The organism is Winogradskyella ursingii, from assembly GCF_013403975.1.
Lineage (GTDB): Bacteria > Bacteroidota > Bacteroidia > Flavobacteriales > Flavobacteriaceae > Winogradskyella > Winogradskyella ursingii.
On sequence record NZ_JABFDH010000001.1, the window covers coordinates 115343 to 845177 of the forward strand.

Sequence of the window (729835 nt, forward strand, 5' to 3'; positions counted from 1 at the left end):
TATTCTACTTACGTGGATACAACCACCACAGAAATGGCTTTTAATCTTGGTGCGCAAGGTTATTTGTGTAAACCTCCAGATTTTAATCTTTTAAAGACTTTACTATATAGAGCTATTGAGCAGGCATTGGATGTTAACACTAAACCTGATCTTGAGAACTTTGTAATTTATCCATGAAAAATAATAATCAATCAACCAAACCATTAAACAATCCTTTAGATTTTTTAGACGCTAAAGGAGAAATGGTAGAATTGGTTAAGCAAAAAGATTGGAGTAGCACATTAGTAGGTTGCCCTTCTCAATGGCCACAGAGTTTAAAAACTTCACTTGGAATAATTTTAGGGAATAAATTCCCCATGTTTATATTTTGGGGTAAGGAAAGTGTTTGCTTTTATAACGATGCATACAGACCAAGTTTAGGGATAGATGGTAAACATCCTAGTATTTTAGGAGAAAGAGGTGCTACAGCCTGGGCAGAAATTTGGGATGTTATAGGCCCTTTACTTGACCAAGTGAGAGACACTGGTATAGCACACTGGAGTGAGGATCAGCTTATTCCAATCTATAGAAATGGCACTTTAGAAAATGTCTATTGGACATTCAGTTATAGTCCAATAAGAGATGAGACTAAAAACATTGCGGGTATTTTGGTAACCTGTAATGAAACTACAGATAAAGTTCTCAATTTAAATAAATTAAAAGAGAGTGAAGATCAGCTTCGTTTCGCAATAGAAGCCGCAGAACTTGGAACCTGGGATTATGATTTGCAAACAGGCAGAGTAGTTTTAAACAAAAGATTGCAAAATTGGTTAGGTCTTAAAACGCTAGATTTATTAGATATTGAAATTTTAACAGAACGGATTATAGATGCAGATAAGCAAAAGGTTGTAGATGCACTAGACAATGCTTTGGATGTTGAAACACCCGGAAATTTTGATATGCAATTTACCGTTGAAAATAAACGAACCTCCAATCGTATCATCGTAAGATCTAAAGGAAGAGTATGGTTTAAAAACAACAGTGCGTATCGCTTTAATGGAACAGTACAAGATGTTACCGTACAAGCCAAAGAGCATTCAAAATTTTTGCAAGAAACTAACAGAACACTTCAACTATATATCGATAACCTTAAAAAATCTAATGAAGAACTTGAGGCCTTTGCATATGTATCCAGCCACGATTTGCAAGAACCTCTAAGGAAAATAATAATTTTTATTTCTAGAATTTTAGAACGTGAAAACCTACAAGGTATTGATGCATCTGATTTTGATCGCATAAAAAGGTCTGCCGAAAGAATGCGGCAATTAATTACTGATTTACTTAATTACTCGCGCATAAGTGGTAAATCTTCAGATAAACAAATAATTGACCTTAATGAGATAATCGATCAAGTTGAAGAGGATTTAAGTGAGATTATTAGTGGTACTGAAGCTAAGATTAAAGTTGCAAATCTAGAAAAAGTGAGAGCCGTTCCTTACCAAATGCGTCAATTGTTTAACAACTTGATAAGTAACGCTGTAAAATTTGCCAAGGAGGAAGAAAATTTGGTAATCACCATTAAGGGTGAATATCTACAAACCATTGATGACTTGTTTGAAGGAGCTAATGCGCAAAACGGATATTATAAAATTTCAGTTTCTGATAATGGCATCGGCTTTGATTCTGAAAACACACAGCGCATGTTTGAAGTGTTTCAGAAATTACATCCAAAATCTAAATATGGAGGCACCGGTATAGGATTGTCTATAGTAAAGAAAATTGCAAATGCCCATAACGGTTATATTCGAGCATTTGGTGAACCTAACGAAGGAGCAACATTTGAGATATATTTACCAATGCAAAAATAATTAAAGTGTATGTAATGACTTTTTTTAGTTCATTCGCATCAACCACTCCTTAACATCCACTTCATTTTTAATGATGTCTCTTAAATTTTCAATTTTTACACGGCTCTGTTCCATTGAGTCTCTGTGGCGAATAGTAACGGTGCCATCTTCTAAAGTATCGTGATCAACTGTAATACAAAATGGTGTACCATTGGCATCTTGTCTTCTGTAGCGTCTTCCTACAGCGTCTTTTTCGTCATAATCTACATTAAAGTCCCATTTTAGATCTTGCACGATTTTTTGAGCGACCTCTGGTAAACCATCCTTTTTTACCAATGGCAAAACCGCTGCCTTAATTGGTGCTAAAACTGCAGGTAATCTTAAAACCGTTCTTGTGGTATTATTTTCTAATTCTTCTTCTTCTAAAGCGTTCGAAAATACAGCTAGGAACATACGATCCAACCCGATTGAAGTTTCTAAAACATAAGGTGTATAACTGGCATTTTCTTCATGATCAAAATATTGAAGTTTTTTACCTGAAAATTCTTCATGCTGTTTCAAATCGAAATCAGTACGAGAATGAATCCCTTCCAATTCTTTAAACCCAAATGGAAACTTAAATTCTATATCGGTTGCTGCATCAGCATAGTGAGCCAATTTTTCGTGATCGTGAAAACGGTAATTATCTTCGCCTAAACCTAGTGATTTGTGCCACTTTAATCGAGTTTCTTTCCAATAATCAAACCATTCTTTCTGAGTACCTGGCTTTATAAAAAACTGCATTTCCATTTGCTCAAATTCCCGCATTCTAAAGATAAATTGTCTCGCCACAATTTCATTTCTAAAGGCTTTTCCGGTTTGTGCAATTCCAAATGGAATCTTCATACGACCAGTTTTTTGAACATTTAAAAAGTTGACGAAAATACCTTGCGCAGTTTCTGGTCTCAAATATAAATCCATTGCCGAATCTGCCGAAGCACCTAGTTTAGTGCCGAACATGAGGTTGAATTGCTTTACGTCCGTCCAATTTCGGCTTCCTGTCATTGGATCTGCAATTTCCAATTCTTCAATCAAAGCTTTTACGTCTTTTAAATCTTCGTTTTCCAAAGATTTGCCCAAACGCTTCAAAATGGTATTTATTTTTTCTTGATAGCGAACAACTCGATGATTAGTTGTTACAAATTCCTCTTTATTAAAAGCATCGCCAAATCGCTTTTCGGCTTTTGTAATTTCCTTATCAATTTTACTTTCAATCTTGGCGCAATAATCTTCTACCAAGACATCGGCTCTATAACGCTTTTTAGAATCTTTATTGTCAATCAAAGGATCGTTAAAAGCATCGACGTGGCCAGAGGCTTTCCAAGTGGTTGGATGCATAAAAATTGCAGCATCAATACCAACAATGTTGTCGTGCATCTGTACCATGGCTTTCCACCAATAGTCACGGATATTTTTTTTGAGCTCTGCGCCGTTTTGGGCATAGTCATATACTGCGCTCAATCCATCATAGATTTCACTACTTTGGAAGACGTAACCATACTCCTTTGCATGAGAGATTACTTTTTTAAATTGATCGTCGTTTGCCATGCTGCAAAAATAAAAAACCGCTCTAACTAATAGAGCGGTTTTTGTAAAATTATATGATAAGAATTATTTTAACTCAATACTTGTGCTTCCCAACTTCATATCTTTATGAAAAACATTAACAAAATAATACCCTTTTGGCAATGGTTTGTCGTTCTCAGGCGCTGTGATTGTAGTGCAAATGTCTAAATTGACATTGTTAAAATTAACCACTTCTTTTTGACTGTAAATAAGTGAGTTGTCACCAAAGAAAATTTCGCCTTTATCTGCAATAATATTTCCTTCTGGACTCACAATCTGAATATAAATTTCTTTTTTACCTTTTTCTGTCAATGGATTTTCCACAAGAGTGATGCAAATGTCCATAGCATTGGCGCGTCTAGCACGTGTTGTAGAACGCTTTTTTCCATTACTAATTTTAAAAGCTTCTGCATTGATAGTGCTAGCTTTTAATATTGCGGCTTTATCAATAGTTTTATTGAGACTATCATTTTTCTCTTCTAAATCTGTAATCGCTTCCGTTTTACGCTCAATAGTATTATAAGCATACCTTCTTTCCTTAAGCAAAACTTTGTTTGCTGAATTTAATGAGCTATTAGCAGAGTTCAGTGAGTCAATAGCACTGAGTAGTACTTTGCTCTTTGATTTTAAAATTATAAGTTGATCTCTAAACTTTGCTATGATCGAAACGTCACTTTTCAATAATCGCAGAGAATCCAAAGCGATTTTGGTTTCTAGTTTTGCCTCTTGGAGCTGGGCAGACATTAGATCGTAATCTTGGCTTAAATCGTCATAGCTGGCTAGCATTTCAGAAAGTTCGGTTTCTATCAAATGCTTTTCTTGCACTAGGAATTCTTCGTAGGATTTAATGGATTTGTAATTAGTAAAACTAAATACACCTAGAGCTGTTAAAACGACCAATAAAGAACTTATAATTAATCTATAGTTAAATAATTGAGGGTTAACTATCATTATTAATTTTCTTAGTTCCAGCGAAATTAAAGTATATTGAGTTCAAAATTTATTTTATTCGATTAAGTGGTAAAAAATTTGTTGAACTTGTTTTTCCCAAAGGTTTGTGAAGCCTGCTATAATATGTTGGCAGACAATGAACTGGTTTTATGCACTTCTTGTCGTCATCACTTACCTGTCACTAATTTTCATTTTGAAAATTCTGAATCGGTAAAAAAAGTGGTTTATGGTAGGGCAAAATTGGAAAATGCAACGGCTCTTTTACACTTTTCCAAAAAAGGAATTGTACAGGAATTGATGCATAATCTCAAATACAGAGGTCATGAGGAAATTGGTAAATTTTTTGGGACGTGGCTTGGTGGTGAATTAAAAACACTTGATGCCTATAAGAATATTGATGTGGTTGTCCCAGTACCCCTTTATAAAAAGAAACTTCGAAAAAGAGGGTATAATCAAGTAGATAAATTTGGAAGGGAAATTGCCAAAGCGTTACATGCTGAATTTAATGATACGGTTTTGGTAAAACTAAAGTCCACTAAAACACAAGTATTCAAAGAACGATTGTTACGTTTTAATGATGAAGAAGCCATTTTTGAAATTTCTGAGAACCAATCCTTAAAAGGGAAACATATTTTATTAGTAGATGATATTATTACTACAGGTGCAACGGTTGAAGCTTGCACCTCAGTTTTGAACAAAATCCATGGTCTGAAAATAAGTCTTGCTACTATGGCAATTGCAGATTGATTTCTTCGTTTGTAATAAATTATATCGTTTCTTTGTGCTATAATTTTAAACTAAAAATGCGTTTTTATCATATACGAATTCTGACAGTTCTTTGCCTAGCTTTTGCTCTGCTTAATTGTGCCAATCGTGGTTCTCCAAGTGGAGGAGAAGAAGATACGGAGCCGCCAGTGATTGTACGCTCCGTGCCAGAAAATTTTTCGACCAATTTTAAGGCAGATGAAATACGTATATATTTTAATGAGTACATCAAAATAAAAAATGTACAAAAGCAACTTATTATATCGCCACCAATGGATCCGAAACCAGATATTTATCCTTTGGGAGGAGCGAGCAAATACATATCAATTAAAATAAATGATACGCTAGAAGCTAATACCACTTATGCCTTTAATTTTGGACAAAGTATTGTCGATAATAATGAAGAAAATCCATATCCGTATTACAGATATGTGTTTTCTACGGGAAACACAATCGATTCACTCTCTGTGAAAGGATATATTACTGATGCTTTAAAAAACGAACCAGACCCTTTTATATCAGTAATGTTATATGAGGTCGACTCTACGTATTCAGATTCAATTATTTATAAAGAAAAACCAAGATATATTACTAATACGCTCGATAGTGTAACTAATTTTAGTATCGACAATATTAAAGCTGGAACTTACAAATTGGTGGCTCTTAAAGATGAAAATGGTAATTATCTTTTTGACCAAAGAGACGACAAAATCGCATTTCGCGACGGTTTTGTAACCGTGCCAACAGATTCTAACTATCAGCTTAACTTGTTTAAAGAGCAGACTAATTTTAAAGCCGTAAAGCCAAAACAAGAAAGTAAAAATAAAATCATTTTTCCATACGAAGGTGATTACGAATCTATGCGCATTCAGGTTTTGGGAGAAACACCCGAAAATTACCAAACAAGGATCGTAAAAGATGAATTGAGGGACACACTTTATTATTGGTACAAACCAGAATTTGAATTAGATAGTACCCAATTTATTGTATCCAATGAAACATCGGTAGACACATTTACCCATAGATTCAGAAATCTTGAGGCAGATACGTTGACGATTAGAGCAGTATCTTCTGGCACATTAAACTTTGAAGATGAATTTACCCTTGAAGGGAGTGTCCCTTTTGTAGACATTGATAAATCCAAAATTAAACTCATAGACAGGGATTCTATGGAAATACCTTTTAAGGTTGAATATGATTCTACATACAACCGTTATTCATTCCCTATTGAAAAAGAGGAAGGTCAAAAATATTTCTTTCGGATGCTCCCGAATACATTTACGGATTTTTACGAGGGCACCAATAAAGATACGCTCAATTACACCGTTAGAACTAAACAGAAATCTGAATATGGTAATGTAAGAGTAAAGCTTAGAAATGCCAAATTTCCTTTAATTGTTCAATTGGTAAACGACAAAGGAGTAGTGGTTTATGAACGTTATGTCACGGAAAATCCTGTTGTAGATTTTAACAATATTGTGGCAGGAACATACAGTTTACGTGCCATTTTCGATACAAACGAAAATAGAAAATACGATACAGGTAATTATTTGTTAGGTAAAAAACCAGAGCGCGTTAGCTACTCACCACCTATTGACGAGGTACGTTCAAACTTTGATCAAATTATAGATTTCACCCTTTTAGAGTAAAGTCGTCACGGTCGTTCAAGAAGTTCAATTTTTCTCTAAAGGCCTGGATATGTTCTTTGTCCAAATTTACAATGTCAATCGTTTCCTCTTCGTTAGAAATACCGTCTATTTTATTTCCAAGAACATCGTAAACGGCAGAATGTCCAACATATTCATGGTTATTACCATCAAACCCTACACGGTTCACTCCAATGCAATAGGCCATATTTTCTATCGCTCGAGCTTTAAGCAAAGTGTCCCAAGCAGCAATTCGCACTTTTGGCCAATTGGCAACATAGATTAAAACATCGTAATCTTCAGTATTTCTTGCCCAAACTGGGAATCTCAGGTCATAACAAACCAATGGACAGATTTTCCAACCTTTATAATCGAAAATAATTTTTTCAGAACCAGCAGTATAGACTTTATGCTCGCCAGCTAAGGTAAAGGTGTGTTTTTTATCATATTGTAGAATTGTTCCATTAGGCTCGACACAAATCAGGCGATTATAGTAGTTTTTATTTTCTGAAATAACCAAACTTCCGATAATTGCTATATCATGAAGCTTGGCCATTGTTTTTAACCAAGCAATAGTGTTTCCGTCCATGGTTTCTGCAACAGCAGAAGCATTCATGGTAAAGCCAGAAGTGAACATTTCTGGTAAAATAATTAAATCGAAATCACCAGATATGGTATGGATTTTCTTTTCTAGATTCAATCTGTTCTGGGCTGGATTTTCCCATTCCAAATCAGTTTGAATCAAACAGACTTTAAGTTGTTGTTGCATAGACTAAAATTACAATTTTTTAAATGTATTTGAAATTTAATATGTACTTTAAAAGCGTTAATTCAAGTTTTTTATGAAAAATCATCTATCAATTATATTCGTTTTCTTTTTAATAACACTAACTCAAAATATATCTGCTCAGATTACTTATTTTCCAGAACAAAATGTAGAATGGGAGACTAAATCTGTCACAACATTTCAGATTGATTCCGTTAAGTTAAATGCAGCCGTAAATTTTGCAAAAGCTAACGAATATTCAGGGTCAAGAGATTTAAGAATAGCCATATTAAAGGGTTTTGAACGCGAACCATTTCATGAAATATTAGGACCGACGAAAAAGCGTGGAGAACCTGCCGGGATGGTCTTAAAAGATGGTTACCTGATCTCTAAATGGGGAGATACCAAACGTGTAGATATGACCTTTAGCGTTACCAAAAGCTTTTTGTCCACAACTGTTGGTTTGGCAATAGATAAAAATTTGATTAAATCAGTAAACGATAAAGTTGAAGATTACGTCTGGGACGGTACCTTTTCTGGAGCGCATAATTCTAAAATTACTTGGGAACATTTATTGCAACAAAATTCAGACTGGTCCGGTGAAATTTGGGGAGGAAAGGATTGGGCAGATCGTCCGCCATTAGAGGGTGATTTAGACGATTGGAAAAACAGAACCTTAAAAGAGCCGGGAACATTTATGGAGTACAATGATGTGCGTGTTAATGTGCTGGCATATTCTATTTTACAGGTTTGGAGAAAGCCGTTACCGCAAGTCCTCAAAGAAAACGTAATGGACAAAATTGGAGCGTCTACAACTTGGAGGTGGTTTGGCTATGATAACGCGTGGACAACCATTGATGGTCTAAAAATGAAATCTGTAACAGGTGGAGGACACTCTGGCGCTGGTCTTTTTATTTCTACAGAGGATATGGCAAGATTCGGACTCCTATTTTTAAATGATGGTCAATGGAAAAACGAAAGTATAATAAGTAAAGAATGGATAAATAAAGCAATCATTCCGTCAGAACCAAACGTAAATTACGGTTATATGTGGTGGCTGAATAAAAAAGGGCCACGACATTGGGAAAACGTTTCTGAAGATATTTATTATGCAGCTGGTTTTGGTGGCAATTTTATCATTATAGATAAAAAACAAAATTTGGTGATTGTTACACGCTGGTTGGAGCCCTCAAAAATTAAAGAATTTGTCCAGACATTGTACAAGGCACTCTAATTAATTATCTTTTAATTTCTTTTTAGCTTTATCAAGTTTTTCATTGAGGTCTTTTAAGTCTTCAAGCCATTTTTCCTCATCTTTTGGAGAGAGCTTACCTTTCTTTTTTAATTTTTCGTATTTGGCTTGTGCTTTTTTTAGTTTCTTAGTTTTATTCTCAACATCCTCCTTTAGTTTTTGCTCTCTTTTTAATTCCTTCTCGGCTTTTTTTCGAGCTTTTTCAGCCTTTTTTAAGGCTTTTTCAGCTTTTTTGTTGGCTTTTTCTAGTCTTTTGGCCTCTTTTTCGGCTTTTTCTTTAATTGCCATTTTTTCGGCAATTAAGGCGGCATCCTTGAAAATTTGTGTTTTCATTTGTGCGCTTAAAGTTGCGGTAACGTCCTCACCATTGAAATAGATTTTCTCCTTTTTGACTTCGTAGGTTTTTCCATCTTTTTCAACTTCTTGTGCATTGACAAAGAGCACAAAAATGAAACTTAAGACTGTTAGAAAATATTTCATCTTGTTATTTGTTTAGGTTATCCATTCTTTGTTTGGCTTCAGCTAACTCTTTTTCAAGATCTTTAAGTTTCTTTTGCCACTTCTCTTCGTCTCTTGGAGATAATTTTCCTTCTTCTTTAAGCTCTTCAAAGCGTTGTTTTTCTTTTTCTAATTTCTTTTTTGCTCTTAGAAAATCTTCACGCGCATCTTCTTTTGCTTTCATTTTACGTTCTAGTGCCTCTTGTTTTTCCTCAAGTTCTCTTTGTTTCTTCTTTGCCTCCTCCTCGGCTTTTTTTAGTTCACTGCGTTTTTTTTCTAATTCTTTTTGAAGTTTCAATGCTTCCTCTTTAGCTTTTCGCTTTTCTGTAATTAAATTTTTTATTTCTCTTTTTTCTTTGGTACTTAAAGATTCCGTAACATTTTCGCCGTCAGCAATAAAGGTATCTCCTTTAACGTCATAAACTTTGCCGTCATTGGTGATAATACGCTCACTACTGCCACAAGATGAAAACACAAGAATTAAAAGAACAGGTATCAATTTTAAAAATTTCATATGGTGTTTTTGCTTACTAATAATTAACACAAAATTCTTGAATTTATCGCTATTATTACCAAACGTTTAACATTTATACTTGGTTAAGTATATCGGCTGCTTTCTTCAATGTTTCTGGCGTTTTTGCAAAACAAAAGCGCAACACTTTATCATCTTTATTGTTTTCGTTGAAGACTGAAAGCGGAATTGATGCAATACCAAACTCTTTTGTCAATCGTTTGGCAAAATCAACATCGTTTTCATCAGTAATTTCAGAATAATCCAACACCTGAAAATAGGTGCCCTTAGATGGATTAAATTTGAATCTAGACTCCGAAATCAAATTGAGAAATAAATCCCGTTTCTGTTGAAAAAACTGGTTCAATCCTAAATACGTTTCGGAATCCTGCATATAATCTGCAATCCCTTTTTGCGATGGGTGATGCACGGAGAATACGTTGAATTGATGTACTTTTCTAAACTCTGCCATCAATGCTTCAGGCGCACAACAATATCCAATTTTCCAACCTGTATTATGAAATGTTTTTCCGAAAGAAGCGGTTATGAAAGAGCGATCTTTTAAATCGTTGAATAGGCAAACGCTTTGGTGTTTTTCACCATCAAAAACAATGTGTTCGTAAACTTCATCGCTTAAAACAATAATATTGGTGTTTTTGGTTAATTTTTGAAGTTGTAGCATATCATCTTTAGACCAAATCATTCCACTCGGATTGTGTGGTGTATTGATGATTATCATCTTTATTTTAGGCGATATTTTTGAAGCCACCTCGTTCCAATCCACTTTATAATCTGGTGCAGAAAGTTGAATTGGGATAGTTTTTCCTCCATTAATTTCAACTGCTGGCTGGTAACAATCGTAAGCGGGTTTAAAAATAATGACTTCATCATTTGCTCGAATAAAGGCCGAAATAATAGTATAAATTGCTTGAGTAGCACCAGCCGTAACTGTGATTTCTTTTTCAGGATGGTAAGTTGAATCGTATAGTAATTGATATTTGTTTGAAATCGCCAAGCGTAAGTCGAGATTTCCAGCCATCGGTGCGTATTGGTTGTAACCATTGTTCATGGCTTTGGTAACAAAATCATTCAGCTTTTGGGAACTTGGGTAATTTGGAAACCCTTGAGATAAATTTATGGCATTGTACTCTTTTGCGAGCGCACTCATTACGGTGAATATTGTTGTGCCTACGTGGGGTAGTTTGGATTGGTGTTGCATCTTGTAAAGATAATGACTTCTTGATACAATTCAATTCGCTTTCGCCAAATCCAAATACACCATCACATCATTAATACAGGTTTTAAGATTGTCTTTTATTTCGTGAGTCCAAAATCTAAAAACCGTAAAGTCTAATTCTTTTAGCTGCCGATTCACTTCGCGGTCACGCTGCATATTACGCTCAATCTTTGGAATCCAAAAGTCGCGATTACTTTTTAATTTATCTTTTCGTTCGTTCCAATTGTACCCGTGCCAGAATTCACCATCAATAAAAATGGCAAGTTTATACTTTTTAATACTTACGTCTGGTCTGCCAGGCAGTTGTTTGTTGTCCACACGATAGCGAACACCTTTTTTCCAAAGCGTTTTACGGAATTGTAGTTCTGGTTTGGTATTCTTGCCACGAATTTTGCTCATTATTTTTGAGCGTTTTTTGGTGGTGTAGAAACCAGATTCCTCATTGAATCTTGGGACTTTTATTTTTTCTTCATTATAGTTCACTTTTTCAAAATATCCCTAATAATTTTTAAATGGTGATTGGTATGCAGCATCAAAAACCGATTAACTCTTTTGGTATTGATATGCCCAAACATAGGATGTTTAAAGTAAGCATTTCGGTCCAATTTTTTAATGACATCAATATTAGTTTTTGTTGTTTCCAATTGAGCTAACAAATCGGCTTTTGTAATATGTTCTGGTGGTAAGACGTATTTTGGTGCTCTGGCTCTTCCTCGTGGAAAGAATCCAACGGTAAAAAACACCTTTCCCAAAAAGCTGAAATTATTTTGATACTCTTCTGGGTTTGATTTTTCTAAAGTGGCAATAACACTGTTTATTACTTTTAAACTATGGTCCAAATGCCAACCAATGGAGGATTTTGATACTTTGGGATTAATGAATTCATATTTTGGAATTAGACTTTCAATTTGGCTGATGTAGTTGGTTAAGGCTTTGTTTGATGGCATAGATGATTTGTTTTGGTTAAGTTAAATAAAAAAATCCCAAACTCTAAAGTTCGGGATTTTTTGATTTTGAGATTTCTGCCTACGCAGGAATTTATTAGTATCTGTAATGCTCAGGCTTATAAGGGCCTTCAACCTCTACACCAATGTATTTTGCTTGGTCTTCTTTTAATTCAGTAAGCTCAACACCAATTTTTTCTAAGTGTAATTTTGCTACTTTTTCATCTAAATGTTTTGGTAGCATATACACTTCGTTGTCATAATTATCGCTGTTTTTCCAAAGTTCAATCTGAGCCAAAGTTTGGTTGGTAAACGAGTTACTCATCACAAAACTTGGGTGTCCTGTCGCACAGCCTAAGTTCACTAAACGTCCTTCTGCTAAGATGATAATATCTTTGCCGTTAATTGTATATTTATCTACTTGAGGCTTAATGGTATTTTTAGTGTTTCCGTGATTTTTGTTTAACCAAGCCATCTGTATTTCGTTATCAAAATGACCAATGTTACACACAATTGTTTTGTCTTTCATTGCTTCAAAATGTTCAGCACGCACAATATCCTTATTCCCAGTTGTTGTGATAACGATATCAGAATTGCCAACAACGGTTTCTAGTTTTTTCACCTCAAATCCGTCCATTGCCGCTTGTAAAGCACAAATTGGGTCGATTTCAGTAACGGTAACTATACTGCCTGCACCTTTAAAAGAGGCAGCCGTTCCCTTACCAACGTCACCATATCCGCAAACAGTTACGCGCTTTCCAGCCAACATAATATCAGTTGCACGACGTACTGCATCTACTGCAGATTCTTTACAACCGTACTTATTATCGAATTTAGATTTTGTAACGGAATCGTTCACATTAATCGCAGGCATTGGCAATGTGCCATTTTTAACACGCTCATAAAGTCTGTGAACACCGGTTGTTGTTTCTTCAGAAAGACCTTTGATTCCAGCGGCCAGTTCAGGATATTTATCCAAAACCATATTGGTTAAATCACCACCATCATCCAAAATCATGTTAAGTGGCTTTCTATCTTCTCCAAAAAATAAGGTTTGTTCAATACACCAATCAAATTCCTCTTCGGTCATATCTTTCCATGCGTATACCGCAGTTCCAGCAGCTGCAACAGCGGCAGCAGCTTGATCTTGAGTAGAAAAGATGTTACAAGAACTCCAAGTGACTTCTGCACCTAAAGATTGTAATGTTTCAATAAGTACAGCAGTCTGGATTGTCATGTGCAGACAACCTGCAATTCGAGCACCTTTTAACGGTTGCTCATTTCCGTATTCTTCACGAAGGCTCATTAAACCTGGCATTTCTGCTTCGGCTAATTCGATTTCTTTTCTTCCCCAATCAGCAAGCTCTATGTTCTTTACTTTAAAAGGTACGTAAGTCATGGTTTTTGTGCTCATATTTCTTTTTGTCTAATTTTTTTAAAATTGTCGTTGCCTTTGGGTTTATGGCTTAAATAACTAAATTCGCTACATCAAAAAAATACCAAATTCGCCTTAGGCGTTGCAAAGATAATCAATAGGTTTTAGAATATTAAATGCCACTGTACAAATCCATTAGCGTAAACTCACAAACTACTGTTAAAATCTGGAAGATTGATGAATCTTTCGGCGACTTATTTCAACCATTGGATTTAAAACCCGAAAGTTTAGAACGCGTCAATGGCATGAAAAGTGAATTGCATCAATGCGGTTTTTTAAGCGTGCGACATTTGCTTCGTGAGTTTGGTTACACTGATCAAGATTTATTTTATGACGAAAATGGAAAACCACATCTAAAAGATGGCAAGCATATTTCGATAACGCATTCTTTCAATTTTTCAGGTGTCATTATTAGTAATGCTGAAGTAGGTATAGATATCGAAAAGCAGCGCCAAAAAATTGGCATTATCGCCAAGAAGTTTGTTGATTACGAATTCGATTATCTGAATACTAGATCTGAAGATTACGTAAGAAAACTGACTGTAATTTGGTGTGTCAAAGAATCGCTCTACAAGCTATTTGCAACTCCTGGGATGTTATTTAAGGAGCATTTTTTAGTGATTCCTTTTATGCTTAAGGATGAAGAAACCGTTGCTTGGATTGATTATAATGATAGAAAATATAGATACAACACAGCCTATTTGGAATTTGAAGGTTTCACTTGTGCTTACGTAATTCCATAATGCAAGGTCTCTATAAAAATATCGTTTTGGCTTCAGCTAAAGGAGAGAAAAACTTGGCGGTATTAATCGATCCAGATAATATGAAGGTTGAAAACGTTTCAAACTTCATTTCAAAAGTCAATCAATCTATAGCCACACATATTTTTGTAGGTGGAAGTGAAGTTGAAGAACATCTGACTGAAAATCTAGTTATTGAAATTAAAAAACATACGAAACTTCCTATTATCTTATTTCCAGGTGATGTTATTCAGATTACCGAAAAAGCCGATGGTATTTTGTTTTTATCACTGATTTCAGGTCGAAATCCCGACTATTTAATCGGAAAGCATGTAGAAGCGGTTTCAAGATTAAAACAGACCAATTTAGAACTAATACCAACAGGTTATATTTTAATTGAAAATGGAAAGGAAACTTCAGTACAACGTATTAGTAAAACTCAACCAATGCAAAGAAATGCTGTTCAAAAAATTGTTGATACGGCCAAAGCAGGAGAGTTGTTGGGAATGAAACTCATTTATCTCGAAGCTGGCAGTGGAGCAACACATGCGATAGAACCGGAAATTATTTCAAAAGTGAAACAAGAATTAAAAATTCCGCTGATTGTTGGAGGCGGTATAAGAACAAAGAAAGAAATGGAGTCGGCTTACAAAGCAGGAGCAGATACGGTCGTTATTGGAACGGCTTTCGAGCAGGATGAAGGATTTTTTGACGAATTACTGTCGTAACTCGTCATGCTGAACTTGTTTCAGCATCTCATGATTCAAAAACTAAAGTATAATTTAAAAGATTACCGCTTTCGCGGCAACTAAGATGAAAACATCAATAGAACTAACACTTACACCTCTAAAAGACGATTATGAATTACACATCATCGACTTTATAAAAAGACTTAGAGATTCAGAGTTTAAGGTTTTGGAAAATCCGTTAAGTACACAGATTTATGGCGATTTTGACCAACTTATGCCATTTTTAACCCAAGAAATCAAACGCTCATTTTCAGAAATTGATATTGCTGTATTACAAATGAAAATTGTAAAATCAGATCGTAGTGACTATGAGCCAAATTTTTGATTTCTTATTCGGACAGTATTCAGAATACAGTACTTTAGACGTTAGTTTAGAGATAACTGCCGTTGTTTTCGGTTTTCTATCCGTTTGGTTTTCAAAGCAGAATAATGTTCTGGTCTTTCCAACTGGGATGATAAGTACTGTAATTTTCGTTTACCTTTTATTAAAATGGGAGTTACTCGGTGATATGATGATTAACGCTTATTATTTTATAATGAGCGTTTACGGTTGGTTGGTTTGGACAAGAAAAGTCGATGCCTTTCAGGTGACACCTATTTCAAGAACAACGACCAAAGAAAAGAAAATTAGCATTCTAATATTCATCGCAACTTTGGCTTTTGTTTACATCGTTTATCAAACTTTCGACAAATGGACAAGTTGGGTGGCTTACGTTGATACTTTTACAACGGCCATTTTCTTTGTAGGCATGTGGCTTATGGCAAGACGTAAAATTGAAAATTGGATTCTCTGGATTATCGGAGACATCATATCTGTACCTTTATATTTTTACAAAGGTTTTACGTTTACAAGTTTTCAATATTTAGGATTCACAATTATCGCAATTTTTGGTTATCTCGCATGGAAAAAGCACTTAAACAACAACCCAGTAACTGCATAAAAGTAGTTGTGTTCGGTCCAGAATCTACGGGAAAAACAACAATTTCCCGTCAGTTGGCTGAGCATTACAACACACTTTGGGTACCGGAATTTGCACGAGAATATCTTCAGAAAAAATGGGATAGAGAAAAAAAAATCTGTGAGCCCAAAGATTTGCTTCCGATTGCGATAGGGCAAATGAAAATGGAGAATGAGTTCGCCCAAAGGGTAGATTCTGTTTTAATTTGTGATACCGATTTATTGGAAACCAAAGTGTATAGCGAGGTGTATTTTTCAGGGACTTGCAATCCAAAAATTGAAAAGTATGCTTTAGAAAACAAATATGATCTATATTTTTTAACATATATTGATACACCTTGGGAGCCTGATGATTTAAGAGATAAACCAACAGAAAGAAAACAAATGTTTGAAGCTTTTGAGCAGGCATTGATAATGCATAAAAAGCCTTACGTTATTTTAAAAGGAAACAAAAAGGAACGTCTAAAAATTGCTATTGGCAGAATTGATAAATTAATAAAAGAGCAGCAATGAATTTTACTCAAAAAGACCTAAATCAAATTGAAAACAAAGGATTGTCGGCAGAAAAGGTCAAATCTCAAGTTGAAACTTTTAAAAAAGGAATCCCCTTCACTCAAATTGTCGAAGCCGCTACAGTTGGTAATGGCATTATAAAACTCAATGATGAGTTGATCGACAATTCCATCGAACTTTTTGAAGAGAGAAAGAGTGAGCTTTCATTGCTAAAATTTGTTCCTGCATCGGGTGCTGCTACACGAATGTTTAAATTTTTATTTCAATTTTTAGAAGATTATAATCCTGAAGATCAATCCATAAATGCGTACATCAACAAAAATGATTTAAAAAATATGTCGGTCTTTGTCGTGGGCATGGAAAAGTTTCCGTTTTACAATAAAGTATTGGCACAATTAGATTTAAATGGAGTTGATTTTGAAAACCTAAACGACAGTGAAAAAGTCTATCATTTTGTAAAGACGATGCTTGATGCAGATATGCTGAACTTTGGAAATTGGCCAAAAGGTTTGCTCCCATTTCATAGATACAAAAATAATATTTCGACAGCGTTTGAAGAGCATTTGTACGAGACAGCATTGTATGCAGGCAAGGACAAGCAAGCACATTTACATTTCACAATATCTGAGCAGCACGAAGAGAAATTTAAAAATGAATTTAAGGCCATCCAAAATACTGTGGAAGAAAAAACAGGAGTTGATTTCAATATTTCTTTCTCATACCAGCAGTCATCTACAGATACTATTGCAGTAACACCAAATGACGAACCATTTAGAAATGACGATGGTTCTATATTGTTTCGTCCTTCGGGTCATGGTGCGTTAATCACCAATTTAAATGCGCTTAATGCAGACGTGATTTTCGTTAAAAATATTGATAATGTTGTTGTTTATAAATACAAAGATGAGGTTGCCAAATACAAAAAAGTATTAGCAGGAATTTTGTTGAAATTACAAGAAAAATCGTTTCAATATTTACGACAACTCGAGTCCAATTCGATTTCTGAAAATGACATACACGAAATGGTCAATTTTATATCAAAAAAATTGAATGTTAGGACTTCTGATGAATTTGAAAAATATTCAGACCAAAATAAAATTGAATATTTAAAAGAAAAACTTAATCGTCCAATACGCGTTTGCGGTATGGTAAAAAATGAAGGAGAACCTGGAGGTGGACCATTTTGGATCAAGGATAAAAAGGGTAATGAGTCGCTTCAAATAGTAGAATCTGCGCAAATCGATTTAGACAACAAACAACAGAAAAATATTCTTCAAAACGCAACGCACTTTAATCCTGTGGATTTAGTATGTGGGGTCAAAAACCACCAAGGTAAACCTTTCGATTTAGAAAATTATGTTAATCACGATGCAGCATTCATCACATCAAAGACAAAAGCAGGAAAAGAATTAAAAGCACTGGAACTACCTGGGCTGTGGAATGGAAGTATGGCATATTGGAATACCATTTTCGTTGAGGTGCCTATCATCACCTTTAACCCTGTCAAAACGGTAAATGATTTATTAAAAGCGCCACATCAAATTAAAGCATAGTGGACGCAGACTTATTAAAATCAGAGGTTAGTTATAAATACGTCCGAAGTTCGGGAAGTGGAGGCCAACATGTAAATAAAGTATCCTCAAAAGCCGAGCTATATTTCAATATTCAAAATTCCCAAGGATTAACTGATAACGAAAAACAAAAACTCACCGAGTTTTTTAGCTCTAGATTGACCAATGATGGAACATTAATTTTAGCCTCAGACGAAAGCCGAAGTCAATTTAGAAATAAAGCTTTGGTCACTAAGCGCTTTTTAGAATTAATCACGGAAGGATTAAAAGTTGAGAAAAAACGAATTCCAACTAGAATTCCCAGAAGAGCAAAAAAGAGACGGTTAAAAAATAAGCGTATTAATGCTGAGAAAAAGGCCAATAGGAAACCACCCAAAATTGATTAGCTTTCCGTCATTTCGAGTGATTTTTGAGGAACGAAAAAATTGTATCGAGAAGTCTTTCTCGAATGTTTTTTGTTTCTATATTTGCAGCGTTCTCAAAAAAGGGGTGCTCGATTGATTGACGAATGACGATTTGAGATTGAAGATTGATGAATTAAAAGTTCCAGAATCTAAAATCTAAAATCTAAAATCATTAATCTGTTTGGCTGAGATCATACCCATTGAACCTAGAACAGGTAATGCTGTTTAGGAACTATTGATGATACGTTATGCGGAACTCGTTTCAGCATCACACTCATCGAAAAAATCAATTATTAACAAAGAATAATGACCTCTTTTTATTCGATTATAAACTTATAGTCGTATGAAAAATCTATTCAACAATCTGCCTAAATCAAGTTGGCAGAAATCGACAATTTTCATTTTTTTATTTAGTATTTGTTCGGCTTACGGACAAGAAAAACAACAGGACACCACTAAAGTTGAAAAACTAGATGAAGTGTTAGTAAAAGCTGTGCGTGTAGATGCCAAATCACCAATTACACATAGCAACGTGACCAAAAAAGAGATTAAAAAGCGTAATCTTGGACAAGATTTGCCAATTTTGCTTAATTTTTTACCATCCGTGGTCACCACAACAGATGCCGGTGCAGGAGTAGGCTACACTGGTATTAGAGTGCGAGGAGTTAGTTCTCAATCTACTAATGTTACCATTAACGGAATTCCGTATAATGATGCAGAATCTTTAGGGACATTTTGGGTGAATTTAGGAGACTTTGCTTCATCCATAGAAAGTTTACAATTGCAACGAGGTGTTGGAACATCAACCAATGGTTCGGGTGCTTTTGGTGCTAGTATTAATGTATTGACAGATGCGGTTTCTAAAGAGTCTTATGGTCAAATTTCAAATTCATTTGGAAGTTACAATACGCGTAAGCATACGGTGAAATTCAGTACTGGACTTCTCAATGACCATATAGAAATTGCCGGTAGACTTTCAAACATACAATCGGACGGTTATATCGATAGAGCCAGAACAGACTTAAAATCCTATTACTTGCAGGGTTCTTACGTAGATGATAACACTTTAATTAAGGCCATTACCTTCGCAGGTCAAGAAGTAACGTACCAAGCTTGGAACGGTATAACTAAAGACCAATTGGAAGATGACCGAAGATTCAACCCTTCTGGCCAATACACCAATGATGAAGGTGAAACAGTGTTTTACGATAATGAAGTAGATAATTACAACCAAGACCATTATCAGTTATTTTGGAATCAACGTTATAATAATAGATGGTCTACCAACATAGGATTAAATTACACTTACGGTCGAGGTTATTTTGAACAATTTCGTGAAGATGATGATTTTGAAACTTACGGTTTTGAAGAGTTGACCGTTAATGGTGAAACTCAAACCACAACCGATTTAATCCGTCGTCGTTGGTTAGACAATGATTTTTATGTAATTAATGCTAGTGCAAATTATAAGAACAATAATCTAGACATGATTTTTGGTGGTTCTGCGAGCCACTATGATGGCGACCATTTTGGCGAAGTGATATGGGCAGAATTTGCCAGTCAGACAGAAATAAGAGATCGGTATTACGATGGTAACAGTCTTAAAAACGATTTTTCAATTTTCGCAAAAGCCAATTATAGGTTGAACGATAAAATTAGAGTGTATGGTGATTTACAGCACAGAATAGTAAATTATAAAACCTTCGGTACCAGCTCTGATGTGATCCCGTTTGAAGTTGATAAAAACTTCGATTTTTTCAATCCTAAGGTTGGTATTACTTATGGATTAAACGATGCTAATGATTTCTATTTTTCTTACGCTAGAGCCAATCGCGAACCCAACCGAACTGATTTTGAAAGTAATCCAAATATAGAGCCAGAGCAACTCAATGATTTTGAATTGGGCTGGAGACATCGCAAGGGTAATTTTAGCTTTAATGCTAATACCTATTTTATGCTATATAATGAGCAGTTGGTATTATCTGGCCGTATTGACGACGTAGGTAACCCGATTAGAACTAATAGTGGAGAAAGTTACCGTATCGGTTTGGAGCTGGAAGCTGTAATCCCTGTTACGTCGCAATTAACCTTACAACCAAACATGACGGTGAGCACGAATAAAAACAAAGAAACGATAGTGTCTCGTGATGGTGAATTGGTAACTTTAGGAAAGACTGATATATCATTTTCACCAGAATTAGTTGGTGCTAATGCAATCGTATATCAGCCAACGGACAATTTACAAATGAGCTTACTGAGTAAGTATGTAGGTGAGCAGTTTTTGAGCAATACAGAAGGAGATTTATCCGATTTATCAAAATTGGAAAGCTATTTTATCAACGATTTTAGTATAAATTATACGTTGAACACAGAGCGTATTTTTGATTCAATAGTCTTTACAGGATTAGTGAATAATATATTTAATGTGGAATATGTCTCAAACGGCTATTATTTTACGTTTGATGACGATTTTAGCAATCCAGGAACCGTTACTACAGTTGAAGGAGCTGGTTTTTATCCACAAGCAACTACCAACTTTTTGGTGGGTGTGACCTTGAATTTCTAGTTACTAATTATATAAGTGTTATTCCCAATATTCTCAACCCTGTATGGCTTTAGCGTACAGGGTTGTGTATTTTCACCAATCGCAGTACCGGTTACGAGACTATATTCATTGCCATCCTCACAGCCGCAAACAGCATTAATGCCATTGATCTCCAATGCAGAGCAGGCAGAGGGCACATGACTGGGATCTGCACCATCCCAAGCCAATAAAGTAGATGAGTTTGCACGAACTAGAATAATACCTTCATTACCAAAACCTTCTAATCTAACCGCATTTACAGGAAATTGTAGTTGATTAAATTGGGGCAAGTTTAGATTCACAGTAGCATTGACGCCAACATTTAATAAGAAGTTGCAATTCACTCTGTCATCATTTCTGTCACAAGTGTAAAACACAATAAAGCAAAGGGTTATAAGCAATTTTTTCATCATAGTGATTTATATGGCAATTTACAATTATTTCAAGGATAGCGTAAATATTTATATATTTGCATAGTATCTCGTTGGCGCGGGATTTTTATTTACGCTGAACTGGGTTCAGCGTCTTTTTGTATATACAAAAACGAAGAAATCATGAGTAAAGTATCATATTATACAGCTGAGGGCTTAAAAAAATTAAGAGCTGAATTGAACCACCTTAAAGATGTGGAAAGACCAAAGGCTTCTCAAGCGATTGCAGAGGCAAGAGACAAAGGCGATTTAAGTGAGAACGCAGAATACGATGCTGCTAAAGAAGCACAAGGTATGTTGGAGATGAAAATTTCTAAAATGGAAGAAACCTTAGCCAATGCACGTGTTATTGACGAGTCGCAATTAGATACTTCAAAGGTCTTGGCGTTGTCCATAGTGAAAATAAAAAACCAGACCAACGGAATGGAAATGACCTATACGTTAGTGGCCGAAAGCGAAGCCGATTTGGCTAAAGGAAAGATTTCTGTTAATTCGCCTATAGGCAAAGGTCTTTTGGGGAAATCGGTAGGTGATACTGCAGAAATTCAAGTGCCAAGTGGTACTATGAAATTTGATATTTTAGAAATCTCAAGATAGATTTAAATTGGCTTTTAATACATCGAGAGGAGTCGAGATGTTTCTTTAAATACAATTAACCTATTAAGATTCCTGTTTTAAACTGAATAGTTTTCAGATTAGCGGGAATCTTTTTTATCTTTATAAGTCTAAATTAACCCAAATGTCAGGTTGAGCGTAGTCGAAATCTATTTAAAAGAGTAGAAAGGACCTATCAACTAAGCTCAGGGTGACAAAACAATATCAATCCATGGCGACCCTCTTCACAAAAATCATAAATGGCGAAATCCCATCTTACAAAGTTGCAGAAACAGAAGATTTTTTAGCTTTTTTGGATATCAACCCAAATTCCAAAGGTCATACGCTCTGTATTCCAAAAAAGGAAGTTGATAAGATTTTTGACTTGGATGAAGATACCTATATGGGCTTGATGAAATTTTCAAGAAAAGTTGCTTTGGCGATAGAAAAAGCCATGCCTTGTAAACGTGTGGGTATGTCTGTAATCGGCTTAGAGGTACCACACGTTCATGTGCATTTAATTCCGCTCCACTCAATGGAAGATGCTCGATTTACAAAAAAGGAAAAATTAGAACAAAAAGAATTTAAAGACATTGCCCAGTGTATAGCGTCTTACCTTTAAAACGATACAATACCAGTTACAAAAAGAATCACTGTAATTAATAAAAACGCATCAACAATTATAAAAACCCAAGCCAAAGGTTTTAATTTAATTGATTTTGGTTTGGGATGTAATGCACGTTTTTTATAATTCACCACTTGCTCTATTTCATCGGTCCATCGCACAGGAAAAATATCTGTATCACAGGTTTCGCAATGCATCTCATTTATAGTTTCGCTGGTAATGGACTTATAGAAAATGTTTTCAATAAATTTTTGTTTGAATGTCAATTTAAGTCCATCCTTACTGTAACATTCCGGACAATTGTTGTTTAGACTAACTTCTTTAAGAGTGAAAAATTTGGAAGTGCTCATGGTCAAAGTTAAAATTTATTTTCAATTTTAATTTTTTAGAATTTTGAGGTTTTTAAAACATTATAACATTTTAAGTTAGACAACCTTTAACGTAATCTGTATTGTTGTGCCTTTTCCTATTTCAGAACTCAATACTTTAATTCGGCCTTTGTGGTAATCTTGAATAATGCGCTTGGCTAAAGATAGGCCAAGTCCCCAACCGCGTTTTTTAGTAGTAAAACCAGGTTCAAAAATCTTATTGAATTGGGACTTCGGTATCCCTTTTCCCGTATCCGAAATATTTATTACAACATGTTTCTCAGTTTGAAACAATTCCAGTTTCAAATCACCTTTTCCCTTCATGGCATCAATGGCATTTTTTACCAAGTTTTCAATCGTCCAGCTGTATAGCTGTGGATTGAGATTTACTGTGATTTTTTTATTTGGAATGGTACTTTCAAAATTAATAAGCTTCGAAGACCTAGCTTTTAAGTACTCATATGATGAAGCAGTTACTTCAACAATATCTAATGGAATTAGTGTTGGTGCTGAGCCAATTTTGCTAAAGCGTTCGGTAATGGTTTGCAAACGATCTACGTCTTTTTCAATTTCAACAATGTAGTCTGGGTTAACGTTTTCGGATTTTAATATTTCCGTCCAACCCACCAACGAGGACAACGGAGTGCCAATTTGATGTGCAGTTTCCTTAGCCATACCTGTCCAAAGCTTATTCTGTTCGGCAATTTTTGTACTTCTATAAAAGAAGTAGGCTACTGCGCCAAACAAGAAAATTATAAGCATTAAGGCTAATGGATAATATTTTAATTTATTCAGCAAAGGAGAATTACCATAGTAAATGGTCTGGATAAGTCTATCCTGCAATCGTACCTCAATGGGTTGGTTTTCACTTGAGAATTTCTCAATGAGTCGGTCAACAGTTAGAGAATCTTCTAAAACTCTATCTTCTATATTGAGAGAATTATTTAAGGTCCCATCACTATTAATAACCAACATAGGAGTGCTGGTGGTCATTTCTGTAAGAACGTGCGATGTAACACTATTTACATCTTCATCTAAATTGTCAATATTCTTAAGAAAATCAATTTGGGCCACAGACCAAGTTCTCATTTTAACGCGTTCTTCTGCTTTAAATTTTTGAAAGAAGGTGTACGTATTCCAAAGTATGAGGGAAATAATAATAAATGAAGAGATAATGATCATCCAGCGGATGACATTTCGGTTAGCGCTCAAGGTCATTGGTCAGTGCAATTTCTAATTTTAAATATAATGTAAATATGTTGATATTATTGTTTCAATCTCTCTGTAAAATACTTTTGGCTGCGGCCTAATATATTTATCTTTGTTCAAAATCAGTCCAATACATGATTTCACTAGCACCAAAAGACCTATCCACAGGTAAATTACATGGTTATTTATTGCATGCCGTTGCGCCCAGACCTATTGCTTTTGCGAGCACTATAGATGCAAAGGGAGCGCCTAATTTGTCACCCTTCAGTTTTTTTAATGTGTTTAGTGCCAATCCGCCAATCTTAATTTTTTCGCCTGCAAGACGTGTTAGGGATAATACCACAAAACATACATTGCAAAATGTTGAAAATGTGAAAGAGGTTGTGATCAACGTGGTGAATTATGATATTGTACACCAAATGTCTTTGAGCAGTACCGAGTACCCAGATGGTGTTAACGAATTTGAAAAAGCTGGATTAACTATGCTGGCTTCAGACGAAATAAAACCATTTAGAGTTGCGGAATCCCCAGTTCAATTTGAATGCAAAGTAAATGAGATTATAAACCTTGGTAAAGAGGGAGGTGCTGGAAATTTGGTAATTTGTGAAGTCGTTAAAATTCATATTTCGGAAGATGTTTTAAACGAAGACGATACCATAAATCAAGAAGCTTTGGATTTGGTGGCAAGAGCAGGAGGAAGTTATTACAGCAGAGCGAAAAAAGGATTTTTTGAAATCCCAAAACCATTGCAAAATCTTGGTATTGGAGTAGATAACATTCCAGAGGATATACGTAATAGCATGATTTTAACAGGCAATAATCTGGGTATGTTAGCAAATGTTGAAAACCTGCCAAATAAAGAAGAGATTAATAGTTTTATTGATAATTTAAGTGAGCGTTATCCAGATATAAAAACAGCTTCACACAGAAAAAGGCATAAGCTCGCCCAAAATTATTTGAGCTATGGAGACGTAGAAAGTGCGTGGAAGTTATTACTTTCGTAAACTTAAAATACATATACATTAAATAATAATAGATTAAGCAAAAATGGAAGTACAAGGACGAATTAAAATGGTTGGTGAGACACAAACTTTTGGTAGCAATGGTTTTAGAAAGAGAGAAGTAGTAGTGACTACAGAAGAGCAATACCCACAACATATTATGGTTGAATTTGTTCAGGACAAAACCGAATTATTAAATAATTTTAAGGAAGGCCAGCAAGTTAAAATTAACATTAACCTAAGAGGGAGAGAGTGGGTAAATCCACAAGGTGAGACAAAATATTTTAACTCTATACAGGGCTGGAGAATTGAAGCTTTACAACCTGCAGCAGCTAGTGGAGATATGCCACCAGTTCCACCAACAGAGGCTTTTGAGCCTATGAGCGATCTAAATGAAGACGACCACGATGACTTGCCATTTTAATGTGGCAATAACATGATAATTTACAAGACTTGTTTTATTTTTAAAGCAAGTCTTTTTTTATGGATAAAAAAAGCCCTGATGGTTAATCAGGACTTAATATTGTGGTTTTAGGTTTGACTTTTAGAAACAATCTAGAAAAAAGCAATGATGAATAAAAATTTATTTCTTAATAAGTCAACTCAAATATCATCAAAAATCCATTAGTATCAAAATCAAAAATTGCTTTTAATACCATTAGTACTATAAGCTTATAATGTAATTAAACCAAATAATGCATTTTTTGAATCAGAAAATAGAATTTCCAGATGTGTCTGAAGCTACTTTTGACGGACTCTTGGCCGTAGGAGGCGATTTGTCCACAGAGCGATTGATGCATGCTTACAAAAATGGAATTTTTCCGTGGTTTGATGCACAAGAACCCATATTATGGTGGTCTCCAGATCCACGCTTCGTATTGTTTCCACAAGATTTAAGAGTGTCAAAAAGCATGAAAAAAATATTGAAACAAGGTAATTTTGAGGTGACAAAAAATACAGCTTTTGAGCAAGTTATTACAAACTGTGCAAAGGCAAAACGAAAAGGTCAGCACGGTACATGGATCACTGAAGATATGCAACAAGCCTACATAAATATGCACGAACTTGGTCTTGCAACTTCGGTTGAGGTTTGGCAGAATAATGAATTGGTTGGTGGGCTCTACGGTGTAGACTTAAAAAACATGGTTTTTTGCGGTGAAAGTATGTTCGCCAAAGTGAGTAATGCAAGTAAGGTTGCTTTTATTACCTTGGTACAAGAATCAGATTATAAATTAATTGATTGCCAATTACATACTCGTCATTTAGAGAGTTTGGGTGGCAAACATATACCAAGAGCAGAATTTTTACTTTATCTGTAAATGTCTATTTGAGAATCAAAGATTGCCATGCGGCTTAATGATTTGTAAACAAATCTTTAAACTTTATCGTATCTAAAACAAGACACCTCATGATCATTTACCATTCCTGTGGCTTGCATGTGTGCATAGATAACGGTTGAGCCTACAAATTTGAAACCTCGTTTTTTTAAATCTTTACTTATAGAGTCGCTCAACGCGGTATTTGCTGGAGCATTCTTGTAATTTTTCCATTCGTTTTTAATAGGTTTACCGTCTACAAAATTCCAAATGTATTTTGAAAAAGAACCAAATTCATCTTGAATTTTCATAAAAGCTTGCGCATTGGTAACCGTGGCATTTACTTTTAATTTATTTCTAATAATGCCTTCATTATTAAGTAGCTCATCAATTTTTGGCTGTTTATATTTCGATATTTTTTTATAATTAAAATTGTCAAATGCGGTTCTGAAATTTTCGCGTTTTCTTAAAATTGTAATCCAGCTCAAGCCTGCTTGGAACGTTTCTAGGATCAAAAATTCGAACAAAGTATCGTCGTCATAAACAGGAACGCCCCATTCCGTATCGTGATAGGCTTCATACAAATCGTCACCGACGCACCAACCGCATCTATTTTTAGTCATTATTTTTTGAATTATTCTTTTGAAGATATTCACCAACCCTTACCAGAATATAAAGAATCGCTAAAATATATGATATATCAAAGAGGTTGTAATTTTCCGTTATAGGCCGGTTTTCTATAAATCCGAGATATTTTCCCGCAACCAAAAAGAGAAAAAGTAAAATTAGAATGGCTTTTGTAATTCTAAAAAAATTCAAAATGTAAGAAGTTTAAAATTATACTACTAAGGTAACAACTGTTGCACAAAAAATGGCAACAGTACTTTAAATTTGCAATATGGATATTATACAAAATACAAAACAACAGGAAATTATATTAAAAAGTTTTGAAAATAGCATGAGCTATGCAGCTTATAGAGCATTGGTTATAAGAATGGTTAAAGACAATTCAACTACCGGAAGTGAGAAGACAGAAGCATTAATCAATTATACATTACTCAATGAAAGACGCATGAGGCGTTGGGAAAAAACGGTTAAAATTTCTGAGGCTGACAAAGCGTTTATTGAAAATTATAGTAAAAAAATAATATGGTTGGTCATTACAGAAAGTTGGTGTGGTGATGCTGCACACATAATGCCTTTGATCAACAAAGTAGCAGAATTGAATGCTAATATTGATTATAAAGTCGTTTTGAGAGATGAAAATGAAGCGTTAATGTCTGAGTTTTTAACAAACGGCAACAGGTCAATTCCTAAATTGATAATGCTCGACGCAGCAACTAATGAAGTATTAAATACGTTTGGACCAAGACCAACAGTCGCGACAAAAATGGTGTATAATTACAAAACCTTGCACGGACAATTATCGCCAGAATTTAAAGAAGATTTGCAACGGTGGTACAATAAAGACAAAGGCAAATCTATAATTGCAGATTTATTGAAATTACTTCAATAACTGAACAATTAGCTTTTTCTTTTAAAAAGAAAGGTAATTGTTCCTATTTGTGAAGACTTACTCGAAGCATCAAAACTTACCGATTTAGCATACTCTTTGGCGTGATCGATCAGACATTGATTATTGGAATTTGAAGCACCGTTCACAGAAGCATCTACAACATTTCCAGAACCATTTACCTCTATAGTTATTACTATTTTACCACCATCTTCACACAGATAACGTGGGGTTTTATAGCTTTGAAGCGTACGACCTTTTAAAGAATAGGTCAGTGTGCTTTTAGCTTTGGCATGTTCGGCAGCTTGCTTTTTATTATCCAAGCGTTTTTTTAGTTCTTCTTGAAGTTGCTTATATGACGATGTTTCTTCGGCTTTTAGAGCATAAGCATTACCGTTGGAATAAGATTTATTAAGACTTGTTTCTTCCAATAATTCTTCGGTCTCTTCAGTTTCAGTTTTGGTAGTACGTTCAAAATCGCTTGGGTTAACGGTTCTGAAATTGCGCATCATTTCTTTGTATTCTTGATCTTCGTTAAAGGCCTTATTAGAAGCAATAGCTTGAGTTTCCTGTACTTCCTTAACAAGTTCTTCTTCTGTCTTTTCGGGTTCGGGATCAAGCTCGTAATAGCTTTCGGTAATAAATTTACTTTGTTTGGTTAGGCTAATACTAAACATGCTTAGAACCACAATTCCTGCAATGAGAAACGTGATAATTAGGGCTTTATGTCGTTCAATCCAATTCAAAAAAAATAAGTATGCTTAGTAATCAATATACGAATATACTCTCTAAAAAGTTTAAATTACAATATTAAACCCTTGTTAAAAGCTAAAAAGCAGGAAGATTTTGAATGAACTCTTCTGGGCTCAACGCCTCGTTAACAGTGAATTCTCCTATACGTGTTCGTCTTAATTCTGCTAAATGTGCTCCAGAATTTAGCGCTTTTCCGAAATCATGTGCCAAGGACCTAATATACGTGCCTTTGCTGCAAACAACTTTGAATTGTAGATTGTTATTGTTGATATTTGTAATCTCAAAAGAAGAAATCTCAACCTCTCGAGATTTAATTTCGACTTCTTCACCAGCACGAGCAAATTCATACAAACGTTTACCATCTTTTTTTATAGCAGAAAAAACTGGTGGAAATTGCTGAATTTTTCCAATAAATTGATTTGTGGTCTTATAAATTAAATCTTCAGTAATATGTTCAGTAGAAAATGTCTGGTCAATTTCTGTTTCCTGATCAAAGGATGGTGTTGTGCTTCCTAAAACAAAGGTTCCTGTGTATTCCTTTTCCTGACCTTGAAAGGTGTTAATTTGCTTAGTCATTTTGCCTGTGCAAATAATTAACAAACCAGTAGCCAAAGGGTCTAACGTACCAGCATGCCCAACCTTAATTTTTTTGATGTTGAAAGCTTGACGGATTGCCCAACGCAATTTATTGACGGCCTGAAATGATGTCCAATGTAGTGGTTTGTCTATTAATAAGACCTGGCCATTTTTAAAATCTTCTTCTGTTTTCATTATTGTAAAGCCAAGATTACTGCAGTTGCGCCTACTAATATACAGTAAATGGCAAAATAGGTGAGTTTGCTCCGTTTTACAATTGCAATCATCCATGTGCAGGCAAATAATCCAGCTATAAAGGCAGCTACAAAACCTACACTTAAATATGTAAAACTGCTGCTATTGTAAGTCAAATCTCCTGTTAGGATATCCTTGGCAATTTTACCAAAGATTAAAGGTACAACCATTAAAAATGAAAAACGGGCCGCTTTGGTTTTGTCAATTCCCAATAGTACAGATGTAGAGATAGTAGCACCTGAGCGAGAGATACCTGGTAGCATAGCGACTCCCTGTGCTATTCCGATAATAAGTGCATGCCAAAACCCAACTTTTTTCTCTGTGCTTTTGGCTCTATCTGCTAAAATTAATAGTAGTGCGGTAAAAATAAGCATGATGCCAACCAGCAAAATGTTTCCACCAAAAAACTGCTCAAAAGTAGCTTCATAATTATAGCCTATTATTGCAGCGGGTATCATGGAAATGATAATTTTTAAAACAAACTGAGTGTCGTCATTCCATTTAAATGAAAATAATCCCTTAATAATATCCCAAACGTCTTTTCTGAAAACTACAATAGTGCTTAATGCTGTCGCAAAATGAAGAACAACAGTAAATAAAAGACTTTCTTCGGGTACGGATGTATCACCAAGAATGGCTTTGCCAATTTCGAGATGACCACTCGATGAAACTGGTAAGAACTCAGTAAGTCCTTGAATAATTCCTAAAATTAATGCGTCTAAAATTTCCATGGGGCAAAAGTATCAGTTAGAGTAACGATACGTTGCAAATGTAAGTAAAATGAATGTTAATTTTTTGTGTTCTTATTTGGACTCAAAAGTATGGCATATACTTGGATGCCAAATCCAATAAGCACAAGAGTTGGAGCTAGTCTAATACGTCTCCAGCTAAAGATTGATGGGTCAAAAACATTTGGATCATCACTGCCTCCACCTGCCATGAGTATAAAACCTACAGCAATTAAGGCCAAACCTATAAACAGCCATTTGTAATTTTTCTTACCGAAAATGAATTCGGGCTTAGCGTCTTGTTTTCGTTTTTGTTCTCCCACCTCAGTTATTAGTTTTTGAATTCCGTATAAATAATCTCATCTCCTAAAGTCATTTGCGAAATGTGTTCTGAGGTAATTCCGCCCACAACCTTAGCTAAATGCAAAGTAACGGTTTTATTTAAAACTTTGGCGTTAAGGGAATCTAAATTTAAACCTTGCTCCAAACCTCTGTTAATATAATAGAAATCCGAACCGTTATCGTGAAAAACAATATCGGAACTACTTCCTTCTGTTACCTTGGTGATTTTTACACTAACAATAACGCAATCTTCAGGTTTTGGATTTTGAATGACACAAGATTTCAGCATAAAAGAAAAAGCGAGAATTTGCAATACACTAATTCCTAATTGCATGTAAATCGGTTTTTTCATTTTGGGTGGTTTACTTTGAAAACGAAAAAACATAAATTTTATTTTCAAATATCTAATACCTAGTAATATAACTGATCCGTCTTCAAATTCAAAAAGCGCTGTGTTGCAATGAAGGTGCTCACCCACGTTATTAAAATACCCAACAGAAAAATACCAACAAACAAACCAGCAATCATAACCGTATTTCTGAGCAGTTCCAATTCAAGGAACGTTCTATCCAAATAATACAGCACAACTGCCATGCCAGCGAGTGCCAAAACTGCACCAATAATACCAAGCTGCACACTTTTCCAAATAAATGGTCTGCGAATAAAACTTTTTGTCGCACCAACCATTTGCATTGTTTTTATGATAAAGCGTTTTGAGTAAACTGCTAATCTAATAGAACTGTTAATCAATAAAACGGCTATTAAGGTAAAAAGTGCACTGATAATTAATACCCAAAGTGTAATTTTTTTCACGTTATCATTCATTAATTCTACGAGGTCATTGTCGTATCTTATTTCTTCGATAAATGATTTGTTAGATAGACTTTCAGTAATTTCGGTTAGTTTTTCAGTCGTTACAAAATCTGCATTGAGATAGACATCAATTGAATTTTTCAAAGGGTTATATCCTACAAAATCCATAAAGTCTTCGCCAGTTTCGGCTTTCAATAATTCGGCAGCCTCTTCTTTTGAAACATACACCGCTTCTTTCGTATAATCTGCCATGGCCAAACTTTTCTGTAGTTGTGTAACTTCAACATCTTTTGCAGTATCGGTTACGTAGATAGTCATTACTACCTGTTCCTTAAAATGATCGGCCACTTTCTTGGCGTTGATGACCAAAAGGCCCAAACACCCTAGAAGAAACAAAACCAGTGCAATACTGATGACTACTGAAATATAAGAGGATATAAGTTTTCGTTTTTGGTACTTATCAAAAGATGATGCCATAAATGGATAATTAATGCCGTAAAAATATAAAAGAAATTACTTATGTGGACTAATACAACGTTTAGTTTTTTATTGTGTTGTAATAGGTTTAAATTTGCGCTGAAATTAAGAATAGATACTTGCTTCTGTCACATCGAGCGTAGTCGAGATGTATTGTGACTTGAAGTTTGGGATTTCTCGACTACGCTCGAAATGACAGTATCGATAGTTTGAAAGCAATACCATGAAATACAATTTCAACGCCATAGAAAAAAAGTGGCAAGACCATTGGGCAAAGAACCAAACGTTCAAGGCCGAAAACAACTCAGATAAACCAAAGTATTACGTTTTGGATATGTTTCCTTATCCAAGTGGAGCAGGTTTGCACGTTGGCCATCCTCTAGGTTATATTGCCAGTGATATTTATGCACGTTACAAACGTCACAAAGGTTTTAATGTTTTGCATCCGCAAGGTTATGATTCTTTTGGTCTGCCAGCTGAACAGTATGCTATACAAACCGGACAACATCCTCGTATTACAACTGAAGAAAACATAAAAACATATAGGCGACAATTGGACCAAATCGGGTTTTCATTCGATTGGAGTCGCGAAGTCCGAACGTCTGACCCTCAATATTACAAATGGACACAGTGGATTTTCATTCAACTGTTTGAATCCTATTATTGCAAGGATTCTGATATGGCAAAACCAATTTCAGAATTGGTTGAGGTGTTTAATGCTGAAGGCAACACAACAATTAATGCAGCTTGTGATGATGACATTGAAGAATTTTCAGCCGATGATTGGAAAGCCTTTTCAGATGTTGAAAAACAAGAAATACTTTTAAAATACAGACTGACCTATTTGGCTGAAACCGAAGTGAATTGGTGTCCAGCACTCGGAACAGTTTTGGCTAATGACGAAATTGTAAACGGAGTTTCAGAACGTGGAGGCCATCCTGTAGTCCGAAAAAAAATGACCCAGTGGAGTATGCGAATTTCAGCATATGCTGAACGTTTGCTTCAAGGGTTGGAAACTATTGATTGGACGGACTCATTAAAGGAAAGTCAAAGGAACTGGATAGGGAAGTCAGTTGGAGCATCAGTTGTCTTCAATGTCATTCCGACAGAGCAAAGCGCCGAGGAATCTCATAAAATCGATGTCTTCACAACTCGTCCAGATACAATATTCGGAGTCAGTTTCATGACTCTCGCACCAGAACACGGTCTCGTGTCAAAAATCACAACCGAAGCACAAAAAGCAGAAGTTGAAGCCTATGTTGAAGCCACAGCAAAACGAAGTGAGCGTGATAGAATGGCAGATGTAAAAACCATCTCTGGTGTATTCACAGGGGCGTATGCAGAGCATCCATTTACAAAAGAGCCCATCCCAATTTGGATTGGAGATTACGTTTTAGCAGGTTACGGCACAGGAGCGGTAATGTCCGTACCGTGTGGAGATCAACGTGATTACGATTTTGCAAAACATTTTAATATCCCGATCCCGAATATATTTGAAGGTGTAGATATTTCTGAGGAAGCTTATGGCTCAAAAGACAATGTAAAGATTGCTAATAGCGATTTCCTTAATGGAATGAATTATAAAAAAGCAACGAAACGTGCTATTTATGAACTGGAAAAAATTGGTCAAGGCGAAGGCAAAACCAATTACCGACTGCGAAATGCGGTGTTTTCCCGTCAGCGCTATTGGGGTGAACCTTTTCCTGTCTATTACGTGAATGGCATGCCACAAATGATAGATAAAAAACATTTGCCATTAACGCTCCCAGAAGTTGAAAAATACCTGCCAACCGAAGAAGGTGAACCACCTTTGGGACGTGCGGATGTTTGGGCTTGGGATACGAACACAAATACTGTTGTCAGTAACGAAAAGATTGACAATAAAACGATTCATTCACTAGAACTCAATACCATGCCAGGCTGGGCAGGCAGCTCATGGTACTTTTTCCGCTATATGGAAGAAAATGTCAATAGAGATGAAACCTTTGCCACAGAAGACGCACTCAACTATTGGGAAAATGTAGATTTATACATTGGTGGTAGCGAGCATGCTACAGGTCATTTACTGTACTCACGTTTTTGGGTAAAATTCATGAAAGACAGAGGTTTCGTAAACGTTGAAGAACCCTTTAAAAAGTTGATTAACCAAGGGATGATTCTTGGGACGAGTGCTTTTGTTTATAGAGTATATTGCCATACATCTTCGTTTAAAAGTTCAAAAAATAAAAAAACCACAAAGGGACTTTTTTCATCAAGCGTCTACGTTTCTAAAACCTTGGCTGAACATATTGAAAATAACGAAAATTCAGAGTTTATAAATGAAATTTATGTCAAATTATTAAGGGAAATTCGAGAAGAAAATAAACTCTCTAATGATGTAAAGTTTGGTGAAGAAATATTTAATATCGGCATAGACAAAATTAATGTCAAGGTAAAGTACGTTAATGCTTCGGATGAATTAGATATTAAGGGATTAAGGAATGATAATGAATTTGGTAAAGATTATAAAAATGCAGAATTCATCCTAGACAAGGGATTATATACAGTTGGTCGCGACGTCGAAAAAATGTCCAAATCCAAATACAACGTCGTAAATCCAGATGAGATTTGCGAGCAATATGGCGCAGACAGCCTTAGACTTTACGAAATGTTTCTCGGTCCATTAGAGCAATACAAACCTTGGAATACAGCAGGCATTACAGGTGTACACAGTTTCCTTAAAAAACTCTGGAAATTGTATGTAGGGCAAGACGGCTTAAATGTTAATGATGACGAACCAACAAAAGACAGTCTAAAAACATTGCACAAAACTATTAAAAAAGTTGAGGATGATATTGAGAACTTTTCGTTTAATACTTCGGTATCAACTTTTATGATTGCCGTAAATGAGTTAACAGCTCAGAAGTGTACAAGTAAAGCTATTCTTGAGCCACTATTAATTTTAATTTCGCCTTATGCACCACATATTGCTGAGGAACTTTGGGAAAAATTGGGTCATACGGCATCTATTTCAACAATACCATTCCCAAAATTCGATGAAAAGTATTTGGTAGAAAGTAGTAAGGAATACCCGATTTCGTTTAATGGTAAAACACGTTTTACCATGGAATTGCCATTGGATTTGTCCAAAGACGAAATTGAGAAAAAGGTTATGGCAAACGAGAAAACAAAAGCGCAACTCGATGGTCGCACACCTAAAAAAGTGATTGTTGTGCCAGGTAAAATTGTGAATATTGTGGGTTAAACAATTCGAGTCCTCCGGCTGGATTCAAGATTAACTACAGTAGGAATCTCAATATTATTCATAATAATAAAATGTATTTAGAATATTGAGTGCTTTTTGTGTCAAAGCTTTTTTTGAATCAGAGACTTCTCGACACAATTTGCTCATTCTTTATAAATTACTCGAAGTGACGGTCATCGTCAGTTCGAGTGAAATTATTTTTGGTTAATTATGTATTGAGAATTTATTAATAAAAAATTCATTTTCACTTTATCGAAACAATAATACATTCATCTAATATCATATTAGCTTGAAAATGAGCTTAATATTGTAGAATGTTTAAAATAGAATCTTCAAATTATTAATTCCACAAAAATCACTTCAACATTATACCCAAATTTGGATAGCTAGATTTTTTAATGGTACTTCACATTGCTATTAATCTCAAAATCTACAAATTATGGTAATCGGAGTCCCAAAAGAAATCAAGAATAATGAAAACCGAGTTGGTATGACGCCGGCAGGAGTTTTTGAACTCACAAAAAGAAATCATACCGTTTATGTCCAAAAAGATGCGGGCTTTGGTAGTGGCTTTTTTGACCAAGATTACAAAGATGTTGGAGCTACAGTATTGGATACAATAGAAGACGTTTATGCGTTAGCTGAAATGATCGTAAAGGTTAAGGAGCCTATCGCTGAAGAATACCCGTTGATAAATGAGAAACATGTCGTGTTTACTTATTTTCATTTTGCTTCGAGTGAGGCGCTGACTAAAGCAATGCTTAAAAGTAAGGCCGTGTGTATCGCTTATGAAACAGTTGAAGATAAAGATGGCTCATTGCCATTGTTAACACCAATGTCTGAAGTGGCAGGTCGAATGGCCATACAGCAAGGGGCAAAATACTTAGAAAAACCTATAAAGGGAAGAGGTGTTTTACTTGGAGGAGTGCCAGGTGTGCCACCAGGAAAAGTGTTGGTGTTAGGTGCTGGAGTAGTTGGTATACAAGCCGCTAAAATGGCAGCTGGTTTAGGTGCACATGTCACAATTATGGATATTAATATGAAACAATTACGATACGTAAACGACGTAATGCCAAGTCATGTAGTCACAGAATTTTCGAGCGAATATAATATTAGAAAACGTATTCAAGACCACGATTTAATTATTGGTGGAGTTTTGGTAAAAGGAGCAAAAGCACCTAAATTGATTACTCGAGATATGTTGAAGGATATGAGGCCAGGTACAGTTTTGGTAGATGTCGCTGTAGATCAAGGCGGCTGCATGGAAACCACAAAAGCTAGCACACACGAAGATCCGACTTTCATCATCGACGATGTAGTGCATTATTGTGTAGCCAATATGCCAGGTGCTGTGCCGTACACATCTACTTTGGCTTTAACCAATGTCACATTACCATATGTATTACGTTTGGCAGATGAAGGCTGGGAAAAAGCTTGCATTGAAAATGATTTGCTAGCAAAAGGGTTAAATATCGTAAAAGGGAAGGTGGTTTATGAGGAAATTGCCGAAGCTTTTAACTGGTCTGTCGATGCAATGTAGTAACATGCAACTGACATAATTTCTTAACTTTATTTTGGCGCATTATTTGCTATTCATTCCTTAAATTTACATACTAAAAAAAATTAAATATGGGTGGAATAGGAATAGGTTACTGGATACTAATTGGTGGGATAACACTTGTAAGTTGGTTAGTAAGTAATCAATTAAAACGAAAGTTTGCAAAATATTCAAAAGTGCAATTGCGTAATGGTATGAGCGGTGCAGAAATTGCTGAAAAAATGTTGTCCGATAATGGCATTTATGACGTCGAAGTAATATCGACACCTGGACGATTAACAGATCATTATAATCCAAAAAATAAAACAGTAAATCTGAGTGAAGCCGTTTACAATCAACGTAATGCTGCTGCTGCGGCAGTAGCAGCACATGAGGTTGGCCATGCCGTGCAACATGCACAGGCTTACAGTGCATTAGGAATGCGTTCGGCTTTAGTACCAATTGTGAGCGTTACGTCTGGCATGTCGCAATGGCTGGTTATTGGAGGATTGATTCTCGGTGCCGCTGCCGGTGTAGGATTGGGTTATTGGGTCGCTGTTGCAGGTTTAGTGTTTATGGGCTTTGCGACTTTATTCAGCTTTATCACACTACCTGTAGAATACGACGCTAGTAATAGAGCATTAGCTTGGTTAAAGAATAAAAATATGGTAACTCCAGAAGAATACAAAGGTTCTGAAGATGCGCTTAAATGGGCAGCCAGAACTTATTTGGTAGCTGCGATTGGTGCTTTAGCTTCTCTATTGTATTGGGCGCTTCAAGTTTTTGGAGGACGAGACTGAATAATTTTAAATTCTATCTTAAAAAGCCCTTTTTTAGAGGGCTTTTTTGTTGGTAATATTTTGAGTTTGATTTTAACTCATTTTAGTCTTGTGGTTATTTCTTAGAAATTGACTTAATAATTAAAAAATTGATATAATTCGACTTGAATTTTCTCAAATCAAATAAGCTCCAAAATCTAAGAGCTTTTTTATTTAGCGCCTAATTTATTTATTGAAATTCCTACATTTTTTTAAAAAATATTTCAACACTTTAAGTATATTAGAGGTAAACTTAATTTGAAATTCAATATTTTTGAGTTAAATATCTAAAACAGATTATTATGAAGACAAAACTACTTTCAATAGCATGTTTAATATATGCTTTTACATTTACAAATATCAATTATGCTCAAACGCAATTAGTAGCAGGTGATATTGCAGTTATTTTGAATAGAGCAAATGCTCCAGATGATTTCGCATTTGTAACCTTCGTTGCTTTAGATGCCGGAACCGTTATATATTTTACGGATTGTGGGGCAGATACAGCAGATGGGTTTGATATGCCATGCGTAGGCTCAGAGGGTGCTAAGGCTTATACGGTTCCTGCTTCTGGTCATGCTGCTGGAACAATTATAAGATATGATGAAGGTGCCAATACAAATTTCGCCGACTACACAGATACTCGTATAACAGGAACATTCGGTTTAGCTAGTAGTGGTGGGGATCAAATAATTGTGTTTCAAGATGCAAGCTCAGCGGCTGGATCTATGGATGCCGGAAACAATCCGATGTTTATATATGCGATTAACAATGCTTCATCTGCGTTTACAGGAAATAACGGGGATAGCAATCAAACAGGCTTGCCTCAAGGACTACAGGACGCAGTAGCTCCAGTTAGTGCCCTAGGTTTAGGAGGTAGTCCAGATCCACAAGCAGATTTTGTTGAGAATTCAATATACAATGGTTCTTATACATTCAATACTATTGCTGATGCTAAATTGGCTATTACAGATAGTGCAAATTACTATACTATTGACGATATTGTAGCAGGAGAAGCAAATGAAAATGATGCTACATATGCTAGTGCCGAAGCGGCAATTCCTGCAGCTTTAACTATAACGTTATCCAATGATGAGTTTAGTTTAACCAATGGAATTTCTGTATATCCCAATCCTTCTAATGGAAAGATTACCATTAAAAACTCAGGTATAGCTTTAAGGGATCTTATTATTTCGGATATAAACGGACGTGTAATTTCAACTATAGAATTGAATGGAGCAACAAGTAATAAAAATTTTGATTTTAGCACATTGTTGACATCAGGCATCTATTTTCTGAATATATCTTCAGAAAATGGGTCAACTGTTAAAAAGTTGGTTATTGAATAGTAAATTAATTAGGAATAATTTATATTGAAAAGCCTTGAGGAATCAAGGCTTTTTTTTAAATATAAAATCAGATTTTTGTGTTTTATTTTAAATATTAATTGGGGGTTTCTTCCGATACAGGAATCACAAACCAATTATATTTTAATTTGTCGGTTAATCTGTTCTTGTAAAGAGATAAAGGTCTCAGTTCGAGAAACACCTTTTATACTTTGAATTTCAGAATTGAGCACATGCATTAAATGTTCATTATCTCTGGATAAGATTTTAATGAATATACTCCAATGTCCAGTTGTGTAATGACATTCAATCACCTCTGGAATTTTTTGCAATTGTTTTACAGCTTCTGGATTACTCACTGCTTTATCTAAATAAATCCCAACAAACGCCATGGTTGTATACCCTAAAATTTTTGGATTAATTACAAATTTTGAACCAGCCAATAAACCTGATTTTTCAAGCTTTTTGAGTCTTTGATGAATTGCAGCACCTGATATACCAACGTTTCTTGCAATTTCCAAAATTGGAGTTCGTGCATCATCCATTAAGGCTCTTAGTATCTTTTTATCGATACCATCTATATATACACCCTTGTCGCTAATTTTCATTGAAAACGTTTGTTCATTTCCATAAATATGGAAATTTTAATTATTACAATTTAAAGTATAAAAATAGCAAAACCATTCCAGAGTATAAGTCAGACTATCGGTTAAGCGGATTATAGCCATAATAGGTCACCTCTTTCTCAATAAATTGAATACCGTAAGATTTCAATTCTTCCAAAATAGGTTCATAAACTTCTGCCGTAACTGGAATTTGAACACCAGGTGTTTTAATTTTTCCATTTAAAATAGCTAAAGTGGCAATAGCAACTGGCAAACCAACAGTTTTTGCCATTGCGGTGTAAGTTTGATCCTCACCAATAGTAACCATAGTAGAATCTATTTGGTGTTTTTCTCCGTTAAGCTCATAACCAAACTTATGGTACATCACAATCATATCTTTATCGTCATCACTGAGGGCCCAACTGTCCATTAATATTTTTTGAAGAATCTCCGCAGGAGTCGCTTTTTCCAATTCCACTTTTTTGTCAGGATTAAAAATGTCCAGTTCTAAAAATTTGTCCCAAACAATGTCGTCCTGATCAATTTTTAGCGCATGTCTAAATTTAAGTTCTACAGAATCAGTAGGGCTATAAGCTAAAAAAGCATTTACAAAATCCCTATAGCTCATATTTTTGCTGTCTTCAATTGTATAGCTATCGTCTGTCATGCCTAATTGAGCAAACACATTCCATGCTCTACTGAAACCAACCCGTCTCATGGTGCCACGATATAGCGTTCTAACATTCTCCAAACCATAAACGCTCTGGTATTTAAGAGAATCCCTATTGGCATATGCTTCAAAGCGTCCATAGTTTGGAACGTCCAAAAATTCTGTGCGTCTAAATAATCGATTGTATGGTATGTATTTGAATTGATTTTCTTGTAAAAACTTTGCCGCTCCACCTTGTCCGGCCACCACCACATTTCTAGGATTCCAGGTAAATTTATAATTCCAAAGATTATTATCACTTTCAGGTGCGACTAAACCACCAGTAAAGGATTCAAACAAAATCATCTGTCCTCCTTTGTTCCGTATTTCATTTATTACCTTCATGGCACTCATATGGTCAATGCCTGGGTCCACACCAATTTCATTCATAAAAACAAGGTTGTTGGCTTTGGCATCTTCATTTAATGCTTGCATTTCATCACTTACATATGATGCTGTAACCATATGCTTTTTGTAGGTAATGCAGTCTTTTGCTACTTCTACATGAAAACGAGCAGGTAACATGGAAATAATGATATCAGCGTCTGATACTGCGCTTGTTCTTGATTTGGCATCAAAAACATCAAGATGAATAATACTGGTGTTTTTACGATTCCCAACCAGTTTTTTGGCGTTATCAACATTTAGATCGCCAATGGTGATATAAAGATTTTCAGATTCAGATTTATCCAATAAATATTTAATAAGGTAGGATGATGATTTCCCGGCTCCAACAATTAGAATCTTTCGCATTATGTTTAATTTTGTAAAGCACGAATGTAAGAAATACAAATGCCATTAAAAACCGAAAACTGACGTAATATGAACAAAAAACTTTTGATTTCTGGAGCTATTTTAGGTATAATAGCCATTGTGTTGGGTGCTTTCGCGGCCCATGGTTTAGAAAAATTAGTTGATGAAGATGCAATTAAATCTTTTGAAACAGGTGTGCGTTATCAAATGTATCATTCCTTTTTGCTTCTTGTTTTAGGCAGTTCTACCTTTGTTTCAAACAAAACAAAAAAAGCTATTTTTTATTTTGTCATTTTCGGCTTGACTTTATTCTCAGGTTCTATTTATGGTTTGGCTACAAATGAGCTTTCGAGTTTTAATTTTAGGACCATAGCACTCGTTACGCCTATAGGTGGCTTATCGCTGATTATTGCATGGTTAGTCATGTTAATCGGTATATTAAAGACAAAGGTCGATTAATGTTAATCCACAAGGCTATTCTAAAATAAAGTTTTAATTTTGCTAACCTAAAACAACACAGAAAATTATGGTAAACCATACACCATCAGCGAAATCGATTTCGTTAGATAATTACGGCATTAAAAATGCTAAAATCAAATATCAACTTTCCTCTGACCAACTTCATGAAGAAACCATCTCTAAAGGTCAAGGTGTCGAGGCCTCTTCTGGAGCTTTAGCTGTTAATACTGGCGAGTTTACAGGACGATCCCCATTGGACAGATTTATCGTAAAAGATGATATCACAAAAGATAAAGTGTGGTGGGGAAATATAAATATTGCTTTTGACAGCGATAAATTTCAAAAATTATATGATAAAGTAACAAACTACTTATCTGGTAAAGAAGTTTACGTAAGAGATAGTTATGCTTGTGCAGATGACAAGTACAAATTAAATATTAGGGTCATAAACGAATATCCTTGGAGCAACATGTTTGCTTATAATATGTTTTTACGTCCCACTGAAGAGGAGTTAAAAGATTTTACTCCAGAGTGGACAGTTGTAAATGCGCCTGGATTTATGGCAGACCCAGAAGTAGATGGAACTCGTCAACATAATTTCGCCATTTTAGATTTTACCAGAAAAATTGCATTAATTGGTGGAACAGGTTACACTGGAGAAATCAAAAAAGGGATTTTTTCAGCTTTAAATTTTATTCTTCCCGTATATAAAAATACTTTACCAATGCACTGTAGCGCTAATGTTGGTAAAGATGGTGATACAGCTATTTTCTTTGGATTGTCTGGTACAGGAAAAACCACATTATCTACAGACGCAGATCGCAGTTTAATTGGAGATGATGAGCATGGTTGGACAAAAGAAAATACGGTTTTTAATTTTGAAGGAGGTTGCTATGCTAAGGTCATTAATCTGTCCGAAGAACAAGAACCAGAGATCTATGGAGCTATTAAAAAAGGTGCAATTCTAGAAAATGTGGTTATGGACAAGGATGGCAACGTAGATTTTGCAGATACATCCATTACTCAAAATACAAGAGTAAGTTATCCAATATACCACATTGACAATATTAAGGAGCCATCGATTGGTGAAAATCCAAAAAACATTTTCTTTTTAACGGCCGATGCCTTTGGGGTTTTACCTCCAATATCAAAGTTAACACCGAGTCAGGCTGCATATCACTTTATTTCTGGTTATACAGCTAAAGTAGCAGGTACTGAAGCAGGTGTGGTAGAGCCAACACCCAATTTTTCCGCATGTTTTGGCGCACCATTTATGCCGTTGCACCCAACAGAATATGCGACGATGCTAAGTAAGAAAATGAAGGATTCTGGCGCCAATGTTTGGTTGATTAACACAGGTTGGACAGGTGGTCCTTACGGAGTTGGGACACGTATGAAATTAAAATATACGCGTGCTATGATCAATGCAGCATTAAATGGTGATTTAGGTAAATACACTTATGAAGATTACCATATTCATTCAGTATTTGGTGTGGCGCAACCTAGAAGTTGTCCAGGTGTTCCGACAGAAGTCTTAAGTCCAAGAACAACTTGGAATAATGATGAAGCTTACTATAAATTAGCCTTTAAATTATCTAATGCATTTAGAGAGAATTTCAAAAAATTTGAATCTTATGCGTCAGAGGAAATAAGACGAGGAGGTCCACAACGATATGCGTTTTAAATGAAAAATTTATAGAACAAAAAAAGCGATTCTGAAACCAGAATCGCTTTTTTTTTGCTTTTATATTTTTTACTTTCCTTTGTTAACAGCGTCAATATATTTCTGCAATGCCATTGTCATAGAAGGAGTTTCTGGCGTTGGTGCAGAAATGTCAACACGAAGCCCTTTATCCTTAACAGCCTTTACCGTAGTGTTGCCAAATACCGCAATACGGGTTTCATTCTGTTTAAAATCTGGGAAATTATGAAACAACGATTCAATTCCAGATGGACTAAAGAACACTAAAATATCGTAATAAACATTTGCCAAATCTGAAAGGTCGCTAATAACTGTTTTATAGAATGTTGCTTGTTTCCAATTAACACCTAAGGCATCCAATGTTTCAGGAATAATTGGCTTTACTTTATCTGTGGTCGGGAGTAGAAATGTTTCGTCTTTATATTTTTTAATTAGAGGTGAAAGGTCTTCAAAATTGCGTTTGCCAACATAAATCTTACGTTTTCTATAGACTACATATTTTTGAAGATAGTAGGCAACAGCTTCAGATTGGCAAAAGTACTTCATTGTATCTGGTACTTTAAATCGCATCTCGTCTGCAACCCTGAAAAAATGATCAACGGAATTCCTGCTGGTTAAAATAATCGCAGTATACTTGGATAAATCCACTTTCTGCTGTCTAACATCTTTTGACGACACGCCTTCTACATGAATGAAGGGTCTAAAGTCCACTTTTACTTTTTGCTTCTCCTGCAAATCAAAGTATGGTGAGTTCTCTATTTTAGGCTCTGGTTGGGATACTAAAATTGTTTTCACTTTCATACGGTAAACTCTGTTTTAAGTGTTATACTCGCTAAAAACCTTATATAAAAGAACATAAGGTCCAATTTCGAGAGCGCAAAGATACAATAAAAAATAGAAATAGTTGATACTTATTATATTTTGATGGTTTTTAAAGGAGGTTGCAAATCCAATAAGATGTACGATGCAAACAATAACAAACGTTGTAACTATAATTACATTCGTATTGATTTCTGTATATAACAAAAATAGGTTGGAGCATAGAAAAATAATACCAGAATAATTCTTGAAAGTTGTTTTTTGAAACAAGTAAGCATCCATTACGGCGTCAATTTCAAAAAGGCTGCCTAAAAGTCGTTCAAGCAATGTTTTTATCAATAATACCGTAGCAATAGTAAAAATTATTTTTAAAAATAAGGAAAGCTCAAAAGTTAGAGGTGTATTGTAAGCAGAATACGCAAAGAAGCTAAATATACTAAGTGAAATAACGAGATTTGCAAATAGAAAACTATCAAAAATATCGATAAATTTTTGCCCTTTGGAGTAAATTTTTAAATATTTAGAATTACCAATTACAGCAATAAAATCATTGAACCTCATAGTGTTTACAAATTTTGCAACAGCTATAACGGTCAATCCTAAAATGGTAAAAATCGTAAACCATTCATATGTAATAAAATTACGCATGGTGCTAATTTAGCAAGAAAATTAACCTTTGCACAATTTGATGATGAGTTGTATATCAAAAATGTAAAATGTCATATAAAATCCATTAAAAACTTTACTTTTGTTGGAAATATAGATAAGGCCATTAGTTTTAAAACTGAAACATGTCGGACGCACTCGTCATCATCCCAACATATAATGAAATTGAGAATATTGAGCTCATAATTAAAGCGGTATTTACACAAGAAAAAGAGTTTCATGTGTTGGTCGTAGATGATAATTCGCCAGATAAAACAGCTGAAAAGGTTAAACAGTTGCAAAAGGAATTTCCCGCACAATTACACTTATTGCAACGAAAGGGCAAAAGTGGATTAGGGTCTGCCTATATAGCGGGTTTTGAATGGAGTTTAGAGCAAGACTACCAATTCATTTTTGAAATGGATGCCGATTTTTCTCATAATCCAAACGATTTAATTAAACTCTATAAGGCTTGTGCAGAAGGAGGAGCGGATATGGCAGTAGGCTCGAGATATGTTAGAGGAATAACAGTGGTCAATTGGCCCATGACCCGGATTTTGCTATCTTATGGAGCATCACGGTATGTACGTTTCATTACGCGTATGAAAGTGAAGGATTCCACAGCAGGGTTTGTTTGCTATCGTAGAGAAGTGTTGGAGGCTTTGAATTTGAAGAAAATCAAGTTTGTGGGCTATGCATTTCAGATTGAAATGAAATTTAAGGCATATAAAAAAGGGTTTACAATTGTGGAAATACCCGTAATATTTAAAGATAGAATAAGAGGAAAATCAAAAATGAGCGGGAGCATAATTTCCGAAGCCATTTTTGGAGTGATTAATTTAAAATTAAAGAGCTTATTTGATAAGTAAAAGGCATATGAACAGACAGACTTTAATTAAAAATGCAAAAATCGTCAACGAGGGAAAAATTGTTGAAGGAGATATTCTTATTGAAGACCAATTAATAAAATCTATAGATTCATCAATTAGCGTCAAATCTTCGGACATTAACGTGATAGATGTAGAAGGGAACTATGTTTTACCTGGAATGATAGATGATCAAGTACATTTTAGGGAGCCAGGTCTCACCCATAAAGCAAATATAGAAACCGAATCTAAAGCTGCGTTGGCAGGTGGTATTACGTCTTTTATAGAAATGCCAAATACCAGTCCGCAGACCACGACGGTTGAGAAGTTAGAAGAAAAATTTGCAATAGCTGCTAACTCTTCATATGCTAACTACTCATTTATGTTTGGCGGTACAAATGATAATTTAGACGAAATTTTAAAAGTCGATACAAAAACCGTAGCTGGATTAAAATTGTTTTTAGGTTCTTCTACAGGGAACATGTTGGTAGATAATCCAGAAACTATTGAGAAAATATTTTCTAGTACCGATATGGTTATCTCTGTACATTGTGAAGATGAGGCAACGATAAGAAAAAACCTTGCGAAACACATAGCAGAATTTGGAGATGATATCCCTATGGAAAAACATCCTGTAATCCGTAGTGAGGAAGCTTGTTACATTTCTTCTTCTAAAGCTATTGAATTGGCTAAGAAAACTGGTGCGCGATTGCATGTGTTTCATTTGTCAACAGGAAAGGAAACACAATTGTTTTCAAACAAAATACCACTAAAGGATAAAAAAATTACTGCTGAGGTTTGTATTCATCACTTATGGTTTTCAGACGAAGACTATAAGAAAAAAGGTAGTCTAATCAAGTGGAATCCTGCTGTAAAAAAAGTAAGTGACAGAGATCAATTATTAAAAGCACTTTTGGACGACAGAATTGATGTTATTGCTACAGACCATGCGCCACACACCATGGAAGAAAAAAACAATCCCTACACAAAAGCACCCTCAGGTGGTCCATTAGTGCAACATGCTTTGGTTGCTTTATTAGAAATGCACCATCAAGGAAAAATATCCATTGAAAAAATAGTAGAAAAAACAGCCCACAATCCTGCCATTTTATTTGATGTTGAAAAACGCGGTTACATCAAAGAAGGTTATTTTGCAGATTTGGTCATTGCCAATTTACAAAGCCCATGGACGGTAAATAAAAGCAATATTCTATATAAATGTGGCTGGTCGCCGTTTGAGGGAAACACTTTTAAAAGTAGAATTACACATACATTTGTTAATGGTCAACTGGCATATAACAATTTTAAGGTTTTAGACGTTAAAGCAGGACAGCGATTAACTTTTAATAGATAGGATGCATTTAACTCGACTTAGTATCATAATTTTAATGCTTTTGGCCGTATGGTCTTGTGGTAAAATAGAAAAACCACAAAAACCTAATGATCTGATTCCGAAGGATAAAATGACGGATATTTTGTATGAGCTTTACATCATAAATGCAGCCAAAGGTGTCAATAAGAAATTGTTGGAAGATAACGGTGTAAATCCAGAGAACTATGTTCTCAAAAAATTTGATATAGATAGTCTTCAGTTTGCAAACAGCAATAATTATTATGCTTTTGACACAAAAACCTATAAGTCTATAGTTGATGATGTAAAGGCAAAACTGGAATTAGACAAAACTACTTTTGAAGATATTCAAAAAACTGAAGGATTGGCAGCAAAACGTAGGCGGGACTCAATAAAAAATGCAAAAATATTAAGAATTAAGGAGAAGACCAATGACTCTATGACCTTAAAGAAATCACCAAAACCTAATATTTAAAAGTAAACAAAAAGTGTTAACACCACTAACAATTAAGACGATTTATTTAAATCTTCTAGGAATAATTTACCGACCTCTTTCACAGATATTTTAATTGGTTTAAATTGAAAATTAAGAGTTTCTTTAATTTTAGAATTATTATATTTAGTAATAGATACAGCAGATTTTGCCATTTGTTTAGATAGACTTCTTCGTTTACCAAAAAGTTTAAAACTCAACCAATCCAATCGCCAGGCAATGGCCAAAAGCCATGGTTTTGCTTCTTTTTTTGGAGGCTGAACCTCTAAAATTTCAGCAACCATAAATTGAAAGTCCTTAAAACTAAGATTATCTGAAACTAAAATAAAACCTTCATTTTTAATGGTGCTATTCATTAAATTGTACATACAGTTGATCACATCCCAAACATCAACATAGCCAGTAATGCCAGTTGTATAATAAGGCATGCCGTTTTTAATTTGTTTAAACAAACTACCGCTACCACCTGTATGCCAATAGCCACCTCCCAAAATCACGCCTGGATTCACAATTACAGCATTTAAACCTTCTTGGGTACCGCGCCAAATTTCAAGTTCAGCTCCGTATTTTGTAATGGCATAGACACTATTGTCGTCTTCGGGATTCCAAACGGTTTGCTCGTCAATTAGTTTTTTGGGATTAGCATGGTGGCCAATGGCAGCGATAGAACTAACATAGCAGAGTTTTTTAACATCGTGACTGATGCAAAGATTCACAATATTAGCAGTTCCTTCTATGTTAATTTTTCTGAGTGTTTTGTATTTATCAGGCTCAAAGGAAACAAAAGCAGCACAGTGATAGACTTTAGTAATACTATCAAAAGCTTTTTGCAATTGTGGTATGTTAGTAACATTGGCTTCCACCCAATCAATTGCATTAAATAGATCGTCCACATTGTCAGAAAAATAGGAGAATACCTGTTTTACGCGTTCTAAGGTTTTTTCCCTTCTGTAAATGGCACGTACGTTCTCTCCATTTTCCAATAGTTTAAACAGCAGATGGGAACCAACTAATCCTGTTCCGCCAGTTACTAAAATCATATACTTATTAATTTATTGATTGCCCTTATACTGAGGTCGAAGTAAAGTTACGCTTTTTCAGAATTGTCTTTTGTCTTTTAGTGCGGAAACATATCTTTGTTCAAATTAAAATACAATCATTTCATTATGGGAAAACATTTTGTTGAAGAATTAAAATGGCGAGGCATGTTGCATGATACTATGCCTGGCGTTGAGGAGCACCTTGAAGAAGCTACGAGAAGTGCTTATGTTGGTTTTGACCCAACTGCAGATTCTTTGCATATTGGTAACCTTGTCCCTATAATGCTTTTGGCACATTACCAACGTTGTGGGCACAGGCCAGTGGCATTGGTAGGTGGCGCGACAGGCATGATTGGCGATCCCTCCGGAAAATCGAGTGAACGAAATTTATTGGATGAAAAAACATTACGACACAACCAAGAAGCGATTAAACAGCAATTATCGCATTTCTTGGATTTTGACAGCAATGCTAAAAATGCAGCTGTTTTAGTGAATAATTACGACTGGATGAAAGAATTTTCATTCTTAGAATTTATTCGTGATGTCGGTAAGCACATAACCGTGAATTACATGATGGCAAAAGATTCGGTAAAGAATAGAATATCTTCAGAATCTTCTAGCGATGGTATGAGTTTTACGGAGTTTACCTATCAATTGGTACAGGGCTATGATTTTTTGCATTTGTATAATAATAAGGATTGCACCATTCAAATGGGAGGTAGTGATCAATGGGGAAATATTACCACAGGCACAGAACTCATTAGAAGAATAGGAAACGGTAAAGGGTTTGCGATAACATGTCCTTTAATAACTAAGAGCGACGGTTCAAAATTCGGTAAATCCGAAGGTGGCAATGTGTGGTTAGATGCAAATAGAACCTCACCGTATAAGTTTTATCAATATTGGCTGAATTCCAGCGACGATGATGCTGAGAAATACATTAAAATATTTACATTTTTAGATAAAGATGAAATTGAAGCTATCGTTAAAGTACACAATGAATCTCCACATTTAAGATTATTGCAAAAGAGATTGGCCAAAGAAATAACTACGATGGTACATTCGGAATCTGATTTTGAAAATGCCGAAAAGGCATCTGGAATTTTATTCAGCAAAACTTTTAAGACCGACATTAAGACTTTGAATGAAGCCTTGTTTTTAGATGTTTTTGAAGGTGTGCCACAAGCAGAAATATCAAAATCCGATTTTGACGAAGGTATTGACATGATTGCTGCATTGGCTGCTAAAACTAATTTCTTGAATTCTAATGGTGAAGCACGACGTGCTTTAAAAGAAAATTCCGTTTCTGTAAATAAAGAAAAGGTGAAAGAAGATTATGTATTGTCTTCAGAAGATTTAATTAAAGAGCGCTATATTATTTTAAATAAAGGTAAGAAGAACACCTATATTATTAAAGTAGTATAAATTTAAACCTATAAAAAATGCCCGAAATATCACTTTCGGGCACTAACCAACCAATCAATCTAAGGCTAACAATAATTCTTCTCTTTCATAGAATTTATTGAAACTTAATAGCCTCCCAATTTTGGTCGGCTTTTTGTTGTAAACCTTTCACGTTATTTTTTCTCCATTTCTTTAAAGTATTATTAAACCAAGCATCATAAAAGAGATAGAGTTTCCCATCCCGTATTTCAAAAGTTTCTGGATTAATATCCACTTTATTAGAATCTTTAGCAACTGCATATGCACAGTAACCGCCGTATTGGGGAATATAGGCTTTAGGATTTGTTGAAAAGGTATTTAAATTCTTTTTTGAGCTGAATCTAAATTGAGCGCCATCGTATGTTGTAGTGAAATTTTCAGAGCCTTCAAGGGCTTTATTATCAAAATAGGCCACCACATCATAGCCTTTGGCTATAAATCCATCTTTTGTATTATAATCTATGTTTTGCGCATAAATCTGTGTCCAGGCTGCAAACAAAAAAACGATAAGATATTTCATCTTATTTAGGTCGTAAACTTGTTGAAAACTTACAGAGACATGAGGTTGCACCCTCTTATATCCGAATTGTCAAAACGACCAATAACCTCAAATGAGCCATCGTCAGAAATCTTTCCCAAATCCTGAGTAGCAATAAATGAACAAGAATTAAGATTGGCCAAATCTATGATGTTTATACCACCTGTTTTATTGGGTTGTTGAATGGTCAACGCATCTTCGGTATCTCTAGTAAACACTTTCATCCAGGGAGGACATTCAAATTTACCATTATCTTTTGAGTATGCCTGACTCAAAAGTTCAGTCATGCCATATTCACTATGGATTTTCTTAACTCCTAAACCGGATTTTAAAATAGAGTGTAATTCTTGCCTTATAATTTCTTTCCGTCTACCCTTCATGCCACCAGTCTCCATTACGATGGTATTGGTTAAATTCAATTGATATTTCTCAGCTAAATCCATCAAAGCAAAGGATACACCAATCAGCAAGATTTTTTGGTTTTTTTTCTCCAAATTCTCAATCGTGACCTTTAGTTCTTCAAGATTGTTAAGATAAAATCCGCTTTCGTTATTATTAGATTTATGGATTAGATCATTTACCATGTATATCAATGATGAGCCATCACGTTCTAAATAAGAGGGTAATAAACCGAGAACCACATAATCTTTAATATTACCATAAAAATTGTTGAATGCCTTGGTATAGCTTTTTTCATAAAGTTTTAAATTTGTAACTAAATGTTTGCTAGTGGCGCTTCCGGTTGTGCCAGAGCTTGTAAACGTTTTTTCGATGTCTTTTGATGAACTCAAAACGTTATGACTTTTGAAAAATTGAATCGGCAAAAAAGGAATATCTTCAATTGATTTTACATCAGAAGGGTGCTTATATAACAAATCGCAAAAAGACCTATAGACTTTGTTGTTTTCAAACTGAAATCTAAAGATTTCAATAGCCAAAGCTTCAAAATCCGCGCTAGTTTTTATTTTAAAGATATCTTCTATAGAAATCATTGGGCAAAAGTATATAAAATAAAAAACGTCGTTCAAATAAGAACGACGCTTTGTTTAAAAAATTGAAACTTTGCTTATTCAATCACTAATTTCTTAGTTATTGAAGCATTGTTTTGAGTAATTTTTACAATATAGACACCAGTGTTTAAATCTGAAATATTTAACGTATTCCCATTAAGTTTTTCATTTTTAACTAGTTTACCTAAAACGTCATAAACAATCACAGCAACTGGTCCTTCGTTTAATGATGTAATAGTAACGTCCGTATTTCTTTGTACTGGATTCGGGAATAGCTTTACGGAACTTTTATCAAGATCGTTTAGGCTTAGTGTACCACTATAAGTTACAACCAAGTTATCAACGGCAATAGTTTCATCTGATGAAGAACTGGATTGGCGCAAATTGAAAGTGTCTAAAATTTCACCCATACTTCCAGCTGAAGTTACAGTTTGTCCACCAGCTGTTAAACTACTTATGCCGCTATCTAAATCGAAGCTAAGTTCTACAGATACAACTGCGCCAAAGCTAAAATCAACAGGAATAAATACTTCATTAGTACTTGAGGACGCACTTAAACCCAAAGTGTAATCTCCAGCTAGCGTTGGTGCTATAACGTCAACACGTGATCTAAAGTTTGTATTTGTATCGTTCGAAAAATGAGCAAAATACTCAAAATCTGTTCCAGTTATAGCGCCCGGAGCGGTTACAACGATATCAAAAGTTGCTGTAACAACGTCCGTAGCTAAATCATCAGCAAATTTCAGTTCGGCATCCTCAGATCCGTTATCTTGTGAAACTAAGGCTTGTCCACCGGACACTAATAAAGTTCCAGCTGTACCACTTTCATTCGCCCAAGATCCGTTACCTACAAGAGCGCCATCAGGATAAGAAAAATCGTCTGAAGCTACAGTCGTTTGAGCTAAAGCTAGATTAAATGTTAAAAAAGTTAGCATCGCTGCTAAAATAAAGTAATGTTTTTTCATAATAATTAGGATTAAAAATTAGAGTCTAAATATAAGAAAAATAAGAAGAAAATTTGATCACATTTATAACAAATATTAACACTTTACAATATCTTAATATGTTAAAAATGAGATCATTTTCATTTTCAATACTTTAAATATTTAATGTTAGAGAATTGTTATCAATTTAAATTTTGTCTCATGTTAATTGATATAACTTTATATTTACACAACTGTAATTAAAATTTAAAGTCGTGAAAAAAAAGGACATCAAAATATTATTGGTTGATGATGAACCGGATATTTTAGAAATCGTCGGTTACAATCTAACTGCAGAAGGTTACAATGTCATTACTGGCGAAAATGGACTTGAGGCTATACAGAAGGCCAAAAAACATAAACCACACTTAATTATTTTAGATGTTATGATGCCAGAAATGGATGGAATTGAAGCATGTGAAAGATTGAGAGAGCAACCAGAAATGGCAAATACCATAATTACATTTTTAACCGCTAGAGGCGAAGATTATTCCCAAGTTGCAGGTTTTGATGCTGGGGCGGATGACTATATTACCAAACCCATTAAACCAAAAGTTTTGGTGAGCAAGGTAAAAGCACTATTAAGGCGACTTAAGGATAGTGAAAGCTCAACCGATAACATTAAAGTTGGTGATTTAATTATTAATAGAGAAGAGTACAAAATTACCAATAAAGGCAAGGAAATTATCTTGCCAAGAAAAGAGTTTGAATTATTATCTTTGTTAGCGACCAAGCCTGGTAAAGTGTTTAAGAGGGAGGAGATCCTAGATAAAGTCTGGGGAAATGAAGTAGTAGTCGGTGGCAGAACCATTGATGTGCATATTAGGAAACTTCGTGAAAAAATAGGTGATAAATCATTTAAAACTGTCAAAGGCGTAGGTTACAAGTTTGTAGACTAATGCGAAAAAAAAATTTAAAAAAGACTTATAAATTTGCTATAAGAACATCGCTCTATGTCACGATGTTTACCACACTCCTTGTGAGTGTTTTTTTATACTATTATCATTCGTTTAATTGGCAGGTAATATTCTTTCCACTTATTTGTTATCCATTATGTTTTCTTATTATTCAATTTAGAGTAGAACGTTTTATCTACAGGCGTGTAAAAAAAATATACGATGATCTAACGCTTTTAGAATCTACGAACCTACGTCAACAGCCCATAACAACTGACATGGGAACATTAACGAGGGAAATTGATAAATACGCCAAAAACAAAAAAATAGAAATTGAAACTCTAAAAATCAGAGAAGAATATAGAAAGGAATTTTTAGGAAATGTTTCACATGAGCTAAAAACACCTTTATTTACTGTACAAGGTTACATAGATACACTTTTGGATGGTGCCATGGAAGATGAAAAAATCCGAAAAAAATATCTCAATAGAGCAAGTAAAGGTGTCGAACGACTCATTTATATCATCAAGGATTTGGATATGATTACCAAGCTAGAAGTTGGTGATTTAAGTTTAAAAAAAGAGGAATTTGATATTGTTGCTTTAGTAAAGAGCGTCTTCGAACTTTTTGAAATGAAGGCTGCCAAAAAAAAAATAACCTTAACTTTTGATATGGATTATAGTGGCCCAATATTGGTGTATGCAGATAAGGAGCGTATACAGCAAGTCTTGACCAATTTAATAGTTAACTCCATTAAATACGGAAGGGAAAAAGGCACTACCGAAGTGAGTATAGAAAACCTTATAAAAAACAAAGCAATAGTTAGGGTTACCGATAATGGAGAAGGAATTGCCAAAGAAAACATACCAAGGTTGTTCGAGCGATTTTACCGAGTCGATAAAAGTGGTTCGCGCAAAGAAGGTGGTTCTGGTTTGGGATTAGCTATCGTGAAGCACATTATAGAAGCACACGAAGAAAAAATATATATTGAAAGTGAATTGGGTGTAGGCAGTGAATTTTCGTTCACATTAGAAAAGACTGAATAGTGCCTCGTAATCTACATCATTTTCTATAGACTTAAATCCTGAATATTTTTCAAGTTCCTTTAGCATCGAAATTTTAAAATCGCTCTGCGAACAGCTTGGAGCTATACCGCTAGCCTTTAATTTTTTTGCTAAATATTCCTGCTCAAACTGTCCGGGTGTAGCAATAAAAAAAGCCTTCTTTTTCAAATGTGCCAAATCCATTATGGTAGAGTAGCCAGACCGGCTTAAAATCAATTCACTTTCGTTTATGGCTTTCTCCAAAGTTTTGCTGGTCATAAAGTTATAAATTGTTATGTTTCCAGACGTAAAAAGTTGTTGTTCGATTTCCACCTTCCCTTTTACAAATAGAACTTTTTTTTCATATGATTTTAATTCTTCAAGTAACTTTTCTTCGAGGTAAGTTCGCTGTGGTTCTGGGCCTGATAGAATAACCAAGAGCTGATATTTTTTAGGCAATAATTCTTTTTTAAATCTGCTTAAGGGCCCGATGTATTTTGTAGTAGTTTTAAAATCTTCAACATGTCCTAATTTGCCGCTTAGATTTGGAATTCCGGAATGATCGGGTACCCAACATTCATCAAATTTTGAAATAATATATTGATGAAGTCTGCTGCTCAGCCAAGTGGTAGACCCGCTCAAAACCCGCAATTGATGGGTTATGAAAACAGATGGAATATTTTTGTGCCGAACACCAAACCTATTGTCAGATATAATACCGTTGATTTTTTCATTTTCAATAAAATTCTGTATAAAATGTTTTTCTTTATAGATCGTTTTTAGAAAGTGAGGTACATCTAAAATCAGTTTTAACTTTAAACGTTTACCTTTTTTTGGATAAGTAATATTATAAGAAGGCAAATCAAAAGACTGAAGATTCGGAAATTCTTTCCTTAATAATTCCAAAGCCATGCCATCACTGGCAATAATCGGTTCAAAATTAAGATGAATTAATTGTGTTATTATAGGTATACACCTTGATGCATGGCCTAAGCCCCAATTAAGTGGTGCAACTAATATGCGTTTTTTATGCTGACTGTCTTGCAATGGATTTTAGTTGTGCATTAAAGCATTCAAACAAAGATAAACCTAAAATGTTTCCTTAATTTTACCGAATTATTAAAATTCTGCAGATTATAGAAGGATCAAAATGGGAAGTAAAAACAAACTTAAGAGATTCAAGGAAAATGAAACTTTTGAAAATGTGTTTCAGCCAACAAGAGAAGAATTGGTTACTAAAACATATCAGCTTAAAGGCAAATGGAGGTCAGAAGTTTTTAAAAATGAAAATCCATTGGTTTTAGAGTTGGGATGTGGTAAGGGTGAGTATACAGTAGGGTTGGCGCAGCGTTATCCAGAGAAAAATTTTATAGGTATAGACATTAAAGGAGCGAGATTCTGGAGAGGTGCAAAAACAGCTCTAGAAGACAATATACCCAACGCAGCATTTATAAGAACGCAAATTGAATTGATTGAATATGTTTTTGCTGAAAATGAAGTAGACGAAATCTGGATCACATTCCCAGACCCACAAATAAAGTATAAACGCACTAAGCACAGAATGACCAATTTGAAGTTTTTAGAACGCTACAGAAAGGTTCTTAAACCAAAAGGCTTGTTGCACCTTAAAACAGATAGCGAATTTATGCATGGCTATACGCTTGGTTTGTTGCATGGCGCTGGCCACGAAGTGCTTTATGCCAATCATAATGTGTATAAGCAAGAAGGGAGTCCTGCTGAGGTGACGGAAATCCAAACCTTTTACGAAAACCAATATTTAGAGAAAGACAAACCAATTACGTATATTAGATTCCAAATCAACTAAACTTTGAGCATAACGGTCATCTTCTTCCTAGGACTTTTTGTTGCGCTTATTGGTGTTATTCCGCCAGGATTGCTCAATATGACCGCTGCAAGAATAAGTCTTAAAGAGGGGCCCGGAAGTGGGATTTCATTCTCGTCTGGAGTGTGTATTATCGTTTTTGCTCAAACGTATATAGCAGCAATTTTCGCGAGATATTTGTCAAATAGACCTGATATCGTTGAAATTTTACAGCGTGTAGCATTCGTTATATTTGTTCTTATTACTATTTATTTTCTGATTTTAGCTTCAAAACAAAAAGAGCAAAAAGTTGAAGCTGATATTAGAAGCAAAAAAAGCCGCTTGTTCCACGGCATGATTTTGTCAGCCTTAAATGTATTTCCCATTCCATACCAAGCTTACATGACCATTACTTTAGCCTCTTTTGGTTGGATGGATTTTGAGCGCACTAGCATCATCACTTACGTCACTGGAGCAGCTATGGGAACTTTTGTGATGCTTTATTTTTATATTTTCTTTTTTGATAAGATAAAAGATAAAAAATTCACTTCCCAAAAAAGTATGAATTACTGCATAGGTTTCATTACTGGATTAGTTTCGCTTATTACGTTGATCAATATTTTGAGAGAACTGTGATGCAACAAGAAACGCTTGGTTTTTTTGAAAAAGTCTATGTAGTGGTTAGACAAATTCCTTTTGGTAAAGTAACCAGTTACGGAGCCATTGCAAAATATTTGGGAGCGGCCAAAAGTGCTAGAATTGTCGGCTATGCCATGAATGGTTCTCATGGTAAAGATGTCCCAGCACACAGAGTAGTCAATCGAAAAGGATTATTGACAGGTAAGCACCATTTTGACGGTACCAACATTATGCAACAATTATTGGAAAACGAAGGTATTGAGATTATCGATAATCAAATCCAAAATTTGGAAAGCGTGTTTTGGGATCCTGCCAAAGAATTATAACTTCCATATATTAATTTTGTCTATCCAACTATAAATATCTTCAAAATAACCACTTCATTCTTCAACCTATAATACCTATCTTTGCATTTAGAATAAATCTAGATAAGAAGTGAAGTTGAATAAACAAGATATACTCAATGCACTAAAAACCATTACCGTTCCTGGTGAAGGAGAAAATATGGTTGATAGTGGGGCGGTAACAAACGTAGTTACTTTTGCAGATGAGGTTATCGTGGATATCACGATAAAAAATCCAAGTCTTCAGGCAAAGAAAAAAACTGAAGTAGAAATTTTAAAAACTATTCATGACAAGGTTTATGAAAAGGCTAAAATTAAAGTGAACCTTAAAGTTGATGCTCCTGCCAAGAGCAACAGTAACGAAATAAAAGGAAAGCCAATTCCAGGAATACAGAATATTGTTGCTGTAGCTTCAGGAAAAGGTGGAGTAGGAAAATCTACCGTAACAGCAAACTTAGCCGTTACTCTTTCTAAGATGGGATTCAAAGTTGGTATTTTAGATGCGGACATTTATGGTCCTTCCATACCAATTATGTTTGATGTTCCTAATGAGAGACCTCTATCAGTAAATATCGACGGTAAATCTAAAATGAAACCTGTAGAAAATTACGGTGTTAAAATTTTGTCCATCGGATTTTTTACAAAACCAGATCAAGCCGTAATTTGGAGAGGACCTATGGCTTCAAAAGCACTCAATCAGATGATTTTTGATGCCGCTTGGGGAGAATTGGATTTTCTTTTGTTGGATTTACCTCCAGGAACAGGTGATATTCACTTAAGTATAATGCAAGCATTGCCAATTACTGGAGCTGTAGTCGTGAGTACTCCTCAGAATGTCGCACTAGCAGACGCTAAAAAGGGCGTGGCTATGTTTCAACAAGAAAGTATCAATGTACCAGTGTTGGGCTTGATTGAAAATATGGCATATTTCACTCCATCAGAATTGCCCGAAAATAAATACTATATTTTTGGAAAAGAGGGAGCAAAACATTTATCTCAAGATTTAAACGTACCATTTTTAGGCGAAATTCCATTAGTCCAAAGCATAAGGGAAGCGGGAGATGTTGGAAGGCCAGCAGCAATGCAAACCGCCACACCTATTGAGGAAGCTTTTGAAAGCATAACCCGTAATGTTGTGCAACAAGTTGTCAATAGAAACGAAGCTTTGCCAGCAACAGAGGCAATAAAAATTACAACAATGGCAGGATGTTCTGCCGTGAAAAAGAAATAGATGAGCTCAGAAGAACTAAGATTAAACGTAGAGAAGGCGCTGGACGAAATTCGCCCTTTTTTGCAAAGCGACGGAGGCGACATTGATCTATTATCCATTGAGGAGGGGAAATTTGTAAAAGTTCAACTTGTTGGTGCATGCACTTCTTGCAGCGTCAATCAAATGACCTTAAAATCTGGAGTAGAAATGACCATAAAGAAGTACGCACCACAAATCGAAAAAGTTATCAATGTTGAATAATCAACATGACTTTTGTCACATTTAACCTAAAAATGCATTAGTACTTTTGATTCCAATCTTTATTTCATGATTACAACCGACATACTCATTATAGGCGCTGGCCCAACAGGACTTTTTACTGTTTTTGAAGCTGGGCTTTTAAAATTAAAATGCCATTTAATTGATGCGCTGCCACAACCTGGCGGACAATGTTCTGAGATTTATCCAAAAAAACCTATTTATGATATTCCTGCATATCCAGAAATTTTAGCAGGTGACTTAACTGATAAACTTTTGGAGCAATGCAAACAATTTGAACCTGGTTTTACATTAGGAGAACGTGCTGAGACCATTGAAAAACAAGATGACGAAACGTTTATTGTCACCACAAATAAAGGTACAAAACATCAAGCTCCAGTGGTTGCAATTGCTGGAGGATTGGGTAGCTTTGAGCCAAGAAAACCTCTAATTCATAATATCATAGATTTTGAAGATAAAGGGGTAGAATACATTATCAAAAATCCAGAAATCTACAGAGATAAAAAAGTAGTCATCGCAGGTGGAGGAGATTCCGCATTAGATTGGAGTATATTTTTAAGTGATGTCGCTTCAGAAGTAACATTAATTCATAGACGCAACGAGTTTAGAGGACATTTAGATTCGGTTGAAAAAGTCCAGGAATTAAAAAATTCGGGTAAAATAAATTTAATTACTCCAGCTGAAGTTATAGGTATTGTTGGTGATGAGAAAGTCGATGCTGTGGTAGTAAGCCAAGCACAGCATATCGAAAAGGAATTTGAACTGGAGTGCGATCATTTTATTCCATTATTTGGACTATCGCCAAAATTGGGACCGATAGCAAATTGGGGACTTGAGATTGAAAAGAATGCTATTAAAGTGGATAACTCATTAGACTATCAAACTAATATTCCAGGAATTTTCGCCATTGGGGACGTCAATACCTATCCCGGTAAATTAAAGCTGATTCTATGTGGTTTTCACGAAGCAACGTTAATGTGCCAAGCCGCTTATAAAATTATTCATCCAGATAAACGTTACGTTATGAAATATACTACAGTTTCGGGCGTCAATGGATTTGATGGTACACGTAAGGAAGCTCCAAAGGCGGTTGTAAAAACTATTAATTAGCCCACCTTGCAGGTTTTATAAACCTAGCAGGTCTAGGATAAATTAATTTCATTTTAGATGATTACAGACATCAACATAACAATAATAGATAGAGAAGGTGCAAAACACCAAATCGAGGCGCCAACAGATATGGCAATGAACCTTATGGAAGTTGTTCGGTCTTTTGAGCTCGCTCCTGAAGGTACCATTGGTGTTTGTGGTGGTATGGCAATGTGCGCTTCTTGTCAGTGTTATGTTTTGTCAGACCATAATCTACCAGAAATGCAAGATGATGAGGAAGCAATGCTTTCTGAAGCATTTTATGTTAAAGATAATTCGCGTTTGGGTTGTCAAATACAGATGACTACAGAAATGGAAGGATTGGAAGTTGAGTTGGCGCCAGAATCTTAATAGTTATTCTGTCTTATAATCAATTAGTTTCTGAGGTCCTTCTAGCAAAAAGCGATCAATTTTTAAGGTCCCATCTTCAGTAGTAACGATTTGCCATTTTATAAGTGAAATTGTTCCATTTTCAATTTCAAGCCCAGTAATACTTCTTGGATGCACACAGCTCCCGTCATTGAAAAAAGCAATATCTCTAGGTTCCGGAAAACGAGGTCTGTGCGTGTGGCCTAAAATGGTAATAAGATTGTCATTTTCTATAATCCACCGTTTGGTTCTACGCTCTATTTTAATGAGTTCTTTATAATTTTTTGCAGGACTCGTGGGATCCGCTATACCCATAACGTTTAAAGGTTTCCAAAGAATCCGAACCATAAATCTACTCCATTTCCAAAACAGAAAATTCCACCAATCGGCTTGATGGCCGTGCGTTAAAAATAATTCTTGCTTTGTTTCAGAATGCTTCAAAACAATAGCTTCGTGATATTTTATATCGCAGAAGAGATCTTCGTTTTTACCTGTTTTTCTATCAAAAAAAGTGTAAAGATGCTTTTCTACATAATCTTGGTTTTTATAAACCATATCGTGATTGCCCCAAATCATGTGTAAACGTCCTTCGTCATGAAATAACTTCATGAGCATATACACATTTTTGTGTGCATAAAAAATGGATTCAAAAGATAGGTTTTCCCAAAGTTCATCACCATCTCCGAGTTCGCAATACTGAAACCCTTCATTGTAATAATGCTTTAGGGCATGGAAATAAATATTTCGATTATTCGCAAAATCATCTGCAAAACTATTGTCACCTCGATGGCAATCGCTAAACAATATGAATTTTGACTGGTCATCAAATTGTAATCTCTTGGCATTTTCGTAAGCCTTGTCCAAACGTGATTTTGATGACATGCGGTAGTTTTAAAACTAAAGTAATAAACTTATTCTATTTTTTCCATGGCAATAGGAAGTAGGCGCTCAACAAATTTAGAATACGCCAGTTCCGAAGGATGTAACCCATCAGTTGCTACAAGATCTGTATTATTTAGACCTTCTCTAGTAATATCCGTTATATTAACAAATGTGATATCATTTGCTTCACAATAATTTTTTGCGAAGTCATTGTATGAGTCTATTTCAGCAGAAATATTTTCAGGATTATCTCTATTTTGACCAAAGGGTGTGAAGGCATAATCTGGAATTGATACCACGATTAAATTGCTCTTGTCTTCACCTGCTAAAGAAATGGCGGTATTTACCAATTCTGGAAATTCTTCTTCATAAATCGAGAATGGTTTACCTTGGAACTGATTGTTTACACCAATTAGAAGCGTTACTAAATCGTATCGTGAATTCAAATCTGCCGATTCAATTGCCGATTTTAAATTAGTAGTAGTCCAACCCGTTTGTGCGATAACTTTAAGACCAATAGTTTCACTTTCATCAAAGTTTTCAATTAAACTGTCCTTTAATTGCTCGGGGAATTTACATGTATTACAAACACTTTCTCCAATGGTGTAGCTATCGCCAAGGGAAAGTATATTATAATTGTTATCCTCTGGTGATGCCGTTAGGGAATTACTATCTTCACTATTACAGCTTACGAGCAATAGAAGTAGTAAAATTGCGATATTGAAAAGATTTTTAGGACTCAAGAATTAGTGTATTTTGAGTTAGAGACAATTGTATAGTATCCCATAATTGAATTCGTTTTTCCAAGGCTAGTTGAGAAATATTTTCAACTTCCTTCCATTTATTGCTGTCATTTTCGCAAAGTTCTTCAATCATTTTTATAGCCATTGGGCCGTGCTCATCTTCATCGAGTTCTATGTGCCGTTCAAAATAATAGATCAACTTTTCAATATTGACTTCTGGTAAATTTTGCTGAAAGTTTCTTAGGATTTCAGAGAACATCCCAGGGATTAGATCTTCACGACCAAATGTGAATGCTGCTGCGATTTCATGCGGTTTACCATAAGAGGATACTTCAAAAGTGAAGTTTAAAAAATCTTTAAGCGCTTCGGGTAAGCCACTTGTTTTAATACATGTGAATATGTTTTTGGTAGATGAGAAATGTTCTAAAAATTCTTTGATTTGGTTGGTGTCTGCATCAAGGTCTTGCATAGCATCCAAATACATTTCATAATGACTTTGTCGTTGACCTTCACTATTTATGTCTGTCTCCTCGGCTAAAACAATTTCATTGATTAAATATCTAGTTTCTGGACTTCCAACAGGAATCCATGGCACTTCAGTACAGGTGAGATTGTTTTGTAATGCCTTTAGCAAAGACATAAAATCCCAAACGGCAAATACATGATATTCTAGGAATAATTTTAAATCGTCTAGCGAATTAATTTGGTCATAAAGCGGATGCTCTAACAATTGCTTTTGTAATGGTGCAATTGTTGCTTGTACATTTTCAATTTTCATTTTGCTTTTTTAACAAAGGTAAAAAATAAAAGATGCCTTGGTTTCAAAAAAGTATTTTGAAAATTATAATAGCTGAAATAGAATGTTTTACTTAAAAGCATTCAGTCCTGTAATATCCAATCCTGTAATCAATAAATGGATATCATGTGTACCTTCATAAGTAATCACACTTTCTAAGTTCATAGAATGTCGCATAATACTGTACTCGCCAGTAATACCCATGCCTCCAAGCATTTGTCTTGCTTCCCGAGCAATGTTGATTGCCATATCTACATTGTTTCGTTTTGCCATCGAAATTTGTGCTGAGGTGGCTGTGCCATTTTCACGCATTACACCAAGTCTCCAAGCCAATAATTGTGCTTTGGTGATTTCGGTAATCATCTCAGCTAATTTTTTTTGTTGTAATTGAAATTGACCGATTGGTTTTCCAAATTGCTTACGTTCTTTACTATATCTTAAAGCTGTATCATAACAATCCATGGCAGCACCAATCGCTCCCCAAGCAATACCGAAACGTGCGGAATCCAAACACCCAAGTGGTGCACCTAAGCCAGATTTGTTAGGAAGAAGATTTTCTTTTGGGACTTTGACATTATCAAAAATCAATTCTCCTGTAGCGGATGCTCTAAGTGACCATTTGTTATGTGTTTCTGGAGTCGAAAAACCTTCCATGTCACGTTCTACAATTAAGCCATGTATTCTTCCATCTTCGTCTTTGGCCCATACTACTGCTATTTCACAGAAAGGAGCATTGGAGATCCACATTTTTGCGCCATTTAAAAGATAGTGGTCTCCCATATCTTTAAAATTTGTAGTCATGCCTCCAGGATTTGAGCCATGATCGGGTTCGGTTAAACCAAATGATCCAATCCATTCTCCAGAAGCTAATTTTGGTAAGTATTTTTTGCGTTGTTCTTCATTACCGTATTTCCAAATGGGATACATTACTAAAGACGACTGTACCGAAGCTGTACTTCGAACGCCAGAATCACCACGTTCAATTTCTTGCATTATTAATCCATAGGATATTTGGTCCAATCCAGCTCCACCATATTCCTCTGGGATGTACGGACCAAAAGCACCAATTTCAGCCAATCCACCAATAATAGATTTTGGAAATTCAGCTTTTTGCGCCGCCTCTTCAATAATTGGGGAAACGTCACGTTTTACCCATTCTCTCGCGGCATCGCGCACTAACTTGTGCTCTTCAGTGAGTAATTCATCAAGATTGTAATAGTCTGGTGCTTCGAATAAATCAGGCTTCATATGATTTGTTTTCAATTTGAAAAACAAAAGTAACGAAATCGTTTTCAGTTAACAATTTTATAATCCTTTTCTAGGAGATAGAAAAGTTATTTTGTTGTATAAGATGGATTAAAGTTTATAGGATTTTATTCAATAAAATCAAGATGCAAGTCACTTATCTTTTTTCAATAAATAGGCGTAAGCTTCCATTCCTTTGGTATGTTCAAAAATTACTTTTAAAACTCCAATTAGAGGCAAAGAAATAATGGCGCCAACTATGCCCCATAAAGCCGAAAATAAAATAATTCCAAATACCGTAAAAAATGGATTTAGGTCTATTTCGTCCCCAATAATCCAAGGAGTTAAAACATAATTTTCTATTAATTGGGTGGCTGATACAACTCCAATAACTATTAGTGCAGGTGTTCCGCCAGCATATAAGTACGATAGAATTACCGCAACTCCACCACCAATGAAATTTCCTAAATAGGGAATGATTGAAAAAAGTGCTGCGAATAAGGCGAGAAATAGTGCATAAGGCACAGAGCCAAGCATAAATCCTAAATAATAAATTCCGAAAAGAAACAACATAATTTTTCCTTTACCTACAAAATAACTTTTTGTAATACTGGCTGCGTCCGTTAGTAAAGAATCTGTTGCGGCTTTATTGGAAAAGAGTTTTTTGAAGAAATTGACAAATTGTTGTTTTTGTATCAAAATAAGAATGATATAAACAAAAACAATTAGCGATTGGGATAACAGGCTCATTAGGGACGACAGAAATGCACTGGCAAAGCTTTCGGCTTTCTGGATTAGCTTTTTGTTGTTATCAATATAGTCCTTGTAATCCCAGTTTAGTGTTTGGTTTGCCCATTCTGATAGCGAGTTCAATTTTACTGTCGCTTTTTCCTTAATTATGGGCCAATCGTCTGCCATATTGTTAATCTGCGAACTTAATAGCCAAAAAAGTAGAAAGAAAACAATGAGCATTAATAAAACGGACAAGGATATGGCAAGCCAGTTTGGGAATCCGGATTTCTTAAGCTTTTTTACAGGAATATCAAGTAGAATGGCAATAATGGTAGCAACTAATAATGGCATAATAAGAGTTTTGCCAATGTAAAGCAAAGCTAAAACACCACCTGTTATTAAAAGTGTTTTAATAATTAATTCTGCGGAAATATCTACCTTGGAACTGTTCAAAAATGTAATGTTTATGTTAAATGCTGATCTTATAAAAGTAGTTTAAAATTAAATAGTGGCGAAGTTTGAATTTTAATAAAGACACAATTTTGGCTATAAGGACAAATTTAAGCTGCCATAAGAATGGTTTCAAAATTATTCCATTTTTAAATAAAAGTCTTTTGTAAGATTGATGTAATCTTCTGTATAATGATGACGCTCTGTTTCTATAATTAATTCGGAAATATTAACTGGACTTTCCGAATAGGAGAATTCTATTAAACTTCGTTTTAATTCTGACTTCTCGTTACCTCTAACCCTAAGAATCCGATTTGGAAAAAGGCTAATTAAATTTGCTTCTTCAATAAATTTTTCTTCTTCTTTATGAGGTATTATAATTGAAAACTTACCATTATCTGATAAGAAGTTAATAACAGCAAAAATGATATGCTCCATTGGCATCGCATCACTAAAGCGTGCCAAATCTCTCGCTTTATTGTCTGTTTTATAATCTTCGGAATAAAATGGTGGATTGCAAATTATAAGATCAAATTTTTCATCAACAGCTTCAATATACTCTAATAGTGAGGCATGAAAACAAAATAGTCGATCATTCCAAGGAGAGTTCTCAAAGTTTTCTGCACATTGCTCAAAGGCATCGTCGTCAATTTCTATCGCTTCAATTTGTTCTGCATTACTGCGCTGAGCTATCATCAGGCTTAAAATTCCGGTACCAGCACCAATGTCTAAAACATTATAAGGATTATGCGCAACAGAAGTCCATGCGCCAAGCAGAACCCCATCCGTACCAATTTTCATGGCGCAACGGTCTTGGTTTACAGTGAATTGTTTGAATTGAAAGGGCTTATTCATTTTTTGTCATTCCTGCGAGGCCAGGAATCTATTTTTAATCAATTAATGTATTCTGTGGATTCCTGCTTTAGCGGGAATTATAGTTTATTGAGTGTAAAGCTCAATCAACCCATCAGGCGCCTTGATATGAACGGTTTTTGTCTTTCTATCCACTTTATCAATAAATTCATCGTTCATAGGAATCAGTATTTCTACACCATCCTTGTCGATGATAAAAAGGGCTTGAGCTGTTGAGTCATTAATGGACTTTATTACTCCAACGACACCATGCTTTTTGTCTTTTACAGTGAAACCAATCACTTCGTGAAAGTAAAATTTGTCACCTTCGAGTTTCGGCAAAAACTCTAAAGGTAAATAAAGTTCGGTTTTTAAAAGTGCATCTGCATCTGCTTCGGTATCTACATCCTCAAATTTTAGACGTAGTAAGTCTGATTTATGTAATTGGGAACTTTCAATAAAAAAAGGCACCAAATTCCCTTTCAAATCTATAAATATAGAATCGAGATGATCGTAAAGTTCTGGTTCGTCAGTATCAAGTTTTGCCAACAACTCGCCTTTAAAACTGTACTTTTTTACGATTTTTCCTAAATAAAAACAATCTTCTTTTTTCATGTTAAATTTATGTGTCCTCCTGAATTTGATTCAGGATTTGCTTTAATCAATATATGTTATGAGATCCTTTTCTTCATCCGGATAAGTTCAATTGCGATTTTTTTAAAAATACTAATTCACAAAAAAACCCTGACGATAAACGTCAGGGTTAAAAGTATAAAAATTAATTTTTTTACTCTTCTTCGTTAGAGGCTTTTGCTTCTTCAGTTGCAGCTTCAGCAGTTTCTTCTTCTACAACTGGGGCATTTGCAGCAATACGAGCTTCGTTTACAGCTTTTTCAGCTTCTAGAGCTTTTGCTCTAGCATCTGCATCCGCTTTAGAAAGTCCGTCAGATTTTGCTTCAATTTTAGAAGTTTTTTCTTCTAACCAAGCGTTAAATTTCTTTTCAGCTTCTTCTTCGGTTAACGCTCCTTTTCTAACTCCACCAGCTAAATGGTTCTTTAGCATTGCACCTTTGTAAGATAAAATTGCTTTTGCTGTGTCAGTTGGTTGCGCACCATTTTGTAACCATGTTACCGCTCCGTCAACATCCAATTCGATAGTTGCAGGATTAGTGTTAGGATTGTAAGCACCTAGTTTCTCTAAGTATTTACCATCTCTTTTAGCGCGGGAATCCGCTGCTACGATCCAGTAGTAAGGTTTCCCTTTTTTACCGTGTCTTTGTAATCTGATTTTTACAGGCATAATAATTAATTAGTGAGGTTCTCGACCTCTGTTATTAATGAGGGCGCAAAGATACTATAAAATTTTCATTCTCAACACTTAATCTACATCTTATATACTTCTGAAAATTATTATACTTTTGGCATTTCCGTTTCGTTATATTTGAAACGCTGATTAAACGAGATATTGCAGATGAAAAAAATCTTTCTTTTATTCGTAACAAGCCTTCTATTTTTGAGCTGTGGTGATGAAGTTGAATTCAACTCACCTGCGTTTCAGGGCGATCGACAAAATCTACTTTGGAGAGCCGATGATTTTTCGGCCACTGTAAATAGTAGCGGAGAATTGACTATAACAGGAAGCAACAATATCGAAACTGTTAATCTGCGTATACCACAAGTCATAGAAGGTACTTTTGTCACTGGCGAAACAAATGAAATCGAAGCAGAATACATTGATGCTTTCGGTACTCGTTTTTCTACAAATAATAGACCTGACGAAAGCGTATCCTTATATCCAGAACTCGGTGAAATCATTATCGAAGAAATAGGAGGCACCAATTCTCGATTTACAGGATCATTCAGATTTCTTGCTTTTGATGAGACAGGTCTTAATTCCATAGGCTTTACAAATGGGGTTTTCTTCAAAGTTCCTTTAATTACAAATGGTGTGACGCCAGAATAGCACCGTAAAAGCGCGTTCCAATATTTTATAATTTCTTTTTCTGTTAAAGACCTTTAAGCCTATGTTAAAGATGTTAATTCATTCGAATTTCCTCTACTTAAACATTATATTATATTGATGTCAAACGATAAGCATCGCAAAAGAAATTATTGAAATTAAAATGAACAAGAATTATGAAGTATACAGAAGAAATTTCAAATAAGTTAAACGAATTATTAGTAAAAAATTACGATGCCGAAAAAGGGTATCTTAATGCTATTGATAATGTAGATAGTAAAAGAGTAAAAATGTTCTTTAAAAGAATGGCTTCGGAAAGAAGCGAATTCGCTAAAGAATTGAGAACTGAAATTCTGCAATATGGTGAATTGCCAGAAGATTCAGGAAGTTTTAAAGGCACGATGCATAGAAACTGGATGAATCTGAAATCAACCTTTTCTTCAAATAACGAAGAAGCAATTATTGAAGAAACCATAAAAGGAGAAGAAGCGAGCTTGGAAGTGTATAACGATTTGCTCAAAGAAAGAAATCTTCCGCCAAGTATTGATGCGTTGTTAGTAAAGCACAAAAATGCTATTCAAGCAGCGATTAATACAGAGAAAGTACACGAAGAGTTAGTATCCTAAACTAGCTATATATAATTTTGAAAGACCACGCATATCGCGTGGTTTTTTTATGTTCAAAACTCATGATAACTTCACTTTAAAAAAGTACAAATTCTACGTAATTTTATGGGCTAAATTTTAGTTGCTATTCTGTCATTTCGAGCGTAGTCGAGAAACTTCGAAAAGAACAGATTTACAGAGAAAAATTTACTTTCAAAACATTACGACTATGCTCAACGTTACAGTTTAGGTTTTCAGAGCACTCCGTTTCCACTTTGCGACTTAGCTCCCAATAACTATCGGGATTGCAAGAGAACATTTAATGACAAACAATTCAATACAAAGAATGTATTTAATATTCGACACCGAAACCACAGGATTACCAAAGCGTTGGGACGCACCAATTACAGACACGGACAATTGGCCACGATGCATACAAATTGCTTGGCAATTGCACGACGCTATGGGCAATTGTATAGACCATCAAGATTATTTGGTACAGCCAGACGGTTTCAACATTCCTTATGATGCTGAGAAAATTCATGGTATTTCTACCGAACTGGCTCAAGAACAGGGAGTGTCACTCTCCGAGGTGTTAGAGAAATTCAACGAAGCGTTATCTAGAACCAAATTTGTAGTCGGTCAAAATGTAAAGTTCGACTTAAATATTATGGGAGCGGAATTTGTGCGAGAAGAAGTCGCTAATCCACTTCAGGAACTTCCAGTGTTAGACACTTGTACCGAACATACGGCAGAATTATGTAAGATAGCCGGTGGTCGTTACGGTAAATTTAAGCTTCCAACGCTAACGGAACTGCATCAATTTTTATTTAATAAACCATTTGCTGAAGCGCACAACGCCACAGCCGATGTTGAGGCTACAACGCGATGCTTTTTGGAACTGATTCGCCGCCAGGAATACACCACAGAACAACTCGATGTCCAGCCTGATTATTTCGAGAAGTTTTCAAAAGAAAATCCGTCTGAAATTCAGTTGATAGGCCTAAAACACATTAACCTTAAAAAGGCGAGTGCAAAGATAAACGCCAGACTGCAGAAAGAACAGATACAAGCCGTTCCTACTAAAGTTAACAAGGAAGCTGCCAAGCAATTAGCTGATGTAGATTTTGTGCATTTACATAACCATTCGCAGTTTTCGATCTTGCAATCGACGATTAGCATTAAGGATTTGGTCAATGCTGCGGCAAAAGAAAATATGCCAGCCGTTGCGTTAACCGATCATGGCAATATGATGGGGGCATTTCATTTTGTAAGTGCCGTTTCCAATCATAACAAAAGTATAAAAGCGAAGCACCAAGAAGCTGAGGAAAATGGAGAAGCAAAAACAGGGCAACTCATAAAGCCAATCATCGGTTGTGAGTTTTTTGTGTGCGAAAACCACGAGGACAAAACACGAAAAGACAATGGTTACCAAATTGTGCTTTTGGCTAAAAATAAAAAGGGGTATCATAACTTAGCAAAACTTTCTTCGGCTGCTTTTACGGATGGCTTCTATTACGTACCTCGAATTGATAAAAAACTAATCGAAAAATACAAAGAAGATTTAATCTGTCTCACTGGAAATCTGTATGGTGAAGTTCCTAGTAAAGTATTGAATGTAGGTGAAAACCAAGCCGAAGAAGCTTTGATTTGGTGGAAAGATACCTTTCAAGATGATTTGTATATCGAGCTCATGCGTCACGATCAGGAAGATGAAAACCGTGTAAACCCTGTTTTGATTCAATTTGCGCAAAAGCACGATGTAAAGCTTGTTGCTACAAACAACACCTACTATGTAGAACAAGAAAATGCTAACGCGCATGATATTTTACTCTGTGTAAAAGATGGAGAAAAGCAAGCGACTCCGATTGGTCGAGGGCGAGGTTACCGATATGGACTTCCAAATCAGGAATATTACTTTAAATCATCCGAAGAAATGAAAGCATTGTTTCGAGATGTTCCTGAAGCGATTGTCAACATTCAAGACGTGGTTGATAAGATTGAACCTTTTGAATTAGCACGAGATGTTTTGTTGCCTGCTTTCGATATTCCTGATGAGTTTAAATTTGAAGAAGACGAAGCCGATGGTGGCAAACGAGGAGAAAACGCCTATCTAAAACACCTCACTTACGAAGGTGCAAAAAAGCGTTATGGCGAAATTACGGATGATATAAAAGAACGCCTCGATTTTGAATTGAGTGTTATTGAAAATACTGGCTATCCAGGTTACTTTTTGATTGTTGAAGACTTTATCCGGGAAGCCCGAAACATGGATGTTTCTGTTGGTCCTGGTCGTGGTTCGGCAGCTGGTTCGGTGGTTGCATATTGTTTATGGATTACTAATATAGACCCGATTAAGTACGATTTGCTTTTTGAGCGTTTTCTCAATCCAGATCGTGTGAGTATGCCTGATATTGATATTGATTTTGACGATGAAGGTCGTGGTCGGGTTATGCAATACGTAATTGACAAATACGGATCCAATCAAGTGGCACAAATTATCACTTACGGAACAATGGCAGCAAAATCCTCAATAAGAGATACAGCGCGTGTGCTGGATTTACCATTAGGTGATGCGGATAGGATTGCTAAATTAATTCCTACAATGTCCAAACTCGGTAAGATTTTTGGTCTGGATGAAAAGCAATTGGCAAAAAAATTCCGTTCCGAGGATTTAGAAAAAGTAAACGAATTGCTGAATATTTCAGACGGTGAAGATTTACAAGCCGAAACCGTTAACCAAGCACGTATTTTGGAAGGTTCTGTTAGAAATACAGGAATTCATGCCTGTGGTGTTATAATTACACCAGGCGATATTACTAATTATGTGCCAGTTTCCGTAGCAAAGGATTCTGATTTGTATGTGACACAATTTGATAACTCTGTGGTGGAAAGTGCAGGGTTGTTAAAAATGGATTTCTTGGGATTAAAAACGCTGACTTTAATCAAAGACACGGTGAAAATCGTAAAAGCAAAACACGATATTACGCTTGACCCAGAGAATTTTCCGCTCGATGATGAAAAAACCTACGAGTTATTCCAGCGTGGTGAAACAGTTGGTGTGTTTCAATATGAATCGCCTGGCATGCAAAAACACATGAAGAATCTGAAGCCAACGGTTTTTGATGATTTAATTGCAATGAACGCTCTCTACCGCCCAGGTCCTATGGAATATATTCCAAGCTTTATTGCGCGTAAGCATGGTGATGAAGAGATTGTTTACGATTTGCCAGAAATGGAAGAATACCTTAAGGAAACGTACGGCATTACGGTTTACCAAGAGCAAGTGATGCTGTTATCTCAAAAATTAGCTGATTTCACAAAAGGTGAAGCTGATGTTTTGAGAAAAGCGATGGGTAAAAAACAGATTGCGGTTTTGGATAAAATGAAACCAAAATTCATTGAACAAGCTGGTGCAAAAGGACTTGACAAAGATAAATTGGAAAAAATATGGAAAGATTGGGAAGCCTTTGCGAGTTATGCCTTTAACAAATCGCACTCAACATGTTATGCATGGATTGCCTACCAAACAGCCTATTTAAAAGCCCATTATCCAGCAGAATATATGGCTGCGGTACTGTCCAATAACATGAACGACATAAAATCCGTAACCTTCTTTATGGAAGAATGTAAAAGGATGCGCTTACCGGTTTTAGGACCAAGTGTAAATGAGAGTTACTATAAATTTTCGGTGAACAAAGACAATGCAGTTCGTTTTGGAATGGGAGCCATAAAAGGAGTAGGACATGGAGCCGTAAAAACCATTGTCGAAAACCGAAAAGAAAATGGGAATTACAAGTCTATTTTCGATTTGGCAAAGCGCATTGATTTACGAGCAGCTAACAAAAAAGCTTTTGAAGGATTGGCTAATGCAGGTGGATTTGATTGTTGGCCGAACACACATCGCGCACAATATTTTGCACATGACGGTGATGGTATTACATTTTTGGAAAAAGCTGTAAAATATGGTGCCAAGCATCAGGAAAATGAAAATTCAGCGCAAGTGAGTTTATTTGGTGAAGCGAGTGATGTGCAAATTGCAGAGCCTGTGGTGCCACCATGCGAAGATTGGGGAACGATGGAAAAATTATCTCGTGAAAAGGAGGTGGTTGGAATTTATATTTCGGGTCATCCGTTGGATGATTTTCAAATTGAAATGAAGAGTTTTTGCAACGGCACTATTGCGCATTTTAATAATTTGGAAGCTATCGTCAATCGTGAAATTACCTTTGGTGGTGTGGTTACCGACGTACAGCATCGCGTAAGCAAACAGGGCAGAGGTTGGGCATTATTCACTATTGAAGATTATACCGATAGTTTTGAGTTTAGAATTTTCGGTGAGGACTATCTCAAGTTCAGACATTTCTTTGTGGTAAACTCATTTGTATATGTGAGAGCATACATTAAAGAGGGTTGGGTAAATAGAGACACAGGGAAAAAAGGTGATCCGAGGATTCAGTTTAATAATTTTCAACTATTGCATGACGTAATGGAAACCTATGCGAAAAAACTATCGATACAATTGAATATTAGGGATTTGGAAAAAGATACAATTTCCATTTTGTACGATTTAATAAAAATTCACGAAGGCAGTAAAACTTTAAATTTTGTAGTGTACGACAATGCTGAAAAAATAAAAGTGCAGATGCCAAGCCGTAAGAATAAGGTAAAAATTTCGCAAGAATTATTGAACGAGTTAAAAGAGCATGATGTACGGTATAAGTTAAATTGATAAATCTTTTTTCACCGAGTTTGTAGAAATGCTGTGGTTGGGCCGAGATTAAATCCGTCAATATGGCAATAAACAAATCAAATACTGCCATTGTAAGGTTTGGCAGAATTTTTGACTAATTTTGTGTAAATGAAGTAGAATACAATAAAACTAAATATTATGGCATTAGAAATAACAGATGCAACTTTTGAAGAAACAGTATTAAAGAGCGATAAGCCAGTAATGGTAGATTTTTGGGCAGCATGGTGCGGACCTTGCCGTATGGTTGGGCCAATTATTGACGAAATTAGCACGGAATACGACGGAAAAGCCGTTGTGGGTAAGATTGATGTCGATGCAAACCAAGAATTTGCTGCTAAATATGGTGTTAGAAATATTCCAACCGTATTGATTTTTAAGGACGGTGAAGTTGTTGGTCGTCAAGTTGGTGTAGCACCTAAAAATGCATACGCTGAAGCGATTGATGCACTTTTATAATCAATAATTAGAGTAAGCTCTAAAAGAAATGATAAAAGGTTTGCCATTATGGTGAACCTTTTTTAGTTTCAACTCTATTTTAAATTAAGATATTCTGTCATTTCGAGCATTGTCGAGAAATCTCACTTTTTAGTAAGATTGTATTTCTAATATGCTTTATGCGACAAATAATAAACTATAAATACAAGTTGCTAATTGCTTCCCGAATCTGTTCTGAACGCAGTCGAAGTAAGAAGGCTAAGATGAGATGGACATACAACAAGAACTCAACAAAGCAGGAGGTTTTAAAAACCTAGAATTACTCGCAAGGCAAGTCGTCGAGGGTTTTATCGCTGGTATGCACAAAAGTCCATTTCATGGATTTTCAGCAGAATTTGCTGAACATAAAATTTACAATCAAGGAGAAAGTACAAAACATATTGATTGGAAACTCTATGCTAAGACAGACCGTTTATACACAAAGCGTTATGATGAGGAAACTAATCTGCGTTGTCATATTATCTTAGACAATAGTAGCTCAATGCATTATCCCGATTCTGCGGGAACTTCTATCGATAACCTTAATAAAATTGCATTTTCGGCTTTGGCAAGTGCGTCGTTGATGCACATCCTAAAAAAACAACGTGATGCTGTTGGTTTGAGTATCTACAGCGACACGTATGATTTTTATTCACCTGAAAAAGGAAGTGAACGCCATCATAGAATGTTGTTGAACCAACTAAGTGAAGCTGTAGTATCTAAACCTGAAACATCAACCACTGAAACATACAAGTATTTGCACCAGATTGCTGAGAAAATTCATCGTAGATCATTGATTTTTGTATTTACAGATATGTTTCAAACTTCAGAGGATGATGAAAAGCTATTTGAAGCACTGCGGCATTTAAAGCATAATAAACATGAGGTGGTTCTGTTTCATGTGTTCGATAAAGAAAAAGAATTGACTTTCAATTTTGATAATAGACCAAAACGTTTTATTGACGTTGAGACAGGCGAATACATCAACTTATATGCAGATAATATCAAGGACAATTACGAAAAAGCTGTTAAAGAGTATTTTGAAAACTTGAAGTTGAAATGCGGCCAATATCGAATTAAGTACGTCGAAGCCAATATTAATGCAGGTTTTAATCACATACTCACTACATATATGATTGAGCGTCAAAAGATGCTTTAAAAAATAATTTTTTTAGCAATTTTTGTTTGCTGAATTAAAAATGCAACGTATATTTGCCCTCGCAATTAAGCAACGGTCTGGTAGTTCAGTTGGTTAGAATGTCGCCCTGTCACGGCGAAGGTCGCGGGTTCGAGTCCCGTCCAGACCGCTTAATGGGAAATCAAAATCCCTCAAAACCTTGTAAATCTTATGATTTACAAGGTTTTATAATTTTAAGGCATTCATAGAATTTGATATGATTTGCTTTTAAAAGGTCACAAATCGTCAACATATCTTTTCTTATTGCAAAAATGTTGACAGATTAATGTAACTTACTCATAATTGGTATAGTTGATTTGACTTTCGTCCATCAATGTTTAATCATTAAAGACGACAACTATGCGTACTTCATCAACATTTTCAATCCTGTTCTGGATATATGCTGCCCGTGCAGTAAATAACCAGACAAACCTCTATCTACGAATCACTTTAAATGGTCAACGTGTCAACATTAGCCTCAAAAGAAAGGTCAATGTATCAACGTGGAATGCAAAAACACAAAGAGCGAACGGTTCTGGTAAAGTTACTTGCGTACTAAACAATTACCTCAATGAAATCCAATCGGAAATCTATAGGACTTATGAGCAACTAAAATCAGAAAATATTCCTTTTACCTCCCAAACCATTAAAGAGCGGTTTTTGGGCGAATCGAAAACTTCCTACTCTTTTTTGGACCTTATTGCCTACTACAACGAAAAGATGCAACATAAACTACACAGAAATACCCTTGGTCAGTATAAAACAAGTCAACGGTATATGACCTCTTTTATTAAAAAGGAATTCAAAAAGAACGATATCACCTTGTCTGACTTAAACTATGGATTTATTATAGGTTTTGAAAACTTTCTCAGGTCGTACATTCCAAAGGCTGGACAACCCAAAATCGGGAACAATACAGCTATGAAGCACATCAAACGTCTTCGCAGAATGGTCACCTTGGCCTATAGAATGGAATGGTTGGACAGAGACCCTTTTGTGAACTTCAAAATGAAGATTGAAAAGAAAGAACGCGAGTTTCTTACGCAAGATGAACTTGTAAGGATTATGGACTTAAGCTCTTCTATAGAACGTTTGGTTGTTGTCAGAGATTTGTTTGTTTTCAGTTGCTATACTGGCATATCATATATTGATATTGCAGGGCTTACCGAATCCAACGTCAAGAAGGGTATTGATGGCAACCCTTGGATTATGGCAGATAGAGTCAAGACGGGTACTCCATTTAAAATTCCCTTACTTCAACAGGCAGCCCAGCTTATAGAAAAATACAGAGAAAGTCCAAGAACTTACCAAACTGGAAAGCTTTTACCTAACCTGTCCAATCAGAAACTAAATAGTTACCTCAAAGAAATAGCCGACCTATGTGATATACATAAAAACCTGACCTTTCATATGGCAAGACATACCTTTGCGACAACGGTGACCCTGAGCAATGGTGTTCCTATTGAAACAGTTTCAAAATTATTAGGGCATACGAAACTTAGCACTACTCAAATTTATGCCCGGGTTATAGAGAAAAAAGTAAGTGAAGATATGGGGAAATTACAATCAATATTAGGTTAATTTATTTTCAATTAGACCCTTATCGAAAACACCCAAGTTGGTACCAACTTGGGTGTTTTAGTTTTTAATGAAAATTGATAGAATTTAAAAGGAAGAAAGTCTTAAAAGGTAATATAAATTCACTCAAAACTGAGCAAATATCAAGATGTTAAAATTTCACTCAACTTGGGATAGGGTTGTGAACAAAACTCAATAAACCTATTCAAATTTGTAGAACGAAAGTCAAATCAGGTTAAGGGCTATCAATAAAAAAGTTGAATCATATGATAGTCCTTTTCTTTAAAACCGTTCTATTATGCCAACAAGTATTATTACCACAGACGACCTTCGGGAATTCAAAATTGAATTGCTCGATGATATCAAAAAACTACTTACCAGACAAGCCAGCGGAAAGCTCAAAAAATACCTCAAATCTTCTGAGGTTATGGACTTATTGCAGGTCAGTCCTGGCACATTGCAGAATCTTCGCATAAATGGCACAATACCCTACACCAAAGTTGGTGGTATCATTTATTACGATACCGAGGAAATCCAAAAGGTAATGGATGCAAACCGTGTGCAGAACAAGTTCGACCTCTAACGATGAACTATATAAAGCTACTCAATGCGGCTTTTGAATCGTTCTATTTTGATGACCGCCTAAATCCTACCCATATCAGTCTGTATATGGCGCTGTTCCAAGAATGGAACAGCTGCCGTTTTATGGATGAATTCTACGTAAACCGACGAGATGTAATGCGTTGTGCAAAAATAGGTTCAAAGTCCACGTACCATAGATGTATCGTGGAATTGGATTCGTGGCAATATCTCTCGTATTTTCCTTCTAACAATCCATACAAAGGCAGCAAAATTAAGATGGCCATTATTGGAACAAGTAATGAGCCAGTTGTGGGACAATACAATCCCATATTAGAAAAACTTGCGGAACAGTACCATCCCAGAAGTGTACCGCTTGAGGGACACCACCATCCCAAAAATGGACAGGTTGTGAACCTACACCGTCCCGAAGATGGACAAGCATTGGTATCTGAAACAAACAATATCAAACAGGAAAACTATATAAAACAGCCAAAGGGCTGGCAGGCCGTTTTTGTTTTTTTTGAAGAAAAAGGTTTTGATGCTGATGAAGCAAAAAAATTCTTTGAGCATTACCAAACCAGAAATTGGCAAACTGGCGATGGAAAAGAAATCAGGGATTGGCGAGCCGTAGCCATCAACTGGATGGACAGAACCGAAATATTTGACGAGGAAAACAAGCTAAACAAAAAACAAGCGTCCCAAATCAAGGACAACTTACGAACCACTAAAAATAAAGACTATGGACAACCCCTCTAAAATAACCGAAGGTGGCGTAGAATATTCGCTAGGAAAATTTGATGGCAAAAGTGTCCTCTACGATTTTCCAAAAATTTTAATTTACCTGAATGCCAAAGGGAAACTGCTTTTCGGCAAAAACTTCAGGATTTATGATGAGGATAAGGACATTTTGCTGAAGCTCTGTTCCTACTTTATCAAGGATAAAGATAATTGTGAAACTTATTGCATTGACATTGACAAAGGCATTCTACTTTCCGGACCAGTTGGCTGCGGCAAAACCAGTTTGATGAAATTGCTACGTCATTTAGTTCCGTTGCAACGTCCTTACGAAATGATTCCCTGCCGGAACGTGACTTTCAGTTTTAACTATTTAGGCTTTAAAACCGTCGAAGAATATGGTAACACCAAATTTTATTGTTTTGATGATTTGGGTGTTGAACCTGCTGGCAGGTTTTACGGAAAGGATTTGAACGTGATGGGCGAAGTATTGCTATCTCGATACGAGCTCTATCTTACTACCAAACGCAAAATCAAAACCCACGCCACCACTAACCTCAATGCTGAGGAATTGGAAGAACGTTATGGTAATCGAGTTCGTAGCCGGATGCGAGAACTTTTTAATTTAATTGCTTTTGATACTGGTGCTGGTGATAAAAGGAAGTGATTTACTCTTCCCAAACAACGCTTAATACGGAATTATGTGCATTAGAAATAATGCCGTATTCAAAGAATTTGTAATCATTATCGTCTTCCCAATTCTTTAAATCGAACCAAGTAGATTTCCAAATTTGTTGCTTTGATTGGTGTTTAGAATATATCTTATCCTTTTCAAAGAATTCCATAGCAACGGAATCTTCTGGTGGTTCAAGTTTTGTTCTATCGACAATAAAATGAGGATAGCCTTCTGGCCGTTTCCAATAACTTACCGACTTGTTGTGAGAGTGAAAAAGACAAATTGGTTGGTCGCCCAACTCAAAATATTTAAAGGTTATGGATGTTATGCTTGTTTTGAAAAACGTAGCTAAATCCCTGAGCAATTGTGGCGAAAAATTTTTGCCTTTTTGTTTCTCAAAGAAAAGATGACTTGGCATTAATAATTCTGACGCAAATTGATTGGCTTCGTATTCCACACGTCCATTTTTGGCTTGTTTTTCCTTATTGTTAAACCAAGAAGTAGTAGCTTCAGTATCGTTATGGATATCAATACCTTTGTGAAGTATAAAATGCCCTATTTCGTGGGCTAAAGTAAATCGCTTTCGTTGCTCAAATTCTATGTTCTGGTTTATTTCAATTACGGTATGCTTTTTACCAAATATTATTCGCCCATCAGAATTTAGCAAAGGTTTCTCGATAACAGTTGCACCAAGACCGCTTGCAAATAATTCTAAAGGAAAATCCAAAAGGCTTTCAAAACCATTCTTTTCCAATAAATCTCTTGCAGCAGCAGAACCTTTGTTATATCTATGATTCTTCATTATCTAATTCGTCCATTAAGTCAACCAAATTTTTGCCTTTAATGATTTCCTTTATTTCTTCTGGCGTCAACTTGTCTAAGTTTCTAAACTGTACGGACATTTGTTTTGTTTCCACTAAATTTATGAGAGTGGCAATTGGTTTCTCTATATTTCTATTGATTGCATCTTGAAACTTTTCCACAATCCTATCAAGCAAGGCTTGATGGTTTTCTTGGGTTACTATAGCGGTTTGCGTAAACTTCAAACGCTTCAAAAAATTGGATATTTCTGCACTTTCCTTGGCGACATCCACACCCTCTTCCTCTAAGGATTTTTTTATCAATTCTATATCGGAATTCAGATAAAATTCTGTAATTCCCTTATCTATTTTATTTTTTAAATTGCTCATTTTACTTGACTGTTTAGTTTGCTTTTTCTTCTTTCAAGCCTTTTTAAGGCGCTGTAAACTTCGGTGGTTTCCACTTCCAAGAAACCTGCTATATCGCTTGGTTTGTAAATGTCCTCACACCAACATTCAAATATTAGCATCTCTAAGTCCGATGCCCCTGAGTCTTTAAGTAATGTAACATAGTTTTCTTTTAGTTTTTTGTTGTCAATCTCATTAAACGATAGGTCGTCTTGGCCAACTTCCTCTGAAAAAACGGGTATATCGAGGATGTAGGATTCTTCTGAACCGTCCTCTTCTTCGGGTGGTTTTCGTCTTTTTACTTTTTCGTGATACGCACTAATCTCACTTTTCAGAACACCGAAAAGGAAATTCTCAAAATCACACTTGTCTTTATCCCATTTCCTTATATCGTTAAGCGCTTTCTGAAAAACGTTGAATACAAAATCCAATTTTTGTTGTCCATCGTGATTATCGTTATAGTCGCCAAGTTTTTTCTTGGCAAAGGCTCTCATTCTTAAGACGAGGCTATTTAATTGGTCAACGGTGTAGCTGCTAAACACATCGGCCACCTCTTTGCTCAATTTATCCATATAGATTGGTGTTCTGATAATAATATGCTTGCGGATTGAAAAAATTTGCCATCGAGTGGCAAAAAAGATAAAGAAGCAAGCATATAAGATTGAAGGCACAATATAAAAAAATTGATGTTACAAAGGCTTTTAATTAAAAAGCATAAAAAATGAGCGGAAATCCACAGCTCTGAATGGATATTGTTTAATCTTAAAATTCATTTTTATGAATAGTATTAATTTCTCTAAAGGGAAACTTAGTTTATGCCACAAGAATAATTGTGTAAATGTTAAAGGTGATGTAGCTAAAGCCATTGTCTTTGGTATTGCAACCCTTGTTGTTATACGTGGCATTGCTTCTATGTTAGAGCAATCTAATTAGAGGCTTCATTATGGTAGTTTTTTTAAGAAAAGACTACCATAATTAAAATTGAAAAAACAGCCAATTTGTCATCATTGATATTTATACCAGATTGGCGCAGAATTTGTAAATAAAATGTTAAAAAAATAAAAATATGGGAAAGAACAAAGCAAAATATTATCCTGTTGGTAACGGTGACACTTCACTTTTCAAGATCAGCAATGCAAATATTATAACAGATTGCAATATACGAGAGGTTAAAGATGGCATTTATGATGTAAAAAAGAACCTCATAGAAGAACTGGACACAAGAGATGACAAGCCCTACACGGATTTATTCATCTTGACACACCACGACAACGACCATTGCTTAAATTTCAAAAAACACTTTCATACTGGAAAAATCAGTTCCTATGATGATGACGATGATAAAATAATCATTGACGAATTGTGGGTCAACGAGTATATACTTGGCGACAACAATATATCTGATGATTCAGATGCTGGTGTAATAAGAAAAGAGGTGAGGCGAAGAAGAAATCTATACAAAAATAATGACAGATCTAAAGATGAGCGTGGAAACAGGTTAGTCCTAATTGGGTATGACGACAATAACGAGTTTACCAATGTTCCACAACATATACCAGGCAGCACAGTAACACAAATTAACGATACTGGTCTAAAGAATTTTGAGTTTTTTATACACGCACCATTCAAAGCAGACGTAATTGACTGCAATGCAAAAGAGGACAGAAATATGTCCAGTATTGTTTATCAAGCACGGTTCTACAAAAGCAACGGAAGTGATTTTTCGTGTAGAATATTACACGGTGGTGATGCAGACCACTATCGCTGGGCAACGATTAAAGAAAAATCAGAAAAAAATGACAACAAAGATGCTTTGGAATGGGATATTTTCCAAACACCACATCATTGCTCTTGGACATTTTTCAACGATACACCTTATAAGGACGATGACAAGGGTATTGACAATTCTGAACCAAAACAAACCTCGATTGACATTTTAAACTATAGTCTCACAGGGGCTAAGGTTGTGGCTACTTCAAAGAAAGTTGTAAATGACAAAGACAATCCGCCTCACTACCCTGCAAAAACAGAATACACCAATGTTGTAGGTGATAGCAATTTTAAAAACACACAAAAATTCTATGATGATTTTAAAAAACCTATTGTTTTTGAAATAGATGATTATGGCGCAACATTAATTAAAGCTTCAGCAGCTGCAATAAGTTCTGGTCTAAGTAAACCATCAAGGGCAGGAAGAGCAGGATAAGTATGAAGCAAGATTACACAAACCCATCAACCGAAAAAGTAAAGATTGAAGAGCTTAAAAATGAGAAATCAAAACAAATAACATCTTCAATCGATGCTTTTGGTGGAACTGTAACACTCTTTGAATTATTGCAGGGCAGCGATAATGATGAGTTTTTATTTCTGAATTTTCTACCTGACATTCCTAATAACCCAATAAATGATATTAGGCAGGAAGAAATGATAGTTATAATAACTGCTGGCAGCACTCAAGAATTGCCCAAGGTTTTTGCATTAAGGGATGATTTCCCGCTTGGATTACCTCATACAAACATAACTAAAGACGAAAGACCTGTAAGTCTTTGTATATTTGAAGATAATTTTGAAGAGCTAAAACACCAATGGTCTGGTTCTTATTTTCTACAATCTATTAAAAACTGGTTAGAACTTACCGCAAGAGATGAGCTACACCAGGAAGACCAACCTTTGGAACCTTTTGTCATTGGAAGTAATGGGATTATAGTTGACCCCAACAATAATTACATCAAACAATTGCCAAGTGGTTTTTACAAAACCACAAACAGTTCTCTTGGTACGCCAATCCATAGGTTATTTATTGCAACACCGCCTTTGGATAATGGTGTTGTACACCAAAGAGTCGATAACCTATATGCCTTGAGCGAATTGTTTAAATCGAAAGATATCGACTTACTTAAACTTTTAAAACCAAAAATCATTGAATTAGTAAATGGTGGGTTGTCGCATAAAATCAACGGGGATTTTTGGAAAGGAATAGTTTTTTTAATTGTGGAAATTCCCGTTTTAAGGGATTCCAAGAATTCTGAGCCAACTTTAGCCGGGTTTAAAATTAATGCTACGATTAGTGAGTTGTCAACTATTTTTGGTAGAACGGTTGTTAATCTTAATAGTGTATTCGAAATAGAACAAAACCTAAGTGAAAGCAAACTTTCATCAATTAATATTGAAATTTTAAGCCCACACTTGAGCTTAAACAAAACATTGGCTAAAAATTATAGCGGAATCGATAAAAAGTGGTCAGAATCCAAGTTCTCACTTATTGGCCTTGGTGCTTTAGGCTCTCAGTTTTTTATGAATCTTGCTCGAAGTGGTTTTGGTCAATGGAATCTCATAGATAAGGATATTTTACTTCCACACAATTTTATAAGACACGCTTCAACAGATATTGAAAACCAAATTACAGTAAACAAGGCAGAAGCCATTTCAAAACAAGCTAACAGCCTTTTGAATGACTGTAATTTTTCTAAGCCTCTTCCAAAAAATATTTATGATGTCGAGAAATCAACACTTCTTAAATCAGATGTCATCCTCGATATGTCAACATCTATAGGTGTAGAAAGATACTTGGCAAACGAAATAAAGACGGTAAGAAAGTTTTCTTCGTTCCTAAACCCTATGGGTAGCGATTTAGTTATGCTTACGGAAGACAACGAAAGCTATTATCCTTTAGATTTGTTGGAAATCCAGTATTATAAAGAGTTACTAGCAGATACCAGTTTGTCGCAACACTTGGCCTTTGAGCAAGATAAAAAAATTAGATATGCACGTGGTTGTAGAGATATCACCTCAAAAATCCCCCAAGAGAACCTTGCTATTTTTTCAGGTATCGCATCCAAAGCATTCAAGAAAAAATTAAATAATGATGATGCCTCAATTGATATTTGGAAAATGGACGAGTCCAGTTCTATTAATCACTATACTTTTTTGGTAGATGATTGGTTTGAAGAAAAAATTAATGGCTGGACGATATTTTTCAACGAGAGCACTCTAAACAAAATATCAAAATTCAGAATTGACAAGTTACCCAATGAAACGGGTGGTATTTTAGTAGGTGCTATTGATAACTTCTACAAGAAGGTCTATGTGACCAATACAATTCTAGCACCTAAAGATAGTATTGAAAAACCAACTTTATTTATACGGGGCATAAAAGGTGTATGTGAAAAGCTTGAAATTATAAGCAATACGACCAATGATAACCTCAAATATTTAGGCGAATGGCATAGTCATCCTATAAACTATGGATTGGCAATGAGCGGTGACGATAAAGTCCAATTTAGTGAACTTATGAATGAAGCCAAGCTTAATGGGCAACCAGCAATAATGTCTATTTTCGGTGATAACGAAAAACATAAAACATACTTTGGTAATTATGAAATTTAAAATTAAAGCATATTAAAGATGATGAAACCAACAGAATATTATATTAAAGCAAGACTATTTCCTACGATAATTTGTGCAGTTCCATTGTGGACATTATACTATTTTGGCTTCAGCGAAAAAATTATTGATTTCATAGAATTTCTCAAAGGGTATAAATGGGTTAGCGATATAACAATCTCTATTGCCATAATTTACTTTATGACCCAAATTAACAGGTTCATCGCAAAAGAGATTTTTCAAAATATTTTCTTTAAAGAAGAAAAGAATATGCCAACAACCAATTTCTTGCTTTATTCAAACACATTCTTTGCACAAAGCACAAAAAAACGTATCCGTGAAAAAATCAAAGAAAGATTTGGAATAGAGCTTCTCAATGCGTCTCAAGAAAATGAAGATGAATTAGAAGCAAGAAAAACAATTGTTGATGCAGTAGCACAAGTTAGAAATGTGACAAGGGACAATCGCCTTTTGTTACAACACAATATAGAATATGGCTTTACCAGAAATCTAATCGGTGGCTGTCTTATTGCAGTTTTAGTTACTGTGTTCAATCTTTATTTCTTTAAGACCATAGCCACAAATGTACAAGCTGTAAACATCAGTATTATAGTTGGTACTTTATATCTAATACCTATACTTCTAAGTAAGTATTTAGTAAATCGATATGGAAAAAACTATGCGAAAGTTTTGTTTGAGCAATTTTTAAACGTCTAAGTATGGATTTCAGTATAGATATGTTAGACTTAGGAAATGCAGACTGTAATATAATCTGGACAAAAGAACAAAGCCAGAATTATATTACAATTATTGATGCTGGAAACCCAAATGATGCAAAAAAGATTATTGCACATTATAAAAAATATATTGAGCCAAACATAAAAGAGAACACCCCAATTTTAATAATAAACTCTCATCCACATAAAGACCATATTGGTGGTCTGGTGGATCTTGTACATTTTTTTAATAGTAAAATCGCTCGTTTTTATTATAATGACCCTACTAAGTACATAAATGAAGACAAAAGAGGTGGAATAAAAGAACTTAGTGAATCCATTCTTTACTCTAACAGAAGGGTTAAAAAAGTAATGCAATCTATTAAAGATGTTGAGAGCTTAAAAGAAGTATTAAGCCAATATAATATACAACCTATTGAAGCATTTTCAGATACTGTACTTGACCATAATTTATTTGAAATAGTCGGGCCCTCTAAAGAGTTCTATTTAGAACAATTAGAATATTTTACAAATGTTGACCGCTTAAAATTTATGAGCTTAAATACCATTAAAGAAGCTGATGTTAATGAGGTTGATGAAGGACTGAAGCCTTGTTCTATTTTAGATGAGAAAAATGATTCATCAGCAGAAAATCTAACTTCAGTATTAACAAAATTTACAGATTCTAAAGGCAGAAAATATCTTTTTACTGCCGACGCTGGAATTGATTCATTTGAATCGGCAGTCAATAACGGATACGATATAAAAGACTTACACATATGCCAACTGCCCCATCACGGTAGTAGAAGAAATATTAGTACTAATTGGGTGTCAAATTTTGATCCTAAGCAGTTTTGGGTTTCTGCAAATGGAAGTGCAAAGCATCCAAGGAAAGCAGTAATAAGTTGTATTAAAAAGAATTTACCACATTGTAAAGTGTTCAGCACTCACAAAGGTGGCAGTAAACATATTAATTCTACTAATAGCCTATTTCCAGAAAGAAATTGGACTACGGCGAAATCATTGTAGGCAAAATATTTACTTAATTAATATTAAAGTGGGTTTACCTTTATCTAGTTTTTAAAACTGAATAAATATTATCTAAAACTATTTTAACAATTTTGGCTATGTTCCTTATGATTTTTAAAAATAACTCACTCATAATTTTTTATTCACTTCAATAATTGACTTAATATTGCTAATGCTATATTACTGTTGTTTTCTTCTTTAACAAAATATTTCTTCTCATCCCAATTACTCAAAAACCCCAATTCCAAAAGCACCGAAGGACAATAAGCAACTGTTTCCCTTAATACTTGAAAATTCCTAAACTTCACACCTCTACTCTCAAAACCTAATTCAGTATTGAGCGCAGCTTGTATCTGAAAAGCAAGCCAAGTAGAATCGTCTGAATATTTAGATTCTGCATCTGCCACGTAAATTTCAACACCTCTAGCATTCGGACTATCGGAATGATTACAATGCAAGGACACAAATAAATCCGCCTTTAATGCTTTAGCCAGCTTGGTTCTATCTGAAAGTGAAATGAACGTATCACTATACCTCGTTAAATATATATCGAGTGGTTTTTCCAAGTCGTTATTTAACCTTAAAATCTCATTTGCAATGGACATAACCACATCCTTTTCTTGGATGTCATTTAATCCAATTGCACCAGAATCTTTTCCACCGTGTCCAACGTCAATTATAATTCGTTTTTGAGCGCTCGCTTCTTGTCCAAAAATGATGCACATTTTTAGAAGTAAAAAGACAAAACTGACGTTTTTGAGCACTTTTTTCATTTTCAATTTTCGGGTTATCAACAACTTCCCTTTCAAAATTCATAGAATTTGATGTCAAATAATAACAATATAATTCAAATAGAATCAAATAATATTTTATTCACAAATATTTGATTTTCAGTTATTTACATTCAAATATATGTAAATTTCCCATAACGAAAATGAACCAAAAATTTAAACTGTTCCGTTATGAAAAAATCACACTATTTAGCATCTATTCTTTCGCTTTTATCCACTTCGCTTTTTGCTCAAATTGGTGGCATAGAAGATTCAGTTAATGATGTTGGCGACACCATCAGAACCATTTTTCCTATTTTATTGGGTGTCATCTTCTTGGTCGGCTTCCTTTTTAATGCTGGGCATTTCTTTGGGGAAAATGCAGACCTTAAAAAAGGGATTACTAGGGTACTTGTCTTTGTACTTATTGCAGGTGCGGTAGTTGGCATCTTCACATATTTAATAGGCATCGTTGTTTAAGATGAAACGGTTCGAGGTCTATAGAAACATTAGAAAACGGGCAGTCATTTTTGGATTGCCCATTTCACTATTTGCATTAATGATGGTCGCCATACTTGCATCCTTATTAATCATCATTTTTTCCTTCAGCTTCGGACTAATTATCGGCATCCTGATTTTCAATGCTGCGCTCTATGTAGCATTAACTAAAATCTCAAACAATCCTCAACTATTTCAGGTGGCAAAAGCCTTTCCAAAAATCATCAGCAACAAAAGAAATTCTGGTTTTAATTATGAATAAGATTAACCTTTCAGCATATCAACCTATTACAGATATTCAAGACAATATCGTTTTTGCCAATAATGGCAATGTGGTCTTATGTTATGAAGGCACGTTACCAGAAATCTATTCATTATCTGAAAAAGATTTTGAAGATATACACGGTGCTTGGTTTCAAGCCCTGAAGTCTTTACCAGTTGGAACAGTTGTACATAAGCAAGATGTCTATCTTAAAAAGTCATATACCTCAGAACAACTATCTAATAAAACATTCCTAGAGAAAGCAACCCACGAACATTTTAAAGGTCGTGAGTATATGGAACACCGTTGCTTTTTGTTCTTTATTCTAACCAAGAACAAGGCATTGAACAATCCGAAATATGTCAATCCATTCCGGAAAGTTTCTAAAGGAATTATTCAAAAACTAGATGATAACGTACAGCGTTTCGTTGGCTCTGTTAGCGATTCTGTCTCATTCATCAACAACAGTCGAAAAATGAAATTCATTTCGCTTAAAGCGAAAGATATACAGCAGTTGACCAATGGTTATTTCAATGGGTTTAATGAAGGGTTTGATACCGATATCATATTAGATAAAAAAAGCGTCAATATTGGCGAAAACCATTTTGATGCCCTAGCTATCAATAGCGAACTGTGCTTTGGCGAAAGTGTACAGAGTAGCAAGACCAATGAGAAATTCACTTCTGACGATTTTGTGTTTCATCAAGGGTTTATTGATGGTCTAGGGCTTACGCTTAATGAGAACCACATCGTCAACCAAATCCTATATCTGGATGACAAACAGAAGTGGCGCAAGCTGCTCGATAAGAAAGTTGAAGAACTCAACAAAAGCTCAAATTTCGGTTCGCAGAACAAAGTCGTCCTCGGTAAAATTCAGTATATCCTTGACCAAATTAATGCCGATGATAATGCACGCATTATTCGTGGTCATTTAAACATTGTGTATTGGGATAAAAACCCTGAGAATCTAAGTCGAATCGGTTCAAAAATAAAGACCGAATTTAAGGAACTGGATATCATCCCATACTATCCCAGAGGCGAAGAACGTAAAAATTACATCTTAAATAGTTACTGCTGCTTCTCATCCAATTTTTCTAATAATGATTTGTACGTAACAGATTTGAAACACGCACTTTGCCTGTTCATCAATAACACTAATTATAATTCTGATGCTACTGGCATCATCTTTAATGACCGTGAGCATAACATTCCTGTTCTTAAAGATGTTTGGGATGAAAAAAAGAAACGCATCAAGGCACGGAACTTCGCCATCTTCGCACCAACAGGCGAAGGCAAATCCTTTTTGGCCAATAATATTCTACGCCAATATTTTGAAAGTGGCGTTCGCTTGGTCATCATAGACTTGGGCGGTTCTTACACCAAATTCGCTAAACTCTATCCGGAAAAATACACGGTGCTTCGCTACGAAAGTGGTAAAAACTTAGGTATAAATCCTTTTTATATAAGTGATGCAAATGACCTGACACCTGAGAGGTTGGAAGACCTATCTGTTTTCTTATTTGAATTGTTTGCTTCAGATTTAAAGGTTACCAAAGCACAATCGGTTTCGGTCAAAAAGATATTGCGCCACTATTACAATAATACTTCGGAAAATCATTCTTTAGATGGTTTCTACAACTTTATAGAAAGGAATCAGAAAAACCTTCTGGACACCTTAAAAATCCATCCCGACTACTTCAATACTACAAGCTTCTTGCACGTAATGTCCGAATATGTCGGCGATGGTCTATATAGCTTTCTATTTGAAGTAAGCGAAGACCAGACGTATAAAATCGAAGACAAACGATTGATTGTTTTTGAACTGGATGAAGTCAAGGACAACAAAGAAATCCTATCCGTAATGTTGAAGCTGATTAAGTCTGCTATCCAAAGAACCATTTGGAAGAATAGGGCTGAAAAAGGAATCATCCTCTTCGATGAGTTTGCCAAACAATTGAAGTTCGACAACGTATTGGAAAGCGTCGAATTCTACTATCAAGCTATTCGTAAACAGAATGGTGCGATAGGCATTATTCTTCAGTCGATAAATCAGCTTCCGAACAATTCAACATCGGCAAGCATACTGGAAAATACACAGGTCATTTATAGTCTGAATAATGAAAAAGGCTATGACGAATTGGTCAAAAGGCTCAACCTATCCAGCCACGACTTGAACCAATTAAAATCCATCAAAAACAATCTTTCCGGTCCACGGAAGTACACCGAAATGTTCATCAAAATAGGAAAGGAAAGCAACATTTTTAGGCTTGAAGTTCCAAAAGAAGTGTATGCGGCTTATTTAACCGACGGAAGAGAAAATGAGAAAATAATGAAGCTCTACGATGAGCATAACGATATGGAAAAAGCAATAATTCAATTCACATCTAAAACATAATATTATGAAGACAAAAATCCTAATTCTCGCAACAGCATTCATCCTTTTATTGCCTGCACGCGCTGCGTGCCAGGGAATGCCTACATATGACAATACTAATTTTATCAGTTTGGTAAAACAACTTATAGAATCAGGCAAACAGACAGCACAAATGATTAAGTCTGTGAAATTCCTGAAAGATGCAAAAGAGGCGATAGAAAAGGTATCAAGCGTTGTCGAACAATTAAGAGCAGTTGAGGAAATCGCACAAAATAATCAGCGGCTTATTCAGGTAATGCAAAATGATTTACAGGATATTCTGAACTCGCCATATATCAAACCAGAGGAAGTTACTCGGGTCACAGAATCGTTTAGCACCATCGTCCAAAACTCATTGGACACGGTTGATTTTATCGATGAAGTCTTATCGAGCGATTACCTAAAAATGAGCGATGCCGAACGCGCTGAAATTCTGAAGGCAAAAGAACTGGAATCCAAAGAAATGGTTTCCAACATCACTACCAAAACGAGACGGTACAAGGATATAATTTCCTTTAGAAAAATGCAGGATAAAATCAATAACCGCGAAACCAATTACTAAACGATGACCGCCACTATTCTTTTAGGGATTGGACTGGAATACATTGATACGGTGTTTCAAACCATACAGAACAGCAGTTTCTCGCAATACACTATTGCGGGAATGAAAACGCTTGCTGTTCTGTTTTTTCTGGTGAATATCCTTAAAAAATACAATGAAGGCGTTGCAGATAAAGATGGATATACTTGGGGATTAAGTCCTGGGGATTTGGCAAAGAACTTTTTAATTGTCCTTCTAGTTATTTTTTCAACACAAGTGCTTGGCTTTTTTGATAGTATTTTAGTTTCTGTTGAAGCTCAATATCGCGGAACTGCGCCAGCATTATTACCGTTACAGATGCAAGACATCCCCATAGAAGAGGATGTTAACCTTATAGATGCTGCAAAAAACGCAATGACATTACTTTATGAAGCATTGGTTACACCACTATACGGATTCAAAATATTGGCTTTTATAATAGGTATTATCCTTTGGATTCTAGACCTGTTTATCTATCCGTTGTTTTTGGCAGAACGTTTCTTCCTCTTGGGAATAATGCAGGCGTTTTTCCCTTTAGTTATTAGCCTAGCGGTTTTTGAGAAGTTCCGCTCATTGGCCTATACTTTTTTCAAATTGTATGCTGCGGTCTATATGTTGGTGCCAGCCTTCTTTTTGGTCAACATCTTTGTAAACGCGCTCTATACAGAAATCAATACGAATTTTTGGATAAACCTCTTCGGAACAGACGTTGGCCAGGGCTTTTTTGCACCTGTGGTTCAACTTGGCTCGGTAGGCTTTATAGTATTCCTAAAATTCAAACTCTATAAGCGAGCCACCTCATTTACACTCAGATTATTTACTGCCTAAGGCAGATTGAAGATTAAAATATGAAAACACCTTACAAAAACATATATGCTGTCTTAAAGTTGAACCGATTTATCGTGTTAGCAGTTGTCATTTTTGCAATGCTGTCGAGCATCTTTTCACTTTGGATGGCGTACAACACCAATCAAAAAGCACTTAATAGTGCCTTTGCGATTAATACCGATGGCAGTATAATTCCGTTAAAAATAGTAACTCAAAAAGAAAACTTTAGGGTTGAAGCTTTGGCGCATCTGGACCTGTTTCACAACTACTTCTATAATATTGATGCCAGCAATTACGAGCGAAATCTAGAAAAGGCGCTTTGGTTGGGTAACAGCTCTGTAGATAATCTTTATCGACAGAAAAAAGCGGATGGCGTCTATAACCGTCTACTACAATATTCACTCGTACAGAAAGTCCTGAGTATTGAATCTCAGATTGAGCAACAGAGCGGAACCTATGTCTTTAGAACGGTAACAGTATTTGAAATCAATAGAGGCTCGATAATCGATACCTATGAACTGGTATCTAGTGGAAATTTAATTCCTGTTGACCGAAACTTTCCCAATAACCCGCACGGTCTTTTGATTACGGAATACTTTGAAAACACCCTTAAAAAACTTGATAATGAAAGTAGAAAAAAATAAAATAGTCTTTTCGGCTATATTGGCCGTGATTTTTATATTCCTGATTTCCTATTCCGTAATGGTTATGGGCGATGATGAAAGTGATAATGAGAACCTGAAACAAACTTTAGTACCAGACTTGGACGAAAACCAAAAAGAGTACGACTCTAAACTGGATGCCATAAACGATTTAAAGGAAGTGCGTGAAAATAATGCGCCTAGCATCTATGACGAGAAGCTGATTGATTCCTTGGGCTATTACGACCCAGACCTTCCAGAACGAGAAAAAGAACGCATCGTTGACAGTATTTATGATGCTGGCAAGATTCAATATTCAGCACGACGATACCAAAATCTCGGACAGCGAAAAATTGCTCAAAACAGAACCAAACAAATTGACTCAGCTGAAGTTAAAAGAGAACAAAAAATTGAAGCCAAAGAATTAGGGCTTGAGCATCAACTCTTCTTTGCAGCTGCACCTAAACCAAATGAACTTTCAATTATTGGGAATACAGATGACAATATTTATGTCGTCGTCGATGGCGACCAAATCGTAACGGTGAGTACTAGATTAAGAATGCGGCTTACTAAATCAGCAACTATTAATGGTAAGTTGATGCCAAAGAATACATCAGTTTATGGGTTTATTAGTTTTCAGCCAAATCGTGCGTTGATTGAGATTGAAAATATCAATCATCATCCAACAAAACTCAAAGCATTTGACCTGCAAGATGGAAGCGAAGGCATTTATGTCGAGAATAATTTTAGAGCAGAAGCAACCAGAGAAGTACTGGATGATGTCATTGGTGACATCAATATTCCTACTGTTCCACAAGTGGGCGGACTTACGCAAGTATTTCGGCGTTCAAACCGAAGGGTAAAAGTGACGGTGTTGAACAATTACAGATTAATTCTAAAACCAAAATTATGAGGCCCATAATGGGCATTTAAAAACGCATTCTTATGAAAAATTCAATTTTAATAATAGCAGTTTTATTTATTTCTGCTTTCACACCTCGACTTTGCTCGGCACAGACTACAGCGCAAACCATCACGGTACTAGATACCATCTATGCAAATGACACCAAAAACGTAGCCTTGTTTTTTCCAGAACCCATACGACAAGGTATAACTGGCTCAGATAATTTTGTATTCACTTACAACCGAGAAAAACAGCAGTATTTTGGGTTACTTCAGGCAAAGCCCGGCAAAGAAAGCAATCTGCTGGTAATCAACAGGAATGGTTCAATTTTTTCGTATATTGTACGGTATAAATCTCAGCTTTCAAAGCTGAATTATTTCGTACCAAAATCAAGCAGTATAGGGAATGAAAAACCTATTCTAAATGACACGATCAAAGTAGCAAAAATTGAAGATTCGGTTGACAACAAAACCTTTTACTACACCAAATTCTCATCTTATCTTCTTGCTAGGAAACAGAAAATAGGTACGATTCAAAAACGAAATCAAGGTGTCGTTTTGAGTGTTGAGAATATAGTTTTTGATAAGGAAGAGCTATATTTCGTTATCCGGGTTGAAAATAAATCGACTTTAGATTACGATTTAAATTTCTTAAATCTTTCAGTTGAGACAAGACAAAAAGGTAAAAAGAAATCGTTGCAAAAACTGTTTCAGACACCAATTTTCGAGTATAACGTGCCATCAAGAATAGCAGAAGGTAAAGTTACGAGGTTGGTTTATGTGATGCCTAAATTTTCAATAGGTAATGACCGTAGATTGGTTGTAGAGCTCAATGAAAAAGATGGGGAAAGAGATTTAAAATTGAAGGTGTCACACAAGTATATCAATAACCCAAATTAATAATATTATGAAAAATTTCGTCATTTGCTCACTCGTACTTTTATTCATTTCTTGCTCAGGAAATAAGGATATGTCCCCTTCTGAAACTGCCAAAGTTGTTGCGGAAAGTCTTTATCAGGGCGACAAAGCGACTCTTAAAAAACATACTACAGCTGATGGTTTTGCCAATCTTTCTAGCATTCAGGATATGTTTGCCGAAGATAAAAATTCAGAATCCGATTTCAAGATTGTTGATGAGGCTATGGACGGTGAATTTGCTTGGGTAAAGTATTCCACGGCATACGACCCAAAGCCTGGTGTTTTTAAGTTGGTAAAAGAAGATGGCCAATGGAAGGTTACTCACAATGGACCGAGGGATAAAGGGCCTTTTTAATGATTTAATTTATAACTGTACCTAAAAATTTTATAGCCCTATTCTTCGTCTTTTTCTATTTTTAGAATTAAGCAGGTTTTTAGCTTATCTAAAAACTTAGTTCTATCGTTTTTACGACCTTTTATTTCGAGATATGTTCTATACACGTTATCAAATTGCATTTCAAACAGTTCTTCACAGGCTTCTGCTAGCTGTTTTATGGATAGACGCCCTTCTTCAATTGCACCGGATATCTGAAGTGAATAAATCAATTCAATCAAATCAGTCTTAGTTGCTGTCCACCTTAAAGACTTTTCTCTTCTGTTCTTTAAAGAATTATTTAAAGCTCTTATTTTCTTTCTTCTAAAATGTAACTCGCTTAAAAGATGTTGATAGTGATTTATTAACAAGTCATAAGCAGAAATTTTAGCCACCATGTTATCGTGACTTGTTGAAAATTCATCATCCGTTAAATAATATGAGGTATCGGTTATCAATTTAACTTCGTCTTTACCCCTCAAAAAATAATACTTGTCGAGATAGGTGCTTTCTTCGCGAATATACTTGACAAAGTCTAAATTTTTGGTGTAGTCTAGCTGTAACTTATCAATTTCCTCATCTATAAACTTACGTTGTCTAGCTACACTACCTTGTGGACGATGCAATAAAAATTGATATAGTTTAGCATAAAATTTTACTCTAGAATAGATATAAGGTTTTTGGTGCTTGAAAAAATTAATTTCATCTTCATCATTTTCAAACTTCATTTCCCTGAGTAATACGCGCAATTGCTTTATGTATTTACGTGAAATCGTAATCCCCATTTCTACATTCTTAAATTCGCTTAGACTAGATTTTTCAATAACTAAAATTTCGCTTTTATAATTACTCAATATTTTATCTATACTATTAATCATTTGCTTAAGATTTGGGGCCAATTGATTAGTACGTAAGGCAATTAAAAAAGCTAAAGTTAGCGCAGATTTAATCAAAATTAGTTTGCAACTTCTAGAGGTTAAACACAGATAGCAGGTGTATTGCTAATTATTGGCCTTGGTCTCACCAAACAAATTAGAAGGGCAAACCTTGAAGGGTTTTGTATCATAAGGTTTTATTTTTAGAAACTTCAAATCTCAATTTAGAATTTGTATAATCTTAAAAAAAATAGGTTAACTAACGTTTGTCAAATGCTCGTGAATTATCTTCCAATCTCCATCTATTTTCTTCCAAACGTGAGCTGCACACTGAACTGCCGAAAAGGCTGTCCCACCTTTTAAAAGAGCTTTTGAAGATTCCCATTGAAATGTGGCAACCGCCAGATTATTATCTAATTCAACGGCTATGTTTCCAACCGGCTTTATCTCGTAGTAGGAAAATGTGCTATTAATCATAGGTAACCATTTTCGCGATAGGCATTTGGACTCTTTATTACAACTGCGCTACCTTCCAATCCGTCTAAAACTAAAAGTCCATTTGCCTTACTTGCAAAAAATTTTTCTAAACCTTCAAAATTAAAAGGGCTTTTTCCTGGACTCCATAGGTGGAACCATTTTTCAGTCTTTCCTGTTTTTGTAAAAGGTTTTCTTGTTGTTGGTGCGTTAGTTCAGTTATATCCAGTGAATTTGGTGTAACTCCGATTCTTTGAGTGCTTTCCTTGTTTTGTGTCAAAACCATTTGTGTTTGTAAGGTTAATAGAATTAGTGCTATATATTTTAGAGTTTTCATTGGGAACTATTTTTATCTTTTTTGAATACTTTTGTCCAAAAAGGAATTAATACATACGTCATTGATGGCACCAGCATTACTGTTAATGCTAATGTTCTTATCGTAAGTGGAAGTTCATTAAGGTACTTTCCAAAAAGAAATAGTATTGCGGTAATAGCTGGATAAATAGCTACCCAAACTATAAGTGTTGATTTGATTTTTTTCATTTTATTAATTTTCAAAATGTATTGTAGCTGCGGCTGTAAAGTAAATTTATAGCAACCTATTGTTGGGGCGTATAAGGCACGGAAATATGTTCGTGTACCACCAACCATTTGTTATCCGTTTTTTCAAGTATGACCGTTTGTCTTGCCGCAGTTTGATATTCTTGACCTCCTTTTGTAATTCCATTCGCAATAATACTCGAGCTCATCCAAGCAACATTCCCGTTTCTAGCATATCGAAAGGTGTCCGGTTTGAGCTTCACATCAAACTTTGATGAGTTAAGAACAATTTTTGTCAACTCTTTGGAATATTCATCCCAACCTAAAAAACCGTCGGTTGGTGGAAATAAGTCGTAAGCGAATAAACGTTCTGTTTGGTCATAAAATTTGGCAGGCACCTCTATGTCAAATATTTCGGTATCTCCTGGACTCCAAGATTTATTATACGCAACTAAAAAACCTTTAAAAAACTTAGATTCCTCTATTTCACTTTGAAATTTAGCCTCTTGGATATTAGCATTAAGATCTATTGAGGAAATCCATTCTGCTTTATCCTTCGAATCTTGTGCACTTACCGTATTGTAGTTAGTGAATTGTATCAGTATTACAACCAACAATATTATTTTTAAATTTTTCATATTATACTATTTTTAATAGTTTATATATTAAGTATGAAACAAATGTACCTCTAGAAAGTGTCTGAGTTTAAACCAAAAACAAAGTAGAAATGACCAATTTTAAGTATTGCGGAACTGTAACGGTGTCAATCCCGTTTTTTTCTTCATAAACCGAACAAAGTGTGTCGGATTATCAAAATGCAAATCATAGGCTATCTCGCTTACAGTACGTGAAGTTTGCCTGAGAAGCGATTTAGCTTCGCTAATGCGTCTGTCGTGAATTGTATTTAGAGCTGTCTTACCTGTAAGGTTTTTTACTATAAAGTTTAGATGAGTAGGATGTACAGAAAGTTTAGAAGCAAACTCCTTTACAGATTTTAATACAGTAGTCTTGTTGGTACCATACTGGGCTTCAATAAGTGATAAAAAACCATTAAACAAACGTTCGTCAGAATTTTCTTTTATATCATCCGTACCTAACTTATGCTCATAGATATTCTTTGATTCTAACAATAATATGTTAAGATAAGACCTGAAAATATCATTTTTATTATTTTCATCTTTTTCAATAATCCTTATAATATTCTCAAAAATATTCTTGAGATGAACAGTATCATCTTGAGCAAGTAAAAGACTCATAGAACTGTTTGTTTTAAAGAATGGAAAGTCTATGTTAAGCTTATTTTTCTTATGAACCAGCGCATAAAAATCGGATGTAAAATAGGCAATATATCCACTTAATGGCTGAACATTTTCCCAAGATTGAATATGTCCCTCACTTGAAAAAAATAGCGCATTCTTACTTAATTGTTTTTCCTCTTCATTTTTTTTCATTTCTAATTTACCGTCCAGAATTAGCATTATTTGATAAAACTTTTTACGGTAAGGCGGCATTACTTTTGGAACCACTTTAGCTGATTCTTCTAATCTAACTATAGAGAATCCATTGAAAATAGGGCATTCAAAATTGATGTATTTGTAGTATTCATCAATGGTTTTGAATAAGTTTATGCCGTCTATTTTCAATAGGTATTTGGATTTTAATTTGTGATTAAAGATAAAAAAATCAAAGTGAAATCAAATCACTTTTACAACGGTTCTTCCTTTGGAACCACCATCTAGCATTTCCAGTGCAATTTTTGGTACTTCTGAAATTGGCATCACCTTTATTGATTTATCAAGAACTTGAAAATCGACCAATTCAAATAATCGCTTCCACGCATTCACTCTCTTTTGCATTGGTGTGTATACCGAATTAATACCTAAAATTGTTATTCCTCTCATCACAAATGGAATTACAGAAACGTCCATATCGGTACCTGTTACAATTCCGGTGGAAACACCAACTCCTTCATACTGTAATTGTTTTATAAGTCTTGACAATGTATTACCTCCAACAGTATCAATGAAACCTGCATAATTCTCATCTTCTAAGGTATCTTCAGTTGACTTAGCGAAGATTTTTCTATCAACAACTTTTGTGGCACCAATCGATTTCAGATAATCACTCTGACTATCTACTTTACCTGAGCTTGCAATAACATCATATCCCAGCGTATTCAGTAACTGTATGCTCAATGAACCTACGCCACCAGTAGCACCTGTGACTAAAATAGGACCATCTTCCGGGATGACACCATTAAGCTCTATTCCTTCAATGGCGAGCATTGCGGTAAGCCCAACGGTACCTAAGCCCATAAGCTGTATATCTGAAATCTCATCAGGCACTTTGATAAGCCAATCTGCATTAGAAACCGCCTTCTCCGCAAGACCTCCAAATCGTTGATAACCTACGCCATAACTGGTATGCATTACACGTTCCCCTTGTGTGAATCTTGAGTCTGAAGAAGAAATTACTGCTCCGACAAAGTCGATTCCCGGTACGTGGGGAAACTGCTCCACAGAATCCCAAATATTATACATTGTGGCTGCATCGGAATAGTTTATCGCGCTATGTGAGACTTTAACGACTACATCGCCTTTTGGTAGAAATACCTCGTCAATAGTTTCATAATTAGGTATTGCCTTGCCCTCTTCGTTCTTTATTACTATTGCTTTCATAATGATTGTTTTATAGAGCGTTAGTGTTTTTGTTAAATGTATCTATCTTGCTCTTTTTAATATTTCTTTATTTTGTTGTTAGATGTTCGTGGATGATTTTCCAGCTATCCCCTTCTTTTATCCAAATAGTGGTTCCCTTTTGTCCTCCCTCAATGGAATCACCATTCTGTAATCTTGTATTATCAAATTCGAAATCAAAGGTCACGAATCCCATTTCCTTAGTTTCCCTGCTTTGAATATTGAAAAATCTAAGATTGAGATTCTGAAACGTCTTTTTATTGAATGGCTCCCAAAATTCTTTATAGTTTTTATAGGTGTGAATTTCTAACGTCTCATCTCCAAAATCATCAATAGCATAAAAATCTTGGTGATAAAGTTGGGTTGGGTCTGAACCTTCAAAAAGTTTATCACCAGGATTCCAGAAAGCGATATAGGAATCAAATGCTACGAGTAATGAAGTCTTTTCATCTTGGTCTATATCATTGACTGCGCTGTGATTTTCACCCGAAGTATTATTTTGTGCATATAAGCCTGAGAAGGATATTAATATTATTGTTACAGTCAGAATTATTCGTAATGTTTTCATAATTTTAGTTTTTTTGATTAAAAAGTTTAGATTCTATCCATTGCCCAGTAGTATTTAACAGGTCTTTTCTATCATCATCAGAGATGTATGGAATTGAACCAAAGTGAAAATGTTTCTTCACCTCTATACCCGTATATTCAAATATTCCCTCATCAACAGTTTTTTCGAAGGCTTTTAAAAAACCTTCTTCTTGATAGTATTTGTCTGGATGTCCAAATGTGCTGAAGATTGCTGCTTTTCTACCTTTCAAAAGTTTTATGAGCCCATTTTCACCGTAATCGAAAGCAAATTTTGGCGAAAACACTCTATCTATGTACCCTTTAAGGATAGCTGGCATTTGAGTCCACCATACTGGATAAACAACAAATATCCAGTCTGCTTTAGATACCTTTTCCTGCTCTATTTTAACATCATTGGCAAGTTCTCCGTTTTTCCTGCTTTGTATATCAATAGTTGACAATACCGGATTGAAGTTTATTTTATATAAGTCAGATACAGTTGTTTCAACACTAGCTTTTTTTAAAACTTCTGTTATCCTTTTCAGGATGGCGTGATTAAAACTATTTTCATTTGGGTGAGCGTAAATAATATGCGCTTTTGATACTTGGTCATTATGTATTGAATTTTTCATCTTTTTATGTGTTAATGATTATTTACATTACAAATCTACCTCTGATGCCTAGTTTAGCTTTAACCAATATCAAAGAACAGATGACCATTTTTAAGTAATGAACAGTTCTGACTATATTGACAACACTAGAGCAGCCTTTTTTGAGCTAAAGTGAAAGTAAATTTCTCTATTGAATAAAATATATATAAAAAACAGCGGCTCCCATTTCTGAAAGACCGCTACTTCATCCAACATTAAATCGTGGTGTAATTTTATTTTGAACTAATGTCTTCTGTTTTAAGTTTGTCAAATTGTTGTTCCAACTCTTGAGCACCAACAATTTCCCAGCCACCACCTAAAGCTTTGTATATGGCTATCAAGGATGTTGCTGCGTTGATTTCACTAATTGCCAATTGATTTTCGGCCTGTAAGAGTGTGCCATCTGCATTTAGGTAATCGATAAAACTATCCAGACCCGCAGTATAGCGTTGTTGTGCAAATTTTGCAGCTTGGCTGCTGGCCTCGGCAGACTTGCCCACTAACTCCCGTCTTTTAAGTTCATTGGTATAATTGGTCATCGATGTTTTGATTTCCTCCAGGGCTTCCAAGACCGTTTTTTCATATTGGTTGAGCACAGCCAAAGTCAATGCATCTTCACGATTGATTTGTTGTTTGACGCGCCCCAAATTGAATGCCGCCCAGCTGATGCTTGGCAAGATGCTCCAAGTAAAGGATGAATTGTTTCCGAAGTTTGAAAAATCAACCGCTGAAAATCCAATAGAACCTCCAAATTGAACATTTGGATATAGTTCGGCAACCGAAAGATTATACTTTGCAATCTGTATTTGTAGCTCCGCTTCGGCACGACGCACATCTGGTCGTCGACGTAACAAATCGGTCACATTGCCTATAGCCACAGATTCTGGAAGAGTTGGTAGTGGCTTTTTAGTGATAATGTCGTCAGCTAGATTGCCCGGTACTTCGCCTATTAAAACACTAATGCTATTTTTTAAGGCCTCAATACGTGCTTGCAACGGTGGAATGGTCGCATTTGTACTTTCCAATTGTGCCAATGCCCGTGAAACATCCAAGCTATTGCTTGTTCCGGCATCCGAAAGTCGTACCGTGAGGTCATAGGTTTTTTGTTGGTCTTTTAAATTTCTATTGGCAATGTCCAATTGGTACTGTGCTCCACGTAGTTGGATATAGTTACGTGCCACTTCGGCAAAAATGGTAACGTATGCGCCTTGCATATCTGCTATAGCCAATTGATTATCGGCATAGGCGCCTTTGACTCGGTTAGAGATACGACCGAATAAATCGGTTTCCCAAAAGGCATCAAAACTGGCACTGTAGGTGCTAAACGTCGGATTTACACCTTGTACGAATATATTTTCACCCAAACGGGTACGGTTATAACTTCCATTCGTAGTAACGGTCGGAATTCTGTCGAGCTTCGTTCCCTTTAGCAGAGCTCTGGACGCATACACATTGGCTACTGCACTGTTGATATCGAGGTTGTTCGTTCTCGCTTTTTGGATAAGTGTGTCCAAGATAGGGTCGTTGAATTCTGACCACCATTGGGTAGCTGTTTCTGTTTGTGCTTTCGCAAAAGCGGAATCTTGTGTAGCTGTTGTCAAGTAATTTTCATCTACGTCAACATTTGAATTGACCTCAAAATCCCTTTTGGTAATCCCACAGGAAACCAAAATCAGGGATAGTATTGTTAGTAGTGTTAGATTTTTCATTGTTCTTATATTTTAAATTTCTTAGTACAAATTTCGGTCAGCAAGGGTGTTTGGTGTTAACCAATAACACCCTTAAGATGACCAAAATCTAATATTCGTTATATGGTTTGAACTTGTTCGGGTAGTGCTTCAGCTTTTTCCACTGTTTCCGACTTAGGTTTCTTGGTGGTTAACTTTCTGCCCAGATAGTAAAACACCGGTGTCAAAAAGATCCCGAAGATTGTTACGCCTAGCATCCCACTGAATACCGCTATACCCAATGATACTCGCAATTCTGAACCTGCTCCAGTTGCAATCGCCAATGGAACAACTCCTAAAATGAATGCCATTGCGGTCATTAAAATTGGACGTAAACGTAGTTTAGAAGCTTCGATAACAGCTGTCTTTAAGTCCTTGCCTTGGTCTTCCAATTGTTTGGCAAACTCAACAATGAGAATGGCATTTTTACTTGCCAGACCCACTAGAACCACAAGACCAATCTGAACCATAATGTTGTTATCCAATCTAGCTAAATCGATACCGACCATTGCCGATAAGAGTACCATAGGGACTATGAAAATGACTGCCAATGGTAGTACCAAACTTTCAAATTGAGCTGCTAATAAAAGGAATACAAATATTACGGCTAACAAAAACGCAATCGCTGCGGTATTTCCGGTTTGCTTTTGTTGGTATGCCATCTCTGTCCACTCAAAGGAAATTCCTTGTGGTAAGATTTCAGCAGCCAATTCTTCCATTCTATCGAGGGCTTGCCCTGTACTGTACCCTGGATTGATATCACCTACTAAGGATGCTGCTGGATATAAGTTGAAACGTGGAATACGGTTTGGACCTGCAATGTCCTTTTGGGTACTTACCGTTCCCAGTGGTACCATTTCACCTTGATTGTTCCGAACCTTGATTCTTGAAATATCATCTGGTGTTAAACGATTTGGTGCATCTGCTTGAGCGGTCACTTGATAGGTTCTTCCCAAATAGTTGAACTCATTTACAAAGGCAGAACCCATATATACTTCCAAAGACTGGAAGATGTCCGCTACGTCAATTCCCAACTGCTCAGCTTTTACACGGTCTATATCCAAAAACAATTGAGGGGTTTGATTATTGAAAAAGGTGAAAACACTGTTCAGTGCTGGGTCTTCATTCGCTGCAGCAGCCAATGCGTAAGTTGCATTAATCAATTCATCTGTACCTAAGTTAGCTCTATCTTGCACCATCATTCGAAACCCACCGGCATTACCAATACCTCTTACAGATGGTGGCGGGATGACAACACCGAATGCATTATCTATACTACCAAGTTCTTTTCTTAATGCTGCAAGTATGGATTCTGAGGTCAATCCTTTTTCAGTTCTTACACTAAAATCTTCAAGTGTAGAGAAAATAGCTGCTGAGTTGGATGCATTGGTAGCCGAAGCTCCATCATAGCCAGTAAAGGCAACCGTATTCTCAACACCATCAACCGCCAATATTTTGTCTATGGCTTCTCTTACGATTTCATCGGTTCTAGAAAGTGAAGCTCCCGGTGGTAATTGTATCACATTGATGAAATAACCTTGGTCCATTTGTGGTACGAAGCCAGTGGCAACACGATTGAATTGAAATCCTGTTAAGGCGATAAGACCACCATAAACGACCATCACCATTGCACTGGTTCTGATAAGTTTGCGCACGCTGTTACCAAAACGCTCCGAGAGCATATCCATAAAACGATTGAAGCCATCACCTACCCATTTAAAAGGTTTTAATAGTAAAGGTGTTTTTTTATTCGGGTCGTGTGCTTCGTGGCGCATCAACAAGGCTGCCATTGCCGGACTTAATGTTAATGAGACGAATACTGAGATTGCAGTTGCAACGGCAATGGTCAATCCAAATTGTTTATAAAACTCTCCGGAAATACCATCTAAAAAAGCAGTTGGGATAAAAACTGCAATCAAAACTAACCCGATGGCTACCAAAGCACCACCTACTTCATCCATTGTCTTACGTGCAGCCTCTTTAGGTGAAAGACCTTCTTTGAGATACCGCTCCATATTCTCTACCACTACAATGGCATCGTCAACTACAATACCGATGGCTAGCACCAATCCAAATAAGGTCAGGTTATTTAATGAAAATCCTAATCCTTGCATTATGGCAAAGGTTCCTATTAACGAAACCGGAATTGCTAAAATCGGTATAATCGCTGCTCTCCAGGATTGAAGAAATAATAGTATAACAAAGATGACAAGCAATACAGCTTCAAAAATGGTGTGATACACTTCATCTACGGATTTTTGAACAAATTCTGTTGGATTATAGGCAATCTTATATTCCAAATCTTCAGGAAAGTTTTGAGATAGTTCCGCCACTTTTTCCTGAATGGCCGCAGCAGTTTCCAATGCGTTACCGCCCGGTTGTTGAAAGATGGGCATTGCAATAGCAGGGTTTTTTCCCAAATAACCTTTGGTGGCATAATTCTGCGCGCCCAGTTCCACGCGACCTACATCCTTTAGTTGAACGATTCGCCCATCGGTACTTCTTTTGATGATAATGTCTTCAAATTGTTCTGTGGTCACTAATTTTCCTTGGGTCTGGATGTTTATCTCAAAAGCCGACTGGTTGCCTGATGGTAATGTGTTAAGCGTACCACTTGCGATTTGCACGTTTTGCGCTCTTAAGGCGGCAACCACTTCTCCTGCGGTCATATCAAGATTGGAAATTCTGTCTGGGTCCAACCAAATACGCATTGCATATTCTGCTGCACCAAAAATTTGGATATCCCCAACACCTTTCAATCGAGCAATCTGGTCTACCATCTGTAAAGTGGCATAATTACCAATATACGTCTGGTCATAGGTTTTATTAGGTGAGTACATATTGACTACCATTAGAATATCCGGTGACACCTTATTGGTGGTAATCCCTAATCTTCTGACCGATTCGGGAAGTCTGGGTTCTGCAATCGCAACACGATTTTGTACCTGAACTTGTGCTCTATCTAAATCAGTACCCAGTTCAAAGGCAACTTGTAAGGTTACCCGACCGTCTCCTGAAGATTGAGACGTCATATAAATCATTCCCTCAACACCGTTAATTTCCTGTTCTAGTGGCGTGGCTACGGTTTCAGAAAGTGTCTGCGCATTTGCTCCGGGATAGGTAGCAGTTACCTGAACAGTTGGTGGTGCTACATCTGGAAATTGTGAGACTGGCAAGGATACGTAAGCCAATCCGCCCACAATCAATATCAGGATGCTCAGCACCGCTGCGAAGATGGGTCTTTTGATAAAAATGTGACTGAATTTCATAATTTCTAATTTTTAATGTTGGACTGTCCCTTCGGCTAGGCTCAGGGCAAGTGTATCCCTGTCGCTCTCTTTTTGGCCTTCAGGGGGAACGGCTATAGAGAGCGATATTTGGGATACTGAAAGTTGTTGGGTTTATTTCGCTACTTCGACTTCACTCAATACAGGTTTCGCGAAAGCTAAAGTATCTTTATTTTGGGTTAAGGATTTTTCTGTTGGACTTACCGCAACACCAGGGCGTATTTTTTGGATATTGTTGGTAATCAATTTGTCTTCTGGCGTTAGTCCGCTTCTAACGATTCTTAAACCATTGGTATGTAATGGCCCTAATTCAATATTTTTAGTCGTAACGGTATTGTCTTCACCTAACACATATACAAATCTTACCGATTGATTGGTGCCGATGATTTCATCGGGAACCATAATGGCTTGGTGCTCTGCACTACCCAATAATCTGGCCTTACCGAACATTCCTGGTTCTAGGATTCCGTCTTCATTATCCAATATGGCACGTCCTTCAATGGTCCCTGTACTTCTATCAATTTCGTTATCTACAAAATCCATCACAGCTTCGTGTGTATAATCATCCTCATCTTGAAGTTTTATCAATACCGGATTTTCTGTAGAACGGGAAGAACCTCGTTCGCCATTTCGCGCTAAGCGTGCATATTTAAGGTAATCGGATTCACTTCCCGTAAAGTAGAAATGAATAGGGCTTGTAGCGACAATAGTGGTCAAGATAGTAGAGTTGGAAGTACCACCGTCGATTAGGTTGCCTTGGTTGACCAAATCTCTACTTACGCGCCCAGAAATGGGTGCGGTTACTGTTGCAAATTCCAGATTTAATCGTGCCTTATCTATGGTAGATTGTGCTAATTGCAAGCTCGCTTTTGCTCCTGCCAATGCTTGTTGTCTACTTGAATATTCTTCAACGGATACAGCACCACTTTCGCGTAGCGATTTTACCCGGTTAAAATTTTCTTTTGCTTGTGTAAGTGCTGCCTGTGCTTGGCCATAAGTCGCTCTTGCTTGGTTCAAGGCAATTTTGAAAGGTCTTCTGTCAATTACAAAAAGGACGTCACCCTTATTGACCATCTGGCCATCTTCAAAATTTACGCTTTCTACATACCCACTTACACGGGCTCTAACCTTTACGCGGTTACTGGCTTCAAATCTTCCTGTGTACTCATCCCATTCGGTGATTTTTTCGAATACCGGACTTGAGACCTCTACTTGCATAGCCGCTACTTCATTTTGCGGCGTTTCGTTGCTTTCTTCTTTAGTTGACATTGCTACAATTAAAATTGTAATCAATAAAAGCGTAGCAAATAATCCAATTCGCCTTGCTACTTTATTTTTTTTTAGTGTTTTCATTTTATTGTGATTTTTGTTGTTATTATTATTTGATGGTACAAATATATTCCAGTGATGCGTCCTACAGTTAACCAAAATCAAAGTAGGTATGACCAAAATCTAATGAAGATTTCATTTATTTATTTATACAAAGACAAAAGGTTCACTTTTGAGTAACTTCTTTTATCAAAATTTTATTTACTGAAAATCGAGCGAGCCTCATCATAAACCCTCTCAAAATTAGCTGCTAAATCTGCCAGAGAAAACTGTTTCGACTTCTTCGATAATTCTCTTTGGATATTAGCCAGTTTAAAATGTACTTTCTTATCCCTACCATCAGCATAAGTAATAAACTCACCTTGTTTCAACCTAAAGAAAACATCTGCTCGAATCTTGGGAATTTCTTTTTCTCCAGTTGTAACACGTGTATCAAAATCGAGATTATGACCACGGCTTATGCTTTTTGTGGGATCTTTGATAATTTCAAAAAAGCGCTCGTAATATTTGGCGGTATCTGGGTCGTTGACCTTACCAAAGAACTGATAGGATAGGTTGCTCAATATGGCTTTGCTTGCTTTATCGCCATACATCATATCGTTCTGTATTTTATCCTGCATCACATAAATGGTGGCAATATCATAACTACGTAATGTTGCCGGAATACGGTGCATATTCAATAAACGAATCGTAGGTGCTTCTTCTATCAACAAAAACGAAGGTTTGGAATTCCGAACACTCATTTGTTTGGTAATGGTATGAATAATAGTAGCTATTACAGGCGAATAAGATGTTTCATATTTTGGATTGTTCACAATCGAAATTACACAGGGATTTTCAATACTATTAATATTTAGTGGTACCTCGTCTGCGGACAATGCCATAAAAATGCGCTGTGTGCTAATTCGTTTCAGGGCATTTGCCAAAGTGCTTTTTACACCAGCTGTCTGCCTATCTGAATCCTTTCCACTAATAAAAGCATCTGCCATTGCTCGTGATGTGGTGTTGGTTTCCAGAAACTGGATAAGGCTTTTTGTGTCAAGAAATTGATAAACTGCTATCAAATGTGGTAGCGTACAGTATTTTGGATATTCTGTTTTTAATTTCCAAATCAATCCACCAATCAAACCTTCCGCAGCATCGTTAAAGAATTTTGTTGTTCCAGTCGTTCCGCTTTCTCTTTGTTCTAACAGGTTTTCAATCAGCACCCTCGACACCTCATTTACGCTTTCCTCGTTCTCTAAATAGCGAGGTGCGATGGGATTTACCCTCTGGATGATTTTATCAAAGGAAATGACCTTAAAAGGGATATCACTATCCTTGAAAAGTGGGTATGCCATTTCGGTCAGTTCAAAATCTTTGTAGTCGTGAATGATTCCGCAGAACTCTTCTTTTTTAAAATGCTTTAAAAATCCATAAACCACGCTTTCAGTCTTACCGCTTCCCGCAGAACCGATTATGGATGCACCACGTTTGATGTTGTCCAATTTGAAATTTCCTTTGGTAGTTGCAAAGTTTACTTGGTATTTGCTATCGCCATTTTTTGGACTTTCAGTTTTATGAAGAAAGACATAAAACCCTATATTAATTAGCATTAGCGGACAAACTAAATAAAGTAATATAAATATCAATTCATTTCCTTCGGACAAATAGAACACGAGAACTGAAAGCAGTATGCTATTTAAAAGAAACGCATATTTTGATATCCAAAACATTGCATAGAAAACCATACTGGCCAGACCAATAATTGAAAGTATCGTTATGAGATTGTTTATTTCCATACTTAGATTCCTATTGAACTTGATTTGATGGCCACTTCTGCGCCACGTCTTAAACGTTTGAAAACTCGAAGTGCAATTTGTGCTTGACTTACAGGAATACTCGGCACTATGGGCAATCCTGATTTACTTATCATTTTAAAAGCCAATGCTTTTTCATTGGCAGGCAGTTTCATCAAAGCGGAAAAATATAGGTTTGGGTTCTTTACAAAGGTCTTTTTAGCCTTGTAGGTCTCTGCGTAATTACGCTTATATCCAAATGTCTTATCAAATGTTTTTTCCGCTTTCGCGAAAAATGTATCTCTATCAAAACCACGCTTAACTTTTTTTCCGTGCATCTCTACTTCGGATGCTTTGTGTTTACTTCCTGGGGAAAGGCTTATAGAATTTGAAGCATCCTTTCTGCTCACGATAATATGGATGTGACTTTGGTTTCCTGCTTTGGGCATTCCCTGGACTATTCGTTTTCCGTTTTGTTGATGTGGTGCTTGCCGTTCCAGTTTGGCGATTTCCTTTTTCATCTTGTTGATATTCCCTTCAGCTCGTCCATCTTGAATATTTCGGATATCCGTTTTGAGCTGAAGAATTTTTGAAGCGTAAGGTTGATTCTCTTTAATCTGAAAATCTGTTCCTTTAAAGGTTCGTTGATGTTCAATTTTCGCATAGTATTTTATATCATCTATGGTTATGGGGCGTCCGTGAATTTCTCGATTGAAGCTGGCAACATAGTCCTTCATCAGTTCACGAGTATAGGTTTTTAAATCTTGGCTATTGTGCTGAAGTTTTCGCAATTCATATTTTGAAGGACTTACCGTAATTGAATAAAACTTGGGTTCTTTCTTTTTCAATTTTGCGGTGTTTCCATCGATTTCCTTTACCACTTCTTCAGCGGAAATCTCGTCGCCAAATTGATTGAAAAAGTGTTCCATATCTCGTTGTTCTAAACCTTCATTTTCTTTCTCTAAATAGCCTACAAAATCCGCTGAACTTTGTGAGTAATTTGTTCCTAATTTTTGAGGTGTGATTGTGATGTACATAGCTCAAAAGTTTATAGTTGGTTGCTTTGATTTTTCTTTTCGCGAAAGCGAACTTCCTTCTTTTCTTCGGCATATTTCTTTTCAACAATCAAAGGTTTTTTTGCAGGTTCTTCCATTTCAAAAAGGGATTGAATCATCGCCACCGTAGGTTTGGTCTGTGTCTTTTCGACATCCCGCATAATGGCAATAACCGCATTGATTCTTTTGAGAAGTTTGGCTTCAATGGTTCGCCCTGTTGGACCTAATTTTTCCTTTGGCGAAATTTCGTTATAGAAGAAAAAATCGAGCATCGTAGCCATTGCTTCGGTGTGCGATTTGAAGTAAGTGCGTGAGAAAGTTTGGAAGCGTTTTGCGGTTTCCTTTTTAAATCTAATTCCAATAAATGAGTCCATATTTCGCCGATTTGTCGCAAAATCTTCCCTAAAAATGGGTCATTACAGCCCGTTTGTCGCAAATCGTTGATTGTCAAGAATTTAAGATATATTCAAATCGCTGATAGTCAGCTATTTGAAAACGAAAAGGAATCCGAAACATCGCGTAGCGTGTTACCCTCTTGCTATTCCTTTTCGTCACGCGCAAGCGTGACAAAAATCCATACAATCCGGCTAAAAAGCCGATTGCCATTTTCAAGAAAAATGATTCTCCGATATGTTATTTTTCGATGTGTAAGGTTATCGGCGAAAGTCGAAAAGTGGATAACCCTACTTAAATTGAATGCTGAATTTCAGCTAAATAAAGATACGTTTTTTTCTCTAAGTCTGTTCATACAAATATCAAAATGCTCTTTTATAATTTCGCTTCCAATAAAAAAACAATCAGATTCAAGGCAACTTAATTGTGTTGTGCCAATTCCCGAAAATGGGTCATAAATCAAACTGCCTTTTGGGAAATATATGCTTATTAATTGTCTGCATAAATCTTGTGAATACGTTGCCTTCAATCTCGATTTATATCCATCATTATTTTTTGCCTCTACGAAATTGGTATAGTTTCTATAGAATTTCTGCCCTGTCTTTTTGCTTACTTTACTTATTTTTTTGTTGGTGGTAAAATCGTGCAAATAAGCCTTCTTTACGAAAACATAAATTAATTCTGTTATCCTACTCAATTTGGTCGGCGATGTTTGAAATGGAATGGCGTTTGGCTTTTTCCAGCAAATTATATCAGCAATTGTTAAATCGGTTTCCGAATGCACTCTTGAAACCAAGAGCGTAGGCAAAATTGGATTTTCTTTTGAATAAGAAATGTTGTAGCAGATAACACCTTTATCTTTTAAAACCTTAGAGAATTGTAGAAACTCATCAGTCCGAATTTGTAAATAGTCATTTTCGCTCAATCCATCAATCTCCGAATATCCATTATTATAATAACAATCACTTCTTTCCGTGTTTATATTATATGGTGGCGAAGTGATAATCCCATCTATTGATTTTTCAGGTAACTTTTTTAAAGTCACGATGCAATTTTCGTTATAGATGACATTTACTTCCATTTGAAATTCCCTGAACTTTATCCCAGAAAAATCATATCGATTGCTGTATCGAGATTTGTTTTTTTTAATCGTTATTCTAGTACTATTATAGTTATCAGGAAAGTCAAATCAGAGTAGATAACTGCTGCTTAAATAAGCGTTTTTCAAGCCTATTCAATTTATGATTTATAGCTAAAAGCCCGAAACGGCTATTGGTCTCAATTGATATGATTTAGATGCGAATTGTAGGAATTTGGAAAAGGAAATTAATTAGAGCGTCAGTTTTACCAATATAGATATTGACTCAAACAAAAACACCCCTGAAATTTCAAGGGCGCTTCTTTTAAAATTATTACATATCAGATATTGAATACATAGCTGTAGGAATATAAATTCCGCAATGCTTCCTCGTCCAACATCTTGTCCAAATTTGTATTATGCTTTGTAGCATAATCTATTATATCCTTGCCGTACTTTTCCTTTACTTCTTCTTTGGAATTGGCAAGTAATCGCTCTTGTGTTTCCTCGTTCAAATCGGTAAAATTTAGATATATCATAACGTCCGATTTTTAATATTCGCTTGGTAACATCAGCGTATCATTTACAAAAAATAACCGCAGTTCATCGAGTGGGAAATCGGTTGCACGATAACCGTGTTTTTCCAAAATATTGTCGTTGCCATCGCTGTAAATTATTTCAGCTTCGTAACCAGAATAATCCTGTTTTTCTTTTGGTAATCTTTTGAAATCGATGGTTACAAATTCGCTTCGGTTCATCAGACTTTTTGCAATTACCGACGTGTCCGTAATGAGCCAAAAACATTCTGCTACTTCCGATAAATATTTCAATCCGTCAGTAAAACGGGTTCGCAATAATGGGATTTGATAGAACATTTCCGTTCCAGTAAAATATTGCAATCGCTCTTTTATTTCGTTAACTTGTGCTTTCATTGTTTATGTATTTAATGTATGAATAATGAAAAGAGGGCGAAACTTTCCACAGGTGCGCCCTCTTTAATTTTAAAGATTACTTGTCGCCTTTGCTTCCAAGTAATAGGATTTCATCGGCTACAACTTCCGTTACATAGCGTTGGTTGCCATCATCGGTCGTGTAGGTTCTGGTTTTCAACTTTCCAGTTATTCCTACTTCCTTGCCTTTTGCAACATAGTTCTCTACGATTTCAGCGGTTTTACCCCAAGCAACTACCGTATGCCAATTCGTATCTGTTTGTTTTTCGCCTTTGGCATCTTTGTAATACTCGTTTGTAGCGATTGAAAAACGGGCTACTTTCTTACCGCTTTCAAGGTTCGTAATGCTTGGCTCTTGTCCAACGTTTCCAATTAACTGTACGTGATTTTTAATAGTACTCATAATAAAATATTTAAGGATTTATATTTCCCCTATTGATTTAAAACAGATTAAATTTTAAGGGGTGTTTGTTCTTTTCTTCTGTGCACCGCACAATGGATAGAGTGGGTTTTGTCAAGACTTTTCGGGCAAAATCAGGTGTGTTTGCGACGTAGTAAATTCCTTGGAATTTCAAGGAAGTAGAAACCTTATTTTTCACTAAAACTTGTATAGTCTTGACAAGTTCCATAAGGGCATTAGCAATTCTTTTAAACGCAGTTGCGTTTAAGCGTACCGATAGTTAAGCGAGATAAGTAGCTGGGGTTATTTTTAGAATTGGTTATGTCGTGCCTGTTTTTCGACGCCCCGAAAAACAACAAAGGCTTTATCCATTATAAGCCCCTTAAAATGTGTAAGACAGCGGTTTGGTTTTTAAGGATTTTCGAGTGAGGGCTCAAGAAGACCGCGCCGAAAATCCTGTCAAGAAAATCGAGCCGATGGCTTTCCGATTAAAAAAGCGGACTTAATTCACGATTTTGGCTCTGGAATGTAGTGTTCCTTTCCAGCATAGCGGGAAGGGTTAGCGGAATGGAAAGCTGGAATTGGGGATTGTGTCCAAGAATTGTGTAGTGAAGCTCTTTTTCCGAAATGAAGTGATTGCCTGCTTTTTCAGCAGGCGAGCGTGGAATGTAGGGGAATGTGCTGAGTGGAATTGGAACCTGAATTTTATACATTTACTACAATAAAAATTTTGGAATTCTATTTTAATCTGTTTTTAATGATTTAATTGGATTTACCAACGCTGCCTTGATGGCCTGAAAACTGATTGTTGCCATTGCAATCAAAATCATAATGAAACTGGCTACTATAAAAACCCACCAACTGATACTCACTCTGTAAGCAAAGTCTTGAAGCCAATGGCTCATAACTAACCAAGCAATGGGCATTGCAATCAGGATGGAAAGTGTAATAAGTTTTAAGAAATCTTTTGACAACAATTTTACAATGGTAGTTACACTTGCGCCAAGAATCTTGCGAATTCCAATTTCTTTGCTTCTTTGCTGTGCTGTGAACATCACAAGCCCGAACAGACCAAGACACGAAATGAGCACAATTAATAATGTAAATATTTTAGACAATGAGGCAATCCTACTTTCAGCTTCGTATAGGTTTTGATACTCGGTATCTAAGAAAGCAAACTCAAATGGATATCCTGGTTGTAAGCGTTCGTAAATTGTCTCTATTTCAGAAATTACGTTTGCGACTTCATTGGTCTTTATTCTTGCGACCATATCGGCACCGCCTTTTCTGAATCTCATAATAAGAGGTTCTATGGTATTGTGAAGCGAGCCGTATTGGAAGTCTTTTACAACACCTATGATTTCTTTCTTTCTGCTTCCGTGGTCTATAATTGTTCCTACTGCGGTTGCTGGGTCCAATTCCATAAATTTTAAAGCAGATTCATTGATGATAATCCTGCTTTCGTCATCATTGAAATCCTTTGAAAAAGTACGGCCTTGAAGTAGCTCAATACCCAATGTCTCAATATAATTATATCCTATTCTCGGTGATTTGAACATTACCTTTTTGTCAGATTCGAGACCTCTCCAAGAATATCCACCTTGACCATCGCCTGCTTCCAAAAGACTCCCGCTCATAAAAGCGACATCTGTAACAGCACTCATTGCTTCCAGTTCAGTAATAAGTATATCGCGGTTTTTATAATCCGTCTTCATCTTAAAAGTGACCACATTCTCTTTGTTGTAGCCCAAGTTTTTATCCATCATAAATTCAATCTGATTGTTGATGATGAAAACTGAAATAATGAATATTACCGAAAGCGTAAACTGAAAAACCACCAATCCTTTTCTAATCAAAGCTTCTCCTGCAACTGTGTTCAACTTGCCTTTTAAAATGGACACCGGTCTAAATTTCGAAAGATAGAATGCCGGATAGCTTCCTGCCAGAAGTCCTGTTAGGATGACCAAACCCATCAGGGCAAAGATGAGATTGAGTGCCAAGTTGAATTCAATTTGTTTCCCGGTAATGTGATTAAAGTAAGGTAATACCAACACGGTAATTAAACAGGCAGATAGTGAAGCAATCACCGTCATAAAAATCGACTCCCCCAAAAACTGATATATCAATGTTTTTCTTCTTCCACCTACCACTTTTTTTATACCAATTTCCTTCATTCTCTTGCTCGCTTGAGCCGTTGCCAAGTTCATAAAGTTGATGCAGGCTATAACAAGAATGAACAAAGCAATTAGGGCAAACAGCTTGACATAGAATATTCTACCGCCCACTAAATCACCATTTTCGTAATTACCATTGAGATAACGGGTAGCGAACTGCTGTGTAAAAATTGTGAAATTATCCCTGTCATCAAGCTTTGTGCTCAAAAACTTGGCAATCTTATCGTTTAACTGACTGATGTCTGCATTCTCGTCCAAGACTAGATAAGTGTGGGCATAACCGCCACTCCAATCTCCCGCCCATCTGGAATCACCGACCATAGATTTGGCTGGAAGCAACGCTTCAAATTTTAGGGTAGAATTATTCCCAACATCCTCAAAGACTCCTGAGACATTCAAGATTCGTTTTCTGCCACCATCACTCCACTTGTAATCCCACACCAAAGTTTTCCCAATAGCATCGTTCGCATTGGTAAATAGACTTTCGGCAAGACTTTCGGATAGTACGATGTTATCCTTATTCTTCAGAACTTCTGCCTTGTTCCCAAAAAGTAGATTGAAAGAGAACGTGTCAAAAAAGTTCTCGCTTGCGAAAATTCCTGTTCCGACCTTGGTATGCTCCTCATACTCCAAAACACCCGTGGGCTGAATAAAATCTGCGCTTGTAGAAGTAGCAGCAACAATTTCTGGAAATTCCTCTGTAAGCGCGTCCGCCAATAATAGCGGGCTATTCTCCATTGTTATAATCTTGTTTTCCCAATCAAGATTGGTTATCACCTGATGTATGTTATCTTTTTTCTCGTGAAAGGCATCGACACTCAGTTCATCACTAATCCAAAGACAGATAAGAATCACGGAAGCAAGACCCGATGAGAGACCGATAATATTTATAAAAAAGCTGGTCTTGTTCTTTTTTATATTTCTTATTGCAATGAGAAAAGTGTGCTTTAGCATATTTTGAGTTATTGATATATCAGTGTATTGAATAAAAAACGTGCCAACTGACTAAATTACTAAATATCAATATCTTGCATTTTCACATAGAATCGAAAGTGTCCAGTTTTGATACACTTAGTGTTCATTTTTTGGACACTTTTATTGTAAAGAAAAAACATTCCCTTATAATTTTGATAATTTTCTCATTGTTGATTCGACCAACGCATAATACGATTTGTAAAATCCGTCATCATACTTTCTCAGTTCAATTAGTATTTCGGGAATATACTTAAATCGCCTTTTCTCTTGGTAATCTAACATTAATCTTTCGGTCGTTTTCTCATCTCCGAGCTTTTCGGCAATTATGATTTCTCCTGCTCTTACAAAATGCTCATAAACACAGGCTTTCCAAGTATTATAACCTTGGTCGTACATCACAGCTTTTAACGGCTTGAACAAGTGTTCGGTCTCTTGGAACAAATGGTCTGGTAATTTTGTGACTTCTGGATTTACGAATGAGTGCCCAAATTCGTGGATACTCAATTCCATCAATTTTTCTGGATTTCTAAAACCCATTTTTAAGTTGTTTTCATCTTCAAACTCTTGTGCATCCAACGCTCCGAACACACTATAAATTTTTGTTTTGTTGTTGGTAGGGACTTTAATTCCGAATCCCATTCCCTTGGGTATGGTCAAACTAGGCACCAGCACATAACTTTCAAATGATGTATTGTAAAAAGCTTCCATAGCATCAATAAAGTTGGCATTTGGCAGCGTATTGCTTACTTCTTCAATCATCTTCCTGTAATAGAGCTCAGCATTTGATAGATAGGCTTCAAGGTTAATCTCCCTTGAGAAAGCATTCATTCCCTCTAAGAATATTTCTACATTATTTTTCGCTTCGGCAGCGTCTTTATTTTTAGAAAAGTTTAGATAATAGTGCTCAGCGATAGCATCAGTCAACTTGGCGTTCGGTACTTCATCCACTTGCATAAGAAAAGCGGAAAGGTAATCGAGCCACAAATGGTTCGCTACCGAAAAGCTTTTGGCTAAGTTAGCGCTTGTCGCATACGACTTGTAGTCCTGATACAGCGCATAACCGTAATTATGCCAATCTTTTTTGGGTATTGCCTCACCATCAACCTGAACGGTTTTGGTCTCAATATTCACTCCCTCAAATCCTATAAAATAGGCCAATCCTAAAAGTTCAATATTTTTGTTGAGCTCGATGTCAACCTTACCCCGATTGATGGATTCACTTCCTATTTGTGAGGAACTATATTGGCAACTCAATAGGCTCAAAATGATTATGAATAGATTTCTCATATGATAACGTTTAGTTTTCGGCAAAGCAAACGGTATCATATGTGACAATCGCTTTAAAATCTGATATTGGACGTCCTAAATCACGTTTTTGGACACATTGTATTACTTATTGAGATAATATGAAGGGTTTTTTCCTGTGGTATCCTTAAAGATTTTATTGAATGAAGATTTAGAATTGAATCCGGCCTCCATTGCTATTGCAAGTAATGTTTTATTCTTTTCTCTTGGGTCATTGATACGTTGCATCGCTTCCTTTACCCGAAAGGAATTAACATAAGAGGTAAAACTTACGTTGAAGTATGAATTGATAAGTTCCGAAACATATCTTTCAGGAAGGCCAAGGTGTGTTGCTACTTCTTTTAACGACAACTTCTGTTTTGTATATACCTTCTCATCCTCAAACAGGGCGGTCAATTTCTCCAATTCAGATTTATCATTGAACTGTGGGTATTTATCCGCTACCAGTTGCGTCTTTAAAACTCTTGGGATGTCAAAGAATGATGGCTTAAAGTAGCCTATATATCCAATAGCGAATAAAAAAAGTAATAAGATAACCTCAATAATGGTAAATACCTGAAAATCGAATAACGTGATTAGCAACCAAAATAGGGTAAGAATCGAAAATATGACAAAGAAAACTGTAAGTCTATGAATTTGAGAATAACCATTGCCCTTGCTTGGCATTTGTTTTACTTGTAGATACAAACTGTAGAGCTTTTTACCAAAAAGAACCAGAACAAAAATCATTGCAAATACAGGCACTATTTCCGTTAAGATGTACCAAAACGTATTATCTATCAAGTTATAACCAGTATGTAAAACTTTGTTTGAATAGAATGAAAACAACTCAACAGCAATCTCAATGAGTGCGGGCAAAAACAATAAAAGCGATTTTCGCTTAAAGCGAAAATCGGGTTGCGTATTTGCTCTCACAAAGAACAATAAGGCTGGTGGAATAATTAAATATGAACCAAGTAGCCAGAAAGGAAAAGCATTATCTGAGCTGTGATAGGACATCCTCATCGCCCAGATATTCAAAATTTCGATGGTAAAAATGAAGGTGATTAAGCCCAAAAAGAAGACTGCTAACCTTTTCCTAAATATTGATGAAAGTAGTGCCAAGCTCAACAATATTCCCTGACCAGAAACCAACAATAGTATTATTTGCTCAAGATTCATCACTTTTAAATGCAACAAATTGTAGTTATTTGGTTCGGTTAAGGTGTCATCCTTTTCTACAATTTGAAAAGCAAAGATAAAGTTATCCTATTCTTTTAATAGAATTTATGGCTTTTTCCATTCTGTTTATTAGTGATCTCTATCATTATCAGAAGGTTACGCTTCCTTTTCCATCGCTTCCTTAATTCCATCAAGCATCCACGGCATTAACTCCGAGACCGTGGGATGCACCAGAACAACTCTTCTATAATTTCTGCATTGGATACCACTATGCATTATGGCAGCGAACATATTGATGATTTCGTCGCCATTGATTCCTAATATGGAACCGCCGAGAATAAGGTCGGTTTCTGCATCTACTAATAGTTTGGCAAAGCCTTTGGTCTCACCCATTTCTTTGGCTCTACTAATTCTACTCATATCATAAGTGGCTTTCAACACTTTTTTACCGGTTGCCAATGCTTCTTTTTCACTCATTCCCACTCGACCCAAAGGTGGGTCTGTAAATAATCCATAGATAGGAATGCGTTTAGATATAGCACGCTCACCTCCAAAGAGGTAATCTAATACAATTTCGGCATCGTTGACCGAAGTATGGGTAAAAGCGCCTTCTCCGTTTACATCTCCCAATGCAAATACGCCATTTACGCCTGTTCGACAATAATCATCAACTTGAATATAGCCTCTTTCATTCGTTTTCAATGAGGTGTTCTCCAATCCTAAATTATCACTATTTGGAACTCGACCTATCGCCAGCAAAAGGTCTGAGCCTTTAATAACTTCTTCGTTACTATCTTTTTCAATAGTCAATTGAATTATTCCATCTTTTTGAGTAACCGATTTCGCATCAGCTCCCAAAAGTATATTGATATCCTCATCCAATAGAATATCTTTAATGGCATCAGCTACATCCTTATCCTCACGTGGCATCAATTGGTCAGCCCTTTGGACAATTGTCACTCTTGAGCCAAATCTTTTGTATACTTGAGAAAACTCTGCTCCTATATAACCACCTCCTAAAATAATAAGATGTTCAGGCAAATCTTCTTTATCCAATAGTCTGGCACTGTCCATCCAATCAACATTATTGATACCTTCTATTTTAGGAAGTCTTGGTCGTGTTCCTGTATTTATATAAATGTTATTTCCTGTGATTTCCTCTTCGCCCAAGCTAATCACTTTATCATCTGTGAATTTTCCTTCCGCTTCGTAAAAATCTACATTCTCGGTTCGCTTCATCCAGTTTTTAAGTCCGTTACTGCTCCCATTTCGTATACCATTCATACGTTCACGAATCTTAGGATAATTAACTCCAATGTCGCCAGCCTCAAAACCAAATTCTGAACCTCGCCGTGCCAAATGTATTGCTCTTGCGCTTGCCACCATTGTTTTTGTGGGTGTACAGCCATAGTTGACACAGCTTCCGCCAACTTTACCTTTCTCTATAACCGCTATGGAATCTCCTGTGGATATTAGCCTGCCCAAAAGTGTGCCTGTTGCTTGTCCTGTTCCTAATATTATATGGTCGTATTTTTTCATAGATATTGTTTTTATTGGTTAGATGCCTTTGTAGTTAGACGTAATAAAACTTTAAAGTTAAAAGTATTTGTCCCTACCATATAATAAGATGCTTTAAAATCGCTAATCTACCTTAAACGGACCTGAAAATTTCCTAAAGGGAAGAATGCATAATTTATCAGGAAGTACCTATATGTTATGCCTTTATCTTCCATTGCATCTTTGTAATGTAATTAAAACAATAAAAAATGATACCAAAAAACACATCAATTTTCAATCTCATAGAGATTTTTAGGCAGCCTCAAAAGCTTATCAAAAAACAGATTTCCAAGCTGAAACATTGCGAAACAAATTTTCATCACGATTACTATTGTGACACTGAAAAACCATATATATCAATTCAATAATTAATTTAAAAAAACAAAAATTATGACAACATTTAATGTACCAACGAGAGCAGAAGTAAACGAAACAAATCAAGGTTTATTTGACCATTTAGAAAAAGCAGTGGGCTTTGTACCAAACTTATTTGCGACCTATGCAAATTCAGATTACGCACTTAAAAACTATTTAGAATTCTCTAATGCCAAGACCTCGCTTAAAGCGAAAGAAAAAGAGGTAGTGAACCTTGCAGTGAGCCAAGTGAATAATTGCGAATATTGTTTAGCTGCACACACTGCAATTGGTAAAATGAACGGATTCTCAGAAGACCAAATCTTAGAATTAAGAGCAGGTGAAGCCTCATTTGACCCAAAATTGGATGCTTTGGCAAAATTGGCAAAGAACGTTACAGAGAATAGAGGCAATACAGATGCTGATATTCTTGAAAACTTCTTTAACTCCGGATGGACAAAAGGAAACTTAATCGATACGATTGCCTTGGTGGGTGATAAAACGATATCAAACTATATCCACAACACCACCAAGGTACCTGTTGATTTTCCAGAAGCCATACCATTAGAAACTGTACAGTTGTAAAATCCCCTAACTATTAATATGTACAGTTAAACGAGCAGCTCACTTAATGTGGGCTGCTTTTCTTTATCTATATTTCAAAATGCACATAACAAATTGTAAAGCAATTGTTTAAGGGAAATATTTGCAATCATCAAGGAACTTTAACCATTACTTTTATGTCAAGCTGAAAGTATCTTTGTACTCTAATAAAAATACATATCTGTATGCATATTAAAATTTTATAAAGATGAATAATGTTAATAAAAATAAACAGAATGAAACTTTGAATGGCGACTATTTAAACAGGATAGAATTAAAATTTGGCTTCGTACCAAACATTTACAAAGCATTTTTGAATTCTGACAATGCTTTGGTCAATTATTTGGAACTTTCAAAATCAGAATCCAATTTAAGTGACAAAGAAAAAATTATAGTGAAGTTAGCAGTCAGTGAAGTAAATGGAAGTAATTACTCTCTGTCTCAATATACCCACATAGGTCTTAAAAGAAGTTTAAATACTAACGAAACCATAGAATCCAGAAAGGGTCGTTTTACTTCTGATGAAAAATTTAATGCCCTTGCTGAACTCTCATTCAGCATTGCTCAAAACAGAGGAAAAATTGAACCAGGTATTTTGAATAATTTCTTCAAGGCGGGATATACAAAAGCAATACTTATGGATTTATTCTTAGTTGTGGGTGAAATAATAATTGCTAACTATATTGCGCAAACTTTAAAACTTGCCATTGATTTTCCTTGGGCACCCTATATCAATCCTAAAGTGAATCTTTAACTTCATTTTTAAACCTGGCTGGTGGAAGACCCGTATTGGTTTTGAAGAATTTTGAAAAATGTGCCGGCTCATTGAACCCTAATTCATAACCGATTTCTTCAGCTGTTTTATCCGAATAGAACAGTAATCTTTTTGCTTCAAGGATAATTCGTTCATTAATTATTTTGAGAGGCGACATATCCCCTGATTTTTTGAATACATTAGATAGTGTTTTAGGCGACTTAAACAGCATCTCTGCATAATCTGATACTTGATGCTTTTGTTTAAAATTTTGCTCTACTAAAATATGGTATTGTCTGACGATATCGAACTGAGGTGTTGGTAATTCAACTTTAGAATTTTTAGATTTAATTAATCGTGTAGATTTAATCAATAACCGTTTAAGTATAGACCTTAGCATCTCACCCTGAATATGGTCTCTGGTCTCAAACTCTTCCCTTAAAATGAGAAACATCGCCTCGAAGCTTTTTACGTCTTTTTCACATAAAGTTACAATGGGTGGTAGCGAAGAACCAAAAAACAAAAAACCGTTGCAGGATACTTCATCGTCGTGGTCACGTATACAATAAAACTCTCTGTTGAAAACTATTGCGAGAAGTCCAGTGCCCATTTTGAGTTCCATTATATTAAGCGGTGTGCAAAAAATTACCTGATTTTTATCCAAGCTTATTTTTGAGCCATCAACAATAATGTCCACACAGTTATCCTTTGCCCAAAGAATTTTATAAAATCCCTTTTGGTTCAGAAGATTGAGTGATGGTCCGCAACTGAAGTTAGTCAACGTGAATTGGCTCTCATCCTTTATGCTTTTATAATCGAGTTTCATTGGTTATAGAGATGCTCTCTGGTACCTTGTTAAGCTAATAGAAAGTAACGATATTGCTGAAAATTATTGGTTTTAAATATTGTTTAATGTAATAAAATACGAAATATGAACCAAGGTTAATATCATAAAAAAAGAAGAGCCAGCACGAATGCCGACCCTTCTTCAAACAACAAAAGCTAATCGTTGAGTTCCTCAATCTTCTTTTCGAGAACTGTGATGCGTTCTTTCAAACGTCCTTCACGCTTGCTTCGTTTTTCGGCATATTCCTTTTCTATGCCGGCAATCTTAGATTTGTAATACCCTTGCATTGCGATATAAAATGATGCGTTCGTCAAGTTATTTACGTGATTGCTTTCACCAAAATGCACTTGCTTTGTGAGCATATATCGTATCAACTTGTGAAAGATTTCCTTTTTGAACTTCTTCTTGAAATTCTCGACCATTTCAACCTTAGTCATCTTTGAAGTGTCGCCCAAGAACTTTGAGAAATACTTTTGTTGGCTCATACAATCCACATTATTTTCAAACAGCGATATTGAGAATGCCACCATTTCATCCGTTGAAAGTGTCTTCTTCGTATCGATGTATTTCGTCTCACGAATCATCTTAACCACTTCTTCAAACTGTCGATTGTTCTCAATTTGCTTCTTACGGATTTCCCTTTTGCTGATTTTTATGATTTGTTCTTCCGGTGTACAATCTGCCATTTTCCTGTTGGCAACTGGTTCCGAATATGCTAAGGAATCACTTTTTGATTTCTCAAGAATCTTAACGAAAATTTTCTTGTGCTGGTATGTATCGGGATGGAACACGATGCCGTCGATAAATCCATTTTCTTTAGCTGAATTGAATTTTTCCAATGCTTTATTAAAGTTCTGCATCGCTTCTTCAAATTCAGCCTTGAGCTCATCCTCAGAATAGTCATAATGTTGATATTCTTTCTTAATGGCCTCAATCGTTGGCTCGATAGGATTTTCGATGATTTCAACGTCATCCAGCAGATAGACTTTCAACCCGTGCTTTTCCAGTTGAGCAATGACCAGCTGATTTCTCTCATCATCTGCCCAGTATTGTCGTATTTCAGGAATTAGTAATTTATTTTCTTTCTTGGATTTCTCAATCAGCTTCAGTAACGACTTACCTTTCTTCGTTTCAAAACAAGCTGCTTTCGTACAGACCATTTTACCCTCGCCGAACAGATTGCCCTGATTGGCTGCATTGAACGGACATTCTACACAAGACCCGACTTTCGGAACCAATTTTTCATCGGCCACATCAAAGGATGCCTTTTCCAAATCATAGGTCTGGTCTTTAATCATTCTGTTTATCTGGTGCGCATTGAAATCCTCGCCCATTGTTTCCAGCATCATCTGCTGTTCCTCTGGTTCAAAGAGCGCTACACCTACACCCAACGATATGGTCATTTCGCCTTTGCGGACAAATTGCTTGAAACCGTCAATCAATCCAGCTAATTTTAGACGCTGTCTGATGAAGTTATCAGTTCTTCCCAATCGCTTCGCAATTTCAGTAGGCGCATATTTTTCGCTTAGGTAAGCAATCGCCTCAGCTTCTTCGGTCGGTTCGACATCCTGTCTTTGTAGATTCTCTATAATCTGAACTTCAAGCACATCATTGTCTTCATAAGTTCTCACGATACAGGGTACGGTCTTTTTTCCTGCCAGCTTGCTTGCACGATACCTGCGTTCGCCCATTACGATGACGTAATGGCCATTTAGTTGCCTTACCGTGATTGGTTGCAACACACCGTGCTTTTCGATACTCTCAGATAGCTGCTGTAATGCATCTTCGTTGAAAGTCTTTCTCGGCTGTTCTGGGTCAGGCTTGATTTTGACCAATTGTAAGTTCTGAATTTGAACTACGGATGATTTCTTTCCGTTTACTTCTTTCTTGACAGTAGATTTCGCTCTACTGCGCTTCTTTGTGGTACTCGCTTTTGTTGTCATAATACTCAAATTTTTGATTAAACAATATTTGAGCAGAAACCAAACGGAAGATAATATCTTTGCTCAAAAGGAAACGGAATAAATAAGCGTTGGAAGATGCGTCGGCCTTATGCCGTAGTCTTTTGATGAAAGTATTTTACGAGTTTAAATTTCGGTAATATTGTATGATAATAAACATATACCCCAATTGAATTTTCCTTGCTTGGTTTGAATACAATTGAACATTATACCATTCAGTCTATTTTATTCGATATTAAATATTGTAATTTGAAAAGAATTACTATTTTTGCATCAGACGAAACAAATAGGACTACAACTCACGAGAATTAGTTCACAAATCGTCAACATAGATAAAGATATTTGGCAGAAGTGCCACGGCGATTGGGCTCGCTGAGCAAGGTTCGAGTCCCGTCCAGACCGCTAAAATTGCAAAATTAAAGCTTCAAGAAATTGAGGCTTTTTTTGAAACAATACTAAAGATGTTGTGTTGTTCCAAGAGCAATCTTGGAGTAGTAGTGAGATTCTCAATTGATTTGGGAACTTACCAATGAGAAGCTTTCCTTTTTCCTCGTGAAATTGGGATGCTTTTTTGTTTTAGAAGGCTTTTTGGCTTTCGAAATGATAATGCAACAGTTGGTATAGGTGACTCTTCTTAAATGGTTTTGTGAGATAGTTGTTCATTCCTGTGTCAATTGATTGATTAATGGCATCAGTTGTAACATTGGCAGAAATCCCAAATATTATGACGTCTTGGTTTGTTTTTCGTATTTCGCGTGTGGCCTCCCAGCCATTCATTTTTGGCATATGAACGTCCATAAATATTAATTGGTAATGTTTTTTTCTTGCCATATCTATAGCAATTTCCCCATTTTCTGCAGTATCTGAAGTGATATCGAGGTCATGCAAAAATTTCTTTAAGACTAGAATGTTTACTTTATTATCATCTACAATCAGAACTTTTAAATCTGAGAGATCTAGTTTTTCCCTTAATGTTTCAATTCTTTGGCTCTGTTGATCCTCTGCTACAGGTAATATAACATTAAATTGAAATTCTGTCCCAACGTTTGGCTTACTGTTCACAGTGATTTCTCCTCCCATCATTTTTATAAAAATCTTACTGATTGCCAAACCAAGGCCACTGCCTTCGTACTGTTTTTTGATGCTATTTTCTATTTGGGTAAAGCGCTCAAAGATGGTGTTTAATTTGTTTTTTGGTATACCTATACCTGTATCTTTTATGGATATGGAAATGTTAAGTTTGCCGTCATTATTCAAAGCATCACTGTACGTAAGTGTTACACCACCTTCGTTAGTAAATTTTAGTCCATTCTTTATTATATTATTTGTAATCTGCAGAAGTTTGCTTTCATCACCTATAACCATAAGGTTTTTAGAGCTGTTAAAATCAGCTTTTAAATAAAGGTTTTTTTGTGAATATAAAAGTTGGTTGACTTCTATTAACTCTTTTATTTTTGATATTGGATTAAATTGAATTTTTGACAGTTCAATTTTTCCGGATTCTATCTTTTCAAAATCAAGGATGTCATTAATAATGCTCAGCAGGTTATTTGAAGAGGTTTCCATAAAATTCAAATACTCCTTGTCGGTACTGCTGAGTTTGCTTTCTTTTAAAAGTTCAATAAAGCCAACAATAGCATGGAGAGGAGTTCTAATTTCATGACTCATGTTGGAGAGAAAATCGGTTTTTGCCTGTGATGCCTTTTTAGCTCTGTTTCTCTCGATATTCAAGGTTTCATTTGCAGACATCAATGCCAAATTAGAACTTTTCACCAGTTTGGTACTTTTTTTAGCACGGATGTAAAAAAAGATTAGTAATGAGGTTATTAAAGAAAACACTAAGCCAGTTATGAAAGCAATTTTAGTAATCACTTTACTTTCGGCTAGCAATAATTTTTCAGAAGGCAATACAGAGACGCTCCATAATTTTTCATCTTCTCCTACAATTTTTAGTGTGTTGGAATATGAAAATAACGCAGCATTATCGAGTACAATATCTTGATTTGCACTAAAGAAAACATTATTTTTATGGTCAATTAGTTCTACACTATATTGATTTTCCAGATATTCAATGATGCGCTCAAAACTATCTTGAAAATCCATTCCGGCCGAAATGGTACCTTGAAATTTATTATCTATGTAAACAGGCACATCTACTAGAAAAGAATTACCATCTTGAGTAAGTTCTACCCAAGAGGTCATATTTACCTTTCCACTGATACTGTGCTCAAGCCAATCCTTACGCCTATAGTCAACTTTAGAGATGTCTAAGTTGAGCGCTGCTTCGTTACCTTTTAATGGTACAATTTTTCTAATTACCATTAAGCTGTCAATCCATTCTACAAATTTTAGAGAAGGATTTTGTTGCATTAATAAATTGGCGTCACTTTCCCAATTAGTAAAGTATTCTCCATTAGATTTTTCTAGTCTGTATTTCAGGTTTTTTAACCTTGAAATATCAGTTTGGACTATCCTCTGTATTTCTCTAGATAGTAATTGACCCGTATCGTTCACTTGCTGGCGTACAACCGAATGGTGTTTTTCTAAAGATTTGGTATATAAAAAAATCACCGAAGTTGTAAAAACAAGAAAGGTAGAAAAGGCTATAATGTGCTCTAAATAACTTTTATTAACCAAAACAGATCTGGGTTAGGGACTTCAAATGTAAACTTTTTTACTAAAAATACGATATTCTGTCCAATAAATACGATTAACGGTATGTTTTGAAATTCAAATTATTAGAGTCGATAAGTCTAAATTGTTGATTTATAGGGCTGTATTTCCTTGATTTTTCTAGATAGAAAAAAAATTTAAGACTTTGTAAATGAGCACTGCTGTAGAGTTATTAACAGGTTATGAACAGAATATATTCTTTTTGTCGAAAAAAACAAGCACTTAATCTGTTTTTTTGTTGTGTAATCAATAATTATTTTTATATTTGACCTTCTCAAAAGAGAAATTAGTCCATTTTACTAATAGACATCCCTCGTCTTAAAAACGTCCCTCGTTTTATTTTAGTATAAATTTTAGGTTTTACCTAAGATAATTAATAATCCATTTTTTTACCCTTAGCACAATATTTGTTTATTGGAGCTTTTTTTATGTTTATTATTTATTTAACCCTAATATAATTTATACTTATGAAGACCCTAAAAATTACTTTACTATTAGTTGCTGTAATATTGCTAACTGTTTCAGGTGTTAATCCAGGATCAAATATCGATACTGAACCAACTTACAAAGAAAACTCAACAAATATTGATTTATTAGCGCACAAAAAAAGTAAAATTAAATTACCGACAAACGGATAATTTTTTAGTTTCAAAGAATTAAAATTAAACCTCTACTTTAAAAGTAGGGGTTTTTTGTTCTAATAAAAGTTTAAGATTAAAAGAAGGATTTTTGTTATAAATTTGAGCATAACATTCAATTGCTTCAAGTTTGAGACGACTATCATTTAAAATCTTACTATTGCTATTTTCTATCCAGTTTGGGTACACCCAATCTTCAAATGAAAAAGTTTTAGTTGAAAGTATTCAATCATTACTTGAATTTCCTGAAGGTGAAAATCTATCTGATAACCAAAAACTTAAAAAGTTAAATCAAGCAGAAGAACTAGTTGAAGAGCTTGACAATGACTCTATCTTTTTAGAGATCCAAAAAAAAATACGCAATCTTTACTTTAACCAGAATGATTTTGGCAACTACATAAATGCCAATCACAAAATAAAACTTGTAGCTAGAAAATTGGGAGATTCGAGCTCATTGGCATACGCCTATAATGCTCTTGGGTATGCCTTTTTTGTTACAGAAGTAAAGGATAGCTCTTATTATTACTATCTAAAATCCGCAAATGTCTTTGATCTCATTAATGCAGAAACAGATTTATCTTACGCTTTGGGTAATTTAGCTGCCCTACAATTTGAGGGTAAAGATTATTATGGTGCCGAGGATAACTCAATTAGAGCTTTAAAATTGATCAATGATGTTAAGGAAACTAACGAAATACAAGATCATAAATGGATATTGTATAATACGCTTGCGAATATAGCTGATGAACTTGGTAATTATGAAAAAGCTATAGACTATAATAATGAAGCTCTAGCAGTAGCTAAAGGTATGGAAGATGATTATAACAATAGTCTTTATACGTTAAATAATATCGCTTTTATAAAACGAAAGGAAGGATTGTTTCTTGAATCAAAAAAGATTTTTTCAGAAATATTGAACACAAAAAATCTCTTTGAGGATGATCCATCATTTTATGCTTTGGTTTTAGAAAATCTAGCCTACACCAATTTTCTCACAGGTGATTACAATAGAGATGAGATTATTGAAATGTTTGAAGAATCCTATAAAATTGCCGATAGTCTTAATGACGAGATGACGCGAACAGGAACGTCAATTAGTATGGCGAAATTTTATAATGCAGTTGAAGAAAGGGAACAGGCTATAAAATTCGCTGAAAGGGCATATGATTTATCTAAAAGATTGGACGTAAATGACATTGCTCTTGAGTCTATGCTATTATTATCTGAACTTACAACAGGTGAAGTTTCAAAAAAATATTTGAAAGAGCATATTAATTTAACCGATAGCTTGTTACTTGTAGAGAGAAACGTAAGAAACAAATTTGCTAGGATAGAATTTGAAACTGACCAGCTCGAGGCCGAAAACGAGCAAATTTCAAAAGAAAACCTCTATCTCGCCATATTATCTATTGGTTTACTCCTAACCGCTGCATTAATTTATGTGGTAATATCACAGCGGGCTAAAACAAAAGAACTGAAGCTAGTAAAACAGCAGCAAAAAGCCAATGAAGATATTTACAACCTAATGTTGGGTCAACAGGATAAGGTCGATGAGGCTAGAGCTAAAGAAAAAATCCGTGTGTCTAAAGAATTACATGATGGTGTTTTGGGGAGGCTTTTTGGTACGCGTTTAAGTCTGGATAGTATTAACTTTAAGGATGGAAAAGAAGCGATGATGTCCAGAGCGGGTTATATAGGTCAGCTTAAAACTATAGAGGAAGATATCCGAAAAATTTCGCACGAACTGAATACCGATTTCGTTTCTGGTTCTGGTTTTATGGATATTGTTTCGGAGTTGATAGAAAATCAGTCACAAGCCTATGGCTTAACCTCTAATTTTGAATATACGGACGATATCAACTGGGATTTTGTGTCCAATAAAACTAAAATTAACATTTTTAGAATCATTCAAGAATCTATGCAGAATATTTATAAGCACGCTAACGCCGAGCATATGGAAATTAGCATTTCACTAGAAAAAAATGTAATTTGCTTGTATATTATTGACGATGGTGATGGTTTTGATACAGCCAAAAGTAAAAAGGGTATTGGCCTTAAAAATATGAATTCACGAGTAGAAGACATTGGAGGGAGCATTAAATTCTCATCACGGCCAGAACAAGGTACAAAGGTGAGGGTTAAAATACCCTATTCAAATCAGCTATAATGACCCTTTGCTCAAAAGATTTTAAAAATTAATAAATAAGATTTGTCGAGCTATGTGTAAATTAAAAACCAGTATATTGAGTTTATGAAACATATTAACATCCTAATGGTAGATGACCACCCAATAATTATAGAGGGCTACCAAAATGTGTTAATGGCAACCAAAGCAGAAGATCAGACCCTACTTATTGATACTGCGAACAATTGTGACACGGCAGAATTAATGATTAATAGAGCATCAAAAGGAACAGCTTACGATGTGTGTTTTTTTGATATTAGCTTACCTGCTTCCGAAGATGGCAGATTCGCATCAGGTGAAGACTTAGCGCTATTAGCAAAAAAGGTGTTGCCCAATGCCAAGATTGTAATTCTCACCATGTTTAATGAATCTTTTAGGATTCATAACATTATTAAAGAGATAGATCCAGATGGTTTTTTGATTAAGAGCGACTTGACATCAATGGAGTTGGCAGATGCATTCCAGCAAATACTCAAATCCCCTCCTTATTACAGCAGTACTGTGAGTAACTATGTAAAAAAAACTATTACTAGTGACATTTACATTGATGATGTCAACAGAAAAATTTTACATCTTTTGTCGCAAGGTATCAAAACAAAAAGTCTTAATGAGTATATTCCTTTGTCCACAAGCGCATTAGAAAAAAGAAAAAAACAACTTAAATTATTGTTTTCTGTTACTGACGGTAAAGACGAAACTTTACTTCAAGAAGCGCGAGACAAAGGATATTTATAGTTTTTGCGAAAAATATTGACGATAAATGGCAATAGAAATCTGCTTGTATATGCCGTTATACTTCAAAACTACGGTTTTTCCGCATTAAGTTTGCGGTTTAACCACAGCCCAAATTCAATTCACTAATATATATTTACCACAAGTCAACAAGAATTAATTAATCCTTTTTAAGTAATTGTTGAGTTAATAGCAAGAAAATTAACCTAGTCGTATTATTATGGCTAGGTTTTTTTCTGTTATATACCTATCCTAAATATTGTTAAAATACATTAACAAAACATTTTTGCAACTAAATAATTAGTTAAAACTAAATAATTAGTTATATTAGCAAAGTGAAATTATATTTCCACTTAAGAATTTTGAGTTTGCTATAGTTAATTTCAGTGATGTAATCCAAGATTCAAGTTTATATTAATTAGGGATTTTATTATTTTAAATAATGAGGTTCTGAAACAATTTCAGAATAAATGAAACAACTAACCAAAGCAGAAGAGGAAATAATGCAAGCCCTTTGGATGCTCAATAAAGCCAATGTCAAAGCTGTAATTGAAACGCTTCCCGAGCCAAAACCTGCCTATAATACCGTATCTACAATCATTAGAATTTTAGAATCAAAAGGTTTTGTGGATTATAAAAAACAGGGCAAAGGCCACCTGTATTTTCCCATCGTAGCAAAAGAAGCGTATAGTAATCAATCCATTAATAAATTAGTAGATAATTATTTTCAAGGATCGTTTAAGAGCATGGTCTCTTTCTTTGTGCAAAAGAATGATGTTGACGTTAAGGATATTGAAGTACTATTGGATGAAATCAATAAAAACAAATAGTTATGTTATATACTATTCTTCAGATTATGGCATTTCAGGCACTATTTTTAATGGTTTACGATTTGTTTTTAAAACGAGAAACATTCTTTAATTATAATAGAATCTACTTGCTCATAACTTCAGTGTTGTCTCTGGTTTTGCCTTTCATTAAATTACCGAAACTTCAAAAAATTGCACCTTCCGAAATGGTGATTCATCTGCCTGAAGTCTTTATTGGAACAAAAATACCAACGGCAGATGAGGTGTTCGTTGCAAAGCAGGTAGGCATTATTTTAGAACAACCCGAAACACCATTATGGCAAACTATATTTATAATTGGTCTGGCAGTGGCCACATTTATTTTTGTTTGTAAAATCGCAAAGCTATTTTGGTTGAAGTCCAAAAATCCAAAGCGTTGGCACGGTAATGTTCTTATTGTTAATCTGATAAAGAGCAGTGCGGCTTTTTCGTTTTTCAATACCATTTTCTTAGGTGAAAGAATTTCCGAAACCGAAAGACCTTCTATTTACAAGCATGAATTGGTACACATTAAGGAATACCACACGGTCGATTTACTGTTTTTTGAGATATTGAAAGTCGCTATGTGGTTTAACCCTCTAATTTATATTTACCAAAGCAGAATAAAAGAGTTGCACGAATACATTGCAGACTCTAAAGCTGTAAAACAAAACGGAAAGTTGGATTATTATCAGAGTTTACTCAGCCAAGTCTTTGATGTGAACAATGTGTCCTTTACCAATACATTTTTTAAAAAATCATTAATTAAAAAACGAATAGCTATGTTACAGAAATCAAAATCCAAACAGCTTAATCTTATAAAATACGCCCTTTTAATCCCTATGGTTTTTGGAATGCTCATTTATACTTCTGCCGAAGTGAGAGCACAGGAAAAGGCTGAAACTAGAGTTGAAAATAATCAGGAATTAACGGATGAAGAGCTTCAGCAAAAGTACTATGAGGAGATAAAAAGAATGGCTGCAAATAATGTACCTTTTACTGAGATAGCTAATTATGCAGGAATCAAAGAAAACACATATAAATACATAGTCTCACGTGAAGAGTACCTTAAGATGAATGCTTACATGCAGTACATCATGGATCAAGGCATTCAAAGAAAATCTGATAAAGGGATATTAACAGATGCAGATTTAATTATAGCTGAATCTATAACTTCTAAGAAGCATAAAACTTATAAAGAATTTCGAGCTTGGTTACATACAGATGAGGCAAAGAGAAATTGGGAAAGTATAAACCGTGATGGTATTTTGAGATTGTATGTAGAAGATGCGGCTAATAAAACGGATGAAGAACAAAAACGGTATGAATCATTAGTAAAACAAATACAGAAAGATAATCAGTTCAATAAACTTATTGTAGCAGACCAAACATCCACGATGGTTTTAACTGATTTTACGGATGCAGATTCACCTTCGGAACCACTGATTTCTCCGGCAGTAGAAATTGTTGAAGTTCCATTTTCTGTTATAGAAGAAGTTCCAACACTACCAGAGTGTCAAGATTTGGAAACTAATGAAGAACGCAAAAAATGCATGAGCCAGTTTGTGTCCAAGCATGTCAATAGAAATTTCAATATAGGTTTAGCCGATTCATTAAATTTAAAAGGTCGTCAACGTATTTTTGTGTCATTCAAAATAGATACAAATGGTGACATAGCTAGTGTCAGAGCTAGAGGGCCACATCCAGAATTGGAAACTGAGGCAAAAAGAGTGATTAAAACGTTGCCGCAATTTATTCCTGGAACACAAAAAGGCAAAGTTGTAACTGTGCCTTATTCTTTACCAATTGTGTTTCAAATTGATAATGACGACTCCTCAAATGATAAAAAAACCAACGACACATTATCGGAAGAAAAACGCAAGGAGCTACTCACAAAATATATAGAGCGAAGTATGAGCAATTACAATAAAGATGCTGTTCCATTTTCTACAGTAGATTTGGTGCCAGCATATCAAGATTGTGAACTCATAACAGATAATGAAGAACGAAAAAAATGCACTAACAGTTCAATTTTCAGCTTTGTCAACAAAAATTTTAATACCAATTTAGCTAAGACTTTAGGATTGGGAACAAAAAAACAGCTCATTTTTGTACAATTTAAAATTAATCTTGAAGGTAATGTTACCGACGCAAGTGCTAGAGGAGCGCATCCCGAGTTAGAAAAGGAAGCGGTGAGAGTTGTCTCGTCAATGCCAAAATTTACTCCAGGATCTCACAATGGCAAAACAGTAAAAGTAAATTATTCATTACCAATTGTTTTTCAAGTTGCAGCAACTAAAAAAGATTAAATCAATTCTTAAATGAAATTCAACCACCTACTTATTGCGCTCTTTTTTGTATGTGTTGCAACTGCTCAAAATTCAGATGATGCGAAGCAATTATTTGCCACCGGTAATTACACAAAGGCCATTGAAGCATTCAGTAGTTTAGAAGATAAAGATGAGTTTTACGACAAAATTGCCAAATCGTATGTCGCCCTTGGTAATTATGACCAAGCGCTCAACAACTACAAAATGGCAATAGCAGCTAATGGCAATGATGACCTTTTAAAATACGAATACGCAAAACTGCTGTCCCGAACCAAAAATTATGACGAAGCCAGTGAACTATTCAAAAATATTATTAAAAAAGACAGCCTAAATCCCAATTACCATTACGAATTGGGTTTGGTACTGGAAAAGCAACGAGATTCCACAGCGACAGAAAAATTCATGTCAGCTTTTGGATTGGATTACACCCATCAAAAAGCCATTTTTAAGCTCGCCAAGCATCATTTAATCAAAAGAGAATTTGAAGTTACCCACGGTTTTGCTGACAAAGGATTGGAAAGTTATCCCAATAATGTAGAATTGATTAGCCTAAAGGCCCAGGCCTATTATTATCAAGAATATTACACGCATGCTATAGAGTGGTTCAAAAAGCTTTTGGATATGGGCGAGGAATCTGAATTTATACATGAGAAATTAAGCTTAAGTTACGCACAGAATTCAGACTATCACGATGCAATAAAACATAGAAAATTGGCTTTAAAATACAATCCTTTAGATGCCAGAGCTATGTATGTTATTGGTACTTATTACGAACGTTTAAAGGATTTTGAAAATGCCGAAACTTACATATCAAGTTCGTTAAAACTTCAGGATGTGCCGCTTTCTAACGAATACCGAAGGTTGGGCACAATCTTGAATCGACAAAAAAAGTACGAAGAAGCGATAAAAGCATTTCAAATAGCATTAAAAGAAGATCCAACGGACATGATGACCGAGTTTTATTTGGTCAGAACAAAGGATGAATTTTATAAAGATTTGGATACAAAAATTAAACTGTATAAAAACTATATAGAAAAGCATAAAAAAAGTCCTTTCGTAAGATTTGCAGAACAACGTTTAAAGGAACTCAATCAAGAAAAATTTTTACAAGAAGATTAGAATTTAAAAAAATTGTATTTTCGGTATTATAATGTTGTTAATGAACCGAATTACACTCATTCTTTTACTATTGTTGTTTACATCATGTAATTATTTTGAAAAGAAAAAAGTCTATTCAGATGAATTGCTTGAAGAAGAGTTGCAAACCTTTAATTGGAACGAAGTCGATACCTACCCAACTTTTAGCAACTGTGATTCTTTAACCACAAAAATAGATACCAAAACCTGTTTTCAGAATACATTATTATCTCACGTCAATACTTATTTAGGGTTACAAAACATAGCGGTTTCAAAAGATGTAAATGATACCATTAAGTTGAAACTTATAATTAATAAACAAGGTGTTTTAGAAGTTGATTCCATCAATGTGAAACAAGAAACAACTTCTGAAATCCCTAAAATTGATAGCTTGTTGCGAGAAAGTTTTAACGATATTCCAAAGATTTATCCAGCAATAAAAAGAGGTCAGCAAGTTACGACTGTATTCGTTTTGCCAGTTATTGTAAAGATTGATTGATTTTTAGTGGCTGAGCCTTTCGAAGTTAAAACCTAATTGCCAACTTCTGCATCAACCTTAAAGTCTCGATATATAACCAAATTAGAGTAGCCAAAAGTCCCCACGTAGCCAACCATTCTTTCCTTTTGGGTGCTTTATTTTTATAGCGTTCTATATAATCAAAATCCAAAAGTAAAGCAAAAGACGCAGCAATGGCAGCAACAATATTAAATACAATGGCAACCCAAGACGTTCCCCATAAATAGGATTTAATCCCGAAAAAACTCAAAATCCAAGAAATTAGATACACTACCATAATACTAGCGCAAACGGTAATGATAACACTTCGTAGTTTTTTGGTCACCACAATTATCCGAGTCTGATACAATAATAGCATCACAAAAAAAGTGATAATTGTAACACCTATGGCCTGATAGGGTAACTCAGAAAAATTACGGTGTGCATAGGCAGAAAATCCACCAAGAAAAACACCTTTTGCGACGATGTAAAGTGGAACCAAATAAGGTGCCCAATGTTGTCTTACGGAAATTAAAACGCTGATGATTATCGCTGCCAGCATGCCACCTAGCGTGAACCATTTCATGGACATGCCCTCTTCATTCAATTTCCATAAGTAAGTTGTGATAGCTGCAATGACTAGAATTCCAATGAATGATTTTACAAAAATCCCAAAAACGGACATGGTTTTATCGGACGATTTTCCATCATCCCAAAAATAGCCATTAAAAACAGGATTGGAAGTTCTTAAATTGCGCAGACCCATTTAAAGATTGAATTTGTAGCCTACGGAAAAGTCAAGCGGAAAATTATCCTGATTGTCAAAACCGACCGCAAATAATTCACCTAAAATAAATGTCAAATAACCGTTATCCGCAACTTTAATGTCTGTTCCTATACCAAAGATAAGAGGTAAGTCAAAAGAAGTGTCATTAGCGTTGGCCTCCATATCATCAGCATCAATAAAGGTGATATTAACAAAATTAATGGTGGCCAGTTTTACCTGAGCATAAAGAGAAAACTTTGATGTGTTCACAACTCTGAAACGGTAGCCAAGTGACAATTCTGTTGCAGAATAAGAAAATTCGTCCGTTTCAAAAGCGTGTCTCAATTGCAAAAATCCTGAATGCCTGGCGAGATTCGTTTCGTAAATTTCGAGCTCAGCGCCCACAAGTGGTGCTTTAATATTGTCAGGATTGGTCACAAAAGGGTTGTTTGTAATTCCACCAGAAAAGCCAAGTCTAAATTTCACTTTACTCTCAATTAGCGTTGAGGTGTAAGTAGCATCAGTTGAAGTATTATAGGCATCAATAAAACTTCTCAGACTATACAGCGTTAATTTTACGTCATCCGTATTTCTGCCGTTAGTAATGTTCTTCAACGTCGCTTTATATTCCTCTTGAAAATCACCATTGGGTGTTTTGCTGTTTTTTAGTTCGGTAATGGTACCTTCTGCATTTCTTACAAAATAGCGGTATTGATTGTCAATAACATTCCAAAGTAAATCAATTTTGCCATCAATTTCTGTTTTAAGTTCTATGGTTTCTCCATTGATGGTGTAGGTGTCCTGTCCAAAGCTATTGTAGCTCAGTGCAAAAAGAAAACAAATGAGGATATACTTTTTCATTATTTGAGATTTTATGAGATCTGGGAATCTTAACGTAAATCTACCAAAAATTTTAATAGAACTTATTTTTTGAACGTTCTACCTTTCCATTTGTAAGGTTGAAATAGGCTCAATGTAGCAACGTAAACTGAAAAAATCGGATAAATAAATGACGATATAAAATATGAAATCAGCAGTGATTCTTGCTTAAAGAATCGAGCTGTTTTAAATAAGATGAGAAAGTCTATACAAAATTTAATAACGAATAATGCCACAGCAACTCTAAAGCTCAATAGGTTAAATACTACCAATGGAATCAACATCAAACTCGCTAAATTTGCCAAAAAAACAATAAGACCCACCATTTTTCCGAACCAATTATCATAAGCACTGGTTTTAGAAGCCCAGCGAATACGTTGCTGAATTAATCCAGATACAGAATCAACAGCTTTTGTTATCACAATAGCTTTTTCGGTTTTGAGATAGTGTACTTTTTTTGGATTATGTTTCAAAAATTTCTCGAGTAGAAATACATCATCGCCACTGGCAATTTCGGTGTTACCTTCAAAACCATTTACAGATTTAAAAGTTTCTAATCGATAGGCAAAGTTAGCACCATTGCACAAAAAAGGTTTTTTTAAACCAAACCCAGCGATGGTTGCACCTTGCAAACTCAAAAAATCCAAAGTTTGAAAACGCTTTAAAAATGAAGAATTATCCATGTAAGTGATTGGCGCGATCATACAATTAGGGTTTTGAGTTTGGATGTATTCATCAAAAGCATCGAGCCAATATTTAGGTAAAACACAGTCTGCGTCTGTGGTGATGATCCAATCGTATTTTGCGTTTTCAATGGCTGTAGTTATGGCATCTTTTTTTGGTGAATTTGAAGTTCTTTTATTGTGAATGATTACAAAGTCGTTAGATTGAGTGTCCCCACTTTTTTGTCGTGATGTATCGAGAATATTTTGAGTAATTTTTACAGATTCGTCCTCAGATCCATCATCTACCAAAATCACTTCAAAAAGCGATGAAGTATAATTCAACTTAAAAATGGAATCCAATAATCGCGGTAAATTTTCAGCTTCATTTCTAAACGGAATAACAACTGAAAATTTAGTTTTCGAATCTAAATCCTGAAGTTTAAAATCTTCAACTTTATCGAATGAAACACTTAGTAATCCTATAAGAATTAAGTAAGCTACAATGATAACGATAACTATAATTGAAATCATTCTTCTTCGGTTTTTGGTAATTTAAAATTTAACACATAATAACTTCCAAATAAACTCGGAACCACAAAATTCAAGAGCCACATGATTGTTGTGATTGACAAAATCGTCAATTCATTTACTTCAACATATCCGAATAAAAAAACAGCAACACCTCCTTTAATCACCACATCGAAAATTGAAATTGATGGTACTAGAGAAGCCAGAAAATACATGCTGGTTATCACCACCATAGCTTTACTGTAATCGACGTCAACCCCAAATACGGTCAATAAATAGTAAAACTGAAATGAAAAAATCAAATAACGAATAAGTGACAACAACAGAGTTACTGCATGGTGCTTTACTGACATTTCTTTGAGGAAATCAAATATACGTTGTAGCGAAAATCCTTTGATTTTAAATTTGTCGTGCCGCAATCCGAAAGCCACAAATAAACTCAGAATAATAAGAATACCAACTAATCGCGCAATTTTGTAATAGTCTATATCAATCTGATAGTGATTCACAAAAACAATAAATCCAATAACACCAAAAAAAGTAGTAATGGTCATCTGCGCCATATTACCTAGAAGGTTAAGCAAAACAATTTTTTTGCGATGGCCTTTGGAATAATATACTGCTTTGGCGCCATAATCACCAATACGGTTGGGCGTAATCAGTGAGGCAGTCAATCCACCTAAACTTTGTTCCAATGCATTTTTAAATGAAATATTCTTGATTGTTTTAACCAAATGCTGCCATTTGATAATTTCAAAAAACCAATTAAAAATGCTCAAAATGATCAAAAAAATGATGTTTTTAGTTGAAAAAATCTCTTTTTTACGCAAAAAATCCAAAAATGTGTTGAGTTGAAGATTTTCGTTTTCAACAATTTTAGCATAAATAAAATAAAAAGCGCCAACTACGATGCTCAACTTAATAAGTACAAAGAAGAATTGTTTAGTTTTGTAATGCACATTGTAAAACATGCCACAAATTAAACCAAAAAACCCACAGATGTTCAAAAAATTAAGACCATACCTTTTGGTTTTTGCCTTGGTCGCTTCGACCATGAGCTGTTTTGCACAATTTACCGAAAACAAAAAATGGAAAGCGCTTTTTGCCGTTGGTATTAACTATCCAACAACCGATGGTTTTGTGAAAAGCACCTATGCACAACCAGTAAATTTTCCTACGATTAATATTGGGTTACAGCATATGTTAAAACGGCAATATGGTGTGCGATTGGATTTTGGATATAACCGTTTTGAGAACGATGAAGATTCACCAGAATTCAAAATCAACTATTCCCGAATCAACGCTCAATTTGTTTACGATCCAACAGAATATATTGGGTTTTTGCCGGATAATATTCACGTTGCTGCACACGCAGGTCCTGGTTTCTCTTTTACCAAACCTTTAAGTGATTTAGGTGATAACAAACAAAGCTACCTCAATGTTATGTTTGGTGGTGAAGTGCACTACGCCATCAACAGAAAAGTATCTGTTTACACCGACGTCTCATATATTTATGGATTAACATCTTTAGATGATTACGACCCAGTTCTGGATGGTTTAGGAGCTTTTAATGGTAGTGTATTAAACGTTACCTTTGGCTTATCGGTATCCTTGAGTGGCTGCCAATATTGCGATTGATATTATGAGCAAAGAACAAATTATATTAGGGATTGACCCAGGAACAACCATTATGGGTTTTGGGCTTATAAAAATTGTCGGAAAACAAATGGAGTTCATGCAGCTCAATGAATTACAGTTGAAAAAATACGACGACCATTATCTGAAATTAAAACTCATTTTTGAACGTACCGTCGAATTAATTGACACCTATCACCCAGACGAAATTGCTATTGAAGCACCTTTTTTTGGTAAAAACGTACAGAGTATGCTCAAACTTGGAAGAGCACAAGGTGTCGCTATGGCAGCAGGATTATCGCGTGAAATTCCAATTACAGAATATTCGCCTAAAAAAATAAAAATGGCCATTACCGGAAACGGAAATGCCAGTAAAGAACAGGTTGCCAAAATGTTGCAAAGTTTATTAAAGTTGAAAACATTGCCCAAAAATCTTGATTCTACGGACGGCTTGGCGGCGGCAGTTTGTCATTTTTATAACCAAGGGAGAGTGGAAGTTGGTAAAAGCTATACGGGTTGGGCTGCATTTGTAAAGCAAAATGAAGGACGAGTTAAAAAGTAAGCAGTTTCATTATTTAACTTACTTCATAAACATTAAAAGAATAATTTTCTGACTGCAAATTGCGACTGAATACTGACAACTAAATGAGCGGCATCTACATTCACATACCATTCTGCAAACAAGCTTGCCACTATTGTGATTTTCATTTTTCAACATCAGTGAAAAAGAAAGATGAATTGATTAAGGCATTGTCAAAAGAGATGGAATTGCGCAAGGATGAATTCAAAAATCAAACTGTCGTAACCATTTATTTTGGAGGAGGCACACCAAGCTTATTAACCAGTGGTGAATTACGATTTTTAATTGATGCGATTTACAAAAACTTTGAAGTCGCAGCCAATCCAGAAATTACTTTGGAAGCTAATCCAGATGATTTGTCGAAAACTAGAATACTCGAACTATCTAAAGGTCCAATAAATCGATTATCCATTGGTGTTCAATCTTTTTTTGAAAGGGATTTAAATCTCATGAATAGGGCACATAATGCAAACGAAGCAAAAGCATGTTTGGAAGAGGTGACAAAACACTTTGATAATATTTCAGTTGATTTAATTTACGGAATTCCAAATGCTACAAACGAACAATGGTTGGAAAATATAGAGACGGCATTGAGTTTCAATATTCCTCATATTTCGAGTTATGCATTAACAGTTGAGCCTAAAACGGCTTTGGCTTCGTTTATAGAAAAAGGAATTATTGAGGATGTAGATGACGACCAGGCGCATGAGCAATTTCATATATTGAAAGATAAATTGGAAGCGTCAGGATTTGTACATTATGAGTTATCCAATTTTGGAAAAGAGGGTTATTTTAGCAGAAATAATTCAGCTTACTGGCAAGGAAAATCTTATTTGGGAATTGGTCCTTCGGCACATTCATTTAATGGTAAACAGCGTGGTTGGAATGTTAGAAACAATTCAACTTACATTAAAAAAATTCAACAAAAGGAATTACCAATTGAATGTGAAACCTTAACAACGACAGATCAGTATAATGAATATATTATGACAGGTCTGCGGACTATTTGGGGAGTATCGTTACAAAAAGTTGACAAGGATTTTGGAAACAGCTACAAAGATTACCTCTTGGAGCAGGCGCAGATTTTTATTAATCAACATTTATTGTATATTGATGAAGGGCATTTGCGCGTCACCAAGAAAGGTCAATTTTTGAGCGACGGTATTGCTTCAGAGCTATTTAAATTAAACATAAAAAAGACTTGAAATATTTCAGCATAAATGATTACAACCATACAATACAATTCAAGAAAATTAAAAATCGATTTAACCAAGCCTTTGGATATTTCCATCCCATTGCGAGGTAATGACACTAATGTAAATGCGTGGTACATCGATCACCCGACCATTAAACCTGAGGTGGTCGATGGTGATACAATTAGTGTGACAGAAGGTGCTTCGGTAAATTTTAATACTATAAATTTTAATCCTCATGCTCATGGTACGCATACAGAAACTGTGGGTCATTTGACGGAAAAATCGTATCCCATAAACAAGCATTTAAAGCAGTTTTTCTTTTTGGCCGAAGTGATTTCGGTAGCACCAGAAGTGTACCTTAAAGACAAGGTAATTTCGGCTAAACAATTACAATTTGCTTTAGGTAATAAGAAACGCGATGCTTTAATTATTAGAACTATGCCTAATACTAAAGCTAAAAAGTCGAGACATTATTCGCATACCAATTGGACCTATTTTAGGGAAGATGCCATAGAATTATTAGTAAGAAAGGGGATTAAACACTTACTTGTAGATACGCCGAGTATAGATAGGGAAGAAGATGGTGGAGAATTACGTGCGCACAGAGCATTTTGGAACTTAAACGGCAATATTAGAGAGGACGCGACAATTACAGAAATGATTTATGTCCCAAATAAGGTTAACGACGGTACTTATTTTCTGAATTTACAGATAGCACCTTTTGAAAATGATGCCTCACCGAGCAAACCTATTTTATATAAAATTTTAGATTAACTTTTGTGGTGCTAACCCGATAATGTTCAGGATCATGCAGCATCTCAAATTATTAAAAACAAATTTTTGGAAACATTTTTTATAGTCATCATAAGTATTTTGGTCACTTTGGCGTTGGTCACAATCTTCAAACAAATCCGAAACACCAAAAGAACCAATGAGCAGTCAGTTTTACTTTTAGACAAAATAAAGCGTGTCTGTAAATTTATAACAGTTGAAGGTGACTTCGCAGAAATTTACCATTACGAAGATGTAAAAGCCAAATTCCTGAAACTCGTTTCAAGTCGAAAAAAAGCATTGGTCGTCATCAATGCAAAAGCACATGTTGGATTTGATTTGGGTAAGGTAGAAATGCGATCCAATACAAAAACAAAAACGGTCATGTTGTCCCATTTTCCACAACCAGAAGTACTGTCCATTGAAACTAACATCAATTATTACGACAAAAAAGATGGTATGTTCAATAGATTTGAAGCAGCAGATTTAACGGATTTAAACTCTAAAGCAAAAGCGCATATTTTAGATAAAGTACCAGAAAGTGGACTGTACAATATAGCGAAACAAGAAGCTTTAGAGGCGATTCAACTTATTGAAAATTTGGTAGAGACAATCGGTTGGACACTTGATTATTCAGCTTTGGAAATTGAAGGTGACGAAACAAAACAGCTCAAATAGAATAAAGAGGACTTGCAAGGTTTTCAAATCGTTGAAGGTTTTAATAAATATTAAAAGAAATGCCACATTGGGCTAAAATAAAAAGCTCATTCTCTTTTGGGAAGGTTGAGATGTGATGAATATAGAACAATTCAGAAATTATTGCATGAACAAAAAGCAAGTCACGGAACACTTTCCGTTTGATAATGATACACTTGTTTTTAAAGTTTGCAATAAAATGTTTGCACTTGCTTCGTTAAAAAAATGGGAAGAAGGTAACGGCTTTATCAACTTAAAATGTGATCCGGATTACGCTCAAGAACTTAGAGCAGAATTCGATTGTATTAAGGAAGGCTATCACATGCACAAAAAACAATGGAATAGCGTTTATATTAATACTGATGAAATATCACCAAAGCTCTTAGTAGATTTAATTGATCATTCTTACGATTTAGTGGTAAAAGGGTTGCCTAAAAAGTTGAGGGATACACTCAATTAAGTTTACATTTGTATCACATTTCAAGTTTATGTCATTAGAGAAAGAATTACAGCAGCGCAGCAACAACAAATGTGAGCTTTGCGGAAACGAAGAATATCTATCGGTTTATACTGTCCCAGATGTAGTAGAAAACGAGCTAAAAACTGCTCTTTACGCATGCAATATATGCGTAGAACAAATGGAAGATCCAGAAACGATAGACGCTAATCACTGGCGCTGTCTTAACGATAGTATGTGGAGCGAGCACCAGGCAGTTAAAATTATGGCCTGGCGAATGCTCAACCGCTTAAAGGCCGAAGGTTGGCCACAAGATTTGCTGGCGATGATGTATATGGAAGATGATACGCTGGAATTAGCAAAAGCTTCTGGTGATGGTGAGGCAGAAGAGGATAAAGTTATTCATAGGGATGTTAATGGTGTGATACTCGAACAGGGAGATTCCGTAGTACTTATCAAAGATTTAAAAGTAAAAGGCTCAAGTATGGTCGCCAAACAAGGTGCGGCAGTCAGAAACATCAGGTTAGATCATGAAAATGCGGAATATATTGAAGGCAAGGTGGATGGCCAGCAGATTGTTATTATTACACAATATGTTAAGAAAATTTAATTTTTCATTTCAACCGTCTAGTCAGCAGGACAAGTCTAACTTAATGAAAAACTTTAATCTTGGTCCTTTTTATTGAAGAAGCCGAAACTCAGCGGAACCATAAATACCAGAAATAAATACTTACCTGTAACTAACCCGTAAAGAGTTATAGTTGCTAAAATAATCATTAGTATAACTTTGTATTTATATTTCATGCTATAAAATTAATGTTCTATAAAAACATTTACAAGGTGACACAATGTTAGAAATTAGACCAACCTGTGAAAACTGTAATAAAGATTTACCTGTAGAATCTGATAATGCGATGATCTGCACATTCGAATGTACGTTTTGTGCAAATTGTACCGAGCTGTTAAAAGATGTCTGCCCTAATTGTGGTGGTGGGTTTGAAAAACGTCCTATTAGGCCAGCGCATCTATTAAATAAATATCCAGTATCTAAAGTTGTAGTCTATAAGCCTGTGGAAATCAGTGCCCACCTTCAAAAAATTAATTCCAGTAAGTAGAATCGCCACAAGCTTTACATTCCCATATCTATTTGTCAATGTGTTGTTTGTCGAAAAAAAAAACAATTAAATCCTAATAAACCAATCTTATTTGCCATTGGTCGAAATAATCTTTTGGTGTCTAAAATACTTTCGATATTTAGGTATTCCCTAAGATTAATAGCACCAAATTTACTGATTAATAGCGCCCAATTATTAATGAACCTAAAAGCATTGTATTATGGATTTACAAATTACAAATTACAACAACAATTATCAGATTAAAGGAAGTTTGAATAAACTCAACTTAAAGACCTTTAATTCGCATTTTGCCAATATTTTTGATAGAATGGATAATGTACTTATCAATATTGAAAGTGTAAAAAGCATTGATAGAGCAGGCGTAATGGCATTGGCCAAATTACATAATGAATCTATAACAAAGGCTAAAAGTCTATCTATTGTTGGTTTAGGATGTAAGGAGTTATATGACCATTTTAAGACTCAGGAAAATTCTACTGTTGCGGCATAAAGCACCGATTAGATTGTATTAAGGATTAACTATAAAATGTTTCTGACTTAGTATTTTTCGTGATAGATTAATACTCTCGGAAACATTTTCTTTTTGTGAGCATCAAATTCAATTTCAGCAAGACATATCTGCTACAATCTTCCACTCGTCATTTATTTTTTTGAAAATGATAATAAAAACACCGTTTGCATCACCAACTTCACGTTTAAGATGGTATTCTCCCATTACCCAATAATTGTTACCTTCAATTTTAGACACATCGTTAATAATAAAGTTTAACGTGCCACTTTCAGCTTTTGTCGGGTAGCCTCTTTTATAATTATCTAATGTATTTTGCCAGCCTTTGGTAAGTCCATTGCTGCCGTAAAATTTTAGTGAATCGCTTTTCCAGTAGCCTTGCATAAAACCTTCAAGGTCATGATTGTTCCAAGCGGTTTCCTGGTCTGACATAACTTTTTGAATGGCGGATTTGGCATTTTCTATAGATTGGGTATCTGTCTGGTTTTGAGTGCCGCAATTAAAAAGAAGTAAAGCGAAAAAGATGTAGAGTAGTTTCATTACAATTAGAATTTACGTTTGTTAAATGTAATAAACCTAGCTTAAAAAATTGTATCAAGATGCAAACCAACACTATTGTTTTAATAGTTCTCGATCCAATGCTTATAAAATCACACCACTCAAACTAACGAGTGTGTTTTATAGCTTAAATTTAAAGCACACCCTTCTGCTTTTTCAAAAATGCATCGGCTTGGTGTTGCATGAGTTCGCGAGCCCTTTTGCGTTTGTAATTCATGATTTCTTCCTCGTCGGCAATTTCTGTATATACCCTATTATTAATGTCGTTATCTGTTTTAACTAATAACTGGCGCTCTGCCACTTGTTGGGTAACCCAAGATTTTACCACAGTTTCCTGATCTTCTAATCTGAAGTCAAACTCACCTTTTGGTGATAATAACTTTGCAATTATTGGAGAGGTTTCAATAGCCAAGAACAATAGGAAAATAAAGAATGAAGGTAACCACGGCAATGCGCCTAATGCAGTAATACGAGCCATTAAGCCATCGAAATTGTCAATGATAGGTTGGGATTCTGAAACATTGGCGTTATACGCACCTTGAAGCGATAAGATTTCATTCTCAAGAGCTTCAATTTTAGTTTTATTATCTGTTTTTAATTGTTGCAATTCTGCCAGTGCGGCATCGTGCTTTTCACGTTTTTCTTTATATACAGGACCTTTGCCCAATTTCAAAGTTCCGGATGTACCTTCTGCTTCAGTAATGTAAGTGTTGTAAAGTGCATTGACTTCATTTTCTTTGAGGTCAACTTCAGATTGAAGTCCAGCAATTTGACTTTCGAGGTTTGCTATTTTTGGACTGTATTGTTCAGCTATCTGATTTTGATTGGCAAGTGTTAAATCGTTTTTTTGTTCTAACAATACTTGGTTGATTTCTTTTTCAAAAATCTTGAGTTCCAACGGTTTTGAAATAACAACCGCAATGATAATAGCCAAGAAAATTCGAGGTGTTGCCTGAATAATTTCATCTATAACATTATCTCTTTTTTTAATGGTGGAAACAATGTATCGGTCTAGATTAAAAATAAGAAGTCCCCAAACTAACCCAAAAAAAATGGAGGTAAATAAATTGTCAAAAACAGTGTAAAGCGCATAACTCGCCGCAATTGTGGCCATAACTGCCGTAAAAAAAACTGTGGCACCTATGCCAGCATATTTGTTTTGTTCACCATTAGAACATTCGTTGAGGATGTCAGAGTCGGCACCAGAGCAGAGGATGAAGAATTGTTTTAGCATAATGTAATTGATTTGATTGATAGTCTATTAGAACGCTAAAAGTGTGTGTTTGTTACATTATCAAATGAAAAAAGCCTCATTTGTTGAGGCTTTAATCAGTTTTTAATTTAGTCTTCTATCCAAAATTTCACATATCCTTCACTGTTTTTAATATCGGATTGCATACTTATATTAGGTTGGTCTTTAGTAATTTTTAAAATTTCCTCATAAGACACTTTTTTGTCCCTATAATAATAAATTACACTGCTGTTTTTTAAACTTTTAACAAATTCATAAGCTGACTTTGGTGGTGGAGGAGGTGGTAAATTATCCATTTTTACCTCCTTGCCATATTTGTTATAATATGTTGTTTTACCGTAGCTTGTTGTGTAGTAAAATGTTTCACCATTTATATCAACACTGCCTTGTAAATCACTCGGGACTTCAACTACATCGATGACCTCGCCATTTTCCATTGTTGCTTTTCCTACTTTATCTGGATTGGCCTTCATGTATGCGTCAGTAGCTTTCTTCATTTTTGCTTTTTGTTCTGGTGTCGCATTTTTTGGAATTGGTGGTGGAGGCGGAATTTTATTTATGTCCACTTCGTTTCCTTGCTCATCATAATAAGTTGTCTTCCCATTTTTTTGTGAGAAATAATAAGTTACGCCATTTACTTCTATTGGATCAGATACAGCCGGTATTTCTTGAGGTGCAGGTGGAGGTGGTGGTGGAGGAAGAGGATTGTCTTTACCTCCCTTAATAACTTTTGGTGTTTCTGGCGCTGGTGGTGGAGGCGGAGGAGGTGGCGGAATATTTGGCCATGGTTCAGCAGTCTCGCGTTGTGCTTCAGTCATTAAGTTACTGAATATGTTATAGTATTTATCGTAATCTTCTTTCTTAATTCTTGGGTAGTAACTTTTATTATTGCCAGACTCTGCTTTTTTAATGGCCATATTCATTTTTTTTGCCCAAACATCATATTCTGCTATTTCGATAACTGTAGCTCTTTCTGGCGCTGGTGGTGGAGGTGGAGGTGGTGGCCAGTTTGAAAAATTTGGCCAAGGCTCTGCATTTTCTCTTTGTTTTTGAGACATCAATACTTTGTAAATACGCTCGAATTTCTCAAAATCTTTTTGTTTTATAATAGGGTATTCTTTAACTTTTGAAGAACTACGTTCTGCTTTATCAATAGCGTTATTAATTCTTTTAGCCCAAGCGTTGTAGTCAGCTATTTGTTTTTTTGTTGCTTTTTGTTGGTCTAATATTTCATTTACTTTATCCCAGTCTGCTTCATTAGCAGTTTTGAGAATGTCATATTTTTTAAGTAAGACAAAAGTTTTGTTAGTAACCTCTTTCGAAGTTTCTTTATCGGTTTTAAAATAAAGTTTATAATCCTTTGTGTCAGGGATTGATTTCAATAATTTTTCCAATGATTCCAAACTGCCGCGCTCATCATTTATTAAAAATTCATCTTTTCGGTTGATCAATACAGTCAAAGTTTTAGTTTGTTGTTTTGAGTTGACTTCATTAACTGAATTATTCAACGATTGTTTAAGTGAAGATTGTTTCTCTGCTGGTACAGGTGGTGCTGGTAAAATGTTATGTTTTTCTTTTTCCTCTTTGGTAAAAGAACCATAAAACTTATCGGCTTGCGCTTTTATTATTCTAAGTTCAGAATTATCTGTTTGCGGACCTTTTAAGTAGTCTTTAATTGCATTAGAATAGGTTTCTGTAAGTCCTCTATAATCACTTATAAAAGCTTCTTTATAAAATTTATAAAACCCGTCTTTGGTATATAAATTAATTTGAAAGGGCTGAGGAAACTTTTCACTACGTGCATTTTTATGAGCTTTAGAGCCTCTAAAATGTGCAATATCCGTTAAAGAATAGTTGTTTAATTTTGAATTTGAGATATGCTTTCCGTCTAACCAAATGGCAAACTCTTCTTCATTTTTCCATGATTTAAACTGTGCAGCCGTTGGTTCGCTAGGTGTTACAGAATACAAATCAGGAGTTATTTCTTGAAGTAAGGGATGCGTGTCAACCGAGTTACGTTGCTCTTCGCTCATTAGGTCATAAATAGCAGCTAGGCGCTCCCATGTGCCCACAGGTATAATAAGACCTGATGAATCAGTATTTAATTTCTTGATCCAATCCTTGTATTCTAGCATCATAGCTTCTGTAGCACCTGCATTTGTAATTTGGTTTTGAAGTTGTGATACTTGTGACGCTTCTTTCTCAACATATTCTGTTTCAGCAAAACTGTAAAATAGAATAGCAATAATCGGGAGCAATATTAAACTGCTCAACCAAATTCTGGTTTTTGATGTTTGTGTTTTCATAACTGTAAATCGTTTTTTAATTGATGAATAATTTATGGCACTTGATAACTGATAATTATCGGGAGATGAAAATTGCAATAACGTGTTTTGATAAGCCTTGGCATTGATACCATTATTAAGAACAGCTTGATCTGCCAGAAATTCGTGATTTAGTTTTATATGGTGTTTTAGAATGTAGATTAACGGATGGAACCAAAACACGATTTGTAATACTTCTAATACCAAAATATCAATACTGTGTAATTGTTTGGCGTGGGTTTCTTCGTGAAGCATTACTTCTTTTGGTATTTGTTGCGATTCAAACTTTAATTTGTTTAAAAATATATAGTTGAAGAATGAATGCGGAATACGATATTCTTTGAGCAAGACGTAGATAAAAGAATGTTTTGAAATAGTTTGATTTCTTGTAATGCGTCTGTACATTTTGAAGAAATTTACCATAAACCTAATACTGAACAAAAGCACGCCCAGACCATAAATAAGCCAAAGCACAGTTTCTAATTCTAGAAAAGAAGCCTGTTCTATTGGAATTTCAGCATAGGCCAATTCCGTAGGCAATACCATTGGTACAGTTTCTAAATTAGTCGCAACAGGTTCAATATATTCTGTAATGGTCATAGTTGGAATGAGCAATGAAATTGCGATAGCACCTAATAGATAGAAACGCTTAAATTGGTGAGCGCTTTGTTTTTCTAACAAAAGGGCATAGAGCAACCAAAACGCCAACAAGCAACCTGAAAACTTTAAGAGATAGATGTCCATAATTATTTGCTTTTAATTTCTTTGTCAATAATTTGCTTTAACGCCTCTAATTCCGTTTTGGTTAAGTCGGTTTTACGTGTAAAAAAGGAAGCGAATTGTGATGCGCTATCATTAAAAAAGGTTTTAATAAGTCCGTTGACGTGTTTTGAGAAATAGTCTTCTTTTTTTACAAGAGGAAAGTACTCTCTAGATTTTCCGTAGGTGTTATAATTTACAAAGCCCTTGCCTATCATACGTTTTAATAATGTTGCGACCGTTGTAGTTGCTGGTTTTGGCTCAGGATAGGCATCTAATAAATCCTTCATAAAAGCTTTTTCTAGCTTCCAGAGATATTGCATCAGTTGTTCTTCGGATTTTGATAGTTCCATATTCTACAGGTTTAGAGTTAACTCTACAAATGTAGAAATATATTTTATATTCTACAAGTGTAGAGTTAAAATAATTTCGTTTATTAATGGATTTAACGGTTATATGGTCTTTCGTTTATCCAATGGAAGCCTCTTGACCTTAATGGGAAATCATCAAGATTTTTTCTAAATAATGTCACTGATATACTGTCATTATTCAAGCTTCCTTCAAGATTCAAGTAATCTGTATTTTTATATATGTAGTTGATGTTTAGGCTGTCCATTTTGCCATTTTCTGTATACATCGAAATTTTCTTTTGGACCGTATCTAATTTAAAATTATAACGTAAAAGTTCGTCATCAATGGTCTTTACAATAGCGCGGCCTTTATTCTCAATCACTAAATATCGCCATCGGTTGCTGGAAGTAATTAAAGGTGCAATTGTGTCTGAGTTTTTTACAAATAGTTCGCTTTCCCAAATGCCGTAGAGATGCGGTTTATGGTTTTTGTCGGTCACGTTCAACTCACCCAAATAGCCAAGCACACACGCTACAAGTAAGATAATAGGCACGAAAATTTTCTTGAGTTTATTAATGGTTTTATGGTAGCTCTTAGATGATACTGGATGGTAGAACTCATAAGCATTTGTCGCTTTATTTTTAATGAACACAGATGTGAATCTTTTAATATCTGTTACAAATATTACTGATGCCATTAAGATAAGATGGATTGAAAAAAGTTTAACAGGAATATCAAACATTAAATTCATCATTGCCACTTGAGTCATAACACCAATAATGATAAATGAACCCAGAGTGGTGGTTTTTCTTGAAATCAACAGTAAGCCACCAACTATTTCCATGAGCCCAGCGAACACACCAAAACCTTTAGAATAACCCATATAAGTCCAGGCAAGTCCCATAGGGGAAAACTCACCCAAAGGTTGAAGCAAATGTATCAAGGAAGGACTTCTAAATTGAATTTGAAAAACTTTTACGAAACCATACAGCAACATAAATACAATAAGAAACACACGAATCGTGACTAAAAACCAATAGAATAACTTATTGTAACTCGGGCGATTTTTATCTAATAAAGACCAAATAATCGATACGATCACAGCAACAACCGCATTTACAAAAAGTGTAATATAGGCGTAGGTGTGATCGCCACTTCCAAAGCCACTAATGTCAAAATCATAATTAAAACCAAGAATTGTTCTGCCAATCCAGCGGAATGGACTTTCAAAAAGACCGCTGCAAAACATTAAAAAGATGTACAGAACAAAATACGAGAATACGAACCTAAAAGCTATTTTACTTTTGGTACTCCAAACTTCCCGATATTCTTGGCTTAGTAGCATTGATTATTTCATTTCAGTAAAATACTTATAAAACCATGGAATGGTCTCAATACCTTTGAGGTAATTCCAAATACCAAAGTGCTCGTTTGGCGAGTGAATGGCATCGCTATCCAGTCCAAAACCCATTAAAATTGTTTTACTATTGAGTTCTTCTTCAAAAAGCGAAACAATAGGAATACTACCACCACTACGCTGTGGTATTGGTTTTTTACTAAAGGTTTGCTCGTAAGCTTTTGAAGCTGCTTGGTAACCTATACTATCAATAGGTGTTACATAACCTTGGCCACCATGATGCGGCTTAACTTTTACTTTAACACCATCAGGTGCTATATTTTCAAAATGTGATTTAAATAATTCGGTAATCTCTTTCCAATCTTGATTTGGTACCAAACGCATCGATATTTTTGCATAGGCCTTACTCGCAATTACGGTTTTTGCACCTTCACCGGTATATCCTCCCCAAATACCATTGACGTCTAGTGTTGGTCTAATGGAATTACGTTCGTTTGTGGTGTAACCGCTTTCACCATAAACCGCATCGATATCCAATGCTTTTTTATAATTTTCTAATGAAAAAGGAGCTTTGGCCATTTCGGCACGTTCTGCATCAGAGAGATTTTCTACCTTATCATAAAACCCTGGAATAGTTATATGGTTGTTTTCGTCATGAAGCGATGCAATCATTTTTGTTAGTACATTTATTGGGTTCGCTACTGCACCTCCATAAAGCCCAGAATGTAAATCTCGGTTTGGTCCAGTGACTTCAACTTCGACATAACTCAAGCCTCGAAGTCCGGTGGTTATAGACGGAACGTCTTTGGCAATCATTCCGGTATCTGAAATAAGAATAACATCATTTTTTAATTTTTCTTGATTTGCTTTTACAAATTTTGAAAGATTGACACTGCCAACTTCTTCTTCGCCTTCAATCATGAACTTTACGTTGCACGGCAATTCATTATTGGTTGTCATATATTCTAAAGCCTTGACATGCATGTACATTTGACCTTTGTCGTCACAAGCACCTCGTGCAAAAATAGCACCTTCGGGATGTAAGTCCGTTTTTTTAATCACAGGGTCAAATGGTGGCGAATGCCATAAATCCAAAGGGTCTGGTGGTTGCACATCATAGTGGCCGTAAACCAAAACTGTTGGTAGATTTTTATCGATTATTTTTTCTCCGTAAACAATAGGATAGCCTTCTGTTTCACAAATTTCAACCGTGTCGCAACCTGCTTGCTCTAAGCTAAGTTTAATGACTTTAGCGGTTTCTATTACATCGGCTTTGTAGGCAGAATCTGCGCTTATTGATGGAATTTTTAAAAGCGCAATGAGCTCATCTAAAAAGCGTTGTTGATGTTCTTTAATATATGATTGTATGTTTTGCATTGTGATATTTGATTTAAAACAAAAATAAGAAAAACAAAACCGACTATATTCTTGAAAAATTGCTATTTGAATATTGAAACTATTGTTTATATTTGCATCCCGTTTTACGGATTTCTATTGCGGATGTGGTGGAACTGGTAGACACGCTAGACTTAGGATTTAACCTAAGAAAAAGTGTTAAAATATTTAAAATGCGGATGTGGTGGAACTGGTAGACACGTCAGACTTAGGATCTGATGCCGCGAGGTGTGCAGGTTCGATTCCTGTCATCCGCACAAAAGCCGAAGAGAAATCTTCGGCTTTTTCGTTTTAAAAAAGTAAGTTTTCTTCACGATTTTTGACCTTGGGTACAACATAGGTACAACATTTTGTTATTTTAAGTGTGTCATTTTAATTGATGTCAAATAAAATGTTTTATTAATAAACTCTAAGATTTATATCTTTTTAATTATTAAATAATTAATATTTCAGTATTCATTGCTATTATTTAAGTATTTGCTTAAATAATATAATAATGATATATTTGTAACCACTTTAAATCAAAAAAGATGAGCTTGGAAATAACTTGTACACGGAACGAAGCAGACAAGAAGCAAATATCGAGATGCAAGGAAACAATAGAGAATTCTTCGGACAGCCTTAATGCAATAAGCAAAGTTTTGTCTCTCGCGGGAAGCGAGGTACGACTGAAAATTCTATTCCTATTGAACATAGAGAATGAATTGTGTCCTTGCGATATTGCGGACATTCTTGAAATGAGTGTTCCCGCCGTATCCCAGCATATCCGAAAAATGAAGGATGCAGGAATTATTACATCGAGACGTGAAGGGCAAACTTTATATTATTCGCTGGTAAAGAGTGAGGACAATGTTTTGAATGGAATTTTCAATTCAATTTCGACAAGAAAGAAAACAGCTTAGAAATTTTATATTATGGCAACGAATAAAACTTCAAACACCGCGGCCTATACCGGCATTTTTACCGCAGTTGCAGCATCAATATGTTGTATTACACCTGTTTTGGCATTAATTGCCGGCACAAGTGGAATTGCATCTACATTCTCTTGGGTCGAGCCATTTAGACCCTATCTTATCGGCCTGACCATTATTGTTTTGGTCTTTGCCTGGTACGAGAAACTACGGCCGAAAACTCAGGTAGAAATAGATTGCGCCTGTGAGGATGATGCAAAACCTTCGTTTTGGCAATCCAAACGGTTTTTGTTCATCGTAACCGTATTTGCTGGATTGATGTTGGCTTTCCCGTACTATGCCAACATATTTTACGCACAGCCTACTAAGGAAATCGTCTATGTCTCTCAATCCAATATCGAAAAGCACACTTTTGATGTTGAGGGAATGACCTGTGCAGGTTGTGAGGCACACGTAGAAAGTGAAGTCAATAAGTTGGATGGAATTATTTCTGTAAAAGCCAGCTACGAAAATGCCAACACCATAGTGGAATTTGATAAGACTAAAACCGATTTGCCCACAATCCGAAAAGCCATAGAGAGCACAGGATACAAAGTAGTCGAGAATACCACCAAAGAAAATAAGTAGATGAAAAAATATGATGTTTTCGTTATTGGTTCGGGTATGGCCGGTATGACAATCGCCAATAAATGTGCCTCAAAAGGTCTTTCGGTCGGCATAACCGATGAACTACCTTATGGTGGCACCTGTGCCCTACGAGGCTGTGACCCGAAAAAAGTGATTATCGGTGCTACGGAAGTGCGCGACTTCGCCAAAAGGCTTCAAGGGAAAGGCATTGATACCATTCCGGATATTAACTGGAAGGATATAATGGCGTTCAAACAGACTTTCGTCGATGAAATGCCGAGGAAAATAGAAAAGGGGTATATGAAGAACGGCATCGATACCTTTCACAGTTCCGCTACGTTTATAAATGAAAATACCCTAAGAATAGGTAACGAGACCATTCAAGCTGATAAAGTTGTAATTGCGTCAGGTTCAAAACCAAAAGTTTTAGACTTTGAAGGCGGACAGCTTGCGAAAACGAGTACGGATTTTCTAAATCTTAAGGAATTACCCCAATCCCTGCTTTTCATCGGTGGCGGATATATCGCCTTTGAATTCGCCCATATTGCCGCACGTTCCGGTGCCGAGGTAACAATAGTACATCGAGGCAAACGTCCATTGGAAAACTTTGACAAGGATATTGTAAAACATTTGGTCGATGCCACACGTAATTTAGGTGTCAAGCTCGTTCTTGAAACTGAAGTTTCTAAAATTGAACGTAAAGATGGCAACTACATAACTACAGGAATTTCAAACGGAAAGGAAACTAACTTCAAATCGGCAGCAGTATTTAATTCCGCTGGCCGTCCCCCAGCCATTTTTGATTTAGAATTGAAAAAAGCAGGTATATCCTTCTCAAAAAAGGGGATAGAGGTCAACGAAAACCTTCAGAGCATATCGAACGCGAACATATATGCAGCTGGCGATGCAGCGGACTCAAGAGGATTGCCCTTAACACCCGTAGCTGTTTTGGAAGGACACGTCGTAGCTTCAAATATCATTAAAGGAAATGAGAAAAAAGTCAGTTATCCCCCAATGCCTTCCGTAGTTTTCACTTTGCCCACTATGGCAACCGTTGGCCTATTGGAAGATGAGGCCAAAGAAAAGGGATATGATATCAATGTCAATTTTGAAAAAGTGGATAATTGGTTCAATGCGAGACGCCTGAATGTGGATGAATATGCTTATAAAACAATCATCGATAAAAATAATAATACCATTTTGGGCGCGCATCTGATCGGGCCTCATTGTGAAGAAACCATCAATCTTTTTGCAATGGCGATAAAGACCAAGATGACCATAAGCGATTTGCGGACAATGATATTTTCATACCCTACAATGGCATCCGACCTAACCTATATGCTTTAGTATTCATTACAATGAAACAGATTATTGATTTAAATAAAAAAAATGAAATTAAAAATTTGCCCAACTTGTGGTTGCTCTTTAGTTCGATTGGGAATAAAAAGCACACCGCGCTTATCAATAAAATATAAAGATCAAGATTACTTTTTTTGTTGTCAAGGATGTATTGAGCAATTCCAAAACAATGAGGAAAAATATATTGCAGAAATAAAAAATCTAATTATTTGTCCAGTCTGTCTTGCTGAAAAACCAGAAAACCAAGTAGTAAGTATTCTATACAACGAACGGAACTTCTTATTTTGTAGATGTCCGCAATGTGTTTTAGAGTTCAATAAAAATCCAGGATATTTTATCGATAGATTAAACGAAAAGATTCCTTATAAAGGTGTTTTTGAGATTTCTTGTTGTAATGATTCAGTAAAAAAATAATAAATATGATATTAACATCAGAAATTTCGTGCCCATACTGCAGTCACAAAAAAAAAGAGCAAATGCCTACAGATGCCTGTCAATTCTTTTACGAATGTGAGAATTGCAAACAAATACTAAAACCAAAAGAAGGCGATTGCTGTGTATTCTGTTCTTACGGTAATGTCGCCTGTCCACCGATTCAGGAAGGTTCAAATTGTTGCTAATAACTTTTAATTATAGTTGATATTATTGTTTCCACAATATATCTTTAAAAACTGAATTGTAACCCTGCATTAAATCCAAAAGGATGTCCGGGACGCAAACCTGCTGGGACACGGGATACTGCATATTCTGAATCAAATAAGTTTATTATGTTTGTTGATAGCGTAAAATTTTCATTAAGAAAATAATGCGCAGATAAGTCAACGATAAAATTAGAATCTACTTTAAAATTTTCTGGAATCTGTCCAGAACCAGCCTTGGTTCTAAATGCACCTGTATAACGTGAATTTAGGTTTACTTCAAATTTCTTATGCTGTAGCCCTAAGGTAGCATTTAATTGGTTTTTTGCAATGTATGGTATTTCATCCCCTTTGGTCACTACCCCATAAATATCTTCATTACTATCAAAACTGGTCAGGAATTCGGTATCGGTAAGGGTGTAGGAAATCGATATAGGAAGTTTAAATTTCCCTGATGTATTGTATAGCAAATTGTAATTTAGCAAAAGTTCAATGCCACTTACACGCACTTCACCAGCATTAAACTGGTCAAGGCTTCCTGTACCACCTGTTGCGGCCAAATCACTTCCCAGCAGGTTTTGATAATCATTGTAGAATCCGACAAGTTCCCCAGAAAAACCTTTAAAGCCAAATCGGGAACCCAACTCATAATTAATACTTTCTTCTGCATTTTGTCCCGGTGTATTACTTGGTGGCGAAAATCCTTTATGTATCCCACCGAAAACTGATATATGGTTATTGAATCTGTAATTTGCACCTATGCCTGGAATCCATACATCTACGTTATTTTCGCGAATAGCTATATCCTCACCAGTTCTGTTTGGGTCGCTCGTGCCATAATCCGTTCGGGTAAGGGTTATATTTTCATAACGCAAACCAGGTGTTAAAGTAAGGTTCTCAATTTTAAGGGTGTACAAGAGGTGTGCCGCCAATGCTTTTGCACTACTTATACGATTGGCATCTGCACCTTTTTCGCCTACTGTGGTTCGTATTAATTCTTGGTTTTCAAAAGCATATCTGTCCACCCATTGAAATCTGTCCTCGTTATCTTCGTGGTAACGTATTCCAGCTTCCAGAGTTTGTAACCAGCCAGAACCCCATCGTAATTTGGCAATGGATTGAGCACCATTTGAGGTGTATGTTCTGTTGTTTGCCTTTATGCCCATAACATCGTCTTGGGTGTCTTCGTTTCCTAAAATGGTTTGGTATTCTAAGGGGTAATCCTGTGGTGATGATAGGATGCTGTTTATGCTCACTCTTTCGCCAAGGTTTACATCGGTTAACTTATACCAATTCCGTTTGAATTTATTCAAGTAACCAGTGGTACTTATATTTAACGATGGGGATACTTGTATAAAATGGGTAAGTTGGTATTGTTGATGTTCGGCGTTCATTACATCCTCAGACGATGCCCTGTATCTTCTATAAGGGTTTTCTTCAAAGTCTTCATCGGTCAATCCCAAGTAAGTTTCGTTTGCCTCTTCTTCAGAATATTGGATTTTAAATGTTAGTGACTGATACATTTCTGCATCTAAATTTGAGTTGACCCTAAACTTGGCTAAATAATCAGATTTATCAAATCCTGTATTGCCATCACCATCTAAATCCTTAAAACCGTCTGAGCTGTAATTGAAATAATCCGTTACAAATCCAAAGTTTTGATAGCTGTCACCAATGACTAATTGCGTGTTTCTTGAGCCATAATTCCCTGCGGCAATGGAAGCTCGTCCAGAAAATTCGTCAGGAATTCGGGAAGAAATCATATTAATAGCACCACCAGTGGTGTTGGGTCCATATTGAATTTGACTGCTTCCTTTTAAGATTTCGACGGCCTGCATACGCCCAATGGTTGGGAAATAATAGGCGGCAGGTGCGCTGTAGGGTGCAGGGGCTATGAGAACGCCATCTTCCATCAAATTTATTTTTGCACTACGTTCAGGTGATGTGCCTCGTAAACTTATATTTGGGCGTAGTCCAAACCCATCCTCTTCGTAAATATTAATTCCTGGAACTGTTTGTAAAACCCTGTTGATATTGGTGTAAGAGAATTTTTTTAAATCCTCTTCAGAAATATAACTCGCAGATCCCGTTTTGTTTTTAATCTCAAATTTACTGCCCAGTATGGTGTTGGCAGATATAATAACCTCTTTTAGACGTTCCGTTTTTTGTTGGATGGTATCTTCTTTTTGAGGATTTGTTTGCCCCCATATATACGTAAACTGTAGGATAAATAGTAGAAAAAATAGAATTCTCATTGGTAATAAATTATTTAGAATGATTTTAAATAGAGGACAAATGTAATGTGCTGATTTCAAAAAACCAATATTATTTAGAATTATTCTTAATAATACTTTTGAAGTATTTTATATTCAGTAGTTTATATCTTATAAGAATTTTAAATTTATTAAAGTGTCTAATAATGGATTACTTAATTAAATTTCTGTTAATCCCAATAAAAACTGTTAAAATTTTGTAATTTTGCAACGATGAAACAAGTTTTCCATAAAATATTATCCATTTCGATGGCCCTTGTAGTGATGTTCTCTACTATGTCATTTACTGTGGATATGCATTATTGTGGGGACAATTTGGTCGATTTCAGTTTATTCTCAAAAGCTGAAGGTTGCGGAATGGAAAAAGCGCAACCTACCAAAACTTGTGAGAATCCTAAAATGACTGAGAAATCTTGTTGTACTGACCAACAAATTGTAAAGGAAGGCAAAGACGACCTTAAAATATCTTTTGACACACTTTCATTCGAGCAGCAAACGTTCATCGCTGCTTTTACATATTTTTATATAAACTTATTTGAAGGAACCGAATCTGAAGAAGTTCCTTTTGAAGATTACCCGCGACCCTTTGTCAAACGGGATGTGCAAGTGCTGCACCAGACTTTCTTAATTTGATTTGTTAGATTTTTTGAATGAAGCCCAATACCGCAGGTGCGGTATCGTGGGCTAAAACTCGTGTTTGCCATTTTTTGCAGCACGTAATTCCAAAACTCTAATAATCAAATGCTATGCTGAATAAGAGCATTAAATTTCTCATAGAAAACAAACTTGTTGCCGTTCTACTACTCGCCCTATTCGTGGGTTGGGGCGTGGTCAACGCACCTTTTAATTGGGAAACGGGTTTTTTACCTACAGACCCTGTTGCCGTTGATGCCATTCCAGACATTGGCGAAAATCAACAAATTGTTTTTACAAAGTGGCAAGGTCGCTCGCCACAGGATATTGAAGACCAAATCACATATCCGCTTACCACTTCCCTTCTGGGCATACCAGGCGTGAAAACTATTCGTAGTTCTTCTATGTTTGGATTTTCCAGCATCTATATCATTTTTGAAGAAGACATTGAGTTTTACTGGTCGCGCAGTCGCATACTGGAAAAACTGAACTCACTTCCTGCAAACCTCTTGCCCGATGGTGTCAATCCGTCTCTTGGGCCAGATGCCACGGGCCTCGGACAGATATTTTGGTACACGCTGGAAGGTCGTGATAAAGATGGCAACGTAACTGGTGGTTGGGATTTACAGGAATTGCGCAGCATTCAGGATTACTATGTAAAGTATGGATTATCCTCTGCAAGCGGTGTTTCTGAAGTGGCTTCCATAGGTGGGTATGTTCAGGAATACCAAGTGGATATTGACCCAGAAAAAATGCGCCAGTACAATGTTAGTATGGGCGATGTGGTCAAAGCCGTGAAGCAGAGCAATCAAGACATAGGCGCACAAACCCTCGAAATCAACCAAGCTGAATATCTCGTGCGCGGATTGGGCTACGTAAAGTCCATTTCAGATATCGAAGATGCCGTGGTAGATTCTGAAAACTTTACGTCTATCCGTATCAAAGACGTAGCAAACGTTCATCTGGGACCAGCGGCAAGACGTGGTATTCTCGATAAGGAAGGTGCCGAAGTTGTAGGTGGTGTTGTAGTCGCTCGCTATGGTGCAAATCCGCTGGAAGTCATCAATAATGTCAAAGCACAAATCGCCGAAATAAGCTCTGGACTTCCAACAAAAATTTTATCAGATGGTCGCACCACACAAGTAACCATCGTGCCATTTTACGACCGTACCGAACTCATACAAGAAACGCTGGGCACGCTCAACGAAGCACTCACGCTGGAAATTCTCATAACCATTCTCGTCATCATCATAATGGTATTCAACCTTCGTGCGTCTATACTTATTTCAGGATTATTGCCCGTAGCTGTTTTAATGGTGTTCATCACGATGAAGCTCTTTAATGTAGATGCCAACATTGTCGCATTATCGGGTATCGCCATTGCCATAGGAACGATGGTCGACGTGGGCGTCATACTTGCTGAAAATATGATACGACACTTGGAAGATGAAAAGCTGCGCCTTAATAAAAATGGTACCGAATACACCACAAACGAAATCATCTACAACGCAACTGCCGAAGTTTCTGGCGCTATCCTAACAGCAGTTTTAACAACAATAATCAGTTTCCTGCCCGTATTTACAATGATAGGTGCCGAAGGAAAACTGTTCCGCCCGCTTGCTTTTACCAAAACAATGGCACTCACGGCATCACTCATCATTGCGTTATTTCTCATTCCACCCATCGCGGCATTCCTGTTCCGCAAGACGAGTGTGCGGGAACGTACACAGTATGTCATCAATGGCTTACTTGTTTTATTGGGAATTATCGCCATCGTTTACGGTTTTTGGTTAGGACTAATTCTTATCGCCTTTGCCGCAACATCATTTTTAAGGATGCGAGGTACGCTTTCGCTAAAGCGCAAAAACCTGCTTGACATCATCATTTCATCGGTTGCCATCGTATTCCTTCTGGCAGAATACTGGCGACCATTAGGTTTCGACCGAAGCATTGTGATGAACCTGGTATTTGTTTCCATCATCTGTTTTGGACTTCTTGGTGTGTTTTCGATTTTCAGGATATACTATGAGCGTATTTTGAAATGGGCACTTCAGAATAGGTATCTGTTCTTAATCGTTCCGGCTACGGTACTCACGCTGGGTATCATTATAATGCGGAATACGGGCAAAGAGTTTATGCCAGCGCTCAATGAAGGTTCATTCCTATTGATGCCCACATCCTTACCGCACGCAGGTGTTGAAGAAAACAAGCGTGTGCTGCAACAGCTCGATATGGCGGTGGCAAGCATCCCAGAGATTGAAACTGTGGTGGGAAAGGCTGGAAGAACGGAAAGCGCACTCGACCCAGCACCACTCTCAATGTATGAAAATGTTATTCAGTATAAATCTGAATATATGCGGAATAGTTCTGGCGAGCGACAACGCTATAAGGTCAATGACGATGGGTTATTTGTACTGAAGAATAACAAATTCATTATCAACCCAAATTACGAGGTAGATGAGGATGCCAATTATGACGAAGCCTCACTCAAAACCACTGCCACACGGGAAGATTTGATTGAAGATGAAAACGGCGAATACTACCGAAACTGGCGACCAGACATTCAAAGTCCAGATGATATTTGGAACGAAATTGTGCGAGTAACCAAGTTGCCAGGCGTTACATCTGCACCCAAGTTGCAACCCATCGAAACACGATTGGTTATGCTACAAACAGGAATGCGAGCACCTATGGGCATCAAGGTAAAAGGGCCTGATTTAAAATCCATAGAAAACTTCGGACTGGAATTGGAAGACATTTTAAAACAAGCCGAAGGCGTTAAGGAACAAGCTGTTTTTGCAGACCGTATCGTGGGCAAACCCTACTTGCTCATCGATATTAAGCGAGACCAATTGGCTCGATATGGCATATCCATTATGGATGTACAGGAAATCCTGCAAGTGGCCGTGGGCGGGATGCCACTTACGCAAACTGTGGAAGGTCGTGAACGCTATGCCGTGCGTGTGCGCTATCCACGAGAATTACGGGCAAATCCAGACGACTTGCGTAATATCTATGTTCCCGTTGAGAAAGGAAGTCCTGTACCGCTGGGCGAATTGGTTGAAATTCGATACGAACAAGGACCACAGGTCATTAAAAGTGAAGACACTTTTCTTATTGGCTACGTGCTGTTTGACAAACTCGATGGCTTTGCCGAAGTGGATGTGGTAGAAAATGCCCAAGCCTTGATTCAAGAAAATATTGATAACGGTTCGCTGGTCGTACCACAAGGTGTTAGCTATCGCTTTACGGGTACTTATGAAAATCAGTTGCGGGCAGAGAAAACCTTATCGGTTGTCGTACCACTCTGTTTGCTGGTTATTTTCTTGATTTTGTATTTCCAATTTAGGTCGGTTTCTACATCGCTTATGGTGTTTACCGCCATTGCCGTAGCCTTTGCAGGTGGTTTCATAATGATTTGGTTGTATGGGCAAGATTGGTTTTTCAACTTCAGCTTTTTCGGCGAAAATCTGCGGGACTTGTTCAATATGAAAACCATCAATTTAAGTGTGGCCGTTTGGGTAGGTTTTATTGCCCTTTTCGGTATCGCAACGGATGATGGTGTAGTAATGGCCACCTATTTAGACCAATCTTTTAAAAGCAACGAGCCAGACAACCAAAAAGGCATACGACTCGCCACTTTGGAAGCCGCAGGTAAACGTATTCGTCCGTGTTTGATGACAACCGTAACCACAGTTTTGGCACTACTACCAGTACTCACATCTACAGGAAAAGGAAGCGATATAATGATACCGATGGCGATTCCCATTTTTGGCGGAATGATAATCGATGTCACGTCCTATTTCCTACTGCCAGTCCTATATAGCTGGAAAAAGGAATACCAACTTAAAAAAGCAAACAGATGAAAAAATTAAAATATATACTGGTGTTTTTGTTTGTTTCCGCTTTCGCGAAAGCACAACAATTACAATCCTACATTCAGGAAGCTGAGGCCAACAATCCAGAAATTCAAGCCTTTGAATTGCGATACAACATCGCCGAAGAAAAGGTAAACGAAGCCAACTGGATTCCCAATACCGAAGTAAGTGCCGGCTATTTTGTGAGCGAGCCTGAAACCAGAGTGGGCGCACAACGTGCACGAATTGGTGTAAAACAAATGTTGCCGTGGTTCGGCACTATCACGGCTCGTGAAAATTACGCAACAGCAATGGCAGATGCCGAATATGTGGAAATCACGATTGCAAAGCGCAAGCTCGCACTTTCGGTCGCACAATCGTATTATCGACTTTATGCTATAAGAGCCAAACAAGAAGTGTTGGACGAAAATATTCAGCTACTGGAAACCTACGAACAACTTGCACTCACATCTGTAGAAGTGGGCAAAGCGAGTGCCGTAGATGTATTGCGACTTCAAATACGGCAAAATGAATTACAACAACAAAAGGAAGTGCTGGAAGAAGAATTTACAGCAGAACAAACGGCTTTCAACAACTTGCTCAACCGTGATGCAATAATGACGGTTGACGTCGTTCCAGAAATGGAAATTCCACAGGAAGACCCATTTTACAAAAATGAAGCGTTAGCACTCAATCCCGAACTGCTCAAATATGACAAGCTCTACGAATCGGTAGCACAATCTGAACTGCTCAACCAGCGCGAGAGTTTACCAATGATTGGTTTTGGTTTAGACTACTTGCCCGTAACAGAACGTAGCGACGTCAACTTCAGCGATAATGGGAAAGATGTATTGATGCCTATGGTATCGGTTTCCATACCCATTTTCAACAACCGTTACAAATCCATTTCAAGACAGAACGAGTTGCGACAGCAAGAAATAGAGACCCAAAAGGAACAGCGATTGAATGTGCTGGAATCCGCTTTCGCGAAAGCGCAATCACAACGCAACCAAGCACGCATCGCATACAACACACAAGAGCGCAACCTAAAACAAGCCCAAGATGCCGAAGAAATTCTGGTAAAAAATTATGAAACTGGCACTATCGATTTTAATGATGTGCTGGACATTCAGGAATTGCAGTTGAAGTTTCAAATGAATCAAATCGAGTCGGTGCAAATGTACTACGTGCAATCGGCCATTATTAACTATTTAATCAATTAATTATGGTCAATGATTTTTACATAAAGAATATGGTATGTGATAGATGTATCAAGGTTTTAAGGGATGAACTGGATAAGCAAAATATCGAATTGTTACAAATCGAATTAGGCCGTTTGCGTCTCAATATCGAGAGCGATGATGAAATCCAAAAATTGGAAACGTTGCTCGAAAACAATGGTTTTTCCCTTATAGATAGTACCGAAGAAAAACTCACAGAGCAGGTTAAGGTAGAACTGATTAAAGCATTACAAAAATTGCCTTTAGAACTAAACGAGAAATTATCCGTGCATTTAGCAGAAGCATTGGGTCAAGAATACTCAAAAATCAGTAAGGTATTCTCTTTTACTGAAGGAATTACCATTGAAAAGTATTTCATCAAATTGAAAATTGAAAAGGTGAAAGAATTGATTCAAGGCAAGGAACTCAACTTTACCGAAATGGGACAACTTCTGGGTTATAGCCATATTAATCATTTGAGCAGTCAATTTAAAAATGAAACGGGAATGAGCTTGACAGCCTATAAATCCCAACAGAAAAATTTTAGGAATTCATTGGACAAAATTATGTAGATAACAACCATAATTATGACACAAGCAGTTGATTTACAACAGTAATTTTATTAAAATAAAATTAAGAACTATGAAAATAACAAACATAATCAATACAACACTTCTATTGTTCCTTACCTCGGTTACATTTGGCCAAGTCGGAACAAACGGTGATGACCGTAAAGAAGAAGGACGACCTGTAAAAGAGTACAATCTTACCTTGGAACAAAAGGAAATGACCCTTGGAGGCGTAACGGCCAATGGAATGACTATAAATGGCAGCATTCCTGGCCCTACATTAGAATTTAATGAAGGAGACCTTGCCATAATCAATGTGACCAATAAAATGGACGAAGAAACTTCAGTGCATTGGCACGGTTTAATCCTTCCAAATTTCTATGACGGTGTGCCTTATTTAACTACGCCGCCAATTGAACCTGGCACAACTTTTCAGTATAGAATTCCTATTAATCAATCCGGCACCTATTGGTATCATTCACATACTTTATTACAGGAACAAAAGGGAGTTTATGGCTCTATTATCATTCATCCAAAAGAAAAGACATTGGATTATGATAAAGATTTGGTTGTGGTACTTTCTGATTGGACCAATGAAAAACCTATGAATGTGCTACGCAACCTCAAAAGGGCTAACGAATGGTATCAGGTAAAAAAGGGTACATCAGTGCCCTTAAGTAGAGTCATCAAAGAGGGCGCATTGGGAGCCCAATTCAAATTCTGGCGAGACCGTATGGAGGGAGCAGACATAACAGATATTTACTACCCTGCTTTTTTATCCAATGGAAAAAGAGTAGCAGAATACCCAAAGTTTAAAGCAGGAGAAAAAATCAGGCTTCGCTTTATAAATGCATCGGCTTCATCCTATTATTGGGTGGATTTTGGAGGGGGTAATCCAATGATAGTTTCAGGTGATGGTGTGGATGTAGAGCCCGTACATAAAAGCCGATTTCTTTTTGCAGTGGCAGAGACCTATGATGTTATTGTTACTATTCCGGAAGGGACTTTAGAAATTACCGCCACGGCACAGGATGGTTCTGGCAATACTTCAATCCGTTTGGGAAATGGAAAACTTTTTCCGGCAACGGTAATAGATAGGCCAGACAAAGTAGCAATGATGAAGCAAATGGCAAAAATGGATATGAAAATGGGTGCACCTGCATTGGTGGGAAACAGAAAGAAAAAAACACCGGAGTTTTTGATGCAGAAATATGGAATGAAGATGGATATGAAAGATGGGCAGATGAAAATGAACAATAATATGTCAATGGATGAAGGTACAATGAAGAAGCAAATGGAAATGAAAGATGACAAAATGGATATGGACAATACAATGGAGATGAAAAAGGACTCTATGCCAATGAGCCATACCGAAGCATCGAGCAAAATGAAAGACCATATGAATCACGATATGTCCAAGATGCAAAAAGACAGTGCCACTTTTGATTACAGTACTCGTAAAACCTATTTTAACTATGATTTCTTAAAGGCAAAGGAAGAAACCACTTATAAGAAAGACATACCGGTAAATGATATTCTGCTCAACCTAACAGGAAATATGCAGCGCTATGTATGGAGTATGAATGGCGTACCACTTTCTGAAACCGATAAAATCAAAATAAAAGGAGGAGAAGTAACAAGAATCACACTAAATAACATAACAATGATGCACCACCCAATGCATTTGCACGGGCATTTCTTTAGGGTAATCAATGAAAACGGGGAGCGTTCGCCCTTAAAACATACGGTCAATGTGCCACCGATGCAAAAAGTGGTCATTGAATTCTATAACGAAGAGTATGGTGATTGGTTCTTTCACTGTCACATATTGTATCATTTAATGAGTGGTATGAACCGTATATTTAGTTATGATACACCACGAGATGAACGGATGGAGGAATTTCCGGTTGAAAAGCTTATACACGAGACTGACCTCTATTATTCTTGGGGGGCTGCACGCGTAGGATCAAACTTTAACGAGCTGTTTTTGATGTCGAGCAACATCCGTAACGAATTTGGACTGCGCGCCGAGTTTGATTATGACCAAAATGCCGAGATAGAAGTAAATTATAATCGATACCTCAATGATTGGGTACGCGTATATGCAGGGGTAAATACCGAAACTTCTACACCAGATTCTTACGATACATTTAATACCGTTGGACTGGTCGGGGTTAAATACTTTACGCCTTACAGATTTAATGTAGATGTGAGTATGGACCATCAATTACGCCCAAGGATACGGCTGGATAGAGAGTTGTTGATTTTTCCAAGAATATTTTTAGAAGGAGAGTATGAGTACAGAGCGGATTTTGGTTGGGTCAATGATTTGGAAAATAATAAATCTTTTGAAAGCGAAACCCAATGGTTGGTAGGGCTCGCATACATCGTTTCCAGAAATTTTTCAATACAAGGAAATTACAATAATCGTTATGGCTGGGGAGGCGGCCTTTTAGTCAGATTTTAATAAATGGCACAATACAAGAAAAATAGTTTGAGTTTAACCGGAGCGGTGTCGCTTGGTACTGGTGTAATGATAGGTGCAGGAATATTTGCCTTGTTAGGACAGGTAGCTGAGTTATCAGGGCAATGGTTTCCGTATGCTTTTCTTGTAGGTGCTATCATTTCAGGATTTAGTGCATATACGTATGTGAAACTTTCCAATGCGTATCCATCTGCTGGCGGTATTGCTACCTATCTAAAAAAGATATATGGTAAGGGTGTGGTAACAGCTTCTGGAGCCTTGCTAATGGCATTTTCAATGGTGATTAATGAAAGTTTGGTAGCACGTACTTTTGGTTCGTACACGCTTCAATTATTCGATATAAATGACAATAGTGTTTGGGTGCCTATCCTTGGGGTAGTACTGTTAATCGTTGCGTTTTTAATCAATATTTCTGGAAACAATATCATTGGCAAATCTTCCTTTGCAATGGCTATTTTAAAAATTGGAGGTATTGCAATTTTTGCCATTGGTGGATTATGGGCGGCAGGATTTTCATTTTCTGAAGTTGTCCCTTCAGAAAGTTTGACAGAATACCCTATTACCAATTATTTAGGAGCCTTGGCTCTTTCAATTTTAGCTTATAAGGGCTTTACTACAATCACAAATAGCGGTGAGGAAATCACCAATCCCAATAAAAATGTAGGACGTGCTATAATAATTTCACTTGTTATCTGTACCGTGGTATATCTACTTGTTGCATTCGCTGTTTCTTCTAATCTTACTATTGAAGAGATAATCAAAGCTAAGGACTATTCATTGGCCGAGGCATCAAGGCCTGCTTTCGGAAAGTACGGATTATGGTTCACTGTGGGTATCGCTATCATAGCTACTATTTCAGGTGTGGTAGCAAGCATTTTTGCAGTGTCAAGGATGACTACAATGCTAACTCAGATGAATCTAATTCCCCATAAACATTTTGGGTTACCTGGTAAGTTGCAAAAACATATGCTCATTTATACTGTGGTATTGGCGCTCACAATGACCATTCTTTTTGACCTTACAAGAATTGCATCATTAGGTGCTATTTTCTATCTAATTATGGATGTAGGAATTCACTGGGGCGTACTTAAAAATATGAGAAAAGACATAAACGCCCGTGCCTCTATTCTATATACAGCAATATTATTGGATTGTATTGTTTTGGCCGCATTCTTATGGATAAAGGCTTCTAGTGACCTATTGGTCGTAATTGTAGCCGCAATACTGATAGTATTGATTTTTTTAGGTGAAAAATGGTTCTTGAAAAATAAAAATGAAGAAAATCAAATGAAAATGAATGAGAAATTATGATTGATATCAAAGAATAAAAAAATAAATGTTTAACAAAAAAAGAATAAAATTATGATGCTATTGTATTGGATAATTGGTATAGCCATTCTTGTATGGGTGATTTTTCTTATTTCTGGAAGAAGAAAAAAGTAAAACTTTGGTAGTTAAAGTTTTTAAAAATCTTACTTGAATTGTGAAATATACCAACTGAAAGTTCAAAGAAATTGAATAAAGAATTAAAAAAACAAATACAGCTAATAAAACAGAAGAGTTATGGAAAATAGCGAGGACAAAAAACAAAGATTGCATAGTCAGAATTATACTGAGAGCCGAAACACATCTTACAGTATTGTTAGACGCTACGGTTCCATAACTTTTGATGAGGCACTAACACAGTTAAGAGATGTTTTAAAGGACAAAGGATTTGACATCATCGGAGAAATGGATGTCAAGGACTATCTGAAGGACTATAACATCGATATGTCTCACCTAATAATTATGATGGTTTGTCATAAAGAAACGGCTGCCAACTTACTGTCCAACGATATCCAAATGACCTCACTCGTGCCTTGTAAAATTAGCATCAAAGCAATCGATGATGCTTCTTTAATCGAGGTTTCTATTGAAGACGTTGAGACAACTTGGGCCATCTCTGACAAATCTGAAATAGAAGAAATAGCAAAAAGCGTAGGACAAGATTTAAAAGGAATCTTAGACCATTTAGGTCCAAAACATTTTAAACTATAGAATAATAATTTAACTCAAAAACAATGAAAACACTATTAAAAACTTCAATTCTAACCCTTGCACTCATTGCAATTGTAAGCTGTAAGGAAAAACAAACCGTAGAAATTAACACCCCTGAAGAGGTGAAGGCGGCCAAGAAAAAAACCGCAGATATCGCAGACCAAGGTTTTATTGACGGAATGACGGGAAAAGTATGGCATAATTATCTTGAAATCAAGATGGCACTTGTAAGAGACGATGCAGAAAAGGCAAGATCCATAAGTAAGGATATGGCTGCCTCTTTTGGCGAAGAAAGAATGGAGATGAAAAACTTAGCGCAAGATATGGCCAATACTGAAGACATTAAAACCCTGAGAGAATTGTTCGCACAATTTACCGAAAAGGCAGGGCCAATGTTTGAAGATGCACTATCTGAAGGAACCATATACAAAAAATTCTGCCCAATGGCATTTAACAATGAAGGTGCCTTTTGGTATGCCGACGTTAAGGAAATAACCAATCCCTATTTCGGAGATAAAATGTTGAAATGTGGGTCGGTAAAGAAAACTATTAATAAATAACCCTTAAATAAACAAAGATGAAAACGATTAAACAAAAATTAATTATACCCATAATCGCAATAGCTTTAGTTAGTGTTACTGCTTGTAAAGACGGAAGTAAAAATGAACCTGCAGCACCAATGAGCAACGAGATGTACCAAGAGCCTATGGATGACAAAGACGATATGTCAATGAGTGACAATCAAGATGCAAAAGCAGAAGCAATCCTGAAAGATTACTTCAACTTGAAAGATGCTCTTGTAGGCGATGACAATGATAAGGCAAAAGAATTGGGCGCAACGCTTGCAAGTACTTTAGGAAGTTTTGATGCATCCAGCTATTCAGATAGTGAACAACAGGATCTCAAGGATATTATGGAAGATGCAATTGAACACGCAGAACACATTTCAGAAAGTGATATAGCACATCAGCGAGAGCACTTTAAAGTTTTAAGTAAAGATGTTATAGATATGGTTGCTATAACAGGTACAGAGATGAAACTCTACGAGCAGTTTTGCCCTATGTATGATGGCGGAACGGCGTGGTTAAGTACTAAAGAGGAAGTACGCAATCCTTACTACGGTAGCAAAATGTTAACCTGTGGCGAAGTACAGCGAGAAATCAACTAAATGAAAGTAGTAAAAATCATAGCGGTAGTGTTATTGGTAGCGTTTGTGGGGATTCAATTTATACCCACAACACGCAACCAAAGTAATATGGTACCCGAAACTGATTTTATGTTGGTTAATAATGTTCCAGAGAACATTCAAAACAAGTTACAGGTATCCTGCTATGATTGTCACAGTAATAATACGCAATACCCTTGGTATAATAAAGTTCAGCCTGTTGCTTGGTTTTTGGAAGACCATATTAAAGAAGGCAAGGCCGAACTAAATTTCAATGAATGGGATTCACTATCAAGCCGAAGAAAGACCAGTAAGTTAAGGTCTATCATCAACCAGATTGAAAATGGCGAAATGCCTTTGGATTCTTATACCTTGATTCATAGAGACGCAAAGTTTTCAGAAGCGGAGGCAGAAGAAATAATCAACTGGGTAACACAATTAAAAGACAGCTTATAAATAATTAAAAAATAAAAAGATGAAAAAGTTAAAAATGAGTATAGCCACTATGTTATTGTTGGCAGTTTCTTTTACCAATGCGCAGGAAAAGGAAAAAATGAAGATGGACCATAAAATGGACCACGGCAAAATGATGGATATGAACAGTGATGCAAAAGCAGAAGCAATTTTAAATGATTATTTCAGTCTAAAGAATGCCTTGGTGGCAGACGATACCAAAAAGGCAGCCCAAGAAGGTGCAAAATTGGTAGCTTCTCTTAAAGCCTTTGATACCAGTAGCTATACCAAAGAACAGCAAGAAGAATTGGCCGATATTATAGAAGATGCTACAGAACACGCAGAACATATTGCTGAAAGTGCTATTGACCATCAAAGAGAGCATTTTAAAACATTGAGCAAAGATATAACGGATATGGTGGCGATTACAGGAACAAAGAACACACTGTACCAACAATTTTGCCCTATGTACGATAAGGGTAGTGCTTGGTTAAGTACAAACAACGAGATAAGAAACCCATATTACGGCAGTAGAATGCTTAAATGCGGCAAAGTACAAAAGACTATTCAGTAGATAATCCCTTCCCTAAGCATTTTTTGTTGTTCTGGTTTATTAGTTAACAGAATACATAAAATGTCCGGAATATCTTGAGTAGTCATTAAGTCCTGTCGTGGGAAGGAAAAATAGATGATGGTTAGTGTTAGTTCCTTCCCAGGTCAGGCAAAAATTTAAGTCCTAATAAGAGAGAGGGTGCATACTGTTTGGTTGGTTAATGAAACCCTTTCTCTTAATTAGGTACAACAGATTTTGTGAAATAGAAAAGTTGATTTGGTTAGTAGCAGCCTGCACAAGGGAGAGGGATTAAACCCTTAAAATAATAACATCTCTCTTCCTATGTCAGGCAATTTAAAACTTTTGAAAAAGAGAAGTTTAGTGAAGAGTACTTGGTTTTGGGAGGTGAACATTTGAAATGGTTGATTGGTTAATAACAGTTCGCCTCTCATTATCAAGTATAAATTTAGGGTTGCAGCTTCATTAAAGAAAACTGAAAAATAAATAGGTAATGAAAGATTGTTGCAATACAGGTAATAGCAAAGCACAGATCAAAAACCCGTTAAAAAAGTGGTTCAATTATATAATATATACTGTTATAGCCGTCGTAGTTCTTGGGGCTTTAGTATTAAAATTAACTGGCAACTAATTGTAATTAATAAAAGTTAATGTGAAAACATAGAAAAATTAATAAACGAAACCGAAACAAAGACATATGAAGAAATTTTTATAAAACCCTCAAAAGAATGTGTGACGAAAAGGACATAGAAACCACGGCTGCCTTTTATGGGCAACTTTTCAATAGTTCAAAGTACGTACTATTGGTAGTGCTTATTGCTACAGCTATCGGGCTGTATGTTTTGCCTAATATTAATGCTACTTACGCAGTGATTATACTATTGGCTATAACACTAATAAAGATAGGATTTATCATAGCCCTATCCTTTAATCAATTAATGAAAATTATCGGACAGAGCCATTTGCTGAGCCACGTTTTGATGTTATTCGGATTTTTAATTGTCCTGATTGTACTTTCATTCGCTTTAGACTATACAGCATTACATTTTTTTGATTCTACTCATTTTAAGATAAATAATAGTTCCGGAAATAATGGGCTGTTGACATTTTTCGATATGTCCTATTTCAGTCTAATTACATTCTCATCTGTAGGCTACGGTGATATAGTTCCAAAAACGATTACAGCTAAAACCTTGGTGGCACTTGAAGTGGCTCTCAGATTTTTTGTCCTTGTATTTGGTATCGCAAACGTGAATAGAATTCGAGTAAATAAATAACCCTAAATAACAAAAATTATGAAAACTCTAAAATTAACAACAATCCTAATGCTACTTACGTTTGCCACAGGCCAAATGTTTAGTCAAAACGTAGATTTAGGCACCGAGAAAGAAGCTGTTCTAAAAGTAATGAAAACCTATAAGGATGCGTTACAAAACTTGACAACTGAAGGTACTTTTGACCTATTCACAGAAGATTCCGAGGTTTTTGAATCTGGTGGTGTTGAAGGCACCTACGCCCACTATATAGAACATCATTTGGGTCCAGAATTGGGGCATTTCAAGAAATTTGAATTTTCAGATTATGAAATTGATGCAGAAGTAGATTTGCCCTATGCGTTTACTACCGAAACTTATGTCTACACCATAGTTCTCAATCCCGATGATAAAGGCAATACCCGAACCATAAAGAAAAAAGGGGTGGCGACTTCTATCCTTAAGAAGATAGATGATAAATGGCAGATAGTTAAAACCCATTCATCATCAAGGAATGCAAAATAAAATTTAACCTGTGAGCGAGTTTTTAAAACAATGGGGCGAAGCTGCCTATACCACAACGGGATTTTTCTGGATGGCTTTGTGGGCATTCATCTTGGGCTACATAATCAGTAGTATGATACAGATTTTTGTGACGGAAAAACGTATGCAGAAAACGATGGGGAAAGACGAATCCAAAAGTGTGCTGTTGGGTACATTCTTCGGATTTATCAGTAGCTCGTGCAGTTTTGCTGCATTGGCAAGTGCAAAATCTCTCTTCAAAAAAGGGGCGAGTTTTGTGTCCTCTATTGCCTTCCTGCTGGCATCAACCAATTTAGTCATCGAATTGGGAATCATTATTTCCATCTTTTTGGGATGGCAGTTCGTGGTTGGGGAATATGTTGGCGGTATATTGCTCATACTTATATGCTGGATTCTCATTCGTATCATCAATCCCAAAAAACTCATTGAAAAAGCGAAAAAAAACCTTGAAGGGCAGGACGATGATGAAATGGATGGTTCCAAAGACTGGAAAAAGCAGATACAACAGGAAGATAGCTGGTCACGGGTCGCCAAGAAGTATAAAATGGAATGGCAGATGGTCTGGAAGGACGTAACAGTAGGCTTTACCATTGCAGGAATCGTAGCGGCCTTTGTCCCTGATTCATTTTTCCAAACCCTGTTTATCAACAGTGGTCAAGGCAAAACTGATTTTACCTTTCTCGAAGTTCTGGAGCATATTGTCGTGGGGCCAGTTGCTGCATTTTTGACCTTTATCGGTTCTATGGGCAACATACCTTTAGCAGCCCTACTATTTGGTAAGGGCGTAAGTTTTGCGGGTGTTATGGCATTTATTTTTAGCGATTTGGTTGTTTTCCCAGTATTACGAATTAACGCTAAATATTATGGTTGGAAAATGTCGTTTTTCATTTTGTTTCTACTTTTTACGGCTCTAATTGGAACATCTTTGGCCCTGCATTATTCATTCGACTTGCTGAGTATGTTACCAGACCCTTCGCAAGTCAAGATTCAGGATAAAGACCATTTCAAGATTGATTATACATTCTACTTAAATATTACTTTTCTTATGATTTCAGGATACCTGATTTATTTAGGATTTTACAAGAAAAAGGATGTTGAGCATTCAATGAGTGAAATGGCACCAAAAAGTCCATTACTGGAAACAATATTAAAATATGCGGCCTTCATTTGCTATGTGTGGTTAGCAGGTGGATTGATTGTAAAAATCTTTATACAATAACTATGAAACACAAATATCACATACACGGTATGACCTGCAATGGTTGTAGAAAACACGTTGAAGAAACGCTTTCTAAAGTAGAAGGTGTTACCAATGCAACTGTAGATTTAGAAAAAGCTGAAGCGACCATTGAAATGGAATCCCATATTCCAATCGAAAAATTTCAAGAGGCGCTTAAAGCTAAGGGTGGTCAATACAGCATCCATCAGAATGGCGAACATCAGCATACCCACGATAAACAGAAAGTTGAGAAACCTAAGGGTAAAGGAACGGGGACATTCTATTGCCCAATGCATTGCGAAGGTGATAAAACTTACGACCAACCAGGCGACTGTCCCGTTTGCGGAATGGACTTGGTCGAAGAAGTAAACCTAACGGCGACTTCTGAAACGCAATATACTTGCCCAATGCATCCAGAAATCGTTCGTGATCAACCGGGCGATTGCCCTATCTGTGGAATGGATTTGGTGCCTATGGAACCCGATTTGTCCGCAGAGGAAAAAACCTATAAAAAACTATTAAAAAAGTTTTGGGTAGCGGTTGCTTTCACATTGCCCATTTTTATCATTGCAATGTCCGAAATGTTGACCAGTAACCCATTGGAAAATTTATTAGAGATAGAATATTGGAATTGGATTCAATTCGGTTTATCTCTACCAGTTGTTTTTTATGCCACCTGGATGTTTTATGAGCGAGCGTACCGTAGCATCAAGACGTGGAATCTTAATATGTTTACCCTTATTGGAATTGGCACAGGGGTAGCTTGGCTATTCAGTGTCTTTGGTATGTTGTTTCCTGATATTTTCCCGGCCCAATTCAAGACCAATTCTGGGACCGTATTTGTTTACTATGAAGCTACCACCGTAATCTTAACGTTGGTATTACTGGGCCAAGTACTCGAAGCCCGTGCCCATAGCAAAACCAACAGCGCAGTAAAAGAGCTGTTGAAATTAGCACCTAATAAAGCTATAAAAGTTGTAGATGGCCTTGAAGAAGAAGTCAGTATCGACCAGATAGAAAAAGGTGACATTTTACGTGTGAAGCCAGGGGATAAAATTCCTGTGGATGGTGTGATTACAGAAGGAAGCACTACGGTAGATGAATCGATGATTACGGGCGAACCTATTCCTGTAAACAAAGCAATAGATGATAAGGTAAGTAGCGGCACTATCAATGGCAATCAATCCTTTTTAATGAAAGCTGAAAAGGTAGGTAGTGAGACTTTGCTATCGCAAATCATTCATATGGTGAACGACGCCAGTAGAAGTCGTGCACCCATTCAAAAATTAGCCGATACAGTTTCTGGTTATTTTGTGCCTATAGTGGTCATTATTTCACTCATAACTTTTGTGGTTTGGGCAATATGGGGACCAGAACCAACTTATGTATATGCCTTAGTCAATGCTATTGCCGTATTAATTATCGCTTGTCCCTGCGCTTTAGGTTTGGCAACACCTATGTCGGTGATGGTAGGAGTCGGAAAGGGTGCTCAAAATGGGGTGCTCATCAAAAATGCTGAAGCTTTGGAGAAAATGGATAAGGTAGATACCCTTATTGTAGATAAAACAGGAACGATTACAGAAGGAAAACCAACCGTTGAAAAAATGGATGCTTTTGGGGACCGCTTTCGCGAAAGCGAAATACTTCAACTTATCGCTTCCTTGAACAGTTCAAGTGAGCATCCTTTGGCTGAAGCTACCGTAAAATATGGAAAGGAAAATAAAACTGAACTTTTAAAAACTGAAGACTTTAGTGCGGTAACCGGAAAAGGTGTGGAAGGCAAGGTAAATGGAAAAAGTCTTGCATTGGGAAATGCAAAAATGATGGAGTATGCAAATGCTTCGCTTTCAAAAGAAATGATTACCGAAGCACAGACGTATCAAAAACAAGGTAAGACAGTTTCTTATTTGGCAATAGATAAAATAGTTGCTGGCTACGTAGTCATTGGCGATAAGATAAAGGAAACAAGTGCCAATGCTATTAAAGCACTTCAAGATAAAGGCATCGATGTGATAATGCTAACTGGCGATAACCACGAAACAGCACAAGCCGTAGCATCAGAATTAAACTTGGCAGATTTTAAAGCCAGTATGTTACCAGAAGACAAGCTCAAAGAAGTAGAAAAACTACAAGAAAACGGAAAAGTAGTCGCTATGGCAGGTGATGGAATCAACGATGCCCCTGCATTGGCTAAAAGTGATGTAGGAATTGCTATGGGAACAGGAACGGATGTAGCGATAGAAAGCGCAATGATAACATTGGTAAAAGGCGATTTACAAGGAATTGTTAAAGCGAGAAACCTAAGCCATAAAGTAATGCGTAATATCAAACAAAATCTCTTTTTTGCATTTATATACAACACCTTGGGTGTGCCCATTGCTGCGGGTGTACTATATCCTGTTTTCGGATTGCTACTATCACCAATGATTGCTGCCTTGGCGATGAGCTTCAGTTCCGTATCGGTAATTTTAAATGCCCTTCGATTAAGAACCAAAACAATTAAATAACATTATCTATGAAAATACAGTATTACATATTTGTCCTAATAGTACTTTCTTCTTGCGAACAAAAAGGTGAAAAGACCAAAGAAGTTGTGACGAAAGAAATAGAAACAGTTTCTAAAACCGCTGAACCCGACAAGAAAAAACCATTAAGTCCGCATACCGAAACAATAGCAATGGTCGGCGATGCTCATATTCATATCGATTATTCATCGCCAGGCGTAAGGGATAGAATTATTTTCGGTGGACTGTTGGCTTACGACCAAGTCTGGCAGGCTGGTGCCCATATGGCTACTTGGTTGGAAACAAATAAGGATTTAGAAATTGATGGCAAGGTATTAAAAGCCGGAAAATATGGATTTTTTGTAATTCCGAATCAAGAAGAATGGACTGTCATTTTCAACAGGAATTGGAACCAACACGGAAAGGATGATTATGATGCGAGCGATGATGTATTACGATTTAAAGCAACGCCTAAAATTCCCGAAGAAATCAAGGAACATTTAGAGTACAAAATAAACAAAACAACTGAGACTTCAGGAACAATCTCAATGAGTTGGGAAAAAGTAACGATTGAGTTTCCTTTTGAAGTAAAGTAAAATGGTGAACAGAAAAACAGCGAAATGGATTAGAAAAGCGCACCGCTATTTGGGTATCTTTTTAGGTATTCAGTTTCTGATGTGGACGATTAGTGGAATGTATTTCAGCTGGACGGATATCGACGAGATACACGGTGACCAATTTAAGAAAGAAGCACCTGTGCAGACCTCATTTAATGATTTGCTCAGCACATCCCAACTTGCTATAAATGAGCCTGTACATTCTTTGGAATTACTGGAAATAGCAAATGAACCTTACTATTGGATTAATGAAGCACAGCTTTATAATGCCAGAACAGGACAAAGGAAAAATGGGATTTCTAAAAAAGAGGCTCAACAAGTTGCAAGTAGGTATATGTTGAACGATTTAGAAATAGCAAAAATTCAATTAGTCTATTCTGTAAGCCCACATCACGAATATCGCGGTCGCCCACTTCCAGCCTATGAAATTTCGTATGAGACACCACAAAATTTAAAAGCCTATGTGGCAGTTGAAAATGGTGCATTTCAAACGGTGAGACACAGGGATTGGCGTTGGTTCGATTTCCTTTGGATGACACATACAATGGATTACCAGGGAAGGGATAATTTCAACACGTTGTTGTTAAGGGCATTTTCACTTTTGGGATTGATAACCGTATTGAGCGGTTTCGTATTATGGTATATCAGTTCGCCATCGATCAGAAAATTAAAGAAGAAGTTCAAATAAATAATAATTTAAAAACCAAAAACAATGGATTCAAAAGAAAACACAAAAGACGGAATGAAGAAAAATACTTACGGAAAGTTTATGGCTATGCTTGGGCTTTCATTTATAGCAATGTACATCACAATGTACCTAAATACCTACGAATGGGACCACGTTTGGTTCAGCCTTACAAGATTTTATATGGTTTGCCTCGGTATAGCTGCAATGGCAGTAATTATGTTGTCATTAATGCTAAATATGTATAAGAACAAAAAAAAGAACATAGCTATTTATTTGGGGAGTTTAATACTTTTTGTGAGTGCATTGGGTCTGGTACGCGAACAAAAATCAACTGTAGGTGACGTTCTCTGGATGAAAGCAATGATTCCACACCACTCTATCGCTATCTTAACGAGTAAAAGAGCCGATATAAAAGATCCGGAAGCCAAAAAACTTGCTGAGGAAATTATAGAGGCACAGTTGCGTGAGATTGCTCAAATGAAAAAGATAATATATAGATTAGAAAACCAAAAAGAGGAATAGTAATTGTACTTATTCTTTTAAAATTAAAGCTTGTTCGCAACAATACTTAAGACTAAATAATTATTTAGTTAGTCTTAAGAACATATAATAAATTAGGTGATATGAAAAAGAATGTAATATTCATAGGTCTTGCTCTTATAGTAGGCTTATTAGGAGGGTGGCTTATATTTGGAGGCTCAACGAATGACAGGAGTCCTGTAAAAGACTTATCGGATATGTCTGATCAACACGATCATTCTGGGGAAACCGTTGAACAAATGTGGACCTGCTCAATGCATCCACAGATTATGCAACCCGAAGCTGGCGATTGTCCTATATGTGGGATGGACTTAATCCTTGCTGAAGCTGGTGCTGAAGGTCTCGCGGCAAACGAAATAAAAATGACTGAAAATGCAATGGCATTAGCAAATATCCAAACCACTATCGTGGGCAATGCAGAAGCCAGCGATGATGATGGGATGGTATCCCTTTCGGGAAAAATAGCTGCAAACGAAGAAAACAATACCGTACAATCCAGCTATTTTAAAGGCAGGATAGAACAACTCAATGTTAATTATGAAGGACAGCAAGTAAACCGTGGTCAGCTATTGGCTACTATTTACGCGCCAGACCTTGTAGCGGCACAACAGGAACTGATTACCGCAGCATCATTCAAAGCATCACAACCGGCTTTATATAATGCCGTGCGAAACAAACTCAAAAACTGGAAACTTTCAGACACTCAAATCAATGCCATAGAAGAAAGTGGAACAGTTCGCGAAAACTTCCCCATTTATGCAACGGTTTCCGGAACGGTATCAGAAGTAATGGCAGCACAGGGCGATTATGTAAATCAAGGACAGCCTATTGTGAAGTTGAGCAATCTTAATTCGGTTTGGGCAGAATTTGATGCTTATGAAAATCAGCTATCACAGTTCAATGTGGGGCAAAAAATCAATATCACGACCAATGCTTATCCCAATAAGGAATTTGAAGGCACTATTTCTTTTATTGATCCTGTTTTAAACAATACCACACGAACGGTAACAATACGTGCGACTCTGCAAAATAGAGATGACCTATTTAAGCCAGGAATGTTTGTGACGGGTAAGGTCAAGGGCGCAACGCAAACTATGGAAAATACACTTACCGTGCCTGCAAGTGCTGTACTATGGACGGGCGAGCGCTCATTGGTATATGTAAAAACCAATCCTAACGAGCCTGTATTTGAAATGCGCGAAGTAACCTTGGGCAATCGCTCTGGCGAAACTTACCAATTATCGGCTGGATTAAATAACGGCGATGAAATTGTTACCAATGGAACGTTCACGGTAGATGCAGCAGCACAATTACAGGGTAAAAAATCAATGATGAATCAGCAAATGATGCAGGACGAATCAGCTATGATGGGCGATATGGAAATGAGTTTCAGTAACAGTTTTAGTTCTGCATTTAATGAAGCATTACCGTCGTATCTCAAAATGAAAGATGCATTGGTAGAAAGCGATGCTGGTCAGGTTTCCACTTTCGCGAAAGCGACATCAAAGAAATTAAAGGAAATTTCTACATCAGATTTAGGCAAGATGGAAAAGCAACATCTTACCAAAAGTATTGAGATGCTGGATGCTATCGCCACAAACGACAATCTGGAAAACCAGCGTGCTCACTTTGTCATTCTAAACAAGAATATCGTACCTATTGCTATGAACATAGAAAACTCAACAAATTACTATGTCCAAAAATGCCCGATGGCAAACAACAATAAAGGTGCAGTTTGGTTGAGTGCTGAAGAAGAAATTAGAAATCCATACTATGGTGATGCAATGTTAACCTGTGGTAGTGTGATTGATTCCAATAAGTAATAGACCATTAATAAACTAAACTTAATATGTTAATTCAAACTTTATAACTTTTGTGCTTTTCCAGTAAATTATTTTAATAAAATATAGAGTGTATTATCATACAATATATCCGCAATTTAAACTCGTAAAATACTTCCATCAAAAGACTACGGCATAAAGCCAACGCTTCTTCCCTTACCCATTTATTCCGTTTCCTTTTGAGCCAAGATTTTATCTTCCGTTTGGTTTCTGCTCAAATATTGTTTAATCAAAAATTTGAGTATTATGACAACAAAAGCGAGTACCACAAAGAAGCGCAGTAGAGCAAAAGCAACTGCCAAAAAAGAAGTTAGCGGAAAAAAATCATCCGTACTTCAAATTCAGAACTTACCATTGGGTAAAATCAAGCCTGACCTTGAACAGCCGAGAAAGACCTTTAACGAGGATGCGTTAAAGCAGCTTTCTGAGAGTATCGAAAAGCACGGTGTGTTGCAGCCAATCACGGTAAGGCAACTAAATGGCCATTACATCATCGTGATGGGCGAACGTCGATATCGTGCGAGCAAGCTTGCAGGAAAAAAGTCCTTACCCTGTATCGTAAGAACTTATGAGAACAACGATGTTCTGGAAGTTCAGATTATCGAGAACCTGCAAAGACAGGATGTCGAGCCCACCGAAGAAGCTGAGGCGATTGCTTACCTAAGTGAGAGATATACACCTACCGAAATTGCGAAGCGATTGGGTAGAACGGATAACTTCATCAGACAGCGTCTAAAACTGGCTGGATTGATTGACGGTTTTAAGCACTTTGTCCGTAATGGTGAGATGACAATTTCATTAGGCGTTGGTGTCGCACTCTTCGAGCCGGAAGAACAACAGATGATGTTAGAAACGATGGGCGAAGATTTTAATGCACATCAGATAAACAGGATGATTAAAGACCAGACCTATGATTTGGAAAAAGCATCTTTTGATGTAGCCGATAAAAAATTGGTCCCAAAAGCTGGGTCTTGTGTTGAATGTCCTTTCAACGCCGCAAATCAAGGCAATCTGTTCGGCGAAGGAAAAATGGTCTGCACAAAAGCAGCCTGTTTTGAAACTAAGAAAAGTAAATCGTTCTTGAACCTGATTGAAAAGTCCAAGAAAGAGAACATACTATTGATTCCTGAAATACGACAATATTGGGTAGATGACGAGAACAATCGGCTCATTATATCTCAATTAGAAAAGAACGGATTGATAGTCTATCTATTGGACGATGTTGAAATTATAGAGAATCCGATTGAGCCAACAATCGAAGCTATTCAGAAAGAATATCAACATTACGAATATTCTGAAGATGAATTAAAGGCAGAATTGGATGAAGCAATGCAGAATTATAAAGAAGCATTGGAAAAATTCAATTCAGCAAAAGTAGATGGATTTAAAAACGGTATCGTGTTCCATCCAGATTCATTTCAGCACAAGGAAATCTTTGTAAGGATTGTTGAAAAATCCAAAAACGATTCTACGGAATATTCGGCACCATTGGCCAACAGAAAAATGGCAGACTGTACACCGGAAGAACAAATTGTTAAAATCAACGAAAGGGAAATCCGGAAGAAGCAAATTGAGAACAACAAGCAGTTTGAAGAAGTTGTGCAGATGATTCGTGAGACAAAATACATCGATACGAAGAAGACACTTTCAACAGATGAAATGGTGGCATTCTCGATATCGCTATTTGAGAACAATGTGGACTATATGAGTCAACGAAAGTATTTCTCAAAGTTCTTATGGGAAACTTCAAAGATGACCAAAGTTGAAATGGTAGAGAGTTTCAAGAAGAAGTTCAAAAAGGAAATCTTTCACAAGTTGATACGCTATATGCTCACAAAGCAAGTGCATTTTGGCGAAAGCAATCACGTCAATAATCTGACAAACATTTCATTTTACAACGCAATGAAAGGATATTACAAATCCAAGATTGCCGGCATAGAAAAGGAATATACCGAGAAGAGAGACAAGCGTGAGGAACGTTTGAAAGAGCGCATAGCGGTTCTTGAAAAGCAAATTCAGGAACTCAACGATTAGCTTTTGTTGTTCGGAAGAAGGGTCGGCATTCGTGCTGGCCCTTTTTCTTTTTTATGATGATTCATAAAAGTGATGAGTAGAAAAAGGGGGTTATCAATCAATAGTTAGCGCAAAGGTAAACTCGTAAAACACACCCATCAAAAGACTACGGCATAAAGCCCACGCGACATCCTACGCTTATTTATTCCGTTTCCTTTTGAGCTGAGATTTTAGCTTCCGTTTGGGTACTGCTCAAATATTGTTTAACTAAAATTCAAAAGTTATGTATTTACAAAATTTGCAACAGGATGAAATCTTTGTTCCATCAGAAATGAAATCCTTAAAAAGTCTGACACAGATGGAATCCCGACGAGGTCTTGAAAATGTCATTATCTCAAATGGCAAAATCGTCAATGTGGTCTCGAATAGCTACGGACACATTCCGAATCAACTATTCTTTAAGAAAGCCGAGGAAATGTTGACCGATGCACAACTGAACTTCCACAAACGCACCATCAACAAGAATGATAGGTCGTTTATTACCGACTTTATCATCGACGACAAAAGCCAGTTTACGGTTAAGAACGATAAGGACTTGATACTGCCGATGCTTCGGTTCAAGAACTCGTATGATGGTAGCGAAAAGACCTCTGGTCACTTTGGTTTTTATAGAGAAGTATGTTCCAATGGCCTACACGTTTCCCAGGCTGAAATTGAGTTTTCAATCAAGCACAATAAGAACAATACGCACCTCATTATGCCGAGGCTGAACAATCTATTCGATAAATTTTTGGATAATGAATTCTATACCATTACCAAGAAATTCGACAAGATGAAAGAATTTAAAATCATCGATACACAAGAATTTGTGAAGGCAATTCTCGACAGAACGAAACTGTTCAGATACGAATGTAGCGACAAGAACAGCGACCCTTCAAAAAAGTCTCGCGAGGTTATCGAAATATTGAACTACGAAGCCTTGTTGCTCAACGAAGAACCAAATCTATGGTTGGGTTACAATGCCTTCAACTCGGTACTTCATAACGTTTTGAAGAAAAGCTTCGGACAACAAGAGCGGTTGGATAAAAAGCTGTTTGATGAAGTCTATGCTATGGCATAAAGTTAATATAGGTTTGTCCAGTACCTCAAACTGGATTTTGATTTATCATTCCATAAGGTGTCACTAAATTTTACCATTAAAAAATGGGCTATCAAGGGCATTCAAACTTATCCTGTAAGAAAAAAGTGTGTAAAGTGATCGGATGGATTTTTTTCTATTTAAATTTGATGATAATAAATTTACACGACCATAAAGTATATTTTGGAGAAATTATTTAAAACCACATATTTTAGTCAGTTTGAACCTGCCCTAATCAGCGAGATGATTGAGGTTGGGGAATTTAGTCAAATTTCTGAAGGTCAAGACTTAATTAGAGTTGAACAATTCATCCATTTTATACCATTGGTAATTCAAGGTAGTATTAAAATAATGCGTCCTGATGATGACGGAAATGAGTTATTGCTTTATCATTTAGAAGAAGGAGGAACCTGTGCGATGTCAATGAATTGTTGTTTGGGAAGCACAAAAAGTGAAATACACGCGATTGCAGAGACTGATGTCAAGATTCTTAAAGTACCAGTTGCCAAAATGGAAGAGTGGTCCAGTTCTTATAAAACCTGGAGACATTTTGTTTACAACAGTTACCATAACCGAATGATGGAAATGTTGGACAGTATAGACAATATTGCATTTAATAATATGGATGAGCGATTGGAAAAATATCTTCAGGATAAAATGGAAATATTAAATAGCAAACACATATACTCAACTCACAAAGAGATTGCACAAGACCTGCATACCAGTCGTGTGGTAATTTCACGCCTGCTGAAGAAAATGGAAAATAGCAATAAGTTAAAATTGCACCGCAGTTTTATTGAAGTCCTGTAACAACAGTTACAGACTTTGAACATACCGACACGTACATTTGTTCCATAATTTTCTGAACAAATGGAAATCGTAGAAATTTTAGGTTACGTAGGTGCTCTTTTGATAGGACTTGTATTAGGGTTGATTGGTGGTGGTGGCTCAATTCTTACCGTTCCTATCTTGGTGTATGCACTTGCGCTTAACCCAGTAATTGCAACAGCATATTCATTATTTGTGGTGGGAGCAACATCTCTTATTGGCGCAATTAAAAATATGATGAAAGGGATGGTGGATTATAGAACAGCCATCATTTTTGCTGTCCCAGCTTTTATAGCTGTTTATCTTACTCGGGCATTCTTAATTCCTGCTATTCCTGAAGAACTTTTTAGTGTAAACAGTTTTATGGTCACGAAGAATCTGGCCATAATGCTCTTTTTTGCCATTATTATGTTGCTCGCATCTGTTTCAATGATTCGAAACAAGCGAAAAGAAATTGACGAGGAAGCTCAAATAACCTATAACTATCCTTTAATAATTATAGAAGGTTTGGTGGTGGGAACTATTACAGGTATAGTAGGTGCAGGCGGTGGCTTTTTAATTATACCTGCCTTGGTTCTCTTAGCAAAATTGCCAATGAAAAAAGCAGTTGCGACATCCCTTTTAATAATCGCGATTAAATCTCTGATTGGTTTTTTGGGCGATGTTCAGAATTTAGATATTGACTGGCCATTCCTTCTTATTTTTACAGCAATTTCGGTTGTGGGCATTTTTATTGGGATATGGCTCAATAAATTTATAGACGGAAAGAAACTCAAGAAAGTATTTGGATGGTTCGTTCTTGTAATGGGTATTTATATAATCTACAAAGAACTAACAATGTAAAATACAAGGATGGAAAAATACATTGACATAATAATAGAATCTTTTATTGGCTATTGGGATTACCTTGTTTATGAAATATCAAACCCCTCTTGGATCAACTATTTCTATTGGCTTATTGGGCTTTCTTTGATGGTTTTCGCTTTGGAAATCATTATTCCCTGGCGAAAAAAACAACCTATTTTTAGAAAAGGATTTTGGCTGGATGCTTTCTATATACTGTTTAACTTTTTCCTATTTTCTCTTGTAGGTTACAACGCCTTATCAAATGTAGGCGTCGCCCTATTCGATGATTTTCTTAGTAGTTTTGGTGTAAACAATATAGTGGCTATTGAAGTTCAATCGCTACCAGAATGGTCGCAATTGTTGATTATGTTTTTAATTGCAGATTTTGTCCAATGGAACGTGCATAGATTGTTGCACCGCGTATCTTGGTTATGGAAATTTCATAAAGTACACCACAGCGTTAAAGAAATGGGCTTTGCGGCACAGTTTCGGTTTCATTTTTTGGAAACTATAGTATATAAAACTATACAGTATATCCCATTGGCAATGATTGGTTTTGGCATACAAGAATTTTTTATTGTTCATATGTTTGCCGTTTTTGTTGGGCATCTCAATCACGCCAATTTAGGCTGGAGCTATGGTTATTTAGGCTATATATTTAACAACCCAAGAATGCACATTTGGCATCACGCTAAAGAGTTCCCCAAACAATTTAAATACGGGATGAACTTTGGTCTCACACTTAGTATATGGGATTATTTATTTGGTACTGCCCACGTACCTAAAAGTGGCCGTAATTTGGAAATTGGTTTTCAAGGCGATGAAAGTTTTCCGAAAACTTTTTGGCAACAACTTATATATCCATTTCAGAAAGAGAATAAATAAGGAAAAACACAATACCCAAAATACTTTGGGGGCATCATTAGTAACTGATATTAATTGTAAGCTTGTTTTAGGGTAAATGTTAATCTTTTTTTAAAACATTAACTTGTGTATCAAAGGTTACCACTATTGGTTGAGATTCCAATTATTTTTGAAATGAACGAAAAAATTTAATCATAAAATTATGGATATAAAACAATTTGAATACAAACCATTGGCGCATTATTCCTATGCGATTATAAGCGAAGGCAAAATGGCCGTTATTGACCCAGAGCGTGACCCGAAGCAGTACTACGATTTCGCAAAAGCCAACAATGCTAAAATCGTTGCAGTTATTGAAACACATCCCCACGCAGATTTTGTAAGTTCCCATTTACAGATTCATAAAGAAACCGGTGCAACAATTTATAACAGTGAAAAAACCGGTGCAGATTACCCACACACCGCTTTTGATGAAGGCGGCACCTTAAAAATTGGTAATGTTGTACTAACGGCAATCAATACACCAGGCCACTCGCCAGATAGTATAACGGTAGTTGCAACCCAAAATGATAAAACAGTACTTTTTACTGGCGATACGCTATTTATAGGCGATGTTGGTCGTCCAGACTTACGCGAAAAGGCAGGAAATATGCAAGCCAAACGAGAAGAGTTGGCTGAAATGATGTATGATACCATACAGAATAAGTTCAATGGTTTACCAGATGATGCCATTGTTTATCCCGCTCACGGTGCAGGTTCACTTTGTGGAAAAAGTATGAGTGATGACAACAGCAGTACTTTAGGTAACGAACGAATGGGCAATTGGGCTTTTAAAGAACAATCGAAAGAAGAATTCATAGAGAAACTTTTGGATAGTCAACCATTCATACCCTCATATTTTGGTTATGATGTAGATACAAATAAAGATGGTGCAGAGAATGTTCAACCATCCATAGATAGAATCCCATTTAAGGAAAATGCTACAGCCAAAGGTTTAATTGTTGACGTTCGCGATGAGGAAATCTTTAAAAAAGGACATCTTGAAGGCAGTTTTAACATTCAGGCAGTTTCAGATAATGCAAAATTTGAAACTTGGTTAGGTGCCATTGTAGAACCAGAAGAAGAATTTACTTTAGTTATAGATAGTAAAGAAAACAAAGAAAAACATTTGCACCGTGTGGCTAAAATAGGTTATGAAAAACAATTAAAGCAAGTTATAACGCTTTCTGATAAAAATTTAGTTTCTACCCAGGCCTTGGACTTGAAAGACTTTAAGAACAATCCTGATAATTATACCATTATAGACATTCGTAATAAAAGCGAAATTGAAGAAGGAAAATATTTTGATAGCGCCTTAGCTCATCCTCTAAATGAACTTCGAGATACGTCTGAAGATATACCTACAGATAACCCAATTGTAGTGCATTGCGCAGGTGGTTATCGCAGTGCTGCTGGAAGTAGTATTCTTCATAAAAAACTTAATGATGTAACAGTGTATGATTTAAGTGATGACATAAAGGAATTCAAATAAAACCTAAAAGCATATAGGTTAACGGCATCAACTTTAAAATTGATGCCGTTTTTTTTAATTGTTTTTTACTTTAAATCTAACAAAAAATCCTTGAATTCTTGGTCACTATAATCGGCCATACCTTTATGAGTCAAAGCCAAATTGCCAGCCGCATCAATTATATAGGTTGTTGGTAATGAAGATGATTGGAACATTTCTGGAAGATTACTCGCAGGAGCGTAAATCGGTAAATCATAACCCTTGCGCTTATCAAAATCTTTAGCCTTTTCAAAATCATCATCGAAGGACAACATTACAAACGCAACTTCATCGCCCATTTCTTCGTGCAATTCATCGATACTGGGCATTTCGGCAATACAAGGCGGACACCAAGTTGCCCAAAAATTCAAAAATATAACCTTACCTTTAAATTCTTTCAATGACCTTGTTTTGCCTTCAGCGTCAATCAATTTTAGGTTCAAATCTGCTTTGGTAAGATTTGGCATTGATGCCTCATCGTTATTTTCATTGTTTCTTACCTGCGCAATTTCTTCTACATCAGGATTCATCAAGCCTGTAGCGAGTAATCCGCGTTGCGCAAAACCTACGACTTCTGTATGTAAACCAGTTGCGTAAAGTGTAATGGCCACTATCGCAAAAATTCCATATTGTATCCACGTTTTCTTTTTGTTTTTATTTTCTTTCTTAGTATTCATAACTTTAATTTTTATTGAAATTTATAGTTAGTTTTGGGCACGGTCGAAAAGGAATACGTGCCGAGATATTCACAATAGGCTCTTCCTTCCAAGGTGGGCGATATGGGCGAATTTTTTTTAAGATATTCCTCTACCACATCGTGAATGGTATAATCCATTACTTCCACATCTTTCACATTAGTCATCCTGCAAAGATTATCAATTGGGTCGCCTGGTCGTACACAAGCAGAAATCGTGTAGAATTTGTCATCTTTCATAGGCTCGCCGTTAACCGTTATTGCTGAGATACGGTTTCCACGTTCATTTTGACTATTAAAATTAACTTTCATTCCAGAGAACCGAACCAACCAGCCGCCAAAACGTTCGGTTGGGTTTTGGGAAAAGGCATTGTGCATTTCCTTTTCTAACCAATCTTTTATCTGTTTACCAGTCGCCTTTCCTGTCTTTACTTTTTCGTTTACAGGTAGTAAATTCCAAAGATTTGCACGAGTAATAGGTGCAGGCTTCCCGTCTTCGGGAATGATGGGATTACCAAATCTAAAACCGTTTGATATTGAAATATCAGCACCCGTTTTCCAACGTGCGGCATCGGTAATCATATTGTCCATTGGGTTTTCAACAGTAAGATAGCGATAAATAGGTGTCTTTGTGTACCCAATCACTGTTTCCAAATGCTCTTCGTAGGGCGCTTTTGCCTTATCAACAAGCGCTTGTACTTCTTTATCAGCTGGGAAAACCTCTGGGTCAACATCAATAAGTTCATAATCATCATCCACCAATATGCCATCCACAAAATGCAAGGTAAGCTTACCAACAAAAGAACCAAACGCACCTGGTTCGGTAACCTTTGCGAATTTGCCTTGTATAGGTTTGCGAACGCGCTCGTGTGTGTCATTCCCTAATATGTAATCTACATTTTCTGAAAGGGTATTGTTGGCGAGTTCTACCTGTTTAAAAATACCCAAGTGCGTCACTAAAAAAAGTACATCCAAGTCTTCATTGACCTTTAAATCATCCACTTGCTTTTTCAAATCATTGGTAAGACCACTAAAGGCAATCCCTTTACTAAAAATTGGATTTTGCCTAACGGGAACGTCAGGATCGTTTATGCCCATAAAGCCAATACGAACACTTTCTATTTCTTTAACAGAATAAGCGGGAAACAAAAGTTCTTCGCTTTTTTCGTGGTACATATTCTGTGCAATGACATCCGTGTCATATCCTTGCATCACATCTATCATCACGTCCTTGCCGTACACCACTTCCCAGTTACCCGGGATGATGACGTCATAGCCCATATTTTTGATGAGTTCGGGCATTACTTTACCTTCAGACAGCGCCGTGTAACCACTGCCTTGTATTAAGTCGCCACCATCAACTATAATTGTTCTATTGGGATTTTTTTGTCGTTCCATTTTAAAGAGCGTCTTTATATTGGCCAAACCGCCACGATTTTTAAAAAGTACGTTCTCGTTTTCCCAAAAAAGTTCGGGATGTGTATCAAGCTGTCCGTGTATATCGGCAGTTTGTAATACAGTGATGATCAAGGTGTCTCGTACAGAATTGTTTGTTCCCATTCCATTCGATATTTCTGTTTTGCACGAGACCAAAACCAATAGTATTCCAATTATCGAAAGAGCTGCAATGACACTTTTCTTAAATATTCTCATAATTATAGGCTTAAACTTTTATATCCTATTTTCTGAAGCTGAAAGTTGTATAGAATACCATTTTCGACGGTTTTCATTTCTTTGGGTACTTTCGTTTTATCAACCTTGAATTTATTGAGCGAAAAACCACAGGCCACCAATTGGACACCAGCATTTTCAGCACGCTCTATAAAGCTTTTCATTTTAGAGCTATCTGTAATATCGCCAATTTCCTTGCCGCAAACGATAACTTCAAACTGACCAAAATTGCTACCATCTTCTTCTTTTAATGATTCCGCAGTTAAAATTATTGGTTCTAATTGGGGCACTTTTTTAGTGAGTACCACATAATTATGTTTGTTTGTATCTACAGTGTTTTGCGCTAAGGAACTACAACTTGTAAAAAGAGTCATTACTATTACTACTGTACTATAAAAAATTGTTTTCATTTTAATTTATTTTAAAAGGTTACTGGTGTCGTTCAGTATAAAAAAAAGAAGTCCACCGAGAATTGCTATATTTTTAAAGAGTGGTCCAAGGGTTGTAATTTGCCCTACTTGAACCGTTAATGTGATGGGTATTAAAACCGTCATCAAAACTATTGCCGCCCATTTGGTTTTATATCCTATCAGGAATATAAAACCTGCTGTTAACATTACGATACCAGAGATAATGATTAGCCACTGAGGTTCGCCAAAGAAATAGGCAATACCCTTAAAACTGGCTTGTTCAATACGTTTGGCAGTTTTCTCTATGTTAAGCAAGTGATTAAAACCTGCAACGAGAAATATGCCGCTCACCAATATGCGTAATAGTTGTATGGAACGACGGCTTATTAAAATTTTTGTCGTCATTATAAATGATGTAAAAAATGATTGAATTTGCGTGGTGTTTATCCATAATGGTTTAACAGACCATAATTATGATGTGTGAAAGAGCAGTACGGAAGCACCAACTTTAAAATTTTATAAAAAAGTGATTACACCAAACGTGGTGGCGGAGAATCGTTATCTAAATAGCGATAACTTAGTACTGAAAAAAAATGTTCATTGAAAATTGCTGTAGGTCTTGAAATATTTGTTTCCCAAGAGAAAAATTCAAATTGAAACTGCGAGGTACAAATACCATTTAGCATAACAACTTGTGAAGTGCTAATGTCAACTTGCGAAAATTCGATTGTTTTATTTGTCTGTTTTGGGGAGTTTTTCTTTTTACAATTAGGTTTTACAAAAGATATGTCATTTCCGCTGAACAAAGCGTTCAACCCACTTGCATCGATGACGATAAACTTCGCCATAAAGATGAATGTAAGAAATAACGCTATATAAGTTTTAGATTTCACAATTGATACAAAAATAAGAGAAAGGGTTTGTTCTATGTGTAACCTTTGTTACCTAACTTAATATAATTTAAAACAGGTAGGATATACGTAAAAAACAAATACGTTAGCCTCAGGTTTTATCACTTTAGTACTTGAAATGCCCAAACTATTAACAAAAATCCAACACCCGTTATTGCCGGCGCTGGTATTTTCATAACAATGCCAACAACAATCATTGCAAGGGCAGTTAAAGCGAGTAGTATAGAAATCAAGTTTAATTTTTTATTACGTGTCATAATCTTCAATTTTATTTAATGATAATAAAAATCAATTCAGATTAATGTAACTATTGTTACCGTTTGGCTATATTGAAATCAGCATCTTTGCATAAATTTTATAATATGGATTTGATATATGAACCGTGGCCGTGGTATGTGGCGGGACCACTTATTGCCCTTGTGATGTTCGTTTTATTGCTCGTTGGTAAGCAATTTGGAATGTCGTCAAACCTTCGGACAGCTTGTGCTGCTGTGGGCGCTGGAAAAGCATCTGAATTTTTTAAATTTGATTGGAAGGCCGAACGATGGAACTTGATGGTTGTACTCGGTGCAATTCTTGGCGGTTTTATTGCATCCACCTATTTGAGTGAAAATACAGTAAACATTAATTCCGAAATCGCTCAACAACTATCTGATGATTACAACATCAAGAGTGCTGGCCAAGCATACCTTCCAACTGAAATCTTTGCTGCCGAAAATCTTGCTAACCCATTAAACATTGCCATTTTGCTAATTGGTGGAATACTTGTGGGATTTGGCGCAAGATATGCCGGTGGTTGTACATCTGGTCACGCCATTTCTGGATTGAGTAATTTACAATTACCATCGTTGATAGCCGTCATAGGCTTCTTCATTGGTGGACTTGTTATGATTCATTTATTATACCCTATTATCTTTTAAATTATGCGTTATATCACATACTTAGTTATTGGTACTTTCTTCGGAATAATTATGTTTAAATCTGAAGCTGCATCGTGGTTTCGCATTTATGAAATGTTCCAGTTTGGCAGCTTTCATATGTACGGTATTATAGGTTCCGCCTTGGTTCTTGGTGTTATTGGTATTCAAGTCATCAAAAGAAAAAACATCAAACCTTTGAATGGAAGCGAAATGAGTTTGCAGCCAAAGAATAAAAGTGTTGCTCGGTATCTTATTGGTGGAATAATCTTTGGATTGGGTTGGGCATTGGCAGGTGTTTGTCCAGGCCCTATATATGTATTAATAGGTGCTGGGTTTCCTTCAATTCTAATTGTACTTATCGGCGCGCTGTTTGGAACTTTTTTATATGGTATGATTAAGGACAGATTGCCACATTAAAAAAATAATTTTTTGAATATTTTATTTAAATGTTTTCTTTCTATCTGCGAAACTGAAAAGTAAAATTAATTTTCATTAGTTTTGTAAGTGATGCAAAATCCAAATAAAATAGCAGCATTTTTCTTCTTAGGCTTGTTTAGTCTAATGATGCTGCATCAGGTTTTTCCACATTTGCATCATCAGCACGAGGAAACGCATTCCCATTCAGATATTGCCCATACTGGCGAACACCATCATCACGATGACAGTTCTCACGAGAAAGAAGAATCCCCATACGGTTTCTTTGGATTCTTTATGGATATGCACGTTCATTCCACGGTTTCCAGCGATATTGTTGTTCTTAAAAGGAATACTGTTGAGCAACAGACTACTGTAGATGACAATATTGTAAAAGCCGTATCTGATTTTCAAGAATTTTATGTCGTTGATAATAGGCTAAACGCTAAGCCCCCAAATTATCAGCCACCAAGTTATTATTTCAATCCTTACCTCTCATCCCTCGATTTACGGGGCCCACCATCTTTAGGTTAATCATTTAGGATTACCTACCGCTACGGCAGGAATCCTCTTATACATTAAGATTAAACCTAAAATTTCAAACAATGAATAAATTCATCGTGTCCGCGATTTGCGGATGCCTGTTCTTTGTTAGCGGTTTCTCACAGGATAAAAACATTGGGGAACTGCTTAACGAAATAGAACAGAACAACACAGAGTTAAAAGGCTATCAATCGTTCATTGAAAGCCAACAACTCGAAAACAAGAGCGCCAATAATTTACCCGACCCACAGCTTTTAGGCTATTATTTGCCATTTGGCGATAACGCAACGGGAAATTATTCCGAATATCAAATATCGCAATCTTTCGAATTTCCGACGGTTTATGGTTCACGCAGTAAATGGAACGACCTAAAGTCGATACAACTGCAAACGTCCTATGCCAAAAAGCGGCAGGAAGTTTTGTTGGAAGCGAAATCGGTATTGGTTGAACTCGTTTTCCTTAAAAAGCAGAAAGCCGTTGAAACCGAAAGACGAACCCAAAGCAAACAGGTTTTTGACCAGATTCAAGAGCTTTATGATAAAGAGCAAGTGGGTATTTTGGATTTGAACAAGGCGAAAATCGCTTGGATTCAAGAGCAATTCGTTGTTCAACAGATTGAAAGCGAAATCCAAATTGTACTGTCCAAACTCAGAACATTGAACGGCGGGAATGCCATTGATGGTTTTACAGCAGGTATCGATTTGCCTATCGAAGTTGTTGCGGTCGAAACGCTTTGGCAAGAAAAATTGGCAAACGATCCTTCTTTGCAACGTTTAAAGGCTGCTGAAACAGCTTCGCTTCAAAAAGTAAAACTGGAAAAAAACAAGGTCTTACCAAATGTGGCACTCGGTTACAATTATCAGGGTGTTAGTGGTAGCAATTATTCAGGTTTTTACGGTGGTCTTTCCATTCCGTTGTGGAACAGCAAGAACAAGGTTAAAGCGGCAGAAGCCGATTATGAGTATCAGCAATCGAATACGCAAGTGATTACCGCTTCGCTCTATTCCCAATTTCAAGAAACATACAATCGATACGAATTGATGCTCGAAAAATACAATGAGTATCAAACCACAATGGGCAACTTAAACAGCGAACAACTGCTCTTTAAGGCCTATATGTTGGGCGAATATTCGTTTATGGATTACTATGTAGAGCTTCAGTTTTACCGCAATGCATCTGACAGAATGTTGCAGATGGAAAAGGAAATACAATTACTTCAGGCACAAATATTAAAACATACATTATAAACCTTTAAAACAAAGATTATGAAAATTTCAAAAACAATATTCGCAATAGCAATCGCATCAACATTTTTGGTAACCTCTTGCAGGGAAACAAAAAAAGAGAGTACAGATGACCACGGTCACGAACACAATGAAGACGGAAGCCATATGCACGAGGAAGACATAGAGCAAGAAGAATTTGAAGTAGGAAAAGATTCTATGGGAACGAAGACTAATGACCACGGGCACGACCACGATTCAGACGGTAACCATTCAGACGATGATTCTGGCACCCACAAACACGATGATGGTTCAGAACACCACGACCATTAAAAACCCAAATAAATACTAAAGATGAAATATTTAATAATTGTGCTTGCCTTTTTGGCTATGTCTTGCAATAACAAGGCAGAAGATGCACACGCACATAATGCCGATGGCAGTCACGTAGGCGAAGAAATTCCACGATTGAGCCATACCATCTGGACGGACAAAACGGAGCTATTTGTTGAATTTCCTGCACTTGTAGTAGGTAACGGAAGTCGATTTGCAGCTCACTTTACCGTACTGGACGAACATCGACCTGTTACAGAAGGTTCTGTTACGGTCAGTTTAATAAAAGATGGAAAGGGCATCAGAAATACGGCAGATGCGCCATCGTCACCGGGTATTTTTTCGCCTGCCATACAACCAAAAGAAGCTGGGAACTATCAATTGGTTTTTGAATTGAAGACGCCAGAGTATTCAGATAAAATTTCCCTAGATGATGTAGTAGTATATGCCACTACGGATGAAGCCTTAGAAGCTTTAGGTACGGAAGAAGAAGATGAAGGAATCTCGTTCTTAAAGGAACAAGCTTGGAAAATCGATTTTCAGACGGCGCCTGTAGTTTCAGGTAAAATCTACGATGTTATCAATACGTCTGGTGTTTGGATGCCATCGCCAGGTTCTACAAAGTCCTTGGCGGCAAAATCCAATGGTGTGGTAGATTTTAAAGTTAATAACCTAACCGAAGGTACAGCGGTAAAACAGGGTCAGTTGTTGATGAGCTTGAACAGTCAAGGTTTGGCATCCAATAATTTAAGTACGGATATCGCTTCCGCGAAAGCGACATTCCAACAGGCCAAATCGGAATATGAAAGAAAGAAAGAGCTATACGAATCCAAAATAGTCCCGAAATCTGAATTTGAAAAAGTAGAGAGCAGTTTCGAGATAGCCAAAGCCAATTATCAATCATTGGTATCCGGTGTCTCGGGCGGAAGCAAACAAATACGTGCACCTTTTGATGGTTTTATCAAATCCATAACCGTTTCCAATGGCGATTACGTAGAACAAGGCGTAGCGCTTGTAACCATTGGGACGCATCAATCCAGAGTTTTAAAAGCGCAGTTAGCACCCAACTACGGACTTGCGATGGGCAATGTACAAGGTATATGGTATCAGGATAATGATAACCTATGGAAAGACGTAACTGATGCCGAGGGCAAAATACTTTCGATTGGTAAGGACGTGGAACGTGAAAACCCTTTGATTTCTGTTTTTGCAGAAGTCAATGCTAACGTCGATATGCCAATAGGAAGTCTAACACCTGTTCAGATAGCGATGGGAAATGCAACACAGAACACAATGATTCCTGTGAATGCTCTCTTGGAAGACTATGGAAGCTATTCAGTTATCGTTCAACTATCAGGCGAAAGTTTTGAAAGACGACCTGTTCAGATTGGAAAGCGCAATGGCGAAAATGTAGAGATATTGGAAGGTCTACAAGTTGGCGAAGTGGTCGTGACAACAGGAGCATATCAAGTTAAAATGGCTTCAATGTCAGGTTCCACACCTGCACACGGTCACGAACATTAAAAACGAAGAGAGATGTTAAACAAAATATTATCAATTTCACTTCAAAACAGATTGCTCATTCTATTGGGAGCTGTTGCATTGAGCGTTTTGGGAATCTATTATGCGCGTACTATGAACGTGGACGTATTCCCAGACCTCACGGCACCTACGGTAACCATTCTTACCGAAGCCCACGGAATGGAATCTGAAGAAGTAGAAAAATTAGTGACCTATCAACTGGAAACTGCCTTAAACGGTTCGCCCAACGTGAGGCGAATCCGTTCCTCATCGGCGGCAGGTGTTTCCATTGTTTGGGTAGAATTTGAATGGGGAACGGATATTTACCGTGCCCGTCAAATTGTAAGCGAACGTATCCCGATGGTACGAGAGAACCTGCCTGAAGGAATCGGTGCACCAACGATGGCACCTATTTCATCCATTATGGGCGAAATAATGCTCTTGGGAGTGACATCAGACAGTCTATCGCCAATGGAACTGCGGACATTATCCGACTGGACCATCAGGCCTCGTATAAAGGCCATTGGCGGTATTGCAAATGTGGTGGTCATTGGCGGCGATTACAAGCAATACCAAGTATTTGCAAATCCTGAAAAGATGAAATATTACGACGTGAGCCTCTCAGAATTGGTAGAACACGTTAAGGAAGCAAATCAAAATGCGCCCGGTGGTGTCATCAATCAATATGGCAATCAGTACATCATTAAGGGAAGCGGTAGAGCCTATGCGCTGGAAGACTTACAGGAAGCAGTACTTAAGGAAGTGAATGGTCAAACCATCAAGATTAAAGACGTTGCAACCGTACAAATTGGTGCAGCTGATAAAATTGGCGATGGTTCATTAAACGCAAATCCCGCTGTGATTCTGACTATTTCTAAACAGCCCGATGTAAACACCTTGGAGCTGACAGACCGCTTGGACGAAGCCATTGCAGATTTAGAAACTACATTGCCCAAAGGGGTCAACATCAAAAGTCAAATCTTTAGGCAGTCTGATTTCATAGATGCTTCTATTAGTAATCTAAATATGACTCTTTTAGAAGGTGCGTTTTTTGTAATGATTATCCTGTTCATCTTTTTAATGAACTGGAGAACGACCCTCATATCTCTGTTGGCAATTCCTATTTCCTTATTGGTATCCATCATCATTTTAAAATGGCTGGGTTACACCATAAATACAATGAGTTTGGGAGGTATGGCTATCGCTATTGGTGCTTTGGTGGATGATGCCATCATTGATGTGGAAAATGTATATAAACGCTTGCGTGAAAACATCAGAAAACCGAAAGCGGAGCGGGAATCGACCATAAAAGTAGTGCGTGACGCTTCAGTAGAGATACGAAGTTCTATCATTATTGCAACCTTAATTATCATCGTATCATTTGTTCCTTTGTTTTTTTTAAGCGGAATGGAAGGTCGATTGTTGCAACCGCTGGGAATAGCCTTTGTAACATCAGTTTTAACCTCATTGGTAGTTGCCGTAACGGTAACGCCTATTCTGTGTTCCTATTTATTGGACAATGAAAAACTTTTGAACAAGCAGGCTGAAGGAACACGTGTGGAGCGATGGTTACAAAAGCATTATGGCAACCTTTTGGAACGTGCAACACGAATTCCCAAAACCATTATCGGCGTAACTGTGATTGCCTTTCTGTTAAGTCTTTTAGTGGTCACACAATTAGGGCGGAGTTTTCTTCCTGAATTCAACGAAGGCTCTTTGGTCATAAGTGTCGTTGGTCCACCAGGAATGTCTTTGGAAGAAAGCAATAAGACAGGTAAATTAATCGAGACTATACTGTTGGATATGCCCGAAGTAGAAGTCGTAACACGAAGACAAGGTCGTGCCGAACTGGACGAACACGCACAAGGTGTAAATGCTTCCGAAATTGATGTGCCTTTTGTACTTGAGGACAAAACAAAAGAAGAATTCTTTGAAGAAGTCCGAAACAAATTGAGTGTTGCACCAGGTGTCAACATTACCTTGGGACAACCCATCGCCCACCGTATTGACCATATGCTTTCCGGGACACGCGCCAATATTGCCATCAAGATATTTGGATCAGATTTACAACGACTGTTTGAAGTAGGCAAAAGTGTAGAGCAGAACATCAAGGATATTGATGGACTGGCAGATGTTGCGGTTGACCAGCAAATTGAAGTACCACAAATACGCATCAAACCCAAACGCCAGATTTTAGCAGCGTATGGAATGACGGTAGGTAATTTGATGGAACAAGTAGATATCGCATTTGCTGGCGAAGAAGCAGGCGAAATTTACGAAGGACAACAGTATTTTGATTTGGTGGTTCGCTATGAAAAACCATTTCGGAACAATATTGAGAACATCAATAAAACTCTAATCAGTTTACCGGATGGCGGGCAAACCACGCTGGGCGAATTGGCGACCGTACAATCGGTAAGCAGTCCAAACACAATCAATCGGGAAGATGTACAACGAAAGATTGTGGTCGCCGCCAATGTCCAAGGTAGGGATCTGCGCGGTGCGGTAAACGAAATAAAGGAAGTTGTGGGCAGCAACGTGAATATGCCGGAAGGCTACCGTGTGCAATATGGTGGACAGTTTGAAAGTGAATCAAAAGCATCACAGCTTCTATTGATAACGGCCATTATTGCAATAGCCATCATTTTTTTGCTATTATATTATGAGTTCAAGGATGTAAAACTGGCATTCGTAGTCTTAATCAATTTACCTCTGGCATTGATTGGTGGTATTTTGATTGTTTACTTCACATCAGAAATCATCAGTATTGCAGCGACTATAGGTTTTATCAGTTTGTTTGGTATTGCCACACGAAACGGTATTCTCTTGGTCTCACGATATGAAGATTTGAGAAAAGAAGGAATCCAAGGATTTCAATTGATAAAGAAAGGAGCATTAGATAGATTGAATCCCATATTAATGACTGCCTTTACCACAGGGCTGGCATTGATACCATTGGCCTTAAAAGGTGGCGAACCTGGAAGTGAAATTCAAAGCCCGATGGCGGTTGTCATTTTGGGCGGTTTGTTGTCGGCGACTATTTTGAATTTGGTGGTAATTCCTTGTGTGTATCAGTTGGTTCTGAAAAAGGAAAAATAGTAAACGAATTACAATTAAAAACCTTCTTACTATGGTAGGAAGGTTTTTTTTTATACATTAATTTTATAATTCCACTCAGCACATTCCCCTACATTCCACGCTTGCCTGCTGAAAAAGCAGGCAACCACTACACTTCGGGCAAAAAGCTTCACTACAAACGTCTTGGACACAATCCCCAATTTCAGCTTTCCATTCCGCTAACCCTTCCCGCTATGCTGGGAAGGAACACTACATTCCAGAGCCAAAATCGTGAATTAAGTCCGCTTTAAATTCTACAAAACAGGATAATTCATTTTCATAACTCAGATAACATTATATTCATATATTATACCAAATTATATGCAAACTAAAGATTACTTACAACTATTAGAATATATATAATTTGAAAGTTTTAATTATTATAAATAACGCTGCTTACGGTAAGTTAAAAACCCGTTATGTATTAAGAATAGTAATTTAGTTAAGGAAAGAAGTACTGAGTTTTTCAGGAAATACTTAAAAATATGGAAATACTTGATTATTTTGATAGTTTCTATAAGATTGGAAAAGAAGCTAAGCAAGAATTAAAGAATATAATAATCGAAAAGCAATATGGTAAAAATGCTATTGTTCAAGATATTGGAAATACGTGCCGAACATTATATTTCGTAAAAGAAGGTGGGGCGAGGATATTTTATTACAATAAAGGCAATGACATTACTGAGCATTTCGCATTTAAAAATGAAATTATTGTTCGAGCAGAAAGTTTATTTACAGGACAAACTACTACGAAAGGTATTGAGACCATTGAAAAAACAATTATGTTCACCATTGATGCAAATGCTTTGTTCAGATTATATGATGATTACCATAATATAGAACGTCTGTTCCGATTGATTTTTGAAAATGAATTTGTCAATGCTATAAGAAGAATTGAGAGCTTTCAATTGAAAACCGCTACTGAACGTTATATAGAATTATTGAATTTTACTGATTGGGTTCAGAAAATTCCACTTAAACACATTGCATCTTACTTGGGAATTACACAAGTTTCGTTGAGCCGTATTCGAGCAAGTCTGACGTAATTATTTATCATTTGTTAAAGGAAACGCAATCAAATAGATTGAACTTTGTTGCACTATATATTTTTATTTATTAAAAATGGAAAAGGTCAAACTTGGATTGAAAGAAAATTGGAAGCAGTTTGCGCTCTTGGTAATCGTAAATGCCTTTGTGGGCGGAATGATTGGACTGGAGCGCGCTATCTTTCCGCAATTTGCCGAGTTGGAATTTGGGGTTGCTTCCAAGACAGCTATTCTCTCGTTTATTACTGCATTCGGGATTACCAAGGCAATAGCCAACTATTATACAGGTCGGCTTGCCAATAAATTCGGTCGTAAGAACTTACTTTTATTCGGTTGGTTAATCGCTATTCCTATTCCATTTATGTTGATTTATGCACCCAGTTGGAGTTTTGTGATTTTTGCAAATGTGTTATTGGGCGTAAGCCAAGGGTTAACTTGGAGCAGTACAGTAGTAATGAAAATTGACATTGTTGGCGAAAAAGACCGTGGCTTTGCAATGGGTTTAAACGAGTTTGCAGGATATTTTGCAGTTGGTGTCGTTGCCTTCTTGACAGGCCTAATTGCTAACAAATATGGTATAACACCCTATCCATTTTACCTTGGTATATTCATTTCAATCGTTGGTTTTATTTTGACAGCCGTGTGGGTAAAAGACACAAGGATTTTTGTTCATAAGGAAAGTTCGACCGACAAAACGGCTAAGCTTGACAATATATTTTTAGAAACGACTTTTAAAAACAAGACTTTGAGTTCAGTTACACAGGCAGGACTTGTAAACAATCTGAATGACGGAATGATTTGGGGCTTGCTTCCAATCATCCTATTATCTCTGAACTATAACAACGAGAATATCGGAATAATTACGGCCATTTATCCAACTGTTTGGGGTATAGGACAACTATTTACGGGCAAAATGTCTGACCACTACTCAAAAAAGGCTATGCTATTTTGGGGTATGCTTCTGCAAGGATTATCAATATTGCTCATTCCATTCAGTAGTGATTTTTATGTTTTAGCAGCCATTTCGGCAATTTTGGGTTTAGGAACGGCATTGGTCTATCCTACTTTTCTCTCAACCATTGCCCAAGCAACAAACCCAAGCCAACGTGCGGAAAGTATCGGTTCATTCAGACTTTGGCGAGATTTAGGATATGCCTTTGGTGCAATAATATCAGGTATAATTGCTGATTTATTTGGAGTTGAATATGCTATTTTCTTAATAGGTGGCCTGACCATTATTTCTTCGCTCATTATCAAATTCCGGATGCCAGAACAAATAAAAACAATCAAAGAATGTATTGAAGTGGATGAAGTAAAACAAGCCTTTAAAAACAACAAATAAATCCAAATCATTGATGTAAGAAGCAAAGAAGAATATGAACAAGCACATATTCCAAGTGCTTTGAATATTTCACTTCAAGAGCTAAAAGAAAAAAAATCTCGCAACTCGATAAAAACTTTCAATTTGTTACTGCTTGTGGTAAAGGAGGTAGACGTTCAGCGGACGCAGCAAAACTGTTAAAAAGCCTGAACTTAATGCTAATTGGCTTTGTGGTGGAGCAAATAACTGGCTCAAAATCAATGAATGATATAAAATACTGTACCCAATAATGGCTAAATATTATTTGATGATCGCGCATACTTTTGAAAATTTGAGTAGCTTTTTATAATAGTATACTTGTAAAGTTAAATGCCAAACTACACAACTACTCATTTCAAAATGGAGGCCGTTGAACAAAGTAAATCAAACTATCACATACCACTCAGCCCATTCCCTTTATTTCGTGAAAAACTACATTCCCGTGCCAACATCGTGAATTAAGTTCGCTTGAAACCCGTCTTATTTTTCACGAAGTCTATTTGTTTTTTAATTCAGTTATATTGTATGAAATTTTAGCTTAAATGGAAAAACTAACGGAAAATAAAACCATTGAATTACTGATGCCTCATTTGGTTCAACAAGGCTATGAGATAGAGAGTTATTGCTTGGGCCAAATGAGAGGATATGATATTGTAGCTGTTAAGAATGACAAAAAATTATTAATTGAGGTAAAAGGTGCAAAAGCACATAAGGATTCGCCAACAAAGCGACGAGATTATTTCAACTCTGGACAGATTAAAACTCATTTAGGTAAAGCAATTATTAAATGCTTAGAAACCAAAGTTGCGTTTCCAAATGCAAAAATTGCCATTGCTCATCCCGAGGATAAACAAATAAGAAAAGCAATAGCCAGTATTATTCCAGAGCTCAATAAGATAGGTATACAGCATTATTGGGTTAATGCTAATGGAACGGTAACCCTTGAAAAATAATTGATTTTGAATACAACAATGAATTCCAAATTATCTTCTTTATTTCATTTCTTGAATGAGAACAGATATTATAATAAATGGGTTCAATCAAATTCTTATAACCGGTTTTTAGCGCCGTTCGATTCACTCGAAGATAAATTATATTCAGTTCTTCATCACGTAGCGAATACACAAAGCCAACCTAAAATTGACTTACTTGCACCTTTTTTTCAGAAAGTATATTCGAATAAATTACAGCTTCATAGTTTTAAGACATTCATCGATTTTCTAACAGATAAAGAAAATGGTGCCTATAATTATGAATCTCTTTACTATGGTATGTTGAGACAAAAAGGGTGGGGCAACAAAACATCTGCCTTATTTACCAAAACCATTTATCACTTACATAATGTTAAGTATGAATTTCAAAATTCAATATGGGACGATGCACCCAAACTCATAGACGTGAACGAGAAATTTTTCTTGCCAGTTGATGCTGTAATTGAAGCAATTTTCCATCGTATTGACCCAACAACTAAATGGAATTTCCATAAAATAAATAAACTGCTACTGCATAATTATTCTTCTGAAGAAATGGAAGTTTGGGATGACCTTTGGTTTTGGGGGTTTATAAATCAACGCGGTTCTGGTCTAACAAGAGAATTTGTTTGGAACGAATCCAAATATTGGACATTACTTGAGACTGAAAAGAATAATGCTGTGATTGAAGAGATAAAATTGAAATCGTTGCAATTCCTTTCCATATTGAACCCAAAACAGCAACATATGTATTTGCTATTATCATATTCTAAGTATGTCTGAATTTAGATAGGTTTAATTTCCAATTATTACCACTTAATCTATATAGTGGCAATAATTTGTTTTCAAATATTCGCCACTTTTTTGTATTTTTGGCAAAGTTTTGATTTTTAACTATGCCAAAGATTATTGAAAATAAACTGATAGAAGCTTTCAAAGACCGTAGTTCTTTTGATAGGGATGCGCTATATAACTTCTATCTGGATTTCGAACCGGATCTAAAAGAAAGTACATTTAGTTGGCGAATTTATGACCTGAAGAAAAAGGACATAATTAAAACCATTGGTCGTGGACTTTATGTTATTTCCTATAAACCTAAATATAAACCTCTTCTATCTGATAGTGTGTTCAAGATAGCCCGTAAAACCAATGAGCATTTTGAAGACATAAAATATGCCATTTGGGAAACCCAATGGCTCAATGAGTTTTCTCAGCACCAGACGTCAAATCAAATGATTGTCGTCGAAGTAGAAAAAGAATTTGTAGACTCACTCTATTACTACCTAAATGATAATCTAAGAATGGATTTTTTCCTAAATCCAGATGAAAAGGAAATTCAATTCTATATTTCAGAAAGTAACGTGCCAGTTATCATTAAACGTTTGGTGACAAGGGCACCCATACAAAAAATAAAGAATAAAAAAGCGGTAGTGCCCATTGCAACTCTTGAAAAGATTATGGTGGACCTGTTTGCAGATGAAACTCTGTTACATTTTTACCAAGGTTCTGAAATGGTAAACATCTACGAGAAAATAATTGATAGATATAGCATCAATTTTACAAAGTTGTTCAGCTATGCCAAGCGACGCAAAAAAGAACAGGAAATAAAGCAGTTTATAAGCAACAACATTCCAAATTTTTTAGAAGATATTCAATATGATTAACAACAAAAGTTTTGAAAAGGAATGGCTGAATGGCTTCCGTGCAAAAAAGGAACATAAGGGAATCGATGTAACCATTCTGGAAAAAATGGTTCTCGCACTATCATTACTCGAACATTTAAAAGTTTCAGGACTCGATTTTGTTTTCAAAGGGGGAACATCACTTGTGCTTTTGCTAAAAGAAGGGAACCGATTTTCTATTGATATCGATATTATTTCGAGCGTTGAGCGTGATAAATTAGAAGAAATTTTGGATGCAGTTGTAGCCAATTCACATTTCAAAAAGCACGTGATTAATGAGCATAGAAGTTATAAGGAAGGTGTTCCAAAGGCACATTACACCTTTGAGTTCGAGTCGGTATATAATCCAAACGTTCCTGGAACCATTCTATTGGATATCCTTTTTGACAGTCCGCACTATCCAGAACTTATAGAATCGCCCATTGAAACACCTTGGCTGTCAATCGATGGAACTGCTACAACGATTACTACGCCTTCGGTAAACGCTATTTGTGGCGATAAGCTAACAGCTTTTGCACCAGATACCATAGGCATACCATACTACAAAGGCGACCAGTTATTTGCAATGGAAATCTGCAAGCAATTGTTCGACTTGGGAAAACTTTTTGAAAATATTACTGATGTAGCAATGGTAAAGAAAAGTTTTTCAGCTTTCGCGAAAGCAGAACTATCCTATCGAAGTTCAGACAAGGATTTTAGTAAAAGGAAACTCAATGAAAAGGATGTGCTATGGGATTCCATAAATACCTGTGCTATTATGGCAAGACGAGAACGTAACCCAACCGCTGAAAAGAAAAAGAAATTTGCAGATTTAAGCTCTGGCATACGAAGCTTTGGTAGCGCATTTTTAATGACAGGGAACTTTAGGATTGAAGAAGCATTGGCAGCTTCGGCCAAAGTAGCTTATTTGAATGCTATTATTCTACAAAAAGAGGATGTTGAAATAGAATATTATGAGAATCAGGATACAAAGGAATTGGTTATTAAAAATCCGGATTGGGCCTTTTTGAACAGATTAAAACGCCAACCCGATAAATCTATATTTTATTATTGGTACAAGGCGGTAGAACTATTGTAAATTAATGTGAATGGAATTAAAGTATATTATAGAAACCTGTGTCGCTATCGACATCGCAATTTTGGGTATAGCATATCCTATTATCGTGGATAAAATATCCAATATAGGCCACAAGTTTTCATCAAACTATCTGGCTAATGCTTTTGAAAATGAATTTCCGCAGACAAAACTTTTTGGGATATTTCCCGGAAGGTCAAGAAGAATAACAGTATTTGAATGGGTTTTGTTCTTTACAATTGGCTCGTTTATATTCTTAATATTAGACCTTGAACCACTTTTTTGGAAGGATAGTTGGATGATGCAAAACTCAGCAAAACTTCTAACACTATTCTTAACAGTATCATTGGTTGTCATTTTTATTATTTGGTTAGATAAGGTTTCGCTGTACAATGGCAAGTCCACACGTTTGCTTACCTATATAATTTCCGAATACCGAAAGCTAAAAAAAGATCAAGATGATAAATACCATTTTAAGATTATCAATGAACTTGCAATATTTGCCATTAGGACACAGGATAAAGGTTTAGAGGAAACATTGGTTAATTTCTACACGGAAGAATTCAATAATTACCGTGCTAACTTCATTAGACCAAGAGAGGAAGAAAAACCTGATGGGTTTGAAAACTTTAAAGTTGAGTTTAATCACGAGTTTCATTATGGTATTAGGGAAATTATAAGAGAAGTTGCCAAAGGTAGAAATGAAGACTTACAAAGTCTCGAATATTTTGTTGTAAGTGGCGTATGGCTAATGGGACAAGGTATTTTTGAAACACCCATCTCAAATGACACCTATAAAGAACTTTGGCGCAATGTTGTACTCATATCAAACAATCCCAAGTTTGTAGGTAATTATTGGGGCACGGCACATCAATACTTTAATTTTGGATTGCAACGAGTCTATGGCACAGATTACAATTTTGAGACTAAAAAATATGATAACCAGTCATTAATAGATAAAAGAGACAACGAAAGAAAACGTTTTTTTGAGTTTCACTTGGCATTAGGAGGCTTATTGATTTATCAGAAAAACTATGAAGCTCTTAAAACATTATTTACATACACACAACACCAGCCACCTAAATATGTTCTGCTGCCTAATAATATGACCGAGATTTTTACGTGGTTCAGTAGCTTTAAAGACGAGTTTGGGAGAGGTTATTACCCTATTGATTTATCATACCCTTTCCCAGGATTGGATAATTTAGGAAACAGAAGGCGTGTTACATTCTACATCTGTCAGTATTTGACATTGCTTTTTCTAAGGCAGTTTACATTGCCAAAATACAATACCTACGACAATTTTACAGGACAACCTACATTACCTCAAGCCGAAGTGTTAGAACTATTACGATGGCAAGAATCCATAAATTATTTCAGGTTTTGTTTAAAAAAGGTGTTGAAAGATGAAAATCTCTTAAATACAATATGATATGAAAAAGAAGGAGATGAAGAAGCTAAAAAAGAAGTCATCAAAATTTATTGATGTTCTCGAGTCATCAATTGAAGAGGCTATTGAAGCTGCAAGATTAAATGCGGATATTGACTACGAAAAAGAATGGGAATTCTATGAAAAATCTAAAGATGCGATTGTTGGAGCATTAGAAAAGTTTGATAGTATTCAAAATTCAGAGAAGGATTTTGAAGGAGAGCCTACTATATCTTTCGGTGTAAACGGTACAATGAATTTATTTCAAAAATCTGCATTTACAACTGGAGATATTCCACATCTAAATGCAGACACGATATTATCCCAGCAGATAGTTTACCAGAACATCAATTATTATATTCCCAATGCGTTTTTATCGGCACGGAAAAAGAGGTATCTTCTTCGTAAAGAAGATTTGGTAAAAGGGATAGAAAAATTAGGTTTTGATGTGGACAGAGATATTATGGTAGCAATGAATCTTAATATATATGGTATCGATGATTTCCAGAACATTGAGGAACATATTACCCGAGTTCCATCTACAGGACTCAAAAATGTACTGTTTGTTTTGCCGAAAGCCGATTTGCCTATCCTAAAACATAAAGAACTTGAGGATAGTGAACAGCAAGAACATCAATTGGGCATATTAGATGATGATAGAAAAATCTATGGTTCTTTAATCGACCTAACACAAGATGCCAATGCGGGACATAGAGAAAAATGGAAAAATTCAAACATTGATTTTGCGACCGATTTAAAAGTACAGCTAACTATAGCTTTTATTACTGAAGTTGTTTGGAAAGCCAATGCTAATGTAGTTCAAATTAATATTGAAACTTCATTAAAAGAACAGGGCATCGTAAATGAGCTGTCTGATATAGAGAAGTTAGTGCCAAAAAAGGAAACCAATGATTGAGTTCAGAAACCCTCATCATATAGAACCACCAGGCGTTTTGAGACAAATTCTATCTCATCCCGTAAATGACACAGAAGTTATTGAACTTGCAGTTTTTCAAGAACATCGTTACGCATTTTTCTATTGGAACAAATGGATGCAAGACAACAAATCTAAGATTCCACCTTGTTTGGTTTCAATGGATTGGCATCAGGATTTATGCTATCCGTGTGAAACAGAAAGAGAATGGCTTGATAAATTGGATTTGACAAGCGATGCAGAAGTCGCTTTGTTTTCTTGGGCCAAATTAGCTGGAAATAACGATGGGCATATTCTGTGTGCGGCATATCTTAACTTGATTGGCGATATTTATGTGCATTGTAGGCAAGAAATGGAACCAAATACTTGGCAAGATGAAGAATTGATAGACACCTATGGCAACAAACACACCATCAAAAAATTCAAAACTTATGAAGGTCTTCAAGATGCGCTTTTGAAGTCGTCAGAGTCGTCCGTATTTTTTGATATTGACTTGGATTTCTTTTCAGTAAATAACGGCCTGAGTGATGGCTCGTTCGAATTCACGTATCTTCAAGAAGAAGAAATAAGAACGATGTTCGATAAAGACCATCCGCTAATAAGTTGGATTTTTGAGCGGATAAAAGGGTTTACTATTGCAACAGAACCTGAACATTGTGGTGGGCTTTTAAAAAGTAACAAATTTCTTGACCTAATTAGTGACATTTATTTCAACCCAGAGTTGTTTGCCCCAAAATGCAATTGGAAATAGAAGCCAAAGTATTAATAATCCACTCAGCACATTCCCCTACATTCCACGCTCGCCTGCTGAAAAAGCAGGCAACCGCTTCATTTGTTAAAAGAGCTTCATTACAAAGGTCTTGGACGCAATCCCCAATTTCAGCTTTCCATTCCGCTAAACCTTCCCAGTGCAACGCGAAGGAACATTTGTCTTGAGCGCAGTCGAAGGGCTACATTCCAGAGCCAAAATCGTGAATTAAGTCCGCCAAAAGTTGATAATATTCATACAATATATCAGCAATTTAAACTCGTAAAATACACCCATCAAAAGACTACGGCATAAAGCCACCACCTACACCAATCCTAATTTATTCCGTTTCCTTTTGAGCTGTGATTTTAACTTCCGTTTGGGTACTGCTCAAATATTGTTTAATAAAAATATACCATTATGAAACGAGTATCCGAACAGTCTAAAATTTCGCTACAAGAAGCTGAAATGCATTATGAAAAAAGTAGTGAAAATTACAGCATTGATAGTGGCGAAGGCCATATAGCTTATTACCGAGATAAATATCCGCAGCATTATAAAATGCTATTAAATAACGTTTAACCTAAAATTTAGAAGCTATGTGTTTACAAAACTTGCAACAGGATGACATATTTATTCCATCAGAAATGAAATCCTTAAAATCTCTGACCCAGATGGAATCCCTTAAAGGGTTTGAAAATGCCATAATCTCAAATGGAAAAATTGTGAATGTTGTGTCTAACGATTACTGCCACATTCCAAATCAATTGTTCTTCAAGAAAGCTGAAGCAATCTTGGTTGAAGCTCAATTTGAATTTTACAAACGAACCGTAAATAGAAATGACAGGTCGTTCATAACAGAATTCATTTTTATCGATAAAAATCAATTTACAGTCAAGAATGAAAATGATTTGATATTGCCTATGCTTCGCTTCAAAAATTCGTATGACGGAAGTGAAATGACTTCAGGTCACTTTGGGTATTACAGGGAAGTATGTTCTAATGGTCTGCACATTTCAGAAGCGCAAATCGAATTTTCAATAAAGTACAATATAAACAACAGCGAGATGGTAATACCAAGACTGAAAAATTTATTAAATGAGTTTATGAACAACAATTTCTACAAAATTGCAGAGAAGTTTCACAAAATGAAGAACTATAGGGTTACTGACACAAAGGAATTTGTAAAAGCTGTTTTAGACAAAACAAAATTGTTCAGATATGAATGTGGCGATGAAAATCGTGAGCTTTCCAAGTTATCCCTTGAAGTTATCAGAGTCTTGAACTACGAAGCTCTACTGCTTGATGAAGTGCCTAATATGTGGTTGGGTTATAATGCATTCAATTCAACAATACACGAAACATTAGAGAAAAGCTTTAGTCAACAAGAACTGTTGGATAAGAAGTTGTTTGATATAATTTATGAAATGGTGTAATAATGATAAAGGTTTGTCCAGTACCTCAAACTGGATGGCTGAACATATCGCGAACGATTACTTCTAATCCCACTCAGCACATTGCCCTACATTCCACGCTCGCCTGCTGAAAAAGCAGGCAACCACTTCATTCCGTGAAAAGAGCTTCACTACATATATCTTGGACACAATCCCCAATTTCAGCTTTCCATTCCGCTAACCCTTCCCGCTATGCTGGGAAGGAACACTACATTCCAGAGCCAAAATCGTGAATCAAGTCCGCTTTTCTAATCGGAAAGCCATCGGCTTGATTTTCTTGACAGGATTTTCGGCACGGTCTTCTTGAGCCCTCACTCGAAAATCCTTAAAAATCAAACCGCTGTCTTACACATTTTAAGGGGTTTATAATGGATAAAGCCTTTGTTGTTTTTCGGGTCGTCGAAAAACAGGCACGACATAACCAATTCTAAAATAAACACAGCTACTTATCTCGCTTAACTGCCGGTACGCTCAAACGCAACTGCGTTTAAAAGAATTGCTAATGCCCTTATGGAACTTGTCAAGACTGCACAAGTTTTAGTGAAAAATAAGGTTTCTACTTCCTTGAAATCCGCCGAAAAAAGGCGAATTTACTACGTCGCAAACACACCTGATTTTACCCGAAAAGTCTTGACAAAACCCACTCTATCCATTGTGCGATGCACAGAAGAAAAGAACAAACACCCCTTAAAATTTAATCTGTTTTAAATCAATAGGGGAAATATAAATCACTTAAATATTTTATTATGAGTACTATTAGAAATCACGTACAATTGATTGGAAACGTTGGACAAGAACCAACAGTTACGAACCTTGAAAGCGGTAAGAAAGTAGCCCGCTTCTCAATCGCTACAAACGAGTATTACAAAGACAGTAAAGGCGAAAAGCAAACGGACACCAACTGGCATACCGTTGTGGCTTGGGGCAAGACGGCTGAAATCGTTGAGAAATTTGTCGAAAAAGGCAAAGAAGTAGGAATTAAAGGGAAGCTAAAAACCCGAACCTATACCACCGATGATGGTAACCAACGCTATGTAACGGAAGTTGTAGCCGATGAAATCCTATTACTTGGAAGCAAGAGCGACAAGTAATCTTTAAAAAGAAAGAGGGCGCACCTGTCGAAAGTTTCGCCCTCTTTTTCATTATTCACACATTTAAATATATGCACAATGAAAGCACAAGTTAACGAAATAAAAGAGCGGTTGCAATATTTTACAGGAACAGAAATGTTCTACCAAATCCCATTATTAAGAACCCGATTTACGGACGGATTGAAATATTTATCAGAAGTCGCTGAATGTTTTTGGCTCATTACGGACACGTCCGTAATTGCAAAAAGTCTGATGAACCGAAGCGAATTTATCACAATCGATTTTAAAAGATTGCCCGAAGAAAAACAGGATTATTCTGGTTATGAAGCTGAGATAATTTACAGCGACGGCAACGATAATATTTTGGAAAAACACGGTTACAGGGCAACCGATTTTCCACTCGATGAACTGCGGTTATTTTTTGTAAATGATACGCTGATGTTGCCAAGTGAATACTAAATTTTGAAGTTATGATTTACATTAAATTTCAAGATTTGAGCGAGGAAAAACAAGAGGAACTCTTACAAGTTTCGAGAGAACACGTTACACATATTTATGGGGAATCCATCCAAAAATATGTTGACGAAACTGGGGCAGATTATGATAGTTTGATAGATGAAGAAATGATTAAGAATTTATACACTTATAACTTCGTTTTCAACATATAATTTCCCAATGATAATTTTAAAACACCTCTAAATTTTAGAGGTGTTTTTCTATGTAATTAATATATAATCAATAAAAAAACGTATCTTTATTTCGCTGAAATTCAGCATTCAAATTTAAGTAGGGTTATCCACTTTTCGACTTTCGCCGATAACCGTACACATCGAAAAACAACATATCGGAAAATCATTTTCCCTGAAAATGGCAATCGGCTCTTTAGCCGGATTGTATGGATTTTTGTCACGCTTACGCGTGACGAAAAGGAATAGCAAGAGGGTAACGGGCTGCGCCGCGTTACATATTCCATTTTCATTTTAATCTATTGATTTTTAAGTACTTAAAAATAAAGTAGATATAAAAAACCCATCGATTTGCGTCAAATGGTCTTGAAACACCAGTAAACAGGGATGGATTTACGTCAAATCTTTAAAAAAGCGAAAGGAAATGGACTCATTCATCACTATCAGGTTCAAACGGAAAACTGCCAAAAGGTTTCAGGAATTTTCCAAAAAGCACTTCAAAACGCACACCGAAGCGATGGAAAATATCCTTGATTTTTTCCTTTACAATGAGATATCCCCAAAGGAAAAATTGGGACCAACTGGACGTACTATGGAAGCTAAGTTACTCAAAAGAATCAATGCAGTTATCGCCATAATGCGAGATGTGGAAAAGACACAAACCAAACCTACAGTCGCAATGTTGCAATCCCTTTTTGTAATGGACGAACCCAAAAAGAAACCGCTCATTTTGGAAAAAAAATATGCTGAGGAAAAGAAAGAAGTACGCTTTCGCGAAAAGCGAAACACCAACAATGAACTTTAAAAATTTAGCTTATGTACATTACGATCACACCTCAAAAAATGGGCGGTAACTTTTCAAAAAGTTCAGCAGATTTTGTTGGCTATTTAGAGAAGGAAAACCAAGGGTTGGAACATCAGGATATGGAACATTTTTTCAATCAATATGGCGATGAAATTTCCGCTGAAGAAGTAGTCAAAGAAATAGATGGAAATACCGCAAAATTGGAAAAACACGAACCAAGATTCTATTCAATTACCGTGAGCCCTTCAAAATATGAATTGCGAAAACTTCAGAACAGTAGCGAAGATTTAAAAACCTACACCCGTGAACTGATGAAGGATTATGTTACCAGCTTCAATCGGGAAATTCACGGAAGACCCATAACCATAGACGACATAAAATACTATGCCAAAATTGAACATAAAAGAATGTTCAAGGGAACAGATGTTCAGATTAAGGAAAACCAACCTTTCGCCACAAAAATACTTCAGCTAAAAACCGATATCCGAAATATTCAAGAAGGACGAGCTGAAGGGAACATTCAAAGAATGAAAAAGGAAATCTCTATACTGGAACGCCAAGCGCCACATCAACAAAATGGAAAACGGATTGTCCAGGGAATGGCGAAAGATGGAAACCAAAGTCATATCCATATCATTGTGAGCCGAAAGGATACATCAAACAGATTCAGTTTGTCACCAGGAAGTAAATACAAGGCATCCGATGTGAAGTTGAATGGGGAAACCGTAAAACGTGGTTTTGACCGTGATAAGTTTTTTGAGAAAGCTGAAAAGACGTTTGACAAGACTTTTGGCTACAAACGTAACTTTGCCGAGACCTACAAAGCACGAAAGGATTTTGTAAAAAATCCCAATCTATATTTCGCTGCCTTGATGAATTTGCCAGCAAACGAAAAGGCATTGGCGTTTAAAATGATAACCAAAACAGGATTACCGATAGTGCCAAGTATTCCAGTCAGTCAAACACAAATCGCACTTCGGATTTTCAAACGGTTAAGACGTGGCGCAGAAGTGGCCATCAAATCAAGTTCCATCGGAATCTAATTGATATGGAAATGGACAACCTCATAACTATACTTTCAATTATTGCTGTGGCCAGTATGGTTTTTTATGCGATGTTTCGAGTGAGCAAGTATGCGCTTTTCTTGAATTTTATAATGCTTTCGTGCTTGGTTTTCTATTTAACTGAAGTGAACGAATTAGTATCGATATTGCTATATCTGGTATGCCCTCTAATGCTAATTAATATAGGATTGTATGTTTTTCTGCATAAAACTGAAAATGCACAAAATAGCGATAGAAAGTATCAAGTCAATTTTGCTACGACTAAAGGAAATTTCAAGTTAGATAATATTAAACGTGGCGCATCTATCATCGGTTCTGCCGGAAGTGGAAAGACTGAAAGTGTGGTCTATGGCTTTTTAAAACATTTCCGGAAAAAGCACTTCTGTGGAATCATTCACGACTACAAGGATTTTGAACTGACCGAAATGGCGTATCCGCTTTTCAAGGATAGCGATATTCCGTTTAAGGTCATTTCCTTCGATAAAATAATCCATAGGGTAAATCCTATTGCACCACGCTATTTAGAGAACGAGGAAAGCGTAAACGAAGTGTCACGGGTATTAATCGAAAACCTTTTGGAACAAAGAGAAAGCGGAACTACTGGAACTACAAAATTCTTTAACGACGCGGCGGAAGGTTTGATTGGTGGATTGATTTGGAAACTGAAAACCGACTATCCCAACTACTGTACGCTTCCACATTTGATAGCAATTTATCAAATGCTCGATACCGATAGCCTAATCCAGTTTTTAGAAACCAACACCACATCGAGAGCGATGGCAGATGCATTTATTAGTGGTAAGGATTCTGATAGACAGACCGCTGGTGTAAAAAGTACATTGGCAAATGCTCTGAAACGAATTAGTACACAGCGCATTTTTATGGCTTTGTCCGCAGACGAAGTGCCATTAAACATTAATAGCGAAGAAAATCCTGCAATCATTTCGGTAGTGAACAATCCAAAATATGAGACATCCTATTCGCCCGTTATTGCAACCATAATACATACGATTACCAAGCAAATGAGCGTGCGCGGTCAAAGACCGTCGTTCTTGCTGATGGAAGAAGCACCTACGATTCGTCTGTTGAATATGCACCGAATTCCGGCAACGCTTAGAAGTTATGACATCGCTACTATTTATGTGATGCAGGATAAAATCCAGAATGATATGATGTACGGCGATAAGGCAAGCAAGGCGATATTAAGCAATCTATCCTATCAGTTTTTCGGCAAAGTTAACGACCCAGACACGGCTAAATATTACGAACGCTTTTTTGAAATTATCAAAGACCCTACGAAAAGCATCAGTCGTGGTCATAATCTCGATTTTGATACGCGGATTACTACTGGCGAAAAGGAAATTCCGAAAATTAGAGCTGATGTGTTTTTTAGATTAAAACAGGGCGAGTTTATTACCTACGCTGATGGTAAGGATAAGAAAGTGCAATTTAAATTGTCAAGAATACAAAGGCAGCTTCCTGAAGAATTCAAGCAATTTTCTCAGGTAGATTTAGCAACTAATTTTACGAAGATATATAGAGATGTAAAAACTATATTTAGTTAACCAATTCTGGTTTCATTAATAAATATTATGATTTCACTATCTTGATAGGATAATGTTATATTTATAATTGGTAAATGAGTTTTAAACAATACTACACATCAATGCTTTAATTGAAATTTGAAAAACGCTGAAGAAATACAAGAACTAAAAGCAATTGTTGAAAAATTATGTGGAAAACATCATTTAATCATACAAATCGCCGAGGATAATTATTTTAAGATATTTACGGATCAATCCTCTGGTATTACACTTTTTCTTCAGTTAGATGAGAACCAGAATTTATCATTTTATTTTCTTCAGAGAACGTACGATGTGTTTTATACTGGCGATAGGTCTGATGCACACGTTATTCTAAGTTTGATGTTTACGGCTTTCTTGAGGTTCTACAAGTCGGGAATTTCTTGTGAGCAATTTGATATTGCCCATCCTGCAGTTCAAGATGAAATATGGGGAAGGTATTTGGTGCCTATTCAAGTCCCAATTTTACACGGAATTTCAACTGCTAAACAACTTATTGAAGTTGTCACGGAAATTATAGAAATGGTTGCATTTTGGCGAGAAAGCTTATGGTATTTTACAGGCTGCCCTTGTGATAAATGTATGAAAGCTGAAAACCTTAATAATTCAAATTACAAGTATTCACTTGAGGATATCGAAGACTTGTTCTCAGATCTGCATAGCATATCCAGTCGTAATAATTATGGGGACCGTGAACGACCTGAATGGGTGTATTTCTATGATATAGAAGAGGAAGTTACAATGATAAAATCAAGTAGCCTCGCAAAATTTCTCAACGCAACATTGCAGTTGCGTACAGATAAAATAGAATATTTGAAAGGACAGAATGGGACATTCGTTCTGAGCGACAATATAAAAAACTTTGTTCACGATGATACCAAATCTGAAATGGATGAGTACTTTGAAAGAGTAAATACGAACGGTAAATTAAAAGGATATCCAGTTATTCCAATGGAAAATATGATTGTAACCGTTATGGATGATTACATCATTGCCTTAGGCAGAATATGTGGATTTGAAGAATATAAAAAAGAGAGAGAACTCATTAGACAGCGCCACAATAGAGAGTCAGAACTTCTGTTTCCGATTCCCCAGTTCAAATGGAAAGAAAAGGTCTGTCCGGATCAATTTGAATTATTAGTTAAAGCCCTATTGGAACGTGAACCAAATGTAAAAAGTGTAAGAAGGCCGGCACCCATAAATCAAGGTGATAAGGGTAGGGATTTAATTATTGAATGGAATGTAATAAATGAATATATGTCCGATACCGCACCGCCAAGAATATTGATTAAAGTTGTAGGGCAATGCAAATCTGGAACATCCACAATTGGAAAAGGTAAGGTTTTAGATATCAGAGATACTATTGAAACTCACAATTCGCAAGGATATTTTTTAGCCGTAAATACCCAAATTTCTGCACCATTAACCGAAAAACTTGAATCACTCAAGTCCAAAGGCTTATGGGTCTCTTGGTGGAATAGGGATGATATTGAGATGCGCCTTTCTAAAAACCAAGATTTAATTCCCAATTTTCCAAAAGTTATAACATCCAGGAACAAAATAAAATTTGTAGACAAAGAAGATTAGTTTTATAACATAACTGTCCTCACAATCTTAAGGACAACCTTTGTTTAGAATTTATAATCTAATAGGTGATCTAATAGGTGGTCAAATAGGTGGTCAAATAGGTGGTGTAATAGGTGGTGAAAAAAGTGATTTAATTGATTCGATTAAATAAAATTTCAAACTAAAACGCGCTATTATAAGTAATTATCCATCCCAAATAATCTTGGTGAAGCACTTGCTAAGTTTTTTCGGCCGTTGTTACAATAGTCAGCTTCAATCTCAAAGACAATACAATTCCTATTGGTCTGTTTACTGGCAATGGCTGTTGCGCAACTTCCGCCAAAGGTGTCTAAGACTAAATCACCAGGTGTTGTGCTTTTTTCGATTAAGTAACTTATAAGGTTAACTGGCTTTTCAGTAGGATGGTTGTTATTTTTGGTCTTTGAAGATTTTAAAATATTACAATCGCGTTTGCCATTCAATTTTTTACTTCCGTTACTGCAAAATATAATCATCTCGTATTTTGGCGCATAGTCGCCTTTCAGATCACCACAACCGTGGTTCTCTTTTTCCCATATTAAGATGTTTTTTATTCTAAATTCTTTCTCAAGGAAAAACTTGAACACTTCCACATTATGCCAAGAGCAGAATACATAAAGATGCGCCTCAACTTTGCAAACACGCTTCAATTCCTTTACCCAATTATCTAACCAATCTAAGTTGTTGTCGTTTGGTATTTTTTTATGTCTTTTGCCTCGCTTATTACTTCTGTAGTTGATGCCATAAGGTGGATCCGTCAATACTAAGTCCACGCTACCATTAACGACGGACTTAATACCGATATTCCAGTCTATATTTAGTATTTTTTGCATCTGTTATACAGATTAGTTTCGTTACAATTAGAGCATAATTATGGCTATTCAGCTCTATTTAAAGGCTGAAATCAATTCAATAAATACAGAGAAATTAAACTGTTTAAAAAGGCCCCTTGTCCCTCGGTCCATTATGGGTTACCTTCCATTGGCCATCTTTTTGAACTAATTTAAATACACCAGGTTTAGGGTCGTAAGCTGTGGAATACTTTATCCAAGCCACATCACCTTCCGTAGCTTCATCGACAACCTTGAAATCGGATTCTGAGTTCTTATCCTCGACAAACATTTCCTGAATACTGGAAAGATTGGCATAGCCTTCTGCAGTAGTGTAATTTTTTAGTGTTGCCTTATCACTGTGATAAAAACTTTCAGCGACAACCTTGGCGGTTTCGGATGGGGACATATTCTTATTCCCTGTACAGGAAATAAATAACAGTAGTAGCGAGAAAACAACAAATTTTTTCATAACAGTATTAATTTGGGTTATTAATATATCTATGCGATAGTTTCATTTCTATATTTCGTTCACCATCCTTTTCGTTCAATTCCAAAATTGCCCTACGGTCATCGGATAATGAAAATTTGGGCAATACATAAACGAATCGAGCCCTTTCATTTTCCTTAATCTTGGACGGCAGATTATGTTTATATATCGGTTCTTGATACAGTCGTTGCAATGATTTTCTTTTCCCTTTTTGTCTCGTTTCAATAGATAGGTTCAAGAAATTCAAATCGTAATCCAACGAAGAATTATTTTCAATCTCGATAACGAAATAGAGTTCATCCTTATCAAAAACAATGTTCTCTACGGTCAAGATAATACCTTCGTTTCGTTTCTTGATGCGCCCTATGCGCTGTTTTCTATTGAGAAGATATGAGCAGAATTTCTGGTAATAATAGTTGCTGTTATCTACAAGTTCTTCAGAAGATTCAACAAGAACCGAATCCTTTACAATCGGTTTTTCATTACCGATACTATTTGATAGCGGAATGAAATAATTGAGCTTAGAAAGCTGTTTTTTATACCTTACAATATACGAAAAAATCGAACCATTTCTATTGACTACCAGCAAATTACTTTCCTTTCCAGGGGTTGCTTGAAGAAGTCCGAAATACTGTTCTTTTTCACGGTTGTAGGTAAATACAAAATTATCTGAACCGGTTATGCCTTGCCGTATGGGTTCTGGAAAGAATAACGCAACATTTTTGGTGTCGTTAGCATAAATGGTGTCGAGTGGTATTGGTTGCTGTTGTGCTTTTGTGAAAGCGGAAATTAACACCATCAATATTAGAATAAATGTTCTCATAATTTAGGTTTTAAGATTAATCTGTAATTGTTCAGGACAGTAACCTTTACGTTGCGGTTACTTCGTCTTAGTACTTTTGTAACACCACCCACCTGTGGAACGGTAGGGATGTTAATGTCGCCAATAATATCGTCGAGAACTTCGGTGGTGGCTTCTGCTCTAAAATTGTTCTGTACATAGATACCTTCGCTACCATCTGACAAATCGAAGGCTTTGAGCTTAGTGGGATGATGCTTAATATTTTCAATTTCAATGAGCGCACGATTGGGCTGAAAGCTGATGAAACCGAAAATAGGTGTATTCTTAGGCATTTTTTTGCCATTAATCGTAGCAGTTTTAGTAAGGCGCATTCGCAATCTGGTATTCGCTTTTACAACTTGGTCGCCATCCACCACCACGTAAATAGTTTCATCTGTATTGCCGATGATTGAAACTTCATTGGGTTTAGGCGAAGCAGCAAAGAACAATTGATGTTCCAATCCCAATTCTTTTGCTTGGATTTTTTGTTCTCTTTTTACTTCAACAGAATCGACAGTTAATACCACTTTGCGAACAGTTTTTTTCTGTCCCAAATTTTGGTATCGCTTTTCTGAATATTGAATCTTGCCTGCTTCATAGATGCTATCTACGATACGCTCTTTTTCGCGTTCCGGAAGATCTGGGTCGTAAAATCCCAAGGAATCAATCAGTTTCTCATCGTAGATGCTTGGTGCGTTATTTTCCCGAACTTTTTTCAAGTCGTTAATCGCATCAAGTTTCGAATCATACTCTTTTTGATCCTCTTCTAAATCTGGCACTAAAGTCTGCTTAAGGTTTTCAGTTTCACTTTCATCATCGCCCATTACAATTACAGAATAGGAAATCAGGAATATGAAAATCACGGCCAATACCGCTGCAAATACTATTTTATTCTTTTCTACTTTCATAATCGTGTTTTTTTAAATGCCGATTACCTGCCCGAAGTCAGGCGGGTCGGCTTTCAATTTTCATCGTTTAGTTTTTTTAGAGTGTTCTCGAAATAGTTGGTAATCAATAATCCGTGTGGGTTGTTCGGGAAGTTTCGGTCAACCATAATCAGGTTTCCGGTGGAAACCAACTCGTAAGTATCGATGATTGAACCTCTATTGATTTCAAAAATGGTGGTCGTCGTAAAACCATACGAACCATTATTTTCAGATATTCTTGAATCGATACTCAGTACTTTTTGAACCAAGGAATACTGAAGCAATCTGTTATACACGCCATCGGCTTTTTTCTGGCGGTAGATATTATCCACAGAACTATTACCTAACCATAATGCCTTTTCCAAATTGCGTTCATAATTACTCGCATCGATGTTATAGAAGTAGTTATGGAACAGATCCAAATGTGCTAAAGCTTCAACCCGAAAATTTTCCTTTTGGGTCACGAGCTTCAGCGGAATGATACTACCATCGGTATTAATGGCAAAGGCACTATTGAGCGCTTTTTGATTGGTGTTAAATACCATCCAAACTGAAAATGTACTGGACAGCAACGCACAGACAACAACTGCCAAAACGATAAACCGATTTAGCTTTAGGACATTGTAAATATTCTTATATGGTGTTTTCATATTTTTATTTTAATCTATCTTAGGCCGTAAATAATCTGAGGGTAAAGGATGTGGCACGTTTGTACAATTTGAATTTCAGGAACACAATGAACCCTACCGACCCTAATTGGACCACAGGTGCAAAAAAACCGCTACCTACATCCGTTCCAAACAAGTTGACCCAGAAATTGGTGTTAATTTCGGTATATAGCGCGTTTACAAAAACATTGACCAGGAAGAACGCTGGTACGAGCATATATACCGCAGCATACAATTTGAAAAACGTATAGGCCAATGAGCGGAACTTTTCAAAGACTGCAAGGCTAATGACCAATGGAAAAAAAGCTTGCATTATTCCCAAGAGGAAGAATCGTTCAGCCAAGAATAGCGGATAAATAAATAAATCTAAAATCCACAGTATAATACCAATGATAAAAGCAAGTATTTTGAATCCATATAGTGGTGTCACCAAAGCTTCATAAAGCAATGTCATTGCATTTTTAGCAGCATCTATTAGGTTCACGTCCTCTTCTATGGGAATGTCTTGCATCTGTAAGGGCAACAATGCTGGTGCTGTGCCTCTATATTGCCCTTCAATAGCGACTAAAATACCATCGAAAAAACCCAATACCTGCGTTGAGAATATGACCAAAATAACGATGGCAAAATTCTTGACCAATTCACCAGGACTTAATCCCCAAGTGTAACCGTCCTTATCTGCAATGCCTTCATTGTACTTTTTAAGAATGTTGACCAAAAAGAACAGGACAGCGAGCGTTTTCATCCCGGCAATGGTGTATTGCGAAAAGTCGCTGGCCTGTATGGTCTGGAAAACGGTATCGATATATTCCAGTCCGATTCCTAAGAGAATGGTCGCCGTCATTTTAATATTCGGTTTCTCGATTATTAATTTTATCCTGCATTTTTCTAAAGGAAATGATATCCTTATATCTTCTTGTCTTTGTGGTGATGTTGACAACCATTTCTTTTGATTCCAGTTCTTTTGCTTTAAGAATTTCAGCACGTTCGGCATCGCTCATTTTTAGGTAATCGCTGGATAGGACTTCGTCTATAAAATCTACTGTGTCTAACGAGTTTTGTACTATGGCGTCAAACGATTCCACAACCCTTGAAACTTCATCGGGTTTGATGTAGGGCGAATTCAAAATATCCTGCAAATCATTTTGCATTACGTTGATAAGACGCTGATTATTCTGTCCAATTTCCTCAACTGCTCTCAGTTGCTCAACAACGCTTGATACTTTCTCTATTGCCTCTTTTGCATCTTTCAAGAATTTTACAGACTTAATCATCTGAGCTGTCTGTTTACCTGATTCTATAAGTTGTTTTACCAAACTGATAAAATTTGTATTATCGTAAGTAGGCATTCCTTGGGCGGTTGCTTTGCCTGACATAAATAAGGTCAATACTACCGTTGCTACTAAAATTTTGATTTTTGTCTTCATAATATTATGTTTTAGATGTGAATTGAATTATTGCTTTTTGCATATCGTGATGCTCGCTGTAGAGCTTCATTATTTCCTCGTTTTCTTTTCCATCGGTCAGATAAGCGGCATAAACTTCATTCGGAACTTCAAGACGGAAAATGTTACTTTCCCTACCGATTTTAATAAACATTTCGGTGTACTTCCGTGGTCCGGAAAGGTTGTTTTTGATGGACTTTAATTGGTTTAAATCGTGACTGGATAGATTGAGCCTTTTGACCAATTCGTCATAGCCTTTTTCATTGTTTAAGCTATAAATGACTTGGGTGTTCTCTAATATGCTTGCGGAAGTTGAGTTGTTAGGCAATTGATTAATGGATTGTAGAATAATCCCAATCGCACCGTTTTGTTTACGAATAGCTTGATAGTAAAATTCTACACTTTCCAATACATTTTCAAACTTCAATTGCTTGGCAAACTCATCGAAAAGGATGATTCCTTTTTCGGCTCTGTTTTTCCAAATGGTTCGTTGGATAGCGGATTTGATGAGCTTGAGCATTACGGACAAGATTTCCTTGTTGTCCTTGACTTCATCCAGTTCAAAAACAATCAATCGCTTATCCTCGATTTTATAAGTTTGGTCCTCGCTTACTTCAAAAAGGAAGCTATATAGACCATCACCGACATATTCGGACATTACGTGCAAAAAGCTCGTGACATTGAAATAGTCGGGATGGATTTTTAAGGTGTCCAGAAGGTCTTTCTGATTCCTTTCTATAAAACTGTAAAAACCGTCTAACGAGTGATTTTCTGAAGTGCTTTCGTAGTAATGGCGCAGTATCTTTTTAACCGATACCGATTGTGCTTTAGTCACTTTTAAATCTGAAGCAAACAGCTCAAACAAAAAAACGGATAGGTCTTCCAGTCGCTCAGGTGTCAGGTCATTTGTATCACTTATGTAAAAAGGGTTGATGCCTAAGTTCTTTCCGCTTTCGTAGCGAAGCACCGTGTATTTTTCGGGATAGAGTTTGGCAAACTTGGTGTATGAGCCACCCAAATCAATGATGACCAAGCGAACACCACTTTCAAAATATTGGCGCAGTATGTTGTTTGCCAAAAAGGATTTCCCTTCGCCTGTTGGTGCAAAAATGGCAAAGTTTCTTGCCTTAATTCTTTTCTTCTTTTCATCCCAAACATCTTTCAGAACAGGAATGTTATGCTCGCGGTCATTAAAGATAATTCCGGTGTTATCACTTTTGTAATTGGTGTTATTGATGAACAGGCAAAGCGCGTGTTTTAAATCGGTTACGTATAAATCATTGTTTGAGAAATTGGAAGAGAAACAGCAGTAACTATTAAGGATGTAATTCTTGCGTTCTTCGCCTCTCGGATAGTATGGTATGATATCCAGTTCTTTAAATTCAGTCTTTATTTTTGAAGTTATTTTATCGAGCTCTTTGGCTTCTTTTGCCCAGTACACGATATTGAGATGACCACGAATAATTCGGGCATTGTCATCAGCATTGATTTGGTCAAGGATGTGCTGAATTTTGCCAAGAACCACTTTATTCTGCGAACCGAAGTTGGAACTTTTGTTGAGTTCCTCAATCTTATTATCGAGCAGTTTACGCCACTTTTGTTTGTCATCTAAATAAAGGATTTGATTGACAATGTGATTCTCATTAAGCGTAAGCCCTAAGCCATCAATAAACCCTTGATGAAACACAAAATCGTCAGAAGTGAATTTCTCATTGGTTTTGCTACTTTGTACACTTTCGCCAAAGCACAGTTCGCTGTTGATGGCCAGGGCATCAAAATGGTTTTCGCCAATATTGACGCTTTTTTTGTCCAGTAAAATGTCAGTATCATAACCTTCATTAAAGCCATTGAAGTAGGCACTTGTTAGTTGTTGTATTTCTTCCGCTTTAAGCGAAATAAAATCCATCTTTCGGCTATTATTGATGAAAGAAACGGAATCGCTTACCGAGTTGGCGAAGCTATTGATATTATCATCCAGTTCCTGTACGATTCCCTTTGAAACCTTTCGGAACGGATTGACATATTTAGGATTGTTTAGAGCCTTATTTTTGGTCAAGATGAAGAACAAATAACAGCTATGTTCGATATGTTCACGACCTTTAAAATGCTCGTGGGTAGCCTTTTCCAAAAAGGTTGAATTCGGAAGTTGTTCTGAAGTATATGATTTCTTGAGGTAGATATCCTGCTTGTGAACCACAGTACCAACAGGCAATGACTTCAACGCCTGAAACCAAGCACCGTGTATATCCTCAAAATCCTTTTCAGATAAGGAATAGATTTCTGGTAGATTTCCTCTGTAGCACAGAATAACATTGCCATTATTGGCAAATACGATATTGTTCTGAATATCTACGATGGGTTGATATGCCGAAAGGTTAATCTTGTTCATAATCGAAGCCAGAGTTTCTTTTGTTACTAATGATTTGCGGAAATGCCTTTGCCATTTGGAATAGCTGCGGATTGTGGGCTATTCTTGTCAGCGCCACATATAGGGAAGCATTGAACACCAATACACCTATTATTATCCCAAAGCTGAATGAGAATATGATGATGAGCAAAGAAGCCAAAATAGAAACCATCATCAAGGCAAACAGGGAAATGGGCAATCCAAAAATGACCGCCCTTTTCCTGATATTTTTATAGACCTCGAAGCGTTTCATCTTAAACAACGATTCCTATTAAGTATGTGAAGATGCCTACAACTGCGCCAGCAATTAAAACAAATACAAGTACTCTGGTAATCCCTTTTTTAAGGTCAGCATTTTCGCCAAAGAAATGTCCTGCATTAAATAGGAAGCCTACCAAGAAGATGACACCCAATAAAATGGGAAAAATGGTTCTGATGGTATCGCCTACATCGTTAACTGAATCTTCAATACCACCAATTTGAGCAAAAAGCGAAGTGGATAAAAGCGAAAGAATAAATGCTAAATAGTGTGATTTTTTCATAACGGAACAGTTTAAATTTTTGGTTCATTTTCGTTATTGGAAATTTACATATATTTGAATATAAATAACTGAAAATCAAATATTTGTGAATAAAATATTATTTGATATTGTTTGAATTTCGTTGCTGTTATTTGGCATCAAATCCTATGGATTTTTGAAGTGAAGTTGTTGATAACCCGAAAATTGAAAATGAAAAATCTGCTCAAAAACGTCAGTTTTGTGATTTTACTTTTGAAAATGTGTTTCATTTTTGGACAAGAATCGACTGCTCAAAAACGAATAATAATTGACGTTGGACACGGCGGAAAAGATTCTGGTGCAATTGGCATAAATGGCATCCAAGAAAAGGATGTGGTTTTGTCAATTGCAAATGCCATTTCAAGGTTAAATAACAAATTGGAAAAACCACTCGACATTTATTTAACCAGGTATAGTGATACGCTTATTTCTTTATCTGACAGAACCAAGCTGGCCAAAGCCTTGAATGCTGATTTGTTTGTTTCGTTGCATTGCAATCATTCTGATAATCCAAATGCGAGAGGTGTTGAAGTTTTTGTAGCCGATAAATCATCCACATATAAAGACGATTCTACGTGGTTCGCTTTTCAAGTACAAGCTGCGCTTAATAAAGAATTGGGTTTTGAGAGTAGAGGTGTGAAGTTTGCCAATTTTCAGGTGTTAAAGGAAACAACAAACCATTTTCCATCTGTATTGGTAGAACTTGGATTTTTGAGTAATAATGATGAAGTAAACTATCTCGCCAATGATATTAACATAACGATGTTAGTATGGACTTTGTTTAAGTTTTTAACACAAATAGGCATATGAAAGAGATGTATACAGAAATTTTAAGAAATTTAAAAAGTACTATCGTTTTGTTTTTTAAAGAGATAAAATTAATTATAAAATCTTTGATGAAAAGAAACAGGTAGAATGCTATTTTAGAGTATTAAATTATTCCAGTACTAATTTAAAAAGATCTCTAATATCAGAAATAGATATTTATATTTTTAACTTTGCATTTATTAAAAGGGAAGAGTGAAAAAAGAACCAATTTATTTTGATTATGCGTCAACCACACCCGTAAAACAAGAAGTTTACGAGGCAATGTCCCCATACTTTCTTGATCATTATGGAAATGCATCTAGCAGTACTCACAGACACGGGTCAATAGCTTCTAACGCGATTGATAAAGCAAGAAATCAAATTTCTAAACTTGTAAACTGTAAAGAAAATGAGGTATTTTTTACTAGTGGTTCAACTGAAGCTATCAAGCTGGCCATAAGTCAAGTTTTCTACAACAGTTTAGATAAAGGAAACCACATAATTACATCAAAGGCAGAGCACAAAGCCGTTTTGGATACGTGCAAGGATTTGGAAAAAATCGGTGCTCAAGTAACCTATCTTGATGTAGATGACAACGGAAAAATAGATATAAATTTACTGCAACACAGTTTTGTTGAAGACACAATACTTGTGGCCTTAATGCACGTTAACAATGAAACCGGTGTGATTGCCGATATTGATGATATTGGTGCTATTTGCAAGAAGAAGAATGTTCTGTTTTTTACGGATGCAACTCAATCTTATGGAAAACTTCCGCTGAATTTCCAAGAGGAAAACATAGATTTATTATGCTTTAATGCCCATAAAATTTATGGGCCTAAAGGTATCGGTGGGTTATTGGTTAAAACAACAGCCAAAACAAAATCGAATGTATTGGTTAAGCAACTAATTGAATCGGTCAATTTAGGAACTTTAAATGTCCCAGGAATTGTTGGTTTAGGAAAGGCAAGTGAATTAGCAATGTTCGAGATGGATGCAGATTATAAAAAAATTCTAAACCTAAATACTCATTTACAACAAGAATTGCATCAATCTGAATTAGGGACAATTAATGCAATTTCAGTTAATAGAAGCCCATACATTATTAATGTTCAACTTTTAAATCAGGACGCCGAATCATTTATCTTAAAGAACAAAAATTCAGTCTCGGTGTCGATGGGTTCTGCCTGTAACTCTAGATTAATAGAACAATCTCACGTTCTTAAAAGTATGGACTTGAGTAAGGACAAGGCAGCTAGTAGCATCAGGATAAGCTTTGGAAGTCTCTCAACTCAGTCACAATTAGATATCTTGGTCAATGCTATTAAAAACGGGAATAGTTAGCCTCAAAAGAATTTACAATAGATGCAGCTAACTTTTTAATTCTTGAATTTCCAGTTCTTGGACTCAATCTTACCCAAGAAATAACATCAAAAGTAGGATTGAGTTTTCCGCGCAATAATATAAGTTCTTTCTGCACAAGGTATTCTACTGCCTCTCTATAGGATTTTTCAACTGAGGTAAATTCTCTTGTTTTTGGTAAAGGAAATGATAAGAGAAGGATGTCATCAACATCATTGACCTCATACCCTCGTGTTTCAACAAATCGTTTTCGTAAGGTTCCCTTTCTGTTAAAATGGGCACCAGCTCTGCCTATTGTGCCCGTATAGCTATTAGTCATCCCTACATAAACGATTTTATGTTTTTTGGAAAGCCAAATATAGATATAGGCTTGGTCGGCACCGTTGAATGCACCGAAGATACTAGTCTCAAGCATACTTTTCGTCACTGTAATTTGGTGGCAAATCGTTCTCTAGTTTTCTACACATATTGGCAAGAAATTCTGATACTATCCTTCTGGACTCTCGCAAAATAACTTTAAGGTCGTCATACTCATATTTTCCAATATTTTTGTATGCATATAGTTCAGAATCGGCAAACTGAAGCATCATTAAATCAAATAGAATCTGTAAATCTCTGTTCTCTGCATTATCCTCATAGATTAATCTTGCAAACCGGTGAATTTTATTAATCCTTACACAATTACCTAAATCGGTATCATAGTAAGGTTCCCAAAGCAGATTGTCTTCAACAGAAGATACCCTGAATATTTTAGTGAGGTTAGCGTTCTTTTCGCCTTTAATGGCCTCTTCCTTTTCGTCTTCTGTATAGTCATCGTCAACAGTATCGTCCACTTCTTCACCCTTATCCTCTTTCATCATTTTAATTATCCACTTGATTTTTGAGGTCATATCATCGGTTATCGCCTTTAATCGTTCTAAGGCTATTTCCTCATCAGGTAGGTCATCACCTGGCAGAATCTCTATCTGCTCGAATTCATCTAAGAGCTTATTTGCGATTTCATTAGGTGCTTTATTTATAATGTCACGACTAATCTTTCCGGCATTTTTCCAAGCTGCTTTGCTTTTGCTTTTGGCTTCTTTGGTAAAATCGCTTATGTTTCTAAATGCCTCTTCAGAAAGAGTCAGCGAAGATTTTTTTACATCAATATTGAAGAAATCATCCGCCTCGTCATTGATCAGTATCCTTCCCCTAAAAGCATAAAAATCTTGGTCGTACGGGATGATGCCTTGTAGGTTAGAAGCCCAGGATATGAGCCTTTTATTTCTGTACACATAAAAACCGTAATTACCAGCCTCAATTAAATATCTTTCGCGTACTTCCTTGTCTCTTGATTCGCCTATATTTTTAATTCTATAGATAGGTGGATAGGGAAGTTGGGTAATTTCAATAGTTACATTTATTTTCAGTTCATCATCAAGAGTAAGCTCTTTTGGTTTTTCTATCCAACGTACTTCAGTTCCATCCCATTCATTTTCGTTCAAGTTTCCATTCTCGTTGGCTTCAGATACAAACAATGGGTCAATGGCATCAATCTTTTTATCACCAATGGTGATATTCACACCGCTTTCAGAAAGGAAATAGAAATAGATGACACCTACTTTGGTTTTTAATTCCTTAATGGTATTTCTAACACTTGGATGGTTGTTTAATCGAATGGCAGAAATAATGATGATGGTACCCTTGCCATCTTTTAGATAGGTTTCAATCAGTTCAGATTCATTCTCTTCAATTTCAGTCTTTTCAGCAAAATATTCTTTTGCTTCCATTACTTTTGGTAGAGAGACTTCGTACTTATTAAATCCTGTACCATCTGAAGAAATCACCTTTAGAACATCACCTTGCGAGAATGACGCTGATTTTAGGCCCAATCCAAACTTCGACAGCGATTTGTCATCATAATGATCATCTGTTGAACCGAGTTTCAATGCCTCTTCGATTGCACCTTCATCCATACCATCGCCATCATCTATAATAATATATTCCTTGACATTATTCCTCTTGTTATCGGAAAAGTCTTCGCGTTCTTTTTTGATTAAGAGGTTTATGTTGTTTGCATTAGCCCTTACAGAGTTGTCTATAATATCGCAAATGGCAGCAGAGGTTGTATAGCCAATTCTACTCAGTCCAAATAGAAGCCTACCGGCATCTATGGATAAATCGATTTTATCACTCATATACTTATTTTTTAAATGAAGCAACTGGCACAACCAAGGCCTTCTGCTTCAATAATTTCATCTTTCCAGCTGTTAGTGTTCCTTTTACTTAGCTGCCTTTTCATTCTCGTGAAATGTTCTTTCTTGATTGCTTGAACACGTTCGGGTTTGGATAGTTCCTCTAATGTTTCAGTATCCATCCAATTGTAACCATCCTTTTCATACTCTTTGGCTTTATCGAATAGGGCAGGGTGGTTTTCAAGTAGCCAGACCCATTCTATTTTCTGTTGGTAAAAACAAAAAAAGCAACCAGACCTGCTACGTGAGTAAGTGCCGGTTTCTATTTTACCGTCAATTTCTACTTGGTATGATTTTTTTATGTAGTATGCGGGTATACCAACACCACTGTCATCGAGTATTTTGAAAATGTCATCCAATACTAAAACTTCATCATTCTCTATTAAAGGGAAATCGTCCAAAAGCGCTATGGGATAATCAGTATTTTCTTTTAGATAATGAAAAACAACTTGATTGAATAATTTGACATCACTGTTTAGAAGGAATTCTAATTTTTGCCCTTGTCTAAAGTTTGGCGAAATAGCCTGGTTGACTCTCTTGAGTATATCTTCTTTTAAATGGTTTGGACTATGACTGTCGTAAAGTCTTGCAACTTTTGAAATATTCTTATTGGCTAGAACTTCTTTTATAACATCTTCACTCCAGATGTTTTTTCTGAACGGAAAAATAGATTGAACGTTGGTTTTTTTAGATATGTAACCCTCTCTGTTTTCATCCCCTCGAATCCCTACATATGATATTGTGGGCTCATCACCTATGTATTTCTCAAAGGGTTCTAATTTTAGCTTTTTTGTGCACCATCTTGCAGTTGATGAGGGAAGATATCCGCCATATTCGGCCAAGAAATGATCAAATGTAGTTTTGTAAGGGGTCTCTTTTTCTGGTTCAACAGCAAAAATTGTTTTAATGTCCTTGCCCAATTTACTGTTCAGGGCTTCCACAAGTTCATACGTTTCTTTTAACTCTTTACCTGTGTCACAAGAATAATACTCTACATCTAAATTGGGATATAGCTTCTTGAGATAAAGCGCTAAGGCAGCACTATCTTTTCCGCCTGAGATACCAAGTACGTGTTTAACTTTCATAGTGCAAATTTTTTAAATATCTAATAATAGCAGCTGTGCTCAATTTGTCATTTTTGGACAATACCTTGGTCAAATCTTTCTGTAGTTTTGAAACGTGCTTTTCGTCTGAAGAGCTTAAAACAATATTTTGCTTTACCGTTTTGCCAGAAACATCTGTGAGTTGGAACTGTACCACTTCATTGTTTACATTATCATCTGCTAAAGAATGTAGCTCTAATAGATTGTCTAAGCTTGAAAATACTTTTCTCGTATTATCCATTAATAGTGCTTCGTCCTCATCATTCATTTTTTCGATGGATTTGCCAAGTATAACATCAGCAATGGATTTTAACCAAGAATCACGTTCGTCTAGTTTAGACATTATGCGGTTAAGGAAGACCTTTTCCTTTTGAATCAATAAATGCGGTTTTAAAGACTTATAACGCGCTTGAATTTTGCCTTTGTAAGTATTGAAATTGTTACTATTCAAGTTTAAAGAGTCACATATACACTCTTCAAATCTGTTTAACAACCCATCGTAGGCAACTCGTATTTCATTTATGGAATCGTTTAAACGCTCAATAAAATTATTTAGGACTTGAGCATCATTTTCTTCGAGGTTAATGTTTTTGTAGCCCAATCCTTTAGGGATTTCTGACAATAGTGCATTCTCTGGGTCTTTAGCGGAAGCAATGGCGTCCCTTAAACCTTTTGCCGATGGGCTTAACCGATTGGTTTTTTTAACGTATTCAGGAAGCGCATTGTAAAATGCAATGAAACTACTGAAAATAGAAATGAGTGAACTTTCGGGTTTATTGCTTGACGCATCAACACCCGTAATTTCTTTGTATTTATTAAAAAGGTTAAGCCGGACACCTTCAATTTTATATGATTTCAGTTCATAATCAGAAGGTTTTTTGTGTACAAGGTCAAGAACTTCACTTGTTAAATAAGGTACATATCCCGAAGCTTTATGAAACAGAGCGTAGTCCTGATTTTTGATTATTAGAAATATTGGAATCCAAAAGTCTATAAGCCCTTTTTTAAGCTTAAATGGCGCTTTAGATAGTGATTCGTATAGTTCAGACAAGTTTTTCTTAATATGTTTTGAATCCTCTAAGAAATTTTCACAATGTTCCCAAAGTGGTCTAAATGTAGCATCTGTAGGATCGGTTAGGATATACGTGTTGTTTTGAGCTCTGTGAATACCAGTCTCTTTTAAAAGCCCTAAATAAATAGACTTTTGTGGTGGAAACTTGCGGTCATCATAGTTTAAATTTTCCACTTCACTATGCTCAAGCAAATCTTTCAATAAATTTTTCCTTGCAGTTAAAACAGGGGTGCTTAAATATTCCTTGTTGACCATTTCATTCAAATATCGAGGTGTCGAGGAATACTCTTTTTTTGCTATTTGAGAGAGATTTCTGTTTAAGGATACTTTTGAGTCAATCTTAAGTTTTTTACCGTTGTAGAACCAGTCTGCATTAGATTTTTCATAAATGCCGTGCTCTAAAAGTTTTTGTAATTTTTGTACTTCGTAAGCCTTCTCTTCTGTTAGTATTTTCTTGACCACGTTGTCTTCTGAGTATTTTTGCAATACAAAATCCATCTTTTCAATCTCATAAATACAGGACTTTATAAACTCAAATTTTTTGAGGACTACGTATAGTTGTGCCAGTTTGTTGACGGTGTCATTTTTTAAGCTTTTAAGGTTCACATCTCTGCTAAGGATGATATGTACATAACCGTCAATTTCCCCTTCTGGTTTAATGTTTTCAATATGGTCGGATATGTTTACTTTAAAAAATCTCGGTGTGCCTATTTCAAAATAGGCTTCCTTTGCAAAGTGATATTTTTCTTTAAAGTAATGTTTGGTTTTTGTGGCAATATTGATAGCTGTATCGATATGGGAATTAGCATCTATCAATTCCTGCTCTATATCCACATCGGTACCGTCAATGAAGAAAAACTTATTACGATAATTATAGAACTTTATTATTTTTTGGCTGATTAGCTTCTCAATGTATTTCTCAGAATCAGGAATATTCAAAGCATATTTTCCATAATATTCTAAGAAATTTTTATCGAGCTTACCAAAAGACTTTGCGAATAAATTTACCAGACCTATGGTTTTTATGATTTTTGCCAAGTTCTCGTATCCAAAATCATTAATAGCTTCAGCTTTATCCAATGCCTTAACAATTGTGTTCCATTGAGGCTTATGAGGGTTTGAATATCGGTCTTCTAATTCGCTTGTTAAATGAAGCGTTAGATAATCAAACACATCGGCTACATTAAAAAAGGTGTGGCTGTCTTTGTCTATTTTATCAAAGAAAACCTGACTGTTTGCCAAGAAAGAGAATAGAGACCTTTCGTTTTGGCCATACTTTTGCAAAGTCTGAGCTAAGATATTTGCAGATAAAATATCGAATGGATAAAGCTTATTGGCTAAATCGTAATTCAACGTTTCTGAATTACTTACGAGCTTGCTCTCGTTTATTTTATTGAACAAATCCTCAAACCCAATGTCTTTTGGTCTTTCAATTTCAAGGTCTTCTATTCTGGCTGATGCCAAATAAAGTAACTGTTCAATAGGTTCATCAAACGAGATATCAATTAGTCTTCCTTTTACCTTATCCCATTCGTTCTTTTGGTTTTGAGATAAATCATTGGCATAGGAACCGAAGTTTTGATGAAGCGTTGTAATTAAAATAATATTTCTATTGGAATCATTTGCCAACTCAGCTAACTGTTGTATAAAGTACAATTCGCTATCGGGATTGTGTTTGGCTGCATATTCAAGAAATTTACCGAACTCATCAATCAGTACAACTAATATTTCATCTTTTTTTCTAAGCGATGCGGCTCTTTTACTTATTGTGTCGATTAGATCCGAGTTGGATGTGTTTTCCTTAAGCTTAAAAGATTTTTTTAATACTTCTGTTAAAGGCGAAGCTTCCCCAATAATTTTTAAAAATGAAAACTTTTCAAATCCTTTGAATTGCCCATTAAGATTAGCAAAGTAGGGCTTTTTGTCTTTGAGGTTTTTTTCTAAAGCCCAAAGGAAGCTGGACTTTCCTGTACCATAAGAACCAATAATATTAAATGAGTGATGTCCTTGCTGAAACCCAGTCACTATTCTTTCGAAAACATTTTTTGCGTTGGGTGTAACAACGTAATTGATATCATTTACGACATCACGTTCAATGTTTGTGGATGTTGTAAATTTATGCATCGTAATATTGCTCTAATATATCCCACTTATTAGGGATATTTTTGATTTGTAATTCTTTTCTTCCTGCATCCTTCTTATAAACAACGTCCTTAAAGGCTTCTGATATTTCCTGTATCTTGAGTTCCGTGCCTTCAGAAGAACAGGCGAATACATCACCTATTTTGTTATGTATTTCATCAAAGCTTATAGAGTTAAGTTTTGGGAATTTATCTAAGATTAAGAAGTAAAATATTTCTTTAGCTATCTCAGGTCTTTCACTCACTTTTAATTGAAATACGGAACCTTCCTCATTATCGGTGACTTTAGTGATTAAATTAAGGTCAATGAAGATGGATGATAAATCATCTTCCATATCCTTTATATTCTTATCGGCTAAATAATAGGTCTTTATAAATACTTTGATGTCATTCTTCAAAGAGTTTTCAGCAATCGACGTTTGACGGTTACTGGCTGCCCTAAGTAAATATCTAAGTAGTTGTTGAGTGGTAAATTGTGAATTAACCCTGCTTTTTCTGAATTCTTTAAAAACTAAAGAGAAAATAGACGCTAAATTGGTGTCTAACAGCTTATAATGCAATAACCATAAGGTGCCTTCATACTCTAAAAGTGGGTCATATCCCGTATTGCTATCAAAAATTTTATTGGCAAAACCCGTTGTTTGACCTTCTTGAGTTTTTATACCGAAAGCCTTCAGCCAAAAATTAATGGACATTACCATATTTTTACCAACACCTAAAGCAGTTACGGCATCAGGATTTTTGAAAGACTGACCCGTAGAAAGATAGTCGTAGCCCTTCTTCAACCAAAAATGGCGACAGTGAAATGTTTCGTGTCCTGTGAATGTTAGTTTATTCATTTATTTTCGATTCACCGTTTTTATTCTTTAAATACTTCAATTTGTCTTTACATTCAACCAAGATACTCTCTGGATTTTCTTCTTCTAAAAGGGAAAACACCACCTTATCGGTTAAATATCTTTTTTCCAATTCAGATAATGAAACATCATAAAATGAAGCAAAGTTTGAAAGTAGTCCTCTTTTGGGAAGCCTTTCATTTCTCTCGTATTTACCAAGTGTGGATTGGTCTATATCTACCGCAGCCGCAACTTTTCTTATAGGTAGATTCTTCAATTCCCTCAGTGTTCTGAGATATTCACCCAATGTTTCCATCGTTGTTGAATTTTATTTTAGAGACAAAAATTGTCCTTACAAAAATAGGATTATTTAAACCATTAACAACTATTGCGACGGGTAATAGTGACTTTATTTTTACGCTACAGAAATTGGGCAGAAAAATGTTAAATTTTAATCGCCAATTCCTTGCATCATTGCTTCCATCCCGCCAAAATTTAAAATAAAGGTTGAGTAGTAATGGTCAAACAAATCCTTAAGGTATTGGCCCAAATCAACGTGTTCTAAATCATCTTTACCTTCTACTTTTTGCCTGATTTCATAACCTCTATTTTTGCTTATAGTGTAAAGAAATAAGGTGTGAAAATATACTGAGGTGTAATATTTTCGGTTAGCAAGTTCTAATTGCTCGTGGTTGATATTCCTTTCTTTCGACTTGAAGTTTTTCAATACAGTACTGTCCATATTGATGAAAATGCGATTAAGTAAGTCCCCTTCAGCATCCGGAATCATAACCGTTGAATAATCTACATCAAGGCTTGTGGCTTCTTCAACAGCTGCCCAAGTAACGTCTGTATCAGAATTTACATCTACGTTCTTGTACATAAAAACCAACTTTGGTAATCCCAATAAATCATTATCACTTTCCTTTTTAGGTGCTTCGTCTTTTGGTTTATTATTGTCGGCAATTTTAACCCAAAACAATTCCTCTATGTCACCATTAGGTGATGATAGACTTGCTTTTATTTGAACGCTATCGCCAACGTTTAATTCATCTTTGGGATTAAGAGAGATTCTTATTTTTCCTTTATTGGGGCTACTTTTTACAACGTTAAAAACTTCATCTATTTCTTTTGGTTCACCAGGTCTATTTCCGCCATTAGAATCGTTTGGTTTTATATTGAGCACACTGACCCTTAAATCCCCGGGTTCTTCAATTCTATCAAAATAGTCGTTAGCTACATCTGTGGAAAAGCGAATGGACTTTTCACCGTTGAGTGGTATTGCTGCAGCTTCTTTTTCATTGTTATTATTAGCATCAATTTGAAAAAATGATGGAAACCTTTTAGGTTCAAAAGGTGTGGGTTCTTTTACAGTAGAAGTACGTTTCTTTTGTCCTTCAGTTTTTTTATCCTTTTTAATGTCGAGCTTAAACGTTTGGTTTAGCAATTTTGCCAATTCTGAATCAAGGGGTAGATTCTTTGTAAAGCTTTTTAGTAAATCACTCGTATTTGAGGACGTGTCAATATCCACTGCTTGTTTTCGACGCTTTTCTATCTCTGCCAACCTTCCATCTTTCGCGCTTAGTTTTTTAGCCAGATAACTTCTTAGAAATTGGGTTTCGTCACCATCTTTTAGTCTGTCGCGAGAGGCCATAAATAATTCCTTGCGAAAGTTATATTTCATTTCTGTGCAATCCACGTGAATAAGTAAGTGACTCTTAAGAAGATTGAGCTTCAATGAGCGTGTTATAAACTCAGCAGTATAATGTCCGTGGGTTTGACCATTAAGTGAGAACATAACTGACATTGAATTTTTAAAATACCTGTTCTGTATGACTTTTTTAGTTCTCTTGAGGTCGTAATCCTTTACCTTGGTTTTGAAAACGTAGCAGGACACTTTCATCTTTCCGAAGACATCATCTGAAAAGTTCTCTGAAAAGCTTTCGTCCAAATATTCGGATTCCTCAGCTGCCAAACGTCTTTTTAATCCAAACAGGTCATTGTCAAGAACTTTATTGTTCGGGTAACGCTCTGCTGTATCAACCGTTAAGATTGGTAGTGCCGGTTGAAACAAAAATTCATTGACACTTTGGTTCAAATCTTGGGCAAAACCAGAATAGCCTTTAGGAAATTGATACGAATAGAGTTTTAATATGGTGCCAGTTTCAAATTGACGATTGTTAAGTCCAAGGTCTAATTTCGTTATTGTAAAAGATGGGATTTTTCCATCAATAAGTAAATATTCGTACCAGGTTTCTTTTGCTTGGTCAGATTCTTTTTTAGGATGCTCACGTACCAAGGTAAATCCAAAATCACCATCATTAGTGTAACGCTTTGAAGCAATGAGCTGATATCTTTTCTTTCCACAGAATACAATGGCACCGCTTCCGCCCATATTATATTTACCCTGTACGAAGTGAATATCATTTTTATTACCTCGAAGTAGTGAGAGGAAGGTGTCCTCGAAGTTTTCTGGGTGCTGACCTTCACCGTTATCATAGACAATTACCGATGTTGGATGTTGGTTCCGCTGGTTCCGTGGTCCCTTTCCGTCAGCAATAATTTGAATGTTCTCAGCTTGTTTTTTGCGAAATGAAGGTAAATCCCAATTATTTTCTGGATAAAATCTTTGAATAGCCTCGTCCATAGTTCTTGGTGCAACATCAGATTTTGGGTCAATTCCTGAAAGAATACATTCTTTGGTAAGTATAGCATCTATGGCGTTGGTTACTTTTTCTATTAAAGCAGCAATGGGGCTTGACTGTTGGTTTTTTACTACACCATAATTACTAAAATTTCCACCAAGTGGTTTCCAGTTTGAGTCATCAAATATTGAATGGTAAGTGTTGATAATATTTATTAAATCACTCTCGTCTTTTGCTTGATATAGTTTAAAGAAAAGTTCTTGATGATCAATTTTTTTTGAAGTTTGGTCGAATAGATCCGTCATATTAAATTAAAAATTTTAAGCTTCTAATATAGCGAAATCGAATACTCGCAAAAATAGTTTTCAATTATTTCTAAATAGTTTGGTAATTTTTAAGCTCTATTATTGCATAATTCACTTCCTCTTGTCCCCAGCTTTTGTATCAAAAGCAATCAAATTAAACAGTTCACGCATTCGGCTACGTACACGGTTGCCATAACGTTCTTCCAGTTCTTCGGCATTGAGGTTTGTGGTGGCGTGGGTTTTTATTTTATGTTTGGTTTGTAAGTAAAGCTCGTATCGGGATAAGAGCACTTCGCCCATTACGTTCAGATCCTTTCCATAGAATCTGCCAAAGGGTTCCACACCCAAATCATCAAAACAGTAAAATTTGGTGTTACCATATTCTTCGACTGTTTTAAAACCTAAATGATTAAAGCTGAAGGTTACGTTCCGGCAAGGAATCATTTCGTAAGGACGTTGCAATGGCACCAAATGACGCAGTAATTTCATTAAACTGGTCTTTCCGCATCCAACGGGTCCAGAAAGCAAAATGCCTTTGTCAATGTCAATACCGTAAGTCTCACAGTTGTCTTTGTCTTTGATGAAGTAGGAACAGAGCTTCAGTAAAATATCTTTATCCTCATCGTAAATCCTGAATCTTTTACCAAACAACAGTTTGCCCTTTGCATTCAAGTAAATCAAGATTTTTGGAAAATCGTAGAGGACGTTTTTTCCATCAAACTTGCCCAACGAATATTCTACGCCACCTTCAGTAATTTTAGAGGGGTTGTCCATAGTCTTTGTCTTTAGTGGTTCGCAAGTTGTCCTTGATTTGGGACGCTTGTTTTTTGTTTGATTCGTTTTCTTTGTTGTATAATTCGGTTCTGTCCATCCAATTTGTGGCTAATGAACGCCAATCACGAATAGGTTTGCCATCGCTTGTTTGCCACTCACGTTCTGCATAGTGCTCATAGAATTTTTCAGCTTCATCGGCATCAAACCCTTTTTCTTCAAAAAATAAAATAACGGCCTGTCTGCCCTTTGGCTGTTTTATATAGTTTTCTTGTTTGATATTGTTTGTAGTAGATACCAATGCTTGTCCACCTATGGGACGGTGTTGGTTTACAACCTGTCCATTTTTGGGATGGTGGTGTCCCTCAAGCGGTACACCTCTGGGAAGGTACTGTTCCGCAAGCTGTTCTAATATGGGATTATACTGTCCCACAAGTGGTTCATCACTTGTCCCGATAATGGACATCTTTATTTTGCTGCCTTTGTATGGATTGTTGGAAGGGAAATAAGAAAGGTATTGCCAAGAATCCAGTTCCACAATACATCTATGGTATGTGGATTTTGAACCTATTTTGGCACATCGCATTAAATCCCTGCGGTTCACGTAAAACTCATCCATAAATCGGCAACTGTTCCATTCTTGGAACAGCGCCATATACAGGCTGATATGCGATGGATTAAGGCGGTTATCAAAATAGAACTTCTCAAAAGCCGCATTAAGTAGCTTTATATAGTTCATCGCTTAAGAATTTAGACCGTGTTGAACGCGATTTGCGTTCATAACATTTTGGATTTCCTCGGCATCGTAATAAATGATTCCGCCAACTTTAGTGTAGGGCAGAGTGCCATTGATGCGCAGATTTTGAAGTGTTCCCGGACTTACTTGAAGCAAGTCCATAACCTCAGAGGATTTGAGGTATTTTTTTAGTTTCCCGCTGGCTTGTCTTGTCAGTAATTGTTTAATGTCATCGAGCAATTCCATTTTGAATTCCCGAAGGTCGTCTGTGGTAATAATACTTGTCGGCATAATAGAACGGTTTTAATGGAAAGGGACTATCTGGGTTTGTACTTTTAATTGATAGTCCCTGACCTGATTTAGCTCACAAACTTTAATATTTTAATAAAATTGAGTTCGTGAATCTTTGATTTGACTTTCGTTCTACAAATTTGGGTAGGTTTATTGGATTTTAATCCCAAGTTGCACCCAAGTAGGGTGTTTTTATTTGCTCATTTTCAATGGTTTAAATTGAATAAATTTATAAGATGCTCTTAAAATTATCTATGCCAAATGATGATAACTAAAATTAATTTTATTTTTTCCCAAGTTCCACCCAACTTGGGAAAAATTTTAACACTGTTTAAATTCAGAATGTTAACCGTCCGTTTCTTCCATTCGCCTTAAAAGTGTTGATTTAAGTCTATCAATAAATTTTGTTTGGTCGATTTTGCGTTCCCTTATTTCCAGAAAAGTTCTGTATACATTACCAAGCTTAAGCTCAAAAATGTCCTCACAGGCAGAAGCCATTTCTTTAATTCCTGCTGTACCACTTTTTATTGCTCCAGATGCCTGCAAGGCATAAATCAATTCGATAAGGTCTGTTTTTGAAGCGGTCCAGCCAAGGCGCTCACCGTTGGCAAGAGTATTTAACTTACTTTGAATACCGTAAGATAGGTCCCTCAAATAGCTTAATTCCTGAACGTAATGATTTATTAATAGATCATATGCCATAATTTTAGCAATCGCATTATTGTGGCTTGTGGAAAATTCAGCATCCGTGTAAAAATGAGAGGTGTTTGAGACCAAACTGATTTTGTCTTTCCCTCTTAGAAAGTAAAATTCATCTAAAACAGTCGATTCTTCTCTGTAATATTTAACAAAGTCAATATTTCGTCGGATACTATCTTGAAGTTTCTGAATTTCTTCGTCAATAAATATTTGTTGTGTTTGGATAGTTCCCGCAGGTCTGTTAATCAAAAAATTATACAATTTTGCATAGAATTTTAACCTACTGTAAACATAAGGTTTGTGTTTTTTGAAAAATTTTATTTCATCATCCTCATCTATAAAATCATTCTCTCTAATGTACAAGCGTAGTTTTTGCAAATATCTTCTTGAGACTGTTATTCCTCTTTCAATAACATTAAAATCTTTTAAGTCGGATTCCTCTATGTCTATTATCTCATTTTTGTAATCGTCTATTATTTTGATTATTTGATTTTCCAAATTTAATATGGGTTTAATTGTTAATAAAATAAAACCCACATTATAAATCACGGCAATTTTGGGGCTTAAAAATTTAGTTTGTTTTGTCGATAATCAACAAGGTTTAAGAATCAGTGCTTATGAATGTTCCCTTTAAAAACGAAATAGTACAATAGAAATGCAGCTATTACTACGAGGGTTATTGCAAGAATCCCTATCAACTTATCCTTTTTTGTGATATTGGTATTCGATGTTTTTCGCTTTTTTTTGTTTCTTTTAAAATTACTTTTTTGATACATTACTTTTGATTATTTTCCATTTATTTTCTGCAACCGAATCACATTGAATATGGCCAATAAAACAAGGCCTAAATCTGCAAAACAGCTTTTTATATTGTTGCATTTATAGGTGTCTTCTGTTCAGTTAGCCAGAATGTTTATACAATTTAAAAACCCTACCAAGTTTTCAAAACCTGCCGGTTTAAGAGAAATTATTTCTGGTCGTTTAGGTCCCAGTCATAATTCTTATATTCCAGCTTGGCATTGGCATTAATTTTTGTGTCTGCATATTTATTGATAAAACCAATGACATCTTTTTTACCATTAACGGTATAGTCTTTTTCATACCATTTGAATATCATTGACACCTTTGGATTAGTTGCTGAAATTTCATTAAATTTTTCATTATTAATGAAATCTTTTGTGACACGGTCTAATTGTTCATTTATCTTACCTGCTGTGTAAGCCTCGTTTAATAATGGGGGACACGACATAGATGCGCAGGCAATGGCAAAATGGATGCGAGGCTCGTTCATTTTACGTAACACACCGTTCTCAATAGTCGCCAGGGTTATTTCCCGACCGTCAATCGGTACATAAGGTTTTGTCCACGGCCCATCAATATCCTTGATGCTTTTTACTGGATAATTTTCTACAATGAGCTTTACAGTGTAAGCATTATAAGAGTTGATATAGTAGGCGAGCAATTCTGGTACAGACCAATCGTCGTTTGGATCTTGTGTGGAAAGAATTTTCAGGTAATCTTCTAAAGTCTTAAAATCTTTCTTGAAACCTTCGTAATCTACAAGGCCTTCCTTGTTAACGTACTTTCTCAACAAATTATCCCAAATCGTATGATCAACATTTACTGAAGAGTTTGTGGTTGTAGAGACTAATTTGCCTTCAACTTTCTTTGTTGGTTGCCCTTGACTGGTAATTCCTGCCGCACCTAAAAGTGAGCAGCTCTGAATACTTCCCGCAACTAACAGCAGGACAATAGTTTTAATTATAACCTTCATTTTTCTATTATTATTCTGATTTCAAATTCGTATTAAGTTCTTTTAGTTCCACTTCATTTTCTGCAATCGTACCGCATTGAGAATAGCAAGGAAAGCAACACCTACATCAGCAAAAACCGCTTCCCACATTGTCGCTAATCCACCTGCCCCAAGAATGAGGACAATAACCTTTACACCAAAGGCAAGTCCAATATTTTGCCAGACAATTCGTCGCGTTGAACGACCAATTTTAATCGCTCGTGCAATCTTGCTCGGTTGGTCGGTCTGTATAATAACATCAGCTGTTTCAATGGCGACATCGCTTCCTAAGCCGCCCATCGCAACACCTACACCACTTGCTGCTAAAACGGGTGCATCGTTAATTCCATCACCGATAAATGCGACTTTCGTATTAGGTTGTTTTTTGAGCTCTTCAACCTCATTAAGTTTATCTTCAGGTAACAGTCCGCCTTTTGCCCAATCGATGTTCAATTCTTTTGAAACTTGTTGAGTAATAGAATCCTTATCGCCCGATAGCATTATAATCTTTGAAATCCCTGCATCTCTAATTTGTTTAATGGCTTGGTGCGCATCATCCTTGAGTTCATCTGCAATGGTTACGTAGCCTGCAAATTTTCCATCAATGGCAACCATAACAATTGATTCTACGATACCATCTGTTTCCGAAGGGACTTCTATGCTGTTTGAGGTCATCAAAGCCTTATTACCTACCAACACCGTTTTTCCGTTGACTGTTCCTTTTAAACCTTTTCCTGCAACTTCTGAAACATCGGTTGCCTCATAATCCGACCCGTCCGCTTTGTATTCCAGAATTGCCTTGGCGATAGGATGTGTGGATTGTTCTTCCATCGCCATCAGGTACTTCATAAACTCGGCTTCCTCAAATGTGATGGAATTGATTTCCTTGATTTTGAAAACCCCTTTGGTAACGGTTCCTGTTTTGTCCATTACGACTGTGTTCACTTGAGTCATTGCATCGAGAAAGGATGCACCCTTGAATAGAATACCGTTTCGCGATGCCGCACCCAATCCGCCAAAATAGCCAAGGGGAATAGAAATGACCAACGCGCAAGGACACGAAATCACGAGGAATATCAATGCTCTATACAGCCAATCCCTAAACACATAATTATCTACAAAAAAGTAAGGTAGAAATGTAAGTCCGATGGCAAGGAATACAACGATAGGCGTATAAATTCTTGCAAACTTTCTAATGAACAATTCGGTCTTTGATTTTCTGGCAGTTGCATTTTGCACCATATCCAGAATTCGTGCAATGGAACTGTCCTTAAATTCCTTAGTAGTCTCGATTTCGATTACGCCATCAAGGTTGATACTTCCGGCAAAAACGGTATCACCTTTAGCAATAGTATGAGGTTTGCTTTCGCCTGTCAAGGCGGCAGTATTAAAAGACCCTTTTTTTGAAAGAAGAATACCATCAAGCGGAACTTTTTCGCCTACACGTACCTGTATCTTTTCCCCAATCTCAACAGTCTCAGGATTTACTGAAACAAAATCGCTATTACGATAAACCAAAGCTTCATTTGGTCTTATATCGAGTAAGGCTTTTATATTTCCTTTTGCACGGTTGACCGCTGCATTTTGGAACAGTTCGCCCACAGCATAGAACAACATTACGGCCACACCTTCGGGATATTCGCCGATGGCAAAAGCACCTAAAGTGGCTATGGACATCAGGAAGAACTCTGTAAAGAAATCCCCTTTTTTGATGCTTTCCCAACCTTCACTTATCACCGGAAAACCGACTGGAAGATAAGCCACGACATACCATACAATGCGAATCCAGCCCGAAAAATGTGGGAAGCTTTCAAAATAATCAAAAGTAATCCCTGCAATCAGCATTACAAAGCTGAAAATGGAAGGTATATATTCCCTAATGCTGAGACGTGATGAAACTTTGTTTTTATTTGAGGTTGTCTTCAGGTCTTTTAGATTTAAGTTTTTCTTTTTCATATTATGCTTTAATCCAATCTTTAGCTATCTGCTTATCAGATAAATCAAAATATCTGATTTCTGCGTTGGTAAAAGGCTTCATAAATTGGGTTATCCAGTCCTGCCATTTTTTTTCGCCCACCATAGCAATCTTTTCATAGTCGTTTGCGTGTGCCGCATCCATCTTTAAATCTTCCCAAAACCCCTTGACATCCCAGCCATCAAAGTCTTTCATCTCAAAATACCAGCGTACCTTCATCCCTCGGTCCAATATGGCGTGAATAAGCGGATGAATCTTTTCAATATCCTTTGCGGTCAGTTTACCACTTGCTTCAGTGGCAATTAAATTTTTCTTTGTAAGTTCCAATATTTGTAACATAATTTTTTAGTTTTAAATTTTTTATCCTTCTATATCGTAGAACCATTCTTCGGCTCTTGTAATAGCTTCTTGTAAGGCATCTTTTGCTGGCAGGTCCTTTTTTTTGACAAGCTCTTTCGCAATTTCCAATGCCTTTTCACGTACTTTAGGGTTTAAGCCATCGAGGTCGGTTTTAAAATCTTCGAACATCCAATCCATAGTTTCCTCTTTTAATGGTTAAACAACTCTTTTTCTTTTTCAGGGTCTATCTCATCCTTTGACTTTTTGTCCAAAAAATAGTCCAAGACAATGCCCACTATAATCGCACCGACAAACGCAATATAAACTTCCCAGTCAAATTGGATTACCAGAGACAGGCTGATGAGTATTGCCAAAATAGGTAGTATAGGTACTTTCCCGATTGATAGGGGAACTCTAAAGGGCCTTTCTTTGTCAGGTGCTTTAAAACGCAGCACAATCAGGGCGATATTCACGGCAACAAAAACAAGTAACGCGCCCAATGATGACATTCCCGCAACGATTTTAATATCACCCAATAACAGAAATGCAGCGACAGCAGCCATAACAACGAGGGTTGTTACCCAAGGTACTTTTTGTACATTAGTCTTGGTCATAACTTTTGGAAGTTCGCCCACACTTGCCATACCGAAAAGTAACCTGCTAATGGAAATAATGCCACTAAAAGCCGCATTGGCCGTAGCAAAAAGTGCCGCAACTGCCAAGGCTATTGGTAACCAGGAATTTAAATTTGAAGCGGCCAGCGACAATGGGGAATCTACCTTTGCTATTTCTGCGGGGTCACTTATATTGAGTACCGTAAAAGATATTAGTAGGTAAATAATAGTTGTAAAGACCATTGTCAATAAAAATGCCCTGGGAATTGTCTTGCCCGGATTTTTTACCTCAGAACCCAATGCCGCCATATGCTCGAAGCCTGTATAAACAAAAAATAAGGTAGCAGTAGCTGCCAAGGTGCCGGAAAAGGATTCCACTTGAAAAAATTCGGCTTTTGGCGGACCTGTTTCTGAAAGTCCAACCGCAATAAGAATAAACAGTCCCAATAGCTGAATACTCACCATAATGATATTGGCAGTAGAAGATTTTTTGATGCCCGTAATGCTTATTAACGAGAGTGCCAATAGTACACCATAGCTTATTAAAAGGGAAGGAACATTAAAAAAGGTATTGAAATATCCTGAAAAGGCAAGTAGCACGGCGGCGATGGTGGCCGAACTGTGAAATGCAATCGTCCAACCTGTTAGAAACGATGGAATGTCGATTTTTGGAAACGCTTTCCGTACAAAAATAAATTCCGCGCCAGCATTAGGATAGGTAGAGGACAACTCTGCATAGGACATTGCCGATACACTGGCCGCGATGGCAGCAAAAATAAAACTCAACCAAAGGTCTGTTCCCGCCTGTCCGGCAGCTGCGCCAATTACTGTATAGATTCCTGCACCAACAATCGTTCCTACACCATAAAAAGTGAGTCGAAGGGTACCCAAGGATTTTTTTAATTCTGCCATATCAATGTTGTATAATTATTTTTGGACTATAGTTTGAGGATTTAGTCTGTATATGAAAAAAATATAACCCGTCTGTAAATGAACTTGTATCAACTTGAGATGTATCCCTTAAATTGATATTACCCACTTGAATGCCCAGCGTATTGTATACGATGACGCTCTCAATTGTTTCCATTGCGTCGATATAGATTTTATTCGAAGCTGGATTGGGGTAAACATTTATCATATTTTGTTCAGTAATATTGTTAAGCCCTAATGTTGATGACAACGCACATTCCCCTAAAGTGGCAAAGGCGAGCTTCGCACATTTTTCATAAAATGGCACGTTAAATTGCCCAAGGGTATCAGACGGTGTGTGCCAAAAAGGATTAAAGTCGCCATCATATTCTTCGTTAATTCCAATAGCACTAAATCCATTATTCCAAAATGACGCGTGGTCCGTGGCCGAAATTCCTGGATTTACTAAATGTATACTTAAGCCAATAGTATAATCAATATTTGCTGCCATAGCCTTATCCGAGAGTACAAGAGAGGAAGCAACTGGTCTCACGTGAATGTCAGCAACATTATCGTTATTACCGTCCCAGCCAAGCATATCCATATTGATATATCCCAGAATATTTTCGTTTGAAGACGCCGCAGAAGATGCATAAGCATCACTACCTATTAGTCCTTGTTCTTCTTCATCCCATAATGCAAAAATAATAGTATAAGGGAAATCGTATTCAGAAAAGACTCTCGCCGCTTCCATTACAGCCGCCGTACCACTTGCATTATCATCGGCTCCCGGTACGCCCGAAACATTGTCATAATGGGCGCCAATAATAAATTTTTCATCGGGATAAAGCATTCCTTCTTTTATTCCAAAAAGATTTTTCCCAGTTGAACTAAACTGTAGGGAATCCAACTGAAGTCCGTAGGTCTGGAATTTTTCCTTGATGAATTGAAAAGCTTTTTCATTACCAGGGTGGTCCTTATGTCGTGAAATAATCATATCAGGGTTGCCCCCGATAATCACAGGTTCTTCTCCAGTGAGTTGGGCTACGAAAAATGTCATTGAATCTATTTTTACTTCATTCAAGATATTTTGAACATTTTGATTTTGAGCAAATGAAATACCATATAATAGAAGCAATAGCGATAAAGCTGTACAATTTTTTACACTTGTTTTCATATGTTTTAAGTTATATTTATTAGTAATAATTTGTTCACGTTTTTAATACTTTTACCCAATACTTCGAACTTCTTTTGATAATCTTTGAACAGTTCATTCTTCATATTTAAAATAGCTTTAGAACAAAGAACACCATTGTCAATAGATAAACTATATACGCCGCATCGAACACTAATATCTGCCACTTGCTAAAACCGTGAAGCTCCTTGCTCTGATGGACAAATACTGAATACAAAAGCGGCATCAGCCCAACGAAGGCAAGGTTCACCCAGAACAACTGAAAATCTTCGATAGGGGTGGTTACCAGTGCCAATGGGAAAAAGGCTACCGTCATCGTAACCGCATTATCTGCGATAACACTGGTGGTGCCTGCCGTTACTTCGCCTCCTTTCACCACGCTCCAGGTCTTAAATATTTCGGGGGCGGTAGTCATTATTCCCGTAATGAACAGTCCGCCGACCATTTCAGAGATACTTAGGGCAGAAACAATATTTTCAGTTGCTTTTACGATGAAAAAAGCCCCTACAGCTATCGCCAAAGCTCCCGCGACCGATAACCAAATCTGCTTTTTATCCCATTCTACTTTTTTTCCCTTTTCCCTTCCTTTTATGATGGCGTGAGCCAGAAAAACAGCATATGCCGCAAGCATAATCCAGCCATCCACAGGTTGAAGTCCGCGCCAAGCTTTAGGTAAAGTCAAAAGGGCTACAAGGGCGATAATTCCCAAATAAGGTAGGGACAGGACGGAAACGGAACGTTTATTCAGGGAAAGCACCTTGTTGTCGAGGTGTTTTTGATGCTCCTTGTTGTTCTTGAATCGCTTTCGCGAAGCGAAATAGGCTATGGTTACCATCAACGGTATGGAAATAATATTAGAACCCAGTAGATTGCCCAGACCAATATCCGATACGCCCCTTGCTGCACTGGTAATATTTATGGCCACTTCTGGGCTGGCGGTCACAATGGCAAGGAATGCCGCCCCTGCCGAAGCGGTAAGCCCCCATTGTTTTCTGAGCATCTTTAAAGGTGTCAACAGTTTGTCCGCACCCCAATGTGCCGCCCAAGCTGCCAATCCTAATACTACTACCCAAAGCCAAATATTCATTTTTATTATTGATTTATTTTTTTTCTATTTCAAGGTTTACTTAAAGCTACTTCGACAATTTTAAAATTCTTAATGCGCCACGCATTACAAACGTGAAAACGATGCCGCCAATCACCAAATCGGGCCATTTACTATTCAGAAAATAAACCAGTATCCCTGCTACTATAACACCACCATTGACAATGATATCATTGGACGTAAAAATGGCACTTGCCTGCATATGGGCCTCTTTGCTCTTGGTTTTGTTGATAAGCCAGAGCGATATCAAATTACCTACCAATGCGAAAATCGAAACGATAATCATCCATTGGAACAAAGGTGTTTCGGTATCGCTAAAAAACCTTCGCAAAACCTCTACAAACCCAAGTGTTGCCAATGCCATCTGAAAGTATCCGCTGAATTTTGCGACCTTCTTTTTTCTGGAAATGGCACCGCCTACCGCGAATAGGCTTAGCGCATATACAATGGAATCTGCCAGCATATCCAACGAATCCGCTATAAGTCCCATTGAGCCAGATATCCAACCAGTGGTCATTTCGATAACGAAAAAGCCAAAGTTGATGCCCAAGACCCACCAAAGGATTCTTTTTTGTTTGGATTGGTCTTCCAGTACGGGTGGTTCGGCTTCTGTGGTTCCCTCAAAGGAATCCCCAAGTTTTAAGCTCGCTATAGACGTTTGTATCGCCTTGATACCGTCCTCGTGGTATACCTCCAATTTCCTGTTGGGAATATCAAAATCCAAATGTTTTACTTTGGCATAAGACTCCAACTTCATCCGAATCATCTGCTCTTCCGAAGGGCAGTCCATTTTACTGATTTTAAAAGTGCTCTTGTTCATTTATATACTACTGAATTAATTGTCTTTTAGTGCTTCATTTGTTTATGCGACTCTATATACCTTTCCAAGAGTGATTTTAGGCTATCCAAATATTCCACGAACGAGCTGACGGAAATCTGGGGTGTTTCGCAATCAGGGATGGTAATAGGGTTTTCGTCGAGATATTGGTATAGTTCGGGATAGTCCTGTTCAATTCTCAATGTCAATTCGTTAATTTCCTTGGTCAATCGCTGAAGCTTCTTCATCTCTTTTATTTTTTATTGTGCCGGTTATTGTAAATCTTAGATATGCAACGCCCTGTCTTCGGTAGCTGCCAGACAGGCCTCCTTAAAGGTCTCGGAAAATGTGGGGTGACCGTGTGACATTCTTGCAATATCCTCGGCTGCTGCCCTAAATTCCATCGCTACCACCGCTTCGGTATAACTGTCTGCTATGCGAGGGCCTATCATATGCACGCCCAATATCTCATCGGTTTCCTTATCTGCGATTACCTTGATAAAACCATCCGTATCCATACTTATCTTCGCCCGTGCGTTTGCCTTATAGGGAAAAGAGCCCGTTTTTATACTTCTATTGGACTTCTTCAGTTCTTCTTCCGTCAAACCTACTCCGGCCACCTCAGGCTGGGTGTACACGATATTGGGGATGAGCGAGTAATTGATATGGGGCTTTTGGCCAACAATCCGTTCGGCTACGAAAACGCCTTCTTCACTGGCTTTATGGGCAAGCATTGCCCCTCGAATTACATCCCCAATAGCATACACACCCTTGACGTTGGTTTCGAGGTTCTCATCTACCGTTATCTGTCCTTTCTCATTGGTTTCCACTCCTATATTTTCAAGCCCTAAATTGGCGGTGTATGGCTTTCGGCCAATGGCCATAAGGCAGTAATCGCCATCTAAACCCATTTCTTCTTTACCGGAAAGATTTTCCGCTTTCAATTCTACTTTGTCCTCAGTTGCCGTTGCGTTTGTCACCTTATGTTCCAAATAAAAATCAATTCCCTGTTTTCTTAGGGAACGGTGCAATTGATGTCCCAGTGCGCCATCCATAGTGGCAATGAGGCTATCAAAATATTCTACTATAGAAACCTTTGAACCCAGGCGGGCGAATACGGAACCTATCTCAACACCGATAACGCCTCCGCCAACGACCATTAAATGCTTGGGGATTTCCCGTAGCGCAAGGGCCTCGGTAGAAGAGATGATACGCTTTTTGTCGATTTTAATATTGGGCAATGAAGTGGGTTTGGACCCTGTGGCAATGATGATTTTATCGGTTGCTATGGTTTCCGTTTTATCTTCGCCCTTAATTGCGACCGTGTTTTTGTCCTTAATGGTTCCGTGGCCTTCATAAACGGTAATCTTGTTTTTTTTCATCAGATAATCAACACCATTGATGATTTCCTGTACCACATCCTGAACCCTTTGGTTCATTTTCAGGATATCGACATTGGCTTCTTTAACATCAATCCCAAAATTTTCGAATTGATGCTTGAGTTTGTAATAATGCTCAGAGGCTTCCAACCAGGCTTTTGACGGGATACAGCCCACGTTTAGACAGGTACCGCCCAACGTGCTGTACCTTTCAACAATGGCCACTTTTAGACCCAATTGGGCGCAACGGATGGCACTTACATACCCGCCCGGGCCAGACCCTATAATTATTACATCATATTTTTCCATATTCGTAAATTTTTTAATTAAATAAGGTGGGGGAAACCTTAAGCTGACCATTGGGCGCAAGGGTTCAGTTTTAAGGCACTCCCACCTATTATTTTTTACTACAATTTTTACATACCCCTTTTAATACCAGGTTCACATCGTTTATTTCATAATCGTCCGGCAAGTTTTGTTTCGATATTCTATCCGGCAAGCAAATAGTTTTTCCACAAACGGTGCAATGAAAATGCATATGCAAATCTGAGATGTTTTCATCAGATAGTGCATATTTTGCAACGGCCGTTCCATCATCAATCTGGTGGACTATGTTTTTTTCCTCAAACAACTTCATCGTTCTATAAAACGTGGTTTTATTTGCTGTTTTGTTACTTTTACTTTTTTTGAGAAAGACCTTTTGCATTTCGTTCAGACTATCAGCATAAGTCTTCCTTTTGAGGTATTTATATATTTTTAACCTCATTTCAGTTGGGCGTATCCCTTTGGACAATAATGTTCTTTCCGTTTTTGTCATTTTATATTCTTTCAAAAAACCGGATTCTTCCAAGTCCGGGTCTTCTAATCTTTTTTATAAGCCAAAAGACGTAGCGCATTGGCCACGACTACCAAGGTAGACCCCTCGTGGAATGCCACGGCGATCCCTATGTTTGCCCAGCTCAAAATGGTAGCCGGTATCAGTAGTGCCACAACACCAAGACTTACCCATAGGTTCTGCTTGATAATGGCCTTTGCCTTTCTGCTCAAGCCAATGGCAAAGGGCAAGGTTTCCAACTTGTCGGCCATAAGTGCAACATCGGCGGTTTCTAAGGCCACATCACTACCTGCGGCACCCATCGCAATACCCACGGTACTGTTTGCCATTGCAGGCGCATCGTTTACACCATCGCCCACCATTGCCACCTTGGATTCTTTTTCTTTTAGCTCTTTAATAGCATCCACCTTTTCTTCCGGCAATAGGCTGCCCCAGGCATCGGTCAATCCTATTTCTTCCGCAACGGCATCGGCTACTTTTTGGTTATCGCCCGTAAGCATAATCATACGTTTAATACCGATTTCCTTTAGTTTTTTGAGGGTTCCCTTGGCGGCTTCACGAGGGGTATCCATTAGGGCGATGATGCCTATATATTCTTCATTCTTCCGAATGAGCATCGTAGTATTTCCCCCACCTTCAAGACCACGGACTTTTGTGGTTACCTCTTCGGAAGGTGTACTTTTATCAAGCCCTTCGTACAGGTCGAGGTTGCCGACATAGATTTTGTCATTACCCAATGATGCTTTTATGCCCTTGCCCAGCACAGCTTCCAAATCGGTCGCATCAGGTATTTCATCACCTTTCAGCCGCTCCTTTCCATCTCTAACTACTGCTTTTGCCAGGGGATGGTCGCTTAGATTCTCTACGGCCACGGCTATTTTTAAAAGTTCGTTTTCAGATATATCCCCAAGTGGAACCACTTCGGTAAGCTTGGGTTTTCCTTCGGTCAGAGTACCCGTCTTGTCAAAGGCAAGGGCGGTAATAACGCCGAGGTCTTCCAAAGGGCGACCTCCTTTAATAAGCACTCCGCCACGGGCGGCCCTTGCCACGCCACTCAATACGGCACTCGGTGTCGAAATCGCAAGGGCACAGGGACTGGCAGCAACCAATACGGCCATTGCCCTATAAAAACTATCGCTAAAGGGTTCATCGATGACCAAGAAAGCGAAGAGCAGCAGCACGACCAATACCAGTACGGAAGGCACAAAATATCTTTCAAATTTATCGGTAAGCAACTGGGTAGGCGATTTTTGGGTCTGCGCCTCATTCACCAATTTTACCAATCGAGATAGTGTAGAATCCTTCGCTTCTTTGATAACCTTTATTTCAAGGGTGTTGTTGCCATTAATGGTTCCAGAAAATACGCGGTTTTCGTCCTTTATTTCATCAACCTCTGAATAGTCTTTGGCAGTATCCTCCACGGGAACTTTGTCCACCGGTACACTTTCCCCGGTAATAGGGGCTTGGTTGACACTACTTTTACCATCGACCACGACGCCATCTGCGGATATTTTACTATTGGGCTTGACCACAATGATATCGCCAATAATTAATTTTTCAATCCCGACTTCTTCAGTCTTGCCATCTTTTTTTAGCAGGGCGGTTTTTGGTGCTAAATCTGCCAGTGCCGCAATGGACTTTCGAGCCTTCTCCATCGCATAATGTTCAAGGGCGTGCCCCAAACTAAACAGGAACAGTAACAAGGCACCTTCTGCCCATTCGCCCAGAGCAGCGGCACCAATGGCGGCTACCAACATCAAGAAGTCGATTTCAAAACCACCTTTGGCTACAGTCTGTATGGCCTCTTTCGCGGTAAAATAACCTCCAAAAAAGTAGGCGCCTATGTAGAGGGACAAGCTGACCCAATCCGGTATCGAGTCCACGTAGGACAATCCGAAACCTATTCCAAGAAGGGCACCACAAATGATGGCAAAAATAAGTTCGGTGTTCTTGCCGAAAATACCGCCGTGTGCGTGTGCCTCGCCTTCATCCTCTTTGTGGTCGTGTTCTTCACCGTCTTTGTGAACGTGGTCTTCGCTCTCGTCGATGTGTTGCTTTTCTTCCTTGTCCTGAATATGTTCGGATTTTTCTTCACCCTTGGAAACTTTCATTTTTTGAAAATACGTTTCTGTTTCAACCGAAGGTTCAATAATGGTCAACCCTTGTTTTTCTATTTTCTTTTTAATAGCCCCAAATCCTGTGATACCTTTATTAAATTCCACACGTATCATTCCGGAAGCGGAAGCGGAAACTTCGAGAACTCCATCGACCTCCTTGACTGCTTTCTCGATGGTCCGGGCGTGACGGGTGTGGCGTATCCCTTCCACTTCTACCAACTTGTGTCCAAATTTATCAGTGATTTGGGCGCCAGTAGTCTCCGCTAAAGACCGTACCCTATCAAGTGAAATGACATCGGGGTCGTAATGGAAACAGAGTTGCGGGACACCGTCTGCTTTTTCATCGGATACGTGTACATTGTCAATACCTTCACGACCTTTTAGTTTATCGATAAGCCTGTTGACACAGGCATCCTTTTCGTCCGGCACCTGTGGAAGGATTACGGGAATTTTGATTTTTAGTTTTTTCATATCCTTAGTTGTTTTGTATCCAGTTTTTTGCTTGTTCCTTATCCTGAAGGTCAAAATATTTGACTTCTGAACCGATAAAGAAATCAGTAGCTTTAGCGGCCCATTCTTGCCATTTTTTTTCGCCTACAAATGCCATTTTTCCATAATCCGATAGATGTGTAGCATCCACCTTTAAATCTGCCCAAAAGCCTTGTAGGTCATAGCCGTGAAAATCTTTTAGTTCAAAGTAGAAATCCACTTTATGCCCTTTTTCGATGATGTTGTGGATGAGCGGATGGATTTTTTCTATGTCCTTCTTTGTGATTTTACCGTTGACTTTAGCGGCGATTAAGTTTTCTTTTTCTATGTTTAATATCTGTATCATTTTTTCAATTTTATAGGGCTTATATTAATTTAAGTGTACCTCCAAATACTCCAGAGCCTCAGGCATATCCAACTCGCGGGTTCCGTTCCCGGTTCTGATAAAGAAATGCGAACGGTCGCCCAAATTTAAATACACGGGTTTTTGTGATTTGTGAACCCCTACATAACAAATATCCTTTTCTTCAAATTGATAAAAGACCACCTTTGCCAAGGGGCAAAAATGGGTGCCCAAATTGACGGACACCAACTGCATTATATACTGTTCAAACCCGTCCTTCCCCGGTTTCTTTAAAGTACCGTAATCCTGTTCCAGCCCCAGAATACGACCTTCATCATCAACCCCTATAATTAAATGCCCACCTTCGGTATTCATAAACCCTGCGATGGTCTTTGCAACTACCGTTTCCAAGGCTTTGTTTACCTTTCCTTGTCGAAGGTCCCACCGCAAGGTACTTTTGAATTCTACCTCGTGGTTTTCACCTTTGTCCAATAATTCCCTTATAAAAGTAACCCCGACTTTTTCCCTGTTTAGTCGAAATATCGTTTTTCTTGTATAGAACATCAGGGCGAGACTACTGCCCATAATGCCGAATAGGACATTTTTTAGGATTTGGTCTATATCGCTAAATCCTGCGACTTGTCCAAATGCTTTTTTGAACAGATACCACCAATTGCCTGCATCACCACCTTGGTCATATTGGAACAGGGAAATGCCCAATGGCTGTATGAAGATTATACCAACCCCAAATCCTATCGCAGCGGTAATAAGAAGTCCTCGCCTGTTCAGCGCTCCTATATTTTGATTATGTATGCCATTGGGTTGGTTCATTACCAATTTTTATTAGAAAGTTTTTACTACATTTTTCAGATTTTTTATCGGTTTTAGCCTTGTGCTATATACTTCGCTAATTTTATATTACACATCCCACACTTTACCTAAAACGTAGTATAGTTTTTCCGTTTAAATCAATTTTGCTGTTTTAATTATTTTCTTTCTCTATCCATTCTTTGGCCAATTTTTTTTCATCAGGTCCGAAGAATTTTATGTGCGCCCTTGTAAAATGTATCAAAACCTCAGTAAACTGTTCGTGCCATTTTGCGTTTCCTACCAATGCGACCCGCTTTAGTCGTTCCTCATTGGGAAGTTTTAGTTCAATACCTTTCCAATAGGCACTTGCGGTCCACCCCTCAAAATTTTCCATTTCAATATACCAGTACACTTTGTTATGTTCTTGTATGTGGTCTTTTAATTGAGATGTCATATTATCATAATCGGTAGCATCCAGCCTATTCTGAGCTATCATATATACCTTACATTCATTTTTATAAATCGTCATCATTGTTCCTGTTTTTTTTAAATCTAAAAATTTAATCCAAGTCGTCACTGCACTTCTCACAGATACCCTTTGCCACGAGGTTGATATCTTCTGCTACATAGCCTTCGGGAAGGTTTATTGTCGGAATTTTATGCTCTGTCAGACACACGGTTTCACCGCAACTATTGCAATGAAAATGTAAGTGAAGGTCGTTGCCGACCTCACATTCACAATTGTCCTCGCAAAGGGCATATTTAATGATGCCGGTACCATCTTCAATTTGATGCACGATTCCTTTTTCCTCAAATGTTTTCATAGTGCGGAATAGCGTACTTCGTTCCGAGCGTTCAAAATCTTTTTCGAGTTCGCCCAGACTAATGGCCACGTTCAATTGCGCCAACCGTTTATAGGTCATCAGGCGCATTGCCGTAGGGCGAACCCCCTTGCTTTCCAACTTCTTTACGATTTTTTCCATTTGCTATAAGAGGGATTAAAGGTCATACCGCTTCAGGGATTTCCCCGTTTTTATCTGAAATGCATCTTCGATTTCTGACAAATAAATGATGCCATCGCCAGGGTCTGGTGTCTTGCCATTTTTGAGAATGATGTCTATTGCAGATTGTGCTTCTTCGTTCTGGCAGACGAGTTCCAGTTTTACCACAGGACTGTTCGTCACGTGAAAATCGAGTGACGGTTTGGCGCCTTTTGCCTTGAACGCTCCGGTACCTTCTGCCTGTGATAGGGTCATACTTTTAAATCCGTTGTCGGTTAAGGCCTCTATTACTCTTCGTATCCTGTTCGGTTTTACAAATGCTTTTATTTCTTTCATATCATTTATTTTTAATCGATTTTGAACCGAGCCTGTTCTTTAATTTTTAACTAAATAATTAAGACGACAAACAGACTCGGAATCAAAACCTTTGATTGTTATTGAATTAGTGCCCGTGCTCCAGTTCGCCCTTAACCATTTCAGAAGAAAGGGTATAGGCTCCAACAGTGACTACCTTTATATTTTTTGCCATTTCTGAAGGGATATTGATTTCCACAAAACCAAGGTCATTTACGCCCGTACTTACAGGAATCCTTTTAAATTTTACCGTGTTTTCTTCGGTTTCCCCATCCTCATCTACAATGAAAATATAGGATTGTTCGCCTTCTTTGACGATGGCTTCTTCTGGAACAGCATAACCTGATTTTTGTCCTTCCGCAATTCTGCCTTCAACATACATACCGGGAAGCAATTCGCCATTTTTATTATCAATATCCGCGTGCACGTGCAAGGCCTTAGGGTCTTCCTCAAAGGTTTTGCCGATGGAATGTACTTCTGCGGTCAACAATTCATCAGGTTTGGAAGCTACCGTAAAGATTATTTTCTGTCCTTCTTTTACCTTTGGAATATCTTTTTCGTACACTTTAAGGTCTAAATGAATTTTAGAATTATCGCTTACGGCGAACATCTTGGACTGTGGTGCCACATAGTCCCCAAGACTTACCATTACCTCGTCTACGTAGCCTGAAATTGGCGTAGATATAGGTATTGCAGAGTAGATTTCTCCTTGTTCTACCTTGGATGTGTTAATACCCAACAAACGTAGTTTTGACCTTAAACCGTTTACACTTGAGGTAGTGGAACGAAATTTTGACTGTGCCATTTGAAATTCCTTTCCAGAGGAAACACCCTTGTCGAACAATGTCTTTTTTCGCTCAAAATCTTGCTTTAGGAACACGAGTTCATCGTTTTTTTCCTGATATTCCTGTTGCATACTTATAATATCTGGATGTTCAAGATAGGCGAGCACTTCACCCTTACGTACTTTATCTCCCTCTATAACCTTGATGGACCTAACGTTACCACCCATAAACGGGCTGATATTTGCCTTATCCTGAGGAAAAAGTTCGAGCCTTCCGGTAACCTTGATATTGTTGCCAAGATTGCGTTTTTCTAACATTTTGGTCTCAAGACCAACGGTTTGGATTTGGTCGTTGGTGAGCACTACTACGCCTTCCTCTCCTTCTTCTTCATTATGATCACCTTCTTCTTCATTGTGTTCATCGTGTGCATCTTCTTCAGCTTCCATTTTTTCGGCGGTTGTGCTTTCTTCGTTATGTCCCAATTCTGAATCGGGCTTGTCGTTGCAGCCAACCATAAAGAAGGTCATTAATGCTACACTAATTATTGCTATATATTTCATTTCTTATTCTTTTTTAAATTATAGGTTACCCAATTGATATTGCAGCTCAATGGACTGCTGGTTATATTGATTTATAAACTGTAAATGGTTTTGTTTTATCCTGATGGCACTGTTGAGAATAGTGATATAGTTCACATAATCTATTTCACCTTCTTTAGATGCCAGTTCTGCCGTAGTAATTTGCTGCTCGGCCAAAAGCAATGCACCTTCCTGATAGTAATCAAGAGTTTTTTGGGTCTTTTCCAGTGATTTTATGAGCTGCGACACCCTACTTTCGGTCACTGCCTTTTGTTCGAGGTATTGGTTCTCAGCAACCAATGCATCTGCTTTGGCAGCCTTTACCCTTGCTTTCTGTGGAAAGAACCAAAGCGGTATGCTAATGCCGGCTTGATAGGTATTGAAACCCGATACATCATCCACAATCTGTCTTCCGTAGGTTAGGTTGAACTTGGGTAGGAACTGTGCTTTTTCCACACCGACATTGGCTTTGCTTACTTCTGCATTTTGCATAGCATATTGAAGCAAAGGATTATTGGCTGTGGAAGCCGAATCTAAATTGGACAAAAAATCCATCGGTTCATAGTCCAAATTCACAGTTTCTATTTCTTGGTCAATGCCCAAATATTGTTTCAATGCCCTTTTTGCGATTTCTATATCATCATAGGCCTGCTGCCTTAAGACTTGAATCTGCTGATATTCTGAAGAGGCGGCAATAAATTCCAATTTGCCCGTTTCTCCTGTATCGTAACGCAATTCTGCAGCCGTCCTAAAGTTAGCATAAACACTGTCCAACTGTTCCGCAAAACGCAATTGCGCCTTGTTGTAATTGATGCGGTCATAAGCCTGCATCACATTGCGAATCAATTGCTGTTCGTTGACCGCGTAGAACGTTTCGCCCAGTTTAACACGTTCCTTATAGAACTTGGATTTTGAAAAACCTGAAAGTAAATCAATATTTCCTTGCTGTACACCTATGGTAGTTTGTACACCGGGAAGGTCATTACCAAATTCTTCCTTTCCTGTAAATACCTGTGTATTTCCCAAATCGAAGCTGGTACCCTTCATCGCCTGTTCACGTTCAATAAAGGCTTGGCTCTCTTTAAGGGAAGGATAATTTTCCTTGGCCAGAGCGATGGCTTCTTCCAAAGTGAGCACTTGGCTCATCTGGCCGTCCTGTGCATTTGCAGAAGTTGGGGATAAGAAACCTCCTAAACTCAATAATACCACAACCACGGTTGCACTTTTCTTGACGTAACTTGTATCGCCACCATTGCCTTTACGTTCTTTGCGAGCTTCCAGCCAATTATATAGTACTGGAACAACGACCAATGTCAAGAAAGTAGCCGATATTAGTCCACCGATTACTACCGTTGCCAGAGGGCGTTGTACCTCTGCACCTCCCGATGTGGATATGGCCATTGGTATAAAGCCCATAATAGCAGCAGTTGCTGTTAAGAGTATGGGACGTAGCCGCTCGTGTGTGGCCTCATATATTCTGTCTTTTATATTTGTCATACCGCTTTCTTTTAGTTCATTAAATTTATTGATAAGGACAAGTCCGTTTAACACTGCCACCCCAAAGAGCACGATAAATCCGACCCCAGCAGAAATACTAAATGGCATTCCCCTTATCCAAAGGGCAAAAACTCCACCGATTGCTGCCAATGGTACGGCCATATAAATCATTACCGATTGTGAAAAGGAATTGAGGGCGAAGTACAATAGGATAAAAATAAGCGCTAAGGCAATGGGTACAACAATCGTTAATCGGTCTGTTGCTCTTTGCAGGTTTTCAAAGGATCCACCATAGGTCACATAATAACCAGGTGGCAGTTTGACCTCGGCATCCAATTTTTGTTGGATTTCCTCGACCATAGACTTAACATCACGTCCTCGAACGTTTACCCCTACAGAAATACGGCGATAGGTATTATCCCTTGAAATCTGCATAGGCCCAGGCTTATAGCTGATATTTGCAACCTCTTTAAGAGGTACTTGGTTGCCGTTGGGCAAATCGATGTACAGATTTTTCAAGTTGTTGATATCCTGCCTATATTCTTTAGCCAATCGAATGACCACATCGAACCGCTTTTCGCCTTCAAAAATCACACTTGCTTGTTCTCCGGCAAAGGCGGCACTTACATAGTCGTTCAGTTTGTCGATGGTAACCCCATATTGTGCCATTTTTGCACGATTGTATTCCACCGTCATTTGAGGTAACCCACTCGTAGCTTCAACATTTAAATCAGCAGCACCGGGAACGGTTCTTATTACCGCTGCAATTTCCTGTATCTTATCGGCCAGAACGTCGAGGTCTTCCCCGTATAGTTTAATGGCGACATCTTCCCGAACCCCAGTCAAAAGCTCATTAAAACGCAATTCTACGGGTTGGGTAAAGACAAAGTTTACACCAGGAATCACGGCTATTTTTTCCTTGATTTTTTCAATGAGTTCCTCCTTGCTTTCAGCACTCTTCCATTTACTTTTATCCTTTTCAAGGATAATATAACTATCGGCAATATCCATAGGCATAGGGTCTGTAGGTATTTCTGCAACCCCAATACGTGATATCATCGTTTTAACCTCTGGGAATTCACCAATTATATTTTGCAGTTTTTTAGAAGCTTCAATGGATTCGGTAAGGCTACTGCCTGGTTTAATCAATGCTTGCATAGCTATATCGCCCTCATCGAGTTTAGGAATAAACTCTCCTCCCATATTGCTAAAAATGAATCCTGCTATCAATAATAGGCCAACTGCGCCTATTATAATTCCAGCCTTAAAACGAAGAGCGAACGTCAAAAGAGGTTTGTAAGCTCTATTGAGCCCTGACATTATCTTATCACTGAACCTGTCAATTTTATTTTCAAACTTTGCAAACCAATGATTGGGGTTTTTAGCAGGCTTTAAAAACATTGATGAAACCATTGGCACGTAAGTAAGGCACAGAATAATTGCACCTAAAACCGCAAAACCGAAGGTAAATGCCATTGGGCGAAACATCTTTCCTTCTACACCGGTTAAGAATAAAATAGGTGTAAAGACGATAAGAATAATCAACTGTCCAAAAAATGCTGAATTCATCATAGTGCTTGCAGATTCATAGGCAATCTCATCCATTTCAGCCTGTTCAATGACTTTAGTTGATTTTTTCATCCGTTGATGAATATGAAAAACCATACCTTCTACAATGATTACTGCACCGTCAACGATAATACCAAAGTCTATGGCCCCAAGTGACATTAGGTTTGCCCACACCCCAAATTGTTTCATCAAAATAAAAGCGAACAAGAGGGATAATGGAATTACCGATGCGGTAATCAAACCACCACGAAGACTTCCCAATAAAAGAACAAGTACGAATATTACAATTAGAGACCCTTCAATGAGGTTTTTCTCAACAGTACTGGTAGTGCGCGCAATGAGTTCGCTTCTGCTCAAAAATGGTTCTATATAAAGACCTTCGGGTAGGGACTTTTGGATTTCATCAATCCGTTTCTGGACATTTTCGATAACGTTACTTGGACTTTCCCCTTTAAGCATAAGTATCTGACCTCCGACAGACTCGTGGCCATCTTGCGTAAAGGCACCATAGCGTACTTGATTACCATAGCCTACTTTTTCGGCGACATCCCTTATTAAAACAGGGCTTCCGTTTTGTGTGGTTACAACTGTATTTTCTAAATCTTCGAGGCTACGGGCCAGACCTTCACCCCTAATAAAATTGGCCTGATGGTTTTTTTCAATGTAAGCACCACCTGTATTGGCATTGTTCATTTTAAGCGCTTCAAAAACTTGGCTCATAGTAATGCCAAAACTTTTAAGTTTATCGGGGCTTAGTGCTACTTCATATTGCTTTACATATCCTCCAAAAGCGTTGACCTCAACGACACCAGGCACCAATGCCATCTGTCGTTTCACCAACCAATCTTGAACGGAACGCAGTTCCATAGCGTCATATTGGTCTTCATAACCTTCTTTTACTTTTATGGTATATTGGAATATTTCACCCAGACCTGTAGTTATAGGCGCCATAAAGGGGGTTCCAAAACCCTCTGGAATTTCTTCGCTGACCTCAGAGAGCTTTTCTTGTACGAGTTGCCGAGGCAGATACGTACCAGCTTCATCCTTAAAAACGATAGTTACTACGGAAAGCCCAAAACGGGAAACGGAACGAAGCTCAACAACATCAGGTAGATTAGCCATTGCCAACTCCACTGGATAGGTAACAAATTGTTCAATATCTTCTGTTCCAAGATTTGGTGCGGTGGTTATCACCTGTACTTGGTTGTTTGTAATATCGGGTACGGAACCCAAATTTATAGTGGCCATAGACCAAATACCTGTACCAACGAGTGCCACTATAAAGAGTCCAATAATAAATTTATTATTAATGGAAAATGAAATGATTTTGTTAATCATAGAAAATGTATTAATTCAGTTTAAAACTTACGGTGCGAATAGATGCAACGTATTTATAAAGCAATGCCTACTTTGAGAAACATCACGTTAGGATATAGCTATCCTTAAAAAAACTGAATTATACTTGAGGGGGTTGAAAAAGGGATTCCAGATATATGGAATTGAAGTTGACAGTATATGAATTAAACTGCTCTTTATCTTCAAACTTAAATCGATTGATTTGAGCTGTTGCGGTGTTTGCTATAAACACTACAGGATGACAACATTGATGATGAGAATGGGTAGGTATATTCTCCTTGTCTGAATTATTATGATGTCCTTCGCTTTTTGTGTCGTTTTCGATGTAATCTTCTACTATATATTCAAAGAAAGAGTCGCCATAAACTTTATGATCTTGATAATGTGAAATTAAGTTTGAAATTTCTTTGATTGGTCCACATAAGTCCATATCAATACTGATTCCCTGAAAAAAGAGTAAAATAGACATTGATATGGAAAATATTATTTTCATAAAGTTTTACAAATATACAAATTAATCGATGCACAGGTTGTGCAAAGATTGTTCTTCAGTATGTCAACTTAAAAGTTAACAACACTATCTAAAGCATCATCTGCTTCTTTATGGATAAAATTTGCCTGGTAATTCAATGTTGTTTTCAAGTCACTATGCCTATATAATTTTTGTAACATTAAAGGATGAATGGAATCACCAGCAATATTGCCAAAAGTATGTCTTGCGATGTGCATTGTAATCTTCTTGTCTATTTTAGCTTTTTTGGCAATGGATTTTAAGTTATCGTTGAATTTTTTGGTTGCCGTTTTTCTTTTATTATAAATGTCTTTTGCATTATCCAGATTGGCCTTTTTCAATTCAGGGAAAACAAAATCTGTGGCGTGTCTTTTATCATCTTTGTAGAAATCCAAAATACTTAGAACCTTATCTGGAATTTTTAAGGACAGTAGTTTTGAGTTTTTATTCATTCTATAATGAAGCCTATTGTCGTATATGTCTGACCACTTTGTCCAGAGTACATCTGTAACCCTCATTCCTGCAAAATTGAAGCTAAATAACCAAACATTTCTTGTATGAATTTCATTGTAGGTTAGATTGTCTAAAGCTTCAATAGCTCTTACTTCAATAATATTCAACCCTATTTTTGTAGTCTCAGGAAACTTGATTTTAATTTTGTCACCACCGAAAGGATATAGTTCCCTACTGACTATTTTTAGCTTTATAGCTCTATTGAATAATAAGCGGATTAGGACAAGTATATTCATTATTGAAGTCTCAGCAAGGTGGTGCTTAACCTTGAGGTATATCATCAATTTTTTAAGAAATCGTTCATCAATTTCTTGAAATGAAAGCTGTTTAGATTTGTGATATTTTACAATATAACTAATCAATGCGCTGTCCGTAGATAGACGGTTTAACTTTTCTGCAACTTCCAGTTCGTCCAGATGTTCTTCTGCCAATTCAAAGAAAGTTGAGGAATTCCCTGAGGCATAAATTTCTTTTTTAATCTGGTTTGCCGAAGCATCTTTATATTGGGCCTGTAAATCAATAAGCGCCTTATTGGCATCAGAAAGTTGTTGTGATAGCAACTTGTTTAGGCTATCGGCATTTGGATTTGATTTTTTTACTCGAATATTTTTTTCGTCCCATTCCTCTATATCAATATAATGACCAACATATTGATAAGTGGAACGACGGTTTTTTGTAATTCGAATAGCTAATGGATATTGACCTTTGCTATTCGGTTTTTTGCGTAGAACTATTTTTGCATTTGATGACATAATTGACCTGTTTTGAGTACGAAAGTCAAATCAGGTACAACATAGGTACAACATTGTGTTTTTTGCTCAATTTTTGTTGTACACTTTCTATAAAGATACGTCTTTATTAGAACTTTTGGGTACAACATAGGTACAACAAATGCTGAAATCAACTGATATTAAATGACTTTAAAGAAAATGAAAAAACGATTAACTCATTGAAAATGAGTGTTTTTGTGTTTCTTTGGTGCAATATACGCTAGACTTAGGATCTAGTGCCGCGAGGTGTGCAGGTTCGATTCCTGTCATCCGCACAAAATAGAGTGAAAAGACTTCAATATATGTTGAGGTCTTTTTTTTGTTTTTATAATCCCGATGGCATCTGGTTTATACTCGACAGTTGCAAACAGAGTTATTTGTTCGACTTGCTATAATATTTGATATAAAATATTCACTTACCTATTAGCTTTAATTTATTAAATTGGATTTGGCTAATTAGAATCGAAAAGAAAATTGCATAAACCATTTGGAGGCCTACGTTGCTCCATTCTTCAATTAGGCATGATCCAAAAATTAACGCGATGATTATTATAGATCCAGCAATAGATATTCTGTAAGTGTATATTCCTAAAATCAAAAACAAACCAATAATAAACTCAATAAAAGGCAGCACAGTTGCCCAACTGCTAACTAAAATATCTGGTAAAAATGTGTTGTTAAATGATTTTGAGACACCATTTCTGAATCCCTCTAATTTTGGAAACCTTACTAAACCATGGGTTAAAAAATTAACTCCCATAGTTAATCTTAAAAGTAAATATGCAGTCTCGTAATTAGTTGTTTTGTTACTATTATCCATTGCAAATCTTAGATTTATTATCTGTTCTTTAATTCTGATTGTCGCATGGGCATAGCATCGATCGTAGAGAATAATTTTTTAGCAGCTAGAATATTATTCTGTTCTAATTTAATACTACCATCTAAACCAATTAAAATCACCTTGAAGGTCTCGTTTTCAGAGTTATATCTTTCAAATAAATTGGAACTTTCAATCCAACTACTATCTCCTTGAATTTCAATTTTGTACTTTTTAGGAAGTATAATATAGGTCACCAGCTTGCGATCTTCTAATCCTCGATTATTGTTTTTTAATTCCTTGATTTGATCTTTTAACAACTTAGATTCAACATTATCGGTAATGATTAATACCAATCGATTTTTCCATCGGTGTTTTTCTAATTGCTGTGCAGTTATATCCATAATCGTAAAAATTGTGATCATAAAAAAAAGACCTAGTACTCTCATTACGTTTATAAAAAGTGTTTATCTAAAGTTATTAAAATAAAAAAGAGCCTCTGTTTCAGAGGCTCTTTTTATACTCAAATTAACACTTCAATCAATTAGAGCTTCACTAGTTTAGTGGTTTTGGTTTGGTTATTTTCATTTTCTGCTTTTACCAGGTATATACCAGTTTTTAATTCTGAAATATCAAAGATATTAGTCCTTGTAAATTCACCACTGAATAATTTTACACGCTTACCGGTAAGATCAAAAATTTCAACTTTCGAAGTATTTAAACTGATACTGAAAGCTGTTTGAGCTGGATTAGGGAAAACTGAAAATTCTTCAAATTGATTATCATCAATACTTAAAACGCTCGAAGGCTGATTTCCTAAAATTCTAAATTGACCAGCAGGAATGGAAATAGAACTCGTAGAATTTGAAACAGTTGTATTTCCTGTTTCATCCATTAAATCATACCATGTTGCAGTAATTCCAGAAGGAAAGTTAGTACTAATAGTTTGGCTATTAACATCAAAATTGGCCAATATAATAACGTTGTTTAACTCAGAATTAGGAATAGAACTATCAGATATCTCAATTCTCGGTGTAAAGTTACCAGATATCATGGTATAGTCACCTTCAAAAACTGGTTCTTCAATTTTCAATTTATGAAGTTTTGACCAATCACTGTAAATTTGTCCTCTGAGTGCATCTCCAAGCCAATTATTTACCCACTGTGGTTGAGGTTTTGTGTCGAGCTTACAATCTCCAATTCCATCTCCATCACCAGGCTGATTAACTGTTCCGTTATTGCAGGTGAAAATTGAATTTTCCATACCTAATTCGCCAAAATGCCAAATCATTTTCGGGCCAGGTACCATGACGGATACGGCAGCTAAAGCTGACATTCTTGAAAGTGCTACATTTAAGTCCTTAACATCGTGAGAAGAGTTGCTAGAATTACCAAAGGCAAGATTTTTAAACATTAATCGTTCTTCATCGTGACTCTCTGGGTAGCCAACAATACGAGGTCCATTAAAGGACGGCCTAGAATTGTGACCTATGCCATCGATGTTTTTGTTACCGTTTTGACCCATTGTCAACTCGTTATAAGGATCTGTCATTTTTCCCCACATCATAATGCCTTTTCCTTCGTCAAATCTGTAATTAGCCCATTCCTTTTCCTCATTTTCACTTCCTAAATGCTCAAATATTACATAATGGTCGTCGTCTAGAGACCAAGAATAATCGGCATATTCCTTTAAGACATTAATTCTATCTTGTTGATAGCCATTGGTACAACCTTCGTTACTTGCTGAACAATTTTGAGTGAACCCCTTTGTGAGGTCCCAACGAAAACCATCGATATTAAATTCTTCAATCCAATGTTTAACCGTTCTTTTTACAAAGTCTTTTGTTCTTGGGTTAGAATGGTCAAAGTCTTCACCAACACTGTAACTGTGGAGAGCCGTTTCATTAAAATATGGATTGTCTGAGCTTGGTCCGCCCCAGCCATCTCCATCTGGATCATTCATCCACATACGTACCATAGGATTACGCCCAAATGCATGGTTAAATGCAATATCTAAAATTACCGCAATGCCGTTTTGATGGCATACATCAACCAATTCTTTAAATTTTTCTTCAGTACCATAAAATTTGTCTAAAGCCATATGAAACGAGGTATTGTATCCCCAACTTTCGTTCCCTTCAAATTCCATTACCGGCATTAGCTCTATTGCATTGATGTTTAGGCTTTTGAAATAGTCGATTTTATCAATAATATCCTGATAATTCCTATTGGAATCAAAATCCCTGACTAAAACTTCATAGACTATTAAATCTTCTTTCTTCGGTTTTTCAAAATCTGTAACCTGCCAATCATATGGTGTTTGCCCAGTTTGTAAAACAGTTACTTCCCGCTCTTGCCCAGTTGGATAAGCAGGCATATTAGGATAACTATTAGCCGGAATAAACGGATCATCAAATGGAGATAATACCAAAGTAGAATATGGGTCTGCAGTTTTTACCAACTTTGGTGAATTAGCCACAGGTGTTTTGTCTGCTACCCAATATTGGTAAGTTTCAATTTGACCAGGAGTTAAACCGTTAAGTTCTATCCAAAATCGGGTTCTAGATGGATCGCGTTTTAAGGCGTGTGCCGTTGTTGGTTGCCAGTTATTAAAACTGCCAGCAAGATAAACAAAATCTTTTCCTGCAGCATAAAGCACCAGAACAACAGTATTATCATCAATGTAGTTAATTCCATCTTGATACATTGAACCAGACGGCATAAATTCTACATTAGTTCCCGGGTCAATTAAAACATTAAATACTTTTGTAATCGTAGATCCGTCAAGAGTAGTGGTGAGCTCGTAAGTTTTGTTTTCAGTAATATTTGTATCTGTATAGGTATAATTGCTCGTAGAATTATCTGTATTGATAACTGTTCCATTTGCAGATAGCGTATAATTGGCGTTACCACCAATGTTTGATGCAGTGACTGTTAAGTTGCTGCCAGAAGAAATAATGGTTGTGTTTTCAGAAGGAGAACTCAACGTAACTTGAAATGTGCCAACATCAAAGATAAAGTCGCTGCAACCGTTTGCTTTAAATTCTTGTGATCCATTTTCATTTCTAAAAACCATCCCAATTTTAGTGGCATTTGAGGCTTGTGTTGGTGTTAAATCATAGTAAGTTTCGGGTACAAAAGTGATTGAATATATGCCACCACCTTGATTTGTCATTTGACCGATGCCATCATCTTCACCGTAATTTCCGGTAACGCCGAAACCAAAGGCATTGTTTTCGTCGCCAATACCAGAATGCATATAGACTTTCGCTGGATTATTAAACCCGTTGCAGTCTGTATCATTGCTGTTAATGTCTATTGTAACTGTAATGCTCTCGTCTACCTCAAAAGGATTTGGTGTAATAGAAACTTGACCAAAAGAAAACATTACTGAACATATTGCGATTATAATTAGGTAGTTCTTTTTCATAAATGCATAGTTAAAAAAAGGGCTGAAATCAATCAGCCCTTTGGGTTTTAAAAAGGGTTGTCCTTTTTTATTATTGAATTTGATTAAGAGCGTAAGTACCTTCGTTGGTATTTAGTCTTACTCGGTATAAACCAGCAGAAACTGCGATATTATCACCTCCAGCATCAATTGTGCCATCGGCACCAGAATCACCAAAATCCATAGTCCATTCATTGTTTGCTCTAAACTTAACCTCACCGTCAACCATAGTAGCAACGTCACCATAATATACGCCTGGTTGAACTTGAGTTAAAGCAAAATCTGGTCCTTCATTTCCCCAGTCATTGTAACCAGAGCCTACAACTCCCCACACATCTTGCGATTCGATAGTGTACATACCACTGTTAAAATCTAAAGTAATTAGATAATGACCAGCCGTAACAGCAATATTGTCACCTCCACCATCTAAAGTTCCATCAGCACCAGAATCACCAAAATCAGTAACCCATTCGTTATTTTGTCTAAACTTAATCTCACCATCAACTAATCTCAAGCCAGCTTTAAATGTGTCTGTAGTATAATCATAATAGAATTTTCCATCAGGTCCATCATTGCCCCAATCATTATATCCCGAACCTACTACTCCCCAAGAAAAAGGTTCTAAGGTGTAAGTACCAGCTCCAACGTCTAGCGTTATTTTGTAAGTACCAGCGTTTACCGCAATGTTAGCACCACCAGTTTCTAAAGTACCATCGGCACCGTCATCACCAAAATCATTAACCCATTCGTTATTTTCTCTAAACTTAATTTCTCCATCTATGAGTGTAGCATACGTTACAAATACGTCTGTTTGGTCAGTTGTATAAAATGTGCCGTCAGGTCCACCATCACCCCAATTATTATAACCAGAACCAATAATTCCCCAAGAAGCTTCTGAAATACCAGTACCACCTCCATTATCAGTAATCTCCAATAATTCTACGTTGAGGGTAAGCGCATTTGAAAATGAGTCTGAACTACCACCAGTATCTCCAGCAAAAGCTTTAAGTCTTACTGAAAAAGAACCTGTGTTTGGTTCAGGGCTATCCGGGTCATTATCTAAACCAGCTTCCATGGCAACGGTCATCATTTGTCCGATAGTCATTGCAATTTCGTTACCAGTTGTTGTAGCTACAATAGAAGCATCTGAAAAATCCCCAGATACTGAACTTTGTAATTCATATGAAGTATTAGTTGGCACTCCAAAATCTGCACTGTTCCAAGTAAAACGTTCACCTAAATTACTTGAGGTACTTGCAGCAAGGACATAAGTATCTAATGTTGAATTCGTAAATACAAATCCTTCAGGATCTTGTGTTGTGAAAACAACATCATCTTCTGTTTCACAACTATTAAAACTTAATAAGGCAAAGATGAATAAGCCTAAAATTGATAATTTTTTCATGTTAATTTTTATTGTTAATTAGTATCCTGGATTTTGTTCTAAATTAGTATTGATTCCTAAATCAGTGGCTGGTAATGGCATGATGTCTCTGAAAGATTCAGTAGTTGCTCCTTGTTGCACACCACCTTTCCATTGCCAAACTCCCGAGTCAGAGAATTGACCAAATCTTACTAAATCTGTTCTTCTATGACATTCCCAATATAATTCTCGAGAACGCTCAGATAAAATAAAGTCTAATGTTAAGTCTGATTGAGTAATATTTCCGCTAGTATCACCATAAGCTCTAACTCTTAATTGATTGATATAATCAACGGCAGTAGACATAGAACCTCCACCTCCTCTAACAACAGCTTCTGCATACATTAAATAAGCATCTCCCAACCTAAACATTGGAAAGTCAATATCTGTATGGTCTCCAGATGTATCAGATCCTGGATTGCCATTTACATCAACGTTTCTATATTTTGCAACGGCATAACCATCTGTAAAGGTGCTTACCGAAGCAATATTTTTACTCTGACCATCGGTGTATAACAATTCACGTCCATCGGCAGAATTTTCCTCTCCTGGAAATTGCTCTACGAAAGTTGGTGTAGTTCTAACACCAAACCAACCGCCATTGATACCAAAATTTGATGGGTCCATCGAACCTCCAACTGGTGCATGTGTCATAAACGTCATGCCTCCAAAAGCTTGTGTTCTAAGACCATCAAAAGGTATAGTGAAAATTACTTCATCTTGCGCACCATTTGAGTCATTGTCTGCTAAAAATGAATGAAAATAAGGAATATCTGGTATGCTGTATCCAGCACCAATTATGTTATTCACATATGTAATTACATCTGCATAACGTGATGTACCAGTATACACTTCAGCGTTTAAATAAATTTTGGCCAAAAGCATCCAAGCTGCAGCTCTATCTGCTCTACCATAATAGGTTACAGGATCTGCGTTCGGTTCTGCCAAATCATCTTCAATTTCCAATAATTCAGATTCAACATATTCAAATAAATCTGCTCTTTGTATCTGTGGTGGCAAAAACGCACCAATTGGATCATTTTCTGTTATAAATGGTGGATTTGCATACAAATCCATTGCATGCCAATAAGTAAGTGCACGCATGAAACGCGCCTCGGCTCTGTAGGTTTGTATTTCAGCTCTAAGTTCGGCGCTTACACCCCTACTATCTAATTTAGAATCTGAAGTTTGACGTATAAATTCGTTACAAAGTGCAACTTGGTAGAATAAACGACTATACATGGTTCTAATAAATTCATTACCCGAAGTCCATACCTGTCCGTGTAAATCTTGTATTGTACCATCGTTCCAAGCGATTAGTGCTTCGTCCGTGGTCAATTGCTGCATTTTCCAATATAATCTAAGGTAATTGGAAAATCCTTCGTCAAGACCTTGTAAATCAGGCGCACCTGCAGGTCCTTCTTGTCCGCTTAATGCAATCCCAGCATAAATTTTGCCTAAAAATTGTTGGTAGGCCTCCGGGTCTTCAAAAGCTGCATCACCAGTAAGACGTTCGTCTTCTGGTTGTAAATCTAATCGATCCTCACACGATTGTACAAAAAATACAAGTGTGATGGTGAATAGAAAACATTTAATTGTTCTTAACATCATAGCTTTGTTGTTTAAATATTTAGTTTTCATTTTTTTTAAAAGGAAAAGTTTAGACCTAAAACAATATCTCTTGTCCTAGGGTAAAAATTATTTTCAATACCGTTAGAAATTTCTGGATCTAAACCGTCATATTCTGTAATTACAAAAACATTTGTTGCAGTAAGACTAGTTCTTAAAGTTATTTTTTCAAAAGGTATTGTATAACCTAAGGAAATATTATCCAATCTTACAAAATCTGCACGTTGAATATACAAATCTGAAAACAAATTCTGTCCAGTAAAACCTGTATTCAATACGCTAGAATGTGCATTTGCCACATAGCCTGGTTGATTGATTATAGCATTTAAATTTCCTCGATCTGAGGCCACGTTATTGTAAACATAGTTTCCAAAACTACCTCTAAATGTGAAATTTAAATCTAAATTTTTATATCTAAAGTTATTAGTAAAGCCCATAAAAGCATCAGGCGTGGCCTTTTTATAAGGTTGTCTATCTGCCTCAGTTATTTGATTGTCACCATTAACATCTACGTAAGCACCTTCGATAGGGTTTCCATTTCCATCATAAACTTGTCTAAAAACAAAGAATGTAGATGGGTCAAAACCAGGTCTTAGGATTTGTATCGTATTACCAACACCACCCGAAATACCTCCAGTTGGTAAGGTGAAATTAGGATCGTCACTTAAACTAAGTTTAGTAATTTCTCTATCTTGAAATGTAAGGTTGAAGTTGGTGTCCCAACCAAAATCATCTCCATTGGCAATAATTCCATTAAGCGTAAACTCTATACCTCGACTGGTTTGCTCACCAACATTTGTTAATAATTGGTCTGTTAGATTTGCTCCTGCAGGTACTGGCACACTAGATAATAAGTCGGTTGTTTCTCTGTAATATACATCAATTGTTCCATTTAGACGATTATTTAACAGACCAAAATCCAAAGCAACGTTATATTGGTCGGTTTCTTCCCATTTTAATTCTTCATCAAAACCTTCTGGTCGTAAAGTTGATATAAATAAGGGATCTCCATTAGGTTGTGTACCAAACTGAACATTAGCTGCATTATTTCTGGAAGGAGTATATATCCCTAAATAGCCATAATTGCTTCCTATCTCTTGTTGACCTGTAACACCCCAACCAGCTCTTAATTTTAAATTTGAGAAGAAAGAATCTTCCATAAAAGCTTCGTTAGAAATCTTCCAACCTACAGATACACCTGGAAAATATCCTATTCGGTTGTCCTCGCTAAATCTTGAAGAACCATCACGTCTAAAACTTGCAGATAATAAATATCTATTAGATATATCAAAGCTTGCTCTAGCGAAATAGGATTCAAGTGCATTTCTATTAATGTCAGTATCGATCAAAACATTCGGTCCAGAAGTTTGATCTATGTTAGATCTTATGTAAAATTCTTGGAATGCATGACCAGCTGTTAAATCTATTTTGGTATCTATCGATTCAATGTCTTTTTTATAATTAAGATAGAAATCCAATGATGTGTTACGGTTAAGTCCATCTGAAAATGCTCTTGTTCTAAAAGAATCTGGATTGTTTGGGTTTCTGGAATTGAAACGTTCTCCTTCGTTTTCGGCATAGTCGATTCCAGCATTAAGGTTAAAGCGTAAATCTTTTAAAAACCAAAATCTGTAATCTATATTGAAGTTTGAAATTACACGCTTAATTCGAGTTCTATCTTGGTTAGTCTCTAATAGGTATAAAGGATTCGCTGGTGCTAAATTAGCTCCAAGTTGTGTGTAATCGCCATTTTCATCGAATACGCTTTGTGTTGGATCAAACGAGATTGCTGCTCCAATTGCGCCTTGGTTGGCGTAATGATACTCATCTTTTATAGCCTTTGCGACTAAAGTAAGTTTTAAATCATTATCTAATAATCGTTGTACAAAAGAGGTATTAATTGCATTTCTTTCATACAAATCGCTTTCCAATGGACCTTCTTGAGAGACATGATTGAGATTAACTCTAAAATTAAAGTTTTCATACCCTTTGGATACTGTAAGGTTGTGGATTGCGCCTACACCTGTGGTATATATCTTATCTTGCCAGTCTGTAGTCGAATTACCAAGTGTTGCAGGATCAATTCCATTTTCTACTGCTAAATCCCTAAATTGATCTGCACTGAGAACATCAACTGTATTTGTAACCTTTCTTGTAGAAGCTTGTATGCCATACTCTACAGTAAGGGGTTGATTAGTTGTTCCTTTTTTAGTAGTTATCAAAATAACACCATTTGATGCTCTCGAGCCATAAATAGCTGTTGCAGAGGCATCTTTAAGTACAACAAAGTCTTCAATGTCTGCAGGGTTAATAGCGTTAAGTGCATTACGGCTACCTTGAGCACCGCCACGTTGATCAATTGGTAGTCCATCAATAACAATCAACGGATCATTAGTTGCAGAAAGTGACGCACCACCACGAATTCTAATTTCGCCACCTTCACCAGCCGCGCCACCGCCAGATGTAATACGTACACCTGCAGCTTTACCGGCTATAAGTTGTTGTGGTGCTACAATAGCTCCACGATTAAACTCTTTATCCGAAACTTTCTCTACAGCACCTGTAGCATCTTGTTTCGTTGTAGATCCATAACCAATTAATACAATTTCATCTAATTGAGCTGCATCTTCGGTAAGTTCTATGTCAATTCTGGATTGACCGGTGTACACTATTTCTTGTTTGGTATATCCAATATAGGATACAACCAGTGTTTCGCCTTCATTCAATTCAATAGAATAATTACCATCAAAATCGGTAGAAGTACCTCGGGAAGTGCCTTTAATTATAACGTTTACGCCGGGCAAAGGCATTGCGTTTGCTTTATCTGTAACAGTACCTGAGACAGTGGTCTGTGCCAACAGTGTACTTGGTGCCAAAATAAGACAGAATAATAAAGCATTTATTAATGTTTTCATACAGTGTTTTTAAGTTAAATTACTTAGTCTTTTGATTTATATTTTCACTTCTAGGATTAAATCTATGTAAAATTAATGTTCTTTGGATGTTAAATTTTTTTTAGACTGTTGCGAAAACGTTTTCGTGTTAAAAACTTTTTTGAAAATGAGGATTTTTAGAATAAGTTAAGCTAAAATTGATATTATCATAAGTAATTTGAGTTAAAATTATGAAGTTCTGAATTGTTTGATTTTGCTTTCTGATTGTTCACTCTGAATATACATCGTTTCTTATTTAAAATTAAAGTGTCAAATTAATGTTACATTTAGGTAAAATTTCTTAACCCTAGAGACTATTGATTTTATGAAGAGAAAAGTAACCCTAAAGCAAATTGCGAGAGAGCTGGACGTATCGATTTCAACTGTTTCTAAGGCACTTAGAAATAGTGCCGAAATTAGCGATGACACAAAACAAAAAGTTCAGGCATTCGCCAAATTGTACAATTACCGACCAAACAATATTGCCTTAAGTCTCAAAAACAGAAAGACTAATACAATAGGTATCATTATACCTGAGATTGTGCATCATTTCTTCTCGAAGGTGATTAGAGGTGTAGAGTTGGTGGCTAATAAACGTGGCTATAACGTTATTGTTGGATTGTCAAACGAATCGTTTTCAAAGGAGGTCATCAACATGGAAATGCTCGCTAATGGTAGTATAGATGGGTTTATTCTTTCAATTTCAAAAGAAACTTTGCAACAACAGGATTACCACCATTTTAATGAAACCATGAGCCAAGGTATGCCTATTGTAATGTTCGATAGGGTTATTCCCGAAATTAACTGTGACAAGGTCATTGTCGATGATTTTAAAGGCGCTAAAAATGCTGTAAAAAAGTTAGTTGATCAACAGTGTAAAAATATCGCAATCATAACCACCAAAGACTACGTGAGCGTTGGTAAACTTAGAACTCAAGGTTATTTAGAGGCATTAGAAGAAGGCGGGATTACGCCTAAGGCAAAACTTATTCTAAAATTGGAAGATACCTTCAATTTTGAGGAACACCTGGATGTTTTGGAAAAAGAAATTGAGCAACTATTCAAATCAAATAAAAAAATTGATGGTGTATTTGCAGTAAACGAACTTTATGCACTAACCGCAATGAAAGTCGCCCGAAAACTTGGTTTTAAAATTCCAGAAGATATTCAGGTTATTGGTTTTACAGATGGTGTGCTTTCAAAACATGCTACACCAGCACTTACAACTGTGAGCCAGCATGCGCAACAAATGGGTGAGACGGCAGCAAATTTGCTTATTGATAAATTAGAAAAAGATTTTAATGAAGAAGAAGAAGAGCAGTTTCAAACAGTCGTAATTGAGACCAGTTTGGTGGAGCGCGAATCGACCAAATAGAAATTTAACATTGCCAGTTTAAAATCTTTTATATCTTTACAGCTCATTATCAAGACTTATATTTTCACTTCTACAATAAGTTTTGATGAGCCAAGCTTATCAGAATAGTATTAATTAAACATACTATTTAATGAAAAAGCGCATTCTTGGATTTTGGGAAATTTGGAACATGAGTTTCGGTTTTCTGGGCATCCAGTTCGGATTTGCCTTACAAGGTGGATTCATGTCACGAATATTTCAAACATTAGGAGCAGAAAAAGACGCGATTCCTTTATTGTGGATTGCTGCACCCTTAACAGGCTTACTTGTACAACCTATTATTGGTTACATGAGTGATAGGACTTGGAGTCCAAAATGGGGGCGACGACGACCTTATTTTCTGGTTGGAGCTATTTTAAGTTCCGTGGCACTATTCTTTGTGCCTTATTCACCAGCTTTATGGATTGCAGCAGGTTTTCTCTGGATTTTAGATGCATCCATAAACATCTCTATGGAACCATTTAGGGCTTTGGTTGCTGATAAATTAAATGAATCTCAAAGAACTTACGGGTTTGTTGTTCAGACACTTATAATTGGCATAGGCACTTGGATAGCAAGCAACTTACCATGGTTGGTGTCGGGCATGGGAGTAAGTGATTCTGCAGCACAGGGTGTTGTACCAGATTCTGTTAAAATCGCATTCGCTATTGGCGCTTTTGTTTTTCTAATCAGCATTTTGTACACGGTATTTACAACTTCAGAATATCCTCCTGAGGATATGGAAGAATTCAAACGAGAGAAAAAAGAGAAAAATAGTTTTGTATCGGATATCGTAAATAATATTGGCAATATGCCTACCACAATGAAAAAACTAGGAGTTATCCAGTTTTTCAGTTGGTTTGCTTTTTTTACTATGTGGAGTTTAGCTAATCCTGCATTGACAGAGCACGTATTTAATACACCAGCGCCAATGGAATCTGCTTATGATATGGCTGTGAGCGCTCAAGCACAATCTTTTGATATTGCTAATACAGCATTTCAGAAATCTTCTAATTTAGTGGGTTCTGCAATGGGAGTTTATGGACTCTCGTCTATGGCATTCGCATTGCTTTTAGTATTGTATACGAGAAAAAGAAATATCAATAGAAAATATGTGCACATGTTTTCATTATTTCTTGGAGGATTAGGTTTTATAATGATGAATTTTGTTACTCCAGAGCAATTAAAATGGTGCTTTATACTTATAGGGCTAGCCTGGGGAAGTATCCTTTCTATGCCATATGCCATGCTTTCAAGCTCGGTGGACCCAAAAAAAATGGGAATGTTTATGGGAATTTTCAATATGTTTATTGTAATTCCTCAAATAATTGCAGCCTTGGGTGGCATCAACTTTGTGTCTAATCTAATAGGTGAAGAGGCTATTAATGCCATGACTGTTGCGGGTGTAAGTCTTTTGATAGCGGGCTTAAGCAATTTGTTAATTACAAACAAATCTGCAATTTCATATCAACCAGAATATAATACCAATGATTAAAAAAGCATTCATATTCGATTTAGACGGTGTCATCGTAGATACCGCAAAATATCATTTTCTGGCATGGCAGAAACTCGCCAGAACACTTGACATTGATTTTACCGAAAAAGAAAACGAACAGCTAAAAGGTGTAAGCCGTGTACGTTCGCTCGAAAAAATACTGTCATGGGGAAATAAGACTATTTCAGAAAATAAGTTCAAAGAACTGATGGGTAAAAAAAATGATGATTATCTAAATCATATTTCCATTATGAATGAAAATGAAATTCTACCCGACGTGAATCGAGTTTTAGATTTTCTTATAGAAAAACAACAACCAATAGCACTGGGTTCTGCGAGTAAAAATGCAAGAACAATTTTAGAACGCGTTAACCTGAAAAATAAGTTTGATGCTATTGTTGACGGTAACGATGTAAGTAAGGCAAAGCCAGATCCAGAGGTGTTTTTAATAGGTGCCGAATTACTCAAAATTAAGCCAGAGTATTGTGTCGTTTTTGAAGATTCCGTGGCTGGAGTTGAAGCGGCGAATGTGGCAAATATGATATCAATTGGTATTGGTAGCGAAGAAAATTTAGGGCATGCCAATTTCGTGTTTAGGGATTTTACCGAAATTTCAAATGAATTTCTTATAGAGTTAATCAAAAAATAATATAAATGTCGGTATAGACATTCAAAAAAAATAAATCAATGAATCTAGATTACATCAAACCAAATAATTGGTCAATCATAGAAGAAGGATTCGATCCAAAAAAAGTAAAAGCGTCTGAAAGTATTTTCAGCATCGGTAATGGTGCCATGGGCCAACGAGCCAATTTTGAGGAAAAATATTCCGGCCCAACATTTCAGGGCAGCTATATAGCAGGTGTTTATTATCCAGATAAAACACGAGTCGGCTGGTGGAAAAACGGCTATCCAGAATATTTCGCTAAAGTATTAAATGCACCCAATTGGATAGGCATTAATGTATTTGTAAACGATGAGGCTTTAGACTTAAACGCTTGCAAATCGGTTAAAAAATTTAAAAGAGAACTCAATATGAAAGAAGGCTGGCTCTGCCGAAGTTTTGTAGCCAAACTTCAAAATAATATCGATATAGAGGTTAAGGTAGTTCGTTTTTTAAGCTTAAAAATAGACGAATTGGGAGCCATTGAATATTCCATAAAACCAATAAACGCTAGTGCGTCCATAACTTTTGAACCATATTTGGATAGTAGTATCACCAACGAGGATACCAATTGGGACGATAAGTTTTGGGATACCACCAAGGTAAGCCATGAAAACAATCAGGCGTTCATTCAGGCAAAAACCATGAAAACTAATTTTTACACTTGTACCTTCATGGAATCACAAGTGTTTATCGATGGTAAATCCGTAATTATTGAACCCAATATTAAAGCAGATGCCACAAATGCATCTTTTAGCTATAACTATAATGTTAAGGAAAACGAAACCTACACCATCCATAAATTCGGTGGTTACACGGTTGATAGGAATCATAATAGAAGCGAATTAGTTTCAGCGGCAAAATCCGTTTTGAAAAAAGCGACTGATAAAGGATTTGATGCTTTGCTCGAAGACCAAAAAAACGAATGGGCAAAAATTTGGGATATGGCAGACATCACAATTGAAGGCGATGTAAAAGCCCAACAAGGTATCCGTTTCAATATTTTTCATCTAAATCAAACCTATCTGGGCACCGACCCAAGATTAAACATTGGGCCAAAAGGTTTCACGGGCGAGAAATACGGTGGGAGCACCTATTGGGATACAGAGGCCTATTGCATCCCATTTTATATGGCAACTAAAGACCAAAGTGTTGCAAGAAACTTGTTAACTTACAGATATAGACACCTCGAAAAAGCCATAGAAAATGCCGAGAAATTAGGCTTTAAAAATGGAGCGGCTTTGTACCCAATGGTCACGATGAATGGTGAGGAAAGCCACAACGAATGGGAAATTACCTTTGAGGAAATCCATAGAAACGGAGCCATTGCCTTTGCTATATATAATTATTACCGTTACACAGGCGACTTTAGTTACATTCCAGAAATGGGACTTGAAGTATTAATTGGTATCGCCCGTTTTTGGCATCAGCGTGCCAATCTTTCAACCCAAAAAAACAAATATGTTATTCTTGGGGTCACAGGACCAAACGAATATGAAAATAATGTAAACAATAACTGGTACACCAACTACATTGCCAAGTGGTGCATCGATTATGCTGTTGAGTGTATATATAAGGTAAAAGATGGATATGAAGAAGAATTTGCCAGAATCAAAGGCAAAACAAAAATCTCGCATGAGGAAATTGCACTTTGGAAAAAAGTAGCGGATAACATGTATTTCCCGTATTCTGAAGAACACCAGGTGTACCTTCAACAAGATGGTTTTTTAGATAAAGAATTGATTACGGTTGCGGATTTACCAAAATCGCAACGACCAATTAATCAAAAGTGGAGTTGGGATAGAATCCTGCGTTCGCCCTACATTAAACAAGCCGACACACTTCAAGGATTTTACTTTTTTGAAGATCATTTTACAGATAAAGAATTAGAAAAACATTTTGACTTTTACGAACCATTCACCGTCCATGAGAGTTCACTTTCTCCTTGTGTACATAGTATCCAAGCAGCAAAATTAGACAGAATGGATCAAGCCTACACATTCTATTTAAGAACGTCACGATTGGATTTGGACGACTATAATCATGAAGTGCACGAAGGCTTGCATATTACCTCAATGGCAGGCACATGGATGAGTATTGTTGAAGGTTTTGGCGGCATGCGCATTAAAAATGATATGCTCACATTTGAGCCAAAAATCCCAGACCAGTGGGAGGGTTTTTCATTCAAAGTGAATTTTAGAAATCAGATTTTGAGGGTCAATGTTTGTCAAGATCATACGCATTTTGAGCTCGATGGCAATCAAGATTTAGAAATTGAAGTAAATGGAAATTTAATAACCATCTCGCCAAATAATATGGTAACCGTTTAATATATTTATTATGAGACTATTCCGATTTTTAATTAGCGCAACAATTATTGCTTTTATGATGTCCTGTAATTCAAATAAAGAAGAAAAACAAAAAACAGGACCACAGGAAGTTGTTAAGGTAAAATCGGATATAGACAAAATTGAGCCACCACATTGGTGGACGGGTTTTAAAAACGAGAAACTTCAGCTTTTAGTAAAACACCCAAATATAGGTAGCGCAACACCAGAAATTTCATATTCAGGAGTAGCGTTAGAGAAAGTTCATAAAGCAGACAGTCCCAACTATTTGTTTTTGGATTTAAGTATTTCTGATGAAGCTGAAGCTGGAAAATTCAATATAAAATTCAAACTTGAAGATGGTTCAGAATTATTTCAAACATATGAATTAAAAGAAAGAAAAAAACCGTCGGATGAGTACGTTGGTTTTAATAGTTCGGACGCTATTTATCTCATTACACCAGACCGTTTCGCCAACGGAGACCTATCAAACGATGCATTCGATAATTTGAATGAAAAGACTATAAACCGAAGTGAAGACTATGCGAGACACGGAGGCGATATCGCAGGTATCACAAATAATTTGGATTATATAGATAATATGGGTTTTACAGCCATTTGGCCAGGACCTTTATTAATAAATGATATGGCTACCGGTTCTTACCATGGCTATGCAATGACCGATTTTTATAAGGTAGATCCAAGATTCGGGACACTGGAAGAGTATAAAAAACTCGCCCAAGAAATGCAGAATAGAGACATGAAGCTCATTATGGATCAAGTAGCCAACCATTCTGGTTTAGAGCATTGGTGGATGAAAGATTTACCGTTTAAGGATTGGGTAAATTTCCAAGAACACTACGAAAACAATAAAACTGATTGGAACTGGGAAACCGTTAAAACATCCAACCATAAAAGAACGGTTAATCAAGATTTATACGCTTCTGCAGAAGATAAAAAGAATCTATCGGACGGATGGTTTGTAGATAGCATGCCTGATTTAAATCAGCGTAATCCATATATGGCAAATTACATAATTCAAAACAGTATTTGGTGGATTGAAACATTGCAATTAGGAGGCATTCGTCAAGACACGTATCCATATCCTGATAAGGATTTTATGAACGATTGGACAGGTGCTATTATGGAAGAATATCCAAATTTCAATATTGTTGGCGAAGAGTGGAGTTACAATCCTGCGCTCGTTGCCTATTGGCAAAAGGGCCATAAAAATAGTGATGGGTACGAGTCCAATTTACGCTCAACCATGGATTTTCCAATGCAAGGATTAATCATTGAGGGACTAAAGGAAAAAGATTCATGGGACAAAGGCTTAATTAAGATTTACGAAGGTTTGGCAAACGATTTTGTCTATGCCAATCCACAGGATTTAATGGTGTTTCCGGACAATCATGATATGAGCCGAATCTTTACGCAACTAGATGGGAATTTGACCAACACTAAAATGGCACTGAGTTATTTATTGGTACTACCTAGAATTCCACAAATCTATTATGGCACCGAAATCTTAATGGACGATTTTGAAAAACCAGGTGACCATGGTCTAATCCGAACAGATTTTCCTGGCGGATGGGAAGGAGATGCCGTTAATGCTTTTACAGGCGAAGGCTTAACAGAAGATCAAAAAGAAATGCAGCCGTTTTTGAAAAAATTGCTGAATTATAGAAAAGACAGTAAAGCGATACATTCAGGTAAAACCATTCATTTTGGTCCTGAAAATGGTGTTTATTTGTTAGCACGACAAAATGAAAATGAAACGGTTGTTCATATTATAAACAAGAATGAAGAGCCATACGAATTGAACCTTGAACGTTTTGAAGAATTAGGACTCAACGGAAAAACAGTAAAAAATATAATCACCGGCAAAACCTTTACTTGGGACGAAAATTTAATTTTTGATGAGGCAGGAAGTACAATTCTAACAACAAAAACCGATGATTAAAAAGCACCTTTTTTTTACAATACTTGCCATTTCAATTTTGAGCTTTTTTTCATTTCAAATAGAAAAGAATATTGAATTCAAACTAGTTGAAAATGCTGTATTGGCAAGCGGAACTTTATATCGCGTAGACAGTTTTCCTTCAAAATATATAAAACCAAGACCTGTAGATGTTTGGTTGCCAGAAGACTATTCCAAAGAGAAAAAGTATAGTGTATTATATATGCACGATGGGCAAATGTTGTTTGATAGCACTGCAACTTGGAACAAACAAGAATGGAAAGTGGATGAATGGGCTTCAAAACTAATGAAGCAAGATAAAACAAGAAATTTTATTGTTGTCGCCATTCATAATATTGCAGCTATACGTTGGCAGGATTTATTTCCTCAAAAAGCTTTTGAACTTTTAGAGAAATCAATTCAAGAAAGTCTTTTGGAAGAAGCTGTTAATGCAAATTTCGATACAGAATTTAATGGTAATAACTATTTAAGATTTTTAGTACAAGAATTGAAACCAATAATTGATAAACAATATTCAGTGCACAATGATGCAGCAAATACTTTCGTAGCAGGTTCAAGCATGGGAGGATTAATGTCCATGTATGCAGTTTCGGAATACCCGGAAACTTTTGGTGGTGCGGCATGTTTATCCACGCATTGGCCAGGAGCGGCACCAAAAAAAGACAACCCAATACCAAACGCCATTTTCGATTACATGAAAGCAAATTTACCAGAAGCTGGAAGTCACAAATTGTATTTCGATTATGGCAACAAAACTCTTGATGAGCACTATCCACAATATGCTTCCAGAGTAGATGAAATCTTAGAAGCCAAGGGTTACACAAATCAAGATTCTAAAAATATATTTTTTGAAGGCACAGACCATTCAGAAAAATCGTGGCAAAAACGTTTAGACCAACCGTTATTGTTTTTGCTCGGTAAAGACTAGATTAATAGCGCTAAGACCTTGCTTTTCATAAATATCTGAATTGTGAGGTCTTTTTAAAATTTACGAATGAAATATTTCATAACCATCATATCAGTTCTATTACTAAGCATTTCCACAAATGCCCAAAATCCCAATCGATTATACGAGTCGCATAATGATGAGAATGGGATTTTTTCAGTTAACACAAATGATGGGAAATATATGTTTCAGTATTATTCTGAAGATATAATCGAAACAACTTTTATCCCAAAAGATGAACAACTTATTAAAGGCTCTCACGCAGTTGTTCTAAAACCAAGTAAAGTCAACACCAATTATAGCTATGAGGGTAACAACATCACATACGGAAGTGAGGGCCTTTCAGTAACAATTACAACACAGCCATTCCAAATTTCATACAACTACAAAGACGAAAAAATCATTTCTGAAAAAGCAGGCTACGCAAAGAACGATAGTCTGGAAACCATAGAATTCAACCTCACAAAAGATGAAGTTCTGTACGGAGGTGGAGCAAGGGCTTTGGGAATGAACCGCAGAGGCAACCGTCTGCAACTTTACAACAGAGCGCATTACGGTTACGAAACCCGAAGTGAACTAATGAATTACACCATGCCAATTGTAATGTCATCAAAACAATACATGATTCATTTTGACAACGCACCAATCGGTTTTTTAGATTTAGACAGCAAAGGAGATAATACGTTGAAATACGAAACTATTTCTGGCCGTAAAACTTATCAAATTATTGTTGGAGATTCGTGGTACGACTTAGTTGACAATTATACTGCATTAACAGGAAAGCAACCTATGCTACCACGTTGGGCATTAGGAAATTTTTCAAGCCGTTTTGGTTACCATTCGCAAAAAGAAACGGTTGAAACCATTGAAAAATTTAGAGAAGAAAACATTCCGGTAGACGCGATTATTCTTGATTTATATTGGTTCGGAAAAGATATACAAGGCACAATGGGTAATCTGGCTTTTGATAGAGATTCGTTTCCAAATCCTAAAAAGATGATTAAGGATTTACAGTCCAAAAATGTCGAAACCATTCTCATTACAGAACCATTTATGTTGACAACTTCAGACCGTTGGGATGAAGCCGTTGAAAAAGATATTTTGGCAAAAGATTCCATTAGAAACCCAGCTAAGTACGATTTCTATTTCGGTAATACAGGCATCATTGATATCTATTCTGAAAAGGGAAATCAATGGTTCAAAAATATCTATAAAGACTTGGCTGAAATGGGAGTAAATGGCTTTTGGGGCGATTTGGGAGAGCCGGAAGTGTTGCCATCTTGGGTCAACTTTTCAAACGGTACAGCAGATGAGATTCATAATATTTACGGCCACGATTGGGCAAAACTGGTTTACGAAGCCAGTTTGGAGGTGAACCCAAATCAAAGACCATTTATTTTGATGCGAGCAGGTTATTCCGGTTCGCAACGTTTTGGGATGGTGCCATGGTCTGGCGACGTTAACCGAACTTGGGGAGGATTGCAATCCCAACCAGAAATTGCTTTACAAATGGGCATGCAAGGTTTGGCATATATGCACTCAGACTTAGGTGGTTTTGCAGGTGCAAATCTTGACGATGAGCTTTACTCACGTTGGTTGCAGTACGGTGTTTTCAACCCAATTTTTAGACCTCACGCTCAGGAAGACGTACCAAGCGAACCTATTTTTAGAAGTGAAAAAGCAAAAGCATTGGCTAAAAAAGCGATTGAGCTGCGTTACAAATTATTGCCATACAATTACAATATGGTGTATGAGAATAACCAAACAGGCAAACCGTTAATGCGGCCTCTTTTTTTCGAAGAAGCGGACAATTCGCAGTTATACAACTATTCAAAAACTTATTTATGGGGAAATGACATTTTGGTTTCACCAGTTTTGGAAGCTGGTAAAAAAGAACAAGAGATGTACTTTCCAAAAGGTTCAAACTGGTTCAATTTTTATACGGATAAAAAGGTTGAAGGTGGACAAACAAAAACCGTCCAGTTAAACGAGGAAAATATTCCGACTTACATTCGAGGTGGTGCATTTATCCCGATGGCCCAATTAGTGCAATCAACTTCAAAATATGACTTTAACACTATTGAAATTCACCATTATTTTGACGATCACTTAACTACCAGCGAAGGGTTTGTTTATAATGATAAAGGGACATTGTTGCAGGCTTTCAACAAATCACAATACGAGTATTATCAATTCAAAAGCCAATTTAAGGACAGGAATCTTAATATCAAAAGTGCTGCAACTCATAGTTTGGAGGATGTCGAAAAGTCCGATTTTAGGATGATTATTCACCATGCGAGAGTGCCAAAATATGTAAAAGTCAATGGCAAAAAAGTGGATTTCAACTATAACGGAAATAAAAAGCTCTTAGAATTTAGATTTGGTAGAAATTCAGAAATAAAAATAAAATTTAAAAAATAACAACCATGAAAAAATCAATCGTATTCATTTTTGCTTTGGCATTTTTGGTAGCCTGTAAAAATGAAAATAATGTAGCGACCGAAACCAATATTGAAACCCAAAATGAATTTCAGCCTATCTCAAATGAAGACATGGAAACCGCTGTGATTTACGAAGCGAACATTCGTCAATACTCACCGGAAGGTACGTTTGAAGAATTTACCAAGGACATTCCACAATTAAGGGATTTAGGAGTAAAAGTGATTTGGCTGATGCCAGTATTTCCAATATCGGAAACTAAACGAAAAGCAACAGGTGGAACGGATAGCAAATTTGCATCCGAATTTCCAGAAGAGGAGCAATCTAAATATTTAGGTAGTTACTACGCAGTTACGGATTTTACCAAAATCAATCCAGAATTCGGAACAAAAGAAGATTTTAGGGAATTGGTGAAAACAGCTCACGATAATGGAATTTATGTCATATTGGATTGGGTGCCTAACCATACAGGCTGGGACCACGAATGGTTAAAAAGCAATCCGGAATATTACACACAAAATGAAAACGGAGAAGTGATACATCCAAAAGATACGGATTGGACGGACGTTGCAGATTTAAATTACGACAACCAGGACATGAGAACGGAAATGATAGAAGATATGACCTATTGGCTTACCGAAGAAGGCGTAGATGGTTTTAGATGTGATGTTGCAGGTTCAGTTCCGCATGACTTTTGGGAGCAGGCCATTCCGCAGTTAAGAGATAAAAAAGACATATTTATGTTGGCTGAAGCTTGGGAGCCAGAGTTGTTAGACGGCAATTTATTTGATATGGCATACGCATGGGATGGACACCATCTTTTAAATGCTATGGCAAAAGGTGAAAAAACCGTTGAAGATTTTGATGCATATATCGAGAAGATTTCAGAAGATTATGACGAAGACGATATCCTTATGAATTTCGTAACCAACCACGACGAAAATTCATGGAATGGTACCATAAAAGAGCGAATGGGAGACGCTTCAGAATTAATGACGGCTTTGAGTTTTATGATGAAAGGCATGCCGTTAATATACTCAGGTCAGGAATACGATTTAGACCATAGATTACTGTTTTTTGAAAAGGATTCTTTTCCACACAATAAAGGTGAAACTTGGAAAATGCTTGAAAAACTAGGAACTCTTAAAAATAACAATCCAGCTTTAAACGGTGGAAAAAATCCAGCTTCATATAAACGATTGGAATCAGAAAAGAACATCTTAAAATTTGAACGCTCAAAAGACGGAGAGACCATTTTGTTTGTGGGCAATGTTTCGGACCAACCTAAAAAAATCACAATGCAAAAGGGAACATTCAAAAATTATATGAATGGTGAAACTGTGGAATTTAGTGGTGATGCGGTTGAACTTCAACCTTGGGAATTTAAAATATTAATCAAATAAATCCAAGACCTAGCAGGTTTTTCAAACCTTGCAGGTCTGGTCAAAAAATAATGAAAAAACTAATCACATTAATTATAATTTTAGCTTGCTTCGGCTGTAAATATAATACAGAGAATAAAACAGAGCCGCAAAAAGAAACGCCATTCTTTTGGGAAGCTGCCAACCTCTATTTTTTATTGACGGACCGTTTTAATAATGGAGACCCATCCAATGACGTCAATTTCAACAGAACTAAAGAAACAGGAAAATTGCGTGGTTTTGAAGGAGGTGACATCAAAGGCATCACACAAAAAGTAAAAGAAGGCTATTTTACGGATTTGGGCATTAATGCCATTTGGATGACACCAATCGTGGAGCAAATTCACGGAGGAACTGATGAAGGAACTGGAGTTACTTACGGTTTTCACGGCTATTGGGCAAAGGATTGGACAAAGATTGATCCTAATTTTGGTACCAAACAAGAGTTGCACGAACTTGTCGAAGCTGCTCACGAAAAAGGAATACGGATTGTGTTAGATGCAGTCATCAATCACACAGGTCCAGTCACCGAAAAAGACCCAGTTTGGCCAGAAAGTTGGGTGCGTACTTCGCCACAATGCCAGTACAATAATTATGAAAATACGGTAACCTGTACACTCGTAAAAAATCTTCCAGACATTAAAACCGAGAGCAACGAGAATGTAGAGCTGCCACCACAATTAGTCGAAAAATGGAAAGCCGAAGGCAGATACGAACAAGAATTAAAAGAACTCGATGCATACTTTGAACGTACAGGTCATCCACGTGCACCACGCTTCTACATTATGAAATGGCTCACGGATTATATTACGGAATTTGGTGTGGACGGTTACCGAGTAGACACCGTAAAACATACGGAAGAATTTGTTTGGCAGGAGTTTAAAGATCAGTGCGATTATGCGTTTTCAGAGTACAAAAGGAACAATCCAGTACAAGTTTTGGATAATAATGAGTTTTACCTTGTTGGTGAAGTTTATAATTACGGAATTTCAGCAGGAAAAGCATTCGATTTTGGCGATAGAAAAGTTAACTATTTTGACGATGCTTTCAATAGTCTGATTAATTTTGAGCTAAAGTATAATGCAGCGCAACAATCTAAAAATGAAGTGTTCAGTAGATATTCTGATACGTTGCAAACCAATCTAAAAGGTTATGGCATTATGAATTACTTAAGTTCGCATGACGATGGACAGCCATTTGACCCAATGCGAGAACAACCAATGGAATCGGCAACTATCTTAATGTTAACACCAGGAACTTCGCAAGTCTATTACGGTGATGAAAGTGCACGGATTTTAAAAGTGGAAGGAGCCGTTGGAGATGCTAATTTACGCTCATTCATGAATTGGGAAGCCATTAATGATAATCCTGAAACTAAAGCGATCTTAACACATTGGCAAAAACTAGGGAAATTTAGAGCAAATCACCCTGCAATTGGAGCAGGAGTCCACCAGATGATTACAGAGCAACCTTATACGTTTTATCGCAGTTATCAAAAAGGTGATTTTAAAGATTTGGTGGTCATTGGTCTTGATTTGGAAAAAGGCAAAAAGCCCATCGATGTATCTAAAGTTTTTGAGGATGGAGACAATATTCTTGATGCATACTCAGGTAAAACAGTTAATGTAGAAAGTGGAAAAGTAGTTATTGACTCAGAATTTAATATTGTCCTTTTAGAACGACAGTAAAATTTATGGAAACCTGCCAGGTTTTTAAAACCTGGCAGATCTGAAAGTATTTTACATTATCCTATAAGGTTTTTAAAATCTCGTAGGTATTGAAATTTAAATTACATCTATGAAAAAATCATTTTTATCAATCTGCATCATTTTCTTATTTTTAAATTCTTGTGAGAAAGAGAACGAAGCAATTTTAGAAATTGCTTCGCCAAATGCAGCAATAAAAGTCAACTTCAATCTCAGTGATGAAGGTCAACCATTTTACAATGTAAAATTCAACAATAAAACAATAATTGATACATCGTATTTAGGTTTTGACTTTATAGAAGCTGAATCACTTTCAAAAAACTTTAAAATAATAAATACTTCTACATCAGAATTCAATGAAACCTGGCAAATGCCCTGGGGCGAACAAATTGAAGTTGTAAATCACTATAACGAATTAAATGTTGAGTTAGAAGAAACAACAGAAGCCAAACGAAGGCTAAGTATCGTATTCAAAGTTTACGATGATGGAATAGGATTCAGATATGAATTTCCAGAACAAGAGAACTGGAAGGAATTTCTAATTAAAAATGAAAATACAGAGTTCAACCTTACCGAAGATTATAAAACCTTTTGGATTCCTGGCGATTGGGATATTTATGAGCATTTATATAATACAACAAAACTCTCGGAAATCGATGCCTTGCAATATGCTAATCACAAAAATTTAGCACAGACTTATATACCAGAAAATGCTGTAAATACACCAGTTACAATGGTGGGAGAAGACGGTACACATTTAAGTTTTCATGAAGCTGCGTTGGTGGATTATTCAGGTATGACCTTAAAAGTTGATACTGAAAGTTTAAATCTGAAAAGCAATCTCGTTGGCTCTGAAAATACAGCATACAAAGTAAAGCGAAGTCTGCCGTTCCACACGCCTTGGCGCACCATTCAAATTACAGACAATGCACCAGATTTAATTGAATCGAAACTTATTGTTAATCTCAATGAACCCAACAAACTTGGAGATGTATCCTGGTTTACACCAATGAAATATACTGGCGTTTGGTGGGAAATGCACTTGGGAAAATCCTCTTGGGATTATGGTATGACTCAAGATATGAATACCTGGACAGACCCAGGGAAATCTAATGGTACTCACGGAGCAACAACCGAAAACGTAAAAAATTTCATTGACTTTTCAGCAAAAAACAATATTGGAGGTGTTTTGGTAGAAGGTTGGAATACTGGTTGGGAACATTGGATTGGATTTGAAGACCGTGAAGGTGTATTTGATTTTGTAACGCCATATCCAGATTATGACATAAATGAGATTGTGCGTTATGCTAAAGAAAAAGGAGTCGAAATCATCATGCACCACGAAACGTCCGCAGCAACAGAAACTTACGAAAAGCAACTGGATACAGCCTATGCATTGATGCAGAAATACGGTATGCATAGTGTAAAGTCTGGCTATGTTGGTAAAATTCTTCCTAAAGGTGAATACCATCATGGCCAATATATGGTGAACCACTACAACAATGCAGCTATAAAAGCCGCTAAATACGAAGTTGCTGTGAACGCCCATGAGCCTATTAAGGCAACGGGATTAAGACGAACATATCCAAATATTATTTCGCGCGAAGGCCTTAGAGGTCAGGAATTCAATGCTTGGGCAAGCGATGGCGGCAATCCTCCAGAGCATTTACCAATTGTAGCGTTTACACGCATGCTTTCTGGACCAATAGATTATACGCCTGGTATTTTTAATATTAAGTTCGATGAATACAAAAAAGAGAATCAGGTGAATACTACAATTGCACAGCAGTTAGCACTTTACGTAGTCATTTATTCGCCTATACAGATGGCAGCAGATTTGGTAGAGCATTATGAAGCAAATCCTGAGCCGCTACAGTTTATTAAAGACGTTGGTGTAGATTGGCAAGAAACCAAAGTGCTTAATGGAAAAGTTGGCGATTATGTTACTATCGCAAGAAAAGAACGCGAAACAGACAATTGGTTTGTGGGAGGAATAACAGATGAAAATTCAAGGATCATTGAATTAACGTTCGAGTTTTTGGATGACAACCAAAATTATGAAGCCATTATTTATAGGGATGGTGACACTGCGCATTGGGACAAAAACCCATTAGATTTAAAAATTGAAAAAATGAAAATCAACAAGGAGAGCAAATTAAGTATAAAATTGACCGAAGGTGGTGGTTTTGCCATGAGTTTAATGAAGTGATAATTTTACTTTATACTTTACCAGGCATCATGTAAGATTTGTTGCTCTTTACCGACTGTTATAATATTCGTAACTTTGAATAAAACAAGTGTTGGCTGTGGATGTAAACGACAATCTCGAATCACCTTTTCATATTAAGATCAGTTTCAATAAATTATTGAATCAATATGATGAGCTAATAAGTAACGATGATGATTTTATCGCTGCCAATGCACGACGTGTTTTAAAAATAGCCGAAAATCATCCAACTCTAAGAAAAGGGTTCAGTGATCTGAGCCTTATCGATAAGTATAACTTAGAAATACAGGGAATTCTTCAAGATGCATTTAACCCTTTATTGACAAAGAATGAAATAAAGGCCGCGTCCGTTCCTTTTCATGATGTGCTTTTTAACATGTCTGACCGTTTTAAAACTATTGTCGAAACCGCAGGTGAAGATTTTGAACTCAAAATAAAAAATATGCCTACGGATGATATTTACATTGTGGCATGCACTATAATTTTGAGTTTGTGTTACGATTTTCAAATTAATTTTAAACGTCCTTTTTTATATGAAATTCCTGATGCCAATGGCATCATGCGTTATTATAAAATTCTTTATAATGCAGATTTTATTGAAATCACACCAAACGAAAATGCTGTAAAAATTACAGATAAAGACGTGGATGAATTGCTTGATAATTTCGAGAATATCGATCTGTGGAAAGAAAAATTTCCACCAAACAGTTACGATTTCAAAGGCTTTGTGATTTCTAACATTTTTGACGTCACAGACGACCAGTCCATTTCTAATATAAAATCCAGCTTAATTGGCAGCGACAAAAGAAAAGACGAAGGTTTTATGGAAGGTTTTCATGAGATATTTAGGTCGCTATTTGGTCTCAAAGATATTCAAGTAGGTTTTTCCATTTACAATAAAGAACACGATAAATTTGAAAGGGTCTATGGTGTTGGCACAAACAGTTTTTTGCTAGATGAACGAGAAACTGCAAATTGCTCTGATGCACTTTGTGAGTGGTCTTACAATAAGTTGCTTAAGGAAAAGGAATACTTTTCTGTCTCCGATGTTGATGCAATATATAAGAGCGGAAAAGAGTGCGTGCCACACATAAAAGTTCTTCATTCCCAAGGTATAAAAAGTGCCATTTTTGCACCTATTGCTAATGAAGAGGGGTTAATGGGAATTTTAGAAATAGTTTCTAAAAAATCAAAGGTTTTAAATAGCGTTATTGCTAATAAATTGGTCGATGTAATGCCATTTATAGTTTCTGCTGTAGAACGTTCTAAATCGGAAGAAGAAAATCTTATTGAAGCTATAATTCAAAAAGAGTGTACGGCAATTCATCCAAGTGTGCACTGGAAGTTTGTTGAGGAAGCTAAACGCTATATCAAAACTCAAATGGATATTGGCGAACCACCTACTTTTAGAAAAATTGCTTTTGAAGATGTATATCCTTTGTTTGGTCAAATTGACGTAAAAGGCTCTTCGGAAGCACGAAATTCAGCCACTAAAAAAGACTTAGCGCTACAACTATCACTGGCAGGAAAAATTTTGGATACGATTACGGATCTGCAGCAAATGCCAATTTATGAACAGGTAAAATTTCAGATTTCAGCTTATGCTTCGGATATAAAAAATAATTTTCAGGTCGACAGCGAGCACGATATTACTGAATTTTTGAAGAATGATGTAAAACCCATTTTAAAGCTTATTGCAAAATCCCATTCTTCTGCATTAGCAGATATTGAAGATTATTTCAATAAAATTGATACGGAATTAGGCGTCATCTATTTTTATAGAAAGCATTATGATGATACGGTAAAATTAATAAATACGAACATGTCTTCTATGTTAGACGAAAAGCAGACTGAAGCTCAAAAAATGTATCCACATTTTTTTGAACGTTTTAAAACAGATGGTGTAGAACATAACATGTACATTGGTGAGACGATCACCAAAGAGGATAACTTTAATCCGATATATCTTTATAATCTGCGGTTATGGCAATTGCAGGTTATGTGTGAAATGGAAAATGCTTATTATCAAAACCAACACGAATATCCAATTGCTTTAGATGTAGCCTCAATGGTCTTGGTTTTTAACCAGCCATTATCTATCAGGTTTAGGATGGACGAAAAACGCTTTGATGTAGATGGTACTTACAATGCGAGATATGAGGTCGTAAAAAAACGTGTGGATAAAGCCTTTATTAAAGGCACGGAAGAGCGCATTACGGATAAAGGTAAACTAACCATTGTGTATTCACAAAAGGAGGACGAGGAAGAGTATTTGAGATATATTAAATTTTTACAATCTAAGCATATTCTCGATGAGAATATAGAGTTTTTAGTACTGGAAGACCTGCAAGGGGTAACTGGTCTCAAAGCTTTGAGAATTGGTGTGCTGTACCACAAGGATAAAGACAATAAAAAATTCTATACATATAAGGATTTAATGCAAACCATTACATCCTAAAAACTAAATTTTCATCTTCAAATTCATCGAAAACTGAAGATGTGGTCGCTGGTAGCTCATCTTTTAAAACATCTTCAAGCTCGGCATCATTTGTTTTTAATGCTACAGCAAAATATATGACAGAAACTATAATGCCAGTCATAAAAACGGTATAAGTAATTCTTAAAATTCTGTATTTGCGTTCAAGCACTACTCCCAAAAAATAAAGGTCTTTTGTAAGAGAACTATAAACATAATCTTTGTCTTTAAGTAATTCTTCAATAGCCCATTCAAAATCTTCCAATTTCATTTTATGAAAGTTTCCAAAAAATGTAAGGTTCACAGATTTATTGGCCACGTCTTCTTTGGTAAATTCTCCCGAAGTTACATTTGGTCGTGTTGCTATTATGGACATAATCATGGAAATAACACAGAACAATGTGAATATGGCCGTAGGATATATTAAATAGGCGTTGGTGTCTAATTTAGAAATTAAATTTGCCAATACCAATGAAATAATAATTGCGTTTACGGATAATAGGATGTTGGCTTTTGTATCTGCAATATCACTCAGTTTTATGTGGTTTCTTAAAGCCACGCGATAAAAAGTTTGGATACCGCGCTCAGGGCTTTCGTTTTTATATTGAGCTTTGTATTTGGCCTTTATTTCTTCTTTTTTATATTTCTTTTTTTGCTTCTTCTTAGCTTTCATCAGTTTGGCAAGATTTTTTTCTTTTTGGGATTGCCAAGCTTTTAAAGGGTAATCCGTATAGAACTGATGAGTTTTAGCTAGTACTCTAATGTTTTCGTTTCGCCATTCGGTCGGTGTGAAGGTGGCTCTGCCTTGAAGCTCTAATTCCTTTCTTAAAAACTCACTGGCTTCTTCAAAGTAATCTTTTCCAAAATGTGAAGCATCTGCATCTTTCAGTATTTTTTCAAGTTGATTTTTTGGCTCTGCATCAAACTTTGTAGCCATAATACAATCTGAAACTGCTTTTATGATTTTTTCGTCAGCATCTTGCTCTTTCAAAAATTCAGTGGCGATTTTAACACTTTCTTTTTCATGATCCTCCCAACCTTTAACATATCCCACATCATGCAATAGAGCCGATAATTCTAATATAAGAATTTCGTCATCGCTCAAATCTGAGTTTTCAATAATTTCCCTTGTGCTTCTTAATACACGTTCTGTGTGGGTGTAATTATGATAGATGTATGAATTTGATAGTTTATCCTTAAACAATTCAAATACAAATTCTTGAGTATTTTCAACAAGCTTTTTAGCCATGGGTTTTGATAGTTTTTAATCAATGTGAAATTACGAAAAATATAAGACTTAACATTTCCTTTAGCATATGAGTTACAATGAAATCGTATTTTTATAATTATTACATAAATTGTGAATTAACTTGCTTGTAACAGTAGATTAAATGAACATTTTCGTTAAAAAAGTGAATCTAAACACTTGAAATGAAACTCAATATAAACGATACTTTTAACAAAGAACTACCTTCTGATCCTGAGCTTAGCAATGAAAGGCGACAGGTTGCGCAGGCCACGCATTCTTACGTGGAGCCAGTCGTGCCAACTCACCCAAAACTTATTCATTTTAGTAATGAGATGGTAGAGGCTATTGGTCTGACTGAAGAAGAAGCTAAGTCAAAAGAGTTCCTAGAGATTTTTTCAGGCTCAAAGATTTACCCTCAAACCAGACCCTACGCTATGGCTTATGCAGGTCATCAGTTCGGTAATTGGGCAGGACAATTGGGTGATGGTCGTGCTATTAACTTATTTGAAGTAAAACACAACAAAAAGCGTTGGTCCCTGCAACTCAAAGGTTCTGGAGAAACGCCATATTCGCGACAAGGCGATGGTCTGGCAGTTCTAAGATCTTCTATTAGAGAATATTTATGCAGCGAGGCCATGCACCATTTAGGTGTGCCGACAACACGTGCCTTAAGTTTAATGCTATCTGGAGACGATGTGTTAAGAGATATTTTGTACGATGGAAATCCTGCTTATGAAAAAGGGGCCATCGTTTGTAGAGTTGCACCGAGCTTTATTAGATTTGGTAATTTTGAGTTGTTCGCGGCCAGAAACGATACAAAAAATTTAAAAAAATTAACCGATTACACGATAAAACATTTTTATCCTCATTTAGATGGAGCTACAAAGGAAACATACATCAAATTTTTTAAAGAAGTTGCCGACAGAACACTTGAAATGGTTGTGCATTGGCAGCGTGTAGGATTTGTGCATGGGGTTATGAATACAGATAATATGTCTATTTTAGGATTGACCATAGATTATGGACCATACGGATGGCTTGAAGGGTTTGATTTTGGGTGGACTCCAAATACCACCGATAAACAGAATAAACGTTACAGATTCGGAAATCAACCCAATATAGGACTTTGGAATCTGTTGCAATTAGCCAACGCACTCTTTCCATTGGTTGAAGATGCCGAACCATTTGAAAAATTATTGAATGCCTACGGAAGTAATTTTGAAAAGCAATCACTAGAAATGATGCATTCTAAATTGGGACTAAAAATTGTGTCAGAAGAAAATGGGAAACTTTTTGCCGATTTAGAAGAAAATTTGGTAGCTACCGAAACTGACATGACTATCTTTTTCAGATTATTATCTAATTTGAAAAAGGGACAACCCGACAAAAGTCTGGAGACTGTAGCAAAAGCATTTTACAACCCAAATGAGATTAATTCAGAAATAGAGGAAAGATGGAAAGTTTGGTTTAAGGCTTACGACTTAAAATTACAGGAAGAAAATGATAAAGACGATACTCGTAAAGCCTCAATGAATGCAGTGAATCCTAAATATGTACTGAGAAATTATATGGCTCAACTCGCCATAGATAAAGCAGATATGGGTGATTATGAATTAATAGACGAATTATTTAATCTTTTGAAAAGGCCATACGATGAACAACCCGAAAACGAAAAATGGTTTGCCAAAAGACCAGAATGGGCAAGACACAAAGTGGGCTGTTCAATGTTGTCCTGCAGTTCGTAAATAAATTAATAATAAAGACCTTTTTGGTGGCTGAAATTATCGAAGCCAAAAGGTCATAAAAACAAATAAAAATGAAAGCAATTTGGAATAATGTAGTTATAGCAGAAAGTGATGATACCGTCGTAGTAGAAGGAAATCATTACTTTCCTATAGGGAGTATTAACGACGAATTTTTTAAACCGAGCGATTCTTCTTCCGTTTGCCAGTGGAAAGGTACCGCATCTTACTACACCATTAAAGTTGGTGATAAAGAAAATATTGATGCTGCTTGGTACTATCTCAATCCGTCAGAAGAGGCCATGGAAATTGAAAACAGAATTGCGTTTTGGAAAGGCGTTGAGGTTGTAGAATAAATAATCAATTTATGTTAGTTGCTCTTATATCTATTAGGTATTATTAATCTGGTAGTTGTTAATTAGTGGACTTAAAATTTAACAAGTTATAATGAAGTCTCAAAAACTTAAAATCGAAAACAGAAAAGGTTTAGTATTAAATGCCTATTTGGAATTGCCAGCCAACCAAAAGCCTAATTACTACGCTATTTTTGCACATTGCTTTACATGCAGCAGCAATCTTAATGCTGTAAAGCATGTTAGCAGAGCCTTAACCAACGACGGTTTTGCAGTTGTGCGTTTTGATTTTACAGGTTTGGGACGAAGTGAAGGCGAATTTTCAGACAGTCATTTTTCAGCAAATGTTGAGGATTTATTAGATGTTCACGCTTATATATCAGAACATTATTACTCACCGACCCTATTGGTCGGTCATTCATTGGGAGGCGCAGCGGTTTTGGTTGCGGCATCAAAATTGAAAGAGGTAAAAGCAGTTGCAACAGTTGGTGCGCCATCGACCGTGGACCATGTTAAGCACTTGTTTTCTCATCAAATTAATGAGATTGACGATCAGGAAGTTGAGGTAAATATTGGTGGCAGGCCTTTTGTAATTAATAATGATTTTGTAAAAGAATTTGACAATACGGACTTGCCAAAAATAGTCAAAGAACTAAGAAAGCCATTACTCATTATGCATTCCCCTTTTGATAAAATTGTGGGAATAGAAAATGCGAAGGAATTATATCTGCAAGCGCACCATCCTAAAAGTTTTGTCACATTAGATGATGCCGACCATTTATTAACTGATGAAAAAGACAGTAAATATGTAGGTGAAGTCATTGGCACTTGGGCAAAGCGCTATTTCCCGAAAGAAGAGAACGTTATGCTCGATACAGAGGGAGAACAATTAGTAGGACATCTCAATATTAAGGAGGACAATTTCACAACTACAATTCAAACTAAAAACCACACTTTTATCGCAGATGAACCTAAAAGTGTTGGAGGAGAGGATTTTGGGCCGTCGCCATACGAATATCTCAATGCAGCTTTGGCAGCTTGCACTGTAATGACACTTAAACTATATGCAGAGCGTAAAAAATGGGATTTAGAAGAAGTCTTTGTCTATATTTCACATTCTAGAAAACATAGCGAAGACTTAAAAGTAAAAACAGGGAAATCTAAATATTTAGACCACATAAATAAGAAATTAAAGTTTGTTGGTGATTTAACTACCGAGCAAAAGGAACGTCTAAAAGAGATTGCTTCTCGATGTCCAGTACATAAAACTATTGCCAGTGAAGTTGTTTTCGATACACAAATCATATAAATTTAAACAGTGCAAACTATAATAAAACCATCAGTAACAAAAGAACAGTTCTTGGAAGTCCGCCATAAAACGGAGACCATTTGCAGTTCTTTAAAACCAGAGGATACATCTATACAGCCAGTTGAATTTGTCTCACCACCAAAATGGCATTTGGCGCATACAACATGGTTTTTTGAGCAATTTGTTTTAACCAAATTTAATAAGGATTACGAAGTTTTTCATGAGGATTATGCCTATTATTTTAACAGTTATTACAACAACGCAGGTGACCGAGTGATTAGGAGTAATCGAGGATTGATGACAAGACCAACTCTAGGTGACGTATTTGAATACAGGAATTATGTCAATGAGGCTTTGGGCGAATTTCTTTCAAACGAAATTACAAATGAAGCTATCGAGATTGTTCAAATTGGACTTCAACATGAGCAACAGCATCAAGAACTTTTAATTTATGACATTAAATATATTTTTGGTAATCAACCGTCGTTTCCAACGTTGGATTATCAAATAGGCTTAGATGAGGGGGTATCCGAACATGAATTTATAGATATCTCTGAGGGTATTTATGAAATAGGCCATAAAAATGAAGATTTTTGTTTTGATAATGAATTGGGTCGCCACAAAGTTTACCTTCAAGATTTTCAGATCTCTAACCGATTGGTCACTAATGGTGAGTTTCAGAAATTTATTGACGCAGGCGGTTATCAAGACTTCAATTTTTGGCACGCAGAAGGTTGGGATTTTGTGCAGGAACATAATCTTGAGGCGCCACAATACTGGCATAAAAATCGAGGTAAATGGATGCAATATACGCTCAATGGTTTTGTAGAAGTGAATAAACTCTTACCTGTAAACCATATTAGCTTCTACGAAGCTTTTGCCTATGCGCAATGGAAAGATATGAGATTGCCAACTGAGTTTGAGTGGGAAGTCGCATCGTCTAATTTAAACTATGGACAATTATGGGAATGGACTAATAGTGCTTATTTACAATACCCAAATTACAAAAAGGTAGAAGGTGCGTTAGGTGAATACAATGGTAAATTCATGGTTAACCAAATGGTGTTGAGAGGTGGATCTATTGCCACAGCAGACGGTCATTGCAGACCAACTTACAGAAACTTTTTTCATCCTGAGATGCGTTGGTTGTTTTCAGGCATTAGATTAGCAAAATAATATGAACAATACTTTTGCACAAGATGTGCTAGACGGTCTCACGGCCAATAATAAATACCTTTCTTCCAAGTATTTTTACGATGACAATGGAAGTCGCATTTTTCAGGAAATAATGAAGATGCCTGAGTATTATCTCACGGATGCTGAATTTGAAATTCTGTCCATGCAATCCAAACAAATTGTTGAGGCACTTAATTTTTCTGGACCTTTCAACATTATTGAGCTAGGTGCTGGTGACGGTTTTAAAACCTTTAAACTTCTGGAGTTTTTGGTGAGCAATGATGTGGATTTCTATTATGTCCCAATTGACATCTCACAGGAGGCAATGCACATATTAGTGAATCGTTTGAAAGAACGGCTTCCAGATTTAAAAATTGACCCACAAGTAGGTGATTATTTTGAAGTCTTAAAAACTAATAGAAATAGTGCTTATCCAAGCTTACTTCTATTTTTAGGAGGTAATATAGGTAATTATTTAGAAGAAGATGTTGAAGAGCTTCTTGGGCTGTTCCATGAAAATATGAAGTCCAATGATAAACTTTTAATAGGCTTCGACTTGAAGAAAAATCCTATTATAATTCAAAATGCCTACTACGATATCCATGGTATAACTAAACGTTTCAACTTAAATTTATTGTTAAGGATCAATCGAGAATTGGATGCCGATTTTAAAATAGATGATTTTGACTTTTATTGCCATTACGATCCTCAAACGGGAAATGTAAAGAGTTATATCGTAAGCCTAAAAAAACAATCAGTAAATATAAAATCCTTAAATAAAACAATAAATTTTGATTACAATGAATTGATTTGGACAGAGTTATCGAAAAAATATAGTTTGGACGAAATCAGTAACTTAGCAAAATCGTCTAAATTCAACTTAAATACCAATTTTCTAGATTGTAAGCATTATTTTACAGATAGCCTTTGGACTAAAGACTAATCCAAAATAAAATAATGGTAAATGGTAAAATATACAAACCTTAACTACTAAATGAATAAATTTTATAAACCACTTGTTTTTCTAATTGTTATTTTAATTGTTAACGCCTGCGCTACTTCTAAAGCACGATATAAGGACGAAGATGATAAAAATAATGTGCTCCCAAATAAACCAATAGAAAAGACATTTTATCTCATTGGTGATGCTGGTAAATCACCAAAAGGTGGTATGTCTAGAGCCTTGGAAGCATTTAAAAATCATACTATAGATAAGAATACAAAAGATGATTTTGTAATTTTTCTTGGGGATAATATATATCCAGACGGATTACCAAGAAAAGGGCAAAAAGGCAGAGCTAGTGCGGAAAATGCTCTGAACGGACAAATAAAATCTGTTGATGGTTTTAATGGCGAAGTACTTTTTATTCCTGGTAATCATGATTGGTATTCCGATGGACTGAACGGACTTAAGAGAGAGGAAAAATATATTGAAGATGCTTTAGGTAAAGATATATTTAAACCCGAAAATGGTTGTCCAATTGAGGATTTTGATATAGGAGAAAATATAAAGTTAATTGTTCTCGATTCTCAGTGGTACTTAGAGAATTGGAATAACCATCCAACCATTAACGATGAATGCGAGATAAAAACAAGGGAACGTTTTTTTGAAGAAATTGAAGGTGAGCTAAAAGATGCTCAAAATAAAACGATTATCATAGCAATGCACCATCCCATGTACACCAATGGTGTTCATGGTGGACAATATGCTCTGAACAAGCATTTATTTCCGACACAGAAAAAAATTCCAATCCCAATTTTAGCATCATTGGCCTCACAAATTAGAACTCAAGGTGGTGTATCTATCCAAGACCGTTTTAACGAGAGCTACAATAATTTAATGAACCGATTGGAAACAATGACTCTCGACGCAGAAAATGTCATTTTTGTATCAGGTCATGAACATACGCTTCAGTATTTAGAAAAGGATAAAATAAAACAAATTGTCTCAGGTTCTGGCGCAAAGGAATCTTATGCAGATTTAAGTAATACTGGTTTGTTTTCTTATGGTAAACAAGGTTTTGCTGAGCTTACTGTGTTCAAAGACGGTAGCAGTTGGGTGACCTTTTATAGTGCTGTTAATGCTATTGCAAAAAAAATATATGTGAAGGAAGTCTTTCCACCAACGGAAAGTTACGATGTATCAAATTTACCAGATACTTTTCCGCAAGAAATCGAAGCGTCTGTATATACAGAAGAAGAAACCGATAAATCAGACTTCTTTAAATCGGTTTGGGGTGATCGGTATAGAGAAACTTACAATACAAAAATTACTGCTAAAGTGGCTACTTTAGATACTCTTTATGGTGGGTTGGAGATTGTAAGGGCAGGAGGTGGGCACCAAACCAAATCTTTGAGATTAAAAACCAAAGATGGCCGCGAACTCAATATGCGCGCTCTGAAAAAAAGTGCTACACAATATTTACAAGCAGTACTTTTTAAAGATACATATATACAAGATGAATTTGAGCGCACTGCTGTGGAAAGTCTCATATTGGATTTTTATACTGCGGCTCACCCATATGCATTTATGGTAGTACCAGATTTGTCCGATGCGGCAAAAATATATCACACCAATCCAAGAATTTTCTTTATTCCTAAACATAAGCATCTAGGAAAATATAACCAGGATTATGGTGGAGAGTTGTATATGATTGAGGAACGGCCAGAAGAAAATTACACCAATGAGCGTAATTTTGGATACGCAGATGATATCGAAAGCACCCATGATATCATTGAAAAAATAAGAGAGGATGAAAAATATAAAATAGATCAGAACGCTTATGTTAGAGCCCGTCTGTTTGATATGCTTATAGGAGATTGGGACAGGCATCAAGACCAATGGCGCTGGGCTCAGTTTGATCAAGAAAATGGCGATAAACTTTACCGACCTATTCCTCGAGATCGCGATCAAGTATTCTCTAATTTTGATGGTGCTTTATTGGATGTAATGCGAATTATTTCTGGTTCTACGAACCAACTTCAGGTTTACGATGAGGAACTTGAGGATGTAGAATGGATGAATGCAGCTGGTGTAAAACTAGATCGAGTATTGGTGCAACAAGCCAAAAAAGAAACATGGATAAAACATGCTAAATTTTTGCAAGAAAACATAACTGATAAAGTCATAGATGTAGCCTTTGCGAAAGTGCCAGACGCTGCACAGGACAAGAATTTAGATGAAATTAAGAAGTTGCTGAAGGGTAGACGCGGTAACCTTGTTGATATTGCAGAACGTTATTATAATTATCTCAATGAATTGGCAATAGTAACTGGAACAGATAAAGACGATTACATAGAAATAAATAGAATCGGGAACAATGAAACGCTAGTTAAAATATCACGAATTAAGGATGGAGAAAAGGGTGAAATAGTCATAGAAAAAACTTTTAATAAAGACATAACTAAAGAGATTTGGGTATATGGTTTGGATGACAAGGATATTTTTGAAGTTAGCGGTAAAGCAAAGAACCTCATTTTTACAAGATTAATAGGTGGCCAGGAAAACGACACTTACATATTAAAAAACGGAAGGCGTGTTAAGGTTTATGATCACGAAAGCAAACCAAATACAGTAGAACTACAGAAAGGTGGAACGTTGAGGTTTACGGATGTTTATAAGCTCAATCTATTTGATTATCAAAAAGACATTCGTACAAGTGGTAATATAACACCTGCGTTAGGTTTTAATCCGGATGATGGTGTAACAATAGGGCTGTCATTTTCTAAAACAATAAATGGCTTTCAGAGAAACCCATTTTCACAAGAACATCGTTTTAGAGGTGGCTATTATTTTGCGACCAATGGTTTTTCTATTGATTATAACGGTGAATTTGCAAATATTAAAAACGATTGGAATTTGCATGTAGGAGGACGGCTTACTTCAGAAAATTATACAAACAATTTCTTTGGCTTTGGAAATGAAACCGAAAATTCCGATGATGAATTAGATTTTGACTACAATCGTGTAAAAACCAGTATATATATGGCCAAAGCCGGTGTTGTAAAGAAAGGTAGTTTTGGTAGTGATTATGGTTTCAGAGCGGTACTTGAGGGAGTTAAGTTAGATCCGACGGAAGATAGATTTATTACTGAGGAATTTGGTGGTGCCATGGAAGAAGGTTTTTTTGACCGTCGTTATTTTGGAGCTATTGAGGCCGAATATAATTACGAAAGTTTCGACAAAAAAATCAATCCAACGAGAGGGATGACCTTTTTGCTTAATATCGGTGCAAAGTCAGAGTTAAAAGAAGCGAAAAGAACTTATGGTTATATTAACTCAAACCTTGGATTTTATAATTCTATTTCGCGTAACAGAAAATTAGTGCTAAAAACAGACTTAAGAACTCAGTTTAGGATAGGTAACGATTTTGTGTTCTACCAAGCAGCAAATATTGGTGGTAGAAACGGTTTAAGAGGTTTTAGGCATGAACGTTTTACAGGAAGAAATTCCTTAGTTGGTAGTACAGATTTAAGGTACAGTTTCGATTCTTTTAAAACCAGAACTTTACCCTTGCAAATTGGAGTATTTGGTGGTTTCGATATTGGTAGAGTATGGTTGAGAGGTGATTTTTCAGATAAATGGCATAACGATTATGGTGGTGGTTTATGGGTTACCGCAGCAGAGAGTCTTTCAGGAACATTCAATTTGTTTAACAGTGATGAAGGTCTTAGATTCTCCTTTGGTTTTGGTCTTAATTTTTAAATATAAAATGTGAAAAGTTATTTCTACAGAGTTTTAAATTATTTAGATAAGTTAGAGAGTAATATCGCTTTCTACCCAACGATAATCAGTCTATTTGGTACATCCTTTGCTTTTTTTATGATTTATTTAGAAAGTAAAGGTGTCTCCAAATACCTTATAGAACACGCTCCAATTTTAGTAGTTAACAATACTGAAACGGCTAGGAGTCTGCTCACAACTTTTATTGCAGGACTCATTTCTATCATGGTGTTTAGCTTTTCATTGGTGATGATCTTATTGAACCAAGCTTCAAGTAATTTTTCCCCAAGATTGTTGCCTGGGTTAATTTCTAACCGAAGACATCAGATTATTTTGGGTATTTACAATTCAACTTTACTGTATTGTATTTTTACATTGGTATCTATAACTCCTAATGGAGACAAATATCAAATGCCAGGTTTTTCTGTGTTATTGGGTATTATTTTTATGACTGTTAGTTTGGCTGCTTTTATATACTTCATCCATTCTATTTCTCAAGAAATACAGGTAAATAATATCATGTCCAAAATTTTTGAGGATGCAAAAAAGCGTTTAAAAAAATTAATTGAAAATGAAAAACATATAGACACAGATTTCGAAGATTCTTCAGAATGGGAAAGCATTATGTCAAAGGGTACGGGATATATGCAAGATATTAGTTTAAATGCCTTATCGAAATTGGCAGAAGAAAACGATCTAAGAATTGAGATTGTACCTATAAAAGGTGCTTATATTATGGAGGGAATTCCGATCTTAAAATATAAAGGAACAATTGATGATGAGCTAAGGGATAGGCTAGTAGAGACTATCACGTTTTCCAATAACGAGTTAATACAAGACAACTATGTCCTGGCTTTTAAACAGATAACAGAAATTGCGCTTAAGGCGATGTCACCTGGTATCAATGACCCTGGAACTTGTATAAATGCAATAGATTTATTAACAGAGTTGTTTGCATTGCGAATGACCAAAAAGAATAAAAGCTATTATTTTAATAAAAACGAAGATGCACTCATCTACATAAAAACTGTCAGTTTTGAGCAACTGTTGTATAACGTCATGGCTGCTCTACGCACATATTGCAAACACGATATTATAATTGTGCAAAAACTCTTTATGATGCTCCAGTACTTACTTCAAAAAGATGATGTACTCGAAGAAAGTTACAATGCATCTATAATTGAAGAAATTAATAATTTAAAGAAAGACGCCTTAAAAAATCATGAAAATGAAGCCGATATCAAAGTAATAAATGATTATATAGAAAAGCTTGAAAAATTAAATCCATCGGAATACAAATTCAATGATTTATCGAAGTGAAAAACTGTAAATATTCCCACCTTCTCCACCATTACGTTCATCTGTGATTAATACGACGTCGTTAGATTGAAAACAAACCCCTTCTTTCTGAGTATTATTACCAAAGGGCATGGCATTGATAGTGCCTGAGAAAAAATCATCACCATTAAAGTTGGTCAACTTCCAAAGTTTATCGTGATTTAATAATACTATTATCTGTCCGTCGTCACTGATGTCTGCCGAAGTGATTTTATTTCCGTTGCCGTTAAGCTCATATTCAGAACGTACCAAGGATTCCTGAATTCCAATTTCATTTTTAACCTTAAGTACTACAAACTTTTTAGACTCTTTACTAAAGAGATAAAACGAATCGTCATAAATAAAAAAAGCCTCAAAATTATCCCGGAATTTCTCGGGCAATTTCACCTTAATTACTTCCGCTGTGGCGTTGCTTTTGTTTAAGTCTTCATGCTTTACTTTATAGATATTAAAAGTTTTTCGCTTTTTGCTGTTATTGCCAAAATCCCCAATGTAGATATTACCTTCCTTATCCATAGTGAGATCCTCCCAATCGTCATTTTCGGCATTTAAAACGGTGATGCTTTTTTCTATTTTACCATTTTTTTTGAGTGCATAAAGTGTATTGTTGTTTCCAGAATCTTCAATGGCCCAAATCAGGTCAGAATCAGTACTCATTTCGGCAGCAGAAACTTCGTCCAATGCATTGTTTATAGAGCCCAAAATATTTAAGTTGCCCAATGGCTGGCAAGCCGAGATAATTATAAAAAGGAATATTAGTCTTTTGAAGTATATCATCGTAATTTTGAAGCATTAAATTATGAAATCGGACGCATACAAAGATATTATAATTATTGGTGGTGGAGCAGCAGGATTCTTTGCAGCCATCAATATCGCAGAGCAACATCCGGAACTTTCTGTTGCCATATTAGAACGTGGCAAAGAGGGATTGCAAAAGGTTAAAATCTCTGGCGGCGGACGCTGCAATGTGACCCATGCAGAGTTTATTCCGTCGGAATTGGTGCTTAACTATCCAAGAGGGGAAAAGGAATTGTTAGGTCCATTCCATAGTTTTATGACTGGTGATACTATCTCATGGTTTGAAGAACGTGGAGTAGAATTAAAGATAGAAGAAGACGGCAGAATGTTCCCAATTTCCAATTCATCCCAAACCATTATAGACTGTTTCTTGAATGAAGCTAAAAAACATAAGGTTGAAATCCTCTACAATCACTCTTTAAAGTCAATTGAAGTTTTGGATGCAGGTTTTGAGCTTGCAACGTCGCAAGGTAATCTTCGATGCAGAAAAGTCGTGATGGCAACAGGTAGTAATCCTAAAGTTTGGAAATTGTTGAAGGATTTAGGACATAAAATAATTGAACCTGTTCCGTCGCTTTTCACTTTTGATATTAAAGATGAAAGAATTAAGGGTATTCCGGGAGTCGTTGCCAATAATGTTGAGGTAAAAGTATTGGGAACCAATTTAGAATCCCGAGGACCACTGCTAATTACACATGTTGGCATGAGCGCACCAGCAATTTTAAAGCTTTCAGCATTTGGTGCGTTGGTATTGGCCAGAGTCAATTATAATTTTAAAATTGAAATAAATTTCATCAGACAAACCCAAGAGGAATGTTTAGAGTTATTGAAAGCGTTGAAACTGGAATTTGCAAAAAAGACCATTTATAATTCTGCACAATTCAATATACCAAAACGACTATGGAAAAAATTGATTCAAGCCTCAAATATAGATGAAACTGAACGTTGGGCAGACATCACTAAAAATCAATTAGAAGCAATATCAGAACAGTTGACTCAAGCAGTGTTTGAGGTGAAGGGAAAAAGTACGTTTAAAGAAGAGTTTGTAACTGCTGGTGGCGTCGATTTAAAAAACATTAATTTCAAGACTTTTGAAAGCAAAATTGTTCCTAATCTATATTGTGTTGGAGAAGTAATCAATGTGGATGCTGTTACTGGTGGGTTTAATTTTCAGAATGCTTGGACAGGAGCTTATATTGCAGCTAAATCAATTTGGCGATAAAATCGCTGTTGCTCTGCATAAGTTAAAATGATGTGCTTAAAGTCTTCAAATATATAAGGCTTTGTTATAATTTGATTAATGCCTGCTTCACTTGCTTTTTGTGAGATTTCGGCAGAATTTAAAGCGGTTAATGCCAGTATCGGAATATTAAGATTAAACATTCTTATGTGTTTGGTCACCTCATAGCCATCCATGTCTGGCATGTTTATATCCATTAAAACCAGATCAAACACTCTTTCTTTTACAATGGAAATTGCTTGTCTTCCGTTAGAGACCGTTTCACAAGTAAAGTCTGCAATTTTTTCAATATTCTTTTTGGTGATTAACAAGTTAATTTTATTGTCGTCAACAATGAGAATGTGCATGTCTTTTTTGGTAGGAGCGATGGAAATAGGATGGTTTAAATTTGGGGATATCGCCAAATCAAATGTTATTTCAAAAAAGAAAGAAGAACCTTTGTTAGGTACTGATGTAAAATCAATATCAGATCCGTAGCTTTTAAGTAAGGTTTTTACAATATTTAGTCCTAGACCAGAGCCACTACTATTTTTATGTAAAAACGTTTTATTTTCAAAAGCTTTAAAAACAACAGAGCGGTGTTCTTTTTTTATACCAATTCCTGTATCGTTGACTTCGAAACGAAGTGTGACATCCTCTAAGGTTCTTGATTTCTCAAAAATGTTAATAGAAACGTGACCTTCTCGGGTGTATCTAATGGCATTATATACTAAATTAATTAAGATTTGGCTAAAGGCAATTTTGTCTATTAAAATATATTCGTTGTCATCTGACTCTTCGATATTTGTTATCAATTGTAGTCCTTTATTTTTGGCTGCTACTTTTACGGTACTGATTACATGATTGACAATCCTATTGATTTTATCTGGTTTTAAACGAAGGGATTTTTCTTCAAACTTTAATTTATTAGCTTGTAAAATATTATCAATTAAAATAGAAAGATAGTTGCTGGAGGACATAAGAGAATCTAAATAAGATTGTCTTTTCTGCTCATCTTTTTCTTGGTCTATTAATGTGGCAAGTCCTGTTATACCATAAATAGGTGTTCTGAGTTCGTGGCTTAAAATTGAGAAGAATTCCAATCTATCTTTGTCAATAGCTAATAGTTTTTCATTTGATTCTTTAAGTTCTTTGTTTATTGATTCTATATTTTCTTTTGCTTTAAAATGGGCATATAGAAAAATTAATGTCACAATTAATAATATGGATATAATTATGGTAGTAACCATTAAGATTTGAGATGCTTTGGCATCTTTAATTCTCATGATATTGGCAATATTGAGTTTTTGTTCTGTATTAACAATTTTAGTAATGAGCTCACCATTTCTAGAACTTCTATTGTCATATTCTAAAAGAGCATTATACTTGTAAACATCTGATGCTAGAAGGTACTTGTTTGCAGAATCTACATTTTTTAATACTTCGTTGTAATAAAGAAACTTGTAATAATTAAAGGTGGCTAACTTTCTGTTTTTTTCGTGATCTCCTTTTATTGCTAGCTTTAATTCTTCCTCACTTATGGAGAATAAAAGATGAAACCCTTTAGGTCGAAAATTGGATAATTTTATTTCTGCTATTGCTTTATGGTATCTATAAGATTGTAATAATCTGTTTTTTAAATGCTTTACATCATAGGGTTTTGATAGGTTAAGTTGGTTGAAATCTACTAGCTTTAGGGTGTCAATCGCGTGGGTTGTAAGTTTTAATAGGTTATTATTTAAATGTCTGTAGTAATTTTTTTTAATGTTGTTCTCTAGATTTACAAAATATAGTTCACTATTTAACGCCTTTGCTAAATTTTGTGCCCTTGGATAGAGGCTGTCGAATTTTTTATAGTTTTTTGATTTTAAGTAGTTGTCTGTTAATCCAGAAAATACCCTGTTTTTCCCTTGATTATCATTAAGTAGATTATATAATTCAAGTGCTTTCAAATGCTTGGTTTCAGCATTTTTGTAATTAGACAGTTTTGTCAAGACCTCTCCCAAACGAAAATATGCTTTTGCTTCAACAGCCTTCAAATTATACTTATTGGAAAAATCTATGGCCTCGTTAAGAAGAGTCGTTGCCTTGTAAAGACTGTCGCTTTCTACTAATCTATCTAAGAGCTCAGAGTCAAACGAGCAGGTTTTAGTAGTGTTATTAACCACTAGCAATTCACCTTGGCCAAATGAATAGTTGCAATTAAAAATGAAGTATACGATTAATAAAAATATGCTCGATTTAGGGAATCTCATTATATTTATTACAGATTAGGGTCGGTAAATATAAAATAATTATCGACAATACACACATTTTATCGACAAAGTGTATTTTAAATATTGATTTCACTTACATAGATTGAATCTTTTGTCAAATTATAAGACTTATATAGCACTACTAAGAGGCATTAACGTCGGTGGTCACAACAAAATACCAATGGTAGAGTTGAGGACTGCTTTGAGCAGTTCAGGGTTAAAAAATGTAAAGACTTATATTCAAAGCGGTAATGTCATTTTTGGAGCTAAGGAGCAAAGTCATAAAAATTTAGAACTAAGTAAGAGATGCTATTAAAAATAAATTTTCGTTAGAAATTCCGGTAATTGTCAAATCAAAAAATAAGCTTCAAGGGATTTTTGATGATTGTCCATTTGCATTAGCCAAGAAAGCAGAAAGTTATTTTGTAATTCTAAGTGCTATTCCAGATACGCAATTGGTTAAAGAAACAATCCAAAAGACTTATCCAGACGATGAATATCATATAATAAAAGATTGTATTTATTTGTATTGTGCCAACGGATATGGAAAGTCAAAGTTCAATCTCAATTATTTTGAAAAAAAATTGAAAGTAAAAGCTACGGCTCGAAACTATAAAACGACGGTAAAACTATTATCTTTGACTGATAATAAATAAGCATGACAGAACAAGATTTCATTCCAAAATCATATGACAATTCAATAGAAAGCGGAAGCGTAAAATGGTCCTCGCCAAGTAACATAGCATTAGTTAAATATTGGGGGAAAAAGAAAAATCAAATCCCTGAAAACCCCTCGATCAGTTTCACATTATCCAATTGTAAAACCATAACTGAAGTCACTTTTAATAAAAAAGAAAGTGATGGTTTTAGTTTTGATGTTTTTTTTGAAGGGGAAAAAAATGAAGCATTCAAGCCAAAAATCCAAACTTTTTTTGAACGCGTTGAAGCTTATGTACCATTTCTAAAGGATTATCATTTTAAAATTGAAACTTCAAATACATTTCCTCACAGTTCAGGTATAGCGTCTTCTGCTTCTGGTATGAGTGCGCTAGCTCTTTGCCTAATGGGTATTGAGACAATGCTAACAGATACTATCGCACCGAGTAATTCGACTGCGCTCAGCATAAACTCTGTCGAGAAGTCGCAGTTTAACCAAAAAGCATCATTTTTAGCCAGACTAGGATCAGGCAGTGCTTGCCGTAGTATCGAAGGTGAGCTTGTAGTGTGGGGCGAAAACACTAGCTTCACTAATAGTTCAGATTTATACGGAGTTAAGTTTGAAGGTGAAATCAATTCAAAATTTAAAGATTTTCAGGATACCATTTTATTAGTAGATAAAGGCGAAAAGCAAGTTAGCAGTACCGTTGGGCATCAACTAATGTTTGATCATCCGTTTGCAAAAGAGCGTTTTGATCAAGCACATACCAATTTAGAAAAGTTAAAGGAAGCTTTAATATCAGGCGATTTAATTTCATTCATAGAGATAGTTGAGAGCGAAGCATTAACGCTCCATGCGATGATGATGACCAGCATGCCATATTTTATTTTAATGAAACCTAACACGTTAGAGATTATTAATAAAATTTGGAATTTCAGAAAAAAAACTGCTTCTCATGTCTGTTTTACTTTAGACGCAGGTGCCAATGTTCACGTTTTATATCCGGCTAGTGAAAAAGAAATGATACTCGGTTTTATTAAAAATGAACTTGCTGAATACTGCGAAAACGGACACTATATTTGCGACCAAATAGGTTTGGGTGCAAACCAAATACAAGAATAATTCGTATATTTGTTATAAGAAACTGCTGAAACACAGATGAAAGGACCTCTATTCTATTCAAAAATTTTACTCTTTGGTGAGTATGGGATTATTAAAGATTCCAAAGGTTTATCAATTCCTTATAATTTCTATAACGGAGCATTGAAAGTGGATAAAAAACCTTCCGATGAAGCCAAAAAATCTAACGAAAGTCTAAAGCGTTTTGTTTTATATCTAAAGGGTTTAAGCAAAGATTTGGTGTCTTTTGATTTTGATGTTTTGCAGAATGATGTAGATGCTGGCATGTATTTCGATTCTTCCATTCCGCAAGGTTATGGAGTAGGAAGTAGCGGAGCATTGGTCGCTGCTATTTACGATAAATATGCAATAGATAAAATCACGGTTTTAGAAAATTTAACGCGAGAGAAGCTACTGAAATTAAAGCTTATTTTTGCTGAAATGGAATCGTTTTTCCATGGAAAATCTTCTGGCTTAGACCCATTAAACAGTTATTTGAGCTTGCCAATTCTTATCAAATCCAAGGACAATATTGAAGCTACCGGAATTCCATCACAAAAAACGGATGGCAAAGGGGCTGTATTTTTATTGGATAGTGGGAGCGTTGGAGAAACTGCACCAATGGTAAGTATTTTCATGGAAAACATGAAGAACGAGGGCTTTCGCAGTATGCTTAAAGATCAGTTTATAAAACATACAGATGCTTGTGTCGATGACTTTTTGAAAGGTGATATTAAGTCGTTATTCAAAAATACTAAACAATTATCCAAAGTGGTGCTAAATAATTTTAAGCCAATGATCCCAAAACAATTTCACGAACTTTGGAAAAATGGCTTGGATACCAACGATTATTATTTAAAGCTTTGTGGCTCAGGAGGTGGAGGCTATATTTTAGGATTTACCGAAAATATTGATAAGGCCAAAGAAGCATTAAAAGCACACAAACTAGAAGTGGTTTATAATTTTTAATATATAATATTTAATATTCAAACCTCACAGGTTACTATAACCTGTGAGGTTTTTTTAATTGTTAATTATGCTATCAAGACGGCAGAAACACATTCTTCTCAAATTTTTCAGCCTGTTTTCTGTAGTTAGAGGTTACAATATTTTAGTCGTGGTTGTAGCGCAGTATTTGGCTTCCATATATATTTTTGCCCACGATAAGCCAGTTAGAGAAGTCTTATTGGATGTCAACTTATTAATGTTGGTTTTTGCATCATCGGCAACGATTGCAGCAGGGTATATTATCAACAATTTTTATGATTCTGAAAAAGACCTCATTAACAGGCCTCAAAAAACCATGTTAGACCGTTTGGTGAGCCAGAATACCAAGCTTTCCTTTTATTTTGCACTTAATTTTTTGGCAGTAGTTTTTGCAAGTTATGTTTCTTTCAAAGCGGTCATTTTTTTTGCATTTTACATCTTGGCGATTTGGTTGTATTCGCATCGATTTAAAAAACAGCCTATGACGGGCAATTTGGTTTCTGCAGTACTTACAGTAACCCCTTTTTTCGCCATATTCATTTATTATCAAAATTTTGAAAAAGTCATTTTTGCACATGCCTTGTTTTTATTTTTATTGGTTTCTATGCGCGAACTAACCAAAGACTTGGAAAACATTAAAGGCGACTTGGCATTGGGTTATAGAACTGTTCCGGTAGTTTATGGAGAAAAAATTTCAAAGCGCATGTTGTCTGTTGTTGGAGTTTCAACTATTGTTGCAGCTATTGTCCTGATATTGTTTTTTAAAATTGGGCATATGTATCTGTTTTTTTATCTCAGTGTCGTATTGCTTATTGCTTATTTACTCATACTTTGGAAATCGAATAAAAAAACGCACTATCTTTTACTACATAATATTCTAAAATTCATAATTGTAGCAGGTGTATTTTCAATTTTATTGATTGATGTCTCAGTTGTTTTAAACCGTATATAAATGAATACTACTCTTAAGATTGCCATGGCCCAAATCGCACCAGTTTGGCTAGATAAAAAAGCGACATTAGCGAAAATTGAAAACTCTATCAAAAATGCTGTAGCAGAGAGCTGCGAGCTTGTGGTTTTTGGAGAAGCATTATTACCTGGTTACCCTTTTTGGCTAGCGCTTACAGGTGGTGCCGAGTGGAATACAGAGGTTAATAAAAAATTGCATGCACATTACGTCAATAATTCAATATGTATTGAAAAAGGCGAGTTGGATAGTGTGTGTAAACTGGCAAAAGAACATAAAATAGCCATCTATTTGGGCATTATGGAGCGTCCAACCGATAGAGGCGGTCATAGTATTTACGCATCCTTGGTTTACATAGACCAACATGGAGAAATAAAATCAGTTCACAGGAAATTACAACCTACCTACGATGAACGATTAACTTGGTCACCAGGCGATGGTCATGGTCTCAAAGTTCATTCTTTAAAGTCCTTTACCGTTGGCGGACTCAATTGCTGGGAAAATTGGATGCCATTACCGAGAACTGCACTTTATGGACAAGGCGAAAATCTACACATTGCGGTATGGCCAGGAAGCGATCATAATACCAAAGATATTACGCGTTTTATAGCGAGGGAATCGCGTTCTTATGTCGTTTCTGTTTCAAGTTTAATGTCCAAATCAGATTTTCCAAAAGACACCCCTTTTATAGATAAAATTTTGAAAAACGCTCCAAATACTTTAGCCAATGGAGGCAGTTGTATTGCAGGACCAGATGGTGAGTGGGTTGTAGAGCCTGTGTTGAATAAAGAAGGATTAATTATTCAAACTATAGACTTTAATCGAGTTCTGGAAGAGCGTCAAAACTTTGATGTTGTAGGTCATTATTCTAGACCAGATGTCACTAAATTGACGGTCAATACAGAGCGACAAACTACTGTGGAAATTAAGTAGTTAATGTTAACTATTGTTTACCTTTGCAAAAAATTAGACTGAATTTGTTATATTAAAAAATCAGTTGAAGTTATAATTTAAAATAATCCCGTTTTTAGGGTAAAAGATATGAGCAGACATCAAGGAAGTAAAGGAAAAGGAAAAGTATCAGGAAGAGAAGGTGCAGGTTCAAACAGAAATTCCAGCAGAACCAATGTTAATTCTCACAAAAAGAGTTATGCACGAGGTAATGCTCCAGTAAAAAGAAATACTTCATCTCAAGGTACCTCAAACCCAGATGAAATCCGTTTAAATAAATACATCTCTAATTCGGGTATTTGTTCGCGTCGTGAGGCCGATGAAAATATTGCTATTGGATTGGTTACGGTTAACGGAAAAGTCATTACCGAAATGGGTTATAAAGTGAAGCGTAGTGACGATGTGCGATTTGACGGTCAAAGAATTACACCAGAACCAAAAACATACGTGTTATTAAATAAGCCCAAAGGTTTTGCTACTACAACTGCAGAAGGAAAGGGTAGAACAGTTATGGATTTGGTGGCCAATGCAACCAATGCCAACATAAAGCCGATTGGTCGTTTGGGCAGAAATTCTATGGGATTATTGCTTTTTACTAATGATGAAAAAATAGTTAAGAAATTCACTAATTCTAAGAATGGTGTGGCAAGATTGTTTCAGGTAGAACTCGATAAAAACTTGAAATATGAAGATCTCAAAAAAATAAAAGAAGGTTTTAAAGTCGATGGAAAACTGGTCGAAGTTGAAGATATTAGTTATATCGAAGGCGAGTCTAAAAATAAAATTGGTATAAAAATTAAAAATACCGGCAATACCATTCTGCGCACGATTTTCGATAATTTAAATTATGATTTGGTAAAGTTAGATTGTGTCTCTATCGGTCATCTTACTAAAAAAGATATTCCTCGAGGCCATTGGAAACATCTTACAGAGCAAGAGGTGAATACCTTAAAAATGTTATAATCAATCTCCGACTTTGACAGTGTAGGTTGCTATTAAACGATTTTGGATATAAAGATGCACATCATAAAATCCCGAATGTTGAAACACTTGTTTTAAATTTAATAATCTGTTATCGATAGAAACAGAAGATGGTTTGGTGGTCCATGATGTTGTACCATTGTACAACAGTAATGAAATCTCATCTTTCTCTACTAAATTTCTAAGTTGATACTGAAATTCTATCATTTCGTTTTTGGATATATCCTGATGCATTTTTTCTGGGGAAATATGACGTTCTAAAATCTCAAATGCGTCACCATAAAGAATGGGTCCATTTAGAAATGAATTGAATGTTGGTGGCGTCACATTTAGTTGCCACCATTTTTCTTCTACAGGAAAGTGATTAATAGCTAGCAAACTAGGCTCTGCCATGAAAAATCCGTCATTATATTTAAACTGGAATCTATTAGTTTCAGGATTTGGAATACCACTAGCCCAAGTAGGATCGCATAAATACCATTTTTCATTAAGTTTAACGGCATTCCATGAATGATTGGGTAAAGTTAAATTTTCTATATCAGTCGTGCTCACACGCGCAAAACCCTGTACAATTTCACACTCTATATCAATAGCATTCGCCAGTTCCTTGAGTACATAAGCGTAACCTGTGCATATCGTGCGTTGTCGTTTCAGTAGTTTTTTAAAAAGCTTTTTTCGGAATGATACATTCCAACTTTGTAATTTTAAACTGTCGTCTTTAAAGCGCTCGCGCTTTCTTTTATTCTTATGATAAAGGCTATAGTCATTGGCAATATTTTCGCAGACCCATTTGTAGATTGCTCTAAAACGTTCAATATCTGTATCTAAATTTTCTGAAAGTGAGTATGCCAGATTAGTCAAATTGTTGAGATCTTCATCTTTATAAACATTAGCAATACTGTCCGCTTTTTTAAAATCGATATGCTCAAAATCTGAAATTTGACCATAAAATTGCAAACTGATTGAAAATAGAAAAAAGAAGAATAAATTTTTCAAATTGTTTGTTGTAATATAAAATTGAGCGTTTTTAATAAAAAACGCTCAACTTGAAAAAACACTATAAGTTTAGTTCTTACGTTTAGATTTATAAGGTTTCCCAGAATTTAAAGCACCAATCATTTCAATTTTTGCTTCGTCAAGAGTGACTTCAATAAATTGAGTATTTTCCTTAATAATAACTTCTTTGGCTTCATAACCTAAGTACTTAAATTCTAAAACGTCGTTAATTTTAAGAGGTTTCGGGAATGTAAAAGCGCCATTTTTGTCGGTTACCGTTCCAATTCTAGACCCTTTTAACAAGACATCCGCTCCTGGCAGTGGGCCATCTTCGTTACTCACAACTCCCTTGATGGTTTTGGTTTGTTGAAGTTTTGTGATCATGTTTGTAATCTTCTTCTCTGTTAATGCCGAAGTAAAATTCAGAAAGCCTATAAACATTAGTCCAATAAAAAGAATGGATTTCAAATTGTGTTTTTGTATTAATGTTTTCATAATCATATGGTTTTGTTTAAAACAAATTTATGAGCTATGGTTAAAGATATAAAATAGGATTGAGTTAATCAGGTGCTTTGGTTAGCTATATTAGAGGTTCAATGAGTAAAGTTTTTTACTTGATGTACTAAAGCACCTTAATGATTTAAAAAAAAATCCACCTCGATATTTTGCTCACATAATGTTTTAGCTTAACGAAAAATTCTTGAGATAATAATTATGGTAGCTGCTTGGTTAAGTGTTTTGTTGCACGTATTCCATTGGATGTATGTTTGGGTTGTTGCTGAAAATCGAGACTGGAAGGCGATGCTGAATATAAAGGTACGTAAATAAAAAATTAATGAGATTTTCCTTGATTTGACGACAGAACTTTGTTGCCTAAAGTATTTATTCGGCGCAAAATTTTCCTTCATTAACTTGGGTTTCATTTCCAATTGTTAGTGTCGACTTATAATATGCACATTTTCCTTCAATTCGAGTTATTTTATTTAAAAATCCGCCCATCATATTTATAGTCTTTTGGATATTAGTTAAATCAGATTTCTTTTCATCGTAAATTAATGTATATGAACAATCGTCAATCCATTTTATTATTCCATATTGAGGTTTTGTTGGAAAATCTACAGTTTGTAATTCTTCTGGAATTTGCGTGTAAATTTCTGATTGTTCGTTTCCATTGCGTACTATTTTCCATTTTATTACGTTTAAACTTGGCAGTGTTATTTCGCCAGTAAAAATTCCTTTTTTAAAATCTCCACAAGCTAAATCTTGGCTATAACCGTCAAATCCGAATAGTACAAATATTATAAATATGGTTTTTCTCATCATACGAGCAACAGTCTATTGTATGGTTTCGTTGCGTGTTCCAGCATCTAATTTAACAAATAAAAACTGAATAGAAAATCCGAGTGGATTTTCGTAATTAGGCTATAACTAGCAATAAATTATACACGATTATTTTTGTGAATTAACCGCTTTAATTCAATGGTATGAAGTGTTGAAGTCATAATGTTATAATTAAGAATAAAATAACTGGTTAAAAGCACCCTAAAAATTGAGTTTTACTCGACCTGATTATTTCTGAAAAATTTCACAAAAAAATTTCACAATTCAAAAAATAATTTACATTTGCTACGCATTTTAGCTGAACAATTGAACTGTGTTTTTATGTTCGGGTTTTTGAAAATTAGGAAGTCAATTTCAAAGGCCGCTTATAAGATAAGCAACCGAATTTTAGAGCTAACTTCCGCCAATACCATTGTTGCTAGCCAGCACAATTATGCTTTTATACCCACTACTCAAAATAAAATTCAGGTATGATATAACATTTAGTTAACTTATTACCAAGTACTATTTTATTATTTTACCATTGAATTTTTAAACCAAACAATGAATACAAAATATATTGATCTCATCGATCAATCCTTTTATTTTCCTCAAGAGGAATTTAAACTCGAAGACAATGCATTAAATTTCCATGACATTGATCTTATGGAATTGATAGAAAAATATGGTGCACCATTAAAGTTTACCTATTTACCGCAAATATCCAACAACATACAACGCGCAAAAAAATGGTTTGACGATGCTTTTAAAAAGCACGATTATAAAGGCAATTACAATTATTGCTATTGCACCAAAAGCTCACATTTTAAACACGTATTGGATGAGGCCTTAACCAACAATATTCATATCGAAACTTCATCAGCTTTTGATATCGATATCGTGAAAAATTTAAAAAAAGAAGGCAAAATTACGGACGAAACCTTTGTAATTAGCAATGGTTTTAAGCGTGAACAATATGTAACCAACATAGCAGACCTCATTAACGACGGACATAAAAACTGCATCCCGATTATTGACAATTATGAGGAAATTGATTTACTTTCTAACGAAATAAAAAAGAAATTCAAGGTTGGTATTAGAATCGCTTCTGAAGAAGAACCGAAATTTGAATTTTACACCTCTAGATTAGGTATCGGTTACAAAAATATTGTACCTTTTTACAAGAATCAAATTCAGAATAATAAAAAGGTAGAGTTGAAAATGCTTCACTTTTTTATTAATACAGGAATAAGGGATAATGCCTACTATTGGAACGAGCTTAACAAGTGCTTAAAGGTTTACACTTCTTTAAAGAAAATCTGTCCAACTTTAGATAGTTTAAATATTGGTGGTGGTTTTCCTATAAAAAACTCTCTGGCTTTCGATTTTGATTACCAATATATGGTTGAAGAAATTGTGAACCAGATTAAATTGGTTTGCGAAGACGAAGAAGTAGATACACCACATATTTTTACAGAATTTGGAAGTTTCACAGTTGGTGAAAGTGGTGGTGCCATTTACAAAGTATTGTACCAAAAACAACAAAATGACCGTGAAAAATGGAATATGATCAATTCCTCGTTTATCACAACGTTGCCAGATACTTGGGCAATAAATAAACGCTTTATCATGTTGCCAATTAACCGTTGGAACGATAGTTACGAGCGGGTGCTTTTAGGAGGATTAACCTGTGACAGTGATGATTATTACAATAGTGAGCAACATACCAATGCCATCTATTTACCAAAATACAATAAAGACAAGCCGTTGTACATTGGCTTTTTTAATACAGGTGCTTATCAAGAAACCATTGGTGGTTTTGGAGGGTTGCAACATTGTTTAATCCCGTCTCCAAAACATATTTTAATTCAACGAGATGAAGACGGAAACATCTCGACAAAACTATTTAGCGAACAACAAAAAAGTGAAGACTTACTTAAAATTTTAGGATATAATGAAAACTAAAACTTATGCTGGTATTCCAGAAGATAAAGCAAAACTAGAAACCTCTAAAATTGTATTGATTCCTGTGCCTTACGATGGTACAAGTACGTGGCAAAAAGGTGCGGACAAAGGACCAGAAGCCTTCTTAAATGCTTCAGAAAACATGGAACTTTACGATATTGAAACCGAAACTGAAGTTTACGAACAGGGAATTTATTTGGCAGATGTTATTACAGAAAATAGCTCTCCTGAAGCTATGGTAGATGCTGTACACCAAGCCACAAAAAAGTATATTAAGAAAAATAAATTCGTGACGATTTTTGGTGGCGAGCATTCTATATCTATTGGTACCATTAGAGCATTTAATGAAATGTACGATGATATTACGGTATTACAATTGGATGCCCATGCAGATTTGCGTGAATCTTATGAAGGTTCTAAATGTAATCACGCTTGTGCAGTCTATGAAGCTAGCCAGACCACAAACTTAATTCAAGTTGGTATTCGCTCAATGGATGCTATAGAAAAAACTGTAATGGACGAAGACAAAACCTATTTTGCGCACGATATGGCCGTAGATGATAGTTGGACGGATTCTGCCATTGACCAAATGACAGAAAATGTTTTTATCACTATAGATCTGGATGTATTTGATCCTTCGATTTTGCCGAGTACGGGTACTCCTGAGCCAGGAGGATTATTATGGTACGAAACATTGGATTTCTTAAAACAAGTATTTGAAGAGAAAAATGTGGTAGGTTTTGATATTGTGGAATTATGCCCTAATGAAGTTGATAAATCGTCTGATTTTTTAGCAGCCAAATTATATTACAAATTGTTGAGCTATAAATTCCAGAATGAAGATGCGGATGATGATTTTGAGAGTAATTTTAATAAATCGTCAAACGAAGGAAACAAAATAAATAAATTTAATAACGAAGATGAGTACTAATAAAGGAGAGATTTCAAAATTTATAGAAAAGTATTATTTACATTTTAATGCGGCAGCTTTGGTTGACGCGGCAAAGGGTTATGAAGACCAATTAAATTCTGGTGCAAAAATGCTTGTTTCGCTGGCAGGTGCTATGAGTACTGCAGAATTAGGAAAAATCTTTGCTGAGATGATTAGAAAAGATAAAGTACAAATCATATCCTGTACCGGCGCAAATTTAGAAGAGGATATTATGAATTTGGTTGCACATTCGCACTACAAACGTGTGCCAAACTATCGTGATCTAACGCCACAGGACGAATGGGATTTATTAGAAAAAGGCCTTAACCGAGTAACCGATACTTGTATACCGGAGGAAGAGGCTTTTAGAAGAATTCAGGAGCATATCGTTAAGATCTGGAAAGATGCCGAAGCCAAAGGAGAACGCTATTTGCCACATGAGTACATGTACAAGCTACTGTTATCTGGAGTATTGGAAGAATATTACGAAATAGATTTAAAAGATTCTTGGATGTATGCAGCGGCTGAGAAAAACTTACCTATTATCTGTCCAGGTTGGGAAGATAGTACTTTAGGAAATATTTTCGCAAGCTATGTGCTTAAAGGTGAGTTAAAAGCTAGTACCATGAAATCAGGTATTGAATACATGACCTTTTTAGCAGACTGGTACACGGATAATTCTGAAAACGGAATAGGATTCTTTCAAATAGGTGGAGGTATTGCGGGTGATTTTCCTATTTGCGTCGTGCCAATGTTGTACCAAGATATGGAACGACCTGAGACACCGTTTTGGAGTTATTTCTGCCAGATTAGTGATAGTACAACAAGTTACGGATCGTATTCTGGAGCAGTGCCAAACGAGAAAATTACTTGGGGAAAACTAGATATTAATACACCAAAATTTATCATTGAAAGTGATGCAACTATAGTTGCGCCATTGATTTTTGCCTATCTTTTAGATATGTAATTATGGAAGATCAGAAAATTGAAAACATTAAATTAGAGTACCTCACTGTCAACGATTATGAGGAACTTAAATCGGCCACGCTTGAGTCTTATGGAGGTGTGCTTAATTCCTATTGGAAAAAAGAACATATTGAGCGCTTAACTTCCATTTTTCCGCAAGGTCAGGTTGTTATTAAAATCGACGATGTTATTGCAGGTTGTGCATTATCGCTAATTGTAGATTATGATAAGGTAGAAGACAATCATACCTACGCGGATATTATTGAAGGTGATAAATTCAAAAACCATGATCCAAACGGCGATGTTTTATACGGGATTGATGTATTTATAAAGCCAGAATTTAGAGGCTTAAGATTGGGCAGACGTTTATATGATTATAGAAAAGAACTTTGTGAGGAACTAAACCTTAAGGGTATCGTTTTTGGCGGAAGAATGCCCAACTATCATAAATTTCAAAATGAATTTACGCCAAAAGAATATATTGAAAAAGTAAGGCACAAAGAGATTCATGATCCTGTATTGAATTTTCAGATTTCTAATGATTTTCATCCTTTAAGGGTTATAAAAGGCTATTTAGCAGGTGATACAGCATCAAACGAATATGCTGTTCTAATGGAGTGGGATAACATCTATTACACTAAAAAGAGTAAAAGAGCAAGTTCGGTGAAAACCATAGTAAGGTTAGGGTTAATCCAATGGCAAATGCGTACTTACAACAGTTTGGAGGATTTAATGCAACAAGTAGAATATTTTGTAGATAGCGTTGCAGCTTACAGATCTGACTTTGCTCTATTTCCTGAATTCTTTAATGCTCCACTAATGGCAAAATACAACCATATGTACGAGCCGGATGCGATTAGGGAGTTGGCCAAATATACTAAGCCTATTGTTGAAAAAATGCAACAATTATCTATCTCGTATAATATCAATATCATCACAGGCAGTATGCCAGAATTAATCGATGATAAATTATACAACGTCGGTTATTTATGTCGTAGAGACGGAAGTTCTGAGCGTTACGAGAAAATTCACGTCACACCAGATGAAGCCAAAGTTTGGGGCATGCAAAGAGGTCACAAATTAAATACCTTTCAAACAGATGCTGGCAAAATTGGTATTCTAATTTGTTATGATTCTGAATTTCCGGAATTATCTAGATTGCTTTCGGACGAAGGCATGGATATTTTGTTCGTACCATTCTTAACCGATACTCAAAATGGTTATTCTAGAGTAAGATTATGTGCTCAGGCTCGTGCCATTGAAAACGAATGTTATGTGGCTATTGCTGGTAGTGTAGGTAATTTACCAAATGTGAATAATATGGACATCCAATATGCACAATCGGCCGTATTTACACCGTGTGACTTTTCGTTTCCTAGTAATGGAATTAAAGCGGAGGCAACACCGAATACAGAAATGATTTTAGTGGCGGACGTAGATATAAGTTTATTGAGGGAATTACACTCCTTCGGAGCTGTTAAAAATTTAAAGGATCGCAGAAAAGATGTTTATAATGTTATTCGAGTAAACCAATAAATAGTATATTTAAAAAAAAATTAGCTCCAATAATTAAGATTAAAAATGAAGCCAAAAGACGCACATCTAAAACGAGTAATTGTTGATTTTAAAAAATTAACTCCAGAAATTTTATCCCTTTTAGTAGAAAAATATCCAGATGGTTATGATGATGACCATATCGTCTCGTTTAAAAATGCAAAAAACGAAACAGTAGAAGCGGTAGAAGTAACAACAGAAGATACTAAGTATTTGGTAAAAGTAAGTACCAAGCTTGAAGTTACTATGGAAAATTACGATGAAGAGGACTACGAGGAGTTTGAAGATGACGATCCAGATGCAGTGCAGGATCCTGAATTAGAGCCTGGTGCAGAGGACGAAGATTTCGATTAAAATCTAGCTATTACGTTGATAATATTTTGTAATTTACTGTAAGTTAAAAAGTTGTATTTTTTAAATGGTTAAATTATGGAAACATCATTTCACATGTCGTTACCTTGTTTAAGTGTAACAGAAACCAAGAATTTTTATGTTAATAGTATCGGTGCCTCTTTAGGTCGGACTGCAAAAACATGGGTGGATATTAACCTTTTTGGCCATCAACTGACTTTTATTAAGGCCGAAAAATTCAATTTCACTAATCCAAATTATGTGTTTGAAGGTAAGATATTGCCATCATTCCATTTTGGTATAATAGTAGGTGTCGAAACTTGGGGAGAAATCTATGCTAAGCTAAGCAATCAAAATTTTGATGTTGTAACACAAACTACATTTCTTAAGGACAAAATCGGTGAGCATCTTTCCTTCTTTATAACGGATCCAAACGATTATATGTTAGAATTTAAGAGCTTTAAAGATCCAAAAGAGATGTTTAAATCGTAATTAAAAGACGTCCAAAAAATCAATAGAATACGTTAATAATCATTACCACGTGTATTTCAATTATTTGAAAATACTAAAGGCGCTCTCGGACTTGTGGTGGTTAAATTCCGAAGAAACTAAATCAATTTCTAACATTAAATTTTTTAATTATGAAAACAAAATCGATTGCAGTATTTGGTATTTTATTTCTTGCGTTTTTAACTTTAACATCATCAAAAGATATACAAGACAAACTTACTTTTGAAGGTGTATATGACGGCAAAGAAGATTACGGTTATAACTTTATCGGTATGGATGAAGAAGGTGACGAATTCACAATGACTTTTCAAAATATTGATGCAGAAGTACTAAAGAGTTTCAATTTAAATTCACAAGATTTGGTAGGTTCAAGATTTGCTATTACTTACACTTCCGTAACAGAAATCGAAACTGACGAGGATGGTTACGAAGATGAAATTGAAACCAATACTATTGTTGCCTTAAAAAAACTTTAAGGATATTCTTTTAAAAAAAATCAAAGCCAACTAGTTATAGTTGGCTTTTTTTATAGATTTTTTTTTGAGGAATATCTCCCAAAATATAAACGCATAAACCACTAGGTATTCTAAAGCTATAATCCATAGGTTTTCAGAATTTGAGTTATTAGAATATGCCAAATAGCTCAAAACAATAACCAATGACCAAACTAACGGAAAGCGATAATTTGTAAAAATACAAAGGATAACGAGCGTTGCTATGTACCAAGGATGTACGGTTGTACTTAATAGTAAGTAAAAAGTAAAGGTTAATAAAATTGATGTTGTTAATTTAGGTATCGTATTGTTATTTTTCAAAAATGAAAACAGCAAAATAATAATGAGTGAAATAACAGGAAGTATTTTCCCAATAACAGCAATTTGATTATAACCGGTCACAGTATAACCGATTTCTCGTATCAAGTAATAAATACTTGCATTAAACTCAAAATTCCCAAACCAAAGTCCAACAGTTTTTGAGTAATTATTTAAAAATTCCATCGAGAAAAAAGGAATAAATAATAGTAAGATCGTTACAATTATTATGATATAAAACTGAATGAGTTTTATCAATCCTTTTTTTTGAAAAATATTATGATTTTGGTCGCTGAGTATAGGTAGCTCAACGTTGGTGGATGATTGTAACCGAATGGAGCCACAACGAGTTGAAACGAACCACCAGAAAAATATAGGTAAGAACATTAGCGGAATTAACTTCACCGAAATAGAACAAGCTAAAACTAAAGCGGCCCGTTTCCATTTGCCACTATGCAATAAATATAAGCTCCAAATGAGAAAGAAAATCATGATACCTTCAAAATGAAGGTTACCGGTTAATTCAATAATTATAAACGGATTCAGTATATACCAAAAGATTCGTTTTGATGGTATTTTTAAACGCTCTAAAAGTTTTTTTCCAAAATAGAGTGTTCCAATATCTGCAGCTATAATTATCAATCGCATTCCTATTACAGAACTCAAAATACTTTTTCCTGGGAATAGATTTCCCAATACAAAAAACAGTTGATTTAAGGGCGGATAATTCGTGTAATGAGAAGCGCTCAATTCTCCCATGCCATTATACAGCTCTTGCGATTGAGCAATAGGAAATTTTCCATTTTGAATAAAAGAATCTGGTGTATAGAGATATGGGTTGATGCCTTCTAAAATCATGCGTCCATCCCAAATAAATCTATAAAAATCCTGTGATAAATTAGGAATAGCAAATAGAAACACAAGCCGAAAAAGCACTGCTGCCACCACCATTAATTTAAAATTGAAACCACCCAGTTTTATAATCTGGTAGGCGCATGCAAATAATGCTATATAGAGAGTTAAAAATTTTGAAATGTCAGTGCGAGCCAAATCATATCCAAAAGAAAAATAGAGAAGACTGCTCGCAAAAATAAAGAGCAGTGCCATTTTTTGATATTTAAATACATTAATAAGTTCTGACATAAAATCAAAGATAGAATTATTTAAACCTAGGAAATACTCGCGTAAAAAAAGATTAATAACTTTAAAAGAGGAAAATTTTAAGTTATGAGTTTTTCAATTTACCATGATTTTACGATTAAATGTGAGATGTCTAATGTTTATGATGGCATTTCTAATCCCGAACAATTGAAACATTGGTGGCCACTAAAATGCTCTGGAATACCAAAAGAGGGCGAAATATATAATTTCAACTTTACAGATAAATATGATTGGTATGCAAAAGTTTCAAACTGTAAAGTTAACGAGCACATCTATTTTAAGTTGACCAAATCTGATGAAGATTGGCAGCCAACGACATTCGGTTTTGATTTAAGAGAAAAGGAAGATGGTGTTTTGGTTAAATTCTGGCATAAAGATTGGCCAAATTGTAACGCTCATTTTAAGCATTCCTCTTTTTGTTGGGCTTTACTTTTAAAAGGCTTAAAAGATTATTTGGAAAAAGGAATAATAATTCCGTTTCAAGACCGCTCTTAAATCTTAGAACTCAAAGACTTAAAAAACACATAGCCAAAACCAATGCATAGCATCAAGTGAAATGGAAATAATCCAAAATCACCACCTTGGTCGCCTACTACAAAGGCACTATATAATCCAAAGGCAAAGTAGAGCATTAAAATACCTTCTACAATCACATTTGCCGAAAGCTTTTTACGCAGATATTTATTGCCTTTCCATGAATCGCGAATACTACTGATATTAAATTTCGGTGTACGAACAAATTCACTTCGTTTACCAATATGTCCTTCAATAACAGCTATAGAATTATGTAGTGAAAAACCCATTGCAATAGAGAAAAACGTAAAAAACATACCAATATATCCAAAGAACTTTTTAAAGCCACTGCCATAAATCTGTCGGTACATGTACCAATAACAGACAAAGAATATGATAGTGCTAATCACAAAGAAACTCATTACAAAAAAATAGTTTCTCAAATGTTCGTATTCGTTTTTAATATAGAGCATCGGAATACTTAAAACAGCAACTGTGAAAATGCTCAAAAACATGGTACTATTTAATAAGTGAAGTAAACCATGAATTTTTGTTTTGGTTGAGATATTATCCGACTTTACAACCCTCCATAGCATTTTTCTAAAATTTTCAGCTCCACCTTTGTTCCATCGAAATTGTTGTGAACGTGCTGCACTAATTACAACAGGTAGTTCAGCTGGTGTCTCGACATCTTCGAGATATTTAAACTCCCAATTCTTAAGTTGCGCTCTATAGCTCAAATCCAAATCCTCTGTTAAAGTATCACCTTCCCAATTACCAGCATCAAGGATACATGCTTTGCGCCAAACACCTGCTGTGCCATTAAAATTGATAAAATGCCCTTTGCTGTTTCTCCCAACCTGCTCTAAAGTAAAGTGTGCATCGAGTGCAAATGCTTGTATTTTAGTGAGTAAAGAGTAATTACGGTTTATATGTCCCCAACGTGTTTGAACCACACCGATTTTTTCGTTCTTAAAATATGGAATTGTACGCTTTAACCAATTGGGCTTTGGCAAAAAGTCAGCGTCAAAAATAGCGATGTATTCTCCTTTAGCGATTTTTAATCCTTCTTTTAAGGCACCAGCTTTAAAACCACTTCTATCGGTTCTGGTAATGTGTTTTATATCAAGTCCTGTGGCAGACAAAGCTTCAATGTGAGCTCTTGTTGTCTCAACAGTCTCATCAGTTGAGTCATCTAAAACCTGAATTTCCAATTTTTCTTTTGGATATTCCAAAAGTGCAATGTTATCCAGCAACCGCTCCATAACATACATCTCGTTAAAAACTGGAAGCTGTATCGTTACAAATGGCGTTTCTTCTGGAAGCGACAAATCGAAAGTTTTACATTGTGTACGCTTTTTTTTCGACGACAAATAATTGTACAAAAGGTTGAGTTGAGCTAACGAGTACAAGAATATTAGTACAATAGCAATGGTATAAACGACAATAATAATTGATTCGAGAATCATTTTTTAAAACTATATTTAAAAATCCACCCTAGGATTTTAACGCCTGCAAAGATAGCTCCTTTTATCGTTCCTGAAACTTTTGAGACACCTATTCTATTCCTATAGTTTACTGGAATTTCGGTGTATTTTAATTTCTGTTTTAGTGCTTTTAGTTGCATTTCTACGGTCCAGCCGTAGGTTTTATCTTCCATGTTCAGACTTAAAAGCTTATCATATTTAATAGCCCTAAAAGGACCTAAATCTGTGAATTTCGAATTAAAAAACACCTTCATTAAGCTAGTAGCTAGCCAATTACCAAATATTTGAGGTGCAGTCATTGAGCCTTCTTCCCTTAGCTTTTTATCTCGTGTTCCTACCACAAAATCGTAATTATCTTCAACTATAGGTTTTACTAGTTTAGTCAATTCTTCTGGGTAGTCACTATAATCACCGTCTAAAAAAACAATGATATCAGGTCTATTTTTCTGATTGTTAATCGAAGTCCACGCGATATAATCCATTCCTTTTAAACAAGCATATCCGTACCCTTTCCGATTTTCCGTCAAAACGGTTGCGCCAGCTTTTTCTGCGTTATCTATAGTGTTATCGGTGGAATTATTGCTCACCACAATAATCTCATCAACCATATCTGGAATCCCTTGAATAACCAAAGGAATTGAATCTTCTTCATTATAAGCAGGAATGATAACTTTAATTTTGGTCATTTGAGATCAGTTGTGTTATTATCTCTTTTGAACGAAGAAACATTATTACAATAGTTACTCTTCTTTCTTTAGAATATTGAGTTGCGGCCACTAATTCTTTATTTTTTATAGAATAAACAATAGTTAATTTTTTGGCTGTTGCTTAAAAAGTGAAGAAAACAAAATTCAACTGATTTTGTTATTTTTGATTTACTAAATCCATAAGATTAACATCGTTACCTAATAAGATGTCGTTAGAATTGATACGACCTTTCATAGAATCGTTCTCTAATTTTAATACACCTCTTGGGCAAACCGCAGAACAAATACCACAGCCAACGCAACTTGAGCGTATAATATTCTCGCCTTTTTGAGCGTAAGCACGTACATCGATGCCCATTTCGCAATAAGTAGAACAATTACCACACGAAATACATTGCCCACCATTTGTAGTAATTCTAAATTTTGAAAACAAGCGCTGCTGAAAACCTAAAATTGCAGCCATTGGACAACCAAAACGACACCAAACTCGATTTCCAAAAATAGGATAGAAGCCAGTGCCAATTACGCCAGAAAAAATAGCGCCAATTAAGAAACCATAAGTCTGTCTTAAGGTTCCAGCTTTAAAAAGAAATAAATTAGACCCGTTAAAATAATGCATGCCAAACAACACCAAAATAATTACAAAATAGCCAATGGCTCCATACTTGGCGTCCTTTGCCAATTGGTTTCTTTTAAAAATCATAACCCACGCAAAAACGATAGTCAACAATGTTGCAACACCAATTAAAAATGTGTTTTTTGACAGCCAATATTTGCTGCTGTCATCACCTAAATAAGAATACACAACGGCAGTTGTCATTAAAACTACAAATACCACTACGCTGTGCACCACCCAACGCTCAATCTTCCAAGCAAACTGGCGTTTATCACTTAAATGTCTAAAGGAATCACCTGAAGTTTCGGCCAAGCCACCACAGCCACAAACCCACGAGCAGTACCAACGTTTTCCGTATTTGTAAGTGAGAATTGGGGTAATTACGAAAATAGATAGAATACCAAAAATGAGAAGTGCTAAGCCAATATCACCAGCGTTAATAAACGAATCTACGCGATATTCATGAAAATTATAATAGTTGAGCGGCCAAATATTTTTGAGATCATAATAAGGAAGACTAAATGAATCTGAATTTAATCTTGCCATAAATTCGGGAATCAAAAATGCAAAACCAAGTTGAAAAAACATTACAGAATAGGTTCGCAATCTCTCATATCTATTATGTCTATATTTCAACAAAAATTTATAACCAAACGCCAAAATGGCTATGGTGTAAAGTACTCCATAAACAAACCATTGGCTGGCAGGTCCGCCATTTAACAGTCTACTAAATGGGTCAAATAAAGCCACCAAACCAGTGTTTTCTGCGCCATCTTGCCCCAATCCAAGCCATGCTGCTTCGAAATAAAGCACAATGTAAAATCCTGTTAGCGCCAATCCTGACAGCCAAGCCCAAAGCCCTCGGGATGAAATGGATTTAAACATGACGCCATCATTTTTTATACCTGCATGTTTACCTAAGTACAAATCGTTTGCAAACAAAATAATTCCCAATGAAAGCATCACTAAAGCTACAGTAAGCACAATTGGTTGATAGGGAAAATTAACGTTAAATGCTGCAAGTACTAAAATCAATAGGCCAATTAATCCTATTGCGGTAAATAGCCGTTGCTTGGTTGTAAGATCAAAAGCCTCGGGCTTTGTAAGTGACATGCTTGGTTGTGGTGTGTTCATATTTCTATTTTATTTTCCTGGGAGGGTTGTAAAAACCCTTTCTGTGTCAGTTATTTTGAGCGCTAAGTCTCTTTAAGTGCATTTATACTTGTCTATTCAATGTGACTTTTAAGTGTCTCAGGCAACAACTATAAAAACGTTGTTTTATGTCGATGCATATTCGTTCTCATAAGTCGCTAGAATTTCTTTTTCGTAATGCTCATAAAATTCTGGGTCAAAATTGGCCTTTTTGAGATTGTTTACCACGTAATCAACATTTCGTTTTTCATTGAGCCATTGCTCAAAAGTCTCGTGTTTCATCCTAATCCCGAACGTGTTAATGCCCAAGAATTCTTCAGTGTCTTTGTGGTATGCAACGGTGATGCACTTGGTGTCGTCTTCATGTTTCCAATGAAAATGCTTTTCGTAATCTGGGCGGTCTTTTTCTCCATATACCCAACCATAAGTTTGGAATTCAATATCCATAAATTTAGCTGAGTTGAACCAATGACTTGGATTATAGGGCATTTTATTGCCGCAAATGGTTTGTGCCAAAACTTCACCCATCATGCGGCCTGTATACCAAACAGCCTCTACAGGTCGTCGGTTATTAACGGGTTCTTGCTGCTCGGCACAGTCTCCAATGGCATACACATCAGTAATATTGGTTTCAAGATATTTATTGACTTTAACGCCTTTATCTGTTTCAATATTTGAGTCTTTTAAAAAATCTATACTTGGAGAAACTCCAGCTGTTAATCCTACTAAGTTACATGGAATTTCTTCTCCAGTTTCTTCAACAATAACCGATTTAGCGTTTCCGTTTTCATCAGATTTAATTTCTTTTAAGTTAGAAGATAATCTTAAATCAATATGATGACTTTTAATATGCCTGTTAATCATCTGGCTTTCACCTTCGGGCAAAACGCTGTTCCAAAAGCTCGACTCACGTACCAAAAAAGTAACGGGAATATTTCTGGAATTAAGCATTTCTGCTAATTCAATACCTATTAAACCTCCACCAACAATGACGGCTCGTTTACAAACTTTATTATTTGGTGCGTCAATTTCTAATTGGTCCACATCTTGTTTAGTGTACAATCCTTGAACGCCCTTTAAATCTTGACCTGGCCAACCGAATTTATTAGGTTTGCTACCCGAAGCGATTACCAATTTATCATATTGTAACGTATCTCCTTGTGCAAAATGAAGTGTTTTAGATTCAGTTTCGATCTTTTTTACATAACCCTTTTTTAATTCGATACGGTTTTTTTTCCAAAACCAATCTTCATATGGTTTTGTATTTTCGTAGGTCATGTGTCCCATATAGATGTACATTAAAGCTGTACGCGAAAAGAAGTGGTCGGTCTCTGCTGAAATAATAGTAATGCGTTTATCCGATAGTTTTCTGATATGCCTAGCGGCAGTAACACCAGAAATACCATTTCCAATTATAACAATGTGCTCCATAAATTTTAATTGCTAATTAGCTATTGAGTCGCACTTAAAGATAAAAACTTTACAGCACTATACAGTTTAGATAGATTTTAAATTAAAAAACAGTGTAAGGTTTGTATTTGAGATGAGACGCTGAAATTCTTGCGAGCCTACTGTAAGTGCTTCGGTTTTAGTTCGACAGAAGTTTGAATAGTTCAAAAAAACTTTTAAAATTTATGAAAAATATTTTTCTATTACTTGCCTTAATTACATCAATTGGAATTAGCGGACAGAACTTAGAGACCTTTTTTTCCAAAACAGATACATTTTTAAAAAATTATGTTGAAGACGGTAAGGTGAATTATGAAGCCATTTATACAAATCCATTAGAATTAAATAAAATTCTAAGAATTGCTGAGAATATTTCAGTCGATGTTTCGGACGAAAATAATTATCAGGCATTTTGGATTAATGCTTATAACATGGCAACAATTAAGGGTGTTATTGATAATTACCCAACCAAATCACCTTTAGACAACAAAGGTTTTTTTGATAAAACCATGTATGATTTAGGAGAAAAAAAAGTAACCTTAAACGATATTGAAAACAAACTATTGCGAGCAAATTTTGACGAACCAAGATTTCATTTCGTCTTGGTTTGTGGTGCTGTTGGTTGTCCACCAATTACAAATAGCGCTTATATGCCAAGCACACTTGATAAGCAGCTGCAGACTCAGACCACAAAAGCTATTAATGCGGATTTTGTAAAAGTCAATTTAAAAGAGGAAAAAATCGAAGTATCAGAAATCATGAAATGGTATAAGGAAGACTTTACCAGAAATGGTTCAACGGAGATCAATTTCATCAACCAGTACAGAACAGAAAAGATTCCTGAAAACTATAAGCTTAATTATTATGCTTACGACTGGAGTTTGAACGACCAATAAGCTTCCGGTAAAAAGATCCAATTTACAAACATAAAAACGAAAAAATCAATCCTCATTGCCATGACGATAATGATTTATTTTTTCGGATTTTCTCAAGAAGAACAATAAATCCAAAGGTGGATATCCAAGAATTATACCCATTTGTAAGAGGAAACAGTACAATTTTGAGCCAAGCCTTAACATTAGACAGCATACATTGTTTTAAAGAAACAAGCTAGATATAGCAAGAATTTACATAAATTAGGCACTTAAAAATTCTCAATGAAATACGTTAAGTGGCTTTTTTTATGCCTACTGATATCCTGTTTATATTCTTGTGATGGGCAGGTTGAAAAAATAAATGGAGTCAGTTTTGTCGCCGCTAGGGATTCAATTAATAATAGTCACGTAGCACCAGTAGTAAGAGTCAATGCCAACTATGCGGCAATAATGCCGTTTGGTTTTGTTCGAACGCTCAATCACCCAGAAATTATCCATAATACCAATAGGCAGTGGTTTGGGGAAACTAAGGCAGGTGGAAAGCAGTACATTAAAGAATTGAGAAAAGAAGACATTAAAATAATGGTAAAACCTCAAATATGGGTGAGACGAGGTGAATTTACCGGCTTTATAGAAATGAAAAGCGAAGCTGATTGGAAACTGTTAGAAAACTCATATTCTAGTTTTATTCTTGAATATGCGAAACTCGCAGAAGAGGTCCAAGCAGAAATTCTTTGCATCGGTACAGAACTTGAATATTTTGTAAAGAACAGACCAGAATATTGGAACAGATTAATTACTGAAATCAAAAAACTATATACTGGAAAACTCACTTATGCCGCAAATTGGGACGAATTTAAACGCGTACCCTTTTGGGATCAATTAGATTATATTGGTATCGATGCTTACTTCCCTATTAGTGATCAAAAAACACCAACTTTAGATGAATGTATCGAAGGGTGGAAAACTCATAAACCAGAGATTAAATCCTTGTCCGAAAAGTTTAAAAAACCAATACTGTTTACCGAGTATGGCTATCGTAGTGTAGATTATTCGGGCAGGGCACCATGGGTTTCGGATCACACCATGAGAGATGTTAATCTTGAAGCTCAGGTTAATACTACAAAAGCTCTTTTTGAAACTTTTTGGAAAGAAGAATGGTTTGCGGGAGGCTTTGTATGGAAGTGGTTTCATAATTATGATGATGTTGGCGGACATGACAATCCTATGTTTACACCACAGAATAAGCCAGTTGAGAAGGTGATTGCAGAATACTACAGTTACGAAAATAATTAGACCAAAAAGAGTAGCCTCCTAACGGTTAAACTTCTCAAAATTTCCCTATTCATCTAGTTTTTTGAGTTTACGTTTCATCATAAAAAAAATCTTTAATACTATTATACGAATAGACTCCAGAATAGGTGTGACATCAGATGATAAACATGGTTTGGTTTTTGTGATACTCACAGTTTGCTTTGATGACATAAATTAGACTCAACTCGTTTCGGTAACTTATAATCTTATTTTTACTTTTGTATAAAGATTAAAATAATGAGAACATTAGCTATTGGTGATATTCACGGTGGTTTAAGAGCATTGCCTCAACTATTAGAACGAGCACATGTAACTGCAAACGATAAACTAATTTTCTTAGGCGATTACGTTGACGGATGGAGCGAATCTGCGCAAGTAATTCAATATTTAATTGATCTATCTAAGAAAAACCAATGTGTTTTTATCAAAGGCAATCACGATGTTTGGTGCGAAGATTGGTTAAGAACTGATGAGTCAGACTCTGTGTGGTTATCACACGGAGGAGAAGGTACTAAGGAAAGCTATAGCTCTTTTTCAAAAAAAGAAAAACAACAACATTTACGCTTTTTTGAAGACATGGAATTGTATCATGTTGATGATAACAACCGATTATTTATCCATGCAGGATTTACATCAATGCATGGAGTGGAAAGTGAATATAATTTCAGAAACTTTTATTTTGATCGTACACTATGGGAAATGGCACTTACCATGGATAAGCGAATAACCAAAGATTCGTCTCACTATCCAAATCGATTAAAACATTATCACGAAATTTATATAGGTCACACACCAACGCTCAATTATCACAAATACCAACCAATGAACGCGATTAATGTTTGGGACGTTGATACAGGCGCTGCGTTTACCGGAAGTTTATCGGCTATAGATGTTGATACTAAAGAAGTATTTCAAAGTGATACATTGCCCATGCTTTATCCTAATGAAAATGGAAGAAATTAAAAATAGCTAAATTAGACTTCTAAAGACTACAATAATTTTGTCATCTCAAACAGAGTGGGCAATCTCACAACACAAACAAAATATTGAGATTCTATATCTGACGGATAGGTAAGCTCGTCTCTGCCGTTTTGCCGGAATCACAACCAACTTCATAAATTTTCACATGCTAAATTAACAAAGATGTCTTTTGTAATAGGCTAACATTTCGTCTGCAGATGCACCAAACCATTTCTTGACGTAAATGGTCCAAAAGTGGTATTGTACTTTCCAAACTCCATGTTTTTTGTACATTCTCGCTGAGGTCTTCAGTTTATGATTAATGACAACAAACTGCTTGCGTGCAAAAAGTTCATTGATAAGAATATTATCTTCATAGATAATGTAATTTTCATCATATCCACCGATCTCATCAAATAATTCTCGAGTGATAAATTGACTCTGATCACCACCACGACAAGCTCTCCAACTAAATTGAGTGAGCCAACTAGCCAATCTTAACCACCAATGGTTGCTATCAAATTGCATTCTAAAACAACCAGCTTTATTTCCCTTTTCGACTTCGTTGATAATAAGTCGGTCGAAATCTTTTGGTGGAAATGAATCTGCGTGTAAAAAGTAAAGGATGTTTCCTGTTGCTACATTTGCACCATTGTTAAGTTGTTTGGCTCTCCCTTTTTCAGAATTTATGAGTTGCACTACTGTCCCATCGAGCGCAGTCGAGATGCTTTTAACTATCTCTGCAGTTTCGTCCATACTGCCACCATCAACAATGATAATTTCAGAAATGTTTTTTGAATCAGATTTTTCAACTAAATGATTCAATAAATCACCAATGGATTCGGCTTCGTTTAAAACAGGGATAATTATGCTAATCATATAGTTATCTACGGAAAATCTAGGATCGTAGTTTTAGTTATTTAAATCCCAATTATAATCTTGGTAACGCACATTTGCTGATTGGGAAATAGCAATATCAGCATATTCATTCAGAAAATCAATAAGACTGCCATTTTGTTCAAAATCTATTTTGAACCATCTGAATATTTTAGAAAGCTTAAGCTCGTCTTTTGAAATTTCATTTTTTGAATTATCGGAAAGAAATTCTTTTGTAGCATTGGTTAATTGTGCCTCTAGATTTTCAGCTGTAAAGGCTTTTTTTTGAAGTTTAGGACAGGACACGGAAGCACAGACTATGGCGAAATGAATTCGCGGCTCGTTCATTTTTCTCAGGATTTGATGCTCAATGTCATTTAAGTTCATCCATTTCTCACCAAATTTCCAAAGTCTTTGGTCCCAAGGATCTTTTATATCTTTAATACTTTTTGTTGGGTAGTTTCTCAGGATTAAATCTACGGTAAGCGCATTGTATGTGTTTATCCAAAAGGCTAATTGTTTTTCTTTAGATAATTCATCTATTCGTGTGTGGCCGATTTTTAACATCTTGATATAGAGAGATAAATCATCGGAGTCTTTGGAAAATCCCTTATAATTAACGTTGCCTTGTTCTGAAACATGCTTACTTAAAAGCTCATCCCATAGTTCATGATTGTCATAAAACCGTTTTTTCAATTCTTGATGAAAAGACAAATCTTCAACAACACTATCCGTGATAGTTTCAGTCTTTTCCACTTTAGTATCAACTTCATTTTCAATTTCGACCTCTTTTTCGATCACATCAGGCACTTCAGTGACCACAGCCATTTCTATTTCTTTTTTGGGTGAATTATTAACTGTTTGTTTTTTGGCAGAGCAGGAACTGATGAATACCGTAATTAATAATAAAATTGAAAGCTTTTTCATCTGAATACTTCTAATTATGAGGTTTTCCGATTTTTCGGAAATAAGTACATTTCCTGGCGCACAAAATCCTTCGGGAATGTTTCGTCTCCTTCAAACCCTAATTCGATGTCTCTGCCATCGTGCGGCACATGAGCGGTTTTAAATAAATAATCCCAAATGCTTAAAGTTAGTCCGTAGTTGACACCATACCTTACGTGATTTGGCATTTGCTTGGCGTGGTGCCAAATGTGCATCTTCGGATTATTAAATACATACTTTAAAACACCATAATCCCAACCTAAATTCGCGTGGTTTAAATGACCGATGGCGATTGTAAAAAAGTAAACAATAGCGACATCTTGAGCATCAAACCCACCAATAATTGCGATTGGAATATATAACAGCGACTTGTAAACAACGGGTTCCATCCAATGGTAGCGCAAATGTGCAGCAAAGCCCATTTCTTTGACAGAATGATGCACTTTATGAAAATTCCAAAGCCAAGGCACTCGATGCAAAAGACGATGTGTGTTCCATTGTACAAAATCTGAAATGATAAAGAAGATGAATAGTCCTAACCAGCGTGGCATATCGTCCACATCAAATAATTGAAGACTGGAAACGGATAAACCAATGATACCTAAAACATCATTAAAAATTTCAGACGCTGTGTTTGATAAAGCTATAAATACAATAAGATTCAAAAGAAAAAAGTTGAAGAACATATAAAATGTGTCCAACCAAAAATCTTTTCTAAAAATAGATTGGTTTTTTCGCCAAGGAAATAGAATTTCTAATGCCCAAACCAATACAGAAATTACAATAAGACCATAAAAAAAGTTGTCCCAATGATTAAGGTCTATAAGCTCATATCTGAGATAATTCCAATAATCGGAATAGGATTTTTTGAATATGTCTAAGTATTTTTCCATCTGTCATTTCTGCAAAAGCAAGAATCTCTTTGTCATTCTAGTAAAGGAATCAATCTATTTCTATGATTAAATCTTGGGTGGAAAGATATTTCACCTAACAACACCCTCCTCCATCATAATGGAAGGTAGATTCAGAAAAATAAATATCATCTCTTCCCAAGGCCTTCAGCGCACCAGCAGTTTTATCACAAACAGCCAATGGTTGATTCTTTAAAAGTACGTGTCCTGCTTTGTCGTCAAAATAATCGTTGTCTCCATAGTAGATAGCAGCTTTCCCTGTAAAAACACAAGGGCCATCTTTTGGCATTGGATCTTTTATTGCGGCTACCTCAATGGATTCTATGTATATCAATTCATCCGTTGGGTAATTCTTCGGATCTAGGATTCTGTATGGTTTTCTGGCTCTAATTTCAATAGTTCCAAACCCAGCATCGGTTAATGCTTTTACGTATTCTTTGATTGGTAAACTCCCGCTTAAGCAAAGCGCTCTCAAACGTTCATCGTTACGCAATTCGTCATTCATGGGTTGTTCGCAAGTTGGATCACTCATTACCAGACGGCCGTGAGGTTTCAAAACGCGATACATTTCTGCTATTGCTTTCTTTAAGTCTTCAGCTTTAAAAATATTAAACAAGCAATTTTGTGCAGCAACATCTATGCTATTATCTTCAACGGGAAGATTCATAGCATCACCTTTTTTGAGATCAACGAATTCAGATTTAAACCAATCGTTTTGCTCTTCGGCTATTTTGAAATTTTTACGGGAAGCTTCCAGCATTTCATCAACGACATCAATACCAATGACACCATTTTTTTGTCTGTTAAAATATGAAAATTGTAGTAACTCCATTCCGCCACCAACACCAACATAAAGCATTTTAGGATTATTGGTTAAATCCCTTGCGTGTACTGTAGAACCACAGCCATAGTTCATTTCCTGCATTATTTTTGGAATTTTTAAGCCTGGTAATTCCCAAATAGGATTCGTGGTACAGCATAGTCCAACATCTGGTGTTAATGCTGCTTCTTTGTAAACATCGTGTGTAGTTTCTAGGTAGCTCATTTAATTAGTTTTAGTAATGTCGTTGGTAACCACTGGCGCATAATATTGAATATTGTAGACAGAGGCTATAAAAGGGATATTTAGTCTATAATGATTTAATTAATTCTGTGAATAAGATAATCATGTTGGGCTCAGCTTTTGAGGCCATAGCAATAATCTCTTCAATGTTCACAGGTTCTAAATTATCTGGGTCGCATTCATCTGTTAAAACAGAAACAGCAGCAGCTTTTAAGCCCAAATGATTGGCAACGATAATTTCTGGAACGGTACTCATGCCCACTGCATCTGCCCCAATTATTTTGAGCATTCTATATTCTGCTCGTGTTTCTAATTGTGGGCCAACTACACTAGCATAAACGCCTTTGTGCAACGGTATGTTATTATCCTTTGCAATATCTTCAATTTTTGAATTGATTTGGGCATCATATGGTGCGCTCATATCCGTAAAGCGTTCACCAAGTGCCGAAACACCTTTAAATGCCAAAGGTGAACCACCCTGAAGATTGATATGGTCGTCAATTAGCATTAATTCTCCTTTTTTGAAGCCGAGATTTACCGCTCCTGCAGCGTTAGAAACCAACAAAGTTTTAATACCCAGTTTTTCCATAATACGAACAGGAAACGTTACATCTTGCAACGAATAGCCTTCATAAACATGAAAACGACCTTGCATAATTACTACTTTCTTACCGCCTAAATTTCCATAAATCAATTTTCCTTTGTGAAATTCAACCGTAGCTGTTGGGAAATTAGGAATATGGTTGTAACTGGCTTCTGCAATGATTTCAACTTTATCCAAAAGTTGGCCTAAGCCTGTACCTAAAATAATACCGACTTCCGGATTTTCAAATCCTTTACTTTTTAAATATGCGGTGCTTTCTTCGATGAATTTAATCATAAAGTTGTTGAATTTTTTCTTGTAATAATTCGTTGTTTTTATAAAAATCGGACGCTATTAAATCTTCGTAAGTATCGATATCGTTTAGTGTTTCTAATATGCCGATATTCTCATCAGTCTGGTTTAATTCTTCTAAAGTATTTTTCAATAAATCAGGTTGGCTCCAGGGTTTATTCTGAAATATTTCAGGTATTAATTTTGAAAGCCCAACCAAATAGTAGCCTCCATCTTCGGCAGGACCGAAAACAACATCGTTTTGCTCTAAAGCTTCGAGTCCGTTTAAGATATGGTTAGAGTTAATATCTGGTAAATCAGAACCTATAAGCACAATGTTGTTATAGCCATCATTAAAACCATCTTTAAATGCATTGAGCATGCGCTCACCTAAATCATTTCCTTCTTGCACGGATTTAGTATGGTTGTTCCATTTGGAATCAACCACTGCATTAGAAAAATAAATGCGTTTATCAACGGATAGATTTTCAGTGGCTTTCTCGGTAATTTTAACCAATTCTGAATACACCTCAAATGCGCCATAATCACCAATCGTTTTGGCCAATCTGGTTTTTACGGTTCCGAGTTTTATATTTTTTACAAAAACAATTACAAGTGATTTAGTCATAAACTTTGGTGCCTTTTAATAGCCATTTACTCCAAGCCTTTGAATAGGCATGGACGCTCTCGGTTTCTTTTTGTTCTGGATTATAAATAGGAAAGTCGTTATTTTTCCATTCAAAAATACCACCAAATAAATTATAAACATTGGTGTATCCTGCTTTTTTGAGTTGTTCTCCAATATTTTCTGACCTGATGCCAACGGAACAATATACGACGATTGTTGTTGTGGTGTCGGGAACTGTAGTTTTTATGGTTTCAACATTAAAATTATTATACCCAACATAGAATGCATCTTTGATATGGCTAACGTTAAATTCTTCAATTTCTCTCGCATCTAAGATTACAGCATCAGTTTTTGGCATTGCCAATTCTTGTACTGACATATATGGTATGCTTTCAGAATTATAGGTTTTAAGTAATTCGTTTATAGAGTTTTGGGCATGGCCAATATCCACGAATAAAAAAAGTAGAAGAATAATGAGTAAGCGCATTTTAGTTTAGTACAAAAATTAAGGTGTTCCTTACACCACAATCGGTTTTCCTTTGAGTTGGCGTTCGGTTTTTGGTAAAATTTCCATGTTGTCCCAAATTCCGGTTAATATAGTTTCTGCATAAGATTTTGGCAATAATCCGTTTTGCATCATTTGATTCGTTAATATATGATTGTATTGTAACTTACGAAAATTAACCGAAAAGGGTTCAGTTGTATTATCTAAAATAACATACCAAACATTTGTTTGGCCGTCATTGGCAGGCATACCAATGACACCAGCATTTATCCATAATTTACCATCTTCACGATGCTGAAAGGGTAGTCCGCTGTGACCGGCAATTATAACATCACTTTGGGTTGTTTCAAAATTTGATAGCTTGGTTTTCCAGGATGTTGATTTAAAAATGAAGTCTGAAACATTAAAATATGAACCATGAATAACAGTAACTTTTTTATCATTTATTTTAAATTGAATGTGATCGGGAAGTGTTTTTAGAAAATCAATAGAATCTTTTGAAACTTTACTTTTAGCGAATGGATACCATTGCTGCGAAAAATTATCACATCGAGAACCTTCCGTAAAGTCACAGCCACAATCATCTTCATCGTTTTTTAGTTGAATTTCGACATTGCCAAGTATACTTTGTGCGCCCCATTTTTTGAACGTTTGAATGGTTTCTTCGGGTTGCGCACAATAGCCAACAATATCGCCAGTACAGATGCAATTTTCTGGTGAAATACCTTCGGATTTTGCAACTGAAATTAATGCTTCGAGAGCTTGCAGGTTGCTGTAAACTCCACCAAAGAGCAATACTTTACCTGATATGTCTCCTATGTTGATTACCTTTTTATCCATTTCGGGATGAAATATAAAATATTACACGTTAATATACCCCAAACATTTACCCAAAATAAACTTGCATATTTACCTTTTGTAAAAATCAAAACTTCAGGAAAGATGTCAAAAATTAATACAAATCCAAATATCAATCCTGCAATCACGCTCAGATAAAAACTGACTTTTGGTACATTACTATTCCAAAATAAAAAAACTGGTGTTAAACCGATGACCATAGTACCTGATATGGTAGTTGCAGATAATATTTCGGCATTTAAAAAAACGGGTAATGTCCCTAATACTGCGATCGCAGCCATAGATAATCTCCCAAAACTTAATGATTTTGAAAAGCCAAGATCCACAGAAATTAATTTTGAAAATGATGAAAATGTTGAATCCAGAGTTGATGCTGCTGAAGTAATCATTATAAAATTAATCACCAATAAAATGACCACACCAAAAGCCTTACCGACTTCAACTGCAGCTTGCCCTTGCATTCCCTGGTTCTGTGCATAGACACCAATGATACTAAAAAGGATAATACAGAATGCTCCTAATACGCTGGCTAACAAAAAACTTTTCCTAGTGACTTTTGGTGAACTGATAAAAGCCCTGTCGGTTAAAACCGGATCATGAAATGGATAGCTGAATGATTGTATGATGGCTGCGAAAAAGAGATTCAGGCCTAATTCAAAAGTCCATGTGCCTGAGGTTGTGACATCTTTTATTGTAAAATCTTCAACCGAAAATATATTCCAAAGAATCACAATTAGTAATACGGAAAACAGCACCATCTGAATGACATCTGTAAATATTGAACTGCTCAATCCACCTTTAATAGCGTAGGCTAAAGTCAAAATTGTAAATACGATGATTGCCCAATAATAGTTTGAAGAACCTATATCTCCGAAATAACTGCCAATCACTATAGTATTACTCCACACCTCATTAAATAAACGAATAGAGATTAAAGTTGAAAACAAAGCCATAGCTCCTCTTCCAAATTTACTAGTCAAAAATTCATGGATACTTTTAAAGCCTCCAACAATTCGCATTTTATAAATAATCAATCCGGCAACTGCAAAAGATAGATAATATCCAGCATAAGCAACACCGCCAACAATTCCAAAATCTAGTCCGAGATTTGCTGCATTAGTAATACTTTTAGCGAATATCCACGAAATAATAAGGCTACCCATAAGCACAAATGTGTTTGGTGCTTTCCTTTTGTGAACTGCCTTAAAAAACGCGTCTGTTGTTTTAGCAAATGGAGAGAGTAGGAACAAGATTAAACTCGAACCTATAATTAAAAGCCATTGCCAGTTAATTACTTCCATAAATTAATTTCTGTCACATCGAGCGAAGTCGAGATGCTTTTTTGTTTTTTGTATAGGGTCTCGACTATGCTCGACCTGATAGTTTTTCTTAATCTTCATCCCACCAAACAGATACATTAATACTGTTTCCATCAGTAGCGCCTGCCGCCACGGCATAGTTCTCAGCATTTAAAGCTTCTTCCTCAGCAGGATAGGGCATTCTTACAGGAATTAAATCATTATTTAAACTAGCTGAAATTGTTCTTAATTCTGGGAAACCAGTCCTTCTAAATTCTATCCAACCTTCGTACCCGTTAATGATATTTGCAATCCATTTTTGGGTGATTATTTGTTCAATTGGAGTTGTGTTGGTTGCATTGTAAGCTGCTGGTCCAGATAGATAATTAGAAGGTAATTCCGTATTCCAGTATTCAAAAGCTAATGCGACTCCAGTCTCGTAGAGTTCTTGAGCATCTGCTGTAATGATATTTTTTGCTGCAGCTTCTGCCAATGCAAAATGCACCTCCCAAGCCGTGATAAAGTTGGCATCCAACGTTGAGGTATCCTCTCTAAATGCTGTTCCCGCCAGAGAATAATTTGCCAAGGCAATAGAGGTTTGCGAAGCGTCGATACCATTCAATAAGCCGTTAAATTCATTTGAATTTGAATTTGAAAATGGTCTAAAAAATGTTGAAATTCGGGTGTCGTTTAATTCAACTAAAATATCTTCCATGGTTTCGGATAATACGAAGTTGTTAAAATCACCAATGCGCAGTTGCGCTAATCGAAAACTATTTGGATCTGAATTGGTAAAGTTGAAAATGGCATTCTGACTGTTATTCATCATATAATTACCTTCATCAAAAATGGCTTGTAATTCTGTTGCGACATCAACTTTCTCTGAAATTCTCAATAGATGTTTAATTTTTAATGAATTTGCAAAACGAATCCAAGCCTCTAAATCCCCATTAAAAAGGATATCACCTTCGAGCGGAATTACATCTGAATATGCTCCAATTGCTGCGATACCTTTGTCCAAGTTGTCTAATATCCCATTTTCTGCCATATAGATATCCTCTTGTAAATCATATGCTGGTGTTACTGTGCCTTCTACACCATTAAACGCTTCAAAATAAGGAACATCGCCAAATAAGTCAGTTAATCCTGCAGCCATATGAGCTTTTAAAATTAAAGCTGGACCTTCGTAAACGGCAAAAGTTTCAACCGTTTGGGATTGTTTTAAAATAATTTCATTATCCCTTAAGTTAGTGTAAAATACAGGCCAAGGATTTCCGCCTAACTGTGGTGATTTTAAGGCGTGTCTGTCAAATAAGTTAAAATCTAAAGCAGTTCTGTGCTGCGACAGTAAGTCGCCAGCCACAAAACCTTCGTAGCTCATATTCTCGCCAAAATCATATATAACCTGACGTAATAACAGGCTTGGCTGAACCGAACTTGGTGCATTTGGATTGGTGTTGATGTCCTCAAAATCTTGAGTGCAGCTTGTTAGAGTTATCAAACTTAATATTGAAAGTATATATATTGTTTTTTTCATTTTATTACTTTTTTTGCAAGGTTTCTAAAACCTCCTATCTGTTATTTTAGACCTGCTAGGTTTAAAAAACCTGCGAGGTCCTTTTAAAAGTTAAAACCGGCTTTAAATCCAATACTTCGTGTTGTCGCATAACTCATGTCTTCAACACCGCTTACAAAACCATTGCCTTGGACCGCCAATTGTTCAGGATCAAAATGCGGATTTTCTGTGATAGCGAAAAGGTTGTTTCCTATTATAGAAAGATTCAAATCAGCACCTTCCTTCAATCCTAAAAATCCATCTTTTAAATTGAATGTATAACCGATAGAAAACTGTCTTAACTTTAAGAATGAAGCGTCATAAACATTGTTTTCCTCATGATTTCTGTCGTAAAACTGTCGGTAATAGCTTTCCGCAGTAACAGCAACTGTGTTCGGTTGCCCTGTGTTAACATTAACACCTTGGGCAACAATCCCATCTTCTGGGCGATTTGCGGTTTCCGCTAACTGTCCGCCAACATTCCCCAAAGCTCTTGTTCTTGATACGACTTCTCCACCTTGTCTCCAATCGAATAAAAAACTTGCGTTCCAATTTTTATAGTTGAAATTATTGCTCCAGCCCAAAGTGAAATCTGGATTGTAATTGCCCAGTTTTTGAAGATTATTGTCAGCAATAAACCGTCCATTGTCATCAATTAAAAACTGGCCGTTTTCATTACGCTGATATCCTGTACCATAAATATCACCGATGCGACCACCTTCTTCAACTTGAAACCAAACGGTTTGGTTAGCACTATCGTAAATTCGGCTGTAAGCCAAGGTTAATCTACCATCCGATTGTGGTAAATTTCTAATTACTGAGCGGTTAGTGGCAAAATTGAACGTGGTATTCCAATTAAAATCATCTGTTTGAATTGGTGTGATTCCCAAAACCACTTCAACACCTTGCGTATTCACTTCTCCGCCATTAACTACTTGCTGCTCATAACCTGATGAAATGGCTACGGGAAGAGAAATTATTTGATCTTCTGTAGTATTATTATAATAAGTGAAATCTAATCGGAGTTTGTCTCTAAAAAATCTTAGGTCTGTACCAAACTCAAAAGAGGTTGTACTTTCAGGTTTTAAATTAGAATTTGGAATAAAATCCTGATTGCTAAATGTAGGCTGCCCATTAAATGGCGTTTGCGATACAAAAGCACCAGAAGTCTGATAAGCACCAGTATCATTACCTACTTGTGCAACACTGGCTCGAAGTTTTGCAAAAGAAAATACATCTGGCAATTCGGTAACGTTAGATAAAATAAAACTAGAAGATACAGATGGGTAGAAGAACGACGTTCCGTCAACAGAAAATGGCGTAGCTAAAGCGCTTGACCAATCGTTACGACCTGTTATATCCACAAACAAAAAGTCTTTGTAGCCTAATTTGGCAATGCCATAAAATGAGTTGATACGTTTTTGGCTTTCAAACTGAAACACTTCAATTGGTGAAGCTGCATTATTTAGATTATATATACCTGGCTGAGCTAAGTTAACAGTTTGAGATTGTTTGGTCGATGCGTTTTGGTCCAATCTGTTTCCACCTAAAAACAAGTCTACGGAGAAATCACCAAACTGATTTTTATAATTGATTAAAAAATCGGTATTCACCTCCCTAAACGTTACATCATGTTCCGCATAAGCACCATTTCTAAAACGGTTGCTGCTATATGCACGTCGCAATTGACGTGTTTCTGTACTAAAATCCATTCCTGTTCTTAACGAAATACTTAGATGCTCTGTAAGTTGTTGTCTTAATGAAACATTACCAAAAATTCGATCTCTTACAAACGAATTGGTGTTTTCATTTAAAATAAAATATGGATTGTCAAAAAATGTATAGTTGAATGAATACTGTTGTGTGCCTTCCAAACCAGGTTGCCAATAACGTTTTAGATTGTCGATGTTAAGGGAACGTGGTCCCCAAGCCACCAAAGAATAATTCACATTTTCACTTCCGTAACCGTTAGATGGTCTATTGTCGCTACTTGAATTGATATAGCTAATCGACGTGTTGATTTCTGTTTTGTCAGTAGGTTTAAAATTAAGTTTTGCAAAGATGGTTTGTCGGTCTAAATTCACACCTGGTATAATCGCTTCACTTCTCAAATCTGTAAATGATAATCTATAATTTCCAGAGTCAAAACCATCTGAAATTGAAATATTGTTTATGGTAGTTATTCCAGTTTCATAAAAGTTCTTCAAATTATCAGGGTTGGAAACGAACGGTGTTGCAGTAATAGATAAGCCATCATAAAGCGACGTGTCGCCACCACGAACAATGCTACCATCTGCCAATCGCACCGGACTATCAAACTGCGGAATCAACAAACCAGCATCAAGTCTAGGTCCCCAAGAATAAGTAATGTTGTCGTTAATACCACCACCGAGACCATCAACAAATTCAAATTGACCTGAATTTCCTTGTCCATATTTATTTTGAAAATCAGGCAATTTAAATGCTGTATCCACAAATAAGGACGTGTTAAAACTTATACCTAAACCTCTTGCATTACGTCCATCTTTAGTTTCAATAACAATTACACCATTAGAAGCTCGTGTGCCATATAATGCCGCAGCACTGGGTCCTTTTAATACTGTGACGGAGGCAACATCGTCAGGATTCACTTCCATAGCACCGTTTCCAAAGTCTATTTCCTGAAATCCTGCTGCCGCTTCATTGGTAAAATTAAATACCGTTTCGTTATTAATTGGTACACCGTCAACTACAAAAAGCGGATTATTATTAGAAAATGAAGCCTCACCTCGAATGGTGATTTTCGAAGATGAACCTACACCAGTGGCACCTTGTGAAATAGTAACTCCAGCTAATTTTCCTTGTAAATTATCTAAAAAATTAACAGTTTTTACTTCGGTTAAACTTTTAGATTTAATCGCCTGTACTGCATAGCCCAATTCTTTAGTGTCACGTTCCAATCCTAAGGCGGTAATTACCACTTCGTCTAATGCAGATGCATCTTCTTCGAGGCTCACATTGATCACGGTTTTGTCACCAACGCTTATTGTTTTGGATTTATAGCCTAAAAATGAGAATGTAAGGGTTTCGTTGATATAAAATGTACTTATCGAAAACCGACCATTTTCATCGGTGGTTGTTCCTTTGTTAGTGCTCGTGGTAATATTTACGAATGGTAAAGGAGTGTCATCAACTGCGCTTGTCACAGTTCCTGTAATTGTTGTTTGCGCATGGCCAAATAGTGAAAAACATAGCAGCATGCCTATGTAAAGGTACTTCATAAAATTCCCGTTAGTACGGATTAGTTTAGTTAGTCAGTAGAAAAAAATGAGGTGAAGCCTCAATTGAATTTTTGGATGTACTTATCCAAAATAGATCTTTTAAATATGAAGTGATATAGGTGAACCTTTGTTGAAATAAAGATTGGGGTAAATAAGCTTAAATGAAAAAAGAATGCTTTCAAATATAAAATTTGAAACATTCTTAATTTTTAAAAGAATAGATTTTATACGATTTGAAAGTTGCTCAAAATGTTGAAATATTAAATCAACATCCGAAGCTTCATCTAAATCTGAAAGTGTTTCAAGATGACAAACCGAAGCGCCAATATGGTTAATTTGATGTTGAAAACTGTTCTGAAGTGTTCGCTTTTCCCAAGCTAATTCTAAAAATGATAATTTCTGAAAGTGAGATTTTTTGAAACCCATTAAATAATAACCACCATCGGTTGATGGGCCTAAAACAAAATCAGTTTGATTAAATTGGGTTACAGCTTTAAGAATATGTTTTGTTGTAAGATGAGGTGTGTCATTTCCAACAGAAATCACCTGATCAAATCCTTTTTTGAAAATACTCTTAATAGCATTATGAAATCGCTTGCCAAAGTTATTTCCAACTTGTTCTTCTTCTGAAAAATGGAAGTAGGGCAAACCTGTTTTTGAAACTGTTTTTAAAGTTTCTGTATTAAGTATTTCAAAAACCTCCGAAGATTGAATTCCTTTTGAGTTCAATTCCTTTTTGGCAGAATTTGCGAATATTAATATGGCGGTTTTTTTGTTTTTCATTGGTTAGGCAACGCTCCCTTGACAACTGCTTCCGGCACCAGCCGTGCATCCATAACAGTGTTGTGAAATAACGATATTTCGTCCTTCTAATAATTCTTCATTAAATTCAGAAATGTGTTTTGCTTTACTGTTTACGGGTAATTCTAGCATTTGGTTAAAATCACAATCAAACAAATAACCGTCCCAGCTAATGGAAAGAGTGTTGGTACACATTACATTTTTAACAGCTGCAGGATTATAGGCTTCAACGAGTTGATACATATAATCTTCGTAATTCTCGGAGGCAATTAAAAAATCCAAAAATCGGGCAATTGGTAAGTTTGTAATTGCAAACAGATTGTGAAATTGAATTCCAAAATCTTCCATCAATGCTTTTTTGAAATCCTTTTCCATAGCAGCTTGGTCACCAGGTAAAAATGCACCTGATGGATTGTAAACCAAATCTAGACGCAAATCGCTATCTGGCATTCCGTAGCCCCTATCGTTCAATTCCTGTAAAGCTTTAATTGATTTGTCAAAAACACCGTCACCCCTTTGTTTGTCCGTTTTACCACGTGTCCAATGTGGCATTGAACTTACAACGTGTACGTTGTGTTTTTTAAAAAAATCTGGTAAATCGTAATATTTTTTGTTGGCACGAATGATGGTTAGATTAGAGCGTACAATGAAATCTTTAATTCCAACTTTTGCAGCTTCTTCTACAAACCATCTAAAATCTGGGTTCATTTCTGGTGCGCCACCAGTTAAGTCGAGCGTATGTGCACCAGAATTTTTAATAACCTCTAAACATTGGCGCATGGTGTCACGTGTCATAATTTCCTTTCTGTCCGGACCAGCATCCACATGGCAATGGTCGCAAACTTGATTGCACATGTAACCTACATTAATTTGAAGAATTTCTAATTTTTTGGCTTTGAGTGGAAATTGATTTGTTTCAGAAATTTTATTCTTAAAAGTCGGCAATTCACCATTCTGAAAAATACCGTTTGAAAGAATTTCTAATTGTTTGTTGCTTTGTGCTAAATCGCTTCCTTGTTTTTTAAGTGATTTTGTTGCTGTTGCCATTAATGTTTTAGGGTTTTATATGCTTACGAAGTTTTGTGCGTATCGGTTTTTTCTTGCAGAGAAATTAGAAATTACCTTTATCCATCTAACTTATTAACTTTATTCATCATTTGTACGCCATGTACTAAAGTTGCACCGCTTTTAATTGCGGCACCGACGTGTATAGCTTCCATCATTTCCTCTTTTGTTACGCCTCGCTGCAGGCCATCTTTGGTATATGCATCAATGCAATACGGACATTGTTCTGTATGTGCTACTGCTAATGCTATTAATGATTTTTCGCGAGCTGTTAATGCACCTTCCTCAAATACTTTACCGTAATAGTCGAAGAATTTGTTGCCAAGTTCTTCACTCCATTCTGTGATTTTACCGAATTTTCTTAGATCTGATGCGTCGTAATAATTTTTTGACATAATATTAAAATAGGGTTTTAAACGAGATAAATTGGTCGAAGATAAACTTTAAAGATTACAGAAATGAGAGAAAAGTTAGAATTTTCTATCTGGATGAAATGGATTTAATTTTAGTGAAGTTGCTTTTTTAGATATAATTTCAGAAACTAGTTTACCTGTTGCAGTTCCCATACTCCAGCCCATCATGGCATGGCCAGTTGCAATGGTAAGATTGTCGCATTTTCGAGATTTTCCTATATATGGCATACCGTCTGGTGAAACAGGTCTTAGTCCACAAGCAACATCTTTTATTGATTTTTTTGGTAATTGGAGCGCAGGATAATAATTTTTTACGGCTTTTAATATGGCCTGTACACGTACAGGATTAATATTATGATTGATACCAGCAATTTCCATTGTGCCTGCAAACCTTGTGAATTTATGCATTGGCGTTACTGCTGTCTTAGCTTCGGCCAAGATTGCAGGAATCGTTATGTTGGTCTCTTTTGCCGTATCGATTTTGTAGCCTTTTCCAGCTTGTAGCAGTAAGTTGAGATTTAATTTTTTACTTAAAATAGAACTCCAAGATCCAGCAGAAAGTACCACTTCACCTGCAGGCAAGGTTTGCTCGCTGGTTTTTAAAGCTGTTATCTTATTTTTACTTAAAACAACATCTTCAACCTTTTCTTCTAAATAAAAGACCACACCTGCTTCTCTCAAATAATTTTTAAGTGCAGACATGAATTCAGGAGGAGTAGAGTGGTGATCGCATTTAAAATAAGCTGCTCCAATGGCATTTATTTCAACATTAGGTTCTATTTTTTTGATGTCGCTGGCAGTAATTTCTTTAGCTTCTAATCCTAAACTAACTGCTAATTCTACCATTTTTAACTCTTCATCTAATAGTTTTTGCGTCTGACAAAGCATAAGAAGACCTTTTTTCTCGTAATGTGAGTCAAAATTTTCTGTAACATGAATGTCTTGATATAATTGTTGACTAAGTAAAGTGATATCTCTTATAATTGGAGCGGATCTGTTAACATGATCACTATTGCAGGATTTATTAAAGGCCCATATCCATTTTAAAAATTCGGTGTCTAATCGCGGTTTTATATAGAATGGGCTAGAATTGTTTAACATCCATTTGATCCCTTTTTTCATGACGCCAGGTGCAGACAATGGAATGATGTGACTTGGTGATAAATAACCAGCATTTACATAAGAAGCACCACTAGTTAGGTCAGTTTGATCAATGATAGTGACTTGATGCCCTTCTTTTTGAAGATAATAGGCTGAGCACAAGCCAATAATCCCTCCACCGATAACTATAACATTTTTATTCATATTAAATGACTAAAATCTAAAAGTATAAAGATGATTCACTTTGTTTATTGGGACGGATTTGTACGATTAAATTTTGCCCAATGCTTTAATAACCTTAACAATGCCTATATCATGGTCCAAAGTTACCTCGTCTATTACACTCTTTATAAATGTAATACCAATATAGCTTTCGTGCGTGAAATTTTGTATCACTTATATTTTATTTTTTGAAGAAATAGTGCAATCGGGCAAATACACCCATACTGAAACCACTTTTAAGTCAGGTTAAAAATGTTTCAAACTTTAATCCATTAATAAGTTAATTTGATCAATGTGTGGAAAAATAGTGATCAATATTCAGTTTTATCCTCTTTTTCGCTCCATTTTTCAAAAGGTTCCATGGCAATGTCGTGTGCTAATTGTATAAACGGAATACGTCTGTCGCTATAAGGTAGTGGGATTTCGTCATAAATAAATTGATCGTCAAATCCAATGGCAGCTGCATCGACTTGGGTACTACCAAAATAAACTTTATCGACACGCGCCCAATAAATCGCTCCCAAGCACATTGGACAAGGTTCGCAAGATGTATATAATTCGCACCCATCTAGCTGAAAGCTGTTGAGATTCTTACAGGCATCCCTAATGGCCATCACTTCTCCATGAGCTGTGGGGTCATTGGTTGAGGTAACTCTGTTATTGCCACGACCAACAATTTTTCCGTCTTTAACAATGACGCAGCCAAAAGGGCCTCCTTCATTGTTGCCCATACCTTTTAATGCTGCGTTTACAGCTTCTTTCATGTACTTTTCTTGGTCTGTCATAATTAAAATTTTAGTTAGAAGGAATATCCTATAGCAAAATTAAGAACAGGTTCATCAAATTGAAAATCAAAACGTTGGCCTTCTGGTAAGGATGGGTCGTGGAAAGGTGCTGCCAGATCAAATCTGATAACAAAACCTTGCACATCAATCCTTAATCCGATACCTGCTCCCATTCCTAATTCGTTAATAAAGTTTGAGGTGAATTTATCCTCACCATTGAACGCGGGATTGGCTTTTGAATTCCAAACATTTCCCGCATCGGCAAAAACCGCTCCTTTAAAAAATCCTACAATGGGAAAACGATACTCTACGTTACCTTCCAATCTTATGTTTCCGGTCTGGTCAAAAAATGTACCATCGCTATCTGGGTCATCATCTTCGCTATAAGTTCCAGGTCCTAAAGAACGAATTCTAAAGGCTCTCACACTATAAGGTCCACCAGAAAAATATTGCTTTATAAACGGCAGCACATCGGAGTTTCCGTAAGCTAAACCATAACCTGCAAACAAACGCGTGGCCAAGGTTTGTTGTCTGCCTTTTCCAAAGTTAAGATGGAATCTAAAATCAATATCAGCTTTGGCGTATTGTGCATATTCAAGTCCTAGAAAAGTTCTTGGTTCTCCATCGGCTTCGTCTTTGCCAAATAAACTAATGGAGTTACCTGCCACGTCCAATGTTGTGTTTAGAAAAAATTGATTTGGGTCACTTGGATCTACCATTCCGTTGTAAGTAAAGGACATGGTTAATCCTGAAATAAATTGCTGGTCAAAACTGCGTCTTAAAAAAGGATTCTCATCTAAAATATCCTCAAATTCAGGCGTGGTATTTGATAACCTGGTATAATTTACAGAAATAGGATTGACTTCGTAAGTTATGTATCGGTTGGCATTCCAACTATAACCAAATAGAGCGTTTCCAGATAATAATTCATATAACTTACTTCGGCTCAAATAACTAAACCCCAAACTGGTTTTGGTTTTAGGCACAGAATATTCAAAAAAGTTTTCATCGATATTAAATGGAGAAATGACTCGTGGAAAAATCAACTCACCTTTGAGACCTAATTCCAAACTACTTAATCCAGCATTATCACCATTGGCAATTTGGGTCTCGTAACCCACATTTGCCGTTAGGTTAAAAGTTTCTCCACCTTTAAACAAATTACGGTTACTAAAGGTCAATGCTAAATTTGGCCCTGCAAAATTGTTGGATTTTGTGACGGCTTGTAATTCTGCTTTTATAGCTCTTTTGGTCAGTGGCGATAAATAGATATTTGCCTCAAGGGCACCAAGACTATCGGTTAATGCAGAATCAATTTCTTTATATTGAATATTAACAAATTTATAAGCACCAATAGTAGATAATCTCCTGGCTGTATTTTTTGAAGTGTTAGGATTGTAAAGTTGTCCTTCTTCTAATGTTATAAACGGATTGAGTCTGTTTGGTTTAAAAAACAATGTATCTTGATAATAATTTTTGTTATCCAATCTTTCTGAAACTGAAAGGGTAGAATCTTCTAAATGATAATTAGGATAAACATTCACTCTTAATAACTCATAAGGCACTGTGGCGCGTTGTGGCACGTCCTTTTTCATAGTTAAAAATAAATCGAAACGTTTATTGGCATATTGATTGGTATCGGCTTCAAAAATCAGGAAATCGGCGTTAAAGTTGTAATATCCTTTGTTTTTTAAATTGGCATCAATACGCTGGCGTTCTAACTTCATATTATTGAGGTTAAAGCGCATATCTTTTATTAGTTTTGTTTGGGATACCGCTTCTTTTATAGGCGTAGCGATTGGTTCTGTTAGAGAATCTGTCCTGTAGTTCTCCATCCTGTAGGGTGATGGGACTCTAAGATTATAATTTACGGAGGCTTCATTTTCTTTCTCATCAAAACTCGATGATGCCCTACTGTAAAAAAAGCCATTGTTTTCTAATCTATTGATGAGTACATCCTCAACTTCAAAAGTTTCCACATCTGATTGGTAAACCGGTTTTTCCCCAATTTGTTTATAAAACCATCGGTTTATAAAACCAGGATTCTCTTTTTGCGTTTTATAATAGAAGTAAAGACCTGGTCGCATTCCCAAAAATTTTGTGTTGGGTTCTGGTCTTAAAACAGTTTGAAGCTCTGCTTTCAGTTTGTTTTCATTTTTTATGGTAGTGTCACTTTCTATCTCGATAGTCGCTCCAGTGTACAGACGTTCTTCATCTGGAATATATTTAGCAATACTACAAGAATATACACAGCCAACAAATAATGTGATTGAAGCAATATGTTTAAATGATAATTTCAATTTTTAGTTTTTCTTTTTCTCAATACTCTCATCAACTTCCTCTTGTTTTTCTTTTAATTTTTTCTCTGCAGCTTCTTTTTCAGCCTCACGCTTTTCGCTTTGAGAACGTAATATCGCATCCCAGAGTTCACTAAATTTATTAAATTCCTGGGTAAAAATAAGTGCAATTCCGCTGACTACAGTCTGGCCGTCAATCACATTCTCAAATTCGTTTCTTCTAAAGCCTTTGAGTCGGTATCTACCGTCTTCAGTCAATGTGTATTCTAAACTCACATTACCAATTAATGGTGTAGCTTCACCTGTGGAGCTACTTCCTTGTATATCTACTTCACTACCTACGCGTACAGTTAACCTATCATTAAAAAGCTTTTTTTGCGCTGCAATATCCAGTTGAGTTCGGTCTTGTGCGGCTTCTCCTTGATAGTCCGTGTAACTATCCAGACCAAAATCGAATTCTACACCAGTTCTTCCAAAGATTTTGTCAGAGAATGTGTTGAGTTGGTCTGCAACAGCATCATTAAGATTGTCTTGCGCAATAGAGGCAAAACCACCCGCACTACCATCACTGCCTGGATCTGGATAAAAACGATTAAGTACTAATAGTGAAAATACCTGCCTGTTCAGTTCACTTTCTTGGTTATTAACTTGTTGCACTCTGCCATAAACCTGCCCACCAACCGAGCCTTGTTCGTCTTCTGGCATATCAAGCTGAAATGAGATTTCAGGCTGTAATAATTCACCTTCAATATTGAGATAAACGAAAAACGGCAAGACTTGACGGTATTTGTTTCGTACGGATGGATCTGCACCTGCTGTTTCTGCTGCCATTAAAGATGAGGCAGACGTTTCTAATTTGTAAATAGCACGAACATCCAACTTGGCATCAAATGGGTCTCCAGACCAAGTAACTCTACTGCCAGGTGCTAGTTCAAATCGACGATTTACCAAGTTATAGAGGTTGAGTTCGTAGTGCCCATCTGAAATTTCATAAACACCAGAAAGTGTCAACCTCCCGTTAGGTTTCATGGTAAAATTGAATTCCCCCTCACCTTTTACTTTAAAATTATCTCCAGTTTCTTCATCGATAATGATAGTAACAGATGCATCTTTCCCGGCTTTTAAAAGTGCCTTAATGTCAAAACCTTTAATAGTTGCAGTTTGCTCCTCGGTTTGTGTGAGAATAGCATCGGGATTTTCACGATTAACAAAGACCACTATACCATCACGCTCTTCTACATTAACTACAGCTGAAGGCATCACGTATACGACATCTGTTTCCGATCCTAGGGTTAAACTTGCGTCGACTTTTGGGATTTGTAAGTCTCCTGTAAGTTTTGCATCGGCATTAAAAGTAGCTTTTCCATAAAAATCCTCGTTGTCTTCTACTGTGGCATCCAAAACCTGAAAGTTGGTTGCTTTTAGATTGAGATCAAACGTTGGATTTAAAAAATTATCCGTGCCCACATCGCCAGAGACAATCATTTTGTTATTGTTCTCATCTAATATGGTGAAATTGGACATTGATAAACCTTCATTTTGAACATTTAAAGTTTCGTTGACCAAAGTGAAAGGTGTGTTGAGTCTTGCTATATTGAATTTGGCATCAATAAAATTCAAGCTTCCTTGATATTGAGGGTCTGTTGTACTGCCTGTTACCGTAAAGTTACCTGTGAAATTTCCGCTACCATTTTTTACTTCGCCTAAAGACAAAGTATTTAAAGCTTCCATCTGAAATTTATTGATCCTCAGTTCCAGATCTAGTTCTGCATCGTTGCTCCGAGCCATGTAATCGCCAACAAGATCGAGATCTACCAGGCCCTTTTTCAGCCCGATGTTAAAAGCATAATTGTTGCCTCCTAGAGAATTGCCATTTAAGCTAAGTGTACCCAAATCTGTATTTAAAATTTTGAGTTGGTCTATACTTAAGTCTGCCAAAATACCTGTTTCTCTAAAGGGTTCTTCTAGGATAAAGTCGCCATTGAGATTTCCTACGGCTATTTTAGATTCTGGGTTGAGATAGTTAAAAACTTCATTGATCTTAAAGTTTTTAAAATCAAGTGCCACATGATCCCGATTTACACTGGGTAATTTATCAGTGATTTCAATAGATTGATTGTCTTTTGAAATTATAAACTCATTGAAAGTCACTTTATTTTCGGTCAGTACCATTTCGTTGGTCTCTGGAATCACCCATTTACTCTTGTTGAGCACTAAACTATCTGGATTTACTTTAAGTACCAGACGTTCACGGCTGCCTGTGATTCTTGTGTTCACATTCATCAGGCGTTCTCCATCGTGGTAGCCCAGAAAGTTGAGCGATAATTCATTATTGTATTGGTTTCCAGTAATCATAGTTTTTGGTATGTCCAAAGGGCCTGCCGTAATATTTTTAAATCCAAGGTTAAAGTTGAAATTCTCTTTGTCCGTATTCATTGAAAAGGCTAAGCTATCCAACTCGTTACCACTGTAATTAATGTGCGGTGCTGTGATGTTGGCCTTTAGCTTTCTGGCTTTTTCATTGAAATCTACCGAGATGTCAATAGTATCTAGATCTTTAACATTTACTAAAAACACATCGTTGAGCAAAGGAGACTGGCTAATTTTTCCTTCTAGAATTAAATTTACAGGATTGGTTATGGAATCTGGCACTTTTTCATCTCTATAAAAATAGCTGAAGATGTGTCTTTGAATGGCTTTACTAAACGTTTGTGGATCTGCATTAGATTGAAGCAAGAGATCTACCATCTTATTGCTCACCGAGATTGAAGAGGTGTCTTTTTTAACGTTGGCCAAAGCTTCTAAAGAACCCAACAAGTAAGTTTTGTTGTCGTAAATAACTACTCCATCTTCAACGATAGCAGCAGCAGTATAACTTTCTGTATTGCCTTTAAAATCGGCATAAATAGTCATACCGGTTTTTACGTTGCGTTGCATGAAACCTAGCGCTTGTAAATCTGCACCAATCACATCTAATTCTGCCGTAACTTCAGGTGCAACAGAATCTAGAACCACTAAAGCATCAAGTTTTATATTAAGATTATCGTCTTTGTAATTGGATACCACTTTGCCTGTTCCACCATCAATATTCCCTTGTATGTTTATGTCTTTGATGGCATAATCATTTAGCTGAAAACTCGAAATTTTGGCATCGAGGGTTGCATCTAGGTTATTGATGTCAGTGCCTTTTCCTTTTGCATCAACTGTTAAACTCAGTGTGCCAAACTGTGGGTTGTTTAAGAGCTCATTTACTTGGTAATCATTCACCGTAAGTTGGGTGTCAAAAGCAATTGTGTCTGTGTTTTTAAAGTTGCCATTAACAGTTACTATACCTTGCGAAGTGGTTAATTTTGCTTTTGCGTCAATATTCTGCAAGGAGCCTTTAAGGTCTCCCGTGAGTTTTACATCTTCAGGTAGATTAATACTCAAACTATCCTGCGGTATAAAAGGCATTAAATCTTTCCGTTTACTATCTACTGAAAAATCGGGAATATCAAATGCTAACAAATCCGGATTAGTTGGATTTTGAATTGTGCCGTTGGCAGAAATATGAGTCGAATTTCCCCAATTCACCTTCAAATTAGGAAAATTAATCGAAGCCAAAGTACCAGAAGCATTAATGTTTCCGGTAAATTGTTTTTTGCTCAGTGTCTGAAGGTATTCATTGTTTTTCAGTTCTGGTTGAAATTTAAATATTTCAGAAAGGGAAATTTTATAAGAGGGTAAATTTAGATTGACTTTAGTATTTTCAGGCTTTTCTAATAGTGAACTTAGTGAGTTGTAATTTAGTTCTACATAACCTGATAGCGAGTTGTTATTAAGCTGAAGTTGTAAATTATCCAGATTCATTTCAGTGTCCGAAGCTTTAAAATTCATTTGAAATGTCTTGAGATTCAACCCTGAAATTTCATTAAAAGTTAGAGTTTCTAACTGCAATGCAGCCAATTGGTCTTTTAGTTTTATATTATTTGCTTTTAAATTGAGTTGCTGTAATGCTATGGCGTTGGGATTAAACACATTTTGTTGCGGTTTGTTATTGGCTACACGATAAGTTATATCATTGTTTTTGAGATCAATCTCTGTAATGTTAACCTTAATTTGAGGCCATTCAAACAACTGTATATCTTTTTTGGCCTCGTCTTTTAGTTCTTCAGCTTTTTGAGTAATGCCGTTATCTTCAGTTTCTGTCCTGATTAAAATTTTGGAATTTTCAAGTCTAATTTCATTGAAATTGATGTCCGTATCCGATAAGTCAAATTTTGGTATTTCGGCATAAAAATCATCAATGTTTAAGTCCGCAATAATTTGATCGGGTAAAGATTGGTAATAAGCTATAACATTCTTTAATGTTAAAGACTCAGCAGAAAATTTAGGCAAAGGTACATTGGATGTCGTGGTATCAAAGGATACAGGGTTTTGAATAAATTTTATGTTAGCATCAGTCAATTCAAAATCGGCAGCATCAAAAATCATCTGCTCAATATTGGTGTTTTCCATTTCGGCCTTTAGTTGCCCTACTTTAAATCTGCTGTCTATTCCTGCGACTTTATCGTCAAAAACCACGTCGAAATTTTTTAGATTCAAATTTCCTATTATTACGTTTAAAGGTGCGGCTGTAGTATCTGTGGCAACTGTTGCGGTGTCTGCAGGTGTAAAAGCATCAATCAAAAACTGAAAATTATAACCAGAAATCGAATCGTTTCTAATAATATTGGCGCGTAGACCGTCCCAGTCCAAATCCTCAACACCGACTGCCTGGCCTTTAATCATAGCCCAAAGTGGAATGTTGGCTTCCAATGTATTTGAATAAACTAAAGTGTCGCCTTTTTTGTCCTCGAGATAAAGTCCGTCTAATTGTACATCGCCATCAAAAGTGATAAAGAGTTTTTCAATTTCAACTTTCGTGTTGGTTTTGTTTTCGACATAATTCACCACTCGATTAACGATTATGTTCTGTCCCCAAGGACTTCGAACAAATAGTACCACTAAAAAAAGAAAAATTAAAATACCTAAAAGCACGCGAAGTAGCCTTCGTAACCAGCGGTAGGGTTTTTTATCGGAAGTTTTGGATTCTATGTTTTCTTCAGTTTTCAAGTCGCAAATATAGTGCTGTAAATTTATCATATTTACTGCGATTACAACGGATTTTAACGGGTTTGATTATTTGACCTTTGGTATATGTAATAAGTTTTTGGCATGTGTTAAACTTATATTAAATAATCCAAAACAAAAATCCAAAATGCTGAGTTCACGTATATATAGTATAACCAATAATTAAATAAGATTATTATGAAATTAAGTATGAATAGAATAACTGGATTATTAACGTGTATGATGTTAGTGGTTCTTACCGCTTGTAATGATGGTAAAAAAGAAGAGCAAATGAAGATGGAGGCTGAAAAAATGGAAATGGAAGCCAAAGAGAAGGAAGAGATGGAGATGAAGAAAATGGAGGAGGAGAAGAAAGAAATGGCTATGAATAACAGTATTGCTGGAAAAGCTATGGCTAATGAAAATCTTTCAACATTAGTAGCGGCACTAAAAGCAGCGGATTTAGCAGAAATGCTTTCTGAGCCTGGTGACTATACGGTTTTTGCACCATCTAACAATGCTTTTGAGAAATTACCAGAAGGTACTGTAGATAATCTTTTGAAGCCAGAGAACAAGGAGCAATTACAGAATATTTTAAAATATCATGTGGTTTCTGGAAAAATGGACGCTGAATCCTTTGCAAAAACTATTCAAGATGCCAATGGAAAATATACTATGACAACAGTTGGTGGTGGCGAAATTACTGCAATGATGGATGGCGACCAATATATGCTAAAAGACGCTAGAGGTAATAAAACTCAGGTAGTTTTGGGAAATGTTGATGCATCCAACGGAATTGCATACATCCTAAATGATGTTTTGATGCCAAAGAAATAAATTATAGATAATTGTAATAGAAAGGCTCAACCTAGGTTGGGTCTTTTTTTTGTTTTATATTTTCGGTACATCGATTTTTCGCTTAACTTCATAACCTTATCAATTTTTTAGCAAGTAATCGTGACACACGAATTTAAAAACATCGTATTTCAAGCAAAAGTCAATCAACAAAACGGAATTAAAAACGTTTTGGCAACCGTTGTTTTTTTAGAGGGTTCGTCCTATAGAAAGCCAGGAGTACGAATGTTGATTAGCGAAGATGGGAAGATGGTAGGAGCCGTCAGTGGTGGCTGTGTTGAAAATGAAATAAAACGACGTGCACAGACCGTTTTTAAAAACGACAAGTCTAAAATCATGACCTATGATGGGCGCTATCGTTTAGGGTGCGAAGGAATTTTATATATTCTCATTGAAGCGTTTTTGGTTCACGATGATTTTTTTAAAGCATTTCAAAATGTATTAGAAAACCGTCAACAATTCATGATTCAATCTTATTTTAAAAAAGAAGATGAGGCCGTTGGAAATTTTGGAAGTGTCTTTCAACTTGAGAAAAAAACTGCATTCAAATTTTCTAATAATTTTAAAGTTGAAACCACGGAGAACAGTCAATTGTTTTCTCAGACTCTAAAACCGAGTCTTAAATTATTGATTATCGGTGGTGAACACGATGCGGTAAAGTTGTGTACTATGGCGAGTTTATTGGGTTGGGATGTCAATGTCATTACCTCGATAAAAGATCCTAAATTATTGTCTGATTTTCCTGGAGCAAAATCGGTCGAATCGCAAACACCAGAATTGGCAAATCTAAAAATTGATACTGAAACCGTTGTGGTGTTAATGAACCATAATTACGTCTTGGACTTAAAATACTTGCTCAAATTGGTTCCGTCGCAACCAAAATATATCGGAATTCTGGGTTCTACAAAACGTCGCGAACAATTACAAAACGACTTGTTTCATTATAAAGAAGACATTTCAGAAGCGTTTTTTGAAAGCATCTACAGTCCAGCTGGATTAAATATTGGAGCAATCACGCCAGAAGAAATCGCACTCTCCATTCTTTCTGAAATATTGAGTGTTTTAAGGGAAAAAGAACCAATTTCGCTTAGAGGTGTTTTGGGTAAAATGAATAAATAATAGCGTAAATTCAATTATAATTTTCAATGAAAATCGCTATCCTCATATTAGCAGCAGGAAAATCCTCTCGAATGGGACAGCCAAAACAATTGCTGGCAATTGACGGCACCAACTTGTTGGGAAAAACTATAGAACACGCGCTGGAATCCAAAGCAAATAAAGTAACAGTAGTTTTGGGTTATAAAGCTGATATAATTGAGAAAGAAATAAAAAATAAAACTGTAGAAATTATAATAAACCATGATTTTGAATCAGGTTTAAGTTCGAGTATAGTCGCAGGAATTAAAGCAATTAAGGATGTTGATGCAGTTTTAATCACATTAGCAGACCAGCCAAAAGTTGATAAGATTTATTTGAATAAAATGATTTCAAAATTTACAGAGCAATCTGAATTTGTGATAGCTTCAAATTACAATGGCTCTATAGGAGTACCAGCAATTTTTTCAAAAGCTTATTTCCAACAACTATTGATGTTGTCTGGAGACAAAGGGGCGAAGCAATTGTTGAATTCAAAAGAAATTAAAGTTAAAACGGTTGATGCTTCAGTAGATTTATTGGATATTGATACGCTCGAAGATTACAAAAATTTAGCCAACAAATGATTTCAGTATCCAAAGTTCTAAAACATCTCGAAGTACACTGCAAGCCTTTAGAGTCAGTAGAAAAATCGATTAATAAAGTGTTCGGTTTGGTGCTGGCTGAAGATATAAAGTCTCCAATAAATATGCCGCCTTTTAAACAATCTTCAATGGATGGTTACGCATTTATCCACTCGGAAAATACAACCTTTAAAATAATAGAAGAAGTTCAAGCTGGTAGTTCAAAAAACATAAAATTAAAGTCTGGTGAAGCGGTACGGATTTTTACTGGAGCACGTGTCCCGGATGATGCAGATACGGTGGTGATGCAAGAACACACAAATAGAAAAGACAATCAAATAACCATAAATACCTTACCAAGAATAGGAGTCAATGTCAGAGCATTGGGAGAACAAATTAAAGTGGGAGATATTGCACTCAAAAAAGGCATACAACTCAATGAGGCAGCCATTGGGTTTTTAGCCGGATTAGGAATTGCAAAAGTGAAAACCTACAAAAGACCAAAAATTCAAATTCTAATTACAGGAAATGAACTCAAGCAAATCGGCGAAAAACTGAAAGAGGGTGAGGTATACGACAGCAATTCCATTACTTTAAAACTAGCTTTAAGACGAATTGGCATAAAAAAAATAAAAGTCTCAAAAGTTAAAGACGATTTAAAATCAACCGTCAAAGCTATTGAAAAAAGTCTCAAAAAATCAGATGTTGTACTGATTTCCGGAGGGATTTCAGTGGGTGATTACGATTTTGTAAAAGAGGCATTAGAAAGGAACGAAGTAAAAGAAGTATTTTATAAGGTTAACCAGAAACCAGGAAAACCATTATGGTTTGGCCATAAAAAAGGCACAAAAGTCTTTGCGTTGCCAGGCAATCCGGCATCAAGTTTAAGTTGTTTTTATGTGTATGTGCTGCCATTATTAAAAGCGCAAATGGGATTTATGAATTATCAGAATGAAAAACTTACTGCAATAGCGAGTTCTGATATCAAAAATAATTTTGGTAAAACCTTATTTTTAAAAGGCACGGTAGAACATGATAAAGCTACTGTATTAACTGGCCAAGCCTCATCAATGCTAAAATCTTTTGCCGTTTCCAATGCACTATTGATAGTGCCAGAGGATGTGGACATCATTAAAAAAGGAGAACCAATTTCTTATATCAAGATTAGATAATGGACGTGCTACAAGCCGATATTTTAATTCCTTTTCTTGCTATTTTAGTAGTAGTTGCATTTTTATACGCAAGTGTTGGCCATGGAGGAGCAAGTGGTTATTTGGCATTAATGGCATTATTTTCATTTCCTGTTTTAGTTATGAAACCCACCGCATTGTTGCTCAACATCTTTGTCTCGGGAATCGCTTTTTGGTACTTCAATAAAAATCAACATTTTAAGTGGAAACTTTTTTATCCGTTTGCTATTACCTCGGTTCCCATGGCATTTTTGGGAGGCTATATTTCAATAAACACTACACTTTATAAGCAAATATTAGCTGTGTTTTTAGTGTTTGCTATTTTGAGAATGCTCAAAGTCTTTGGAAAACAGCCGATTCAAGTAAAGGAAAACCATCTTGTTTTGTCGTTAATAGTAGGAGCGGGTATTGGACTATTCTCAGGTATGATAGGTATTGGTGGTGGCATTATTCTCAGTCCGGTTATAGTTTTGTTGGCTTGGGGAACAATGAAACAGGCAGCAGCCGTGTCGGCATTATTTATTTTTGTAAATTCATTTGCGGGAATTATTGGGTTTTCGGTTAACAAAGGCAGCCTCCCAACAGAAGCTTGGTATTTTGTACCAATTGCCATAATTGGTGGTGCTTTGGGAGCCATGTATGGAAGTCAGAAATTTAATATGAAAACCTTAAAGTATGTATTGGCAGGCGTATTGACGATTGCTTGCATTAAATTATTTTTAGTTTAAGATAATAATGAAAATCAATTACTTCGGAGAAATAGCAGATATTACAAACAAAACATCGGAAGAGTTAAAACTAGCCAATCCATCGGTTTTTGAATTAATCAATCATCTCAAATCAAAATACGATTTAGTGGAAGAAGATATTCAAATCGCAATAAATCGCAACTTGATTTCAAAAGATAACAACCGACCAATAAACAAAACGGACGAAGTCGCTATTTTGTCAGCATTTGCAGGAGGTTAATTTATGACTAACGAAAAGTACATACGGCAAATTTCGCTACCCAATGTGGGCGAGTCTGGACAAGAAAAATTGTCTGAAGCTCGAGTACTAGTCGTTGGTTGTGGTGGATTAGGTCACGCAGTTTTACCCTATTTGGCATCGTCTGGGATCGGCACTGTTGGTATCATTGATGGAGATACGGTTTCAAAAAGTAACTTGCATCGTCAGGTTTTGTTTTCTGAAAATGATGTTGGAGAATCTAAAGTTGAAGTTGCTAAAAGTAAACTTGAACAACAGTTTCCAGAGGTGGAAACTTTAGTTTTAAATGAATTTCTTAACGGTGATAATGCGCTAGATTTATTCAAAAAATTCGATGTTATAATTGATGCGACCGATGCTATCGAAGTACGTTATTTAATCAATGATGCCTGCGTTTTAACAAAAAAACCTTTCGTTCATGCCTCCGTATATCGTTTTCAATTTCAAGTGGCAACCTTCAATTATAAAAGTAGCGGAACGTACCGATGCCTCTATCCTAACCCACCGAAAACAGTCCAAAATTGTGCCGAAGCTGGTGTGATGCCATCGACAGTCGCCATGGCTGGTTTGTATCAAGCCAACGAAGTTTTTAAACTTATTTTGAATATCGGTGATTTGATTCTCGACAAAATGCTTTTAATTGATGCACTCACCAATGAGCAACATCAATTTCAATATCAAAAAAAGGACATTTCATTTATCACTCAAGATTTTTTCAAAAAGATTTATATTGAAAAAAAGATAAAAACCATCTCGTACAACGAAGCCAAAAAGCTAGACGGTCTGTTTTTAGACGTGCGTGAAAAAGATGAATTACCAAAATTGGAATTAGAAAATTATATGCAGATTCCGCTTCAAGAATTAGAAAATAACTGCTCTCAAATTTCAAAAAATCCACCTGTTTTCATTTTTTGTCAAAGTGGAAAACGAAGTGCCAAAGCATTTCAACTATTAAAAGAAAAAGAATTTAAAAATGTGTATTGTCTCAGCGATAATGCTCCAGAAATAGAATATGAAGAAAAAGAAAACAGTCTTTATTCAGGGTGAAATTACCTCAGAATTTATAGCCAACTCAATTGCCAAACATCAAACCAAAACGGAGATTGGCGCGCACAATATTTTTCTGGGTCAAGTGCGAAAGGATACGGTTAAGGATGAAGTGGTGAGCGCTATAGAGTTTACCTGCTATCAAGATATGGCAGAGCAAAAACTTGATGAGATCAGAGAAGAAACATTTGACAAATACAACCTCACTTGTATGCACATTTACCACAGTTTGGGTAAAGTAAATGTCGGCGAAGTCTGTATTTTCGTTTTTGTTTCCGCTCCACACCGACCACAAGTTTATGAGGCAACGGAATATATAGTGAACCGTGTAAAATCTGAAGTGCCAATTTTTGGAAAAGAGCTGTTTGAGACAGGCGCATACCAATGGAAAAAGAATAAATAATGGTAGATATCACCAATAAATCTAACACTTTACGCGCGGCAACTGCCCAAGCGACCGTAAAAGTTAGTAAAAAAGCAACGATAGAGGCGATTAAAAATGATACCGTTCCCAAAGGCAATGTATTTGCAATGAGCAAAGCAGCCGGACTTTTGGGCGTGAAAAAAACGCCGGAATTGTTACCTGACTGCCATCCAATGCCCATTGAGTTCACGTCTGTGGATTACGAAATTTCGGGTCTAGAAATAAAGATCAACATTACCGTCAAGACCATTTATAAAACAGGCGTTGAGGTCGAAGCCATGCACGGAGCAAGCGTCGTTGCGCTCAATATGTATGATATGTTGAAGCCAATTGACAAAGGCATCGAAATCAATAATATAAAATTGTTAGAAAAAAAAGGTGGAAAATCTTCGTATCCAGTCAAGGATGTTTCAGGGTTAATAGCGGGAATAATTGTTTGTTCCGATACACTTTCAAAAGGTGAGGGAGAAGATAAATCTGGAAAAGTCATCAAACAGAAAATGACTGATTTTGGATTAAAAACAACTGAGGTTATTATCATTCAAGATGAGGTTGAAGCCATTCAAAATATTATTAAAAAACAAATTGAAACTTGTGATGTCATTGTTTTAACGGGAGGAACAGGTTTGTCACCTCGCGATGTGACACCAGAAGCCGTTTTGCCATTGTTGGATAAAAGAATTTCGGGAGCAGAGGAGACCATTAGAAGATTTGGGCAAAACCGAATGCCTTATGCGATGCTATCGAGAAGTGTAGTGGGTACGATTGGAAAGTGTGTCGTTTTAGCATTGCCAGGTTCAAGCAAAGGAGTTGCTGAAAGTCTCGATGCCGTATTTCCACATTTATTTCATAGCTTTAAAGTATTAAAAGGAGAACGCCATTAATGCAGAATACTTCGGACATATTAAAGGACAGTTTTGGTCGCCAGCATAACTATTTGCGTATTTCATTAACTGAAAAGTGCAATCTACGTTGCACCTATTGTATGCCTGAAAGCGGTGTTGCTCTGACACCAAAATCTCAATTGATGACCACAGAAGAAGTCATTGAAATTGCCGAATTATTCGTGAAAAATGGTGTGAATAAAATACGTTTGACTGGTGGAGAGCCGCTAATCAGAAAGGATTTTTCAACTGTTTTAGAAGCATTATCCAAAATGCCAGTTCAACTATCGTTGACCACAAACGCTATTTTAGTAGATAGACATATCGAAACGTTTAAGGCTTGTAGTCTGCAGTCAATCAACGTTAGCTTAGATACGCTGCATATTGAAAAATTTAATCATATCACGAAGCGAAATCAATTTGATAAAGCGTTTGATAATATTCAGTTGTTGTTAGATGAAGGTTTCAATGTGAAGCTGAATGTAGTATTGATGAAAGACTTTAATGATGACGAAATCATCGATTTCATCAACTTTACAAAAGATAAAAATATTACAGTCAGGTTTATAGAATTTATGCCGTTTGATGGCAACCGTTGGGATAAATCGAAACTGGTAAGTTTTGAAGAAGTCCTTCAAAAAGTAAATTCACATTTTTCTGAACATGAATTGGAAAGACTTCCGAATGAGGAAAATTTCACGGCGAGAAATTTCAGAATAAGCAATTATAAAGGGAGTTTCGGTATTATTTCATCTGTGACCAATCCGTTTTGTGATAGTTGTAATCGTATTCGATTAACAGCCAACGGAAAATTAAAAAACTGTCTGTTTTCCAATGGTGAAACCGATTTGTTAACAGTTTTTAGGGCAGGCGAATCCATTGAGCCCATAATTCAAAAAACAATCTTGAAAAAGAAAGCCGTTCGTGCTGGAATGGATACGCTCAAAGATTTTGAGAATTTAAAAAATCACGATAACAGAAGTATGATTACCATTGGTGGTTAAAACTATTGAGTGTTAATGTATTAACAAAATAGAAATTAAACTCTTTAATTTCATAACTTTAAAACAACAAATACAATTCTTATGGCAAGTTTCAATTTAAAGATTAACGGCAAATCACGATCCGTTAATGCAGATGAAGACACACCGTTACTTTGGGTGCTTCGGGACGAACTCAATTTAGTCGGCACTAAATTTGGCTGTGGTATTGGGCAATGTGGTGCATGTACTGTCCACGTAGACGGTGTGGCCACACGAAGTTGTTTATTACCGGCATCTAGGCTTACGGATTCGGAAATTACAACTATTGAAGGTTTGGCGACAAAGGAATTACACCCAGTCCAAGAAGCTTGGAAAACCTTGGATGTACCACAATGTGGTTATTGCCAAGCCGGACAAATAATGACGGCAACATCGTTTCTAAAACAAAATCCTGCACCAAATAACGACGAGATTAGGAACGCCATGCATGGCAATTTATGCAGATGCGCAAGCTACAACCGAATTGAAAAAGCTGTCGCTTTGGCCGCTAAAAAACTATCTTAAGCCAGACGACCATGGAAAATCAGAACAAAACAACTTTTAGCAGACGAAATTTTATTAAAACTTCTGCACTTGCCAGTGGAGGTATTTTAATTGGTTTTAATTTTATTACAGCATGTAAAGAAACTGCTACACCACCAGTGGATGTTGCCAATTTAGACTTTAAAGATTTTAATGCTTTTATAAAAATTGCAGAAAATGGCTATGTCACTATTTTTTCGCCAAATCCAGAAATTGGTCAAGGTGTAAAAACATCAATGCCCATGATTATTGCGGAAGAATTAGATGTGCCTTGGGAGCATGTAACGGTAGCACAAGGTGCGTTGGATAACAAAAATTTTACAAGGCAAGTCGCTGGAGGTAGTCAGTCAATCAGATTTGGTTGGGATGCCTTAAGACAAACAGGTGCCACTGCCAGACAAATGTTGGTGAATGCGGCTGCGGCAAAATGGGGAATTGATGCGAAAGACTGCAAAGTGTCCAATGGAATGATAGATAACGGAAGCGGAGAAACATTTCATTATGGAGATGTGGTCAATGAAGCTGCATTGTTGGAGGTGCCAGAAAACGTCACCCTAAAAGATCCAAAGGATTATAAAATTATTGGAAAAGATGCCATTAATGTAGATATCGATAAAATCATAACAGGAGAACCGTTGTTTGGGTTGGATTATAAAGAAGATGGAATGTTGATCGCTTCTGTACTTCGTCCACCAGCATTTGGTCAAAAATTAGGAAATTTTGATGATGCCAAAGCCCGAAGTGTTTCTGGTGTAAAAGATGTGGTTAAATTTGGTGATAAAATTGCCGTTTTGGCAACCAATACTTGGGCTGCTATGAAAGGTAAAAAAGCCTTGGAAGCTGAATGGATGGCTGATGGCAAAATGGAAAATACAGAAGACCACGATAATGAATTGAATAAATTATTGGATTCAAATAAGCTCGATTTGCGACGTGAAGATGGCGACGTAAAAAAAGCATTTGCCGAAGCCGATAAAGTGTTGACGAGAACTTACGAATCACCATTTTTACCGCACAACTGTATGGAACCGATGAACTTTTATGCTAACGTAACAGCAGATAAAATCCATTTGGTCGGTCCCATCCAAACACCAGCAGGTACGGCCAAACGTATAGTAGATTTAATAGAGCGAAATGAAGAAGACATTCATCTGGAAATGACAAGAATGGGTGGTGGTTTTGGAAGACGGCTGTACGGTGATTTTGCACTTGAAGCAGCAGAAATTTCGAATATGGCCAAAAAACCAGTACAAGTTGTTTTTTCAAGAGAAGATGATATGGCAGCGGGAATTTACAGACCAGCAATTAAATACAGAATTTCGGCATCGGTAAAAGATGGTGAAGTTACAGGTTACCATTTAAAAGAAGCTGCTATAAACTCAAATATGTATGGATTAATCCCAAATTTCTTTCCCGCTGGAGCGATTCAAAATTATAAGGTTGAAACGGGGAGTTACAACAGTAACATTACTACGGGAGCTTGGCGAGCACCATATACGAATTTCTTGGCGTTTGCGGAACAAAGCTTTTTTGATGAACTGGCAGAGCTTTTGGAGGTTGATGCTGTAAAATTACGACTGAATTTACTTAAAAACGTGCAACACGGCGCAGACGATAGAATTCAATATTCAGCAGAAAGAATGACGGACACTATTAAGCTCGCAGCAGAAAAGAGCAATTGGGGAAAAACAAAGTCTGGAGTCTATCAGGGTTTTGCGGCTTATTACAGTCATAATACCCACGTTGCAGAAGTAGTTGATGTTGTAATGAAAAACGGAAAACCGACGGTAGATAAAGTTACGGTAGCTGTTGATTGTGGTATAGTGGTGAATCCAACAGGAGCAAAAAACCAAGTCGAAGGTGGAGTTATCGATGGTATTGGCCATGCTATGTACGGGAATTTTTCATTTGAAAAAGGTAAGCCGAAGGATACCAACTTTAACACTTATCGTTTGATAAGAATGAAAGAAACACCAATTGTTGAAACATATTTTGTGGATAATAAATTATCACCTACAGGTTTGGGAGAGCCAGGTCTGCCACCAGCAGGAGGCGCATTAGCGAATGCAATCAAAGCAGCGACCAATCAACGGTTGTATAATCAGCCTTTTGATAATTATTTAAACCCTATAAATACGGAACTTAAAACTTGATTTGAGTAGTATTTTGATAACCTAAAAAACCGAATCAAGTTGATTTGGTTTTTTTGTTTGGAGTGTTTTTCTTATCATCTGAAAAAAGTTGAATATCATCTAAAACTTTCAACGTTTGTGTTTAAGTCTCATTTATATTAATAGTTTTACTTTTTAGAAATATTAAATTTTCAATATGAAAATATTAGTAACAGGAGGTTTAGGCTTTATAGGTTCTCACGTTGTGGTTGAGCTTCAAAACGAAGGTTTTGATGTTGTGATTATTGACAATCTCTCAAATTCCTACGAAACGGTTTTAGACGGTATCAGAAAAATTTCGGGTATAGCACCAAAATTTGAGAAACTCGATTTGAGGGATAAAGCTTTAGTTGAGGATTTTTTTAAGCGTTACGATGATATTTCTGGTATTATTCATTTTGCAGCTTCAAAAGCCGTTGGTGAAAGTGTGAAGAATCCACTACTGTATTATGAAAACAATGTCAATAGTTTAGTTTATCTGTTGCAACAAATACAACACAAGGATAACGCACACTTTATTTTTAGCTCATCTTGCACGGTTTATGGTCGGGCAGATGAAATGCCAATAACTGAAAACGCTCCAATTAAACCAGCCGAGTCTCCCTATGGAAATACCAAGCAGATAGGGGAAGAAATTATTTCGGATACATGTGAAGTTAACGATAATATCAATGCAATTGCCTTACGCTATTTCAACCCTATTGGTGCACACGAATCTGTAAATATTGGAGAATTCCCCGTAGGTACACCGCAAAATCTAGTTCCATATATTACACAAACAAGTATTGGCTTAAGAAAGCAGCTATCCGTTTTTGGAGACGATTATCCCACTGAAGATGGTACCTGCATTAGGGATTACATACATGTAGTGGATTTGGCTAAAGCACACGTAGCAGCATTAAACAGATCAATTGCTAAAAAAAATAAAGATAATTATGAGGTCTTCAATATTGGTACAGGAAAAGGTTCTTCGGTATTAGATGTTATAAAAGCCTTCGAAAAAATCTCCAATAAAAAATTGAATTATAAAATCGTAGATAGACGTGTTGGAGATGTAGTTTCAGCTTATGCAGATACTAAAAAAGCAAATGATGTTTTAGGGTGGAAAGCAAATTTTTCACTAGAGGATGGTTTGCTATCTGCTTGGAAATGGGAACAGAAGATTAGAGGTTAATTTTTTAAAAAGTCAACATCTTCTTTAAAGTAGTTAAGATAAGCATTGAAGATTTGCTAATTTTCGGTGGTAATAATTATAATATTCTAGTTATGAGTAAAGAAAAGAAGCATGCAGATTTTCAAGACAGATATACTAAATCATCAAATTTTGATAAGAAAACTAAAGGTTCGGAACTAAAACCAGATGGAAAAGGTAATTTGGTCAAGAAAAAAAAATTAACCAGTCTAAGCGATGGTGAAAAGCAAAATATAGCTAACGCCATGGATCATATGCGCGAAAATATAGAGATGATACCGACTGGTAAAAAAGAAGAAGAGGAGGAGTAATTTATTTTAAAACCAAAGGATTAATCAATAGCCCGATTCATTAGAATCGGGCTATTGATGGTGGTGCCTCCAGGATACTTTACCCAAGGTAATGTGGGAGATATAATGTTAGGCCCACCTTTTCAAAGTTTGATTCCGCTCACAAATTTTGTAGATTCGCAACCCAATTCTATTACCATCCAAGAAGAGAATATCAATCTGGAGTATGAGTTCGGTTTAGATTGGTAAACCCAAATTTACTATAAATGTCATGAAGCAATTTTGCTTACTTGTATTAATACTGATGTTATCAAATATTGGCTTCGCTCAAAACGAAGCCAACATTTGGTACTTTGGTAATAATGCAGGTTTGGATTTTAATTCTGGTAGCCCTGTGGTATTAACAGATGGGCAATTGGCGACTTTAGAGGGTTGTTCTACGATTTCAGATAGTGATGGCAACCTACTTTTTTATTCCGACGGTATAACGGTATGGAATAAAAATCATTCTGTCATGGTAAACGGTACAGGCTTAAAAGGGCATCCTTCAAGTACACACTCTGCACTTATAGTACCAAAGCCAAATGACCCTAATATCTATTACATTTTTACTGTAGATGAAGCTTCAAGTCCTGCTAATGGCATCCAGTATTCAGAAGTTGACATGACACTAGAGGGAGGATTAGGTGCCATTACCAGCAATAAAAATATACTCTTGCACACACCAACAACCGAAAAGCTAACAGCCATTAAAAACTTTGCTGGTAGTGGATATTGGGTATTGAGCCATGAATATAATAGCAATAATTTTATGGCTTATGAAGTTACAGCAACTGGAGTCAATGCTACACCAGTTATCAGTTCTGTTGGTACTATTGTTGCCGAGCTTCAAAGCTCTAGAGGGCAAATAAAGATTTCGCCAAATGGTACTAAAGTTGCTGTTGCCAGATCTGGTGACTTAGAACATATTGAGTTATATGATTTTAATAATTCAACGGGTATAGTTTCTAATCCACTTTTATTATTTACTGATAATTATCACAATCCATATGGCATTGAGTTCTCGCCAAACAGTAAATTGTTATACAGCAGTATGAGTCAAGGTCAAATTTATCAGTTTAATTTGGATGCGGGAACGGATATGGATATCATAGATTCACGCATAATTCTTTCAAACAATTTTGGGACTCAATACGCAGGTATGCAATTAGGACCTGATGGTAAAATTTATGTGGCAACATATAATTCTGAGTATTTAGATGCAATCAATGATCCAAATATCGTTGGTACTGGGTGTAATTATGTAACCGATGCCATTTATTTAGATGGAAGAGAATCTCAACTTGGTCTTCCGCCGTTTATTCAATCTTTCTTCTTTGTGGGTTTTCAAGCCAACACGGTTTGCCAAGGTGATGCTACTGATTTTAATGCAAACATCTCTCAGTCTTACGATACATTGATTTGGGATTTTGGAGACGGCAATTCATCTACAGAAGAAAACCCTTCCCATACATATTTAAACCATGGTGATTACGAAGTGACATTAACGGTAACTTCAGGAGCGCAGAGTTCCGTTGACACCAAAACAATTACGGTTTATGAAACACCAACAGTTACACCAGTTGTTGAACTTAGACAATGCGATGATGACTTGGACGGTTTTAGCATATTCAATCTTAACGAAGCTAATGCCGAAATATCTGTGAACCATCTCAATGAAACGATTACCTATTACGAATCTCATATAGATGCAGAAAACGAAGTTGATGCTATTAATAATATTACAGACTATCCAAATGAAGTGGTGAGTTTGGATACCGTTTGGGCAAGAGTAGAAAATATTGACGGTTGCTATGCGATATCACAAGTGAATCTAGTGGTTTCAACGACTCAGATTCCCAATACTTTTACTAGGGAATTTTATCAATGTGATGATGGAGCAAATACCACGGATGGCATAGCATCTTTCGATTTTAGTTCGGTCAATTCTGAAATTGAAGCCATGTTCCCTAGTGGACAACAATTAAGTGTTACTTATTTCAGAAACCTCTCAGATGCACTATCTGAGATTAATGCTATTGACGATATTTCAAACTATCAGAATATGGGCTATCCAAACAATCAAGATATATACGTAAGGGTGGATAGTGAACTGGATAATGATTGTTTGGGCTTGGGACACCATATTACACTCAATGTCGAAAAAGTACCGATAGCAAATCCTGTTTTAATAGACCAACAATGCGATGCTGATGGTGACGGTTTGTATGACTTTGACACTTCAGACATTGAAACTGAAATATTAGACGGACAGAACAATGTGACAGTTGAATATTATGATGCATTGGGCAATGCCCTACCAAGTCCGTTACCAGACCCCTTTAGCACATCCACGCAAGATGTTATTGCCAGAGTCATAAATTCCACTTCCAAAGACCCTGACGGAGCTTGTTATGATGAAACTACATTGAGTTTTGTAGTTGATGCTGCGGCTGTAGCATATCCAATGTCAGATTTTTTAGAGTGTGACAACAATAATGATGGCTCAGTTTCTTTTGATACTTCAAATATTGAGAGTTTAGTCCTAAATGGTCAGTCAGGTATGTCGGTAAGCTATTTTGATGAAAATGGAAATACATTACCTAGTCCGCTTCCAGATCCATTCACATCAGAATCCCAAACTATTACCATAAGGGTAGAAAACGTATTGAGTACCAGTTGTTATGATGAGACCACAGTAAATTTTGTTGTTACACAACAACCAGTTGCAAACGCTATTACCGACGACTTTGTATGTGATGATGTTTCTAATGATGGCGAACACATCTTTGTCTTATCTGAATACGATGAACAGATGTTGAATGGACAATCATCATCTCAATTTGAGATTCGATATTTTGAAACTATTGACAAAGCTGAAAACAATATTGATGCTTTGCCAAATGTATTGACTGTCAATTCCACTTCTCAAACAATTTTTGCAAGGATTCACAATATTGATAATCATCATTGTTACGAAATCACTTCATTTGAATTGGGAGTAAACTACATGCCTCTTGCTTATCAACCAGATAATTTATATATCTGTGATGATGCTGAAAATGATGGTGTTGAAATGTTTGATTTATCTGTTCAGTCAGATGCTATTTTAAATGGCCAATCACCAACGGATGGCGAAATAAGTTTCCATCTTAACTTTGAAGATGCTGAAATTGGACAAGAACCCCAATCGTTGGATTTTGTTAATACCTCAAATCCGCAAACGCTTTTTGCACGTATTCAAAACAATAATAACAAAGATTGTTACTCCATCACCTCGTTTGACCTTATAGTAAATGAGCAACCCGTATTATTAATGAATGATTTGTGGCCTATCTGCGAGGGCAGTGATGTGCAGATCATAGCCGATGAGGGTTATGACAATTACAGTTGGTCTTCAGGCGAGACAACTAGAGTTATAACTGTAGACGAGCCAGGTCAATATACGGTTACGGCATCCAATACTTATGGAAATCTGATCTGTAGTGTAGAAAAAACAATTACCGTAAGCATATCTGATATTGCAATAATAACAGATATTGAAACTGTAGATTGGTCTCAGACTGATAATGTTATATCTGTATTTATTGAAGGCAATGGTGATTACGAATACTCAATTGATGGTATAAATTATCAAGACGAAAGTATATTCGATAGGTTACCAATTGATGAATATACAGTTTATGTCAGGGATAAAAATGGTTGCGGTATAGTAACTCAGGATGTTTACCTCTTAAATTACCCAAGATATTTCACACCAAATGGTGACGGTACAAATGATTTTTGGCAAATAAAAAATTCAGCAAGAGAGCCATTAAATAAATTATCAATTTATGATCGCTACGGGAAACTTATCAAGCAATTACAACCTAGTGATTTTGGCTGGGATGGTACATTGAATGGTAATAAACTACCGAGTAATGATTATTGGTTTGTATTAGAGCGTCAGAATGGAAAAACATATACTGGGCATTTTACATTAAAACGCTAAAATGCCTTTAATCATTATCAAGTAAAATTCTTTTGTTGTCCCTATTAGTGTCCCTTAAAAACCAAAAAACCCGATTCAAGTGAATCGGGTTTTTGATGGTGGTGCCTCCAGGAATCGAACCAGGGACACAAGGATTTTCAGTCCTTTGCTCTACCAACTGAGCTAAGGCACCAATTGCTTATGAAAGCGGATGCAAATATATATTCATTTTTATTATTCACAAAAGGAAAGTTGTAAAATTTGATTTTATAAATTTGCATCATACTTTTATCTTATGAATCTTATTGTAGATGTTGGAAACACCTTTGTAAAGTTTGCTATTTTTAAAGATGGAAAACTTTTAGATAAAATCGCTTTTGAGCTTATAGAATTCAAAAACCGATTTAAATCGTATCACAAAAAATATCCAGATCTAACACATTGTATTATTTCTTCAGTAGGTAGATTATCAAAACAGCACGTTAAGCTAGTCAAAGAAAAGCTAGAAATTTTAGAATTAGATACCGCCACCAAACTTCCATTTAAAAATTCCTATAAGACACCAAAAACATTAGGTGTAGACCGTATAGCTTTAGTGAGCGCTTCGGTACAGCAATATAATGATAGAAATGTACTCATAATTGATGCAGGAACTTGCATAACTTACGATTTTATCACAAAAGAGAACGAATATCTAGGCGGTGCAATTTCACCAGGTATTAGGCTACGTTATCGTACTTTAAATAATTTAACTGCCAATCTTCCGTTATTAGAGACACATCAGCCAAAATCTATTATTGGTAACACGACTGAAACGTCGATTCATTCTGGTGTTGTAACTGGTGCGATAAAAGAAATTGATGGCGTAATTGATGAATATTTAAAAAAATACCCAGATTTAACAGTTATTTTAACAGGCGGAGATGCTAAATTTTTGTCAAACCAATTAAAAAATAGCATATTTGCCAATTCAAATTTCTTATTGGAAGGATTGAATTTCATTCTAGAATATAATTCAAAATAATGATAAAACGACTCATTGTAATTTGCATTACAATTATAGGTTCATTTTGCTATGCACAGCAAGGAACATCGTCTCCCTATTCTTTTTATGGTATTGGTAGTCTCAAGTTTAAAGGTACTGTAGAAAATCGCAGTATGGGTGGACTAAGTATCTATTTAGATAGTATTCACGTTAACCTTAGAAATCCTGCAGCTTACGCCGGAAAAAATATTGAGGCGCCACCATTTGATAGTGAAAGTAGGCCGGTAAAGTTCGCTGTAGCAGGTACAACGACTAGTGCCACTTACAAAAGTAACTCAGGGGAGGCAAGTGGAGGAAGCTCTACGTTTGATTATATCGCAATTTCAGTTCCAATTGGTAGATTTGGATTTGGATTTGGTCTATTGCCTTACAGTTCAGTTGGTTACAAGTTAGAAGATTTTAATGACGATGGCAATTTAGAAAACAGATACCGAGGTGAAGGTGGTGTTAACCGTGTGTTTACTGGGTTGGGTTATCAGATCACGCCAAATCTAAGCGCAGGTATGGATGTGAGCTATAATTTTGGTAGAGTAGAAAACAAAGCTATTGCTGTAGATTATACCGACGAAGGAGAGCTTGTGCAATATCAAACACGAGAAAACAATAGATCCGACTTGAGCGGACTTAATTTTAACTTCGGTCTTTCTTATAAGACTATGGTTACCGAAACGTTAGAACTTTCGGCTACGGCAACATATGCGCCTGAAACAAGACTATCTTCCCAAAATCAACGTTCATTTTCGACAGTCGTAATAAACAATGAGAACGAGGACGAATTAGTTAGAAATACAATTGATGTAGATTTGGAATCTCGAGGATTAAGAGACACAGAGTTGACCCTGCCTGCTACAGTTACAGTTGGCGCAGGTCTTGGAAAACCAAAAAAATGGTTTGCTGGAGCTGAATATACTGTTATCAATACCGGAAATTTTTCTAATCCAATTTTTAATAATGCCATTACGGTTTATGAAAAATCGCATCAAATAGCTCTTGGAGGATTCTTTATCCCTGATTATAATGCGTTTTCAGGCTATTTTAACCGTGTGGTGTATAGAGCCGGATTTAACTTTGCAAATACAGGTCTCGTAATAAAAGATGAACCAATTAATGAGTTTGGCATATCTTTTGGACTAGGATTACCAGTTGGAAACCGAAGTCTGTTTTCTAATGCTAATTTAGGGTTAGAATTTGGACAGAGAGGTACAAAGAAGCAAAATTTAATACAAGAGAATTTTATAAATTTCAATCTAAGTTTATCTTTGAACTCGAGATGGTTCCAGAAAAGAAAATATAACTAATATAAAACTAAAACGATGAAAACGAGAATTACAATATTGCTAGTCGCACTTTTTGTGAGTTTCAACATGGGGTTTGCACAACAAGATGAAGAGTGCATGAATAACCTTTCTATTTTTGATAGCTATTACAAAAGCAAAAAATACGATGATGCTTATGGACCGTGGAAAATTGTACGTGAAAAATGCCCAAAATTCAATCAAGCAATTTATGCTTACGGAGATAATATTTTAGAACATAAAATTGAAAATAGCTCTGGTGCAGAACAAGTAGCATTTATCAAAGATTTAATGTTGCTATACGATCAGAGTCATGAGCATTACCCATCTAAATATTCTTTAGGTGATATGTTGGTGGAAAAGGCGCAATTAGCTTATTCTTATAAAGATGAATTGAACATGACTGATCAACAGGTCTATAATATGTTCGATGAGGCTTATAAGAAGGATCCTAAAAATTTCACAAGTGCAAAAGGACTTTATACCTATTTTTCATTGGCTGTAGATATTTTTGATGCAGGTGCAAAGTCGCCAGACGATGCTCAAAAAATGTTCGATAAGTATGATGATGTTATGGAGCTTATTGAAGGTACAGAAAAAGATTATATCGAAAAGCTGAATAAACTACTAGAAAAAGAAGAAGCTGGTACGCAATTGACAAAGAAAGAAGGTAAGTACAAAGCTAATTATGAAGCAAACTTAGGGGCTTTTGAGTCTGTAAAGTCAGGTATGGACCAAAAAATTGGTGAGAGAGCCAACTGTGAAGTGTTGGTGCCATTGTACGAAAAAGATTTTGAGCAATTTAAGAATGATGCTGTTTGGTTACAACGTGCTATGGACAGAATGTACCAAAAAGGTTGTAAAGACGATCCTTTATTCTTAAAGTTGGTTGAGCAGAAAAACAATATAGCACCAAGTGGTAACACGGCATTCTATTTATATACTATAACTGGTGAGCAGAAGTATTTTGACCAAACTATACAATTGGAACAAGATCCTTTAAAGAAGGCTAGATTGTATAAGCAATTGGGAGGAGAACTTATGGACAAAGGAAATTATAGTAAGGCAAGACAGTATTTTATGAAATCACTTGAGCTTAATCCTTCGGACGGATCACCTTATCTTTATATAGCGCAAATGTATGCTAAGAGTGCTAACAATTGTGGAGACACTAACTTTAACAAAAGAGCTGTATTCTGGTTAGCTGCAAATGAAGCTAGAAAAGCTGGTCGTGTAGATAGTAGATTAACTTCTAACGCTAATAAAGCAGCTGCAAGTTATGAAGCTAGTGCGCCTAGTAAAGCAGATATATTTAGTTCTACAATGGGTGGGAAAACCATTCAGATAGGATGCTGGATCGGCCGCTCGATTACAGTACCTAACTAAAAAGAATGAACTTTTTTAAAATACATATTTTCAAAAGCATAGTCACAGCAATAGTTGTGACTATGTTTTTTTCATGTGAAGACAATTTTAATAAAGTTCAAAAAATAGGAATTTTACAAAATCAGCCCATAGGTGAGGCAGAGGATATAGACCTCAAGTACACCGAATATAATGATACCGTTGTAAAACTTCTCGCCAATCTTATCAGTCCAAAAATGTATGATTATTCTAATCGGGATTTTGGGTTTTCAGAATTTCCAGATGGTATTGAGTTAAAGATTTATGACGAGAACAACAACAAGACTACCATATTGGCCAATTACGCCATATTCTACTCAGATACAGACGTTATTGATTTGCAAGGTAATGTAAGAGTCGCTACTCATGAAAAAGACACTTTGTTTACAGAGCAACTTTACTACAACCAAAAATTAGAATGGGTGTTTACTAACGAGCCTTTTTACTTTAAAAGACCCACCACCAATCTTAGAGGAACAGGTTTCGATTCTGATAAAGACTTAAAGAAACGTCAAGTATTAGAAACTAGTGGAGTTATAGAAGTGGATAATTGATTATCTTTGTCCTCAAATAATTCTACAGCTAACGCATGAAACTTTTAAAATTCTTTCAATACGCTTATATCATTTTTGCGGCATTATTCTTATGGGATGCCGTTACCAATTGGTCTGTAGATAGAAATAGGGCATATATGTCACTTCTATTTGCTGCACTTGCCATTTTTATGTTTTTCTTTAGAAAGCGTTTCAGAAAAAAGATTGAAGAGCGCAATAAAAAACAATAATTTATGACGCTAGATATAGTCATAATCATTGTAATGCTTTTACTTTCAGCCTTTTTTTCAGGGATGGAAATAGCTTATGTATCGTCCAACAAAATTCATATTGAAATTGAAAAAAAACAAGGCGATTTTTTAGGCAGAATTCTGGATAAGCTTACAGCAAGACCTTCAAAATATATTGCCACCATGCTTATTGGCAATAATATAGCGTTGGTAATTTATGGTTTTAAAATGGGTGATGTTTTGGTGCGTTGGTTCCAATCCATGTTGCCATCAGACAGCGCTACGTTAACTTATATGTTCGTTAATTTAGAGCTGTTAACGCAAACTATTATCTCGACCTTGGTAATTTTAATTACGGCCGAATTTCTTCCAAAAGTATTTTTTCAGATTTATGCCAATTCATTATTAAAAATTTTAGCATTTCCTACTTATATCTTTCATCTTATATTTTCATTTATATCGGATTTGGTCATTTGGATGTCCGATGCTGTATTAAAATACATTTTTAAAGCTTCTGGCGAAGATGCTGTTTTAGCAATGACTAAAGTAGAGTTGGGCAACTATATCAGTGAACAAATGGAATCTGTAGAAGACCACGACGATGTAGATAGTGAAATTCAGATATTCCAGAACGCGTTGGAATTTTCCGAAGTGAAAGCTCGTGAAGTGATGGTGCCACGTACCGAAATTACAGCGGTGGAAATTTCTGATTCTATAGAAAATTTAAGACAATTATTTGTTGAAACAGGAAGGACCAAAATAGTGGTTTATAAAGAAAATATAGACGACATTCAAGGTTACGTACATTCGTTCGAGCTTTTTAAAAAACCACAAACAATTGAATCTATTTTAATCCCAGTTGGTTTTGTGCCTGAAACTATTCTCATAAAAGATGTTTTAAATATCTTGACTAAAAAACGTAGAAGTATGGCAGTAGTCATAGATGAATATGGAGGTACATCTGGCATAATGACTGTTGAGGATATTATCGAAGAATTATTCGGCGAAATTGAAGACGAACATGATTCCATAGAAATGATTGAGGAGCAAATCAATGATAAAACTTTTCGGTTTTCTGCGCGTTTGGAAGTGGATTATATTAATGAAACTTACAAGCTCAACCTCCCAGAAGGTGAAAATTACGAAACTTTAGGTGGGTTAATCGTGAATTCAAAAGAGGGTATACCAGAAGTACAAGAGGATGTATCCATCAATAATTTTAAGTTTACAATCGAGGAAGTTTCATCTACAAAAATCGATGTGGTCCTGCTAAAAATCTTGGAAGTTGATTAATCTTGAGCACCTCAGATAAAAACTACTTTTCAACTTTCATTATTTGATATAAAATACTATTTTCGCAGACTTATTTACACGTAATAAAAACAGTAAAATGGCAGTTTTAAATAAAATTAGACAACGCTCGTTAGTGTTAATCTTGGTTATTGCAATGGCTTTGTTTGCTTTTGTAATTGGAGATTTGTTCAGAAATTCGACAGCTTTTTCGGGTGGACCGCAGGATGTGATTGCAACCGTTAACGGCGAAGACATTTCAAGAAATGATTTCATGCTAAAAGTGAAAAATTACCAAGATCGTTTTGGTGGTGGTCAATCTTCTACTCAAGCCATGAATGCCATCTACAATCAAGAATTGCGTAGAATTATTTTAGATTCTGAATTTGAGAAAGTAGGATTGTCAGTAGAAAAGGATGAAATGAGGAATCTGTTGAAAAACAGCTTTTCGTCATATCCGGAATTCCAGGACGAGAATGGCAATTTCGATGTCAATCGTTTAAACGCTTTTATAGCGAATCTAAAAGAGGTCTCACCAGAAACAGTGCCGCTTTCTAACTTTCAAGTTAATTATGACAGTTGGACTACAAACGAGCAGGCAATTGCTACTAATGCGCTTCAACAAACATATTACAACATGATTAAGGCTGGTGTGGGTGCAACGATTGCAGAGGCCAAAAATGATTATATGGGAGATGCACAGACTGTAGATGTTAAGTATGTGCAATTACCATATGCAAGTATTTCGGATAGTTTGGTAAAGGTTTCTAAAAGCGAAATTAAAGAATACGTAGAAAATCACGAAAGCAAATACAAAGTAGATGCAACAAGAGAAATAGTTTACGTAGAATTTAAAGAAGAAGCTTCAAAAGCTGACGAGGATGCGATCAAAAATAGGCTTATAAGCTTAAAAAATGACAGAGCAGAGTACAACGTAAATACGAAAAATACAGATACAATTTCTGGTTTTAGTTCTACTGATAATATAGAAGAATTTGTCAACGCAAATTCAGATGTAAAATACAATGATGCGTTTTTAAGAAAATCTCAATTACCAGCAGCAGCTCAGGATACATTAATGAATATGAATGTTGGTGAGTATTATGGTCCTTATAAGGATGGTGAGTATTACAAATTATCTAAGGTTGTTGCGACTGAGAGATTACCGGATTCTGTGAAGGTGCGCCACATATTAATTCCATATGCAGGATCGAGTAGTGCAGATCCTACAATCAACAGAACAAGAGCTGAGGCTAATGCAACAGCAGACAGCATTTTGGGTGTTATAAAAGCTAACCGTTCAAAATTTGTTGATTTATTAGAATTGTCTTCTGACAAAGTAAGTAATGAAAATGATGGAGAAATTGAATTTGCATATAATGATTCATTTGCACCAGAATTTAGGTCCTATTCATTTGATAACAATAAAGGTGATATTGATGTAGTTGAAACATCATTTGGTTATCATGTAATTGAAATTTTAGACCAAACCAACTTTAACAAAACTGTTAAAGTGGCTACGATTGCTGATGAAATAGAGCCATCTGATGAAACCCTTCAGGAGGTATTTAATCGAATGTCTAAATTTGAAATAGCAGCTAAAGATGCTGATTTTACAGAATTAGCTAAAGAACGTGAACTAACGGTAAAACCAATTACATTTAAAGAATTAGACGAAAATATTCCAGGCTTAGGAAGCCAAAGAGAGATTGTACGTTGGTCTTTTGATGAGGATACAGAAGTTGGAGATTACAAAAAATTTCCAGTTTCAGGTTTTGGGTTTGTAGTAGCTAAATTGGTTGAGAAAAACGAAAAGGGATTGATGAATGTTGAGGATGCTTCTGTTACAGCATTACCAGAGATAAGAAAAGAAAAGAAAGCAAAACTATTGCGTGATAAAATTTCAGCTTCAAGCGTAGAAGATATCGCGAAAAATCAAAATCAGACTGTTAAAACGGCTTCTGCTGTTTCAATTAAAAGTACAACACTTTCTGGAGCAGGAGTAGAACCAAAAGTTGTTGGTGCTGCCTTTGGTTTAAAAGAAGGAGAAACGTCCAAACCAATTGACGGTTCAAACGGTGTATATGTCTTGCAGGTCACAAAAATTAATAGTGGGAGTGAGTTGGATAACTACAGTGCTATAATGAATAGGTTGAGCACAGCAAGAAAAAATACAGTACAAGGTAAAGTATATAATGCCTTAAAAGAAGCTGCCGAAATTGAAGATAATAGAGCTAAGACGGTTTATTAACCAGTTTTAGAAGAATTTAAAAAAAGGCTTTACAGAAATGTAAAGCCTTTTCTTTTAAAAACTATATCGGTATGTGTTTTTTCTGTAATTGGGTGTGATTAGACAAGAATCATTTCGTCAAAAGGGAGGATAGTTTTAAACCCTTTTGATTTAAAGTATGAAGTTGGATCAACTTCGGAAGTCGCCACAACAAAATCACCACCCCAAGCTCCAAGACTTTTAACAGACCCATCATAATCATTGAAAAGTCTTGACTTTACAGTTTCCTGACCAATCAATCTTGAAATGATAGTCTCATGTCTGTCAATTAATTTATTAAATTCTGAAAGCCATTTTGAAGCAATAATTCCTTCAGTAATACCGCTAATGTCGTTAATTATAGTTTGGTCGATTTTGCCTAAATCTCGATATGCAGCGATACCATCTCTACTATTTTGCTTTTGGTTGAGATAAACAAAATAGAGTTGATTTTTAAATTTTGGATTAAAATCGATAGGTAAAACTATTTTAGAGCAGTCAGATTTTAGTAGAAAGGTAATTGGAGCATCGTTTTGCGCGCAAGCAATATCATAACCACTGCCACTAAAAGTTTTTTCAAGAAGTTGATAGGCATCAACTTTAGCCCAATTACTAATATTATTGATTAAGGTAGAAGAGGTTCCCAAACCCCAGAGTCGATTAAAATTCTGTCGTGTGGTAACAGTATAACCATGATTGTTGATTAAAAATTCTGAATTCAATTCGCGTGCTGCTCTTAATATCTGAATTAACCTGTCTGAAATCTCATTGCGAGATTGACTTTTATGAGCATGTATTTTGATGTCATCAATTGAAATTTCATCCTCAAACCAAACCTTTCCTAAGTCATTATAACTTTTCCATTTAATATTTTCGGAATCGTCAGCTTCAACAGTTAGACTTTGCCCAAACTTAGTTGGCAAGGCCAACGCCTTTGCGCCATCTAAGACTACGTACTCACTCGTGAGTAGTAATTTTCCGTTACTTCGATATGTTTTTACCGCTTTGATATTTTTGAATTAAAAAAGATTATTTTCTAATTTCCTCAATAGCTTCCACCACGGAGCTATGAGTAACAACATTAGTTTTAAAATGTTGAATCAGTTTCTGTTTTTCAGTTTCGGTAGCTTCAAACTGATTGAGAATATTCATTAGGTGCATTTTCATATGTCCTTCTTGAATTCCTGTGGTGGTCAGGGACTTTACTGCGGCAAAATTCTGAGCTAATCCTGCAACAGCTACTACTTTCATTAAATCTTTAGCCGAAGGTTTCTGTAACAATTCCATAGAGAATTTAACCAAAGGATGTAAACTTGTTAGTCCACCAACCGTACCTAGAGCGAGTGGAATTTCCATCCAAAACTTAAATATACCATCGTCAATTGTGCAATGAGTGAGGCTTGAATATTTTCCGCTTTTTGAAGCATATGCATGCACACCCGCTTCGACCGCTCTAAAATCATTACCTGTTGCCAAAACCACTGCATCGATACCATTCATAATACCTTTGTTGTGCGTGACTGCTCTATAGGATTCAATTTCAGCGATGTTTATCGCTTGCTTAAATTTTTGTGCAAACAATTCAGGGTTTGGTATATCCTTACTTTTCAAGTCCAAGACCGGACAACTTACTTCTGCTCGGACTAAACAATTAGGTACATAATTAGATAAAATGCTCATTACAATATCCAATTCACCCTTTAATAACCGTTTGGCTTCACTCTTAAATGTTGTTGCAAATTGTTCTAAACAAGAATTAATAAAATTTGCACCCATTGCATCCAATGTTTCAAATGTGGCATGCAGTTGGTAGTAGTTATTAAGGTCATTGGATTTATCACGTAATTCGATATCTGAAATGCCACCACCTCTGCGTTGCATATTTTTTGTAATGGCTTCGGTTGCTCTTATAAGTTGTGGTTTTATGGTTTCAAAAAAACTTTTCAATTCTTCAAAATTACCATCATAAATAAAATGTACTTGTCCTATTTTTTCAGTCGAAATCACTTCAGCCTTAAACCCGCCTCTATTCAACCAAAATTTTGCGGCTTTACTTGCTGCAGCAACAACCGAACTTTCTTCAATGGCCATAGGAATGGCATATAACTTTTCATTGATTGAAAAATTAGGTGCAACACCCAATGGCAAATAATAATTGGTTATAGTGTTTTCTATGAACTCATCATGTAACTTCTGAAGTTTTTGATCCGTATTCCAATAGTTTTGGACAAGGCTTCTCGCCGTTTCTTTTTCGGTAAAATAGGTTTCTAAAAGCCACTCAATCTTTTGCGATTTAGTAAGTTTTGAAAAGCCAGTAATAGGGTTGGGCATTTTATTTTTGTTTAATCAAAACAAAGATACTATGATTGGCATAAAATGTGTTGCTAAACTGATATTATTGACGATTTGCTGTTAATAATAACCGTTTTTTGCATAATTTTTAGTAAACTTGGCTTTGCTATATTGAAAAATAAAATTTATGAAATTGAAACTTTTTGTAGCCATTTTTGGTTTTTTGATTACTGCGTCCTTAACTGCTCAAAATAAACAGATTACACTTGAAGAAATCTGGGGAGGACAATTTAGAACTGAAGGCATGCAGGCCTTACATTCCATGAACAATGGTAAACAGTATTCAGTTTTAAATATTGATAGGCAAAACAGAACTTCAACTATAGACCTTTACGATTATAAAACCTTAGAAAAGGTAAAAACCTTGGTGTCATCTGCGGATCTAGCGGAGATTCAAGGTTTTTTTGATTATGAATTCAGTGAAGACGAATCAAAATTAATTCTTACAACCAATTCAAAACCTATTTTTAGACGCTCTACTTTAGGTGAATATTACGTTTACGATATAGCATCTAAAAAAGTAACTAAGGTCTCAGACGATATGGTTCAAGAACCAACATTATCGCCTGATGCTACAAAAATCGCTTACGGTTATGACAACAATCTCTACGTAAAGGATTTAAAAACAGGAAGTGTGGAGCAACTCACTAATGATGGCGTAAAGAACAAAATTATCAATGGGATTACGGATTGGGTATACGAAGAAGAATTTAGTTTTGTACGTGCTTTTGATTGGAGTACGGACAGTGACCAATTAGCATTCATAAGGTTCGATGAGACCGAAGTGCCGGAATTTTCAATGGATGTTTTTGGTAGTGATTTGTACCAAACTCAACAAGTTTTTAAATATCCAAAGGCAGGCGAAATTAATTCTAAAGTATCTTTGCATATATATGATTTAGAATCCAAAAAGCTTTCGGAATTAAAAGTAGATAAAGCATACGAGGATTTTTATATTCCAAGACTTAAGTGGACCAAGGATGACGATGTGTTGAGTGTCCAATACATGAACCGTCATCAAAACGAATTGGACTTATGGTTTATCGATACGGATAAAATGTCATCAAAATTGGTGCTCGGCGAAATAGACAAAGCTTATATCGATGTCACTTTTAATTTGACCTTTTTAGAGGATAATAGTTTTATATGGACGAGTGAAAAAGATGGATATAATCATATTTACCACTATAATAAAAAAGGTGAGTTAATTAACCAAGTGACTGAAGGAAATTGGGAAGTAACCGATTATTACGGTTTTAATGAAGATGCCAATACAATTTATTTTCAATCAACTGAGAACGGTTCCATTAACAGAGACGTATATTCCATAAAGTTGAATGGTGAAAATAAAAAACGGTTGACTAAAACGGAAGGGACCAATAATGCTTCATTTAGTACGGACTTTACATATTTCATTAATACGCATTCTAGTGCGACTACTCCACCTGAATATACACTAAACAACGCAAAATCTGGAGATGTTGTAAAGAGTATTATAGATAATGATCAATTGTCCCAGAAAATGGGTGATTATGTAATGTCACAGAAGGAATTCAGTACCATAAATATTAATGGTAATGATTTAAATATGTGGATGATAAAACCTGCCGATTTTGATGAGAATAAAGAATATCCTTTATTTATGTTTCAATATTCTGGTCCGGGATCGCAACAAGTGGCCAATCGTTGGAATGGTTCTAACGACTATTGGTATCAAATGTTAGCACAACAAGGTTACATAATTGCATGTGTGGATGGAAGAGGAACTGGTTTTAAAGGTGCTGACTTTAAAAAAGTGACTCAAAATGAATTGGGCAAATATGAAGTAGAAGACCAAATCGAAGCAGCGAAAAAATTGGGTGATCGACCTTATATAGATGAAGATAGAATAGGTATTTGGGGCTGGAGCTATGGAGGATTTATGAGTAGTAACGCATTATTTAAAGGTAATGATACTTTTAAAATGGCAATTGCAGTTGCACCAGTAACCAGTTGGAGGTTTTACGACACCATCTATACGGAGCGCTATATGACTACACCTCAGGAAAATCCAAGTGGTTATGATGAAAATTCGCCAATCAATCACGTTGATAAATTAGAAGGTGACTTTTTATTGATTCACGGCTCAGGAGACGACAATGTACACTTACAGAACACTATGCGTATGGTGGAAGCTTTAATTCAAGCTGACAAACAATTTGAATGGATGATTTATCCAGACAAAAACCACGGAATTTACGGAGGCAATACAAGACTTCATTTATATAAAAAGATGACCAATTTTATACACGAAACTTTAGGGGATAAAAGAGAGATGGGAAAAAAGGAAGAAGAAAAGTCATCTGAAATAAAAGGCTAAACTAACTACTAACTAAATAATTACACATGGAATTTAAATTTGGAGGTTCGGCAACCAATCAAAAGACCGTTTTAGGTCACCCATCAGGACTATTTGTACTGTTTTTCACTGAAATGTGGGAGCGTTTCTCATATTACGGAATGCGTGCTTTACTCGTACTTTTTTTAACCGCTGCCATTTTAGGTGAAGGTGGTTGGGGCTGGGAACGCTCGGAAGCTTTGATCCTTTACGGATGGTACACAGGCCTTGTTTATATCACACCGATTATTGGTGGCTTTATTGCAGATAAATTCACAGGTTACAGAAATGCTGTGGTTATTGGTGCATTTTTGATGACTCTTGGCCATGCATCTATGGCATTGGAAGTTACGGCTGATTCATTTTTCTATATTGGATTAGGACTTTTAATTATAGGGAATGGAATGTTTAAGCCAAATATTTCTTCCATGGTTGGTCAATTGTATAAATCTCAAGGAAAAGAAAAGGATGCTGGCTATACTATTTTTTATATGGGTATAAATGCTGGTGCATTCTTAGGAATATTATTATGTGGTTATATTGGCGAAAAAGTTGGATGGCATTATGGCTTTGGTTTAGCTGGGATATTCATGTTTTTCGGTATGTTACAATTCTTTTTTGCACAGAAGATATTTGGAAGAATCGGTTTATCTCCAAAAGGAACCCAAGACTTTGATGATGCAATTGAAGACTCAGTAGAAGAAACAAAAGATATTATTGAAGAAGTGGCAGACCATGCTTCAAAATCAAAAATTACAGCAGATAGACTTAAAGTAATCGGTGTATTTTCGTTTTTCACAATTTTCTTTTGGTGGGCTTTTGAGCAAGCGGGTGGTTCTATGACCATTTTTGCTGCTGATTATACAGATCGTCTTTTAACAGGTGACGGAGCTACAACTTTCAAAATTGTCAATACATTGCTTACTGTCGTCCCAATGCTTATAATAACATGGGTTTTATTGATGTTATTTAAACAAACCTTTTCAAAATTCGCATTATCAAATTTATTATTGGGAACAAGCTTTGTTATAATTTGGGGTATAGTGATTTGGATGTTGCAAAAAGAATTTACTTCTGAAGAATCAGAAGTTCCAGCATCATGGTTTGGAATCTTAAATTCCTTCTTTATTATAGCTTTTGCTCCTTTGTTTTCAAAAGTATGGGAGAGTAAATACAATCCAACAGGTCCAGTGAAATTTGCTATAGGATTAATTTTATTAGGACTAGGTTTTGGAATTTTGGCTTATGGGTCTATGGGAATTCCGTTAGGAGCCAAGACTGCCTCAGTTAGTATGATTTTCTTGATACTGGCATACTTATTTCATACGCTTGGTGAACTTTGTGTTTCGCCAGTAGGGCTCTCTTACGTAAGTAAATTGGCACCGTTAAAGTTAGTAGGAATGATGTTCGGTATCTGGTTCGTTGCCAATTTTATCGCTAATTTAACTGCAGGTTGGACAGGTAGTTATATTGATCCTATTGTTGAAGAATATGGTATGAGCACCTTCTTTTTAATTTTTACAGCAATACCTGTAGGAGCAGGAATTATAATGTTAATTTTAAACAGAACGCTTATAAGAATGATGCACGGAATAAGATAACCAATCCGTTAAAATAAACTAAAATGCTCCTGAAAAGGAGCATTTTTTGTAAGTTCGGTACGAGAATTGCAACAAATCGATTATGATGAAAAAAATAACAATAAGCCTACTGTTTGTTATTGTATTTACTACGACAGCAATAGCACAAGAGATTAATTGGGTCACTTTAGAGGAAGCGGTCGCCCTTCAAAAAAAGGAGCCTAAAAAAATAATGATGGACGTTTACACCAATTGGTGTGGACCTTGTAAAATGTTGGATAAAAACACATTTCAAAATCCCGATGTGGTAAATTATATTAATACAAATTACTACGCCGTAAAGTTTAACGCAGAAGGAAATTCTAAAGTAACTTATAAAGACAAAACATTTAGCAATCCCAATTACGATCCTGCGAAAGCAAACCGTCGTAATAGTCCACACGATTTTACGCGTTACTTAAAAGTTAGAGCTTATCCTACCATGGCATTCTTTGATGAAGAGGCTAATTTTATAACTCCAATTTCTGGATACTTAAAGCCACAGCAGTTAGAGTTGTATTTAAGACTTTTTAAAACAGATAAGTACAAAGAGATGAAAACACAAGAACAATTTAATGAATATTTTAAAGCCTTTAAGCCTAGTTTTAAAGGATAAGTAAGAAGTTATTTTGTTAAAATAAAAGCTCCCATTTCATTGGTCTGATGAAATGGGATTTTTTTGTTTTTACAGGTCGCTTTCCAACGTTTTACATAAGATTTATAGTTGCTCGCATCTGCAATAACATGCTTTGGTTTTAGGCTGTCTATAAGCCGATTGATGTTTAGTCTTGGAGAATTTCTAAGCAATATATATTCGGGTTGAAATGATAGGCTTTTGTAAACGCCCAAACTGTCAATCACCAACATTGTTTGGTTATTAAACTGATACACAGAATGCAAACTATCCATTGTTAGTCTCTCCATTTGTTCACCAACTTTATAGTTTTTAATTACATTATCTGACTTCAACTTTATGGTGTCCAGATTGTGATACAATGTTAATTTAGAATGCTGTTTATGCCCAATCATAGAGTATCTACTTTTATTAAAAACAATAAATTCCTCATCTGTATTAAAATAAGCATCGTAAATCCATAAGCTTTGAAACCCAATTATGGCGAATAAAGCAATGGCAGTCCACTTAAAATTTCGATATTTATAAACTTGAACCATAGCTACAATGATGAGATAGGCCAGAATAACCTGCATTATAGTAAACGGAATATCGCGAAACAGAAAATCTTCAAACTGAGCTACCCAAGCGATAAAGCCATTTAAACTTTCTATAACATAACTATAAAAATCAACAACAAATTCAGGCAAAAAGTTGATTAGAGCAAGCGTAATTGTAAAGATGCCAAAGCCAAGAATTAAGCCCAAGAACGGTATCACGACTAAGTTCGAAATAAAAAATAGTCCCGGAAATTGATGGAAGTAAAATAAACTAATTGGCACCACACCAGCTTGAGCTGCCAATGTCACAGTAAATATTTGCCAGAATTTGTCTACTAGCCACCATTTAGGTTTCCAAAGTTTATAAATTATGGGCTGTACACTTACGATGCCCAAAACTGCGAGATAACTCATTTGAAACCCGACTTCAAATAAAAATGTAGGCTTGAATAATAAAATTATAAAAGCAGAAATGATCAATGTATTATAAATATTCGTCGGTCGTTTTAAATGCATCGCAACACTGATAATACTAAACATTGTAACAGCTCGCGTCACAGAAGGAGATAAACCAGCAATTATGGCAAAGCACCAAAGCAAAATTACTATGATAAATGGCCTTAAAAAGTGACCATATTTTATATATAGTAAAGGACGAAATAAAAAATTGAGAATCAACAGGATAATACCAACGTGAAGGCCAGAAACTGCTAGAATATGTATTGTCCCAGAATCGACATAGTTGTTGTAAATTTCTTTATCAATAGTCTGTTTTTGACCGAGAAGCAAGGCATTAATAATGCTAAGAACATCATCTTTGAAACCAGCTTCAATCAATCTTAAATTTATTTTACTCCGAAGGGCATCTGCAAAACCATAAATAGTTGACTTTGAATTTGACATCGGAAATAATTCAGAATGATTGAGATACATTTGATGATGAACCTGTCTGAGTTCAAGATATTCGGCATAATCGAATTGATGCGGATTTAATGGTTTTTGAATCTTTTGAAGAATTGCCGAAGTAGAAAAAACGTCATCAACCTTAAAATTTTCAAACTTTAAACTATCATGATTGATGTTAATCAACAATTTGCCTGATGTATCGTTATTATTAAAAGCAACAACAGATACTATATATTTAGAATTATACAAATCAGGTTTTAAACGTTCTCTTATTTTAAATGTAATGTGCTGTGATCTATTACTGAACGCTTCAATGTTTGAATAATGATTTTTGCTCAATGTCTCATCTTGAATATTGTAAACAACAGCACCAATACAGGTCATAACAATATATGCCAACAATCCAAAAGCTATATTCTTATCAATTTTGGATCTACGGAAGAACCAAAGTAGACCGACCAATGTGGTTAAACCGATTGTAATACTTAGAATAAGATTAAAATCCAACACAAAATAGTGCCCAATAAGAATGCCTGACACTAGGCATAGACAAAGTTTTATGATGGTAAAATTGAGTAACTTCATGAATATGAGTTACTAAAATAGAAAAAAAGTGTTATAAAACGCGTCGCGCTTGTACAAAAGCGAAATACCAATATTTTTCCGCTAAAGTCGAAAGCATCACACCTCTACTGCTTGAGGCATGAATAAACTCAACATTTCCAGTTCTCACATCGGTAACAATACCTACATGGTTAACGCGTCTGCTGTTTTTTTTGGTGGCAAAAAACACCAAATCCCCAACATTGACTTCTTTTAAATCTACCCAATCTCCATGTGTGGCTAAGTCTTTGGTTGTTCTAGGCATACTAATGTTGTTTTCCCCAAAACTGGTGTAAATTAGACCAGAACAGTCCATACCTCGTTTGGTTGTACCACCGTATTTGTAGCGAGTGCCCTCAAATTTTTTAGCCTCATCAACAATGTTTTTGGCAATCTTAGAAGCCTTTGGTGGTGCGCTGACGTTTATGGTAGGAGCAGATTGTCTTTTACTACTTGAATATGTCTTTTTAGACTTACAGCTGGTTACCATTAAAATTAAAAGTATAGATGGTAAAATCCTTTTCGATAATAAAATAGCTTTTGGCATTTAGGTTTTATAATTTGAGATTTTCGAAACAATCAACTTGGCAGTTTGTTCGCTAGCACCTCTACCACCTAATTTCTTTTCCAGTTCATAATAATCTAAAAACAATTGTTCACGTTTTTTAGTATCTAAAATGGCAATTAATTCTTTTCTTAGTCGGTTTTTGTTCAAATCTCCTTGAATTAATTCCGTTACCACTTCTCTATCCATAATTAGGTTTACGAGCGAAATAAATTTTAACGTAATGATTCGCTTGGCAATTTGATATGAAATAGCATTTGCTTTATAGCAGACCACTTGCGGCACTTTAAACAAGGCAGTTTCTAATGTTGCAGTTCCAGAAGTCACTAAAGCTGCAGTTGAAAGACTTAGCAAATCGTAAGTTCTATTGTCAACAAATTTTACATTATTCTGCTTAATAAAACCTTGATAAAACTCATAATCCTGGCTCGGCGCTCCAGCGATTACAAATTGATAATCCTTAAATTCATTAACCAAACTTAGCATCACACCGAGCATTTTGGTAATTTCTTGTTTGCGGCTTCCGGGCAATAAAGCAATAATGGGCTTGTTGCTTAGTTGATAATTTTCTTTAAATCGTTGTTCGGAAACTTTTGGTCTATTTGCAACGGCATCAATGAGCGGATGACCAACAAAATGTACATCATAGTTGTATTTTTTGTAAAATTCCTTTTCAAAAGGAAGTATCACATACATCTCATCTACATTCTGTTTTATTTTTTCAACGCGTCCTGCTCTTGATGCCCAAACTTGAGGAGAAATATAATAGTGAGTATTAAAGTTTTTTTGCTTGGCCCACTTAGCAATACGCAAATTAAAGCCTGAATTATCGATAAAAATAATCACATCTGGCTGAAATTTTTCAATATCAGATTTGCAGAATTTTATAAACCCCAAAATTGTTCTAAGGTTGAGAATCACCTCAGCAAAACCCATAAAAGAACGCTCTTTATAGTGCGTCACCAAAGTACCACCAACAGCTTGCATTAAATCTCCTCCCCAAAACCTAATGTCTGCGTCACTGTCTTCTTCCAACAGCGCTTTCATGAGATTGGAGCCATGTAAATCTCCTGACGCTTCACCAGCAATTAAATAATATTTCATGCATTTTCGGATTTAGCGAACATTATATTTTGTCATTTAATTAGCGTCTTTACCATTTAAATTCCACGTATTCAAATTCTGTATTTCACGATGAGCCGTCATATCAAACTGAACGGGAACAACTGAAACGTAGCCATTTTCTAATGCCCATTCATCGGTGTCCTCACCGTTATCCATATTTACAAACTTACCCGCAAGCCAATAATATTCACGACCCATTGGGTTGGTACGCTTGTCAAACTCTTCTTCCCAATTGGCGCGTGCTTGCCTGCAGACTTTTATGCCTTTGATCTCTTTTTCTTCAATATTTGGGAGGTTCACATTGAGTACAACACCTTTGGCCATACCATGCTTAAGAGCTTGTCTTGTTACAGTTTCTACATAGGTTTTGCAATGTTCAAAATTGGCATTCCAATTATAATCTAATAACGAGAATCCAATGGCAGGGATGCCTTCAATACCAGCTTCTAATGCAGCGCTCATAGTGCCTGAATATATCACATTGATGGAAGAGTTAGAACCATGATTAATTCCAGATACGCAAATATCAGGTCTTCTGTCGAGGATTTCGCGGACGGCTAATTTTACACAATCTGCAGGTGTTCCAGAACAACTGTACTCAGGTTGTTTGCCATCTATGTCAACTTTTTCTAAGTAAAGTGTATCATTAACGGTAATGGCGTGACCCATTCCACTCTGAGGGCCATCTGGTGCTACTACAACAACATCGCCAATTTTATTCATTACAGAAATTAAAGTTCTTATACCTGGAGCTGTTATTCCGTCATCGTTAGTTACTAAAATCAAAGGTCGTTTTGGCATATGGGCTATGGTTATTTGTCTTCACAAAAATACTAAAAAGCATCTCAAACAAGCGTAAATTCAGGTTTAACAAAAAATTAGTGCCGTGATTTTTTATGGCACGATTTTTTCTTCTATTTTAGACAAAAACAAATTTGTTCCAAATTAGATTTTAAAAAATAAGGAAATATGAAAGGGAATTATAAATTTTTGTTGCTGGCATTGCTCATAGCCTTTGCTTCATGTAGTTTTACCAGTAAAACATTTGATGATCCGGATAAAGATAAATTGTTGGTACAATTAATCACCTATGTATTGGATCAAGGGCATTTTAATCCACAAGAATTAAATGACGATTTTTCAACCAATGTGTTCGAAGATTATTTGTATCAAATAGATCCATTTAAAAGGTATTTCTATCAATCGGATATCAAAGAATTTGAGGTTTATAAAAATCAGTTAGATGATCAACTCAAGGATTACGATATAGCTTTTTTCAACTTAACGCATGAAAGGCTGTTGCAGCGGATCGAGGAATCTAAACAAATCTACTCAGAGATTTTAGAAAAACCTTTTGACTTTACGCAAGATGAAGAATTCTCTACTGATTACGAAAGTTTAGATTACGTAAAAAATAAACGTGAAATGAGAGAGCGTTGGAGAAAACAACTTAAGTTTTCTACGATCGCCAATTATGACGATGTTGCTGGTGATAATGAAAATAAGTTACAAGATGAAATGTCAATTGAGGCTGAAGCTAGAAAAGATACCAAACAAGCATTAGACGAACTTTATGACTTTATTGACGATAGAGATAGAAACGATTGGTTTGCGGTATATATTAATGCTATCGTAGAGGAATTTGATCCACATACATTTTATTTTGCACCAGAGGATAAAGAAAGATTTGATGTAGCCATGTCTGGTAATTTTGAAGGTATTGGAGCCAGATTGCAGAAGAAGATGGATGCTATTACGGTAAACGAAATTATAAGTGGAGGACCTGCTTGGAGGGCCAATGAGCTCGAAGTCGGTGATCAAATTATTAAAGTAAGACAAGAAGGCGAGGAAGAAGGTGTTAAAGTTGTTGGAATGCCTTTAGATGATGCCATTAAATTTATAAAAGGTCCAAAGGGAACCGTTGTTACCTTAACCTTAAAAAAAGTTGATGGTACAATCGAAGATATTTCGATTCGAAGAGATGTGGTAGAGCTTGAAGAAACCTACGCAAAATCTTCAACTGTAATTAAAGATGATAAGAAATTTGGACTAATCAACTTACCTAAATTTTATATCAATTTTGAAGATTACAATAAACGTAATGCTGCTTCAGATATTAAACAAGAAATTGAAAGATTAAAAGAAGAAGGCATCCAGGGATTGGTTTTAGATTTAAGAAATAATGGTGGTGGTTCTTTGCAAACTGTAGTTGACATCGTTGGTTTATTTATTGAAGAAGGTCCAGTAGTACAAGTTAAAACTACAGGCGAGCCTAAAGAAGTATTAAAAGATACTGATAAATCAATTGTATGGGATGGTCCATTGGTAATCATGGTCAATGAACTTTCGGCTTCAGCTTCCGAAATTTTAGCCGCTGCGATGCAAGATTACAAGCGTGCAATCATTATCGGAAGTAAACAGACCTATGGAAAAGGAACGGTTCAGAATGTTTTGGATCTTAACCGTATGGTGAGAAACAATTCTAACGGAGATATGGGAGCCTTAAAATTCACGACACAAAAATTCTATAGAATAAATGGTGGTTCTACTCAACTTGAAGGAGTAAAAAGTGATGTTGTAGTTCCGGACCGTTATAGTTTTATTGATATCGGAGAGAAGGATTTAGAAAACCCATTACCTTGGGACAAAATAGAATCTGTAGATTACGAACTGTGGGGAAATTATTTTGATTATGATACTACCATTAGTAAAAGTCAAGCACGTATGGCAGCAAACGAGCAATTAAAGCTTATTGAAGCTAATGCTAGATGGGTGAAAAAGATTAGAGACCGTGAAATTTACTCTTTAAATTATGATGATTATAAAAGAGAAATGGAACTAAACGAAGAGGAAGCAAAACGTTTTGATCAGTTATCTGAATACAAAACAGACCTTACATTTTCATCATTACCATATGAGAAAAATTTAATGCAAAAAGACTCTGTCTTAAAAGAAAAGCGTGAGCGTTGGCATCTGGCTTTGGCAAAAGACGTTTATGTGGAAGAGGCTCTAAATGTATTAAACGATTTAAAGATGACATATGCCATAAAAAATAAAGTGGCTACTTCTGTCAAAGATTAATTATATTATGCTTTGTTGTCCAGTCTTAAGCTATGAAAGGTTATTGGATAGTTAGATTTTGAAATATTAAGGCAGAATGGCAAACCAAAATAATTCATTAACAAGATTAGCGCTTCAAAAGTTCAAAAAAAACTTTTGGGGCGTTTTTAGTTTGGGATTGATTGCTCTAATTGGTGTTATTTCAATATTTGCATATGTTTTTGCACCAGATGCCTCTAAGAATGCCAATCAAATGCATTTGTCAATTCATTCTAAGCCACCTGGTTTCGAAGTGCAGATGCTCACTATTCCTTCCAATATTGCGGTAGACCAATCGTTAGTTTCTAAACTGTTCTTTGGCTCACAAAATACGGATACCGAAATACCAATTACGTCTTATAAAGTCACAGGTAATACTCTAACTTACACCGAGTATGCCTCAGACGGTTTGCAGGGATTAGAGAAGCAGATAGACCTCGATCGTTTTGAAAATAATAATTATAAAGATCATATTGAAAATAGAACCTTCCTTTTTGGCACAGACAAATATGGAAGGGATTATTTAAGCCGAATTTTGATTGGCTCTCGTATTTCATTCTTTATAGGGTTTGTTGCTGTTTTTATCTCATTAATTGTTGGGCTTTTAATGGGTAGTTTGGCAGGTTATTACGGCGGAAAAGTTGATGTTATTATCATGTGGATCATTAACGTTACATGGTCAATACCAACTCTTTTATTGGTTATAGCCATTACATTGGCTTTGGGGAAAGGATTTTGGCAGGTTTTTATCGCTGTAGGTTTAACGATGTGGGTGGAGGTAGCTCGTGTTGTACGCGGACAAATAATTAGCGCAAAAGAAATGCAGTATGTTACTGCGGCTAGAGCTTTGGGTTATAGTGATTACAGAATTATTACTAAGCATATATTGCCTAATATTTTTGGGCCATTAATCGTTATTTCAGCAGCGAATTTTGCAGCCGCAATTCTAATAGAAAGCGGATTGAGTTTCTTGGGTATTGGAGCACAACCGCCAATGGCAAGTTGGGGAGCAATGATAAAAGACCATTATAATTATATTATTCTGGGCAAACCTTATTTGGCTTTAATACCGGGAATTTGTATTATGCTTTTGGTAATGGCATTTATGTTGGTTGGTAACAGTTTGCGTGATGCTTTGGATGTGAAAGGATAATTATTCGTCTTCTTTAAAAAATAATGTCCATTTTTCAGGATCTAGATGTATGGCCATGTAATCTGCTCTATATTCGCCATTTCTTATCAATGTTTCGCCATTAGGTTTAATAGCGGCAAAAGAACCACATAATGTTTGAGTTCTAAATAATTTATCTCTGAAATAATTATTACGATCCATATAGAAATATTCATCTATTCTATGGCGTCGATTTCTTAACTTCATTCCATTTTCGAACAAGCAGATGAAAGTGATTCCCTGTTGTTCGAGTTGTAATTTAATAGGATTTAAAAATTCTTTTCTATCATTTATTTCAAAAGCAGTCCATTTATCATCCCTGCTTGAGGAACATAAATCACCTTTATAATAGTATTCTAGAATTATTGAATTGGTATCGGGAATTTTCTGCGACGTGATTTTTTCAAGTTCTTCTTTTATAGATTTATAGTAAAAACTTCCTCTTTGATATAGACTTTTCTTTAAAAAAATATAGCGTTTTTTATTATCACCTAAGGAATCCCATCTTACCAGGCCTAATTCCTTATCTCTCAATTTGTTTTGGGCATATCTCTCACTAATAGTATCGCCTTTTTCATCAAAATATATGCGTTGTTGAGAAAAAACAAATAATGATAAAAATAGAAAAATCATTAAACTGATCAATAATTTGATTTTAAACATTTTGAAATCATTTGCGGTTTTTCAATTCCTCAATCTCATTATTCGTAGCTTCTATAAAGTCCAGAACTTCATCTTGTCCAATGCCTTTAGAAGACGATGTCACAAAATAAGGAGGTAATTCTTCCCACCATTTCAATAGCTTATCACAATAATCTTTAACATGGCGCTCAATAGCAATAGGTTTAAGCTTGTCGGCTTTGGTGAAGATAATGCCAAATGGGATGCTGTTTTCGCCCAAATATTGCATAAATTCCAAATCAATAGGTTGAGGTTTGTGTCGGATATCGACCAGCACAAAAGCTGAGATAAGCTGTTGTCGCTTTTCAAAATAATTAGTAATAAATTTCTGAAACTTCTTTTTTGATGTTTTTGAAACACGAGCATAACCATAACCTGGTAAATCTACTAAATACCAATTGTCGTTGATTATAAAATGATTAATAAGTTGAGTTTTTCCAGGTCGTCCTGAAGTTTTTGCTAAACTTTTTCTATCTGTTAGCATGTTTATTAAAGACGATTTGCCAACATTACTTCTGCCGATAAAGGCATATTCGGGTAAGTCGTTTTTGGGGCATTTTGCCACTTCAGAATTACTGACTACAAATTCGGCTGATTTTATTTTCATGTTACTTCGTACGAAAGAAAGAATCTTTTTTAAATTAAACTTTATTCGAATTGACGCGGTGCTTCATCAAAGAATTAATGAAAATATTTTGCGCGACTCCGTCTCTTTAAGAGATAATTTTTATCAATGAGGTGCTTATTAGAAGCTTATAAATTCAATATTTGTAGCCTTTACATTCCACGTTTATCAAGCCAACCATTCAAAATTGTATTAAATTCTTCAGGATGTTCCATCATAGCAGCATGGCCACATTTATCAATCCAAAAAAGTTCAGAATCTGGTAATAGTTCGTGAAACTCCTCGGCAACTTCTGGTGGAGTCACATTATCATTTTTACCCCAAATAATACAAACTGGTGTTTTCATATTTGGCAGGTCTTTAGCCATATTGTGTCTAATTGCACTTTTAGCAATAGCTAATGTTTTTACCAGTTTATTCCTGTCATTTACTGTTTCGTAAACTTCATCCACAATTTCTTTAGTTGCCACGTCTGGATCATAAAATACATCTTGTGCTTTTTTCTTGATAACCTCATAATCACTGCGCTTAGTGTAACCTCCTCCCATGGCGCTTTCGTAAAGTCCTGAGCTGCCTGTAATGATTAATGCTTTTACTTTTTCTGGATATAATTTTGTGTGATAAAGACCAATATGCCCACCTAATGAATTGCCTAATAGAATAACTTCATCAAGATCTTTAAACTCTATGAATTTTTTTAAATAATTGGCAAAACTCTTAACGTTAGTTTTAAGCAGTGACATAGTGTAAATTGGGAGTTCTGGAATAATAACCTTGTAGCCGTTAGAGCTAAAATGGTTAGTGACTGCATCAAAATTACTGAGGCCGCCCATTAATCCATGCAGTACAATAATTGGTGTGCCTTCACCTACTTCAATATATCTAAAATCCTTTTCTTTCTTTAAAAGGTGTGCCATGTACGGATTAGTGCTTGAGTGTTAAAAACAAATATAACTAAATCCTTTAGAATATAAATTAAACGACCATTTATCAACATTTAAAATTGCGAAAATGTTTTTAACAAGCTTTACACATCATTTTAAAATAAAATTTTTAGCTCGATTGATTACTATCGCTAGCATCAGGAAATTTGAAATGGTCCAAAATAGATATTCGGGTCAAAACTTATCAACAAAAGTGGGAGAATGTGGTAAAAAGTGGTGTTTTTTTCAATATATTTGAATCATAATCGTTAAAGTGGTAAGCGAAATCTTTTGAATTCATTTATAGGTACATACGAGTGTAAAGCTGATGCCAAAGGAAGGTTAATGATACCTGCTGGTCTCAAAAAACAGTTGTCGGTAGCATTGCAAGACGGTTTTGTTTTAAAACGAGCCGTGTTTCAGCCATGTCTGGAATTATACCCAATGGCAGAGTGGAATGCCATGATGCAAAAAGTGAATAAGCTCAATCGATTTAAGAAAAAGAACAACGATTTTATAAGAAGATTCACGGCTGGAGTAAAAATTGTCGAGGTTGATAATGCAGGTAGATTGTTGATTCCAAAAGATTTAATTGCTTTTTCAGGAATTTCGAAACAAGTGGTTTTGGCTTCGGCAGTTAATATTTTAGAAATTTGGGATAAGGATAAATACGAACGAGCTATAGATGATGCAGCTTCTGATTTTGCGGATTTGGCAGAAGAAGTAATGGGACAAGATGATGACGACAATGGAATATCATAATGCAGTACTACTCAAGGAAACCGTCGACGGTCTCAATATAGATCCAACAGGCGTCTATGTGGATGTCACGTTTGGAGGTGGTGGACACAGTAGGGAAATACTTTCTAGGCTTGGTCCCAATGGTAAACTCTATGCATTTGATCAAGATAAGGATGCGCTAAAAAATAAAATTGAAGACGACCGGTTTGTGTTGATTAATGAGAATTTTAGATTCATCAAACGGTTCTTGAGGTTTTATGGAGTGAAGGAGGTAGATGGTGTTTTGGCAGATTTTGGAGTTTCATCCCATCAATTTGATGTAGCAGAGCGCGGATTTTCAACACGTTTCGAAGCTGACCTGGACATGAGAATGAATCAAGACAGTAAGCTTTCGGCTTTTGAGGTAATTAATAAATATTCTGAAGAGCAATTGAGAGATGTGTTAATGCAGTATGGAGAATTACGCCAAGCACCTGCCATGGCAAGAGTTATAGTTTCTGAAAGAAATAAAACTGAAATAAAGACAAGCGAACAATTAAAAACAGTACTTAAGCAGTTTTTAAATCATAAAAAGGAAAATAAAGTGCTGGCGCAAATTTATCAAGCCATCAGAATAGAGGTTAATCAAGAAATTGAAGCCTTAAAAGAGCTGTTGCTGCAAACGCCAGAAATTTTGAAAAAAGGGGGCAGGTTAAGTTTCATTTCTTACCATTCTTTGGAAGACAGATTGGTGAAAAGATTTATCAGAAACGGATTGTTTGAGGGAGAGCCCGAACGTGATGTTTTTGGAAATTTTGAAGTGCCATTGAGAAAAGTAGGAAAATTAATTGTGCCATCCCATAATGAAGTAAAACAAAACAACAGAGCGAGAAGTGCAAAGTTGAGGGTAGCTGAGAAATTATGAAAAAGAGTATTTACAGCATATTGCGTGGTAAATTTCTAATCAGTGATGATTCGTTTAAAAATTGGCGCATCATCATTTTTGTTTCGGTCTTAGCAATTATCATGATTGCAAGTTCGCATAGCGCAGACAAAAAAGTACACGAGATTGCAAGACTTACAAATGAAGTCAAAGAAATGCGTTCTGCCTTTGTAGATGGAAGATCAAAACTAATGCGATTAAAAATGGAGTCATCCATCATAAAAAAAATGGCGGATAAGGGTGTTCAGATTTCAGAAATTCCACCCACTAAAATTAAAGTTAAATCATCAATACAGAATTAAGCTTTGGCAACAACAGAGACCAACATATTAAACAGATTGTACTTCGTGGCAGGCTGCATGTTTGTGTTTGCTATGGCTGTGGTGTTTAAGTTATGTACAATTCAATTTGTACAGGGAGACAAGTACCGTGACCTAGCCGAAAAAAGAACTGTAAAAGATTTCGAAATTGAGCCAAATCGCGGTAATGTGTATTCTGCTGATGGTAGTTTGTTGGCAACCTCAATTCCCAAATATGATATAAGGATTGATGCCATTCAACCAAAAAACAAGGTTTTTGAAGCCCATATTAATGCTTTGGCAGATTCTCTTGGCAAATACAGAGGTAAGCCTAAATCATATTATGTAAATGTTATTCGTAAAGCAAGAAAAAACAAAAACAGGTATTTTTTGTTAGCAAGAAATATCAGTTACTCTGATTATGTGAGGTTGAGAAATTTCCCTTTACTCAATTTAGGCGCTATCAAAGGAGGGCTTATTGTGGAGCAAAATACAAGAAGAGAACACCCTATGGGAGGTATAGCCTCAAGATCCATCGGTTATGAGCGTTTTGATGAAGATGGTAACGTAACTCGAGCTGGTATTGACGGGGCCTTTGGCGAAGATTACCTAAGAGGACAAAAAGGAAAACGTCTAAAGCAAAAAATAGGAAACGGACAATGGAAACCAATTGCAGATTATAATCAAATTGAGCCACAAGATGGTTACGACGTATACACCACAATTGATGTTAATATTCAGGATATAGCCCATCATTCGCTTTTGGGACAATTAGAGGAATACGAAGCAGAACACGGTTGTGTAGTGGTAATGGATGTAAAAACGGGCGAAATTAAAGCTATATCTAATCTTGGTAGAAATAAGGCAGGAAAATATTACGAAAGATTGAATTATGCCGTAGGCGAAAGCCATGAGCCTGGTTCCACCTTTAAGGTTATGGCAATGATGGCTGCGCTAGAAGATAAAGTGATTGATACGTCTACTATAATTGATACGAAAAAAGGGACTAAATATTTCTACGGACGTACCATTAGCGATTCGCATCGTGGTGGATATGGTAAAATTTCTGCAGCAAGAACGTTGGAAGTTTCGTCTAATATTGGATTAGCCACCATAGTGGATGATCACTATTCTGATAACCCTGAAAAATTTCTAAAACGACTAAAACAATGGAAACTAAATAAGCCACTTGGAGTTTCCATAGTTGGTGAGGGGATTCCGGATATTCCAGAGCCTGGAGCATCCAATTGGAGTAGAAACGCATTGCCATCTATGGCTTATGGTTACAACTTGACTATGACTCCTTTACAGACTTTGGCATTCTATAATGCTATCGCCAATAAAGGAGAACTAATCAAACCAAGGTTTATCAAAGCCGTAAAATCTTTTGATAAAGACATAGAAGTGTTTAACAAAGAGGTGTTAGTCGAAAAAATATGCAGTGACAAGGTTTTGGCAGAAATGCGAGATATGCTCAAAAACATCATTATTAGAGGTACAGGTGAGCGCATGTATTCCGAAGTGTTTTCAATGGCTGGCAAAACAGGAACGGCAAGAACCGATTATGCAAATGCAGAAGAATGGAATAAAGACAGAAAATACATTTCGTCTTTTGCAGGCTATTTTCCTGCAGATCAACCAAAATACTCTTGTATTGTAGTAATTCACAAGCCAAGTACAAAAGTTGGCTATTATGGAGCGGACGTTTCTGGTCCGGTTTTTAAAAGAATCGCACAAAAAATTTATACAGACACACCAATTATAGATGAGGTGGATAGTTTGAATTTTAACAACAATGTGGTCAATAAGGAATTCGAGAATTTCTACACCATGTCACGCAAGTACAAAACACTTATGCCAAGTGTCATCGGTATGCCTGCAATGGATGCAATCGCATTGCTAGAGAACTTGCAGATCGATGTAAAAGTGAAGCTCAACGGTAGTGGGATTATAAAAAAACAGTCTATTAACAAGCTGCAAAAATTACAGCCAAACCAAACCATAGTTTTAGACGCGTCATGATGGTTTTAAAAGACATATTGTACAAGGTTACTATCAATGCAGTCGTCGGCAGTACGAGTATTGAGGTGAATAAAGTTGAATTTGATTCACGTAAAATCGAATCTAATGATGTCTTTGTGGCTATTTCCGGTACAATAAACGATGGGCACAAATTCATAGAACAAACGATTGAAAACGGAGCTATTGCTGTAATCTGCGAAAAACTCCCAAAGCAACTTAAGGATGGTGTTACGTATGTGAAAGTGACAAATTCTAGTCAAGCATTGGCACACATGGCAGCCAACTTTTTTGAGTATCCATCACAAAACTTAAAGTTGGTTGGAGTTACAGGTACAAACGGTAAAACAACGGTTTCTAGTTTGCTATATCAATTGTTTAAAAAAGCAGGCTATAAAGTCGGATTGTTGTCTACCGTGAAAATTATGGTAGATAATAAAGAATTTAAGGCCACCCATACCACTCCAGATTCATTGACTTTGAATAAGTATCTAAAATTAATGAATGAAGAGGGTGTGGAATACTGCTTTATGGAGGTGAGTTCACATGGAATTCACCAAAGCAGAACAGAAGGTCTCGATTTTAAAGGTGGAATTTTTACAAACCTGTCCCATGACCATTTGGACTATCATGAAACCTTTGCCGAATATCGGGATGTCAAGAAATCATTTTTTGACAATCTGCCTCAGCATGCTTTTGCATTATCAAATATAGATGACAAAAACGGTTTGGTAATGCTTCAGAACACACAGGCAAAAAAATATACCTATGCATTAAAAAACTACGCCGATTATCGTGCTCAAATTCTAGAAAATGAATTCAGCGGTTTGCTTTTAAAGGTAAATGAAAGTGAATTATGGACACGATTAATAGGAAGTTTCAACGCATACAACATTCTTGCTATTTATGGAACAGCTGAATTGCTGGGCTTAGAAAAAGATGAAACTTTAAGACTTATTAGTGAGCTTGAAAACGTTAGTGGACGCTTTCAATATTTAATTTCTGATGAGAAAATTACTGCAATTGTAGATTATGCCCACACACCAGATGCACTTAAGAATGTGTTGGAAACCATCAATAGCATTCGAACAAAAAACGAAGAATTGATTACAGTTGTTGGCTGCGGTGGAGATAGAGATAAAACCAAACGTCCAAAGATGGCGCATATCGCTTCGGCTTTAAGTACAAAGGCCATATTTACAAGTGACAATCCACGAAGTGAAACCCCAGAAACTATCATTGAAGACATGGAAAAAGGGGTAGAGCCACAAAATTTTAAAAAAACATTATCAATAACCGATAGGAAACAGGCGATAAAAACGGCATGTCAAATGGCAAAGGCTAGCGACATCATTTTAATCGCTGGAAAAGGTCATGAAACCTATCAGGAAATAAAAGGAGAACGCTTTGATTTTGATGATTACAAAATTGTTCAGGAGTTTTTAAAACAATTAAAGAAATAGAAAGAATCTAGAATCACGATTTTAGAATTACGAATTAAAATTGAAACAACAATTAAAAAATAGAACTCAGAAATATGCAGCAGATTGCTGGTGCTTATGTGCAAAATTTCCTTTGTCGAGAGAATACAATGCCTTTTGCAATCAATTGATAAGATGTTCAAGTTCGGTTGGAGCAAACTATAGAGCTGCATGTCGTGCAAAATCTGATGCTGATTTTATCAATAAGCTAAAAATTGTTGAGGAGGAGACCGATGAAAGCATGTATTTCTTGGAGCTGTTACTTCAGGTAAGTGATAAAGAACCCCAAGAAATAAAGCGTTTGCATAAGGAACGGAATGAGCTACTGGCAATAGTCGTAGCATCAATAAAAACAATGCGAGCCAAAAATCGTAAATCATAAATCAAGAATCTTAAATATAAATAATGCTCTATTACCTATTTGAATATCTAGAAAAACAGTTTCAATTTCCTGGCGCTTCGCTATTCGGATTTTTGACGTTCAGAGCTGCTGTTGCTATGATTCTGTCTTTGTTGATTTCTACCATTTTCGGTAAGCGAATCATTAGGTATTTACAGGCCAAGCAAGTAGGTGAGACTATCAGGGATTTAGGATTAGAAGGTCAAGTTGAAAAAGCTGGGACACCAACTATGGGTGGTATTATTATCATTTTAGCAACCTTAATTCCAGTAGTATTGTTGGCTAAGCTTGAAAATGTATATGTCATTCTTTTAATCGTGACCACACTGTGGATGGGAGCCATCGGTTTTATTGACGATTACATCAAAAAATTTAAGAACGATAAGGAAGGGTTAAAAGGAAAGTTTAAAGTATTGGGTCAAATAGGTCTTGGTATCATAGTCGGAGTAACATTATTCTTTCATAATGATGTGACAATTAAAGAAGAATTACCAATCCAAGAGCAGCGTACTTTATTAGCTGAAAATCCGGATTTGCCGCCTGCAAAACTATTTGATGTTGAAGAGAAATCAACCAAAACAACTATTCCATTTGTAAAGAATAATGAGTTTGACTATTCAGACTTAATCACTTGGATCAGTCCAGAGTTAGAAAAATATGCATGGATCATTTTTATTTTGGTAAGCATTTTTATAATAACGGCAGTATCAAATGGGGCAAATCTTACAGACGGCATTGATGGGCTTGCCGCAGGAAGTTCAGCTATAATTGTTCTGACTTTAGGAATTTTTGCATGGGTCTCAGGTAACATCATCTTTTCAAAATACTTGGATATTATGTATATCCCAAGAGTGGAGGAAATCACAATTTACATCACCGCTTTTGTTGGTGCGCTTATTGGTTTTTTATGGTACAACACCTATCCAGCTCAAGTTTTTATGGGAGATACAGGAAGTTTAACTATAGGTGGTATTATCGCAGTGATTGCCATTGCGGTAAGAAAAGAATGGTTGATTCCAGTGCTGTGTGGCATCTTTCTGGCGGAGAACCTTTCTGTGGTAATGCAGGTGAGTTATTTCAAATACACGAGGAAGAAGTTTGGTGAGGGAAGGCGCATTTTTAAAATGTCGCCATTGCACCACCATTATCAAAAGTCAGGCTACCACGAAAGTAAAATCGTTACACGCTTTTGGATCATAGGGATTTTGCTGGCGATTATATCTATAGTGACATTAAAAATTAGATAGTGTTTGTGATTCCTGCGAAGGTAGGAATCCAAAGAGAAATTAATAAAGAAATAGATTCCTGCTTTCGCAGGAATGAAAAAAATGAAGAAAGGAAGGCTGGTCATATTAGGAGGTGGCGAAAGCGGAGTTGGAACAGCACTCTTGGGAAAAGCAAAAGGCTACGAGGTCTTTGTCTCGGATAAGGGAAAAATTAAGGATAAATACAAAGACGTTCTTTTAAATAATGAGATTGAATTTGAAGATGAACAGCATACAGAATCAATAATTCTTAAGGCTGACATTGTCATGAAAAGTCCTGGAATTCCAGATAAAGTGGCTTTGGTAAAACAAATCCGAGAAGCTGGGATAAAAGTGGTTTCGGAAATTGAATTTGCATCAAAATTTACCGACGCAACTTTGGTAGCAATTACAGGTAGTAATGGTAAAACCACAACAGCGACGTTGACGCATCATCTTCTGAAACAAGAATTAGATGTTGGGTTGGCGGGAAATATTGGTGACAGTTTCGCAAAGCAAATTTTACAAAAGAATCATGAGACTTACGTATTGGAGATCAGTAGTTTTCAATTGGATGACATCATTGACTTTAAACCAAAAATTGCAGTACTGACCAATATCACACCAGACCATTTGGACCGATACGATTATAAGTTTGAAAATTATATCGCTTCAAAATTCAGGATAACAGAAAATCAGACGGAAGATGATTATTTCATCTATGATGCAGACGACGAAGTGATTTCAGCATGGCTTAAAACCCATCAAATTCAATCTAAAAAAATTCCTTTTTCATTAACAAGAAAAATTGAGGGAGGAGCCTATTACGACAATAATAAAATAATAATAACAATAGATAATAACCATATAATTATGCCAACAGAAAATATCACATTAGAAGGAAAACACAACATTAAGAATGCTATGGCAGCATCGACTGTTGCGCATTTACTTAAAATCAGAAAACAGACCATACGCGAAAGTTTAGAAAATTTTCAAGGGGTAGAGCATCGTTTGGAGCACGTACTTAAAATCAACAAAGTACAGTATATCAACGATTCTAAGGCAACGAATGTGAATGCCACATATTTTGCTTTGGAAAGTATGGATGCGCCAACGGTTTGGATTGTTGGTGGAGAAGATAAAGGAAACGATTACAAAGAATTGTACCAGTTTGTGAACGAAAAAGTCAAGGCAATTATCTGTTTGGGTGTAGACAACAAGAAACTCATGGAATCTTTCGGAAACATGGTAGATGTCATCATAGAAACACAATATATGAGTGAGGCGGTTAAAATCGCTTATAAAGTTGCCGAAGCTGGAGACAACGTTTTGTTATCGCCAGCCTGTGCAAGTTTCGATCTGTTTGAAAATTATGAGGATAGAGGACGACAATTTAAAAATGCGGTAAGGAATTTATAGGATGCTGTTTTCCTGCGAAAGCAGGAATCCACTCTGCACAAAGATTTAAATAGGTTCTTGCTTTCGCAAGAATGGAAAAATAGAAAATGCAAAATATTTTTTCACATATTAAAGGAGACAAAGCCATTTGGGCCATAGCCACACTATTGGCTATATTTTCATTTTTGCCTGTATATAGTGCTGCTAGTAATTTAGTTAATATCAATGGAGGAAGTACGTTCTCCTTTTTTGTGAAACATTTTATGCACTTGGCACTTGGTTTTGCAATAATCTATGGTATTCACAAAGTTCCTTATAAATATTTTCGGGGTTTGTCCATGATAATGATCCCTCTAGTTTTGGTGCTTTTGCTCATAACAATGCTTCAGGGCACAACAATCGATGGTGCTAATGCGAGTCGTTGGATTCAGATTCCTGTTGTAGGTGTTTCGTTTCAAACTTCGACTTTGGCTGCTGTGGTTTTAATGGTTTATGTAGCGCGATACCTTTCAAAAATAAAAGAGAAAGAAGTTACTTTCAAAGAAACTGTCTTGCCATTGTGGGTGCCAGTATTTCTAGTTTTAATTTTGATTTTACCAGCTAATTTTTCGACAACGGCAATTGTCTTCACAATGGTAATGATGCTGTCGTTTATTGGTGGATATCCATTAAAATATCTTGTTATAATTATTGGAACAGGTTTAGCAGCATTGACGTTTTTTATTTTGGTGGCTAAAGCATTTCCTGACGCTATGCCCAATCGTGTGGACACTTGGATGAGCAGGATTGAAAATTTTTCAAACGGAGCAGATACTGAAGCGGACTACCAAATAGAAAAAGCAAAAATTGCCATAGCATCTGGCGGAATTAAAGGTGTTGGTCCCGGTAAAAGTGTTCAGAAGAACTTTTTACCACAGTCGTCGTCGGATTTTATTTTCGCAATAATTATCGAGGAATACGGCTTGTTAGGTGGACTATTTTTGCTCATAATGTACTCGTGGTTATTATTCAGAATAGTGATTGTGTCGCAAAAATCAGATACCATCTTTGGAAAATTATTGGTGTTGGGAGTTGGTTTACCAATCGTGTTTCAGGCCTTGATAAATATGGCGGTTGCTGTGGAATTGTTTCCAGTAACAGGACAAACTTTACCATTGATAAGTAGCGGAGGAACTTCTATTTGGATGACCTGCCTAGCCATTGGTATCATACTAAGCGTCAGTGCAAAACGAGAAGAAATAAAAAGAAAAGAAGCATTTGAGGGTGATAATCCGTTGGATATTTTAAGCGAAACGATTTAACATTGAATAAAGAAAAAACATACAAATTCATACTTTCGGGAGGCGGTACGGGCGGCCATATCTATCCTGCAATCGCTATTGCTAACGAATTAAAAACACGTTACCCTAATGCAGAATTTTTATTTGTTGGAGCGGCAGATCGCATGGAAATGGATAAAGTGCCGCAAGCAGGTTATAAAATAGAAGGATTGTGGATTTCGGGAATACAGAGAAAATTGACGTTGAGAAACTTGGCGTTCCCATTTAAATTAATGACAAGCTTAATGCGTTCCCGCAAAATTGTGAAATCGTTTAAACCAAATGTGGCTATAGGAACTGGTGGCTTTGCAAGTGGTCCATTACTACAGGCTGCTGTTACTCGAGGTGTTCCAAGTTTAATACAAGAACAGAACTCGTATCCGGGCATAACCAATAAACTATTGGGCAAGAAGGTGAATACCATATGTGTTGCCTATGAGGGTTTGGAAAAATTCTTTCCAAAAGAAAAAATAAAACTAACAGGAAATCCAATTAGAAAAGAATTATTGCAGGTTAGCGGTCAGGAAATTGAAGGTAAAAATGCATTTAATTTAATCCATAAAAAACATACGCTTTTGGTATTGGGAGGAAGTTTGGGTGCCAGACGTATTAACGAATTAATTGAGCAACATATTGATTTATTTGAAAGTCTGAATGTTCAAGTCATATGGCAATGTGGCAAATTGTATTGTCAACAATACAAACAATATAATGATGTTAAACATGTGCAGGTTCATGCATTTTTAAATAATATGGATATGGCCTATGCTGCTGCAGATGTAATTATTTCAAGAGCTGGAGCTATTTCGGTTTCGGAATTATGTATTGTGGGTAAGCCGGTCATTTTTATTCCGTCGCCAAATGTGGCAGAAGACCACCAGACCAAAAATGCAAAAGCAGTATCTGATAAAAGAGCTGCGGTTTTAATTAGAGAAACAGATTTAGAAACAGATTTTGAACAGGAATTTTCAGAATTGATAAATAATCAAGACAAACGCAAAAAACTAAGTAAAAACATTAAAGAGTTGGCATTGGTAAACGCAACCAATGAGATCGTAGATGAGGTCATAAAACTGTTGAAAATAGAATGAAACTAAAGAGTGTAAATAACATCTATTTTATAGGTATTGGAGGCATCGGTATGAGTGCCCTTGCACGCTATTTTGTGGCAAACGGAAAGCAGGTTGCTGGATATGACAAAACTCCTTCAGATATTACAAATGTTCTTGATAAATTGGGTGTTGATATTCATTTTAAAGATGCCATCGAGTATGTTCCAAAGTCTTTTTTGAATTCTGAACAAACAACCATTGTTTATACACCTGCGATTCCAAAAAATCATTCAGAATTAAATTATTTTAAGCATAACGGTTTTAATATTTTAAAACGCTCAGAAGTTTTAGGAGAAATTACCAAGCAGACTATATGCTTGGCTGTTGCAGGTACGCATGGTAAAACGACCACAACTAGTATTTTAGGACATTTATTGAAGGAATGCAATGTACCGGTTACTGCGTTTTTAGGAGGCATCAGTGAGAACTATAATTCCAATCTTATTCTCAATGGCACTGAAGTGAGCGTAGTTGAAGCCGATGAATTTGATCGGTCGTTTTTAACGCTTTCACCAGATTTGGCATGCATCACCTCAATGGATGCAGATCATTTGGATATTTATGGAGATGCTTCAGAACTGATAAAATCGTTTCAGGATTTTGTGAAATGTATCAAGCCCAACGGTAAACTTTTTGTGAAGAACGGATTGCCGCTAAGTGGAATCACTTATGGTATTGAGGACGATTCAGATTACAGTGCGAAAAACATTAAAATAGAAAACGGGAGTTATGTGTTTGATTTTATAACACCTGACGAAACCTGTAAAAGTTTAGAATTTAACCTACCTGGAAGACATAATTTGTCTAATGCAATAATAGCCTTAGCGATGGCTGTAGAATATGGTTGCCCTATTAAACAGCTCGCTGAGGCATTAGCATCTTACAAAGGTGTAAAACGACGTTTTTCCTACCAGATTAAAACAGATGATTTGGTATTTATTGATGACTATGCACATCATCCCGAAGAGATTAATGCAGTGCACCAGGCCGTAAGGGAAATGTATCCTGGCAAGAAAGTTTTGGCTGTCTTTCAACCCCATTTATTCAGCAGAACTCGAGATTTTATGACTGAATTTGCGCAAAGTCTCTCAAAATTTGATGAGATTTTATTGCTGGATATTTACCCAGCTAGGGAACTTCCGATTACTGGTATAACTTCAAAAAAATTATTAAATAAAATTCAGAATTTAAATAAAAAGTTGATAAAAAAATCAGAATTGATTAATGAAATAAAAAATTCCGATGCTCAAATAATTTTAACTATTGGAGCTGGAGATATTGGTGAGGAAGTAAAACATATTAAACAAGCCTTTAAAGTTGAAAATTAATTATAACTATATAAAAATCACTGGTTTAGTCCTTTTAGTGGGGTTTCTTTATGCGTTTTCAGCCGACAGAAATAGAACTAGAAAAGTCCAAAATCCTCAAATTAATTTTATGGGCGAAAATAACTTGTTTATCACAGAAACCACTGTTAGTAAATTGTTAATACAAAATCAAAGGACAGTTGCGGAACAGCCTAAAGAAATTATAGATTTGAACGAATTGGAGATTGCCCTAAAATCTCATCCAATGATTAAGAAAGCAGAAGTGTTTATGTCAGTAAACGCAGAGCTTTCCGCTGAAATTGAACAAAAAAGACCTATTGCACGAGTCCATGCAAATGCATCATATTATGTAGATGATGAAGGTTCAGTGATGCCTTTGTCACCTAATTATTCTGCAAGAGTACCACTCGTTACTGGTAATGTTAAGAAAAGCAACCTCGATATAGTATACCAATTTGCAAAAGCGGTGGATGAGGACGAATTCTTAAAAAAACATGTCATTGAAATTCGTCAAAACGACGATAACACCATTGATTTTAGAATCAGGCAGAACGATTTTATAGTTCATTTAGGAACATTAAATCAGCTCGAAAAAAAGATAAATAATTTCAAGGCCTTTTATCAAAAAGGATTGAAAGACAAAATTTTAGATACTTACAAAAAGGTGAATCTAAAATTTGATAAACAAGTTATATGCACCAAAAAGTGAAGTATGGAACAGCATAACATAGCGGTAGGTTTAGATATAGGAACTACAAAAATTGTGGCCATGATCGGTCGCAAAAATGAATATGGTAAAGTCGAGATTTTGGGTATAGGAAAATCCAAAAGTATGGGTGTGCATCGTGGTGTGGTCAACAATATCACCCAGACCATTCAGTCTATACAACAAGCCGTTCAAGAGGCAGAGGCTTCAGCATCCGAGAAAATAGAGGATGTTACCGTAGGTATTGCAGGCCAGCACATACGCAGTTTGCAACATAGCGATTACATTACAAGAGCCAATTCAGAATTGGTTATAGATGAAGCAGATATTGATCGCTTAATTAACCAAGTGCATAAATTGGTGATGCTTCCCGGTGAAGAAATTATTCATGTTTTACCACAGGAATTTAAGGTCGATGGTCAGGCTGAAATTAAAGAGCCAATTGGCATGTATGGAGGAAGATTGGAGGCTAATTTTCACGTTGTGGTAGGGCAAGTTTCATCCATAAGAAATATTGGGCGATGCGTTAAAAGTTCGGGATTACAATTAGAAGGTATTACCCTTGAACCTTTGGCTTCTGCAAATGCAGTATTGAGCAGAGAAGAGAAAGAAGCAGGTGTCGCGTTGATTGATATCGGTGGAGGCACAACAGATTTGGCAGTTTTTAAAGATGGTATCATCAGGCATACGGCTGTGATTCCTTTTGGTGGAAATGTCATTACGGAAGACATCAAAGAAGGTTGTTCCATTATCGAAAAGCAAGCCGAACTATTAAAAATAAAATTCGGTTCTGCATGGCCTGGAGAAAATAAAGACAATGAGATTGTATCCATACCAGGACTGCGAGGAAGAGAGCCAAAGGAAATCACGTTAAAAAATCTATCAAAAATTATTCATGCTAGAGTAGTAGAAATAGTTGAACAAGTTTATGTCGAAATAAAAAACTACGGGCACGAAGAGCAAAAGAAAAAATTGATTGCAGGCATTGTATTAACTGGTGGTGGTAGTCAATTAAAGCATTTAAAACAATTGGTGGAATACATCACAGGAATGGATACTAGAATAGGTTATCCAAACGAGCATTTGGCAGGTGATAGTGATGATGATATAGCAAGTCCATTATTTGCAACAGCGGTTGGTTTAGTCATGGACGGACTAAAGCGTCATGACCGTAAAAAAGCAGAAGAGCTTGAAGTGGAAAATGAAGTCGAAAATGAAAGTATAGAGTCAGTACAAGCAGAAAATGAAACGGTTGTTGGGCCACCGAAAAAAGAGCGTCGTTCGTTCTTGGACAAGCTAACTGAGCGTGTCAAAGAATTTTTGGACAACGCTGAATGATAAAAACAAGACATTAATTAATTAAAACATAAAATCCCAAAATCAGAAAATATGAGCAACAACAATGAATTTGGAAATATATCCTTCGATTTGCCAAAGCATCAATCTAACGTCATTAAAGTTATTGGCGTAGGAGGTGGCGGTAGCAACGCTATAAATCACATGTTTCAACAAGGCATAAAAGGTGTCGATTTTGTAATATGTAACACGGACGCACAAGCACTTCAAAATAGTGGTGTTCCTAATAAAATTCAACTTGGTGTTGCTTTAACAGAAGGTTTAGGTGCAGGTGCCAATCCAGATGTTGGTGAAGAAGCAGCTGTAGAAAGTTTAGAAGATATACGCAGAATGTTAGATACCAATACTAAAATGGTATTTATCACTGCTGGTATGGGTGGTGGTACAGGTACAGGTGCTGCGCCAATCATCGCGAAAATGGCCAAGGAATTGGATATTCTTACCGTTGGTATCGTAACAATGCCGTTTCAATTTGAAGGCAAAATGCGAAACGAACAAGCACAGAAAGGGATTGAAAAATTACGTATGCATGTAGATTCGTTGGTGGTAATCAATAATAACAAACTACGTGAGGTTTACGGTAATCTTGGATTTAAGGCCGGGTTCTCAAAAGCTGATGAAGTATTGTCTACAGCTTCAAGAGGTATTGCAGAAGTTATAACGCATCATTATACACAAAACATTGATTTACGTGATGCAAAAACTGTATTGAGCAATAGTGGTACGGCAATCATGGGTTCTGCTGCGGCATCTGGTCAAACCAGAGCTCAGGAAGCAATCATGAAAGCTTTGGATTCTCCATTATTAAATGATAATAAAATAACTGGAGCCAAAAATGTACTGTTGCTAATCGTTTCAGGTTCTCAGGAAATCACCATTGATGAAATCGGTGAAATCAATGACCATATTCAAAACGAAGCTGGTCACGGTGCCAACATTATTATGGGTGTAGGAGAAGACGAAAGTTTAGAAGAGTCTATTTCTGTCACAATCATCGCGACGGGTTTTGATATCGATCAGCAAAACGAAATTTCAAATACCGAAACTAAAAAGGTTATTCATGCACTGGAGGATGCTGAAGATAAAATAGTAAAGGATCCAGCGATTATCACACCGGATATCACTTTAGAAAAGAAAAAGGAGACACCCATTGTGCGTCACACTTTAATCGAAGATGTTGAGGAGGAGCCAAAGCCAAAAAACAAGAATAATGGCATGGACTTAATCAAAACTTCAGATTTTTTAAAAAATATGAATGTGGTTTATGACGAGGTTTTAGATAAGAAAGAGGAGACCGAAGAATTTATTATTACGCCTATAAATAAGGCCGAAGTCATTGAAGAGTCAGAACAAGAGGAAGAGCAAATCACGCTAACATTTGATTTGCCATTGACCAATAAAGCAGAAGTTAAGGATGAACAGGAATCAAAAGAAGAAAAACTTTTTTTCAGTTTAGATGAAGACGTGAAGGATTTAAACGTCAATGAGCCTGTTGAAATTATTGCTGTTACGGAAGTCAACAAAGAAGGCGAAAAACGCTATGCTTTGGATGATTTTGAAACATTTGAATCTTCAATAAATACAAAGTCTGAAAAGACCGAAGTTAAAGAAGAAGTTGTTTTCGAAAAGAAAGTGCTTCCTGTTCAAGAAGAAGAGCCGCAACTTCAAGAAGAAATTGATCCTATGAATAGTCCAATCTCTGAGATGTTGATAGCACGTGCAGACGAGCGCAGACGTAAGATGAAAGATTTCAATTATAAATTCAATACAGCAAAAATAGACGAAATAGAAAAAGAGCCTGCTTACAAAAGACAAGGTGTAAATTTAGAGGATGCACAACATTCCTCAGAAACTAATGCTTCAAGAATGTCCGTCGGTACAGATGACAATGATGATATTCAATTAAGAAGTAATAATTCGTTTTTACACGATAACGTAGATTAATAGCAAATTTAAGTCATTGTGAGTAACACCTTGTCAAGCCCAAAAAGCCTACCTCAGCTTTTTGGGCTTTTTGTAGAAATATTTTCTAATATATAAATCTGAAATCAACCTCAGATTTTTAGTATCTTCGCATCCTAATAAAATTGAATAGATAATGAGTTTACAAGATGAGGTAATGACTGCGATGAAAGCAGCTATGAAAGAGAAGGATCAAACGGCTTTAGCAGCTTTGCGAGCTGTAAAGTCTGAAATTTTATTAGCTCAAACAGCGTCAGCGTCTAACGATGGTTTAACAGAAGAGGAAGAGGTTAAAATCTTATCCAAATTGGTCAAACAACGTAAAGATAGTGCTGTCATTTTTGCTGAACAAAACAGACAGGATTTGGCTGAACCAGAATTGGCACAAGCAGAGGTAATAAGCCAATTTTTACCAGCACAATTATCTGAAGAAGAAATCACAGTAGAAGTCATGAAGACAATAGCCGCAGTTGGTGCAGAAGGAATGAAGGATATGGGTAAGGTAATGGGTATTGTAAATAAGAAATTGGCTGGTCAAGCCGATGGGAAGACCATCTCTAATATTGTAAAGGCTAAATTGGCCTAATTTAAAAGTTTGGAACTTGGTGTCACCTTGAGCATAGTCGATAGGTCTCATCAAAAAAAAGGCCACGTAGCTCAGCTGAATAGAGCACTGGATTTCGGCTCCAGCGGTCGTAGGTTTGAATCCTACCGTGGTCACAATCACTCACATTGCGCTGTGGATGAGAAAGACAAAACCCATCAAGCTAGCTTGTTTGGGTTTTGTCTTTTTTTTAGACATTAGTCTTGGAAAGACTGGTAGTTGTATTTGCAGAATGCAGCTATTTTAGGCTATCTAATCCTTCCGTGGTCACGAATAAAATACTTCAATAGGAAAAAATGCTAAGCTCGCTTGAGCATTTTTTGTTTGAAGTATTTCCAAGCAGAAATATCTAATAAATTATTATCCAATAACTATATATTTCACTTTAAGGGTTTCAAATCCCAGAGTAAAGGCAGCAAGAAATAAACTACCAAGGTTAATAGAATTATGGAAATAACATTTAGCCAAATTCCTTTTTTGACCATATCTTCCATTTTAAGTAGTCCAGATCCAAATACAACGGCATTAGGTGGAGTCGCAACAGGTAGCATAAACGCACATGAAGCTGCAACGGTAGCACCAACTAATAAAAAGTAAGGATGTACGTCAATGGCTGTTGCCATAGAGACCAAAACAGGTAATAGCATTGCTGTGGTCGCAAGGTTGGAAGTGATTTCCGTCAAAAAATTTATTGATGCTACCAATACAAGTAATAAAACCAAAAGTGGTACGGTCTGTAACGATGTCATTTTATGGCCTAACCAAACTGCCAGTCCACTGGATTCAAATCCTAAGGCCAAAGCCATGCCACCACCAAATAAAAGCAGAATTCCCCATGGTAATCTAATGGTGTCCTCCCAATTTAAAAGTCTTTGTTTTTTATTCTCGGTTGGCAAAATAAACAAGATTAATCCGCTCGTAATCGCAATAATAGTATCATCAATAGCAGGAATAAAAGGTTGAATTAAAAGCGACCTACAAATCCACGCCAATGCAGTAAACAAAAAGACACTACCCACTACTTTTTCCTCAAATGATAATTTACCAAGTAGATTGAGCTGTCTGTTGATTTCAGCCTTACCACCTGGAAATTTTTTCTGCTCAAATTTAAAAGCAAAGCGCGTTAAATAAATCCAACATAATAACAGAAATACAACACTGATTGGAAATCCAAAACTGAACCATTGGTAAAATGTAATTTCAACACCATAACTTTCTTGGACCACTCCAGCCAAAACCAAATTTGGTGGTGTACCAATAAGCGTAGCAATGCCACCAATGGATGCACTGTAAGCTATAGCTAGCATCAATGCCTTTCCGAAAATTAGATTTTCATTCTCAATAGTTTCAGGTATATCTTTTAATTGAGCAATAATAGCCATGCCAACTGGAAGAATCATTACTGCAGTTGCCGTATTGGAAATCCACATTGATAAAAATGCAGTGGCAACCATAAAGCCTAAAATAATATGTACCACGTTAGTACCTATCACTTTAATAATGTTCAGCGCTATTCGTTTGTGCAAGTTCCATTTTTCTATGGCAATTGCTAAAATAAAGCCGCCAATAAAGAGAAAAATATACTTATGACCGTAAGAAGCAGTAGTGTCTTGTAACGATAATCCGCCGCTTAGAGGAAATAAGATTATGGGTAACAAAGCTGTGGCTGCAATAGGTAAGGCTTCAGTAATCCACCAAATGGCTACCCAAACGGCCGAGGCCAAAATGGCATTCGCTTCTTCACTTAAGCCATCTGGATGTACAAATTTTAGTATAACGAAAAATAATAATGGACCAAGAACAAGTCCGATTTTCTGTTTTGTTAGTCCCATATTTTTAAATAGTAATAGGAATGGATTTCACAATTATTCCAATTTCAGTGTTCTTACATTGGTATAGATATAGCAACAAATTGATGACTCTAAAGTACTGTTTTTTCACAATTAGAGTACACATTAAATTAAATACTATACCTATTACGGATTTAGAATAAAGATTTTTAATGAATTATCTTTCCTATATTTAGTCAATGTTATATTTGCTTCAAATCGAAAAATACGGTATTGGCCCAACTACCGAATTCATACTTTTATTTATTTTTTTTGCAAGTATGACATGGGTGGTCATGAGCAGATTTTACCGTTATTTTGAGCAGAACTATGCCCTCAGAAATGGTAAACCTTATTTTCTGAATCTGATACTTTTTCGTCAAAAGTTATCTAATGACCAGCTTAACATTTTAAGAACAAAATTCAGTTTTTTCAAAAAATTAAATGATAAAGAGAAAGAAATTTTCAAACATCGTTTAGCGGCATTCATTAAATCTAAAAATTTTGTAGCTAGGGAAAACTTGCAGATAACGGATGAAATGAAGGTCCTGATTTCTGCAACTGCAGTGATGCTTACTTTTGGTTTTCGTAATTATAAAATAAAAATTATAGACCATATTGTTGTATATCCTATGGCATTTTACTCGTACTCTAATAAAGTTTATCACAAAGGGGAAACCAATCCAAATTTGAAAACTGTTGTATTTTCGTGGGAGGATTTTTTGCAAGGATATGAGATTGGCAATGATAATCTCAATTTAGGTATTCACGAATTTGGTCACGCCATACATCTCAACGCCATGAGCCGAGGAGATGTAAGCAGTCTTATATTTATTGAAGGTTTTAAAGAGCTGACCACGTATTTACAAAATCATCAAGAAATTAGACAAGATTTACTACAATCCAAATATTTTAGAGCTTACGCCTTTACCAACCAGTACGAATTCTTTGCCGTGCTTTTGGAAAATTTTATTGAAACTCCAAGAGAATTTAAATCTCAATTCCCACATCTCTATCAATATTTGAAACAAATGCTGAATTTTAATTTTGGAGGTTATTAAATAGAGGTTATCATTCATTTTTGTTTATCAACCCATCACTCTTAAATAAAATAGTATTTTTAGACCATCGTAATCAAGATATAATGAAAAGAATATTAGTAACCGGAGGAGCAGGTTTTGTGGGTTCCCATTTATGCGAACGATTATTAAGTGAAGGCAACGAGGTCATTTGTTTAGATAACTATTTTACGGGTTCTAAGCAAAATATTGAGCATTTAATGGACCATCATTATTTTGAATTGGTGAGGCATGATATTACAAATCCATATATGGTTGAGGTAGACGAAATTTATAATTTTGCATGCCCAGCTTCACCAATACATTACCAGTATAATCCTATTAAAACCATTAAAACGTCTGTAATGGGTGCTATTAATATGTTGGGCTTGGCCAAACGTGTTGGAGCTAAAATATTACAGGCATCAACAAGTGAAGTTTACGGTGACCCAACGGTGCATCCTCAACCAGAGAGTTATTGGGGCAATGTCAACCCAATAGGATTGCGATCTTGTTACGATGAAGGTAAGCGTTGCGCTGAGACTTTGTTTATGGATTACCATAATTCAAACAACGTAAAAATTAAAATTATAAGAATATTTAATACTTACGGACCACGTATGCATCCTCAGGATGGCAGAGTGGTATCGAATTTTATTGTTCAGGCATTAAAAGGAGATGATATCACCATTTTTGGCGACGGAAAGCAAACTCGCAGTTTTCAATATGTAGATGATCTAGTGGAAGGCACTTGCCGTATGATGAATAGTCGCGACGAATTCATTGGTCCAGTCAATATTGGTAATCCAGTTGAATTTACTATGCTAGAATTGGCCAAAGAGGTTTTAGAACTCACCAATTCAAAATCAAAAATCATCTATTTGCCTTTACCTCAGGATGATCCTTTGCAAAGACAACCCGACATTACATTGGCGAAAAAGGAACTGAACAATTGGGAGCCTAAGGTGCATTTAAGAGAAGGTTTACAACATACCATTGCATATTTTGATGAGCTGCTCAAGTCAAAATAACAACATGTTCTAAATTAAAAAAAGCCTCTAGAAGAGGCTTTTTTAATACAATTTATTTGTTTTTTAAAGTGCGAATATAGCTTGGAGGTGTATCTGAAAGTGGTTGTTGTCAAACCCACTAAACTTATGGTCCAAGGCAAATTTGGCAACAGTCTGTGCTTTAATTCCAAATGTTTTTCTTCTGTTTACCCAATATAGAATTCCGCCACCAAGGTTGCCAGATATATTGGTATCCTCAATTGAAAAAATTCCCACACCTGCCAAACCATAAAAATCTAATTGGTCAAAATCTGGAAATAATTGTTGGCCAAAATAATATTTTACATGCGTATCAAAAGAAAGATAGGTGTAATCTTCAGTAAGTATAGCTCCGTCAATAACATCATTTTCAGAAAATCCATTGAGTGTAATGGACTCCTCTATAGCAAGCCCACTTGGCCAGACTAGTTCTATTGACGCTGCAATAGGGATTTTAAAGGCCCATTCATCAGGACTGTTAATAGGTGATTTAGATCCAATACTGTTAATAGCATTAAGTCCAACACTTGCAAACCATTCATTGTCACCACGCTGTGCAAAAACTGATGAAGTAAAAGTGATTAGCGTGAAAACTAATAATAATTTTCTCATGAGAAAAAAAATTGGTTAAAAATCAAAGTTAAACTTTATGGCTTATAAAACAAACACTTGGCAGAACTTATTCCAACGAATTATGCTTCGATTTTAGTAAGAGCTTGCTCTTTATTAATGCTAAAACACGTTTTCGATCTTTTAATATTGCTGTTCTATATTTAGAATTAAATAGAAACATATAAAATCTGTGCATAAACATACTAAAAGTAGCTAGCAACTTAAGACTTTTTACATAGACGTTATTTATCCAACGGTATTTTAATTTAAGCAAATAGAAACGGTTTTTATTGCTTATTGATATATTCATTGTTTGATGTAAATCACTAAAAAAAATCCCAAGCAATTTAAAGTGCTTAATAATATGCTTGTTTTTTGACGCTTTAAGATTACTAGTTTCGTCCTGTTTTATTAGGACAATGGTATCGTAGGCTGATCTAAAATCTAAATAATTATAATAGGTCCCGTAATCATTGATTTGATGATTAAAAATATTGTGCAAAATTAAATGCCGATTACATGGCAGGTAGAGTCTGCCATCACTAAATTTATGTTCAAGAATATCCTTTGGTTGAAGATGCTCACTTTTATACGTCGTAAAAAGTTTTAAGTGCAATTCCAACGCGCTTATATTGTTGGTTGTAGTTAACCTTGGCAAATGTTTAGAATCAAAAAAATCTGTGCCTAATGTTGATGCAATTGGTTTATAGCCATTCTCGACTACAAGGTCAAACGCTTTGTTAATTTGATGCTCTGCAATTAATATATCTATGTCTCCCACCATTCTTTCAGCAATATCTTTGTAATATCCTGAAACTAAAAGTGCCGTTCCTTTTAAAAAGACATGATCAATGTGGTGAGCGTTTAATAACTGAGACAATTCTTTGGCTTGTCTAATAATAGCCTCATTTCTATTTCTATTGATGGAAGTAATTTCTGCGAGGTATGTCTCTAGCTCTTTCGGTAAAAAATTGAGCAATTGCTTATTGTTCAATCGACAATAAATGGTTGGCAGCACTAAGTGTTTGCTGCCTTCGGTAACCATTGCGTCCCAATTCATCTTCTCATCTTTTAATTGTGCTTCCAACGCTTTGGGATTAGAATTAAAACTGAGGATATCTGCAATTAACTGGTATGTGGTAACAAGATTTGCCATGAAGCTACGCCGTCTTAATGCGAATATAAGATAATATTAAGTGGTGCTATTATCGGTAAAAATGTCTGTAACTAAATTGGTAACTTGAGCTGTATCACTATAGGTAAGTTCATACATGTTCACGTTCTGCAACCATTCTAAAAATGATTTGGCGTGAGCAGGATTAGGTGATAACCATGTATCTGGTATCAAGGTTTCCATAAGCTGAGCAACTGAAATAGATTCAAGTTCTGTCACCGCATTTTTTTTATAATTTACTAAAATTATGTTTTGGCACGTGTATTTGTTTTGAGTCGGTTTTGGAAAAGGAATGTACTTAATACGTCCTTTAGATGGATTAACCTTAAGCGTTTCAAAAGACTCAAAACCATCAACTAAAGGACTCAAAATATCGAAAGAACCCTCTTTTACCGATAGCGCAGCTGGATTGGTGTAAATATTTAAATCATTGGCTGCTAGAGGAGACACATCATCAGCTACGAGTTCAAAGCCCTGAGTGGCCAATAGTGCACACAACGTACTTTTTCCTTTGCCAGAAACTCCAATAAAAAGAACAGACGATGAACCATCACTTACAGTAGATCCATGAAACGTGCCAATCCATTCGTTTTCAGGCTTATTATGGATTGTACAAAACAAGTGCATCATAAATTTTCCCTGTAATTTATGATAAGCTTGCTTCGGTACTGTGGTCAATAGCTTATCGTTTTTATACAGAAATAAATCATCGTTTTCTAAGTAGATATCAAATACTGTATCTGCCGAATTGGTCGTTGCTATCTCGAGATGGGCAATTGCAGCATGAATAACTTTCTTAACCAAACTCGAATCGAAATAGACAGTAAAAGTTTGATTGTTATAACGATATGTAGTTTTAATATGCCTTTTGTTATTAGTCTTCTTTGTAGTGCTGAAATCTTTAACGTTAGCAGTTCTGTTGCATTCCTTTAAATAATTATGAAGATCCTGGGCAATGATCTTTAAATCTTTAATATTTTTTTGCGAAAGCGCATTTAGAAAATCCGGTAGATCTTTGGATTGGAGATAATAGTCTAAGATAGATTTAAATTGGTGGTCGACGACATTGTAACAATTGGATGGCTCAAACCATAATACCCAGTAGTCACCAAACGAGTATTCATAAGTTGGTGCAAGTAGATTGTCCAAAACTAAAATTGAAAATTAATCGAAAAGTCCTCCTCCTGGATCTGGTGGAGATTGCGCTTGGGCTTTCTGTGGGTTTAAAATCATAAACGTACCGACGGCAGTCAACGCTGCATATTTACCCATTTTTTTAATGGCGTCTTTACGTGTGATTTTATTTGTATTTTTTTCTTCTTTCATGGTGCAAGTCCATATTTTTAATTCAAAAATAATAAAATAATCTATTTATTTAAGCAAAACCCTATAAACGTTGATTTTAATATTATTTGATTAGTTTTTAAAATTATTTTAAAATTATTTTTTGAGTTTTACTATGACTATTGCTACTCAATTTTACTACATATATTCCAGTACTAATACTACTAACGTCAAAGGATTGTGATATTGTATTCACCTCTAATATTTTAGTTGTTACTAATCTACCTTGTATATCATATACATTTGCAACCGTCTCCTCAGATAATTGCCCATCTATAACAATGGTTCTCGAAGGTTGATCTGTATAGATACTCAACGAGTTAAAATCGTTTTCGGGAGCGGAAAGCACACTATTTGTAAAGCGCAGAAAGAAACGACCTGTACCGTTTAAATCAGAATTTGGTGTAAACACATAATCACCAGAATTCAATAAAGTAACCGTATTGGCAACATTATCTTCTAAATAAACTTCTACCTCACTTGGTAAGTCTGTATAATCTATAGTGAATGTAATTTGCTCACCTTGATTGGCATTTACGCCTAAAGGAATGGTTGTATCGTTTATATCTGTATCACCCAAGGATTGTACAGCAAAAGGTAAGCCTACATTATTTTCTACTAAATGTGAGTAAATAGAAAATGTGGGTGCGATATCTCCAAATACAGCAGAATCATAACCTGGATTAAGCCCACGAGTTGCATTTTCCGTAAAATAAAAATCCGTACTAAAGCTTTTGGATGATGTGGCAATACTTAATTTTAAATTTGAAATATTAACGTTATTTGATCTTCCAGTTATAAAATCATCTGTATTTCCTGAAGACCGCATAATATCCGTAAAATTAATAGAACCACCTCCAGCAGCGGCAGCAACAAAGAAACCTTGTGCTGGAGCTATTAAAAAAGTTGGGTTCATATCAGAAAATGCCTGGTTGTAAACTTGATAATCTGTGCCGTCATAGCCATAAACAGCTTCTCTTACGTCATCCAATACTGATTTGTTAGACGTATTTAAAAATTCAGACAATTTAAGGTAAGAGGGAAAAGGATTTCCAATTAAGTTCCATTCCATAAATTGAGGGCCAGAAACCGTAATTGGTATAGATACAGGAGTTGTTGGTAATGACCCTTGAAATAGTAAATTAGCTCCTTCGATTGTTGCAGCTCTATAACCTTTGCCAGATTCCAAAGTTTCTCCTAAGGTACTACTGTTATAGTTTTCAAAATCACCAGTTGTTTTATCAAAGGGTGCAAAGGCATAATCTGTTGTAACACCTAAAAAATTTTGGGCCATTACTGTTGTGTTCAACCCTGTGGTTATAAATTCTTGCCATGTTATTCCAGCAAGAGGTGCCGAAATTAAATCATTGCCTTCGGATGGTGCGGAGCTCATTATATTTGTAAAACGCGAATAAATTAGCGTTCCGGTTACGGAGCCATCTGCTATAATACTGGAGTAGCTTTGGGAATAAGATTGCAAATTTATTGAGTTTGTAACCAAAGAGAATCCAGTTGGGACATTGACACCTGCACCAGGCGTCACAAACATATCGTTTAAATTTGCATTGCTTGTTACTATATACTCACCATTTAAAATTTTCGCATCTAAAGTTCCAGTGGTGATATCCGGAGGTGATGGTGTCCAGTTATTGTTATAAAAAACTAAACCATTAAAAACATCTTCTACTTGAAATTCTGAGGTTGAGTAACCTTGGTTAAGTCCATCTTCATCAAATTCAAAACCCACTACTAAAGAGTTGTTGGCAGAGACATCTAAATTTAAAACAGAATAATTTATAGACTGACCTGTGGTAGTCGCTCCAACATTTGTTTCTACTCTTGCATCACCATCCAATATATAAAAATAGATAAAGTTACCTTCGATTGCACCTGCATTAGTTGATGAGGCCGTTATGTTTATGGTTGTAGAGCCAGAAACATCAATACTTTGGCTCATAAAAATACCTTGTCCTCCCCAATCATCACTCTGTAATTCACCGCTAACAACTTTAAAGGAATTCGCAGTACCATCAGTGATAGGAGCAGTATCGTAAGACAAATTCCAAGAATTTTGGATGCTTCCAAAAGGACCAATTGAAATAGGCCCTACTGCAGGTGGTGAAGCGGTTGTATGATCGGCAAAGCCGTCTCCATTGTTAGAGAAGTCAGCATCGTAAATAATTGTCTGCCCAAAGCCAATTATTGTTATACAAAAGGCTAAAAATAGCAGGTATTTTTTTTTCATAGCAGCTTATTTAAATAATAAGGTTGGTGATTTAAGACTTAAACAACTCAAATATAGTAAAATATGTAGATTTTACTATCTTTTTAATTATTAACCATGAATTAAGTTTGGTGATGGATTTTTTAATTGTGATGGCTATGTCGTTTATATAAAGATGTGGTTTGAACATTAAATCTTTGTGAACAAAAAGAGGATATATATATATATATATAAATTATATATGGTTGAAAATAAAAAAAGCACCTCATTAAAGGTGCTTTCAATATTTATTTTAAATAATTTAATTCAAAATTATCTTTTGTGACTTGGTTTGTTCTACATTGTTCAATTTTACTATGTAGACACCTGTGTTTAAGTTTTCAACATTAATCGTTTGTGATGTGTTATCAGTGCTTAAAACTGCAGAGGCTACTAATCGACCTTGTATATCGTAAATATTTGCTGTTGTTTCTAGACTCAATAAACCTTCAATGATAATAGTTTTGGTCGATTGTTGGGTGTAGATATTCAAGTTGTCAAAACTATTTTCTTGAGTACTAAGGACACTATTTGCTAAACGTAAAAAGAAACGTCCTGTACCTTCAATAGCACTACTTGGTGTAAAGGTATAAGCGCTAGTATTTAATAACGTAATCGTGTTGGCTACATTGTCCTCCAAATAAACATTAACATCGCTTGGCAGGTCAGAAAAATCGATTGAAAAACTAAGTTGTTCACCTTGATTGGCATTGACTCCCAACGGAATTCTAACATCAGTTAGATCATTTTCGTTAAGTGACTGTATCGCCATGGCTCTGTCTTGATTATCCTCAACCAATTGCGAATAAAATGCGCTATCACCAAAAGCTTCAAAGGAGGCAGCGTCATATCCAGGGTCTAAACCTAAACTGGAATTGCTATTAAAATAAAAATTGGTAAAATGAGTACTATTTCCAGTCAAAGCAAGTTTAAGATTGTAGTTGGTCGTGTTGGTTCTGCCTTCAATAAAATCGTCGGTGCCAACGGTGGTTCGCATATCGTCTGGGAATCCGCCTGAATTACCACCAAAAATAACGGTGCCAGGATTGCCGGTGACAATATTAACTTCACCAGCAGCTATAAAAAAGGCTTGTCCAGGTGCTATGTTCAATGTGTTGTTAGAAGCCATATTAATAATAGTAAAGTTTCCTGTTTCTGCTTCATTACCAGAATACGTACCACTATTGTAAGCATATATGGCAACGGCGTTTTCGTCTAAGAATACGTTATTTACTTCCAGCCAATCTTGAGCATCCACGTAAGTTGGAAATGGATTACCAATAAGATTCCAAAAGTTCCCAACTGCAGGGTTTGTTAGCGTAAAAGTCACGTCGTCAGCACTTATGGCACCTGTAAAGGTCAATGTTTCGTCCGCATTGGTCAATGCCGCTCTGTATCCTTTAGCTTGGACAAGAGCATCGGTACTTTGCGAAGTATAATTAATATATCTAGGTGATAATGATGAATTATCATAAGGTCCAAATCCGTAAGTGGTTAAACCAGGAATCGAATTTGAGGCTAATTTTGAAGCATTATCTGGAGTACCTCTGGTTAGAAATTGATCAAAAGTCTCAACTACTGACGGAAATAACGGTAAACTTATAAGATCATTACCTCCAGAAACTCCATCACTACCTTGTTGGTTCACATGACGCTTATAGGTTACGGTACCAAGAACGTTGTCATTTGAAAGTAAACTAGAATACTGGCTAGAAGTAGATCTTAAATTCACTGAAGCAGTCGCTAAAGTAACTCCCGAAGGTACCACGACTGCAGCACCTGCATCTACAAACATATCGTTAAACCCTACATCTGTAGGCAAAGTGTAGGTGCCAGATTGAATAATCGCATTTCTATTACTGTTTGAGTCGTTCGGGTCGGTGTTCCAGCTACCATCTTTAAAGGCCAGATAGGTTACAATTTGACCTGTCCCATTACTACCTGGAGAACCAAAATCACTGTCAATCCCTTCTGAAGTTGTTGATTCTTCCCAAAGACTACCGTCATTGTTATCCTCGATATCAGAACCAGTATATATCATGGCTGCTCCGGTTGGGTTTGGCCAAGGTGAAGAACCTGTGTAATCCACACGGTCAATTAAATTACCATTGTTATCTGTGAGTATAACTTCATCATCCTCATTGTTCAATTGAAAACCTGAATAATCATAATCTACCTCAACTCCACCATTAACACCTTCATCAGCATTTCTTCCCAATACAGCAAATCCTAAGGATGGCACTATAACAGAAGAACCAATTACATGTGAGTCTGTGCCAAAATCGCTAATGGTCCACGCGTTCATGTCGATATCGATATCTGTAGGGTTATAAACCTCGAAATACTCACCATTTACTTGGTCTGTGGCATCAGGATTTTGCATGATTTCCGTTATGATAAGAACTGGAACATCATTGTCCTCTATTGTAATGGTATGTTGGCTGATTGCTAAATCGGCAGTACCACTTGTCACAGCAATATCCAGAATTAAGGTTTCATCGTCAAAATCCGCATCTTCATTAATATCTAAAGAAACATTTAAAGTTTCATTTGCAGTAAAGGATAGAGAAGTTGTATTTAGTGTGTAATCTTCAGCTTCTGCCGTACTTGAGCCATTTACACTAACCGAAACTGTGACATCACTTTCATAATTGGTCATGGTCAAAGGTATTGAGGTGTTAAAGGTTGCATTGGTTTCGTTTTCAGTGCTTGTGGCAGAATCGAAAGTTATGGTTGGAGTTAAACTGTCGTCACTACCGGTTACTTCTAAATTGTCAAAAAAATATCTTTCTGTACCAACATTGTTATTTACTGAAATTTGAACAAAGGCATTATTGCCAGTTCCAGTTACTGTAGAAGAAAAATTTTGGAGAACTGAAGATAATTGAGTTGTTCCAAAAAACATAGGATCTCCTGTGATATCCTCATCTACTACTCCTTCAAATAGAAGCTGAGAGCTACCATCGATGAATACCCTAACTTCATAAATATCTGATCCAGCCTCAAAATCTCCACTTGCACCTGCATCAAAACTAAAAGTTAAATTAGAAAATCCATTGATTGAAAATGTTTGGCTTGTAAAGATAACAGTGCCATCTACGTCTTGAGCTTCAAATTGTTCCCCTTGAACAGCAAAATAATCAGAATTATTTGTAAAGGAACCTGCTGAGGTATCTAGAGTCCAATCTACTCCAGAGAGATCTAAGGTTGAGCCTATTTGTCCCTTATTGTTCTCGCCCGTAAATTCATCAGTATAAATTGTAGTCTGCCCAAAGCCCAAGCTACTTACTAAAACCGCTAAAGCTAAAATGTAAAATTGTTTCATTTCTCTGTAAAATGTTAATTATAAGGCAGGTCAGTACAGAGATTTGGGGCTTAAATATAGTAAAATATGTAAGATTTTTATGTTGCAATGGATTTAATACATATTAATTTCTACTAACGGAAAAAAGAGAGGATTAAATGCTAATACTTTTTGTTTTAGATTTGTGAGTGTATCAAGATGGCTTAAATCAATCTATTTAAAATAGGTAAAGCAAAGTTATAAGGACAGTTAAGGCTGGGTAATAATAAGTGACACCAATATTAACGGATAAAAGCAATATAGCGATCTGTAATTCATAAAATTTAATGCATGTGTGGTCTTACAGGCTTTATAAATTTAAATAATCAGCCACTAAACAGTCATGTGCTTAAGCGAATGACAGATGTACAAGCGCATCGTGGACCTGATGACCAAGGTATGGTTGGTTTTTCTTTATTTAAAGATCCTAAAGTCCAAATTATAGATAACGAAACCTCTCAATTTAGCCATCTTCATGCAGGTATTGGTTTTAATAGACTATCTATTTTAGACCTATCAGAAAAAGGACATCAACCAATGATATCGCACTGCGGTAACTATATTTTAGCCTACAACGGAGAAACTTATAATGCCTTATCGTTTAGAGACCAGTTAATTGCGAAAGGACATCCTATAAAAAGTCAAACAGATTCTGAAGTATTGCTCTATCTCTATATAGAATATGGGATCAATAAAATGCTGGATCTCCTTAATGGCATGTTCGCATTTATTATTGTGGATTTAAAAGCGCGAAAAAGCTTCATTGTTAGAGACCAAATTGGCATTAAGCCAATGTATATCTACCAGACGCCAGACATTTTGATGTTTTCTTCAGAAATAAAATCGTTTACAGAGCATCCAGAGTTTAGGGCAGAACTAAATACAGATCATTTCGACGAATTTCTTATGTTCAGGTTTTGCGCGCATGACCGCACTTTGTATAAAGCCGTCAAACAAATACCACCAGGGCACTACTATGAGGTTTCAGAGCAAGCGGTAAAGGTGAAACAATATTGGTCACATAATTTAACACGTAAAAGAAATATAAATCTTAAAGATGCTTTAGAACTGCTGGAGACTACATTCAAAGAAAGCATCAGATCACAGTTAATGAGCGATGTTCGTGTGGGTTGTCAATTATCTGGAGGTATAGATTCGTCATTGGTCACAACCTATGCTCGTGAGTTTTTTAATGCAAATATGGATACGTTCTCTATTGTATTTTCAGATATGGAATATTCCGAAGAAGCATTTATAAACTATGTTACAAATCATACCAATTCAGATTCCCATAGGTACCAATATTCCAGTCAATATGCATCGGAGAACTTTTTTAAAGCGACTTGGCATTTAGAACAACCTATGAGCATAGCAAACACAATCGGTATAAAACGTCTTGCCGAAAGAGCCAAAGAGAATGTTACCGTATTATTAAGTGGAGAAGGTGCTGATGAGGTATTTGGTGGCTACACAAGATTTCATGATTTGTCCTGCAGACACAACATGTATTTAAAACGCTTTTTAAAACTCCCGATCATTGGCAATAAAATCAAGTATAAATATAGGTTTGGGCGTACACCAGAAGACCTATTTATCTTAGGAAGTTCTGTCTTAAGTTTTAATGAGTTTAATACTTTTAGTATAGGTAAGGATGTAGAACAAGTCATTGCGCAAAGAAAAGAATTGTTTCCATCGGAAGGGGAATTGATTAAAAGAGCTTCTGCATACGATATAAAAACATACCTGGTCGATTTGCTAAACAGGCAAGATAAAATGACTATGGCGCATTCTGTAGAAAACAGAGTGCCGTTTTTAGATCGAAATATGATAGAATTAGTGTCCAGTTTACCAAGTGAATTACTGGTAAAAAGATGCAATAACCTATTGCATTTACAAAAACCCAATCTCTACACAAAACACATCTTAAAGCAACTTGCGGCAAAACGCTTTAATAACGATTTTGTGTACCGGGAAAAAAGCGGATTCCCTTTGCCGTTAAGCGACTTGTTTTTGAAATCAAAAATGAATGAACGCATAGAAGATCAATTACTGCCAGGAATAAAAACAAGAGGCTTATTTGATTATAAAGAGGTGTCTAAAATTTGGAACAAAAAAAATAATGGGTATTCTGAAAATGACTTGAGAAAATTATGGATGTTTTTTGCTTTCGAAACTTGGGCACAAACATTTTTGGATTCTGGATATAGAGGTTAGGCGATATACAGTGAAATATGAAAGTTTTTTTGTGAAATGGTTATTATGCAAATTAATTTCTCCTAATGGAAAAAGAGTGGATCAAATGCTAATCCTTTTTGTTTTAGATTTGTGCGTTAGTACATGTATTTTCGAAATCGAAAGATTAAGATACTAAAGACACAAGATTTTTAAAATTGAACAAAAGAGACTTAATTGGTTTGAAAAATATTAATACTAAAGATTATTGGGAAAAAAGATTTAGAACTAAAAATTGGGGAAAAAGCGGAAATCGGCAGACTAGAGAGTATGCTAAGGCCAATGTGGCTCAAATGGATTTAAATTCTGACTACGATGGTAAAATTTTAGATTTCGGTTGTGCGTTGGGTGATGCAATACCGATTTATAAAACGTCCTTTCCTCAAGCTAAGTTATACGGTATAGATTTTTCTGAAGAAGCCATACAAATTTGCAAGGAAGCCTATGGAGATATCGCAGAATTTTCAAGCGGAAACCATCAAAAGGTAAATAAGCAAGAGGTCGTTATCGCCTCTCATGTGATGGAACATATCACAGATGATAAACAAATAGTGAAGCAAATATTGTCGCAATGCAAAGCGTTGTATGTTTTTGTCCCATTTAAAGAAAATCCACTCTATAGAGAACATGTTAACTATTATGAAGAGGATTACTACGCAGACCTCAATGTAGAACAAAAGAAAATTTTCTTAGTACATTTTAATTATAGATACGCACCGATTGAAGCAGTTAAATCATTCCTAAAAGGTAAATTTACACTAACAGGTAGTTTCAAAAAAGAAATAATCATGTATAAAATTAAAGGCTCAATTAGTTAACGTTGTCAAACTCCACAAATAACACCATACAATCGTTTTGGGTGGCTCTTGGGAGCCTAAGTGCTTTTGGTTTAGCAATTGTAAGTTCAGCCATCCTATCTCGGTATTTAGATAAACAGGAGTATGGTACTTACAGACAAATAATTTTTGCCTACACCACACTATTAGTTGTGTTTTCTGCTGGTTTACCAAAAGTATTCGCCTATTTTTTGCCTCGCTATAGTTTAGCTGAAGGAAAAGCCATCGTGAAAAAGGTGAGCTTGGTTTTAGTGGTTTGTGGGCTCATATTTTCTTTAAGTTTATATGTCTTCTCTGGAGTTATTGCCAATATACTAGGCAATGAAGAATTAGCATATGGTTTAAAAGTTTTTTCTCCTGTACCACTTTTGTTATTGCCAACCTTAGGTATTGAAGGTATTTTTTCGACCTATAAAAAATCAATATATATAGCCATTTACAATACACTCACCAGAGGTATTATGTTGTTTTTTATAGTTTGGCCTGTGGTAATGTATGAGGCGAATTATATTTACGCTCTTTACGGATGGATATTGGCATCTGTCTTTACATTGGTGATCGCTTTATTTTTTAAATCCATTCCCTTTAAAAAAATAGAGAACATTAAAACCAATTTAGAGCTTAAGGACATTCTTAAATATAGTTTACCCTTAGTAGCTGCGAGTATTTGGGGAATCGCAATTAAGTCGTCCGATGTTTTTTACATCAGTAGATTTTTTGGTGCAGATGCCTATGCGGTTTACGCCAACGGATTTATCAATCTACCATTTGTATCTATGATTACATCTAGTGTTGCTGTGGTTTTAATGCCAATTTTTTCAAAACAATTTCATATCAATAAAAGTGATAATACAGCAGTACTCGATACATGGAGAAATACACTAAAGAAATCTGCAATTTTAATTTATCCATTGCTAATCTATTTTATGGTATACGCAGAAGATATCGTTGTATTGTTGTTTTCCGGTGACTATAAAAGTTCATCCAATTATTTTCGGATTAATCTAATGCTCAATTTTTTTAATATTATAGTCTTTGCTCCTTTATTTTTGGCAACAGGCAGAACTGTACTTTACGCAAGGGTTCATATGTATTTAGCTATTGCTATTTGGGTTTTGAGTTATGCAGTTGTTGTTATTTTTAATTCTCCAATTGCAGTAGCTATATGCAGTACTTCATTGAGCATAATTAAAATTTTCATATTTGTATTTTTGGCATCAAAGATTTTAAAAATTAAGTTCTTAAAGTTTTTTCCGATGAAACAGATGGCATTATCTCTTATTCAATCCTTTGGAGCAATAGCATTGGTTTTTATCATTCAATATTATTTAATTGATATCGACAATTTGATTTTAAGGTTAACCATAACTTTTGTGATGTTTGGAATTTTTATTTTAAGTACAGGTAAAATATTTGGCATTAATTATTTTTCAGCCTTTAAACCACTTTTTAATAGGAAACAATAAAAAGGTTCTAACACTGTAATAATTAGTCCAAAGCTGAAAGAAATGACTTCGAAAAAAATCTTAATAGTTACTAAATTTTTTCATCCAGAGATTTCTCCGCGATCGTTCAGAGCATTTGAGTTGGCCAAAGAATTTTCAAGACAAGGGCATGACTTAACTGTACTGACTACAGAAAAACCGTTTGATTATTCTAACTTAGAGAGCGAATATGGATTTAAGATTAAGTCAATAGTAAAAAATGAACCGCCTGAAATCCAGGGTGATGGTATAAAGCGAATTTTTAGATTTAGTTTATTGTATTTTTTTCAATACCCACATATAGCACTTGGCAAATATTTCAAAAATGCTTTGCTCAAAGAAAAAGATTATGATTTATTGATATCGGTAGCACATCCTTATACCGTTCATTTTGGGGTAGCATTAGCAAAGGCAAAGAATAGAGTGTTAACAAAAACTTGGGTTGCAGATTGTGGCGATCCCTTTGCTAATAATCAACATGGTCGCTTGCCATATCCATTTTATTATAGAATCATCGAAAATTGGTTTTGTAAACGTGCGGATTTTATCACAATACCTATAAAGGAAGCAATCAAAGCATATCCAAAATTTTGTAGAGAGAAAATAAAAGTGATACCACAAGGTTTTAATTTTAATGATACTAAGCCTTCTTTTGTGGAAGGCTTAAATGATGTTCCAACTTTTGCCTATGCTGGTAATTTGAGTTCGGGCTTAAGAGATCCTAGACCTTTATTAGATTTTTTAATTGAGACCAACAGAGATTTCAAATGTATTTTATATACTCGAAATAAAGATTTCTTAATACCTTATAAATCTAAATTGGGAGATAAGCTAGAAATAAAGGATTATGTGCCTCGTAAAGTCTTATTAAAAGTGCTTGGTAAAATGGATTTTTTGTTAAACTTGGAAAACAAAGGCAACGTGCAAAGACCAAGTAAGTTGATTGACTATGCTTTATTAGAAAGGCCAATTTTATCAATTTCTCCATTGAATGTAGAAAAAAAGAAAGTATTGGAATTCTTAAATGGAGATTACGAAAATACGTTGAGAATAGAAGATATAGATCAATATAGCATTGAGAAAATAGTTAAAGCGTTTTTAAATCTAAGTTGAGGAAATTTTGAAATCTAGAAAATTTATAACTACAATAAAATATTTCTTTTTCGGATTAGTGTTATTGTTTCTATTTCATTTTGAAACATTATATATTGGGCCAATAAAAATTTCCCACGCTTGGAAAGGTTTAGTATTGGTGTTTCTGCTGATTAGTTTATTGAGAAGAGATAAGAACATTTTTTTTATTTATAAACCTCTTATTGCTATAGCTACTTTGCAATTGTTTAGTATAGAGGTGTTTGTGAATCCAATCAACGCCGTCTTATTGTTTGCCACTATTCTTATTTTGCCTCTGTTCGGTATTTACGTTTTAAAATATTCAACAGTACAACTTCAGAAAGCTTTGTTATTTATAACCTCTTTTTTTATTTTATCATTTATTCCATATAAACTCGGTCTTATAGCTAGTTTGGGTGATATTTATAACTTGAATAAATATGGTGGCAGATCTGAAGGATTGATTGGTGCATTTCAAGGCGCACATCCTGCATCAATAGCACTTGCTGGATCATTCTTAGTCATACTTTACTTTTGGTTCATTAAAGCTTATAGTCGTCCGTTTCTTACAGTGCTTTTGGCATTAGGTTTTTATTTTTTAATAAATACTTATGTGAGAACAGGAATGGCAATGGTCGTTATAGGCGTATTACCTATGATTTTTTATTTTGGTAAAAAAGAAAAATCATCAAGATTTCGTCTCATAGCAATTAGTGGTTTTTTGGCCTTATTAACTGCCCTATGGGTAATGAATAATGAGGTGTTGCTCAAGCGAATTATTGGTGAAGATAAGTACTATAAAGAAGATTCATTTGAAACTGTCGGGAGTGGAAGAGGCCTTATATATCTAACAAATATTGAAATCTTTTCGGAGGCAAAAATGATGGAAAAGGTTTTTGGAATAGGGCAAACGGAATTGATTAAGCGGACAGAAAATAAAATAGGTAAAAGTCTTTTGTCGCATAATGGTTTTCTTCAAATATTAATATCAAATGGTATTATAGGGTTCGTATTCTTTTTGATCTATATAAGGTCTATATATAAGCTAAAAAAAAGACTTTTTCCCAATCATTTCGTAATAATATTTTCACTTTTGTTGGCATTTGTAACAATGAGTCTTGTTCAGGGATATGACATTATTTATTTTCATATACTTATGATGTTGTGTATCCCATTATATGTACAAGAGTCGTATATGTTTAATAATTTAAAAAAGGCAACTTTAAAGCAAATTTTAAAAAAATAGGTTTTGAAAGATAAACAAACAATAATGTTTATAGGTCCTTTGCCACCACCTTTGGGAGGTGTTGCAATAATGAATGAAAACTTTCAAAATTTGAATTATGAAAATTTTGAAACATTGGCATTTGACACGTCAAACAAAAAGTTGAGAGAGGATTTATCTGGAAAGGTTAGCTTTAAAAGCTTATTGCATAACTACTCTACGGTAGAGAGAATAAAAAAAACTGTACGTAAAGAAAGTCCACAATTAATAAATATTTTTGTTACTTCTGGTTATTCTGTTTTAAGGGATATATGGATCTTACGGAGTTTGAGCAAATTCAAAATTCCGACTATTGTACATTTTCATTCAAAAACTTGTGGTGAGTTTATACTAAAACCTAAGAGACTAAAATGGCTTGGGAGATGTTTCGATAAATATGCTAGAGGAATTGTGTTGCTCTCAAAATATCACTTGGATTTTTTTAAAGACTATTTCCCAAAAGAAAAGTGTGTGATTGTTGAGAACTTTGTTGATTATTCCAAATTTGATAATGTAATAGATTCCAAAAGTATCGATTTTTTATTTGTTGGTCGTTTAAGCAAAAAGAAAGGTTTTTTTGATTTGTTAGAAGCGGTAAATCTGTTAAAAAAGAAAGGAGTATGTTTTAAAGTTAATGTTATTGGTTTAGCTGTTAAATCAAGTGAAGAAAAGAGTATCAACCAATATATAGATAAAAATAACTTAAGGAACTATTTTGTGTTTCACGGTGCGGTTTTTGGAGAAAAAAAATTCAATCTTTTTAGACAAAGTAAACTTTTACTTTTTCCAAGTCATTTTGAGAATTCACCTGTTGTATTAAAAGAGGGCATTGCAGCTAAGATGGGTATTTTAGCTTCAAATATTACTGCAAATTTAATTATACTTAAGGGTAATAATAATTTTTTACTACATGAAGTTAAAAACTCAATTCATTTAGCAAAGCAAATGGAGATAGGCTTAAAAGACACCGCGCTAATAAATCAGATGTGCCATGATTCATCTGAGATAAAGAAATTCGACAAGTCAATAGCTCAAGAAAAAATTACAAAATTGTTTAAATCAGTAATTTAATGAGAAAAGAGCTACTACTTTTCTATGGAAAACTTAATTTTTTATTCCCAAAACTAATGGGAATAGCTTACCACAATTACAAAAATAAAAGATTAAAAAAATATAGAAACGAGTTCGATGCTCAATCGGAACTGTTGACCATGGTCAACAAAAGCATTAATACGATACCATATTACAAAACAAAATATGGCATCGATCCAATACAATCTATTGAAGTCTTTCATAACACTATTGACTTTATAGATAAAACAACAGTTATGGCCTATTGGGAAAAGTTTCAACTACCAAATACACCAAAAAATAAAGTTGTTTCTGGTACAACTGGTGGCACATCTGGCAAGCCATTAAAACTCATTTTACCCAAAGACCGTTATATTTTTGAATTGGCAACAATGCACACCATGTGGGAAAATGTTGGTTGGACAGGGCACACAAGAGGAGTTCTTAGAAATCAAAAACTAGATAAGAGGGAGATATTCAAAGTTAACCCAATTAAAAAAGAAATCATTTTTGATGGTTTTAATACTTCAGATGCATATTTTGAAAATATCTATCAGACATTAAAAAAGCATAACATTCAATATTTGCATGCCTACCCAAGTAGTGCTTTTCAGTTTTCTCAATTCCTACAGCGTAAACAAAAGAACACCAGTTTTATAAAAGCATTTTTATGTGGCTCAGAGGGTCTGTTGCCAGAGCAAAAACATTTAATATCAGATATTCTTCAAATCCCTATCTTTCATTGGTATGGCCATTCAGAAAAACTTATATTGGGCGGTTATTGTAAAGCGTCTCAACTCGTTCATATAGAACCTACCTACGGCTACTTTGAGCTTATTGACGAAGATGGGAAGCAAATAACCAAAAAGGGGCAAATTGGGGAAATGGTTGGTACGACACTTCATAATCCTTATATGCCACTTATCCGTTACAAAACGGGTGACTATGCAGAATATGCTGGCAATTATTGCGAGCATTGTCAGCGTCATTTGCCGTTGCTAAAAAAAGTTTATGGTCGTTGGGACAAAAACAAAATATATAAGTCGGATGGGACTTATATCACGACAACTGCCTTAAATTTGCATTCAGACATCTATAATAAAATTGCTGGAATTCAATATGTTCAGAAGAATAAAGGTGACTTAATTGTAAAAATAATTAAAGCAGAAAATTTTAATGCAAAAGATGAAGTGGTATTAGAAACGCATTATAAAAGTGCTTTTGGAAAAGAAAATAATGTCAAAATTCAATTTGTAGAGGCTTTACAAAAGCAACCAAATGGAAAATTCATAAATTTAATCAGTGAAATCAACTAAATGCACCAACTCACACAAAAACTAGGTTCTGGCGATATGATTATACAAGACGTGCCGTATCCGCAATTGGGCAAGGGCATGGTGATTGTAAAAAATCATTACTCTATCATCAGTGCAGGTACCGAAGGTTCTACAGTTGTGGCAGCACGTAAAAGTTTAATCGGCAAGGCAAAAGAGCGTCCGCAGCAAGTAAAGCAAGTTATAGATACTTTTAAAAAGCAGGGGCCAACCCAAACCTACAGAGCCGTGATGAAAAAGTTGGATGCCTATTCACCATTGGGTTACAGTTGTGCTGGAGAAGTTATTGAAGTTGGAGAAGGAGTTACCGAATTTGAAGTGGGAGACAAAGTCGCCTGTGCAGGAGCAGGTTACGCCAACCATGCTGAAATCGTTGCTGTGCCAACCAACCTGTGCGTAAAGATTAACGAGGATGCCGATTTAAAAAATGCAGCATATAACACGCTTGGAGCCATTGCCATGCAAGGAGTGCGCCAAGCAGACATGCGTTTGGGAGAATCCTGTGTGGTCATCGGTTTGGGACTTTTGGGTCAACTGACAGCTTTAATTCTTAAAGCATCAGGTGTTAATGTGATTGGTATCGATGTTTCTGAAGCTGCTGTAAAGCAAGCTATTGATAACAGTGTGGTAGATTTGGGATTGGCTAGAAGTACTTCAGGTATTGCAGAACAAATCAACAACGCAACCAACGGCATCGGAGCAGATGCAGTTATTATTGCAGCCGCAACAGACAGTTTAGATCCTATTAATTTTGCAGGTGAAATTGCACGTAAAAAAGGAAAAGTGGTGGTACTTGGAGCTGTGCCAACAGGTTTTGACCGCGATCCATTTTGGTATAGAAAAGAACTGGAACTAAAAATGGCGTGCTCTTACGGTCCTGGACGCTACGACCTTAATTATGAGGAAAAAGGAATCGATTATCCTGTGGCTTACGTGCGCTGGACGGAAAAGCGCAACATGGAGGCTTTTCAGAAGTTGTTACAGACCAATAAAATAAATATAGATTATCTAACAACGCACCAATTCGATTTTGAAAATGCCAAGGAGGCTTTTGATTTAGTCGTCAATAAAGATGAACCGTTTACGGGAATTGCTCTAAAATACAATACGGATAAAGCTATATCAAAATCTAAAATAGCCACGTCCGGAACTTCAGCTTTAGGTAAAATCAACATCTCCTTTATCGGAGCGGGAAGTTATGCCCAAGGGAATCTATTGCCCAACATTCCTGAAACTAATGAGATTGGTAGAGTTGGAGTGCTCACTAATACGGGAACCACATCAAAACGTGTGGCCGAAAAATTCAAGTTTCAATTTTGCGCCACAGAAGAAAACGATGTGTTGGACGATAAAACAAATACCGTATTTGTGGCCACGCGTCACAATTCGCATGGAGAATATGTGCTCAAAGCTCTAAAAGCTAATAAAAACGTCTTTGTTGAAAAACCATTGTGCTTAAAGGAATCTGAATTGGAGGAAATTATAGAAGCACAAGAAAACTCGGAAAAAGCGGTGACGGTTGGTTTTAACCGTAGGTTTTCACCGCTGTCCAAAAAACTAAAAAAAGCATTGGGTAAAAATCCAATGACCATGATTTACAGAATTAACGCTGGATCCATTCCTGCGGATAACTGGATTCAGGATGCTGAAATTGGTGGAGGGAGAATTTTGGGTGAAGTCTGTCATTTTATTGATTACCTCACTTATCTCAACGGTAGTTTGCCAACAAAAGTTTCAGCTTTAGCAATTCCGGATAGCAACAATTTAAATGACACGTTGAATATTTTAATTCAATTTCAAAATGGCTCATCTGGTGTTATTGGGTATTATGCCAACGGTTCAAAAAGCATGGCCAAAGAATATGTTGAGGTATTTTCGGCTGGACTTTCGGCAACCTTAAATGATTTTAAAGAGCTGAAGATTTACGGAAAAGGAAAGCCAAAAAAGAAGAAAATCCTTAACCAGAACAAAGGACAAAAAGAAATGGTTGAAGCTTTCGTTAATGGATTGCTTAACGACGGAAAAGCGCCAATTTCGTTTGAAGAAATAGTAGCTGTAACCAAAGCGTCATTCAATGTTTTAGAATCAATTAAACGTGGAGGACAGCAAGTTGAAATCTAAATTCACAAAAAGTTTTTCAAAACTAAAAACCTACTGCGAAAACGAAAACTTCAAAGGTTGGGATCCGTATGATGGTATTAACTCAAAGATCTTTCAAGCCTTGCCACTCAAACATTGGGATTTGGCAAGATTGGCTTGGATTCAAGGATTTAAAAGAAGTCCAATAAATTTAAGACGTTTACTTTTAGTGCCAAAACAGCACAATGCAAAAGGTGTTGGTTTGTTTTTGTTAGCTTACTGCAGACTTTACAAACTTGCCGAAAATGGAGATGAAACTTTTGGAACCAAAGTACAGCATTTAAAAAAGATAAAGGAACTGACAGAACTGCTTTTAGAGATGCGATCTAAGGGCTTTTCAGGCGCATGTTGGGGCTACAATTTCGATTGGCAGGCGAGACGTCTATTTCTGTTCAAAAAAAATACGCCAACCGTTGTAGCGACTTGCTTTTGTGTAGAAGCTTTGATTGAAAGCTATGAAATCACAAAAGATAAAAAAGTGTTGGATGTGGCGCTTTCAGCAGCAGATTTTGTCACTGAAGATTTATCAAGAACGCAGCATGGCAAGGGAATTATGTTTTCTTATAGTGTAAAAGATGGCAATAATACCGTAATTAACGCGTCACTTTTAGGCGCAAAGATTTTAAGCTTTTCCTATAAATACACTAAAAATGATAGTCATGCAGATTTGGCTAAACAGGCCGTAATAGCAGCATGCGAATTGCAGGAAATGGATGGTTCATGGATTTACGGTTTATTGGATATCCAATCATGGAAAGACAGTTTTCATACAGGCTTTAACCTAGATGCGATTGAAACGTATCAGCAAAATACAAGAGATAGGTCGTTTCAGAAATACATTGACAAGGGAATGAAATTTTATATCGAAAATTTCTTCGAGCCTAACGGAATGCCAAAGTATTACCATGATAAAACATTTCCGATTGATATACATTGTCCGGCTCAAGTTATCACTACCGCTTCAAAATTGGATGTGTTTCAACCCAATAAAGAATTACTTACCAAAGTTTTAAACTGGACGGTAGAAAACATGCAGCATAAAAAAGGCTATTTTTACTACCAGTATAGAAAAGGAATCAGTTCCAAAATATCATATATGCGTTGGAGTAACGCGTTTATGTTCAATGCTTTCGCACATTATTTTTTAGAACAGCAAGCCATTAAAAATGACATCTGAAACGCTCAACGGTATCATAACTTACGCGCCCGAATCTCGGGAGCAGTTAATGGACTATGCGTTTGAGCATAGTAAGATTTTAGTGGCCGTTAATGCTGAAAAAATATTACATGCCACAGATGAAAGTCGTAAAATCATCAACAGAAATTTAGGTTATCCAGATGGTATTGGAGCGGTTTGGGCATTGCAAAAAAAAGGACACAAATCCGCAGTTAAAATTCCAGGATGCGAGTTGTGGTTGGATATGATAGCAAAACATTACCAATCGAAATCATTTTATTTAGTAGGAGCAAAGCAAGAGGTTATTGAAGCCACGGTAAACCAACTAACATCTGAATTTGCAGGAATTAACATTTGCAACTTTAGAAATGGCTATATAAAAACAGAACAAGAAGAACTCGATTTAATTGAAGATATAAAAAAACACCAACCTGACGTGATTTTTGTTGCGATGGGTTCACCGAAACAAGAAGAGTTAATGGAGCGCATTCAAAAACAACACCAAGCTGTTTATCAAGGCTTGGGAGGTAGTTTTGATGTGTATACTGGCAATGTAAAGCGTGCTCCAGAATGGTGGGTGAAAAATAATATGGAGTGGGCGTACAGGTTAATTAACCAACCTTCACGTATTAAACGTCAGATTCATTTGGTAAAGTTCTTCTTAAATTTGAAATTGGGAAAGTACTAAAATATAAGACTGTCACATCAAGCATTGGTTGAAATAAAATATATTTTATTGAAACCACCTTGCATGGCAAGTCAAGATGCAATCAAACTAAAAAGTTTATGTCTAATACATACAACATCACAATAATAGCAGGAGCCAGACCAAATTTCATGAAAATAGCTCCCATCATTCACGCTATTGTAAAATCAAAAAACGAAGGGCACGCTATAGATTACAGATTGGTGCACACAGGACAACATTATGATAAAAACATGTCAGGCAGTTTCTTTGAGCAGCTTAAAATTCCGGTGCCACACACTAATCTAGAATGTAGTGGAGGCACACAGGCCGAACAAACAGCTGCTATTTTAGTAGCATTTGAAAAGGAACTTATGGCAAATCCTGCCGATTTGGTATTGGTGGTTGGCGATGTCACTTCTACTATGGCATGTGCATTAGTCGCTCAAAAATTACACACCAAAGTAGCGCATGTCGAAGGAGGTATCCGATCGAACGACTGGACCATGCCTGAAGAAATTAACCGATTGGTAACGGATAGCATTACCAATTATTTTTTTACCACCTCAGAAACAGCCAATAAAACCCTTAGAGCGAGTGGAGTTAAGGAGGAAGCAATTTTCTACGTTGGGAACACGATGATTGATACGCTTCTTAAACAGAGGCCAAATTTTAAAGCTCCTAAAATTTGGGATGAATTAAATTTAAAGGAAAAGCAATATATCGTGATGACGCTTCACCGACCAGCCAATGTCGATGAAGAAAGTCAACTTAAAGATATGATCGCAGAAATCATAAATCATACAAAGGATTTGCCACTTATTTTTCCTGTGCATCCTAGAACTGCTAAAATTCTCGAAAGATTGCAGATTTCCCATTCCAGATTGCACACAGTGGAGCCTCTCGGTTATTTGGAATTCAATTTTTTAGTAGAACGTGCCAAAGCCGTAATTACAGATTCTGGTGGTATTACCGAAGAAGCATCAGTCATGCTAGTGCCTTGTATGACCCTCCGTGATAATACAGAACGACCGGAAACAATGACGTTGGGCACGAATGAATTGGTAGGCACTAATCCAAAAAATATTCAGAAATATCTAGATAAATTGTTTGCTGGTCAATGGAAAACAGGGCAGGATATCCCTTTGTGGGATGGTAAAACAGCAGAGCGTATTATTGCTGAATTAATTATTTTAAGCGACGCTTAAACCAAATAACAGATACATTAACCTGTAAACTCCACAATAAACCCTTAATTGCATAGAATTTGTATATTCGTAAGCCTTGTAACTATGTTTTTGGATAAACCCTCAATATGATAAAAACATTACTCGAAAATTTCTCTCCAGAACAGAATTTATCGGTTTGGCTTATTGGTGCGTTTTTATTGGCATTTCTTATCGCATACCAAACATTTCCTACCATACTATACGTATCAAAACAAAAACATTTAATGGACGAGCCAGATGGCCATAGTTCTCATTTGGACCGAACACCAACGCTAGGAGGTATAGGTATTTTTTTTAGTCTTATTGTGGTGATGACCATTGTTGGTGCTTTTTTAAATACCAAGGTGTTGTTGTTGGTAATGGGAGGGCTAACGATTCTGTTTTTTTTGGGTCTTAAAGATGATCTCACAGTACTCTCGGCAACTAAGAAATTTGGTGGTCAGTTATTGGCAGCACTGCTACTTATTGTGTTTACTGATACCAGGATTATTGGCTTTTCTATGATTATGGATGTAGATGTTTTACCTTATTGGGTGTCCATTGGATTCACACTTTTTGTTTACATTTTAATCATAAATGCCTATAATTTAATTGACGGTGTAGACGGTCTGGCAGGTTCTATAGCATTAAGCGTTAGTGCTATTTTTGTTTATCTTTTTGTAAATGCTGGCGATTTGAGTTTAGCCACCATCGCAATTGCACTGTGTGGTGCTTTAATCGCATTTTTAAGGTTGAATTTCTCAAGTACCAATAAAATTTTTATGGGAGATACAGGCTCATTGATTGTAGGGTTTCTATTGGCTTTTTTTACCATCAGTTTTATTAATATGGCACAAACCAATGTAGATTCAAATTATTACAGATCTTCGCCAGCATTGGCATTTGCATTATTGTTCTACCCATTGATTGATACGTTACGCATTTTCTTCATACGGATTTTTATTCTTAAAACGAGTCCTTTTAGAGCCGATAGAAATCATATTCATCATAGGTTTATCAGGGCAGGTTTCAATCATGTTTGGACCACGATTCTAATCACTGGAATCAATCTGATAATCATTTATATAGCTTTCAATCTAACAAATAATCATCTTAACACACAGATTGTTTGGTTGTTGCTTTATGGCTCAGCATTATATCTTTTGCCATTCGCGATAAAAAAAATGGCGCGATAAAAAATTGCCTGACCTTGCTATGCTTAAAAAAATCCCATACTTTGCTTATACCTTAAATGCGACTATATTTGTTATTAAATAAATGCAGGCTTAATGAGATCAAAATTTTGTGGAATTGTAGTATTGCTGTTGTTATGTTCTTGTGCTTCTAAAAAAGAGGTACTTTATCTACAAGATGCTGATAGCGTTAATAACAGTACTTTGAAATATACCAATGCCACCATCCAGCCTAACGATATACTCAAGATTACTGTAGAAAGTATCGTTCCTGAAGCAGCCTTGTTATACAATAAGAATGCTGCCCAAACTGTTCAGAATCAAAATCTGCAACTACTTCAGCTCGAGGGCTATCTGGTTTCTATTAATAATACAATAGATTTTCCCGTTTTGGGCAAAATATCGACAGCGCAGAAAACCACGCAAGAGTTGGCAGATGCCATTACGAATCAACTTGTAGATGGTGAACACCTTTCCGATCCTATTGTAGATGTAAGGCTAATAAACGCCAAAGTGACTGTTTTGGGTGAGGTGAACAAACCAGGTGTATATAATTTTACTGAACAGAATATTACCTTATTACAAGCTTTAGGCTATGCCAACGACCTTACTATTAATGGTGAGCGCACAGATATTTTAATTACCAGAGAAGTTGACGGTGTGCGCAGGATTGCACACATTGATTTAACGTCTGCAGACTTTTTGAATAGTGAATTCTATTTTATAAAACCAAATGACGTCATCGTGGTCAACCCTAACAATCCTCAAGTAAAACGAGCTGGTTTTATAGGTGATGTAGGTACAGTCTTGACCATCGCCTCATTGGCTTTGAGTATAACCATATTATTAACGAGATAGCATGAGCAATTCGTTTAACAGTTTCGATGCTTTTAAAGAAGAGGATAATACCGATCTGAAACAAGAGGTGCAGCGTTATTTGCGTTATTGGCCATGGTTTTTAGTTGCTGTGTTTATTATGTTGGTTAGCGCATATGTATATTTGAGGTATGCGCCAAGAATTTACCAAACTATGGCAAAGGTCAAAATTTTGGATGAGTCCGAAGGTTTGGAATTACCAACATCAGCATTTGTTTTTAAGCGTACTAATATCAACCTCGAAAATGAGATTGAGATTCTCACATCATATCTCATAGTGGAACGTGCAGTACAAGAACTCAACCTGAACACGAAATTTTACGAAGAAGGTCGCATCCAGACGTCGCCTTTAGCACATTTACCCTTTCAATTTGAACAAATAATCGATACAGATAGTATCGCGTCCAATTTTAGCTATAAAGTTGATGTATACGCATCTAAATTTGTGGTAACAAATCTTCAAACAGAAAAGACCTTTGAGTTTCCTAACCATGATACTAATTTAAAAGATCATAATTTACCGTTTAATATTAGTCGTAATCAAGAAATGCCATTTGATGAAGTAATAGGCAAAACATTTATCATTGCATTTACTTCAGTTAAAAACGCAGCCTTAAATCTTAAGGCTAAAATTGAAGTGGAGGCCATTGGTGAGCAAAGTGATTTGTTACAATTAAGTATTAAGGGAGAAAGTCAAGAACTCTCTGAAAGTATTCTTAATACACTGATCGATATTTTTAATAAGGACGGCATACAAGATCGACAACTTGTATCTCAGCGTACTTTGGATTTTATCGATGAGCGTTTTGTGTATTTGGCGGAGGAATTGGATTCCATTGAGGTTGGCAGACAGGATTTTAAAGAAGATAACAATTTAGTGGATCTTACCATTGATGCAGAAATCGGATTGGAACAACGCACACAATCTGATGATGAAGTCTTTAGAATAAACAATCAATTAGCGCTAGCCAAATTATTGGAAAATGCCTTAAATACCAAGTCAAATTCGGGTTTATTGCCGGCAGATATTGGATTGGAAAATAGTGGTATCAACCGATTAATCGATGAGTATAATGCAGCAGTTTTAAATTTAGAAAAACTGCGCAGTAGTGCTGGTGCGAATAACCCAACCGTAAAACTGGCCGAAGGCAGAGCTGCGGAATTAAAAAATAATGTCAACAGATCTTTAAAATCTTACATCAATCAATTGGAGGTTTCACAATCACAATTGCAGCAACGCAATCGAAGGTTCGCTGGTCAGGTGTCCAGAATTCCAGAGAAAGAAAAATTATTGAGGTCTATTGAGCGCCAACAAAAAATTAAGGAGAGCTTGTATCTTTTGTTACTTCAAAAGCGAGAAGAAGCTGCGATTAATTTGGCGATCACTGAACCATCCATAAAGGTGGTGGAATACGCTCTTACTGGTGTTAATCCCATTTCGCCGAAATCAAAAATAGTATATGCAGGTGCATTATTGGGAGGTTTGTTAATCCCGTTTGGTATCCTGTATCTGATGTTTATGTTGGATACTAAATTGCACAGTAAAGAAGACATTACTGACGTGAATCCTGATATTCCTGTTATAGCTGAAATACCGGAGATAAAAAAGAATGACACAACTATTTTTAAAGACCCTAACGATCGATCTGTCTTGGCGGAGTCATTCAGGATCTTAAGTTCTAATGTTGATTATATATTGCCGATTAAAGATGGAGAAAAGGGTAGGGTGATTTATTGTACATCTACTATAAAAGGTGAAGGCAAAACCTATGTGAGTATTAACTTGTCTTTAGCTTTATCCAGTATCAATAAAAAAGTACTATTAATTGGGACGGATTTAAGAAACCCTCAAATTCATAATCATATTAATGAAGATAAGCACAAACCCGGCCTCTCCGATTATTTACACGATGTAAATTTTGAGTGGAGAGATGCTTTGATAAGCGGTTTTGAGCATCATCCAAATCATCATATTATTTTATCTGGAAACATACCACCAAATCCAGCACATTTATTAACTAATGGACGCTTTAAAAAGCTCATAGAAGAAGCAAAAAAAGAGTACGATTATATTATTGTTGATACGGCACCAACAATTTTAGTCACGGATACGATGCTCATTTCCCAATTAGCGGATGCCACAATCTATATAGCGCGAGCGAATTTTACTGAGAAGAATTTGCTTGGATATTCTAAAGATTTATACGACTCTGGAAAACTGAAGAACATGGCTTACGTTATCAATGGAGTAGGTGCGAGTAAATCCCATGGTTATGGATATAACTACGGCTATGGTTATGGTTACGGTAACAAAGCTTAAACGTTGTGCTTAGGTGTTTGCCAGACGCTTCAGTGTCTTGATTGTTTCTGGTTGGTTGTCACTTTTAAATACATGGCTACCAGCAACAAATGTATCTGCACCTGCTTCAACAAGTTGTTGTATATTCTTGTCAGTAACACCTCCATCAATTTCGATACGCGTTTCTAAACCTTGCTCATCAATCATAGAGCGAAGTTTTTTAATACGCTTATAGGTTACATCCTCAAATTTCTGACCACCAAAACCTGGATTAATAGACATTAAAAGAATCATATAACATTCAGGAAGAATATCTTCTAAAACCGAAATAGGAGTTGTAATATTTAAAACTATACCTGCTTTACAACCCGCATCTTTAATTTGTCTGAGTGTTCTGTGTAAGTGTACAGTAGATTCGTAATGTACCGTGATGATATCAGCACCACAATTCGCGAATTCTTCAATATAGCGCTCTGGCTTTTCTATCATTAAATGCACATCTAAGGGTTTGGTAGCGTGCTTTTTTATAGCTTTAATTATTGGCATACCATACGAAATGTTAGGTACAAAATGTCCGTCCATAACATCAATATGAAACCAATCGGCATCACTGTTATTTACCATTTCTGTGTCACGTTGAAGGTTGCCGAAATCTGCGGCAAGCATAGAAGGTGCAATTAATTTTGATGCCATTATATTGAAATGTTTAAAGTTGGCGCAAAGTTAAATAAATTATAAAGGATAGGTGTTTTTTGATTTGAAAGATTTATTCCTTTTAACTTGTTTAAAAAAGTACAACAAAAAGTATAAATTTTAAGGTAATTCAAAACAATTAATATGAATGTTAGCGGTACTTTCACTTATATAAAAAGTGAACCCACGGTAATCAGCCGTGGGTTCTTTCATCAATCAAAAAACGAACAGTTATGTGATAACTGTTGTTACCTTTATTAGGTTGGTCGTAAAATATACAAAAAACTAACCTAAATATGTCTTTAATATTTTGCTTCTCGAAGTATGTTTTAATCTTCGGATTGCTTTTTCTTTAATTTGTCTTACACGCTCGCGAGTTAAGTCGAACGTTTCACCAATTTCTTCTAACGTCATTGGATGTTGGTTGCCCAATCCAAAATACAACCTAATCACATCTGCTTCACGAGGCGTCAGTGTTTCCAAAGCACGCTCTATTTCCGTACGTAAGGATTCGTGTAATAAATCCTTATCAGGATTTGGCGATTCACCACTACGCAAAACATCGTAAAGATTGGAATCTTCACCTTCAATCAAAGGTGCATCCATACTGACGTGACGACCAGAATTTTTTAAGGACTCCTTTACATCGTTAATAGTCATGTCCAATTCTTTCGCGATCTCCTCTGGTGAAGGAGGACGTTCATGACTTTGCTCTAAAAACGCAAATGTCTTATTGATCTTATTGATAGAACCAATCTTATTCAAAGGTAAGCGAACTATACGAGATTGTTCTGCTAAAGCTTGAAGAATTGATTGTCTGATCCACCAAACGGCATAAGATATAAATTTAAAACCACGAGTTTCGTCGAAACGTTGTGCTGCTTTGATTAATCCTAAATTACCTTCATTAATTAAATCGGGTAATGTTAAACCTTGATTTTGGTACTGTTTTGCCACAGAAACGACAAAACGTAAGTTTGCTTTGGTAAGTTTTTCCAAGGCAGTTTTATCACCAGCTTTGATGCGCTGAGCCAATTCTACCTCTTCATCTGCTGTAATAAGATCTACTTTACCAATTTCTTGTAGGTATTTGTCTAATGATGCAGTTTCCCTGTTGGTTACCTGCTTGGTAATTTTGAGCTGTCTCATTTAAATTCGATTTGTACAATTTTATTGAACAATAGTCTGTTCTATGTTATTATACGTAAGAACACAATAAAATGTTACAAAACGGAAGAAAAAACTTTTAGATTTTTAATTGCTTAACCGTGTCAAGGTTGATGGCATCAAGGGTTTCATTGGTGAATTTGTAATGTCCTCTGGTCGTAATTAATTTGAATCTGTACGATTTAATCTGACTCAATGTGTTTAAAAACAGCCATTTAGATTTTAATAATCTCGGCTTTTGAGATTTTAAGCTTAAATCAAAAATGTGTTTTCTACCTTCTTTTTCGGCAACAATATCTGGTGTTACATCAATATCGCTACCTTTTTTGTGGTAGGATTTTGGTGATTCATAACCTTTCATGTCGGCTTTTATATTAGAAAATCCTCGGTTTTCTAAATAGGAAATTGAATTACTTAACTCTTCTGCGTATTTGGCTTTATCTTGTGGAATCATAACCTACAATATAACCAATTTGATGACAATTACAAATATTTAAGAGTTTTTAACTTTTTAGAAAACCGAGGAATTTGATATTTATACCCTTATTTGACCATCGCCATACACATAGTATTTATTGGTAACAAGCTGATTTAGACCTAATGGACCTCTATGGTGTAATTTGTCTGTACTAATTGCCAGCTCTGCACCAACACCCATTTGACCACCATCTGTAAATCGGGTTGAAGCATTATGATAAACCGCAGCACTATCTACATTTTGCATAAAACTTTGAGCTTCATCTGTGTTCTCGGTGATGATTGCAGCAGAGTGTTTACCTGAGTATTTATTTATAATTTGAATCGCTTCGTCCAGAGATTCAACCTCACCAATTAATAACTTTAAGGCTAAAAATTCCTCATACCATATATCAACATTAGAAACAGTTTCTTTCTGTGAAAGAATATCAGATACATTATCATCTACCAAGATTTCGACCTTGTGTTTTTCCAATTTCTCTTGAAGCATTTTCAGCTTGGTTTCATACTCTGGCAAGTTTTTGTTAATAAGCACTTTGTCCAAAGCATTGCATCCCGAAATCTTATCCGTCTTCGCGTTGATAATTACATTTACGGCTTTGCTCCAGTCTGCATGTTCTGAAACATATAGAAAATTATTACCTCTTCCACTTACTAAAACAGCACAAGTTGCGTGTGTTTTTACAAAATTGATCAAGCGTTCTCCACCACGAGGTACAATCAAATCCAACGGTTCTGTTGGGTTCTTTAAAAACTCTTGAGTTTCCTCACGTTTAAGATGTAAGAGCTTGATCCAATTTTTAGACAGGTTGTTTTCTTCTAATGCTTCGTGCCAACATTTTTCTAAAATCAAATTACTGTTTAAGGCTTCTTTACCACCTTTTAGTAGTATTTTGTTATTCGCCTTAAATGCTAAGACTGCAGCTTCAATTGTTACGTCTGGTCGAGATTCGTATATGATTAAAATCGTACCAAAAGGTGCGGTAGTGTTAACTATATTCAATTTGTTTTTAAGCGTTCTATTTGAAATTTCTTTACCAACAGGATCTTCCTGATTCATAACGGCTGCAACTGCAGCAATCATCTCATCGACTTTTTTATTGTTTACAATTAAACGATCGTATAATGCTTGATCTTCTTTTTGAAAAGCTTCGAGATCCTTTTTGTTAGCTTCAATTATTGTATTTCTTTCACGATCTAAAATCTTTATCATTGATTTTAGCACGCTATTTTTTATTTCTGTTTTTAAAAGTTCCATTTCTATTTATTTTGTTGAAGTTGAATTATGCACAAATAAATTTTGTACCAACTTCCTTATTATTAATTATATCTACAATGACATTTTCTCTTTTACCATTGGCTATGTAAGTAGGTATATCCTTGTTGGCAGTACCTTTCGCGATTTTTAGTTTAGATTCCATCCCGCCACGGCCTTCGCCTTCTTTTTTATTTGAAGCTTGGACGTATTGCTCAACATTCTGGTTGGTTTTTACCTCGATTATTCTCTCAGAGTCGTCATCATCAGGATGTCCAGTGTATAGACCATCGGTATCAGATAGTATAATCAATCGATCTGCATCTACTAATTCTGCTACCAAACTTGCCAGCTCATCATTGTCCGAAAACATGGACATGGTCAATGATACGGCATCGTCTTCGTTAGCAATTGGAATAACACCTTCAGAAAGTAAGCCTTCGTAACAATTAATCATATTGTCACGATGTTTACCAGCATCAAAATCACGTTTTGTCGCTAATACTTGGGCGCATCGCATTCCATAATCGTGGAAAATACTGTAGTAGTGACGCATCATACGTGGTTGTCCCACAGATGAATAAACCTGTCTTCTTATTGCTTTGTCCTTTATATTAGTTTCGCCTAGAACCTCCATGCCAGCCATTGCAGAACCAGAAGAAACTAAAACTACTTTTATACCTTCCTCGTACAATACGGCAATTTGTCTTACAAGTTCCCTAAGTACGGGTCCTAAAATTCTATTATCTCTATTTGTTAGTACGTTGGTCCCAACTTTTACGACCACACGTTTTATATCTGTATTCATAATTTATTTATCTTTTCCCAATTCTACAGCTCTATCAAAAGCAGCATATGCGGCATCTTGAATCAACTGTTTTACATTATTATCTTCCATAGAGTCAATGGCAGCTTGGGTGGTTCCACCTTTTGATGCTACTTTATCTATCCATGATTTTGGGGAAATATTATTTTGGTTAAAAAGTTCTATGGCTCCTTCAAATGTGCTACTCACTAATACTTTGGAATCATAATCCGAAAAGCCCATTTTTAAAGCTGCTTCTAACATGGATTGCATAAAATAAAATACATAGGCTGGTCCACTACCAGAAATACCAGTTGAGGCATCAATAAATTTTTCGGTATTTACATGTATTGATGTTCCTGTAGTATCCAATAGATTACGAACCATTATCAGCTCTACTCTTGAAACAGCCGAGGATTCTGTGTAAGATGTAACGCCTTTACCAACCTGCGCTGGTAAGTTAGGCATGGTTCTAATGACTTTTTTTGCATTCAATTTTTGTTGAATGGTTTCAATGGTGACTCCTGCCATAAGTGAAACAAAAATTTGCCCATCATTGAGCATAGGTTTCATTTCTTCAAACAAACTTTCAGAGTGGTAGGGTTTGACAGCTATAAAGATAATGTCTGCTTTTGGCAAACAATCCTCTAAACTATCAAAAACATTGAATCTAGAATCTTTGCGTAGTGTTTCAATTTTTTTTGGATCGGTATCGTAGATGCGTAACTTATGCTTGTTGAGTAATGACGATTCTGCCATACCTTCGGAATAAGTTAAGCCCATATTTCCGGCTCCAATAACTAATACTTTCATGTTTTTTAATTGTTAGTTGCTATATAATGTGCAAGTACCGTACGATAGTGCCAAACTGAGCGGTTAATTTTGAGAATTAGGAGATACTCAAACAAATCAGCAATTGTTTAAGAGTTTGGAAAGCTGAGACTGTTTAACTTATGGATTTCGAAATTGCTCGAATTAAAAAAGTTGATGAAGGTGACAGTCTGTCGGTGACAATTTGGAAGATTGATAAAAAAAATCCCACTAAAAAAATTAGTGGGACGTTTAATTTATAATTTATTTCTTTTCAGCTAAACCACGGGTTAGCCAACCACGCCTGTTTGCTGTTGCAATAGCATAAGGGGTAATCCAGAATAAAGCAAAAGTATAAAGTATACTGTAAGTATATGCCCAAATGGATTCCTTGATCTCATAACGGTAAGAGTAAAACATCACCGAAAATGTAGAGAGTATTAGAATGCTCAATAAAGTAGATCCTAAAAACAATAATGGATGCGTCAATACAAAGAATAGCATAAAAGCCATAAAAGGATAGGCCATGATTATTCTTGAAGCTTGTGTGATAAACAATAATCGGCTTCCAATTTTACTGCCTTCCCTAAAATCGGTAAATACGTATTTTGCCATTGCAATATTTTCTCTCACATTGCTGCGTCCCCAGCGAATAAACATTTTATACAAACCAGGATATTTTTCCGGTACATTGGTGTAGGCCACTGCATTTTTTTGGAATAAAACGTGTTTACCTTGTTTTAAAATCATGTTAGTCATGGCTCTATCTTCACCTATATCTGATGGTTGACCCATAAAAGTCTGGTTGATCCATTCTGGTAAACACTTAAACACAGCAGTACTGCGATAAGCAGCCAGAGCGCCAGGTGTACATAAAACTGAATTTAAGTTACTTTCGGCGGATCTCACAAACTCAAAACTCATTACAAAACTGACATCCAACATTTTAGGAAGCATTTCTTTTTTGTTGTTAAGCACTCTAATGTTTCCTGCAACTGCACCACAGTTTTCATCTTTTACAAATGGACTAACCAGATTCCTTAATGTATCTTTGGTCACAATAGAATCACTATCTACAGTAACGAAAACTTCTCCGGTTCCTAAATTGAAACCTCTGTAGAGGGCGTGTCGTTTCCCTTTATTTTCAGGTTGCTGGTAGATTTCTAATTTGTTGCCGAGTTTATCTTTTGCATCAAGCATCCAGTCCCAGGTATTGTCCAAACTACCATCATCAATAGAAATAATTTGAATCTTTTCTTCAGGATAATGGCTTTCTGTTAAGCTCATTAGGGTATCCCATACTTGTTTTCCTTCGTTATAAGCGGGTACAATTACAGTAATGCTAGGTAATTCTTTATCCGAAACTGTTGCAACAGGTTTGTATTTGTAAAAATTATAAGCTTTAAAAAGAAAAAACAATACTTGGTAAATAAACAAAACTGTAGCTATAACAACAAATGTTAAACCTAATGAAGTGCTTGTTTTATCAGCATTAAACTGTTCAAGATCATTGTGGAAGACATAAAAAAAGTATAGTCCGATACTAATACATACAAATGTGCTGATTAATATCATTCTATTATATGGACTTTCAGTTTTTCCTTTTGTATGAAAAATAGATTTGATATAATTGGAAAATGCCTGAATATTTTGATTTTTGATGGATTGAAGTCGTTTTAAAATATTGTTTGTGTTCATAAATCTTTTTGAGTTTGTGAATTTTACTGATTTACGACTGCAATCTTGTTTTGGACTATTTATAAGACTGTTATTTAAGAAACTTTAACTTGTTAAACTCATTAAGCTCATAATATTCACATTTTTTATGAAACTACAATAAATGCATATCAAAAAAACCCTAATAGATTTCTATTAGGGTTTTTAATTTTGATTAATAAGAGAGCATTAATCCTCTTTCTTATCTTCTCTAGGCTTTCTGTCGTCTCGGCGATTATCTCGTCCACGGTTATCTCGTCCACGATTATCTCTACCTCTGTTATTGTCACGTCCACCACGACTGTTGTTGTCTCTCGGTGGTCTTTCTTTAAAACCTTCTGGTTTTGGCAAAAGTGCCTTACGAGAAACTTTTTCTTTTCGTGTTCTAGAATCTATTCCGAAATATTTTACATCAAAAACATCACCCATGTTTACCACATCAGATACATTTTCTGTACGTTCCCAAGCGAGTTCAGAAACGTGTAATAAAACTTCGTTTCCTGGTGCGTCCGTATATTCCACAACAGCACCAAAATCTAGCATTTTTATCACTTTTACTTCGTAAACGCTACCAACTTCTGGTTTAAATAATATTGCATCGATTTTTGCCATAACAGCATCGATACCTTTTTTACCTACACCTAAAATTTCAACGATACCTTCTTCTGTAACAGGATCTTCATTGATAACAATAGTCGTATCAGTTTCTTTTTGCATTTCCTGAATCACCTTTCCTCCAGGTCCAATCAACGCTCCAATAAATTCATTAGGAATACGTCTTGTAACCATAGTAGGAGCATGCTCCTTAACTTCTGTATTTGGTTCAGCAATAGTATCAGTTAATTTCTCTAAAATATGAAGACGTCCAGCGCGTGCTTGTTTTAGTGCATTTACTAAAATTTCGTATGATAAGCCTTTAACTTTAATATCCATTTGGCAAGCTGTGATACCATCTGCAGTACCAGTAACTTTAAAATCCATATCTCCTAAATGATCTTCATCACCTAAAATATCAGAAAGTACAGCGTATTTTTCACCTTGAGAAATTAATCCCATAGCAATACCAGAAACAGGTTTCTTTAATTGAACTCCAGCATCCATTAAGGCCATTGTACCAGCACAAACTGTTGCCATAGAAGACGAACCGTTAGATTCTAAAACTTCGGAAACAACACGAACTGTATAAGGACACTCGTCTGGCACCATACCTTTAAGCGCACGTTGTGCTAAGTTTCCGTGCCCAACCTCACGACGAGATGTTCCACGTATTGGTCTAGCTTCACCTGTAGAAAATGGTGGAAAATTGTAGTGTAAATAAAAACGCTCTTCACCTTCGAAAGATGGCATATCTAATTGGTTGGCATCTCTAGATGTTCCTAAAGTTACCGTTGCTAAAGCTTGTGTTTCTCCACGTGTAAATATAGAAGAACCGTGCGTAGAAGGTAAATAGTCCACTTCACACCAAATTGGTCTAATCTCATCAGTTTTACGCCCATCTAAACGTAATCCTTCATTTAAGGTTAGGTCTCTAATTGCAGCTTTTTCAGCTTTGTAGTAATATTTTGAAATTAAATCACCATAATCTTCTATTTCTTCTTCAGAAAACGACGCTTTAATTTCTTCTTTAATTTCCGAAAATGCATTGCTTCTTTCATGCTTAGCAGATCCACCTTTTGCAATAGCATAGACTTTGTCATAAGCCATATCGTGAATCTTCTTCGCTAAATCTTCTTCTTCTCTCTCGCCTTCATATTCACGAGTTTCTTTTTTACCGAACGCTTCTGCTAATCTTACTTGCGCAGCACACTGTACTTTAATCGCTTCGTGTGCAAATTTGATTGCATCTGCCATTTCTTCTTCAGAAATTTCATCCATTTCACCCTCTACCATCATTACAGAATCTGCAGAAGCTCCTATCATCATGTCCAAATCAGATTCTTCTAATTGGGCACGAGTTGGATTAATGACAAATTCGCCATTTACACGACCAACTCTTGCTTCAGAGATTGGGCATTCAAAAGGAAAATCTGATAATTGAATTGCAGCAGAAGCGGCCAATCCTGCCATAGCATCTGGCATAACGTCATCATCATGAGACATCAATTGTATCATCACCTGAGTTTCAGAATGGTAATCTTTTGGAAATAATGGACGTAAAACACGGTCTACTAAACGCATTGTTAAAACTTCACCATCACTCGGTCTTGCTTCTCGTTTAAAGAATCCGCCTGGATAACGTCCCGCTGCCGCAAATTTTTCTCTGTAATCTACCGTAAGAGGTAAAAAGTCGACAGGACTTTGTTTGTAATTGGAAACAACTGTACATAATAACATACATTTCCCTGATTGCACTACAACGCTACCATGCGCTTGTTTTGCTAATTTTCCGGTTTCTATAGAGATTTCTCTACCATCACCAAGGTCTATGACCTCTTTGTAAGTCTTTGGAATCATAAAATATTTTAATTCGTGTGCCGACGTGCAAAGCATCGTCAGTACTGTTAAACAATGGTCGTTGTGTTGTTGTGTGTAGTAGTTGTGTGACCAATGAAAAACCGCTAGTCCTGAATATGTTTCAGGATCTCATGCTTATTTATCAATTCGGTATTTAGACGCTTCCGAACGCGTTGTATTACTTGGACTTCGCTCAATGACCGAAGCCTCTGTTTTTAACTAAAAAACCACGCGATTAGGCGTGGTCTTTTTTATGTTTAAAGTTATTTTCTTAAACCTAATTCTTTAACTATCGCACGATATCTTAAGATATCTTTCTTAGTTAAGTAGTCTAGTAGAGCACGACGCTTACCTACTAATTTTACTAATGAACGCTCAGTATTATAATCTTTACGATTATTTTTTAAGTGCTCAGTAAGGTGATTAATTCTGTGGGTAAATAATGCAATCTGTCCTTCTGCAGAACCTGTGTCTTTTGCGTTTTTACCATGTTTTTTGAAAAGTTTTTCCTTTTCTTTTTGATCTAAATACATGCTAATATTATTGTAAATGATTGTTATGTATGCTGAAAGATTTTCTTTCAAGCGGCAAATATAGTTATAATTTTTAAAATTTGGCGCCTAATGCATAATACTTTTTTGAGGTAATCTTTTTCTTGTTAAAGCAATTATTTGTTCGGAAAATTCCGAAAATTTGCGTAACTTTAAAATATAAGATGTCATATATCCCTCTCATGCCTAGACGATTGCAAGCTGTTAAAGAAGAACTTTTTGAAAGTGTTTTTACATACGCTAATGACGGTATTGCTATTGTCGGTTTGGACGGAAAATGGATTAAAGTGAATCCAGGGATTACAAAACTTCTTGGATATTCTGAAGATGAAATGTACCAACGGCGATTTCAGGGTATTACTCACCGTGATGATTTAGAGACGGACGAAAGTCAAATGGAACAGCTTCTTGATGGTAGTATTGATAATTATCAGATGGAGAAGCGCTATTTCCACAAGAATGGACATGTAGTTTGGGTGATTCTATCCGTTTCTCTTGTAAGAGATGATTTAGGTGAACCGTTATATTTCATTTCTATGATTACGGATATTTCTGCTCAAAAATCTGCTACTTGGCACCTTCAGTTTTTAATGAATGTTGTAAAAGGGCAAAACGAAAAGTTAACTGATTTTGCACGAATAGCTACCCACGACTTTAGAACACATGTTGGTAATCTGGGTTCGATTGTAGAATTTATGGAAGAAGATGAAGACACGTTATGTGAGACCGAGAATTTTAAGATGCTCAAAGAATCTATCTCTAATCTTAACGATACTTTAAAACATCTTAATCTTATAAGGTTGGATAAGCCAAATAGCTTTAATTCTCTCAATGAGCTTTCCTTGTATAATTATATAACAAATGCTATCTATAATGTTAACGCTATTGCCAAAAAATACAATTGCACTATTATTAATAATGTTGGTAAGAATACCAAGGTTTGGGGTATAGAGGCATATTTGGATAGTATTATACTCAATTTCTTAACTAATGCAATTAAATACAGATCTGCTGAACGACCGTTGACTATAGAGTTAAGCAGTTCTATTGATGGCGAGTATGTTGTGTTAAAAATCTGCGATAATGGTCTGGGTATTGATCTTGAAGCCAACGGTAATAAACTTTTTACGCTGAATGGCACCTTTCACAAGCACAAAGATTCTCGTGGTATTGGACTTTTTATAACTAAAAGCCATATAGAAAGTATTGGTGGCAAGATAGACGTTGAGAGTACCGTAGATGAAGGTACTTGTTTTTCTATTTATTTTTTAAAGGTTTAATTTAATATTCATTTTGCCTCTCTCAGTGGCTGATTCTTTATCAAATCAATATAGAGATTCACCTTCTTCTTTAAATCTTTTCTGTGTGTAATAAAATCCAAAAAGCCATGCTCCAATAAAAACTCCGAGGTCTGAAAACCGTCAGGTAACTCTTTACCAGTAGTATCTCTAACCACTCTTGGTCCAGCAAAACCTATTAAAGCTCCAGGTTCTGCAATATTAATATCTCCAAGCATTGCAAATGAGGCTGTTGTACCTCCAGTTGTTGGGTCCGTACATAGTGAAATATAAGGAATGCCAGCATCTGCCAATTGTGCCAGTTTTGCTGAGGTTTTTGCTAATTGCATAAGGGATAAGGCTGCTTCCATCATACGTGCACCACCAGATTTACTAATAATCATAAACGGTGTTTTCTTTTTTAAAGCATAATCAGCCGCTCTGGCAATTTTCTCTCCGACAACACTTCCCATAGAACCTCCGATAAAAGCAAAATCCATACAGGCAATGACTAGATCCTCGCCATTAGATTTGCCAACAGCACATCTTACAGCATCTTTTAAGTTGGTCTTTTTCTGAGCAGCTTTTAAACGGTCTGGATATTTCTTAGTGTCCTCAAATTTTAGAGGATCTTTTGATGATAGACCAGCATCTAATTCCTTAAACTTATTATCATCAAATAATATTTCAAAATATTCTTTGCTGCCGATTCGCACGTGGTAGCCATCCTCGGGACTAACGTAGAAATTTTCCTCTAGCTCTTTGGTATCAATAATTTTCCCCGTTGGAGATTTATACCAAAGACCTTTAGGAGTGTCTTTTTTTTCTTCTGTTGAGGTATGTATTCCTTTTTCTTTTCTTTTAAACCAAGCCATGTAGAATTACGATTTATGATTTGCGATTGCTGATTTAGTATAGTGCGCAATCGTTAGTTTTAGTTTCTGGTTGTGTAACACGCAAAATTACTATTTTATTAAATATAACTCAAAATTTGATATGAGTATCTCAAATTACGTCATTTAAATTCTAAAGAAAAACCCATTAAAACGTTGATAGTTAGTTTTAATGGGCTTTATATTTATTGGAAAATTTATTTAAAGTGTATCGACATTGTTTAAATCCTCAAACGCTTTTTTAAGTCGTGCCACAAAAGCCTCTTCACCTTTACGTAACCAAACTCTTGGATCATAATATTTTTTGTTAGGAACATCATCTCCATCAGGATTACCAATCTGCGTTTGAAGAAAATCCTTTTTATCTTGTACATAATCTCTAACACCACTTAAGAAAGCCCATTGCATATCGGTATCAATATTCATTTTTATAACTCCATAACCGATGGCTTCTCTTATTTCTTCCACGGTTGATCCAGAGCCACCATGAAAAACAAAATCAATGTGGTTGTGAGGTAAATTATGTTTTTTAGATAAAAATTCCTGAGAATTTTTCAAGATTTTTGGAGTCAGTTTTACGTTGCCAGGTTTGTAAACACCGTGAACGTTCCCAAAGGCAGCGGCAATAGTAAACTGGTCGCTTACCTTGCTTAATTCTTCATAGGCATAAGCAACTTCTTCTGGTTGTGTATATAACTTTGAATCATCTACATCTGTATTGTCAACACCATCTTCCTCGCCACCAGTAATACCTAATTCAATTTCTAAAGTCATACCGATTTTGCTCATTCGCTCCAGATAAGATTTGCATATTTCTATGTTTTCTTCTAACGGCTCTTCAGAGAGATCGATCATATGCGAACTGTACAGAGATTTACCTGTTTCATTAAAATGTTTTTCACTGGCATCCAATAACCCATCAATCCAAGGCAACAATTTTTTTGCGCAATGGTCTGTATGCAAGATTACGGGAACGCCATAAGCTTCTGCCATATGGTGGATATGTTTAGCTCCAGCAATAGAACCAGCAATTGCGGCTTTTTGGTCGTCATTGCTTAAACCTTTACCAGCATTAAACTGGGCACCACCGTTTGAAAATTGAATAATAACAGGTGCGTTTAAAGATTTTGCAGTTTCTAAAACTGCATTAATAGAGTTAGAACCAATAACATTTACTGCAGGTAGGGCAAAGCCTTTTTCCTTAGCCAATTTGAAAATATTTTGAACTTCTTTGCCGGTGGCAACACCAGGTTTGATATTATGACTCATAATTTTGATTAGTTGAAATTTAGAGGTTAAAAATACAATTTTAAGGTAAAAATACCGTGCTTTTTACAAGAAGATTTAATGTGAAACACCGAAAACGATATAGTTAAAGACGGGATTAAAAAGGGTAATTAATACCAATATTATAGACCGCGTTTCTAAAGTTATAATTTTTAAACCAACGATCTCCAATGTCCTGAGAGGGATCATAAGTTTTAAAGCCAACGTCAAAACGCAACACAAAAAAATCAAAATCATATCTAATGCCAAAACCTGAACCCACCGCAATATCCTTTAGGGAACCTAAATTAGTGAATGTAGCTGCTTCATCTTCAACATTATCCAGAACATTCCATATGTTACCTGCATCAATAAATAAGGCTCCTCTAAACTGACTAAATAATGCAAAACGTTGCTCTGCACTCAAATGAATTTTAAAGTTAGCCTCGTTAAATTCATTTGTAGTTTTTGAACTTCCGGGTCCTAAATTATATGCGGTCCATGCTCTGTTGTCATTGGGACCACCAGCAAAAAAACTCTCAGCAAATGGGATACTATTGGAGTTTCCATAAGGTATAGCGATACCAGAGTAAGTACGGAATGCTAAAATATTCTTACGGCCTAAATCAAAATATTTTATGTAGTCTATTTCAGTTTTGAAGTATTGGGAAAAAGCCACTCCAAAAACTTCATAACTACCATTGTCGTTTTTGGTCGATCCGATAAGGTTAGAAACACCCGAAAGCAAATTACCTGCAAGTTCTACTCTCCACCTGAACACCGAAAAATCATTGTCAAACAGATTTTGTCTTCGGTCTTTTTTATAATCAAAACTCGATGAAATAATAAGGTTGTTTTCGGTCAGTCTATTCTTTCTCTCATCAATATTGTTCACAACTGCAAAATCATCGTCGCCTGCAGATAATCCTGTGTTACCTGCTAATACATTATCTATAAAATCATCGGCAGGTGCAAAGGGATTGGAAGTATTATCATCATTTTCTAAAGTCTCATTATCACCAATAAAACCAATGTTCCGTGCAATGGTATTTAAGCGGCTAAAAGAGTTGGTGTAAACACCGAAGTAGTTGTTGGTATTTAAGTTTTTAACGAACTGAACATTAAGTGATTCAAAAGTATGGGAAACAGTATTCTTTGGTTGCCAATTGTAACTTACGATACCAGATAGCGTCTGCTTATCTAAACCAATGTTTTGTTGGCTCGTGGCGGAGAGATTTATAGCAGTATTAGGTGCCATATACTTTGGGATAATACTATCTGTATTAAATGGGGTAAAGAGGCGAGGGAGGGTTAACCTCATATTGGCTCCGAACTCGTTAATATCAAAAAAAGCATCCACATCATCAGACCGGTCCTTAGAAGCACCAACTGAAGCAATTCCGCTAATCTCTAGTGTCTCAGCTCCTTTAAAGACATTTCTTATTTTTAAACCAGTACTGAATGAAAATCCGATAGTCTGTATATTACTTTGCGTAATTTCTGGATGAAAGCTCAGTTGGTATTTTTTCTTAGGTTCTAAATAGATATTAGCGGTGAGCGTAGTGTCCTCTTCATTTTCTATATATTCTATACTTGGATACCTAAACATTTGTAAATCATTGAGGTAACGTGATGTTCTGCTTCTGGCCAAATCGCTATATTTTTCACCTTTATTTATAAACACTGCATCAGTTAATGCTTTTGGCCTAAAGCGTAATTTGTCTTTGCTATAAAGATTGTAATTTTTAAAAACCGTGGTGTCTGTTACCGTATCGAATCTATTTTCATACGTATCATCCGTATATAGATTGACTTCTTTTACCTTATATATTTTGAACGGAGTTACGGTCGATGAATCATCACCTCTAATAATGCGATTAGAAATTATTAAATCCGTATTAATTTTGTGTTCGGTGCCAATGGTATCTGTTTCAAACCTAATATAATCTTGGCCAAAATAATAGAAACCTTCATTCCTTAAATAGGTGTTGATGCGCTCACGCTCATTTTCGAAATTTTGCTCGTCGTACTGCTCACCTTTTTTTAATAGAGAAGCTTTACTGAATTTATTGTACAAAGAATCAATAGCAGGCGTGCTGATGATGGCATTTATAGAATCTAAAACGTAGGGTTTGTTCTTATTTACTTTATAAGTTATTTGAGCACGCTTATTACTGTCCTTCTCAATTTCGTAATCTACTTCTGAATTAAACCATCCTTTACTGAAATAATATTTTCTCAGCTGATTTGTTGTTTTAATGGTTTGTGTTTCATCTAATATCACTGGAGCCTCGCCAGTACGTTTTAACCAACTGTTAAAATTTCTTCGGGATGAAATGGATTTGTCAAACTGCTTTTTCGAAAGTAACGCAATTCTGTTATTAACTTTTGATGTGTCACTCAAGATGTTTGCATTAAGAATGGAATCAATATTTGGTCGTGCCAAATTGTAAATGTGAAGCCTGAGTGGAAAACTGATAAACCCATTCATACCCAAATTGGTTTTTTGAATAATGATGTTGTTAACGCGTTCCTCATTATTCACTTTGCCATCTTCTAAAATCGTATTTTCAGTGATGAGATGTTCGCCTTCATTTACTCGTTTTACAACGTTACATGAATTTAAAAACATAATCGCAAGCCATAAAAGAGCAATCCTTCGATACGAACGGAAGCTATTTACGGATTTAAAAATTGAATGTGGAGCACCCAAATGTTATGCTGGTTTTTTTTGATATATGTATGGGAAACAAAAATTAGTCCAAAAAAGGTTTACTTTGTAACACCTCTAACAAATGTAAATACATTTTAATGGTTACAAAGCATCAGATAAAGTTAATTAATAGTTTATCCCAAAAAAAATATAGACAGGAGCATGGTTTATTTATAGTTGAAGGAATTAAGGGAATTAAAGAGTTCTTGATATCTAATTTTCAGCTTGGAACATTATACACTACCAAAGATATCTTTGAAACTTCTAAATCAAAGCTTGTGGAAATCTCGGAAACTGAACTAAAAAAAATCAGTAACCTTAAAAATCCAAATATAGCCTTGGCGATTTTTAAAATTCCAGAACCAGTTGCACCAAAATCACAAGGTCTTATTGTGGCATTGGACGATGTGCGTGATCCTGGTAATTTGGGCACCATAATCAGACTTTGCGATTGGTACGGTGTTAGTCAATTAATATGTAGTAAGACTACTGTAGATTGTTATAATTCTAAAGTTGTGCAAGCCACAATGGGTTCACTAACAAGAGTGAATATTTGTTATCTAAATTTAGAAACATTTATTGCAAGCAGTAATACCAATGTTTATGGAACTTTTATGGATGGGGAAAATATTTATAATTCTGAATTGCCAACTGAAGGAATTATCGTTTTGGGTAACGAAGCCAATGGAATATCTAGTGCTGTAGCAGATCAAGTGAACCGAAGAATTACAATTCCGCAGTTTGGAGAAAATAAATCTACAGAAAGCTTGAACGTCGCAAATGCAACAGCTATAGTTCTAAGCGAATTTAGACGACGCTCTATTGAAAAGTAAAGTTGATGAAAACACCTCTAGTTTGCATCTTGGCAACATTGCCTGTCCAAGGACTATTTGGATCTGCATCTCTGATAATTTCGTCATTTATAGCAAAAACACCACGAATGGAAGGCGTAAATTTAAAGTAGAGGAGATATAGGTCAATTCCAAAACCTATTTCATAAAAATAGGTATTCTTTGTCATTCTAAATTGGCCCGCATTGTTGTCATCAGGATTGTCCTCGTTGCTCGAAAGATTAAGAGCGGCAGATAAACCACCAACAATAAAGGGTTTAAAATTGTTAATGCGTTTCGTCGAAGCTTTTAATAATAATGGCACATGGATGTAGGTAGATTTAATTTCTCTCAATAAATCAGCATCATTAAACTCCATGCCAGCAAAATAACTTTCATCATAACGCAAGGTGCGTGTTGTGAAGAAAACACCTGGCTCTAATCTCAGGTTCAAATAATCATTAATGCGCATATCACCAATAAGGCCCAAATGAAAACCACCGGAAGTATCGACTAATATATCTTCTAAATCTTGGTTGTAATTGAATTTGAAATCATAGTTGTTAAAACCAATAAAATAACCATAGGTAAACTTTTGCTGGTCAATATTATTAACATAATTGGTCACTTTCTCCTTCGTAAACAGCTGTGCAGATAGCGTTTGAAAAGAAAATAAAAGTGCAAAAAGAAAAACGATGTGTTTCATTATTTTGATTTGGATGCTGTATAAATAGTTGCCACTCCCATAGTTTGTGGCAGGTCTTTGACATTAATAAACCCAATTTTTCTCAAAATATTGTTTAACGCTTCTCCATATGGAAATACTGAAGCAGATTCACTTAAATATTTATATGCCACTCTGTCTTTTGAAAAGATTTTACCAATGGTAGGTAATATAAATTTAGAATATGTGTGATATCCAAATTTGTAAAAGGGATTGGTAGGTACGGATGTTTCCAGAATTACAAATATCCCATCTGGCTTTAGTACGCGTAAAATTTCAGCTAAGCCATTTTCAAGATTTTCAAAATTACGTACACCAAAAGCGACTGTAATAGCATCAAAGGTATGATCTTCAAACGGCAAATCTTCAGAATCTCCGATTACCATAGATATAATTCCGTCTAAATTTTTAGATTTTATTTTCTTTCTACCTACTTCGAGCATGCCATCACTTATGTCCAAGCCGATTATTTCAGTAGCGCTCGTAGAAGTAAGTCCAATGGCCAAATCGCCAGTGCCAGTCGCAATATCCAAGATGTTTTTTGGATTAGTCTTAGCGACAATATCCACTACCTTATTTCTCCACTTCACATCAATGCCAAAAGATATAACACGATTAAGACCGTCATATTCCTCTGAAATGTTGTCGAACATCTTAGTGACCTGAGCTTTTTTTGTCTCTTCGCTATCTTTGTAAGGGCGTACTTTTTTGGACATAAAAAATTTTTTGCAAATATATGGATTAGTTACTTCACCTTATAACTTTAAGTGCCTAACACATAATCAAACTTCTAACTTCTTAGTATATTTGCATCTTCATTAGATAAAGTAACGATGAAAATAATAATTGCAGGTGCTGGGGAAGTAGGATTTCATTTAGCTAAATTACTGTCTTACGAATCTCAAGAGATTACTCTTATTGATACTACTAAGGACAGTTTAGCTTATGCTGGTGAGCATTTAGATATTAGAACAATAAAAGGTGATGCAACTTCCATCGCAACTTTAAGAGATGCCAGAATTGATACGGCTGAGCTTTTTATAGCCGTGACATCTTCCGAGAGTATTAATATTACTGCCAGTGTTTTGGCAAAACAATTAGGTGCTAGAAGGACGATTGCTCGAATTTCAAATACAGAGTTTATTGAGAACAAGGAGGTGGTTGGATTTTCAAAATTTGGAATAGATGAACTCATATCACCAGAATCACTAGCTGCTTCAGAAATTGAATTACTTCTCAACCAATACGGTTTCAATGATACTTACCAGTTTGAAAATGGAGCACTCACTATGTTGGGTCTTAGACTAAGTAGAACAGCAACTTTTGTTGGCAAAACTGTAAAAGAAGCAGCAGAATTATATTCCGAAGTACATTTTATCCCAATCGCCATTCAGCGTTATGCCACTCAGTATACTATTATTCCAAGAGGTGATACCATTTTTAAAGAAGGGGATAAGGTTGTTTTTGTTACTTCCAAAGGAGGAGACGAAGAGCTCTTTGAACTATCTGGTAGAGTAAAGGTGGATATCAAAAATGTGATGATTCTTGGAGGTAGTAAAATCGGATATAAAACAGCTCGTGATCTTTGTGCCAATAAATTTAATGTGAAACTTATCGAAAGCAAAAAATTGATAGCCGAAGATTTGGCTGAAGAATTACCAAATGCATTGATCATTTGTGGAGACGGAAGAAATGTTGATATTTTAGATGAAGAAAGCATTTCTGAAATGGACGCTTTTATCGCTGTTACCGGAAATTCTGAAACTAATATTATGTCCTGTCTATTGGCAAAATCCAAAGGAGTAAAAAAGACCATTGCATTGGTTGAAAATATGGATTATTATCAATTATCACAATCTATAGGCATAGATACACTCATTAACAAAAAACTGTTGGCGGCCAATAATATCTTTAGATATATAAGAAAAGGAGAAGTTGTTGCCATGACGAAACTCACTAACATGAATGCTGAACTATTGGAATTTGTGGTAAAACCAAATTCTAAAATCACCAATAAGCTCATAAAAGATTTAAAGTTTCCGAGATCAGCGATTATTGGAGGGGTTATTAGAGATGGAAAAGGAATGATTCCGTTAGGCACTTTTAAAGTTGAAGCTGGTGATAGGGTAGTGGCTTGTTGCTTACCACGTTCTATTACAGAAGTAGAAACGTTTTTCTCTTAATTCATGGCAGGTCTTAAGCTCAATTATAAAATTATTTTTCATTTTTTCGGACTGCTGCTATTATTCAATGGTGGCTTCATGTTACTTTCTTCTTTAATAAGTTTAATCTACAAAGATGGAGTAACTCTTGATTTATTTTTAGCTGGAATTGCAGTTCTTATTATCGGTACTTGCACCATGGTGGCTACCTTAAAACACCGAAAGGAAATGAATAAGCGCGAAGGTTATATCGTTGTGGCTTTCGGTTGGATAGTGATGTCGCTTTCTGGAACTTTACCCTATTTAGTAACAGGTGCTATTCCATCATTTACAGATGCATTTTTTGAAACCATGTCTGGTTACACTACAACTGGAGCCAGTATACTCAATGATATTGAAATAATTCCAAAAGGGGTATTATTTTGGCGAAGCATTACCCATTGGATTGGTGGTATGGGAATTATTGTATTGGCCATTGCTATTTTACCTTTATTGGGAGTGGGTGGTATGCAGCTCTTCGCGGCTGAAGCGCCAGGTCCTGGTGGTGATAAATTGCATCCAAGAATAACGGATACCGCAAAACGTCTTTGGCTCATATATTTTGGCTATACAGCTGCGGAAACTATATTGTTGCAAGTAGCAGGTATGTCTTTTTTCGATGCCGTAAACCATGCATTAAGCACCTTGTCTACAGGTGGTTTTTCTACTAAAAATGCAAGTCTGGCATATTGGAACGATCAACCTTTAATACAATATATTGTCATATTTTTTATGTTTTTGGCTGGTACAAACTTTGTATTGAGCTATTATCTTTTTAAAGGTAAAATTTTGAATATTGTTAAGGATGAAGAGTTTAGACTTTATTTTAAATTTATCATTGGATTTACCATTGTTGCGTCTTTGCTCATATACTTTAGGGCAGATGTATCACAGTCTTCTATATTGCACCCAATGGTATTTGGTGAATTAGAAAGTGCTATACGACATGGTCTTTTTCAGGTACTGGCTATTGTGACGACGACTGGTTTTGTGAGCGCAGATTATACATTGTGGACACCTTTTCTAACAGTTTTTTTCTTTGGATTAATGTTTCTCGGAGGATCAGCTGGTAGTACGTCTGGTGGTGTTAAAGTAGTAAGACATCTCATCTTAATTAAAAATGGTTTTTTAGAATTTAAAAGAGCCTTGCATCCCAATGCCATTTTACCGGTACGCTATAATGGCAAATCTGTTTCAGGTGATATTGTTTTTAATATTCTAGGTTTCTTTATTTTATATATGTTATCCTTTATTATTGGAGCTTTGGTTTTTTCGACCTTTCAAATAGATTTTGTTTCAGCAGTTGGATTATCTGCATCCAGTTTAGGCAACGTAGGACCAGCACTGGGTGATTTCGGACCAGTTAATAATTACGCCGCATTACCACCTTCGGGCAAATGGTGGGCTTCCTTTTTAATGCTAATTGGCCGTTTAGAATTGTTCACAGTTCTTATTTTATTGACTCCATTCTTTTGGAGAAATCGATAATCTGCAATATGTTTTTAATTTAAAACGTTATTTTAGTCAACCCTAAATGCTATTACGATGCAAATAAGTAAGGTTAGTGCTCTGCTATTTAGCTCTATTTTAATTGTTTTCTTCACATCTTGTGTAAAAGATGTAGATTTTGAACAAGCCGAAAATATTACGTTGACTCCTACAATAGCGTCAAGTATTCTTTTCTCTAATAGTGAAGCTTCCCGTTTTTCTGATAATGGCATGGAACTAGAGACGGTTACTGACACCGTACCTGATATCACCATACTTAAGGACCAATTTGTAAACGATAATCTAATTAGAGCCGAGTTGGTGTTTGAAGCTGCCAATACTATAAATAGGACGTTTGGATTACAAGTAGACTTTCTTAATGAAGATGATGAGTTAGAACATACCTTTTCTTTTTTTGCTAATCCATCTTCCAATGGAAATGAAGTGATTACTAACTATACTGAAATTTTTGAGGATGATAGTTTAGAAGCACTTAAGTTTACTTCAAAACTAATTATAACTTTGTCTCTACTGCCCAGTAACGATGGTTCAATGTTAAATGAAAACTCGGAAGGTAATATAGGATTAAAGTCGAAAGGGATATTTTATTTTAATGTAGAACTGTAGAATGAAGCGTCATACATTATATACGTTGGCGCTATTTTTGGCTTTAACCCTTTCTTCTTTTTCTCAAAATAAACAACTATTATTTGGGTTTACTGATATTCCGCAATCCGTACTTATCAATCCCAGTACACAATTGGAGAACGACTGGTTCGTTGGTTTTCCTTTATTATCTCAACTTCATGCTAATGTTGGCTTATCTGGTGTTAGTGCCTTTGATTTGTTTGCTGATGACGGGAAAGATTTTAATTCAAAGCTGCAAGATGTTGTTTTTAGAATGGAAGCAACAGATTTTTACACCGCAACACAGCAGGTTGAAATTTTCTCAGGAGGATTTTCCAAGGGTAGTTCTTTTGAAAGAGATAGCTATTTTTCTTTTGGTATCTATTTAGAAAGCGATGTCATAGTTTACCACCCGAAAGACTACTTGGTATTGGCTTATGAAGGTAACGCCAATAATATAGGAAGACCATTTGATATTGGAGATTTAAATGTGAGTGCGGAAATGCTTTCGGTATTTCATTTCGGTTTTTCGAAAAAAGTGAATGAAAAATTAACCCTTGGAGCTCGAGCAAAAATTTACTCAAGTATTTTTAATGTTAATTCAACTAATAATAGAGGTGTTTTTATCACGGAAGAGGGTGAGAATAATTTGTTAAAACATACATTTATTTTAGATTTAAATGTCAGTACATCAGGCTTAAAAAGTCTTTTGAATGATGAAAACACTAATGCTACTAACGATACGCAAGAACTGGTTAAAAGAGTTCTTTTAGGAGGAAATTTAGGTCTTGGGTTAGATGTTGGAATGACATATCAGGTTTCTGATCAAGTACAATTTGAAGCTAGTTTACAGGACTTTGGCTTTATTAATCACACCAAAGATCTAGAAACCTATGACATAAAAGGAAATTTTGTTTTTGATGGTATCAATCCTGTTTTTCCAGAAGTAGGTGATGGACAAACGGCAGAGGAATATTACGAAGAAATCTCAGAAAATTTTGAAGAGCTTTTTGATACGGAAGCCGAAGCCGAGAAATATACAACTTTGAGACCAATAAAATTTAATACGGCTTTACGTTATGCCTTTGGAAAAAACCGTTCTAGAGACTGTAACTGTTTGGCAGATGATGATGGTTACATCAATGCTGTTGGTGTGCAGTTATATGCTATTAATAGACCAAAAGCACCACAAATGGCTTTGACTGCTTTTTATTACAGAAGAATTTTAAGAGGCTTAAGAGCAAAGGTGACTTACACTATGGATAGTTTTTCGTATACCAATGTTGGGTTAGGTATGTCTGCACATTTGGGACCATTAAATTTCTACATTTTAGCAGACAATCTTTTAGAATATCAAAATTTAGCAAAAGCGCAAAGTGCATCTTTGCAATTGGGACTCAATTTGGTCTTTGGAAGAGGTCAATAATTAAATAATTTCACTTTTTTTTCAATTTTTCTAATTGATAGCTAGCCTATAATTCTACTAGTGTTTTTTGATTTAATAAGTTTTCATCCTTTGCTATTGTTGGGACGAGGGTTGTAACAATTGTTTGATATAAGCGTCATATCTATGTAACCAATTAAATTTATCAATCATGGAATTAGTAATCAATCAAAAATTAAAAAATGTATCAGAACCCATTGAGGTATTTCATTCTAAACACGAAGGAATCTTACATTCTCACTACAAATCTGTAGTTAACAAGAATTTTAATGCAACCGATTCAAAGTCTGTATTCGGAATTAGACAACGACTTAAGGCTTCGCAGTTAAGTAAAATAGATCATACCGCTGCAATTTTAAAACTTTCCGTTTTTGCTTTGCTTTTAATAGTGTTGTTTTGATAAAACAGAATAGAATACTTAATTTAAAGATTTTCTTTTATTTATAGTTGCTACAGCTATATTATTGTAGTTAATCTTTTAGTATAACAAAAGACCTTTCAAAATATTGAATTTGAAAGGTCTTAATTTTAAATATCTAAATATAAAACTAGCTTAAAGCAATTTTTATTCGCTTTATGGCTTCGATAATATTGTCTTGTGAAGCAGCATAAGAAAGTCTAATACATTCTGGATTGCCAAAAGCTTCACCAGTTACCGTAGCAACAAGTGCTTCTTCCAGAAGAAGAAGAGAAAAGTCTGTGGCGTTATTAATTTTTTTACCTTTTATCGTCTTACCAAAATAAGAAGCCACATTTGGGAATACATAAAAAGCACCTTCTGGCTCATTGGTTTTAATACCATCGATTTCATTTAATAGACCCAAAATAAGTTGACGTCGTTCTTTAAACTCATCAACCATAAACTTTATTTTGTCAGGCGAAGCTTCTAAAGCAGTAATAACTGCACGTTGTGCAATACAATTAGCGCCACTAGTAACTTGACCCTGCATTTTGTTACAGGCTCTCGCAATCCAATCTGGCGCACCAATATAACCGATTCTCCAACCTGTCATAGCAAATGCCTTGGATACTCCGTTTACCGTCACTGTTCTGTTAAACATATCTTCAAATTCTGCCATACTAAAATGACCACCCTTAAAGTTAATATGCTCGTAAATTTCATCTGAAACCACGTATATATTAGGATGCTTTTTCAATACGTCTGCCAAAGCTCTTAATTCTTCTCTGCTGTAAACAGAGCCACTTGGGTTACAGGGAGAACTGTACCAAATCATTTTGGTCTTTGGTGTAATGGCAGCTTCAAGTTGATCGGCTGTCATTTTAAAATCATTTTCAATCGATGTTTGCACCTCAACTGGTACGCCACCATTTAATTTAACTATATCATTGTAGCTTACCCAATATGGACAAGGAAGTATTACCTCATCTCCATCATTTAGCATTACAGATGCCACATTATATAAAGATTGCTTTGCGCCTGTAGAAACAACAATTTGAGATGGTGAATAATTTAAATTATTATCGCGTTTAAACTTGGTAATAATGGCTTGTTTAAGCTCCACATAACCATCAACAGGTGAGTAGCTGTTGTAATTTTGGTTAATGGCTTCAATAGCTGCATCTTTAATAAAGTCTGGTGTGTTAAAATCAGGTTCTCCTAAACTTAGCCCAATAATATCTTTTCCTTCGGCACGTAATTCTCTGGCTTTTGCTGCCATCGCTAAGGTAGCTGATGTTGATAGGTTGTTAATTCTATCGGAAAGTTGGTTCATGAATAAGTAATATTGAAAATTATGCTTGTAACGCTGGTCTTGCACCCATTTCCTTTAGGAATTTGAAGTGCGCAGCAATAGCTTTTCTTGTCGTTTCGTATTCTTTATATGGTAAATTAAATTCCTTGGCTGTATCCTTCACAATCTTAGCAATTTTTCCATAATGGATATGGCTTATGTGTGGAAAAATATGATGCTCTACTTGATGATTCAATCCACCTGTATACCAATTGATAAACCAGCTTTTAGCTCCGAAATTTACTGTTGTTTTAAGTTGGTGAATGGCCCAAGTATTTTTCATGGTACCATCCTTTTCTGGCATAGGCATTTCAGCTTCGTCCATCACGTGTGCGAGTTGAAATACAACACTTAAAATTAAACCAGCTACATAATGCATAATCAAAAACCCAATCAAAACTTTATACCAAGCTATGTCGGTCAATAATATGGGAAGTACTATCCACATAGCAATATAAATGATTTTTGAAATGACTAATTTACTCCAATTCACAACGGGATTAGGTAATTTACCATAAGATAATTTACGTTTCATATAACGTCTCATTTGTTGAAAATCAGTCGTAATCGCCCAATTGATAGTTAACAATCCGTATAATAATATCGAGTAATAATGTTGAAATCTATGGTGATTATGCCAATCGGCATGTTTTGAAAATCGTAAAATTCTACCAGCTTCCAAATCTTCGTCATGTCCATGAATATTGGTGTAGGTATGGTGTAAAACGTTGTGCTGTACTTTCCAATTATAGACATTTCCGGCTAAAATATAGATGCTACTACCCATTAAACGGTTCACCCATTCTTTATTGGAAAATGATCCATGATTGCCATCGTGCATCACATTCATGCCAACACCGGCCATACCAACACCCATTACGATAGTCAATAAAATTTGAGCCCAAGTAGGTATATTTAGTGTAAGCAATAAAAAGTATGGAGTCAGAAACATTGCAAACATTACAATGGTTTTAACCCAGAGCTGCCAGTTACCGGTTCTTTTGATGTTATTTTCTTTAAAATAAGAATTAACGCGTTTGTTTAACGTCCTAAAAAATTTTGCAGAGTCCGTTCTAGAAAAGGATAAGGTCTGTTGTGCCATATGTTCAATTTTTAGGTTATAACGAAATTAATTTAAAAACATTATAACTGCGCAAAGATAGTCAATATATAAATCGCATGACTAGTCGTTAACAGTTTAAATTTAATCACTAAAATAAGTACTTTTGCCGAAACAAAAATATAATGGAACTTATCTTAAAATATTTCCCGAATTTATCTGAAAAACAAATCGAACAATTTGAGGCTTTGGAAGGTCTTTATAAAGATTGGAACAGTAAGATAAACGTGGTGTCCCGTAAGGATATTGACGAGCTATATTTGAAGCATATATTGCATTCTCTAGGGATTGCAAGAGTAATTGAATTTGCTGATAACTCGTCTATCTTGGATGTAGGAACTGGAGGTGGATTTCCAGGGGTTCCTTTAGCAATATTATTTCCGAATTGTCATTTTCATTTGGTAGATAGTATCAATAAAAAACTTAAGGTAATTGAAGCTGTTTGCGAATCCATCGAATTATCTAACGTGAAAACCACACATAGTAGAGTAGAAGCTATCGATGATACTTATGATTTTATTGTGAGTAGAGCTGTAACAGCAATGCCAGAATTTACAAAATGGGTAAAGGGGAAAATCGCAAAAAAGCAACAGAATGAAATGAAGAACGGTATTCTTTATTTAAAAGGTGGTGACTTAACGGAAGAGTTGAAAAAATATACCAATGTAAAAGCTTATCTACTGTCAGATTATTTTGACGAAGAATTTTTTGAAACTAAAAAAGTGATCTATTTGCCGTTGAAATATAAATAAGACCCTCCGTACATTAAATTTTATTTTGAGGTGTCAATTCGAATAATTTTGAGGCACAAAAAATTGTATAGAGAACTTTTATTATCATCTAAAAAAAATCCTTAAAACAATTAAGTCTTAAGGATTTTTAATGATTTATTTTGAGAAATTATTCTCCTAAAAACGGATATCTGTAATCAGTTGGTGTTACGAAGGTTTCTTTAATTAGTCTTGGAGACACCCAACGCAATAAGTTTTGAGCACTTCCTGCTTTGTCATTTGTTCCAGACGCTCTTGCTCCACCAAATGGTTGCTGACCTACGACTGCACCAGTAGGCTTGTCGTTGATATAAAAGTTTCCTGCTGAATTCTGAAGTGCTTTCGTCGCTTCTTGAATCGCGTATCTATCGGTTGATAAAATTGCTCCTGTAAGCGCGTATTCGCTAGTTCCATCAACAACTTTCAGCGTTTCAGAAAACTTATCATCTTCATAAACGTAAATTGTAATTACCGGACCGAATAATTCTGTGCACATCGTTGTATATTTTGGATCCGATGTTACTATTACCGTTGGTTCAACAAAATAACCTTTGGATTTGTCGTAATTTCCACCAGCAATAATTTCGGCGTTGCTGTCTGATTTTGCACCATCAATATATTTGGCCAATTTATCAAAGGAACCTTCGTGAATTACAGCTGTAACAAAATTACCCAAATCTTCTGGAGACCCCATTTTAAAAGATTTTAAATCCTCTAAAAGATAATCTTTCACGTCTGACCAAATTCCTTTTGGAATATAGGCTCTTGAAGCAGCACTACATTTTTGACCTTGAAACTCAAATGCTCCACGTGCAATTGCAGTAGCAACTTGCTTAGCATTTGCTGTTTTATGAGCAACGATAAAATCCTTTCCCCCTGTTTCACCAACAATTCTAGGATAGGTTTTATAGTTGTGAATGTTGTTTCCTATTTGCTTCCACAATTCTTTAAATACATCTGTAGAACCTGTAAAGTGCAATCCTGAAAAGTCTGGACTTGCCAAAACAGTATCTGTAATCATTTTTGGGTCGCCAAAAACAACATTGATGACACCATCAGGTACTCCAGCTTCTTTAAAAATGTCCATAATTACTTTTGCAGAAAATACTTGGCTGTCACTCGGCTTCCAAACCACAACATTACCCATCAATGCCATACAAGCTGGCAGATTTCCTGCAATAGCTGTAAAGTTAAACGGTGTCACAGCATAAGTAAAGCCTTCAAGCGGTCTATACTCAACACGGTTCCATGCATCACTTGTGCTTTCTGGCTGTTCCATATAGATATCAGTCATAAACTGAACATTAAAACGTAAGAAATCAATAAGTTCACAAGCGGCATCGATTTCAGCCTGGTGTACAGTTTTAGACTGGGCAATCATGGTTGCTGCATTAATTTTTGCTCTGTATGGTCCAGCAATAAGTTCGGCAGCTTTTAAGAAAATACCTGCACGTTGTTCCCACGGTAATTGAGACCATTCTTTACGTGCTTCTAAAGCTGTAGAAATAGCGTCTTCAACATGTTGTTTTTCGGCCAAATGGTACTCTCCAACAATATGCTTATGGTCATGTGGAGGTGACATAGTTCTAGTATTTCCAGTTTTTATATCTTTTCCATTGATGTATAATGGCACTTCAACTTTACTGTTAAACATATTCTTATATGCCTCTAAAACGGCTTCGCGTTCAGGACTACCTGGTGCATATGTTTTAACGGGTTCGTTGACTGCTAACGGTACATTAAAGAATCCTTTTCCCATTGATAAAAATTTTTTTTCATTCCCGAGAAATCGGGAATCTGATTTATGTTGTTTTTTGAGATTCTCACTTTTGTGAGAACGAAATTTTGAAAGTGCAAAGGTATGGTTTTTAAGGTAAAATCCTAAGTTGAAACGTTATAGTTCTGTGAAGATAAGCGTGATTATTTTTGTATGTTGCAGACTGAAATTTTAGAATTAATAAATGCAAGAAAATAACGCTTTTATTTTAACGCTTGCTTATCCCGAAACAATTGTTTCGCATGCTAAGGAATGGTATTCTAAATTTTTAAGATTTGCGTTTATTGGTAATAAAAAATATGTCAGAGCAGGACATGCTGCTTTGGTGCTGATTGATAAATCCACTGGTGATTTAGAATATCACGATTTTGGTAGGTACATCACTCCAGCACCAAATGGAAGGGTGCGAGGGCGTGAAACCGATTTTGAACTGATCTTTCCTATAAAAGCCAATATCGAAAATGATAACATTACCAACCTCTATGAAATTCTGAAATTTTTAGCCACACATCCAAAATTGACTCATGGTGATGGGCACTTATATGCTTCGGTTTGCAATGCTGTTAATTATAACGAGGCCAGGGCTCATATCACAAGAATGCAAAACAAAGGTTTTATTAGATACGCAGCCTTTATAAAAGAGGCCTGTAACTGCGCACGTTTTGTTACCGATGCTTTAATAGAAAGTACAACTTCAGAAAAAATAAAAGTAAAACTTAAAAAATCGAAGCGATTTACGCCAAGCACTATAGGTAATGTTGTGAATGCAGATACCGAATCCAAAGTACATCTCGTTTCGGAAAAAGGGGAATTTAAAAAGTTTAATTCGACTGTGAATAAAGAAAACAGACGTTTGTTTTTGGACGTACTCAAAGATTATAATCCAAGTTTAAAAGGTACAATTAAGCCTCGTAACAATGCCATTAGAGCACAACATGCCCAATGGTTAGGTGGTATTGCCGCTGGAGCGTGGTTTGAAATTTATGATCTGGGAAGTGATACCGAATTCCGTTTTCGAAGAATTTCACCTTATGGAAATGTAGATTGTGATGGTATTTACAAAGTTGAAAACGAAAGTTTTGATATCAACTTAGAGTATAATTTTGTTCATTATTCTAATTGTCTTTTTTTTCATTTAGAGCAGAATTCGCAGGTTTTCCGGTTTGATTATTTAAAAGAGTTTAAATCATAGAGATGATTTTTCTAATCCTTTATGTTATTTCTATCGAGTGACGTTTGAGCGTCAAGAAATCCCAAAACTTAAAAAAAAATATAACATTTGAAGACTATAAACTGGGATTCCTCTTTTTTTTAAAATAACAAGATTTAAATAAGGGTGTAATCACCAGAAAAGAAGAAAATCAATCTAGTTAATTAAGCGCAAATGGAGCACTCAGCTTAAAAGAAGGGATATAGACCTTAAATTTATTGGTCTTTGTAAAGTTCACCATATTGTAATGGCCTTTCATAGCGCCAAATGGTGACGTCAATAAACAACCTGAATTGTAGGTGTGGGATTCGCCTGGTTTAAGAACAGGTTTTTTTCCGATAACACCTTCTCCTTCAACAATTTCTTCATTATTGAGTGCGTCGAGTATTTGCCAGTGTCGGGAATTTAATTGTACAGAATCCTTGCTTTGGTTTTCAATAGTTACTTTGTAGCCAAATGCAAAATGCACTTTATAATTTTTATAAAATGTACCTTCAAAATTGGTTTCGACAGAAATTTTAATGCCGCTTGTTACTTGTTGTACCATTGGTTTTAAAATGTAATTATGCTAAAATAGCATATTTTTTGAATGAACGCTAGATTTACGCTAAGATACCGGAATTTTTAACATTTTTTCGGCAACATAGGTTTCAATTGTGTTGAAAAAAGATAAAATATCTTCTTTTTTAATCACTGAATTAATCGTGACCATGCGAACAAATTCTTGGTTGCCAAAAGTTCCGTAACCTACCATAAGTTTTGCATCTTTATATAAAGCAGTACATAATTCTCTCGCAGGAATGTCTTTATAATTAAAACATACGGAAATAGAATCCTCAAAACTATAGAGAGCGTAATCTTTATTATTTAATATGTAGTTTCGAGCGACATCGGCCATTTCGAATTGGTGGTTCACGATTTTTTCTAAACCTTTTGAACCCACAGATTTCCATAGTGTCCAAATTTTTAAGGCATCATTTCTTCTCCCACATTGCAACGATGTTTTGCCCAGATTAAAGTCATCTCCATCCGTCTGATACAGATAATCGGCTTCATTTGAAAATGAATGGTGCAGTTGTGCTTTATGTTTTGTGACAATGATTGAGCAGCTCAATGGTGTACCCAACATTTTGTGAGCATTTACGCTAAAAGAATCAGAATGCTCTAAACCATTAACTAGATGTTTGTACTTATTACTGAAAATTACTCCGCCACAATATGCGCCATCGACGTGTAACCATAAATTGTGTTTTCTGCAAATTTTGCTAATTGCATTAATATCGTCAAATACACCGAGAACAGTCGTTCCAGCAGTGGCATTTACGAAAAATGGAATAAAACCATTATTCAAATCTTCCTTAATTAATTCATCTAAATGTGAAGATTGCATTTTCCCTTGTCCATTTGTTCTTACTAAACGCACTTGGTTTTTTCCAATTCCGCCAAAAGAGGCATTTTTTGCAATGGAATAGTGTGAAGATTTTGAGGTATAAAGTGTCATTGGTTTGGTAATACCTTCAGCTCTTATCACATCTTTTTTAGCATCACGTGCCATAATCATCGCCATAAAATTGCTCATGGAACCACCTGGAGCAAAGGTGCCATCTGCATCTTTACCATAGCCGGAAAGTTCACAAAATTTATGTAAAACTTCTTTCTCAATACCAACTTGTGGTCCTGCCACTTTATAGGTGTACATGCTGTTATTGAGCATTACAGCTAATAAATCACCTAGTGCAGCTTTTCCAATTCGGCCACCAAATAATTGATTAAAAAATGATGTTGACGCTGTTTTTGGTGTGTTTTTTATAATGGATTTTAAATTGCTCGTAAGCTCATCGTCAATTATACCTTCTTCATTTAAAGATAAATCTAATTTGTTGTAGAGTTCATGTGTCGGAATCGGTTGCGCTACAGGTTGAAGAGATTCTTCCTTAAATAGCACGTCACATAATTCTGAAAATATAGCAATGTCATTTTGCATGAGTTGTAATTGTGTTATTAAAGTGGGTTTGGTCTTAAGAAGTAGGAAATACTTACAGATTAGTTGGAAATATTAACTGAGGAAGCTTCTCCAAAACCAATCAATCTATCGAAACGTGCTCCAAGATCCCGATAATAAACCAAAGCTTTGTAATTATTTTCTGTCTGCCAAAAATTTCCACTAATAGCTCCTTCGTCGAGAATGTTATCGGCATCAACAGCGATATATTTATAATTATAAAAACCTTGTTTCAATCGCATCCAACCTTCATATCTATTGGCCTCAGAATTATAAATCATCTGTGTAATGTTCTCGATTGCGAAAGCATTAAAATTACCATAAATATGAATTTTCTTGTTTTCTACTTCATTAATATTAAGATAAAAATGAACCATGGTGTAATCAGCTTCAACATCCAGGTCAATTTGATCTACAGAAGTAATCTGAAAGTTTCCGTTGATATCTGGGTTATAAGTATAAGGTTGGTTTTTTCTAGATTGATCTGCAAATAAATAAGTGTGGTAAATATCTTTAAGGTCTATAGCCTGTATTGCCACGTTAGCTGCGCGTACATCTTTGGTTTCAAAAAAGAGGTATTCATTTCCGGCCCAAAAGGCAGATTCGGTATCATAACGATAAATAAGTTGGTTGCCCAAGGTGTACTGCGGTTTTAAATCTGAAATAGTGGTGTTGAGATTATTGTTTTTAATGATGTGGGTTTTTATTGTTTCCAGTGGATTGTTAAAATTGATACTATTGGTTGAAATCACTAGGTCTACAGACTGTTTTTCGTCAATAAATTTTACGTCTCTTGAGCGCTTTACTTTGACTCCCACACTAACCAAATCTTCATAAATCATAAATTTTCTACTGAACATTAATTCATTATAACCGTCATAAATGGAAATCATGTAATTTCCGCTTTTGAGCAATGCTCTAGTTTGTTCGTTGGGTATAGTCAATTCATAATGCGAATAAATCTGATAAGTATTGAAAGAGTTTCGGTAATTAAATATTCTTTGATTGTCCAGGCCTTTTAAATATTCGGATTTTACTAAATTAGAAGGGGTCCAATCAAAATTAAAATGCTCTATGACATAATAAAAATCTTCTTCATTGCCGTTCAATGCATCAAATTCCAACACAAGTGGTTCACCTAAATTTAAAATAGGTAATTGACCCCTTGTAGTATTACTTTTAAAGGTTATGGTTTTAATAAAGTCAGGTGGGCTCACTTCTACAGCTTGTGCAAAGAACAGCGCTGGGACAATTAATAATAAAGTGAGATAAAAAAAGGGTTTCCTCATTGTTAAAAATCTATAGTGCTTAAAGATAATCAAAATCTATGCCTTTAAAGAGCTCTCTTATTTATAATCACTATAAATAAAAAAGATGGGTTATATTGAAAAATATTTAAGCATTAATTCGTAAATTTGCACGGATTTTTAGATAACAGAAGATATGTCAAAAGACATCAAAATTAAAAAGGGTTTAGACATAAAGTTGGTCGGTGTGGCCGAAAAAACTACTGAAAATGCTATAATTAGCAATTTCTATTCTATTAGACCCGAAGATTTCCACAGTATCATTCCAAAATTAGTTGCAAAAGAAGGCTCCAAAGTAAAAGCTGGTGAAACCTTGTTTTATAATAAGGATAATGAGGAGATGAAGTTTGTTTCTCCAGTTTCTGGTGAGGTAACAGAAGTGGTGCGTGGGCCGAGACGTCGAATCGATGCAATTAAAATCACTGCAGACAAAGAGCAAACTTTCGTAGACCACGGAAAGTTTGATACCAATGCAACTGCTGAAAAAATCAAGGCACATTTATTGGCTTCCGGTTGCTGGGCTTTTATCAAACAACGTCCTTATGATGTTGTAGCAAAAGCAGATAGCACACCTAGGGCCATTTTTATTTCTGGCTATGCAAGTGCACCTTTGGCAGCAGACTTAGATTATACTTTAGCAGGAAAAGAAGCTGAATTACAAGCTGCAGTTACAGCATTATCTAAATTGACTGAAGGTGGAGTTCATGTTTCCGTTGGAAAAAACTCAAGTTCACCTTTGTCAGGTTTAAGTAATGCTATAATACATCAAGTTTCAGGACCACATCCTTCAGGGAATGTTGGTACATTAATAAATAAAGTAGGCCCTGTAAATAAGGGAGAAACTGTTTGGACGGTAAGTGCACAGGATTTGGTGATTATTGGAGAATTACTCATAACAGGTAAATTTAATGCCGAAAGAATTATTGCCCTAGCAGGTTCTTCAGTTAAAAAACCACGTTATTTTAAAACGAAAATTGGTTCTGAGATTTCAACAATGATTTATGATAATGGTGTTGAAAAAGATGGAAACGATCGTTTTATTTCTGGAAACGTTTTAAGCGGAAAACAGGTTGGTGCAGATGGTCATTTAGATTATTACAGTAATGTGATTTCAGTGATTCCTGAAGGCGACGATTATGAATTCTTCGGTTGGAACAAACCGGTTTTCGATAAGGTGTCAACATCAAGAGCGTTAACGTTTTCTTGGATGAATCCGAATAAAAAATACGAATTGGATACTAATACAAACGGAGAGCATAGAGCATTTGTGCTAACCGGAAATTATGAAGAAGTTTTTCCTCTAGATATCTATCCATTACAAATCCTAAAAGCTTGTATGTATCAAGATTTGGACGAAATGGAAGCTCTAGGAATGTACGAAGTTGCACCAGAAGACTTTGCGTTAACTGAATTTATTTGTGTGTCTAAACAGCCGCATCAAAAAATCATTCGTGAGGGATTAGATTTAATGCTTAAAGAAATAGGATAATATTAGGCTATCCTGGATGTAGCGCTGTACTCAGTCGAAGTTTCTAGGGTCTAAACATATAATAAAATGGGTTTAAAACAAAACTTACACAATCTTAAAGAAAAGTATAAAGGTAAAAAGATGGCACCTGCCTTCAATGCACTTCATACTTTTTTGTATTTGCCAAATGAAACGACCCATAATGGGACGCATATCAAGGCAGCAGACGATTTAAAGCGTACAATGAATACGGTAATCATGGCGTTGGTGCCGTGTTTAATCTTCGGTATGTTTAACGCAGGTTACCAACATTATTTGGCTTTAGGTGAAATTCAACAAGCAGATGGGTTTTTGGGTGCTTCGTTTTGGACACTTGACAATTTTATAATTGGAGCTTGGACAGTCTTACCGTTAGTGGTAGTGTCTTATGGCGTTGGTTTGGCGGTAGAATTTTTATTCGCAGTCATTAAAGGTCATGAAGTGGAAGAAGGTTACTTGGTTACAGGTATGCTTGTGCCATTGATTGTTCCTGTTGATATTCCACTCTGGATGTTAGCAGTAGCTGTAATTTTTGGTGTAGTCATCGGAAAGGAAGTGTTTGGTGGTACGGGAATGAACATCTTAAATCCTGCATTAACTATTAGAGCCTTTTTGTTTTTCGCTTATCCAACTTGGATGTCTGGAGATAAGGTTTGGGTTCATGGAGCGGTTGAACGCGCTGGTACGCCAGATGCGATCTCAGGTGAAACAATTTTAGGAGCTTATGCGCAAAATACATCACTTGCCGGTATCGATTATTGGGATATGTTCTGGGGAATCATTCCTGGTTCCGTTGGCGAGACTTCAAAGTTCTTAATTATAATAGGAGCATTATTTTTAATATTTACCAAAGTAGGTAGCTGGAGAATCATATTTAGTACATTAATTGGAGCATTAGTAATGGGCTTAATTTTCAACGGAGTTGTAGAAGCAGGTTGGATTGGTGACACGAGTAAATTCTACGGTCTAATGAGTGTACCGTTCTGGCAGCATCTAATAATTGGCAGTATTTTGTTTGGTGCAGTTTACATGGCAACAGACCCAGTAACAGCATCACAAACTAATAAAGGTAAATGGATTTATGGATTTTTGATTGGTTTCATTTCAATTATGATTCGTGTATTTAATCCAGCCTATCCAGAAGGAGTATTCTTAGCGATATTATTAATGAATGTTTTTGCGCCAACAATTGACCACTATGTTATTCAAGGTAATGTTAAACGCAGAATGAAACGAGTAAAAGTTAAAGCAGCATAATTATGGCAATTAACACGGATAAAAATAGTTACACCGTCATTTTCTCAATCGTTATGGTTGTGGTTGTCGGTGCGATATTGGCAGGTTTGGCTTCAGGGTTAAAACCAATGGTAAAAGCCAATGAGCGTTTTGAAAAACAACAGAATATCCTTTATGCAATGGGTATCAATAATAATGAGGGAGCAAATGATGTGGAATTTATTCCAACTGAAGAAGTTGAGGCTGAATTTAAAAAATACATCAAACAGCAATATGTGTTTCAAGGTGGAGAATTGAAAGAAAACGATGAAGCTTACCTTATTGACATTAAAAAGGAAGAAACAAAAGCGAAGAATGACGACTACGAAAGACGCCTACCTATTTTTGTTGGCGAAATGGAAGATGGCCAAGAAGTTCATATCGTGCCTGTAAGAGGTAAAGGACTCTGGGATGCAATTTGGGGCTTCGTAGCTTTAGATAAAAGTATGACTATTCAAGGTGTGTATTTTGACCATAAAGGGGAAACACCAGGTCTTGGTGCAGAAATCAAGCAACGTTATTTTATGGATGACTTTACAGGAGAAGAGTTTTTAGATGGAGAAGTGTTTAAAGGTATTTCTGTAGCAAAAGGGAATAACGATCCTAAAAATTTAATAAAAGACGATCAAGAAGTTGATGCTTTAGCAGGCGCTACAATTACGGGTGATGGGCTTGCGGTAATGTTGAGTAAAGACATTAAAATGTATATGCCTTATTTCAAGACCTTAAACTAATTATTTATATGGGACTTTTATCAAAAAAAGATAGCAAATTAATCATGGATCCCTTAGCGGATAATAATCCTATTACCATACAGGTATTGGGAATATGTTCAGCTTTGGCAATTACGGCTCAGTTAAAACCGTCAATTGTAATGGCAATTTCTGTGATGTTTGTAATGGGAGTAGGTAACGTGGTAATTTCTTTAATGAGAAATATAATACCATCAAAAATTAGAATTATCGTTCAGCTTGTTGTTGTAGCAACACTAGTGATTATAGTTGACCAAGTGTTAAAAGCTTTTGCGTATAGTTTAAGTAAGGAGCTTTCGGTATTTATTGGGTTGATTATAACCAACTGTATCATTATGGGACGTTTTGAAGCCTTTGCTTTAGGAAACGGAGTATGGAGGTCATTCCTTGATGGTATAGGTAATGCATTGGGTTATGGAGTAATCTTAATTATTGTTGGATTCTTTAGAGAGCTTTTAGGCTCAGGAACCTTATTCGGATTTAAAGTATTAGGTGACCCAGTTGAAAAAACTGGATTATACGCCATAGGTTATGAAAACAATGGTTTTATGGTATTACCACCAATGGCATTGATAGTTGTAGGTATTATCATTTGGGTACAACGTAGTAGAAACAAGGATTTAATCGAGGACTAAAAATAGTAAGCAGTAAACAGTGTTCAGTAGGCAGTAAGCCATTGACTGAAAACTGCCAACTGCAAACTGAAGACTTATAAAAAATGGAACATATAGAATTATTTTTTAAATCGGTATTTGTAGATAACATGGTGTTCGCTTACTTTTTGGGTATGTGTTCTTACTTGGCTGTATCTAAAAAAGTATCAACGGCTGTAGGTTTAGGTGCTGCAGTAATTTTCGTTTTAGCGATTACAGTGCCATTAAACTGGTTATTAGATCAATATTTACTGCAAGAAGGAGCATTGACTTGGTTGGGTGAGGAATATGCAGATTACGATTTGAGTTTCCTTTCATTTATCATGTTTATTGCAACTATTGCGACTATGGTACAATTGGTAGAAATTATAGTTGAAAAATTCTCACCAGCATTGTATAATTCATTAGGTATCTTTTTACCATTGATTGCTGTAAACTGTGCAATTTTAGGTGGTTCATTATTTATGCAATCTCGTGAAATTGAAACTTTAGGCTTAGCATTAAATTACGGAATTGCATCGGGAATTGGTTGGTTCTTAGCAATTGTTGCCATTGCAGCCATTAGAGAGAAGATAAGATATTCCAACGTGCCAGCACCCTTAAGAGGCTTAGGTATAACTTTTATCATTACAGGGTTAATGGCGATTGGCTTTATGAGTTTTGGAGGTATGTTAACAGGTGGCGAAGATGAAGCTACTGAAGAGAGCAGAGAAGATACAGTTGGGATGGTTATTGAAACACCAGCTTTAGAAAAAAATACAGAAACCGATCTTAGTATAGAAAACACTCAAGATTCTAACAAATAATTACGTAATTATGATATTAGCGGCAAGTACTATAGGAACAGTTATCGCAACAGTGGTAGCATTTTTGGTGGTTACCTTATTGTTAGTGAGCCTACTTTTGGTTGTAAAACAAAAACTATCACCATCTGGTCCTGTAAAAATTACTATTAATGGCGAACGCGAAATAGAAGTAGCTTCTGGAGGGACATTACTAAACACTTTGGGAAGCAATAAAGTCTTCTTACCATCGGCTTGCGGTGGAGGTGGAACTTGTATTCAGTGTGAATGCCACGTGCTTTCAGGTGGAGGTGAAGCTTTACCGACTGAGACACCTCATTTTAGTAGAAAAGAATTAAAGGAAGGCGCACGTTTATCTTGTCAGGTAAAAGTGAAGCAGGATATGGAAATTACCATTCCTGAAGAAGTTTTCGGAATTAAAAAATGGGAGGCGACTGTAGTTAGAAACTATAATGTAGCTTCCTTTATTAAGGAATTCGTTGTAGAAATACCTGAAGATATGGGTTACAAAGCTGGTGGTTATATTCAGATTGAAATTCCTCCATGCGAAATTAAATATGAAGATATTGATATAACAGCACATCCAGAAGAGCACGAAACACCAGATAAGTTTCAAGCAGAATGGGATAAATTCAATCTATGGCCTTTGGTAATGAAAAATACCGAAACAGTAGAAAGAGCATACTCTATGGCTTCCTACCCAGCTGAGGGCCGTGAAATTATGTTGAATGTTCGTATTGCAACTCCGCCATGGGATAGAAACAAAAATGGATGGATGGATGTAAATCCAGGTGTAGCATCATCATATATTTTCGCTCAAAAAGAAGGAGATAAAGTAACCATTTCTGGACCTTATGGAGAATTCTTTATAAACGAATCTGAAAGTGAAATGCTTTATGTAGGTGGTGGTGCTGGTATGGCTCCAATGCGTTCGCATTTATATCACTTATTCAAAACGTTGAAAACAGGAAGAAAAGTAACGTATTGGTATGGTGGACGTTCTAAACGAGAATTGTTCTACATCGACCACTTTAGAGAACTTGAACAAGAATTTCCAAACTTTAAATTCTATATGGCACTTTCTGAACCATTGGAAGAAGACAATTGGAAAGTTAAAAATAGCATTGATGATGAAGGTGATGGTTTTGTCGGGTTTATCCATAACTGTGTAATTGATAACTACCTTAATCATCATGAAGCACCAGAAGATATTGAATTATACTTCTGTGGCCCACCATTAATGAACCAAGCGGTACAGAAAATGGGTGAGGATTTTGGAATCCCAGATGAACACATTAGATTTGATGACTTTGGTGGATAGAATTCCATTGAAACAGTCCCGAAACTTCGGGATCATAATCGAGAATCAAAGACCATAAAAAAAGCCAGCATCTTAAAAGTGCTGGCTTTTTAAATTCATTAAAATTAAAAATATTTATACCTCAGTAATCCCTTCGGAAATACGCTTCAATTTTTCTATTGAAATGGGTTTCACAATATAATTTGAAACGTTTTGATATTGCTTCACACGTTCTTTATCTGCTGGGTCGATAGAAGAACTTACTATGAAAATGGTTATTTCTTTAGAAGATTCGATTTTTATAAATTCGTCCAAAAACTGCCATCCATCCATGATGGGCATGTTGATGTCAAGAAGAATAACATCTGGGATATTTTCACCAGAAATTATAATAGGTTTTAAGTTGTCTATGGCCTCTTGTCCATTCTTGTAAATCATAAAAGACTCACAAAAATCTGAAAGTTCCATCATGCGCTTTGCTCCAAATACAAATATTGGATCATCATCAATAATGCAGGCTATGTCAATTTGTTTCATGTTTTCTTAGGTGTATATAGAAGGTTGTACCTTTATTTACTTCGCTATTTACTTCAATCTTACCGCCAATGGCTTCGATTTGATTTTTTGTTATAAAAAGACCTAAGCCTCTTGAATCTTCATGATTATGAAATGTTTTATACATTCCAAATAATTTGTCGCCGTGTTTGCTTAAATCGATTCCTTGCCCATTATCTATTATCTCTAAAACTATATACTCTCCTTTTTCATAAGCACGCAATAAGATAACCGCATTTTCATGTTGTCTTTTGTATTTTATTGAATTGGTCAAAAAATTCAATAGTATGCTGTCAATATATGCAGGTATACCTGAAATGTTTATTTTAGGATCAACATCAACTGAGACTTTAGATTGTGTTTGTAAAATCTGGGCGGCAATTGAAGAAAGTACATTATCAATGCTTTTAGAAAGATTTACGTTTTCGACATTTATATTTCTTTTGGTATTCATCACCGCAACATCGTTAAGATTGCTAACAGTATCACCAAGATGGTTCACAGCGTCTTCTATTAAAGGGAAAATTGAATTTTTAGTTGTTTCTGGCACATCCATTTTCATAATATCGAGTAGCATATCCAAATTACTATAATGCGATCTGAGATTATGGGAAACAATATGTGCAAAATTCAATAAACGCTTGTTTTGGTTTTCAGTTGTAGCAAGTAGTTGTGCTACTTTACTACTACTTTTCTTTATTTGGGTCAAATCATTTATTTGTGCTACAAAGTGGAGCGGTGTGCCGTTTTTGTCCTTTACAATTGAAGTAGACAATAAGGCCCAAATAACGTTTCCATTTTTATGTAGGTAGCGCTTTTCGGTTTCAAAATAATTGATTTTGCCGTTAACCATGTTCATCATGGCTTTATATCCAACTCTAAGATCATCTGGATGAGTGATATCCATAAAACTAAGCTGTTTAAGCTCTTCTTTAGTATATCCAAAAGTCTTACAAAGACTTTTGTTTACGTTCAACCAACTGCCATTGAGATCTACAATAGCCATCCCTACCAAGGCGTTGTCAAATGTACGCCTAAGTTGGTCTTCTTTATATGCAAGTTCTCTTGCATTTTTTGTTTTTTCATCAATATCCTGAAACAATCCTTGCACCTTAATACATTTACCATTTTCTATAACAGGTATTCCAATGGCTCTAACCCATTTATCTTTACCATTTGCTGTAACTATTTGAAGTTCTGCATCATATTTTTCTAGTTTCTCTAGACATATAGTAAAAAGTTCAGTAATCCTGTTTCTGCTATAGCCTTGCTTGTAAAAAGAAATACCCGTTTCTACGTTGGGTATATAATCTAACGGCACTTCATGAATTCTTTTGGTTTCATCACTCCAGTAGAGTGAATTAGATTCGATATCAAATTCCCAAGTTCCAATTGAGGCAGCTTTTTGAATAAAATCCAATAAGGAAATATCACAGCTATGAGATAATATTTGTTTTGTTAGGGAGGACATAAAATAGTAGGTAGCTAATGTTCAGGCTTCAATATAGATTTATTTTTTGAATTTAACACAATTACATGTAGATAATTACGGTAAAAAGTAATTATAAGTACGATTATTCTTTCAAATATATATTTTTTCTTTGAATTTTCGGGATTTTTGGTTTGATATAGAATTTTGAATAGTGTCTATAGCCATGACATTTTCTATATTATCCAAACGGCAAAGTACAGCTATAACTTCGCTCAATCCGTTGAATAATATATCATTATCCTTAAAATTTTTCGGTTTCTGTAAACGATTGTTTTTGATGAATTTGTAACCACATCCTTTTAAAAAAGCAGTTTCAACCTGTAACAGTTCCATTGGCGAATACCCGTTAAATCTTCGTCCTAATTTTTGATTTAGCATACCAATATAGCTCAGTCGCGTCGTGCCATGTTTTTCAGAAAGATATTCCCATTGGCTTATATTATCTAAAATATTGCCCACTGCGCAGTGTTTACAATCTTCAGGATTTAAAGTGTTATTATGAAATGCTGAATATAATTTTTGTACGGCAAGGTTAAATCGCTTTGAAGTGATCATGTTGTTTGTTTTACTTGTATTAAGATACGAAAACCTTATGTTATTTTCAAAATGCTACATTATTTACGTTAAAACTAAATTTTAATTGAATCCAACTTGCCCTTTTACCGATTCAAATAATTGCTTTGAATCAAACCCAATTCCATCTTTAAAAACGGTTTCTAATTTTCTGATGTTTTTAATATCTGTTGATATGTCACCATCAATCAATAACAAGTCTGCAGTCTTTCCAATTTCAACAGTGCCCAATTCATTATCGACACCCAAAAATTTTGCCCCATTCAGTGTACAGATTTTAATAGCTTCTTCAACTGAAAAACCTGCTTCGACTAAGATTTCTACAGTACGTTGATTCGCATATCCTGCTACGGTACGACCAGCACCAGTAGGATCTGTACCAGCGACTAAAAAACCACCTTTATCGTGAAAGCGCTTCACCCATTTTAGATTTTTATTAAACATTGCTAAGCTAGCACTATCCTTTCCTTGTGCTCTTTCATAGGAAGTTTTAAGCCTTTCCTGTATTTGAGGAGCTAAGGCGTCAAACCCTCCGCCAGGAACTATTTCACGATCGGTATAAGGTTCAAAAACGTTAGGTGTGGTGGTAATTACGGTATTGTTTTTTATGAGTAAATCTATTAAATTGTTAATTTCTACACCATCTTCATCTTCTGCTCGCAATCCCGTTCTTGCAGCAAAAGGATCACAAAATTCGTCTTGTTTGTCTTTTGCAAAATCACTTGCAGCCATAAAGCCATGCTCCAGGTTGTCAATGCCAATATTGGATGCGTCTTCATATGTTAGTGAGCATAGATGACCAGTAACTTTTAATCCACGTTTGTGCGCTTCTTCAACACAAATTTTTAAATCTTCTTTAGTGATGTTGTTATATACCTTGAATGACGTTACACCTTTGTCTGCCCAATAATTTACAATTTTGGAAACTTCGTCCGTATTGCCAATAAACCCAAGCTCTGGCACTTTAGGACCTTCACGCTCTATAAATGGACCTGTAACGTGCATTTTCGGTCCTGTCATTTTACCTTCGTTTATCCATTTTTTTACGTTAAGATCTGTTTGCGGTTGTATACTTCCACCGGTTCGCATTGAAGTGACACCACCAGCAAGATACAAACGAGGAAAAGTAAATGTCATTTGACCGACGCTAAACCAGTTTTCAAAAGGTTTGGTGTAAAACAGGTGTTCGTGCAACATTACAAGACCTGGAATTACGGTTTTTCCTTCACCATCTATTTGTGTGATATTATTTGGGATTGAAGTTTCATCAGAATTTCCTAAAGCTGTTATTTTACCATCCGTAACAACAATTGTTTGCGAAGTTTTTATGGTACTGCCAGTGCCATCAATAAGTTTTACGTTTGTTATGGCGAAACTATTGGTATCCACAGTTATAAATCGTTGTACTTGTTGTGAGAACTCTTGTGCTTCAAACTGAATTGAAATCAAGAATACGATTATAAATAGTTTCAGTTTCATAATAATTGAGATTTCTTTAAAATTACGCAATTTTATTTCTCGAATAACAATGTCTATTTGTTTTACGTTTAAGTATTTATGAAAAAAGGAATACTTGCGTTCGTACTATTATCAGCAATTCTGCTTTTAGCATTTCAACTCAGGTTGATTAAAAGTAAGGAAGCTCAACAATTCATTGAAGAATAAACATTACTGAAGCAGAAATGCACTTTTTATTCAAAAAGCATTATTGTATTTTTGTTTTATGTCAAAACCTCTAACAGCTCAAGAGCTTCATAATTTAGCAATGAACCATGTAGGCAAAGATTTGGAGTCCCGTGGTTTTGAGTTTGTCGCCATTAATAGTAAGCTTAAACGTCATCCGCAATTTGTATGTATCGATAAGAATAGTCAGTATTTTTTTGTAGTTGTAAGAGCAGTTTTACTTCCTGAAAATCCTAATAATTATGATGTCGTTTGGATGGAAACATTTAAAAGACATGCTTATGAAAAAGATGCAAAAGTACTTTATGCAGGAGTAGGTTTGGGGAATCCAAAAGGCGAAGATTTGCCAATATATCTAAATGAAGAATACCTCATTGAATACAACGGCATCCAAATCATAGAAATGAATTTAAACTAACCTTTTGATTTCTGCGCGTCACACCGATATTTCCTGGCCTGTGCTTGTCGAAGGGTCGAAGTGAAGACAGAAATTTTATTGTATTTCATCAAATAAATCATGAAGATCTTAATTTTTTTAGTTTCAATTTTAACAGTAATCTCTTGTTCTGAAAAAGCACCCGAAAACATTAAGCTTTCAGGTCCAGTGTTTGGTACAGGTTACAATATTCAATATTATGCTGAAGACGAAGTCAGCTATCAACAACAGATAGATAGTCTCTTTGAGGTTGTCAATAATTCTATGTCCACCTACATTGAAGATTCCGACATTTCAAAATTCAATAGAAACGAAACAATTGAAGTTGATTCGCATTTTAAAACTGTTTTCAATACTTCCAAAAAAATCTTCAAGGAAACCAAGGGGGTTTTTGATCCTACAATCGGAAATGTAGTTAACGCATGGGATTTTGGCCCAGACCGCAACAAATTCCTTACCGATAGCGTGACCATTTCAAAATTGATGCAGGACGTAGGGTTTGATAAAATTATAATGCTCGAAGATCGATTTATAAGACCAGCGAATGCTTATTTGGATTTTAATGCTATAGCCAAGGGTTATGGTATTGATGTCATTTCAGAATTCTTGCAATCCAAGGGCATCGATAATTATTTGGTTGATATCGGTGGCGATTTGAGAACTGGTGGTATTAATGTTGAAAAGCAAAAAGGCTGGACCGTTGGTATAGATGACCCAAATTTTGATGGTACTCAGACCTACTCAAAAGTCATTGTGTTGTCCAACAATGCGATGGCAACTTCTGGAACCTATAGAAAATTTAAAACTGATGAAGAAGGCAATAGATACGCACACATCATAAATACCAAAACAGGCTATCCAACCAAAACCGAAGTTCTAAGTGTTTCAGTTATTGCGCCTAATTGTATGTTGGCCGATGGTTATGCAACCGCTTTTCAAGCCATGGGAATTGAGAGTGTAAAAGGTTTTTTAAAAACGCATTCTGAGCTAAAAGTCTATTTTATTTATGAAGATGAAAATGGGGAATTGAATAATTTAGGGCTAAATGGTTTTCCTGAATGATCTATTTGTAAACCACAGGAATAATTTCACCTTTCGCCAATCGATACTTGTCTACAGTTTCATCTGAAAGTTTAGAAGTATAATCAACTTCTTCAACCTTAAAACCTACGGAACGAAGTTTATCAAAATAATCCTGGCCGTAAATTCTAACATGGTCGTATTGTCCAAAGATTTTGGTACGTTCTTTTTTGTCCGTTATTGAATCATCTTCAAAAGTGGAATCGCGATTTAAGTCTTGCGGAATCTGAAAAATCCCGTAACCACCTTTTCTCATGACTCGATATAATTCTTGCATGGCTTTGGTATCATCCGGAATATGTTCTAACACATGGTTACATAGAATGATGTCAAAAGAATTGTCCTCAAAAGGTAAATTGCAAATATCAGCCTTCACGTCTGCAATGGGTGAATTTAAATCTGTGGTGGTATAATCTAAATTTTCGAGATTTCTGAAGCGGTTTAAAAAACATTGTTCTGGAGCAAAATGAAGAAGTCTTTTGTTGGCTTTAAAAAAATCTGTTTCATTCTTTAGATATAGCCAAAGTAACCTGTGGCGTTCTAAGCTTAAAGTTGATGGTGATAATATATTGTTGCGCTGCTTACCATAACCATATGGTAAAAATTTAATAAAACTTTTCCCATCAATTGGATCGGTATAGGTTTTTCCTTTGAGTAAGAATGCTAAAATAGGACGAATGGCATAGCTGAGCCTAATAAGTATAGGTCTTGGAATAAAATTTAAAAAAAGTCTGAACAGAGATTTCATTTTAAAGCGTTAAAGCCTTTTGTCTAAATTTATCTTCTTCATCTGAAGTGATACCCAAGGCCTCATGCACATAAGCAAAAGTCGAAAGAATTTCAGGTTGTCCATCTACAATCGCTATGTCATGTTCAAAGTGCACACTAGGCTTGCCATCTTGGGTTACAATGGTCCAACCATCTTTAAGTTGTTTCACTTTATGAGTTCCTAAATTGATCATTGGCTCGATAGCTACGACCATACCTTCTATAAATTTTTTGCCTCTGCCACGTCTGCCATAGTTTGGCATTTCTGGATCTTCATGCATTTTTCGACCCAAGCCATGGCCAACGAGTTCTCTCACGACACCATAACCTTCGGCTTCACAATATTGCTGAATAGCATAACCAACATCACCAACACGATTTCCGATTTTAAGTTGTTCTATACCAACATAAAGAGATTCTTTTGTTGTTTTAATTAGTTTTTTAGTTTCAGCATCTACTTCACCAATTTCAAAAGTGTAAGCGTGGTCACCATAAAAATCATTCATTAAAGCACCACAATCAACCGATACAATATCTCCATTTTTTAATGGGATATCAGTTGGTAATCCATGAACAACCGCTTCGTTAACGCTACAAAGTAATGTGGATGGGCAATCGTAAAGTCCTTTGAATCCTGGTAAAGCGCCTTGGTCTCTTATAAATTCTTCTGCTATGGTATCTAAATAGTTAGTGGTAACACCTTCTTTTATTTCTTTAGCTAACATGCCTAAGGTCTTAGATACCACTAGCGCACTCTGGCGCATTAATTCAATCTCTTCTTTGGTTTTTACAATAATCATGAGGTCCTAATTAAGTTGGCAAAGATAGCCAATTAATGCAAAATGCTATTCTTAATATGGTTTTGAATGGATGTTAAGATTTCACTTTAACCAACCGAACAAACCACCCTTTTTGGCTTTGCTGAGATTTGGCTCTTCTTTAGTAATCATCTGATATATTTCACCCCAACCAAGAATGCCTCCAATATTTCTATCATCTATAAAAATATCTGCATGGATTTTTCGACTTCTTGTATAATCAAATTTTTCTTCTGGGAAACTTGCGTTGACCGCATAGAATTCTATACCGTTTTCTTTACAAAAATCTATGGCTTCTTCGAGTTTAGTACCACTTCGGTATGTCCACAAAATTAGTCTATGGCCATCGCTCTGAAGTCGTTTTAATGTTTCAAATGCAAAGATTCGTGTCTTTCCTATCTTGGGATAGGCATCTTCTACAATGGTACCATCAAAATCTACTGCTATTATTAATCGGTCTTGAAAATTCATGCTATCATTCAATTAAGGGCAAAGGTACTAAATTACCTATTTATACAAGACTATGTTGAGTCATAGCTTCAGGTTGCGATAACCCTATCATTTTTAATATCGTAGGAGCAATATCACCCAATACCCCATCCTTAACGGTTTTTATATCTTTATCAATCAAAATTATTGGAACGGGATTGGTGGTGTGTGCCGTATTAGGTGATCCATCAGGATTTATCATTGTTTCACAATTACCATGATCTGCTATGAGTATAGTGCTGTAGTCATTTTCCAGAGCAACTGTAATTACATCTTTTACACATGTGTCTACGGCTTCGCAAGCGGCTATGGCAGCAGACATTACACCTGTGTGTCCTACCATATCTCCATTGGCAAAATTTAAGCATACAAAATCTACTTCGCCATGCTCCAATTCTGGTATTAGTGCATCTCGTAATTCAAATGCGCTCATTTCTGGCTTGAGGTCATATGTGGCTACTTTTGGGGAATTTCTTAAAATTCTAGTTTCACCCTTAAAAGGTTTTTCCTGTCCTCCTGAAAAGAAAAAAGTAACATGGGGATACTTTTCTGTTTCTGCAATTCTAATTTGTTTTTTATTATGTTTTGAGAGGACTTCACCTAAAGTATCGGTAAGATTGTCTTTGGTAAAGACAACGTTTATTCCTGCAAAGCGTTCGTCATAACTAGTCATGGTCACATAATGCAAATTTAATTTGTGCATGTTGTATTCATGAAAATCCAATTGCGATAAAGCTTCTGTTAGCTGGCGTCCTCTATCAGTCCTAAAGTTGAAAAATATCACAACGTCATTTTCTTCAACCGTAGCAAGTGGAATATTGTTGTGATCAACGGAAACTAGAGGCCTTATAAATTCGTCCGTAACATCTGCGTTATAATTATCCTGAATGGATTGTAACACATCAGAGGTGTGTGAACCTTCTCCATTAACTATAGCATCATAAGCCAATTTAATACGTTCCCAGCGGTTATCTCTATCCATAGCGTAATACCTTCCGGTAACAGATGCTAATTTACCTGTGGTATTATCCATATATGATTTGAGATTTTTGATGAATCCCAGTCCAGATTTTGGATCTACATCCCTGCCATCTGTAAAGGCATGAACAAATACATCACTCAAGCCAAACTCTTTAGCCGCATCCAACAGTCCATATAGGTGATTGATATGAGAGTGTACTCCGCCATCACTTACCAAACCTAAAAGATGAACTTTTTTATTGTTTTCTTTTGCATACCTAAAGGCGTTTTTAATCACTACTTCCTCTCTCAAAGTTTTATTAGCTACGGCAAGGTTAATCTTTGCCAGATCCTGATATACAATTCTTCCGGCTCCCAGATTTATATGACCAACTTCACTGTTTCCCATTTGTCCTTCGGGCAAACCAACATGCAATCCATCAGTTCTTAAACTTGCATTAGGGAATTTTGAGTATAACGAATCTATAAATGGGGTTTTGGCGTGGTCTATGGCAGAGACTTTCGGGTCGGGTGATGTTCCCCAACCGTCTAAAATCATAAGGATGACTTTTTTGTTCATGTGTTTTGCTTTAGTAATTTCAAATATAATATATCCAATAGGATAACACTTTTGAACACTAAAAATATTACGAGTTTATCTAATTTTTAAACCTGAATGATAAGAATGTTAATTAAAATTGAGTTTTTGTGATGGTGTTAACATATTTGTTTTCAAAGCGTTAAATAAATGTTATTTAGGATTTTACGGTGTAACACTTTTAAAAATAAGTCGTCTCTTTAATGTAATCAAAAATCAAATCAATTAATTTAAACATCATTCATCATGAAAAAAACAGCAGTAATCTTAGCTCTAGCATTGGGCCTTTCAATCGGAAATTTAAATGCAACAAACGACCTTTTAACTTCTAAAGTAGACGAAATCGTACTAAACAATGTAGAGGTTTCACCATTATGTAAAGCAATTGCATTTGGGGATTTAGAAGAAGTAAACAGACTTATAAAAGCTGGAGTAAAAGTTAATGAAAAATCTGAAGGTATGGCACCTATCCATTATGCAGCTAAATATAATCGCGTAAAGATTATTAGAGCATTACTCACAGCTGGAGCCGAAGTACACGAACTTTGCGATAAGGGATATACACCATTGACACATGCAAAGCAATCTAAGGCAACAGATGCCGAAAATTTCTTAAAAAGATTTAAAAAGAAAACTGTCTAGGAGTAGGCAATTATTTGAGTTAGTTAGTCAAAAAATGCGTCTTTTTTTAAAAGTCGCATTTTTGTTTACATAAAATCTAAATAAAGATATATTTTTAGCTTTCAATTTTTTGTTCTAATGGCATTCACCTTCAAGATTATCCCAAACTCAAATTTAGACTTGATTATACCACTGGTTTATGATCTCAACAATGGAAAAGTGAGCAAAAAAATCTTGAAATCTCGATTTGATGAAATGAGAAATCAAAATTACGAGTGTGCCGGTATTTTTGAAAACGATGAATTAATTGGTATTTCTGGGATGTGGTTTTGCACAAGGCATTATATGGGAAAATCTGTAGAATTTGATCATGTATTTATCAAGCCTGAAAACAGAGGTGGTGGATTGGGCAAAAAATTTATGAGCTGGCTTTATGATTATGTTAAAGAAAAAGGATGTAATTCTGCTGAATTGAACACATATGTTCAAAATTATCCTTCACATAAATTTTATTACAACGAGGATTTTGAAATTTGGGGCTATCATTTTTTGAAGCAATTATAGCTTATTTCAAAAAGCTTAAATCTGAATTTGTTTCAACTTCATATGCTGCTTTTCTATATTCAAAAATTCTGGCATCCAGTTTTCCTTTCAAACTTATTTCATTTTCTTTAACCTTTATCCAACTGCCTTCGCGCAATCCAATAACCGGTTGCGTATTGTAAGTATGAAATTCTTTTATACGCATTTCCCGAGTTTCTCCCATGTGTGTGCTATTGGGACTTGGGTCTAAATAATGCGGATTAATATTAAATGGCACCAAACCCAAGGTTTTAAAACTTGGAGGATATACAATGGGCATGTCGTTGGTTGTATTCATCGTGAGTCCGCAAATATTACTGCCTGCGCTTGTTCCTAAATAAGGCGTTCCTGATAAAACGACTGCTCTTATCGATTCTAATATAGCGTTTCTATAGATTTCATTTACAAGCACAAAAGTGTTGCCACCACCCACAAAAATTCCTTTAGCGTTTTTTATGGCCTCAACGGGATTTTTAAACTCGTGTAGTCCTTTTACCTTTTTATCAATTTTTGCAAAAGCTTCTTTAGCCTTTTCGGTGTACTCATCGTGAGAAATTCCACTTGGTCTGGCGTAGGGTACAAATAAAATTTCATTTACAGATTCAAAATGGATTTTAAGTTCTTCGAGTAAATATTCTAAATAGCCACTTCCGTGAATGGTTGAAGTACTCGCTATAATTAATGATTTCAAAATGGTAAGTTTTAAATATTCAATTTAATCCCTCATAGATTGTTGTTACTCTTATTTAACATAAATTTACAAGCGTTTTCCTATGAGTTTAAAATTATAAATACGAAATTTAATACTTATAACCAATTCTATGAAATATACAGCACTATTACTTTTTAGCCTTTTTACAATAATCACTTTTGGTCAGGACGTTCAACGGACTAAGGTCAACGGTAAAATAATTGTGTCTTCCGAGGATAAGGAAGGCGTAACCGTTTATAATACTTCTTCGAACAAAGGTACTGTTACAGACAAAAACGGAAATTTTGAAATTAATGTAGCGGTTAATGATGAGGTGGAATTTGGTGCGCTCCAATTTAAAAATTTCACAGTCACTGTAACCGAGCAGGTTGTGAGAACCAAAACCATGACGGTAATTTTGGTGGAGGAAGTGAATAAATTAGATGAAGTGGTACTATTGCCATTTGGATTAACGGGAAATCTTAACGTAGATTTAGATAACGTAAGGACGTATAATGCCAGTTTAGATGCGATTTATTTTGGTTTAAATAATATCGATGACTTTGAGTTTTCCGCAGATTATAAATCCAAACCTGATAATGCTGCTTTTAGGGAATATCAGCCAGAAGTTCGAAATATGTTAGATTTTGTAAATCTTGCAAAATTGTTTTGGTCTAAAAAAGATAAAGAATCCGATACTGAGCTTACAGAGGCAGAAAAAGCGGTTCCAAAAACACCAGTTCAAGAAAAAATAGATACATATGGAGCTGACTATATGGCAACTAACTTTAACGTACCTACCAAACAATATGGTGCTTTCATAGATTATGTTGAGGCAAAAGGCATAGACAAGACGCTTTTAAATAACGGCAATGAAGTGCAGTTTTTAGAACGAATTAATAATCTCAGCAAAGAGTTCTTGAAAAACAGAGGTGAAAAAGAGTAATTATATTGTACTGTTTTTGGTTGTGATTTGTTCGTGTGTGCTAAATGCTCAGCGCAAAGAACTTAGAGGTCAACTAATTGCCGATGACGATGTAGAAGGAATTCACATTTTGAACAAAACGGCTGCTAAATATGCCATTTCAAATGAGGATGGCAGTTTTTTAATTCCTGCAAAAGCATTCGACACTCTTACCATTTCGGGTTTAAAATATGAAATCAAAGAAGTCATTATCATTAAATCCATGGTAGAACTAGGTAGCTTCTCAGTGCAGCTAACTGAAAAAATCAATCAACTTAACCAAGTTGTTATCGGTAAATTATTAACGGGTAGTTTGGAGTCTGACCTTGAAAATTCCGATGCTGAAACCGAAATAAATTTCTACGATTTAGGAATTCTTGGAAACGTAAAAAAGCCGTTAACACAAAATGAGCAAAAGTTACATGATGCTGATGGACAAGATTGGGGTGCGATTGGTTTAGGCTTCAGTCTCAATTTTCACAAATTATTAAATCGAGTGAGCGGCCGCACCAAAAAACTTCGAGAAATCGTAGAATTGGACAATAGAAACAAGTGCATCACAAGGTTAAGGAGAGAATATGCCGAAATTATCTTCGAAAAGGATAGTTTGGCAGAGCATCTTAAAAATGAATATTTCATGTTCTGCGAGGAAGATCCTGCATTTGAGCTACTTTGTGAAAGAAATAATGATCTTAAATCTATTGAATTCCTAAAATCAAAACTTATAGCTTATAAAGAAAACAGAAAGGAATTTACAAAAGACTAAATTTGGAATACTTTTTGAAAGCTACAGAAAACTCACTTACTTAATTATGATGAAGCCACTACATTTTTTATTTGCATTTTTAATGTTTTCGTTATTAATATCTACCAGCGTGAAACATGAATATTATGTGAGTGTCACAAAAGTAGAATATTCAAAAAAAGCGCAGTCTCTTCAGATTATCAGCCAAATTTTTATTGACGATTTTGAAAAGCTCCTTCGAGAACGCTATGACGAAACAATTACTTTAGATTCAAAAGATGAAAACAAATTGGTGGAAGAATATATGAGCCGATATTTGTCAGATAAACTCAAATTAAAAGTTAATGGGAAGTCTTTAAATTTTAAATTTATTGGTAGAGAATACAAAGACGATATTACCTATTGTTATTTAGAAATTGAAAATGTTTCACAAATTAATTCAATTCATGTAGTCAATAAGGTTTTATTTGACGTTTTTCCAGACCAACAGAATATTGTTAGACTAAAATTAAAGAATAAAAATAAAAGTTTTTTACTTACACCTTCTAAAGATAGTTGCTTGTTAAATTTTGATTAAAACAAGTCTATAACCGCCTAAAATCGCTATTTTAGGCATCATTTAATAACACTAAAATCAATTATGAAAATTCTTAAGTATTACTTATGCGCCATTATGTTTGTGTCAGTGAGCGCATTTGCCCAAGACGAGGTAAAACCAGAGCGTAAACCAGGTCACACCAACGAAAACAAATTTAAACAATTGTATGATGAATTTGCTACACCAAATATGTTTAGAACAGGTTCTGGTGCACCGGGACCAGCTTATTATCAGCAGCAAGCAGATTACAAAATGGATATTGAAATCGATGACGACAATGCCAGACTGTTTGGTAACGAAACCATCACATATACAAACAACTCACCAGATGAGTTAAAATATCTTTGGGTACAGTTGGACCAAAATATGAGAGCTGAGGATTCTAAAACTCCATTAATCAATAATGAAAGACCACAAGAAGCTACCTATCCAAGTAGTTTTACAAATAGCTATCTTAAAGAGCCTTTAGACAGAGGGTTTAATATAGAACACGTAAAAGATGTAAACGGAAAAGATTTGCCTCATATGATCAATAGAACTATGATGCGAGTAGAATTGCCTAAACCAATGAAAACAGGTGATAAATTTTCTTTCAAAATTAAATGGAATTACAACATCAATAATCATGTGACAGAAGGTGGTCGTTCTGGGTATGAATATTTCGAGGAAAACGATAATAAAATTTACGTTATGGCACAGTTTTACCCACGTATGGCTGTTTATAATGATGTAGAAGGTTGGCAAAATTCACAATTTTGGGGACGCGATGAATTTGCTTTACCATTTGGTGATTTTGATGTGAACATTACAGTGCCTGCTGACCATATTTTGGATGGTACTGGCTACTTAACAAATAGAAAAGAGGTGTTTACTTCAGATATGATGAAACGTTATGAGAAGGCAAAAAAATCTTACGATGAGCCAGTAATGATTGTAACACAAGCTGAAGCTGAAAAAGCTGAAAAAACAAAAAGCAAGGATAAGAAAACTTGGAAGCTTTCTGCACAAATGGTTCGTGATTTCGGTTTTGCTACATCACGTAAATTTCTTTGGGATATGATGGCTGTTAAAGTTGGCGACAAAGATGTCATGGCAGTTTCTATGTACTCAAAAGAAGGTAACCCTTTATGGGAACAGTGGTCTACCAAAGCAGTGGCAAGTACTTTGAAGTCTTATTCTCGTATGACGTTCGATTATCCTTACCACAAAGCCATTTCAGTACATGCACCAATGGGTATGGAATACCCTATGATTTGTTTCAATTTTGGTCGTCCTGATGCAGAAGGAAATTATTCAGATAGGACTAAATACGGAATGATCAGTGTTATCATCCATGAGGTAGGTCATAACTTTTTTCCAATGATTGTAAATAGTGATGAGCGCCAGTGGACGTGGATGGACGAAGGTCTAAACACGTTTGTGCAATACGTTGCAGAACAAGATTTTGGAGAATGGTATCCAAAAGCACTTTCGCCAGATGATAAAACTTACCCTTCCAGAAGAGGTCCTGCTCAAAATATAGTAAGGTATATGGGTGGAGACCAAGATTTCATAATGCCTATTATGACAAAAGGATTAAACACCTACCAATTCGGTAATAATGCATACGCCAAACCAGCAACAGGACTGAATATTTTGAGAGAAACCATTATGGGTCGTGATCTTTTTGACTATGCCTTTAGAGAGTATTCTAATCGTTGGATGTTTAAACACCCAACACCAGAAGATTTTTTCCGTACCATGGAAGACGCTTCTGCAGTAGATTTAGATTGGTTTTGGAGAGGATGGTTTTACACCACAGATTACACAGATATTGGTGTAAAAGAGGTAAAGAAATATCAGGTGTCTAGTACGCCTACAGCAGCAGTTAAAAAGCAAATAGAAGCTCAAGGCCGTTCAGTTGATGATTTACCACCTTTAGTATATTTTGTTGAAGAAGGCAGTGAAGATTATAATGAGAATATGAAAGGTGGAGACCTCATGGAAAATACTACAACGCTCAATGAATATGTAATGGATAATTTTACACCAGAGGAACGTAAAAAGTTGAAGTCGCCAAAGTATTTTTACAATATTACTTTCAATAAACCAGGAGGATTGGTAATGCCATTAATTGTAGAATATACCTACGCAGATGGTACTAAAGAGAAAATCACTTATCCTGCACAAGTTTGGAGGTTGAATGACCAAGAGGTAAGCAAAAATATTGCAAGCGAAAAAGAACTTGTTTCTGTCGTTGTTGATCCAGATTTAGAGACAGCGGATGTTGATACTTCAAATAATTCTTGGCCTCGTGAAGCCACAGAGAGTGAATTTGATAAGTTTAAAAACACAATTAAAGATTAAGTTTTTAAGTATAAAATAATATAAGCCGACTTTAATAGTCGGCTTTTTTTTTGAAATTTTTGTAATATCAATATTTGAATTAATACAATTTAAAGAAATACTTAATTAATATTATTAAGTTAATGTTAGATAATTTCAATTTCAAACTAATTATATTTGCATCGTGATACAGTTAACAACATTTCTATTCATCGGTGGCACTGAGCTCATCTTTATCCTATTTATAGTGGTAATGGTTTTTGGTGCAGATAAAATTCCGGAAATCGCAAGAGGCCTAGGAAAAGGGATGCGTCAACTTAAAGATGCGACCAATGATATTAAACATGAAGTGACCAAAAGCGCCAAAGAAAATAATGTGATTGACACCGAAGTCACAAAAAGCGTGAACGAAGAATTAAAGAAGGTTAAAGACGATCTTGAAGATTTTACAGGTTCCCTAAAGCGGGATATGTAATTATTTTTTCCGGCTTATGGTCAAGCCATCTCTAATTGGTAACACGACTGTTTCAATCCTATCATCAGTTTTAAGTAAAGTATTATAATCTAAAACTGCTTTGGTAGATTGATCTTTACTGTTTAATTGTTCAACCACTTTACCGTGCCACAATACATTATCTGATACTATGATACCGGCAGGTTCCAGTTTATCTATAATCAAATGGAAGTAGTTACTGTAATTGGGTTTATCTGCATCAATAAATACCAAATCAAAATTCATATCCAATAGCGGAATAATTTCTAAAGCATTACCAGTGTGTTGATTAATTTGGTGACCGTACTGAGACTTATTAAAATATTTTCTTTGAAAGTCTACCAGCTCTTCATTTATATCTATTGTGTGAATTATCCCATCTACGTGTAATCCTTCAGCTAAACACAGTGTGGAATAACCTGTAAATGTACCTAATTCTAAAATTGTTTTTGGCTGGATTAATTTTGAAATCATGCTCAAAACACGCCCTTGATAAGGTCCGCTGAGCATAATAGGTTGTAGTACTTTTTGGTAGGTTTCTCGAGTAAGCTGTTGAAGCAGTTCTGGTTCTTTTTCAGAATGTTCAACAATGTAATTATCCAGTTTTTCGGGTAGAAAATGCATTATGACAAAATTCGTTTTAATAATTTGTCTTTTGCAGTTTGATCATCGCCACAAAGCCACTGAATCACATTATCTTCCCAAATGGCATCACGTTCAGTCTCGCTAATAATATTTCTTTCTATGGCCAAATCGAGAATCTTTCCTGGATAAGATGATTGTTTTTCGCTTTCCATTTCTCCTAAAGGGTAAGGATCGTCTAAACCCATTAAAACTTGTTTAGAACCTTGATTCTTAATTAGTAGTTCTAATCCTCCGGTGTCATGAACTAAGGTGTCAAAAAATATATTTCTGTGGCCTACTGCTTTTCTTGGATGGCTTTTACCCTCAAATAAATCTGGACGGCCATCGAATCCTTGGATACGTCGACCAAGATTAATTTGTGCTAATTGTCCTCCATGTGCAAAGCAAGTTCTCATGTTAGGATATTTGTCTTGATAACCGTTTAAAGTCAAAAAATGATACGCATCTGCACATTGAGCCAACATCCAAATGAGATGAAAACGCCAAGACGTATTTTCGAGCTTTATGAATTTTTCTCCATCATAAGGATGAATTTCAACAGCAAGATTGTATTTATTAGCCAGTTCAAAAATAGGCTCGTTTTCTTCATCAAAAATACAGCGCCATGTACCAATAGTATCCATGTAATGGGTTGGTAAACAAAGCAATTGCATACCTAATTCCTCGACACAACGCTCGATTTCCCAGCATGCTCCCCTCACAAATCCTGGATGAACTACAAAACCACATGTGAATTTGCTCGGATTTTCACGCTGAATTTTAGCATTAAAATCATTCTGAAATCTTAATGCTTGCTTCATTTCCTCTACACGAAGACCATTGCCATATAGTTGAGATAAATTCAACACAACAGCATGGTCAATTTTAAAGCGTTCCATCCAAGCGAGCTTTTCATTTAAGAAAAAGCTCGAATCGGTTATTGGTCGGTTCCAATCTTTTTGTAGCATATATTTACGGTCTTTATCGACCCAAAAAATGCCTTTATCTTTCATAAACTGAGGTATATCCTCAGGATAGGGTAGTAAGTGAGAGTGACCGTTTATTCTTAATTTATTTTTCATATGTTATGCTGTATGCAGTCTAAGCATCTCTTTTTGTCATTCCTGCCAAGGCAGGAATCTATTCTCAATTGAATAATTGTAAGTTTTATGGATTCCTGTTTTTGCAGGAATGACAATACTAGTCAATTTTAACCTTTTTTGGAGGTTGCATCACCTCTCCACAATTTGGACATTTCCGTTTGTCTTTATCACCATAATATTTATCGAAAATCTTAGGCATGTCTGTTTCGATATTATCTAAGGTAAAATCTTCTTCATAAAGTTTAGTGGTACAATTTTCGCAAAACCACACTAATGCATCTTTAACACCTTCTTCTCTTGGGTACTCAATAACAAGTCCCACAGTATTGGCACCTCTCTGAGGAGAGTGAGGCACTTTTGGTGGCAGTAGAAAAATGTCACCTTCTTTGATATGGATGTCTTTTGGCTCACCATCTTCAATCACTTTTAAAACTATATCTCCTTCAACTTGATAGAAAAATTCAGGTGTCTCATTATAATGATAATCTTTTCGGCTGTTAGGGCCTCCAACAACCATGACTATAAAATCGCCATTTTTCCATACCACTTTATTACCAACGGGTGGTTTTAATAAGTGACGGTTCTCTTCGATCCAGGCTTTGAAATTTATGGGTGGAAATAATTTACTCATGACTTTGTCGTTTTTTGTCATTTTGAAACTTCAACATTGGCTATCTCAAGTATTGAGAGATTACTTCATCATTCTTTACTAGAAAACTTAATGTGACGCTTCCTTGTGACATTTTAAATGTTAGTTATAAAGTTACAAAGATTTTGTTCGTCCTCCATCAACAGGAAGATTAATTCCGTTGATATATGCCGCACACTCACTCGCTAAAAATGTAATAGTATTAGCTGTCTCTTCTGGTTGCGCAAAACGTTTGGCCGGTACATAATTTTTCATAATGCTTTCCATTTCTTTTTCTGATGTACCTTCACGCTCAGCTTTAACTTTAATAATTTGGTCCAAACGAGCTGTATTTGTAAATCCAGGCAATACATTATTTACGGTAATACCTAGTGATCCTACTTCTACAGATAATGTTTTTGCCCAGTTGGCAACTGCATTTCTTATAGTGTTGCTAACTCCTAATCCAGGAATAGGCTCTTTTACAGAAGTCGAAATCACATTAATTATTCGTCCGTATTTTTCAGATTTCATAAAAGGCAAACATGCTTGTGCTAAAATTTGATTACAAACCACATGCATCTTGAAAGCATTTATAAAGTCGTCGGTTGAAGCAGATTCTATCATTCCGCTTTTTGGCCCACCAGTATTATTAACAAGAATATGAAACTCTCCTTTGCTTTTCATTTTGTCTTGTAAATCATCTGGATTGCTAAAATCTGCAACGATGTAATTGTGATTACGATGCTGAGGTAATTCTGATAATACCTGCTTTAATTTATCTTCGTTTCTAGATAGTAATGTTACGTTTACACCTTCTTCAGCCAATGCCAATGCTGTTGCTTTGCCAATACCTTGGGTGCTTCCGCATACTAATGCGTTTTTGTTGTTGAGTTTTAAATCCATAATGTTATCTGTGTAGGTAGAAATTTTTTTAAGGTTAATATTTTTTATGATATGCTGAAGTTCTTAAATAAAATCAGCAAAAGCAACTTCAGCAGGGCGCATCTTCGTCAGTATTTTATACAAACATTCTTGGCCTCAGTGAAAAAGCGCAAAGCTTCAAACCCACCTTCGCGGCCAACGCCTGAAGCCTTTACTCCACCAAAAGGGGTGCGTAAGTCTCGCATCATCCAGGTATTGACCCAAACAATACCAGCTTGCAATTGGTTGCTCATTCTCATAGTACGTTTTAAATCGTTAGTCCAAAGTGTTGCTGAAAGCCCGTATTTTACTTTGTTGGCCATTTGAAGTGCTTCATCTTCAGAATTGAACGGCATTATAGTAACGACTGGTCCAAAAATTTCTTCTTGGTTAACTCTGCATTCGTCAGATCTTATTTCCATCACAGTTGGCTCTAAATAATAACCATTTTCGAATCCTTTGACCGTAACCTTGTTTCCTCCACATAAAATTTTCCCTCCTTCATTTTTACCGATCTCGATATAATCCATCACTTTTTCGAGATGTGATTTTGAAACTAAAGCTCCAATATTTGTGTTTTCGTCTGATGGATGCCCAACTTTTAGAGCTTGCACTTTTTGCACAAAGTCTTTTTTGAATTTTTCATACATCGAAGCTTCAACAAAAATACGACTTCCACAAAGGCAGATTTGACCTTGATTTGCAAAAGAAGAGCGAACCGTTGTATGCAACATTTCATCATAACCACAATCTGCGAAAATGATATTTGGGTTCTTTCCTCCGAGTTCTAGCGATAACTTTTTGAACATCGGTGCAGCTACTTTAGCAATATGCGCTCCTGTTGCTGTTCCGCCAGTAAAACTGATTGCTTTAATTTCGGGATGTTCAACAATTGCTTGGCCCGTTGATTTTCCTAAGCCATGAACTATATTTAACACACCTTTTGGTAAAGCCGCTTTATTGCAAATTTCACTCAATAGATATGCTGTCATTGGTGTAATTTCACTTGGTTTAGCAACTACACAGTTACCTGCAGCCAAAGCTGGAGCAATTTTCCAAGTAAATAGATAAAGAGGAAGGTTCCACGGGCTAATACAACCAACAACTCCTATAGGTTGTCTAAGAGTATAATTGATGGCATTCTGGCCTACGCTTTCGTGGCTTTCACTGGCAAATTGGGTAATTGCATTTCCAAAAAATCTAAAATTACTCGCTGCTCTTGGAATATCTACTGTTTTAGCTAAGCTTACTGGTTTGCCATTGTCTTTACTTTCAGCTTCTGCAAAACTTTGCAAGTTATCTTCCAATAATTCTGAAATTTTTATTAGTATTCTGCTGCGCTCTTCTAATGTGGTTTTACTCCACTCCAAAAAAGCTGACTTTGCTGACTCGTATGCTTTTTCTACATCTTCCTTGGATGAGTTAGGGATTAGCCCATAAACTTCTCCGTTGGAAGGATTATAGTTGTCTAACCAATTATTTTCAATTGGATTTTCGAAGTTTCCGTTTATGTAATTTTGGATTTTCACAAGGCTATTTTATATAGAGAATCTATTTGTTTTAAGCAAAAATCATAAGACTCAGTCAATTCTCTTTCATAATAAAATAAATCATTCATCATTATCTGAACTGAAGCCAAGATTTTACCAAAACTTTTAGGATCCGTTAAATCAGTATTAAAGAATATTTGAGTTGATTGTGACGTAAATTCGTTATAGCTTTCTTGGTATGTATATAAATTATTTAAAGAATTTAATAGAACAGGATTAAATTCTTTGCTTACACCAGACTGAATACTAGTTTGAAATGCTGCATCTCTCAATCGTGGTGTTCTCATACCGCTCCAAAATCCTAATGCTTTTTTGATATCTTTTTCATTTTTAGACATATCAATTTTTGGAAGAGTATCTTTAATCATTATATGGTAATCCTTTACACTTAAAATGCTCTTTTTATTAGTTTTTATTTCGTCTTTCAATAAGTTTAGCGTAGTTGCGATGTTTTTTTTAATCTTTTTTTCTTCGTTCCAATTGTTAAATTGAAGCGCCATAAATATGCCAATAAAAACTAATATTATTTCTCCGATGGCATATAAGAGATACTTACCAAACCTACTTTCAGTAATTAATGAATGTCTTATTTGTCTAAAGAATTTAATCATTATTGGCTTTTTTTGTAAGCCATAACTTTAATTTCAACCACCAAATCAGGATGAGGTAATTGATGCACGGCAACCGTTGTTCTCGTTGGCCCTGTTTCTTTGTCAAAAAACTCAGCGTAAGCTTTATTGTAATCTGCAAAATCATTCATATTAACCAAAAAAGAGGTGACGTCGACGACATCTTTTAAGCTTGCTCCAACGTTGTGAAGATTCTTGTCGATATTTTTTAAGACTTCTTGAGTTTGAGTATATGCGTTTAGTTTTTTAGTTCCCATATTGTCAATAATATCAACACCAGCGATAGTGTTATCTGGTCTTCGCGAACTGGTGCCTGAAACAAAAATAAAATCGCCGACTTTTTTAACGTGTGGGTATGCTCCTCTCGGTGTTACACTAGTTGCTTTAGAAGTGGTAATCTCGTTATTCTTATTACTCATATTATTTATCTTTTATGTCGTGGCAGTAATTTATTTTAAAGATTATTGTATAATTCATTTCTGTATTTGCAGAAATAAAAATTCATCATAATCCAGCAACCCTATCATCTTCTAAGATTGCTTCAGTTTCTGTTTTTACTTTTTCTAATATATTTTTTAATTCTGAATTATCGTAAATATCTATTTTAGCTGAAATTGCTCTGTCTGAGAGCAAATTTAAAATAGCTTTATCCTGAGCACGACCCCTTAGCATTGCTTCTCTGTAACCAATATCTTCATTAAAAGTAACCAAACTATATTTTGAAGAATAGTCTTCCGGAAATTCTTTTTCCAATGCCATTTCAATTTTTCTTTTTTCTTGAAAAATTTGCCGCCCAACATGGTCTTTCATTTCATGAAAATTGTCAATCGCTAAATCCGCAATGGCATCTGTGTCTGGTTTTCTTTTCTTTTCGTAGGTTTTAAATATAGCCTCCCAGTTGTTTAAATTTTCATCTAAAACTTTGTCAAATTCAACTACATCTTCAAAGGAGGCATTCATCCCTTGACCGTAAAAAGGTACAATCGCATGTGCCGAATCTCCCATAAGTAAAGTGTTACCCTTATAATGCCATGGTGAACATTTTACGGTGCCTAATGGTGCTGTTGGATTATCAAAAAAATCTTTAACCAAGTTAGGCATCAATTCTAATGCATCTGGAAACTCTTTTTTAAAGAATTCCGTTACTTTTTCGGGTGTAGTTAAATTGTTAAAGTTGTACTCGCCTTCGGCATAACTTAAAAACAATGTTACGGTAAAACTGCCATCTAGATTTGGAAGCGCGATAATCATAAAATCACCTCTTGGCCATATGTGCAAAGCATTCTTGTAAGTTTTGTAACCACCATTATCTGCTGGAAGAATACTTAATTCCTTATAACCATGAGTTAAATATACCTGAGAAAAACTGAATAAAAATTTCTTTGCCAAATAATAGCTTTTTCTCAGCGCAGATCCGGCTCCGTCTGTAGCAATGATACAGTCTGCATCTTCAATAAATTCTGCTTTTGTATGGTAATCCTCAAATAGCGCTGTCGTGTTTTCGAAATCTATAGATTTACATTTCTTGTTAAAATGAATGGAGACATTATCGTGTTTTTCGGCTTCTTTCAAAAGCAAAGCGTTGAGATCTTGGCGCGAAATAGAATTGATGAATTCATAATCACGTCCACTGTAATTGGATAAAAATGTATGACCCTCTTTATCATGAATCATGCGGCCATTCATGGGAATGCAAAGTTCTTTTACTTTGTTTTCAATGCCGACCAACTTCATTGCTTTATTACCTCGGTCAGAAAATGCCAAATTGATTGAGCGACCTGCCGAAATATCCGTTTTCCTTAGGTCTGGTCTCATTTCGTAGACTGTAACATTGTAGCCTCTTTGTCCTAACCTAAGGGCTAGTAAGCTGCCACAGAGTCCGGCTCCGATAATAAGTATGTTTTGTTGCTGATTCTTCATGTTTGTCTTTCCTAAGAAATAAGTGTTTTATTGTATTAATTTTCTGAATTCCTGTCTTCGCATGAATAACAGATTAATTTAAAATCTCTTTCAACCTTTGAACCATATAGTATACATCTTCAAACGAATTATATAGTGGAACAGGCGCGCAACGGATTACATCCGGTTCTCTCCAATCGCTTATAATCCCAGCTTTGGTTAATTTATCGTGTAAACTTCTGTCGGTATTTCTTACCTGTATAGATAGTTGGCAACCACGCTCATTAGGATTTGATGGAGTGATTATTTTGATGCTGTCATTATCCATTTCATTGATTAGAAATTCAAAGTAACCTGTTAGTTTTTTTGATTTTTCAATTATTTTTTTCATTCCAGCTTCAGCAAACATATCTAATGATGCTTTAATTGCAGCCATAGACAAAATAGGTGGATTGCTGAGTTGCCAACCTTCGGCACCTGGCAACATATCAAAATCATCACGCATTTTAAAACGCGTTTCCTTATTATGGCTCCACCAACCAGTAAATCGATTAAGGCTTTTGTTGTATGCATGGCGTTCATGTACAAACACTCCGCTTAAACTTCCGGGTCCGGAATTAAGGTATTTATAACTGCACCAAATTGCAAAATCGGCTCCTGAATTGTGTAAATCTAAATCAACATTTCCTGCGCCGTGAGCACAGTCAAAACCAACGATGCAGCCATGTTTATGACCGAGTTCAGTAATCCGTTTTAAATCAAAAAACTGACCTGTATAATAGTTAACGCCACCAATCATTATAAGCGCAATTTCATCACCTTGATTTTCGAGAATAGCTTCTAAATCCTCATATTGTGCTAATTCTTTGTTTTCTTGAGAATTCCAAAGAAGCAAGCCTTCTTTTTCATCAAAACCATGATGCCGCAACTGAGATTCTACTGCATATTTATCTGAAGGAAAAGCATCACCTTCAATCAATATTTTATAACGTTTTTTCGTCGGTTTATAAAACGACACCATCATCAAATGAAGGTTGGTGGTCAAGGTGTTCATGACAACAACCTCAATAGGTTTTGCGCCGACGATGTTCGCCATGTTTTCTGTAAGAAGTTCATGATAAGATAGCCAAGGATTTTTACCATGTACGTGGCCTTCCACACCTAATTCTGCCCAATCCTTCAATTCTTGGTGGATATAATCTTTGGTAATTTTTGGTTGTAGTCCTAAAGAATTTCCGCAGAGATAAATACTATCACTTCCGTCAGAATGTTTGGGAATATGAAATTGGTTTCTGAAATGTGAAAGTGGGTCATTTGTATCTTGCTGTTTGGCAAAATCCAATCCTGATTTATATTCGGTCAATTTAAATTGGTTTTTTAGGTTGCTAACAAAAATAAGGATTATAAGTGAAGGTTTAAAGCTCAAGAGTCTGATTGAAAATGACTATCTTTAGTAAAAAGTATCTTAATTGTGGGAAAAATCAAAGAGTATAGTAATGGTGAAGTTACGGTAGTTTGGGAAGCTGAAAAATGTGTGCATTCCGGTATTTGCGTTAAGGGGCTGCCAAACGTATTTCAACCAGATAACCGACCTTGGATCAAAATCGAGGCAGCGACTAATGACCAATTGGTGAAACAGGTAAAAGCTTGTCCCAGTGGTGCATTAACATCTTATATGAATGGGGATAAGGATAAACCAAAAACTAATTTTGAAACTAGAATAGAGGTGATGGAAAATGGACCGTTGGTGTTTTACGGTGATGTAAAAGTGAAACACAAAGATGGTAGTGAAGAGTCAAAACAAAAGACTACAGCTTTTTGCCGTTGTGGTGCGTCTAGCAATAAACCCTATTGCGACGGAGCTCATACCAACTCTGGTTTTAAAGGATAATAACTTAAAATTTGAAGAGTGAAAAAAAAAGCGCTTCAATTATTAAATTGAAGCGCTTTCTGAATATATATGGACGCCTAAGGCGGAATATTCTATTTATATTAAATACGTTGACAAATATAATTTGGATTTTTTTGGTTTAAACTTTAAGATTTTTTTAAGATTTGTAAGTTGCACTTATTTCATTATAATATCGACATCAGTAAAATTCAAATTCCAATTACCATCTGCCATTTTATGATCGGTTGCAATTTTAATTCCGTTATAATCTTTGTAATTTTCGAAGGTTGTTGCCATTGAAGGTTCAGGGGAATTACCTTTCCTGAACACCCATTCTTTAATCATATAATCATCATTGTAAAAAATATCGTAAGCGTCTCCTGGTGTATAGCCGCCTTCACTTGGATAGGTTATTGTAATCATATCCATTTCAGTTTTACTAATTGGAGCTTCTGCTTTTTTAGGTTGTGAGATAGTTGCAGATGCATCCCAGACCATTTGAAATGGTACAAATGCCCAATACTTATCATTAATAAAAGCTCTGTCTGCACCTATGTGAGAGCTATCCATTTCTTTTCTATTGTACGTTACTGTGTTTTCATCAGTCGTCATACTAATTTGATCCATTTTCGGATTCCAACTCCAAGAACGTCCTTTTCCTTTAATGGTGTCTCTATCCACCTGAAATGTGAATTTTATTACTTCAACATTCTTCCAGTTTTCGTATCCATGAGCATTAGCAATTTTTTCCGCAACCGTTAGTTCCTTAGATTCTTCTTTAATTTCTGTTTCGGTTTTTTCCGATTTGCAAGCTGTGAGCATGAGTAAACACAGCAAACTTAGGTATAGTGGTTTCATATTTAAAAGTTATTTTAAATTTACACGTAAATTTAATCAACCGTGCAGGAGAACACTAATTATTTTAAGGTAAATAAAGAAACATGGAATAAGAAAGTTTCCATTCATGCTAAAAGCGATATGTACAATATGGCTGAGTTTAAAGCAGGTAAAACATCACTGATGCCTTATGAATTAAAAGCTCTTGACGAGGTAAATGGAAAATCTTTATTGCATTTACAGTGCCATTTTGGACAAGACACCTTGAGTTGGAGTAGGATGGGAGCCAACTGTGTTGGTGTGGACCTAAGTGATGAAGGTATAAAGCTGGCAAAACAACTTAATGAAGAATTGAAACTTAATGCCGAATTTATTTGCTGTAATGTTTTGGACACCTCTAAAAATGTTGATGCAACTTTTGATATCGTTTTTACAAGTTATGGAGTCATTGGATGGTTACCAGATTTAAAGCCTTGGGCCAAAATGATAGCTGAACGCCTGAAAATAGGAGGAACCTTTTATATGGTAGAATTTCATCCCATTCTATGGATGTTTGATTATACCGACGGTGAAGCAAAACTGAAATATCATTACAACCAAAAAGACGTGATCTACGAAGAATATAAAGGTACCTATGCAGATCAATCGTCTAATATGATGAGTAAAGAATATGGCTGGAACCACGGACTTGCTGATGTTATCAATGCTCTAATTGAAGCCGGATTGCAAATAGAATATCTAAATGAATATGACGAGAGTCCGTATGACGTATTTCCAAATTTGATTCAAACAAAATCAGGAATGTACAAAATGGAAGACCAGCTTTTCCCTATGATTTTTGAGGTGAAGGCTCTAAAGGTTTAGTGGGTCTTTTTTAGAATTATATTAAGCGTAGTCGAGATGCAGTTTAAATACTGAACTCTTTAGGGTTTCTCGACTACACTTGAAATATTAGATGTAGAAAATTAATGTCGTTTAGCTTCCTCTTTCAGTAACTCTGGAAATTTAGCCTTAAATCTATTTAGTCTTGGGACTGAAACATTTCTAATGTACCCTTGATTTGGATTACGCTTTTCATAATTTTGGTGATAAGCTTCTGCTTCCCAAAATTTTTGAAAAGGATAAACTTCTGCTGCAACTTCTTCACCTAGTTTGTTGGCTAAAGCAGCTTTCTTTTCTTCAATAATTTTCTTCTGCTCATCATTTTGATAAAAAATAATAGAACGGTACTGGGACCCTCTATCGGGACCTTGGCCATTAACTTGGGTTGGGTCTTGAGAACCAAAGTATACATCCACTAAAGTTGCAAAACTCACTATATCCGGATTGTAAATCACTTCTACAGCCTCTGCGTGACCAGTTCTACCAGTATTACTTGATTCGTACGTCGGATTTTTTGTGTGGCCACCAGCATAACCGCTTATAGACTCTTCGACGCCTTTAACACTTTCATAAATAGCTTCGACACACCAAAAGCAGCCACTCGCAAAATAAGCTTTTGCCATTCCGTTTTGCATTGATACTTCAACCGGATCTGCATTCATGACGGCTTGTTGTTTTGGATTATTTGTTTGTGCTGAATTATGACAACTGAACAACAATGCGACACAGATTACTGTAAATAATTTTTTCATTTTATCCTAAATTTAAGTCAGAATTTCATGTATTGAAATCCTGATGTTTATTTTTCTTTCTCTAGTAGACGAAATAAAATACAAAACCTTAAGTCGAATTTGTTTAAAATTTTATTAAAAAAAAAGCCTTCACAATTTGCGAAGGCTCTAATATTTATAAAGTAGGAATAATTATTTACTCAACTTAGCGAATAACTTATCCATTTTTGTTTTTTCTTCTTCTGCCAATTCAGCATCTACTAAAATACGTCCACTGTGCTCATCTGTAATAACTTTTTTACGAGATGCAATCTCTACTTGCACTTGTGGAGGAATTGTAAAAAACGAACCACCTGAAGCACCACGTTCGATTGGCACAACGGCTAGACCGTTTTTTACGTTGTTTCTAATTCTATTATAGGCGTTTACTAAACGATCATCAATTTTCTTTTGAAATTTTTCTGATTCGTTTTTAAGCGCTTCTTCTTCCTTTTCAGTTTCCTTTAAAATTTCGTTCAGTTCACCTTTTTTGTGTTTCAAGTGATCTTTGCGGTCTTTTAAACGCTCTTTAGTTTCAGAAATTACTTCTTTTTTCTGCTCAATCTGCGCCTTAAATTCTTTAATATGCTTCTCAGCCAATTGAATTTCTAATTCTTGAAATTCAACTTCCTTGGTCAATGAGTTGTATTCTCTGTTATTTCTAACATTCTTTTGCTGCTCACTGTATTTTTTGATTAAAGCTTTTGCTTCTTCAATTAAGTTCTTTTTCCCTTTAATCTCATCATCAATAATAGCAAGGCTATCGTTTAGCTTATCCATTCTTTTGTTGAGTCCCTCAACTTCATCTTCTAAGTCTCTTACCTCTAAAGGAAGTTCACCTCTGACATTTCTAATTTCATCGACTCTTGAGTCGATTAATTGTAAATCATACAGTGCTCTTAAACGTTCTTCGACAGAAACTTCAGCTTTTTTTGCCATAATTATAAATACTTTACCGGATTTGTATTTGTCTTTGATAAAATGATTGCAAAATTAGTAATTTTTTTCGAGAGATAGTCTACTAAAAACGTTTTTGTGAACTGCTCGCTTTCGTAATGTCCAATATCTGCTAAAAGGATGTTGTTTTCAGCTGTGAAAAAATCATGATATTTAAGATCTGCAGTTACAAAAAGCTCAGCGCCAGCAGATTTTGCAGCATTAATGGCAAAACTTCCCGAACCACCCAAAACAGCAATTTTCTTAATAGGCTTATTCAAAAATTTTGAATGTCTAATGGCTTCGGTATTCATTTTGTTTTTTATGTACTCTAAGCAATCTTTTTCGTCCATAGCATTTTCAAGCTCGCCAATCATGCCAATACCTATGTGCTGATTGGTGTTTTCTAAAGTGGTTATTTCGTATGCCACTTCTTCATATGGATGTGCTTTAAACAAGGTATTTAAGATTTGGGATTCCAAATGTTTTTTAAAAGTCACTGAAATTAGCGTTTCTTCTTCTGTCTGCAATTTACCTTTTTCGCCAACCACTGGATTGGAATTTTCGTTACCCAAGTATGTGCCTTTGCCTTCCAAATTAAAACTGCAGGATTCGTAATTGCCAATGGTGCCCGCACCAGAATTGAATAATGCTTCTCTTAAATTATCGGCATTTTCCTTTGGTACATAAGTTTGCAATTTTTTGATTGTACCCGATTGCGGAATTAATATAGACTTTTTCTTGAGGCCTAGTTGGTCACAAATTATAGAGTTAACACCATTAAGAGCGTTGTCCAAAGCAGTGTGAATGGAGAATATAGCAATGTTATTTTGAATTGCTTTGATCACCACACGTTCTACATAAGTTTTTCCGGTTAGTTTTTTAAGGCCTTTGAATATAATAGGATGAAAACTTACAATAAGATTGCAATTGCTTTTAATGGCTTCATCTACTACCGCTTCGAGCGTATCTAATGTAACCAAAACCCCAGACACTGTTTGTTTTTTGTCTCCCACTAAAAGGCCAACGTTGTCAAAATCCTCTGCATAGGCTAATGGCGCTAAATCATGTAAATGGTCGATTACATCTTGTACTATCATAAGTGCTAATTTGTTTCAAAAATAATATATTTTAGTGCTCATGAAGTTGATCCGCATCATATTGTTTCCGGTTGTACCTATTTATTATGTAGTTACTCTGCTGCGTAATTGGTTGTATGACCAGGGTTTAAAATCCTCAAAATCATATGATTTCCCAGTTATCTGTGTTGGAAATCTTAGTACTGGTGGTACGGGAAAAACACCTATGATTGAATACTTAATCAGATTCTTGAAGGATGAAAAAAATATCGCAACATTAAGCAGAGGCTATAAAAGAAGCACAACTAGTTTTGTATTGGCAGATGAAACTGCTGATGCCACAACTATTGGTGATGAGCCCTTTCAGTTTTATCGAAAATTTGATAAGATAAAAGTAGCAGTGGATAGAGATAGGCAAAATGGGATTGAACAATTACTTAATTTAAGCTCCAAAACAGATGTTATTTTGTTAGATGATGCTTTTCAGCACAGAAAAGTAAAAGCAGGATTAAATATTTTGCTCACTTCTTATGATAATCTATTTTATAAAGATATAGTGTTGCCAACCGGGAATCTGCGCGAACCACGAAATGGTTATAAACGTGCTCAACTTATTGTTGTAACTAAATGTCCCGCAACTTTATCTGATTCTGAAAAGAAACGAATTATTAATGGAGTAAAGCCAGTATCTGGTCAGCAGGTATTTTTTAGTAATATAATTTATAGCGAATATATATATTCCGAAGACAAAACAATAAATTTGAAGGATTTAGGTCAATTCACTTTAGTTACAGGGATTGCCAAAACATCACCTTTAATAGAACATTTAGAATCTTTAAATTTAAAATTCGATCACTTAGAATATCCTGATCATCATAATTTTTCAAAAAAGGAAATTGATTTAATCAAGAAAAAAGAATTGATTCTCACTACGGAAAAAGATTATGTGCGTTTATCCAATGAGACTGAACTAAAAGGAAAACTTTTCTACTTGCCAATTGAGTTAAATATTGAAGATGGAAAGCAATTTAACTCGCAGGTAAGAGCGTTTGTAAATTAAGCAGTGACTTTATTTTGAGCCGTTATAGCAGCGAATAATTTTTTCTCAAAATCCTCCTGCTTAAACGGTTTGGAAATAATATCGTCAAAACCAGCTTCGTCAAACTCGTGCATTTTGTCTTCTAAAGTCACAGCAGTTAAGGCAAAAATAGTAAGTTCTTTGTCGAACGTTCTAATAATACGCGTGGCTTCCAACCCGCTAATGCCAGGCATATGGATGTCCATGAGCACTACACCGTATTCAGTAGTTTTTACCCTTTCTACAGCGTCTTCTCCATTGTCTACAATGTCACAATAAAGATTCATTTTGTTCAGAATCTTTTTAGTTATCATCTGATTGATTTTGTTGTCCTCAACGACCAAAATCTTAAAGTTGCTTAAATCTAAATTTTCCATCTTACTAGATTTTTTTGTTACTACAGTTTTTTGCTTTTTGTCTTCTTCTGCATATTCTAGAGGAATTTCAAAAAAGAATGTCGTGCCCTGTCCAAGCTCACTCTTTAAATAAATTTTTCCTTTTAGAATCTGAATAAGACCTTTAACAATAGATAGTCCAAGACCAGTGCCACCGTACTTTCTGTTAATTTGTACAGAGCCTTGAGAGAAACTCTCAAACATGTGGTCTTGCTTTTCTTTTGTAATACCAATGCCATTGTCTTCAATTTCAAAACGGAGCTTGTACTGTTTATCCTTTTGGTGGATTTTGTTTACACGCACCCAGATATCTCCATCTTTAGTAAATTTAATGGCGTTTCCTAGTAGGTTAATTAAGATTTGGGAAATCTTTAACTGATCACCGTAAAACGATTCCGGTAAATCATCTTCGTAATTATAGTGTAACGTCGTACCATTATCGTTGGCGGAATTGCTAAGAGCGGATATAACGTTGTCTATTTTGTTTTTAAGGTTGAATTGTTCTGGATCTAATTCAACTTTATTTGCTTCAATTTTATTGATTTGAAGTATGTCGTTAATAAATGTGAGTAAATAATCTCCTGAGAATTTAAGCGACTTTAGATGTGGGATTTGATGCTCCTTTGGGTCTTCATCCAAAAGCATATTGGTTAAGCCTGTGACGGCATAAAGTGGTGTACGTAGTTCATGCGTAACCGTAGATAAAAAGTTGGCTTTAGTCTTAGATGCCAATTCTGCTTTTTCTTTTGCTACAATAAGCTCGTCATTTTTTTTGTGGAGCATATTGTTGGTTTTAAGTCTAATATTATTGTTCTTATATAATGAAAGTGTAAGAAGCGATAAAATTGTAATTAAAGCAATACTAAGAATGGTGGTGATCCTCGTGAAATTACTATCTGCGCTAACTTCGTCTATTTGTTCTTGCAATTGACGGTTTTCGGCACTTTTGTAGGCACTTATATATTTTCCGTTGGATTCAGCAGATAAATTGTCTCTTTTTATATTAAGCATTGAATCAGACAGATCCATGTGCTTTTTAAGATAGTCTACTGAACTTTGGTAATTACCGTTTTTTTCATGGATTCTACTCAAAACAAGATAACCTTGATTGACATTGGATGTAAGGTCTTCGGACTGTGCCAAAACTAAACCTTCCTCTGCTTGATTTAAGGCTAGATCATTATTATTTAGTTCACTAAAAACTCTACCACTTTGTATTAATGCACTGCTCAATGTACGAGCTTGGTCATATTGTTTTGCTATAATAATGGCTCTTTCAAGTTGGTCCTTGGCTTCTTCATAACGTTCTAGTGCTATGAGCGCTTTTGCACGGTTAAGACAGACTTCCGAAATATATTCTTCTAAATCTTCTTGCTCAAACAGCCCAATTGAAGATTTGTAATAGTCTAATGCGGTTGTATAATCCTCTTTATAGCTATAAAGTAATCCTTTGATATTGTAGGTAATTGCCTGATTTGGGTAATCACTGATTTCACGTTGTATTTGCAGTGCGCTATTAAGCGAAATATTGGCATTTTCAGGTTCATCTACAATATATTGAACCTTGGCTATTTTTGTATGGATTTTACCTTGACTAGATTTGTCATCGATCTTTATGGCAATTTCAAGTGCTTTTTCGAGATTGTCCTTTGCTTCAAAATAATTGCCTCTACTACTATCTAGTTTTGCTTGTGCAATAAGATTTTGAAGGTCTAGAGATAGCCTATCAGGGTCTTCCTCTCCGTTCTGTTGAGAGAAAGCCAGACTACAGAAGAATACTAAGAAAACAAATATGTAATATTTGAATTGGGACATTCCAGCTCACATTAGTTAAAGCAAATATAATTATTTATTCGACAAAAGTGCTTTTTTGTCCGATAAATTGCAGATTAAATCTAATATTCTTGAACTATAACCGGTTTCGTTATCGTACCAACCTACGAGTTTTACCATATTACCAATTACCGATGTCATTTGTGCATCAAAAATACATGAGTGCTCATTACCCACAATATCGACCGATACTATTGGGTCTTCGGTATATTGTAGTATTCCCTTTAGGCTGCTGCTCGCAGCATTTCTAAACATCTTGTTAATCGCGTCGATCGAAGCAGCTTTTTTAACATTAATGGTCATATCCGTAAGAGAGCCATTGGCTACTGGTACTCTGATGCCACAACCTCCAATTACATCAGATAAGTCTGGAAAAATTTTGGTTAGTGCTTTTGCTGCACCTGTTGTAGTTGGTACGATCGATTGTCCTGCAGCTCTGGCACGTCTTAAATCCCGATGAGGTTGGTCGTGCAAACTTTGGTCCGTTGTGTAAGAATGGACTGTTGTAATATAAGCCTGTTTGATCCCGAAGTGCTCTTTGATAAGCGCAATCATCGGTGCTGCATTATTAGTGGTACACGAAGCGTTGGAAAGTATGGTTTCAGAACCATCCAATATATTATCGTTTACTCCTAAAACAATAGTTTTTATATCATCTTCTAAAGCAGGAACTGATAATAAGACATGCTTTGCACCATTTTTTATATGATACTGAAGTTCTACTTTAGTTTTAAATTTTCCTGTGGATTCAATAACAAAATCTGGTTTAACCGTACTCCAATCAATCGATTTTGGGTGTGATTGATTATATAGTGGTATAACCTTGCCATTAACTATTATAGCATTATCATTATGAGTAATAGTTTCATGTAATACACCGTGAATGCTGTCATATTTTAGTAAATGTGATAATGTCTTAGCATCTGCCAAATCATTAATAGCAACCACATTGATTTTTGGGTGATGGAGTGCCAATCTAAATACGCGACGACCAATTCTACCAAATCCGTTAATGGCAATATTAATCATTAATTGATGTGTTTTTGCGCCTTGTAAGAAGACCTTACCAATGCGCTACTTTCTACATGTCTAAAACCAATATCCAATCCAATAGCTCTGTACTCGTCAAATTCATCTGGATTTATGAAACGTTTTACGGGAAGGTGTTTTTTGCTAGGTTGAAGGTATTGACCAATTGTAACTACATCAACATCGTTATCTCTTAAATCGTGCAATGTTTCTATAACTTCCTCACGTTTTTCTCCAAGTCCAAGCATAATCCCAGATTTGGTTCGTCGCTGTCCTTGTTCTTTTAAATATTTTAAAACACCCATACTACGGTCATATTTGGCCTGGATACGGACTTCGCGCGTTAGTCGTCTCACCGTTTCAATATTATGGGATACGACTTCTGGTGCTACTTCTAAAATCCGGTCAATGTGTTTTTCGACACCCTGAAAATCCGGAATAAGTGTTTCTAGAGTAGTTTCAGGATTCATCCGTCTTACCGCCTTTACAGTTTCCGCCCACATAATACTACCCATATCTTTTAGGTCGTCTCTGTCTACACTAGTTAAGACGGCATGTTTAATTTGCATGATTTTGATAGAACGAGCAACTTTTTCTGGTTCGTCCCAATCTACTGTCTCTGGTCTTCCTGTTTTAACACCGCAAAATCCGCAAGAACGCGTACAGACATTACCTAATATCATAAATGTCGCTGTACCTTCTCCCCAACATTCTCCCATGTTTGGGCAGCTTCCGGAGGTGCAGATTGTATTGAGCTTATATTTGTCAACAAGACTTCTGAGTTCAGTATATTTTTTGCCTGTAGGTAATTTTACTCTAAGCCATTTGGGCTTACGTTCAGGTAAAATATTTGAAGCTACTTTGGTTTCCATGCACTGTTCTTTTTTGGAAAAGCAAAGATACAAAGTAATTAATTAAAACCGCTTAAAGTATAGTGAGATACCAAATTCCAAAACCTATTAAAAACAGAATGCCGAGCCAGCTTAAAATATGCATTTTTATACTTGGTCTCCATGATTCCGGAACATGCTTGGATGTCATTAATTTATAATTTAAAATGGCATAAAATGGTGCAGTTAAAAAAGAAAGAACTGTTGCAACTTTAACCAAACTACCTAACTCTGCACTAAGGAAAAAGAAAATAATTATGGTTCCTAAGAACAAAATGCCCAACCATACCAAATAAGTGGTTTTGCCGACTGACTTAAATAATAGTAGTGTTGTGCGATCCATAACTCTTGGTGATCCATCAAATGTGGTAAGGGTTGTACTGAACATGGTTGTAAAAGCTGCTACTCCAATAATTAAGTAAGCCCAATCTCCAAGACTTTTTGTGTACATATTTATGAGTTGTTGGGAAAATTCACTGGCATTTACGCTAATAACTTCTCCGGTATTAAAAATAACCAATGCACCGAGAGCCAAAAAGCAGATACCTAAAATGATGGTAGCTATGTAACCGATGTTAAAATCAAACAGAGCTGATTTTGTTTCAAAAGAGACTTCTTTTTTGTTTTTTTCAATCGCCCAAAGAGAGTGCCAAATGGATATGTCTAAAGGCGCTGGCATCCATCCCATAAACGCTATTAAAAATACCCAACTTGTTTCGTCAGGAAAAATTTGTGTAAATGAAATGGTTTCTGATGAGGATATAGCAGTTGAGCAAACGGCAATAATAGTGCTTATAGTCAAGGTAATTATAATTACTTTCATTAATACATCAAGTAATTTATAACGACCAACAACAAGGATAATAAAGCAAATAAGTAATATTAGAACTGTCCAAATTTGAATACTTGAGATAGTTAAATTGCCAATTGCAATAGGGTCAAAATTACCAATGAGTGTAGAAGCCAAACTTGCGGTTACGATAGTTACGGCAGTCTGTATGGTAAACATGGAAGCAAAAGTGAGTAAAAAATAAAAAGACAGGACACCTTTGCCAAACCTACGGTAGCCATCTACTAAACTTTCTCCTGTAGCTAAAGCATACCTCGGACCGTATTGAAAAAATGGATATTTAAATAAATTGACCAATAATAATGCCCAGAGCAATCCAAAACCAAAATCTGCACCTGCACGAGTAGATTGGACTAAATGAGAAACTCCAATGGCCGCTCCTGCAAAAAGCAATCCAGGACCTAATTTTTTAAGCGTTGTAAGCATTACTCTTGGTGATTATTTCGGCAAGTAATTTTTTGGCTCTTAACAATTTTACTTTAACGTTGTTTATTGGATCCTTCAATTCTTCGGAGATTTCCTTGTAGCTCAACTCTTGAAAATATCTTAAATTGATAACCTCTTGATAATGGGGTTTTAATTTTTTTATATCTCTTAAAAGGTTTGCCAGATTTTGTTCTGTTATAATTTTATCTTCAGGTGAAGGCGAATCGTCTGCAATATTATGGTAGTCATCATTATTACTTTTTAATGTGTGTTTGAACGAAGATTGTTGCTTTCTTATTAAATCAATATGAAGGTTTTTTGAAATAGCTATTAACCATGTTTTAAACACATATTCGTCTTTATAGGTGTCAATTTTATCAAAAGCTTTTGAAAAAGTCTGAATGGTAATATCCTCAGCATCATTTTCATTTTCTGTACGTTTTAGTTGAAATAGATAAACGTCGTTCCAAAATTCATTCAACAGAAAATTAAACGCAGATTGGTCGTTCTCCTTCGCCTTTGTGATGGCTTCTTTTATTTCCAATGTTTGGGTTGAGCTATTAGATTAGCACTAAAGATACTTAATTGTGTTATAACTAGAAAGAACTCTAGTATGGGTACAAAAAAAGTTAAATCGGATTCGTCTAATTTTTTGGTGGTATACGCCAATGTTGTCCATTGAATTACAAAACGTAAAACTATTAAGCTAATTACCCATTCCCAATGATAATTTGTAATGAGCAATCCAATGCCAACAGCCCAAAATAAAAATTGTGTGATATAAAACAATCCTAACAAAAATTTGTGCAATGGTCGATAGAATTTTGCAGTGCTTATATGTCTACGCTTTTGTAAAATCCAAGCCTTAAAATTTAACTTAGGTTGGGATACTGTGAAGCTTTCTTTATTATAGCAAATGGATGTGTTGGTTTTGGTTGATACTTCGTTTATAAATAAATCGTCATCACCAGATTTTAACTTAACATGGTTTTTAAAGCCCGAATTGTTAAAAAATAATGACTTTCTGTAAGCCATATTTCTACCAACTCCCATATAAGGTATTCCCATATTTGCATAAGAAAAATATTGAAGCGCTGTCATAACAGTTTCAAAACGAATCAATTGATTTAAAAATGAGAATTTCTTTTTAGCATAGGCACCATAGCCTAGAACTACAGACTTTTGGTTTGAAAAATGACTGCTCACATGCATGAGCCAATCTAAAGAATTTGGTTTGCAATCCGCATCGGTAAAAATGAGAAAATCATGGGTTGATGCTTTTATACCGAGCGTTAGAGCATATTTTTTATTGCCCCAAAATGTTTCGTTAGACACCACATTGACCACTTTTACATTTGGATTTCGGGCGTCAAACGATTTCATAATATCTAGCGTATCATCAGAAGAACTATCATTTACCAAGACAATCTCAAAGTTGGGATGATTTTGTCCTAAGATAAGCGGAATGTTGCGTTTAAGATTTTCAGCTTCATTTTTGGCACAAACTATTACTGAAAGCGGAATGTTCTTTTGTTTATTAATCTGAGGTTTTACGACTGAAAACGAAAACAAAAAACTAAAATAGTATGCTATTTGAAGGGTGACAACTGCAATAAAAGTGTAAAATAGCAGTGAGGTAAGCACCATTAATGATTAAGAATGTTGAGGTTCGTTGCAATTTTCAAATTGGTCTGGTGTTTTACCACAAAATCCACAGGCCTCACCTTCTTTATTGAGAAAGGGGTTTTGGCTTGCGCAGGTACCAGCAAATTCTCCATCTTTTTTTGCCCAGAGTTTTATCGCAATTCCTGCCACTCCCAAGCCTAATAAGACTAATGTTATAATTAATAATTTCATTATTTAAACTTATATGTTGCAAAGATAAGGTATTTGCATCGTTTTTAAAACTTGATATTATTTGAGTTTTAGACAAAAAAAGGTGCTAATTGCTTAGCACCTTTTTTAAAAATTTATGAAAGTTGATTATTTTTCATCTTTTAGAGAAACCTCCGCAACTTCGGTGTTATTGTTTTTCTCCTTCATGCCTTTAGTTTCAATAGTGATACTTAAAGCAGAGGCGTCTTCCATATAAGGAATTGGTCTTAATTTTCTATCAGCTTCGTCCAAAATACCTAGATTTACCATCTTTCCCTGAATATCTGCCCACATTTGATAGTATTGTTCTTCGGGAAGTTGTGGCAATGTAATTACATCTACCATAGACGTTTTATCTACTGGGTTAATGTATGCTACTGTCTTTAAATCTTTAGCCCGATCATTACCTCTAATCACATATTTTTTGGCATCAGGATTGTTCAACTTCGTTAATTCCATAGAAAGCTCGTCCAGTTTGGAATTATTATTTTCAATATCGTTTCTTAAGTCAAATATCTCTTCAACAACCACATTGTTTTCGTCGTTCAATTGTTGATTTTTCTCATATAGCATATAAGAAGAAGCTGCAAACAAAATTGCGGCTGCACTTGCAGCTATGCTAAACCAAGGCGATCTTCGTTTTTGAGTCATGTGTATCACTTTTGGCTCATTTGAGGTTTCCAACGAGTTTAGAACATTGTCCAAAACGTGAGAAGGTGCATCTACAGCATCGACTGATGCCATAATTTCTAAATTATCCTGTAATTGCATGTAAGCTGCTTCAACCTCAGGGTAATTTGAAATAAAGAATTCTACCTCAGCCGTTTCTACAACCGAAGTGTCACCTACTAAATACTTATTCAGTAAGTTAGAATTTAAAAAGTTATGTATATCTTTTTCCATTTTCAAAATATTTTACGGATTGTAAACTTTTTTCAGTTCCCTTAATCCTATTTTTAATCTGGACTTTATAGTACCTAGTGGAATATCTAATTCGTCACTCGCTTCTTGTTGCGTCATGCCCTGAAAAAACAAGGCGTCTAAAACGATTTGATACTTTTTGTCCAATCTACCAACATGCTCTTTAATGTCCATGACATCTTGATTAAAGTTTGCTGTTGGTAATATATATACGTTAGAAGTATCGATTTGGACTTCTTTCTTATATCTGTTATTAAAACTTCGCAATTTGTCAATGGCTGTATTTCGTGCAATTCTAAAGAGCCAAGTAAAGAGTTTGGCTTTTGTAGGATCATATTTAGAACTGTTTTTCCAAACCTTAATAAACGTTTCCTGAAGTGCATCTTCTGCAATTTCTTCGTTTATCGTTATTTTCAAAATAACACCATAAAGGCTGTGCGAATAATTTTCGTAAAGTAAATTCAACGCGCGTTTATCTCCTTTTTGAAGTAAATCAATTATTTTTTGCTCTGTAGCTGTGATGCTCAAAATGTTAAAGTCTTATTTATTTTGATGGTTGAAACGTCCAAATTTGATTCTGAGACGTAAATATAGTAAATACACCTTTAGAGGTGTATTAAAAGGAACTTTTTAGAATGATTTTTATCTTCATAAGAGGTTGATTAATAGCATTTTCAGAAATTATTCTAAATACAGAAGTCACAATATAGATTGTGGCTTCTGTGCGTTTATATAATATTGACTTCGGTTTCGATATCAATTTCGAATATTCTTTTGACTGTTTTTTGAATAAGTTGTGACAATTTATAAATATCATTTCCGTCTGCATTGCCATAATTAACCAAAACTAAAGCTTGTTTATTGTGTACACCGTAATTATTGAAACGTTTTCCTTTAAAACCGGCTTTCTCAATGAGCCATCCAGCTGGTACTTTTACTTCCTTATCTGAAATAATATAAGAGGGTATATCTGGAAAATTGTCTTTTAATTGGTTAATATGTTCTGTTGAAATAACTGGATTTTTAAAAAAACTACCACTGTTTCCTATCTCTTTGGGGTCTGGTAACTTACTCTGCCTTATGTCTATAACGGCTTTAGATATATCCTGTATTGTTGGATTTGTAATCTTTGAAGCTTGAAGCTGGGTTTTAATGGCGCCGTAATCCATAAATAAATGATGCTTGTTTTTTGTCAGCTTTAAATTCACACTTACAATAATGTATTTTCCTTTTAGATTTTGTTTGAAAATGGATTCACGATAACCAAATTCACATTCGTCCTTAGTAAATGTTTTTATAGTTTGGTCCTTTACATTCATGGCTTCACAGCTCACAAATACGTCTTTGAGTTCAACTCCATAGGCACCAATATTCTGAATAGGTGCAGTACCAATATTTCCTGGAATTAACGATAAATTTTCAACACCTCCATAATTGTGGTTTAAACAATATTGTACAAAGTTGTGCCAGTTTTCGCCGGCATAGATTTTTAATTGAACATAGTCATCATCTTCTTCAACAATTTCAATCCCTTTTATATTAATGTGCAGTACCAAAGCTTCAATATTTTTGGTCAATAACATATTGCTGCCGCCACCAAGAATAAAAATCGGCTCGTTGCCTTTATTTTTTAAAACTTCCTCAAGTTGCGGTACTGTTGTGACGTTACAATATGAAGTAGCTTGGGCATCTATGCCAAAGGAATTATGTGCTTTTAAGGAAACGTGTTGACTTACGGACATTAGTCTCTATATACTTTTAAAGCTTCTTCTAGAATTTTTATGCATAGTTTTAAACTTTCTTCGTTTAAGACATAAGCTATTCTAATTTGGTTGAGTCCAACGCCTGGTGTAGAATAAAATCCTGCAGCCGGAGCTACCATAACTGTATTGTTATTATAATGGAAAGATTCTAGCAACCATCTAGCAAAATCATCTGAGTTTTTTACTGGCAATTCTGCTATGCAATAAAATGCCCCATTTGGTTTGGCCACCTTTACACCTTCAATTTTTTCAAGACCCTCGATGAGTATATTTCTTCTTTTTACATATTCCTCCTTAACGTCATCAAAATAACTTTGAGGTGTTTGTAGAGCTGCTTCACTAGCAATTTGTGCTAATGTTGGCGGACTTAACCGAGCTTGTGCGAATTTTAATGCCGTTTTAATAACCTCAGGATTTTTAGAGACCAAATAACCGATTCTTGCTCCGCACATGCTGTAGCGTTTAGAAACTGAATCGATAACAATGGCGTGATCTTCTAAACCTGCCTCTTGAAGAATAGAAAAATGAGAAATACCGTCATAAACAAACTCACGGTAAACTTCATCGGCAATTAGAAATAGGTCGTGTTTTTTAACGACTGCAGCTAGTTGCCTAATTTCTTCTTTAGAATACAAATACCCTGTTGGGTTACCAGGATTACATATTAAAATTGCCTTAGTTTTTGGTGTTATCAATTTTTCGAATTCTTCAATTGGTGGAAGCGCAAAATTATTTTCAATCTTAGAAATAACAGGTACTACATTCACGCCCGAAGCTGTAGAAAACCCATTATAGTTGGCATAAAAAGGTTCCGGTATTATAATTTCGTCGTCTTCATCCATAATGCTGCCAAATGCAAAAAGCAAAGCTTCGCTACCGCCTGTAGTAACAATAATATCATTATGGGTAACTTCAATGTCGTTACGTTTGTAATATTCAGCAATCTTTATTCTATAATTTTCTGAGCCTTCCGATCTGGTGTAAGCCAAAATATCCAACATATGGAATTTTACAGCATCCAAAGCTACCTCAGGTGTTTTTATATCTGGCTGTCCAATATTGAGATAGTAGACGGTTTTACCCTGTTTATGGGCTTCTTCGGCAAATGGGACCAATTTTCTTATTGGTGATTCTGGCATATTTAGCCCTTTGGCTGAAATCTTTGGCATACGAACGATTTTAAGGCGCTAAGTTCTGAAAATTCCTAAAGTTTATTTAAAAATAAATGCTAAAATCTTCCAATAAATTAAGAATTCGTAAATTAAATAAATTATACCGATGTTGAAAGCCCTAATTAAATACTCTATTTTATGTTTTACGGTTTTCTTTGTTTCTTATGGTAATGCTCAGGGAACGGCTTTTCTAAAGGATAAAGTCAGTGAGAAAATAGATTTTGAACTTATTGGAAACCTTGTGCTTATCCCTATTGAGGTCAATGGTGTAAAACTCTCTTTTTTACTGGATACAGGTGTTAGCAGACCCATATTATTTAACCTTTCTGATAGAGACTCTCTAAGTCTCAAAAATGTACAGACTTTTTATTTACATGGCTTAGGTGCTGAGGGTAAAATCGAAGCTCTGAAATCCCAGAACAATAGATTTAAACTTGGCAATGTTAATTTTAACAATAAAGATTTATATGTGCTATATGATGAATCAATAAATTTTACTCCTCGACTAGGTGTACTAGTCCACGGGATTATTGGCTTTGATATTTTTGAACATTTTGTAGTTGAGGTCAATTATAGTTCAAAGTATTTACGCTTGCATAAGCCTCAATATTTTAATGCTAAATCTTCTAAAAAATGGAAGACCGTACCCATAGAAATTCATAAGAAAAAGCCATATGTAGATGCTAAAGTTAATTTAGAAGGTTCGGTAAAAGATGTAAAACTACTTATTGATACGGGAAGTAGTGATGCTTTATGGTTATTTGAGGACGAAAACAAGAACATACTTCCCAATGAAAATTATATGTTTCATGATTTTTTAGGAAAAGGGCTAAGCGGTTCTGTTTACGGGAAAAGATCTAAAGTAAATAATTTTAATATTGTCGATTTTAGCATCCCTAAAGTGAATGTTGCGTTCCCCGATTCAGTTTCTGTAAATACGGCTAGAGTTTATGAGGATAGAAATGGTAGTGTCGGTGGTGATGTTCTAAAACGGTTCAATTATTATTTTGATTATGGTAATAAAAAGTTGCATCTCAAGAAAAATGGACTTTTCAAAAAACCGTTCACTTATAATAATAGTGGTATCGTTTTGGAATATAACGGATTTATGTTTGTAAAAGAACGTATTCGGGCATCAAGTTTAGATAGTTATGGCAATAAAACCGAAGGAACTACTGTGCAAATTAATGAATCATTAAATTATATGATGTCTGTAAAACCTGCATACAAAATTGTAGAGATAAGATCGTCATCAAATGCATACAAATCTGGTTTAATGGTTGGAGACGTTTTAATAAATGTCAATGGAAAGCCAGCGTATAATTTTAAATTACCTGAGCTAAATAAAGTTTTTCATGATAAGACAGGGAAAACTATAAAATTGAAAATAAATAGAAATGGAGTAGATATGCTTTTCAAATTTAAACTGGATAATGCCCTAAAAAGAAGTGAGCCTTTAAATTAAAGGCCCACTTTGATATTTTAATTAAAAACAAGAGACTATTACTGCTCAATTACACTCTTGCTTCTTTGCTCTAAAACACTGGTCTTATTTGGATCAACCACCAAACCTTTAATTTTAAGTGCAATCGTCGGAGTCTCGGCATTAGAAATAACCGTAATCGTTTTTCTAATTGGATTAACCCTGTTGGTATCGTACTTTACCTCAATCTCGCCCTTTTCGCCAGGCATAATCGGACCTTTTGGCTTCTTAGGTACTGTACAGCCGCAGGTAGATTTTACACTCGATATAATTAAAGGAGCATTACCAGTATTGGTAAACTCAAAAGTTCTTACACCATCTGCACCTTTTTCAATAGTGCCGTAGTCAATAACATCAGTCTTAAATTCGATTTTTGCTACTTTTTCTTGAGCAAAAGATCCTAAACTGATCATTCCTACAAATAAAATTGCTATTAAATTTTTCATCATTTAAAGTTTAAATTGATATTCAAAGCTACTTACTTTTTCAATTTGAACAAAATTTATTAGACGTAATACATTCTATTTAACAGAATTTATGGTTTGTCTTACCATATTAACGTCTTAATAATTTTTCAAAAAAAGAAATATAAGTACTTTTGTGAGTTACTTAGCAAAAACGATACCAAAACATGGAAATCCCATCAAAATATAGTGCATCAACAGTAGAAAGCAAGTGGTACAACTACTGGATGGAACATAATTATTTTCATTCTGAGCCAGATGAGCGTGAGCCTTATACCATTGTAATTCCGCCACCTAACGTAACTGGTGTTTTGCATATGGGACACATGTTAAATAACACAATACAAGATGTTTTAATCCGTCGTGCCAGATTACAAGGTAAAAATGCGTGTTGGGTGCCGGGTACAGACCATGCGTCAATTGCAACGGAAGCTAAAGTTGTGGCAAAATTAAGAGCTGAGGGTATCGATAAAAATGATTTATCACGTGAAGAGTTTCTGAAACACGCTTGGGATTGGACCCACGAGTATGGTGGAGTGATTTTAGAACAGTTGAAAAAACTGGGCTGCTCATGTGATTGGGAAAGGACTAAATTCACCATGGACGAGGATATGAGTGAAGCTGTGATCAAGGTTTTTGTTGATTTGTACAATAAGGGCTTGATTTACAGAGGCTACCGAATGGTCAATTGGGACCCAGAGGCCAAAACCACCTTGTCGGATGAAGAAGTAATTCATGTTGAAAAACAAGGTCAATTATATTATTTAGAATATAAAATCGAGGGTTCTGATGATAAACTTACCATTGCAACCACAAGACCCGAAACTATTTTTGGTGATACAGCCATTTGCATCAATCCAGCTGATGAGCGTTTTACGCATTTAAAAGGAAAAAAAGCTATCGTGCCCATCTGTGGAAGGGTAATTCCAATTATTGAAGACGATTATGTAGATGTAGAATTTGGTACAGGTTGCCTAAAAGTAACACCAGCACATGACGAAAATGACAAGGTTTTAGGTGATAAGCACAATCTTGAAGTCGTTGACATTTTTAATGACGATGCCAGTTTAAACAGTTTTGGTTTGCATTATGAGGGTCAAGACCGCTTTGTTGCAAGAAAAGCAATTATAAAAGAATTGGAATCCGAAGGTATTTTGGTAAAAACCGAAAACTACATTAACAAAGTAGGTACCTCAGAACGTACAAAGGCAGTAATTGAGCCACGTTTGAGCGACCAATGGTTTTTAAAAATGGAAGACTTGGCGCAACCTGCCATTGATGCAGTTTTAAAAACAGACGATATTAAATTATTTCCAAAAAAGTTCGAGAATACCTACCGCCATTGGATGGAGAACATTCGTGATTGGAACATTTCGAGACAACTACTTTGGGGACAACAAATCCCAGCATATTATTATGGAGATGGAAAAGAAGATTTTGTAGTCGCTGAAACATTGGAAAACGCAATTGAATTGGCGAGAGAAAGAACATCCAATTTGGAGCTTCAAGCTTCCGACTTAACACAAGAAACCGATGCGCTAGACACATGGTTCAGCTCATGGTTATGGCCTATGAGCGTTTTTGATGGGATTCGTAATCCAGAAAACGAAGACATTAAATATTATTACCCTACCAACGATTTGGTCACAGGGCCAGATATTTTATTCTTTTGGGTGGCACGTATGATTGTCGCTGGTTACGAATACAAAAACGAAAAACCTTTTGAGAATGTTTATCTCACAGGATTGGTACGCGATAAGCAAAGACGTAAAATGTCTAAATCGTTGGGTAATTCACCAGATGCTTTAAAGCTTATTGATGATTATGGTGCAGATGGAGTGCGAGTTGGTTTATTGTTAAGCTCGGCTGCTGGAAATGATCTCATGTTCGATGAAGATTTGTGTCAGCAAGGCAAACAATTCGCCAACAAAATATGGAATGCATTTAGGTTAGTACAAGGTTGGGAAGTTGATGCTCATATCAATCAACCAGAATCATCTAGAATTGCTCTAGAATGGTTTGAGTCTAAATTTCAACAGACACTTTTAGAAATCGAAGACCATTTTGGTAAATACCGCTTGAGTGATGCTCTAATGGCGACTTATAAGCTGATTTGGGATGATTTTGCTTCATGGTTACTGGAAATTATTAAGCCAGCATATCAACAACCTATTGATGCAAAGACTTTAAAAAGTGTCAACCAAATTTTTGAAAACCTGTTAAAAATTCTTCATCCGTTTATGCCTTTTCTTACAGAAGAAATTTGGCATTATATCGATGAGCGTTCACCAGAGGAAGCACTAATCATTGCTAAGTGGCCAGAGAAAAAACAAATTAATAAAACATTGATTTCACAATTTGATATTGCCGCAGAAGTTGTTTCAGGTATCAGAAATATTAGAAAACAAAAGAATATTGCGTTTAAGGATGCCGTTGGTTTTTCGGTGATCAACAACGAAAATGTCGCGAATACTTTTGATGAGGTCATTTCAAAATTGGGGAATTTAGATCATTTTAATTATGTGTCCCAACCATTGGACGGAGCATTGACCTTTAGAGTAAAATCCAACGAATATTTTATTCCGATGGAAGGCAGTATAGATGTAGAGGCAGAAATCGTAAAACTTACCGAAGAACTTAATTATACTCAAGGGTTTTTAAAATCGGTACAAAAGAAACTTTCCAATGAGCGCTTTGTAAACAATGCACCTGAGCAGGTAGTAGCTTCAGAAAAGAAAAAAGAAGCTGATGCTTTGGCTAAAATTGAGACGATTAAAGCGAGTTTACAGAGCCTCAATTAAGATTTAAATCAAACTCAAATCCTCAATCTGTTTAGCCATATTGAGGATTTTTTAGTCCTAAAAATTCTTAATTTAACTTAACATTCACATAAATTGTTAAAGGCGTAAACCATTTTGTTAATTACCTACAAATATTTAAGACGACTTTAGTTTTATAGATTTTATAAGGTGTGTTATTTCTTTTAATTTAGAATTAATAATAAATTCAAAACTTATGAAAACTACAAGATTTATAACCAGTATATTGTTGGTTGGCGCCATATTTACGGCATGTGATGAAAATAAGAAAAGCAATTTAGATGCAACGTCCCAAACTAACGAGAGGGAAATGACAGAAATGACAGAAGTAACCTCCGTGGAAGATAGAGATCGTATGAATACCTCTAATAGCATGGAAAAATCACAAACTACAAAACGAGATTATACCATGAAAGATGGTAGTGAAATATCATACGAATATGATGATAGAGGTGTAAAAACCGTATCTGCTTGGGATGATTATAATACGTTGAGCTATGAAATGGATGAAATCGAAAAGGTTGATATCAATACAAAAAATATCCGTATGGTTAGTCTAGACGGTATTATTTCTAATCTCGGAAACAGTGTGCCTCAATGGTTAAAAACTGAGGAGGTCATGGAAGACGTTGCTGATATTCAAAAAGAATATGAAGAATATAAAGCTGAAAAGAATGCATCTTTAGATGAAAGAAATGAAAATCTCGAAGAGATATCGGAACAGTTTGCTGATTTCCGAGAGGAATTAAGAGAGACAATTGAAAAGTATTTTGAAATCCATAGAGACGCCGTCGAAGAATTTAATGAGGAAATGAAAGACGGTGATTTAGAAGATGCTGTTGAAGAATATAACGAAGAGATAAAAGAGCAGGATGAGATAGCAGACTATAATGAAAAGATGAATAAATAGTCCCTGTTTTCTACAAAATACTCTCAAGGTCAAGTTGAAAAACTTGACCTTTTTTTAGTGCACTATAAAATCAGTTTTGAATTTCCTTTATCTAAAAATTAAGCGCTCTAAATACTAAATTACCACTCATTAATCTTATTACTATCCAGCTTTATAAAGATAAAAAGTAGAATTGTAAAACCCCAAAGACCGGAACCGCCATAACTAAAAAAGGGTAGTGGGATTCCAACTGTCGGAATCAGGCCCATCACCATTCCGATATTAATGGTAAAATGAACAAATAGAATTGAAGCCACTCCATAGCCATAAACACGACTGAACTGCGATTTCTGGGATTCTGCCAAAAATAAAACGCGTATAATTAGCAGCACAAAAACAATGATTACAAAACTACTACCCAAAAAACCCCATTCCTCACCAACTGTACTGAATATGTAATCGGTTTCCTGTTCTGGTACAAATTTTCCGGTTGTGCGAGTCCCTTCTAAAAACCCTTTACCACTAAATCCACCTGAGCTAATGGCTTGCTCGGATTGGATGAGATTATATGCTTCGGCCTTTTTCATTCGTTCTAGCTTAGCTGGGTCTTTTTCCAAACGAAGCCAAAGGCTAATTCTGTTTTGTTGGTGCTCTTTCAAGCCGTGTTCATAAAATAATTTAACCCCATAGGAAAACCCGACACATACAATAAACACAAGTAAATATTGGAAGATGGATGTGCGTTTGGTCTTCCGCAAAAAATAGCTTGAAGTAATGACTATTGCTGTAATTACTGCAGTAATCAACACGCCAAATTTCAAACCTAAAACAGCTAATAGAATTGTAATTATTGCAATAGCCAAATAAACTTGTTGAAGTCCCTCCCTGTAAAACACAAAGAAAAAAGAGGCATAAACAATGGTGCTTCCTGCATCGTTCTGGAGCAAAATTAAAATAGCTGGTATCATGATTATAGCCACAGCTCGTAATTGGTCTTTAATGGTTTGCATATTGGTTTGCAAATCACTAATATATTTGGACACGGCTAAGGCTGTCGCAAACTTCGCAAACTCACTGGGTTGTAGAGTCATACTGCCTATTGCATACCATGAACGTGCACCATTGATTTCTTTTCCAAAGAGAAATAATCCCACTAAGGCTAATAGTGCAATTAGATAAATAACACTGGCAAATCGTTCGTAAAATTTAGCTTCAACGGATAGAATAAGAATTATAAGTACAAAGGTAAGTCCTACAAAAACAAGCTGTTTTCCATATAATTCGCTAGTGTCAAAATAATTGGTAATCTCGCCAGTATGCGAAGCAGATAAAATATTAAGATACCCAAATGCTACTAAAAGAAGAAAGAGTATAATAGTAAGCCAATCGAACTTTAAGCGTCTTTGGTTTTCTCTTAGCATATAATTATTGTTTTACCGTGCTTTGGTTCTGATTTTCGATTGCGTAATTATCTATGACCTGTAGTGTGGTTTCTCCATTGATTTTAAAAGGTTCTCCAGAATAAGGTTTTGCATATTCATTCTCTAGACTGTGTGTTAAAATCCAGTTTTCCATGTGTTTAAGTGTAACCTCACCTTTAATGTACTTTTCAATCATTAAACTGGCCATTCGCCCAGCAAATCGGCTTCCCCAATAACCGTTTTCTACAAATACAGCAATAGCTATTTTTGGGTTGTCTTTGGGAGCAAATGCGACGAAAATTGAATGGTCTGTTAGTTGAGTTTTAACGCTGTCTATTTTCACAAAGTTTTCTGCAGTACCTGTCTTTCCACAAATATCGATGCCTGGGACTTTGAGTGTTGCAGCAGTACCTTTATTATAAACATCAAACATACCCTGTATCACAGGCTCAAAATGCTCTTTGTCTATCGTGGTGTATTTTGGTGTTGTATATTGACTCGGAATTGTTTCTCCCTCAATAGATTTTATGATGTGTGGGGTAAAATAATATCCACGATTACCAATCGCTGCTGCCATATTCGCTAATTGAATTGGTGTCGCTTCGACTTCACCTTGACCGATAGCATTTGATACAATGTAGGTTGAACCCCATCGATTGTCCCCATAAGCTCTGTCATAATAATCTCCATCGGGAATTCTTCCTGGTTGACCAACCGATAAATCGTTGTTCAGAAAATTACCTAATCCAAAACTACGAGCGTGTTTGGCCCAGGTGTTCATTCCTTTACCTGCATCATCATATTTATCCACAATTCTACGGTAAACATTCACAAAATATGCATTGCAGGATTGAGCGATTCCGCTATTCATGTCTACGGGACTTTTATGATGGTGACATCCTGTAAGTCTTCTACTGCCATAATAATAACCCATGCGACAAGTAAATCTGTCGTTGGTATCGACCACATCTTCTTGTAAGGCAATCAATGCATTTATAACTTTAAATGGTGAACCTGGAGGATACTGTGCCTGCAAGCCTCTATCAAAAGTTGGGTTCGCAATACTATCTCTATATAATTTTGAAAAGTTCTTTGAACGGTCTCGACCCACCAGTAAATTAGGGTCGTAACTTGGTCCAGTAACCATGGCTAAGATTTCGCCAGAACTTGGATCTAATGCAACAATACCTCCTCGTTTGTGTTTCATTAACAATTCACCATATGCTTGAAGCTCGGAATCAATAGTAATGGTAATGTCTTTTCCAGGTTTTGGTAAAGTATCATAAATACCATCTTTATAAGGACCAATGTTTTTATTGAATCTATCTTTTTGTATAAATTTGATGCCTTTTGTACCACGCAGAGTCGTTTCATACGATAACTCGATACCCTGTTTACCAATAAGGTCACCCATTTTGTAATACGGTTGTTTGGAAATAATGGAACGATTTACTTCTCCGATATCGCCAAGCACATTTGCACCTATAGTTGTTTGATAGCTTCTTAAAGAGCGTTTCTGAATGTAAAACCCTTCATACTTACGCATCTTTTCTTGTAAAACCGCATAGTCTGATTTAGAAAGTTGAGGTACAAATGGCGAGGGTAGGCGAGGAGAATAATTCGTTGCCCTATCCATTTTTCTGTTATAATCTTCTTTGGTAATTTTTAAAAGATTACAGAATTCATTCAGATTAGCGGAATCCAATGGGACGACTTCCCTAGGAATAACCATGACATCATAAGAGGGTTGGTTGGCAACTAAAAGTTTACCATTTCTGTCATAAACATAACCGCGTTTGGGATAGTTAAACTCCTTCTTAATAGCACTATCCTCATAAAGATTGTAAGCAGAAGTATTATAAACTTGAAGATAAAATAATCGGGCAATAAAAATGATACCAACAAGGACCACGGTCATTAATAGTAACAATTTTCTCATTTTCTTTTTCGGCTAAATAGAATTATAATTAATACACTAAGTATTATAGTGAAAATACTAGAAAATAACGTTTTTTTAAATATTAAAAGTATGCCTGAAATGTTAAAAATCTCAAGCGAAAATAGCACCAAATGATGTAGTACAGTCCCAAGGGTGACGTATGTGATTAAATTTCCAGTATCAATATTGCTGAATTTTAAACTTTGATGTTCGTACAACATACCAAACGAGGCTTTAAGCATCACTGGTCTAGCATAAGCCAGACATACTGAGGCTGCAGCATGCACTCCTCCTGAGTCTGAAAACATATCCACGAGAATTCCCAACAAGAAACTTAGCAGTAAAATAAAAAGGCGGTTATTATTGTTGTTGTCGTTAATTGGAAATAATAAAATGAAAATGATATAGATATACGGATTGATATAACCGAAAAAATTGATATTGTTACAAATAGCAATTTGAACCACTAAAAGTAGAATAAACCTAATGATATTTGGGGCTGTGGCATTAGTCATCCGTTGTGTTCTCTAAAAATTTTATTTCGGTACGGTCTAAGTTTTCAAGAATATAAACTGTACCTATATTGGTCATATCATTAAACAGCTTAACTTGAATCTTATAAGTGTCACCACCAATATCAGTTTCAAAACTATCAATAGTACCTATGTTGATGCCTCTGGGAAATATAGCCGATTGACCACCTGTGACAATAGTATCTCCAACTTTAACTGGGGCAAAAGTCGAGACATCATCTAGCTGAACAAACACTGGAGACTTGCCATCCCATTTTAAGGAACCTGAATGGTTGGTTTTTTTTATTCTTGCATTAATCCTGCTATTCTTATTCAAAATAGAGAGTACTCTTGCATAATTTTTAGAGACCTTATCAATAATACCCACAATTCCATTTGAAGTAAAAACACCAAAATCTTGCTTTAAACTATCGTTTTTTCCTTTATTGATGGTGAGATAATTGTTAGTAAGCGAATAACTGTTTTTAAAAACTTCTGCTTTTATAACTCTATATGCCTCTCTGGAATAAGTCGTATCGACATAAGAAGAATCACTGTCAGAGCTTAAGTTAAACAAACGCTCTCGAAGCCGTTTGTTTTCTTCTGCAAGAATTTGATTTTTATCTTTAAGGTCAAAATACTGTCCAACAGAGTTTAACGTTCCATAAACACCTCCAGTAATTCCATTTGCAGAATGGATAAATTGGCTACGATGATAAGAATGTGATTGTATGGTAAGCGCCATTGAAATCCCAAAAAGCAATAAAAACAACAGAAAGGTTTTGTTTCGTATAACAAAATTGAAAATTTGTTGCATTATCTACTTCTATTTAATCAATACGCTTTTGTATTTAGATAAGTTTTTAAGCACAATCCCTGTTCCTCTTACTACAGCTCTTAATGGATCCTCGGCAATATAAACAGGTAAGTCGGTTTTTTGCGATAAACGTTTATCAAGACCTCTAAGCATTGAGCCTCCACCTGCAAGGTAAATCCCTGTGTTATAAATATCTGCTGCTAATTCTGGTGGTGTTTGCGATAGGGTTTCCATTACAGAGTCCTCGATTCGTAATATGGATTTATCCAATGCTTTCGCAATTTCCCTAAACGAAATCTGTACCTGTTTAGGTTTTCCCGTTAACAAATCTCGTCCTTGAACGCTCATGTCTTCTGGTGGCAATTCTAATTCTTCCGTAGCTGCACCAATTTGGATTTTGATTTTTTCAGCCGTTCTATCACCAACATACAAGTTGTGTTGGGTGCGCATGTAGTAAATGATGTCGTTGGTAAATACATCACCCGCCACTTTTACAGACTTGTCACAAACAATACCACCGAGAGCAATCACTGCAATTTCAGTAGTACCACCTCCAATATCAACAATCATATTTCCTTTAGGTTGCATAATATCTACACCTATACCAATGGCAGCTGCCATTGGTTCGTGAATCAAGTAAACTTCTTTTCCATTCACGCGTTCACACGATTCTTTTACTGCTCGCATTTCCACTTCTGTAATCCCAGATGGAATACAAACCACCATACGTAAGGCAGGGTTGAAAAATTTCTTTTTTAGAGCTGGTATGTTTTTAATAAACATGCTGATCATCTGCTCAGAAGCATCAAAATCTGCAATTACACCATCTTTAAGTGGACGAATGGTTTTAATATTTTCATGCGTCTTACCTTGCATCATATTGGCTTCTTTACCAACGGCGATGATTTTTCCGCTAATGCGGTCTCTGGCAACTATAGAAGGGTTATCAACTACTACTTTATCGTTGTGGATGATCAATGTGTTTGCGGTTCCTAAATCAATGGCTATTTCTTCCGTTAGGAAATCAAAAAATCCCATGTGCTATTTTTGAATTATTGGGTTATTTTAGTCAATATTTACGACTATCTGTAAATGTAATAAATAATACGTTATTTCTTAGGGTATGGACGTTTATTGCATGTAATTTTTCTTGGTTAATCTTTGTCTCTTTTTAAACGCAGAATAGTTTCTTTTGTTATATGGACATTTAATTAGCAAAAACAAATACCTTTTAATGCTTAAAGTGACGTGTACCTGTAAATACCATTGATACTTTATTGTCATTACAATAATTGATGCTTAACTCGTCTTTTATTGAACCTCCTGGCTGAATAACAGCTTTAATTCCTGCGTTATCTGCTATCTCCACGCAATCCGGAAAAGGGAAAAATGCATCACTCGCCATAACCGCTCCATTCAAATCAAAATTAAAGGACTTAGCTTTGTGTATGGCCTGGTTTAAAGCATCAACACGGCTCGTTTGTCCTGTGCCACTGGCACAAAGTTGTTTGTTCTTTGCTATTACAATAGTATTGGATTTGGTATGCTTGCACAATTTTGAAGCGAAAATTAAATCTTCAAGTTCACTAGAGCTTGGTGCTGTTTCAGTAACCGTATTTAAATCATCTAAACTATCGGTTTTGTTGTCTTTATCTTGAACCAAAACCCCATTCAAACAAGTTCTAACAGTAGTTTTTGGTAGGTCGACATCATTCAAGATTAATAAGATACGATTCTTTTTTCCTTTCAAAATCTCTAATGCTTCATCGCTGAATGAAGGTGCAATAACTACCTCGCAAAACAATTTATGAATTTCCTCAGCAGCAGCCTTGTCAATTTCGGTATTGGTGATTAAAATACCACCAAAAGCAGAAACTGGATCTCCTGCTAATGCATCTAAATAAGCTTGGTGTACTGATTTACGCTGTGCAAAACCGCAAGCGTTGTTGTGTTTAAGAATAGCGAATGTTGGGTCTTCACCTTTAAATTCCATGATTAAATTCACTGCAGCATCTACATCAAGTAAATTATTATAGCTCAATTCTTTGCCATGAAGCTTGGTGAATATCCCATCAAAATCTCCGAAAAAGAATCCTTTTTGGTGAGGGTTTTCACCATAACGCAACACTTTTCCATTATTTTCAGAAATCTTTAGAGATGGAATTTTATGGTCTTTGTTGAAATAATTAAAAATAGCAGAATCATAATGAGAAGAAACATTAAATGCCTTTGCAGCAAAATTCTTACGATCTTCTTCTGACGTTTTGCCGTTTTTAGTATTCAGCAATTCTAGAAATTCCGAGTAATCATCAACCGATGAAACACAGGTCACATCAGCATAATTTTTTGCTGCCGCTCTTATTAAAGATATACCACCGATATCAATTTTTTCAATAATATCTTGATTAGTAGCGCCTGAAGCAACGGTTTTTTCAAATGGATATAGATCTACAATGACCACATCAATTTGTGGGATTTCAAACTCGGCTAATTCTTTTACATCGGATTCATTGTTCTGACGGTTCAGAATACCGCCAAAAACCTTTGGATGTAATGTTTTTACTCGACCACCCAAAATAGAAGGGTAGGACGTTACATCTTCCACTGGCACAACAGTAATGCCTAAATCTTTGATGAATTTTTCGGTGCCACCAGTTGAATAAATAGTGACGTTAAGTTCGTCCAATCGTTTTACAATTGGTGCCAACCCATCTTTGTTGAATACAGAAATTAAGGCTGAAGAAATAGTTTTTTCGCTCATAGTGATGCATTGTGATTTAAAACTGCAAAAATACGGATATTCAAAACGATAAGCGAAGTGTTAAATGCAGTTTGTTCCATTTTTTTGTAACAATAAATTGTTGAAAACGTCCTATCTTTAAATCGCGATAAAAATATAAGTCCATGCTTGTTTATTTAAGAGTATTTAAAGAGAGTTTGTCATTTGCAATCAATGCACTTAGAAACAACAAACTCCGTACGTTTTTGTCACTTTTGGGAGTAACCGTTGGTATTTTTTCGATTATTGCGGTATTAGCAGCAGTCGACTCTTTGGACAAGAATATTAAAGATAGCCTATCTGGTCTAGATAAAAATACAATCTATCTAACCAAGTTTTCATTTGGTCCAACTGAAGTGCCACGATGGAAACGAGATAACTTTCCTCAAACCGATTACGGAGATTATGAATTTGTAAAACGAAATGTCCCTAATATAGCCGCTTCGGCCTACGTTATCTTTGGTGGAGGTGAAACAGTGAGGTATCAGGCAGAAACGTTGACGAATATTAACATCACACCTGTTTCGCACGGTATATATGAAATTGACGATTTAAAAATTGGAGAAGGTAGATTTTATTCTGAAATGGAATCCGAAACAGGTGCCCCAGTCATTGTGCTTGGATCAGAATTGGCAGAAAACCTGTTCGATAACCTCAATCCAATAGGAAAGCAAGTAAGAGTTTACGGTAGAAAATTAACTGTTATCGGCGTTCTTAAAAAATATGGTACAGGATTAGGTGATTCGCCAGATGGAAAAGGTTTTGTTCCTGCAAATTTTGTGCGACGATTTAGAAATGGAGGTGTCAATGGTCTTCCTGGAGCTGTAGTTATTAAGCCAGAATCAGGAGTTGATATTGCTGCGTTTGAACAAGTCTTGGTTCAAAAATTTAGAGCACATAGAGGTTTAAAAGCAGATGAGGATGATAATTTCTTTATCAATAAATTAGCTGGTTTAGTCTCTTTCGTAGACGGAATTATTGCTTCATTAAATTTAATTGGCTGGGTCATAAGTGGTTTCTCACTCTTGGTTGGTGGTTTTGGTATTGCCAATATTATGTTTGTGAGTGTTAAGGAGCGTACCAACCTAATCGGAATCCAAAAATCATTGGGCGCCAAAAACAGATTTATTTTGTTTCAGTTTTTGTTTGAAGCTATTATTCTTGCCGTTGTTGGTGGTTTGGTCGGATTGGCATTTGTCTGGATTATTGCTCAAATTATGAATGGAGTAGTGGGCGAAGAATTTGAATTCGTGCTCTCATTCGGGAACATGTTCTTAGGATTTGCACTTTCTACTTTAATCGGCTTAATTTCGGGTGTAATTCCTGCGATTTCGGCATCACGATTGGATCCCGTTGAAGCAATTAGAACTGGAATGTAAGATCTCTGTAGAAAAACAGAAATACTCATGTTTTTTTATATTAGAGAATTGAAGCCACTTGAGTACAAACAAATTCTAAAAATCGTTCGTCAGCTTCAGTAAAAGGGTCAGGTGTGTTAGAGTCAATATCTATCTGCCCAATATTTTCACCATTCACAAAAATCGGGATAACAATTTCTGCTTTTACCGTAATGCTACAGGCGATGTAATTGTCTTGGGCGGCAACATCTGGTACCACAAAATTTTTATTACTAACTGCTACTTGTCCGCAAATCCCTTTGCCAAAAGGTATTATGGTATGGTCAGTTGGCTCACCAACATAAGGCCCAAGCTTCAGTTCGTTTTTATCACCGTTTTTAAAATAAAAACCAACCCAGTTGTAATAGGGAACAGTATTTTCTAAAAGTTCGCAAATTTTTAGCAAGCGCTCGTCTGTGCTAAGATGCTCTTTATTGATAATGGATTTTACTTCTGGTTTTAATTCTTGTAAGGTCATTGGGTTGAAAACTTTTGGCAAAAGTATCTAAATTTCGACTATATTGAATTATTGTTTATTGTAATTTTAACATCAACCTGAAATAAGTTTTTGCATTGAAAGCATTGCTGATAAAATACAAATTAGTCATTAGATTTATTTTACTCTTTTTATTAGTCTACGGAGTGCTTACTTTTGGCTATAACCTCTATTTAAATCTCTCCACGGGAACCAAGTTCTACCCAGATTACGCCACCCATTTAGTAGCCAAACAAACAGAACATCTGCTCAATAGTTTTGGTTATGATGCCCAGATACTGCCGCATCCTAATGAGCCATCCATGAAGTTGATTCTAAATAACAAATATTTGGCACGGATTATTGAGGGTTGCAACGCTATTAGTATTATTAACCTCTTCGTCTCTTTTATCATTGCGTTTTCTGGACGGTTAAAAACTACTTTGTTATACTGTTTTGTTGGTAGTGTCATTATCTATATTTTTAATTTAATTCGAATTGTTGTATTGTCTATCGGGCTGTATCATTATCCTGAGCACGAAGAAATCTTACACACTGTTATTTTTCCAATGCTCATTTATGGAATCGTATTTTTGTTGTGGATGTTTTGGGTAAATCGTTTTTCAAAATCCATAAAACAGAATGTCTAAAACCGTCCGCTACATACTAATTGGTCTACTTTTTTTTGTGCTAGTTGCTATCCGAGGATTTCAAGATGAACTTTTTTATGACCCATACCTCTCATTTTTTGAGAATGATTATTTGTACATAGATAATCCAAGACGCGAAGTTGCCAAGTTAACAATCTTTACAAGTCTTCGATTTTTGATGAATACATTGGCTTCATTAGGTATATTGTATTTGTTCTTTCGAGATAGAAGTATTATAAAATTTTCATTGATTATATATATGATTTCTTTCGTGGTACTTATAATTCCATTTATGTATTTTGTCATCAACCCGAAGCAGGAAGATTATTACTTATTCTTTAACCTGAGAAGATTTTTAATCCAGCCAATTCTGTTAATTATTTTATTACCAGCGTTTTATTACCATAAATTGAAACGTTAATAGTTTTCTAAATCAAATTTAGATATTTTAAAATTTATTAATTTCGCATTATGCAAGTGACGATTTTAAATAGAATTACTTCTTTGATTTTGTCTGTAATGGTAGTGTTTTCAACATTCTCCTTTACGGTTGAAAAACATTATTGTGGTGATAGTCTGGTTGATATGTCTGTTTTTTCTGAAGTTCAGAAATGCGGAATGGACTTGTCTGAAGCTGTAGCTTTGGATAAATCATGTTGCAAAGATGAGGTCGATGTAGTTAAAGGTCAGGACGATTTAAAAATCACTACTGAGAAAGAGCTGTCGTCGTCACAAGTTGTATTTTTTAAGTCTTTCGTTTTTAGTTTTGAAGCGCTTTTTGAGAGTCTGTCTAAACAAATAATTCCACATAAAGATTATTCCGCTCCAAATCTCGTTGCCGAAATACATGTTTTGCACGAGACTTTTCTGATTTGATTTTAAATTAGCTTTTTAAGCATTTCGACTATGCTCTATTTGAAAGTTGAGGTAACTTAATTTATTACTACATTTTAAAAAATCAAAAAAATGACACATACATATAATGTTTCAGGCATGACCTGCAATAACTGTAAAGCTTCGGTTGAAAAATCGCTTTCAGCATTATCAAATGTTGAAGATGTTTCTGTAAATCTAGAAGAAAAAACAGCAAAAATTAAAATGACATCGCATATTGAAGTTGATGCACTTCAGGATGCACTTTCTGATAAATATCAAATTTCAAGAAAAGAAGAGAAAAACGTATTCAGTTCGTCAGCTAAAACGGAACAAAAACAAAGCGATTTGAAGCAATTGTTCCCTTTGTTCCTAATTTTTGGGTACATCACAATTGCTTCAATTTTATTGAATATCAATCCGTGGGATGGTAGTAGTTTTATGCTCGATTTTATGGGACTGTTTTATATCGTTTTCAGCTTTTTTAAGTTGTTGGATTTAAAAGGCTTTCCAGAAAGTTTTAAAATGTACGATCCTCTGGCAAAAGCGGTTCCTGCTTACGGATGGATTTATCCTTTTATTGAAGTAGCCTTAGGGTTAATGTTCCTTATGCGTTTTCAAACTGATATAGCATTAATATTTACAATTGTGATTTTAGGTATTACTACTTTTGGAGTCACAAAAACTTTGTTAAGCAAAAAGAGTATTCAATGCGCTTGTTTGGGCACAGCACTTAATTTGCCAATGACCAAAGCGACATTTATTGAAAATACCATTATGATTATTATGGCAATTATCATGCTTACTAAAACATTTTCTATATGAAAAAGTTAGTTATTCTACTAACATTTTTGCCATTGGTTGTTTTTTCGCAAGAGCAATTAAAAGGGATTGTTTTGGAGTCGAGTTCAGACAAAGAACGTCCATTACCAGGTGCCAATGTGTATTGGTCGGGTTCATCGGTTGGGACCATTACCAATGACGATGGTACGTTTGCATTACCATATAAATTTTCGTTTGAGAAGTTGGTGATTAGCTATGTGGGCTTTAAAACCGATACAATAAAAGTAAGCGAAAATAAATACATTAAACATGTATTGCAGGCATCATCGGAGTTAGATGCAGTGGTTGTGAAATCCAGAAACCAAGCTACGGCCAGATCCTACCTAAAAGCAGAAAATACGCTTTTTGTAAGTAGTGACGAATTGCTCAAAGCAGCTTGTTGTAACCTCTCGGAAAGCTTCGAGACCAACCCATCAATCGACGTTAATTTTGCTGATGCGGTTTCAGGAACGCGGCAAATTAAAATGTTAGGCTTGGATTCGCCATATATTTTAATCACAACAGAAAATGTACCCGCTATCAGAGGTGCTTCACAAGCCTATGGACTCAGTTTTATACCTGGTACTTGGGTAGAGAGTATTCAGATTACCAAAGGTGCGGGAAGTGTGGTCAATGGTTTTGAGAGTATCGCAGGGCAAATTAATGCAGAACTGGTAAAACCTACAACAGACGATAAATTATTTGTGAATGCCTATGGCAGTGTCAATGGTCGTTTAGAGCTTAATACGCACATCAATCAACAGGTTTCAGATAAGTGGAGTACTGGCTTGTATTTGCATGGCAACTTACGTAATCAAAAGTTTGATAAGAATGACGATAGCTTTTTAGATGTGCCACTTAAAGAGCAGATTAATATCATGAATCGTTGGCAATATACCAATGGCAAAAAAGGGATTGTGAGTTTTATTAATCTGCGTTACCTTAATGACAATACTCAGTCTGGTCAAATAGGCTTTGATCCCGAAACCGATAGAGGTACCACAAATTTCTGGGGAAGTGAAATTGATACGGAACGTTTTGAAGTCACTACAAAATTAGGTTACGTAAATCCTGAAATTCCTTACCAGAGTTTGGGCTTTCAAGCCGCGTTTAGCCGCCACGTACAGGATTCTTATTTTGGGTTGAATTTGTATGATATAGAACATAACAGTTTTTACTCCAACTTGGTGTACAACAGTATTATCACAGATTCTCGCCATAAGATAAAAACCGGTTTGAGTTTTACGTATGACCATTATGACGAGTTGGTAAATACCGATACGTTTGAGCGTACCGAAAATTCGGTCGGAGCGTTTTTTGAATATGCTTATGACAATTTGGATAAGTTGACCTTAACAGCAGGTTTACGAGCAGATCAACATAATAGATTGGGCTTTTTTGTGACGCCAAGGCTGCATATGCGTTATACACCTTGGGAAAAATCAGCATTGCGTTTTTCAGTCGGACGAGGAAAACGAAGTGCCAACATTTTTGCTGAAAATCAGAACCTATTTTCTAGTTCAAGACAAATTAATATTTTAAATTCTGGTGGAAGTATTTACGGTCTAGACCCGGAAATCGCTTGGAATTACGGCTTTAGCTATCTGCAAGGTTTTAATTTGTTTGAACGAAAAGCAGATATCACGTTGGACTTTTATAGAACCGATTTTAAAAATCAAGTGGTCGTGGATTGGGAAAACCCTTTTGAAATTAACTTTTATAATTTGGAAGGCGATAGCTATGCCAATAGTTTTCAATTTGAGTTCAACTATAATTTGTTTAAAGGTTTTGATTTGCGGACTGCGTACAAGTATTACGATGTACAAACGGATTATAATTCAGGTAAACTTGAAAAACCATTGACACCAAAAAACCGATTGTTTGCAAATACTTCGTATGAAACCAATGAAAAAGAGAACGGGAGTCAATGGAAGTTTGATGCCACATACAATTGGTTAAGTTCGCAGCGTTATCCAAATACGGATTTAAGTCCTTCCGAGTTTCAATTATCAGAACGCACACCAACTGTAGGGACGTTAAATCTACAGGTCACGAAAGTATTTTCACCTGAATTTGAAATATATATAGGAGGCGAAAACGTAACCAATGTAAAGCAACCTAACCCAATTGTTAGTGCAGACAATCCGTTTGGTTCAAATTTTGATAGTAATTTTGTATATGGCCCAATTTTTGGGAGTATGTATTACGCAGGACTGCGGTATCGGATAAAATAAAACGTCATCCCTGCACAGGAATAAATAGAGATATTAACAAAGTAAAACAGATGTCCATTTTAATGGAATCAAAAACATAAAATAATGAAAAAAATAACACTAATATTCACGTTGTTAATCACAACAATCACCTTCGCCCAAAACAAAAATGCAAAAGCATCCATGGAAGTCGATGGCGTGTGCATGATGTGCAAAGAACGCATTGAAAAAGCAGCCATAAGGACCAAAGGCGTAAAATCTGCCGTTTGGAATGTAGATACTCACGAATTAAAACTCATTTTTGATGAGCGTAAAACAAATGTAAAAGCCATATCAAAAAATATTGCTGCCGTTGGCCATGATACTAAAGAAATCAAAGCAACTGAAAAAGCTTATAATTCTGTACACCCATGTTGTAAATACAGAGATGATGAAGTCAAAAAAGACCATAAGAAGGAAAAGGGAGATGGGAATTAGAAATTTGAACTAAATACTCAAGCCTGAATGAAAATTCGGGCTTTTTTGTTTTACTCTAATACTTTCAAAATACCCTCGGAAATATTTATACCTAGTTCAGTGGCTTCCTTTTTAATTACAAAAGAACGTCTTATGGCTTGCATCATGTTTTTCAAAAGTTTTTCAACTTTAAAGGCGTATTTTCATTCTTAAATTTTTTCATTTTAGTGATTTACATATTAAGTTTAAGAAATAAAATTTAATTGATTTTTAATTGAATTTTTACCAACCACAATATCAATTGAAATATATGATTGATTAACATTAAAATTTTCTGATAAAACTAAAAAAGCAACAGACAGATTCGATTAGAAAATTCTTATTGCGATAAAAGTTAGATTGTTTTATTTTAGAATGATATAACTAAAGCAAGGTATTTAATGTTGGAGCGATTAAAAATACTAAGATGAAAATTGTTATTAGCGGTATGATTGTTGTGACATTTGACAGGTCTAACTAATTTTAATACTTACTATTATGAAAATCACTCTCAATTTTTTTGCTTTAGTCCTTCTAACAGTTTTAGTTTCATCTTGTGATAATGAATCCATTGACAATTTTACAACTGATAATGAACAACTGGTTTCAATTAATGAAGTTGTTAAAATAAATAATGATCCAGTTGGAGTAAATTATAGGTATACATTGAATAATAATTTGAACACCGAAATTGAATCTGATATTGGTTCCAGCCAAGTTCAAACATTTGAAGACGGGAAAATCGTTTTAATAGAATATTATAACGATGGTACACTTAGAGGATTAGAAACCTACGATTATGATCCGGATGATCGCATTATTAATATTGCTGGTGATTTTTCAAACAACATTCAAGATTTTAATCGCTCCTATGAATATATTGATAATGAAATATTTCATACAAGAACTACGTATAATGAGGATGGAAGTATTGCAAATGAAAATGATTTGGTTTTTAACCTAAACGGGGATAACCAAATAATCAGATGCATGAGTTTAGATAACGAAACTTCTTGGGAAGCATCTTACGAAAATGGGAATTTAGTAAATTTTATTGCTTATAACGGATCAGAAATTAAAGGAACTGCCTCATTTGTTTATACAAGTGAATTAGCTTCAGAACCTTACCAAAAAGAGCGTTATCGTTTTGGACCAGAGTGGCGAAACAATATTATGCTTAGTCAAATTGGTGAATACGCGTTTAAGCAATTAGCGGAATTAGGAACCAACTATTTATCTGGTTATACCTATACATTAATGTCAGATAATACTACGATAACGCTGACCGCATCCTATGAGTTTGATGAACAAGAAAGGTTGATAAAACAAAACAAAAACAAAATGTTTTTTATGACTCCTATTGATAGAGTGCTGACTTACCAATACCAGTAAATAATTATCAATATAAAAGCTCTTGATTTTCATCAAGAGCTTTTAAAATTTTATTGACCTTAGCCAATAATTATCTATAGCGATTTGCCATTACATCATGCCTGGCATTCCGCCGCCACCCATTGGCATTGCAGGAGCATCTTCTTTAATATCTACTAAAGCACACTCTGTCGTTAAGATCATGCCTGCAACAGAAGCAGCATTTTCTAAAGCGATACGTGTTACTTTTTTAGGATCGATGATACCAGCTTTTAGCATATCTACATAAGTTTCTGACTTAGCATCGTAACCAAAATCCTTTTTGCCTTCCATTACTTTATTAATAACTACAGAGCCTTCTCCACCAGCATTTTCTACAATGGTTCTCAATGGTGCCTCAATAGCTTTGTTTACAATTTGCACGCCAGTTGATTCGTCTAAATTGTCTGTTGTCAATTTTTCTAAAACTTTTTTGGCACGTACAAAAGCGACACCACCACCAGCAACAATACCTTCTTCTACGGCAGCTCTGGTTGCGTGTAAAGCGTCATCTACACGGTCTTTCTTTTCTTTCATTTCAACTTCAGAAGCAGCTCCTACATAAAGTACGGCTACACCACCAGCTAATTTAGCTAAACGCTCTTGAAGCTTTTCTTTGTCATAGTCAGACGTCGTAGTTTCAATCTGTGCTTTTATTTGGTTAACACGTGCTTTAATGTCAGCAGCTTTTCCTTCACCATTAACAATTGTAGTATTATCCTTATCGATAGTTACGGTCTCAGCAGTACCTAACATAGAAAGATCAGCGTTTTCAAGAGAGAAACCTCTTTCTTCAGAAATTACCACACCTCCTGTAAGGATAGCGATATCTTCTAACATTGCTTTTCTTCTATCTCCAAAACCTGGTGCTTTAACAGCAGCGATTTTAAGTCCACCTCTAAGCTTATTGACAACCAATGTAGCTAAAGCTTGCCCTTCAACATCTTCTGCGATGATCAATAACGGACGACCAGACTGTGCTACTGGCTCTAATATTGGAAGAATTTCCTGTAAATTAGAAATCTTCTTATCGAATAATAAGATGTATGGATTTTCTAAATCTGCAATCATCTTATCGGAATCTGTTACAAAGTAAGGTGAGAGATATCCTCTGTCAAACTGCATACCTTCAACCACATCTACGTAAGTATCAAGTCCTTTTGCTTCTTCAACAGTAATCACACCTTCTTTACCAACTTTTCCGAAAGCCTTGGCGATTAATTCGCCAATAGTATCATCGTTGTTCGCTGAAATTGCGGCAACCTGCTTAATCTTATCAGAATCGTTACCTACTTTTTGAGATTGCTTGTCTAAATCTTTTACCAAAGCTTCAACCGCTTTGTCAATACCACGTTTTAAATCCATTGGATTTGCACCAGCAGCAACATTTTTAAGACCTTCTTTTACAATTGCCTGAGCCAAAACTGTTGCGGTTGTTGTACCATCACCAGCTAAATCGTTAGTTTTAGAAGCCACCTCTTTTACCATTTGCGCTCCCATGTTTTCTAATTCATCCTCTAGCTCAATTTCTTTTGCTACAGACACACCATCTTTTGTGACTTGTGGTGCTCCGAAGGATTTACCAATAATTACGTTACGTCCTTTAGGACCTAAGGTTACTTTTACTGCGTTTGCCAAAGCATCGACACCACGTTTTATACCGTCGCGTGCTTCAATATCAAATTTTATATCTTTTGCCATTGTTTTTATGTTTGCTTTTAGCTGATAGCCATTGACTATGAGCTAAAATAATTAGTTAATATTATTATGAAATTTTTATACCGCTAAAGGCGAACTGCCAAAAGCTAATAGCAATTTAAATAATCGCCAAAATATCGCTCTCGCGCATCATTAAATAGTCTTTACCTTCAAGTTTTAATTCGGTTCCACCATATTTTCCGTAAAGAACAGTGTCTCCGACTTTTACTGTGATAGGTTCATCTTTCTTACCATTGCCAATTGCTACAACAGTCCCTTTTTGCGGTTTTTCTTTTGCGTTATCGGGAATGATAATTCCAGAAGCTGTTTTAGTTTCAGCCTCCATAGGTTCTACAAGAACGCGGTCTGCTAAAGGTTTAATGTTTAAACTCATTTTAAATCTATTTTTAGTTGTTTAATTAAATTACTTTCCTATCTATTGACAGGCTGTTGTGTGGGTTTCGAAAATTGTGCCAAGTCGCAATGACTGACAAACTTTCAGACATAAATAGAAGACATAAAAAAAGCCAACTATAATAGTTGGCTCTTCGTTATATATTTAAATCTAATTACAGATTATAAAGAATCATTTAAGGTTCCTGAATCATTGGCAGAAGGTGTTGGAAGAACAGGTAAGTCCGTTGTCTCTTCAGTGTCCAACGCTTTTGATTCTGCAGTTGTCCCACTGTCAATAGCTAAATTAGATGCTAATATGAGTACAATAAGCGCTGTTGCCAATGCCCAAGTACTTTTGTCTAAAAAGTCTCCAGTTTTCTTTACGCCACCTAATTGTTGTGTGCCTCCTCCACCAAAAGATGAAGATAAACCACCACCTTTAGGGTTTTGTACCATAATGACAACGACTAATAAAAAAGCCACTATCACAATTAATATCAAAAAGATTACAAATGTACTCATGTTATGTATTGTTATTTTCTTTTAGTTCTTCTACCGCTTTAATTTGGTGTGCAAAGAAACTACTTTTTTCTGGATATTTCAAACTTAAAATTTTATAAGATTGAATGGCTTTATCATAGTTTTTTTGTTCGAGATAAATTCGTGCCAAAGTTTCAGTCATGAGACTGTCGGAAACGGCGTCATCGTTATTAACCAGCTTAGGTTTTGGACTGTTGGACGTGACTGGTTTTATCTTTGGGTTTTCACTGATAAAGCGATTAATGATCTCCAATTTATCCTGAATCGGCGGGGAAATTGATTCTGATTTTTCTTGTTGAATGTCTTCTGAATCTCTTTTAATAGGCTTGAAACTTGTAATTTTTAACCACTCCGAGAAAGAATGATTCTCGGATTTATCAAACTCTAATGGTTTGCCGATTTTAAGCTGTTCCTCGGGCTTTATATTTTTTACATCGACAGAAATAATTGAATCCTCAAGCTTTAAAGGTTGTGTTTCAATTTTTTGGTTCGGGATATATTTTTCTTCAAATAAATTAGGATCCAAAACACCCTCTGTTGCTTTAATGTGTTCTTTTAATTTTTCGTCAATTGTAACACTTTTATTTACCGAAATATCGTCAATTCCATTGACTTCTAAATTTCTAATGGTGTCCGAATTCTGCTGAATTTGTTGAGATATTTCGTTTTGGTTAAAAACTTCAGACGTGATATAATCGAACAAAACACTTCTGTCCGTAGTATGTGCTGCCGTAATTTTTAGTGCATTATTATATCTAAAACTCTCTTTCTGTTTTAATCCTTTGAGGTGTAGCGCATGTGCCGCCTGGAAATAAGGATATTTTTGTAATTGAGCCGACAAAGCTTCCGTCTGATTTGCCGTAATGGCTTCGGGATGCTGTAACAGATATGTGAGTTCATTTATATGCATAAGCTACCAATCGCCTAAAGATGCATTTAGGATATCTTGTGTAATACGTTCAAAAATAATCTCAAAAGCTTCGTCTTTTGTCCCACCAACTAATTGAGCGTTGGCAGGATAATCATAAAAGAATGAAAAGTTTCTTTCAAAATCTTTTTCTTCATTGAGTGTGTTGTAATATCTTACGTTAACTCCAATGGTCAACCTATTTTGTGCAGCTGTGTTTTGTGCAGTTGCCGTCATTGGTGCAATTCTATATTCGGTAATTTCGCCTTCGTAAATGATTTCTCCACCAGAGTTGACCAAATTTAAACTGGTCTGGTTCACAATTAAATCTTGAAGAGTATTTCTAAAAAGCAGGTCCAATCCAGGCTCGACCAATTGTGCATTATTCTGAAAGTAATTGACCTGAAACGAATCTGCATTGGTGCTGATTCCCGTAAAGGAATAAATCCCACAACCTGTAAGAGTTAGCGTTGCAAAAAGAATGAGAATGAATTTTGGTAACTTCATATATAGTATAAACTTTAATGCTTAACGCTAAATTTACAAATCGTATTGTTTTATCTTTCTGTAAAGGGTGCGCTCGCTGATGCCAAGTTCTGCGGCCGCCAATTTTCGTTTACCGTCATGACGCTCTAAGGATTTTTTAATTAGTTCTAATTCTTTATCCTGTAAAGATAGGGTTTCTTCTTCTTCAATTTCTTCTGCAAAATAATACTTGTCTTCTGGTTCGTGCGAGGTAGGTGTCACATTTTCAGATTTCTCAGGAATTGAGAGCACTTCTAAATCCTCTACAGCATTCTCAAAGTCTTCATCTTTATCGTCATCTCCATAGATTTTCTGAATCAACTTTTCGTTGTCTTTTTCTACATTACCATCAACACCATTTTTCATAAGTTCCATAGTGAGTTTCTTGAGGTCGTTGAGGTCACTTTTCATATCAAAAAGGACTTTGTATAAAATCTCACGCTCACTACTAAAATCACTTTCGGACTTAGATTTATTAATTACGGCAGGCAAATTACTTCCAGCATCCGGTAAATAGTTTTTTAGTGTGTTGCCATTAATAGTACGGTTCTGTTCTAGGACAGAAACTTGTTCGGCAACATTTCTTAACTGCCTGATATTGCCATTCCAGCGGTATTTTAACAGTAGGTGAACAGCTTCATCTGTCAATTTTACAGTAGGCATTTTATATTTGCTCGCAAAGTCGCTTGCAAATTTTCTAAATAATAAGTGTATATCTTCTTTTCGGTCACGTAAAGGAGGAATGTTAATCTCTATTGTGCTCAAACGATAGTATAGATCTTCTCTGAACTTTTCCTTTTTAATCGCCTCGAACATATTAACATTTGTTGCAGCTACAATGCGCACATTGGTCTGTTGTACCTTGCTTGAGCCAACTTTTATAAATTCACCATTTTCCAAAACACGAAGCAATCGTACTTGTGTAGTAAGTGGCAGTTCTCCAACTTCGTCCAAGAAAATAGTGCCACCATCTGCAACTTCAAAATAACCTGAACGGGTTTGTGTAGCACCAGTAAATGCACCTTTTTCGTGACCAAAAAGTTCACTGTCAATGGTGCCTTCGGGAATTGCACCACAGTTCACGGCAATGTACTTTCCATGTTTTCGGTGCGAGAGTTGATGTATAATTTTAGGAATACTTTCTTTACCTACACCACTTTCTCCAGTGACTAATACCGAAATATCAGTCGGTGATACTTGGATGGCTTTTTCTATGGCACGGTTGAGCTTAGGATCATTTCCTATAATACCAAAGCGTTGTTTTATGGCTTGAATTGATTCCATTGGATTTTTTAATTATTGAATGAAAGGCCAGTTGCCATTCCTATTAAAGTCGCACTCGTACAATCCGATATATGAACATTTACCAAATCCCCAATCTTATAATTTTCTTTTGGAAATACTGCAACCACATTTTGTGATGTTCTTCCGGACCATTCGGCATCAGATTTTTTTGATTCTCTTTCAATTAAAACTTCAACAGTTGTGTTGAGGAACTCTTTAGTTTTTAGTTCGCAATGTTCTCTTTGTAAACTAACGATTTCCGCCAAACGTCTTTTCTTGGTAGCTTCAGGTATATCGTCTTCCATATTACGACCAGCCATAGTGCCAGGGCGTTCAGAATACATGTACATATATCCAAAATTGTATTTAACACGTTCCATTAGACTCAAAGTGTCTCTGTGGTCTTGCTCAGTTTCGGTAGGAAACCCAGCAATTAAATCTTGACTGATAGAGCAATCTGGGATGATTCTTCTAATATTATCAATGAGTTCAAAATATTCCTCTCTAGTGTGCAGTCTGTTCATTGCTTTTAAAATACGGTCACTTCCGCTCTGTACAGGTAAATGAATGTGCTTACATATATTATCGTATTTCGCCATCGTTTCAATTACATCCAGCGTTAAGTCTTGTGGATTGGAGGTTGAAAATCGAATTCTCATTTTGGGTTGAGCTTTTGCGCAAAGCTCCAAAAGGTTGGCAAAATTTACAGCAGTCGCTTTTTGAAAATCAGACGCTTTATTAAAGTCCTTTTTCAATCCGCCTCCATACCATAAATAACTGTCCACGTTCTGTCCTAAAAGTGTAATTTCTTTGTAACCCTTGGACCAAAGATCATTAACTTCTTCGATAATACTTTGTGGGTCTCTACTGCGCTCTCTACCTCTTGTAAATGGAACGACACAAAATGTACACATATTATCGCAACCACGGGTTATGGAAACAAAAGCAGTAACGCCATTGGTGTTAAGTCTCACGGGAGAAATATCTCCGTAAGTCTCTTCTTTAGAGAGAATCACGTTTATAGCATCTCTACCTTTATCAACTTCGGCCAAGAGATTTGGCAAGTCTTTATAAGCATCTGGCCCTACGACCAAATCCACAATTTTTTCTTCCTCTAAAAATTTGGTTTTTAAGCGTTCTGCCATACAGCCCAAAACACCCACTTTCATTTTTGGGTTGATTCGTTTTACAGCATTGTATTTTTCTAAGCGTTTTCTTACCGTCTGTTCTGCCTTATCTCTAATTGAGCAAGTATTCACCAGAACCAAATCGGCATCTTCTAGGTTTTGAGTGGTATTGAAACCTTCGTTAGACAGAATGGAAGCTACAATTTCGCTGTCACTAAAGTTCATAGCACAGCCATAGCTTTCTATAAAGAGTTTTTTGTTATTCTCTTTTCTAGGATTTATAATTAAGGTTTGTCCTTGTTTTGTTTCGTCTATTGTTTTTTCCATCAATAAAGTTGAAATCTTTGAGATTCAATAAGCATGCAAAGATACGTTTATTTATACGTTGTGACAAAGTGGCAGACACAATATTTATTTGAATATTTCATGAAAATGCCGTTCTTTTGATATACCAACCAATAGTATAAAATATGAAATTAGAGCAAATTCAAAGCCGAATTCAGAATGCCAAAGATTTAGACTTTGGGGATATTTTTAATTCTTCTATCGAGCTTTTTAAGAAAGTTTGGGTTCAAGGTTTAGTTACCATTCTATTGAACATGGTTTTAGCTATACCTGTAATGATGATTATTTATATCCCTCTTTTGTTATCTGGTGTTATGACATCGTTTAATTCTTACGACTCTTATAACACATACAATTCTTATGATCAGTATACGCAATCAGAAATGAGTCCAATATTAATAGGTGTTATGGTAATACTTTATATTTTTTTTGCTGTAGCAATGGGAGCCATTAGTTTTGGGTTAAAGGCTGCTTTTTATAGAATTTGTAAATTTAAGGATCTGGAACAAATGGGTAGGGAAGATTATTTCTATTTCTTTAAAAAGCCATATCTTAAAAAAACGATTCTCATTTCTCTAGCACTTACTGGTATTGCATTACTTGCAGTCTTATTGTGCTTTTTGCCATTGCTTTACGCAATTGTACCGTTGAGCTTTATGGTAGTGATTTTTGCATTTAATCCAAATATGCCAATTTCGGATATAATAAAGCTAAGTTTTGAACTTGGTAATAAAAAATGGCTCATCACTTTTGGATTATTATTTGTTAGTGGTTTATTAGCTGGTATCGTAGGTATGTTAATGTGTTTTGTTGGTATATATGTAACTTCTTCTTTTAGCTATTTACCAACTTATGTAATCTATAGAGAAATTATAGGTTTTGAAGATGAAAATCAATCGCTTCAAATTGAAGAAAACACTACAATTTGACGCAACCTTTTGATGGTTATTGTATCTTATTAATAAAGTATACTACAAACTAACAACCAAAAAATATCTTCAATCATGAAAAACTTGATTCTTGTATTAGCCTTATCGCTTATTTGGTCATGCGATACTTATGAAACTCAGACAGAAACGTTTATTGCTACTGTGGCAATTCCTGAAACAATTTCAAAAGCAGAATGGAGAGCCAAAGTAGAAGTGAAATCTCCTAAGCCAATAGAAGCTGTTGGTAAAATTTATGCCTATCAAAACTATATATTTATCAATGAAAAGCTCAAAGGCGTCCATGTGATAGATAATACAAATCCTTTATCACCTCAATTTATAAGTTTTATCAATATACCAGGTAATGAGGATATTGCTATAAAGAATAATTATTTATTTGCTGATAATGCCATCGACTTGGTGGTCTTCAACATTTCTGATATTAATAATATAAAAGAGGTTGAACGCTTGGGAGATGTTTTTGACTATTATTTTGAGTACACCATACCAGCCGCTAATAATGCTTTTATCGACTTTGAAAATTACGATAGAAACACTGAGGTAATTGTCGGTTGGACTTATGAAGAAAGAGAGTTTGCGGTAAACTATAATGAAGATTATTATAGTCTTTCTAATAATGATGCTTCTCAAGGAGGTAATGCGGTAGGAACAGGTGGCTCCTTAGCACGTTTTCAAATTGTTGAAGATTATTTATATACCGTTGGAGAATACGAATTAAATGCCTTCAACATTTCCAATTTAGCTCTACCCACATTTGTTAATAGCTACCACGCTGGTTGGAATATAGAAACCATGTTTCATTCTGATGGATACCTGTATCTAGGAGGTGATAATGGTATGTATATTCATAGTATTCAAGATCCTGCAAATCCACAGTTTATATCAGAATTTAATCATTGGCAAGGTTGTGACCCTGTTGTTGTCGATGGTGATTATGCCTATTTGACTTTAAGAGGTGGTAATGAGTGCGGACAAGAATTAAGTGTTTTGGAGGTCATTGATGTTAGCGATAAGTCCAATCCAGTCTTGGCGGCACGTCATAACTTAGATAGCCCTTATGGGTTAGGATATAACTCCGATAGATTGTTTGTTTGCGATGGGGCATCTGGATTAAAGGTGTACGACAAATCCAATCCTTTAGACCTTCAGCTTGTGGCAGATTTTAGTGATGTCCAAGCTACCGATGTAATTCCGCTGCAAGATAGATTGCTTATGATTTCTGAAAATGCACTCTATCAATATGAATATAATAACGAAAACTCAATTGAATTGATAAGCACATTTATGCTGAATTAAAATATCGTGAATTTTATTTTAAAAGCCTTTCAATTGAAAGGCTTTTTTTGATACTATTAAATGTAAAATCACGATAAAATGTACTGTATTTAAGACCAAATTAGGTTTGTAAATTTATTTTCATATACATTTGTAACCTCAAAAAAATAAAGAATGCCAAAAAACCTAGTCATAGTTGAGTCACCTGCAAAGGCAAAAACCATAGAAAAATTTTTAGGAAAAGATTATAAGGTAGAGTCCAGTTTTGGGCATATCGCAGATCTTCCGTCAAAAGAATTAGGAGTTGATGTAGAAGGTGATTTTATGCCCAAATATCAAGTTTCAAAAGACAAGAAAGATGTCGTTAAGAAATTAAAGGACTTGGCAAAAAAAGCCGATATGGTCTGGTTGGCCAGTGATGAGGACCGGGAGGGAGAAGCAATTGCATGGCATTTGGCAGAAACTTTAGATTTAGACAAGGAGAAAACAAAACGAATTGTGTTTCACGAGATTACTAAAAGTGCAATCAACAAAGCCATAGAAAATCCGAGAAACATTGACTATAATCTAGTGGATGCTCAGCAAGCAAGACGTGTGTTGGACCGTATTGTTGGTTACGAATTGTCACCTGTATTATGGAGAAAAGTAAAAGGTGGTCTTTCTGCTGGAAGAGTTCAGTCAGTTTCTGTGAGACTCATAGTTGAGCGTGAAAGAGATATTCAAGCTTTTGAAGCACAAGCATCATTCAGGATTGATGCTGAATTCAAAGCTGAAAATGGTAGCTCATTTAAAGCCAAGTTGCCAAAGAATTTTGATTCGGAAAAGGAAGCTCTTGGTTTTTTAAACGCTAACATTAAAGCCTCATACGAAGTAGCGGATTTACAGAAGAAACCAGCTAAAAAATCACCAGCTCCACCGTTTACAACATCTACTTTACAGCAAGAAGCGTCGAGAAAATTAGGATTTTCGGTAAGCAGAACTATGAGTAATGCTCAACGTCTTTACGAGTCTGGTCTTATTACTTATATGAGAACGGATAGTGTAAATCTTTCTGATGAAGCAAAAAAAGGAGCACAGAACGAAATCGAATCCGCTTACGGTGAAAAATACAGTAAGCCAAGAAACTACAAAGGTAAATCAAAAGGAGCTCAAGAAGCTCACGAAGCTATAAGGCCAACCAATTTCGAAAATCATACCGTAAAAGCTGAGCGTGACCAGGCCAAGTTGTACGATTTGATATGGAAACGTGCCATTGCATCCCAGATGAGTGATGCTAATTTAGAGCGTACTAATCTTAAGATTCAAATTAATTCAGATAAAAAAGTTAGCGAGCAATTTACGGCTAATGGAGAAATTATAACTTTTGATGGATTTCTAAAAGTTTATCTTGAAGGCACCGATGATGAGGATACAGAGCAGGAAGGCATTTTGCCAGATTTGAAAGTAGGTGAGGCTCTACAAAATAAATATATCACTGCAACCGAACGATTTACAAGACCACCAGCACGTTTTACAGAGGCTTCATTGGTTAAGCAATTAGAAGAATTGGGGATTGGACGTCCTTCTACATATGCACCGACCATTTCTACAATCCAGAATAGAAATTATGTAGAAAAAGGTACGCATGAAGGTGATGAACGAACATACAAGCAGCTCGTACTGGAAGGAAATAGTGTTGAAGATAAAACTTTAACCGAAACGACAGGTTCTGCTAAGGGCAAGTTGGTGCCAACTGATATTGGCATGATTGTAACCGACTTTTTAGTTAATCATTTTGAAAGTATTCTCGATTATAATTTCACTGCAAAGGTAGAAGAAAGTTTTGATGACATAGCTGAAGGGAAGGAAGACTGGAGAGCTATGATGAAAGATTTCTATAAAGGCTTTCATCCACAAGTCGAAGATGTACAGGAAAATGCCGAACGTGAATCTGGCGAACGCATTTTAGGTACAGATCCTAAAACAGGAAGACAGGTCAGTGTAAGGCTCGGTAAATTTGGGCCTATGGTACAATTGGGAACTCAAGACGAAGAGGAAAAACCTCAATTTGCAAGTTTGGCACCAGACCAGCAGTTAAATTCCATTACGTACGATGAAGCAATGGATCTATTTAAGCTTCCAAAAGCATTAGGTCATTATAAAGAAGAAGAAGTAGAGGTGAACATTGGGCGTTTTGGACCATACGTTCGCTTTGGTAAAAAATTCGTCTCCCTGCCAAAAGGTGTAGATCCATTAAGTGTTGAAATGGATGAGGCGATGATATATATAAAGGAGAAAGAAAAAGCAGATGCACCTATTTATGTGTATGATGGTTTAGAGGTGACTAAAGGAAAAGGACGCTTTGGACCATTCATTAAATGGAACAATATGTTTATCAATGTCAATAAAAAGTACGATTGGGATAATTTATCTGAGGAAGACATTGTAACTTTGATTGAAGAAAAAATTCAAAAGGAGAAAGATAAGATTATACATAATTGGGAGGATGAAGGCATTCGTGTAGAAAAAGCGAGATGGGGAAGACACAATGTAATTAAGGGTAAGACTAAGGTTGAATTGGCAAAAACGGTAGACGTTAGCGAAATGACATTAGATGAAGCCAAGGAACTCATAGAAAAAAAGGCGCCAAAGAAGAAATCTAGAAAAAAACCTACAAAAAAGAAAACAACAAAAAAGAAATAGACACTTATGAATTTTAATTTTCTTTCGCCAGTTTCAGATTCAGTTTTGGCACACAGCGAACTTTTAGCACCGCAAGCCTTAGGTAAGAGAATAAAAATTCATTCAAAAAAAAATGGCATTCCGGATTTAGACGGAGTACAATTAGCCATCATCGGTGTCCAAGAAAATAGAAACGATGTCAATTACATGGGTGCAAAGCTTAACTTTGACGCCATACGTAAAACATTATATACACTTTTTCCGGGTAATTGGCACACAACTTTAGCCGATCTTGGTGATATTGAACCAGGAGAAACCGTTGAAGATACTTACTTCGCTATTAGAACGGCAATCAATGTATTAGTAGAAAAAGAAGTTATACCTATAATTTTAGGAGGGAGTCAAGACCTGACTTATGCCAATTATCGTGCCTATGATAATTTACTTCCTATGGTAAATATTGTAAATGTAGATACTAATTTCGATTTGGGAGACGCCAATCTTCCTGTTAAGAATAACAGTTATGTTGGTAAGGTCATTGTAGAGCAACCGTATAATTTATTTAATTATACCACCATTGGTTATCAAACCTATTTCAATTCGCAAGAAGAAATTGACCTTATTGAAAAGTTATATTTCGAAGCTTATCGATTGGGTGAGGTTTCTGCAAATATAAATATGGTAGAACCATTATTGCGGGACGCACATATTGTAAGTGTTGATCTAAAATCGGTAAGAGCTGCAGAAGTGAGTGATAATCAAAAATATTCGCCTAACGGGTTTTCAGGAAAAGAAATTTGTTCTATAAGTAGATATGCTGGTATAAGTAATAAGGTATCCTCTTTTGGTATTTACGAATATCAAAATTCACAAAACGATAGTGCAACTTCTATGTTATTATCACAAATGATTTGGTATTTTATTGAAGGTGTTAATTGCAGGGTAAAGGATGATGATTTCTTGAATAAAAATAACTATCAAAAATACAATGTGCTTGTAGAAGATGATGAGCTTATATTCTATAAAAGTCTGAAAACTGGACGTTGGTGGATCGAGATTCCTTTTTTGCCAGACGTTAATAATAAATTAAAAAAGCATACGTTATTACCATGCATGCACATCGATTATCTGCAAGCAACCAAGGGTGAAATACCTGAAAGATGGTATAAGGCTTTTAGGAAGAACAGCTATTAAATCGAGCACTTTGTCGATTATTCATACAAAATTAATCGACGAAATGCTTTTTTTTAAGATGAAATGCAAAAAATATTTAAAAAAAGTTGTTTTTTAGAAAATATATAAATATGTTTACCACCTCGAAAATAACAACGACTAATTTAACCTCGTGTTACTATGAATATTAAGAAGCTAATTTTATTAACCACTGTGCTTGTGATGGTTGCCAGTTGTAACTCTGGAGACCGTGGACAGTTAGTAGGTACCAAAGGAAAAAAATGGCACCCGGAAAAACCATATGGTATGACCCTTGTTCCAGGTGGTGCTTTTATAATGGGTAAGTCTGATGATGATTTGGCTGGTGTTCAGAATGCTCCGACAAAAACAGCAACAGTACGTGCCTTCTATATGGACGAAACTGAAATTACTAATAGTGAGTACCGTTCTTTTGTAGAATGGGTAAGAGATTCTATTTTAAGATTAAAGTTGGCAGAAATGGCAGACTTAGAAGGAAAGACTCCAGGTAACGGCGATATTGGTGAATTTGCTTATTTGGATTCAGACCCAGATAATTTGAATGCTTACGAAAGCTATATGCTCAATACTTATGGTAATGAGCAGAGAAAGATAAACCGTGACGTGGACTTGATTTATGACACCAACGATTACCCAGATGAATTGTATGCTGAGGTAATGGATGGTATGTATCTTCCATTAGAGGAATCTTATAATGGCCAACGAACTTGGGATGTAAAGCAATTTAAGTTCCAGTATTCCCATATGGATATTGCTAAGGCCGCAAAGGATAGAAGTTTGAGTAGAGCTGAGGTTATTACAAAAGAAGAAGTAGAAATATATCCAGATACAACCGCATGGATTCGAGATTTCGCTTACTCATATAATGAACCTATGCATAACGATTATTTTTCGCATTCAGCTTATGACGATTATCCAGTAGTTGGAGTTTCGTGGAAACAAGCCCAGGCTTTTTGTCAATGGAGAACTTTAAAGCATAATGCATTCCAAAAAAGTAAAGGTCAGCAACCAGTAAATGTGTATAGATTACCTTCTGAAGCAGAATGGGAATACGCAGCAAGAGGAGGATTACAAGGAGCAACCTACCCTTGGGGAGGACCTTATACTAAAAACGATAGAGGTTGCTTTATGGCAAACTTTAAACCATTGCGTGGTGACTATGCGGCCGATCAAGCTCTTTACACAGTAGAGGCAGATGCCTACGATCCTAATGATTTTAACTTGTACAATATGGCAGGGAATGTATCGGAATGGGTAAATGGCTCATACGATCCTGCGTCCTATGAGTTCTCTTCAACTATTAATCCTAATGTCAATGATGCTGATAACGCACGTAAAGTTGTTAGAGGAGGATCTTGGAAAGATGTCGCTTACTTCTTACAAGTTAGTACAAGGGATTATGAATACGCAGATTCTGCAAGAAGTTATATCGGATTTAGAACTGTTCAGGACTATATGGGTACCGAGGTAACTAAGAATGCAGCAACAAATTAATTTTAACCTTAACAAATAACCAAATTAACTATTAACCTACTTAAGTTACATCCATAACCGACTTAAGCTTAAACTAAAACAAATTATGGCACAAAAGAAATTATCATCGATGAATATGGTCTACGGACTTGGAGCGGCAATTGTAATTATTGGCGCGTTATTTAAAATTCAACACTGGCCTTATGGATCATTAATCTTAACGATTGGTATGATTGTAGAAGCAATTGTATTTACAATATCAGCTTTTGAAAAACAAGGAGATGACCTGGACTGGTCTTTAGTATATCCAGAATTGGCTGGAGGGGCAGTAACAAAGAAAAAAGGTATTAAAGAAGAGCCAAAAGATGCTGAAGGATTATTATCTAAAAAATTAGATAACTTACTTAAGGAAGCTAAAATAGACGGCGAACTTATGGCAAGTTTAGGAACTAGCATCAAAAACTTTGAAGGTGCAGCAAAAGGAATTTCACCTACTGTAGATGCTATGACAGCACAGAAAAAATATAGTGAGGAATTATCTTTAGCGGCAGCACAAATGGAGTCATTGAACAGTCTTTATAAAGTACAGATGGAATCTGCGAACCGTCAAGCAACTGTTAATGAAGAGGCTGTAGAAAATGCCACTAAATTAAAAGAACAGATGCAGTCATTAGCATCAAACTTATCATCTTTAAACGGTGTATACGGTGGAATGCTTTCTGCAATGAACAAAAACTAATTGGTTTTTATAATCTAATTTATTAATTAACACTAAAAACTAATTACAATGGCAGGAGGAAAATTATCTGCAAGGCAGAAAATGATAAACTTGATGTACCTTGTCTTTATTGCAATGATTGCAATGACAATGACTAAAGAGGTATTATCGGCATTCGGTTCAATGGATGCAAAGTTTGAAGCAACAAACGAGTTAACAACAGCTTCAAATGAGAACTTACTTAAGGGTCTAGCTTTAAAAGCTGAAGAAAAACCAAAAGAGTTTAGAGTAGCGGCTAATAAAGCAGCTCAGATTAAACAAATCTCTGATAAATTTGCCAACTACATAGGTACCTTAAAAAAGGATATCGTAGTAGGTGGCGGTTACGAGTTAGAAGATAATGGTGAGCTTCCTTTTGAAGAAATGGACAAAGGCGATTATCTTGATGAAGCTTGGTTTACTGGAGACAGATTGACCAAGAAGGGTCAAGAAGTTATGGAAACTTTTAGAAAATATAAAGAGGACATCAAAGCTGTTTTAGGTGATGAGGTATCTTATAATAATGCAATACAAAATTTTGAAAAGCGTTTTGATTTAAGTGACGTAAAACCAGAAGAAGCTTCTGCAGTGAATTACTTAGATTACAATTTTAAAGGTTTTCCTGCAATCGCATCACATGCTAAATTAACAGCGATTCAAAATGATGTAAGAACTACTGAAGCTAACTTATACAACTTATTTTTAGGAAATTCGCTTGAAGAAGCTGTAACCCTAAAGAATTATCAAGCAATTGTAATCCCGGACAAAAATGCGTTTTTTGCAGGAGAAAAATTCCAAGGAAAAGTAGTATTGGGTAAATATGCTAGTGTAACACCAAACAAATTGATGGTAAATGGTAACGAAGTGTCTTTGACAGAAGAAGGTGCCATTGATTCCTTAGGAAATGCCAGACTTAATTTCACAACAGGTAGTGTTGGTGAGAACGAAGTCAAAGGAACATTTACATTCATGGAAAAAGGTGAACCATTGGAAATTCCTTATGTTGGTAATTACGTTGTGGTTCCACGACCAAATTCGGCTACTATTTCTGCCGACAAAATGAATGTGGTATACAGAGGTGTAACTAACCCAATGACCATTTCTTTCGCAGGTGTACCTGATAATAAAGTAAGTGCTAGTGCAGCAGGATTAAAGTCTGTTAGCGGTACTGGTAAATACGAAATGAGACCAGGTTCTGGTAGAGAAGTAACTATTAATGTTACAGCTACATTAGACGATGGTTCTAAGGTAAGTGATAAGAAAACTTTTAGAATTAAAGACTTACCTAAGCCTCTAGGCGCATTTAACGGTCAAGAAAGTGGAGCTAAATTACCACGTAATAATGTGGAAATTGGTAGGTTATCTGCTGATTTTGGAGATGATTTCGATTTCAAATTACCTATCAATGTAAATTCATTTACGTTTAAGGTTCCTGGAAAGCCATCAATCAACGTACAAGGTAACCGTTTAAACTCGGCTGCTAAAAACGCATTAAGATCGGCTAGAAGAGGTGATATCGTTCAGTTTATCAATATCAAAGCAAGTGCACCGAACAATCCAATCAGAATCAAAACTGTTACAGCGGTTGCGATAGAATTGGCGAACTAAAATAAATATTAGAGATAGACGTTTTAGAAATAATTAAAAGTCTCAAATTTAATACATAGACAAAATGAAAATGAAGCAATTATTAATACTCTTTGTTGGGATGATAGCCACTGGTGGTTTGTTTGCACAAGCAAATATCCTCAATGCCAAGATTCCTGAAGAGATCGGAGTAAAAACAGAAGCACAGTTGCTATTGGATAATGACAAACCATTGGAATATGGTTATGTAGATGATAGAGACATTTTGTATTCTAAAATGACTTGGGAAAACGTGGTCTTAGACGAGCGTGCCAACTTCCCTTTATATTTCCCAGTTGACACTGCGAATATTGGTAAGGACAGACGTCCGCTATTTTATGTGTTAATGGATAATATTAAAAGTGGATATATTTCTCAAGTATATAGTGACTCTTATTTTAGAAATGAATTATCTCAAAAAGATCTTGAAGCTTCTTTAAAAAAGGTTGATACATTAGATATCGGTTACGACCAGTTTAATGCAGATGGTTTCGTTGATCCGGAATATATTGTAAAGCGTAATATTGATGCATATGATATCAAGTCTTATTTAATTAAAGGACTATGGTATTTCGATAAGCGTCAAGGCGAATTAAAGTATCGTATCTTGGGTATTGCACCAGCTGCACCAGACGTTAACTTTATTGATTCAGATGACGAGGCAAACAAAGTGCCTATCCCAATGTTCTGGGTATTTTTTCCAGAAATTAGAGATATTCTGCATGAAGCCAAAGCTTTTAACGAGCGTAATAGTTCAGTGCCAATATCTTTTGACCATCTCTTAAACAGTAGACGTTTTAGTGGTATTATATACAAAGAAGAAAACGTTTATGGAGACAGGGAAGTTAAGGAATACGTAGCTGAAAATGCACTTATGCAGCTTCTGGAATCAGAACGAATCAAAGATAAAATTAGAAATTTTGAACAAGACATGTGGAATTATTAATTAGTTCTATATCTCAAAATAAACGAAACGCTCACTTTTAAGTGGGCGTTTTCTTTTTTTGGTTCCAGTTATTGGAATGCAGTCACAACAAGTTAAAGAAGGGATTTGTTTTTGTCATCAATGCATCCGTTGTCGAAATAGAATTATTTACTTTTGCCTCAATGAAACAAACAGATTACATCATCGTAGGTTGCGGATTGGCAAGCATAGCCTTTTGCGAACAGCTGAGAGCGCAGAATAAATCGTTTTTGGTGTATGATGATAAATCACAAAAGTCATCTATAGTTGCAGCTGGTCTTTACAATCCAGTTGTATTAAAACGTTTTACCGCAGTCTGGAAAGCTAAGGAGCAATTGGATTTGGCTTTGTCCATGTATACAAAGATTGAAAATGATTTAAACATAAAAATTGATTATAAGCTAAAAATTTTAAGACGATTAGCTTCAATCGAAGAGCAGAACTTATGGTTTACAGCAAGCGACAAACCAGCGTTAGAGCCATTTCTTTCAACTAAAATCATAAAAAACCAAAACAACTGTATCGATGCACCATTCGGATTTGGTGAAGTTTTAAATGGTGGAAGAATTGATACCCATACTTTAATTGTTAATTACAAATCATTTCTGGCTCAAAACAATCAACTAAAAGAAGAACGATTCGATTATAACTTTTTGAATTTAAGTCAAAATGAAATCAATTATGCAAATATTGAAACACAACATATCGTTTTTTCCGAAGGTGTAGGAGTAAAACAAAACCCGTATTTTAAAGACTTACCTGTCAGAGGTAATAAAGGTGAAATTTTGACCATCAAAGCGCCAAAATTAAAAATGGCTGAAGTCATTAAATCATCGGTGTTTTTAATTCCTTTGGGCAATAACCTATACAATGTTGGTTCAACTTACGACCGCGAATACAAAAGCAATACACCTACAGAATCAGCTAAATCAGAATTAATTTCTAAACTTAAAACTTTTTTAAAGTGTGAATTTGAGGTCATAAATCACGTAGCGGGAGTCAGACCCACGGTAAAAGACCGAAGACCAATAGTTGGTACGCACCCTAATTATAAAGGCTTACATATTTTAAATGGATTGGGTAGTAGAGGTGTAATGATAGCACCGTATGTTGCAAAGCAATTATTCAGTCACATAGAAAAAAACAAAGATTTGGATAAAGAAATTGATGTCAATCGATTTAGTTAAAAACCCAGTTTAAATCATTTCTTATTTTGATGACTTCTGAGCCAGTTCTTTATTATAACCGACAAAAAGATTAATCCAAATATTGCGCGAGACTCTCATTATAATAGGCATAAAGGCAATTAAGGTTAATACTATTGCAATAAAAGCGGTTACTAAAGAAGTTTCAATCAAAATATAGCTAATTATAAAAGCAGCCACAGCAAAGGCAATACCAACCCCATAACTAACGTACATTGATCCATAGAAAAAAGAAGGTTCTATTTGGTATTTAAAACCACACTTCGAACAGCGTTCATTCATCTTCAGAGTTTCAGAAATGATATAAGGATTTTTGTTCTCGTACATTGATTCGTGATGGCATTTTGGGCAGACGCCAAATAAAATGCTGTACATTTTCATTCCTTTTTTAATCATATTTAATAGTTTACTTTTGCATTTTTTATGACATAGCAAAGATAACTAATTAAGCACTTTGCATTGTAACAATTGCTACAATAATAGCAATTGTAATATTGACTAAAACTATGCTAAACATACATAATCTATCCATATCATTTCAAGGTGAATATTTGTTCGAGGACATCACATTTAAATTGGGAAATGGTGATCGCATCGGCCTCATAGGTAAGAACGGAGCAGGCAAATCTACGATGCTAAGAATTCTTTCTAAAGAACAAGAGCCAGATACTGGACAGATTGCAGCCGACAAGGATTTAAAGATTGGTTTTTTAAAACAGGATATCGATTTCGATTTTGGAAAGACTGTTTTAGAAGAGTCATACGAAGCTTTTAAAGAAATTAAAGCATGCGAAGCACAGCTCGAAAAAATAAACACGCAGCTAGCCGAAAGAACCGACTATGAAAGTGAATCCTACAATCAGTTGATGATTGACCTAAATGACGTTCAGCATCAATATGAAATTTTAGGAGGTTACAATTATCAAGGTGAAACGGAGAAAATCCTTCAGGGTTTAGGATTTAAACGTGAAGATTTTGACAAACTAACAGATACATTTTCTGGTGGATGGCGCATGAGAATTGAACTTGCGAAATTATTACTTCAAAATAACGATTTGTTACTTTTGGATGAGCCGACCAACCACTTGGATATCGAATCCATTATTTGGCTCGAAGGATTTTTGAAGAACTACAGCGGAGCAGTGGTCATCGTATCTCACGATAAAATGTTTCTTGATAACGTTACCAATCGTACCATTGAAATATCACTTGGTCGCATATACGATTACAACAAACCATACACGAAGTTTTTGGAGTTGCGCAAAGAGATGAAAATTCAGCAATTAGCAGCTCAAAAGAATCAGGAAAAACAAATTCAGCAAACTGAAAAACTGATTGAGAAATTTAGAGCTAAAGCCAGTAAAGCCACAATGGCCCAATCACTCATAAAAAAACTTGATAAAATAGATAGAATTGAAGTCGATGAAGATGATAATAGCGTTATGTCGCTAAACTTCCCAGTATCTGTTACGCCAGGGAAAGTTGTGGTTAAGGTGCAAAATGTATCTAAATATTATGATGATTTACGGGTTTTACATAATGTGAATTTAACCATCGATAGAGATATAAAAACCGCTTTTGTAGGTCAAAACGGTCAGGGAAAATCAACATTGGCAAAAATTATTGTTGGAGAAATAAAACATGAAGGTAAATTAGAACTGGGTCACAACGTGCAAATCGGTTATTTTGCCCAAAACCAAGCAGAATATTTAGATGGTAGTAAAACCGTTTTGGATACGATGATTGATGCTGCAAATGAAACAAATAGAAGTAAGGTTAGAGACATCTTAGGTTCATTTTTGTTTAGAGGTGATGAAGTGGAAAAGTATGTAAAAGTACTATCTGGTGGTGAGCGTAACCGTTTAGCATTGGCAAAACTATTGCTACAGCCATTGAATGTGCTTATTATGGATGAGCCCACCAATCACTTAGATATAAAATCAAAAAATGTATTAAAAGACGCCCTTAAAAAATTTGAAGGCACCTTAATTTTAGTCTCTCACGATAGGGACTTTTTACAAGGTTTAACGGACACTGTTTACGAATTTAAAGATCAAAATATAAAAGAATATTTAGGCGATATCGATTTTTATCTCGAGCAACGTAATCTCGAAAACTTAAGAGAAGCCGAGAAAAGAACAGTTGTAGCCAATAAGCCAAAAGAAACCAATAAACAAACCTACGAGGATCAGAAAAAATTAAAATCCCTCAATAATAAGCTGAGTAATACAGAGTCTAAAATTAACCAGCTAGAGAAAGAAATCAAAGCAGATGACGTAAAGTTGGCTACTAATTATGATGAGACGGCCTCAGACCCTAAATTCTTTGATGCTTACCAAAAAAAGAAAAAGACTCTGGATAAGTTGATGCAAGACTGGGAAAACCTCCAGTTTCAATTAGATGAGTTATCATAATTGCCATTAGGCTTTTAAGTTTTTTTTAACTGCATACCATTGCCAATTGAATATTTTTGTAGCTTATTCTTTGTTTTAAATTTCAACTCAAAAAAACAAGGGAACTAACCATCAAACTAATATTTAATGAGGAAGTTACTGTTATTGGGCATAGGTGCTGTTATTATTATTGCAGCGTGTGTTGGTGCGTATTTTATCATAGAGAGTAATACAAAGACCAAACCCACGGTTGCTAAAGTGGTTAAGACCGTTTTTGTGGATACGGTAAAAAATTCAACCGTACCAATCACAATTCCAGCAAATGGAAACCTTGTTGCAAAAAATCGATTAGAACTTTTTTCAGAAGTACAGGGAGTGTTCGAGAGTTCATCGCAGGATTTTAAACCAGGACAACCTTACAGAAAAGGACAATTATTAATTGGAATCAACTCTAGCGAATACTACGCCTCGGTACAATCTGCAAAAAGTGAATTGTATAACCTCATTACTTCCTTAATGCCAGATTTAAGATTGGACTATCCTGAAGCATTTCCGATTTGGCAAACCTATCTTCAGAATTTCAATATGGATAAAGGTGTTGCAGAATTACCAAATTCCAAAGATGAAAAAGTCAATTATTTTATCACGGGACGTGGTGTGCAGTCAGCATACTATAATGTGAAAAACCTTGAGCAACGACTTTCAAAATACAGAATTTATGCGCCTTACAATGGGATTCTCACAGAAGCTCTTGTTAACAAGGGCACGTTGGTGCGACCAAGTCAAAAGTTAGGAGAATTTATTGATACTTCGGTATATGAGCTCGAGTTAGCAATCAGCAAAACATTTAGCGATCTACTGCAAATAGGTGAAAAAGTTACCTTAAATACATTAAACAAACAAACCAATTACACAGGTACGGTTGCAAGAATTAATGGACGGATCGATCAAGCAACACAAACAGTAACCGTTTTTGTAGAAGTCAAAGGAGATGATCTTAAGGAAGGTATGTATCTGGAAGCTCAATTAGAAGCCAAAGAAATTCCTGATGCATATAAGCTTTCACGAAAACTGTTAGTGGACCAAACGGAAATCTTTGTTATAAAAGACAGTGTTTTGGATATAATCAAAGTGAATCCTGTTTATTTTTCTCCAAAAGAGGTTGTTGTAAAGGGAATTCCTGAAAACACCATTATACTTTCCAAATCAGTTCCTGGAGCTTATGCAGGTATGTTGGTAAAAGTAAATGAAGAATCAAATAATTCTGAAGCAGCAAAAACCCAAGGATAACATGAGAAAAGTTATTGCTTATTTCATTAAATATGATGTCGCAGTTAATGTTATCATCATTGCATTTCTCATTTTTGGTGTATTGGGTATGCTACGGCTTCAATCTTCATTTTTTCCCTTACAAGAAGCCGAAATCATCTCAATAAATATTGCTTATCCAGGCGCTGCACCACAAGAAATTGAGGAAGGTGTTGTGCTTAAAATCGAAGATAACCTCAAAGGATTGATCGGTGTCGAACGAGTAACTTCCACGTCGCGAGAAAATGGAGGAAGCATAACGGTAGAAATTGAAAGTGACGAGGACATCGACGATATGTTGGCCGAAGTTAAAAATGCCGTAGACCGTGTTCCTAATTTTCCAACGGGAATGGAGCCTTTGGTTGTTGCCAAGCAAGAACGAATCAGGCAGACTATTGATTTTTCAGTTAGTGGAGAGAATATAGAGCTTACAGCTTTAAAACAAATAGGAAGAAATATTGAAAACGACCTTCGTGCGATGGAAGGTATTTCTCAAATTAATATCACGGGTTATCCCGAAGAGGAGATAGAAATTGCGGTGCGTGAAAATGATTTACTCGCCTATAATCTCACGTTTGCTGAAGTGGCTGCTGCAGTATCGCAAGCTAACATTTTAACTACTGGAGGTAATATAAAAACAGATTCTGAAGATTATCTCATAAGAGCGAATAACCGATCTTACTACGGTGACGAACTCAACAATTTGCCTGTGAGAGCACAAAATGATGGTACCATCGTTCGGTTGCAGGATGTTGCTACGGTAAGGGACCGTTTCTCGGAAACACCCAATGCTTCGTATTTTAATGGAAATGTTGCCGTAAATATAGAAATTACAAATACCAATAGTGAAGATTTGGTTTCTACTGCAGACCAAGTGAATGCATATATTGAAGAGTTCAATCAAAAATATACTGGAATTAAGATTGATGTAATTACTGACTCTTCAATAAGATTGAACCAACGAACGCAGTTACTTTTAGAAAATGGAGCAGTTGGAATTTTATTGGTGTTATTTTTCCTTTCTATTTTTTTAAACACAAGGTTAGCATTTTGGGTAGCCTTTGGGTTGCCTATCGCTTTTTTGGGCATGTTTGTTTTCGCCGCACAATTTGGAGTTACCATTAATGTACTTTCGCTGTTCGGGATGATTATTGTTATTGGTATTTTAGTAGATGATGGTATCGTTATCGCAGAAAACATCTATCAGCATTATGAAGCCGGAAAACCTAGAATTCAAGCAGCAATAGACGGTACTATGGAAGTACTGCCGGCAATTCTATCGGCAATTACTACAACAGTTTTAGCGTTTTCAACATTTCTTTTTCTTGAAGGTAGAATTGGGGATTTTTTCAGTGAAGTCTCAGTCATTGTTATTTTGACTTTGGTCGTATCTCTGGTTGAAGCATTGATAATTTTACCTGCTCACATTGCGCATTCAAAAGCATTGGTAAAAATGTCTACTAAGGAAAAAGAAGAGAAGAAAGGCATCGCAAAGGCTTTTTTAAAACTTAGAAAAATCAACGAATATGGCGATAAATTTATGGTGTATTGTCGTGACCGTATTTATAGTCCGGTTTTAAATTTTGCACTCAATCAACGCTTTATAACTTTTGCCATATTATTAGCTTTTATGATTCTTACTATAGGTGCTAATATGGGAGGCATTATTAGGACGTCCTTTTTTCCAAGTATTGCCAGTGATAGGGTGAGTATCGATTTACTGATGCCAGAAGGTACCAATCCAAAAATAACGGATTCAATTATTACATTGGTAGAAGATGCTGCATGGCGTGTTAATGAAACGTTTTCAGAAAAACAATCAGGGAGTAAGCAAGTTGTAGAAAATATAACCAAGCGTGTTGGTCCTGGAAATAACAAGGCAAGTATAAATGTGAACCTCCTGCCAGGAGAAGAACGTGATTTTGGCTCACCTGAAATTACTAATGCCATACGAGAAGAAGTAGGCAATGTGTATGGTGTAGAACGCTTAACATTTGGATCTGGTGGAAATTTTGGTGGTTCACCTGTGTCAATTTCATTATTGGGAAATAATACCGAAGAGTTGAAACGTGCCAAAACTGAATTAAGAGAAGTATTAGAAGAAAACCCGTTGCTAGCTGATGTAACGGATACAGATCCTGAAGGCATAAAAGAAATTAACATCGACTTGAATGAAACCGCTTATGCGCTTGGTCTCAACTTAAGAGATGTGATGAGCCAGGTAAGAGCGGGATTTTTTGGGTTGCAAGCCCAGCGTTTTCAGAGAGGTCAAGACGAAATTAGAGTCTGGGTGAGATACGATAGGGAAGACAGAACATCCATTAGTGATTTGGACGATATGCGTATTGTGTCTCCATTGGGACAGCGCGTACCGTTCAGTGAAATTGCTACTTACGAAATTAAACGTGGAGACGAGAGCATTAGTCATTTAAATGGGCAAAGGGAGATTCAGGTCAATGCAGATTTAAAAGATCCCAATGGGAGTGCAGCAGAAATACTGTTGGATATTCAAAATAATGTAATGCCAGAAATCCTTTCAAAATACCCTACGGTAGGAGTGTCTTACGAAGGGCAGAATCGAGAGGCGGGAAAACTTTCAAGATCGGCAGAAACAACCGTTCCGGTGGTCATATTCTTAATTTATGTAGTGATTGCATTCACATTTAGAAGTTATAGCCAGCCATTGATGCTTATATTATTGATACCATTTAGTTTTATTGCCGTGGCTTGGGGACATTGGTTTCACGATTTTCCGATTAATATCCTCTCCATGTTGGGTATAATCGCACTCATTGGTATAATGGTGAATGATGGCTTGGTTTTGATAGGTAAATTCAATTCCTTTTTAAAATCAGGAATGAAATTTGAAGACGCTTTGTACGAAGCTGGAAGAGCAAGATTCAGAGCGATATTCTTAACCTCACTGACCACTATAGCAGGTATTGCTCCGTTGTTGCTGGAAAAAAGTAGACAAGCACAATTCTTAAAGCCAATGGCGATTTCCATTGCCTACGGAATAGGTATTGCTACTATTTTGACTTTGATAATTTTGCCGCTATTATTGTCTGCAACCAACAGTTTCAAAACGAATACGAAATGGCTTATTTCTGGTAAAAGAGTACCAAAGGAAGATTTAGAACGCGCCATAAAAGAACAAAAAATAGAAGATAATGAACATTAAAGTCTATCTCACATACGGCTTGTTTTTCTTTGTAATTGTGGCTACTGCACAACAGGTGCTGTCAACAGATGAAGCCATTAAGTTGGCATTAGAGCATAATTATGGCATCAAGATCGCTGCGAATACTGTTGAGGTCGCAGACAACAACCAAGGCGTACTTAATTCTGGTTATTTGCCTACGCTTACAGGCAATGGAGGTGCTAATATTGAAGTTCAGAATTCTGAAGGTCAATTGGCCAATGGTGAATCTCGAGTAGCAGAAGGCGCAGAAACAAGACGGTATAACGCTTCAATCAATCTCAACTATACATTGTTTGATGGTTTGGGGCGTTTGTACAATTATCGAAGATTGAAAGAGCAATATCAACTGTCGGAGTTGGAAGCTCGAGAAACTATTGAAAACACTATGTTGCAAATGTTTTCTATTTATTACACCATAGCACAGCTTTCAGAAAATACCGATGCATTAGAGGAAACACTTCTTATTTCGAAGGATCGTTTAACGAGAGCTGGATACCAATTTGATTATGGTCAGAATACTAAATTAGATGTGTTAAATGCTGAAGTAGATATCAATAACGATAGTATTAGTTTAATCAATATTAGACAGCAGCTAAAAAACACTAAGCGCGATTTAAATGTGGTGATGGGCAATGCATATTCAGAAGAATTTCAAGTGGATACGGATCTTAATTTTTTAATGCAATTAAATAAGGAAGATTTACTCGTAAAAACAAAGGCTAATAATGTGTCACTTTTACAAGCCGAAAGCAATATTAGCATTAGCGAATATGATATCAAAACCAGCAAAGCCCAGTTTTTACCAACTGTTGGTCTCGTTGGCTCTTATGGTTGGAATGAATCTACCAACAATAGTCCGTTGGCATTCGTATTACAAAATGCAACTACAAGCTTGTCTGCAGGATTAAATTTAACTTGGAACCTTTTTGACGGAGGCAGCACCATAACTCGAGTAAAAAACACCGAAATTTTTCTAGAAAATCAAAAGCTTCAAAAAGAACAATTAATAATTGATATTGAACGGAATTTCAATAATGCATGGGACGATTACCAAAATAAACTGCTGATTTACCAAGTGCAAGAAGATAACATTCGAACATCGGAAAATAATTTTGCACGTACAGAAGAAAAGTTCAAACTAGGTCAAGTGACTTCAATCGAATTCAGACAAGCACAATTGAACCTATTAAATGCGGAATTAAGCAGAAACCAAGCAAAATACGATGCTAAATTGGCCGAAATCACCGTGCTTCAATTGAGCGGAGAGTTGTTAAACGTTCAATTTTAAAAAAAAACCTGATAATGGAAGAGTATTTCTTTCAATGTCCATACTGTTGGGAACAGATTTCGATGCTCATCGATACATCTCAAAGACAGCAAAATTACATTGAGGATTGTGAAATTTGTTGCAATCCTATTCAGATTTCAGTGATTACTGAAAGTCGGGAAATCATTAATTTTCAAGCTAAAAACATAGAACAGTAAAAAATCGTAACTAGGTAGTAGATAGGTTTATACGTAATTTCGATGTGCAGTTCGTCGAAAAAATTTGTACATTCGACCGATTGCGTGTATATTCGTTAGTAACAATGTGCCCCTCCGCATTTAAATTGTGTCCCTCCACACAAATCTACAAACATGAAAACCTACAAATTAACACTGTTGTGTGTGCTTTTTTCTGCATTTGCATTTTCACAAGTTTCCGATATCCAAAAAAACGCTTTAGTTGATTTATATAATGCAACTAATGGTGAATCATGGAATACCTCTTGGGATTTAGACGCACCAGTTGCATCATGGAAAGGAATAACTATTGAAAATGATGATGTAATCGCCATTAAGCTAAGTTTTAATAATATGGATGGCGAACTTCCTGAATCAATTTCAAATTTAAGTGCGCTTAAAACTTTGGATTTATCTTTCAATAAAATTAGGGGTCAAATACCAAACGCCCTTACTGATGTATCGAGTCTAGAAAATTTAATTCTTTTTTCTAATAGGTTAGAGGGAAAAATTCCTGAAAATATTGGTAAGCTTACCAGTTTAAAATCTTTAGAAATATATAACAATAACCTTGCTGGTGAGATCCCAGATTCAATAGGTGAGTGTAAGAATCTATCAACTATATTACTGAGCAGTAATTTGCTTATGGGAAAATTGCCGTCAACTATTGCCAATTTGACCAATCTTAAAGTGTTGAGTGTTTTTGATAATAATTTATTGGGTACTATACCATCCTCGATTGGTAAATTAACCCAATTAGAAGAATTAGTTTTGTCTAACAATGCTTTTTATGGGAATTTACCTAACGAGCTAGCACAGCTAACCAATCTTAAAACTTTATTATTGAGCAATAATGGCTTTAAGGGTAATTATGCTATACTCAAAGACAAATTGCCTAATATCGTGGATTTTGATTTAGATGAAACAAATTTAAAAGGGGCTTTGGCAACTTTGGACACAGAAGACGAGGATTAAAAACATTATATATTTAGTTTTAATTATTAGTTGATGGCGCTCAAATTTATTTGAGCGTTATTTTTTTAAATTGTTTCTGTAGTTGTAAAAAAGTATTATCTTTGCAGTCCACTTAAATAAAGTGGGGCATATTAAGTTCGTCGGGCTCATAATCCGAAGGTCAGGGACCAAGTGAAATTAGTATTATATCGCGAGGTAGAGCAGTAGGTAGCTCGTCGGGCTCATAACCCGAAGGTCACTGGTTCGAGTCCAGTCCTCGCTACAAAGGCGAAAGTCATAACTTAAATGTTGTGACTTTTTTTCATTAATGAGGTGACTGCCAAAAGAGAAGTTTATGCTGAGGGCAGTCGAAGTAAGTCCAGTCCTCGCTACTAAATTAGAAATCATAACTTAATCGTTATGACTTTTTTATTTTCAGGTGAAATTATATTGATTTGGTATTTTATCTCAATCTTCAACTTTAGATAAAAATCTTCTAGCAGAAATACCATGTAATAGAATTGACACTAATATTACTAAAGCGACAATAGAATAAACCTGATTGAGATTATCAAAATCTCCATGTTTTACAGCAAATGACAAGTAAAACACAGAACCAATACCTCGAATGCCAAAAAATGAAATTGCCAATTTCTTTTTTTGGCTTAAATTCGTTTTAAATAAACTTAAATAACCTAAAATAGGCCTAGCGACAATAACTAAACAAACACTAAAAATGATTGTGGCTAGGGAGTTAAACTCCAAAACTCCTGCCATAACAGATCCGCCAAAAAATATCATCCAAAAAACAATTAGAAATTTTTCAACGTTGGTTATAAAAGATAGATTAGGATCGCTAATATGCTTATTATCATATTTGTGTTTATGAAAGTTTGCGAATAAGCCAGCAAAAAACACACTTAGAAATCCATAGGAATTAATTAATTCTGCACCGCCATAAGCGATTAAAGTAAGAGATAGGGCTACAAATGCCTGATGGATTTTACGCTCTGTTTTTTCTGAGAGTTTTTGAGTAATATAGCTATAACCGTATCCAATTAAAGCTCCTACTAAAATACCAACCACGACTTTGTACAACACGTAAAATCTTAGCCATTCAGTCCATTCTTCATAAGCTAACGAGCCGCTTTTGGACCATAATATAGCCAGAAACACAAACGGAAAAGCTAAACCATCGTTAAGTCCAGCTTCTGCTGTTAAATTGTATTGGACACCAGTATTTTTCTCAGAAGGGGATTGTTTCTTGTTCAATTGTATTTCTGAAGCCAAAGCAGGGTCTGTTGGTGCTAAAACTGCAGCTAATAATAAAGATACGTGCCCTTCAAAATTTAGGAGAAAATAAGAGATGCAAAAAATCACTCCCATAAATAAGGGCATTGTAAAACCTAACAGCCGCAATGGATGAAGCCATTCTTTCCAAGAATAATTCAGTCCTATTTTTAACCCTGCCACCATAAGGCTTATAATAACCACCAATTCAGAAAACCGTAAAGTCAAATCCACGTCCCATAATGGGTCTGGCCAAGGTAGTGGTGCGTTTAGGTAATAAAGAATAGCACCAAAAAGTAATAATGGTATTGTGAAACTTATTTTAAATTGTTTTAATAAGATAGGGAGGAAGCTCGCAAAAATTGAAGTAATTCCTATGATTAACAAAATGATAAAATAAGAGTCCATTAGAAGAAATTTAAATAGATAAAACTTTGATAAACATAAAGTTCAAAGTACTAACGAGTACTATAACAATGAATGTTTGCATGTGTGGGTAAAATTAAACCATTTGCAATCCATCCATTTGATATAAAAATAAAAAATACGATAACTTAAACTTAAAAAACAAAATTTAAGGGCATACTTTGAAGTCAGAATTATTTAAGCAGTGTTCAAAATAAATAAATTTTATGAAGAGTTGTCTAAACAAGATTTAATTTCCTGTTAGAAGTATATAGGACAGACAATGAGAAGGACGATTGTGATAGACCTTTTCCCTGCTGTCGAGGGTGAGGAACTCAAGTATTTTCTATGTATGGTTGTTAATAAAAAAAATCAATCAGTTTGTAAGGTTTAAATTTAAATTACGTCTTTACTTTTTGTCATAATGTGTTATGTAAATCATTTGGATTTAGATATTAATTAGATGTAGTTTTCACAACTTTTATCTAAATCTATTTGTTATTTTTGATTTAAAATAAGTTTCATCATAGCACATTGGTCATTGGACGAATACATTTGTATTCATACGTAAAATTTAAGTAATTTTACCCCAGTACAATACTGATTTTAATAGCAAATGATAAAGATAATTACTGAGGAACGTGAATGGAATGCCGCTATTCAGCAAGCAAATCATTCCGATTTTTACCATACGTACCATTATCACGACTTATCTAAAAAAGATAACGAAAATCCAGTATTGATAAAATATGAAGACGATAAATCTGCCATATTACTTCCTTTATTAATAAGAGATATCGAGAATACCGAGTACAAGGATGCGACTTCTGTATATGGTTATTCTGGTGTGTTAAGCTTAACAGATAATTCGGATTTTGATCATGTTAATTTTAAACATGAACTGGACAATTGTTTTAAAAAGAACAAAATTGTGTCGGTATTCTCACGGCTACACCCATATTTAAAACATCAAGAGAATATTTTATCTAATGTAGGCAGAATTGTTAATCCAGGAAATGTTATTTATATAGACCTTACCGAATCTTTAGAAGTACAACGGTCGTATTATAGTAGAAGGTTAAAGACTTATGTTAATAAAGCTCAATCGTTGTGTTCTGTTATTAAGGGACATACTAAAGAGCATATTGAAATTTTTAAAGAACTCTATTATGATAATATGCGTAGAGTTAATGCCAACGAAAGTTATTTTTTTGAAGAGCGTTATTTTTACGAATTAATGGATAGTAGTGATTTTGAAACAGATTTGCTACTATGTGTATACAACGAAACTCAAGAAGTTATAGCCGGTGGATTATTTATTAAAACAGGGGAAATTGTTCAGTATCATTTATCGGGTTTAGGTGGGGACAAGTATAATTTAAGTCCGGTCAAATATCTTATTGATAACATGCGTGTTAGAGCTAAAGAAGAAGGTTATAAAGTTTTTAATCTTGGAGGAGGAAGATCTAATAAGCAAGATTCCCTTTATGCCTTTAAAGCGAGTTTTTCCAAAAATTTCAGACCTTTTCTATTGTGGAAGTACATTGCAGATGAGGAGGTATATGCAGACTTAGTGAAAAAACTAGATGAGATGCATATGGAAGATGAGGATTATAATAAAGATTTTTTTCCATCTTACAGAAGATTACTAACTAAGTAATTTCGTTGTTGTGATTGGTAATATCCCGTTTTTGTCTGCAACTTTCAAATCTATATGGCTTAAGCATTTTAATAGGCATGGTAAATCCGTACAAAATTTTAAGTGCTTGTCTGGCTTAGATTTTATTGATCACCCAAAATTTCCTGCGCTTTTTAATGTGGGATCCACACACACAAAAGGCATTAATTATACATTAAATGCTGAAAATCAAAAGGATATTTCTAATAATACATTATTGATTTTTGATGTTCCAACATACTTCAATATTCAGACCTCAGACAATCAAGGGGAATTAAAATGTTATAAATCCAAACAATATCCAGGTTTTTTAATCGAAACTTCAAAATTTGAAAGCCTTAACGATTATATGCTTTCGCATTTTAGTAAAAACAGTAGAAATAAGAATAATAAGTACAAAAGACGTTTGGAATCTTCTTTTGATATTTCTTACAAAATGTTTTTAGGACAAATTTCAGAAGCTGAATTTGAGTCAGTTTTCAAGGCGTTTAAGACACTTTTGGAAAAGCGCTTTGAAGACAAAAAAATTACCAATAACAATTTAGAAAATCAAGAATGGGAATTTTACAAAGAGGTGGCTTATCCAATGATTCTTGAGAAAAAGGCCTCCCTATTTGTCATATACGATGGTTCTACAATTATAGGTGTAACTCTTTGTTATCTCTCGGAGGAAATTCTTTTTGACGCTATTACAGTTTTTGATATTGATTATTTTAAATTCCATCTGGGCTCAGTTACAATAATGAAGCTAATTGAGTGGTGCATTGAAAATAAGATTAAAATCCTTGATTTTTCCAAAGGTTATTTTGACTATAAGACCAGGTGGTGCACTCAACAATACGATTTTGAATACCACATATATTACAATACAAAATCTCTCAAATCAAAAATTACAGCAGCTGCAATAAAGCGTTTTTACGATGCTAAACAAACACTACGGGAAAAGAACATTAATGAAAAACTGCACAAACTCACTTATAGGCTTAATAATAAGCCGAATACCATAATGTCAAAAGTTAGCTATAATTTTGAAGAAATAAATAATTCTATTGTTGAGGATAAAAAGACAATTATAGATTTTGAAAATGCCGAAGATAAAAGTTATAAATTACTCATTTTTGAATTCCTTTACTTATACGAAGAACAATATGGAGCAATAAAGCTCTTTCAATTTGATACAGACAATCATAAATTTTTGATTGAAGGTGAAAAAAAGTCAATAATTGCTACCATAGAAACTAACTAAACTAACATAACCTAATACTACCAAAACGTGTTATTTAACTCGCTACAATATTTAATTTTTCTGCCAATAGTATATATGCTTTATTGGTTTGTTTTTAAGAAAAATTTAAAGTACCAGAATCTGCTCGTTATTATTGCCAGTTATATTTTTTATGGCTGGTGGGATTGGAGATTCCTGTTTCTAATTATATTTAGTACGCTGTTAGACTTTTATGTGGGTCAGCAAATCTTTAAAAATTTAGACGAGAAAAAGAAAGCCAAATATTGGCTGTGGCTAAGTGTAGCTTGTAATGTTGGTTTGCTTGGTTTCTTTAAATACTATAATTTCTTTATCGATTCTTTTGTAGATATGTTCTCTGCCTTTGGTTACGAAATGAAGAGCACTTGGACACTTAGAATTATACTCCCTGTAGGTATATCGTTCTATACGTTTCAAACCATGTCATATTCTTTCGATATATATTACAAAAAATTAAAACCTACTAAAGATGTGGTTTCATTTGCTGCATTTGTTGCCTTCTTTCCGCAATTGGTTGCTGGACCAATTGAGCGAGCATCCAACTTATTGAGCCAAATTACCAATACGAGAACCTTTAAATATGAACAAGCTACAAGCGGATTAAAATTGATTCTTTGGGGCTTTTTTAAAAAACTGGTGATTGCAGATTCACTGGCACCAATTGTGGATGATATTTTTGCTAATTATGGAACTTATCCAGCTTCAACATTAATTTTGGGTGTTGTTTTGTTTAGTTTTCAGGTTTATGGTGACTTTAGTGGTTATACGGACATTGCTATTGGTACGGCCAAATTATTTGGTATTGAGTTAATGTCTAACTTTAAGTTTCCAAATTTCTCAAGAAACGTTGCTGAATATTGGCAGCGCTGGCATATATCGCTTTCAACTTGGTTTAGACATTACTTATACATCCCAATGGGAGGTTCGCGAGTTAGCAAGCTCAAATCGGTGCGAAACATTGCAGTAATATTTCTGGTCAGTGGTTTGTGGCACGGTGCCAATTGGACTTTTGTATTCTGGGGAGCTATACATGCTTTGCTATACATTCCTATATTTTTAATGGGAAGAAACAGATTGTATGCAGATAACGTAATTGCCGAAAATAGTTGGCTGCCGTCAATAAAAGAAATAGGTCAAGTACTCTTAACGTTCATTTTGGTTACTTTCTCAAGAATATTTTTTAGGTCGCCATCTATTAGCGATGCATTTAATTACATCAATCAAATTACCACTAATTTTGCTTATGAAGCATATGTGCATCCAATGGGTTATAGAATGTTGGATTTTTATGTGCTTTTGGGAATTTTCACTCTTTACGAGTATCTCATTCGAAAAGATGAACGAAGTCCGTTTAAATTTAAATATGCAGCGGTAAGATTGTTCTTGTATGCACTGGTTATCATTAGTATATTATTATTCTATGATGATGGAGTTAATAGATCATTCATTTATTTCCAATTCTAAATGGTATGAAAAAGTTTATTTTAAAAACAGTTTTATATATAGTACTCATTCTCTTAATTGTGGAGGTGATAGTCAGACTGTTTCATCTATATACAGAAGATCCACCACGGTTTATTGATGAGTATGGTGTCGAAAAAAGGGTGCCAGGGCATAAGGGTTATGCTGTAACCGGTAACAGGAACCAAAATTATTCTCGCTTTAGTATTAATGAAGCGGGTTACAACTCACATCGTGAGTTTTTGCCAACAGCAGATAAATTTGAAGTGGCGATTATTGGAGATTCTTTTATTCAAGGGTTTCACCAAGATTTTGATGATTCCATTGGTAAAAAGACAGAAGCATTGTTGCCAAATACAGAAGTTTATGAATATGGTTATGATGGTTCTGATTTTGCTAGCCATTTGTACCTCATTCAAGCCTACAAAGAAGATTTTGATCTTATTGATGAGATCATTATATACTTTAATTATGATGTGCATTTGGAGCGCGGCGAGTACGAACCCAATTATGATCGTATTAAAATGTTGAAATCAACACCATTTAAAATTCGTGATAACATCAAGATTTTGGCTTATGGGTCTAAAATTGGTGTTTTAGAACCTCTAAAAAGAATGATAACTGGAAAGGCATTTGAAGAAACCAAGCCTAAAGGATACCAAACCAATGAGATAGAGAAGGAGGATGATGAAGCGCAGAAACAAATAGATTTGCAACGCCTAGCCAATTTCAAAAGAGCAATCAACCTATATGGTTTTGATAAAAACAAAACTGCATTAATGCTCGATTCAAGAAAAACTAGTAAAATGTTACTGAATTATTTAGGCGAAAGCGGCATTACCTATATCGATTATGCTAATGATTTTAAACAGTCCAAAAAATCTACAACACTCATTTACGATTGGCATTGGAATAATCATGGAAGAAGTGTTATAGCTAAAACAATTGCAGATTATATAGAGAAAAAGGATAAAAATAATTAGCCAACTTAAAGGATGTGAAAAAAGAAACGCTGAATTTTGTTTCAGAATTATTCACTAAGAATAAAATTCCATACTACTATACGGACATCTCAAATGCCTATGGCAATCAAACTATTTTTAAAAATCTAGATCAAACCACTATTGATGCCGACTTTATGGTTATTGAAGATTTGCCAAGGTATCTTAATATTCAGCGTTTAGAAAAACCGAAAAATATTAAATCGTTGCTATTAAAACAGTATCCTGGATTTCTTATGAATTTTGAGGGTATAGAAGATTTATCAGATTATTTAAAACAACGCTTTGGCAAATCAAGCATTTATAAATTACGGAGAGAACAACGGAAATTAGAGTATTGTTTTGATATCAGTTACAAAATGTACTATGGTGAAATGACCAAAACTGAGTATGATTTTATATTTGAGGAATTTTATAAACTTTTAGAGATTAGATCTGTTGAAAAAGGTATATTAAAAAATGCTCATCTAAATTATAAGGCTGAGTATAATGAAATTTTACATAAAATGATTTTGGAGAAAAAGGCATCGTTTTATGTCATTTACAATGGTAAAAAACCAATAGATATTTGTTTAAATTATTATTTAGCAGATACGGTTTATCAGTATTTGCGCACTTATGATATTGCGTATTCAAAATTTAATACAGGATATACTGATTTAATGATGCAGATTGATTGGTGTATAAAAAATAATAAAGCTTGCCTTGTCTTTTCTAAAGGTGATTTTTATTGGAAAAGACGCTGGTGTAACGTGATTTACGATTACGATTATGAGGTGTTTTACAATACATGCTCTTTAAAAGCTTTGATCACGATGCAAAAATTCACAATTATAAAAAGATTAAAACAATTTGTTAGAGAGAGAGGGATAATAAGTTCTTACCATAGATATAAAGAACAAAAGCGCAAGGCAAAACTTCCTTTAGTAACTACTAAAATAGAAATATTAGAATCAAGTTTTAGTTTTGATGATCTGAGTTTAACTAAAATAGATTATGAGACAAAAAACTTTGATAAGCTGAGAAGAATTGTTTTTGAGTTTCTGTATCAGTACAATGAAAAGCAAAAAGATATTTCTCTTTTCAAATCAAATAATGAACTGCAATCCTTTTATGTAATAGGTAAAATGATTAATGCTAAATTATCAATATAAATTAATAGTTCTGGATAATAAAAAAAATGAAAATTTAATTAAATCTGTAGTCTTCAAATAGGTTAAATTTTCCATAAGGAATACTAAGTTTGTTTGAAATTAATGCTCACATTTTAAAATTATCTCGATAAATTAATAAATTCATAGTGATTATATTAGGGAATTATTAAGATAGATTTCACGCAAGAAGGGTTGTCTTACCGAGAACTTTTTTTGGTATAATAAGATATCTGAAAAGATTAGTATCTTATTTTGTTATGGCATGATTTTTAAATCTTTTTACAACTATATAAATAATAGCAAGGAGAAATAGTACGCCTAAAATCCAAGGCCAAATTGGTGATGATTGAGTAAATTGAATAGGCGAAGTGTCTCCGATTAAAACCAGTCCAGCCCAATATTGTGGTGATAAGGTTCTACCCTCGGCACTCGATAGATATTCTAACTTTGCTTTTTGTAGCGCTTCATCTTTACGTAAACCTTTTTTCAGATGGTTGTAGAACATCTCAATAATTTTAGCACTGGTTTGCTCGTCTATCTTCCAAAGGCTAGTCAATATACTCTCACTGCCAGCGTAGTTAAAAGCATGCGCAAGTGAAATCATCCCCTCCCCAGGTTTATAAGTTGGTTTGCCTGTTTCGCAAGCGGTCAAAATGGCTAAATTTGATGATAAGTTTTCGTTATATATTTCATAAGTATAGAGCGAATTATCATCATCCGAAATATTTTTTGCAAAGATAAGACGTGATAGTTCTGGTGATACATTATTAGATTCTGCATGCGTGCCAATATGAATAATTTTATGTTCTTTTGCCCGCTCTGTAAAGATTTTTTTGGATGCATTTTCATTCAGAAATGATGTTCCATTAAAGAGTTTGGTATATTCTTTTGCAAGATTTGCAGCAAAAGGTTGTGGTAATAATTGCATGTAGGTTCTATCTACGCTAAGTGAGTCTGTAATTGCAACACTGTAATTTTCTTTCATCTCATTATTAAACTCAGGTGCAAACGCTATAAAATCGTTGTCATAGTGTATGGTCTTTTTATCCTTGTCTAACAGATATAGACTGTAGTTGTATGAAATGATATACTTCGAAAGTAACATAGAATTGGCAAGATCTTTAAGAGAATTTGTCTGTCTAACGGTTAAGGTCTCAAAGCTTAAGTTAAATAATTCATGATCTGGAATAATGACTACTTTATTCGTGACAATCTTATTTTCAAAGGGTTTCCAGATTTGATTGTAAAGCTTAAATAGTGATTTGCTGTTTTTTTCTTCCTTTAACAAATTGTCTGTTAATGAGTTTATTGTGATTCCAAGATCAGCTCCATCTAACTTGTGCAATGAGCTGGAATTAGAATCTAATAGAAATACGTATAACTCTTCACCAATAAAAAAATACCTTATTATAGTCGTGTCTTCAGGTACGTTTGATTGGATGTTTCCCAATGATTGCTTCAATGTTTCATACCTTAATTTGTAATATTTAGGATAGTTAAGTTTTAAATCTTCTAGAAAATCGACCCATTCTTTATTTTTTGAAGTAAAATATTGAGTTGTATTAGTTTTAAAATCGGTTTCCAGTCGAAGCAATGCTAAGCTGTCTTTCAACTGTTTCTCACGTTTTAATATTGATTCTGGTAACTTATAAAATTGGATATTTTCCCTTACACCTATTTTAGAACGAATACGATTGTAAATTCTGGACTCGTGCATAGAAATGAGATGATCCAAATATTCTTTTTTGTTAGTAAGACTATATAATTGCAGTGCAATTTGCATTGAGAAATCCAATAAAGATGAGGTTTTAAATATATAGTCATTTCTGTCAATATCAGAAGTGTATTTTGAGGCATTATTGTTGAGCTCGTCTATAGACTTTTTAAGAGCTTTAAAAATTGAGGACACAGCCTCCACATCTGTAGTGTCAATCAAGTTATAATTAGCTCTGCTTTTATTAAAATTAGCCGCTATTTTTAATTCATGCCAAAAGATTGAATCCATGTTGGTTGTGGCTCTGTTTCTTTCTATGGCATCTAAGCTTTTGTTAGCCCAATTAATACTCTCATCATATTCTTTTAGATTAAGTTTTATTTCGGCTAAAAGATTATATGCTTTTATGGTTTCAAGTTTTTCACCAGTTTCTGTTGCCTTTACAACATCTAGTAAACGGTTTGCTGCGTTATTTGCCTCTGGTGCAAAATTATTTCTAGAGTAGAAAGCAGCGGCTTCCCTAAGTTTTGTGAGCCTATCAAAATTGTATTTACCAGGGCTCACAATGTTATATAAACTATCACAAGTTTTATAAGCTTTGTAGGCCTCTTCGGTGCGACCAAAATTCTCAAGAATATTGGCTTTGGTTCCTATGCCATAAGTCATATAACCTGCATAATTACTAGATAAATTCTGGAATTTTTCATTAGATTCATCAATCAGTTTAAGAGCTTCTTCATTATCATGAGCTACCCATTTACCTTGCGCTAACTGATTTGTAAATATGACTTGTTGAATGCTGTTTTTCGGGAAGTATTCTTGGGCTTTATTATAATTAAATTCAAAGAGTTGAATGGCACGTTCTATTTGACCTAATTTTACGTAATTACTTCCCATATCATTTATGGTGGCCAAATAATTATACCTAATGTTGTCTATGCCTGGATGATTTGAAGACGAGTCAATAAAAACCTTATATTTTTGTATGGCATCCTGCTGATTTTTTAGTGACTTTTGAAATTTGCCCTGATTCATATAAATTATGGCAATATTTCCATTCAGTACTGCTGGATAGTAATAGCGTTCGCTCAATGTAACTCCTGATTTTCCTAATGCCTTAACTCCCTTATCAAAGTAATAGAGCGCACTATCCAATTTGTTCTCATTTTGCATCATTAAACCGACAATATTGCCTGCATTATAAATATTTGTTGCCGTTGCTTTTGGATTTCGTTCGTTAATATTAAAAGTTTCGATACCATGCTTTTTTACCAAATCAAATTTTCGCATAAAATAAGAAGTACTCGCTAACCCATAAGTTCGTTTGGCCATTTTATTCAATCTATCTTCCGTTGTTTTTTTTGCAACTTCTAATCCTAGTTTATTATAATTATAAGATTCTTGGTAGAGTTGGTTTTCTACAGTGAGAGTGGCCATATCCGAATAAGCGTTATAAAGCGCCTCTGGATTTTGGGTAATTTTTCTTAAGCGTTCTAACGCAGACTCACTTTTTTTAATAAAATCAGAATCCCCTTTAAGTTTAGCAATTCTTCCAAAAAAATAGGTGAGATTAGAGAGTGAATCGTACTGCTTGTTATTGAGATAAAATTTTTCTTGTAATTTCAATTCTATTTCAGCCTTTTCTAAAGAATCAGCATCAATTAAATTTTCGATATTTTTTATTGAATATTCATTATTTTTTTGACAAACTGAAAATTGATAACTTATTATAAAAAGAAATAAAATAACTTTTTTAAAATTATAAAATCTTCTCATAATCAATAATTTATAACAAGTTTTAATTGTTTAGAATAGAAAGTAGGGCTTTACTTTTTTCTGTATTAGACAGCTTAAAATTTGCTTTTGCTTTATTAACGTTTCCATTTTTTAAATAGGCTAGTCCTAAATATAAATAAGCATCATTAACTAGTGCAAACTCCTTGTTTAGAGTCGCATCTTCCAAAAATAAGACTGCTTCGTTCTCATTGTTATTCGCCAAATGAGCCACACCAAGAAAGTAATTTAGCGTATCATTTTTTGGTTTGGCATTCTGCAAGGTCTCCCATTTCTTTATAGCTGTTTCAAAATTTCCTTGCTTATAATCCACCATAGCCTCATAAAACTCATAATTATCATTACTGCTCATTGTAGTTGGCAGACCAGGATCTGGAGAAAAATATTCTGCATAAAGACGCTCATTTGGATCCACTCTAAATTGCCAAATACTCACTGCTCCAATAATAAACATGGCTGCTATGGCAAGCTTTTTCCAATCGATATGGCGTACATTGGTTTCAGACTTGGTAGAGATTTTTTGCTTGTCGATCTCGTTATGGAATACATCAAGCTGGTCTTTCATCTCTTGTGTCTCTATACCTGTAAGAATAGTTTTTATGTCTGCTACCTTATTTTTAAAATCTTCGTCAGTCTCGAGTCTATACTCAAATTTAGCCGTTTCATCTTCGGATAGCTGACCTTTGAGATAAGCATCAATGATTTCAAATTCTTGCTGTGTAATGTTATTAGGTTTCATTTCTATTAATCTTTATTCAGGGCAATTTCTCTTAATTTTTGCATACACCTGTATTTTTTATTCCGGGTTGAGGCAGAATCCAAAGACAGTTCTTGTGCGATGAGATTCATGGACTTCTTTTCAAAATAAAACTTACGCAGTAAGCTTTTACATGCTTCGCCTAAACTTTTAAAGGCTTGCATTACATCTTCTAATCGTTTGTCTTTTAAAATGTCATCATCAATATCATTATTTTCTTCATCTTTTATTTCAAAATGATGCAGATGTGAGGCCACGATTGTCTTTTTATAACCTTGCGAACGCAACACGTCTAACCATTTGTTTTTTGCTATTGTATATAGATAACCATTTATGGAAGATTCCGTTTGTGGTATAAATTTATTCTGTTTTATGTTTTGCCAGACGGCCAAGAAGGCTTCTTGGTATATATCTTTTGCTTCATCCTTAGACCCACTGTTTTTTAAAACCAACAGTTCTATTTTTGGGTAATTTGAAATATACAGATTTCTCAATACCTCCGTATTGTTATTCTTTATGGCTTCAACAAAGCTCTCTTTTGCAGTGAGGATGATTTCTTTCTTTTGCATTGTGTTTCTAAATATAATAGAAACCAACAAGTTATCAAATCATCTCCGACTAATTCATTATTTATTCTGATAAAACATTTTTTGTTCATCCAACTACACATAGAAAGACATTACGGATTTTAAAGCTTGAAATTAACATGGCAACACCTTGTACAAAATGCTATATCTGTCATGTCAAGATTTATACCTTAATCAAAGTTTTTAGTACTGTCTTTTACATCTACCTCTGCGTCTTGGGCGTCAGTGTTAGAGTTAGATGTGTTTTTACACGTAGTATGCAGCTGTGGGTCCAATAACGTTAGCACATAGCTGTGATGTAAAGTTAGCTAAGTTGTTATTGTTATTGTTAGTGTTGGATTCTTAACTGCATGAGACAAAAATAAAAGTTAAGACTGCGATTTTTTATATACTTGGTAGTTCTCATAAATTAGATTTGTTTTTTAGAAAATGGAAGAGTTTAATAATGTCATCATTTTAGTACTACCTTTGTATTAAATTCTTTCTATATGCACAAAGCAGGTTTTGTAAATATTATTGGTAATCCCAACGTGGGTAAATCCACTTTAATGAATGCCTTTATTGGTGAAAAATTATCTATTATCACTTCTAAAGCCCAGACAACTAGACATCGTATTTTGGGTATTGTAAACGGTGATGATTTTCAGGTAATATTAAGTGATACACCTGGTATTATAAAACCAGCATACCAATTGCAGGAATCAATGATGGATTTTGTAAAGTCTGCCTTTGAAGATGCCGATGTGTTGATTTATATGGTAGAAATAGGAGAGAAAGAATTGAAGGATGAGGCGTTTTTTAAAAAAATTACCAATTCAAAAATTCCTGTTCTGTTATTGTTGAATAAAATCGATAAATCCAATCAAGAACAAATGGAAGAACAGTCAGAGCTATGGCAAAATAAAGTGCCAAATGCCGAGTTTTTCCCAATCTCAGCAACTGAAGGATTTAATGTTCAGAATGTTTTTAATAGAATTATAGAATTACTTCCCGAATCTCCTCCATTTTACCCAAAAGACCAATTAACAGATAAACCAGAACGGTTCTTTGTCAATGAAGCAATCCGCGAAAAAATATTAATGCACTATAAAAAGGAAATTCCTTATGCGGTAGAAGTCGATACAGAAGAATTTTTTGAGGAAGACGATATTATCAGAATGCGCTCAGTAATTATGGTAGAGCGCGAAACGCAAAAGGGCATTCTGATCGGTCACAAGGGTTCCGCATTAAAACGCGTTGGCATAGAAGCCAGAAAGGATTTAGAAAAATTCTTTGGCAAGCAAGTGCATTTAGAACTATATGTTAAAGTGAATAAAAACTGGAGAAGCAACCAAAAACAGTTAAGACGTTTTGGTTACAATAACAAATAGGCGGTTATAGGTACTCTTTTCTAAATTTAGTAAACTTTATTATTTTAAGGTTGAGTCAAGCACAAATCACAGATCGTGAAACGAAAATCATAAATTAAAAGCTACCTTTGCAATCGCTTACAGGATATGTAATGCAGATTAAATAAAATATTATGGGAAATATTGTTGCTGTTGTAGGAAGACCAAATGTTGGAAAATCGACCTTTTTTAATCGCTTGATTCAAAGGCGCGAAGCAATTGTTGATGCCGTAAGTGGCGTAACAAGAGATAGACACTATGGCAAAACCGACTGGAACGGTCGCGAATTTTCCGTTATTGACACTGGAGGTTATGTCGTAGGAAGTGACGATGTTTTTGAGGCAGAAATTGACAAACAAGTTGAACTTGCCATCGATGAAGCAGATGCCATTATTTTTATGGTAGATGTAGAAACTGGTGTAACAGGTATGGACGAAGATGTCGCAAATTTATTAAGAAAAGTCAATAAACCTGTTTTTCTTGTCGTAAACAAAGTAGATAACAACAAACGCGCAGCAGACGCTGTAGAATTTTATGCACTTGGCTTAGGAGAATATTTCACAATAGCTAGTATAAATGGTAGCGGAACGGGTGACCTATTGGATGCAGTAGTTGAGGCTTTACCAGAAAAGGAGGAGGTTGATGAGGAAGAATTACCGAGGTTTGCAGTGGTTGGAAGACCTAATGCAGGTAAATCTTCATTCATAAACGCCTTAATTGGTGAAGAAAGGTACATTGTTACTGACATTGCTGGAACGACCAGAGATTCTATAGACACGAAGTACAATCGTTTTGGTTTTGAATTTAATCTTGTCGATACCGCTGGCATCAGAAGAAAAGCGAAGGTAAAAGAAGATTTAGAATTTTATTCTGTAATGCGTAGTGTGAGAGCCATTGAACATTGCGACGTTTGCTTATTAGTATTAGATGCCACTCGTGGTTTTGATGGACAGGTACAGAACATTTTTTGGCTTGCTGAACGCAACAGAAAGGGTATCGTAATTTTGGTAAATAAATGGGATTTGGTCGAGAAGGAAACCAAAACTGCTAAGGAATTTGAAAAACATATTAGACAAGAGATAGCACCATTTACAGATGTACCAATTGTGTTTATTTCGGTATTGAATAAACAACGTATTTTCAAAGCTATTGAAACTGCAGTAGATGTTTATAAAAATAGAACCAAGCGTATCAAAACAAGTGTGCTTAACGATACATTACTTCCGGTTATAGAACACCAACCACCACCAGCTTACAAGGGCAAGTTTGTAAAAATTAAATACATTATGCAACTGCCAACACCGCAACCTCAGTTTGCCTTCTTTTGTAATTTACCTCAGTATGTAAAAGAGCCTTATAAGCGTTTTTTAGAGAATCAATTACGAGATAGATTTGATTTTTCTGGTGTTCCAGTAAGTGTTTATATGCGTAAAAAGTAAACTTTATATTTCTTTTAAGAAAATTCATACGATTTTCTTTTTACTTGCGTTGTCGTAACTAGCTATTCATCAATCAATCAACTATGAAGAGACTATTTTTAGTTTTTGCATTACTTTTTGCATTTCAATCTTATTCACAAGAAAAAAAATTTGAGATTTCAGGCACATTAATAGGGGCAGATTCAAAACTTCCATTAGAATCTGCTACAATTTACTTAGAGCGTGTAAAGGACAGTAGTGTGGTTACCTACACAATTTCTGATAAAGAGGGGAAATTCAATTTGGAAAACACTACATATGACAATGATCTTAATTTCTACGTCTCATATGTGGGTTATAAAACCTATTTCAAAAACATACAAATAGATAAAGAAATTATAGATTTAGGTACCATTAATATGGCTATTGACGATAATATGCTAGGAGAAGTATTGGTAAAATCTACCGCACCCATAACGATTAAAAAGGATACCTTAGAATTCAATGTAAAATCTTTCAAAACAAAAAAGGATGCGAATGTGGAAGATCTACTCAAGCAATTGCCTGGCGTAGAGGTTGATGAGGAAGGAAATATTACTGTTAACGGAAAACCGGTGAATAAAATTTTGGTCAACGGCAAACCTTTTTTTGGCAACGATCCTACCATAACCACTAAAAATCTTACCAAAGATATTATTGAAAAAATCCAAGTTGTTGACACCAAGACCAAGGCAGAAGCGTTTACCGGAGAATCTGGCGATGAAGAAAATAAAACCATAAATCTTACCATTAAAGAAGAGAATAACAAAGGCATATTCGGTCGTGTCTCAGCGGGCGCTGGTACCAATGAGCGTTATGAATTTGCTGGAATGATCAATTTTTTTGATAACGACCAACGTGTGAGTGTGTTAGTGGGAGGTAATAATATCAACACACCTGGATTTAGTTTTGGTGAAATTTCAAAAATGTTTGGAAACGCAGGTGGAATTTCATTTAATAGTAATGGTTCTTTTTCCGTTGGAGGACGTTCTTTTGGAGGTGGGCAAGGTATAACTACGTCCCAAAATGCTGGCGTTAACTATGCAGATGATATTGGTAAAAATACCGAGGTCGCCGCAGATTATTTTTATTCCTCAAGCAGTTCTGAAAATGAAAGCGTTTCAGAACGAGAAACTATTTTAGCGGATTCGCGCTTTTTTACAAATTCCAACTCAGTATCAATAAACGATACGGATAGTCATTCTATTAATTTAGAGTTTGAAATTGAGACGGATACCACGTTTCAAATCAACATAGAGCCTTCTTTTAATTATTCAAATTCTCAAACTCGTTTTAATAGTAGCGATGAAACATTAGATGAAGACTTAACCTTAACCAATCGTTCTCAAGTGAATTCAAACGTTACAAGTGACGTCAGAGGATTTAACAATGAGATTTCAGCCACAAAGCGTTTTGGCGATAAGGGAGCATTTGTAAGAATGAGGTTAGAAACGGAAATTAATCAGCAGGATAGTGAGGATTTTCTTAACTCAGTGGCCGAGGTCTTCGGAGATAATCCAGAAACCATAATGCGCGACCAGTTTACCGATGGAGAGAACAATAGTTATGGTGTTTCAACCGAAATTAGATATCGACTTCCTCTGTTGGCTCAAAAGCTATTTATGGATATGCAATACGAATATGCTCGAGATAAAGACAATAATAGACAGAGCACGTTCGACTTTAATAATGATACACAGGATTTTTCGGATTTTAATACTGATTTAAGTACGGATTTTAAATATACAGATATAAGAAATATCCCTGAGATAGGTATTAGTTATCGTGACGATAAATGGTCTGGAAGAATAGGTGCTGGTTACAATATCAGAACATTGAAAAATGAAGATCTTTTAAGACCACAATTTAATGTAGAGCGACAATTCAAAAATTTTCAGGCTGATGCAAGATTGAATTATAGATTTGGTCAGGGAAAGAGCGTTTATGCTAATTATCGATTAAGAAATAATCCTCCAGGATTGAGGCAATTGCAAGCTTTTACAGATGTGTCAAATCCATTACGAATTGTTATTGGAAACCCTAACCTCGAACCATCAGACAGGCATAGCGTATTTGCAGGTTATTATAATTTCGACTGGCAAAAGCGTACCGGAATTTATGCAAACTTGAATGCAACTGTTACCAATAACCAAGTCATATCCAAAACAACGGTAGATCCAGAAACCTTAAGAAGAACCACGACTTATGAGAATGTAGATGGTAATTATAATTATGGCATTTCAGGTAGTTATTCAAAAGATATTAAACTGGACACAGTACGTACCGTAAAACTACAATTTAGGGCGAGATATAACTTTTCTAATAATATCAATTTCAATAATGATGTAAAATACTCTAGTAAGGTGACTACTATTTCTCCTCGTTTTGGGGTTGATTTTCTGTGGAACAAAGTCATGGAATTTAAACCATATTACGAGCTTAATTTTACCAATAATGCATTTGATATAAATGCTTTTGATGATAGGGAATTTACGAGCCATAACGCAGGAATACGAACAGCAACTTTTTTACCTAAAAAGTTAGAATGGCGTAACGATGTCGTTTTTAATTATAACCCAAATGTGGCTGCTGGATTCCAAAAATCGGCTTGGTTCTGGAATTCTACATTAGCCTATTCTGTATTAAATGATAAGGGCACTGTAACGCTAAAAGTTTATGATTTACTCAATCAAAACACTAACGCAAGAAGAATAGCAACTCAAGACTACATTGAGGATACTCAGAGCACCGTCTTGAGACAGTATTTTATGCTTAGTTTTAGTTACAAGTTTAATAGTCTGGGAAGTAAAGGTGAAACTGGTAGGGGTGATGTTATCTTTTTTGACTGATGATTTTTGAAAAAAAAAGCTAATCCCATAGCAGGATTAAAGAATCAATTGCTCTGTCTATTCCTTCGTAATATTTTCTTTTTTGGAAGTGTGGCACTACTATTGACTCGATAATTTCTTTGCATTCATAATCAGATATGGTTTTTTCAGTACCTAATCCGGTCGAAATTGCGATTTGTCTATCGTATTTTGAGATAGTAATAATTAACCCGTTGTCCTTTTCCAGTTTTCCAACACCAAGTTTATTGGCGACATTCGTGCTATAAACTTGAATACTTTGGTCTTGCAAGAGTGAATCTATAATAAGAACTGCAATCTCATTGGTAGTCTGACGTTCATAATCCAAAATTTTTAAAGTCAATGAGTCGCGTTGCGATTTAGAAAATAAATCTGAAGAATCTATAACAAAACTTTGAAAACTGACTGTCGTGGCTTTATTTTTAGGACTTTTACAGCCAAGAAAAAAACAAAGCACCAATGCGATTATTAAACTTGAATTTTTGATATAATAGAGTTTATTTGACTAATCAATAATTTACCATCCTCCAGAAGCTCCGCCACCACCAAAACTTCCACCACCAAAACCTCCACCGAAGCCTCCACCTCCAAAGCCTCCGCCAGAAGATGAGCCTCCGCCAAATATACCACCTCCAGAGGACGAACCTCCTCTGTAGTTTCCACGTCCCATATTGCTCAAGATAATAGCTTCCAAAATACTTCGACTGTCTAGGTCATTACCTCTGTTGCCGCCATTACGACCACCTCTACTTTTTGAAATAATTATGATGAAAACTATAAATATGAAAAACAAAAAGATAAATACGCCAACGGGAAATCCGCCTGAATCATTTTGTCTAGTGCCTTGGTATGCTCCTGTCATGACTTCGAAAATGGCATCTGTACCACGATTGAGTCCTCCGTAATAATCCCCATTTTTAAAATAGGGAATGATGTCACGCTCAATAATCCGTCTGCTCATAGCGTCGGTTAAAAGATACTCAACACCTTGTCCAGTATTGATGCCAATTTTTCTGTCGTCTCGAGCAAGTAGAATAAAAATACCGTTGTCCTCTTTTTCTTGGCCAATTCCCCAAGATTCTGCCCATTGTGTCCCCAAATAATTGATGTATTCTCCTTCTGTCGAACTGATTATGGCAACGACAATCTGAGTAGAAGTAGTGTCTGAATACCTAACGAGCTTATCCTCTAAATTTTGCTTTTCTGAAGCGGATAATAAATCGATATAATCGTAAACGCTAGTTTGGAAATCTGGTTTTGGAGGAATATCATATTGTGCATAGCCTATTGAAACTATGCCTAAAAAAAAGACAAAAATTAATCTAGAAATAAATGGTTTCAACGTTAACATTAACTTTTTGAGATTGTGTTATCCAGTTCATTAATATCACCTTTATTCCATGGGAAGTGCGAAGAAAGTACTTTACCAGCTTCAGCAATGCCATCTATGAGACCTTGTTTAAATTTTCCTTGTTTGAACTGATTGGCAATTTTATCACGTGTAGAGTTCCAAAAGTCAGCATCTACAACATCATTAATGCCCTTGTCACCATAAATTACAAAGGATTTTTTATCAACAGCAACATAAATCAGCACACCATTTTGATGCTTTGTATTGTCCATTTTTAATACATGAAAAATTTCCATTGCATGCTCAAATACATCTATATCGCAATCGCGCTCAATGTGAACACGAATTTCGCCCGAGGTATTTTTTTCAGCAATACGAATAGCTTCAACAATTTCAGCTTCTTCCGCTGAGGTTAGGAAATCTTCAATATTGGACATATATTATTCTAGTTGAAATCAAAGTTAACATCCGGAGCATTTTCACTACCAGCATCAGCTTCATAATAAGCCTTTTCATCAAAGCCTAAAGCACCTGCCACTAATTTAGTCGGCATTTGTCTAACGTAAGTATTATAGGGCTTTACAGCCTCATTAAACCTATCACGAGCAATATTAATACGATTTTCAGTACCTTCTAGTTGACTTTGAAGTTCAAGAAAATTTTGGTTGGCTTTTAAATCTGGATACCGCTCTACGGTTACCAATAATCTTGAAAGAGCGCCACTTAAGCCACTCTGTGCTTCTTGAAATTGGGCCATGTTTTCCGCTGTTAAATTATTAGCATCTATAGTTGTAGAGGACGCCTTTGCCCTAGCTTCTATAACGTCGGTCAATGTTCCACGCTCAAAATCAGCTGCTCCCTTCACTGTATTTACTAAGTTGCCAATAAGATCGTTTCTTCTTTGATAGCTACTTTCTACATTTCCCCAAGATTGGGTGACTGTTTCTTCTAAGTTAACGGCTTTATTATTAACGCCCATTCCCCAAATAACGAGAACTACGATAAGAACTATAGGAATGATCCATTTTTTCATATTGATTGGTTTTAAAGTTGAGTTTTAATTTTGATGAGTTGTGCTTTTATATCTTCAAGCTTTGCAATAATTTCAAAGGTTTCCAATGCTTGTTTCTTTTCTTCTTTTAGATGTGTTTTAGCACCTTCCAGTGTAAATCCACGTTCTTTAACTAAGTGGTAAATGAATTTTAGGTTGTTTATATCCTCTGGAGTAAATTTGCGATTGCCTTTTGCATTTTTTTTTGGCTTAATAACGTCAAATTCCTTTTCCCAAAAGCGAATCAATGAAGCATTCACCTTAAAGGCTTTAGCTACTTCGCCAATGCTATAATATCGTTTTTCTGGAAGATCTATGTGCATCTTAATCGAGGGATTGATTTTCTAATGATGCCTTTTGTAAAAGTATATCGTATTCTTCCGCAGATAGGTTGCCATAATAGAAGTTAATTGGGTTGATGCGTTCACCATCCTTAAATATCTCGTAATGCAAATGCGGAGCTTCAGAACGTCCTGTACTGCCTACATAACCAATAAGGTCACCGCGTTTTACACGTTGGTTTACTCTAACATTATATTTGTAAAGATGTGCATAAAGTGAAATATAGCCAAACCCATGGTCTATTCTAATGTGGTTACCATAACCCGTAGAGGCATTATCTGCACGTTTTATCACACCGTCTCCTGTAGCGTAAATAGGTGTGCCTCGAGGTGCGGTGAAATCCATACCAAAATGGAATTTCCTAACTTTAGTAAATGGGTCTGTTCTATAGCCATAACCAGACGCCATACGTGTTAAGTCCACATTATTTATAGGCTGTATAGCAGGTATAGCCTCCAAAAATTTTTCTTTATCCTCAGCTAATTTTGCAATTTCATCGAGCGATCTAGACTGTACCACAATAGCTTTTTCCAAAATATCCAATCGTTTGTTGGACTCTGTAATTAATTGCGAATTGTCAAACCCTTCGTATTTTTTATAACGGTTGATGCCGCCAAATCCCGCACGTCGCTGTTCCTCTGGTATTGGGTTGGCTTCAAAATATAATCTATAAATGGCATTGTCACGTTCTTCTACATTTTCCAAAGCTGCAATGGCATCATCCATACGTTTATTCAATAATTCGTACTGTAGTTCCATGTTCTGCAATTCCCGAGCTAATTGTCTTTCTTTTGGAGATTCAATAAAATATCCGGCTATGGAAACAAACAGAAATCCGAATAACGCAGCAGCTACCACAAATACAAGAGCGTATTTAAATGTGGTACGCTTTTTCCGCTTTATTTTGCGGTAAGAAAGCGTTTCGGAATCATAATAGTATTTTACCTTAGCCATATTTGAATTTATGCTATTTTTGCAGCTAATAGACGTACAAAGCAAGACTATTTAGTTAGCATAACGACCAAAGATAAAAATAGTTTTGTAAATGTGGTAATTAAACAACGATAAGGCTTTCTTTTAATATGAAATCTCAAAATATACGATCCAAATTTTTAAAATTCTTTGAAGACAAAAAGCATAGTGTTGTGCCATCTGCACCTATGGTTCTTAAGGACGACCCAACCTTAATGTTCGTTAACTCTGGTATGGCACCATTTAAAGAATATTTTTTAGGAAATGCTGAACCGAAAAACAATCGTATTGCAGATTCACAAAAATGTTTACGTGTTTCTGGAAAGCATAACGATTTGGAAGAAGTAGGCTACGACACCTACCATCATACACTTTTCGAAATGTTAGGTAACTGGAGTTTCGGTGATTATTTTAAAAAGGAAGCTATTGCCTGGGCTTGGGAATTGTTGACCGAGGTTTACGGAATTGATAAAGGTATATTGTACGTCACTGTTTTTGAAGGAAGTGAAGATTCAGATAAATTAGAAATGGATTCTGAAGCTTATAACATCTGGAAACAATATATTTCTGAAGACCGTATTTTAAAAGGCAACAAAAAGGATAATTTTTGGGAAATGGGAGATCAAGGACCTTGTGGACCTTGCAGTGAAATCCATGTAGATATTCGTTCTGCTGAAGAAAAGGCTAAAGTAGATGGTAAGACTTTGGTGAATATGGATCATCCACAAGTTGTGGAAATCTGGAATCTCGTATTCATGCAGTACAATCGAAAAGCAAACGGTACATTAGAAAATTTACCAAATAAACACATTGATACAGGTATGGGCTTTGAGCGTCTTTGTATGGTGCTTCAAGATGTACAATCCAATTATGATACAGATGTATTTACACCAATCATCCGTGAAATAGAAACCATTACAGACAAGACGTATGGTAAAAACGAAAAAGTGGATATTGCGATACGTGTGATATCAGACCACGTACGAGCTGTGGCGTTCTCAATAGCAGATGGACAATTGCCAAGTAATACTGGTGCTGGTTATGTGATACGTAGAATATTACGTCGTGCGGTGCGCTATGGATTTACTTTTTTAGATAAGAAAGAGCCTTTTATATATCGATTGGTTGATGTGTTGAGCAAAAAAATGGGAGAAGCATTCCCGGAATTAAAGGCTCAAAAGCAGCTGATTGAAAATGTTATTAAAGAAGAAGAAACCTCTTTTTTAAGAACTTTGGACCAAGGGCTGGTGTTGCTCAATGGTATTGTTGAAGAAACAAAAGGAGACACCGTTTCTGGCGAAAAAGCCTTTGAGCTTTACGACACTTACGGGTTTCCTATCGACTTAACCGCTTTGATCCTTTCGGAAAAGAATTTGAAGTTGGATGAAAAAGGCTTCAATGAAGAATTACAAAAACAGAAAAACCGCTCTCGTGCTGCGAGTGAGATGTCCACAGATGACTGGACCATATTAGTTGAAGATAACGAGGAAGAATTTGTTGGTTACGATCATTTAAGTGCCAATGTAAAAATTACGAGATACCGAAAAGTTACGTCTAAGAAAGAAGGTGAAATGTATCAATTGGTATTTAACCTAACACCATTTTATCCCGAAGGTGGTGGACAAGTAGGCGATAAGGGTTATTTAGAAGATGTGCATGGCGATGTAGTTTATATCTTGGATACAAAAAAGGAAAACAACGTCATAATTCATTTTACTAAGAATCTACCACGGCATTTAAATGAAACGTTTAAAGCTGTGGTTGATGCAAAGCAACGTTACAGAACGGAGTGCAACCACACTGCAACACACTTGCTTCATCAGGCACTTCGAGAAATTTTAGGAACTCATGTGGAGCAAAAAGGTTCTGCTGTACATTCTAAATATTTACGCTTTGATTTTTCACATTTTTCAAAGGTTACTGACGAACAGTTAAGGGACGTCGAAAACTTTGTGAATGCAAGAATTGATGGTAAATTAACACTTGAGGAAAACCGAAGCGTGCCAATGGATAGAGCTTTAGAAGAAGGAGCTATGGCACTATTTGGCGAAAAATATGGTGATGCCGTGCGTACTATTCGATTTGGAAAATCGATTGAACTTTGTGGTGGAACACATGTAAAAAATACAGGAGATATTTGGCACTTTAAAATTGTGTCTGAAAGTGCAGTTGCTGCAGGTATAAGACGTATTGAGGCCATTACAAATGATGCCGTGAAGGATTTCTATGCAGAAAACAACAAAGCTTACTCTGAAATAAAAAGCTTGCTCAATAACGCAAAGGAGCCTGTGAAAGCGTTACAAAATCTGCAAGATGAAAATGCCAGTTTAAAAAAGCAAATTGAAAATTTATTAAAAGATAAAGCGAAAAACATAAAAGGCGAATTAAAAAACGAACTTACCGAAATTAATGGTGTACAATTCTTGGCAAAAAAACTCGATTTGGATGCTGGCGGAATTAAAGATGTTTGTTTTGAATTAGGTAGCCAGTTTGAAAATTTGTTTTTGTTATTCGGAGCAGAAAATAATGGGAAAGCGATCTTGTCTTGTTACATCTCAAAAGAATTGGTGGCTAGCAACGATTTAAATGCAGGGCAAATCGTAAGAGAGCTTGGGAAATACATCCAAGGTGGTGGTGGTGGGCAGCCATTCTTTGCAACTGCGGGAGGTAAGAATCCACAAGGAATAGAACAGGCCTTAGAAGCTGCCAAGAATTATATTAAATAGCTCTATTGTCATCCTGAACTAGTTTCAGGATCTCATTACGATATGAAATTACAAACTAATATACCATTTAATAAACAACAGCACAATCAAATAGACTATGGTTCTAAGACAATACTTTTAGGCTCATGTTTTACTGAAAACATTGGAGAAAAATTTGAGTATTACAAGTTTCAATCTTTAGTCAACCCTTTTGGGATTTTATTTCATCCTTTGGCTATTGAAAATTTGGTGACCAAAGCAATCAACAGAAAGTATTATTCTGAAAATGATTTAATTTTTCATAACGAGCAATGGTTGTGTCTAGATGCACATTCAAAATTAAACTCAACTACAAAAGATGAACTTTTACAACAAGTGAATCATCAAATAGATGAGGCACATCAATTCTTAAATTCAGCTTCACATATCATTATCACTTTGGGTACAAGCTGGGTTTATAGAGAAATTTCGAGTGATAAAATTGTGGCAAATTGTCATAAATTACCACAAAAAAGATTCTTAAAAGAGCTACTTTCAGTTGATGAAATTTCAGAATCTTTGCAATCCGTAATCAGCTTGGTAAGGGATACAAACCCTAAAGTCAATTTTATTTTTACGGTTTCTCCGGTAAGACACTTAAAGGATGGTTTTGTCGAAAACATGCAAAGCAAATCCCATCTGGTAGCAGCGATCCAACAAGTAATTGAACCTCGAAAACAGCTGTATTATTTTCCGTCGTATGAAATTATGATGGACGAACTTCGAGATTATAGATTTTATAATCAAGACATGATTCACCCTAACCAAGTGGCGATAAATTATATATGGGATAAATTTAAACATGTTTGGTGTTCTGAGGACACTTTGAATATTCTAACGGAAGTTGAAACAATTCAAAAAGGATTAGGTCATAAACCGTTCAATTTCAATTCTGAGTCACATCAAAAATTCTTACTAGACCTAAAATCTAAAATCGATTCACTTAGGTCAAGACATCCAAACATAAATTTCTCTTAAATAGGTCTTTAAGGGAGTTTATTATATAAAAAATAATGTTTTTATTTGTAGATGCTTAAAAGTGTATTCTATCCAAATAAAGCAAATTCCTATGCGTGGGCAAATGTGTTTTTGCTCATCGTTTTGGTTGCTATTGGCAAGGTCGAAGCTTATGCAATTTTGTTTGGATATTTTTTGGAAACTATCATCATCGGCATCTTTAACATATTTAAGATGTATTTGGCATATAGGCACAATGACAAAAAGGCGTCTATTTTTGGGACGATAGTATTTTTCATTATGCATTATGGAGGTTTTGTTGCTATTCAATCAATTTTCTTATTTGCCATATTTTCATTCGGTAAAAACAGTTTTATAAACGAACCTTTTAATATTATAGAAAATTTTGAAGCTGTTATGAAATTGGACGGGATGGACCTCATACTCACAATTCTAGTTGGTACACAACTCATTAAATTTATTTTGGACTTTTTAATGCCGAAGAAGTATGAACTTTTTACAGTCAATGAAATTATGTTCAAACCCTATTTTAGAATTTTCATTCAACAATTTACGGTTATCATTGGTTCGTTTTTTATAGTCTTTTCAGAAGGTTCAGTGATGGCGGCCATGTTACTGATTTTTCTTCGCTTTATTGTAGATTTTCTCTTCGTAGCTATAAGAGAAGACAGCAAGTTTTTGGGCTATGTTATCAACCGCATTTACAACGGTAAGGTGAGTAAACCTGAACTTAAAAAGCAGCTTTTGTTGATTACAGAATAATATTGATATTTATTAAGAGTTTGGGTTTTTAACGTGATTTTTCAAGAGTTTTTTAACTATTAATTATCAAAATACCTGCGAGGTTGCAAAGTTTATTTAAGTGATAGAATTACAAGCAAGAAAACGATTCGTCTTTTTAAAACGGTATTCATCGAATAAATATTAACTAGCTGATAAATAATTATATATTCAAGGTGCTATTAATCAATTTGACAAAAGGTGTCATATAATTCTATTGCGAAAATAGAATATATCTGATGCCTTTTGTTTTTGTATTAACCTATTCGTTAAGGGTTTCAGGACAGAATAAACAACATTATTTAACCAATACGCTCTCAGGTACCAATAGTGTATAATCACCTTTATGTCTAATTACATCACGGACAATAGAAGAAGAGATAAACGATGTCTTCGCAGCAGTCAATAAAAATACAGTTTCAATTTTTGATAATTTTCGGTTCGTATGTGCTATAGCTTTTTCAAATTCAAAATCTGCTGGATTTCTTAAACCTCTCAAAATAAATTTAGCATCAATGCTTTCGCAAAAGTCAACAGTTAAACCTTCATAAGTCACCACTTTTACTTTTTCGTTGTTTTCAAATGCCTTTTCGATAAAGTTTTTTCGTTCTTCAAGAGAAAACATATAGTTTTTGTCGGCATTAATACCAATAGCAACAACGACCTCGTCAAACAGTTTTACACCACGTTTTATAATATCGTAGTGTCCGTTGGTAATTGGGTCAAAAGATCCTGGGAAAAGTGCTCGCTTCATCGATGTTGTTTTGTTATTGCTAATAAAAATGGGAATCTTTATTTTAATTCAAAGATAAATATTAATTTTTCAAAGCTTCTTCAATAGAATTATCAAATAAATCTTTCAAGCTAATGCCAGCAGCAGCGGCTTGTTGTGGTAATATGCTTTCTCTTGTTAAGCCAGGTATTGTATTCATTTCGAGTAGATAAGGTTCATCATTTTTAAAAATGAATTCACTTCGCGAGAATCCTGTCATGCCTAAAATATCATAGATCTTCTTAGCTTCAGTTTTTACCTTATTGGTATAATCTTCGGAAATTCTTGCTGGTGTTATTTCTTGGGATTGACCTTCGTATTTGGCTTGGTAGTCAAAAAAATCATTCTCTGATACTATCTCTGTAATTGGTAAAACGGTGGTTTTACCTCTATAAGAAATCACACCAACCGACACTTCAACTCCGTCCAAAAATTCTTCGATAATAATTTCGTTATCTTCTTTAAAAGAGTTTTCAATAGCTGCTTTTAGGTCTTCTTTTTTGTAAACTTTGGAAATACCAAAACTGCTTCCGGCTTTATTCGCTTTAACAAAACACGGTAGCCCAACCTTTTTTATAATGGCTTCTTCATCAATAGGATCGCCGAGATTTAGATAATAATTTTCAGCCATTTTAATCCCATAAGGTTTTAAAGTGGCAAGGAAATCACGTTTATTAAAGGATAAAGCCGCTTGATACATAGAACAACTGGTGTGCGAAATATTCAGCAAATTAAAATAGCCTTGCATAAATCCATCTTCACCGGGAGAACCGTGAATGGCATTAAAAACACAGTCGAACGCTATTTTTTCACTGTTTACTGTAGTTGAAAAATCGTTTTTATCAATTGGGAATTCTTCACCTACATTATTTACATAAACCCATTTATCCTTAAAAATATGAATGCGATAGGCATTGTATTTGTTACGATCTAATGTATCATAAACTACATTGCCACTTTTGAGCGAAATTTGATATTCACTCGAATAGCCACCCATGATTATAGCAATATTTTTTTTCATATTCATTGCCCACAAAAGTGGGTATCTACTGATTTCAAAATTCTAACGTAAAAGTATTGTTTTTTTTGAATAAAGTAAATCGCTTAAGTGATACGTATATAAATTTTATTGCGTTATATATTTTATTAGTTTTGTCATCAATTATCTAGCTCATGAGTTTTGTTAAGTTTCTGACCAGTAAAGTGTTTTTAAAGCAATTGGTCATTGCCATTGTGGCCGTTGTGGTCTTGTGTTTTTTGCTGTTAAAATGGTTGAACATATCTACAAACCACGGAGACTTTGTAGTTGTGCCTGATTTAAAAGGAAAATCCCTAGAAACCGTGAAGATAGAATTAGAAGATAACGATCTTACTTGGAAATTACAGGATTCTGCAAATTTTAATCCTAATTATCCAAAATATGCCGTCATTGAACAAAATCCAGAAGCTGGGTCTCAGGTAAAGGAAAATCGCAAAATCTATTTAATTCTCAATCCGTCTGGTTATCGCAAGGTTGAAGTACCAAACATTATGAAACGGACCTTTAGACAGGCCAAACCAACTCTAGAGGCACTTGGTTTTAAAGTGGGCAACATTACATATGTAGATTATATAGGAAAAGATGTGGTTATGGGTATGAAACATGAAGGTAAAACTGTAACAGCTGGCACTATGCTACCGCTCACTTCTACCATAGATCTTGTTCTTGGAAATGGCAACAGGCCATAATTTTAATTATTATGGTAAACATCAAAGACATGTCAGAGGATGAAGACGAACTTTATGAGCACTACGCTTTTAAGGTAGAAAAAGGGCAGCAACCACTCAGAATTGATAAATATTTAATGAATTTTGTTGAAAATGCCACCCGAAATAAGATTCAGGCAGCAGCAAAAGATGGGAGTGTTTTTGTGAATGACGTTCCTGTAAAATCTAATTACAAGGTAAAACCCCACGATTACATTACGGTGAAATTTGAGCATCCACCACATGAGAATTTATTGGTTGCAGAGGATATACCTATCGATGTGGTTTATGAAGATGACGACTTGCTTGTAGTTAACAAATCAGCAGGTATGGTTGTACATCCTGGTCATGGCAACTATTCAGGAACTTTGATAAATGGCTTGATTTTTCATTTTGAAAACCTACCCAACAATTCCAGTAACCGTCCAGGTCTTGTGCATCGCATAGACAAAGATACGAGCGGATTATTGGTCGTTGCAAAGACCGAAATTGCAATGGCGCATTTGTCCAATCAATTTGCCGAAAAAACCAGCGAACGCGAGTATGTCGCCTTGGTTTGGGGAAATGTTGAGATTGAAGAAGGAACGGTTGAGGGTAATATTGGCAGGCATCCCAAAAACCGATTACAAAATACCGTTTATGAGGGAGAAGAAGCGTATAAGGGTAAGCCTGCAGTAACCCATTACAAAGTTTTGGAACGTTTGGGCTATGTAACTTTATTGAGCTGTAAACTCGAAACAGGTCGTACACATCAGATTCGTGTACATATGAAACACATAGGACATACACTGTTTAATGACGAGCGCTATGGTGGTGAAAAAATTCTAAAAGGAACAACCTTTTCAAAATACAAACAGTTTGTAGAAAATTGTTTTAAAGTATTGCCTAGACAAGCATTGCATGCTAAAACCTTGGGGTTTGAACATCCTACAACAGGTGAATTTTTAAGATTTTCAACCGAAATTCCGGATGATATGCGACAGTGTATCGAAAAGTGGAGGAATTATGCTAAACATGTTGGTTAATTTTTTTCAATTTAGGTTTCTTAGTTGTGTTAGTTGCTTGCTTAATCTTTTTTACGCATAATAGATAGCCCTTATACCATCATCAATATTACTTTTAATTAATTCTTGAAACTCATTTTATTACATTGTATTTTTACATTGAAAAAGAAATAATTTTAATAAAAAATGAGATTCCTGTTTTCGCGGGAAATAGCCTATGAAACTAGTACTATCACCAGCAAAATCGCTCGATTACGAAAGCAAATTACCAACTCAAAAAACGACCGAAGGACTATTTTTAGATGAAGCAGAGCGTTTAAATAAATTACTCAAAAAAAAATCGAAAAAAAAGTTGTCAAACTTAATGAGCATTTCTGATGATTTGGCTCAACTCAACTATGAGCGTAACCAAGAATGGGAACTACCGTTTGATAATGAAAATGCAAGACAGGCTATTTATGCTTTTGCGGGTGATGTTTACAGAGGTTTAGATGCTTATACAATTGACACTAAAAAATTAGATACACTTCAAAATACAGTTCGAATTCTCTCAGGATTATATGGCTTGTTGAAACCTATGGATTTAATTCAGCCCTACCGTTTGGAAATGGGAACAAAAATGACAGTGGGTAGAAATAAAAACCTCTACGAATTCTGGAATAAGAAAATAACCAAAGCCTTAAATGAGGAATTGGAAGACGATGAAATATTTTTGAACCTCGCAAGCAATGAATATTTTAAAGCCATTGATACAAAAGCTTTAAAAGTGCCAGTGATAGATGTTAATTTTAAGGAATATAAAAATGGCAAGTATAAAATTATAGCTTTCTACGCAAAAGTAGCCAGGGGCTTAATGGCAAGATATATCATAGATAACGATGCAAAAACATTGGATGATATCAAAGGTTTTAATCTTGAAAATTACGGATTTAGTGAAAAATTATCTTCGGACAACGAATTAGTCTTCACAAGATAGTTTGTTAGATCTGGCAGGTTTTTAAAACGGTACAGTTCTTAAAATCAACAACAACAAAATTTCATGTTCTATTACTATTTTATAATCGCCATCCAAGTATTTTGTTTTTATCATATTTTTAAAAACCGAAACCCGTTTTATTGGTATTTGATCATTCTTTTCGTCCCATTGATTGGAGCTATAATTTACATGTTTCAATATGTCTTCAATAAACAGGATAAGGATAAGGTTCAAGATAGCATTACCAATGCTGTCAATCCAACCAAGAAGACTCGGGATTTGGAAAAACAATTGGAGTTCTCTGACACCTACGCCAACCGAATAGCTTTGGCTGATTCCTATTATCAGAATAAAAATTTTGTGAGTGCCATTTCTAATTATAAAAAATCTTTAGAGGATACAGTTCAAGATGATTTCTATGCGCAGCAGCAGTTGGTATTAAGTTATTATCAACTTCATAATTATGAAAAAACTATCGAACATGCTGAAAAGATTCAACAAAAACCGGAATTTAAAGGCTCAAAACAACAATTCTGCTATGGTATGGCACTTAAAGAGGTAGGTGAAACTGAAAAAGCGGAATTTCAGTTGAAACAAATAGACCGACCATATTCCAACTATAGCGAACGATTGGAACTCGCCAAATTATACTTAGAGACCGACAGAATCAACGTAGGTAAAACGCTTCTGGATGAAATTTCAGCGGAATCCAAAAATATGACCGAGCCCAACCGACGTATTTATAGGAACACTATTCTAGAGGTTGAGCGCCTGTTGAGTTCGCTGTAACTAGAAATGGTCATTACTGCGGAGGCTGGAATCCACTATAAATTATAACTATAGAGTGTTTAAGCACAAACATCCATACAAGCCATTTATAAAGAACGATACTACAAAACTCATTGTTGGCACCTTGCCGCCACCACGATTTTCTACTGGTGAGCTCTTAGAAAAAGATGTAGATTTCTGCTACGGGAGCTATTACAATTCGCTTTGGTTGTTTATTGATAAAATCCATAATCTCAATTTGCGATTTGATAATTCTCAAGATGCCATAGATCAAAGGAAACAATTTTTAATTGAGCAAAAAATAGGTATATGTGACATCGTCGAAAGTGCCGAACGTGAAAAAATCGATGCTTCAGATTTAGGCATGAAAGATGTAAAATTGAGAGACATCGTTGGCTATTTGCAACGATATCCAAACATTGAAACTATTCTATTTACAGGAGGCAACAGCAAGAATGGTCCCGAATATTTCTTTAGAAAACATCTAAAAACTTATGGACTTAAACTAGAATTGGTAAATAACGAAGTGCCGAGAATTCATAAATTTGAGCTTTGCCATCCTGAACTAGTTAAGGGATCTCGTGCTAATGAGATTCCTAAATCACCGCGCTCATTTCAGACTGACAACATTAAAAATAATGTTGAGCTTGGTAAAGGTTTGGTTACTGAGAATAGTAGAAGTATAAAAACCGTCTCACTAACTTCAGGCTCTGGAGCGGCTAACATTTCCATAAGCCGATTGCCGCTTTACAAACAACTAAAAGCCAAAAACCCAGATTTTAACACGTTTGATTTTCGGGTGATGCAGTATTCGGAGTTTATTTAGGGTGTTTTGTTCAATGACTTTAATATAGACTGTTTCAATTTTCTATTTAAGGCGTTAAAAGAACTTAGTTGAAAATTTTTACAAATTTAAGTTTTATGTTCAACAACGTACATTAGTTTAAGAAGATTTACTTAATTTACAATTAAAACCTCAACCCTTGAAAAAAACACTACAAATAGCCAACGGCATCGCGTTAATTTCAACCATATTTATCAATTATTTGTCTAACACAGGTGCATTAAATAACACTACCATAGGTGAAGTTTCCGATAACTACAATTCTTTATTTACACCATCAGGTTACACCTTTGCGATATGGGGACTTATCTATTTAATGTTATTTGCTTTTGCGGTTTATCAAGGTCGAAGTTTGTTCGTAAAAGTGAAAAATGATGATTTTGTGCTTAGAACAGGTTGGTGGTTTGTACTGTCTTGCGTATTTAATTCAGCTTGGGTTTTTGCGTGGATATATGGTTATACAGGTATATCTTGCATATTTATATTTTTGCTCTTGTTGTCCTTATTGAAAATTGTAATGAATAATCGCATGGAATTTGACGATGAGCCATTTCCAGTCATTGCTTTTCTTTGGTGGCCATTCGTTGTATATTCTGGTTGGGTTACAGTAGCAAGCATTGCTAATGTTTCAACATATTTGGTAAAAATAAACTGGGATGGTTTTGGGATGTCTGAAGCATTTTGGACCATACTGCTCATCGGTATTGCTGTAGTCATTAATCTTTTTGCCATTTGGAATCGTAATATGCGCGAGTTTGCAGTAGTTGGAGCTTGGGCTTTAATTGGTATCGGGAATGCCAATAAAAATGCAAATGAAATGGTGATGTATTCAGCATTTGTTGGTGCGGCTGTTCTATTGCTATTTGCTGCTGTTCACGGGTATCAAAATAGACATACCAATCCATTTACAAAACTGAAGCAATCTTTAAAAAGTACTGATAAATAATAAAATAGATTTCTACCTTGCAACGGCATAAATAGCCGTAACTTCGCGCCAAATAAAAAGGAGTGACCTAATCATTAGATTGTTGAGTTTACTTCATAAACTTAATATATGTCATTCAAATCATTGGGCTTATCTGAGCCTATACTCAAAGCTATCCAAAAAAAAGGGTACGAAACACCATCACCAATTCAAGCTAAAGCTATTCCTCCAGTATTGGAAGGAAAGGATGTATTAGCCTCGGCACAAACAGGAACCGGAAAAACTGCAGGCTTCACGCTGCCAATGTTGCATTACTTGTCTAACAACCCTCATCCAAAATTTAGACCTATAAGAGCATTGGTATTAACACCAACGAGAGAGTTAGCGGCCCAGGTTTTTGAAAACGTTAAAGAATACAGCGAATTTTTAGATATAAAAGGAGCGGTAATATTTGGTGGAGTTAACCAAAAACCTCAAGTAAGCAAGATAAAACAAGGAATTGATATTTTGGTTGCAACGCCTGGACGTTTATTGGATTTGAAAAATCAAGGATTATTGTCTTTAAAGCATATTGAAATTTTTGTTTTGGACGAAGCAGACCGTATGCTGGATATGGGTTTTCTGCGTGATATTGAACGCGTCATGAAATTGATGCCAAACAAAAGGCAAAACCTTATGTTTTCGGCAACATTTTCAAAGGATATTAAAAAGTTGGCTTACTCTATTTTAAATAATCCCGTTCAGGTTGAAGCTACTCCAGAGAACACGGCCGTTGAAATTATTGAGCAGAAAGTCTATCGTGTCGCTAAAGGCAAAAAAACAGGATTGATTATAAAATTAATTTCTGAAGGCAATTGGCAACAAGTTTTAGTTTTTACAAGAACCAAACATGGAGCAAATAAGCTGACAAAAAAGATGGTTAGTGCAGGAATTACAGCAGCTGCAATTCACGGTAATAAAAGTCAAGGAGCACGAACTAAAGCTTTGGCTGGATTTAAAAGTGGAAAAATTCGGGTTTTGGTAGCAACCGATATTGCGGCTCGTGGTCTTGACATACCGCTTTTGCCACACGTTATCAATTTTGAATTACCAAATATTTCTGAAGACTACGTTCATAGAATCGGCAGAACCGGTAGAGCAGGGGCAGAAGGGCAAGCGATATCTCTTGTTAGTGCAGATGAAACTACTTACTTAGCTGGAATAGAAAAACTAATAGGCGAAAAGATTGAAATGGAGATTGTCGACGGTTTCGAGCCCGACCCGAATGCTTCAACAGAACCCATAAAGCCAGGACAGAATAGAGGTAGAGGAGGAAATCGCAACTCTGGTTCTCGAAATACTGGTGGTAATAAGAATTCAAATCGAAACAGAAGTCGAAATAGAAGTCGAAATCGAAATTCAAATTAGTTCAAACTGTCACCGCGAGCGTAGTTTAGAGGTCTTAGGCATTTTATTTAAGAATGTATATCAGAGGTCTCAACTGTGTTCTACCAGCCATAAATAGGATGTCAACACAACCCAACAATCCACTTCACGGAATAAAATTAGAGCAAATAGTAACAGAACTACAAGCGCACTATGGTTGGGAATATATGGGCTATCAAATAAATATTCGTTGTTTTACACACAACCCATCGGTGAAATCTAGCTTAAAATTTTTGAGACGCACACCATGGGCACGGACTAAAGTTGAGAACATGTATTTAGATATGCTGAAGAAAAATAGAAAATAAAATCTATAAATTTAGATTATTTTAAATCGGTCAAAGCGCCGTAAACAATCTTTTCCAATTTAGAATTTATGTCTCCATTGTAAGGTGATTGAAGCACCTGTCTTAGTTGAATAACTATTAAATCGTTAACAGGATCTATCCAAAACGTAGTGCTAAAAGCTCCGCTCCAACTGTATGTTCCATCAGGTCTTCTGGGATGATCTTTTGCAACATCAAAACCATAACCAAATTTGGCTTTGCCCCAAGGATATGCAATAGAATCAATTTGATTTTGATGCATAGATTGAGCCGTTTCAGCTTCTAAGATACGATTACCGTTAAGAATACCGTCATTGAGCATTGCTTGGCAAAACAGGTAATAATCTCTTGCTGTACCAGTCATACCACTACCGCCTGACAAGTAAGTCTTTGCACCTTGAGTTGGGTAATTGGCAATGTACATTGAGCCCATTTGGGATACTTCATTTATCTTTCCATTAGAGCCAGTAACATAAACCCGGCTTAAATCTTGAGTAAGAGAATCATTAAAATAGAAATCCAAGTGTTCTATTTCTAAAGGTTTGGTAATATGTTCTCTGATATAATCATCTAATTTCTGACCTGATGCCACTTCAACAACACGGCCTAAAACATCTGTATTAAGTCCATACATCCATCTTTCGCCTGGTTGGTGCATTAAGGGAAGATCTCCAAGCTTACTGGCAGTTTCCTCTATGGTTATTGGTAAGGAGGTACTTAAGTCTGGAATATTGTTTTTGGCTAATATCGCACCATTTACGCGAGGATTCATAAACCCATAAGGTACACCTGCTGTTTGAGTTAATAAGTGTCTTATCGTTGGCGCTTTATCTGCTGGTTCGGTCGTCCAGGTAGTGTCTGTTGAATTAAAACTAGTTAGTACCTCAGTGTCATTAAAAGTTGGAATATACTTGCCAACAGGATCATCTAAATCAATTTTTCCGTCTTCGACAAGTTGCATGGCAGCAACAGAGGTCAAAGGTTTGGTCATTGAGGCCATTCTGAATAAATGGTCCATTCTATAAGGTTCTGTTTTGGCAGAATCTGACCATCCGATGGCTGATTCATAAACAATTTTTCCGTCCTTGGCGATTAAAGTTACCGCTCCTGGGTATTTATCAGCTTGAATGAACGATTTAACCATTTCTTCAATCTTGTCAAGGCTGTCTGCGATCATGCCAACTTCGGCTGGTTGAGCCATTTGAAATTTTTTGACTAAAGTGGTCTCTTTGACTTCTTTTTTGCAAGAATAAAAGCATAAAATTGCAAAAAGAGGAATAAAAATTATTTTAAGTTTCATATGTGATGGGTTGGTTTTATTCGCAATATATTTATTGTTAATCTTCATCTTCTTTTTCAAACTCAATGACATGGGCATCAAATTCGGCATCCTTAAATTCGTCTCGACTCATCCAATATTCTGAAGTAATTAAAGTATAGCTTTGTTCACCATTAGATTTCAAATCCCATATTATAGATTCTGCTTCATCAAACTCTTCCTTTCCAGCGAGCTGAGTTGAAAACAAGCGTTTAATCACGTTATTGATTGCTAATGTGGTATTGAAGGCCTTCAGAACATTTTCTTTAGTGATTGCCTTATTTGGTGTCATTTCAAATTCGACGACGGTAGCTTTAGCATTTGGGAATTTGCCATTATAGGCTTTATGCAATAATTGACTGATATTAAATAAATGGTGGTGCAATGAAATATCTGCATATTCCTCGGATATTTTGTCCTGAAGCATTTCGTGCGAAATTTGGTCAATTTGGTTTTCATTAAGGTGGTCAGATAATCTATATTTTAAAACAATAGCTGCTGCTTCCGGAGGTTCAAAATCTGTAATTGCCATAAACAACAATTCCTGTAGTTCTTCAAAATTGGAATTACCTTCTGCTTCTAGTCCAAATTCTTCGAGCAGTGTTGTAAAATCTTCTTTTGTCCAAGCGTCTTTTAATTCTTCAACCGTCTTTACGCTGTTAATTATAATGTGGTATTTCATTTCAATTTCATTTCTATATGGTCATCTCTGCTTTTGAGATAATTTCTTGTTTTTCTTTTTGTCTAAATAATGACGTAACACTCCACCTTTTACTGAGTTGACATCAAACTCAACAATAAAGGCATTATCATCAATTTCTTCAATAATGCGGTGCATCTTTTTAATATCGATTCGGTTAATTATGGTGTGTATAATATCAAAATCTTGCTGTTCTCCTTTACTGCCAAATCCTTTAGAACCTTTATAGGTAGTAAGTCCTGCACCCAATTGCTCCATGATGGCTCGTTTTATTTTTATATAATGAATTGAAACGATTGTAACACCAATAAAGTCTTCAAATCCTTCTATGGTGAGGTCGGTAACCTTGGCAGTAACAATATAAGTGAGAATGGAGTATAAGGCGACTTCTACCGAAATAGCATAAGCCGTAATGCTGAATAATACAATGTTAAAAAGCAGGATAACCTGGCCAATACTGAAACCGAATTTATCATTGAGATAAATCCCTAGAATTTCAGAACCATCTAAAACGGAGCCATTACGGATAGCGATACCAATTCCTGCTCCAAGAAAAAGACCTCCAAATATTGAGATCAAAAGTTTATCGTCAGTGATGGTATCAAAAGTTTCGAAATGAATAAAAAACGCCAATCCCAAAATACTGATTATGGATTTTAATACGATACGTTTCGACACAGTGAAATAACCCAAGATTAGAAACGGAATACTCAAAGCTATTAAAAGAATTGATACATTCACATCTAATTGAGTTTGTAATAAAAGTGCCATTCCGGTTACGCCTCCATCCAAAAAGCCATTGGGTAGCAGAAATGCCTTGAGTCCAATACTAGCTAAAACAATACCTATGGCAATCTGTCCAAATTCCGTAATAAAATTATATGTTTTTGAATGTTTCAAATGGTTGGTTTTAGGTATTGAAGTTACAAAATGATTATTATCTATCTCAGAATTATGAGTATTAAAAAATCCCCTAGAAACTCTAGAGGATTGTGGCTTTAAATTCTGCCATTTCCATACCACCATTAACATTGGTGTCTATTATGGAGCAACGCTTTTCAATCAATGCTGTCTTAGATTCGTTTTTTAGACGCTTCACTTTAAACTCGTAAAACGATATTGAACCCTTAGCGTCAGCATCTAAATTTTTAAATTGTTTCTCAATATTCTCTTTTTTCTTAAGCATTTGGGAATGACACAAAGCCGAAAGCTAATGCGCAAAGACCGTATAAAAGTCTATGCTAGCATACAGGGTATTTCTTTATTGTCGAAATTCGTAGACTTCTGGAATAAAAAATAAAATAATGATATTTTCAAATTATTTTAACTGTCTTAAACCTTCGTAAACCACTATAGCGACAGCATTAGCCAAATTAAGACTTCTTATTTCTTTACTGTATAACGGAATTTTAAATAGCTGGTTTTTATGTTTTTCCGTTAGTTGTTTTGGTAGCCCAACAGATTCTTTCCCGAAAACGAGAAATGTGCCATCGCTATAGTCAATCTCCCAATGCGATTTGTTCCCGTGACTCGATAGGAAAATCATTTTTTCATCCTTATTTTGAAGAAAAAAATCTTCAATTGAATTATAATAGATAACATCTAAATGCTGCCAATAATCGAGACCTGCACGTTTTAGTCTTTTATCATTAATCTCAAAACCAAAAGGTTTAACTAAATGAAGTCTAGATCCTGTCGCCAAAACTAACCGACCGATATTACCGGTATTATTTGGAATTTCGGGTTCTATAAGTACAATGTTTAATGGCATAAAAAAAATAAAGGCCTAAATTATAATTAATTTAAGCCTTTATCCAATATAGAACAAGAAAATTATTTCTTCTTCTGTTGATCTTTAATTGTTTTTTCGTCAATATCAAATTTATTGGTGTCCGTTTTGTTTGCAACACCTTCTGGATTAGTCGGATTCTTTTGTTCCGTTTTTCTATCAAATTTTTTATTATCTCTTATTATTCCCATGATTTCTATATTTTTTTAATTGAACATTAAGATACAGAAAATACAGCCACATATGTCACAAAGCCCTCTTAAAACCTTGGCGTTTTGTGTTAAAAATTATTAATTGTCGCTTAGAATAGACGATACAAAATCATTTAAATTTTCCGTACCATCCTTAGTAAGATGTTTTATGAAAGCACTACCAATAATGGCACCTTTTGCATATTGAGTAGCTTGAGCAAAGGTTTCATTATTAAATATACCAAAACCGACGATTTGTGGATTATTGAGGTCCATGTTTGAAATGCGCTCAAAATAGAGCTTCTGATCATCTCCAAATCCTGTCTTTGCGCCAGTTGTACTGGCAGAGCTCACCATATATATAAAGCCGTTTGAAACTGAATCTATAAAACGAATACGTTTTTCTGAAGTCTGTGGCGTAATTAGAAATATATTGATGAGACCGTATTTCTCAAATGTAGATTTATATTGTTCAGAATACACATCTACTGGTAAATCTGGAATTATCAGTCCATCAATTCCAACTTCTTGGCACTTCTTGCAAAAAGCTTCTACACCGTATTGTAATATTGGGTTGAAGTAGCCCATAATAATTAGTGGAATAGATACTGACTCGCGGATATCTTCCAATTGTTTAAAGAGTAGATCACTAGTCATTCCGTTCTTTAAAGCTGTAGTTGAGCTTTTTTGGATTGTTGGCCCATCAGCTAATGGATCACTGAAAGGCAAACCAATTTCTATCATATCCACTCCGCTTTTTTCCAGATTTTTAATGATAGTTTCTGTATCATCTAAATTTGGATATCCAGCAGAAAAATAGATGGATAATAGCTTTTTCTCTTCCTTAAGTTTTTTGTTTATTCTATTCAAAATTTATTTTTTTTCTTGTCATTTCGAACAAGTAGGATGTGGCAATGAACTAATGGCAATCCTTTTCTACCGTTCGAAATGATGTTATAAATTAAAATACTCAATATAATTTTGTAAATCCTTATCGCCACGGCCAGATAAATTCACAACAACAATATCATTTGGCTCAAATGTTTTGTGCTCAAAAATAGCCAAAGCATGAGAGGTTTCTATGGCAGGAATTATACCTTCTAATTTTGAAAGTTGCATTCCTGCCTTCATGGCACCATCATCTGTTATAGCAATAAATTCTGCACGTTTGGTCTTATATAGATGTGCATGCATGGGTCCAACACCAGGATAGTCGAGTCCTGCCGAAATAGAATAGGGCTCCGTAATTTGTCCGTCTTTAGTCTGCATTAATAATGTTTTACTACCATGGATAATGCCTTCTTTTCCTAAAACGGAAGTGGCAGCGCTTTCTCCAGAATCGACACCTTTTCCGGCAGCTTCAACCGCAATTATCTTGACATCTTCATTATCCAAATAATGATAATAGGTGCCAGCGGCATTACTGCCACCACCAACACAGGCGATTAGGTAATTAGGATTTTCTGTACCTTCTTTTTCTAAGAGTTGCTTTTTAATTTCTTCTGAAACCACAGCCTGAAATCGAGCTACCATATCTGGATAAGGATGCGGTCCAACCACACTACCAATAATGTAGTGCGTGTCAACGGGATTATTGATCCAATCGCGTATGGCTTCGTTAGTTGCGTCTTTGAGCGTTTTACTACCTGAAGTTGCTGGTACGACCTTGGCTCCGAGCATTTTCATGCGTGCTACGTTTGGTGCTTGACGTGCAATATCAATTTCTCCCATGTAGACGATGCATTCAATTCCCATTAGTGCACATACGGTAGCCGTAGCTACACCATGTTGACCAGCTCCGGTTTCTGCAATGACTCTAGTTTTGCCCAGCCGTTGTGCCATAAGAATCTGCCCTATAGTATTGTTGACTTTATGCGCACCTGTATGATTGAGGTCTTCTCTCTTAAGATAAATTTTAGTGTTATACTTTTCTGAAAGGCGTTTGGCAAAATAGAGTGGTGATGGTCTGCCCACATAATCTTTTAATAAAGCATGAAATTCCTCTTGAAATGATGCATCTGCCATGATTTTAAGATAATTCTGCCGTAGCTCTTCTACATTTGGATAAAGCATTTCTGGGATGTATGCGCCTCCAAACTCTCCGTAGTAGCCTTTTTCGTTGATGTTGAATGTTTTTTTCATAGTTTTTTGGTCATTCTGGAATGAAAGAAGTAATTGAGAAATCTCTAAGGTCGAGATGTCTCAAATACGTTCGTCATAACAAATAGTATCTTTAAATTTCTTTAATTCATCAATGTTTTTTAATCCTGCTTTGATTTCAAACATACTGTTCACATCGATGGCGTAACAGTATTTTGATTCGGGTTTATTTAGAAATTCTTTAATGCTTTCAGTTTCTGCCAAACCAATGCCGCCGCTAAGAAAATAGGGTTTAGTGGATGGATAATCTTTTAGTACCTCCCAATTAAAAGTGTAGCCATTGCCGCCAGGTAACTTACCTTTTGTATCGAATAAAAAGTAATCGCAAACATCCTCATAGTCGCTCAATATGGTAAAATCAAAGTCGTCTTTAATCGAAAATACTTTTATGATTTTGAAATCGTGTTTTTTGTAAATGTGCTGATCACCATATCCGAAATCTGCTTCTTTGATAGCTTTGCAATATGATGGACTTTCCGATCCATGAAGTTGAATAACATCTAATTTGTACTCTATAATTTTGTGTACTATATCTATAATTTTATGATCGACAAAAACACCAACTTTTTTAATTGATTTTGGTAATTCCGGAATTTTTCCTTCAAAAAAACGAGATGATTGTTTATAGAATATAAAGCCCAAGTAGTCTGGTTGAAGTTTTGCCACTTCAGCCGTATTAAGTTTCATTCCGCAGACCTTTAATTTCATGACTCCAGTCTATTTATAAATTCTGTTGCATTTGTGCCAGGATTATCCGTTTTCATAAAGTTTTCTCCAATCAAAAAGCCTTTGTAGCCGTAAGGTTGTAATTCTTTTATAGCTTCCACAGAGCTGATCCCACTTTCTGAAACTTTGACAAAGTCATTTGGAATATACTGGCTGAGTTGTTTGGAAGTTTCTAAACTAACTTCAAAAGTTTTTAAATTTCTATTGTTTACACCAAGCATATCCAAAGATGGCATAATGGATTTATTCAGTTCTTCTTCATTGTGAACTTCTAGTAAAACATCTAATTCTAGACGCTTCGCGAATTCTGAAAATTGCTTGATTTCAGCCTTAGATAAAATTGCCGCGATCAATAAAATAACATCTGCTCCGTATGCTTTAGCCTCTAAAATTTGATATTCATCAATTATAAATTCTTTTCTTAATAGTGGCATATTGCAACTTGCCCTTGCTAAGATTAAATCGTCTAGTGAACCACCAAAATATTTACTGTCTGTTAAAACGGACATTCCACAAACTCCGGCATTTTCGTAACCTTGAGCTACATCTTGTACATTTAAATTTTGATTGATTTCAGATTTTGAAGGTGAGCGTCGTTTATGTTCAGCAATAATTCCGGTATTGCTATTTCTAAGTTTTTCAGTTAATGAAAAAGTGTTTCTTTGAAACAGCACAGAATTTTCTAATTGCTTAATAGGTATTAGTGATTTGCGTAAATCGACTTCTTTTCTTTTATCTGCTGTTATTTTATCTAGTATGTTCATGCTCACTTCCCTTGAAAACGGGAATCTTTTAAAATGATTATTCTATTTTATGAGATCCTGAATCAGCACTTCGACTACGCTAAGTGCAACGGTTCAGGATGACATTATGCGCTGCTTAACTCAATCAATTTATCCAAACTCTTTTTTGCTTTTCCACTCATCAAAGATTCTTTTGCCAACTCAAAACCCTCTTGATGTGGAATTTGCTTTACTGTGGCAATTGCCAATCCTGCATTTGCACAGACTACATTTGTTTGTGCTTCAGTTCCTCTGCCTTCTATAATTTTTTTAAATATGTCAGCTGCATTCTTAACAGTGTTACCTCCTGAGATTGCAGAAGCGTCAATTTGATTGATTCCTAAATCTTCTGGCTCAAAAAGCGTTTCAGATTTGTTTGAGATGACTTTTGTTTTTCCTGTCAAAGAAATTTCGTCGTAACCATCTAATGCATGTACCACAGCATAATTTTTATCTGTTTCTTGATAGAGATAGCCGTAAAGCCTTAGTAACTCTAAATTGAAAACTCCGACCATTTGGTTTTCTGGAAAGGCTGGATTTACCATAGGACCGAGCATATTAAAGAATGTTTTTACGCCAAGTTCTTTTCGTATTGGTGCTACATTTTTCATAGCCGGATGAAAGAGTGGTGCGTGTAAAACACAGATTCCTGTCTCGTCCAAGCTTCGTTTTAAAAAGTCTTTATTGTTGGTGAATTTGATGCCTAAATATTCCATGACATTAGAAGAGCCACAAGCCGATGAAACACCGTAATTACCATGCTTTGTAACGTTAACTCCGGCGCCAGCTGTGACAAATGAAGACAATGTAGAAATGTTGAAAGTATCCTTGCCATCACCTCCAGTACCACATAAATCAATACTGTTATAGCCTTTAAAATGGACTGGAATACATAGTTCTAATAGTGCATCCCTAAAACCTCGTAATTCTTCAATAGTTATGCTTCGCATCATATAAACTGTTAGGAATGATGCAATCTGATTTTGGTTGTATTGACCTGCTGAAATGTTTACAAGGACGGTTTTTGCTTCGTCGCTGCTAATACTTTCTTGATTAATAAGTCTGTTTAATATTTCTTTCATCCTATCCCTAACCCTTTCCTGAGGAAAGGGAACTGTATTGGTTATTAATTTAAAAAAGTTCTTTCTCTAATTCTTTCCTAAGGAAAGAGAACTGTTGTGGTTATACGTTGCTAAAAGTCCTTCCCTTTGGGAAGGATTCAGGATGGGCTTCACTGATTCACCCAATTTTCTAATATCTTTTTCCCATCTGGTGTCAAAACCGATTCGGGATGAAACTGGACGCCTTTCACGTCATAAATTTTATGTCTTAAGGACATTATTTGTCCGTTTTCATCGAACGAGGTGGCTTCTAAGCTTTCGGGCAAAATGGTACTCACTACCCAAGAATGGTATCTCCCAACTTCAAAAGTTTTGTCGATATTTTTAAATAGCACCTCATCTTCAACAGAACGTGTTACTATTGTTGCAACACCGTGATAAACTGTATTTAGATTTTCAATTTTTCCTCCAAAAACCTCACCAATAGCTTGCTGACCCAAGCAGACTCCTAATATACTTTTAGTTGCTGCGTAGGTTTTTATGATATCTTTTAATATTCCGGCTTCATCAGGAATTCCTGGACCTGGCGACAAAACTATTTTATCAAACGCATCAACTTCTTCAATGGAAAGTTTATCGTTACGTTTTACAGTTACTTCGCAATTGAGGTCTTCTAAATAGTGTACTAAATTATAAGTAAAACTGTCGTAATTATCTATTACTAATATTTTCTTCATATTAAATATCTTTAGCTAATTCGATCGCTTTCGTCAACGCTCCTAGCTTGTTATAGACTTCTTGTAATTCGCTTTCAGCGTTAGATTTTGCTACTAATCCGGCTCCTGCTTGCCAGAATAGTTTGTGGTTTTTGCTTAAAAAAGTTCTAATCATTATGGCGTGGTTAAAATTACCTTTAAAATCCATAAAACCAATAGCTCCGCCATAATAGCCTCGACTTGTTTTTTCATATTTTTCAATGAGCTGCATAGCCATATGTTTTGGTGCACCACTTAATGTGCCTGCAGGAAAAGTGTCTGCCACAACTTGCATGGTATCGGTATTTTTGTGGATTTTACCTGTTACCTTACTGACTAAATGAATGACGTGAGAAAAGAATTGTACCTCACGATAATTTTCTACTGTAACATTACCACCGTGTCTGCTTAAATCATTTCTAGCCAAATCTACCAGCATCACATGTTCGCTGTTTTCTTTGTCATCTTTAATGAGTGCTTCGGCCAACTCTGCATCTTTTAAGTCGTTCCCACTTCTTTTAAATGTGCCTGCAATGGGATGAATTTCGGCTTTGCCATCACTCACCACAAGTTGTGCTTCTGGCGAACTCCCAAAAATTTTGAAATTGCCATAATCGAAATAGAAAAGGTAAGGGGAGGGATTAATACTGCGTAAAGCTCTGTAAACATTAAACTCGTCACCACTAAACTCTTGCGAAAACCGTTTGGATAAAACTAATTGAAATACATCACCTCGGCCACAATGCTTTTTAGCAAGTTTTACGTGATTCTTGTACTCTTGGTCCGTGAGATTTGAATCAATTTCACCTTTGGATTTAAAATTGTACGACGCATATTGTCTATTCTGAATGAGCTGTAGAAGCTCATCAATATTATTGTCAGCCTCAAAACAATGTGCGAAAATATAAGCTTCATTTTTAAAATGATCAATAGCTATTATGTTCTGATAAACAGCGTAAAACACATCTGGTATGGTTACAGAACCATCCTTTTTTGAAATCTCTATATCTTCAAAATATTTAACGGCATCGTAAGCTGTATATCCAAAAATACCGTTATTGATGAATTTAAAATCACCCACATTATCCACTTTAAACCTTTGCGTAAATTTGTGGATTTCTTCAACAACGTTAGTCGATGTTGCACTATCTGTTTTAGAACTACCATCGGGAAACGTCTGGTGAATGATTTCATTTTCAACTTTTATAGACGCAATTGGATTGCAGCAGATGTAAGAAAAGCTGTTGTCATTAGCATGGTAATCGCTACTTTCTAAGAGTATACTATTAGGAAATTTATCCCTAATCTTTAGATAAATGCTCACTGGTGTAATCGTGTCTGCGAGTATTTTTTTATAATGGGTTTTTAAGCTGTATTGTTTCATTTATGCTGAATTAATTTCAGTTTTTTTTTTTTTTTTTTTTTTTTTTTTTTTTTTTTTTTTTTTATTTTTTTTTTTTTTTTTTTTTCTTTTTTTTTTTTTTTTTTTTCTGTTTTGGACAAATTAAAAAAGGCTTGTCGTGATTGACAAGCCTTTTTCTTATATAATTTAACATACCAAGGATTATTTCACGAACATGAGTTTGAGAAATTCCACCACCAAGTATGATTTGTATTTGTTTTCATTTTGTAAGTGTCAAATATAGAAATGATAATTTGCTTATTCAAATATTTGATTTAATTTTTTGTTAATTATTTATTTCACTTCAGTTACATTAATAACTTTATAAAATGAAACAGATATTACTTATGCTTTTTGTAGCGTCGGTTTTTTCATGTAAAAATGAAAAGACTGAAACGGCAACTGTTGAAACTAAGAGTGAAATTATATCATCTGACGAAAAAACTCCGGTTAATTACCCTTTTACTATTTATGATTACGATGGTCTAGAGCCATTGATAAATAAAGAGGACGATAAGGTGCACGTAGTTAATTTTTGGGCTACGTGGTGTGCGCCATGTGTAAAAGAATTACCTTATTTTGAGGCAATTAATAAAAAATATGACGATGATGAGCTTGAGGTACTTTTAGTCAGTTTAGACTTTCCTAAAAATTACGGTTCTAAATTAGTGCCTTTTTTAGAGAAGCATGATTTACAATCTCAAGTTGTTGCTTTTGATGATGTAGATCAAAATCGATGGATTCCAGCAATTAATAACGATTGGTCCGGTGCAATTCCTGCTACTATTATTTACAAGGGAGATCAAAGAAAATTTTATGAAAAATCTTTTACACAAGAAGAATTAGAAACCGAGCTTAAACAATTTTTAAAATAAAATAATTATGAAAAACTTAAAATTATTGGGAGTAATGGTGTTGGTATTGACGCTGTCTGCTTTCTCAACCACAACTGAAGATAATGGGTATGAAGTAGGTGATTTGGCAACAGATTTTAACCTAATGAATATTGATGGTAATAAAGTCTCCCTTTCGGACTATACTGATGCGAAAGGTTTTATTGTAATTTTTACCTGCAACACATGCCCTTATGCAGTAGCATACGAAGATAGAATTGAAGCACTGAACAAAACCTACGCCCCAAAAGGGTATCCTGTTATTGCGATTATGCCAAATGATCCCGATGTAAAACCAGGTGACAATATGGAAGCGATGAAGGCTAGAGCTAAAGCAAAAGGATTTACATTCCCTTATTTGATGGACGACGGACAAAAAATCTATCCGCAATATGGTGCCACAAAAACTCCACATGTTTATGTGCTACAGAAAACCAGAAAAGGTAATGAAGTGAAATACATTGGTGCAATTGACGATAATTATAAAGATGCATCTGCTGTTAAAGAAACTTACACCGCTGATGCTGTTGATGCACTATTAAATAACGAAGAAATAGAAACTAAAGAAACTCGTGCTATTGGTTGTTCTATAAAGGTTAAAAGCTAGATTTTTAATAACTAAAGGAGTTTTAAATCTCAAATTAATTTGGGATGAAATGTTAAATATTAATCCGAAGTGTAACGCTTCGGATTTTTTTTCGTCTATATCATAAAGAAATGTTAATTTTGCTCCTTAATTTAAAGCTCAATATGGCAGATTTATCACAACAAGATTGGAAAGAACAACTCGAGGCAGACAATAATTCTACAATTTTAGATGTTAGAACGCAAGAAGAAGTTGATGAGGGTATCATTCCAAATGCCAAACATATAGATATTTACAAGGGCCAAGGTTTTATTGATGAAATAGAAAAGCTCGATAAAAGTAAAAACTATTATGTGTATTGCAGATCTGGAAATCGTAGCGGACAAGCCTGCGCATTGATGAATCAGTTGGGATTTGAAAATGCCTATAATTTACAGGGTGGAATGAACGAATGGCAAGGTAAAGTGGTGAAGCAATAATTTTAAAAAGCAGTTATTATGAAAAATTTTGGTCTTATTGGTTTGCTTTTATTAAGTATTTGTTTAGCCTGGAGCTGTACAAATGATCGGAGTAACACTGCAGAAGTAAAAGTAGTTACTGCTGAAGAAATGGAAACCATTTTAGAATTAGAAGATGTGCAGTTGGTTGATGTTAGGACAGCCGAAGAATATGCAGAAATACATATACCCAATGCACAGAATATAGATTTTAATTCTCCTACATTTGATGAAGATGTAGAAAAACTGGATAAAAAAAAGCCAGTGATTTTGTATTGTAAGTCAGGCGGTAGAAGTGCCAAATGTGCAAAAAAACTTAAAGATGCTGGTTTTAAAAAAATCTATGATTTAGAAGGAGGAATTTCAAAATGGCAGCACTCAGATAAAATAAAGCTTGAAAGAAAGTCATAAATAATAACCGAGCTACATGTTCGGTTTTTTTTTAATTCTTAAGGTTATTATAAAATAATTAGTCCGTATAAGGTTAATAAAACTGCATCCATTACATTTGCGTTTCAATCCTTGTATTTATGACGATTAAGAAAGCACTCCTATTTTGCCTCTTCACTTTTGGTTTTTCGATCAACCTTTTTTCTCAAATATTAGAACCTGTAAAATGGGAATCATCAGTTGACAAAATTTCAGAAACAGAATACAATTTAATTTTTACAGCCAATATTGAAAAAGGCTGGTACATTTATTCTCAAAAAAGTACAGGCGGCTTTGCTCCAACAACGGTATTTGAATTCCGAAATCAAGAAAACAACTATATACTAACAGGCGAAACTTCAGAGCCTGATGAGGCACCAGTATTTGATGAGATTTTTGAAGAAGAAGTCATTAAATTTAAAAATGAGGCAGTATTTACTCAAAAAATAGAGCTTTTAAATTCCGAATTAAAACAAATTGAAGTTTATGTAGAATACCAGACCTGCGATAATGAAAAGTGTATTCCTGGCGATTTTACCTTCAATATATCTCTTGATGGAACTAATGTTGAAAAAGAAAGGGCCACAATCGACGAGAGAAGCAAAGAGTTGTCAAAAGCACTTAATCTAAACGTCACAGGATGGGATAATTATGAAAAGCAAACTGTAGAAGAACAAAGTAATCTGAACATTTTTTTACTTGGCTTTTTAGGCGGACTAATTGCGTTATTAACGCCATGCGTTTTTCCAATGATTCCTCTCACGGTGTCGTTCTTCACCAAAAGTGCCAATGATCCTAAAAAAGGATTATTCAATTCTATTTTGTATGGTTTTTTCATCTTCTTAATCTACGCATTATTGAGTTTGCCGTTTCATTTGTTAGATTCATTGGACCCTGGAATTTTAAATAATATTTCAACCAATGTCACCCTAAACATAATTTTCTTCATCATTTTTATAGTTTTTGCTTTTTCATTTTTCGGTTATTTTGAATTGACATTACCACAATCTTGGAGTGCCGCCATGGATAGTAAAGCCAATAAAATCGGTGGATTTATTGGTGTATTTTTTATGGCATTAACATTGGCTATCGTATCGTTTTCATGTACGGGACCAATATTGGGAACCTTACTGGGTAGTTCACTTACGGCAGATGGTGGTGCTATGCAACTCACCATGGGTATGAGTGGTTTTGGCTTGGCATTAGCATTGCCATTTACATTATTTGCTATGTTTCCTAAATGGTTAAATACATTGCCAAAATCTGGAGGTTGGTTAAATACTGTAAAGGTTGTTCTCGGGTTTATTGAGTTGGCATTAGCATTAAAATTCTTGTCCAATGCCGATTTGGTAGAGCATTGGGGAATTTTAAAACGTGAAGTATTTATAGGACTTTGGATCATCATTGGCGTAGCCTTGGCCTTGTATTTATTTGGGAAAATCAAATTTCCACATGATGGTCCATTAAACCAAATTACTTACGGTCGAGCAATAACTGGGCTTTTGGTGATTGGTTTCATTATTTACCTTATTCCAGGATTGAGCAATACAAAACATGCGAACCGAAAATTGTTAAGTGGCTTCCCGCCACCAATGTTTTATAGTTTATACGACAAGTCTTCCGAGTGTCCATTGGACTTAAATTGCTACAAGGATTTGGATAAAGGTATCGCAGCCGCCAAAAGACAGAACAAGCCGATATTATTGGACTTTACGGGTTGGGCATGCGTTAATTGCCGTAAGATGGAGGAGCAGGTGTGGAGTACCTCAGAAGTTTACAATATTTTGTCTGACGAATATGTGATCATTTCACTTTACGTGGATGATAAAAAAGAGCTGGAAGAGTCCAATCAATTTCAATATTTAAGACCAAACGGAACTGTTAAAAATATAGAAACCATTGGCGATAAATGGGCAACCTTACAGACCATTAATTTTAAGAATAATTCTCAACCTTATTATGCCTTGTTAAATCATAATTTGGAATTATTGAATGCCACTAACGCCTACGAGCCAAATGAAGACGCTTATTTTGAATGGCTTAAAACTGGATTGGAGAATTTTAATAAAAAATAGAATTCTGTTATTTGAGAATCTTTATCATTCAAAAATAATATAGAATTAGTTATTTGAGACTAGAAGTAATCACAATATTCTAATAATTGTTATTCTTGCTCTACCCGATTTTTTCATCAGATAAGTTTGTCTCTCTTTTTCTAGATTTAAATAACAAAACCAACATTAAGGAAGCTATACTTATGGTTAGAAAAATTATGTTGATAAGTTGATAGTCATCAAAAATGATTACACTAGAGCACCAAACGATTAAGTATATGACGAGGGCAAAATCTAAAATCTTTTTCATAATAATGTAGGATTAATTTGGTTAGAAAACGGGTCAAGTTATAATATTAAATAATTACTTGCTTGTTTATGAGCGTTATGTAACTATCAGAAACAAAGCTAGTTAAGCTCATGAGATAATCCCTTATACAATTAAGGTCTGAAGTTGTACAATTATGATAAATTACATATCTTATAAGTAATAATAAATCAATATTAGACGGTTATGTTTTTTTAAATGTGTTATCTTATAAAATATACATCTTCAAACGGAATTCTAAATCTTGGTCCGTAAATTCCTTTTTCATCACGAATGCCACAACTAATTACCATATTGATTTCTGCACCACTCGGCAAGTTTAAGATCTTTTTTACTCTCAATGTATCACTACCTTCCATAGGGCACGTATCGTAACCTATAGCAGCCATGCTTATCATAAAATTTTCAGCAGCGAGCCCAGCACTTTTGTGGGCCACAATACGCATATCGCTCAACCGGACCTGTCTGTATATGGGTTGGAACAAACCAATAATCTGAAAAACGATATATTTTAAATAACCTAAAATTCCAAGAAAATCAGTATAGATAGTAGGAATAAGTTTACTGTAATAGCTCGTTGCCATCTTTTTTCGTTTCAATTCGTTATCACTCAAATTGGGTTTGTCATAGACTCTATTCAGAAAATCCAAATTTGCCTTGGTCCGTTTTTTCCAAAGATCCTTTCGAGTCACGATTACCACCAATTGTTTTGCGGTCTTTGCTGCATTTTGATCCAAGCAAGCGTCTGACAGTTTTGTTAAAATAGCTTTATCCGTAATGTGATAAAATTCCCAAAGTTGTAAATTACTGCTGGTCGGAGCTAGTGAAGCGTTATAGATACATTGTTTAACCTTTGCTGTGTCTATAGATTCATCTTTGTAAATTCTTGTTGAACGTCTATAGGCAATGGCTTCCGATACTGTTTTTTCCATATCAAATTTAAGATAGATTTAATCGAAGATAAGTTGAAAAACTTTGTTACCCATCAGATAGCCCAATCCTAAAACCAAAGGGTAGCCGATAAAGAGCCAGAGATAATCTATGATATTTATTTTGGTAAAAGCGGAACTGCCGTGTGCCGAAAGTAATTCAATAAAATCGTACCAAGACTTTAGTCCTAGTTTTACGACGATGCCATTGGCAATTATGGCAATAATTAAAATAGCTAAACCTATGATGTAAATTTTAAGCATAATTAAGTTGTTTTTACTTTCAATTTCTCAGCATGTAAATCCTTTAGTTTTTCAAGTTTTGGTGATATAAAGGATTTGCAAAAGGGCTTCTCGGGATCTTTTAAATAATAATTCTGAATGTCTTCACGAGACGCTCTAAATTTTGAAAACGTTAAGACTTTTGTGATCAATTGGTCATTGTAATCGCGTTGGAAATTCCCTAGCAATCTCTCACATTCCGCCTTTTGTTCTTTGGAAAAAGCATAAACAGCAGAGCGGTATTTCTTTCGCATAGAATGGTTAGAGGTACTGTTATGGGTTAATAAATGAATTTCTATAAGACTTTTAAGAGAAATTATTTCGGTATTAAAATGAACGATTACAGCTTCAGAAAAAGTTTGGTGTTCTCCAATTGAAGCAATATAACCTTGTTCCACACGATCAACCCCATATAGAGATTGAAAAACTGCTTCCGTACACCAATGGCATCCACCTCCTAAAGCGATTTTAGTCTTCATGTGCGGCACTATGGTTCTTTAAAAAATGAATGATTTTATCTATTGGCATTTCGCAGGGTTTGAGCAATTCTTGCCTGGAAGTGATATAATAATTTAAACTAATAAAATCAGTACCACCAAGTTCTTCTGCATAAATTTTTATACTACTACCATTATTAAAATCTGTACGGGTAACTCCATATGTTTTATGTTTATAAGAAACTTTAGAGTAACCGATTGGAAATTCTTGTATGGTTTTTAAGAGCATAAAATACGCTAATGTACCTGGCCGTTTTTCAGCTTATCTGAATGTAGTTTACGCAATTTGGCTAATTTTGGATCTATCACAAAACTACAATAACCAAAATTGGGATTGTTTTTGTAAAAGTCCTGATGCTCTTTTTCCGCCTCATAAAATATTTCTGATTTAGAAAGTTCAGTGACGATTGGTTTATCGTAATATGGCTTCAAGCCTTCAAAAACTGCTTCGGCAATTTCTTTTTGCTTCTCATTATGATAGTAGATTACGGAACGGTACTGTGTTCCTCTGTCGGCACCTTGTTTGTTCAACGAAGTTGGGTCATGAGTGGTCATGAAAATGATTAAAATATCTTCATAACTTATCACATTAGCATCAAAAGTCACTTTTACCACTTCAGCAAAACCCGATAGTCCGGAGCAAACCTCACGATAAGTGGGTCTTCCTGGTGCATCTCCAGCTGTGTAACCGGAAACCACATTTTCGACACCAGCAACGGCTTCAAAAACCGCTTCAGTGCACCAAAAACATCCGCCTCCTACGGTTGCTGTTTGAAGATTTTTACCTGCCATCGACACGCTCTTTTTGTAAGGTTAATGATTCTGAATTGACACAGTAACGCAGTCCACTTGGTTCTGGACCATCAGGAAATACATGACCTAAGTGGGCATCGCAAGTATTGCACATTACTTCGACCCTAACCATTCCTAGAGAAGAGTCTTTTTCGTATTTGATGGCATTTTTTTCAATGGGTTGAGTAAAGCTAGGCCATCCTGTTCCTGAACTAAATTTTATGGTGGAGTCAAACAATGGTGTATCGCAACAAATACAGTTGTATTTGCCAGCTTCGTATGCGGTGCAGAGTTCGCCACTATGTGGTCTTTCCGTACCTTTTTGTCTGGTGATTCTATATTGTTCTGGTGTGAGTTGCGATTTCCATTCGGCATCGCTCTTTTCGACACGTCTGTCTGGTTTAGGATTGCCGTTTACTGCAAAGTCTATAATATTTTTCCAAGTGAGCATAAATAGTTTTTTGCTTAAAATTAATAGAAATAGACGATTTCGCAGTTAAAATCACGTTAAGAATCCCTAGACGTTAAACGGATACTTTAGGAAGCCATTTCTACGCTATCATTTACTGTAAAGGTGTCTTGATAACTTTTGGGAGTAAGTCCATACTTTTCCTTAAAGATCCTAGAGAAGTAGCTTCTGCTAGAAAGTCCAATTGTATAAACCACTTCAGAGATATTTAATTCATTTTTACTAATGAGCTTTTCTGCCATTTTTAGGCGCTCATTTCTAATAAAATCATTAGCGGTTTTTTGGTAAAGAAGTTTAAATGCCTCTTGAAGTTTACAAGGCGAAAGTCCACTTTCTTGACACATTTCCTTAATAGTTTTAGGTAATTCTGGATTCTCTTTAATTTGTTGGCTCAAAGCTCTAACGCATTTTATTTCTCTTATGGTTAATGAGCCTGTTTTGTTTTTCTGAAAATCTAAATCCTCTTTATATTGTTTAAGTTGTAGACTGAGGATGATTTGCAAGTTACCTTGAAATAACAAGGTGTTTTCAATGGTATCCGTTTTAATCTTGTTGAGCCTTTCGATTTTTTCAGCAATTCTTAAATTAAATGATCCAATATGAGAAAAAGAATTTGTATTAGATCTGTTTTTAAAATAATCGAATACTCTATTATTAATGGCGTGTGTAAGTTTAGGGCCATCGTTTTTCATGACTGTTATAATAGCAACTTTGTATTGCACACCTTTTTTAAAGGTTAGCATGGCTTTTGAGCTTGTTTCAGAAGCATAGATACAAGTTCTAAATTCCCTGATGTCGTTTTTTATCTGTTTTTGGGAATCTTCGTAACTTAAAACACCCTTTAAACTATAAATGAAATAAATGTGATTGGGATTGACCATTTTTTTACCCAATCTTACATCTTGATTAAAATTTACATCGTATTCAATGTAAATATAGCTTCCATTTAACGCAGTACCGTTGATTGTGCCATTTCCAATCTTATTATTGAACGAAAAGGAATAGTCATTAATTTTTCGACTAAAATTCCCTTCTATTTTTTTTGAAAAAGTTCTAAAAAAGGTGTCCAGGTTTTGGGAGTTGGTGTTGAGGGTGATCATTGGTTGAGTTTTTTAAGTTTGCTATTAATTCTATAGGCTAGTCATTACTTTTTTGTATTACTAGTCTTTTGAGACTTACCTTTCTCCTTGAGAGATATAATTCTACCGACTCTGGAATTGAGAATTGGTTTTTGATTGACGTTTCGTGTTATCATTATATATGTTTTTTATGTATGCAATTTAGATTTAAACATAGCTTTAGCTATTATACAATTATTAACTAATGTTATACTATGCGGTGTAACTTATTGTAAATTAGTAATTTATTTATTTCACCATGCTCTAACTAAAGTATGGTGTAATTCAATTTTTGTTTATTGAAACTTATTATTGAATTTTGAAATAAGTGTAAGGTTTTGCACCGAAGTGCTCTTCAAAAGTTCGATAGAACTCCTTTCTTGATAGAACTCCATTTTGGTAAATAACCTCTGCAAGGTTTTTTTTGCGGATTTTATATTCCTTTACAATCTGTTCTAGTTTAATAGTGTCAATTAAATGATCAGGACTACTCTTAAAAACCTTTTCGGTGCCTAATTTCAATTTTTCAATTGATAAATCAAGATTGCGGCACAGACAACCAATGGTCAGAGGTCTTTTTCTTTGGGATTTTATTATCTCAGGCAATTTTTTAATTAGGTCTAATTCCTTGGATTTGAGAACGGTAATTTGATTCAGATTAAAAAAATGGTTTAAGAAAATATATTTAAGCTCTTCCTTATAAGTTTTAGCCAAATCTTTCACTCGTTCTAATTTGTCATTCTTAAGTTCGAGCTTTTGGGCAATTTGCTCTATTCTGCTCGAGTCTGAAGTGAGTTGAGTATACAAGCTGTTTTTAAACCCTAAATTTTGATTGTTCTTACTATTATATGGATGATTTTTTATTGCTAAATTTTTTAATTTGTTCTTAGCCATTCCAAAATATATAAGTTCAGAATCTTCATATAAATCGTAGGATATCTCCTTTCCGTTTTTAACAATGATTGTTGTAACGTTTGGTGGGCAGACGATTTCATCACGAAATTCATCATCTACCAAAACTTTAAAACTTTTTTGTAATGGAAAAAAGAAATGAACATTAGCTTCGTTAACTACCTTCTTAAATTCTCTATGCTCAATATCTTGAGTGGAGAGTTTAAATAAGCCCAAGCTGGTATTGCAGTCCAAAAGTCTACTGCTATCAATCTCGTGAGATTGTATTGGGATATGATTTTTTTTGGTGGTATTTACAAAATTCAACCTCATATGGTTATTCTTTTTATTTGTAATTAGTACAGCCCAATACTTCGCTTTAAGAGCGAAAATGTAGGGGTTGTAATGTTAATTTTTTAACTATATTTAGGTTTCTTTAAGTCTGGAGGAAATTTAGTAGTTTAGAAAAAAGAAAGTTAGCTATAAATTGACCATAAATCTTTATACAATTTCAACATTAAATTGTATAACTTTAGACCAACCAACCTGATAGAACTGAATGAGGCTACACGTAAAATTTGATATTGAAAAAATTTGTAAGGATCTGTTGTCTCATAAACTAGATGAGTTAGGTGTAAACTATAACTTGAGCTCATTTGGTGAGGTTGAAATCATGCAAACTTTAAATGAAAAGGAGAAAAAGCAATTGCAACATATACTCAATAATTCTGGGATGAAAATCGTGAATGACCAGAACATGATTATTGTAGAAAAAATAAAAGCCTTAATAACGGAGCTGATCAGGCAGGATGCCACATCTGCTAAAATAGTCGTATCGGATTATATAGAAGGTAAACTGCCCTATTCGTACAATTACTTATCCAGAGTTTTTTCTGAGGTTACTTATATGTCTTTGGAAAAGTACGTGATTCTTCAAAAAATAGATTACGTCAAGGAACTTTTAATGGAGCAAAACTTAAGCCTTACTCAAATCGCTTACAAGCTCAATTATAGTAGCGTAGCTCACTTGTCAAAGCAGTTTAAAAAGCACACAGGTTTTAGTCCTTCCTCCTTTAAAGAATTAAAGAAAAAACTAAAAAATAATACAACCAATCAATAATTATTTAAGCAATCTATGGCATTTGAAAAGTTGAATATCGTCCTTGCCGATGACGATGATGATGACAGAGAAATTTTTAAACTAGCTATTTCTCAAATTGGGGTAAATACATCACTAAAGATGTTTAAAAACGGTGTGGAACTCACGGAGTATTTACGTCAAGAAGATACAATACTGCCCAATATTTTATTTTTAGATTTAAATATGCCTGCAATGGACGGGTTTGAGTGTCTTAGGGAAATTAAAAAAAATCCAGGTCTAGGCCCTATTACAGTAATTATTTACTCTACATCATCATCTGAAAAAGATATTGAAAAGACTTTTTTAGAAGGTGCCAATATTTATATCAACAAGCCTTCTGATTACGAAACGCTTAAGACTGTCCTTAAGAAAGTATTGACTTTAGATTGGCAATACCAGACATCCATCTTAAATCGTGATAACTTTTTGTTTAGGTTTTAGTTAATATCAGACCATATAATAATTGTAAAATCTGTATTGCGAATAAATAATTAGACTGTGAGTGAAACTGTAAAATCTAATAAGGACAAAGAAATGTTTGTTGTCGGTGTTGGTGCCTCTGCAGGAGGTTTGGATGCTTTAACTAAATTTCTAAAAAACTTTAATGAAATCGATGTAGATCTATGTATTGTCATTGTAATGCATCTCAGTCCGGACTATAAAAGTCAACTGGCACCTATTTTAGATAAAAGATGTAAATGGCCTGTAATTTCTGCGGAAAATAATATGTCTCTAAAAAAGGGACATGTCTATACCACTCCACAGAATAAACAAATTCGCATTCAAAATAATGAATTGATTTTAGAGGAATTATCTTTAGAGCACGCACATACGCCATCTATAGATAACTTTTTTGTGTCTTTGGCACGTGATAATGCAAAAAAAGCTATCGCTATTATTTTATCTGGTTTTGGTAAAGATGGTGCTGCTGGTATATCCACGATTCACGAGCTCGGTGGTTTCACCATTGCTCAATTGCCAGAAACTGCAGAACATAGAAATATGCCAACGGCAGCAATAGAGACTGGTCACGTAGACTTAATTGTCCCAGCAGATCAAATGTATGATGATGTTATACAATACATTAAAAACTCTAGAGCCATAGCAACTAGTAAGAGAAAAAAAGAACCAATAGATGCTATTTTTAGTTTATTGGAAAAACGTAGCGGCACAGATTTCTCGATGTACAAACCGTCTACTATTATGAGGCGTATTAATCATAGAATTAATACGCTACAATTGCGAAACATACTAGAATATTACGAACTTATAAAGTCCAGCCCAAGAGAGTTAGACAATCTATTTGATTCTGTCCTAATTGTTGTAACTGAATTTTTCAGAGATCTCGAAGCCTTTGACCAATTAAGGAAGCAACTCACAGAAATGATGGAAGATAAAAAACCAGGTGATTCTATTCGTATCTGGAGCGTAGGTTGTGCAACGGGCGAAGAACCTTATTCTATTGCAATTCTTTTGCATGAATTAATAGGTCATAAAATCCACCAGTACAACGTTCATATTTTTGCATCAGATATTGATGAACGTGCCATTAATTATGGTCGTAAGGCAATCTATCATAAAGACACATTGGGCAATGTGCCAGCCGAAATCATTAATAAATATTTTGAAAAAACAGATGATATTCATTTTGAGATAAAAAAGGAAATAAAACAACATGTACTTTTTACTCGACATGACATTACTAATGATCCTCCTTTCGTTAAACTAGATGTGGTCGTTTGCCGAAATCTGCTTATTTACTTTAACAATAATCTTCAAAAGCAGAGCTTTCAGATATTTCATTATTCTTTGAAGCCAAAAGGAATATTGTTTTTGGGTAAATCCGAAAGTGTCAGTGTAGCAGCAGATTTGTTTTCAAATGTGGGAAAAGGTAAAATCTATAGAAAAGCTGAAGCTGCACTTAATTATCAGCTAAAATTTTCGAGACTTCGAAGTAGAAATCAAGAGCTCAAAAAACAGGAAAAGCAAAATAATATTCGCAATATGAGTATTGCAGATGTTGCCAAAGAGACCTTGTATTATAAATTGGACAATCCATTTGTAGTAATCAACGACAATGCAGAAATCAAAGAGGTACATGGGAGTCTAAGGCTCTATTTGGAGATTAGCGAAGGTACAATGAATGCCAACTTGCACAAAATGGTGAACCCAGAGTTGGTTACTGTTCTTAAAGCCGTATTGACGCAAGTAAAAAAAACCAGTATATCACATACCAGTCACGCTGTAAAATTTAGACTTTATGAACAATGGCATTATGTGCGTATAAAAATAATTCCACTGATTTACAGAATTAGTAAGGTACAATACTATATGGTGATATTTGAAAAAATTGAACCAAACGAAGGTCACCTTGAGCTTCAAAAGAAACTGGAAACTTCGGATTTTGTCAATCTTCGAATAAAAGAACTTGAAGATGAATTAACCTCTACGAAGGAACATCTTCAAATTTTTACGGAAGAATTAGAAGCTACAAATGAAGAGCTTCAAAGTATTAACGAAGAATTGCAATCCTCTAATGAGGAACTAAAATCTAGTAACGAAGAACTCGAGACCAGTAATGAAGAACTGCAATCGGCAAATGAGGAGCTTAATACGGCCAACCAAGAGTTACGCATAACCAACGATTTACTATTGGAAAAAGAACAAGAGCTTAAGGCTGAAAAAGAAATTAGTCAACGTAACGAGCTTATATATAAAACCATTGCAGAAAACATACCAGACGGTGTTGTAGGTATTCTCAATAAAGATTTTGAAATTGAATACTTATCTGGGCAAGCCTTGAATGGAGACTTGGCCGAAGACTTTATAGGACAATATATGCCTAGCCTAAACCCATCAGAACGTGAAGCCAAGCGTATAGAAAAATTATGTAAGGATACGCTTGATGGCAAGGGAGGTTCCATTGAAGTAAAATATAACGATCAATTTTTTGAGATAAAAACCGTAAAATTTAAAATCCCATATTTAGAGGAAGATAGAATTTTGTATTTGGCACTTGAAGTTACAAATACCAAACTTAATCAGATAAGGTTAGAAACTGCCATAGCTGCATCTAATATTATAGTTTTTGAACACGACTTTATCAACGATAGAATATTACCCAATAAGTTACTGTCTCAATTCTTAGAATTAGATTCTAAAAAGCCCATTAATTATGCATCGCTTAATAGCAAGATACACCCAGATGACCTCTCGATACGCGAAAAAAATTTAAAGAAAGCAAAGAAAACAGGTAATATTAATCACGAAATCAGAATTCAATTAAAAAATAAGGTAAAGCATGTGAGAATTACTGGTAAAGTTCTTTATGACGAGAATAAAAAGCCAATACGAGCTTATACAGGTATTTTAGATATAACTAAAGACAAAGTTTTCTTAGAAAAAGTAAAAGAGAGCGAAGAGCGCTTTAGGACCATATCAAATGCAGCACCCTTAACCATTTGGATTACGGATAAAAATGGTATGTGTACTTATATCAATGAATATTGGCTCAAATTTACAGGAAGCACAATTAATGATAATCTTGGAAGAGGATGGCTTAAATTTATACATAAAGACGATGTAGAGGCTGCAGAAAAAGCCTATGCAGATGCCCATACAAAGAAAGAGAAATTTTCCTCAGAATATCGAGGGAGAAGGGCAGATGGTACATACTTCTGGTTTTTAAATCAAGGTATTCCTGCTTTTGACATGAATGGAAATTTTAATGGTTATTTGGGGTCATTTGTAAATATTAATGACCAAATAGAATTTAGAGATAAATTAGAGAAAAAAGTAACACAGCGTACAAAGGAAATTTCTAAAGTGAACGATGAGTTGGTAAAACTCAATATGGACTTGGAGGAATTTGCCTATATGGCGAGTCACGATCTAAAAGAACCATTGCGTAAAATAAGAACTTTTAACTCTTTGATGCGTTCTAAAGATATTGATGGAAATTCATCGGAAGAATATTCTAAAAAAATTGAAAGTTCGGCAGAACGCATGGTTGATCTTATTGATAGCATTTTAGAATACAGTAAATTTGAAGACGCCAGCGATGATTTTGAAGATGTAGTTTTAGACGAGATACTTGAACAGGTCAAATCAGATCTTGCTTTGATTATCAAAGAACAAAATGTAAAGATTAAAAATAAAGACTTAGGTAGTCTTAATGGTATTCCAATACGAGTTTATCAACTGTTTTCTAATTTAATTCGTAATGCTATAAAATTTAACAAAAACAGCCCAATTATTGAAATAAGTACTTCTGTAATTAATGGTGAGGATATGCCAAAGAAATTAAATGCAAATCCGGAGCTTAATTTTAAAAAATTAATATTCAAGGATAATGGTATTGGACTTGATTTGTCTAAGAAAGATTATATTCTAAAGCCATTTAAAAAGCTCAATTCAAAAAGCGATTATCCAGGAACGGGAATAGGTTTGGCAATATGCAAACGTATCATGGATATGCATCACGGATGTATAGACATTGAAAGTAATGCCGGTGAGGGTTCAAGTTTTATTCTTTATTTTCCAATTCTTGATAAGTAAAGCTTTAACCGCATAAGTTTAATTACGGTCTATAGGTAAAATCACATGAAATTGAGTGCCATTTCCTACTTCAGAATCAATATGTATATGGCCCTTATGGTTTTTTACTATTGTTTTGCAAAGAGCCAACCCAATGCCACTGCCTTCATATTCACTTTGAGAATGTAATCTTTTAAAAATAGCAAACACTTGCTTTTGATGCTTTGCATCTATACCAATACCATTGTCAGAGACTGTAATTTGAGTGTATTTTTTATTTGGATCTAGCTTATGGTTTTCAATGGCGCGATCTGAAAGATTTTGGCTATAAACTTTTATGATTGGTTTTACGTCATTTCTGCTGAATTTTAAACCGTTGGATATAAGGTTGGTAAATAGCTGGCGCATTTGTACAGGTATAGCTTCTATAACAGGAAGTTCATCAATATGTACATCCGCACCTGCATTATTTATAGTCATTTCTAAATCAAAGGTAATGTCACTTAATGTGGCGTTGAGATCAGTTTTGTCAAATAATTCCTCTTTGTCCGAGATACTCGAAAAGGTGAGAAGATCTGCAATTAAAACAGACATCTTATGTGCGGATTTTTCAATTTTTTTGAGATATGCCTTTTTGTCTTCAACATCATTTTGGTTTAATAAGCTGGCAAAGATTTGTATTTTTCTAAGAGGTTCTTGCAAGTCGTGGCTCGCTACACGCGCAAAATTCTCTAAATGTTCGTTGGCCTTATTCAGCTTGGTAATGGTATCTTTATATTTTTTTAAAGTATTTATACGTTCAGTGGCATCTTCAATCGCCAACAAAATCATTTTTTGGTCTTGTCCTGGATAAGAAATTTCTTTGGCGTTAAGGAACAATTGTCTACTGCCTAAGCCGTTGAGGTTTATTTTTAATTCAAAATCCACCAACTCTGTATCCTTTGGTATTAGATCATGAAGTAATTTTTTTAGTTCATTATTATTCCATTGACCTTGCTGAATTGTATCTATGGTTTTGCCTTTTAATTGCGATTCCATAACCATAAAATGCTTTCGAAAGGAAGCATTTGCCGAAATTATGCACAGTTCCTTATCCAGTACCAAAAAAGGTTCTCTTAGCGTTGTGATTATGCCTTCTGAGTAGGTTAATGCGTTTTCTAATTGTTGTTGTTTTTCCAGTAATTCTTGGTTGACAATTACCAATTCTTCATTAGAAGATAGTACTTCCTCTTTTGAGGTTTCCAGTTCTTCATTTAGGCTCTGCATTTCCTCATTATTGCTCAACAATTCTTCGTTAGTCGTTTGCAAATCTTGATTAACCTGGCTTTGTCGTTCTCCTATTTTGTGCATATCTGCACGTGTTAGGGCAAGTTCTTTTTCTAAAACATCATTTTTTTCTTTAATGCTATTATCAGTACTTCTAACATTTTTGAAACTATGTACTAGTTTCTCTAGGAATGACGGTTTTTTTGAGTTTTTCTTGAATATAATGAGATAATGCGGTTCTGTATTTTTATTTAGCTTTACTATTTCAAAATTTATGCTTTCGGTTTTATCGTTGTTTTTTATTTGAATCTCTTTTTTGTACACACCTAAATCCGTCCCGTCTTCGCTCAGTTTGTGCACACCGTTCCTGATTTCAAAAGCCATGGAAGATGGCACCATATTAAGAATACTGTGGCTTGGTTTACCACTTTGCACTTTAAGAAATTCTGAAATATTTCCCTGAGTATTTATAACTTGAAAATTTTCATCTATTAATGCGTTTGTGGGTGCATAGGAAGATAGCAGTACATCTTGTGCCTGTTTATTAACGTCTAAATTAAATTCTGGTTGTTGGTCTAAAACCATAGTGTTGATTTCTTTGGATTTGTTTAATCCCGATTTAAATGGTAGTCTGTAATATTTGCCTTTTCCCTGTTTTCGGCTATAGGTCTTGTTCTTTTTTGACAACGTTAAAAACAAATCGGAATCCGTACCAGCTGTTTCAGATTTACCTAATAATAAAACGCCTTCTGGGTTCAATGCAAAATGAAAATTTTCTAAAACCTTCTTTTGAAGAAAGGAATCAAAATATATAAGCACGTTTCTACAGCTTATAAGATCCATTTTTGCTAATGGTGGATCGGTAATCATATTGTGCTTTGCAAAAACGATATTTTCTCTGAGTATTCTACTTACTTGATATCCACCATTAAATGGTTTAAAGAATTTCTGTTTTTGCTCAGTACTAAGATTTTGCAGTGCGCTTTCACTATAAACGGCTTTTCTTGCCTTTTCAATAGATGCGCCAGAAATGTCTGTACCGAAAATCTGAATATTAAAATAGTTTAACTTATTCTTTTTTTCTAATGCTTTAAACAAACATATGGCGAGTGTGTAGACTTCTTCTCCTGTAGCACAACCTGCACTCCAAATTCTAATAGATTCATCTTTGTTTTTTTGTTTTGAGATCTTGGCCACAAGTTTTTCGCAGATATCCTCAAAAAGGCCTGGATCCCTATAAAAAGAAGTAACTTTAATAAGTAGTTCTTGAACAAGGACCGCTGTTTCCTCATTATTGGATTGTAAACATTTTAAATAATCCTCTAGACTGTTAACTTGGCAGATGGCCATCCTTCTAATAATACGTCTATAAAGCGTGGGCCTTTTGTAGTGTGTAAAATCAATTTCAGAATATATTCGAATATGGGCAATCACCTTCCTAAATAATTCTTCTTCAATAATACTTTGGCTTTTGCCGTTGTAAAGACTATTTAGTGGATAATGTTGAAAGTATGATTTAATTTTTTCTGGTATTTCTTCTGGCTTAAGAACAAAATCGACAGTATCACCCTCATCTGAATTTGAAAATATCTGTTTGTCGTCAGACCCTTCTGTAGAAGCGGTAAAACTAATACCTCCATTTTCCTTTATATGTTCCAGACCTATACTATAAGCAGTTGTAGTATCAGATAAAATTATACCGACTGCAAAATTTTTATACCCATCGGCTAGACTTGTAAAAAAATTGTCTTTAGTTAAATTAGATTGGTCCTTATCTCTTTTTAAGTCTAGATTTAGGCCAAGTATGGCAGGTGATTGTTTTTCCGTGATGACATAAACCTTGTTAGGTGTTATCACCGTGGTTTTTGTGACTTTTTCAATAGGTAACTTTGATTCTTCGGCAAGATTGTCTATTAACTCCTTTTCGTGAGAAGTGCTTAGGGTATGTAAAATCACGTAGGCGATATTTGCATTTTGGTCCGTGTAGGTTAGAATTTTTTTTAATAAATCTATGCCGCCAAAAGAACATGCAATACCAACAATAGGAAATTGTTGCTTTGAAGCTTCTGATTTATTGCTTACCAAGTGCATAATTTTAGGGAATAGTTAAAGATACATTATTAAAGATGCTTTTCTAATAAAAAAGGTATTATGATTTGTGCAAAAAAAACGATTTGTTGTCCGTAAAAACTTAAGATCTGCTGATTTAGGTTATAAATCCAATGACGTTTACCAAATTCATAACTAATGATTTGAGAAACCTTCACAAGTTGCTTCTTATATTTGTAGCGTTCTATTAACAATTTAACTTTTTCCAACTAAGAAATGAAAGTAAATAAATCGATAATTAGAAGTACAACTTTCTGTTTAGTGACTTTATTCATATTGGGTTGCAATTCAGAAAAAAACTCTAAAATTTCTATTGAAGAATCATATGCTTCTAAAGTAGATTCCATAATTCAATTAATGACTATTGAAGAAAAACTGGGACAACTCAACTTGCCAACTGATGGAGATATCACAACCGGAACGTCCAAAAGTTCTGATGTTGCAAAACAGATTGAAGAAGGTAAGGTTGGAGGTCTTTTTAATGTGAAATCGGTTGAGAAAATTAGAGAAATCCAAACCATAGCGGTCCAACAAAGCCGTTTAGGTATTCCGTTGCTTTTTGGCATGGATGTGATTCATGGTTATAAAAGTACATTCCCAATCCCTTTAGCGCTTTCATCATCATGGAATATGGAATTAATTGAAAAAGCTGCGCGTATTTCAGCACAAGAGGCAAGTGCATCTGGGATTAATTGGACGTTTTCACCTATGGTCGATATTTCAAGAGATCCACGTTGGGGACGCGTTTCTGAAGGTAATGGTGAAGACACGCATTTGGCCGGTAAAATAGCGAAGGCTATGGTAAAAGGTTACCAAGGAGAAGATTTAGCCGCAAACAATACTGTCATGGCTTGTGTAAAACATTTTGCACTTTATGGCGCGCCAGAAGCTGGTAAAGAATATAATACGGTAGATATGAGCCGTATTAGAATGTACAACGAATATTTGCCACCCTACAAAGCCGCAATCGAGGCTGGTGTAGGTTCGGTAATGTCATCTTTTAATGAGGTTGATGGCGTGCCGGCAACAGGAAACAAATGGTTGCTCACAGATCTATTACGAGAAGAATGGGGTTTTGACGGATTTGTGGTAACCGATTACACTGCCATCGAAGAAATGCAATACCATGGTGTGGGCAATTTTCATGAAGTTTCTGCTCAGGCACTTAAGGCAGGAACCGATTTGGATATGGTTTCCGAAGGTTTTCTAAAAACATTAAAAAAATCCCACGAGGATGGTGTAGTAAAGATGAAGGATATTGATAAGGCCGTAGCACGAATTCTTACTGCCAAATTTCAATTAGGGTTATTTGATGATCCATATAAATACTGTGATTTAAATAGAGCAAAAAGTGAGGTTTATACCTCTGAAAATAGAGATATGGCACGCCGGGTCGCTACAGAATCTATGGTGTTATTAAAAAACGAAGATCAACTATTGCCCTTAAAAAAATCTGGAACTATCGCCGTTATAGGCCCATTAGCAGTGGCGAGCAATAATATGGCTGGCACTTGGAGTGTAGCAACCGATCAGGAAAAATCCATTTCTGTATTCGAGGGTTTACAGCAAACAGTTGGTGATAGAGTGACTATTCTGCATGCAAAAGGCAGTAATCTCGATTATGATTTAGAGCTCGAAAAACGCGCTACGCTGTTCGGAAAAACAATTACAAGAGATGGTAGAACGGACAAGCAATTACTGGATGAAGCACTAAGAGTCGCATCCCAAGCTGACGTAATCGTAGCAACCTTAGGTGAATCTGCCGAGTTTAGCGGTGAGAGTAGTAGTCGAACAAATTTGGGTATTCCTCAAGTCCAAAAAGATTTACTAAAGGCGTTATTAGAAACAGGAAAACCAGTGGTGTTGGTATTGTTTGCTGGTCGTCCATTGACTTTAGTTGAAGAAAACGACACGGTTCCAGCCATACTGAATGTATGGTTTCCTGGCAGTGAGGCAGGTTTTGCGATTTCTGATGTGTTGTTCGGTGATGTGAATCCGTCAGGGAAGTTAACGATGACATTTCCGCGAAATGTGGGTCAAATTCCCATATATTATAATCATAAAAATACAGGTCGACCGTTAAATAATTCAGAGGGAAAATTTGAGAAGTATAAAAGCAACTATTTAGATGTAAGAAATGAACCGTTATATCCTTTTGGGTATGGTTTAAGCTACACCACTTTTGAGTATTCAAATCTTAAAATAGATAAAACATCTATTGGTATGGATGAAGAAATTAACGTATCGGTAGATGTAAAAAATACAGGTAACTACGATGGAAAGGAAATTGTACAACTGTATATTAGAGATGTAGTTGCTTCTGTAACTCGACCAGTCAAAGAGCTTAAAGGTTTTCAAAAAATACTGATTAAAAAGGATGAAACAAAAACCGTTAATTTTACAATTTCAGCTGAAGATTTAAAATTTTATAATTATAATTTGGATTTCGTGATAGAACCTGGTGACTTTGAAGTATTTGTGGGTGAAAACTCTAATACAAATCTCAAAACATCTTTTCGACTAACATCAAGGAATTAAGAGAAAAATTTGAACACACTTAAAAGCCAACTTTTATAGTTCGATCAATATCAATATGAAAAACATAACCATAATTTTTCTGCTTTTGTTAGGCTCAAATGTTTGCGCGCAAAAGATGGAAACTTATATCTATGCCATAAAGGGTATGGATACGTTGAGAATGGATGTGTTCTCGCCAAAGAAGATAAAAAAAGCAGATAGACTTCCAGTATTGCTTTGGATGCATGGTGGTGGATTTTCAGGAAATAACCGCTTTGATATTGCAGATAATAAGTTGGTAAAATACGTCGCAAAAGATCATAATTACATTGGTGTATCCATTGATTACCGCTTACTGCGAAAGGGAAAAGCCACAGGTTTTGGTTGCGATTGCTCCAAGGATGAAAAATTGGAAACTTTTAAACAAGCGGCTATCGATTTTTTAGATGCTGCTCAATTTTTAGTCGAACGTGCAGATGAGCTTCATATTGACACATCAAAATTAATTGCTGGAGGCAGTAGTGCAGGTGCAGAAGGAAGTCTTAACGCGGTTTTTATGCGTGATTATTTTATAGACGATAAATCAAAATACGAGAATGTATCATTTGCGGGTGTATTTTCTTGTGCAGGTGCAGTAGTTGATGCTAGTTATATAACTTATGAAAACGCTATTCCGTCCGTATTTTTTCATGGTACTGATGATCAATTAGTACCTTTTGGTAGCGCATCGCACCACCATTGCGAGCCCACTAAAGATGGTTATCTAATTTTAGATGGTTCTTCGGAAATAGCAACGCAACTCGAAAATTTAGAAACATCGTTTTACTTTAATATTGTAAAAGGAGGACAACATGAAATCTCTGCCATACCGTTTTTAGAATTAGATAAAATTTTCAACTTTTTTGAACGGACAATTATTAATAACGAAATCATTCAAACCAAGATTATAAAAGATAAACCATCAATTAAAAATTAATAGCTGCAAGAAGGAAATATTTATTAATGCTAATTGTCTTTCGGTAAAATAATAAGACTATAAAATATTCCTCTTTTCGGTCGCATATTCCTGTTTATAAATCTTTATAATTACAAAAAACAGACTTACTAATAACGGACCAAAAATAAGACCCATAAAACCAAACAGTGGAATACCAATAAGCACTCCTATTAAAGTAATAAGTGGATGTACATTGTCAAGTTTTTGTAGCACATAGAGTCGAATGATATTATCCGTCACGCCAACAACTGCTATTGCGTAAATTAAAATTCCCCAAGCTTGGAAGGTATTACCGCTAGAAATGCTAAGAATAAAAACTGGTATGGTACCTAAGGCATTTCCAACAAATGGTATCATGGAACCTATGGTTACTATTACAGCCCAAAAGAACGGGTCTGGAATACTAAAAATTAAGAACCCGATTAAGGCTACAATACCTTGCGCTAATGCCACAAGCGGAATTCCGAGGGCATTGGCTTTCACCATTTCATAAATTTCATTAGCCATAGTTTTGAGGTTGGATTCCCCAATCGGTATATATTCAAATAGGGATTTTTTTAGTTGTTTTTTACTGGTAAGCATGTAATACAGGAGAAAATACATCACGGTAATAGCAATAAAGCCATTAAAAGTACTACCAGCAAAGGCTTGAGACTTGTCAGATAGCCATGAAGATATTCTGCTAGTATCGATTTGTGAAGTTAAATCGTAACCAATCACTTGTTCCATATGAGCAAGTTCAGATTTTAAAGAGCGTATCACTTTTTCAGAATTTTCTATTGCTTTTGTGACACGTTTTCCTAAAAGTAAAATGATCCCAGCTAATGGTAATGTAATAATCAGTAACGACATCAGCATTAAAAACCCTGCTGCCAAACTTTTTCGCCATCCTCGTTTTACAAGTTTGGACATAATTTTCTGAAGAATTACGTAAAGTGTTATCGCACCTAACACACCAGAGAAATAAGGCGTCATCTCCTTAAAAATATGATACCCTATAATTAAGATTAATAGAATGATAAAAACTTGCCTAATGGTTTTGGCGCTGATCATGGCTGGAGGTTTAAAAAGTTCATTTAAGCAATTCGCTCTTAATTATTCCTTAGCGCATTGATTAATTGTTTCTTGTTCATTTTAGATCTTCCGTCGATACCTACATTTTTAGCTTGATCGTAAAGTTCTTCTTTAGTCCAAGATTCATAAGGTTGAGCTTCTCCTCCTTTTTTTCCTGAATTTGGCGTGTTTGCGATTCTTGCAGATTTTTCTTTGCTATAGCCTTTATCTCTTAAAGCTTCGTATTGGTCTGGATTTTTTATTCTTGATTTTCCCATAATTATCTAAAATTTTATATTTTAATTTGAAATTATAATCTTTAGATGTATTGCGTTGACACAATCATTTAAATTATTGACTTATTCAGCAATTACGTATTTTGATAAAGTTTAAGTTGATCCTTTGGCATTGTTTTTGGCAATCCAAATTACATGTTGATGTAAGATTATTTTAAAGCCAATCGGCTTTTTGCAATAGGGTTAAAAATTAAATATAACTTGCAGGAAACATGTCAAGGGTCTTTAATAATGTCCCATTTTTAATTTATCTTAGTCAAAATAATATGTATTATAAAACAACTATGAAAGTATTGAATGCCCTATTAATAGTTTCTTTTTTCTCGATGAATCTAACCGTATCCGCACAGACTGAAAGTGAGCAAACACGACGTTTTAAACTTATTGATGCCGATAGAAATGAAGTTATTACCATTAGAGAAATGAAAAAGTTTTATAATGGAAAAACCAATAAAGATGGTGAGCCAATTGATGCAAAAAAAATGTTTTATGGTTTGGACGCTAATCGTAATAGCATCATCACTTTAAATGAATTTATAAAGGATTTTGATTTGCAATTAGCTTACGAATATGTAGATAGGTGGGAATATAAACCAACTGAAGAAGGTGCAGACAAAGTCGCTGAAAAATTCACAGAGATAGATAGTAATTTAAACAAAGAGTTAACTCTCGATGAGATGATTAATTTTTACAGAGGTATGACCAATAAAGAAACCGGTGACCCTATAAATGGTAAATTAAATTTTCATACTTATGATGCTAATAATGATGGTGTTGTAACACAGGAAGAATTCGCCATGGAGTATAATTGGAAAGAAGATTGGGGGCGAATTGAGAGTGCTGCAAAAACTGTTGGTGAGAATCAAAATGACGAGTCCTCAGAAGCCTATATTAAAGAGAGAATTGATATTTTTGAGGAAGTAGATACTGACAGTAACTTTAAGGTCACTTTAGAAGAGCTTAGTGCATATTACAAGGGTAAAACAAATAGTCAGGGCAAACCAGTTAATGCAGAATTTCAATTTTACGGACATGACAAGGATGAAGACGGAATAATTTTGTTGGAAGAATTTGCTTCTAAAATTGATTTGGATCTGGCCCAACGTAAATTTAAGAAAAGAAAAGAATAGGGTAAATTATCAGACTACATTTATACTAACCACCATTTTACCAAAGGGTGGTTTTTTATTTTGTTTAGGTTTTGAGATTGGACAAAAATTGGTAATTTCAATAATAATGAGTGTTTTTCTATTGGATTATTTAGAGGCTAGTTAAGGTTTTTATTTTTTCAATTGCTTATGCTTCAATAATAGTTGTATAAAAGCACTCTTACTAACTTTAAAATCAAGATTTTTACAAAAAATACATTTCGACTTAACATGAATAAATTCTCCAATAATCTGGTTGCCCGCCAATTGATAACAATTTTAATATGTTTTATTGGTGCTCAACTTAACATCGATGCTCAGGAATCTAAAGAAATTTCAAAAACTATCTATTTTACCTCTAATGTTGGGCTAAATAAAGATTCAAACTCAATCAATATTCTAAATGCGATTGTTAAAGCCTCAGAAAAAGATAGCAATGCTGCTTTTGTTGCTTTAGGAAACAGTACCAGAATAGGTGGATATCCTAATAAAAAGGAAGAAAGGAAAGATGAAGAAAATTTTCTAAAATTAAATCTATTAGAACCTCTTAAAGATTTTAACGGTCAGGTAATATTTATTCCTGGAAAGAACGAATGGAATAAAGGAGGCCACAAAAATATTGATGACTTAGAATCTTATCTTCAAGATAATAGTGAAGCCAAATTCTGGCCAAATGATGGATGTCCAATAGAACGTGAAACACTCAGTGACGAAGTAGAATTGGTAATGGTAGACACGCAATGGTATCTTGAGGATTGGGACAGTCATCCTTACATTAACAATGAGTGTAAAATAAAAACACGGGAACAATTTTTTCTTGAATTTAAAGATGAATTAAAAGATGAGCAAAACAAAACCATTGTAGTGGCTTTACACCATCCTGTACTCACTGCTACAAGGCAAGGATTGATAAATCGTTTTGGCGGATTATCGAAACAAGCATACTATCATAACGATATGCAATATTTGGTAGGGAGATTAGAAACTTTGGCGAGCCAATTTAACGATGTGATATTTGTGTCTGGAGCAGATAAAAATTTACAGTTTTTAATGGATGATCAGATTCCGCAGATTATCAGTGGAGCCACAGGAAAAACCAGTAAAACCAATCCTGAAACAGATAAAGGCTATTTTGGATCAAGTGAACAAGGGTTTGCAAAACTAAATGTATTTAAGGATGGAAGTTCAGAAGTAGAAATTTATACCGTAAAAGGAAATGAAACCACCAAAGTTTTCAACTCTAATATCAAATTAAAAAAAGGTGAACTTGAAGATTTTAACTATCATAAAAAAGAGGATTTTAAAGCGACATATAGAGATGCCATCTACACGGAAGAAGAAGTAGATAAATCTGGATTTTATAAATGGTTTTGGGGAGACCATTACAGGGAAATATACGGTCGTAAAATTGAGGCTCCAGTGTTGTTTTTAGAAGACTTGCCAGACAATGTTAGGGCAATTACAGAAGGAGGCGGGAACCAGTCGCGAAGTCTTCGGCTTATTGACGATAACGAAAATGAATATACAATTAGAGAACTACGAAAGAGCGGTGTTCGCTTTATACAATCCAAAATTAAAGATCATTATGTGTTGGATTATATGAATGAAACAATTGCAGAAGACATAGTCCAGGATTATTATACAACAGCGCAACCTTATGCGCAATTTGCCATTAGCGATCTTTTGGAAGCTATAAATATTCCGCATGCTAAGCCTAGAATTGTTTATGTGCCAAAGCAAAAACGACTGGGTCGTTTTAATGAGAATTATGGCGATAAATTATACATGTTTGAGGAGCACGTTGGCGATGAAAATAAGGATTTTGAAATCTTCGGAAAAGCTGATGATATCATTAGTACAAAAGATATCTTATTGGAGTTGCAGGACGATAAAGATGTTAAAATTGATGAGGATCTTTATATTAGAGCACGACTTTTTGATATGCTTATAGGTGATTGGGATAGGCATGAGGATCAATGGAGGTGGGCATTACACGAACAGGAAGACGGTACGCAATTGTATAAACCAATTCCTAGGGATCGTGATCAGGCATTCCCAAAATATGACGGTGTTTTTCCTGCAATTCTTAAGCTAACTTCACCATTAGCACGAAATATGCAGACGTATGCTCCCGAAATTCAAAATATTAAAACTTTTAATAATGCGGTTTATTATTTAGATAAAAATTTTATCAACAGAGCGGATTGGCAGACATGGAAAACCCAAGCTGAATATCTTCAAAATAATTTAACAGATGAGGTTATAGATAACGCTTTTGCAAACTTGCTAAAGGATACTAAGGACGAAAGTATAGATAATATAAAATCTATATTAAAGCAGAGACGATCCAACCTTGTAACAATCGCCAAAGATTATTTTAGCTATTTTAAAGAGCACGAAATTATTGTTGCCACCAATAAGGATAATAAAATAGACATTATTAGAAATCCAAATGGTAAGACCGAGGTAACAATACTTCAAAAGGACAAAACGCTTTTACAGAACACATACGATAAGAGAGAAACCAAAGAACTTTGGATTTATGCTTTAGACGGTGACGATGAAATTTCAGTTACTGGAGATGGTGACCATTACATTCAAATTAAAATATTTGGTGGTGAAGAAAACGATATCTATGACATTGCTAATAATCGAAATGTAAAAGTTTACGATTATAAATCGAAAGATAACACCTTTAAAACACCGGTTAGTAAATTCCTGACAGATTCTTATGATATTAATAATTACGACCCAGAGAAACGTAAGAATTCAACTAACGTAATTTTGCCAACGGTTGGTTTTGATCCGGATGCAGGTCTAAGTTTGGGACTGACCAATACACTTACTACATATAGTCTGCTCAGAAATCCATTTACAACAGAACATATTATCAATGCCTCATATTATTCTGCTACATCCGGTTTTGAAATGTCTTATAAAGGGGAATTTGCACATGTATTTTATAATTGGAATTTAGCATTAGATGCGAGGGTTACAAGTGCAAACTTTGCAACAAATTTCTTTGGTATTGGAAATGAAACTGAGTACGATGAAGATGATGTTGACCTGGATTTTAATAGGGTAAAGATTGAGCAATGGCATTTTGAGCCGTCTTTGATTTATAAAACAAGTGGTAACGTGAGCGCACACGTAGCAGCTCGTATAGAATCACATACGGTTGATTATTCTGATAATGGTTTTACTCAAGCATTTTTTAATGAGGATAACGACGTTTTTGACAACCAAATTTATGCTGGTGCTGAGGTGGGCGTACACTTTAACAACAAAGCCAATTTGCTGAGTTTTCCGAGAAGAGGATTAGAATTTGGTATTACAGCAGGATATAAACAGAATGTAGATTCAGAATTTGATAATAAGTTTGCTTACGTTAAGCCAATGGCGTCAATTATTTATCCAATACATGAAAGCGGTATGGCTGTTTTAGCAACCAAAGCAGCAGCTAATTTTATTCTTGGTGATAATTATGAATTTTACCATGCAGCTACCGTTGGTGGTAATACAAGCTTACGAGGGTTTAGAAATGAAAGATTCTTAGGTAAAACATCGTTCTACCAAACTACTGATTTAAGAGTGTGTTTCTTGGAAGTACGTACAGGAGCCGTTCCCTTAAGAATGGGTGTGACTGGTGGTTTTGATTATGGTCGCGTTTGGAACGAGAATGAAGATTCAAAGCAATGGCACAGTAGCTATGGTGGTTCAATTTTTATTAACGGATTTCAGGCATTTACAGCTAATGTAGGCTATTATTTGAGTGATGAAGATAGTCGTATTATTTTTACAGCTGGATTCAGATTTTAAATAGCACCTATGCAAAAACAGATCATTGATTTTTTAAAGGGAATAAAAAATTACCTAAAGAAAAAATTTAATCATCCAGATTCAAAATGGCCATATTTTATTACGGCAACGGTTGCCTTAGCTGTTGTAATAATTGGTATTATATTATTTGTGAAGTTGACACATCGTACCATGTCGGAACTTCTCCAAGATTATGATACAGCCATTACACAATCCATTCAGAGTTATCGTTCACCATTTCTTACAGATTATTTAATAGCAGTTACAGAAATAGGAGATGTGTGGGGCTATGCCGTAGTATTTACAGCTATAATTGTTACTTTTCTATTGGTTTTCAGGAGTTGGAAATACATTCTTCAACTTACTTCGGTTTTAGTGTTGGCATTGAGCTCTAATGTTTTGCTCAAACAAATTATAAATAGAGCACGGCCATCAGGAGAACATCTGGTTACAGTTGAGACTTTGAGTTACCCAAGTGGTCATGCTATGCTTTCCATGGCGTTTTATGGTTTTTTGATTTATTTGTTTTATCAGTTTAAAATGCACATCGTTATAAAAAGCATTCTAATTACACTATTTGCTTTACTAATTTTAAGTATTGGTATTAGTAGAATCTACTTAGGAGTTCATTATCCATCAGATGTGGTTGGCGGCTATTTAGCCGGAATAATTTGGTTGATACTGTGTATTGTTATATTTGATTTAATCAAGATTTTTAGAAGAGATCCTGAGACTTAACTTATACTGATGGAAAGTCCGTTGTTTTGCTCATAACATTGAAACATTTTTTAAAAATTCGCAGTGTTGTTTGGTTGAATTTAAAACTTACGCACCTTAATTTTATTTCATATAAAAACCCACTTTGATAAAAAGAACTTTTTTCTTTTTAATTTAAATGGGTTTATTTCATTTTTTAGAAAAGTTGGCTATTCCTCTTCTTCTTTATTTGCCTTATCTTAGGTCGTAACTTTTTTCTTTTTATTCCCTAAATCTGAAGTTTCATTTTTAGCTACTCCCTTCGCATGCGGAATTGGATGTTTTCCGACCGTATCTTCATTTTTTGATTTTTTCATGGTATTTGTTTTAAACTGATTTACTTAAAGCTACGTTAATTATGAGAAAATGAGGAGCAATTTATGATTTTTAACATAATGTTTAAATTAACAAGGATAGGACTTTCTGGAAGTAGAAATTGGGTTGATTGTTCGCTATATTTTTCAATATCTAAGATTGTTCATTTTTAATAATTTCTTATATCAATTAAAATTCTCAATTGATAGCAAAAACTAAATTTTCTATTTTTTTTACTCTTTGGAGCTTGGTTGGAATATTATTGATTGTAGCTGGATTAACACTCTATCTTTCCGTAAAAAAAGATAAAGAGCAAAAACACAATATTCAATCAAACTAAAGTTGTTAACGATTCTAATGAGTACAAAGATAAAATCCTGTAAGTTATAAACTTACAGGATTTAAAGTGGAGTCGGAGAGAATCGAACTCTCGTCCAAACAAGTAACCAAAGGGCTTTCTACACGTTTATTCTTTTCTTGTTTTTTCGATTGCAAGCTGGTTAAAGACAACCTACTTACAACTTAGCTTCTTAATCTCGAAAGGGCATCAAAGCACTACCCAATCTTAGTCAATATTTACGATGCCTCTAAAAAGAACGCCACTGACTAGGGCTTTCTGGAGACATTTAGCCTTCCTGCCTCGCAGGAATAAGCACGAATCTTACTATAATTCAGATTATGCAGCTAAAGCGTAGTTATTCTCGCCGTTTAAAAGTTTGGTTCAGCCTTTTACGTGTTTCAAAACCATTACACGACGTGCTTACCATTTAATTAATCTCGCTGTCAAAACCAGTCGACCCCTTTTATGAGATAGCAAATTTTTATTTGCCTAATCGAATTAATCCTGAACATATTTCAGAATCTCATCAATCTTAAATGATAATTTCAACTTTCTGAGCGTTTCCTTTTGCGTATACCTGCAAGATTTAAAATATACTTGTTAGGATTGCAAAAGGTCTGGCTGTTCGCTATATCTTTTGCCCAAACGGACAAAAGGATGCCGCTGCCATCCCTAACGCACCATACCAATGATCATTACACAATGCCCATTGGCCCGTTTCTTTTCTCGAAACAGAGGATTGCAAATGTAAACAAACTATTAGAATCCTCTATAGTTATAAATCAAATATCATACCAACTCAATATTAGCAGTATTATTCAATGTTAGTGTCAGGGTATTTAGACTTTATGAGCATAAAAACGCCGTATAAGGCTATACCAAGTGCTACAAGTCCCATAATAATTGAACCAAATTCATTTTGTAAAAAGCTAAAAGCATCCGTTCTGTTAATGTCGCCACTAGAACTTCCGAATCCGGCTTTAAAAAACAAGAATGCCAAAATACCAGCGACGATACCTCTAGCTGTAAAGCCCATTTTTCCTGCTTTGGTTAGTAAGTTTTGTGCATCGCTGTCAATACCAGAATGCTCAATGTCTTCTTTAAATTTTCCAGAGTAAGCTACATAAAATTCATATATAGCTTTTCCCAATAAAATTATTGCAATCACAAAAGCGATTATATTGCCGTAATCAGAATTTAAAAGTGCAGAGGCAGGGCTACCATTACCGCTGGTTCCGCCAAGCGCCATGCGTAATGCAGAAAAGGCTAACAGCCCATAAATAAGGCCACTAAATACGTATGCACTCCGCTTAAAATACCCTTTAGCATCATCGTCATGGTTTTTTGGGTTGCCAAAACCTTGATACAGCCTATAGAAGGTATAACCTATAAGACCTAGGCCAAGGGCAATCAATAGTATTTTTCCATAAGACTGTTCGGCCACGAATTGTAAGATATCGTTTTTACCGCTTTTACTACCACCTTGGCCAAAGGCCGCTAGAGCTGTCAGTACACCGATTAATAAATAAACAATACCTTTTGCTCCCATCCCAAAACGGGCAAGTGTTTCTTTTTTTGAACTCATTTTTTTGTTGGTTTAATAATATTGTTTTCAATAAAAGAAAATTCAGTGGATTTTATTTGTCTTTTTAATACAGATACTAGCTCTAATACGATTAAATTAGCAATAGATAAAGGCATATGAGCCAAAAGAATTTTAAAATATTTCCCATTTTTACATAAAATTTATAGGCTATGATACAAAAAGGAACCAAAGTACAATGGGATTGGGGTAACGGCTCGGCCCAGGGAAAAGTAATTGATACTTACACAGAAGAAGTTACCAAAACCATAAAAGGAAACGATGTAACACGCAAAGGGGAATCAGGAAACAAGGCGCTATATATTGAGCAAGACGATGGTGATAAAGTCCTTAAAAGTGAAAGTGAAGTACAGCGTGTCGATTGATTTGTAAACACGTTTAAATAGGCTTACTTTCGTGCAAATTATACGATTCCCACTTCTATGGGAATGAAAAACATCCATTTTTCAATGAAATTCGCCATCATCAAAGAACGTAAAAACCCGCCAGACAGACGCGTGGTATTGTCGCCAGAAACTTTAGCAGAAGCGCAGCTCGATTTTCCCGAGGCGCAATTTGTCGTGGAGTCTTCAGACATAAGGATATTCCCGGATTCTGAATATGAGAAATTTGGTTTCAAAGTTACGGATGACGTTTCTGATGCTGATGTAATGATTGGTGTTAAAGAAGTTCCGAGTGAACACTTAATTCCTAATAAAAAATATTTTTTCTTTTCACATACTATAAAAAAGCAGCCTTATAATCGTGATCTGCTCAAAGCCATTTTAAATAAAAATATCGAGCTTTATGACCATGAAACCATAGTCAATCAAAAAGGATATAGATTAATAGGTTTTGGTCGCTATGCAGGTTTGGTTGGTGCATACAACGGCTTTAGAGCATTGGGATTACGTGATCAATTATACAACCTACCAAAGGTTGAGGGCTTGGCAGATCTAAATGAAGTTAAAAGCGAATTGGATAAAATTACAATCCCAAACGTTAAAATCTTACTTTCGGGAACTGGCAAGGTGGCACTAGGTGCACAAGAAATTCTGGATCATTTAGGCATAAAAGAAGTGAGTGATGCATTGTATCTAACTTCAGAATTTACAGAACCAGTTTACTGTAGAGTTGATGTCATGGAATATGCTAAACGTAGCGATGGTAAAGTGGGTAATCGATTGGCTTTTTATAAGGATCCAAAAGATTACGAAAGTAATTTTATGCCCTATGCAAAGCAAACGGACTTTTTTATTGCTGGACATTTTTATGGTAACAATGCTCCTTATTTATTTACGAGAGAAGATGCTAAACACCCAGATTTCAGAATTAATTTAGTTGCAGATATAAGCTGTGATATCGATGGTCCTGTGGCTTCAACAATTCGTCCATCTACGATTGCAGACCCTTACTATGGGTACAATCCACAAACAGAAAAGGAAGTGGGTTTTGACGCTGAAAATGCTATTACGGTAATGGCTGTGGATAATTTACCCTGTGAATTACCAAAAGATGCTAGTGAAGGTTTTGGCGAAACATTTTTAAACCATGTATTACCGGCCTTTTTCAACAAAGATGAAAGAGGAATTTTAAAGCGTGCCAAAATCACTGAAAAAGGTAAGTTGACTGAACGATTTAATTATCTTCAGGATTATGTGGATGGTAATTAATTAGTTGGATCATAGGTTATAACTTTTAACTGCGGATTTTTTAAATCAACATAACCATAATTGATGTTGTCTTCTTTGTCAAATTTCCCGTTTTTGTTCGTGTCAGATATGCTCTTGACATAAAGCCTGTTGAGTTTCGTAATGATTTTCCAATTAACGATTTGCGCTAAATCTTTAGTTAGCTTTTTAAGATTTGAGCCATCTATTTTACTAATGTATAATGCATTTACATCGTTATGGTCAATTTTAGAGTCACCGTTGGTATCGGCATCTCTGACTTTATAAATCATATATTCAAAATTTCTGTTTTTTCGGACATTATCAATAAAACTAACAGAGTTGATTTCTACAACCCGTTTAAATAAAGGAGCCAATTTTAATGAATTAACATGTTGAAATTTAATATTAGTAAATTCCCCTCTTAAAGAATGACTATTATGACTTGATACGTTGTAAGATACATTGTCATTGCTTCTGGAATAGCTTGAAAATCGGGTTCCATATTCAGTTATATAGCCAATGGGATGTATGAGATAGTCGATGCTATCAATGGCTATTGGAAGGTCGGCCACTTCTCTTTTTGTAGAATCTTTAATTAATTCTTTGGTTTCAGAATTAGTATGATCAATCTTTTTAATATCATTTTGGCAGCTATTTAGTAATGCGAAGCAAAACAGCAATTTGAGAATGTTATTCATTTTATTTAAGTTTCAATTTGGTTCAAATTTTTAAACACCCAATAACCGACTATTAAAAATCCTCCAAAACCGAAGGTGAATAACCAAGCTTCCAAATATGGCTAATCGGTGCACGTATGGTTTGCGGTGCTGAATTTGGATTATCTTATTTTATTATGTTCAATTTTAAAAAAGTACTTTGAAAAGCAAAGTAAGAAAGCAAAAATTTTTGGTTATGTATTGTTAATTAGTTTTTCTAAAGCTTCAATATGTTTTTTAAATTCGGCTTTACCGAGTTTTGTAGCACTGTAGCTTGTGTTTGGTTTTCGTTTAATAAATTGCTTTTCAACTAAAATATATTCAGCTTTCTCCAGTGCTTTGATGTGACTGGCTAGATTACCATCTGTTGCACCTAGCAATTCCTTCAACATATTAAAATCTGCAAACTCATTTACCATTAGAATGGACATGATACCTAGCCGAATTCTATGATCAAACAGTTTGTTTATGTTGGTTATAATGCTCATATTTTTCTTAACTACCGGCAAGGGCACTTCCGAATAGGCCGACAGATAGTTCTACCCAAACCAACAAAACTAAGATTAGTACAGCTATAATTAAAAATGTTCTTTGTTTTTTTGACTTTATTGTTCTGATTATAAAATCAATCATGAAAATTGTGCCATAAAGTATGCATGCAGCTATTAAGAAATCAAAGGGTGACCAATTGATTTCAGTTGAAAAGAGCATGCCAATTGCTGGGATAAGTAATACCAGAATTGGTAGTGCGAAAAGTAATAAACGTCTTTTTTTAAGTGTCATAATTTTATGATTTTACAGTATCATATTTAAAATGCATCCAAGTTCCATATATTATATGCATGATTCCGAAACCGATAACCCAGAGCCAAAATCCATAGTCTGGGTAAAGGGCAGCAATCAATCCCAATATAATTTCTATATAACCTAAATATTTAATATCTCCTATGCTATGTTTAGATGCACTCACCAAAGCCAAGCCATAAAAAATAAGCATTAATCCACCTGTTTGACCGTATTTGCCATGACTTAAAATGATTAAAATATACAAACCGCCAACAACTAATGGGATTAAAAAGTTAAACAGTAATCGTCGTGAGGAGCTATCCCAAATCTTTTCTCCGTTTTGCTTCGCTTTTCTGGTCGTTAATAAAATTGCTGTAATAATACTGAATAAGGCAACCAAAAACAGAATGAACATTGAGGTTCTGAATACCCATCCGTCTAAGACTAGTGTGCCGTAACTATAAGTTGTAACCAACCAATAAGTAGCCGCAGCGCCAATCAGTGCATAAATTCCAGCTAATATCCCAGATAATCCGCTGAGCGAGATAAAGCGGGACGATTTGTTCATGAGATTTTTAATCTCACTAATATCTTTTAAATAGTCTTCGTTACTCATGATAAAAAAGTACTTTGAAAAACAAAGTAAAATAAATTAATTGAATTGCACAAAATATTTTTGGCATAAATTAATTAAATTTAAATTCTAATAACTTAACAATCTAATCATGATAGAACTTTTACTTGCAATAGCCAATATTTCAGGCGGCATATTATTAGGCTTGGCCACTTTGGATAAATGGGATGGGGAAAGTAATTTTTTTAATAAGATAGCTGGATTTTTGGCGCCATTTCAAACAGCTATTGGTCTTGGATTGATTATCCTTGCCATACTTGAATTTTGGGACGGATTGTTGTTTAACATCGCAAGTATTCTTGGTGGAATTTTACTTTTAACACACGTTTTTGTAAAAGTACCATCGATTGAAACAGGACTGAGAAAATTATCAGATAAACTTATGCCGTTCAAGGCAATTATTGGTATTGGGTTAATTGTTATTGGGATTGTTCAATTGTTTTAATCAGTTTTGAATCCTGCTGAAGTATACATATTAAAACAACCAGAGCCTTACAAATCTATCTTGCTGCAATTGCAATCTATTATTGAAGCAGTTGCACCTAAACCTGAATTGTTATACAAATGGCGGTTGCCATTTTATTATGCAAACGGTATTCCGTTATGTTATCTTAACCAATCTAAAGATTATGTGGATTTTGCTTTTTGGCATGGCAAACACATGGAAAAATATAAAACTCATTACGTGACTGAAAACAGGAAATCGGTGATGTCATTACGCTATAAGTCAGTTGAAGAAATCGATGATGAGGTAATTGTATATGTGATTCAAAAACAATTAGAAATCAATACCAATCCCTTTAAACTGATCTCAAAGCCTAATCGTTCTAAAAATTAGAAATTGTTTTTCTAATTGCTACTAAATTAGTGAGCAGCCCTTCTAATTTATCTAAGTGCAGCATATTTGCACCATCACTTTTGGCATTTGCAGGATCAAAATGGGTCTCTATAAAAAGTCCATCAACATTATTTACAACACCAGCTCTGGCAATCGTTTCAATCATATCTGGTCTCCCTCCGGTAACACCAACACTTTGGTTGGGTTGCTGCAACGAGTGCGTCACATCCAAAACAGTTGGCGCATACTCACGCATGGTTGGAATGCCTCTAAAATCTACAATCATGTCTTGGTAGCCAAACATAGTACCTCTATCGGTAATCCAAGCTTTTTCATTGCCTGCATCTTTAACTTTCTGAACTGCATGTTTCATGGATTCCGGACTCATAAATTGCCCTTTTTTCAAATTCACTACTTTTCCCGTTTCGGCAGCAGCAACAACCAAATCGGTTTGTCTTACTAAAAATGCCGGAATTTGGAGTACATCTACATATTCCGCAGCCATGGTGGCATCGGACGTTTCGTGAATATCGGTAACCGTTGGTACATCAAAAGTTTCAGAAACTTTTCTAAGAATTTTTAAAGCTTTTTCGTTGCCAATGCCTGTAAAACTGTCAATTCTACTTCTATTGGCCTTCTTAAAGCTACCCTTAAATACATAAGGTATTTTTAGGTCGTTTGTAATTTTTACTACCCTTTCGGCTATACGTAGTGCCATATCTTCACTCTCTATGGCGCAAGGGCCACATAGTAAAAAGAAATTGTTAGAATCGGTATGTTTTAGTTTCGGAATTTTTGTCAAAGCTTCAGACTTAAATATTAAGTTGCAAAGATACTATTTATCTCCATTCCATTCATGGAACGAGTACTCTTGATTCTGTAATCTTAAAACAAGTTTATATGGATTTCTATTTTAAAATACCTTTCTGATGCTATTACGTACGATCCATAGGGACATGATCAGATTTGCGATAACCAAAAGTCCGCCAAACAACAGAAATTTTTGTGAAGATTCAGACCAATTTACAATATTGAACACATCAGATAAATAAGCCAGTACCAAATAAGAAGATAGGCAAACGAAAACGATACCCAGTGAAAAATTCAACTTTCTACTCGGTTTGATCAGTTGCCATAAAAAAGGAATTGCGAACAAGAGAATAGGGTAAGCCGACAGTCCTTCGCTCTTATTTAAATCTGTAAACCAATATATTATTACAGATAAAAAATAAAGGTAGGGTATGTACTTTGTGTATTTACTAATTGTATTCATCGTATTTACATCTTTAGGGTTTCGCTCGTCGTAAGACAGGCAGTTGTAAATGACCCAATTAGCGGTTATTTTTGGGCAGGTATTTACTTTTAATTAGTTCTTGAGTGTTAAGTTACAAAGGCAAATCGTTTCTAACATAAAATATAACATATTATTAACGGAATCATGTAAATAAGATGTACCTTTGCGCGCTTAAAATCAGCATACAGTTATGGCTAAGATTAAAAATATTGCAATCATTGCACACGTAGATCACGGTAAAACGACATTGGTAGATAAAATAATGTACCACTGCCAGTTATTCCGTGAGAATGAAAATACAGGAGATTTAATTCTTGATAATAATGATTTGGAACGTGAGCGTGGTATTACTATCACCTCAAAGAATGTTTCGGTTATTTATAAGGAAACTAAAATTAATATCATTGATACACCTGGTCACGCCGATTTTGGAGGTGAAGTAGAGCGTGTATTAAATATGGCAGACGGTGTTTTGTTATTGGTAGATGCTTTTGAAGGACCAATGCCCCAAACGCGTTTTGTATTACAAAAAGCGATTGACCTAGGGTTGAAGCCTTGTGTAGTTATCAATAAAGTTGATAAAGAAAACTGTACTCCGGATGAGGTGCACGAAAAAGTGTTTGATTTAATGTTTGAATTGGGTGCAGAAGAGTGGCAGTTAGATTTTCCTACAGTTTACGGTTCTGCAAAGAATAACTGGATGAGCGACGATTGGCAAGATGAAACTGAAAACATTGAGCCATTATTGGATATGGTTATAGAACATATTCCAGAGCCAAAAATTGAAGAAGGGACAACTCAAATGTTAATAACCTCTTTAGATTTTTCTTCATTTACAGGTCGTATTGCAATTGGTCGTTTAACGCGAGGTGAACTAAAAACTGGTCAGCAGATTTCTTTAGTAAAAAGAGATGGTTCTATAGTAAAAAGTAGAATTAAAGAGCTTCATGTTTTCGAAGGTCTTGGACGTAAAAAAGTTGATGATGTACAGACAGGAGATATATGTGCTATTGTTGGGTTGGAAGGTTTTGAAATAGGTGACACCGTTGCCGATTTTGAAAACCCTGAAGGTTTAAAGACCATCGCTATCGATGAGCCAACCATGAGTATGTTGTTTACTATTAATGATTCGCCGTTCTTTGGTAAGGATGGAAAATTTGTAACATCTCGTCACATTAAAGACCGTTTGACTAAAGAACTAGAAAAAAACTTGGCACTAAGAGTTGAACAAACTGATAGTGCAGATAAATTTATGGTTTTTGGTCGTGGTGTCTTGCACTTGTCCGTACTAATTGAAACCATGCGTCGTGAAGGTTACGAGCTTCAAATTGGTCAACCACAAGTAATCATTAAAGAAATTGATGGTGTAAAATGTGAACCTTTTGAAGAAATGACCATTGATTTACCAGAACATGTTTCAGGTAAAGCAATTGAGATGGTAACGATGCGAAAAGGTGAAATGATAAGTATGGAAGCAAAAGGTGAGCGTATGGTATGCCAGTTTATTGTACCTTCTCGAGGTATTATTGGTTTGCGTAACCAATTGTTAACCGCTACTGCAGGTGAGGCTATTATGGCGCACCGTTTTAAAGATTATCAACCATTAAAAGGTGGTATTCCAGAACGTCAAAATGGTTCTTTGGTATCTATGGAAAACGGTCAGGCGATTCCTTATTCAATTGATAAATTACAAGATAGAGGTAAGTTTTTTGTAGACCCAGGAGAAGATATTTACGAAGGTCAGGTGATTGGTGAGAATTCTCGTGGAGATGATATGACGGTTAACGTTACCAAAACCAAAAAGTTAAGTAACGTACGTTCTTCAGGAGCTGATGATAAAGCTAAGATTGTTCCGGCAATTAAATTTTCTTTGGAAGAGGCATTGGAATACATCCAGAAAGATGAGTACGTTGAAGTGACGCCAAATCACCTTAGATTACGTAAGATTTACTTAAAAGAAGTAGATCGTAAGCGTAATAAAACGATGTAATAATACATTCAATTATATTTTAAAGAGAAATGCTGTAAAGTGTTTCTCTTTTTTTGTACTTATTTTTTGGCTATAACATAAGTGCTTATTCCAAATGGAAAAGTAATGAATTTTAACAGTTTGTTTTCTGTATTTAAAAGCCACAATAAAATCGGATTAAAAGAACCTAAATCATTTAGGTCACCAGATGTGGTTGAGTTTTTATGTGAAGAAAATTTGTTGCTAAAAAACCTATAGACAAATAAAGGTCCAAATAGAAAGAAATTCCAATAACCTGAAGATATTATATTAAAGTTGCTGTTTTTGAGTAAAGTTGTTAATTGGTTTTTTCTGTATCTTCTATAGTGTAAGTTAACTTCGTCGTGTGGACTCCATAACGACATAAACGCTGGGACAAACACAAAGATTTTACCATTTGAGTTTAATTTTTCATGCCAATGTTTTAAAGTTGATTGATCGTGTTCTATATGCTCCAAACAATCCGATGCTATTATGATATCAAATTTTTGTTTTATTTGGATCGACTCTGCAGACATTTCATAGCAATTGTCTAATCCTTTTTGCTTGCAATTAATAATGGCTTTTTGGCTTATGTCAATACCATACAGATTTTTCTTTTCAAATCCTGCCTGCTCTAAATCTTTTAACAACCAACCAGACGAACAACCAATATCAAGGATGGTACTTGATCTGTCTTCATTTTTTAGCAATTGAAGTATATAATTTCTTCTGGCCTTAAACCAAAAATGCCTTTGCTCAACTTCATGATACTTTTGCTCAAAGTTCTTTTTCATACACCTCTAGATGGTATTTTTAATTTTAAATAATTTGAAAAATAAGGTTTTACTATAATGAAAACAACTCTCAAGCAATGTAATATGTTATCAATTTAATTACGATAGGGAAAATGACTATTGATTAAGATGCTATATTTGAAATTCAATTTAAGCATGTTTTGTCAACTAAAAATTTGAAGAATCGTAATGGCATCTGTTTCTAAGTACAAATTCAGCATTACTTTGGTCTTGATCATAATTATTCAAATAATTTTAATGTTCCAAGGTTTTGATGTTTGCGATGATGGCTTTGTTCTCACGTTCTATCAGCAAATTTATTCTCATCCAACAAGTGTAGAATACAATTTTCTATATTGGTTTTCAGGTATTTTTGGAGGATTGTGGCACATGTTGAATGAAGATGGAGGCGTACTATGGTTTAGGATTCTTGGTGTTATAGTTAATACAAGCACCTTTGTAATAAGTTACAATATCCTCAAAAAGCATATTGCCTCAACCTATTTGCTCTTGGCATTGGTAATGGTGATGTTTGTTAATGACTATGGGTTTCTGACTTTTTATCACAATCATCTTACCGCTTTATTGACAGTTATTATTGTGTGGTGCATTTTATATGGTCTTAAAAAAAAGGTTTTATCCTATTTTTTTATTGCTGGATTTATTTTTGTTTTTAATGGTTTGACCCGACTTCCAAATTTTGTCATGGCATGTTTGTTTCTGGTTATACCTTTCTACTATTTTCTAAAAGATAAAAACTTAAAAAAATCAATTAAGCCCTTAGTTTTATCAATTGTTGGGTTTGCAACTGGATTAGTGAGTGCCTATTTATTGTTACTGGTTCTAGGTCAGTTAAAAACTATGGAAAATGCCCTATTAACCATGATAGATGTCGGAAATACAGAAGGCAGTTCGCATAATTTTAAGACACTTTTAAAAGCGCAATTTCAAAATTATCTAAATATAGCATTAGATTTATTACAAGTAATTGTTGTTTTTTTTGTTGCCATATTAGGTTTAAGGTTAATAAGAAAACAGGCAGTTTTGCGATATCTGTTTCTCATTGCATTTGGTATAATAATTATGATATGGTTTGATAAAAACGGTATATATGCCGTATATGCCCTCGCATATGTTGGCTCAATCTATATAATTGTCAATAAGAATTTCACTATTGAATTAAGAGCTATTTCATTTCTGGCATTTATGATGTTACTGGGAATGACCATTGGTAGTGCTGGCGGGATTTTAAACACAGGTTATATAGCAATATGGATTGCCTTACCGCTATTTTTTATTGCTTTCCAGGATATACTTTCTAGATCAAAGCAGTTATTTTCCAATAATTCTGATACTACGTTTCAAACGTCATCATTAATATTGTGCACTCTTTCTATTTCTTTTTTGATTCTTAAATCTTATAGAATTTTTAATCAAGCTTATTTTGATGAAGGCAGTAGGTTACAAAAAACCTATGCAATAAATAACAATATGGCAAATCATATCTATACGACCGAAAGACGAGCGCAAATTATTAACGATCTATTAAACAACCTTGAGAAATATGTAGATAAGGACGATTACCTATTTGCATACGATCACATGCCTATGTTGCATTACCTGACCGAGACGCGGCCTTACATTTATAACCCATGGCCAGGCATCTATGATGATTACTCTTTAGAAAATAAAATTAAAAAAGCTGAAAAGGAAATTAGTGTTATGCCTACTGTCGTTGTACAAAAATTTAATACTATCATCAGGTTTTCTGAACCCATAGAAGACTATATGATACCTGAAAAAAACAATGAAGTTTTGCATGGAAGTAAATCTATCGCTTTAATGAATTCATTTCTTCAAAGAAATAATTATAGAATTGTTTGGAGTAATTCGTATTTCAATATTTATCAATCTTATGAGGTACGATAAAATTATTCATTTAACTTATATTAGTACCATAATAAAAATTTATGCAACAAGCCGATATCTCAATCATTGTACCTGTATATAACGAATCTGAAAATCTACGGACGCTGTATAGTAGATTATTGGAGGTTGTTAAGAGTTTACAGGTCACCTATCAAATAATATTTATTGATGATTGTAGTGGCGATGACTCCATGGCTAAGATTTTAAAAATAAGTCGAGAGAATCCTAATGTATATTTCTTAAGCCTTACCAGGAATTTTGGTCACCAAGTGGCTGTTTCGGCAGGGTTAAATTATTGTAATGCGGAAGCAGTCGTAATTATTGATGCAGATTTACAAGATCCACCAGAGATAATTTTAGATTTATATCGTGAACATCAAAAGGGATTCGATGTTGTTTATGCTAAAAGAGCAAAAAGAAAGGGTGAATCTTTATTGAAAAAAATAACTGCCAAATTATATTACAGATTATTGAAGCGCTTGGTAACATTCAAAATTCCTTTAGATGCTGGAGATTTTAGGCTCATATCCAAAAAGGTTGTAGATGCTCTTAACCAAATGCCAGAACATAATAAATTCTTAAGAGGTCAAATAGCATGGTTAGGATTTAAGGAATCTTATGTTGTATTTGATCGTGACACGCGCAAACATGGTAAGAGTGGTTATTCATTTGGTAAAATGATGCGTTTGGCTTTTGATGGTATTACAGGTTTTTCAGATAAACCATTATTGTTTGTAAGTAGATTGGGTTTTATAATATCATTGTTTTCTTTTTTAATTATTGTTTATGCTGCATTTTCCCATTTTGTTTTAGAAAAAACAATTACAGGTTGGACATCACTTATCATCTGCGTGGCTTTTGTTGGTGGTATTCAGTTGCTATCCATTGGTGTTATTGGCGAATATATTAGCAGGATAAACTCAAATGTCCAGAAGAGACCGTTATATATTGTGAACTCCACTAACATTAAAAGTGAAGCTAATTCAAACGAAAGCTAACAATATTGTTTCTCTTAATTTTGTACATTCACCCATAATCAACCTTAATCCTTACTGTTATTTATACCATTAAAAAATATAAGCCTTTAGATAAAGCAAAATGGGATAGTTTCCACTCTAAAAGTAATCAGGATACATTTCTCTTTCAGCGAGATTTTATGGATTATCATTCAGATCGATTCGAGGATTTTTCATTGATGGTATATAAAGATGAAAAATTGATTGCCTTATTGCCTGCCAATACGGTAGGTAGTTCAGTTTTTTCGCATCAAGGTTTAACCTACGGTGGGTTGATTTATTCAGAAAATTTAAAAACCAAAGATGCGATTTTGATGTTTCAGTCTGTTATGCAATTTTTGTTTCAGAACGGTATCAAAAATTTAATGATTAAGGAATTACCTTTTATTTATCTAGAAAACCTCACAAACAACCCATTGAATTATCTGTTGTTTAAATCTAAAGCAGAATTAATTAGAACTGATATGCATTCTGTGGCCAAGGTAAAAAATGCTAAATTTTCAAACAGCAGAAAAGAAGGATACAAAAGAGGGTTGAAGCATGATCTCAAAGTTGAGGAATCAGAAAGTTTTGAAACATTTTGGAATGAGATTCTGGTACCAAACCTAAGGAAAAAGCACAATATCGAGCCAACTCATTCACTTGAGGAAATCTCACTTCTAAAATCAAAATTCGAAAAGAATATTAGACAGTTTAACGTTTATCACAATGATAAAATAGTTGGTGGTACGACTATTTTCGAAACTAATAATCTGGCTCATTGTCAATATATTTCAGGAAACGAGGATAAGAATGAATTGGGAAGTTTAGATTTTCTTCATATTCAATTAATAGAGAATATTTACAAAGACAAGCGTTATTTCAATTTTGGTACATCCAACATCAACGCCGGGCAAAACATCAATGAAGGTCTGCAATTCTGGAAAGAAGGATTTGGGGCGCGATCTATTACACAAGGATTTTATAATGTTGAAACTAAAAATCACAAGCTTTTTGAAAACGTATTGCTATGATTAAATTTTTGGATTTACATAAAATTAACGATCGCTTTCGAGATGAGTTTCATCATGTACTGAACCAATCACTGAATGCTTCAAACTATATATTGGGAGAAAATGTTTCAAAATTTGAAGCTGAATTTGCCGAGTACTGTGGTGCTGAGTTTTGCGTAGGTACTGCTAACGGGTTAGACGCACTTACGCTGATCCTAAATGGATACATCAGTCTTGGTAAATTGAAGAAAGGGGACAAAGTTATTGTGCCAGCTAATACGTTTATAGCGACTATTTTATCCGTTATCCATGCTGGTTTAGAACCCGTGTTGGTTGAGCCAGATCCTGAAACCTATAATTTAAAAGCGAGTGAAGTCGAAAATCACATTGATAAAAATGTAAGGGCCATAATTATGGTGCACTTATATGGGCAATTGGCCGATGCCAAAAATCTAATAGAGCTGTCAAAAACCCATAATCTGATATTACTAGAAGATGCGGCTCAAGCTCATGGCGCAGTCAAAAATTTAAATACCCAAATTTTAAAAGCAGGAAGTATAGGAGATGCTGCTGCATTCAGTTTTTATCCGAGTAAAAACCTTGGAGCTTTGGGTGATGGAGGTGCGGTTACAACCAGTGATAAAGATTTATATGACCACCTAAAGTTGTTGCGTAATTATGGTAGCAGAGAAAAATATAAAAATGAAGTTGTAGGTGTTAATAGCAGACTAGATGACATTCAGGCTGCATTTCTAAGAATAAAATTGCCATTACTTGATCAGGACAATAAAATGCGAAGAGCTATTGCCAAAATGTATCTTAACCAGATCGTTAACCCTAAACTACAATTACCCAAAATTAATAATGGTGAAGGTCACGTGTTTTATGCTTTTGTAATTGAAGTTAATAATCGAGAAAAATTAATAAAACATCTAGAACTCAATAAAATTGAGTGGCTCATTCATTATCCAATTCCACCTCATAAGCAGTTGGCTTTAAAAGAGTTTTCCCATTTAAACCTTCCAATAACCGAAGAGATCCATAAAAGAATAATAAGTTTGCCTATAAGTCCAGTGATGCCAATCGATGAAGTTAAAGGTGTGATTAAAGTTTTAAATACGTTTTAATTGAAAAAATTCAGACATTATATAAACACGAATGTGTTAATAAAGGCCGGAAATCTTAATACAGCAAATATTACTATCAGGATTCTATCTGGTATTATTATAACTAAATTTATTGCCGTACATATTGGACCACAGGGTATGGCCTTAATTGGAAATTTAAGAAATTTTCTAAGTGCAGTACAATCACTTGCCATCGCAGGCTTATATGATGGAGTAGTTAAGTCCATATCAAGGTTTAAGAACGATGCCAAGGCACTTTCTGTCACCATTTCATCAGTTTATTATGTTGGCTTTTGCTCTTCTTTGGCACTTGGATTTCTGTGCTATTTTAATGCTGAGCTCATCAATAATTGGATTTTTTCTGCAAATTACAACTATACATATGTCATTAAGATAATGGCAATGGTCTTGCCTTTTTATGCTCTAAATATGTTTGCATTTGCCATAATGAATGGTTTTTCCAAGTATAAAATTCTTCTCATCATAAATATCATTGGGCAAATTTTAGGCCTATTGGTCACCTTAATTTTAATTTGGCAGGAAAATATCAATGGTGCATTATTAGCGATTGTAATTACACCAGCTTTAGGGTTACTCATTACAGTTGTCGGAATTTTATATAGAAAAAATTTAATGTCCGATATTAAGGTTTCGAACATTAGTCCAGATGTATTGAGAGGTTTGGGGCCATATATGCTTATGGCTTTAGTATCTGCTATTGCCATACCAATTGTTATGATACTCATAAGAAACTACCTTATTGCCGAAATAGGTATTAAACAAGCTGGTTATTGGGAAGCTATAAATCGTGTGTCTGATTATTACCTCATGTTCATTAACTCATTGATAGTTCTTTACATACTGCCTCGTTTTTCAGAAATTAGTAGTAAGAAAGAATTTCGAAAAGAAGTTTTCAGTTTTTACAAGTCGGTAATGCCAATATTTGCCGGAGTCTTGATTCTTGTTTATTTGAGTCGCTCCCTGTTGGTTGGAATTTTGTTCACAGAGGATTTTAGACCAGTTGAAGATTTGTTCGGGTATCAATTGTTAGGTGATTTTATGAGGGTACTTTCTCTGGTCATAGCCTATCAGTTTCTAGCGAAAAAAATGTTTGGGCATTTTATTATAATGGAAATATTCCTTTTTATAATCATGTATGTATCTAGTATTTATCTAATAGATGTATTTGGGCTAAAAGGTGCTGTAATGGGTCATTGTCTTAGTTATTTTATGCATTTTGCACTTATCATACTCATTTTTAGTAGTTCACTTTTTGGTGTAATTAACGAAGATGGTAGTGAAGAATTTTGAATCTATTTAAGTGAAATTACCACAATTTATAAGCAATAATTTAGTCTTTAAGATTACATCGCTAAATGCTGTGGTTATTGCCATTAGATTGGTAGTATCTGTCTTTGTGCAGCGACTATTGGCCATTACAGTTGGTGAAGCTGGGATTGCCAGTATTGGTCAAATTCGTAATTTTTTGGCTATGCTTACCAGTACGTCTACTCTAGGTACGTTTAGTGGTGTGGTTAAGTATGTGGCTGAATTTAAGGAAGACCAACCTGAGCTTTCAAAAGTTTTTTCAACAACTTCAATATTCTTATTGGTTGGGTCATTAATATCTTGCTTTGTCTTGTTTGTCGGAGCAAGTTATTTTTCTGACTATGCATTTGACTCGGTAGATTATACCTATGTATTCCGTTTGCTGGCTGTAATTATTCCGTTCATTGCTGTGAGTAGAATTATCAATGCTGTAGTAAGTGGACTCTCTGCCTATAAAAAATACGCGAAAATTGAATTGATCAGCTACCTTCTAGGGGCAATTCTGTTAATAATCGGTCTTTATTCTTACAATTTGGATGGGGTAATTGTTGCGATTGCTCTGGCGCCTGTCATTCAGCTATTGGTGTTGTTAATAGTATTCGGAAAAACATTAAAAAATTACTTGAGCTTAAAAAGGTTGAAGTTTAACCTGAGTTATAGAAACCAGCTTTTGTCATATACCTTAATGTCTTTTGTTTCGGCATTTCTTATTAATTATATAGAATTGGATCTACGAACATTAATCACGGATCGATTAAATATTAATGAGGCAGGTTATTGGACGGCCATGACCTTTATCTCAAAAAATTACATGGTTTTTGCTACGGGACTATTCACATTATATGTATTACCAAGTTTTGCGAATATTCATTCAAGGTTTGAATTTAGAAAGGAAGTGGTTACAATTTATAAAACCATCTTACCCATTTTTGCAGGCGGAATGGTATTGGTTTATATTTTAAGGACATTGATTATTCAGGTAGTATATCCAGATTTTACTGGTATGGAACCCTTATTTAAATGGCAATTGTTGGGCGATTTTATAAGATTATGCTCCTTGGTTTTGGCATATCAATTTTTAGCAAAGCGCATGGTTAAGAGCTTTGTTATTACAGAATTAATTTCCATAGGTCTGTTTTATGGATTATCTATAACATTCATTAAGTTTTATGGAACTGAAGGAGTCGTTATAGCTCATTTTGTGAGACATATTATTTATTTAATTATTGTTTTGCTCATTGTAATGAATAGTTTTAAAAATCATGACAAATAATCGCTAGATTTTCCACTTTTTTAGATATGACATGGAGCATTTAATATGGTCATGATGGAGCGCAACAAATTCTCTAGCTTGTTCTGATATTTCAACAATTTTATTTGGATTTAAAATTAACCATTCCAATTTTTTAGCTATTTCTTTTGCATCAGGTAAAGCATTAATACAAATAGTATCTTCTTCTACATTATAGTAATCTAACCACTCAATTTCAGCACCTGTAAAAACAATTTTCCCCATAGCCATTGCCTCCAATGCATTAAAGCCTTGATCATATGCATAAACTTGATCCAATAAAATATGTGAGCGGTCAAATCTAGAAATGTATTCTATATAAGGAAGGTTTCTAACAGTTTCAATCTCTATTTTGTTAGAGTATTTACTTTCTATAATTTTTAATGCTTTGTCAAAATGATCATTACCTTTTTTGAAATAGTTATCGTTATTGATACCGTGAAATATGATAATTTTTTCTTTTACCGATGGTAATTTGAATTTTAAACTTGACAAATCAATGGCGTGGGGAATCATTCCCATATATTTTGGGTGACCAATTAAAGGGATATGATAATCTAGATCGGTTGCAATAACACCTGAAATTATTGAATATAAATATGTGTGAAGTTGTTTGTAGTTGTTGTTCAAATAGCGTAAACCAATAGCATGGTGTCCTTTAGGTATTCTACCTTCAAAATAAGGAGTGAGAATAGAGTACCTGAATTTTTTATCATACGCATAAGATATACTAGGATAATCTAAACCACAAGAGAGCAAAAAGAATTTGGCAGACAAGTTCCACTTCCTTAACCAATCTATTAGCTTTATTTGGCTTTTTAAAGTCACATTAAACGGAGCTTCATTCACAAACTGAACAATATCATGACCCGATAAAAATTCTTTGTGTCTTCTAAATTGTTTTTTAACTAAAAATGAAGAAATGTATTTATGAATAAACCCAAGCTTAAAATGATACAGCAACTTAAGTAATCTATTGTTAGAACCTTCAGAAATTACAAGATCAACTTCTACTTTTTTAAAACCGTCCGTATTACTTACTACCTTTACATCATGACCCAAAGTTTGGAGACCTTTTTTGATATTGTAATGTGTTCTGTTATATTCGCCAACAAGTAATATTTTCACAATAAGCAGTTATTCGATTTTTATATTGATATTGTAAATCTACTAAATTATATGGCAAAAAAAATTTGCATAGTATTATCATCATTAAGTAATGGCGGCACGGAGCGATTTGGTGCTACATTGTCTACAATGCTAAGCAAATTAGGTTATGATGTGACCATTTTTATTACCCATGATGCAATAGAATACCCTTACTCCGGTCGATTGTACAGTTTGGAAGCGGAGTCTAAAAAATCATTAGGTGTAGTGGGTAAGCTCTTGTGTATGAATAATTTTTTCAGGACACAAAAGTTTGATATTATCATAGATAATCGTTTGAGATCACAATTCTTAAAGGAATTTTTAGTGTACAGAATATTTTATAGAAATGCTAGAATTATTGCGATGATTCATAATTTTAGAGTGTCTAATTATTTTCCAAAAAATGCATTTTGGTCAAATTTAATATATAATAAAAGTGTAGAGTTTATTGGAGTAAGCCGACGAATAATGGAACGCTCTATTGATGATTATGGAGTAAAAAACATAAACTACATTTACAACCCAATACATTTTCGAATTTTAGAAGAAAAGTCCGTAGCTTACAAAGTAGAATTACCATTTAAGTTTATTCTATATTTTGGCAGGTTCGAAGAGGTGGCAAAAAACCTAACATTATTGATAAAAAGTTATGAAAATTCAAGACTCAGGCAGCAATCCATTAAATTAGTGTTGATGGGAAAAGGTGAGGATGAGTTTTATCTTAAATCTTTGGTCAATGATCTAGAATTAAATAATAATGTGATTTTTATGGATTACAACTCAAATCCTTTTCCTTACGTAAAACAATCATTATTTACCGTGTTGAGCAGTAAGTATGAAGGTTTTCCAATGAGTATAATAGAATCCTTAGCCATTGGTACACCTGTAGTTTCTGTAGATTGTGAGTCAGGACCTCGTGAGGTAATTATAGATGGCAAAAACGGTCTGTTGGTAAAAAATAACGATATACAGGTTTTATCATCGGCTTTAGATCGTTTTGTGAATGATCAAGAATTATATCAAAAATGTAAGGATAATGCTAAATCAAGTGTTGCGCATTTGGATGTCAGCGAAGTAACCAAGCAATGGAAAACCCTATTAGAGGATGAAAAATAATACAATAGAAAATTGCCGTATAATTGAAATTCCAAAAGTCCACGACGAGCGTGGAAGCTTGGCAGTTATTGAAAAAGGTTGTTTTCCTTTTGAAATTAAACGTGTCTATTATTTATATGACGTCCCTTCTGACGCTTTTAGAGGTGGTCATGCCCATAAAAACTTGAATCAACTTTTAATTCCACTTAGTGGTAGTTTTGAGGTACTGTTAAAAGATGGAACATCCTCAAATCGAGTATTACTTAATAAGCCCAATAAAGGATTACTGATTGTTCCTGGTATTTGGAGAGAAATTGATAATTTTTCTTCTGGTTCTGTGTGCCTGGTGCTGGCTTCAGAAGTTTATGATGAAACCGATTATCTTAGAGATTTTAATGAATTCCAATCATTTAAAGGCTGAAATATAAATGCCTTGTTTCAAAAGTAAGGCTTGAATGTGTTTAGCTGATTTCAATATAAAGTTGGGCATCCCAAGCAATAATCTTTGCTTCCAATTGAGATTTGAAAGGTTGATATCATCTTTTAGAATTAGAAACAACTCAGTCTCGTCCAAAACTTTACTTCTAAGGGCTACAGCATACCTATTGATGTCCAAATAGTGCTTTAAAGAATCATTCTCAGCTTCTTCTTTTTTGAAATTATTTATAAAATCCAATCTAGTCCAATTGGTTTCGCGTTTTGTTAGACTGTCTGCAATATAATATCTGTAAGACATAGTTATCTCAGGGTTAAACGAAACCTTATAGTTTAAGGCAAACCTGATCCATAAATCTAAATCTTCGGACGTGTCTAGTTGCGGATTAAATCCTCCCAACGCATCAAATTTCTCTTTGCTAAAAGCCACCGCAGATGTCCATGCCACAGAGTTGATAATACTCGCTTTAAAAAAGTCTTTAACAATCAACGGTTCTGTACCGTAATCAAAGTTAAATTGAGCAGGTTGTTTGTTGCTTTCAGTTAAAAAGACTTCGTAATTATTGCAATATAATCCAGCTTCCGGAAATTTTTCGATTTGAATTTTTAAAGCCTCAAGATGGTCATTGTACCAATAATCGTCGGCATCAATTAAGGCTATATATTTTCCGTTTGACTGAGCTATGCCTTTATTCCTTGCATCCGCAACACCCTTGTTGGTTTGGTGTATTAATCTTATTCTAGAATCTGTAAATCTTTCAACTATAGTTGTGCTTTGATCTGTAGAACCATCATTAACAATTATGATTTCAAAATCCTTGAAACTCTGTTGAATCACACTGTTCAATGTTCGCTCAATAAAGTTAGCTTTATTGTATAACGGAATGATTACAGAAAAATAGGGACTCATTTTGTTTTAGAAGTTATAGAGCATAAATAACCCAATTTATAAAAATCAAATAGAATAATAGAAGGGTAATTAGAATTGAAGTTCATTTTCAGCAATGGTTTGGAGATTTTAAAAATGAATGCGATTAACCAATTCAGACCAAATTTACCAATTATGGAGTGCCATTTCTTGATCTTCACCTCTTTGATATGCATATTCTTATTCTTCTCTAACACTAATAAGTTTCTTAAGCTTTGTTTGGTTTTTTCAATAAATCGGTCTGCACTTTCCTTAGAATCGTGAATAACGGGATTATCAATAAAACTAATGTCATAGCCATTGGCTTCAATTGATTTAAAGAAAACGAAATCTTCATAACCATATGTTGTAATGGTTTCATCAAATGGAAAAGTCTTGACGATTCTTTTCTTTATCAGAAAATTTGCTGAAGTATATATTCTTCTCTTAACTACACCATGTTCGCAGCACGCTTCTTTTTTCTTGGTATAAAGCCAGCGTAATCGATAAGGTTTTTTGGGTTTTACGTGTTCTTCTTTCATTCCACCGATAACGATATCTTCCTTAATGTGGTTGAGGTAATTAGATAAAAAATCAGCTGAATATGGCATTGTGCCTGCGTCAATGAACAAGAGATTTTCAAACGTGGCCTTACTGGCTAAAAGGTTTCTAATGGCACTTCTACCAATGTTGTTATCAAGAATAATAAGTTTAGTCTGATTGAGATTTTCAATTTTTGTAGGGCTATACATCAGTTGACTTGAAGCGTCATCGATAATTACAATCTCATAATCTTTATTACAGGATTTTCCCTGTTTGTGAATTTCCTCTACCAAAGGCAGTACATTGTAATTATAAACTGGTATCAGAATAGATAGCATAAGTTAGGACTTTGTTGCAACAATTACGGTTTCTTTCTTAAACCCAAAATACGAAACTTCATCAAAATGTAACCTTTTGGTTGTAAAACCAGCTTGATGTAATCGTTCTTCTAAACCTTCAACAGAATAAATTCTAACATGGTCTTGTTGCCCAAATGCTTTTAGTCTTTGTTCTGCTAAAGTAATGGAGATATCTTCGTAAATATCTCCTTCTTTGTAAGGCGTTTGAATGTAACACTTACCATTTGGTTTTAAAACGCGGAGTAGTTCTTGCATAGCCTTTCCGTCGTCTTCTACATGCTCAAGTATATGATAGCAAATAACTAAGTCGAAGAATTTATCTTGAGCAGCAATCGCTGTTATGTCATATTTATAGTCAGCCGTAAATTCATTTTCAAAATCCGAACTATAATAATTGACTTCTAAATTATTGAATTTTTTATAGAGTGATTTCGGTGGTGAAAAGTGCAATATGTTGCCTTGTAAAAGGCCATTTTCCTTTAGCGTTGAGTATAATCGTCGGGTTCTACTTCTCGAACCACAATTGGGACATAACAAATCCGTATCAGCTAAGATTACAAAACGGTTAAGCTTATACTCGCAAATATTACATTGAAAACTATTACCTCGATATCTTAAACTTACGATTTGTCTAAAAAACTTCTCGTTTTGAGATAAAATCTTCTTAGGAATTATTGATTTAGCAATTCGCTTTAAGCTATCGTACATTATCAATTTTTTCGTTGCACCACTTCAAAAACCTTATTCTCATCACATTTTAAGGTTTTGCTAGGGTATTTTAGCAGAAGGGCATAATCGTGCGTAGCCATTAAAATGGTGTTGCCGTTTTTATTAATGTCCTGTAAAACTTCCATCACTTCAATGCTTGTTTGTGGGTCGAGGTTTCCAGTAGGCTCATCGGCGAGAATTAATTCCGGGTCATTAAGAAGAGCTCTGGCAATGGCAATTCGCTGTTGCTCGCCACCAGAAAGTTCGTGCGGAAATTTAAATCCTTTAGTTTTCATGGCGACCTTGTCCAAAACTTTGTCAATACGGTCTTTTATCTCGTCTTTTTCTTTCCAGCCCGTAGCTTTCAAAACAAACTCCAAATTCTGATTAATAGTTCTATCAGGTAACAATTTAAAATCCTGAAACACAATTCCCAATTTTCGTCTTAAAAATGGGATGTCTTTTTCTTTCATGGTTCTTAGGTTAAAATCTACGATAGATCCTTCTCCCTCGGACAGTTCTAAATCGCCATAAAGCGTTTTCATAAAACTACTTTTTCCACTTCCCGTTTTACCAATGAGATACACAAAATCACCTTTTTGCATTTCAAAATTAACCTTGGACAACACCATACTATCACCTTGATAAATCGTGGCATCCTTTAATTGTAAAACAGTTTCAGACATAGCTTTTGTTTGGAATTATATGAATGTAAAAGTATTATTAATAAAATCAATTATCAAATGTACAGTCAATAGTTTAACGCTCGATATTTCTATTCTGTATATCATTTTTTAACATTTTAAATCCTTATATATAATTATAGACTATTTCTATCGTTATAGAGATTATATTTGAATCATCATTTAGTAATAATCAAAAAACGAATCACATGCATACGGTTAAGCACGTTATCATTGCTGTTCTCTTACTTATCAATACTGCTGTTTTTGCTCAAAAATCCGCGGTTTACACTACTGATTTGCAGGAATATCAAAAAGCACTTACGCTTTATAATAACCAGCAATATAAAGCAGCACAATCACTTTTTGAGGATATTAAGTACGAAACGGAGGATGCTACTATTAAATCAGATTGCGCTTATTACATAGCCAATTGTGCAGTTAGGCTCAACCAAAACAATGCAGATGATTTAATAACTGAATTTGTTGAAGAATACCCAACCAGTACTAAACGTAATACAGCTTATCTAGATGTGGCAGATTATTATTTTGAAAATTCAAAATACCCTTATGCCAGAAAGTGGTACGATAAAGTTGAAGAAAACAGCATAGCACGGTCTGAGCGAGGTCGTTACAATTTTAATTTTGGATATAGTCTTTACGCTACAGGAAGCGAAGAACAGGCTAATAAATACCTTAACCGTGTGATTAATTCCAAAGAATATGGGTCGCAAGCCAAATATTATATTGGTTTTATGGCTTACGAAGGTGATGATTACGATACTGCAAACGAGTATTTTGACCAAGTCAGTGATAACGAAAAGTACAAAGAGAAACTAAGTTATTATAAAGCCGATTTAAATTTCAAACTTGGAAAATTTGAAGAAGCCATAGAATTGGCCGAAGCACAATACCCAAAAAGTTACGCACAAGAAAAATCCGAACTTTCAAAAATTATTGGTGAAAGCTATTTTAATCTGGAAAAGTACGAAGAAGCCATTCCACATTTACAAGCCTATAAAGGCAAAGGTGGCAAATGGAACAATACAGACTATTATCAATTAGGCTATGCTCACTACAAGCAGAATGACTTTGAAAAAGCGATTTCAGAGTTCAATAAAATCATTGACGGCAATAATTCGGTAGCTCAAAATGCCTATTATCACTTAGGAGAAAGTTATATCAATTTAGATAAAAAACAGGAAGCATTAAATGCCTTTAGAAATGCATCGCAAATGGATTTTGATGAAAAAATTCAAGAAGATGCTTGGCTCAATTATGCTAAAATCAGTTACGAAATTGGTAATCCCTACCAATCTGTACCGCAGGTTTTGGCCGGCTATCTGGATAAATATCCGAATACTAACTATAGAGAGGAAGTTGAAACGTTATTGATTGATTCATACATCACATCAAAAAATTATAAGGAAGCTTTAGAATTGTTGAAAGGTAAAAACAGTTTCGAAAACAAAGTAGCATATCAAAAAGTAGCATTTTTCAGGGGAGTTGAATTGTATAATGAAACCCAATATAGTGAGGCTTTGGATATGTTCGAAAAATCCTTGAAAGAACCTCGTGACCCAGAATTTGTTGCTAAAGCCACATTTTGGAAAGCTGAAACCGATTATAATCTCACAAATTATAATGAAGCTTTAATTGGTTTCAAACAATTTAATGGTTTGGCTGAAGCGTCAGGTTTACCAGAAAATGACAATTTGAATTACAACTTGGCATACACCTATTTTAAGCTGAAAGATTACAGCCAAGCTTCAAATTATTTTGAAAAATTCATCAACAAGAATTCAGGTGACAAGCTGCGTCAAAACGATGCCTATCTTAGGTTGGCAGACGGTTATTTTGTGTCCAGCCAATATCAAAAGGCGATTAATGCTTACAATAAAGCTATTAATATCAATGAAATCGAAACGGATTATGCTGCTTTTCAAAAAGCCATGAGCCAAGGCTATTTAGGTAAAACGGCTTCGAAGATTTCAGAATTAAATACATTCATCAATGGTTATTCAAAATCCGCTTTACGAGACGATGCCATGTACGAATTGGCAAATTCTTATGTGAAGCAAAATGAAAGTGATAAAGCCATGCAAATGTACGATCGATTAAACAATGAATACAGTCGAAGTGCTTTCACATCAAAAGCCTTATTGCGTCAAGGTTTGGTCTACTACAATGGCAATGACAATGAGCGCGCTTTGGGAAAATTCAAAAAAGTAGCTCAGGATTTTCCTGCTTCAGGTGAAGCCGTCCAAGCCGTTTCTACAGCACGTTTAATTTATATCGATTTAGGTCGTGTAGACGAATATGCACGTTGGGTAAAAACCTTGGATTATGTGGAGGTTACAGATGTTGAATTGGATAATACCATGTATTTAGCGGCAGAAAAACCGTATCTGGATAACGATACAGACAATGCCATTAGGCAGTTTAATAAATATCTCAATCAATTTCCAAACGGGATACATGCCTTAAAATCTCATTTTTATTTAGCACAATTGTATTACAAAAAAGACTTGTTTGAGAATGCGCAACCACATTACAAAGCTGTAGTTGATGCCTCTAAAAATGAATATACGGAACAGGCAATGGTAAAGTTGTGCGAGATTTATTTGAACAACAAAAACTGGTCACAAGCCATACCAGTGTTAAAACGTTTGGAGAGCGAAGCAGATTACCCGCAGAACGTACTTTACGCACAATCTAATTTAATGAATGCCTATTTCCAGACAGACCGTTTCAATGAAGCAGAATCTTACGCAGAGAAAGTGCTCAGCAACTTAAAATTAGATAACAAAGTAAAGAGCGATGCACAACTAATAATAGCGCGTTCTGCCATTAAAACTGGTAATGAAGATAAAGCGCAAAAGGCTTATGCAGATGTTCAAAAAATAGCAACTGGAAGTGTTGCTGCCGAAGCTTTATATTATAACGGTTATTTTAAAAATAAGGAAGGCAATTACAAAGCATCAAATGCTATAATCCAGAAACTAGCTAAGGATTACAGTAGCTATAAATATTATAGTGCTAAAGGCTTGGTAGTTATGGCTAAGAATTTCTATGCTTTAGGTGATGCGTTCCAGGCGACATATATTTTAGAAAGCGTTATTTCTAATTTTCCGGATTTTGACGATGTAGTTAACGAAGCAAAATTAGAACTCAATAGCATAAAAGCACAGGAAGCAAGAACAAATTCATCAATCGAGACAGACGACAATTAAATTCCTTAGAAAAATAGATTTTTAAGAGTCAATTTTTAATGTCTTAATCAATATAATTACACATGAAAATCGAACATTCATTTATAGCATTTTTCTTTTTAGGATTGGCGTTATCCTTTGCCCAAGAACGTACAAAAGATACTATCGCAGACCAAACGGTCAACGTTGTAAAACCATATACGCCGACCATTTCGGATGCTTTTAAAATTAAGGACACGCCTAAGTTGGCAGATTCCAATACGGTTAAGAAAAAGGAAGTGAAATACAATATCTTTTCAATTCCTGTGGCCTCCACTTTTACACCAGCTAAGGGAAAAGCCGCCACTGTAGATAAGGCAAAGCCAGTAAAATTATTTGATAATTATGCGTCAGTTGGTGTGGGAAGTTATACGACTATTTTAGGTGAAGTATATCTCAATCACGAACTCAGTAGTGGTGAGAATGTAGGTGGTTATTTTAGTCACCATTCGTCACAAGGTGGCATTGATGGTGTTTTATTGGACGATAATTTTGCAAAAACCAGTTTGAATGCTCATTATTCTCAAAAATTGAGAGATTTATCTTGGAAAGTAGATGGAGGCATGGATTTACAAAAGTATAATTGGTATGGTTTGCCTCGGGAATTTTTTGGACAGGCAGAGGCTGAAATGATTGATCCTGGCCATGCTTTTAATAGCTTTTATGTTGGTGGAAAAATTAATTTTGATGATGCCTTAGTCAAGGACGGAAGTGTAAGATTTAGAAGGTTTGGTGACGATCAAGATTCTGGAGAAAACCGATTTGTAGCTAGAACTAGTTTTGATGTTCCTGTGCAAGATGATTACATTAACGCTGAATTTTCAATAGATTATATTGGCGGAAATTTTGACAATACATATACAACAAATGATGAAATAAAATATGGTAATGTCACTTTCGGTTTGGCACCGTCATATAGACTCACAGAGGATGACCTCACTGTAGATTTAGGTATTAAATTGGTCTACCTTAATGATACCGAATTTGATGATAATAAGTTTTTTATCTATCCAAATATTGAAGCATCTTACCGCTTGGTCGATGAAATATTGATTGGTTATGGAGGAATTAAAGGAGATTTAAATCAGAATTCCTATTACGATTTTGCAAATGAAAATCCGTTTGTGTCACCCACTTTAGGTGTTGCTCCCACAGATATGGCCTATAATGCATTTTTAGGATTAAAAGGAAAATTATCAAACAATGTAAGTTATAACATAAAAGGTAAATATCTGGCTGAAAATAATAAGGCATTATTTAAAGCGAATGATGCAAGAGGAGATGCTGCGCGAGATTACCAATATGGAAATTCCTTTGGAGTAGTTTATGATGATGTGACAACATTTTCGGTAGCAGGTGAATTGAATATTAATGTAAATAGAAATTTCACCTTAGGAATTAAGGGTGAATATTTCGGTTACGATGTGGATAATGAAGATGAAGCTTGGAACCTGCCTGATTTAACAGGTTCGGTATTTTTAGATTACCAAATTTCTGAAAAGTGGTTTGCAGGCGGTAGTGTTTATTTTGTAGGTGAACGTAAAGACCAACAGGATTTGGTTGCAACATTGTTTCCTAATCCACCAAGTGCTGTAACAACCTTAGAGAGTTATTTTGATGCGAACGCACATTTGGGCTATAAGATCAATAGTCAATTGGCATTGTTCGCCAAAGCTAACAATATCGCAAATCAAGATTATGAACGTTATTTAAATTTCCCAGTTCAAGGCATTCAGTTTTTAGCTGGAGCTACTTACCAATTCGATTTTTAATATTATCATTGTAATCCTTCGTGGTACAAGCAATATCTACTTGGACAATTATATTAAAAGAAAATATTGATCATGAGTTTATAATAAAAGCGCTTCAATTGAAGCGCTTTTATTATTTTTACAACGTTCGTCAGTTCGAGTATTTCGAAATTTTCAAGAAGTTTTCAATTTAAAAAAATAACCAAAATGAAAAAACTACTAACCATTCTTACCATTTTTACATTATTTTCCTGCCAAACAGAAAAAGATAAAGTAGACCTAATCGTAACCAACGCAACGGTGTACACAGTCAACGGGAATTTTGAAAAAGCTGAAGCTTTTGCTGTGAAGGACGGTAAGTTTCTTGCGGTTGGAAATACTGATGACATTCAAAACCAGTATGAATCTGATAATATTATCGATGCCAATGGGCAGACCATTACACCAGGTTTTATTGATGCACATTGTCATTTTTTAGGATTGGGCTTCAATCAACAAGCCGTGGATTTGGTAGGCACTAAGAGTTTCGATGAGGTGGTGCAACGTGTTTCTGAATTTCAATATAAAAACAAACAAGATTATATAATCGGTAGAGGTTGGGATCAAAATGATTGGGAGGTCAAAGAATTTCCGAATAAAGAAAAATTGGACGAGTTGTTTCCAGACACACCAATTGCATTGACCAGAGTAGATGGGCATGCTATTATAGCGAATCAAGCAGCACTGGATTTAGGAAATGTCACCACAGAAAGTAGAATTGATGGTGGCGAAGTAGTGATAGAAAACGGAAAGCTCACAGGTGTCTTAGTCGATAATGCTGAAATGCTCGTGATGCAACATTGGCCAGAACCATCGAGAGACGATGTGGTTAGCGCACTTATGGCTGCCCAAGAGATATGTTTTGATTTGGGTTTAACTACAGTTGACGATGCTGGTTTAAGTCAAGAGTCAATAGAAATTATTGATAGTCTTCAACAATATGGAGATTTAAAAATGCGTGTGTATGCCATGGTTTCAGCTTCGGAAAAACACCTTGATTATTTTTTGGATAAAGGCATTATAAAAACAGATCGTTTAAATGTGCGTTCCTTTAAGTTTTATGCCGATGGTGCTTTGGGCTCACGAGGTGCAATGATGAGAAAACCATATTCGGACAAGCCAAACCACTACGGTTTATTAGTCACGGATTTAGAAACATTGAATAAATCTGCCGAGCGCATAGCAAATTCAAATTATCAAATGAACACACATGCCATTGGAGATTCCGCTAATCACGCAGTTCTGGAAACTTACAATAAAGTGTTGGAAGGCAAGGAGGACAGACGCTGGCGCGTAGAGCATGCGCAGATTGTGTCACCTGAGGATTTTGACTTATACGAGAATGTGATGCCGTCTATCCAACCAACACATGCTACGAGTGATATGTATTGGGCTGAAGATAGAGTAGGAGCTGAGCGTATAAAAGGTGCATATGCTTTTAAGGATTTGTTGGAAGCTTACGGCAAAGTGGCATTGGGAACTGATTTTCCTGTGGAGCAGGTAAGTCCGTTTTTAACATTTTATGCCGCTGTTGCGAGACAGGATTTGGAGCAATATCCAGAAGGTGGATATCAAATGGAGAATGCGTTATCCAGAGAAGAAACCTTAAAAGGTATGACCATTTGGGCAGCCTATTCAAATTTTGAGGAAAACGAAAAGGGCAGCATCGAGGTAGGTAAATTTGCTGATTTTATTATGCTAGACAAAGATATTATGACGGTCGAAGCTTCTAAAATCCCTAATATCAAAGTGGTTAAGACTGTAGTTGGAGGAGAGGTGCAAAAATAAAGATGCGTCATTCTAAACGCTGACTGAGGCATCAAAAGTCTGTTTAAGAATATCTATTGATTCTGTAACTAGTGAGAAATGGTATATCTATAATTTAATTCTCGCCAAATAATCAAAATGCTCGCCATTCACGACCTTTTCGCATGTTAAACCAACAGTTAAGCAAGCGGTTTTCAACGTTTTAAAATCCAGATAGAGCCACTTCAGAGGCACTTCCTTTTCATCTTTATAGCTTAAGAAATAGTCAAGTTCGCCATAATAGCGTTTGTCATCTTCTGATTCAAAATCACCATCATACATATAAGCAATGTCAGAAGAGTCAATTAATATTTGACCATCAGTTTTTAAAATACCTTTTAAGTGCTTCAGGTAATTTGAAACTTGAGACAATTCCTGAAAAATTCCGGTCCCGTTCATTAAAAGTAAGATGGTATCAAAGCTGTCGGTTTCATCCAACAGTGATTTAACTTCAGCTTTATTGACACCTCGTTTTTTAGCAACTTCAATTGCTCCTTCTGAAGTATCGATAGCCTTTACCTCAATATTCTTGCCCTGAAGCCACAGAGAATGGTTACCAGCACCACAACCTACATCCAAAACTTTTCCTTTAGTTAGCTGAAGTGCTTGTTGTTCTAGTTGTGGCATATCAGAATAACCTCTAAATAAATAAGGCAATGGCAATTCATCTTCATCAGAAATATTGGTCCACGTGATAATATCTTCAGAATATTTTCCTGAATGGTAATCTATTAAAGCTTTTCCGAGAATATCTTTCATGCTAGGTCCTTAGAGCAGGAATCTTTAAATGTTGTTTCGAACTTGTTAAATTGCTGTTTTGGCACATCATTTTAATGATTATTTTTACATCATGCAAGACCAAATCAACAACCTTCCAAAGCACGCCAAAGATAAGCATAAGGAGAACAAAACCTTTTTTGCGAAGCTTAAAAAGAAACCGCCAAAGCAACTCGATTATTTAATGCAAGAATTGCATGAAGCCGAATTTGAGCGTACCGACTGTTTGGAATGCGCCAATTGCTGTAAAACTACTGGGCCGCTATTTACAGATAAGGATATTTCTAGAATTGCAAAACACTTTAAAATGAAAGAGCAGCAATTTATCGAGGCCTATTTGAGATTGGATGAGGACAAGGACTATGTATTGCAATCCGTCCCGTGTACCTTTTTAGGAACAGACAATTATTGTTCAATATATGACGTAAGACCAAAAGCATGCCGAGAATTTCCACATACCGACCGAAAGAAATTTCAGCAAATTTCTAACTTAACTTTAAAAAACGTCGCTATTTGCCCTGCAGCCTTCAACATTGTTGAGGAAATGAAAAAGCGAATTAACCTTTAAAGAAAATTAGGAATAATTTTTGATACATTACCATTAAAAAAGCTAATGAAAAAGACTTTATTATACATTACATTTATAATAATCACTTCGCATTTTTGTAAGGCACAACCATGGATGACCTCTTTGCCAATTGCCCAAGATTTAGCTCTTGTACAGAATAAAATGGTCCTTATGGTATGGGAGGAAGCTACACTATATCCTTATCCTGTAATTGTCGAAAATCAACAAGGAAATCGCATTTTAATTCCCAATCTGTTTACTGACGAAGTTGTAAGTCCACTTATCTGGAAAAATTTTATTCCTGTTATTGTTAATGAAGATAGGTATGAAGATTTGTACCTTGAAATAAAGGGTAGACGAAGTCAGAATTATATCGAAAAATTTAATGACGATTCCATTAAAATAATGGATGTTAACGGAAATATTCTTAATGTAAAAACGGTGTTTGGGGATTACTTGAATATTAGTGAACTAATTCAAAAATATTATTTAGACACTTCAAGATTAAACACAGAACTAAGAAATTATAGAAAGGATAAGAATTTTTATTCAGCTTATTATTTGGCCGAAAAATATTTGGAATATGCCATATTTGCCAAAACAGAATTACGACCGGAATTGGTAAACCTTGCCGATATTTATATCGATGAAGCTAAAGAATTCGCAATAACCGAAACGCCAGAAGACCAAAATAAATTGAAACAACGTGCGGATCTGTTAGAAATTCAACAGCATTTAATACTTAGTAATCCTCGAAAAGTAATTCGTCAATTAAACCGGATTGATAACGAGGAAATTCATGAGGTTAATCTATCTTTTGTTGCATTTTTATATTTCACCGCATATAAAATATTAGACAAAGAGGAAGATGCGCAATTGTGGGTTTCTAAAGTTTCTTTAGTAAATTTGAAGAAATCGGAACTTTTGGTCAACATTAATAAATAGATTTTGGAAGCTATTATAGAATATTTTGAAACGATACCAACACTTCATAGAAGTTTGTTGCTTGTTGGTGGTATTACATTCTTTTGGCTGCTTGAAGGTGGTTTGCCGTTATTCAGGTTTAAGTACAAAAAATGGAAACATGCCATCCCTAATTTTTTCTTTACGTTAACGACCATTTTAGTAAATTTCGGGCTAGCATTCTTATTGCTAGGAACATCAGATTGGGTGAAGGAAAATGACTTTGGAATTATTAACTGGTTACCAACAATGCCATTATGGTTATATGCTCTAATAGGTGTTTTATTGTTGGACTTTTTTGGAGCTTATTTAGCCCATTATGTTGAGCACAAAGTAAAGCCTTTGTGGATGGTACATTTGGTACATCATACAGACCATAACGTAGATACAACCACAGGAAACAGGCACCATCCTTTGGAAAGTGTTGTGCGTTTTACGTTTACTATGCTAGGAGTGCTTATAGTAGGTACGCCAATAGCTTTGGTGTTCTTGTATCAATCACTTTCAGTTATTTTTACCCAATTAACTCATGCTAATATTAAATTACCAAAAGCTGTAGACAAAGCCATAAGTTATGTTCTGGTTTCACCAGATATGCACAAAATTCATCACCATTACAGACTACCGTATACAGATTCTAACTATGGTAATATTTTCAGTATTTGGGATCGTATGTTTGGCACTTACATGTACATGGAGCGCGAGGATTTGGTTTATGGAGTCGATGTCTTTCCAGACGAAAAGAAGAACAGTAACATTTCGGATTTATTAAAGCAACCATTTCAAGCTTATGAAAAACCAACACTTTCTGCTGAAGTTAAAAAATAGCTTCCTTTTGCTATTTGTTATCCTAATTATGAGTTGCAACACATCAAAAGAATTAGATATCCAAGGTCATCGTGGTAGTCGTGGTTTAATGCCAGAGAATTCATTGCCCGCATTTGAAAAAGCGATTGAATTGGGTGTTACAACCTTAGAACTGGATATTGCAATTTCTAAGGATAAACAAATTGTGGTTACTCACGAACCTTATATGAATCCTGTCATTTGCTTAAAACCAGATGGCAGTCAGATAAGTGATTCCGAAGAAAAAATAAATCTTTATAAGCTGAATTATGAAGACATCAAACAATATGACTGTGGTAATAGATTTCACCCACGATTTCCAGACCAGGAAAAGCTAGAGGTTTACAAACCATTATTATCAGAAGTTTTCAATTTAGCAAAGAGTGAAAATTCTAAGGTCAACTTTAATATTGAAATAAAATCCGAACCAGACTATTACGGCGTTTTTACACCACAACCCCAAGAATATGTAAAATTGGTTTTGGATGAAATCAATAAAGATGACATGTTTGAGCGGGTAAATTTGCAATCGTTTGACATCAACATTTTAGAGGAGATCAAAAAACAATCTCCCCAAATGCCAGTAGCGTTGTTAGTAGATGAAAGTGAAAATATCTCAGAAAAACTAGAGCAACTTTCTTTTAAACCCGAAATAATAAGTCCTTACTTTAAGCTGTTAACTTCAGAATTGATTCAGAAATATCATAACAAAGGATTCAAGATTATACCTTGGACCGTCAACGACGAACAGGATATGATTGAAATGTTACGGTTGAATGTTGACGGAATCATAACGGACTATCCTGATAGACTCATTGCTATTCTGTATAAGTAAAGTTTTCAACAATTTTATTAACAATTTTGCCGTTCTTCTATTTTTTGTGTAGTTGGTGGATATTCTTGTTTAATTCAAACAAAAACAAATTATGTTTAACAAGGATTGATTAATTGCTGTTGAGTTTTTTAACTTAATAGTCACATACCATTGAAAAATTTTATTCGCATTTGCATTATTGCGGTGCTTCTTTTTTTATTGAGTTTTACGTTACAAGCGCAAGAAAATTACGCTAGACTAGACAGGAACAGGAATATTCAAGCCAAAGGACTTATCCATAAATTAAATAAGACCAAAGATACACTCATTCTTCAGAGTGATAAAAAAATCAACTACCTCTATTCGGTGAATAAAAGTGACGAGAGAACACTTGATGCTTACATTGACGATAAATCATACAAATTACCTTTAAATAAACTAAAAAAAGGGAAGCATGTCCTCGTTGCGGTGCAATCGCCATTACGTATCGTTTTTGTGATTCATATTTTAAAGGAATTTGCTCAACACCCAATTTCAATTACAACTGAAAAAGATGGTGTTTCTGAGCCTAAGGTTGCGACGACTTTAAGAAATAAAGAATAAGATTGTCATTCAACATATCCAGAAATAACAGCTATTTGTAAAGCAGATAAGACTGACGTAATTTTCTGTATTTATCCAAATCGGTTTGCCAAGTCGCTCTAATTTCAGCTTCACTCAATCCTGCTTCAATTTGCTGTTGCAATTTTGCAGTTCCGGCATGAGTTGTAAAGTTAGCCTTATTAAACACCTTGGATTTGTCTATGGCATTATTGTATGCGTCCATCACGTATTTTAGTGTGAATTGCCTTTCGGCTTTTACATCAGATAAATCTACTCCATAGCAAACTTCATTATTATGTTTGGGATATTTAGACCCAAAATTAGGCTGTGGAGTATAGCTAAAGGAATAATGATTTTTATTCAAAAAAGGTGCGCCATAGCGCTGAAATTGAAATTCTGTACCGCGACCAGCATTGATGTTGGTCCCTTCAAACAGACCCAGACTTGGATATAGCAATATAGATTGGTCGTTGGGTAAATTGGGTGAGGGTCTTATCGGCAAACTATAATTACTTTCATGTGTATAATTTTCCATTTCTATAATTGTGATTTCGCATTTAATACCATCGTTCAACCAAGATTCTCCATTGATCATTTGGGCATATTCGCCAATCGTCATACCATGAACTAAAGGTATTGGATGCATGCCCAAAAAGCTGGAATGTTCATTCTCCAATACTGGGCCATCAACATAATTACCATTAGGATTTGGACGGTCTAAAATAAGTAGTGGAATATTATTTTCCGCACAGGCTTCCATTACATAATGTAAAGTTGAAATATAGGTGTAAAAACGAACGCCAACATCCTGTATATCAAAAACCATGATGTCCAAATCTTCTAGCTGAACATCTGTCGGTTTTTTATTTTTTCCGTGCAACGAAAAAATAGGTAATTGCGTTTTGGTGTCAACACCATCTTTTACATCTTCACCAGCATCAGCCGTGCCTCTAAAGCCATGCTCAGGTGAGAATACTTTCTTTATTTCAATATTTAATTTCAATAGAGAATCTACTAAGTGTGTATAAAGCCTTTCTTCTTTTCCCTTTTCACTAATTTCTGATTTATCTCTGAATATAACTGAGGTTTGGTTCGCCACAACACCAATCCGTTTATCTTTCAAAATCGGCAAATAAATTTCTGTCCGATTTGCACCTAGTAGAATCGCATCTTCTTCATGAATTTGTTTCAGAATCTCGTCATTGGACGAAGCATCATTTTTAGTCTTAGAGGCGCAAGAAATAGCTACCAAGACAAATAATAAAACTGTATTTTTGAAAACCTTAAAACGCATATAAGAAGTTTGAATTTTGAGTTGTTTATAGCCAAACGTATAATTGGCACTAAAGCGTATAAAAGTAGTGTTTCGGCACCAATAATTAAAATTGGTATCGCAGCGATTGCTATTGGTATCATCGTGATGCTCATTGCAATTGCCACGGGTTTTGGACTTCAACAAAAAATAAGAGATAAGGTTGTGGCATTCAATGGCCATATTGAAATCACAAACTTCGATACCAATGCTTCGGACGAATCCCAAGTGCCACTTTCCATAAATCAAGAGTTTTATCCCGATTTTAACTCTGTAGAAGGTGTGAAACACATTCAGGCTGTTGCCACAAAATTTGGAGTCATCAGAACGGAAACGGATTTTGAAGGTGTGGTCTTTAAGGGTGTGGGTGCAGATTACAATTGGGATTATTTTGAAGAATTTTTGGTGGAAGGCAGATTGCCCGATTATACAGGGCAGCGCAACGAGGAAATTCTTATTTCCAGTTATTTGGCCAATCGATTGGGTTTTAATGTGGGTGATACATTTCAGACTTTATTTGGTGAAAATTTTAATAAGCTACCGCGTATCAGAAATTTTAAAATCGTGGGTATTTACAATTCTGGTTTTCAGGAACTGGATGAAAAATTTTGTATTGTAGATTTACGCCACGTCCAAAAATTGAATCGATGGGAAGACGACCAAGTAGGCAGTTTTGAGGTATTCATTGACGATTATTCTCAGCTTGAAACAATAACAGAAGAGGTCTATAAGGAAGTACCTTCGCTCATGAATGCTAGACCGGTCACCAAAAAATTCTATCAGGTTTTTGAATGGATAAAAATCTTTGATAATAATACTTACGGCATCATTGCCATTATGATTATAGTAGCTGGCATTAATATGATTACGGCTTTGCTCGTACTTATCTTAGAACGCACACAAATGATCGGAATCTTAAAAGCTCTAGGCAGTTCTAATTGGACGATAAGAAAAGTGTTTTTATACAACGCTTCTTACTTAATTGGGCTAGGATTACTTTTCGGAAACATTATCGGTTTAGGTTTGTTGCTTATTCAAAAACACTTCAAACTTTTTCCTCTAAATCCAGACACCTATTACGTTAGTGAAGCTCCTGTTTATCTCAGTTGGGATTATATCTTATTGCTCAATGTTGGTACCTTTATTGCCTGTCTTCTAATGTTATTGATTCCTTCTGTGATTATTTCAAAAATTTCACCGGTTAAGGCTATTCGTTTTGATTAATATCTCTTTTCTTGAAGTTACGCTAGATTTGTCTAAGTGAACCATAAAGAATCATTTTTATGAATTAAAACTAGAAAAAAGAAGTTTGCTATGCTGTCTATGCAATAACACTATATAATAACAAAACATTAATGATTTCTGTTTTTCAAAAACATATCATTTACCGTAACTTTGCAACTTCAAAATACAAAAATGGACTACGCAGAAAACATACTAGGTACAATCGGCAACACGCCAATGGTAAAAATGAACAAACTTGTTGAGGATTTACCATGTTTGGTACTCGCTAAATACGAAACATTTAATCCAGGTAATTCAGTTAAGGATCGTATGGCATTAAAGATGATTGAAGATGCCGAAGCTGATGGCAGATTAAAACCAGGCGGAACAATCATTGAAGGTACATCTGGAAACACAGGAATGGGCTTGGCGTTGGCAGCTATTGTTAAAGGCTACAAAAGTATCTTTGTGATAAGCGATAAACAATCCAAAGAAAAAATGGATATTTTACGGGCTGTAGGTGCCGAGGTAGTGGTTTGTCCTACAGACGTTGAGCCAACCGATCCGCGCAGTTATTATTCAGTATCCAAAAGGCTGGGCGAAGAAACACCTAACTCTTGGTATGTTAATCAATATGATAATCTTAGTAATACCAAAGCCCATTATGAATCTACAGGTCCCGAAATATGGAAACAAACCGATGGTAGAGTTACACATTTTGTAGTAGGAGTAGGAACTGGTGGAACGATTTCTGGAGTAGGAAAATATTTAAAAGAACAAAACCCGAATGTAAAAATTTGGGGAGTAGATACCTACGGTTCAGTATTTAAAAAATACCACGAAACGGGAATTTTTGACGAAAATGAAATTTATCCCTACGTTACAGAAGGCATTGGTGAGGATATCTTACCAGAAAACGTAAATTTTAAAATCATCGACGGTTTTACTAAAGTGACAGATAAAGATGCAGCGGTGTACACACAGAAACTTGCAAAGGAAGAAGGTATGTTTTTAGGTAACTCTGCAGGTGCTGCTATAAAAGGTGTGCTTCAGTTGAAGGAGCATTTTAAACCTGAGGATGTTGTGGTCGTTTTATTCCATGACCATGGAAGTCGTTATGTGGGTAAAATGTTTAACAATGAATGGATGAGAGAAAAAGGATATATTGAATAGCTAATTTCTCGAGTTTGATTTTGAGAAAATAAAAGTATCAACTTCTGCCAATATAAATTTAATCCTGATTATTCATCAGGATTTTCTATTTTAGAACCATGCAAGAAGATTTTCTTCACTACATCTGGAAACTCGGCAAGTTTGATACTTCAAGCCTGACAACTACAAAAACTGAAACTGTAAGTGTTAAGAACTTAGGTCAGCACAATTTCAACGCAGGTCCAGATTTTTTTAATTCACAGATTGTTATTGATGGGCAACTTTGGGCTGGAAACGTAGAAATTCATATAAAATCATCAGATTGGTATCTGCACAATCATGAAACAGATTCAGCTTATGATAATGTAATACTTCATGTGGTTTGGGAGCATGATTCCGAAATATTTAGAAAAGATAATTCTCAAATTCCCACTTTGGAACTAAAACGATATGTTGATATAGATTTATTAAATAATTATCAGCAATTGATGCATTCCAAACTTTGGATTAATTGTGAAAAGGATTTTCCGAAAGTGAATGATTTTCTGCTCAGCAATTGGTTAGAACGATTGTATATAGAGCGTTTAGAACGAAAGTCGAATGAAATTTCAGTTTTGCTCAAAGCTTCAAACAATAATTGGGAAGCGGTCCTGTTTAAAATGTTGTTAAAGAATTTTGGACTAAAAGTAAATGGTCCTTCTTTTTTTAGTTTGGCCAATTCTATTGATTTTTCCGTGGTTAGAAAGGTTCAAAGGAATGTTATACAGATGGAAGCTCTATTGTTTGGGCAATCTGGTCTATTGGTTGATGAAGTTGAAGATGCTTATTTTAAGGAATTACAGCGTGAATATAATTTTTTGAATCAAAAGTTCAATTTAAATAATCAAGGCGTTGCGCCGTTACAATTCTTTAGGTTGAGACCGCCAAATTTTCCGACTATTCGTTTGTCGCAATTTGCTAATTTATATACAAAAGAGCCTCAGCTATTTTCAAAAATTTTAAATTTAAATAGTGTTGACGATTTTTACGAGTTGTTCAAAATAGGCACAACGCAATTTTGGATGACTCATTATACATTTGGCAAAGTTTCTAAAGTTGCCAAAAAAATGCTGACGAAATCTTTTGTGGATTTGTTACTAATTAATACCATCATTCCAATTAAATTCAGCTATGCTAAGTCACAAGGTAAATCGGCCGAAGATGATATTTTCAATCTTATTAAACAGCTCAAAATTGAAAATAACAGCGTTGTTTCAAAATTTCAGGATTTAAAATCTATAGAAAAAACAGCATTGAGTTCGCAAGCTTTGATTCAACTTAAAGCGGATTATTGTGATAAAAATAAGTGTTTGCAATGTGCTGTTGGTAATAGTTTAGTAGTCAAAAATTAAGTAAATTGCAGGCATGAATTGGTTTTACGAGCTATTGTTGTACTTTCAAAAACGCGGTTATTACGTATGTCAGCGTATAGCAGATCGTTTGGGCATACGTGCAAAAATTGTTAGAACCTCTTTTATGTACCTCACATTTGTAACTGTAGGTTTCGGGTTTGCGCTATATTTGTTTTTGGCCTTTTGGATGCGAATTAAAGATATCATTTACACTAAACGTTCTTCTGTTTTTGATTTGTAGTATATGAATAATCCCTTATTAAAATTATTTCGGTCAAAAATTTACACTGCACTGATATTATTATTGTTACTACTCTGTGTAGGTGTGCTTGGATTTAGGTTTATTGGAGATTATGAGTGGATAGACTCACTTTACATGACGGTTATAACTATAACCACAGTTGGTTATGCCGAAGTGAACCCGTTGGATGTGAACGCAAAGATATTCACTATATTTTTGATTCTTACTAGTGTAGTTATTGTCGGTTATGCGATTTCCATTATTACCGAATATATTTTAAGCAGAAATAATTTTGAAGATATAAAACAACGTAGAATGCAAAAGAGAATTGATGCTATGACCAACCACACGATTATTTGTGGTTATGGTAGAAACGGAAAGCAGGCAGCAAAGAAGTTGCTGGCCTATAAAAAGCCTTTCGTCATCGTGGAGCGTAATAAGGAGTTGATTGATAAGTTCCGTGAAGACGATGATATTAATTTCGTTCACGGAAATGCAAATGAAGATGATGTGCTTATAGAAGCAGGAATTAAACGAGCTAGTGCTTTAATCTGTGCATTGCCAAAAGATTCGGATAATTTATTCATTGTACTCTCAGCAAGACAGATGAAGCAAGATTTGACCATTATCAGTAGAGCTTCACAAGAAACTTCGTATAACAAATTGAAACTAGCAGGAGCTAACAATGTGATTTTGCCAGACCGTATAGGAGGAGATCATATGGCATCACTGGTGGTTATTCCGGATTTGGTAGAATTTATAGATAATTTGGGAATTGTAGGTAAACGAAATATCAATATTGAAGAGGTAAGAGCCGAGCAACTCTACAATGCAGAAAAGGAATTGACCATTCGAGATTTGGACTTGAGGCAAAAAACTGGCTGCACGGTTATTGGCTTCAAGGATAGCAATGGCGAATATATTGTTAATCCTGAGGCGAGTACAAAATTGGTAAAAGGTTCAAAAATAATAGTATTGGGTCGTCCAGAGCAAATACAAGCCCTTAATTCTGAATATAAGATTGTACAGGCGTAAATCGTTTTTAACAGGTGATGCTTTAAAAATTCGTTTTTTTTTAGCATCTTGTCAACCTTTATAATAATTACCTAAGATAAACTAACAAATAACTAAACTCATGAAGAAATCTCTTCTATCGATTTTTGCACTTTTATTGCCCTTATTAAATTTTGCCCAAGAAACAACATCTGAAAAAATAGACAGAATATTTAAAGATTATACAAGTTGGTTTGTTGATGGTATTTTTTATGAAATTCCATTTTCGGACACTTATAGAATTCCTTGGGTGCTCATTGTTTTGGTTGGCGGTGCCTTATTCTTTACATTTTACTTTAAATTTATTAATGTTACTGGTTTTAGAACTGCTATTAAGGTAGTTAGAGGTCAATACGAAGATATTGAAAAACATGGAGCGGCTAAGCTTTATGGAGATGAAGAAATGAGCCCGGAATTGGCAGCGAAAATTGCAGGAGAAGATGAGCCAGCAGCAGATACATTATATGGTGATAGCACCTCTAACGAAGATGATGATGTTATCGAGACCATTAGAGATGAGAGCGCAGATGGGGAGGTTTCACACTTTCAAGCATTAACGGCGGCATTATCTGCAACTGTTGGTTTAGGTAATATTGCAGGTGTTGCCGTTGCATTGTCAATAGGTGGGCCAGGTGCAACTTTTTGGATGATTTTGGCTGGACTTTTAGGAATGGCATCAAAATTTGCAGAATGTACACTCGGTGTAAAATATAGAGATGTTGGCGAAGATGGTACCGTTTATGGAGGACCAATGTATTACTTAACCAAAGGGCTCAAATCAAAAGGAATGGGTGGCTTTGGTAAAGTGTTGGCTGTTTTGTTCGCCATATTTGTAATCGGTGGTTCATTTGGTGGTGGAAACATGTTTCAAGCCAACCAAGCCGCAGCACAGTTTGTAAAACTTTTTGATTTAGAATCGACATCTAATGCTGGTCTGTATTTTGGTTTAGTAATGGCTGTATTGGTTGCAATTGTTATTATTGGTGGTATTAAGCGTATTGCTAAGGTTACGGAAAAAATAGTTCCATTTATGGCTGGTATATACGTATTAGCAGCATTAATTATTCTAGGAGCTAATTTCACATTAATCGATGACGCATTTATGCTAATTTTCGAAGGAGCTTTTTCCGGATTAGGAATTGCAGGTGGACTTGTTGGTGTAATGATTCAGGGTATTAGAAGAGGAGCCTTTTCTAATGAGGCAGGTGTAGGTTCTGCAGCAATTGCACACTCTGCGGTAAGAACAAAATATCCTGCTTCAGAAGGTATTGTTGCACTTTTAGAACCATTTGTAGATACGGTAGTTATATGTACAATGACAGCGTTAGTAATCGTAATTACAAATTTTGATGGTTCATTTATGGAATATGGTGTTGAAATCACAGAAGGTGTTGAAATAACAGCGACGGCATTTGATTCTGTAATTCCACATTTTTCTATTGTTCTTACCGTTGCGGTAATTTTATTTGCATTTTCAACTATGATTTCATGGTCTTATTATGGTATGCAAGGTTGGGTATTCCTTTTTGGTAAAGGGAAAGTGACTGACTTAGTTTATAAAATTTTATTTTTATTCTTCGTAGTTGTTGGTGCATCAATTAGTTTAGGTGCAGTAATCGACTTCTCGGATGCCATGATATTTGCAATGGTAGTTCCAAATATAATTGGTGTCGTTATACTTTCACCAATTATAAAAAGAGAACTTAAAAAGTACTACAAGGCAATTCACGTAAAGGAAAATGCTATTGAAGAAGGTGCTAAAGATTTGAACGATATTTTGTAAAAGTTATATAAATTTATAATGAAATCCCATTTCCAGTTTTCTAACAAACAACGGAGTGGGATTTTTTTATTGCTAGCCATAATAGTCATAGCTCAGTGTTTTTATATTTTTGTTGATTTTTCGGAAAATGAAGCGATTCCCATTTCAACAGAATTAGAAAAATTTAGATCTGAACTCGATTCACTCAAATTAGTGGAGCTAGAAAATTCCAAACCAAAAATATATCCTTTTAATCCAAATTACATAACAGATTATAAAGGTTATACATTAGGTATGTCAAATGAAGAAATTGATAGGCTTCACAAGTTTAGAGAAAGGAATCTATGGGTTAATTCTGCCAAGGATTTTCAAAAGGTCACAAAAGTATCAGATTCATTTCTATCAACAATTTCACCGTTTTTTAAGTTTCCTGATTGGGTGACCAATCCAATACCAAAAAATAATTTATATAATAATTCCTATTCAAATAATAGTAAACCCAAATCCTATGACCAAAAGATAGATTTGAATATTGCCACTGTAGACCAGCTAAAGAAAGTTTATGGTGTAGGCGAGAAATTATCAGAACGGATCATCAAGTATCGAAATAAAGTAGGCGGATTTGTAGCAGAGGTTCAGTTATCAGAGATCTACGGTCTTTCACCCGAAGTTATTGAACGTATCAAGAATGATTTTACCGTAAAAACGCCGAAAGCAATTAAGCAATTAAATCTTAACACAGCGTCTCGGGATCAGTTGGTGACAATTCAATACGTCGATTACGAAATTGCCAACAATATTATCGAAGAACGAACACTCAGGGATGGCTTTAAATCATTAGAAGAATTAACAAAAGTTGAAGATTTCCCCATCAAGAAATTCGATATAATTAGGCTATATTTGTACCTATAATAAACAGAGATACATGGCTAATTTATATTTTACAGAAGAACATAACTTATTTAGAGAAAGTCTAAGGGATTTCCTTCAGAAGGAAGTCGTACCGCATATAGATAAATGGGAAGAAACGGGTCACATTGAGCGTTTCATCTGGAAAAAATTCGGTGATATGGGTTATTTTGGTTTGGCCACACCAGAAAAATATGGTGGACTGGATTTAGACCTATTTTATACCGTAATTTTCTTAGAAGAGATGCAACGCATTAATTCTGGCGGATTTGCTGCAGCCATGTGGGCGCACGCTTATTTGGCTATGACCCACCTCAATAAAGAGGCTAATCACGAACAAAAAGAAAAGTATCTAACGCCAAGTGCATTGGGAGATGCCATTGGGTGTTTATGTATTACTGAACCTTTTGGAGGTAGTGATGTGGCTGGTATGCGCACTACGGCAGTTAAAAAAGGTGATTCTTACATCATAAATGGCTCAAAAACCTTCATTACTAACGGTGTTTACAGTGACTATTTAATTGTGGCTGCCAAAACCAAACCAGAATTGGGTAACAAAGGCATCAGTATTTTTGTGATGGATCGAGATACGGAAGGTATTTCTGCAACTAAGTTGGATAAACTTGGGTGGAGAGCTTCGGATACTGGTGAAATTGCTTTTGATAATGTTGAGATTCCTGCTTCGAATTTAATGGGAGAAGAAAATCAAGGTTTTCCATATATTATGCAACATTTTGCTTTGGAACGTTTAATTATGGGAATTAATTCTCACGCTAGGGCAGAATATGCGTTGGAATACGCTAAACAATATATGAGCGAACGTACGGCTTTTGGTAGAACCATTGATAAATTTCAAGCGCTTAGACATACATTTGCCGATTGTACAACTCAAATGGAAATCTGTAAACAGTTCAATTACTATGTTGCTAAAAGATTGGATATGGGAGATTATGTCGTGAAAGAAGCTACCATGTCTAAGTTACAGTCCACTAAAATGGCCGATGATGTCATTTACCAATGTCTACAATTTTTAGGAGGTTATGGTTATATGGAAGAATATCCTTTGGCGCGTATGTCTAGAGATAGTCGACTTGGTCCCATTGGTGGTGGAACATCTGAGATTCTTAAGGAAATCATTGCAAAAATGGTGATTGATGAGAAGGATTATAAACCCGCTACTTAAATCATTTTAAATGAAAGTCACCCCTAAATCTCTACTAACCCTAATTTTTATAAATGTTTTTTATTTTGGGTTTTCCCAAGTTGAACTCAAAGGTAAAATAGTTGATTTCACTCAACTTTTACCATTAGAAAATGCAAGTATTTATGTAAAGAATACCACGATTGGTACCGTCAGTAATTCCGACGGTAAATTTGTACTTCTCGTTCCGCCCGAGTTCGCAAAAGACACACTAGTAATTTCTTCAATAGGTTTTAAAAGTTATAAAGTTCCTGTTGAAGAATTTGACAATTCTATGGATGTTTTTCTGGAAGAAGACATCGCCTCATTAGATGAAATTGTTGTTGTTGCCGAAACCCGACCAAAAACAGGAAACGATATCGTTTTAAGAGCACTTGAAAGATTACCAAAAAATTTACCTGATTCTGCATACATTCAAAAAGGATTTTTAAGGCATAAAGAACGTAACACGCGCGAATTTAAATGGCTCATTGAAAGTGCCATCACTGTTTACGATTCTGGTTTTGCTTCAAATTCCGACGAATATTTAAAAGTGAATGTAGACGAAGTCCGGAAAAGTTACGACTTACGCGATGTGGATAGTATTTTTTCTTATGTCGCGTATAGCAATAGAAATTTTAACAGAGCTAGGTTAAAACCTACCGATGTCAATCGCAATGATGTATCAACGGAGCAACTGGTAAGAGCCATAAAATGGAATGATACTAGAGTAAATGGATTGCAAAATCTTTTTCAGGGTAAGTTGAACCTTTTGCGAAATTCCACTGATCCAAAAGCCCTCTTTGGCGAAAATATTTTAGATAAACATCAATTTCAGCTAGATACCATTCTTGTTAACAACGATCGTAAAATCTATAAGATAAAAATATCAAAAGGTTTTGATTTTGTGGGATTAGACACAAAAGGGATTTATAATGAAGGTTTTGAGGCCAAAGGCTGGCTCTATATTTATTATGACAATTATGCCATAAAAAAAATTGAATACGAATTAGTAGCTGCCTCAAAAAATCAAAAAATCAGAAGTAAGCGTCTTTTTGGAACACAGACCAATCATAAACTTGTAATCAATTACATTGAATACAATGATAAAATGTACCCCAACTATATTTATTATGAAACACCAAAATTGGTTAACGTAGGATTAAAAGTACAAGGTAAAATTAGTGAAGAAGAGATAGATAGATACAACAAGGAAGAGCGTTATTATAATACCATTCAAGAAATATTGTTCTCAGAAATTATATTGAATAAAGAGGAAATTGATGCATCCTTAAATAAAGAATGGGATATGGATATTTTTTCACCAAAGCCATACAATAGAACCTTTTGGAGAAACTACAATGTGCTTTTAGAAAGTGAGGAGGACGAAAAACTTATTCAGGATTTAAGCAAAAGAGCATCATTGTTCAAGGATTAAAAATTTCAATCAATATATTCATTCCTAATCTCAAAACGTTATATTTAGTCTTATAATATGAGTTTATGAGTCTTCAAGCATTTTCAGATTATCTTGTTTTAGAAAAGGCCTATTCTAAACATACCGTTAAGGCTTATGTTCGAGATATTGAAATGTTTCAGTATTTTTTGGATGAGCATCATAGTAAAATAGAAATTTCAAAAGCCAATTATTCATTAATTAGACAATGGGTTGTAGAATTAGTAAATAGTGGCATTTCCAACATGACAATAAATAGGAAAATATCTTCGCTAAACGCTTATTTTAAGTTTTTAATGAAAGTTGGAGATATAACTTCGAATTCACTAAAGCAGCATAAAGCATTAAAAATTAGCAAAAAAGTACAAATACCATTTTCCGAACAAGAAATGTTGTCTGTTATAGAAAACTCTATTAAAATTGTTGATTTTGAATCTGCCAGAAATCAGCTAATTATTGAATTGTTCTACTCGACAGGAATAAGACGAATAGAATTGGTGAATATCAAAACTTCTGATGTGGATTTTAGTAATCAGCAGTTAAAGGTGTTGGGTAAGCGAAATAAAGAGCGGTATATACCTTTACTACCATCAACCATTAGGATAATTTCAACTTATTTGGAGTATAGAGAAAACTTGCCAACGATTAAAGATTCGGAGATGTTATTTTTAACCCAAAAAGGTATTAAAATTTACGAAATGCTTGTTTACAGAATAATAAATAAGTATTTTAGTGAAGCATCTTCAAAGGCCAAATGCAGCCCTCATGTGCTCAGGCATTCGTTCGCGACCCATTTGCTCAATCAAGGTGCAGATCTAAATGCTGTAAAAGAACTTCTTGGTCACACAAGTTTGGCAGCTACACAAGTATATACGCACAATAGTATAGCAGAGTTGAAAAAAGTGTATGCCAAATCCCATCCAAGGAATAAGCGTTAATTGTTAGCGCAGTTATAATAATTGTGCTTGGGCAAACACCAGGTACTCATGTTAAATTTTTAAATTGAAAGATATGAAAGTGAACACTCAATCCGTAAATTTCTCAGCAGACAAAAAGTTGATTGATTTTATTCAGAAGCGAATGGATAAGCTAGATTTATTCTACGACAAAATTATTCAATCAGATGTATATTTAAAAGTTGAAAACACTAGTGATAAAGAGAATAAAATATTTGAAGCAAAAGTGAATGTCCCTGGAGATAGTTTTATTGTAAAAAAACAATGTAAAACATTTGAAGAAGGGGTGGATGTAGCAGTGGCTTCGTTAGAACGACAGTTAAAAAAACGAAAAGAAAAATTAAGAGCACATTCTCTATAAAATTTTTTCAAAAATGTTTTGAATAAAAAAATAAAACCTTACATTTGCAGTCCGTTAGAAATAGCGGGCTTTTTTATGACCCATTTTTAGTGTCAAAAAAGTAGGAAAAAGCCGATGTAGCTCAGCTGGCTAGAGCAGCTGATTTGTAATCAGCAGGTCGTGGGTTCGAGTCCCTCCATCGGCTCTTTAAAGTTCAGGTTTGTATTTAGAACTTTAAAATTGAAATGTTGAATTTAAGTTTTGGGGAGATACTCAAGCGGCCAACGAGGGCAGACTGTAAATCTGCTGACTACGTCTTCGCAGGTTCGAATCCTGCTCTCCCCACAAAGAATTTTAAATAAGCTGTTGTCAAAAGCTCGCTTTTGTAAAGCAGTGTTTTAAAATTCTTAGTGAAGGGTTTCCCTTCGCGGATCACTGAGCGAAGCAAAGTAATCCTTATATATAAACCAGGAATAAGAGATAAAAGTTTTATTCTTGATTTAATTGAAAAGGGTTGAGCAAAAGGCAGAGATCCATTTGAAATATTGAACACCTTTCAGAATGTAAAAGTTTTGATAAAATGCGAGAGTAGCTCAGTTGGTAGAGCGTCAGCCTTCCAAGCTGAATGTCGCCGGTTCGAACCCGGTCTCTCGCTCTAAAATTTACGGGTTACGATATGCGGTTTAAGAATCGTAAATCTTTAATCGGCAATCGTAAATGATAAGCCGGTGTAGCTCAGGGGTAGAGCGTTTCCTTGGTAAGGAAGAGGTCACGAGTTCAAATCTCGTCATTGGCTCTTTTCTAAGACAATTAGAATTAATAATTGAACACTAATATTAAATAAGAATAAAATAAATTAAACATGGCAAAGGCAACTTTCGATCGTTCAAAACCACACTTAAACATTGGTACTATTGGACACGTAGATCACGGTAAAACAACTTTAACTGCTGCTATTACTAAAGTATTAGCTGATGCAGGTTTATCTGAGGCAAGATCATTTGATCAAATTGATAATGCACCAGAAGAAAAAGAAAGAGGTATAACAATTAATACTTCTCACGTAGAATATGCAACAGCGAATCGTCATTACGCTCACGTTGACTGTCCAGGTCACGCGGATTACGTTAAAAACATGGTTACTGGTGCTGCTCAAATGGATGGTGCTATATTGGTTGTTGCTGCAACAGATGGTCCTATGCCACAAACACGTGAGCATATCTTACTTGGTCGCCAGGTAGGTATTCCTCGTATCGTTGTATTCATGAACAAAGTGGATATGGTTGATGATGAAGAGTTGTTAGAATTAGTAGAAATGGAAATCAGAGATCTTTTGTCATTTTACGAGTATGATGGTGACAATGGTCCTGTAGTAGCAGGTTCTGCTTTAGGTGCACTTAACGGTGAGCAAAAGTGGGTTGATACTGTAATGGAATTAATGAAGAATGTGGATGAATGGATTGAAGAGCCTGTTCGTGATATGGACAAGCCTTTCTTAATGCCAATTGAAGATGTATTCTCTATTACAGGTCGTGGTACTGTTGCAACTGGTCGTATTGAGACTGGTGTAGCTAACACGGGAGATCCTGTAGAAATCATTGGTATGGGTGCTGAGAAATTAACATCTACAATCACTGGTATCGAGATGTTCCGTCAGATATTAGATAGAGGTGAAGCTGGAGATAACGCTGGTATCCTTTTAAGAGGTATTGAGAAAACTCAAATCTCTAGAGGTATGGTTATTACTAAGCCAGGTTCTGTAACACCACATGCTAAATTTAAAGCTGAGGTTTATATCCTTAAAAAAGAAGAGGGTGGACGTCATACTCCATTCCATAACAACTACCGTCCACAGTTTTATGTACGTACAACTGATGTAACTGGAAATATTCACTTACCAGATGGTGTTGAAATGGTAATGCCTGGTGATAACTTAACTATTACTGTTGAGTTGATTCAGCCAATCGCTATGAACGTAGGTTTACGTTTCGCTATCCGTGAAGGTGGTAGAACAGTTGGTGCTGGTCAGGTAACCGAAATTTTAGACTAAACAATACAGTTAAATAAGTAGTTAAGGTGTCTCGATATTTCGGGACGCCTTGATTATTGTTTACGGGTTTGCTCATCCCGATACATATCGGAAATAAGAGTGAAACTCAAATACGGGTTTAGCTCAGTTGGTAGAGCACTGGTCTCCAAAACCAGGTGTCGTGAGTTCGAGTCTCTCAACCCGTGCAAAATAAAATTGAAGTAAGAAATTCTTAAATGAATTTCAGATACTTTTAAAAAATAAATATCAAATGGCAGGATTTGTAACATACGTAAAAGAATCGTTTGACGAGTTAAAGAATAATGTTTCATGGACACCATGGCCAGAAGCTCAGAGATTAACGGTGATTGTAGCAGTATTTTCAATTATATTTTCTCTAGCTATTTGGGGAGTAGATACTGTTTTTAGTAGAGCAGTAAAAGCTTATTTTCAGTTTATCAACTAACAATTATACAAAGGGAATATGGCAGATAAAAAATGGTATGTTGTTAGAGCTGTAAGTGGTCAGGAAAACAAAATTAAGACTTATATCGAGAATGAAATTTCGAGATTGGGTTTAGAGGATTATGTAGATCAAGTTTTAGTACCAACAGAAAAAGTTATTCAAATCCGTAACGGAAAGAAAATAAACAAAGAGAAGGTTTATTTTCCTGGTTATATAATGATTCAAGCCAATTTAAGTGGTGAGATTCCTCATATTATAAAATCCATTACAAATGTAATTGGGTTTTTAGGAGAAACAAAAGGAGGTGACCCTGTCCCATTAAGACAATCTGAAGTAAACAGAATGTTAGGTAAGGTAGATGAATTAACACTTGAAGCAGACGCTAATGTGGCAATTCCATTTACTAAAGGTGAAACCGTTAAGGTTATCGATGGCCCATTCAATGGTTTTGATGGTACAATAGAAAAGATAAATGAAGAAAAGCGTAAGCTTGAGGTAATGGTGAAAATATTCGGAAGAAAGACACCATTAGAACTCAGTTATATGCAAGTTGAAAAAGTATAATAATTGTTACAATAAAGATAGCGAATTTATCTAGCTTCCAATTTAGATAATCGCATTAAACATTTAGAAATGGCAAAAGAAATAGACAAAGTAGTTAAGCTACAAGTTCGGGGAGGTGCTGCGAATCCATCGCCACCGGTAGGACCCGCTTTAGGTGCCGCTGGAGTTAATATCATGGAGTTCTGTAAGCAATTTAATGCGAGAACACAAGATAGACCAGGTAAAGTTTTACCTGTGGTAATCTCTGTTTATAAAGACAAATCGTTTGACTTTGTAATCAAGACTCCGCCAGCAGCAGTACAATTATTAGAAGCGGCCAAAGTAAAGAAAGGATCTGGAGAACCTAACCGACGTAAAGTAGCAAAAGTAACCTGGGATCAAGTTAAGGCAATTGCTGAGGACAAAATGCAAGATTTGAATGCATTTGAAATCGGTTCAGCCATGAAAATGGTAGCTGGTACGGCAAGATCAATGGGTATTACTGTTAAAGGAGGCGAAGCTCCAAACTAAATTTTACAAAATGGCAAAATTAACAAAGAAGCGTAAAGAAGCATTAGCGAAAGTGGATGGAAGTAAAGCCTACTCTCTGCAAGAAGCTGCTGATTTACTAAAAGAAATAACTTACACGAAATTTGATGCTTCTGTAGATTTAGCAATCAGATTAGGTGTAGATCCACGTAAAGCCAATCAAATGGTGCGTGGTGTTGTTTCCTTACCTCATGGTACAGGAAAAGATATGAAGGTTCTTGCGTTAGTAACTCCAGATAAAGAAGACGAAGCTAAAGAAGCAGGTGCTGATTATGTTGGGTTAGACGAATATTTACAGAAAATTAAAGATGGTTGGACTGATGTTGACGTTATAGTCACTATGCCAAGTGTCATGGGTAAATTAGGACCGTTAGGTAGAGTATTAGGACCAAGAGGTCTGATGCCAAATCCTAAAACAGGAACAGTAACTATGGATATAGGGAAAGCTGTTAGTGAAGTAAAAGCTGGTAAGATTGATTTTAAAGTAGATAAAACAGGAATTGTTCATGCGCCAATCGGAAAAGCATCATTTAGTGCAGATAAGATTGTAGGCAATGCTAAAGAATTGTTATCGACTATAATGAAATTGAAACCAACGGCAGCTAAGGGCGTATATGTAAAAAGTATCTATATGTCAAGCACTATGAGTCCAAGTATCTCAATCGACGCAAAAACATACAGTAGTTAAACTTAGAATATTATGACAAGAGAAGAAAAATCCCAAGTAATTGAAGAGTTGACTGCTCAATTAGCAGATAATACAAATATCTATTTAACAGATATTTCTGGATTAGATGCAGCGACAACTTCAAATTTAAGAAGAGCGTGTTTCAAGTCTAACATTAAGTTAGCTGTTGTTAAAAATACACTTTTAGAGAAAGCAATGAATGCATCCGAAAAAGACTTCGGTGATTTGCCAACAACTTTAAAAGGAAATACATCAGTAATGTATTCTGAAACTGGAAACGCTCCTGCTAAGGTAATTAAAGAATTCCGTAAAAAATCTGAAAAGCCTTTGTTAAAAGGAGCTTTTATAGAGGAGTCTATTTACATTGGCGACGATTTACTTGATACCTTAGTAGATATTAAGTCAAGAGAAGAGCTTATTGGTGAAATTGTAGGATTATTACAATCACCTGCTAAGAACGTTATCTCAGCGCTTAAATCTAGTGGTGGAACCATCGCTGGTTTAGTAAAGACGTTATCCGAGAGAGAAGGATAATTAAATAAAACACACATTTAGAATAAAAATAATACACACAATTAAACAATAGAAAAATGGCAGATTTAAAAGATTTCGCAGAACAATTAGTTAATTTAACAGTAAAAGAAGTTAACGAATTAGCTACTATATTAAAGGATGAGTACGGTATTGAGCCGGCTGCTGCTGCTGTTGCAGTTGCTGCAGGTGGAGGTGCTGCAGGTGGTGAGGCCGCTGAAGAGCAATCAGAATTTGATGTAATATTAAAAGCAGCTGGTGGTTCTAAACTAGCAGTTGTTAAATTAGTAAAAGAATTAACTGGTCTTGGATTGAAAGATGCAAAAGGATTAGTTGACGACGCACCAAGCCCTATTAAAGAAGGTGTTGCAAAAGACGAAGCTGAAGCATTAAAAGCACAGTTAGAAGAAGCAGGAGCTGAGGTTGAGCTTAAGTAAGCTCACTCAAACCTACAAATTATGGTTTAGGCTTATCCCGCAAAAAATTTCGGGATAAGACCTAGACCCTTTTGTGTATATAAGCGTTATATGCACTTTATAAGTTTTTATCATATAAATCTCGTTCATCGATGTTAGCAAAAAAGGCTGAAAGAATAAATTTCTCTTCTATTGTAAATAGAACAGATTACCCAGACTTTTTGGATATTCAAATTAAATCCTTCCAGGATTTTTTCCAATTAGAAACAAAGTCAGAAGAAAGAGGAGCAGAAGGGTTGTATAACACCTTCATGGAGAACTTCCCTATTACAGATACACGTAATCAATTCGTATTAGAATTTTTGGATTACTTTATCGATCCGCCAAGATACACCATAGAAGAATGTATCGAGAGAGGATTAACTTATAGCGTACCGTTAAAAGCAAGATTGAAATTGTATTGTACGGATCCCGAACATGAGGATTTTGAGACAATCGTTCAAGATGTATATTTAGGTACTATTCCTTATATGACACCAAGCGGTACATTTTGTATTAACGGTGCTGAGCGTGTTGTTGTTTCACAGTTACACAGATCGCCAGGTGTATTCTTTAGCCAATCTTTCCATGCCAATGGTACTAAATTGTATTCTGCAAGAGTCATTCCTTTTAAAGGGTCTTGGATAGAATTTGCAACGGACATCAATAGTGTGATGTACGCATACATTGATAGAAAGAAAAAATTACCAGTAACAACACTTTTCCGCGCTATTGGATTTGAGCGAGATAAAGATATTTTAGAGATTTTCGACCTTGCTGAAGAAGTAAAGGTTTCAAAATCTGGATTAAAGAAAGTTATCGGTCGTAAGTTAGCGGCACGTGTATTAAACACATGGCACGAAGATTTCGTTGACGAGGATACAGGTGAAGTTGTATCTATTGAACGTAACGAAATTGTTCTCGATCGTGATACTGAAATTGACAAAGATAATATTGAAGAAATCCTTGAAGCTGAAGTAAAAACGATTCTTTTACACAAAGAAAGCGCACAACAGGGAGATTACGCAATCATTCACAATACATTACAAAAAGACCCAACAAACTCTGAAAAAGAAGCTGTTGAACATATTTACCGACAATTACGTAATGCTGAGCCGCCAGATGAGGAAACCGCTCGTGGTATTATTGACAAGTTATTCTTCTCTGACCAACGTTACTCTCTAGGTGAAGTAGGTCGTTATAGAATGAACAAAAAATTAGGTCTCGATATTGGAATGGACAAACAAGTTTTGACCAAAGAAGATATCATTACCATTATAAAATATTTAATTGAGCTTATCAACTCTAAAGCAGAGATTGATGATATAGATCACTTATCTAACCGTCGTGTACGTACAGTAGGTGAACAATTATCATCTCAGTTTGGTGTTGGTTTAGCGCGTATGGCTCGTACTATTCGTGAACGTATGAACGTACGTGATAACGAAGTATTTACTCCAATTGATTTAATTAATGCTAAGACCTTATCGTCTGTAATTAATTCATTCTTTGGAACAAATCAGTTATCTCAATTTATGGATCAAACAAATCCTCTTGCAGAGATTACGCACAAGCGTCGTCTTTCAGCATTAGGACCAGGTGGTTTATCAAGAGAGAGAGCAGGTTTCGAAGTGCGTGATGTTCACTATACGCATTATGGACGTCTTTGTCCAATTGAAACACCAGAAGGGCCAAATATTGGTTTAATTTCTTCATTATCTGTTTTCGCTAAGGTGAACTCAATGGGATTCATTGAAACACCATACAGAAAAGTAGAAGATGGTGTTGTTGATATTAAAAACGAGCCTACATATTTAAGTGCCGAAGAGGAAGAGGATATGTTAATCGCACAAGCAACAATTGAAGTTGATAAAAAAGGAAAAATCCTTCCAGAGAAAATTATTTCTCGTCAAGAAGGTGATTTCCCAGTAATCGATCCGGTTAACGTTAATTATACAGATGTTGCGCCAAACCAGATTGCATCGATTTCAGCATCGTTGATTCCATTCTTGGAGCATGATGATGCTAACCGTGCATTAATGGGGTCTAACATGATGCGTCAGGCCGTTCCATTATTACGTCCAGAAGCACCAATTGTTGGTACCGGTTTAGAGCGTCAAGTAGCTTCAGACTCAAGAGTATTGATAAATGCTGAAGGTGAAGGAACTGTAGAGTATGTTGATGCAGAAAAAATAATCATCAAATACAAGCGATCTGAGGAAGCTGCAATGGTAAGTTTTGATAGCGATACCAAGGAATATCCTTTAGTAAAGTTCAGAAAAACAAACCAAGGTACTTCTATCAATCTTAAACCAATTGTGGTTAAGGGTGACAAAGTTGCCAAAGGTCAAGTACTTTGTGAAGGTTATGCAACGCAAAACGGGGAATTGGCACTTGGTAGAAATATGAAAGTAGCCTTTATGCCTTGGAAAGGGTATAACTTTGAGGATGCGATTGTTATTTCAGAAAAAGTAGTTAGAGAAGATGTGTTTACATCGATTCATATTGATGAGTATTCATTAGAAGTTAGAGATACCAAATTAGGTAACGAAGAGTTAACTAATGATATTCCAAATGTTTCTGAAGAAGCTACTAAAGATTTAGATGAAAATGGTATGATTCGCATCGGTGCGGAAATCAAGCCAGGAGATATATTAATTGGTAAGATTACTCCAAAAGGAGAATCCGATCCTACGCCAGAAGAAAAATTACTTAGAGCTATCTTTGGTGATAAGGCTGGTGATGTTAAGGATGCTTCTTTAAAGGCTTCACCTTCTTTAAATGGTGTTGTGATCGATAAGAAATTATTTGCTAGAGCAGTAAAGGATAAGAGAAAGAGGGCTCAGGATAAAGAAGATATCGAAAAACTGGAAGATGCTTACGATAAGCGTTTTGATGACTTACAAGCAGTTTTAGTTGAAAAACTATTCGCTATTGTTAACGGAAAAACAGCACAAGGTATCTATAACGATCTTGGTGAGGAGATTATTCCAAAAGGTAAAAAGTACACTTTAAAAATGTTGAATGCTGTAGATGACTACACACACTTAACATCAGGAAAGTGGACTACTGATGACCATACGAACGAACTCGTTGCAGATTTAGTTCATAACTACAAGATTAAGGAAAATGACCTACAAGGTTCTTTAAGACGTGAGAAGTTTACGATATCTGTAGGTGATGAATTACCGGCAGGAATTATCAAATTAGCTAAAGTTTACATCGCTAAGAAGCGTAAACTTAAAGTAGGTGATAAAATGGCAGGACGTCACGGTAACAAGGGTATTGTGGCACGTATAGTCCGTCAAGAGGATATGCCTTTCCTTGAGGATGGAACTCCGGTTGATATTGTATTGAACCCATTGGGTGTACCTTCTCGTATGAATATTGGTCAGATCTACGAAACCGTATTGGGATGGGCAGGTAAAGATTTGGGTAGAACGTATGCAACACCAATTTTCGATGGTGCTACGTTAGATCAGATTAATGAATATACAGACGAAGCGGGTATTCCAAGATTTGGACATACTTATCTTTATGATGGTGGTACAGGAGATCGTTTCGATCAACCAGCAACAGTTGGTGTGATCTATATGATTAAACTTGGCCATATGATTGACGATAAGATGCACGCACGTTCTATCGGGCCTTACTCATTAATTACACAACAACCATTAGGTGGTAAAGCACAATTTGGTGGTCAGCGTTTTGGTGAGATGGAGGTTTGGGCACTTGAGGCTTATGGTGCATCAAGTACATTGCGTGAGATCTTAACTGTAAAATCAGATGACGTTATAGGTAGAGCTAAAACTTACGAAGCTATCGTTAAGGGAGAGCCAATGCCAGAACCAGGACTTCCAGAATCGTTCAACGTACTTATGCACGAATTGAAAGGTTTAGGATTGGATATTAGATTAGAAGAATAAATTAAGTCGGCAGTAAGCAGTCGTCAGTAGGCAGTAATTATACTGCATTTTTAGAACGACTGAGGACTGCAAACTGCAAACTGAAGACTATAAAAACATGGCAAGAAGACAAGATAAGAATACAATTCAGAAATTTAATAAAATTTCTATCGGTTTGGCATCGCCAGAGACTGTTTTGGCAGAATCTCGTGGTGAAGTTTTAAAGCCGGAAACTATTAATTATCGAACTCACAAACCTGAACGTGATGGTTTGTTCTGTGAGCGTATTTTTGGTCCTGTAAAGGATTTTGAATGTGCTTGTGGTAAATATAAAAGAATACGCTACAAAGGTATTGTATGTGACCGTTGTGGTGTAGAAGTAACTGAAAAGAAAGTACGTAGAGACAGAGTTGGTCATATCAATTTGGTTGTACCTGTAGCTCATATCTGGTACTTCCGTTCGTTACCAAATAAAATTGGATACCTTCTTGGATTACCATCTAAGAAATTAGATATGATTATCTATTATGAGCGTTACGTGGTTATTCAACCTGGTATCGCTAAAAATGCTGAAGGTGAACCAGTCGAAAAAATGGATTTCTTAACTGAGGAAGAATATTTAAATATATTAGAATCTATTCCACAGGAAAACCAATATTTAGACGATTCAGATCCAAATAAATTCATCGCCAAGATGGGTGCCGAGTGCCTTATCGATTTATTAGCAAGAATTGATTTAGATCAATTATCATACGATTTAAGACACAAAGCTAATAACGAAACTTCGAAACAACGTAAAACTGAAGCGTTAAAGCGTTTGCAAGTTGTCGAAGCATTTAGAGATTCTAACGAGAATAGAGAAAACAGACCTGAGTGGATGATTATGAAGGCAGTGCCTGTAATTCCACCAGAATTGAGACCTTTAGTACCATTAGATGGTGGTCGTTTTGCAACTTCGGATTTAAATGATTTATACCGTCGTGTAATTATCCGTAACAACCGTTTAAAGCGTTTGGTCGAGATTAAAGCACCAGAGGTAATTTTACGTAATGAAAAGCGTATGTTGCAAGAATCAGTAGATTCTTTATTTGACAACACACGTAAATCCTCTGCCGTAAAAACGGATTCTAACAGACCGTTAAAATCTTTATCAGATTCACTGAAAGGTAAGCAAGGACGTTTCCGTCAAAACTTATTGGGTAAGCGTGTTGATTATTCTGCACGTTCGGTAATTGTTGTTGGACCTGAATTAAAATTGTTCGAATGTGGATTGCCAAAAGATATGGCAGCAGAACTTTATAAGCCATTTATTATCAGAAAACTGATTGAAAGAGGCATTGTTAAAACTGTAAAATCTGCAAAGAAAATTATAGATAGAAAAGAGCCTGTTGTTTGGGATATCTTAGAGAATGTTCTTAAAGGACATCCAGTATTACTAAACCGTGCTCCTACATTACACAGACTTGGTATCCAAGCATTCCAGCCTAAGCTTATTGAAGGTAAAGCGATACAATTACACCCATTAGTGTGTACTGCATTTAATGCCGATTTCGATGGTGACCAAATGGCTGTGCATTTACCGTTAGGACCAGAGGCTATTTTAGAAGCTCAACTTTTAATGTTGGCTTCTCATAACATATTGAACCCAGCAAATGGTTCGCCAGTAACTGTACCTTCTCAGGATATGGTACTTGGTCTTTATTACATGACCAAGCTTCGTAAGACAGATAAGGATTATACAGTTAAAGGTGAAGGTTTAACGTTCTACTCTCCAGAGGAAGTAACTATTGCTTACAACGAGAAGAAGGTTGATTTAAATGCAGGAATTAAAGTAAGAACAAAGGACTTTAATGATGAGGGAGAGTTAACAACACAAATCATTGAAACAACAGTTGGCCGTGTACTTTTCAACGAAAAAGTACCTGAGGCAGCAGGTTACATTAATGACGTTTTAACTAAGAAATCGTTGCGTGAAATTATTCACGGCATTCTTAAAGTAACTTCTGTTCCTGAAACTGCTGAATTCCTAGATGAAATTAAAACGTTAGGATACAAGTTTGCCTTCCAAGGTGGATTGTCCTTTAGTTTAGGTGATATCATTATTCCTCAGGAAAAGCATACTATGATTGCCGCAGCAAATACTCAGGTAGATGGTATTATGGGCAACTATAATATGGGACTTATTACTAATAACGAACGTTACAACCAAGTTATTGATATCTGGACTTCAACCAATGCTGAATTGACAGAATTATCAATGAAGCGTATCCGTGAAGATCAACAAGGATTCAACTCGGTATTTATGATGCTAGATTCTGGTGCTCGTGGATCTAAAGAACAGATTCGTCAGTTAACTGGTATGCGTGGATTAATGGCTAAGCCTAAAAAATCTAATGCAGGTGGTGGTGAGATTATTGAAAACCCAATTCTTTCTAACTTTAAAGAAGGACTTTCAATTTTAGAATACTTCATCTCAACTCACGGTGCTCGTAAAGGACTTGCAGATACGGCTCTTAAAACGGCAGATGCTGGTTACTTAACTCGTCGTTTGGTAGATGTTTCACAAGATGTTATTGTATACGAAGAGGACTGTGGAACCTTAAGAGGTATTGAAGTTTCTGCATTAAAGAAAAACGAGGAAATTGTAGAGAAGCTCGAAGCTAGAATCGTTGGTAGAACATCACTGAACGATGTCTATAATCCATTGACTGAAGAGTTGATAATCGAAGCTGGTGATCACATCAATGATGCGATTGCTAAGAAAATTGGGGATTCTCCAATTGAATCAATAGAAGTACGTTCTCCATTAACATGTGAGGCCAAAAAAGGTATTTGTACTAAATGTTATGGACGTAATCTTGCTACCGGAAAAATGGTACAACGAGGTGAAGCTGTTGGTGTAGTTGCTGCTCAATCAATTGGTGAGCCGGGTACACAGCTTACTCTACGTACATTCCACGTTGGTGGTATTGCAGGTAACATATCTGAAGAAAATAAGTTAACCGTGAAATTTGATGGTATAGCAGAGATTGAAGATCTTAAAACCGTTAAGTCAAAAGATGGTGAAGGAAATGTTGTAGATGTAGTTATCTCAAGAACTTCAGAATTAAAATTAGTTGATGCTAAAACAGGTATTGTTCTTAGTACAAATAATATCCCTTATGGTTCGCACATTTTTGTGAAGCCTGGTGAGAAAGTTAAAAAGGGTGATGTAATCTGTCAGTGGGATCCATACAACGGTGTTATTATATCAGAATTTGCTGGTAAGGTGAAGTATGAAAATATCGAGCAAGGTATTACATATCAAGTTGAAATTGATGAGCAAACAGGTTTCCAAGAGAAAGTAATTTCAGAATCTAGAAACAAAAAGTTGATACCAACTTTGTTAATTGAAGATAAGAAAGGTGAAACCATCCGTTCTTACAATTTACCTGTTGGTGCGCACATTATGATTGACGATGGTGAGAAAATTGACATCGGTAAGATTTTGGTTAAGATACCGCGTAAATCTGCAAAAGCAGGTGATATTACTGGTGGTCTTCCTCGTGTAACTGAATTGTTCGAAGCACGTAATCCGTCTAATCCTGCAGTAGTAAGTGAGATTGATGGTGTTGTATCTTTCGGGAAAATAAAACGAGGTAACCGTGAGATTATCATCGAATCTAAGTTGGGTGAGGTTAAGAAATACCTAGTGAAACTTTCTAATCAGATTCTTGTACAAGAGAATGATTACGTAAAAGCTGGTATGCCATTATCTGATGGATCTATTACACCAAACGATATCTTAAATATTAAGGGCCCATCTGCGGTACAACAATACTTGGTTAACGAAGTACAAGAAGTATATCGTTTGCAGGGTGTTAAGATAAATGATAAGCACTTTGAAGTTGTTGTAAGACAGATGATGCGTAAAGTAAGAATTATTGATTCTGGTGACACTATTTTCTTAGAAAACCAATTAGTTCATAAATCAGATTTCATTGAAGAAAATGATGAGATTTTCGGAATGAAAGTAGTTGAGGATGCAGGTGATTCTGAAAACTTAAAATCAGGCCAGATTGTATCTGTAAGAACGCTCAGAGATGAGAATTCTAGTTTAACAAGAGAAGACAAAAAACTTGTAACGGCAAGAGATGCAAGTCCTGCGACGGCAACTCCGATCTTACAAGGTATCACTAGAGCTTCACTACAGACTAAATCATTTATCTCTGCGGCATCGTTCCAAGAAACAACGAAGGTTCTTAACGAAGCAGCTGTAAATGGTAAGGTTGATACACTAGAAGGACTGAAAGAAAATGTAATTGTAGGACATAGAATACCTGCAGGTACAGGTGTCAGAGACTACGAAACCATTATCGTTGGTTCTAAAGAAGAGTTTGATCAAATGATGAAAGCTAAAGAAGAAATGAATTTCAACTAGCATTTGTCACTCCTGCGAAATCGAAGATTCACGAATTCATTAATTTTGAATGGCAAATCAATGAGTAATGCAGGAATCTAAATAATTAAAGCCTTCATTCTGTAAAGTTTGAAGGCTTTTTTAATAAAAAAATTAAAGAATAGAAACGAATATTATGGCAGAAGAAAAAAAGAACCCTAAAAAAGGACAGATTAACATAGAATTAGATGAAAAGGTAGCAGAAGGCATCTATTCTAATTTGGCAATAATAAATCATTCTGTATCGGAATTTGTTGTTGATTTTGTTAGCATTATGCCTGGTACTCCAAAGAGCAAGGTAAAATCGCGCATTATACTAACGCCACAACACGCTAAGCGTTTGCTGAAGGCATTAGGTGATAATGTTCAACGTTTTGAAAAAGCCCATGGTGAAATTAAGGACTATGAGCAACCACCGATTCCTTTGAATTTTGGACCTACTGGTCAAGCTTAATTTTTATTATTCTCTTTTTAATTAGGTGTGCTTAGCATCTTTTTTCTGAGCAAATAAAAGGTTCATTGAATTTGTAAATCATAAATTGAATTTCCCAGTTTTCAGAACCCAAATAATTAATTCTTTATGAATTTAATCGTTTGGGTTTTATTGTCCACGTGGTTTTTTATAACTATAAAATATATCCCTTTTTCTATTTGAGGTAGATAAAACTTATTGCTATCTGCTTGTACATTTTTCATAATTAATTTACCGTCAATATGGTACAAATTTAATAAGGTAAGTGGATGTAATTGACTATTGAAAAATACGGTGTTATCTTCAATGGGATTATACAATAAACTAATCGGTTCAATTAGATCACTGTCACTTACTGAAAGAGCTTCGTTACATGCTTCCGAATTTGAATTCACGTCCTCAATAATATTACCAGGAGTTAAGTCTTTTCCATTAAAGCCAGAATAATTAGAAGGGTATTTTTCTGCTCTGAACAGAACGTTGGTAGTAATTTCCTCCTCAGAAGAAAATTGATCAATAATAGAGGATTGCCCACTTGGGTTTCTATAAACCCAAACAATATCACCACTAGGATTAATCTCAACCAGTTGTCCTTTAGAACTTTCACAAAAAATTAAGTTGCCGTTTGGTAAAGCAGTAACGCCACTTCTTGTAGGTTGATAAAATGTTTCACCTCTTATTTCTCCATCCCAACTGAAAAAGAATTCCGAGGGACTAAATTTGTCGTTTGTCATTTCGTACCCAGTGAGTGTCGGGACTGGTGTCAAAATATTCACCGAGCTATGGGTTTGTGTTGCCCCAACATCATTGTTGAAAACTGAAATTTTATCTTCGTTTGGATAGTTTTTTGGTATCCATTTTGGGTCGTGCTGTTCAAACAGTTTACGATCAGCGGATGTACCTTGTCTATAAACCTCAGGATTTCCCCACCTCCATATAAAATCACCGCCTTTATTATAATTGCCGCCACTATGTGATGCTGCCTCAGCAGTCGTTGTGCTATGATCTATTATGTAGATTTCTCCTAAACTCTTACAAGACATAATAATTTGATCTAAATCTGAATTATAATCAATGCCATTCATATGGATCCAATCTTCATGTGACATATTATAATCTTCATAATTAAAGTCTATACGTTCTGGGTGATCAGCTACATTCCCAAAGTTTGCTTTACTAGAATCAAAATCTTGAATAAGCCGGTCAGCAAAACGCCATTCCCAAATTATTTGTATGTCGTTAGTTCCAATAGGTTTAAATTCCATAATTTTTTCAGACCTTAAAACATCATCAACCAAGGCTGGGTTTTTGCCTAAATTAATTTGTTCTTCTACACTAATAAACTCTCTAACTATAGCTAAAATATTACCGTTGGGCATAGGTTCAATATCGTGATGTTGTCTTAGATTGAGTTCTTCTACAAGATTAAAACTCCAAAGTAGTGTATTATCCCAGTCTCGAAGCTCTATCCCTTCTGAGCCAGACCTTAATATGGTACCATCTTCTAGCAAATATGGTACTGCCCTAGGTGTACCATTAAAAGACCATTGATTAACTACTTGACCACAGTTATCAATAAGATATGTGTCTGAGTTGGTCAAAGGTGAAAATAAAGTATAGCCATCAGCAACATTATTTTGATCATTGTAAAGTAGACCAACGGTTTCTTGAGCAAAAACTGTGCTTTTCCCAATTAAAAGTATTAATAAAGGGAAAAAGAAAAGTAATTTTAATTTCATCGCTTTTTTTTGGAAAAATACAATTTTTTGTGCTATTCACAGAAAAAATACATGGGGCGCGATTAAAATTTTAGGCAGAATCTTTATGATTGAAATAATAGTTTAAAGCACCAGAAGGACACTTTTTTATTTGTTCAATAATTTTTTCAGTTTTTTCACCGTTTAAATCAATCCATGGAATAACCGAATGCCTAAAGACATTAGATAATTGTCTTGCGCACAGACCAGCATTTGTACAACATCTCGGTGAATAGGTTACAGTGATCTTTTCGTTACTGAACGCGTTAGTAGAAGTATTCATAAGTAGATTAGTTTGGGGTTAATCTTGATTTGAAATTAAATTTCACACTATAAGAGTACTAAAAATACCGATAAAAAGCAATATAAATTCGACGAAATACATGAATATTTAAGATTTTCAACCATATTTATTTTTATTGAGCAATATTTTATTGTCTGCAATAGCTTATGTTGTTGGTGTATAAAGATCTAAACATAAGCACTTTGAGCATAAAACTATTTTGATTTAAGTCAATATTACTTTTTACCACATTTCCCTGATTTTTTTCAACATAATAAGACTCTCCATTCACCTCAAAATTAACATAGCCGCTTTTGGTTTTATTGATTCTTCTAACAAATTCAAACAGTAAGTAATTGTATGGTTCAGCTTTATTCCATTCATCTTTTGGTTGCAAATTATCAATATTGGTTGATTTAATAATAACTACTTGCTTTTGATAATCGAAAAGTTGCAGGTCATCAGGAATGAAAAAATGATTGTTTTTGCCATTTTCAGTAACCAAATTACTAAACATTGAAAATGAAGTAGTTGTTTTTAGCCCTAGATAAGGTGAAAAGCCATTGAGAAAAACCAATATCGGAAACATCCAATAAACAAGATGTTTTGAAGACAGCTTTAATTCAATTTTATTATAGTTAAGCTTGATATTCCATAGATAAAAAGCTATGACAATTACTGAATAAATAATCCAGATTAACCCGACAGTCATATTAAATATACGATCCGAAAAAAATAATGAGCTAATAATTATGGCAATAACAGACAATATAAAACCAACAATAACATATTTTCTATATGACTTTAATACGACAATTGCTCTGCTTATTAACCGATCTGATGAAAAAAGCATTAGATAGGTAAACATCATAGCTGTGAAACTTACAATAGCACCCAATCCTTCAAGGGCTAGAACGAAATGGAAAATCATACCCACTAATACACCAATGGTTCTCGTTCGTTTAATTAAAAGAAGAATGGGAATTACTAGTTCAGCAATCAGTGAAAAATAAATCGAAAAATTAGCAAGAGCTATTTGATTATTACTGTAGAAATCTTCAATAAAACCTATGTTCATCAACTTTAGGTTGTGAAGCATATTTTCAAACAAAACGGCACCACAACTTATGTCTGTATTAAAATATGAGTAATTTAATTTATGGAGCACTGCAAAAAAATATAGAATGATTAGGCTGGTTCTAAGCAGTGGAATTGCATTTTCAGCAAAATAATTAGATAATGATATAGAGCTTTTTAAAAGTTGTTTTTTTACAAGATGAACAATAATAACACTTGCCATTAAAATGCTAATAATTGTTTCATAAAATAAATGGTTGACAATAAGGGGTTGTCGCGAAAAATACCATAAAGCCGATAATATAACAGCAATTACAAATAGCACAATGTACTTAGTAGCTGTTATCAAATAAGTGAGGCAACACAATGTTATAAGCCAAGCTAACGGAACGGAATCTGTAAACCATTCTGACCAAATTAACTGATGAACTAAGGTAGATATGCACCAAAATATCGAGAAGCACTTAAAAATATCGATGTTGTTTTTTGATGCTGAAAGACTCATTTTTGAAAAGATTTTGCAACGTGAATTCAAACCTTGAATTACAAACATAAATCTTTATTTAATCTATGGCTTAATTAATCTCGTTTTTAAGTTCATGAGAATTGTTTTTAGGATTTCACTCAAATTCTGAAGTCATATGGAACTTAATGCTAGGATATTTTTGTTGTGTCATTTGAAGTGAAAACATAGAATCGGCCAAAAACACCAATTGGTTACGTTTGTCTCTTGCCAAAAAGCGTTGTTTTACCCTGAGAAATTCTTTAAATTCTTCACTCTTCTCATTATCAGTCTGTACCCAGCATGCTTTATGAACGTTGAGGTTTTCATAGGTACATTTGGCGCCGTATTCATGCTCCAATCTATATTGAATCACTTCGTATTGCAGAGCACCGACAGTGCCAATTACTTTTCGGCCATTTAAATCTAAAGTAAATAATTGAGCCACACCTTCATCCATAAGCTGATCGATTCCTTTATAGAGCTGCTTTGATTTCATCGGATCAGCATTGTTGATATATCTAAAATGCTCTGGTGAAAAGCTAGGAACACCTTTATAGTTTATATTTTCTCCTTCCGTGAGTGTATCACCTATTTTAAAAGTACCAGTGTCTTGAAGTCCCACAATATCTCCAGGATAAGAAATGTCCACAATCTCTTTCTTTTCAGCGAAGAATGCATTGGGACTCGAAAATTTCAGATTTTTATTGTGTCTAACATGTAGGTATGGTGTATTTCTTTTAAATTCCCCAGAAACTATTTTTACAAACGCTAATCGGTTTCGGTGATTTGGATCCATATTAGCATGAATCTTAAATACAAAACCAGTAAATTTCTTTTCTTCAGGTTTTACTAAACGCTCTTCACTGTGTTTAGGTCTTGGTTTTGGTGCTATTTCTACAAAACAATCCAATAGCTCTCTAACTCCGAAATTATTTAATGCCGAACCAAAAAATACAGGTTGTAACTTACCATTTAAATATTCATCTTTATTAAAATCAGGGTATATACCTCTTACCAGTTCTATTTCTTCCCTTAGGGTATTTGCGGCTTTGTCGCCGATTAGCTGGTCTAGCTCTGAAGATGACAAATTGGAAATTTCAATGGTCTCTTCTATATCCTTTCTACTATTACCGCTAAATAGATTGACATTTTTTTCCCAAAGATTATATATTCCCTTAAAATCATAGCCCATTCCTATAGGAAAACTTAGAGGACTTACCCTTAAGCCCAATTTTTGTTCCACTTCATCCAATAGGTCAAATGCGTCTTTTCCCTCTCTATCTAATTTATTGATAAAAACGATCATGGGTATGTTGCGCATTCTGCAGACTTCAACCAATTTTTCAGTTTGTTCCTCAACACCTTTGGCGACATCAATAACTACAATAACGCTGTCTACAGCAGTTAATGTTCTAAAAGTGTCTTCAGCAAAATCTTTATGACCAGGTGTATCAAGAATATTTATTTTAATACCATTGTATTCAAAGGCCAAAACGGACGTTGCGACAGAAATACCACGTTGTCGCTCAATTTCCATGAAATCACTTGTCGCCCCTTTTTTAATTTTGTTGCTTTTTACGGCTCCAGCTTCTTGTATGGCACCTCCAAAAAGTAATAATTTTTCGGTTAGTGTTGTTTTACCTGCATCCGGATGCGATATGATTCCAAATGTTCTTCTTCTGTTTATTTCTTTTAAGAAACTCATTGCTTGTATTTAAAATGGGTGTGCAAATATACTACGTTAATAAGATATAGATATAAATAAAAACCAAGTTTGAAATATTACGTATGTATAATTATAAGTTTAAAATTTAATAGTTTAGTGATTTTTTAGAACAACCTACACCGATAATCGGCAGTTGATTATCGAGGAAAAAACGAACTCAATATTTAGATTTGTTTGAAAGAAAATTTCTACTATATTTGCGATTTATCCGATATTTATCACTTTTAATCGATAAAAAAAATGTTATAAAAACGTTAACAGTTTTTTAAAATTGATTAATTTTGAGAATTATTAATAGTACAACATTGGCCTACAACAAAACATGACAAGAAAACCTTGCTCATTGGCACTGCCTTTGAGTCAAGGTTTTCTCGTTTTTCATAATTACAAAAATATTTAAATAGAACAATTTTACCTATATAGCATATGAAAATCTCTACTCGATTCTTCAAAACTAGTTTTTTGATATTTCTGTTGTTAATGACAACAGGAGCTTTTTCACAACAGCAACCAGTTTTTAATAATACTCCAGGGGCAACCCTATTGCCGGGAAGTCCTCCAACTCAAACAATAGGTGCAAAATATATTTTTCAGGATGTAGAAGTATCAGCTGATGGCCTTTTGGTTGATGCGATATTTACCATTGTAGATATTGTTGATGCTTCAGTAGAAGATGTCGATGCCATAAATGGGCTTGAAGCCAGATTTGAGCCAACGAATATAATTACGGCTATTGGTGGCTATGTAGAGTGGCAGTTAGAGTTTGTACTAGATGGAACAGTTACAAACGCATCTGATGTTGGAGTAAAGGCAAGATTGGATTCGTTTACAATGGAAGCCATTGATGTGGATGGGCAAGAGTTTTTTGAGGCAATAGTTACAAATTCGTACACCTTAGAAGGAGGTACAACACCACCGACCGAACTGGTTGTATCACAAAATGGAGCCTTTACGAGATTTCAAAGTGATGCAGATTTTGCCGCAGGTATAGACGAAGCTAATACAGAGTATGTGGTGCGAATCAATTATAGCAATGTCAGTACAGTTAATTTTAGAAATGGAAGACAAGTTGCCAGTGCAACAAACGTAAGACAAAACTCTATAAGTTTTTTAGGGGAAGTAAATTTTGATACGGAAAATACAACCGTAGTTAATCAGGCTCCAGTAGTTTTAGATAATCTAGGCAACTCTATTGTACAAGGTCAAACATTTATGGGTAACATATTAGCGGGCGCAAGCGACCCAGATAATAATGAAGATTTTACTACCGTAAAATTAGTTGACCCTAACGATCCAGCAAATGTCGGTTTACCAGGTTCTCCTCTTGTGATTCCAGGTGAGGGAACCTATTCTTTAGATACTGCAGGAAATGTAACTTTTATTCCTTTACCAGCATTTACAGGGTTGGCTTCAGCATTGTATACAATAGAAGATGATCTTGGAGTTGAGTCTAACCAAGGGATTTTAGAAATAACAGTTTTGCCAGATGGTGATGGCGATGGCCTTGAGAATTCTGATGATGACGATGATGATAATGACGGAATCTTAGATATTAACGAATACGCAATTATTGATTGTACTGCAGAAGCTGTACCAAGTTTTGGAGCAGCTCAAGGTCCTAATAATTATTTAGGCTCAGATGTCACTAATCCTACTGTTGGTGATTCATATTTATATAACGACGTTTATCCTGGAGTAGATGCCATCGTAACCATAGTGTCTTCTACGGATACGGCAATTGTAGAATTGGATGTTACCACCACTGGAATAGATAGCTTTTTTCAGCCTCAAATTCAACATGCTTCTGCAACTAGCTTTACCGAGTTTAGGATTGATTTTGTAGTTGCAGATACTACAACTCCTGCGCCTCCAGCTAATTATACATTAACTGCTATTGATAATGATGTTTTCGAGTATGTCACTTTTGCTAATGGCTATACTAATAACGTATTGGTTGATTCTCCTACCAATGAAGTATTATATACAGGGAACCCTGCCAATGCAGGTGGTTTTGATGTGGGTTACGTTAGTGATGGATCTTTTGTAGCAGGTATAGCGGTTAATACTCCGCAATACCAAACAGCGGCTACGTATTCTAATGTATCCTCATTTCGTTTTAGGTTTGGAGATACATCATCAAATACATCTAACCATTCAATGGCCATAGAGCCTTGTATTCCAGAAGATAACTGGGTGAGTGATCCCACATTTTATAGCGAAATGGATACAGATGATGATGGCACACCAGACCACTTAGATTTGGATAGCGACAATGATGGCTGTTTTGATGCAGTAGAATCAGGCGGAAACGATCCAGATAACGATGGTGTTATTGGTGAAGCACCATATACCTTTGATGGAAACGGATTGGTTACAGGTACGAACGTAACAGGAGGTTACGACGGTGGGAATGGTAACGAAACTGAAGCCGTACAGGTCAATATCAATACAGCTCCAACTGACCAAACAGAAGTTTCAGGAGATCCAGCAAGTTTTACAATAGATGCAACTGCTGATGCTGCAACAAGTTATACGGCAGGTACACCAAGTTATGGCACGCCTGGAAATTCAAATGCTGGCATAAATTACCAATGGTATATTGGAGACCCAGACTCAGGTGGCACATTAATAGACGGCACAGATACCAACTATACAAATTTTGATACGGCAACTTTAAATATAGCAGATGTTACAGGTTTGGACGGTACACAATACTGTGTTGTTGTTACTCATGATAATAATGTTTGTGTTAGGGAGGTAAACTGTGCAGAACTGTTTGTAGCATGTAGTGTAAATGCTATTTCTTCTTCAAACGAAACAGCGTGTAATGATGTCAACGGAACACCTGGTGATGTTACAGACGATATTTTTACCGCAGACATCACGGTAACATTTAATATAGCACCAACAACTGGTACATTAGACCTCTCTGGCGATGGTACGGCTTCTGTTTCTGTGGTTGGCTTAACTTCTCCGCATACATTTACTAGTGTGGAATTACCTGCAAATGGAAGCGATATTTCATTAACAGCAACATTCTCTGACGATACAACTTGTACACTAACAAATCCATCTGTTGTTACAGCTCCAAACGAATGTAGTGATGACGCATGTTTTGATGTGGTACAAGGTGGAAATCCTACAGATGCTTTAACTGCAGGAGATGTCACGTTCAATTTTGCTCCAGGAACTGATCCAAATGATGCTACTACTTCAGCAATGTTGAATTCAATAACCATCGCTGGTCAACCAAATCCATTTTCTGGAATTTACAGACCAAACCAAGTGATGTATCAATTCGCAAATCCAGGCGCCACTAGTCAATATATAAGAGATCAAACAGCGGCTACTGCAAACATCATAGATGGACCTGCGATTTTTAACCCTGCACTTTTAGCAGCTAATTTTGAAAATGATTTAAGACATTACTTGTCATTAGATGAGACAATTACAGATACTGATTTTGTTGATTTTGTTTACAATTCTGAAATCAAATCCGCTTCAAATCGTTATATAGTTATAACTGAAAGAAATGGAAATAATGAAATTCAGGTTCAAGCGTTAGATAATACGCTTTCAACATTTGGTAACACAATCGTTGCCAATTCAGGGAATTATATAGACTCTGGGATTATTACAGATGTGAGTCAGAATATACATATTGCAATTTTCCCACTTACGGCATTAGTGCCTGCTGGTACAGATATTCAAGGTATTAAAGTAACTCAAATAGGTGCGAGTACGAATGCTATTACTAATGATGGTGGAGATGGAAAAGTTTTTATTCTTTATGATACAGCATTTTTAACGCCACCTCCTACTATTAACCCTTCAACTGCAGCAATTCAACCCACTTGTCCTGATAATGAAGGTTCAATCACAATTGATGCGACAGATAATGGAGGTGGAACTTTAGAATACAGTGTTAATGGAGCTGCTGGACCTTGGCAATTATCTAACGTGTTTAATAATTTGCCACCTGGTACCTATACTCCAGCCGTAAGATATCAATCAACTCCAGATTGTACTGAAGTTTCCGATAGTGATATTGAATTAATTAATGCATTGTGCCCAAGCATTGACTTGGTTAAAAGTGTTTTAAATGTAACTACGGCTGGCGCACCAGGACTTGTAGATGATATTATTAATTATGAATTTACTGTAACTAATACAGGTGGAGTAAACTTAACTGACATAGCGGTGAGCGACCCGATCTTGGGAACTGTAACGTGCCTGTCGACAAGCCTTTCGCCAGGGGACAGCACGACATGTAGTGGGACTTACACGGTCCTGCAGTCGGATGTAGATGCAGGAGGTGTTGAGAACAGTGCCTCGGTAAGCGCAGAGGGACCTGGAGGAGATACAGGCAACACGGCCGATGACGTCACGGACGTATCCGATACCGGAACGGAAGCCGACGGGACTGCGGTAGCGGACCCAGCGAACGAGGAGACGGACGACCTTGACGATGTGAACGGAGACAACAACGATGCCGACCCAACGAACGACGTAACACCGTTCGATATCGCACCGGACCCAAGTATAGAGATCCTCAAGAGCGTATCGAGCGT

General features: G+C 35.5%; 659 protein-coding genes, 10 tRNA genes and 1 other RNA gene (1 of these 670 only partly in view). 370 read left to right on the plus strand and 300 right to left on the minus strand.

Annotation, left to right across the window (positions count from 1 at the left end; translation table 11 throughout):
* Both HM983_RS00490 and HM983_RS00495 read left to right on the plus strand, forming a co-directional pair.
* A protein-coding gene (locus HM983_RS00490; RefSeq protein ID WP_179343276.1) for a response regulator crosses the window boundary here: on the plus strand, positions 1-177 show its end. It extends 273 nt beyond the left edge of the window; only the last 177 of its 450 coding nucleotides appear in the window; its start codon lies beyond the left edge, outside the window; it ends in the stop codon at positions 175-177.
* The gene (locus HM983_RS00495) at positions 174-1847 is read left to right on the plus strand and encodes a sensor histidine kinase (RefSeq protein WP_179343277.1); all 1674 of its coding nucleotides are present in this window, start codon (positions 174-176) and stop codon (positions 1845-1847) included. Before HM983_RS00490 ends, HM983_RS00495 begins: the two co-directional genes overlap by 4 nt.
* A 24-nt stretch (positions 1848-1871) precedes the next feature.
* Here HM983_RS00495 and HM983_RS00500 read toward each other — a convergent pair whose 3' ends face one another.
* Positions 1872-3413, minus strand: coding sequence for a glycine--tRNA ligase (locus HM983_RS00500; RefSeq protein WP_179343278.1), 1542 nt, complete (start codon positions 3411-3413; stop codon positions 1872-1874).
* Between the two features lie 63 nt (positions 3414-3476).
* Positions 3477-4382, minus strand: a complete 906-nt coding sequence (locus HM983_RS00505; protein WP_179343279.1) for a hypothetical protein — start codon at positions 4380-4382, stop codon at positions 3477-3479.
* Positions 4383-4469: 87 nt separating this feature from the next.
* Here HM983_RS00505 and HM983_RS00510 point away from each other — a divergent pair, with 87 nt between their 5' ends.
* On the plus strand, positions 4470-5129 hold the full coding sequence (locus HM983_RS00510; protein WP_246277434.1) for a ComF family protein: 660 nt from the start codon (positions 4470-4472) through the stop codon (positions 5127-5129).
* Positions 5130-5185: 56 nt separating this feature from the next.
* Complete coding sequence (locus HM983_RS00515) at positions 5186-6796, plus strand: Ig-like domain-containing protein (protein ID WP_179343281.1); 1611 nt, start codon at positions 5186-5188, stop codon at positions 6794-6796.
* Here HM983_RS00515 and HM983_RS00520 read toward each other — a convergent pair.
* Complete coding sequence (locus HM983_RS00520; RefSeq protein WP_179343282.1) at positions 6780-7562, minus strand: amidohydrolase; 783 nt, start codon at positions 7560-7562, stop codon at positions 6780-6782. The two genes, HM983_RS00515 and HM983_RS00520, sit on opposite strands and share 17 nt — an antisense overlap.
* A gap of 73 nt (positions 7563-7635) precedes the next feature.
* On the opposite strand from HM983_RS00520, the gene HM983_RS00525 reads away from it, so the two are divergent.
* On the plus strand, positions 7636-8793 hold the full coding sequence (locus HM983_RS00525) for a serine hydrolase domain-containing protein (protein WP_179343283.1): 1158 nt from the start codon (positions 7636-7638) through the stop codon (positions 8791-8793).
* Here HM983_RS00525 and HM983_RS00530 read toward each other — a convergent pair whose 3' ends face one another.
* From HM983_RS00530 to ahcY, 6 genes are all read right to left on the minus strand, one after another.
* Positions 8794-9291: a hypothetical protein gene (locus HM983_RS00530; RefSeq protein WP_179343284.1), complete on the minus strand. Its 498-nt coding sequence runs from the start codon at positions 9289-9291 to the stop codon at positions 8794-8796.
* A gap of 4 nt (positions 9292-9295) precedes the next feature.
* A complete protein-coding gene (locus HM983_RS00535) occupies positions 9296-9823 on the minus strand; it encodes a hypothetical protein (RefSeq protein ID WP_179343285.1) in 528 nt (175 codons plus the stop codon).
* A gap of 73 nt (positions 9824-9896) precedes the next feature.
* Positions 9897-11039, minus strand: coding sequence for a methionine aminotransferase (locus tag HM983_RS00540; RefSeq protein WP_179343286.1), 1143 nt, complete (start codon positions 11037-11039; stop codon positions 9897-9899).
* A gap of 30 nt (positions 11040-11069) precedes the next feature.
* Complete coding sequence (locus HM983_RS00545; RefSeq protein WP_317166932.1) at positions 11070-11540, minus strand: very short patch repair endonuclease; 471 nt, start codon at positions 11538-11540, stop codon at positions 11070-11072.
* Positions 11537-12004 carry a DUF1569 domain-containing protein gene (locus HM983_RS00550; RefSeq protein WP_179343287.1) on the minus strand — a complete coding sequence of 156 codons (468 nt, stop codon included), beginning with the start codon at positions 12002-12004 and terminating at the stop codon, positions 11537-11539. The genes HM983_RS00545 and HM983_RS00550 overlap by 4 nt, the downstream gene beginning before the upstream one ends.
* 94 nt (positions 12005-12098) lie before the next feature.
* On the minus strand, positions 12099-13415 hold the full coding sequence (gene ahcY, locus HM983_RS00555) for an adenosylhomocysteinase (RefSeq protein WP_179343288.1): 1317 nt from the start codon (positions 13413-13415) through the stop codon (positions 12099-12101).
* A gap of 137 nt (positions 13416-13552) precedes the next feature.
* Between ahcY and HM983_RS00560 the strand changes: the two genes are divergently transcribed.
* The 8 genes from HM983_RS00560 (at position 13553) to HM983_RS00595 (ending at position 20937) form a co-directional block, all read left to right on the plus strand.
* Positions 13553-14179: a 4'-phosphopantetheinyl transferase family protein gene (locus HM983_RS00560; RefSeq protein ID WP_179343289.1), complete on the plus strand. Its 627-nt coding sequence runs from the start codon at positions 13553-13555 to the stop codon at positions 14177-14179.
* Positions 14179-14904, plus strand: coding sequence for a geranylgeranylglyceryl/heptaprenylglyceryl phosphate synthase (locus HM983_RS00565; protein WP_179343290.1), 726 nt, complete (start codon positions 14179-14181; stop codon positions 14902-14904). Before HM983_RS00560 ends, HM983_RS00565 begins: the two co-directional genes overlap by 1 nt.
* A gap of 85 nt (positions 14905-14989) precedes the next feature.
* Positions 14990-15250, plus strand: a complete 261-nt coding sequence (locus tag HM983_RS00570; protein ID WP_179343291.1) for a hypothetical protein — start codon at positions 14990-14992, stop codon at positions 15248-15250.
* Positions 15234-15866 (plus strand): nicotinamide riboside transporter PnuC, encoded by a 633-nt coding sequence (gene pnuC, locus HM983_RS00575; RefSeq protein WP_179343292.1) that lies wholly within the window; start codon positions 15234-15236, stop codon positions 15864-15866. Before HM983_RS00570 ends, pnuC begins: the two co-directional genes overlap by 17 nt.
* Positions 15827-16396, plus strand: coding sequence for an AAA family ATPase (locus tag HM983_RS00580; protein ID WP_179343293.1), 570 nt, complete (start codon positions 15827-15829; stop codon positions 16394-16396). Before pnuC ends, HM983_RS00580 begins: the two co-directional genes overlap by 40 nt.
* Entirely contained in the window at positions 16393-17949 is a 1557-nt protein-coding gene (locus HM983_RS00585; RefSeq protein ID WP_179343294.1) for a DUF4301 family protein, read from the plus strand. Before HM983_RS00580 ends, HM983_RS00585 begins: the two co-directional genes overlap by 4 nt.
* Positions 17949-18353: an alternative ribosome rescue aminoacyl-tRNA hydrolase ArfB gene (arfB, locus tag HM983_RS00590; RefSeq protein ID WP_179343295.1), complete on the plus strand. Its 405-nt coding sequence runs from the start codon at positions 17949-17951 to the stop codon at positions 18351-18353. Before HM983_RS00585 ends, arfB begins: the two co-directional genes overlap by 1 nt.
* A 361-nt stretch (positions 18354-18714) precedes the next feature.
* Positions 18715-20937, plus strand: a complete 2223-nt coding sequence (locus HM983_RS00595) for a TonB-dependent receptor (RefSeq protein WP_179343296.1) — start codon at positions 18715-18717, stop codon at positions 20935-20937.
* On the opposite strand, the gene HM983_RS00600 is transcribed toward HM983_RS00595, so the two are convergent.
* Positions 20934-21368 (minus strand): hypothetical protein, encoded by a 435-nt coding sequence (locus HM983_RS00600; RefSeq protein WP_179343297.1) that lies wholly within the window; start codon positions 21366-21368, stop codon positions 20934-20936. The two genes, HM983_RS00595 and HM983_RS00600, sit on opposite strands and share 4 nt — an antisense overlap.
* A 141-nt stretch (positions 21369-21509) precedes the next feature.
* On the opposite strand from HM983_RS00600, the gene greA reads away from it, so the two are divergent.
* Both greA and HM983_RS00610 read left to right on the plus strand, forming a co-directional pair.
* On the plus strand, positions 21510-21983 hold the full coding sequence (greA, locus tag HM983_RS00605; RefSeq protein ID WP_179343298.1) for a transcription elongation factor GreA: 474 nt from the start codon (positions 21510-21512) through the stop codon (positions 21981-21983).
* A gap of 229 nt (positions 21984-22212) precedes the next feature.
* Positions 22213-22602, plus strand: a complete 390-nt coding sequence (locus tag HM983_RS00610; RefSeq protein ID WP_179343299.1) for an HIT family protein — start codon at positions 22213-22215, stop codon at positions 22600-22602.
* Here the strand turns inward: HM983_RS00610 and HM983_RS00615 are convergent.
* Together HM983_RS00615 and HM983_RS00620 are read right to left on the minus strand one after the other, a co-directional pair.
* The gene (locus HM983_RS00615; protein ID WP_179343300.1) at positions 22599-22955 is read right to left on the minus strand and encodes a hypothetical protein; all 357 of its coding nucleotides are present in this window, start codon (positions 22953-22955) and stop codon (positions 22599-22601) included. The genes HM983_RS00610 and HM983_RS00615 overlap by 4 nt on opposite strands.
* A 75-nt stretch (positions 22956-23030) precedes the next feature.
* Entirely contained in the window at positions 23031-24191 is a 1161-nt protein-coding gene (locus HM983_RS00620; protein WP_179343301.1) for a sensor histidine kinase, read from the minus strand.
* A 125-nt stretch (positions 24192-24316) separates the two neighbouring features.
* Between HM983_RS00620 and HM983_RS00625 the strand changes: the two genes are divergently transcribed.
* The 3 genes from HM983_RS00625 (at position 24317) to aat (ending at position 26502) form a co-directional block, all read left to right on the plus strand.
* A complete protein-coding gene (locus HM983_RS00625; protein ID WP_179343302.1) occupies positions 24317-25186 on the plus strand; it encodes a flavin reductase family protein in 870 nt (289 codons plus the stop codon).
* Between the two features lie 43 nt (positions 25187-25229).
* On the plus strand, positions 25230-25607 hold the full coding sequence (locus tag HM983_RS00630; protein ID WP_179343303.1) for a DUF3127 domain-containing protein: 378 nt from the start codon (positions 25230-25232) through the stop codon (positions 25605-25607).
* Between the two features lie 271 nt (positions 25608-25878).
* Positions 25879-26502 carry a leucyl/phenylalanyl-tRNA--protein transferase gene (gene aat, locus HM983_RS00635; protein ID WP_179343304.1) on the plus strand — a complete coding sequence of 208 codons (624 nt, stop codon included), beginning with the start codon at positions 25879-25881 and terminating at the stop codon, positions 26500-26502.
* A 56-nt stretch (positions 26503-26558) separates the two neighbouring features.
* Here the strand turns inward: aat and HM983_RS00640 are convergent, their stop codons facing one another.
* Positions 26559-27122 carry a DNA-3-methyladenine glycosylase I gene (locus tag HM983_RS00640; protein ID WP_179343305.1) on the minus strand — a complete coding sequence of 188 codons (564 nt, stop codon included), beginning with the start codon at positions 27120-27122 and terminating at the stop codon, positions 26559-26561.
* A 275-nt stretch (positions 27123-27397) separates the two neighbouring features.
* On the opposite strand from HM983_RS00640, the gene HM983_RS00645 reads away from it, so the two are divergent.
* The gene (locus HM983_RS00645; RefSeq protein WP_179343306.1) at positions 27398-28015 is read left to right on the plus strand and encodes a thioredoxin family protein; all 618 of its coding nucleotides are present in this window, start codon (positions 27398-27400) and stop codon (positions 28013-28015) included.
* Positions 28016-28023: 8 nt separating this feature from the next.
* Here the strand turns inward: HM983_RS00645 and HM983_RS00650 are convergent, their stop codons facing one another.
* From HM983_RS00650 to HM983_RS00675, 6 genes are all read right to left on the minus strand, one after another.
* Complete coding sequence (locus tag HM983_RS00650) at positions 28024-28758, minus strand: hypothetical protein (protein WP_179343307.1); 735 nt, start codon at positions 28756-28758, stop codon at positions 28024-28026.
* A gap of 82 nt (positions 28759-28840) precedes the next feature.
* The gene (gene truB, locus HM983_RS00655; protein WP_179343308.1) at positions 28841-29536 is read right to left on the minus strand and encodes a tRNA pseudouridine(55) synthase TruB; all 696 of its coding nucleotides are present in this window, start codon (positions 29534-29536) and stop codon (positions 28841-28843) included.
* Complete coding sequence (locus tag HM983_RS00660) at positions 29536-30327, minus strand: undecaprenyl-diphosphate phosphatase (RefSeq protein ID WP_179343309.1); 792 nt, start codon at positions 30325-30327, stop codon at positions 29536-29538. Before HM983_RS00660 ends, truB begins: the two co-directional genes overlap by 1 nt.
* Before the next feature lie 56 nt (positions 30328-30383).
* The gene (locus HM983_RS00665; protein WP_179343310.1) at positions 30384-30647 is read right to left on the minus strand and encodes a DUF3098 domain-containing protein; all 264 of its coding nucleotides are present in this window, start codon (positions 30645-30647) and stop codon (positions 30384-30386) included.
* 8 nt (positions 30648-30655) lie between these two features.
* The gene (locus HM983_RS00670) at positions 30656-31018 is read right to left on the minus strand and encodes a hypothetical protein (protein ID WP_179343311.1); all 363 of its coding nucleotides are present in this window, start codon (positions 31016-31018) and stop codon (positions 30656-30658) included.
* 59 nt (positions 31019-31077) lie between these two features.
* Entirely contained in the window at positions 31078-31956 is an 879-nt protein-coding gene (locus HM983_RS00675; protein WP_179343312.1) for a cell division protein FtsX, read from the minus strand.
* 223 nt (positions 31957-32179) lie between these two features.
* Between HM983_RS00675 and HM983_RS00680 the strand changes: the two genes are divergently transcribed.
* The 4 genes from HM983_RS00680 to HM983_RS00695 all read left to right on the plus strand — a co-directional run bounded on the left by HM983_RS00680 (position 32180) and on the right by HM983_RS00695 (position 38904).
* Positions 32180-35200: a leucine--tRNA ligase gene (locus HM983_RS00680; RefSeq protein ID WP_179343313.1), complete on the plus strand. Its 3021-nt coding sequence runs from the start codon at positions 32180-32182 to the stop codon at positions 35198-35200.
* A gap of 439 nt (positions 35201-35639) precedes the next feature.
* Entirely contained in the window at positions 35640-36740 is a 1101-nt protein-coding gene (gene ald, locus HM983_RS00685) for an alanine dehydrogenase (RefSeq protein ID WP_179343314.1), read from the plus strand.
* A gap of 89 nt (positions 36741-36829) precedes the next feature.
* Positions 36830-37537: a zinc metallopeptidase gene (locus tag HM983_RS00690; RefSeq protein ID WP_179343315.1), complete on the plus strand. Its 708-nt coding sequence runs from the start codon at positions 36830-36832 to the stop codon at positions 37535-37537.
* Positions 37538-37857: 320 nt separating this feature from the next.
* Positions 37858-38904, plus strand: a complete 1047-nt coding sequence (locus HM983_RS00695; protein WP_179343316.1) for a T9SS type A sorting domain-containing protein — start codon at positions 37858-37860, stop codon at positions 38902-38904.
* A gap of 134 nt (positions 38905-39038) precedes the next feature.
* Here HM983_RS00695 and HM983_RS00700 read toward each other — a convergent pair whose 3' ends face one another.
* Both HM983_RS00700 and HM983_RS00705 read right to left on the minus strand, forming a co-directional pair.
* Positions 39039-39509, minus strand: a complete 471-nt coding sequence (locus tag HM983_RS00700; protein WP_179343317.1) for an Lrp/AsnC ligand binding domain-containing protein — start codon at positions 39507-39509, stop codon at positions 39039-39041.
* A gap of 94 nt (positions 39510-39603) precedes the next feature.
* The gene (locus HM983_RS00705; protein ID WP_179343318.1) at positions 39604-40968 is read right to left on the minus strand and encodes a saccharopine dehydrogenase family protein; all 1365 of its coding nucleotides are present in this window, start codon (positions 40966-40968) and stop codon (positions 39604-39606) included.
* A 69-nt stretch (positions 40969-41037) separates the two neighbouring features.
* On the opposite strand from HM983_RS00705, the gene HM983_RS00710 reads away from it, so the two are divergent.
* Together HM983_RS00710 and pckA are read left to right on the plus strand one after the other, a co-directional pair.
* A complete protein-coding gene (locus HM983_RS00710) occupies positions 41038-41427 on the plus strand; it encodes a DUF423 domain-containing protein (protein WP_179343319.1) in 390 nt (129 codons plus the stop codon).
* Between the two features lie 67 nt (positions 41428-41494).
* A complete protein-coding gene (gene pckA, locus HM983_RS00715) occupies positions 41495-43111 on the plus strand; it encodes a phosphoenolpyruvate carboxykinase (ATP) (RefSeq protein WP_179343320.1) in 1617 nt (538 codons plus the stop codon).
* A 69-nt stretch (positions 43112-43180) separates the two neighbouring features.
* On the opposite strand, the gene HM983_RS00720 is transcribed toward pckA, so the two are convergent.
* Together HM983_RS00720 and HM983_RS00725 are read right to left on the minus strand one after the other, a co-directional pair.
* A complete protein-coding gene (locus tag HM983_RS00720) occupies positions 43181-43930 on the minus strand; it encodes a uroporphyrinogen-III synthase (RefSeq protein WP_179343321.1) in 750 nt (249 codons plus the stop codon).
* Between the two features lie 15 nt (positions 43931-43945).
* Positions 43946-44596 carry a DUF4271 domain-containing protein gene (locus HM983_RS00725; protein ID WP_179343322.1) on the minus strand — a complete coding sequence of 217 codons (651 nt, stop codon included), beginning with the start codon at positions 44594-44596 and terminating at the stop codon, positions 43946-43948.
* Between the two features lie 143 nt (positions 44597-44739).
* Here HM983_RS00725 and HM983_RS00730 point away from each other — a divergent pair, with 143 nt between their 5' ends.
* From HM983_RS00730 to HM983_RS00740, 3 genes are read left to right on the plus strand one after another with little or no spacing between them, the layout of a single operon-like run.
* Positions 44740-45462, plus strand: coding sequence for a polyprenol monophosphomannose synthase (locus HM983_RS00730; protein WP_179343323.1), 723 nt, complete (start codon positions 44740-44742; stop codon positions 45460-45462).
* A gap of 7 nt (positions 45463-45469) precedes the next feature.
* Entirely contained in the window at positions 45470-46813 is a 1344-nt protein-coding gene (locus HM983_RS00735) for a dihydroorotase (protein ID WP_179343324.1), read from the plus strand.
* 1 nt (position 46814) lies between these two features.
* Positions 46815-47285 carry a DUF4296 domain-containing protein gene (locus HM983_RS00740; RefSeq protein ID WP_179343325.1) on the plus strand — a complete coding sequence of 157 codons (471 nt, stop codon included), beginning with the start codon at positions 46815-46817 and terminating at the stop codon, positions 47283-47285.
* A 32-nt stretch (positions 47286-47317) separates the two neighbouring features.
* Here HM983_RS00740 and HM983_RS00745 read toward each other — a convergent pair whose 3' ends face one another.
* Positions 47318-48343 (minus strand): NAD-dependent epimerase/dehydratase family protein, encoded by a 1026-nt coding sequence (locus tag HM983_RS00745; protein ID WP_179343326.1) that lies wholly within the window; start codon positions 48341-48343, stop codon positions 47318-47320.
* 126 nt (positions 48344-48469) lie between these two features.
* Here HM983_RS00745 and tyrS point away from each other — a divergent pair, with 126 nt between their 5' ends.
* A complete protein-coding gene (tyrS, locus tag HM983_RS00750) occupies positions 48470-49768 on the plus strand; it encodes a tyrosine--tRNA ligase (protein WP_179343327.1) in 1299 nt (432 codons plus the stop codon).
* 94 nt (positions 49769-49862) lie between these two features.
* On the opposite strand, the gene HM983_RS00755 is transcribed toward tyrS, so the two are convergent.
* From HM983_RS00755 to HM983_RS00765, 3 genes are all read right to left on the minus strand, one after another.
* Positions 49863-50306: a YHS domain-containing (seleno)protein gene (locus tag HM983_RS00755; protein ID WP_179343328.1), complete on the minus strand. Its 444-nt coding sequence runs from the start codon at positions 50304-50306 to the stop codon at positions 49863-49865.
* Between the two features lie 29 nt (positions 50307-50335).
* Positions 50336-51316: a LuxE/PaaK family acyltransferase gene (locus HM983_RS00760; protein ID WP_179343329.1), complete on the minus strand. Its 981-nt coding sequence runs from the start codon at positions 51314-51316 to the stop codon at positions 50336-50338.
* A gap of 74 nt (positions 51317-51390) precedes the next feature.
* Positions 51391-52299: a T9SS type A sorting domain-containing protein gene (locus HM983_RS00765; protein WP_179343330.1), complete on the minus strand. Its 909-nt coding sequence runs from the start codon at positions 52297-52299 to the stop codon at positions 51391-51393.
* Between the two features lie 233 nt (positions 52300-52532).
* Between HM983_RS00765 and HM983_RS00770 the strand changes: the two genes are divergently transcribed.
* On the plus strand, positions 52533-53216 hold the full coding sequence (locus HM983_RS00770) for a response regulator transcription factor (protein WP_179343331.1): 684 nt from the start codon (positions 52533-52535) through the stop codon (positions 53214-53216).
* Positions 53216-54259: a sensor histidine kinase gene (locus tag HM983_RS00775; protein WP_179343332.1), complete on the plus strand. Its 1044-nt coding sequence runs from the start codon at positions 53216-53218 to the stop codon at positions 54257-54259. The genes HM983_RS00770 and HM983_RS00775 overlap by 1 nt, the downstream gene beginning before the upstream one ends.
* Here HM983_RS00775 and HM983_RS00780 read toward each other — a convergent pair.
* Positions 54242-55303, minus strand: coding sequence for a glycosyltransferase (locus HM983_RS00780; protein ID WP_179343333.1), 1062 nt, complete (start codon positions 55301-55303; stop codon positions 54242-54244). The genes HM983_RS00775 and HM983_RS00780 overlap by 18 nt on opposite strands.
* Before the next feature lie 103 nt (positions 55304-55406).
* On the opposite strand from HM983_RS00780, the gene trmB reads away from it, so the two are divergent.
* The 7 genes from trmB to HM983_RS00815 all read left to right on the plus strand — a co-directional run bounded on the left by trmB (position 55407) and on the right by HM983_RS00815 (position 60050).
* Complete coding sequence (gene trmB, locus HM983_RS00785) at positions 55407-56081, plus strand: tRNA (guanosine(46)-N7)-methyltransferase TrmB (protein WP_179343334.1); 675 nt, start codon at positions 55407-55409, stop codon at positions 56079-56081.
* Between the two features lie 3 nt (positions 56082-56084).
* Positions 56085-56714, plus strand: a complete 630-nt coding sequence (locus tag HM983_RS00790; protein ID WP_179343335.1) for a lysine transporter LysE — start codon at positions 56085-56087, stop codon at positions 56712-56714.
* Positions 56714-57043, plus strand: coding sequence for an MGMT family protein (locus tag HM983_RS00795; protein WP_179343336.1), 330 nt, complete (start codon positions 56714-56716; stop codon positions 57041-57043). The genes HM983_RS00790 and HM983_RS00795 overlap by 1 nt, the downstream gene beginning before the upstream one ends.
* Positions 57044-57152: 109 nt before the next feature.
* Positions 57153-58292: an Mrp/NBP35 family ATP-binding protein gene (locus HM983_RS00800; protein ID WP_179343337.1), complete on the plus strand. Its 1140-nt coding sequence runs from the start codon at positions 57153-57155 to the stop codon at positions 58290-58292.
* Positions 58293-58532 (plus strand): NifU family protein, encoded by a 240-nt coding sequence (locus tag HM983_RS00805; protein ID WP_179343338.1) that lies wholly within the window; start codon positions 58293-58295, stop codon positions 58530-58532.
* Between the two features lie 66 nt (positions 58533-58598).
* Positions 58599-59660 (plus strand): NAD(P)/FAD-dependent oxidoreductase, encoded by a 1062-nt coding sequence (locus HM983_RS00810; protein WP_179343339.1) that lies wholly within the window; start codon positions 58599-58601, stop codon positions 59658-59660.
* A 57-nt stretch (positions 59661-59717) separates the two neighbouring features.
* The gene (locus tag HM983_RS00815) at positions 59718-60050 is read left to right on the plus strand and encodes a 2Fe-2S iron-sulfur cluster-binding family protein (protein ID WP_179343340.1); all 333 of its coding nucleotides are present in this window, start codon (positions 59718-59720) and stop codon (positions 60048-60050) included.
* A 3-nt stretch (positions 60051-60053) separates the two neighbouring features.
* Here HM983_RS00815 and HM983_RS00820 read toward each other — a convergent pair whose 3' ends face one another.
* The 8 genes from HM983_RS00820 to HM983_RS00855 form a co-directional block, all read right to left on the minus strand.
* Positions 60054-60950, minus strand: a complete 897-nt coding sequence (locus tag HM983_RS00820) for a metallophosphoesterase family protein (RefSeq protein WP_179343341.1) — start codon at positions 60948-60950, stop codon at positions 60054-60056.
* A 29-nt stretch (positions 60951-60979) separates the two neighbouring features.
* The gene (locus tag HM983_RS00825) at positions 60980-61693 is read right to left on the minus strand and encodes an SGNH/GDSL hydrolase family protein (RefSeq protein WP_179343342.1); all 714 of its coding nucleotides are present in this window, start codon (positions 61691-61693) and stop codon (positions 60980-60982) included.
* Complete coding sequence (locus tag HM983_RS00830) at positions 61683-62471, minus strand: DUF3050 domain-containing protein (protein ID WP_179343343.1); 789 nt, start codon at positions 62469-62471, stop codon at positions 61683-61685. Before HM983_RS00830 ends, HM983_RS00825 begins: the two co-directional genes overlap by 11 nt.
* 87 nt (positions 62472-62558) lie before the next feature.
* Positions 62559-63737 (minus strand): acyl-CoA dehydrogenase family protein, encoded by a 1179-nt coding sequence (locus tag HM983_RS00835; RefSeq protein ID WP_179343344.1) that lies wholly within the window; start codon positions 63735-63737, stop codon positions 62559-62561.
* A gap of 150 nt (positions 63738-63887) precedes the next feature.
* Positions 63888-64919 carry an AI-2E family transporter gene (locus HM983_RS00840; protein WP_179343345.1) on the minus strand — a complete coding sequence of 344 codons (1032 nt, stop codon included), beginning with the start codon at positions 64917-64919 and terminating at the stop codon, positions 63888-63890.
* Between the two features lie 135 nt (positions 64920-65054).
* The gene (locus HM983_RS00845) at positions 65055-65771 is read right to left on the minus strand and encodes a tRNA1(Val) (adenine(37)-N6)-methyltransferase (protein ID WP_179343346.1); all 717 of its coding nucleotides are present in this window, start codon (positions 65769-65771) and stop codon (positions 65055-65057) included.
* Positions 65772-65855: 84 nt separating this feature from the next.
* Positions 65856-66383 (minus strand): ribosome maturation factor RimM, encoded by a 528-nt coding sequence (rimM, locus tag HM983_RS00850; RefSeq protein WP_179343347.1) that lies wholly within the window; start codon positions 66381-66383, stop codon positions 65856-65858.
* A 172-nt stretch (positions 66384-66555) separates the two neighbouring features.
* Positions 66556-67068 (minus strand): 30S ribosomal protein S16, encoded by a 513-nt coding sequence (locus tag HM983_RS00855; protein ID WP_179343348.1) that lies wholly within the window; start codon positions 67066-67068, stop codon positions 66556-66558.
* A gap of 171 nt (positions 67069-67239) precedes the next feature.
* On the opposite strand from HM983_RS00855, the gene HM983_RS00860 reads away from it, so the two are divergent.
* The 10 genes from HM983_RS00860 to HM983_RS00905 all read left to right on the plus strand — a co-directional run bounded on the left by HM983_RS00860 (position 67240) and on the right by HM983_RS00905 (position 78299).
* Entirely contained in the window at positions 67240-67731 is a 492-nt protein-coding gene (locus HM983_RS00860; protein WP_179343349.1) for a DUF6252 family protein, read from the plus strand.
* 173 nt (positions 67732-67904) lie between these two features.
* The gene (locus tag HM983_RS00865) at positions 67905-68354 is read left to right on the plus strand and encodes a ferritin-like domain-containing protein (protein WP_179343350.1); all 450 of its coding nucleotides are present in this window, start codon (positions 67905-67907) and stop codon (positions 68352-68354) included.
* A gap of 325 nt (positions 68355-68679) precedes the next feature.
* The gene (gene dnaE, locus HM983_RS00870) at positions 68680-73065 is read left to right on the plus strand and encodes a DNA polymerase III subunit alpha (RefSeq protein ID WP_179343351.1); all 4386 of its coding nucleotides are present in this window, start codon (positions 68680-68682) and stop codon (positions 73063-73065) included.
* A gap of 159 nt (positions 73066-73224) precedes the next feature.
* Positions 73225-73542: a thioredoxin gene (trxA, locus tag HM983_RS00875; RefSeq protein ID WP_179343352.1), complete on the plus strand. Its 318-nt coding sequence runs from the start codon at positions 73225-73227 to the stop codon at positions 73540-73542.
* A gap of 247 nt (positions 73543-73789) precedes the next feature.
* Entirely contained in the window at positions 73790-74719 is a 930-nt protein-coding gene (locus HM983_RS00880) for a DUF58 domain-containing protein (RefSeq protein WP_179343353.1), read from the plus strand.
* Between the two features lie 74 nt (positions 74720-74793).
* A tRNA-Asp gene (locus HM983_RS00885) sits at positions 74794-74867 on the plus strand.
* Between the two features lie 230 nt (positions 74868-75097).
* Positions 75098-76318: a site-specific integrase gene (locus tag HM983_RS00890; protein WP_179343354.1), complete on the plus strand. Its 1221-nt coding sequence runs from the start codon at positions 75098-75100 to the stop codon at positions 76316-76318.
* Between the two features lie 295 nt (positions 76319-76613).
* On the plus strand, positions 76614-76898 hold the full coding sequence (locus HM983_RS00895; protein WP_179343355.1) for a helix-turn-helix domain-containing protein: 285 nt from the start codon (positions 76614-76616) through the stop codon (positions 76896-76898).
* A 2-nt stretch (positions 76899-76900) separates the two neighbouring features.
* Complete coding sequence (locus tag HM983_RS00900; RefSeq protein WP_179343356.1) at positions 76901-77653, plus strand: hypothetical protein; 753 nt, start codon at positions 76901-76903, stop codon at positions 77651-77653.
* Positions 77637-78299 (plus strand): ATPase, encoded by a 663-nt coding sequence (locus tag HM983_RS00905; protein ID WP_179343358.1) that lies wholly within the window; start codon positions 77637-77639, stop codon positions 78297-78299. The genes HM983_RS00900 and HM983_RS00905 overlap by 17 nt, the downstream gene beginning before the upstream one ends.
* Position 78300: 1 nt before the next feature.
* On the opposite strand, the gene HM983_RS00910 is transcribed toward HM983_RS00905, so the two are convergent.
* From HM983_RS00910 to HM983_RS00920, 3 genes are read right to left on the minus strand one after another with little or no spacing between them, the layout of a single operon-like run.
* Positions 78301-79110 (minus strand): ImmA/IrrE family metallo-endopeptidase, encoded by an 810-nt coding sequence (locus tag HM983_RS00910; protein ID WP_179343359.1) that lies wholly within the window; start codon positions 79108-79110, stop codon positions 78301-78303.
* Positions 79097-79498, minus strand: a complete 402-nt coding sequence (locus HM983_RS00915) for a hypothetical protein (RefSeq protein WP_179343361.1) — start codon at positions 79496-79498, stop codon at positions 79097-79099. The genes HM983_RS00910 and HM983_RS00915 overlap by 14 nt, the downstream gene beginning before the upstream one ends.
* Positions 79495-80088: a hypothetical protein gene (locus tag HM983_RS00920; protein ID WP_179343363.1), complete on the minus strand. Its 594-nt coding sequence runs from the start codon at positions 80086-80088 to the stop codon at positions 79495-79497. The genes HM983_RS00915 and HM983_RS00920 overlap by 4 nt, the downstream gene beginning before the upstream one ends.
* Positions 80089-80582: 494 nt before the next feature.
* Here HM983_RS00920 and HM983_RS00925 point away from each other — a divergent pair, with 494 nt between their 5' ends.
* From HM983_RS00925 to HM983_RS00940, 4 genes are read left to right on the plus strand one after another with little or no spacing between them, the layout of a single operon-like run.
* Positions 80583-81722, plus strand: a complete 1140-nt coding sequence (locus HM983_RS00925) for a cobyric acid synthase CobQ (RefSeq protein WP_179343365.1) — start codon at positions 80583-80585, stop codon at positions 81720-81722.
* 2 nt (positions 81723-81724) lie between these two features.
* Entirely contained in the window at positions 81725-83902 is a 2178-nt protein-coding gene (locus tag HM983_RS00930) for a ThiF family adenylyltransferase (RefSeq protein ID WP_179343366.1), read from the plus strand.
* Between the two features lie 18 nt (positions 83903-83920).
* A complete protein-coding gene (locus HM983_RS00935) occupies positions 83921-84616 on the plus strand; it encodes a hypothetical protein (RefSeq protein ID WP_179343368.1) in 696 nt (231 codons plus the stop codon).
* Positions 84617-84618: 2 nt separating this feature from the next.
* The gene (locus tag HM983_RS00940) at positions 84619-85644 is read left to right on the plus strand and encodes an MBL fold metallo-hydrolase (RefSeq protein ID WP_179343370.1); all 1026 of its coding nucleotides are present in this window, start codon (positions 84619-84621) and stop codon (positions 85642-85644) included.
* Positions 85645-85787: 143 nt separating this feature from the next.
* On the opposite strand, the gene HM983_RS00945 is transcribed toward HM983_RS00940, so the two are convergent.
* The gene (locus HM983_RS00945; RefSeq protein WP_179343372.1) at positions 85788-86417 is read right to left on the minus strand and encodes an N-acetylmuramoyl-L-alanine amidase family protein; all 630 of its coding nucleotides are present in this window, start codon (positions 86415-86417) and stop codon (positions 85788-85790) included.
* Between the two features lie 189 nt (positions 86418-86606).
* Here HM983_RS00945 and HM983_RS00950 point away from each other — a divergent pair, with 189 nt between their 5' ends.
* From HM983_RS00950 to HM983_RS00990, 9 genes are read left to right on the plus strand one after another with little or no spacing between them, the layout of a single operon-like run.
* Positions 86607-86894: a hypothetical protein gene (locus tag HM983_RS00950; protein ID WP_008610937.1), complete on the plus strand. Its 288-nt coding sequence runs from the start codon at positions 86607-86609 to the stop codon at positions 86892-86894.
* Between the two features lies 1 nt (position 86895).
* Positions 86896-87174 carry a hypothetical protein gene (locus HM983_RS00955; protein WP_179343374.1) on the plus strand — a complete coding sequence of 93 codons (279 nt, stop codon included), beginning with the start codon at positions 86896-86898 and terminating at the stop codon, positions 87172-87174.
* Positions 87167-89569 (plus strand): TraG family conjugative transposon ATPase, encoded by a 2403-nt coding sequence (locus HM983_RS00960; protein ID WP_179343376.1) that lies wholly within the window; start codon positions 87167-87169, stop codon positions 89567-89569. The genes HM983_RS00955 and HM983_RS00960 overlap by 8 nt, the downstream gene beginning before the upstream one ends.
* 4 nt (positions 89570-89573) lie before the next feature.
* Entirely contained in the window at positions 89574-90149 is a 576-nt protein-coding gene (locus tag HM983_RS00965) for a conjugal transfer protein (protein WP_179343377.1), read from the plus strand.
* 3 nt (positions 90150-90152) lie between these two features.
* On the plus strand, positions 90153-90995 hold the full coding sequence (locus HM983_RS00970; protein ID WP_179343379.1) for a hypothetical protein: 843 nt from the start codon (positions 90153-90155) through the stop codon (positions 90993-90995).
* A 20-nt stretch (positions 90996-91015) separates the two neighbouring features.
* On the plus strand, positions 91016-91639 hold the full coding sequence (locus HM983_RS00975; protein ID WP_179343381.1) for a conjugal transfer protein TraK: 624 nt from the start codon (positions 91016-91018) through the stop codon (positions 91637-91639).
* Complete coding sequence (gene traM, locus HM983_RS00980) at positions 91620-92549, plus strand: conjugative transposon protein TraM (protein ID WP_179343383.1); 930 nt, start codon at positions 91620-91622, stop codon at positions 92547-92549. The genes HM983_RS00975 and traM (HM983_RS00980) overlap by 20 nt, the downstream gene beginning before the upstream one ends.
* Positions 92550-92581: 32 nt before the next feature.
* Complete coding sequence (locus tag HM983_RS00985) at positions 92582-93439, plus strand: DUF4138 domain-containing protein (protein ID WP_179343385.1); 858 nt, start codon at positions 92582-92584, stop codon at positions 93437-93439.
* A 7-nt stretch (positions 93440-93446) separates the two neighbouring features.
* On the plus strand, positions 93447-93812 hold the full coding sequence (locus tag HM983_RS00990) for a nuclear transport factor 2 family protein (RefSeq protein WP_179343387.1): 366 nt from the start codon (positions 93447-93449) through the stop codon (positions 93810-93812).
* A gap of 38 nt (positions 93813-93850) precedes the next feature.
* Here HM983_RS00990 and HM983_RS00995 read toward each other — a convergent pair whose 3' ends face one another.
* From HM983_RS00995 to HM983_RS01105, 23 genes are all read right to left on the minus strand, one after another.
* Positions 93851-94708 carry an RteC domain-containing protein gene (locus tag HM983_RS00995; RefSeq protein WP_179343388.1) on the minus strand — a complete coding sequence of 286 codons (858 nt, stop codon included), beginning with the start codon at positions 94706-94708 and terminating at the stop codon, positions 93851-93853.
* 252 nt (positions 94709-94960) lie between these two features.
* A complete protein-coding gene (locus HM983_RS01000; RefSeq protein ID WP_179343390.1) occupies positions 94961-95182 on the minus strand; it encodes a Cif family virulence factor in 222 nt (73 codons plus the stop codon).
* A gap of 106 nt (positions 95183-95288) precedes the next feature.
* Positions 95289-95516 carry a hypothetical protein gene (locus HM983_RS01005; protein WP_179343392.1) on the minus strand — a complete coding sequence of 76 codons (228 nt, stop codon included), beginning with the start codon at positions 95514-95516 and terminating at the stop codon, positions 95289-95291.
* Entirely contained in the window at positions 95513-95722 is a 210-nt protein-coding gene (locus tag HM983_RS01010) for a hypothetical protein (protein ID WP_179343394.1), read from the minus strand. Before HM983_RS01010 ends, HM983_RS01005 begins: the two co-directional genes overlap by 4 nt.
* Positions 95723-95778: 56 nt before the next feature.
* A complete protein-coding gene (locus tag HM983_RS01015; protein WP_179343396.1) occupies positions 95779-96357 on the minus strand; it encodes a YybH family protein in 579 nt (192 codons plus the stop codon).
* Positions 96358-96456: 99 nt separating this feature from the next.
* Entirely contained in the window at positions 96457-97362 is a 906-nt protein-coding gene (locus tag HM983_RS01020) for a helix-turn-helix domain-containing protein (protein ID WP_179343398.1), read from the minus strand.
* Between the two features lie 51 nt (positions 97363-97413).
* The gene (locus tag HM983_RS01025; RefSeq protein WP_179343400.1) at positions 97414-98397 is read right to left on the minus strand and encodes an acrylyl-CoA reductase family protein; all 984 of its coding nucleotides are present in this window, start codon (positions 98395-98397) and stop codon (positions 97414-97416) included.
* A 67-nt stretch (positions 98398-98464) separates the two neighbouring features.
* Complete coding sequence (locus tag HM983_RS01030; protein WP_179343402.1) at positions 98465-98983, minus strand: nuclear transport factor 2 family protein; 519 nt, start codon at positions 98981-98983, stop codon at positions 98465-98467.
* 4 nt (positions 98984-98987) lie between these two features.
* A complete protein-coding gene (locus tag HM983_RS01035; RefSeq protein ID WP_179343404.1) occupies positions 98988-99614 on the minus strand; it encodes an NAD(P)H-dependent oxidoreductase in 627 nt (208 codons plus the stop codon).
* 251 nt (positions 99615-99865) lie between these two features.
* Complete coding sequence (locus HM983_RS01040; protein ID WP_179343405.1) at positions 99866-101341, minus strand: efflux transporter outer membrane subunit; 1476 nt, start codon at positions 101339-101341, stop codon at positions 99866-99868.
* 98 nt (positions 101342-101439) lie between these two features.
* A complete protein-coding gene (locus tag HM983_RS01045; protein ID WP_179343407.1) occupies positions 101440-104628 on the minus strand; it encodes an efflux RND transporter permease subunit in 3189 nt (1062 codons plus the stop codon).
* Positions 104629-104760: 132 nt separating this feature from the next.
* On the minus strand, positions 104761-105999 hold the full coding sequence (locus tag HM983_RS01050; protein WP_179343409.1) for an efflux RND transporter periplasmic adaptor subunit: 1239 nt from the start codon (positions 105997-105999) through the stop codon (positions 104761-104763).
* Positions 106000-106172: 173 nt separating this feature from the next.
* A complete protein-coding gene (locus HM983_RS01055; RefSeq protein WP_179343411.1) occupies positions 106173-107756 on the minus strand; it encodes a type IV secretory system conjugative DNA transfer family protein in 1584 nt (527 codons plus the stop codon).
* A 2-nt stretch (positions 107757-107758) separates the two neighbouring features.
* Positions 107759-108790: a MobB family relaxase gene (gene mobB / locus HM983_RS01060; protein WP_179343413.1), complete on the minus strand. Its 1032-nt coding sequence runs from the start codon at positions 108788-108790 to the stop codon at positions 107759-107761.
* Between the two features lie 11 nt (positions 108791-108801).
* Positions 108802-109182 carry a BfmA/BtgA family mobilization protein gene (locus HM983_RS01065; RefSeq protein WP_179343414.1) on the minus strand — a complete coding sequence of 127 codons (381 nt, stop codon included), beginning with the start codon at positions 109180-109182 and terminating at the stop codon, positions 108802-108804.
* A gap of 332 nt (positions 109183-109514) precedes the next feature.
* Positions 109515-110282 (minus strand): DNA-methyltransferase, encoded by a 768-nt coding sequence (locus HM983_RS01070; protein WP_179343416.1) that lies wholly within the window; start codon positions 110280-110282, stop codon positions 109515-109517.
* Between the two features lie 338 nt (positions 110283-110620).
* The gene (locus HM983_RS01075; protein ID WP_179343418.1) at positions 110621-110818 is read right to left on the minus strand and encodes a hypothetical protein; all 198 of its coding nucleotides are present in this window, start codon (positions 110816-110818) and stop codon (positions 110621-110623) included.
* A 12-nt stretch (positions 110819-110830) separates the two neighbouring features.
* Positions 110831-111211, minus strand: coding sequence for a DUF6876 family protein (locus tag HM983_RS01080; RefSeq protein ID WP_070237383.1), 381 nt, complete (start codon positions 111209-111211; stop codon positions 110831-110833).
* Between the two features lie 76 nt (positions 111212-111287).
* Positions 111288-111632: a single-stranded DNA-binding protein gene (locus HM983_RS01085; RefSeq protein ID WP_179343420.1), complete on the minus strand. Its 345-nt coding sequence runs from the start codon at positions 111630-111632 to the stop codon at positions 111288-111290.
* Between the two features lie 740 nt (positions 111633-112372).
* Positions 112373-114757 (minus strand): ABC transporter permease, encoded by a 2385-nt coding sequence (locus tag HM983_RS01090; RefSeq protein ID WP_179343422.1) that lies wholly within the window; start codon positions 114755-114757, stop codon positions 112373-112375.
* 165 nt (positions 114758-114922) lie between these two features.
* Positions 114923-116065 (minus strand): DUF4932 domain-containing protein, encoded by a 1143-nt coding sequence (locus HM983_RS01095; protein ID WP_179343424.1) that lies wholly within the window; start codon positions 116063-116065, stop codon positions 114923-114925.
* A gap of 102 nt (positions 116066-116167) precedes the next feature.
* Positions 116168-117244, minus strand: a complete 1077-nt coding sequence (locus HM983_RS01100) for a helix-turn-helix domain-containing protein (RefSeq protein ID WP_179343426.1) — start codon at positions 117242-117244, stop codon at positions 116168-116170.
* Positions 117245-117400: 156 nt separating this feature from the next.
* A complete protein-coding gene (locus tag HM983_RS01105) occupies positions 117401-118783 on the minus strand; it encodes a mercuric reductase (RefSeq protein WP_179343427.1) in 1383 nt (460 codons plus the stop codon).
* Between the two features lie 408 nt (positions 118784-119191).
* Between HM983_RS01105 and HM983_RS01110 the strand changes: the two genes are divergently transcribed.
* Both HM983_RS01110 and HM983_RS01115 read left to right on the plus strand, forming a co-directional pair.
* Positions 119192-119740 carry a carboxymuconolactone decarboxylase family protein gene (locus HM983_RS01110; protein ID WP_179343429.1) on the plus strand — a complete coding sequence of 183 codons (549 nt, stop codon included), beginning with the start codon at positions 119192-119194 and terminating at the stop codon, positions 119738-119740.
* A gap of 226 nt (positions 119741-119966) precedes the next feature.
* Positions 119967-120512: a carboxymuconolactone decarboxylase family protein gene (locus tag HM983_RS01115; protein WP_179343431.1), complete on the plus strand. Its 546-nt coding sequence runs from the start codon at positions 119967-119969 to the stop codon at positions 120510-120512.
* On the opposite strand, the gene HM983_RS01120 is transcribed toward HM983_RS01115, so the two are convergent.
* The 3 genes from HM983_RS01120 to HM983_RS01130 all read right to left on the minus strand — a co-directional run bounded on the left by HM983_RS01120 (position 120496) and on the right by HM983_RS01130 (position 125957).
* The gene (locus HM983_RS01120) at positions 120496-121338 is read right to left on the minus strand and encodes a helix-turn-helix domain-containing protein (protein WP_179343433.1); all 843 of its coding nucleotides are present in this window, start codon (positions 121336-121338) and stop codon (positions 120496-120498) included. The two genes, HM983_RS01115 and HM983_RS01120, sit on opposite strands and share 17 nt — an antisense overlap.
* 176 nt (positions 121339-121514) lie before the next feature.
* Positions 121515-123302, minus strand: coding sequence for a ParB/RepB/Spo0J family partition protein (locus tag HM983_RS01125; RefSeq protein WP_179343435.1), 1788 nt, complete (start codon positions 123300-123302; stop codon positions 121515-121517).
* A 594-nt stretch (positions 123303-123896) separates the two neighbouring features.
* Entirely contained in the window at positions 123897-125957 is a 2061-nt protein-coding gene (locus tag HM983_RS01130; RefSeq protein WP_179343437.1) for a response regulator, read from the minus strand.
* 503 nt (positions 125958-126460) lie between these two features.
* Between HM983_RS01130 and HM983_RS01135 the strand changes: the two genes are divergently transcribed.
* The 7 genes from HM983_RS01135 (at position 126461) to HM983_RS01165 (ending at position 134341) form a co-directional block, all read left to right on the plus strand.
* On the plus strand, positions 126461-126631 hold the full coding sequence (locus HM983_RS01135; RefSeq protein WP_179343439.1) for a hypothetical protein: 171 nt from the start codon (positions 126461-126463) through the stop codon (positions 126629-126631).
* Between the two features lie 160 nt (positions 126632-126791).
* A complete protein-coding gene (locus HM983_RS01140) occupies positions 126792-128798 on the plus strand; it encodes a tetratricopeptide repeat-containing sensor histidine kinase (protein ID WP_179343440.1) in 2007 nt (668 codons plus the stop codon).
* A gap of 84 nt (positions 128799-128882) precedes the next feature.
* Entirely contained in the window at positions 128883-129551 is a 669-nt protein-coding gene (locus HM983_RS01145) for a response regulator (RefSeq protein WP_179343442.1), read from the plus strand.
* Between the two features lie 467 nt (positions 129552-130018).
* On the plus strand, positions 130019-130378 hold the full coding sequence (locus HM983_RS01150) for a BlaI/MecI/CopY family transcriptional regulator (RefSeq protein WP_179343444.1): 360 nt from the start codon (positions 130019-130021) through the stop codon (positions 130376-130378).
* Between the two features lie 2 nt (positions 130379-130380).
* A complete protein-coding gene (locus HM983_RS01155) occupies positions 130381-132684 on the plus strand; it encodes a M56 family metallopeptidase (protein ID WP_179343446.1) in 2304 nt (767 codons plus the stop codon).
* Positions 132685-132696: 12 nt separating this feature from the next.
* Positions 132697-133824 (plus strand): tetratricopeptide repeat protein, encoded by a 1128-nt coding sequence (locus HM983_RS01160; RefSeq protein ID WP_179343448.1) that lies wholly within the window; start codon positions 132697-132699, stop codon positions 133822-133824.
* Between the two features lie 40 nt (positions 133825-133864).
* Complete coding sequence (locus tag HM983_RS01165; RefSeq protein WP_179343450.1) at positions 133865-134341, plus strand: hypothetical protein; 477 nt, start codon at positions 133865-133867, stop codon at positions 134339-134341.
* A gap of 25 nt (positions 134342-134366) precedes the next feature.
* Here the strand turns inward: HM983_RS01165 and HM983_RS01170 are convergent, their stop codons facing one another.
* The 4 genes from HM983_RS01170 to HM983_RS01185 all read right to left on the minus strand — a co-directional run bounded on the left by HM983_RS01170 (position 134367) and on the right by HM983_RS01185 (position 138147).
* Positions 134367-135104, minus strand: coding sequence for a Bax inhibitor-1/YccA family protein (locus HM983_RS01170; RefSeq protein WP_179343452.1), 738 nt, complete (start codon positions 135102-135104; stop codon positions 134367-134369).
* Complete coding sequence (locus tag HM983_RS01175) at positions 135105-135965, minus strand: hypothetical protein (RefSeq protein WP_179343454.1); 861 nt, start codon at positions 135963-135965, stop codon at positions 135105-135107.
* 62 nt (positions 135966-136027) lie between these two features.
* A complete protein-coding gene (locus HM983_RS01180) occupies positions 136028-137179 on the minus strand; it encodes a glycosyltransferase family 2 protein (protein WP_179343455.1) in 1152 nt (383 codons plus the stop codon).
* Positions 137176-138147 carry a lysylphosphatidylglycerol synthase domain-containing protein gene (locus tag HM983_RS01185; RefSeq protein ID WP_179343457.1) on the minus strand — a complete coding sequence of 324 codons (972 nt, stop codon included), beginning with the start codon at positions 138145-138147 and terminating at the stop codon, positions 137176-137178. Before HM983_RS01185 ends, HM983_RS01180 begins: the two co-directional genes overlap by 4 nt.
* Between HM983_RS01185 and HM983_RS01190 the strand changes: the two genes are divergently transcribed.
* The 9 genes from HM983_RS01190 to HM983_RS01230 all read left to right on the plus strand — a co-directional run bounded on the left by HM983_RS01190 (position 138146) and on the right by HM983_RS01230 (position 144137).
* Positions 138146-138814 (plus strand): cell envelope biogenesis protein OmpA, encoded by a 669-nt coding sequence (locus HM983_RS01190; protein WP_246277435.1) that lies wholly within the window; start codon positions 138146-138148, stop codon positions 138812-138814. The genes HM983_RS01185 and HM983_RS01190 overlap by 2 nt on opposite strands.
* A gap of 4 nt (positions 138815-138818) precedes the next feature.
* Positions 138819-139373 carry a crossover junction endodeoxyribonuclease RuvC gene (gene ruvC, locus HM983_RS01195; protein ID WP_179343459.1) on the plus strand — a complete coding sequence of 185 codons (555 nt, stop codon included), beginning with the start codon at positions 138819-138821 and terminating at the stop codon, positions 139371-139373.
* Between the two features lie 104 nt (positions 139374-139477).
* A complete protein-coding gene (hemW, locus tag HM983_RS01200) occupies positions 139478-140596 on the plus strand; it encodes a radical SAM family heme chaperone HemW (protein ID WP_317166938.1) in 1119 nt (372 codons plus the stop codon).
* A 15-nt stretch (positions 140597-140611) separates the two neighbouring features.
* The gene (locus tag HM983_RS01205) at positions 140612-141361 is read left to right on the plus strand and encodes a cyclase family protein (RefSeq protein ID WP_179343463.1); all 750 of its coding nucleotides are present in this window, start codon (positions 140612-140614) and stop codon (positions 141359-141361) included.
* A 66-nt stretch (positions 141362-141427) separates the two neighbouring features.
* The gene (locus HM983_RS01210) at positions 141428-142036 is read left to right on the plus strand and encodes a DUF4230 domain-containing protein (RefSeq protein ID WP_179343465.1); all 609 of its coding nucleotides are present in this window, start codon (positions 141428-141430) and stop codon (positions 142034-142036) included.
* 115 nt (positions 142037-142151) lie between these two features.
* Positions 142152-142514: an MmcQ/YjbR family DNA-binding protein gene (locus tag HM983_RS01215; RefSeq protein WP_179343466.1), complete on the plus strand. Its 363-nt coding sequence runs from the start codon at positions 142152-142154 to the stop codon at positions 142512-142514.
* A 28-nt stretch (positions 142515-142542) separates the two neighbouring features.
* Positions 142543-143121 carry a PhnA domain-containing protein gene (locus tag HM983_RS01220; protein WP_179343468.1) on the plus strand — a complete coding sequence of 193 codons (579 nt, stop codon included), beginning with the start codon at positions 142543-142545 and terminating at the stop codon, positions 143119-143121.
* A gap of 238 nt (positions 143122-143359) precedes the next feature.
* Complete coding sequence (locus HM983_RS01225; RefSeq protein ID WP_179343470.1) at positions 143360-143626, plus strand: DUF1272 domain-containing protein; 267 nt, start codon at positions 143360-143362, stop codon at positions 143624-143626.
* A gap of 220 nt (positions 143627-143846) precedes the next feature.
* On the plus strand, positions 143847-144137 hold the full coding sequence (locus tag HM983_RS01230; RefSeq protein WP_179343472.1) for an STAS domain-containing protein: 291 nt from the start codon (positions 143847-143849) through the stop codon (positions 144135-144137).
* 114 nt (positions 144138-144251) lie between these two features.
* Here HM983_RS01230 and HM983_RS01235 read toward each other — a convergent pair whose 3' ends face one another.
* From HM983_RS01235 to HM983_RS01260, 6 genes are all read right to left on the minus strand, one after another.
* Entirely contained in the window at positions 144252-144695 is a 444-nt protein-coding gene (locus tag HM983_RS01235; protein WP_179343474.1) for a YybH family protein, read from the minus strand.
* Positions 144696-144846: 151 nt separating this feature from the next.
* Positions 144847-145947: a DUF4407 domain-containing protein gene (locus HM983_RS01240; protein ID WP_179343476.1), complete on the minus strand. Its 1101-nt coding sequence runs from the start codon at positions 145945-145947 to the stop codon at positions 144847-144849.
* A 107-nt stretch (positions 145948-146054) separates the two neighbouring features.
* The gene (locus tag HM983_RS01245; RefSeq protein ID WP_179343478.1) at positions 146055-149033 is read right to left on the minus strand and encodes a M56 family metallopeptidase; all 2979 of its coding nucleotides are present in this window, start codon (positions 149031-149033) and stop codon (positions 146055-146057) included.
* A gap of 2 nt (positions 149034-149035) precedes the next feature.
* Positions 149036-149401, minus strand: coding sequence for a BlaI/MecI/CopY family transcriptional regulator (locus HM983_RS01250; RefSeq protein WP_179343480.1), 366 nt, complete (start codon positions 149399-149401; stop codon positions 149036-149038).
* Positions 149402-149493: 92 nt separating this feature from the next.
* Positions 149494-150744 carry a DoxX family protein gene (locus HM983_RS01255; protein WP_179343482.1) on the minus strand — a complete coding sequence of 417 codons (1251 nt, stop codon included), beginning with the start codon at positions 150742-150744 and terminating at the stop codon, positions 149494-149496.
* 3 nt (positions 150745-150747) lie between these two features.
* On the minus strand, positions 150748-152133 hold the full coding sequence (locus HM983_RS01260; RefSeq protein WP_179343484.1) for a dipeptidase: 1386 nt from the start codon (positions 152131-152133) through the stop codon (positions 150748-150750).
* Positions 152134-152326: 193 nt separating this feature from the next.
* Between HM983_RS01260 and HM983_RS01265 the strand changes: the two genes are divergently transcribed.
* The 6 genes from HM983_RS01265 to HM983_RS15815 all read left to right on the plus strand — a co-directional run bounded on the left by HM983_RS01265 (position 152327) and on the right by HM983_RS15815 (position 155668).
* A tRNA-Leu gene (locus HM983_RS01265) sits at positions 152327-152408 on the plus strand.
* 273 nt (positions 152409-152681) lie between these two features.
* Positions 152682-153053: an ArsR/SmtB family transcription factor gene (locus HM983_RS01270; protein ID WP_047550245.1), complete on the plus strand. Its 372-nt coding sequence runs from the start codon at positions 152682-152684 to the stop codon at positions 153051-153053.
* Between the two features lie 12 nt (positions 153054-153065).
* Positions 153066-153689, plus strand: coding sequence for a mercuric transport protein MerTP (gene merTP, locus HM983_RS01275; RefSeq protein ID WP_179343486.1), 624 nt, complete (start codon positions 153066-153068; stop codon positions 153687-153689).
* Positions 153690-155036 carry a dihydrolipoyl dehydrogenase family protein gene (locus tag HM983_RS01280; protein ID WP_179343488.1) on the plus strand — a complete coding sequence of 449 codons (1347 nt, stop codon included), beginning with the start codon at positions 153690-153692 and terminating at the stop codon, positions 155034-155036.
* Between the two features lie 42 nt (positions 155037-155078).
* On the plus strand, positions 155079-155462 hold the full coding sequence (locus tag HM983_RS01285; protein WP_115122569.1) for a YHS domain-containing protein: 384 nt from the start codon (positions 155079-155081) through the stop codon (positions 155460-155462).
* A gap of 5 nt (positions 155463-155467) precedes the next feature.
* On the plus strand, positions 155468-155668 hold the full coding sequence (locus HM983_RS15815) for a GDCCVxC domain-containing (seleno)protein (protein WP_246277436.1): 201 nt from the start codon (positions 155468-155470) through the stop codon (positions 155666-155668).
* A 44-nt stretch (positions 155669-155712) separates the two neighbouring features.
* Here the strand turns inward: HM983_RS15815 and HM983_RS01290 are convergent, their stop codons facing one another.
* Positions 155713-157941, minus strand: a complete 2229-nt coding sequence (locus tag HM983_RS01290) for a TonB-dependent receptor family protein (protein ID WP_179343490.1) — start codon at positions 157939-157941, stop codon at positions 155713-155715.
* 231 nt (positions 157942-158172) lie between these two features.
* Here HM983_RS01290 and HM983_RS01295 point away from each other — a divergent pair, with 231 nt between their 5' ends.
* The 25 genes from HM983_RS01295 to HM983_RS01415 all read left to right on the plus strand — a co-directional run bounded on the left by HM983_RS01295 (position 158173) and on the right by HM983_RS01415 (position 187374).
* Positions 158173-158592, plus strand: coding sequence for an HYC_CC_PP family protein (locus tag HM983_RS01295; RefSeq protein WP_179343492.1), 420 nt, complete (start codon positions 158173-158175; stop codon positions 158590-158592).
* A gap of 113 nt (positions 158593-158705) precedes the next feature.
* Positions 158706-162458 carry an efflux RND transporter permease subunit gene (locus HM983_RS01300; RefSeq protein WP_179343494.1) on the plus strand — a complete coding sequence of 1251 codons (3753 nt, stop codon included), beginning with the start codon at positions 158706-158708 and terminating at the stop codon, positions 162456-162458.
* A complete protein-coding gene (locus tag HM983_RS01305) occupies positions 162455-163672 on the plus strand; it encodes a TolC family protein (protein ID WP_115122574.1) in 1218 nt (405 codons plus the stop codon). Before HM983_RS01300 ends, HM983_RS01305 begins: the two co-directional genes overlap by 4 nt.
* Positions 163673-163674: 2 nt before the next feature.
* Positions 163675-164241, plus strand: coding sequence for a helix-turn-helix domain-containing protein (locus tag HM983_RS01310; protein ID WP_179343496.1), 567 nt, complete (start codon positions 163675-163677; stop codon positions 164239-164241).
* A 70-nt stretch (positions 164242-164311) separates the two neighbouring features.
* Positions 164312-166705, plus strand: a complete 2394-nt coding sequence (locus HM983_RS01315; protein WP_115122576.1) for a multicopper oxidase domain-containing protein — start codon at positions 164312-164314, stop codon at positions 166703-166705.
* A gap of 3 nt (positions 166706-166708) precedes the next feature.
* A complete protein-coding gene (locus tag HM983_RS01320; protein WP_115122577.1) occupies positions 166709-168034 on the plus strand; it encodes an APC family permease in 1326 nt (441 codons plus the stop codon).
* A 252-nt stretch (positions 168035-168286) separates the two neighbouring features.
* Positions 168287-168760, plus strand: a complete 474-nt coding sequence (locus HM983_RS01325; protein ID WP_115122578.1) for a DUF302 domain-containing protein — start codon at positions 168287-168289, stop codon at positions 168758-168760.
* Between the two features lie 23 nt (positions 168761-168783).
* Positions 168784-169320 carry a DUF3347 domain-containing protein gene (locus HM983_RS01330; protein ID WP_115122579.1) on the plus strand — a complete coding sequence of 179 codons (537 nt, stop codon included), beginning with the start codon at positions 168784-168786 and terminating at the stop codon, positions 169318-169320.
* A gap of 17 nt (positions 169321-169337) precedes the next feature.
* Positions 169338-169928, plus strand: coding sequence for a DUF3347 domain-containing protein (locus HM983_RS01335; protein ID WP_115122580.1), 591 nt, complete (start codon positions 169338-169340; stop codon positions 169926-169928).
* A complete protein-coding gene (locus tag HM983_RS01340; RefSeq protein ID WP_115122581.1) occupies positions 169929-170381 on the plus strand; it encodes a heme-binding domain-containing protein in 453 nt (150 codons plus the stop codon).
* 19 nt (positions 170382-170400) lie between these two features.
* Positions 170401-170952, plus strand: coding sequence for a DUF3347 domain-containing protein (locus HM983_RS01345; protein ID WP_115122582.1), 552 nt, complete (start codon positions 170401-170403; stop codon positions 170950-170952).
* A 725-nt stretch (positions 170953-171677) separates the two neighbouring features.
* Positions 171678-172226, plus strand: coding sequence for an ion channel (locus tag HM983_RS01350; protein ID WP_115122583.1), 549 nt, complete (start codon positions 171678-171680; stop codon positions 172224-172226).
* An 18-nt stretch (positions 172227-172244) separates the two neighbouring features.
* Complete coding sequence (locus HM983_RS01355) at positions 172245-172727, plus strand: nuclear transport factor 2 family protein (protein WP_115122584.1); 483 nt, start codon at positions 172245-172247, stop codon at positions 172725-172727.
* A 10-nt stretch (positions 172728-172737) separates the two neighbouring features.
* Positions 172738-173964: a permease gene (locus HM983_RS01360; RefSeq protein ID WP_115122585.1), complete on the plus strand. Its 1227-nt coding sequence runs from the start codon at positions 172738-172740 to the stop codon at positions 173962-173964.
* Between the two features lie 2 nt (positions 173965-173966).
* Positions 173967-176471: a heavy metal translocating P-type ATPase gene (locus HM983_RS01365; protein WP_115122586.1), complete on the plus strand. Its 2505-nt coding sequence runs from the start codon at positions 173967-173969 to the stop codon at positions 176469-176471.
* 8 nt (positions 176472-176479) lie between these two features.
* Positions 176480-177064 carry a DUF2911 domain-containing protein gene (locus tag HM983_RS01370; RefSeq protein WP_115122587.1) on the plus strand — a complete coding sequence of 195 codons (585 nt, stop codon included), beginning with the start codon at positions 176480-176482 and terminating at the stop codon, positions 177062-177064.
* 1 nt (position 177065) lies between these two features.
* The gene (locus HM983_RS01375) at positions 177066-177773 is read left to right on the plus strand and encodes a PepSY domain-containing protein (RefSeq protein ID WP_115122588.1); all 708 of its coding nucleotides are present in this window, start codon (positions 177066-177068) and stop codon (positions 177771-177773) included.
* A gap of 24 nt (positions 177774-177797) precedes the next feature.
* Positions 177798-178295 carry a DUF305 domain-containing protein gene (locus HM983_RS01380; protein WP_115122589.1) on the plus strand — a complete coding sequence of 166 codons (498 nt, stop codon included), beginning with the start codon at positions 177798-177800 and terminating at the stop codon, positions 178293-178295.
* 101 nt (positions 178296-178396) lie between these two features.
* A complete protein-coding gene (locus HM983_RS01385; RefSeq protein WP_115122590.1) occupies positions 178397-180136 on the plus strand; it encodes an efflux RND transporter periplasmic adaptor subunit in 1740 nt (579 codons plus the stop codon).
* A gap of 264 nt (positions 180137-180400) precedes the next feature.
* Positions 180401-182188 (plus strand): ParB/RepB/Spo0J family partition protein, encoded by a 1788-nt coding sequence (locus HM983_RS01390; protein ID WP_115122591.1) that lies wholly within the window; start codon positions 180401-180403, stop codon positions 182186-182188.
* Between the two features lie 262 nt (positions 182189-182450).
* Positions 182451-183287 (plus strand): DUF932 domain-containing protein, encoded by an 837-nt coding sequence (locus tag HM983_RS01395; RefSeq protein WP_115122592.1) that lies wholly within the window; start codon positions 182451-182453, stop codon positions 183285-183287.
* 261 nt (positions 183288-183548) lie between these two features.
* The gene (locus tag HM983_RS01400) at positions 183549-184115 is read left to right on the plus strand and encodes a Crp/Fnr family transcriptional regulator (protein ID WP_394366245.1); all 567 of its coding nucleotides are present in this window, start codon (positions 183549-183551) and stop codon (positions 184113-184115) included.
* 60 nt (positions 184116-184175) lie between these two features.
* On the plus strand, positions 184176-184976 hold the full coding sequence (locus HM983_RS01405) for a sulfite exporter TauE/SafE family protein (protein ID WP_179343498.1): 801 nt from the start codon (positions 184176-184178) through the stop codon (positions 184974-184976).
* Between the two features lie 9 nt (positions 184977-184985).
* Positions 184986-185864, plus strand: a complete 879-nt coding sequence (locus HM983_RS01410) for a sterol desaturase family protein (protein ID WP_179343500.1) — start codon at positions 184986-184988, stop codon at positions 185862-185864.
* A 181-nt stretch (positions 185865-186045) separates the two neighbouring features.
* A complete protein-coding gene (locus HM983_RS01415) occupies positions 186046-187374 on the plus strand; it encodes an MBL fold metallo-hydrolase (RefSeq protein WP_179343502.1) in 1329 nt (442 codons plus the stop codon).
* Between the two features lie 65 nt (positions 187375-187439).
* On the opposite strand, the gene HM983_RS01420 is transcribed toward HM983_RS01415, so the two are convergent.
* The 5 genes from HM983_RS01420 to HM983_RS01440 all read right to left on the minus strand — a co-directional run bounded on the left by HM983_RS01420 (position 187440) and on the right by HM983_RS01440 (position 191015).
* Positions 187440-188069: a TlpA family protein disulfide reductase gene (locus tag HM983_RS01420; protein WP_115122596.1), complete on the minus strand. Its 630-nt coding sequence runs from the start codon at positions 188067-188069 to the stop codon at positions 187440-187442.
* 11 nt (positions 188070-188080) lie between these two features.
* Positions 188081-189739 carry a bifunctional metallophosphatase/5'-nucleotidase gene (locus HM983_RS01425; RefSeq protein ID WP_179343504.1) on the minus strand — a complete coding sequence of 553 codons (1659 nt, stop codon included), beginning with the start codon at positions 189737-189739 and terminating at the stop codon, positions 188081-188083.
* Between the two features lie 2 nt (positions 189740-189741).
* The gene (locus HM983_RS01430) at positions 189742-190167 is read right to left on the minus strand and encodes a DsrE family protein (RefSeq protein WP_115122598.1); all 426 of its coding nucleotides are present in this window, start codon (positions 190165-190167) and stop codon (positions 189742-189744) included.
* A 6-nt stretch (positions 190168-190173) separates the two neighbouring features.
* Positions 190174-190572: a DoxX family protein gene (locus tag HM983_RS01435; RefSeq protein WP_115122599.1), complete on the minus strand. Its 399-nt coding sequence runs from the start codon at positions 190570-190572 to the stop codon at positions 190174-190176.
* Positions 190573-190697: 125 nt separating this feature from the next.
* Positions 190698-191015 carry a hypothetical protein gene (locus tag HM983_RS01440; RefSeq protein ID WP_115122600.1) on the minus strand — a complete coding sequence of 106 codons (318 nt, stop codon included), beginning with the start codon at positions 191013-191015 and terminating at the stop codon, positions 190698-190700.
* Positions 191016-191440: 425 nt separating this feature from the next.
* Between HM983_RS01440 and HM983_RS01445 the strand changes: the two genes are divergently transcribed.
* From HM983_RS01445 to HM983_RS01570, 26 genes are all read left to right on the plus strand, one after another.
* Positions 191441-191998, plus strand: coding sequence for a YeeE/YedE family protein (locus tag HM983_RS01445; protein WP_115122601.1), 558 nt, complete (start codon positions 191441-191443; stop codon positions 191996-191998).
* Between the two features lie 3 nt (positions 191999-192001).
* Positions 192002-192415: a DUF6691 family protein gene (locus tag HM983_RS01450; protein WP_179343506.1), complete on the plus strand. Its 414-nt coding sequence runs from the start codon at positions 192002-192004 to the stop codon at positions 192413-192415.
* A gap of 90 nt (positions 192416-192505) precedes the next feature.
* Positions 192506-192946, plus strand: coding sequence for a hypothetical protein (locus HM983_RS01455; protein WP_179343508.1), 441 nt, complete (start codon positions 192506-192508; stop codon positions 192944-192946).
* 71 nt (positions 192947-193017) lie between these two features.
* Positions 193018-194202: a TolC family protein gene (locus tag HM983_RS01460; RefSeq protein ID WP_179343510.1), complete on the plus strand. Its 1185-nt coding sequence runs from the start codon at positions 193018-193020 to the stop codon at positions 194200-194202.
* An 18-nt stretch (positions 194203-194220) separates the two neighbouring features.
* Entirely contained in the window at positions 194221-194511 is a 291-nt protein-coding gene (locus tag HM983_RS01465; RefSeq protein ID WP_218841797.1) for a hypothetical protein, read from the plus strand.
* A 21-nt stretch (positions 194512-194532) separates the two neighbouring features.
* A complete protein-coding gene (locus HM983_RS01470; RefSeq protein WP_179343512.1) occupies positions 194533-196035 on the plus strand; it encodes an efflux RND transporter periplasmic adaptor subunit in 1503 nt (500 codons plus the stop codon).
* A 12-nt stretch (positions 196036-196047) separates the two neighbouring features.
* Complete coding sequence (locus tag HM983_RS01475; protein WP_115122606.1) at positions 196048-199131, plus strand: efflux RND transporter permease subunit; 3084 nt, start codon at positions 196048-196050, stop codon at positions 199129-199131.
* Between the two features lie 503 nt (positions 199132-199634).
* The gene (locus tag HM983_RS01480; protein WP_115122607.1) at positions 199635-200195 is read left to right on the plus strand and encodes a Crp/Fnr family transcriptional regulator; all 561 of its coding nucleotides are present in this window, start codon (positions 199635-199637) and stop codon (positions 200193-200195) included.
* A gap of 76 nt (positions 200196-200271) precedes the next feature.
* Positions 200272-201537, plus strand: coding sequence for an MFS transporter (locus HM983_RS01485; RefSeq protein WP_115122608.1), 1266 nt, complete (start codon positions 200272-200274; stop codon positions 201535-201537).
* Between the two features lie 9 nt (positions 201538-201546).
* Positions 201547-201717 (plus strand): rhodanese-like domain-containing protein, encoded by a 171-nt coding sequence (locus HM983_RS16005; protein WP_394340208.1) that lies wholly within the window; start codon positions 201547-201549, stop codon positions 201715-201717.
* Positions 201718-202097: 380 nt separating this feature from the next.
* Positions 202098-202508 (plus strand): hypothetical protein, encoded by a 411-nt coding sequence (locus HM983_RS01495; protein WP_115122610.1) that lies wholly within the window; start codon positions 202098-202100, stop codon positions 202506-202508.
* Positions 202509-202526: 18 nt separating this feature from the next.
* The gene (locus tag HM983_RS01500) at positions 202527-203309 is read left to right on the plus strand and encodes a hypothetical protein (RefSeq protein ID WP_115122611.1); all 783 of its coding nucleotides are present in this window, start codon (positions 202527-202529) and stop codon (positions 203307-203309) included.
* Positions 203310-203422: 113 nt separating this feature from the next.
* The gene (locus HM983_RS01505; RefSeq protein ID WP_179343514.1) at positions 203423-204190 is read left to right on the plus strand and encodes a DUF6577 family protein; all 768 of its coding nucleotides are present in this window, start codon (positions 203423-203425) and stop codon (positions 204188-204190) included.
* Positions 204183-205286 carry a nucleotidyl transferase AbiEii/AbiGii toxin family protein gene (locus HM983_RS01510; RefSeq protein ID WP_115122613.1) on the plus strand — a complete coding sequence of 368 codons (1104 nt, stop codon included), beginning with the start codon at positions 204183-204185 and terminating at the stop codon, positions 205284-205286. The genes HM983_RS01505 and HM983_RS01510 overlap by 8 nt, the downstream gene beginning before the upstream one ends.
* Positions 205287-205296: 10 nt before the next feature.
* Positions 205297-206715, plus strand: coding sequence for a hypothetical protein (locus HM983_RS01515; RefSeq protein WP_170134712.1), 1419 nt, complete (start codon positions 205297-205299; stop codon positions 206713-206715).
* Position 206716: 1 nt separating this feature from the next.
* A complete protein-coding gene (locus tag HM983_RS01520) occupies positions 206717-207628 on the plus strand; it encodes a hypothetical protein (RefSeq protein WP_115122616.1) in 912 nt (303 codons plus the stop codon).
* Positions 207621-208397, plus strand: coding sequence for a UPF0489 family protein (locus tag HM983_RS01525; protein WP_115122617.1), 777 nt, complete (start codon positions 207621-207623; stop codon positions 208395-208397). The genes HM983_RS01520 and HM983_RS01525 overlap by 8 nt, the downstream gene beginning before the upstream one ends.
* A gap of 417 nt (positions 208398-208814) precedes the next feature.
* Positions 208815-208976: a hypothetical protein gene (locus HM983_RS01530; RefSeq protein WP_170134713.1), complete on the plus strand. Its 162-nt coding sequence runs from the start codon at positions 208815-208817 to the stop codon at positions 208974-208976.
* A gap of 17 nt (positions 208977-208993) precedes the next feature.
* Positions 208994-209830: a DUF932 domain-containing protein gene (locus tag HM983_RS01535; protein WP_115122618.1), complete on the plus strand. Its 837-nt coding sequence runs from the start codon at positions 208994-208996 to the stop codon at positions 209828-209830.
* A 764-nt stretch (positions 209831-210594) separates the two neighbouring features.
* Positions 210595-210939, plus strand: coding sequence for a single-stranded DNA-binding protein (locus HM983_RS01540; protein WP_115122619.1), 345 nt, complete (start codon positions 210595-210597; stop codon positions 210937-210939).
* Positions 210940-211017: 78 nt separating this feature from the next.
* Entirely contained in the window at positions 211018-211398 is a 381-nt protein-coding gene (locus HM983_RS01545) for a DUF6876 family protein (RefSeq protein ID WP_115122620.1), read from the plus strand.
* 11 nt (positions 211399-211409) lie between these two features.
* On the plus strand, positions 211410-211607 hold the full coding sequence (locus HM983_RS01550) for a hypothetical protein (protein ID WP_115122621.1): 198 nt from the start codon (positions 211410-211412) through the stop codon (positions 211605-211607).
* Between the two features lie 442 nt (positions 211608-212049).
* On the plus strand, positions 212050-212430 hold the full coding sequence (locus HM983_RS01555) for a BfmA/BtgA family mobilization protein (protein ID WP_170134714.1): 381 nt from the start codon (positions 212050-212052) through the stop codon (positions 212428-212430).
* A gap of 11 nt (positions 212431-212441) precedes the next feature.
* A complete protein-coding gene (gene mobB, locus HM983_RS01560; RefSeq protein ID WP_115122623.1) occupies positions 212442-213473 on the plus strand; it encodes a MobB family relaxase in 1032 nt (343 codons plus the stop codon).
* 5 nt (positions 213474-213478) lie between these two features.
* Positions 213479-215059, plus strand: coding sequence for a type IV secretory system conjugative DNA transfer family protein (locus tag HM983_RS01565; RefSeq protein ID WP_115122624.1), 1581 nt, complete (start codon positions 213479-213481; stop codon positions 215057-215059).
* Between the two features lie 117 nt (positions 215060-215176).
* A complete protein-coding gene (locus HM983_RS01570; RefSeq protein ID WP_115122625.1) occupies positions 215177-216664 on the plus strand; it encodes a PDDEXK family nuclease in 1488 nt (495 codons plus the stop codon).
* A 173-nt stretch (positions 216665-216837) separates the two neighbouring features.
* Here the strand turns inward: HM983_RS01570 and HM983_RS01575 are convergent, their stop codons facing one another.
* From HM983_RS01575 to HM983_RS01610, 8 genes are all read right to left on the minus strand, one after another.
* On the minus strand, positions 216838-217515 hold the full coding sequence (locus HM983_RS01575; RefSeq protein WP_115122626.1) for a DNA-methyltransferase: 678 nt from the start codon (positions 217513-217515) through the stop codon (positions 216838-216840).
* A 103-nt stretch (positions 217516-217618) separates the two neighbouring features.
* Complete coding sequence (locus HM983_RS01580) at positions 217619-217984, minus strand: hypothetical protein (protein WP_179343518.1); 366 nt, start codon at positions 217982-217984, stop codon at positions 217619-217621.
* 7 nt (positions 217985-217991) lie between these two features.
* Positions 217992-218825 carry a DUF4138 domain-containing protein gene (locus tag HM983_RS01585; protein WP_115122628.1) on the minus strand — a complete coding sequence of 278 codons (834 nt, stop codon included), beginning with the start codon at positions 218823-218825 and terminating at the stop codon, positions 217992-217994.
* Positions 218822-219751, minus strand: a complete 930-nt coding sequence (gene traM, locus HM983_RS01590) for a conjugative transposon protein TraM (protein ID WP_115122629.1) — start codon at positions 219749-219751, stop codon at positions 218822-218824. The genes HM983_RS01585 and traM (HM983_RS01590) overlap by 4 nt, the downstream gene beginning before the upstream one ends.
* A gap of 53 nt (positions 219752-219804) precedes the next feature.
* Positions 219805-220419, minus strand: a complete 615-nt coding sequence (locus HM983_RS01595) for a conjugal transfer protein TraK (protein WP_115122630.1) — start codon at positions 220417-220419, stop codon at positions 219805-219807.
* A gap of 19 nt (positions 220420-220438) precedes the next feature.
* Complete coding sequence (locus HM983_RS01600; protein ID WP_115122631.1) at positions 220439-221281, minus strand: hypothetical protein; 843 nt, start codon at positions 221279-221281, stop codon at positions 220439-220441.
* Position 221282: 1 nt separating this feature from the next.
* Positions 221283-221864 (minus strand): conjugal transfer protein, encoded by a 582-nt coding sequence (locus tag HM983_RS01605; protein ID WP_115122632.1) that lies wholly within the window; start codon positions 221862-221864, stop codon positions 221283-221285.
* Between the two features lie 4 nt (positions 221865-221868).
* A complete protein-coding gene (locus HM983_RS01610; protein WP_115122633.1) occupies positions 221869-224271 on the minus strand; it encodes a TraG family conjugative transposon ATPase in 2403 nt (800 codons plus the stop codon).
* 29 nt (positions 224272-224300) lie between these two features.
* Here HM983_RS01610 and HM983_RS16010 point away from each other — a divergent pair, with 29 nt between their 5' ends.
* A complete protein-coding gene (locus HM983_RS16010) occupies positions 224301-224525 on the plus strand; it encodes a hypothetical protein (protein ID WP_179343520.1) in 225 nt (74 codons plus the stop codon).
* Between the two features lie 18 nt (positions 224526-224543).
* On the opposite strand, the gene HM983_RS01620 is transcribed toward HM983_RS16010, so the two are convergent.
* The gene (locus tag HM983_RS01620) at positions 224544-224831 is read right to left on the minus strand and encodes a hypothetical protein (RefSeq protein WP_115122635.1); all 288 of its coding nucleotides are present in this window, start codon (positions 224829-224831) and stop codon (positions 224544-224546) included.
* A 189-nt stretch (positions 224832-225020) separates the two neighbouring features.
* Here HM983_RS01620 and HM983_RS01625 point away from each other — a divergent pair, with 189 nt between their 5' ends.
* Both HM983_RS01625 and HM983_RS01630 read left to right on the plus strand, forming a co-directional pair.
* Positions 225021-225659: an N-acetylmuramoyl-L-alanine amidase family protein gene (locus HM983_RS01625; protein WP_115122636.1), complete on the plus strand. Its 639-nt coding sequence runs from the start codon at positions 225021-225023 to the stop codon at positions 225657-225659.
* Between the two features lie 210 nt (positions 225660-225869).
* The gene (locus tag HM983_RS01630) at positions 225870-227000 is read left to right on the plus strand and encodes a cysteine desulfurase family protein (RefSeq protein WP_115122637.1); all 1131 of its coding nucleotides are present in this window, start codon (positions 225870-225872) and stop codon (positions 226998-227000) included.
* On the opposite strand, the gene HM983_RS01635 is transcribed toward HM983_RS01630, so the two are convergent.
* The 38 genes from HM983_RS01635 to HM983_RS01820 form a co-directional block, all read right to left on the minus strand.
* Positions 226981-227433, minus strand: a complete 453-nt coding sequence (locus tag HM983_RS01635) for a hypothetical protein (RefSeq protein ID WP_115122638.1) — start codon at positions 227431-227433, stop codon at positions 226981-226983. The genes HM983_RS01630 and HM983_RS01635 overlap by 20 nt on opposite strands.
* Positions 227426-229195, minus strand: coding sequence for an ATP-binding protein (locus tag HM983_RS01640; protein ID WP_115122639.1), 1770 nt, complete (start codon positions 229193-229195; stop codon positions 227426-227428). The genes HM983_RS01635 and HM983_RS01640 overlap by 8 nt, the downstream gene beginning before the upstream one ends.
* Positions 229196-229206: 11 nt before the next feature.
* The gene (locus HM983_RS01645) at positions 229207-230337 is read right to left on the minus strand and encodes a phosphoadenosine phosphosulfate reductase family protein (RefSeq protein WP_115122640.1); all 1131 of its coding nucleotides are present in this window, start codon (positions 230335-230337) and stop codon (positions 229207-229209) included.
* Positions 230327-233551, minus strand: coding sequence for an ATP-binding protein (locus tag HM983_RS01650; RefSeq protein ID WP_179343522.1), 3225 nt, complete (start codon positions 233549-233551; stop codon positions 230327-230329). Before HM983_RS01650 ends, HM983_RS01645 begins: the two co-directional genes overlap by 11 nt.
* Entirely contained in the window at positions 233544-234407 is an 864-nt protein-coding gene (locus HM983_RS01655) for a DUF4007 family protein (protein ID WP_115122642.1), read from the minus strand. The genes HM983_RS01650 and HM983_RS01655 overlap by 8 nt, the downstream gene beginning before the upstream one ends.
* Positions 234400-234720: a helix-turn-helix domain-containing protein gene (locus HM983_RS01660; protein ID WP_211308896.1), complete on the minus strand. Its 321-nt coding sequence runs from the start codon at positions 234718-234720 to the stop codon at positions 234400-234402. The genes HM983_RS01655 and HM983_RS01660 overlap by 8 nt, the downstream gene beginning before the upstream one ends.
* A 135-nt stretch (positions 234721-234855) precedes the next feature.
* Positions 234856-237354, minus strand: a complete 2499-nt coding sequence (locus tag HM983_RS01665; RefSeq protein WP_218841798.1) for a hypothetical protein — start codon at positions 237352-237354, stop codon at positions 234856-234858.
* A gap of 111 nt (positions 237355-237465) precedes the next feature.
* The gene (locus tag HM983_RS01670; protein WP_179343524.1) at positions 237466-238128 is read right to left on the minus strand and encodes an ATPase; all 663 of its coding nucleotides are present in this window, start codon (positions 238126-238128) and stop codon (positions 237466-237468) included.
* On the minus strand, positions 238112-238864 hold the full coding sequence (locus HM983_RS01675; protein WP_179343526.1) for a hypothetical protein: 753 nt from the start codon (positions 238862-238864) through the stop codon (positions 238112-238114). The genes HM983_RS01670 and HM983_RS01675 overlap by 17 nt, the downstream gene beginning before the upstream one ends.
* Positions 238865-238867: 3 nt before the next feature.
* Entirely contained in the window at positions 238868-239152 is a 285-nt protein-coding gene (locus tag HM983_RS01680) for a helix-turn-helix domain-containing protein (RefSeq protein WP_179343528.1), read from the minus strand.
* A 345-nt stretch (positions 239153-239497) separates the two neighbouring features.
* On the minus strand, positions 239498-240349 hold the full coding sequence (locus HM983_RS01685; protein ID WP_179343530.1) for an RteC domain-containing protein: 852 nt from the start codon (positions 240347-240349) through the stop codon (positions 239498-239500).
* 469 nt (positions 240350-240818) lie between these two features.
* Positions 240819-241625, minus strand: a complete 807-nt coding sequence (locus HM983_RS01690; RefSeq protein ID WP_115122645.1) for a DUF547 domain-containing protein — start codon at positions 241623-241625, stop codon at positions 240819-240821.
* Between the two features lie 42 nt (positions 241626-241667).
* Entirely contained in the window at positions 241668-243599 is a 1932-nt protein-coding gene (locus HM983_RS01695) for a heavy metal translocating P-type ATPase (RefSeq protein ID WP_115122646.1), read from the minus strand.
* Between the two features lies 1 nt (position 243600).
* Positions 243601-243957 carry a SpoIIAA family protein gene (locus HM983_RS01700; RefSeq protein WP_115122647.1) on the minus strand — a complete coding sequence of 119 codons (357 nt, stop codon included), beginning with the start codon at positions 243955-243957 and terminating at the stop codon, positions 243601-243603.
* Positions 243958-243978: 21 nt separating this feature from the next.
* Positions 243979-244155, minus strand: a complete 177-nt coding sequence (locus tag HM983_RS01705; protein WP_170134715.1) for a hypothetical protein — start codon at positions 244153-244155, stop codon at positions 243979-243981.
* 11 nt (positions 244156-244166) lie between these two features.
* On the minus strand, positions 244167-245483 hold the full coding sequence (locus HM983_RS01710; RefSeq protein WP_115122648.1) for an APC family permease: 1317 nt from the start codon (positions 245481-245483) through the stop codon (positions 244167-244169).
* Between the two features lies 1 nt (position 245484).
* The gene (locus HM983_RS01715; RefSeq protein WP_115122649.1) at positions 245485-246657 is read right to left on the minus strand and encodes a M28 family peptidase; all 1173 of its coding nucleotides are present in this window, start codon (positions 246655-246657) and stop codon (positions 245485-245487) included.
* Between the two features lie 106 nt (positions 246658-246763).
* The gene (locus HM983_RS01720; protein WP_115122650.1) at positions 246764-247762 is read right to left on the minus strand and encodes a sodium:calcium antiporter; all 999 of its coding nucleotides are present in this window, start codon (positions 247760-247762) and stop codon (positions 246764-246766) included.
* 46 nt (positions 247763-247808) lie between these two features.
* Entirely contained in the window at positions 247809-248600 is a 792-nt protein-coding gene (locus HM983_RS01725; protein ID WP_179343532.1) for a cation diffusion facilitator family transporter, read from the minus strand.
* A gap of 26 nt (positions 248601-248626) precedes the next feature.
* Positions 248627-248845, minus strand: a complete 219-nt coding sequence (locus tag HM983_RS01730) for a hypothetical protein (RefSeq protein ID WP_115122652.1) — start codon at positions 248843-248845, stop codon at positions 248627-248629.
* A gap of 36 nt (positions 248846-248881) precedes the next feature.
* Positions 248882-250285, minus strand: a complete 1404-nt coding sequence (gene lpdA / locus HM983_RS01735; RefSeq protein WP_115122653.1) for a dihydrolipoyl dehydrogenase — start codon at positions 250283-250285, stop codon at positions 248882-248884.
* A gap of 88 nt (positions 250286-250373) precedes the next feature.
* The gene (locus HM983_RS01740) at positions 250374-250793 is read right to left on the minus strand and encodes a Fur family transcriptional regulator (RefSeq protein WP_115123031.1); all 420 of its coding nucleotides are present in this window, start codon (positions 250791-250793) and stop codon (positions 250374-250376) included.
* 44 nt (positions 250794-250837) lie between these two features.
* Positions 250838-253399 carry a heavy metal translocating P-type ATPase gene (locus HM983_RS01745; RefSeq protein WP_179343534.1) on the minus strand — a complete coding sequence of 854 codons (2562 nt, stop codon included), beginning with the start codon at positions 253397-253399 and terminating at the stop codon, positions 250838-250840.
* A 4-nt stretch (positions 253400-253403) separates the two neighbouring features.
* On the minus strand, positions 253404-253763 hold the full coding sequence (locus HM983_RS01750) for a SpoIIAA family protein (RefSeq protein ID WP_115122654.1): 360 nt from the start codon (positions 253761-253763) through the stop codon (positions 253404-253406).
* A gap of 24 nt (positions 253764-253787) precedes the next feature.
* Positions 253788-254591 carry an AlbA family DNA-binding domain-containing protein gene (locus HM983_RS01755; protein WP_115122655.1) on the minus strand — a complete coding sequence of 268 codons (804 nt, stop codon included), beginning with the start codon at positions 254589-254591 and terminating at the stop codon, positions 253788-253790.
* Positions 254592-254742: 151 nt separating this feature from the next.
* Positions 254743-255102 carry a SpoIIAA family protein gene (locus HM983_RS01760; protein WP_115122656.1) on the minus strand — a complete coding sequence of 120 codons (360 nt, stop codon included), beginning with the start codon at positions 255100-255102 and terminating at the stop codon, positions 254743-254745.
* Between the two features lie 28 nt (positions 255103-255130).
* A complete protein-coding gene (locus HM983_RS01765; protein ID WP_115122657.1) occupies positions 255131-255553 on the minus strand; it encodes a Fur family transcriptional regulator in 423 nt (140 codons plus the stop codon).
* Between the two features lie 15 nt (positions 255554-255568).
* Entirely contained in the window at positions 255569-255907 is a 339-nt protein-coding gene (locus tag HM983_RS01770) for a P-II family nitrogen regulator (protein ID WP_115122658.1), read from the minus strand.
* Positions 255908-256013: 106 nt separating this feature from the next.
* Entirely contained in the window at positions 256014-257270 is a 1257-nt protein-coding gene (locus HM983_RS01775; protein ID WP_115122659.1) for an efflux RND transporter periplasmic adaptor subunit, read from the minus strand.
* Positions 257271-257288: 18 nt separating this feature from the next.
* Positions 257289-261692, minus strand: a complete 4404-nt coding sequence (locus tag HM983_RS01780; RefSeq protein WP_115122660.1) for a CusA/CzcA family heavy metal efflux RND transporter — start codon at positions 261690-261692, stop codon at positions 257289-257291.
* Between the two features lie 118 nt (positions 261693-261810).
* Complete coding sequence (locus tag HM983_RS01785; protein WP_115122661.1) at positions 261811-262179, minus strand: hypothetical protein; 369 nt, start codon at positions 262177-262179, stop codon at positions 261811-261813.
* 92 nt (positions 262180-262271) lie between these two features.
* Positions 262272-263486: a site-specific integrase gene (locus HM983_RS01790; protein WP_115122662.1), complete on the minus strand. Its 1215-nt coding sequence runs from the start codon at positions 263484-263486 to the stop codon at positions 262272-262274.
* 430 nt (positions 263487-263916) lie between these two features.
* Positions 263917-264324, minus strand: coding sequence for a DoxX family protein (locus HM983_RS01795; RefSeq protein ID WP_179343536.1), 408 nt, complete (start codon positions 264322-264324; stop codon positions 263917-263919).
* Positions 264325-264341: 17 nt separating this feature from the next.
* Entirely contained in the window at positions 264342-264725 is a 384-nt protein-coding gene (locus HM983_RS01800; RefSeq protein WP_179343538.1) for a DUF4174 domain-containing protein, read from the minus strand.
* Positions 264726-264865: 140 nt separating this feature from the next.
* Positions 264866-267751 carry an alpha-amylase family glycosyl hydrolase gene (locus tag HM983_RS01805; RefSeq protein WP_179343540.1) on the minus strand — a complete coding sequence of 962 codons (2886 nt, stop codon included), beginning with the start codon at positions 267749-267751 and terminating at the stop codon, positions 264866-264868.
* A gap of 70 nt (positions 267752-267821) precedes the next feature.
* The gene (locus tag HM983_RS01810) at positions 267822-269174 is read right to left on the minus strand and encodes a SusE domain-containing protein (RefSeq protein ID WP_179343542.1); all 1353 of its coding nucleotides are present in this window, start codon (positions 269172-269174) and stop codon (positions 267822-267824) included.
* Between the two features lie 18 nt (positions 269175-269192).
* A complete protein-coding gene (locus tag HM983_RS01815; protein ID WP_246277437.1) occupies positions 269193-270833 on the minus strand; it encodes a RagB/SusD family nutrient uptake outer membrane protein in 1641 nt (546 codons plus the stop codon).
* A gap of 5 nt (positions 270834-270838) precedes the next feature.
* A complete protein-coding gene (locus HM983_RS01820; protein WP_179343544.1) occupies positions 270839-273736 on the minus strand; it encodes a SusC/RagA family TonB-linked outer membrane protein in 2898 nt (965 codons plus the stop codon).
* 343 nt (positions 273737-274079) lie between these two features.
* On the opposite strand from HM983_RS01820, the gene HM983_RS01825 reads away from it, so the two are divergent.
* From HM983_RS01825 to HM983_RS01875, 11 genes are all read left to right on the plus strand, one after another.
* Positions 274080-275129 (plus strand): LacI family DNA-binding transcriptional regulator, encoded by a 1050-nt coding sequence (locus tag HM983_RS01825; RefSeq protein WP_179343546.1) that lies wholly within the window; start codon positions 274080-274082, stop codon positions 275127-275129.
* Between the two features lie 130 nt (positions 275130-275259).
* Positions 275260-276642: an MFS transporter gene (locus HM983_RS01830; protein WP_179343548.1), complete on the plus strand. Its 1383-nt coding sequence runs from the start codon at positions 275260-275262 to the stop codon at positions 276640-276642.
* A complete protein-coding gene (pgmB, locus tag HM983_RS01835) occupies positions 276635-277291 on the plus strand; it encodes a beta-phosphoglucomutase (RefSeq protein ID WP_179343550.1) in 657 nt (218 codons plus the stop codon). Before HM983_RS01830 ends, pgmB begins: the two co-directional genes overlap by 8 nt.
* A gap of 38 nt (positions 277292-277329) precedes the next feature.
* A complete protein-coding gene (locus HM983_RS01840) occupies positions 277330-279636 on the plus strand; it encodes a glycoside hydrolase family 65 protein (protein ID WP_179343552.1) in 2307 nt (768 codons plus the stop codon).
* 10 nt (positions 279637-279646) lie between these two features.
* On the plus strand, positions 279647-281596 hold the full coding sequence (locus HM983_RS01845; RefSeq protein WP_179343554.1) for a glycoside hydrolase family 13 protein: 1950 nt from the start codon (positions 279647-279649) through the stop codon (positions 281594-281596).
* Positions 281589-282542 (plus strand): alpha/beta hydrolase, encoded by a 954-nt coding sequence (locus HM983_RS01850; RefSeq protein ID WP_179343556.1) that lies wholly within the window; start codon positions 281589-281591, stop codon positions 282540-282542. Before HM983_RS01845 ends, HM983_RS01850 begins: the two co-directional genes overlap by 8 nt.
* A gap of 66 nt (positions 282543-282608) precedes the next feature.
* Positions 282609-284981, plus strand: a complete 2373-nt coding sequence (locus HM983_RS01855; RefSeq protein WP_179343558.1) for a TIM-barrel domain-containing protein — start codon at positions 282609-282611, stop codon at positions 284979-284981.
* A gap of 5 nt (positions 284982-284986) precedes the next feature.
* Entirely contained in the window at positions 284987-286402 is a 1416-nt protein-coding gene (locus tag HM983_RS01860; RefSeq protein ID WP_179343560.1) for an alpha-amylase family glycosyl hydrolase, read from the plus strand.
* A 50-nt stretch (positions 286403-286452) separates the two neighbouring features.
* On the plus strand, positions 286453-288108 hold the full coding sequence (locus tag HM983_RS01865; protein WP_179343562.1) for an alpha-amylase family glycosyl hydrolase: 1656 nt from the start codon (positions 286453-286455) through the stop codon (positions 288106-288108).
* Positions 288109-288217: 109 nt separating this feature from the next.
* The gene (locus HM983_RS01870) at positions 288218-290335 is read left to right on the plus strand and encodes a glycoside hydrolase family 97 protein (RefSeq protein WP_179343564.1); all 2118 of its coding nucleotides are present in this window, start codon (positions 288218-288220) and stop codon (positions 290333-290335) included.
* A 97-nt stretch (positions 290336-290432) separates the two neighbouring features.
* Positions 290433-292811, plus strand: a complete 2379-nt coding sequence (locus HM983_RS01875; protein ID WP_179343566.1) for a GAF domain-containing protein — start codon at positions 290433-290435, stop codon at positions 292809-292811.
* On the opposite strand, the gene HM983_RS01880 is transcribed toward HM983_RS01875, so the two are convergent.
* Positions 292801-294078: a Pycsar system effector family protein gene (locus HM983_RS01880; protein WP_179343568.1), complete on the minus strand. Its 1278-nt coding sequence runs from the start codon at positions 294076-294078 to the stop codon at positions 292801-292803. The genes HM983_RS01875 and HM983_RS01880 overlap by 11 nt on opposite strands.
* Before the next feature lie 182 nt (positions 294079-294260).
* Here HM983_RS01880 and HM983_RS01885 point away from each other — a divergent pair, with 182 nt between their 5' ends.
* The 7 genes from HM983_RS01885 to HM983_RS01915 all read left to right on the plus strand — a co-directional run bounded on the left by HM983_RS01885 (position 294261) and on the right by HM983_RS01915 (position 304701).
* On the plus strand, positions 294261-295823 hold the full coding sequence (locus HM983_RS01885; RefSeq protein WP_179343570.1) for a protein adenylyltransferase SelO: 1563 nt from the start codon (positions 294261-294263) through the stop codon (positions 295821-295823).
* Positions 295824-295894: 71 nt separating this feature from the next.
* Positions 295895-296176, plus strand: a complete 282-nt coding sequence (locus tag HM983_RS01890) for a DUF427 domain-containing protein (protein ID WP_179343572.1) — start codon at positions 295895-295897, stop codon at positions 296174-296176.
* A 91-nt stretch (positions 296177-296267) separates the two neighbouring features.
* Positions 296268-297482: a bifunctional alpha/beta hydrolase/OsmC family protein gene (locus HM983_RS01895; protein ID WP_179343574.1), complete on the plus strand. Its 1215-nt coding sequence runs from the start codon at positions 296268-296270 to the stop codon at positions 297480-297482.
* A gap of 9 nt (positions 297483-297491) precedes the next feature.
* Positions 297492-298658, plus strand: coding sequence for an ergothioneine biosynthesis protein EgtB (egtB, locus tag HM983_RS01900; RefSeq protein WP_317166933.1), 1167 nt, complete (start codon positions 297492-297494; stop codon positions 298656-298658).
* Position 298659: 1 nt separating this feature from the next.
* Positions 298660-299601 (plus strand): L-histidine N(alpha)-methyltransferase, encoded by a 942-nt coding sequence (locus HM983_RS01905; protein WP_179343576.1) that lies wholly within the window; start codon positions 298660-298662, stop codon positions 299599-299601.
* Between the two features lie 51 nt (positions 299602-299652).
* The gene (locus HM983_RS01910) at positions 299653-303363 is read left to right on the plus strand and encodes a metallophosphoesterase (protein ID WP_179343578.1); all 3711 of its coding nucleotides are present in this window, start codon (positions 299653-299655) and stop codon (positions 303361-303363) included.
* A 9-nt stretch (positions 303364-303372) separates the two neighbouring features.
* Positions 303373-304701 (plus strand): DUF2254 domain-containing protein, encoded by a 1329-nt coding sequence (locus tag HM983_RS01915; protein WP_179343580.1) that lies wholly within the window; start codon positions 303373-303375, stop codon positions 304699-304701.
* Here HM983_RS01915 and HM983_RS01920 read toward each other — a convergent pair.
* A complete protein-coding gene (locus tag HM983_RS01920) occupies positions 304690-305496 on the minus strand; it encodes an SdiA-regulated/phytase-like domain-containing protein (protein ID WP_179343582.1) in 807 nt (268 codons plus the stop codon). The genes HM983_RS01915 and HM983_RS01920 overlap by 12 nt on opposite strands.
* 22 nt (positions 305497-305518) lie before the next feature.
* Here HM983_RS01920 and HM983_RS01925 point away from each other — a divergent pair, with 22 nt between their 5' ends.
* Complete coding sequence (locus HM983_RS01925) at positions 305519-306739, plus strand: BaiN/RdsA family NAD(P)/FAD-dependent oxidoreductase (protein WP_179343584.1); 1221 nt, start codon at positions 305519-305521, stop codon at positions 306737-306739.
* Here the strand turns inward: HM983_RS01925 and HM983_RS01930 are convergent.
* Positions 306709-308991: a response regulator gene (locus HM983_RS01930; protein ID WP_179343586.1), complete on the minus strand. Its 2283-nt coding sequence runs from the start codon at positions 308989-308991 to the stop codon at positions 306709-306711. The genes HM983_RS01925 and HM983_RS01930 overlap by 31 nt on opposite strands.
* Before the next feature lie 181 nt (positions 308992-309172).
* Here HM983_RS01930 and HM983_RS16015 point away from each other — a divergent pair, with 181 nt between their 5' ends.
* The 7 genes from HM983_RS16015 (at position 309173) to HM983_RS01965 (ending at position 314636) form a co-directional block, all read left to right on the plus strand.
* On the plus strand, positions 309173-309307 hold the full coding sequence (locus HM983_RS16015; RefSeq protein WP_394366246.1) for a DUF1697 domain-containing protein: 135 nt from the start codon (positions 309173-309175) through the stop codon (positions 309305-309307).
* Between the two features lie 28 nt (positions 309308-309335).
* Positions 309336-309647, plus strand: a complete 312-nt coding sequence (locus tag HM983_RS16020) for a hypothetical protein (protein ID WP_394366247.1) — start codon at positions 309336-309338, stop codon at positions 309645-309647.
* Positions 309648-309649: 2 nt separating this feature from the next.
* On the plus strand, positions 309650-310771 hold the full coding sequence (locus tag HM983_RS01945; protein ID WP_179343590.1) for a diphosphomevalonate/mevalonate 3,5-bisphosphate decarboxylase family protein: 1122 nt from the start codon (positions 309650-309652) through the stop codon (positions 310769-310771).
* A 36-nt stretch (positions 310772-310807) separates the two neighbouring features.
* On the plus strand, positions 310808-311737 hold the full coding sequence (locus HM983_RS01950) for a mevalonate kinase family protein (RefSeq protein ID WP_179343592.1): 930 nt from the start codon (positions 310808-310810) through the stop codon (positions 311735-311737).
* A gap of 67 nt (positions 311738-311804) precedes the next feature.
* Positions 311805-312707 (plus strand): geranylgeranylglycerol-phosphate geranylgeranyltransferase, encoded by a 903-nt coding sequence (locus HM983_RS01955; protein WP_179343594.1) that lies wholly within the window; start codon positions 311805-311807, stop codon positions 312705-312707.
* Positions 312708-313655 (plus strand): carbon-nitrogen hydrolase family protein, encoded by a 948-nt coding sequence (locus HM983_RS01960; RefSeq protein WP_179343596.1) that lies wholly within the window; start codon positions 312708-312710, stop codon positions 313653-313655.
* Positions 313656-313763: 108 nt separating this feature from the next.
* Complete coding sequence (locus HM983_RS01965) at positions 313764-314636, plus strand: pseudouridine synthase (protein ID WP_179343598.1); 873 nt, start codon at positions 313764-313766, stop codon at positions 314634-314636.
* On the opposite strand, the gene HM983_RS01970 is transcribed toward HM983_RS01965, so the two are convergent.
* The 3 genes from HM983_RS01970 to HM983_RS01980 form a co-directional block, all read right to left on the minus strand.
* Positions 314637-315650, minus strand: coding sequence for a transglutaminase domain-containing protein (locus HM983_RS01970; protein WP_179343600.1), 1014 nt, complete (start codon positions 315648-315650; stop codon positions 314637-314639).
* Between the two features lie 69 nt (positions 315651-315719).
* Entirely contained in the window at positions 315720-316145 is a 426-nt protein-coding gene (locus HM983_RS01975) for a carboxypeptidase-like regulatory domain-containing protein (protein WP_179343602.1), read from the minus strand.
* A 387-nt stretch (positions 316146-316532) separates the two neighbouring features.
* On the minus strand, positions 316533-316973 hold the full coding sequence (locus HM983_RS01980; RefSeq protein WP_179343604.1) for a hypothetical protein: 441 nt from the start codon (positions 316971-316973) through the stop codon (positions 316533-316535).
* Between the two features lie 561 nt (positions 316974-317534).
* On the opposite strand from HM983_RS01980, the gene HM983_RS01985 reads away from it, so the two are divergent.
* The 7 genes from HM983_RS01985 (at position 317535) to HM983_RS02015 (ending at position 323723) form a co-directional block, all read left to right on the plus strand.
* A complete protein-coding gene (locus HM983_RS01985; protein ID WP_179343606.1) occupies positions 317535-318935 on the plus strand; it encodes an arginine decarboxylase in 1401 nt (466 codons plus the stop codon).
* Positions 318925-319866 carry an agmatinase gene (speB, locus tag HM983_RS01990; RefSeq protein WP_179343608.1) on the plus strand — a complete coding sequence of 314 codons (942 nt, stop codon included), beginning with the start codon at positions 318925-318927 and terminating at the stop codon, positions 319864-319866. Before HM983_RS01985 ends, speB begins: the two co-directional genes overlap by 11 nt.
* The gene (locus HM983_RS01995) at positions 319856-320833 is read left to right on the plus strand and encodes a deoxyhypusine synthase family protein (RefSeq protein ID WP_179343610.1); all 978 of its coding nucleotides are present in this window, start codon (positions 319856-319858) and stop codon (positions 320831-320833) included. The genes speB and HM983_RS01995 overlap by 11 nt, the downstream gene beginning before the upstream one ends.
* Positions 320834-320835: 2 nt before the next feature.
* Entirely contained in the window at positions 320836-322368 is a 1533-nt protein-coding gene (locus tag HM983_RS02000; RefSeq protein WP_179343612.1) for a carbon-nitrogen hydrolase family protein, read from the plus strand.
* 45 nt (positions 322369-322413) lie between these two features.
* Positions 322414-322740, plus strand: a complete 327-nt coding sequence (locus tag HM983_RS02005) for a hypothetical protein (RefSeq protein ID WP_179343614.1) — start codon at positions 322414-322416, stop codon at positions 322738-322740.
* A 75-nt stretch (positions 322741-322815) separates the two neighbouring features.
* Entirely contained in the window at positions 322816-323229 is a 414-nt protein-coding gene (locus HM983_RS02010) for a VOC family protein (protein ID WP_179343617.1), read from the plus strand.
* A gap of 149 nt (positions 323230-323378) precedes the next feature.
* The gene (locus HM983_RS02015; protein WP_179343619.1) at positions 323379-323723 is read left to right on the plus strand and encodes a hypothetical protein; all 345 of its coding nucleotides are present in this window, start codon (positions 323379-323381) and stop codon (positions 323721-323723) included.
* A 30-nt stretch (positions 323724-323753) separates the two neighbouring features.
* Here the strand turns inward: HM983_RS02015 and HM983_RS02020 are convergent, their stop codons facing one another.
* Entirely contained in the window at positions 323754-325166 is a 1413-nt protein-coding gene (locus HM983_RS02020) for a mannosyltransferase (RefSeq protein ID WP_246277438.1), read from the minus strand.
* A gap of 120 nt (positions 325167-325286) precedes the next feature.
* On the opposite strand from HM983_RS02020, the gene HM983_RS02025 reads away from it, so the two are divergent.
* Positions 325287-325715, plus strand: a complete 429-nt coding sequence (locus HM983_RS02025; protein WP_179343623.1) for an SRPBCC family protein — start codon at positions 325287-325289, stop codon at positions 325713-325715.
* On the opposite strand, the gene HM983_RS02030 is transcribed toward HM983_RS02025, so the two are convergent.
* The 4 genes from HM983_RS02030 to HM983_RS02045 all read right to left on the minus strand — a co-directional run bounded on the left by HM983_RS02030 (position 325712) and on the right by HM983_RS02045 (position 331126).
* Entirely contained in the window at positions 325712-327202 is a 1491-nt protein-coding gene (locus HM983_RS02030; RefSeq protein ID WP_179343625.1) for a cellulose synthase family protein, read from the minus strand. The two genes, HM983_RS02025 and HM983_RS02030, sit on opposite strands and share 4 nt — an antisense overlap.
* Entirely contained in the window at positions 327199-327906 is a 708-nt protein-coding gene (locus tag HM983_RS02035; protein ID WP_179343627.1) for a glycosyltransferase family 2 protein, read from the minus strand. Before HM983_RS02035 ends, HM983_RS02030 begins: the two co-directional genes overlap by 4 nt.
* A gap of 178 nt (positions 327907-328084) precedes the next feature.
* Complete coding sequence (locus HM983_RS02040) at positions 328085-329677, minus strand: 4Fe-4S binding protein (RefSeq protein WP_179343629.1); 1593 nt, start codon at positions 329675-329677, stop codon at positions 328085-328087.
* Between the two features lie 144 nt (positions 329678-329821).
* A complete protein-coding gene (locus HM983_RS02045; RefSeq protein WP_179343631.1) occupies positions 329822-331126 on the minus strand; it encodes an NAD(P)/FAD-dependent oxidoreductase in 1305 nt (434 codons plus the stop codon).
* A 203-nt stretch (positions 331127-331329) separates the two neighbouring features.
* Here HM983_RS02045 and HM983_RS02050 point away from each other — a divergent pair, with 203 nt between their 5' ends.
* The 3 genes from HM983_RS02050 to HM983_RS02060 all read left to right on the plus strand — a co-directional run bounded on the left by HM983_RS02050 (position 331330) and on the right by HM983_RS02060 (position 334296).
* Positions 331330-332040 (plus strand): DUF547 domain-containing protein, encoded by a 711-nt coding sequence (locus tag HM983_RS02050; RefSeq protein WP_179343633.1) that lies wholly within the window; start codon positions 331330-331332, stop codon positions 332038-332040.
* Between the two features lie 261 nt (positions 332041-332301).
* Positions 332302-333315: a glycoside hydrolase family 113 gene (locus HM983_RS02055; RefSeq protein WP_179343635.1), complete on the plus strand. Its 1014-nt coding sequence runs from the start codon at positions 332302-332304 to the stop codon at positions 333313-333315.
* A gap of 255 nt (positions 333316-333570) precedes the next feature.
* Positions 333571-334296 (plus strand): metallophosphoesterase, encoded by a 726-nt coding sequence (locus HM983_RS02060; protein WP_179343637.1) that lies wholly within the window; start codon positions 333571-333573, stop codon positions 334294-334296.
* A 171-nt stretch (positions 334297-334467) separates the two neighbouring features.
* Here the strand turns inward: HM983_RS02060 and HM983_RS02065 are convergent, their stop codons facing one another.
* The 19 genes from HM983_RS02065 to HM983_RS02150 form a co-directional block, all read right to left on the minus strand.
* Positions 334468-335172, minus strand: a complete 705-nt coding sequence (locus HM983_RS02065) for a TIGR04283 family arsenosugar biosynthesis glycosyltransferase (RefSeq protein ID WP_179343639.1) — start codon at positions 335170-335172, stop codon at positions 334468-334470.
* A 33-nt stretch (positions 335173-335205) separates the two neighbouring features.
* Positions 335206-336096, minus strand: coding sequence for a DUF547 domain-containing protein (locus HM983_RS02070; RefSeq protein WP_179343641.1), 891 nt, complete (start codon positions 336094-336096; stop codon positions 335206-335208).
* 14 nt (positions 336097-336110) lie between these two features.
* Positions 336111-337007, minus strand: a complete 897-nt coding sequence (locus tag HM983_RS02075; RefSeq protein WP_179343643.1) for a sterol desaturase family protein — start codon at positions 337005-337007, stop codon at positions 336111-336113.
* A 94-nt stretch (positions 337008-337101) separates the two neighbouring features.
* Positions 337102-338070, minus strand: a complete 969-nt coding sequence (arsM, locus tag HM983_RS02080; RefSeq protein ID WP_179343645.1) for an arsenosugar biosynthesis arsenite methyltransferase ArsM — start codon at positions 338068-338070, stop codon at positions 337102-337104.
* Between the two features lie 85 nt (positions 338071-338155).
* A complete protein-coding gene (locus tag HM983_RS02085) occupies positions 338156-338968 on the minus strand; it encodes a purine-nucleoside phosphorylase (RefSeq protein WP_179343647.1) in 813 nt (270 codons plus the stop codon).
* Positions 338961-339590: a TIGR04282 family arsenosugar biosynthesis glycosyltransferase gene (locus HM983_RS02090; RefSeq protein ID WP_179343649.1), complete on the minus strand. Its 630-nt coding sequence runs from the start codon at positions 339588-339590 to the stop codon at positions 338961-338963. The genes HM983_RS02085 and HM983_RS02090 overlap by 8 nt, the downstream gene beginning before the upstream one ends.
* Complete coding sequence (locus HM983_RS02095) at positions 339583-340077, minus strand: rhodanese-like domain-containing protein (protein ID WP_179343650.1); 495 nt, start codon at positions 340075-340077, stop codon at positions 339583-339585. Before HM983_RS02095 ends, HM983_RS02090 begins: the two co-directional genes overlap by 8 nt.
* Positions 340078-340107: 30 nt before the next feature.
* Positions 340108-340935, minus strand: a complete 828-nt coding sequence (locus tag HM983_RS02100) for a metallophosphoesterase family protein (protein WP_179343652.1) — start codon at positions 340933-340935, stop codon at positions 340108-340110.
* On the minus strand, positions 340920-342254 hold the full coding sequence (locus tag HM983_RS02105; RefSeq protein WP_179343654.1) for an SLC5/6 family protein: 1335 nt from the start codon (positions 342252-342254) through the stop codon (positions 340920-340922). Before HM983_RS02105 ends, HM983_RS02100 begins: the two co-directional genes overlap by 16 nt.
* Before the next feature lie 88 nt (positions 342255-342342).
* A complete protein-coding gene (locus HM983_RS02110) occupies positions 342343-343788 on the minus strand; it encodes a SusD/RagB family nutrient-binding outer membrane lipoprotein (protein WP_179343656.1) in 1446 nt (481 codons plus the stop codon).
* Positions 343789-343871: 83 nt separating this feature from the next.
* Positions 343872-347066 (minus strand): SusC/RagA family TonB-linked outer membrane protein, encoded by a 3195-nt coding sequence (locus HM983_RS02115; RefSeq protein WP_179343658.1) that lies wholly within the window; start codon positions 347064-347066, stop codon positions 343872-343874.
* Between the two features lie 99 nt (positions 347067-347165).
* A complete protein-coding gene (locus tag HM983_RS02120; RefSeq protein WP_179343661.1) occupies positions 347166-347849 on the minus strand; it encodes a TIGR04282 family arsenosugar biosynthesis glycosyltransferase in 684 nt (227 codons plus the stop codon).
* Between the two features lie 3 nt (positions 347850-347852).
* Positions 347853-348914 (minus strand): arsenosugar biosynthesis radical SAM (seleno)protein ArsS, encoded by a 1062-nt coding sequence (arsS, locus tag HM983_RS02125; RefSeq protein ID WP_179343663.1) that lies wholly within the window; start codon positions 348912-348914, stop codon positions 347853-347855.
* 77 nt (positions 348915-348991) lie between these two features.
* Complete coding sequence (locus HM983_RS02130) at positions 348992-349327, minus strand: arsenosugar biosynthesis-associated peroxidase-like protein (RefSeq protein ID WP_179343665.1); 336 nt, start codon at positions 349325-349327, stop codon at positions 348992-348994.
* 75 nt (positions 349328-349402) lie between these two features.
* Positions 349403-350650, minus strand: a complete 1248-nt coding sequence (locus tag HM983_RS02135) for an NAD(P)/FAD-dependent oxidoreductase (RefSeq protein WP_179343666.1) — start codon at positions 350648-350650, stop codon at positions 349403-349405.
* 66 nt (positions 350651-350716) lie between these two features.
* Complete coding sequence (locus tag HM983_RS15925; RefSeq protein WP_262886477.1) at positions 350717-350842, minus strand: hypothetical protein; 126 nt, start codon at positions 350840-350842, stop codon at positions 350717-350719.
* Positions 350843-350979: 137 nt separating this feature from the next.
* Complete coding sequence (locus HM983_RS02140; RefSeq protein ID WP_179343668.1) at positions 350980-351453, minus strand: nucleoside deaminase; 474 nt, start codon at positions 351451-351453, stop codon at positions 350980-350982.
* 14 nt (positions 351454-351467) lie between these two features.
* Positions 351468-353753 carry a translocation and assembly module lipoprotein TamL gene (tamL, locus tag HM983_RS02145; RefSeq protein WP_179343670.1) on the minus strand — a complete coding sequence of 762 codons (2286 nt, stop codon included), beginning with the start codon at positions 353751-353753 and terminating at the stop codon, positions 351468-351470.
* 3 nt (positions 353754-353756) lie between these two features.
* Complete coding sequence (locus HM983_RS02150) at positions 353757-358874, minus strand: translocation/assembly module TamB domain-containing protein (protein WP_179343672.1); 5118 nt, start codon at positions 358872-358874, stop codon at positions 353757-353759.
* 165 nt (positions 358875-359039) lie between these two features.
* Between HM983_RS02150 and HM983_RS02155 the strand changes: the two genes are divergently transcribed.
* From HM983_RS02155 to HM983_RS02230, 16 genes are all read left to right on the plus strand, one after another.
* Entirely contained in the window at positions 359040-359678 is a 639-nt protein-coding gene (locus tag HM983_RS02155; RefSeq protein ID WP_246277439.1) for a fasciclin domain-containing protein, read from the plus strand.
* Between the two features lie 120 nt (positions 359679-359798).
* Positions 359799-360815 (plus strand): XdhC family protein, encoded by a 1017-nt coding sequence (locus HM983_RS02160; RefSeq protein WP_179343674.1) that lies wholly within the window; start codon positions 359799-359801, stop codon positions 360813-360815.
* 26 nt (positions 360816-360841) lie between these two features.
* A complete protein-coding gene (locus tag HM983_RS02165) occupies positions 360842-361417 on the plus strand; it encodes a nucleotidyltransferase family protein (RefSeq protein WP_179343676.1) in 576 nt (191 codons plus the stop codon).
* Positions 361414-362586 (plus strand): molybdopterin molybdotransferase MoeA, encoded by a 1173-nt coding sequence (locus tag HM983_RS02170; RefSeq protein WP_179343677.1) that lies wholly within the window; start codon positions 361414-361416, stop codon positions 362584-362586. Before HM983_RS02165 ends, HM983_RS02170 begins: the two co-directional genes overlap by 4 nt.
* The gene (locus HM983_RS02175; RefSeq protein WP_179343679.1) at positions 362586-363332 is read left to right on the plus strand and encodes a sulfite exporter TauE/SafE family protein; all 747 of its coding nucleotides are present in this window, start codon (positions 362586-362588) and stop codon (positions 363330-363332) included. Before HM983_RS02170 ends, HM983_RS02175 begins: the two co-directional genes overlap by 1 nt.
* Before the next feature lie 7 nt (positions 363333-363339).
* Positions 363340-363573 carry a MoaD/ThiS family protein gene (locus HM983_RS02180; RefSeq protein WP_179343681.1) on the plus strand — a complete coding sequence of 78 codons (234 nt, stop codon included), beginning with the start codon at positions 363340-363342 and terminating at the stop codon, positions 363571-363573.
* Between the two features lie 3 nt (positions 363574-363576).
* A complete protein-coding gene (locus HM983_RS02185; RefSeq protein ID WP_179343683.1) occupies positions 363577-364638 on the plus strand; it encodes a HesA/MoeB/ThiF family protein in 1062 nt (353 codons plus the stop codon).
* Positions 364604-365041, plus strand: a complete 438-nt coding sequence (locus tag HM983_RS02190; RefSeq protein WP_179343685.1) for a molybdenum cofactor biosynthesis protein MoaE — start codon at positions 364604-364606, stop codon at positions 365039-365041. Before HM983_RS02185 ends, HM983_RS02190 begins: the two co-directional genes overlap by 35 nt.
* Entirely contained in the window at positions 365041-365946 is a 906-nt protein-coding gene (moaCB, locus tag HM983_RS02195) for a bifunctional molybdenum cofactor biosynthesis protein MoaC/MoaB (protein ID WP_179343687.1), read from the plus strand. Before HM983_RS02190 ends, moaCB begins: the two co-directional genes overlap by 1 nt.
* A complete protein-coding gene (gene moaA / locus HM983_RS02200; RefSeq protein ID WP_179343689.1) occupies positions 365946-366950 on the plus strand; it encodes a GTP 3',8-cyclase MoaA in 1005 nt (334 codons plus the stop codon). The genes moaCB and moaA overlap by 1 nt, the downstream gene beginning before the upstream one ends.
* Before the next feature lie 81 nt (positions 366951-367031).
* On the plus strand, positions 367032-367493 hold the full coding sequence (locus HM983_RS02205; protein WP_179343690.1) for a (2Fe-2S)-binding protein: 462 nt from the start codon (positions 367032-367034) through the stop codon (positions 367491-367493).
* Positions 367494-367504: 11 nt separating this feature from the next.
* Entirely contained in the window at positions 367505-369664 is a 2160-nt protein-coding gene (locus tag HM983_RS02210; protein WP_179343692.1) for a xanthine dehydrogenase family protein molybdopterin-binding subunit, read from the plus strand.
* Positions 369665-369839: 175 nt separating this feature from the next.
* Complete coding sequence (gene galE, locus HM983_RS02215) at positions 369840-370856, plus strand: UDP-glucose 4-epimerase GalE (RefSeq protein WP_179343694.1); 1017 nt, start codon at positions 369840-369842, stop codon at positions 370854-370856.
* Between the two features lie 92 nt (positions 370857-370948).
* Positions 370949-371185, plus strand: a complete 237-nt coding sequence (locus HM983_RS02220; RefSeq protein WP_179343696.1) for a hypothetical protein — start codon at positions 370949-370951, stop codon at positions 371183-371185.
* A 57-nt stretch (positions 371186-371242) separates the two neighbouring features.
* On the plus strand, positions 371243-371413 hold the full coding sequence (locus tag HM983_RS02225; RefSeq protein ID WP_179343698.1) for a hypothetical protein: 171 nt from the start codon (positions 371243-371245) through the stop codon (positions 371411-371413).
* A 55-nt stretch (positions 371414-371468) separates the two neighbouring features.
* On the plus strand, positions 371469-375194 hold the full coding sequence (locus HM983_RS02230) for a T9SS type B sorting domain-containing protein (RefSeq protein ID WP_218841800.1): 3726 nt from the start codon (positions 371469-371471) through the stop codon (positions 375192-375194).
* Positions 375195-375290: 96 nt separating this feature from the next.
* On the opposite strand, the gene HM983_RS02235 is transcribed toward HM983_RS02230, so the two are convergent.
* Positions 375291-375366 (minus strand) — tRNA-Phe (locus HM983_RS02235).
* Between the two features lie 102 nt (positions 375367-375468).
* Here HM983_RS02235 and HM983_RS02240 point away from each other — a divergent pair.
* From HM983_RS02240 to HM983_RS02270, 7 genes are all read left to right on the plus strand, one after another.
* Positions 375469-376197, plus strand: a complete 729-nt coding sequence (locus HM983_RS02240) for a type III pantothenate kinase (protein ID WP_179343702.1) — start codon at positions 375469-375471, stop codon at positions 376195-376197.
* Positions 376197-377516 carry a hypothetical protein gene (locus tag HM983_RS02245; RefSeq protein WP_179343704.1) on the plus strand — a complete coding sequence of 440 codons (1320 nt, stop codon included), beginning with the start codon at positions 376197-376199 and terminating at the stop codon, positions 377514-377516. The genes HM983_RS02240 and HM983_RS02245 overlap by 1 nt, the downstream gene beginning before the upstream one ends.
* A 15-nt stretch (positions 377517-377531) precedes the next feature.
* Positions 377532-378899 carry a tetratricopeptide repeat protein gene (locus HM983_RS02250; RefSeq protein ID WP_179343706.1) on the plus strand — a complete coding sequence of 456 codons (1368 nt, stop codon included), beginning with the start codon at positions 377532-377534 and terminating at the stop codon, positions 378897-378899.
* Between the two features lie 5 nt (positions 378900-378904).
* The gene (gene lptC, locus HM983_RS02255) at positions 378905-379471 is read left to right on the plus strand and encodes an LPS export ABC transporter periplasmic protein LptC (protein ID WP_179343708.1); all 567 of its coding nucleotides are present in this window, start codon (positions 378905-378907) and stop codon (positions 379469-379471) included.
* A 35-nt stretch (positions 379472-379506) separates the two neighbouring features.
* The gene (locus HM983_RS02260; RefSeq protein WP_179343710.1) at positions 379507-379701 is read left to right on the plus strand and encodes a hypothetical protein; all 195 of its coding nucleotides are present in this window, start codon (positions 379507-379509) and stop codon (positions 379699-379701) included.
* A gap of 3 nt (positions 379702-379704) precedes the next feature.
* Positions 379705-380994: a hemolysin family protein gene (locus tag HM983_RS02265; protein ID WP_179343712.1), complete on the plus strand. Its 1290-nt coding sequence runs from the start codon at positions 379705-379707 to the stop codon at positions 380992-380994.
* Positions 380995-381091: 97 nt separating this feature from the next.
* Entirely contained in the window at positions 381092-383242 is a 2151-nt protein-coding gene (locus tag HM983_RS02270; RefSeq protein WP_179343714.1) for a peptidylprolyl isomerase, read from the plus strand.
* A 98-nt stretch (positions 383243-383340) separates the two neighbouring features.
* On the opposite strand, the gene HM983_RS02275 is transcribed toward HM983_RS02270, so the two are convergent.
* Positions 383341-384270, minus strand: a complete 930-nt coding sequence (locus HM983_RS02275) for a GYDIA family GHMP kinase (protein ID WP_179344076.1) — start codon at positions 384268-384270, stop codon at positions 383341-383343.
* A gap of 19 nt (positions 384271-384289) precedes the next feature.
* Complete coding sequence (locus HM983_RS02280) at positions 384290-385591, minus strand: hydroxymethylglutaryl-CoA reductase, degradative (RefSeq protein ID WP_179343716.1); 1302 nt, start codon at positions 385589-385591, stop codon at positions 384290-384292.
* A 148-nt stretch (positions 385592-385739) separates the two neighbouring features.
* Between HM983_RS02280 and HM983_RS02285 the strand changes: the two genes are divergently transcribed.
* The 3 genes from HM983_RS02285 (at position 385740) to HM983_RS02295 (ending at position 390224) form a co-directional block, all read left to right on the plus strand.
* A complete protein-coding gene (locus HM983_RS02285; protein WP_179343718.1) occupies positions 385740-387971 on the plus strand; it encodes a S9 family peptidase in 2232 nt (743 codons plus the stop codon).
* Between the two features lie 26 nt (positions 387972-387997).
* The gene (locus HM983_RS02290) at positions 387998-389590 is read left to right on the plus strand and encodes a peptide MFS transporter (RefSeq protein WP_179343720.1); all 1593 of its coding nucleotides are present in this window, start codon (positions 387998-388000) and stop codon (positions 389588-389590) included.
* 82 nt (positions 389591-389672) lie between these two features.
* Positions 389673-390224: a thioredoxin family protein gene (locus HM983_RS02295; protein WP_179343722.1), complete on the plus strand. Its 552-nt coding sequence runs from the start codon at positions 389673-389675 to the stop codon at positions 390222-390224.
* Between the two features lie 8 nt (positions 390225-390232).
* Here HM983_RS02295 and HM983_RS02300 read toward each other — a convergent pair whose 3' ends face one another.
* The 4 genes from HM983_RS02300 to surE are packed head-to-tail and all read right to left on the minus strand — an operon-like array spanning position 390233 to position 394781.
* Complete coding sequence (locus tag HM983_RS02300; RefSeq protein ID WP_179343724.1) at positions 390233-392272, minus strand: ComEC/Rec2 family competence protein; 2040 nt, start codon at positions 392270-392272, stop codon at positions 390233-390235.
* 31 nt (positions 392273-392303) lie between these two features.
* The gene (locus tag HM983_RS02305; RefSeq protein ID WP_179343726.1) at positions 392304-392837 is read right to left on the minus strand and encodes a C40 family peptidase; all 534 of its coding nucleotides are present in this window, start codon (positions 392835-392837) and stop codon (positions 392304-392306) included.
* Complete coding sequence (gene lpxB, locus HM983_RS02310; protein WP_179343728.1) at positions 392838-393959, minus strand: lipid-A-disaccharide synthase; 1122 nt, start codon at positions 393957-393959, stop codon at positions 392838-392840.
* Positions 393960-393995: 36 nt separating this feature from the next.
* On the minus strand, positions 393996-394781 hold the full coding sequence (gene surE, locus HM983_RS02315) for a 5'/3'-nucleotidase SurE (RefSeq protein WP_179343730.1): 786 nt from the start codon (positions 394779-394781) through the stop codon (positions 393996-393998).
* A gap of 168 nt (positions 394782-394949) precedes the next feature.
* Here surE and HM983_RS02320 point away from each other — a divergent pair, with 168 nt between their 5' ends.
* A complete protein-coding gene (locus HM983_RS02320; protein WP_179343732.1) occupies positions 394950-397061 on the plus strand; it encodes a carboxy terminal-processing peptidase in 2112 nt (703 codons plus the stop codon).
* A 76-nt stretch (positions 397062-397137) separates the two neighbouring features.
* Entirely contained in the window at positions 397138-398232 is a 1095-nt protein-coding gene (locus HM983_RS02325; protein WP_179343734.1) for an ABC transporter permease, read from the plus strand.
* Here the strand turns inward: HM983_RS02325 and HM983_RS02330 are convergent, their stop codons facing one another.
* The 3 genes from HM983_RS02330 to HM983_RS02340 all read right to left on the minus strand — a co-directional run bounded on the left by HM983_RS02330 (position 398233) and on the right by HM983_RS02340 (position 400473).
* On the minus strand, positions 398233-398913 hold the full coding sequence (locus HM983_RS02330; RefSeq protein WP_179343736.1) for a hypothetical protein: 681 nt from the start codon (positions 398911-398913) through the stop codon (positions 398233-398235).
* 7 nt (positions 398914-398920) lie between these two features.
* Positions 398921-399538 carry a ribosome biogenesis GTP-binding protein YihA/YsxC gene (gene yihA, locus HM983_RS02335; RefSeq protein ID WP_179343738.1) on the minus strand — a complete coding sequence of 206 codons (618 nt, stop codon included), beginning with the start codon at positions 399536-399538 and terminating at the stop codon, positions 398921-398923.
* A gap of 170 nt (positions 399539-399708) precedes the next feature.
* Complete coding sequence (locus HM983_RS02340) at positions 399709-400473, minus strand: alpha/beta fold hydrolase (RefSeq protein ID WP_179343740.1); 765 nt, start codon at positions 400471-400473, stop codon at positions 399709-399711.
* Positions 400474-400770: 297 nt separating this feature from the next.
* Between HM983_RS02340 and mraZ the strand changes: the two genes are divergently transcribed.
* From mraZ to HM983_RS02420, 16 genes are all read left to right on the plus strand, one after another.
* The gene (gene mraZ, locus HM983_RS02345; protein WP_179343741.1) at positions 400771-401241 is read left to right on the plus strand and encodes a division/cell wall cluster transcriptional repressor MraZ; all 471 of its coding nucleotides are present in this window, start codon (positions 400771-400773) and stop codon (positions 401239-401241) included.
* A complete protein-coding gene (rsmH, locus tag HM983_RS02350) occupies positions 401228-402124 on the plus strand; it encodes a 16S rRNA (cytosine(1402)-N(4))-methyltransferase RsmH (protein WP_179344077.1) in 897 nt (298 codons plus the stop codon). Before mraZ ends, rsmH begins: the two co-directional genes overlap by 14 nt.
* A complete protein-coding gene (locus tag HM983_RS02355) occupies positions 402121-402444 on the plus strand; it encodes an FtsL-like putative cell division protein (protein WP_179343742.1) in 324 nt (107 codons plus the stop codon). The genes rsmH and HM983_RS02355 overlap by 4 nt, the downstream gene beginning before the upstream one ends.
* A gap of 57 nt (positions 402445-402501) precedes the next feature.
* Positions 402502-404463 carry a penicillin-binding protein gene (locus HM983_RS02360; RefSeq protein ID WP_179344078.1) on the plus strand — a complete coding sequence of 654 codons (1962 nt, stop codon included), beginning with the start codon at positions 402502-402504 and terminating at the stop codon, positions 404461-404463.
* Complete coding sequence (locus HM983_RS02365) at positions 404460-405923, plus strand: UDP-N-acetylmuramoyl-L-alanyl-D-glutamate--2,6-diaminopimelate ligase (RefSeq protein ID WP_179343744.1); 1464 nt, start codon at positions 404460-404462, stop codon at positions 405921-405923. Before HM983_RS02360 ends, HM983_RS02365 begins: the two co-directional genes overlap by 4 nt.
* A gap of 40 nt (positions 405924-405963) precedes the next feature.
* Positions 405964-406323 carry a four helix bundle protein gene (locus tag HM983_RS02370; RefSeq protein ID WP_179343745.1) on the plus strand — a complete coding sequence of 120 codons (360 nt, stop codon included), beginning with the start codon at positions 405964-405966 and terminating at the stop codon, positions 406321-406323.
* Positions 406324-406346: 23 nt separating this feature from the next.
* A complete protein-coding gene (gene mraY / locus HM983_RS02375; protein ID WP_179343746.1) occupies positions 406347-407588 on the plus strand; it encodes a phospho-N-acetylmuramoyl-pentapeptide-transferase in 1242 nt (413 codons plus the stop codon).
* Between the two features lie 81 nt (positions 407589-407669).
* Entirely contained in the window at positions 407670-409007 is a 1338-nt protein-coding gene (gene murD, locus HM983_RS02380) for a UDP-N-acetylmuramoyl-L-alanine--D-glutamate ligase (protein ID WP_179343748.1), read from the plus strand.
* An 86-nt stretch (positions 409008-409093) separates the two neighbouring features.
* A complete protein-coding gene (locus tag HM983_RS02385; RefSeq protein ID WP_179343750.1) occupies positions 409094-410287 on the plus strand; it encodes an FtsW/RodA/SpoVE family cell cycle protein in 1194 nt (397 codons plus the stop codon).
* A gap of 2 nt (positions 410288-410289) precedes the next feature.
* Positions 410290-411396 (plus strand): undecaprenyldiphospho-muramoylpentapeptide beta-N-acetylglucosaminyltransferase, encoded by a 1107-nt coding sequence (gene murG / locus HM983_RS02390; protein ID WP_179343752.1) that lies wholly within the window; start codon positions 410290-410292, stop codon positions 411394-411396.
* Positions 411393-412745, plus strand: coding sequence for a UDP-N-acetylmuramate--L-alanine ligase (gene murC / locus HM983_RS02395; RefSeq protein ID WP_179343754.1), 1353 nt, complete (start codon positions 411393-411395; stop codon positions 412743-412745). Before murG ends, murC begins: the two co-directional genes overlap by 4 nt.
* Positions 412746-412854: 109 nt before the next feature.
* Positions 412855-413454 (plus strand): cell division protein FtsQ/DivIB, encoded by a 600-nt coding sequence (locus tag HM983_RS02400; RefSeq protein WP_317166934.1) that lies wholly within the window; start codon positions 412855-412857, stop codon positions 413452-413454.
* 3 nt (positions 413455-413457) lie between these two features.
* Positions 413458-414789 (plus strand): cell division protein FtsA, encoded by a 1332-nt coding sequence (gene ftsA / locus HM983_RS02405; RefSeq protein WP_179343758.1) that lies wholly within the window; start codon positions 413458-413460, stop codon positions 414787-414789.
* Between the two features lie 51 nt (positions 414790-414840).
* The gene (gene ftsZ / locus HM983_RS02410; protein ID WP_179343760.1) at positions 414841-416751 is read left to right on the plus strand and encodes a cell division protein FtsZ; all 1911 of its coding nucleotides are present in this window, start codon (positions 414841-414843) and stop codon (positions 416749-416751) included.
* A gap of 154 nt (positions 416752-416905) precedes the next feature.
* The gene (locus HM983_RS02415; protein ID WP_179343762.1) at positions 416906-417355 is read left to right on the plus strand and encodes a GatB/YqeY domain-containing protein; all 450 of its coding nucleotides are present in this window, start codon (positions 416906-416908) and stop codon (positions 417353-417355) included.
* 60 nt (positions 417356-417415) lie between these two features.
* Positions 417416-417489: transfer RNA gene (locus tag HM983_RS02420), tRNA-Arg, on the plus strand.
* A gap of 264 nt (positions 417490-417753) precedes the next feature.
* On the opposite strand, the gene HM983_RS02425 is transcribed toward HM983_RS02420, so the two are convergent.
* Positions 417754-419205 (minus strand): SLC13 family permease, encoded by a 1452-nt coding sequence (locus HM983_RS02425; RefSeq protein WP_179343764.1) that lies wholly within the window; start codon positions 419203-419205, stop codon positions 417754-417756.
* Between the two features lie 293 nt (positions 419206-419498).
* Here HM983_RS02425 and HM983_RS02430 point away from each other — a divergent pair, with 293 nt between their 5' ends.
* Both HM983_RS02430 and HM983_RS02435 read left to right on the plus strand, forming a co-directional pair.
* Positions 419499-420263 (plus strand): zinc-dependent peptidase, encoded by a 765-nt coding sequence (locus HM983_RS02430; protein WP_246277440.1) that lies wholly within the window; start codon positions 419499-419501, stop codon positions 420261-420263.
* Positions 420264-420346: 83 nt separating this feature from the next.
* The gene (locus HM983_RS02435; protein WP_179343768.1) at positions 420347-421291 is read left to right on the plus strand and encodes a UDP-glucuronic acid decarboxylase family protein; all 945 of its coding nucleotides are present in this window, start codon (positions 420347-420349) and stop codon (positions 421289-421291) included.
* A gap of 63 nt (positions 421292-421354) precedes the next feature.
* Here HM983_RS02435 and HM983_RS02440 read toward each other — a convergent pair whose 3' ends face one another.
* The 6 genes from HM983_RS02440 to HM983_RS02465 form a co-directional block, all read right to left on the minus strand.
* Complete coding sequence (locus HM983_RS02440) at positions 421355-421921, minus strand: hypothetical protein (protein WP_179343770.1); 567 nt, start codon at positions 421919-421921, stop codon at positions 421355-421357.
* 67 nt (positions 421922-421988) lie between these two features.
* Complete coding sequence (locus HM983_RS02445) at positions 421989-423077, minus strand: nucleotidyltransferase family protein (RefSeq protein ID WP_179343772.1); 1089 nt, start codon at positions 423075-423077, stop codon at positions 421989-421991.
* A gap of 36 nt (positions 423078-423113) precedes the next feature.
* Complete coding sequence (locus HM983_RS02450) at positions 423114-424244, minus strand: hypothetical protein (protein WP_179343774.1); 1131 nt, start codon at positions 424242-424244, stop codon at positions 423114-423116.
* A gap of 15 nt (positions 424245-424259) precedes the next feature.
* Positions 424260-424421, minus strand: coding sequence for a hypothetical protein (locus tag HM983_RS02455; protein ID WP_179343776.1), 162 nt, complete (start codon positions 424419-424421; stop codon positions 424260-424262).
* Between the two features lie 103 nt (positions 424422-424524).
* On the minus strand, positions 424525-426684 hold the full coding sequence (locus HM983_RS02460; protein WP_179343778.1) for a T9SS type A sorting domain-containing protein: 2160 nt from the start codon (positions 426682-426684) through the stop codon (positions 424525-424527).
* A gap of 280 nt (positions 426685-426964) precedes the next feature.
* Entirely contained in the window at positions 426965-430027 is a 3063-nt protein-coding gene (locus HM983_RS02465) for a T9SS type A sorting domain-containing protein (protein WP_179343779.1), read from the minus strand.
* 309 nt (positions 430028-430336) lie between these two features.
* Here HM983_RS02465 and asnB point away from each other — a divergent pair, with 309 nt between their 5' ends.
* From asnB to HM983_RS02535, 14 genes are all read left to right on the plus strand, one after another.
* A complete protein-coding gene (asnB, locus tag HM983_RS02470; RefSeq protein WP_179343781.1) occupies positions 430337-432259 on the plus strand; it encodes an asparagine synthase (glutamine-hydrolyzing) in 1923 nt (640 codons plus the stop codon).
* Between the two features lie 176 nt (positions 432260-432435).
* Positions 432436-433095, plus strand: coding sequence for a class I SAM-dependent methyltransferase (locus HM983_RS02475; RefSeq protein WP_179343783.1), 660 nt, complete (start codon positions 432436-432438; stop codon positions 433093-433095).
* A gap of 2 nt (positions 433096-433097) precedes the next feature.
* Positions 433098-434579, plus strand: a complete 1482-nt coding sequence (locus HM983_RS02480; RefSeq protein WP_179343785.1) for an oligosaccharide flippase family protein — start codon at positions 433098-433100, stop codon at positions 434577-434579.
* A 120-nt stretch (positions 434580-434699) separates the two neighbouring features.
* The gene (locus tag HM983_RS02485; RefSeq protein ID WP_179343787.1) at positions 434700-435710 is read left to right on the plus strand and encodes a glycosyltransferase; all 1011 of its coding nucleotides are present in this window, start codon (positions 434700-434702) and stop codon (positions 435708-435710) included.
* 7 nt (positions 435711-435717) lie between these two features.
* Entirely contained in the window at positions 435718-436956 is a 1239-nt protein-coding gene (locus HM983_RS02490) for an O-antigen ligase family protein (RefSeq protein WP_179343789.1), read from the plus strand.
* Positions 436957-437046: 90 nt separating this feature from the next.
* Positions 437047-438045: a glycosyltransferase family 4 protein gene (locus HM983_RS02495; RefSeq protein ID WP_179343790.1), complete on the plus strand. Its 999-nt coding sequence runs from the start codon at positions 437047-437049 to the stop codon at positions 438043-438045.
* Positions 438045-439361 carry a phenylacetate--CoA ligase family protein gene (locus HM983_RS02500; RefSeq protein WP_179343792.1) on the plus strand — a complete coding sequence of 439 codons (1317 nt, stop codon included), beginning with the start codon at positions 438045-438047 and terminating at the stop codon, positions 439359-439361. Before HM983_RS02495 ends, HM983_RS02500 begins: the two co-directional genes overlap by 1 nt.
* Positions 439362-441500, plus strand: coding sequence for a bi-domain-containing oxidoreductase (locus HM983_RS02505; protein ID WP_179343794.1), 2139 nt, complete (start codon positions 439362-439364; stop codon positions 441498-441500).
* Positions 441475-442695, plus strand: a complete 1221-nt coding sequence (locus HM983_RS02510; RefSeq protein ID WP_317166935.1) for a delta-aminolevulinic acid dehydratase — start codon at positions 441475-441477, stop codon at positions 442693-442695. The genes HM983_RS02505 and HM983_RS02510 overlap by 26 nt, the downstream gene beginning before the upstream one ends.
* Positions 442685-443383, plus strand: coding sequence for a WecB/TagA/CpsF family glycosyltransferase (locus HM983_RS02515; RefSeq protein WP_179343796.1), 699 nt, complete (start codon positions 442685-442687; stop codon positions 443381-443383). The genes HM983_RS02510 and HM983_RS02515 overlap by 11 nt, the downstream gene beginning before the upstream one ends.
* A gap of 98 nt (positions 443384-443481) precedes the next feature.
* Complete coding sequence (wecB, locus tag HM983_RS02520) at positions 443482-444588, plus strand: non-hydrolyzing UDP-N-acetylglucosamine 2-epimerase (RefSeq protein ID WP_179343797.1); 1107 nt, start codon at positions 443482-443484, stop codon at positions 444586-444588.
* Positions 444589-444695: 107 nt separating this feature from the next.
* A complete protein-coding gene (locus HM983_RS02525; protein ID WP_179343799.1) occupies positions 444696-445784 on the plus strand; it encodes an MraY family glycosyltransferase in 1089 nt (362 codons plus the stop codon).
* Between the two features lie 93 nt (positions 445785-445877).
* The gene (locus HM983_RS02530) at positions 445878-446639 is read left to right on the plus strand and encodes a polysaccharide biosynthesis/export family protein (protein ID WP_179343801.1); all 762 of its coding nucleotides are present in this window, start codon (positions 445878-445880) and stop codon (positions 446637-446639) included.
* Between the two features lies 1 nt (position 446640).
* Positions 446641-448977 (plus strand): GumC family protein, encoded by a 2337-nt coding sequence (locus tag HM983_RS02535; RefSeq protein ID WP_179343803.1) that lies wholly within the window; start codon positions 446641-446643, stop codon positions 448975-448977.
* A gap of 9 nt (positions 448978-448986) precedes the next feature.
* Here the strand turns inward: HM983_RS02535 and rpe are convergent, their stop codons facing one another.
* The 9 genes from rpe to rpsO form a co-directional block, all read right to left on the minus strand.
* Positions 448987-449649: a ribulose-phosphate 3-epimerase gene (gene rpe, locus HM983_RS02540; RefSeq protein WP_179343805.1), complete on the minus strand. Its 663-nt coding sequence runs from the start codon at positions 449647-449649 to the stop codon at positions 448987-448989.
* A 285-nt stretch (positions 449650-449934) separates the two neighbouring features.
* The gene (locus tag HM983_RS02545; RefSeq protein ID WP_179343807.1) at positions 449935-450798 is read right to left on the minus strand and encodes a sigma-70 family RNA polymerase sigma factor; all 864 of its coding nucleotides are present in this window, start codon (positions 450796-450798) and stop codon (positions 449935-449937) included.
* A gap of 97 nt (positions 450799-450895) precedes the next feature.
* A complete protein-coding gene (locus HM983_RS02550; RefSeq protein WP_179343809.1) occupies positions 450896-451270 on the minus strand; it encodes a hypothetical protein in 375 nt (124 codons plus the stop codon).
* A gap of 81 nt (positions 451271-451351) precedes the next feature.
* Positions 451352-452551, minus strand: a complete 1200-nt coding sequence (locus tag HM983_RS02555) for a glutamate-5-semialdehyde dehydrogenase (RefSeq protein WP_179343811.1) — start codon at positions 452549-452551, stop codon at positions 451352-451354.
* 25 nt (positions 452552-452576) lie between these two features.
* Positions 452577-453356, minus strand: coding sequence for a glutamate 5-kinase (gene proB, locus HM983_RS02560; RefSeq protein WP_179343813.1), 780 nt, complete (start codon positions 453354-453356; stop codon positions 452577-452579).
* Between the two features lie 3 nt (positions 453357-453359).
* Entirely contained in the window at positions 453360-454166 is an 807-nt protein-coding gene (gene proC, locus HM983_RS02565; protein ID WP_179343815.1) for a pyrroline-5-carboxylate reductase, read from the minus strand.
* Between the two features lie 261 nt (positions 454167-454427).
* Positions 454428-455861: a glycosyltransferase gene (locus HM983_RS02570; protein ID WP_179343817.1), complete on the minus strand. Its 1434-nt coding sequence runs from the start codon at positions 455859-455861 to the stop codon at positions 454428-454430.
* Between the two features lie 207 nt (positions 455862-456068).
* Positions 456069-458333: a polyribonucleotide nucleotidyltransferase gene (locus HM983_RS02575; RefSeq protein ID WP_179343819.1), complete on the minus strand. Its 2265-nt coding sequence runs from the start codon at positions 458331-458333 to the stop codon at positions 456069-456071.
* 263 nt (positions 458334-458596) lie between these two features.
* Positions 458597-458866: a 30S ribosomal protein S15 gene (gene rpsO / locus HM983_RS02580; protein WP_179344080.1), complete on the minus strand. Its 270-nt coding sequence runs from the start codon at positions 458864-458866 to the stop codon at positions 458597-458599.
* 182 nt (positions 458867-459048) lie between these two features.
* Here rpsO and HM983_RS02585 point away from each other — a divergent pair, with 182 nt between their 5' ends.
* Positions 459049-460164 (plus strand): sensor histidine kinase, encoded by a 1116-nt coding sequence (locus HM983_RS02585; protein WP_246277441.1) that lies wholly within the window; start codon positions 459049-459051, stop codon positions 460162-460164.
* Positions 460165-460172: 8 nt separating this feature from the next.
* On the opposite strand, the gene accD is transcribed toward HM983_RS02585, so the two are convergent.
* From accD to tamL (HM983_RS02600), 3 genes are all read right to left on the minus strand, one after another.
* Positions 460173-461036, minus strand: a complete 864-nt coding sequence (accD, locus tag HM983_RS02590; RefSeq protein WP_179343821.1) for an acetyl-CoA carboxylase, carboxyltransferase subunit beta — start codon at positions 461034-461036, stop codon at positions 460173-460175.
* Positions 461037-461255: 219 nt separating this feature from the next.
* Positions 461256-462323, minus strand: a complete 1068-nt coding sequence (gene fbaA, locus HM983_RS02595; protein ID WP_179343823.1) for a class II fructose-bisphosphate aldolase — start codon at positions 462321-462323, stop codon at positions 461256-461258.
* Positions 462324-462438: 115 nt separating this feature from the next.
* Positions 462439-464952, minus strand: a complete 2514-nt coding sequence (gene tamL / locus HM983_RS02600) for a translocation and assembly module lipoprotein TamL (RefSeq protein ID WP_179343825.1) — start codon at positions 464950-464952, stop codon at positions 462439-462441.
* A 179-nt stretch (positions 464953-465131) separates the two neighbouring features.
* Between tamL (HM983_RS02600) and HM983_RS02605 the strand changes: the two genes are divergently transcribed.
* A complete protein-coding gene (locus tag HM983_RS02605) occupies positions 465132-465866 on the plus strand; it encodes a TrmH family RNA methyltransferase (RefSeq protein ID WP_179343827.1) in 735 nt (244 codons plus the stop codon).
* Here HM983_RS02605 and porT read toward each other — a convergent pair.
* Both porT and ubiE read right to left on the minus strand, forming a co-directional pair.
* On the minus strand, positions 465853-466569 hold the full coding sequence (gene porT / locus HM983_RS02610) for a type IX secretion/gliding motility protein PorT/SprT (RefSeq protein ID WP_179343829.1): 717 nt from the start codon (positions 466567-466569) through the stop codon (positions 465853-465855). The genes HM983_RS02605 and porT overlap by 14 nt on opposite strands.
* Complete coding sequence (gene ubiE, locus HM983_RS02615; protein WP_179343831.1) at positions 466569-467303, minus strand: bifunctional demethylmenaquinone methyltransferase/2-methoxy-6-polyprenyl-1,4-benzoquinol methylase UbiE; 735 nt, start codon at positions 467301-467303, stop codon at positions 466569-466571. Before ubiE ends, porT begins: the two co-directional genes overlap by 1 nt.
* A 117-nt stretch (positions 467304-467420) precedes the next feature.
* Here ubiE and trkA point away from each other — a divergent pair, with 117 nt between their 5' ends.
* The 5 genes from trkA (at position 467421) to HM983_RS02640 (ending at position 472747) form a co-directional block, all read left to right on the plus strand.
* Positions 467421-468770 carry a Trk system potassium transporter TrkA gene (gene trkA, locus HM983_RS02620; protein ID WP_179343833.1) on the plus strand — a complete coding sequence of 450 codons (1350 nt, stop codon included), beginning with the start codon at positions 467421-467423 and terminating at the stop codon, positions 468768-468770.
* Between the two features lie 3 nt (positions 468771-468773).
* Positions 468774-470276 (plus strand): TrkH family potassium uptake protein, encoded by a 1503-nt coding sequence (locus HM983_RS02625; RefSeq protein WP_179343834.1) that lies wholly within the window; start codon positions 468774-468776, stop codon positions 470274-470276.
* Positions 470277-470333: 57 nt separating this feature from the next.
* Positions 470334-470903: a hypothetical protein gene (locus tag HM983_RS02630; protein WP_179343835.1), complete on the plus strand. Its 570-nt coding sequence runs from the start codon at positions 470334-470336 to the stop codon at positions 470901-470903.
* A 1-nt stretch (position 470904) separates the two neighbouring features.
* On the plus strand, positions 470905-472329 hold the full coding sequence (locus HM983_RS02635) for a DUF5723 family protein (protein ID WP_179343836.1): 1425 nt from the start codon (positions 470905-470907) through the stop codon (positions 472327-472329).
* 169 nt (positions 472330-472498) lie between these two features.
* A complete protein-coding gene (locus tag HM983_RS02640; protein WP_179343837.1) occupies positions 472499-472747 on the plus strand; it encodes a hypothetical protein in 249 nt (82 codons plus the stop codon).
* 148 nt (positions 472748-472895) lie between these two features.
* On the opposite strand, the gene HM983_RS02645 is transcribed toward HM983_RS02640, so the two are convergent.
* Together HM983_RS02645 and HM983_RS02650 are read right to left on the minus strand one after the other, a co-directional pair.
* On the minus strand, positions 472896-474080 hold the full coding sequence (locus tag HM983_RS02645) for a pyridoxal phosphate-dependent aminotransferase (protein ID WP_179343838.1): 1185 nt from the start codon (positions 474078-474080) through the stop codon (positions 472896-472898).
* A 19-nt stretch (positions 474081-474099) separates the two neighbouring features.
* Positions 474100-475200: a fatty acid desaturase family protein gene (locus HM983_RS02650; protein ID WP_179343839.1), complete on the minus strand. Its 1101-nt coding sequence runs from the start codon at positions 475198-475200 to the stop codon at positions 474100-474102.
* Between the two features lie 143 nt (positions 475201-475343).
* Between HM983_RS02650 and rsmG the strand changes: the two genes are divergently transcribed.
* Positions 475344-475970: a 16S rRNA (guanine(527)-N(7))-methyltransferase RsmG gene (gene rsmG / locus HM983_RS02655; RefSeq protein ID WP_179343840.1), complete on the plus strand. Its 627-nt coding sequence runs from the start codon at positions 475344-475346 to the stop codon at positions 475968-475970.
* Between the two features lie 148 nt (positions 475971-476118).
* Here rsmG and pruA read toward each other — a convergent pair whose 3' ends face one another.
* Complete coding sequence (gene pruA / locus HM983_RS02660) at positions 476119-477747, minus strand: L-glutamate gamma-semialdehyde dehydrogenase (protein ID WP_179343841.1); 1629 nt, start codon at positions 477745-477747, stop codon at positions 476119-476121.
* A gap of 202 nt (positions 477748-477949) precedes the next feature.
* On the opposite strand from pruA, the gene HM983_RS02665 reads away from it, so the two are divergent.
* Complete coding sequence (locus HM983_RS02665) at positions 477950-478957, plus strand: DUF6695 family protein (protein WP_179343842.1); 1008 nt, start codon at positions 477950-477952, stop codon at positions 478955-478957.
* A gap of 178 nt (positions 478958-479135) precedes the next feature.
* Here the strand turns inward: HM983_RS02665 and apaG are convergent, their stop codons facing one another.
* From apaG to HM983_RS02680, 3 genes are read right to left on the minus strand one after another with little or no spacing between them, the layout of a single operon-like run.
* Positions 479136-479522 carry a Co2+/Mg2+ efflux protein ApaG gene (apaG, locus tag HM983_RS02670; RefSeq protein WP_179343843.1) on the minus strand — a complete coding sequence of 129 codons (387 nt, stop codon included), beginning with the start codon at positions 479520-479522 and terminating at the stop codon, positions 479136-479138.
* Positions 479523-479582: 60 nt separating this feature from the next.
* Complete coding sequence (locus tag HM983_RS02675; protein WP_179343844.1) at positions 479583-480959, minus strand: pyridoxal phosphate-dependent decarboxylase family protein; 1377 nt, start codon at positions 480957-480959, stop codon at positions 479583-479585.
* A gap of 59 nt (positions 480960-481018) precedes the next feature.
* Positions 481019-482266, minus strand: coding sequence for a type IX secretion system plug protein (locus HM983_RS02680; protein ID WP_179343845.1), 1248 nt, complete (start codon positions 482264-482266; stop codon positions 481019-481021).
* 154 nt (positions 482267-482420) lie between these two features.
* Here HM983_RS02680 and HM983_RS02685 point away from each other — a divergent pair, with 154 nt between their 5' ends.
* The 6 genes from HM983_RS02685 to nqrF all read left to right on the plus strand — a co-directional run bounded on the left by HM983_RS02685 (position 482421) and on the right by nqrF (position 488595).
* Positions 482421-483773, plus strand: a complete 1353-nt coding sequence (locus HM983_RS02685; protein WP_179343846.1) for a Na(+)-translocating NADH-quinone reductase subunit A — start codon at positions 482421-482423, stop codon at positions 483771-483773.
* Positions 483774-483839: 66 nt separating this feature from the next.
* Positions 483840-485048, plus strand: a complete 1209-nt coding sequence (locus HM983_RS02690; RefSeq protein WP_179343847.1) for an NADH:ubiquinone reductase (Na(+)-transporting) subunit B — start codon at positions 483840-483842, stop codon at positions 485046-485048.
* Positions 485049-485050: 2 nt separating this feature from the next.
* Positions 485051-485800 carry a Na(+)-translocating NADH-quinone reductase subunit C gene (locus HM983_RS02695; protein WP_179343848.1) on the plus strand — a complete coding sequence of 250 codons (750 nt, stop codon included), beginning with the start codon at positions 485051-485053 and terminating at the stop codon, positions 485798-485800.
* 8 nt (positions 485801-485808) lie between these two features.
* Positions 485809-486453 (plus strand): NADH:ubiquinone reductase (Na(+)-transporting) subunit D, encoded by a 645-nt coding sequence (locus tag HM983_RS02700; RefSeq protein WP_179343849.1) that lies wholly within the window; start codon positions 485809-485811, stop codon positions 486451-486453.
* Positions 486454-486536: 83 nt separating this feature from the next.
* Entirely contained in the window at positions 486537-487277 is a 741-nt protein-coding gene (nqrE, locus tag HM983_RS02705; RefSeq protein WP_179343850.1) for an NADH:ubiquinone reductase (Na(+)-transporting) subunit E, read from the plus strand.
* Between the two features lie 10 nt (positions 487278-487287).
* Complete coding sequence (gene nqrF / locus HM983_RS02710; protein ID WP_179343851.1) at positions 487288-488595, plus strand: NADH:ubiquinone reductase (Na(+)-transporting) subunit F; 1308 nt, start codon at positions 487288-487290, stop codon at positions 488593-488595.
* A 114-nt stretch (positions 488596-488709) separates the two neighbouring features.
* Here the strand turns inward: nqrF and HM983_RS02715 are convergent, their stop codons facing one another.
* The 4 genes from HM983_RS02715 to HM983_RS02730 form a co-directional block, all read right to left on the minus strand.
* Positions 488710-489111: a response regulator gene (locus HM983_RS02715; RefSeq protein ID WP_179343852.1), complete on the minus strand. Its 402-nt coding sequence runs from the start codon at positions 489109-489111 to the stop codon at positions 488710-488712.
* Positions 489098-490600 (minus strand): sensor histidine kinase, encoded by a 1503-nt coding sequence (locus tag HM983_RS02720; protein WP_179343853.1) that lies wholly within the window; start codon positions 490598-490600, stop codon positions 489098-489100. Before HM983_RS02720 ends, HM983_RS02715 begins: the two co-directional genes overlap by 14 nt.
* Before the next feature lie 111 nt (positions 490601-490711).
* Positions 490712-491176, minus strand: a complete 465-nt coding sequence (locus HM983_RS02725; RefSeq protein WP_179343854.1) for a Na(+)-translocating NADH-quinone reductase subunit F — start codon at positions 491174-491176, stop codon at positions 490712-490714.
* Positions 491177-491257: 81 nt separating this feature from the next.
* Complete coding sequence (locus HM983_RS02730) at positions 491258-492673, minus strand: amidohydrolase family protein (protein ID WP_179343855.1); 1416 nt, start codon at positions 492671-492673, stop codon at positions 491258-491260.
* Positions 492674-492917: 244 nt separating this feature from the next.
* Here HM983_RS02730 and HM983_RS02735 point away from each other — a divergent pair, with 244 nt between their 5' ends.
* On the plus strand, positions 492918-493295 hold the full coding sequence (locus HM983_RS02735) for a Na(+)-translocating NADH-quinone reductase subunit F (RefSeq protein WP_179343856.1): 378 nt from the start codon (positions 492918-492920) through the stop codon (positions 493293-493295).
* 99 nt (positions 493296-493394) lie between these two features.
* Complete coding sequence (locus HM983_RS02740) at positions 493395-494375, plus strand: FAD:protein FMN transferase (protein ID WP_179343857.1); 981 nt, start codon at positions 493395-493397, stop codon at positions 494373-494375.
* A gap of 1 nt (position 494376) precedes the next feature.
* On the opposite strand, the gene HM983_RS02745 is transcribed toward HM983_RS02740, so the two are convergent.
* The 4 genes from HM983_RS02745 to gpmI form a co-directional block, all read right to left on the minus strand.
* Positions 494377-495141 carry a class I SAM-dependent methyltransferase gene (locus HM983_RS02745; RefSeq protein ID WP_179343858.1) on the minus strand — a complete coding sequence of 255 codons (765 nt, stop codon included), beginning with the start codon at positions 495139-495141 and terminating at the stop codon, positions 494377-494379.
* Position 495142: 1 nt separating this feature from the next.
* A complete protein-coding gene (map, locus tag HM983_RS02750; protein WP_179343859.1) occupies positions 495143-495961 on the minus strand; it encodes a type I methionyl aminopeptidase in 819 nt (272 codons plus the stop codon).
* Between the two features lie 81 nt (positions 495962-496042).
* Complete coding sequence (locus tag HM983_RS02755) at positions 496043-496450, minus strand: BT0820 family HAD-type phosphatase (protein ID WP_179343860.1); 408 nt, start codon at positions 496448-496450, stop codon at positions 496043-496045.
* Between the two features lie 40 nt (positions 496451-496490).
* Positions 496491-498008, minus strand: a complete 1518-nt coding sequence (gene gpmI, locus HM983_RS02760; RefSeq protein ID WP_179343861.1) for a 2,3-bisphosphoglycerate-independent phosphoglycerate mutase — start codon at positions 498006-498008, stop codon at positions 496491-496493.
* 264 nt (positions 498009-498272) lie between these two features.
* Here gpmI and HM983_RS02765 point away from each other — a divergent pair, with 264 nt between their 5' ends.
* Both HM983_RS02765 and HM983_RS02770 read left to right on the plus strand, forming a co-directional pair.
* A complete protein-coding gene (locus tag HM983_RS02765) occupies positions 498273-498668 on the plus strand; it encodes an ankyrin repeat domain-containing protein (RefSeq protein ID WP_179343862.1) in 396 nt (131 codons plus the stop codon).
* Positions 498669-498785: 117 nt separating this feature from the next.
* Entirely contained in the window at positions 498786-499211 is a 426-nt protein-coding gene (locus HM983_RS02770; protein WP_179343863.1) for a GNAT family N-acetyltransferase, read from the plus strand.
* A 1-nt stretch (position 499212) separates the two neighbouring features.
* On the opposite strand, the gene pepE is transcribed toward HM983_RS02770, so the two are convergent.
* The gene (gene pepE / locus HM983_RS02775; RefSeq protein ID WP_179343864.1) at positions 499213-499920 is read right to left on the minus strand and encodes a dipeptidase PepE; all 708 of its coding nucleotides are present in this window, start codon (positions 499918-499920) and stop codon (positions 499213-499215) included.
* 130 nt (positions 499921-500050) lie between these two features.
* On the opposite strand from pepE, the gene HM983_RS02780 reads away from it, so the two are divergent.
* From HM983_RS02780 to HM983_RS02800, 5 genes are all read left to right on the plus strand, one after another.
* Positions 500051-500866 carry a carboxypeptidase-like regulatory domain-containing protein gene (locus tag HM983_RS02780; RefSeq protein ID WP_179343865.1) on the plus strand — a complete coding sequence of 272 codons (816 nt, stop codon included), beginning with the start codon at positions 500051-500053 and terminating at the stop codon, positions 500864-500866.
* On the plus strand, positions 500853-501650 hold the full coding sequence (locus tag HM983_RS02785) for a peptidase associated/transthyretin-like domain-containing protein (RefSeq protein WP_179343866.1): 798 nt from the start codon (positions 500853-500855) through the stop codon (positions 501648-501650). Before HM983_RS02780 ends, HM983_RS02785 begins: the two co-directional genes overlap by 14 nt.
* A gap of 46 nt (positions 501651-501696) precedes the next feature.
* On the plus strand, positions 501697-502206 hold the full coding sequence (locus HM983_RS02790; protein WP_246277442.1) for a DUF6702 family protein: 510 nt from the start codon (positions 501697-501699) through the stop codon (positions 502204-502206).
* A 63-nt stretch (positions 502207-502269) separates the two neighbouring features.
* The gene (locus HM983_RS02795) at positions 502270-504573 is read left to right on the plus strand and encodes a M1 family metallopeptidase (RefSeq protein WP_179343867.1); all 2304 of its coding nucleotides are present in this window, start codon (positions 502270-502272) and stop codon (positions 504571-504573) included.
* A 163-nt stretch (positions 504574-504736) separates the two neighbouring features.
* Positions 504737-505027: a Sec-independent protein translocase subunit TatA/TatB gene (locus HM983_RS02800; RefSeq protein WP_179343868.1), complete on the plus strand. Its 291-nt coding sequence runs from the start codon at positions 504737-504739 to the stop codon at positions 505025-505027.
* Here HM983_RS02800 and HM983_RS02805 read toward each other — a convergent pair whose 3' ends face one another.
* The 9 genes from HM983_RS02805 to kynU form a co-directional block, all read right to left on the minus strand.
* Positions 505028-505669, minus strand: a complete 642-nt coding sequence (locus tag HM983_RS02805) for an O-methyltransferase (protein ID WP_179343869.1) — start codon at positions 505667-505669, stop codon at positions 505028-505030. It abuts the gene before it with no gap.
* Positions 505669-506751: an amidohydrolase family protein gene (locus HM983_RS02810; protein WP_179343870.1), complete on the minus strand. Its 1083-nt coding sequence runs from the start codon at positions 506749-506751 to the stop codon at positions 505669-505671. The genes HM983_RS02805 and HM983_RS02810 overlap by 1 nt, the downstream gene beginning before the upstream one ends.
* Before the next feature lie 118 nt (positions 506752-506869).
* Positions 506870-507403, minus strand: a complete 534-nt coding sequence (locus HM983_RS02815) for a 3-hydroxyanthranilate 3,4-dioxygenase (protein WP_179343871.1) — start codon at positions 507401-507403, stop codon at positions 506870-506872.
* Between the two features lie 132 nt (positions 507404-507535).
* Positions 507536-508306: an SDR family oxidoreductase gene (locus tag HM983_RS02820; RefSeq protein WP_179343872.1), complete on the minus strand. Its 771-nt coding sequence runs from the start codon at positions 508304-508306 to the stop codon at positions 507536-507538.
* A 107-nt stretch (positions 508307-508413) separates the two neighbouring features.
* A complete protein-coding gene (locus HM983_RS02825) occupies positions 508414-509853 on the minus strand; it encodes an aldehyde dehydrogenase (protein WP_179343873.1) in 1440 nt (479 codons plus the stop codon).
* The gene (locus HM983_RS02830; RefSeq protein WP_179343874.1) at positions 509850-510485 is read right to left on the minus strand and encodes a hypothetical protein; all 636 of its coding nucleotides are present in this window, start codon (positions 510483-510485) and stop codon (positions 509850-509852) included. Before HM983_RS02830 ends, HM983_RS02825 begins: the two co-directional genes overlap by 4 nt.
* Positions 510485-510922, minus strand: coding sequence for a RidA family protein (locus HM983_RS02835; RefSeq protein ID WP_179343875.1), 438 nt, complete (start codon positions 510920-510922; stop codon positions 510485-510487). The genes HM983_RS02830 and HM983_RS02835 overlap by 1 nt, the downstream gene beginning before the upstream one ends.
* A gap of 85 nt (positions 510923-511007) precedes the next feature.
* Positions 511008-512423, minus strand: coding sequence for an FAD-dependent oxidoreductase (locus HM983_RS02840; RefSeq protein WP_179343876.1), 1416 nt, complete (start codon positions 512421-512423; stop codon positions 511008-511010).
* A 73-nt stretch (positions 512424-512496) separates the two neighbouring features.
* Positions 512497-513765, minus strand: coding sequence for a kynureninase (kynU, locus tag HM983_RS02845; RefSeq protein WP_179343877.1), 1269 nt, complete (start codon positions 513763-513765; stop codon positions 512497-512499).
* Positions 513766-513873: 108 nt separating this feature from the next.
* Here kynU and HM983_RS02850 point away from each other — a divergent pair, with 108 nt between their 5' ends.
* On the plus strand, positions 513874-514293 hold the full coding sequence (locus tag HM983_RS02850; protein ID WP_179343878.1) for a (4Fe-4S)-binding protein: 420 nt from the start codon (positions 513874-513876) through the stop codon (positions 514291-514293).
* Positions 514294-514470: 177 nt separating this feature from the next.
* Here HM983_RS02850 and HM983_RS02855 read toward each other — a convergent pair whose 3' ends face one another.
* Positions 514471-515151, minus strand: a complete 681-nt coding sequence (locus HM983_RS02855) for a hypothetical protein (RefSeq protein ID WP_179343879.1) — start codon at positions 515149-515151, stop codon at positions 514471-514473.
* A 42-nt stretch (positions 515152-515193) separates the two neighbouring features.
* Between HM983_RS02855 and HM983_RS02860 the strand changes: the two genes are divergently transcribed.
* Positions 515194-515994, plus strand: a complete 801-nt coding sequence (locus HM983_RS02860) for a class I SAM-dependent methyltransferase (protein ID WP_317166936.1) — start codon at positions 515194-515196, stop codon at positions 515992-515994.
* Positions 515995-516095: 101 nt separating this feature from the next.
* On the opposite strand, the gene msrA (HM983_RS02865) is transcribed toward HM983_RS02860, so the two are convergent.
* The 3 genes from msrA (HM983_RS02865) to HM983_RS02875 form a co-directional block, all read right to left on the minus strand.
* On the minus strand, positions 516096-516764 hold the full coding sequence (gene msrA, locus HM983_RS02865; protein WP_179343880.1) for a peptide-methionine (S)-S-oxide reductase MsrA: 669 nt from the start codon (positions 516762-516764) through the stop codon (positions 516096-516098).
* Positions 516765-516935: 171 nt separating this feature from the next.
* Complete coding sequence (locus HM983_RS02870) at positions 516936-517721, minus strand: zinc ribbon domain-containing protein (protein WP_179343881.1); 786 nt, start codon at positions 517719-517721, stop codon at positions 516936-516938.
* Positions 517722-517723: 2 nt separating this feature from the next.
* Complete coding sequence (locus HM983_RS02875) at positions 517724-518818, minus strand: Nif3-like dinuclear metal center hexameric protein (protein WP_179343882.1); 1095 nt, start codon at positions 518816-518818, stop codon at positions 517724-517726.
* Positions 518819-518858: 40 nt separating this feature from the next.
* Between HM983_RS02875 and lpxK the strand changes: the two genes are divergently transcribed.
* On the plus strand, positions 518859-519857 hold the full coding sequence (gene lpxK / locus HM983_RS02880; protein WP_179343883.1) for a tetraacyldisaccharide 4'-kinase: 999 nt from the start codon (positions 518859-518861) through the stop codon (positions 519855-519857).
* On the opposite strand, the gene HM983_RS02885 is transcribed toward lpxK, so the two are convergent.
* The 11 genes from HM983_RS02885 to HM983_RS02935 all read right to left on the minus strand — a co-directional run bounded on the left by HM983_RS02885 (position 519854) and on the right by HM983_RS02935 (position 531026).
* The gene (locus tag HM983_RS02885) at positions 519854-522085 is read right to left on the minus strand and encodes an ATP-binding protein (RefSeq protein ID WP_179343884.1); all 2232 of its coding nucleotides are present in this window, start codon (positions 522083-522085) and stop codon (positions 519854-519856) included. The two genes, lpxK and HM983_RS02885, sit on opposite strands and share 4 nt — an antisense overlap.
* Positions 522086-522115: 30 nt before the next feature.
* The gene (gene gap, locus HM983_RS02890) at positions 522116-523132 is read right to left on the minus strand and encodes a type I glyceraldehyde-3-phosphate dehydrogenase (RefSeq protein ID WP_179343885.1); all 1017 of its coding nucleotides are present in this window, start codon (positions 523130-523132) and stop codon (positions 522116-522118) included.
* The gene (lipA, locus tag HM983_RS02895; RefSeq protein ID WP_179343886.1) at positions 523132-524004 is read right to left on the minus strand and encodes a lipoyl synthase; all 873 of its coding nucleotides are present in this window, start codon (positions 524002-524004) and stop codon (positions 523132-523134) included. Before lipA ends, gap begins: the two co-directional genes overlap by 1 nt.
* Positions 524005-524056: 52 nt before the next feature.
* Positions 524057-525298 (minus strand): Nramp family divalent metal transporter, encoded by a 1242-nt coding sequence (locus tag HM983_RS02900; protein ID WP_179343887.1) that lies wholly within the window; start codon positions 525296-525298, stop codon positions 524057-524059.
* Positions 525282-525842, minus strand: coding sequence for an RNA polymerase sigma factor (locus tag HM983_RS02905; RefSeq protein ID WP_179343888.1), 561 nt, complete (start codon positions 525840-525842; stop codon positions 525282-525284). Before HM983_RS02905 ends, HM983_RS02900 begins: the two co-directional genes overlap by 17 nt.
* Positions 525833-526945 carry a glycosyltransferase gene (locus tag HM983_RS02910; protein ID WP_179343889.1) on the minus strand — a complete coding sequence of 371 codons (1113 nt, stop codon included), beginning with the start codon at positions 526943-526945 and terminating at the stop codon, positions 525833-525835. The genes HM983_RS02905 and HM983_RS02910 overlap by 10 nt, the downstream gene beginning before the upstream one ends.
* A gap of 6 nt (positions 526946-526951) precedes the next feature.
* Positions 526952-527155, minus strand: a complete 204-nt coding sequence (locus HM983_RS02915; RefSeq protein WP_179343890.1) for a membrane or secreted protein — start codon at positions 527153-527155, stop codon at positions 526952-526954.
* A gap of 126 nt (positions 527156-527281) precedes the next feature.
* The gene (locus HM983_RS02920) at positions 527282-528076 is read right to left on the minus strand and encodes an anti-sigma factor (RefSeq protein WP_179343891.1); all 795 of its coding nucleotides are present in this window, start codon (positions 528074-528076) and stop codon (positions 527282-527284) included.
* 12 nt (positions 528077-528088) lie between these two features.
* Positions 528089-528622 (minus strand): RNA polymerase sigma factor, encoded by a 534-nt coding sequence (locus HM983_RS02925; protein ID WP_179343892.1) that lies wholly within the window; start codon positions 528620-528622, stop codon positions 528089-528091.
* 200 nt (positions 528623-528822) lie between these two features.
* Positions 528823-529836 (minus strand): UDP-N-acetylmuramate dehydrogenase, encoded by a 1014-nt coding sequence (gene murB / locus HM983_RS02930; RefSeq protein ID WP_179343893.1) that lies wholly within the window; start codon positions 529834-529836, stop codon positions 528823-528825.
* A complete protein-coding gene (locus tag HM983_RS02935) occupies positions 529836-531026 on the minus strand; it encodes a pyridoxal phosphate-dependent aminotransferase (RefSeq protein WP_179343894.1) in 1191 nt (396 codons plus the stop codon). The genes murB and HM983_RS02935 overlap by 1 nt, the downstream gene beginning before the upstream one ends.
* 109 nt (positions 531027-531135) lie before the next feature.
* Between HM983_RS02935 and HM983_RS02940 the strand changes: the two genes are divergently transcribed.
* Positions 531136-532494, plus strand: coding sequence for a retropepsin-like aspartic protease (locus HM983_RS02940; protein WP_179343895.1), 1359 nt, complete (start codon positions 531136-531138; stop codon positions 532492-532494).
* Positions 532495-532532: 38 nt separating this feature from the next.
* Here the strand turns inward: HM983_RS02940 and HM983_RS02945 are convergent, their stop codons facing one another.
* On the minus strand, positions 532533-532958 hold the full coding sequence (locus HM983_RS02945) for a DUF1573 domain-containing protein (RefSeq protein ID WP_179343896.1): 426 nt from the start codon (positions 532956-532958) through the stop codon (positions 532533-532535).
* A gap of 185 nt (positions 532959-533143) precedes the next feature.
* On the opposite strand from HM983_RS02945, the gene HM983_RS02950 reads away from it, so the two are divergent.
* Together HM983_RS02950 and HM983_RS02955 are read left to right on the plus strand one after the other, a co-directional pair.
* Positions 533144-535777 (plus strand): valine--tRNA ligase, encoded by a 2634-nt coding sequence (locus tag HM983_RS02950; RefSeq protein WP_179343897.1) that lies wholly within the window; start codon positions 533144-533146, stop codon positions 535775-535777.
* A 214-nt stretch (positions 535778-535991) separates the two neighbouring features.
* Positions 535992-536705, plus strand: a complete 714-nt coding sequence (locus HM983_RS02955; RefSeq protein WP_179343898.1) for a hypothetical protein — start codon at positions 535992-535994, stop codon at positions 536703-536705.
* Between the two features lie 119 nt (positions 536706-536824).
* Here the strand turns inward: HM983_RS02955 and rodA are convergent, their stop codons facing one another.
* The 6 genes from rodA to purH form a co-directional block, all read right to left on the minus strand.
* Positions 536825-538105, minus strand: coding sequence for a rod shape-determining protein RodA (rodA, locus tag HM983_RS02960; protein WP_179343899.1), 1281 nt, complete (start codon positions 538103-538105; stop codon positions 536825-536827).
* Between the two features lie 4 nt (positions 538106-538109).
* Entirely contained in the window at positions 538110-540044 is a 1935-nt protein-coding gene (gene mrdA, locus HM983_RS02965; protein WP_179343900.1) for a penicillin-binding protein 2, read from the minus strand.
* The gene (locus HM983_RS02970; RefSeq protein ID WP_179343901.1) at positions 540041-540559 is read right to left on the minus strand and encodes a rod shape-determining protein MreD; all 519 of its coding nucleotides are present in this window, start codon (positions 540557-540559) and stop codon (positions 540041-540043) included. The genes mrdA and HM983_RS02970 overlap by 4 nt, the downstream gene beginning before the upstream one ends.
* On the minus strand, positions 540552-541373 hold the full coding sequence (gene mreC, locus HM983_RS02975) for a rod shape-determining protein MreC (RefSeq protein WP_179343902.1): 822 nt from the start codon (positions 541371-541373) through the stop codon (positions 540552-540554). Before mreC ends, HM983_RS02970 begins: the two co-directional genes overlap by 8 nt.
* 9 nt (positions 541374-541382) lie before the next feature.
* Positions 541383-542411, minus strand: coding sequence for a rod shape-determining protein (locus HM983_RS02980; RefSeq protein ID WP_179343903.1), 1029 nt, complete (start codon positions 542409-542411; stop codon positions 541383-541385).
* 193 nt (positions 542412-542604) lie between these two features.
* The gene (purH, locus tag HM983_RS02985) at positions 542605-544134 is read right to left on the minus strand and encodes a bifunctional phosphoribosylaminoimidazolecarboxamide formyltransferase/IMP cyclohydrolase (protein WP_179343904.1); all 1530 of its coding nucleotides are present in this window, start codon (positions 544132-544134) and stop codon (positions 542605-542607) included.
* Between the two features lie 143 nt (positions 544135-544277).
* On the opposite strand from purH, the gene HM983_RS02990 reads away from it, so the two are divergent.
* Complete coding sequence (locus tag HM983_RS02990) at positions 544278-545531, plus strand: ABC transporter permease (RefSeq protein WP_179343905.1); 1254 nt, start codon at positions 544278-544280, stop codon at positions 545529-545531.
* Between the two features lie 40 nt (positions 545532-545571).
* On the opposite strand, the gene HM983_RS02995 is transcribed toward HM983_RS02990, so the two are convergent.
* The gene (locus tag HM983_RS02995) at positions 545572-546027 is read right to left on the minus strand and encodes a GAF domain-containing protein (protein WP_179343906.1); all 456 of its coding nucleotides are present in this window, start codon (positions 546025-546027) and stop codon (positions 545572-545574) included.
* A 95-nt stretch (positions 546028-546122) separates the two neighbouring features.
* On the opposite strand from HM983_RS02995, the gene xrtF reads away from it, so the two are divergent.
* The 7 genes from xrtF to HM983_RS03030 all read left to right on the plus strand — a co-directional run bounded on the left by xrtF (position 546123) and on the right by HM983_RS03030 (position 552469).
* On the plus strand, positions 546123-546674 hold the full coding sequence (gene xrtF / locus HM983_RS03000; protein ID WP_179343907.1) for an exosortase family protein XrtF: 552 nt from the start codon (positions 546123-546125) through the stop codon (positions 546672-546674).
* A complete protein-coding gene (locus HM983_RS03005; protein WP_179343908.1) occupies positions 546667-547095 on the plus strand; it encodes an exosortase F system-associated membrane protein in 429 nt (142 codons plus the stop codon). Before xrtF ends, HM983_RS03005 begins: the two co-directional genes overlap by 8 nt.
* Before the next feature lie 50 nt (positions 547096-547145).
* Complete coding sequence (locus HM983_RS03010; protein WP_179343909.1) at positions 547146-547550, plus strand: HYC_CC_PP family protein; 405 nt, start codon at positions 547146-547148, stop codon at positions 547548-547550.
* A gap of 90 nt (positions 547551-547640) precedes the next feature.
* Entirely contained in the window at positions 547641-548372 is a 732-nt protein-coding gene (locus HM983_RS03015; protein ID WP_179343910.1) for a heavy-metal-associated domain-containing protein, read from the plus strand.
* Complete coding sequence (locus HM983_RS03020; protein WP_179343911.1) at positions 548369-550603, plus strand: TonB-dependent receptor; 2235 nt, start codon at positions 548369-548371, stop codon at positions 550601-550603. Before HM983_RS03015 ends, HM983_RS03020 begins: the two co-directional genes overlap by 4 nt.
* Before the next feature lie 84 nt (positions 550604-550687).
* A complete protein-coding gene (locus tag HM983_RS03025; protein ID WP_179343912.1) occupies positions 550688-551059 on the plus strand; it encodes a heavy-metal-associated domain-containing protein in 372 nt (123 codons plus the stop codon).
* Between the two features lie 516 nt (positions 551060-551575).
* Positions 551576-552469, plus strand: coding sequence for a hypothetical protein (locus tag HM983_RS03030; protein WP_179343913.1), 894 nt, complete (start codon positions 551576-551578; stop codon positions 552467-552469).
* Positions 552470-552559: 90 nt separating this feature from the next.
* Here the strand turns inward: HM983_RS03030 and groL are convergent, their stop codons facing one another.
* The 7 genes from groL to miaB form a co-directional block, all read right to left on the minus strand.
* Positions 552560-554188, minus strand: a complete 1629-nt coding sequence (gene groL, locus HM983_RS03035) for a chaperonin GroEL (protein ID WP_179343914.1) — start codon at positions 554186-554188, stop codon at positions 552560-552562.
* Between the two features lie 115 nt (positions 554189-554303).
* Positions 554304-554579 carry a co-chaperone GroES gene (locus HM983_RS03040; RefSeq protein ID WP_179343915.1) on the minus strand — a complete coding sequence of 92 codons (276 nt, stop codon included), beginning with the start codon at positions 554577-554579 and terminating at the stop codon, positions 554304-554306.
* Positions 554580-554761: 182 nt separating this feature from the next.
* Entirely contained in the window at positions 554762-555103 is a 342-nt protein-coding gene (secG, locus tag HM983_RS03045) for a preprotein translocase subunit SecG (RefSeq protein ID WP_179343916.1), read from the minus strand.
* 1 nt (position 555104) lies between these two features.
* Positions 555105-556031, minus strand: coding sequence for a hypothetical protein (locus HM983_RS03050; RefSeq protein ID WP_179343917.1), 927 nt, complete (start codon positions 556029-556031; stop codon positions 555105-555107).
* Between the two features lie 3 nt (positions 556032-556034).
* Positions 556035-556535 carry an LptE family protein gene (locus HM983_RS03055; protein WP_179343918.1) on the minus strand — a complete coding sequence of 167 codons (501 nt, stop codon included), beginning with the start codon at positions 556533-556535 and terminating at the stop codon, positions 556035-556037.
* Between the two features lie 33 nt (positions 556536-556568).
* Positions 556569-557837 carry a sigma-54 interaction domain-containing protein gene (locus HM983_RS03060; RefSeq protein WP_179343919.1) on the minus strand — a complete coding sequence of 423 codons (1269 nt, stop codon included), beginning with the start codon at positions 557835-557837 and terminating at the stop codon, positions 556569-556571.
* An 8-nt stretch (positions 557838-557845) separates the two neighbouring features.
* Positions 557846-559291 carry a tRNA (N6-isopentenyl adenosine(37)-C2)-methylthiotransferase MiaB gene (gene miaB / locus HM983_RS03065; protein ID WP_179343920.1) on the minus strand — a complete coding sequence of 482 codons (1446 nt, stop codon included), beginning with the start codon at positions 559289-559291 and terminating at the stop codon, positions 557846-557848.
* Positions 559292-559434: 143 nt separating this feature from the next.
* On the opposite strand from miaB, the gene HM983_RS03070 reads away from it, so the two are divergent.
* From HM983_RS03070 to HM983_RS03110, 9 genes are all read left to right on the plus strand, one after another.
* Positions 559435-560238: a hypothetical protein gene (locus HM983_RS03070; RefSeq protein ID WP_179343921.1), complete on the plus strand. Its 804-nt coding sequence runs from the start codon at positions 559435-559437 to the stop codon at positions 560236-560238.
* 75 nt (positions 560239-560313) lie between these two features.
* Positions 560314-561555, plus strand: a complete 1242-nt coding sequence (locus tag HM983_RS03075; protein WP_218841801.1) for an LVIVD repeat-containing protein — start codon at positions 560314-560316, stop codon at positions 561553-561555.
* A gap of 153 nt (positions 561556-561708) precedes the next feature.
* Positions 561709-564216 carry a type I DNA topoisomerase gene (gene topA / locus HM983_RS03080; protein ID WP_179343922.1) on the plus strand — a complete coding sequence of 836 codons (2508 nt, stop codon included), beginning with the start codon at positions 561709-561711 and terminating at the stop codon, positions 564214-564216.
* Between the two features lie 6 nt (positions 564217-564222).
* Positions 564223-565389: a formimidoylglutamase gene (locus HM983_RS03085; protein WP_179343923.1), complete on the plus strand. Its 1167-nt coding sequence runs from the start codon at positions 564223-564225 to the stop codon at positions 565387-565389.
* Positions 565390-565554: 165 nt separating this feature from the next.
* The gene (gene porK, locus HM983_RS03090) at positions 565555-566901 is read left to right on the plus strand and encodes a type IX secretion system lipoprotein PorK/GldK (RefSeq protein WP_449658178.1); all 1347 of its coding nucleotides are present in this window, start codon (positions 565555-565557) and stop codon (positions 566899-566901) included.
* An 85-nt stretch (positions 566902-566986) separates the two neighbouring features.
* Complete coding sequence (gene porL, locus HM983_RS03095) at positions 566987-567619, plus strand: type IX secretion system motor protein PorL/GldL (protein ID WP_179343925.1); 633 nt, start codon at positions 566987-566989, stop codon at positions 567617-567619.
* Positions 567620-567667: 48 nt separating this feature from the next.
* Positions 567668-569245, plus strand: coding sequence for a type IX secretion system motor protein PorM/GldM (gene porM, locus HM983_RS03100; RefSeq protein WP_179343926.1), 1578 nt, complete (start codon positions 567668-567670; stop codon positions 569243-569245).
* A 64-nt stretch (positions 569246-569309) separates the two neighbouring features.
* Positions 569310-570209, plus strand: coding sequence for a type IX secretion system ring subunit PorN/GldN (gene porN / locus HM983_RS03105; RefSeq protein WP_179343927.1), 900 nt, complete (start codon positions 569310-569312; stop codon positions 570207-570209).
* 161 nt (positions 570210-570370) lie between these two features.
* Positions 570371-571414 carry an NAD(P)/FAD-dependent oxidoreductase gene (locus HM983_RS03110; RefSeq protein WP_179343928.1) on the plus strand — a complete coding sequence of 348 codons (1044 nt, stop codon included), beginning with the start codon at positions 570371-570373 and terminating at the stop codon, positions 571412-571414.
* Between the two features lie 21 nt (positions 571415-571435).
* Here the strand turns inward: HM983_RS03110 and HM983_RS03115 are convergent, their stop codons facing one another.
* Positions 571436-571828 carry a DUF983 domain-containing protein gene (locus HM983_RS03115; RefSeq protein WP_179343929.1) on the minus strand — a complete coding sequence of 131 codons (393 nt, stop codon included), beginning with the start codon at positions 571826-571828 and terminating at the stop codon, positions 571436-571438.
* Positions 571829-571938: 110 nt separating this feature from the next.
* Between HM983_RS03115 and HM983_RS03120 the strand changes: the two genes are divergently transcribed.
* The 7 genes from HM983_RS03120 (at position 571939) to HM983_RS03150 (ending at position 581075) form a co-directional block, all read left to right on the plus strand.
* Positions 571939-573846, plus strand: a complete 1908-nt coding sequence (locus tag HM983_RS03120) for an ABC-F family ATP-binding cassette domain-containing protein (protein ID WP_179343930.1) — start codon at positions 571939-571941, stop codon at positions 573844-573846.
* A gap of 126 nt (positions 573847-573972) precedes the next feature.
* Positions 573973-575115: an efflux RND transporter periplasmic adaptor subunit gene (locus HM983_RS03125; protein ID WP_179343931.1), complete on the plus strand. Its 1143-nt coding sequence runs from the start codon at positions 573973-573975 to the stop codon at positions 575113-575115.
* Between the two features lies 1 nt (position 575116).
* Positions 575117-578314 carry an efflux RND transporter permease subunit gene (locus tag HM983_RS03130; protein ID WP_179343932.1) on the plus strand — a complete coding sequence of 1066 codons (3198 nt, stop codon included), beginning with the start codon at positions 575117-575119 and terminating at the stop codon, positions 578312-578314.
* Positions 578304-579623 (plus strand): TolC family protein, encoded by a 1320-nt coding sequence (locus tag HM983_RS03135; RefSeq protein ID WP_179343933.1) that lies wholly within the window; start codon positions 578304-578306, stop codon positions 579621-579623. The genes HM983_RS03130 and HM983_RS03135 overlap by 11 nt, the downstream gene beginning before the upstream one ends.
* A 14-nt stretch (positions 579624-579637) precedes the next feature.
* Positions 579638-579820, plus strand: coding sequence for a CPXCG motif-containing cysteine-rich protein (locus HM983_RS03140; protein ID WP_179343934.1), 183 nt, complete (start codon positions 579638-579640; stop codon positions 579818-579820).
* A 153-nt stretch (positions 579821-579973) separates the two neighbouring features.
* The gene (locus HM983_RS03145; protein WP_179343935.1) at positions 579974-580813 is read left to right on the plus strand and encodes a leucine-rich repeat domain-containing protein; all 840 of its coding nucleotides are present in this window, start codon (positions 579974-579976) and stop codon (positions 580811-580813) included.
* A gap of 189 nt (positions 580814-581002) precedes the next feature.
* Positions 581003-581075, plus strand: a tRNA-Met gene (locus HM983_RS03150).
* A gap of 185 nt (positions 581076-581260) precedes the next feature.
* Here the strand turns inward: HM983_RS03150 and HM983_RS03155 are convergent.
* Positions 581261-582490, minus strand: coding sequence for a cation:proton antiporter (locus HM983_RS03155; protein ID WP_179343936.1), 1230 nt, complete (start codon positions 582488-582490; stop codon positions 581261-581263).
* A 613-nt stretch (positions 582491-583103) separates the two neighbouring features.
* Here HM983_RS03155 and HM983_RS03160 point away from each other — a divergent pair.
* The 5 genes from HM983_RS03160 (at position 583104) to HM983_RS03180 (ending at position 589045) form a co-directional block, all read left to right on the plus strand.
* Positions 583104-584147: a GNAT family N-acetyltransferase gene (locus HM983_RS03160; RefSeq protein ID WP_179343937.1), complete on the plus strand. Its 1044-nt coding sequence runs from the start codon at positions 583104-583106 to the stop codon at positions 584145-584147.
* 10 nt (positions 584148-584157) lie between these two features.
* Complete coding sequence (locus tag HM983_RS03165; RefSeq protein WP_179343938.1) at positions 584158-585411, plus strand: GNAT family N-acetyltransferase; 1254 nt, start codon at positions 584158-584160, stop codon at positions 585409-585411.
* A 75-nt stretch (positions 585412-585486) separates the two neighbouring features.
* Entirely contained in the window at positions 585487-586893 is a 1407-nt protein-coding gene (locus HM983_RS03170; protein ID WP_218841802.1) for an MBOAT family O-acyltransferase, read from the plus strand.
* 5 nt (positions 586894-586898) lie between these two features.
* Positions 586899-587873, plus strand: a complete 975-nt coding sequence (locus HM983_RS03175) for a hypothetical protein (RefSeq protein ID WP_179343940.1) — start codon at positions 586899-586901, stop codon at positions 587871-587873.
* Positions 587874-587887: 14 nt separating this feature from the next.
* Complete coding sequence (locus HM983_RS03180; RefSeq protein ID WP_179343941.1) at positions 587888-589045, plus strand: GNAT family N-acetyltransferase; 1158 nt, start codon at positions 587888-587890, stop codon at positions 589043-589045.
* A gap of 247 nt (positions 589046-589292) precedes the next feature.
* On the opposite strand, the gene HM983_RS03185 is transcribed toward HM983_RS03180, so the two are convergent.
* From HM983_RS03185 to HM983_RS03195, 3 genes are read right to left on the minus strand one after another with little or no spacing between them, the layout of a single operon-like run.
* Positions 589293-592535, minus strand: a complete 3243-nt coding sequence (locus HM983_RS03185; protein WP_179343942.1) for a CHAT domain-containing protein — start codon at positions 592533-592535, stop codon at positions 589293-589295.
* Between the two features lie 22 nt (positions 592536-592557).
* Positions 592558-593292: a tetratricopeptide repeat protein gene (locus tag HM983_RS03190; RefSeq protein ID WP_179343943.1), complete on the minus strand. Its 735-nt coding sequence runs from the start codon at positions 593290-593292 to the stop codon at positions 592558-592560.
* A gap of 5 nt (positions 593293-593297) precedes the next feature.
* A complete protein-coding gene (locus tag HM983_RS03195) occupies positions 593298-593879 on the minus strand; it encodes an RNA polymerase sigma factor (protein WP_179343944.1) in 582 nt (193 codons plus the stop codon).
* A gap of 506 nt (positions 593880-594385) precedes the next feature.
* On the opposite strand from HM983_RS03195, the gene era reads away from it, so the two are divergent.
* The 3 genes from era (at position 594386) to HM983_RS03210 (ending at position 599591) form a co-directional block, all read left to right on the plus strand.
* Positions 594386-595267 carry a GTPase Era gene (gene era, locus HM983_RS03200; RefSeq protein WP_179343945.1) on the plus strand — a complete coding sequence of 294 codons (882 nt, stop codon included), beginning with the start codon at positions 594386-594388 and terminating at the stop codon, positions 595265-595267.
* A 152-nt stretch (positions 595268-595419) separates the two neighbouring features.
* The gene (der, locus tag HM983_RS03205) at positions 595420-596724 is read left to right on the plus strand and encodes a ribosome biogenesis GTPase Der (protein WP_179343946.1); all 1305 of its coding nucleotides are present in this window, start codon (positions 595420-595422) and stop codon (positions 596722-596724) included.
* A gap of 83 nt (positions 596725-596807) precedes the next feature.
* Entirely contained in the window at positions 596808-599591 is a 2784-nt protein-coding gene (locus tag HM983_RS03210) for an outer membrane beta-barrel protein (protein ID WP_179343947.1), read from the plus strand.
* Positions 599592-599610: 19 nt separating this feature from the next.
* On the opposite strand, the gene HM983_RS03215 is transcribed toward HM983_RS03210, so the two are convergent.
* From HM983_RS03215 to HM983_RS03240, 6 genes are read right to left on the minus strand one after another with little or no spacing between them, the layout of a single operon-like run.
* The gene (locus tag HM983_RS03215; RefSeq protein WP_179343948.1) at positions 599611-600066 is read right to left on the minus strand and encodes a TPM domain-containing protein; all 456 of its coding nucleotides are present in this window, start codon (positions 600064-600066) and stop codon (positions 599611-599613) included.
* Positions 600067-600126: 60 nt separating this feature from the next.
* Positions 600127-600960 (minus strand): TPM domain-containing protein, encoded by an 834-nt coding sequence (locus HM983_RS03220; RefSeq protein ID WP_179343949.1) that lies wholly within the window; start codon positions 600958-600960, stop codon positions 600127-600129.
* The gene (locus HM983_RS03225) at positions 600960-601397 is read right to left on the minus strand and encodes a TPM domain-containing protein (protein WP_179343950.1); all 438 of its coding nucleotides are present in this window, start codon (positions 601395-601397) and stop codon (positions 600960-600962) included. Before HM983_RS03225 ends, HM983_RS03220 begins: the two co-directional genes overlap by 1 nt.
* Before the next feature lie 8 nt (positions 601398-601405).
* The gene (locus HM983_RS03230; RefSeq protein WP_179343951.1) at positions 601406-601993 is read right to left on the minus strand and encodes a LemA family protein; all 588 of its coding nucleotides are present in this window, start codon (positions 601991-601993) and stop codon (positions 601406-601408) included.
* 11 nt (positions 601994-602004) lie between these two features.
* On the minus strand, positions 602005-602334 hold the full coding sequence (locus HM983_RS03235) for a MerR family transcriptional regulator (RefSeq protein ID WP_179343952.1): 330 nt from the start codon (positions 602332-602334) through the stop codon (positions 602005-602007).
* Position 602335: 1 nt separating this feature from the next.
* On the minus strand, positions 602336-603307 hold the full coding sequence (locus HM983_RS03240) for a M23 family metallopeptidase (RefSeq protein ID WP_179343953.1): 972 nt from the start codon (positions 603305-603307) through the stop codon (positions 602336-602338).
* A gap of 128 nt (positions 603308-603435) precedes the next feature.
* Here HM983_RS03240 and alaS point away from each other — a divergent pair, with 128 nt between their 5' ends.
* The 3 genes from alaS to HM983_RS03255 are packed head-to-tail and all read left to right on the plus strand — an operon-like array spanning position 603436 to position 607809.
* Complete coding sequence (gene alaS / locus HM983_RS03245; RefSeq protein ID WP_179343954.1) at positions 603436-606051, plus strand: alanine--tRNA ligase; 2616 nt, start codon at positions 603436-603438, stop codon at positions 606049-606051.
* A gap of 42 nt (positions 606052-606093) precedes the next feature.
* Positions 606094-607047, plus strand: a complete 954-nt coding sequence (locus HM983_RS03250; RefSeq protein WP_179343955.1) for a GSCFA domain-containing protein — start codon at positions 606094-606096, stop codon at positions 607045-607047.
* A 51-nt stretch (positions 607048-607098) separates the two neighbouring features.
* Positions 607099-607809 carry a DUF6498-containing protein gene (locus HM983_RS03255; protein ID WP_179343956.1) on the plus strand — a complete coding sequence of 237 codons (711 nt, stop codon included), beginning with the start codon at positions 607099-607101 and terminating at the stop codon, positions 607807-607809.
* Positions 607810-608125: 316 nt separating this feature from the next.
* Here the strand turns inward: HM983_RS03255 and coaD are convergent, their stop codons facing one another.
* The gene (gene coaD / locus HM983_RS03260; protein ID WP_179343957.1) at positions 608126-608581 is read right to left on the minus strand and encodes a pantetheine-phosphate adenylyltransferase; all 456 of its coding nucleotides are present in this window, start codon (positions 608579-608581) and stop codon (positions 608126-608128) included.
* 61 nt (positions 608582-608642) lie between these two features.
* On the minus strand, positions 608643-609620 hold the full coding sequence (locus HM983_RS03265; protein ID WP_179343958.1) for a D-alanine--D-alanine ligase: 978 nt from the start codon (positions 609618-609620) through the stop codon (positions 608643-608645).
* Positions 609621-609772: 152 nt separating this feature from the next.
* Here HM983_RS03265 and HM983_RS03270 point away from each other — a divergent pair, with 152 nt between their 5' ends.
* The 8 genes from HM983_RS03270 (at position 609773) to HM983_RS03305 (ending at position 616616) form a co-directional block, all read left to right on the plus strand.
* On the plus strand, positions 609773-610327 hold the full coding sequence (locus tag HM983_RS03270; RefSeq protein ID WP_179343959.1) for a PASTA domain-containing protein: 555 nt from the start codon (positions 609773-609775) through the stop codon (positions 610325-610327).
* A gap of 11 nt (positions 610328-610338) precedes the next feature.
* Positions 610339-611370, plus strand: a complete 1032-nt coding sequence (locus tag HM983_RS03275; RefSeq protein ID WP_179343960.1) for an RluA family pseudouridine synthase — start codon at positions 610339-610341, stop codon at positions 611368-611370.
* Positions 611371-611566: 196 nt separating this feature from the next.
* On the plus strand, positions 611567-612325 hold the full coding sequence (gene yaaA, locus HM983_RS03280; protein WP_179343961.1) for a peroxide stress protein YaaA: 759 nt from the start codon (positions 611567-611569) through the stop codon (positions 612323-612325).
* Positions 612326-612514: 189 nt separating this feature from the next.
* Positions 612515-613114, plus strand: coding sequence for a hypothetical protein (locus HM983_RS03285; protein WP_179343962.1), 600 nt, complete (start codon positions 612515-612517; stop codon positions 613112-613114).
* A 55-nt stretch (positions 613115-613169) separates the two neighbouring features.
* Positions 613170-613940: a uracil-DNA glycosylase family protein gene (locus HM983_RS03290; protein WP_179343963.1), complete on the plus strand. Its 771-nt coding sequence runs from the start codon at positions 613170-613172 to the stop codon at positions 613938-613940.
* A 157-nt stretch (positions 613941-614097) separates the two neighbouring features.
* The gene (locus HM983_RS03295) at positions 614098-614904 is read left to right on the plus strand and encodes a tryptophan-rich sensory protein (protein WP_179343964.1); all 807 of its coding nucleotides are present in this window, start codon (positions 614098-614100) and stop codon (positions 614902-614904) included.
* Between the two features lie 108 nt (positions 614905-615012).
* The gene (locus tag HM983_RS03300; protein WP_179343965.1) at positions 615013-616290 is read left to right on the plus strand and encodes a DEAD/DEAH box helicase; all 1278 of its coding nucleotides are present in this window, start codon (positions 615013-615015) and stop codon (positions 616288-616290) included.
* A gap of 98 nt (positions 616291-616388) precedes the next feature.
* Complete coding sequence (locus HM983_RS03305; RefSeq protein WP_179343966.1) at positions 616389-616616, plus strand: VF530 family protein; 228 nt, start codon at positions 616389-616391, stop codon at positions 616614-616616.
* 16 nt (positions 616617-616632) lie between these two features.
* Here HM983_RS03305 and HM983_RS03310 read toward each other — a convergent pair whose 3' ends face one another.
* From HM983_RS03310 to HM983_RS03370, 13 genes are all read right to left on the minus strand, one after another.
* On the minus strand, positions 616633-617835 hold the full coding sequence (locus HM983_RS03310) for a serine hydrolase domain-containing protein (RefSeq protein ID WP_246277444.1): 1203 nt from the start codon (positions 617833-617835) through the stop codon (positions 616633-616635).
* 136 nt (positions 617836-617971) lie between these two features.
* Positions 617972-618634 carry a hypothetical protein gene (locus tag HM983_RS03315; protein ID WP_179343968.1) on the minus strand — a complete coding sequence of 221 codons (663 nt, stop codon included), beginning with the start codon at positions 618632-618634 and terminating at the stop codon, positions 617972-617974.
* Between the two features lie 21 nt (positions 618635-618655).
* The gene (locus HM983_RS03320) at positions 618656-619552 is read right to left on the minus strand and encodes a YitT family protein (protein ID WP_246277445.1); all 897 of its coding nucleotides are present in this window, start codon (positions 619550-619552) and stop codon (positions 618656-618658) included.
* Between the two features lie 82 nt (positions 619553-619634).
* On the minus strand, positions 619635-619838 hold the full coding sequence (locus tag HM983_RS03325; protein ID WP_179343970.1) for an EF-hand domain-containing protein: 204 nt from the start codon (positions 619836-619838) through the stop codon (positions 619635-619637).
* Between the two features lie 132 nt (positions 619839-619970).
* On the minus strand, positions 619971-620423 hold the full coding sequence (locus HM983_RS03330) for a tRNA (cytidine(34)-2'-O)-methyltransferase (protein WP_179343971.1): 453 nt from the start codon (positions 620421-620423) through the stop codon (positions 619971-619973).
* A 62-nt stretch (positions 620424-620485) separates the two neighbouring features.
* Positions 620486-620632 (minus strand): hypothetical protein, encoded by a 147-nt coding sequence (locus HM983_RS03335; RefSeq protein WP_179343972.1) that lies wholly within the window; start codon positions 620630-620632, stop codon positions 620486-620488.
* Positions 620633-620731: 99 nt separating this feature from the next.
* On the minus strand, positions 620732-621502 hold the full coding sequence (gene trpA / locus HM983_RS03340) for a tryptophan synthase subunit alpha (RefSeq protein WP_179343973.1): 771 nt from the start codon (positions 621500-621502) through the stop codon (positions 620732-620734).
* 84 nt (positions 621503-621586) lie between these two features.
* A complete protein-coding gene (trpB, locus tag HM983_RS03345) occupies positions 621587-622774 on the minus strand; it encodes a tryptophan synthase subunit beta (protein WP_179343974.1) in 1188 nt (395 codons plus the stop codon).
* Between the two features lie 60 nt (positions 622775-622834).
* On the minus strand, positions 622835-623500 hold the full coding sequence (locus HM983_RS03350) for a phosphoribosylanthranilate isomerase (RefSeq protein WP_179343975.1): 666 nt from the start codon (positions 623498-623500) through the stop codon (positions 622835-622837).
* Entirely contained in the window at positions 623497-624282 is a 786-nt protein-coding gene (gene trpC, locus HM983_RS03355) for an indole-3-glycerol phosphate synthase TrpC (RefSeq protein WP_179343976.1), read from the minus strand. The genes HM983_RS03350 and trpC overlap by 4 nt, the downstream gene beginning before the upstream one ends.
* Before the next feature lie 104 nt (positions 624283-624386).
* Entirely contained in the window at positions 624387-625382 is a 996-nt protein-coding gene (trpD, locus tag HM983_RS03360; protein ID WP_179343977.1) for an anthranilate phosphoribosyltransferase, read from the minus strand.
* A 149-nt stretch (positions 625383-625531) separates the two neighbouring features.
* Positions 625532-626098: an anthranilate synthase component II gene (locus HM983_RS03365; protein ID WP_179343978.1), complete on the minus strand. Its 567-nt coding sequence runs from the start codon at positions 626096-626098 to the stop codon at positions 625532-625534.
* 1 nt (position 626099) lies between these two features.
* The gene (locus tag HM983_RS03370) at positions 626100-627500 is read right to left on the minus strand and encodes an anthranilate synthase component I family protein (protein ID WP_179343979.1); all 1401 of its coding nucleotides are present in this window, start codon (positions 627498-627500) and stop codon (positions 626100-626102) included.
* A 347-nt stretch (positions 627501-627847) separates the two neighbouring features.
* Between HM983_RS03370 and HM983_RS03375 the strand changes: the two genes are divergently transcribed.
* The 5 genes from HM983_RS03375 to HM983_RS03395 all read left to right on the plus strand — a co-directional run bounded on the left by HM983_RS03375 (position 627848) and on the right by HM983_RS03395 (position 631998).
* Positions 627848-628393 carry a TlpA family protein disulfide reductase gene (locus HM983_RS03375; protein ID WP_179343980.1) on the plus strand — a complete coding sequence of 182 codons (546 nt, stop codon included), beginning with the start codon at positions 627848-627850 and terminating at the stop codon, positions 628391-628393.
* A 7-nt stretch (positions 628394-628400) separates the two neighbouring features.
* Entirely contained in the window at positions 628401-629018 is a 618-nt protein-coding gene (locus tag HM983_RS03380; RefSeq protein ID WP_179343981.1) for a thioredoxin family protein, read from the plus strand.
* Between the two features lie 143 nt (positions 629019-629161).
* Complete coding sequence (locus tag HM983_RS03385; RefSeq protein WP_179343982.1) at positions 629162-629476, plus strand: rhodanese-like domain-containing protein; 315 nt, start codon at positions 629162-629164, stop codon at positions 629474-629476.
* Positions 629477-629494: 18 nt separating this feature from the next.
* Positions 629495-629905, plus strand: coding sequence for a rhodanese-like domain-containing protein (locus tag HM983_RS03390; protein WP_179343983.1), 411 nt, complete (start codon positions 629495-629497; stop codon positions 629903-629905).
* 119 nt (positions 629906-630024) lie between these two features.
* Complete coding sequence (locus HM983_RS03395; protein WP_179343984.1) at positions 630025-631998, plus strand: protein-disulfide reductase DsbD family protein; 1974 nt, start codon at positions 630025-630027, stop codon at positions 631996-631998.
* A gap of 510 nt (positions 631999-632508) precedes the next feature.
* On the opposite strand, the gene HM983_RS03400 is transcribed toward HM983_RS03395, so the two are convergent.
* From HM983_RS03400 to HM983_RS03435, 8 genes are all read right to left on the minus strand, one after another.
* On the minus strand, positions 632509-633237 hold the full coding sequence (locus tag HM983_RS03400) for a nitroreductase family protein (RefSeq protein ID WP_179343985.1): 729 nt from the start codon (positions 633235-633237) through the stop codon (positions 632509-632511).
* An 18-nt stretch (positions 633238-633255) separates the two neighbouring features.
* Positions 633256-633498: a DUF7672 family protein gene (locus HM983_RS03405; RefSeq protein ID WP_179343986.1), complete on the minus strand. Its 243-nt coding sequence runs from the start codon at positions 633496-633498 to the stop codon at positions 633256-633258.
* A gap of 2 nt (positions 633499-633500) precedes the next feature.
* Positions 633501-633995 (minus strand): peptide-methionine (S)-S-oxide reductase, encoded by a 495-nt coding sequence (locus tag HM983_RS03410; protein WP_179343987.1) that lies wholly within the window; start codon positions 633993-633995, stop codon positions 633501-633503.
* On the minus strand, positions 633985-634242 hold the full coding sequence (locus HM983_RS03415; protein WP_179343988.1) for a peptide methionine sulfoxide reductase: 258 nt from the start codon (positions 634240-634242) through the stop codon (positions 633985-633987). Before HM983_RS03415 ends, HM983_RS03410 begins: the two co-directional genes overlap by 11 nt.
* 8 nt (positions 634243-634250) lie before the next feature.
* On the minus strand, positions 634251-634805 hold the full coding sequence (msrA, locus tag HM983_RS03420; RefSeq protein WP_179343989.1) for a peptide-methionine (S)-S-oxide reductase MsrA: 555 nt from the start codon (positions 634803-634805) through the stop codon (positions 634251-634253).
* Positions 634795-635256: a peptide-methionine (R)-S-oxide reductase MsrB gene (gene msrB, locus HM983_RS03425; protein WP_179343990.1), complete on the minus strand. Its 462-nt coding sequence runs from the start codon at positions 635254-635256 to the stop codon at positions 634795-634797. The genes msrA (HM983_RS03420) and msrB overlap by 11 nt, the downstream gene beginning before the upstream one ends.
* 86 nt (positions 635257-635342) lie before the next feature.
* On the minus strand, positions 635343-636374 hold the full coding sequence (locus tag HM983_RS03430) for a helix-turn-helix domain-containing protein (RefSeq protein WP_179343991.1): 1032 nt from the start codon (positions 636372-636374) through the stop codon (positions 635343-635345).
* 327 nt (positions 636375-636701) lie between these two features.
* Positions 636702-637616: a helix-turn-helix transcriptional regulator gene (locus HM983_RS03435; RefSeq protein ID WP_179343992.1), complete on the minus strand. Its 915-nt coding sequence runs from the start codon at positions 637614-637616 to the stop codon at positions 636702-636704.
* A 226-nt stretch (positions 637617-637842) separates the two neighbouring features.
* Between HM983_RS03435 and HM983_RS03440 the strand changes: the two genes are divergently transcribed.
* Genes HM983_RS03440 through HM983_RS03450 form a run of 3 tightly spaced genes read left to right on the plus strand, consistent with a single transcriptional unit; the run spans position 637843 to position 642981 of the window.
* Entirely contained in the window at positions 637843-638403 is a 561-nt protein-coding gene (locus HM983_RS03440; protein ID WP_179343993.1) for a helix-turn-helix domain-containing protein, read from the plus strand.
* Between the two features lie 15 nt (positions 638404-638418).
* Complete coding sequence (locus tag HM983_RS03445; RefSeq protein WP_179343994.1) at positions 638419-638865, plus strand: response regulator; 447 nt, start codon at positions 638419-638421, stop codon at positions 638863-638865.
* A 57-nt stretch (positions 638866-638922) separates the two neighbouring features.
* Positions 638923-642981, plus strand: coding sequence for a CheR family methyltransferase (locus tag HM983_RS03450; protein WP_179343995.1), 4059 nt, complete (start codon positions 638923-638925; stop codon positions 642979-642981).
* A gap of 18 nt (positions 642982-642999) precedes the next feature.
* On the opposite strand, the gene HM983_RS03455 is transcribed toward HM983_RS03450, so the two are convergent.
* Positions 643000-646311: a CheR family methyltransferase gene (locus tag HM983_RS03455; RefSeq protein ID WP_179343996.1), complete on the minus strand. Its 3312-nt coding sequence runs from the start codon at positions 646309-646311 to the stop codon at positions 643000-643002.
* Between the two features lie 240 nt (positions 646312-646551).
* Here HM983_RS03455 and bglX point away from each other — a divergent pair, with 240 nt between their 5' ends.
* Together bglX and HM983_RS03465 are read left to right on the plus strand one after the other, a co-directional pair.
* A complete protein-coding gene (bglX, locus tag HM983_RS03460; RefSeq protein ID WP_179343997.1) occupies positions 646552-648873 on the plus strand; it encodes a beta-glucosidase BglX in 2322 nt (773 codons plus the stop codon).
* 115 nt (positions 648874-648988) lie between these two features.
* On the plus strand, positions 648989-649828 hold the full coding sequence (locus tag HM983_RS03465; RefSeq protein ID WP_246277446.1) for an alpha/beta hydrolase: 840 nt from the start codon (positions 648989-648991) through the stop codon (positions 649826-649828).
* 57 nt (positions 649829-649885) lie between these two features.
* Here the strand turns inward: HM983_RS03465 and HM983_RS03470 are convergent, their stop codons facing one another.
* Together HM983_RS03470 and HM983_RS03475 are read right to left on the minus strand one after the other, a co-directional pair.
* Positions 649886-650902: an AI-2E family transporter gene (locus HM983_RS03470; protein WP_179343999.1), complete on the minus strand. Its 1017-nt coding sequence runs from the start codon at positions 650900-650902 to the stop codon at positions 649886-649888.
* Positions 650903-650940: 38 nt separating this feature from the next.
* Positions 650941-651180, minus strand: coding sequence for a Rho termination factor N-terminal domain-containing protein (locus HM983_RS03475; protein WP_179344000.1), 240 nt, complete (start codon positions 651178-651180; stop codon positions 650941-650943).
* 284 nt (positions 651181-651464) lie between these two features.
* Between HM983_RS03475 and HM983_RS03480 the strand changes: the two genes are divergently transcribed.
* The 3 genes from HM983_RS03480 (at position 651465) to HM983_RS03490 (ending at position 656903) form a co-directional block, all read left to right on the plus strand.
* Entirely contained in the window at positions 651465-652328 is an 864-nt protein-coding gene (locus tag HM983_RS03480; protein WP_218841803.1) for a CREC-EF hand family protein, read from the plus strand.
* Between the two features lie 249 nt (positions 652329-652577).
* Positions 652578-656165, plus strand: coding sequence for a metallophosphoesterase family protein (locus tag HM983_RS03485; RefSeq protein WP_179344002.1), 3588 nt, complete (start codon positions 652578-652580; stop codon positions 656163-656165).
* Positions 656166-656174: 9 nt separating this feature from the next.
* Positions 656175-656903: a phosphatase PAP2 family protein gene (locus tag HM983_RS03490; RefSeq protein WP_179344003.1), complete on the plus strand. Its 729-nt coding sequence runs from the start codon at positions 656175-656177 to the stop codon at positions 656901-656903.
* Positions 656904-657640: 737 nt separating this feature from the next.
* Here HM983_RS03490 and ssrA read toward each other — a convergent pair.
* Together ssrA and HM983_RS03500 are read right to left on the minus strand one after the other, a co-directional pair.
* Positions 657641-658037: a transfer-messenger RNA gene (gene ssrA / locus HM983_RS03495) on the minus strand.
* 353 nt (positions 658038-658390) lie between these two features.
* Positions 658391-659161: a DUF1206 domain-containing protein gene (locus HM983_RS03500; RefSeq protein ID WP_179344004.1), complete on the minus strand. Its 771-nt coding sequence runs from the start codon at positions 659159-659161 to the stop codon at positions 658391-658393.
* 170 nt (positions 659162-659331) lie between these two features.
* Here HM983_RS03500 and HM983_RS03505 point away from each other — a divergent pair, with 170 nt between their 5' ends.
* On the plus strand, positions 659332-659544 hold the full coding sequence (locus tag HM983_RS03505) for a hypervirulence associated TUDOR domain-containing protein (protein ID WP_179344005.1): 213 nt from the start codon (positions 659332-659334) through the stop codon (positions 659542-659544).
* An 84-nt stretch (positions 659545-659628) separates the two neighbouring features.
* Positions 659629-660831, plus strand: coding sequence for an NAD(P)-dependent oxidoreductase (locus HM983_RS03510; protein WP_179344085.1), 1203 nt, complete (start codon positions 659629-659631; stop codon positions 660829-660831).
* Here HM983_RS03510 and HM983_RS03515 read toward each other — a convergent pair.
* The 4 genes from HM983_RS03515 to HM983_RS03530 all read right to left on the minus strand — a co-directional run bounded on the left by HM983_RS03515 (position 660828) and on the right by HM983_RS03530 (position 662949).
* On the minus strand, positions 660828-661529 hold the full coding sequence (locus tag HM983_RS03515; RefSeq protein ID WP_179344006.1) for a hypothetical protein: 702 nt from the start codon (positions 661527-661529) through the stop codon (positions 660828-660830). The genes HM983_RS03510 and HM983_RS03515 overlap by 4 nt on opposite strands.
* 212 nt (positions 661530-661741) lie before the next feature.
* Entirely contained in the window at positions 661742-662035 is a 294-nt protein-coding gene (locus tag HM983_RS03520) for a winged helix-turn-helix domain-containing protein (protein ID WP_179344007.1), read from the minus strand.
* Positions 662036-662042: 7 nt separating this feature from the next.
* Positions 662043-662330, minus strand: coding sequence for a hypothetical protein (locus HM983_RS03525; protein WP_179344008.1), 288 nt, complete (start codon positions 662328-662330; stop codon positions 662043-662045).
* A 4-nt stretch (positions 662331-662334) separates the two neighbouring features.
* Positions 662335-662949, minus strand: coding sequence for a hypothetical protein (locus tag HM983_RS03530; protein ID WP_179344009.1), 615 nt, complete (start codon positions 662947-662949; stop codon positions 662335-662337).
* A 109-nt stretch (positions 662950-663058) separates the two neighbouring features.
* Here HM983_RS03530 and HM983_RS03535 point away from each other — a divergent pair, with 109 nt between their 5' ends.
* Together HM983_RS03535 and HM983_RS03540 are read left to right on the plus strand one after the other, a co-directional pair.
* Positions 663059-663412, plus strand: a complete 354-nt coding sequence (locus HM983_RS03535) for a hypothetical protein (protein WP_179344010.1) — start codon at positions 663059-663061, stop codon at positions 663410-663412.
* Between the two features lie 6 nt (positions 663413-663418).
* The gene (locus tag HM983_RS03540) at positions 663419-663805 is read left to right on the plus strand and encodes a DUF1801 domain-containing protein (RefSeq protein WP_179344011.1); all 387 of its coding nucleotides are present in this window, start codon (positions 663419-663421) and stop codon (positions 663803-663805) included.
* Here HM983_RS03540 and kdsA read toward each other — a convergent pair.
* Positions 663795-664607 carry a 3-deoxy-8-phosphooctulonate synthase gene (kdsA, locus tag HM983_RS03545; protein WP_218841804.1) on the minus strand — a complete coding sequence of 271 codons (813 nt, stop codon included), beginning with the start codon at positions 664605-664607 and terminating at the stop codon, positions 663795-663797. The two genes, HM983_RS03540 and kdsA, sit on opposite strands and share 11 nt — an antisense overlap.
* A gap of 682 nt (positions 664608-665289) precedes the next feature.
* Here kdsA and typA point away from each other — a divergent pair.
* On the plus strand, positions 665290-667089 hold the full coding sequence (gene typA, locus HM983_RS03550) for a translational GTPase TypA (protein ID WP_179344012.1): 1800 nt from the start codon (positions 665290-665292) through the stop codon (positions 667087-667089).
* Positions 667090-667148: 59 nt separating this feature from the next.
* On the opposite strand, the gene HM983_RS03555 is transcribed toward typA, so the two are convergent.
* The gene (locus tag HM983_RS03555) at positions 667149-667883 is read right to left on the minus strand and encodes a class I SAM-dependent methyltransferase (protein WP_179344013.1); all 735 of its coding nucleotides are present in this window, start codon (positions 667881-667883) and stop codon (positions 667149-667151) included.
* A gap of 189 nt (positions 667884-668072) precedes the next feature.
* Between HM983_RS03555 and HM983_RS03560 the strand changes: the two genes are divergently transcribed.
* The 6 genes from HM983_RS03560 to HM983_RS03585 all read left to right on the plus strand — a co-directional run bounded on the left by HM983_RS03560 (position 668073) and on the right by HM983_RS03585 (position 675549).
* Positions 668073-669812: a hypothetical protein gene (locus tag HM983_RS03560; protein WP_179344014.1), complete on the plus strand. Its 1740-nt coding sequence runs from the start codon at positions 668073-668075 to the stop codon at positions 669810-669812.
* Positions 669813-669853: 41 nt separating this feature from the next.
* The gene (locus tag HM983_RS03565; RefSeq protein ID WP_179344015.1) at positions 669854-670810 is read left to right on the plus strand and encodes a glycosyltransferase family 2 protein; all 957 of its coding nucleotides are present in this window, start codon (positions 669854-669856) and stop codon (positions 670808-670810) included.
* 158 nt (positions 670811-670968) lie between these two features.
* The gene (locus HM983_RS03570) at positions 670969-671841 is read left to right on the plus strand and encodes a GNAT family N-acetyltransferase (protein WP_179344016.1); all 873 of its coding nucleotides are present in this window, start codon (positions 670969-670971) and stop codon (positions 671839-671841) included.
* Positions 671838-672947 carry a DegT/DnrJ/EryC1/StrS family aminotransferase gene (locus tag HM983_RS03575; protein WP_179344017.1) on the plus strand — a complete coding sequence of 370 codons (1110 nt, stop codon included), beginning with the start codon at positions 671838-671840 and terminating at the stop codon, positions 672945-672947. Before HM983_RS03570 ends, HM983_RS03575 begins: the two co-directional genes overlap by 4 nt.
* A complete protein-coding gene (locus HM983_RS03580) occupies positions 672948-674258 on the plus strand; it encodes an O-antigen translocase (protein ID WP_179344018.1) in 1311 nt (436 codons plus the stop codon).
* A 10-nt stretch (positions 674259-674268) separates the two neighbouring features.
* Positions 674269-675549 carry an O-antigen translocase gene (locus HM983_RS03585; RefSeq protein ID WP_179344019.1) on the plus strand — a complete coding sequence of 427 codons (1281 nt, stop codon included), beginning with the start codon at positions 674269-674271 and terminating at the stop codon, positions 675547-675549.
* Positions 675550-675552: 3 nt separating this feature from the next.
* On the opposite strand, the gene HM983_RS15980 is transcribed toward HM983_RS03585, so the two are convergent.
* Positions 675553-676695, minus strand: a complete 1143-nt coding sequence (locus HM983_RS15980; RefSeq protein WP_179344020.1) for a glycosyltransferase — start codon at positions 676693-676695, stop codon at positions 675553-675555.
* Between the two features lie 51 nt (positions 676696-676746).
* On the opposite strand from HM983_RS15980, the gene HM983_RS03595 reads away from it, so the two are divergent.
* Positions 676747-677832: a glycosyltransferase gene (locus HM983_RS03595; protein WP_179344021.1), complete on the plus strand. Its 1086-nt coding sequence runs from the start codon at positions 676747-676749 to the stop codon at positions 677830-677832.
* Positions 677822-678232, plus strand: coding sequence for a sugar 3,4-ketoisomerase (locus tag HM983_RS03600; protein WP_179344022.1), 411 nt, complete (start codon positions 677822-677824; stop codon positions 678230-678232). The genes HM983_RS03595 and HM983_RS03600 overlap by 11 nt, the downstream gene beginning before the upstream one ends.
* On the opposite strand, the gene HM983_RS03605 is transcribed toward HM983_RS03600, so the two are convergent.
* Genes HM983_RS03605 through HM983_RS03620 form a run of 4 tightly spaced genes read right to left on the minus strand, consistent with a single transcriptional unit; the run spans position 678218 to position 681449 of the window.
* Complete coding sequence (locus HM983_RS03605) at positions 678218-679156, minus strand: glycosyltransferase (protein ID WP_179344023.1); 939 nt, start codon at positions 679154-679156, stop codon at positions 678218-678220. The two genes, HM983_RS03600 and HM983_RS03605, sit on opposite strands and share 15 nt — an antisense overlap.
* Positions 679153-680034, minus strand: a complete 882-nt coding sequence (locus HM983_RS03610) for a glycosyltransferase family 2 protein (protein WP_179344024.1) — start codon at positions 680032-680034, stop codon at positions 679153-679155. The genes HM983_RS03605 and HM983_RS03610 overlap by 4 nt, the downstream gene beginning before the upstream one ends.
* A 3-nt stretch (positions 680035-680037) precedes the next feature.
* Positions 680038-680763, minus strand: a complete 726-nt coding sequence (locus HM983_RS03615) for a class I SAM-dependent methyltransferase (RefSeq protein ID WP_179344025.1) — start codon at positions 680761-680763, stop codon at positions 680038-680040.
* Positions 680764-680765: 2 nt separating this feature from the next.
* The gene (locus tag HM983_RS03620; RefSeq protein WP_179344026.1) at positions 680766-681449 is read right to left on the minus strand and encodes a cell division ATP-binding protein FtsE; all 684 of its coding nucleotides are present in this window, start codon (positions 681447-681449) and stop codon (positions 680766-680768) included.
* A gap of 206 nt (positions 681450-681655) precedes the next feature.
* Here HM983_RS03620 and HM983_RS03625 point away from each other — a divergent pair, with 206 nt between their 5' ends.
* The 3 genes from HM983_RS03625 to HM983_RS03635 all read left to right on the plus strand — a co-directional run bounded on the left by HM983_RS03625 (position 681656) and on the right by HM983_RS03635 (position 688275).
* Positions 681656-684679, plus strand: coding sequence for a tetratricopeptide repeat protein (locus HM983_RS03625; RefSeq protein WP_179344027.1), 3024 nt, complete (start codon positions 681656-681658; stop codon positions 684677-684679).
* Positions 684680-684741: 62 nt separating this feature from the next.
* Entirely contained in the window at positions 684742-686469 is a 1728-nt protein-coding gene (locus HM983_RS03630) for a TonB-dependent receptor (RefSeq protein WP_179344028.1), read from the plus strand.
* Positions 686470-686655: 186 nt separating this feature from the next.
* On the plus strand, positions 686656-688275 hold the full coding sequence (locus HM983_RS03635; RefSeq protein WP_179344029.1) for an amidohydrolase: 1620 nt from the start codon (positions 686656-686658) through the stop codon (positions 688273-688275).
* A gap of 87 nt (positions 688276-688362) precedes the next feature.
* Here HM983_RS03635 and HM983_RS03640 read toward each other — a convergent pair whose 3' ends face one another.
* Positions 688363-689052, minus strand: coding sequence for a class I SAM-dependent methyltransferase (locus tag HM983_RS03640; protein WP_179344030.1), 690 nt, complete (start codon positions 689050-689052; stop codon positions 688363-688365).
* 91 nt (positions 689053-689143) lie between these two features.
* Here HM983_RS03640 and HM983_RS03645 point away from each other — a divergent pair, with 91 nt between their 5' ends.
* The 5 genes from HM983_RS03645 to HM983_RS03665 all read left to right on the plus strand — a co-directional run bounded on the left by HM983_RS03645 (position 689144) and on the right by HM983_RS03665 (position 692864).
* The gene (locus HM983_RS03645) at positions 689144-689638 is read left to right on the plus strand and encodes a YkgJ family cysteine cluster protein (protein ID WP_179344087.1); all 495 of its coding nucleotides are present in this window, start codon (positions 689144-689146) and stop codon (positions 689636-689638) included.
* 45 nt (positions 689639-689683) lie between these two features.
* Positions 689684-690583, plus strand: a complete 900-nt coding sequence (locus HM983_RS03650) for a hypothetical protein (protein WP_179344031.1) — start codon at positions 689684-689686, stop codon at positions 690581-690583.
* Positions 690584-690586: 3 nt separating this feature from the next.
* The gene (locus HM983_RS03655) at positions 690587-691429 is read left to right on the plus strand and encodes a sterol desaturase family protein (protein ID WP_179344032.1); all 843 of its coding nucleotides are present in this window, start codon (positions 690587-690589) and stop codon (positions 691427-691429) included.
* Between the two features lie 28 nt (positions 691430-691457).
* The gene (locus HM983_RS03660; protein ID WP_179344033.1) at positions 691458-692282 is read left to right on the plus strand and encodes a glycerophosphodiester phosphodiesterase; all 825 of its coding nucleotides are present in this window, start codon (positions 691458-691460) and stop codon (positions 692280-692282) included.
* Between the two features lie 150 nt (positions 692283-692432).
* Positions 692433-692864, plus strand: a complete 432-nt coding sequence (locus HM983_RS03665) for a hypothetical protein (protein WP_179344034.1) — start codon at positions 692433-692435, stop codon at positions 692862-692864.
* A 31-nt stretch (positions 692865-692895) separates the two neighbouring features.
* Here the strand turns inward: HM983_RS03665 and HM983_RS03670 are convergent, their stop codons facing one another.
* Positions 692896-694158 carry an exo-beta-N-acetylmuramidase NamZ family protein gene (locus tag HM983_RS03670; protein WP_179344035.1) on the minus strand — a complete coding sequence of 421 codons (1263 nt, stop codon included), beginning with the start codon at positions 694156-694158 and terminating at the stop codon, positions 692896-692898.
* A gap of 9 nt (positions 694159-694167) precedes the next feature.
* Between HM983_RS03670 and HM983_RS03675 the strand changes: the two genes are divergently transcribed.
* The 26 genes from HM983_RS03675 to HM983_RS03800 all read left to right on the plus strand — a co-directional run bounded on the left by HM983_RS03675 (position 694168) and on the right by HM983_RS03800 (position 719898).
* Positions 694168-695400: an ABC transporter permease gene (locus HM983_RS03675; RefSeq protein WP_179344036.1), complete on the plus strand. Its 1233-nt coding sequence runs from the start codon at positions 694168-694170 to the stop codon at positions 695398-695400.
* A gap of 192 nt (positions 695401-695592) precedes the next feature.
* Positions 695593-696573 carry a PLP-dependent cysteine synthase family protein gene (locus tag HM983_RS03680; RefSeq protein ID WP_179344037.1) on the plus strand — a complete coding sequence of 327 codons (981 nt, stop codon included), beginning with the start codon at positions 695593-695595 and terminating at the stop codon, positions 696571-696573.
* A gap of 98 nt (positions 696574-696671) precedes the next feature.
* Positions 696672-697943, plus strand: coding sequence for a DUF2851 family protein (locus HM983_RS03685; protein WP_179344038.1), 1272 nt, complete (start codon positions 696672-696674; stop codon positions 697941-697943).
* Between the two features lie 13 nt (positions 697944-697956).
* A complete protein-coding gene (locus HM983_RS03690) occupies positions 697957-698184 on the plus strand; it encodes a PspC domain-containing protein (RefSeq protein WP_179344039.1) in 228 nt (75 codons plus the stop codon).
* Positions 698185-698187: 3 nt separating this feature from the next.
* Positions 698188-699219, plus strand: coding sequence for a potassium channel family protein (locus HM983_RS03695; protein WP_179344040.1), 1032 nt, complete (start codon positions 698188-698190; stop codon positions 699217-699219).
* 100 nt (positions 699220-699319) lie between these two features.
* Positions 699320-701020 carry an alanine/glycine:cation symporter family protein gene (locus HM983_RS03700; RefSeq protein WP_179344041.1) on the plus strand — a complete coding sequence of 567 codons (1701 nt, stop codon included), beginning with the start codon at positions 699320-699322 and terminating at the stop codon, positions 701018-701020.
* Positions 701021-701038: 18 nt separating this feature from the next.
* Positions 701039-701911, plus strand: a complete 873-nt coding sequence (locus tag HM983_RS03705) for a ComEA family DNA-binding protein (RefSeq protein ID WP_179344042.1) — start codon at positions 701039-701041, stop codon at positions 701909-701911.
* Positions 701912-701924: 13 nt separating this feature from the next.
* Positions 701925-703091 carry an acyl-CoA dehydrogenase family protein gene (locus HM983_RS03710; RefSeq protein WP_179344043.1) on the plus strand — a complete coding sequence of 389 codons (1167 nt, stop codon included), beginning with the start codon at positions 701925-701927 and terminating at the stop codon, positions 703089-703091.
* Between the two features lie 10 nt (positions 703092-703101).
* Positions 703102-704526 carry a carboxypeptidase-like regulatory domain-containing protein gene (locus HM983_RS03715; RefSeq protein WP_179344044.1) on the plus strand — a complete coding sequence of 475 codons (1425 nt, stop codon included), beginning with the start codon at positions 703102-703104 and terminating at the stop codon, positions 704524-704526.
* Positions 704527-704591: 65 nt separating this feature from the next.
* Positions 704592-705482 (plus strand): tyrosine-type recombinase/integrase, encoded by an 891-nt coding sequence (locus HM983_RS03720; RefSeq protein WP_179344045.1) that lies wholly within the window; start codon positions 704592-704594, stop codon positions 705480-705482.
* 73 nt (positions 705483-705555) lie between these two features.
* Entirely contained in the window at positions 705556-705861 is a 306-nt protein-coding gene (hpf, locus tag HM983_RS03725; protein ID WP_179344046.1) for a ribosome hibernation-promoting factor, HPF/YfiA family, read from the plus strand.
* Positions 705862-705971: 110 nt separating this feature from the next.
* Positions 705972-706045 (plus strand) — tRNA-Thr (locus tag HM983_RS03730).
* A 58-nt stretch (positions 706046-706103) separates the two neighbouring features.
* Positions 706104-706185: transfer RNA gene (locus HM983_RS03735), tRNA-Tyr, on the plus strand.
* Positions 706186-706422: 237 nt separating this feature from the next.
* Positions 706423-706495 (plus strand) — tRNA-Gly (locus HM983_RS03740).
* A gap of 69 nt (positions 706496-706564) precedes the next feature.
* Positions 706565-706636 (plus strand) — tRNA-Thr (locus tag HM983_RS03745).
* A gap of 66 nt (positions 706637-706702) precedes the next feature.
* The gene (tuf, locus tag HM983_RS03750) at positions 706703-707890 is read left to right on the plus strand and encodes an elongation factor Tu (RefSeq protein WP_179344047.1); all 1188 of its coding nucleotides are present in this window, start codon (positions 706703-706705) and stop codon (positions 707888-707890) included.
* Between the two features lie 112 nt (positions 707891-708002).
* Positions 708003-708075: transfer RNA gene (locus HM983_RS03755), tRNA-Trp, on the plus strand.
* A 65-nt stretch (positions 708076-708140) separates the two neighbouring features.
* Positions 708141-708335, plus strand: a complete 195-nt coding sequence (gene secE, locus HM983_RS03760; RefSeq protein ID WP_179344048.1) for a preprotein translocase subunit SecE — start codon at positions 708141-708143, stop codon at positions 708333-708335.
* 18 nt (positions 708336-708353) lie between these two features.
* Entirely contained in the window at positions 708354-708899 is a 546-nt protein-coding gene (gene nusG, locus HM983_RS03765) for a transcription termination/antitermination protein NusG (protein WP_179344049.1), read from the plus strand.
* 69 nt (positions 708900-708968) lie between these two features.
* The gene (gene rplK / locus HM983_RS03770; RefSeq protein ID WP_179344050.1) at positions 708969-709409 is read left to right on the plus strand and encodes a 50S ribosomal protein L11; all 441 of its coding nucleotides are present in this window, start codon (positions 708969-708971) and stop codon (positions 709407-709409) included.
* A gap of 10 nt (positions 709410-709419) precedes the next feature.
* On the plus strand, positions 709420-710115 hold the full coding sequence (rplA, locus tag HM983_RS03775; RefSeq protein WP_179344051.1) for a 50S ribosomal protein L1: 696 nt from the start codon (positions 709420-709422) through the stop codon (positions 710113-710115).
* A 12-nt stretch (positions 710116-710127) separates the two neighbouring features.
* On the plus strand, positions 710128-710649 hold the full coding sequence (gene rplJ, locus HM983_RS03780; protein ID WP_179344052.1) for a 50S ribosomal protein L10: 522 nt from the start codon (positions 710128-710130) through the stop codon (positions 710647-710649).
* A gap of 56 nt (positions 710650-710705) precedes the next feature.
* A complete protein-coding gene (rplL, locus tag HM983_RS03785) occupies positions 710706-711083 on the plus strand; it encodes a 50S ribosomal protein L7/L12 (protein ID WP_179344053.1) in 378 nt (125 codons plus the stop codon).
* A gap of 131 nt (positions 711084-711214) precedes the next feature.
* A complete protein-coding gene (rpoB, locus tag HM983_RS03790; RefSeq protein WP_179344054.1) occupies positions 711215-715027 on the plus strand; it encodes a DNA-directed RNA polymerase subunit beta in 3813 nt (1270 codons plus the stop codon).
* A gap of 97 nt (positions 715028-715124) precedes the next feature.
* Complete coding sequence (rpoC, locus tag HM983_RS03795; protein ID WP_179344055.1) at positions 715125-719426, plus strand: DNA-directed RNA polymerase subunit beta'; 4302 nt, start codon at positions 715125-715127, stop codon at positions 719424-719426.
* Positions 719427-719580: 154 nt separating this feature from the next.
* Positions 719581-719898 (plus strand): DUF3467 domain-containing protein, encoded by a 318-nt coding sequence (locus HM983_RS03800; protein ID WP_179344056.1) that lies wholly within the window; start codon positions 719581-719583, stop codon positions 719896-719898.
* A 116-nt stretch (positions 719899-720014) separates the two neighbouring features.
* On the opposite strand, the gene HM983_RS03805 is transcribed toward HM983_RS03800, so the two are convergent.
* From HM983_RS03805 to HM983_RS03820, 4 genes are all read right to left on the minus strand, one after another.
* Positions 720015-721655, minus strand: a complete 1641-nt coding sequence (locus tag HM983_RS03805) for an aryl-sulfate sulfotransferase (RefSeq protein ID WP_179344057.1) — start codon at positions 721653-721655, stop codon at positions 720015-720017.
* A gap of 70 nt (positions 721656-721725) precedes the next feature.
* Positions 721726-721956, minus strand: coding sequence for a (4Fe-4S)-binding protein (locus HM983_RS03810; protein WP_179344058.1), 231 nt, complete (start codon positions 721954-721956; stop codon positions 721726-721728).
* A gap of 148 nt (positions 721957-722104) precedes the next feature.
* Complete coding sequence (locus HM983_RS03815) at positions 722105-723538, minus strand: hypothetical protein (RefSeq protein ID WP_179344059.1); 1434 nt, start codon at positions 723536-723538, stop codon at positions 722105-722107.
* A 115-nt stretch (positions 723539-723653) separates the two neighbouring features.
* Entirely contained in the window at positions 723654-725243 is a 1590-nt protein-coding gene (locus HM983_RS03820) for a peptide chain release factor 3 (protein WP_179344060.1), read from the minus strand.
* A gap of 501 nt (positions 725244-725744) precedes the next feature.
* On the opposite strand from HM983_RS03820, the gene HM983_RS03825 reads away from it, so the two are divergent.
* The coding region (locus tag HM983_RS03825; RefSeq protein ID WP_179344061.1) for a DUF7507 domain-containing protein at positions 725745-729835 on the plus strand (4091 nt) is incomplete at its 3' end.

Excerpts from the sequence above, each read along its gene's own strand:
- HM983_RS01240 (WP_179343476.1), bottom strand. The coding sequence starts at position 145,947 with ATGCTAAAACAATTCTTCATCCTCTGCTCTGGTGCCGACTCTGACATC.
- HM983_RS01610 (WP_115122633.1), bottom strand. The coding sequence starts at position 224,271 with ATGAACAAGATTAACCTTTCGGCATATCAACCCATCGTAGATATTCAG.
- rodA (WP_179343899.1), bottom strand. The coding sequence starts at position 538,105 with ATGCTAAGAGAAAACCAAAGACGCTTAAAGTTCGATTGGCTTACTATT.
- der (WP_179343946.1), top strand. The coding sequence starts at position 595,420 with ATGGGAAATATTGTTGCTGTTGTAGGAAGACCAAATGTTGGAAAATCG.
- HM983_RS00985 (WP_179343385.1), top strand. The coding sequence starts at position 92,582 with ATGAAAAATTCAATTTTAATAATAGCAGTTTTATTTATTTCTGCTTTC.
- HM983_RS03015 (WP_179343910.1), top strand. The coding sequence starts at position 547,641 with ATGACACATACATATAATGTTTCAGGCATGACCTGCAATAACTGTAAA.
- HM983_RS03535 (WP_179344010.1), top strand. The coding sequence starts at position 663,059 with ATGATAGAACTTTTACTTGCAATAGCCAATATTTCAGGCGGCATATTA.
- HM983_RS02015 (WP_179343619.1), top strand. The coding sequence starts at position 323,379 with ATGAAAACAAAATCGATTGCAGTATTTGGTATTTTATTTCTTGCGTTT.
- HM983_RS02440 (WP_179343770.1), bottom strand. The coding sequence starts at position 421,921 with ATGAGAAAATTATTATTAGTTTTCACGCTAATCACTTTTACTTCATCA.
- HM983_RS02795 (WP_179343867.1), top strand. The coding sequence starts at position 502,270 with ATGAAAATTCTTAAGTATTACTTATGCGCCATTATGTTTGTGTCAGTG.
- HM983_RS03220 (WP_179343949.1), bottom strand. The coding sequence starts at position 600,960 with ATGTTAACGTTGAAACCATTTATTTCTAGATTAATTTTTGTCTTTTTT.
- HM983_RS03130 (WP_179343932.1), top strand. The coding sequence starts at position 575,117 with ATGAGAAAAGTTATTGCTTATTTCATTAAATATGATGTCGCAGTTAAT.
- HM983_RS01505 (WP_179343514.1), top strand. The coding sequence starts at position 203,423 with ATGCCAAAGATTATTGAAAATAAACTGATAGAAGCTTTCAAAGACCGT.
- coaD (WP_179343957.1), bottom strand. The coding sequence starts at position 608,581 with ATGAAGCGAGCACTTTTCCCAGGATCTTTTGACCCAATTACCAACGGA.
- HM983_RS00725 (WP_179343322.1), bottom strand. The coding sequence starts at position 44,596 with ATGCGTAATTTTATTACATATGAATGGTTTACGATTTTTACCATTTTA.
- HM983_RS03435 (WP_179343992.1), bottom strand. The coding sequence starts at position 637,616 with ATGAGGTTGAATTTTGTAAATACCACCAAAAAAAATCATATCCCAATA.
- trpC (WP_179343976.1), bottom strand. The coding sequence starts at position 624,282 with ATGAACATACTAGATAAAATAACAGCAGATAAAAGAAAAGAAGTCGAT.
- HM983_RS01155 (WP_179343446.1), top strand. The coding sequence starts at position 130,381 with ATGTTATATACTATTCTTCAGATTATGGCATTTCAGGCACTATTTTTA.
- HM983_RS02665 (WP_179343842.1), top strand. The coding sequence starts at position 477,950 with ATGCAAGAAAATAACGCTTTTATTTTAACGCTTGCTTATCCCGAAACA.
- HM983_RS02840 (WP_179343876.1), bottom strand. The coding sequence starts at position 512,423 with ATGAAGAATCAGCAACAAAACATACTTATTATCGGAGCCGGACTCTGT.
- HM983_RS00745 (WP_179343326.1), bottom strand. The coding sequence starts at position 48,343 with ATGATTTTAGTAACTGGCGGAACAGGATTAGTTGGTTCCCATCTGCTG.
- HM983_RS02990 (WP_179343905.1), top strand. The coding sequence starts at position 544,278 with ATGCTTGTTTATTTAAGAGTATTTAAAGAGAGTTTGTCATTTGCAATC.
- HM983_RS03715 (WP_179344044.1), top strand. The coding sequence starts at position 703,102 with ATGAAAGTCACCCCTAAATCTCTACTAACCCTAATTTTTATAAATGTT.
- HM983_RS01545 (WP_115122620.1), top strand. The coding sequence starts at position 211,018 with ATGAAAGCACAAGTTAACGAAATAAAAGAGCGGTTGCAATATTTTACA.
- HM983_RS03350 (WP_179343975.1), bottom strand. The coding sequence starts at position 623,500 with ATGAAATTAAAGGTCTGCGGAATGAAACTTAATACGGCTGAAGTGGCA.
- HM983_RS02175 (WP_179343679.1), top strand. The coding sequence starts at position 362,586 with ATGGACGTGCTACAAGCCGATATTTTAATTCCTTTTCTTGCTATTTTA.
- HM983_RS02035 (WP_179343627.1), bottom strand. The coding sequence starts at position 327,906 with ATGACCAAAATTAAAGTTATCATTCCTGCTTATAATGAAGAAGATTCA.
- HM983_RS03610 (WP_179344024.1), bottom strand. The coding sequence starts at position 680,034 with ATGCTATCTATTCTGATACCAGTTTATAATTACAATGTACTGCCTTTG.
- HM983_RS03270 (WP_179343959.1), top strand. The coding sequence starts at position 609,773 with ATGAGTTTTGTTAAGTTTCTGACCAGTAAAGTGTTTTTAAAGCAATTG.
- HM983_RS01520 (WP_115122616.1), top strand. The coding sequence starts at position 206,717 with ATGAAAAAGAAGGAGATGAAGAAGCTAAAAAAGAAGTCATCAAAATTT.
- HM983_RS02240 (WP_179343702.1), top strand. The coding sequence starts at position 375,469 with ATGAATCTTATTGTAGATGTTGGAAACACCTTTGTAAAGTTTGCTATT.
- HM983_RS02085 (WP_179343647.1), bottom strand. The coding sequence starts at position 338,968 with ATGATTAAATTCATCGAAGAAAGCACCGCATATTTAAAAAGTAAAGGA.
- HM983_RS02910 (WP_179343889.1), bottom strand. The coding sequence starts at position 526,945 with ATGGTGCTTACCTCACTGCTATTTTACACTTTTATTGCAGTTGTCACC.
- HM983_RS02415 (WP_179343762.1), top strand. The coding sequence starts at position 416,906 with ATGAGTTTACAAGATGAGGTAATGACTGCGATGAAAGCAGCTATGAAA.
- HM983_RS00515 (WP_179343281.1), top strand. The coding sequence starts at position 5,186 with ATGCGTTTTTATCATATACGAATTCTGACAGTTCTTTGCCTAGCTTTT.
- HM983_RS00940 (WP_179343370.1), top strand. The coding sequence starts at position 84,619 with ATGGATTTCAGTATAGATATGTTAGACTTAGGAAATGCAGACTGTAAT.
- topA (WP_179343922.1), top strand. The coding sequence starts at position 561,709 with ATGCCAAAAAACCTAGTCATAGTTGAGTCACCTGCAAAGGCAAAAACC.
- HM983_RS02295 (WP_179343722.1), top strand. The coding sequence starts at position 389,673 with ATGATGAAAAAAATAACAATAAGCCTACTGTTTGTTATTGTATTTACT.
- proC (WP_179343815.1), bottom strand. The coding sequence starts at position 454,166 with ATGAAAGTATTAGTTATTGGAGCCGGAAATATGGGCTTAACTTATTCC.
- HM983_RS02740 (WP_179343857.1), top strand. The coding sequence starts at position 493,395 with ATGAAGATCTTAATTTTTTTAGTTTCAATTTTAACAGTAATCTCTTGT.
- hpf (WP_179344046.1), top strand. The coding sequence starts at position 705,556 with ATGAAAGTGAACACTCAATCCGTAAATTTCTCAGCAGACAAAAAGTTG.
- HM983_RS02920 (WP_179343891.1), bottom strand. The coding sequence starts at position 528,076 with ATGGAAAAAGATATACATAACTTTTTAAATTCTAACTTACTGAATAAG.
- HM983_RS00930 (WP_179343366.1), top strand. The coding sequence starts at position 81,725 with ATGAAGCAAGATTACACAAACCCATCAACCGAAAAAGTAAAGATTGAA.
- ruvC (WP_179343459.1), top strand. The coding sequence starts at position 138,819 with ATGAGCAAAGAACAAATTATATTAGGGATTGACCCAGGAACAACCATT.
- HM983_RS01705 (WP_170134715.1), bottom strand. The coding sequence starts at position 244,155 with ATGGATTGGATGTTCGAAGATTTTAAAACCGACCTCGATGGCTTAAAC.
- HM983_RS03720 (WP_179344045.1), top strand. The coding sequence starts at position 704,592 with ATGAGTCTTCAAGCATTTTCAGATTATCTTGTTTTAGAAAAGGCCTAT.
- map (WP_179343859.1), bottom strand. The coding sequence starts at position 495,961 with ATGATTATTGTAAAAACCAAAGAAGAGATTGAATTAATGCGCCAGAGT.
- HM983_RS03010 (WP_179343909.1), top strand. The coding sequence starts at position 547,146 with ATGCAAGTGACGATTTTAAATAGAATTACTTCTTTGATTTTGTCTGTA.
- HM983_RS01695 (WP_115122646.1), bottom strand. The coding sequence starts at position 243,599 with ATGAAAAAGAAAAACTTAAATCTAAAAGACCTGAAGACAACCTCAAAT.
- HM983_RS01015 (WP_179343396.1), bottom strand. The coding sequence starts at position 96,357 with ATGAAAAATTTAAAAATAATATTGTTGGTTGTAATACTGATACAATTC.
- HM983_RS01700 (WP_115122647.1), bottom strand. The coding sequence starts at position 243,957 with ATGTTACAAATATTGGAACTTACAAAGAAAAATTTAATTGCCACTGAA.
- HM983_RS02465 (WP_179343779.1), bottom strand. The coding sequence starts at position 430,027 with ATGAAACAATTTTACATTTTAGCTTTAGCGGTTTTAGTAAGTAGCTTG.
- HM983_RS01435 (WP_115122599.1), bottom strand. The coding sequence starts at position 190,572 with ATGACGACAAAAATTTTAATAAGCCGTCGTTCCATACAACTATTACGC.
- HM983_RS03110 (WP_179343928.1), top strand. The coding sequence starts at position 570,371 with ATGAAACAAACAGATTACATCATCGTAGGTTGCGGATTGGCAAGCATA.
- HM983_RS01205 (WP_179343463.1), top strand. The coding sequence starts at position 140,612 with ATGATTACAACCATACAATACAATTCAAGAAAATTAAAAATCGATTTA.
- HM983_RS02270 (WP_179343714.1), top strand. The coding sequence starts at position 381,092 with ATGGCAGTTTTAAATAAAATTAGACAACGCTCGTTAGTGTTAATCTTG.
- moaA (WP_179343689.1), top strand. The coding sequence starts at position 365,946 with ATGCAGAATACTTCGGACATATTAAAGGACAGTTTTGGTCGCCAGCAT.
- HM983_RS01305 (WP_115122574.1), top strand. The coding sequence starts at position 162,455 with ATGAAAAAATTAAAATATATACTGGTGTTTTTGTTTGTTTCCGCTTTC.
- HM983_RS00810 (WP_179343339.1), top strand. The coding sequence starts at position 58,599 with ATGATTACAACCGACATACTCATTATAGGCGCTGGCCCAACAGGACTT.
- HM983_RS00765 (WP_179343330.1), bottom strand. The coding sequence starts at position 52,299 with ATGAAAAAACATTACTTTATTTTAGCAGCGATGCTAACTTTTTTAACA.
- HM983_RS02425 (WP_179343764.1), bottom strand. The coding sequence starts at position 419,205 with ATGGGACTAACAAAACAGAAAATCGGACTTGTTCTTGGTCCATTATTA.
- arsS (WP_179343663.1), bottom strand. The coding sequence starts at position 348,914 with ATGGCAACAGCAACAAAATCACTTAAAAAACAAGGAAGCGATTTAGCA.
- proB (WP_179343813.1), bottom strand. The coding sequence starts at position 453,356 with ATGAATACAGATATAAAACGTGTGGTCGTAAAAGTTGGGACCAACGTA.
- HM983_RS02250 (WP_179343706.1), top strand. The coding sequence starts at position 377,532 with ATGAAAACGAGAATTACAATATTGCTAGTCGCACTTTTTGTGAGTTTC.
- HM983_RS00820 (WP_179343341.1), bottom strand. The coding sequence starts at position 60,950 with ATGTCATCAAAATCACGTTTGGACAAGGCTTACGAAAATGCCAAGAGA.
- HM983_RS03630 (WP_179344028.1), top strand. The coding sequence starts at position 684,742 with ATGAAAATCGAACATTCATTTATAGCATTTTTCTTTTTAGGATTGGCG.
- HM983_RS02305 (WP_179343726.1), bottom strand. The coding sequence starts at position 392,837 with ATGCCAAAAGCTATTTTATTATCGAAAAGGATTTTACCATCTATACTT.
- HM983_RS01655 (WP_115122642.1), bottom strand. The coding sequence starts at position 234,407 with ATGAATAAACTAACATTCACAGGACACGAAACATTTCACTGTCGCCAT.
- HM983_RS01090 (WP_179343422.1), bottom strand. The coding sequence starts at position 114,757 with ATGCTAAAGCACACTTTTCTCATTGCAATAAGAAATATAAAAAAGAAC.
- HM983_RS01330 (WP_115122579.1), top strand. The coding sequence starts at position 168,784 with ATGAAAACACTATTAAAAACTTCAATTCTAACCCTTGCACTCATTGCA.
- HM983_RS03275 (WP_179343960.1), top strand. The coding sequence starts at position 610,339 with ATGGTAAACATCAAAGACATGTCAGAGGATGAAGACGAACTTTATGAG.
- HM983_RS01295 (WP_179343492.1), top strand. The coding sequence starts at position 158,173 with ATGAAACAAGTTTTCCATAAAATATTATCCATTTCGATGGCCCTTGTA.
- HM983_RS02885 (WP_179343884.1), bottom strand. The coding sequence starts at position 522,085 with ATGTCCCAATTCAAATATTACATATTTGTTTTCTTAGTATTCTTCTGT.
- HM983_RS00795 (WP_179343336.1), top strand. The coding sequence starts at position 56,714 with ATGCAACAAGAAACGCTTGGTTTTTTTGAAAAAGTCTATGTAGTGGTT.
- HM983_RS02780 (WP_179343865.1), top strand. The coding sequence starts at position 500,051 with ATGAAATATACAGCACTATTACTTTTTAGCCTTTTTACAATAATCACT.
- HM983_RS01215 (WP_179343466.1), top strand. The coding sequence starts at position 142,152 with ATGAATATAGAACAATTCAGAAATTATTGCATGAACAAAAAGCAAGTC.
- HM983_RS01975 (WP_179343602.1), bottom strand. The coding sequence starts at position 316,145 with ATGAAAACATTAATACAAAAACACAATTTGAAATCCATTCTTTTTATT.
- HM983_RS01710 (WP_115122648.1), bottom strand. The coding sequence starts at position 245,483 with ATGGCAGAATTAAAAAAATCCTTGGGTACCCTTCGACTCACTTTTTAT.
- HM983_RS00830 (WP_179343343.1), bottom strand. The coding sequence starts at position 62,471 with ATGAAAATTGAAAATGTACAAGCAACAATTGCACCATTACAAAAGCAA.
- HM983_RS02385 (WP_179343750.1), top strand. The coding sequence starts at position 409,094 with ATGCAAAATATTTTTTCACATATTAAAGGAGACAAAGCCATTTGGGCC.
- HM983_RS01885 (WP_179343570.1), top strand. The coding sequence starts at position 294,261 with ATGAAACTCAATATAAACGATACTTTTAACAAAGAACTACCTTCTGAT.
- HM983_RS03210 (WP_179343947.1), top strand. The coding sequence starts at position 596,808 with ATGAAGAGACTATTTTTAGTTTTTGCATTACTTTTTGCATTTCAATCT.
- nusG (WP_179344049.1), top strand. The coding sequence starts at position 708,354 with ATGGCAGATAAAAAATGGTATGTTGTTAGAGCTGTAAGTGGTCAGGAA.
- HM983_RS00640 (WP_179343305.1), bottom strand. The coding sequence starts at position 27,122 with ATGACTAAAAATAGATGCGGTTGGTGCGTCGGTGACGATTTGTATGAA.
- HM983_RS03235 (WP_179343952.1), bottom strand. The coding sequence starts at position 602,334 with ATGCACATAGATCTTCCAGAAAAACGATATTATAGCATTGGCGAAGTA.
- HM983_RS00905 (WP_179343358.1), top strand. The coding sequence starts at position 77,637 with ATGGACAACCCCTCTAAAATAACCGAAGGTGGCGTAGAATATTCGCTA.
- HM983_RS01120 (WP_179343433.1), bottom strand. The coding sequence starts at position 121,338 with ATGAAACTCGATTATAAAAGCATAAAGGATGAGAGCCAATTCACGTTG.
- HM983_RS01220 (WP_179343468.1), top strand. The coding sequence starts at position 142,543 with ATGTCATTAGAGAAAGAATTACAGCAGCGCAGCAACAACAAATGTGAG.
- porN (WP_179343927.1), top strand. The coding sequence starts at position 569,310 with ATGAAAATGAAGCAATTATTAATACTCTTTGTTGGGATGATAGCCACT.
- pruA (WP_179343841.1), bottom strand. The coding sequence starts at position 477,747 with ATGGGAAAAGGATTCTTTAATGTACCGTTAGCAGTCAACGAACCCGTT.
- HM983_RS00675 (WP_179343312.1), bottom strand. The coding sequence starts at position 31,956 with ATGGCATCATCTTTTGATAAGTACCAAAAACGAAAACTTATATCCTCT.
- HM983_RS02230 (WP_218841800.1), top strand. The coding sequence starts at position 371,469 with ATGTTATCAAATATTGGCTTCGCTCAAAACGAAGCCAACATTTGGTAC.
- HM983_RS01280 (WP_179343488.1), top strand. The coding sequence starts at position 153,690 with ATGAAAAAATATGATGTTTTCGTTATTGGTTCGGGTATGGCCGGTATG.
- HM983_RS01995 (WP_179343610.1), top strand. The coding sequence starts at position 319,856 with ATGAGTACTAATAAAGGAGAGATTTCAAAATTTATAGAAAAGTATTAT.
- HM983_RS02635 (WP_179343836.1), top strand. The coding sequence starts at position 470,905 with ATGAAGCGTCATACATTATATACGTTGGCGCTATTTTTGGCTTTAACC.
- HM983_RS00620 (WP_179343301.1), bottom strand. The coding sequence starts at position 24,191 with ATGACCTTGAGCGCTAACCGAAATGTCATCCGCTGGATGATCATTATC.
- HM983_RS01600 (WP_115122631.1), bottom strand. The coding sequence starts at position 221,281 with ATGACGGCGACCATTCTCTTAGGAATCGGACTGGAATATATCGATACC.
- HM983_RS01270 (WP_047550245.1), top strand. The coding sequence starts at position 152,682 with ATGAGCTTGGAAATAACTTGTACACGGAACGAAGCAGACAAGAAGCAA.
- HM983_RS01715 (WP_115122649.1), bottom strand. The coding sequence starts at position 246,657 with ATGAAAACAAGTGTAAAAAATTGTACAGCTTTATCGCTATTGCTTCTA.
- HM983_RS01395 (WP_115122592.1), top strand. The coding sequence starts at position 182,451 with ATGTATTTACAAAATTTGCAACAGGATGAAATCTTTGTTCCATCAGAA.
- HM983_RS00860 (WP_179343349.1), top strand. The coding sequence starts at position 67,240 with ATGAAAAAAATCTTTCTTTTATTCGTAACAAGCCTTCTATTTTTGAGC.
- HM983_RS01150 (WP_179343444.1), top strand. The coding sequence starts at position 130,019 with ATGAAACAACTAACCAAAGCAGAAGAGGAAATAATGCAAGCCCTTTGG.
- HM983_RS01080 (WP_070237383.1), bottom strand. The coding sequence starts at position 111,211 with ATGAAAGCACAAGTTAACGAAATAAAAGAGCGATTGCAATATTTTACT.
- HM983_RS01960 (WP_179343596.1), top strand. The coding sequence starts at position 312,708 with ATGAATACTACTCTTAAGATTGCCATGGCCCAAATCGCACCAGTTTGG.
- mobB (WP_179343413.1), bottom strand. The coding sequence starts at position 108,790 with ATGTACATCACAATCACACCTCAAAAATTAGGAACAAATTACTCACAA.
- HM983_RS01760 (WP_115122656.1), bottom strand. The coding sequence starts at position 255,102 with ATGATGACGATTTATAAAAATGAATGTAAGGTATATATGATAGCTCAG.
- HM983_RS01370 (WP_115122587.1), top strand. The coding sequence starts at position 176,480 with ATGAAAATACAGTATTACATATTTGTCCTAATAGTACTTTCTTCTTGC.
- HM983_RS03710 (WP_179344043.1), top strand. The coding sequence starts at position 701,925 with ATGGCTAATTTATATTTTACAGAAGAACATAACTTATTTAGAGAAAGT.
- trkA (WP_179343833.1), top strand. The coding sequence starts at position 467,421 with ATGAAAATAATAATTGCAGGTGCTGGGGAAGTAGGATTTCATTTAGCT.
- HM983_RS01475 (WP_115122606.1), top strand. The coding sequence starts at position 196,048 with ATGTTAAACAAAATATTATCAATTTCACTTCAAAACAGATTGCTCATT.
- rpe (WP_179343805.1), bottom strand. The coding sequence starts at position 449,649 with ATGGCATCAAAATTAATTGCACCTTCTATGCTTGCCGCAGATTTCGGC.
- HM983_RS01465 (WP_218841797.1), top strand. The coding sequence starts at position 194,221 with ATGAAAATTTCAAAAACAATATTCGCAATAGCAATCGCATCAACATTT.
- HM983_RS01550 (WP_115122621.1), top strand. The coding sequence starts at position 211,410 with ATGATTTACATTAAATTTCAAGATTTGAGCGAGGAAAAACAAGAGGAA.
- HM983_RS02110 (WP_179343656.1), bottom strand. The coding sequence starts at position 343,788 with ATGAAAAAAACAATATATATACTTTCAATATTAAGTTTGATAACTCTA.
- HM983_RS00560 (WP_179343289.1), top strand. The coding sequence starts at position 13,553 with ATGCCACTGTACAAATCCATTAGCGTAAACTCACAAACTACTGTTAAA.
- HM983_RS00645 (WP_179343306.1), top strand. The coding sequence starts at position 27,398 with ATGGATATTATACAAAATACAAAACAACAGGAAATTATATTAAAAAGT.
- HM983_RS03640 (WP_179344030.1), bottom strand. The coding sequence starts at position 689,052 with ATGAAAGATATTCTCGGAAAAGCTTTAATAGATTACCATTCAGGAAAA.
- HM983_RS03690 (WP_179344039.1), top strand. The coding sequence starts at position 697,957 with ATGAATTGGTTTTACGAGCTATTGTTGTACTTTCAAAAACGCGGTTAT.
- HM983_RS03485 (WP_179344002.1), top strand. The coding sequence starts at position 652,578 with ATGAATAAATTCTCCAATAATCTGGTTGCCCGCCAATTGATAACAATT.
- bglX (WP_179343997.1), top strand. The coding sequence starts at position 646,552 with ATGAAAGTAAATAAATCGATAATTAGAAGTACAACTTTCTGTTTAGTG.
- HM983_RS02650 (WP_179343839.1), bottom strand. The coding sequence starts at position 475,200 with ATGGCACAACAGACCTTATCCTTTTCTAGAACGGACTCTGCAAAATTT.
- HM983_RS01285 (WP_115122569.1), top strand. The coding sequence starts at position 155,079 with ATGAAATTAAAAATTTGCCCAACTTGTGGTTGCTCTTTAGTTCGATTG.
- HM983_RS00990 (WP_179343387.1), top strand. The coding sequence starts at position 93,447 with ATGAAAAATTTCGTCATTTGCTCACTCGTACTTTTATTCATTTCTTGC.
- aat (WP_179343304.1), top strand. The coding sequence starts at position 25,879 with ATGCATTTTTTGAATCAGAAAATAGAATTTCCAGATGTGTCTGAAGCT.
- HM983_RS01375 (WP_115122588.1), top strand. The coding sequence starts at position 177,066 with ATGGTGAACAGAAAAACAGCGAAATGGATTAGAAAAGCGCACCGCTAT.
- rpsO (WP_179344080.1), bottom strand. The coding sequence starts at position 458,866 with ATGTATTTAGATCAAAAAGAAAAGGAAAAACTTTTCAAAAAACATGGT.
- HM983_RS01880 (WP_179343568.1), bottom strand. The coding sequence starts at position 294,078 with ATGGCTAAAAAGCTTGTTGAAAATACTCAAGAATTTGTATTTGAATTG.
- ftsA (WP_179343758.1), top strand. The coding sequence starts at position 413,458 with ATGGAACAGCATAACATAGCGGTAGGTTTAGATATAGGAACTACAAAA.
- HM983_RS03595 (WP_179344021.1), top strand. The coding sequence starts at position 676,747 with ATGGCAAAAAAAATTTGCATAGTATTATCATCATTAAGTAATGGCGGC.
- HM983_RS03170 (WP_218841802.1), top strand. The coding sequence starts at position 585,487 with ATGCTTTATTGGTTTGTTTTTAAGAAAAATTTAAAGTACCAGAATCTG.
- HM983_RS02065 (WP_179343639.1), bottom strand. The coding sequence starts at position 335,172 with ATGATTAGCATAATTATCCCTGTTTTAAACGAAGCCGAATCCATTGGT.
- HM983_RS01445 (WP_115122601.1), top strand. The coding sequence starts at position 191,441 with ATGGATTTGATATATGAACCGTGGCCGTGGTATGTGGCGGGACCACTT.
- HM983_RS00740 (WP_179343325.1), top strand. The coding sequence starts at position 46,815 with ATGCATTTAACTCGACTTAGTATCATAATTTTAATGCTTTTGGCCGTA.
- secE (WP_179344048.1), top strand. The coding sequence starts at position 708,141 with ATGGCAGGATTTGTAACATACGTAAAAGAATCGTTTGACGAGTTAAAG.
- HM983_RS02645 (WP_179343838.1), bottom strand. The coding sequence starts at position 474,080 with ATGAACCAACTTTCCGATAGAATTAACAACCTATCAACATCAGCTACC.
- HM983_RS01190 (WP_246277435.1), top strand. The coding sequence starts at position 138,146 with ATGCCACAAATTAAACCAAAAAACCCACAGATGTTCAAAAAATTAAGA.
- HM983_RS00520 (WP_179343282.1), bottom strand. The coding sequence starts at position 7,562 with ATGCAACAACAACTTAAAGTCTGTTTGATTCAAACTGATTTGGAATGG.
- HM983_RS00700 (WP_179343317.1), bottom strand. The coding sequence starts at position 39,509 with ATGAAAATTAGCGACAAGGGTGTATATATAGATGGTATCGATAAAAAG.
- HM983_RS00735 (WP_179343324.1), top strand. The coding sequence starts at position 45,470 with ATGAACAGACAGACTTTAATTAAAAATGCAAAAATCGTCAACGAGGGA.
- HM983_RS00835 (WP_179343344.1), bottom strand. The coding sequence starts at position 63,737 with ATGAAGCCTGATTTATTCGAAGCACCAGACTATTACAATCTTGATGAA.
- HM983_RS01800 (WP_179343538.1), bottom strand. The coding sequence starts at position 264,725 with ATGGATATAACTGCACAGCAATTAGAAAAACACCGATGGAAAAATCGA.
- miaB (WP_179343920.1), bottom strand. The coding sequence starts at position 559,291 with ATGGAAAAAACAATAGACGAAACAAAACAAGGACAAACCTTAATTATA.
- HM983_RS01040 (WP_179343405.1), bottom strand. The coding sequence starts at position 101,341 with ATGAAAAATCTAACACTACTAACAATACTATCCCTGATTTTGGTTTCC.
- HM983_RS02025 (WP_179343623.1), top strand. The coding sequence starts at position 325,287 with ATGAGTTTTTCAATTTACCATGATTTTACGATTAAATGTGAGATGTCT.
- gpmI (WP_179343861.1), bottom strand. The coding sequence starts at position 498,008 with ATGAACAAAAAAGTCATCCTTATGATTTTAGACGGTTGGGGAACATCA.
- HM983_RS00550 (WP_179343287.1), bottom strand. The coding sequence starts at position 12,004 with ATGCCATCAAACAAAGCCTTAACCAACTACATCAGCCAAATTGAAAGT.
- HM983_RS01950 (WP_179343592.1), top strand. The coding sequence starts at position 310,808 with ATGAAAGGACCTCTATTCTATTCAAAAATTTTACTCTTTGGTGAGTAT.
- pckA (WP_179343320.1), top strand. The coding sequence starts at position 41,495 with ATGGTAAACCATACACCATCAGCGAAATCGATTTCGTTAGATAATTAC.
- HM983_RS01030 (WP_179343402.1), bottom strand. The coding sequence starts at position 98,983 with ATGAAAACATTACGAATAATTCTGACTGTAACAATAATATTAATATCC.
- HM983_RS02045 (WP_179343631.1), bottom strand. The coding sequence starts at position 331,126 with ATGGAGCACATTGTTATAATTGGAAATGGTATTTCTGGTGTTACTGCC.
- HM983_RS02170 (WP_179343677.1), top strand. The coding sequence starts at position 361,414 with ATGATTTCAGTATCCAAAGTTCTAAAACATCTCGAAGTACACTGCAAG.
- HM983_RS01310 (WP_179343496.1), top strand. The coding sequence starts at position 163,675 with ATGGTCAATGATTTTTACATAAAGAATATGGTATGTGATAGATGTATC.
- HM983_RS01405 (WP_179343498.1), top strand. The coding sequence starts at position 184,176 with ATGGAAATCGTAGAAATTTTAGGTTACGTAGGTGCTCTTTTGATAGGA.
- HM983_RS00530 (WP_179343284.1), bottom strand. The coding sequence starts at position 9,291 with ATGAAATATTTTCTAACAGTCTTAAGTTTCATTTTTGTGCTCTTTGTC.
- HM983_RS01820 (WP_179343544.1), bottom strand. The coding sequence starts at position 273,736 with ATGAAAACATTAATAAATGCTTTATTATTCTGTCTTATTTTGGCACCA.
- HM983_RS03555 (WP_179344013.1), bottom strand. The coding sequence starts at position 667,883 with ATGAAAAAGAACTTTGAGCAAAAGTATCATGAAGTTGAGCAAAGGCAT.
- murC (WP_179343754.1), top strand. The coding sequence starts at position 411,393 with ATGAAACTAAAGAGTGTAAATAACATCTATTTTATAGGTATTGGAGGC.
- HM983_RS03030 (WP_179343913.1), top strand. The coding sequence starts at position 551,576 with ATGAAAATCACTCTCAATTTTTTTGCTTTAGTCCTTCTAACAGTTTTA.
- HM983_RS00960 (WP_179343376.1), top strand. The coding sequence starts at position 87,167 with ATGAATAAGATTAACCTTTCAGCATATCAACCTATTACAGATATTCAA.
- HM983_RS01085 (WP_179343420.1), bottom strand. The coding sequence starts at position 111,632 with ATGAGTACTATTAAAAATCACGTACAGTTAATTGGAAACGTTGGACAA.
- HM983_RS02130 (WP_179343665.1), bottom strand. The coding sequence starts at position 349,327 with ATGTCAAAAAATTATTACGACGCATCAGATCTAAGAAAATTCGGTAAA.
- HM983_RS01730 (WP_115122652.1), bottom strand. The coding sequence starts at position 248,845 with ATGAAGAAGCTTCAGCGATTGACCAAGGAAATTAACGAATTGACATTG.
- ahcY (WP_179343288.1), bottom strand. The coding sequence starts at position 13,415 with ATGAGCACAAAAACCATGACTTACGTACCTTTTAAAGTAAAGAACATA.
- HM983_RS01745 (WP_179343534.1), bottom strand. The coding sequence starts at position 253,399 with ATGAAAAAACTAAAAATCAAAATTCCCGTAATCCTTCCACAGGTGCCG.
- HM983_RS03120 (WP_179343930.1), top strand. The coding sequence starts at position 571,939 with ATGCTAAACATACATAATCTATCCATATCATTTCAAGGTGAATATTTG.
- HM983_RS01825 (WP_179343546.1), top strand. The coding sequence starts at position 274,080 with ATGAAGAGAAAAGTAACCCTAAAGCAAATTGCGAGAGAGCTGGACGTA.
- lptC (WP_179343708.1), top strand. The coding sequence starts at position 378,905 with ATGAACTTTTTTAAAATACATATTTTCAAAAGCATAGTCACAGCAATA.
- HM983_RS01290 (WP_179343490.1), bottom strand. The coding sequence starts at position 157,941 with ATGAGAATTCTATTTTTTCTACTATTTATCCTACAGTTTACGTATATA.
- HM983_RS01035 (WP_179343404.1), bottom strand. The coding sequence starts at position 99,614 with ATGAAAAATTCAATACATAATGACCAAGTATCAAAAGCGCATATTATT.
- HM983_RS02535 (WP_179343803.1), top strand. The coding sequence starts at position 446,641 with ATGAGCAATTCGTTTAACAGTTTCGATGCTTTTAAAGAAGAGGATAAT.
- HM983_RS03565 (WP_179344015.1), top strand. The coding sequence starts at position 669,854 with ATGCAACAAGCCGATATCTCAATCATTGTACCTGTATATAACGAATCT.
- HM983_RS03255 (WP_179343956.1), top strand. The coding sequence starts at position 607,099 with ATGCTTAAAAGTGTATTCTATCCAAATAAAGCAAATTCCTATGCGTGG.
- HM983_RS03070 (WP_179343921.1), top strand. The coding sequence starts at position 559,435 with ATGAAATTAGAGCAAATTCAAAGCCGAATTCAGAATGCCAAAGATTTA.
- secG (WP_179343916.1), bottom strand. The coding sequence starts at position 555,103 with ATGAGTACATTTGTAATCTTTTTGATATTAATTGTGATAGTGGCTTTT.
- HM983_RS01530 (WP_170134713.1), top strand. The coding sequence starts at position 208,815 with ATGAAACGAGTATCCGAACAGTCTAAAATTTCGCTACAAGAAGCTGAA.
- HM983_RS01765 (WP_115122657.1), bottom strand. The coding sequence starts at position 255,553 with ATGGAAAAAATCGTAAAGAAGTTGGAAAGCAAGGGGGTTCGCCCTACG.
- HM983_RS01180 (WP_179343455.1), bottom strand. The coding sequence starts at position 137,179 with ATGATTTCAATTATAGTTATCGTTATCATTGTAGCTTACTTAATTCTT.
- HM983_RS00600 (WP_179343297.1), bottom strand. The coding sequence starts at position 21,368 with ATGATGAAAAAATTGCTTATAACCCTTTGCTTTATTGTGTTTTACACT.
- HM983_RS01605 (WP_115122632.1), bottom strand. The coding sequence starts at position 221,864 with ATGAAGACAAAAATCAAAATTTTAGTAGCAACGGTAGTATTGACCTTA.
- rimM (WP_179343347.1), bottom strand. The coding sequence starts at position 66,383 with ATGAAAAAAGAAGATTGTTTTTATTTAGGAAAAATCGTAAAAAAGTAC.
- HM983_RS00535 (WP_179343285.1), bottom strand. The coding sequence starts at position 9,823 with ATGAAATTTTTAAAATTGATACCTGTTCTTTTAATTCTTGTGTTTTCA.
- HM983_RS02545 (WP_179343807.1), bottom strand. The coding sequence starts at position 450,798 with ATGAGACAGCTCAAAATTACCAAGCAGGTAACCAACAGGGAAACTGCA.
- HM983_RS01115 (WP_179343431.1), top strand. The coding sequence starts at position 119,967 with ATGAATAATGTTAATAAAAATAAACAGAATGAAACTTTGAATGGCGAC.
- HM983_RS01365 (WP_115122586.1), top strand. The coding sequence starts at position 173,967 with ATGAAACACAAATATCACATACACGGTATGACCTGCAATGGTTGTAGA.
- HM983_RS01050 (WP_179343409.1), bottom strand. The coding sequence starts at position 105,999 with ATGAAAACACTAAAAAAAAATAAAGTAGCAAGGCGAATTGGATTATTT.
- HM983_RS00935 (WP_179343368.1), top strand. The coding sequence starts at position 83,921 with ATGATGAAACCAACAGAATATTATATTAAAGCAAGACTATTTCCTACG.
- HM983_RS02500 (WP_179343792.1), top strand. The coding sequence starts at position 438,045 with ATGAGAAAAGAGCTACTACTTTTCTATGGAAAACTTAATTTTTTATTC.
- HM983_RS03615 (WP_179344025.1), bottom strand. The coding sequence starts at position 680,763 with ATGTACGATAGCTTAAAGCGAATTGCTAAATCAATAATTCCTAAGAAG.
- HM983_RS02355 (WP_179343742.1), top strand. The coding sequence starts at position 402,121 with ATGAAAAAGAGTATTTACAGCATATTGCGTGGTAAATTTCTAATCAGT.
- HM983_RS00755 (WP_179343328.1), bottom strand. The coding sequence starts at position 50,306 with ATGAAATATCTTATCGTTTTTTTGTTTGCAGCCTGGACACAGATTTAT.
- HM983_RS01830 (WP_179343548.1), top strand. The coding sequence starts at position 275,260 with ATGAAAAAGCGCATTCTTGGATTTTGGGAAATTTGGAACATGAGTTTC.
- HM983_RS02190 (WP_179343685.1), top strand. The coding sequence starts at position 364,604 with ATGAAGAAAAAGAAAACAGTCTTTATTCAGGGTGAAATTACCTCAGAA.
- HM983_RS02810 (WP_179343870.1), bottom strand. The coding sequence starts at position 506,751 with ATGAAAAATAAATTAAGAATAAACGGTCACTCTCACTTACTACCCTAT.
- nqrF (WP_179343851.1), top strand. The coding sequence starts at position 487,288 with ATGATATTAGCGGCAAGTACTATAGGAACAGTTATCGCAACAGTGGTA.
- HM983_RS03385 (WP_179343982.1), top strand. The coding sequence starts at position 629,162 with ATGGCAGATTTATCACAACAAGATTGGAAAGAACAACTCGAGGCAGAC.
- rpoC (WP_179344055.1), top strand. The coding sequence starts at position 715,125 with ATGGCAAGAAGACAAGATAAGAATACAATTCAGAAATTTAATAAAATT.
- HM983_RS02680 (WP_179343845.1), bottom strand. The coding sequence starts at position 482,266 with ATGAGGAAACCCTTTTTTTATCTCACTTTATTATTAATTGTCCCAGCG.
- HM983_RS00760 (WP_179343329.1), bottom strand. The coding sequence starts at position 51,316 with ATGATTTCTATAGAAGATATCTTTAAAATAAAAACTAGCGCGGATTTT.
- yihA (WP_179343738.1), bottom strand. The coding sequence starts at position 399,538 with ATGAAAATAAAATCAGCCGAATTTGTAGTCAGTAATTCTGAAGTGGCA.
- HM983_RS01255 (WP_179343482.1), bottom strand. The coding sequence starts at position 150,744 with ATGCTACTAAGCCAAGAATATCGGGAAGTTTGGAGTACCAAAAGTAAA.
- HM983_RS03055 (WP_179343918.1), bottom strand. The coding sequence starts at position 556,535 with ATGAAGTTACCAAAATTCATTCTCATTCTTTTTGCAACGCTAACTCTT.
- HM983_RS00705 (WP_179343318.1), bottom strand. The coding sequence starts at position 40,968 with ATGCGAAAGATTCTAATTGTTGGAGCCGGGAAATCATCATCCTACCTT.
- HM983_RS01355 (WP_115122584.1), top strand. The coding sequence starts at position 172,245 with ATGAAAACTCTAAAATTAACAACAATCCTAATGCTACTTACGTTTGCC.
- HM983_RS03330 (WP_179343971.1), bottom strand. The coding sequence starts at position 620,423 with ATGCCATTAAACATTGTACTTATAGAACCCGAAATTCCAAATAATACC.
- HM983_RS03300 (WP_179343965.1), top strand. The coding sequence starts at position 615,013 with ATGTCATTCAAATCATTGGGCTTATCTGAGCCTATACTCAAAGCTATC.
- HM983_RS00845 (WP_179343346.1), bottom strand. The coding sequence starts at position 65,771 with ATGAATAAGCCCTTTCAATTCAAACAATTCACTGTAAACCAAGACCGT.
- HM983_RS02805 (WP_179343869.1), bottom strand. The coding sequence starts at position 505,669 with ATGCATTTTCTACCCGAAAAACTGGATAATTACATTGTTGAACATTCT.
- HM983_RS03085 (WP_179343923.1), top strand. The coding sequence starts at position 564,223 with ATGAATTTTAATTTTCTTTCGCCAGTTTCAGATTCAGTTTTGGCACAC.
- HM983_RS01335 (WP_115122580.1), top strand. The coding sequence starts at position 169,338 with ATGAAAACGATTAAACAAAAATTAATTATACCCATAATCGCAATAGCT.
- HM983_RS02245 (WP_179343704.1), top strand. The coding sequence starts at position 376,197 with ATGATAAAACGACTCATTGTAATTTGCATTACAATTATAGGTTCATTT.
- HM983_RS02995 (WP_179343906.1), bottom strand. The coding sequence starts at position 546,027 with ATGACCTTACAAGAATTAAAACCAGAAGTAAAATCCATTATCAATAAA.
- HM983_RS01855 (WP_179343558.1), top strand. The coding sequence starts at position 282,609 with ATGAAATATTTCATAACCATCATATCAGTTCTATTACTAAGCATTTCC.
- asnB (WP_179343781.1), top strand. The coding sequence starts at position 430,337 with ATGTGTGGTCTTACAGGCTTTATAAATTTAAATAATCAGCCACTAAAC.
- HM983_RS03155 (WP_179343936.1), bottom strand. The coding sequence starts at position 582,490 with ATGGACTCTTATTTTATCATTTTGTTAATCATAGGAATTACTTCAATT.
- HM983_RS00670 (WP_179343311.1), bottom strand. The coding sequence starts at position 31,018 with ATGAAAAAACCGATTTACATGCAATTAGGAATTAGTGTATTGCAAATT.
- HM983_RS01720 (WP_115122650.1), bottom strand. The coding sequence starts at position 247,762 with ATGAATATTTGGCTTTGGGTAGTAGTATTAGGATTGGCAGCTTGGGCG.
- HM983_RS01965 (WP_179343598.1), top strand. The coding sequence starts at position 313,764 with ATGAGCAGACATCAAGGAAGTAAAGGAAAAGGAAAAGTATCAGGAAGA.
- HM983_RS02830 (WP_179343874.1), bottom strand. The coding sequence starts at position 510,485 with ATGATTAAATTCTTTAGACAAATAAGACATTCATTAATTACTGAAAGT.
- HM983_RS03040 (WP_179343915.1), bottom strand. The coding sequence starts at position 554,579 with ATGAGTTTAAACATTAAACCTTTAGCAGACCGCGTTCTTGTAGAACCT.
- HM983_RS03605 (WP_179344023.1), bottom strand. The coding sequence starts at position 679,156 with ATGAGTCCCTATTTTTCTGTAATCATTCCGTTATACAATAAAGCTAAC.
- HM983_RS02055 (WP_179343635.1), top strand. The coding sequence starts at position 332,302 with ATGAAATACGTTAAGTGGCTTTTTTTATGCCTACTGATATCCTGTTTA.
- HM983_RS01340 (WP_115122581.1), top strand. The coding sequence starts at position 169,929 with ATGAAAGTAGTAAAAATCATAGCGGTAGTGTTATTGGTAGCGTTTGTG.
- porT (WP_179343829.1), bottom strand. The coding sequence starts at position 466,569 with ATGAAACACATCGTTTTTCTTTTTGCACTTTTATTTTCTTTTCAAACG.
- HM983_RS02280 (WP_179343716.1), bottom strand. The coding sequence starts at position 385,591 with ATGCCCAACCCTATTACTGGCTTTTCAAAACTTACTAAATCGCAAAAG.
- purH (WP_179343904.1), bottom strand. The coding sequence starts at position 544,134 with ATGAGCGAAAAAACTATTTCTTCAGCCTTAATTTCTGTATTCAACAAA.
- HM983_RS01795 (WP_179343536.1), bottom strand. The coding sequence starts at position 264,324 with ATGGATAATAGTAACAAAACAACTAATTACGAGACTGCATATTTACTT.
- HM983_RS00910 (WP_179343359.1), bottom strand. The coding sequence starts at position 79,110 with ATGAAGAATCATAGATATAACAAAGGTTCTGCTGCTGCAAGAGATTTA.
- HM983_RS03800 (WP_179344056.1), top strand. The coding sequence starts at position 719,581 with ATGGCAGAAGAAAAAAAGAACCCTAAAAAAGGACAGATTAACATAGAA.
- HM983_RS02950 (WP_179343897.1), top strand. The coding sequence starts at position 533,144 with ATGGAAATCCCATCAAAATATAGTGCATCAACAGTAGAAAGCAAGTGG.
- HM983_RS01625 (WP_115122636.1), top strand. The coding sequence starts at position 225,021 with ATGAAAAATCTGCTCAAAAACGTCAGTTTTGTGATTTTACTTTTGAAA.
- HM983_RS01235 (WP_179343474.1), bottom strand. The coding sequence starts at position 144,695 with ATGAAACTACTCTACATCTTTTTCGCTTTACTTCTTTTTAATTGCGGC.
- HM983_RS03685 (WP_179344038.1), top strand. The coding sequence starts at position 696,672 with ATGCAAGAAGATTTTCTTCACTACATCTGGAAACTCGGCAAGTTTGAT.
- HM983_RS02505 (WP_179343794.1), top strand. The coding sequence starts at position 439,362 with ATGCACCAACTCACACAAAAACTAGGTTCTGGCGATATGATTATACAA.
- HM983_RS01480 (WP_115122607.1), top strand. The coding sequence starts at position 199,635 with ATGGAAATACTTGATTATTTTGATAGTTTCTATAAGATTGGAAAAGAA.
- HM983_RS01070 (WP_179343416.1), bottom strand. The coding sequence starts at position 110,282 with ATGGAAGTAAATGTCATCTATAACGAAAATTGCATCGTGACTTTAAAA.
- pnuC (WP_179343292.1), top strand. The coding sequence starts at position 15,234 with ATGAGCCAAATTTTTGATTTCTTATTCGGACAGTATTCAGAATACAGT.
- lpxB (WP_179343728.1), bottom strand. The coding sequence starts at position 393,959 with ATGAAATATTATTTAATTGCTGGTGAAGCGTCAGGAGATTTACATGGC.
- HM983_RS01055 (WP_179343411.1), bottom strand. The coding sequence starts at position 107,756 with ATGGAAATAAACAATCTCATAACGATACTTTCAATTATTGGTCTGGCC.
- HM983_RS03305 (WP_179343966.1), top strand. The coding sequence starts at position 616,389 with ATGTCAACACAACCCAACAATCCACTTCACGGAATAAAATTAGAGCAA.
- HM983_RS03700 (WP_179344041.1), top strand. The coding sequence starts at position 699,320 with ATGAAGAAATCTCTTCTATCGATTTTTGCACTTTTATTGCCCTTATTA.
- HM983_RS01790 (WP_115122662.1), bottom strand. The coding sequence starts at position 263,486 with ATGTCATCAAATGCAAAAATAGTTCTACGCAAAAAACCGAATAGCAAA.
- HM983_RS01785 (WP_115122661.1), bottom strand. The coding sequence starts at position 262,179 with ATGTCTATTTTACTCTTTTTTCAGGGAATCAGTATTGATATGGACTTA.
- HM983_RS00970 (WP_179343379.1), top strand. The coding sequence starts at position 90,153 with ATGACCGCCACTATTCTTTTAGGGATTGGACTGGAATACATTGATACG.
- HM983_RS03380 (WP_179343981.1), top strand. The coding sequence starts at position 628,401 with ATGAAAAACTTAAAATTATTGGGAGTAATGGTGTTGGTATTGACGCTG.
- HM983_RS02530 (WP_179343801.1), top strand. The coding sequence starts at position 445,878 with ATGAGATCAAAATTTTGTGGAATTGTAGTATTGCTGTTGTTATGTTCT.
- lpxK (WP_179343883.1), top strand. The coding sequence starts at position 518,859 with ATGAAGTTGATCCGCATCATATTGTTTCCGGTTGTACCTATTTATTAT.
- HM983_RS00585 (WP_179343294.1), top strand. The coding sequence starts at position 16,393 with ATGAATTTTACTCAAAAAGACCTAAATCAAATTGAAAACAAAGGATTG.
- mreC (WP_179343902.1), bottom strand. The coding sequence starts at position 541,373 with ATGCAACAAATTTTCAATTTTGTTATACGAAACAAAACCTTTCTGTTG.
- HM983_RS03660 (WP_179344033.1), top strand. The coding sequence starts at position 691,458 with ATGAGTTGCAACACATCAAAAGAATTAGATATCCAAGGTCATCGTGGT.
- HM983_RS02050 (WP_179343633.1), top strand. The coding sequence starts at position 331,330 with ATGAAAAATATTTTTCTATTACTTGCCTTAATTACATCAATTGGAATT.
- HM983_RS02765 (WP_179343862.1), top strand. The coding sequence starts at position 498,273 with ATGAAAAAAACAGCAGTAATCTTAGCTCTAGCATTGGGCCTTTCAATC.
- HM983_RS03060 (WP_179343919.1), bottom strand. The coding sequence starts at position 557,837 with ATGGAATCAATTCAAGCCATAAAACAACGCTTTGGTATTATAGGAAAT.
- tamL (WP_179343825.1), bottom strand. The coding sequence starts at position 464,952 with ATGTTTTTAAATTCATGTAACGTTGTAAAACGAGTAAATGAAGGCGAA.
- HM983_RS00955 (WP_179343374.1), top strand. The coding sequence starts at position 86,896 with ATGAAACGGTTCGAGGTCTATAGAAACATTAGAAAACGGGCAGTCATT.
- HM983_RS02115 (WP_179343658.1), bottom strand. The coding sequence starts at position 347,066 with ATGAAGTACCTTTACATAGGCATGCTGCTATGTTTTTCACTATTTGGC.
- lpdA (WP_115122653.1), bottom strand. The coding sequence starts at position 250,285 with ATGGAAAAATATGATGTAATAATTATAGGGTCTGGCCCGGGCGGGTAT.
- HM983_RS03325 (WP_179343970.1), bottom strand. The coding sequence starts at position 619,838 with ATGCTTAAGAAAAAAGAGAATATTGAGAAACAATTTAAAAATTTAGAT.
- HM983_RS02690 (WP_179343847.1), top strand. The coding sequence starts at position 483,840 with ATGGGTTTAAAACAAAACTTACACAATCTTAAAGAAAAGTATAAAGGT.
- HM983_RS02935 (WP_179343894.1), bottom strand. The coding sequence starts at position 531,026 with ATGCCAAAGATTTCAGCCAAAGGGCTAAATATGCCAGAATCACCAATA.
- rplK (WP_179344050.1), top strand. The coding sequence starts at position 708,969 with ATGGCAAAAGAAATAGACAAAGTAGTTAAGCTACAAGTTCGGGGAGGT.
- era (WP_179343945.1), top strand. The coding sequence starts at position 594,386 with ATGCACAAAGCAGGTTTTGTAAATATTATTGGTAATCCCAACGTGGGT.
- HM983_RS02180 (WP_179343681.1), top strand. The coding sequence starts at position 363,340 with ATGAAAATCAATTACTTCGGAGAAATAGCAGATATTACAAACAAAACA.
- ftsZ (WP_179343760.1), top strand. The coding sequence starts at position 414,841 with ATGAGCAACAACAATGAATTTGGAAATATATCCTTCGATTTGCCAAAG.
- HM983_RS01955 (WP_179343594.1), top strand. The coding sequence starts at position 311,805 with ATGCTATCAAGACGGCAGAAACACATTCTTCTCAAATTTTTCAGCCTG.
- traM (WP_179343383.1), top strand. The coding sequence starts at position 91,620 with ATGAAAGTAGAAAAAAATAAAATAGTCTTTTCGGCTATATTGGCCGTG.
- HM983_RS01640 (WP_115122639.1), bottom strand. The coding sequence starts at position 229,195 with ATGAGTGATAAAATCGATTTATCCATAGATGCCGGTAGGCTTCTATTT.
- HM983_RS01005 (WP_179343392.1), bottom strand. The coding sequence starts at position 95,516 with ATGAAAACTCTAAAATATATAGCACTAATTCTATTAACCTTACAAACA.
- HM983_RS01350 (WP_115122583.1), top strand. The coding sequence starts at position 171,678 with ATGTGTGACGAAAAGGACATAGAAACCACGGCTGCCTTTTATGGGCAA.
- HM983_RS03135 (WP_179343933.1), top strand. The coding sequence starts at position 578,304 with ATGAACATTAAAGTCTATCTCACATACGGCTTGTTTTTCTTTGTAATT.
- HM983_RS03370 (WP_179343979.1), bottom strand. The coding sequence starts at position 627,500 with ATGAAACAATACAGCTTAAAAACCCATTATAAAAAAATACTCGCAGAC.
- speB (WP_179343608.1), top strand. The coding sequence starts at position 318,925 with ATGAAAACTAAAACTTATGCTGGTATTCCAGAAGATAAAGCAAAACTA.
- HM983_RS01650 (WP_179343522.1), bottom strand. The coding sequence starts at position 233,551 with ATGCATAAATTTACAACATCCACAAACATTGAACGTGATGTCGTAAAT.
- HM983_RS03530 (WP_179344009.1), bottom strand. The coding sequence starts at position 662,949 with ATGAGTAACGAAGACTATTTAAAAGATATTAGTGAGATTAAAAATCTC.
- surE (WP_179343730.1), bottom strand. The coding sequence starts at position 394,781 with ATGCCAAAACGACCTTTGATTTTAGTAACTAACGATGACGGAATAACA.
- HM983_RS02700 (WP_179343849.1), top strand. The coding sequence starts at position 485,809 with ATGGGACTTTTATCAAAAAAAGATAGCAAATTAATCATGGATCCCTTA.
- HM983_RS00815 (WP_179343340.1), top strand. The coding sequence starts at position 59,718 with ATGATTACAGACATCAACATAACAATAATAGATAGAGAAGGTGCAAAA.
- HM983_RS03375 (WP_179343980.1), top strand. The coding sequence starts at position 627,848 with ATGAAACAGATATTACTTATGCTTTTTGTAGCGTCGGTTTTTTCATGT.
- HM983_RS01385 (WP_115122590.1), top strand. The coding sequence starts at position 178,397 with ATGAAAAAGAATGTAATATTCATAGGTCTTGCTCTTATAGTAGGCTTA.
- HM983_RS01580 (WP_179343518.1), bottom strand. The coding sequence starts at position 217,984 with ATGAAAAAATTTGTTGTTTTCTCGCTACTACTGTTATTTATTTCCTGT.
- rplJ (WP_179344052.1), top strand. The coding sequence starts at position 710,128 with ATGACAAGAGAAGAAAAATCCCAAGTAATTGAAGAGTTGACTGCTCAA.
- HM983_RS00680 (WP_179343313.1), top strand. The coding sequence starts at position 32,180 with ATGAAATACAATTTCAACGCCATAGAAAAAAAGTGGCAAGACCATTGG.
- HM983_RS02815 (WP_179343871.1), bottom strand. The coding sequence starts at position 507,403 with ATGAGTAAATTATTTCCACCCATAAATTTCAAAGCCTGGATCGAAGAG.
- HM983_RS02330 (WP_179343736.1), bottom strand. The coding sequence starts at position 398,913 with ATGTTTAAAATCAAATTATTGATCAGTTTAATGATTTTTCTATTTTTA.
- HM983_RS01430 (WP_115122598.1), bottom strand. The coding sequence starts at position 190,167 with ATGAAAACAATTTTTTATAGTACAGTAGTAATAGTAATGACTCTTTTT.
- HM983_RS01260 (WP_179343484.1), bottom strand. The coding sequence starts at position 152,133 with ATGCAAAACATACAATCATATATTAAAGAACATCAACAACGCTTTTTA.
- HM983_RS03285 (WP_179343962.1), top strand. The coding sequence starts at position 612,515 with ATGTTTCAATATGTCTTCAATAAACAGGATAAGGATAAGGTTCAAGAT.
- HM983_RS01175 (WP_179343454.1), bottom strand. The coding sequence starts at position 135,965 with ATGAAAAAGTATATCCTCATTTGTTTTCTTTTTGCACTGAGCTACAAT.
- HM983_RS02625 (WP_179343834.1), top strand. The coding sequence starts at position 468,774 with ATGGCAGGTCTTAAGCTCAATTATAAAATTATTTTTCATTTTTTCGGA.
- HM983_RS01400 (WP_394366245.1), top strand. The coding sequence starts at position 183,549 with ATGATTGAGGTTGGGGAATTTAGTCAAATTTCTGAAGGTCAAGACTTA.
- trxA (WP_179343352.1), top strand. The coding sequence starts at position 73,225 with ATGGCATTAGAAATAACAGATGCAACTTTTGAAGAAACAGTATTAAAG.
- HM983_RS03405 (WP_179343986.1), bottom strand. The coding sequence starts at position 633,498 with ATGCTTAAAATTTACATCATAGGTTTAGCTATTTTAATTATTGCCATA.
- HM983_RS02585 (WP_246277441.1), top strand. The coding sequence starts at position 459,049 with ATGTCATATATCCCTCTCATGCCTAGACGATTGCAAGCTGTTAAAGAA.
- HM983_RS01860 (WP_179343560.1), top strand. The coding sequence starts at position 284,987 with ATGAAAAAATCAATCGTATTCATTTTTGCTTTGGCATTTTTGGTAGCC.
- HM983_RS01510 (WP_115122613.1), top strand. The coding sequence starts at position 204,183 with ATGATTAACAACAAAAGTTTTGAAAAGGAATGGCTGAATGGCTTCCGT.
- HM983_RS03625 (WP_179344027.1), top strand. The coding sequence starts at position 681,656 with ATGCATACGGTTAAGCACGTTATCATTGCTGTTCTCTTACTTATCAAT.
- HM983_RS02445 (WP_179343772.1), bottom strand. The coding sequence starts at position 423,077 with ATGGCAAATCTTGTTACCACATACCAGTTAATTGCAGATATCCTCAGT.
- HM983_RS01225 (WP_179343470.1), top strand. The coding sequence starts at position 143,360 with ATGTTAGAAATTAGACCAACCTGTGAAAACTGTAATAAAGATTTACCT.
- HM983_RS03415 (WP_179343988.1), bottom strand. The coding sequence starts at position 634,242 with ATGCTCTTAAAAACCATACAAGAATTTCCAATCGGTTACTCTAAAGTT.
- HM983_RS00500 (WP_179343278.1), bottom strand. The coding sequence starts at position 3,413 with ATGGCAAACGACGATCAATTTAAAAAAGTAATCTCTCATGCAAAGGAG.
- HM983_RS02360 (WP_179344078.1), top strand. The coding sequence starts at position 402,502 with ATGTTTGTGTTTGCTATGGCTGTGGTGTTTAAGTTATGTACAATTCAA.
- rplA (WP_179344051.1), top strand. The coding sequence starts at position 709,420 with ATGGCAAAATTAACAAAGAAGCGTAAAGAAGCATTAGCGAAAGTGGAT.
- nqrE (WP_179343850.1), top strand. The coding sequence starts at position 486,537 with ATGGAACATATAGAATTATTTTTTAAATCGGTATTTGTAGATAACATG.
- HM983_RS02460 (WP_179343778.1), bottom strand. The coding sequence starts at position 426,684 with ATGAAAAAAAAATACCTGCTATTTTTAGCCTTTTGTATAACAATAATT.
- HM983_RS00570 (WP_179343291.1), top strand. The coding sequence starts at position 14,990 with ATGAAAACATCAATAGAACTAACACTTACACCTCTAAAAGACGATTAT.
- HM983_RS02640 (WP_179343837.1), top strand. The coding sequence starts at position 472,499 with ATGGAATTAGTAATCAATCAAAAATTAAAAAATGTATCAGAACCCATT.
- HM983_RS01100 (WP_179343426.1), bottom strand. The coding sequence starts at position 117,244 with ATGAATCTTGAGCAAATAATACTATTGTTGGTTTCTGGTCAGGGAATA.
- HM983_RS02120 (WP_179343661.1), bottom strand. The coding sequence starts at position 347,849 with ATGAAAAACAAAAAAACCGCCATATTAATATTCGCAAATTCTGCCAAA.
- HM983_RS03570 (WP_179344016.1), top strand. The coding sequence starts at position 670,969 with ATGGATTATCATTCAGATCGATTCGAGGATTTTTCATTGATGGTATAT.
- HM983_RS02325 (WP_179343734.1), top strand. The coding sequence starts at position 397,138 with ATGGCAAACCAAAATAATTCATTAACAAGATTAGCGCTTCAAAAGTTC.
- HM983_RS01575 (WP_115122626.1), bottom strand. The coding sequence starts at position 217,515 with ATGCAAAAAATACTAAATATAGACTGGAATATCGGTATTAAGTCCGTC.
- HM983_RS01865 (WP_179343562.1), top strand. The coding sequence starts at position 286,453 with ATGAAAAAACTAATCACATTAATTATAATTTTAGCTTGCTTCGGCTGT.
- accD (WP_179343821.1), bottom strand. The coding sequence starts at position 461,036 with ATGGCTTGGTTTAAAAGAAAAGAAAAAGGAATACATACCTCAACAGAA.
- HM983_RS03230 (WP_179343951.1), bottom strand. The coding sequence starts at position 601,993 with ATGAAAAAATGGATCATTCCTATAGTTCTTATCGTAGTTCTCGTTATT.
- HM983_RS01690 (WP_115122645.1), bottom strand. The coding sequence starts at position 241,625 with ATGAAGGTTATAATTAAAACTATTGTCCTGCTGTTAGTTGCGGGAAGT.
- HM983_RS01910 (WP_179343578.1), top strand. The coding sequence starts at position 299,653 with ATGAATAAATTTTATAAACCACTTGTTTTTCTAATTGTTATTTTAATT.
- HM983_RS02940 (WP_179343895.1), top strand. The coding sequence starts at position 531,136 with ATGTTGAAAGCCCTAATTAAATACTCTATTTTATGTTTTACGGTTTTC.
- HM983_RS03115 (WP_179343929.1), bottom strand. The coding sequence starts at position 571,828 with ATGATTAAAAAAGGAATGAAAATGTACAGCATTTTATTTGGCGTCTGC.
- HM983_RS01450 (WP_179343506.1), top strand. The coding sequence starts at position 192,002 with ATGCGTTATATCACATACTTAGTTATTGGTACTTTCTTCGGAATAATT.
- HM983_RS01045 (WP_179343407.1), bottom strand. The coding sequence starts at position 104,628 with ATGAAATTCAGTCACATTTTTATCAAAAGACCCATCTTCGCAGCGGTG.
- rplL (WP_179344053.1), top strand. The coding sequence starts at position 710,706 with ATGGCAGATTTAAAAGATTTCGCAGAACAATTAGTTAATTTAACAGTA.
- trpB (WP_179343974.1), bottom strand. The coding sequence starts at position 622,774 with ATGAAAAAAACATTCAACATCAACGAAAAAGGCTACTACGGAGAGTTT.
- HM983_RS02555 (WP_179343811.1), bottom strand. The coding sequence starts at position 452,551 with ATGGAACTTTTAAAAACAGAAATAAAAAATAGCGTGCTAAAATCAATG.
- HM983_RS02225 (WP_179343698.1), top strand. The coding sequence starts at position 371,243 with ATGGTGGTGCCTCCAGGATACTTTACCCAAGGTAATGTGGGAGATATA.
- HM983_RS01300 (WP_179343494.1), top strand. The coding sequence starts at position 158,706 with ATGCTGAATAAGAGCATTAAATTTCTCATAGAAAACAAACTTGTTGCC.
- HM983_RS01315 (WP_115122576.1), top strand. The coding sequence starts at position 164,312 with ATGAAAATAACAAACATAATCAATACAACACTTCTATTGTTCCTTACC.
- HM983_RS01105 (WP_179343427.1), bottom strand. The coding sequence starts at position 118,783 with ATGAAAAAATACGACCATATAATATTAGGAACAGGACAAGCAACAGGC.
- HM983_RS00855 (WP_179343348.1), bottom strand. The coding sequence starts at position 67,068 with ATGCCTGTAAAAATCAGATTACAAAGACACGGTAAAAAAGGGAAACCT.
- HM983_RS03195 (WP_179343944.1), bottom strand. The coding sequence starts at position 593,879 with ATGCAAAAGAAAGAAATCATCCTCACTGCAAAAGAGAGCTTTGTTGAA.
- HM983_RS03815 (WP_179344059.1), bottom strand. The coding sequence starts at position 723,538 with ATGAGTCTTTCAGCATCAAAAAACAACATCGATATTTTTAAGTGCTTC.
- HM983_RS03805 (WP_179344057.1), bottom strand. The coding sequence starts at position 721,655 with ATGAAATTAAAATTACTTTTCTTTTTCCCTTTATTAATACTTTTAATT.
- HM983_RS02100 (WP_179343652.1), bottom strand. The coding sequence starts at position 340,935 with ATGGATAAAAAGGTAATCAACATAGGAGACATATCAGGTAAAGTATTG.
- HM983_RS01065 (WP_179343414.1), bottom strand. The coding sequence starts at position 109,182 with ATGGACTCATTTATTGGAATTAGATTTAAAAAGGAAACCGCAAAACGC.
- HM983_RS01325 (WP_115122578.1), top strand. The coding sequence starts at position 168,287 with ATGGAAAATAGCGAGGACAAAAAACAAAGATTGCATAGTCAGAATTAT.
- HM983_RS02070 (WP_179343641.1), bottom strand. The coding sequence starts at position 336,096 with ATGAAAAAGCTTTCAATTTTATTATTAATTACGGTATTCATCAGTTCC.
- HM983_RS02430 (WP_246277440.1), top strand. The coding sequence starts at position 419,499 with ATGAGCAGATTTTACCGTTATTTTGAGCAGAACTATGCCCTCAGAAAT.
- HM983_RS01925 (WP_179343584.1), top strand. The coding sequence starts at position 305,519 with ATGAAATCGGACGCATACAAAGATATTATAATTATTGGTGGTGGAGCA.
- HM983_RS00720 (WP_179343321.1), bottom strand. The coding sequence starts at position 43,930 with ATGAAAGTGAAAACAATTTTAGTATCCCAACCAGAGCCTAAAATAGAG.
- HM983_RS01160 (WP_179343448.1), top strand. The coding sequence starts at position 132,697 with ATGAAATTCAACCACCTACTTATTGCGCTCTTTTTTGTATGTGTTGCA.
- HM983_RS03505 (WP_179344005.1), top strand. The coding sequence starts at position 659,332 with ATGATACAAAAAGGAACCAAAGTACAATGGGATTGGGGTAACGGCTCG.
- galE (WP_179343694.1), top strand. The coding sequence starts at position 369,840 with ATGAAAATATTAGTAACAGGAGGTTTAGGCTTTATAGGTTCTCACGTT.
- HM983_RS01540 (WP_115122619.1), top strand. The coding sequence starts at position 210,595 with ATGAGTACTATTAGAAATCACGTACAATTGATTGGAAACGTTGGACAA.
- HM983_RS02855 (WP_179343879.1), bottom strand. The coding sequence starts at position 515,151 with ATGAAACCACTATACCTAAGTTTGCTGTGTTTACTCATGCTCACAGCT.
- mraY (WP_179343746.1), top strand. The coding sequence starts at position 406,347 with ATGCTCTATTACCTATTTGAATATCTAGAAAAACAGTTTCAATTTCCT.
- HM983_RS01515 (WP_170134712.1), top strand. The coding sequence starts at position 205,297 with ATGGAATTAAAGTATATTATAGAAACCTGTGTCGCTATCGACATCGCA.
- HM983_RS03470 (WP_179343999.1), bottom strand. The coding sequence starts at position 650,902 with ATGATCAGCGCCAAAACCATTAGGCAAGTTTTTATCATTCTATTAATC.
- HM983_RS00880 (WP_179343353.1), top strand. The coding sequence starts at position 73,790 with ATGGACATACAACAAGAACTCAACAAAGCAGGAGGTTTTAAAAACCTA.
- HM983_RS01775 (WP_115122659.1), bottom strand. The coding sequence starts at position 257,270 with ATGAAATATATAGCAATAATTAGTGTAGCATTAATGACCTTCTTTATG.
- HM983_RS01485 (WP_115122608.1), top strand. The coding sequence starts at position 200,272 with ATGGAAAAGGTCAAACTTGGATTGAAAGAAAATTGGAAGCAGTTTGCG.
- HM983_RS02105 (WP_179343654.1), bottom strand. The coding sequence starts at position 342,254 with ATGGAAGTAATTAACTGGCAATGGCTTTTAATTATAGGTTCGAGTTTA.
- HM983_RS01930 (WP_179343586.1), bottom strand. The coding sequence starts at position 308,991 with ATGAGATTCCCTAAATCGAGCATATTTTTATTAATCGTATACTTCATT.
- HM983_RS15815 (WP_246277436.1), top strand. The coding sequence starts at position 155,468 with ATGATATTAACATCAGAAATTTCGTGCCCATACTGCAGTCACAAAAAA.
- HM983_RS00965 (WP_179343377.1), top strand. The coding sequence starts at position 89,574 with ATGAAGACAAAAATCCTAATTCTCGCAACAGCATTCATCCTTTTATTG.
- HM983_RS03510 (WP_179344085.1), top strand. The coding sequence starts at position 659,629 with ATGAAATTCGCCATCATCAAAGAACGTAAAAACCCGCCAGACAGACGC.
- fbaA (WP_179343823.1), bottom strand. The coding sequence starts at position 462,323 with ATGAGTCATAATATCAAACCTGGTGTTGCCACCGGCAAAGAAGTTCAA.
- HM983_RS02060 (WP_179343637.1), top strand. The coding sequence starts at position 333,571 with ATGAGAACATTAGCTATTGGTGATATTCACGGTGGTTTAAGAGCATTG.
- greA (WP_179343298.1), top strand. The coding sequence starts at position 21,510 with ATGAGTAAAGTATCATATTATACAGCTGAGGGCTTAAAAAAATTAAGA.
- HM983_RS03520 (WP_179344007.1), bottom strand. The coding sequence starts at position 662,035 with ATGAGCATTATAACCAACATAAACAAACTGTTTGATCATAGAATTCGG.
- HM983_RS01740 (WP_115123031.1), bottom strand. The coding sequence starts at position 250,793 with ATGACAAAAACGGAAAGAACATTATTGTCCAAAGGGATACGCCCAACT.
- HM983_RS01095 (WP_179343424.1), bottom strand. The coding sequence starts at position 116,065 with ATGAGAAATCTATTCATAATCATTTTGAGCCTATTGAGTTGCCAATAT.
- groL (WP_179343914.1), bottom strand. The coding sequence starts at position 554,188 with ATGGCAAAAGATATAAAATTTGATATTGAAGCACGCGACGGTATAAAA.
- HM983_RS01230 (WP_179343472.1), top strand. The coding sequence starts at position 143,847 with ATGGATTTACAAATTACAAATTACAACAACAATTATCAGATTAAAGGA.
- HM983_RS01170 (WP_179343452.1), bottom strand. The coding sequence starts at position 135,104 with ATGGGTCTGCGCAATTTAAGAACTTCCAATCCTGTTTTTAATGGCTAT.
- HM983_RS02745 (WP_179343858.1), bottom strand. The coding sequence starts at position 495,141 with ATGAAATCTCTGTTCAGACTTTTTTTAAATTTTATTCCAAGACCTATA.
- HM983_RS03310 (WP_246277444.1), bottom strand. The coding sequence starts at position 617,835 with ATGGCTCAACCAGCCGAAGTTGGCATGATCGCAGACAGCCTTGACAAG.
- mobB (WP_115122623.1), top strand. The coding sequence starts at position 212,442 with ATGTACATTACGATCACACCTCAAAAAATGGGCGGTAACTTTTCAAAA.
- HM983_RS03335 (WP_179343972.1), bottom strand. The coding sequence starts at position 620,632 with ATGGGAATAATAAGAGATAATAAAAAATTTGATAGAAAAACGGAACAA.
- HM983_RS03365 (WP_179343978.1), bottom strand. The coding sequence starts at position 626,098 with ATGAAGAAAATATTAGTAATAGATAATTACGACAGTTTTACTTATAAT.
- HM983_RS00900 (WP_179343356.1), top strand. The coding sequence starts at position 76,901 with ATGAACTATATAAAGCTACTCAATGCGGCTTTTGAATCGTTCTATTTT.
- HM983_RS03410 (WP_179343987.1), bottom strand. The coding sequence starts at position 633,995 with ATGAAGACTAAAATCGCTTTAGGAGGTGGATGCCATTGGTGTACGGAA.
- HM983_RS01665 (WP_218841798.1), bottom strand. The coding sequence starts at position 237,354 with ATGACGGATCTATTCGACCAAACTTCAAAAAAAATTGATCATCAAGAA.
- dnaE (WP_179343351.1), top strand. The coding sequence starts at position 68,680 with ATGTATTTAATATTCGACACCGAAACCACAGGATTACCAAAGCGTTGG.
- HM983_RS01980 (WP_179343604.1), bottom strand. The coding sequence starts at position 316,973 with ATGATGAGAAAAACCATATTTATAATATTTGTACTATTCGGATTTGAC.
- HM983_RS00580 (WP_179343293.1), top strand. The coding sequence starts at position 15,827 with ATGGAAAAAGCACTTAAACAACAACCCAGTAACTGCATAAAAGTAGTT.
- HM983_RS02285 (WP_179343718.1), top strand. The coding sequence starts at position 385,740 with ATGAAATTGAAACTTTTTGTAGCCATTTTTGGTTTTTTGATTACTGCG.
- HM983_RS01460 (WP_179343510.1), top strand. The coding sequence starts at position 193,018 with ATGAATAAATTCATCGTGTCCGCGATTTGCGGATGCCTGTTCTTTGTT.
- HM983_RS01415 (WP_179343502.1), top strand. The coding sequence starts at position 186,046 with ATGGATATAAAACAATTTGAATACAAACCATTGGCGCATTATTCCTAT.
- HM983_RS00625 (WP_179343302.1), top strand. The coding sequence starts at position 24,317 with ATGATTTCACTAGCACCAAAAGACCTATCCACAGGTAAATTACATGGT.
- HM983_RS01905 (WP_179343576.1), top strand. The coding sequence starts at position 298,660 with ATGAACAATACTTTTGCACAAGATGTGCTAGACGGTCTCACGGCCAAT.
- HM983_RS02720 (WP_179343853.1), bottom strand. The coding sequence starts at position 490,600 with ATGTCCTCCCTAACAAAACAAATATTATCTCATAGCTGTGATATTTCC.
- gap (WP_179343885.1), bottom strand. The coding sequence starts at position 523,132 with ATGATTAATATTGCCATTAACGGATTTGGTAGAATTGGTCGTCGCGTA.
- HM983_RS02575 (WP_179343819.1), bottom strand. The coding sequence starts at position 458,333 with ATGATTCCAAAGACTTACAAAGAGGTCATAGACCTTGGTGATGGTAGA.
- HM983_RS02730 (WP_179343855.1), bottom strand. The coding sequence starts at position 492,673 with ATGAAACTGAAACTATTTATAATCGTATTCTTGATTTCAATTCAGTTT.
- HM983_RS01870 (WP_179343564.1), top strand. The coding sequence starts at position 288,218 with ATGAAAAAATCATTTTTATCAATCTGCATCATTTTCTTATTTTTAAAT.
- HM983_RS02755 (WP_179343860.1), bottom strand. The coding sequence starts at position 496,450 with ATGAATTTTCAAGACCGATTAATAATAGCAGTAGATTTTGATGGTACC.
- HM983_RS01500 (WP_115122611.1), top strand. The coding sequence starts at position 202,527 with ATGAATTCCAAATTATCTTCTTTATTTCATTTCTTGAATGAGAACAGA.
- HM983_RS01440 (WP_115122600.1), bottom strand. The coding sequence starts at position 191,015 with ATGGCGAAGTTTATCGTCATCGATGCAAGTGGGTTGAACGCTTTGTTC.
- HM983_RS02010 (WP_179343617.1), top strand. The coding sequence starts at position 322,816 with ATGGAAACATCATTTCACATGTCGTTACCTTGTTTAAGTGTAACAGAA.
- truB (WP_179343308.1), bottom strand. The coding sequence starts at position 29,536 with ATGAAAACAGAAGAAGATTTTAAAAATGGCCAGGTCTTATTAATAGAC.
- HM983_RS03050 (WP_179343917.1), bottom strand. The coding sequence starts at position 556,031 with ATGCATATAAATGAACTCACATATCTGTTACAGCATCCCGAAGCCATT.
- HM983_RS03445 (WP_179343994.1), top strand. The coding sequence starts at position 638,419 with ATGGCATTTGAAAAGTTGAATATCGTCCTTGCCGATGACGATGATGAT.
- HM983_RS02735 (WP_179343856.1), top strand. The coding sequence starts at position 492,918 with ATGTCAAAACCTCTAACAGCTCAAGAGCTTCATAATTTAGCAATGAAC.
- HM983_RS03465 (WP_246277446.1), top strand. The coding sequence starts at position 648,989 with ATGGAAACTTATATCTATGCCATAAAGGGTATGGATACGTTGAGAATG.
- HM983_RS16015 (WP_394366246.1), top strand. The coding sequence starts at position 309,173 with ATGGTAGAGTTGAGGACTGCTTTGAGCAGTTCAGGGTTAAAAAATGTA.
- HM983_RS02435 (WP_179343768.1), top strand. The coding sequence starts at position 420,347 with ATGAAAAGAATATTAGTAACCGGAGGAGCAGGTTTTGTGGGTTCCCAT.
- HM983_RS03005 (WP_179343908.1), top strand. The coding sequence starts at position 546,667 with ATGTCTAAAACCGTCCGCTACATACTAATTGGTCTACTTTTTTTTGTG.
- HM983_RS02185 (WP_179343683.1), top strand. The coding sequence starts at position 363,577 with ATGACTAACGAAAAGTACATACGGCAAATTTCGCTACCCAATGTGGGC.
- HM983_RS01110 (WP_179343429.1), top strand. The coding sequence starts at position 119,192 with ATGACAACATTTAATGTACCAACGAGAGCAGAAGTAAACGAAACAAAT.
- HM983_RS00950 (WP_008610937.1), top strand. The coding sequence starts at position 86,607 with ATGAAAAAATCACACTATTTAGCATCTATTCTTTCGCTTTTATCCACT.
- HM983_RS02970 (WP_179343901.1), bottom strand. The coding sequence starts at position 540,559 with ATGACTAATGCCACAGCCCCAAATATCATTAGGTTTATTCTACTTTTA.
- HM983_RS03250 (WP_179343955.1), top strand. The coding sequence starts at position 606,094 with ATGAAATTACAAACTAATATACCATTTAATAAACAACAGCACAATCAA.
- HM983_RS03490 (WP_179344003.1), top strand. The coding sequence starts at position 656,175 with ATGCAAAAACAGATCATTGATTTTTTAAAGGGAATAAAAAATTACCTA.
- HM983_RS03440 (WP_179343993.1), top strand. The coding sequence starts at position 637,843 with ATGAGGCTACACGTAAAATTTGATATTGAAAAAATTTGTAAGGATCTG.
- HM983_RS03680 (WP_179344037.1), top strand. The coding sequence starts at position 695,593 with ATGGACTACGCAGAAAACATACTAGGTACAATCGGCAACACGCCAATG.
- HM983_RS00540 (WP_179343286.1), bottom strand. The coding sequence starts at position 11,039 with ATGCAACACCAATCCAAACTACCCCACGTAGGCACAACAATATTCACC.
- HM983_RS01495 (WP_115122610.1), top strand. The coding sequence starts at position 202,098 with ATGGAAAAACTAACGGAAAATAAAACCATTGAATTACTGATGCCTCAT.
- HM983_RS00975 (WP_179343381.1), top strand. The coding sequence starts at position 91,016 with ATGAAAACACCTTACAAAAACATATATGCTGTCTTAAAGTTGAACCGA.
- HM983_RS02090 (WP_179343649.1), bottom strand. The coding sequence starts at position 339,590 with ATGACTAAATCACTTGTAATTGTTTTTGTAAAAAATATAAAACTCGGA.
- HM983_RS03650 (WP_179344031.1), top strand. The coding sequence starts at position 689,684 with ATGAAAAAGACTTTATTATACATTACATTTATAATAATCACTTCGCAT.
- HM983_RS02695 (WP_179343848.1), top strand. The coding sequence starts at position 485,051 with ATGGCAATTAACACGGATAAAAATAGTTACACCGTCATTTTCTCAATC.
- HM983_RS03145 (WP_179343935.1), top strand. The coding sequence starts at position 579,974 with ATGAAAACCTACAAATTAACACTGTTGTGTGTGCTTTTTTCTGCATTT.
- HM983_RS00505 (WP_179343279.1), bottom strand. The coding sequence starts at position 4,382 with ATGATAGTTAACCCTCAATTATTTAACTATAGATTAATTATAAGTTCT.
- HM983_RS02095 (WP_179343650.1), bottom strand. The coding sequence starts at position 340,077 with ATGCGCTTACTCATTATTCTTCTACTTTTTTTATTCGTGGATATTGGC.
- HM983_RS02525 (WP_179343799.1), top strand. The coding sequence starts at position 444,696 with ATGATAAAAACATTACTCGAAAATTTCTCTCCAGAACAGAATTTATCG.
- HM983_RS02770 (WP_179343863.1), top strand. The coding sequence starts at position 498,786 with ATGGCATTCACCTTCAAGATTATCCCAAACTCAAATTTAGACTTGATT.
- HM983_RS02300 (WP_179343724.1), bottom strand. The coding sequence starts at position 392,272 with ATGAAGTTACTCAATTTTACCATCATAAAACTTTGTCTATGCCTAGTG.
- HM983_RS01455 (WP_179343508.1), top strand. The coding sequence starts at position 192,506 with ATGCAAAATCCAAATAAAATAGCAGCATTTTTCTTCTTAGGCTTGTTT.
- HM983_RS01815 (WP_246277437.1), bottom strand. The coding sequence starts at position 270,833 with ATGAAAACTAAATATTTAAACAACAAAGCTATGATGTTAAGAACAATT.
- HM983_RS00925 (WP_179343365.1), top strand. The coding sequence starts at position 80,583 with ATGGGAAAGAACAAAGCAAAATATTATCCTGTTGGTAACGGTGACACT.
- HM983_RS03475 (WP_179344000.1), bottom strand. The coding sequence starts at position 651,180 with ATGGGAAAATCAAGAATAAAAAATCCAGACCAATACGAAGCTTTAAGA.
- HM983_RS02875 (WP_179343882.1), bottom strand. The coding sequence starts at position 518,818 with ATGATAGTACAAGATGTAATCGACCATTTACATGATTTAGCGCCATTA.
- HM983_RS02140 (WP_179343668.1), bottom strand. The coding sequence starts at position 351,453 with ATGACAGACCAAGAAAAGTACATGAAAGAAGCTGTAAACGCAGCATTA.
- HM983_RS00695 (WP_179343316.1), top strand. The coding sequence starts at position 37,858 with ATGAAGACAAAACTACTTTCAATAGCATGTTTAATATATGCTTTTACA.
- HM983_RS01920 (WP_179343582.1), bottom strand. The coding sequence starts at position 305,496 with ATGATATACTTCAAAAGACTAATATTCCTTTTTATAATTATCTCGGCT.
- HM983_RS02715 (WP_179343852.1), bottom strand. The coding sequence starts at position 489,111 with ATGAAACAAATTGACATAGCCTGCATTATTGATGATGATCCAATATTT.
- HM983_RS01670 (WP_179343524.1), bottom strand. The coding sequence starts at position 238,128 with ATGGACAACCCCTCTAAAATTACTGAAGGTGGCGTAGAATATTCGTTG.
- HM983_RS02400 (WP_317166934.1), top strand. The coding sequence starts at position 412,855 with ATGGGCGAAAATAACTTGTTTATCACAGAAACCACTGTTAGTAAATTG.
- HM983_RS03265 (WP_179343958.1), bottom strand. The coding sequence starts at position 609,620 with ATGAAAAAAAATATTGCTATAATCATGGGTGGCTATTCGAGTGAATAT.
- tuf (WP_179344047.1), top strand. The coding sequence starts at position 706,703 with ATGGCAAAGGCAACTTTCGATCGTTCAAAACCACACTTAAACATTGGT.
- HM983_RS01555 (WP_170134714.1), top strand. The coding sequence starts at position 212,050 with ATGGACTCATTCATCACTATCAGGTTCAAACGGAAAACTGCCAAAAGG.
- msrA (WP_179343880.1), bottom strand. The coding sequence starts at position 516,764 with ATGAAAAAATTATTTACAGTAATCTGTGTCGCATTGTTGTTCAGTTGT.
- HM983_RS03395 (WP_179343984.1), top strand. The coding sequence starts at position 630,025 with ATGACGATTAAGAAAGCACTCCTATTTTGCCTCTTCACTTTTGGTTTT.
- HM983_RS02000 (WP_179343612.1), top strand. The coding sequence starts at position 320,836 with ATGGAAGATCAGAAAATTGAAAACATTAAATTAGAGTACCTCACTGTC.
- HM983_RS01770 (WP_115122658.1), bottom strand. The coding sequence starts at position 255,907 with ATGAAAGAAATAAAAGCATTTGTAAAACCGAACAGGATACGAAGAGTA.
- HM983_RS01645 (WP_115122640.1), bottom strand. The coding sequence starts at position 230,337 with ATGAAAGTTAAACACGTACTTGGTATCTCAGGCGGAAAAGATAGTGCT.
- alaS (WP_179343954.1), top strand. The coding sequence starts at position 603,436 with ATGAAATCTCAAAATATACGATCCAAATTTTTAAAATTCTTTGAAGAC.
- HM983_RS02020 (WP_246277438.1), bottom strand. The coding sequence starts at position 325,166 with ATGGCACTGCTCTTTATTTTTGCGAGCAGTCTTCTCTATTTTTCTTTT.
- HM983_RS01145 (WP_179343442.1), top strand. The coding sequence starts at position 128,883 with ATGAAACATATTAACATCCTAATGGTAGATGACCACCCAATAATTATA.
- HM983_RS03020 (WP_179343911.1), top strand. The coding sequence starts at position 548,369 with ATGAAAAAGTTAGTTATTCTACTAACATTTTTGCCATTGGTTGTTTTT.
- HM983_RS02605 (WP_179343827.1), top strand. The coding sequence starts at position 465,132 with ATGGTTACAAAGCATCAGATAAAGTTAATTAATAGTTTATCCCAAAAA.
- HM983_RS01595 (WP_115122630.1), bottom strand. The coding sequence starts at position 220,419 with ATGAAAACACCATATAAGAATATTTACAATGTCCTAAAGCTAAATCGG.
- HM983_RS01635 (WP_115122638.1), bottom strand. The coding sequence starts at position 227,433 with ATGCTTGAGACTAGTATCTTCGGTGCATTCAACGGTGCCGACCAAGCC.
- HM983_RS03190 (WP_179343943.1), bottom strand. The coding sequence starts at position 593,292 with ATGAAACCTAATAACATTACACAGCAAGAATTTGAAATCATTGATGCT.
- HM983_RS01805 (WP_179343540.1), bottom strand. The coding sequence starts at position 267,751 with ATGAAAAAGAACTACCTAATTATAATCGCAATATGTTCAGTAATGTTT.
- HM983_RS03390 (WP_179343983.1), top strand. The coding sequence starts at position 629,495 with ATGAAAAATTTTGGTCTTATTGGTTTGCTTTTATTAAGTATTTGTTTA.
- HM983_RS02260 (WP_179343710.1), top strand. The coding sequence starts at position 379,507 with ATGAAACTTTTAAAATTCTTTCAATACGCTTATATCATTTTTGCGGCA.
- HM983_RS03400 (WP_179343985.1), bottom strand. The coding sequence starts at position 633,237 with ATGGAAAAAACAGTATCGGAAGCCATTGCCTATAGACGTTCAACAAGA.
- HM983_RS03670 (WP_179344035.1), bottom strand. The coding sequence starts at position 694,158 with ATGCGTTTTAAGGTTTTCAAAAATACAGTTTTATTATTTGTCTTGGTA.
- HM983_RS01000 (WP_179343390.1), bottom strand. The coding sequence starts at position 95,182 with ATGATTAATAGCACATTTTCCTACTACGAGATAAAGCCGGTTGGAAAC.
- HM983_RS02900 (WP_179343887.1), bottom strand. The coding sequence starts at position 525,298 with ATGCTTACAACGCTTAAAAAATTAGGTCCTGGATTGCTTTTTGCAGGA.
- yaaA (WP_179343961.1), top strand. The coding sequence starts at position 611,567 with ATGAAACTAGTACTATCACCAGCAAAATCGCTCGATTACGAAAGCAAA.
- HM983_RS03635 (WP_179344029.1), top strand. The coding sequence starts at position 686,656 with ATGAAAAAACTACTAACCATTCTTACCATTTTTACATTATTTTCCTGC.
- HM983_RS02005 (WP_179343614.1), top strand. The coding sequence starts at position 322,414 with ATGAAGCCAAAAGACGCACATCTAAAACGAGTAATTGTTGATTTTAAA.
- HM983_RS01420 (WP_115122596.1), bottom strand. The coding sequence starts at position 188,069 with ATGAATACTAAGAAAGAAAATAAAAACAAAAAGAAAACGTGGATACAA.
- HM983_RS03575 (WP_179344017.1), top strand. The coding sequence starts at position 671,838 with ATGATTAAATTTTTGGATTTACATAAAATTAACGATCGCTTTCGAGAT.
- HM983_RS02685 (WP_179343846.1), top strand. The coding sequence starts at position 482,421 with ATGTCAAAAGACATCAAAATTAAAAAGGGTTTAGACATAAAGTTGGTC.
- HM983_RS01725 (WP_179343532.1), bottom strand. The coding sequence starts at position 248,600 with ATGAACAAGAGCACTTTTAAAATCAGTAAAATGGACTGCCCTTCGGAA.
- HM983_RS01135 (WP_179343439.1), top strand. The coding sequence starts at position 126,461 with ATGAAGACCCTAAAAATTACTTTACTATTAGTTGCTGTAATATTGCTA.
- HM983_RS02210 (WP_179343692.1), top strand. The coding sequence starts at position 367,505 with ATGGAAAATCAGAACAAAACAACTTTTAGCAGACGAAATTTTATTAAA.
- HM983_RS03240 (WP_179343953.1), bottom strand. The coding sequence starts at position 603,307 with ATGGCTAAGGTAAAATACTATTATGATTCCGAAACGCTTTCTTACCGC.
- HM983_RS01890 (WP_179343572.1), top strand. The coding sequence starts at position 295,895 with ATGAAAGCAATTTGGAATAATGTAGTTATAGCAGAAAGTGATGATACC.
- HM983_RS02030 (WP_179343625.1), bottom strand. The coding sequence starts at position 327,202 with ATGATTCTCGAATCAATTATTATTGTCGTTTATACCATTGCTATTGTA.
- HM983_RS01565 (WP_115122624.1), top strand. The coding sequence starts at position 213,479 with ATGGAAATGGACAACCTCATAACTATACTTTCAATTATTGCTGTGGCC.
- rsmH (WP_179344077.1), top strand. The coding sequence starts at position 401,228 with ATGGAATATCATAATGCAGTACTACTCAAGGAAACCGTCGACGGTCTC.
- HM983_RS00865 (WP_179343350.1), top strand. The coding sequence starts at position 67,905 with ATGAAGTATACAGAAGAAATTTCAAATAAGTTAAACGAATTATTAGTA.
- HM983_RS03560 (WP_179344014.1), top strand. The coding sequence starts at position 668,073 with ATGGCATCTGTTTCTAAGTACAAATTCAGCATTACTTTGGTCTTGATC.
- HM983_RS03225 (WP_179343950.1), bottom strand. The coding sequence starts at position 601,397 with ATGTCCAATATTGAAGATTTCCTAACCTCAGCGGAAGAAGCTGAAATT.
- HM983_RS03160 (WP_179343937.1), top strand. The coding sequence starts at position 583,104 with ATGATAAAGATAATTACTGAGGAACGTGAATGGAATGCCGCTATTCAG.
- HM983_RS00915 (WP_179343361.1), bottom strand. The coding sequence starts at position 79,498 with ATGAGCAATTTAAAAAATAAAATAGATAAGGGAATTACAGAATTTTAT.
- HM983_RS03185 (WP_179343942.1), bottom strand. The coding sequence starts at position 592,535 with ATGAGAAGATTTTATAATTTTAAAAAAGTTATTTTATTTCTTTTTATA.
- HM983_RS03600 (WP_179344022.1), top strand. The coding sequence starts at position 677,822 with ATGAAAAATAATACAATAGAAAATTGCCGTATAATTGAAATTCCAAAA.
- HM983_RS01845 (WP_179343554.1), top strand. The coding sequence starts at position 279,647 with ATGAGACTATTCCGATTTTTAATTAGCGCAACAATTATTGCTTTTATG.
- HM983_RS00615 (WP_179343300.1), bottom strand. The coding sequence starts at position 22,955 with ATGAGCACTTCCAAATTTTTCACTCTTAAAGAAGTTAGTCTAAACAAC.
- traM (WP_115122629.1), bottom strand. The coding sequence starts at position 219,751 with ATGAAAGTAGAAAAGAATAAAATAGTATTTGCAGCGGTATTGGCCGTG.
- tyrS (WP_179343327.1), top strand. The coding sequence starts at position 48,470 with ATGGGAAAACATTTTGTTGAAGAATTAAAATGGCGAGGCATGTTGCAT.
- HM983_RS01675 (WP_179343526.1), bottom strand. The coding sequence starts at position 238,864 with ATGAACTATATAAAGCTACTTAATGCGGCTTTTGAGAAGTTCTATTTT.
- moaCB (WP_179343687.1), top strand. The coding sequence starts at position 365,041 with ATGGTAGATATCACCAATAAATCTAACACTTTACGCGCGGCAACTGCC.
- HM983_RS00710 (WP_179343319.1), top strand. The coding sequence starts at position 41,038 with ATGAACAAAAAACTTTTGATTTCTGGAGCTATTTTAGGTATAATAGCC.
- HM983_RS02915 (WP_179343890.1), bottom strand. The coding sequence starts at position 527,155 with ATGAAATTATTAATTATAACATTAGTCTTATTAGGCTTGGGAGTGGCA.
- porM (WP_179343926.1), top strand. The coding sequence starts at position 567,668 with ATGGCAGGAGGAAAATTATCTGCAAGGCAGAAAATGATAAACTTGATG.
- HM983_RS03820 (WP_179344060.1), bottom strand. The coding sequence starts at position 725,243 with ATGAGTTTCTTAAAAGAAATAAACAGAAGAAGAACATTTGGAATCATA.
- HM983_RS03315 (WP_179343968.1), bottom strand. The coding sequence starts at position 618,634 with ATGAAATACCACATTATAATTAACAGCGTAAAGACGGTTGAAGAATTA.
- HM983_RS00775 (WP_179343332.1), top strand. The coding sequence starts at position 53,216 with ATGCGAAAAAAAAATTTAAAAAAGACTTATAAATTTGCTATAAGAACA.
- HM983_RS02165 (WP_179343676.1), top strand. The coding sequence starts at position 360,842 with ATGAAAATCGCTATCCTCATATTAGCAGCAGGAAAATCCTCTCGAATG.
- HM983_RS03125 (WP_179343931.1), top strand. The coding sequence starts at position 573,973 with ATGAGGAAGTTACTGTTATTGGGCATAGGTGCTGTTATTATTATTGCA.
- HM983_RS02955 (WP_179343898.1), top strand. The coding sequence starts at position 535,992 with ATGAAAACTACAAGATTTATAACCAGTATATTGTTGGTTGGCGCCATA.
- msrB (WP_179343990.1), bottom strand. The coding sequence starts at position 635,256 with ATGCTCACTTGGAAAAATATTATAGACTTTGCAGTAAACGGCAATCCT.
- HM983_RS01470 (WP_179343512.1), top strand. The coding sequence starts at position 194,533 with ATGAAATATTTAATAATTGTGCTTGCCTTTTTGGCTATGTCTTGCAAT.
- HM983_RS02550 (WP_179343809.1), bottom strand. The coding sequence starts at position 451,270 with ATGATTCCACAAGATAAAGCCAAATACGCAGAAGAGTTAAGTAATTCA.
- HM983_RS02290 (WP_179343720.1), top strand. The coding sequence starts at position 387,998 with ATGGAATTTAAATTTGGAGGTTCGGCAACCAATCAAAAGACCGTTTTA.
- arsM (WP_179343645.1), bottom strand. The coding sequence starts at position 338,070 with ATGAGCTACCTAGAAACTACACACGATGTTTACAAAGAAGCAGCATTA.
- HM983_RS02725 (WP_179343854.1), bottom strand. The coding sequence starts at position 491,176 with ATGATCACTTCAAAGCGATTTAACCTTGCCGTACAAAAATTATATTCA.
- apaG (WP_179343843.1), bottom strand. The coding sequence starts at position 479,522 with ATGGTACAACAAGTAACAAGCGGCATTAAAATTTCTGTCGAAACCAAT.
- porL (WP_179343925.1), top strand. The coding sequence starts at position 566,987 with ATGGCACAAAAGAAATTATCATCGATGAATATGGTCTACGGACTTGGA.
- rsmG (WP_179343840.1), top strand. The coding sequence starts at position 475,344 with ATGGAACTTATCTTAAAATATTTCCCGAATTTATCTGAAAAACAAATC.
- HM983_RS02675 (WP_179343844.1), bottom strand. The coding sequence starts at position 480,959 with ATGCAAAATGACATTGCTATATTTTCAGAATTATGTGACGTGCTATTT.
- ald (WP_179343314.1), top strand. The coding sequence starts at position 35,640 with ATGGTAATCGGAGTCCCAAAAGAAATCAAGAATAATGAAAACCGAGTT.
- HM983_RS01025 (WP_179343400.1), bottom strand. The coding sequence starts at position 98,397 with ATGAAAGCAATAGTAATAAAGAACGAAGAGGGCAAGGCAATACCTAAT.
- HM983_RS01585 (WP_115122628.1), bottom strand. The coding sequence starts at position 218,825 with ATGAGAACATTTATTCTAATATTGATGGTGTTAATTTCCGCTTTCACA.
- HM983_RS01660 (WP_211308896.1), bottom strand. The coding sequence starts at position 234,720 with ATGGAAACATTGGGTGAATATCTCAGAACACTGAGGGAATTGAAGAAT.
- HM983_RS03175 (WP_179343940.1), top strand. The coding sequence starts at position 586,899 with ATGAAAAAGTTTATTTTAAAAACAGTTTTATATATAGTACTCATTCTC.
- HM983_RS02075 (WP_179343643.1), bottom strand. The coding sequence starts at position 337,007 with ATGGAAAAATACTTAGACATATTCAAAAAATCCTATTCCGATTATTGG.
- HM983_RS00565 (WP_179343290.1), top strand. The coding sequence starts at position 14,179 with ATGCAAGGTCTCTATAAAAATATCGTTTTGGCTTCAGCTAAAGGAGAG.
- HM983_RS02630 (WP_179343835.1), top strand. The coding sequence starts at position 470,334 with ATGCAAATAAGTAAGGTTAGTGCTCTGCTATTTAGCTCTATTTTAATT.
- pgmB (WP_179343550.1), top strand. The coding sequence starts at position 276,635 with ATGATTAAAAAAGCATTCATATTCGATTTAGACGGTGTCATCGTAGAT.
- HM983_RS02455 (WP_179343776.1), bottom strand. The coding sequence starts at position 424,421 with ATGAAAGAAGAAAAAAATACAAATAAAATCACACGTAAAGACGCCATT.
- HM983_RS16010 (WP_179343520.1), top strand. The coding sequence starts at position 224,301 with ATGATTTGCGGAAATGCCTTTGCCATTTGGAATAGCTGCGGATTGTGG.
- HM983_RS02945 (WP_179343896.1), bottom strand. The coding sequence starts at position 532,958 with ATGAAAAATTTAATAGCAATTTTATTTGTAGGAATGATCAGTTTAGGA.
- HM983_RS01945 (WP_179343590.1), top strand. The coding sequence starts at position 309,650 with ATGACAGAACAAGATTTCATTCCAAAATCATATGACAATTCAATAGAA.
- HM983_RS02220 (WP_179343696.1), top strand. The coding sequence starts at position 370,949 with ATGAGTAAAGAAAAGAAGCATGCAGATTTTCAAGACAGATATACTAAA.
- HM983_RS03480 (WP_218841803.1), top strand. The coding sequence starts at position 651,465 with ATGTATTATAAAACAACTATGAAAGTATTGAATGCCCTATTAATAGTT.
- HM983_RS00730 (WP_179343323.1), top strand. The coding sequence starts at position 44,740 with ATGTCGGACGCACTCGTCATCATCCCAACATATAATGAAATTGAGAAT.
- HM983_RS01320 (WP_115122577.1), top strand. The coding sequence starts at position 166,709 with ATGGCACAATACAAGAAAAATAGTTTGAGTTTAACCGGAGCGGTGTCG.
- HM983_RS01390 (WP_115122591.1), top strand. The coding sequence starts at position 180,401 with ATGACAACAAAAGCGAGTACCACAAAGAAGCGCAGTAGAGCAAAAGCA.
- HM983_RS00595 (WP_179343296.1), top strand. The coding sequence starts at position 18,715 with ATGAAAAATCTATTCAACAATCTGCCTAAATCAAGTTGGCAGAAATCG.
- HM983_RS01245 (WP_179343478.1), bottom strand. The coding sequence starts at position 149,033 with ATGGACATCTATCTCTTAAAGTTTTCAGGTTGCTTGTTGGCGTTTTGG.
- HM983_RS01895 (WP_179343574.1), top strand. The coding sequence starts at position 296,268 with ATGAAGTCTCAAAAACTTAAAATCGAAAACAGAAAAGGTTTAGTATTA.
- lipA (WP_179343886.1), bottom strand. The coding sequence starts at position 524,004 with ATGGAAACCAAAGTAGCTTCAAATATTTTACCTGAACGTAAGCCCAAA.
- HM983_RS03695 (WP_179344040.1), top strand. The coding sequence starts at position 698,188 with ATGAATAATCCCTTATTAAAATTATTTCGGTCAAAAATTTACACTGCA.
- mrdA (WP_179343900.1), bottom strand. The coding sequence starts at position 540,044 with ATGAGAAAATTGTTACTATTAATGACCGTGGTCCTTGTTGGTATCATT.
- HM983_RS02340 (WP_179343740.1), bottom strand. The coding sequence starts at position 400,473 with ATGGCACACCTTTTAAAGAAAGAAAAGGATTTTAGATATATTGAAGTA.
- HM983_RS00525 (WP_179343283.1), top strand. The coding sequence starts at position 7,636 with ATGAAAAATCATCTATCAATTATATTCGTTTTCTTTTTAATAACACTA.
- HM983_RS01535 (WP_115122618.1), top strand. The coding sequence starts at position 208,994 with ATGTGTTTACAAAACTTGCAACAGGATGACATATTTATTCCATCAGAA.
- HM983_RS02870 (WP_179343881.1), bottom strand. The coding sequence starts at position 517,721 with ATGGCAAAAAAAGCTGAAGTTTCTGTCGAAGAACGTTTAAGAGCACTG.
- murB (WP_179343893.1), bottom strand. The coding sequence starts at position 529,836 with ATGTCCGTAAGTCAACACGTTTCCTTAAAAGCACATAATTCCTTTGGC.
- HM983_RS00610 (WP_179343299.1), top strand. The coding sequence starts at position 22,213 with ATGGCGACCCTCTTCACAAAAATCATAAATGGCGAAATCCCATCTTAC.
- HM983_RS01840 (WP_179343552.1), top strand. The coding sequence starts at position 277,330 with ATGAATCTAGATTACATCAAACCAAATAATTGGTCAATCATAGAAGAA.
- HM983_RS02155 (WP_246277439.1), top strand. The coding sequence starts at position 359,040 with ATGAAATTAAGTATGAATAGAATAACTGGATTATTAACGTGTATGATG.
- HM983_RS02515 (WP_179343796.1), top strand. The coding sequence starts at position 442,685 with ATGACATCTGAAACGCTCAACGGTATCATAACTTACGCGCCCGAATCT.
- HM983_RS02570 (WP_179343817.1), bottom strand. The coding sequence starts at position 455,861 with ATGAACACAAACAATATTTTAAAACGACTTCAATCCATCAAAAATCAA.
- HM983_RS00945 (WP_179343372.1), bottom strand. The coding sequence starts at position 86,417 with ATGAAAAAAGTGCTCAAAAACGTCAGTTTTGTCTTTTTACTTCTAAAA.
- HM983_RS01185 (WP_179343457.1), bottom strand. The coding sequence starts at position 138,147 with ATGTTTTACAATGTGCATTACAAAACTAAACAATTCTTCTTTGTACTT.
- rpoB (WP_179344054.1), top strand. The coding sequence starts at position 711,215 with ATGTTAGCAAAAAAGGCTGAAAGAATAAATTTCTCTTCTATTGTAAAT.
- HM983_RS03620 (WP_179344026.1), bottom strand. The coding sequence starts at position 681,449 with ATGTCTGAAACTGTTTTACAATTAAAGGATGCCACGATTTATCAAGGT.
- HM983_RS03705 (WP_179344042.1), top strand. The coding sequence starts at position 701,039 with ATGAAATCCCATTTCCAGTTTTCTAACAAACAACGGAGTGGGATTTTT.
- HM983_RS02820 (WP_179343872.1), bottom strand. The coding sequence starts at position 508,306 with ATGGATTTAAAACTCAACAACAAAAACGCATTAGTATGCGGAAGCACC.
- HM983_RS02135 (WP_179343666.1), bottom strand. The coding sequence starts at position 350,650 with ATGAATAAAAATGTTATAGTTATCGGTGGAGGGATTATTGGCTTGTGC.
- HM983_RS01075 (WP_179343418.1), bottom strand. The coding sequence starts at position 110,818 with ATGATATATCTAAATTTTACCGATTTGAACGAGGAAACACAAGAGCGA.
- HM983_RS01345 (WP_115122582.1), top strand. The coding sequence starts at position 170,401 with ATGAAAAAGTTAAAAATGAGTATAGCCACTATGTTATTGTTGGCAGTT.
- HM983_RS00890 (WP_179343354.1), top strand. The coding sequence starts at position 75,098 with ATGCGTACTTCATCAACATTTTCAATCCTGTTCTGGATATATGCTGCC.
- HM983_RS03500 (WP_179344004.1), bottom strand. The coding sequence starts at position 659,161 with ATGAGTTCAAAAAAAGAAACACTTGCCCGTTTTGGGATGGGAGCAAAA.
- HM983_RS03075 (WP_218841801.1), top strand. The coding sequence starts at position 560,314 with ATGAAAAACTTGATTCTTGTATTAGCCTTATCGCTTATTTGGTCATGC.
- HM983_RS01425 (WP_179343504.1), bottom strand. The coding sequence starts at position 189,739 with ATGAGAATATTTAAGAAAAGTGTCATTGCAGCTCTTTCGATAATTGGA.
- HM983_RS01755 (WP_115122655.1), bottom strand. The coding sequence starts at position 254,591 with ATGAACCAACCCAATGGCATACATAATCAAAATATAGGAGCGCTGAAC.
- HM983_RS01525 (WP_115122617.1), top strand. The coding sequence starts at position 207,621 with ATGATTGAGTTCAGAAACCCTCATCATATAGAACCACCAGGCGTTTTG.
- HM983_RS01780 (WP_115122660.1), bottom strand. The coding sequence starts at position 261,692 with ATGATTAACAAAATCATTTCATTTTCCATTAATAATAAATTTATTATT.
- trpD (WP_179343977.1), bottom strand. The coding sequence starts at position 625,382 with ATGAAAGAAATATTAAACAGACTTATTAATCAAGAAAGTATTAGCAGC.
- HM983_RS03430 (WP_179343991.1), bottom strand. The coding sequence starts at position 636,374 with ATGATCACCCTCAACACCAACTCCCAAAACCTGGACACCTTTTTTAGA.
- HM983_RS02790 (WP_246277442.1), top strand. The coding sequence starts at position 501,697 with ATGATGAAGCCACTACATTTTTTATTTGCATTTTTAATGTTTTCGTTA.
- HM983_RS01010 (WP_179343394.1), bottom strand. The coding sequence starts at position 95,722 with ATGAAAAAAATCAAATCAACACTTATAGTTTGGGTAGCTATTTATCCA.
- HM983_RS01850 (WP_179343556.1), top strand. The coding sequence starts at position 281,589 with ATGATTAAAAAGCACCTTTTTTTTACAATACTTGCCATTTCAATTTTG.
- typA (WP_179344012.1), top strand. The coding sequence starts at position 665,290 with ATGGCTAAGATTAAAAATATTGCAATCATTGCACACGTAGATCACGGT.
- murD (WP_179343748.1), top strand. The coding sequence starts at position 407,670 with ATGAAGAAAGGAAGGCTGGTCATATTAGGAGGTGGCGAAAGCGGAGTT.
- HM983_RS00660 (WP_179343309.1), bottom strand. The coding sequence starts at position 30,327 with ATGGAAATTTTAGACGCATTAATTTTAGGAATTATTCAAGGACTTACT.
- HM983_RS03525 (WP_179344008.1), bottom strand. The coding sequence starts at position 662,330 with ATGACACTTAAAAAAAGACGTTTATTACTTTTCGCACTACCAATTCTG.
- HM983_RS00495 (WP_179343277.1), top strand. The coding sequence starts at position 174 with ATGAAAAATAATAATCAATCAACCAAACCATTAAACAATCCTTTAGAT.
- HM983_RS02320 (WP_179343732.1), top strand. The coding sequence starts at position 394,950 with ATGAAAGGGAATTATAAATTTTTGTTGCTGGCATTGCTCATAGCCTTT.
- HM983_RS03515 (WP_179344006.1), bottom strand. The coding sequence starts at position 661,529 with ATGAATAACATTCTCAAATTGCTGTTTTGCTTCGCATTACTAAATAGC.
- HM983_RS01985 (WP_179343606.1), top strand. The coding sequence starts at position 317,535 with ATGAATACAAAATATATTGATCTCATCGATCAATCCTTTTATTTTCCT.
- HM983_RS02205 (WP_179343690.1), top strand. The coding sequence starts at position 367,032 with ATGGCAAGTTTCAATTTAAAGATTAACGGCAAATCACGATCCGTTAAT.
- HM983_RS01380 (WP_115122589.1), top strand. The coding sequence starts at position 177,798 with ATGGATTCAAAAGAAAACACAAAAGACGGAATGAAGAAAAATACTTAC.
- HM983_RS01680 (WP_179343528.1), bottom strand. The coding sequence starts at position 239,152 with ATGCCGACAAGTATTATTACCACAGACGACCTTCGGGAATTCAAAATG.
- HM983_RS01620 (WP_115122635.1), bottom strand. The coding sequence starts at position 224,831 with ATGAAAAAATCACACTATTTAGCATTTATTCTTTCGCTTTTATCCACT.
- wecB (WP_179343797.1), top strand. The coding sequence starts at position 443,482 with ATGTCTAATACATACAACATCACAATAATAGCAGGAGCCAGACCAAAT.
- msrA (WP_179343989.1), bottom strand. The coding sequence starts at position 634,805 with ATGGCAGGTAAAAATCTTCAAACAGCAACCGTAGGAGGCGGATGTTTT.
- HM983_RS02835 (WP_179343875.1), bottom strand. The coding sequence starts at position 510,922 with ATGAGTAATAAGAATAACGAGATTACCACTTCTAAAGCAACTAGTGTA.
- HM983_RS00995 (WP_179343388.1), bottom strand. The coding sequence starts at position 94,708 with ATGATTAATAGTATAGATAAAATATTGAGTAATTATAAAAGCGAAATT.
- ubiE (WP_179343831.1), bottom strand. The coding sequence starts at position 467,303 with ATGTCCAAAAAAGTACGCCCTTACAAAGATAGCGAAGAGACAAAAAAA.
- trmB (WP_179343334.1), top strand. The coding sequence starts at position 55,407 with ATGGGAAGTAAAAACAAACTTAAGAGATTCAAGGAAAATGAAACTTTT.
- HM983_RS00805 (WP_179343338.1), top strand. The coding sequence starts at position 58,293 with ATGAGCTCAGAAGAACTAAGATTAAACGTAGAGAAGGCGCTGGACGAA.
- HM983_RS01125 (WP_179343435.1), bottom strand. The coding sequence starts at position 123,302 with ATGACAACAAAAGCGAGTACCACAAAGAAGCGCAGTAGAGCGAAATCT.
- HM983_RS02980 (WP_179343903.1), bottom strand. The coding sequence starts at position 542,411 with ATGGGATTTTTTGATTTCCTAACGGAAGAAATAGCCATTGATTTAGGA.
- HM983_RS03645 (WP_179344087.1), top strand. The coding sequence starts at position 689,144 with ATGCAAGACCAAATCAACAACCTTCCAAAGCACGCCAAAGATAAGCAT.
- HM983_RS00690 (WP_179343315.1), top strand. The coding sequence starts at position 36,830 with ATGGGTGGAATAGGAATAGGTTACTGGATACTAATTGGTGGGATAACA.
- HM983_RS03025 (WP_179343912.1), top strand. The coding sequence starts at position 550,688 with ATGAAAAAAATAACACTAATATTCACGTTGTTAATCACAACAATCACC.
- HM983_RS02265 (WP_179343712.1), top strand. The coding sequence starts at position 379,705 with ATGACGCTAGATATAGTCATAATCATTGTAATGCTTTTACTTTCAGCC.
- HM983_RS01810 (WP_179343542.1), bottom strand. The coding sequence starts at position 269,174 with ATGAAAAAATTATCAATTTTAGGCTTATTCATCTTTGCCTTATTAAGT.
- HM983_RS03810 (WP_179344058.1), bottom strand. The coding sequence starts at position 721,956 with ATGAATACTTCTACTAACGCGTTCAGTAACGAAAAGATCACTGTAACC.
- HM983_RS01750 (WP_115122654.1), bottom strand. The coding sequence starts at position 253,763 with ATGATACAGATATTAAACATAGAAAAAGAAAACTTAATCGCCGCTAAA.
- HM983_RS00895 (WP_179343355.1), top strand. The coding sequence starts at position 76,614 with ATGCCAACAAGTATTATTACCACAGACGACCTTCGGGAATTCAAAATT.
- HM983_RS00920 (WP_179343363.1), bottom strand. The coding sequence starts at position 80,088 with ATGGATAAATTGAGCAAAGAGGTGGCCGATGTGTTTAGCAGCTACACC.
- HM983_RS02040 (WP_179343629.1), bottom strand. The coding sequence starts at position 329,677 with ATGAACACACCACAACCAAGCATGTCACTTACAAAGCCCGAGGCTTTT.
- HM983_RS02150 (WP_179343672.1), bottom strand. The coding sequence starts at position 358,874 with ATGATAAATTTACAGCACTATATTTGCGACTTGAAAACTGAAGAAAAC.
- HM983_RS01250 (WP_179343480.1), bottom strand. The coding sequence starts at position 149,401 with ATGGAACTATCAAAATCCGAAGAACAACTGATGCAATATCTCTGGAAG.
- HM983_RS00630 (WP_179343303.1), top strand. The coding sequence starts at position 25,230 with ATGGAAGTACAAGGACGAATTAAAATGGTTGGTGAGACACAAACTTTT.
- HM983_RS01410 (WP_179343500.1), top strand. The coding sequence starts at position 184,986 with ATGGAAAAATACATTGACATAATAATAGAATCTTTTATTGGCTATTGG.
- HM983_RS01165 (WP_179343450.1), top strand. The coding sequence starts at position 133,865 with ATGAACCGAATTACACTCATTCTTTTACTATTGTTGTTTACATCATGT.
- HM983_RS02365 (WP_179343744.1), top strand. The coding sequence starts at position 404,460 with ATGATGGTTTTAAAAGACATATTGTACAAGGTTACTATCAATGCAGTC.
- HM983_RS03140 (WP_179343934.1), top strand. The coding sequence starts at position 579,638 with ATGGAAGAGTATTTCTTTCAATGTCCATACTGTTGGGAACAGATTTCG.
- merTP (WP_179343486.1), top strand. The coding sequence starts at position 153,066 with ATGGCAACGAATAAAACTTCAAACACCGCGGCCTATACCGGCATTTTT.